This window comes from Burkholderia sp. WP9, from assembly GCF_900104795.1.
Classification (GTDB): Bacteria; Pseudomonadota; Gammaproteobacteria; order Burkholderiales; family Burkholderiaceae; genus Paraburkholderia.
Genome location: NZ_FNTG01000001.1, coordinates 3,906,708 through 4,761,244, shown reverse-complemented (window position 1 = coordinate 4,761,244; position 854,537 = coordinate 3,906,708). Strand labels below are relative to the sequence as shown.

Genomic DNA, 854,537 nt, shown 5'->3' with positions numbered 1-854,537 from the left:
GTAGTACAGCTTCGCACGGCGCACGTCACCACGACGCTTGACGACGATGCTTGCCAGCAGCGGCGAGTACGTCTGGAACGTACGCTCGACGCCTTCGCCCGACGAAATCTTGCGGACGATGAACGACGAATTCAGACCACGGTTACGCTTGGCGATCACGACGCCTTCGTAAGCCTGAACACGCTTACGCGTACCTTCAACCACGTTCACGCTGACGATCACCGTATCGCCGGGAGCGAATTCGGGGATGGTCTTCTCGCCGAGGGCGCGCGCGATTTCTTCCTGCTCGAGTTTTGCAATCAGATTCATCACTGACTCCTAAGTCCATCTTGTCGGCGTTCGTACCTGCCTTGCACTAAGTTTCCTTATTGCGCTCGGCTACGGCCCCGATAGAGGATGGGTTCACATCAGGCGCCGTGCACGCATGCGCGGCGCCGCCTGGTGTCCGCTTGAAAGACCCAAGGCTTTACGCCTTCGACTCTTCCTTCGCGAGACTCGCAAGCCATGCCTCATCGGCACGGCTCAACATCTTGTTCTTTCTGGCCTTCACGATCAGATCCGGCCGTTTGTTCAACGTGTTGCGCAAGGCTTCACGCCGACGCCATGCTTCGATCTCCGCATGATGGCCGCCGAGCAGCACATCGGGCACACGCACGCCGTCGTATTCCTCAGGGCGCGTGTAATGCGGGCAGTCCAGCAGCACGTCGACAAAACTATCCTGCACCGCAGACTGCGAGTCGTTGAGCACGCCGGGCAACTGACGCACCACGGCATCCATCAACGCCATGGCCGGCAATTCTCCGCCAGACAGCACGAAGTCGCCAAGGCTGACTTCTTCGTCGACGACACGGTCGAGCAAACGCTGGTCGATCGCTTCATAGCGCCCGCACAACAGGATCAAGCCGGGTTCGGCCGCAAACTGCATGACACGGTCGTGATTCAGCGTGGCGCCTTGCGGCGACATCATCACGACGCGCGACGCGCCGATACCCTGCTCCGCCTGCGCCGCTTTCGCCGCGCCGATCGCATCTTCCAGCGGCCTGGCCAGCATAACCATGCCGGGTCCGCCGCCGTACGGGCGATCGTCGATTGTGCGGTAGTTGTCGGTCGTGAAATCGCGTGGATTCCACGTACGCAAACCGTAGCGCTCCTGTTTCGCCGCGCGACTGGTGATACCCCAGTCGGTCAGCGCACGAAACATGTCAGGAAAGAGCGTGACGACATCGAACTGCATCGCTCTCTCCATTCAGCGAATGATTTAATAATCGGCTTCCCAGTCGACAGTGATCTGCTTCGCCGCCTGGTCCACCGTTTTGACAAAAACGCCGACGAACGGGATCAAACGCTCGCCGGTGACCGGCTTGCCGCTTTTGTCGGTAGCCGGATATTCGATACGCATCACCGAGTGCGCACCGTTGTCGATCATGTCTGCAACCTTGCCGAGATTGACCCCGGCAACATTCACCACATCCAGGCCGAGCAGGTCGACCCAGTAGAATTCGTCGACTTCGAGAGCCGGAAACTCGCTGCGGCTGATATAGACGCGGGAGCCGCGCAGTGCCAGCGCCACGTCGCGATCAGTGACGCCGCCCAGATGGGCCACCACACTGTCGCTATGCGTTTTCGCTTGCAACGACGGCGCCGATTTGCGCTCCTGACCTTTGAGCAGCCACCAGCGCTTCGCGCTCAGCAAAGCGTCGCCGCCATGTCCGGCATCCGCATGCGCGGCTACCTTGACCCAGCCTTTGAGGCCGTAAGCGTCGACGATTGCACCGACCTCGACCGCATCGGCCGGCCAGCTTTCCACCGTTTCCATGCGCATTTCTGCTGCACCAGAACCGGCGTTTGCAACATTGGCTTTCGCCTTGCCCTCGGCATTTTCGACCGGCTTACGGACGAATGCACCGAACGGCGCCTGATCAGACGTCTTCGCGCGCGGGGCTACTGCCTTGGCGCTACCTGAACTGCCGGAATCACGCTCAGACATAAAAGAACCTCGCTACCAGCTTCGACGCCTGCTTCAGCAAAACAACTCGCGCATCGGACTGCTCATTGGGCCGCTCACGCAAACCGCGAGAGCCGCCGGACGAACCGACGACGATACGCAGGCTAGCTACCATTAAGCAGCCGGCTGCGCCTTTGCAGCTTCCTTCACGAGACGCTCGACGGTCGGCGACAGTTGTGCGCCAACGCCTTGCCAGTACGTCAGGCGGTCTTGAGCGATACGCAGCGACTCACCCTTCGTAGCGACCGGGTTGTAGAAGCCAACGCGCTCGATGAAGCGGCCGTCACGACGGTTACGCGAATCGGTTGCGACGATGTTGTAGAACGGGCGCTTCTTGGAGCCGCCACGAGCCAAGCGGATGATGACCATACTAGAATCCTTGAAAACCGGGGTTCGGAACGACTGAAACACGCGATTATAGCGGGAAACCGACGCCATAACAAACACTTACCGGGATAAACTGAGCAACGGGGTTGCGTCGGCCTGACAGGCGGGGACCTCGCACCACGCCGAAACGCCCGAATTACCTGACGGAGCGCCCTTGAAACTCCTGCCACCCATTGTGTTTTTGCGCGATTTTCCTGGCACCGTTGCGCGACTTGCCGGCTCGGCGCGCATTCTGCGAAGCAGGACCCTGAACACGGGCGCAGCCGTCTTGCTCGCCGCGACTGCCCTGCCGGCGCTCGCCGCACTGCCGGTGGAGCGGATCAAACTACCGCCGGGCTTTCGCATCGATGTCTTGTCGGACGCCGTGCCGAGCGCGCGAGCCATGGCGCTCTCGCCGAAGGGCATTCTTTATATAGGCAGTCTGGACGGCCACGTCTACGCGCTCGAATTGCAAAATGGGCAGGTGACAGCCCGCCACGTGATTGCTTCCGGGCTGGAAACGCCGGCGGGCGTGGCATGGCGCGATGGCGCGCTCTATGTTTCGGCGGTATCGAAAATTGTTCGCTTCGATGCGATCGACACGCACCTGAACGATCCCCCCAAGCCTGCCGTCGTGATCGACACCTTGCCTACGGAGACGCACCATGGCTGGAAATTCATCGCTTTCGGCCCGGACGGCAAGCTATATGTGCCGCAAGGCGCGCCCTGCAACGTCTGCCTGAAAGACCGCGACCGTTTCGGCCTGATCGGCCGCATGAACCCGGACGGCAGCCACTATGAAGTCGTCGCACGCGGCATCCGCAATTCGGTCGGTTTCGCGTGGCATCCGGTGACGCATGAACTGTGGTTCACCGACAACGGCCGCGACCTGCTAGGCGACGACGTCCCGGACGACAAGCTCAACCGCGCGCCGCGCGCCGGGATGGATTTCGGTTTTCCCTACTGCCACGGCGGCAACACGCCCGATCCCGAGTTCGGCAAGGACCATCCGTGCAGCGGGTTCACGCCGCCGACGGTCAAACTCGGTGCGCACGTCGCCGCGCTCGGCATGCGCTTTTACAGCGGCTCGATGTTTCCGCCCGCTTACCGGAATACGATTTTCGTCGCCGAGCACGGCTCGTGGAATCGCAGCAAGAAGGTTGGCTATCGCGTCGTGCATGTCGTCACGGACCCGGATGGCAGCAACGCCCGCCAGGAAGTCTTTGCGGAAGGCTGGCTGCAACCCGGCGAGGCCGTATGGGGCCGTCCCGCCGACGTGTTGCCCCTACCCGACGGTTCCCTCCTGATCAGCGACGACTATGCCGGAGCGGTTTACCGCGTCACTTACTCCGCGCCGTAACAAGCAGTCAGCGACATTCAGCCGCAGCGCGCCCGAAGCGCCGCCGCCCTTCCGAACCAGCTAGCCGCCCCGCGGATGCAACCCTACTAACTCCGGCATTTATCGCAAAACCGCCGCGCCGCCCGCCACGTGACCGGCGCCGTGTGGCGGGCGTAGAATGCGCGTCGGTCCGCGCGAGCCGCGCGCCGTTCCTTTCGACCGCCTGTCACTCTGACCTCGCCTACATGTCCACCCTAGCTTCGACTTCCCCGCGTTTCAGATCCAAGACGATTACCGCCGCACTGGCGTTCTTCTTCGGTTGCCTCGGCGCTCATCGCTTCTATCTGTATGGCACGCGCGACATCTACGGCTGGGCGCACGTGATCGGTACGCTGATCGGCATTCCAGGCGCCATGCTGGTGGTGGCCAGCGAACGGGCTTCCATGCTCGGCTGGGTGCTGGCGTTTCCCGGTGCGGTTTCGCTGCTCGCCGCGTTTCTCGCTGCGATCGTCTACGGGCTGCGTCCGGACGAAAAGTGGGACGCGCAATTCAACGCCCAGAGCCAACGCAAGAGCCGCTCTGGCTGGACAGTCATCTTCGTCGTCATTTTTTCACTGTTGATCGGCGCCTTCCTGTTGATGACAGGGCTCGCCATCTCGTTCCAGACCTACTTTGAAGGTCAGGTGCAGGCGGCCAAAGCACTCTCGCAGTGATCCGCCTCATGCAGCGTTAAAAAAGATCCAGTTGAGGATCGTCGCGCGCCGATTCATGGGCACGCGGCGCTTCCGCCCGGCGAAAGTGCGACATATCCAGAATGCCGCGATCACGCTGGTTCAAGCCGAGGCGGCGCACCGCTTTCTGGAATCGCTGCTTGAGCAGGTCCGCCCACAAGCCTTCTCCCTTCATTCGCGTGGAGAAGCACGAGTCGTAGTCTTTCCCACCCCGCATGTCCCGCACGCGGCCCATGACCCGCTCGGCGCGATCGGGAAAATGCGCCGCGAGCCAGTCCTTGAATAGCGGCGCGACTTCCCACGGCAGACGCAGCACGATGTAGCTCGCGTTGCTTGCGCCGGCCTCCGCACAGGCCTCCAGCACACGCTCCATGTCCGGTTCGGTGACGAACGGAATCACCGGTGCGATGCTGACGCCGACCGGAATGCCCGCCTCACTCAGCGTGCGAATGGTGCGCAGCCGTCGTGACGGCGTGGCCGCTCGCGGTTCGAGCGTGCGAGCGATCTCGGCGTCGAGCGTGGTGATGGTGATGGCCGCCATGAATTGCCCGCGCGCCGCCATAGGCGCTAGCAGATCGAGATCGCGTTCGATCAGCGACGACTTGGTGATCGCCGCGAACGGATGATGCCGCTCGCTGAGCACTTCGATCACCCGGCGCGTGAGCCGCAAGTCGCGTTCGGCGGGCTGCCAGGCGTCCGTATTGACGCCCAGCGCAATCGGTTCCGGCACATAGGACTTCTTCGACAACTCCCGCTCGAGCAACTCCGGTGCGTTGACCTTAGCGTAGATCCGGCTTTCGAAGTCGAGCCCGGGAGACAGTCCCAAATAGCTGTGCGTGGGCCGCGCAAAGCAATAAATACAGCCGTGCTCACAGCCCCGATACGGGTTCAGCGACACGCCGAACGGAATGTCCGGCGATGCGTTGCGCGTAAGAATGGTCTTGGCCCGCTCTTCGAAGACTTGCGTGCGTAAGACCTTCGGCTCGTCGTCGCCTTCCGCCGCTGACAGCCAGCCGTCGTCCACTGCTTCGCGCTGGTCGACTTCGTAGCGGCCTTGCAGGTTCGTCACCGCGCCGCGGCCCTTGCGAGGCGCGGGCGGCGCGATCGGAAATTCGTTGACGGGTTCGGAGTCGGAGTCGGTCACGGCTAGAAAACGCAAAGCACAAACGGCGTAAAATACCTGTACAAATATACAGTATTTACGCCGTTTGTCGAGCCCCGTCTTGCGCTTGCCGTGCTGTCTAATCCCCGACTGCGATCGTCAGCGTTTCCTTGATCTCTTCCATCACCACGTAGCTTTTCGACTGCACCGCGCCGGGCAATTGCAGCAGGATGTCGCCGAGCAGCTTCCGGTAATCGGCCATTTCGCCGATGCGCGCCTTGATCAGATAGTCGAAGTCGCCCGACACGAGGTGGCACTCCAGCACTTCGGGAATCTTCTGCACCTCGCGGCGGAACTGGTCGAACATGTTGCCGCTCTTGTGATCCAACGTGATCTCGACGAACACCAGCAGCGCCGCGCCCAACTCCGCCGGGTTCACGCGCGCGTGGTAGCCGGTTATCACGCCGTCGCGCTCCATCCGCTTGACGCGCTCGATGCACGGCGTCACCGACAACCCAACCTGCTCAGCCAGGTCTTTCATGGCCATGCGGCCGTCCTGCTGCAAGAGCCGCAGGATCTTGTGATCGAGTTTGTCGAGAGCCCGGACCGGTTGGCGCTGTGTACGCATGATGTTTTTGCTGAAAATCTTGAAAATACAATAACAAAACCTGCCTGACTGTTAATAGTATAGCGGTTAACACTGGGCGATCCGCGTTACACCTCGTTAATCGAACGAATTCCAACGACTCGACGAGCGCACCGCCCTCAGACCTCATCTGAATATCCTGGAGCATCTATGCGAGTCGTCGTTTTGGGCAGTGGCGTCGTCGGGGTGACGAGTGCGTATTACCTGGCGCGCGCCGGTCATGAAGTGACCGTTATCGATCGCGAGGCCGGCCCGGCGCTCGAAACCAGTTTCGCCAATGCCGGTCAGATCTCGCCGGGCTACGCGTCGCCTTGGGCCGCGCCCGGCGTGCCGCTGAAGGCCGTCAAATGGATGTTCCAGAAACACGCGCCGCTCGCGATCCGCCTCGACGGCACGCAATTCCAGTTGCAATGGATGTGGCAGATGCTGCAAAACTGCACGTCGTCGCGCTATGCGGTGAACAAGGGCCGCATGGTCCGCCTCGCCGAATACAGCCGCGATTGCCTGCAAGCGCTGCGCGCCGAAACCGGCATCCAGTACGAAGGCCGCACCGGCGGCACGCTGCAGGTGTTCCGCACGCAGCAGCAGTTCGACGGCGCCGCGAAAGACATCGCCGTACTGCGGGAAGCTAACGTGCCGTACGAACTGCTCTCGTCCGCTGAACTCGCGCAAGCGGAACCGGCGCTCGCGGCGGTGTCCCACAAGCTGACCGGCGGTCTGCGCCTGCCGGGCGATGAAACCGGCGACTGCCAGATGTTCACCACGCGCCTCGCCGCGCTGGCCGAGCAACTGGGCGTCAAATTCCGCTACAACACGCCGATCGACGCGCTCGCCATGGCCGGCGACCGCATCGCCGGCGTGAAGTGCGGCGAAGAACTCGTGCGTGCCGATTCGTTCGTCGTCGCATTGGGTTCGTATTCGACTCAGTTCCTGTCGGGTCTCGTCAAGATCCCGGTCTATCCGCTCAAGGGGTATTCGATTACCGCGCCGATCGTCAATGAAGCGTCGGCACCCGTGTCGACCGTGCTCGACGAAACCTACAAGATTGCGATCACGCGTTTCGACGACCGGATTCGCGTCGGCGGCATGGCCGAGATCGTCGGCTTCGATAAATCGCTGCGCCAGGCGCGTCGCGAAACACTGGAACTGTGCGTGAACGACCTGTTCCCGGGCGGCGGCGATACGTCGAAAGCTACCTTCTGGACCGGTCTGCGCCCGATGACGCCGGACGGCACGCCGATCGTCGGCCGCACGCCGGTGGCGAATCTGTTCCTGAACACGGGCCACGGCACGCTGGGCTGGACGATGTCGTGCGGCTCAGGCCAACTGCTCGCCGACGTGATGTCGGGCAAGCAACCGGCCATCAAGGCAGACGACCTGTCGGTGCATCGCTATCTCGGCGAGATTGGCGGCGCGCATCGCCCGGCTTATGCCTGAGGTTTAACGACGCTTCGCGAGCGGTTGAGCGGGTGTGTAACTCACAAACCAGCGCGACGAAAACAAACGGCGCCTTTCGAGGCGCCGTTTGTTTTTTCAAGCGAGGTTTAAAAGCAGAAGCAGCGTCAGAACTGATCTTCCGACAGCGCCAGCACACTCTCCCCACCCTTCGCGCTGACAATCGACGCCTCGAGCGCCGACGCAAGCGTCAGCACGTGCTCAGCGTAGAACTGCGCGGTCGCGATCTTCGCACCGTAAAACGAAGGATCTGCGTCACGCTTCCCGGCTGCCACGAGCAACGCACGCGCCATCTGCCAGCCGCCGAGCACGATGCCAGCGAGCTTCAGATACGGCACGCTGCCCGCGAACACCGCGTTCGGATCGCTCTTCGTATTGGTGACAACAAAGTCCACCACCGTGCTCAACGAGCGATGCCCCTGCGCAAGATATTTCTTCATCGACTCGAACGCCGGACCCTGCTGCGCACCGAGCGCTTCGACCGTTTCGGCCACGCCGGCGAGCAGCGACTTCGCCACCTTGCCGCCGTCGCGCACGGTCTTGCGGCCGATTAGATCGTTCGCCTGGATCGCGGTCGTGCCTTCATAGATCGGCAGAATCCGCGCGTCGCGGTAATACTGCGCGGCGCCGGTTTCCTCGATGAAGCCCATGCCGCCGTGCACCTGTACGCCGAGGCTCGTCACATCGATCGACAGCTCCGTGCTCCAGCCCTTCACGATCGGCACGAGGTATTCGTAGATCGCCTGATGTTCCGCGCGCGTGGCTTCGTCGGCATGGCGATGCGCGATGTCGCAGTGCGCCGCGGCCACATACGCCAGCGCGCGCGAGGCTTCAGTCAGACCCCGCATCGTGGCGAGCATACGGCGTACGTCGGGATGCTGAATGATTGCGACCGGTTGCTTCGCCGAGCCATCCACGGGACGGCTTTGCACACGGTCTTTCGCGTACGCCACCGCCTTCTGGTAAGCGCGATCCGACACACCCACGCCCTGCATGCCGACCGCAAAGCGCGCCGCGTTCATCATGATGAACATGTATTCGAGGCCGCGATTCTCTTCACCGATCAGATGGCCGATCGCGCCGCCGTGGTCGCCGAACTGCAGCACCGCGGTCGGGCTCGCCTTGATGCCGAGCTTGTGTTCGATCGACACGCAATGCACGTCGTTGCGCTCGCCGAGCGAGCCGTCTTCGTTGACGAGAAACTTGGGCACGATGAAAAGCGAAATGCCCTTCACGCCTTCCGGTGCGTCAGGTGTGCGCGCCAGCACGAGATGCGCGATATTCTTCGCCATGTCGTGCTCGCCCCACGTGATGAAAATCTTCGTGCCGAACAGTTTGAACGAACCGTCGCCCTGCGGCTCGGCGCGCGTGCGCACCAGCGCGAGATCGGAGCCGGCCTGCGGCTCGGTCAGGTTCATCGTGCCGGTCCATTCGCCGGAAATGAGCTTCGGCACGTAGGTCTGTTTCTGCGCTTCGCTACCCGCCGTGAGCAGCGCCTCGATGGCGCCGTCCGTGAGCAGCGGGCACAACGCGAACGACAGGTTCGACGCGTTCAGCATCTCGATACAGGCGGTGGCGATGAGCTTCGGCAGGCCCTGGCCTTCGTAGTCGACGGGATGTTGCACGCCCTGCCAGCCGCCAACGCCAAACTGGCGAAACGCTTCCTTGAAGCCAGGCGTCGCGGTGACCACGCCATCTTTCCAGCTGCTCGGATTGCGATCGCCTTCGACATTCAGCGGCGCCAGCACTTCGCCGCACAGTTTCGCCGACTCTTCGAGCACGGCCTGCGCGGTGTCGAGATTCGCGTCTTCGAAGCCCGGCAGCGTCGCGATGTCTTCGAGACCGGCCAGTTCTTTCATCACGAACAGCATGTCCTTGATGGGTGCCGTATAGCTCATTTTCGTCTCCTCCCGCCGTTGATATAAAAAAAGGACGCCGGACTTGATCGGTCCCGCGCCCTTCGCGTGTTGCCAGACGCCTTTTACAAGGCGCTTCGGCGCTTAGCCCAGCTCGCTAACGAGTTCCGGCACGACCGTGAACAGATCGCCCACCAAACCGTAATCGGCGACGCTGAAAATCGGCGCTTCCGGGTCTTTGTTGATCGCGACGATCACTTTGCTGTCTTTCATGCCGGCCAGGTGCTGGATCGCTCCCGAGATGCCGACCGCGACATACAGTTGCGGCGCGACGATCTTGCCGGTTTGTCCCACCTGGTAGTCGTTCGGCACAAAGCCCGCATCCACTGCTGCACGCGATGCACCCAGCGCTGCGTTCAGCTTGTCTGCCAGCGGTTCGAGAACCTTCGTGTAGTTCTCGCCGTTGCCCAAACCGCGGCCGCCCGAAACGATGATCTTCGCCGACGTCAGTTCCGGACGGTCCAGCTTCGTGACTTCACGGCTCACGAACTGCGAAATGCCGCTGTCTGCCGCCGCTTCGATCTTCTCGACCGTTGCGCTGCCGCCTTCCGCTGCCACAGCGTCGAAACCGGTCGAGCGAACTGTGATGACCTTGATCGGATCAGCCGATTGCACCGTTGCGATTGCGTTGCCTGCGTAGATCGGGCGCTCGAACGTGTCAGCGCTGTCCACTGCGGTAATGTCGCTGATCTGCGCGACATCGAGCTTTGCGGCGATACGCGGCGCGATGTTCTTGCCGTACGCCGTTGCCGGAGCGAGGATGTGCGTGTAGTCCTTCGCGATGTTCAGCACCGTTGCTTCGACGTTTTCTGCCAGACCTGCTTCGAGTTGCGGCGCGTCGGCGAGCAGGACCTTCGAAACACCTGCAATCTTCGCTGCCGCATCCGCTGCGGCCTGCGCGTTGTGGCCCGCGACCAGCACGTGAATATCACCACCAATCTTCTGCGCCGCTGCGATCGTGTTCAGCGTCGCGGCCTTGATCGACGCGTTGTCGTGTTCTGCAATTACCAGATTCGTCATTTGCTCTGTCTCCCTCACAGCACCTTGGCTTCGGTCTTCAGCTTCTCGACCAGCGTCTTCACATCCGGCACCTTCACACCGGCGGAGCGCTTCGGCGGCTCGACAACCTTCAGCGTCTTCAGGCGCGGCGTGACGTCGACACCCAGGTCTTCCGGCTTGATGGTTTCCAGCGGCTTCTTCTTCGCCTTCATGATGTTCGGCAGCGTCACATAGCGCGGCTCGTTCAGGCGCAGATCGGTCGTGATGACTGCCGGCAGCGTCAGCGACAGCGTTTCAGCGCCACCGTCCACTTCACGCGACACCGTAGCCTTTCCGTCAGCGACGACAACCTTCGAGGCGAACGTCGCCTGCGGCAACCCGGCCAAAGCAGCCAGCATCTGGCCGGTCTGGTTCGAATCGTCGTCGATCGCCTGCTTGCCGAGAATGACAAGCTGCGGCTGTTCCTTGTCGACCAGCGCCTTCAACAGCTTGGCCACGGCCAGCGGCTGCAGCTCTTCCGAAGATTCGATCAGGATCGCGCGATCCGCGCCGATCGCCAACGCCGTGCGCAGCGTTTCCTGCGACTGCGTCACACCCGCCGACACGGCGATCACTTCAGTCGCCACGCCCGCTTCACGCAGGCGCACCGCTTCTTCAACCGCGATTTCGTCGAACGGATTCATCGACATCTTCACGTTCGCGATGTCGACGCCCGTGCCGTCCGATTTGACTCGAACTTTCACGTTGTAATCGACCACTCTCTTGACTGGCACCAGGATTTTCATGCACACGCTCCAAAGTTACGAATACGTCAACCCAACGAACATTATAACGACTGCCCTCGCGGCAGCCCTGTCGCGGGCGCTCTAGCAGGAGGATATCGCTCCTCAGCGGCGTGACGGCAATATCGAACGATCGTTCTATTTTAATCTCGAAAAAACCCGGGCGACAACCCCGGGTTCCGACTTACGACTCTAATTTTGCATTGCCGTCTTATCTTGCTTGCTCTGCAGGCCGCCGGCTCACCAGGCGGTGATCACGGCCCCGCCGAATTTGCTTTCAACAAACTGCTTCACTTCCGGCGAATGATACGCCGCGACCAGCTTGGCGACCCACGGCTTATTCTTGTCCGCCTCGCGAATCGCGATGATGTTCACGTAAGGCCCCTTCGGATCTTCAATCGCGATGGCGTCCTGCTTGGGCTTCAGACCCGCTTCCATCGCGAAGTTCGTGTTGATCGCGGCCGCGTCCACGTCGTTCAGCGAGCGCGGAATTTGCGCGGCGTCGAGTTCGACGATCTTCAGCTTCTTCGGGTTCTCGACGATATCGAGCGGCGTCGCCTTCAGGCCCGCGTCGGCGCGCAGCTTCAGCAAGCCCTGCTTTTGCAGCAACAGCAGCGCGCGGCCGCCGTTGGTCGGATCGTTCGGCACAGCGATCTTCGCGCCCGGCTGCAGTTCGGCCAGCGTCTTCACTTTCTTCGAATAGATGCCCATCGGGTACGTCACCGTATCGGCGATGCGGATCAGCTTGTAGCCGCGATCCTTCACCTGCGCCTCGAGATACGGGTCGTGCTGGTAGCTGTTCGCGTCCAGATCGCCGCCTGCGAGCGCGGCGTTCGGCTGCACGTAATCCGAGAATTCGACGATCTTGATGTTCAGACCGTTCTTCGCCGCGACCGTCTTCACGACTTCCATGATCTGCGCGTGCGGGCCGCCGGTGACGCCGACCTTGATCGAATCTTCAGCGCGAGCCGCGCCGGCAGCGAACAGGGACGTGGCGCCGAGCACGGCAGCCAGTTTGAGAATGAAACGACGTTGCATGATGGACCTTTCCAAACCTATTCGAAATTGTTGTTTTACTTATGGCTCAAACGACGCACGAGCCAATCCCCGAACGACTGCACCAACTGCACGAAGACGATCAGAATCACCACGACCGTCAACATCACTTCCGGCAGGAAACGCTGATACCCGTAGCGAATGCCGAGATCGCCGAGACCGCCGCCGCCGATCGCGCCGGCCATCGCCGAATAGCCGACCAGCGAGACGAAAGTGATCGTCAAGCCGGCGACCACGCCCGGCAGCGATTCCGGCAACAACACTTTGAAGACGATCTGGCTGGTGGTCGCGCCCATCGCCTGCGCGGCTTCGATCAGCCCGCGATCCACTTCGCGCAACGCAGTCTCCACCAGACGCGCGATGAACGGCGCGGCGGCGATCGTCAGCGGCACGACGGCGGCCGCCGTGCCGATCGACGAACCCACCACGAGGCGCGTGAACGGAATCACGGCGACGAGCAGGATGATGAACGGCGTCGAGCGAACCGCATTCACGATCACGCCCATCACGCGATTTACCGCGATGTTCTGCAGCACGCCCTGGCGATCCGTCAGATACAGCAGCACGCCGAGCGGCAAGCCCACCAAAGCGCCGACCAGTCCGGAAATGCCCACCATGACGAGCGTTTCCCAGAACGACTGGACGAACATGTCCAACATTTCACTCAACATACGACAGCTCCTCCACCACCACACCCTGTTCACGCAGATATGTCAGCGCCTGCGCCACTTTCGCCGGCTCACCGCCCGCGAGCACCGCGAGCGAGCCGAACGCCTGCCCCTGGATCTCGTCGATCTGGCCGTGCAGGATGTTGAAGTCGAGTTCGTAACGGCGAATGGTTTCCGACAGGATCGGCTGATCGACGCCGGAGCCGGTGAACGCGAGTCGCAACAAGTGACCGCTGCCTGTCTTGAGACGCTCGGCGACACGCGCCTTCATGGCGGGCGGCAATTCCTGCGCGATCACGTCGCCGATCAATGCGCGCGTGACTTCGTGATGCGGTTGCAGGAACACGTCGATGACCTTGCCTTCTTCAACCACGCGGCCCGCATCCAGCACGGCGACGCGGTCGCAAACCTGCTTGATCACGTCCATCTGGTGCGTGATCAGCACGATCGTCAGGTTCAGTTCGCGATTGATGCGCTTGAGCAGGTCGAGAATCGCGCGCGTGGTTTCGGGATCGAGCGCGGAAGTCGCTTCGTCGGAGAGCAGCACTTTCGGCTTGCTCGCCAGCGCCCGCGCGATGCCGACGCGCTGCTTCTGACCACCACTGATCTGCGCCGGATAACGATCCTTCTGCGCCGACAGGCCGACCAGGTCGAGTAGCGGCAACACGTTCGCTTCGATTTCATCGCGCTTCATGCCGGCGAGTTCGAGCGGCAGCGCGACGTTTTCGTACACGGTGCGCGACGACAGCAAATTGAAGTGCTGGAAGATCATGCCGATCTCGCGGCGCGCCTCGCGCAATTGCGCGGCGGGCAGCGTCGTCAGGTCGCGGCCGTTGACGACGATATTGCCCTCGCTCGGGCGTGTCAGCAGGTTGAGCGTGCGCACGAGCGTACTCTTGCCCGCGCCGCTGCGGCCGATGATGCCGAAAACCTCACCCGCCGGAATCGACAGATTGACGTTGTGCAGCGCCTCGACCCAGCCCCGGGGCCCGGCGAACCGCTGGGAGATATTGCGTATTTCGATCATGGAAAAACGAAACGGCGGAGGTTGTCGGCGAGCGTGATGCGCTCCCGACAAGCGGCCGCCGTTGCTTTTATTGGGATTTGAGCCCGCAATTCTACCGCAGCGCTGACATTCCCTTTAATAATCAATTACGATCTTTTCATAACCTGTTGGAATTAGAGGCCCGCCCGGTGCGAGGTGCTCGCGTGCGCACGGCCGCTGCGACTATGATCGGGCGAAACAAAATCAGGATAAGCGGTAGCCATGGAAACATCTCCAAGCAACACGGTGCGGCCCATCGCGGGCAAACGGAACAGCGGCGAGCCGCTACGCTCGTCGGTCACGACCGGGGACGGCGTGGAACTACCGCTGTACCGCTGGCCGGCCGCCGCGCCGACGCGCGCCACCGTGGCGCTGATCCACGGGCTGGCCGAGCACGCCGGGCGTTACGCGGCGCTGGCCGCGCGGCTGAATGCGGCCGGCGTCGAACTGGTGGCGATCGATCTGCGTGGCCACGGCCACGCGCCCGGTAAGCGGGCCTACGTGAAGCGCTTCGACGACTATCTGCTGGACGCGCAAGCTTTGCTCGACGCCGCCGCGCAAAGCTGCGCCCCGCTCTTCCTGATGGGCCACAGCATGGGTGGCGCCGTGGCCGCGCTCTACGCGATCGAGCGCCTCGAAGCGAGCGGCCGGCGCCTGAACGGCCTGATCCTGTCGAGCCCGGCGCTGGCGCCTGGCCGCGACGTGCCGCGCTGGATGCTCAAGCTAAGCCAGGTGATCAGCCGTCTTTATCCGAGCTTCCCGGCGATGAAGATCGACGCCGCGTTGTTATCGCGCCTTCAACCCGTGGTGAACGCCAATCGCAACGATCCGCTCGTGCATCACGGCGCGATTCCCGCACGCACCGGCGCGGAGCTGTTACTGGCGATGGCGCGCATCGAACGCGGACGCGCGGGCTTGCGTGTCCCGCTGCTGGTCTATCACGGCACCGCCGACAAGCTCACCGAACCCGAAGGCAGCCGCGAATTCGGTGAGCACGCGGGCTCGCCGGACAAGACGCTCACTCTGCACGAAGGCAGCTATCACGAGACGATGAACGACATCGACCGCGACCGGGTGATCGGGGCGTTGATCGAGTGGATCGAAAAACGGCTGGTGGCGAGAGCCTGATCGACGCGGCTAGTCCGCGTCACGCTTCCAGTCGGGCGGGCGTTTGTCGATAAACGCCTGCACGCCTTCCAGCGCCGACTCATCCATCATATTGCAGGCCATCGTCTGGCCGGCAAGCTGGTAAGCCGCTTCGATTCCCATTTCCAACTGGCGATAGAAGAGGCCTTTGCCGGCGCTCACGGCTTCGACGGGTTTCGCGCAGATGCTGGTGGCAAGCCGTGCGATTTCCGCGTCCAGCGCATCCGCGGGGACGACGCGGTTCACGAGCCCTTCCCGCCTCGCGCCCACGGCGTCGATGAAATCGCCGGTGAGCAGCAATTCAAGCGCGGCCTTGCGCGACAGGTTGCGCGACAGCGGCACGGCAGGCGTCGCGCAGAAGAGCCCGAGGTTTACGCCCGAAACCGCAAAGCGGGCCGTGTCGGCCGCGACCGCCAGATCGCACATCGCGACGAGCTGGCAACCGGCCGCAGTCGCAATGCCTTGCACCCGCGCGATCACCGGTTGCGGCAAGCGCTGGATCGTCATCATGAGCTTCGTGCAGCGGGCGAACAGCGCCTGGTAGTACGCCAGCGAAGGCGCGGCGCGCATTTCCTTCAGATCGTGTCCCGCGCAGAACGCCCGGCCCGCGCCGGCGATCACGACCACGCGCGCGTCCGAGCGGCCGATCTCGCTCAATGCCGTCTGCAGGTCGTCGAGCAAGGCTTCGGAGAGCGCGTTAAAGGCATCGGGCCGGTTCATCGTCACACGCACCACGCCCGGCACGCCGTACGCGCCATGTTCGATCTCGACCAGTGACGCGTCGCGCGCATCGGCGTTCATGGCTCGCTCCTCATAGAGTGGATGGCGCTGCGCGCCGCGCGACGGCTCAGATCCCGGCCAGCGAGCGCACGTGGGCGACCACGCTGCGACCCAGCGCGGACAGGTTGTAGCCGCCTTCGAGACAGCTCACGATGCGCCCGCGCGAATAGCGCTTCGCGATTTCGCGCATCTGATCGGTGATCCACGCGTAATCGTCTTCGACAAGGCCCATGTTGCCGAGGTCGTCCTCGCGATGCGCGTCGAAGCCGGCCGAGATGAACACCATCTCCGGTTTGAACTCGTGCAGGCGCGGCAGCCACAGCATGTCCACCGCCTCGCGCACCGCCATGCCTTTCGAACGCGCCGGCATCGGCACGTTGCACATGTTGGGCGCATGGTTGTCGGCACCGGTGAACGGGTAGAAGGGATGCTGGAAGAAGCTGCACATGAGCACGCGCGAGTCGCCCGAAAAGGCCGCCTCGGTGCCGTTGCCGTGATGCACGTCGAAGTCGATGATCGCGACGCGCGAGAGGCCGTGCACTTCGAGCGCATGACGCGCGGCGATCGCGATATTGTTGAAGAAGCAAAAGCCCATGGCGCGCGCCGGTTCGGCGTGGTGGCCAGGCGGCCGGATGCTGCAGAAGGCATTGTCGTAGCGGCCTTCGATCACCGCGTCGGTCGCGGCAACCGCTGCGCCCGCCGCGCGCAGCGCGGCTTTCAACGTGTGCGGGTTCATCGTCGTATCGGGATCGATTTCGGCGGTGCCTTCAGCGGGCGAGCGGCTGCGGATGTAATCGACGTGGGCTTGCGTATGCACGCGCAGCAGCGCGGCTTCGTCGGCGAGCGGCGCCAACTCGCGCTCGATCAGCGAATCGATGCGGCTTCCGATCAATTGGTCTTCAATTGCCTGCAGGCGCGCGGGGCATTCGGGATGCCATTGCCCCATATCGTGCAGCAGACAGTCGTGGTGGGAATAAAAGCCAGTTGCCATGATTCTTTTCTGCGGCGACGCGTTTCGAACGCGTGCGGCATGTCTCCATCCAGGGGCGCACGCCCTCGGCGCGCCAACAGTCATCAAGTTACCACACGATGCGGCTGTGACGCGTCAGGCACAGTTTTGCGGGGAGGCGTCGGGTATACTGCCCCGATCGATTTTTCCCGTCTTCCCTCGTCTCCCGCGCACCGCGCCTTAGCTCACTATGACCGTCAAGCTTGCTCTGTCTGCACGAAACCGGCTACGCATCACGTCCATGGCCGCCGCACTGTCCGTCGCATCGTGCATGATCATGGCAACCAGTCCCGCGATCGCGCAAAGTGCCGGCAAGAAACCATCGGTGCTGCTCGCGCAAGGCCAGCCGCAACCCGCTGTGCCGCAAGGGCAAACGTTTGAAGAAGAGATCATCCCGCAGCGCTACGCGAACAACCCCAATGTCGATGCGTTCATCAACGACATGGTGGCGCGTTACGACTTCGACGAGTCCGCGCTGCACGCGCTCTTTGCCGGCGTGAGTTATTCGGCGACGGCAGTCAAGCTCGTGACGCCGTCGCCTTCGCCCGCGGTCAAGAACTGGCGCGTGTACCAGGCGCGCTTTCTCGACCAGGTCCGCATCAATGCCGGCGTGCGCTTCTGGCGCGCGAATCAGGCTACGCTGCAACGCGCCTATGAAGAGTTCGGCGTGCCGCCGGAAGTGATCGTCGGCATCATCGGCGTGGAGACGATCTATGGGCGCTTCATGGGCAATTTCCGCGTGCTCGACGCGCTGACCACGCTCAGCTTCGACTATCCGGGCACCGCTAATCGCGCGGACCGCCAGGCGACCTTCCGCAAGAATCTCGAAGACTACCTGGTATGGACACGCGACTCGCAGATCGATCCGACCACGGTGCTGGGTTCCTACACCGGCGCGATCGGCATTCCGCAGTTCCTGCCGAGCAGCATCGTGCAATACGCGGTGAGCTACGACGGCAACAAGCAGATCGACTTGCGCACGAGCCAGGCGGATGCGATCGGCAGCGTGGCGAATTACCTGCGCCAGAACGGTTGGGAAAACGGCCGGCCAGTAGTGTGGAAGATCGGCTCGGACGCCGGCAGCCTGGGCGTCGCGCAAGCGGCCGCCGACGGCCAGCCGGAGCCGCACTGGCCGCTCGACCAATTGCTGCGCGCCGGCTTGCTGCTGAACGAACCGGGCGTGGACATCGCGTCGGAAGCCGGCACGCCGGTCACGGTGGTGGATCTGCCCTCGCCCGGACGCGGCACCGAGTTCATGCTGGGCTTGAAGAATTTCTACGTGCTGACGCGCTATAACCGCAGCTTCTTCTACGCGCTCGCGGTGTATCAGTTGGGCCAGCGGGTCAAGGCGCAGATGGAAGCAAGCGACGCGACCAACGCCGTCAACAACGCCGCGCCGCCGGTTGCGGCCTCGCAATAGCTGGCGGTGCGGGCGCCGGGTGCGTCCCGCAATGCCACAAGACGAAAAAAAGCGCCGGTCTTCTGAACCGGCGCTTTTTCATTGCGCGAGCGGCTTCAGGCTACGCGCTTACGCAGGAAACACACCCGTCGACAGATAGCGGTCACCGCGGTCGCAAACAATGAACACGATCGTCGCGTTCTCGACCTGCCGTGCGACGCGCAGCGCCACTTCGCACGCGCCGCCCGACGAGATGCCGGCAAAGATGCCTTCCACCGACGCCATACGGCGCGCCATGGCTTCAGCCGCGGCCTGGCTCACATTCTCCACGCGGTCCACCCGGCTACGATCGAAAATCTTCGGCAAATAGGCTTCCGGCCATTTGCGAATACCCGGAATGCGCGAACCCTCTTCGGGTTGCGCACCGATGATCTCGATAGCCTGGTTCTGCTCTTTCAGATAGGTGGACACGCCCATGATCGTGCCGGTCGTACCCATGGACGACACGAAATGCGTAATGCGCCCTTCGGTGTCGCGCCAGATTTCCGGGCCGGTGCCTTCGACGTGCGCGGCCGGATTGTCCGGATTGGCGAACTGGTCGAGGATGATGCCCTTGCCTTCGCGCTGCATCTGCTCGGCCAGATCGCGTGCGTACTCCATGCCGCCCGTGACCGGCGTGAGAACGATCTGCGCGCCATACGCGGCCATGCTCTGACGGCGCTCCACCGACAGATCTTCCGGCATGATCAGGACCATTTTGTAGCCACGGATCGCGGCCGCCATGGCAAGCGCAATACCGGTGTTGCCGCTGGTCGATTCGATCAGCGTGTCACCTGGCTTGATGCGCCCGCGTGCTTCCGCTTTCGCGATCATCGACAACGCCGGGCGGTCCTTCACCGAGCCCGCGGGGTTGTTGCCCTCGAGCTTCGCAAGGATCACGTTATTGCGGCTGCGGATCTCGTCGTCGGGGAGCCGGACGAGTTGTACGAGCGGCGTATTGCCGATCGTGTCTTCAATCGTTTTGTAAGCCATATTGGTTCTGGTGCTGTCGCCGCGCAAAGTCTCAATCCATCGATTCTAAACCACCGTGCACGCGGCTGCCGTGCGGCCCTTCTGAGCGCATGGATGCAGGCGCCCGTCGGCGAGCCGACGCAGCACAAAAAGCCCGCGGCTGAGAACCGCGGGAGCCAGTCATCTGCATGACAGCTGAAGGAGCGTTCTTGACGACTCCGACCATGAAGGGAAAATCAGGGCGACGCAGCCGCCGCACGGCCCAGCAGGCCCGCGCGCCAGCTGCGCGTGAGGCTATTTCTTCACCGCCACCGTGGCGTTGTTCTTCGGCGTGTTGGCCGCAGCGGCCGCGCCTTTGGTCTGTGCAGACGCCGCAGCCTGCGGGTTAGCAGCCGCGCCAGCCGGACCGATAGCGAGACCCTCCGCCTGCAGGCGCTCGACGGTATGCCCGCCCATGCCTTTGACGCGCTTGCCGAGATCGGCCGGGTCCTTGAACGGACCATGCGCTGCACGCTCGTCGAGAATGGCTTTCGCTTTGGCAGGACCGATGCCCTTGATGCCGCGCAGCGCATCCTCATTAGCCGTGTTGACGTCGACCGCCGCATAAGCGTGGCCAAAAGCGGCGAGCATGGCCGCGGTAACCAGAATTTTTCGAAACATATGGAATCTCCCTCGTACAACCGGTTGGCGACCATCACCAACCGGGAGATTCCAGTTTAAAGAGGGATCCGAATTATTTACACCTGGCCGAACAGCCAACGTACATAACGGTCGACACCTTCCTGCACACTCAGGAACGGCGCGTCGTAGCCGGCCGCGCGCAGCTTCGATTGATCCGCTTGCGTGAAGCACTGGTACTTGCCGCGCAAGGCGTCGGGGAACGGAATGTATTCGATCAGCCCGCGCTGCACCTGATCCGCGAGCGACAGCGCCGGTTCGTTGTTGAGCGAGCGCAGCGTGTTGACCACCGTGCTGGCAATGTCGTTGAACGGTTGCGCACGGCCGCTGCCGAGATTGAAGATGCCCGATTTGTCCGGATTGTCGAAGAAGAACAGGTTGACCTTCACCACGTCTTCAACCGAAACGAAGTCGCGCGTCTGTTCGCCCGCGGCATAGCCGTTGTATTCGCCGAACAGCTTGACCTTGCCCTCGGCGCGGAACTGGTTGAAGTTGTGGAACGCCACCGACGCCATGCGCGCCTTATGCGTTTCGCGCGGCCCGTAGACGTTGAAATAACGGAAGCCGGCAATCTGGCTTTTCGCGGTGGGCAGCACGCGGCGGATCACCTGATCGAACAGGAACTTCGAGTAGCCGTACACGTTCAGCGGCTGCTCGACTTCGCGCTCTTCGACGAAACGGCTCGAGCCGCCATACGTTGCCGCCGACGACGCATACAGGAACTGGATGTTCTGCGCGAGGCAGACGTCCAGCACTTCGCGGCTGTAGCGGAAGTTGTTGTCCATCATGTAGCGGCCGTCGGTTTCCATCGTGTCCGAGCAGGCGCCTTCGTGGAAAATCGCGCGCACCTTGCCGAAGTCGCCGCGCTTGAAGCGTTCGACGAACTCAGTCTTGTCGAGGTAGTCGTCGATCTCGCAGTCGACGAGGTTTTTGAATTTGTCCGCGCGCGTCAGATTGTCGACCGCGATGATGCGTTGTTCACCGCGCTCGTTGAGCGCCTTCACGAGATTGCTGCCGATAAAACCGGCCGCGCCGGTGACGATGAGGGTCATGATTGATGATCCTGCGATAGTGAGCTTGGCATGGGATCGGAGTCAGCGCCGTGCGCTCGCTCCGATCGACAGGTTCAGTCGACGCCGCGCGGGTTCCTGTTACACGCCGTTGATAAAAGCACGGCGAGGGACCCGGCGGGCCGCATCAATGAAAAAGTTCGTCGTAGTCGACGGTGGCAGTGCCGAGTTTGCCGACCACGATGCCGGCCGCGCGATTCGCGAGCCCGACCGCCTCGACCAGCGTGAGGCCCGCACCGAGCATCGCGGCAAGCGTGGCGATCACGGTGTCGCCCGCGCCCGAGACATCATACACTTCGCGTGCGACCGCCGATGCGTGCAGGACGCCGTCGTCCGAGAAGAGCGTCATGCCCTCTTCCGAGCGCGTCAGCAGCAACGCCTTGAACTGAAGATCGGTGCGCAGTTTCGTCACGCGCGCGAGCAGATCTTCTTCCGATTTCCACTGGCCAATCACCTCGCGCAATTCGGCGCGGTTCGGCGTGATCAGCGTCGCGCCACGATAGCGTTCCCAGTCGTCGCCCTTCGGATCGACCAGCACCGGCTTGCCCGCCGCATGCGCCTTCGCGATCATCTGCGTGACGTGGGTCAGGCCGCCCTTCGCGTAGTCGGACATCAGGATCACGTCGTGCGACGGCAGCAGTTCGTCGAATCGTGCGAGACCGGCGAGCAGCACTTCGTGCGCCGGCGAGTTTTCGAAGTCGACGCGCAGCAGCTGTTGCTGGCGCGACAGCACACGCAGCTTGATCGTGGTGAGAAGCGCCGGGTCACGCTCGAGATAGGGCTTCACGCCGCTTTCGTTCAGCAACTGCACGATGCGCTCGCCAGGTTCGTCATGGCCGACCACGCATAGCAAGCCTGCTTGAGCGCCGAGCGCAACCGCGTTGCGCGCGACGTTCGCCGCGCCGCCCAAGCGGTCTTCCTGACGCTGCACGTGCACGACCGGCACCGGCGCTTCCGGCGAAATGCGATTCACGTCGCCGAACCAGTAGCGATCGAGCATGACGTCGCCCACCACCAGCACGCGCGCCGCGGCGAGCTGTTCGCGCGGCACGACGGTGAGCTGCGGCGCGGGCGTGGACGGGATGGCGCCGGGCACGGTCTCAGGCATTGGCCGGAAGTTCAGAGGGTTGGGCATAAGGGCGTCCAATCGAGTGATAGTCGATGCCGAGTTCGGTCATCGCGTCCGGTTCGTACAGGTTGCGTCCGTCGAAAATCAGCGGCGACTTCAGCACCGATTTCAGATGCACGAAATCCGGGCTCTTGAATTCTTTCCATTCGGTCACGATCACGAGCGCGTCGGCGTCCGTCAACGTTTCGTCCTGCGTGCCAGCGAAGGTGAGACGCGCGAACTGGTCCGGCACGTCATGCAGATCCATCGCGAACACGCGGCGCGCTTCGGTCACCGCAACCGGATCGTACGCACGCACGTGGGCGCCGCGCGCGAGCAGTTCCGCGATCAGGCGACGGCTCGGCGCCTCGCGCATGTCGTCGGTATTCGGCTTGAACGCAAGACCCCACACGGCGAATATGCGACCGCTCAGATCATCGCCGAGCTTGGCCGTGATCTTATGCACCAGCACGTCTTTCTGCTTGTCGTTCACTTCCTCGACCGCTTCGAGGATGCGCAGATTGTGGCCGCTCTCGCTAGCCGTGCGGATCAGCGCCTGGACGTCTTTCGGGAAACACGAGCCGCCGTAGCCGCAACCGGCATACAGGAAGTGATAGCCGATGCGCGGATCGGAGCCGATGCCGCGGCGCACCGCTTCGATATCCGCGCCGACGCGGTCCGCCAGATTCGACATTTCGTTCATGAACGAGATGCGCGTGGCGAGCATCGCATTGGCGGCGTATTTGGTGAATTCGGCCGAGCGCACGTCCATGTAGAGCGTGCGTTCGTGATTGCGGTTGAACGGCGCGTACAGACGCTTCATCAGTTCGCGCGCGCGCAGGCCGGCTTCGTCTTCATCCAGGCCGATCACGATGCGGTCGGGGCGCATGAAGTCGTCGACCGCCGCGCCTTCCTTCAGGAATTCGGGATTGGACACCACCGAGAAGCGATGTTGCGCGCTGCCCGCGAGTCCGCGTTTGGCCAGTTCTTCTTCGACCACCGCGCGCACACGCTGCGCGGTGCCGACCGGTACCGTCGATTTGTCGACGATCACCTTGAAGCCGTTCATCGTGCGGCCAATGTTGCGGGCCGCTTCGAGCACGTATTGCAGATCGGCCGAACCGTCTTCGTCCGGGGGCGTGCCGACGGCGATGAACTGCACGTCGCCGTGCGCGACGCTGGCTTCGACATCCGTGGAAAACGTGATGCGGCGCGCCGCGCGCGTGCGGGCGATCATCTCCTGCAAGCCGGGCTCGTGAATCGGCACGCCGCCGTTGTTGAGGATTTCGATCTTGCGCGGATCGACGTCCAGACAGAAAACGTCGTGGCCGATCTCGGCGAGGCACGCGCCGGTGACGAGACCCACATAGCCCGTGCCGATAATGGTGATTTTCATACGCTTTCCGGTAGAAGGTTCCGGTGATGATTCCCGGCGATAAAGCCGGTCATGAACAGGTTGCGAGATCCGCCCGCGCGGGGACGCTTGCCACGCGCGGATTCGCGGCGCGAGCGCGTGGCTGGACCCGGCGTGACCACCCGCGTGTCAGTTCGACGCGGTGATCGGCTCGACCCGGCGCGGCGCATAGGTTTCCCAACCGCTGCAACCCGGGCACTGCCAGTAAAAAAGCCGCGCCCTGAAACCGCAATTCTGGCACGTATACCGTGGCAGATTTTTGGTGCGCTGGCGAATCAGCGTGCGCATCAGTTCGAGTTCGCTGCGGCGCGGTTCTTCCGCGACGGCTTCCTGCGCCTCGAGCAGCCGCGTCATGCCCGCCAGATTTGGCGACTTCTGCATTTGCGAGCGCGCCAGCGCATGCGCGGCCTCGGGTCCGCGCAGCGATGCGACGTGCTGGTAAGCCACGTCGAGCAGATCGTTGGTCGGATAGCGGTCCACCCACGTGGTGAGCAGATCGGCGCCATCTTGCGGACGGCCGAGCGCCTCGTAGGCCTTCATCAGCTTTTCCGCGACCAGCGGCAGATAAGCCGGATTCTGCTCCTCCACCCGCCGCCATTGGGCGATCGCCGCTTCCGGCGCGCCGCCGGCCGCGTCGACGTCGCCGAACAGGATCGTGGCGCGCACATTGGTCGGGTTCGCCTTCAACGCGAAACCGAGCTGACGGCGGGCCTCGTCGGGCTTCTTCTGTTGCAGCGCTTCCTGCGCGAGTTCGCAGTGGAACTGCGCGATTTCCTTGTCGAGCGACTCCGCACCCATCGTTTCCAGATGACGGGCCGTGTCGATCGACTTGACCCAGTCCTTCTCGATTTCGTAGATGGTGAGAAGCGCGCGCTGCGCGCCGAGCGCATAGTCGCCGGTTTCGAGCGAGCGGAAGGTTTCTTCGGCGCGATCGAGCAAGCCCGCTTTCAGGAAATCCTGCCCCAACTCATAGAGCGCATGATCGCGCTCGCTGACCGGCAGGTCGGCACGGCTCAACAGATTCTGATGCACGCGAATCGCGCGATCCGTTTCACCGCGGCGACGGAACAGGTTGCCCAGCGCGAAGTGCAGTTCGACCGTTTCCGGATCGAGCTTGACCACTTCGATGAACGCGTCGATCGCCTGGTCCGGCTGCTCGTTGAGCAGGAAATTCAGGCCGCGAAAATACGAGCGCGGCAGGTTGGCGCTTTCAGACAGCAGCGTCTTGAGGTCGTAGCGCGCAGCCATCCAGCCAAACGCGAAAGCGACGGGTATGACAAGCAGCCACCAGAAGTCTAGATCCATGCGATAAATGCAAATGTGCGGGAAAGCGAAGACGGAAAGCCGCGCTCATGCGCGCGGCGAAGGGAATTCAGATCAGCGGCGGCATGGGCGGCTGTTCGACCACGACCGGGGTTTCGCGCGCCACGCGCAACTCGCGTTTGAGCCGGCCGTTTTCCATGCGCAAGCGCACCATGGCCGGCATCGACGACACCAGCCCAGCCAGCAGCCCTACCACGAAGAACGCGAGGCCGATCAGGATCAACGGCGCCGACCATGCGTAGCCGGCGAGGAAATTCAGCGTAGCAGGTTGTGTGTTGGAGAGCGCCAGCACCAGCAGCAGCACGAACACCAGCACACGGATCAGCCAGACGATAAATTTCATGTATAGGTCTCTTGACGGCAGTTGCGGGGTGACGCCGGCTTGATGACGCGTCGCGCCACGGTGTTGCCCGCGCCGAAGTGACCCGTATTGTAATTGAAGCCCTCGCGGCTGGGCAGGAACTGGCGGATTACGGGCTTACGGGGCTTTATCGTGCTACATCTTGCCGCAAACGGCTACGCGCGCTGGAGAGTCGGAGATTGGGTGATTGGGTAGTCACGCGCTTAGACGGCTCGGCGGGAGGCGCTACCAGCCAATCGCACGTCGATCCAAGTGAATCCGCACGTGCAAAACGTACAGACAAAAAAAAAGCACCCGAAGGCGCTTTTTCTGGTCTTTTGCCGACTGGCTTTGGCCGCTGACGCTACCCATGCCACGCTGCAAATAACACAGCGAAGCATTTACAGGTCGTCATCCGGCTCTTCGGCCTTCAGCGGCTCGCCCGCGCGACGATCTACCCGCTCGCGCAATTCCTTGCCCGGCTTGAAGTGCGGTACGTACTTCTCAGGTACCAACACCTTCTCGCCCGACTTCGGATTACGCCCGACGCGGGAGGGACGGCGGTTAAGGCCGAAGCTGCCGAAGCCACGAATTTCGATGCGATGACCGTTGGCAAGCGCCTCCGACATCGCATCAAGCATCGTCTTCACCGCGAAATCCGCATCTTTAAGAACAAGTTGCGGAAATCGCGTAGCCAGCTGGGCGACCAATTCCGATTTGGTCATACTGCAGCAGACCTCTCAGGCTTACTGGTTCTGGCCGTCGAGCTTGGCCTTCAGCAGCGCGCCGAGGTTCGTCGTGCCGGTAGCAGCCGAGCTCGAGTCCGACGAAGCCAGGCCGCGGATCGCTTCCTGTTGCTCAGCCGAATCCTTGGCCTTGATCGACAGGTTGATGCCACGCGACTTGCGATCGATGTTGATGATCATCGCGTTGACCTTGTCGCCGTCCTTCAGCACGTTGCGAGCATCTTCCACGCGATCTTGTGCGATTTCCGAAGCGCGCAGGTAGCCTTCGACTTCAGCCGACAGCTGAACCACGGCACCCTTCGCGTCCACCGACTTGACCACGCCGTCGACGATCGAACCCTTGTCGTTCATGGCAACGAAGTTGCTGAACGGGTCGCCTTCGAGCTGCTTGATGCCCAGCGAAATGCGTTCCTTCTCGACGTCGATGCCGAGAACGATCGCTTCCACTTCGTCGCCCTTCTTGTACTTGCGAACTGCTTCTTCGCCCGTTTCCGACCACGACAGGTCCGACAGGTGAACCAGACCGTCGATGCCGCCCGGCAGACCGATGAAGACGCCGAAGTCGGTGATCGACTTGATCGCGCCTTGCAGCTTGTCGCCCTTCTTGAAGTTGCGGCTGAAGTCGTCCCACGGGTTCGGCTTGCATTGCTTCATGCCGAGGCTGATACGGCGGCGGTCTTCGTCGATTTCGAGAACCATGACTTCGACTTCGTCGCCCAGTTGCACAACCTTCGACGGTGCAACGTTCTTGTTCGTCCAGTCCATTTCCGACACGTGAACCAGGCCTTCGATGCCCGATTCGACTTCGACGAATGCGCCGTAGTCGGTGATATTGGTGACCTTACCGAACAGGCGCGTGCCCGACGGGTAACGGCGCGAAATGCCTTCCCACGGATCGTCGCCCAGTTGCTTGATGCCCAGCGAAACTCGGTTCTTCTCTTGGTCGAACTTGAGGATCTTCGCGGTGACTTCCTGGCCAACCGACAGCACTTCGCTCGGGTGACGAACACGACGCCATGCGATGTCGGTGATGTGCAGCAGGCCGTCGATACCGCCGAGGTCCACGAACGCGCCGTAATCGGTGATGTTCTTCACCACGCCTTCCACGATCGCGCCTTCCTTCAGCGTTTCGAGCAGCTTTGCGCGCTCTTCGCCTTGGGTCGCTTCGATCACGGCACGACGCGACAGCACGACGTTGTTACGCTTGCGGTCGAGCTTGATGACGCGGAATTCCAGCGTCTTGCCTTCGTACGGGGTCGTGTCCTTGACCGGACGCGTGTCAACCAGCGAACCCGGCAGGAACGCGCGGATGCCGTTGACCATGACGGTCATGCCGCCCTTGACCTTGCCCGTGATCGTGCCGGTCACGAGTTCGTTGTTGTCGAGAGCCTTTTCCAGCGACAGCCACGAAGCCAGGCGCTTCGCCTTGTCGCGCGACAGGATCGTGTCGCCATAGCCGTTTTCCAGCGCGTCGATCGCGACGGAAACGAAGTCGCCCGCCTGCACTTCTACCTCGCCCGCGTCGTTCAGGAACTCTTCGAGCGGGATGTAGGCTTCGGACTTGAGACCAGCGTTGACGACCACGAAGTTGTGGTCAACACGCACGACTTCGGCGGAGATCACTTCGCCGGCGCGCATGTCTTGCTTGGTCAGCGACTCTTCGAACAGAGCCGCAAAAGATTCGGTATTCGGGGTAGAGGTTTGCAGGTCGGACATAAAAATCAAAATTTGCATGGTTCTCGCGGTGCCCGGCTGGCCGGATGGTCAGCAATAACGGCTAGTGTGCGAATGCCACGCGGGGTTAAAGGGTTAATACAAGCTTCGCGACGATCGCGAAACACCTACTGACAACGGACTTCTACTGCGCCCACACCTGAAGCACAACTCGCACTTTCATCAGGCATGCGGGACCAAAGCTTCATACCATTGCACCACCTGCTCGACCGCCTGGTCGACCGACAATGCGGAGGTATCAAGCAGCTTTGCATCCGCTGCAGGCTTGAGTGGCGCGGCTACGCGCTGACTGTCGCGCTCGTCGCGCTCACGCAAATCCCGGAGCAAGTCATGTATATTAGCAGAAAATCCTTTTTGGATCAATTGCTTATGCCGGCGCGCCGCGCGGGCCTCCACGCTGGCGGTCATGAACACCTTCAGCACGGCGTCCTGGAAGATCACGGTGCCCATGTCGCGGCCGTCGGCAACCAGCCCCGGTTCCTTACGAAAAGCCCGCTGGCGCGCCACCAGCGCGGTACGCACCGGCGCGTGCACAGCGATCGCCGAGGCGCGGCTGCCGACTTCCTCGGCGCGAATCTCGGCCGATACATCGACACCGTCGAGCTGCGCCAGCCCTTCGCGAAAAGTGATATGCAGATCGTCGATCAGCTTCGTCAGCGCGTCGGCATCGTGCGCCGCAATGTTGTAGCGCAGGCTGGCGAGCGCGGCGAGACGGTACAGCGCGCCGCTGTCCAGCAAGTGGAAGCCGAGGCTTGCGGCAACCAGCGCGGCCACGGTGCCTTTGCCGGAGGCACTCGGGCCGTCGATCGTAATGACGGGCGTCTGGTGAAAGGGACGGGTCGGTTTCATCGAAAAAGTCGCACGTCGGTCGATTCGGGGTCGAATCAGGGTTGAGCAAGCGCAATGAAGCGCTCGAAATAATCGGGAAAGGTCTTGCCGACGCACTTCGGGTCGTTGATCCGCACCGGCACGCCGCCGAGACTCACCAGCGAAAAGCACATGGCCATGCGGTGATCGTCGTAGGTGTCGATGGCGGCGTTCGGGATCAGCTTTTCAGGCGGTTCGATGACGATGAAGTCCTCGCCCTCCTGCACTTTGGCGCCGACCTTGCGCAGTTCGGTCGCCATCGCGGCGAGCCGGTCGGTTTCCTTCACGCGCCAGCTGGCGATATTGCGCAGCGTGGTCGCGCCGTCGGCGAACAGGGCCGCGACGGCAATCGTCATGGCAGCGTCGGGAATCAGATTGCAGTCCATGTCGATCGGCTCGAGCTTGCCGTTGTCGTGACCGACGCCGCGCACTTCGATCCAGTCGTCGCCCATCTGCAGGTTCGCGCCCATCCTGATCAGCGCATCGGCAAAGCCGACGTCGCCCTGAATGCTCGCGCGGCCAACGCCCTCCACTCTCAACGGCCCGCCGCCGAGGGCGCCGGCCGCGAGAAAGTACGAAGCGGACGACGCATCGCCCTCCACCATGATCGTGCCCGGCGACTGATACCGCTGCCCCGCCGGCACGATGAACTGATGCCAGCCATTGCGCTCGACCTTGATGCCGAAGCGCTCCATCAGCTTGATGGTGATCTCGATGTACGGCTTCGAGATCAGTTCGCCGTCCACCTGCACGGTGCTCACGCCGCTTTCGGTGCGCAGCAGCGGCAGCGTCATGAGAAGCGACGTCAGGAACTGGCTCGACACGTCGCCACGCACGGTGATCGGCGCGTCGGCGTTGATCTGCCCGGGGCGAATCCGCAGCGGCGGATAGCCTTCGTTCTCTTCGTAATCGATCTTCGCGCCGAGCTGGCGCAGGCCGTCGACCAGATCGCCGATCGGCCGTTCGTGCATGCGCGGCACGCCGTGAATTCGATAGTCGCCACCATTGACCGCCAGCGCCGCCGTCAGCGGACGCACTGCCGTGCCGGCGTTGCCGAGAAACAGGTCGGCCGTGCGCGCCGTGAATGCGCCGCGCGTGCCCGCCACGACGCAGGTGTCGCCGTCGCGCCTCAGACGCACGCCGAGTTTTTCGAGCGCGTCGAGCATCACGCGGGTGTCGTCGGAGTCGAGCAGGTTCGTGATCGTCGTTTCGCCTTCGGCGAGCGCCGCGAGCAGCAGCACCCGGTTCGAGATGCTCTTCGAACCTGGCAGACGAATCGTGCCGGACGCGCGGGAGAACGGTCCGAGATCGAGGAATTCCATGATTGAGTCCAGTTTCCGGTTATTTCGACGCGTCGCTATTGGCGACGCCGGCAGCGCGCTGTTCCTGCCATTCGGTACGCGCCACGCGCGAGCGCGCGAACACGCTTTCGAGGGCGGCGCCGTCAGCGGCTTCGATCGCCGCGCGCAGGCGCGCGAGCACGGCCGTATAGGCGTCGAGTTCGTCGAGCAGCGCAACGCGATTGGCCACGCACACGTCACGCCACATTTCCGGGCTCGACGCGGCAATCCGCGTGAAGTCGCGGAAACCGCCCGCCGCGAACGAGAATTTCAGCGCGGCATCGGGCGAATTGAGAATCTGCTCGACCAGCGCGAACGAGAGCACGTGCGGCAAATGGCTGACCGACGCGAACACGCGGTCGTGCTGCTCAGGTGTCATATTGCGCACCAGCGCGCCGGTGGCCCGCCACATGGCCGCGACGCGCTCCACGTCTGCCGACGCGTTCTCAGGCAGCGGGCACAACACGACATTGCGGCCCACATACAAGTCAGGCAACGCGGCATCCACGCCGCTTGCCTCGCGGCCGGCAATCGGATGCCCCGGCACGAACTGGCCGATACGCGCGCCGAGCGCAGCACGGGCAGCAGCGACCACGTCCGACTTGGTGCTGCCGGCGTCGGTGATGATCGTGGCCGCATCGAGAAACGGGGCGATGCGCTCGAGCAGCGGATGCGTTTGCGCGACCGGCGCGGCCAGCAGCACGAAGTCGGCGCCGGACAACGCTTCTCGCAGTGAAGTGTCGTCATTTAGCGCCGCCGAGCCGTCGATCACGCCCAGTTCCAGCGCACGCTCGGTCGACGCAGACGAACGTCCGACGCCAATCACCTTGCGCGCGCCCTCGGTCTCGCCCCGCTCGCGCAACGCGCGCGCGAGCGATCCGCCGATCAGGCCGACACCGAAAATTACCAGCTTGTTAAAAGAAAACGCGGCCACGTCGGTCACAGATTGAGCGCGCCTGTCGTGCCGACGAGGCGCGCGGGTCAAGGGTTACCGCTTACGCGGTGGCGAGCGTTTTTTCGAGCGCCGCGATGAATGCTTCGTTTTCTTCCGGCAGGCCGATCGTGATGCGCAGCCATTGCGGCAAACCGTAGTTGCCGACCGGACGCACGATCACGCCCTGCTTCAGCAACGCCAGGTTGACGCGATTGCCGGCTGCGTCGTCGTTGCCGACACGCACCAGCACGAAGTTGCCATCCGACGGCACATATTCCAGACCGAGCTTGTCGAACGCTTCGGTCAGACGGCGATAGCCTTGCGCGTTCAACGCGGCGCTCTTTTCCAGAAACGCCTTGTCATTCAGTGCAGCGATCGCCGCGGCTTGCGCCAGCGTGTTCACATTGAACGGCTGACGCAGACGATTCAGCAGGTCGGTCAACTCGGGCTGTGCGATCGCGAAACCCACGCGCAAACCCGCCAGGCCGAACGCCTTCGAAAACGTGCGCGACACCAGCAGATTCGGATAGCGGCGCACCCACGCGATCGAGTCGTAGCGCTTCTCTTCCGGCAGATACTCCGTGTACGCCTCGTCGAGCACCACGACCACGTTGCGCGGCACCTTGTCGAGAAACGCCTCGAGCTTCGCGCCTTCGATGAACGTGCCGGTCGGGTTGTTCGGGTTGGCGACGAAGATCAGGCGCGTGTCGTCGGTGATCGCGGCGAGCATCGCGTCGAGATCGTGACCGTATTTGACGGCCGGCACGACGATCGCACGAGCACCCAAGCCTTGTGTCGCCAACGCGTAAACCGCGAACGAGTACTGTGCATAGACGATCGACTGGCCCTTTTCCACAAAGGCATGCGCCGCGATTTCGAGGATGTCGTTACTGCCGTTGCCAAGCGTGATCCAGTCGGCCGGCACGCCATAGCGCTCGCTCAGCGCAGTTTTCAGCTCGAACGCATTGGCATCCGGGTAGCGGCCCAGTTCGCTGGCGGCCTGCGCCATGGCACGCTGCGCCGACTCCGGCATGCCGAGCGGATTCTCGTTCGACGCGAGTTTCACGATGGTCGCTTCGTCCAGACCGAACTCGCGGGCCACTTCCGAAATCGGTTTGCCTGCGATGTAAGGCGCAATAGCGCGAACGTAGGAAGGACCGAAAGACGCTGTCATGAGACTCTCCGAACGACTATGAGTAATTGAATGTGCGGCTGGCGCGCCCGGATGCTGCGGACCGCCGCTTGAGTAGCTTCAGTGGGCGCGCGGATACGAGCCCAGAATTTTCAGGAATGCAGCCTTCTCGCCGAGTTCGGCGAGCGCGGCGGCAACCGCCGGATCGTCGCGATGACCTTCGACGTCGATATAGAAGTAGTACTCCCACGTGCCGACGCGCGCCGGTCGCGATTCGAAGCGCGTCATCGATACGCTGTGACGCGCCAGCGGCTCCAGCAGCTTGAACACGGCGCCGGGCTCGTTCTGCACGGAAACGATCAGCGAAGTCTGGTCGTGTCCGCTCGGGCCAGCGGGCTGCTTGCCGATCATCACGAAGCGCGTGCGGTTGTGCGGATCGTCCTGGATCAGCGCATACGCTACCTGCAGGCCGTAGTGAGTCGCAGCGCGATCGCCGGCGATCGCCGCCACGGTCGGATCTTCAGCGGCCATGCGTGCCGCTTCCGCGTTGCTCGACACCGCCTTGCGCTCCAGATGCGGCGCGTTGGTCGACAGCCAACGCTGGCATTGGGCGAGCGCCTGCGCGTGCGCGCAAACACGCGTCACGCCGGTGAGGTCGCCGTTTAGCGTCAACAAATTATGATGAATCGGCAAAGCCAGTTCGCCGCCGATCGTGAGTTGCGTTTGCAGCAGCAGATCGAGCGTGCGCGACACCGCGCCTTCGGTCGAATTCTCGACCGGCACGACGCCGAATTCCGCGGCGCCCGCTTCGACCGAGCGAAACACTTCGTCGATCGACGGACACGGCAAGCCTTCGATCGACTGACCGAAGTACTCGTGCATCGCCTGCTCGCTGTAGGTGCCGACCGGGCCGAGGTAAGCGGCCTTGATGGTCTTCTCGAGCGCGCGGCTCGCGGCCATGATCTCGCGCCAGATCGCACTGATATGCTCGCTCGCGAGTGGCCCTTCGCTCATGTCCTGCAGACGCGCGATCACCTGCTGTTCGCGCTCCGGCCTGAACACCGGCGCGTTGAAATGCTTCTTGACTTCGCCCACCTCGAGCGCCACCGCGGCGCGTTGATTGAGGAGCGCGATCAACTGCGCGTCGAGGGCGTCGATGCGTTCGCGAAGAGGCTTGAGTCGGGTATTGAGTTCGTCGTCCATGCGTGAAAACGGCCCTGCCGGTAGCTGCTGCACAAATGCGTGCTGGAAAGGATGCGCGCGCCCTGATGACTCAGGCGCTGCGCTGTTCGAATTCCTTCATGTATTCGACAAGCGCTTTGACGCCCTCGAGCGGGACGGCGTTATAAATCGACGCCCGCATGCCGCCGACGGACTTGTGGCCCTTTAGCTGCACCATTCCCCGCGCTTTCGCGCCGGCCAGGAAATCTTCGTTGCGGGACTCGTCGGCGAGGAAGAACGGGACGTTCATCCGCGAGCGCGAGCCGTGTTCGACCTTGTTCAGATAGAAGCTGCTCGAGTCGATCGCGTCGTACAGCAGCTTCGACTTTTCGAGATTACGTGCTTCCATCGCGGCAAGGCCGCCCTGCTTCTTCAACCACTTGAACACCAGCCCGGCGATGTAGATCGCGTAAGTGGGCGGTGTGTTGTACATCGAATTGTTCTCGGCGACGGTCTTCCATTCGAACGCCGACGGGCAGATCGGCAGCGCACGATCCAGCATGTCTTCGCGCACGACCACCACCGTCACGCCGGCCATACCGATGTTCTTCTGCGCGCCGCCAAACAGCACGCCGTATTTGGCGATGTCCATGGGACGCGACAGGATATGCGACGAGGCGTCCGCCACCAGCGGAATATCGCCGAGATCGGGAATCTCGAACGTCTCGACGCCGTGGATCGTCTCGTTCGTGCATAGATGCACGTAAGCCGGGTCGTCCGACAGTTGCCATTCGGAGCGCGCGGGCGCGCGGGTAAAACCCTCGGCCGTCTGGCCGCTCGCCGCCAGATGCACGGTGCCGTACTTCTGCGCTTCCTTGAACGACTTCTGCGACCAGGAACCCGTCACGACGAAATCCGCGCGCGGCTTCGCGCCCATCAGATTCATCGGCACGATTGCGTTCTCGCCGAGACCGCCGCCTTGCAGGAACAGAATGCGATGGCTCGCCGGCACCTCGAGCAGGTCGCGCAGATCGACGAGCGCTTCCTCGTGGATCGACATGAACTCTTTCCCGCGATGGCTCATTTCCATCACGCTCATGCCGCTGCCTTGCCAATCGAGCATTTCGTCGGCGGCTTGACGCAGCACTTCTTCGGGCATGGCCGCAGGGCCGGCGGAGAAATTAAAGACGCGCATCGTGAGATCCTGGAAGCAGGCGCGAAAAACGAAGATCGCGCAAAAATCGGCGACGTTGGCAGCCGGGCCGACAATGACCGTCAACTGACAACGCGATTTTGCCGGCGCAATTTTCTGACGCGGGTTTCAGGCCGCGGGTAGCGGACCGCGGGCTTCAAACCATTTCGCGCCAAAAAAGAAAATGGCCGTCTGCGCGTGTGCGCAAACGGCCATTATCGCATTGTCACCGCCAAGCCGCCAAACCCCGTGCGCCATCCAGTCTATGAGGCGGCTCTATCGGGAGGCGGCTGGCGCGATATCAGCGCAGCCTTTCGACCTTGAGCTTACTTGGCCGGCTTGACCGACGCGACTTCCTTGTCGGCCTGGTCACGCGTTGCCTTGATCGATTGCGGCATGTACTTTTGCATCAAGCCGTTCACGACGTCGCGGCCAACCTGGTCTTGCACCTGGATGAACTTGCGGCCGGTCGGGCTCTTGTAGAACGTCGTCAGATCCTTGATTTCCGACGTGCTGTAGTACTTCGCGTACGCGTCGTACTGAGCTTGCATGGCGTCCTGACGGAACGAGTCCGTTGCGAACACCTGGCCTGCGCCGTCAACCAGCTTCGGCACTGCGTTCTTTTGCAGCGTCGGGACGGAAGCCTGCTTCTGCTTGTCCGTCATCGTCTTGTTTTCGCTCAGTGCGTCCGACAGGATTGCCGGAACCAGCTGCTTGGCTTGCATCTGGGCGCTGTTGCCGATCGCGCCGACGAGCTTTTGCGCGTCGATGGCGTCCAACAGGTCCTTGATTGCAGCCTGCTTGGCCGGATCAACCGGTGCCGCGGCAGCAGCCGGAGCCGCCGGAGCCGGGCTCTGAAGCGCTTGAGCCATAGCGAAGGTCGGCACGAGGGCAGCCAGCAACATCAGTTGTTTGAATCGTTTTTGCATCATTACTCCCTAATAGAAATGAACTTGAACAGCAAGCTGCGCGGGACACGTATCAGCCCGACACGCCATTATTCCCGGCGCAGCTTTCAACCAATCACTGAGACTGTAAGACGCAGACACGAATCAGGCAGCACCGCCCGGTTCGCCGCCGTTGTCACCCGCGCTGTTACCTTCGGCGGGACCTTCGACGTCGCCTTCCGCATCACCCTCTGCTTCCGCCTCAGCAACCTGTTGCAGACCTGAAAGCTTGGTCCCTTCGTCAAGGCTGATGAGTGTAACACCTTGGGTTGCACGTCCCATTTCCCGAATTTCCGACACTCGCGTACGGATTAGCACCCCGGTATTGGTGATCAGCATGATCTGCGCTTCCTGATCCACCAGCGTGGCGGCGACGACCTTGCCGTTGCGCTCCGAGGTCTGGATCGCGATCATGCCCTTCGTACCGCGGCCATGACGGGTGTATTCGATGATCGGTGTACGCTTGCCGAAACCGTTTTCCGTAGCGGTAAGCACCGACTGCTGCTCGTCGCCCGCCACCAGCAACGCGATCACGCTCTGACCGTCTTCGAGCTGCATGCCGCGCACGCCGCGCGCTTCGCGGCCCATCGGACGCACGTCGTTCTCGTCGAAGCGAACCGCCTTGCCTGAATCCGAGAACAGCATGACATCGTGCTGACCGTCCGTAATGGCGGCGCCGATCAGGTAATCGCCGTCATCCAGACCGACCGCAATAATACCTTTGCGCAACACACGCCCAAAGGCTTCCAGCGGCGTCTTTTTTACCGTTCCTAACGCGGTGCCCATGAAGACGAATTTGTCAGCCGAGAATTCCTTGACCGGCAAGACAACCGTAATCTTTTCGCCTTCCTGAAGCGGGAAGATATTGATAATCGGACGGCCGCGCGAGTTCCGCGAACCTTGCGGCACTTCGTAGACCTTCACGCTGTAGACGCGACCGCGATTCGAGAAGCACAGAATGTGATCGTGCGTGTTCGCGATGAACAGCGTGTCGATCCAGTCGTCTTCTTTCATCGCCGTGGCCTGTTTGCCGCGACCACCGCGTTTCTGCGCGCTGTATTCGGACAACGGCTGCGATTTCACGTAGCCGGCGTGCGACATGGTCACGACCATTTCTTGCGGCGTGATCAGATCTTCCGTGTTCAGCTCGGTTGCGTTCAGCTCGATCTTCGAGCGGCGCGCGTCGCCAAATTCGGCTTTGATCGACGTGAGTTCGTCGACGATGATCGCCGTAATGCGTTCCGGACGAGCCAGAATGTCCAGCAGGTCGGCGATTTGCGCCATGACTTCGCGGTACTCGCCGATGATCTTGTCCTGCTCCAGGCCGGTCAGGCGCTGCAGACGCATCTGCAGAATTTCCTGAGCCTGGGTGTCGGACAGACGGTAGAGGCCGTCGGATTGCATGCCGAACGACGGATTCAAACCGTCAGGACGGTAGGCTTCGCGACCACCCGCCGTCGCATTTTCCGTCTCGGCGCGGGACAACATTTCGCGCACCAGCGAGGAATCCCATGGACGCGCCATCAATTCCTGCTTGGCGATCGGCGGAGTCGGCGCGGCTTTGATGATCGCGATGAACTCGTCGATGTTGGCGAGTGCAACCGCCAGACCTTCGAGCACGTGCCCGCGTTCACGCGCCTTGCGCAGTTCGTATACAGTGCGCCGCGTCAGCACTTCCCGGCGATGCGACAGGAAGCACGATAGCATTTCCTTCAGGTTCAGCAGCTTCGGCTGGCCGTCGACCAGCGCGACCATGTTCATGCCGAAGGTGTCCTGAAGCTGGGTCGCCTTGTACAGATTGTTCAGAACGACTTCCGGCACTTCGCCGCGCTTGAGTTCGATCACGACGCGCATGCCGCTCTTGTCGGACTCGTCGCGAATGTCGGAAATGCCCTCGAGCTTTTTCTCGTTGACCAGTTCGGCGATGCGCTCCAGAAGTGAGCGCTTGTTCACCTGGTACGGCAATTCGTCGACGATGATCGACATGCGCTGACCGCGGTCGATTTCCTCGAAGTGCGTGAGCGCGCGCATCACCACGCGGCCGCGGCCGGTGCGATAGCCGTCGCGCACGCCGGCCACGCCGTAGATAATGCCGGCGGTCGGGAAGTCGGGCGCCGGAATGATCTCGATCAGCTCGTCGATCGTGGATTCCGGGTTCTTGAGCAGATGCTGGCACGCGTCGACAACCTCATTGAGGTTGTGCGGCGGGATGTTGGTCGCCATGCCGACCGCGATGCCGGACGAACCATTGATCAGCAGATTGGGAATACGCGCCGGCAGGATGGCCGGTTCGTTTTCGCTGCCGTCGTAGTTCGGCGTGAAGTCGACCGTTTCCTTGTCGATGTCGGCCAGCAGTTCGTGGCCGATCTTCGCCATGCGGATTTCGGTGTACCGCATGGCCGCGGCATTGTCGCCGTCGACCGAACCGAAGTTGCCCTGGCCGTCGACCAGCATGTAGCGCAGGGAGAAGTCCTGAGCCATCCGGACGATGGTGTCGTATACAGCCGTGTCGCCGTGCGGGTGATATTTACCGATAACGTCGCCGACGATACGCGCGGACTTCTTGTAAGCCCGGTTCCAGTCGTTGTTCAGTTCGTGCATCGCGTACAGCACGCGCCGGTGCACCGGCTTCAGGCCATCGCGAACATCGGGAAGCGCACGCCCTACGATCACGCTCATCGCGTAATCGAGATACGAACGGCGCATTTCCTCCTCTAGGGAGATTGGCAGAGTCTCTTTGGCGAATTGATCCATTATCCGTATCTTTTACGTGCCAAGACGACGGCTTAACTGCAATTCGCCGCGTCTTCGCGTAAGCATTGCAGACGCAACGCATCACGCGATTCTAACATGCCGCGAATCCGCTCCCGACGAAGGTACGTATACCTATTAGGCAGTGAATGCGAAGCCCACCTCAACGCTCCATTTTTGAGAGAGAGCAGGCTCGATTCGTGCGTGGGGCAATTCGCCGCTGAGCCATGACTGGCGGCCCCTCCGGGCGATTGCTTCTGTTGCGCATGCACCACAATTGGAGGGTGATTTGATGGGGGGCAGATTTTTTTATCGTTGGAAGGGAACGATATGGCAAAATGCCAACGCACAAAGAGTTAGACACTGCTCGAAGTCTACACAGCACGTTTTTTGTTCTACACCGATGTTATACTTCGAGCAATGTATGACTTGTCTTCGTCAACAGGCTCGCAGTAAACCTGCGGTAATCTCAATTTCGAGAGGAGAAATATGAATAAACTTTCAAAGCTCGCGTTCATTGCAGCTACCGCAGTTATGGCTGCATCCGCCATGGCGCAATCGGTGCCGGCGTCGCGACAAGCCACGAACGACAACTGGGTGAATGGTACCGGCGAATACGTGTGGATGAACGGCACGAACGAGCTTTGCTGGCGCGATGCATTCTGGACGCCGGCAACGGCCAACGCAAAGTGCGATGGCGCCCTGGTTGCCCAGGCTCCGACCCCGCCGGCTCCGGTCGCACCTGCACCGGCTATCACGAGCCAAAAGATTACGTATCAAGCTGACGCTCTGTTCGACTTCGACAAGGCAATCCTGAAGCCGGCCGGCAAGGAAAAGCTGGACGATCTGGCATCGAAGATCGGCGCGCTGAACCTGGAAGTCGTCGTCGCAACGGGTTACACGGACCGCATCGGTTCGGACAAGTACAACGACCGTCTGTCGCTGCGCCGCGCTCAAGCTGTGAAGGCATACCTGGTCAGCAAGGGCATCGAATCCAACCGTATCTATACGGAAGGCAAGGGCAAGCGCAACCCGGTCACGACCGGTTGCAACCAGAAGAACCACAAGCAACTCATCGCCTGCCTCGCACCGGATCGTCGCGTGGAAGTCGAAGTTGTCGGTACTTCGAAGCAATAAGCTGCGCGTTACCGCAGTATCAAAGCCCCGCTTCGGCGGGGCTTTTTTTATGTCCGGCCGCCTGCTCGCCCCCGTCTGCGCGCACCCGGCCGAACCTCGACGGGGCGGCATTTTGCCGCCTCGTCCCTCGACCTATATACTCCGGGTTTATCCTCGAGCGCCCGCTCACCGCTTTCTTCGAGGCAGCTTCCGCCATGACCAACGCCGATCCCCACGAACTGCAGAAATTTAGCGACCTTGCACATCGTTGGTGGGACCCGAATGCCGAATTCAAGCCACTGCACGAGCTCAATCCGATTCGCCTGAGCTGGATCGACGCGCACGCGCATCTTGCCGGCAAAACCGTGCTCGATATCGGCTGTGGCGGCGGCATTTTGTCCGAGTCGATGGCCGGTCTGGGCGCGCACGTCAAGGGGATCGACCTGTCGACCCAGGCGTTGGGCGTGGCCGATCTTCACAGCCTTGAAAGCGGTGTAACCGTCGATTACGAAGAAATCGCCGCTGAGGCGCTCGCCGCCCGCGAACCGGGCAAGTACGACGTCGTAACCTGCATGGAAATGCTGGAGCACGTGCCTCAGCCCGCCGCCATCGTCGAAGCGTGCAAGACGCTGGTGAAACCGGGCGGCTGGGTGTTCTTTTCCACGCTGAACCGCAACGTGAAGTCATACCTGTTCGCCGTGATCGGCGCCGAGTACATCGCGCGCATGCTGCCCAAGGGCACGCACGACTACGCGCGCTTCATTCGCCCTTCGGAGTTGGCGAGCTTCGTGCGCGCTGCCAACCTGCGCACGGCGGATATCAAAGGCATCGTCTATAACCCGCTCAGCAAGCATTTCACGCTGTCCGCCGACACGAGTGTGAACTACATGCTCGCCTGCCGGCGCGACGTCTGATCCGCCCCGACCTGCCGGACTTACGAATCAATGAGCGATCCCACACCCCTGCCCCAACGCGAAGACAACGAAGACGCACTCGGTCTTTGCATGGCTGTGCTGTTCGACCTCGACGGCACGCTAGCCGACACGGCGCCCGACCTCGCGGCCGCCGTCAACAAGATGCGCCACGATCGCGGGCTCGAGATGGTGCCGCTCGAAGATCTGCGCCCACTGGCGTCTGCGGGCGCGCGCGGGCTGATCGGTGGGGCGTTCGGGATCGGCCCCGAACATCACGAGTTCGCGTCGCTGCGCGAGGAATTCCTCGCCAACTACGAAGCGGACCTGTGTATCGAGACCACGCTGTTTCCGGGCATTCCGGAAATTCTCGACGAACTCGACGCCCGTGGCGTGCTCTGGGGCATCGTCACCAACAAGGTTGCGAGGCTCACCGAACCGCTGATCGCGCAACTGGGACTGGAAGAGCGCGCCGGCTGCATCGTCAGCGGCGACACGACTCCCCACTCGAAACCGCACCCGGCGCCTTTGCTGCACGCCGCACGGGAACTGGACGTGGTGCCGGAACGCGTCGTCTACGTTGGCGACGATCTGCGCGACGTGCAGGCGGGTTTCGCCGCCGGCATGAGGACCATCGCGGCAGCGTACGGCTACTGCGGCAACGACATTCCGCCGACGCAATGGCACGCGCAACACGTTGTCCAATCGCCGGCTGAATTGCAGAGACTGTTGCGCGACCTCGGCTGAAGCATGGCCGCCCGGCCCGGCCAAGCCCGGGCGCCATTGCGCGGGCCGCGTCAATGAGTCAGGACGTGGCCGTCAATCTATTGTAAAATCTACGCTGGCTCATCTATTTTGAGCAACGAACCGCGGGGGCGACCTGGTTTCGACAGGGGTTGCGAAGCGGCTAGGGCATGTCGAGGACCCGTCACCTCGTTAATCAATGGGAAAAACGTAACTGCAAACGACGATACGTTCGCACTGGCAGCCTAAGGGCCGCCGTCCTCTGCCTAGTTTACTGACGGGCTAGAGTCGCAAGACCGGTAGCAATACCGACAGAGGTCATATACGTCAGTTAAGCCTTGGTGGTGTCACGACATCCGGGTCGAAAATCTAGTGAATCGCCGTAGTGCAGCGTGTTCGTCCGCGTCGCTACGGTTAAATCAAATGACAGAACTAAACATGTAGAACTGGTCGTAGAGTGCTTCTGGACGCGGGTTCGATTCCCGCCGCCTCCACCAAATACCCTTCCACGATGTTCCGAGGAAGTACAGAAACCCGCGATAGCTCAAGGCTTCGCGGGTTTTTTCTTTCCAGTACGTTCCAGCCTATTCCGTAGACAACCGGTGGTATCGGGTGGTATTTTCGGTGGCATTCGCTATACCACCGACACCCGATACCACCATGCCGCTCACCGATACCCAGATCAGGAACGCCCGCTATAACCCGGACGGCACCGGCAACCGCTTGTCGGACGGCGGGCGTATGTACCTCCAGATCGTCCAGTCAGGAGCGAAGTACTGGCGCATGAACTACCGGTTCAACGGGAAAGACAAGACGCTGGCGCTCGGCGTCTACCCGGACGTGCCGCTGGCAGCAGCTCGCAAGAAGCGCGATGATGCCCGCGAGAAGCTGGCGGCGGGCATCGATCCGGGCGAATCGAAGAAGGCGGAGAAACGCACCCAGCGCCTCAACGCTGAAAATTCGTTCGAGGCCATCGCCCGTGAGTGGCACGCCAAGTACGCGCCTACATGGTCGGAAGGCCACGGCGAGCGCATCTTGCGCCGCTTGGAGGTAGACGCCTTCCCGTGGATCGGTGGCAAGCCTATGGCCGACCTCGCTCCGCCCGATGTGCTCGATGTGCTGCGCCGGGTCGAGAAGCGCGGCGCACTCGAAACTGCTCACCGGCTCCATGCCAACATCGGGCAGGCATGCCGCTATGCCGTGGCGACCGGGCGCGCCCAGCGCGACATTACCGCCGACCTCCGGGGCGCATTGCCGCCCGTGCAAGTCGAACACATGGCAGCCATCACCGATCCAAAACAGGTTGCAGAACTGCTACGTGCGATGGATGGGTACACGGGCACCTTTCCAGTAGCGTGCGCGCTCAAACTCGCCCCCCTACTATTCCAGCGACCCGGCGAACTGCGCGCCGCTGAATGGACCGAATTCGACCTAGACGGCGGCACATGGGAGATTCCAAGTGGTCGGATGAAGCGCACTAAGCAAGGCAAAGCGGCGGGCGGTGCGCACATCGTTCCGCTGTCGTCTCAGGCCATCAGCATCCTGCGCGAGCTACACGCACTTACTGGCACCGGACGGCTCGTGTTCCCCAGCGTCCGCACGAAAGACCGCCCCATGTCGGACAACACGGTCAACGGTGCGCTGCGGCGGCTCGGGTACGATGGGGATACCATGACAGGCCACGGCTTCCGGGCGATGGCTCGGACGATCCTTGATGAGGTTCTGGACGTACCTGCCTCAATTGTCGAAGCCCAGCTCGCGCACGCCGTGAAAGACCCGCTCGGGCGCGCCTACAACCGAACCGCTCATCTTCCCCAGCGCAGGGAAATGATGCAGAAGTGGGCGGACTATCTCGATCAGCTCAAGGTGGGGGCGCAGGTCATTCCGATCAGCGCCAATGTTGCGAAGGGCGGCTAACGTTCGCACAATTCAGGCGGTAACAGCTCCTGTGATCACAACGACAAAACGACAATGCGCCTCTATTACCTCACCCAGCTTGAGTATGCTGAACGCATTCTGGCAGAGAAGCGGTTAAAACTTTCGACCGTTCCTGAAGCCAACGATCCCTTCGAACTGATGGGCGCTTGGGTAGGCGAGAGGCGCGCACGGCACCTCTACCGGGTTCTGCACGGCCATCTGTCGCAGTCTGTTGGGATGCTGTGCACCAGCAAAACTTGGGACAGCCCTGTCATGTGGGCGCATTACGGGGCGAAGCACAAGGGCGTATGCCTCGGCTTCGATGTTACCGACGCTGAAGCATACCAAGTCAAATACGAACCTCGTCGCTTGAACGGTCTGCTGGAGCATATCGGCAGAGGCGAGCTACTGAACGAGCCGCAGATGCGCGCCATTTTAACGACGAAGTTTAAGGATTGGGCATACGAACGCGAGTGGCGCTTTTTTGCTGGGCTGAACGATCGGCAGCCGGAAAGCGGCCTGTATTTTCTGAATTTTGCCCCGCACTTTACGCTACGCGAGGTAATACTAGGCCATCGATGTACTGCGAACGTGGAGCAGCTCGCCAAGCTTATCGGCCACACTAGCAAAAGCATCGATCTCTTTCACGCTCGGCCAGCATTCCAGTCGTTTCGGATTGTACGCAGAAGGGATGCGCCGTCGCTGTCTCTCATGCCGTAGAACATCTCGGCAAACCATTTAAACGCAAGAGATGGGGAAGGCAATATGAACGACGAAATGAAAACAATCATAAAGGCATTCGAGCTTTTCAGCGCGCGCCGTCCTCGACCGTCACAAGTCACGATGCAGCAAGCCGCAGAGATGCTGGGACTGAGCCGCTGGACGGTTAGCAAGATGGTCACGCACGGGACGTTCAAGCTCAACAAGTGCGGCCTTATCCCCATCGAGCAAGTCGACGCTGCCCTTCAACCCGCCTAAAACTGCGCGGCGCATTGCCCTCTGGTGCGTGCGAGCCGTCGCATTTTCAAGGAACGGCCCGCCTATCACTGAAGATGGCTGACACAAGGGCACGCACACATGAAAACGGGCCGCGCGGATTGCTCCGGCGGCCCGCCCTGTCTGCGCCCTCGGCGGGCCAGCGGAACAGAATCCGGCGGTTCCGAGTCGCAGACTGCACAGGTTTTTCCGTATGTGGGGCACTCATGTGCTTATCCCCATCCAGCAACGTCCCGAAGGATTCCCGGCTGGCACGGGCGCGCGCCACCTTGCGGCAGCGGCTTAATCGATAAGCTCGTCGGCCTCGAATGGCCGGTTCAACGCATTGCGCGGCGGTCTCATAGCTAGAAGCTGGAGCGCTCGCGGTCGGTTCGCGTCGTCGAGCAGGAGATTCGCGGCCTTGATCCGGTTCTCCAGCGGAGCGCCGGTGTCGTTCATCGTCGCCAGCAGCGCGGCGCGGCGGGCCGGATCGCCTGTCAGCTTGGCACCGGCGGCATCAATCGCCATCGCGAGGGTTGCGGCCTCCACGCGGCGCGCCTGCGCGATCAGCGGGTCATTCATCATTTCTACGAGCCTTCTGCGCCCGCCGGTCGCAGCGGCCTCGTCGGCGTCGTCGGCCAGCAGAATGCTCCCGGCCTCCATGCGGTGCGCCAGCTCGGCGCTCGTATCGTTTGTCACCGCCAGTAGAAACGCTTTCGGGTCGCCCGATTGGGTTTCCTGCGTCGCCTTCTTCTTTCGAGTTGCCATGTTACCTTCCGTTGTTCACTACCATGCGTGGCGGCGGTGGTGCTGCGCCGAACTTCGATGCGGCGGTCTTCGCTGCCTCATTCTTCGCGTCTTTCTTGCCCGCGCCCAACACACGCTTTGTGTCGTCACCCATCAGCGCCAGCGCGGCCTTCAATTGCTTGTCCGTAGGGTCAATCCGACCCAGCGAGATTTCGCGCACTAGCTCGCGCGCTTCCATATCGGGCAGCGGCTCGGGCAGCATTGGCTCTTTACGTGGCCGCCCGGCCCCGCGCCGTGCGCCGCCTGAGCGGCCTTTCGCTCCGGCCATGCACCATCCTCCTGTCATTTGATTTTGATTCCGGGCCAATCATGCCCGAAACGCGCGCCAGCGCAGGGATTGCGCCAGCCCGCGCCGCTTCGCCATTTGAAAAAACGCTCAAAACGGCTTTTTTTTCTGCGCGTGCGGGATCGGTCGGTCTCGGGCGCGAAGGCCAAAAAACTTTTGACTCCCCCCTGCCCATTTTTTGGGCAACCCGCTGGGGCGCACGGAGACGCGCCACAGCGCGACGCCGCGCAACACTCGCGGACTGGCTTTACTAGCGCGCCACCGGGCCAGCACATCGCCGACACGGCAGCACGGCGGCGGCATGCGTTAGCTCGTAACGCCTTCGATCACCGTGATTGCTTGCGGGTAGTTCGCCACCACGTCGAAACGCGCGTGAGCGATGAACGCAAGTTGACCGTTCGAACCCGGTAACTCCGGCAGCAGGCGAACATTGAAGTTTTCGCGCATCACGAATTGGACCGTGTTGAAGTTGCCGATAAACGCCAGCGACTCGTTAGCGCCATCGCCAAGGTTGGTCGGAACGCCAGTGGACGGACGGCGCACCACGCCATCCAGCAGAGCCGGAGCGTTGAGCGGTTGACCAAGCGTATCGACCAGACCAGCAAGGCCGGTCAGCGTGCGCGGAGCCATGATGATCGACGTAGGCGCGGGTGCGTCCGCGTCCAGTTGCGCTTGATACGCGGCCAGCATGTCGGCATACGCGAACGCGGAGCCGGTTTGCTTGATCTTCTGTACGTTCGTCATGCCGTACAGGCCCAACGGCTCGGGAGCCGTACCGGAGCCAACCAACGCGGCGCGGTCGAATGCCTTGGCGAACGCTTGCGCGAGCGCTTGGCGCACGGCGCGGTCCATATCCACGGCATCGGCCAGCAATTCACGGCTGATCGGCACCACGATTGCGAGCGAACGCGGCGTAGCCGTCACGGGGCGGAAAGTCGGACCGCCGGTTGCCAGCGGGTCATTCTCGTTGCGCCATGCCGGTTTCGGCAGTTGATCCACAGCCGGAATGGTCACGCTCTTTGCAGCGCCAAGCGGCAGGATGCTCGCGCCAGCGGCCAGCACCGCCGATGCGCTTACCATCGCATCCAGAATCGTGGGCATTACCGCGTCCGGCACCGCGTAGCCGCCGTCCGTGCCCACGCCTTCCGACAGAGCCGCGCGCACGCCCTCGCTCACGCCCGACATACCAGCAGCGCCGCGAATGAAGTCCGCAATACCGAAATTGGCGCGCGGGCCGAACGCGCCGCCAGCCGATGCTTGAGCGCGTTGGCGATAGAACGCGCCGATTTGCGAGCCACGGAGGCCGGTCGAAGCGTGGACGGGCTGCGCTTCGTCAGTGTCCGCGCCCATTGCCTTGGTATTGCCCACGCCGCCAGCCATCTGAACCGCCATCTTGTCCATACCGGCCATGATGGCTTCCACGTCAGCGGCGATGCCGTCGACGCGTTCATTGTTCTTCGCCTTGAACTCGGTGAAAGACGTATTCACGCCCTGAATCATCGACTTGATTTCGCCCAAGCCAGCTTCCGCGCGCACAGCGAACATGCCGCGCTGGATTTTGCCGGTCTTGGCGAATGCTGCCTGTGCGGCTGCTGCGTTACGAACTGCCGATGCTGCGATGGAATTGCGAGCCATATGCCATTACCCCTAGTACGTTTAAACGATGCGGCGACAGCACCATGCGATCACCACTTGAGAACACCCAGCCAGCTTCTGCGCCAGATGGGAAGCATTGCGCTTCGATGAAACTCAATTAGTTGAACTAACTGGAATTAACCGGAACGCTTCGTTGTTTCTCAACCTCTGGCGGCATTCTACGGGATGGCTAACAGAGGGTCGCGACGTTCTACCCGCCGCGCTGGCCGCCTTTACTCGCGGGTATGCGTATTTCCCCGCGTTTTTTGGCACTTTTCTTCCAGCGCTTTCTCAAGTGTTAGCCGTGCGCCGCACAGCCATTGCGCGCCGCCGCTTTTCATCGGTCAAACCGCCAGCAGCGCCTATTCGCCAGCCGCTGCCCGACTGAGTCGATAGCGGAGCTTGTCATATCCCTTCGCCCGACCAGCAACTAGCCAGCCGCAAGCCACCAGTTCCCCCCAGCGCCTCGCGCACCAGCTCGCTATCACGCAGACCAGCCCATTTGCGCTCCACCACGTCCATTGCAGAGAATCCTTCCTCCAGCTCGCCAGCCGTGATGCGCGTGAAAAGCGCCTGAGCGGCCCCCGGTGCCACGGCGGCAGGCGCGCGGCCTGTCTGCCTTGCGCGCGCCTCGAAGGCAGATATAGCGGCATCCATAGCCTTATCCGTTACCGGACCATCGCCACCTTCGACCATATGCAGCAGCATGGCGAACCGCGCCGCCGACTTCGCCAGCCTGCGGCCTTATCGGAAAACTCCACCCATGTCACGCCAGCCGGGCGCGTGAACTCATGCACCAGCCCCGTGTGATCGCCGACCACACGGCGGATCGTCTGATTGATCGCCGCGGCGTCGCGTGATGCGCCCGATTGCGCGCTCTCTGCTTGATTAATCGCTTGCATTACTCCGCCTCTGCAATCAGTTCCATCAGATTCGCGCTCACCTTCGCCGCGGGTTCGTGATTGCCACCCTCTACAGCGGCCACAGCTCGCGCCACAGCCTCCACGCTTACCGGCTCACCATCACGGCTCCCTGCGTGATCCAGCACCGCCAGCGATGCGCCAGCCATGCCGCCGATTCGGCAACGCCTGCCCGGCCTGCGTAGCGCACCAGCGCGCGCATTGCAGCCGCTGAAAAATGCACGCCGCCGCCAGTGATGGTCGATGGGGTAACTGCCTCTTGTCGTTCGATTTCTTGCATTACTCGCCCTGTGTAGTCTGGTTGATTCGATAGATGGTCACGATGTGTCCGTCGCGCACCTGGTCGACGCCCACAATCGAGCCGCGGTCGATCAGAACGTCGATAGCGGCTTTCCCCCTCTGCAAACTGCGCCCAGCCACACCGCCGTACCGCCTCGCCGCGCGCAGCGGCGTCGCCCCCTCTGTTCGAAGCCTGCTTTCGTGTATGCCTTAAATCCTTATGATTGCCTTTCTAAGGGATCGACCCTATAAAAGACTTGTGGCGGTCCTGCCTAAATCCTTCCTATGCCGCTACCTAGTCGACTCGTCGAAGCCCGCCAGCAGGCTAGATTGGGATGGCTGCGCCTTTATCGGCCTGCCCGGTCGACGCTTCGGAACCTGCGCCGCTTTCAGGATCGCCCGCATGGCGTCGAATTCAGCCTGACGCGCTTCCGGCGTACCTTCCTGCCGCTCTTCGAAGCACGCAGCCGCTTCACGCTCCAGCCGCGCCGCCCGTTTTCGGATCTCTGCCAGCACCAGCGCCATGAATTCCGGCAGCGTCGGTGCCCACTTCGGATTCACGTCGACGCACTTGCGCAGGGCGTCGCGCACGACATTCTTTGTCACGTCAGGGCGCATCAGCCACCGCCCCCACACCGCCATCGCCTCCAACACTCCCAGATCCTCGCCAGCTTGGTTCGTCACACCGACTTCGAAGCGGCGATGCGCTGCCGCGCCATACATCGCACGCAGCTCGCCAAAAACGAATTGCCCGACTGACTGCGGAGTGAATTTGTTCTCAGCCATGGGCACTCCATCGCGCCGATTGCGCTGCCCGGTTCATTGAGTGATACGCGATCTGGGCCTTGGTGTAATCGTCAAGCGGATCGTCGCCAAAAGGCAAATCTTCATCTTCTGCGCGCACTGGCGACGGCGGATCAACCGCTATCGGCTCGTCGACGGCGCGGCCAGCCATAGCAGCGTGAAAGGCGGCGGCGGGATCTGCGAGCGGCGATGCCGTCGACTTCGTGACGCGCGCCAGCTCGGCTTTGCGCTGCGGCGGCACCTGTGTCGACGCCTGCGGCTGCTCGCCTCCTTCATGCAAGCCACATTTTTCTGCGGTCTGGTCGACCGCGGGCGCATGGTCTTTCCCGACGCTTTCGACTGTCGGCGCGCCCCTCACCTCACTTTTGAGGATACCCTTGCGGGTAGTCTCTCCGGCTGCGGTACGTTCAGATCCATCCAACGGGAATTTCGGCCCCAGCCAGATCTGACGTTCCTCTACCTGCCCGGCAGCGTTTCGGATCGTCTCAACCACGATATATCCACGCGCCGCCAGATCGCTAATGATGGCGCTCGCGCGCTTGGTGCTAACGCCGTGCCGATCACCAAATGCCTTGTTTAGCCGAAAGCAGCCGCGCTCCTTCGTTTGAAGGGCGAGAACGTCTGCCAGAAACGCAACTTCGATGTGACTTGCACGCCGTGCCTCAATCTCACCCATAAGCGCCGGGGTGAGCCATGTCCCCTTGGTTTCTTTCTTGTCCGTCATACCGCTGCCGCCCCTTGCTCACTGCTGGCGGCATGCGCGGCGTCGTATTCGCGCCTGAAGTCGCCAAAGCCCTCCGCCAGCCCCTCCGCCAGCTCATGTGCCGTGCGCGCGAGGTCGCGGGCTAATTTGGGCTGCGCAGCCAGCTCGGCAATAGCGGCATTCAGGGCCGCCAGCTTTCCGAAACTCTCAGCCGCATGGTCGAGCATTGCCGCAACATCGTCGGCGCTCAGTGCGATCTCATTGCGTTTAAACATGGCGCGCACCCTCCATCGGAACGACTACGGCCAGCGCGGCGAGCGCTTGAAGCGCATCGGCGCAAATGTCCAGCGCGTCGAAGACCGTAGGGGCGAGCGCAGCGGCGCGCAAGGCGCGGTTTGCCAGCTCAGTAGGGGAAAGGGTTTGCTCAGTGCGAGCGGATACAGGGCGCATATAGCGGCCTCCTACGTTGATAGTGGAAGCCCGCTTTCCGACGCCAATCGGGGTGAGCGGGCGCATGACGGGGTTGGCGTACCGGAACGTAGGCACCGGCGAGCCCGAAGGCTCCCCCGCCAAGGCCCGCCCATAGAAGACGTGCAAAGGCGCGACGGACGAAAAAATAGCCGCATTGCTGGCGGCTTGTCCGCCTACGTTGATCGAGACGCCAATCTCGTCAGCCGTTGTTTCGGCTGAGTGGAAAGTATACGGGCGCTGGCGGCTAGTCATCAACACATTTTTTGCACGCGCCGCCATTGCCGGGCCGATCACTGCACTGCCGCCTTCGTACCCATGTACTGGCACGTCTCGCGCGCCGCCAGCCATGCATCAACGTCTTCTTTGCGCCAGCCCACCGATTTAGGCCCCAAGCGAACGGGGGCCGGGAATGTGCCCCGGTTCATTGACGCGTAAATGAAGCTGCACGAAAGGCCGATGATTTGCTGTACTTCGCGGCGGCGCAGAATCTTGGTGGTCATACTTCCCTTTCTCCAGTAAAGGCCAGCGCGTGCAACCAATTCGCACAACTCGCTGGAACAGTTGGAAGTATGAGCGATGGCGAAGTGCACCGCGCGACGTTTGCGCCTAACAAATAGGCAGGCTATCAGGGAAGGAAAGCCGCCAGCCTCTCCGATGTCGATGTCGACGTGTGCCAGCGCTTTTCCTGATCGCTGATTTCTAGAAATTTTGGGGAAGGAAGATAGGCGGCGAAGCCGACGAAGCAGCGTAGCTGCGCCTATCTGTTACCTCATCTATGTTTTTTTATTTATGTAATCTCTATGCCTCGTTTCTGGGGGGAGGGTTTCCCCACTTTTGAGGTGAGGGGTATCCTCAAATGTAGGGTGAGGGTATTTAATGACCCTGCGGATTAGCCGTCTCCGGTGATGGTTATCCACAGGCGGTGAGTCAGCCCGATTTCACCTGTCGGCCGGCAGCTAGGGCTTCAGCACAGCCGGAACACTCTGGAACGCGCCGTAACACGTTGGCAAAAAAATGGGGTAGCACACCATTTTTGGTGGTATTTTCGGTGGTATCCAACACTAGTTAAACTGCAGAATCCTTACCAGACATGGCATAGCGGGTGAAATTCGGTTGCCGCCGCCGCAACCAGAACACGTTTCAGGCAGTACATTCAAGTCTCACCGAAAACCCGTAAGCGGCCTGCTGCTTGCGGGTTTTTTGTTGCCCGCCGCGTCCGTCCTGCTCGACTGGTTCGCCACCCCTTGCCGCTCCCGCTCCCCATGCGAAGAAACGTTTGGAATAAACGCATCCGCTCGATCGTTTATTCCTCACGCGCGCGCACGCCGCGTTTCGCGCGAAACCAACACCAAGATCAGGAGCCGACATCATGCGCAAAACCCTTTTCTGCCTCGCCCTCCTCGCACTGCAACAAAGCGCTTTCGCCGAAGTGCCAAAAGTCGTCGACGGGCGTTTCGTCACGGCGGACGGCATGACGCTCTACACCTTCGACAAAGACACCACGCCCGGCGTGAGCACCTGCACTGGCGGCTGCCTGAACAATTGGCCGGCAGCCACGGCCAGCGCGTCGGACAAACCGTCCGGCGAGTGGACGCTAATTGCCGCCGCCGACGGCAAACACCAATGGGCGTACAAAGGGCACCCGCTCTATCGCTTCGCGGCGGACAAGCAGGCGGGAGATATGAAGGGAGACGGCTTCAAGGACATGTGGCACACGGCCAAACCCTGAGCATCCGCCACAGGGTGAAGGCAAAGGCAACGGCAACGGCAACCGCAACGCCGGGCTAAACCTGAACCTGGAGACCCAGCGAAAGACGCCGGCAGAACGCCGGCGTTGCACAACCAACGGACTCGCGTATCCGCTTATTCGTCTTTGGGACACTGCAGATTGCAGCCATTCGGATCACCCATATCGCCGCGCTTGCGCATCGCCGATTTTTTACTGCTCTGATATTTGTCCGAGGGAGCCGACGCGGCAAACGGCATTTGCGGATGCTCGGCAAGACGAAACTGGTCTTGCAGGATACCGCCTGGAACACCCGGCGAATTCTGCGCAACAGCAACCGAAGCGGTGGCGAGCAGCACACCAGCCGTTGCCACGGCAGCACATGCGTGAAAAATAACGTTCATAGAGATCGGCGCGACATAACGCGCGGTTAAGGCGGAAGCGGAAGCTTAAAGAGTATCCCAAACGGACGCCATACGCAGCGCCGAACACAGCCCGATGTTTACGGCGGCTTACGCCACGGCTTCGCCGAGACCCTCTTCCAGTTCCACCACCCTGCCGCAGTCTTGCGGGTCATAGCCTTCGAGCTGATCGACGCTATGACGAAACGCGCTGCCGCGCAGCAGACCGATCACGGTCGCAAGCGGCGCACGCTCGAGGCGCGCGCGGTCGCAGGCAAAGTAATAGTCTTCGTCGACGACCGGGATGAAGTCGAGGCCGAAGTGATGCGCTGCGGGCTCCACACCAAAGCCCACATCCGCCATGCCGCTCGCAACGAACGCCGCAATCGCCGAATGCGTGAGTTCGGCCGACGCATAACCATTCACCCGATCCGGATCCACCCCGACGTTGCGTAGTGCGAGATCCAGCAACATGCGCGTGCCGGAGCCGGGCTGCCGGTTGACGAAGCGAATGTCGTCGCGCGCCAGATCGCCCAGGCCCGTGATTCCGCGCGGATTGCCCTTGCTCAGAAAGAGCCCCTGTTTGCGTCGCGTGAGATGCACGAGCACGTGACGCTGCGGATCGAGCCAGCGCCGGTACGCATCGGCGCATGCCGCGCGAAACTCACCGCGCGGCACATGAAAGCCAGCCAGATCGCATTCGCCGCGCGCAAGCGCGCTCACCGCATCCGCGCTGTCGCGATACTTGATGTCGACCGGAAGATCGTTCGCGACCAGCGCCGTGACGAGTGCGGCCACGGCATAACCATGCGACGCGAAGATGCGCACGTCGTCGGCGGGCGGCGCGAGCCAGCGGTTCAGATCGCTCGCCACTTCGCTGGCAAGCGCCTGCATGTTGCCATCGAGCCTTTCGCCGCACAGACGCTGCGCACGCAATACGGCTTGCCCGAGTTCGGATAGCACCGAGCCGCGGCCTCGCTCCTTGGCGATCAGCGGACCGCCCAAACGCTCCTCGATGCTGCGCAGCAAACCCCACGCATGACGGTAGGACAAACCCTTAAGCGTCGCCGCCTGCGCGATGCTGCCGGACTCATCCACCAGCGCGAGCAACGGCACGACGTCCGACAGGCTTGCCTCGCGGCCATCCGGGCCCTTCACCACCAACTGCGCCTGGCACTCGATTCTGATCATATATGCTCAACTCTTTCCTATTGCGCCAGCCGAATCAGCCGCCTATTGTTCGGCTATCCCATATCGAATATACGAAGCATAAGTGCACGCATTATGAATGACAAGTGCATATATGCCTTTGGAGGAGCCACCACTTGGACGATTCCATCGCCATCGCGCCGGATCAGCTCGTGCTGCGTCACGCGCAGCCGGGCAGATCGCTGCTAGCCGTCTTGCACGCGATTCAGGACGAACTCGGTTACGTACCGCCCGCTACGGTCGCGCCGCTCGCGCTCGCCATGAACCTGTCGCGCGCGGAAGTGCACGGCGTCATCACCTACTACCACCATTTCCGCACGCAGCCGGCCGCACAGGTCACGGTGCAACTGTGCCGCGCGGAAGCCTGCCGCAGCATGGGCACCGAAGCGCTGGCCCGGCATATCGAATCGCACACCGGCTGCCGCTTCGACGCCGAACATGAGCACGGCGCGACGGTGGAGCTGGAATCGGTGTATTGCCTCGGGCAATGCGCACTGTCGCCGGCACTCATGCTCAACGGCACCTTGCACGCCAAGGTCACGCCGCAAAAGTTCGACGCGATATTCGCGGCCGCCAACAAGTGCGTGGAGGTGACGGCATGACGCGCATCTACGTTCCCCGTGATTCGTCGGCACTGGCGCTCGGCGCCGACGCGCTCGCTCAGGCGATCGAAGCCGAAGCCGCGCGCCGCGGCGTCGAAGTCGAAATGGTTCGCAACGGTTCGCGCGGCCTGCTGTGGCTCGAACCGCTCGTCGAAGTTCAAACACCGGAAGGCCGCATCGGCTACGCGAACGTCGAAGCAGGCGACGTCGCCGCGCTGTTCGATGCAGGCTTGCTCGATGGCGGAGCGCACGCAAAGCAAGTCGGCGTGGTCGACGAGATTCCGTATCTGAAGAAGCAGCAGCGCCTGACGTTCGCGCGCATCGGCATCACCGACCCGCTTTCCATCGACGACTACGTCGCCCACGGCGGCCTCGAAGGCTTGCGCCAGGCGCTGCAGACCGACGGCGACGCCGCCTGCGAAGCATTGATCGAATCCGGCCTGCGCGGCCGCGGCGGTGCAGCCTTCCCGGCCGGCATCAAATGGCGCACGGTGCGCGGCGCGAAAGCGGCGCAGAAGTACATCGTCTGCAATGCGGACGAAGGCGATTCCGGCACCTTCTCCGATCGCCTCGTGATGGAAAGCGATCCGTACGTGCTGATCGAAGGGATGATCATCGCCGGTGTCGTGACGGGCGCGACGGTGGGCCATATTTACGTGCGCAGCGAGTATCCGCATTCGATCGCGACGCTCGAAGCCGCTATCGCCAAAGCACGCGCCGCCGGCTGGCTCGGCGATAGCGTGCTCGGCTCGACGGCGCATCGCTTCGAGCTGTTCGTCGCGAAAGGCGCCGGCGCATACGTATGCGGCGAGGAAACGGCGCTGCTCGAATCGCTCGAAGGCAAGCGCGGCATCGTGCGCGCCAAGCCGCCAGTGCCGGCGCTCGTCGGCCTTTTCGGCCAACCGACCGTGATCAACAACGTGATCACGCTCGCCACGGTGCCGATCATCTTCGCGCGCGGCGCGGCGTTCTACAAAGACTTCGGCATGGGCCGTTCGCGCGGCACGCTGCCGTTCCAGCTCGCGGGCAACGTCAAGCAAGGCGGCCTCGTCGAACTCGCGTTCGGCGTGACGCTGCGCGAATTGCTCTATGACTTCGGCGGCGGCACGGCGAGCGGCCGGCCCGCTCGCGCGGTGCAGGTGGGCGGCCCGCTCGGCACGTATCTGCCGGAAAGCCAGTGGGACATTCCCATGGACTACGAAGCGTATGCGGCAGTCGGCGCGGTCGTGGGCCACGGCGGCCTCGTCGTGCATGACGACACGTCGAATCTGGCCGAACTCGCGCAGTACGCCATGCACTTCTGCGCCCTCGAATCATGCGGCAAATGCACACCGTGCCGGATCGGCTCGACGCGCGGCGTCGAAGTCATAGGCCGGATTCGCAACGGCGATACGTCCACCCGGCAAGTGCAGTTGCTGCGCGATCTGTGCGACACGATGGTGTCCGGTTCGCTCTGCGCGATGGGCGGCATGACGCCGTTCCCGGTGCTGTCCGCGCTCGATCATTTCCCCGAAGACTTCGGTCTCGCCAACGTGTCTGAACACGCGCCGAAAGCGGCCTGACCCAGGAGCCAAACCATGTCCGACGTGCTCAACTCTCCCACTGGCGGCTGCGGCTCAGGCAACTGCGCGTGTAAATCGCAAGCCCTGCAGCAGCGTGCGCCCCGTTCGTTCTTCGACGACACCGATTTCGGCACGCCCGAGCGGCACGCCGACATCGACGTCACGCTGGAAATCGACGGCCAGTCCGTCACCGTTCCCGCCGGCACCTCTGTGATGCGCGCCGCCGTCGAAGCGGGAGTCAACGTGCCGAAGCTCTGCGCGACGGATTCGCTGGAGCCGTTCGGCTCGTGCCGTTTGTGTCTCGTGGAAATCGAAGGCAAGCGCGGTTATCCCGCTTCATGCACGACGCCGGTCGAAGCCGGCATGAAGGTCCGCACGCAAACCGATCGTTTGCAGTCGCTGCGCCGCAACGTGATGGAGTTGTACATCTCCGATCACCCGCTCGACTGCCTCACCTGCCCCGCCAACGGCGACTGCGAACTGCAGGACATGGCGGGCGTCACGGGCCTGCGCGAAGTGCGCTACGGCTTCGACGGCGCGAATCACTTGAAGGACAAGAAAGACGAGTCGAACCCCTACTTCACCTACGACCCGTCGAAATGCATCGTCTGTAATCGCTGCGTGCGCGCGTGCGAAGAAACGCAAGGCACTTTCGCGCTGACCATCGCCGGACGCGGTTTCGAGTCGCGCGTGGCCGCCAGCGAAGACGTGCCGTTCATGGAATCGGAATGCGTGTCGTGCGGCGCGTGCGTGGCCGCGTGCCCGACCGCGACCTTGCAGGAAAAGACCGTGATCATGCTGGGCCAGGCCGAACACTCGGTCGTCACCACGTGCGCGTATTGCGGCGTCGGCTGCTCATTCAAGGCCGAGATGAAGGGCAACCAGGTCGTGCGGATGGTGCCGCACAAGAACGGCCAGGCCAACGAAGGCCACGCTTGCGTGAAGGGCCGTTTCGCGTGGGGCTACGCTACGCACAAGGACCGCATCACCAAGCCGATGATCCGCGCGAAGATCACCGATCCGTGGCGCGAAGTGAGTTGGGAAGAAGCGCTTACGTATGCGGCGTCGGAATTCCGCCGCATTCAGGCGAAGCACGGCCGCGATTCGATCGGCGGCATTACGTCGTCGCGTTGCACGAACGAAGAAACGTATCTGGTGCAAAAGCTCGTGCGCGCCGCGTTCGGCAACAACAACGTCGACACCTGCGCGCGGGTGTGTCATTCGCCGACTGGCTACGGGCTGAAAGCCACGCTCGGTGAATCGGCGGGCACGCAGACTTTTGCCTCCGTCGATAAAGCCGACGTGATCATGGTGATCGGCGCGAATCCGACCGACGGCCATCCGGTGTTCGGCTCGCGTCTGAAGCGCCGTGTGCGCGAAGGCGCGAAGCTGATCGTGGTGGACCCGCGCCGCATCGATATCGTTGACACGGCGCACGTGAAGGCGTCGCATCATCTGCAATTGCGGCCCGGCACCAACGTGGCCATCGTGAATGCGCTGGCGCATGTGATCGTCACCGAAGGCCTGCTCAACGATGCATTCGTTGCCGAGCGTTGTGAGACGCGCGCGTTCGAGCAATGGCGCGATTTCGTCGCGCTGCCGGAAAACGCGCCGGAAGCGACCGAAGCGGTGACCGGCGTACCGGCCCAATCCGTGCGCGAAGCCGCCCGCATCTATGCGACCGGCGGCAACGCCGCGATCTATTACGGCTTGGGTGTCACCGAACACGCGCAAGGCTCGACGATGGTGATGGGCATCGCCAACCTCGCCATGGCAACGGGCAACATCGGCCGCGAAGGTGTGGGCGTGAACCCGCTGCGCGGCCAGAACAACGTGCAGGGTTCCTGCGACATGGGTTCGTTCCCGCACGAACTGCCGGGCTATCGCCATATCAGCGACACGGTCACGCGCACGCTGTTCGAAGAGGCCTGGAACGTCACGCTGCAACCGGAACCCGGCCTGCGCATTCCGAACATGTTCGACGCTGCCGTGCACGGCAGCTTCAAGGGTCTGTATTGCCAGGGTGAAGACATCGTCCAGTCGGACCCGAATACGCATCACGTATCCGCAGCGCTGACGGCGATGGAATGCATCGTCGTGCAGGACATCTTCCTGAACGAGACCGCCAAGTATGCGCACGTGCTGCTGCCCGGTTCGTCGTTCCTCGAAAAGGATGGCACGTTCACCAACGCGGAGAGGCGCATCTCGCGCGTGCGCAAGGTCATGCCGCCGGTGCCGGGTTACGCCGACTGGGAAGTCACGGTCATGCTCGCACGCGCGCTCGGCTATGAAATGGACTACACGCATCCGTCGCAGATCATGGACGAGATCGCGCGTCTCACGCCGACTTTCCACGGCGTGTCGTACAAAAAGCTCGACGAACTCGGCAGCATTCAGTGGCCGTGCAACGAGAATGCGCCGGACGGTACGCCGACCATGCACATCGACACCTTCGTGCGCGGCAAGGGCAAGTTCGTGATTACGAAGTTCATCGCGACGCCCGAGAAAGTCACGCGCAAATTCCCGCTGCTGCTCACTACGGGCCGCATCCTGTCGCAGTACAACGTGGGCGCGCAGACGCGCCGCACCGAGAACTCGCGCTGGCACGACGAGGACCGACTGGAACTGCATCCGCACGATGCGGAAGAGCGCGGCATCAAAACCGGCGACTGGGTGGGCATCGAATCGCGCGCGGGGCAAACCGTGCTGCGCGCGAAGATAACCGAGCGCATGCAGCCGGGCGTCGTGTATACGACGTTCCACTTCCCCGAATCGGGCGCGAACGTGATCACCACCGATAGCTCGGACTGGGCGACCAACTGTCCGGAATACAAGGTGACCGCGGTGCAGGTGATGCCGGTCGAACAGCCGTCGCAATGGCAGAAAGACTACTCGCGCTTCAACACCGAACAGCTCGACCTGCTGAAGCAGCGTGAGCTGGCCAACGCGACATCGGGCAAGTGAGGACGGCCATGGACAATCAGAACCTGATCGACATGGCCAACCGGATCGGCGACTTTTTCGATTCGATGCCGGACCGCGAGGAAGCGCTCGCCGGCATCGCCGACCATATTCGCCGCTTCTGGGAGCCGCGCATGCGCCGCGCTCTACTCGCGGAGCTCGATGAACCGGATGCGAGCGGTATCCCGATGTCGGGTATCGTCAGGGAAGCGCTCGTCAAACATCGCGCGCAACTGACGCCCGCCGCGCCCGCGACGGTGTGAGCCGCGCCGCACCCGCGACGGTGTAAGCCGCGCCGCGCTCGCGGCGCTCAATGTCCGTGCGACTCGCGCGACTCAGGCGGCCCGGCTCACAGGGCCGCCTGCTCCGGTATTTCCCCGCTCACCGCGAACCAGGCTTCGCAATGCCGCAGCAAACCGTGCAGATCGGAACCGGTGCGCCCGCGCGCGCTGATGTAGCCGTCCGGCCGCACCAGATAGAACGACGGCCGCGTTCGGCCATACGATTCGGACAGCGACGGGCCGCCGTCGCCAGTGGTATCCGTGATGCGCCAGATGCGCACTCCGCCCGGCAGCAATCTCTCGACTTCCGCCGCCACGCGCTCCAGTTCCGGGTCGGGCGGCGGCGCATGTTTCGCCGCGGGATCGAGCGGTTTTTCGTCGACGGGCAACGGCGGCACCAGCAGGAACAGCGAGAAGAACGCCGGATCGTGCAGATCGAAAATGCAGCCCACGCCGGGCGCACGCCCCAGTGGTCCATCCACCACATGCACCAGCGCGTCCGGTGCGCGCTCGCCGGCGCGTGGTCCGCCGTCGAGTACACGTTCGAGCGTCAGCGGACTGCGCCGGTACTGGATCGACAACTCGCTGATGGTGAGGCGCGCGGCGTCGCGCAGCGGACCTAGCGCGGCAAGGACCGGCATCACCCGTTCGCGCAGCAGCTTCAATGGTCCGTGATCGGCCTCTGCCATCTGCGTGATGAAACCGGTTTGCCGCAGCACGTCACGTTCGATCGGGTGACGTTCGAGGTGATAGGTATCGAGCAGGCGGTCCGGCGCCGCGCCTTTCAAAACGCGCGCGAGTTTCCAGCCGAGGTTGAACGCTTCCTGAATGCCAGTGTTCATGCCCTGCGCGCCGGCCGGGCTATGCACGTGCGCGGCGTCGCCCGCGAGGAAGATGCGGCCGACGCGCAGCCGATCCACCATGCGGCTATTCACATGGAAATACGAAGACCACGCCAGATCCGACACGTCGACCCGCTCGCGCACGCGCCGGGCGATCAACGCCTTGCATGCTGCGAGCGACGGCGACGGCACGCTGTTCAGCGGCGGCTCGCCCAACACCGCGGGCGTCTCGGTCGGGGCGACGGCGGCTGGCTCGATCGCATGATCCGCGATCAGACGATGCCGGCCGTGGCCCATCGGAAACAGCGCGACCAGGCCTTCGCCTGACGCGAAGATATGAAACTCGTCTTCGGGCCAATCGGTTTCGGCGTGCAGGTCGGCGAGCAGGAAAGTCTGCTCCAGGGTCTTGCCCTCGAAACTCAAACCCAGCCGGTGACGGATCACGCTATGCGCGCCGTCGGCGGCGATCATGTACGACGGGCGCATCGTCTCCGTGTGACCGTCCGCGCGGCGCAATGTCGCCTGAAGGCTGGCGGCGCCCTGCGCGAACATCGTCAGTTCGACGCCGCGCTCGACCGTCACGCCGAATGTGGCGAGATGCTCAGTCAGCAGACGCTCGGTCACGGACTGATCGAGAAACAGCAGATACGGATAACGTGTATGCAGCGGATCGAAATCGAGCTGCGCGAGACGCATGCCGTTCGAAAACAGATTGGCGATGCGCGCGCGATGGCCGAGCTCGAGAAACGGCTCGACCAGCCGATGCTGCTCGAGCAATTCGAGCGTGCGCGCCTGAATGCCGATGGCCCGCGAATACGGGTTCGGTTGCATGGCCTTGTCGATCACACGCACGGGGATGTGGGCACGCGCCAGACTCATCGCTGCGGCGAGTCCAGTCGGACCCGCCCCGACGATCAGCACCGGCGACGCATCGTTTGCGGCAGCGTCCATGCGGAACTCCGGAGACAACAATGCGTTCTAGTGTACGCCGCCAGGAAGTCCGCTAGGGGCGCGACGATCGCCTGCTCAACGACGGTTGCAGTGCATCAAGCGCGCAGCGAGCATGGGCTCGGCGTGGCTGCTTCTTGCTTTCAGCGCTCTGCCCGTGCCGTGACCTCGCAACGCGTTCCTGTCAGCCTCAATGCGCGTGCGGCGCATGATCCATCGCGCAGCGATGCTGCGTCGTACCAAGATCCACTTGCAGCGTCGCATGGTGCATCGAAAAACGTTCGCGTAGCGTGAGAACGATGCCGTCGAGCGATTCGTCGCCCGGATGGCCCGCCGGCATCACCAAGTGCGCGCTGAGCGCGTTGCCGGTCGTGGACAGCGCCCACACGTGCAGATCGTGAACGTCGACGACGCCCGGCTGCCCCGCCAGATAGTCGCGGATGCCTTGCAGATCGACGCCGGGCGGCACGGCGTCGAGCGCGAGGCGCACCGAATCGCGCAGCAGGCTCCAGGTGCCGGCCACCACGACCGCCACCACGAGCAGGCTCATCACCGGGTCGAGCCACGTCCAGTTGGTATAGAGAATCACGAGGCCGCTCACGGCGACCGCCGCCGAGATACCGGCATCCGCCGCCATGTGCAGGAACGCGCCGCGGATGTTCAGGTCATCCTGCTGCCCGCGCATGAAAAGCCACGCGGATATTCCGTTGATGACCACGCCGCCCATCGCCACGACGAACACGGCGAGCCCCGCCACCGGCGCCGGATTGATCAGACGCCCGATGGCTTCCGCGACGATCACGCCGCACGCGAACAGCAGCAGCCCGGCGTTGACGAGCGAGGCCAGGATCGACGAGCTGCCGTAACCGAACGTGTAGCGCGCCGACGGCCTGCGCGTAGCGAGCCAGGCGGCGCCCCACGCGAGCAGCAGGCCGAGGACATCGGAGAGGTTGTGGCCGGCGTCGGCGAGCAGCGCGGTGGAATGGGCGAGCACGCCATAGACCGTCTGGGCCACCACGATCGCGATGTTGAGCACGACCGCCAGGGCGAACGCGCGGCCGTGACCGGCAACCGGAGCGTGAGCGTGGTGGTGGCCGGCGTGGCCGTGACTGTGGGAATGGCTGGCGGGACCGTGGTTGCCGTGGTTGCCGTGGTTGCCGTGGTTGCCGTGGTTGCCGTGGTTGCCGTGGTTGCCGTGGTTGCCGTGGTTGCCGTGGTTGCCGTGGCTATCGTGGTTGCCGTGGTCAAGCGGCGTGGACGCGTGCGCGTCCTCTTGATCCGCCGCAGTTCCGTTCGGGGTTTCGGGTTTCTTCATGACTGATCCAGAGAATCATTGCCGGCCGGTTCGGCCACGTGTGTGAGCATCCCGGCCAGCATCGCGCTGATATGGCGATCGGCGGCGAGGTAGAAGACCTGCTTACCCTGCCGCTGCGCACGCACGATTCGCGCCGCACGCAGCAACCGCAAATGATGGCTCACCAGCGACGACGACAAACCCAGCGCCTCGGCGATCGCCCCGACGGCGCGCCGCTCGTCGAGACACGCCAGCACGATGCGCAACCGCGTGGGGTCGCCGAGCAGGCGAAACAGGTCGGCCAGCGGCACGATGGTATCGGCCGGGCGATCGTCGATGGCGGTAAGCGAAGTGGATGCAGCGAGGGAAGAAGCCATGATGGAAGGCGGCTCGGAAGCACATATGAACACGTGTTCACACATTATAGATACCGGGACAACCGGTCAAATCGGAGCGCGCTCTGGCGAGTGTGGGAAAATGCGGCCTCTGCCTCACCCGAATGCCATCCCCCGTCATGCAACCTGTATTTGACCGCGCTTTCGCGGCGCATCGTGACGGCCGCCTCGAAGACGCCGAACGCGGCTACCGCGCGACGCTCGACGGCAACCCCGCGCACGTCGATGCGTTGCACCTGCTGGGCGTTCTACGCCACCAGCAGGGTCAGCACGCCGAAGCCGCCGAACTCGTCCGGCGCGCCGTGAACCTGCGCCCGGAAGACGCCGCGCTGCAGTTGAACCTCGGCAACGCGCTGAAGGCGCTCGGCCAGATCGACGACGCGATCGAACAGTTCCGCAACGCGCTGACGCTCGCGCCGTCGTTCCCCATGGCGCACTACAACCTGGGCAACGCCTACGCCGCGGCGGGCCGTCACGAAGACGCCGCCGACGCGTTCGAAAAATCGTTGCGCCTGCAACCGAACGACGCCTCGTCGCACAACAACCTCGGCAACGCGCTGCACGCGCTCGGGCGTCACACGGAAGCTATCGCCGCGTTCAGGCGCACGCTGGAGCTGCGTCCTGGCCACGCCGGCGCGCTCAACAACATGGGCATGTCGCTGAACGCGCTCGGACGCGCGGCAGAGGCGATCCCGTGTTTCCAGACGGCGCTGACGGCCGAGCCGCGCTTCGTCGCCGCGCACTTCAACCTCGCCAATACGTTCGACGCCACCGGCCGCCATGCGGAAGCGGTCGAATCGTTCCGCGCGGCGCTGACCTTGCAGCCGAACCTGCCGCCGGCCATTTTCGGCATGGGTAATGCGCTCGCGGCATTGGGACGCCATGCGCAGGCGCTGCCCTATCTCGAGCGCGCGGTCGGTCTCGATCCGCAATTCGCGCTAGCGTGGCTGAGTCTCGGCACCGCGCACCAGGCGCTGGGCGCGCATGGTCCCGCCGTGCGCGCTTTCGATCAGGCGCTGCGCCTGCGCCCCGACCTCGCCTCCGCGCACATGAACCGCGCGCTCGCATGGCTCGCGATGCGCGATTTCGCGCGCGGACTGCCGGAATACGAGTGGCGTCTGCAAACCATGGCGCAGCCGGAGATCCAGACGCTGCCGCGCTGGCACGGCGAGCCGATCGCGCAGCATACGTTGCTGGTCCATGCCGAGCAGGGGTTCGGCGACACGCTGCAATTCGTGCGCTTCGTCCCGCTCGCCACGCAGCGCGCGGCGCGCGTCATACTCGAAGTGCAACCGCAACTGCTGCCGTTGCTGGCGCCTGCCGCGCAAGCCTGGCGCGTGACGCTGATCGCTCAGGGCACGCCACGACCCGCCGCTGATCTGCAATGTCCGCTGCTGAGCCTGCCGCTCGCACTCGGCACCACCTACGACACTATTCCCGCACGCACGCCTTACCTCAGCGTGCCGCCCGCCTACAGCCGCAAATGGCGCGGCTCGCTCGGCGGTCAGGCAAAACGCAAGATCGGCATCGTATGGTCGGGCCGCATCCAGCAGAATGAAACACGTTCGATGCCGCTCGCCGCGCTCGATCCGCTGTTCGCGCTCGAAGGCATCGACTGGATCGTGCTGCAACCGGAGTTGAGCGCCGACGAGCGCATGGCACTCGACGCGCATCCGCGCGCGGCGTCGATTCATCGCTTCGACAAGCGCATCGGCGACTTCGCGGACACCGCTGCGATCATCGAACGGCTCGACGCGGTGGTGTCGATCGATACCTCTATCGCGCATCTGGCCGGTGCGCTGCGCAAGCCGCTCTGGTTGATGCTGCCGTTCGCGGCAGACTGGCGCTGGTTCGCCGGCGAGGCGCGCAGCCCCTGGTATCCCGGCGCGACACTGGTGCGTCAGCCGCAACCTGGTGCGTGGAGCGAAGTTGTCGAAACCGTGGCGAACGAATTGCGCAAGCAGTAACGGGACGCCGCGCGGTGAACGCGACGTTGCTGCCGGGCCAAAAACAAAACCCCGCGTTCGTGAGAACGCGGGGTTTTTGTTTGACCAACGAACGGTGACCGCCGAAGCTCAGGCCGTCCGATACTGATCGCGCGATTCCGGCGTGCGGTACAGCACCAGCGTCGCAATCAACCCGCAAATCGCCGCCAGACCCAGGAACAGTCCCGGCGCAGCCTTGTTGCCGGTGGTGTGAATCAGCAGCGTCGAGATAGCCGGCGTGAAGCCGCCGATCGTCGTGGCGAGGCTGTAGGCGAGCGAGAAACCGGCCGTCCGCACTTCGACCGGCATGACTTCGGTCAGCGCCACGACCATCGCGCCGTTGTAGCTGCCGTACAGGAACGACAGCCACAATTCGACCGCCAGCAAACGCGCGAACGAAGGATCCGCCACCAGCCATTGCAGCGCCGGATACGCGGTAATGATGGTCAGAATCGTGAAGGCCAGCAGCACCGGACGGCGGCCGATACGGTCCGACAGCGCACCCGCGAGCGGCAGCCAGATCAGATTCGACAGACCGATACAGACCGTGACGATCAGCGTGTCGATCGAGGACAGTTTCAGCACTTCCTTGCCGAAAGTCGGCGTGTACGCCGTGATCATGTAGAACGACACGGTGGTCATGATCACCATGCCCATGCCGCCCAGCACGATGCCCCAGTTCGCGGCCATCGTCTTCATGATCTCGCCCATCTTCGGGTGATGCTTGCGCGCCTTGAATTCCTCGGTTTCCTGCAGCGAACGGCGGATCAGGAACAGGAACGGCACGATCAGGCAGCCGATCAGGAACGGCACGCGCCATCCCCAGGCGCTCATCTGGTCGGCCGGCAGCATCTTGTTCAGGAACACGCCAATCAGCGCGGCGAACACCACGGCAACCTGCTGGCTGCCCGACTGCCACGCGCAATAGAAGCCCTTGTTGCCCTTGGTGGCGATCTCCGACAGATACACGGACACGCCGCCAAGTTCGACCCCGGCGGAAAAGCCTTGCAACAGTCGGCCTAACAGAACGAGCACCGGCGCCAGCACGCCGATCGTCGCGTAACCTGGAATCGACGCCACCGTGAGCGTGCCGAGCGCCATCAGGCCGAGCGTGAGGATCAGGCCTTTGCGCCGGCCGTGATGGTCGATGTAGGCGCCGAGGACGATCGCACCGAGCGGCCGCATCAGGAAGCCCGCGCCGAACACCGACAGCGACAGCATCAACGAGGCGAATTCGTTGCCGCTCGGGAAATAGGTCTTGGCGATCGCCGAAGCGTAATAGCCATAGACCATGAAATCGTACATCTCAAGAAAGTTACCGCTGACCACGCGGAATACTGTCTTGACTTTGGATTCTTCCGATGAGGAAGTAGCGTGTGACGCAGTAGACATGACATTCTCTGATGAGCCTGCTGCCACGAAAGAGACAGTGGCGGCCAGGCAGTTGAAACGATCCACTGCGCTCGGCAAGCGGATGCCGCGCACGGATAGAAAGAACGCGCCGGGGGCGCTGAATTTTCATGCGGAACGCATTCCCATGGTATCCGGGTAAACGTTGTGAATCATGCAGCGCTCGCTCCACGTAATGTTACCGTTGATAAAGCTGTCGCGTAATGCATACAGTTTCATTACACATGGTGTCACCTGTGGTCGCGGTAACATTTTTGCAGTCAGGCATTTCCGTTGAGCACTACCGATGCGAACCACCCCCGCTCTTTCACTGCGCCCCGCGACGCTCGCGGATGCCGCGCTCATTGCTTCGATCCACAGCAGCAGTTGGCAGGCCACTTATCGCGGCCTGCTGCCCGAAGCCTTTCTCGACGGCGAAGTCACGCAGGAGCGCGCCGCGTACTGGGAGGCTCGTCTCAGCGCGCCCGGCGGCGAACGGCGCATCGTGCTGATCGCCGAACTCGCGGGCGAGGCGGCCGGGTTTGTGTGCGTTGAACGTCAACCGGAGTCCAGTTGGGGCGTGCTGCTCGATAACCTGCACGCGCGGCCGGCCTACCAGGGTATCGGAGTCGGCAAGCTGCTGATGCGAGCCGCCGAAGACTGGGCTCGCGCGCAAGGCGAGGCGCAACTCTATCTGTACGTGCTCCAGGGAAATACGCCGGCGATCGGTTTCTACGAGCGGCAAGGCTGGCAATTTGCCGGCGCCGAACCGGATCATATGGGCGGCGTGGACATTACCGCGTTGCGCTACGTATACAGACTCGACCGCAGACTCGACCGGTAGAGGCGCTGCGGCGCACTTGTTCGTTATCCCAGGTTTTCCCGATCATGGACGTACCGGCACCTCATTTCGGAACCGTCCGATCGCCAGGTCGGCTGCTTCCTGGCATCATCCTCCGCACTCCGATGGCTTCATAGCGACACGTCCCTGTGCCCCGTTTGCTCGTCGCGAGCACGGCGCCGGCGCCTCGCGTCGACGCACGCCGTGCCGTGTAGGGATGGCGTTCACGCGCATCGCACCGAGGCCCGAGTCCCCGCAGACCACGGGATCGCCGATCGGCGCTCCCCTTACGAGGCGCAGGAAAGATCGATGTCCACCATTCCGTTCACCCCGATCGAAGGCTATCTGGCGCTACCGCGCGTTCGCCCGCTGGTTCATGTGCCAGCGCCGTTCGGCCGGGACTGGGCGCTGCTTCCGCCGGGCTACAGTCTGCGGGCTGAACTCAAGGCGCTCTACGCGGCCATGCTGCGCACGTTCTGCCTGAGCGATCAGGCCATTCGTTCGCTTTGCCGATGGTCGCCGCTGGGTGAACAACGCGTGATCGCACCTGCGCATGAGCCTGGGTCTGCCGCGATAGCGGCACAGGCACCGAGCTTTGACGCATCGCCCGAGACAGCCATGCACGCGGCCGATGCAACGCCCGTCATTGAGTCCATTGTCCGGCCCGCGTATGGAACGAGGGCGCGTGGGTATGGCAACCATTGGGGCGCTTTAGCGGGCGGCGCCTGCGTGATCGGCGGCGCTGCGGTGCTGGCGTGGGTCGGGTTCGATCATCTGGCGCATCGTCAAATGGCCCCTCCTGTCGCCGACAGGGCATCGGGTCATCGGGACTCGCAGTCAGCAGACCTTCAGACGCCCGCCACGGTTACTGGTCGCGCGGTCGATACCGGTGCGTTGCGCGCGCCTGCCGCGCCTGCCGCACTTGCGGCGTCTGCGCCAGAGCGCTCACGCGTACAGCCAACATTCGCGTCCAGCCTTTCGGCGGCAACGGTGTCTACAACGGCTTCGGCCCAGGTTCAGACTCGGGCACTGCCTTCCGCTCAGGCGCGTATCTCCGCGGATAAAGCGGGATCACCTCGTCACAACCGCCTTCGCGAGAAGGTCGTCACACTGCAGGAACAAAACCGCCAGCACAGCGCACGGTTTGTCACCGCCAACCCAGCGCGACACGCGGCAGCAGTTGCCGCTAACCTGCCGCGCATCGCAGTCCCAAGGCTGGCGGCAAGTTTGCCGCCAAAGCCATCCGCTGCGGGCGCTTATTCACCTCCAGCACCGACTCGACTCGGCGTCGACGAATACGCGGGCGTGATCATGTCCGCAGCGACGCATCCGCGCGAGATGGCGCCGCCGCACGCCGGCTCAGCGACCAATGCGTCCGGCACCGGTGAAACGGAGTGGATAACCCGCCTGTCGCAGCGGCGTGTGACCGAGGTTCCCGACCAATTCGCGAAATAGGCACGACACGAATCGCAGCAGCTTGAAACAAAAAAGCCCGGCCATTTCGCGAATGGCCGGGCTGACTTACGTTCATGCGTCTACTTCTGAATCGGCAATCCCATCTCGGTTTGGCGCTGCAATTGCATCACTTCGCCTTGCACCTGGCGCAACTGCGCCTGCGCCCTTTCCTTCTCCGCGTGCAGCGCGGCCGCTTCGCCTTGCGTCTGACGCTGATAGTCGTTGACCTTGGCTTGCTGCGTGCGAGCCACGTCGAGATCGGCTTGCAGACGCTTGGCGCGATCTTCCGATAACGCAATGATGTCTTCGATATACGCCTTCTGCGCCTGCAACTGCGTGCGACGAATCTCGACATCGGCGAGTTGCGTGGTCTGCTGGGCGAAGCCCGCATAGACCGCTTCCGCGCGCGCGGCGTCTTCGGACTTGAGCACGCGCCAGAAATGTTTGTCCTGGAACAACGCGACGTAGTACGTCATTTCCTGCGGATAGAAAAACAGACTGGCGCCGTAACTGCCGTTATACGTGGTGCGCAGTTCGCTTAGCTTTGCGTCGTGAATCATCTGCATGAGCTCGGCGACATTGCCTTGCGCATCGCTAGCCGCAGCCGGTGAGGCTGACGCCGTGTTGCGCAGCGCGTCGGCCGCGGGCTGCGGCGTCAGGGTGTTAATGGCGGGCCTCGTGCCGGCCATCGGCGCGGCCTCGCCGCCTTGCGCTGCCAGTACGAGACCGCCCTGCTGCAACAGCGCACACGAAGTCGCGAGCAGCATGGCGCGCCGTACAATTAAGGGGTACTTCATACGTGCATGCTCCATGCGAATCCAAATCAGCCGCAGATTATCGCGCGGATTGGCCCGTAAACGAAGCATTCAAATGTCGCGCGGACCGACTTTAAATCGAGATAAATGGCTGCCGAAGAATTTAGCCAAATCGCTTCAGCAATCTCGAAACAAACAAATTCGGATAAGCCGAAAAAGGAAGGTTCAGCCTCGCTTGGACAAGCCTGAACTTATGCCTGGTTGGTGCAAATCCAGCAGCGAACGGACTCGAAACAGGAGGATAGAGTGCCGGCCATGAGAAACACGCACTCCTGATTATCTGTCTCGGCAACGAGACACCCGCAATTCAAAACATGCCGTTGATCTCGACGGACCACGCGACGCCCAACGCACAACGCGAGGCGACACGCCAGTCGTCGATCAATGACGCACCATGAGAACGGCACCACGAAATTCGCAAGGCGCACCATCGCAAAAAAACGGTAGTGCGCCTCGAACGAATCAGCCTCTGCAACTTAACCTTTGAACCGCGCGCCCAAGGCGCGGACTCGATATGGAGCGAGCCGCCTTAAAAACGCGTTTCGCGCGCCACTCGCAGGAAGGTATCGAGCAACGGCGTGCAGTCGAGCAACTCCGCGCCGCCCGCACGATGAAACTCCGGATGCCATTGCACGCCCATCACGAACGGCGCACGCCGGTAGCGCACGGCCTCGATGATGCCGTCCGACGCCGACACGGCTTCGATATTGAGATCGCGGCCGAGTGTCTTCACCGCCTGATGGTGAATCGAGTTGACGATCGCATCGCGTTGGCCAGGAAACATATTCGCGAGCGTCGAGCCGTCGGGGAAGTGAATTCCGTGCCGATGCTGATCGTAGTCCTCGTTGACGTGGGCGCCGGCGGTCGGCACATCGGTGGCGATGTCCTGATACAAGGTGCCGCCAAACGCCACGTTGATCAGTTGACAGCCCCGGCACACGCCGAGCACCGGCTTGCCCGACTCGATGAACTCGTGCAGCAGTTCGAGTTCGTACATGTCGCGCACGCGGTCGCCAGGCCACTCGTGGCTGATTGCCTGTTCCGCGTAAGACTGCGGCGAGACGTCGGCGCCGCCTTGCAACAGCAGGCCGTCGAGATGCTTCGCGTAATCACGCAAACGGATATTGCTCGGATGCAGCATGCCTTGATGACCGACCGTCGGAATCATGAACACCAGCACGTCGCGCGACATGACCCAATGCGCAATCGATTCCTCGAGATACTGCAAGGTTTTTCCGCGCAATCCCTTCGCACCCGGCTCCGGATGGAAGATGCGCGCCGACACGCCGATGCGCAGCGTGCGCTGCGTGATCCGTTGGCCCGCGCGATCGAACAATTGCCGCGCGCGCGCCGCGACGATGCGCCCGAACACGGTCCACGCCGAATCGTTGTGCTTCAGATAGCGCGGCGGCGACGGCGGCAATGCATTGGGCGGCGGTGGATTGGACGCGGTGAAGTCAGGCGCCGCGCCGAAACCGGGCGGCGGCGAGCCGGCCTTCTGCTCGGCGGGGCGCGGGACCTCTTCGATAACGGTGGCGTCTTCCACCGAGGTAATCAGCTCGCCGTCGACAGCTTCGCTGCTCGCGAAGGTCGGCGCGGGTTTCGGAGCAGGTTTCGCGGCGAATGTTCCGGCGCGCCGGGCTTCCTTTTCATGAACCTCGGCTTCCTGCTGCGCGGTGGATGCGGCGGCCGAACTGCGTGCTTCGGCTGCGTCGCGTTGCCGCGCCGCGTGCGGATCAGTAGGCGTGACGGCCGACGCGCTGTCGGGATCGTCGGTCGACGATCGCACGGCTGCCTGCTCCGCCGCCGGCGTGGTAGCAGACGCGGTGCCGGCATGGGTCGGCGACGTCACTGCGTCCTTGATCGGAGACTGGATGGCATCTTCGTGCGAGAGAGGCAGCGAGGCCGCCGGTTCTTCCGGCGTCAAGCCAGTTGTCGGCGTGCCGGACGGCGCTGGCGACGCCGAAGGCCGCGTCAGATCGCCGGGCTTGCCGGCGTTTTCAGGTTTGTTTTCGCTCATGACAGTCAGACAGGCGCCTTCCACGCGAACGAATGAATATGCCCTGATTATCCGCTAGCGAAGCAAGCCCCGCAAACCCGCACACAATTGCTCACATTGTTGCGACGCGCCGCAACGATTCCCGTTAAAGGGCCGCGGCGAAAGTCTGTCTGACTTTTAAGGATCCGGCTGTTCGTTGAAAGTCTCGCGCAAGGCGATTTGCATCGCCGCGTGGATCTTCACGCACCAGCGCCACAGCAGCGCGAGCAGCAACGCGGCGCAGATGAGCACCGCGGCAAGCAGGCCTGTCGGCGGCAAAATGCCGCCTGAAAGCGCCGCGACCAGCAGAAACACGCCGACCATCGAGACCACCGGCACCAGATCGGAGATCGCGTAACGGATCGCGCTCGTGAAGCGCCCCGCTGTAGCCGGTTGCACGCTGACCTCGGCGAGTAGCAAGGCCAGCGACTTGGTCTTGCGATACACGGCGACCAGGAACGGCATCGACACGACCAGTGCGGCGCTCCATAGCACGACGCGCTGCATCGGTTCGGAACTGAGCCAGTGCGCGAGCAGCGAACTGGTATAAGGCGCGCTATACGACACGCCCAGAAAAATCGCGGCGACGAGCGCCAGATTGACGGCGATCTGCAGAATGATCCGCCGCGTCATGCTGAACAGCGTCGGCTCGCCGCTCGTCGTGCTCAGGCTGCCGAGCCATTGCCCGTACATGCCGAACACGTTCGCGAGCGTGCGCGGCATGGCGTGACCGAGGCGCTGGGTCAGCGGGTCGGCCGCGCGGATCAGGTATGGCGTAAACAGCGTGGTCAACGCGGACACCGCCACCGCGATCGGATACAGAAACGCGCTCGTCACCTTCAGCGTCAAACCGAGCGACGCGATGATGAACGAGAACTCGCCGATCTGCGAGACGGTCATGCCGACCCGCATCGCCGTGCGCCCGTCCTTGCCTGCGAGAAAGGTGCCGAGCCCGCACGACACGATCTTGCCGACGATCACCGCCAGCGTGATCACCGCGATCGGCCATGCGTAGTCGACCAGCACGGCCGGGTTCAGCATCAAACCGATCGTCACGAAGAAGATCGCCGAAAAGGCGTCGCGCAGCGGCGCGATCAGATGCTCGATCCGATGCAGATGGCGCGATTCGGCCATGATCGCGCCGATCAGGAACGCGCCGAGCGCGATGCTGTAGTCGAGCTTCACGACCAGCAGACAGAAGCCGAAGCAGAAGCCGAGCACGGAGACGAGCAGCATCTCGTCGCTCTTCGCGCGCGCCACGTAGTTCAGGGCGCGCGGCACCACCAGAATGCCGACCACCAGCGACACCGTCATGAACAGCAGCAGCTTGCCGAGCGTAACCACGGCGACGCCCGCGCTTAACTGCCCGGTCTGCGCAATGCCCGAGAGCAGGACCAGCATCGCGATGGCGAGAATGTCTTCGACGATCAGAATGCCGAACACCAGTTGCGCGAAGCTCTCGCGCTTCAGGCCCAGTTCGGAGAGCGCCTTGACGATGATCGTGGTCGACGAGATGGCGAGGATCGCGCCGAGGAACAGCGAATCCATCGAACTCCAGCCGAACGCGCTGCCGATTTCGTAACCGAGCCACAACATCAGCACGATCTCGGAGAGCGCCGCGACGATTGCAGTGGCGCCGACCTTGAAGAGCTTGCGCAGACTGAACTCGAGGCCGAGCGAAAACATCAGGAACACCACGCCGAGTTCGCCGAGCGTCTGGATGGTCTGCTCGTCGTGGATCAGCTGGAACGGCGGCGTGTACGGCCCAATGATCACGCCGGCGGCAATGTAGCCCAGCACCACCGGCTGTTTCAGGCGATGGAACAGCACGGTGACGACGCCGGCGAGCGCCATCACGACCGCCAGGTCCTGAATGAAGCCGATGCCATGATGCATGAGCGCGTTCCTTACAAAAAGTAAAGTTGCAAAGGCGCAGTGTAACAAAGGAACGCGAGGCGCCGAATCGCCCGAACGGCCAAACGGCGCTGGATTGCCGACGGGACGCCCGCAGCAGCGGCATCGTGTCGGCACCTCGCCGACGCGCGCTGCGGAATGTTTTTGACACGCTGGACTCCTGTGAAATATCACAATAATATTTGACGCATATTTTCAGTGGAGTCGAGTCATGCAGCAGGTGTCTTTCAACGTGGCAGAACGTGCTGGCGACAGCCGCGCGGAGTCCGCCGAGGTCAATCGTCTAACCATCGCCGGCTGGGCCGGGCGCGATCAGGCCGCGATCGAGCATCACATTGCCGAACTGGCCGAACTCGGCGTGAAGCGGCCCTCCACCACACCGTGCTTCTATCGCCTCGGCGCCGAACTGCTGACGCAGGCCGAGCAGATCGACGTGGTCGGCATGAAGTCGAGCGGCGAAGCCGAATGCGTGCTGGTGCATGCGAAGACGGGCGTGCTCGTCACCGTCGGTTCGGACCACACCGACCGCGAAGTCGAGGCCTACGGCGTCACCGTCTCCAAACAGGTTTGCCCGAAACCGGTCGCGCGCGACGCCTGGCGTTTCGACGATGTATCCGCCCACTGGGATCAACTGGAATTGCGTGCTTATGCCGTGACCAACGGCGAGCGGCGCGTCTATCAGAAAGGCAGCGTGTCATCGCTGCTGCCGGCCGCCGATCTGCTCACGCGCGCGCCACTCGCGCCCGGCGCGGCGATGTTCTGCGGCACGCTGGCGGTACAGGGCGGCATCGTCGGCATGGCCGACGGCGACGCGCTCGAACTCGAATTGCACGATCCCGTTCTGAACCGCACGCTGCGCCACGCCTATCGCGTGCGCGCGCTCCCTATCGTCGAATGAGGCACCCATGAGCTCCCCTTCGCTATCCGCCGCCGACGCGTCTTCCGACGCGTGGCTCGAAGCCGCCGCCCTGCGCAAGATCACGTGGCGCATCATGCCGTTCCTGTTTCTCGTCTACGTGCTGTCGTATCTGGACCGCGTCAACATCGGTTACGCGAAGCTGCAGTTCACCGGCGACCTCGGCCTGTCGAACGCGGCGTACGGACTCGGCGCGGGGATCTTTTTCTTCGGCTACTTCGTGTTCGAGGTGCCGAGCAATCTGCTGCTGAAGAAGTTCGGCGCGCGCGCCACGATCGCCCGCATCACGATGCTGTGGGGTCTGCTGTCGTGTCTGATGATGTTCGTGCACTCGGAAACGATGTTCTACGTGCTGCGCTTTTTCCTCGGCGTCGCCGAAGCTGGTCTGGTGCCGGGCGTGGTGCTCTACCTGACTTTCTGGTTTCCGTCCGACCGGCGCGCCCGCATGGTCGCCGTGTTCATGGCGGCGATTCCGGTGGCAGGCATTATCGGCGCGCCGTTGTCGGGTTTTCTGATGTCGGCGCTGCATGAAGCGCACGGTTTGCGCGGCTGGCAGTGGATGTTCCTGATCGAAGGCATTCCGTCGATTCTCGCCGGCTTCTGGGCGCTCGCCGTGCTGCGCAACACGCCCGCCGAAGCAGCGTGGCTCAGCGACGACGAAAAGCGCGTGATTCTCGGCCGTCTGGCGCGGGAAAACAGCGCGGCCGCGGCGGCCGGCGCGCAACACAGCCTGGCGGTCGCGTTGCGCTCGGGCCGTTTCTGGCTGCTCACGCTGATCTATTTCTGCCTCGTCACCGGCAATGCGGGCTTCTCGTTCTGGCTGCCGCAGATCGTCAAGGATCTCGGCGTGACGAACCTCGTCACCAACGGTTTTGTGACCGCGATTCCGTATCTGGCGGCGGGCATCGGCATGATCCTGATCGGGCGCTCCTCGGACATCACGGGCGAGCGGCGCTGGCACTACGCGGTGTGCTGCTTCATCGGCGCGGCGGGGCTGCTCGGCAGCGCCTCGGTGACCAACTCGATTCCGCTTGCCGTGACGGGTTTGTCGATCGCGTATATCGGCATCCTCGCGGGCTTCGGCATTTTCTGGTCGATGTCGACGACGTTCCTGCAAGGCACGGCCGCCGTCGCCGGCATTGCCGTGATCAACTCGATCGCGAACCTCGCCGGCTATGTGAGCCCGTATGTGCTCGGCATCGTCAAGGACGCGACGCACAGCGTGACGTTCGGGCTCGTGCTGATCGCGGGGGCGCTGATCGTCGGCGGGCTGGTCACGTTGATGATGCCGCGCGTCAAGGTGCAGCATGCGGCGGCGGTTTCGCCGAGCCGCGCCTGACAGGCGGTGATGAACGCGATCTGGCGCGGTGGCCGCAGAGAATACGGGGGTCGCGCGAAACAGCACGGGCGGCGTGCAAAACGCACGCAAGCGCAGAACGCAGGCGCGGGACTGCGATTCATGTGCGCCGCGTCTGGAAAGCGCAGGCTGATCGCCCACCAGCCGCGCTGCGCATCCGGCGCGCGTCGCGCGCGCAAAACCTTGCTCTACAATGCGGACGACATCGCCCGCTTCCTCTTCACATGACGCTTTTGCAGACCGCCCGCCCTTCCAGACCCACCCGAGCGACCGCCGCCGCGAGTCTCGCCGAGCAGGCGTATGCGTTCGTCAAGCGCGAGATCATTACCATGCGCCTGCGGCCGAGCGAGGTGCTCAACGAGGCGGAACTGATGGCGCTAACCGGCATCGGCAGGACACCGGTTCATCAGGCGCTGCACCGGCTGGTGCACGAAGGCATGCTGACCATCATGCCGCGCAAGGGCATCATGGTCCGCCCGGTTTCGCTCGACGACGTGCTGGCGATCATCGACGTGCGCCTCGTCAACGAAAGCTACTGCGTCGAGCTGGCCGCGCGCCACGCGCAACAGCACGATTACGACACGATGCAGGCGCTGCTGGACCGCTCGGCCGTGTGCGTGGCCGCGCACGATATCGAAGGCATGATGGATATCGACCGCGAGTTTCATCTGGCGATCTCGGCCGCCTCGCGCAATCCCGTGCTGGCCGACATCCTGCGCGGGTTGCACGAGCGCTCGCTGCGCTTCTGGTTCATTTCGCTGTCCGAGCCGCATCATCTGGAAGACGTGCACGAGGAACATCTCGAACTGTTTCGCCTGCTGCGTGAACGCGATGCCGAAGGCGCGCGTCAATCGGTGCAAAAACATATCGAAGCGTTCCGCGCGACCCTCTTCAATCGCATTTAAGCCACCGCGTGTGAGCCCACCCACCGGCTTCGCGCGCTTCAACCGGATTTCCATCGACATCATGGCTACTGAATTCACGCCCTTTCCGCCGCTTGCCCAGCTTGCCGCCGACCTCGGCGCCGGACGCACCACCAGTCGCGCGCTCGTCGAGACGGCGCTCGAGCGGATCGCCGATCCGGCCGGCCAGGGCGCAGCCGTCTTCATGCATGTCGACGCGGACAGCGCCCGCGCCGCCGCCGACGCGCACGACCGGCTGCGCGCCGCCGGCACGGTGCTGTCGCCGCTCGCCGGGATTCCGGTGTCGGTCAAGGACCTGTTCGATATCGAAGGCCAGCCGACTCGCGCCGGTTCCGTGGTGCTCGCCGACGCCCCCGCCGCCAGGGCGGACGCCGTCGCGGTCGCGCGCCTGAAGCGGGCCGGCGCCGTGCTCGTTGGCCGCACCAACATGAGCGAGTTCGCGTTTTCCGGACTGGGCCTGAACCCGCACTACGGCAATCCGCTGTCCCCGTACCAGCGCGGCGTGAAGGGCGATGAGCGGATTTCGGGCGGTTCGTCGTCGGGCGCGGCGGCTTCCGTCGCGGACGGCATGGCGGCGATCGCGCTCGGCACCGATACCGGCGGCTCGATCCGCATTCCGGCGGCGCTGTGCGGCCTGACCGGCTTCAAACCGACCGCCGACCGCATCCCCAAACAAGGCGGCGTGCCGCTTTCATCGACGCTCGATTCGTTCGGGCCGATCGGCGTGTCGGTGGCGTGCTGCGCGCTGGTGGACCGCATGCTGGCCGGGCTCGAGCCGCGCATTCCGGCCGCCCGCCCGCTCGAAGGCGTGCGACTTGGCGTACTGACGAATTTCGTGACCGACGGCGTGGAGCCGGCGGTCGCCGCGGCGGTCGACACGGCGCTCAAACATCTGGAAGCGGCCGGCGCGATTGTCAGCGAGGTGCGTTTCGCACCGCTCGACCGTTTGCCCGAGATCAACCGCTTCGGGTTCTCGCCGATCGAGGCGTATGCGTGGCATCGTCCGCTGCTGGAAAAGCATCGTGACCAATACGACCCGCGCGTGCTGGTGCGCATTCTGAAAGGTCAGCCGGCCAGCGCCGCCGACTATCTGGATCTGCTCGCCGAACGCGAGGCGATGCTCGCCGAAGCCGCGCGCACGTTGTGGCAGCGTTTCGATGCGGTGGTGGCGCCGACGGTGCCGGTGGTGCCGCCGCGCGTCGCCGATCTGGTCGAGGACGATGACGCGTTTGGTCGCACCAACGCGCTGATTCTGCGCAATCCGAGCGTGTTCAATTTCCTCGACACCTGCGCGCTGTCGCTGCCGTGCCACCTGCGCGGCGACGCACCCGTGGGCCTGATGCTGGCCGGCGCGCCGCACGCCGACGACGCGCTGCTGGCGATCGGCCGCGGCGCCGAAGCGGTGCTGAACGCGATTCGCTGATTGGGAAATACGTCGTAAAAGCAGGATAAGCGGCAGGGCGGGGGTTCGCGCTAGAATCGCGGGCACCCGCCCTTTCTGTTTCCAGAGACAGCCACACGATCCATGAATAACGACACTGCGATGCTGCGCCGCGAGCGCTCCCTGCTGGTTCTGCTTGCCCTGATCTGCGTCGCCCTGGTGGGCGGCGCGCTGTATCTGCAGTACTTCCTGCACGAAGACCCGTGCCCGTTGTGCATCATCCAGCGGTATTTCTTCCTGCTGATCGCGATCTTTGCGTTCCTCGGCGCGCGCTTCAATAGCTGGCGCGGCGTGCGTCTGCTGGAAGTGCTGGCGGCCTTGTCGGCGCTCGGCGGCATCGTGACGGCCGCGCGCCATGTGTATGTCCAGGCCAATCCCGGCTTTAGCTGCGGCTTCGACGCGCTGCAGCCGCTGGTCGACAGCCTGCCGCCCGCGCATTGGCTACCGGGCGTGTTCAAGGTCGCCGGCCTGTGCGAAACGGCTTATCCGCCGATTCTGGGCCTGACGCTGCCGCAATGGTCACTGGTCGCCTTTGTGATCGCGTTCATTCCGTTGGCGCTGACTTTGGTCCGCAACCGCCGCCGGATCGCCTGATCGGGCTGGTGCCATCGCGGCCTTTGCCGCCTTTGCCGCACTGCACGGATTAGCGCCGGATTTCGTGCCGCCACCCACGGCAGCGCGAAATCCGGCGTTTTTTCGTCCACGATCCCCGCATCCGGCGGCTGGGCGGCGTCCGTTTTACCTCGCCGTCCCCCGCCCCGCGTGACTTTCCGCCCGCGCCCCACCCTACGCAACTTCCGGCCTTAACGCGAATCGTACTTATCTCATGACCGCTTCCGAATAAGCTTCATGCGACATCGGAAATATTTTTGGGACAAGGTAATGCTATCGTCGAACCTGGATGGCGATCTACGTGCGCGAGGCCGGCTTCGGCGCGACCCCATGCGTAACGCGCGCCCGGTCCGCACTGTCTTTCGGATTCGCCATGACAACGCAAACCATCCGCTTTTATCACCAGGGGTCCGTCCGTGAGGTTGCGGACGTCCCTGCGTCGCGCACCGTGCTTCAGCATCTGCGCGAGGATCTGCATTGCACCGGCACCAAGGAAGGCTGTGCGGAAGGCGACTGCGGCGCCTGCACGGTCGTCGTCGGTGAACTGGACGCGCACGGCGGCCTCGCGCTGAAAGCGGTCAACGCCTGCATCCAGTTCCTGCCCACGCTCGACGGCCGCGCGCTGTTCACGGTCGAAGACCTGCGCGCCGCCGACGGCGCGCTGCATCCCGTGCAGCAAGCCATGGTCGACTGCCACGGTTCGCAATGCGGCTTCTGCACGCCCGGCTTCGTCATGTCGATGTGGGCGCTGTACGAAAACCAGCCGGCCGCCGCCGGCCTGCCCACCCGCGATGAAATCAACGCCGCGCTTTCCGGCAATCTGTGTCGCTGCACTGGCTACCGGCCGATTGTCGACGCCTCGCAGAAGATGTTCGACTACCCGCAATATCCGCGCGTGACGCTCGACCGCCAGGCCGTCGCGGACAAGCTGCGCGCACTGCAACGGCGCGACACCTTCGAATACCATGCACCCGACACGCGCGGCGTCGAGTTCGGCTCACCCGCCTTTTATGCGCCGATCTCGTTGGATGCCTTCGCCAAACTGCGCGCCGACCATCCGCATGCACGACTGCTTGCCGGCAGCACGGACGTCGGCCTGTGGGTCACCAAGCAATTCCGCGATCTCGGCGACATTCTGTATATCGGCAACGTCGCCGAATTGAAGACGATCGAGCGCGACGCGCAGACGCTGACCATCGGCGCCGCCGTCACACTCGAAGACGCGTACGCGGCACTCGCCGTCGACTACCCCGAACTCGCCGAACTGTGGACGCGCTTCGCGTCGCTGCCGATCCGCAATGCCGGCACGCTCGGCGGCAACGTCGCGAACGGCTCGCCGATCGGCGATTCGATGCCGGCGCTGCTCGCGCTCGGCGCGGAAGTCGTGCTGCGCCACGGTCCGCAATCCCGCACGCTCCCGCTCGATGCGTTCTACCTTGGCTATCAGAAAACCGCGCTCGCCGCCGGCGAGTTCGTCGCGGCGCTGCGCGTGCCGCGGCCGGTGGGCAATCTGCGCTTTCGCACCTATAAGGTGTCGAAGCGCTACGATCAGGACATCTCGGCCGTGTGCGCGGCGTTCGCGCTGCACGTCGGCGCAAACGGGAGCATTGAGGAAGCTCGCATCGCGTTCGGCGGCATGGCCGCCACGCCGCAGCGGGCCGCGCAAACCGAAGCGGCCTTGAATGGCGCAACATGGGACGAAAGCACCGCGCGGCAAGCCATGAATGCGCTCGTCGCCGATTACCAGCCGCTCACCGACATGCGCGCTTCGAGCGCCTACCGGCTGAAAGTGGCGCGCAATCTGTTGTGGCGCTTCCACCTCGAAACGCGCGATGACGCGCCCCTCGCCCTCTTCGACGTGAATGCGTTCGCGTTCGAAGCCGGCGCGCCGGACGCCGCCGTTGCGAAGGAGCCGTCGTGATGAACCGGACCGATGCTTTCGTCGACCCCGCCGCAGGGCACGCTGCCGCCGCTCATGAAAGCGACGCATCGATCGGCGTGTCGCTGCCGCATGAATCGGCTGCGCTGCATGTGAGCGGCGAAGCCACCTACACGGACGACGTGCCCGAACTTCAAGGCACGCTGCACGCGGCGCTCGGCCTGTCGCGACACGCGCACGCGCGAATCGTGTCGATGGATCTGGACGCCGTCAGACAAGCGCCGGGCGTGATTGCCGTGCTGACCGCCGAAGACATTCCCGGCGAGAACAATTGCGGCCCGGTGCTGCACGACGACCCGATTCTCGCGGTCGATGAAGTGCTGTATCTCGGCCAGCCGGTCTTCGCCGTGATCGCCGAAAGTCACGAACTCGCACGCCGCGCCGCCGCACTCGCAAAGAGCGACGACGTGATCCGCTACGAGCCGCTCGAAGCCATCCTCACGCCCGCCGAGGCAAAGGCCGCCAAGCAGTTCGTGCTCCCGCCCCTGCATCTGAAGCGCGGCGAACCGGATGCAAAGATCGCCGCCGCACCGAACCGGATCAGCGGCACGTTCGAAGTCGGTGGCCAGGAACAGTTCTATCTGGAAGGTCAGATCGCGTACGCGGTGCCGAAGGAAATGGACGGCATGCTCGTCTACAGCTCGACCCAGCATCCGAGCGAAATGCAGCAGGTGGTCGCGCATATGCTCGACTGGCCGGCGCATAACGTGGTGTGCGAATGCCGGCGCATGGGCGGCGGCTTCGGCGGCAAGGAATCGCAATCGGCGCTGTTCGCCTGCGTTGCCTCGCTCGCGGCGAAACGGCTGCGCCGTCCGGTCAAACTGCGCGCCGACCGCGACGACGATTTCATGATCACCGGCAAGCGCCACGACGCGGTCTATACCTACGAAGCGGGCTTCGACGAGAGCGGCCGCATTCTCGGCGCGCGCGTGGAAATCGCGTTGCGCGCGGGCTATTCCGCCGACCTGTCGGGTGCGGTCGCCACGCGCGCAGTGTGCCACTTCGACAACGCGTACTATCTGTCCGATGTCGACATCGTCGCGCTGTGCTGCAAGACCAACACGCAATCGAACACCGCGTTCCGCGGCTTTGGCGGCCCGCAAGGCGCACTCGTGATGGAAGTGATGCTCGACAGCATCGCGCGCCAGTTGCACTGCGATCCGCTCGACGTGCGCCTCGCCAACTACTACGGCATCGGCGAGCGCGATACGACGCCGTATGGGCAGCGCGTCGAAGACAACATCATCGCGCCGCTGACCGACGAACTCCTCGGCACCAGCGACTATCGCGCGCGCCGCAAAGCGATCGCGGCATTCAACGCAGGCAGTCCGGTGCTCAAGCGCGGCCTCGCGTTTTCGCCGGTGAAGTTCGGCATTTCGTTCAACGTGCCGTTTCTGAATCAGGCCGGCGCGCTGGTGCATGTGTACAAAGACGGCTCGGTACTCGTCAATCACGGCGGCACGGAGATGGGCCAAGGGCTTAACACCAAAGTCGCGCAAGTGGTGGCCAATGAGCTCGGCTTGCCGCTCTCCCGCGTGCGGGTCACCGCAACCGATACTTCCAAGATCGCGAACACCTCCGCGACCGCGGCCTCCACCGGCAGCGACCTGAACGGCAAAGCCGCCGAAGCCGCGGCGAAAACGATCCGCGCAAGGCTCGCCGAACTCGCGTCCAAACAGCTCGGCGGCTGCGCCGGCGACGTGCAATTCGCCAATGGCCAGGTGTCGGTGAACGGCGGCGCGATGCCGTTCGAACAACTGGTCGGCGCGGCATATCTGGCGCGCGTGCAGTTGTGGTCGGACGGTTTCTACACCACGCCGAAAGTGCATTGGGATGCAAAAACGCTGACCGGTCACCCGTTCTACTACTTCGCCTACGGCGCGGCGGTGTCGGAAGTCGTGATCGACACGTTGACTGGCGAATGGAAACTGGTGCGCGCGGACGTGCTGCACGACGCCGGCCAGTCGATCAATCCCGCGATCGATATCGGCCAGGTGGAAGGCGGCTTCATTCAGGGCATGGGCTGGCTCACCACCGAAGAACTCTGGTGGAACCGCGACGGCCGCCTGATGACGCACGCGCCGTCCACATACAAGATTCCCGCGGTGAGCGACACGCCCGCTGCATTCCACGTTCAGCTCTATCAGAACCGCAACGCCGAGCCGACCGTGTTCCGTTCGAAGGCGGTTGGCGAGCCGCCGTTGCTGTTGCCGTTCTCCGTGTTCCTCGCGATTCGCGACGCGATCGCGGCCGCGGTGCCGGACGCGCGCGACGCGCCGCCGTTGCGCGCGCCGGCCACGCCCGAAGCGATTCTCGACGCACTGGATGCATTGCAGCCGCCGCTCGCGCCTCAATCGGCAACGGAACCCGCGACGACCGACACGACCGACACGACCGCGTGAAACGATAACCCCAAGGTCTGACGCGACACGAACGCGTCGGCCCACAGTCAACCGGCCGCACGGACACCCCGCGCGGCCCTGTATGGAGAACGCCGGATGCAAGCCTGGCTACCTGACCTGCAACAACTGCTCGCGCACGGCGACGCCGCCGTGCTGGTGACGGTCGCGCGCGTCGAAGGTTCGGCGCCCCGCGAAGCCGGCACCAAGATGATCGTCACGCGCGATTCGGCGAAACACACGATCGGCGGCGGGCATCTCGAATGGAAAGCCATCGAGACCGCGCGCCAGGTGCTGCGCGACGGCATGCGTTCGCCGCACATGCGCCGGCTGGAACGCTTCGCGCTCGGCCCAAGCCTCGGCCAATGCTGCGGGGGCGCGGTGATCGTCGCTTTCGAGCGGCTCGATGTCGGCGACCTCGGCTGGATCACGTCGCTCGCGAAACGTGTGGCCGCGGGCCTTTCGACGGTGCGTAGCGTATCATTCGGCCCCGCACCGGATGCGGTGATGCTGTCCGACCCCGAGCCGGGCGTCGACGCCGCTGACTGCCTGCTGTGGGACGGCGCCGGTTTCGACGACAGCGGCGCGCTGCTCACCGAAACCATCGCGCCAGGCGACTTCGCGGTCGTGCTGTTCGGCGCCGGGCATGTGGGAGCCGCGCTGGTCCGCGTGCTGGCCACGCTGCCTTGCGCGGTCCGCTGGGTGGACGAGCGCGACGCGCAATTTCCGCCCGCTGAATCGCTGCACGCGCCGAACGTGAAGATCGACCCGAACGACGCGCCCGACGAAGCGATCGACCAGGCCGCGCCGAACACGTACTTCATCGTGATGACGCACAACCATGCGCTCGATCTCGAGTTGGCCGAACGCATTTTGCGGCGTGGCGACTTCGCGTTCTTCGGCATGATCGGCTCGCACAGCAAGCGCAAGCAGTTCGAACACCGGCTGGCCGCGCGCGGTCTCGATCCGTCGCTGATCGCGCGGATGAAGTGCCCGCTCGGCGTGGACGGCATCGTCGACAAGTCGCCGGAGATCATCGCGATCTCGGCGGCGGCGCAGGTGTTGCAAGCCGTCGAGGCGAACGCGGGCACGCATCACGCCGCGCAGACGGTGTGATGCCCGGCGGCGCGAAACACGGCCGCATCGCCATCGAGCTAGTGCATCCGGCGCGAAACCATTCCAACGAACTCCTGACCGACCATGACTACAACGACCGTTACTTCCACGCCGCTGGCCGAGAAAACCGCGCTGGCACCGAAGGCCGAGCTGCATATCCACATTGAAGGCTCGCTCGAACCCGAACTGATTTTCGCGCTCGCCGAGCGCAACGGCGTGAAGCTCGCCTACGACTCGATCGACGCCCTGCGCGCCGCGTATGCGTTCACCGATCTGCAATCGTTCCTCGACATCTACTATGCGGGTGCGAGCGTGCTGCTGCACGAGCAGGACTTCTACGACATGACGACGGCGTACGTCGAACGCTGTCTCGCGGATAACGTGATTCACAGCGAAATCTTCTTCGATCCGCAGACGCACACCGAGCGCGGCGTGCCGATCGCAACCGTCGTGGCCGGTATCGAACGCGCGCTAGCCGACGCGGAAAAGCGCGGCATGACGAGCAAGCTGATTCTATGTTTCCTGCGCCATCTGTCCGAGGAAGACGCGCTCGCCACTTTCGAAGAAGCGCGGCCTTTGTTCGAACAGTACAAGCATCGCCTGATCGGCGTGGGTCTCGATTCGTCGGAACGCGGCCATCCGCCTTCGAAGTTCGAACGCGTGTTCGCCAAGGCGCGCGCGCTCGGCCTGAAACTCGTCGCGCATGCCGGCGAAGAAGGCCCGCCTTCGTATATCTACGAAGCGCTCGATCTGCTGAAAGTGGACCGCGTCGATCACGGCGTGCGCAGCATCGAGGATCCGGCGCTCGTCGCGCGCCTCGCCGATTCACGCGTCGCGTTGACGGTGTGTCCGCTGTCGAACCTGAAGCTGTGCGTGTTCGACGACCTGACCAGGCACACGCTGAAGGATCTGCTCGATCGCGGCGTGGCCGTGACGGTGAATTCCGACGATCCGGCTTACTTCGGCGGCTACGTGAACGCCAACTATCTCGCCACCATCGACGCGTTGAAGCTCAACGATGCCGAGGTCTACACGATCATCCGCAACAGCTTCGAAGCGTCGTTCGTCACGCCCGAGCAACGCAGCGAACTGATCGCGAAGCTCGACGCGCACTGGCACCCAAGCGGCCCGCACTGACGGGCCGATGTATCGCAGCCGGCGGCGGCAAGGGTTCATGTGAGCACTCTCGATCGAACCGTCGTCCGCGCTGTTCAGCTTTTCACATTCGGAGACGGTTTTTCCATGACTCAATCGGCTAAAGCAGGCCAATCGGCATTCCGCGCGCAACTGCTGACCTTCAACGGCGATCCCGCGCAATCGCCCAACGCGGCGGTCTTCAACGAGGACGGCCTGCTGATCGTCGAAGACGGCCATGTCGTCGCCGCGGGCGCCTATGCTGCGCTCGCGCCGCAACTCGCGCCCGGCACCCCGGTCGTGGAGATGCGCGACAAGCTGATCGTGCCGGGCTTTATCGACACGCACATTCACTATCCGCAGACGGACATGATCGCCTCACCCGCGCCGGGTTTGCTGCCGTGGCTGGAGACGTACACGTTCCCGACCGAGCGCCGCTTTACCGACCCGACCTATGCGCGCGACACGGCGAGCTTTTTCGTCGAAGAACTGCTGGCGTGCGGCACGACCACCGCGCTCGTGTATTGCACGGTCCATAAGGAATCGGCCGACGCGCTCTTCACCGAGAGCGAAGCACGCAATCTGCGCATGGTGGCGGGCAAGGTGCTGATGGACCGCAACTGCCCCGAGTTCCTGCGCGACACCGCGCAGTCGGGCTATGACGACAGCGCCGAGCTGATCGGCCGCTGGCACAATCGCGGCCGCCAGATGTACGCGCTCACGCCGCGTTTCGCGCCGACTTCCACCGAAGCGCAACTGGAAGCATGCGGCGTGCTGGCGGGCAAGCATCCGGACGTCTTCATCCAGAGCCATGTCGCGGAAAATCACGACGAGGTGAAATGGGTCGCCGATCTGTTCCCGGGCCACCGCAGCTATCTGGACATCTACGATCACTACGGGCTGCTGCGCCGCCGTGCCGTGTACGGCCATTGCATCCACCTCGACGAAGAAGACCGCAAGCGGATGGCGCAAACCGGCACGGTCGCCTCGCACTGCCCGACTTCAAATCTGTTCCTCGGCAGCGGCCTGTTCGACTTCGACAAGGCCGATAAAGCCGGCATGCCGATCGCGCTGGCGACGGACGTAGGCGGCGGCACCTCGTTTTCGATGTTGCAGACCATGAACGAAGCGCACAAGGTCGCGCGTCTGACCGGCCATCATCTGACGGCCACGCGCATGTTCTATCTGGCCACCGCAGGCGCGGCCGAAGCGCTCGACCTCGCGGACAAGGTCGGCACGCTAAAGCCGAAGTCGGAAGCGGACTTCGTCGTGCTCGATCCGCGCGCGACGCCGTTGCTCGCGCGCCGCACCGCGCGCACCGAATCGCTGGAGGAACTGCTGTTCGCGTTCGCGCTGCTCGGCGACGATCGCGCGATCTACGAAACGTATGCGGCCGGCAAGCGCGTGCATCGCCGCGACGATGTTCGGCAACATGCATCCGGCGCGGCGAAAATCGCGGCTTGAGCTACGTGATTCACGCGGTTGAATAAACAAACGGCGCTTCGATAACGAAGCGCCGTTTTCATTCATGCCCGCCGTGAACCCGCGCCGGATCGCGCAGGCCAATCAACGCTGCATGCACACCTCATGCAGCGCATTCAGCCGCCGCACCGGATCGGCGACATACGGATTCGATTCGTCCCACGCGTAACCCGCCAGTACCGCGCTGATCATGCGGCGAATCGACGGCGTCTGCTCCGGATAGAAAATGATGTCCTGCAGCGAGCCCGTGTACCAGCGCTCGACGAAAGCGCGGAACGTATCGATGCCCTTGCGCAACGGCACGTCATAAGCAGCCGACCAGTCGATCTGTTCGCCGTCCAGTTGCCGGTTCAAGGTCTGCACAGCAAGATGCGCCGAGCGCAGCGCGATCGTCACACCGGACGAAAACACCGGATCGAGAAACTCGCCCGCGTTGCCGAGCAACGCGTAGCCCGGCCCGTGCAAACGCTCCACGTTCGCCGCATAGCCGCCGATGTGACGCACCGGCATCAAAAACGGCGCGTTGCCGATCAGGCGGTTTAGCGTCGGCTCCTGCTGGATGAGTTCACGCAGTTTCGCGTCGCGTTCGGCATCCGGCAGGTCGAGAAAACTCGCCTCGGCAACACAACCCACCGACGAACGTCCGCCCGCCAAAGGAATCATCCAGAACCACACGTCGCGACGCTCCGGATGCGTCGCCACGCAGATCTTGTTGCGGTCGGTCACGCCGGCCGGAATGCCGTCCTGCACATGCGTGAAAATCGCGGCGCGCGTCGGCATGCGCGTCGGCGCTTCGAGGTTCAGCAAACGCGGCAACACGCGGCCGAAGCCGCTCGCGTCGAACACGAAACGCGCTTCGACCTGATACGCGTGATCCGCTTCATCGACCACATCGACCAACGGCGTGGCGCCGGTATGAACCGCGCGCACCGTATGCCCAAAGCGCACGTCGGCGCCCTGCTCTGCCGCGCAGCGAATCAGAATGTCATCGAACACCGCGCGTTCGACCTGATAGGTGGTGCCCCAGCCCGGCGAGTGCTTGTCGCGGAAGTCGAACGCCGACGACTGATCGCGATACACGAAATGCGCGCCGTTCTTGTACTGGAAGCCGGCTTCGACCACGGCCTGCAGCATGCCGGCCTCTTCGAGGTAAGCCATGCTTTGCGGCAGCAGGCTCTCGCCAATGGAGAAGCGCGGAAAGTGCTGGCGCTCCAGCACCAGCACGGAGCGCCCGGCCTTGCGCAGCAACGCCGCCGCGACCGCGCCTGCCGGTCCGGCACCGATGATCACGACATCGACCGTCGTACGCTTTGACGAATGTGTACTCAAATTTGCCTCAATCGTTTGGCTTGCCCGGAGCAGCGATTCGCTGCATCCTTACATCTCGTTGCAATTACACTCTGACAACAAAAACACTATTTCGCCGGGGAGCCCAGCGTGTCGCCATCTGAATCATCCCGTGTCCCTTACGTGCCGGAAACGGCTTTCGGGATCTGGTTCCTGCGTACCTACACCTGGGAACACCATGTACTGCGGGTCGCGATCAACGACCTCAAACGTCTCATCGACACGCCCTCGCCCGAGGCGCCGGTAATCGTCGACGCCGGTTGCGGCCAGGGTCTGTCCTTCCGTCTGCTCGCCGACGCGTTCGCGCCGCGCCGCATCGTGGGCATCGACTTCCACGAGCCTTCGCTGACGCTCGCCGCGCTCGCGGCCCGCGCCTGCCGCGACAAACTGGCCAATATCGAACTGCTGCATGGCGACTGCGCGAAGCTGCCGTTGCCCGACGCGAGCGCCGATATCGTGTTCTGCCATCAGACTTTCCATCATCTCGTCGAGCAGGAGCGCGCGCTCGCCGAGTTCCGCCGTGTGCTCAAACCCGGCGGCATTCTGCTGTTCGCCGAATCCACGGATGCGTACATCAAATCGTGGGTGATCCGGCTACTGTTCCGTCATCCCATGCAGGTGCAAAAAAGCGCTGACGGTTACCTCGACATGATCCGCAGCGGCGGCTTCAACTTTAGCGAGCGTAACGTCTCGCTGCCCTATCTCTGGTGGAGCCGCGCGAAAGACTTCGGTCTACTCGAACGGCTCGGCCTGTATCGTCCGCAACCCGGCAAGCGTCGTGAAACGCTGGTCAATGTCGCGGCGATCAAAGCCGGCTAAGCCTTACAACGCACCCGGCAGTCATGCAGCAAGGCACGAGCCCGGTGCTTTAAAACAGCGCGGAGCGGCAGCAACTGCGCCGCCTTCCCGCTTTTTCTCGCTACCTCTCGCACGAGTTCGTGCTGATGCGCACGGATCCGCGCTTACTTGCGCAACGTCACCACCTCACCCGTCAACGCCACGCCGGCGATCACCGCGCCCGCGCCGCAGGTGTACTCGGTCGCGCTCTCACGCAATTCGTTCTTGTAATTGCTCTTGATGTTGATCACCGCGTTGCCGCCTTCCTTGCGCGCGCGTTCCTGCAATTCGATCACCGCCGAGAGGAAAACGTGCTGGCACGCTTGCAAGTCGCTCTTGCCGAACGCATTGGTCTTCTTGTTGGTGGCGAACTCGCCCATCGTCTTCGAGACGGCCGGATGGTGCTGACCCGCGAAATACAGCGCGATGTCGTCGCTCACTTTGCCGGGTTCGCTTTGCAAGGCCTGATCGAGCGGATAGTAGTTGACCGTGTCGCGAGCAAAAGCCGGCGCGGTGCTCAGCGTGGTAAACGATGCGAACAATGCGGCAAACAGCACATGGCGTTTCATTCAGACTCCTTGGTCGTTGTTGTTGCTCTGGTGAGTTCTATTGCGTTCTATCCGGATTCGACTCAGTTCGCTTCCAGCACGACGAGTTGCCCCTTCACCGCAATCGCAGCCGCGCTGGGACTGACCCCGCAGGTGAAGTCGGTCGACGAATTGCTCTCGCTGCTATGGAAGCGTGTCGACACGTCGATCACGGCATTGGCGTGGCGTTCGTTTGCCGCCGCGCGCAGCTTCCGCACGGCTTCGGCTAGCGCTTCATGGCAGGCGTCGTCGGGACCGGCGACCTTGCGCGCGATCCGCACCGAGTACGACACGTCGCCCAATTGCGTCCTGACCGCCGGGTGAGGCTGCTGGCCGAAATACACCGGCACGTTGCCGCGCGATTCGCCGCCGGCCGCCGCGAGCGGCAGCGACTTCACTTGCGTGGCGCATCCCGCCTGCGTCAACATCACCACTGCCAGCGCACCCAATACAGCTGTTCTTTTCATTTTTCTTGCCCTCGTTTTTTTAAAGTCGCGGCCGTCTCAGCCGCCCTGCCATGCTTCGAACATCAGGCTCGCGCAACTGCCGCCGAACCCGAATGAAACCGACATCGCCGTGCCGATGCGCGCTTCGCGCGTCGCACGCACGAGCGGCATGTCGGCGACTGCCGCCTCCGGCGTGTCGATTCCCGCCGAGCCCGCGATAAAGCCATCGCGCATCATCAGCAGCGTGTAGATCGCCTCGTGGGCGCCGCTCGCGCCGAGCGGATGCCCGGTCATGCCCTTCGTCGACGAAAACGCCGGCACGCCACGCTCGAACGCCGCGCCGAACACCTCGTTCAACGCGCGCAGTTCCTCGAGGTCGCCAAGCGGAGTAGACGGTGCGTGCATGTTGACGTAGTCGGGCCGCTTGCCCGCTTCGTTCAGCGCGCCGCGCATGGCGCGGGCGATCCCCGCCGCGCGCGGCGCGACCATGCCGGCGCTATCCGTGCAGTCGCCGAATCCGGTGAGTTCCGCGTAGATGCGCGCGCCGCGTGCTAGTGCGTGATCGAGCGCTTCGAGCACCAGCACGCCGCCGCCCGAGGCGATCACGAAACCGTCGCGCTCCGTGTCATAAGGACGTGACGCGCGCTGGGGCGTGTCGTTGAAGCGGCGCGACAGCGCGCCCATTGCGTCGAACATCAACGTCGTGTTGTCGTGCAGCGACTCGCTGCCGCCGGCCAGCACGATCTGCTGGCGGCCGGTCTGAATCAGTTGCATCGCCTGGCCGATCGCGAGCGCCGACGTTGTGCACGCCGACGACGGCGAATAGCTGACCCCTTCGAGCCCGAACACCTGCGCGACATTGGCCGACGCGGTGCTGCTCATAACATGCGGCACCGTGTACGGCGGCACCTTGTCGACGCCGCGAGCTTGCGCGATCGCCACGGCCGCGTCGTAACTGGACATCGTGCCGACGCCCGAACCAATCACCGCGCCGGCGCGCGGCGAGCGCAATGCCGCGGCATCGAGCCCGGCGTCGCTGATCGCTTTGCGCGCGGCATGGCAGGCGAACCGCGCGGTGTCGCCCATGAAGCGTTCGAGCTTGCGCTCGAACAGGGGCTCGCGCGCAACCGACGCCACGCCCGCCACCTGCGAGGCAAAACCACGTTCACGCCAGGCGTCGATCCGCTCGATACGCGAGCGACCCGCGCGCAGCGCAGCGGACACCTCGTCGAGCGTATTGCCGAGACACGACACGATCCCCATGCCGGTCACGACCACGCGTTGCAGCGCCACGCTCATCGAGCGCGCCTGAAAATCAGCGACGTGTTGATACCGCCGAACGCGAAATTGTTGCTCATCACATGCTCGGCATCGATCTCCCGACCCGTGCCGACGATGTAATCCAGCGGTGCGCAAGCCGGATCGACGTTCGTCAGATTCAAGGTCGGCGCATACCAGTTGCGCTTCATCATCTCGATGGTCCACCACGCTTCGAGCGCGCCGCACGCGCCGAGCGTGTGGCCGACATAGCTCTTGAGCGAACTGATCGGCATGCGCGCGCCGAAGGTTTGCGCGGTCGCATGGCTTTCGGCGATATCGCCGCGATCCGTCGAGGTGCCATGCGCATTCACGTACGCGATCGCTCCCGGCGGCAGTTGGGCGTCCTTGAGCGCGAGTTGCATCGCGAGCGCCATGGTTTCGGCGGTGGGCTGCGTCATATGCGCGCCGTCCGAGTTGCAGCCGAAGCCGACAATCTCCGCGTGAATGCGCGCCCCACGCGCCACCGCATGCTCGTATTCTTCGAGCACCAGTGTGGCCGCGCCTTCGCCGACCACGAGGCCGTCGCGCGCGGCGTCGAACGGACGCGGCGTGAGATGCGGCTCGTCGTTGCGCGTGCTGGTGGCGTATAGCGTGTCGAACACGGCGACCGCCGGGCCCGACAGTTCCTCCGCGCCGCCCGCCAGCATCAGCGTCTGCTTGCCGGTCTGGATCGCTTCATACGCGTAGCCGATGGCCTGGCTGCCCGACGCGCACGCGCACGAGGTCGGAATGATTCGCCCCTTCAGATCCCAGAACAGGCTGACATTGACCGCGGTGGTGTGCGGCATCATCTGCACGTAGCTGTTCGACGTGACGTCGCCCATCGAGCCGGTTTCGAGCATCGTGCCGAACGCGCGGATCGGCTGCACCGAGCCCGACGACGAACCATAGGCGACACCCATGCGGCCGTCACTGATGAGCGCATTGTCGGCGAGGCCGGCGTCGGCGAGCGCCAGTTCGCTCGCGCGCACCGAGTACATCGAGACCGGGCCCATCGAGCGGGTCTTCTTGCGCGGATAGTGCGCGGGCGTCGTAAAGTCCGGCAGCGGGCACGCGAGGCGCGTATGCAGCGACTCGAAGTAATCCCACTCGGGCATGCGCCGCACGGCGTTCACGCCGCTCCTCAAACGCGTTTCGATGACGTCCCAGCTATCGCCCAACGCCGTGACGCCGCCCATGCCGGTAATGACGACGCGCTTCATCAGATCATCCCGCCGTTGACGCCGATCACCTGACGCGTGACATACGAGGCCGCATCCGACATCAGGAAGCTGACCACGGACGCCACCTCGGCAGGCTGGCCGACGCGGTTCATCGGCACCGTCTTCAACGCCTGTTCGAGGGGCATGTCGTCGAGCATGCCGGTTTCGATCAGACCCGGCGCGACGCAATTGACGGTGATGCTGCGCGACGCCAGTTCGACGGCGAGCGCCTTGGTCGCGCCGATCAAGCCGGCTTTCGCCGCGCTGTAGTTGACCTGGCCGCGATTGCCCATCACGCCGGACACCGAAGCGATCGTGACGATGCGGCCGCCCTTGCGGGCCCGCACCATCGGCATGGTCAACGGATGGACGACGTTGTAGAACGAATCGAGACCGGTTTCGATCACGATGTCCCAGTCTTCCTCGGTGAGCGCGGGGAACGCGGCGTCGCGGGTCACGCCCGCGCTGCACACGATGCCGTAGTAAGGGCCATGTGCCGCGACGTCCGCTTCGAGCACTTCGCGGCATACGGCGCGCTCGCGCACATCGAATTGCAGCACGCGCGCCGTGCCGCCCTGCGCGGCGATGCCCGTCGCAACCGCGTCGGCTTCGGTGCGTCCCGTGCGGCAATGCACGGAGACCGCGAAGCCGTCGGCGGCCAACTTGTACGCAATCGCGCGGCCAATGCCGCGGCTTGCGCCGGTAACGAGAACACGCCGGCTCATGAACTGAAACTCCCTTCAATGAATGACTGAAAATCGGGCGGTTGAAAAACCTTGATGACCGCTTCGGCGCAATCCATGTCGCCGTGGCGGATCGTGCATTCGTATGCGCCGTGGCCTTCTTCGCTGCGCAGCAGTTCCGTGACGTGGATCGACAGGTGCGCGCCGGCCGCGAACGACGGTTGCAATGCCTTATAGCTGCGCGAGCCGAGCAGCACACCGGGACGCGCTCGGCCGCCGCCGCGCATGGCCAGCAATGCGACGTGCGCGGCGATCGCCTGCGCCATCAGTTCGATGCCGATCCACGCGGGCATCGCGCCGTCGGCATCGGCATACCACGCGTCGGCGCGGACCGTGGCGCGCGCGCTCAGCGTTTCTGCGCTGAACGTGTCCACGGCGTCGATCAGCAACATGGTGCCGCGATGCGGGATGATCGCTTCGATCGGCTGCTGGAGCAGTTCGTCAACGGTGGGCGGCGGATTCATCGCGTGACTCATCGGGCAACTCATCGGGCAAGAACGAGGCTGACGTTGCTGCCGCCGAAAGCAAATGAATTGCTCATCACGTATTGCGCGCCGCTTCGCGGCAGGAAACGTTCGCTCTCGACCAGATCCAGCAGCGGTAATAACGGATCGGCTTCGCCATCCCACAGATGCCGCGGCAACGCCACGGTGTCACGCGCCAGCGTCAGCCACGCGAAGCCGAGTTCGGTGGCGCCCGCGGCGCCGAGCTGGTGGCCGGTCAACGGCTTGGTGCCGCTCGTCGCTACGCCGCCTGGAAAAACACGCGACATCAGGTTGGCTTCCATCTCGTCGTTCTTGCGCGTGGCAGTGGCATGCAGATTCACATAGCCGATCGCCGACGCCTCGACGCCCGCCTCGGCAAGCGCCGCGCGTAGCGCGATCTCGCCGCCCACGCCCTGCGGGTCGGGCGAGGAAATGTGATGCGCGTCGCTCGATTCGCCCACGCCCGCGAGCCGCACTGCCGCTTCGTCGCGGCTCATGAGGAACACCGCCGCGCCTTCGCCGACATTGATCCCGCAACGATTGCGGCTCATCGGATTGGTGCGCGTGGCGCTGGTCGATTCAAGCGAGGCGAAACCCTGCACCGTCAACTCGCACAGCGAATCGACTCCGCCCACCACGACGGCGTCGCACAGGTGCAATTGCAACAGCCGGCGCGCCGACGCAAACGCCTTCGCGCTCGACGTGCACGCGGTCGAAATGGTGAACGCCGGACCTCGCAGGCCGAGCGCGGCGGCGGCGAATGGCGCGGCCGTGCCGATCTCCATTTGCCGGTAGTTGAAGTTGGCCGGCAGATCGCCTGCCTGCGCCTGATAGACGAACGCGGCCTCGGCCGCTTCGATGCCCGACGTGCTGGTGCCGAGCACCACGCCGACGCGGTGCGCGCCGTAGCCCTCGCGGGCCGCGTCGATGGCCGGTGCGATCTGCGCCAGCGCGGCGAGCAGCAGGCGGTTATTGCGGCAGTCGTAGCGGGCGAGTTCGGCGCGCGGCGCCATCTCCAGCGGCGTGAACACGCTGCCGACGAACGCCTCGCCGATTCCCGTATGCGCATTCGCCATACCCGGCGAATGACCGGCGGCGAGCGCCGGCACGATGCTGTCGAGGTCGCCGCCGAGCGCGTTGATCATGCCGAGCGCGTGCAAATAAACTGATGGCGCCTTCATGCGGCCCTCCTTGATTCCGATGGCATGCCTATCGGCGCGAGCAGCACCGAGACCGCGATGCCGAGCGCGAGCGTCGCGCCGAAACTCTTCAGCGCGGGCATCGCGCTCATGCCGAGCATGCCGAACGACAACAGCGTGGTGGCCGCGGACAACAACACCCCCGTCCACACCGCGCCGAGATCGGCGTCCGCGCGCTGGCAGCCTTCGCGCAGGAACACCGCATAGTTTGCACCCACGCCGAGCACGAGCATCAGCGCGAGCCAGTTGAACAGATTGAGCGGTACGCGCGCATAGCCGAATACGGCGAGCGTGACGCCCACGGCAAGCAGCACCGGCAAAGTCACGGCGATGCCGCCGCGCACGCGGTAGCGCAGCATCAACAGAACGAGCACGAGAGCTAGCGCGCCGCCGAGCCACCAACCGCTATCCACGCGATACGCGCCGAACAGTTTCGACACGCTGGCGGCCTTGTCGACGAACACGACGCCGGGCAAGCTCTGCGCCGTCGCGATCAGCGCGGGTTCGTTCTGCGGCGTCACGCCTTGCGGAATGACGACCGCGGCATAGGCTTTCGTCGACGAGTCGACTTCGCCGAGCCAAAGGTGTTTATACGGTTGTGACCACGGTGCCGCGAGCCACGTATCGACCGTCAGCGGAGCTTGCGGTTTCGCATACGCAGCGAGCCACGCGTCGGCGACTTCGTCCTTGAAGCCTGCTTGCAGGAGTGTGGCGCGCAATGCGGCGCGCTCGTCGAACACGTGTTGCGCGAGCAACGCGCGGTCTTCATTCTGCCGTTTCGCGGACGGCACGAATTGCGCGACCGACTGATAGCGGCCGACCTTGTTCGCCGTGCCGTTCAGCGCATCCAGTTTCGTGCCCAACGCTTCGGCGCGCTGGAGCACGAGCTCCGGCGTCTCGCCGCGCACCACGAAAAACTGCGCGCTGTTATCCACGCCGACCGCCGCGCGCACCTTGTCTTCCTGCGCGACGAGCGCCGGGTCACGCTGGATCAGCAGATGGATATCGTCGTCGCTGGTTAGACGCAGCCAGCCGGGAATCGCCAGCAACAGCAGCAGCGCCGCCACGAACCACGCCCGCTTGCCGCCGATCGTGCGATGCCACACCGTCAGCACACGCGCCGCGCCCGCGAACACGCGCTTGGGGCTGCGTTTGGGCGCGCGCGTGAGCAGCGCGGGCAGCAACCACAGCACGGACGCGAAGGCCGTCGTGATGCCCGCCATCGCGAAACAGGCAATCTGCTTGAGCGCGGGAAACGGCACCCAGGCGAGGATCGCGTAGCCGAGCAGGCTTGTCGCGAGCGCCACGCTCAACGCGGGACGCACGGCGCGCGCGCCGCGCCGCGCGTCCCAATCGCGTTGCGCGCCGAGATACACCACGAAGTACTGGATCGAATAATCGACGGCCTCGCCGATCAGGCTCGCGCCGAACACGAGCGTCAACAGATGCAGCTTGCCGAACACCAGCATCGTCACCGCCAGCGCGCAGACAATGCCGAGCGCGGTCGAGACGAAGCCGAGCAGCAGCAGACGTGGCGAGCGGAACACCCACATCATCAGGAGTGCGACGCCGCACAGCGAAGCAATGCCGATCAGATGCACTTCATGTTCCGATGCACTGCGCGCCGCTTCCGCGTAAAACACGGCGCCGGTCCGCGCTACCGAGACGTCGGGGAACGACGGCTTCAACGCGCTTTCGCCTTGGGCCACCGCTGCGAGCACGGCATGCTGCGTCTTCGTCTCGTAGGCGGAACCGGGCAGCGTCGCGACGATCAGCACGCTGGTGGCGGCGCCCTGATGCGCGACCAGCATGTTGTCTTCGAGTTCGAGATTCGAGGTGGCGAGCGGCAGGCCACCGAGCCAGTGTTCGAGCCAGCCGAACGGATCGTCGGCGAGCGGTGTGGTCAGTCCGCCGCGCAGCGGGCTATAGATGCGCTGGGCGAGCGTGTCGCGCAATGTGGCGCCCGCCGCGCCACCGGCCAATGCCGCGCGGTCCGTCGGCGCCAGCAAGCCGAATCGATACGGCATATACAGCGCCGCGATCTGCGACAGATCGAACGGCGGCAACTCCGCCGTCACCGAACCGAACGCGCCGCTCTTTTGCAACGCCGCGCCCAGTTGTTTCGCCGCGGCTTTCGCGTGCGCGTCGTTGTTGCTGGTGACGAGAAAAACGGTGCGGTCGCCGAGCGCGCTCGCGAGCGTATCGACCGCCTTTTCCGCGACGGGATCGGCCTCGGTCGCGGGCAATAGCGCAAGCAGATTGGTTTGCAGCGGCGACGGTCCGGCGAACCGCCAACCGCAATACAGCGCCGCGACGAGCGCGAGCAGCAGCCACGCGGCGCGCATGCCCCACGCCTGTTTCGTGGACCGCTGTTGCAGCATGTCCATTACGGCGCCCCGAGCAAGCCGCGTTCAGCCGCGGTGAGGTCGCTCACGGCCGCGCTCTTCGTGAAGTCGAGCTGGGTGATGTCGCCGTTCGCCAGCGTGATGCGCAAGCTCTGCAGATAGTCGCCGCCGCTCATCGCCAGACCTTTGATCGACTGGGCGATCTGCGGCTGGTTCGGCGTCAGTTGCATGCGCCACTGCGCGGCGCTGCCTTGAGCCTCTACGTCGAATTGCGAGTAGAGCGCCGACAGATCGCCGCCGAGCATGGCGCGCATCATCTTCGAGACTTGCGCGACGCCGCGCGTGCCCTGTGCGCTGTGAGTCGTGACGCGCTGGCCGTTGGCAGCGACTTCGGCGACGCCGGCATCGGTGATGACATAGGTGGCTTTGTAGGGCTTGTCGATCTGCCAGATCACGCCGCGCTCGCGGAAAAATAGCAGCGAGCCGGTGCTCACGAGCGGCTGCTTCATCGCGGCGAGCGTTTGCGTCTGCGTGAATTGCGCGCGCACGCCCTTGGCTTGCGCGAGGTGCGCGGCGATCTGCGAAACGAGTGCGGGGTTGCCCGCGGCAGGCGCGGCCTGGGTCGTCGATGCCGCCAAGGCGGGCTGCGTCCATGCGGTCACAGCGAACATGCTGAGGACGCCCGTCACGCTCAATGCGCTCAATGCTCCGACGAGCACGGCGCGCAATTTCATCGTCCCCATACGCGCTCCAGTTTCTCGAATACGACCGGCGGCGAGACGAACTGCAACTCCTGCGTGGCGGCGTCGACCGCGACCTGGATCGTGTAGCCCTTGGTCAACCGCGTGCCGGACACGCAATCGACGATTTCATAGCCTATTTTCAGGCGGTTTTCGTGTTCGAGCAGTTGCGTGCGCACTTCGATCTGCTGCCCGTAGGTGGCCGGCCGCACGTACTTCAGATGCGCTTCCACGATCGGCCACAGGTAGCCCGAAGCCTGCATCTCGCGATAGTCGTAATCGAACGCGCGCAGAAGCGCCGCGCGGCCGATTTCGAAGTACTTCAGATAATGCCCGTGCCAGCACACGTTCATCGCGTCGACGTCATGGAACGGCACTTCCACCGTCGCGCTCGCACTCAGCACTTTGCGGGAAACGCTCATGCGTTCGATCCTCCGCGATAGTCCTGCAGCAGATCGCACGCGGCAATGCGCGCGGTCAGCGCGCGCAGCTCGTGTTCCAGTGCGCGGTCTTCGTCGACGAATGGCGACTGCGCGCTCACGCTGTCCATAAACGTTCGCAGCGGCGAGGGAACCGGCGTTCCGCTGTCGATCTTCAAGCGCAACCGGGCGGCTTGCACCGTTGCGAGCGTATGCGCGGCGGCGACCTGCTCGGTCAACTCCAGCACGCGCAAACAATCGCGCGCGGCAATCGTGCCCATGCTGACCTTGTCCTGGTTGTGCGCCTCGGTGGAGCGCGAGAACACGCTCGCGGGCATGGTGTTTTTCAACGCTTCAGCGGTCCATGCGGATGACGAAATCTGCACCGCCTTGAACCCGTGATTGATCGGGGCGCGCGCGGACGTGGCGCCCGACAGATTGCGCGGCAAGCCGTTATTGAAATTGACGTCGACGAGGAGCGCGAGTTGCCGGTCCATCAGATCGGCGAGATTGGCGAGCGCAACCTTCAGCGAATCCATCGCGAAGGCGATATGGCCGCCGTAGAAGTTGCCGCCGTGCAGCACGCGTTCATTGTCCGGGTCGATCAGCGGGTTGTCGTTCGCGCTGTTCAGTTCGTTCTCGACATCGCGGCGCACCCACGAGAGCGCGTCGCGCGCCACGCCGATCACATGCGGCGCGCAGCGAATCGAATAGCGGTCCTGCAGACGGTGACCCGGCGTGTCGTCGCGCCCGGACAGGTCGTCCCGAATCCATGCCGCCGCTTCGGCCTGGCCGGCGTGCGGCTTCACTTCGAAGAGCATCGCGTCGAAATGCGCGGCACGGCCGTCGAGTGCGACCGTGCACAGCGCCGTCAGCCGCGCGGTCAGCCGCGTGAGATGATCGGCGCGCGCAAACGCGAGACAGGCGAGACCGGTCATCACGGCGGTGCCGTTCATCAGCGCGAGCCCTTCTTTCGGCGCGAGCGTGAGCGGCGTTTGACCAAGCTCGGCCCACACCTCGCGCACATTGCGCAACTGCCCTTCGAACATCACGTCGCGTTCGCCCGCGAGCGCGGCGGCCACATACGAGAGCGGCGTGAGATCGCCGCTCGCGCCGACCGAGCCTTCCGACGGAATGCGCGGCAACACACGATGATTGACCAGATCGGCCAGACGTTCGAGCAACACCGGACGCACGCCGGAAAAACCATAAGCAAGCGAGTTGAGCCGCGCGGCGATCACCGCGAGCGTTTGCGCGTCGTCGAGATACTGGCCCATCCCGCAGCCGTGATAACGCGTGAGTTGCAGCGGCAACGCTTCGACCAGCTCCATCGGCACGTCGACCACGCAGGCGTCGCCGTAACCAGTGTTGACGCCGTATACGGTCGCGCCCGCGGCCAGATGCCGGCGCAGAAAATCCGCGCCGCGCTGGATACGCGCGCGCCACGCCGGATCGGCGCTCAACGCAACCGGCGTGCGATGCTGCGCGATCGCGACGACCTCTTCGATCGTCAGCTTGCGACCGCCTATGACGACCGCCGCCTTGTTCACGTTGGCGCCCGCATTCGGCACATCGATCAGATCATGTTCGGCCATTTGCGCCTCGCTTGGGGCTGGCCCAGAAATCGAAGAAGTTGAACCATTGATAAGGTGCCTTGCGGCAATAATGTTCGAGCCGCACGGCATAGCGCTGCGCCCACGCGGCGAGATGCTGCGCGCGTTCGCGGCGCGGCAACTCGATGCGCTCGGCGAACGGTTCGAAATACAGGCGGTAACCGTCGTGCTCTTTCAGACAGAAGAACAGATAGACCGGGCAACCCAACGCATGCGCGAGCACATAGGGCCCTTGCGCGAACGGCGCGGTCGAGCCGAGAAATTGCGCCTCCGTCGTGCGGCCCGCTTCGTGCGCGGGCACGCGGTCGCCGACGATCACCAGCAATTCGCCGGCGTCGACGCGCTCCTGCATCATCATCGCGGTCTCGGGCCCGAAGTCGCTGACTTCGAGCAGATGTTTCGCGAACTCGCTATTGGCCGAGGCCAGCACGCTATTGAAACGGCGCGCGTGCTCCGTATAGACGACCGCCGTGACCTTCGCATATGCGCCCTGCGCGGCGAGCGCGCGGGTCATCTCCAGATTGCCGAGATGCGCGCCGATCACGAGCGCGCCCTTGCCGCTCTTCACCAATGCTTCGAACGCCGAAGGATCTTCGAACTTGACGTCTGCATTGTTGACGCGGCCCGACCACGCGGCGAGCTTGTCGAAGCCCGATTGCGCGAACGCCAGCATATGGCGGTACGCGGACAACCAGCCGGGACGCGGCGTGTCGCCCTGCGGCGCGGTCTTGCCGAGATGCCTGAAGTAGTTGCTGGAGGCCTCGCGCGCGGCGCGGCCCGTCAGCAGAAAATACGCGACGATCGGGTGCAGCCAGAGCGCGGTGAAACGTCGGCCGAAGAGCTTGCAGCTGAGCGCGAGCAACGACATGCCCAGATGGCTGCCGCGTTCGGCGATACGCCACCAGTCCTGGTCATTTTCTTTGCACTGCCCATCCGCAAGTGCCGCGCGACGCGGCATCAGCTTGTGCGCGAGCAGCACCGGCAGACGCCACAGCATGCCGCACACGAGCCGCGTATGGCTGCGGCTGATGCGCACGTTGTCCCACAGCACGTCGAAATGCGAGACGCCGTCGCTCGCGTAGGTGACGCGCGTCGGAATCGAACGGAACGCGGCGCGTCGCCAGTACAGACGCACGAGGATCTCGATGTCGAAGTCCATGCGCGTGGGCAGTCGCACGCTGTCGATCAGATTGCAGGCCAGCGTCAGCGGATAGAGCCGAAAGCCGCACATCGAATCGCGGATGGCCAGCGAAAGCGTTTCGATCCACACCCACACATGCGTGAGATAACGGCCGTAGAGACGCGCTTTCGGCACGCTCTCGTCATAGATTGGCCGGCCGAGAATCACCGCGCCCGGTTCGGCGCGCGCCGCTTCAATGAAACGGGGCACGTCCGTGGCGTCGTGCTGGCCGTCGGCGTCGATCTGCAGCGCGTGCGTGTAGCCGACCTCGCGCGCGGCGCGCAGCCCCGCCATCACCGCCGCGCCCTTGCCGCCGTTGACCGGCAGCCGCAGCAGCGTGAACCGCCCTGCGTATTGCTGCGCGAGCGCGGCGAGCACTTGCTGGGTGGCCTCGTCGCTGCCGTCGTCGACGACGAAAAACGGCAGGCCGTGAACCGCGAGATGAGCGACGGTCGCGCCGATCGCGTCCTTATGGTTGTAGATCGGAATGACGATGCATGGGGAGAAGGTCATCACGCCGGCGCCCCGTAGACGATTACACCGGACGCGCATTCGCGACCGTTCGCGCGGTATGCAAACTGCAGGCGCCGGCGGGCCGCGTCGTGAGCGAGCGTGAGCGCGAGCACCGCGCCTGGAGAAACCGGCGCCATGAACTTCAGACGGTCGATCGATGCCACCGCGCGCACGGCCGGCAAGTGGTCGGCGGCGAGGCGCACGGCCCAGTCGACCTGAACGACGCCAGGCAGAATCGGCAGGCCGGGAAAGTGGCCGGCGAAATGCGCGAGCGTGGGCGGCACGCGCAACTCGTAATGCAGTGTGTCGCCGCTGCGCGCTTCGGCCAGCACTTCCACGCCTTCGCTACGCGGCTCGAAGGCGGCCGCCACGGCGGCCACCGGCAGTTTGCCGCGCGCGTCGAACGGCAGCGTGACCCGAAAACGCCAGTGGCGCGGCAGCACCACCACGTCGAAGTATTCGGCGAGATGCCGGCGCAGGATCTTGGCGAGCGCCACGCGGCCTTCGTCGCGCAGCGCCGCACCGCCCGCTTCCGTCAGCGCCACGACGGCGCCGACGCGCTCGCGCGAGGCGCCGGCGAGCGGCACGATCGCCGCTTGCGCCACATACGGATGCAGCGCGAGGCGCGCTTCCAGTTCCGGCAACGACACGCGCTTGCCGTCGAGCTTGAGCACGCGGTCGAGCCGGCCTTGCAGACGGAAACGGCCATCGGCGTCGAAGGCGATCCTGTCGTCGGTACGATGCCAGCCGGCGTGATCGAGATGCGGTGAGCGGACGTTCAGCGCACCGTCTTCGTCGCGGCGCACTGCGATGCCGGATAGCGGTTGCCAGGCATCTGTCTGATCCTGGCGCCGCCACGCTATGCCACCGGTTTCCGTGCTGCCGTAGACTTCGCGCGGCGCGGCGCCATAAGCCGCGGCATATTCCTGCGCGGCTTCAAACGCCAGCGGGCCGCCCGATGAAAAGATCGCGCGCGGCGCCGGCGTCAAGTCCGCGAAGCCAGGCAAGGCGGGCCAGCGAGACAATTGCGCCGGTGTCGAGACGATCACCGCCGCGCCGCATTGCTCGATCTGCGTTTGCAGATGCAACGGCTCGATGCTGATCGCACGGTCGAACGCGCGGCCGGCGGCAAGCGGCCACAACACGCGAAACAGCAAACCGTAAATGTGGTGATGCGGCACGCTCGCGAGCATCGTCGCGTCACCGATTAACGTGCCCCACTGCTGTTCCAGTGTGTGCACTTCGGCGTTGAATTGCGCGAGCGTCTTGCGGATCGGCTTGGGGCGGCCGCTGCTGCCGGAGGTGTAGAGCGTGAGCGGGGCTTGCGGGTCGATTGTGTGAGCGGCGCGAGACGTGTGCGCCGAGGCTGCCTGGGCGTTTGCAGTGCCGGTGGCGGTGGTGGCTGCGGTGGGGTCGAAGGCTGTTCGGGCGTTTCCGGTGCCGGTGGCGGCTCCGGCTTGCGTTGAGGCTGCCTGGGCGCTTCCAATACCAATGGTGGCTCCGGCGTGCTCTGAGGCGGCCTCGTCGCTTCCAATGCCGGTGTCAGTGGCGACTCCGGCGTGCTCCGCCGCGGCTGCATTGACGCGGGCCAACGTATCGAGGTCGGTGTCGACTTCAGCTTCGGCGTTGACACCGAGGTTGGCTCCGGCCGAAAGCTCGAACAGCGGCAAATCCGCATCCGTCAGCACCACGTCGTACGCATCGGCGAGATCGGCGAGATAGCCTGGCGTCGAGTTGGCCGGAATCACCGGCTCCTTGCCGCACGCGAGCAGCGCGAAAAGCGCGCAGGCGAAATCGAACGGATCGTCGATACAGAGTGCGTAGCGTTGCGCGCCCTGCGTTTGCACGAGCGCGATCAACACGGCGACGCGCGCGCGAAACGCCGCGCGGTCGAGCACCTTGGCGCCATCGCGGCATACGGGCTCCTGCAACGCGGCGCTCTCATGAACCGCCGACAACAGATCATGCAACGCGATCATGCCGCCTCCGAACGCGTGGCACGCGGCAGCACGACCAGGTAACGCCAGATCACCTCGGCCACCAGCAGCACGCCGATCAACCCATACGCAATCGCGCCGTTATACAGCGACCAGTTGGCACGGCTCCAATACAACGCGGTATAAGCGGAAAACACGCCGTTCAGCACGAAGAACGCACACCACACCTGCGTCACGCGCCGCGTATGGCGCACCGCCCCCGGCGGCAGATCCGGATTGCCGAGGCGCGCGAATTTTTCGATCATGGACGGCCCGCGCACGAGCGTCGCGCCAAACGCGATCAACAGGCCCAGATTGACGAGCGACGGATACAGACGCAACAGCAATTCGCTATTGGTCAGCACGATCGCCGCCGACGCACAGCTCAGCAGACCGACCACGCTCCAGTCGATCGTGGAGAGCCGCCGCAGCGAAGTCGCGACCGGGCCGCTACCGGCCCAGCGCTGCAGCCAGAGAATCGCAAACAGCATGCAGCCGACGTAGCGCGGCGTGTCCCAGCGCCACGCGCACAGGATCAGCGCGGGGTACGCGAGCTTCAACAGCACCTGCACGACGGTTTTGCCGAAGTGGCGCCCGGCGCCGGGCGAGGCTTCGTCGGCCCGCCGCGCCGCCGCTTGCGTTCGCGAGCGCGCGACGGACATCAGCCTTGTGCCGCGAGCAGGGACTCGACCGCGCCGATCACGTCGCCGACGGTGCGCACCGACTTGAACTCTTCCGGCTTGATGCGGCGTCCGGTCATTTCCTGCAGTTTGATCGCGAGGTCGACAGCGTCGATGCTGTCGAGATCGAGGTCCTCGAACAGATGCGCTTCGGGCGTGACACGCTCGGGCTCGATCGCGAAGTTCTCTTTGAAGATAGCGCGGATGCGCTCCAGAATCTCTGCCTCGGACACGATTTACTCCCCCTTTCTGGTTGTTTCGTTCACAGCGTGCGTCGCTTCGCGTTGGCTCGCCACCAGCGCGGCCAGCGTGCTGATCGAGCGGAAGTGTTCGCGCGTGCGTTCGTCGTTCGCTGCGATGGTCAGTTGGTATTGTTTGCGCAGCACGATGCCGATTTCGAGCGCGTCGATCGAATCGAGACCGATGCCGTCGGTATCGAACAACGGTGCGTCGTCGTCGATATCGGCCGGGCTCAGGTCTTCCAGATCGAGCGCTTCGATCAGAAGCTGTTTAATTTCCAGTTTTAAAGAATCCATAATCGAACAGGTGCTGAGTAATGTGTGCTTCGACGGCGCTCGTCACGCTGCGCGCCGCGAGAGCCGGTGGAGTGTCATGGGCCGCGAGCTGATCGACGCCGAGCGGCTCGAGCACGTTCACGCGCATTCTGAACGCGCGTGCCGGCACGTCGTACCAGCGCATCTGCTTGGTGAATGCGGGCGGGTCGCAATCCATCAGCACCGGGACGATGGGAGCGCCGACTTTCAGCGCCATGTGCGCGAAACCGCGCGAAAAAGCGTGCAGCCGGTTCGGCCCGGGGCTACGCGTGCCTTCCGGAAAAATGATCATCGTATAGCCTGCGGCCAGCTGCTTCGCGCCGGCCTCGACGAGCTCCGCGGGGTCGGCATTGCTGACGTACTCCGCCGAACGCACGATGCCCCAGAAACACGGGTTGCTCCAGTGCGCGTTTTTCACCACGCAGCAGGCATGCGGCGTGAGCGACAGGAGCACCATCACGTCGAGATAAGTCGGGTGGTTGGCGACCACGATCGCCGGCCTTTCCGCGCGCAACGCCTGCACGCCCGACACTTCGAGTTCCATCACGCCGATGCGCTGCAACACCGCGACCAGCGCGCGGAAAAACCAGTGAATCACGCTCGTCACCGCGAACTGACGCGATGCACGGTGCGGCCACACCCACGCAAGCGGAAACACCACCACCGAGAACAGCACGCCGCATACGCCGAACACCACGAAGGCCATGCCGGTCGCGCAGAATCGCCAGCAATAATCAAGCCGCGCGATCATGCCAACTCCAATGCCACGTGGCGCCGGCGCCTTGCCACGCGGCGGGTAGGCCGGTTTCCAGACAATGCTGCACGGCCTGGCTCTGGGTCGCGAAAACGGTCGGCGAGCTGGCCTCGCTTGCCACAGGTTCGCTCGCCGGCGCGGATTCCCGGTCGGCCACTCGGCCCTCGGCCGCGGTGGTTTGACTCACCGGCGGGGATTCCCGCAGATCAGCGCGGGAAACGACACACGCCAATTCGCCCGTCACCGTTTCGCTATCGAGCAGGATCGCGATCGCGCCGCCCGGCACTTCGTCTTCGATCGTGCCGTAAGCCGGGTCGGCCGGTTCGTCCGCATAGACCAGCAGCATTGGCGAATCCGGCTGGGTGGCGTACTGTGCGTGCGCTTCCAGCAGCGCGTAACCGAGCGTTTCCGCGCCGGCCGAAATCGCACTCGCCGCCGACCGGTCACCACGCGCAATGCCGAACACGCCGGTCATGGCATTGAGCACCGACAGGCTGAACGCGGTAGGCGACACCGGCTCGCCCGCGCTGATGGCACGCAGGATATCCGTGGTGCGACGCAGTTCGCCGTGGCGCGACGCGAAAACGACCCGCGCAGCGTTCTGGGCGACACAGTCGTGCGCCACCTTCAGCGCCACTCTGGACAGAGTGCTCAGACGGCGCCGCACGATCGGCTCGATGAAGCCGATATCGGGTGCGGCAGATGCGGCAGCAGGCCAGCTAGACCAGCGAGCGACCGGAACGGTCCAGTGCAGATCGGGCATATCGGTGTTCGCGCGTAGAAGCGAGGAGAGGCTGAAGCGCCTGACGGAATACGGCACCGTCACAGCGTGTACGCGCCGCGCGGACCGGCAATCTCCAGCCGGGGTCGATCCAATCGTCTGATCTTATATAGGGTTCAGCGATTTAACGGCACATGGCCCCGTTTATTTAGGCACCCTCGCCGATTTGTCTGGAGGATGGCCTCAGGCGCCCTAAGATCGCCGAATCATACTGAATATTCTGGGATAAATCAGCCACAAAAGACGTATCCATCTGTATCCGTATCTATCGAGCGACGCCCCGCCAAAAACCCGTTGCGCGCGCCTGCGGCGCGATTTCCGGCTGCGCGGCCAGGTGCAAAAGCCGCTCGCGACACGGATTGCGGTCGACACGAGCGCAGAAGCATTTCGCGGAATTACATCATTACTTTCAACTAACTTTCTTAAACAATGTTTCAGATTGGAAGGTTTCCATGTCGGCAACTGCCGACCTTATAACCGGTCGACGACGCCGGGCCTATCTCAAGCCCGCCATTTGGGAGATGCAATGGCGTCCGCGGCTGACGGAGTCGATTATCGGCTGGCGCCATGCCTGTTATACTCCGTCCCTCATTGGGGAGTAGCCGCCTCGCGGCACGTGCGCACCGCTGTCATCGGGTGCGTCGCACGTGTGGTTCGCGGGGGCGCCTGTCAACAGACTTGGCCTGCACGGCCATGGCAGCCGCAGCCTCTGGCCTGGCGAGACCGATGATCCACACACCGCCGCAACAGGGCCCGGCGTGTCGTGGGTCGTCGCTCGTTCATCTCTCGGCCCGGGGAATCAACATAACGTGGATCACGCTTTTCTCATTTCGACCGGAGCAGTCGCGCTCGCCGAGATCGGCGACAAGACGCAATTGCTCTCGCTCGTCCTCGCGGCACGCTATCGCAAGCCGCTGCCGATCATTCTCGGCGTGCTCGTCGCCACGCTCGTCAATCATGCCTGCGCGGGCGCACTCGGCGCCTGGCTCGGCTCTCTGCTCACGCCGACCATCATGCGCTGGGCACTGGCCGTATCGTTTATCGGCATGGGGCTGTGGATTCTCGTTCCGGACAAGCTCGACGACGACGAGGCCAATACCAGCCGCACGCACTTCGGCGTGTTCGGCGCGACCGTGGTGACGTTCTTTCTCGCGGAAATGGGCGACAAGACGCAGATCGCCACGGTGGCCCTCGCCGCGCGTTTTCACGACTTCTTCGGCGTGGTGGCGGGCACCACGCTCGGCATGATGATCGCCAACGTGCCCGCGATCCTGCTCGGCGACCGTTTCGCGCATCGGCTGCCGACCAAACTCGTGCACGGCATCGCGGCGGTGATGTTCGTGATTCTCGGGACGATGGCGCTGTTCGGCGTGGGCGTTTAGGTCGGCGCTTAGGTCGGCGTTCAGTCGGCGCCTGGTCGGTGTTCGTGGTGCGGCCGGCTGGCAGTTCCTGGCGCTTGGCGGGCGCTTCGCGCTTCGCAATTGGCTTGGCTTGGCTTGGCTTGGCTTGGCTTGGCATCAGCCAAACAAACGGCCCGGCAGGATGACCTGCCGGGCCGTTTGTCTTGTTCACTGCCGGCCTTCGCGCCGCCGCGCGCCGCCACTCGGCATGAACTACTGAATGACTTTCGCGCCAGACGCCGGAGCCGGCGCGGCCGCGGGCGCGGCGCCGGTAGCGGCGATTTCGTTCGATGCGCCGCCGTTCTTGTCGAGCGGAATCTTCACCGTGTGGACGGCGCCGTTACCGAGCGGAAAATCGGCCAGCGCGCTACGCGCCAGATACGGCATGGCCCGCACGAGCGACGACTCGCCTCCCGAATTGCGCGCCGTCACGTTGTACACCTCTTTGCCGGTTGCCCGCTCGGTGATCCGTATGCCCAGCAGATGCGTGAAGATCGGATAGCTCTGGTTCACATACGTAGTGGGAAACGGTCCCCACGGCCCCCAAGGATCGAATGGCCGCCCCCAATACGGCGCGGGCCAGGGGTTGTAATACACCGGCTCCGCGACCGTCACCATATCCGAACGGATACCGTACGACAGGCCGACCAGATAACGCGCCTGGCCGCTATCGACCTGGCGGAAAGCATGCGTGGCGAGTTCATTCGCGACAAAGCGCTCGTAGGTGCTCAGTTCGAGATTGTTCTGCTGGTCCGCGGCCCGTGTGAATGCATAGGTGCGGGTGGCGTCGTTGCCGCTCCAGTCGGAGAAGGCCGTGACCTGAGTGGTCACGTAGGTCGTGCAGCCGGAAAGCAGCACCGTCAGCGCGGCTAGCAGCAGCGTGGCGCGGCGGGTCCATCGATCGAATTTCATGGTCTACCTCGTGAAGCTTCTCAATGTCTCTGTATTGTCCGTCATGACCGGCCCCGTAGGCGCGCAGGCTTTTTCATCACGCGGGCGCCCGATAATACGCTGACCGGTAAATTCGGTAAAAAGTTCGCTCCGCACAATTTGCCGAGGCTTTGTACAATGGCTCGACATGCCCGGCTCGCGCGCCAGAAGCGCGCCTGCCGACTCGAGTTCCAACACTACAGAACGCCATGGCCGATACCGCAACGCCCAATGTGATTCGCCGCGCCGACTACGCGCCGCCCGCCTTCCTGATCGACACCGTCGCACTGGAGTTCGATCTGGTTCCCGAACGCACGGTTGTCCGGAACACGATGCGCGTGCGTCGCAATCCGGAGGCGTCGCGCGCCGCGCATCTGGAACTGATGGGCGAACAGCTGGAGTTCGTCAGCGCCGCGATCGACGGCCAGCCGTTCACCAATGCGCACGCGCACGAACACGGCCTGCTGCTCGACAATGTGCCGGACCAATTCGAACTCACGCTCACCAGCATTTGCAATCCGGCTGAGAACACCACGCTGTCGGGCCTCTACGTGTCGGGCGGCAACTTCTTCACGCAGTGCGAGGCCGAGGGCTTCCGCCGCATCACTTACTTCCTCGACCGCCCGGACGTCATGGCGACCTTCACGGTCACGCTGCGCGCCAGCAAGGCCGATTATCCGGTGTTGCTGTCGAACGGCAACCTGCTCGAAGAAGGCGATTTGCCGGACGGCCGCCACTTCGCGCGCTGGGAAGATCCGTTCAGAAAGCCGAGTTACCTGTTCGCGCTGGTCGCCGGCAAGCTCGTCGCGCTGGAAGAACGCGTGAAGAGCGGCTCGGGCAAGGAAAAGCTGCTGCAGGTGTGGGTCGAGCCGCACGACCTGGACAAGACCCGTCACGCCATGGATTCGCTGATCCATTCGATCCGCTGGGACGAGGAACGCTTCGGGCTCGAACTCGATCTGGACCGCTTCATGATCGTCGCGGTGAGCGACTTCAACATGGGCGCGATGGAGAACAAGGGGCTCAACATCTTCAACACGAAGTACGTGCTGGCGAATCCCGAAACGGCAACCGACACCGACTTCGCGAACATCGAGGCCGTGGTCGGCCACGAGTATTTCCACAACTGGACCGGCAACCGCGTGACGTGCCGTGACTGGTTCCAGTTGAGCCTGAAAGAAGGCCTCACGGTATTCCGCGACCAGGAGTTCTCGGCCGACATGGCGGGCGGCGCAACGGACGAAGCCGCGCGCGCCACCAAGCGCATCGAGGACGTGCGCGTGCTGCGTCAGATGCAGTTCGCCGAAGACGCGGGCCCGATGGCGCACCCGGTGCGCCCGGAAAGCTACGTCGAGATCAACAACTTCTACACGATGACCGTCTACGAGAAAGGCTCGGAAGTCGTGCGGATGTATCAGACCCTGTTCGGCCGCGACGGCTTCCGCAAGGGCATGGATCTGTACTTCAAGCGCCATGATGGCCAGGCCGTGACCTGCGACGATTTCCGTCACGCGCTCGCCGACGCGAACGGCCGCGATCTCGCGCAATTCGAGCGCTGGTATAGCCAGGCCGGCACACCGCGCGTGTCCGTGCGCACGCAGTACGACGCCGCGCAGAAACGTTACAGCGTGACGCTCACGCAAGGCTACGGCGAAGGTGCGCCGGCCGCGCGCGAAACGCAAAAGGGTCCGCTGCTGATTCCGTTCGCGATCGGTTTGATCGGCAAGGACGGCCGCGACCTGCCGCTGCAACTGGAAGGCGAAGCGCAGGCCGGCCACGCGACCACGCGCGTGCTCGAATTCACGCAGACCGAACAGACCTTCACGTTCGTCAACGTGGCGCAAGAGCCGCTGCCCTCGCTGCTGCGCAATTTCTCTGCACCGGTGATCGTCGAATACGACTATTCGGCGGAACAGCTGGCGTTCCTGCTGGCGCACGACAGCGATCCGTTCAACCGTTGGGAAGCCGGCCAGCGGCTCGCCACGCGCGAACTGCTCACACTCGCCGGACGCGCCGCCACGGGCGTGCCGCTGCAACTCGACGATTCCGTGGTCGCCGCGTTCGCACGCGTGCTGACCGACGAAACGCTCTCGCCGTCGTTCCGCGAACTGGCATTGATGCTGCCTTCGGAAGCGTATCTGGCCGAACAGATGGCCGAATCGAATCCGGCCGCTGTGCATGCCGCGCGGCAATTCGTGCGCAAGCGTCTCGCCAATGCGCTCAAGAGCGACTGGCTCAAGGTGTACGAGCAGCATCGCACGCCGGGCGCATACGAGGCCACGCCGGAAGCGTCCGGTCATCGCGCGTTGAAGAACCTCGCGCTCTCGTATCTCGCTGAACTCGACGATCCGGCCGAAGCCGTGCGTCTCGCGTCCGCGCAGTACGACTCGGCGAACAACATGACCGACCGTGCGGCGGCATTGTCCGCGTTGCTCAATGCGTCGGCGGCCAATGGCGGCAGCGCCGAGGCGCAGCAGGCGCTGGACGACTTCTATCGGCGCTTCGAAAAGGAACCGCTCGTGATCGACAAGTGGTTCGCGTTGCAGGCCACGCAGCGCGGCAGCGCGCAACGTCCGGTGATCGACATCGTGCGCAAGCTGATGGCCCACCCGGCCTTCAACCTGAAGAACCCGAATCGCGCGCGCTCGCTGATTTTCAGCTTCTGCGCGGCGAACCCGGCGCAGTTCCATGCCGAAGACGGTTCGGGCTATGCGTTCTGGGCCGATCAGGTGATCGCGCTCGACGCCATCAATCCGCAAGTGGCCGCCCGCCTCGCCCGCTCGCTGGAATTGTGGCGCCGCTTCACGCCGACGCTGCGCGACGGCATGCGTGCGGCACTGGAGAAAGTGGCCGCGCAGGTGAAATCGCGCGACGTGCGCGAGATCGTGGAGAAAGCGTTGGCATGATGCGCGCCTGAGCGCTGTTGTCGCTTCGAAAAGCCGGCACGTGTTGCCGGCTTTTTTTTCACCTTGCGCTCGCCGGCAAGGAGGCGCGTGGCTGCAACGTTGGCCATCCGGACGACTGGCCGGCTCGCGCCGGCGGGGTGAAAGTAAACGTATTCACTTAACGGTTTACGTTTAACGCATCGCGTTATATCATCCCATGATCACGACATTCGGCGACAAAGCTACGGCGAGAATTTTTCAGGGCAAGTTCGTGTACTCACTGCCGCTTCACATGCAAACGCTCGCCTACCGCAAGCTGCTCATGATCGACGCCGCAGAGTCCGTCCGCGACCTGCACGCGCCGCCGGGCAACCGGCTGGAAGCGCTGCAAGGCCAGCGCAGCGGGCAATGGAGTATCCGGATCAATGCGCAATGGCGCATCTGTTTTCATTTCGTCGACGGGGAGGCGCTCAATGTCGAGATTGTCGACTATCACTGACTATTGGGAGACCGGCATGGTCATCAAACGCTCCGATCTGGATAACATCGATTTCTCGGATATCGACACTGGCAAGAGCATCCCGGAAATCCATCCGGGCAAGATTCTGTACAGCGAGTTCCTCGAACCGCTCGGCATGTCCGTCAATGCGCTCGCGCTGGCGCTGCGCGTACCGGCGCCGCGCATCAACGACGTGGTGCGCGGCAGGCGCGCCGTCTCGGCAGACACGGCGCTGCGGCTCGAACGCTACTTCGGCGCCAGCGCGCAGTTCTGGCTCAACCTGCAAATCGCTTACGACCTGCGCGTCGCCACCGCCGCCGCCGGCGAACAGATCGAACGTGAAATCGAACCCATGCCGAAGGCGGACCGCCCGAAAATGCCCAAGGTGTCGAGCGAACACGCCCGGGCCGCGGCGCTTGCGGCGAGCGTAAGCGGCAAACTTACGGCCGGCAAAGCGCGCCGCAAAACCTGATTTTCGCCACGCGTCGGTATGCCCGGCGGCATTGCCGCACACGGTTCGCGCGCAAAAGCACGGAGCGGACACAACGAACGGTTAAAATCGGAATATTCCTCAAGCCTTCCCGGAGTACAGCAATGGCTTTGCAACGTCGTACCACTCTCACGAAGTACCTGATCGAGCAGCAGCGCGAGACCAACAACCTGCCGGCCGATCTGCGCCTTTTGATCGAAGTCGTCGCGCGTGCGTGCAAGGCGATCAGCTATCACGTCAGCAAGGGCGCGCTGGGCGATGCGCTTGGCACGGCGGGCAGCGAGAACGTTCAAGGCGAAGTGCAGAAGAAGCTCGACATCCTGTCGAACGAAATCCTGCTCGAAGCGAATGAATGGGGCGGCAACCTCGCGGGCATGGCGTCCGAGGAAATGGAACAGTTCTTCCCGATCCCGGCGAACTATCCGAAGGGCGAATACCTTCTCGTGTTCGATCCGCTCGACGGCTCGTCGAACATCGACGTCAATGTTTCGATCGGCACCATCTTCTCCGTGTTGCGCTGCCCGGACGGCCAGCAGCCTACGGAACAGTCGTTCCTGCAACCGGGCACGCAGCAGGTCGCCGCGGGTTATGCGGTGTATGGTCCGCAAACCGTGCTGGTGCTGACCACGGGCAACGGCGTGAACTGCTTCACGCTCGACCGTGAGCTCGGGTCGTGGGTGCTCACGCAAAGCGACATGCGCATTCCGGTCGAAACGCGTGAATATGCGATCAACGCTTCGAACGAGCGTCACTGGTATCCGCCGGTCGAGCAATACATCGGCGAGTTGAAGGCCGGCAAGGACGGCTCGCGCCAAAGCGACTTCAACATGCGCTGGATCGCGTCGATGGTGGCGGACGTGCACCGCATCCTGAACCGCGGCGGCATCTTCATGTATCCGGCCGACAAGCGCACGCCGGACAAGCCAGGCAAACTCCGCCTGATGTACGAGGCGAATCCGATGGCGTTCATCGTCGAGCAGGCAGGCGGCGCTGCGACCAATGGCGAGAAACGTATTCTGGACATCCAGCCGAAGAGCCTGCATGAGCGCGTGGCCGTATTCCTCGGCTCGAAGAACGAAGTGGACCGGGTCACCCGCTACCATCTCGAAGCAAAAAAGTAAGTTCAGGGGCTTGCCAAACTCCTAAAGAAGTCCATATAATCTCGTTTCTCCTGATGCCGGAATAGCTCAGACGGTAGAGCAGCGCATTCGTAATGCGAAGGTCGGGGGTTCGATTCCTCTTTCCGGCACCAACAAGATTCAAGCAAAAAGCCCAGTCCTCGTGACTGGGCTTTTTGTTTTCCAAGCCTGCTTTCCCGCCTCTGCGCGCACTACAGCGAAAGCACACCGCACCGCCGTCTCATCCTCAAAACCCCGGCCGGTCGAACTGCGCCGTCACGAAAAGATTACGCGCCACGATCGAGTCTTCCACACGCGCCGGCTCCGCCCGCTGAGGGCCGTAAGCCGCGACCGCTTCCTGCGGCGCCGAAGAAAACCACAAAATCCGGCCGGCGCACTCGATTCCGACCTGACGACCTTTCCAGTACACAGCGTTTTCCATGGCGAAACTCTCCGAAGGGCGAAGACTGCCATCTTCCGCGCTGGCGGCGGCGCGTCCGTTATCCACCGCACCCTGCATCTCAGATAGCTGTAATGGGATGGTCACCCCCGCCTCTCAGCGAGTAGGCTGGAGATAATTTCCACCGGAGGCAACTTCCATGCAAAACGTCACGTTGGTTGGGATTGATCTGGGCAAGCACTCCTTTCACTTGCATGGGCAGGACAAAGCCGGCAAAGCCGTGTTTCGCAGGAAGTTCTCACGTAAGCAGTTGGTGGAGTTCTTCGCCACTTTCCACGCCTGCACCGTGGTGATGGAGGCATGCGCTGGCGCTCACTGGATGGCACGCAAGCTCAGTCAATTTGGACACACCGTCAAGCTGATCTCACCGCAATTCGTACGCCCGTTCGTCAAGAGCAACAAGAATGACTTCGTTGATGCGGAGGCCATCTGCGAGGCCGCTGCGCGACCTTCAATGCGGTTCGTGAGTCCGAAAACTGAATCGCAGCAAACGCTTGCAGCATTGCACCGCGTTCGCCAAGCCTTGGTACGTGACCGAGTACGCACTACCAATCAGATGCACGGATTCCTGCTCGAATTCGGGATAAGCTTGCCCGTTGGCCACGCCGTTGTGAAGCGCCTCTCCGTCGTACTGGCTGAACATCCGTTACCGCCGCGCCTCGTGGCGATTCTCGAACGCCTGCACGCGCACTTCAAATATCTTACCCAGCAGATCGGCGATATCGAGAAAGAGCTCGATCGGCAACTAGCCGAAGATCCGGTTGGGCAACGCCTGCTGACGATTCCAGGAGTTGGCCCGATCACCGCTAGTCTGCTTGCGTCAGAACTCGGCGACGGAAAGCAGTACCGATGCGGCCGAGACTTCGCCGCCGCAGTAGGCCTGGTGCCCAAGCAATACAGTACAGGCGGTAGAGCGAACCTGCTCGGGATCTCCAAGCGAGGTGACAAGAATATCCGCCACCTGCTGGTTCAGTGTGCCCGAGCGTTTATGCTTCGGCTCGACAGGCAGTCCGGACGCGTGGGCGATTGGGTCCGGGCAATGCTTACGCGGCGACATTCCAGCGTAGTTGCGTGCGCGCTGGCGAGCAAGCTTGCACGCATTGCATGGGCGATTGCAAACGCGAACACCGTTTTCGAGCGGCTGGCGTCCGTTCCGGCCTCGTGACGGACTATTGCAGATAGTTTGATGAAGTATCAACCCACCTGGTTTTGCGACTGCTGACAATTGATGACGTGAACGGCTAAACGGCCCGGCGGAAACCCTGAAAGGTTAACGAGCTTCCTAAAGCTGCAGCTGTTATTAGGACCGCCAGGCGCGATTCTCATCGTGGCGCGAGGAGAATTCCTCACATTGACGCCGGATAGATTTGTGCAAGCCACCCACCCATTAACATCAGTGTTGCAAAAATGGGGGTGACCATAGATTATCCATGATAGGCGGTGGATCCTGCTTAACGTAACGCGTGCGCCGCCCTTACCGTTCACTGGCATCATCACCAATTCGTCGGGCATGTTCCGTGCAATCTCTCAAGCGTTCGCCCGCCCCAGCATGCCTCGCTCATCCGCTATTCATCGAAATGGACGCCATTCGCAACAAGCCTCGCCCGGCACCGCCCGCTTCCGGCTCAACCACATTCACTGGTTTCGTGCGCGTGCGCGGCGCTCGGGAACACAACCTGAAAAACGTCGACGTGCAAATTCCGCGTGACGCGCTGGTCGTGTTCACCGGCGTGTCCGGTTCGGGCAAATCGTCGCTAGCGTTCGGCACGCTTTACGCCGAGGCGCAGCGGCGCTATTTCGAATCGGTCGCGCCGTATGCGCGGCGCCTGATCGAGCAGGTCGGCGTGCCTGAAGTCGACGCCATCGAGGGCCTGCCGCCCGCAGTTGCGTTGCAGCAGCAGCGCGGCACGCCGAGCGCACGCTCGTCGGTGGGCAGCGTGACCACGCTGTCGAGCCTCGTGCGCATGCTGTATTCGCGCACTGGCGACTATCCGCCGAAGCAACCCATGCTGTTCGCCGAAGACTTCTCGCCGAACACGGTGCAGGGCGCCTGTCCGACTTGCCATGGACTTGGCCGCGTGTACGAAGTCACCGAAAAGTCGATGGTGCCCGACGACTCGCTGACCATTCGCGAGCGCGCGATTGCCGCGTGGCCGCCCGCATGGCATGGACAAAATCTGCGCGACATTCTGGTGACACTCGGCTACGACGTCGATACACCGTGGCGCGACTTGCCGAAGAAGGACCGCGACTGGATCCTCTTCACCGACGAACAGCCCACCGTGCCCGTCTACGCCGGCCTTACTCCCAAGGAAACCCGCGCCGCGCTCAAACGCAAAGACGAGCCGAGCTATCAGGGCACTTTCACCGGCGCGCGCCGCTACGTGCTGCACACGTTCGCGAACACCCAAAGCGCCCTGATGAAAAAGCGCGTGTCGCAGTTCATGGTCGGCAGCGTGTGCCCGACCTGCCATGGCAAGCGGCTCAAGAAAGAAGCGCTGTCGGTGAAGTTCGCCGGACTCGATATCGGCGAATTCTCACTATTGCCGCTCGCGCGGCTCGCCGCGATGCTCGAACCGATCGCGCGCGGCGAATGGCCGGAACCGGACGCCGCGAACGCTGGCAACAGCGCGAGCAAAACCACCGGTAAAGGCAGCGTGCTCAGCAAGAGCGCCATGCGCGATGCCGTCGATAAGCGGGTCGCGGCAGGCGGTTCCGCGCACAAAGCCTCGCCCGACGTACGACGCACGCCGAACCTGTCGGAGGAGAAGCGCGTCGCTGCCCAGCGCATCGCGGCCGAACTGCTCGAACGCCTGACGACGCTGGTCGATCTGGGCCTCGGTTACCTCGCGCTGGAGCGCAGCACGCCCACGCTGTCTTCCGGCGAATTGCAGCGCTTGCGACTCGCCACGCAGTTGTCGTCGCAATTGTTCGGCGTCGTGTACGTGCTCGACGAGCCATCGGCAGGTCTGCATCCCGCCGATGGCGAAGCGCTCTTCAGCGCGCTGCAGGGATTGAAGGCGGCGGGCAATTCGCTGTTCGTCGTAGAACACGATTTGCAGATGATGCGGCGCGCCGACTGGCTGGTCGACGTCGGCCCGGCGGCCGGCGAAGCCGGCGGCCATGTGGTGTACAGCGGCCCGCCCGCCGGACTCGCGCAGGTCGAAGCGTCGCAAACGCGTCGTCATCTGTTCGCGCCGCCTGCGCCGGTGGAACGCAGCCCGCGCGAACCCGGCGGCTGGCTGCGGCTCGCCGGCATCACGCGCAACAATCTGCATGGACTGGACGCCGCGTTTCCGCTCGGCTGCCTGACGGCCGTTACGGGCGTGTCGGGCTCGGGCAAATCGAGTCTCGTCAGCCAGGCACTGCCCGAGCTGGTCGCAAGCCGCCTTGGACGCGTCTTCGACAATCCGGACGACGACGAGCAAGACCCGCTGCTCGCCGCGACCAACGTGCCAACCGGCGGCCATATCGCCGAAGGCATGGATGCGGTACGGCGGCTCGTGCGCGTCGACCAGAAACCGATCGGCCGCACGCCGCGCTCCAACCTCGCCACCTACACTGGCCTGTTCGACCACGTGCGCAAGCTGTTCGCCGACACGCCGCTCGCCCGCAAGCGCCGCTACAGCGCGGGGCGCTTTTCGTTCAACGTCGCGCAAGGCCGTTGCCCGACTTGCGAAGGCGAAGGCTTTGTCAGCGTCGAACTGCTTTTTCTGCCGAGCGTCTATGCGCCTTGCTCGACGTGTCACGGCACGCGCTACAACACGCAGACGCTCGAAATCACATGGCGCGATAAAAACATCGCCGAGGTGCTCGGCCTGACCGTCGACGCCGCCTGCGACTTCTTCGCCGACGAAGGCAGCGTGATGCGCGCGTTAAACGTGCTGCGCGACATCGGCCTCGGCTATCTGCGGCTTGGCCAGCCGGCCACCGAATTGTCCGGCGGCGAAGCGCAGCGCATCAAACTCGCCACCGAACTGCAACGCGCGCAACGCGGCGACACGCTGTACATCCTCGATGAACCGACCACCGGCCTGCATCCCGCCGACGTCGACCGGCTCATGGTCCAGTTGCAGGGACTCGTGGATGCGGGCAATACGGTGGTGGTCGTCGAGCACGACATGCGGGTCGCCGCGCAGAGCGACTGGGTCATCGACGTCGGCCCGGGCGCCGGCGACGCCGGCGGCAAGATCGTGGCGAGCGGCACACCGGCCCAGGTCGTGCAGGTCAAAGAAAGCCGCACAGCCGACTATCTGCGGCAGCAACTCGTAGCGTGATTGCAAAGGAAGCGTGCGCGCTAGCCAGCGCCGCGCTTTTCGTTCAGCCAAGTTCAAGTCGACTTCACCGGCAAACCAGCCGCCTACCCGGTGCCGGTGAAAACTCCCACGCCTAACGCACATGAAAAGCGAACGACAAAAGCCCACCATTCGCACTGCGCCGTTGGGCCGATTTATTCACGCACAAATCAAGAGAAGTGTTTTTCTCGTCAACGAAACCCGCAAACCGATCGTTTACGAAACAATGAGGGCTGAATGTGCCCGGACTGAAGCGCTCGGCAATTAACGAACGTTCGGCCCATTAAGAAGAAAATCCTGCCGATGCGGCAGCGCACAAAATCCGCGACTACTGGCTGATATAACTCAGTAGAAAGTGAGTGCCGCACAAAAACCGCGGCTGTGCGCTCAATCGCCCGTGGGACAAGGCTGGGAAGGACGTCGAAGAATTAGCGGACTGGTCTGACCGGCAACGAACTAATCGGTGCATCAACAATGAACCGATAAATTCTATTCAAACATTCCGTTCCATTGTTGGCCTGTGCCGTTAAAGCAACAAACAAGATGTGACCCGCATCAGGTTCTAGTGCAAAACGGGGACCGAGGCAGATAATCGGTTTGTAAAGGAGAAAGATCATGGATGCCAAACCACCGAAAGTTCCGACCCCGGATAAAGTCTTTTGCCCGGATCCGGAACCCGCTGGCGTCGAGTTTCTGGGTGCAGAACTGCCTGAGCACGTTCGCGCCTTTTTCGACGAACAACGCAAGTCGTGCGATTCGAAGTAACTGTGCAGTTGCGCGATGCAGCATCGGAATCCGCGCGCTCGGCGCGCGGAGAATGCTTGCACGCGTCCAGTTTCTCGTGTTTTGCCCGATATCGTGACGCGGGGTAAATCCGCCTGATTGGCACGAGCCTGGTCGAGCGGCTCGCGCATGCTTTTTGCTCGCCTTCTGGATGCCAGGCGGAAGTATTGTCGGCATTGCCGGCGCCGTTTGCTTTCGGCGCCGTTAGCTTTGCACGAAAACGAAGAGACGCCGCACGAGCGGCGCATCGTCTATTCTTCTGGTTTTCCTCCGCGGCCGTTCGGCCACTGCCATCCTCCATGAATCGTTCGTACCGCTTCGGCGCGTCATGCGCGCTCGCGTTCTTCGCTACCCTCGCATCCACGCCAGTTCCCGCTCTCGCGGATGGCGACGACACTGCGCTCACCAATCTGATTGCGCTCGCTTCGCAGCGTCTCGCGCTCGCGGAACCGGTGGCGCGCTGGAAGTGGGCGAATCACCAGGACATCACCGACACGCCGCGCGAGAAAGCGCTCCTCGCCGATGTCGAAAAACGCGCCGTCGCGGCAAACGTCGACCCTACATTCGCCCGCGCCTTCTTTCAGGATCAGATCGACGCCAGCAAGGAGGTGCAAAACGCCCTGTTCGCGTCGTGGCGCAGCACGCAAGCGCCGCAAGGCCCCGCGCCCGATCTGGCGAGCAGCACGAGACCGCAGTTGGACCGGCTGACACAATCGCTCGTGGCCGGCCTTGCACGCGTGCAACCGCTGCGTGCTGCTCCGGATTGTCCGTCGCGCGTTGCGCAATCGCTAGCCAACTGGAAGTCGCTGACGCGCTACGATTCGCTTCGTTCGAGCGCCTTGACTCGCGCCCTTGGTCACGTGTGTGAAACGGGCGGAGTGGGCGCGACGGGCTAATGGGTGGCGGCGTGGAGCGCGCAGCCTGAAGCTTGACAGTCTGGCGCAGCGGCCGCGTGTACTTGTCCGTCCTGAACGGCGGGAGATCTATAGGCTGGAAACCAAGCGAGGTACAACGAAGCCGCCAAATTCCCAACCGGCTGACTCCGTCAAGCTACATTCGCCACGGGCGTCACGCTCGATACGCCCAGCGGCATCACACGCAAGCCGCGGGCAAGATGGCTTTGCAAAATGCGGTACGTTGACAGTTCAAATGCTCCCTCAGCGTTCGACGCATGCAATTCGGCGGCCTCCGCGAGCGACGCCGCATGGCCCACATAGCGCCAACGGTCGACGACATGAAACGCGCGCGCCTGCGACGCTTCCTCCCGCTCCTCGAAGACGATCGGCCCCTCGAACGGCCAGGGCGCATCCGCCGGATCGCTCTTTGCGACACGCGGCACCCTGTTATGGCCGGGGCGCAACTTCGCGATCCATTGCGCCTCGGCCAGCATGGCGCCCAATTCGCCGCCGGTTGCCCGCCACTCGACCCGCCGCACCTGTTGCGCAAGCCGGATATCTTTGGACGAGCGCCGCTCGCCGGTCAGGTGTGAACGCAGTCGCTGACGCACGCGCACACTTCGTCCGACATACAGCGGCATGTCCTGGTCTCCGTAGAATGCATACACGCCACAACCTGCAGGCGCGGTGTCGAGCAGATCTTCCGTGATGTCGCCGGCAAGCCGATACCGCCGCGTGCTGCGCTCGATCTGGGCGCGCAGTACGTCGAGCGGCACGAGGCCGTGCAGACGCTGCCAGAATTGCCAGATCAGATCGGCGTCGGCGAGTGCGCGGTGACGATCAGACGGCACGAGCGTGTGGCGTTCGACCAGAGCGTCGAGACCGTGGCGTTTCTCGGCCGGGAACAATGCGCGCGACAAACGCACGGTGCACAGCACATCGGGATCGAACGCCAACCCCACCCGGCGAAACTCGCCGCGCAGAAAACCACGGTCGAAACTGGCGTTATGCGCGACGAACAGTTTGCCGTTCAGACGCTCAAAAAGAGCGGGGGCGATAGCCTCGAAAGTCGGCGCTCCCCGCACCATCGCATTCGTGATGCCGGTGAGCTGCTGGATAAACGAGGGAATCGGTTGTTGAGGGTCGACCAGACTGCTCCAGCGCGACACGCCGGCAGGTCCGACTTCGACCACGCCGACCTCGGTGATGCGATGCTCGGCAGTCGAGCCGCCAGTAGTTTCAAGGTCGACGAATACGATCGGACCATTCAGGGCCGGTTCCGGCAAAAACTGTTCAGACATGGAAAAGGATACTTTGGACGCGTGGCTTTGCGGCAAGTATGCACCAGTTGGCCCCGGTGGACCCGGACGGCATCGTATTACGTTTGCCCCGCGAGGCGCGAACACACTGTTTTCGCGCGGGCGAGCGGCGGCACTAAAACGATCACTCGTTATGTTTCTTCGCGGCGAACTTCCAGGAACTGCGCCGAAGGTATTGGGTGATTCTCTGTGCCATTCAAATCATTCCGCACCAGATAGTCAAATCAGTCTTCCGCGGAAAGACAACAAACGACATAAAAAACCCTCGCGTTTTGCGAGGGCCTGCGCGCACTGCGCTGTTAGGCGAAACATGGACCAGCAGAGCCGGTTATTACAGCGGCTGGATGTTCGCTGCCTGCTTGCCCTTCGGGCCCGCCTTGACGTCGAACGAGACGCGCTGGTTTTCTTTCAGCGATTTGAAACCGTCAGCGCGAATCTCCGAAAAGTGCGCGAAGAGATCTTCGCCGCCCGAATCCGACGTGATGAAGCCAAAGCCCTTAGCATCGTTGAACCATTTGACGATACCCGTTTCCATTTTCCAGTTTCCCTCGATGATTTTTTAAAATCGGGCATTGCACTCATGCCGAATATCACCTGCCCATGCGACAGGATCTGTCGGGCGATAATCGGAATTGCCGTTATACGGGGAACGACGAAATTCCGTCAAGCGAAATTTTCATATACGTTTATCGCGCTACCCGATAAAGCTGCCTCATTTTAATAAAATCCCTCATTACATTATTCAGTAAAAACCGAATAACTACACGTCATTATTACTTGTCCGGTTGCGAAGCATGCTCTAAAACGGGAAAAACTTTCGTGGTATGCGGGTGGTGTAACAATCCATGTTATCAGTAAGTGTTTGTCCGACTTGCTGCATGGCATTCACGACGGGATGATTGAGAGCAGTAGTCAGTAGTAACGCGCTTTAGGAGATTGCCATGCTGTTCAACGAAATTCGTCGTCTCGTGACCTGGCTGACCCACTCGCACGCGAACACACCTTCCGGCGCATCCGCGCCGCTCGCCGAAACTCCGTCCGCATTCGAATTCGATCCCATGTGGCACGGCGATCATTGGCAGAACCTCCTGTCGTCGCCCATGGACGCGCGCCGGTATGTCATGGAGGACTGGAGCGTCTCCACCACGGACAACTGGAACGAACAGGACGGTACGGCGCCGGCACACTGATCGCATTCGCCAATTAGCGAGTGCGGCGGGCGGACGAAAAAAAAGCGAGACTGGGAAGTCGCGCCGACAAAGGTTTGGAGATCTTTCTCGTCAACGAAAAAGTCTGCTTCGGAAAGCAGAACTTTCAGTATAGCGTTTCAGCCCATTTCGATTATTCACACAAATAACAATCATCTATTTCGATAACAACAATAATCTTATTTTTACGAATTATTGCGTTGTTTTTTTGCATCGATTACTGTCGCAAATCAGCAACGCAAGTTCATCCCCACGCAATTTCCATCCCTTCGAAAACGTCGGAAGCCTTTGTTTATAAGGCTTAAACTGCATTCGCATATCGTTTCCGAACGCGTAATACTTTATTGCGCAAATCGGAACGTCCAATTCGCGAAGTGTCTCTCTACACTCTGCCTAACCGGAAACCGGCGCGATTTGGTTCACCGCGCTTCTCACTCGGATTACGCCTCTCGCAGCGCCCGCGTGAAGGTCTCCTTAAGCCTGGGTTCATGCCCACTCTCGCTCTCGGAGTTACAAAATGAAAAAGACACTCATGGTCGCGGCCCTCACGGGGGTTTTCGCAACGGCTGCTCACGCCCAAAGCAGCGTCACGCTGTATGGCTTGATCGACGCCGGCATCACCTATACGAACAACCAGCACGGTCACAGCAACTGGCAGGAAACGAGCGGCTCGGTGAACGGCAGCCGCTGGGGCCTGCGCGGTTCCGAAGATCTTGGCGGTGGTCTGAAGGCCATTTTCACGTTGGAAAACGGCTTCGGCATTAATGACGGCACGCTCAAGCAAGGTGGCCGTGAATTCGGTCGTCAAGCGTTCGTGGGCCTGACGAGCGATCAGTTCGGCTCCGTCACCCTGGGCCGTCAATATGACAGCATGGTCGACTACGTCGGCCCGCTGGCACTGACCGGTACGCAATACGGCGGCACGCAGTTCGCACACCCGTTCGACAATGACAACCTGAACAACTCGTTCCGCGTCAACAACTCGGTCAAGTACCAAAGCGTGAACTACGGCGGCTTCAAGTTCGGCGCGTTGTACGGCTTCTCGAACCAGGCCGATGGCTTCGCGAACAACCGCGCTTACAGCGCGGGCGCGTCGTACAACTGGGGCGGCCTGAACCTTGCCGCTGCTTACCTGCAACTGAACAGTAACGGCGCGACCAGCGCGGCTGCGGCGTTCAACTCGGGTGGCGCGGTGTCGAGCGACAACACGTTCTTCGCGGGTCGTCAGCAAACGTGGGGCGCGGGTGCGAACTACTCGTTCGGCCCGGCAACGGTCGGCCTGTTGTACTCGCAAACCAACCTGTCGAGCCTCGCCGGTATCGGCGCTAGCGCATCCGGTCAAACGGGCGGTATCGGCTTCGCTAACAACAGCGCTCACTTCCAGAACTTCGAAGCGAACGCTCGTTACGCGCTGACGCCGGCGGTCAGCATTGCCGGTTCGTACACGTACACCCGCGCAAGCCTGGCTGGCACGCGCCCGCACTGGAACCAGTTCAACCTGCAAACCGCGTACGCGCTGTCCAAGCGTACCGACGTGTATCTGCAAGGCGAGTACCAGCAAGTCAACGAAAACGCTATCGTCGATGCCGACATCAACGGTCTGGCCGCTTCGAGCAACAACAAGCAAATTGCTGTGACCGCAGGTTTGCGTCACCGCTTCTAAAGCTGCGTAGCGTAGCCGCAGTGTCGAAGGCGCCGGTCGCGGCGCCTTTTTTTATGCCGCGTCGCCCGCGGTTCCTGGTGAGAACACGATAGACCGCGCATTGGAGCCCGGCCTAACCGCCGGCATCTGGCGGAGGATATTTGACGTCCAGTATGTCGATCGGCTGCGGGCCGGCAGGGGTATACAACGTCACCGCATCGCCGATCTTTGCCTTGAGCAGCGCTCGCGCAATCGGCGAAATCCAGCTCACGTGGCCGATATCGAGATCGACTTCGTCGACACCGACAATCGTCACCGTGTGCACCTCGCCATCTTCGGTCGCGTACTCGACAGCCGCGCCGAAGAACACCTGGTCGACGTTCTCCTGCTTACTGCTGTCGACGATTTCAGCAAGATCGAGGCGCTTGGTGAGAAAACGGATGCGTCGGTCGATCTCGCGCAAGCGGCGTTTGCCGTAGATGTAATCGCCATTTTCGGAGCGATCGCCGTTTGAGGCGGCCCACGAGACCAGCTTAACCACTTCCGGCCGCGCGACGTCGATCAGATGCAGCAGTTCGTCGCGCATGCGCCGGTAGCCGGCGGGCGTGATGTAGTTTTTCGTACCAGCGGGAACGTCCGGCTGGGCGACGTCGAGATCGTCGTCATTCTCTTCGCTCGACTCTTTGACAAAGGCCTTGTTCATGATGGTCCGGTAACTGCAGCAAGCGACTGCCTATCAAGGGTACACGATCACGACTATGAGACAAATCGCAGTTACATGCTTCCCTTTTTCAAAACCTTTGCTATAATCTCGTTTCTGCGTGCGGCTGTAGCTCAGTTGGATAGAGTACTTGGCTACGAACCAAGGGGTCGTGGGTTCGAATCCTGCCAGCCGCACCACTTATTCGAGGGCCTTCCTCCTGGAAGGCCCTTACGTTTTACCCAGTTTCAGTGCAGTAAATAAGCGTCACCCGTTTAGCGTGCGGCTGTAGCTCAGTTGGATAGAGTACTTGGCTACGAACCAAGGGGTCGTGGGTTCGAATCCTGCCAGCCGCACCACCTATAGAGGGCCTTCCGATCGGAAGGCCCTTTGTTTTTGCCGCTCAGCTCTTTGTCCCTCAGCCTTTTTTCCCCGCAGCACCGCCCTCGCAGCTTCCCGCCGCGGCGCAGCATGCGCCATTAGCGTGGCGGCGACTGAATATCCCCGATCTGCCCGTCCGGGCTGGGGGCATCCCCAAACGAATGTCCCGCCACGTGATCGCCGGCGATTTCCCGCTCGCCGATCGGCTGCGCCCGGCCGCCGGTCAGCGCCTGCGCCTCGTGCAGCACATCGCCGACGGTATCGCCGAAACGGCTTTCGACGAACGCCCGCAAGAGCGCGACCCGCAACGAGTCGCCCCGCCCTTCCACCGTGCGGTGCCCGCCTTCGAATTCCGCGATGCAGTGAGCCGCGCCGCGGTGGGTTCTCTCGCGCACCTCGAGCCGCTGCGCGCGCTCCAGTACCGCCGCCGCCGCCTCCCACGACGTGGACGGCGTGAAACGGCCGTCCCACGGACGCCCGCGGTCATTGCCGCGAATCGACACGGTTTCGCCGCTATCGGTAAAGTGGATTTCGCGCACGAAGTCGTGCAGGCTGCGGGCGACCCAATAATCGAGCGCCAGTCCGGTGAGGTCAGCTACATTCACAAGCGTTCTCCCTGAGTTTCGGGTGAGACTCGCGCGTAGCCGGTGCGTTCAGATTCGAACGAAGAGATTGGACGCGCCCCGAGGTCGACTCAGGGCAACTGCCGCCGATCAGTAATCCGCCCGCTCGCGGTCGATCCGCATCCCGCCGTCGTGACGGTGATGCCCTTCTTCGCTTGGTCGCTCCCGTGCAATGCGCATGACGTCCGGGTTTGTCCGCACCCGGCGCATGACATTGGCCAGATGAACGCGATCGCTGACCTGGATCACGAAGCGCAATACGGTGGATTCCTGCGACAGATCCTCGTCCATTGCAATGTGGACGATGTTGGCGTCCGCCGACGTGATATCCGCCGCCACGCGGGCAAATACACCCTTGGTGTTCTTGACCAGCACTTTCACGGCGACGTCGAACAGACGGCCCGGTTGCGGCGCCCATGCAACGTCGATCCAGCGGCCCGGATCGCGCCGGTGGATACGCTGCGCGACACGGCAATCCGTAGTGTGGATCGCCATGCCGAGGCCAATGCCGATATAGCCCATGATGTCGTCGCCCGGAATCGGACGGCAGCACGCGGACAGCTGCACCGACATCCCCTCGGTCCCGGTGATGACGACCGGCGGCGCATGCGGGGCATTGCTGTCGGAGCGCGAGCCGTCGTCGTCGGCGTCGCGGCCGCTCATCAGCACTTCGATGCGCTTGGCCATGACCGCTGCGACGCGCCGGCCGAGACCGATGTCCGCGAAAATTTCCTGACGGTTCTTGTTGCCGGTCCACTGCACGAGCTTTTCCCACGCTTCCGGCGTGACATCCGAAAGCGCCAGCCCATAGCCCTTCAGCGACTGATCGACCAGACGCTCGCCGAGCTGAACGGATTCGTTCAGCCGCATAGTCTTCAGGTAATGGCGGATCGCCGAGCGCGCCTTGCCGGTGCGCACAAAACCGAGCCATGCCGGATTCGGCTTCGAATAAGGGGCGGTGATAACTTCGACGATATCGCCGCTCTTCAACTCGGTGCGCAGCGGCAGCAGTTCATTGTTGATCTTCACCGCGACGCATTGGTTGCCCAAGTCGCTGTGGATCGAATACGCGAAGTCGAGCGCCGTGGCGCCGCGCGGCAGCGCCATGATCTTCGACTTCGGCGTGAATACGTAGACCGCGTCCGGGAACAGATCGATCTTGACGTGCTCGAGAAATTCGCTCGAATCGCCCGCTTCGCTTTGAATGTCGAGCAGCGACTTGAGCCATTGATGCGCGCGCTTCTGCACATCGTTCAGATCCGCCCCGCCGTTCTTGTACAGCCAGTGCGCGGCCACGCCCGCTTCGGCGATTTCGTGCATCTTGCGCGTGCGCACCTGAAACTCGATCGGCGCACCGAACGGGCCGACCAGCGTGGTGTGCAGCGACTGATAGCCGTTCACCTTCGGGATCGCGATGTAATCCTTGAACTTGCCGGGCACGGGCTTGTACAGCGCATGCAACGCGCCGATGCAGGTGTAGCACTCCAGCGCGCTATCCACGACGACACGGAAGCCGTACACGTCGAGCACCTGCGAAAACGACAACTGCTTGTCGCGCATCTTCTTGTAGATACTGAAGATGGTTTTCTCGCGACCGGTGACTTCGGCGTCGAGCTTCGCATCGGCAATGGCGCGCTGCACCGACTCGAGAATCTTGCCGACCACTTCACGCCGGTTGCCGCGCGCCGCCTTGACGGCTTTTTCGAGCGTGGCGTACCGATGCGGATTGAAGTTCGCGAAGCTCAGGTCCTGCAGCTCGCGATAGGTATTGTTCAGGCCGAGCCGGTGAGCGATCGGCGCGTAGATATCCAGCGTTTCGCGCGCCACGCGGCGGCGCTTCTCCGGCGGCACCGCGCCCAGCGTGCGCATGTTGTGCAGCCGGTCGGCGAGCTTCACCAGGATCACGCGGACGTCGCGCGCCATGGCGAGCAGCATCTTGCGGAAGTTTTCCGCCTGCGCCTCTTCGCGATTGCGAAACTCCATCTTGTCCAGCTTGGACAACCCATCGACCAGTTCCGCGACCTTCGCGCCGAAACGCTCGGCGAGTTCGGCCTTGGTCACGCCCTGGTCTTCCATCACGTCATGCAGCAGCGCCGCCATGATCGACTGCGCGTCGAGATTCCAGCCGGCGCAGATTTCCGCGACGGCGACCGGATGCGTGATGTACGGCTCGCCGCTCTGGCGGTACTGGCCGAGGTGGGCTTCGTCGCTGAAATGGAAGGCCGCCTTGACGTCCTTGATCTCTTCCGGCTGCAGATAGCCGGACAAGGCGGAGGTCAGCTTGGCAATGGAGACGACGTCATGCCGGCGCGGTTGCTCCGGCGTGGCGGTCGGGCCGAACAGATGGCGAAACGACTGTTCGAGGACCGCGTCGATGTACTTGCGTGCAGACGAGGGTGAGTCGACGTCGTGTTCCGCTTCGGTGGCGGTGGGCGGGGTAGCACTCATGTTCGCCTCCGTAGCGGTTAGGGTTGGACGCCGGTCTGCACGTGGATCAATTACAGGTGTGGCAATGCGCAATCGAAAACGGAACAGTGCGCCTTAAACAGGCACCTTCTTCAGCATTTCGACGCCGACCTGACCCGCCGCGATTTCGCGCAGCGCGACGACCGTGGGCTTGTCGCGGCTTTCGATCTTCGGCGTGTGGCCTTGCGCGAGCTGACGCGCGCGATAGGTTGCGGCAAGCGCGAGTTCGAAACGGTTCGGGATCTGTTTGAGGCAGTCTTCGACGGTAATGCGGGCCATGTTGGGTTCCTTCTCAGTATGTTGCTTATTCTACCTTATGTGCTGGCGTCACCGCCGCGCTCACGCGTGGGGCAGGTGAATGCCGAGCTGCACGAAAAGCTGCGTGTGGCGCGCGTATTGCGAGGCGAAGCGCGAACGCGTCGCCGCCACGAGACATTGCAGTTCGCTGAGCGCGCGATCGAACTTCTCGTTGATCACCACGTACTCCGCTTCCGCCGCGTGCGCCATCTCACTGCCGGCCGCGAGCAGCCGCCGCGTGATCACGTTCGGCTCGTCCTGGCCGCGCTTTTTCAGACGCTCTTCGAGCGCTTCGAGCGAGGGCGGCAAGATGAAGATTTCGACCGCGTTGTGAAACTGCTTTTTCACCTGCTGCGCGCCTTGCCAGTCGATTTCGAGCAGCACGTCATGGCCGCTTTTCATCTGGTCCTCGATCCACACGCGCGAGGTGCCGTAGTAATTGCCATGCACTTCCGCGCTTTCCAGAAACTCACCGGCGTCGTGCCGCCTCATGAAATCGTCGACGGTCGTGAAGTGATAGTGCTCGCCGTCCTGCTCCTTCGGACGCGGCGGGCGCGTCGTGTACGAGATCGACAGACGGATTGCGTCGTCGCCGGCGAGCAGCGCGTTCACGAGCGTCGACTTGCCGGCGCCCGAGGGCGCGACGACCATGAACAGGTTGCCGGGGTAAGCACCGGCGTACGGATTGCGCGGCGTTTCGCGGGTGTGGTGGTCGGTCATTTGTGTGGTGCTCCAGCCTTATTCCAGATTCTGTACTTGCTCGCGCATCTGCTCGATGAGCAGCTTCAGGGTCATCGACGAATCCGCCAGTTCCTTCGCGGCCGCCTTCGAACCGAGCGTGTTCGCTTCGCGGTTGAGTTCCTGCATCATGAAGTCGAGGCGCTTGCCGACCTTGCCGCCCTTCTGGATCACGTGACGCGTTTCGTTCAGGTGAGCCGTGAGGCGCGACAGTTCTTCCGCGATGTCGATACGGATGCCGTACATCGTCACTTCCTGGCGAATCCGTTCGTTGATTTCTTCGCGCGAGACGCTCGTCGCCGCCGTATCCGGCGCGGCGATGCCCAGCGCTTCCTGCAAGCGTTCGACAATCTTCTGCTGATGCTTGGCGATCAGTTCCGGCACGAGCGGCGTGATCTTCGTGACGATCGCTTCCATTTCGGTGACGTTGGCGAGCAGCATGGTCGCCAGTTGCGCGCCTTCGCGGGCGCGCACGTCGATCAGGTCGGTGATGGCCTGCTTGCCGCAGGCGAGCACGGCGTCGCGCAGCACTTCGGGCGCCACGCCGGTTTCGGCCAGAATGCCAGGCCAGCGCAAAATTTCGCCGGTGCGCAGGCGCCCTGCTTCCGGAAACGTGGAGAGCACCGTGCGTTCGAGCAGCGCGAGTTGCGCAAGCGCGTCGCGATTGATCGATCCCGCGTTGGCGGACTGTTCGCTGCGTTGCAGATTGATACGGATATCGACCTTGCCGCGCGACAGCTTGTTCATCAACATTTCGCGCAGCGTGGGTTCGCACACGCGCACGTCTTCCGGCATACGGAAGTTCAGGTCGAGAAAGCGCGAGTTCACGGTGCGCAGTTCGACCGATACGCTCACGCCGCCTGTGCCCGAGGCCGGGACGAGTTCGCGCGTGGCGCTCGCATAGCCAGTCATGCTGTAGATCATCGTATTTCTCGCGATTGTGGCCATGCGTTCGACGATGGCCGGAGAGTCGAATCGCCCGGCGTGTACGAGACGCGGGGCGGGGAAACGCCATTATCCCATTTTTGGCGATGAGCCCCTTGGAGAGCCAAGGCACATGCGGGCAGCCGCCTCGCCCGATCGGCTGTAAAATCGCGCTTTCCCTCCTGCTTTTCTTCCTGACCTATTCCAACATGACCAACGACACCCAACGCCCCAGCGGCCGCCAGGCCAATCAGCTGCGCGACGTGCGCATCACGCGCCACTATACGAAGCACGCGGAGGGTTCCGTGCTGGTCGAATTCGGCGATACGAAAGTGATCTGCACGGCGAGCATCGCCGAGAGCGTGCCGTCGTTTCTGCGCGACCGCGGCCAGGGCTGGCTCACTGCCGAATACGGCATGCTGCCGCGCGCCACGCACACCCGCAGCGACCGCGAAGCCGCCCGCGGCAAGCAGACTGGCCGCACCCAGGAAATCCAGCGCCTGATCGGCCGCGCGCTGCGCTCGGTGTTCGATCTCGAGAAGCTCGGCGCGCGCACGCTGCATATCGATTGCGACGTAATCCAGGCCGACGGCGGGACGCGCACGGCCAGCATCACCGGCGCGTTCGTGGCGGCGCATGACGCGGTGGCCAAACTGCTGGCCTCGGGCCGCATCGAAAGCTCGCCGATCACCGACTACGTCGCGGCGATTTCGGTGGGCGTGTACGACGGACTGCCGGTGCTCGACCTCGACTACGATGAAGACTCGCAGTGTGACACCGACATGAACGTGGTGATGACGGGCGCGGGCGGCTTCGTCGAGATTCAGGGCACCGCCGAAGGCGTGCCCTTCTCGCGCGACGAAATGAACGCGCTGCTGGATCTGGCAAGCGACGGCATCAATACGCTGATCGCGAAGCAAAAAGCGGCGCTGGAGCAAAAGGGTGAATGAGGTGAGTCAAAACAATGGCGCAGCCGCATCCGCTTCGCCGTTGAAGAAAGTCGTGCTGGCGTCGAACAACGCGGGCAAGCTGCGCGAGTTTGCGGCGTTGCTCGGCGCGGCCGGCATCGACCTGATTGCGCAAGGCGAGCTGAACGTGCCGGAGGCTGAGGAGCCGCATCCCACGTTCGTCGAAAACGCGCTGGCCAAGGCGCGCCACGCTGCGAAGCTGACCGGCCTGCCCGCGCTCGCCGACGACTCGGGCCTCTGCGTGCGCGCGCTGCGCGGTGCGCCGGGCGTCTATTCGGCGCGCTACGCACAACTCGCCGGCGGCGAAAAGAGCGACGCGGCGAATAATGCCCATCTCATGTCGGCGTTGCGAGGCGAAACCGACAGGCGCGCGTATTACTTCTGTGTGCTGGCTTTGGTGCGTCACGCGGACGATCCCGAGCCGCTGATCGCCGAAGGCCGCTGGCATGGCGAAATGCTGGACGCGCCGCGCGGCGCACATGGTTTCGGCTACGACCCGTACTTCTTTCTGCCCGCGCTGAATGCGAGCGCCGCCGAACTCGAACCGGCGGTGAAGAACGCCAGCAGCCATCGCGCGATTGCGTTGCGGCAACTGCTCGCGCGCCTGACGGAGGAAGCGTGATTCCGATCAAACCCGTGCCTGCCGATATCGGCAACGGCGTCATCAAGGCCTTCACGTCGCCGGGCAGCATCCGGTTGACGTCGCTGCCGCCGCTGGCGCTGTATGTGCATTTTCCGTGGTGCGTGCGCAAGTGTCCGTATTGCGACTTCAACTCGCACGAATGGAAAGGCGATACCTTCCCTGAAAACGAGTATCTCGACGCCTTGCGCGCCGATCTCGAGATGGCGTTGCCGCTCGTCTGGGGACGGCAGGTGCATACGGTGTTCATCGGCGGAGGCACGCCCAGTCTGCTTTCGGCGGCCGGGCTCGATCGGCTGCTATCGGACGTGCGCGCGCTGCTGCCGCTCGACGCCGACGCGGAAATCACGCTCGAAGCCAACCCCGGCACGTTCGAAGCCGACAAATTCGCGCAGTTTCGCGCGAGCGGCGTGAACCGGCTCTCGGTGGGCATTCAGAGTTTCAACGAAGCGCATCTGAAGGCGCTCGGCCGCATTCACGATTCAGCGCAGGCGCGCCATGCCGTCGAAGTGGCCTCGACCACCTTCGACAACTTCAATCTCGACCTGATGTTCGCGTTGCCGGGGCAGACGCTCGCCGAATGCCAGGCCGATGTCGAGACGGCGCTGTCGTTCGCGCCGCCGCATTTGTCGCTCTATCACCTGACGCTCGAACCGAACACGCTGTTCGCAAAGTTCCCGCCCGCGCTGCCCGACGACGATGCATCCGCCGACATGCAGGACTGGATTCATGAGCGCACAACGGCCGCGGGTTACGCGCGTTATGAGGTGTCGGCGTATGCGCAGCCGCACAGGCAGAGCAAGCACAATCTGAATTACTGGCGTTTCGGCGATTATCTCGGCATCGGTGCGGGCGCGCATACCAAGCTGTCGTTTCCGAATCGCGTGCTGCGCCAGGCGCGCTACAAGCATCCCACCACGTTCATCGAGCAGGCGAAGGCCGGTACGGCGGTGCAGGAAGAGCATGAAGTCGGCACGCGCGACCTGCCGTTCGAGTTCATGCTGAACGCGCTGCGACTGGTGGAAGGGTTTCCGGTGCATCGGTTCATCGAGCGCACGGGCATGTCGATGACGTCGATCGAACCGGCTTTGCAGGAAGCCGAACGGCGCAAGCTGATCACGCGCGACCACGAAAAAATTGCGCCGACGCCGCTCGGCCAGGCTTTCCTGAACGATTTGCAGGAGCTGTTTCTGAAAGATCCGCAGTGATTGCGGATCGACGGCATGCCGCAACGAGGTTTTTTCAGGTTACAATTTAGGGCTTGGAGGTGTGGCCGAGTGGTTTAAGGCACCGGTCTTGAAAACCGGCGAAGGAGCAATCTTTCCGTGAGTTCGAATCTCACCGCCTCCGCCAGAACATCAATGAAACGGGCCTTTGGGCCCGTTTTCATTTGTACCGCATCTGCGCGGTCCTGGCTGATCAGCCTTCGTTGCACGAGCGCTGCATGCGCGACAAGCGCCGCCAGAAGGTCTAGACTTCACAAAATCCGATTTGCCATCCAGCCCGCCTTGAGCGGGCTTTCGCACATTCAGCTATCGAAATTGAGGTGCGAAATGGCAGGTACAGCGCGGCGCCGGGCAGACCGGGCGCGAATCATGAAAAATCGGCGCTTCTACTGGTGGGGACGTCGCCTGACTTCCGAGGAACTCGGTAAGGTCGTCGATACACCTACCCCATGCAGTTGCTGGATGTGCGGCAATCCGCGGCGGCGTCTGAAAAAAGACAAGCTCTCCGTATGGGAGAAACGATGGTTTCAGGAGGTTGAGGACGTGTCTTAGCAAACAGAAAATCCGATCCTTGGGATAACCACTGCGAACACGGAAGCCGCAGGGAAAGCCAGATGGCGGTTTGAACCGGGCCTTTCCTATAACGCCACAACGACGCCACAACGCAACTGAAGTTGAACAGTGATGTGACGTGAACTAGCCTTAACGTCTACCCGGAAGCAAGACTGCCGCATCGAGCCTGCGCAAGAGGTCTGAGCCCTCGCAGCGAATGTTCGACCCACGTGGTCCCAGCCCGCGCTCCGGGACGCTGACAAAGGAAATCCATTCGAGTCAGGATGTCCGCAGTGCCGCGCTCCCCTGGATTCCTTCGCGCCGGCACTTCAGCAGGCGAGGTCGTCGCCTTGATGGCGAGATAACGGAGGCAGCATGTCACTGGACAACATCAAGACCATCATCGTCGTGATGATGGAGAATAGGTCGTTCGACCATGTTCTCGGCTACCTGAGCCTCAAGGGAAAGGACGTCAACGGACTCTCGGCCGATCCCGCCTGGCAGCAGAATTTCACGAACTTCTACGACGGCAAGACCTACCCCATCCATGCTCTTTCACCGTCGACCCAACTCATCCCCGACCCTCCGCATGACCGCACGCCGATTTCGACACAAATAAACACCCCCTGCGCGAACGGAGGCTGCCCGGAACTGGGCGGATTCGTCGCGAGCTACGCGACACGAAATCCTCCGCCAGCCGACCTTTCGATGGTAATGGGCTACTACGCCGCCGACGCGCTACCTGTTTTCGATTTCTTCGCCAGGAATTTCATGGTGTGCGATAGCTGGTTTGCGCCGCTTCCCACGGGAACCCAGGCAAATCGCCTGATGGCAATGTCGGGAGAGAGCGCGATTAGCGACAACGTTTCGGGTTTTCTTCCTGAGCAGTCCCTGGTTTATGACTGGCTGACCGCACACGCTGCGAGTTGGTGCGTCTACCAGTCGGGAGGATTTTTCCCGTTCTTCAGCCTGATGCCCAAGTGGCTACCTGAAATCGTGACTTCTCTCGCCTTGCCGCTAAACGGCAACGGAGGCAGGTTCAGGCGATACTCGCGCTTCAAGGCAGACTGGACGAACGGTGCGAACATGCCTCAGGTCATTTTCATCGAGCCGGAATACACCGACGGCCCGCATCTCGCACCGAATGACGATCACTCACCTACCGGCGTCGCCCCAGGGCAAGCGTTCCTTGCGGGCATTTATCAAACCATCTCCGCGTCCAAACGCTGGGATGAGACGCTGATGATTGTCACGTATGACGAGCATGGGGGATTTTTCGATCACGTCAGTCCCCTTGCGATTCCCACCGACGTCGCCGGCTATCAGTTCCAAACCACCGGGCTGCGGGTGCCGGCGTTCCTGATCTCGCCCTATGTGACACCAGGCGGCGTCTATTCCGGCAACCTGGACCATACGTCGATACTTCAGCTTCTCGCGGACAAGTTCAATGCGGGTGGCACGTACTCCGCTCCAGTCAGCGCGCGCACACAGCTTTCGAAACTCAGCTCCGCGCTTTCTGAAGTAAAAACGCCGGGCCCTGCTCCCAAACTGAATCTGCCGACACCAAAGAGCTCGCCTGTCGCGCCGCCCGTCACGCGGCCAGCCGACCTCTCGGCATGTGCCCAAGCCTTTCGCAGCGTCGCGCTGAAGGTTCAACAGGACCATCCGGAGCTGCTGTCTTCGCCGAACTGGGGAGACCTTGCGGGCGTTGTTGCAACCTATAAAGGCGGGTCGTGAAAGAAGCTGGCGCCGTCTATTGCTTGACCACACGGAGAAACCTAGTCCCGTGGATGGCGATGACAGTTTGCCGCAATGCGCGCAACCAATGGCGCCACGCGAGGATTGAATACCGGGATTGAACTGCCACGACATTCAGCGCGTGCAACGATGGCATCGATGGTGACTCGTGCGACCGCGCGTTGCGCCCGTCTCGCGAAGTGCTTCAAGCGACGGTCGCTGACCGGATACCGCGCCCACACCAGCGCAGCGAACCAACCGATAACCGTCCATCCGAGCAGGATGTTCACCATGGTCACCGCGAAGGCATATTCCCGATCTCTGGCGTCCGCAATCATGGATGGAACCAGATAAAGCATCAGCGCACCCAACAAAGCGGCACCTTCAATAAACTTCAGCATTTCGACACCTCGCTACAGCCTTGGCCAGCAAACCACGCTCAAGTTAGTGACGTGAGTACACGCTACCAACCGCCACGTCAGGTTGACGACTGCCCGACGCGAATGTTTGCGCCACCACACCACCATACGAATCACTGACAGAACCGAGCGCATCGTTGCGTTCCACTGCAATGGTTTGCGCGCTCTGGCCTCGTTGTGAAGCAGGAGCCCCGACTGAAGGACGATAGGAAGGCGCCGGCCCGTAGCCGCTGGCGAACGCGGGCGCAGCGATCGCGCCGGTAACTGCGATGAGCAACGCCGCAAGAAGTTTGCTTTTCATGGTGAATCCCCAATCCGGTTTCAAGAGCGCCGCACGCCGGTTAAGACGCGCGCCGCTGACAAGATTGAGTTTAGTTGGGACCTATCTTTTTTCTATGCCGATAGCGTGAAATCACAATTGCTACCAGCCGAACAATGTGGCGCGGGCCTTGGCATGTGGAGCGTGCGGGTATGACCAGGCGGTTAGCCGATTTGCGCAAACGTTTTGTCGATTTCGTCTGCTTGCGGGACCCGTTGCAGGCCCCGCTTTCACGCGCACGGTCGAAAGATTCAGCGACCACGCGGCTTGATATCGCTCATTGCCGATGTTTTGCCGTCACCTAAACCAGCGCGGTCGCCTCGACCTCGATCTTGAAACCGTAATGCAGTTGAGGAACCGGCACGACGGCACGTGCGGGTCGAGCCTCGCCCGCCCACCGCGCGTAGATCTGATTGAAGCTCATCCAGTGCTCGACATCGACGATGTAGACGCGCACCTGCACCAGTTGCGCGATGCTACTGCCCGCGCTTTCGAGCGCAGCTCGCACATTGGCCAACACCTGTTCGGCCTGAACCTCGAACGAAGCCTCGGAGAGCTTGTCGCCTTGCGCGGTGATCGGCAGTTGTCCCGAGACGAACACGAAACCATTCGCGATTGCGACGTGGCTGTAATGACCGCCCGGCTTGGAGAGCGTAGCGGGATTTTCTGTACGCGGAAGATGCGAGTCGTGTTGACTACCAGACATCAAGACCACTCCAGATGTGACGGCGCATGACGCTGCACGCGGCACATTCGCGCGAGAGCATGCCATTACGCCTATGCGATGAAGCGACGACGCGAGAAATCATGCGACGTGCAAGCGCTGGCCGTTTCCGGCACAACACCTCACACGATTGGCACACCTCGATGCGAGAGCCGCTCGACCGCCCACGTCACGCGTTGGGCATCACACGCCGAGCATCTCGAGTTTCTCCCGCGCATCCGCGCAACGGCGATTCAGGTCGCGATGCATCAGTTGGCTGTCGAGCAGCGCCGATACATCAGACAAGCCGTAATCAAAGCGCAAGACGTATTCGATGTCCGTGTAATCGTGATAGGCGCCGCTGTCCGCCAGCTTCTGCGCTTCAGCGAAAGCAGCGTGTTGCCGTTCGCCGTTCATCAAATCTCTGATCGCCATGATTGCCGCTCCGAGGAACAGTGGCTCCATCATAGCAATGCAAATTGAAACGCACGGTCGCGCGCACGCAACACCTGGTGTTTTCCGTAGACGCCGCGCGGTTCGCGCCTCATTGCCCTTTAAACGGCCGCGACAGGCGCCTTGGTTCCATGCCACCTGACAACCAGGATCCGGCCGAGATAACAGAGCAGCCCTGCCACTCCCACCGTGACGCCCATGCCTTTGGGCGAGCCGTCCTGCCAGAGTCCAACCGCGAGACTCGACAAGGCGCCGAGGGCCAACTGGACGGCGCCGAACACGGCGGCCGCGGCGCCTGCATTCACCGGATAGCTGTGCATCAGATCGGTCGTGCAGTTGGCCGACAGAATACCAACCACGCCGACCACGAAGAACAGGCCGAACACGATCGACCACAGACCGCCCCACCCGGTCAGCGATACCAGACAGACAAACAGCGAGGCAATGCAGCTCACGGTTGCGGCGAACGATATGATCGGCAGCGAACCAAGCCGGCCGACGAGTCGCGTATTCATGAAGTTGCCGAACATGATGCCGACGATATTCAGCGCGAACAAAAACCCGTAGTGCTGCGCGGACACATGGAAATACTCGATGTAGACGAACGGTGTCGCCGTGATGTACGCGAACATCGACGCGAACGCCATGCCGCCGCACAGCATGAGCCCCCACGCAACCGGATCGCGCAACAACTTGCCATACGCGCCGAACGATTTCAGCAGCGCCGACTGGGCGCGCTTCTCGCGCGGCCACGTTTCCGGCACCTTGAGAAACGCGGTGACCGCACACACCGTGCCGAACAGCGTCAGCGCGACGAAGACGACACGCCAGCCGCCGAGCAGCAACAACTGCCCGCCGATCAACGGCGCAAGCAACGGCCCGATCGACGTGACGATGGCGAGCATCGAGAGTACGCGGGCGGCATCGGTCGGACCGTGGGCGTCGCGTGCAATGGCTCGGGCCAGCACCGAAGCCGCGCCCGCGCCCAGCGCCTGCACGAAACGGAACGTGACCAGGGAACCGATCGAGAACGACATTGCACAGGCCACGCTGGCCAGCGCATACATGACGATGCCGCCGAGCAGCACCGGCCGGCGGCCATACGTATCCGACAACGGACCGTAGAGCAGCATGCCGATCGAAAAGCCGAACATGAAGCTGGTGAGCGTGGTCTGCGCGGCGCCGGTGCTGATAGCGAATGCCTGCGCGATAGTAGGCAGGCTCGGCAAATACATATCGATCGAAATCGGCCCGCACGCGGCGAGCGCGCCGAGCAACAGAATCAGCCGGCCATCGGGCCGGCTTCTGGTGACGTGAGACATGGGATTCCAGATGAAGCGCCGCGCCGCCATCGGCAGCGCAACAGGTGAAACGGGGACAGCAGCAGCTTGACGGTCTCGATTGTACTCGACGGTTAACCGCCTGCGGCTTCGGGGACGATGGCGACGGTGGGCGCGGGTCGCGTACGGCCACGTCGAGGAAGCCGGTCGGTTACGTCGTTAGGCGGCCACGGGGACTTCTCACGGCGCAGCCCGCCGCACATCGGCCACGCACGGCAGGCGCACCGCCGATCGGCTATGCTGCCGCCTGAACGGCTGCGGCCAAATTCCAAGTGTTCGCGGCGCTCTTCCCCACTATTCCGCTCATTCCGCGATGACCGCATTCCTGCTGATCTGGAGCCCCAAAAAATGGCCCTGGCCCGAGTTGCCCGACGTGGCCAAACGCGTCTCTACCGGCGTCGCGGTGGCTGACGTGTGGGGCTGCGGATTTGCGCGCAGCATCCTGCCAGGCGACCGAGTCTTCCTGCATCGGGTCGCGCAGGAACCAAAGGGCATTTTCGGCTCCGGTTATGTGACGCGTGCACCGTACGAGGTTCCGGATGCGGCGACGAAACGGGGCTACCGTTTATGCATCGACTTCGTATACGACTGGCTGGTCGATGCACACGAAGGCGTGGTGATCTCACGCGAGACGTTGCGCACGCATCCTTTCTCGGTACAGACATGGGACGCACAGAGTTCGGGCACCGTGATCAAGCCGATCGCCGAAGGCGCATTGGAAAAGCGCTGGGCGGAGCTGACCGGCAAACGCAAACCGCCGAAGTTCGATACGCCGGCGGGCCCAACCCATTCGAGTAAGGTCACGGCTCACGCGGCAGCGAAAAAGCGCGCAGCCACCAAAGGCCCGCGTAAAAGCTGAGAGAGCCGCACGCGCCACGAGCGCGTGCGGGAAACCTGTTCACGCTGACTCCGGTACAATTTCTCCACTTATCCCAGCGCCGCGCGACTCGCCGACAGGCGATCTGCGCCGCTGCGCAACCCCAATTCCAGTCATCGCCATGTTAAAAAACGAAACCCTCTTCGAACGCGCGCAACGCACCATTCCCGGCGGCGTGAACTCGCCGGTCCGCGCTTTCCGCTCCGTCGGCGGCACGCCGCGCTTTATCGAGCGCGCGCAGGGCCCCTACTTCTGGGACGCGGACGGCAAGCGTTATATCGACTACATCGGCTCATGGGGCCCGATGATCCTAGGCCATGTCCATCCGGAGGTTCTCGAAGCCGTGCAGCGTGTGCTGGGCAACGGCTTTTCGTTCGGTGCGCCGACCGAATCGGAAGTGGAAATCGCCGAGGAAATCTGCAAGCTGGTGCCCTCCATCGAACAGGTGCGCATGGTGTCGAGCGGCACCGAAGCGACCATGAGCGCGCTGCGCCTCGCTCGCGGCTTCACGAACCGCAGCCGTATCGTCAAGTTCGAGGGCTGCTATCACGGCCATGCGGACAGCCTGCTGGTGAAGGCCGGTTCGGGCCTGCTGACCTTCGGCAATCCGACTTCGGCGGGTGTGCCGGCGGATATCGCCAAGCACACTACCGTGCTCGAGTACAACAACGTCGCCGAACTCGAAGAAGCGTTCAAGGCGTTCGGCAACGAGATCGCCTCGGTGATCGTCGAACCGGTGGCCGGCAATATGAATCTGGTGCGCGCCACGCCCGAGTTCCTGCAAGCGTTGCGACGCCTGTGCACCGAGTACGGTTCGGTGCTGATTTTCGACGAAGTGATGTGCGGCTTCCGCGTCGCCCTGGGCGGCGCGCAAGAGGTCTATGGCATCACGCCCGATCTGACCTGTCTTGGCAAGGTGATCGGCGGCGGCATGCCGGCGGCGGCTTTCGGCGGCCGGCGCGACATCATGGCCCACCTCGCGCCGCTCGGCGGCGTCTACCAGGCGGGCACGCTGTCGGGCAACCCGATCGCGGTGGCGGCCGGCCTGAAAACATTGCAACTGATCCAGGCACCGGGCTTCTACGACTCGCTCGCCGCGCGCACCACGCGCCTCGTGCAAGGTCTCGCGGGTGCCGCGCGTGAAGCCAAGGTGCCGTTCGCAGCCGATTCGCTCGGCGGCATGTTCGGCCTCTACTTCACGGATTCGATTCCGACGAGCTTCGCCGAAGTCACGAAAAGCGACGTGCCGCGTTTCAACGCGTTCTTCCACAAGATGCTGGACGCCGGCGTGTACTTCGCGCCGTCGGCCTATGAAGCGGGCTTCGTTTCGATCGTTCACGACGACGCGATCGTCGACACCACGATCGAAGCCGCTCGCGGCGCGTTCGCCTCGCTTGTGGCCTGAGCGCGGCGAGACGACGCATCGTTAAAACTGCAGCTCATGACAGCCTAGTCACCGTACCCGACCGGACACCGATGTTTTCGCAAACCGATTTCGTCCATATGGAACGCGCGCTCGCGTTGGCCAAGCGCGGCATGTACACCACCGACCCGAATCCCCGGGTCGGCTGCGTGCTCGTCAAGAACGGCGAGGTGATCGGCGAAGGCTTCACCCAACCGGCCGGTCAGGATCATGCCGAGATTCGCGCATTGAAAGATGCACGCTCGCGCGGTCACGATCTGCGCGGCGCCACGGCTTACGTGACCCTTGAGCCATGCAGTCACTTCGGACGCACACCGCCGTGCGTCAACGCACTGATCGAAGCTCAGGTCGCGCGCGTGGTCGCGGCGATGGAAGATCCCAATCCGCTCGTATCCGGACGTGGCCTCGCCATCTTGCGCGACGCCGGCATCGAAGTGCGCTGCGGACTGCTCGCCACCGAAGCATACGAATTGAATATCGGCTTCGTCTCGCGCATGACCCGCGGCCGCCCTTGGGTTCGCATGAAAGTCGCGGCCTCGCTGGACGGCCGCACCGGCTTGCCTTCAGGCGTCAGTCAATGGATTACCGGCGAAGCGGCACGCGCCGACGGCCACGCCTGGCGCGCTCGCGCGTCGGCGATCCTGACCGGCATCGGCACAGTGAGAGAAGACGATCCGCGCATGACGGTGCGCGCCGTCGACACGCCGCGCCAGCCACAACGCGTATTGATCGACAGCCAGCTCGATGTGCCGCCACAGGCGCAGATTCTGGCCGGTGCGCCGACGCTGATCTTTTGCGGCAATCTCGATCAACGCCATGCCGAGCGCGCCACCGCGTTGCGTGAGCGCGGCGCCGAAATCGTGCAACTGGCGAACCCGGCCGGCAAGGTCGATCTGCCCGCAGTGCTGAAAGTACTCGGCGAGCGCAACGTGAACGAGTTGCACGTCGAGGCAGGCTACAAGCTGAACGGCTCGCTGCTGCGCGAAGGCTGTGTCGACGAACTGCTGGTATATCTCGCGCCGAGCCTGCTCGGCATGGATTCGATGAGCATGTTCAGTCTGGGCGCGCCCGAAACACTCGAGGCCCGCGTCAAACTGAACTTCCACGCGGTCGACCGGATCGGCGACGATTTGCGGATTCTCGCGCGCTTCATGGCCGAGCCCGCGCCGGAGTCGGCACCTGAACCCGACCCCGAGCCCGGCAGCGATCCCGCGCCCCAACCCGTTTCGAAATGATCAAGGATTAGCACGATGTTCACAGGAATCGTCGCGGCCGTGGGCCGCATTGAATCAGTCAAGCCGCTCGGCACGGACGGCGACGCGGGCGTGCGCCTGAACGTCGAAGCCGGCGGCCTCGATCTCGGCGACGTGCAGCTCGGCGACAGCATTACGATCCAGGGCGCCTGCATGACCGTGGTCGCCAAGACCGGCCATTCGTTCGAAGTCGACGTGTCGCGCGAAAGCCTGAACTGCACGGCGGGCCTCGGCGAAACCGGCGAAGTCAATCTCGAGAAGGCGCTGCGCGCGCACGACCGGCTCGGCGGCCATATCGTTTCCGGACACGTGGACGGCCTCGGCACGGTCACGCATTTCGCGCCGGTCGGCGAATCGCACGAACTGCGCGTGCTGGCGCCGCGCGAGATCGGCCGCTATCTGGCATACAAAGGTTCTATCACTGTCAACGGCGTGAGTCTGACCGTCAACTCGGTTAAAGATCGCGACGACGGCTGCGAATTCTCGATCAACCTGATTCCGCACACGGTGGAAGTGACCGCGCTTAAGCGTCTGCGTGAAGGCACACAGGTGAATCTGGAGATCGATCTGATCGCGCGCTACGTGGAGCGCATGCTGAACGCGCCCAAATAACGGCCGCAAGCCCGGCCACGCATGGGCTGGCGGCGGCGCCCTGCCGCTTTCAGCCGGTTCATGCGTCTATCGTTTTCAACGAGCATAGCAACGTCGGACGGCTCATCGCCAGTCGGCCAAACGGCCTATGCCGTTCGGCGGAGGCGACTTGGGCTCGCGCGTGGCGTAAAATACGCGCTTTCTTCGAAACTCTCGCCAACATGACGCTCGCCTCCACTCCAGAGATCATCGCCGAACTGAAAGCCGGCCGGATGGTGATCCTCGTCGACGAAGAAGACCGCGAAAACGAGGGCGACCTCGTGATCGCCGCCGAATTCGTCACGCCGGAAGCGATCAACTTCATGGCCCGCTACGGCCGTGGCCTGATTTGTCTGACGCTCACGCAGGAACGCTGCAAGCTGCTGAACCTGCCGCTCATGACCTACCGCAACGGCACCCAGTACGGCACCGCGTTCACCGTGAGTATCGAAGCGGCTGAAGGCGTCACGACCGGCATCTCGGCGGCCGACCGCGCCCGCACGATCGCCACCGCGGTCGCGCCGGACACCAAGGCCGAGCACATCGTGCAGCCCGGCCACGTGTTCCCGATCATGGCCCAGCCCGGCGGCGTGCTCGTGCGCGCCGGCCACACCGAGGCGGGCTGCGACTTCACCGCGCTGGCAGGCCTCACGCCGGCCGCTGTGATCTGCGAGGTCATCAACGACGACGGCACGATGGCGCGCCTGCCGGACCTGCTGGAATTCGCCAAAGAGCACGGCCTGAAAATCGGCACGATCGCGGACCTGATCCACTATCGCAGCCGCACCGAGTCGATCGTCGAACGGATTTGCGAGCGCACCATGCAGACGGCGCACGGCGCGTTTCGCGCGGTCATGTATCTCGACCAGCCGAGCGGCCAGCCGCATATCGCACTGGTGCGCGGCACGCCCTGCGCGGATCAGGACACGCTGGTGCGCGTGCATGAGCCGCTGTCGGTGCTGGATCTGCTCGAAGTGGGCGAATCCACGCACTCATGGACGCTGGACGCGGCCATGAAAGAGATCGCCAGACGCGACTGCGGTGTGATCGTACTGCTGAACTGCGGCGACTCGAAGGACCATCTGATCGACGTTTTCAAGGCGTTCGACTCGAAGGAAAGAGCGGAAGCACTCAAACGCCGGCCGGTCGACTTCAAGACGTACGGCATCGGCGCGCAGATTCTGCGCGAGCTCGGTGTCGGCAAGATGCAGGTGCTGTCAAACCCGCGCAAGCTGGGCAGCATGTCGGGCTACGGTCTCGAAGTCACGGGCTTCGTACCGATGCCGGGCAGCACCGCGCAGGCTCCGCAACAAGGCTGATCCGACCATTCACGCGCTTTGCGCCCACTCAAAACACTACGGAATTCTCATGGAAATCGGACAATACCAACCGAATCTCGACGGCGACGGACTGCGTATCGGCATCGTCCAGGCGCGCTTTAACGAACCCGTTTGCAACGGCCTCGCGGACTCCTGCATCGAAGAACTCGAACGCCTCGGCGTGACGGGCGAAGACGTGCTGCTGGTCACCGTGCCGGGCGCGCTGGAAATCCCGCTGGCGTTGCAAAAGCTCGCCGAAAGCGCGCAATTCGACGCACTGATCGCGCTCGGCGCGGTGATTCGCGGCGAAACGTACCACTTCGAACTGGTGTCGAACGAAAGCGGCGCGGGCATCACGCGCATCGGCCTCGACTTTGGCATTCCGGTTGCGAACGCGGTGCTGACCACCGAGAACGACGAACAGGCGGTTGCACGCATGACCGAAAAGGGTCGCGACGCAGCGCGCGTGGCCGTCGAAATGGCGAATCTCGCCGTCGCGCTCGAACAACTCGGCGGCGATGACGAGGAAGAAGAAGACGAAGAGGAAGAGGCATGAAGAGCGCACGCCGACGCTCCCGCGAACTGGCCACGCAGGGGCTTTATCAGTGGCTGCTGTCGGGCTCGCCCGGCGGTGAAATCGACGCGCAACTGCGCGGCGCACAAGGCTTCGACAAGGCCGACCACGAGCATCTGGACGCCATCCTGCACGGCGTGATCCGCGATTCGGAAGCACTGTCCGCGGCCATCGCCCCGTGTCTCGACCGTCCGATCGAGCAGCTCTCGCCTGTGGAGCGCGCCGTGCTGCTGGTGGCCGCGTTCGAGCTGAAAAATCACCTCGATATCCCCTATCGCGTGGTGATCAACGAAGCGGTTGAACTCGCCAAGACTTTCGGTGGCGCGGACGGCTATAAGTACGTGAACGGCGTGCTGGACAAGCTGTCGGCGCAACTGCGCGTGGATGAAACGCAGGCGGCTCGCAAGCGTTGAGCGCAAGGCGCATGGCTTGCTGTTTGAGTCTTGCCGTGCGCCCTGCTGAACGCAGCGAAACAAAACCGCTTGCAAGGACGACGTATCGCGCGTGAATACACGCGCAATACGTAGTCCCGTTTTTTGCTCCTGAACTGGATTTGATCGTATGAACTCCGTGACCGAACCCTTGGTACGGCTTGCCGCACGCGTGGACGCCATCCAGCCTTTCTATGTGATGGAGCTGGCCAAGGAGGCCGCGCTTCTCGAGCGCGACGGACGCGACATCATTCACATGGGAATCGGCGAACCCGATTTCACGGCGCCCGAGCCGGTCATCGAGGCCGCAGCGAGCGCGCTGCGCCGCGGCGTCACGCAATACACCAACGCGCTTGGCCTGCACGCGCTGCGCGAAGCGATCTCGGCGCATTACGCCGACTTCTATGGCGTCAGCGTGGATCCGGCCCGCATCGTCGTCACTGCCGGCGCCTCGGCAGCGTTGCTATTGGCTTGCGCGGCGCTGGTCGATCGCGACGACGAAGTGCTGATGCCCGACCCGTGCTACCCCTGCAACCGTCATTTCGTGATCGCCGCCGAAGGCAAGCCGGTGATGGTGCCGAGTGGTCCCGCAGAGCGTTTCCAGCTAACCGCCGCCGACGTCGAGCGGCTCTGGAACGAGCACACCCGTGGAGTATTGCTCGCGTCGCCGTCGAATCCGACCGGCACGTCGATCGAACCGGCTGAACTGGAACGCATCGTCAAGGCCGTGCGGGCGCGTGGTGGCTTCACTATCGTCGATGAGATCTACCAGGGCCTGAGTTACGACGCCAAGCCCGTCTCGGCGCTCTCATTCGGCGACGACGTGGTGACCGTCAACAGCTTCTCGAAGTACTTCAACATGACGGGCTGGCGCCTGGGCTGGCTGGTGGTGCCGCCCGGCATGGTGAGCGCATTCGAAAAGCTCGCGCAAAATCTGTTCATCTGCGCCTCTGCGCTCGCCCAGCACGCGGCGCTCGCCTGCTTCGAGCCGGAAACGATCGCGATTTACGAAGCGCGGCGCCTGGAGTTCAAGCGTCGCCGCGACTTCATCGCGCCGGCGCTGCAATCGCTCGGCTTCTCGGTACCTGTCATGCCCGACGGCGCGTTCTACGTGTACGCCGATTGCCGCACGGTCGCGCATCCGGCAGCCGGCGACAGCGCGGCTCTCACGAAGGCCATGTTGCACGATGCCGGCGTGGTGCTGGTGCCGGGCATGGATTTCGGTACGCATGCGCCGAAGGACTACATCCGGCTTTCGTACGCCACCGCGTATCCGAAACTGGAAGAAGCGGTCGAGCGATTGGCGAAGCTTTTCGGAAAAGGCTGAGCGAAGCAACGCGCTTCTCAATCAGCAGACGAAAAAAAGGACACCAACCGGGTGTCCTTTTTTGTTGCGGCTACTGCGTCGAGCCGCCAGCGCTGCCAGAGTTACGCTGCCAAGCTTCGGGCCACCTTCAGGCGCCCAACTCCGAAGCCGACGCCACGTGCTTCGTGACGTTGGAGCTCGCATCATCCTGCTCGGAGGAAACCGGCGTCTTCACCGAAGTCGCCGCGCTCAACGGATGGCTACCCTCGAGCGTCACCTGCACGCGCTTGCCGTTGCTGGCAGCCGCGCCGCTGCTGGTCGACGCGGTCAGAACCGGCGCCTGCGGTGCGTTGATCGGCACCTTGCGGCCACGCGCCACGTCGCGCAGACGGCCACGCTCGGCCATCACCTTGGCGCCGTAGCCGCCGTCGTCCTGCGAGGTCGAGCCGACATACAGGCGCAAGCCGCCCGGCAGCGAGCCGCCGCGTGCGATGCAATCCTTCAGCACCAGTGCGCCGACCTTGATGTTCGCGACCGGCTCGAGGGCCGCGCTCTGGCCGCCGAAGTACTGGAATTTGTCCGAGTGCACCTTCGACATGACCTGCATCAGGCCTTGCGCGCCGACACCGCTCTCGGCGTACGGGTTGAAACCCGATTCGATCGCCATCACGGACAGCAGCAGCAGTGGATCGAGACCAACTTCGCGGCCGGTGTCGAACGCGGCTTTCACGAGCTCGCTGACGGGCTCCTGAGCGACGCGATAGCGCCGTGCCAGATACGATGCGACCAGATCCTGCTCGCGGGTCGAGACCAGCACACGATCGTCACGCGCGTCGGCGGACACGCGTTGCGACGGAATAAGCCGCGCCAGCGCGGTGACGCTTTGCATGGTGCGCGGGTCGAGGCCGTTCAGCGCCGCAACGCCCATACCGGTCGAGCCGGAGGCGTCGAACGCGCCGTCAAAACCGGTGTTGCTCGCAATAACGGCCGTGTTGCCGTTGCTAGCGTTGTTCGTGCCGCTGGCGGCATCGGAACCGTTCGAGCTGGCCGACAGCGAGTCGTCAGAGGGTGCGCCTGCGGGCGGTCCGAAAGCCGGCAGCGGGTTACCCTGCAGCAAACGGGCGGGGCCGGCTTGCACAGCGGCGGAGATGACCGGCATCAACTTGGCGGCGAGTGTGCCGCGCAGGGCCGGCATCAGCCACAGTGCGACTGTCAGCACGACGGCGATACCGCCCACGATGCTGAACAGGTGATGACTCATTCGCGTCCCGCGACGCAGCACACCACGCACAACTTGCGCAATACGCTCATCGGGACGCCACGATAACCAGGCGTTCATTCAGATCTCCCATGTTGCATGATCCGCGAACCCCGCCAGATGAAAAGGCGGTACAGCACATTCGCAGAGTCAAGACATCGCGTGCTCTGTCTGGTTAGGGCAGCAGCGACGTCGGGAAAACGGCAAATACCGTTTGTGGGGAGCCATCCTGAAACGGGTCCGCGGCATGTCAAAAAAGCATGCGGGCGGTGGCTCCCACGCGAAAAACCAGCGTCAGTTGGCGCTGGCGAGGACTTCAATAAGGCCGTCAGATACCGTGCAGGGGTTCGGTAAACGGTGACGCGTTGCGTCTGATGGGACCGGGGGCAGTGGTAAAAAGGTTCACGCCCTGCAACCAATGTGGACGGATTCTATGCAGGGTTTTATAGATCGTCAACACTATAGATAGGCAAAAGTATAACTAATTGTAATAAAGAACGGCGTTCAGCCGGTCCAGAACCATGCGGCATGCGCCTTTTGAGGCATCGCCAGTCCTCCGTCTCGCCTAGCCCGTTTAGCCGAGCTACGTGCGCCAGCCAACACAGGTAAAATCGACAATCGTTCTGGCGCCGCAAAGCCTGCCGCGCCCCTCCTTTTCGCCGCTTGCGCGGCAATGAACCGCACCAGATGAAATACAAAGACCTGCGCGATTTCGTCGGCCGTCTCGAGACGATCGGGGAACTGCGCCGCATCTCACAAAACGTCTCACCTGTGCTGGAGATGACCGAGTTGTGCGACCGTGTGCTGCGCGCCGGCGGTCCGGCTTTGCTCTTTGAGAGCAAGGCGCAGCATGGGTTCCCGGTACTTGGCAACCTGTTCGGCACACCCCGGCGGGTCGCGCTCGGCATGGGTGTCGACGCGCAAGCGGGCGAAGGTGACGGCGCCGCACTCGAGTCGTTGCGCGACGTGGGCCGGCTGCTCTCCGCGCTGAAGGAACCGGAGCCGCCGAAAGGCCTCAAGGACGCCGGCAAACTGTTCTCGCTTGCGAAGGCGGTGTGGGACATGGCGCCTAAGACCGTGAGCGCGCCGCCCTGCCAGGAAATCGTCTGGGAAGGTAACGATGTCGACCTCGCCAGGCTGCCAATTCAGACCTGCTGGCCGGGCGACGCCGGCCCCCTGATTACATGGGGCCTGACCGTCACAAAAGGTCCGAATAAGCCCCGACAAAATTTAGGCATATATCGCCAGCAACTGATCGGGCGCAACAAACTGATCATGCGATGGCTCGCGCATCGCGGCGGCGCGCTCGATTTCCGCGAGTTCGCACTACAGAATCCGGGCAAGCCTTATCCTGTGGCGGTCGTTCTGGGCGCCGATCCGGCAACCATCCTCGGGGCGGTCACGCCGGTGCCCGATACGCTTTCCGAATACCAGTTCGCCGGCCTGCTCCGTGGCGGCCGCACGGAACTCGCGAAGTGCATCACGCCGGGCGTCGACGGATTGCAGGTGCCCGCGCGCGCCGAAATCGTGCTGGAAGGCTTCATCTATCCGCAGGAAGGCACGCCCTCGCCCGCTCCGGCAGGCGCGCCGCCGCGTCCGGTCAAGGGCGCGTCGGCGGCCTACGAACATGCGCTCGAAGGCCCGTACGGCGACCACACCGGCTACTACAACGAGCAGGAGTGGTTCCCCGTCTTTACGGTCGAGCGCATCACCATGCGGCGCGATGCGATCTATCACTCCACCTACACCGGCAAACCGCCTGACGAGCCCGCTGTACTCGGCGTCGCGCTCAACGAAGTGTTCGTGCCGCTGTTGCAGAAGCAGTTCACCGAGATCACGGACTTCTATCTGCCGCCTGAAGGCTGCAGCTACCGCATGGCCATCGTGCAGATGAAGAAGAGCTATCCCGGTCACGCCAAACGCGTGATGTTCGGCGTATGGAGCTTCCTGCGGCAGTTCATGTATACGAAGTTCATTGTCGTGGTGGACGAGGACGTGAACATCCGCGACTGGAAGGAGGTGATCTGGGCGATCACCACGCGCATCGATCCGGCGCGCGACACCGTGCTGGTGGATCGCACACCGATCGACTATCTGGATTTCGCCTCGCCCGTCGCCGGGCTCGGATCGAAGATGGGTCTCGACGCGACCAACAAATGGCCGGGCGAAACCGATCGCGAATGGGGCCGCCCAATCGTGATGGACGAGGCCGTCAAACACCGCATCGATACCTTGTGGAACGAGTTGGGCCTCTAAGACAAGCCGTACAAAAAGACTGAAATAACAAAGCTAACGGAGCAGTTGCGCGGATGCATGCCTTTTCAATGATGTCGGATGGATTCTTTCTGTCGTTGTCGTTGTGCCTGGATATCGGTCTCGTGAACGTCGCCATGATTTCGCTGACGCTTTCGCATGGCTTCAAACCGGGCTTCTGGCTCGGCCTCGGCTCGTGCATCGGCGATCTGATTTATGCGGCGCTCGCGCTCGCGGGCATGGCGGCCCTGCTGCAGTTCGAATCGGTGCGCTGGGTGGTGTGGATCGGCGGCGCCGCGATTCTGCTCTTCCTGACCTGGAAGATGGCGCGTGAAGCCATGTACCCGGCCACGGCGCCGGCCGTGGCCGGCGAGGCGGACGCCAACGCGCCGCACCTGTCTGCATGGCGCGGCTTTTTGCGGGGCGTCTTGCTGGCGGTGTCGTCGCCTTCGGCGATTCTCTGGTTCGCTGCAGTGGGTGGCGCGCTGATCGCGAAAGCGGGCGCCACGAGCGTGACCACTGCGCCGGTGTTTCTGGGCGGATTCTTTCTCGGCGGTCTGTGCTGGACGATCTTTATCTGCGGGCTCGGCAGCCACGGACGCAAGCGCGCCGGCACCGGTTTGCTGCGCGCCTGTCACGTGCTGTCCGCGTTGCTGTTTGCTTACTTCTCGTACAGCGTGATCGTCAACGGGTATCGCGATCTGATCGTGCAAACCGCGCACGCGGCAAGCTGATGCAAAAACGGCTCGCATTGTGCGAGCCGTGTTCGATCAGATATCACGCACCACGTTCGGCAAGCGCAACGACACCCGCCGACGCGCGGTATCAGGCCAGATACTGCGCGAGCTTTTCCAGGTCCACGTTGCCGCCGCTCACCACCACGCCGACACGCTTGCCCTTCACCGGCACGATGCCATTGAGTACCGCGGCCGCGGCGAGGCAGCCCGTCGGTTCGACCACGATCTTCATGCGCTGCGCGAAAAAACGCATGGTCTCGATCAATTGCGCGTCGCTAACCGTTTCAATACGCGCGACCAGCTTCCGGATGATCGCGAACGTATAGTCGCCGAGATGCGTGGAAGCGGCGCCGTCGGCAATTGTGCGCGGCGTGTCGATATGCACGATCTCACCACGCGCGAGCGACTGCTGGCCGTCATTGCCCGCTTCCGGTTCAATGCCGATCACCGTGCAAGCCGGGCTCAATGCCGACGCGGACAACGCGCTGCCGCCGATCAGTCCGCCGCCGCCGAGGCACACGAACAGCATGTCGAGCGGGCCCGTTTCATCGATCAGTTCTTTCACGGCCGTGCCCTGCCCGGCGATCACATGCGGATGGTCGTACGGCGGAATCAGCGTCATGCCGCGTTCCTCGGCGAGCCGCCGGCCGATTTCTTCGCGGTTTTCCGTATAGCGGTCGTAGGTGATCACCTCTCCGCCGTAGCCTTTGGTCGCCGCGACTTTGGCCGCGGGCGCGTCGTGCGGCATGATGATCGTCGCGCGAATGCCGGCGAGGCGCGCGGACAATGCAATCGCCTGAGCATGGTTGCCCGACGAATACGTCAGCACGCCGGCTTTGCGTTGCTCCGCGTCGAAATGCGAGATCGCGTTATAAGCGCCGCGAAACTTGAAGGCACCCATGCGCTGAAAATTCTCGCACTTGAAAAACACCGACGCACCCGTTCGTTCGTTGAACGTGCTCGAGGTCAGAACGGGGGTGCGGTGGGCGACGCCTTCGAGACGCGCTGCGGCGTCGAGTACGTCGTCGAAAGTGGGAGCGGGAAGCGCTTGCATCGGCGAAACTCTCCAGGAGCGGTGGCGAAACAGCCATTCTCCCAGCTTCGACCGAGGTTTGGAACGTTGGCAGCGAAGCGAAAATACAAACGGCGTAACCCGGTCTTCAAGCCGGCGTCACGCCGTCGATACAGCCACCGCCCTGCTTTCCGCAATTAGCGGCGATAGTAACCGTGGCCGTAGTAACCGCGATAATAGCCGTGGTGATAATAAGGACGGCCGTAGCCATATCCACCCACCACCACTGCGGGCGGCGGCGCGTAATAAACCGGCGGCGGCGCATAAACCGGCTGCGGTGCGTAATACACGGGCGGCGGCGCAGCATAAACCGGATAGGCGGGCGCAATTGGAACCCCAATGCCGATCCCGACAGAAACGTGCGCCTCAGCGGCACCGGCAAGTCCCAAGCCGAGTGCTGCGGCAACGACAAACGGAACGATCTTTTTCACTTTATTCTCCTGGCGCGGCCTACCGAGGTCGCCGACTTCGCATGCCCTGCATGCCATGAAATCAATGTATCGAAAAAGATCAGGCCTATCTGTTCGCATTTGTTGCAAATTGCAATCGGCCAGAAGGGTTCGTAATTTCCGCTGAGGCAATGCGCCGCGCACGAGCTTCGCAAAGCGCTGAAAACTCAGGGATTCACCGGCTCGAGCGCAGGGCAATCTGGCGCGATCCTGGCTTGCCGCCAAGCGGCATTCGCGTTCCAGTAATCTTTGATTACAAATTAGATTCAATCCTGACGGCATCGATTGATGCCTCAAAATGAAAAATGCCCGGCCAACGGACCGGGCATTCGTTACTGGCGAAGGGCGCTATGTCAGCCGACCTTCACGTAGGCAAATTCGCGGGACACGCTCGGCGGGACGTAGGCACCGCTGATCCGCACGCGCGGCGTCAGGCGCTTTTTCTGGTCCCACCAGCGGCGGCGCTGTGCGTGCGTCAGGAACCGCAAGTGCTTTCGGTAAGAAAAAATATTCATCGTGAACCTCCCGAATCTGACTGCGAGACGAAATACCCAGAACAGCAACTGCCAAACCGGCTAACCAGACTAATGCAGCAATTGTGAGCAGCTTTCTAGCCTGCGGGGTGCATTGCGACGGATGACCGGCCAAACGCGCCATATCGCGCTCGCACCGATCGGAGCAAAGTCGCCGCCAAAGCGAGCCGCAGGCGTAATGGATGCGCGATACTTCAGCTTTCCCGGTTAAATATTCCGTCTGGAGCAGGCAACCATGACCCAGTCCTCTTTGCCGCGCCTCGGTTTCATCGGCGCGGGCCGACTCGCGCGTTGTCTTGCGCTGAGCTTTTCACGGGCCGGTTACCCGGTCGCAGCGGTAGCCAGCCGCTCGGCGGCCTCGGCCGGCAGGCTTGCCAGTCAAATCGAGCATTGCACGGCATTCGAGAACCCTCAACAGGTGGTCGACGCCGCCGACATCATCTTTTTAGCCGTTCCCGACGACAGCATCGGTACGTCAGCGCACACACTCCGGTTCAGTCCGGACGGCGCGGCTGGCCCGCACGGCAAGGCGCTCGTTCATTGCAGCGGCGCTTCGTCCATCGAATTGCTTGCCCCGGCGCGGGACCAGGGCGCCGCAATCGGCGGCTTTCATCCACTGTACCTGTTTAGCGGCGACCTCGCCGATCTCGAGCGCATCGCAGGCTGTTCGGTGACGATCGAGGCCGATAGCGCGCTCAAGGACGAGCTGACGGCGCTGGCCGTCGCGCTGCGCTGCCATCCGCTGTCGATTCCGGCGGGCGGCCGCATGCTCTATCACGCGGCGGCCCACTACGCCGCCAGCTTCGCGCTGTGCAGCCTCGCGGAATGCGTCGCGCTGTGGCGCACGCTGGGCTTTGCCGAAGGCGACGCGCTGCGCGCTTTGCTGCCGATGCTCTCCGGCACCATCGAAACCGCGCGCGACAAGGGTCTGCCCAATGCGCTCGCCGGCCCCGTGTCGCGGGGAGACACGGGCGTCGTGCAGAAGCAGTTGGCGTTGCTGGAAGGCCTCGGGGGCGACCACGCGGCACTCTACGGATTGCTCACGCGGCGCGCGGTGGGGCTGGCGGAACGCCGCGTCACGCCGCCCATCACGATCGAGGCGATCTCCGAGGCCGTGGAAGAATCGCTCAACCGGTCGCTGAATCAGGCCGCAGCAGGTGCAAGCGTCAAGTAAGCCGTGATAATGTGACGTCCGGCGCCGCGCGCAATCCGCCAGCGCCGCGCATCGGGACCAACAGACGAGAACGCACAATGATCAAGGTCAGCATCCTCTATCCGTACCGGGAAAACGGCCATTTCGACGTGGACTATTACTGCGTCACACATATGCCGCTAGCGGCCAGGCTGTTCGGACCGTCCCTGAAGGGCTGGTCGGTCGATGTCGGCATCAACGCCGGGCCGCCCGGAACGCCGCCGCCGTACGTCGCCGCGGGTCATTTCCTGTTCGACAGCGCGGACGACTTCTACACAGTCTTCAAGCCGGCTTCCGAACAACTATTGGCCGATATTCCCAACTACACCGACGGCGGCAACGGCGCGATTCTGATCAGCGAGATCAGAATTTCCGTGTGATGCCCCGCGGAAGCGGAACGAATGGCGGCCTTTAATACTGACAGGCGTCGTCGAACGTGAAGCCGCAGCCGCGCATGGCTGCTCGAGACAACGTATCACGCGCTCCATAGCGGCAAGAGCGCGGGCAATCCAAATGAAACCGCCGGCGCGCCGCTCGGAAAGCGCCGGTATCCTGCGGCCGATCGGCGGCCGTTATACGAAGGAAAAGGACACGAGATGTTTGGCGATATCGCCCGTTTTCTGCTCAATACCGTCTTCACGCTGTTCGGCGCGGCGCTGTTGCTGCGCGCATGGCTGCAGGTCGTGCGCATGCCGCCCTACAACCCTGTTACGAACGCCGTGCTGCAAGCCACAAACTGGATTGTGCTGCCGTTGCGGCATATTCTGCCGAGCACGCGCAAGATCGACTGGGCGAGCCTTGTCGCGGCGCTGCTCGCAGCCATCGTATATGTGGTGCTGATGGTGGTCCTGACCGGCGCCGATCCGCTCACGCTTTTGCCGACACTGCTGATCGTGGCGGTGCTGACGCTGATCAAGTGGGCGCTGAATCTGATCATCTGGATGACGATCCTGATGGCGCTGCTGTCGTGGCTCAATCCGCGCTCGCCCGCCATGCCGATTCTGTACCAGTTGACGGCGCCGTTTCTGAATCCGTTGCGCCGCGTGGTGCCGCAGCTCGGCGGCATCGACCTCTCGCCGATCCTGCTGTTCGTGATCGTGCAGGTACTGCTGATGGTGGTCACGCGCGCGGCCGTTCAACTGACTTACTTCGTGATCTGATCCGCCCGTCGCAAGCCGCAATCAGCCGCCGCCAGCCTGGAAAGGTGGCGGCGGCTTTGCGTTCTGCGTCGCTTAGGCGCCCTATCAAGCAGACTCTCTGGAGCAAGGCTGCCGGCAGGTTGGCAAAGATTCATCACGCGGTCAGCGCCGAACACGGTACTCACCTCACAAGTGTTTCCTTGGCGAACACACTCTTCGGCAGCGCATCGATCTCCGGTTTGCCAAACCGCGCGAATCCCGCGTAGAATGGCGTGCTCTGCGGGCGTCGTATAATGGTAATACCCTAGCTTCCCAAGCTAGAGCCGTGGGTTCGATTCCCATCGCCCGCTCCAGATACCTTCCATTCGCCCTGTGAACAATCGGGCAACTCCGCAAAAGTATCTGCCTTTATCGCTCCTCCGGCCCGGCCCGCCTAACAAGGCTTCTTCATCATCCCACTCAACATTTGATTCGCTTGCCATAGCGGGTGAGCAGACGCGGAATCGAAATGGCGGCGGCGATCGAAATGGCATTCGCCCGGATAATCGTCCTGCGAAAATACCTTACACAATTATTAAATTGATTGGACCGGGCTCTTCATTATTAAAACGTACTGTTTTAGCCGCTTTCCCTAACCCGCCGCCACGCGCTTCGTCTGGACGCACCCTTTTCGGGTGTGCTACCTTACGCGCACTTGCAACGCCCGCTCCACTTTCCTGCTGATGCGTTCAGTGGAAATCCAGCACGAGCCGCCTCCATGAAGGCGGCTTTTTTGTCGTGGCGGCGGCCCCGCGCTGCGCTTCCTAGGCGCTGCGTGTGCCGGTCGCGCGTGCGACTCGCGCCTAGCCACGCGAGCGCGTACAAGTGCCGCGCGGCACGCCAGGCAAGCCGCATAGCCCTCACCCTTGTAGCAGTATCGAAGATGATCCACGATCCAAACGACGCCGGCCCGCCGGACGAACTCCCGACGCCCTCCACCGAAGCCGAAGACGCACTCGCCGGCGAAGCCGCGCCGCAAGAAGAAGCCTTGCATCGGCGCCGCATCCGCAGCTTTGTCACGCGCGCCGGCCGCGTCTCGACCGGCCAGCGCCGCGCGATGGACGAACTCGGCCCGCGCTTCGTGGTGCCCTTCGCGCCGCAGCAGCCGGACTGGAACGCCGTGTTCGGCCGTGAGGCGCCGCGCGTGCTCGAAATCGGCTTCGGCATGGGCGCGACCACGGCGGAAATCGCCTCGCACCGTCCCGACGATGATTTCCTCGGCGTCGAAGTGCACGAGCCGGGCGTGGGCGCGCTGCTGAAGCTGATGGGCGAGCAGAACGTGTCGAACATCCGCATCATTCAGCATGACGCGGTCGAAGTGCTCGAGCAGATGATCGCGCCCGACAGCCTCGATGGCGTGCACATCTTCTTCCCCGACCCGTGGCACAAGGCGCGCCATCACAAGCGCCGGCTGATCCAGCCGAAATTTGTCGCGCTGCTCGTATCGCGCCTGAAGCCGGGCGCCTATCTGCATTGCGCGACCGACTGGCAGAACTACGCGGAACAGATGCTCGAAGTGCTGGGTGCCGAGCCGGCGCTGGAGAACACCGCCGACGGCTATGCGCCGCGTCCCGAATACCGCCCGGTGACGAAATTCGAGCGGCGTGGGCTGCGGCTCGGCCACGGCGTGTGGGATCTGGTCTACCGCAAACGCGGCGCCGAGTAAGACTGACGATTCGCCTCACCCGGCGACAAGGAAGGGTCCGCAAAGGCAAAGGTCCGCGAACGCGGACCTTTTTTCATGGCGTAAGCAAAACGGGGCGGCTTACTCCGTCCAACTCAACGCGCCGCTATAGCCGACCAGCAGAATCAGCAATCCGAAGGCGATCCGATACCACGCGAACGCGGTGAAATCGTGCGCCGCGATATAGCGCAACAGCCAGCGCACGCAGGCAAAAGCACTGACGAACGCGGCCAGGAAGCCGAGCGTGAAGGTGCCGAGTGCGTCGACGGAAAGCAGATGCCAGTCTTTGTGCAACTCGTAAGCGGTCGCGCCGAAAATGATCGGAATCGCAAGGAAGAACGAAAACTCGGTGGCGACGCGCCGGTCAAGACCGAACAGCATCCCGCCGATGATCGTCGAGCCCGAGCGCGACATGCCTGGAATCAGCGCAAAACACTGCGCGAGGCCGACTTTCAGCGCGTCCACCGCGCTAAGGTCGTCCACGCTTTGCACGCGCGCCGCCGTCTCGCCACGGGTGCGCTGACGCGCTTCCGCCCACAGAATCACCACGCCACCCGCCACCAGCGCGAACGCGACCGGCACGGGCGAGAACAACGCGGCCTTGATGGTCTTTTCGAATAGCAAGCCAAGCACGATCGCCGGAATCGTGGCGATGATCACGTTCAGCGTGAAACGGCGCGCATCGGGCCGGCTCGGCAGGCCCGACACCACACTGCCGATGCGGCGGCGAAACTCCCAGCACACGGCGAGAATCGCGCCGAGCTGGATCACGACATCGAAGGTTTTCGCGTGCTCATCGGTGAAGTTCAGCAGACTGCCCGCGACGATCAAATGCCCGGTGCTCGACACGGGCAAAAATTCCGTCAACCCTTCGACGACGCCCAGAATCAGCGCCTTACAAGCCAATAGCCAGTCCATCCCTGCCCCTTTATCGCTGTATATAGTCGGAACGAACAGGGCCGACACGGAATGGCGCGGCCCTGCCGGCCGCGCACCGCGTCATTTTTCGACGATTTGTACGCGTATGCCGTTTGTAAGGATGGTAATTGTACCGGGTTCGTAATTCACACCGGCAAATTGCAGCTGTTCAGGCTTGAAGGTGTAGATCGGATAGTTGGCCAGCAACTGCGTGGCGAGCAGCCCCGCCGCGGCATTGATCTGCTGCGTATAGGCCTGCGCCTGCCCGCTCACGCTGACGTTGTCGACGTTCGGCGACCTGAGCACGACCGATTTGCTGGCGGCGTCGTAGGCCAGTTCGCTCGACAGCATGAACACGCCATCCACCGGCTGCGGCATGAAGGGACTGGCGAAGCGTGCGTCGAGCTTCACCGAGACGCGGTTTGCATCCGGCAGAAAACCGACCACGGGGTTGGCCAGCGCGACTTCGAACACCTGCGAGACGGTGCGTTGATACGGGAATTTGCGCTGCACCGCGTCCTGCACCTGCTGCTGCGAGAACGTGTAGTGCGAAGGGATGAACGGAAAAGTCGGCGTTGCGCAGGCCGCAAGCGAAACGGTGATGCCGAGCGCGCTGGAGCCTGTCAGCGCGGCAAGCAGGAAGCGGCGCCGGGCCGGCGCAGCGGGTCGAGTCATGCGAAATCTCCTGTGGAAACCCTTTCGGACATGCGATTGCGTGGTTCGTTTTCGGCGTGCGGCGCTTCGCTCATGCGTGCGCTCGCGCGCGTTTATCAGCGGGCCGACGGTTGAACGTACGGTTGAGTCTGAGCTTCGAGTTGCGTGAGCCACGCGAGTGCGTCGCCGCGACTCGTGCCGCACATTTCCGTCTGCGGTTGCAAACCGGAACAGCACGCCGGCCGCTCCGGCCGGCCGAAGATCGCGCAGCGCAGGTCGTCGCCGAGTTGTACGCAGCGCACGCCGGCCGGCTTACCGTTCGGCATGCCCGGAATGGGACTCGAAATCGACGGCGCAATACAGCACGCGCCGCAATCGGGGCGGCACGCATGATCGGCCACATGGAACGCGGACTCGCCTTTCACCGCGTTTTTCGAGATTTCACACACTTCATTCACCGCGTTCTTCCTGAACCCGACAACGGGCAATGCATTATCAGACCCGCATTGTGCCACTGCATTCCATGCGACCTTTTTACGCAATCGCGCGCGTGCGCGCTCACGTACACTCGGGGGCATCCTAAAGGCCATGTTCAAGAAGCGTCCGCGCTGTTCGATCCGGTCTCGCGAATCACAGCGGTTTCGCCTCTTCCTCGATGGCCGTCTGCCCTCGAGCCCCTCATGTCCACCGACAACACGCTGTTCCGCCCCGACCTGCTCGCCAAATACAGCGCGAACGGCCCACGGTATACGTCCTATCCGACCGCCCTGCAGTTCCGCGACGATTTCGATCCGGCCGACTATTTGCGCGCCGCTGCGGACCCGGGCGCATCGTCGACGGATCTCTCGCTGTATTTCCACATTCCGTTCTGCGACACCGTGTGTTTCTACTGCGGCTGCAATAAGGTCGCCACAAAAAACCGCGCCCACGCCCGTCCGTACCTCGATCAGTTGAAGCGCGAGATAGCCTTGCAGGCGGCCTGTTTCGACACGCGGCGTCCGGTATCGCAACTACATTGGGGCGGCGGCACGCCGACGTTTCTGTCGCACGATGAGACGGCCGAACTGATGGCCGCCACGCGTGAGCATTTCACACTGCTGCCCGACGCCGAAGCCGAGTATTCGATCGAAGTCGATCCGCGCGAAGCGTCGCCCGAGACGATCGCGCATTTGCGCAAGCTCGGCTTCAACCGGCTGAGCCTCGGCGTGCAGGATTTCGATCCGGTCGTGCAGCAGGCCATCAACCGTATTCAACCGCTCGAGATGACCGCGTCGGTCATGCAGGCCGCGCGCGACACCGGCTTTCACTCGATCGGCGTCGATCTGATTTATGGGTTGCCGCATCAAACGGTCGAGAGCTTCAGCCGCACGCTCGACACGATGATCGAACTCGCGCCCGATCGCCTCTCGGTATTCGCCTATGCCCACATGCCGCAACTCTTCAAGATGCAACGGCAGATGGACCCCGCCACACTGCCCTCGCCTGATGCCCGGCTCGCGATCCTGCAGCGCGTGGTCGAACGTCTGACGGGCGCGGGCTATGTGTACATCGGTATGGATCACTTCGCGCTGCCCACCGACGAACTCGCGCGCGCCCAGGCGCAGCGAACCTTGCATCGCAACTTCCAGGGCTACAGCACGCGAGCCGACTGCGATCTGATCGGCTTCGGCGCATCGTCGATCGGCAAGGTCGGCGACGTCTACGCGCAAAACGCCAAAGACCTGCCTGGCTATGCGGCGGCGGTCGATTCAGGCAAGCTCGCCATCGCGCGCGGTGTGCGCCTGACCGCCGACGACCGTCTGCGCCGCGACGTGATCACCCAACTGATGTGCAACCTGGAGTTGCGCTTCGATGAATTCGAAGCGGCATATGGGATCCGCTTCGCCAACGCGTTCGAGCCGGAGCTGGAGCGTTTGCGCGGCTTCGAAGAGGACGGCCTGGTGTCGCTCGGCGCGCGTAAGCTCGAAGTGCGGATGGCCGGCCGCATGCTCGTACGCAACATCGCGATGGTGTTCGACCGTTACCTCGGCCAACAGGCACTCGAACGGTTTTCGCGTACGGTGTGAACGCTTTGACGCGGATGAAAGCAACTGGCTTGCCCGTCGTCCAATTTTCGGCCATAATCTGCCTCTTCGCCGCGCGCCAGATTCTGACGCGTGCGCTGCAAGACCTGCCCAGGTGGTGAAATTGGTAGACGCAGGGGACTCAAAATCCCCCGCCGCAAGGCGTGCCGGTTCGATTCCGGCCCTGGGCACCAAAGAATTCGAAACCGCAGCGAAAGACCGCAGTTTCAGCATCGCCTCGAACCCCGCCAGCACATGCTGCCCGCGGGGTTTGTCGTTTCTGGCCGGCATGAAAACCTTGGCTCGCCTCGACAAAGACCTCGAAGAATTTCAGTGGCGTGAGCGCGACCAACGCCTCTCACGCCATTCGCCCACTTTATCGCCCCACGATTCCCGCGCCGCCGTGTACCGCGGCGCGCCGGCGCTTGAACACATACCCGGCCCACATCACCATGAGCCACGCCGGCACCAGCCACACGGAGACGGAAAGACCCGGCGTCATCGCGAGAATTACGAGGATCAACGCCATGAACGCGAGGCAGATCCAGTTGCTGACCGGGAACCAGAACGACTTGAACACGAGCGTCTCGCCGGCCGCGACCATCGCCTTACGCGATTTGAGATGCGTCAGGCTGATCAGCGCCCAGTTGAGCACCAGCGCCGCCACCACCAGCGCCATCAGCAAACCGAGCGCTTCGGCGGGAATCAGATAGTTGACGATCACGCACGTGAACGTGGCGAGCGCCGACAAACCGATCGCCATATACGGCACGCCGCGCCGGTCGACCTTCATCAGCGCGCGCGGCGCATTGCCCTGCTCCGCGAGACCATAGAGCATGCGGCTATTCGCATAGACGCCGCTGTTGTACACCGACAGCGCCGCAGTCAACACCACCACGTTGAGGACGTTCGCGGTCAGCGTCGAACCGATCTGCGAGAAGATCATCACGAACGGACTGCCACCGGCCGCCACCTCGTTCCACGGGTACAACGACAGCAGCACCGTCAGCGAACAGATGTAGAAAATCAGAATCCGGTAGATCACCTGATTCACGGCCTTCGGAATGCTCTTCTGCGGCTCGTCGGCTTCCGCCGCCGTAATGCCGATCAACTCCAACCCGCCGAATGAGAACATGATGACCGCGAGCATCATGAAGAGGCCATGAAACCCATGCGGGAAAAAGCCACCGTGGCTCCAGAGGTTGGCGATCGACGCTTGCGGGCCGCCGTGTCCGCTGATCAGCAGATAGCCGCCGAACACGATCATGCCGATCACCGCCACGACCTTGATGATCGCGAACCAGAACTCGGTTTCCCCGTAGGCTTTGACGTTGGTGAGATTGATCGCGTTGATGCCGGCGAAGCAGACCAGCGCCGACACCCAGGTCGGCACGCCCGGCCACCAGTAGTGAACGTAAGTGCCGACGGCGGTCAGCTCGGCCATGCTCACGAGCACATACAGCACCCAGTAATTCCAGCCGGACAGAAAGCCCGGAAAATCGCCCCAATACTTGTAGGCAAAGTGGCTGAACGAACCGGCCACGGGTTCCTGCGCCACCATTTCGCCCAACTGCCGCATGATCATGAAAGCGATGATGCCGCCGATCGCGTAGCCGAGAATCATCGACGGGCCGGCAGCCTGCAACACGCTGGCGGAGCCGAGAAACAAGCCGGTGCCGATCGCGCCGCCCAGCGCGATCAGCTGGATGTGGCGATTCTTGAGCCCCCGCTTCAGGCCGTCTTGCTGCTGTGCACTATTCAAATTGCGCCCCAGTGTATGGATATCGATCACCCGATCGGACTTATGGTCCGGCCCGGCAGAACCTGAAATTTTAACGTGGCCGATATTACCTAAATACTGGGAGCAACCCGCGCTTGGTTCTGCGCCGCACGCAACGTCGAGGATAGTGATTGTCACTGGCGCAGGGCTTCTGTATGTTGCCCTAGTCGAGCTTTCAGCCTCCGGAGATTCAACATGTCGCCCAAACGCCTGCTTTGCGCCGCTGCTGTGTGTCTCTGCTTTCCGTGGGCTGTTGCTCTCGCCCAAACCAACGCACCGGTCGCGGCACCCACTGCCGCGCCCACGGTGGAACCCGCTGCCGAGCCGCCGAGCCAGCCGGGCATGGAGACGGCCGCACCCGAAGCGCCGGCGCCTGCAACCATGGCGCCTGCCGCCCCGCCCGCCAAGGCCGCCGCCGCACCGCCTTCCGCCGCGCCCATGACCGGCCCGGTGCGCAACGTCGTACTGGTGCACGGCGCGTTCGTCGACGGATCGAGCTGGAATGGCGTGGTCGCCAAGCTGCAGCAGAAGGGCTATCACGTGAGTTCGGTGCAGAACCCGCTCACCTCCCTCGCCGACGATGTCGCCGCGACCCGCCGCGTCCTCGCGCGTCAGGAAGGTCCGACCATGCTGGTCGGGCACTCGTGGGGCGGCGTCGTGATCACCGAAGCGGGCGCGAACGCGCCGAACGTCGCCGGCCTCGTCTATATCGCGGCAATCGCGCCGGACCTGCACGAGTCGACCGTCGATCTGATGAAGCGCGCCGCGCCGATGCCCGCGGGCGCGAGCATCATCAAGGATCCGAGCGGCTTTCTCTGGCTCGACCGCACCAAATACCACGCCGACTTCGCGGCGGACGTTCCCGAGAACCTGACACGCGTGCTCGCCACCGCGCAGGTGCCGATCGCGGCGACGGCCTTCAGTGAAACGGTCAGTCAGGTCGCATGGAAGGAAAAGCCGTCGTGGTATGTGATCACGACGCGCGACCGGGCGGTCTCGCCGGAGGTCGAGAGATTCATGGCTGAGCGGATGGGCGCGAAAGTCGTGCCGATGGCGTCGAGCCACCTGGCTCCGGTGTCGCACGCAGGCGCGATTGCCGACGTGATCGATCGCGCGGCGCGTGAACTGAGCCGGCAGCAATAGGTCTGTTCAGGCGTATGCGCGAGTGTTGTCGCCCAGACGCCGGCTCGATGCGCTCCGGGGATTCGGTTCGGATTCCGTATATTCCCGCGCTCAGCGCAACATGAACGACATCGCCGACAGGCAATTCAGCATGCGCACCACGTGTTCCGCCGACGCCGCGCTAAAGCGCAATGTGACCGCGTCGACGCGCGTGAGCGTCGGCCATTGGCAGAACAGATCCGCGAGCCCGCTGGTTTGCACGCGCAACTCGCATTCCATCGGCTTGACTTCGGCGCGTGTGGATTCCCGCGCATGCCCGTCGGCCAGATGCTGCTGAACCACCTCACGCGCGGCACTTTCTATGGCCGTGCGAGCGCTTGCCGGCGATTGCGTGACGCCGCTTGCCTGCCCCGTCGCGTGCTTGGTGACGACAAAACGCGCGCCCGGAAAACGCAGCGCGGTTTCTTGCGCGAACACATCGTCACCGGATAACAGCGCGACGCGTGCGCCATATTCTTCCGCCAGCGCGCCATATAGGGCCGCCTCGCCCACCTCGACGCCGTTCAGCGAAACGCGCGCGAACGCAAAACTGTTGATCGTGTGCGCGAGGATGCCGTGCGTTTGCGACATGGCGTGATAGCCGATCATGAAGACCAGCGCCGCGCCGTATTCGAGCCCGGCCATCATGCCGAGCGTGCGCGGCTTGCCGAGCACCACCTGAGCGCGTGCATCGAGCAGGTCCGGAAGCAGATTGCGAAAGCCCCCGTGAGAGTCGTTGACCCACACCTGTGTCGCGCCGCCGGCGAACGCGCCTTCGATTGCGGCGTTGGCTTCGAGCGTCATCCAGCGGCGCGCGGCTTCGTATTCGCCGTTGCCCGCGCGCGTTTGCTCAGGATGAAACACGCCGGCAATGCCTTCAATGTCGGCGGAAATGAGGACTTTCATCAGGGAGTGCGCTTGAGTAGTTGAGCAAGATCGGGAACGCTGTCACGCAGCGACAGCCGCCGATGGCCATCGCGCCCGGTCACGGACGCGGCACGCCACAAGGCGTCGAGAATCGCCTGCTCGACGCTGTCCGCGCAAGCGCGAAAGAGCGGATCCAGACGCTCGTCCGCAAGCAACCGTGGCGGCGTCATGAAGTCGGCCCCGTGAGGCACGGTATGCGCCGTTGAAAACGCCAGCGCGATATCGCCGCTGCCGTGGCCGTACACCGAGCCGGTGCGCGCGAGACCCGCTGCCGCGCGCAACGAGAGGCGCTTGAGCTGGCGTGCGTCGAGCGGCGCGTCGGTGGCGACGATCATGATGATCGAGCCTTGCTCGGGTTTCGTCGCCGGCGTGGCTGACAATGCCGTGGCTTCGGCTTTGGCCGCGCGTTCCGCGAGCACGCGGCCGAGCGGCGTGCCGTCGATGGTCAGCATCGGCAGGCGGCCGAAGTTCGCCAGCACGAGTGCGCCGACGGTATAGCTGCGGCCTGCCGCGCTCGCCACGCGCGACGCGTTGCCGATACCGCCTTTCAGGTCGAAGCACGACATGCCCCGGCCCGCGCCGACCGAGCCGCTCGCGACATTCGCGCTGGCGGCCGCATAAGCGTCGTCGAAATGCTGTGCAGTGACGGCCAGCGCCTGAATGTCGTTCAGGTAGCCGTCATTGCATTCGAACACCACCGGATTGACTGTCGACCACTCGCGTCCGATCCGCGGATTCGCGCGCACGGCCGCGCGAATCTGCGCCTGCGCGACGGCCGCGACGCCGAATGTATTGGTCAACGCAATCGGCGTTTCCAGCGTGCCGAGTTCCTCCACTTGCACGAGCCCGATGCTTTTCCCGAACCCGTTGATCATCGACGACGCCGCGGGCACCTTGTCGAGAAACGGATCGCCACGATGCGGGCGGATCACGGTCACGCCGGTTTGCACGGCGCCTTCATCGAGCGTGCAGTGTCCGACTGTCACGCCCGGCACATCGGCAATGGTGCCGAGCGGACCTGCTGGCAACGTGCCGATATGCGGCGCGTTTTCAAACTCGGGCGAATTCATGGCCGGTCGAGCTTCGGATCGAGCGCGTCGCGCAGACCGTCGCCGAGCAGGTTGAACGCCAGCACGGTCAGGAAAATCGCCAGACTCGGAAACAGCGCGATATGCGGCGCCGTCACCATGTCGGCGCGCGCTTCATTGAGCATCGCGCCCCACTCGGGTGTCGGCGGTTGTGCGCCGAGGCCGAGAAACGACAGGCTGGCCGCCGTGATGATCGAGGTGCCGATACGCATCGTGAAGTACACCACCACCGAAGAAATCGTCCCCGGCAAAATGTGCCGCACGATGATCGTCCAATCCGACGCGCCGATGCTGCGCGCCGCTTCGATATACGTGAGTTGCTTGAGCATCAGCGTATTGCCGCGCACGAGCCGCGCGAACGCCGGAATGCTGAAGATCGCGACCGCGCAGATCACGTTGATCATGCCGTTGCCGAGAATCGCCACCACGCCGATGGCGAGCAGAATGCCGGGAAACGCGAACAGCACGTCGGCGACGCGCATCGTGATGCGATCCCACCAGCCTTCATAGTAGCCGGCCAGCAGGCCGAAGAACGTGCCGATCACCGCACCGATCGCAACGGACAGAAAACCCGCTTCGAGCGAAATGCGCGAACCCGCCAGAATGCGGCTGAAAATATCGCGGCCCAACGAGTCCACGCCGAACCAGTGCGCCGCGGACGGCCCCGCGTTCAACGCGTCGTAATCGAAGAAATTCTCCGGATCGTACGGCACGATATGCGGCGCAATGATTGCGACCGCGATCAACAGCAGCACGAAGATGCCGGCGGCAAGCGCTACATGCTGCTTACGGAATTTGCGCCAGAACTCGCTCCACGGCGTGCGGATCGCGCGTTCGGCTTTGACGGTGCTGGCCGCATTCGGCTCGGTGGCGGTCGTGCTCATGCGGGCCTCACTTGAAACGGATAGTCGGGTTGATCACGGCGTACAGCACGTCCACGACCAGATTGATAATGATGAATTCCAGCGAGAACAACAGCACTTCGGCCTGAATCACCGGATAGTCACGCATCGACACGGCATCCACCAGCAGGCGTCCGAGGCCCGGCCAGTTGAACACCACTTCGACCACGATCGAGCCGCCCAGCAGAAAGCCGAATTGCAGGCCCATCATCGTAATGACGGGGATCATCGCGTTACGCAGGCAATGTTTGACGATCACGAGGCGTTCAGGCACGCCCTTGGCGCGCGCGGTGCGCACGAAATCTTCATTCATCACTTCGACGAACGACGCGCGGGTGAAGCGCGCCATCACCGCCGCAACCGCCGCGCCGAGCGTGAGCGACGGCAGCACGTAGCTCTGCCACGAACCGTCGCCGACAATCGGCAGCCAGCCGAGCTTCACCGAAAAAATTTCCATCAGCAGCATGCCTAGCGCGAAGGCGGGAAACGAAATACCCGACACCGCGAGCGTCATGCCGAGCCGGTCCGGCCAACGGTTACGCCACACCGCGGAGACGATGCCGATGCCCATGCCCAGCACGACCGCCCACACCATGCTGGCAAGCGTGAGCAGCAGCGTCGGCATGAAGCGCTCGCCGATTTCCTGGCTGACCGGGCGCTTGCTGCGCGTCGAGATGCCGAAATCGCCGTGCGCGATCTTCACGAAGAAGTTGGCAAACTGCTGCGGCATCGGCTTGTTCAGGCCGAGGTCGGCACGCACCAGCGCGACCGTCGCCTCGTCCGCATCGGGACCGGCGGCGAGCCGCGCCGGATCGCCCGGCAACAGATGCACGAACAGGAACACCAGCACGGCGACGATGAAGAGCGTCGGCAGCAGGCCAAAGAGACGTTTGACGAGAAAGTTCAGCATGAAACCCAATCCGGCAATGATGCGGGCAACGAAAGATTCTGTGCGGCGGTCGAGCGACCGTGCGTGGCGGCGTGCCAGTGAAACACGGCACGCCCGCGCGCACGGTCAGCTCATCACTTGATCGCGATTTCGTCGAAGTTGAACGAACCGTCCGGCGCCACGTAAGCACCCGACAGACGCTTGCTGCGCGCATACACCACCTTCTCCTTGACGAGGAAGATCCACGGCGCGTCGGTCCAGATGCGTTTTTGCGCGTCGGTGTAGAGCTCGGCTTTCTTCGCGCGGTCGGTGGTTTCGAGCGCCTGCTTCAGATCGCTGTCGACGGTGTCGTTCTTGTAGTAAGCGGTGTTGACCATCTTCGGCGGGAACGAGACGGACGCGAGCAGCGGCGTGATGGCCCAGTCGGCTTCACCCGTCGACGACGACCAGCCCGCGTAGTACATGCGCACCGGCGCGGTCGCCGCGTCCTGCGCGCTTTCCACCTTGGCGACGCGCTGACCTGCTTCGAGCGCTTCGACCTGCGCCTTGATGCCGACCTGCGCGAGTTGCTGCTGCACGAACTGGATCACCTTCTGCGCGGTCGAGTAGTTATACGCGGACCACAGCGTGGTTTCGAAACCGTTCGGATAGCCCGCTTCCTTCAACAGCTCACGCGCCTTGGCCGGATCGTACGGCCACGGGCCCTGCTTCACCGCATAGTCGACGCCTTGCGGCACCACGCCGTCGGCCGGCGTCGCGTAACCGGCGAACACGACCTTGGTGAGCGCGTCCTTGTTGACCGCATAGTTCAGTGCTTCACGCACCTTCGGATTGTCGAACGGCTTCTGGTTCACATTCAGGCTGATATAGCGCTGAATGATCGACGGCGACGCGATCAGATCGACCTTCGGGCTCGTTTGCAATTGCGCGGCCTGTTCGAACGGCACCTGGAATGCGAAATCCGCTTCGCCGGTACGCATCAGCGCTGCGCGCGTGTTGTTGTCGACCACCGGCTTCCAGTCGATCGCGTCGACCTTCGGATAGCCCTTCTTCCAGTAGCCGGCGAACTTCTTCACCGTCAGGTCGCCCGCCGGGTCCCACTTCACCAGTTCGAACGGACCCGTGCCGACCGGATGGAACGCGATGTCCTTGCCGTACTTCTTCAGCGCGTCCGGCGAAATCATCACCGCCGACGGATGCGCGAGCACGTTCACGAACGCCGAGAACGGCGCCTTCAGCGTGATCTTCACCGTGTACGGATCGACCACTTCGGTCTTCTCGATGCGGTTGAACATGTTGTAGCGCTTGAGCTTGTTCGCCGGATCGGTCACGCGGTCGAAGTTCGCTTTCACGGCGGCGGCGTTGAAGTCGGTGCCGTCCTGGAACTTCACGCCGTGGCGCAGTTTGAACGTGTAGACCTTCGCATCCGGGCTCGCTTCGTAGCTATCGGCCAGCACGTTGACCAGCTTCATGTCCTTGTCGAAGCCGAAGAGTCCCTGATAGAACGACTTCGCGACAGCTTGCGAGAGCGTGTCGTTGGCATCGTACGGATCGAGCGTCGTGAAGGTCGAGGCGACGGCCATCACGGCCGTGGTGTCGGCGTGCGCCGCATTGCCCGCGAGCATCGCGAACACCACCGCGCCGCCGCTGATCAGCGCGCGCAAACGAAACGGAGAAGACGGGACCAGCAGGTTCATGAGGTTGGCTCCAGGCTGCGAAATGAAAACAGGTTGTGATGCTGCGAGAAGAAGTGTGTGGCTTGGGTTTTTTGTACCGCTCTTTGGTAAGGCTCTTTGGTAAGTCTCTTTAGTACCGCTCTTTAATACGCACCACCCACGCGATGCTGGGCGACGAAATGATCCGGCCCGACCGCGACGAGCGGCGCCACGACCGGTTCATCGCTCAGCGCGCGGATCGGGCTCGGAATCTCGTCGGCGGCGAGCATGCGTTTGGCGTGACGGCGCGCCGGATCGGCGACCGGCACCGCGCCCATCAGCTTGCGCGTGTAGGGATGCTGCGGCGCTTCGAACACCGCGCGGCGCGGACCGATCTCGACGATCTGGCCGAGATACATGACCGCGACGCGATGACTCACGCGCTCGACCACGGCCATGTCATGCGAAATGAACAGATACGCGACGCCCAGTTCACGCTGCAGATCGAGCATCAGGTTGACGATCTGCGCCTGCACCGAAACGTCGAGTGCGGAGACGGATTCATCGGCGATCACGACTTTCGGGTTCAATGCCAGCGCGCGTGCAATCGCAATGCGTTGCCGTTGACCGCCGGAAAATTCGTGCGGATAACGCCGCGCGGCTTCGGGCGGCAGGCCGACTTTTTCGAGCAGCCAGGCCACGCGCGCCTGCGCTTCGGCGCCCTGCGCGACGCCGTGCACGAGCAGCGGCTCCATGATCGAAAAGCCCACTGTCAAACGCGGATTCAGCGAGGCGAACGGGTCCTGAAAAATAAACTGGATGTCGCGACGCAGCGCCTGTAACGCGGGGCCCGACAGCGAACTGATTTCCTTGCCGTTGAATTCGATCGACCCGCTTTGGCTTTCCACGAGGCGCAGCAGCGAGCGGCCCGTGGTGGATTTGCCGCAACCCGATTCGCCGACCAGTGCCAGCGTTTCGCCGGGCCGCAAATCGAAGCTGACTTTTTCCACCGCGTGGACGCGGCCGGTTACGCGGCCGAACAGCCCGCTCTTGACTGGAAAGCGCGTAACCAGATCGCGCACGCGCAGAATCGGCGGCGTGGTTTCCCGCACCAACGGTTGGGTTTCTTCGGCGACGGCGGCAGCGGGACGCACGGCTTGATCGGCGCCGCTCAAACTGGCCTGCTCGACAGTCAGGATCGGAAATTTGGCCGGCTGATCCGTGCCTTGCATTGCGCCAAGTCGCGGCACGGCAGCGAGCAACGCCTTCGTATAAGGATGCGACGGGGCGGCGAACAGCGCGTCGGACGCGCCCTCTTCCACCTTCTCGCCGCGATACATCACCAGCACGCGGTCCGCCACTTCGGCGACCACGCCCATGTCGTGCGTGATGAAGATCACGCCCATGTTCATCTCGTCCTGCAAGCCGCGAATCAGTTGCAGAATCTGCGCCTGAATCGTCACATCGAGTGCGGTGGTCGGCTCGTCGGCGATCAGCAACGCGGGCTTGCACGACAGCGCCATCGCGATCATCACGCGCTGGCGCATGCCGCCCGACAGTTGATGCGGGAAACGCGCGGCCACGCGCCGCGCTTCAGGAATACGCACGAGTTCGAGCAGGCGCAGCGTTTCGGCGTGCGCGGCGGAACGGCTCTTGCCCTGATGCAAGGCGATCGCCTCGCTGATCTGATCGCCCACCGTGAAGACCGGATTGAGCGAGGTCATCGGCTCCTGAAAGATCATCGCGATGTCGGCGCCGCGAATCGAGCGCATCGTGCCCGACGACGCTTTCGCGAGGTCGAGCACGCTGCCGTCGCGGCGCCGGAAAGCGATGCTGCCGCCGGCAAGGCGCCCACCGCCGTGCTCGATCAGCCGCATCAACGCGAGTGAAGTAACCGATTTGCCCGACCCCGATTCGCCGACGATCGCGAGCGTCTCGCCGCGCTCGACCGTCAGCGACAGATTGCGCACCGCGTTGAACGTGGTCTCGCCGCTGCGAAAGGCGACTGACAGATCGTCGACCGCGAGCACGCGCTGCGGCGGCAAGGTGTCGATAAGCGGACGGGCGGTGTGCGATGGAGTCGGCACGGTGGTTCCTTTGAATTCGAACGCGGCTGACGAAATGTCAGGCGAAGGGTCAGGCGCCAAGCGGACGCACGACTAGCGGTAAATCGCCGTCACCGGCGTTTCACCGAGCCGCGCAAAACCGCGATACATGCCTTCGGTATTGAACGGCAGCGTGACGTTGCCGCGCGCATCCACGGCGATCAGTCCGCCGCGGCCGTCGATTCTCGGCAGGCGGTTCATCACCACGTCGTCGGCCGCTTCCTGCAGCGACACATTGCGGTAGGCCATTTGCGCGGCGACGTCGTACGCCGCGACCATGCGCATGAACATTTCGCCCGAGCCGGTGGTCGAGACGGCGCAGGTCGCGTCGTCCGCATAGCAGCCCGCGCCGATCAGCGGCGTATCGCCGACCCGGCCGACCTGCTTGTTGGTCACGCCGCCCGTCGATGTCGCCGCCGCCACGTGGCCGTGCTGATCGAGCGCGACCGCGCCGACGGTGCCGAACTTGCGGTTCGGGTCGATCGGTTCATGCGGTGTCGGGTCGTCGTCATTCGCCGACGGTGCGGCGGCCAGCGTCGCGCCGTCGTGATCCAGCATGGCGCGCTGCTGATCGCGCGCGAGCAGCCATTGACGATGGCGCGCTTCGGTATGGAAATACTCGGGCTCGACGAATTCGAGCCCTTGCGCGGCGGCAAACGCTTCCGCGCCTTCGCCTGTAAACAGCACATGCTCGCTGCCTTCGAGCACGCGCCGCGCCGCCAGAATCGGATTGCGCACGCGCTTCACGCAGCAGATCGCGCCGGCTTCGAGGGTACGGCCGTCCATGATCGCGGCGTCGAGTTCGTGCGTGCCCGCCGCCGTATAAACGGCGCCGCGGCCCGCGTTGAAGAGCGGACAGTCTTCGAGCAGGCGCACGGCTTCGCTGACGGCGTCGAGCGCGCTGCCGCCGTCGGCGAGCACGCGCTGGCCGGCGCTCAGCACCGCATGCAAAGCGGCGTGGTATTCGGCTTCGGCGTTAGCCGACATCGACGCGCGCAGGATCGTCCCTGCCCCGCCATGAATGGCAATGACTGCGTTGGAGTTCATCGTTTGGTTTTGCTTGTGCGAGTAGTACGGGCGGTTCGAGTGGTTCGAGTGGTTCGCGTCGCGTTGCGCGCGGGCCGTGCGTTCGTGCCGGCGGATTCGGCTTGCGGGTCGACAAGCCACGGCAGCAGGAATTCGCTGACTTCGGCGGCGGCTTTCACCGAGCGTTTGGCCCGATACGCCACCGCGTCGCACAGTGCTTCGATGACGGCGAGCACGGCCGAATCGGCGTTCGCCGCGAGCCGCCGATCCGCGCGGATGTAGAGCGAGAGGTCGGCGAATTGCGCGAGCGGCGAGCGCGGACTGTCGGTCAGCGCGAGCACGCGAGCGCCACGGCCTGCCGCGCGATGCGCGAGCTCGATCGTGTCTTCGACATAGCGCGGAAACGCGATGCCGATCACCAGATCGCCCTCGTTGCAGGCAAACAGACGCCGCGCGGCATGCGAAGGTCCGCCCATCAGCGCGAGCGACTGCACGTTGTCGTGATACGGCATCAACCCGTGTTCCATCAGGCCCGCGAGGAACGCGCTCGCGCCGTAGCCGAGCACGAATACGCGGCGCGCGGCGATGATCGCTTCGACGGCGGCTTCGGCCGCGACGCTGTCGATTGCCGTGCGGGTGGCGTGCAGGTTATTGGCGGCCTGTTCGAGCGACGCGTCGACCACGTCGTCACCGGCTGCGAGCGACTCCTGCGCACTGCGCAAACGCTCGACGGGTGCGAGCGTCGCCTCGAAGCCACGAACCAGCGCCTCGCGAAACTGCGGATAGCCGTCGAAACCGAGCGCGCGGGCGAAGCGATTCGCCGTCGCCACCGACGCGCCGACCACGCTGGCCAGTTCGTCGATCCGCATGGTCGCCGCGCGAAACAGATTGGCCAGCACGTATTCGCCCATGCGCCGATGAATCGGCGTCAAGGTCGGCATGGCGGCGGCGATACGCGCGGCGATGGCCTGCTCGGCGGAGTTGGTGGCCACGGACGGTTGATGAATCATGCGAGCGGTGCGGTGTCCCCGGCAGGACTTCGCGCCGGGCGTAATGAAAATGAATGAAAGTATATTTACATAGAAATCCCATCAGAAAAAATTCATTTTCATTTTCGAGGGTTTTCACGGATGAACCGCGTCCGAAAGACGTATCCCATCCACGCAGGCGCGCGGCCGCCTGAAAATCGGTTTTCAGCAAACCGCGGCGCTTTGCTCTGGAATGCGCGCGAGCCGCGCCGCCGGCGACATGAAGATGATCAATGCCTGCGCGAGGAAGGCTGCCGCCGCCGCGACCAGACACGCGTCCATGCCCCAGCGCGAACTGATCGCCGCGCCGAGCAACGCGCCGAGCGGCCGCGCGCCGTACGTCGCGGTACTGTTGAGCGCGGACACGCGGCCCATCATCCGTTCGGGCGTGATCGCCTGGCGCAGGGTGGTCGAGCCGACCACCCACAGAATCGGTCCCGCGCCGAGCAGGAAAAAGCTCGACATGGCCAGCCAGAACGACGGCACAACGAGCGTCGCCACCATCACGAGCGAGGCGAGCAATCCGCACGACGGCCCGATGATCAGCACACGGCCGAACGCAAGGCATCGCGCGATGGCCGGTGCGGCCAGCGCGCCGCACACCATGCCGACACCGTAGGCGCCGAGCGTCACGCCAACCGCGGAAGCGGTCAGACCCAGCCGATGCACCGCGTAGGGCACGTACACCGCTTGCAGTACGAAGAAGCCGAGGTTGAAGAACACCGCCGTCGCGAGCATGGGACGCAGCAGCGCATCGCGCAGCACGAAACGCGTACCGTCGCGCAGTTCCAGCATGAAATGTCGCTGCGGCGCCACCACGCGCGGCGGTTCACGCAAGCCCGCCAGCAACGCGACGGCCAGTGCGGACAGCGCGGCCGCGCAGCCATACGCCCAACCCGCGCCGATCCAGCCGACCAGCAGCCCACCGAGCGCCGGCCCGGCCGAATACGCCACGCTGCGCGCGAGTTCGAGCCGGCCGTTCGCGCCGGCGTACGCTTCGCGCGGCACGAGCGCGGGCACCAGTGAAGGCGCGGCGACGTTGTAGGCCACCGTGCCGGTCGCGGCGATGAAACCGAGCGCGGCGAGAAGCGGCAGGCTCAGCGCGTGAGTCATGACGAGCAGCAGCACGCACAGCATGGCGAACACGCGCACGCTTTCGGCGAGCGTCATCAGCGTGCGGCGCGAGCGGCGGTCGGCCCAGACGCCGAGCGGTATCGACAGCAACAGGAACGGCAACGTCTGCGCGGTTTGCAACAGGCCCGTGTCGCGCGCGTCGGCGCCGAGTGCGAAGACCGCCACGAGTGGCGCGGCCGCGAGGCTGATCTGCTCGGCGGATTGCGCGACGAGGTTCGACCACGCGAGCCGCCTGAATGCGGCCGGCAAACGCTGCGCGGATGAGGTGGAAGAGGTAGCGAGCATCGATGAACTCCGGCGACGTGAATGAAGTGAAGCAAAGGCGTTCATCGTGGTCCGACTCGCGCAGCGGGGCGCTCCGCTTCTTGCGGTGTTATTCTTCGCTCGCCATGAATCTCGAAAGCATTCTCTTCACTCAAGGGTTCGGCTCGCGCCGTCAATGCCGCGCGCTGATCGCCGACGCGCGCGTGAGCATCGGCGGCGCAGTCTGCACCGATGCCGACGCCGATTTCCCGATCGGCGACAGCACGTTCTCCTTCAGCGTGGACGGTGTGGTTTGGCCGTATCGCGAGCACGCCTATCTGCTTCTGAACAAGCCGGCGGGATACGAATGTTCGCGCGATCCGCAGCATCATCTGAGCGTGTTCAGCCTGCTGCCGCCGCAGTTCGCCGAGCGCGGCGTGCAATGCGTGGGACGGCTGGATCAGGACACGACCGGCCTGCTGCTGCTCTCCGACGACGGCAAGTTCGTGCACCTGTTCACCTCGCCCAAACGCAAGGTGCCCAAGGTGTATGTCGCCACCACGCGCCATCCAGTCGACGACGCGCAATTGAGCGCGCTGCGCGACGGCGTGCTGCTGCACGGCGAGGCCAAACCGATTGCCGCTGTGGACGCCCAGGCGCGCGGCGCTCACACGCTCGCGCTCACCGTGATGGAAGGCAAGTATCACCAGGTCAAGCGGATGATCGCGGCAGCGGGCAACCGGTGCGAGGCGCTGCATCGCGAGCGGATCGGCGGCCTCGCGTTGCCCGAAGCGCTTGCACCGGGCGCATGGCAATGGCTCGACGAAACCGACCTCGGATCTTTACGGAGCGGGTAAACCGGTAGTGGCCCTTTAAGGCCTTGATGCAACAGGAAAACGCGTGCGCGTCTGTGCACTCAGCGTGCATGCCGCGGGCCCAGGCGCTGCGCCGCAGCATGATCTTGCTTACATGTCGCCCTATACTCGTTTAAACAAAGACTACAAAGAGTTCAGGGAGGGCACCATGGTCATCCACGACAGCTTTCAGATTTCGTCCGTGATGGTTGCTTTTCTGTGCTTCGGGCTGGTCCTGATCGGCGGATTGCTGGTCATGATGCGGCTGCGGCACAACTATCAGCCGAACCTGATCGGCGCACTGATCGGCGCGATGCTCTGTTTCGTGCTGCTGGAAGCATTGCCTGCGCTGACGTAGGCATCGCGAAGCCGCGCGGCGCCGAGGCAGCGGGCACGGCGCGGGCGGAATTGTCCGGGCGATGCCTGGGAGGATGGCTTTTTGCCGTGCTTTTCTTCCTTCTCTTGCGTGCAGGCTGTCACGCCTTCACGCCTTCACGCCTTCACGCCTTCACGCCTTCACGCCTTTAGGCCTTTACGCCTTTACGCCTTTACGCAAAAAATCTTCGACGCTCGGATAGCGTAAGCGCACCCTCAATTCCTGTTTGAGACGCCGGTTCAGGAGCCGCCTCGACTCACGCATGAAAGACAGCAAGGTCGGCTCGATCTGCCGCTCCGCTTCGGCCCGCGTAATGCGCGGCGCACGCGGCAGTCCGAACGCATCGGCCACTTCGTCGAAGTACTCGCCCATTTTTAGCGATGAGTCGTCGGACGCGTGGACCACCCGCCCCGGCCGTCCGTGCGTGGCGAGTCGCACGAGGATCGCGGCCAGATCGTCGGCGTGAATGTGATTGGTGTAGACGTCGTCGGCATCGATCAGGGCCGGCGTGCCTCTTTCGAGCCGCGCGAGCGGCAGACGATTGCCCGCATAAATACCCGGAATTCGCGCGATGCTCGCCGTAACAGCGCCGCGCGCCGTCGCGCGCCGCAATTGCCGCTCGGCCGAGACACGGCGCTTGGCGCGCGCGTTGGCCGGCTGCGTCACACGCGTCTCGTCGATCCACGCGCCGCCGCAGTCGCCATAGACGCCCGTCGTGCTCGCGTACACCAGGCGCACGGGTGCGTGCGAACCAGCGGTCCGGCGCACCCCGTCGGGTACAATATCGGCTGTTTCAGATCCCGCCCACGAGGCACGAACGCGGCGCAACCGCCCAACTGGCGCCACCATGCCACGCGCGGCCCGTAGCGCTGAAGCGCGGCGCGCGCCTAGCGTAGCGAGCAAGGCGCGGGTACGGCGGTCGTCGTCGCCGGATTTCTGCGGCGGCGCGAGATGCAGCACCGTCGGCGCGAGGCCCGCGAGCCGTTTCAGGCTGCGGCGCACATCGAGATCGCCGACCAGCGGCGTGACGCCCGCCGTGCGAAGTTCGGCGCTGCGCCCGGCATGACTGGTCAGTGCAAAGACGTGCGCGCGCGGTTGTAGTAAGGGCACGCAGCGCATGCCCACATCGCCGCAACCTACGATCAACACACGTGGCCGGCGGAAGTTTCGTGTCGCTTTCATGGTGGACGCATTGTAGCCGTCAAGCGCGACAGGTATCGCGCGGTGGATACGGCGAGTCCGATAACGATTACCGACTTTTCGATTTCGAACACTCTATGGCATTTAACGTCACGCTCCGGCAAACCGGCCGGCAGTTTCAGGTGGAACAGGACGAACCGGTGCTGAGCGCCGCCTTGCGCCAGGGCATCGGCCTGCCCTACGGTTGCAAGAACGGCGCCTGCGGCTCATGCAAGGGCACTGTGGTCAGCGGCGAAATCGAGCAGCGCGCGCATTCGTCGTCGGCTTTGTCGAACGACGAAAAGACGCGCGGCATGGCGCTTTTCTGCTGCGCGACCGCCTGCACCGATCTCGAAGTGGACATTCGCGAAGTGGCCGGCGTCGGCGACGTGCAGGTCAAGAAGCTGCCGTGCCGCGTGAACGCAATCGAGCGCAAGGCCGACGACGTCATCGTGCTGAAGCTGCAATTGCCCGCCAATGAGCGTCTGCAATATCTCGCCGGTCAATACCTGGAATTCATTCTGAAAGACGGCAAGCGTCGCAGCTATTCCATGGCGAATGCACCGCACGCGGAAGGCCCGATCGAATTGCACATCCGTCACATGCCCGGCGGCGCTTTCACCGATCACGTATTCAACACCATGAAAGAGCGCGACATTCTGCGCTTCGAAGCGCCGCTCGGCACGTTCTTCCTGCGCGAAGATTCGGACAAGCCGATCGTGCTGCTCGCGTCGGGTACGGGCTTCGCGCCGCTGAAGGCGATCATCGAACACGCGGTGTTCAAGAACCTGAACCGGCCGATGACACTTTACTGGGGCGCACGCCGCAAGAAAGATCTGTATCTGCTCGAACTCGCCGAACAATGGGCGCGCGAGATTCCGAACTTCAAGTTCGTGCCGGTACTGTCGGAGCCGGACGCGAGCGACGCATGGACGGGCCGCGTCGGCTTCGTGCATCGCGCGGTGATCGAAGACTTGCCGGACCTGTCGGCGTATCAGGTGTATGCGTGCGGCGCGCCGGTGATGGTCGAGTCGGCGCAGCGCGATTTCACGCAGCATCATGGACTGCCGGAAGACGAGTTCTACGCGGATTCGTTCACGAGCGCGGCGGATCTGGCCAATCCGGTTTGATGGGAGGTGCGTCGGCGCGTGAGCGTCGGTGCTCGCCGTGTGCGTTTCTGGAAGCGCGGCTATGCAGACAGCCGCGCTTCGCGCATTGATGTTTCGCGGCGACGCATGTCTCGATTCCGAGCTAAATCATGCCCGCCTGACAAGCAGATCAACCCGCCGCCGTCACATCTTAGTCAGCCGCACATCCTATAATCGGCAAGCAACATCGCTTCTTTCGGCGGAAGAAATATCCGCCCGACGCAAATTCATGGTTTACACCAGCGCTTTCCTTGTCGTATTCTTTCGCGCATGAACCGCATCCAGTCCGAACTTCGACGTCGCCGCTCGCCGCTTCCCTAGGGACGCCGCTGGCTTCGTCACGGATTCGCGCCACACAAAGGCGCAAGCTGTTCGAATCATGAAAGCCACGGCATGCCGTGGCTTTTCTGTTTTTCCGGCTCTTATTTCGTAGTTGGCCAACTTCATCCACCCTTCACCCCCGCTGTCTGGAGCCTGCCGTCATGAATTTCAATGAGTATCCGATCGAGTCGCTGATGTACATCACGAACCGGCCCGAAATCGTTTTCACGCACGGCAAAGGCTCGTGGCTCTACGACAACAACGGCAAGCGATATCTGGACTTCATCCAGGGCTGGGCGGTGAACAGTCTCGGTCACTGCAACGACGGCATGATCGAAGCGCTGAACAAACAGGCGCAATTGCTCATCAACCCGTCGCCGGCCTTCTACAACGAGCCGATGGCAAAACTTGCCGGCCTGCTCACCCAGCACAGCTGCTTCGACAAGGTGTTCTTCGCGAACAGCGGCGCCGAAGCCAACGAAGGCGCAATCAAGCTCGCGCGCAAGTGGGGCAAGAAGTTCAAGGACGGCGCGTTCGAGATCATCACGTTCGACCACAGCTTCCACGGCCGCACGCTCGCCACCATGTCGGCCAGCGGCAAGCCGGGCTGGGACACGATCTACGCACCGCAAGTGCCGGGCTTTCCGAAGGCGGACCTGAACGACATCGCGTCGGTCGAGAAGCTCATCAACGCGAAAACCGTTGCCGTCATGCTCGAACCGATCCAGGGCGAAGGCGGCGTGATTCCCGCGACGCGCGAGTTCATGCAGCAACTGCGCGAGCTGACGAAAAAGCACAACCTGCTGCTGATCGTCGACGAAGTGCAAAGCGGCTGCGGCCGCGCGGGCACGCTGTTCGCGTACGAGTTGTCGGGCATCGAGCCGGACATCATGACGCTCGGCAAGGGCATCGGCGGCGGCGTGCCGCTCGCGGCGCTGCTCTCGAAGGCGGAGGTCGCCATTTTCGAAGCGGGCGACCAGGGCGGCACCTACAACGGCAATCCGTTGATGACGGCAGTCGGCTACTCGGTGATCTCGCAGCTCACCGCGCCGGGCTTCCTCGAAGGCGTGCGGGCGCGCGGCGAGTATCTGCGTTCGAAACTGCTGGAGTTGTCGGAAGAACGCGGCTTCAAGGGCGAACGTGGTGAAGGCCTGCTGCGCGCGCTGCTGCTCGGCAAGGATATCGGCAACCAGATCGTCGAAAAGGCGCGCGACATGCAGCCTGACGGCCTGCTGCTGAACGCGGCGCGTCCGAACCTGCTGCGCTTCATGCCGGCGCTGAATGTGACCACCGAAGAAATCGACCAGATGATGGCGATGCTGCGTTCGATTCTCGACACGCTGTAATCGACCAGGACAGCGTATATGACGTCGAGCGCAACATTATCGATCCGGTGCTTCGACGCGAGCGACACTGATGCCGTGGTCACGCTGTGGCAACAAGCCTTCCCTGAGTATCGGGACGCCACGAAGCCGCAGCGCAATCCGCATCTGTCGATCGCCAACAAGCTGGCGACGCAGCCGGAGCTGTTCTTTGTCGCGGCGCTCGGCGAACGCATCGTCGGCACGGTGATGGGCGGCTACGACGGCCATCGCGGCTGGCTGTATTCGCTCGCGGTGGATGAGTCGCTGCGCCGTCATGGAATCGGCACGCGTCTCGTCGCGCATGTCGAAAACGCGCTCACGCAGCGTGGCTGTCCGAAGCTGAATCTGCAGGTTCTATCCGCGAAGGCCGACGTGCGCGCGTTTTACGAGGCGCTCGGTTATCGCGCCGACGCGGTGATCAGTCTCGGCAAACGCCTGGGTGAATTGGCGGATCCCGTTGCCGCCAGCGCCTAGATTAGCGTTACGCCCAATGAAAAAGGTCGCATGCGAAAACGCATGCGACCTTTTTTCATATGCACAGCAAACTAACCGGGCTTATTCACCCAGATAAGCCGCCCGCACCTTCGGATCATCCAGCATCTGCTTCGCGTCACCCGACATCGTGACCAGACCCGAGTCCATCACGTAGCCGCGATTCGCCGCCTGCAACGCCAGACGCGCGTTCTGCTCGACCAGCAGCACGGTCATGCCTTCAGCCGAAATCGCCCGCACCACTTCGAAGATCTTCTCGACCATGATCGGCGACAGTCCCATCGACGGTTCGTCCAGCAGCAACAGCTTGGGACGCGAGATGATCGCGCGCGCCATGGCCAGCATCTGCTGTTCGCCGCCCGACAGCGTGCCCGCGTATTGCGTCGCGCGTTCTTTCAGACGCGGGAAGAAGCCGAACATGCGATCCACGTCTGCCTTGATGCCCTCCGTGTCGGTACGCAGATAAGCGCCCATCTGCATGTTCTCGACGATCGACATGCGCGCGAAGATGCCGCGCCCTTCCGGCACCATCGCGAGACCGCGCTTGAGCAACAGGTGCGGCGGAATGCCCTTGATCGACTCGCCCATGTACTCGATGTCGCCGATCGTGTACGGCTTCAGCCCCGTGATCGCCTTCATCGTCGTGGTCTTGCCCGCGCCGTTCGCGCCGATCAGCGTGACCAGTTCGCCCTGCGCGACTTCGAGATCGATACCCTTGACTGCCTGAATGCCGCCGTAATTGACCTGCAGGCCCTTGATTTTCAACATTGCCGTTGCCATTAGTGGACCCCCGCACCCAGATAAGCTTCGATCACCTTCGGATCCTTCTGCACGTCCTGCGGCAGACCCTGAGCAATCACCTTGCCGTAGTCGAGCACCGTCATCTGGTTGCACAGACCCATCACGAGTTTCACGTCGTGTTCGATCAGCAGGATCGTCTTGCCGTCGGCGCGGATCTTGTCGAGCAGCTTGGTCAGCTCGACCTTTTCCGTCGCGTTCATGCCGGCAGCCGGTTCGTCCAGCGCGAGCAGCTTCGGATCCGTTGCCAATGCGCGGGCGATTTCCAGACGGCGCTGGTGACCGTACGACAGATTGCGCGACGTGTAGTCCGCGTACTGCGCAATGCCGACGTACTCCAGCAGTTCGATCGCGCGTTCCTTGATTTCACGCTCTTCCTTGCGCTCCGCGGGCGTCTGGAACACCGCGCCCAGCAGACCGTGCTTCGTGCGCACGTGGCGCCCGACCATCACGTTTTCCAGCGCGGTCATGCCGCCAAAGAGACGGATGTTCTGGAACGTACGCGCAATGCCCGCCTTCGCCACCTGATACACAGCGGTCGGCGTGTACGGCGTGCCGTCGAGCTTGAACTCGCCCGAATCCGGCGTGTACAGGCCCGTGATCACGTTGAAGAAGGTGGTCTTGCCGGCGCCGTTCGGGCCGATCAGACCGTAAATCTGGCCCGACTTGATCTCGAGACCGACATCGGACAGCGCCTGCAAACCGCCGAAGCGTTTGTTCACGCCTTTGACGGACAGTCGAATGTTATCGCTCATATTTATTCTCCCAGTCCGTTAGGCCCGCACCGGCTTCTTGCCGTTACGCTTCGACAGTTTCGCGATCTTGTCTTCATGCTTGGGCGACGGCCACAAGCCTTCGGAGCGGTACAGCATGATCAGCACCATGGCGAGTGCGTAGACCAGCTGACGGATCACTTCCGTATCGACGATTTCGTGGCCGAAGATCATGTTCTGCAGCGGACCCATCGTCGAGCGCAGGAATTCCGGCAGCACCGCGAGCAGCACCGCGCCGAGAATCACGCCCGGAATGTGGCCCATACCGCCCAGCACCACGCACGCCAGCACCACGATCGATTCCGGCAGCGTGAACGATTCCGGCGACACGAAGCCCTGGAACGAACCGAACATCGCGCCCGACAGGCCGCCGAACGACGCGCCCATCGCGAAAGCCAGCAGCTTCACGTTACGGGTGTTGATGCCCATTGCCTTGGCGGCGATTTCGTCTTCGCGGATCGCGGCCCATGCACGGCCGATACGCGAGTGCTGCAAACGCGTACACACCCAGATCACCAGCAGCGCGGCGAGCACGAACAGGTAGTAGTACGAGTAGACCGACGGGAACTGGAAGCCGAACAGCGAGTGCGTCTGCGCGAGGCTGAAGTCGCCCACGTGCACCGGGTCGATCGCCGTGATCCCCTTCGGACCGTTGGTGATGTTCACCGGACGGTCGAGGTTGTTCAGGAAGATCCGCACGATTTCCCCGAAGCCCAACGTCACGATGGCGAGGTAGTCGCCCCGCAGACGCAGCGTCGGTGCGCCGAGAATCACGCCGAAGAACGCGGCAACCGCCATCGCACAAGGCACGATGATGAGGAACGGCACATGCAGGCCATTCGGCGCGAGATGCGCGATCCACTCGAACTGCGACGCCAGGTGCGGTGAGCTCAGCAACGCGGACGTATAGGCGCCGACCGCGTAGAACGCGATGTAGCCCAGGTCAAGCAGGCCGGCGAAGCCGACCACCACATTGAGGCCGAGCGCGAGCATCACGTACAGCATCGCGAAGTCGAGCACGCGGACCCAGTAGTTGCCGCCTGCCGTGCCGATGATCATCGGCGCCGCGATCACGAAGATCGCGGTGATGATGCCCACCGTCAGCGTCTTGGTGAGGTTCTTCTCAGGGATGAGCGTCGTGGACGGCTCGATCGGTTGAATTGAGGTCATGTTTGCTTTCTCCCAGGATCAGGCGCGATCCGCAACGCGTTCGCCGAGCAGGCCCGACGGACGGAACACCAGCACGATGATCAGCACGATAAAGGCGAACACGTCCTGATAGTTACTACCGAACACACCGCCGGTGAGGTTGCCGATATAGCCGGCGCCAAGCTGTTCGATCAGGCCCAGAATCACGCCGCCGACCATCGCGCCGCCGAGATTGCCGATACCGCCGAGCACCGCCGCGGTAAAGGCCTTCAGGCCGGGGATGAAGCCCATATAGAAGTGTGCGTTGCCGTATTCCGACGCGATCATCACGCCGGCCAGAGCGGCAAGCGCCGAGCCGATCATGAAGGTGGCCGAGATCACGAAGTTCGGGTTCACGCCCATCAGCGACGCGTTACCCGGGTTCTCGGCGATCGCCCGCATCGCACGGCCGAGCTTGGTCTTGTGAACCAGCAGCAGCAGGCCGCCCATCACGAGGAACGCCACCACGATGATCACGATTTCGGTCATCGAGATCACGGCGCCAGGCGTCGTGTCCGTGGCCTTGATCACGTTCAGCGGGTCGGTGGGCAACAGCTGCGGGAACGGCAGCGGATTGCGCGACCAGATCATCATGGCCAGCGTCTGCAGCAGGATCGACACGCCGATCGCCGTGATCAGCGGGGCGAGACGCGGTGCTTTACGCAACGGCCGGTAGGCCACGCGCTCGATCGTGTAACCGACCGCCGCGCACACAATGGCCGCGATGATCAGTGCGATGACGAGCGTCGGCACATTGCCGAGGCCGGGGAAGTGGTTCTGCAGCACGCCTATGGCTGAGAGCGCAACCATCGCGCCCACCATCAACACATCGCCGTGAGCGAAGTTGATGATGCCCAGAATGCCGTAAACCATCGTATAGCCCAGTGCGATGATGGCGTAAACGCTGCCAAGCACCAGCCCGTTGAGAACCTGCTGGATGAAGATATCCATTTAATGCTCCTTAGCCCGTGCGACTGGATTCGCGTTCTTCATCAGCCGGTGGGCGGTGATGCGGTACGCCAATCTCAACGGCACTGCGGGTACTGATGTAAAAGACCGGTAAGGGTTATCCGCTGCCGGTTCGCCTTGGCGACTGGATGACAGTCGCGGGCTCGCCTTGGGCGGATGCAAAAACGGCACCGTTGGGTGGTTTCGGTGCCGTCAGGCTGAACGTCCCGTCATCACATCTTCACGACGTCGAGGACCGTTTTTTTACCGTCCTTGAAGTCGTAAAGCGTAATGGCGCCCTCTTTCAAATCACCCTTGTCGTCGAACGCGATGTGACCGATTAACCCGTTGTAATCAGTCGACGGCATCGCAGCCAGCACCTTGGGCGCCTCGATCGAATTAGCGCGCTTCATTGCATCGACAATCACGTACACAGCGTCATACGTGAACGGTGCGTAAATCTGCACCGGTGTGTGGAAGCGGTCCTCGTACTTCTTTTCGAAGTCCGCTCCCTTGTCCATCTTCGAAAGCGCGAGGCCCGCTTCCGAACAGACCAGGTTTTGCACGGCGGTTCCCGCCAGCTCACCCACCTTGTCGGTACACACACCGTCGCCGCCAAGGATTTTTGCCCTGATACCGAGCGCTGCCGCCTGCTTCGTGAACGGCCCGCCCGTCGCGTCCATGCCGCCGAACATGATCACGTCCGGCTGAACACTCTTGATCTTTGTGAGGATGGCCCGGAAATCCGTGGCCCGGTCGTTCGTCGCTTCCCGCGCGACGATCTTCGCTCCGCTCGCCTGTACGGTCTTCGCGAATTCGTCCGCGAGCCCCTTACCGTAGGCGGTTGCATCGTCCACTACCGCGATGCGTTTGGCGCCCAACGCCTTCGTGGCGTAATCGGCGAGCGCCGGACCTTGCTGCGCGTCGGTGGCGACGACCCGGTAGGTCGTCTTGAAACCCTGCTGCGTGTACGCCGGATTCGTCGACGACGGCGAGATCTGCACGATGCTGGCATCGCTATAGATCTTCGAAGCCGGAATCGACACGCCCGAATTCAGGTGACCGACCACCGCCACCACATGATCGTCGACCAGCTTTTGCGCGACCGCCGTGCCCGTTTTAGGGTCCGCGGCGTCGTCTTGCGCATCCAGCACCAACTGGATCTTGTGGCCGTCAATGGTCAAACCCTGCGTATTGATTTCCTCGACCGCCAGACGCGCGCCGTTTTCGTTGTCCTTACCGAGATGCGCAATCCCGCCCGTCAAAGGGGCCGCATGACCGATCTTCACGATAGTCGCTTCAATAGCGGGTGCCGATACCGCCTTCGCCGCCGATGCACCCGCTCCCGCCTCGCCATCCTGTTTCTTGCCGCACGCAGTCAACAACACGACCGCGGCCGCGATGGACACGGCGTAAGCAAACTTGACTCGCATTAAGTAGGTCTCCTGCGCCTTGCAAAATCTATTGTTCGGGGACCCTAAGGCCTTGAGAACGCGCGCATTGTAACTCCAATTTTGCGACGGGCAATATTGTTGAACCGGTGGGGTTTTCCTGCATTGCAACCTTATTTTGAGAACGAAACCCACCAAAAGGCGCAACCCGGTTGCGACTGTTTTTCGTGCATCAGTTGCACCATCGTCGCACCCAATGGCATCAAGTGTTGCGGCGAATTTCCTGCACGCCCGATTTCACCGAGCCTCGCGTTAGGTATTACGTTTCTACCGATATCGAGATACACGCACTATCTTAGTGCGTCAAAAAAACATGTAGTCCGTTTGGCCCCTATAAAACGGGGCCGCATCACAGTTAAAGGTATAAAAATTCGGATCACATTTCAAAGAAATTTGTGTGAGAGGACACCAAAACAGGCTGAAACCGATGATCTGACACCTTTATTCTTACATGCTGCCTGAGGTTCGGACATAAAAAAAGCGCGCCCTTGGGCGCGCTTTTCTTTCAGCAGTCAGCGGATTGTCAGGCTGGCAGACCCAAACCACGCGGCAGCGGAAATGCGATGTTCTCCTCGATGCCTTCCAGCGCGCGCACGTTGCGCACGCCGAGCTCACGCAGACGGGCGATCACCGCCTGCGCCAGCACCTCCGGCGCCGAGGCGCCAGCCGTGACACCAATGCGGCGCTTGCCTTCGACCCACACCGGATCGATCTGATCTGGCGAGTCCACCATATAAGCAGGCACACCGAGCTTTTCGGCCAACTCGCGCAGCCGGTTGGAATTCGAGCTATTCGGGCTGCCCACCACGATCACGACGTCGCACTGCGGCGCCATGAACTTCACCGCATCCTGGCGGTTTTGCGTGGCGTAGCAGATATCCTGCTTTTTCGGTTCGCGGATGGACGGGTATTTGGCCTTCAAGGCGTTGATGATCTGCGCGGCGTCGTCAACCGACAGGGTGGTTTGCGTAACGAAGGCGATCCGCTCGGGATCGGCCAACTGCAACGCCTGCACGTCTTCGATGTCTTCCACCAGATGCATGCCCTCGCCCGCCTGGCCCATCGTGCCTTCCACTTCAGGATGACCCTTGTGGCCGATCATGACGATGTCGAAACCGTCCTGGCGCATCTTCGCGACTTCGATATGCACCTTGGTCACGAGCGGACACGTAGCGTCGTACACACGCAGCCCGCGAGTCTCGGCCTCGGAACGCACAGCCTTCGACACGCCATGCGCGCTGAAAATGACCGTATTGCCGGCCGGCACCTCTTCCAGCCGCTCAATGAAGATCGCACCCTTCTTGCGCAGATCCTCGACTACATAGGCGTTATGGACGATTTCATGACGCACGTAGATCGGCGAGCCATGCAGCTTGATAGCCCGCTCGACGATCTCGATCGCCCGGTCGACGCCGGCGCAGAACCCGCGCGGCTGCGCCAGCAGGATCTCGGTTTCAGCAAGAGTCGTGTCCGTGATGCTCATGTTTACAGAATCCCGATGATTTTCACTTCGAACGCCAGCGTCTGGCCGGCAAGCGGGTGGTTGAAATCGAACAGGGCCGACGTTTCGCCGACTTCTTTCAGGACGCCCGCGTAACGACCGCCACCCGGCGCGTTGAATTCGACCAGATCACCCGGCGAAAAATCCTCGCCGATCATGCTGTTTTCTCGCAGCGTGGCGAGCGAAACGCGCTGGATCAATTCCGGATTGCGGGGACCGAACGCCTGGTCCGGCGCTAGCTGAAAGGTCGAATGGTGGCCCACCTTCAAACCCAGCAGAATATCTTCCAGCGGCGGCGCCAGCTGGCCGGCGCCGAGCAGCAGCGTGGCCGGCTTGTCGCTGAAGGTACTGATGACTTCGGCGCCATCGGCAAGGGAAAGCCGGTAGTGAAGCGTCACGTGTGAACCGGGTTTCACTTCGGAAATGTCGATGATGCTCATGCAATGCTCGCTCAGTCGAAGCGCGCTGCACGCGTGCGCCGCTGGCGCAGTCGACGCGTGTGGCAAACCGTCGGGGTGCCTTGCGCAAAGCGCCTATTGTAAGCCACATAGCGGGCGGCGGCTTGCGCGCGTCGCGCGCATTGCCGCGCGGCCGCAGCGCAGGGCCATGCCCCAAACCCCAAGCGGAGGACACTATATATATGGCAGATCACGCCACCCTGATTGACGATGCACCCGTTGTCACGACCGCACACAACCCCGAACTGCCCGACCCGGAGGCTTGCGGCGCGCCTGCGGCGAGGCCGCTAGTGCGAGGTAAATGGCTTAAAAACGACATGCCGCGCGAGCGGCTGATCGAACAGGGGCCCGGCGTGCTGTCGGATACCGAGATGATCGTGCTGATACTGGGCTCGGGACTGCCGGGCCACGACGTTTTCAATGTCGCGCGTGCGTTGCTGAACCGCTTCGGCTCGCTGCGCGCGATGCTCGATGCGACCTACACGGACTTCGACGGCCTGCGCGGCATTGGCCCGGCGAAAAAAGCACAGCTGCTCGCCATCATGGAAATGGCGCGACGCTCGCTAGTCGGTAAAATGCGCACGCGCTCGCTGATGAATTCGCCCGAAGCCGTGGAAAGCTACCTGCGCCTGCTGATCGGTGGCCGTGCGCAGGAGGTTTTCGTGTCGCTTTTTCTCGACGCCCGGCATCGGCTGATTCGCTGCGAAGAAAGCGCCCAGGGCACGCTCACGCGCATGGCGGTGTATCCGCGAGAAATCGTGAGGCGCGCACTGTGCCTGAATGCGGCCAGCCTGATCGTCGCGCATAATCACCCCTCTGGCGCCGTCCAGCCAAGCGCAAGCGACTGCCGGTTGACGCACACACTGCGCGACGCCCTCACGCTGATCGATGTGCAACTGGTCGATCATCTGGTGATCGGCGCCGACAGCGTCTACTCCTTCGCCCGTGCTGGCTGGCCGTGACACGGCACGAACCGGGTCGCGCAGAGGTCGCGCCATATGCGGCATCGCAAATAAGGTTTGATTTTGCGGCTTTTTTTCTGCTAGAATTCCGGTTTGCCTATTTCCAACCCCCTGTTCCGAAGCCACCAAGGCGTTCCGGAAAGGAAACGTGTCTAAAGTTGTATCAACAACTCGGCGCGGCTCTTTTCGGGAAACTTTCACGGCGTTCGAACTCAGAATTAGCGTATTAGGAGTGCTCTCATGGCACGCGTATGCCAAGTAACTGGGAAAGCGCCGATGAGCGGCAACAACGTTTCCCACGCGAACAACAAAACCAAGCGCCGGTTCCTGCCGAACCTGCAAAACCGCCGTATTTGGGTGGAAAGCGAAAACCGTTGGGTGCGTCTGCGCGTTTCGAACGCCGGCCTGCGCCTGATCGACAAGAACGGTATCGACGCTGTGCTCGCAGATCTGCGCGCACGCGGTGAAGCCTAAGGAGTAAATCATGGCGAAAGGCGCACGCGACAAGATCAAGTTGGAATCGACCGCAGGCACGGGTCACTTCTACACGACGACGAAGAACAAACGCAACATGCCGGAAAAGATGCTGATCAAGAAGTTTGATCCGGTCGTCCGTAAGCACGTTGAGTACAAGGAAACCAAGATCAAGTAAGTCTTGGCTCCTGCCTGACGAAGGCAAAAGACATGCAGAAAAGCCTCGCACTCGTGCGAGGCTTTTTTGTTTTTGGCTGCCGTCTTTGTTCTGGTCTTTGCGTTGCCGCATCTCCATTTGCGTCGCCGTCTCTCCATATTCTCCCACGCGAACAGTCTTATGCCGTTCGGCCAGCTTTCCCTCGTCCGTCGCGGCGCGTATCCTTTCTCGTTTTAGCGGCGAGCGAATCGCACGCCGTCAACGCAAAACGAAAGACGGAGATGTAGGCAATGGAATTCGATGTGGCGATTGTCGGTAGCGGTCTGGCGGGGTTGAGCGTGGCGCTCAATCTTGCGCAGAACCGGCGCGTTGCAGTGGTCGCCAAGCGATCGATGACCGAAGGCGCGAGCGACTGGGCGCAGGGCGGCATCGCGGCGGTTCTGGACTCGGCGGACAGCATTGAGAATCACGTCAGCGATACGCTGATCGCCGGTGGCGGCCTGTGCGACGAGGCGGCAACGCGCTTTATCGTCGAACATGGGCGTGCCGCGATCGAATGGCTGATCGCGCAAGGCGTGCCGTTCACCAAAGACGACGCCGCCGAGCTCGGCTTCCACCTCACGCGCGAAGGCGGCCATAGCCATCGCCGGATCATTCATGCAGCAGACGCCACGGGCCATGCGGTAGTGGCCACGCTCAGCGAGCGGGTGCGCCGTCATCCGAACATCACACTTCTCGAAGATCACTACGCAATCGACCTCATCACGTCCGACCGCCTCGGTTTGCCAGGACGGCGCTGTCACGGCCTTTACGCGCTCGATCTGCAAAGCGGCCGCACCGTCACGATCGAGGCGCCGCATACCGTGCTCGCCACTGGCGGCGCCGGCAAGGTGTATCTCTACACCACGAATCCCGACACCGCGACCGGCGACGGCATTGCGATGGCGTGGCGGGCCGGTTGCCGCGTGTCGAATATGGAGTTCATCCAGTTCCATCCGACCTGCCTGTTTCATCCATATGCGAAGTCGTTTCTGATTTCGGAAGCAGTACGCGGCGAAGGCGGCATTCTCAAACTGCCGGACGGCACGCGCTTCATGCCGAACCACGACGAACGCGCCGAACTCGCGCCGCGCGATATCGTCGCGCGGGCGATCGACTTCGAAATCAAGAAGCGTGGCATTGATTGCGTGTATCTGGACATCAGCCATCAACCGCCGGAATTCCTGCGTGAACACTTCCCGACAATTCTGGCGCGCTGCCTGGAATTCGGCATCGACATCACCAAGGAAGCGATTCCGGTCGTGCCGGCCGCGCACTACACGTGCGGCGGCGTCGTAACCGATCTGGCAGGACGCACTGACCTGGCCGGGCTCTATGCCGTCGGCGAAACGTCGTGCACGGGCCTGCATGGCGCGAACCGGCTTGCCAGTAATTCGCTGCTGGAGTGCCTCGTGACCGGACGCTCCGCAGCACAGGCTATCGAAGAAGAAGGTTTTAGCGCCGCCGTCCATGCGCCGCTGCCGGATTGGGACGAGAGCCGCGTGTCCGATCCGGACGAAGAAGTCGTGGTTGCGCACAACTGGGACGAACTGCGCCGGCTGATGTGGAATTACGTCGGCATCGTACGGACCGACAAGCGCCTCGCACGAGCCAAGCACCGGCTCGCCCTGCTGCGTGACGAGATCCACGAGTATTACGCGAACTTCAAGGTGAGCCGCGACCTGCTCGAATTGCGCAATCTGGTCGATGTAGCGTCGTTGATCGTCGAGGGCGCGCGTTCGCGGCGTGAGAGCCGCGGCTTGCACTTCAGCCGTGACTGGCCGGCGACATTGCCCAAAGCGCTGCCGACGGTGCTCTCGCCGGAGCATGTCCGCAACCGCAACGTGTGACTGGGGTGAGCTGAAACGAAAAGGCCATCGCCGGGGTGATGCGGCGATGGCCTTTTTGCGATTCTCTACAACCGGCTGCGTTCGAACGTCAGACGATCCGCATCGAGTAATCCGTTGCGCGCACGTCTTTGGTCAGCGCGCCGATCGACACACGATCAACACCGGTTTCCGCAATCGTGCGCACCGTATCGAAGTTCACACCGCCCGACACCTCCAGCACCGCTCGCCCTGCCGTAATGCGCACTGCTTCGCGCATCGCATCGAACGAAAAATTGTCCAGCAGAATGGATTGCGCGAGATGCGACAGCGCAGTTTCCAGTTGCGCGAGCGTCTCGACTTCGATCTGGATCGACACACCGGCATTCAGAGCCAGCGCCGCGTCCATGGCCGCGCCCACGCCGCCAGCCGCGGCAATGTGGTTTTCCTTGATGAGAATGCCGTCGTACAGCGCGAGACGTTGATTCGCCCCGCCGCCCACGCGAACCGCGTATTTCTGCGCGAGCCGCAAGCCCGGCAACGTCTTGCGCGTATCGAGTACGCGCGTTCGCGTGTGAGCGATGGCGTCGACATAACGGCGTGTCGCGCTTGCCACGCCCGAGAGCAATTGCAGGAAGTTCAGCGCGTTGCGTTCCGCCGTCAACAATGCGCGCACGGGTCCGCGCATTTCACAGACCGTTGTATCGGCCTTCATGGCGTCGCCTTCACGATAGCGCCACTGGACTTCGATACGCGGATCGACCTGGCGCATCACCGCGTTGAACCACGGCACGCCGCATAGCACCGCATCCTCACGCACGATGATGCGCGCGTCGCGCACTTCTTCCGCGGGAACGAGCCGGCCCGTCTGGTCGCCCGCGCCGACGTCTTCGGCCAGTGCATCGGCGACGTTGCGCGCCAATGCGGCGTCGAATGCCGCACCATACTGCGCCTGAATTTCAGCGAACAGCGGCGACACCGCGTCGACTTGATTGCGCTCAACCGCCCCCATTACGCTGCTCCCACATTCGAATACAGTTGGGTGTCGCGTGCAAGATCGCCGCTCGCCTGCACGCGCTTCTTGTGACGCGCCGCGAAGTCCAGCATCCGGTCGATCGGCAAACGCGCCCGCTCGCCGATCGCACGATCGACGAAAATCTCGTTGTGCCCGCGCTCGAGCACGTCGGCCAGATTCGCGAGGCCATTCATTGCCATCCACGGGCAGTGCGCGCAACTCTTGCAGGTCGCGCTATTGCCGGCGGTCGGCGCGGCAATCAAGGTCTTGCCGGGCGCGGCGAGCTGCATTTTGTGCAAGATGCCGAGATCGGTCGCCACGATGAAATGCGTCGCGTCGAGCTTCTGCGCGGCGTCGATCAACTGCGTGGTCGAGCCGACCACATCCGCCTGCGCAACAACATTGGCTGGCGACTCCGGGTGGACCAACACTTTCGCGCCCGGATATTCGGCGCGCAGCAAATCGAGTTCGATGCCCTTGAATTCGTCGTGCACCAGACACGAACCTTGCCACAGCAGCATGTCCGCGCCAGTCTTGTTCTGGATATAACTGCCCAGGTGGCGGTCCGGCGCCCAGATAATCTTTTCGCCACGCGCGTGCAGATCGGCAACGATCTCCAGCCCAATCGACGACGTCACCATCCAGTCGGCGCGCGCCTTCACAGCAGCGCTCGTGTTCGCATAGACGACCACGGTGCGATCCGGGTGCGCGTCGCAAAAAGCCGAGAATTCATCGACCGGGCAGCCCAGATCGAGCGAGCAGGTCGCATCCAGGTCCGGCATCAGAATGCGCTTGTCCGGACTCAGAATTTTCGCCGTCTCGCCCATGAATCGCACACCCGCGACGACGAGCGTTTGCGCCTCATGATCACGCCCGAAGCGCGCCATCTCCAGCGAATCGGCCACGCAGCCGCCGGTCTCGTCGGCAAGCTCCTGTAATTCCGCGTCGACATAATAGTGCGCGACAAGCACCGCTTTCTCGCGCTCGAGCAATGCGCGGATGCGTGCCTTCAGCGCCACCTTCTGTTCCGCCGACGGCATGTCGGGCACCTTCGCCCACGCCTGCCCGATTCCGCAGGTTGTGCCCTGCGCCTGCGGCCGGTCGTATTCGACGGTCCTGATCGCCTGCTGATCCATGATCTCCTCTGCCTTCGCTCTGCCGCCGCGGACTATCAATCGCGTGTCGTCGCAGTTTCCGCGGCCCAAAAAGCAAAACCCCGCCAACGCGGGGTTTTGTGACGTACTGAGATTTTAATGGATTTCGCTATCAGGCATAACGGCGCAATCTCATCGCGAACTCTTGCAGCGCTTTAATGCCGCTTTGCTCAGCGCGATGACACCAGTCCTGCAACTGGATCAGCAACTGATCGCGCGATGCATTGGAGCGTTCCCACATGGCGGCCAACTCATTGCGCATGTCGATATACGTCTTGAGTTTCTGGCTGCTCGCGAAAATTTGCGGCAGTTGGCGCTTCTGCGGTTCGTCGAGACCGGCTTCTTCCTTGTGGAACCAGCTACGCGCACCGCGCATGAGCTGATATTTTTCGCGCGCACCGACTTCCTTCAAATGCGCCAACTCCTGACGATAGGCGCGCTTGAGCGCCTTGCCGTAACGCGCCATGACTTCGTAGCGGTTGGCCAGCACGGCTTGCAGCGTGTCCTGATCGAGCACCAGCTTACCCGTGGTCAGGCGCGGCGTAGGCGCAACCTTCTTCACCTTGGCCAGACGGAAAGCCGACAGGATACGGATGTACATCCAGCCGATATCGAACTCATACCATTTGTTCGACAGCTTGGCCGACGTCGCATACGTGTGATGATTGTTATGCAACTCTTCACCGCCAATGATGATGCCCCACGGGAAAATGTTGGTGCTGGCATCCGACGAATTGAAGTTGCGGTAACCCCAGAAGTGCGCCAGGCCATTGACCACGCCGGCAGCCCAGAACGGGATCCACACCATTTGCACGGCCCAGATCGTCAGACCGACGACGCCGAACAGCGCGACGTTCAGCACCATCATCAGGCTTACGCCGAGGATCGGGTACTTGGTGTAGACGTTACGCTCCATCCAGTCGTTCGGCGTGCCGTGACTGAACTTGCGCATCGTTTCTTCGTTTTTCGCTTCGGTGCGATACAGTTCCGCGCCTTCGAGCAGCACCTTCCAGATGCCGCGCGTTTGCGGGCTGTGCGGATCTTCTTCCGTCTCGCATTTGGCGTGATGCTTACGGTGAATCGCAGCCCATTGGCCGGTCAACATGCCCGTGGTCATCCACAGCCAGAAACGGAAAAAATGACTGACGACCGGATGCAGCTCCAGCGCTCGGTGCGCCTGGCAGCGATGCAGATAGACCGTCACGCCGATGATCGTGATGTGCGTCGCGATCGCCGTGTACAGCACGAGTTGCCACCACGAGAAGTGCAACAGACCGTGGGCAAGAAAATCGAGCAAAGAATTCAACAAGGCAATTTACCTGTGGAACGAGAGGTACGAGATACACGCAAATTGCGCGTGTCAAGAAAGTGAAAGCATACAGCGGGATTGGACGTTATTCTACTGGAACCGTTCCAAGTGTTTGTAACAAATAGGGATTTTTTGTGCAGCGTCAACAGAAGCCGCGCCCCCAAGGTCTCTCCGGGACCCGGCGGCGCGCTCGAAGTGCCCGTCAGTAGGTGCTGCCCGCCTGATCGACCGATGGGGCGGTCATTGTTACCGGATGCGGCATGCCGTCGCGCACGTTGCCGACGATTCGCACTTCGCGCTGAGCGAACGGAATCGAGATGTCGTGCTCGGAGAACAGACGCCAGATATTGCGATTGATGGCCGAGCGCACGCCCGAGGTCCCGGTGGCAGCGTCCTCGATCCAGAAACCCAGTTCGAGGTTGATGCCGTCCGCGCCGAAACTCGCCAGATACGGGGTCGGCGCCGGCTCCTGCAGCACCCGCGGCACGTCGGCGGCGGCCTGCGCGAGCAGCGCCATCGCCTGCTCGACATTGCACGTGTACGCGACCTGCACGGCCACCTTCGCGTAGCCGCGCGTCAGATATGACGACTGGTTCTGCACCACGTCGGTAATCAGTTTCTCGTTCGGGATCAAGGTTTCGATGCCGTCGAGCCCACGCACCACGGTGTAGCGTGTGCGGATCTGCGTGACCATGCCCTGCAGGCCGCTCACGTTGATCGTGTCGCCAATGCGCAGGGACCGGTCGATCAGGATGATGAATCCCGACACGTAGTTGCTGGCGATCTTCTGCAGACCGAAGCCCAGCCCAACACCCAGCGCGCCGCCGAACACGCCCAGCACGGTAATATCGATGCCGACCAGCGACAGACTGATCAGCACAGCCGCCAGCACGAACGCCGCCCGGCCCACCCGCGCCACCACCACTTTCAGATTGGCGTCGAGCGTTTTCGAGCGCATCAGGCGGTCTTCGAACGCGGATCCGAGCCACATCGCCACGATCATCGTCACGCATACCCACAGCAGGCCCGTGATGAGCGAGAGCAGCGTCATGTGCGCGTTGGCGACGCGGAACTGAACGCTCCCCATCCACGCGATCACGTCGTCCTGAATGCCCATGACCGTGAGCACCATGCCGACCCACACGATCAGCGAGACGATCTTCTCGACGAGGAAGAGCCAAGGGTGAGTCTCGCCGTCATGGCTGAAAACCCGCCGCGCGAAGAAAAACACAATGTAAATCAAGCCGATGCCGAACAGCGGCACCAGGGCCAGATCGAGCAGCGCAGTGTGCATGAACTGCCCGGTGATCGAGCGCGCGAGCCAGACGAGGCTCGCGCCAATCAACGGAAAAAAGGCGCGGTTCAGGCTTTCCGCGCCGAAGCGCAAGGTCTGGTAACGCGTCTGGCGACGCAGATCCAGCGCGCGGCGTAGCAGGCGGGCGAGCAGCCACGCGATTGCCAGCGTCCCGAGCAGGACGCCGACTTGCCACAGCATGACCGGCTGACCGAAGTCGCGCGCGAGGTCGCTGAACATATGAGGAAAAAGACGGTTTTGCATGATGTCGCTGAACTCGCCGACGCCCTGCCGGGTTCAGGAAACGAACCCGCGAGCGCCGGCAAAAGCCTCTTGCTTAGCTCTGGCGTTCCAGCACGGCGGCGAAGAAACCGTCCGTTGCGTGGCGGTGCGGCCACATGGAAAGGTAATCGCCCATTTCCAGATCGATGCGCTGCTCGGCCAGCACGTCGCGCGCGGGCACCAGAGCGAAATCCGGATGATCGGCGAGGAACTGCTGCACCACCGCTTCGTTTTCGGCTTCCAGAATCGAGCAGGTCGCGTAGACCAGGCGGCCGCCCTTCTTCACCAGCCGGGCGGCGCTCGCCAGGATCGACGCCTGCTTCGGCGCCAGCTCGGCCACCGATTCCGGCGACTGGCGCCACTTCAGGTCGGGGTTGCGGCGCAGCGTGCCGAGGCCGCTGCACGGCGCGTCGACCAGCACGCGGTCGATCTTGCCCGCAAGACGCTTGATCTTGGCGTCGTGTTCACTGTCGATCAGCACGGGGTTCACATTCGACAAGCCGCTGCGCGCGAGGCGCGGCTTGAGCTTGGCGAGACGCCGCTCGGAAATATCGAACGCATAGAGCCGCCCGGTGGAGCGCATCGCCGCGCCCAGCGCGAGCGTCTTGCCGCCCGCGCCCGCGCAGAAGTCGACGATCATCTCGCCGCGTTTGGGCGCGACCAGCGAGCACAGCAGCTGGCTGCCTTCGTCCTGCACTTCGACCCAGCCATGCTGGAACGCGTCGAGCTTGGTGAGCGGCGGCTTGCCGACCACGCGCACGCCGAATGGTGCGAACGGCGTCGGGCCGGCCTCGATGCCCGCCTTCGACAGCGCGTTGAGCACGTCGTCGCGGCTCGCCTTGATCGGGTTCGAGCGCAAATCCAGCGGCGCCGGATAGTTCAGCGCCGCGGCCAGTTGCGCCAGCTCATCGGGTTCGAAACGCTTGCTGAGCGCCTGATAGATCCAGTCGGGCAGATTCAGGCGAATCCGCAGCGGCAGGCTTTCAGGGTCGATCTTCGCGACGTGTTCGAGCCATTTCGACTCGGACTCCGACACGAAAGGCTTGAGCGCCGTGCGCCCCGCCGTCTGCATCAGGCCGAGCAAAGCCATGCGGCGCGCCGGGCTGCCGGCGCCGCTCTCCGCCAGATGGGCGAATTCCATCCGGCGGCGCAGCACCGCGAAAACCGCCTCGGCGATCACGCCGCGTTCGCCGTGCCCGAGCTTCGGGTGAGCGCGGAAGAAGCGGCTCGTGGTGGCGTCGGCCGGGCCGGTGAATTTCAGGACTTCAGCCAACAAAGTCTCAGTTTGTCCAATCAGAAAACCATGCAATCTCATGCGCCCTCTCCGGCGGTGTGACCGGCAAAGAGCCATTGCGGCTCCGGCGGCGTAAGCGTGACACGCAGGCCGTTCAGAGCAAGGCGCCCTTCGACGAACCAGCGCACCGCGCGTGGATAAATGATGTGTTCGGTTGCCAGCACGCGCTCGGCGAGCGTGGCGGGCGTGTCGCCGGTTTCGACGGGAACCGCCGACTGCACGACGATCGGCCCGTGATCCAGTTGCGACGTGACAAAATGCACGGACGCGCCGTGCAGCCGCACGCCCGCGTCGAGCGCCTGCTGATGGGTTTTCAGACCCGGAAAGCTCGGCAGCAGCGACGGATGCACATTCAGCATGCGCCCGGCGTAGCGGTCGACGAAACCGGCTGTCAGCACGCGCATGAAACCGGCGAGCACCACCAGATCGGGCGCGAAGCTGTCGATTTGCTGGGCCAGCTCGGCGTCGAAGCTGTCGCGATCGGGAAACTGGCGGTGGTCGACCACCGCCGTGGCAATGCCGTGCGACGCCGCGAACGCAAGGCCCGCGGCATCAGGACGGTTGGCAATCACGGCGGCGACTTGTGCGGGCCAAGCCTCGTCCGAGCAGGCTCGAACGATGGCTTCCATGTTGCTTCCCCGTCCGGAAATCAGGATGACGAGTTTTTTCATCCGCGGATTTTATCATTCGGGGACACCGAAACCGTGACGCGCCGCCGTCCACTGCGCTGAACGTTTATAATCGTTTGTTTTGCGGCACCCCGGCCGCGTCACCTCAAACCCGCTATCGTGAGAGTCTTCCGCGGTCTTCCCAATGCTGAAAGCCGTGCGCCCTGCGCACTGACCATCGGCAACTTCGACGGTGTCCACCGCGGCCATCAGGCTTTGCTCGCCCATGTGCGGGCGGCTGCCGATGCGCGCGGCCTGCCCGTCTGCGTGATGACCTTCGAACCGCACCCGCGCGAATTCTTCAACCCGGCGGGCGCGCCGCCGCGTATCGCCATGCTGCGCGACAAGCTCGAGGCACTGCGCACCAACGGCGTCGACCGGGTGGTGGTCGAGCACTTCAATCACACGTTCGCGAGCCAGTCGCCGGACGCGTTCGTCGAGCGGATCATCGTCAACGGGCTGCATGCGCGCTGGGTGATGATCGGCGACGACTTCCGCTACGGCGCAAAACGCGCTGGCGACTTCGCATCGCTCAAGGCCGCGGGGCAGCAACACGGTTTTGAAGTCGAACAGATGGCCACGGTGGCCGATCCGTCGGGCGCGCGCATTTCCAGCTCGGGCGTACGCGCGTCGCTGGTGGCGGGCGACCTCGACTCGGCGCGCGCCGCGCTGGGCCGTGACTATGTGATCAGCGGCCACGTCGTGCACGGCATGAAGCTCGGCCGCGATCTCGGCTTCCCCACGCTGAACCTGGCGATCGCCCACAAGCGCCCGGCGCTCATGGGCATTTTCGTGGTGCGCGTGCATGGCGTGGCGGACGAACCGCTGCCGGGCGTCGCGAGTCTCGGCCTGCGTCCCACGGTCGACGATTCCGGCCGCGTGCTGCTCGAAGTCCATCTGCTCGACTGGCATGGCGACGCTTATGGCAAACTCGTGCGCGTCGAATTTCTGAAGAAGCTGCGCGACGAGGAAAAGTACGTCGACCTCGAAACGCTGACCGCTGCCATCAAGCGCGACGTCGTCAACGCCCGCGCGTGGTTCGCGGCCGTCGGCGCGGGCACGCCGGGCAGCCGTTCTACCGGCTTCGCCACCTCGGCCACTGACCGAATTAGATAGCCGCCGCGGTACCCGCGGGCGCACCGAGTGCCCAGGGTACCCTCGCCGCGCGCATCGAAGGGCGTCCGTGAATCACGCGACATGCCTGCCGGGCGCGCCCAACGCCCTCGCGCATCGTGCGCATTCCGCGCCTTGGCGCGCATAGAAAGAATTCACCGCGACCTCATCATGAGCAACAAGAAAGCCGATTCGAAACCGCAGTCACGCTACCCGGTCAACCTGCTCGACACGCCGTTCCCGATGCGCGGCGACCTCCCCAAGCGCGAGCCGCAATGGGTCAAGGAATGGCAGGAGCGCAAGGTCTACGAGAAGATCCGTGCCGCCAGCAAGGGCCGCAAGAAGTTCATCCTGCACGACGGCCCGCCGTATGCAAACGGCGACATCCACCTCGGCCACGCGGTGAACAAGATCCTCAAGGACATGATCGTCAAGGCGCGTAATCTGGCGGGCTTCGACGCGGTCTACGTGCCGGGCTGGGACTGCCACGGCATGCCGATCGAAATCCAGATCGAAAAGCAGTTCGGCAAGTCGCTGCCGGCCGCTGAAGTCATGCAGAAGGCGCGTGCCTACGCGACCGAGCAGATCGAGAAGCAGAAGGTCGGCTTCCGGCGCCTCGGCGTGCTCGGCGACTGGGACAATCCGTACAAGACCATGAACTTCACGAACGAAGCCGGCGAAATCCGCGCGCTCGCGAAGATCTTGGAAAAAGGCTACGTGTTCCGCGGCCTGAAGCCGGTGAACTGGTGTTTCGACTGCGGCTCGGCGCTCGCCGAAGCGGAAGTCGAGTACAAGGACAAGACCGATCCGACCATCGACGTGCTATTCAGCTTCGCCGAGCCGGAAAAGACCGCGCAAGCGTTCGGCCTGAACGCGCTGCCGCGCAACGAAGGCGGCATCGTGATCTGGACCACCACGCCGTGGACCATCCCCGCGAACCAGGCGCTGAACCTGCATCCGGAAATCGTCTACGCGCTGGTCGACACGCCGCGCGGCCTGCTGATCCTCGCCGAAGAGCGCGTTGAAGCCTGCCTGAAACTGTATGGTCTGGAAGGCACGATCGTCGCCACCACGCCGGGCGCGAAGCTAGTCAATCTGCGCTTCAATCACCCGCTCGCCTCCGCGCACCCGGGTTACAAGCGCACCGCACCGGTCTATCTCGGCGACTACGTGACGACCGAAACCGGCACGGGTGTCGTCCACTCGTCGCCGGCATACGGTGTGGAAGACTTCGTGTCGTGCAAGGCGCACGGCATGGCGGACTCGGACATCATCAATCCGGTAATGGGCGACGGCCGCTATATCGAATCGCTCGCGCTGTTCGGCGGCCTGTCGATCTGGGCGGCCAATCCGCAGATCGTCGAAGCGCTGCAAGGCGCGGGCTCGCTGATGCGCACCGAGAAGTACACGCACAGCTACATGCACTGCTGGCGTCACAAGACGCCGATCATCTACCGCGCCACGTCGCAATGGTTCGCGGGTATGGATGTGAAGCCGAACGATACCGACAAGACGCTGCGCGAAACCGCGCTCGAAGGCATCGAGAACACCGCGTTCTATCCGGCGTGGGGCAAGCAGCGCCTGTTCAGCATGATCGCGAATCGCCCGGACTGGACGCTGTCGCGCCAACGCCAATGGGGCGTGCCGATGGCGTTCTTCGTGCACAAGGAAACCGGCGAACTGCATCCGCGTACGCTGGAATTGCTCGAAGAAGTCGCGCAACGCGTCGAGAAGGCCGGCATCGAAGCGTGGCAATCGCTCGACTCGCGCGAGCTGCTCGGCGACGACGCCAACATGTACGAGAAGAACCGCGACACGCTGGACGTATGGTTCGATTCGGGCACCACGCACTGGCACGTGCTGCGCGGCTCGCATAAAGACGAACTGCAATTCCCGGCCGACCTGTATCTGGAAGGCTCGGACCAGCATCGCGGCTGGTTCCACTCGTCGCTGTTGACCGCCTCGATGCTCGACGGCCGTCCGCCGTACAACGCGCTGCTCACGCACGGCTTCACCGTGGACGGCGAAGGCCGCAAGATGAGCAAGTCGCTCGGCAACGGTATCGATCCGCATGAAGTGGCGAACCGCCTCGGCGCGGAAATCATCCGCCTGTGGATCGCCTCGACCGACTATTCGGGCGAACTGGCGATCTCGGAAGAAATCCTGAAGCGCGTGACCGAAGGCTATCGCCGCATCCGCAACACGCTGCGCTTCCTGCTCGCGAACCTGTCGGACTTCGACTTCGAGAAGAACGCGCGTCCGGTCGAAGACTGGCTGGAGATCGATCGCTATGCGGTGGCGCTGTCGGCGAATCTGCAAAACGACATCCTCTCGCACTATGAGAAGTACGAGTTCCACCCGGTGGTCGCCAAGCTGCAGACGTTCTGCTCGGAAGACCTCGGCGGCTTCTATCTGGACGTGCTGAAAGACCGTCTGTACACGACCGCCGCGGACTCCGTGGCGCGCCGTTCGGCACAGACCGCGCTGTATCACATCGCGCACGGCCTGCTGCGTCTGATGGCACCGTTCCTGTCGTTCACCGCGGAAGAAGCGTGGAAGATCTTCGAGCCGAACAGCGAGACGATCTTCACCGAAACGTATCACGCGTTCCCGGCCGTGCCGGACGCCGGCGCGCTGCTCGACAAGTGGACGCTCCTGCGCGCCGCCCGTAGCGACGTGACCAAGGCGCTGGAAGAAGCGCGCGTGGCGAACCTGATCGGTTCGTCGTTGCAGGCGGAAGTGGAAATTCGCGCGAGCGGCGCGCGTTACGACGCGCTCACGAGCCTCGGCGACGACCTGAAGTTCGTGCTGATCACCTCGGCGGCGAACGTCGCGATGGTCGGCAGCGAAGCGGAAGAAGGCGTCGAGGTCATCGCCTCGAAGTATCTGAAGTGCGAACGCTGCTGGCATTACCGCGCGGACGTCGGCGCGAACGCCGAACACCCCACGCTGTGCGGCCGCTGCTTCAGCAATCTGTTCGGCAACGGTGAAACCAGGAGCGCGGCATAATGGCGAGAACCATGTCGAAAACCGCGTCGAAAACATCTGCTGCAAACGGCTCGCTGGCGCCCTGGCTCGGGGTCGCGCTGATCGTCATCCTGTTCGATCAGTTGACGAAAATCGCGGTCCAGAAGGTGTTCGCCTACGGTGTCGCGCATGAGGTCACGTCGTTTTTCAACCTGATCCTCGTGTACAACCGCGGCGCGGCATTCAGCTTCCTCGCCATGGCGGGCGGCTGGCAACGCTGGGCGTTCACCGCGCTCGGCGTGGTGGCCGCGCTGGTGATCTGCTACCTGCTCAAGCGTCACGGCGGCCAGAAGATGTTCTGCACGGCGCTTGCGCTGATTCTCGGCGGTGCGCTCGGCAACGTGATCGATCGGCTCGCGTACGGCCACGTGATCGACTTCCTCGATTTCCACGTACGCACGTGGCACTGGCCGGCGTTCAATCTCGCCGACAGCGCGATCACGGTCGGCGCGGTGCTGCTCGTGCTCGACGAACTGCGGCGCGTACGCGGCAGCGCGCGCTAGGACAGCAGGCGCTAGCGCTCAGGCTCGCGCACCAGTACGGCTTGAAAGGCGCGGCGGCGGGGATGCAACGCCCCGCCCCGCTGACCGCCACCACGCTTTGTCGGAGGCTTTTGTTGGCAACCGCAGAACTCGCAGGAAAACACCTCGTCCTCGGCATGACGGGCGGTATTGCCTGCTACAAGATCGCCGAACTCACGCGTCTGTTGACCAAGGCCGGCGCGACCGTGCAGGTCGTCATGACCGAAGCGGCCACGCAGTTCATCACGCCCGTCACCATGCAGGCGCTGTCCGGCCGCCCGGTCTACACGAGCCAGTGGGACGCGCGCGTGCCGAACAACATGGCGCACATCGATCTCTCGCGTGAAGCCGATGCGATCGTGATCGCGCCCGCCTCTACCGACTTCCTCGCCAAACTCGCGCACGGCATGGCCGACGACCTGCTGGCGACGCTGTGCGTGGCCCGCGATTGTCCGCTGCTGGTCGTGCCGGCCATGAACCGGCAGATGTGGCAGAACCCGGCGACGCAGCGCAACGTCGCGCAATTGCGCGCGGACGGGGTCGAAGTGCTCGGCCCCGATTCCGGCCCGCAAGCGTGCGGCGAAACCGGCGACGGGCGCATGCTCGAAGCGGCCGCCACTTACGAAGCCATCGCCTCGTTCTTCGCACCGAAAATCCTGGCTGGCCGGCGCGTGCTGCTGACCGCCGGCCCGACGTTCGAACCGCTTGATCCGGTACGCGGCATCACCAACCGCTCCAGCGGCAAGATGGGCTTTGCGCTGGCGCGTGCCGCGCAGCAGGCCGGCGCCGACGTGCATCTGGTGGCCGGCCCGGTCGCACTGGAAACGCCTTGGGGCGTGTTCCGTCAGGACGTACAAACCGCCCAGCAGATGCACGACGCGGTCATGCACTCGGTCGCGGATGCCGATATCTTCATCGGCGTGGCCGCGGTGGCCGACTGGCGCGTCGATCACGCCAGCGAGCACAAGATCAAGAAAACGGCGGATCGTGCGCTGCCGAGCTTCGCTTTCGTCGAAAATCCGGACATTCTGGCCTCGGTGGCCAAACTGCCTCATCCGCCGTTCGCGGTCGGCTTTGCCGCGGAAAGCGGCGACCTCGAAGTCCACGGCGAAGAAAAGCGCGTGCGCAAGAACGTGCCGCTGCTGATCGGCAATCTCGGCCCGCTGACTTTCGGCCTCGACGACAACGAGGTGATCCTGTTCGAAGCAAGTGGCGTGACCAAACTGCCGCGCGCCGACAAGCAGACGCTCGCGCGCGCCCTGATCGCGGAAATCGCGAAGCGTCTGCCCGACACAAGTCTGATTCGCTGAGCCATTCCAGCGGCACGTCAGTGCGGTCGCCGGGAGTCGCGGTAGCGAATTGAATCATCTGGAGCGGTACTGACATGACGCGACTATCCGTACTCGATCAAACGCCGGTGATCGCCGGGCACTCGGTGGCGGACGCGATTGCCGCCACGGTCGAACTCGCGCAACTCGCCGACGACCTCGGCTACACACGTTACTGGTGCGCCGAACATCACGGCCTGCGTGGCGTGTCGAACCCCTGCCCCGAAGTCATGCTGGCGCGCCTCGGCAGTGTAACGACGCGCATCCGGCTGGGCTCCGGCGGCGTGATGCTGCCGTACTACAGCCCGTTCAAGGTCGCCGAGCAATTCATGATGCTCGAGGCGTTGTTCCCCAATCGTATCGATCTGGGCGTGGGGCGCGCGCCGGGCGGCGACATGCGCACCGCGCAAGCGGTCGCTGCCGGCGACTACAATCGCGGCGATATTTTTCCGCAGCAAGTGGCCGATCTGATCGGCCTGATGAACGGCACGTTGCCCGACGATCACATTGCCAACGGCGTACTGCTGCAGCCGCAAATCGATACGCGCCCGCAAGTATGGATGCTCGGGTCGAGCGAATTCGGCGGACTGCTGGCGGCGCAACTCGGCATTCCGTTTGCGTTTGCGCACTTCATCAACGCGCACTTCGGGCATCAGGTCGCGCATGCCTATCGCGAGCGCTTCAAGGCCGGCCAGGGCATACAGCAACCGTATCTGGCGGCCGCCGTGTTCGTGATCTGCGCGGACACCGAGCAGGAAGCCTCGGACCTGGAAAAAGCCGTTGATCTGCGCCGCGTGCAAATGGCCTACGGTCTGAACGAGCCGATTCCGTCGATCGAACAGGGCATCACGCAGGAGTATGGCGAGCGCGAGCAGCTGGTCATCTCGCGCGAAAAACCGCGCAGTATCATCGGCACGCCGGGAACCGTCACCGAACGGCTCCATGCGCTCCAGGAACAGTTCGAAGCCGACGAGCTGATCGTGCTCACCGTTGCGGGCAGCTATCGCGCCCGACTGCGTTCCTATGAACTTCTTGCCGAAGCGTTCCAGCTCGAACGCGCGGCCTCCACTCCGTAACCTTCGAACCTGCATGAAACTCGACCTGAAAATCCTCGACGCGCGCATGCGCGACCAGCTCCCGGCTTACGCCACCACCGGTAGCGCGGGCCTCGACCTGCGCGCGTGCCTCGACGAACCGTTGACGCTCAAACCCGGTGAAACCGCGCTAGTGCCGACGGGTCTGGCCATTCACGTCGGCGATCCCGGCTATGCCGCATTGATTCTGCCGCGCTCGGGATTGGGTCATAAGCACGGAATCGTGCTAGGCAATCTCGTCGGGTTGATCGATTCGGATTACCAAGGTCAACTGATGATCTCGACATGGAACCGTGGCGAGAGCACGTTCGTGCTGAATCCGATGGAGCGCCTCGCGCAACTGGTGATCGTGCCCGTCGTGCAAGCGGAGTTCAATATCGTCGACGACTTCGAAACCAGCGAGCGTGGCGCTGGCGGTTTCGGCAGCACGGGCAAGCATTAAGCTAGATTTCCCTAAAGCCGTGCTGGCTTAGCCCGGTCCAGCACGACTCTCTCTCCCCCGCCTCAAGCCTTCCTCGCGCCTTTCTGCGGCGCGAATCAAATTCGGAGTTATCCGATTTGGACCTTCACGCCCCCCACCTATAAATCAACCACCAGCAGCAACGATCTATCCGGCCACATTCACCCTAAAAACCGCAGTTGGGGCTAACGGAACCGTCGGAGAAGCGCTATGGATGCGGCTCTCTGCAAAATTGGCATACTCACCAGATGGGTGAGACAGAAAACGGGCAGATAGCCGCGCTGGAGCGGGCTGTTGAGCCGATGGTGGTCGATACGCTGGGCGGTCGGATGCACGTGTGCTGGGACGGATCATCGCAGGCCACGCCCAATGGCCAGATGGTGTTCTTCACGGAATTCCTGCGCGCTGCAGGCGTGTTTGACGAATGGGTACGAGCCTGCCCGCTCGAATACCGCAGCGGCAATGCGCCGGGCAAGCGGGATGTACTGGGCACCTTGTTGCTGGCGATCCTGGCAGGCCACCGGCGGTATGCGCACGTCACGTCGTTACGCGGGGATGGAGTCGCAGCGCAGGCGCTGGGCATGGACCGGATCGTCAGTGAAGATGCGCTGCGCAGGGCGCTGTCGCGCATCGATGAGACTGCGAGCGCGGCGTGGCTGTGCCCGGCGCTCATGGGCAGCGTGCGCGACGCGCTGGAGCAACCGTGGATCATGGACATCGACGCGAGCATCAAGCCGCTGTACGGACGACAGGAAGGCGCGGAGATCGGCTACAACCCGCACAAGCCGGGGCGCCCGAGCCATGTCCTGCACACGTACTGGGTTGGCAACCTTCGGCTGGTGCTTGATGTGCAGGTCAGTCCGGGCAAGCAGCACACATCGGCGCATGCGAAGGCCGGGCTGGCACGACTGCTCGACGAACTGGGTAGCCGGCGTCCGGCGATAGTGCGCGGCGATTGCGGCTATGGCAACGAAGGCATTCTGGTGGAACTCGAGCAACGACAGCAACCGTACCTGCTGAGGTTGCGCCAGACGAAGAACGTTCAGCGGCTGATCGCGCGACAGTTCGGTCGCAGTGACTGGAGCCGGCCCGATACACAGGGTTGCCAGGTGGTCGAAGATCATCTGCAGCTCACGGGGTGGTCGGCGAAGCGGCGCGTCGTGATCGTGCGCCGGCGCATTCGCGGCGCACTGGCCCGCGAGAGCCACGATACCAGCGGGCAACTCAGGCTGACGCTGGCCGAAGATGCCGTGCTCGATGCCGATCCGATGTGGGAATACACGGTGCTAGTGACCGACATCGGCTATCCGCTGGAGGCGATCGCCCAGCTGTATCGGGATCGCTGCGACTGCGAAAACGGCTTCGACGAACTGAAGAACCAGTGGGGACTGGGCGGCTTCACCACGCAGGACATCGCCCGCTGCCAGACGACGGCACGGGCCGGCGCGCTGGTGTACAACTGGTGGAGCTGGTACTGTCGGGCCGCCCATCCAGGCGCACGGCTCGAAGCGGTGACAAGCCGGCCGCTGCTGCTGGCGGCGGTCGGCACGATGGCCAGCCACGCCGGACAGACGCAGCTATACCTCACGCCGTTGCATGCGAAGGTCGACACGATCAAATCGCTGGTCGCCAACGTTCGTGCGGCTCTGGGCCACGTCGCGCGCTTTGCGGAGCAGTTCCCGAAGCTCGACCGCTGGCGCGTGTTGCTGCGCTACATCTGCGCACGCATCACCGCATCTGCGCCGCTGCAACGCACACCGATCGCTGCGATCGCAACCGGGTAACTGCGGTTTTTAGGTTCACTGATTCATTGTCGGCCACCTCACGCTTGCGCTTCCCAGTTCCATCAAAACCAGATAAAGGAGGTTCGCGTCACGAGTAGTGCTTTCAATTTATGGATTTACTTAGCTATCCCTATCATAGTCAGCGTGGTGCGGATAGTTACTCTTCCGGACAGCTCTTTCTTCGCCCACCCCGGCGATCAATCAGTGCTCGCCGGATAAGCCTGAATGGAGCCAGTATGAAGATCGAATATGATGCAATCGTCGGCCCGGGTGCCAATGAATGGTATGGCACGATCATCGTCTCCAACCTGCGCTATGAAGATGGCAGCGCAGTCAGCGTCAACCAGTACCTTGCATTCAACTTCCATTCGCCGGCCAACGTGGACGCCACGGCCATCCAGCCTCAGTTCATCAATTGGGTGGTCGGCGCGACTACCGTGGAAGCGTCGCAAGTCGGCGACAGCGACTTCAACGTGACTGTGAAGATGGCGTTCACGACGTCATATACGATGCAGCCGCCCGATCAGATCACTATTGGTATCAACGGCAATCTTGTTGCCGATCCGCACACCTGGCTCGATTCATTCGTGTTCGCGGCCGATCAGGCGCCGACCATCTTCGGCACGGTGTCCGCCGCGTGCGCAACGGCGCCGGACCAGGCTCTCGCGAGCGTGACGCCCGTTCTCACGCTCGCCCAAGGCAGCATGGTCTCCACCTTGCCGCTAAGCTATGGCGAGAGCGTCACTGCGAGTCTGCAACAAGGCGTCTATTCGGTGAGCTGTGACAGTGTCTGTACTGACGATGAGACTGTCGTCGCGCCGCTTGTCATCCATCCTACCTCGGTTGAAGTCGCAGCCGGCAATACCTCGACGATTGAAGCGACCTTCGGGCCGGTCGAACGCTATTGCGCGCTCGATATTTCGATCGGTTCGCTCACCGGTCTGTCGAGCGAAACGCTCAGCGTCACGCTGATCGACAGTAAGACCGGCAACACGCTCGCCGCATTCGATGCAAAGACCAACAGCGTGACGTCGCTGCGCAAGTTGCCGCCCTCGGGCACCGCGCGTGTTTCGCTACAGAACGTCGCGCTGAACGATGTCAACTACTCGTTCAAGGTGCCGGATATCACGCTGACGAACGCACTGCAGAAGGTGAGCATCAACGATTCCATGGTGACGAGCAAGCCCGTCAACACGTCGGGATACGTCAAGGTAGCGATCAAGATCACGGCCGAACAGCCGCTCGATCGTGAGATCGACTTACGCCTGATCGGCAGCCATATGAATTACCTGCAGACGGTCACCGTCAAGTCGCAGCAGACCGCTTTCTCGGCGCTCGTGCAGTCGGGCCACTACACGGTGGAGACCAGCGACTTCCTGTCGGCGGGCATCGTGTATGCCGTCAACGCGCCAGCGCAATTAGCCGTGAGCGGTGGCGGCAAAGTTGAACTCGACGTGAGCGTCGATGCATCCGCGAACCTCCGCGTGCGTGGTTTCCCAGCGTACCTGTGCTTCGGCGGTTGCGCCGATTTGCAGCCGAGCAATCTGGCGGACTTTGCCGCGGCGCGTGCGACATCGCTTTTCGATTACGCCGGCACAGACGGCGCCGGCGACTCGAACGTCTACCTGGCCGACGACGTCCAAACGCGCACGACGATCACCCTCGCCCGCAACGTCGAAGCGCAACTGGACAGCATTCAGCCCGTGCTGCCGGTGATGGTGTCGTACACCTGTAACCTGTCGCTCGGCAATACGCCGGGAATCCTCGCGAACGCCGACGCTCACGCGCACAGCTTCGCGAACTACATCCTGGCGCTGAACATTGCGACCGAGTCGATCGACGACGAGCACCCGGTTCCGGCAGGCTTCATCGTGAACCCAGACTTTCTCGGTGCGTGCGAGCAGGCCAACTTCGGCCCGACCTACTCGATGCCGGTGCGCGGGCCGCTGCAAACCGCGCTCGACCATTGGTCGCTCTCACTGGAGATTCCCGGCAATATCACCGAAGACATCGCCGGCTACGTCCTCGCCGTGAACTGGCTGACGCGCACGGTGGCGCCAAGCGTAACTTTCGGCTGGCAGATCAATCTCTGGGGCGTCGGCTACTCGGAGTGGATCTATGAGGATACCGATATAACGTCGCAAATGGCACAGCAAACGGCCGACTATGTCGCCAGCCTCGGCGTGTACGACGGGCCGTACGCTCCCGACTTCCTCGCGATCGACCGCTACGAAGCCGACGATTTCACACAACGCGCGTACGTGAACGGCTATTGCTATGGCCCACGCGAATGGCAACGCTATTTCGACTTCTGCAAGACGGTTAGCCGCGCACTCAAAGTGCCGGTCATGCCGTGGCAGATCCCCGCGAGCCGCATTCCGAACACGACCGACCCGGTCGCGGCAGATTTCGACTCCCAACATTGGGGAACCGGCGGCAGTTGCCTGCTCGGCGATCCGGCAATCGGCTCCGACTACCGGAACGTACATCCAACCATTCTGGCGTTGACATTCCCATCGGTGTTCCAGCAATCCATGGGCGCTACCGCAGAGGATATGTTCCTGCGCTCCGAACCGTTCGACATTTCGAATCCAATGTATGGCGACTTTCCGTTGCGCGGCATTTTCACCGTCCTGCTGGGCGGTGGCGCAACAACCGGCATCGTCTCGGCAATCGGCAACCCCGAGGCGTGGGCACGAGACAAACTGAACGCCTACATGAACAGTCCAGTTAGTTTCGATCAATAGCATCGGCCAAAAAAAACGGCGTGGACTTGAGGTCCACGCCGTTTTTTAGTACTACCGCGTATGCGTCTATTCGACTTCCACCGCTTCCGGGTTCGGATTGCGCGGCGCCGGATGTTCGTCGAAGGTCAACTGCACCTTGTCTTCCGCATCCACGTCGACCGTCACGCGACCGCCGTTCATCAGCTTGCCGAACAGCAGTTCGTCGGCCAACGCACGACGGATCGTGTCCTGAATCAGACGCTGCATTGGCCGCGCGCCCATGAGCGGGTCGAAACCGTGCTTGGCGAGATGCTTGCGCAGCGCATCGGTGAAGAGCGCGTCGACCTTCTTCTCGTGCAACTGATCTTCCAGCTGCATCAGGAACTTGTCGACCACGCGCATGATGATTTCCTCATCGAGCGAGCGGAAGCTGATCACCGCATCCAGACGGTTACGGAACTCAGGCGTGAACATGCGCTTGATGTCGACCATTTCGTCGCCGGTTTCCCGACGATTCGTGAAGCCGATCACCGACTTGCCCATCGCCTCGGCTCCCGCATTCGTCGTCATGATGATGATGACGTTGCGGAAATCCGCCTTGCGGCCGTTGTTGTCCGTCAGCGTGCCGTGGTCCATGACCTGCAGCAGCACGTTGTAGATGTCCGGATGCGCCTTCTCGATTTCGTCGAGCAGCAGCACGCAATGCGGCTTCTTCGTGACAGCCTCGGTCAGCAGACCACCCTGGTCAAAACCGACATAGCCCGGCGGCGCACCGATCAACCGGCTGACCGCATGACGTTCCATATATTCGGACATGTCGAAGCGGATCAGCTCAATGCCCAGCGTGAACGCCAGCTGCTTCGCCACTTCCGTCTTGCCAACGCCGGTGGGGCCGGAGAACAGGAACGCACCGATCGGCTTGTCCAGCTTGCCGAGACCCGCACGCGCCATCTTGATCGCAGCCGACAACGCGTCGATGGCCGGGTCTTGCCCGAACACCACGCTCTTCAGATCGCGATCCAGCGTTTGCAGCTTGCTGCGATCGTCTTGCGACACGCTTTGCGGCGGGACACGGGCGATCTTCGAGATGATTTCCTCGATCTCGTTCTTGCCGATGGTCTTCTTCTGCTTCGACTTCGGCAGGATGCGTTGCGCCGCGCCCGCTTCGTCGATCACGTCGATCGCCTTGTCCGGCAGATGACGATCCGTGATGAAGCGTGCCGACAACTCAGCCGCCGCCGACAGCGCGCCCGACGAATACTTCACGCCGTGATGCTCTTCGAAACGCGACTTCAGGCCACGCAGGATCGCCACCGTCTGTTCGACGGTCGGTTCGGTCACGTCGACCTTCTGGAAACGGCGCGACAAAGCCGCGTCTTTTTCGAAGATGCCGCGATATTCCGTGAACGTGGTTGCACCGATGCACTTCAGCGTGCCCGACGACAACGCCGGCTTCAGCAGGTTCGACGCGTCCAGCGTGCCGCCCGACGCAGCGCCCGCGCCGATCAGCGTATGAATTTCGTCGATGAACAGGATGGCGTGCGGACGTTCCTTCAATTCCTTGAGGACCGTCTTCAGGCGCTGTTCGAAGTCGCCGCGATACTTGGTGCCGGCGAGCAGCGCGCCCATGTCGAGCGAATACACCTGCGCATCCGCCAGAATGTCCGGCACTTCGCCGCGCGTAATTCGCCACGCGAGGCCCTCGGCGATCGCGGTCTTGCCGACGCCCGCCTCACCCACCAGCAGCGGATTGTTCTTGCGGCGACGGCACAGCACCTGGACCACACGCTCGACTTCCGACTCGCGCCCGATCAGCGGATCGATGCGGCCGTCTTTCGCCATCTGGTTCAGATTCTGGGTGAACTGCGCGAGCGGAGTTTCCTTCTGCGCGGCGGCTTCGTCGGACTCGGCATTCGCGTCGCTCGCTTTCGCGGCGTCCGTGCTGCTCGTCTTGGCGATGCCGTGCGAGATGAAATTGACCACGTCCAGACGCGTCACGCCCTGCTGTTGCAGGTAGTACACCGCGTGCGAATCCTTCTCGCCGAAGATCGCGACCAGCACGTTGGCGCCGGTCACTTCCTTCTTGCCATTCGAGGTGGACTGAACATGCATGATCGCGCGCTGGATCACACGCTGGAAACCCAGCGTGGGCTGCGTGTCGACGTCGTCCGTGCCAGGCACGGTCGGCGTGTTGTCATGAATGAAGTTGCGCAGGTTCTGGCGCAGATCCTCGATATTGGCCGCGCATGCACGCAACACCTCCGCCGCTGTCGGATTGTCCAACAGTGCCAGCAAAAGATGTTCGACCGTTATGAACTCGTGCCGCGCCTGGCGTGCTTCCATGAACGCCATGTGCAGGCTGACTTCCAGTTCCTGGGCAATCATGCTTCCTCCATCACACACTGCAGCGGATGCCCGGCCTGCCGTGCGTGGGTAACGACTTGCTCGACTTTGGTCGACGCGATGTCCCGCGTATAGACCCCACAAACTCCCCTGCCTTCGCGATGCACCTTCAACATAACCTGCGTTGCGGTTTCACGATCTTTATTGAAGTATTCCTGCACGATCATCACGACAAATTCCATTGGCGTGAAGTCGTCATTCAGCAGCACCACCTTGTACATGGATGGCGGCTTGAGCTTTTTCTCCTGCCGCTCCAGTACGGTGCCGTCCTGCTTGTCCGGGATAATCGCCATACACCCATTCTAAACAACTAGGACAGGCCCGCAATCCTGTCAAAACCCGGCCGACTGGCCGTGAGCCCGTTCGCGACCGCCTGATGGGTGATTCCCCCCTCGAGCGTGCGTTAAATCGACGAGCCGATTGCGGAGCCGGCCCCTATCCTGTGATGCTTGCGGCCGTGCTGCGCCGCAGTCGGATCGAGTATCGCACAACCTGCCGTAGCTGGCTGAGAGCTCGCCCGGCCTCGTTGGCACCGGGGCAACCCGCTGAACAGCATGTGAGTCGATTATGCGACTTTTCAAGACAGCCCGCTTGCGCAACCGCACATAACGAAAGCGGGAAAAACCCTGGAAAGTGCCTGTTTGCAACGCGGCAACGGCATCTCAAAATTTTCTTGACACCCGAATAAAGAGCCTCAACAATCAAGCTGGCACTTTTTTCACCAAGCCATAATTTCGAAAAAATGCCGATGGTGAGCTTGTGAGGAGGGAGCGGCTGCATCGCGCGGTCGTCGAGCTTTTCGAGGGCTCGTGGTAGTGACATGAGTTACAGGGGAAGTTGGAATGGCAACTGGTACGGTCAAATGGTTCAATGACGCAAAAGGTTTCGGATTCATCACGCCTGACGAAGGCGGCGAGGATCTGTTTGCACACTTCTCGGCCATCCAGATGAATGGGTTCAAGACCCTCAAGGAAGGCCAAAAGGTAACCTTCGAGGTCGTGCAAGGCCCGAAAGGCAAACAGGCATCGAACATCCAGGCACCTGCCTGAATCTGGTCGATTCCCGTCCTTTGAAACCCGGCTTCGTGCCGGGTTTCTTTTTTTGAGCGTCGCATTCTGACTGGGCTGGTTGTCCTCGGGTTGAGCTCGGCGCACGCACGTCCCATATATCGGGTAATCGTTCGGTCTGCTGTCGACTGAGGCGCCTCGCGCCGGACCAATGCGGCATCGCAAACGCTCACGCGCGCAACCCTGCGCGAGCCAAAAACAAACAACCCCGGCCGCCTTGCGGCGCCGGGGTTGGAAGTTAGAACCGGGTCAGGCTAACGCGAACCGCTTACAGATTCTCGATCAGCACCTGACCAAAGCCGGAACACGACACCTGCGTGGCGCCTTCCATCAAGCGCGCGAAGTCGTATGTGACGCGTTTTTGCAGAATCGATTTTTCCATCGACTTGATGATCAGATCCGCCGCCTCAGTCCAGCCGAGATGGCGCAGCATCATTTCCGCCGAGAGGATTTCCGAGCCTGGGTTCACGTAGTCCTTGCCGGCGTATTTCGGCGCGGTGCCGTGCGTGGCTTCGAACATCGCGACCGAATCGGACATGTTCGCCCCAGGCGCGATACCGATACCGCCGACCTGCGCGGCCAACGCATCCGACACATAGTCGCCATTCAGGTTCAGCGTGGCGATCACGTCGTATTCAGCCGGACGCAGCAGGATCTGCTGCAGGAACGCGTCGGCGATCACGTCCTTCAGAACGATGTCGCCACCGGTCTTCGGATTCTTGATCTTCATCCACGGGCCGCCGTCGATCAGTTCCGCTGCAAACTCTTTTTGCGCCAGCGCATAACCGTAGTCGCGGAACGCGCCTTCGGTGAACTTCATGATGTTGCCCTTGTGCACCAAGGTGACCGAGCGGCGATCGTTGTCGATCGCGTACTGGATCGCCTTGCGCACCAGACGCTCCGTACCTTCACGCGACACCGGCTTGATGCCGATCCCCGACGTTTCCGGGAAGCGGATCTTCTTCACGCCCATTTCTTCGCGCAGGAACTTGATGACCTTCTTCGCCTGTTCGGATTCAGCCGGCCACTCGATGCCCGCGTAGATGTCTTCCGAGTTCTCGCGGAAGATCACCATGTTGGTCTTCTCCGGCTCACGCACCGGCGAAGGCACGCCCTTGAAATACTGCACCGGCCGCAAGCACACGTACAGGTCCAGTTCCTGGCGCAGCGCGACGTTCAGCGAGCGGATGCCACCGCCCACCGGCGTGGTGAGCGGGCCCTTGATCGAAACGACGTATTCCTTGAGCACCTGCAGTGTCTCTTCGGGAAGCCACACGTCCGGACCGTACACCTTGGTCGACTTCTCGCCGGCGTAGATTTCCATCCAGTGGATCTTTCGCTTGCCCGCGTATGCTTTTTCCACCGCGGCGTCCACGACCTTTAGCATGACCGGCGTGATGTCGAGGCCGGTACCGTCGCCTTCAATGTACGGAATGATCGGCTGGTCCGACACGTTGAGCGAGAAATCGGGATTGACGGTGATCTTGTCACCACCGGTCGGAACCTTGATGTGCTGATACGACATGATCGGACTCCAGTGAAGGCTGTGCTGAAAGCTGATGGGAGACTGCGAAAACGGGGCGCTCCTCGCTACGCGCAATGCCGCACGCCGGCAAGCGGCCTGGCCGCTATTCTAGCCCACGCAACCGCCACGCCGAGCCCGCAACGGCTCGGGGTTTTCCAACATGCACGAACGCGGGCCGGTGAGCTGCGAGTCTTATGTCTTATATAAGACAAGGAACGTGTCACGGGGCATTATGCTTTATTATCCCGCCATTTACTATCGGTCCGGCACCGCTCGAGGCGCAGCGGCCTCGCCCGCCGCCCCGGCGTCTCGTACCTCTTATTTCACCACTATGCGCCTTCTCGCCCTGAACAAACCGTTCGGCACGATTTGTCAGTTTTCGCCGCACGAAACGCGCGCGTCGCTGGCCGACTGGGTCAAGGTGCCCAACGTCTATCCGGCGGGCCGGCTCGACTCCGATAGCGAAGGTCTGCTGCTTCTCACCGACGACGGCGCTTTGCAAGCGCGCATCGCGGAACCGCGTCACAAACTCGTCAAACGTTATTGGGCGCAAGTGGAAGGCGCGGTCGATGCAGCCACGCTCAAGAAGCTCGCACGCGGCGTCGATCTCGGCGATTACGTCACGCGGCCCTGTCGTGCCGAATACGTGGAGCCGACTGACAAGCTCTGGACGCGCACGCCGCCGATTCGTTATCGCGCCGCGATACCGACCACATGGATCGAACTGTCGATCACCGAAGGCAAGAATCGCCAGGTGCGTCGCATGACTGCCGCCGTGGGGTTCCCGACCTTGCGCCTCGTGCGCGTGGGCATTGGCGCGCTCGACGTGTTCTCCCTGGGACTGCAACCGGGCGAAAGCGTCGAATTGCCGCTGAAGGCGCCGTGGGAAGGCATGGCGTGATCATGCGCACGCGCATGGCCGGGTGCTGCTCGACAATGCGCCACACTCTCGTTTCACGCTGCGCTTCACCTTCGGCTTGAAACCGCTAACTCGTTGTATCCGCAAACAAAATAACGCGTGAAACCACCGCAAAAAAGCGTGAAACAATCGCGAATGCGGCAACGCTGCCGCACGTGATTTGAATCAATCCATCGGCATATAAGTTTTCCACAAAATTTGCGTCAACCGGTGCGCGAGCTCAGGCGTTATTCGACGCAGATGCCGCCCGAAGCTATCCGGCATTCAGCCTTAAGGGCCTTTGTGCAAGCCGCTCTTGCGGTAAGTGCTGGGAGTCTGAGCGCTAACGCAGACGTGTCGAAAATTTGTTCGATACGGCTGTCAACCGAAAGGTGGATGGCACGTTTACCGACATGACTCCATATATAACCGGGTCATTTGGTTAATTAACTAAAGCTGAGGATTCACAAAATGAACAAACTGATCGCCGCTCTGGTCGCTGGTCTCTTCGCAACGGCAGCATTCGCACAAGCTTCGGCACCGGCAGCAGCTTCGGCAGCTCCGGCAGCAGCAGCTTCGTCGGCAAAGAAGACCACGAAGCACGCTCACAAGAAGTCGCACAAGAAGGCAGCAGCAGCTGCTGCAGCTTCGGGCGCTTCGGAGTAAGTTTGTTGTAAAAACGCAGTCAAGAACTAGCTTCATTGCCGTTCTTACGGCGTTGAAAGGCAGATCACCGCAAGGCGATCTGCCTTTTTGTTTTTGACGCGCTCGCGTAACATTCGCGGGTTAATTTCCAGCAAGGAGTCATGCCGTGCGATTTCCCATGCGCTCGTTGATTGCGCGTTTCGCTGTTGCCGTTGCACTGCCGCTCGCCGCGTTGTCCGCCTCGCTCACATTGGTTGCGACCACTGCCGCGCCTGCTCACGCGCAGCAAATGCCGGCCGGCGCGAAACAGCCGAGCGAATTTCCCCGCGCGAAGCTGACCGCGGGCATGTTCGTGATCGACGCCGCTGTCGCCGCGAACGACGCGGACCGCGAGCAAGGCCTCATGTATCGCACGAGCCTCGCGCCGAACGAAGGCATGCTGTTCGTCTTCAACGAAAACGCCGTGCACTGCTTCTGGATGAAGAACACGTTGATCCCGCTGTCGATTGCGTTCATGCGCGCCGACGGCACGGTCACCGATATCGACGAGATGCAGGCCGAGACCACCAACAATCACTGCCCGAAGAACAATGGCGTGTATGCGTTGGAGATGAGCAAGGGCTGGTTCACGTCGAAGGGCATCAAACCGGGGATGAAAATCCAGGGCCTGCCCGCCGCGCAATAAGACGCGCCGGCAGCGCGCGATTATTCGCGAGCGTTCCCGCTGCCGTTTCGTCATACCGCTTTCCGGAAGCCGGTGCCTTGTCATGAGGCGCCGGCTTTTTTGTTGCCGCGCCGCGGCATCGGGGCGTTGCGATGCTGCGTCGCGGTGCCATACCGCGCCGGCTGCCCGTATCGCGTCGCACCGCCATATCGCGTCGTCTGCGCCATATCGCGTCGTCTGCGCCATATCGCGTCGTCTCGCCGTATCGCGTCGCTTGGCCATATCGCCCCGCATGGCGGCGTCTCGCGTCGCACCGCCGCGCCTGGCTCAGGCAGCCCGAAGCCTTGCCAGCGGGCGTTCGCGCCCGACCGGCGAGATTCCTGCAAAAGACGGGCCGACGCGCTATCCTAGTAATCTTAGTAAAGCAGCATCCAAGGCTCCCCGGACAGCACAGACTGCTGCCCGGCAAGCGTTTCAGGCGCGCCATTCCAAGGAGGTTCACGTGCCCCGCAAGACTCCCATCGAGCGCTACCGGAATATCGGCATCAGCGCTCACATCGATGCCGGCAAAACCACCACCACTGAACGCATCCTGTTCTACACCGGCGTGACCCACAAGATCGGCGAGGTTCACGACGGTGCGGCAACGATGGACTGGATGGAACAGGAGCAGGAGCGCGGCATCACCATCACGTCGGCGGCCACCACCGCTTTCTGGAAGGGCATGGCCGGCAACTATCCGGAACACCGGATCAACATCATCGACACCCCGGGACACGTCGACTTCACGATCGAAGTGGAGCGCTCCATGCGCGTGCTCGACGGCGCGTGCATGGTGTACGACTCGGTCGGCGGCGTGCAACCGCAGTCGGAAACCGTGTGGCGTCAGGCGAACAAGTACAAGGTGCCGCGCATCGCGTTCGTCAACAAGATGGACCGCGTGGGTGCGGACTTCTTCCGCGTGCAGCGGCAGATCGGCGACCGCCTGAAGGGCGTCGCGGTGCCCATCCAGATTCCGATCGGCGCGGAAGAACACTTCCAGGGCGTGGTCGATCTGGTCAAGATGAAGGCGATCTTCTGGGACGAAGAAAACCAGGGCATCAAGTTCGAGTACCGCGATATTCCGCCGGAACTCGCGGCGACCGCAAAAGAATGGCACGACAAGATGGTCGAGGCCGCGGCCGAAGCGAATGAGGAACTGCTCGATAAATACCTCGGCGGCGAAACGCTGACCGAAGAGGAAATCAAGCAGGCGATCCGCGCGCGCACCATCGCGAACGAAATCGTGCCGATGCTGTGCGGCAGCGCGTTCAAGAACAAGGGCGTGCAGGCCATGCTCGACGCGGTGATCGACTATCTGCCCTCACCGGTGGACGTGCCCGCGATCACCGGGCACGACGAACACGACAACGAGATCGAGCGTCATCCGAACGACACCGATCCGTTCTCGGCGCTCGCCTTCAAGATCATGACCGACCCGTTCGTCGGCCAGCTGATTTTCTTCCGCGTCTATTCGGGCGTGGTGAATTCGGGCGACACGGTCTACAACGCGATCAAGGAAAAGAAGGAACGCCTTGGCCGGATCCTGCAGATGCACGCCAACGAGCGCAAGGAAATCAAGGAAGTCTACGCGGGCGACATCGCCGCGGCCGTCGGCCTGAAGGAAGCGACCACGGGCGACACGCTGTGCGATCCGAACAACGTGATCATCCTCGAAAAGATGATCTTCCCGGAGCCGGTGATCTCGCAGGCCGTCGAGCCGAAGACCAAGGTCGACCAGGAAAAGATGGGCATCGCGCTGAACCGTCTTGCTCAGGAAGACCCGTCGTTCCGCGTGCAAACGGACGAAGAATCCGGCCAGACGATCATCTCGGGCATGGGTGAGTTGCACCTGGAAATTCTGGTCGACCGGATGAAGCGCGAATTCGGCGTGGAGGCCACCGTCGGCAAGCCGCAGGTCGCGTATCGCGAGACGGTGCGCAACAAGGCCGAAGATGTCGAAGGCAAGTTCGTCAAACAGTCGGGCGGCCGCGGTCAATACGGCCACGCGGTGATTACGTTGGAGCCGGCGGCGCAAGGCAAGGGCTACGAATTCGTCGACGCCATCAAGGGCGGCGTGATTCCGCGCGAATTCATTCCGGCCGTGGACAAGGGCATTCAGGAAACGCTGAAGGCCGGCGTGCTGGCGGGCTATCCGGTGGTCGACGTGAAGGTGACGCTGACCTTCGGTTCGTACCACGACGTGGACTCGAACGAAAACGCGTTCCGCATGGCCGGCTCGATGGCCTTCAAGGAAGCGATGCGCAAGGCCAAGCCCGTGCTGCTCGAACCGATGATGGCCGTCGAAGTGGAAACGCCGGAAGACTTCATGGGCAACGTAATGGGCGATCTGTCGAGCCGTCGCGGCATGGTGCAAGGCATGGAAGACATCGCCGGCGGCGGCGGCAAGCTGGTGCGCGCCGAAGTGCCGCTCGCGGAGATGTTCGGTTACTCCACGTCGCTGCGCTCCGCGACGCAAGGCCGCGCGACTTACACGATGGAGTTCAAGCACTATGCGGAAACGCCGAACAACGTCGCTGAAGCCGTGATCAACGCGAAGCACAAGTAAGCTCTCTACCAAGCTCTCTACCGCGAAGGCGTCGCACGCCAACGGCTGGAAGCCCGTCCCCTGTGGACGGGCTTTTTTTCGTCCACTGCACCGCACGCAGGGCTTCTTCACACACACGTTTTTGAACGTGCAAAAATGCCGGATGGCGCCGTGCCGAACGCCGGGACATACGCTCACGAGGAGACACATCATGAGTCAGGATCACGAACATCCGCATTACAAAGACGTGCCGCCGGCCACACCCGATTGGCGCGAGCACGGCGTGAAGGTCATCAGGGGCGATCAGCTCGATACCAACACGGCGCAAACGCCGGGCATGAATCGCGCGGCGGCCATCAATGCCGCGCGCGTCGGCGCGCAGAAGATCTGGGCCGGCACCGTGACGATCCATCCGAATGCGAAGACCGGCGCGCATCATCATGGCGCGCTCGAAAGCGTGATCTACGTGGTGCGCGGCCAGGCGCGCATGCGTTGGGGCGAGCATCTGGAGTTCACTGCCGAAGCCGGCCCCGGCGACTTCATCTTCGTGCCGCCGTATGTGCCGCATCAGGAGATCAACGCGAGTACCGACGACCCGCTCGAATGCGTGCTGGTGCGCAGCGATAACGAAGCGGTGGTGGTCAACCTGAACATCGACGCGGTGGAACAGCCCGAGACCGTGTTCTGGGTCGATCCGATTCACAAGCATCCGCACGATCATTAACTCCTGCCCACGCGACTCATGACGCCGACCGCTTCGCTGCGCTCTCGCCTTTTCACCCTATACGCCGTGCTGATCGCCGCCAATCTCGGCGCATGGGCGTGGGCGCTGATCGCGTTTCGCCATTACCCGCTATTGCTCGGCACGGCGCTGCTTGCTTATGGCTTCGGCCTGCGCCATGCGGTCGACGCCGATCACATCGCGGCAATCGACGCCGTTACGCGCAAGCTCATGCAGGCCGGCAAGCGGCCGCTCGGCGTCGGGCTGTCGTTTTCGCTGGGGCATTCGACGATCGTGATCGTGGCGACGATCGGCATAGCGTGGACCGCGCATTCGCTGCACGGCCGTTTCGAGTCATTCAAGGCAGTAGGCGGCACGATCGGCACGCTCGTCTCCGCGAGCTTCCTGCTGGTGCTGGCCGCCGTCAATCTCGTGATTTTGCGTGATGTCTGGCGCCGCTATCGGCTCGTCCAACAGAGCGGCGAATTGCCTGCTCAAACGGCGGATTCGATTGCGCCGGCGGGTCTGCTGTCGCGCGCGTTGCGCCCGCTCTTCAGGCTCGTGACGAAAAGCTGGCACATGTACCCTGTTGGCGTGCTGTTCGGCCTCGGCTTTGATACCGCAACCGAAATCGGCTTGCTGGCGATCGCCGCATCGGAAGCGGGTAAAGGTCTGCCGCTTTATTCGATTCTGGTGTTTCCCGCCCTCTTCACCGCAGGCATGACGCTGGTGGATTCGACCGATAACGTGCTGATGGTCCACGCCTACGGCTGGGCCATGGACGACCCGAAACGCAAGCTCTACTACAACGCGAGCATCACGTTCGTGTCGGCGGTGGTGGCGATAGTGATCGGCGGCGTCGAAGCGTTGGGTCTGCTGTCGGACAAGCTCGGTCTGAACGGCGGCTTGTGGGATGCGATCGCCAGCGTGAACGAACGCTTCGGCATGCTGGGTTACGGCATCGTCGCCGTGTTCATGGCGTGCTGGATCGGCTCGGTGCTGTTCCATCGCTGGCGGCGTCCGGGCGCGCTCGCGCGGTAAATCCAACAGCTTTTACGTACCGCGATCGGTAACGTTTCCATCGTGGCATCGGCCATCGCGTTGCTGCGGCGGCGAGTACATCATCCGCTCGCCGCATGGGAACCGGGCATGCCTCGCGCCACAGGAGCGTCGAGCGTTGTGATGACGATACACAGCGGCCCTTTTATCCGCGAATCGTGAACCTCGCGGCGCCGCAAGCGCGCCGAATCCATGAGCAATCGCTTACACTGAGACCGCTTCGCATTGCCGCTTTCGTCATTGCAATAGCTTCACCATGTCGCGCATCGGCGCGGCCCTTCAGAACCGGCAACAGAACGGACTGGACACTCCATCGATGAAGACTCCCGCGAACCGACTTCCCGCACTCGACGCAGCCCGCCTCACCGCCGACGCCTACGGCAACCACGCCATCGACGAATTCCTCGCCGGCCGCGTTACGCGGCGCGATCTGCTGCGCTATGCCAGCGTGATCGGTTTGTCGCTGGCCGGCGGCGGCGTGCTGAATGCGCCGCAAGCGCGTGCGCAAGGCACCGCGGCCGCGTCGAATCAGACCATTCGTGTCGCGCACCTGACGCCTGCCGGCGCGGTCGATCCGCTCACCGTGACGGACGCCGCCAGTCTTGCGCTGCTGAACCAGACCGGCGAATTCCTGATCGACGACGACGGCGAAAAGCTCGTGCTGAAACCGGCACTCGCGCTGTCGTGGAAGCCGAACGACAAGGGCGACGTGTGGACCTTCAAGCTGCGTCCGAACGTCAAGTTCCACGACGGCCAAACGTTCACCGCCAAAGACGTGGTCGCCACGTTCGACCGTCTCGCCGATCCGGCGAGCGGCTCGGCGGCGCTTTCCGTACTCAAGGGCGTGCTGTCCAAAGGCGGCGCCAAAGTGGTCGACGACCACACGGTCGCGTTTCATCTGGATGCGCCGAACGGCAACTTCCCGTATTACGTTTCTTCGGACAATTACAACGCCGTGATTCTGCCTGCGAACTACGCGGGTGGGTATGAAAAGAGCTTCATCGGCACGGGTCCGTTCAAGCTTGAAAAGTATCAGGCGAAGGTCGGCGCGTCGTTCGTGCGCAATCCCGATTACTGGGGCGACAAAGCGTTACCGCAACGCGTACAGTTCTCCTTCTACGCCGACGAACAGGCTCAACTGCTCGCACTGCAAGGCCATCAGGCCGACGTGATGGGCACCTTCACCGTGCAGGGTGGCGCCGGCATTCTGAACAATCCGGATTACAAGGCCGTGGGCGTGAAGTCGAGCGCGCACCGGCAGATTCACATGCGCAACGACAATCCGCTGTTCAAGGACAAGCGTGTGCGCCAGGCGCTGGCGTTGTCGCTCGATCGCGACGTGCTGGTGCGAGGCCTCTTCAAAGGTCGCGCGCAACTTGGCAACGACAGTCCGTTCGCGCCGGTGTTTCCTTCGTCGGATGCAGGTGTTGCGCAACGCAAGATCGACGTCGCGAAGGCGAAGCAATTGCTTGCGCAAGCGGGTGTGCCGAACGGCTTCGACGTGACGCTGACCACCGAAAAATACATGGAGATTCCCGATCTCGCGGTGGTCGTGCAGAACGCGGCGAAAGCCATTGGTGTACGTATCAATCTGAAGGTCGAAAGCCAGTCGCTGTATTACGGCGCGGGCACGCCGGGTAAATCGGATTGGCTCGACTCGCCGCTCGGCATTACCGACTACGGTCATCGCGGCGTGCCGAACGTTTTCCTGAATGCGCCGCTCACCAGCACCGGCACGTGGAACGCGGCGCACTTCAAGAATCCGCAATACGATCAACTGGTCGCGCAATTCGTCGCCGCCGTCGATCTCGGCTCGCAGAAGAAAATCTCCGGGCAGATCCAGACACTGCTGCTCGATGAAACGCCCATCATCATTCCATTCTTCTACGATCAACTGATCGCCATGCGCAAGGGCGTGAACGGCGTGCGCTTCACCGCGCTCGCGCAACTCTATTTCGACCGCGCGGTGTTGAGCGCGTAATGGTGAAGCGCCCGCGCGCATTCGGCAGGAGAGCACGATGTCGACCACGGTGACCCCTTCCGCACCGCCTGCGTCGAGCGGCAACGCGGGCCGCGTCGTGCGGTTTCTGGCGACGCGTGTCGGCTTGTCGTTGATCACGCTATGGCTGCTGTCGGTGATCGTCTTCGCGGGTGGACAACTGCTGCCCGGCGACATCGGCCGCGCGGTGCTCGGCCCGCTCGCCGATGCGCGCGCGGTCGCCGCGCTCAATCATCAACTCGGCGCGGACCGTCCGCTAACGACGCAATACATCGAGTGGATTTCGCATTTCGTGCGCGGCGATATGGGCCTCTCGTATGCGTATCGCGAGCCGGTCGGACCGTTTATCGCCGACGCGCTCGCGCATTCCGCCAAGCTCGGTTTGCTCGCGTTCATCGTGGTCGTGCCGCTCGGCATTGCGGGCGGCGTGTGGTCGGCTATGCACGCGGGACGCTGGCTCGATCGCACGATCAGCATCGCGGGACTGTCGGCGACGGTGGTGCCGGAATTCGTGTCGTCGATCGTATTGATCCTGGTGTTCGGGGTGTGGCTGCGCTGGTTGCCGATCGAAGCGTCGTATCCGCCCGAAGCGAGCGCACTCGAACAGTTGCGTCATCTGGTGCTGCCGGTGTTGCCGCTCGTACTGGTGTTCTTCGGCTACATAGCGAGAATGGCGCGCGCCGGCACCGTCGAGGCACTCGATGCCGACTACACACGCACGGCGATTCTCAAAGGCCTGCCGCGTCATATCGTGATCTGGCGGCATGTGTTGCGCAACGCGTTGCTGCCCACCATCACGGTCGCCGCCACGCAACTCGGTTATATGATCGGCGGCCTCGTGGTGGTCGAGACGCTGTTCCACTATCAGGGCATCGGCTCGCTGATCTACAACGCCGCCAAGGCCAAGGACTTTCCGATGCTCGAAGCAGGCGTACTGACAATCGGCGTGGTCTATACCGCTGCCAATCTCGTCGCGGATGCGCTGCATGTCCTGCTCAATCCGCGGCTGCGGGTGAGGAGCGCCGAATGAGCGCCATCGTTCCGCCGGCCGCGCCGCCGACTCCGGGGCCGAGTCCAACTCCAGGCCCGGCTACCGAGCCGCGCTTCGACCAGTTGCGTGTGCTGCTGCGCTCGCCCACGTTCGTGGTGGGCGTGGTGATCGTCGCGTGGTGGATCGTTTGCGCCATCGCCGGGCAATGGATCGTGCGCATCGACCCTTACGCGTCCGATCCGCTCAACTCGCTGACGCCGCCTGACAGCACGCACTGGTTCGGCACCGATCAACTCGGCCGCGACGTGTTCTCGCGCGTGATCGTCGGTGCGCGCGACATCCTCACCATTGCGCCGCTCGCCACGCTGCTCGGCACGGTGGCGGGCACGGCGCTGGGATTGATCGTCGGCTACTTTGAAGGCTGGGTCGACAACGTGGTCGGACGCGCGATCGACGCCGTGCTCGCGCTGCCGCTCGTGATCGTCGCGCTGCTCGCGCTGGCCGCGGTCGGCGCGTCGAACTTCACGGTCATCCTCGTGATCGGCGTCACCTTCACGCCGATCACCGCGCGCACCGTGCGCGCCGCCGTGTTCGCCGAACGGCATCTCGACTACGTCGCGGCGGCGCAACTGCGCGGCGAGCGCGCCCCCTACATCATGTTCGCCGAGATTCTGCCGAACGTGCTGCCACCCATCATCGTCGAAGCGACGGTGCGGCTCGGTTACGCGATCTTCGCGGTCGCCACGCTGTCGTTTCTCGGCTTCGGCATTCAGCCGCCGTCGGCCGACTGGGGTCTCGCGCTGTCCGAGTCGTACACGCTAATGGCGGGCGGCGCGTGGTGGACCGTGGTGTTCGCGGCCGGCGCGATTGCGAGCCTGGTGGTCGGCATGAATCTGATCGCCGACAGCGTGCAAGGCGTGCTCGAATGAACGGCCCGCCGCCCTCCTCGTTCCCCGCCTTCGACGTTTCGAAGAGCGATCGCACGGATGCGCTGACCGTCATCGGACTGACGGTCACGTACCGCATGCGCGGACGCGATCGCGAGGTGCTGCAGGACATTTCGTTTCGCGTGCGGCGCGGCGAAGCGTATGGTCTCGTCGGCGAGTCGGGTTGCGGCAAGTCGACCGTCGCGATGGCGACGCTGCGCTATCTGCCGCGCAACGGCAAAGTGAAGGCCGGCAAGATCATCATTGCCGGCGAGGACGTGCAGAAGCTCGACGCCGACGCGCTACGCAACATGCGCGCCAAAGCGATTTCGATGGTCTATCAGGACCCGGGGCGCGCGCTGAATCCGTCGCTGACAGTCGCGCGGCAAGTCTCCGAGGCATTCGAAGCCGCCGGCGTCGCGCGCGACGAAGCTTTGCGGCGCACGCTTGACATGCTGCGGCGGGTGCGCATCGCCGCGCCCGAGCGCGTGATGGACAGCTATCCTCATCAATTGTCGGGGGGCATGCAACAGCGCGTGGTGATCGCCATGGCGCTCGCCTCGAACCCCGCGCTGCTGATTCTCGATGAACCGACTACCGGGCTCGACGCTACTGTCGAAGCCGAAGTGCTCGACCTCGTTGCGCAGTTGCGCGCGGAACTCGGCACGGCCGTGCTCTTCATCAGCCACAACCTCGCGGTGATCGGGCGCATGTGCGAACGCGTCGGCGTGCTTTACGCGGGCAAGCTGGTCGAAGAAGGCGCGACGCAAGATGTCTTCACGCGGCCGCGCCATCCCTATACGGTCGGACTGTTGCGTTGTCTGCCCACGGCCGGACGCAGCAAAGATAGCGAGCGGCTCGACACGATTGCCGGCAGCCTGCCGTTGCCGGGTTCGGTGACGCAGGGCTGCATTTACGCGGACCGCTGCCGCCTCGCCGACGACCGCTGCCGCCGCGAGGCGCCGCCGCCGCATCGCGTTGGCGCCGCGCACGGCGATCAGATGTCGCGCTGCCATTACCACGAACGCGCGATCGAATTGCCGCGTGCGAGCGCGCAAACGCTGCCCGAGCACGACGGTGCGCCGATCGACGGCAAGCGTCCGGCTATCGTGCTGCGCGCGCAAAACCTCTCGAAGACGTTCCATGTGTCCGGCACTCCGCTGCGCGCCGTCGACAATGTTTCGATCGATCTCGCCAGCGGCGAAACGCTCGGCCTCGTCGGCGAATCAGGTAGCGGCAAGACAACGCTTGCCAAGCTGATGCTCGGCCTGCTCACACCGGATCCGGGCAGCGTGCTCGAACTCGACGGTGCACCGCTCGCCGCGCGCGTTACACGGCGCAACGACGCTCAGGTCAAGTCGCTGCAGATCGTTTTCCAGAACCCGGACTCGGCGCTCAATCGCGCGCATTCGGTGAAACGGCTGATCGGCCGCGCGCTGTCGCGCCTCACTACGCTGCGCGGGCCGGCAATCGATGAACGGCTCGCCTCGCTGGCGGCGGCCGTGCGATTGCCGCAGCGCTATCTCGGCTCGCGCACGCGGCAACTGTCCGGCGGACTCAAGCAGCGCGTGGCGATAGCTCGCGCGTTTGCAGGCGAGCCGCGCGTGGTGGTTTGCGACGAACCGACTTCCGCACTCGACGTCTCCGTGCAGGCCGCGATTCTGAACCTGCTGGCCGATCTGCAACGCGAACGCGGCGTGAGTTACGTTTTCATCTCGCACGATCTGCATGTGGTGCGCTATCTGTCGGATCGCATCGCCGTGCTGTATCTGGGCAGGCTGCTGGAGATCGGACCGGCGGCAGAGGTGTTTGGCGGACCGCATCATCCTTATACCGAAGCGCTGCTGTCTTCGGTACCGACGCTCGATGGCCACGGCGGCACAACCCGCATCCGGCTCTTTGGCGAGCTGCCGAGCGCGGCATCGCCGCCGTCGGGCTGCGTGTTCCACACACGCTGCCCGCGTAAGCTCGGCGCGATCTGCGAACAGCAGGATCCGCCTTTCCTCGACGCCGCTGTGGGCAACACCACAGGGCCGTCCGCGCATCGAATCCGTTGCCACATTCCTGTCGATGAATTGCGTGCACTGCAAGCCGTTTCTCGCGATGATGCGGATCACGCCGCCAGGAAGATCCCGGGCAACGGCTCGGAAAACGCGTCCGAGAATGCCGGGCGCAACGAATAGCGCCACGTGATGCGGCCTCGCGGCCGCACGTTTCATCGCCGAAACGTTTTCGCCTGTTTTTCCCTCGTGCGCATCGCACATCCCTATCCGGCACTCGTGACCTCAAGGCTTTGCGGTCAATGGCATGGATATCGCTAAGTACTGACCAGACAGCGAAACCAGAGAGACTGGAGACATAGGCAGAAGCGGCGCGGTATTGGGCGACGAGCGACGGGCGGCAAAGCGGAAGAGCGGCGTAGGCAAAAATAGCAATGGGTGATTGACCGGCGTCGGCAAGACGCACTCGGGGGCGACGAGGCCAGCGTGCAGACCGACCCGCCGTCGCAGACTCAGGGTGACAGATGGCGGCAACGAGGCGCCATCGCTCCCTCGGGAGAGACGTGATGAAGACCACAAGATTCAATCAGTACTACTGCGGGGTTATACGCGATACTGCGATCGTAGCGGGCGTGGTTGCTCTGGCGACTCAGGTCGCGTATCCGGCCTCGACGGATGTGATCCCCCAGTGGATCGTGCTCGCCGAAGCGCCGCTGCCGGCCAGCGCTGTGCATAGCGTGGCGCAACTCGCGCAGGACGACAGCGCGGCGCCAGCCGGACTGACGACGGGCGCCGCAGCCGGCGAGTCGACCGCCGCCGACGACGCCGCCCTGGTATTTCGGCCGCACGACTGCAACAGCGCCAACATCAGTGGATGCGCTCCTCGTGGCGGTGGCAGTGCCAGCAACGGTGCGGCGAGCTCGGGCAACAGTGGCGCTGGTGCGAACGGCAGCGCGGGTGGTGCGGCCGGGTCGGCGGGTTCAGGCAGCGGCAACTCAGGCGCGAGCGGGAGTGGCAAGGGGAACGGCAGCGGAAGTGGCAATGGGAGCAGTGGTGGCGGTAGCAGCAGCGGCGGCGGTAGCAGTGGCGGTGGAAGCAGCGGCGGCGGTAGCAGTGGCGGTGGAAGCAGCGGCGGTGGAAGCAGTGGCGGTGGAAGCAGCGGCGGTGGAAGCAGTGGCGGTGGAAGCAGCGGCGGCGGAAGCAGTGGCGGTGGAAGCAGCGGCGGTGGAAGCAGCGGCGGTGGAAGCAGTGGCGGTGGAAGCAGCGGCGGCGGCGGGAGCGGCGGCTGCGGTTGCGGAGGCTCCAGCGGCGGCGCCGGCGCAGGTGGTGGTAAAGGGGGTGGCTTTGGCGGTGGTTTCGGCGGTGGTAAGGGTGGTGGTTTTGGCGGCGGCTTCGGTGGCGGTTTCGGCGGCGGCTTTGGCGGAGGCTTCGGCGGCGGTCACGGGGGCAAGGGCGGCGGCGGGAACGGTGGTGGCAACGGCGGAGGGAACGGGCACTAGCAGTCGCCCGCTCCACGAGTAGGGGGCCCCCGCGCCCTGCTCCCGCTAACGGCATTCTCCGGCATACCGTTCGCTGTTCGCCGGCATCGGCGGTGATGTCTCGATCCCCCGGTCGAGCGTCACCGCCCGAGGCCGGTCTTTCCGGACGTTCCACCTAAGCGGGCCGGTACGCCGCCGTGACGCCCATCCAGCACATGCTCAGCGAACGCGCCCGCGGCGCGGCCATAACTCGAACAATCGGCCGCGCATCAGCGCGGGACCGGAACCAAACCGGGGCGATCGCCTCATATCAGATTCAACGTTCGATATGAGGGCACCACAACATGCAACGAAATACCCTACCCTCCGCGGCACACGCGGCCTCCGGCCTGTTGATGGCCGCCGCGCTCGGCCTCGCATCGCTCGCTCATGCGCAGATGCCGGCGCAAAAAACTCCCGCACAGACGGCACAGACGGCGCAAACAGCGCAAGGGGCACAAGCCGCACAGCCACTGTCGCCGACGCTGTCACAAGCCGCACCGCCAGTCGATCCCACTTTCTCCGCCTATTCGCTCGTGCAGACCTGCAAGCAGAAAAACGACAACGTCGCGCAAGGCCAATGTGTCGGCGCAATTCGCGGCATCATCCACGGCTATCAGTACGGCGTGCTGTTCCTCGGTCAGCGCGCCGCCCTGCCGGCCAATGAAACGCAGCGCGTCTCGCTGTGTCTGCGCAATACGCAGGTGTCGTCGATCGTCGACGAATTCGTCGCGGACGCCGCCCAGGTCAACGAAGATTCGCTCAAGCACACCCCCGCCGAAGTCGCGGTGCTGGGCTCCGTGCACATGCACCACAGCTGCAATTGATCGCTCGCACGCAGCGTGGCCGTTGCATGTCAATCCGAATCGATGACACGCCTGCAGCGGCCTGTTGCGCACCAGACGATCGCCGCGCTTACAGCATTTCTAGCGGACGCTTGCCGCGTGGCGGCTTGAAGTAAGCGTCGATAGCGGCAAGCTCATCGGCGCCGAGTTGCAGCTGCGACGCGCGGTGGTTGTCGCGCACATGCTCGACCCGCCCCGCCTTCGGAATCGCGAACACGCCGGGCTTGAGCAACACCCATGCGAGTGCCACCTGGAACACGGAGACGCCGCGCGCGTCGGCAATATCGTCAAGCGGTGAACGTTTCGGCAAGCGGGCGTGATCGATCGGGCTGTACGCCATGGCCGGCATCTTGCGCGCGGCGAGCCACGGCAGCAGATCGAATTCCGGCCCGCGCCGCGCCACGTTGTAGAGAATCTGATTGGTCGCGCAAGCATCGCCGCCCGGCGTGTCGGCGAGTTCTTCCATGTCCTCGGTGTCGAAATTGCTGACGCCCCAATGGCGAATCTTGCCCGCCCGCCGCAACGCCTCGAAGCCCTCGACCGTTTCCGCGAGCGGCACCGAGCCGCGCCAGTGCAGCAGATACAGATCGAGCTGCTCCGTCTGCAAACGCTTGAGGCTCTGCTCGCAGGCCGCGATCACGCCGCGCCGGCTGGCGTTATGCGGATACACCTTGCTGACCAGAAACACCTTGTCGCGCAACCCGTTCAGCGCGGCGCCCAGCAGCGATTCGGTCGCGCCATCACCATACATTTCCGCCGTGTCGATCAACGTCATGCCGAGTTCGACGCCGCAGCGCAGCGCGTCGATTTCAGCGGCCCGCCGCGCCGGTATTTCCCCCATCTCCCAGGTGCCCTGCCCCAGTTTCGGAATGCGTGCGCCGTCGGGCAGGCTCACGCTTGCGATATCGCTCGTCATGCTGACTCCTCGAAGTGGCTCAATGGTCGGCAATGCCGCGGCGCAGGTGAATGCGCGGCGCATGCCACGAACAACATAGCGACGAGTTTAGCGGTTCGATGGGCATTGGATCGGGCACCAGGCAAAAGCCCGCTATAACGCAGCGCGCCGATGTCATAGAATTGCCCCTTGCCCTTCTTGCGTGAGCTCCATGACCTCTGCCTCGGAAGACCGCTGGCGCGACCTGCGCCCGGACCCGGAAAACGACACGCCGCTATACCTGCAACTTGCTCGCAAGCTCGGCGCCGCCATCCACGAGAACCGCTGGAACGCCGGCGAGGCGCTGCCCTCGGAACGCGTGCTCTCGGAGGCGCTGGGCGTATCGCGGATCACTTCACGCAAGGCCATTGCCTTGCTGGTCGAGCAGGGTCTGATTCGGCGCACGCAGGGCGCAGGCAGTTTCATCACGCCGCGCTACGAAGATCCGCTGTCGCGTCTGTCGAGCTTCAGCGAAATGCTGCGGCGGCGGGGTTTTACACCGAGTTCGAAGTGGCTGTCGCGCGAAATCCTGCCGGCGAACCGCGACGAAGTGATTCAGCTCGGCTTGTCGCCGGCCGCGGCGGTCACGCGTTTGCGGCGCTTGCGACTGGCCGACGGCATCGTGATGGCGGTGGAGAATTCCACGTTCCCCGCCGCGGTGATTCCCGATCCTCAAGCAATCGGCGATTCGCTTTACACGTACCTCGAGAATCGCGGTCTGTCGATTGTCCGCGCGCTCCAGCATTTTCGCGCGGTGAACGCGAGCGAGGAAATCGCGCAGCAGATGAGCATCGCCCCGAACGAGGCGCTGCTGCTGATCACGCGCGTGGGCTACACCGCCGACCAACGGGCTATCGAGTTGACCGACACTTACTGCCGCAACGATTACTACGACTTCGTGGCGGAATTGAGGAAGTAGGTTTTCAAGTCTTCGTGCCGTGGGCGGGTTGTTTGCCGGGCAGTTTCCGCGCAGTTTCCGTTCACGCCCTCGCAAGCACTTTAGCTCTCACACCCACGCTGCCTCATGTGCGCCCACTCGGGTCGGCGGCAGCGCAAAATACGCAGGCGTCTCATCCAGCACTTCGGCCGGCTGCACGCCCAGCACACTTCCAAACTCCGACTCCACGGTTGCGAGACAATCGCGCACATCTTCGAGCGCGACGTCGGGCGCTTTCCAACCCTCGGGCATCTGCCCGAACGACTGCAACCACCGGCCTGTTTGTGCGAGCGAGACGCGCACATGCCAGCTTCCCCCTTCAGTAGCCCGCCGCGCCAACCCGGCCATCGCACCGAAGGCAGCCAGATAGCCGGTCGCATGATCCAGCGCCTGACACGGCAGATGCTTAGGCTCGTTCCACCCTGCCGCCTGCCGCTCGGTAAAGGCAATTCCGCTCGCCGACTGGACCAGACTGTCGAACCCGCGCCGCTGTGCCCAAGGCCCCTCGTGACCGTAGGCCGACACCGAAACGTAGACGATCCCTGGCCGCACACGCGCCATCTCCTCGGCACCGAAACCGCGCGCGGCCAGCGCCCCCGGGCGATAGGCCTGGAGAAATACATCGGCGTCGCCGGCGAGAGCCCGCAACGCCTCGCACCCCGCCGGCTCGCGCAGATCGACGAGCGCCGAACGCTTGCCGCGTCCGTTGTCGATCACCAGCGGCGCGATATTCGGCAGATGCGGCCCGTTGATCATCAACACGTCCGCGCCATGCTGCGCGAGCGCGCGGCCGGCGACAGGCCCGGCAATGATGCGCGACAGATCCAGCACGCGCACGCCCGCCAGCGGCCGGTCCGCGCCGCGCTGACGCGGCGGCTCGACCGGCGCGTCGCCGATGCGCTCGATCTCGAAGAGCGGCAAGCTCGCAATCGCTTTCGCCTGATCGAGCGCGGCCCACTCTTGCGGCGTGCGAATCAATGCGGCGCATAGGCCCGCGTCGGCGAGCGTCTGGTCGAGCGTCGCACCGTCCCAACCGCGAATCGCCGAGGCCACCGCCTCCCGATCGTTCGCGCAGCCGAGCACCGTCAGTACACCCTGCAAGTGATGCGGGAAGTTCGTATGCAGCTGAATCCAGCGGCCGTCGCGTGTCTCGTAGAAACCCATGACCGGATCGCGCAGGGCAGGCGGCGGCCCGTCGTTGATTCGCAAATAACGTTCGCTGCGAAACGATGCCAACGCACGTCGCATCTCCACCGTCACGTGTTGCCGCCGGCCCGTGCGCAGACGGTGATATTCCGCGGCCGCCAGTCCGGTCGCGGCGATGCTCGCCGAGGCCAGGCTGCCGACCCGGTAGACCGATGGCAAACCAGGATCGGCGCCGGTCAGCGTAACCGACCTCAGCGCAGTCGGGTCGCATCCGGCAAGCGTCCAGATATGTTTGAGAGCAAGTTCGGGCGTCATGGCGTTTCATCACGGAGCGGGAGGAAGTGAGCCGAGTCTAGAAGTCCGCGACGTTGCAATCAATCTTGATTATGATAATCAATATATATTGATTTCTTCGGTTTCCGTCCTTTCCCATGCCGACCTCGAATTCCCTCACCGCCGCTGAAGCCGCCGCCGCGCTCGGCATCAGCTTGCCGACGCTCTACGCCTATGTGAGCCGAGGCATGCTGAGTTCGTCGCCGGATGCGCAAGGCAAGCATCGTCTCTACGACGCCGGCGAAGTGCGCCGCCTCGCGCGTCGCAAGGAAGACGGCAAGCGCGCGGGCAAGGTCGCGCAGAAGGTGCTGGATTGGGGCGTGCCGGTGCTCGAATCGTCGATCACGCTGGTCGCCGAGGGCCGTCTGCTGTATCGCGGGCACGACGCCATGGAACTGGCGCGAAGCGCGTCGCTGGAGGACGTCGCCGCGCTGCTGTGGGAATGCAGCGTGAAGCGGATCGCCGATGCGCCGGCCGTGCCGTTCGCGACCGCGCAGTGGGCCGCGTGGCTCAAGCTGTGGAGCGACAGCACGCCGCTCGATCGCGCGCTCGTGCTGTTGCCGGCCGCGGCGGCGCAAATGCCGCGGGTGTGGGCGCTCGGGCGTGACGCGCAACTCGATACGGCTTGCGCCGTCACGCGTCTGCTGGCTGCCGCGATGATCTCGGCGGCGCCGTCGAACGAGCCGCTGCACCGGCAACTCGCTTCAACGTGGCAGGTGCGCAACCGCCAGCAGGCCAACTTGCTGCGCGCGGCGCTGGTGGCGTGCGCGGATCACGAGTTGAACGCATCGACCTTCACGGTGCGCTGTATCACGTCGACAGGAGCGCATCTGTTCGGCGCGGTGGCGGGCGGCCTCGCCGCTTTGTCGGGTCCGCGTCATGGTGGCGAAACGGTGCGCATCGCCGCGCTACTCGAAGAAGCGTCGCGCGCGCCCGATCTCGACCGTTATCTGGCGAACCGGCTCGCGCGTCATGAAAACGGCGTGCATGGGCCAATCCTGTCGGGCTTTGGTCATCCGCTTTATCCGGAGGGCGACCCTCGTGCGCGGCTGCTGCTCGCCATGCTCGCCGACTGCGCGCCGGCTCGTTCGCCGTTAGCGGATGTGCTCGGATTGGCTCGCGCGGTACGCGACACGACCGGCGCGGAGCCGACTCTGGACTTCGCGCTCGCCGCCATCGAGCGGGTGCTGGCGTTGCCGGCCGGCAGCGCCTTCACGCTGTTCGCGGTAGGCCGGACCGTCGGCTGGATTGCCCACGCCATGGAACAGGCGCGCGACGGCCGGTTGATCCGGCCGCGGGCGCGCTACATCGGGGAATACGAGGCGGCCGGGCCGAATTGAGGCGCAGCGCCCTTGGTGCAGATGCTCAACGAACCGTCAGGCCGCGCCCAGCCAGCGCGGCAGCCAGCTCAGCACCGAGAACCCCGAAGCCGGCCTGTTGGCGGGACGCTCGGAACCGCTTGCCAGCGCAAACCGCGCGCCGGTCTGCCCCGCGCTGATCCACGCCACAACCCGGCGCGGCAACTCGATCGACTCGCCGGCGGCGAGCCAGTGATCCTCGCTGTCACCCTCGACGGTCAGCCAGATCTCGCCCGAGATCACCTTGAAGATCGACGGACGCGCGACACGCCAGGCCGACGCGGGCTCGCCATGTTCCAATTCGAAAATCCGGACTTCACGCATCGCATTTCTCCTTCAAAGAGCTTTTCTGTTGTACCGATTATTGACGTGCGATGATCGGATACCCATGCACAGTTCCGAACACTTTGGTCGGAACTGTTCAGTCAAAAAACCGGACAGTTGGCGTGAACCGCGTGTCGTTCGCGAGTGGAAAGCCCGTGCGCGCCCGCCCTGCTGTCCGGCGAAGGAAGAGATCCGCATGAAACTCGAAATCCAGCTTGATCGGGACAACGGCGTGCCGCTGACCGAGCAGATCGTCACGGGCGTCACGGCGTGGATCCGCTCGCGTACCGCCCACCCAGGTTCGAAGCTGCCGTCGATTCGCCAGTTCGCCACCGACTACGGCGTGAGCCGCTTTCCGGTGATCGAAGCTTACGACCGGCTGGTGTCGCTCGGCTATATCGACTCGCGCCACGGCTCGGGCTTTTACGTCTCCGACCGTCAGCCGGCGAGCACGCATTGCCAGGGCACGACGGATCCGCGCCGTGCCGAAGACGAATCGGATCATCTCCTGCAGCAGTTCAACCACCCCGGCGAAACGCTCAAGCTGGGTAGCGGCTTCATCCCCGAAGCGTGGCGCGACATGGATGGGATCGCGCAGGCGATCCGCCACGTCTCGCGCACCGACCCGGCGAGCATGGTCGATTACGCCACCCCGCTCGGCAACCTGACTTTGCGCGAGCACCTGCAAAGCCGCATCGGCCAGTTGGGAATTCAGGCGGACGCGTCGCAGATCCTGATCACCAATGGCGCAAGCCAGGCATTCGATCTGCTGATGCGCTACATGCTCAAGCCAGGCGACACGATCTTTGTCGAAGACCCCGGCTACTACAACCTCTACGGACTGCTGAAGCTGCATGGCGTGAAGCTGATCGGCATTCCACGCACGCGTAACGGTCCCGACCTGGACGTGATGCAGGAGCAATTGAAGTCGCACCGGCCGAAGCTGCTGTTCATCAACACCGTGTTCCACAATCCGACCGGCACGACAGTCGCGCCGCAGGTGGCTTTCCGGCTATTGCAGCTCGCGCGCGAGCACGGGTTCTCGATTATCGAAGACGATATCTACGCCGATTTTCAGACCGACCTCACCGACCGCCTGGCCACGCTCGATCAGCTCGAACACGTGATCTATCTGGGCGGCCTGTCGAAGACGCTGTCGTCGTCGCTGAGGATCGGTTGTGTGGTGGCGAGCCACGCGATCATCAAGGATCTGGTCGATATCAAGATGCTGACGAGCATCGGCGGCTCGCGTTTTGCCGAAGCGGTCGCCGTGTCGATGCTGGAACGCGGCGCCTATCGCAAGTATCTGGAACGCCTGCGACGGCGCATGCGCGACGCGCTCGGCTCGACGATTCAGACGCTCGAAGACGTCGGCTGGGACATTTTCGACAAACCTGTGGGCGGCAAATTCGTGTGGGCTCGCGTGCCGCACGTGGCCAATGCGGAAAGATTGGTGGAGTGCGGTGCGCCGCTGGGCGTGACCGTGGTACCGGGCAACTACTTCCGGCCGAATATGGAGGTCAGTCCGTGGACCAGAATTCATATCGCGTTTGGTAACGACCCACGTGCGCAAGCGTTCTTTCGTGCTGCGGTGGCGTTGCCGGCTTCGGGGTGAGGTCTCGGCGTGAAGTTTTGGGGTGAAGCCCCGCAATGAGGCCTCGGAGTGAGGGCTCGGAGTGAGACGCTGAACCGAGGCGCCAGGGTGACCAATCGCCGCGTTTCCGACTCGCTGCGACTTCCCCGCCCTGCGCCGCGCGGCGCTTTTCCCTAGAATAGCGAGTCCCAGCCCGTCCTGCGCGCCCAGCCGCCCTCCATGTCCACGCCGACTCCGCCCGCCCTCGCGCCCACTACGCCCAGCGCGCCTTCGCCCCGCTCGCTCACCGTGATGCTGTGGGTCGTCGCCACCGGCTTCTTCATGCAGACGCTCGACTCGACCATCGTCAACACCGCGCTCCCGGCGATGGCGACGAGCCTCGGCGAGTTGCCGCTGCGCATGCAATCGGTGGTGATCGCCTATTCGCTGACCATGGCCGTGATGATCCCGGTATCCGGCTGGCTCGCCGACAAATTCGGCACGCGCCGCGTGTTTTTCAGCGCGATCCTCGTGTTCGCGGTCGCTTCGTTGTTGTGCGCGAACGCGCACACGCTGAATCAACTCGTGGCCTTCCGCATCATGCAAGGCGTGGGCGGTGCGATGCTATTGCCGGTCGGTCGCCTCGCGGTGTTGCGCACCTTTCCGGCTGAGCGCTATTTGCCGGCGCTTTCATTCGTGGCGATTCCGGGCCTCATCGGACCGCTAATCGGCCCCACGCTCGGCGGCTGGCTCGTGAAGATCGCATCCTGGCACTGGATCTTTCTGATCAACGTGCCGGTGGGTATCGTCGGTTGCATCGCTACGTTCATCTTCATGCCGGACAGCCGCAACGAGCACGTCGGCAAGTTCGATATGAAAGGCTACTTGCTGCTGATCGTGGCCATGGTGGCGATTTCGTTCGCACTCGACGGCCGTACCGAATTAGGCATTCAGCATGCCACGGTGCTGGTGCTGCTGATTCTGAGCCTCGCCTGCTTTGTCGCCTACGGCTTGCACGCCGTGCGCGAGCCTTCGCCGATTTTCTCGCTCGACCTCTTCAAGATCCACACGTTCAGCGTCGGCCTGCTCGGCAATCTGTTCGCGCGAATCGGCAGCGGCGCGATGCCCTATCTGATCCCTCTGCTATTGCAGGTGAGTCTCGGCTATAGCGCCTTCGAAGCCGGCATGATGATGCTGCCGGTGGCGGCCGCGGGCATGGCATCCAAACGTCTCGTGACCACGTTGATCATCAAGTACAGCTACCGCCGCGTGCTGATTGTCAACACGGTGCTGGTCGGCTTGACGATGGCAAGCTTCGCGCTCACCTCCGCCAACCAGCCGCTATGGCTGCGGCTCGTGCAACTCGCGTTCTTCGGCGGCGTCAACTCGATCCAGTTCACCGCAATGAACACGTTGACGCTCAAGGACCTGGGCACCGGCGGCGCGAGCAGCGGCAACAGCCTCTTTTCACTGGTCCAGATGCTGTCGATGAGTCTGGGCGTGACCGTGGCCGGCGCCCTGCTCGCCACGTTTACAGGCCTGTTGCCGCGTGTGACGGCCGCCAATTCGCTGCCCGCGTTTCACGCGACGTTCCTGTGTGTCGGCATCATCACGGCAGGCTCGTCGTGGATCTTTGCGCAACTGTCGCCGGACATCCGCACGCCCGCGAAAAAGACCGATCCTTCCGAACGAACCTGATACGTGTCGCCCCAGCCGCGCGCTCCGCCGCCGACCCGCAACGGGGCGCGGGCCGCACCAGCGAAGTGCGAATCGTCGCGTTCGCGCCCGCGCTGGCGCACAATCGTCTTATCTGAGTGTGACAGTCGGGCATGCGTGCTGTGTTTCCAGACGCGCATAGTTCTTGCTCGCCTATCCTGTAAACTGACGCTTTGCGCGTGCGGACTCATGTCGAGCATGCAGGCGCGCCGCCACCCCACACGACTGACATGATGAGCATGATCGAACTCGATCCTCCCGGTTTCCAGCCGCCGCGCCCAATGGCCGGCGATGAGGGTTCCCGGCGCACCGTTCTGTACGGCGGCTACACTGTTTTCAGCGTGTTCCAGCCGGTTTTCTCCGTGTCGCACCGGCGCGCGATCGGTTATCACGCGTCGCTGCGCGCCCGGGACGAACACGGGTTGCAAGTGCCGTCGCACGAGGTGTTCACACAGGCCGCGCGGCGCGGCGATCTGCTCGAACTCGGGCGGCTCGCAGAATCCCTGCATCTAGGCAACTTCAACGCGTTCGACAGCCACGACGAATGGCTCTTTCTGAGCCTGCACCCGGCCGCGCTGATGGACACCAGTTACGGCGACGCGCTGCTTGCCGGCCTCAAGGCGCTCGGCCTGCCGCCGCAGCGCGTGGTGCTGGAAGTTTCAGAACAAGCGGGCGGCGAAACCACGCGCTTTGCCGAAATCATTGATGCGCTGCGTAAATCCGGCTTTCTGATCGCGCTCGACGGTTTTGGCGCGAAGCATTCGAACATTGACCGCGTGTGGAATCTGCGGCCGGACATCGTCACGCTCGACCGCTGCATTCTCGCGCAAGCCAGCGAACACTCGCACATTGAGCGCGTGCTGCCAGGCCTCGTCTCGCTGCTGCACGAATCCGGGCAACTGGTGCTGATGGGCGGCCTGAGCACCGAACGCGACGCGTTGATCGCGCTCGAATGCAACGTGGACTTCGTGCAAGGCGCATTCTTCGCTGGTCCGAGCGTCGAGCCGGTCAAACCGCAAGCGGCGGCCGGCTTGATGGACTCGCTCTCCGCAGCGCTACGTGAACGGGTTGGCGCGCGTGAGCGCGCACAATCCGCGCGGCTCGCACCGTACGTTACCGCGCTCGAAACCGCAGCCGCGCAACTGGTGGCCGGCGAGTCCGTTGCGCAAGCCACCGCCTCACTCCTCACGCTCGGCGAGACGGCACGCTGCTTCGTGCTGGACGGATCGGGCCGGCAGATCGGCGACAACGTGCTGCCGCCGGGGCGCGCCTCGCAACGCGCCAAGCGCTTCCGCCCGCTGCTGCATTCGGAAGGCGCGAGTTGGGAGCGCCGGCCGTACTTTATCCAGGCGATGCGCATGCCCGGTCAGGTGCATCTCACGCCTCCCTACCTGTCGATCAACGAAGCTCACCTGTGCGTGACTGCCTCGATCGCCGCGCACACGCCGACTGGTACACAGGTGCTATGCGTGGACATCAACTGGGAAGTCGCGGCCCACCGAAATTGAGGCCACAGCGGTCTGCTGGATCCGCGCAAGCAGTTGCCTGACCGCTGCGCGGCCTAGCATGCGGTTAATGGCGCGCAAGCGCGCCGCGCTCGTCACCACGCGCATGGCGATGATTCTTGTGGAGCCGTCCGCAAGGCTATTCGTGGACACGTCGAGGACCCCCACGACCTCGCCCTCGAAGAACAGAGCGACACACAATGTGCCCGAGACCGACACCGTCTCGGCGTTGCTCGCACGCTCGACGAGCGACGTTACCGTGTCCATCCACCCTGCCACTGCCGGTTCCGAGGTGCCGACCGGCGCGTCGCTGAAGACCTCCGGCGCGTCGCCAAAGAGCCGCAACAGGCCGGCTCGATCCTGCGCCTCCAGCGCCGCGCGCAAGCGCTCCACGATCTGTGCATGCGCGGCCGGATCAGGCCGCTCAACCGGGGCACCCGCCCGTTGCAAACGCGCCTTGGCCCGATGGACGATCTGCCGGCAGGCGGCCGGCGTGCGCTCGAGAATGGCCGCGATCTCCGCATAGTCGCAGTCGAAGGCTTCGTGCAGCACGAACGCCGCTCGTTCGTCAGGCTTGAGCCGCTCGAGGAGCAGCATCACGCCATACGACATCTCCGCTGCACGCAAAGCCAATTCCTCTGCCGAGGGCGCGACCTCGTCGAGCCACGGTTCCGGCAACCAGCCCGCGGTTTGCGACGCGCGTTCGCGCTGCACGTGCCGCAGCCGGTCGATCGCCGCGCGCGTGGTGATCGTGGTGAGCCAGGCAACAGGTGTCTGCACGTCTTGCGTGTCCGCGAGGTGCCATTTCAATCCCACGTCTTGCACCACGTCTTCTGCTTCGGCGCGGCTGCCGAGCATTCGGTAGGCCAGCGCAAACAGGCGGGCACGCGCGGCCTCGAAACTGGATGCCTTCTCGATTGCTTGTTCCGTCATATATAGACCTCCAGTTCGTGCGTGGTGTAAAGCGCGCGGCGCGCTGCCTGCGAACTTGTCCGGGCGCGCGCCAACAACGTCATTCTTTTCATCTTGACGGCTGGGCATCGAACGATGTGACAGCTTCGCGTAAAAAAATTTCTGTCACGTCGCCCATTGCCGCGCCGTCATAGGGACAACAACCCGCGCAATGAATGCGCTGGCGTTCCTACACCCGCCGTCACCCACGCGGCATAAACGAGGTCGACATGCATTCCAGCTATCCAGCCATCACCGGCCTTGGCCTCGTGCCAACCGTGATCGAACAATCCGGCCGCGGCGAGCGCGCTTATGACATTTATTCGCGTCTGCTGCGCGAGCGCATCGTGTTTCTGGTCGGGCCCGTGAACGAGCAGTCGGCCAGCGTAATCGTCGCGCAACTGCTGTTTCTGGAATCCGAGAATCCCGACAAGGATATTTCTTTTTACATCAATTCGCCGGGCGGTTCCGTGTACGACGGCCTCGCGATCTACGACACCATGCAGTTCATCAAACCGGAGGTATCCACTTTATGCACGGGCTTCGCCGCGAGCATGGGAACCTTCCTTCTCACCGCCGGCCAGCGTGGGAAGCGGTATGCGTTGCCGAACGCGCGCATCATGATTCACCAGCCGTCCGGCGGAAGCCAAGGCACGGCCGCAGACGTCGAAATTCAGGCGAAGGAGGTGCTTTATTTGCGAGGGCGCCTGAATACCATAATGGCTGAGCGCACCGGGCGCAGCATCGAGGAAATCGCGCGCGACACCGACCGCGACAACTTTATGTCGGCACATGCGGCCCGGACTTATGGTCTCGTCGACGAGGTGCTGGAAACGCGCGCGGCGCTTTCTACCGCGTCGCTTTTACACGAACGCTAGTGCGGTGGTCCCGTGGTCCGGTGGTCGAGCCATCGCGCCGTGTCGGGCCGCTGCGCCGAACCGTATCGGCACTGCGCGTGCCGCAGCGTAAACCGCGCTGAAAAAGCTCCTGGAAAACGTCGCAAGGAGCGTGGGCCGGTGCGGGTTCGCACCGCCCGCATCGGTGCGAGTGGAACACAAAAGCTGATCACCTCCGCTGGAATCGCTATCATGGTCGCGATTCGTCGAATTTGACGATCGCTTCAATGGAGATATACATGGCGTCATCCAACGAAACCGTCAGCATGGCGCTATTCTGCGACTTCGAAAACGTCGCGCTTGGCGTGCGCGATGCGAAATACGACAAGTTCGATATCAAGCTGGTGCTCGAACGGCTGCTGCTCAAGGGCAGCATCGTCGTGAAGAAGGCGTACTGCGACTGGGACCGCTACAAAAGTTTTAAAGGCGCGATGCACGAGGCCAATTTCGAATTGATCGAAATTCCGCACGTGCGCCAATCGGGCAAGAATTCCGCTGACATCCGGCTCGTCGTGGACGCGCTCGACCTTTGCTACACAAAGTCTCACGTCAACACGTTCGTCATCATCAGCGGCGACTCCGACTTCTCGCCGCTGGTGTCGAAGCTGCGTGAAAACGCCAAGCAGGTGATCGGCGTCGGTGTGCAGCAATCCACGTCGGATCTGCTGGTCGCGAACTGCGACGAGTTCTTTTTTTACGATGACCTCGTGCGAGAGAGTCAGCGCACGGTCGCCAAACGCGAGTCGTCGCGTCCGCCACACGCCACCCAGCCGGCGGCCAAACGCGCGCCTGACGAAGAAAAAACTCGCAACAAGGAAGACCTCGAAAAACGCCGTACCAAGGCGGTCGAAATTGCTGTGCAAACGTTCGACGCGCTTGCGTCGGAGCGCGGAGACAGCGGCAAGATCTGGGCGTCGGTGCTGAAGAACGCGATCAAACGCCGCAAGCCGGATTTCAACGAAACGTACTACGGTTTTCGCGCCTTCGGCAATCTGCTGGAAGAGGCGCATGCTCGCGGGCTGCTCGAATTCGGCCGCGACGAGAAGTCGGGCGCATATGTGTATCGCAGTACGGCCGCGAACCTCGCGGGCGAAAATGCGAGCGAAACCACCGAAGCTTCCGAGTCGGCGGAACAGTTGTATGAAGCGCAGGTGGCCGAAGTCGTGAGCGCCGAGTCGGGCGGCAAACACGAGTCACGCCGTCGTGGGCGAGGCAATCGCAAGGCGGGCCGCGGCCAGCAGGAAGCCGTGCATGAAGAGCGTATTGCTGTCGAACACCTCGCCGGCGCACAGGCTCAAACGGAAGACCTGCCCGCGCATACGCCGAAGAACAGCGAGTTCATTTTTGAACTACCGGAAGCGCCGATAGCGTCGGCGGAAACTTCGACGGCTGAAGAGACAGGCGGCGTTGACAGCGGAGCCAACGAGCCGCATGCAGGCGACAAGCAACCCACGCGCCGTAAAGAGCGCGCCCCCCGCAAGACGGCCGCGAAAAAACCAAAGAAGGCTGCGCCGAGAAGCATTGAAGATATTCCGGAGATTGCAGCCCCTGCCGAAACGGTGGCCCCTGCCGCCACAGCGGAAGAAGCGTCAGCGCCAGCAAGAAAGACCGCACGCAAAACCGCGGCGCGTAGTCGTCGTCCGCGCAAGTCTGCTGCGACGAGCGACACGCAATGAGCGTTGCAAACCGGCGCGCTGCGCGCCGGTTTGAAGTGGGTCCAACGGGAAAATGAAGGACTTCGCCCTGAACGGGCGGGACGTACCCCGCACACGGCGTGATGCGTCGCAACGTGAGTGAACCCCGCATCAAGCAGTAGGCCGTGTTTGAACTGCATCACTAATCGTTGGGTGGGAGTTCAACTTTTGGGGTGCAGTTCAGTTTGCCGAAACCGAACAGGGCTCTTTCTCACGCGCCCCGAACCGTCACAAACGGCTAACCGCCGACGCTACGTCTCGCCGCCCATGCGAGCAAGCTCGACCGCAACCACGCCGCGCCGCCCCATGTAAGCCCCTCTTCCGCTCACAGCAACCCGAACACCGCCACGCCATTGGTCGCGCCCACGTACACCTTGCCGCGCGCGATCATCGGCGTGATGAATTTGTTGCCCGCGCCCCATTGGTCGCGCGTGCTGGCCTGATTGCTGTTGTACAACTCGACGGCAAGATTACCCGCGTTGTAAGCGTGTAATGCGCCCGTCGTGCCGTTTTCCGCCGCCCAGACGATGCCGTTGCTCGCACCGTTCGCCGACACGGCCGGCGTCGCACCCGGATAAGCAAAGGTAGTCGGACTCTTCGACGCGGCGGTCGTCGCGAGGAACGCCCCCGCGACCGGCAACGCCTTCAGGTTATCGTTCAGACCGCCGTAATAGACCACACCGTTGTAGTAAGCCGGCGATCCCCAGATGCCGCCCGCCAGAGTGCCGATCAACTCCTGCCAGATGTTGTTGGCGCTCGGGCTGAATTTGCCCATCGCATCACGATCGACGACGTAAATGTGGTTGTCCTTGCCGGCCGCCACCGCGAGATGTTTGACCACCCCGCCCGCTGTCGTCTGGTCCGGCAACACCATCGCGCCGCCCGAGCCGAAATCGTTGTCCGTGCCCGCTTCCTCGACCACGTTGGACATCGCGAAGTAATCGGTCACCTGCAGGTTGCCCAAGGAGAGCTTCATCATCGAATTGCCGAGGTCGCCATCGACAGGAAAGCCCTGTGCATTGAGCGTGGTGCCGAACGTACCGTTGCCGTCCACGACGTAGAGCGACGTGCCGTCCGACGCCATGCCGGAGCCGGCCATCCAGATCGAGCCCTGACTGCCGTTCGGCGTGATGTTGAGCGCACTGGTCTGTTTCAGCGTGTCGGCGCTATACGCCATCAGCCAGCCGGTGTATGCGCCCGACATGCAGTGCGCGGTCCAGCCCATGTAGATGTTGCCGCCAACCAGCGTGAGCGCCGCGCGTTCCGTGTGCAACGAAGGGTTGAAGGTAATCACGCCGTTAATGCTGCCCGCGCCGTTACCCGGGTAAGTTGCCGAAATCTCCGTCGGGCCGCCCAGCACTTCAGCGCCGGTCGTCAGATCGAGCGCGTGCAGCCGGTGATGGATGCCCCCGCCACTGTCTTTCGTCATAGCCACGGCATACAGCACGCCATTCGTGCCGCGACTGCGGTCGATGACCGGCGTCGACGTAATGCCAATCTCCGGGGTGATGTCCTGGCAACCGCGGTCGTCGCTGGACGTTTCGCCGCTGCCGGTCAACGAGACCTTCCACAGTTGCACGAACGATGTGGCGTCATAGGCGTAGACGCTGTTGTGTTCGGTGACCACGTACACCACGTCGCGCGATGCACCGCCGATCGGCAGGTTCGTGACGAAAAGCGGCTGAGCGTCGACCTTGCCGTCTGCTGCAAGAAACGCGACTTTGCCGAAGTTTGTCGAATTGACGTTCGCCGGCGTGAGCGTAGTCTCGGCGAGCATCTGACCGGTACGGCCGAGATCGTTGTGATGCATGAGGACGTCGGTGGCGTAGGCCGCCGCTGCCGCCGCAGTAGCGCCCGTACTGCTCGTTCCAGTGCCTGTGCCCGTTCCGGCGCTGGTGGTCGAGCCAGTGCCGGTGCTACTCATTCCGGAACCGGTGCCGCTGGTCCCGGTGCCACTGGTGCCCGTACTGCCCGAACCCGAGCCGCTTGCCGATCCGCTACCACTTCCACCCGCTGCCCCCGAAGCCGTAGCGGGCGCGCCGCCGCCACCACCGCCACCGCACGAAACGAAACAAGTGGCAACGGCGATCAGCGCCGCCACTGTCCCTCGGCGGGACCATACGCCCAGCACGGACGTCTCAACGCCAGCTTGCGAGATTCGCATATTCGCCTCGTCTCCTGAACGATGCGACGGTCAGCTCCGCACAACGAACGGTGTGCGTGGAGAATCACGTCGCGTGCCGTAAGAGAGGAGTTCGCCACGTGCGTCTTCCGATCGTTGAATGCGTTGGTTGCCCTTACGGTGGATTAACCGTACGCTGTTTGCAAAGGTGTTTGCCGCCATCGTTTCGCCTCTCGCCGCCATACATGGCAATACCTGAGGGGAACGCGGCCTGGCTGCAGCAGGCGCTGGACGGAACTCGATCAGTAGTACGGATAAGGGGCATACATTACCGGCGGCGGCCCGTAGTAGCGGGGCGGCGGAGCAACATATACCGGCTGCGGCGCATAGACCGGCATCTGCGGCTGCGCGATCGTGTTGCCCTTCGACGTCATGCACTGCGCGTACGCTGCGTCGTACCGCGCCTGCATGCTGTTGGCCGAATACTGTGCGCCGTTTGCGCCGGCCGCGCCGCCGAGCAGCAAGCCGCTGCCTGCGCCAATGGCCGCGCCCGCGCCCGCATTGCCCGCCGCCGCGCCGATGAGCGCGCCGACCGCGGCACCGCCCAGCGTGCCCACCGCAGCGCTATTGACGCTGTTCGTGGTCGAACTCTGCGCCGCGCCGGCCGCGTCAGACGAATGGTAGGCGTAGTCGCGGCAACTATAGTCGTCCTGCTGGAACTGATTGAGCGGCTCGCCGCTGCGCGGCAGCGCGACAATGGAAGGACCGCTCGGCGGCACTACCGCACAGCCGCCAAGGAGCGCCAGAGCGACCGCGCCCGCAGGCAGCGCGACGCGTATCGATTTAAGACTTGAGATCATGGGGGCGCACGTTTCGTCATGAGAGAAACATACGGTAGGCCAATTTGCGTGCGCCTTGTTTACGAGATAGTTACCGTATTTTTACCGCGTATATCGAGATGCGCCGCCGACAGGCTGAAAACGCTTTGAGCGCCTGATTGCCGTTACCAACTGTGACAAAGATGATCTGGCTCGCCACATGCGTCAAAAGGCCCCGTCAGAGGAACTGAGCTGACGGGGCGATTCGACCTATCGGGCGATGTCGAAGCGGTCGAGATCCATCACTTTGGCCCAGGCTGCAACGAAGTCGCGGATGAATTTTTCCTGTGCGTCTTCGCTTGCATAGACTTCGCACAGCGCTCGCAGTTGGGCATGCGAACCAAAGACCAGGTCGACGCGCGTGCCCGTCCATTTGAGCTCGCCGGTCTTGCGATCACGCCCCTCGAACACATCACGGGCGGAGGACAGCGGCTTCCACTCCGTACCCATATCGAGCAGGTTACGGAAGAAGTCATTGGACAGCGTCTCTGGCCTGTGGGTGAATACGCCGTGCGAATCCTGCCCCGCGTGAACATTCAACGCGCGCAAGCCGCCGATCAGCACCGTCATCTCCGGCGCGGTCAACGTCAGCAATTGCGCCTTGTCGATCAGCAACGCTTCCGCCGGGGCGCGGTACTTGGCCTTCAGGTAGTTGCGAAAGCCATCGGCAAGCGGTTCGAGCGCCGCGACGGATTGCACGTCGGTCTGCTCCTGCGAGGCGTCCATGCGGCCCGGCGTGAAAGGCACGCTCACCTGATGACCGGCGCTCTTCGCAGCCTGCTCGACGGCGGCGCCACCGGCCAGCACGATCAGGTCGGCCAGCGAAATCTTCTTGCCGCCAGTTTGCGCGGCGTTGAACTCGCTCTGGATGCCTTCGAGAACTTTCAGCACCTTCGCCAGTTGCTCAGGCTGATTCACCGCCCAGTCTTTCTGCGGCGCGAGGCGAATGCGTGCACCGTTGGCGCCGCCACGCTTGTCCGAGCCGCGGAACGTGGAGGCCGACGCCCATGCCGTCGACGCCAGTTGCGAGACCGACAGTCCCGACGCGAGAATCTTCTGCTTGAGCGAGGCGATGTCCTGCTCGTTCACCAGCGGATGGTCGACCTCCGGAATCGGGTCCTGCCAGATCAGTTTTTCGGCCGGCACTTCCGGTCCGAGATAGCGGGCGTGCGGCCCCATGTCGCGGTGAGTCAGCTTGAACCAGGCACGAGCGAACGCATCGGCGAGCTGGTCCGGGTTCTCCAGGAAACGCCGCGAAATCTTCTCGTAGGCGGGATCGAAGCGCAGCGAGAGGTCCGTGGTGAGCATCGTCGGGCGCAGCTTCTTCGAGGGATCGTGAGCATGCGGGATCGTTTCGCCGGCATCCTTGGCGACCCACTGATGCGCGCCGGCGGGGCTTTTGGTCAACTCCCATTCGTACTTGAAGAGGTTTTCGAAGAATCCGTTGCCCCACCTGGTCGGCGTGGTGGTCCAGGTCACTTCCAGACCGCTGGTGATCGTGTCGCCGCCCTTGCCCGTGCCGAAGCTGTTCTTCCACCCAAGCCCCTGGTTCTCGAGATCGGCGGCCTCGGGTTCAGGGCCGACGTTGTCGGCCGGACCTGCGCCATGCGTCTTGCCGAACGTGTGACCGCCGGCGATCAGCGCGACGGTCTCTTCGTCGTTCATGGCCATGCGCGCGAAGGTTTCGCGAATGTCGTGTGCCGCGGCGAGCGGATCCGGATTGCCGTCGGGACCTTCCGGGTTCACATAGATGAGGCCCATCTGCACCGCACCCAGCGGATTTTCCAGGTTTCGCCCGCTGGTGTCGCGGCTCACCTCTTCGCCGTGCTTTTCTTCGTCAGCGACGATCACGCCACCGTCGTCGTTGTCGCCGGCTGCGCCTTTGCCATAGCGGACGTCGCCACCGAGCCAGGTCTTTTCATTGCCCCAGTAGACGTCCTGGTCCGGCTCCCACGTGTCCTCGCGACCACCCGCGAAACCGAACGTCTTGAAGCCCATGGTTTCGAGCGCGACGTTGCCGGTGAGAATCAACAGGTCGGCCCAGGAAATCTTCTGCCCGTACTTTTGCTTGATCGGCCAAAGCAGGCGGCGAGCCTTATCCAGGCTGACGTTGTCAGGCCAGCTGTTGAGCGGCGCGAACCGTTGCTGGCCGCGCCCTGCGCCGCCGCGGCCGTCGCCGATTCGATAGGTGCCCGCGCTGTGCCACGCCATGCGGATGAACAGCGGGCCGTAGTGGCCGAAGTCCGCGGGCCACCAATCCTGCGAGTTGGTCATCAATGCCGCAAGGTCCTTCTTCACTGCCGCCAGGTCGAGGCTCTTGAACGCCTCGGCATAGTTGAAGCTGCTGTCCAACGGGTTCGACTTGCCGGAGTGCTGGCTGAGCAGATCCAGCCGCAACTGCTTCGGCCACCAGTCACGGTTCGTGGTGCCGCCGCCGGCGGCATGATTGAACGGGCACTTTGCTTCGCTTGACATGCGTTACCTCCTTGGGAGACGTAAACCGGGATGTTCTACTGTGGCGTCAGACCGCCAGGCGCGACGACGATCCGGCGCTGGCGGGTCTGCCTGAAACCTCGTGGTGCGCGCTTTCTGACCTACCGCGGCTGATCACCCGCGGCACGTGGCCGTGCTGCGACGCGGGCTATCGTGGCGTGCAATTGGACGAGAATGGCTCACCGTTTCAGATCTGTTGGGAACTAAAATATACGTGAGAGTTTCTCGCAATAGAAAGCGTTTCCTGCAATGGTATTGATAGGTCGTGACTATAACGTGGCCACCGGAAAGGCGTTTGCTCGGTGCCAGGATGGAAAACGCCCCGGCCGCAATGAGCACACTGCGCGGCAGCACCGATAAGACAACGCCTCCGGAAACGGCACTCCCGCATCATGTATCGGTCGGGCCGACGACATGACCGCTCGCCCAATCAAAGAGAATCGTTCCTTCCGGGCAACGCGAAGTGTGTCTGGATGCTCGGCAATCGCTCGCGCCCCTCGCGAGCCATCGCGCATGGCAAACCGCGTGGATTGCATTGAAGCCTGGAGAATCAGCCTGAGTATTGATTAGGCATCCGATACGTTATCGAAGCACAAACACACGCAAGGCCCGTGTTCCTGCTAGCCCGCCGAACGACCAAACAGGGAAAAATGCTTTGACGCTTTGTGCGGGGCGTCGTCGCCGATCACACCGAATTCGATCGGAAAACGCATGTAGAAAACGTGCACGTTTTCGGCGCGCACAATATCGAGAAGCTGCTGCGCTTCCGCTTCCGTCACGGCAAGAATGATCTGAACCGGCTGATCGTCGAGTTTGAGCATATGCGCCGCGTGACGCGAACCGGCGTGGCCGATCCCTTCGGCACAATTGATGACGGTCGCGCCGCCGATCCCGAGTTGGCGCACCTCATGCAACAGCCATTCGCATACGGTCTGATGGCCGTGCTTCCGGTTGTGTTCCGTATAGAACGTCAGTTGATAGCCGTTCATCGTGCCTCTCCGCTGCCGGACGCGGGGTCGCGCCCAGCTTGATTCATTCTAGTCTATCGCCCACACGACACACGAGCGTGCCCGGCACTGTCGCGCCTGCGGGGGCGACCGGGGTCTCTGCCGAACATCGGCATAAACGCGGACGCTACTCGCCACCCTCCTGTGCGTCTGCGCCAAGCACTTCGTATTCGATGGGACAACGCGTGTAGAAGAGATGAACACCGCCATGCCGCAGGCTATCGAGTAGTGCGTCGATGCGATCATCCGCCGCCGCCACCGTGACGACCACCGGTTGGTCGACCAATTCGAAAAACCGCGCCGCGTGGTACTTGCCGTGCGCGTCGATGCTTTCGCTCACTTCGATCACTGTCGCACCCTCGATGCCGGCAGCCTTCGTCCTGTCGAGAATCCAGTCGACGATGGTCATGTGGCTCTTGCGGTGGCTCTGGTTGGCTGCAAACAGCGTCAGTTGACTGCCTTTCATGAGGAACTCCGATTGGGCTCCATGATGCATGCATGAATTGTCGTTTCGCGCAGAAGGCCGCGACAGGCTACGACTTCCTGATCGAGGAGACTCGCAGACTTCAACCTTCGATTCTCTCGACACTCATACTACCCCCGAGCAACCGCCTCGCTCGAATGCCTTGTGAAATGAATCGTGTGAACCAATTGTGTAAAACGAATCGCGGGCACAAAAAAGCCCTCTCGCGGAGGGCTTTCATATTGGCGACAGTTTGCAAAGCTTATTGCGGCAGACCGCATCAACCTTTGCTCAACCGCAAACTCACGCGAAGTTCTTCGACGCGAATTCCCAATTGACGATGTTCCAGTACGCTTCGACGAACTTCGGACGCGCATTGCGGTAGTCGATGTAGTAAGCGTGTTCCCACACGTCGATCGTCAGCAGTGCTTTCGCGTCGGTGGTCAGCGGCGTGGCGGCGTTGCTCGTCGACACCAGGTCGAGCGAACCGTCAGCCTTCTTCACGAGCCATGCCCAACCCGAGCCGAACGTGCCGACTGCGGTCTTGGCGAACTCTTCCTTGAACTTCTCGAACGAACCCCACTTGGCGTTGATCGCGTCAGCGAGCGCGCCGGTCGGAGCACCGCCACCTTGCGGCGACAGGCTGTTCCAGAAGAACGTGTGGTTCCACACTTGAGCCGCGTTGTTGAACACGCCGCCCGATGCCTTCTTGACGATTTCCTCGAGCGACAGGTTCTCGAACTCCGTGCCCTTGATCAGATTGTTCAGGTTGGTCACATAGGTCTGGTGATGCTTGCCGTAGTGAAACTCGAGCGTCTCTTCCGACATGTTCGGAGCGAGTGCGTTTTTCGCGAACGGCAGCGGCGGGAGCGTATGTTCCATGGTGCTTTCCTTCTGTCTGTATCTGTTGTGGGGGAGTCTGCGGATAACGCTTTAGAGCACTCGATTGTAGGCGAGTTGGAAAAACCCCGCAAACCAACGGACTTTATGTCCGGCATCGGCGAACATGCCGCACACATAGCGTGATTAATGCCTTCGCACACGGTGTGCCCGATCGTTGCCATCGTCAAAAAGGACGTCCGCTCACACCGTCGGCGAAGTGTCAGAAACCGTCCGTCAGGCGCGGCTGCACATCCGCGAGCGCAATGTCCGCGCTGCCTTCCGCGAGATGCACCGTCAAACGCCGCCCCGGCTTCAACGACGACGGCGCGCGCACCGCGCGCCCGCTCTGGGCGTCGAGGACGGCAGCATAACCACGCTCGAGCGTACGCTGCGGACTGAGCACTTCGAGACGCGCGGCAAGCGTGTCGATGCGCGCGGTCTGACGTTCATGCTGGCGTAACAAAGCCGCGTCCAGACGCTGCGAGAGATTGCCGAGCTTGGCCTGATGCCCCGCGAGATCCGGACGCCAGCGCTGCCAGCGCATCTGTAGCAGCGAAAACCGCGCTCGTGCGTCACGCACCGGGCGCGTGCCCGCCGATGCGAGCCTCACGCTCAACTGCTGCACATGCGTGCGCTGCCGCGCAAGACGTTCGGCCGGCGACACCAGCCGGCGCGCGAGCCAGTCGAGTTGCTGGGCGCGCCGCTCCATCATGCGGCCGAAGCCGCGGGCGAGCGTCGCGTGGCGATGGTCGAGCTCACGCAGCAGCAGCACGCGCTGCGGACTCACCAGTTCGGCGGCGCCGGTCGGTGTCGGTGCGCGCACGTCGGCGGCAAAATCGGCAATCGTGAAATCGGTTTCGTGACCGACTCCGCTCACCACCGGAATGGCGCTTTCCGCAATCGCGCGCGCGAGGACTTCTTCGTTGAACGCCCACAGGTCTTCGATCGAGCCGCCGCCACGGCAGACGATCAGCACATCGACTTCGCGCCTTGCGTTGGCGGCATCGACCATGGCGGCGAGCTTGGCGCTCACGCCCACACCCTGCACCGGCGCCGGATAGACGATCACCGGAATGTGCGGCGCGCGGCGCGACAGCGTGGTCAGGACATCGCGCAAAGCCGCGGCCTGCAACGACGTGACAATGCCGATCGCGCGCGGATGAGGCGGCAACGCGCGTTTTCGCTCGGCGGCAAAGAGACCCTCGGCTTCGAGCTGCGCTTTCAGCCGGAGGAACGCTTCGTAAAGACGCCCCTGCCCCGTGCGCCGCACCGCTTCCACATTCAATTGCAGTTCGCCGCGCGGCTCGTACATCGTCACCAGCGCGCGCACTTCGATGCGATCGCCTTCGCGTGGCGTGAATTCGGCGTATTGCGCCCGCCCGCGGAACATCACGCAACGCATCTGCGCCTGCGCGTCCTTGATCGAGAAATACCAATGGCCGCTTGCGGCGCGGGTGAAGTTGGACACTTCGCCGGCGACCCAGACGAGCGGAAACGAGCGTTCGAGCATCGTGCCGATCGCGCGATTAAGCGCCGAGACGGGAACGACGACTTCACCGCCGGGCGCGGCCGACGAGGAAAAAGGGCTTTCGGGATTCATGCGAGGAATAGGGGTGGCTGGCCGGACAGACGATAGACCGAGCGGCCATCGCCGTCCAGCGTGGCGCTCGAATTGTTAAAAGTGTCCACATGGCGGGACCTGCCAGACGAATCCCGCCAGACTGCCCGCGCAAGCGCATGAATTCAAAGCATGTCGTTGATTTATATGGCGTTTACATCTCACCAAAGAGAATGATTACCGATCACGAGCGCGCGGACCGGCACTCTCCGCTCATCGGATGGCAGGTTCTCCACAAAGTTATCCACAGGCGGTGCCCGACATCGTCAGGGTCGTTTCGACGCGCGCCGCCCCGCAGGCGACTTGCCGGGCGGGACGCACGCGCGCTAGAGTGGCGGGTTCGACGGCATGCCGAACGTCCTCGCGGCGTCCGGCATTGCGGCGCCCTCGCCCTGTGCCGCCCCTGTTTCGCCTTTGGCCTCATTCTCGACAGTCCGGAGAACCGCGTTGATGCTTGCCCCGCGTTTTGCGCCTAGCTCCTTCATGCCGCCGTCCCGGCGCTTTCCGACGGACGGCGCGCCGTTCGTCCGTGCGACCCGCCCATGAGCGAAATTCACAACCGTCTCGAAGCACGCCTCGCGCGCGAATGGCAGCAGCGTGGCCCGCTTGCATGGGCGCTGACGCCGTTCGCCTGCGTGTTCGGCGCGATCGCCGCCGCGCGCCGCGCCGCCTTTTCGTTCGGCTGGTTGAAATCGGTTCGCGTCGGTGTGCCCGTGGTGGTGGTCGGCAATGTGACCGTCGGGGGCACCGGCAAGACGCCCACGGTGATCGCGCTCGTCGAAGCGTTACGCGCCGCGGGCTTCAAGCCCGGTGTGGTGTCGCGCGGTTACGGCGCGCGCGTGACGAGCCCGACACGGGTCACGCCCGCATCGGCGGCGAGCGTGGGCGGCGACGAGCCGCTGCTGATCGCCCGCCGTACCGGCGCGCCGGTCTGGGTCTGTCCGGATCGCGTGGCGGCCGCGCAGGCGCTGTGCGCCGCGCACCGCGAAGTCGACGTGATCGTGAGCGATGACGGCTTGCAGCATTACCGGCTCGAACGCGACGCCGAACTGGTCGTGTTCGATCACCGGCTCGGCGGCAATGGTTTTCTGCTGCCGGCCGGCCCGCTGCGCGAGCCCTTGTCGCGCCGCCGCGATGCGACGCTCGTCAATGATCCTTACGCGCGCACGCTGCCCGCGTGGCCGAACACCTTCGCGTTGAAACTCACGCCCGGCGACGCGTGGCATCTGGACAATCCCGCGTTGCGCCGACCGCTCGCGCAATTCAGCGGCGATCGCGTGCTGGCCGCGGCCGGCATCGGCGCGCCGGAGCGGTTTTTCGCCACGCTGCGCGCCGCCGGCCTGACGCCGGCCACCCGCGCGTTGCCGGATCATTACGCGTTCGAACGCAATCCTTTTACCGACGTGGACGCCGACGCCATCCTGATAACAGAAAAGGATGCGGTAAAATTAGGGTCCTGGCACGACGCGCGCATCTGGGTAGTCCCGGTCGAAGCCGCGCTCGATCATCGCCTCATCGCATTAGTTGTGGAGAAAGTCCGTGGACGCTCGCCTGCTTGAAATTCTCGTCTGCCCGATCTGCAAGGGCCCGCTCAGCTACGACCGCGCCGCGCAGGAACTGATCTGCAACGCGGACAAGCTCGCCTATCCGATCCGCGACGGGATTCCCGTCATGCTCGTCGACGAAGCGCGGCAAACCGTGGAAGGCACGCCGGTCGATCTGAATCCGGGTTCCGTGGCCTGAAGCCGGGCCGACTCGCACCGGGCGGCCGCCATGCCGGCGCCCCTTGTGTTTCGATCCGCATCCGCCGTCTTTCCGGTCCGCGCCCTTGCAGTTTGCGCGGCCACCTTCCCGCGGTTTCATCGCCGCCCGCCGTTCCGCCCGTCTCTGCGCCTGTCCTGCCGATGACCCACGCCAACACCACCACGCCTCCGTTCATCGCCGTCGTCCCGGCCCGGCTCGCCTCGACGCGTCTGCCCAACAAGCCGCTCGCCGATATCGGCGGCAAGCCGATGGTGGTGCGGGTCGCGGAACGCGCGCGCGAATCGGGCGCGCAGCAGGTGCTGGTCGCCTCGGACGCGCAAGCGGTGCTCGACGCCGCCCGCGATCACGGCTTCGAAGCCGTGTTGACGCGCGCGGACCATCCGTCCGGCACGGACCGCCTCGCGGAAGTCGCGGCGCAATTCGGCTGGAGCGACGACACGATCGTGGTCAACGTACAGGGCGACGAGCCGCTGATCGATCCAGCACTCGTGTGCGGCGTGGCGTCGCACCTTGCGGCGAGCAGTGGTTGCGCGATCGCCACTGCTGCCCACCCGATCACCGACCCCGCCGAAATTTTCAACCCGAACGTCGTCAAGGTCGTGCTCGACGCGCGCGGTATCGCGCTGTACTTCTCGCGCGCGCCGATTCCCTGGGCACGCGACGCGTATCAGCCGCACTGGCCCAATGTCGCGTCGATGCCCACTCCGCCCGCGCCCGCGGTGGTTCATCGGCATATCGGCCTGTACGCGTATCGCGCGCAATTCCTGCGCACCTACCCGAGCCTCGCGATCTCGCCGATCGAACAGGTCGAAGCGCTCGAACAACTGCGCGCGATGTGGCATGGCGAGCGGATCGCGGTGCTCGTCACCCACGACGTGCCGCTGCCCGGCGTCGACACGCCCGCCGATCTCGCGCGCGTGCAGGCTTTATTCGGGTCTTGAGCGCAAAAACCCATGGCATAATCGGACGGTTGTGCGCGCCTCCCGAGACAAACGAGGTTCAGGGTTTGCCCGGTCGCGCCGTTGCGGTCCTGCAGCGCCGTTTCTTTAACGTGCAGCGCGAGACTCGTACCGGCGCCGACGCGGAGCCCTTCGAGACATCGTGGGACGGCTGCAGCGCCACCAAAGAATTCACATAGATCTGGAGATAGCACATGCGTTTGATCCTATTGGGTGCGCCCGGCGCGGGTAAGGGCACTCAGGCGACCTTCATCAAGGAAAAGTTCGGCATTCCGCAAATTTCCACCGGCGACATGCTGCGTGCGGCCGTCAAGGCAGGCACGCCGCTCGGCCTCGAAGCGAAGCGCTTCATGGATGCCGGCGAACTGGTCACGGACGAGTTGATCATCAACCTGGTGAAGGAACGTCTGCAGCAGGCCGACTGCGCGAACGGCTACCTGTTCGACGGTTTTCCGCGCACCATCCCGCAAGCCGAGGCGATGAAGCAGGCCGGCGTCGCGATCGACTACGTGCTGGAGATCGACGTGCCGTTCGACGAGATCATCTTGCGTATGAGCGGTCGCCGTTCGCACGCCGCGTCGGGCCGTACGTATCACGTCAAGTTCAATCCGCCGAAAGTGGAAGGCGTGGACGACGTAACAGGCGAACCGCTGATCCAGCGCGACGACGACAAGGAAGAAACGGTCAAGAAGCGTCTGGAAGTGTACGAGGCGCAAACCAAGCCGTTGATCGAGTACTACAACACCTGGGCGAAGAACGGCGATTCGTCGACCTCGTTGAAGGCGCCGCAGTATCGCCGCATTTCGGGGCTCGGCAGCGTCGAGGAAATTCGTGAACGCGCATTCGAGGCATTGAAATAAGCGCATTTTCGTTTGCGTTTGTTTCAATAGGACCCGCCCTTGCCGGCGGGTTTTTTATTGCATTGCGCGGATGCAGTGCCCGTTCTCTGCGCGCCGCACCTCGCATTACTTAGCCATCCATAATGGTTTGCTTTCAGCCCGTCGCGCTTTCCGCGTTGCAGCATAGTCGTTACAATCGATCATCGAGAAAATATTCGATCTAGACACTACTGAACCGTAGCAAAGGAGAAGACATGGAGATTCGTGACAATGTGTTCCTGATCACCGGCGGTGCGTCAGGCTTGGGCGCAGCCACGGCGCGCCTGCTCGTCCAAAATGGCGGCAAGGTGGTGCTCGCCGACCTGAATGTGGAGGCCGGCGAGGCGCTCGCCAGGGAACTCGGCGGTGTCTTCGTCAAATGCGACGTCAGCCGCGAAGACGACGCCACGCAAGCCGTCGATGCCGCCACCAAACTCGGCACGCTGCGCGGCCTCGTCAATTGCGCGGGTGTCGCGCCTGCCATCAAAACGGTCGGCAAGGACGGCCCCCATCCGCTCGATTCGTTCGCGCGCACCATCTCGATCAACCTGATCGGCACGTTCAACATGATCCGGCTTGCCGCCGCAGCCATGTCGAAGAACGAGCCGAATGCGAATGGCGAGCGTGGCGTGATCATCAATACGGCGTCGGTGGCCGCCTACGATGGCCAGATCGGCCAGGCGGCTTATGCCGCGTCCAAGAGCGGCGTGGTCGGCATGACGCTGCCCATTGCCCGTGACCTGTCGCGCAACGCAATCCGCGTGATGACCATTGCGCCGGGCATTTTCGAAACGCCCATGCTGCTCGGCATGCCGCAGGAAGTGCAGGACGCCCTCGGCGCGATGGTGCCGTTCCCACCGCGTCTCGGCAAACCGGCGGAGTACGCGATGCTGGCCAAGCAGATCTTCGACAACCCGATGCTCAATGGTGAAGTGATCCGCCTGGACGGCGCGATCCGCATGCAGCCGAAGTGAGCGTCCATGCGGCGTGCCGTCTGAAAGGGGCGCGTCAATGAAAAACGCCTGCATACGAATGTATGCAGGCGTTTTGTTTTGAGCCGTACCAGCGGGCGCTACCCCCACTGCGCACTGCCTAGTCGCGATCGTTGTGCTGGGTGCGCTGACGCAGTTCGTGCAATTGCGACTCGACCACGGTCGCGTCTTCGGCATCCGGCCGGTCGCCGAGATAACGCTCCAGGTCTTCGAGCGCGGGGCGCAGGTAATCGAGCCGTGCATACGCGAAGCCGCGGTCGCGCACTTCTTCGATACTCTCCGGCAGCAGGATCACGAGACGCTGCTGCACCGCCAGCAAACGCTGCCAGCGTTCCGTCTGAAGATACGTGGACTTCAGGTTGCGCAGCATGCGGGCGATGATCTCGCGGCGCGTGGCCGGTTGCAGCAGCATGCGCAGCGCCCTGCTCACCGATTCGCCCGCCGACGCGACATAAGGCTCCAGCATCTCCACCATCTCCGACTCGGACAGCGAATGTCCGCTGGTCGGATCGAGCATCACGTCGCCGTCGGGCGTGGTCACGCGCAACAGGAAGTGGCCGGGAAAAGACACGCCGCGCGCCGGAACGCCGATCTGCTCAGCCATCTCCAGATACAGCACGGCCAGCGAAATCGGAATGCCGCGGCGCCGCTTGAGCACCGCGTTCAGATGGCTGTTGTCCGGGTCGTAATAGTCGTTGAGATTGCTGGCGAAACCCAGCTCGCGAAAGAAGAACCGGTTCAGAATGCCGACTTTCTGCTTGATGTCGGCGTCGTCCGGCATGCGCCGCTGCAGACGCACCACCAGCTCGTCGATCTCGGCGAGCGTGGCTTGCAGATCGAGGTCGGGATAAGCATCCTGCGCGAGCGAGAGCGCCGCCTCGGTCAACGGAAGACTGTCGTCTTCGGCAACCAGCGTGCTGAAATAGTCGAGAACTCGCGTCATCGTGATCACTTCGCTCGCCTTTTGAAATACGCGTACTTGAAGCCCATCAGCCAAAGCATACCGAAATATAGCGCGGCGAACAGAACGAGGCACGCTGCGAGCAACGCCATGCGGTCGACCGGCCGGCTATGCAAGCCGATCCAGTCAAAGCTGATCGCCAGCCAGTGCATCGCGCCAGCCAGCACCAGGCAGGCGCCGAGCAACTGCACGAAGAATTTCAGCCAGCCGCTCGACGGCGTATAGATGCCGCGTTTGCGCAGGCCGAGAAACAGCAGCAGCGCATTACCGCAAGCGCCGAGCCCGACGCTCAGCGTCAAACCTGCATGAGCGAAAATCGGCACGAACAGATAGTTGCTCAACTGCGTGAGAATCAACACGCCGACACCGATCTTCACCGGCGTCTTGATGTCCTGCTTGGCGTAGAAACCCGGCGCGAGGATCTTGATGAGAATGAGGCCGATCAGCCCGACGCCGTACGCGGACAGCGCGCGGGAGGTCATCACCACCGAGTTGCCGTCGAACTTGCCGTAGTGGAACAGCGTGGCGGTCAGCGGCTCTGCGAAGAAAAACAGCGCGACGGCGCTCGGCGCGGCGAGCAGAAAGGTGACGCGCAAGCCCCAATCGAGCAGCGACGAATACTCATGCGGATCGGCGTCGACGTGCGCCTTCGAGAGGCTCGGCAGCAGGATCGTGCCGAGCGCGACACCCAGCAGCGCGGTCGGGAACTCCATCAGCCGGTCGGCGTAGTTGATCCAGGACACCGCCCCCGGGCCGATGCGCGACGCGATATTCGTGTTGATGATCAGGCTGATCTGCGCGACCGAGACGGCGAACATCGCGGGCACCATCTTGGACAGCACGCGCTTCACGCCGCGATGCGCGAGCGCCTTCACCGGATTCAGGCCGATGCGCGGAATCATGTCGATCTTCTTCAGACCCGGCAGTTGCACGACGAACTGCAGCACGCCGCCCGCGATCACCGCCCACGCGAGCGCATAGACCGGCGTTTGCAGGCGCGGCGCGACGAACACGGCGGCGACGATGAACGCGACGTTCAGCAGAACCGGCGCGAATGCGGGCAGCGAGAAGTTCTTGTACGTATTCAGCACGCCCGACGCCAGCGACGTCAGCGAAATGAAAATGATGTACGGGAACATGATGCGCGTCATGGTGACCGCGAGCGCGTACGCCTGGCCCTCGTGCGCGAGGCCCGAGGCGACGATGAACACCACGCCCGACGCGCCGACCACGCCGATCAGCGAGAGGACGGCGAGCGCCCAGGCGAGCACCGTCGACGTGGCGTCGACCAGTGCCTTGGTGGCGTCATGGCCTTGCTGATTCTTGAACTCGGCGAGGATCGGCACGAAGGCCTGCGAGAACGCGCCTTCAGCGGAGATGCGGCGCAGCAGGTTCGGAATGCGGAAGGCGACGTAGAACGCGTCAGTGTATTGACTGGCACCGAACGCGCGTGCGATCAGCGTTTCGCGGGCCAGTCCGGTCACGCGCGACAGCAGCGTGAAGCCGCTGACCGTCAGCAGGGCTCGGAATAGATTCATGGGGCGCTTATTATACGGGTGCCGCAAGTGCGGACGACGAGCCGGAACGCGATTCGGACCGATTTGCCGCGCAGACGTTCGATCCGACAGGCGGATTGGCGCGTTTTTTGTGGCCCGCCCGCGCGGCGGCGTCCTGTCGGACATCCCCGCAGCCCACTTCCAGGCGGACTCCGGCCAGACTTCGGGCGGCGGCCCCGGCATCGCCGCCAGCCGGGTGCCAGGCTTTACGCCACGGGGCGGCAGGACTTCGTAGCGCTTTCCCGTTGCCACGTGCCTGATTTTGTTGCTATAATCGCCGGTTTCGAAGCTCGCTCAACTTTCGGTCTACTTCCAGACGAGGTCGCGGCCGGCGACACGCCACCTGCGAACATCCTCGAATAGCCCGAAAACACAGGCCAGCCTTCACGTAGTCCGATCGATTTTTTTCGACACTTTTGCGCTCTTGGGCAATCGCTTCCAAGAGTTCGATCTAAAAGCAGCACCTCACCACTTGAAGGTCAGGTACTGGAAACAGGAACAGGATAAGGAACCGTCATGGCTAACTCCGCACAAGCACGCAAGCGCGCCCGCCAGGCCGCCAAGGCAAACTCGCACAACTCGGCACTGCGCTCGAAGTTCCGCACGGCTATCAAGGCTGTCCGCAAGGCGATCGACGCCGGCGACAAGGCTAAGGCCGCTGAGATCTTCCAGGCATCGTCGAAGACCATCGACATCATTGCCGACAAGAACATCGTTCACAAGAACAAGGCTGCTCGCCATAAGAGCCGCCTCGCTGCAGCCATCAAGGGTCTGCAAGCGTCCGCAGCGCAGTAATTCCGGTCAGCCCGCTTCGGTGGGCTACCTCCTGTTTCCGCTGCACAGAAAGGCCCGCCTCGGCGGGCTTTTTTGCTTGGCACCGGCGCAGGCCGATCGTGCGCCCCACTCGCCGATGCTTCGGTTGCAAAAAAACCCGCTGCTGGCGGGTTTTTGTTTTTGCCGACTCGACTGGCTTGCGCCTTAGCGCGTGTTCTTGGTCTGCTGCGTACCATGCTCCGGCGGCAACTCGCAAGCCTCGGTCACGATAAGGTCGTTGTCTTTCGCGAAGTTGAGGACGAAGTCGAAAGCCATCGGCTCGATGTCACGCAAGCGCGAATCGAGAATCACGCACTTGAGGTCGCCGAGCATGGTCGGCCGGACGTAAAGCGAGTACTGCATATAAGCGTTCGGCCCCTTCCTTGCACCGGGGCCGAAGCACGCCATGACGCCTGCGAGGCGCTCCGACCAGTCGCTCGGCCGAAACTTTTTTCCCGTCGACGTGATGCCCTGAATGAAATATTCGGTTGGAGCTGCTTCGGCCATGTAGGAATACCTGTGTGACTGCCCAGCGGGATGACGGCAAAGCGAACGGCGAAGCGGCTGTGAATTGCCTGGACTCGCCGACCATGCCGCGATGGCGAACCACACCACCGGAACCGCGAAGGGCCGGCTGAGCCGCCTTTGCGCTTGTCATGACGGCACACCGCGAGCAGGCCTTTCCGAGCCGCGCGAGCCGTGTCCCGCAAGCGAAATACCGGCCTGCTGGGCTTTGGGATAACCCGTAGATTATAGCGCAGCGGACCTTTTTCCGCAGCGCACACAAGACAAGTCTGAGATATCGGCGACGCTTTCAGCCGGCTTGCCTGGCCTTTTGGCCGACTCGTCAAATCGGGCGAAATCCTTTATGCTGCATTGAGTTACCACAAACGACGGCGGCGCCGTCCGGCAATCCTGCCGGGTGAGACCGCCGTATTTGTTTCATGACCGCCAAGAAAATTCGCCACTACCTGCAGTTCAAGGATTTCTCGCTGGAAGACTACGAGTACGTGCTGGAACGCGCGCGCATTCTGAAACGCAAATTCAAGAACTACGAGACCTACCATCCACTGCACGATCGCACGCTGGCGATGATCTTCGAAAAAAATTCGACACGCACGCGCCTGTCGTTCGAAGCCGGCATCTTCCAGTTGGGCGGTCACGCCGTTTTCATGAGCACGCGTGACACACAACTCGGCCGCGGCGAACCGATCGAAGACGCAGCGCAAGTGATCTCGCGCATGGTCGACATCATCATGATCCGCACGTTCGGCCAGGACATTCTCACCCGCTTCGCCGAGAATTCGCGCGTGCCGGTAATCAACGGGCTGACCAACGAATATCACCCGTGCCAGGTGCTGGCGGACATCTTCACGTACTTCGAGCATCGCGGTCCGATTCGCGGCAAGACGGTTGCGTGGGTCGGCGACGCCAACAACATGCTGTACACGTGGATCGAAGCCGCGCAGATTCTCGGCTTCAAGCTGCGCCTGTCCACGCCGCCAGGCTACAAGCTCGACCGCGCCATGGTCGCCGCCGAGAGCGCGCCGTTCTACGAAGAATTCGACGATCCGAACGAGGCCTGCACGGGCGCCGACCTCGTGACCACCGACGTCTGGACCAGCATGGGCTTCGAGGCCGAGAACGAAGCGCGCAAGAAAGCCTTCGCCGACTGGTGCGTCGACGCCGACATGATGGCGCGTGCCAATGCAGATGCGCTCTTTATGCACTGCCTGCCTGCCCATCGCGGCGAGGAAGTCAGCGCCGAAGTGATCGACGGCCCGCAAAGCGTCGTGTGGGACGAGGCGGAAAATCGTTTGCACGTGCAAAAGGCCTTGATGGAATATCTGCTGCTCGGCAAGCTGAATCACTGAGCGAGCCGCTGCCCGGCACTTAATGCAGCACCTAATGCAGCATCTGCGTGTAGCGCGACGGGGCCTTGAATACGAGGCAAGGTGTCCACGTTTAGCGCCACGCATCGAGCCGGCGTCCACTGCGTCAAGCGGACCCGGCTACATCACCGCACTGCCCCAAAAACGCGGGCAACCGGCGGTTTAGTGTCAAAATAGTGGTTTTCCGCGCTCCGGGACCGCCGGCGCGCCTTGTTTTCCCGCTTTCTCCAGCTACGAGTTCACCATGAGCGATATCAAGAAAGTCGTGCTCGCCTATTCGGGCGGCCTCGACACCTCCGTCATCCTGAAGTGGTTGCAGGACAATTACGACGCCGAAGTCGTCACGTTCACGGCCGACATCGGCCAGGGCGAAGAGCTGGAACCGGCGCGCAAGAAGGCCCTGCAACTCGGCATCAAGCCGGAAAACATCTTTATCGAAGACCTGCGCGAAGAGTTCGTGCGTGACTTCGTGTTCCCGATGTTCCGCGCCAACACGATCTATGAAGGCGAGTATCTGCTGGGCACGTCGATCGCGCGTCCGCTGATCGCCAAGCGTCAGATCGAAATCGCGCGCGCCACCGGCGCGCAAGCGGTCTCGCACGGCGCAACCGGCAAGGGCAACGACCAGGTTCGCTTCGAACTCGGTTACTACGCGCTGGAACCGGGTATCAAGGTCATCGCGCCGTGGCGCGAATGGGATCTGCTGTCGCGTGAAAAGCTGCTCGCGTACGCCGAAAAGGCCGGCATTCCGATCGAAATGAAGCACAAGCAAGGCGGCGCGCCGTATTCGATGGACGCGAACCTGCTGCACATTTCGTTCGAAGGCCGTCACCTGGAAGATCCGAAAGCGGAAGCGGAAGCCGATATGTGGCGTTGGACCGTGTCGCCGGAAGAGGCGCCGGACCAGGCTGAATACCTCGACATCGAGTACGAGCACGGCGATCCGGTTGCGATCAACGGCAAGCGTCTGTCGGCCGCGGAAATGCTCACCGAGCTGAACCGCCTGGGCGGCAAGCACGGCATTGGCCGTCTGGATCTGGTGGAAAACCGTTACGTCGGCATGAAGTCGCGCGGCTGCTATGAAACGCCGGGCGGCACGATCATGCTGAAGGCGCACCGCGGCATCGAGTCGATCACGCTCGACCGTGAAGTGGCTCACCTGAAAGACGACCTGATGCCCCGCTACGCGGCGCTGATCTATAACGGCTACTGGTGGAGCCCGGAGCGCCGTGCGCTCCAGGTGCTGATCGACCATACGCAAGAGAAGGTCAACGGCTGGGTGCGCGTGAAGCTGTACAAGGGCAGCGTGTCGGTCGTCGCGCGCGATTCGAAGGAAACGCTGTTCGACAAGACCATCGCCACTTTCGACGACGACGGCGGCGCTTACAACCAGGCCGACGCTGGCGGGTTCATCAAGCTGAACGCACTGCGTATGCGGATTGCGGAAAACGCTCGCCGTCAGCGCGATTGATGAAGCACGGCTTGGCAGCAGGCTAACTTCGCGCTAGCGAAGTTCAGCGCCGAAAGGCGCGGCCGAAGCCAAACGCAAAAAAGGCGCCGGGAGGAAACTCCCGGCGCCTTTTTTATCACCAACACATCCGCATCAACACATCCGCACCAAGCAACCCGACTCAACCCATCACAAACAAACCGGCTCCGCCTCCAGCTCCACCCCAAACCTCTCCAGCACATCGCGCTGAATCGCTTTCGCCAACGCCAACACCTCCGCGCCGCTCGCGCCGCCGCGATTCACCAGCACCAGCGCCTGCCGTTCGTGCACGGCCGCCGCGCCCATCGCGCGACCTTTCCAGCCGCATCGATCGATCAGCCAGCCGGCGGCGAGCTTCACCCGGCCATCCGGCTGCACATAGGACACGACCTCCGGCTCCCGGAGCTTCAGCGCCTCGAACTGCGCCGCCTCGACCACAGGATTCTTGAAGAAGCTGCCGGCATTGCCGAGTTCCAGCGGATCGGGCAGCTTGGCGCGCCGCACCGCCACCACCGCATCGAAGATGGCCTGCGCGGTCGGCGGCGTATCGGCGTGGCCGTTCGCGGCCAGTTCGCGAGCAAGATCCGCATACCCGGCGCGCGGCTGCCAGACCTTCGGCAAACGGAACGTCACCGACGTAATCACGAAACGCTCGCGCCCTTCCCGCTTGAAAAAACTGTCGCGATAGCTGAAGCGGCAAGCCTGCGCGTCCAGCTCGACCACGGCGCCCGTGGCCAGCTCCACCGCGCGCAGCGACGCGAAACGCTCGCACATCTCCAACCCGTACGCGCCGATGTTCTGGATCGGCGCCGCGCCCACCGTGCCCGGAATCAGCGCGAGGTTCTCGAGGCCAGCCATGCCTTGCGACAAAGTCCAGGCCACAAACTCATGCCACGGCTCGCCGCCGGCCGCTTCGACGTACCATGCATGATCGTCTTCACGTACCACGCGGCGGCCCCGCAGCGCGACCAGTAGCACCAGCCCGCCAAAGTCGCCGGTCAGCACGACATTGCTGCCGCCGCCGAGCACGAGGCGCGGCAGGCCGGCTGCGCGCGGATCACGCACCGCGGCCATCAATTGCTCTTCTCGCTCGATGCGGCACGCAAACTGCGCGCGAACATCGAAGCCGAAGGTGTTGTGCGGCTTCAGCGGATAGCCGGCAATGAATGCGGCGGATTCGGAGTGGGACATCGGAATGGGAACAGTGAAACGACGAATGAAACGACGAAATAAGCAGCCTACGAAAACGGCTTCGGACCTGGGCTGCGCGGCAATGCGCGGCGGCCTTGGGCAAAAGGGAGCGGCGTCGGTAAAATAACGTCCGGTCCGTGATTATAGCGAGTGCCTCATGAGCAGCCGGCCGGCTGCGTCGCGCACCGCAGCACTATTGGGAGAAAGCAATGCCATCGTTTGACGTCGTCTGCGAAGCGAACATGATCGAAGTCAAGAACGCGATCGAGCAGTCCAACAAGGAAATTTCAACGCGCTTCGACTTCAAAGGGTCGGACGCGCGCGTCGAACACAAGGAAAACGAAATCACGGCCTACGCGGACGATGATTTCAAACTCGGCCAGGTGAAAGACGTGCTGCTGTCGAAAATGGCCAAGCGCAACGTGGACGTACGCTTCCTCGACTACGGCAAGATCGAGAAGATCGGCGGCGACAAGGTCAAGCAGGTCATCAAGATCAAGAAAGGCGTGTCGGGCGATCTGTCGAAGAAAATCGTGCGCCTCGTGAAGGACAGCAAGATCAAGGTCCAGGCGAGCATTCAGGGCGACGCGGTGCGCATCACCGGCGGCAAGCGCGACGATCTGCAAAGCGTGATCGCCATGCTGCGCAAGGACGTGACGGACACGCCGCTCGACTTCAATAACTTCCGCGACTGATGCTTCGGCGCGCGAACGCCGCGCGCCAATGCATCAACCCGTCAGACGTCGCTCCCCGCCGCCGGCTTCGCCGCCGCATCCGCCTTCTTCTTGTCGCCAATGCGGCTCTCCTGCCCGCGCATCAGCTTGGCGATGTTGCCGCGATGGCGCCACACCAGCAGCGAACTCATCACGACGATCGCCAGCGCGATGATATGCGGCCCGAACAGGAAGCCGTCGAAGATCGGCGCGAATACCGCCGCGGCCAGTGCCGCCAGCGACGAATAGCGCGTGAAGAACGCCACGATCAGCCAGGTCAGCAGGGTCGCCACGCCGAGGATCGGATTGATCGCGAGCAGCACGCCCGCCGCGGTCGCCACGCCCTTGCCGCCCTTGAAGCGAAAGAAAACCGGATACAGGTGACCGAGAAACACGGCGACCGACGCAATCGCCACCGAAGTCTCGTCGAGCCCATAGCGCGCGCCGAAATGCACGACGAACCACACCGGCAGCCAGCCCTTGAACGCGTCGCCGATCAGCGTGAGAATCGCGGCCTTCTTGCTGCCGCTGCGCAGCACGTTGGTGGCGCCCGGGTTGCCCGAGCCATAGGAGCGGGGGTCGTCGAGGCCCATCGCGGCGCTCACGATCACGGCAAACGACACCGAACCGATCAGGTAGGCAACGGCAGCAACGATCAGGTTTTGCATCTGGGACTCTTAAAAGGATCGGCGGTCTGAAACTCGATACCCCAACCGCAACAGGGCGCGCAACTCGGAACAAAGCGGCGCACATTCTACCGAACGCGCGCGCCCGGAAAACATTCAGGCAAACGTCAATCGACGCTCGCGCACTGAACCGCCTTTGCCGCCAGCAACGCCGTCAACACCTTCGGCTCGATGCTGACCAGGAAACCGCGCCGCCCGCCGTTCAACCAGATCTTGTCCATCTCGAGAATGCTCGACTCGACATACACCGGCATCTGCTTCTTCGTGCCGAACGGCGAGGTGCCGCCGATCAGGTAGCCGGAATGCCGGTTCGCCACTTCAGGCTTGCACGGCTCGACGCGCTTCGCGCCAATCTGCCGCGCGAGGTTCTTGGTGCTGACGGTGCGGTCGCCGTGCATCAGCACGATCAGCGGCTTGGCGTGCTCGTCTTCCATGACCAGCGTCTTCACGACGTGATGTTCGTCCACGCCGAGCTGACGTGCCGATTCTCCGGTGCCGCCATGCTCGACATAATCATAAGGATGTTCGCCGAAAGTGACGCCGTGGCGGCGCAGAAACTGCGTGGCCGGCGTTTCGGAGACGTGTCGGGATTTGCTCATCGGCGCATTGTAATGGCGACTTTCCGCAACGGCTATTTGCTGAATGGTCAATTGTGCAGGACCGGCGATTATGGCACGATCGTTCGAAAATATTCCGGCGCACCGCACGCCGGGCAACGAGCCGTTCCAAGGAGACAGCGTTGAACCCAGATTCGTCTACCCGTTCCACGATCGACATTCCCGCGCTGCTGGCCGCCCTGCCCGCGCGTATCGCCGACATTCCGGCGCTCGCCGCCGCGCGCGATCCGCAACATATCGCCTTGATCGAGGATGCGCGCCGTTTGAGCAGCGCGCAACTGCTGCAAGCCGTCGACGCCGCTACCGCGCTGCTGCGCGAATGGGGCGTGCGTGGCGGCGATCGCGTGATGATCGTCGCGGAGAACAGCATCGCGCAGATCGTCCTGCTGTTCGCAGCCGCGAGGCTCGACGCGTGGGCGCTGGTGTCGAACGCGCGCCTGTCGGCGGGCGAACTCGATTCGATCCGCGCTCATGCGCAGCCTCGCGTGGTCGCCTACGCCACCGAAAGCTCGACCGATGCCCAGCAGCACGCGCAGCGGCATCAAGCCAGCGCGGCGCCGGCCATCACGCCGGATATCGGCGCGTGGTCCTACACCGTGGACAACGCGGCGATAGCCGAACCGGTCGAAGCCGAAAACCACCGCCAATGCGCCGCGCTGATTTACACCACCGGCACGACTGGCGCACCGAAGGGCGTGATGCTCTCGCATCGCAATCTGCTCTTCATTGCCGCGATCTCGAGCCGCCTGCGCAAAGTCGGCCCGGACGATGTCGTTTATGCCGTGCTGCCGATTTCGCATGTCTATGGTTTCGCGTCGGTGTGCCTGGGCAGCCTGCACGCAGGCGCGACTTTGCGGCTCGTGCCGCGCTTCGCGCCGGAAGCCGTGCGCCGCGCCCTCGCCGAAGAACGCGTATCGATCTTCCAGGGTGTGCCCGCCATGCACGCCAAATTGCTCGAGCATCTGCACACGCACGGCCACTCGTGGTCCGCGCCGCAATTGCGCTTCGCGTATTCCGGCGGCTCGCCGCTCGACGCCGCGCTGAAAGCGCAGGTGGAGAGCGTCTACGGTCTGCCGCTGCACAACGGTTACGGCATGACCGAGAGCAGCCCGACCGTGTCGCACACCATGCTCGACGCGCCGCGCAACGACTGCTCGGTCGGCGAGGTCATTCCGGGCGTCGAGGTGCGTTTCGTGGGACTTGACGGTGTCGATGCCGCGAAAGGCGAGATCGGCGAGCTATGGGTGCGCGGTCCGAACGTGATGCTCGGCTACTACCGCGGCCCCGAGCAGACACGTGCGGTCGTGACCGAAGACGGCTGGCTCAAAACCGGCGATCTCGCGCGCCAGGACGCGGACGGCGCCTTGCATATCGTCGGGCGCAGCAAGGAGCTGATCATCCGCTCGGGCTTCAATGTGTATCCGGCCGAGGTCGAGCATGTGTTGAACGCGCATCCGCAGGTCGTGCAGTCGGCGGTGGTCGGGCGCGCGGTGGAAGGCAACGAGGAAGTGGTGGCGTTCGTCGAGTTGATGGCCGGCGCGGACGTCACGCCCGCCGAATTGATCGACTGGTGCGGCGAGCGTCTCGCGCCGTACAAGCGGCCAGCCGAAGTCAAGGTACTCGCCGCGTTGCCGGCTGCATCGACCGGCAAGATTCTGAAGCATCGGCTGCGCGGGTTTCTCTGAACCAGAGCCAAGCGCATCGAAGCGCAATCGCGAGCGCAAATCACCCTCGCGGATGATGCTGCGCATGCAGTGACTTCAACCGTTCGCGGGCCACGTGCGTGTAGATCTGCGTGGTCGAAATATCCGTGTGGCCGAGCAGCAGTTGCACGACACGCAAATCGGCGCCGTGATTGAGCAGATGCGTGGCGAACGCGTGCCGCAACGTATGCGGCGACAAAGGTGCATTCACACCGGCCGCCAACGCGTGGCGTTTGATGATGTTCCAGAACTGCTGGCGCGTCATGCCCTCCGCGCGGTTCGTCACGAACAGTGCATCCGTTGCGCGTGCGCCGAGCAACACGGGCCGCGCCTCGCGCAGATAGCGTTCGATCCAGCCGTGCGCTTCTTCGCCGAATGGAATCAGGCGCTCCTTCGAGCCCTTGCCCATCACACGGACTACGCCCTCGTTCAGTCCCACTTCCACGGTTTTCAGCGTGACCAGTTCGGTCACGCGCAAACCGCTCGCATACATCAGTTCAAGCATCGTGCGATCACGCAGGCCCAAAGGCGTATCGATGTCGGGCGCGCCGAGCAGTGCTTCGACTTGCGCTTCGGTGAGCGTCGACGGAAAACGCGGCGGCTGTTTCGCCGAGCGGATGCGCACCGTCGGATCGACCTTCGCGCGATGCTCGCGCACGGCCCAACCGTAGTAGCGGCGAAACACCGAAAGCCGCCGGTTTGCCGAAGTCGATTTGTCCTTCTGGCGTGCAGCGCTATACGCGTTCAGATCGGCTTCGCTCGCGGTGTCGAGTGAAGCGTCGCGGCTCTGCGCGAGCCATTCGCAAAAGAGACGCAGATCGCGGCGGTATGCGTCGAGCGTGTTGCGCGACAGGCCATGTTCGAGCCACAGTGCGTCGCAGAACGCATCGATCGATGCCGAGCTTGCAACAAAGAGAGGGGACGCGGCGGGCGCGTCGTCGATCAAGGTATCGCTCATGCGTAGGGAATGCCTTCATGCGCCAGCAGCCAGCGCTTGACGTTGCGGAAGAAACCATCTTCGGCGTGATTCGCAAAACCGCCGATGCCGCTCGAACTTACCACCCGATGGCAGGGAATCACGATCGGAAAGTAATTGGCGCCGCACGCCTGACCGACCGCGCGCGGCGCGCTGCCGAGTTGCCTCGCCAATTGCCCATAGGTCAGCACGACGCCCGGCGCAATGTCACTGATGGCCTGCCAGACGCGCTTCTGAAATGCGGTGCCGACCGGGGCAAGCGGCAACTCGAATTTCGCCGAAGCACGTTCGAAATACCGTTCGATCTGTTCGGCCGCCCGCCTCGCCAACGGCGTGTCGGGCGCGACGCTTTGCATGGAATCCGGCAGATAGACGATCTCGCGCACGGCCTCGCCTTCGAGACGGATGCCGACCTTGCCGAACGGCGCATCGATCACTGCGTTGAACATGATTGCCTGCTCCTTGCTGGCGCGGCGCTCCGGTTTGCAAGGTTGGCGCACTTGCATGTCGTGCAGCACGCTGCACACGCCGAACCCAATAGTGTGCCGCTACTTTACGCCGCTTCCAACGCCCATTCCACATGCTCGCGCACAACGGCCGAAGCGTCGCCGGCCCGCGATTTCAGCGCCTGCACGATCGCCTCGCGCGCCGGCTCGCTCAACGTATCGCGCGACGCACGCAGCGCGTTGCCCATGCCCACCGCGAGATTGCGCAGCCAGCTCTCATAGCCGATCCGGCGAATCGCACTGCCCTGCATGCGCGTATCGAACTCGTCCGCGCTCCACGAGAAAAGCTCGACAAGTGACGCGCGATCTAGTCCATGCCGCACGTCGAAATCGGCGACCGGCGCGGCCTGTGCGAACTTGTTCCATGGGCACACGAGCTGACAATCGTCGCAACCGTACACGCGATTGCCGATCAGCGGCCGCATTTCCAGCGGAATGCTGCCCTTCAATTCGATCGTCAGATAGGAGATGCACAAACGCGCATCGACCTTGTAAGGCGCGACGATCGCGCCGGTCGGACAGGCGCCGAGGCAACGTGTGCAACTGCCGCAGTGCGAGCCCGGCGTTTCGGGCGCGACCTCGGGCGAGGTTTCGGCATCCGTCGGCAACGGCACATCGACATAGATTTCGCCGAGAAAAAACAGCGACCCGGCGTCGCGCTGCAACAGCAGCGTGTGCTTGCCGCGCCAGCCGATGCCGGCCTTCTGGGCAAGTTCTACCTCCAGCACCGGCGCCGAATCGGTAAATACGCGGTAGCCAAATGCGCCGATCTCCGCCTCGATTTTTTCGGCGAGATGTTGCAGACGGTTACGCATGACCTTGTGATAGTCGCGGCCGCGCGCATAGATCGACACCACCGCCGCCGACGGGTCCGCGAGCCGCGCATGCTCGGCTGCGCGCCAGTCCCGGCTGTCCCGCATCAGCGGGCCGTCATGCAAAGCGCTTTCGGGCGCCTTTCCGCTCAGTGTCTGAGCGGGCAAATAAGCGATGCGCGCGGTAATCACACGTCGCGTGCCGGCCACAAGCTCGGCGGGCCGCGCGCGTTTCATGCCGTGTTTCGCCATATAATCCATCTCGCCGTGGCACCCCGCTTCCAGCCAGGCTGCAAGCGGCGCTTCGGCCGCGGAGAGATCGGTGTCGCTAATGCCGATTGCTCCGAAACCCAGTTCACGGCCCCACGTTTTGATGTTCAGCGCGAGCGCATTCAGCGCCGTTTCATCGAAATGACGCTCGGCACGCGCATCGTCGTCAGACGCAGGCGGGCAGGAAACAGGGGACTCCGGACTTCGGTTCATCACGCCATTTTACGAGAATGCCTGACAATCCCGATCTCGCGATCCAACCGCCCGCCAATGTCCTGCTCGAACGCACCTTCGCGCTCGCGGACGAAGCCGCCACACTCGCGTTCGGCGAGCGCTTCGCGAAGGCGATCGAAAGCGTGCGTGAAGCGTCGCAACACGCGCCGGGCGTTCAAGACAACACGGCATTCCACGGGCTGCAAGTGCAACTCGTCGGCGATCTTGGCGCCGGCAAAACCACCCTCGTGCGCGCCACCTTGCGCGGCCTCGGCCACACCGGCCGCGTGCGCAGTCCCACCTACACACTCGTCGAACCCTACGTGCTCGAACGCCCCAGCGGGGAACTCGCGCTCTATCACTTCGATCTGTACAGATTCACCGATCCGGCCGAATGGGCCGACGCGGGCTTTCGCGAGTACTTCGACAGCGGCGCCGTCTGTCTCGTCGAATGGCCGCAACGCGCGGGGCGTCTCTTAGGCGTGCCGGATCTCGTCTTCTCGCTCGACCTCGACAATGAGAACCAAGGCGACGGCCGTGTACTCGTCGCACGGGCATACAGCGAACCAGGAAAGGCATGTCTCGAAAGATGTTGATCAAACCGTTCCGCTCGATCGAATCGGCGGCTACCGCAACGCATAACTGGCGGCGCCGGCAGATTCTGCGCGCGGGTGCGTCCACGCTCGTGCTCGGCCTCGTCGCGCCGCGTCTCGCGTGGGCCAGCTCGGTGCTCGGCGTGCGGGTCTGGCCCGCGCGCGACTACACGCGCGTCACGATCGAATCCGATCAACCTTTGCAGAACGCCCAGCAGTTGCTGCAGGGACCGGACCGGCTGGTGGTCGATCTGAGCGGCCTCGATCTGGATCAGGCGCTCAAGGACCTCGTGTCGAAGATCACGCCGAACGATCCGCAAATTCAATCGGTGCGTGTGGGGCAATATCAGCCGCATGTGGTGCGCATGGTGTTCGACCTGAAGGGCTCGGTGAAGCCGCAGGTGTTCACGCTGCCACCGGTCGGCGCATACAAATACCGGCTCGTGTTCGACCTGTATCCCGCGGTCGCGCCCGATCCGTTGATGGATCTGCTCGCGCAGACAGAACGCAAGCAGCAGACGCTGAACGACCAGAACGCCGCGCCACCGCCCGCCACCTTGAGTGGCCCGGGCACCACGCCGCCCGCCGCCGACAACAGCGAGGCATTCTTCGAGCGTTACGCGCAGAACGGCGGCAGCGGGTCCACGCCGAGCGTGCCGCGTCCGCCGGTGCATGTCACGCCAACGCCTGCACCGCCGATCGTCGGCAAGCCCGCCACGCCGCCGGCGCCGTCCACGGCCATCGCGCGCAATAAAGGCAACAGCGCCAGCACGCTGGGCGCGGACGACGCCGGCAGCGACGATACCTACGCATTCACCACGCCCAAATCCGGCAAGAGCAACACGGTGCGTTTGCTGACCGTCGCGATCGATCCGGGTCACGGCGGCGAAGACCCGGGCGCGATCGGCGGCTCGGGCACCTACGAGAAACACGTCGCGCTCGACATCGCCAAGAAGCTGCGCGCGAAGATCGACGCGCAACCGAACATGCGCTCCATGATGACGCGCGACGCCGACTTCTTCGTGCCGCTGAACGTACGTGTGCAGAAAGCGCGCCGCGTCGGCGCGGACCTGTTCGTATCGATCCACGCCGACGCGTTCACCACGCCCGACGCCAAGGGCTCGTCGGTGTTCGCGCTGTCCGAGCATGGCGCGTCGAGCGCCGCGGCGCGCTGGATGGCGAACAAGGAGAACTCGTCGGATGAGATCGGCGGGATCAATATCAAGTCCGCCGACGCCACCGTCAACCGCGCGCTGTTCGATATGTCCACTACCGCGCAGATTCGCGACTCGATGCGCTACGGCAACTTCGTGCTGAAGGAAATCGGCGGCATCAACAAGCTGCACAAGGGCTCGGTCGAACAGGCGGGGTTCGCGGTGCTGAAGGCGCCGGACATTCCGTCGATCCTCGTGGAAACCGCCTTCATCAGTAACCCGGACGAAGAGCGCCGCCTGAACGACGACGCGTATCGCGACAAGATGGCCGATGCGATCATGACCGGCATCAAGCGCTATTTCGCGGCGAATCCGCCGCTCGCGAAGAACCGCATGACGTGATGCTTTCGCTTGCAACGATGCAATGAAATACGGCCGCTCGATGCGGCCGTAGTTTCGTTGGTGGTGTGGTTGTCGGCGCTGTGCGCGCTCTGGTTTGCGTTGTGGTTCGGGTTTTATCGTCCGCGTTTTTTCGTCCGCGTTTTCGTCCTCAATCGGACGCGCCGGTTGCCCGGCGCGCCGGTGAAAACCGCTGCACGACCCAGCCGCCGAACACGTTCACGGCCAACCCTGCCATCACCAGCAAAGCGCCGGCGATCTGCGCCGCGGACAGTTGCTCGTCGAGAAACAGCGACGCCGACGCGAGCCCGACGATCGGCACCAGCAGCGAAAACGGCGCGACCTGGCTTGCCGGATAGCGCGACAGCAGGCGGCTCCACAATCCGTAGCCGATCAGCGTGGCGATGAACGCGAGATACACGACGGCGAAGATCGACATCGCGCTGATGCCTGAAAGCGCCGCGACGATCCGCTGCGGCCCCTCGAACGCATACGACAGCGCGAAAAACGGCAGCGGCGGAATCAGGCTGCCCCACACCACGAGTCCGACGAGATCGACCTTGCCGACCTTCTTCGTGACGATGTTGCCGAGCGCCCACGAGCACGCGGCGCACAATGTGAGGACAAATCCGGCCAGCGTCATGGCGTGGCCGCCTTGCAGTCCGATCACGGCAAGCCCGCCCGCCGCGATCACCAAACCCACGACATTCGGCAAGGGGAACCGCTCATGCAGGAAGATGGCCGCGAATATCAGCGTAAAAAACGCCTGCGCCTGCAACACCAGCGAAGCGAGTCCGGCCGGCATGCCGACATACATGGCCGAGAACAGAAAAGCGAACTGCCCGAATGAAATCGTCGCGCCGTACGCGAGCAGCCAGCGCCACGGCAGGTTGGGCCGTTTGATGAAAAACACCGCCGGCACCGCGGCGAGCGTGAAGCGCAGCGCGCCGAGCAGCATGGGCGGCACGCCATGCAGGCCGACCTTGATCACGACGAAGTTGACGCCCCACGCCACGACGACAACCAGCGCGAGCAGCAAATCCTTGGGCGACATCCCGGTCTCCAATTGATTGTTCGATCCGGCAGTTTAGCGGAGCCGGCAACGGCAAGCGACGGGCCGCGCTACGGATTCCCGGAGCGTCGACATGGCGCTCAGCCCTCATCATTGCGTCCTCCGCAGTAGAATCGTCCATTCAGCAAAAATTTCCTCCCACCTTCCCAGCCGAGTCTGCCCATGTCTTCCTCGATCAAAGCAGTCCTCAAGCCGCACCTGCGCGACGTCGGCAGTCTGACCGTGCGGCGCGTGCTGCCGGCCATGGCGGCGCGTCTGATCGGTCCGTTCATCTTCTTCGACCATATGGGCCCGGCCACCCTCGAACCCGGTGTCGGCCTCGACGTGCGCCCGCATCCGCATATCGGCCTCGCCACGGTGACCTATCTGTTCGAAGGCGCGATCATGCATCGCGACAGCCTCGGCTCGGCGCAGAAGATCGTCCCCGGCGACGTCAACTGGATGACGGCCGGGCGCGGTATCGTCCACTCCGAGCGCACGCCGGAAGGGGACCGCGCGAGCGGCCTGACCATGCACGGCATTCAGACGTGGGTCGCGCTGCCGCTCGAAGACGAAGAGATCGAGCCATCGTTCGCCCATCACGCGGCGGACACGCTGCCGGTGGTCGAGCGCAACGGCGTGACGCTGCGGGTGATCGCGGGCACGGCATTCGGCGCGACCTCGCCGGTCGCGACGTTTTCGGGCACGCTGTATGTCGCCGGCGAATTCGCGCCGGGCGGCGCCTTCGCGCTCGAACCGGAGCACGAGGAACGCGGCGTCTATCTCGTGGACGGCGATCTGGAAATCGACGGCACGCCGCTCGAAGTCGGCCAGATGGCCGTGCTCGCGCTCGACGAAACGGTCACGCTGGCGAGCACCCACGGCGCGCGCGTCATGCTGCTCGGCGGCGAGAAGCTGGAGGGCGAGCGCTTTATCGAGTGGAATTTCGTCGCCAGTTCGCGCGAGAAAATCGAAGCCGCGAAGCTCGCATGGACCAATCAGGAAATGGGCAAGGTGCCGGGCGAAACCGAATGGATTCCGCTGCCCCAGCGTAAATGATCGCCAAGGCGCGCAAGTAAGCGCAACTGAGCGAGAATCGGCGCAAGCGCGCTCGGCCCGCATTGAATCCGCGGCGTTCGGCCCCAAATAATCAATAGACCGTTTTATCGACGAGGACGCAATGGACACCACTCTGGCCACTTTCGAACAGGACGTCATCACGGCGTCGACACTGGCCCCCGTGCTGGTCGATTTCTGGGCGCCCTGGTGCGGCCCGTGCAAGACCCTCGGCCCGATGCTCGAAAAGCTCGAAGCCGAAGCCGCCGGCAAATGGAAGCTGGTAAAAGTCAACGTAGACGAAAACCAGGAACTGGCCGCGCACTTCCAGGTGCGCAGCATTCCGCACGTCATGGCCTTTGCTGACGGACAGCCGGTCGATCAGTTTGTCGGCGTGCTGCCTGAAGGCCAGTTGCGCGAGTTTATCGAGCGGCTTGTGCCGCAAGGCGCTGACGCCGCGCGTCTGGAGGCGCAAACCGCGCTGGCCGAAGGCCGCCGCGACGATGCCTACGACGCGCTGCAAGCCGCCCTCGCCTACGACCCGGGTTTCGACGAAGCACGCATGGACCGCATTGAAATGCTGCTCGAAGACAACCGTATCGACGAGGTCCGCAACGAAATCGAACTGCTGTCACCGAAAACCACGCAAGGTATCGACGCGCGTTTCAACGCGATCAAGACGCGCCTCGACGCCGTGGACGCCGCCGCGGCCTTGCCGCCGACCGATGCGCTGGAAGCCAAGGTCGCCGCCGACCCAACCGATCTCGAAGCGCGCTTCGATCTGGCCAGCGCGTTCATCGCCCGCCTCAAATACGCGGAAGCGCTCGAACAACTGCTGGCGATCGTGCAATGCGACCGCACGTTCCGTGACGATATCGGCCGTAAGACAATGCTGTCGGTGTTCGATCTGGCCGCGCATCAGCCGGAGCTGGTGGCGCAATGGCGGCGCAAGCTGAGCGCCGCGCTGTACTGATCCGCCTGATCAGTGTTCGGGCGTGGCCGCTGTGCCGCGCCTGAATGCCCACAGGTCTCAATTCCCGAAGACGCCGCGGCATTTGCCGCGACGTGAATCACCTCAAGCCGTCGCCTGCTTCGCCAACGCCCGCAGCACATGCGCGGCCGCGGCAAAACCGAAGCTCGCCGTCACACACACGCTCGAACCAAATCCCGCGCAGTTCAAACCGACCGGTCCCGTGTGTCCCGGCGACGTGCTCACGTGCTCGGCTTCCGTGTCGATATCGCAGACGGCGGCTTCCGGATAGATCAACGGTTCGTCGGAATACACCGCGCTCACCTTGAACCTGGCCTTCGGCCCGCGCGGAAAACCGTGCTGCTTGCGCAACTGTCCGCGCACTTTCGACAGCAACGGGTCCTGGATCGTCAGCGCGAGATCGTCGATGCGAATGCGCGTCGGATCGAGTTGACCGCCCGCGCCGCCAATCGTGATCAACGGCTGTTTCCTCTCCACGCACCATGCGATCAACGCGGTCTTGGTGCGCACGCTGTCGATCGCATCGATCACGTAGTCGAAGCCGCCGCCGAGGGTGGCGTCGAAATTGTCCGGCTCGACGAAGTCTTCGATCAGGCGCACATCGCAAAACGGATTGATCGCCGCGATGCGTTCCGCCATCGCTTCGACCTTCGGTTTCCCGTAGTTGCCGTCGAGCGCGTGGATCTGCCGGTTAGTGTTGCTCTCGGCGACGTTGTCGAGGTCGATCAGTGTCAGCGTGCCGACCGCGCTGCGCGCGAGCGCCTCGGCCACCCACGACCCCACGCCGCCAATGCCGATCACGGCCACGTGCGCGCCCTCGAAGGCGGCGAGCGCCGGTGCGCCGTACAGGCGGGCAATGCCGCCGAAGCGCCGCGCGCGGTCGGCGGTTTCACTCCCGTCGAGGCTGGTAGTAAGATCGGATGGCGCGGTGGTGCTGGACATGATGGCAGGGCTCGTTGGTCAGGCAAAAACACAAGGTGGCGACGCGAATGCATACGCAGCCCCGTATTTTGCCTGAACGCACCAAGTTGCATCGCCGGGTAGAGAACAACTCAAAGGCTCGCGGCGCGTCGGCATGCTCCGCTCACCACGCTAGACCTTGACTTGGCTGCGCGCAAAAAATTAGCGCCTTGGCTATACTGATTGAACTGTAGCGTTCGCATAAGAACATGACCTCACTCGCCGAACTTCGAAAAAACTATTCGCTGGGTTCTCTGGACGTCGGCGATGTCGACCGCAACCCGTTTCGTCAATTCGATACGTGGTTTAAACAGGCCGTGGACGCTCAACTGCCCGAACCGAACACCATGACGGTGGCCACGGTCGACTCGCGCGGCCGGCCCTCGGCGCGCATCGTGTTGATCAAAGGCGTCGACGAGCGTGGCTTTGTGTTCTTCACCAATTACGAAAGCCGTAAAGGCCGCGAACTGGCGGCCAATCCTTACGCAAGCCTGCTGTTCTACTGGATCGAGCTGGAGCGCCAGGTACGCGTCGAGGGGCGCATCGTCAAAACCAGCGCGGAAGAAAGCGACGGGTATTTCGCGTCGCGTCCGCTCGGTTCGCGTATCGGCGCGTGGGCATCGAATCAAAGTCAGCCAATTGAAAGCCGTTCGCAGCTCGAAACGCGCGAACGCGAATTCAGCCTGCAATACGGCGACCAACCGCCGCGTCCGCCACATTGGGGCGGCTATCGTTTGGTGCCCGAAGCAATCGAGTTCTGGCAGGGCCGGCCGTCACGTCTTCACGACCGTTTGCTCTACACTCGTTCGAACGAACATAGCGACTGGCAAATCTCCCGCCTGTCGCCCTGAATTGGAATACAACGCCGGCAAGTGCGCTGCCAACGCAGCAGCGCGCGCCGGCCGGATGGCATCTCGCGGCATGGGAGCTGCGCCGCATCGAGCTGCAATCCACACAAGCTTTGCTTTAATTCAACGGACACGGAGAGATCACATGTTCTGGGAGAAGAAGCTGGCGCAGTGGGTGGAAGATGTAAAAACCAAAGCTAATGTTCCGGCGCGCCTCGTGCTCTGGGACGGTCAGCAACACGACTTCGGGCAGTTCGCTGCGCCTCAGGTCACGCTACATGTCAAAAGCGCCACGGCGCTGCCCTATCTGCTCGAACCGAGCCTCGACAATCTCGGTGAGGCGTACGTGAAAGGCAAGATCGACATCGAGGGCAAGCTGTCGGACATCATCAATGTCAGCTACGAATTGGCGCGCAATACCGTCACGACCGCGGGCAAGCTGGCGCGCGTGCGGCGCTACTTCAATCATTCGAAGGCGTCGGACAAGAAGGCGATCGAGTATCACTACGACGTCTCGAACGAGTTCTACAGGTTGTGGCTCGACGAGAACATGGTGTACTCGTGCGCGTACTTCGAGAACGGCGACGAAGATCTCGCCACCGCGCAGATCAAGAAGATCGACCACATCCTCACCAAGATCCAGTTGCAACCGGGGCAGCGCCTGCTCGATATCGGCTGCGGCTGGGGCGCGCTCGTTTTGCGCGCGGCGCAGAAGTTCGGCGCGAAGTGTGTGGGCGTGACGCTCTCGCAGAACCAGTTCGACCTCGCCACCGCGCGCGTGAAAGCCGCGGGCCTGGAAAGCCAGATCGAGATTCGTCTGCAGGATTACCGCGACGTGCAGGGGCAGTTCGATCGCATTACGAGCGTCGGCATGTTCGAGCACGTGGGCCGCAAGAATCTGCCGGGCTACTTCGAGAAAATCCGCGATCTGCTGGTCGACGACGGCGTCGCCATGAATCACGGCATTACCTCGAGCGATTCGGACAGCGGCGAGACCGCGCTCGGCGGCGGCGAATTCATCGACCGCTATGTGTTCCCCGACGGCGAGCTGCCGCATATCAGCCTCGCACTCGAAGCGATGCAGCGCGGCGGGCTCGAAGCGGTTGACGTCGAAAGCCTGCGCCGTCACTATGCGCACACGCTGAACATCTGGGCGGAAAATTTCGAAACGCATGCGGAAGAAGCTCGCAAGCTGGTCGACGACGAGAAATTCCGTATCTGGCGCGTGTATCTGGCGGGTTGCGCCTACGCGTTCGAAAACGACGACGTCTCGATCTACCAGGTGGTGTGCCGCAAAGCCGGCCGCAGCGCGAAAACCCTGCCGTGGTCGCGCCGCTATATGTACGACAAACCGCTGTAATCCGGTTGCGCCACGGCGCCGTGCATGGGCGGGCGACGCGGCGCAACCTTTGAACAGCAGGTCGAACACCGATGGACCAGAGCGGGACAAGCGAAGTTGAACAGCCGGTTGAAGGCGAATCGGGCGCCGCAGGCGAAGCCGTGCAGTTCGATCTGTTCGGCATGCCGGAGGAGCCGCCGCCGCAGAAGGCCGATGCCCGAGTCAAGCAGGCGCGCGGCAGCGCTGAGGCCGCCGCCGTGTCGCAGCCAGACGAAGGCGACGCCCCGCCTGAAGCCGACACCGCGAACGTCCCTACCGACACCCCGAAAAAGCGCCGCACCCGCGAAATCCTCGCCGCCCCACCCTCGCCCGAGTTGCTCGCGCTCGCGGCCCAGCTACCTGCGCAGATCCACCTCGGCACGTCCACGTGGTCGTTTCCGGGCTGGAACGGCATCGTCTACGGCGACGAATACAGCAACAGCAAGCTCTCCCGCGAGGGTCTCACGGCCTACGGCGCGCATCCGCTGCTGAAAACGGTCAGCATCGACCGGTCGTTTTATCAGGCGCTCACGGTCACCGAATACTTGCGCTACGCGCAGCAGGTGCCCGAGCACTTCCGCTTCATCGTCAAAGCGCCGATGACGATCACCGACGCCACGGTGCGCGCCGAACGCGGCGAGCCGGTCTCGATGAACCCGTGTTTTCTGAACGCGCAAATGGCGATCGACGACTTCGTCACGCCTTGTCTCGAAGGCCTCGGCGCCAAGGCCGGCGCACTGGTGTTTCAGCTTTCGCCACTGCCGGACCAGATACTGGCGCAGCCGGCGGCGTTCATCGAACGGCTGGCCGAATTCCTGACAGCCTTGCCGAAGCTGCCGGAAGGCACCTGCTACGCAATCGAGATCCGTGACGCGAGCCTGCTCACGCCGCGTTTCATCCGTACGCTCAAGACCGCGGGCGTGCGCTATTGCGTGGGCATTCACGCGCGTATGCCCGATCCACTGCGCCAGGCTGCAGCGCTCGCACTGCTGGACGGCGAACCGGCCGGACCGCTGATCGTGCGCTGGAGTCTGCACGGTGGCTTCAAATACGAACAGGCGAAGGCCAAGTACGAGCCGTTCAACCAGTTGGTCGACCCGGATCCCGCAACCCGCGCGTCACTCGCCGAACTGGCCGCGCGCTATGCGCTGGCCGGCCAGCCGGTGGTAATCGCGATCAACAACAAGGCCGAAGGCTCGGCGCCGCTGAGCTGTCTGGAGTTGGCGCGGGCCATTATCGAGGCGTATGCGCGGCTGGCTCATGAACACGAGCATGAACCTTCGCACGACAATGCGTCCACGCCGCCCAACGAAAACGACTGCCCGCCACACTCGGAAACTTAACAAGCAGCGTGTGACCGGCGGCTCAGCTCGTTAGCCCACCCTGACCCGGTGAGCAAACTTCTGACGAAACTTCGCCACTTTCGGCGCCACCACGAACGAGCAATACCCTTGATTCGGGTGGTGCGCGAAATAGTTCTGGTGATAGGCCTCGGCAGGCCAGTAGTTGCCGTCGAGCGGCAGCACCTGGGTGACGATCTGCCCGTCGTAAATCTGCTGTTCGCCAATCTCGCGGATCGCCTGCAGCGCGGTTTCCCGTTGCGCTTCGGAGTGCGCAAAGATCACCGAGCGGTATTGCGTGCCGACGTCGTTCCCCTGCCGGTTCAACTGCGTCGGATCATGGATCGCGAAGAAGATGTCGATAATCTCGCGGTAACTGATTTTGGCCGGATCGAAGTCGACCTTCACGACTTCGGCGTGGCCCGTCTCGCCGTCGCATACCTGCTCATACGTCGGTTGCAGGGTCTGGCCGCCCGCATAGCCCGACTCCACCGCGTTCACGCCGTCGACGCCCAGGTACACCGCTTCGAGGCACCAGAAACAACCGCCGCCAAGAGTGGCGACTTCGCCTGTCTGACTCATGCTGCCCGCTCCTTGAACTCACAATCGCACAATCGGCCGATGCCGGTCCACGCTTCGCCGCAACACTCGTTCCACCCACGAGCTTTCCAGCTTAGCGGTTTTTTCATACAACGGATGGGGTCGCGGCCAATCCGCCGCGATTGCAGTTAAAATTGGGACAAATCGACGATTTTCACTATGACTTTCGAATCATTTGTTTTCGGCCGCGCGCGCGACAGCTTCATCCCGGGCTTTAGCCGGTTTGCGCCAGAGGCCTGCGCCCAATGAAGCGCGCCAGCCCGCCCAACTTCGACCAGAACGCCTTTAAACAGGCGCTCAGCCAATTCGCCACCGGTGTCACCGTCATTACAACGCGCGCGGCGTCCGGCCAATTGATCGGCATCACGGCCAGTTCGTTCAACTCGGTTTCGCTCAATCCGCCGCTCGTGTTGTGGAGTCTCGCCACGCGCTCGGCGTCGATGCCCGTATTCCGCGCCAATAGTCACTACGTGGTCAACGTGCTGGCCGCGTCGCAGCTCGATCTGTGCAAACGCTTTGCGACCGTGAAGGGCGACCGCTTCGAAGGCGTGTCGCATGCGGAAGGCGACACCGGCATGCCGGTGCTGGACGGCGCGCTCGCCTGGTTCGAATGCCATAACCGCAGCCGCTACGAGGAAGGCGACCACGTGATTTTCGTCGGCGAAGTGGAGCGCTGCGGCGTGCATGAGAATGCCGCCGAGATCTCGCCGCTCGTCTTTCAGAACGGCCAGTTTCACGGACTCAAGCCGCTTTGACCGCGCGGCCGTCCTTGCACTCAGCGATCGTTATGCGTGGCGCCATGCCCGCTGCTTTTCTTCACTAACGAGACGGGCACGCCCGAATCTTCCTTGAGTGTCTGCAGCACGATATTCGAACGAATATCCATTACGCCCGGCGCCTTGTAGAGCCGCTGCAGCACGAAATCCGAATAATGCTTGAGGTTGTGCGCGAGAACTCGCAGCAGATAGTGCGTCTCGCCGGTCACCACGAACGCGCCGACCACTTCCGGCCAGTCGCGCACCGCTTCCGCAAAGCGCTCGTGCCAATTCTCCTGGTCGTTGCGCATGGACACCTGCACGAACGCTTCCAGTTCAAAACCCAGCACTTCGCGGTTCAGACACGCGCGGTAATGTTCGATGACGCCCTGCTCTTCGAGCAGCCGCAGGCGTCGCAGGCACGCTGACGGCGAGAGCGAGATGCGCTCCGCGAGGTCGAGATTGCTGATCCGTCCTTCTTGCTGAAGCACCGTCAAGATACGGCAATCGGTGGCGTCGAGCGAGATCGCGTTCATATTCGGTCTCCCTTTCCCATTTATATCAAATTATGTTCCAAGACACGGCGTAGAAGGAGATTTTTTCGCAATCACATTTCGCGGCAAGCCACCTATCATTCCCTGATAGACACAAACCGCCGATGCGACTATGCCAACACTCTGGGACATCACCCCCGCCGTCGATACCGCCACGCCCGTGTGGCCGGGCGATACGCCGGTGGGTATCGAGCGCGTGTGGCGCATGGAGGCGGGCTCGCCCGTCAACGTCGCGCGGCTAACGCTGTCGCCGCACACAGGCGCGCACACCGACGCCCCGCTGCACTACGACGCCGAAGGCGCCGCGATCGGCGAAGTCCCGCTCGATGCGTACCTCGGCCGATGCCGCGTGATTCATTGCATCGGCGCCGCGCCTGTTGTGACGCCACAACACCTGACCGGCTCGCTCGACGACCTGCCGCCGCGAGTCTTACTGCGCACTTACAGAAACGCGCCGACTACGGTCTGGGACAGCGCGTTCTGCGCGGTCGCGCCGGACACGATCGACCTGCTGGCTTCGCGCGGCGTGAAGCTGATCGGCATCGACACGCCGTCGCTCGACCCGCAGGAGTCGAAGACGATGGACGCGCACCACCGGATCCGCGCGCATCGCATGGCGATTCTCGAAGGCATCGTGCTCGACGACGTCGCCCCCGGCGACTACGAACTGATCGCGCTGCCGCTCAAGCTGACCACGCTCGACGCAAGCCCGGTGCGCGCAATATTGCGCGCGCTGCCCGAGTCTCACTGACTACCTCTGATCTGACTGACGGAATCACCATGAACCACCGTGAAGAAGCATTGGCGCTCGATAGTGCCGACCCGCTGGCGGCGTTGCGCGATCAATTCGCGCTGTCGTCGACGACCATCTATCTCGACGGCAACTCCCTCGGCGTGCCGCCGGCCGCCGCCGCGCAACGCGCGCAGACCGTGATCGCCGCCGAATGGGGCGAAGGCCTGATTCGCAGCTGGAACACCGCGGGCTGGTTCGCGCTGCCGCGCCGCCTCGGCAACAAGCTCGCGCCGCTGATCGGCGCGGCCGAAGACGAAGTAGTCGTCACCGATACGATTTCGATCAACCTGTTCAAGCTGCTGTCCGCCGCGGTGCGGGTGGCGAATGCGCGAGATCCGAAGCGTCGCGTGATCGTTTCCGAGCGCTCGAATTTCCCGACCGACCTGTACATTGCGCAGGGGCTGATCGAACAGCTCGACCGAGGCTACGAATTGCGTCTGGTCGACGATCCTTCCGAATTGCCTGCCGCGATCGGCGACGACACGGCGATCGCGATGATCACGCACGTGAACTACCGCACCGGCTACATGCACGACATGGCCGCGCTCACCCAACTGATCCACGACAAAGGCGCGCTCGCGCTGTGGGACCTCGCGCATTCGGCAGGTGCGGTGCCGGTCGATCTGAACGACGTCGGCGCGGATTACGCGGTCGGCTGCACGTACAAGTATCTGAACGGTGGCCCCGGTTCGCCCGCGTTCGTCTGGGTGCCCAAGCGCCATCAAAACGAATTTTCGCAACCGCTGTCCGGCTGGTGGGGACATCGCGCGCCGTTCAAGATGGATCCGGCGTATCAGCCCGACGAGGGCATCGGCCGCTTTTTGTGCGGCACGCAGCCGATGGTGTCGATGTCGCTCGTCGAATGCGGACTCGACGTGTTCCTGCAGACCGACATGCAGGCAATTCGCCAGAAGTCGCTGGCATTGACCGATCTGTTCATCGAACTCGTTGAAACGCGTTGCGGCGAGTTTCCGCTGAAGCTCGTGACCCCACGCGAGCATGCGCAGCGCGGCTCGCATGCGAGCTTCGAACACCCGAATGGTTATGAGGTGATGCAGGCGTTGATTGCACGCGGGGTGATCGGCGATTATCGCGAACCGCATGTGCTGCGGTTTGGTTTTACGCCGCTGTATACGCGCTTTGTCGACGTGTGGGACGCCGTGGAAACCTTGCGCGATGTCCTGACGCAAGAGACCTGGCGTGCGCCTGAATTTGCCGCACGCGGCGCTGTGACCTGAGGAGCGCGCGATGACCGATCACATGCAAACACCGGGGTTGCCGGAAGAGAAACCGGCACAGGGATGTCCGTTCGGGCATGGGAGTGTGGCTTCACATTCGGCCGCCCCGGCCGTTTCCGCCGCTAAGTCGGGCGATGGCTGGCACGACGCGCAGCTCGATTTTTCGGAGTCGATGAGTTACGGCGATTATCTGTCGCTCGGGACGGTGCTCGATGCGCAGCATCCGCTGTCGCCGGATCATAACGAGATGCTGTTCATCATTCAGCATCAGACGAGCGAGTTGTGGATGAAGCTCGCGTTGTATGAGTTGCGGGCGGCGCTGCAGGCCGTGCGTCGCGATGAGTTGCCGCCGGCGTTCAAGATGCTCGCGCGTGTGTCGCGGATCATGGAGCAGCTCGTGCAGGCATGGAGTGTTCTCGCGACGATGACGCCGTCCGAGTACACGGCGATGCGGCCTTATTTGGGGAGTTCTTCCGGGTTTCAGTCGTATCAGTATCGGCAGATCGAGTTTTTACTCGGCAATAAGAATGAGCTGATGCTGAAGCCGCATGCGCATCGGGCTGATGTGCTGGCTGAGGTGACAGCTTCGCTGGAGGCGCCTTCTTTTTATGATGAAGTGGTGCGGTTGCTGGCGCGGCGTGGGTTTGCGATTTCGCCTTCCCGGCTTGAGAGGGACTGGACACAGCCTACTGTGCACGATGCTTCTGTTGAAGCAGCCTGGCTGGAGGTTTATCGGAATCCTTCGCAGTATTGGGAACTGTATGAGATGGCTGAGGAACTTGTCGATCTCGAGGATGCGTTTCGGCAGTGGCGGTTCAGGCATGTCACTACCGTTGAGCGGATTATTGGGTTTAAGCAGGGCACCGGTGGGACTAGTGGGGCTACTTATCTGCGCAAGATGCTCGATGTGGTTTTGTTTCCTGAGCTTTGGCATGTTAGGACTATGCTGTAGTTAGGGCATTTGCCTCGGCGGCTGGCTTTTTTTGGGGTGTGCTCTTTGGGGGTTGGCCTTTTCTTGATTTGTTTGTGGTCTATTGGCGTTGCCCCTGTGCGGGGCGGCACCTACTTTCTTTGCCGCGGCAAAGAAAGTAGGCAAAGAAAGCCGCTTTGAACCGCCAGCCCTTAAGCGGGTCCCCCGCGCAGCCACGGTAGTGGTCCATCTGGAATCCGTGTTCTCGCACACTCGGCGTGAGTGACAAGGCCGTCATTCTTCCCACCTCGCACTGCGCGCTCGCCGGAAGGGTCTGTTCAAAACCAAGGGTTCTATCGGTGTGCGGTGGGGGCCCTCGGCTTCGCCTCGGCGATGCCACGGAATGGCCTCGGCTTAACGGAGTCCCATGCACTCGAACCGTTCGGTTCAAGCCTTAAAATCTCAAGGGTCGTGACGCAGATAGCCGCGCTTGAATGATCGCGCGAGAGGATGATCGTCACACGCCCCAAACAGCCGGCTCGCTATTTCATAATCAACGCGTTTCTGCCCTGACACTTCTCGCGCGCTGTAGTCTTTTATTCGCGCACTCCTCCAGGAAATTTCAGAAATCGACGTGGTGCGCGCTTTTTAGCTTGTTCAGGTGATCACGTGCGAAGCGATGTGATTAAACTCATTCTTGTCGTGTGCTTCACGACAGCAGGTATAGCAGCCTGTTATGCGTAGTATCCCGTGCGTTTGTGCAAGCAAATGTGCGGCTGCCTTTGCACGCCTTTCTTCGATGGGCGGGCCGTGGTGGGGGAGCCTCGCGGCTCGCCGGTTTCTGGTACTACGCACCGGTCTGCTAAACCCATCAATGTGCCCGCTCACCACCGCGCAAGCGACTGTCGGGCGATCCAGTCAAGTTTCAGGGAGATCGCGCCATGAGTAAATCAGCCAAGCATTCACGAACCACATCGCGCCCACCTGTTGACGCACTTCAATACGAGAAACTCGCGCTGTCCGCATTCGGACTGATTGAAAGGCAACTGACTCAACTGGACAAGTTAGTCACGCTTTTGTCTTCAATAGTTAGGAGTCCGGCTGTGACGGGAGAGGAGAGGCAGCAACAGCGAAAGTTGCTGGAGTTGCTGCTCGACACTGGCGAGGATTACCAGCGCGAGGTTGAGATTGACCGTGAACTGTACCAGGTGATCGCGCTGGACGCGAAGGGAATCCCTCGAAGCCGCATCACGGCACGCCATGCGGCAAACCTGTTGATGAAGGCGACGCGAAGGGCGCCAGAGGGCCGCGAACGTACTGGCGCAACGAAGCAGATGGAGAACGGGCGAGTGCGATTCAAGACGCTCGCGTGTCGAACAGCAGCGGCACATTGAGAGCAGCCACTGCCCGCAGACCAGAAGCCTTTACGGGCCTTTCGCCGAGGCGAAGCCGACGGCCCCACCTCCCCCAGCCAATCCCACTGGTCTTAAGCCGACCGTTCCGGCGAGCGCGCAGCGCGAGGCGGGAAGAATGACGGCCTTGTCACACGCGTCGAATGTGCGAGAACACAGATTCCAGATGCACCACTACCGTGGCTGCGCGGGGGACCCTCTTATGGGCTGGCGGTTCAAAGCGGCTTTCTTTGCCTACTTTCTTTGCCGCGGCAAAGAAAGTAGGTGCCGCCCCGCACAGGGGCAACGCTAATAGACCACTAAGAATTCAAGGAAAGGCCAAAACCCCAAACCAGCAGTCATCACACATCCCCAGCCGCATGCCCCCCACCTCAAACAACCATCGACCGCCCCACCCCTCCTTCGGAACCATCACGACTAGCCCCATTCAACTGCTGATAACGCCGAAACTTCGAAGGCGCCATCCCCTTCACCGCCAGAAACTGCCGGTTGAAATTCGACAGGTTATTAAACCCTGCCTTGAAGCAAATATCAGTAACGCTCAACTCATCTTCGGTGAGCAACTGACAAGCCAGATTGATCCGCATCCGATTCACATACTGCACAAACGGCAACCCAGTATGCCGCCGAAAATACCGCGAAAACGCGCTGACACTTTGCCCCGCGAGCTGCGCGAGATCCGACTCCCGCAACTCATTAGCGAGATTCCCCCCGATATAAGTGAGCACATGATTGATACGAGTCGAAGCAAACCCACCAGGATCGGCCTGATAAGCAGGACTCGCCAACATCTCACGATCTTCAGCGTTCACCAGAATGTCGAGCATCGACATGAACAGCACGAGCCGACGCAACCCACGCGCCGCCAGCAACTCTAGAAACAGCGGCTGGATCGCCGCGCTCGTCTGCGCACCGAACGACACGCCACGCCGTGAATCCGCGAGCAGTGCCTCGACCTGACGCCACTCCGGAAAACTCTCAACGCAGCTCGACACGAACTCCTGCCCGAACTGCACGACCAGATTGCGCTGCGCAATGCTTTCCCCTTGCGGCACTTCACTCACCCAGTTGTGCGGCAAGTTCGGTCCGATCAGCACCAGATTGCCAGGCGTGAAGCTGCTGATGTGATCGCCGACGAACATCTTGCCAGTCGTCGCCACGATCAGATGAATCTCGTATTCGGGATGAAAGTGCCAACGCACGGTGCGATACGGATAACCGTGCGACCACACTTTGAACGATTCGTCGCGGCGCACGGCCACGAGTTCGAGATCGGGTTGCACTGTCTGCCTCCATGAAGCGGCCTGCCAAAGGCGCCGCCGGTCTTTGTCTTATATAGCGAACCGTAACCCGCTAACGCGCTCTTCACCACTAAAAATGAAACCGCGGATCGATACTTTTTTGCATTCGGGTTAGTCCTGGCGCTTCGCCTGTCAAATTTGATGCAACGCAATACACGCGTCAACGCGCCTCCACCACACAACGGCGTACCGCGAGCCGCGTCGAAAAGCCCCGCCGCGCCGCGCTGCGCCACAAAAAAGCCTGTGGCGCCGCCTTGACTTTCGTTTCACCCGGTACGATCATTCGCTCACACGCAGAGCAAATGCTCCATACCGAGACAACGCCGGGCCTTCCAGGTTTCTTCGCTACCCGGGGGCGCGGACGCGAAGCGCCTGGTTGGAGGCACTCACGTAAAAACGCACGCTTCGAGTCGTGCGAGCAAGGACATTCAGGAGACGCACATGAACAGCGGGCAAGGCAGCGGCGCTGCCGCACACGTGATCCTGCACATCGGCGCGGGATCGTTTCATCGCGCGCATCAGGCGTGGTATCTGCATCGGTTGAACGAGGCCAAGGTGCCCGGCGAGCCGCACTGGTCGCTGACGGTCGGCAACATCCGCAGCGACATGAATGCGGTGCTCGAAGCGCTCGCCGCGCAAAACGGCGTCTACACACTCGAGACCGTCACGCCCCAAGGTGAGCGCGCGTACGAAACCATTCGCTCGATCGAGCGCGTCGTGCCGTGGACCGAAAGCCTCGACGCGCTGATCGAAGCGGGCGCCGACCCGGCCTGCAAGATCATCGCGTTCACCGTCACCGAAGGCGGCTATTACCTCGACGAAGATGACGAGCTCGACACCGCCAACGCCGATCTCGCCGCCGACCTCAAGGGCGGCCACACCACCATTTACGGCGCGCTCGCAGCGATTCTCGACGCGCGCATGAAGCGCGGCGCGGGCCCCGTCACGCTGCAGACCTGCGACAACCTGCGCAGCAACGGCGAGCGCTTCCATGCGGGCATGAGCGAGTTTCTCGAACGACGCGGCGCGGAGGAACTCGCGCAATGGTTCGACGACAACACGGCCTGTCCGAGTTCGATGGTCGATCGCATTACGCCGCGTCCCACGCCGGATGTGCGCGAACGCGTCAAGGCCGCCACCGGCGTCGACGACGCCTGCCCGGTAATGGGCGAAGCGTTCATTCAGTGGGTGATCGAAGACCGGTTTATCGCGGGCCGCCCGGCATGGGAAAAGGTCGGCGCGGAACTGGTCGACTCGGTGATGCCGTACGAAGAAGCGAAGATCCGCATTCTCAATGCGCCGCACAGCTGCATCGCATGGGCGGGTACGCTGGTCGGGCTGAACTACATTCACGAAGGCACGCTCGACGCGGACATCAATCGATTCGCCTTCGACTACGTCACGGAGGACGTGATTCCGTGTCTCACACCGAGTCCGCTCGATCTCGAACGCTATCGCGACGTGGTGCTGGAGCGCTTCAGCAATCCGTATATCCAGGACACGAACCAGCGCGTGGCGGCGGACGGCTTTTCGAAGCTGCCAGGCTTTATCGCGCCGACGTTGACGGAGTGCTTCGAGCGCGGCGCCACACCGGCGGCGACGGCAATGCTGCCCGCGCTGTTCTTCCGCTTTCTCGAACGCTGGAACGCCGGCAAGCTGCCGTACACGTATCAGGATGGTGTGATGGACGAGCGCGTGGCGCGCGGCTTTTTCGCGGCGCCCGATCCGTTGAAAGCGTTCGCCGCCGACCGGCTGCTATGGGGCAGCATGGCGCAGACGCCGGAACTGGAGTCGGCGCTGGAGGGCGCACTGGCGCGTGTCGATGTATGGCTGGCCAAACGCGGCGCGATTTGAGCGCCGACCGCGCCAGCCTCATCCATTGAGCTCAACAAGCGCCGCGCGTCGCGCGGCATCGAAACACGCGCTGCCAGGCTTAATGCGCATGGCACCGCGCGCCATGTGCGGCTAAAGTAGCGCATCTCTAACGACGAAGGTTCCGCGCCCATGTATCTCGGCATCGACCTCGGCACGTCCGAAGTGAAAGTTCTGCTGCTCGCCTCCAACGGACGCGTGATCGGCACCGCAGGCTCACCGTTTACCGTTTCGCGCCCTCATCAGCGCTGGGCCGAGCAGAATCCCGAAGACTGGTGGGCAGGCACGCGCAGCGCGCTCGCCGCCCTGCGCGCCAAACATCCCGACGAGTTCGCGCAGATTCGCGGCATCGGCCTGTCCGGTCAGATGCACGGCGCCGTGCTGCTGGACGCGCAGGACCGCGTGTTGCGGCCCGCGATCCTATGGAACGACATGCGCAGCGACAAGGAATGCGCGGAATTGACCGAACGCGCGCCGGAGTTGCACAGCGTGGCCGGCAATCTCGCCATGCCCGGTTTCACCGCGCCGAAGCTGCTGTGGGTCGCGCGCCATGAGCCCGACATTTTTGCGCGGACCGCCTGCGTGCTGCTACCGAAGGATTACTTGCGCCTGCAATTGACCGGCGGCAAGGTGTCCGATCCATCGGACGCGGCCGGCACGCTGTGGCTCGACGTCGCCAAACGCGACTGGTCCGATTCGCTGCTCGCGGCCTGCAACATGTCACGCGCGCAGATGCCGAGCCTGTGCGAAGGCAGCGAGCCGTCCGGCACGCTGCTGCCCGAGGTAGCGCGCGAATTCGGCCTGAGCGACGGCGTGATCGTCGCGGCCGGCGGTGGCGACAACGCCACAAGCGCGATCGGCATCGGCGCGACGCAACCCGGCGACGGCTTCGTTTCGCTCGGCACGTCGGGCGTGTTGTGCGTGGTCGGCGACAGCTTCCGGCCGAATCCGGCTTCGGCGGTGCATGCGTTCTGTCACGCGATTCCGGATCGCTGGCATCAGATGAGCGTGGTGCTGTCCGCCGCGAGTTGCCTGCGCTGGGTCTGCAAGCTCACCTCCACCGACGAGCCGACCCTGCTCGGCGAAATCGAGGCGCTCCCGGCCGACGCGTTGAACACCGCGCCGCTCTTTTTGCCCTATCTGTCCGGCGAACGCACGCCGCACAACGACCCGTATGCGCAAGGCGTGTTCTTCGGCATGAATCACGCAACTGATCGCGCGCTGCTCGGCTACGCGGTACTCGAAGGCGTCACGCTCGCGCTCACCGACGGCCTCGACGCGCTGCGCGCGGCCGGCACCGAAGCGAAGGCGCTATCCCTGCTCGGCGGCGGCGCCCGCAGCGACTACTGGGCGCAATTGCTGGCCGACTCGCTCGATACGGCGACGCGCAAGCACGGCGGCGGCGAAACCGGCGCGGCGCTCGGCGCGGCACGTCTCGGCTGGCTGGCGGCCGGCGGCGATCCGGCCACGGTGCTGACCAAGCCGCCGATCGAAAAGGAGTTCACACCGAACCCGCGCCGCCACGCCGAATTGCGCGCGCGACTCGAAGCGTTTCGCGCACTCTATCGCCATGTGCGGCCGCTGTTCGACCCCGCGCGGCAGCCGCTTGCCTGACCGGCAATCCGCAGCCGGTTTGCGCGCCAGGTGTAGTTAAAGCGCGCAGACCGGCTGCTATCATCGGCGCACTTCAAGCGAACCGTCACCGTGCCCAAGTCCACAGAAAAATTAGATCTTGCTACCCGCGCCGCGTGGCTCTACTACGTCGCCGGCAATACCCAGAACGAGATCGCCGAAAAACTCCAGGTGTCGCGTCCGGTCGCGCAGCGGCTGGTCGCCTTCGCGGTGGAAAAGAATCTGATTCGCGTGCGCGTCGATCATCAACTGGCCGATTGCCTCGCGCTCGCCGATCAACTGTCGAAGCGCTACGGTCTGAGCATGTGCGAAGTGGTGCCGGTCGACAGCGATACGTCGGAGGAAGTCGACCGCAAGCTGGCGGTGGCCGGCGCGCAGGTGATGGAGCGCTATCTCGGCGAAGAAAAGCCGATGGTGGTCGCGGTGAGCAGCGGCCGGACGCTGAAGGCCGCGGTCGATCAGATCGCGCAACTGGACCGTCCGCAACACCGGCTGGTATCCATGGTCGGGGCGATCGCCCAGGACGGCTCCTCGAACCGCTACGACGTCGCGCTGCACATTTCGGAGAAGACCGGCGGCAAGCATTTTCTGCTGCCCGCGCCGCTGCTCGCCGATAGCGAAGCGGAGCGCGCGCAGTGGTGCAATCACCGGCTGTACCGGATCGTCGAATCGCTGTCGGCGCAGGCCGACGTGGCGTTCGTCGGCATCGGCAATATCGGGCCGAATTGTCCGTTGCACGAAGACGGCTTCATTACGTCGGCGGAAGTGAAGGAATTGATGCAGAACGGCGCGGTGGCCGAAATGCTCGGACTGCCGATCGATTCGGCCGGTGCGCACGTCGAATCGCCGATCGGCCGGCGCGTGACGAGCATCGCACTGGATTCGCCGCCACGGCGTCCCACCATCGGCTTCGCCGGCGGCGAGCGCAAGCGCGAGGCGCTGATTGCGGTGCTCAAAGGCGGCTGGCTCTCCGGACTGGTCACTGACGAGTCGTGCGCGCGAGCCGCGCTCGAAGCCTGAGCGGAAGTTCGCACACCGTCGGACGCTGCGCCGAAAGCGGTCCGCGTTCGTCTTACATGACCGGCAAGCCTTCGGTGATGATGATGCGATAGTCGGCGCCTTGCAGGCGCGTATCGCTGACGGCCTGATACTCCGGGCTGTGATACCAGGCGAGCGCTTCATCGTAGCTGGTGAATTCGAGGATCAGAATGTCTTCGATCGCCGGACCTTCCACCACTTCCCTGCGCCCATGGCTCGCCAGCATCATCACCGGATGCTGCTCGAAAGTTGCAGGCGCAACCTGTTTGTACTCTTCCAGTTTGGCGGGATCGAGCGTTTTCTCGCGCGTAATGACGACGTAGGCGGGCATGGGCGTTCCAGAGCGTGATTGAAAAGGAAAGCGGCGCGCCCGCCGCTTTCCCAATCGTCACGCGGCTAGCACTTCAACGATCTTACGCTGGAATGCTTTGCCTGCGCTGTCGGACAAATGGCAATGCTCCGGCGTCGCGCCGGGATTTTGCCGCTCGCCGGTTCGCCGCGAAACAACAACATCATCGGACATGACCGACTGCGCATGCCGAAGGGATCAGGCCCGCTCCGGGGACGTGCCGCCGGGCAACCACTCGTGTTCGAAATGGTAGTTCGGCGAGCCGGTACCGCCTAGCGCCCGACCAATGCCGGCGACCGCCTTGGAAACGGCATAACCGGCGAGATCGGGTAACACGTGACAAATCCGCCCGCAGGGGCCGGCCAGGTTGAACAGCTGGCCGACCAAGGAAATGAGCGGCGTATTCAGAAAGTCGTTGCTCCTGGACACGCAGTCGATCATCGCTGAGCCGATCAAACTGTTCACGCTCTTCATGTTCGAGTCCGCAGATTGGTCAGGCTTGCCGCATCTGGAAGGATAGGAAGACGTCGACATCCCGTCCCGGCTGGTGACCATCGAGGTTGCGCTCATGACATCTGAGTCGCGCACCCGTTCGCGAGTGGCGCTGGAGCCAGCGCAGTCACGTTCCGTATTGCCGAAGGTGGCGTTAAACCCGGACATCCGCCGCTCCCGCCCGTGTCCGCCGCATGCGGACGGGACAGATGGCACGTCCGAAGCATTCGAATTGCTGAATCGCGCACTGGAAAAATACGTGTCGATTTTCGTCGACGTGAGTCGTTGCATGCTGATTTCCTCTGTTGATTTTGCGTGCCAGATAACCCGTCTGGCCGGGTATTGGTCAGCGGCTCGCGACGAGTCACCGTTCAATGCTGGAGCCGGTTGAAAGCGGGTCCGCTGCCGATCGCGCGGACGCGCTCGCCGCCTGCGTTAAGGGAGCAGACAGTCAAGCAGCGTGGAAGAAAAGATGCGGTGCGGATCGTGGCGGTTAAGCGTATTGCGCGCCGTGTTCCAACTGGCCCCTGACGGCTGTCCCTCGGAATACAGATTCGGAATCGTGCTGCCAATCATCACGCTGTCCTGCCACGCGGCGGCATTTGTATAGGCCCAGCCTTTCGACCATTCGGGGCGCACGGTCGCATATGAGCCTGCGTAGTTCGACATCATCCATTGCTCGATTTCGCGATAGAAACCGTTCGCCGCCGGCGTGCCGGGCATCGTCAAAATGTCGAAGTAGACGGCGATGTTCCACTCCGGATGGTCTGGGCGCGGCTTGAGTGCGGCAAGCGACGGCGTGGCGGCACCCGACCCGGCATCGGCCGGTTGGTCGAGCCCCGTCACGCGGATTTCGACCGGGCCATTCATTGGGTACTCGCCGCGTTGCCTGTAGGCCTCGACCCGGTTCTGATAGAACTGCACGAACTCGTGGATGACGCGTTGCACGTCAGCACGCCGGGCAAGCACGGCGTAGCCGTTTGCGGTCACGCGCAGCGTCGAAGGACGGACGTATTGCAGAACGTTGCGCGACCAGCCCCAGATGTCGCCACTGAACGTGACGCCCAGCCCCGCCACGACGATACCCATCTGCAGCTGCCCAAAAGCCGGCGTCAGGTGGCGTTCGCCCCCGATCACGATGCGTTTGATCAGCTCCGCCAGCGGCTGCGGGATGGAATCGGAAAATGAATAGTTATAGGGCTTCGTCACCTCCCGCGAGAAGAGCGGCTTGCGGGATTGCACCGTCCACACCTTGAGCCACGGGCAACTCGTGAACGGAAACCAGATCGCCTCCATCCGGCCTGTGCGCTCGAGGAACGATTCGATCGTACGCCCCCCGGACTTCGCCGGGGCGAACAGTTCGGATGCCGGAATATCCACGAAACTCTGGCAGCGCAGCCGCTGGTTGACGCCCGCTTCGAGCGTCGCCTCGACGATCAACGCGCGGCCGAGATGAACAAGCAACGCACCGATGTCCGCATCGGTTCGCTTGAACGTGCGCAGCGCATACTGCTGTTTCTGGGCATCGAACACGACCGCCGTCAGCGACAGGATCAGATTGCTAAGCGAGCCGTAGGTATGCCCCTTCAAAGCGGTTTCGCCGGAAGCGGGTATGGCTGTTCCGTGCGCACCGATCGCAAGAGCGCCGCCTAGCGTAATGTCACCTGGAGCTGGCGAGGCCGTCACGCCCAGACCGAATTTTTCCAGCGTGGCGAGTAACGCTTCCATCGAAATGCCGGTTTGCGCCGTGACGCGTGCGGGCTGAGATGACGTGTCCACGGTTACTGCGTTGAGCGACCTCGTCATGTCGAGCAGGACGACTTGTGACGCCCCGCTGGTCCGGTCGATCGTCAGCGGGGACCAGTTGTGCATATAGCCGCGCGGCCTGATGCGATATCCGTTCGCGCGCGCCCAATTGACAATCGTGACGACAGCAGCGGGCGTGTCGGGCGATGCTGTCCAGACGTCCGCTATCGCGATTTCACCGCTCCAATTCTGGAATGCCTGCTTATACAGCGGAATACCGGCGGGAAAATTGGCCGGAACAGGCGCGGCGCCTTGCGCGTGCGCGGCGATCTGATAAACCGGCGTCCATCCGGTCACGACTCCAGCCACCGAGAGCCGGGCGATATCAGCAATGAATTTACGTCGTGGCGGTGGTGTAAGAACATCTTGAAGAGAGTGGGTCACGTTCGCTCGAATGCCTGTTGATGGGAAGAAGATTTCAGTCCCCATGCTATTTTCTTTAGGCGTTCGCGAGGCGATGACTATTCATGACATGACCGTCACGATCACGATAAACGCGGTTGACCGGATGCGGCGAGCTGTTGCGTTGAGCAGATGGGATAGGCGGGACGTTAGCGCTTGCGCGTCACTCGATTGATCAGGATGGATCTGTCGACCAACGCAGCCACGCATTATTGATGAAAAAAATGCCGCGCTCGAAGGGCGCGGCACAGAGTCGTTGCAGCGTTCGGAAGTCAGGGCCGCAAGAAGGCGGCCCTTGGAAAACTTACGCGGCCAGCACTTCGACGATCTTGCGCTGGAATGCTTTCCCCGCGCTGTCGAACAAATGGCAATGCTCCGGCGTCGCGCCGAGTTTTTGGGTCTCGCCCTTGGTATGCCGCTCGAGCGGCGGAATCCGCGCGATCAGCCCGTCCGGCGCAACGCTCGACTCTGCATACAGATACGCCGCGTCGCCGAGCGATTCGACCGCCATGGTGCGGGCCGAAACGCCGTCCTCGGCCATGCCGACATGCAGATGCTCGGGGCGAATGCCGACCGTCACCTTGTCGCCCTGTTTGACCGCGGCCGGTTCCACCGCGACGCGCTGGGTTTCGCCGGTTTCATAGCGCACCGTGACACCGTCATGCGTGACCGACTGCACGACACCTTCCATGAAATTCATCTTCGGCGAACCGATGAATCCCGCCACGAAACGGTTGGCGGGCGCGTGATACAGCATGGTCGGGCTGCCGACCTGCTCCAGATTGCCCGCCGACAGCACGACGATTTTGTCCGCCAGCGTCATGGCTTCGACCTGATCGTGCGTCACGTAGATCATCGTGGTCTTCAGTTCGTCATGCAGACGCGCGAATTCGAGGCGCATCTTCACGCGCAACGCGGCGTCGAGATTCGACAGCGGTTCGTCGAACAGGAACACTTTCGGCTTGCGCGTGATCGCGCGGCCGATCGCCACGCGCTGACGCTGTCCGCCGGACAACTGCTTCGGCTTGCGGTCGAGCAGATGGTCGATGTGCAGGATCTTCGCCGCGTTGCGCACGGCCGCGTCGATTTCCGGCTTCTTGGTGCCGGCGAGTTTCAGGCCGAACGCCATGTTGTCGTAGAGCGTCATGTGCGGATATAGCGCGTACGACTGGAACACCATCGCGATCCCGCGCTTGGCGGGCGCCACGTCGTTCACGCGCATGCCGTCGATGGTCAGATCGCCGCCGCTGATATCTTCGAGGCCGGCGATCATCCGCATCAGCGTTGATTTACCGCAACCGCTCGGGCCCACGAACACGACGAACTCGCCGTCGGCGATATCGAGGTTGATGTCGCGCATCACTTCGTTGTCGTCGTACGCCTTCCGGATGTTGCGCAGAGTTACGCTTGCCATGATGTGTCTCCGTGTAATGCTATGTGTTGCTTGTCCGTTGCTTCGGTTGCCTGAATTTCCCCAGGCTGCCGCGTTGATTCGTATCCCGGTGCCGCCCTTTCCCGTGCCACGTATGCCGTTTACGGCGCGGCGGCCGTCACGCTCAGCGTCCATTGCGCGACCAGTTCCGGCAGTTGCTGCATGTCGTCGAATACGTGACGCGCGCCCGCCGCATGGAGCTTGTCGATCTGCGCATCGCTCGCATGACCGCCGCCGATGAAACCGAGCACCGCCATACCCGCCGCGCTCGCCGCCGTCACGCCCGTGACGCTGTCCTCCACCACGAGGCACCACGAGGGCGCGAGGCCGAGCCCCCTCGCCGCCGCCAGATAAACATCGGGCGCGGGCTTCGGATTCGGCACCGTATCGGCGCAAAACAGGCGATCGCCGAAAAACCTCACGAGGCCCGTGCGCGCCAGCACCGATTCCACATACGGGCGGAAGCTGTTGCTCGCGCAACCTTTGGTGAGCGGCACCTGAGCCAATGCGGCTTCAATACCGTCGACCGTCGGTGCCTGCATCGCCGCCGCTTCCACCGCGCGGCGGATCGCATCGATATCCTCGAGCGTGAGGCTTCTGCCGAGTTGCGCGGCGGTGCCTTGCAGCACTTTCTCGATGCGTAGTCCGAGCAACGGCAGCACCACCGGTTCGACATCGGTGCCGGGCCACAGCGTTTCGAGTTCGCGCACCAGCATGCGCGCCGCCACGGCTTCGCTGTCGATCAGCACGCCATCGCAATCGCAGATCAGCGCGAAATTGCCGACCGCCGTGCTTCCACTCGTGCCTGACGTCATTTGACCGCCCCGAACGTGAGGCCGCGCACCAGTTGCTTCTGCGACAGCCAGCCGACAATCAGAATCGGCGCGACCGCCAGCAGCGAAGCGGCGGACAGCTTGGCCCAGAACAAGCCCTCAGGACTCGAATACGAGGCGATGAACACAGTCAGCGGCGCGGCGTTCGAACTCGACAGGTTGATGCTCCAGAACGCTTCGTTCCACGACAGGATCACGAGGAGCAGCGCAGTGGAAGCCAGTCCCGGCAGCGACATGGGCATCAGCAGATACACGATTTCCTGCCACGTCGCGGCGCCGTCGATCCGCCCGGCTTCGAGAATGTCGCGCGGAATTTCGGCGAAGTACGTGAACGACATCCACACCGCGATCGGCAGGTTGATGAGCGTGTAGACGATCACGAGACCGGATACCGTATCGAGCATGCCGCTGTTTTTCCACAGCAGATAAATCGGCACCAGCACGCCGACCGACGGCATCATCTTGGTCGAGAGCATCCACAGCAGCACTTTCTGTGTGCGGCGGGTCGGGAAAAACGCCATCGCATACGCAGCCGGCACGGCGAGTATCAGGCACAGAATCGTCACGCCCGCCGAGATCAGCACCGAATTCAACGCGAACGAAAAATAATTGCTGCGCGCGAACACCTCGCGGAAGCTATCGAGCGTCGGGATGAAAAACAGCGATGACGAATAGGCTTGCTGCTCCGTCTTGAACGCAGTGATCGTCATCCAGAAGATCGGAAAGAACAGCAGCAACGCGACGAGCCAAGCGATCACGCCGGGGATGCCGCGGCGAATCGCGGCGAACGGCGACTTGGCCGGCACGGTCATGGGTGTCGTGCTCGACACCGGGGTAGAGGCAACCTGGCTCATTTTTCGTACTCCCCTTTCAGGTTCTTCGCGAGCATCCGCACAAGGAAGAACGACACGATATTGGCCAGCACGACAGCGAGAATGCCGCCCGCCGACGCGAGACCGACGTCGAACTGTTGCAGGCCCAGCGAATAGATCAGGTACGACAGGTTGGTGGTCGCGGTGCCCGGACCGCCGCCCGTGGTCGTATAGATTTCGGCGAAGATCGACAGCAGGAAAATGGTTTCCATCATCACCACCACCGCAATCGCCCTTTTCAGGTGTGGCAGCGTGATATAGAAGAACATCGAGAACGGACCCGCTCCGTCGATCCGCGCCGCTTCCTTCTGCTCCTGATCGAGCGACTGGATCGCCGTGAACAGAATCAGGAACGCAAACGGCAGCCACTGCCACGCCACGATCATGATCACCGCTGTCAGCGGATATTCGGCGAACCAGTCGATCGGCTGCATGCCCATGGCGCGCATGCCCTGCGCGATCAGGCCATACACCGGATGCAGGATCATGTTCTTCCAGATCAGCGCGCTCACGGTCGGCATCACGAAGAACGGCGCGATGGCGAGCAGCCGCGCGATCCCTTGCCCGTAGAACTTGCGGTCGAACAGAATCGCCATCAGCACGCCGCCGACCACCGTGATCACGAGGACCGAGATGATCAGTTCGAGCGTGTGTCCGATCGAAGGTCCGAACGACGGATCGCTGGCAAGATACTTATAGTTGTCGAAACCCGCGAAGCCTTTGAGATCCGGGTTCAACAGGTTGTAGCGCGAGAACGAAAACCAGATCGTCATCGCGAGTGGAATCGCCATCCACAGCACCAGCACGGCAACCGAAGGCGAGACTAGCCAGCGGGCGGAGTTGGCTTTGCGAGTTTCGCGTTCTTTTTCTGTCTGGGGATGGGCATGCATGAGAGGTAGGCGCAAAGGACGCATGATTGACCACCTGTTCGGTAATGCGCGGGCCGCCGCCTGAAGCCGCATGAAAACCGCAGCGACACCCTGCGATGTCGCGGCGCCCGCGCGGCGGAAACGGCCCGCTGTGCTGCGTGGGCCGGCTGACGGGCGTCAGCCGGCGCGTGCCACGTAACGCTCGTGGCTTACTTCTGGTAGCCGGCCTGCTTCACGGCGCGATCCGCCGTGGCGTTGCCCGCTGCCAGCGCCTGGTCGACCGTCATCTGACCGGCAATCGCGCCGGAGATGCTCTGACCGACCACGGTGCCAAACGACTGGAACTCAGGAATCCCGACGAACTGCACACCGGTGTACGGCACCGGCTTGAGCGTCGGATGCTCCGGATCCGCCGTTTCGATCGCCTTCAGCACGAAGTCGCCGAACGGTGCTGCCTGCTTGTACTCGGGGCGAGCGTAGGTGGATTGACGCGTTCCCGGCGGCACCGAGGCCCAGCCTTCGTCCTTCGCAACCAGTTCGATGTACTCCTTCGACGTGGCCCACGTGATGAACTTCTTCGCCGCGTCAGCCTGCTTCGACGACTTCGGAATCGCCAGCGCCCAGGCCCACAGCCAGTGCGAGCCCTTTGGCGTGACCGCGATCGGCGCCGCGGCGAACCCGACCTTGTCGGCGATCTGCGACTGCTGCTTGTTATAGAGCATGCCGGCAGCGACCGTCGCGTCGATCCACATTGCACACTTGCCGGACGACATCAGCGTGAGGTTCTCGTTGAAGCCGTTCGAGCTCGCTCCCGGAGGGCCGTCTTTCTTCAGCAGATCGACATAGAACGTGATCGCCTTCTTCCATTCCGGCGAGGTGAGCTGCGCGTTCCACTTCTCGTCGAACCAGCGGCCGCCGAACGTGTTCACCACCGTCGTGCCGTAGGCCATGTTCTCGCCCCAGCCCGCCTTGCCGCGCAGGCAGATGCCGTACATGCCGTTGGCCTTGTCGGTGAGCTTGTCGGCGAATTGCGCGATCTGGTCGTAGGTGGGCTGATCGGGCATCTTCAGGCCCTTGGCCGCGAACAGGTCCTTGCGGTAATACGTCATCGAGCTTTCGACGTAGAACGGCAGCGCATACAACTGGCCGCCGCTCGAGAGGCCGTCGCGGGCCGTCTTCACGACGTCGTTCAGATCGTAATCGGCGGGCAGATTGGTGAGCGGCGTGAGCCAGCCGCGCTTGCCCCATTGCGGCGTTTCGTACGCGCCGATCGTCATCACGTCGAACTGGCCGCTGCCGGTCGTGATGTCGGTGGTGGCGCGCTGACGCAGCACGTTTTCTTCGAGAATCACCCAGTTCAGCTTGATGTCCGGATTCGCCTTTTCGAATGCGGGCGAGAGCTTCTTCAGCTCGATCATGTCCGGATTGTTCAGCGTGGCGATCGTCACCGTGGCCGCCGACGCGCTCAATGCAAAGCATGCGACAGCGCCGGCACTGACCGCCTTTAGCGTGGATTTGAGAGCTGGCTTCATGTGTTGTCTCCTTTCTCGTACGTTATGTAGTGCAGCGTTTGTTCTACGAAAATGACGATGAACGGCGCGGACTCAGCTCATCCAGTTGCCGCCGTCCACGTTCAGGGTTTGCGCGGTGATGTAGTCGGCATCCGCCGACGCGAGAAACAGGGCGGCGCCGGTCAGATCGTCCGGCACGCCCATGCGGCCGAGCGGCACCGCTTCGCCGACAAGGCGTTTCTTCTCGCCGAGCGGCCGGTTTTCATAGCGTGCGAAAAGTGCGTCGACTTCGTTCCACATCGGCGTATCGACGACGCCCGGCGCGATACCGTTCACATTGATCTTGTGCGGCGCGAGCGCCAATGCCGCCGACTGCGTGTAGCTGAGCACGGCCGCCTTGGTCGCGCAGTAGTGCGAGACGAGCGCCTCGCCACGCCGGCCGGCTTGTGACGACATATTGATGATCTTGCCGCCACGGCCCTGCTCGACCATCTTCTGCGCGACGGCTTGCATCAGGAAGAACATGCCCTTCACGTTGACCGCGAAGAGTCGATCGAACACGTCCCAGGATTCGTCGAGGATCGGGCGCATATCGAAGAGCGCCGCGTTGTTGAACAGAATGTCGACCTGGCCGAAGCGCTCCAGCGTGCTCGCCACGATGCGCTGGATATCCTCGCGGCGCGTGACGTCAGCGCTCACGCACAGCACGCGTTCGCCGTAAGCGGCACGCAGCGCGTCGCCGAAACTGTCTGCCGGCTTTACGTCGACCAGCACGCAGCGCGCGCCTTCGTCCAGATATCGGCGGGCCACAGCTTCACCGATTCCGCTTGCCGCGCCCGTCAGAATGGCCACCTTGTCTTGCAATCGTGCCGCCACTGCTTGTCTCCGGTTCGTTTCGCTTCTTGAGGCGCGGTGAGCGAACGCTCGTTGCGCGAACAATTGCTCTGTTTGTGATCGAATGATCGGATACGCACCGGGTCATGTCAAGGCGCCCGAGCAGATTTCGATGGTGCAGCGCGGCAGGACATTAGGCGGCCTTCCCTGTTCGAACCACACTATTACGAGAAATCGAAGACAGCCAATCTCCGTTCCACTCAACCCGCTGACAAAAATTCGAGATACGTTATATCATTGCGACCTCGCTTCGCCTCGAAGCCTTCGCCGCTTGATCGCCTTTTCGTCAGGAGCACCTCGCTGATGGCCACATCGATTGCAGAACGCCATGCCGTGCGGCTCGCGCATGCCGAAGCGCATGCCACGTTGCACGGTCTCGCGCTGACGCCGCTGCGTCGTCACGTGTATGAGGCGATCGTCGCCAACGAGCGGCCGATCGGCGCTTACGAGCTGCTTGACGCGCTCGAACCGCAGCGCGGCCGTATGCCGCCCACGACCGTGTACCGCGCGCTGGACTTTCTGCTCGCGCATGGCTTCGTCCATCGGATCGAATCGAAGAATGCATTCGTGGCCTGCTGCGAAGTCGGCGTGCCGCATCGCAGCCAGTTCCTGATGTGCGACGGCTGCGGTGCGACCGTCGAGATTCCCGGCGACGATCTCGCCGAACAGTTGTCGCATAGCGCGCCGGCACATGGCTTCGAAGTGCATCGCCAGGTCGTCGAACTCAGCGGGCTGTGCGCACTGTGTGCCCGCGCGGTGCGGCCAGCGGGTGGTTCGGCATGAGACGGTGCGTCAAGCCGGCATAAACCAGGCACACCCTTCCCAACGTTTGTGGTTCTTTCAACTCTCACGCAGCAGGACAGAACAATGAAGAAATTCGGCTCGATGTTGAACGGGGCGCAGCGAGCGCTGAAGCTGTCGAAGTACCTCGCCGCGAGTGCCGCGGCGTTCGCGTTCGGCCACGCCGCAATGGCCGCGGATGCAAAAATTCCGGTGGTCGCCGCGGAAAATTTTTACGGCGACGTGGTGCAGCAACTGGGCGGAGATCGCGTCGACGTGACGAGCATTCTCAGCAATCCGGACCAGGATCCGCATCTGTTCGAAGCCAGCCCCAAGACGGCGCGCGCGTTGCAGCATGCAAGCCTTGTGGTCTACAACGGCGCCGACTACGATCCGTGGATGGCAAAATTGCTGGCGGCGTCGAAGGGCACGAAGCGCGTCACGATCGTCGCCGCCGATCTCACCGGCAAGAAGAGCGGCGATAATCCGCATCTCTGGTACGACCCGGCCACCATGCCGAAAGTGGCGCGCGCGGTGAGCGAAGCGCTCGTCGCGGCTGACCCGGCGCACAAGTCGGCGTACGATGCGAACCTCGCGAAGTTTCTCGATTCGCTGAAACCGGTCGACACCAAGGTCGCCGAGCTGCACGGCCGCTACGCGGGCGTGCCGGTCACGGCGACCGAGCCGGTGTTCGGCTATATGTCCGACGCGGTGGGCCTGACCATGCGCAATCTGCGCTTCCAGCTCGCCACCATGAACGACACTGAAGCCAGCGCGGCGGATATCGCTGCGTTCGAAGGCGATCTGCGCGAAAAGCGCGTCCGTGTTCTGATCTATAACAGCCAGGCAACCGAGGCCCTGACCAAACGCATGTTGAAGCTCGCGCAGCAATCGAAGGTGCCGACCATGAGCGTCACCGAGACCGAACCGGCCGGCAAGACCTACCAGACGTGGATGCTCACGCAGCTCGACGCGCTGGGCACGGCGTTGGCCACGGGCGATGCCAATGCGGCTGCGTCGGGCGCGAAAGGAAAAACCCAATGACTCAGACTGGCCGCAGCGCGCCAGCGCCTGCCCCCACCACCACACCCGTGCTCGAACTCGAGCACGTGACGCTCGAACTCGGCGACCGCACGATTCTGCGCGACACCGGCTTCGTGGTGAATCAGGGCGAATTCATCGGCGTGCTCGGGCCGAACGGCGCGGGCAAGACCACGCTGATGCGCGCCGTGCTCGGTCTCGTGCCCGCCGCCCACGGCGTGATCCGCGTGCTGGGTCAACCCGTCGAGCGCGGCCACGCGTCGATCGGCTATATGCCGCAGACGCGCAGTGCGCTCGCCGGACGCCGCGTGCGCGGCCGCGATTTCGTCGCGATGGCCGCCGACGGTCATCGCTGGGGCTTGCCGCATGCGGACGCCGCCACCCGCGCCGACGTCGAGCGTGTGCTGGATCTGGTCGGCGGGCGCAAGCTCGCCGAGCGGCCGCTGTCCGAGCTGTCGGGCGGCGAGCGTCAACGGCTGCTGCTCGCGCAATGCCTGCTCGGCAATCCGAAACTGCTGTTGCTCGACGAACCGCTGATCAGCCTCGACCCGCATCATCAGAAGAGCGTGGTCGAACTGGTGCGGCGCGTGCAGCAGGAACTCGGCATCGCCGTGCTGTTTTCGGCGCATGAACTGAATCCGCTGCTGAACTCGATCGATCGCGTGCTGTATCTCGGCAGCGGCGTGGCCGCGCTCGGCACCGTCGACGAAGTGATCACCCGGCCGGTGCTGTCGCGTCTCTATGGCTCGCCGATCGACGTGATGCGCGTGAATGGCCGCATCTTCGTGATGTCGGGCGATGTGGAAGTCGAGAAACACGATCACGAGCACGAACACGACGAAGACGGCGGCCACAGCCACTCGCACGCGCATTCACATTCGCATGGCCGCTCGCACGGCCACTCACACCAGCACGACTCAAGCGACGGACACACGCACGATGTTTGAATACGATTTCATGGTGAACGCATTCGCGGCGTCGGGGATCGTCGCGGTGCTGGCCGGCGTGGTCGGATATTTTCTCGTGCTGCGCGGACAGACCTTCGCGGGCCACGCGCTCTCGCACGTCGGCTTCACCGGCGCGACCGGCGCTGTGCTGATCGGCATCTCGCCAATCTGGGGGATGATCGGCTTCACGCTCGCGGCGGGCGTCGGCATGGGCGCGCTCGGCGAGCGCCTCGCCGGACGCGATGTGGCGATCGGCGTGATCCTTTCGCTGTCGCTCGGCTTCGGCTTGCTGTTTCTGCACTTCTTCACCGCGTATGCGACCCAGGTCACCGCGCTGCTGTTCGGCAACGTGCTCGGCGTGAATGCGTCGACGCTCGTGGTGCTGGCGGCCCTGGGCGTGGTGAGTCTGATGGCGCTCGCGGCGATCATGCGGCCGCTGCTGTTCGCTTCGTTGCAGCCGGAACTGGCCGAGGCCAAGGGCGTGTCGTTGCGCCTCGTGTCCGTGCTGTTTCTCGCGATTGCCGCGCTCGCCGTGGCGGCATGTACGCAGATCGTCGGCGTGTTGTTGGTGTTCACGCTGATGGTCGGCCCGGCCGCCGCCGCGCAAAACATGACGACGCGCTTATCGGCCGGCCTCGTGCTCGCCGCTGTGTTTGCGCTGTTGCAGGCGTGGCTCGGCCTGACGCTCGCGTTCTACACCGATTGGCCCACGAGCTTCTGGATCACCGTGTTGTCGGCGCTGGTGTATGGCGGGAGTTTGTTGCGACGGCGTTGAGCGAGGACGAGGACGATGGCGGTGACGCACCGGCACACCGCCGTCATCGTCCTGCGAGAGACTTCAGCCGAGCAGCACCTTCGCGTGATGCGCGAGATGATCCTCGATGAACGTCGAGATGAAGTAGTAGCCGTGGTCATACCCCGCGTGACGGCGCAATGTCAGCGGCTGACCGGCTGCCTGGCAAGCGGCTTCGAACACGTCCGGATTCAGCTGCTCCGCGAGGAACTGATCCGCGAGGCCCTGATCGACCAGAATCCCCGCCGAAAACTTGCGTGACGCCTGCGCCACCAGCTCGCTCGCGTCGTACTGTTTCCACGCTTCGCGGTCGTCGCCCAGATAACCGCTGAACGCTTTCTCGCCCCACGGGCAGCGCGTCGGCGCGGCGATCGGCGCGAACGCCGACACCGATCGATAGATCTCCGGATTGCGCAACGCGAGCATCAACGCGCCGTGACCACCCATCGAATGCCCGAAGATGCCGAGACGCGCGCCGTCCACCGGCAGATTCGCGAGCACCGTTTCGCGCAGCTCGTCGCGCACGTACGAGTACATGCGATAGTGCTGCGCCCACGGCTGCTGCGTGGCGTCGACGTAAAAGCCCGCGCCCACGCCGAAGTCCCACGCCGCGCTTTCGCCCGGCACGCCCGCGCCGCGCGGACTGGTGTCCGGCGCGATGAGCGCAATGCCGTGCTGCGCCGCGAAGCGCTGCGCGCCGGCTTTGACCGCAAAGGTCTCTTCCGTGCACGTGAGTCCCGCGAGGTAGAACAGCGCGGGCACGTTCGCGTTGGCTTGCAAAGCCTGCGGCGGCAGATAGATGGAGAAGCGCATCGGCAGGCCGATGGTCTGCGAGTCGTGTTTATAGATGCGCTGCTCACCGCCATGACAGGCGTGCGACGACAGAAGTTCAAGCATGCCGATGCTCCTCGTTACGCCGCGTTAGTACAGCACGACCGAGCGGATCGACTCGCCCTTCTTCATCAGATCGAAGCCCTCGTTGATGCGTTCGAGCGGCAGACGGTGCGTGATCAGATCGTCGATATTGATCTTGCCTTCCATGTACCAGTCGACGATCTTCGGCACGTCCGTGCGGCCACGTGCGCCGCCGAACGCCGAGCCCTTCCACTCGCGGCCCGTCACCAGCTGGAACGGACGCGTGCTGATCTCCTCGCCCGCCGCCGCGACGCCGATGATGAACGACTGGCCCCAGCCCTTGTGCGTGCACTCCAACGCCTGGCGCATCACCTTGGTGTTGCCGATGCATTCGAACGAATAGTCCGCGCCGCCATCGGTGAGTTGCACGATGTGATCGACCACGTTCTCGACTTCGTTCGGGTTGATGAAGTGCGTCATGCCGAACTTCTTCGCGAGTTCGACGCGGCCCGGATTGATGTCGACGCCAATGATCTTGTCCGCACCGACCATCTTTGCGCCCTGGATCACGTTCAACCCGATGCCGCCGAGGCCGAACACCACCACGTTCGCACCCGCTTCGACCTTCGCCGAATACACGACCGCGCCCACACCCGTCGTCACGCCGCAGCCGATGTAGCAGATCTTGTCGAACGGTGCGTCTTCACGCACCTTCGCGACCGCGATTTCCGGCACGACGATGTAGTTCGAAAACGTGGACGTGCCCATGTAGTGAAACAAAGGCTTGCCGTCGAGAGAAAAACGCGAGGTGGCATCCGGCATCAAGCCCTTGCCTTGCGTCGAACGGATGGCCTGACAGAGGTTGGTCTTGCGCGACAGACAGAACTTGCATTGCCGGCACTCCGGCGTGTAAAGCGGAATGACGTGATCGCCCTTTTTCAAGGTGCCGACGCCCGGACCCGTATCGACGATCACGCCCGCGCCTTCGTGGCCGAGAATCGCCGGGAAGATGCCTTCCGGATCCGCGCCGGAGAGCGTGTAGTAATCGGTATGGCAGATGCCCGTGGCCTTCACTTCGATCAGGACTTCACCGGCGCGCGGACCTTCCAGATCGACTTCCTCGATCGTCAACGGCGCGCCGGCTTTCCATGCGATTGCTGCTTTGGTCTTCATCGTGAATGCTCCTGTGAGTCTGTCAATGCAAGGCGCGTTGCGCGCCGACATCATTGCGGCGCGCACGTGCTGCGATTCGGTACCGCGGTTGATGCGTGTGTCAGGCTCAGGGCGCACAGTGGCGCCGCCACCCGGCGCAGTGCGCCGAGCGACACCTTAGCGTGCGAAACACGTCATGGTATTGCAAAGTGCGTCACGGCATTGTCTGAACTCGACATGGTTTCGCTCAGCGCTGAGGTTTGTCGGCGAACCATGTCTCGACACGTCCGTAGAGATCGAGAAAGCGGGCGTAGCGTTCTGCAAGCGCTGCATCGCCTTGCGGACCGGCGACACGAGTCGCGCCGGGCGCGAGCGCGGCGAGATCGCTCGCGTGCCAGTGCCCGCTTGCGAGACCGCCGAGCATGGCCGCGCCGCGCGGCGCCGCGTTCGGACAATCGACCGCGTGCAGCTCGACATTCAACGCATCGGCCAGCAACTGGCGCCAGCGCGCGTCGATGGAACCGCCGCCCGCCAGCTTCAATGCGCTCACCGTCGCGCCGCTCGCGCGGATCGCGTCGAGCCCGGCGCGCAGCGAGAACGCGACGCCTTCGAACGCGGCACGCATCATCGTGCCGCGCGTGTGATCGAGCGCGAGGCCGAGCCAGCCCCCGCGCGCCATCGGATTGAGCCAAGGCGTGCGTTCGCCCGTGAGGTAAGGCAGGAACGTGAGGCCGGATGCGGCCGTTGGGCTCGCAACCGCTGCGTCGCCGAACGCATCACGATACGCATCGGCCCACTCATAGGAGAGCCAACCGCGTACACGTTCGAGCGCGATGCCGACGTTCTGCATCGCCGCCATTCGATACCAGTGATCGCTCGCTGCCCGATAGCGGTGCAAGCCCCTGACCGCAGCGGGCGCGTGCTCGGCCAGCACGACAATTTGTCCGCCGGTGCCGGTGGTGAGCAAGGCGTCGCCGTCGCGAGCGAGTCCGCTGCCGAGAGCGGCGCAAGGCGTATCGGCAGCCCCGGTTGCGAGCACGATGCCGGCGCGCAGACCCAGCGCCTGCGCCGCCTGCTCCGATAGCACGCCCCCAGCGGCATAAGACGGCGCGAGCGGCGCGAACCACTCATGCGGAATTCCGAGCCGGGCGAGCAGCGCCGCGTCCCACGCGCCGGCGGGATCGGCGAGCGCGGTGGCGCAGGCATCGGAGGGATCGGTCGCGATCGCGCCGCCTAGCGCGACGCGCAGCCAGTCTTTCGGTTGCAGCGCCCAACGAGTGCGGCTCGCGGATTGCGGTTCGTGCAACACGATCCAGCGCAGCAGCGGGCCGGCCATGCCGGGCGCAACCGGATTCGGCTGCGGCTCGGGCCACTCGCCGAGCAAGGCCAGCGCGCGCGTGTCGGGCCACAGCATGGCGGGCCGCACGGCTTCGCCCGCTGCGTCGATCAGCACGACGCCGTGCATCTGCCCGGAAAAGCCGATGGCCCGCACATCGCGGCGCAATCCGTCAGGCAAACGCGCGGCGGCTTCGCATAGCGCGCGCCACCACGTTTGCACCGACGTCTCGGCCCAACCCGCATGCGGCGTTTCGATTGCATAAGCGACGCTCGCCACCGCCTGCTCGCGACCGTTTTCGTCGACGATCGCTACTTTGAGAGAGCCGGTGCCGAGGTCGATGCCGAGAAAACTCATGGATGATTGTGCGTGAAATTGTGGACCGAGATGGGCACGCGAAAGCGTGCTCAAAAAGCGTATTTTCTCTGCCCGGCGCACCGCTTCGGAAACGCGCCCGAATGCACGCAAACAATCCCGAATCGCGGGTTAACCCGTCCACGCTGCGAGCCGCGTCAAAACAGGACTATGCGCTCAGTGAGATACACCTCATTGATTCTCACACATATCGCGTCAAGCCGGGTTCGTGCTGCGCGCGGCCTCGCATCGCTGCTGCAAGGGGCTGACCGCCGATGGGCGACGTTCACACCTTTATATTGGCTTTCAAAAGGCGCGCTCGCATATCGTCACCGGGAATGCCGGAATAGGCCCCAGTGGTCTTGTTGCACCTTTTCGTCCCCGATACCTTGGAGCCATCCCAAAAACCAGATGGTGGAGACAGACGATATGCAATCGAACACGGTTCACCCGTGCGACGAGAGACTGCCCGCAGGCCAGTTGCTCACCCTCGGCATTCAGCACGTTCTGGTGATGTACGCCGGCGCGGTCGCGGTCCCGCTGATCATCGGCGCGGCGCTCAAGTTGCCGAAAGATCAGATCGCGTTCCTGATTAGCGCCGACCTGTTTTCCTGCGGCATCGCCACGCTGATTCAGACACTCGGTCTGTGGATTTTCGGCATCCGTCTGCCGGTCATCATGGGTTGCACGTTCGCGGCCGTCGGTCCGATGGTCGCGATCGGCACCAATCCTTCGCTCGGCATTCTCGACATCTTCGGCTCGACCATCGCGGCCGGTGTGGTCGGCATCCTGCTCGCGCCCGCGGTCGGCAAATTGCTGCGCTTCTTCCCGCCGGTCGTGATCGGCGTGGTGATCTCGGTGATCGGTCTGTCGCTGATGGAAGTCGGCATCAACTGGGCGGCCGGCGGCGTAGGCAATCCCGATTACGGCAATCCGGTCTATCTCGGTCTCTCGTTGATCGTGCTGATGCTGATTCTGTTGATCAACAAGTTCGCCAAGGGTTTCCTCGCCAATATCTCGGTGCTGCTCGGCATCGTCGCGGGCTTCGTGATCGCGCTGGTGCTCGGCCGCGTGAACATGGAAGGCGTCACGCATGCGCCGTGGGTCGGCTTCGTCATGCCGTTCCACTTCGGCCTGCCGCACTTCGACCCGCTGTCGATCGCGACGATGGTCACCGTCATGTTCGTCACCTTCATCGAATCGACCGGTATGTTTCTCGCGGTCGGCGACATGGTGGATCGTCCGGTCGATCAGAAGACGCTGGTGCGCGGTCTGCGTGTCGACGGTCTGGGCACGTTGATCGGTGGCATCTTCAACTCGTTCCCGCATACCTCGTTCTCGCAGAACGTCGGCCTGATTGGCGTGACTGGCGTGAAGAGCCGTTTTGTGTGCGCCATGGGCGGCGTGATCCTGGTGCTGCTGGGTCTGTTCCCGAAGATGGCGCAAGTGGTCGCGTCGGTGCCGCCGTTCGTGCTCGGCGGCGCGGGCATCGTCATGTTCGGCATGGTCGCGGCGAACGGCATCAAGGTGCTCTCGAAGGTCGACTTCGTGAAGAACCATCACAACCTGTTCATCGTCGCGGTCAGTATCGGGCTGGGTCTCGTGCCGGTGGTGTCGCCGCACTTCTTCTCGAAGCTGCCGCCGGCGCTCTCGCCGCTGCTGCATAGCGGGATTCTGCTGGCTTCGGTGTCGGCGGTCGTGCTGAACCTGATCTTCAACGGCGTGAAGAGCGAGAAGAAGGCACGCTGCGAAATTCGCAGCGCCGGTCACGATTTCGACGGACGCGGCGGCAATGAACCGCGTAGCGACGAGATGCTGCGCGCCGCGGACCTGCACTGAGCGGCACACAATCAGGCGCCGCGCGAGCCACTTCGCGCGAGCGCCGCGGATAAAAAAGCCACGGCATGCCGTGGCTTTTTTATGACCGGCTGCGCACGACGGTTTCGCTGAAACAGAGTACCGCCGTGCGCGCCTCAAACTACAAGACTTAACCCGCCGTAGCCGCCGAAGCCGCCACCGGCGCACTCGCTGCGCCGTAGTCAACCGGTGCGTCGGCCGGACGCGGCTGATCGCCGTTATGCTCGACCCAGCCGCCACCAAGCGCCTGATACAACGTCACGAGGTTCTGCAGACGTTCCATCCGGGCAGTGACCAGCAACTGCTGCGACGAATACAGATCCGTCTGCGCGGTCAGCACCGACAGATAACTGTCGACGCCGTTCGTATAGCGCAGATTCGACAGATCCAGCCGGCGTTGTTCCGCAAAGGTATTGCGCTCCAGCGCCTGGATCTGCTGATCGTAGGTGCCGCGCGCCGCCAATGCGTCTGCGACTTCGCGGAAGGCCGTCTGGATCGCCTTCTCATACGTGGCAATCTGGACTTTCTTCTGGATGTTGGCGAGATCGAGGTTGGCGAGATTCTGTCCGCCCTCGAAAATCGGCAGCGTGATCGACGGCGCGAAGCTCCACGCCGCCGAACCCGGCTTGAACAGACCGCCGAGCGACGGGCTCAGCGTGCCGAAGCTGCCCGTCAGCGACACCTTCGGGAAGAACGCGGCACGCGCTGCGCCAATGTTCGCGTTGGCGGCCAGCAGATTTTCTTCGGCCTCCATGATGTCGGGACGACGCGTCAACAGATCGGACGGCAGACCTGCCGGAATGTCCGTGAGCAGATTCTGGTTGTCCAACGTCATGCCCGGCGGCAGATCCTCCGGCAACGGCTCGCCGAGCAACAGCACGAGCGCGTTATCCGCCTGAGCCCGCAGACGCTGCTGCTGCTGCAGGTTGGCCAAAGCCTGCTCGACCACCGTTTGCGACTGACGCAGATCCAGTTCCGAACCCGTACCGTTGTCGAATTGCAGCTTGGCGATCCGATACGATTCCTGCGAAGTCTTCAGCGTGTTCTGCGTAACCTTCAACAGATCGTCGAGTTCGAGCACCGTCATGTACTGGTTCGCGACCTGCGAGACCAGCGAGATTTCCGCCGCCTTGCGGGCTTGGGCCGTGGCCAGGTACTGCGCCAACGCCTGATCCTTCAGGCTTTGAATCCGCCCGAAGAAGTCGATTTCCCACGACGCATTCAGACCCACCGAGTACGAGTTGGAAATCGTCTGGCCGAAGACCGACAGGTCCTTCGGTGTACGCGATTTGCTTTGCGAAGCCGCAGCGTCGAGCGTCGGCAGCAATTCGGCGCGAACGATCCGGAACTGCGCCGCCGACGCCTGCATGTTCAGCACCGACACGCGCAGATCGCGGTTGTTCTTCAGCGCGATCTCGATCAACCGCTGCATGCGCGGATCGACGAAGAAATCGCGCCAGCCGATATCCGCCGCGGCCTGGCCGTTGGCGGTGCGCGCGGCGCCGGTCGCGCCGGGCTGTTGCTGGCCCGGCTGGGTCGCGCCCGGCTGCGTGTCGTACACGCCGCCGGTCGGGAAGGTGCTCGTCGTGGGCACGGCGGGGCGCTCGTACTTCGGCGCCATCGTGCACCCAGCGGCGAACAGCGCGACCGCCACTACAATCAGAGAGTGTTTTTGCATCTCAATGTCCGTCCTTGCCCGAGCCTTCACCAGTTGAACCGCCACCTTGCGGATCATGCGGATGGTGCTGGTTGTAGTGTGCGAGCGCCTCATCCGGGTCTTCCTTCTCACCGCCGAATTTCGCGCGGATCACCACGAAGAACATCGGGATCATGAAAATCGCGAGGAAGGTCGCCGTCAACATCCCGCCGATCACGCCGGTACCGATCGCGTGCTGGCTGGCCGAGCCCGCGCCGTTACTGATGGCGAGCGGCATCACGCCGAGAATGAACGCGAGCGAGGTCATCAGAATCGGACGCAACCGCAGACGCGCTGCTTCCAGCGCCGCCTCGATCGGCCCCATGCCTTCACCCTGCTGCAACTCGCGGGCGAATTCCACGATCAGAATCGCGTTCTTCGCCGACAGACCCACCGTGGTCAACAGACCCACCTGGAAGAACACGTCGTTCTCGAGCCCGCGCAGCGTCGCGGCCAGCAGTGCGCCGATCACGCCGAGCGGCACCACCATGATCACCGAGAACGGAATCGACCAGCTTTCATACAGCGCCGCGAGACACAGGAACACGACGAGAATCGAGATGCCGTACAGAATCGGCGCCTGCGAACCGGACTGGCGTTCCTGCAACGACAGACCCGTCCATTCGTAGCCGACACCCGCCGGCAGCTTCGCCACCAGCGCTTCCATCGCCGTCATGGCCTGACCGGTCGACTTGCCTGGTGCCGCCGCGCCCTGGATTTCCACTGCGGAAATACCGTTGTAACGCTCCAGCTTCGGCGAACCGTAAGTCCACGTGCCGCTGGCGAACGACGAGAACGGCACCATGCCACCCGCGGTATTGCGTACGTACCACGCGTTCAGGTCTTCCGGTTTCATACGGAACGGCGCATCGCCTTGCAGATACACCTTCTTGATCCGGCCATCGGTATCGAGGAAGTTGTTCACGTACTGCGACGCCCACGCGATCGAGAACGTCTGGTCGATCGCGGACAGCGACACGCCGAGGGCCGAAGCTTTCTCGTGGTCGATGTTCACCTTGAACTGCGGCGTGTCATTCAGGCCGTTCGGACGCACCTGAGCCAGCGTCGGATCTTTCGCCGCCATGCCCAGCAACATATTGCGTGCTTCCATCAGCTTTTCGTGACCGACGCCCGCGCGATCCTGCAATTCGAAGTCGAAGCCCGCGGCGGTGCCGAGTTCAGGAATCGACGGCGGATTCACCGGATACACCAGCGCGTTCTTGTAGCTGCCGAAGTGCATGAAGAGACGGCCCACCAGCGCCTGCACCTTCTGGTCCGAGTGCTGACGCACGGCGTAGTCCTTCATCCGCACGAACACGAGACCCGCGTTCTGGCCGCGACCGGCGAAGCTGAAACCGTTCACGGTGAAGGTCGATTCGACGATGCCCTTCTCGGTATTGAGCAGGTAGTCGGACACGTCCTTCAGCGCGCGCGCCGTGGTTTCCTGCGTCGAACCCGACGGCGTTTGCACCAGCACGAACATCGTGCCCTGGTCTTCGTCAGGCAGGAACGACTTCGGCAACTTCACGAACAGCAGGCCAACCGCGAAGATCACCACCATATAGATGATCAGCCAACGGCCCGAGCGCTTGATCACGTGGTGCACGCCCGAGTGATACTTGTCGCGGCTCCGGTTGAAGGTGCGGTTGAACCAGCCGAAGAAGCCGGTGGTCTTTTCTTGGTGACCCTTTTCGATCGGCTTGAGGATCGTCGCGCACAATGCCGGCGTCAGAATCAACGCGACGAGCACGGACAGCACCATCGCCGCCACGATCGTCAGCGAGAACTGCCGGTAAATGGCGCCGACCGAACCGCCCGAGAACGCCACCGGCACGAACACCGCCGACAGCACGAGCGCCACGCCGACCAGCGCGCCGGTAATCTGATCCATTGCCTTGCGGGTGGCGTCACGAGGCGATAAGCCCTCCTCCTGCATCACCCGCTCGACGTTTTCCACCACCACGATCGCATCGTCCACCAGCAAGCCGATTGCCAGCACGAGCCCGAACATGGACAGCGTGTTGATCGAGAAGCCCACCAGACCCATGATCGCGAACGTGCCCAACAGCACCACCGGCACGGCGATCGTCGGGATCAGCGTGGCGCGCAGGTTCTGCAGGAACAGGTACATGACCAGGAACACCAGCACGATACCTTCGAGCAGCGTCTTGACCACTTCCTCGATCGACAGGCGCACGAACGGCGTGGTGTCGTACGGATACTGCACGACCAGACCGTGCGGGAAGTACTTCGACAGTTCGGCGACCTTCGCGCGCACCGCCTTGGCGGTGGCCAGCGCGTTCGCGCCGGTTGCGAGCTGAATACCGAAGCCTGCCGTCGGCTGACCGTTGTACTTGGTGTCGAAGTTGTAGTTTTCGCCACCCAGCTCGATGCGCGCGACGTCCTTGATACGAACTTGCGAACCGTCCGTGTTCACCTTCAGCAGCACGTTGCCGAACTGTTCAGGTGTATTCAGCAGCGTGGCTTCCGTGATGGTCGCCTGCAGCACCTGGCCCGGCACCGACGGCGTGCCGCCGAGCGAACCGCCCGCGACCTGCACGTTCTGCGCCGTCAACGCGGTTTCCACGTCCACCGGCGTGAGGCCGAAGTTGGTCAGCTTGTTCGCGTCGAGCCAGATCCGCATCGCGTACTGCGAGCCGAACAGCGTCACCGTGCCCACGCCGTCGATACGGCTGACCGGATCCTGAATGTTCGACGCGACGTAGTTCGCCAGGTCGTACTTGTTCATGCTGCCGTCTTCGGACACGAACGCCATGACCAGCAAGAAGCTGCTGCTCGACTTCGTGACCTTGGTGCCCAACTGCTGCACGGCTTGCGGCAAGAGTGGCGTGGCGAGTTGCAGCTTGTTCTGCACCTGCACCTGCGCAATGTCAGGATTGGTGCCGGCCGCGAACGTCAGCGTAATGGTTGCCGTACCCGAATCGTCCGAGGTGGACGACAGGTACAGCAAGTGGTCGAGACCACTCATCTGCTGCTCGATCACCTGCGTGACGGTGTTTTCCACCGTTTTCGCCGAGGCGCCCGGGTACGTCGCGCTGATCTGCACAGCCGGCGGCGCGATGGTCGGGTATTGCGCGATCGGCAACGTGAAGACCGACGCGATACCCGCGAGCATCAGAATGATGGCGATCACCCATGCAAAAATCGGGCGATCAATGAAGAACTTTGCCATGAGGCGGGCTCCCTGTTATTACGCGCCCGATGCGGCGGAGGCAGGTTGTGCCGTCTGCGCAGCACCGCTGGCGGCCGGCGCGCCCTGAGCGGAGGCGTCGGAAGCGGGTGTGGCGGGAAGTTGCGCGGCGACGGTCTTGACCTGCATGCCGGGCTTCGCCTTGTCGGTGCCCTGCACGATCACGCGGTCACCCGGATTCAGGCCGCTTTCGACCACCCAGTTCGAACCGTAAGTGCCCGACGTAGTCAACTGCCGCAACACGACCTTGTTGTCGTTACCGACGACCAGCGCGGTCGGCTGCCCCTTCTGATCGTGCGTCACGCCGACTTGCGGCACGACGAGCGCGTGGTCGTTGACACCTTCTTCGATGCGCGCGCGCACGAACATGCCCGGCAGCAGCACCTTGTCAGCGTTCTTGAAGATCGCGCGCACGGTGACTGAACCGGTGCCCTGGTCGACGGTCACGTCGGTGAACTGCAGCTTGCCCTTTTCCGAATAGGTGCGGCCGTCTTCGAGAATCAGCGACACCTTGGCGGCGTCCGGACCGCTCGTCTTCAGACGGCCTTCCTGCATCTCGCGGCGCAGCTTCAGGCCGTCGAGGCTCGATTGGGTCAGATCCACGTACACCGGGTCGAGTGTCTGCACGGTGGCCAGCAGCGTGGCGGCGCTCGCTTGCACGTAAGCGCCCGGCGTGACTTGCGAGATGCCGACCTGGCCGCTCACCGGCGACACGACGTCCGTGTAGCCCAGATTGATCTGCGCCGTGTCGACCGCCGCCTTGCCCGCGGCCACGTCTGCCGCGGCCTGGCCTTCCGAGGCCACCGCGTTGTCGTAGTCCTGCTTGCTGACCGCGTTGGCGGCAACCAGCACCTTGTAGCGATTGGCCTGCGCGGTGGTGGACACGAGGTTGGCCTGCGCCTTCGCGAGCGTTGCCTTGGCGTTGTTCAGCGTGGCGATGTACGGCGCCGGATCGATCTTGTACAGACGCTGACCCGCTTTGACCTGGCTGCCTTCCGTGAACTCGCGGCGCAGCACGATGCCGTCGACCCGTGCGCGCACTTGCGCGACGAGGAAGGCGCTCGTGCGGCCAGGCAACTCGGTGACGACGGGCACGGCCGTCGGCTGGACAGTGACAACGCCGACTTCGGGCGTTTGTGGCGGCGGCGCAGATTGTTTTGGCCCGCACGCTGCCAGCAATACGGCAGCCGTCGCGGCACTGATTAAGCGGAATGGAACCCGTTCGACGCGCATGGAGCGACCTCTGTCTAAGACTGAGAGAATGAAAAAGTGCGTGCATCCCTACGCCGGGGACGGTTGCGCACACATGCGTCTCGCGACGCTGACCGGATGCCCCATGCACGCAAACCGAACCTGCTGGGCATCCTCAACGAAATGCGCCATACCGGGGAAATGCCGCACGGCGCCGCCCATTCCGGCACGGCGCAAAGAGCGTTTTGAAAGGCAACAGTGACGGATATTAACGTGTCGTCACGGCTTGGGCTATCCGATCGTGGGATGCTATTATATATACATTCACGAATGCATGTAAAAGTGCGTTTACATCTCTTGCGGGCGGGGGGCTCGCAAGATCGCTTCACAATTCGCTCAGGCGTAGTCAGATTGTCATCGGGCGCACTTAAAAGTGCCCGGGAAAACCCCACAATCAGGGCAGGTCATTCCAATATGGTCCGAAGAACCAAAGAAGAGGCGCTGGAGACGCGCAATAGCATTCTCGACGCCGCCGAGCGCGTTTTTTTCGAGAAGGGTGTTTCGCGTACGTCGCTCGCCGACATCGCGCAGGCTGCCGGCGTTACGCGCGGCGCGATTTACTGGCACTTCGCCCACAAGAGCGATCTGTTTACGGAGATGTTCGACCGCGTGCTGCTGCCGCTGGATGAACTCAAAGCCGCCTCGCTCGACCCCAACGAGCCCGATCCGCTCGGGCGCCTGATGGAAATCTGCAAGGTCTGCCTGCGCGACACGGCTAACGATCCGCGTCGCCGACGCGTGTTCGACATCCTGTTTCTGAAATGCGAGCTGGTCGAGGAAATGGGCCCGGTAATGGTCCGCTATCAGACCAATATGCGCGAAGGGCTCACGAAAATCGAAGGCGGTCTGCGCAACGCCATCTCCAAGGGGCAAATGCCCGCGGATCTGGATACGAAGCTGGCGGCGGCGATGGTGCACGCGTTTGTCAGCGGTTCGCTGCGCGACATGCTGTTCCTGCCCGACGCCACGGATTTCGGCGCCCACGCCGTACAGATGGTTGAAGGCATGTTCGACGCGCTGAAGCTGAGCCCGGCGTTGCGCAACGGGCATGCGCGGCGAACAGCCGGCGCTTAGTTACGCCGCGGCCCGCCTGGCCCGGGCCTGCTGATTCGACGCATAGATATTGCCGCGCGGGAGCGCTGCCCCGCCTTCCACTGCCCCGATCCACTCGTCCGTGCTCGCCACCGCCGCGAAGCGCGACTGCAGCACCACGCTGAATACCCGGTGAATCTCCTGCGCGCTGGCGAAACCCGCGCTGTTTTCATACGGCACCGAGCCCGTCGCGTCGTGCAGAAACTCGACGGCGAGCCCGGCGTGAACCGCGTGGTTGATGGTCGACGCGTCGCAGTTGTGCGTCATATAGCCCGTGACCGTCAGCGTGTCGATTTGACGCGTGGCGAGCCAGTCGGCGAGATCGGTGCCGGTAAAGGCGCTCGGCAGGGACTTCTCCACGTAATGATCGCGAGCCCGCTCGCCCACCACTGGATGCAGTTCCGCCCCGCTGCTGCCACGCGCGAATAACGGCGAGCTGGCCGGCGCCAGATTCTGCACGACAACGACCGGCACGCCCGCGGCGCGCGCCGCATCCATTGCACGGCCAATGTTGGCGAGCGAGCTTTGCACGTCCGGGTATTCGATCGGCAGATCGCCGCTCACGTATTCGTTCTGCACATCGATGACGATCAGCGCGCGGCGCGGTGTGGCGGTCATGGCAAGACTCCTCGGTCGGGTAAAGGGATGGTTGGCGCCGCGCAGACTGATCCGGTCGGGGTTGGCCTGAGAACGAGCCGCGGCGATAACTGCATTGTTCCCCCGCCGCCCACGTCGCGACAGCGACCCGAATGACAAGATTCGCTAGAATCGGGTCATCGTCGGATTTCACGAGGTGACTGATGGCCACGCCCGTTTCTTCTGCCGCGACGCACGGCGCAGCGCCCCGGCACGTCGTCGCGGTGGTCGCCTTCGACCGCATCAGTCCGTTCCACCTCTCGGTGCCGTGCGTAGTGTTCGGCGAGGACCGCAGCGGCGGCGGCGTGCCGGAGTTCGACTTCCGCGTCTGCGCCGCCGAAACGGGCGCGCTGACCACCACGGCCGGCTTTTCGATCGGCGTCACGCATGGACTCGAAGCGCTGGCCGATGCCGGCACGATCATCGTGCCGAGCTGGCGCGACCCAGCCGAAACGCCACCGGCCGCGCTGCTCGATGCGCTGCGCGCCGCCCATGCGCGCGGCGCACAACTGGTCGGGCTGTGTCTCGGCGCATTCGTGCTGGCGGCCGCCGGCATCCTCGACGAGCGGCCGGCCTCGACGCACTGGGCATGGGCCGACGACTTCGCGCGCCGCTATCCGCGCGTGCGCCTCGACCCCAACGTGCTCTATGTCGACGACGGCAACGTGCTGACCTCGGCCGGCACCGCCGCCGGTCTCGACTGCTGTCTGCACGTGATGCGCAAGATGTGCGGCGCGCAAGTGGCCAATCATGTGGCGCGGCGGCTGGTGGTGCCGCCGCATCGGCAAGGCGGCCAGGCGCAATACGTTCAGCAGCCCATGCCGCCGAATGTGCGCGGCGACCGGCTGTCGGGCCTGCTCGACTGGGTCAGCGGCAATCTGGCATTGCCGCACACGCTCGACTCGCTGGCCGGGCGCGCGCTGATGAGCCGCCGCACTTTCACGCGACGCTTCCGGCTCGCCACCGGCACGACCGTGGGCGCATGGCTGCTGGCGCAGCGGCTCGCACGCGCGCAGCAACTGCTGGAAGGGACCGATGAGTCGGTGGAAGCGATCGCGGGAATCGCGGGCTTCGGCTCGACCGCGTCGCTAAGGCAACATTTCGCGGAGACGTTTCGTACGTCGCCGTCCGCATGGCGAAGAGAATTTCGCGGCGTCTAACCGCGCGAACGCGGCGCTAGTTGCGCCGACGACGTTTCGTAGCAGCCCACCGAAATTTCGTAGTCGCGCCGGCGCGACAGTAGCGATACGCGCCCCGCGCACCGGAACGACGCCAAAGCGACCCAGCGACGAATATCAATGTTCGCTGATCCAGCGCGCCACATACAACAGCAGCGCCACCAGAAAGATCATCGCCGCCCAGGCCCAGTTCGGCACTGCGTGCGGACTGGGCTCGTGATGCGAGACCCCGTGCGAGTGTCCATGCGACGCACTTGCCGCGCGGCCGGGCAACGCATTGCCGTGGTCCGGGCGCACGCGCCGCGCCATGCCGCCGAGTGTGATCGGCCGCAGAAACACATGCTGACGGCGCACCGCCGAGCCCCGTGCACGGTTGGGCCCTTGCCCATGCTTGGCGCGCACGACAGCGTCGAACTCGGAGAAGAAGTCGTCGGCCAGTTGATGCAGGGCGTTTTCGAGTTGACGTGTCGGCAGTTCGGCGAGCGGGCCGGACGAGGTTGCCCAGATCGTGTAGTCGATCCGCGTGCCGCGCGCCTTGTCGGCGCCATGCCCGCCTTCGTCGGCGCGCAAGCGCACTTCGATCTGACCGCGCAACGCGCCGATGCCTTCGGCGCGCGCCTTGAAGTTGATGGTGCGGCGCTGCGCGTCCGCCGGGCCGGAATCCTGCCCGGCCACGTGGGCGCGTGCTTCATAACGCGCGCGCAGCGGGCCGAGCGGCACCGTCATGATCAGCTCGTATTCGCCATGCGCAAGGCGCGTGAACGACTCGCAGTTGTCGAGGCTGGCGCGTAATAGCGCGAGGTCTTGCAACGCCTCCCAAACCTCAGACGGCGCAAGCGGAATCCGTAACGCGTCGTTCAGTTCCATGGCAGCCTCCCCGATGAACGCGCGACAGCGGGATCAGGACGTCTGATCGATGCGGTCGACGCGCGATGCGTAAAACGCGAGATACCCTTTGATCGTGGCCGCCGGCTCGAGCGGTGTTTCGTAGCTCCACACGGCGTTTTCGATCAGGCCGTCTTCCGTGCGCAGATGGAAGTACGACGCCTCACCCTTGAACGGGCAGTGCGACGTATGCGCCGAGCGTTCGAGCCGCGCCATGTTCACATCCGAACGCGGAAAATAGAACACGTCCGGCAAACCGGTTTCCGCCAGTGTCAGTCCCGCCTGCGTATCGGCCATGGTCACACCGCCGTGTATCACCCGCACCCGGTGATGGTTGCCGGTGATCACGATGGTGTGCCCGCCCGCACTCGTGCCGGGGCTTCCGTGAGGTGTCAAGGCATCGCTCATGTCTCGGCTCCGTGATGGTGTGCGGTCGTGCAAACAGTAAAGCCACGGGGCGTACCCGTGGCTTCATTATCGGCCAAAGTCCGGCCGATTGCGCGACGTTCCTGCGCGGGGTACGAAGCTAGCCGCAACTCCGCGCAAAACGGCCTCACGCTTATTGCGTGTTCCAGTAGAACGCGGCCTTGGCGGTACCCTTGGCCGGGATCGTCACCGCCTTGGACTGGTCGCGATCCTTGTATTGCGCATGCACCGTGTAGCGGCCCGGGCGCAGTTTGACCAGCATATACGGCCCGCGTGACGTAGTCGTCAGCACTTCGCCGTTGTGCGCATCGACCACGCGCACGTGGACGTCGGCGAGAAAGTCGGAACCGGGGCCGGTGAAGCGCAGCGACAGTGGCCACTGGCTTTGCGCCTGCTGTAATGCCTTCGATTCGTCGAGGCCGACGCCGCCCGACACGAACGAGACATCGCCTTGCTGCTGGATTTGCGGCAGGCCGCCACCGTTGGCGTTACCCGCGCTGGTTTGATCGGTGGTCGTGCCGCCGGTCGTGTCGCTTGCCTGCTGTGCACACGCGCCACCCGCCAGACCGAGCGTGAGCGCTGCGCATACCGCAGCGGCTACGAGCCTTCGCTGATTGCGTTGGGTTTTCATCGGTTCGCTCCTTGTTGAGGTCTTATCCCTGCTTCTCCGGCACCCCGCGATGGGCCCGGACCAAGGTAGACGCAACCTGCGTGCCAAGCCGCCGGCGCGTCCTCTGGAAAACCGCTGCGCGCCACGCCGGGTAGCGCGCAACGCCCTGCTTCAATAGTTGGCACCAAATGAAAATTGCCGGTCCGCTGGCAGTAAATGCAACGGGACCGGCAAGCATTACTTCAATTCGCGGACGAATCGGCTAGCCGTCGGTCAAACCGCCGCCCGGCCGCCGACCGGTACAGCCGCCGCGCTCACCCGATCAGCCGAGATCGACCGGGACGAAGATCTGCGCGTTGTCGCGCTGGATCAGCAACGCGATGCTGTTGCCGGCACCGGCGATCATCTGCTTCAACTGATCGACGCTCGAAATGGGCCGGCCGTTGACCGCCAGAATCACGTCGCCCGGCTGGATGCCGGCGCTTTCCGCCGCGCCGCCTGACTGCTGCACGAGCAGACCGTGCGACACCGACGCACCGCTCTTTTCTTCCGGCGTCAGCGGCCGCACTGCCACGCCGAGGCGGCCTTGCAACTGGGTCGGCTGATCGGCCTTGTCTGACGCCACCTTCGCATCCGACAACGAGCCAATGGTCACCTTCAGGTCCTTGGTGGCCTTGTCGCGCCATACCTGCACGGTCGCCGAACTGCCCGGCGCGAGACCCGCGACCTGCGCCGGCAGATCGGACGAGTCGCCGACCGGCTCGCCGTTCACCGACAGGATCACGTCGCCCGGCTGCAAACCGCCCTTGGCGGCCGGGCCGCCCGGATCGACCGAGCTAACCAGCGCACCTTGCGGCTTCTGCATGCCGAACGAATCGGCCAGTGTCTGGTTCATGCCCTGCACCGCCACGCCGAGGCGGCCGCGACTCACGTGACCGGTCTTGACGATGTCGTCCTTGACCTTGATCGCTTCATTGATCGGGATAGCGAACGAAAGGCCCTGGAAGCCGCCCGTCTGCGAGTAGATCATCGAATTGATGCCGATCACTTCGCCTTGCAGATTGAACAACGGGCCGCCCGAGTTGCCGGGGTTCACCGGCACGTCGGTCTGAATGAACGGCGTGTAGTTTTCGTTAGGCAGCGAACGCGACTTGGCGCTGATAATGCCCGAGGTCACCGTGTTGTCGAAACCGTAAGGCGAACCGATCGCGACGACCCACTGGCCGACCTTGCTTTGACGGGGGTCGCCGATCTTCACGGTCGGCAGATTGCTCGCGTCGATCTTCAGCACGGCGACGTCGGACTGCTTGTCGGCGCCGACCACCTTCGCGCGGAATTCGCGCTTGTCGGTCAGCTTCACCGTGACGACGTTCGCGCCGTCCACCACGTGCGCATTGGTCAGGATGTAGCCGTCATTGCTGACGATGAACCCCGAGCCCAGGCTCGCGCTCGGCTGATCGGGCGCATCGCCGCCGTCGCCGCCCTGCATACCCGGCATGCCGCCGAAGAAGTGCTTGTAGAACTGGTAGAACGGATCGCTCGGATCGATCGGCAACTGGTTGCCGCCGCCGTTGCCATTACCGGAATTGCCGCGCAGCGCCGTCTGCTTGACGACATGTTTCGCGCTGATGTTGACGACCGCCGGGCCGTAGGTTTCGACGAGGCCGGAGAAGTCGGGAATGCCGGTTTTGGCGGCGGCTTCGGCGGGCATCATCGCGGCTTGCGCCGGCGTGATCACCTGCGGCGCGGGCACGTCGCGATGCCCCGCCACATAGCCGGCGGAGAGCGCCACGGCGACAGCCACTGCAACAGCGCTGCGGGACAAGGTTTTCGCGTTCATCGTGTACTCCTGACTGGGAGAAAGAGACTTTGGATGTCTCGAAGCGTACGTGGCGTCACTTAAAAGAGTCTTAAGCAGCGACAGATCGCTTCCATCCTGTTTTCGAGGCGCTATTGCAGCGTTGCACAAGCCTCGATCAAAGCCTCTTACGAACTGAAAGCCCGTCCTTCAAAAGCGCACGCTGACCTGCAAGCCGCCCGCCGGCGATTCGTCGAGCAACACGGCGGCATGATGCTGCACGGCGATGCGGCGCACGATCGCGAGACCCAGACCGCTACCCGCCACGTCGGTCCGCGTGCGGTTCGCACTGGCGCCCGCGCGATAGAAACGGTCGAACACGCGATCGCGTTCCGCCGGATCGATCCCCGGGCCGCTGTCGGCGATCCGCACGACCGGGTGTCCCTCTTCCACACGCAGAACGACATCCACATGTCCGCCGCGCGGCGTGTATTTGGTTGCGTTATCCACGAGATTGTTGAACATCACGCGCAGCGCGTCGGCGTCGCCGATCACGGTGGCGGACTCCGTCGCCTCGATGCCGAGATCGACGCCGCGATTCTGCGCGAGCGGCGCGTAAGCCAGCACACATTCTTCGAGCAGCGCGCGCAGATCGATCGCGTCGGTGGCGGCGAGTCCGTCCGGCTCGGAACGCGCGAGCGCCAGCAGTTGTTCGGCAAGACGCGTGGCGCGCGTCACGCCCGCTTGCAGATCGGCGAGCGCTTCGCTGCGGCCCGCTTCGTCTTTCGCGCGCGCCACGAGTTGCGCCTGAATCTGCACGGCGGCCAGCGGCGTGCGCAATTCATGCGCCGCGTCGGCGACGAATGCCTTCTGAATATCGAGCGCGGTGGCGAGCCGTTCGAGCAGCCCGTTCAGCGCGCGCACGAGCGGCTGCACTTCGAGCGGCAGACGCTGGTCCGGCAAAGGATCGAGTGCCTCGGGATGACGCGCGTCGAGTGCGCTCGTCACGCGGCGCAGCGGCCTGAGTCCGCGTCCGACGATCACCCACACCGCGAGCCCCAGCAACGGCAGCAGCACGATCAACGGCCACAGCGTGCGCAGCGCGACATTCGCGGCAAGCCGGTTACGCACGGACACCGGCTGCGCCAGTTGCACCACGTTATCGCCGACGATCGCGCCATACACGCGCCACTCGCCGCGATCCGTGTGCTCGGTCGAAAAGCCGAGCTCGGCGCGCGGCGCGAGCGGCGCACGCGGACGTGAGTAGTACATCAGCACGCCGTTGCGATTCCAGATTTGCAGCACGATGCCTTCGTCGCCGGTGTCGCGCGAACCCAGCACCTGCGAGAACGGTTCCGACGGCAGCGCCGCGGCGATCTGCTCCAACTGGTAATCGAAGAGTTCATTGGCTTCGGCAAGCGCTTGCCGGTAGATCAGCCAACCGGCGATGCCGACACCGAGCAGCACCAGCGCCAGCAGCCAGACCAGCAATTGACGGCGGATCGAACGCATCGGCTCAGGCGTCCTTAGCGATCATGTAGCCCAGACCGCGTACGTTGCGGATCAGGTCCGCACCGAGTTTCTTGCGCAGCGCGTGAATGTAGACCTCGACGGTATTGCTGCCGATCTCCTCACCCCAGCCGTACATTTTTTCTTCGAGCTGGCTCTTCGAGAGCACGGCGCCGGGACGCGCGAGCAGCGCCTCGAGCAGCGCGAATTCACGCGCCGACAACGCCACCGGCGAGCCGTCGAGCGTGACCTGATGCGAGGCGGGATCGAGCGTCAGATTGCCGAGGCGGATGGTCGAATCGCTGCGCCCGGATTGACGGCGAATCAGCGCGCGCATGCGGGCGCCGAGTTCGTCGAGATCGAAAGGCTTGACGAGGTAGTCGTCGGCGCCGGCGTCGAGGCCCTTGACGCGATCCGCCACGGCGTCGCGCGCGGTGACGATCAGCACCGGCAACGCATGGCCGCGTGCGCGCAGCATGCGCAGCACGTCGAGACCGTCGCGCTTGGGCAGCCCCAGGTCGAGCAGTACGAGATCGTAAGGCTGGCTGGCCGCCGCGCTGAGCGCTGCTTCCCCGTCTTCCACCCAGTCGACCGCGAAGCCTTCGCCGCGCAGCGCCTTGCGCACGCCTTCGGCGATCATCCGGTCGTCTTCGACTAGCAAGATGCGCATGGTTATCCGTTCCGAATCGTTCAATGATGCCGCATTCTAGCGCCCGCCTCGAGCATGTGCGGCGCGTGGCGCATTTTCCACCGCAGCCTCGCGGCATGTCACTACAATGGGCGCTTTGCGTCGCGCGGCCGGCGATTCGTCCGTGTATCACGCGACGCCCTGCCGCAACCCGGATTACCGCGTGCCCCACGCCCTGACATTTTGCTTTTTCGCCCGTCCATGACGCACGCTTTTCTGTCTTCTCTCGCACGCCGCGTGCGCCTTGCCGCGCAGCGTCCGGGTTTCCCGTCTGCTTCTACTGCTTCCACTGTTCCCACTGCTTGCGCATCTCGGCTGCCTCGCTGCTTCGCGCCGCGCGCGAGCGCCTGGCTGCTCGCCTGCGTCGCGCTCGGCTGCAGCGCCTCGCTGCCGCTCGCCGCGCAGGCTCGCGTCAAGGCCGCGCATCCGAGCGTCAACGTCACCACGGTATTGCCGCCGCAAGTGATGGCCGGCTTGCAGCGCGCACACGTGCCGCTGTCGTCGATCAGCGTGGTGGTGGAGAAAGTCGGCGACCGCACGCCGATCGTCGCGCTGAACGCCGGCAAGCCGATGATGCCCGCCTCGACCATGAAGCTCGTCACCACCTACTCGGGGTTGTCGATCCTCGGCCCCGACTACCGCTGGCGCACGAGCGCCTATACGGACGGCACGGTCGACGCCAACGGCGTGCTGCACGGCAACCTCTACATTCAGGGCACGGGCGACCCGAAGCTCGTGCCGGAAGAACTGATCGATCTCGTCCAGAAGATTCACAAGGCGGGCATCAACGGCATAGACGGCGCGCTGGTGCTCGACAAGCGCTACTTCGATCCGTCCACGCGCGACCTGCCGCCGTTCGACGACGACGCCACCGCGCCGTACAACGTCGGCCCCGATCCGCTGCTCTACGCGTTCAAATCGCTGTCCTTCACACTGACGCCGTCGCCCGACGGCAGCGTCGCGATCGACGTGCTGCCCGCGCTCGCGCAGTTACAGATCGACAACCAGATGCACGCTGTCAACGGTCCATGCCGCGGCGACGCGGCCTCCGTGTCGCCCACCGTCACGCCGCAGCCGAACGGCACCGTCGTCGCCTCGTTCGACGGCGACTATTCGGTGCGCTGCGGCCCGCGCACGATCAACGTCGCGGTGCTCGATCACTCGGCATTTTTCGCGGGCGGTTTTCTCGCGCTGTGGCAACAGACCGGCGGCACGTTCAGCGGCGCGACGCGCGAAGGCGCCGTACCCGTGGGCGCCAAACTCGTGGCGACACACCAGGGGCCGATGCTGTCCGACATCGTTCGCGACATCAACAAATTCAGCAACAACACGATGGCGCGCAATCTGTTCCTGACGATCGGCGCGGCCGAGGAAAAGGGTCCCGCCACGCCCGCCAAGTCGGCGCGTGCAATCGAAGCGTTTCTGCGCCGCGACAGCATCAACATGGAATATCTGACGCTCGACAACGGCTCGGGCCTCTCGCGCGACGAGCACATCACCGCACTCGCGCTCGCCGATCTGCTGCAACGGGCCAACGCGAGTCCGGTCGCGCAGGTGTTCGTGGAGTCGCTGCCGATCGCGGGCGTGGACGGCACCATGCGCAATCGGCTGACCAACCAGGGCGCGGGCGGCAACGCGCATATCAAGACCGGCACGTTGCGCGACGTTCGGGCAATCGCGGGCTATGTGGCCTCGGCTGACGGCAATAGTTACGTGGTCGTCAGCCTGATCAACGATCCGCATTCAGAAGCCGCTCGCGCTGCGCATGATGCGCTGCTCGAATGGGTGTACCAGGGCCCGTCTCAAGGTTTCACCAAAGTTTCCGATCCCGTCGTCGAACCGCGCAGCAGCAAGCCCAGGAAAAACCCGCACCAGCGCGGCGCTCACTGAGTGTTCCTTCTAGCGAAGCCGCGCGCGGCAACGTCCTCTAGCGTGTACGCTGTCGGGCAGTGTTTGAGGCGCGCGTAAAACGCTGGACGTGGCGCCGGGACCGCACACCGCTGACGGTCCACTCGAACAATAACGACAACACCGCTCGCGCACCGCGCGGCGGCCAGGGACCACGGAGGAAGACACCATGCAATTCGATGCCGAATTGCTGCTGCTCGCCATGGCGCCAGTCTTTCTCGCATGCATCGGCTGGGAGGCGTGGCACCTGTTGCGCACGCGTCCGGGCGCGCAACTCTATAGCTGGCGCGACACGCTCTGCAACACGGCGCTCGCGCTGATGCACCAGGGCGCCGACAAGCTCGCGTGGCTCGCCGTCATTCCCGTCTACGCGTTCTTCTACGATCACTACCGCATCTACACGTGGCAGGCGAGTTGGGTCTCGTTCGTTGTGCTGTTCGTCGCTCAGGATCTGCTCTACTACGTGTTCCATCGCTGCAGCCATCGCGTGCGCTGGCTATGGGCCGCGCATGTCGTGCATCACTCGTCGGAGCGCATGAATTTTTCGACCGCGTTCCGCCAGAGCCTGATGTATCCGATCGCGGGCATGTGGCTGTTCTGGACACCGCTTGCCGTGCTCGGCTTTCCGCCGAAGCAGATCGTCGCGATCGTGCTGATCAACTTGGGCTTTCAGTTTTTCGTGCATACGCAGGCCATCGGCAAACTCGGCTGGCTCGAATACGTGTTCAACACGCCGTCGATCCATCGCGTGCACCACGCGCGCAACGACCGCTATATCGACCGCAACTATGCCGGCGTGCTGGTGATCTGGGATCGCCTGTTCGGCAGCTATGTCGAGGAAGACGAGCGCGATGCGCCGGTCTACGGCATCGTCGAGCCCCTTCACACGTATAACCCGCTGAAGGCGACGTTTCACGAATGGGCGTCGATGGGCGCCGACTTCGCGAGCGTGCGCGGCTGGCGCAACAAGCTGCGCGCACTGTTTGCGCCGCCCTCGTGGGCGACGGATTATCACGCGCGGCGCGCCGCCGGTTCATCGGCGTCGCACGCGGATTCAAGCGGAAATTCGAGCGAAGCGATTCGCGTGAATCAAGACCATACGGCCGCGTTTCAAACCCCGCGCAGGCCGTAGAAGATTCTGTAAGCTGTCGTCACGCCGCCTAAGCGGCGGGCGCTGCCTGCAACACATGGCATAAGGGCCAAACATACGAGGAGATGTAGTCAACATGAAGCAAACAGCATCGCGGAAACAACATTGGCTGCGCGTGACGCAGATCGCCATTGCCAGCACGGCGTTCGCCCTGCTCGCGGCTTGCGGCGGGGGTAGCGACAACAACAATGCGAGCAGCACGCCTGCGGGCGGCGTCAAGTTGCAGGTCGTGTCGTTCGGCGACAGCCTCTCGGACGTCGGCACGTACGCACCGGTGATTCAGGGGAGCTTCGGCGGCGGCCGCTTCACGACGAACCCGGGTGAAGTGTGGACCCAGAAGGTCGCGGAATACTACGGCGACACGTTGAAGCCGGCGTACCTCGGCGGCTTTGGCCAGCCGCTGGTCGCAGCGGGCGGCTACGGTTACGCGCAGGGCGGCTCGGACGTCGTGAACGCGCAAGGTCAAGGCTGGGCGCCCAACAACATGGCCGCGACGACCGTGCCGGTCGTGACGCAGGTGGCTAACTACCTGGGTGCGCATACGAGCTTCAATGCGAACCAGCTCGTGCTGATCAACGGCGGCGCGAACGACATCTTCCAGTTCGCGGGGACCACCACCAATCTGACAGCACTCGGCGCCGCGCTCCAGACGCAATACCCGCAACTCGTGCAGGCCGGCAAACTGCCGAACTCGCAGGCGGGCCAGGTCGCGTTTATCGTCGGCTACCTGCAGCAGTTGCCCAACCCGCAGATCGCGCAGGCCGCCACCCAGCTCGCGGCGCAAGTGCAGACCATCGTCAACTCGGGCGCAACCCACGTGGTGGTGTCGACGGTGCCGGACATCGGCAATACGCCGCTCGGCGTGTCGGCCAACGCGTCCACGCCTGGCACGGCTGCGCTGCTGTCCGGGATTACCGCGGCGTATAACTACCTGCTGGTGCAGAACCTGACGGCCCGCGGCCTGGTGGGTACGGGCAAGGTCATCGTGGCCGACGCCTTCACGTGGCTGGATCAGCAGTTGCCGAACTACCAGGCGCTGGGCTTCACGGTGTCCAACACCGGCACGGCGTGTAACCTGGCGTCGATGCAGAGCAACGCAACCGCTTACGCCACGGCGAATCCGAGCGCAACGAACGGACTGACCCCGGCCCAGTACGGCGCACAGTTTGGCTCGTCGCTGTTCTGCTCGCCGCAAACTTACACGGTGGCTGGCGCTGACCAGACTTACATGTTCGCGGACACGGTTCACCCGAGCACGCACCTGCACGCGTTGTTCGCGCAGTACGTGCAGCAGCAGATCGCGGCAACGGGGTTGGGCAAGTAATCAGGTAACGCGGCAGGTAACGCGGCGGATCCGGCGATCCGCCGTCGCCTTTGCGGGGAAGCCAGGCCCGGCTGAGTTCAACCGGGCGCTGTCGACGCTATCCCTGCGCTTCGAACGCAGCGGCCGCCCGCCCCAACCGGTCATTTACCGCGATCCACTCGATCGTATCCGGCAGCTTCTCGATAAGAATACGCGAGACGTTCGCGCGGTCGAGCGCCCTCAGCAAGCCATATAGTTCACGCGCGTAGACATGCGGATCTTCCGGTGCGGCGATGAAATGCACGCCCTCGGCATCGGCCCAATGTCCCGCACGGGAAGCGCGCGCAACCAATGCCACGCGCTCATCCGCTTGCCGCGCGGCAAGCAAAGTCTCCAGCGCGTTAAACGGCAATAGCGCCAACGGCGTGCTCGGCGCGTAATGCGCCTTCAACGTGCCGGAAGCGCGCGGCGCAGTCGCGTCCGAGCCGTCTGGCAAGCGCGGCGCCTCGCCGAGCACTTCGGCGATATCTTGCGGCGTCACGCGCCCCGGCCTCAACAACGCCGGAAAGCCGCGCGACAAATCCAGAATGGTCGATTCGATACCGACGTCCGACGCGCCGCCGTCCAGCACATGAATCGTGTTGCCGAACTCGTCCCGCACATGTTGCGCCGTGGTTGGGCTCACATGTCCAAAACGGTTCGCCGACGGCGCCGCGACACCGCCATGTCCGCCGCGCAATGCGCTGAACGCCTCGAGCAAGGCTTGCGCGACCGGATGCGACGGACAGCGCAGCCCCACCGAATCCTGGCCGCCGCTGACTGCCGCCGGAATGCGCGCGGCGCGCTTCAGGATCAACGTGAGCGGCCCGGGCCAGAACGCGTCGATGAGCCGCTGTGCCTCCGCGGGCAAGTGCTCGACCCAGTAGTTCGGATCGCCGTGCGGCGCGAGATGCACGATGACCGGATGATTCGCCGGCCTGCCCTTCGCCGCATAAATCCGCGCGACCGCGTCGGGATTCTCCGCGTCGCCGCCGAGGCCGTACACCGTCTCTGTCGGAAAAGCGACCAGCTCCCCCGCGTCGAGCAGAGCCGCCGCGTGTTCGATCTGCGTGGCGCTCACAGGCAATGCGCCTTCGGCAGGTTTCTGTTGATCCGGCATGGCGCTCGTGTCAGCCCGTGATGATGTGCAGGAGACGCGCGCAATCGCGCGCAGCCGTGCGAGCTTCTTCGAGCGTAGCGGCCGTGAAGTTCACGTGGCCCATCTTCCGGCCACAACGCGCCTCCTCCTTGCCGTACAGATGCAAACGCGCGGCCGGCATCGCGGCGACTTCCTGCCACGGCGGCGTGACGGCCGGGCGCTTCGGGCCGTCCGGAAACCACACGTCGCCGAGAATGTTCAGCATTACGGCGGGCGAGTGCTGGCGCGTGTCGCCAAGCGGCATACCGGTCATGGCGCGCACCTGCTGCTCGAACTGGCTGGTCGCGCAGGCGTCGACGGTGTAATGGCCGGAGTTGTGCGGACGCGGCGCCATTTCATTGGCGACCAGCGAACCGTCTTCGAGGATGAAAAACTCGACGCACAGCACGCCCACGTAGCCGAGCTTGTCGGCGATTTGCAGCGCGGCCTGTTGCGCTTGCTGGACCAGTGTCGGGCTCGCGTCCGGCGCCGGGACGATGGTGTGCGACAGCACGCCGTCGCGATGCGTGTTCTGCGCAAGTGGATAGACCACCGAGGCGCCGCTCGCCGCCCGCGCGATCAGCGCGGACACTTCGAACTTCAACGGCAAGCGCTTTTCCAGCACGCAGGGCACGCCGGCGAGCGAAGCATGCGCTTCGCGCACTTCCTCGGCGTTGCGCACGCGAATCTGCCCTTTGCCGTCGTAGCCGAGGCGCGCGGTCTTGAGAATACCCGGCAGCACGGCTTCGAGTCTGGCGTCGTCGAGTGCGGCCAGCGCGTCCGACGATTCGATCACCACGTGCGGCGCGACCGTCACGCCCGATGAGGCGATGAAGCGCTTCTCGGCAATGCGGTCCTGGGCCACGGCGACGCAGCGGCCGGCCGGACTCACGAAGGTGGTCCGCGCGAGGAAATCGAGGCTCGCGGCCGGCACGTTCTCGAACTCGGTGGACACTGCGGCGCACAGTCGCGCGAGTTCGGTCAGCGATGCTTCGTCGGTGTATGCCGCGCGCAGATGGCGATCGGCGACGGCGCCCGCCGGACTGTTTTCGTCCGGATCGAGCACGGCGACGCGATAGCCCATGGCCTGAGCGGCAAAACAGAACATGCGGCCGAGCTGGCCGCCACCGACCATGCCAAGCCATGCGCCGGGCAGAATCGGTGAAACCGGTGTGTTGTCTGGGTTCATCTTAGTGGTCGGTCGCGGCCGGGTGCTGTTTGCAATGCGTGCTTGCAATGCGATGGCAGGCACCCGGCCGGGGGTCTGACAGGGAACGTCTTCAAGCAATCAGTCTGTGCGCTTACAGCGCCGGCAGCACCATGGCGTGGGCCGCTTCATTCTGGCGCACGCGGAATGCAGCCAGCTTTTCCGCATACTCGTTGCTCGTGCCGCTCAGGAGCGACACGGCGAACAGCGCCGCGTTCGCCGCGCCGGCTTCACCAATCGCAAACGTGGCGACCGGCACGCCCTTAGGCATCTGTACGATCGAATGCAGCGAATCGACGCCCTTCAGGTACTTGCTCGCCACCGGCACGCCGAGCACCGGCACCGTGGTCTTGGCGGCCAGCATGCCCGGCAGGTGCGCCGCACCGCCGGCGCCGGCGATGATCGCGCGAATGCCGCGCTCACGCGCGCTTTCAGCATAGGCGAACATTTCGTCGGGCATGCGGTGCGCGGACACGACCTTGGCTTCGTAGGGCACGCCGAATTCCTGCAGAATGGCCACGGCGTTTTTCATGACTTCCCAGTCGGAACTGGAGCCCATCAGCACGCCGACGACCGGCGCGCCATGCGTGTGGGCGGTTTGAGCTTCACTCATCTTACGGCTTCCTTGTTTCTTGAGAGCGCCCCCGACCGGTCGCTTCGCGCCGGATTCCGGGAGGGCGATCCCTCAATCCCTCAAGGCGTCTTCCTTCGGGGCGAGGGACTTTCTTTGGCGAGGGACTTCCCGCGCAGCGGCACCCCTGGGGCGGCCTTTTCTCAGGCTGCGCAAATCCAGGCGGTGCGCGTAATCAGGCGAGCTTATGTCCGGTCAGGCGCTCGAGCGCTTCCTGATACTTCTCGCCCGTCTTCGTGACCACCTCGTCCGGCAGCTTGGGTGCCGGCGGCTCTTTCTTCCACGGCTGGGTTTCGAGCCAGTCGCGCACGAACTGCTTGTCGAACGACGGCGGGTTGGTGCCGACCTGGTACTGGTCCGCCGGCCAGAAACGCGACGAATCCGCGGTCAGCGCCTCGTCCATCAGGTATAGCTTGCCGTGGTTGTCCAGACCGAACTCGAACTTCGTATCCGCGATGATGATGCCGCGCGTGGCCGCGTAATCAGCGGCTTCCTTGTACAGCTTGATCGAGATGTCGCGGATCGTGGCCGACAGTTCGGTGCCGATGCGGCGCTCCATCTCGTCGTATGTGATGTTTTCGTCGTGGTGGCCCATTTCGGCCTTGGCCGCCGGCGTGAAAATCGGCTCGGGCAGCTTCTGCGCGTTCTGCAGACCCGGCGGCAGTTCGACGCCGCACACCGAACCGGTTGCCTGGTAGTCTTTCCAGCCGCTGCCGGCCAGATAGCCGCGCACCACGGCTTCGACGAGGATCGGCTCGAGGCGCTTCACCACCACCGCGCGGCCCTTGACCTGCTCGACTTCGTCTGCCGCCACCACGGATTCGGGCGCGACGCCCGTGAGGTGGTTCGGCACCACGTGCTTGAGTTTTTCGAACCAGAAGTTCGCCATTTCGTTGAGCACGCGGCCCTTATTCGGAATCGGCTCGCCCATGATGACGTCGAACGCCGACAGACGGTCGGTCGTGACGATCAGCAACTGGTCGTTGCCCACCGCATAGTTGTCGCGGACTTTACCGCGGCCGAGCAACGGCAGCGAGCGGAGCGTGGATTCGTAGAGGGTAGACATCGTCGTGGTTCGCTAAAAGTGAGGCAAAAAGTGTGACCGGAACAAAAGGGAAACGCCGTTCCCCGGATGATGCGGGAACGGCGATCTAACGACAACCTGGCCAAACGGCCAGGCGCAGACATAGTGATAGCTTAGCGGACGACTTGCGCGAGCTCGCCCGATTTGTACTTCTCCGCGATTTTATCAAGCGTGACCGGCTTGATCTTGCCGGCCTGGCCTTCGCAGCCGAATTGCGTGTAGCGCTCGATACAGATCTTCATCGCCGCTTCGCGCGCCGGCTTCAGGTAGTCGCGCGGATCGAACTTGCCCGGGTTGGTCGCCATGTAGCGGCGGATCGCGCCGGTGATCGCCAGACGCAGGTCGGTGTCGATATTGACCTTGCGCACGCCGTTCTTGATGCCTTCCTGGATTTCCTCGACCGGCACGCCGTAGGTTTCCTTCATGTCGCCGCCGAATTCGCGGATTTCAGCCAGCAATTCCTGCGGCACCGACGACGAACCGTGCATGACCAGGTGCGTGTTCGGAATGCGCTGGTGGATCTCCTTGATGCGCTGGATCGACAGAATGTCGCCCGTGGGCTTCTTGCTGAACTTGTACGCGCCGTGCGACGTACCGATCGCGATGGCCAGCGCGTCGCACTGGGTCAGCTTGACGAAGTCGGCTGCCTGCTCCGGATCGGTCAACAGTTGCTCGCGCGTCATCGTGCCTTCCGCGCCGTGGCCGTCTTCCTTGTCGCCCTTCATGGTTTCCAGCGAACCGAGCACGCCCAGTTCCGCTTCCACCGTGATACCGATCGAATGCGCCGCTTCCACGACCTTGCGCGACACCTCGACGTTGTACTCGTACGATGCGACCGTCTTGCCGTCGGCTTCGAGCGAACCGTCCATCATCACGCTGGTGAAGCCGCTGCGGATTGCGGCCATGCAGACCGCCGGCGACTGGCCGTGGTCCTGGTGCATCACGACCGGAATATGCGGATACGACTCGACCGCGGCTTCGATCAGGTGGCGCAGGAACGCCTCGCCCGCGTACTTACGCGCGCCGGCCGATGCCTGCATGATGACCGGTGCGTTGACCTTGTCGGCCGCTGCCATGATCGCCTGCACCTGCTCCAGGTTGTTCACGTTGAATGCCGGCAGGCCGTAGCCATTTTCAGCGGCATGGTCCAGCAGTTGACGCATTGATACGAGAGGCATGCTTAACTCCTTAGATTGAAACGAATTCTTGTGCCGTCGGCATCTTTTGGGCGATTTTATCGCGAAGCAAGCCGCATACCCGTTCACACCTTCCCTAAAGCGCGGAGCGGTCCTACCCGCTGCAACGCGCGATTGGAGCCGGTGCGCCGCCTCTCGCGGGGCATGGCAGCATGCTTCGTCCAATCAACTGCGTGCCGATCGAGCCATGTGGGTCGATCCGATCAATACGGCTCGCCCACCCGTACGATCTTCAGCGTATTCGTACCGCCGGCCTGCCCCATCGGCTCGCCGACAGTCAGCACCACCATATCGCCGCGCGACGCGTAACCCTTGCTCACCACGGTTTCCAACGCCTGCTGCAACGCCGTGTCGCGGTCGGTGTTGGTGTCCAGATGCAGCGACGTCACGTTGCGATACAGCGCCATGGCCCGTTCGCTGCCGACGCGCGGCGTGAGCGCGAAGATCGGCACGTGGGTCGAGTGACGCGACATCCACAGCGCGGTCGAACCGGATTCCGTCAACGCCACGATCGCCTTCGCGCCCAGATGGAACGCCGTGAAGAGCGCGCCCATGGCGATCGACTGGTCGATCCGCGTGAACGTGCGGTCGAGGAAATCCTTGTCCAGCTCCGACTGCTCCGACTTCTCGGCTTCGATACAGATCGCCGCCATGGTCTCGATGGTCTGCACCGGATACTTGCCCGCCGCCGATTCCGCCGACAGCATCACCGCGTCCGTGCCGTCCAGCACGGCATTCGCGACGTCCGACACTTCGGCGCGGGTCGGCACCGGCGCGTGGATCATCGACTCCATCATCTGCGTGGCGGTGATCACGAACTTGTTCGATTCGCGTGCCATACGAATCATGCGCTTTTGCAGCGCCGGAACTGCGGCATTCCCCACTTCCACGGCCAGATCGCCGCGCGCCACCATGATGCCGTCTGATGCGTCGAGAATCCCTTGCAGCGCCGGAATGGCTTCCGCACGCTCGATTTTGGCGATCATCTTCGGCTTGATGCCGAACGGCGCGCCGGCGATGTTCGCCAGCTGGCGGGCCATTTCCATGTCGGTGGCGTTCTTCGGGAACGATACCGCGACATAATCGACGCTGAGCGACATGGCGGTGCGAATGTCTTCCATGTCCTTGGCGGTCAGCGCGGGAGCGGACAGGCCGCCGCCCTGGCGGTTGATGCCTTTGTTGTTCGACAGCTCACCGCCGATCTTGACGACCGTGTGGATCTCGTTGCCGATCACACGCGAGACGTCCAGCACGATCAGGCCGTCGTTGAGCAACAGCACGTCGCCCGGTTTCAGGTCGCGCGGCAGGTCCTTGTAGTCGAGACCGGCGCGTTGCTCGTTGCCGAGTTCGCAGTCCGCGTCGAGCACGAACGGCTCGCCGGCGACCAGCATGATCTTGCCGTTTTCAAATTTGCCGACCCGGATCTTCGGGCCTTGCAGGTCCGCCATGATGGCGACTTCGCGGCCGGCCTGGCGGGCCGCCTCGCGCACGAATTCGGCGCGCTGGCGGTGGTCGTCGGCGGTGCCGTGCGAGAAATTGAGCCGCACCACGTCCAACCCTGCCTGAATCATTTGCAGCAGGATTTCCGGCGTATTGGAAGCCGGTCCGATGGTAGCGACAATCTTGGTGGCGCGATGCATGAGTCTCCTCGTCTGGGTGAGATCGCTGGAAAGAGCGCTGCGAGTCGGATGCGGAGGCTGCGCACCGAAGGATGCTGCCGGGGGCTGCGCGCCGGTTGAAACCAGCGTCGCTTTATGGGGTGAAGCGGTATTCGAGACCAGCACGGGGCGCGCTGGTGGGGGGACGAGTTCTTCGTCGGGGAGTTCTGCGGACGGCGAGGCGGTCTCTCCAGCATCTGCGCTGGACAATTCCGCTGCCTCACTGACAGTGGTCAACTCCGCGAACGCGAGGGACGCCCCGGATACTTCCTGCTGCTGGCTAGCTGAACCGACCGCGGCATCAACCGCGGACTCGAGCGCTGCCGGCGTGGCCGCGGAGCGCGCCGCGCGCTCCCCTGCCGATTCTGCCGCGAGATTGCGCGGCTTGCCGCCGCGCGCTTTTGCAGACTTTGCCGTTGGGGAGCGCGTCGCCACGTTAAGCCCGCGATTCCAGAACTTCGACCGCCGGCAGCTTCTTGCCTTCGAGGAACTCGAGGAAAGCGCCGCCGCCTGTCGAGATATAGCTGACCTTGTCGTGGATGCCGTACTTGGCGATCGCAGCGAGCGTATCGCCGCCGCCGGCAATCGAAAACGCCGCCGATTTGGCGATGGCGTCCGCCAGCGTCTTCGTGCCGTTGCCGAACTGGTCGAATTCGAACACGCCGACCGGACCGTTCCACACGATCGTGCCGGCCTTTTCCAGTTGCGCGGCGAGCACCTTGGCCGTTTCCGGCCCGATGTCGAGGATCAGGTCGTCGTCCTGAACGTCGGCGACTGCCTTGACTTCGGCCTTGGCGGTCGGCGAAAACTCCTTGGCCGTGACCACGTCGGTCGGGATCGGCACGGAAGCGCCGCGGGCTTTCGCGGCGTCGATGATGGCTTTGGCTTCGTTCACCAGATCGGCTTCGGCGAGCGACTTGCCGATTTTCAGGCCCGCGGCCAGCATGAACGTGTTGGCGATGCCGCCGCCCACGATCAGCTGATCGACCTTGTCGGCGAGCGACTTCAGAATGGTCAGCTTGGTCGACACTTTCGAGCCGGCGACGATCGCCACCAGCGGACGCTTCGGCGCGCCGAGCGCCTTGCCGAGCGCTTCGAGTTCGGCGGCGAGCAGCGGGCCGGCACATGCGACGGGCGCGTACTTGGCGATGCCATGGGTGGTGGCTTCGGCGCGGTGCGCCGTGCCGAATGCGTCGTTCACGTAGATATCGCAGAGCTTCGCCATTTTTTGCGCGAGCTCGTCGGAATCTTTCTTTTCGCCCTTGTTGACGCGGCAGTTTTCCAGCAGCACGACCGAGCCCGGCGCGACGTTCACGCCGTTTTCCACCCAGTTCGCCACCAGCGGCACGTCACGGCCGAGCAGTTCGGCCAGACGCCTGGCGACCGGCGCGAGCGAATCTTCCGGCTTGAAATCGCCTTCGGTCGGGCGGCCCAGGTGCGACGTGACCATCACGGCGGCGCCTGCGTCGAGCGCCGCCTTGATCGCCGGCACCGAGGCGCGGATACGGGTGTCTTCGGTGATGCTGCCTTGATCGTCCTGCGGCACGTTCAGATCGGCGCGGATGAACACGCGTTTGCCGGATAGCTTGCCTTCGGCGATCAGATCGGAGAGACGCAATACCTTGTTCATGGGCGTGTGTGTGCGAGTTGATGGAAAGGCGGTGGCGGACGGCGCGCGGCACTCGAACGCGGCGAACTCCAGCGCTCAGGCACGGTAGCGGCTCCACTGAGTCGGGTGCCGGCGGCTGGGCCGCGGCTTCGCGCGCCATGCAGCGGCGCGGTTATCCCGGAAACGACCATTTTAACTGATCCACACTGCCTTCTGACCCGCACCTCGGCGAATGTCCCGTATTTGAAGGATGCGACGCGCATGCCGCGACGCAACATTTCCTGCCTCGCCAGCTACATGAAGAGGCGCAATAAGGTGAAGACGACCATTCCGACGACAATCGTGCCGAGCATGGTGCGCCGCCACAAAAACCACGCGAGACCCGCCAGCGTGGCGTAGAACTCATGGTTCGACAGCGCGAAAGACAGGCCGTCGGGCGTGGCCAGCACATCCGGCAACACCACGGCGGCCAAGGCCGCGGCCGGCGCATAGCGCAGCATGCGCTGAACGCGCGCCGGCAAAACGGTGCGCTCGCCGCCGATTAGAAACATCGCGCGTGTCACGGCGGTGACGAAGGTCATGCCGAAAATGGCCAGCCAGATCTGCGTGGACGTCATTGGGAACCTCCGGCGCTGTTGCGAATGCGGCGCAGGTCCGCGCGCTCGACCATCAGGTCGGCGGCGCTGCCCGCGACGATCGCCGCGATCACCGCGAGCGGCAGCGCGAGCCGGTACGGCAGGTCGAACGCGAGCAGCGACACCACGCCGGCAATCGTGACCGCGACCAGCGTGGAGCGCGTCGCGATCGCCGACACCATGATGGGCAGCAACGCCAGCGTGCCCGCGAGCGCGAGGCCCCAGTTGTCCGGAATCAGGCTTGCCAGCAGAATCCCGGCGATCGACGACACCTGCCACGACAGCCAGCTGCACAGCGCCATGCCCCAGTAGTACGCCTCCTTGCCGGGCACATAGCCGGTCGGAAAGCTTTTCTTCTGGAACAGCAGGTAGATCACGTCGCCGTTGAAATAGCCGAGCACGATGCGCCGCCACATCGACAGATAGGAAAAATGCGGCGCCAGACCGACGCTGAAGATCACGAAACGCGTATTCACCATCGCGGCGGTGAGCAGCACGGTCCAGACCGGCAGCTTGGCGGCGAGCAGCGGCAGCACCGCCAGTTGCGACGAGCCGGCATAGCACAGCAGCGACATGGTGAGCGCCTGCGGCAGCGTCAGCACCGACTTGCTCATGGCAATGCCGGTGACGAGGCCCCAGGAGAAAATCGCCATCAGCGTGGGCGAATAGTCGCGCGCGCCCTGGCGGAAGGCACGGCGATCTGTTTCTGACAGGCGAGCGAGCATCAAGCGAAACGCGGGCGCCAAAGGCGTCGCAATGAAGGGAAGTCGGCGCCAGGTCGTCAAGCACCCGCTGGCGCATCCGGATTTGATTTATGCGTGCGCTGGATTATAGCGTCCGGAATGCGCCCAAATGCCCGTTCCGTGTGCAAAAGACGCTAAAATGCTGGTCTTGGCGATACCTGCCATAGCTACGCCTAACAACGCACCTGCTGGAGAATCGTATGTCAATGGCCGACCGTGACGGCAAGATCTGGATGGATGGCAAGCTCATCGACTGGCGCGATGCCAAGATCCACGTGCTCACCCATACGCTGCATTACGGCATGGGCGTCTTCGAGGGCGTACGCGCCTACAAAACGGTAGACGGCAGCACCGCGATTTTCCGGCTGCAGGAACACACCAAGCGTCTGCTGAACTCGGCCAAGATCTTCCAGATGGACGTGCCGTTCGACCACGCAACGCTCGCCGCCGCGCAATGCGAAGTGGTTCGCGAAAACAAGCTCGAGTCCTGCTATCTGCGCCCGATCATCTGGGTCGGTTCGGAAAAGCTCGGCGTCTCGGCCAAGGGCAACACCATCCACGTGGCGATCGCGGCCTGGCCGTGGGGCGCGTACCTCGGTGAAGAAGGCATCACCAAGGGCATCCGCGTGAAGACCTCGTCGTTCACGCGCCATCACGTGAACGTGTCGATGGTCCGCGCCAAGGCGTCGGGCTGGTACGTGAACTCGATCCTCGCCAACCAGGAAGCCATCGCCGACGGTTACGACGAAGCGCTGCTGCTCGACGTGGACGGCTACGTGTCGGAAGGCTCCGGCGAGAACTTCTTCCTCGTGAACAACGGCAAGCTGTACACGCCCGACCTGGCGTCGTGCCTCGACGGCATCACGCGCGACACGGTCATTACGCTGGCGCGCGACGCGGGCATTCAGGTGATCGAAAAGCGCATCACGCGCGACGAAGTCTATACCTGCGACGAAGCGTTCTTCACCGGCACCGCCGCCGAAGTCACGCCGATCCGCGAACTCGACAACCGCACGATCGGCTCGGGCGCACGCGGGCCGATCACCGAAAAGCTGCAATCGGGCTTCTTCGACATCGTGAACGGCAAGAGCGACAAGTACGCGCACTGGCTCACCAAGATTTAACGCGCGCGGCGCCGGTGCGAGCCGGCGCCGCGCACGCCCCCTGCATACAACGAGAATCCCTCATGAGCGAAATCAAGGAAATGCCGCTGGTCGAACTGTCGGCAAAAGACCTGCCGGCTTACTGCCCGAACCCGGCCATGCCGCGCTGGAGCGCCCATCCGCGCGTCTTTATCGACGTCACGCACGGCGAAGCCAAGTGCCCGTACTGCAGCACGCGTTACAAGCTGCGCGACGGCGAAGTGGTCAGGGGTCATTGAACACGGCGCACTGAGCATTGATTGCTCGTGGCGCCGCTTGCCGGGCCGGGCGCCCGCTTTATCGCGGGCGAGGTGGCAGGCGGTGTGGCGCGATTGCGCTGCAGGGTTCGCGTCGTAACCGGCTGCACGTGTCACGGTCTGGTTCGTGATTCGACGGGCCAGTGCCGGTCATGCAACCGGCGGTGACCACGCCGGCGCGAACGCGCGGCCCGGGCCGAAAGCAGGCGCGCCACAGCAGGGCCGCCTCCGCGGTGCTTCCGGCCATGCCGGAAGCACGCCACGCGGTTCGCGGCCTTTCCCTTTTTACCTATCCGAATGCCACGCGCACAATTCGCGCGGGGCTTCGTTTTGACACCGGACACTCATTCTGATGCGTCGCGCGTTGGTTATCGCACCGAACTGGATCGGTGACGCATTGATGGCGCAGCCGCTGTTTGCGCGCCTCGTTAAATTGCATCCGCGCATCGTCATCGACGCGGTCGCGCCCTCGTGGGTCGCGCCTGTCCTCGAACGCATGCCGGAAATCCGCGACGTCTACGCCACCGATCTCGCGCACGGCAAGCTGCAAATGCTGCGCCGCTGGCAGTTGGCGAGCGACCTGCGCGACGTGGGCTACGACGCCGCCTACGTGCTGCCGAACTCGCTCAAGTCGGCGCTAATTCCGTGGATGGCGGGGATCAGGCTGCGCATCGGCTACACCGGCGAAAGCCGCTATGGCCTGTTGAACGTGCGCCACGCGAATCCGCGCAAGGACGAGCGCCCGCCCATGGTGGGCCAGTACGCCGCCCTCGCCTACGCGCCCGGCGCCAAGTTGCCTGACGACCTGCCGATGCCCCGCCTCGACGCGGACCTGAACGAAGCGTCGCGCGTCTCGGCGCGCTTCAATCTGGATACGCGCGTGCCGCTGCTGGTGTTCTGTCCGGGCGCCGAATACGGCCCCGCCAAGCGCTGGCCGCCCGAGCACTTCGCGGCGCTTGCGCAGATGGTGGGTCAGTCGTTCCCCTACACGCAGATCGTCGCGCTCGGTTCGCCGAAAGATGCGCCGCTCGCGCAGGCTATCGCCGAGAAAGCGCCTAACGTGCGCAACCTGTGCGGCCAGACCGCTCTGGGCGAAGCATGCGCGCTGATTTCGCGCGCCAATGCGGTCGTCACCAACGACTCCGGGCTGATGCACGTGGCCGCCGCGCTGCGCCGGCCGCTGGTGGCCGTGTACGGTTCGACCGATCCGCGCCACACGCCGCCCTTGTCCGAGCTTGCGAAGGTACAATGGCTTCATCTCGAATGCAGCCCCTGTTTTGAGCGCGAGTGTCCGCTCGGTCATCTGAACTGCCTGAAGCAGTTGAGCGCCGAGCAGGTATTTGGCGATTTGCGCGGCATGTTGCTGGCGCAACGCTAAACGCCGCTGATACTTGCACGCAACACCGCACGCCCCTGAGCGCGTCGCGTCATGTTCGCGCCTTGCGGCGCGGGCATTCTGGCGCTCGGGTGCGATTGTCCGGTTCCGGGCTGTCCCGCTGACCGCTGCCTTGCAACCGCGCGCCGCGCACAAGAGACTGACGAGCCATGCCACGTTTTGCCCATATCTTCGAAGCCGCCGCCGATACGCTGAACGCCTATTACCAGGCCGTCGCCGAGGTGAATATCGACAGCTTGATGGGTCTGTGGATCGATGAAGAGTTCGTCAGCTGCATCTGCGCCGACGGTTCCCACCTGCACGGCCTCGACAGCATTCGCGCCGGCTTGCAGGTCCAGCTCGAAGCCGCGCCCGTTTCCATCGAACCGCTCGACATCCGCGTCTACGACAGCCTCGGCACCGTGGTCTACGCGATTGCCGAAGCGCACCGCCCGGCCGATCCGAAGGCCACGCCCGCCATGGTGTTCACCACTTACGTGATGGTCCACGAGCGCGGCGAATGGCGCATCGCGCATATTCACGCGAGTCCTATGCCCAATGAGGCCGCCAGCCAGTTCGCCACGAAAATGCGGCATGGCCAGGGGTCGCTGCACTGACGCGCACCGCGCGTTTTACTTTTCGCGTTTTGAAGCAGGTATGAGCACGCCCCGCAGGCAGTCCCCGGCACCGACGGAAGTCCCCTCGCGCAATTCGGGAACGGCGCACGACAAATCCGCTTCTTCCGGCACCGCGCGCGCCGCGGCCGCAGTCGAGGCTGCCGTTGACGCCGCGGTCGAGGCCACCGTCGAGCTGCTCTACCGTGCGCCGCTCTGGCTGCCGAACCGGCACGCGCAGACTATCGTCCCGTCATTGTTCGCACGCCGCCCCGCGGTCTCGTTTCGACGCGAGCGCTGGGACACGCCCGACGGCGACTTCATCGATCTCGACTGGGTGGAGCACGACGCGCAGGCCCGATCAGCGCTCGCGCCCGGTGCTGCGCGTCGGGTTCCCGCCGACACCGCCCCGCTCTTCGTGCTGTTTCACGGTCTGGAAGGCAGTTCGGGTTCGCACTACGCCGCCTCGTTGATGGCGGCCGCGCGCGAGTGCGGCTGGCACGGCGTCGTGCCGCACTTTCGCAGTTGCAGCGGACCGCTGAACCGGATGCCGCGCTTCTACCATCTCGCCGACAGCAACGAAGTCGACTGGATTCTGCGGCGTTTGCGCGCCGCGCATCGCGGGCCGGTCGTTGCGGCCGGCGTGTCGCTTGGCGGCAATGTGCTGCTGCGCTGGCTCGGTGAGCGGCGCGAAGACGCGGCGTCGGTGATCTCGGCCGCGGCGGCGATTTCGACGCCCATCGACGTGCATGCCGGCGGCCGCGCGTTGTCACAGGGCTTCGGTCTCGTCTACACGCGCAGCTTCCTGAAAACGCTCAAGCAGAAGGCCGAGCAGAAGCTGATCCAGTTTCCGGGCCTGTTCGACCGTGACGCGATGCTGGCGAGCCGCACCATGTACGAGTTCGACAACGTGGTGACCGCGCCGCTGCACGGCTTTCGCAATACCGATGAGTACTGGAGCACGGCGACCACGCGCCCGTTGCTGCCGCATATTCAGGTGCCGACGCTGGTGCTGAACGCGCGCAACGACCCGTTCCTGCCGGCTGAAGCATTGCCGTCGCGGCATGAAGTGTCGGCGGCGGTGGAACTCGACCAACCCAGGCACGGCGGCCACGCCGGCTTTATGACCGGGCCGTTCCCGGGCCGCATCGACTGGCTGTCGCGGCGCGTGTTCGGCTATCTGGAGCGGCACCTCGATCATGGATGACATCGTCAAGCAGGCCTTGGCCAAGTGGCCAAACGTACCGAGTTGCACCGGGTGGCTGATGCTGGATAGGCGCGGCAACTGGCGCATGCGCGACGAGGCCGCCCAGGCAAGCGGAACGCCCGGCACGCCGATTCGCCACGAAGCGTTGCTCGGGTTCATCAACCGGAATTACGACGCCGACGAGCAAGGGCAGTGGTTCTTCCAGAATGGCCCGCAGCGCGTGTATGTCGAACTGGGCTATACGCCGTGGGTGGTGAGGTTGTCGGCCGATGCCGGCGGCGCGCTCGCATTGCAGGATCAGGCCGGCGGCGCTTTCGAGCCCGCAGCCGTGTTCGTGGATGAAGAAGGCGGGATTCTGTTCACCGACGGCTCAGCGCCACCGAAAGTCGCGGTCTTGCACGATCATGATCTAGAGGTGTTCTCCGATCATGCAACGTTGGCGGACGACTCGATGAGCGGCGAGTTTCGCTGGAACAATCAGGTCGTGTTGCCGTTGCAGGCTGTAAGGCGGGGCGATGTTGCCGGGCACTTCGGGTTCGTGCCGAGTCCGGCCGCCTCAGCCGCTTAAGCACCCTACCGGCTCGCGCCGCAGCTGATTCCTGCGAGCGAGGCCGGATCAACGCGGCGAAGCTCAAGCGAGACCTAACTCTTTTCGTCCAGCCGCTCCTCCTTATAGCGGCTTTCCATCTCATGCAGTCGCGCGTCGACGGTTGCGAGGTCGTAGTAGCCAATCGCCTTCAGATCGCGCGCGTCCTTCAGTTGGCGGATCGCCGAAGGCCACGCGCCTTCGAGCGCGAACTTCTCAGCCATCGCGCGATGCCGCGTCAACGCATCGCCCGTGCCGGCACTGGCCTGCGCGAGATACAGCCACCAGGCAGGCTGATCGGGCTGGGCCCGCGTCTCTCTCTGCGCGAGCGCCTGGGCATCGGCAAAGCGGTGCAACGTCAGCAAGGTGCGGATATGCATGTCGATCGCGGCGTTCGACTGCGGCCAGCGTTTCTGCGCGAACTCGGCCAGACGAGCGGCCTCGTCGTCGCGCCCGGCACGCCGCGCGATGTCGGCGGCCAACACGTCGAGGCTCGGCGAACTCCGCGCAACTCCGCCCTCGGCCCGCTCGCCTGCCGCGAACGTGGCGCGACATGATGCCAAGGACGCCAGCGCGTCGTCGTAACGCTCGAGCAGCATCTGCCCATACGCAATGCCATACCAGTTCGCCGCCACGTTGACCGCCGTGCGGTCCTCGATCTCGGAGCGCAAGCGCGAAATCTCATCCCCGTACTCGCTGCGCGACTGGTCTTGCAGCAAACGCGAGCGAGCGCGCACAAAACCGTACTCGGCCGATTGATGCGGTTGCCGGTAAGGCGCGCGGCGCGCACGGTCTTCCATGTCGGCGATCCGTTCGCCGGTCAGCGGATGAGTCCGCGCATAGGCCGGCACGCCGGTGTCGCTCATTGCGGCGCGATCGAGGCGGCCGAAGAAGGTCGTCATCGCGTAGGGATCGTAGCCGGCGCCGGCGAGCAGCAGAAAACCCACGCGATCCGCCTCGTGTTCGGCGGAACGCGAGAAACGCAACTGGTTGTCGACCGCATACGCCTGGCCGCCGATCGCGATCGCGCTGCCCAGATCGCCACTATGCGCGAGCACGCCGGCGAGCACGCCGAACAAGAGGCCGGCGAGCGCCGCGTAGGTGCTGCGTTCGCCGGCCGTGATCATGCGCGAAATATGGCGCTGCAAGACGTGTCCCATTTCGTGGCCCAACACCGACGCGAGTTCGGATTCGGTCTGCGTCGCCACAATGAGGCCGGTGTTCACGCCGATAAAGCCGCCCGGCAGCGAGAAGGCGTTGATCTGCGTGTCGCGCACCGCGAACAGATCGAAGTCCGGACGATACCCGCCGATGTAGAGCGCGCTCGCCGCCGCGGCAAGTTTCGCGGCGACTGAGTTCAGGTAGTCGCGCACCAGCCAGTCGTCGAGATAGTCGGGGTCGCGGCGCAGTTCACGCATCACGCGCTCGCCGAGCTTGCGTTCAGCCTGCGGCGTGAGCGAGCCTGAACCACCGTTGCCGAGATCGGGCAATTGCTGCGTGACGATCGGCGCCCGCCAACTGGTGTTCGCACCGGAATTGCCGGACAAGCGGCTCTGCGCCCCGCCGTACACGCCGAACACGCCTTGCGCGATATCGGACGGAATGAGCGGATCGCCGTAGACATCGGCCGGGCCGCTGACCAGCGGCGGCTCGGCGGATAGCGTGCTGGGCGCCAAGCCCGACACACCCCGCGATTGCGCAAACGCGCCCGGCGCCGTCGCCAGCGCGACAGACAGCAACGCAGCAAGGAACCGTTTCGGACGCATCACGAGGTCGATATGACGAGGTCGAAAAACGAAGCCGCCGCTCGGACTAAGTTAGCGGGCATAGAACGATTGTAATCAGTCGCCACGCGAGTTCGGGTGATTCACGTCATGGTGACTCGCGTGGGCCTGGCGCTCGCAACCGCTCGCTGCGCGGCATAATCCACATGAGTGTCGCCGATGACGCCCTTGCGCATCGGCCCGCACAAACGCGCTGCTGCCGCCGCCGGGCTGCGCCGCTGCTATGATAGGCGCCCTCTGAAGGAGCCCAACCATGCCTGAACTCACTCATTTCGACGCCGCCGGCCACGCGCATATGGTGGACGTCGGCGGCAAGCACGAGACCAAGCGCATTGCGGTTGCGCGCGGCTCGATTCGCATGCTGCCGGAGACGTTCGCCCTGATTCGCGACGGCAACGCCAAGAAAGGCGACGTGATCGGTATCGCGCGAATCGCCGCGATTCAAGGTTCGAAGCGCACCGCCGATCTGATCCCGCTCTGTCATCCGCTCGCGCTGACGCGCGTGAAGGTGGATTTCGAACTCGATGAAACGCTGCCGGGCGTGCATTGCACGGTTCAGGTCGAAACGCTTGGGCGAACCGGCGTAGAGATGGAAGCGCTGACCGCCGTGCAGGTCGGGCTGCTGACGGTGTACGACATGTGCAAGGCGGTGGATCGGGGGATGACGATTACTGACGTGAAAGTGCTGGAGAAGCACGGCGGGAAGTCGGGGGATTGGGTGGCGGGGAGTTAACGGGTATTGTCGGCGCGTGGTCGATTCGGGAGTGAGGCGAAGCAACAGCGTATTCTGAAGATGCACCGGATTGTACGTGTGCAATCGGACCCAATCTTCATTGAGCGACCATTGCAGCGTCGAACGCTACCTGATCGCGCCTCCGGTCCGAATCGGCTACACCGGCGAAGGCGCGCCCCTGAAAATAGAGCACTCAATATTTAGGAATATCCATAAACCGCTGAAAGCTTTTCTCGTAGCAAGCGGCGATTGCTTCTAGAGTTGCAGACGCAATACGGAGATTCTTTCTCGCAGGACGGGTTGATGGCGACCACATTTCGTCATGTTTTATATACACAGCCGCAAGTCCCAGTTTGTCGTCATCGCAATTGGCGCGAAGCCGGCCAAAACATCGGTCAATCAGATTAGCGGGTAACAGATCGACTGAAGTCTCCCATGGGTCTTCTACGGTGCCAGCATCGGCATCGATCACTCTCGCAACTAGAATTTTGCGCCAGTTATCTTCGGGGCTGGCGTCGGATGTTATAAGGTGAACGACTGCGGAATAAGGGAATCCGTGAGACAGCAACGCCTTGGCTTGAGAAAAACCATATTCATTTGGGGACTTTCCTTGCTTAGCAAATTTGGCACGAACAGCCTTCAGTTCAATTGCCAAGGTTTCGGACACAACCAGTTCATCATTCTCGTAAGGGACGACTAGTAAATCTATGTCGCCCGGAAAGGACATCGCTGGGAGAACACTGTTTGAGCGAACAAACCTACTGACCATCACACCGCCGTCTCGCCCTATCGAATCATAGAAGTTCGGCACTATCCCTCTGTAGCAAGCCCCAAAGAGACGGCGATTGCAGACAAGGCGAGCACCCAAAGCGATTTCGTCGTCTTTTTCGACCAATCGTTTAGGCAACACAATCGCCACTTCCCCGTCGCGAATTCGACGCGGTCGATTCTTTAAGGAAATTCGTAGGCTGTCCATTTGGTTTTGCGAAGTGCGGCCGATAACAAGTATCCGAGAAAATATCCGTCTCCGTAGACCTCTCAGAGAAAGGAAGCCGCGAACCGGCCCGAGCGACGACGTTCGCAGTGATCAGAAGTCACTTTGACGGATCGACGGTTCCTTGCTTCCCAGTGTAGGGATTCACACTCCCTTTCGACGACCAATTGTCGTACTTTGTCCCGTTCGGGTTGGTTTGGTGATGTCCGGCAACGTAAGTGCCATTGCTACGTATGTATCCGCGAACGTAGTGTTCTCCGCCGCTACTTGAATGGTAACTACTGTGCCCGCCACCCAAGCCGCTGCCTCGTGCAAACGCAGTGGTGGAGATCAGGTATAAACAACAAACGGCCATGGATTTTATTTTCATGGTGGGTGCCCGAAGCTGGTTCGAATTGCAGTCAGGTTTCGTTCTGACTGTTATTGACGCCATGCAATTTCATAACCTCTTCTTCATCCACCCTGCTAAAACCAGCAGTGAAAATGCCACATGCGATGCAAATCATTTTTTACCCAATCATTGAATGCAAGGCGCATATCGTTGAAAGAGCAATCTGCTACCACTGATTTGTCAGTTAAAATCAGCTGATCAATCGAGCGGGTTTCGAACATGACGGTTTCTTGCCCTAGCTTCAAAGACGCGTTTCAGAAGAACATGGCAACACTGAACCTGCCCGCTCCCGACAGTCTGTTCTCGACGTACACCACAGCAATGACTAACTTGTCGGCGATGCTGAATGCACTGGCCAAACTTGGTCCTGGTGCAACGGCTGCGGAAATGATTGGTGCAACGACAGGACTGGAAATTGTCGCCGCAATAGCCGGGATCACGGCAGCGGCTTATACAGGTGCGGTGATTGGCAGCCTGATCGTTGCCGCAAACTCATCATCGGTCTGCGCAACAAGCGCCCAAGTCTCACCGACCGTAAGTCGATGGGCGGGTAGCAACGGCATGCGCATTTCCCCAGTTATGCTGACATTCTTGCAACGCCACCCAGAAGTCATGATCGCCGGTTCTCCGGCGCGGATGAGCTACGCTTTCCGCAATCGCGTGACAACACCGCAGCAAAAGGCGGCGACAGTATGAACTGGATTCTCGACCGCATAGCATTGCTGCTGGCTGCTGTCGCCTGTGCACTCGGTGCATGGACGTTCTACCGGTACACCGGAGAATGGTCGGGTGCGATCATCATGACGGTGGTGATTATCGGGCTGTTTGTCGAGAACCATCGTCTTCGCAAGCTACTGACGGAACATGGCATTGAATCTCGCCCGCGTCGGCGTCGGAACACGTAACAAGGCCGTCACGCGAGGCGACGACTGAGGATTCAGACATGTGCGAGCCGGTGGATCGCGGGATGACGATCACTGACGTGCGCGCGCTGGAGAAGCATGGCGGGAAGTCGGGGGATTGGGTGGCGGGATGATGACGTGCGCGTCATCGCCCCGCTCGACCTCTAATGCTGTGAAGCATTGAAGCTTTGAAACGAACGCAGTGGCTCAATCCTCGTCGCTATCGTCGTCTTCATTCACGTCGCCCGGGGGCATACCGTAGCGCTTGACCAGTTCCGCCTTGAAACCAGTCAGCGTTTTCTGCTCGTCGCAGAGCTGGTAGAGATAGCCCAGTTGCGACGGCCAGTCCTTCAGTTCCATCGCAAAGATCTTCAGGCGTTCGACGGTGTCGAACGCTGCCGCCTGATCGCCGCTTAACGCCTGCAGCACCGCATAGCGGCGCAACACCGTTTCGCCCGGTAGCAGCGCGATCGCCTGCCTATGCATGGCGAGCTTGTGTTGCAAATCCATCGAATTCATCGGCAAAAGCGTCGCCATGCCATAGCCGCCCCATGCCTGGAACAGGAACGACGGGTCGGCTCGATACTGGTCGGCGGGACGCGAGCCGTAGTACAGCACCTCGGCGCGCGCGTAATCGCGATACACCGGATACAGCGCCGCCAGTCCGCCAAACACCACCACGGCAAACGCGCCGAACGACACGCGTGCCGGCACGAGGCGCAGCGACCGGGTTTCCAGCAGGCCAAACACGAACATGGCCGGCAACAGGAAGAACATGTATTGCTGCGGATATTCGACCAGCGCGTGCATGACCAGCACACCGATCAGCGCAATGCCAAACACGCGCGCTGAGCTTTGCGGAGCGCGCACCACCCGCACGAGCCATGTGATCAGACCGGACAGCACGATTGCCAGACCGATCAGGCCGGTTTTCGCGAGCAGGTCGATGAAGATGTCGTGTGAATTGTTGGCGATCTCGACAGCGCCCAGCGATTTCACGAACTCATACTGGTAGCTCGGAAATTCACCCCAGCCGACACCCAGCAACGGATGCGTCTTGAACATCGTCCAGCCGTACTTCCACAACGCGAGACGCGGCGCGATCTGGCCGGCGTCCTTGAAGCGTTCTGCCGCGGACTGCCCAAGCTCCAGGTGATAGCGAACGTTGGCCCAGCGAATCAGCGCATTGACCACGAAAAACAGCACGGCCAGCGCGATCGGAATGATCCACTCGCGATTGCTGCGGCGCAGTTGCAGCTGATTGCGGGTCTGCGCGAACGCCATCCAGAAACCCGCCACCACGATCACGCCCATCTGCAGCCACGGACCCCGCGAGACTGTCAGGGCAAGGCCAACCGCGAAAATCGTCGACACGAGAAACCAGATGCTGACGGCAATTCGCCGCGTCTGCACGAGGAACAACGCGCCCGCCATCGCAAATGCGATATAGGTGGCGAGGTGATTGGCCTGAGCCATATTGCCGAACGGCCGGCGCTCGACCGTCACGTTATAGGCAACGACGAGCGGCGAGACGCGCGTTTCGAGGTGAAACAGCTGGATGACCTGGCAGAACACCGCAAACAGCCCGCCGACGATCAACGCGCCGGCTGCCCAGCGCAGCGCGGTCTCGTTGAGCTTGACCCGCGTGAACCCATAACCGGCATGCGTCGCCATGAAGGCCGCCAGCAGATAGCCGCCGCCGAGCCAGTTCATCGACGGCTGCGAGACCGGCAACAGCACCGATTGCGCCACTAGCAACAGCCCGAACAGCAACGGCACCAGCGCGACTACCGGCGACGCGAACGTCACGCGCGGCCTCGCGCTCGCGATCAGCAGCACGACACCCGCGCCGGTCAGCAGATACAACGCGAGTGCGGTGAATTCAGCGTAAAAGGTCGGAATCGGATACGTATGGTTGACAACTGCATAAGGCAGCACCAACGCGAGAGCCAACAGAATGAAAGACAGGTAGCGCGCGAAAGGGGTGGGCATCGAGTAACCGGTGGGCGTCAGCAACCGGCGCACTATACAAAAAAATTCTCCTGCTGTGCGCCGGCCGGGCTGAAATATCCCGGAAATCAGCCTTTTACGCGCGAGCGAATACGATTTGGCTCGCGCTGCCCATCATCTCGCCGTCACTCAAGAACGGCACTCCGGCGGGGCGAGATTCGACGCCAGGCTCGGCGCATCGGTGGGTGCCGGTCCGCCACCCGGCGCCGGCAGTGAGGATACCGTTTTACCGCCCGCGAAACATTCCCACGTGAGCGCTCCCGCCTGCACCGCGCCCTTGCTCAGCGCCACACGCGCAGTCGGCGCGTCCGCATTGTCAGGAACCGACGGCACGAGCGTGAGCGTGTTCGAACCCGCGGGCGCAACTCGCGTCGTGAAGGCGACGGTAATCTGGCCGGTGTCGTCGTCGACTCGGATCGACTCGACATTGCGAGTGGCAGGCGGCGAGGCGTAACCGCCACTGAACGCATTGCCGCTCGCAGCGTTTTCAGCCACGGCCAGCCGCGCGGACGCCGCCAGCGAAAGCCCTTCGCCGACGCGGCTGCGCGCCAGATAGTCCTGATACGCGGGAATCGCATAGGCGGCGATCACGCCGACGATTGCCAGCACGATCATCAGTTCGATCAGCGTGAAGCCGGAACCGAGGCGTCGGCAGGCACGCGCCAGCCGCGCAGGCCAGCCCGCCCGGCCGAATCGCGCGCGCGAGGACAGCAAGGACTGGGAGTAAGGGGAATACGGCAAAGTAACGATCATCGGCAGGCTCCTGAAACGAAAAACGCCTGCTCCGCGGATTGGGAACAGGCGTTTCAATCGTAGCCAGCAGCGCTCTCGTCACACAGTCAGCCGAACGGCTAACGTTGCGGCGTGGTTCGGTTCAGCTTCGCAGCGGCGCATGAGACGCGCTCGCATCGGCGCCGAAGGCTCACGCCGCTGCGCGATTGGCATTGCGACGCTTGAGCAGATAACCGAGGATCACCACGAACAACGCACCCGCGATGCTCATGCCGTATTCGGCCCACGGCGTATCGAGGATCGGCCAACGGTCGCCAGCCGGGTCGTTGACGATCAGGCCGCCCGCAATCCAACCCAGCAACGCGGCGCCGAGTGTGATGACGATCGGGAAGCGATCGAGCAGTTTGAGAACCAGCTGACTGCCCCACACGATCAACGGAATGCTCACCACGAGGCCGAAAATCACCAGCGCGAGACGGTGTTCGGGATCAGCGGACTCGGCCGCGCCCGCAATCGCGATCACGTTGTCGAGGCTCATCACCGCGTCCGCGACAATGATGGTCTTGATCGCCGACATCAGCTTGTCAGCCGGTTTGACGTTCTCATGCGCGTCGTGCGCCGGCGCCATCAGGCGCACACCGATCCACAGCAGCAACAGGCCGCCGGCGAACTTCAGCAACGGCACATCGAGCAGCACGACTGCGAACGCGATCAACGCCACACGCAGCACGATAGCGCCCGCCGTCCCCCACAACACGCCCTTCGTGCGCTGCGACGGCGGCAAATTACGGCAGGCCAGCGCGATCACGACGGCATTATCGCCACCCAGCAGGATGTCGATGACGATGATCTGAATGACAGCGCCCCAATGGAGCGTGGCGAAGAACTCGAGCATGGTTGAAAGAATAAGAAAAAGTCCGGCGCGCGGCCAATAAAAAAGCGGAGGAGTCTACACTCCCCCGCTTTTTGAACCGCACGCTCACGAAAGGGTTTCGTAAGCGTATCAAAAAACACGCCGTGACTGCGCGTGAATTTCGACTTACAGCATTGCCTTCAGAAGACGCGCCATTTCCGACGGGTTCTTCGTGACCTTGATGCCGCACGCGTCCATGATTTCCAGCTTCGCTTCGGCCGTATCCGCACCGCCCGAGATCAGCGCGCCAGCGTGGCCCATGCGCTTGCCCGGAGGCGCCGTGACACCAGCGATGAAGCCGACCACCGGCTTCTTCATGTTGTCCTTGATCCACTCAGCAGCATTGGCTTCGTCCGGACCACCGATCTCGCCGATCATGATGACGGCGTCCGTTTCCGGATCGTCGTTGAACATCTTCATCACGTCGATGTGCTTCAGACCGTTGATCGGGTCGCCGCCGATACCGACTGCCGACGATTGGCCGAGGCCGATCGCCGTCAATTGGCCGACTGCTTCGTACGTCAGCGTGCCCGAACGCGACACGACGCCGATGCGGCCCTTGCGGTGGATGTGACCCGGCATGATGCCGATCTTCAGTTCGTCAGGCGTGATCGTGCCCGGGCAGTTCGGACCGAGCAGCAGCGTCTTGCGGTTTTCAGCGCGCATACGAGCCTTCAGCTCGATCATGTCACGCACAGGAATGCCTTCCGTGATACAGATCGCCAGATCCAGATCAGCTTCGACCGCTTCCCAGATCGCGGCAGCAGCGCCTGCCGGCGGAACGTAAATCACCGACACGGTTGCGCCCGTTTCAGCCTTGGCTTCAGCGACGCTAGCGTAGATAGGAATGCCTTCGAAGTCTTCGCCTGCGCGCTTCGGGTTCACGCCTGCAACGTACGCTTCGCGGCCGTTTGCATATTCACGGCAAGCACGCGTGTGGAACTGGCCGGTCTTGCCGGTGATGCCCTGCGTGATGACCTTGGTGTCTTTGTTAATCAGAATCGACATGTATTGACCTCTGTTCGTTTGGCGTCGCGCCATTGCGCCGCGCGGCAAGGCATTCTTCGCCCGCGCCGCTCATGCGCCATTCACGCGCCGCCATTCGTAATCCTGGTAAACGCGCTCGGGACGAGGCTTACGCCTTGCCCGCAGCGGCCGCGACGACCTTCTGAGCCGCTTCTTCCATGCTGTCTGCCGCAATGATCGGCAGGCCGGATTCAGCGAGCATCTTCTTGCCGAGGTCTTCGTTCGTGCCCTTCATGCGGACCACGAGCGGCACCTTCAGCGAGACGGCCTTCGACGCCGCGATCACGCCTTCCGCGATCACGTCGCAGCGCATGATGCCGCCGAAAATGTTGACCAGAATCGCGGTCAGGTTCGGGTTCTTCAGCATGATCTTGAACGCTTCCGTGACCTTCTCGGTCGTGGCGCCACCGCCCACGTCCAGGAAGTTCGCCGGTTCGCCGCCGAACAGCTTGATGGTGTCCATCGTTGCCATTGCGAGGCCGGCGCCGTTCACGAGGCAGCCAATGTTGCCGTCGAGCGAGATGTACGCGAGGTCGAACTTCGACGCTTCGACTTCAGCCGGATCTTCTTCGTCCAGATCGCGATACGCGACGATTTCCGGGTGACGGAACAGTGCGTTCGAATCGAAGTTGAACTTGGCGTCCAACGCGATGACCTTGCCGTCGCCGGTCAGGATCAGCGGGTTGATTTCCGCGAGCGATGCGTCGGTTTCCCAGAATGCCTTGTACAGGCCCTGCAGGATCGCGCGCGCTTGCGGCAGCGAAGCGGCGGGCACGCCGATTTTCGTGGCCAGTTCGTCGGCTTCAGCGTCTTTCAGACCGGTTGCCGGGTCGACAGCGATCTTGTGGATCAGCTCAGGCGTCTTTTCCGCGACTTCTTCGACGTCCATGCCGCCTTCGCTCGATGCCATCACGACGATCTTCTGCGACACGCGATCGATCACGAGGCCGACATACAGTTCCTTCTTGATGTCAGCGCCTTCTTCGATCAGCAGGCGATTCACCTTCTGGCCTTCCGGGCCGGTCTGGTGCGTGACGAGCTGCATGCCGAGGATCTGTTCCGAGTACTCGCGAACCTGATCCAGCGACTTGGCGACCTTCACGCCGCCGCCCTTGCCACGGCCACCCGCGTGGATCTGAGCCTTCACGACCCATACCGGGCCGCCGAGCTCTTCCGCGGCCTTGACCGCATCATCCACCGAGAAGACCGGCTTGCCGCGCGGTACCGCGACGCCGAATTTCCGCAGGATTTCCTTACCCTGGTACTCGTGAATCTTCATGCGTGATTCCCTTCAGTCTGAGAGTTGGATTGAACTTCGTTTCCGCTGCCGTCGTTCATGCCGGACGCGTTGCCGCCTTCGCCTGCCTGGCGGACTGCCCCGTCGCCTGACGATGCCGCGCGATCCGCTGTATACGGAGCGCGGCCATACCAGCGCGGATAAAACTGCTGCACCGCCTCGCCGTCGAAACGCAGCGCGTGGCAGCGTCCCAGCTGGAATGGCGGTTTGTCGTTGGAATGCTCGCCTGTGCTGTTAGACGATTCGCCCCCTGAACCCGCATTCGCGCCCGGCGTGCTGTCACCGGTGTTCCACACGTCGCCGGCGAATGCCTGAATCGCGGCGGTCGGCAGGATCGCGCACAACTCGGTGAGATGCGTGCAACCCACCGTGCCGCCGAGCAAACGGGCAGATTCACGACGGAAGTTTTGGCGGAGATTGAGCCCGATGAGGGCACGGTAGGCGGGATTGCTGGCTTGGCACAACCCTGGATAGGGCACCCAGTCGGACGACGCCTCGGCGTCGACGACATTGAGCTTGCGATCGATGGTGATGCGAAGCCAGAGTTCATGGATCGGCTGACCATTGGGCCGGACGCCCGACGCAAGCACCACATCACGCGGTTTTTCGTCGGTCAAGCACGCTTCCACATCCCACAGGCCATCGGCTCGCTCGTAGGCTTCCGCTCTGATTGCGCGACGATGGCGCAACTGACGGGACACTGGCGGGGAGAGCGGCATGCGGGAAGGAAAGGCCGGATTGGAAAACCCATGAATTTTAGCATACTGGGTATTTGAGACAGGTCGGAATGCGCGGTGGCGCGCCACAGGCGGCTGAGCGCGGAAGACACCGTCCCAACGGGCTTAGACGCGGGACACAGACCGATGCGGTTTAGTCGCCGGCCCACTCCTCGTCAATCCCCTTGAGGATTTTGCCGATGGTGGCACCCGAAAATCCGCGCGATGCCAGAAAGCGGGCCTGCTTGGCTCGCTCGGCGGGCGTTTCGGGAAGCCGGCCGAATTTCTTGCGCCAGACGGCTTGGGCACGCGCGAGCTCGGTTTCGCGCAATTGCGCACTCGCCTCTTCGACGAGGGTCTGGTCGACCGCATGCTGCTTCAGTTCGCCGACGATACGGCTCGCACCCAGCCGCGACGAGCGGCGATGGATCAAGCTTTCCGCGAAGCGCGAATCGGACAGCCAGTTTTCGGCTTCGAGCGAATCGAGCAAGGTTTCGAGCGAATCAGTTTCCTCGACGAACGGCTTCAGCTTGCGCGCGAGTTCGGTGCGGCTGTATTCGCGGCGGGACAAATAGCCGAGCGCGCGCCCTTTCAGCGACCGTGCCGGACGTTGGGATTTTTTGGCTTCGTCTTGCCCGGGTTTCGCCTCACCTGGAACGCGACGCGAGCGGGTGTAGGTGGCCTCGGAAGGATCCGAGCCGGATGGCGGGGAGGATTCAAACTGAGCGCGCTGTGGGCTACGGCCCGCAGCGCGATCGTGTGCGTCGAACGATTCGAATGGATCGAACGACTCGTTGTCTTCATCACGCGGGCCGTCCGCGTGGCGTCCGGTATCGGACAACGGCCGGCCCTTGCGTATCACGTGATGGTTACTCTTCTTCGTCTGCGACTTCTGCGCCTGCGCCGGTCACCGCTTCAGCCATGGCATTCACGCCCAGCGACTCACGGATACGGTTTTCGATCTCGCGAGCGATATCCGGATTTTCGCGCAGGAATTCACGCGCGTTGTCCTTGCCCTGACCAATACGTTCGCCGCTGTAGCTGTACCACGCGCCGGCCTTGTCGACGATCTTGGCCTGCACGCCCAGGTCGATGATTTCGCCCTGACGCGAGATGCCTTCGCCGTACAGAATGTCGAAAATTGCTTCCCTGAACGGTGGCGACACCTTGTTCTTGACAACCTTCACGCGCGTTTCGTTGCCGATCACTTCGTCGTTCTTCTTGATCGAACCGATACGGCGAATGTCCAGACGCACCGACGCGTAGAACTTCAGCGCGTTACCGCCCGTGGTGGTTTCCGGATTGCCGAACATCACGCCGATCTTCATGCGGATCTGGTTGATGAAGATGACGAGGCAGTTCGTGCGCTTGATCGTGCCGGTGAGCTTGCGCAGCGCCTGCGACATGAGACGCGCTTGCAGACCCGGCAGCGAGTCGCCCATTTCACCTTCGATTTCAGCCTTCGGCACGAGTGCCGCGACCGAGTCGATCACGATCATGTCGATCGAGCCCGAACGCACCAGTGCGTCCGCAATTTCGAGCGCCTGTTCACCTGTGTCCGGCTGCGACACCAGCAGGTCGTTCACGTTCACGCCGAGTTTGCCCGCGTACTGGATGTCCAGCGCGTGTTCCGCGTCGATAAACGCCGCCGTGCCGCCGATCTTTTGCATTTCGGCAATGACTTGCAGCGTCAGCGTGGTTTTACCGGACGATTCCGGGCCATAAATTTCGACCACACGGCCACGCGGCAAACCGCCGACGCCCAACGCGATGTCGAGGCCGAGCGATCCGGTTGAAACCACCTGGATGTCTTCGACTACCTCACCTGCGCCGAGCCGCATGACCGACCCTTTGCCGAACTGCTTTTCGATCTGCGCGAGTGCGGCAGCGAGTGCCTTGCTCTTTTCAGCAGTCAGTCCAGCCGAGCCTTTCTTGCTTTCTTCCATGAATCGTCCTTTGCTATGATGAACGGCGTCTGAGGCAGATGTGCGGGTCACTTTTGAAGGACAGCACACGAAACTCAGACACTGTATAAAAAAACAGTAGTTTTGGCAAGCGCGATTCTCATGCGAACACGCATTTTTACCGTCGCGCCACCCCACTACCCACAATAATTTTCGGAGACCGCTGTGCGCCGGGGGACATCCCGCGGTGCCGGCAAGGCCAGGCTGGCGCACCATGCGAATTCTGATTGCCGAAGACGACAGCATACTCGCGGACGGTCTGGTTCGATCACTCCGCCAATCGGCCTATGCCGTCGACCACGTGAAGACCGGCGTCGAGGCCGACACCGCGCTGTCCATGCAAACTTTCGACCTGCTGATTCTCGATCTGGGCCTGCCGCGCATGTCCGGGCTGGAGGTGTTGCGCCGGCTGCGTGCGCGCAATTCCAATATGCCGGTGCTGATTCTGACCGCCGCGGACAGCGTCGACGAACGCGTCAAGGGTCTCGACCTCGGCGCCGACGACTACATGGCCAAGCCCTTCGCGCTGAACGAACTCGAGGCACGCGTGCGCGCCTTGACGCGGCGTGGCGCGGGCGGCGGCCCGACGGTCGTGCGGCACGGATCGCTGTCGTTCGATCAGGTCGGCCGGATCGCCTACATCAACGATCAGGTGATCGACCTGTCCGCGCGCGAGCTGGGCTTGCTCGAAGTGCTGCTGCAACGGATCGGCCGGCTGGTCTCGAAGGAACAACTCGTCGATCACCTGTGCGAATGGGGCGAGGAAGTCAGCAACAACGCCATCGAGGTCTACGTACACCGCCTGCGCAAGAAAATCGAGCCGAGCGGCGTGCGTATCATCACCGTACGCGGGCTGGGCTACTGCCTCGAGAAAGCGGCTGCGCCGGCTAACGCGAGCACCAACGCCATGAGCACGTCCCCGCCCGCCGAGCCTGAACCGCCCGCCTCGCCGTCGTCCGGCTCGATGCCGGCGAGCCACCACTACAAATAGAAGACGCCCATGTCCGCACGCGCAGACCGCGCTACGGCGCACGCGGCGGACCTCGACGAGGCGCGCGACGAGCGCTACGCCAACCCGTTCGCCCCGCCCGACGAAACCGAAGCCGCCGCCGAAGCACGCCCGCGCTCGCTGTTCGGCGAGATTCTAGACTGGATGCTGGCGCCGCTTCTGCTGCTTTGGCCGATGAGCCTCGCCGTCACGTATCTGGTCGCCAAGTCGATCGCGAACGGCCCGTTCGACCGCGCGCTCGAAACCGACGCTTACGTGCTCGCCCGCCAGATCCATCCGGTCAACGGCGTGGCCGAGCTATCGCTGCCCGATTCCACTCGCGATTTTCTGCGCACCGACAATGTGGACAGCGTGTTCTACCAGGTGCTCGGCACGCGCGGCGAACTCGTGGGCGGCGAGCGCGATATGCCGTTGCCACACGAGGAAGACCGGCCGCAGCCGGGTCTCGTCGAATTCCGTGACGACGTGCTGCGCGGCAATGACATTCGCGTCGCCTATACCACGGTCGAGTTTCCGCAGACGCCGGGGGCGCAGCCCGTACTAGTGCAGGTCGCCGAGACGCTCGACAAACGCAGCCAGCTCGCCAACGACATCATCAAAGGCGTGATCCTGCCGCAGTTCGTGATTCTGCCGCTCGCGATCCTGCTCGTCTGGTTCGGCCTCTCGCGCGGCCTCGCGCCGCTGCACGCGCTGCAAGCCCATATCCGCGCGCGCCGCCCGGACGACCTTTCGCCGCTCGAAGCGCGCCGCGCGCCGCCCGAAATCGAGCCGCTCGTCACCTCCTTCAACGATCTGCTGACGCGCCTCGAGCAGAACATGGAGCTGCAAAAGCGCTTTATCGCCGACGCCGCGCATCAGATGAAAACGCCGCTTGCCGGCCTGCGCACCCAGGCCGAACTGGCACTGCGCCAGGACGCCTCCGCCGAAGTGCACCGCTCGCTCGAACAGATCGCCACCAGTTCGGAGCACGCCGCACGGCTCGTCACGCAGTTGCTGGCGCTGGCGCGCGCGGAGAATCGCATGTCGGGCCAGATTTTTACGCCGGTCGAAGTGACGGAAGTGGCGCGCAGCGCAGTGCGCGACTGGGTTCAGGCCGCGCTCGCAAAGGAGATGGATCTCGGCTACGAGGGGCCAGACGAGCCCGTCGAAGTCGACGGCAATCCGGTCATGCTGCGCGAAATGCTGTCGAATCTGATCGACAACGCCATCCGCTATACGCCGCCGGGCGGGCGCATCACCGTCAGGGTGCGGCATGATGCGCCGGCCCGCCTCGTCCATCTGGAAGTCGAGGATACGGGGCTCGGCATTCCGGTCGCCGAGCGTTCGCGGGTGATCGAGCGCTTCTACCGGATTCTCGGCCGAGAAGGCGACGGTAGCGGCCTCGGGCTTGCGATCGTGCGCGAGATAGCGACCATGCATGGCGGCGAGCTGACGATCGACGACAACGTGTATCAAACCTCGCCGCGGCTTGCCGGGACGCTCGTACGTGTCAGCTTGCACATCCACGAGCGGGACGGGACTTACCCTAACGCCTCTTGAAAGCGCACACGCGCTATCCCAATATTAAGAAACGTTGACTGTGCATTGCGCGATTTTGAATATTAATTGACGCGCGTTGAATGAAATCGCACTGCACGCCGCAAGCTGCGATTTCACCTCGCCACGTCAGTACGCCGTAAGTTTCCACTCCAATAATCGGTTTCACGGGAACGCCGTTACCGGCGGACCGCGTGCATATCAATATTGGAGACGACATATGGCTACCGTTGGCGGGCAAATCTCGCACGTGCCGATGACGAGCGAAGAGAAACGGGTGATCTTCGCATCGTCGCTGGGCACGGTTTTCGAGTGGTACGACTTCTATCTGGCCGGCTCGCTCGCGGCCTTCATCAGCAAGAGCTTCTTCTCCGGCGTCAATCCGACAGCCGCCTTCATCTTCACGCTGCTCAGCTTCGCGGCCGGCTTCGCGGTCCGGCCGTTCGGCGCGATCGTGTTCGGGCGGCTCGGCGATCTGGTTGGGCGCAAGTACACGTTCCTCGTGACGATCGTGATCATGGGCCTGTCGACGTTCCTCGTCGGCTTTCTGCCGGGCTACGCATCGATCGGTATCGCCGCGCCGGTGATCTTCGTCGCCATGCGGATGCTGCAAGGTCTGGCGCTCGGCGGCGAGTACGGCGGTGCCGCCACCTACGTGGCCGAACACGCGCCGGCGGGTCGCCGCGGCTTCTACACGGCCTGGATCCAGACAACCGCTACCCTCGGCCTGTTCCTGTCGCTGCTGGTGATTCTCGGCGTGCGCACGGCAATGGGCGAAGAAGCGTTCGGCGACTGGGGCTGGCGCATTCCGTTTGTCGCGTCGATCCTCCTGCTGGGCGTGTCGGTGTGGATTCGTCTGCAACTGCATGAATCGCCGGTATTCGAGCGCATCAAGGCAGAAGGCAAGACCTCCAAGGCGCCGCTGACCGAAGCTTTCGGCCAGTGGAAAAACCTGAAGATCGTGATTCTCGCGCTGATCGGCCTGACCGCCGGCCAGGCGGTGGTCTGGTACACGGGCCAGTTCTACACGCTGTTCTTCCTGACGCAGACGCTGAAGGTGGACGGCAGCAGCGCCAACATCATGATCGCGATCGCGCTTCTGATCGGCACGCCGTTCTTCCTGTTCTTCGGCTCGCTGTCGGATCGTATCGGCCGCAAGCCGATCATCATGGCCGGCCTGCTGATCGCCGCATGCACGTACTTCCCGCTGTTCAAGGCGCTGACGCACTACACCAACCCGGCACTGGAAACTGCAACCGCGAAGGCGCCGATCGTCGTGATCGCGAATCCGGACGAGTGCTCGTTCCAGTTCAACCCGGTCGGCACCTCGAAGTTCACGAGTTCCTGCGACATCGCCAAGAGCGCGCTCTCGAAGGCCGGCCTGAACTACGAGAACGTCGCCGCGCCGGCTGGCACGCTGGCGGAGATCAAGGTCGGCGATACGGTGATCAACACGTATGACGGCAAGGCCGCCGACGCCAAGGATCAAGGCAAGGCGTTCGACAAGACGCTCGCGACGACGCTGAAGACCGCGGGTTATCCGCCGAAGGCCGATCCCTCGCAGATCAACTGGCCGATGAGCGTGGTGATCCTGACGATCATGATGATCTACGTGACGATGGTCTACGGCCCGATCGCGGCGATGCTGGTGGAAATGTTCCCCACGCGCATTCGCTATACGTCGATGTCGCTGCCGTATCACATCGGCAATGGCTGGTTCGGCGGCTTCCTGCCGGCGACCGCGTTCGCGATCGTGGCGGCGAAGGGCAATATCTTTTCGGGGCTGTGGTATCCGATCGTGATTGCGCTCATTACCTTCGTGATCGGCATGCTGTTCGTCAAGGAAACCAAGGACTCGGACATCTACGCGAAGGACTGAAACGCCTGATAGCCGCGGCAACTTGAAAAAGTTGTGCGCCGGGGGTTGACAGCCTCCGGCGGCGTCCGCATAATCTCGCTTCTTTCGGCGAATTAGCTCAGTTGGTTAGAGCGACGGAATCATAATCCGCAGGTCCGGGGTTCGAGTCCCTGATTCGCCACCAGTTGCAAGAAAAAGCCGCTGATCCGCAAGGTTCAGCGGCTTTTTTGTTTTGGCTTTCCAAACTGCAACTACAGCAACTTCAAGGAGGTTTCTTGATGACGTTTCGCACCGCCACACTTGCCGTGGCCACCGCTTCCATCGTGCTTCTCGGCGGCGCTGCCGCGTCGGCCGTTCAGGCCCAGACCCCGTCCGACAGCCAATGGCGCACGAGCGCGACCACGCTATCCACGCTGCTGCAGAACGGCTACAAAATCGTCGCTGTCGTGAACGGCGCTCAAGGCAGCGCCGGCCTGGCCGACACGATTTTCGTCCAGCGCGATCAGAGCGCCTTCAAATGCTTCGACCCGCAGCAGCCTGACGCGAAAACGAAAACGTCTGTCGCGCCGCCTGCCTGCTTCGAACTGGTTCCGCCGTCTGGAGCGACGGGGACTCCCGAGTCGAAGTAGCCGTCGCGCGGGGCAACCGCATGCCTCGCACGGCCGTCGTGCGGGAAAACGCAATGACCTGACTCATGTGGCGCCCCTGATCGCGGGGCGATCGCGACGCGGGCGCCACCGCCCGACCAGGGCAGCGCTCCGTTGCGCCATGTCGTGCATCCGCGCGACGATCGGGTCGAACTGCTCGGTGCCGCGCGTCGCGGATCCCTCGATCGAGCCGCGATATCAATGCATCACCGGTCCACCAACCGGCTCAGATTGCCCCGCACCCGCTGCAACAGGGCGATCAACTGCTTCGCTTCTTCGTCGGTGAAACCGCTCAGCGCTTCGAGCGCGACTTCGTCGCCGACCTTGCGCGCCCGGCCGAGGGTGCGCTCGGCCTTCGGCGTCATGCGCACCTGGCGTTCGCGGCGGTCCTGCGGGTTGGCGATCCGCTCGATCCAGCCACCCTCTTCCATGCGGTCGAGCAGACGGCCCGCCGATATCGGTGCGACCTCGAGCAGGTCAGCAAGCCGAGCCTGATTGGTGTCGCCGTAATGCGCGAGATAGGCGAGTACGCGACATTGCGCGCGCGTCAGGTCGACTGAGGACTTTGCAAGGTCGTCGAAACGCTTGCCGGTCAGACGGCCGACGTCGGAAATCAGAAAGCCGAAGCGCTCATCGAGTTGGGTTTTCATGGGCGGATTATACGAAAGGCCGCCGTTTTTCAGCGCTGAAGCCCGCGCAATTCAGGCTCCGCATAATTCCCGATGGCGCGCACTTGCGCAACCGATATACTAAGCATGCTTACTATATCGACGATCCTCGCTCATTCATGTCTTCCGACACTCCGGCGGCAAACACCGCCGCGCCGCTCAACCGATCGATGATCACCATTTCGATCATGCTGGCGACGCTGATCCAGACGCTCGACAGCACGATCGCCAACGTGGCGCTGCCGCACATGCAGGGCACGCTGTCCGCGTCGCAGGATGAGATCACGTGGGTGCTGACTTCGTACATCGTCGCGGCCGCGATTGCCACGCCGCTCACGGGCTGGCTCTCGGACCGGTTGAGCGTCAAGCGGTTGCTGATCGTCGCGATCGGCGGCTTCACGGTGTCGTCGGCACTGTGCGGATTGTCGGAGACGCTCACGCAGATCGTGGCGTCGCGCTTGTTGCAAGGCGTTTTCGGCGCGTCGCTGGTGCCGTTGTCGCAGTCCATCCTGCTCGATATCAACCCGCGCGAAAAGCAGGGCCAAGCCATGGCTGTGTGGGGCATGGGCGTGATGGTCGGACCGATTCTCGGGCCGACGCTCGGCGGCTGGCTCACCGACAGCTACAACTGGCGCTGGGTGTTTTTCATCAACGTGCCGATCGGCGCGTTCGCATTGTTCGGCGTGGCGACCTTCCTGCCTTCGCGCGAGCCGAAGCACGACGTGAAGTTCGATGCGTTCGGCTTCGCCACGCTCGGTCTGGCCATCGGCGCATTGCAAGCCATGCTCGATCGGGGCGAGCAACTCGATTGGTTCGGGTCGAACGAAATCGTCATCGAAGCGCTGCTCGCCGCGATCAGCTTCGCGTTCTTTCTCGTGCATACGGCAACGGTCGGCAAGAAGTCGTTCTTCAAATACGAGCTGCTGAGGGATCCGAACTTCGCCACCGGCACGTTCTTTATCTTCGTGATCGGCGCGGTGATGTATGCAACGCGCGCCTTGCTGCCGCCCATGTTGCAAAACCTGATGAACTATCCGGTCGCGACCACCGGGCTCGTCACGGCGCCGAGCGGCGCGGGCACGATGGTCGCCATGCTGTTCGCCGGGCGGCTGCTGAAGCGGATCGACGCGCGGATCTTGCTGCTCGCCGGCTTCCTGATCTCGGCGTTCGCGCTGTGGCAGATGATGCATTACACGATCGTGCTGTCGGCGTCGGATATCGTCTGGCCTGGCGTAATTCAAGGTTTCGGCCTCGGCCTCGTGTTCGTGCCGCTGAGCGCGCTGACCTTCTCGACGCTCACGCCCGAACTGCGCGCGGACGGCACCGCAACGTACAGCCTGATGCGCAATATTGGCAGCAGCATCGGCATTTCGATCGTGCAGACGCTGATGACCCGCAACACGCAGGTCTCGCACGCGGACCTTGCGGCCAATATCTCGGCGTTCAATCCAGCGGTCCAGCCCATGCTCAATAGCGGCTCGAACTACGACATGGCCGCGCTGAACGTCTCGATCACCCAGCAAGCGTCGATGATCGCGTATCTGAACGACTTCAAGCTGATGTTCATGGCGACGCTGCTGGTCATTCCGCTCCTGCTGCTGATTCGCCCGTCGCACAGGGCGCCGGATGCGTCGGTGGCGCACGCCGCGATGGATTGAGGCGCGGCGGCTGGCATGTCGCCCCGAGTCCGGCGGGCTCCGAACCGGCAACCGAGAAACGTTCTGGCGCGGCCGCTGAACCATCACCGCCGCGTGACCCTACGTGCAGCGCCGCGGGCCGCCTAGGCCTCGATCCGCGCGCGTGTCACACCTAACAGTCCCGCCATCGCCGTACGCGCTGCGGCGGCATCGCGATCACGAATCGCTTCGAATACCGCCGTATGCTCGGCCAGCGATGCATTGAACACGTCCGCGCGTTTTGCATTCAGACGCAGTTGCGCTTCGAGCGTGCGCTCGATCAGCGTACCGAGCGGAATCAGCAACTCATTGCTGCACGCAATCAGCACGCTCAAATGAAACTGCAGATCGGCGCGCACCCATTCGTCGACATTGCGCGCGGACACCATAGCCGCATGAGCCGCCGCGAGTGCGTGGAAGGTGACGTCCGTGTGCGAGTCCGCCGCGAGACCCGCGGCATACGGCTCGATCATCTCGCGCATTTCCTGCAACTTGAGTGCGAACGCCATCGGCTCGGCGACCCGCGAGTACCAGTCGAGCACGTCGGCATCGAGCAGGTTCCACGCATGTTTCGGACGCACGCGCGTGCCCACGCGCGGACGTGATTCGATCAAGCCCTTCGAAGTGAGCGTACGCAACGCCTCGCGCAACACCGTGCGACTCACGCCGAAGGTCTCCATCAACTCCGCTTCGCGCGGCAGGATCGAATCGGGCGCGTAATCGCCGCGCAGAATCGCGGTGGCCAGCAGATGGGCCACACGCCCATGCAGATCATGCTGAATAGCTTTCTCCCAGCGGCCTTGCGGCGCTATCGATATTGAAACTAAGCCCGGAAAAGAGCGCGATTATCGGGTATCTCCACCTTGAAATCACCGGCTTCGGCTACGTCGTGTCGAGGCGGGGTCTCTCCACTATCTGGCGAATAGTACTATTAATAGTACTTAGATGCGCTTTTGTTGTAGCATGTGAATCCTCAAATATTCCGCATGGGACGAGGGAGCGCTAAACCGCTCACCAGACCGATGCCTCGCATGGGGCCGGAGTAAACGCTAAAGCGCTAACTCCGGCCGTGCTTTGCATGGGGCCGGAGTAAGCGCTAAAGCGCTAACTCCGGCCGACACACAGGAGACGTACACCATGAAAATCACCAAGCTCGAAACCTTCATCGTTCCACCGCGCTGGTGCTTCCTGAAAATCGAAACCGACGAAGGCATCGTCGGCTGGGGCGAGCCGGTGGTGGAAGGCCGCGCGCATACAGTGGCGGCGGCCGTGGAAGAACTGTCCGACTATCTGATCGGCAAGGACCCACTGCTGATCGAAGACCACTGGCAGGTGATGTACCGCGCAGGCTTCTACCGTGGCGGCCCGATCACGATGAGCGCGATCGCCGGCGTCGACCAGGCGCTGTGGGACATCAAGGGCAAGCATCACGGCGTGCCGATTCACGCGCTGCTCGGCGGCCAGGTGCGCGACAGGATCAAGGTGTATTCGTGGATCGGCGGCGACCGTCCGAGCGACGTGGCCAATAACGCGCGCGCCGTGGTCGAACGCGGCTTCAAGGCCGTGAAGATGAACGGCTCCGAAGAGTTGCAGATCATCGACACCTTCGACAAGGTGCAAGGCGTTATCAACAACGTGGCGGCGGTGCGCGAGGCGGTCGGACCGAACATCGGCATCGGCGTGGACTTCCACGGCCGCGTGCACAAGCCCATGGCGAAGGTGCTGGCGAAAGAACTCGACCCGTACAAGCTGCTCTTCATCGAAGAGCCGGTGCTGTCGGAAAACGCCGAGGCGCTGCGCGACATCGTCAACCAGACCAACACGCCGATCGCGCTGGGCGAGCGCCTGTATTCGCGCTGGGACTTCAAGCACATTCTGTCGGGCGGTTACGTCGACATCATTCAGCCGGACGCGTCGCACGCGGGCGGCATTACCGAGTGCCGCAAGATCGCATCGATGGCCGAAGCCTACGACGTCGCGCTCGCGCTGCATTGCCCGCTCGGCCCGATCGCGCTGGCAACCTGCCTGCAGATCGATGCGGTGAGCTACAACGCGTTCATCCAGGAGCAGAGCCTCGGCATTCACTACAACCAGGGCAACGACCTGCTGGACTACATCAAGAATCCGGAAGTCTTCAAATACGAAGACGGCTTCGTGTCGATTCCGCAAGGTCCGGGCCTCGGTATCGAGGTCAACGAAGAGAAAGTGCGGGAGATGGCGAAGGTCGGCCATCGCTGGCGCAATCCGGTGTGGCGCCACGAGGACGGCAGCGTCGCCGAATGGTAATCGTGACGGCACGCCGCCCTTTTTTGGGCGGCGTTTTTTATTTCGCGGACGCGCTTTGGCATTCGCACTTTGTTATTCGCGCTTCGGCCTTTGTGCTTTTGTATTTGCGTTCCGACCTTTGCGCCTCCATAAGGCACGGCTGACGCGTTACGTCGACGTGACGCGCGCAGCGTCGCAGTAACGTAACATCCCGGACCGAACGGACTGAAACAGGCGTTTTGCGACCCTTTCCCACCTTGGCGCTATCCTCGCAAAGCCTTACCCAGAAAGGCTTTCACGCGATCTGTTCGGCATCGGACATACGCATGGCCCACTCCTTGCTCAAATGCATTCAAACGACAAATGCATCGGGGTACATCATGGGCGAATTCCTTCCGGACTATCTGCTGCGCGAACAGGCCGCCGTCGGCGCGCTGGTGATGTTCGGCGTGCTGCGCATCATCGGCGCGGCGCTGGCATACGAACGCGGCTGGCGCATCTCGGTCGTCGAGAAATGCTTTATCGGCGCCGCGGCGGTCTACTGTCTGCCGCAACTATTCGATCTCATGACGCATACATACGGTATGCGCGCCGCGGGAGCCGAACTCGAAGGCAAAGCCGCGGGCTGTGCCATCGCACTCTTTTGCGCGCCGATCCTCGGACATCGGCTCGGCCTCGAATAATCGGAGGCTGATCATGCGGCTGGCCAAGCGGCTCAGGAGGCGGGCGAGACCCGCATATCGAGCGGGCGACGTGCTGAAGCTCAAATCGGGCGGCCGTCCGATGACCGTGACCTGGAGCGGGCCCGTACTGTTCGCGTCGGGCAACTGGCTGATCTGCCAGTGGTTCAACGCGGCTGGCGACTTGCAGCAGGAGATGTTTCCGGAGGAGACCCTGGAACGGGCGAGCCACGCGCTTGCCGCCTGAAGAGCAGTAGCGGATTGCCGGCCACCGCCGGGCGACCGTGTGTATTGCGCCGCACGCTTTTAACGTGCGGCGCTTTTTTTGACGTTCAGGGCGCCTGCGGGCCGTCGCAGACTTGAGTCACCGCGGACACGCACGGCGCTCAGATGGCGGCAGCCGCGTCGCTCGTTTTGCGGCCGGTTTTGCGGCCCATCTTGCGGCCAATTTTTGCGACCCGTTTTGCGGCTCTTTTACGACTCGTCTTGCGGCTCATCCCGCGCCGAGGGGTCAACCGAGCGCGGCAAACGCCGGCACGCTATGCGACAACGCGGCCGCCGCGACGAACGCGCCGATCATTGCCAACGCTTCCAGATACAGGACGTTGACGAAGGTATGGGCGTCCATTGTCGAGGCCGTCCGGCGCAGACGCGGCAGCGCCGAAAAGCGGTTGAGTCCGCCGAGCACCAGCGCGAGCGCGATAAGCGCGAGCTTGAGCATCAGCACATGACCCCACGTGCTGAGTTCGATCGCCTCGAACGAGCCGCCCGAACCGCGCACCGCGTTGAAGATGCCGGAGAGCAGCACCAGCGCGACCGCCACCACCGATACATTCGACACCTGCGTCGCCGTGCGGATCAACATGCCGCGCGCGGTCGAGGTGCCGAGCGCCGGCAGAACCGCGAGCCCCGCCGCCATGGCCAGCCCGCCCCACACGGTGGTGACGAGCACGTGCAGCGTTTGCATGGCGACAGCGGCCGAGGCCGGCCCGGCATCGGCCGCATGCCCGAGCGACGCCTTGCCCGCGGCCACCGCGATCACGGCCAGCCACAGCAGCGCGTTGCGCAGCATACCGGTATGACTGGTCATGGCCGTGCCGAGCAGCACCAGCGCGCCGGCAAACGCAAGGCTCCAGCCATAGCCGACGTGGGTTTGCGTGAGCACGGTCGGCACCACGCCGAGCGCGGCCGGCAAGCCGACGCCGCTCATCGACGCCGCCTGATACAGGAGCCAGCCGAGATCCGCAAGCACCAGCACGACCGTGGCGGTCAGCATCGAGCGTTGCGCGCGCAACCAGGCGAGGCGCGCGGGCGAGACCTTCTGCTGGGCGTCCTTCGCGAGCCACGCGCCGAGCAACGCCGAACCGACGGCAAACGCGAACGCAATGTTCATGAGCGCGGCCATGGCGACCTGCCCGATCCAGAGTGCGTCGATGCTCATTTGACGATGAACGTAAAGTTGCCCTGGGTACGGTGGCCGTCTGTCGCTACCGCCGTCCAATGCACCGCATAGCGGCCGGCGCTCAACTGCGGCAGCGGCAGACGCATGACCTTGGCGTCGCCCCCGTCGACTTGCGACGAAACCTGCGCGGCCGTGTTACCGCTCGCGTCGGCAAGGGCGATCTTGCTGAAAGCCGGCTCGAGCGGCTCGGTGAAACGGATCGTCACTTCCGTGGGCGCAACGACTTCGGCGTTTGCCGCCGGTACGCTCGATGCCAGGTGCGCATGGGCGAATGCGGTGGACGCCGCAACCAGCGCCGCGACGCCGAGCATCGACGCTCGTAGCGCCGGACGGGAAAAATGGAGTAGCTTCATGTATGGCCGATAGCGGATGATCAGGAGAACGGTGGGCGTCAACCCGGGCGCATCCAGGCCGGATAGGGCCGGCGCGCCCGGAAGTGTACGCTTCGATGGTTCGCGCGGGCGTCGGTTCAACCTGCTTTGTTGATAGATCGCCCGCGTTAGCCGCTTGTGCCTTTGATTGCTCAGGCAAAATTGAGATGATCGACAGGTAGTCCGAAGCAGCCCTGCGCGTCAAACTGTCGCATGGTGGTGACAGCCGGAACCTCCTCTAATGTCTCAAATAGTCACCATCACCCTTCGATGATAGAATGCTGCGTCGCCGCAGCGCCGGCTGCCCTTCACACCGAGCCGCTCGAAGTTCGGTCAGGTCCCCGATTTTGATGGAGTTACGCGTGTCTTCAAGACGCATTTTCCGCCCGCTGCTCGCCCTTCTGCTGATCGGCTCCGCGGGTGTCTATAGCGCTGCGAAAGCGCAGACTCAACCGAAGGCCCCCGACACGATGGAAGCGCGCGTGCAAGGTTGCACGGCCTGCCACGGCACTCACGGCCAAGGTACCGACAACGACTACTTCCCACGCCTCGCGGGCAAGCCGGCCGACTATCTGTACAACCAGTTGCAGAACTTCCGCGAAGGGCGCCGCAAGTACCCGCCCATGAACTACCTCGTCACGTATCTCTCGGACGACTACCTTCATCAGATCGCCACGTACTTCTCGCAGCAGCGTCCGCCGTATCCGCCGCCGGCCAAGCCGACGGTGTCGTCGAGCACGCTCGCGCGCGGCCAGCAGATCGTGCTGAACGGCGACGCCTCGAAGCAGATTCCGGCTTGCGCGGCCTGCCACGGCAAGACGTTGACCGGTATGCAACCCGCTATTCCGGGTCTGGTTGGCCTGCACTCCGACTACATCAGCGCGCAGCTGGGCGCATGGCGCTCGGGCTCGCGTCACGCCATTGCGCCTGATTGCATGCACACCATCGCCACGCGCCTGACTGACGAAGACGTGAACGCCGTTGCCGCATGGCTTTCCACGCAACAGGCTCCACAAAACCCCGTGCCGGCTCCGGCCCGCTCGATGAAGACTCCGCTTGCCTGCGGCAGCGAACCGCAATAAGGCACCGGGAGAGACACTCAAATGAAACGCAAGTCTTTGTTCGCCCTCTCGGCAGTCGTCGTCGTTGCGGCTGCCGCACTCGTTCCCGTCCTGTGGTCGGGCGGCGACAACCTGCATAACGGCACGGCCATGGCGGCAACGCCCGCCGACCAGGCCGCGCTGATCAAGAAGGGCGAGTACCTCGCCCGCGCCGGCGACTGTATCGCCTGCCACACGGTGCGCGGCGGCAAGCAATTCGCCGGCGGCCTGCCCATGGCTACGCCGTTCGGCACGATGTTCACGCCGAACATCACGCCTGACGACCAGTACGGTATCGGCAAGTGGACGCAGGACGACTTCTACCGCGCCATGCACACCGGCCGTTCGAAAGACGGCAGCCTGCTGTATCCGGGCTTCCCGTTCACGAGCTACACGAAGGTCACGCGCGCCGACTCGGACGCGATCTACGCGTACCTGCGTTCGGTCACGCCGGTCAACGTGGCGAGCCGTCCGCACGAACTGAAATTCCCGTTCAACCAGCGCAACATGCTGATCGGCTGGCGTACGCTGTTCTTCCGTGAAGGCGAGTACAAGCCGGATCCGACCAAGTCGGTCGAATGGAACCGTGGCGCCTACCTGATCGAAGGCCTCGGCCATTGCGGCATGTGCCATACGTCGATCAACGCCATGGGCGGCCCGGTCAATTCGGCGGCATTCGCCGGCGGCCTGATCCCGCTGCAGAACTGGTATGCGCCGTCGCTCACGTCGAACAAGGAAGCCGGCCTCGGTGACTGGGAAACCAAAGACATCGCCGATCTGCTGAAGACCGGCGTGTCGAACCGCGGTGCGGTGTTCGGCCCGATGGCTGAAGTAGTTCACAACAGCCTGCAGTACATGTCGGACGAGGACATCAACGCGATGGCCACGTACCTGAAGACGATTCCGCAAAAGAGCGAAGCACCGGAACCGCTGCAGCTCGAAACGTCCGAGAAGTTCGGCGGCGAACTGTTGAAGCAAGGCCAGAAGATCTACGCTGACAACTGCGCGAAGTGCCACGCGGAAAATGGCCTCGGCATGCCGCCGGCCTTCCCGCCGCTCGCGAACAACCAGTCGATCCAGATGCCTTCGGCGGTCAACCCGATCCGCATGGTGCTGAACGGCGGTTACCCGCCGAGCACGGACGCCAACCCGCATCCGTACGGCATGCCGCCGTTCGCGCAAGCGTTGTCGAATCAGGAAGTGGCAGCCGTTGTGACGTACATCCGTATGTCGTGGGGCAACCACGGTACGGCCGTGTCGCCGCAGCAAGTGTCCGATCTGCGCTCGGCGCCGCTCGACTAAGCAGCGTTCGTCGCACCCGGGGCGCGGCCAGCGAAATTCGCGGCCGCGCCCTTCGTTTTTTCAGGACCGGTATCATGTGGACGTTCTGGTCCTTATGAACCGCGCAGGAGGAAAGAGTCGTGCATGTCGGTGAGCGTTTCAACAGCATTACCCACCTCGTCGGCGCCGTGCTGTCGGTGGCGGGTCTTGCAACGCTCGTCACGATGGGCGCACTCGACGGCGACGCATACAAGGTGGTCAGCTTCAGCGTCTACGGCGCGATGCTGTTCGTGCTGTATGCTATCTCCACGCTTTATCACAGCGTGCGCAGTCCGCGCGTGAAAGCGGTTCTTCAGAAGTGCGACCATTCGGCGATCTACCTGCTGATCGCCGGCAGTTACACTCCGTTCACGCTAGTCACATTGCGCGGACCGTGGGGCTGGTCGCTATTCGGCGTAAGCTGGGGGCTTGCCGCCCTTGGCATCGTGCAGGAACTGACGCTCGGGCGACGCACCCGCAGCGTTTCGATGGTGCTGTATGTGTTGATGGGATGGCTCGCGCTCGTTGCCGTCCGCCCGCTGGTGCATGCCTTACCGGCAGCGGGTACCGCCTGGCTCGTGGCCGGCGGGATCATCTACAGCGCCGGCATCTACTTCTTCATCAACGACGAGCGCATCCGGCACGGACATGGTATCTGGCACCTGTTCGTACTGGCGGGCAGTCTGTGTCAATTCGTCAGTGTTGCGCGCTACGTCGCGTGACATCCCACGGCGGCGAAATGCAACTTAAGGCCAGTCAACGTGTCTGCATAGCGCGTTGAAGCATTCGGCACGCGCTTCCCGCGTGCCGCCGATTTCTCTGCGACCGGGAACTGGGCTTCGGGCCTCGAACATGCCATGTGGGTGTGTTCATGCCGCGTTGATGCCTGCCTGGGCCCATGTGTGCCGTTCGCGAAACTGCATTGCAAAGAGCTTTTATGTCTTTTGATTCTCTCGGCTTGTCCGAACCGTTGGTCCGCGCTGTCCACGAACTTGGCTACACCACGCCGACTCCGATCCAGACGCAAGCGATTCCCGCCGTGCTCAATGGCGGCGACCTGCTGGCCGGTGCGCAAACCGGCACCGGCAAGACCGCCGGCTTCACGTTGCCTATCTTGCAACGTCTGAACTCCATGCCCGCCGTTGCGACCGGCTCGGGCAAGCGCGCGGTGCGCGCGCTAATACTCACGCCCACGCGTGAGCTGGCCGCACAGGTCGAAGAAAGCGTGCGCGCCTACGGCAAGTATCTGAAGCTGAAGTCGACCGTGATGTTCGGCGGTGTCGGCATCAATCCGCAGATCGGCGCGTTGAGGAGCGGCGTGGACATCGTCGTCGCGACGCCGGGCCGTTTGCTCGACCACATGCAGCAGAAGACCATCGACCTGTCGCATCTCGAGATTCTCGTGCTCGACGAAGCCGACCGCATGCTCGATATGGGCTTCATCCATGACATCAAGCGCGTGCTCGCCAAGCTGCCGCCGAAGCGTCAGAACCTGCTGTTCTCGGCCACCTTCTCCGACGAGATCAAGACGCTCGCCGACAATCTGCTCGACTCGCCGGCGTTGATCGAAGTCGCGCGCCGCAATACGACGGCGGAAACGGTCGCGCAGAAGATTCACCCGGTGGATCGCGACAAGAAGCGCGAACTGCTCACGCATCTGATCAAACAGCACAACTGGTTCCAGGTGCTGGTGTTCACGCGCACCAAGCACGGCGCCAACCGCCTTGCTGAACAGTTGACGAAGGACGGCATCAACTCGCTGGCGATTCACGGCAACAAGAGCCAGTCGGCCCGTACCCGCGCGCTCGCCGAGTTCAAGGACGGTACGCTGCAGGTGCTGGTGGCGACCGACATCGCCGCGCGCGGCATCGATATCGATCAATTGCCGCACGTGGTCAACTACGATCTGCCGAATGTGCCGGAAGACTACGTGCACCGCATCGGCCGTACGGGCCGCGCAGGCGCGACGGGCGAAGCGGTTTCGCTGGTGTGCGTCGACGAACTGCAATTGCTGAAGGACATCGAGAAGCTGATCAAGCGTCCGGTGCCGCAGGAAGTGATCGCCGGCTTCGAGCCGGACCCGACCGCGAAGCCGGAGCCGATCCTGCGCCGCGGCCAGGGTGGTGGCGGCGGTGGTGGTCGCTCGCCGCGTCAGGGTCAAGGCGCACCGAAGCGCGACGACGCACGGCGCGATGGCGGCGGTTCTGCGAAACCGGCACAACGCTCGGGTCAACGCCCGGCGAACGGTCAGCAGCAACCGAAGCCTCAGGGTGCGAAGCCGACCGGCAACGGCGGCCAGGCGCGTCGTGACGGTCAGCGCCACGACGATCGGCCCCGTGCCGTCGCGCATGAAGGCAGTGCCGCTCAGCATGCGCCGCGTAAGCCGCAGGGTGCGAAGCCGCAAGGCGGCAATCCGGGCGCGTTGCTGGGTGGCGCGAAGCCGCGCAACGACGCGCCGCGCGGTGGCCAGCCCACGCGCAGCGGCCAGCGCGGGCGTTGAGGTTTTGCGTTGAGGTTTGCGCTAAGCCCCTGCGCCAAGCCCCTGCGCCAAGCCTCCAAGCGGCGGCCACATCGGCCGCCGCTTTCTCGCAAACAACGACTAGCGGCCAGCAGCAGCCGCTGCTTGCTTCAGGTGTTCGATCTGCCACTCCCATCGGTCGAGCACCGCCTTTCCCTCCCCTTCCAGGGCGAACGTAATGCCGCTAGTCAGGCGCGCATAACGAACGCTTTGCGCCTCAGCCGTGTCAATCGAACCGTGCAGATAGACGAGCCCGCTGGCATCGCCGGCAACACTCGCTAGCGGCGTCATCAGCAGCTGCACCTGATAAAACGCTTCGTCGCAAACAAAGGTCAGTGCCGCCCGGCCGCTTTGCGTAATGGCGCGCGTCGCCCTCGCTTGCGGCCACAACGCGATGCATAGCGTGCGCGAATCAGGCGCATACAACTCGCCGACGCCAAGCAGCGACGTGCGCACATGGCCATTCGTATCGACGCTCAGCAGCGACGCGGTAAAACCCGTCTTACTCGCAAGCGACGAACCGTCGAACAACGCGCGCACGGCGTCGGGCCATTCATCGAACACGTTGTGTTCAAGCGGGCGTTCGGAGGCGGGGGAATCGCTCATCATGTCGATCCGGTTGGAAGTGGCCAATCACGCATCATGCCTTGAAAAACAAATGGCCCGCACGAGCGGGCCATTTTCAAAGCGAGCCGTCGACGCAGGCCGACGGCAGGCCGATCCGCGCGGTCAGCGGAAAAAAACGTGCTGCGTGATCTTGGCGAGTGGGTAATGCACGCCCGGCTGAATCCTCGCCGGCAGATCGAGCGGCTTGAGCAGCATCTTCACGCACATATCCGCCGACAGGTTACGCCGCACCAGCGCATTGATACGCGCCGCGCGTTCGCGGTTATAGGCCGAGTCATGCACGCGTTCCGGATAACGAACCGCGAAGACATGCCGCAAAGCGATCTCCGAGTCTTCGTTCTTGATCTCCATTACGCGGCGCATCAGCGCGCCCAGCACTGCGAGACGGCCGTTGCCTTCGATCCTGTTGTACTTCTTGAAGTACTTGAAAAAGTGCTTGTAGTGACGGACTTCGTCGGTGCGGATGTTGTCGGTGATCTGCTTGAGCACCGGCTCGTCCGAGCACTCGCCGATCGCGCGATACAGCGTAGCCGTGCCGGTCTCCACCACGCAGCGCGCGACCATTTCGAGCGCGCGGGTCTTCTCGAAGTCCTCCACCGAACAGGTCAGCGAGTACTCTTCCATGAAATTGCGAAATGCCGTGTCCCAGTCGAACTCCGGCCACACGTAAGCGATATACGTCTTGAGCGCGCGGCCATGCTGCAACTCTTCCGGCTCCCACTCCTGGTTGAGCCAGGCCGAGACTTCAGGATCGCCGTTAAAGAACGTACTCAGATTGCTGGTGTAAAGATCGGAGCCGCTTTCAATAAACGAAGACGCGCACAGCAGCAGCAGCAAATCTTCGTTAGCGACGGCCTTTTGCCGATCAATGCGGGTGAGGTCGATATCCTCGATCCGCCAAGGCATGACATGGTTCAGCTCTGTGTGCATCGTGTCTTGCTCCGAAAACTGTATCGACTCGTGGAGCATGCTCGAAACAGCCCGCTCTCGCCCGAGCGGTCCGCCGTGTCAGATACAGCGCCTTGATTAGAGTTAACCCCTTGTATCTTGCATCTTAGCCGGTGTTTCGCAACTCTGCAGATAACCCAGCACAGACCATGCCGAGACGCGGCAGTTCCAATTTCGGGTAGTCAAAACATTCGGTCGGATAAAAGCGCGGCGCGCGAGGCAGAAAAAAAGCCAGCTCGAAGAGCTGGCTTAAGTCTGCGACGATCATCGTCGATGAGGACTGGCAGGACCGGGCGATGTGCCGATTCGAAGCAACCGGCCCTGGCCGCTCAGGCAGGCTGTACACCTTGAGGCACACGGACGCGGCGCACGCGCCAGGCCACGACGATGAGCGAGAGGCCAGACAGCACCGCGGCAATCAGCACGTAGTAGCTGGGCGCAAGTTTGTCGCCGGTCAGGTGAATGAACGTTTCGACGATCGTCGGTGCGAAGCCGCCGAAGATCGTCACGCCGATGCTGTAAGCGATTGAAAGACCGGTCGAGCGCACCTGCGTTGGAAAGATCTCGGACATCAAGGCGGGCATCGGCCCGGAATAGGCGGCCTTGAAAATGCCCGCCGTGCCCTGCAACAGCAGCAGCCAGCCGATGGTCGGATGAGTCTGCAACAGCGCGAACATCGGATAGATCAGCGCCCCCATCAGGATCGACGTGGTTAGCATGATGCGAATCCGGCCAATGCGATCGGACAACGCACCCATCACCGGCGAAAGCAGAAACTGCAGGCCGCCATTGAGCACCACCACGCCGAACGATGCCGCCGCCGGCATATGCAATTGCTTGACGGCGTACATCGGCATGTAGAGTTGCAGCACGTACACGCCCACCGTGGATTGCGCGACGATGCCAACGGCAAGCAGCAGGTTGACCCACTGGCTGGCGAACGACGCGTCCTTCTCTTCGCTCGCCGCCGCGCGAGTGCCGCTCGCCTCACGCGCGGCGCGCAGCGCCAGGAACTCGGGCGTCTCGTCGAGGTGCGAACGGATGTAATAGCCCACCGGGCCGACCAGCAAACCGAACACGAACGGAATGCGCCAGCCCCAGTTATTCAGTTGCTCGGACGGCAGCCACGCGGTCAGCAGCGAGCCGAACGCGGCCGCGGTGATCGCGGCGAGCCCCTGGCTCGCGAACTGCCAGCTCGCGTAATAGCCGCGGCGCGACGCGCTATGTTCGACCATGAAGGCCGTCGCACTGCCGAACTCGCCGCCCACCGCGAAGCCTTGCACGAGCCGCGCGAGCAGAATCAGGATCGGCGCTGCAATGCCGATCGACGCGTACGGCGGCATCACGGCCATCGTGAAGGTGCCGACCATCATCAGCGCGATGGCGAGCGTCAGCGCGGCCTTGCGTCCCTTGCGGTCGCCGTAGATGCCCAGCACCACCGCGCCCAGTGGCCGCATGAGGAACGAGATGCCGAAGGTGGCGATGGCGAGCAGCGTGGAGAGCCACTCGTCCTGCATCGGGAAAAACTGTTTGGCGATGATGGTCGCGAAGTAACCGTAGACCAGAAAGTCGAACCACTCGAGTGCATTGCCGACCGACGACGAAAACACGATCCGCCGCACCATCGCTTTGGAAAGCGGTGCCGATCGAGAATGAGCGGAAGTTGTCGCCGTGGGCGACGCGGGGGTCTGCATGAAGTCTCCTGCCTGTCTGAGGTCTGATGCCCGATGCCGGGTGTACCGGAAGCGCCGTTGGCGTCCGGCAATTCTGATTGTTGCGATGCCGTGAAATGGCAGTCGGTCACGCGCGCCGCCGACTCCGTGCACGATGCCGCGCGTGCGTGGCTGCGCGCGTAGCGAAGCGGCCGACTCGATGGGCGGCCGCCGCGCGCGTGGATGCTTTCAGAACCCGGCGGCCAGCCCGTCACGGCGGCTGTCGCTCGCCGCCACATAGCCGTGCTCCGGATCGTTGCGATCGAGCTTCCAGATGTACTGGCCGGAGCCGAAGTCCATGTACGGATCGTCCACCGATTTGATGACGTGGCCGCGCTTCTGCAAGGCCTCGGCGGTCTTCGGATCGAGCGTCGACTCGATGTCGATCGTGAAGTCGCGATTGACCTTCCAGCGCGGCGCGTCGCACGCGGCCTGCGGCTGCTGACCGTAGTCGAGCATCCGCACGATGGATTGCAGATGACCTTGCGGCTGCATGTCGCCGCCCATCACGCCGAAGCTCATCACCGCTTCCTGCTGGCCGTTCACCTGCTGCGTGAGGAACGACGGAATGATCGTGTGGAACGGACGCTTGCCGCCTTCCACCACGTTCGGCGACTTTGGGTCCATCGAAAAACCGCAACCGCGGTTCTGCATGGCGATGCCGCTGTCCGGCACCACGATGCCCGAGCCGAAGCCCATGTAATTCGACTGGATGAAGCTGACCATCATGCCGCGCTCGTCCGCCACCGACATGTAGATCGTGCCGCCGGCCTTCGGCATGCCAAAGTCGAACTGCGTGGCGCGCTTGTGATCGATCAGCTTGGCGCGCGAGGTCAGGTACGCGTCATCAAGCATCTGCTCGGGCGTGACTTCCATCGAACGCGGATCGGCCACGTAGCGATAGACATCGGCGAACGCGAGCTTCATGGCTTCGATCTGCAAGTGCTGCGACTCGACGTTGTCGACCGCCAGTTCCTTCACATCGAATTTTTCGAGGATGCCCAGCGCGATCAGCGCCGCAATGCCCTGCCCGTTCGGCGGAATCTCGTGCACCGTGTAACCGCGATAGTCCTTGCCGATCGGCTCGACCCAATCCGCTTTGTAGTTGCGCAGATCGTCGGTGGTCAGCGCGCCGCCGCCTTCGCGCGCAAACGCGGCGATCTGCTCGGCGATCTCGCCCTCGTAGTACGCGCGCGGGCCTTGCTCGGCAAGCTTGCGCAGTGTCTTTGCGTGGCCGGGAAAGCGTACCAGCTCACTCACTTCAGGCGCGCGGCCGCGCGGCATGAAGGTTTGCGCGAAGCCCGGCAGGTCCTTCAGTTCCGGCACGGCCGCGGCCCATTTATAGGCGACGATGCTTGCCACCGCATGACCGCGCTCGGCGATCTCGATGGCCGGCTCCATCAGGTCGGCGAACGGCAGCGTGCCGAATTTCTGATGCAGTGCTTCCCAGCCGGCGATCACGCCAGGCACCGTCACCGCGTCCCAGCCACGCGTGGGCTGCTTCGCGAGACCGTTTTCTTCGCCGTACTTGCGCTTGAAGTAGTCGACGTTCCATGCCGCCGGCGACACGCCCGACGCGTTCAGGCCATGCAGCTTCTTGCCGTCCCACACCAGCGCGAAGGCGTCGCCGCCCAAACCGCACGATACCGGTTCGACCACCGTGATAGCGGCCGCTGCCGCAATGGCCGCATCGACGGCATTGCCGCCCTTCCAGAGCATGCGCAGCCCGGCTTGCGCCGCGAGCGGATGCGAAGTCGAAACGATGTTGCGCGCGAATACAGGAAGACGCGGCGTCGGATAAGGGTTTTGCCAGTTGAAGCCAGTCATGTCGAACACTCTTGAAAGCGCGGCCCGGCTTGCGGAACGCGGAACCATCGGAAACGGGCGAATCAGGAAAACGCCGGCGAAGCACGAATCAAACGAAGAACCCGGGATTGCATCGTGATCCGACCCAAAAAACAAATTCATTTATGAACTGAATAAATGCGTAAACAACCTGAATGCGTCTCGCCGGCCGCCGCACCGTCGTCTCACGTCTTATGCATGTCGCACGAGTTGGCAGACAAGGCGCGCGATGGTCTTACAATACGCTCACCCCGTTCACGCATTACCCGCTTACTGGCCAAGCCTGACGCGCCGGCAGCGGGTCACGCAGACAAAAATCCCACGAACCGAGACACATGACCCGAGACCCCCGCCTGACTCTCAACGCCCGGCAACAGGAACTGCTGGAGTGGGTGCAACGCGACGGCTTCGTGACCGTGGACGACCTCGCAGCCCACTTCGACGTGACGCCGCAGACGATCCGCCGCGACGTCAACTGGCTCGCCGACATGAATCTGCTGCGCCGCTATCACGGCGGCGCCAGCCTGCCGACCAGTTCCGAGAACGTCTCCTACACCGCGCGTCAGCGCATGTTCCATGAAGAGAAGCGGCGCATCGCAGCGCTAGTGGCCACTCACATTCCCGACCAGGCCTCGCTCTTCATCAACCTCGGCACCACCACCGAAGAAGTAGCGCGCGCGCTCAACCGCCACCGCGGCCTGCGCGTGATCACCAACAACCTGAACGTCGCCAGCATGATGAGCGGCTATCCGGATTGCGAGGTGCTGGTGACGGGCGGCATCGTGCGGCCGTGGGACAAAGGGATCGTCGGCGAACTGGCGATCGATTTCATCCGGCAGTTCAAGGTGGACTTCGCGATCATCGGCACGTCGAGCATCGAACCCGACGGCACGCTGCGCGATTTCGATACGCGCGAAGTGCGCGTGGCCGAGGCGATCATCCAGCATGCGCGCACCGTTTTCCTCGCCGCCGACAACTCGAAATTCGGCCGGCCCGCGCTGGTCCGTCAAGGCCATCTCGATCAGATCGACGCGTTGTTCACAGACATGGCGCCGCCTGCCGAGATGACCGAGACGCTCACCGCCGCCAACTGCCAGGTGTATGTCGCCGAATAATTCCAGGCGTTCTCCGCCATGTTGCAGCGCACGGGAAACTTCGAGTGAAATCAAGAGTCTGGCTGCGACCCCCAACCGCCGCTGACACGCCCAATTGTCAAAGGGAAAATTTACTGGGGCCGATTTGGTGTTTAACGTGCGGTTGACTACACTCCAGTTCCCCGGCGTGCATTGCGCGTTCCGCGTAGCGCCGGTTGCGTGAAACTGTCGTGTTAGCCGTACCTCCCGCCTGATTCTTTGCGGACTTCACTGGTTTGAGCCAGTTGCCGGCAAGGCCGTCCGCGTTTGCTTGACATGGAGAGAACGATGCTGAGTCCGCATGAATTCGCCACGTTGTTGCTCGTCAAGGACGCTCCCAATCAAGTCGACATGGAGCGAGAAGAACTCGACGCACTGCTGGAACGCCAGCTCGTGCAACTCGAACGGCTCGCGTCGGGCAACGAACAATGGCGCGTGACTGAAACGGGCGATAGCGCATTGCGGGCCATCAAGCGACTTTCCTAGTTTTCCGGGTCTTACCGCGATTTAACGGGTTTTACCGCGTCTCACCGCCGGACTGTCAGTCGATGTCCGGCGCGGTGACGCGGGCAAGCAGCGCGTGCATGCGGTGCGATGAGATGGCCCGGACACCATTCGTGCGAAAAGCAGGACGCCGTCCCGTGTCCGCTTTATTGTGCCCAAGTCATTTACGCAGTAAATTGACGCGACGGACCTTCTGCCTTCGCGCATGCCCAAAACGCTTTCCCCCGACGACATCCAGCAATTTCGCGAGGCCATGCGGCGCGTGGCCGAGGACGCGTTCGCCACGCGCGGCGCGGAGGGCGTGACGATGCGCGAACTGGCCAAGGAGTTGGGGTGCAGCGCCATGACGCCCTATCGCTACTTCCGCGACAAGGACGAGATTCTCGCGATGGTCCGCGCGGCCGCCTTCAATCGCTTCGCAACGCGCCTCGAAGCGGCAGCAAAAGCCGCCCCGGAAACGGATCATTCTTTGGTGAGCGAAGCCTACGTCGCTTTCGCACTCGACGAACCGCATGCCTACCGTTTGATGTTTGATTTGACTCAACGGGACAGCGTCTATCCGGAACTCGCCGCCGCTTCGCAGCGCGCGTGGCGCATGCTCGGCGCGCACTTCGAGCGGCTCGTGGCCGCGGGCATTCTGGAAGGCGATCCCCAGTTGATCGGCTACGCATACTGGGCGAGTCTGCATGGCTTCACCATGCTGGCGCTAGCCAATCAGTTGCCGCTGCCTCAGGCGCAGCAACCGGCCGTCCACGATACGCCGACGCGCGAAGCCGTATTCGCCCAGATTCGCCGCATGTTATGGCGCGGCGCGCAGCCGCAGCGCGGCTAGCGCAAACCACACTTGCATCCGTTCAGCCACCTGCAGCAAACGTTGTGGAACACAGCCCCCGCTTGAATCTCAGCCGTTGCGCAAGGTCGGATCGACAGCCGCGCGCCAGCTCAACGCGCGGGCCCGCTGGTCGATGAAGAACGTCACCCACTGATTGCGTACTTGCGGATCAGCGCTCGTGCCCTGGCTCGTGTAACGCTGCGCAATCGACGTCTGGAACGCGCAGAAATCGTCCTTCGACAACTTGCCATGCCGGTTCGCCACATAGGCATCGAACATGGCCGCGTAGACGCCTTGCGCGTCGTTGCCGTAGTCGACCGTCTGGGCACTGCACATCTGTTGCAACGACACGAATGACGGTGCGCCCATCGTTCCCGTCAGGCTCGGCGAGCTGATGCATCCCGCGAGAAGCGCTGCGGCGCCGATCATCAAAAGTCCACGCATGAATTCACCTCGAAATGGCTGCTGCCGAGAGTATCGTCCGTGGCCGCGCGTTGCGCCACTACCCGCACACCGGTTAGAGGGTCAGCCAAACGATCCGAACTTTACTTTTTCGAATATGTTCATTAAAGTTCGAAAACGAACACTATCGATTCGATAGATTTTCTAAACGGCTTTTCATATCTCAGATACACAGCGCAGGGGACACAGCAGGTGACGCAAGGCTCAAGATACGATTTGCTCGTCGTGGGCGGTGGGATCAACGGCGCCGGCATCGCTCGCGATGCGGCGGGCCGCGGCCTGTCGGTGCTGCTGTGCGAACAGGACGACCTGGCGGCGCACACGTCGTCGGCCAGTACCAAGCTGATTCACGGCGGCCTGCGCTATCTGGAATACCGCGAGTTCGGGCTGGTGCGCAAAGCCCTGCAGGAGCGTGAAACGCTGCTGCGCGCCGCGCCGCACATCATGTGGCCGCTGCGCTTCGTGATGCCGCACATGCCCGATCTGCGCCCGGCCTGGCTGATCCGCGCCGGTCTTTTCCTGTACGACCATCTCGCCAAACGCGAACTGCTGCCGGGTTCGCGCGGCATTGTGATGCGCAACCATCCGGCGGGCGTGCCGCTGGTCGATTCGATCAAGCGCGGTTTTGTGTACTCGGACGGCTGGGTCAACGACGCGCGTCTGGTCGTATTGAACGCACTGGACGCCAAAGAGCGCGGCGCGAAAATCCTCACGCGCACGAAACTGCTGAGCGCCGTGCGCGCCGGCGGCGAATGGCGCGCCCAGCTCAAGCGCGACGACGGCACGATTCTGGACGTGCGCGCCGCATCCATTGCGAACGCCGCGGGCCCGTGGGTCGGCGAACTGCTGCAAGGTGCGCTCGGCCGCGCGGCGTCGCACAGCGTGCGGCTCGTGAAAGGCAGTCACATCGTCACGCGGCGGCTGTTCGAGCACGATCACGCGTATATCTTCCAGAATCCGGACAAGCGCATCATCTTCGCGATTCCCTACGAACACGATTACACGCTGATCGGCACGACGGATCTCGAGTATCGCGACGACCCGTCGAAAGTGGCGATCAACGCGGAAGAAACGCAGTACCTGTGCGACTCGATCAACCGCTATTTCAAGCAGAAGATCTCGCCCGCCGACGTGCGCTGGACCTATTCAGGCGTGCGTCCGCTGCTCGAGGAGGAAGGCGCGGACAACCCGTCGGCGGTCACGCGCGACTACTCGCTCGAACTCGACGCGCCTGCCGGTGAAGCGCCGTTGCTCTCGGTGTTCGGCGGCAAGATCACGACCTTCCGCAAACTGGCGGAAGAAGCCGTCGACAAACTCGCGCAAGCGCTGCAAAACGGCGCGTCGTCATGGACGGCCGGTGCGCCGTTGCCCGGCGGCGATATGCCGAACGCCAACTTCGAGCGCTTTCTCAGCGAATTCAAGCAGCAGCATGCGTGGCTGCCGGCCGATCTGGCGCACCGCCTTGCCCGCGCCTACGGCACACGTGCCAAGCATGTCATCGGCAACGCGCGCTCCGTGGCCGATCTCGGCCGCGCTTTCGCGCCCGGCCTGTACGAAGCGGAACTGACTTATCTGCGCGACACCGAATGGGCGCGCAGCGCGCAGGACGTGCTCTGGCGCCGTTCGAAACTCGGCTTGCATGTCGAACCGGGCACGCTCGATTCGATCACACGCGATATCGATACGTGGTTCGCCCGCGAATCCGCGCGACAGAGCGCATAGTCAGATATCGCTACGCAGCGCACCGCTGCATCCGAAGGAACCGGATCGCTTCACCTCTCGGCTGGACCAGGCTGGGCCGCATCGTCACACGTGTTGCAGCCCGCTTAAAACAACAAGCCGTTCCCGTCGCCGGCTACCCGTCCGGCGATTCATAAAACGCATGGAGAAGAGACAATGCAGGATCAGTACATCCTCGCGCTTGACCAAGGCACCACTAGCTCGCGCGCGATGCTGTTCGACCGGCTCGGCAATATCGTGTCGACCGCTCAAAAGGAATTCCAGCAAATCTACCCGCGTCCGGGCTGGGTCGAGCACGATCCGCAGGAAATCTGGTCGACTCAGGCGGGCGTCGCCGCTGAAGCCGTGACGCGCGCCGGCATGAACGGCACCTCGATCGCAGCGATCGGCATCACCAATCAGCGCGAGACCACCATCGTGTGGGATCGCGAAACCGGCCATCCGATCTATAACGCGATCGTTTGGCAGGACCGCCGCACTGCCGACTTCTGCGACCAGTTGAAGGAGCAGGGTCTCGAAGAAAAAGTCCGCGCGAAAACCGGCTTGCCGATCGACTCGTATTTCTCGGCGACCAAGATCCGCTGGATTCTCGACAACGTAGAAGGCGCGCGCGAAAAGGCCAAACAGGGGCGCCTTGCATTCGGCACCGTCGATAGCTGGCTCGTGTGGAATTTCACCAAGGGCGGCCTGCACGTCACCGACGTCACCAACGCGTCGCGCACCATGCTGTTCAACATCCACTCGCTGAAATGGGACGACGAGCTGCTCGAAGCGCTCGACATTCCGCGCAGCATGCTGCCGGAAGTGCGGGCTTCGTCGGAAGTGTATGGGCCGACCAAGACCACCGTGTTCGCTTCCAAGATTCCGCTCGCGGGCATCGCCGGCGACCAGCACGCTGCCCTCTTCGGCCAGATGTGCACCGAGTCGGGCATGGTGAAGAACACCTACGGCACCGGCTGCTTCCTCGTGATGAATACCGGCGACAAGCCGATCGAATCGAAGAACAATCTCGTCACCACGATCGCCTGGCAGATCGGCGATCAGATCAATTACGCGCTGGAAGGCAGCATTTTCATTGGCGGCGCCGTGGTGCAATGGCTGCGCGATGGCCTTGGCATCATCAAGAACGCCGCTGAAATCGAAACGCTGGCGCGCAGCGTGCCGCATTGCGACGGTGTGTATCTGGTGCCCGCCTTCGCCGGTCTCGGCGCGCCGCACTGGAACGCACGCGCTCGCGGCACGCTGTTCGGCGTGACGCGCGGCACGTCGTCGGCGCATATCGCACGCGCCGCGCTCGACTCGATCGCCTATCAATCGCTCGACGTGTTGAAGGCGATGGAAGCCGACTCCGGCATTCGCATCGGCGAATTGCGAGTGGACGGCGGCGCCTGCGCGAACAATCTGCTGATGCAATTCCAGGCGGACATTCTCGGCGTCGACGCCGTGCGCCCCAAGGTGTCGGAAACGACCGCGTTGGGCGCGGCTTATCTGGCCGGTCTCGCGGTCGGCTACTGGAAGGATGTCGACGAACTGCAAAGCCAATGGAAGCTCGACCGCCGCTTCACCCCCGCGCTGCCGCATGCCGACGTGAAGGAATGCCTCGACGGCTGGAAGCGCGCGATCCGCGCCGCAAAGGCTTGGGCCGACACGCCTTGAGCGTGGTTTTCTAACACTCGCCTCTCGACATAAAGAAGCTGCTTATCCAGCGGCTTCCCTGACAACTATATTTCGGATACCCAACGATGCATCCTTACATTGCAGAATTCATCGGCACGGCGCTCGTGGTGCTGCTCGGCGACGGCGCCGTCGCCAACGTGCTGCTCGCGCGGACCAAAGGCAAAGGCGCGGACCTGATCGTGATCGTGATGGGCTGGGCGATGGCCGTGTTCATCGCCGTCTATGTCACCGCTTCGTTCAGCGGCGCGCACCTGAATCCTGTCGTGACCGTCAGCCTCGCGCTGGCCGGCAAGTTCGCGTGGGCCAAAGTGCCGGGCTATGTGGCCGCGCAGATGCTCGGCGGCATGGCCGGCGCGCTGCTCGTGTGGGTCGCCTATCGCCAGCACTTCGTGAAAGAAGGCGATGCCGACGTGAAGCTCGGCGTGTTCTGCACCGCGCCGGCGATTCGCAGCGTGCCGCATAACCTGCTCACCGAAATGATCGCCACGTTCGTGCTGATTCTCGGCGTGCTGTATCTGGCTTCGCCGCAAGTCGGCCTCGGCGCGCTCGATGCGCTGCCGGTCGGCCTGCTGGTCCTCGGCATCGGCATCTCGCTCGGCGGCCCGACCGGCTACGCAATGAGCCCCGCGCGCGACCTGTCGCCGCGTCTGATGCATGCGCTGCTGCCGATTCCGGGCAAGCGCGACAGCGATTGGCACTATGCGTGGATTCCGGTGTGCGGTCCGTTGCTGGGCGGCGCGGCGGCTGCGTGCCTGTATCTGTATCTGCACGCGCATTGATCTGACGGCGTAGTCAAGAGCCGCCTCGAACGCCCACCCAGGACGTTCCGAAGCCGTGACGGAGAACGGCGGCGCCGCGCAGGCGGCGCCAAAGCACGTATCATGACGCTTTCACTCTCCGCGCATAAGCTTGCAATTGCCTTGCCCATGCGCTTCGCTTTCCGTTTTCAGCCATGATCGACCACCTCATTTGCGACTGCGACGGCGTGCTCGTCGACAGCGAAATCATCGCTGACCGCGTCATGTTCGAAACGCTGACCGCCACGTTTCCCGGCCTCGATTTCGAACCCATCGTCAAAACGGCTTTTGGCCAACAAACGTCGCGTTTTCTCGAAGGCATCGAGAAGTCGTTCGACATCACGCTCCCCGCGAATTTTTTCGACACCATCGAACACAACGTCGAGATTGCGCTTGCAGCCTCGCTCAGCCCGATCAACGGCGTGCGCGATGCCTTGCAACGTGTCACGTTGCCGGCCGCCGTCGTCTCGAACAGCCGCATGGCGCGCGTGAACGCGTCGGTACGGCGCGCGGGTTTGCAGCAGATTTTCGGCGAGCGTATTTTCAGCGCGGAACAGGTGGCCCGGCCGAAGCCTTATCCCGATGTCTATCTGTTCGCCGCTCAGACGCTGGGTGTGGAGCCGTCACGCTGTGTGGTGGTGGAGGACAGCGTGGCGGGTTTGAATGCCGCGCGCGCGGCGGGTATGAAAACGATCGCCTTCGTCGGCGCGAGCCATATTCCCGATGGCTACGCGGACGCGCTTCGCAAGATGGGTATGACTCGCATCATGCAGCATATGGACGAATTGCCCGCGCTGGTCGAAGCCGGCGTACGCGGCGAGTTCGGCGACGTGCAGTCGTAGTTTGTTCGCGTCAATCGGATAAGCCGGCTGTCGAGCCGGCGTACGCGGCGACGTACGAACGTAGGCGTTTGCGGCAACTGGAAAGCCGGCTGGAAGAGCCGGCTTTTTTGCGTCCGAACTGGAGCGAGTGCGCGCCTCACCTCACGCGCGCGCACCCTTCCCGCACTAAGCCTCGTCAGCCACGCATTCGCGCGCTTGCGCCAACGCCTGACGAAACTCCACCAGTTCGGCAATGGTCAGCATCGGCAGATTGTGTTGCGCGGCGAAGCGCTCCACGTCTGCGCCGCGCGTCATCGTGCCGTCCGGGTTCATCAGTTCGCACAGCACACCGGCCGGCTTCAGACCCGCGAGAATCGCCAGGTCCACCGTGCCTTCGGTATGGCCGCGACGGGCGAGCACGCCGCCGGGTTGCGCACGCAACGGGAACACATGGCCCGGGCGCACGATATCGGCGGGCTTGGCCGTATCGGCGATCGCGGCGCGAATCGTCGTCACGCGATCGAGTGCGGATACGCCGGTGGTCACGCCGTCGCGCGCTTCGATCGAGACGGTGAACGCGGTGCCGTGACGGCTTTCGTTGTTGACAGCCATCGGCGGCAATTCGAGCGCGCGGATCTTCTCGTCCGGCAGGCACAGGCACACAATGCCGCTGCACTCGCGAATCAACAACGCCATGGTTTCGACGGACAGACGCTCGGCGGAGACGATCAGATCGGCTTCGTTCTCGCGGTCGTGGTCGTCTTGCAGCACGACGGCGCGGCCATCGCGCATGGCTTGCAAGGCGGCGGCGATACGTGGCGGAACGGGCTCGGTGTCGAGCAAGGGGAGATCGAGGAATGCGCTATCCGCAATCGTCGACGGAGCAGGAAAAGTAGCAAAAGACATAGTTGAAACGCTCATCGCAAAAGTTGGGCGAAAAACGTTTCAGGGCATTGCAAACAGACAAAGACGCGCCGCTGAACGCCGCTTCAGGCGGCGTTCGCGCACCGCCCGGACCTGCAAGCGGCGCCACGGAAACGAACATGACTATCTGCACATCTTCTTCCATCCGGACTCTAACCGTCGGCTCTGGCTTCTCACCAGATCTGCTGACCCCGTGTCGACCAGCGTGATCGCTTTGGCGATTACGCTGGTCCCATGCAACGCAGCTGCACAGGTCCAAACACACTGACGACGCGGGCGCTCGCGGGCTCACCGGCTCACGCTTTCGCGCTGCCGGCATACCGCCGGTGGGGAATTTCACCCCGCCCTGAAGACGCACTGATTGCCGGATCGACCGGCTGGCAAAGCATACAGCAGCCGCGCCGCCCATGCAGCGCAACCCTACTGATCAGACGGAAATCCCCAATTTCTGGCTCACCCGTCTGCGAAACGTGATCAAACCGGCGCGGCCTCGCGCGCGGTCTCGCCGTGCGCGGGCACGTCCCAGCGCGGCGGCGTCTCCGCCTTCAGCGTCACGCGAAACGCGCGCGCTTCCGTGTCGCCGGGATTGCGCAGGCTGTGCGGCTGGTCGGCGTCGAACACGATCGCGTCGCCGGTGGCCAGCAACTGGCGCTGATCGTGCACGCTGACTTCCAGCGTGCCTTCGCTCACCACCAGATTCACCGTCGTGCCTGGCGCGCGGCGCGTGCCGGCCTCGGTGTGCAACGGCGCGATACGCAGTTCGTGAAATTCGGCGGCGGTCGGCTCGGCGTCGGGATAAAGCGGCCGGGCCGAATAGCGCCCATTCGAACTGACGACGCGCGACGAGCGCTCCGCCGGTAAATGCTCGAAGCCGTTAGTCGCATGACGGCGCAAGAAAGCCGCCACCGACACCTTCAACGCAGCCGCCACCTTGCACAGCACCTTGATGGACGGCACGCTGCGCGCCGACTCGATTTGCGCGAGCATCGCACGCGACACGCCGGACGCGCGGGCCAAAGCGTCGAGCGACAGTTGCCGTTCGGCGCGCAAGCGGGCGAGATTCACGCCGACCAGATGTTCCAGTGCATCGAAGGGTTCTGCGGCACGCGGCGACGCATCGGTGTCAGCCGTGGGATCGCGAACCAGCGCAAGCGGGGAATGCATGATTGCCTCCAGAAGCGCCGCCGGACGGCGGGCAAGCGGTTAGTGCAAGCACGATAGCATCGCGTCCCGCCGCGCCCAACGAAGTTATCTTCACACTGTTATCAGCATTGCGGAGGACGTTTTCCGCAATGCTTGTGCGAATTTTTCATAAGGGCGCGCACACGCGCCGACTCGCCAGCTGACACACCCACACCTTCACGCGCGCTGTACCGCGCTCGAGGCCGGCGCGTCCATGCGCGCCGCGAACCACGTGAGCAGCAGCGCCGCCACGCTGACCGCCGCCGCGACCCACGGCAGGGTATCGAGCGAATGGCCGTGGTTGATCACGAGCCCGCCGAGCCACGCGCCGCCCGCATTGCCGACGTTGAACGCGCCGATGTTCAGCGTCGAAGCCAGATTCGGCGCCGCAGCGGCCTTCTCGACCACGCGCATCTGCAAAGGCGGCACCGTCGCGAAGGCGGCGATGCCCCACACGAAAATTGTGATCGCCGCGGCCACTTGCGAATGACTGGTGCGCGCGAAAATCGCCATGACCACCGCCAGCGCGACCAGAATGCCCATCAGTGAGGGCATCAGCGCGCGATCCGCCAGCTTGCCGCCCACCGTGTTGCCGATTGTCAGGCCCACGCCGAACAGCACCAGGATGAGCGTGACGCCGCGTGGCGAGAAACCGCTCACCTGTTCGAGAATCGGCGCGATATAGGTGAACACGACAAATACACCGCCGAAGCCGAGCACTGTCATCGCGAGCGCGGTCCAGACTTGCGGGTCCTTCAGTACGCGCACTTCATGACCGAGACCGACCGGGCCGGCGTCGTGACGATTCGGCAGCAGCGCCGTGATGCCCGCGAGCGACAGCACGCCGAATGCGCTGACGATCCAGAACGCCGCGCGCCAGCCGAACTCCTGCCCGATGAACGTGCCGAACGGCACGCCGAGCACGTTCGCGAGCGTCAGGCCGGTGAACATCAGTGCGATCGCGCTCGCACGCTTTTCCGCCGGCACGAGCGACGCCGCCACCACGGCGCCGATGCCGAAGAACGAACCGTGCGCGAACGAGGTGACCACGCGCGCGACCATCAGCACGGAATAGCTCGACGCGATCGCGCACAGCGTATTGCCGACGATGAACACGCCCATGAGCAACTGCAACGCCAGCTTGCGCGGCATCTTGCTGGTCACCACCGCGAGCAGCGGCGCGCCGACGGCGACGCCGAGCGCGTAGCCGCTCACCAGCAAGCCCGCCGATGGAATCGACACGGCCAGATCGTGCGCGACCTCGGGCAGCAAGCCCATGATGACGAATTCGGTCGTGCCGATCGCGAATGCGCTGATCGCCAGCGCCAGTAATGGAATGGGCATTTCTACTCCAGCATTCAAGGTTGAGCGTGATGCAGCGCCGTCACGAATTCGACGACGACGCCCGGCGCAAGCGCCACGAAGAGTTGCGCCTGAGCTTCCTGCGGGCCCATCTGCGGCACATGCGCCGTTTGATAGTCCACGCCGTGCGCACGCAGGCGGCCGAGCAGCGCCTGCCATTCGGCGGCGCTCTCCATGCGGAACGCGATGTGATCGATACGCGGCGCCATCCTGCCGGCCGAGGCAGGCACCGTCGCGTCGATCAGATGAATCAGCGGGCTGCCGTTTGCATAGAGCCAGTAGCCGTCGACCGAAAACGGCGGACGCGCGCCCTCGGTCAACCCGGCGACATCGACGAAGAGATGTCGGGCGGAATCGAGGTCGGCGGTGACGATCGTCGCGTGATCGAGGTGCATGGTTCGGGCGGCATCAGGGATTTCGATGCTGGGATTGTCGAGGACACGCGTCGATTTGATAATTGGCGTAGCATTTGAAGCATTTTCAAATCTGATTTGAAAGAACTGCCATGGACAACCTCGGTGACATTCGCCTGTTCGTTGAAGCGGCGCAGCAAGGCAGCCTGTCGGCGGCGGGCCGCAAGATGGGCCTGACGCCGGCCGCCGCTAGCGCGCGCCTCGCCAAGCTCGAAGCCGGCCTCAAAGCGCGCCTGTTCGAACGCACCACCCGTCAACTCCGACTCACCGACGAAGGCCGCCTGTACCTGAATTGCTGCCGTCAGGCGCTGCAATCGCTCGACGACGCCGAAGCCGCGCTGCAAGCCGGCCAGGGCGTCGTGCGCGGCAAGGTACGGGTGTCGGCCACCTCGGACTTCGGCCGCAATCTGCTGATGCACTGGCTCGACGAGTTCAACGCGCTCTATCCGGAAGTGACCTTCGCGCTGACGCTCTCGGACTCGCTGTCGAACCTGGTGCAGGAGGATATCGATCTGGCGATCCGCTTCGGCGTGCCGCAGGACAGCTCGCTGGTCGCCCGCAAGCTGGCGCCGAACCGCCGCGTGCTGTGCGCGTCGCCGGACTACATCGCGCGCAAGGGCGAACCGAAGGATCCGCACGATCTGGCGAATTTCGACTGCATCGTGCTCGGTACCGCATCCGGGCCGGTGAACGAATGGCGGTTCACGCGCGGCGACGAGGTGCAGCACTACACCGTGCCGTTCGAAACCGCCCGCGAGACCAACGACGGCGCGGTGGCCCGCGAATGGGCGCTGCGCGGTTATGGCATCGTGATCAAGTCGATGTGGGACGTGGAAGCCGACCTGCGCGCCGACGGCCTGAAAATCCTGCTGCCGGAATGGCGTTATCCGGATGCGCCACTGCACGCGCTCTACCATCGCAACCGCTTCATGGCGCCGCGTGTGCGCGTGCTGCTCGATTTCCTGAGTGAACGCTTCGCGCGGGTGTCGGATGAACTGGAAGGGTTGCTGGGCTTGCCGCCTGAGCCGGCGGGCCGCAAGGCGGCCGCGGAAACCGCATCGCGCGAAGGGCTATAATATTGACCTACGCTGCAAACGTGCCCCGAAACCCGCCCGCCAGTGGCCGAAAGCGCCGCCACACGGCCCGCGCGCACGTTTCGCCCCTCTTCACCTTTTAAACGACGCCCCCAGGTTAACCACTGCGACCGGCGAAATTCGATGACCAAGAAAGTTTATGTAAAGACCTTTGGCTGCCAGATGAACGAGTACGACTCCGACAAAATGGTCGACGTACTCGGCGCGGCTGAAGGACTCGTCAAGACCGATACGCCGGAAGACGCGGACGTCATTCTGTTCAACACGTGCTCGGTGCGCGAAAAGGCCCAGGAAAAAGTTTTCTCCGACCTCGGCCGCGTGCGCGAGCTGAAAGAAGCGAATCCGAATCTGATTATCGGCGTGGGCGGCTGCGTGGCGAGCCAGGAAGGCGCGTCGATCGTTGCGCGCGCACCGTATGTCGATCTGGTGTTCGGCCCGCAAACGCTGCACCGTCTGCCGCAAATGATCGACAAGCGCCGCGAAAGCGGCCGCGCGCAAGTGGACATCACGTTCCCGGAAATCGAAAAGTTCGATCACCTGCCGCCAGCTCGTGTGGACGGCCCGAGCGCATTCGTGTCGATCATGGAAGGCTGCAGCAAGTACTGCAGCTATTGCGTCGTGCCGTACACGCGCGGCGAAGAAGTGTCCCGTCCGCTGGACGACGTGCTGACCGAAATCGCCGGCCTTGCCGATCAGGGCGTGCGCGAAGTCACGCTGCTCGGCCAGAACGTGAACGCCTACCGCGCCGGTCTCACGCTCGGTTCGTCGGAAATCGCCGACTTCGCCACGCTGATCGAATACGTCGCGGATATTCCGGGCATCGAACGGATTCGCTACACCACGTCGCATCCGAAAGAATTCACGCAGCGCCTGATCGACACCTACGCGAAGGTGCCGAAGCTCGTCAGCCACCTGCATCTGCCCGTGCAGCACGGCTCGGACCGCATCCTGATGGCCATGAAGCGCGGCTACACGGTACTCGAATATAAATCGGTGATCCGCAAGCTGCGCGCGATCCGCCCCGACCTGTCGCTCTCCACGGACATGATCGTCGGCTTCCCCGGTGAGACGGAAGAAGACTTCGACAAGATGATGGCGCTCGTGCACGAGATGAAGTACGACACCAGCTTCTCGTTCATCTACAGCCCGCGCCCCGGCACGCCGGCCGCGAATCTGCACGACGACACGCCGCGTGAGGTGAAGCTCAAGCGTCTGCAGCATTTGCAGGCCACCATCGAGGAAAACGTGCAGCGCATTAGCGATTCGATGGTCGGCAAGATCGAGCGCATTCTGGTCGAGCGCCCGGCGCGCAAGGACCCGAACGAACTCGCGGGCCGCACCGAAAACAACCGGGTGGTGAATTTCCCGGCGCCGGTCGCGTCGCACGCACGGCTGATCGGCCAGATGGTGGACGTGAAAATCGTCAAAGCGTACCCACATTCGCTCCGTGGCGAGCTCGTGCTGGTGCATGACGACGCACCGGCCACGACCCACTGAGCGACGCCAACCCGCGACGCAAATCCGCGAAGCAACCCGCGTATCGAAACCGACAGGATCGAACCACCGCCTTGAAGACCACTCAGCAGCATCTGGAATTCACCGCACCGCGTGAAGACAACGCGCGGCTCGCCAACCTCTGCGGCCCGCTCGACGAAAATCTGCGCCAGATCGAGCAGGCGCTCGACGTGACGCTGCAACGCCGTGGCCACCGCATTACGATTCGTGGACGCGGCGCGAAATTCGCGCTCACCGCGCTCGAAAAGTTCTACGACAACTCACAGAAGCCGCTGTCGGTCGACGACATCCAGCTCGCGCTCGTTGAAGTGCGTCAACCGGCACGGCATCGCGCGAACGGCAACGGACACGGCACGGAAGCGATCGACCCGCGTTTCCCGGGCAATCCGGATCATCCGTTCGACCAGCCCGCCGACGCCGTGGACGACGACGTCGAAGAACTCGGCCCGAAGCTGTACACGCGGCGCGCGGATCTGCGCGGCCGCACGCCGGCGCAGCGCGAGTATCTGAAGCAGATCATCTCGCACGACGTGACCTTCGGCATCGGCCCGGCCGGCACCGGCAAGACCTATCTGGCGGTGGCCTGCGCGGTGGACGCGCTGGAGCGCGATCAGGTCAAACGCATCGTGCTGACGCGTCCGGCTGTGGAAGCGGGCGAGCGTCTCGGCTTCCTGCCGGGCGATCTGGCGCAAAAGGTCGATCCGTATCTGCGTCCTTTGTACGACGCGCTGTACGACCTGCTCGGCTTCGACAAAACCGCCAAGATGTTCGAGCGGCAGATGATCGAAATCGCGCCGCTCGCGTACATGCGCGGCCGCACGCTGAACCACGCGTTCATCATTCTCGACGAGGCGCAGAACACCACGCCCGAACAGATGAAAATGTTCCTCACGCGGATCGGCTTCGGTTCGAAAGCGGTCGTAACCGGCGACACGACCCAGGTCGACTTGCCGCGCGGCCACAAGAGCGGTCTGATCGAAGCACAGCAGGTGCTCGCCGACGTACGCGGCATCGCGCTCACACGCTTTACGAGTGCGGACGTGGTGCGGCATCCGCTGGTCGCGCGAATTGTGGAGGCGTACGATGCGCATTCGCAGAAAACCGCCAGTCCGGCGGATTCGCGCTAATCGCCCGCAACCGCAACGAACGCAAAAAACGCAACACGACGAAACCGCATGAGCCGCGCCCCGAAACTGACGTTGAACCTGCAATTCCCCGCTGCCAAGGCCTGGCCGGAACACAAGGCGCTGCTGCCGCGCGCCACCGTGGCCGGCTGGATCAAGGCGGCGCTCTTTGCGGACGGTGAACTGACCGTGCGTTTCGTCGACGCCGAAGAAGGCCGCACGCTGAACCGCACCTATCGCGGCAAGGATTATTCGACCAACGTGCTGACCTTCGCCTACGCCGAGTCGGAAGACGATCCGGTGACGGGCGACCTGATCCTGTGCTGCCCGGTGGTCGAGAAGGAAGCCGCCGAGCAGGGCAAGCCGCTCGTCGCGCACTACGCGCATCTGCTCGTGCACGGCACGCTTCACGCCCAGGGCTACGACCACGAAGTCGAGGAAGAAGCCGAGGAAATGGAAGCGATCGAAACGGAAATCCTCGGCAAGCTCGGGTTTCCCGATCCGTACCAGTAGGCGCAGCTCAACAACGCGCCGCCAACGCCCAACCCGCACAAAAGCCCATCGTGAGCACCTCGTCCCCTGAAGCCGACACCCGAACGCCCTGCCCGGACTATCCACCGGTGCTCGGCGAATCGCGGCTGCTGACAGACGAGGAACTGCGCGCATCGCTCGATTGCACGCTGCGCGACTGGGACCGCAAGAGCGATCTATGGCTGTTCGGCTATGGGTCGCTGATCTGGAATCCCGGCCTGCCCACCGTCGAAGCAACCCGATCGCGAGTTCACGGCTACCATCGCGGACTCTATCTCTGGTCGCGCGTGAATCGCGGCACGCCCGAACAGCCCGGCCTCGTGCTCGCGCTCGATCGCGGCGGCTCGTGCACCGGCATCGCGTTCCGGCTCGCGGCCGAAGGCTCGGCGCCGCATCTCGAGGCGCTCTGGCGCCGCGAAATGGCAATGGGCTCGTATCGGCCGGCGTGGCTGCCATGCGTGCTCGCCGACGGCCGGCGCGTCGACGCGCTGGCGTTCGTGATGCGCCGTGACGTGCCGAGCTACACGGGCAAGCTGCACGACGACATCGTCAAAACCGTGTTCGGTTGCGCCAGCGGTCGCTACGGTACTACGCTCGATTACGTCAGCCGCACCGTGCATGCGCTGCGCGAAAGCGGCATGCCGGACCGCGCGCTCGAAGCGCTGCTCGAACGGTGCCGCGAGGAAAGCCGCGAGGCGGACCTGAAGGCGGGCCAAAAAGTGGGCGCGAAGGCGGACGTCAAAGCTAACGTCAAAGCGGACCTCAAGACCGACCAGGAATAATCGTCACGAACGGCGCTTTTTTTCCTGGAAACGCTTTTCCGCGCGTAATCAGTTAGGATTGACCCACGCCCGCCCTTCACGGCGAAGCCGCTTCACCCCAGCTTCACTCATCGCCCAGCCCGGCGGGACACGGTCCTGCCATGTGCCTGGTGTATCCTTAATGCTCTGCAACAGCGCGCCCAGTCTTGCCGGGCGCACTACCATGAACGACACGTATCCCAGTCGACGCCAAACCGACAAACCGCAGGAAAAGCGCTCACTCCTCGAGCGTCTGACCGACTTCATCTCGCCTGAGCCCGACTCGCGCGCCGAACTCCTGGAAATTCTGCAGGACGCGCACGAACGCAACCTGATCGACGCCGACTCGCTGTCGATGATCGAAGGCGTATTCCAGGTCTCCGAACTCAGCGCGCGCGACATCATGGTGCCGCGTGCGCAAATGGACGCGATCAACATCGCGGACAATCCCGCCGAATTTATCCCGTACGTGCTGGAAAAAGCGCACTCGCGCTATCCGGTCTACGAAGGCAATCGCGACAACATCATCGGCGTGCTGCTCGCCAAAGACCTGCTGCGCTACTACGCCGAAGAAGAGTTCGACGTGCGCGGCATGCTGCGCCCGGCCGTGTTCATCCCCGAGTCGAAGCGTCTGAATGTGCTGCTGCACGACTTCCGCGTGAATCGCAATCACCTCGCGGTGGTGGTCGACGAATACGGTGGCGTGGCCGGCCTGATCACGATCGAAGACGTGCTGGAACAGATCGTCGGCGATATTGAAGACGAATACGATTTCGACGAGGAAAGCGGCAACATCATCGCCTCGCCGGACGGACGTTTCCGCGTGCGCGCGCTGACCGAAATCGAACAGTTCAACGAAGCCTTCGGCACCCATTACTCAGACGACGAAGTCGACACGATCGGCGGACTCGTCACGCATCATTTCGGACGGGTGCCGCATCGGGGCGAAAAAGTCCGCCTCGACGATCTGATCTTCGAGATTCTGCGCGGCGACGCCCGCCAGATTCACATGCTGCTGGTGCGCCGCGATCCGCTCGCCGGCCAGCGCGAGCGCGAAGCGCAGCACGTGCAGACCTGATCCGGTTGCGGCCGGTTTTCTCGCCGCTTCTTCAGGTCGCTTTTCGGCTCGCTGCTTAGTCCGCTTTTTGGCTCGCTGCTTAGTCCGCTTTTTTGCTCGCTGCTTAGCTCGCTTTTCGACCCGCTTTTCGACCCGCTTCTCAACCCCTCACGCCGACCGCGCAACAATGGCCGACCCGATAACTTCCCGTTCGCGCCGCGGCGTGAACGCTTCTGCCGCCGAGCAAGTTCGCGGCCGCACGCTGCCTCGCTGGCACTACCTCGTCGCGCTGGCCGCCGGCGCGGCCAACACGCTTTCGTTCGCGCCGACGCCGCACGGCGGCTGGCTCGAACTCGCGATCTTCGCGTTCTTCTTCGCCTGGCTCACGCGTACCACAGGCTGGAAAAGTGCCGCTCTGACGGGCGGCGCGTTCGGCTTCGGCAATTTCGTGACCGGCGTATGGTGGCTCTACGTCAGCATGCATTTTTACGGCGGCATGGCGGCGCCGCTCGCCGGCGCGGCCGTGGTGCTGTTCTCGCTCTATCTGGCGATTTATCCGGCGCTGGCGGCAGGTGTCTGGTCGTTCTGCGCCGGTCACGCGCGCAATGGCGCAGCCGCGGACGACACGCCTTTCTCACCCACCTGGCACGGCGCGCTGGCGTTCGCGAGCGCATGGGCGATCGGCGAATGGTTGCGCGGTACGGTGTTCACGGGCTTTCCGTGGCTTGCCAGCGGTTACGCTCAGGTGGACGGCCCGTTCGCCGGCTTCGCACCGGTGGCGGGCGTATACGGCGTCGGCTGGATGCTGGCGCTGGTGGCTGCGCTGATCGTGCAGGCGCTGCTGCCGCTACTGCGCTCGCGCAAGCCGCGCGGCAACGCCAACGGCGACGCCGGCCGCAACGGCGCGAACCCGGGTGTGTCGCGCGTCGCCGCGCCTGGCGCGATCGCGCTGGCGCTGATCGCGGCCGGACTGCTGCTGCCGCTCGTGCAATGGACCGTGCCGGCCAACGCCCCGCTGACCGTGCGCCTGCTGCAAGGCAACGTCAAACAGGAAATGAAGTTCGAGGAATCCGGCATGCGCGCCGCGATCGACCAGTATCAGCAGATGATCACCTCGAAGCCGGCCGATCTGATCGTCACGCCGGAAACCGCTATTCCGGTACTCGCGCAACAATTGCCGGCGCCCTTCGCGTCGGCGGTGCGCAACTTCTCGGACACGACGGGCAGCGCAATCCTGTTCGGCGCGATCGGCGGCACGATCACGCCGGAGGGCCAGGTGATCGACTATACGAATAGCCTGTTCGGCGTCACGCCCGGCACGCGCGACGTCTATCGCTACGACAAACACCACCTCGTGCCGTTCGGCGAATTCGTGCCGTGGGGCTTCCGCTGGTTCGTCAACCTGATGAGCATCCCGCTCGGCGATTTCTTCCGTGGCGCGCCGGTGCAGAAGCCGTTCATGGTCCACAACCAGCCGGTCGCGGTGGACATCTGCTACGAGGATATTTTCGGCGAAGAGATTGCGCGGACCATTCGCGAAAGCGACACGCCCGCCGGGGTGTTGGTGAATTCGACCAATCTGGCCTGGTTTGGCGACACGATCGCGCTCGACCAGCATCTGCAGATCGCGCGCATGCGTTCGCTGGAAACCGGCCGCCCGATGCTGCGCGCGACCAACACCGGCATGACCGCCGCGATCGATGCCAACGGCAAGGTGCTCGGGCGCCTGACGCCCTACACGGTCGGCTCGCTCGACCTCACGGTGCAAGGCACTTCCGGCAGCACGCCGTATGTCACGAGCGGCAACAACACCGTGCTGGCGGTTTCACTGTTTCTGCTGGCGTTCGGCTTTGCGTTCGGGCCGGGTATCAGGCGTCGCCAGAACGGCAAGCAGTAAGACGCCGGCCTAGTTGACGGGCACCGTATCGATGAACGACTGGCGCAGCGAGAGCTTCTGGAAGTGTTTGTCCAGATTCGGGTACGGCTCGCGCCAGTTCAATTCGGGCATGCGGAAATCCAGATAGCCCAATGCGCAGCCCACCGCGATGTCGGCGAGCGTGTAGTGATTGCCTGCGCACCAGGTCTTGCTGCCTAATCCCTGCGCCATTGCGATCAGGGCTTCGTCGATCTTGCGCTGCTGGCGGGCGACCCACGCTTCCACGCGCTGCTCCGGCGCGCGCTGCGTGCCTTCGAGGCGAATCAGCACTGCTGCGTCGAGCGCGCCGTCGGCGAGCGCTTCCCAGCAACGCACCTCGACGCGCTCACGTCCCGACTGGGGAATCAGCTTGCCGACCGGCGACAGCGTATCCACGTATTCGCAGATCACCCGCGAGTCGAACACCGCTTCGCCATCTTCCATGACGAGGCACGGCACCTTGCCGAGCGGATTGAAGGTGTGAATCCGGGTGTCCGGCGCCCAGACATTCTCGGGCACCAGTTCGTAGTCGATTTTCTTGTCGGCCAGCACGATGCGCGCTTTGCGCACGAAGGGGCTGCCGAGCGAACCGATGAGTTTCATCATTACCATCTGCCTTTTCCTGAATCCGGCGAAAGTATAAGTGCTCGGCGGCTTTAGCGAGCGTTCACGCGCGTCGTGGCGACGCTTCGCGAGCCGCATGCAGCCTCGCTGTGGGCGGGTTGCAACGGCGCCGCGGACACCTTCGCCCCCGCTCGCGTCAGTATCCCGCGCAAAATAACTCCGTGCATGGGCGCTACAATCGCACGATGAACCAGCCGACCGAACCCACCATCGCCATCGACGTCTACCGCACGCGCCGTGAGCGCGTACTCGCCGCGCTTCGGGCGGCGGGCGGCGGCGTCGCCATCGTCCCCACCGCACCGGAAGCGCTGCGCAACCGTGACGCCGATTATCCTTATCGGCACGACAGCTATTTCTACTACCTGACCGGCTTCACGGAACCCGAGGCGTTGCTGGTGCTCGACGCCAGCGCCGCGCCCGGCGCGCCGGCTTCGGTGCTGTTTTGCCGCGAGAAGAATGTCGAGCGCGAGACGTGGGAAGGTTTTCGCTTCGGCCCGGACGGCGCGCGCGCGGCATTCGGTTTCGACGCGGCGTTCGCCGTCGGCGAAATCGACACGCAGCTGCCGCGTCTGCTCGCCGACAAACCGGCGCTGCACTATGCGCTCGGCACCTCGCCGCAACTGGACGAACGGGTGCGCGGCTGGCTCGACGCGGTGCGCGCTCAGGCGCGCGGCGGTGTCGCCGCACCGGCCGCCGCCCACGATCTCGTTCCGTTGCTCGATGACATGCGGCTCATCAAGGACGACCACGAACTCGCCATCATGCGCCGCGCCGGGCAGATCTCGGCCCACGCGCATCGTCGTGCAATGGCCGCGTGCCGTCCCGGCGTGCGTGAATATGAACTCGAAGCCGAACTGCTCTACACGTTCCGCAAATTCGGCGCGCAGGCACCGGCTTATACGTCGATCGTCGCCGCGGGCGCGAACGCCTGCGTGCTGCACTACCCCGCGGGCAGCGCCATTGCACAGGACGGCGACCTGATCCTGATCGACGCGGCCTGCGAACTCGACGGCTACGCCTCCGACATCACGCGCACCTTCCCCGCGAGCGGCCGCTTCACGCCGGCGCAGCGCGAGCTGTACGACATCGTGCTGGCCGCGCAGCAGGCCGCCATCGACGCCACCCGCGCCGGCGCCACCTTCGACGACCCGCACCAGGCCGCCGTGCGCGTGCTGTCGCAGGGCTTGCTCGACACCGGCATCATCGAGCGCGCAAAGTTCGCCTCGGTAGAAGACGTGATCGCGGAGCGCGCCTACGCGCCTTTCTACATGCACCGCACCGGCCATTGGCTCGGCATGGACGTGCACGATGTCGGCGACTATCGCGAACGCGGCGCGCCGCGCGACGAAGCGGGCGCGTTGCCGTGGCGCACGCTGCAGGCATCGATGACGCTGACCATCGAGCCCGGTCTGTATATCCGGCCGACCGAAGGCGTGCCCGAGCGCTACTGGAACATCGGCATCCGCATCGAGGACGACGCCGTCGTCACGCCCACCGGCTGCGAGTTGATCACACGCGAAGTACCGGTCGCCGCCGACGAGATCGAAGTGCTGATGCAGGAAGCCCGCGCGGCTCGCGAAACAAGCAAGTAATAGGGAAGTAATCCGCAATGAACGATGTTTCCCAGTCGACGGTGATCCTGAAGCCCGCCGCGGCCGGCCAGCCTTTCGATTTCGACGTGACGATCGTCGGCGCCGGTCCGGTCGGGCTGGCGCTGGCCGGCTGGCTGGCGCGCCGCAGCGCGACACGGGAGCTGAAGATCGCACTCGTCGACGCGCGCGAGCCGGAAGATTCGATCGCCGATCCGCGCGCCATCGCCGTGTCGCACGGCAGCCGGATGATCCTGGAGCCGCTGCGCTGGCCCGCCGACGCGACCGCGATCCAGCGTATCCACGTCTCGCAGCGCGGCCACTTCGGCCGCACGCTGATCGACCACAGCGAGCACGGTTTGCCGGCGCTCGGCTACGTGCTGCGCTACGGCTCGATCGTCCACGGTCTCGCCGAGGCGGTGCACGCCACCTCCGTGCACTGGTTCCGCTCCACCTCGGCCGGAGCGCCGACGCAGGAACGCGACGGCGTCACGCTGCCGATCGAAACCGCGGGCGTCACGCGGCAGTTGCGCACGCGCATTCTGGTGAATGCCGAAGGCGGCCTGTTCGGCGACCAGAAGTCAGGAAAAGGCCCAGTCAAACGGAACGACCAGGGAGTCGGCGTGAATGTGGGCGAGCACGCCGGCCACCATGAGAACGGCGAAACTCGTGACAACCGAGCCGCCGGCATCGAGGCGACAAGCGCCAGTCAGCAGACCGGTCGGAACGGCGCGGCCGCACGGCGCGCTGGCCGAGCCGCCGTCGAACCGGGCTCGCGGGACTACGGCCAGACCGCACTTGTCGGCACGGTGACCGTGTCGGCGCCGCAACCGCACGTCGCGTGGGAGCGCTTCACGTCGCAAGGCCCGATCGCGTTGCTGCCCATGGGCGGCGTGCGCGGCGCCGATTACGCGCTGGTCTGGTGCTGCGCGCCCGAGGAAGCCGCGCGCCGCGCGCAGCTCTCCGACGAAGCCTTCCTCCAGGAACTCGGCGCCGCGTTCGGCGACCGCATGGGCCGTTTCACGCATATCAAGGGACGCGCGTCGTTCCCCTTGGGACTGAACGCCGTGGAAACGCTCGTCAACGGGCATATCGTCGCGATCGGCAACGCGGCGCAGACGCTGCATCCGGTAGCCGGTCAGGGCCTGAATCTGGGACTGCGCGACGCACACTCGCTCGCCGACGCCCTCTCGGCGGAAGGTCCGACGCCGCTCGCGCTGGCCACCTTCGCGCAACGCCGCGCGCTCGACCGCCGCATGACGATCGGCGCCACCGACACGCTCGCGCGTCTCTTCACCATCGACTTCGCGCCGCTCGCGATCGTGCGCGGCCTCGCCCTGACCGCGCTCGAATTCCTGCCACCGGTGAAAACCGCGCTGGCACGGCAAATGATGTTCGGACAACGCCGCTAGGCGCGCTGCTCGCCCGCGCCGCCTTTTTGCTACACACGGAAGGTGCCGCGCGGGCGGCGCCGGTTCTATGAAACGGCGCACTTTCATAGAAGATTTAATGGGTTACGACAGACACATGTCGGGTGTCGGCTATCCGTTAACGCTAAAATAGCGGTTTTCCCTCGCATTTCGCGAGTGCTCCGATTGACAGAAACTGAGCAATCGGCCGCGCGCGCGTTCACGTCATGCCCACTCTCGGCTCCCACAATCTGCGTAATAACCTGTTCGTCGCGCCCATGGCCGGCGTGACCGACCGTCCGTTCCGCCAGTTGTGCAAGCGGCTGGGCGCGGGCTATGCGGTGTCGGAAATGGTCGCCTCGAACGCGCAGTTGTGGAAAAGCGAGAAGACCATGCGGCGCGCCAATCACGCGGGCGAGGTCGAGCCCATCGCCGTGCAGATCGCCGGCGCCGATCCGGCCATGATGGCCGAAGCGGCCCGCTACAACGTGGCGAACGGCGCGCAGATCATCGACATCAACATGGGCTGCCCGGCCAAGAAGGTGTGCAACGTGGCGGCGGGTTCGGCCCTGTTGCAGAACGAGCCGCTGGTGCAGCGCATTGTCGAGGCGGTGGTCGGGGCGGTGGGCGTCGGCCCCGACGCGGTACCCGTCACGCTCAAGATCCGCACCGGCTGGGACCGCGAGAACAAAAACGCGCTGAACGTCGCGCGTCTGGCCGAATCGGCCGGTATTTCGATGCTGACCGTGCACGGCCGCACGCGCGCCGACCTGTATCACGGCGACGCCGAATACGAGACCATTGCCGCGGTGAAAGCGGCGGTGCGCATTCCGGTGGTCGCCAACGGCGACATCACGTCACCGCACAAAGCCCGCGAGGTGCTGGCCGCGACCGGCGCCGACGCCATCATGATCGGCCGCGCCGCGCAGGGGCGCCCGTGGCTGTTCCGCGAGATCGAGTATTTCCTGCAAACGGGTGAAATGCTGCCGCCGCCGCGCATCGACGAAATCCAGCAGGTGATGAACGAGCATCTCGAGGATCACTACGCCTTCTACGGCGAATTTACGGGCGTGCGCACTGCGCGCAAGCACATCGGCTGGTACACTCGCGGCCTTTCTGGCGCCAACGTGTTCCGGCATCGCATGAATACGCTGGACACCACGCGCGAACAACTCCTCGCCGTCAACGAGTTCTTCGACGCACAAAAGGCGATCTCCGACCGCCTCGTGTATGTCGACGAAACGCTCAACCCGGGCGAGGACCCAACCGACCGACTAGCAGCATGAGCAAGAACAATATCGAACAATCTGTCCGCGACAGCCTGGGGATATATTTCCAGGACCTCGACGGCTCCAATCCGCACGACGTCTACGATATGGTGATTTCGTGCGTGGAAAAACCCCTGCTCGAAGTGGTGCTCGAGCAGGCCGGCGGCAATCAGTCGCTGGCCGCCGAGTATCTCGGCATCAACCGCAATACGCTGCGCAAGAAGCTGCAACAGCACGGTTTGTTGTAGCGCGTTGTAGTTTCTTGCGCCCTGCCACGTTTCCCTTCGGCTTTTCGTCTTCATCATGATCAAGCAAGCGCTCATCTCCGTTTCCGACAAGTCCGGCATCGTCGACTTCGCCAAATCGCTGTCGGACCTCGGCGTCAAGATCCTGTCGACCGGCGGCACCGCGAAACTGCTCGCGGACGCAGGTCTCTCCGTCACCGAAGTCGCCGATTACACGGGCTTCCCGGAAATGCTGGACGGGCGCGTGAAAACGCTGCATCCGAAGGTGCACGGCGGCATTCTGGCGCGCCGCGACCTGCCGGAACACATGGCAGCGCTTGAAAAGCACGACATTCCGACCATCGACCTGCTGGTCGTGAATCTGTACCCGTTCGTGCAGACTGTGTCGAAAGAAGAATGCTCGCTGGAAGACGCGATCGAGAACATCGACATTGGCGGCCCGACCATGCTGCGCTCGGCCGCGAAGAACCATCGCGACGTGACGGTGGTGGTCGATCCGGCCGACTACGCGGTCGTGCTCGACGAGATGCGCGCGAACAGCAACGCCGTGTCGTACAAGACGAACTTCCGCCTCGCCACCAAGGTGTTCGCGCACACCGCGCAGTACGACGGCGCGATCACGAACTATCTGACGAGCCTGACCGACGAGTTGCAGCATTCGTCGCGCAACGCTTACCCGGCCACGTTCAACCTGGCGTTCAACAAGGTGCAGGACCTGCGCTACGGCGAAAACCCGCATCAGAGCGCGGCGTTTTACCGCGACCTGGCGGTGCCGGCGGGCGCCCTGGCGAACTACAACCAGTTGCAGGGCAAGGAACTGTCGTACAACAACATCGCGGATTCCGACGCAGCGTGGGAATGCGTGAAGACCTTCGACGTGCCGGCGTGCGTGATTGTCAAGCACGCGAATCCGTGCGGCGTGGCAGTCGGCGCGGACGCCAACGAAGCGTACGCGAAGGCATTCCAGACCGATCCGACCTCGGCGTTCGGCGGCATCATCGCCTTTAACCGCGAAGTGGATGAGGCAGCGGCGCAAGCGGTGGCCAAGCAGTTCGTCGAAGTGCTGATCGCCCCGTCGTTCAGCGCCGAAGCGCGCCAGGTGTTCGCGGCGAAGCAGAACGTGCGTCTGCTCGAAATCGCGCTGGGCGAAGGCCATAACGCATTCGATCTGAAGCGCGTGGGCGGCGGCCTGCTGGTGCAGTCGCTCGACTCGAAGAACGTGCAGCCGCGCGAATTGCGCGTGGTCACGAAGCGTCACCCCACGCCGAAGGAAATGGACGATCTGTTGTTCGCATGGCGCGTGGCGAAGTACGTGAAGTCGAACGCGATCGTGTTCTGCGGCAACGGCATGACGCTCGGCGTCGGCGCGGGCCAGATGAGCCGCGTGGACTCGGCGCGCATTGCGAGCATCAAGGCGCAGAATGCCGGTTTGACGCTGGCGGGTTCGGCCGTGGCGTCGGACGCGTTCTTCCCGTTCCGCGACGGCCTCGACGTGGTGGTGGCGGCAGGCGCGACCTGCGTGATCCAGCCGGGCGGCTCGATGCGCGACGACGAAGTGGTCAGCGCGGCGGACGAACATAACATCGCGATGGTGCTGACGGGCGTGCGTCACTTCCGGCATTGATTTCAGATTCGCGGGCGGCGCAGGTTTCTTGATGAGACTGCGCCGTGTGGCGAGAACTGAGCTTGGAAAGACGGCCTGGCGGATTCTCCGCCGGGCCGTTTTCTTTGGCGCGGCGTTTGTGGCGGGTATGCGCCGCGTTCGTTGCGTCTTCATGCCGTTTCGATGCCGTGCTTTTGCCGTGCTTGTGCCGTGTTAGCACCGCGCTCGTAAAGCATAATCGCCGCCCCTTCACGCCCCGCTCAGTCGTCCACTTCCTTTCTCGCATAACCTCCGTTCACCTCCGCGTGCTGGCTGATATAAGTGCCGAGCCCCTGCCCACGCCGCGCGAGACGCTTGAGCGCCGCAACGTGCCATTCGCCGACACTCGCTTCCGTGTACCAATACACAACCCCCGGCCTGAAGCGGACCGCGACAAAATCGTCGCCGATTTCATAAGCCTCGACGCCCGAGTCGCCGCTGAGATTCCGATAGCGCTCCATTCGCGAATACCTCCCTCCACGCCGCCTTACACCACACACAGCAGTTTTTATTCCGCTGACATCGCCGCGCGCCGTCCGCCGCGCGGCGCGCGTGTTGTAGTATCGCAAGCACCTGGTTTTTACCGCTCCTGCGGCACCTCATGAGAATTCTCGGCATCGACCCCGGCCTGCGCGTGACCGGCTTCGGCGTGATCGACCAGAGCGGCCACACGCTCAGCTATGTCGCAAGCGGCGTCATCAAAACCGCCGACGCCGACCTGCCCTCGCGTCTGGGCACCATCTTCGAAGGCATTTCGACGCTCATCCGCCAGCATTCGCCGGATCAGTCGGCAATCGAAAAAGTGTTCGTCAACGTCAACCCGCAGTCCACCTTGCTGCTTGGCCAGGCGCGCGGCGCGGCCATCTGCGGACTGGTCGCGGGCGGCGTGCCGGTTGCCGAATACACGGCCCTGCAATTGAAGCAGGCCGTGGTGGGCTATGGCCGCGCCACCAAGGAGCAGATGCAGCAGATGGTGGTGCGCCTGCTCAATCTCTCCGGCGTACCCGGCACCGACGCCGCCGACGCGCTCGGCATGGCGATCTGCCACGCGCACGGCGGCACGACACTGAGCACGTTGGGCGGCATCGCACCTTCGCTGGCCAAGAAAGGTTTGCGCGTGAGACGCGGACGCCTGGTCGGATAGCGGCCGATGCGGCATCGCGCATATCAACCGCGATTGCGCATGACTCGCAGGCCACTCGCCGCTCACTCGCTGCGCTACACTCGCCCTTTCTCTCAAGATTGAATTCGCCATGATCGGTCGCATTGCCGGCGTTCTGCTGGAAAAAAACCCGCCGCATCTGCTCGTCGATTGCAACGGCGTCGGTTACGAAGTCGATGTGCCGATGAGCACGTTCTACAACCTGCCCTCAGCCGGCGAACGCATCGTATTGCTCACGCAGATGATCGTGCGCGAAGACGCGCACCTGCTGTACGGATTCGGCACCGCGGAGGAACGCTCGACCTTCCGCGAACTGCTGAAGATCTCCGGCATCGGCGCGCGCATGGCGTTGGCGGTGCTGTCGGGCATGAGCGTTCACGAGCTCGCACAAACCGTCACGATGCAGGACGCGGCGCGTCTAACGCGCGTGCCGGGCATCGGCAAGAAAACGGCGGAGCGGCTGCTCCTCGAACTGAAGGGCAAGATCGGCGCCGACCTTGGGGCGATGGCGGGCGCAGCGTCGGCATCCGACCACGCCTCCGATATCCTGAACGCACTGCTCGCATTGGGTTACTCCGAAAAAGAAGCATTGGCGGCCGTCAAAAACGTGCCGGCCGGCACCGGTGTTTCCGAAGGCATCAAGCTGGCGTTGAAGGCGCTGTCCAAGGGCTGACGTTCGACCGTCGTATTCGGCAGCGAGGCAACGAATGAAGCTTCGCACATGCCGGCGAGCCGCGCACCCTGGCCATTCGGCCGAGTTTCGCGGCGAGCGGCTCGCGGTACAATGTCCGCATGATCGAAACCGACAAACTCGCCGCCGAGCGCATCATCGCGGCCACGCCCGTCTCGCCGAACGAAGAAGCGTTCGAGCGCGCGTTGCGCCCGCGCCAGCTCGAAGAATATGTCGGGCAGGAAAAAGTCCGCGGCCAGCTGGAAATCTTTATCGAGGCCGCCAAACGCCGCTCCGAATCGCTCGACCACGTCTTGCTGTTCGGGCCGCCGGGCCTCGGCAAGACCACACTCGCGCACATCATCGCGCGGGAAATGGGTGTCAATCTGCGGCAAACGTCGGGGCCGGTGCTTGAGCGCGCCGGCGACCTCGCCGCGCTACTCACCAATCTCGAAGCCAACGACGTTTTGTTCATCGACGAAATCCACCGGCTCTCGCCGGTCGTCGAGGAAATTCTGTATCCGGCGTTGGAGGATTATCAGATCGACATCATGATCGGCGAAGGGCCGGCCGCGCGCAGCGTGAAGCTGGACTTGCAGCCGTTCACGCTGGTCGGCGCGACCACGCGCGCGGGCATGCTGACCAACCCGCTGCGCGACCGCTTCGGTATCGTGGCGCGGCTCGAGTTTTATAACGCCGAGGAGCTGGCGCGCATCGTCACGCGTTCTGCGTCGTTGCTGAATGCGCAGATCCATCCGGACGGCGCGTTCGAGATCGCCAAGCGCGCACGCGGCACGCCGCGGATCGCGAACCGCCTGCTGCGGCGCGTGCGTGACTTCGCCGAGGTGAGGGCAGACGGCAACATCACCGCGCAGGTGGCCGACGCCGCGCTCAAGATGCTCGACGTGGACGCGGTCGGCTTCGACCTGATGGACCGCAAGCTGCTCGAGGCGATCCTGCACAAATTCGACGGCGGCCCGGTCGGCGTCGACAATCTGGCGGCGGCGATCGGCGAAGAGCGCGACACGATTGAAGACGTGCTCGAGCCGTATCTGATCCAGCAAGGCTTCCTGCAGCGCACGCCGCGCGGCCGCGTCGCCACGCTGCTCACCTACCGGCATTTCGGCCTTGCCGCGCCCGACTCGTCGAGCGCCCTGCCCAGCCTGTGGGATTCGGCCGCGACCTGAGCCGACACGCGTAGCGCGAGACCGAATCAGGATGTCCGACCAAACCAGCCAGCCCAACTCGCGTAGCGGTTTCTCGCAGTTTCTCACCCGCAGGCTCCGCTCGAAGCTGGCAGCCGGTGTCACGCATCTGACCAGCGGCAGCGGCCCCACGCTCGACTATTCGTCGCCTCCGGGCGACCCCGGCCTGTTCGGCCCGCATTCGGTTTGCTGGAAAGTCCACGCCGATTTCACGTCGATGATGACGGGCGGCATCAGCGCGCTCCTGCTCCAGGCGTTGCATCCGCTCGCGCTCGCCGGCGTGTGGGACCATTCGACGTTTCGCACCGACATTCTCGGCCGACTGCGGCGCACCGCGACTTTCATCGCGGGCACGACGTATGGCAATCGGCACGACGCGCTCGTGCTGGTGGAGCGTGTGAAGCGCATCCATCTCGGCGTCAGCGGCGTTGCGCCCGACGGACGGCCGTATCGCGCGAGTGAGCCTGCGCTGCTCACATGGGTGCATGTCGCCGAAGTGTCGAGCTTCATGACCGCGCATTTGCGCTATGTGAATCCGCTGCTGCCCATTGCCGCGCAGGATCAGTACTTCGCCGAAACCGCACGGATTGCCGAAATGCTCGGCGCGTCCAACATTCCTCGCTCGCGAGCGGAGATCGACGCTTACTTGCTGGCAATGCAGCCGGAGCTTGCGGCGAGCGAGCGCACACGTGAGGTCGTGAGGATTTTGATGAACACGCCCGCCCCGAGTGCGTCGATGCGGCCCGCCGGCGTGTTGATGCTCAACGCCGGCGTCGACCTTCTGCCCGATTGGGCGCAGGCGATGTTGGGACTACAGCGCTACGCGGCACTGCGCCGTGCGGTGGCGAGGCCCGGCGTGCGGCTGGTCGCGCCGGTGATCCGCTGGGCGCTGGTGAACGGCGTGTCAAAGCGGGCGCGCCGCCGGGTGGCCGCGGGTGGGCGCGAGCCGGAATAACGCAGCCGGACGCGGCTCGCACGAGCGCAAACAACTCACGTCGGCATGTTGAGTCTCGCCGATGGAATATGTGCGCAAACCGCGAGCCGATGGTCAGCTCAGCGAACGGCGCGGCACGCTTGCAAGCTGACTCACGCGGATGGGATATGCGTGCAAACCGCCGCGCCGATGGCCAGCTCAACGAACCGCGCACGGCACGCTTGCAAGCTGACTCACGCGGATGGGATATGCGTGCAAACCGCCGCGTCGATGGCCAGCTCAGCGAACCGCGCACGGCACGCATGCAAGCTGACTTGCCAACGGTCGGCAACGCCAATGCGCACCGGGTTCGCGAACGGTCCAAGTCGGCCGCCGCGCAAACTCACACCACCCAACCGGGCACGCGCCGATCAACGCCCCGGCTCTGCCGGCTTCCTGAAGCTGTCGTCCTCGCTCGGCGAATCGAGATGCGAGACATCCGCCCATGCCACGATCGTCGCGTGGCCGTCGCCGAAATCCACCGTGTTCACGCTCGTGTTCAGCAACGGGTAGTCACGCGGCGCATCGAGCGATAGACCGCAGGCAAAGCGCCGCACGCAATCAAGCACGCCACCATGCGCGACGCAGGCAATCCGCCCGCCAGGATGCGCGGCCACCAGCGGTTCGATCGCGTGCAGCACGCGATGGTAAAGCGCGCGTTGCGACTCACCATCCGGCGGTGAGAAGCCGGGATCGCGAGTTTGCCAGTGCGCGTATTCGTCGGGGAAACGCAGCGCGATCTCGTCGCTGTCATGGCCCTGGAAAGCGCCATACGAACGCTCGCGCAGGCCTTCGCGCAACTGCAGCGGCAAGCCCAGTGTGTCGGCGACCGGCTGCGCGGTTTGCTGCGCGCGTTGCAGGTCGCTCGAATAGATCGCGTCGAGCCGCGCGCCCTGCTTCGCCTCATGAGCGAAGCGGCGCGCGAGTCGTTGCGCCTGTGCGAGGCCCGTGGTCGCAAGCGGAATGTCGATGTGGCCTTGAATGCGCTTGATGCGGTTCCAGTCGGTCTCGCCGTGCCGGATGAACAGAATCTGCGTCGTCATGGGATGAAAGTGGGCGCCATTGGCCGGTTATGCCGAGCCGCTATTGTCGCAAAAAGCGGCTGGAGGGCGGAAAGGTCGCTGCGCGCCGCAGCACGCATGCGGGAACGACGGCAGAAGATCAGGCGTTGGTCTGCAGCCAGAACGTGACCGGCCCGTCGTTGACGAGCGACACCTGCATATCGGCGCCGAATTCGCCGGTTTCGACGATCGGATGTTTCGCGCGCGCTGCCGCGACGAAATAATCGAAGAGGCGCTTGCCTTCATCCGGCGGCGCGGCCGGCGTAAAGCTCGGACGCAGGCCGCTGTTGGTATCCGCGGCCAGCGTGAACTGCGACACGAGCAGCAGGCCGCCCGCGCGCCCGGCGCCGTCGAGATTTTGCACGGAGAGATTCATTTTGCCGGCCGCGTCGCTGAAGACGCGGTAGCCGATCACCTTGGCGAGCAGCCGGTCGGCCGCCGCCTCGGTATCGCCGCGTTCGGCGCATACCAGCGCCAGAAGGCCGGCCTCGATCGCGCCGGTCACCCGGTCGGCCACGCGCACTTCCGCGCGCCGCACGCGTTGAATCAGCGCGATCATCGGTTCGACGCCAGAGGCGATACTCGACTCATCATGCCGTCAGCGTGACGCGTGCAAAACGGCGTTTGCCGACTTGCACGACGTACTCGCCGGCTTCGACTTTCAGGCCCTTGTCCGACACGGTCGTGCCATCGATCTTCACGCCGCCCTGCTCGATGTTGCGCAGCGCTTCACTCGTCGACGGCACGAGGCTGGCCTGCTTGAGCAGTTGGCCGATCGCGAGCGGTGCGCCCGCGAGCGTCACGGCCGGGATATCGTCCGGCACGCCACCCTTCGCACGATGGTTGAAGTCTTCGAGCGCGCGTTCGGCGTCGGCTTGCGAGTGGAAGCGCGCAACGATTTCCTGGCCGAGCAACACCTTGAAGTCGCGCGGATTACGGCCTGCTTCGATTTCCTTCTTGAAGCCGGCGATTTCTTCCATTGGCCGGAACGACAGCAGTTCGAAGTAACGCCACATCAGCACGTCGGAAATGCTCATCAGCTTGCCGAACATGTCGGTCGGCTTTTCGCTGATGCCGATGTAGTTGTTCTTCGACTTCGACATTTTCTCGACGCCGTCCAGCCCTTCGAGCAGCGGCATCGTCAGAATGCACTGCTGTTCCTGGCCGTATTGCTTCTGCAATTCACGGCCGACCAGCAGGTTGAACTTCTGGTCCGTGCCGCCGAGTTCGAGGTCCGCATTCAGCGCGACCGAGTCGTAGCCTTGCATGAGCGGGTACAGGAACTCGTGGATCGAGATCGGCACGCCGCCCTGAAAACGCTTGGTGAAATCTTCGCGTTCGAGAATCCGCGCCACGGTGTAGCGCGACGCGAGCTTGATCATGCCGTCGGCGCCGAGCGGCATCGACCATTCGCTGTTGTAGCGAATCTCGGTCTTGTCACGGTCGAGCACGAGCGCGGCCTGCTCGAAATACGTCTTCGCGTTCGATTCGATCTGCTCGCGCGTGAGCGGCGGGCGCGTGGCGTTACGGCCCGACGGATCGCCGATCAGCGACGTGAAATCGCCGATCAGAAAGATCACCGTGTGGCCGAGATCCTGCAACTGGCGCATCTTGTTCAACACGACCGTGTGGCCGATGTGGATGTCCGGCGCGGTCGGATCGAGACCGAGCTTGATACGCAGCGGCTTGCCCGTCGCCGCGCTCCTCGCGAGTTTTTGCGCGAATTCGTCTTCGATCAGCAGTTCATCGACCCCGCGCTTGGTGACGGCGAGGGCGTGACGGACTTCGTCGGTGATCGGGAAGGCGGGGCTGGGCTTGGTGGACTCGGTGCTCATGCTGGAAACTTGAAGTCGCGAAAAAAGGAGATTGTCCCATAGATGCGCGCCGCCGCGCCCATCGACGCAGCCGCAGGCGGGCCGCGGACACGCGATTTCCGCGTCCGGCGCCGTGCCGCCGGCATTGCTGCGCTTTATATTCGGCCGCGCTTCACCCGATAATCTGCTACAACGGATCGCAACGAACCATCGAGAGGAGCAGCAACGTGGCGCAAGACCCCGCAGACGGCGTCTACTTTGGATTGATGTCCGGCACGAGCATGGACGGCGTGGACGGCGTGGCCGTCAGGTTCGCGCAAGGCAAGCCGCCCGTCGTGCTGGCCGAAGCATTTGTCGGCTTTGCCGCGGGCCTGCGCGAGGCATTGTTCGCGCTCCAGCAACCCGGAGACAACGAGATCGAGCGCGAGGCGCTGGCCGCCAATGCACTCGCCACGCGTTACGCGGTGTGCTGCCACGAACTGCTGCACGGCAGCCGCGTACCCGCCGCGGAGGTGCGCGCGATCGGCGTGCACGGGCAGACGGTGCGGCATCGGCCGGAAAAGGGTTACACGCGGCAAATCAACAACCCGGCGCTGCTCGCGGAAATGATGCATATCGACGTGATCGCCGATTTCCGCACCCGCGACGTGGCGGCCGGCGGCCAGGGCGCGCCGCTCGTGCCGGCGTTTCACGCCACCGTGTTCGGCGCGAAGAACGAAACACGGGTGGTCTGCAATCTCGGCGGGATCAGCAATATCACGATTCTGAACGCGACCGGCAGCGTGCGCGGCTTCGATTGCGGGCCGGCTAACGCACTCCTCGACGAATGGGCGCAGCGCCATCTGGGCAAACCGTTCGACGAAAATGGCCACTTTGCGGCGGGCGGGCAGGCGGATCGCACGCTGCTGAACGCCCTGCTCGACGAGCCCTTTTTCAGCCAGCAGCCGCCGAAAAGCACCGGCCGCGACCTGTTCAATGCGCAATGGCTCGACGCGAAGCTGCAGCCGTTTGCCACCCTCGCCCCAGCGGACGTTCAAGCGACGCTGGTTGCGCTTACCGCGGTGACGGTCGCGCGCGAAATCGAGCGGCATGCGTCGGACGCGCGAGCGGTCTATGTGTGCGGCGGCGGCGCGCGCAATCCGGAGATCATGCGGTCCTTGCAGCAGGCGCTGGAGGACAGCGGCGTGAGCGGCGTTCCCGTCATGACGACCGATGCGCTCGGCGTGCCGCCGAGCCAGGTGGAGCCACTGGCGTTCGCGTGGCTCGCGATGCGCTGCGTGGCGCGTCGTCCGGGCAATTTGCCGGCGGTGACGGGCGCGTCCGCCGAGCGCGTACTCGGGGCAATCTACCCGCGTTGAGCGCGGCGCAGATTTTAGCGCAGGCGATAAAAAACGGGGCCGAAGCCCCGTTTTTCACAATCTGATGCTCAACAACCGGCCGTCAAACCGAGAACGATGAACCGCAACCACAGGTGGTCGTGGCGTTCGGGTTCTTGATGACGAACTGCGCGCCGTTGATGTCGTCCTTGTAGTCGATCTCAGCGCCCACCAGATACTGGTAGCTCATCGAATCGATCAGCAGCTGGACGCCGCTCTTGTTCATGACGGTGTCGTCTTCGTTGACGGCTTCGTCGAACGTAAAACCGTACTGAAAGCCCGAGCAGCCGCCGCCCTGCACGAAAACGCGCAGTTTGAGGTCCGCATTGCCTTCTTCTTCGATCAGTTGCTTGACCTTGTCAGCCGCTGCGTCGGTAAAAACGAAGGGGGCGGGCATCTCGGTCACGGGTGTTTCGGTGACTGCGTTCATTCGAACTCTCCAAAAAGCTTCTAACCGCTATTGTAGGGCTGATCTCGATATCGTGCCGAAGCCCACAAAGTCAATGGGTTCTTACAGAAATCAACGACAGGCGCGTTTGCCGCCACCAGCCCGTCAGAGCGGGATAAATCGCCACTCCGGCGACGAGTTCGTTGCCGCAATTGCCGCACCAGCAGCGAGCCGCGAACCCATGAAAAAAGCCGCCTTCGCGAAAGCGTTGGCGGCTTTTGCAGCGCACCGGCCCGAAAGCCGGTTTGCACCCGAAACGATTAACGCTTCGAGAATTGCTTCCGGCGACGTGCCTTGTGGAAGCCGACCTTCTTACGTTCGACTTCACGAGCGTCACGCGTGACGAAACCAGCTTTCGACAGTTCCGGCTTCAGCGTTGCGTCGTAGTCCATCAGCGCGCGGGTGATGCCGTGGCGAACCGCACCGGCCTGACCCGTTTCACCGCCACCCGTCACGTTGACCTTGATATCGAACGTAACGCCGTGGTTCGTGAGTTCCAGCGGCTGACGCACGATCATCAGCGACGTTTCGCGCGAGAAATAATCGGCGATAGGCTTGCCGTTCACAACGATATCGCCCTTGCCTGCCTTGATGAAGACGCGTGCGACGGCGCTCTTGCGGCGGCCCGTGCCGTAATTCCAGTTACCGATCATGTGGGCTCCCCTTAGATCTCGAGCGCTTTCGGCTGTTGTGCCGAATGCGGATGCGTTGCTTCAGCGTAGACCTTCAGCTTCTTGATCATCGCGTAGCCGAGCGGGCCCTTCGGCAGCATGCCCTTGACCGCTTTCTCGAGCGCACGGCCCGGGAAGCGTTCTTGCATCTTGCCGAACGTCGTTTCATAGATACCGCCCGGGTAGCCCGAGTGGCGGTAGTACTTCTTGTCAGTAGCCTTGTTGCCCGTGACCTTCAGCTTGCCGGCGTTGATAACGATGATGAAATCACCGGTGTCGACGTGCGGAGTGAATTCAGGCTTGTGCTTGCCGCGAAGACGGTGTGCCACTTCGCTGGCGACACGCCCGAGAACCTTATCCGTCGCGTCAATCACGTACCATTCACGCGTAACCTCATGGGCTTTTGCGGAAAACGTCTTCATGATCGATCCAAAAAAATTGCTGCGCCCAATGTGTTTTTTCCTGCTTGTAGTGTGCGCATCGAGGCGCGTGCAGGCTCTCCCTGGTTCTTCCTCCGCGGGCGCGGATGCGGAAAAGCCCTGAATTATAAAGGAATTTGCTACGGCAAGTCAAAACGTACGGGACTTTGCGTGAGATTCCCGGCAATCCGGCAGCCGGGGAGCGCGTTTCGGAGCCCTTCCGTGCCTGATTCGGCTTGCCCGGAAGGGACAAGACGCGGACGTCATGCGGCCTCTCGGACGAAACGCGCGGGCGAAAAAAAACCCGAACTAGCGGTTCGGGTTTAATCCACCAAAGGAGGAGGTGGAGGAGACAGATCGAATTATATGAGCGCACCTTGTGCGACGCAAGAACATTTGCATTGCGAAATGCCATTTCATAATGCGGCAATCATCATTCTCAGCTTCAAAGCAACGAATTCTCTTTTAAATCAGTCACTAAAGGTCGGCCGACCTGATATTCAGGTAGACATCGTCTAGAGTAAAACCCCTAAACTCGTCAGGGCATTCCCGAATCGGCTGAACATGCCGCAGCGCAACACGCAAGCCGTCATCACGCATAACTTTGCGACAAAAGTCGCCTCGGGCGGACGCTCAGACACCGGGCTACAATGCCGTCTCGATATAGCGAAGCGCGGTGGAGCACAGCATGGAATGCAAAGTGAGTTGGATGGGGCAAGACGGGATGGCGTTCGCAGCCGAGACGGGCAGCGGCCATCTGGTGGCGATGGACGGCGCGCCCGAAGGCGGCGGCCGAAACCTCGCGCCGCGTCCGATGGAAATGGTTTTGCTCGGCACGGGCGGCTGCACCGCCTACGACGTCGTGATGATCCTGAAGAAAAGCCGTCAGGAAATCAGCGATTGCTCGGTGACGCTGAAAGCCGAACGCGCCAGCGAAGATCCGAAAGTGTTCACCAAGATTCACTTTCACTTCACCGTGACGGGCAAGAATCTGAACCCGGCCACCGTGGAACGCGCAATCAACCTGTCGCACGACAAGTACTGCTCGGCGTCGATCATGATCGCGAAGACCGCTGAGCTGACGCACTCGTTCGACATCGTGGCGAGCTGAGCGCCGAGCTGCGGCTGCGGCGCGGGTTCAAACGCGCGCCGCCCGAAAACGGCCTGATAAAAGAAAAATGCCGGCGTCCAGAAGGACGCCGGCATTTTTTGTTCGGTGGCAAAGCAGGCCGATAAGCCGGATTCTGTGCACGCGCCACGTCCGAAGACGCAACACGCGTGGCAGCCATTCCTCTAGGCGCGCCATTGCTGACGCGCTCAAGCTTCCTACCCGCAGACGTGACGGGGGCCCCGTCCTGCATCTCGAAGATGCTAGCCTGCCTACTTGGAATTGCTCCGGGTGGAGGTTACCGTGCCGGTCTGCCTTGCAGCAGCCGCGGTGCGCTCTTACCGCACCGTTTCACCCTTACCTGATCCCGGCTTGCGCCGGGCCATCGGCGGTTTGCTTTCTGTTGCCCTGTTCCGCGTGTCGCCACGGATGGCCGTTAGCCATCACCCTGCCCTGTGGAGTCCGGACTTTCCTCGCCCTCGTTGGCCGAAACCTCGGAGGCCGCGACTGCCTGGCCTGCTTTGCTGCGGCGGATTTTAACACCTGCGGGAGCCCCGAGCCGAGCCGACGGCTGAAATAGCCGAATGGCCAAGATGAGATGCGACCGAACCCAACGCGCTCAACGCGCGCGCCGCCCGCAGCGAAATACGGCAGTGTCGTCGTAGAACGAGGGAGATTCGTTCTCCGGCCACCAGCCCGGAATGCCCAGCACTGGAAGCGGCGCGAACATGCGACTCGTGAGTGCGTCGGTACTGAGCAGCGCCTCGGCGACGGACTCGTCGAGCCACACGTCCCGTTTCGTCGCGTCCCATTCGAAATATGCAGCCGGCACATCGACGATCCACGCGTGGCCCGTGCAGGCCTTGAACGGCGCGATCAGCTTTTCCAGCAATGCATGGCCGAAGCAGCGCACTTCGCAACTCATGCCCCACGCATCACGCCGCGCCACCAGCAGCGTGTGCCAGTCGAAACCGCGCAAGGCCGCGCTCAAAGCGGGATCCGCGCATGCGAACAGCAGCGCGTTCTCGTCGAACAGCGTCAGCGTATCGCGCACGCCGCCGCGGGTCGGGCCGACGCCCAACGCATCGATGGCCGCCGACTGACGCACGTTCAGCGCCGCCTTGATGCGCGGAAAAGCAAACCACATCGACGCATTGAAGAAGTCGTGCAGATTGTGGCGGGTCGGCACGCAGCCGGTGGACGCGATATGCGCCTCGTACGCCGCGCCTGGCGGCAGATCGTCCTGTGCGATGAACGCAAGGCGCTGGCCACGCCCCGTGGTTTGCCGCGTTTCACCGGCATCGGCGTTCATCTCGGCGAGCAGGGCCTCGTAGCCCGTCAGCGCGGCCTGCTGCCAGCGCCTGCCGCGTGCGGCGAACGGCGCGAACCACGGCCTTGCCCAGTCGATTGCGGCGAAGCCCGCCGGCTTCGCCTCATGCGCCTGCATCTACCGCAACCTCAAACGAGACGCCAGCCGATCGACTCGCCGCCGCGCAGCGGCACGACCGGCGTATCGCCAACCGGCAACTCGGCCGGCAGCGTCCATTCTTCACGACGCAGCGTGACCTTCTCCTCGCTGCGCGGCAGACCGTAGAAGTCCGCGCCAAAAAAGCTTGCAAAGCCTTCGAGCTTGTCGAGCGCGTCGGCTTTGTCGAACGCTTCCGTGTACAGCTCCAAAGCGTGCAGCGCCGTATAGCAACCCGCGCAGCCGCAAGCGTGCTCTTTCAACCCCTTCGGATGCGGCGCGCTGTCCGTGCCGAGGAAGAAGCGCGGATTGCCCGACGTCGCCGCCTCGACCAGCGCCACGCGATGCGTCTCGCGCTTTAACACCGGCAAGCAGTAGTAATGCGGACGAATGCCGCCCTGGAAGATCGCGTTGCGGTTGTACAGCAGGTGATGCGCGGTGATCGTCGCGCCCAGCAGCCCCGGCGCCACGCCGGCTTCGCGGATGTAGTCGACCGCGTCTTTCGTGGTGATGTGCTCGAACACCACCTTCAGCGCCGGAAACGCGCGGCGCAACGGCGTCATGACCCGGTCGATGAACACCTTCTCGCGGTCGAACAGGTCGATCGACGCATCGGTCACTTCACCGTGCACCAGCAGCGGCATGCCCACTTCCTGCATTACTTCGAGCGTTTTGGCGCACTTCATGATGTCGGTGACGCCCGCGTCCGAGTTGGTCGTCGCGCCCGCCGGATACAGCTTCACGCCATGCACGAAGCCGCTTTCGCGCGCACGGCGGATTTCGTCGGGCGGCGTGTTGTCGGTCAGGTACAACGTCATTAGCGGTTCGAACTTCGCGCCTTCGGGAATCGCGGCGACGATCCGCTCGCGATAAGCCTGCGCCATCGCGGTGGTCGTGACCGGCGGCTTCAGGTTCGGCATGATGATCGCACGGCCGAACTGGCGCGCGGTGTCCGGCAGCACGGCGGCCAGCATCGCGCCGTCGCGGACGTGCAGGTGCCAGTCGTCCGGGCGGGCGAGCGTGATGGAGTCGAGGGAAGCGTTGGAAGCAGTCATGGCGGCAGGGGACGAGATTCGACGACAAAAGCCAATCTATGCGGTCAAACCGCAACGTTGCGGCATAAACACACGTCAATTTTGCTATTTGGCGTTTCTGGCTCGGTGATATGCTTGGAAAATCATCATTGTAACGGCTCGACCCGTTCACAGGCTTACCCGCAACATGTGCCAACTACTCGGAATGAACTGCGCCGCGCCAACGGACGTCACGTTCTCGTTCACCGGCTTTGCGGCGCGCGGCGGCGTCACCGATCACCATGCCGACGGCTGGGGCATCGCCTTCTTTGAAGACAAAGCCTGCCGCCTGTTCATCGACCATCAATCGTCGGCGACCTCGCCGATCGCCGAGATGGTCAAGCGCTACCCGATCAAATCGAAGAACACCATTGCGCATATCCGCAAGGCGACGCAGGGGCATATCCTGCTGGAAAACTGCCACCCGTTCATGCGTGAATTGTGGGGACGCCACTGGATCTTTGCGCACAACGGCGACCTCAAGGATTATTCGCCGGTGTTATCAGGCGTGTATCAGCCGGTCGGCACGACCGACAGCGAGCTCGCTTTCTGCGCGCTGCTCGAAGGTTTGCGTAAGGCTTTTCCCGGCGCGCAGCAGCCGCCGCTCGACGAACTGTTTGCCGCGCTCGAAACCCTCACGCGCGAAATCACGCAGTTCGGCGTGTTCAATTTCCTGATGTCGAACGGCCAGGCGCTGTTCGCGCATTGCTCCACGCATCTGCACTACATCGTGCGGCGCTGGCCGTTTTCCACCGCGCATCTCGTCGACGCGGACGTGTCGATCGATTTCGCCAAGTACACCACGCCCGAAGACCGCGTCGCGGTCATCGCCACCAAGCCGCTGACCGACAACGAAGTCTGGAGCGCATTCGAACCGGGCGATCTGATGATGTTCCAGCACGGCGAGGTGATTGACCGCGTCAACGTGCCGGTGTCGGCTTCGGTACTGGAAAAGCTGCGCAATCCCGCGTTGGATGCGTCGGCTTCGGCCAGTACGATCGCAGCTTCGATCGAGCCCATGCCCGAGCGGGACGCCGAGGTGGACCTCGAAGCAGCGGACGACGCGGCAGCGTTCGAATCCTGAGCGCTTGAGCACATCACCTGACCATTTAAAGCCCGCTACATTCGCTCAAGCCGGATCGCCATACACAGAAAAGCCGCTCTTTCAGAGCGGCTTCTTTTTGCCTGTGCCGCAGCACCGCGCCGCCTGAACGGCGCGGCTTCAAAACACACTTAGTGCAGGATCTTGGCCAAAAAGTCCTTCGCGCGATCCGACTTCGGATTGGCGAAGAAGTCTTCCTTGCGGTCGTCTTCCACGATCAAGCCCTTGTCCATGAAGATCACGCGGTGCGCGACCTTCTTCGCGAAGCCCATTTCGTGCGTGACGCACATCATGGTCATGCCTTCCTGCGCGAGTTCGACCATCACGTCGAGCACTTCGTTGATCATTTCCGGATCGAGCGCCGAGGTCGGCTCGTCGAACAGCATGGCGATCGGGTCCATCGACAACGCGCGGGCAATCGCCACGCGCTGTTGCTGACCGCCCGACAACTGCCCCGGGAATTTGTCCGCATGCGCGCGCAAGCCCACGCGATCGAGCAGTTTCAGCCCTTTCGCCGTTGCTTCGTCTTTCGAACGGCCCAGCACCTTCACCTGAGCAAGCGTGAGGTTCTGCACGATCGACAGATGCGGAAACAGTTCGAAGTGCTGGAACACCATGCCGACTTTGGAACGCAGCTTCGACAGATTGGTTTTCTTGTCGGTCAGCGACTGACCGTTGATGATGATCTCGCCCTTCTGGAACGGCTCGAGGCCGTTGACGGTTTTGATCAGCGTGGACTTGCCCGAACCCGACGGCCCGCACACCACCACCACTTCACCCTTTTTGACTTCCGTCGTGCAGTCGGTCAGCACCTGGAACTGACCGTACCACTTCGAAACATTCTTGATAGAGATCATCTTGCGACCTTTTTCTGAAGACCTTTGACGAGGCTCGACGCGATCACGCAGATCGCGAAATAACACGCGCCCGCGAACAGTACCATCTCGACATTCGTACCGTCACGGTCGCCAATATTCGTGGCGGTGCGGAAGAAGTCGGCGAGGCTGATCACGTAGACGAGAGACGTATCCTGAAACAGCACGATACCCTGCGTGAGCAGCAGCGGAACCATGGCGCGGAATGCCTGCGGCAGCACGATCAGGCGCATGGCCTGCGCGTAGTTCATGCCGAGCGCGAACGCCGCGTTGACCTGCCCGCGCGGCACGGCCTGAATGCCGGCGCGGATGATCTCCGAATAGTACGCCGCCTCGAACAGCGAGAACGCGACCATGGCCGACGCGAGGCGAATGTCGATATCCGCCGACAACCCGAGCACGTTCTGCAGCACTTGCGGCACGATCAGGAAGAACCACAGCAGCACCATCACCAGCGGGATCGAACGGAAGATCGTTACGTAGCCCTTCGCGAACCACTCGAAGGCCTTGAACGACGACAGCCGCAACATGGCGAGGACCGTGCCCCAGACAATGCCGAACACGATCGCGATCAACGTGATCTTGAAGGTGACGACGGCGCCGGTCCACAGCGTAGGCAATGCGCCCGGAATACCGCTCCAGTCGAAATGATGCATTACTTGCCTCCGATATAGCCGGGCAACCGGGTCTTGGCTTCGACCCAGCGCATGAGTTGCATCACGACCAGATTGATCAGCATGTACGCCAGCGTGACCGCGATAAACGACTCATACGTTTGCGACGTGTAGTCGACCAGTTGGCGCGCCTGAGCGGACAGATCGAGCAGACCGATCGTCGACGCCACCGCCGAATTCTTGAAGATATTCAGAAACTCGGACGTGAGCGGCGGCACGATGATCCGGTACGCGACCGGCAGCAGCACATAACGATAGGTCTGCCACTGCGTGAAACCCATGGCCAGACCCGCGGCGCGCTGGCCGCGCGGCAGTGCGTTGATACCCGAGCGCACCTGCTCGCACACGCGCGCGGCGGTAAAGAGCCCGAGACAGATGATCGACGACGAAAAGAACTGCGCACTCGGCGGCAGTTGCTTGAACCAGTTGCCCACGGAAACAGGCAGCAACTCCGGTATCACCAGATACCAGATGAAGAACTGCACGATCAGCGGAATGTTTCGGAAAATCGCGACATAGACCGTGCCGATACCCGACGCCCACTTGTTCGGCACGGTGCGCAGCACGCCGAACAACGACCCGACGATCAGCGCGATCACCCATGCCGACAGCGACACGGTGATCGTCACCCAGAAGCCCGACAACAACCAGCCCAGATAGGTGGTCGGCTCGCCGGTGGAGACCGGACTCAGCAAAATGCCCCAGTTCCAGTGATATGACATGACCAAGACTCCAGCAAAAAGAAACGGAAGAAGCGCGTGGCCCCTTCCGTTTCGTTCAGCGTTTCAAAAAAACAGCTAAGGTTTAATCGATTGCCTTGTCATTCGGGCTCTTGTAGAGCGCCTTGATGTCATCGCTTTCCGGGAAGTTCAGATTCAGGCCCTTCGGCGGAATCGGCGATTCGAACCACTTCTTGTAGATCGCGTCGGCCTCGCCCGAGGTTTCGACCTTGGCGATTGCCTCGTCGACCACCTTCTTGAATTCCGGATCGTTCTTGCGAATCATGCAGCCGTACGCTTCATGCGATTGCGGCGCGCCGACGATCACGAAATCGCCCGGATTGTTCGACTTGGCGCGTTCGCCCGCGAGCAGTGCGTCGTCCATCATGAAGGCAGCGGCGCGGCCCGTGGAGAGCGTCAGGAACGACTCGCCGTGGTCCTTCGCGCTGATGATGTTCATGCCCATGCTCTTGTCCTGATTCATCTTGCGAAGCAGGCGCTCGGAGGTGGTCCCGGCAGTCGTAACGACCGTCTTGCCCTTCAGGTCGGCCCAGTCCTTGATGCCGGAGTCTTTCTTGGTCATGAGGCGCGTGCCGATCACGAAGATCGTGTTCGAGAAGGCAACCTGCTGCTGACGTTCAGCATTGTTGGTGGTCGAGCCGCATTCCATGTCGACGGTGCCGTTCTGCACCAGCGGAATACGGTTTTGCGACGTGACCGGCGTGAGCTTGACCTTCAGGCCAGGCATGTTCAGCTTCTGCTTCACCGCTTCCACCACTTTCAGGGCGAATTCCTGCGAGTAGCCGATAACGTTCTGCTTGTCGTCGTAATACGAAAACGGGATGGACGATTCGCGATGGCCCAGCGAAATGACGCCCGTGTCCTTGATCTTTTTCAGCGTACCAGCGTCTTGCGCATGCGCGCCAACCGTAAACAGTCCGAGAGTCGCGAGCAGCAGCGCAGCTTTTTTAACCTTCATTTTTGATCTCCTTGGCAAGAACCGGCGCCAGTTTAGCAAAGTAATTATTCTGAAAGTATCGCTATAAACCATGTTGTTGCGTGGCCGCCGCTACTGCTTCGCGGCCCGTCGGGACGGTCGGTCAACCTTTCCGCATATAGAAAGGCGGGCGGCATCGATACGATGCTGCCCGCCGGGTCCAACACGCCGTCTTGTGGACCGCGTTGAAGCAAGGATTGCCGGCGGATCCGCGCGATAACGGAGCCGCCGTTCGAACCGCAAAAATCAGGGATACAGGCCGCGCAGTTCGCGCGCTTCCAGGATCCGCTTACATGCGACGATAAACGCCGCCGTCCGCACGGACACCTTTTGCTCGCTCGACACCTGCCACACGGCGGCGAATGCTTCACGCATCACACGCTCCAGACGCTGGTTGATCTCGTCTTCCGTCCAGAAGAAGCTCGAGAAGTCCTGCACCCATTCGAAGTAAGACACGGTCACGCCGCCGGCGTTGGCCACCACGTCCGGAATCACGAGAATGCCGCGATCGTGCAGGATGTCGTCCGCGGCCGTGGTGGTCGGGCCGTTGGCGCCTTCCACGACGATCTTCGTCTTGATCTTCGCCGCGTTCTTTTCGGTGATCTGATTTTCCAGCGCGGCCGGAATCAGAATGTCCGATTCGACGGTCCAGAATTCTTCATTGCTTACGGCGTCCGCTTCCGGGAAGCCGCCCACGCCACCGTGTCTGGCCACATGTTCGAGCAGTGCGACGGCGTCGATACCCGTCGACTTGTACAGCGAACCGGTGTGATCCTGCACCGCGACCAGCTTCGAACCCGCTTCCTGGAACAAACGCGCCGCGATGCCGCCCACGTTGCCGAAGCCCTGCACCGCGATGCGCGCGCCTTCGATTTCCACACCGATACGGCGTGCGGCTTCGGAGGCCACCACGAACACGCCGCGGCCCGTTGCCTCGCGGCGGCCGAGCGAACCGCCCAGCGTGATCGGCTTGCCCGTCACGACGCCCGTGGCCGTTTGGCCCTGGTTCATCGAGTATGTGTCCATCATCCACGCCATGATCTGCTCGTTCGTGTTCACGTCCGGCGCGGGAATGTCGGTATTCGGTCCGATGATGATGCCGATTTCGCTGGTGTAGCGGCGCGTCACGCGCTCGAGCTCACCACGCGACAACGTGCGCGGGTCGACACGGATGCCGCCCTTCGCGCCGCCGTACGGCACGTTGACCGCAGCATTCTTCACCGACATCCACGCCGACAAGGCCATCACTTCCGACAACGTCACGTCCTGGTGGTAACGCACACCGCCCTTGCCCGGACCGCGCGACACGTTGTGCTGCACGCGATAGCCTTCGAAGTGAGCGACCGTGCCGTTATCGAGTTCGATAGGCACGTCGACGACCAGAATGCGCTTCGGGCGCTTCAGGGTTTCGAGCCAGCGGGACAGGGAGCCGAGGTACGGCGCGACGCGATCGACCTGGCGCAGGTAGTTGCCCCACGGGCCGAGGTCGTCTTTATTCAGGTAGGAAGGAACCGACTGCAACGTTGCTGCGGATTGTGCGACTTGTGCTGCCTGTTGCTGGGATGACATGAACGCTCCGGCGTTGATCGAATGACAGCATTGTCGAAAAACGCCGATTTGAAATCCAATGCCGTTTCCTTATCCGATTATGTTTTTTTTGCATAACCATCGAGAAGCCGCAAATTCGCGTCGTAGGGAGGCAGGATTTCAGGCCGCGCCTTGCGCCAGTTCCTCCGACACCACGTCCCACAACTGACGCACGAGTATCTGTCGCGCATCGTCGCTCTTCGCCGCGAGCTTGTCGCGATAGAGACGAATCTCCATGGTCAGCGTGAGCTGGCCCTCGGGCGTGCCGCGCGTCGCGCGGTCGAGGCGGATCAGCTTGCCGTCGGCGACCGCGTCTTCCACCGCGCTGTGCGGCAGGAAGGCGATGCCGTGGCCGGCGAGCGCCATCGCCTTGAGTCCTTCGGCCATGTCGGTTTCATACAGCCGGTCGAGATACAGACGCTCCGGCGCGTTGGCCAGGATCACTTCGGTCATGCGGCCCAGATAGGCGTTCGGCGTATAGGACAGGTAAGGCGTGGGCGCCTCGGCGGTGCCCGGCAGCGTATGACGCGGCCGGCCGGCACGGCCGGGCGCCGAGAACGGACTGATCGGCTCGATGCCGAGCGTCAGCATGTCGTAGCGGCCCGGATCGAGCGCGACTGGGTGGCTCGGATGGTGATAGCCCATCATCAGATCGCAGCCGCCTTCCACCAGCGAGAGCGCCGCGTCGTGCACGTTCAGCGCCCGCAGCCGCGTGTGGATCGGGCCCATCTGCGCTTCGATACGCTGCAGCCAGCGCGGAAAGTAAGTCAACGACAGCGTATGCGGCACCGCGAATTCGATGGTTGCCTGCGGCGTCGCCGTATGGCCGCGCAGCAGCGCGCGCGCTTCATGGAACTGCGACAGCATCGCGAGCGCCTGCTCGTTGAACACCTGACCGGCCGCGGTCAGCCGCGTCGGGTAAACCGAACGGTCGATCAGTTCCGTGCCGAGCCACGCTTCCAGGGCCTGAATCCGCCGCGAGAATGCCGGCTGCGTCACGTGACGCAGTTCGGCCGAACGACTGAAACTACGCGTTTCCGCGAGCGAAACGAAGTCTTCGAGCCATTTCAGTTCCATGCGGGGCCTGCCACCAGCGGAGGAGAGAAGTCAGCATTCTAGATGGTGTCGCGAAGCGGACCAGCCTGACTGCGGAAATCGGGGCTGTCGGCGTCCGGTGGTAAAATTCGCGTTTTCCCGCAGTTTGTTCCGCGTTTTCACCCTTGCGCTTAGCCCTCACCCGGCCCCCATCATGTCCGACACCCGCCCCGACACTCTGTTCGCGCTGAACGCGCTCTCCCCGCTCGACGGCCGCTACGCCTCGAAAACCGAAGCCCTGCGCGACTGGCTCTCGGAAGCCGCGTTCATGCGCAATCGCGTGACGGTCGAAATCCATTGGCTGATCGCGCTCTCGCACGCCGGCTTCGCCGAAGTGCCGCGTTTCTCCGCAGCCTCCGAACAATTCCTGCTGCAACTGGCCGAACGCTTCACCGCGCACGACGCCGCGCGCATCAAGGAAATCGAACGCGTGACGAACCACGACGTGAAGGCGGTCGAGTACTGGCTGAAGGAATCGGTCAAGGGTCAGGAAGAACTGGAACGCGCGAGCGAGTTCATCCACTTCGCGTGTACCTCGGAAGACATCAACAACACCTCGCACGGCCTGATGCTGGCGGGCGCCCGTGAACACGTGATCCTGCCGGCGCTGCGCTCGGTACATCAACGTCTCGTCGCACTGGCCCACGCGCACGCCGATCAGGCCATGCTGTCGCGCACGCATGGCCAGCCGGCCAGCCCGACTACGCTCGGCAAGGAAATCGCCAACGTCGCGGCGCGTCTGGAACGCGCGATCGACCGCATCGCGAAGGTCGAACTGCTCGGCAAGATGAACGGCGCGGTCGGCAACTTCAACGCGCACCTGTCCGCGTATCCGGAGTTCGACTGGGAAGCGTTCTCGCGTGAAGTGGTCGAGCAGCGCCTGAAGCTCACGTTCAACCCGTACACGATCCAGATCGAACCGCACGACTACATGGCAGAACTGTTCGACGCCGTGTCGCGCGCCAACACGATCCTGCTGGATCTGGACCGCGACGTGTGGGGCTACATCTCGGTCGGCTACTTCAAGCAACGCACCAAGGCCGGTGAAATCGGTTCGTCCACGATGCCGCACAAGGTCAATCCGATCGACTTCGAAAACTCGGAAGGCAACCTGGGCCTGGCGAACGCCACGCTGCGCCATCTCGCCGACAAGCTGCCGGTGTCGCGCTGGCAGCGCGACCTGACCGATTCGACGGTGCTGCGCAATATCGGCGTCGCGTTCGGTTACTCGCTGCTTGCGTACGACTCGCTGATCCGCGGCCTCGACAAGCTCGAAGTGAATGCGCAGCGTCTGCACGAAGACCTCGACAACTGCTGGGAAGTGCTGGCTGAGCCGGTTCAAACGGTGATGCGCCGCTACGGCATCGAGAATCCGTACGAACAACTGAAGGAACTGACGCGCGGCAAGGGCATCACGCGTGAAGCGCTGCAAACGTTCGTCAGCGGCCTGGCGATTCCGCAGGACGCGAAAGATCGCTTGCTCGCCATGACGCCGGCTTCGTACATTGGTAAAGCTGCAGAACTGGCCAAGCGCATCGCCTGATTTGCGTTGGCCGCTCCTGACCTCGTTGCACGAGGCATAAAAAAACCGCTCCGAGGAGCGGTTTTTTTTCATCTGCAGCGACCGGGCAAATTCACTTACGCGCTTCGACCTGGATCAACACGCTTTCGACGATCTCTTCCGGCGACAGTTCGATGCTCACCGTGATCGCCTCATCGGCGCCCGGCTCTTCGAGCGTATCGAGCTGGCTTTGCAGCAGCGACGGATCGAAGAAATGGCCGGTGCGCGTGGTCAGCCGCTGCTCCAGCACCTCACGCGAACCCTTGAGGTAGACGAAGCACACGTCCCTGTCGCCATCGCGCAGAACGTCGCGATACGAGCGTTTCAGCGACGAACACGTGAACACCGCCGTCTCGCCCGCCGTCTGCTTCTCCTCGATCGCGGCGCGAATCGTTTTCAGCCACGGCCAGCGGTCTTCGTCCGTCAGCGGAATGCCGTGGTGCATTTTCTCTTTGTTGGCGGCGCTGTGAAACGCGTCGCCGTCGGTGAACGCGCAGTGCAGGCGCTCTGCCAGCATTTCGCCAATTCTCGTCTTGCCGGCGCCGGACACGCCCATTGCGATCAGAATCATCAAAAACTCCTTACAAGACCGCCGCGAGTGCGAAGGTCAAACCCAACCCCATCAGCGAGATGATGGTTTCGAGGAGCGACCATGTCTTGAAGGTCTGCCCCACCGTCATCCCGAAGTACTCCTTGATCAGCCAGAAACCGCCGTCGTTCACGTGCGAAAAGATCAGCGAACCCGAACCCGTGGCCAGCACCAGCAGTTCCGGCTTCACCTGCACCGCGCCCGCTGCCGCGATCGGTGCGACGATGCCGCAAGCGGTGGTCATCGCGACCGTCGCCGAACCCGTTGCCAGACGAATCAGCGCCGCGACGAGCCAGCCGAACAGCAGCGGCGACAGATGCGCCGACGTCGCCGCATTGACGATTTCCTTCGAAATGCCGCTATCCATCAGCACGCGGCCGAACCCGCCGCCCGCGCCGACGATCAGCGTAATGCCCGCGATCGGCGCGAGACACTCGCCGCAGAATTTCTGGATCTGCTCGCGATTGAAGCCGCGGCTTGCGCCGAAGGTCCAGAAGCTGACGAGCACGGCGATCAGCAGCGCCACATCCGAATTGCCAGCGAAGCGCAGCAGATCGTTCGGCAAGGTTTTCGGCGTGAACACGAGGTCGGCCCAGCTGCCGACCAGCATCAGGATAACCGGCAGCAGGATCGTGAACAGCGTGATGCCGAAGCTCGGCAGTTCACGCTTGGGCGCCGCCTGTTGCGCACCGTTGTTCGCGCCATTCGCGTCGCCAGCGCCGAGAAACTGCGAAGCGAGCGCGTTGTCTTTCGGCAGCTTGATATAGCGGCTGATCAGCAACGCAAACAGCGGACCCGCGACGATCGCGGTCGGCACGCCGACGATCAGGCCATACGCAATGGTCCGGCCGATATCCGCGTGATACGCCTGCACCGCGAGCATCGCGGCCGGGTGCGGCGGAAGCAGGCCGTGCACGACGGACAGACCCGCGACCATTGGCAAGCCGACTAGCAGCAACGATTTGTTGGTGCGCTTCGCGACGTTGAAAGCGATTGGAATCAGCAGCACGAAACCGACTTCGAAGAACACCGGCAAGCCGACGATGATCGCCACGATCATCATCGCCCAATGGATGTTCTTTTCCCCGAAGAAGTCGATCAACGTAGTGGCAATGCGCTCGGCGCCGCCCGATTCGGCCATCATCTTGCCGAGCATCGTACCCAGACCGACCACGATGGCGATGTGCCCGAGCGTATTGCCGTTACCCGTTTCGAACGACTTGACGATGGTGCCGATCGGCATGCCGGACGCGAGCCCGAGCAGCAGCGACACGATGATCAGAACGAGGAAAGGGTAAACCTTGTAGCGCGTGATCAGCAGGATCAGCAATGCGATGGCGATCACCGCGAAGACTAGCAGCGTGCTGCCGTGGACAGCTTCCATGAAGCTCCTCCTTTTGCGTTATTGATTTGAGTGCCCCCAACCTGGCGCTTCGCGCCAGCCCCCGAGGGGGCCACAAAAAACTTGGGGCTGCCCGGCGTTTTCTTGTGAATGCGGACAACAGTCAGCACCCTGTCTCACGGCGACCTGTGCGGCGCCTCGAAACCGGGCTGACCGCGCGGACGCTGAATTTTACTGTGTGTTGCCGACCCACGCGCGCCGCTCGCGTATGCATATTGAAAAAAGAGCCTCGCCGCGACAGCTCAGATGGCTGTATCGACGAGGCTCCTTTTGCGTAGGGCCTTGAAGACCGCTTGACGTGCGCGCCGCTTCAACTTAATGGGCGGGCGCGGCCAACTGGCTCGCGGCGCGCGCGAGACGCGTGATCTCTTCCCAGTTGTGCGAAGCAAGCGCGGCTTTCGGCGTGAGCCACGAACCGCCGACGCACACCACGTTCGGCAGCGACAGGAAAGTCGAAGCCGATTCGGCCGTGATACCGCCGGTCGGGCAGAATTTCAGATTCGGGAACGGGCCGTGGAAAGCTTGCAGCATCGGCACGCCGCCGGCCTGCTGGGCAGGGAAAAACTTCACGATCTCGTAGCCGAGTTCGAGCGCCGTGATGATGTCGGTCGGCGTCATCACGCCTGGCAGCAGCGGCAAGCCTGCGTCCTGTGCGGCCTTGTGCATGTCTTTCGTCAGACCCGGCGAAACGCCGAATTGCGCGCCCGCCTTTTTAGCCTGAGCGCAGTGCTCGGGCTTCGTAATCGTGCCGACACCGACCACGATGTCTTCAGCCAACTGGCTTGCGCGCTCGATCGCTTCCAGACCGGCGGCGGTGCGCAAGGTAATTTCCAGCACCTTCACGCCGCCCGCATGCAGCGCGCGCGACACCTGCTCACCCTGTTCGACCGAGTCGAACGCGAGCACCGGAATCACCGGGCCGAGGCGCACGATATCGCTTACTGTTTTCGACGTCATAGTCAGACTCCTTGTTCTGCAGCGCTTAGCTGGCTTGAGTGGTGCTTGTATGTTTTCCGGTGTGAGCTTTGGCCGCTTCGCCGTGATGCGCCGAATGCTCGCCCACCATCGCGCCGAATACCGACGCGCCCTGCTCCGCCGGCGCCGCCGCCGCGCGAAACACGCCGAACAATTCCCGGCCGAAACCCACTTCGTTTGCCGCCTGATGCAGCGGCACGGCGTTCGGCCGCGCGGCCCATTCGGCCGCTTCGATTTCGATGTCGAGCACGCCGGCTTCGGCGTCGATCACCAGCATGTCGCCCGTGCGCACCTTGCCGATCGGCCCTTGCAGCAAGGCTTCAGGCGACAGATGAATCACCGCCGGCACCTTGCCCGACGCGCCGGACATACGGCCGTCCGTGACCAGTGCGACGTGGAAACCCTGATCCTGCAACACACCGAGCAGCGGCGTCAAACGATGGAGCTCGGGCATGCCGTTTGCACGCGCGCCCTGGAAGCGCACCACGGCGATGAAGTCGCGCTTCAGTTCGCCTTTGTCGAACGCTTCCTGCACGGCTTCCTGCGAGTCGAACACGATCGCCGGCGCCTTCACCTTGCGATGCGCCGCCGCGACCGCCGAAATCTTGATCACACCGCGGCCGAGCTTGCCCTGCATCAGACGCAAGCCGCCATCCGGCTGGAACGGTTCCTTGATGCCGCGCAGCACGGCCGTGTCTTCGCTCGCTTGCGCGCCCGGCACCCATTGCAGCTTGCCGTCGATCAGCTTCGGCTCTTCCGTGTAATGCTTGAGTCCCTTGCCCGCGACCGTATTGACGTCCTCGTGCAGCAAGCCGCCTTCCAGCAGATTGCGCACCAGGAAAGCGACGCCGCCGGCCGCGTGGAAGTGGTTCACGTCAGCCTTGCCGTTCGGATAAATTTTCGCGAGCAGCGGCACGGCTTGCGACAGCGCGTCGAAGTCGTCCCAATCGATCACGATGCCCGCCGCGCGAGCAATCGCCACCAGGTGCAGCGTGTGATTGGTCGAGCCGCCGGTCGCCAGCAAGGCAACGATGCCGTTGACGATCGCTTTTTCGTCGATCACGTGGCCGATCGGCGTGTAGTTGCCGCGCTCCACCGTCAGATCGAGCACGCGGCGCGCGGCCTGCGCGGTCAGCGCGTCGCGCAGTGGCGTATGCGGATGCACGAAAGCCGAACTCGGCAGATGCAAACCCATCACTTCCATCAGCATCTGATTGCTGTTGGCCGTGCCGTAGAACGTGCAGGTACCGTGGCTGTGATACGCGGCGGCTTCCGCTTCGAGCAGCGCGTCGCGGCCGCATTGGCCGGTGGCGAAGAGCTGGCGTGTCTTGGCTTTGTCGTCGTTGGACAGGCCGCTGCCCATCGGGCCGGCCGGCACGAAGATGGTCGGCAGATGGCCGAACTGCAGCGCGCCGATCAGCAGGCCCGGCACGATCTTGTCGCAAATGCCGAGGCACAGTGCCGCGTCGAACATGTTGTGCGTTAGCGCGACCGCCGTGCTCATCGCGATCACTTCTCGCGAGAACAGCGACAGTTCCATGCCCGCATTGCCTTGCGTAATGCCGTCGCACATGGCCGGCACGCCGCCCGCGAATTGCGCGACGCCGCCGTTTTCACGCGCGGCCTGCTTGATGATGTCCGGGTAGTTTTTGTACGGCGCGTGGGCCGACAACATTTCGTTGTACGAGGACACGATGCCGATGTTCGGCTCGCGAATCTGTTTGATGACGAGCTTGTCGTTGCCTTCGAGCCCGGCGAAACCGTGGGCCAGATTGGCGCAGGAGAGCGCGCCGCGCGCCGGGAACCGGCCTTGCGCCTGGTCGATGCGGGCCAGATACGCCTCGCGGGTGGGCTTGCTGCGCTCGACCACGCGTTGCGTGACCTTCAACAATTGCGAATGCGGGGAAACCATCGGAGCTCCTTCGTCGCTGGCGTGGGGCGGGCGCGCACTGTGCCAGGTAGGTATCGCGGGGTGTCGGATCAACTGACTGACGCCATCTTAGTAGAAAAACTACACGATCGCAACGACGAACGCTGCTGCGCTGCGGCATACGGAGACAGCCGGAAACGCCCGGCCAGCCTTGCTCTCGCATGCAACGGCCGAAACCTAGGGATTACACCTACCGCCTCAAATGTAGTTTTTGTACCTCTTCAGCAATCAGATATAGTCCACGCATTCTTCAGCATAGTGCGAGTTTTCCAATGATGCTGTCCCAGGTGGAAGAGATGCGCGACCAGTTGCGGCCGTCCGAGCGCAAATTGGCCGACTACGTGATCGAAGCGCCGCGCGAAGTGCTCGATCTTTCCATGACGGAAGTGGCCGCCCGCGCAGGCGTTAGCCAGCCGACCATCGCGCGGTTTTGTCATGCGCTCGGCTTTTCGGGGTTTCGCGAATTCAAGATCCGGCTTGCGCAAGGGATTGCGTCGGGTGTGCCCACCGTCTATCGGGACGTGCAGCCGGACGAAGGCGCTCCCGGCCTCATCGCGAAGGTATTCGACCGGACCATCGGCACGCTGATCGAAGTGCGCAACAGCCTGTCGCCGGATAGCGTCGAAGCGGCCGTCGAGTTGCTCGCGAACGCGGCGCGCATCGAGTTCTACGGCGCGGGCGGCTCGGGCATCGCCGCGCAGGATATTCAGCACAAGTTCTTCCGCCTCGGCATGCCGAGCGTCGCCTACTCCGACCCGCATACCTATTCGATGTCGGCGGCACTGCTCGGCCCCGGCGATGTGGTGGTGGCGGTATCGAATACCGGCCGCACCCGCGACATCATCGAAGCCGCGCGTTCAGCGCTCGCTCGTGGCGCGAAAGTGATCGCGATCACGCACGGCAGCTCACCGCTCGCGCGGGTCGCGTCGATCTGTCTGTTCTCGAACGTGGTCGAGGAAAACGATGTGTTTTCGCCGATGACATCGCGTATGTCGCATCTGGCGATCGGCGACATTCTGGCGGTCGGTGTCGCGCTCAAGCGTGGACCCGAGTTAGTGGAGCGCGTGGGACAGGCGAAAGGCGTGATCGGCCGGTTGCGGGTCGACGACGAGAGTTGAGGCGTTGCAGATGAAAAAGGCCTGCGCGACGGCAGGCCTTCGTGGTCGAGCGATGTGTGCTGCGCGTTACTCGGCGAATACGCGGACGTCGACGCGGCGGTTCTGCATGCGGCCTTCGGGCGTCGCATTCGACGCGACCGGATCAGCGCTGCCCAGACCTCGTGCGACGAACTGCTCGGCATGGAGGCCGCCATCACGCAGGTATTGGGCGACGGCGTCGGCGCGAGCCTCGGACAGGCTCAGGTTATGGGCTTGCGAGCCTGTCGCGTCGGTGTAGCCCACCACCGTCACGCGATGCAGGTTCACGCCCCGGTTCACGCTCATGAAGTGGTCGAGATTCCTCTTTGCAATTGAGCCAAGCACCGCGCTATCCGTCGCGAAGTTCGCGTTGCCTTGCAGCAGCAGGCGAACCTGCGGCGCCACCTGTTTTGCTTGCGGCTGCGCAGCGGGCTGTTGCAGCACCGGCTGCTGCGGGAGCTGCTCTGCAACAACCGGTTTGCCGCACATGAAGGTCAATTCGCGCGCATCCTTCTTCAGCGCGCCGTCGCTTACGCGATCAACGGCTTCGAGCCATGTCACCGGTTGATTCTTGCAGGTCTGCCCCGCCACACGCACGCAACTCTTCGAGCTTTCGAAGAGTCCCTCGCAATTGACCCGATAGATCGGCGCCTGCTGATTCGGCACGCTCACCGCGTGAAGCGTATAGGTTGGGCCCGACTGCGTGCTGCACGCAGCGAGAAACATCACACACGCGCCGAGCAATAGCGCGCGCGAAGACTTGGAAAGCGTTAAGTTCATTTTCAGGGATTCAGTCAATTGAGGCGGCGCCCTTGCCGTGTGTTCCTCGGACAAGGGCGCGCATGCAGTCAAGTCAAAGCAGATCTGGCTGACGGACGAGGCTCACGCCCCATCCGTCATGGCACTTACCACTGGTAGGAAGCACCCACGCCCACCGTCGTGCCTTGCGAGCTCGTACCCGCGCCGGCCTTCATCTTCAGGTTCTGGGTGATGCGGGCCGAGACGCCGAGCGCCACAGCCTGCGAACCCTTATACGAGCCGCCGCCGACACCGACCGCGATCGTCTTGCCTTGATCGACGTCCGGGATCATCGTCAGTGCCGTAGCGGCCGCGATACCTGCGTACGCATTTTTCGCGACCTGGTTCAAGCCGTTCTGCACCGCGTTGATCTGCTGGTCCGTGTAGTCCTTCGCCGAGGTACCGGCCGGCAGGTTGCCGACCGACGCGCCGATCGCTTCGTTCAACTGGCCGACGTTGACTGCGTCGGTGGTTGCCGTGCCGGCCGCGACGTTGGTGATCTGGCGTTCGTTGCCCGCCGAACCCACCGACACCGTGTTCTCGCGATCCGCCACCGAGTTCGCACCCAGCGCCACCGAATTCGCCGCGCTCGCCTTCGCGTTCGCGCCCATTGCCGTGGCGTGCGTGCCGCTGGCAACGGCCGATTCCGTGTCACGGTTGCCGTCTGCCGCGAACATCGGGTTGCCTGCCGAGCTGATGATATTCGTGACGTTGGAGATGGCCGCGTTCATCTGGCTGACGTTGACCGCATCGTCAGCGGCCGTGCCTGCCGCCACGTTGCGGATCGTCGTGCCGCCCGCCACGCCGTTACCCATTGTGACGCTGCTGTAGTTCGCCGACCCGTCAGCGTTGTGGTCGTACGTCACGGCAGCGTTGGTCGTGCCATCCGTATTGATCACGCCCGACGCCTTCAACTGCGCGACGTTCACCGCGTCCGTATCCGCCGTACCGGCCGCCACGTTGGTGATCTGGCGCTCCGCTCCGGCCGCCCCCACCGACACCGTGTTGGCACGGTTAGCGACGGAGTTCGAACCCAACGCGACCGAGTTCGCTGCCTGCGACTGCGCGTTACCGCCGATCGCCACCGACTCCGCACCGCTTGCCTGCGAATCGGCCAGGGCCGAGTTCACGTGGACGTACATGACGCCACCGCCGGTGGTGATGCTGTTCAGCGTGTTGTTGATCGTGCTGATATTGGTGGTGTTCTGCGTCACACGGTTGTCGAGGTTGGTGATCGCGTCGCCCGCGTTGTGGACGGTCGCGCCGTTCACCACGTAAGTCGGGGCCGAGATCGAGCCATCCGTGTTCACCGTCGAGCCACCGCCGATCGCATCCGCCACGCTCTGCGACACGCCGTAGAGCTGCGCGCCGTTCACCGCATCCACGCTTGTCGCGGTCACTGCGCCGGCGGCCACACCCGTCAGCTGACGCGCGCCTGCTGTCCCGGCAAAGTCGACCAGCGCGCCGTCGGTGCCCTTCGCGACCGTGATGGTGCGCGACGTCGCGTCCTGCTGCACCAAGCCGACCGAACCGTTGTTCATGTTGTTCGTCAGGTTGGTGATGTCCGTGGTGTTCTGCGTCACCTGCTGGTTGGTGGCGAACAGTTCGCTGCCGTTCACCGCATCCGTGCTCGTCGCGCTCAGGCGGCCAGCCGCCACGTTCGTGATCGTGCGCTCGCTGCCCGCTGCACCCACGCTCACCGTGCTCGACGGAGCCATGCCTGCAAACGTGTAGGTGATGCCGCCTATCGTCGTGCCGGACGTGGCGACCGCCGTTGTGGTCGTCGACCCTGCGCCTAGTGCTACTGCGCCAGCGTTGGACGCTTTCGCGCCGTTACCCAGTGCGACTGCGTCCGTGGCGGCCGCCAACGCCGCCGGGCCGGCTGCCAGGCTGTTGGTGCCCGTTGCCGATGAATCCGCCAGCGACGAGTTCGCGTGGAAGTACTTGATGCCGTTGCCACCGTTGGTGATGTTGTTCACGGTGTTGCTGATGTTGGTGACGTTGCCCGCGATGTTCGTGACGTTGTTGCTCAGGTTGGTCACGTTGTTGTTGATCGTGTTGACCTTCGCGTCTTCCGACTGCAACTGGCTGACGTTGACCGCGTCCGTTGCGGCCGAACCGGCTGCGACGTTCGTGATGCGGCGTTCCTTGCCTGCAGCGCCTACCGAGACTTCACCATTGGCTGCCGATGCCGTGCCCGTCAGTGTTGCCGTGCCCGGGTTGTAACCCGCTGCCGACAGGTTTGCCGTCGTCGTCGAGTTCGAACCCAGTGCAACCGAGTTCGCTGCCGTCGCCTGAGCGTTGCCACCAATGGCGACTGCATCCGTACCCGTTGCCGACGAATCCGCCAGCGTCGAGTTCGCATGGAAGTACTTGATGCCGCCAAGACCATTGGTGATGTTGTTCACCGTATTGTTGATGTTCGTGACGTCGTTACTCAGATTGTTGACCGTGTTGCCGACGTTCGACACATTCTGGTTCGTCGCATACAACTGCGAGCCGTTCACCGCATCCACGCTCGTTGCGTTCACATCACCTGCCGACAAACCCGTCAGCTTGCGCGGCCCCGCCGTACCCGCCAAGTCCACCACCGTGCCGTCGCTGTCCTTCGCCACCGTGATGTTGCGTGAACTTGCATCCTGCTGCACGAGACCGACTTCACCGTTGTTGATGTTGTTGGTCAGGTTCGTGATGTCAGTCGTGTTCTGCGTCACGCGACCGTCGATGTTCTCGACCACGTCGCCCACGTTGTTGAACGTCTTGCCGCCATTCAATACATACGTCGGGTTGGTGATCGCACCCGTCGTCGTGTTGTAGGTAGAACCGCCGCCCAGTGCAGCCGCCGTGCCTGAACCCGCGGCATTGACCTTTGCGTCTTCCGATTGAAGCTGGCTCACGTTTACTGCGTCCGTTGCGGCTGAACCGGTTGCCACGTTGGTGATGCGACGTTCTTTGCCTGCGGCGCCCACCGACACTTCACCATTGGCTGCGGATGCCGTGCCCGACAGTGTTGCCGTGCCTGGGTTGTAGCCTGCGGCCGACAGGTTTGCCGTGGTCGTTGAGTTCGAACCGAGTGCGACAGAGTTAGCCGCCGATGCCGATGCATTGCCACCAATGGCGACTGCGTCCGTACCCGTTGCCGATGAGTCGGCCAACGATGAGTTCGCGTGAAAGTACTTGATGCCGCTGCCAGCATTGGTGATGTTGTTCACCGTACTGCTGATGTTGGTTACGTTGCTTGCGATGTTCGTGACGTTGTTGCTGAGGTTGGTCACGTTGTTGTTGATTGTGTTGACCTTCGCGTCTTCCGACATCAACTGGCTCACGTTCACCGCGTCCGTTGCGGCCGCGCCCGCTGCCACGTTGGTGATACGACGTTCCTTGCCTGCGACGCCCAACGACACCTCGCCATTAGCTGCCGATGCCGTGCCGGAAAGTGTTGCCGGGCCTGGGTTGTACCCCGCTGCCGACAGGTTTGCCGTCGTCGTCGAGTTCGAACCCAGCGCGACCGAGTTCGCTGCCGTCGCCGATGAATTGCCACCAATGGCGACTGCGTCCGCACCCGTTGCCGATGAGTCAGCCAGCGTCGAGTTGGTGTGGAAATACTTGATGCCGCTGCCACCGCTGGTGATGTTGTTCACCGTGTTGCTAAGATTGGTGACGTTGCCCGCGATGTTCGTGACGTTATTGCTGAGGATGGTCACATTATTGTTGATCGTGGTGACTTTTGCATCCTCCGACATCAACTGGCTGACGTTCACCGCGTCCGTTGCTGCAGATCCGGCTGCCACGTTCGTGACGCGGCGTTCCTTGCCTGCGGCGCCCACCGACACTTCGCCATTGGCTGCCGATGCCGTGCCCGACAGAGCCGTGGTGCCCGGGTTGTAACCTGCCGCCGACAGGTTAGCCGTGGTCGTCGAGTTCGAACCCAGTGCTACAGAGTTAGTCGCTGTCGCCGAGGCGTTACCACCGATCGCCACCGCATCCGTGCCCGACGCCGACGAATCCGCCAGCGATGAGTTCGCGTGAAAGTATTTGATTCCAGTGCCACCATTGGTGATGTTGTTCACCGTGTTGCTGATGTTGGTGACGCTGGTACTCAGGTTGTTCACGTTGTTGTTGATCGTGTTGACTTTCGCGTCTTCCGACATCAACTGGCTGACGTTCACCGCATCGGTCGCGGCCGAGCCTGCTGCCACGTTCGTCATGCGACGTTCTTCGCCTGCTGCGCCGACAGAAACCTCACCATTGACCGCCGATGCCGTGCCCGACAGCGCCGCCGTGCCCGGGTTATAACCCGCTGCCGACAGGTTCGCCGTTGTCGTCGAGTTTGAACCCAGCGCGACCGAGTTGGCTGCCGATGCCGATGCATTGCCCCCGATCGCCACCGCATCCGTACCCGACGCCGACGAATCCGCGAGCGTCGAGGTCACGTGGAAGTACTTGATGCCGCCACCGCCATTGGTGATGTTGTTCACCGTGTTGCTAATGTTGGTGACATTGCCTGCGATGTTCGTGACGTTGTTGCTCAGGTTGGTCACGTTGCTATTAATCGTGTTGACCTTCGCGTCTTCTGACATCAACTGGCTGACGTTCACCGCGTCCGTTGCGGACGAACCCGCTGCCACGTTGGTGATGCGACGTTCCTTGCCTGCGGCGCCGACCGAGACTTCACCATTGGCTGCGGATGCCGTGCCCGACAGTGTTGCCGTGCCTGGGTTGTAGCCTGCGGCCGAGAGATTTGCCGTGGTCGTTGAGTTCGAGCCCAACGCTATTGAGTTCGCCGCTGTCGCCTGAGCGTTGCCACCGATCGCCACCGCGTCCGTGCCCGTTGCCGACGAGTCAGCCAGCGTCGAGTTCGCGTGGAAGTACTTGATGCCGTTGCCACCGTTGGTAATGTTGTTCACCACGTTGCTCATGTTGGTGACGTTGCCTGCGATGTTCGTGACGTTGTTGCTGAGGTTGGTCACGTTGCTATTGATCGCGTTGACCTTTGCATCCTCCGACATCAACTGGCTGACGTTCACCGCATCCGTTGCAGCCGAACCGGCTGCAATGTTCGTCACGCGACGCTCCTTGCCTGCTGCACCGACCGACACTTCGCCATTGACCGCCGATGCTGTGCCCGAAAGCGCTCCCGTGCCCGGGTTGTAACCTGCTGCCGACAGGTTTGCCGTCGTCGTCGAGTTCGAGCCCAGTGCGACCGAGTTCGCTGCCGTTGCCGATGCATTGCCCCCGATCGCGACCGCATCCGTACCTGACGCCGAAGAATCCGCCAGCGTCGAGTTCGCATGGAAGTATTTGACCCCGCCACCACCGTTGGTAATGTTGTTCACCACGTTGCTCATGTTGGTGACGTTGCCTGCGATGTTCGTGACGTTGTTGCTGAGGTTGGTCACGTTGTTGTTGATCGTGTTGACCTTTGCGTCTTCTGACATCAATTGGCTGACGTTCACCGCGTCCGTTGCGGCCGAGCCGGCTGCCACGTTCGTGACGCGGCGTTCCTTGCTTGCGGCGCCGACAGAGACTTCGCCATTGGCTGCCGAAGCCGTGCCCGACAGCGTTGCCGTCCCCGGGTTGTAACCCGCTGCCGACAGGTTTGCCGTCGTCGTCGAGTTCGAACCCAGTGCTATCGAGTTCGCCGCCGTTGCCGACGCATTGCCCCCGATCGCCACCGAGTCCGTACCCGTTGCCGACGAGTCCGCTAGCGTCGAGTTCGCGTGGAAGTATTTGACGCCGCCACCACCGTTGGTGATGTTATTCACCGTGCTGCTGATGTTCGTGACACTGGTGCTCAGGTTGTTCACGTTGCTGTTGATCGTGTTGACCTTCGCGTCTTCTGACATCAACTGGCTGACGTTCACCGCGTCGGTTGCCGCCGAACCGGCAGCCACGTTGGTGACGCGACGTTCCTTGCCCGATGCTCCCGCCGACACTTCACCATTAGCGGTCGATGCCGTGCCCGACAACGTGCCGCTGCCCGGGTTGTAACCCGCAGTCGCCAGGTTTGCCGTCGTCGTCGAGTTCGCGCCCAGCGCGACCGAGTTCGCCGCAGTCGCACTCGCACCATCGCCAATCGCGATCGCATCTACGGAGCTGGCGCCAACCCTCGAGTTCTTGCCAATCGCAATGCCGCTCGTCGCCGTGGTCGCGACCGTCGCACTTGTGCCGATCGACACGCCATCCGTAGCGTCCGAGATCGCCGCACCGCCGACGCTCACCGCACCAACGCCATTCGCGGTCGAATCAGTCAGTGTCGAGTTCGTGTGGAAATACTTGATGCCAGTGCCACCGTTGGTGATGTTGTTCACCGTGTTGCTGATGTTCGTGACATTGCCCGCGATGTTCGTGACGTTGTTGCTGAGGTTGGTCACGTTGCTGTTGACCGCGTTGACCTTTGCATCCTCCGACATCAGCTGACTTACGTTCACCGCATCCGTCGCAGCCGAGCCGGCTGCAACGTTCGTGATACGACGTTCCTTGCCCGATGCCCCCACCGAGACTTCACCATTGGCTGCCGATGCCGTGCCCGACAGCGCCCCCGAGCCCGGGTTGTAACCCGCAGCCGACAGGTTCGCCGTCGTCGTCGAGTTCGAGCCCAGTGCGACCGAGTTCGCTGCCGAGGCAGTTGCCGCACCACCGATCGCCACCGCGTCCGTACCCGTTGCCGACGAGTCAGCCAACGTCGAGTTCGCATGGAAGTACTTGATCCCACCACCGCCATTGGTGATGTTGTTCACCGTGTTGCTGATGTTGGTGACATTGCCCGCGATATTCGTGACGTTGCCGCTCAGGTTATTCACGTTGTTATTAACCGTGTTCACCTTCGCGTCTTCGGACATCAGCTGGCTCACGTTCACCGCGTCCGTCGCGGCCGAACCCGCTGCCACGTTCGTGATGCGGCGCTCCGCGCTTGCGGAGCCCACCGACACTTCGCCGTTAGCGGTCGATGCCGTACCCGAGAGCGTGCCCGTACCCGGGTTGTAACCGGCGGCCGACAGGTTCGCCGTAGTCGTCGAGTTCGCGCCCAGTGCCACCGAATTTACCGCCGTCGCTTTCGCGCCGCCGCCGACCGCGACGGTATTGGCTCCAATCGCCTGGGAATTGGTCCCCAGCGTGGTGGCGAAGGATGTGCCGCCGGCACCGCTGGCCGTCGACGAGGCGCCCAGCGCGATGTCGCCAAGAGCCATGGCCGATGCTGCGTTGCCTGCTGCAAACGTGTAGTTCGCCGCAGCCGTCGACGAGCCCAGTGCGATCGCGCTCGTCCCGATCGATTTTGCCGCGTTCCCCAGCGCTACAGCACTGCCCCCCGACGACGTTGCCGCGTTCCCCAGCGCTACAGAACTGCTCCCCGATGATGTTGCCCGCGCGCCGATCGCGACGCCTTGTGACGCAGCGCTACCGACAGTGGCCTGCGTGCCAATGGCAATCCCGTCCGAAGCCGCGGCGACTGTCTGATAGCCCATCGTATTCGTGTACGCACCCGAGGCGGTCGAAGCCTGACCCATTGCCGTTGCACTCAGACCCGACGCCACCGCTGCGGGTCCAACCGCGACCGAGTTGGCACCTGTCGCCGACGAATCCGCCAGCGTCGAGTTCACGTGGAAGTACTTGATGCCACCACCGTTGGTGATGTTGTTCACCGTATTGCTGATGTTGGTGACGTTGCCAGCGATGTTCGTGACGTTGCCACTCAGGTTGTTCACGTTGTTATTAACCGTGTTCACCTTCGCGTCTTCCGACTGCAACTGGCTCACGTTCACCGCATCCGTCGCGGCCGCGCCGGCTGCTACGTTCGTGATTCGACGCTCCTTGCCTGTCGAGCCCACCGACACTTCGCCGTTAGCCGCCGAAGCCGTACCCGAGAGCACGCCCGTACCCGGGTTATAACCGGCCGCCGACAGGTTTGCCGTGGTCGTCGAATTCGAGCCCAGCGCTATCGAGTTCGCCACAGTCGCACTTGCACCATCGCCAATCGCGATCGAATCCACCGAGCTGGCGCCAACCCTCGAGTTCTTGCCAATCGCAATGCCGCTCGTCGCCGTGGTCGCGACCGTCGCGCTTGTGCCGATCGACACGCCATCCGCCGCGTCCGAGATCGCCGCTCCGCCCACGCTCACCGCACCAACGCCGTTCGCGGTCGAATCCGCCAGCGTCGAATTCGTGTGGAAATACTTGATGCCACCACCATTGGTGATGTTGGTCACCGTGTTGTTAATGTTGGAAATGTTGCCCGTCGCCGTATTGATGTTGTTGACGGTGTTGCTCAGGTTGTTCACGTTGCTATTGACCGTGTTCACCTTTGCGTCTTCCGACATCAACTGGCTCACGTTCACTGCATCCGTCGCCGCCGAACCGGCTGCCACGTTCGTAATGCGACGCTCCTTGCCTGCCGAACCCACCGACACTTCACCGTTAACCGCCGATGCAATGCCCGAGAGCGTGCCCGTACCCGGGTTGTAACCCGCTGCCGACAGATTCGCCGTGGTCGTCGAGCTCTGCCCGAGCGCCACCGAATTGGCCGCCGTTGCCTTTGCGTTGTAGCCGAACGCCGACGAATTCGCGCCCGTCGCAGACGAATATCCACCAATCGCCGTAGAACCCGCAGCATTGGCCGAAGAAGCGTAGCCCATCGCCGTCGCTGCGCCGACACCTGCCCCGCTCGCTAACGATGATGCACCGAATGCCATATCACCGGTGCCGCTTGCCGCCGCCGTACTGCCCATCGCAACTGCGTTGCTGCCTGACGCCGTGGCGCGTTGACCGATAGCAACACCTTGTGCGGCGCTGGAAGTCACGTTCGCCTGCGTGCCAATGGCAATCCCGTCCGAAGCCGCGGCGACCGTCTGATAGCCCATCGTATTCGTGTACGCGCCCGAGGCGGTCGACGCCTGACCCATTGCCGTTGCACTCAGACCCGACGCCAGCGCTGCGGGTCCAACCGCGACCGAGTTGGCACCCGTTGCCGTCGAATCCGCCAGCGTCGAGTTTGCGTGGAAGTACTTGATGCCGCCACCGTTGGCGATGTTGGTGACGGTGGTGCTCAGGTTGTTCACGTTGTTATTAACCGTGTCCACCTTCGCGTCTTCCGACATCAACTGGCTCACGTTCACCGCATCCGTCGCAGCCGAACCCGCTGCTACATTCGTGATGCGACGCTCCTTGCCCGCCGAGCCCACTGACACCTCACCGTTGGTCGCCGAAGCCGTACCCGACAGGGTCAACGTACCCGGGTTGTAACCCGATGCCGACAGGTTTGCCGTGGTCGTCGAGCTCGCGCCCAATGCCACCGAATTTGCCGCCGTCGCTTTCGCGGCGCCGCCGACTGCGACGGCATTGGCTCCAATCGCCTGGGCATTGGTCCCCAGTGCGGTGGCGTACGAAGTGCCGCCGGCACCGCTGGCCGTCGACGAGGCGCCCAGCGCGATGTCGCCAAGGGCCACGGCCGATGCCGCGTTGCCTGCCGCAAACGTATAGTTCGCCGCAGCCGTCGACGACGAGCCCAGCGCGATCGCGCTCGTCCCGATCGATTTTGCGGTGTTCCCCAGCGCTACAGCACTGCTCCCCGATGACGTCGCCCGCGCACCGATTGCAATGCCTTGTGACGCAGCGCTACCGACATTGGCCTGCGTGCCAATGGCAATCCCGTCCGAAGCCGCTGCGACCGTCTGATAGCCCATCGTATTCGTGTAGGCACCCGAGGCCGTCGACGCCTGACCCATTGCCATTGCGCTCTGACCCGACGCCACCGCTGCGGGTCCAACCGCGACCGAGTTGGCGCCGGTCGTCGTCGAACTTGCGCCCAGTGCCACCGAGTTCCCCGCCGTCGCACTCGCGGCGCCGCCCAACGCCACAGAATTGGCCCCGCTTGCGGTGGCGGTATAACCCATCGCGCTCGCTTGCGCTGCCACGGCCGTCGCGCCGTAACCCAAAGCGACAGCATTGGTGCCGGTCGCATTGGTATTGCCACCGAGCGCTGTATTGTGCCCCCAGTTTCCAGAGGTGCCGTCCGCCGTCGCACCGGCGCCGATCGCTGTGTTGTACGCGCCATCCCCACCGTAGGAGCTGTAAGCGCCTGCAGCCGAAGCATTCTCCCCGATGGCGATCGACTTGGCACCGCCGCCGGTAACGGCATTGCCACCAATGGCTACGCTCTGAGCCGCGCCCGCTGACGAGTCCGCCGCCGTCGAGTTCACATGGAAATACTTGATGCCACCACCGTTGGTGATGTTGGTGACGGTGGTGCTCAGGTTGGTCACGTTGCTATTAACCGTGTTCACCTTGGCGTCTTCCGACATCAACTGGCTCACGTTCACAGCATCTGTCGCGGCCGAGCCGGCGGCCACGTTCGTGATGCGACGCTCCTTGCCTGCGGAACCCACCGACACTTCACCGTTGGCCGCCGAAGCAATACCCGAGAGCGTACCTGTACCCGGGTTGTAACCGGCTGCCGACAGGTTTGCCGTCGTCGTCGAACCCGAACCCAGCGCCACTGAATTGGCCGCTGACGCGGTCGAGTTGAAGCCCAGTGCAACTGCGCTCGTCCCCGTTGAAGTCGAGATCTTGCCCATTGCCAGCGAATAGTCGCCAGTCGCGGTCGAGCCGTTGCCCAGTGCTACCGCCGACTCTCCCTTCGAATAGGTGGCGTTGCCCAATGCGACACCGCCAGACCCCACCACCGTCGAGGTATAACCAAATGCTGTTCCGTTGGCCCCAGATACGTTAGCGCTGTTGCCCATCGCAACCGAGTAAGCAACCGATGCGGTTGCGTTATTACCCACTGCAATCGCGCTTCCTCCCGATGCATTCGCAACGGCACCAATCGCAACAGCGTTCCCCCCACTGGCTGAAGAATCTGCCAACGTCGAATTTACGTGGAAATACTTGGTGCCCGTATTGGTGATATTCGTGATGCTGTTACTCAGGTTGTTCACGTTGTTATTAACCGTGTTCACCTTCGCATCTTCCGACATCAACTGGCTCACGTTCACTGCATCTGTCGCGGCCGAGCCGGCGGCCACGTTCGTGATGCGACGCTCCGCGCCTGCCGAACCGACTGACACTTCACCGTTAGCGGTCGATGCCGTACCCGAGAGCGTGCCCGTGCCCGGGTTGTAACCCGCGGCCGACAGGTTCGCCGTCGTCGTCGCTGCGTTGCCCAACGCCACCGAGTTGACCGCTGAGGCCACAGCGTTCGTGCCGATCGCCGTCCCATTCGCACCGCTAACCATGGCACCACCACCAATTGCCGTGCCCAGCGCAGCCGAAACCTTCGCGTTCGTGCCAACCGCAACGCCCCAACTCGACAGCGAAGTATCAGCACCATTGCCCAGAGAAACGGATTTGTCAGCCGCCTTCGAATCTCCGCCGATGGCAATCGAATTGTTCGCGCCGGTTACATTCTGCGCGTTGTTACCGATCGCAATACTGGCCGCCCCCGCTGCCGTCGCACTGTCACCCATCGCAACCGACGAACCGCCAAGCGACGACGCCTTGTCACCGATCGCCACGGAGTTCGTTCCCGTTGCCGACGAGTCCGCCGCCGTCGAGTTCGCGTGGAAGTACTTGATGCCCGAACCGCTGGTGATGTTATTCACCGTGTTGTTGATGTTCGTGACGCTCGTGCTCAGGTTGTTCACGTTGTTATTCACCGTGTTCACCTTTGCGTCTTCCGACATCAACTGGCTCACGTTCACCGCGTCCGTGGCCGCCGAACCGGCCGCCACGTTCGTGATGCGACGCTCCTTGCCTGCTGAGCCCACCGACACTTCACCGTTGGCCGCCGAAGCAATACCCGAGAGCGTTGCCGAGCCCGGGTTGTAACCCGCTGCCGATAGGTTCGCTGTCGTCGTCGAGCCCTGCCCGAGCGCCACCGAATTGGCCGCCGTTGCCTTTGCGTTATAGCCGAACGCCGACGAATTCGCGCCCGTCGCAGACGAATATCCACCAATCGCGGTAGAACCCACAGCATTGGCCGAAGAAGCGTAGCCCATCGCCGTCGCTGCGCTGACACCTGCTCCGCTCGCTATCGATGATGCGCCGAATGCCATATCACCCGTGCCGCTTGCCGCCGCCGAGTTGCCCATCGCAATTGAGCTGCTGCCTGACGCAGTTGCCCGCGCACCGATCGCGACGCCTTGTGCGGCGCTTGAAGTCACGTTCGCCTGCGTGCCAATGGCAATCCCGTCCGAAGCCGCGGCGACCGTCTGATAACCCATCGTATTCGTGTAGGCACCCGAGGCCGTCGACGCCTGACCCATTGCTGTTGCGCTCTGACCGGACGCCACCGCTGCGGGTCCAACCGCGACCGAGTTGGCACCGGTTGTCGTCGAACTTGCGCCCAGTGCCACCGAGTTCCCCGCCGTCGCACTCGCGGCGCCGCCCAACGCCACAGAATTGGCCCCGCTTGCGGTGGCGGTATAACCCATCGCGCTCGCTTGCGCTGCCACGGCCGTCGCGCCGTAACCCAAAGCGACAGCATTGGTGCCGGTCGCATTGGTATTGCCACCGAGTGCTGTATTGTGCCCCCAGTTTCCAGAAGTGCCGTCCGCCGTCGCACCGGCGCCGATCGCTGTGTTGTACGCGCCATCCCCACCGTAGGAGCTGTAAGCGCCTGCAGCCGAAGCGTTCTCCCCGATGGCGATCGACTTGGCACCGCCGCCGGTAACGGCATTGCCACCAATGGCTACGCTCTGAGCCGCGCCCGCGGACGAGTCCGCCGCCGTCGAGTTCACATGGAAATACTTGATACCACCACCGTTGGTGATGTTGGTGACGGTGGTGCTCAGGTTGGTCACGTTGCTATTAACCGTGTTCACCTTGGCGTCTTCCGACATCAACTGGCTCACGTTCACTGCATCTGTCGCGGCCGAGCCGGCGGCCACGTTCGTGATGCGACGCTCCTTGCCTGTGGAACCCACCGACACTTCACCGTTGGCCGCCGAAGCAATACCCGAGAGCGTACCTGTACCCGGGTTGTAACCGGCTGCCGACAGGTTTGCCGTGGTGGTCGAGTTCGCGCCCAGTGCCACCGAATTTGCCGCCGTCGCTTTCGCGCCGCCGCCGACTGCGACCGTACTGGCTCCAATCGCCTGGGCATTGGTCCCCAGTGCGGTGGCGTAGGAAGTGCCGCCGGCACCGCTGGCCGTTGACGAGGCGCCCAACGCGATGTCGCCAAGGCTCACAGCCGATGCCGCGTTGCCTGCCGCGAATGTGTAATCAGCCGCGGCCTTCGCCGACGAGCCAACGGCAATTGCACTTGTCCCCGCGCCCATGGCGGAGCTACCTACGGTAACCGAATTGTTTCCGCTGGCCGTCGATGCCTGGCCAATCGCGGTCGATCCGCTACCTGAGCCGATAGCCGCCTGGCCTATAGCAATGGCCGAAGTGTTTTGCGCTTGCGCGTTATTGCCGACCGCCACGGAATTTCCGCCAGTCGCCTTCGATTGTGTGCCGATTGCCGAAGAATTTGCGCCCGACGCAGTGCTGAGCGTGCCAAGCGCCGCTGCATAGCTTCCCGAACCTTGCGAACTTGCACCCAACGCGATCGAGCGGTCGCCGCTCGCGGTCGCGTTCACGCCCAAAGCACTCGATGCTCCGCCACTTGCTCTCGACAACGTACCGACGGCCGTCGAGTACATGCCAGATGCCGTTGAAGATGCGCCGACCGCCGTTGAAGAACCTGAAGCATCGATTCCTCCCGGATTGGCGGCGTAAGCAAGGTTGCCGATCGCCGTTGTGTAGTTGTCGCTTGCCTGGGCACCCGTTCCCATGGCAATCGTACCGCTGCCACTGGAAGTTGCGGCGGAGCCGATCGCAATCGCATTTCCACCCGTTGCCGACGAGTCGGTTCCAGTCGAGTTCGTATGGAAGTACTTGATGCCACCACCGTTGTTGATGTTGGTGATGGTGTTGCTCAGGTTGTTCACGTTGTTACTAACCGTGTTCACCTTCGCGTCTTCCGACTGCAACTGGCTTACGTTCACTGCATCCGTCGCGTTCAGACCTGCTGCCACATTCGTGATGCGGCGCTCCTTGCCCGCCGCGCCAACCGACACTTCACCGCCGAGCGCCGTGGCCGCCGAGATCGCCGTGCCGCCGACCGGCGTGAAGCCTGCCGTCGTCAGTGTCGTCGAATTCGCCACCGAGTTCGAGCCCAGTGCCACCGAGTTCGCAGTCGTCGCCTGTGAGCTATCGCCGAGCGCTGAAGACCATGCGCCAATCGCTTTTGCAGCCGAACCGAACGCGACAGAATCTCCGCCCGCAGCTGTAGCAACAGCTCCGACTGCGACATCAAAATAGCCGGCTTTCGCAGAAGAGCCGACAGCCGTTGCCCATGTATTCGTGCCGCTCGCACCGGAGCCGATTATCGTGCTGTCATTGCCGGCTGCCGCAGCCCCGCCCCCAATGACGACGGCATGCAGTCCCGTTGACGTTGCCCCTGTACCAATCGCAATCGACAGTTGATTTGTCGCCGTAGCGTTGTTGCCGATTGCGATACTTGCGTTATAGCTATCGGCGCTCGACGATACTGCACCGGTGCCATACGCAAGGTCTTGGCTCTGGCTTACCGTACCGCCGTCGAGCGCGCCCGCGTGCGCATCCATCGATGCCACGCTGCCGGCTCCAGCCGCCATGAGTGCCACCATAAGTGTTCTGGAAGAAGGACTCTTCTTCCCACGGCTCTTTGCTACTTCAGGTGCCGCGACGTAGGTACCGGTGGTCTCATTCCAGACTGTTTTGTATGATTTATTCACAATTTCGCCTATTTAATTTGCGGTGACATACTCAGCATTGCGTTGTCGCCTCTGAGGGTTGCTCGGACATCGACCAACAGCGGAAACGGTCTAAATTTCATCCGACCACCTCAATAAACCTTGAAGCAAGGTCGCAAATATAGGCACCGCCGAATAGGCGTTGAATAGGACACCTCCTAAACAACAGCGAATTTTTAAGACTTTCCGAATCTTCTCTAGGCGCTCTTAGCAGCGGATCACCTTCAGCAGCGGGAATTCCCACCACACAAGACTTTCGCGCTCGCGATCTTGCATATTTATCAATAGCCGCAGACTAGCTAGATGGACTTCATCGTGAACGAAGAAATTAGGATTTCTCCTACAATCAAACCTCAACAAAAATACTAGAATTTTTACAATCGCTTGGTCCGTCGCGCACTTCGCGCCTTTATTTTCTAAAGACCGCGAAAGCAATTTGCTTAATCAGCGGATATCTTCGAAAAAGCGCATTTATCGCTCCAACGCCAATTAATATTGATAATGTTATCTATTATGAAATCCCGCTCCTATCTCGCGCTAACTCTCCTAACACTATGCTTTACCGCACCCCGCGCATTCGCTGCCGATAACGACGAAGCGACATTGAAGGCAATGGAGCAAACCTGGATCCAAGCAATCCTAACCACCAACCGCGCCACGATGGACAAGCTTCTTGACGATTCATTTGTGGAAACTTCTCCTAACGGCCAGCGCCGCAGCAAATCCGATGTGCTGCTCGCGCCGCCACCGCCGCGGGGGTCATCGCAAGTCTTGATGGATGTGGACGTGCATGTGAACGGCGACATGGCCATCGTCATCGGCACCAATCATTTCAAGCCGGGCCCTACCGTTCAGCCGGTGGACTATTCGTTTACCGATGTCTTCGTGCGCAGAGTCGACGGCTGGCGTGTCGTGTCATCGCAAATGACTCGTCGATGAGTCAAACGCGGCGGCCTGAGCGCCGCCGCAAAGCCGATGCGCTTGTAGGTGGCGATCCAAGGTGATCTGGCAAACCAACCTAAGAGACCTAGAGTCGCCCATTCAGCGGATATAGATCATGAAACACCTACCTTCCTGACTGTCCTCAGCCTATCATTCGCGGCGACCGCGCGACGCTCGACCAACTGCTCGACGATTCGTTCGTCGAGACGATGGCTAACGGTGCGCGTCGTACGAAGGCCGACGTCCTGCTCGCGCCGATGTTTCTGCCTAGGTCCGCGCAAAACGCTCGGCGAACTGAAGGTGCGAGTCTTTGGAAATGTCGCGATGGTTTCCGGAGTCAACCACTACACACCGAGCGCCGGCATGAAAACAACCGCTAATGCTTTTCACCAATCTGTATGTGCGACGCGGAGATGCATGGCGTGTGGCGTCGTCAACTACGACGCGCTGAGATAGCGCATAGGCGTTCAATAGCGCTGAGCCAAGGACCTAACAGGCGCGACCGGTCGCGCCTCTTTTCATTTATAGAGCTAATCGACAGTCAATCTCAGTACGCCGTCACATCGGTTTTACTCTCCGCCGATCTGCGCGTCGCTGGCACGCCCCGTCCAACGATCGGCTTGTCTTTTTTCGGTTTCTGCCCCGCCTCCGCCAGCAACTTCGCCGCTGCACCCGCCGTAATCCGCCGATGCGCGACGCCCTTCGCATCGAGCGCAATCACCTGATACAGCTCGCGGTCGCCTTCCACTTCCCGCTCGTATTCCTCGCACGTTTCAACCAGCAGTTCGAGCAGCACTTGCCGGCTGCGTCGTTCGTGGTGGGTCAATGCAGGATTCCTATATATCGAGGTCGCAAGCGTGGCCAAACGGTTAAGTTGAGTCAACTGCCGTTCGCACGAACCAAATGCGGACAACGCGAGCTTTTCGTACTGCAAGGCATCGACTGGCGGCGTGAGGCGGGTTGATTTTTGATGGACTTGCTCATGGTGCGATCTCCTGAAACTTAACTGGATCGCCCGACACTCGCTTGCAAGGAGGGTGAGCGGGCACGTAGCGGGTTAGCAGACCGGGCCAAAAACATACCGGCGAGCCTTTCGGCTCCCCACCACGGCCCGCCCATGGAAATGAGACGTGCAGAGGCAGACGCACGCCCCGCCTCGGCGGGTGTGCGGTTTTCGGCACAGGCTGCTAAACCTGACCACCGGTTGGTGCCAGTGGTTCGGAAATTATAATTCAGCCCACACGCGCATTGGCCGTCCCAATATAGCCTCACGACCGCGCTAGCCATTCGGCCTAAGACAACGCGTCGCACATCAGCACCGACCATAAAAAAAGGCAGTTTGCCGAATCCAGCAAACCGCCCTTCATCCAACCCAAGCCCGCAGCCTGACGAACGAACCCACCGAAAGCTCGCCCCGTCCTAAAACGGCTTGATCACCACCAACGCCACCGCCGCGAGCATCCCCAGCACCGGCAGTTCGTTGAACATCCGATACCACTTATCCGACCGACGATTCTCACCGCGCTCGAACGTCCGCAGCAACACACCGCAGTACGCGTGATACCCGATCAGCAGCACCACCACACCGACCTTCGCGTGAATCCACCCCTGCCCGCTGCCGATACCAATCACGAGCCAAAGCCACAGTCCACATGCCAGCGCCGGCACCGCGATAAACGTCATGAAGCGAAACAGCTTGCGCGCCATCGTCAACAGACGCGCCGTGGCCGCGGGTTCCGTTTCCATCGCCAGATTGACGAAGATGCGCGGCAGATAGAACAGGCCGGCGAACCACGAAGCAACCAGGACGATATGAAACGTTTTGACCCAAAGCATCGACGATCCTTGTGCAGCGTATTGGCGTAAAGAGAAGCGCGCGCATCAGCGCGCTTCTACGAAAGACGAACCCGCGAAGGCGCCCTTATTGACGGCCTTCGCCGTGCCCGAGCACGACGTATTTCATCGACGTCAGCCCTTCGAGTCCCACCGGACCGCGCGCATGCAGCTTGTCGTTCGAGATGCCGATCTCCGCGCCCAGGCCGAATTCGAAGCCATCGGCAAAACGCGTCGACGCATTGACCATCACGCTCGCCGAGTCCACTTCGCGCAGGAAGCGCATCGCGCGATCATGGTCTTCGGTAACGATCGCGTCGGTGTGCTGCGAGCTGTACTCGTTGATGTGCTCGATTGCCGCATCGAGATCGTCCACCACCTTGATCGCCAGCACCGGCGCGAGATATTCGGTGCGCCAGTCTTCTTCGGTCGCATCGACAAGCGGGCCCACGCCCGCATCCGCCAGCACGGCGCGCGCCGCGGCGTCCACCCGCAGTTCGACTTCCTTGTCGCGATACAGCTTGCCCAAAGGCGGCAGCACTTGAGCCGCGATACCGCGTGCGACCAGCAGCGTTTCCATCGTATTGCAGGTGCCGTAGCGGTGCGTCTTGGCGTTGTCGCAAACGGTCAGCGCCTTGGTCAGATCCGCGCGATCGTCCACGTACACGTGGCAGATGCCGTCGAGGTGCTTGATCATCGGCACGCGCGCTTCGTTCATCAGGCGCTCGATCAGGCTCTTGCCGCCGCGCGGCACGATTACGTCGACGTACTCCGTCATGGTGATCAGCTTGCCGACCGCCGCGCGGTCCGAGGTGGCCACCACTTGCACGGCGTCCTGCGGCAGACCTGCGGCTTCGAGACCCTCGCCGATCAGCTTCGCCAGCGCCGTATTGCATTCGAGCGCTTCGGAACCGCCGCGCAGAATCGTGGCGTTGCCCGACTTGAGGCAGAGCGCCGCGGCGTCGATCGTCACGTTCGGACGCGATTCGTAGATGATGCCGATCACGCCGAGCGGCACGCGCATCTGACCGACCTGAATGCCGCTCGGCCGGTACTTCAGATTGCTGATCTCGCCGATCGGATCGGCCAGCGCGGCGACTTGCCGCAGACCTTCCACCATCGTCTTCAGCGCTTTGTCCGACAGCGTCAAACGGTCGATGAACGCGGCGTCATGGCCTTTCTCGCGAGCCTTGGCCACGTCGCGCGCATTCGCTTCTTTGAGCGAGGCGGCGTCGCGCTCGATCGCCTCGGCGACGGCTGCGAGCGCGGCGTTCTTCGCCGCCGTCGACGCCCGCGCCATAGCCCTCGATGCTTGGCGGGCGCGACGGCCGAGGTCGGTCATGTACTGGTCGATATCCATGGAGATTCTCGTGGTGCCGCGCACATCGAGGTGCGGCGGACGGACAGAATGAGCGAAAGATTAAGCGATTGTAAGTCGGGCGAAGGCGCTTTGCTTGCCGCCGGGCGGGTTGTTCTTCACCCCGGCGCACGAGGAACGCAGCAGGCTTGCCGGTTCACTCGCGCTTCAGGAAGACATCACGATGCGATTCAATGGCGATTCAAGGGTGCCTCATGAGCGACTCAAAAGCGCCCTCACAGCTTGCCGGCTGGCCTGGCGTTGCCGTTCAGGCCGGCCTTCGTGCCGGTGCAGCAGTTCCAGGCCGAGGTCGTGGCGGTGGCACGGGCGACGTTTTCGGCGCCGCCACCGTCATGGCCAATTCGAACAGGCCATCCCACGGATCAGGCGGCGGATCGTTGCGATGATTGCCCGGCGTGCCGCCCGACAAACCTTTGACCTGCCGATCCAGCCGCGCCGCCAGCGCAAGCGCCTTTTCCAGCGTGCCCTCGCTGACCCGCGACAGGGCCGGACCGATCAACCGTTCGCGCGGACCCCATACGCGGTTCTCGCGCACCAGCATCGCGAGCGGCTTGCCGGCCGCTACGCCGCGTTTGATGCGCAGCAGCGTGCGGAGTTCTTCCACGACCGCCCACAGCACCAGCACCGCGGCCTCGCCTTCGCCGCGCAAACCGTCGAGCATACGCGACAGGCGGCCGACGTCGCCGGCCAGCATCGCTTCGTTCAACTTGAAAACGTCATAACGGGCGACGTTGAGCACGGCGTCCTGAACCTGCTCGAAGCTCAGCGACCCGGCCGGATACAGCAGCCCGAGCTTCTGGATTTCCTGATGCGCGGCAAGCAGATTGCCCTCCACACGCTCGGCGATAAAGGCCAATGCGCGCCGCCCTTCTTCTCCGGCGGCTACACGTTGCCCTTGGGCAGCGAGCCGCTGGCCAACCCAATTCGGCAACTGCGCACGCTCGACCGGATCGATTTTCAGCGCGACGCCCGCGTCGGACAACGCCGTGAACCATGCGGACTTCTGCGTGGCCGCATCGAGCCGCGGCAGCGTGATCATGGTGAGCACGTCGTCGTTCACGGCGGCGGCCAGCGCTTTCAGCGCGTCCGCGCCTTCCTTGCCTGGCTTGCCAGACGGAATGCGCAACTCGACCAGTTGACGGTCGCCGAACAGCGACATCGACTGGCTCGCGCCCAGCAGCGAACTCCAGTCGAACCCGCGCTCCACGGTGAACACCGAGCGATCGGTGAAGCCGGCCGCGCGCGCGGTGGCGCGAATCCGGTCGCACGCTTCCTGCGCGAGCAGGTGCTCGTCGCCGTACACGACGTACAGTCCGGCGAGTCCCTTGGCGAGATGCGCTTCGAGCGCGTCAAGTCGCAGTTGCATGGCTACCGATCGGCGAGGTTGAACAGGTGCGGCACATTAAGCGAAACAAACAACGCGGCACGACGCTCACAGCGGCGGCGGCGGCAACGGCGCGCGCGGCGCAATCGACGGCACTTCCTGGCCCGGCGCCGGGTGCATCGTGCGAACGACAGACAGACGTCGCGTGAGCTGGTCGATCGCGTCGTTTTCCATATCGGCGAAGAGAATTTCGCTTTCGGCGGCTTTCGCTTGCGAATATTGATCGCTATAGGTCATCGCGCGGTTCAGCGCGATCACGCTCGGCGGAATCAGCAGCGTGCCGTCCTTGGCCGTTAGCGAATAGGTCATCGAAAGATTCAGTGCGTACTCTTCGACCGCGCCCAGCGAGTTCAGCGTCAGCGTGCTGGTGCCACGGCCTTCGGTGATCTGCAAGGTGGCGTCGGCATTCGCGACCGACGTGACCACGACCGTGTCGCTGCCGCCTTGCACGATACGCGTCAAGCGCGCGGCCGCCGATGGAGAACCGCCGGCGATAAAGAGGCGTTTGAATGCGTAGTCCTGCTGGCCGCGCAGCTGGAAGCCGCAGGCGGACAACATCAGCACGCTGCAAGCCAGCGTCAAAAACGATCTGCGAGTCACATTGGCTCCTGGTTCGCAGTAGATTCCGCAGCGCGGACAAGCGCCGCCGCGCGCGGCGGCGTCCTGCCTGCTGTCATGTCTTCGTTGATCCTCACACGACCACGTTCACGAGACGACCCGGCACCACGATGATCTTCTTGGGCGCCTTGCCTTCGCTGAACTTGGCGACCATCTCGTGAGCGGCCGCAAGCTGTTCGATCGCTTCACGCGAGGCGTCTTTGGCCACCGTGATCGCGCCGCGCACCTTGCCGTTCACCTGCAGCACGAGTTCGATCTCGGACTGCTCCAGCGCCTTCTCGTCGACCTTCGGCCACGGCGCGTCGAGCAGCGAGCCGAGTTCGTCGGCGTAACCGAGTTCCTGCCACAACTGGAACGTGAGGTGCGGCACGACCGGATACAACACGCGCAGCATCACGCTGCAGGTTTCGCGCAGCACGGCCGGACGGGCGCCCTTCGCGCTGTCGAGCGCGTTGAGCATCTTCATCGCGGCCGACACCACCGTGTTGTATTGCAGACGCTGATAGTCGAAGTCGGCCTGCTTCAGCACGCTGTAAATCTCGCGGCGCAAGGTTTTCTCGACGTCGCTCAGTTGCGCGGCGTCGAACGTGCCGCCCTGGCGCAACGCGGCTTCGTTCGTTTGACTGAAACTCCACACGCGGCGCAGGAAGCGGCTCGCGCCTTCCACGCCCGAGCCGGACCATTCGAGCGACTGCTCGGGCGGTGCGGCGAACATGACGAACAGACGCGCGGTGTCCGCGCCGTGCTGATCGATCAGCAATTGCGGATCGACGCCGTTGTTCTTCGACTTCGACATTTTCTCGACGCCGCCGAGCACCACCGGCTGGCCGTCCGCGTTGAGGATCGCGCCGACCGGGCGGCCCTTGTCGTCGAACGAGACGGTCACGTCGGCCGGGTTGTACCAGGTCTTCTTGCCCGCTTCGTTTTCACGATAGTAGGTTTCGTTGAGCACCATGCCCTGCGTCAACAGGTTCTTGGCCGGCTCGCCGAACTTGATCAGCCCGAGGTCGCGCATCACCTTCGCCCAGAAGCGCGAGTACAACAGGTGAAGAATCGCATGCTCGATGCCGCCGATGTACTGGTCCATTGGCGCCCAGTAGTCGGTGCGCTCGTCGACCATGGTCTTCGCACCCGGCGACGCATAGCGGTAGAAGTACCACGACGAATCGACGAAGGTGTCCATCGTGTCGGTTTCGCGTTTGGCCGCGCCGCCGCAGGTCGGGCAGGTGCAGTTCACGAACGCTTCAGACTTGGCGAGCGGATTGCCCGTGCCGTCCGGCACGAGGTCTTCCGGCAGCACCACCGGCAGATCTTTTTCCGGCACCGGCACGTCGCCGCACGTGGGGCAGTGGATGATCGGAATCGGCGTGCCCCAGTAGCGCTGGCGCGACACGCCCCAGTCACGCAGACGCCACGTGATCTGCTTGTCGCCGAGGCCGAGTTCCTTCAGGTCGGCGGCGATGCGGTCGACTGCCTGCTCATAGTTAAGGCCGTCGTATTTGCCGCTGTTGATCAGCGTGCCGGTCTTCTCGCCGTACCATTCCTGCCAGGCATCGGTCGAGTATTCCTTGCCTTCAACCGCGATCACCTGCTTGATCGGCAGACCGTATTTCTTCACGAACGCAAAGTCGCGCTCGTCGTGCGCCGGCACGCCCATCACCGCGCCTTCGCCGTAGCTCATCAGCACGTAGTTGCCGATCCACACTTCGACCTGCTCCTGCGTCAGCGGATGCGTGACGGTGAAGCCGGTGGCCATGCCCTTCTTTTCCATGGTCGCGACGTCGGCTTCAGCCACGCCGCCGCGCTTGCATTCCTCGATGAAGGCCTGCAGTTCTGGCTTGTCTTGCGCAAGGCGCGTGGCGAGCGGATGCTCGGCGGCGACCGCGCAGAAGGTGACGCCCATGATCGTGTCGGCGCGCGTGGTGAACACGCGCAGCAGCTTCTGTTCACCGTCGATCTCGTACGGGAAGCCGAAGTTCACGCCGAAGCTCTTGCCGATCCAGTTCTGCTGCATGATCTTGACGCGCTCGGGCCAGCCGAGGCCGTCGAGGTCGTTCAGCAGCTCGTCCGCGTACTGCGTGATGCGCATGTAGTACATCGGGATTTCGCGCTTTTCGACGAGCGCGCCCGAACGCCAGCCGCGGCCGTCGATCACCTGCTCGTTGGCGAGCACGGTCTGATCGACCGGATCCCAGTTGACGGTGCCGGTTTTCTTGTACGCGATGCCCTTTTCCAGCATCTTCAGGAACAGCCACTGGTTCCACTTGTAGTAGTCGGGGCTGCAGGTCGCGACTTCGCGCGACCAGTCGATCGCGAGGCCCATGGACTGCATCTGCTTCTTCATGTAAGCGATGTTGTCGTAGGTCCACTGCGCGGGCGGCACGTTGTTGGCCATCGCGGCGTTTTCCGCCGGCATGCCGAACGCGTCCCAACCCATTGGCATCAGCACGTTGTAGCCGTTCATCCGCAGATAGCGGTACATCACGTCGTTGATCGTGTAATTGCGCACGTGACCCATGTGCAGCTTGCCCGACGGGTACGGCAGCATCGAGACGCAATAGAACTTGGGCTTGTCGGTGACTTCCGTCGTCTTGTACGCGTCGATGGCGCGCCATTGCCCTTGCGCGGCGGATTCGACGTCGGAGGGAACGTATTTTTCGTGCATGGTGTGATGGGATCGCTGGGTTCGGTGCTTTCGCACCGGGCCTGGTGCTCTGCTGGATGAAATGGCGTTGATTCCCCTTCTGCGGGGGAAAGGGCTGATTATACCGTCCGCGGACGGGTACGCCGCGCCTACGGCTTGGCAGCCGGCGGCGGCGGGTCGGTCACGAAACCGATCCGCTCGAGGCCGGCCTGCTGCGCCGCGCCCATGACCTGCGCGATCACCTCGTAGCGCGTGGAGCGCTCGGCGCTCAGATGGATCTCTGGCTGGTCGCTCTGCTTGCCCGCTTGCGCGAAGCGCGCGCGCATCTGCTCGAGCGTGATGACGGTGCCGTTCCAATAGAGTTTGCCGGCGGCGTCGATGGAAAGGGAAATGGTTTGCGACGTCTCGCGCGCGGGCGCGGCCGCGACTTTCGGCAAATCGAGCCGGATCGCGTGCGTGAACAAAGGCGCGGTAATGATAAAAATCACCAGCAGCACCAGCATCACGTCGATCAGCGGCGTCATGTTGATCTCGGCCATGGGCGCGGCCGTCTGCTTTTTCTCGAGTCCGCCGAATGCCATGTCGCCTCCTTCTGCCTGAGCGGCGCGCTTAGTGGGTCGAGGCCTGGTGGGCGCGCGCGTGCGCTGGAACCTGTTCCGCCGGCGCGCACACGTAGGCGTGCAGGTCGTGCGCAAAGCCGTCGAGCTCTTCCGACAACTGCCGCACCAGCCGGCCGAGCACGTTGTACGCGAGCACCGCCGGAATCGCGACCACGAGGCCGAAAGCGGTCATGATGAGCGCCTCGCCGACCGGCCCGGCGACATTTTCGATCTGCGCCTGACCGCTCGCCGCAATGCTGCCGAGCGCGTGATAGATGCCCCACACGGTGCCGAGCAAGCCGACGAAAGGCGCCGTGCTGCCCACCGAGGCCAGCAGCACCTGGCCGAATTCGAGCCGCCGCTGTGAAGCATTCAGCGCCTGGCGCAACGCCCGCAGCACCCGCTCGCCACGCTCGACGCGGGCGAGCAGCGCGCCCGGAATATCCACTTCGGCCGCATGAAGCGCCGCTTCCGCAAGCGGTGTGAAGACCCGTTCGCGGTCCGCGCGCCTGAGCGCCACGACTCCTTCGGACAACGTGGGCGCCTGCCAGAACTGCGCGATCGCGCGCGTGGCCTGACGTTTCGCGCGCGTGAGGATCCAACTTTTGACGATCAGAAAGCACCAGCTCGCAATCGACATGGCCAGCAGCACGTAAGCGACGCCATGCGTGATCGCGTCGCTGGTTTGCAGGTAATGGATGATGCCGCTGCTGCCTGCCATCTGACCTCGCCGTGGAGTAGTGATTTCAGGAGGGTGCCGGGAGACGCCGTGCCCCCGGCCTTCGCTCAGAATACGTCGGACACAGCGTTGAATTCAGCGTTCAACGCAGGCCGAGTACGTCCTGCATGTCGAAAAAGCCGGTGGAGTGGCCTTCGAGGAAACGGACAGCACGAAGCGCGCCTTGCGCATACGACAGACGGCTCGCCGATTTGTGCGTGATTTCGATGCGCTCGCCGATGCCCGCAAACAGCACCGTATGGTCGCCGACAATGTCGCCGCCGCGAATCGCCGAAAAACCGATCGTGGACGGGTCGCGTTCGCCGGTGACGCCTTCGCGGCTGTAGACCGCGCAGTCGTCGAGATTGCGGCCGAGCGCGTTGGCGATCACTTCGCCCATGGTCAACGCCGTGCCGGACGGCGCGTCGACCTTGTGACGGTGATGCGCCTCGATGATCTCGATGTCGTAGCCCGTCGCGAAGTGCTTCGCGGCATATTCGAGCAGCTTCAGCGTGACGTTCACGCCGACGCTCATGTTCGACGCAAACATGATGGCGATCTTGTCCGCCGCGGCGCGCAGTTGCGCCTTCTGTTCGTTGTCGAAGCCGGTGGTGCCGATCACCATTTTCACGTTGTGACGCTGCGCCGCTTCGAGATGCATCAGCGTGCCTTCGGGGCGCGTGAAGTCGATCAGGTAGTCGGATTCGGCGAATACGCGCTCGACATCGTCGGTTAGCATGACGCCCGTCTGTTTGCCGAGAAACGCGCCGGCGTCCTGGCCGAGTTGCGGGGAGCCCGCGCGATCGAGTGCGCCGGACAGCGTGGCGTCGGTATCGTTGAGGACTGTTTCGATGAGCATGCGGCCCATACGGCCCGATGCGCCAGCAATGGCAATTTTCATGGCTACGAGGGTTCGAAAAGGCAAAACCCGGCAAAGGCGGGCGAAAGCGGCGGCGGGCAGCACCCGTGCGCCGCGCATGACTGAAAAAGCAGAGAACCGCACGGACGCCGCGCACTGCGGCTGCCCGTGCGCGGCGTTCGTCTCAAGCGTGAGTCTTAAGGATGAGTCTTAAGACAGGGACAGCGCAATTAGCCGCCCGTTCCCGTAGACGAGGACGAGGTCAGCGGCGCGTTGTGCGTCGGGCCGCCGTTGCTGCTCTGCGGGCCCGTCGGTCCGACCGGATTGCTGTTGTCCGTACCCGGATTCTGCGGCGGCGGCGGACGATGGAACTGGAACTGCGGCTGCCCATTGCCCGTGGGGCTTTGCTGCGGGATGCCGCCGCCGTTCGCCGTCGGCGCGCTCGGCACACTCGGACGCGCGGGCGACAGCTGCACCGCATTGGTCGCACGATTGGCGGCTTGCGCGGCTTCCGCGTTGGCGTCCGTTGACGGCGTCGCCGCGCCGGCAGCGCCAGCGACGGACGGCGAACGCACGGTGTCCAGCGTGACCGGCGCCGCCGCGGCTGCATCGCTCGCGCCACTCGCGCCGCTCGCCACGGCAGTGGCGGCCTTCTTCTTGCCCAGCTTGTCGCCGTCGATTTCGGCCAGCAATTCGAGGTTGGACGGCAGATCGTCACCACCCGACCAGCTGGCGACGCGGTCGCCCGCGAACATGACCACGAAGTCGCGCTGCTGGACGACACTCGTCGAGCCACGCTTGAAATAGAACACGTAGTCCCAGCGGTCCGCGTGGAACATGTCGGTCAGGAGCGGCGTGCCGAGCAATTGCTTGACCTGCGCGCGGGTCAAGCCGACCTGCATCTGTGCAGCCGCTTCTTTCGAGACGAAATTGCCTTGCACCACCGTGATACGGTACGGCGTGATGCTTTGGGCAATACGCTGTGTCAGGCTGTCGTAAGTGGAACATCCGGCAAGAACCGCGACAGTCGCAACAGCGATCAAGGTACCCCGCATGCGGCTCCCCCGGTAGATCAATTGAGATTTTGAAATCATTTCACTCACCGTGCGGGCCCGCTGACGAGCCGCGCGAGTTTCATTCCATCGAAGATGACCAGAACGCCAAAAACACATTACTATGAGAGCCCAGCATTGTACTCTAGGGATCCCTTGTCATGACCAATCCAACCGATCTCAAGAATATCGGGCTCAAGGCGACCCTTCCGCGCCTCAAAATCCTTGAGATTTTCCAGCACAGCCCGGTGCGTCACCTGACGGCTGAAGATGTGTACCGCAACCTGCTGCACGAAGAACTCGATATCGGGCTTGCAACCGTGTATCGCGTGCTGACGCAATTCGAGCAGGCCGGCCTGCTCTCGCGCAGCAATTTCGAGTCGGGTAAAGCGGTGTTCGAACTGAATGAGGGGTCGCACCACGACCACCTCGTGTGTCTCGATTGCGGGCTCGTCGAAGAATTTTTCGATTCCGAAATCGAGAGCCGTCAGCAGTCCATCGCGAAGGAACGCGGCTTCAAGCTGCAGGAACACGCGTTGGCCTTGTACGGCGCCTGCACCAAGGAGAACTGCCCGCATCGCAAGCATTGACGCGAGGCCGGCCGCGCTGGGGCGCGCGCTCCGGCGGGCAAAAAAAGACCCGGCCGATTCGCATCGGCCGGGTCTTTTTGCATCTGCGGCACGGTCTGTGCGCAGGCTGTTGGCGCCCCTACTCCACCAGCTCGGCGCTCGGTTCGAACGTCAGCCGCCACGGCTCTACCAATGACAATTCGTCGCAATTAGGCTGCTCGCCGCCACGATCGACCACCACGAAATCGCTCACCCGATCGAGCGCGAGCAACGGGTGATGCCACACGCCTTTCGCATAGTTCACGCCCTGCCACGCATCGGTCCAGAAGGCGCGCATTTGCGACGGATCGAATTCGCCGGCCGGCGCGACCACCACCAGATAGCGGCCGGCCGTTAAGGGAATGAAAGCCTGGCTGCCGAGCGGATGCCGCTCCATCATCGTGATCTCGACGGGCAGCGCGCGCGGCTGCGCGCGAAACAGGTTGATCAGCGGCCGCCCGCCGTGCTCCGTCACGTCGACACAGGCAAGGTCGTGATAACGCTCGGTCGTGCCGCCATTGATGGCGAAATGCCGTGCGCCGTCCAGTTCGATAACGTCGCCGAATGGCGCGAAAGCCGCGCGCGTGAGCCGTTCCATCTGCAATGTCTTCATCGACGCCGCTCCTCCGTTATGCGATTTCGCCCCACAGGCGCAGGCGCGACACGCCGCCGTCCGGAAAGATATTGAAACGCACGTGCGTGACCGGGCCCAGCGACGCGAGGTTGTCCGCGAAGGTGTGGACGTGGTCCATCTGCAGTTTCTGTTCGCCGAGCAGCACCGGCCAGAACATCGCCTGCGTAACGAGCGAATCGTCCGTGCCGCCCGTCACCGACGCGGCTTGCAGCGAGCAGCGGTCCGGGAAATTGCCCTTGAAGTGCGCCGTATCCACTTCGATCTTGCGGATCACGCCCGGCCGCGCCAACGCGACGATCGCCCAGTCGTTGCCCGGCTCGCGACGGCGCCGCGTTTCCCAGCCGTCGCCCATGTTGACGCCACGGCCAGGCATCAGCATTTGCGAGGCCGGCCCGAAGTGCTGGTTGTTAGCGGCAACCAGATACGCGCCGTTTTCGATGGCGGCCAGATCCAACAGCGTGCCGCGCTCGACGCGCTCCCAATCTCGCTTCGGCTGGCCGTACACGCGTAGGCGGGCAAGGCCGCCGTCCGGATACAGATTCACACGCAAATGGGTGAAGGCGCGCGCGTCGCTGACGTCGACGTAGTGGTGCTGGTTGCCCTGCAACGTGGTCGCCGGCACGAGCGTTTGCCAGTCGGCGTTGTCGGGCGGAACGTCACCCTCCACGTAGCAGGCGTCGATCGATGCGGCCGGCGGAAAATTGCCGGTGAAGTGGCTCGTATCCAGATCCACGCCGTAAACGACGCCTGGCCGCGCGAGACGAATCACACAGTAATCGTGACCGGTGGTGCGCTTGCGGCGGGTTTCCCAACCGTCCATCCACTTGCCGTGGTCGTCGTACTTACCGGGAATGAACACCGCCGGTTGCGGTTCGAGCATGCGTTCTTTCGGCGCGAAGAATTCGTCGCTGGCGAAGAGCGCCTTCGCGCCCAGACGCGGGTCGGCGAGGTTCATATAGCGACGGGTGAAAGCAGGAGCGTTGGGGTCGAGGATCGGATTAGCCATTGTCTCTAGTCTCGGTCAGGCGCGAAAAAGTGAAGGAGAGCCGGCATGTGCAGCCTCTGCCGGCGCAGAACGCGCGCTGCTGCGTGGGCGCGCGCGGATTCGGAAGCAGATTTCAGGCGGTTTAGACGGCAGGAGCGTGTTCGCCAGTGGCGGGCGCGGCGTCGTCGCCGGCCGGCACGTAGCGCAATGCCGCGTCGCGATTCAGCACGCGATGAGCGCGCGCCCGGTCGATATCGTTCTCCCACACGGCGACCACCACTGTCGCCACGCAGTTGCCGATCAGGTTGGTCAACGCGCGCGCAATGCCGACGAACCAGTCGACCGGCAGGATCAGCACGAGGCCGAGCACGGGAATCGCCGGAATCGCGGACAGCGTGGCGGCCAGAATCACAATGGCCGAGCCGGGAATGCCGTGCGCGCCCTTCGAGGTCACCAGCGAAACCAGCACCACCACGATCAGGTCGTGCATCGACAGCGGCGTGTTGGTTGCCTGCGCGATGAAAATCACGGCGAGCGTGAGGTAGATGGAAAAGCCGTCCAGATTGAACGAGTAGCCGGTCGGAATGACGAGGCCGACGGTCGAATCCTTGACGCCCATCCATTCGAGCTTGCGCATGATCTGCGGCAGCACGGCGTCGGACGAAGCGGTGCCGAGCACGATCGACAACTCTTCGCGCAGGTAGCGAATCAGCTTGAAGATGCTGAAGCCGGCGAGCCGCATGACGACGCCCAACACCACGACTACGAACACGAAGCAGCTCGCGTAAAACACGAGCACCAGCAAGCCGAGTTGCTTGAGCGATTCGACGCCGTACGTGCCGGTGGTGAAGGCGATCGCCCCGAGCACGCCGAGCGGCGCGAGCTTGATGATGAAACCCATCACGCGGAAAAACACTTGCGACAGTTCGTCGATCAGGCTGCTCACGCGCTGAGCCTTATTGCCGAGCAGCGACAGCGCCGAGCCGAACAGCACCGAAAACACCAGAATTTGCAGGATGTCGCCGGTGGCGAAAGCGTTGATCGCGGTGTCGGGGATGATTTTCAGCAGGAAGCCGGCCGTGTCCTTCAGGCTTTTCGCGTGCTCGGTGTACGTGGAGAGCGACGCGGGATCCAGCGAGCGCAGATCGATATTCATGCCGACGCCAGGACGCGTAACGTACGCCAGGACTGCGCCGATCACGAGCGCGATCGTCGTCATCACCTCGAAGTAGACCACGGCCTTCAGGCCGACGCGGCCCACTTTGCGCAAGTCGCCGGCATGCGCCATGCCGCTGACCACGACGCAAAAGACGATCGGGCCGATCACCATCTTGATCAGCTTGAGAAAACCATCGCCGAGCGGACGCAGCGATTGGGCGAAATGCGGGAATACGGCGCCGATCACGATACCGGCCACCAGCGCTATGACGACCCGGCCAAACAGCGAATTGAAAAATTTCAACACGGCTTCCTCCTGGTTACGATTCACATCTGTTCAGACTGGTCCGACCAGTGCTGTTATGTCGAATAGTAGGAAGCCGATATACTGGCGTCAAGGTTTCATAAAACAGTGTTTACCCGCTGTTTTTGCAGCGTTTTCAGTCCGGATCGGCGTCGGCAAACGGTAAGCTGCACGAGCGTTCGGACCGCGTATTACAATGCTGGTCAGACCGCGATTCCAAAGTGAGACAACAATGAAAAACGTCCCGCATACCGTTACCGATGCCGCCATCGCGACCATCCGCGAACGGATCGAAGCGGGCGTCTATCCCGTAGGCAGCTTGCTGCCGGCTCAGCGTCAACTCTCCGAAGAACTTGCCATCAGCCGCGCTTCGTTGCGCGAAGCGCTCTCCACGCTCGAAGCGCTCGGTTTGCTGGTAATCAGGCCTGGCAAGGGTGTGTACGTGGAAAGCGCGCAGGCGTCGGCCGCGCAACCGTGGCGCTTCGCGGAGCAATCGTCACTGCCTGATACGTATCAGATGCGCTTCGCGCTGGAAGGCTTTATCGCGCGTATGGCGGCGCTCGCGGTCAGTGATTCCGACCTCGCGTGGTTCGAAGAGAACATCACGGCCATGCAAACAGCGCTCGCCTGCGACGAACTCGATGAAGCCGCCCGGCTCGACTACGACTTCCACATGCGGATCGTCAGCATTGCCGGCAATGCGGCGATCGAGTCGATCCTGAGCAGCAGCGCGGAGATCATGAAGGAAAGCCAGCGCATGCCGTATTACCGGCGTGAACTGGTGCTATCCACGTACAACGAGCATCGCGTGATTCTGGATGCGCTGAAGGCGCGCGATTCCGCCGCCGCCGGCAAGGCCATCGAAACGCATATCTCGAACGCCGCGCAGCGCGCCGGCGTCTATTTCCCGACTCCGCAACCGCAGTAGGCGAAAAAAAACCGCTCCGAAGAGCGGTTTTTTTCTGCCTCCGCCGACTCAAACCGGCTTTGGCAGGCATAGCTAGCGCACGAAGCGCCGTGATTTACTTCGCGTTGGCCAGCGCCACAGCCGTGTCCAGCATGCGGTTCGAGAAGCCCCACTCGTTGTCGTACCAGCTCGACACCTTCACCAGACGGCCCGACACCTTGGTCAGCGTCGCGTCGAACGTCGACGAAGCCGGGTTGTGGTTGAAGTCGATCGACACCAGCGGTGCATCGTTGTAGCCGAGGATGCCCTTCAGCGAGCCTTCCGACGCTTCCTTCATGATCGCGTTGACTTCTTCGACCGTCGTGTCGCGCGCGGCGATGAACGACAGGTCGACGACCGACACGTTGATCGTCGGAACACGAATCGCGTAACCGTCGAGCTTGCCGTTCAGTTCCGGCAACACCAGGCCGACCGCCGAAGCCGCGCCCGTCTTGGTCGGGATCTGGCTGTGCGTGGCCGAGCGCGCGCGGCGCAGGTCTTCGTGGTACACGTCCGTCAGAACCTGGTCGTTCGTGTATGCGTGGATCGTGGTCATCAGACCGTTCACCAGACCGATCTTGTCGTTCAGCGGCTTGACGAGCGGTGCGAGGCAGTTCGTCGTGCACGATGCGTTCGAGATCACCGTATCCGATGCCTTCAGCACATGGTGGTTCACGCCGTAGACGATCGTGGCGTCGACGTCTTTACCGCCCGGCGCCGAGATGATCACCTTCTTCGCGCCACCCTTGATGTGCGCGCTCGCCTTTTCCTTGGTCGTGAAAAAGCCCGTGCATTCGAGCACGACGTCGACGTTCAGCTCGCCCCACGGCAGTTCAGCCGGGTTGCGGTTGGCCAGCACGCGGATCTTGTCGCCGTTGACAACCAGGTAGTCGCCGTCCACCGACACTTCGCCCGGGAACTTGCCGTGCGCAGTGTCGTATTGCGTCAGGTGAGCGTTGGTCTTGGCATCGCCGAGATCGTTGATGGCGACGATTTCGATATCGTGCTTCTTGCCGTTTTCATAGAAGGCGCGCAGCGTGTTGCGGCCGATCCGGCCGTAGCCGTTGATTGCGACGCGAATCGTCATGGTCTATCTCCTGATGGCTAAAAAAATTCGTCCAGGTTCGTCTGACTGACAGCGTTGCCGCGCGTTCGCACGCCGACGGCAACGCTTGTCCAGCATCAGCCGAGTGCGGCTTTTGCCGTCTCCACCACGTGTTCGACGGTGAAGCCGAAATGCTTGAACAGCACGCCAGCCGGGGCCGATTCGCCGAACGTGTCGATACCGACCACGCCGCCTTCCAGACCCACGTACTTGCGCCAGAAATCCGAAACGCCCGCTTCGATCGCGACGCGGCGCACGCCTTGCGGCAGCACGCGCTCGCGGTATTCGGCGTCCTGCTTGTCGAACACAGTGGTCGACGGCATGGACACGACGCGCGCCGCGATGCCTTCGCGCGCCAGCGGCTCGACCGCGTTCAGCGCCAGTTCGACTTCCGAACCGGTGGCGATCAGGATGATCTTGCGCGCGACGATTTCGTCGTTCCAGTCGCGCAGCACGTAACCGCCCTTCTCGATGTTGGCGATCTGCGCGTCCGTGCGTTCCGAGAACGGCAGGTTCTGACGGCTGAAGATCAGGGCCGACGGGCCGTGATGTTCGACCGCGTGGGTCCAGGCCACCGCCGTCTCCACGGTATCAGCCGGACGCCACACTTGCAGGTGCGGAATCAGACGCAGGCTCGCAACATGTTCGATCGACTGGTGGGTCGGGCCGTCTTCGCCCAGACCGATCGAGTCGTGCGTGAACACGAAGATCGACGGCGCTTTCATCAGCGCGGCGACGCGCAGCGCGTTGCGGCTGTAGTCCGAGAACGTCAGGAACGTGCCGCCGAAGGCCTTGAAGCCGCCATGCAGCGCAACGCCGTTGATCGCGGCGCTCATGCCGAATTCGCGCACGCCGTAATTGACGTAGTTGCCGGCAGCCTTGCCTTCGGCGTTCACGCGCACCGGCTTGGCGGCCTTCCAGTTGGTCAGGTTCGAACCGGTCAGGTCGGCGGAGCCGCCGAGCAGTTCCGGCAGCACGGCCGACAACGCTTCGATAGCCTGTTGCGATGCCTTGCGCGTCGCGACGGTTTCCGCGCGCTCGTTCGCGCCGGCAATGATCGCCTTGGCCTTTTCCTTCCAGTCGGCCGGCAACTGCTTCGCATCGCGGCGCTTGAATTCAGCGGCTTCCTGCGGATATTTGGCTGCGTACGCGGCGAACGCCTTGTCCCACTCGGCTTCGTTGCGTGCGCCGGCTTCCTTTGCGTCCCATGCGGAGTAGACCTCTTGCGGGATCACGAACGGTTCCCACTTCCAGCCGATCTTCTCGCGCGTGGCCGCGACTTCCTTGTCGCCGAGCGCCGAGCCGTGCGAATCGTGGCTGCCCGCCTTGTTCGGCGAGCCTTCGCCGATCACCGTCTTGCAGCAGATCAGCGTGGGCTTGTCGGATTGCTTGGCCTGCTTGATGGCTGCGTCGACTGCCTCGACGTCGTGGCCGACCACGTTCGGGATCACGTTCCAGCCATACGCCTCGAAGCGCTTCGGCGTGTCGTCGTGGAACCAGTGCACCACTTCGCCGTCGATCGAGATGCCGTTGTCGTCGTAGAACGCGATCAGCTTGTTCAGCTTCAGCACGCCCGCCAGCGAGCACGCTTCGTGCGAGATGCCTTCCATCAGGCAGCCGTCGCCGACGAACACGTACGTGTGGTGGTCGACGATGGTTGCGTCAGGCTTGTTGAACTCGGTCGCGAGCAGCGACTCGGCAAGCGCCATGCCGACCGCATTCGCCAGCCCCTGGCCGAGCGGGCCCGTGGTCGTTTCGACGCCCGGCGTGATGCCGTATTCCGGGTGGCCCGGCGTCTTCGAATGCATCTGGCGGAAGTTCTTCAGCTCTTCGATCGGCAGATCGTAGCCGGTGAGGTGCAGCAGCGAATACAGCAGCATCGAGCCGTGGCCGTTGGACAGCACGAAACGGTCGCGATCGGCCCATTGCGGGTTCTTCGGGTTGTGGCGCAGATGGCGCGACCACAAAGCCACGCCGATTTCGGCCATGCCCATCGGCATGCCGGGGTGGCCGGAGTTCGCTTTTTGAACGGCGTCCATGGACAACGCGCGGATTGCGTTGGCCATCAAGGAAGTGGGTGCGGGAGACGGGGTCGTCATGTCGAGTCCGGAGACAGAGTCAGAAAGCGGTATGCGCTTGAGGCCCGGATGCTCGAATGCCAGCTCACTCGGGCGCACGGTGCGGCGCCAGGAGACGCGAAACGGGCAGAGCAAACGGACAAGGCTGAAAGCGTGACATTCTAACAGAACGTTGCCCGCCCCCCGCCCCGAAAGCCGACGGGTCGTGCGGCTCGGTGCGCGCGCCGAGGCCGCGCCGTGCTTCGCCCTTTACAATTGCACAACCTCAACCCACCGCGCTCCGCACGGAGCCCGCCAGCCGTGAGCGCTCCGCTGCTGTTCCGACCGAGTCCCGACGCCGTCTACGGATTTCCGCATGCGAAGCGGGTGGCGCACGCCGATTCACCTTTCCAGCGGATCGAAGTCTGGGACACGCCGCAACTTGGCCGGCTCTTCACGCTCGACGGCCGTCCGATGGCGTCCGCCGGCGACGAGTTCATCTATCACGAATGCATGGTGCACCCGGCCGCGCTGGCGCATCCATCGCCGCAAGCGGCGCTCGTGCTGGGCGGCGGCGACGGCGGCGCCGCGCGGCAATTGCTGAGGCATGCGGGTATCGAACGGATCGTGGTGGCGGAGTTGGACGCCGAAGTGGTCCGCCTGACGCGCGAGCATCTGCCGGAAGTGCACGGTGGCGCCTTCGACAACCCTCGCGTCCAACTGGTGATCGGCGACGCCGCGCATTACGTCGAAGCCGCGGCGCCGGCGCAATTCGATCTGGTCGTGTTCGACCTGACGCCGCCCGACTCACCCGCCGCCGGCCTCTACACGCAAGCCTTCTATCAGCAGCTCAAGCGGAGCATGAGCCCGACGGCCGCCGTCTCCGTACACCTCGGCTCGCCGTATTTTCACGGTGAGCGCATTGCGCGACTGCTCGGCGACCTGCGCGCGGCGTTCGCCATTGTCCGCACCATGAGCACGTTCATCCCTCTGTACGGCTCGCTCTGGATGATGGCCACCGCCAGCGACACGCTCGACCCGGCCGCCCTCACCGCCGATACGCTCGCGGCCCGCCTCGCCGCGCGCCAGATCGACGACCTGATGCACTACGACACGGCCACGCACGCCGGACTGTTCTCGGCATCCCGCTCAGTGCGCGATAAACTAAGTCAATTCTTAAAGCCAGCAAGCTAACGCGTGGGCAAAATGCTCGGTTCCGTCGGACTGCGCTATCGGCATCTCGATGCGCGACCATCCGCCTGGACTTGCTGCCTATGCCCCGCCAACCCTTTGGATCCGGAGAACTCCATGACCGCCTCCCGCCCCGCCGGTGTGCCCTGGTTGACCCCCTATCTGACGGTGCGCGATGCACGTGCCGCGTCCGCGTTCTTCACGGCGGCGTTCGGCTTCGAAGTGCGCGACAGTGTCCAGGACGACGGTGTCGTCATGCATGTCGAGATGACCTACCAGGGCCAGTTGATCGTGATGTTCGCACCGGAAGGCGCGTTCGGCTCGGCTGCGAAAACACCGAAAAGCGCGGGCGCGATCGCACCGCAATCGTTCTATGTCTATGTCGACGATGTCGACGCGATTTACGCGCGGGCGCTGGCCGCCGGCGCAAAATCGCTGAGCGAGCCACAGGATCAGTTCTGGGGCGACCGCTTCGCCCAGGTCGAAGATCTGGACGGCTACCGCTGGGCGCTCGCTCGCCACCTTTCGTGAACCAATGAGTATTTTTCTGATGCCACGCTTCTTCGTCGGAACGCCCCTTCAACCCGACGACATCATGCAGCTTCCCGATGACGTCGTTCGGCATGTGCTCGTGCTGCGTTTGCAGCCCGGCGATTCGATCGTGCTGTTCAATGGCGAAGGCGGCGAATATAGCGCCGAACTCGTCGAGGTCGAGCGCCGCTCGGCCAAGGTAAGAATCCGCGAATTCCGCAATATCGAAGTCGAGGCGCCGTATCGCCTCACGCTCGCGCAGGGCATCGCCGGCGGCGACAAGATGGACTGGCTGATCGAAAAGGCCGTCGAACTCGGCGCGGCAGCCTTCGTGCCGCTGACCACCACCCGCAGCGTCGTGCGTCTGTCGGGCGAGCGCGCGCAGCGGCGCCATGCGCATTGGCAAGGGATCGTGCGGGCGTCGTGCGAGCAGTGCGGGCGCAATCGCCTGCCGGAAGTCATGCCGGTGCGCGAGATCGCCACCTGGCTGGGCGCCATGCCGCGCACGCCTGAAGAAGGCGACTTGCGCATTCTGTTGTCGCCGCGCGCCAGCATCAGCTTTTCCGCGTTGCCCGCCGAGCCGCCGAAAGGACGCGTGACGGTGCTGGTCGGCCCGGAAGGCGGCTTTTCCGCCGCAGAGGAAGCGGCCGCGACCGATCACGGTTTCACCGCCGTCGGCCTCGGCCCGCGCGTGATGCGCACCGAAACTGCCGGCATCGCAGTGCTCTCGGCGTTGGCGGCCGGCTGGGGCGGCTGGTAAGCCGCCTGCGTGCCGGGTTTGCCGCCTGGACCGGCGGCGGCGCAGGGTACGTCGACATCTACCGCAGCAAAAACAAAGGCCCGCCATTGGCGGGCCTCTCTACTTAGCCCAAGCGGGCAACGCTCGGGCAAAAATACAAACGAAAATCTCAGGCGAACGAGTAAAACACGCGGAATGCCACCTTGCGCTCGGCCCAGAATTCGGAGGCTTCGCGGAACACGTCCAGCAGCGTTTCGCGCCCTTCCTTGTCGAACTTCTGCGCCACCGGCAACTGCTCGAGCACGATCACGAAGCCAGGTTGCGCACCCGCCTTATGAACCAGATCGGTCAAACAGTCGTAAAGCGCGTCGTAATTCTTGCCGAAGTGTTTCGGAAACAGGAACGACGTCGCGATAGTCTCCAGCACTTCCTGTTTGGACTGCGCATTGGCGCAATACGCATACAGAAAATGCTGGCCGAGCTGGTTGGCCTCGTCGGCCAGATCCTGCACGCGGAACGCGCGGATCGACTGTACGATGTTCGGTCGTACGGTCTTGAAAAGACTCATGGGCTCCTCGTTCGATGAAACCACAGTGCCTGCTTCGCTCTGGTTCTCGCGGCCCTGATCGGCGGCTCGCATCTGCATGACGCGCTGGAACAGATTGCCGTCGCCGGCCGCGAAAAGATCCGTCGCGACTCCGGAGTCGTGCGCGTAGACGTTGTCGCTCATGCCGTTCATCCCGATGTCATTCAACAATACGATTAAAACTGGTGTAGTGGTCGTCCGAGTAGTAACAATTGTCGGTTCGCTTCAGCGGACCTCCGCAGACGATGCGACGCGCCCCGCGATTACGTGAGCGAGGCGTGGAAACGGTGTATTCGTGGTAATAGCCGCGCCGATGGGCCGGCAGCAACCGTTCGCGATTGCCGAATACGATGCCGTCCTTCTCATACGGGTAAGGCCCGCCTGCGGCAATCAAGTTCAATGTATTGACCGCTTCGCGTGGCAACTGCGCCAGCGCGATCGTGCCCTGAAACTGCGCGTTCGAGTCGGCGGGCGCCGTGGAGTCGCGTGCATACGCGCCAGGCACGGGGCCAGATAGAGCGCACAGCGTAACAGCACCGATCAGCACGCCTTTCATGCGTTGCCACTTGCGTGCCATGTATCAAGGTTCCCCGCTGTTAGATCACGAGTTTGACGACCATGAAAGACGTAAGGGTATCGCTAATGGCCCCCGGAATCAACGCTCGCCAGCCGACCCCAAACTTGCAATCAGGCGGGAATGGCCCACCGGAGGGACTTTGACGACTTTTGACAGAATAAATAGCTTAGTCAAGCTAAAATTTATTCTAACGGTGCAAATGGAGTGAAGGCGGGCGTGTGAGGGGGTGGTCGGCAGGCCGCTGCGTCTGCGTCTGCAAGCATCTGAATGCGCCGTTGCAATGGCTTATAGCCGTTGAGCGCTCTTTGAAGGCGGAATTTTGTCTGACTTGCCGTTTTTAGGGTGAGGTATCCCCTGTTCACCCTGAGGCGTGCCCGTTGCGGGCACGCCTTTTTTTTTCACAGCGCGGACGTTCCCGCGCCATGCTTTGTCTGGATCGCGAATTAACGCGCCGCGATCACATCCGCCACCAGCAGCGCCGTCATGTTGACGATCCGGCGCACCGTCGCCGAAGCCGTCAGCACGTGCACCGGCTTGGCCGCGCCCAGCAGCATCGGACCAATCGCGATGTTGTTGCCCGCGGCGGTCTTCAGCAGGTTGTACGAGATGTTGGCCGCGTCGATGTTCGGCAGCACCAGCAGGTTCGCGTCGCCTTCGAGCGTTGAGTCGGGCATCACTTCGCGGCGCAGATTTGCGTCGAGTGCGATGTCGCCGTGCATTTCGCCGTCCACCTGCAGGTCCGGCGCGCGTTCGCGCAGGATGGCCAGCGTGTCGCGCATCTTCTGCGCGGTCGGCGCGTTGCTGGTGCCGAAGTTCGAATGCGACAGCAGCGCGATCTTCGGCTCGATACCGAAACGGCGCACTTCTTCCGCCGCCATGATCGTGATTTCGGCGAGTTGCTCCGGCGTCGGATCGACGTTCACGTGCGTATCCACGAGGAAGATCTGACGATTCGGCAGGACCAGCGCGTTCATCGCCGCGTAGACCTTCGCGCCTTCCTTCTTGCCGATCACCTGATCGATGAAGTGCAGGTGCCGGTGCGTGGTCGACACCGTGCCGCAGATCATGCCGTCGGCTTCGCCCTTTTCCACCAGCATCGCGCCGATCAGTGTGGTGCGGCGGCGCATTTCGAGCTTGGCCATCTGCGCGCTGATGCCCTTGCGCGACATCATCTTGTGATATTCCTGCCAGAAGTCGCGGTAACGCTCGTCGTGGTCGGTGTTCACGACCGTGTAGTCCTGACCCGCGACCAGACGCAGACCGTAGCGCGCAATACGCTGCTCGATCACAGCCGGGCGGCCGATCAGAATCGGCTTGGCCAGCTTTTCGTCGACGATTATCTGCATGGCGCGCAGCACGCGCTCTTCTTCGCCTTCCGCGAACACAATGCGCTTCTTCTCCGGCTCGACGCCGCGCGCCAGCTGGAAAATCGGCTTCATGGTCGTGCCGCTGTGATACACGAACTGCTGCAGATGCTGTTCGTAAGCGTCCATGTCCTCGATCGGACGCTCGGCGACACCCGAATCCATCGCGGCCTTCGCCACGGCCGGCGCGACCTTGACGATCAGACGCGGATCGAACGGCTTCGGAATCAGATACTCAGGGCCGAACGACAGGTCCTGAATGCCATACGCCGTCGCGACGATATCGCTCTGCTCCTGGCGCGCCAGTTCGGCGATCGCATTGACCGCCGCGATTTCCATTTCCCGCGTCACCGTAGTCGCGCCCGCATCCAGCGCGCCGCGGAACAGGAACGGGAACACCAGCACGTTGTTCACCTGGTTCGGGTAGTCCGTGCGGCCCGTGCACAGCACGGCGTCCGGACGCACTTCCAGTGCGAGTTCCGGCAGGATTTCCGGCGTGGGGTTGGCCAGCGCCAGAATCAGCGGCTTGTCCGCCATCTGCTTGACCATGTCCTGCTTGAGCACGCCGCCGGCCGAGAGGCCGAGGAAAACGTCCGCGCCGCCGATCGCTTCGGCAAGCGTGCGGGCGTCGGTTTCACGCGCGAAGCGCTCCTTGTCCGGGTCCATCAGCTCGACGCGGCCCTTGTAGACCACGCCGGCCAAATCGGTCACGGTGATGTTTTCGAGCGGCAGGCCGATATCGACCAGCAGGTCCAGACAGGCCAGCGCCGCCGCGCCCGCGCCCGAGGACACCAGCTTGACTTCCTTGATGTCCTTGCCGACCACCTTCAGACCGTTGGTGATGGCCGCCGCGACGACGATCGCCGTGCCGTGCTGGTCGTCGTGGAAAACCGGAATCTTCATGCGCTTGCGGCATTCGCGTTCGACGATGAAGCAGTCCGGCGCCTTGATGTCTTCGAGGTTGATGCCGCCGAAGGTCGGCTCCAGCGCCGCGATCACGTCGACCAGCTTGTGCGGGTCGGACTCGTTCAGCTCGATATCGAACACGTCGATGCCGGCGAATTTCTTGAACAGGACGGCCTTGCCTTCCATGACCGGCTTCGAGGCGAGCGGCCCGATGTTGCCCAGACCGAGCACCGCGGTGCCGTTCGTGACCACGCCGACCAGGTTGCTGCGCGCGGTGAAGCGCGCGGCGTTCAGCGGGTTCTCGACGATTTCCTCACACGCGAATGCCACGCCCGGCGAGTACGCCAGCGCAAGGTCGCGTTGGTTGATCATCTGCTTGGTCGGGGCGATCGCGATCTTCCCGGGGGTGGGGAACTCGTGGTAATCGAGGGCGGCTTCGCGGAGTTTGCTATTGACGGGAGTCGACATAAGGCGGGCTTCGAAGGGCAGATTAGAATAGACGTTCGACGGCATTGTAGCCCCAATTGCCACCCCAATTCCTTCAATACGGGTACAACTGCCGCGACTTAAACAGAGCGAAAGGCTGGCGTAACCTGCTTGCGCCCAAACGTCGCCCGTCTCGGAGTTGGCAGCGGATCGCGTCTCGATCCCTTGCCCACTTCGTACAATGCGCGCCGTTAGCCGAACTTCGCGGCATTTATCCGTTCATCCATCGCCACCATGCTCTCCGAGTTTTCGCTGATCGATCGCTTCTTCGCCCGCCGCGCTGCGGCGCGGCCCTCCGACGCCGCGGGCGGCACGCTCGGCATCGGTGACGACTGTGCGCTGCTCGCGCCGCCCGCAGGCGAAATGCTGGCGATTTCGACGGACATGCTGGTCGAAGGCCGCCACTTCTTTCCTGACGTCGATCCCGAGGCGCTGGGTCACAAAGCGCTGGCGGTCAATCTGTCGGACCTCGCCGCCATGGGCGCCAAACCGCTGGCGTTCACGCTGGCGTTCGCCCTGCCGAAAGCGGATGAAGCGTGGCTCGCCGCGTTCAGCGAAGGGCTGTTCGCGCTGGCCGAACGCTACGGCTGCGAATTGGTCGGCGGCGATACGACGGGGGGCCCGCTGAATCTGTGCATTACCGTGTTCGGCAGCGTGCCGCCGCGCGCGGCGCTGCGCCGCGACGCCGCGCAGCCGGGTGACGATATCTGGATTTCCGGCACGCTCGGCGACGCGCGCGCCGGCCTCGGCGTGCAACGCGGTGAGTGGTCCGCGGATGCCAGCGACGCTGCGACGTTTCGTCGCGCCCTCGAACGCCCGGAGCCACGTGTCGCCCTCGGGCTGGCACTGCGAGGCATCGCCCACGCGGCGCTCGACCTCTCGGACGGCCTCGCCGGCGACCTGCTGCACATCCTCGAACGATCGAACCTTCGAGCCGCCGTCGACGTCGACGCCGTGCCGCGCTCGGACGCGCTGCGCCGGCTCTCGCCCGAGATCCAGCGCCGCTGCACGCTCGCCGGCGGCGACGACTACGAGCTGTGTTTCACCGCGCCGGCCTCGGCGCGCGCCTCGGTCGAAGCGGCAGGTCGCGACGTGGGTGTGCCGGTCACCCGCATCGGTACAATAAGCGCTCTCCAGGCGGCGACCGAGCGCCCGGCGATCAGCTGGCACGACACCGCTGGCGCGCCGCTCACACTGACGTTGCAAGGCTTCGACCACTTTCATGCAGACTGATCCCCCGCTCGGCGCTGCCGACAAACTCATCGGCGGCGAACCGCCCCGCGCGCCGCGCGCGCCCGATCCGCGTCCGCCGGGCCGTCAGCCGCGCCGTGCCACCGCGCGCTTCATGCTGTCGCATCCGCTGCACATCCTGTCGCTGGGGTTTGGCAGCGGCTTGTCGCCAGTCGCGCCGGGCACGATCGGCACGCTCTTCGCGTGGGCCTCGTTCGCCGTCCTGAGCCGCTACCTGACGGTGGTCGAATGGGGCGCGCTGATCGTGGCCGGCTTCTTCGGCGGGATTGCGATTTGCGGGTTTACCGCGAAGAAGCTCGGCATCGACGATCCGTCGCCCGTGGTGTGGGACGAAATCATCGCCTTCTGGCTGGTGCTGCTGATGGTCACGCCGGTCACGCTGACCGGCCAGCTGTGGGCGTTCATCGTGTTCCGCTTCTTCGACATGGTGAAACCGCCGCCCATCGGTTATTTCGATCGACGTCTGAAAGGTGGCTTTGGCATCATGTTCGATGACCTGGTCGCCGCGTTTTTCACGCTGCTCGTGATTGCGCTCTGGCGCATGTCCGTATAACCGTTGCCCGGCGGCCCGCGCGCCGCCGGGCAGCCACCGCCGGTCCCTGCTCTCCGGATTGACGCCATGCCTACCGATTCCGTCGTTCATCAGCTCGCCATTCGCGTGAGCAACCGTCTGCGCGACGAGCGCCTGATGCTCGTCACCGCCGAGTCCTGCACGGGCGGCATGGTGGCGACCGCGATCACCGACATTTCCGGCAGCAGCGGCTGGTTCGAGCGCGGCTTCGTCACGTATTCGAATCAGGCGAAGAGCGAAATGATCGGCGTGCCCGCCGAGTTGATCGAGAAGCACGGCGCGGTCAGCGAGCAGGTGGCGCGCGCCATGGCCGAAGGCGCGCTGCGCAATAGCCGCGCGCAGGTTTCGCTGTCGATTACCGGCGTCGCCGGTCCGGGTGGCGGCACCGAGACCAAGCCGGTCGGCATGGTCTCGTTCGGCTGGAGCAACCGGCTGCATACGTCGGTGGAAACGAAGATTTTCAAGGGCGACCGCGAAAAGATTCGCGTGCAGGCCGCCGCACATGCCTTGCGCGGGGTACTCGCCTTGCTCGACGAGCGCGAGCATTAACCCTTCTTCAACGCGGAAAGCCCATGCCTGATTCGCGCGCAGTCAAAGACGAACTGGTCCGCCGCCTCGATCTCAAGCCGCATCCCGAAGGCGGATTTTTTAGCGAAACGTATCGGTCGGCGGAGCGCGTGATGCGCGACAAAGACGGCGGCGGTTCCGCGGAAACCCGCTCGGCGTCGACAGCGATCTACTACCTGCTCAGTGACGGCGCGCATTCGGCGTGGCATCGGATCAAATCCGACGAGGTCTGGCATTTCTATGCGGGCGAGCCGTTGCACGTTCACGTGCTCGACGAGACCGGCGCGCTGGTGACGCACAGACTCGGCAACGCGCTGACGCATGCCGACGCTGTGTTTCAGGCCGTGGTGCCCGCAGGTTTGTGGTTCGCGGCGGAGTGCGCGGATCCGGCGACCTTCGCGCTGGTGGGCTGCACCGTCGCGCCGGGTTTTGAATTCAGCGAATTCGAGCTGGCGGATGTCGATGCGCTGAAAGCGCGACATCCGCAGCATGCGGCGTTGATCGGGCGGTTGGGGCCCATTTGAACCCCACCCGCTCATGAAGCTGTCTTCGAAAAAACAGCCTGCGATTACCGGAACGCGTTGATCCGGTCGCGCGTTTCCATCGCGGCCTTCGCTGCGGCTTCGGCGAAATCGTCACCCTTGCCCGCGTAGATAATCGCCCGCGACGAGTTGATCAGCATGCCCGTGCCATTCGCGGTACGGCCGGCGTTGACCGTGGCTTGCACGTCGCCGCCTTGCGCGCCGATGCCCGGAATCAGCAGCGGCATATCGCCGACAATCCCCCGCACCACTTCGATTTCCTTCGGGAACGTCGCGCCGACCACCAGACCCAGTTGGCCGCTTGCATTCCATTTGTCAGCCGCCAGTTGCGCGACGACCTGATACAGCGGACGGCCGCCCGTTTCCAGGAATTGCAGATCGGAGCCACCCGCGTTCGACGTGCGGCACAGCACGATGACGCCTTTGCCTTCGTGCTCCAGATACGGCTGGATCGAATCGAAACCCATGTACGGATTCACCGTGACCGCGTCGGCCTGATAGCGCTCGAACGCCTCGCGCGCATATTGCTCGGCGGTGCTGCCGATGTCGCCGCGCTTCGCATCCAGAATCACCGGCAGCCCCGGATGGTTCGCGTGAATGTGGGCGATCAACTGCTCGAGCTGGTCTTCCGCGCGATGTGCCGCGAAGTAGGCAATCTGCGGTTTGAACGACGACGCATACGGCGCCGTTGCGTCGACGATCGTGCGGCAGAAGTCGAAAATCGCTTCGGGCCGGCCCGCGAGCGCGCCCGGGAATTTAGTGGGCTCGGGATCGAGGCCGACGCACAGCAGCGAGTTGGTGCGCTGCCAGGCGTCGTTGAGTGTCTGGATGAAATTGGACATGGTGGGTCTCGCGGCGAGCAGGAAAACGGAAGAGGCGCGTATTTTACCCGTCCTGCGGGGCGGTCCGCGCTGCGAGCGTGCGCAGCGTTGGTCCGGAGCGAGATGCGGACAGGCGAGGCTAGCGTCCGCAACGCGCCCTAGGTGCGCACGGCATCGGCCCGGCGCTCGCGAAGCGTGCGAGCCGATTGCCCGCAGCGCATCAGGGCATGCACACGTCCGCCCTGTCGCGCCACCCTCGCCCGCTACTGCTTGCGCTTCGAGCCGCGCGCTCCCGGCATCGAGCGCAAACCGGTGCGCTCGACGGTGAAGCGGAACGTGCGCGTGAGACGCTCGCCGCGTCCCAGCAAGGTCATGCCGTTTTCACTCGCGCCGCCGGCCAGATTCATCGCGTTGATCGGATGATCGACGGGTTCGAAGCAGAAGAAGTCTTCGCCCGGCGGCGTGTACAGCACGTAGTAGTCGGTATCGGCGGCAATGTTCAGCGACAGGCGGCGCTTGGGCCACACCACCGCCGCCTGGCCGCTCCAGCCGGTGAAAGCGTGATTGACGATGGTTTCCGGCAGCGGATACGCCACGCCGAATTGCCAGGCGGGCGGCGCCGGCACGTGCCGCACGGGCAGCCAGTCGTCGCCGGAGAGCCACAGGCCGCCGGCCGCCGCCGACAACTCGGTGTCCGCGTCACGCACGAAGAAGGGATGTACGCCCAGCCCAAAAGGCAGCGCTTCACGCCCGGCGTTTTCGATTTCGAGCGTCACGACGAGCGTCGGGCCGTCCAGCGTATAGGTTTGCGTCGCACTGTATGCGTAGGGCTTGCCATCGCGGCGATCGAGCGTGAGCCGCACGTTTTCACGGTCCGACTCGGCGACCTGCCAGGCCGATTGCCAACCGTCGCCGTGAATCGGCAGGGGTTCGTCGGCGCGATTGCGCGGCACCTCGACGCGACGGCCCGCCACGTTGAAATGCCCGCCGCCGATCCGGTTCGAATACGGCAGCAGCGGATAGCAGGCGAGTTCGTTCGGTTGCGTATCGACCCCGACATGGCGGCAGCGCCGGAAGATCGGCGTGAGCGCGCCGTCGTTGCGCCAGTCGAAACGGGTGACGCCGCCACCGAGCGTCGGCGCGACATCGAGACGCAAATGCGCATTGGCGAGCGTAATGCACGCGACATCGCCGCCGCTGGTTTCGCCGACGGCCACCGCCGACGTGCTGGGACCCGGAAGCACCGGATTGGCCGCCGCGGCGAGTCGCGAGCGTCGGCTCTGAGAGGTCTGTGGGGAGGAGGAAACGAGATTCGCAACAGTCATATCTGGCTCCATCGAGAGGCTTGGGACGTTGCCGTCATTGCTGACGGATGCTGTAGGGCGATTTTCTTGACCGGGTCGCCTCTGGGTCCGAACTGCATGCTGCCGATTTGCTGCCACTGGTATTGCAACATCAACTTGCGACACACTTTCAGATTCAATGCCTCATTGCGCTTCGTTGCTGCGTTGCTTCGTTGCTGCCTCGAGACCGAGGCAGCGTCATTCTGCGCTAAGCAGGCGCGCCTTGGAACACCGGTTCCGGCAAACCACGCCGTCCGGGCGTCGCGATGAACACGCCGCCCGCCCGCGTATCGTCGGCGAGCGCGGCCGCATCGAGGTCGCAACGCGCGCTCGTAATGTACAGCGTGCCGAGTTGCGCCCCGCCCAGCGCGACGCAACTGGGCTGCGCGGTCGGCACGTCGACGCGCTCCGTTTCCACGCCGTCCGGGCCATAACGCACCACCCGCCGGCCGCCCCACTGCGCGTTCCACAGCCCGCCGTCGCGATCGACAGTCGAGCCGTCGGGTTCGCCGGTGGCGTCGGTCAGGCGCGTGAAGAGGCGATCGTTGGCGACGCTGCCATCCGCGCGATAGTCGCAGACGCGGATTTCGCGCGTGGGCGAATCGCAGTAGTACATCGTCGCGCCGTCGGGACTGAACGCGATGCTGTTCGAGATCGCCGGCGCGGGCAGCGGCAAACGCTCCAGCGACAAATCGTGATTGAGACGGTAGAACCCGCCGACGGGCTGCACCGGCGCGCTCTCATCTTTGGTCCCGAAGACGAAGCGGCCCTGACGGTCGCAGCGGCCGTCGTTCACGCGCGTGTTCAAACCGGGTTCGACGTCGACGATGCGCCGTGTCTCGCCGGTAGCGAGATCGAAGAACGCGAGATGCGTGGCGAGACCAAGCAACAGGTGATGCGGATCGGCGCACAGCGCAAACGTGGCAAGCCGCTCGGGCATGCGCCAGAACGTGCTGCGGCCGTCGCTCGGGTCATAGCGCCACAGGCGCGCGCCTTCGATATCCGTCCAGTAGAAGCGGCCGGTTTGCGCGCACCATGTCGCGCCTTCGCCGAGCGTGCACTTCGTGTCGAGCAGCAGCGCCGCGCGCTGTGCAGCCGCGCCTGACGAAGCGTTCGCACTCACGCCCAGCCTCCGTCGACGATGATGTCCTGCGCGGTGATCATCTTGCTGTCGTCGGCGGCGAGGAAGAGCGCCATGCGGGCGAGGTCGGCCGGTTCCAGCTCGGCGTCGATACACTGCCCTTCCTTGATCGAGCGACGGCCCGCGTCGTCGAGCCACAGGCGCTTCTGCTTCTCGGTCATCACCCAGCCCGGCACCAGCGTATTGACGCGGATATTGAAGTGACCGAGGTCGCGCGCGAGACCGCGCGTCAAACCCTGCACCGCCGACTTCGACATGACATACACCGGATAGCCGCCGTTCTTCAACATCCAGCTGATCGAACCGAGGTTGATGATCGAGCCGCCGTTGGCCGCCTTCATGTCTTCCATCACCGCTTGCGCCGCGAAGAACTGGTGACGGATATTCACCGCAATGCCAGCGTCGAACGACTCGCGCGTGACTTCGCCGATCGTGTGGCGTTTGTCATTCGCGGCGTTGTTCACCAGCACCTGAATGGGCCCAAGCGTGGCCTTCACGTCGGCGATCGCTTTTTGCAGCGCGTCGATATCGGTGAGATCGCACGGCAAAAACAGCGGCTTGTGCTTCGAATCGCCGAGTTCGTCGGCGAGCGCTTCACCGGCGCTCGCATCGATATCGAAGAACGCGACGCGTGCGCCTTGCGCCGCAAAATGCTCGACGAACGATGCGCCGATGCCGGTCGCGCCGCCCGTGATCAATACCGTGCGATCCACAAGACTCGGATAGCGTGCGAAGGTGCTGTCCGCGAGACGGGCGTTTGCATTGGCCGGAGACGACATCGTTCGATTCCTTTTAGAGCAAGTGAGTGGGTCGCGCGTTTAATCCCGCGAGCCGCGGTTCTTCAACTGGTCGAGCAGCACGGCGGCGAGCAGGATCGCGCCGCGCACGAGGTACTGATAGAACGCGTCGATGTTCATCAGGTTCATCACGTTCTCGACCGTACCCATGATCAGCACGCCGATCACGACGCCGGAAATCGTCGCGCGGCCGCCGAGCAGCGAGACGCCGCCCAAGACGCACGCCGAGATCACGTTCAGCTCGAAACCTTCCGCGGCATTCGGCTGACCCGACGTGATACGCGAGGCCAGAATCACACCGGCCAGCGCGGTCACCGCGCCCTGAATCAGGAAGATGTAGACGCGCGTGCGTTCCACGTTGATACCGGCCAGACGCGACGCTTCCGGATTGCCGCCGATGGCGAGCGTATTGCGGCCGTACACGGTCTGGTTGAGCATCACGCCGAACACGATGAAGCACAGCAGCGTGACCCAGATCGGCAGCGACACGCCAAAGAAGCTCAAGCCGCCCAGCGCGATGAACGTGTCCGACGACACGCCGACCGCCTGACCGTGCGAGACGATAAAGCCGAGACCGCGGACGATTTCCATCGTGGCGAGCGTGGTGATCAGCGCGTTGATGCGCAGATACGCGATCACCGCGCCGTTGACGAAGCCGATCACGGCGCCCGCCGCCACCGCGGCGATGATCGCAATGAAGGTGTTGCCGGTGGCGTTGAGCACCATCGCGCACAGCACGCCGGCGAACGCGACCGTCGAACCGACCGAGAGGTCGAAGTCGCGCGAGGCCAGACAGAACATCATCGTGCACGCGACCATGCCGATCTGCGAAATCGACAGCGCGAGGCCGAGCATGTTCTCGATCGAGAAGAAGTGATCGACGGTCAGCGACATCGTGACGAACATCACGACGAAGATCACGATCAGGCTGTACTCGGTGATCTGCTGCCACCATTTCGCCTTGTCGTTGGACTGCGGAATCAGCGCATCAGCGGCGCTCTTGGCGGCCTGTTGCGCGAGGTTTTCTCTGGCTTGCATGTTGAAGACTCCTCCCGTTCCCCACGGGTTGCCGGACTTTCGTCCGAATGATGTTCAGGCCGCCTGTTGGGCAGCGGTTTCGGGCAGCGCGGTCGAGCTTTGCGGCAGCGCGAGGCTCAACACCGATTGTTCCGTTGCATCCTTGCGCGCCAGTTCGCCGGAAATCCGGCCCTGGCGCATCACGACGATCCGGTCGGACACGCCGAGCACTTCCGGCAACTCCGACGAAATCATCACGATCGCGCAGCCGCGTTCGGCAAGCTGATAGATCACGTTGTAAATTTCGTGCTTCGCGCCGACGTCGATACCGCGCGTCGGCTCGTCGAGAATCACCACTTTCAGATCCGGCTCGGCCAACCAGCGCGACAGAATCGCCTTCTGTTGATTACCGCCCGAGAGGAAACGAATCTTCTGGCGGCGGCTCGGCGTCTTGATCTTCAGGAGCTTGATGAAACGGTCCGCGGTTTCCGCTTCCTTCTTGCGATCGAGGAATATCCCCGCGCGCAGATAGTGACGGCGGCAACTGATGTTGATGTTCTCCGACACGGTCGCCATCGCGACGATGCCCTCTTCCTTGCGGTCTTCCGGACACAGCACGATGCCGTGCCGGATCGCTTCGCCCGCGCTGCGCACCTTGATCGGCTTGCCGTCGAGCACCAGCTCGCCGCCCTTCTTGTGATCTGCGCCGTACACCAGATGCATCAGTTCGCTGCGGCCCGCGCCCACCAGACCGAAAAAGCCGACGATCTCGCCGCGCCGCACTTCGAAGCTGGCCGGTTGCGCAAGCGCGTGGCCTTCGATTGCTTTCGCCGCGAAGCGCACTTCGCCGAGCGGCCGCGCCGAATAGTTATAGATGTCCGAAATTTCCCGCCCCACCATCTCGCTGACGATGGTGTCGCGCGACACGCCTTCGAGCGTCGGGTGCGACGCGATCTTGCGGCCGTCGCGGAAGATCGTGCAGGCGTCGCATAGCTCGTAGATCTCGTCCATTCGGTGCGAGATGTAGATCATCGCGCGATTGTCGGCGCGCAGGTCGCGCACGAGCTTGAACAGCACCTCGGTCTCGCGATGCGACAGCGAGCTGGTCGGCTCGTCCAAGGCGATCACGCGCGCGTTGCGCAGCAGCGCCTTGCAGATTTCCACCATCTGGCGTTGCGCGATCGAGAGCTTGCGCAGCTTCGCGTTCGGATCGAGCGCCACGCCCATCGCTTCGAGGCGTTCGCGCACGAAGCGTTTGGCTTCGCGCTTGTTGACCCAGCCGAGCGAGTTCGGCAGTTGCCCGAGCAGCAGGTTTTCCGCGACCGTCAGATCGGGCACGTATTGCAGTTCCTGGTGAATCACCGCGATCCCTGCCGCGATCGACGACGCCGCGCTCGAGAAGCGCACCTCGTTGCCGTCGATCATCACGCGGCCCGAGTCGGGCTGATATTCACCGCCGAGAATTTTCAGCAGGGTCGATTTCCCTGCGCCGTTTTCGCCCATCAGGCCGTGCACCTGGCCGACGTTGACGTCGAAGGACACACCGTCGAGCGCGCGCACGCCTGGAAAGACCTTGCCGATATTGTCAAAACGTAGCGTCGCTGACACTTCGCCTCCTAATGCTTCGTGTGAACCGTCTGTCTTTACTACTCATCTTTTTTGCTGTTGCCGGCGCGCCGATCTTTGTAAGAAGGCGCGCCGGCAGTTCACTTCATTTCATCACCTACTGAGTCAACCAGCTCAATTCGCCGCGAGGCCCATCTTCTGGCGCACGTCGGCAACGTTGTCACGCGTGGCCAGCATGCCGCTGGTCAGCGTCAGTGCCGGCGGTGCCTTGCCTTGCGTGATCCAGTCGTACATCAGCGTCGAGGTTTCTTCGCCATGGCGCTTCGGGCTGATGATGACCGTGCCGTAGAAACCCGTCGGCGACGGCTTCTTGAACTCGTTGAGTGCCGACTCCGAGCCGCCGATGCCGATACCGATCATGTTGTCCGCCTTGAAGCCGCGGCCTTCCGCTGCGCGCACCGCGCCGAGCACACCTTCGTCGTTCAGTGCGTAGGCCACCCAGTGCTTGAAGTTCGGATTCTTCGTCAACGCGATGTTGGCGGCGTTGAACGCGTTTTCCGTGTCGGTCTTCGCTTGCGGCGCGGCGATGATGTTCGCCTTCGGGAAGCCAGCGGCAATCAGGGCGTCAGTCGCGCCGCTCGTGCGGTCATGCGCGGTCGGCAGCTGTTCGTAGGTCACGTCGATCGCGCCCACGTCCTTCATGTCCCAGCCGCGCTTCTTGATTTCCGCAGCCAGGCCGTCGCCGACCTGCTTGCCGATGTTGTATGCCGAGATGCCCATATGCGGCACCGACGCGATCGGCTTGCCCGCGCCGTCGACCAGACGGTCGTCCACCGTCATCATCTTCAGGCCGTCGGCCTTCGCTTTCGCGACGATGCCCGGTCCGAGCTTGACGTCAGGCGTGCAGATCACGAAGCCTTGCGCCTTCTGCGCCGACAGGTTGTCGATTGCGCTCATCACCTTCTCGCCCGACGGCGCGCCGATCTTCACCAGCGTGAAGCCCTTCTCCTTGGCGGCGATTTCGGCGAACTTCCACTCGTCCTGGAACCACGGCTCTTCCGGCTGCTTCACGAGGAAGCCGATCTTCACCGGATCAGCGGCTTGCGCGACCGGTGCATTGAAGAGCACACCCGTCGCCGCTGCTGCCAGCGTGAGAAAAATTCTACGTTTCATGATGCGTGTCTCCTGACTAATTGGTAACGAGAAGGTATCGGCCGCGTCTTCTTGTACCGGTTGTGACACACGCGGCCAGCGCGTCGTCCGGTGTACTTCTTGCGCCCCTGCGCAATCCGGGTCTTGCAAAAATCAGTCGTGATACAGCGCGGAGCGCCCACCATCCACGGTGATGCAGGTGGCGTTGATGGACGGCGCTTCGTCCGAGGCGAGAAACACCGCCGTCATCGCCACCTCTTCCGGGCGGCCGATGCGCTTCATCGGTTGCAGATCCAGCGTCGCCTGCTGCGCGGCGGCCGGATCGGCCTGTTCGTTCCACCAGTCGTGCGTCAATTGCGTTTCGATGTAACCCGGCGCGATCGCGTTGACCCGCACGTTGCGCGGCGCGTATTCGATGCCGAGCGCGCGGGTCAGGCCAATCACACCGTGCTTGGCCACCGGATACGGAAAGCAGCCCGGAATGATCTTGAACGAATGCGTCGAAGCGATATTCACGATGCTCCCCGCGCCGCGTTCGACCATGCCCGGCAGCACCGCGCGGCAACCGTTCCACACGCCGTCGAGATCGACGGCGAAGCAACGGCGCCAGTCGTCGTCCGTCATGGTCAAGGGATCGCAGAACACGTTGATGCCGGCGTTGTTCACCAGCACGTCGACCGAGCCGAATGCGCGTTCGGCTTCGCTCACCGCGTGCTGAACCGAAGCCGCCTGCGTCACGTCCGTAGGCACCGCGAGCACGCGCGCGCCGGTTTGCGACTTGATATGCTCCGCCGTCTGCTGCGCGGTTTCGATGTCCAGTTCGGCCAGCACGACTGCCGCGCCCTCGCGCGCGAACGCATGCGCGATCGCCGCGCCGATGCCGCGACCGGCTCCGGTGACGAGAGCAACTTTGCCGGCGAGCCGCTTCATTTCTTCGCACCCGCGCGGGCAATGCGCAAACCGTTGATGAACGCCTTCGCGTGCGATGCGGTCACGGCCGCGCTCTGACCCGGCTTGTACAACGCCGAGCCGAGGCCGAAGCCGTTCGCGCCCGCGCTGAGAAACGGCCCCATGTTGTCGGGCGTGATACCGCCGACCGGCACCAGCGGCACTTCCGCCGCGATCACCGCGCGCCATGCCTTCACGACCTGGCAGCCGAGTTGTTCGGCGGGGAACATCTTCAGCACGTCCGCGCCGTTCTTTAGCGCGATGAACGCTTCCGTCGGCGTCGCGACGCCCGGCGCGCAGGCCATGCCTCGCGCTTTCGCGGCGCTGACCACTTCCGGATCGCTGTGCGGCATCACGATCAGTTCGCCGCCCGCCGACTTCACGTCGTTGACGAAACTCGGATGCAGCACCGTGCCCGCGCCGACGATCGCATCCGCCGGCAACACCTTGCGGATCGCAGCGATGCTGTCGAACGGCTGCGGCGAATTAAGCGGCACTTCGACGATCCGGAAGCCGGCTTCGTAAAGCGCCTGGCCGTGCTCGGCGGCATCGGCGGGCGTCACGCCGCGCATGATCGCGATCAGCGGACAGGCCTCGAACGCCGCGATCAAACCCGCGTGCGGCATGTACGGAGCGGGCAGATTGATGTGAGGTTGCATGTCGGTTCCTTGTTTCGTAAGCGGCGGCGTTGCCGGTTAGCCGGCGCGTGCCGCGTGAGCCGCCGGATTGACCAGCCCTGCCTGTGAGGCGACGCGCCACAGGCCGCCCTCGGTGGCGTGCTTGACCAATTCCGCCTGAGTGCAGCCGAACTGCGCCAGCGCGAGACGGTAGCGCTCGCACAGCGCTTCGTTGCCGATCAGGCGCAGGCTCTGCCCGGCGAGCGTGCTTTGCTGTTGCGTGAGCACCGCGTCGAGGCCGGCCAGTTCGTGCCCGATCAGCAATCCCGACAGATAGTCGGGCTGTTGTTCGCGCGAAAGTTGTCCGGTGAGGCCGAGCGTGCGCGAGCTGAATATGGTCGCGAGCACACCCGCCTGACCCTTTTCCCGCGCGATGTTCACGCCGTGCAGGAATGCGCCGGTGTCCGGCAGATCCGGCGTGAGCATCGTGCGGCCGAGGATCGTGTGCTCGCGCAATGCCGCGAACACTTCGCCGGTCATGAAGGTGTGAAAACGTTCGATCCGGCCCGCCTGCACCACCGCCCATTTCGCATGAGTGCCGGGCAAACCGATCAGGGCGCGCTTGCTGTCGGCGGGATGGGTGGCGTTCGTGGCGTTCGTCACGTTCGCTTCTTCGCCGAGCGCGCCAAAAATCTGCGTTTCTTCGCCGCGCATGACGTTGGGCAGTTCGCCGCGCTGCAGGACGCCCGGCACGATATGCAGCGTCACACCGCAGGCTGCCTCGACGCGGACGATGCCGGCCACCAGCGCATCGGCGCTCGCCGGCGTATCCACATAAGGCGCTTCCAGCCAGCCTTGCGCGCTGCCGACCATCCCTGCCGCGATCACCGGCACGCCGGGCGCGTCTGCGAGCCAGGCGCCGCAGACGTCCTCGAAAGCCGCGTCGAAGCCGCCCTGCTCCGCGCTGCGCGGCAGATTCATGATGCCCGCCGTCGATGCGCGCGTGGCCAGCACATTGCCGGACGCGTCATACAGATACGCGCGCAGCGAGGTCGTGCCCCAATCGAGCGCGATCAGCGCGGCATGCGCGTGCGTGGTGTCGACTGCGCCTGCTGCGGCGTGGCTGGCTGCCGGGGTGGGAGAACCCGCTTGCTTCATCGCTTGATCCTGCGGGTTGCCGGTTGCGGGGCGCGCCAGCCGAGTTCTTCCGAGATCGCGCGCGCTTCGCGCTGCACGACCGGAATCAGTTCGTCCATGCGTTCGAGCGACATATACGGAATCGTGCTCGCCACCGAGAGCGCCGCCACCACCGCGCCCGACGCATCGCGCACCGGGGCCGCGACGCAGCGGATCGACGCCTCGTTTTCTTCGAGGTCGAAGGTGTAGCCGCCGGCGGCGTAGTTGGTCATGCGCTGCATGAAGGTTTGCGCGTCGGGACGGTTATCCGGCTTGAAGCTGACGCCGGCGAGCGCGCGACGCGATGCATCGAAAAGCGACTGCCAGACGTCCGGCGTGAGATCGAGCATCATGGCTTTACCGATTCCCGTCGACGCCAGCGGCATGCGGTGCCCGACGCGCGAGCGCATTTCGAGTCCACGCGTGCCGGGGATCTTGTCGATGTACAGCACGTCGTCGCCATCGCGCACGCCGAGGTGGATCGTGTCGAGCGTCTGTTCCGCGAGCGATTCGAGATGCTGACGCGCGACCGCGGTGAGCGGCATCTGTTCGAGCGCGATCGTGCCGAGTTCGATCAGCTTCGGGCCGAGCAGGTAGCCGCCTTGCACCTGGCGGAGATAGCGGGCCTGCACGAGGCTGCTCACCAGCCGATGCGTCGTGCTGCGGGTCGTGCCGAGCGCGGCGCCGAAGGTGCGCAGGTCGCGCACGCCGGCCGCGGCTGCCTCCAGGATCGCCAGGCCGCGCAGGAGCGTTTGCGTGCCCGCTTGCTGTGGTGTGATGTCGAGCAGCGTGCTGGGTAAGGCGATTCCGTCGACCGGCGCCGGTTGGGCAGCGGCGCTGGCGCGGGGCGCTTTCGTGGCCGGCGCGGGGCGCGGCGCGGCGCGGGTCGCTTGATCGGCGGATGACGCCAGATCGGCTTCGGACGCGGACGCGGCGTGAGTGGGCATCGCTTTGTTCATGGCGATTCGCTTTTCGGTGGTTTTTTGCGCTTACAGCGCGGGGCCGGAGAGGGGGCCTTGGGTGCTCGCTGTGCGCGCCGTTCTGGCGATGCTTTGGGCGATGCTTTGGGCGTCGTGATGCTGCCTTTTTGCCTTGGGCATGGTTGGCTTTGTCTCCGGTTTTTTTGCTGTCGCTTTGGCGCTGCGTGGGCTTTTTTTGCCGTTGCTTTGTTGCGCTTTGCGTGTTGGTTCGGATTGTAGGGCGGTTTTTGGGAAACCTCCAATATGTGAGTGGTTGATCCATATAATGGGAAGATTGGCGCGTTGGGTTTTTTGTGGCCGCTTTGGGTTTTTTAGCCTTTCCTTGCTTTGTTAGTGGTCTATTGGCGTTGCCCCTGTGCGGGGCGGCACCTACTTTCTTTGCCGCGGCAAAGAAAGTAGGCAAAGAAAGCCGCTTTGAACCGCCAGCCCATAAGCGGGTCCCCCGCACAGTCACGGTAGTGGTGCATCTGGAATCGGTGTTCTCGCACATTCGGCGCAAGTGACAAGGCCGTCATACCTCCCGACTCGCGCTGCGCACTCGCCGGAACGGTCTGCCTTGAAGTGGATTTATCTGTGCGCCGGGGGGCCGTCGGCTTCGCCTCGGCGTGACGCCACAAATATGGCTATTGAACGGTCTTTCGACCTTGAAACTAACCACGAAGTCGGTCGCCCCGCCCGAGTGGCACGGCTAGTCTTGAGGAATCAGCACGGCATTTCGCTCGGAAATTACTTAGAAACTGGCCAGCACAACGGATGAGTTGGCGGGAAATTTCTGAATTGATTGCGGGGCACAGGTTTTAGCCTGTGCAGGTGATCACTCGCGAGACTGCACGCTGTAAACTCTTTTGGTCGTACATTCCACGACAACAGGTTTAACAGCCTAAAAGCGTAGTACCCCGTACGTTTGTCAAGCAAGCGTACGGCTGCCTTTGCACGTCTTTCTCCAATGGGCGGGCCTTGGCGGGGGAGCCTCGCGGCTCGCCGGTTCTGGTACTGCGCGCCGGTCTGTTAACCCCGTCAATGTGCCCGCTCACCCAACTTGCAAATGCGTGTCGGGCGATCCAGTCAGCAACAGGAGATCGCGCCATGAGTAAATCCATCAAGAATTCTCGAGTCACGTCGCGCCCACCCGTTGACGCACTTCAATACGAAAAGCTCGCCCTATCCGCTTTCGGTTTAGTTGAAAGGCAACTAGACCAACTGGACAAACTGATCAAGCTTGCGGCCTCAATAGTTAGGAGTCCGGCAGTGACGCGAGATGAGAGACATAGTCAGCGGAAGTTGCTGGAACTGTTAATCGACACTGGGGAGGATTACCAGCGCGAAGTCGAAATCGACCGTGAGTTGTATCAGGTCATCGCGCTCGACGCGAAGGGCGTTGCTCAAAGCCGCATCACAGCGCGACACGCAGCGGACCTTCTCTCGAAGGCTACGCAGACTGCATCAGAAAAGCGCGAACGCATTGGCGCCACGAGAAAGCTGGAGAACGTGCGGCCCCGCTTCCGAACGATCGCGCGAGCAACTACCACGGCACATTGACGGCGCAATGCCCCACTGCGACAGGCACCTGAAAAGCTAGAAGCACCGCGTCGCCAAATGCTGAAGCATCGCGGCGCTACGTGACGAAGCCGCCACCCACGCGCCCTAATCGTCTAAAGGACACTGCGACACTAACCGAAGCGCGAATCATGCGTCCACCATGAGCGCTCTGGTGAACACCAGTGCGGAGCCGCATAAAAAAATGAGGCGCACTACTACGGCATTTCGCCGAGGCGAAGCCGACGGCCCCCAGCAGCGCGCAAACGCAACCAATGTTTTTGAGCAGACCGTTCCGGCGAACGCGTAGCGTGAGGCGGGAGGCATGACGGCCTTGTCACGAAGGCTGAGTGTGCGAGAACGCCGATTCCAGATGCACCACTACCGTGACTGTGCGGGGGCCCCGCTTATGGGCTGGCGGTGTAAAGCGGCTTTCTTTGCCTACTTTCTTTGCCGCGGCAAAGAAAGTAGGTGCCGCCCCGCACAGGGGCAACGCCAATAGACCACAAACAAATCAAGGAAAGGCCAAAAACCCAAAGAACAAAACCACAACCACGCCACAAAGGCAAAAAAAAACTAATCGGGCAACTCCGCCGCCCCCATCCTGCGAGCAATAACCCGCGACCGCTGCGCAAGATAAGGCGACCCGCGATGCTCATCAAAATACTTAGGCTGCGGCAACATAACAGCCAACCGGGCCGACTGCGCAGCAGTCAACTTACTCGCTGAAGTCTTATAGTAATAACGAGCCGCGGCCTCAGCCCCATAAACCCCATTCCCCCACTCAACGGAGTTAAGATAAATCTCAAAGATCCGTTCCTTATCCATCAAGGCCTCAAGCATCCACGTAATGATGAGTTCCTGCCCCTTGCGGATATAACTCTTCTCCCGCGACAAAAACAGATTGCGCGCCAACTGCTGAGTAATGGTCGACCCACCGCGCACAATCTTGCCCTTGGCCTTATTCCGCTCCCAGGCCTGCAAGATAGCGTCCGTCTCATACCCATTGTTATTGACGAAATTCGCATCCTCGGAAGCGATGATCGCGCGCTTCAGATTGCGCGAAATCTGGTCATACGGCACCCACGTATGCTGCACGGAAAGATCCGGCCGATCCTGCGACAAGCGCCACGCGTCCGAACGCATAAACGCAGTGCTGCGTGGATTGACGTAATTCCAAACGGCGATCTGCGCGAAATAAAACGCCTGCGTCGCAATCCAAGCGATCGCCACCACCGCGCCCAGATAGACGATCCATCGCACCGGACCTGGCCGGCTCACGCGCCGCGTTGCTGTCATCGTGCTCCAGGTCCTCGTGTCGGTAAATTCGGCAAGGTAAGACGCAGCATTTGCGTGACGCGGTTAAGCGTGCGACGGCGCAGCCAACTGCGCACGCAATTCGGCCAGCACCGGCGCGCCGTCGGGCCGCACGCCGCGCCAAACGTAAAACGACTCGGCCGCCTGCTCGACCAGCATGCCGAGTCCATCGGCGCCGCGTGCACCCAGCTTCCGCGCGTGCTCCATGAATACCGTCGGATGCGCGCCGTACATCATGTCGTAGGCGAGCGTGCCGCTGCCGAACGCGCGGTCGTCGCACTCGGGCAACGACGCGTCCAGACTACCCGCCGTCGCATTGACGATCACGTCATACGCGCTCGCTTCGATCACCCGCGCGCTACCACCGCTCAGACGACACGAGGCGTCACTCGCGGCCTGCGCGAACTGGCCGACCAATGCTTCGGCCTTCTCCGCCGTACGATTGACGATGGTGAGCGTATGCGGCGCGCGCTCCAGCATCGGCAGAACCACGCCACGTGCGGCGCCGCCCGCGCCCAGCAACAGAATGCGCGCGCCCTTCAGCGACACGCCGAGATTCACCTCGATATCGCGCACGAGACCAAAGCCATCGGTGTTGTCGCCGAAAATACCGTTCGCGTCGACGCGCAACGTATTCACCGCGCCCGCAGCCGCCGCGCGCGGCGACAACGTGTCGGCCAACGCATGCGCTTCGAGCTTGAACGGCACGGTGACGTTCAGCCCGCGCCCGCCTGCCTCGATGAAGGCCCGCACATGCGGCACGAACGCATCCACCGGCGCGAGCAGACGGCCGTACTCGACCGGCTCGCCGGTCTGTTCGGCAAAACGTCCATGAATGAACGGCGATTTGCTATGGCCGACCGGATTGCCGATGACCGCATAACGGTCGAGTGAATCGTTGGCGCTCATCGTCCGGGCTCCGCAATCTGCTGTTGAGTGGCGGGATCGTTCGCGCCATCGCCATTGGCGGCGTCGCTCGGCGTGGCCGCCTCGTTGCCCTCGAGTTCGGCTTCGGCCTGAGCCTCGGCTTCGCCTTCGGCGCTCTCGTCGGCAGCGTCGATGATTTCCTCTTCGCTCTCGTCCGCTTCTTCAGCCTCGCTGCCGCTCGTCACGGTCGGCGCGTCGAGCACGTGCAGGAGACGCACGGACGCTTCGACAGTCAACTCGTCGATCGACATCACTTCCATCTGCAAGCGCGTGCCGCGCGCATGCACGCCGAGACCCGGCACGTGCAGCAGCAACGGAATCTCTTCGAGACGCACCAGATCGCCCTTCACGACCGATGCCACCACCTGCTTCCTGTTTTCCTGCTTCAGCCAGCGCAGACACCAGAAGTACTCCATGCGGCGCTGATGATCGGCATACGCGGTGTAGGTATCGTCGAAACCTTGCACGACGGCGAACAGGTCGGCGTCTTTCGGCTTGAACGGTGCGGCCAATTTGGCGGTCACGCCGTGCTGCACACAGGCGATCAACTGCCACTGGTTCACCAGGTCGACATAACGGCGCAGCGGCGACGTGCTCCACGCGTACTGCGTGACGCCGAGGCCTTCATGCGGCGCGGCGTTGGTTTGCATGCGCGTGCGCTTCGGGCCGGTCGGCGCGCCGAACGCGCGCTGCGTGCGATAGATGCCCGGCACGCCATGATCGTGCAGGAACGCACCCCACGACGAGTTGGCGAGAATCGCCAGTTCGGCGACGATCGTATCGAGCGGCGAACCGCGCCGGCGCGGCGTGATCGTGATGTGCTCGCCTTCCACGTAGAAGTTGAAATCCGTATTGCGCTGCACTTCGCGACGCAAACCGTAACCGGCGCGCGCGGTCTGACGCTTCTCGAACAGCGCCTGCGCGAACGGCCACAGCACGGCGATGTCTTCCTTGTGCGGATAGTCGCCGGTGCCGGCGGCGAGCGCCTCTTCAGTCACCAGCTCGTCGAGCGTGTTGTGGCGCAGATTGTTCTTCACGAACACGCGCTCGGCGCGCGTTTCGCTCGCGACGATCTCCTGCGTCTCGCGATTGACGATCACATACAGAGAAAGCGCGGGGCGCAAGCCGCCTTCGGCCAGCGTGAACGCTTCGACGACGCTGTCGGGCAACATGGTGATCTTGTCGCCCGGCATGTACACGGTCGACAGGCGCGTGCGCGCGATCGCATCGACCTCGTCGCCGCGCTGAATACCGAGCGCCGGCGCGGCAATGTGCACGCCGATCCGCACACGGCCATCGGCCAGATGCTCGACGGAAAAGGCGTCGTCGATTTCGGTCGTGGTGATGTCGTCGATCGAGAACGCCTGCACGTTCGCTTCGGGCAGATCTTCGGGCAACGCGCCGACGGTAACCGGCGGGAAGCCGGTGCCGTGCGGGAAAAACTCCGAGAGGAATTTCGCCTCGTGCAATGCGCGCGCCGACGGAATGGCGCCGCATTCGAGCATCAGGCGCGCTTGCGAAATGCCGCGCGCCGCCGCCGCGCCTTCGAGCGCCTTGTATTCGATCGTGTTCTTGTCGGGCTTGGTCAGCAGCGCCAGCGCCTTGCTGCCGGTGAAGGCTTCCGGCAGACGGCCGGCCTTCAGCTCTTCCTCATAGCCGGCCTGCACCAGCGCCTGCTGACGCTTGCGCTCGAGTCCGGCAAGCGCCATCTTCAGTTGTTCTTGCGGCGCGCGCTGATACATGCCGCGGCCTTTGCGGCGGAAGTACACCGGCGAGCCGTGCATGCGCAACACCAGCGCGGCGCGCTCGATCGAGCCGAAGCGCTCGCCGAAATACTCGGCGCCGAGCGCGGCGAACGGGAATTCGTCGTCAGGCGCGCATTCCCACAGGAAATCCAGGTCGATCTCCTGCGCGGCGGCGTCGGCCTGTTGCATCAACTCGGCCGCAGTCGGCTTTTCGAATTCGATCAGCACGTCTTTCGCGCGCACCTTGGCGCGGCGTCCGCCCGGCAGCTCGACCTGAAACGCATCGCCCTGGCGCGACAGCACGCTGCCCGCCTTGAAACTGCCCGATTCCTCGAAGAAAACGTTCACTCAATACTCTCGTTCTGACTTGCATCTGCCGGCGCGCCCGATCTTGCTCTGCGATCGGTCACTGCATGCGCGGCACGGCAACGTGTTCGTGGTAGTGGATCCGCGACGCGTTACACGCGCGCCGGCGGCATGAATCTGATGAGCAGCCAATGCCTCGCTGCTGGAAAGCCCGGCCTGGCCGACTCTACGCGGCTTCGCGCGGGGCGGGCGGTTCGACGTCTTCCGCGTCGCAAAAGGCCAGCACCTCGTCGACGTATTGCGCGAACTCGCTGATCGCGTGGTCGCTCCCTTCGATCAGCGTAGTGCGTGCGCCGGGATAGTGCGCGAGCATTTCGCGGTAGTCGAGCACTTCGTCGCCGGTCGCGGCCATCAAATAATAGCGATCGGGCCGCGTGATCGACGCGACGCCAAGCGCGCGCAATTCATCCAGATGATGCGGCTCGACGACGATGCTGCCGCCGCCGTGCCACAACGGCTGCTCGCCGAGATAGGCGCTCAGGTCGCGCTGCGGCACGACTGCCGGATTGAGCAGCACCGCCGGCCAGCCATGCTTCTCCGCCAGATAAGTGGCGAAATAGCCACCGAGCGAACTGCCAATCAGCGTGACGTTTTTCGGCTTGGCTTCGGCCACCAGCGACTCGGCGAGCGCCACCGTCTCGAACGGCGAGACCGGCAGCATCGGACAGCACCATTCGTCGCTGCGGCCGAGTTCGACGAGCCGCGCCGCCAGCACGCGCGCCTTGAACGAATTGGGTGACGAGCGGAAACCGTGCAGATAGAGGATCACGAAGTGCCTCGCGCGGAAAGAGCGTCGAGCAGCTTCTGGTGCACGCCGCCGAAGCCGCCGTTGCTCATCACCAGAATCTGATCGCCGGGGCGCGCGGCGTGGACTACCGCTTTGACCAGCGCGTCGAGATTGTCGAAAGCCTGCGCTTTGCCGCCGAGCGGCGCGAGCGCCTCGCCGAGATTCCAGCCGAGCGCGTCGCGGCCGGTCGGCGCGCCGTAGCCGAACACGAGATCGGCGTCGGCGAGGCTGGCCGGCAATTGCGCTTTCATCACGCCGAGCTTCATGGTGTTGGAGCGCGGCTCCAGCACGGCGAGAATGCGCGTGTTCTCGCGCCCCACGCGGGCGCGCAGCCCCGCGACGGTCGTGTCGATGGCAGTGGGATGGTGCGCGAAATCGTCATAGACCGTCACGCCGTCCACGCTGCCGCGCACTTCCATGCGCCGCTTGACGTTGCGAAAGGTCGCCAGCGACCGGGCGGCCTGCGCCGGCGGCACGCCAACGTGGCGCGCGGCGGCGATCGCGGCCAGCGCGTTCATGCGGTTGTGCTCGCCTTGCACCTGCCACTCGACCACGCCGACGCGCTCACTGTTGTGATAGACGGCGAAACGCTCGTCGACCGGCACGCCGTCTTCCGCGGGCAAGGTTTCCCAGCCGCCCTGCACACCAAAACGCTCCACTTCGCTCCAGCAACCGCGCGTCAGCACGCGCTCCAGCGCGTCTTCACGGCCGTTCGTCACGATGCGGCCAATGCCCGGCACGGTGCGGATCAGATGATGGAACTGCGTTTCGATCGCGGCCAGATCCGGGAAAATGTCCGCGTGATCGAATTCGAGGTTGTTCAGCACGGCGGTTTTGGGCCGGTAGTGGACGAACTTCGAGCGCTTGTCGAAAAAGGCCGTGTCGTACTCGTCGGCTTCGATCACGAAGAAGCTCGAATCGGTCAGCCGGGCCGACACGCCGAAATTCAGCGGCACGCCGCCAATCAGAAAGCCCGGATTGAGGCCGGCGTCTTCGAGCAGCCAGGTCAGCATGGAGCTGGTGGTCGTCTTGCCGTGCGTGCCGGCCACCGCCAGCACCCATTTGCCGTTCAGCACATGCTCGCCGAGCCATTGCGGGCCGGAGGTGTACGGCAGACCGCGGTCGAGAATGGCTTCCATCAGCGGGTTGCCGCGTGAGACGACGTTGCCGATCACGAACAGGTCGGCGTTCAGACCGTTCAACTGGTCCGCGTCATAACCTTCGATCAGACGAATACCCTGTGCCTCGAGCTGGGTGCTCATGGGCGGATAGACGCCGGCGTCGCAACCCGTCACGGTGTGGCCCGCGCCGCGCGCGAGGACCGCGAGACCGCCCATGAACGTGCCGCAGATACCGAGGATGTGGATGTGCATAAGCCTGTCGTGCCGCGCGGGCGTTTTTCCTGGAACGACCCCCTAAACCTGCCGCTTCGCGCCAGGCCCCCAGAGGGGCAAGAAAACTTGGGGCGGGCCGGCGTTTTCCTGAGAGGGATGGGAGCGCAGAAGAGCGGCCGAATCGACCGTCTGCAAAGGACGCTATTGTAACCGACGCCTCCGGATCGCCCTATGAACGCTTGCCCGTACTTCCCGTGCCCGGCCGCGCGGTGCGACCCGCCAGGAAAGGCTGTCATCAATCTCTAGTATGATCGGGGGATGGTTCGCAAATCACATTTCGATCCGCAGCGCGTGCGCGAGGAAATCGCCATCGCGGCTGCGCGCATGATCGCCGAAGACGGTCTGGACTACGCCACGGCGAAGCGCAAAGCGGCCCGGCAAGTGGTCGGCGAGAGCCGTGTTGCCGGCGAGTGGCTGCCGGATAACGACCAGATTGAAGAAGAAATCCGGGAATATCAGTCGCTGTTCCAGGGCGACAGCCAGCCTGCTCTATTGCGGCGCCTGCGCCGTATCGCGGTCGACTGGATGGAGCGGCTCGCGCCGTTCAACCCCTATCTGACCGGCGCGGTGCTCGGCGGCACAGCCGGCGAACACTCGGACATTCACCTGCAGGTTTTCTGCGACAACCCGAAAGAAGTCGCGATCTACTTCCTGAACGCGAACATCCAGTACGACGTTTCGGAAACGCGGCATTTCGCCGGCCGCGGCTATGTCGAGACGCTCAGCTTCCTGTGGCGCCCCACCAATGAAGGGCGTGAGGCGGAACCGGTCGGCGTGCACGTCGCGCTCTACGAAACGGACGACCTGCGCGGCGCGGTACGGGCCGACGCGCGCGGCCGTACCGCGCGCGCGAATCTGCAAGCCGTACAGACGCTGCTCGACGGCAGCGACGTCGCCCCATCAACTAACTAGACTGACAAGATGAACACGAGACGGATTCTGGCGGGCGCGCTTGTCGCGATCGTCGCCGCGGGCGGCGGTGTGCTGGCGAGCCACTGGCTGAACGGCGGCAACACCGAAGTCGCGCCCAATGCACAGCCGGCTTCCGGCGAAAGCGCTGTCGCCCAACTGTGGAGCGCTCCGGTGACCACCGTGGACGGCAAGCCGCAAACCTTAAGTTCGCTTAAAGGACACCCAATCGTCGTCAACTTCTGGGCCTCGTGGTGCGGGCCTTGCGTCGAAGAAATGCCGGCGTTGTCCCAGCTTCAACGCGACTACGCAGGAAAAGGCATTCAGTTCGTCGGACTTGGCGTCGATTCGGACAAAAACGTTCAGGCGTTCCTGCAGAAAGTGAAAGTGGCCTACCCGGTGTATGTCACGGGCTTCGGCGGGGCCGACCTCGCGCGGGCATTCGGTAATACGGCGGGCGGCCTGCCCTTTACCGTCGTAATCGACGCAAAAGGTGAGATTCGCTCGACAAAATTAGGACAAATCGATCCGCAAGCGCTGAAAAAGACCCTCGACGCGCTTTAAATTTCACATTCTTTTGACACTCAAATACCCGCCGAACGCGCAAAAATACGCGCAAATCGCTCGGATTTGAGAGAAGATGGGCGCCCGGCGCGGCGGCAAAATGCCGCCGTAATCTAACCGTACGTTCGGGAAACTAGACAAGTTTCTCTAATCAGCGCTAAAGTGCGCCCAATTCCACGGAAAAAGAAGCGACCATGACGCGACTGCTGGTACTGCACGGACCCAACCTCAACCTTCTCGGCACCCGGGAACCCGAGGTCTACGGTCGCGTGACCTTGCCGCAGATCGATCAGGCGCTGGCGGACCGCGCAGCGGACGCAGGCGTCGAACTCGCGTCGTTCCAGAGCAACCATGAAGGCGCTCTGGTGGACCGCATCCAATCCGCCCGGACTGAACAGACCGATTTCATATTGATCAATCCCGCCGCGTACACGCACACGAGCGTGGCGATTCGGGACGCACTGGCGGGGGTCGGCATCCCGTTCGTCGAGATTCATCTGTCGAACGTGCATCGTCGCGAACCGTTCCGGCATCACTCGTATTTTTCCGACCAGGCGGAGGGCGTCATTTGCGGCCTCGGCTGGAAGGGTTATCTGTACGCGCTCGAATTCGCGCTCGACCGGCTCGCCGCCGGCTCGTCGCGCGGCTGATTCCAAACACGTCTAATTTGCGCCGGCTGCGTATGCGCCGGCACTTTTCGCATTGAAAGGGGCTTCCTGATGGATCTACGTAAACTGAAAACTCTGATCGACCTCGTCTCGGAGTCCGGTATTTCCGAACTCGAAGTGACCGAGGGCGAAGGCAAGGTTCGCATCGTCAAGAATGCGCCGCCGGTTTACGTGCAACCGTCCGCCTCGTATGCGCCGCAATACGCGCAACCAGCGCCGGCCATCGGCGGCGAAGCGCCGGCCGCTGCCGCAGCTGCGCCGGCCACGCCGGCCGCCGCCGCGCCGCAAGGCCACGTGGTGACCTCGCCGATGGTCGGCACGTTCTACCGCGCGCCGTCGCCGGGCGCGGACCCGTTCGTCCAGGTGGGCGACACGGTCAAGGAAGGCCAGACGATCTGCATCATCGAAGCGATGAAGCTGCTCAACGAAATCGAGTCGGACAAGTCCGGCGTGGTGAAGGAAATCCTCGTCGAAAACGGCCAGGCGGTCGAGTACGGCCAACCGCTGTTCGTGGTCGGCTGACGCGGCACGCTTAGCGCTTCTTTTTTGCGCATGCCGCCCGCGCGCCCGCAGTCCCCAAGGCGCGCGACCGATCCTCTGAGGCAGCCGGCGTTGTGATCAACCCGGCGCCCATTGATGAGTCGAAAACCCGCTATGTTTGAAAAAATCCTCATTGCCAATCGTGGCGAGATCGCGCTTCGTATCCAGCGCGCCTGCCGCGAGCTTGGCGTCAAGACAGTCGTCGTCTATTCGGAAGCCGACAAGGAAGCCAAGTACGTGAAGCTCGCCGACGAGGCGGTCTGTATCGGCCCGGCGCCTTCCAACCTGAGCTATCTGAATATGCCCGCGCTGATCAGCGCGGCGGAAGTCACCGACGCCGAAGCGATCCACCCCGGCTACGGCTTCCTCTCGGAAAACGCCGACTTCGCCGAGCGCGTCGAGCAGTCCGGCTTCACCTTCATCGGCCCGCGCCCGGAAACGATCCGGATGATGGGCGACAAGGTCACGGCCAAGCAGACCATGATCAAGACCGGCGTGCCGTGCGTGCCGGGTTCGGAAGGCGCGTTGCCGGAAGATCCGAAAGAGATCGTGAAGATCGCCCGCCAGGTCGGCTACCCGGTCATCATCAAGGCCGCCGGCGGCGGCGGCGGCCGCGGCATGCGCGTGGTTCACACGGAAGCGGCGCTGGTCAACGCGGTCAACATGACGCGCGAAGAAGCCGGCCGTGCGTTCGGCAACCCGCAGGTCTACATGGAGAAATTCCTGGAGAACCCGCGGCACATCGAAATCCAGGTGCTGGCCGATTCGTTCAAGAATGCTGTCTGGCTGGGCGAGCGCGATTGCTCGATGCAGCGCCGTCACCAGAAAGTGATCGAAGAAGCGCCGGCGCCGGGTATCGCGCGCCGTCTGATCGATCGCATCGGCGATCGTTGCGCGGACGCCTGCAAGAAGATGGGCTATCTTGGCGCGGGTACCTTCGAGTTCCTGTACGAAAACGGCGAGTTCTACTTCATTGAAATGAACACGCGCGTGCAGGTCGAGCATCCCGTGACCGAGCTGATCACGGGCGTCGACATCGTGCAGGAACAGATCCGCATTGCGGCCGGCGAAAAGCTCGCCTTCCGTCAGCGCGACATCGTGTTCAAGGGTCACGCGATCGAATGCCGGATCAACGCGGAAGATCCGTTCAAGTTCACTCCGTCGCCGGGACGTTTGACGTCGTGGCACATGCCGGGCGGCCCCGGCATCCGCGTTGACTCGCACGCCTACAATGGCTACTTCGTACCGCCGAACTATGATTCGATGATCGGCAAGCTGATCGCTTACGGCGCCACGCGCGAACAGGCGATCAAACGCATGCGCATCGCGCTGTCGGAAATGGTGGTGGAAGGCATTCAAACCAACATCCCGTTGCACCGCGAGCTGATGCTGGACGCGAAGTTCGTCGAAGGCGGCACCAGCATTCACTACCTCGAAAACCGGTTGGCCGCGAAGCAGCAGGCCGCGCCGGAAGAAGCGTAAGTCATGAGCTACCGGGAACTGATCGCCGAGTTGGCACGCGAGCACGCGGAGGAATTCTCCGACGCGCTGCTCGAGTTGGGCGCGCTGTCCGTATCGGTCGAAGATGCGGACGCCGACACGCCCGACGAGCAGCCGCTGTTCGGCGAGCCCGGTCTCACGCCGGATCGCACGGCGTGGCAGCGTTCGCGCGTGATCGCACTGCTCGCGCCGGAACACGAGCCGGCAGTGCTGCTGACCGCAGCGGCCAATGAAATCGGCCTGGAGACTGCGCCGTCATTCACCGTGCGTGAAGTCGAGGATCAGGATTGGGTGCGGCTCACGCAGTCGCAGTTCGATCCGATCAAGATCGGCGAACGTATCTGGGTCGTGCCGTCGTGGCACGACGCACCGGACCCTGAAGCACTCGTGCTGGAGCTCGATCCTGGCCTCGCGTTCGGCACCGGCAGCCATCCCACCACGCGGCTTTGCATGGAATGGCTGGAGCAATCGGTGAAGCCCGGGCAGTCATTGCTCGACTACGGCTGCGGCTCCGGCATCCTTGCGATTCTGGCGAAGAAGTGTGGCGCCGATCCGGTGTACGGCATCGACATCGACCCGCAAGCGGTCGAGTCGGCGCGTCACAACAGCGAGCGTAACCGCGCGGAAGTCACGTACGGTTTGCCCGACGAATGTCCCACTGGCGAGTTCGATATCGTGGTGGCCAACATTCTCTCCAACCCACTCAAGCTGATGGCGTCGATGCTCTCGTCGAAGGTCAAGCCGGGCGGCCGGATCGCGCTGTCCGGCATTCTGGCTCGGCAAGCGGACGAAGTCGCGCAGGTCTACGCACGATGGATCGATATCAGCGTATGGCGCGAACACGAAGGTTGGGTATGTCTGTCGGGAACGCGCCGCGAAAGCCATTAGAATAAGGCGTATTGTCCAACCAACGGCCTTCCGGCTTATCGGCTCAATATGCTCCTGGCGACGCGTTGCCCCTTCTGTGAAACCGTCTTCCGCCTGCAAACGGAACAGCTCGCGCTACGCCGCGGGCTAGTCCGCTGCGGGCATTGCCACGAAGTATTCGACGCGTCGAGCAGCCTGTTCGACATCACAGAAGGCGGTGATTTCTCCTCCGCCAAACCGGTCGCCGCTGCCGCGGCGATCGAAGCACTGTCGGGCGTGCGTCCGAAAGGCCCAGACTTCAGCGCCGAAGCCTGGGATCCGTGGGCGCCGGCACCCGACGCCGCCATCGACAATCGTCTGCGGCACAATGCCGGCAATGTGCCGCTCTCGCCGGTCTCCACCGACGCAGGCGTCGCGGTCACGCCGCGCCACGCCGCGGAGCCCGAACTGCCGGCCGGCGCATTCACCGCGCCCATTCCACCCGACCACGAACCGATTCTGGCGGACGCGCCGCTCGACCCGTTCGCGTATGACGTCGATCCGCCCGTCGAAGAAGCGCCGCGCGTCTGGCATAAGACCGAGCGCGCGTCTGACGCGCCGCTCGAAGAGCCGGTCCTGGATGAATCGGCCACTTTGCATGGCATCCCTGACAATGAGCCGCGCTTCGGCGCGGCCGGCGTAGGTGCAGCCGGTGTAGGTGCGGCCGGCGCAGGCGCAGCGAGCTTCGGTGGTGCCGGCGCGGCCGCTACCGCCGGCCCGGTTCCGGCAAGCGGCGAGCCCTTCTCCGTCCAGCCGGTCAACGACGGCGCCGAGCCCTTCCCCGTCGTGCGTGAAACGCGCCCGGCCGAGCCGCGGCGCACGGGCTGGATCATCGTCGGTTCGGTGGTGGCGGGACTGTTGATCATTGCGCTGCTCGCGCAGCTCGCCTGGTGGCAGCGCGAAACGGTGATGGTGTACTTGCCGCGCTCCCAGACGCTCTATGCGAAGGCCTGCGCGACGCTCGGCTGCCTCGTCACGCCACCGCACGACATCGACGGCTTGCAGGTCGAACCTTCCGATCTGCGGCAGATCGACGGCCCGCACAAGCTCGAACTGAAGATGCCGCTGCGCAACCGCTTCAACATTGCGCTCGCCTATCCGGCCATCGAGCTCACCCTTTTGGACGACCAGAACAATGTCGCGGTACGCCGCGTGCTGTGGCCGCAAGACTATGTACCGCCCGGCACGGCGATCGCGGCCGGCCTGCCCGCCCACACGACTCAGACCATGATCGTGCATCTCGACACGGGCAATGCGGTCGCTTCCAATTTCCGCGTACAGATTTTTTATCCGTAACGCATTCTTGCGTGCCCGGCACCGACCGGGTACGTCCACCGTCATTACTGACGAATTTTCGGAGCACAACAACATGAGTCAAGTCACGCTGGGTGGCAACCCGATTGAAGTAGCCGGCACGTTCCCGTCGGTCGGCCAGGCCGCTCCTGCTTTCTCGCTGGTCGGCAAGGATCTGAAGCCGGTGTCGCTGGCCGATTTCGCCGGCAAGCGCAAAGTGCTGAACATCGTCCCGAGCCTCGACACGCCGACCTGCGCCACGTCGACCCGCAAGTTCAACGAAGCCGCCGCCAAGCTGACCAACACGTCGGTGATCGTCGTGTCGGGCGATCTGCCGTTCGCCGCATCGCGCTTCTGCACGACCGAAGGCATCGAGAACGTCGTCACGGCATCCACGTTCCGTGGCCATGAGTTCGCGCAAGCCTACGGCGTCGATGTGACGAGCGGCCCGCTGACCGGCCTGACGGCTCGCGCCGTGGTGGTGATCGACGAGAACGACAAGGTCGTTCACGCTGAACTGGTCGGCGAAATCAAGAACGAACCGAACTACGACGCAGCACTCGCCGCGCTGAAGTAAACCCTTCGCGTACGAACTCCGGCGCCGCGCTTCATGCGCGGCGCTGTCGCATCGACGCTCCCTTTTCCTTTATCGTTTTTACAGGACGCTCGCCTTGGCTACGCTCATTTGCGGCTCGCTCGCCTACGACAACATCATGACTTTCGAAGGCCGCTTCCGGGAGCACATCCTGCCGGAGCAGGTCCACATCCTGAATGTGAGCTTTCTCGTGCCGACCATGCGCCGCGAGTTCGGCGGCTGTGCGGGCAACATCGCCTACTCGCTGCATCTGCTCGGCGGCGACGCGCGCATCATGGGCACGCTGGGCTCGGTCGACGCGCAACTCTATATGGACCGGTTCAAGCAACTCGGCCTGTCGACGGAAAGCGTGCTCGTGGTGCCGGACACCTATTCCGCCCAGGCGATGATCACCACGGATCTGGAAAACAATCAGATCACCGCGTTCCACCCCGGCGCGATGATGCAGTCGCATCTGAACCGGGCCGATCAGGCCAGCGGCATCACGCTCGGCATCGTCGCACCCGACGGCTACGACGGCATGATCCAGCATTCGGAGCATCTGGCGGCCGCGGGCGTGCCGTTCATCTTCGATCCGGGCCAAGGTTTGCCGCTCTTCGACGGCGAGTCGCTGCGGCGCATGATTGAACTCGCTACGTATGTAGCGGTCAATGACTACGAAGCCAAACTGGTCAGCAACAAAACGGGCTGGTCGATGGAAGAAATCGCCGGCAAGGTCGAGGCGCTGATCGTCACACTCGGCGAGCAAGGCGCGCAGATCCATCACGCGGGCGGCGTCGAAGACATTCCGGCGGTCAAGGCACGGCAAGTGCTCGATCCCACTGGCTGCGGCGACGCTTTCCGCGGCGGCCTGCTGTACGGCATCGAGAACAAGCTTGGCTGGGCCAGCACCGGCCGGCTCGCGAGCCTGATGGGTGCGCTGAAGATCGAACACCAGGGCCCGCAAAACTACGCGCCCAGCCGGGCGGAGATCAACGAGCGGTTCAAGCAGGCGTTCGGATACGACCTGCCGTAATACCGAGAGCTATTGGAGTTTAGGGAATGAGAACAACGAGTCGCCTGATAGTGGCCGCCTTGATCGCCGGTTCGCTTGCCATGTCGGGCTGTGCGTATAACAGCAGTTCCGCGGACGTGTACACGGCGTCGCAGGCACAGCGGGAAGAAACGGTCCGCATGGGTACGGTCGACAGCGTGCGCGCGGTGAAGATCAGTTCGAACAACGGTCAGCCGAGCGGTATCGGCGCGATCGGCGGCGGCGCACTGGGTGCGGTGGCCGGCAGCAGGATCGGCGGTGGCACCGGCGCGATCGTCACGGGCATCATCGGCGGTCTCGCGGGCGCGATAGCCGGCAACTCGATCGAGAACGGCGTGGCTGTGCACGATGGCCTCGAGATCACCGTGCGGCTCGACAACGGCGACATCCGTGCCATTACGCAAAGCGCCACGGGCGAGATCTTCCGCGCCGGCGAGCGCGTGCGGCTGCTCTCCAGCGGTGGCGTCACGCGCGTCACCCACTAGGTTTCCCCTCTCGCGCGGCGAGGCTTTACGCCGCCGCGGCGACCTCACACGCATGCCCTCCCCTGTGCATGCGTTTTTTTTCGCCTGCGGATTTTGAAGCGCTTCTCGTAGCCGGCGCCTTCACCGGGGCAAAAAAAATCCCGTCGCCAGAAACCCGGCAACGGGACCCTGACCGAGTAGCGCTTGGTCATGCTGCTGAAGCGCTACTCGATCATCGACACACGATACGACGTGCCGAAGTACTTCTACGGCTTACGGACGGCTGCCCGTCGGGAACGGCCATGCCGCTGCCGGGTTCAGCGCGGTCTTCACCGTCGCCGCCGGTGCGCTCGAGACAGAAGTCGCAGCGGGTGCAGGAGCCGCCTTCTTGGCGACAGCCTTCTTCGCAGGGGCAGCCTTCTTGGCAGGAGCAGCGGCCTTCTTCGCGGCAGCCTTCTTGGCAGGCGCAGCCTTTTTAGCGGCAGCCTTTTTCGCGGGCGCAGCCTTTTTAGCAGCAGCCTTTTTCGCAGGCGCAGCCTTCTTGGCAGCAGCCTTTTTAGCCGGTGCAGCCTTCTTCGCTGCAGCCTTCTTGGCCGGCGCTGCCTTCTTTGCTGCAACCTTCTTCACTGCGGCTTTCTTAGCCGGCGCTGCCTTCTTGGCCGGCGCCTTCTTCGCTGCAACCTTCTTAGCCGCAACCTTCTTCACAGCGACTTTCTTGGCGGCGACCTTCTTGGCCGGCGCAGCTTTCTTCGCTGCAACCTTCTTAGCCGGTGCTGCCTTCTTCGCTGCAACCTTCTTCACTGCGACTTTCTTTGCCGGTGCGGCCTTCTTAGCCGGAGCAGCCTTCTTTGCTGCGGGCTTCTTAGCAGCCGCTTTCTTGATAGTTGCCATCATTTTCTCCTTCAGGTTTTCAGATGAGAGTCAGTTCAAACTACACCCTTCGTCAAAACCCGCTTCCCGCGGACGCTTCTCAGGGCGCGCGCTACGAAGCGGGCTATTCATCGGCGTACGCAGGTGCTGCGCGCTTACGCTAATGAATGCGGTAAGGCGCGCCGTGCCACAAGGCACCGCGCGCCAGATCTGATCGGCGTTGATACTCAACGCCGGCAATTGCTTGATCGAGCCGCCGGCGATCGCGCCAGCGGCTTTTTCCGGGGGGAAGTTTGCCCATCCCACTGAAGGGTTCGCAAAGTGCCTGTCATAGTTGTGGGCCGCGAAGGCACGCGGCGCACCGGGCATGCTTTGCATCAGGCGGTTCTGCTCCTAGCCAAAATTGCCGCGGCCCAAGCCAACGGCATCCCCATCAAAGAATGCATCTGCAGCACGAACCCGGATCACTCCCAGGTCAGCGCGCCGCCAGTCTGATATTCGATCACTCGCGTCTCGAAGAAGTTGCGTTCCTTCTTCAGGTCGATCATCTCGCTCATCCACGGGAACGGGTTTTCCTCGTTCGGGTACAGCGGATCGAGACCGATCTGCTGGCAACGGCGGTTGCAGATGAAGCGCAGGTAGCTCTTGAACATCGACGCATTGAGGCCGAGCACCCCGCGCGGCATCGTGTCTTCTGCGTAACGATATTCGAGTTCGACTGCCTGCTGGAAGATCTCGCGGATTTCCGCGCGGAATTCAGCCGTCCAGAGTTGCGGGTTTTCGAGTTTGATCTGGTTGATCAGGTCGATGCCAAAGTTGCAGTGCATCGACTCGTCGCGCAGGATGTACTGGTACTGTTCCGCCGCGCCGGTCATCTTGTTCTGGCGACCCAGCGCCAGGATCTGGGTAAAGCCGACGTAGAAGAACAGGCCTTCCATCACACAGGCGAACACGATCAGCGAGCGCAGCAGCGTCTGGTCTGCCTCGAGCGTGCCGGTCTTGAAGGCCGGATCGGTCAGCACGTGGATGTACGGAATCAGGAATTCGTCTTTCGCGCGGATCGAGGAGACCTCGTGATACGCGTTGAAGATTTCGCCTTCGTCGAGGCCCAGCGATTCGACGATGTACTGGTAGGCGTGCGTGTGGATCGCCTCTTCGAACGCCTGGCGCAGCAGGAACTGGCGGCATTCGGGCGCCGTGATGTGGCGGTAGGTGCCCAGCACGATATTGTTGGCGGCGAGGGAATCGGCCGTCACGAAGAAGCCCAGGTTGCGCTTGACGATGCGGCGCTCGTCTTCGGTCAGACCGTTCGGGTCTTTCCAGAGGGCGATGTCGCGCGACATGTTCACTTCTTGCGGCATCCAGTGGTTGGCACAACCAGCCAGATACTTTTCCCAAGCCCACTTGTATTTGAACGGCACCAACTGATTGACGTCGGTCTGGCCGTTGATGATGCGCTTGTCGGCGACGTTGACTCGCGCTTCCGAAACGGCAGCCGTTCCGGTAGCAGCATGAGCGACGGGAGCGACAGCAATGTCGTTCGCGAATACGTCTTGAGCCGAGGGAGCATGAGGAGCGGAACGCGTTCCGACTTGCGAACCGACAGCCGATCCCGCAGCGTTGCGCAACACATTCTGTTGCGTAGCGCTCGAGGGAGTTACGGCAGTGATCTCGTCATCCCAGTTGAGCATAAATGTCACCATCAATTTAGAACGGTTTGTACCATCTTTTCACGAGCGATAAAAGAGTTCGCTGATGAAAAATCCTGTTTTCGATTCGCGTTGCTACGTTCATACAACACTTTGTTCAACAGAGTGTGTGCGTCACCTCATGTGAAGCGTGTTGAACGAGTGTCGTCGAGGTGCTTCGCGAGCTCGAAGAGCAACGTGTCGATGCGACGTTTCGCTGCTCTATCTATCTGTATTGCGGAGCGTGCTTGTAGCGTCTTGCGATTGCTGACTGCTCACTTGCGTGGCTCGTCGCGTTACTCGTCGCGGTGGCCCGCGCTTGCTTCCCGCTTGCCCTGCGTGTGCTTCGCATGTGCCTCGCATCTGCTGCTTCGTCAGTGCTGGCGAGGTGAAGTTCAATGCCATGTCGAGCGATGCATCGGGCCGGCTGCGTTGATCGACCCATCGATCGAAGCGTTTGCTGCGCGCACTGTGTCGCGCGCTTCGTCTGGTGCTGCCGACTGCTGACTGCCGATTGACCGCGTCACGATGGCCGGGTCACGATGACCGCGTCACGGCTTCAGTGACCTGCGCTGCTTCGCTGCGTTGCGATGAGCGGCGCGCTTCCTGTTTCACTCGCTGCGCCGCTCATCTACTTCACTTCCACTTCACTTCTACTTCTCTTCCATCTGCTTCGCTGCTCGCTGCATGCGGGTCATTACCTACTACCCGTCAGCAAGCAGCGGTCCTGCTGCTTGCCCGCTACTTACTGACAAGCTTCGCACTCGTCGAAGCCAGGGTCGCCCGGACGCATCATGCACACCGGACCATCCGCTTCCGGCGCTGCTTCAACCGCGACTGCTGGCGTGGCCGCTGCAGCCTGAAAGCCACCTGCGGCACCGCCAGCCGCGCCATTGTTCGCACCGAAACCACCTGCCGCGCCGCCCGCTGCACCGCCCGAACCTTCGCCGCCACCCGAGCTCACCGCGTTCAGCGCGCCGTGCGCCACCGTCGATTTCTCGACGTGCGTCGCCGCCATCGTGCGGAGGTAGTACGTAGTCTTCAGACCGCGCACCCAGGCGAGCTTGTAGATCTCGTCGAGCTTCTTACCCGACGCGCCGCCCATGTAAATGTTCAGCGACTGCGCCTGGTCGATCCACTTCTGACGACGCGACGCTGCTTCGACCAGCCACTTCGGATCGACTTCGAACGCGGTGGCGTAGATCGCGCGCAGGTCGGCCGGAATACGGTCGATGCGCGAGAGCGTGCCGTCGAAGTACTTCAGGTCGGCGACCATCACTTCGTCCCACAGACCGCGCGCCTTCAGGTCGCGCACCAGGTAGTCGTTGACCACCGTGAATTCGCCCGACAGATTCGACTTCACATACAGGTTCTGGAAGGTCGGTTCGATGCAGGCCGACACGCCGATGATGTTCGAGATCGTCGCCGTCGGCGCGATCGCGACGCAGTTCGAGTTGCGCATGCCGTACTGGGCAATGCGCGAACGCAGTTCGGTCCAGTCCATCGACTCGCTCGAATCGACTTCGACATAACCGCCGCGCGCTTGCTCCAGCAGCTTCACCGAGTCTTGCGGGAGGATGCCGCGATCCCACAGCGAGCCACGGTAGCTCGAGTAACGGCCACGTTCCTGCGCCAGTTCCGTCGACGCGTAGTAAGCGTAGTAGCAAACCGCTTCCATCGACGTGTCCGCGAACTTGACCGCTTCTTCCGACGCGTACGGCGTGCGCAGCAGATGCAGGCAGTCCTGGAAGCCCATGATGCCCATGCCGACCGGACGGTGCTTCAGGTTCGAGTTACGTGCCTTGGCGACCGCGTAGTAGTTGATGTCGATCACGTTGTCGAGCATGCGCATCGCCACGCTGACGGTGCGCTTGAGCTTGTCGTGGTCGAGCACGAGCGTGCCGTCGGCCTGTTCCTTCAGGTGGGCGACGAGGTTCACGGAGCCCAGGTTGCAGACGGCGATTTCGGCGTCGCTGGTGTTGAGCGTGATTTCCGTGCACAGGTTCGACGAGTGGACGACGCCGACGTGCTGTTGCGGCGAGCGCACATTGCACGGATCCTTGAACGTGATCCACGGGTGGCCGGTTTCGAACAGCATGCCCAGCATCTTGCGCCACAGTTGCGCCGCCGGGATCTTCTTGAACAGCTTGATCTCGCCGCGCGCGACCTTGTCTTCGTAAGCCGTGTATGCCGTTTCGAACTCGGCGCCGAACTTGTCGTGCAGGTCCGGGCAGGTGGACGGCGAGAACAGCGTCCAGTCGCCGCCTTCCATCACGCGCTTCATGAACAGGTCGGGAATCCAGTTCGCCGTGTTCATGTCGTGCGTGCGACGACGGTCGTCGCCGGTGTTCTTGCGCAGCTCGAGGAATTCCTCGATGTCCAGGTGCCACGTTTCCAGGTACGCGCACACCGCGCCCTTGCGCTTGCCGCCCTGGTTCACGGCGACTGCCGTGTCGTTGACAACCTTCAGGAACGGCACGACGCCTTGCGACTTGCCATTGGTGCCCTTGATGTGCGAGCCCAAAGCACGCACGCGCGTCCAGTCGTTGCCCAGACCGCCGGCGAACTTCGACAGCAGCGCGTTTTCCTTCAGTGCTTCGTAGATGCCGTCGAGGTCGTCGTCGACCGTAGTCAGGTAGCACGACGACAGTTGCGAGCGGCGGGTGCCCGAGTTGAACAGCGTGGGCGTGGACGACATGAAGTCGAAGCTCGACAGCACGTTGTAAAACTCGATCGCGCGCGCTTCACGGTCGATCTCGTTGAGCGACAGACCCATCGCGACACGCATAAAGAATGCCTGCGGCATTTCGATGCGCACACCGTCGTGATGCAGGAAGTAGCGGTCGTACAGCGTTTGCAGACCGAGGTAGCCGAATTGCAGGTCGCGGTTGTTGTCGAGTGCTGCGCCGAGGCGCTTCAGGTCGAACTGCAGCAGCTTGTCGTCGAGCAGCTCGGCTTGCACGCCGCGCTTGATGAACTGCGGGAAATATTCGGCGTAACGCTCGCCCATTTCCGTTTGCGTGACTTCCTCTTCGAGGATCTCGCGGCGAATGGTGTGCAGCAGGATGCGGGCGGTGACCTGGCTGTAAGCCGGGTCCTTTTCGATCATGGTGCGGGCAGCCAGGATGGCCGAGTCGTAGACCTGGCTCATCGGCACGCCGTCGTACAGATTCTTGACCGTTTCCGCGATGATCGGATCGGCGCTCACGGCGTCGCCCAGATTCGAGCAAGCCAGTTCGATGACGCCGCGCAGCGCAGCCAGATCGAGCGGACGCGTCACGCCGTTGTCCGTGACGTTCAGGCCCGGCGCGCTGGCGGCCACCTGCTCGTCATGGCCGCGAGCCTGCGTGCGCTTCTCGCGATACAGCACGTACGCACGTGCGACGTTGTGTTCGCCGCCGCGCATCAGCGCGAGTTCGACCTGATCCTGAATGTCTTCGATATGGAACGTGCCGCCGTTCGGGCGGCTGCGCACGAGTGCGCGCACCACGTTCTGCGTGAGTTGTTCGACCAGCTCGCGCACACGCGCCGACGCGGCGCCTTGACCACCGTTGACGGCCAGAAATGCCTTCGTCACGGCGATGGCGATTTTCGACGGTTCGAACGACACGACGCTGCCGTTACGACGGATCACCTTGTAGTCGGCGAAGGTCGCTTGCGGCGCGAGCGCTTGTGCGCCTTGTGCCTGGCCGAAGGCCTGGCCAGTCGGTGAGCCCTCATACCGGGTCGTCACGTTGTCGGTGGTTTGCATGTGCAAAGCTCCTGGTCCTGGAAATGTTGCGGGAAGATCCGCGGATTAAAACGAACGCTGCGCCGCCGCGTGCGCAAGCGATGGGGTGCAGGAAAAAGGCCGGCTAAGCCGGGTGGCGGGATGCGACAGCGATGAAGCCTGATTCGAATTGATAACGGTCTTCGTCGTGTGTGTCGCGATCACTGGCTGAGCCCTTTTCCTGAATGTTTTCTGGATGCCGCCGGTGGTCAATCCGGCCGCGCCACAGGAATTTTTTTCGCTGCCTGGAATGCTTGCGGCGCCATGCTCGGGAGCGGGGCGCCGCGGACTTATACACTCGGTTATGCACTCAGTTATTCACACGGTTATGCACAGCCGAACACAAGATGTAGTGCAGAACCGAATTTCTGGCACCAAGTATAGTGGAGATTCGAGACAGGTCAAATCGTTTTATTTGCTTTCGAAGTCTTGACTTTTGGATAGCGCAACGCGAACAAGGCGCGCAGCCGACTCCCCGGAGAACAAGGCGGCGCCTTGCTCTCCTCGCATCACGCGAAGTCGCGAAAGGGTCGTTACGGCGTTTTGGAAAACTTGAGATAGGGGAAATACTGAGCACTGAGCGAGGTGTCGCGCTGCAGACGCAGCCACTCGAAATGCGGCCCAGGATCGGTCTTGCGACCGGGAGCGATATCCGAGTGACCGGCGAGCGCCTCGACCGGATAGCGCGCCTTCAGCGCGTTCACAAGCGCGCCGAGCGTGCGGTATTGCGCCGCTTCGAAAGGCGTGGTGTCACTGCCTTCCAACTCGATACCGATCGAGAAATCATTGCAACGCTCGCGGCCGAAAAAATTCGACGGACCGGCGTGCCACGCGCGCTCGTTGCATGACACGAATTGCTCGAGGGCGCCGTCTCGATGAATCACGAAATGCGCCGACACCCGCACGCCGCGCAGGTGCGAGTCGTAGTACGGGTGAGCGTCGCAATCGAGCGTGTTGAGGAACAGTTCGGCAATCGCGGTGCCACCGAACTCGTTGGGCGGCAGGCTGATGTTGTGGACGACGATCAGCGTCGGCACGGCCCCTTCGGGCCGCGCTTCGAAATTCGGCGATGGCAGTTTGCGTGCGGCAGCGACCCAACCGTCGGCATCGACGGTGAACTCGACGCTCATCGAGCGTCGCGGCCCGTAGGTCGTGCGCCGTGACGCTGCGCGTGCGCGGCGCTGCAGAACGGCTGCCCCGCCACCACCACGGAATCGCTTTTCGGCGCGTGCACGCCGCATTCGACGCAACGGATCATCGGCTCGGCGAGTTGCGCCGGCGCGGGAGCGGACGCGCGCGCGCCGCCGTTCGAACCATTCGGGCCTTTCGCACCCGCGGCGCCACTGGCGCCGGTACCGCTGCGTTGAGACGCCTGCGCGTCATGACGACGTAGCGCCTTCACCAGCCACTGGCCGACGATGAACAACAGGATCAACAGAAATATTTGTCGCATGGGACACGCTCACACTACAGCACGGTGCAACAGCACCTCGAAAACAAAACGGCTGCCGACGTACGCCAGCAACAGCGCGACGAACGACGCCAGCACCCAGCGCAATGCCGCACGGCCGCGCCAGCCGGAAACCTTGCGCGCGGTCAGCAGCGCGCCGAACATCACCCACGAAAGAATCGCGAACACGGTCTTGTGATCGAGTTGCAACGCACGGTCGACCAGTTGCTCGCTGAACAGAATGCCTGACACGAGCGTGAGCGTCAGCAGGACAAAACCCGCGCCGATCAGCCGGAACAGCAGTTTCTCCAGCGTGAGGAGCGGCGGCAGCGTATCGAGCCAGCTCGACAGCCAGCCGTTGCCCGCCGCGGCCGTATGCCGCTGGGCAATGCCACCGCGCATGGCATGCAGACGCCGCTCGACCAGCAGCATCAGAACTGCGTGCAGCGCCGCGATCGCGAACAGGCCATACGCAATATTGGCGATCAGAAAATGCAGCTTGAACATTGGCGCGGCGGAATACGGCAGCACGCGCACGCCGTTGAACGCCAGCGGCAACAAGGAAGCGATGCAGGCGAGCGGCAAGACCAGCAGGCGCAGACCGTCGAGCGGAAAGAAAAAACTCTCGATCCAGTAGATGCCGGCGCCGAGCCAGAACATGGCCGACAGCGCAAACGCGAAACCGAACACCATCGCGTTCTGAGGAAAGATGGTGGTATGCAGCAGTACGCCGTGAGCGAGCAGCGCCACGAACAGCAGCGCGCGGCCCGAGCCGCTCATGCCCGAAGCGGCCGGCGGTGCCGGCAGAGGCGCCGCGGCGGCCGGCACCGCCGGCACGCTTTCGAGCATGGGGCGCACGGCGGCGTGCCGGTGCGAGCGCCAGCCGGCCACGGCTAAACCGCCGTAGAGGAGCGCAGTGAGGGCATACAGTACAATATCCATATTCGAAGTTTACACTAGGCCCCTACTCCGCGACGTCTTCCGCTTCGCGCGCTGCCCGGGCCGCACTGTTCATCGCTCCCCATGCTCGACAATCTGACTCAACGGATGGCGCGCGTCGTCAAGACGCTGCGCGGCGAAGCCCGGCTCACCGAGGCGAACACCCAGGAAATGCTGCGCGAGGTGCGTCTCGCGCTGCTCGAGGCCGACGTGGCGCTGCCCGTCGTGCGCGAGTTCATCGCCAAGGTGAAGGAAAAGGCGCTCGGCGAGGAAGTCATCAGCAGCCTGTCGCCCGGCCAGGCGCTGGTTGGCGTGGTGCAGCGCGAGCTGACCGCGATCATCGGCGGCGACTACGAAGGCAAGGCGGTCGAACTCAACCTCGCCGTCACGCCGCCGGCCGTCATCCTGATGGCGGGCCTGCAAGGCGCCGGTAAGACGACCACCGTCGGCAAGCTCGCCAAGCTGCTGCGCGAGAAGTACAAGAAAAAAGTACTGACCGTGTCGTGCGACGTTTACCGCCCTGCCGCTATCGCGCAGCTGAAGACGGTGACCGAGCAGGTCGGCGCGGACTTCTTCCCGTCCGAGCCGGATCAGAAGCCGGTCGACATCGCGCGCGCCGCTGTGGATTGGGCCAAGCGCCACTATCACGACGTGCTGCTGGTCGACACGGCCGGCCGTCTCGGTATCGACGAAGCGATGATGAAGGAAATCACCGCGCTGCACACCGAGCTGAAGCCGGCGGAAACGCTGTTCGTAGTCGACGCGATGCTCGGCCAGGACGCGGTGAACACCGCCAAGGCGTTTAGCGACGCGCTGCCGCTCACCGGCGTGGTCCTCACCAAGCTCGACGGCGACTCGCGCGGTGGCGCGGCGCTCTCGGTGCGTCACGTCACGGGCAAGCCGATCAAGTTCGTCGGCGTCGCGGAAAAGCTCGACGGCCTCGAAGTCTTCTACCCGGACCGCATGGCGAACCGGATTCTCGGCATGGGCGACATTCTCGCCCTCGTCGAAGAAGCACAACGCGGCGTGGACGTGCAGGCCGCGCAGAAGCTCGCCGACAAGGTCAAGAAAGGCGGCGACTTCGATCTGAACGATTTCCGCGCGCAACTCACGCAAATGAAGGGCATGGGCGGCCTGTCGTCGCTGATGGACAAATTGCCCGCGCAATTCCAGCAGGCGGCCGCCGGCGCCGACATGGGCCAGGCCGAAAAGCAGATGCGTCGCATGGAAGGCATCATCAATTCCATGACGCCGCTGGAGCGCGCGAAGCCCGATCTGATCAAGGCCACGCGCAAACGCCGCATTGCCGCGGGCGCGGGCGTGCAGGTGCAGGAAGTCAACCGCATGCTGAATCAGTACGACCAGATGCGCACCATGATGAAAAAGCTCAAGGGCGGCAATCTGCAAAAGATGATGCGCGGGATGAAGGGCATGTTGCCCGGCATGCGCTAAGCTTTAGCAAGACGGCGGCGCGCGGCTGACTTCAGCTTGTGCGGGTTTGCTCTGTACCGCGCGCCGCCGATCTCACTCACACTATGTATACAGTTACCGCCCGTCAGACGTCATGAACCGCGAAGAAGCCCTCCACATTTTTAGCCACTCCGAAGAAATCGTTTCGGCCGAAGACGTCAACGCGTCGATCAGCGGCATGGCGGCCGCCATCCGCGACGAGATGAGCGAGGACTTTCCGCTCGTGCTGTCGGTCATGGGCGGCGCGGCGGTGTTCACCGGCATGCTGTTGCCGCACCTCGATTTCCCGCTCGAGTTCGACTACATCCATCTGACCCGTTACCGCAACACCACCAAAGGCGGCAACGAGATGCAATGGCGCGTGGCGCCGGCGGAGTCGGTGAAGGATCGCGTCGTGCTGGTACTCGACGATATTCTCGACGAAGGCGAGACGATGGCCGCGATCCGCGACCGTATCCTCGCCATGGGCGCGAAGCGCTTCCTGAGCGCGGTGCTGTGCGAGAAGATCATTCCGAAGGCCAAGCCGCTGCGCCCGGATTATTGCGGGTTCGAAGTGCCGGACCGTTATGTGTTCGGCTGCGGCATGGATGCGAAGGGTTACTGGCGTAACCTGCCCACGATTCGCGCGCTGACCGAAGGCGCGTAAGTTGCCTGATTTTCTCGCCGCCGCGTGGTGTATCGCGGGGTGACGAGGAGACGAAAAAAGCGGCCCTCACGGGCCGCTTTTTTCATGGGAGATCGCGGCGCACTGCGCTGTCCGCGTTGTGTTGTGTTGCGTTGCGTTGCGCTAAGAGTTGCGAGGCGCGGATTCCTTCGCGCGACAGCGAGCGCCTTTCAAAGTTGATGCACGAACGACCGGATACCTCCGAGCATCATCTCAACTGAAATCGCCACCAGCACGAGGCCCATCAAGCGTTCGAAGGCCATCATGGCACGCTCGCCGAGCCACGCCTGAATGCGCTCCGCCAGCATTAGCACGATCGCGCAGACGACCATCGTGACGGTTAGCGCGCCAATCCACTCGAACATCTTGCCGGGCGCCTGGGATGTCAGCAGCATCACGGTGGCAAGCGCCGATGGTCCCGCGAGCGCCGGAATGGCGAGCGGCACGATCAGCGGTTCTCCGCCACGCGTGTCGCCGCCGAATGGACCATCCGGATGCGGAAACACCATTCTGAGCGCAATGAGGAACAGCACGATCCCGCCACCGATACGCAGCGACTGGTCGGTCAGGCTCATCATGCGCAGAAAGCCGTCGCCGACCACCATGAAGATCAGCAGGATCGCAAAGGCGATCGCCACCTCGCGGAGAATGACGATCGTGCGCCGCTTCGGCGACACCCCGCGCAGACAACTGATAAAGAGCGGAATGTTGCCGAGCGGATCCGTGATCAGAATCAGCAGGACGGTCGCGGACAGGAAGGTGTACTCCACCGTCCGCTCCGCTTAGCGCGCCAACGCTGCGCGAACCTTCGCGATCACCGCTTGCGCGGCCTCTTCGACCGGCAGCAGCGTCGCCTCGGTGTCGCGGCGGCCCTGGTATTCGAGCTTGCCGTCCTTGAGGCCACGGTCGCCGATCACGAGACGATGCGGCACGCCGATCAGCTCCCAGTCGGCGAACATCACGCCGGGGCGCTCCCCACGGTCGTCGAGAATCACGTCGATGCCCGCTTCGACCAACGTTGCGTACAGCCTGTCGGCCGCTTCGCGCACGGCTTCGCTGCGGTCATACCCCATCGGGCACAGCACGACTTCGAACGGCGCGATCGATTCCGGCCAGATGATGCCCTTGTCGTCGAAATTCTGTTCGATCGCCGCGCCCAGAATACGCGTGACGCCGATGCCGTAGCAGCCCATTTCCATCGGCCGCGGCTTGCCGGTTTCGTCGAGGCACGTTGCGTTCATCGCTTCGGAATACTTGGTGCCGAGCTGGAACACGTGGCCCACTTCAATTCCGCGGCAGATGTCGATCACGCCCTTGCCGTCCGGCGACGGGTCGCCCTTTTTCACGTTGCGAATGTCTGCGACGACCGGTTCCGGCAGATCGCGGCCCCAGTTCACACCGGTGGTGTGGTAGTCCACCTCGTTCGAGCCGACCACGAAGTCGCTCATGTTCGCGACCGTGCGATCCGCCACGACCTTGACCGGCTTCTTCGTGTTGATCGGACCGAGGTAACCCGGCGGCGTGCCAAAGGTTTCGATGATCTCAGCCTCGGTCGCCATGCGGAAGTCGGCCAGACCCGGCAGCTTGCTCGCCTTGATCTCGTTCAGATCGTGGTCGCCGCGCAGCATCAACAACCAGATGGTCGGCTCGGCGCCTTCGTTTTCCGTGGCGAGGATGATCGACTTGATCGTGCGTTCGAGCGGAATATTCAGCAGCTCGGCCACCGCCTCGCACTTCGCCTTGCCCGGCGTGGCGGTCTTCTTCATCTCCTCGGCCGGCGCCGCGCGTTCCGCGTAGAGCGGCAGCGCTTCAGCCGCCTCGACGTTCGCGGCGAATTCGGAGGTCGGGCAATAGGCGATCGCGTCTTCACCCGTCTCGGCGATCACGTGAAATTCGTGCGAACCGCTGCCGCCGATCGAACCGTTGTCCGCCGCCACCGCGCGGAAGTCGAGGCCGAGGCGCGTGAAGATGCGCACGTACGCGTCGTACATCTTGCGATACGACTCGCGCAGACCTTCGATGTCCTTGTCGAACGAGTACGCGTCTTTCATGATGAACTCACGGCCGCGCATCACGCCGAAACGCGGACGGATCTCGTCGCGGAACTTTGTCTGGACCTGATAGAAGTTCACCGGCAACTGGCGATAGCTCTTGATCTGATTGCGCGCGATGTCCGTGACCACTTCCTCGTGGGTCGGCCCCAGCACGAAGTCGCCTTGCCTGCGATCCTTGAAGCGCAGCAGCTCGGGACCGTATTTTTCCCAGCGGCCCGATTCCTGCCACAGCTCGGCCGGCTGCACCGACGGCATCAACAACTCGATCGCGCCTGCCCGATTCATTTCTTCGCGCACAATGGCTTCCACCTTGCGGATCGAGCGCAGGCCGACCGGCAGGTAGTTATAGATACCGCCGGCGACACGCCGGATCATGCCGGCGCGCACCATGAGCTTGTGGCTGACGATCTCTGCGTCGGCGGGAGCTTCTTTCAGGGTACCGATAAAGAAACGGGAAGCTTTCATTCAGATTTTCCAAAAGCGGCGGCTCCGGAGGGACCGCCCGAAAGGTGAAAACGGTGGGGGAATCGGCACAGACCCGGCTCAGAGCCGGCACGGTTCGCCTGACATCGGCACACGCGCTACCCGAGCGCGATGCCGAAGCCACCGCGCAAAGCCTTTGCACAAGGGATAAGGCACGGAAAGACTGTCAGGCTACCGCAAACGCGGGCCTTTTGCGGCGAATCGTTCCATTCTGGTGCGAATCGGTGCGTCGGGTCCGTTATCTGTTTATAATCAAAGCAATTTTAAAGGATTCGAAGGTGGTTGTATGCTGGATCGTGAAGGCTTTCGCCCGAACGTCGGCATCATCCTCTTGAACGCGCACAACGAGGTGTTTTGGGGCAAACGGCTCCGTGAACATTCCTGGCAGTTTCCGCAAGGGGGCATCAAGTACGGAGAGACCCCCGTGCAAGCGATGTATCGGGAGTTACACGAAGAAACCGGGCTGCTTCCTGAGCACGTCAAGGTGATCGGTCGCACGCGCGACTGGTTGCGTTACGAGGTGCCTGACAAGTTCATCAAGCGCGAAGTACGCGGTCATTACCGCGGCCAGAAACAAATCTGGTTTTTGCTCCGGATGGTTGGACGCGACTGCGACATCTGCTTGCGCGCCACCGACCACCCTGAGTTCGATGCATGGCGCTGGAACGAGTACTGGGTGCCGCTCGACTGTGTGATCGAGTTCAAGCGGGATGTATATCAGTTGGCGCTGACGGAGCTATCCCGTTTCATGCGCCGGGCTGCGCCGCGTGCGGAAAAACCTGGCGGGCACCATGGGCCGCGTTATCCCCGGATAGCGTCGTCAATGGAAAGTCCGCCGGATTCCACGGTAATGACGGTGACTTCTGTGACCACCGTCAGTATCGAAACATCGGTTCACGTAGCGATCGCGTCCGATTGCGGTCCGGGTTCCGGGGCAACGGCGGAAGTAGGCGCTGCGCCGGAACACGAAGACGAATCGGCAGGCGAAACGGCCGGCTCGTTGTTCCGCCCGGGCATGCGCAATTAACAACTCTGTGCGGCTGTCCACGCCGCCTCTCCCTGGCGCGGCTCGTCGAGCCGCGCCAGTGCTTCGAGGAAATCATATTGAAAGCACTTGCTCTCGTCGTGGCGTGCGTCGCCACCGGCGCCCTGCTGGCTGGCTGTTCGAGCGCCGGCAAACCTACCAATAAAGACGACAGCGCGTTCACGTATTTGCTGGACCGCCAAGGCAACTGGGTAGAGAACAAGGTGGACACGCTCCCCCCGCTGCCGCAAGACTCGAATCTGCTGCCTTTCGAAGTCTCCGGCAATACGCCGTTGCAGTTCGCGGTCGACCGGAATTCGCTCAGCGTCGGAACGGACGGAGTGGTTCGCTTTACCGTCGTCGTGGCAAGCCCGAGCGGCGCTCGTAACGTAATCTACGAAGGGATTCGCTGCGACACGTATGAGTGGCGCCAGTATGCGGGCCTGAATTCGGATCACGACGGCTGGGACACGACGGTCGCGAACGATTTCACGCGCATCGAGAACGGCGCGCTGAACGCCTATCAGGCGGCGCTGTATCAGGATTATCTGTGCGCGAACAAGATGCCGATGGGGAATGCGAAGTCGATTCTGGAGAACATCCGGTACAAGCGTACGGCGAGTTCGTTGATTCACTGAGGCGCTTTGCTGAGCGCGCTTTGAATTTGAGCGCGCTTAAGTCGTAGACAAGAAAAAGCCGCTCCAGCTTCCGCTGGAACGGCTTTTTTGTTTGCCGTGCTTGTGTGCGCGCCCTGCGCCGGTTACTAACTTAGACCAGCACCAGGTTGTCGCGATGAATCAGCTCCGGTTCCAGCATATAGCCGAGCACCGACTCGATTTCGCCACTCGGACGACGTTGAATCAGCTTGGTTTCAGCACTGCTGTAGTTCGTCAGGCCGCGCGCGACTTCACGCCCCGCGGCGCTCAGACAAGCAATCACCTCACCGCGCGCAAACGCGCCCTGAACGCCGACGATGCCAATGGGCAGCAGGCTCTTGCCGCCTTCGGTCAGTTTTTCGACCGCGCCGTCGTCGATCACGACATGGCCGCGCACTTGCAGGTGATCCGCCATCCATTGCTTGCGCGCCGCCATCCGTGCGGTGCGCGCGATCAACTGCGTGCCGATCGCCTCGCCTGAGGCCAACCGTGACAACACGTCCGCTTCGCGCCCGCTTGCGATGACGGTATTTGCGCCACTGTGGGCCGCGCGCTTGGCGGCGAGAATCTTGGTCAGCATGCCGCCGCGCCCCAGACTCGAGCCCGCGCCGCCCGCCATTGCTTCGAGTTCCGGCGCGCCGGCATCGGCCTGCTGGACGAGCGTGGCGGCCGGATCCTTGCGCGGGTCGGCGGTGAACAGCCCTTGCTGATCGGTGAGGATGACGAGCGCATCGCCCTCGATCAGGTTCGCGACGAGCGCGCCTAACGTGTCGTTGTCACCGAATTTGATTTCGTCGGTGACGACCGTGTCGTTCTCGTTGATGATCGGCACCACACCCAATCGCAGAAGCGTGAGCAGCGTGGAGCGTGCGTTCAGATAGCGTTCGCGGTCGGCCAGGTCGGCGTGAGTCAGCAGAATCTGCGCGGTCTGGATGGAATGCTCGGCAAAGCGGCTTTCGTAGACCTGCGCGAGGCCCATCTGCCCGACGGCCGCGGCCGCTTGCAGTTCGTCGATCTCGCGTGGCCTTTTGGTCCAGCCGAGCCGTTGCATTCCTTCGGCGATGGCACCCGAACTGACGAGCACCACTTCCTTGCCTTGCGCGCGCAGGGCGGCAATCTGTGCGGCCCAGCGGCCGATAGCAGCATGATCGAGGCCGCGCCCGTCATTCGTGACGAGGCTCGAACCGACTTTCACTACCAATCGCCGTGAATCTGCGATGACGGAACGCATTGTGCGCGGTCTCCAAGATGACGCGTGACGCAGACCGGCAGCCCGTTCGGGCGCCGGCGCTCGAGCTTCTTATTCCTGCGGGTCGATGCTGGCGTTGTCCGCCGCGGGCGGGGCTTCCGGCTTGTCGCGAAAACGTACGTCGGCGGCGAGATCCTCGGCTTCAGCCGCGCGCTGCGCGTCCGAATGCGCGGCGATGTGGTCGAACACCGCATAGCAAAGGCTTTCACAACCCTGCCCGGTCAACGCCGAGATTTCGAACACCGGACCGTCCCAACCGAAGCCTTCGAGGAATGCCGACACACGCGCTTCGCGCTCGTCTTCCGGCACCATATCCAGCTTGTTCAATACCAGCCAGCGCGGCTTTTCATACAGCAACTCGTCGTACTTGCGCAGTTCGTTGACGATCGCCTTGGCTTCCGCGACCGGATCGACCGATTCGTCGAACGGTGCGAGGTCGACGATGTGCAGCAACAAGCCCGTGCGCTGCAAGTGACGCAGGAACTGATGGCCAAGGCCCGCGCCTTCCGCCGCGCCTTCGATCAAGCCAGGAATGTCCGCAATAACGAAGCTGCGGCTCGGCCCGACACGCACCACGCCGAGATTCGGCGCGAGCGTCGTGAACGGATAATCGGCGATCTTCGGCCTTGCGTTCGACACCGACGAGATAAAAGTCGACTTGCCGGCGTTCGGCATGCCGAGCAGGCCGACGTCCGCCAGAACCTTCAGCTCTAGGCGCACCATGCGGCGTTCGCCCGGCTTGCCGTCTGTCTTCTGACGCGGCGCGCGGTTCGTGCTGGACTTGAAATGCAGGTTGCCGAGACCGCCCGCGCCGCCCTGAGCGATCTGCACGCTCTGGTTGTGCTCGGTCAAATCGGCGATCAGCTCGCCGGTCTCCATGTCTGTGATGGTGGTGCCGACCGGCATGCGCAGCGTAATGTCGTCGCCGCCCTTGCCGTAGCAGTCCGCGCCGCGGCCGTTTTCGCCGTTGCGCGCCAGGTGTTTCTTCGCGTAGCGATAGTCGATCAGCGTGTTGATGTTGCGGTCCGCGACCGCGATCACGCTGCCGCCCCGCCCGCCGTCGCCGCCATCCGGGCCGCCGAACGGAACGAATTTCTCGCGGCGCATCGACGCGCTGCCATCCCCTCCGTCGCCGGCGATGACTTCAATCCTCGCTTCGTCAATGAACTTCATGCGTAACTCCGTCCCGTGGTGTGCTGCCAGATAGTGCTGCTAAATTTGGTTGCTACTGGATGATGCTATTTTGCCGCGCCCGCCGGGCGCTGATCAATCGGCCGAACAGCATAGGCGCGCGGCATGAGCGCATGCATGACGCCCATCTCGTCCGGCAAAAGCCGCCGGAATAAAAAAAGCCCCGCTAACTTCGCGGGGCCTTTTTCCGGTCCTGAAGCCCGTGCCTGAGTAAACTCAGACTGCTGCCGGGACGACGTTGACCATGTGCTTCTTCGCTGCGCCCTTCGTCGAGAAATTGACGTGGCCGTCCGTCAGCGCGAACAAGGTGTGATCCTTGCCGATACCGACGTTTTCGCCCGGGTGCATACGCGTGCCACGTTGACGAACGATGATGCCGCCAGCGTTGATAGCCTGACCGCCGTAGACCTTCACGCCAAGGCGTTTCGATTCGGAGTCGCGGCCGTTGCGGGATGATCCGCCTGCCTTTTTGTGTGCCATTTGATTTGCTCCTTAACCGGTGCGCTTACGCGTTGATCGCGTCGATGCGCAGTTCGGTATAGTTCTGGCGGTGGCCGCCATGCTTCTGGTAGTGCTTCCGGCGACGCATCTTGAAGATGGTCACTTTTGCGTGACGACCTTGCGACACGACGGTAGCCTTGACGGAAGCCCCACTGACCAGCGGCGTACCGAACTTAATCGATTCGCCTTCGCCCACTGCGAGGACCTGGTCGAGCGTGATTTCAGCGTCAATGTCTGCCGGTATCTGTTCTACTTTAAGTTTTTCGCCGACGGCAACTTTATACTGCTTGCCACCGGTTTTTATGACCGCGTACATTGAGAACCTCACTCTGTGTTCATTTTTCCCACGCACCGCGCGCGGAAACCCGTGATTATACATAGAGTTAGCTGCTCGGTCAAAACTCATTGAGCGCCGCCGCGCCGAGCGCCCGGCGCCTTGCCGCACGCCCCGGCGCGCGGCTCTGCCACAGCCCCGGAACGCGCCGCGCCGCAGCCTGCGACCCGGAACTGTCGCGATTCGCCTTATAATTCGCGGCACTACCCAAATCAGCCATCATGTCGTCGACCGCCACCCCCTCCTCCAACGCCGCCAGCCTGCTTGCTCCGATCGCCGAAGACATGCAGCAGGTGAATCGCGTCATTCGGCACCGTCTTGCGTCCGACGTGATGCTGATCAACCAGATTTCCGAGTACATCATCAGTGCCGGCGGCAAGCGGCTGCGGCCCGCGCTGCTGTTGCTGGTGGCCGGCGCGCTGGGTGAAACCACAGGGCACCGGCACGAACTGGCGGCGGTCGTCGAATTCATCCATACGGCTACGCTGCTGCACGATGACGTGGTCGACGAATCCGACCTGCGGCGTGGTCGCCAGACCGCCAACGCGCTGTTCGGCAACGCGGCGAGCGTACTGGTGGGCGATTTCCTGTATTCGCGTTCGTTCCAGATGATGGTCGGCGTGGGCAAGATGCGCGTCATGGAAATTCTGTCCGAGGCGACCAACATCATCTCCGAAGGCGAAGTGCTGCAACTCCTCAACATGCACGACGCCGACGTGGATGAAGCCCGCTACATGCAGGTGATCCGCTACAAGACCGCCAAGCTGTTCGAGGCCGCCGCTCAACTCGGCGCCGTGCTGGCCGGCTCGGACGCGAAAACCGAAGCGGCCGCGGCGGAATTCGGCCGGCGCATCGGCACCGCGTTCCAGATCATGGACGACTGGCTCGACTACACGGGCACGGCGGAATCAATGGGCAAGAACGCCGGCGACGACCTTCGCGAAGGCAAACCCACGCTTCCGTTGATCTATCTGATCGAACGCGGCACACCGGAACAATCGGCGCTCGCGCGGGAAGCAATCGAACAAGGCGGCACGGACCGGTTCGACACCATTTTCGAGGCAATCACGCGTTCCGGCGCGCTGGATCACACGCTCGAATGCGCGAAGCAGGAAGCTCAGGCAGCCGCAGCAGCAATTTCTTCGTTTCCTGATTCCATTTTCAAAGATAGCCTGCTAGAATTATGTTCTTACTCGACGGCAAGACAGTCTTGAACGAGACTGAAACGCTGAGTTAGTCTGAATCGAGTTCGCAGTACAAATCGGGGTGTAGCTTAGCCTGGTAGAGCGCTACGTTCGGGACGTAGAGGCCGGAGGTTCGAATCCTCTCACCCCGACCAGAATTATCCTTGTGAATCAAGGACATCAAGCCCAGCACTCGCTGGGCTTTTTTGTTTCCGGTCCGAATCTGCGCCAAACCTGCGCCAGCGACCCGACCGCGTGCCCCTATCGCGCGCCGCCTCGCCCGCATTCGATACCCGCCGGTCTGTGCAGCGCCGATAACTAAAATTTTAGCGGTGCAGTCACCGGCGGCGGCCGTCACTACACGTAGCTCCACTTATTCAGGAGCTGCCATGGCTGCCGTCTCGAACCGCTCGAAGTATCTCGTCACTGTCCCCAACAAGGACGCGCTCGCGCGCGCCTTTCCTTACTCGGCCCGTGCCGCCGTCGAAGCCTATGTCGCGACGCTGCGCGCGGACGGCGAGCGCCCGCGCGTGTCCCGTGCCGACGACTGCTTCGAGGTCCGTATCCGCAACAGGGGTTTTCCGGACCTGCACACCACCGTTGCCTCCGCCGATGAAGCCGACACGCTTATCGCCTTCATCGCAGGACAGCGCGCCATTGGCCTGTATGTCGACTACGCAAAGGCGCTCAAGCTCAACTTCGCCGACCTGCTCATCCGCTATCTGAAGGAAGAAGCGCCCCGCCATGCGAGCTTCGAGATAGTCGCCTACAAAATCAACGCGCTGCTCGAGGATGCGGGCCTGCCACGCCTCGACCCGGGCGACATCGTGCGCCAGCATCCGGCTCCGCACCCCAGGGTGAAGGCCCGCCCCCCGCGACGCCCCACCGGCAAGACGATGCGCACGCCGACCGTCAACCTGGCGTGGCTGCACCGCCCGTTCGCCCAGCTGATGCCCACGGATATCAATGACTACATCGACGAGCGCTGCCAGTGGGTCGAACCCGCCACCGTCGACCGCGAGGTCGATATTTTTTCGGCCGTCTGCACGCTGGCCATCAAGACCTGGCGCATCGAGGTGGCGCGCTCGCCGATGGACGGTGTCAAGCGGCCCCGCTATTACAATGAGCGGGACCGGCGGCTGAAGCCCGGCGAGGAGGACCGGCTGCTCGACGCCGCACGCGACGAAGACCGCCGGCGCTCGATTGCCCGGCGTCTGGAGGAACTGATGACCGACGCGCGCACCGACGCCGAGCTCGCCCATACGGTGCGTGAACAGAAGGCCATCATCGCGGCGGCGCGCGCCCGCTTTCTGCCCGAAGCCGAAGCGACGTACACCCACGTGCCACTGGTTGAGACGCTCGTCCAGTTTCAGCTCATGACCGCGGCACGCCGCGGCGAAACGCTGTCGGCACGCTGGTCCGACGTGGACCTGGACGGGCGGACCGTCTTCCTCCCCGAGACGAAAAACGGCCGGCCGCGCAAGCTGCCAGTGCGCGCCGAACTGGCCGCCCTGCTCGACAGCCTGCCCCGTACGGACGGGCGTGTGTTCCCGCTGGGCGCCGACCACCTGCGGAAAATCTGGGCGCGGCTGTGCGCGGCGGCCGGCATCGACGACCTGCATCTGCACGACCTGCGCCATGAAGCGATTTCGCGCGTCGCCGACACCGGCACCATGTCGCTGGTGGATTTGCAGGCGTTTTCGGGGCACCTGGACACACGCATGCTGCTGCGCTACGCGCACCTGTGCGCGAAACACCTCGCGCTTCGGCTGGACGCGGCGTTTGGCGCAGCGCCGCCGGTGCACCGCGGCCTGCGGCGCCTGCCGAGAGGTGGCGACCTGACGCTTACGGACCTGGTCCGCGAAAGCGCGGTCACAGCCGACGATGCGGACGTCGACGGGCTGCCGGACAACGTGCTGCGCTTTCCCGGCCCCCGCACGGCGCATGCGTGAAAGGCAGGCAACCCTGCGATACACTCATCTCGCCTTCCTGAATTTACGCCTGCTACTGGTGGACACTGCTGCCCACCACTTGCGCCGGTCCACCACCCACGGCGATGCATAACCTTCGCATCCTTTTTACAGTTGACATCGCCGCCCCGCCCGCACGACCCGGCAGCGAGTCTGTCCGTATCAGGCACGCGCCCCTTTTGCTATGCAAAGGCGATTGAGCCTACTATACTTGGTGTATAGATTTTTTCGTTACACCATAGGTTGTGGTCAAGCGGAGACCCCATGGCAAAGAACACAGGCAAGGACTTCCGGAAGGGTTCCGTGGATGCGCGCTCGCAGGTGCACAATCCAAAAACTGACCAGTGGGTCAAGCGTGACGATGAAACGGGACGCTTCTTGGGCCAGAAAGCCGACGGCAAGCCGTACAAGGGTGTCGCAAAAGAAAAAGACGGTCGCAAAGGCTAGGAATCAGACACGTGCCTATTTCGCATCCGCCTTTCGAGCTGGCCCGACTCCATCGCGAACCGATTACCCGGGTCACGACCGGTTCCCATCCGGTCGTGCGCGGTCGCATCCAGATACCCGTGCGCACATGCAGCCTCGACGCCTATGTGAAGCTCCTGCCCGAGCGTGCGTTCATTGTCGAATCCGTGTGCGCGTGGCTGGCGCAGTATCTCGGCCTGCCGACACCTGACGCGTTCTGGGTTACTGTGCACCGCCAGCGGATGCATGGTTTCTGGCCCTTCGGCAACGATGAGGACCGCCTGTGCTTCGGTACCGCCGCGCTCCCCTTCGCCCAGGCTGTCCGGCTCGAGAGCCAGAGCCCCTCGGTATTGGCCACCATGTACGGGCTCGACCCGACGCTTCTGGCCAGGATTGCACTATTTGATGAACTGATAGGCAACGACGACAGGCACGACGGGAACCTGCTGCTCACGGCCCGCCGGGAAATCAGGCTGATTGACCACGAGCGCGCCATTGGCGGGACAGGACTTGGACTTTTCTCCACCGTTCCACCGCCAGGACCCAACCGCCTGCTCCAGATGGTTCACAAGTTTTCGCCCGCCGAAAGGGCGGCGCTGAAGGCGCCCCTGAGGGAATTCTGCGCGGCTTGCCACGCTGCGGTATTCCGACTACCGTACGCTCAGCTTGTCAGTGACGAAGCCCTGCGCGAACCGGTTCGAGCCTACCTCGAACGGCGGGCTGAACAGCTCCTGGACACCCTTGGGCAAACGCTCGGCATCCCTGACCTGCCTGGCCTGCAGCCCCGCCCCCTTCAACCACCTGCCCTGTGAACCGGCTTATGCAGCCCGACTTCTTTCTGCTCGAGCCCCCCGCGCACACCGCTTCCGCACGTCTGGTCCGGCTGAACATTGACGCTACCGGCGAATCGCTCGCCATTGCCGTCGTCGGCCAGTTCGAGTCCGGTAAGCCGTTCGCGCGCACTGTCACGACCAGAATCCTGAAATGCCTGCCTCAGGAGCTGGGCTATGCCTGCCATTCGTTTGGCACCCTGCTGGTCGCTGATTACCTGGCGGCCAGGGCACCAGCCAGCGCGGCCCGGGAGTGGTTGCCGCCGTTATCCGGTGTCGAGTTGGGTGCGCCGTTCTCCGTGGAGGGTGACGATGAGGAAGGCGTCATCGTTGCGGCCCTTGAGCGATGCGCGCTGTTTCACGCGCCCGCCGACCATGGGGTGCCACTTCCCGTCGAGGATTCGATGCCGCGACCGGCTGACGAAAGCCGGTTCGTCCACGCGGTCAGAACTGAAGTAGTCCATCGCAAACCATTGCTCGAGCAGGGATTTAACCGGCCGTTCAGTCTGACCGGCGCGAGCAGCGGCTTCTCGATTGACTATATTGGCCATTCCTACGCCACCTGCTACGCCGCCATCAATCCTAAAGGACGCAGTCCGGTCCGGCTACGTACGGCCTCAGCCGCGCTGTGGCGTCTGGCGCGGGCAAGGGACGCATTCGGATTCGCTACCCCCGACTCGGTCGAACTCACCGCATGGGTGCCCGCGCCGGGCCTGCCTATCTATAAGGAAAGTGAGTACGCGGCACTGGATAACGCAGTTGCTGAGCTGCGCGAACAGGCGCTGCGGGAAGAACTCAAGGTCTTTACGACGTACGACATCCAGACCGCCTGCAGTCGTCTGCTAAGCGAGGAAGTTACCGCACTGAACTGAGTGCGGCGACTGCCGCAGACCAGGGTACTTAAGTACGCTAAAGACGGCGGCGGCAGTCCCATATTTAAAACGCTCTACCTACCGGTTCTAAAAAAAAGAGTCTTCTTGCAGTTAAAGGAGCCTCTTTTCTAAAAAGAATAGGAAGGCGGCCTCCTTCGGGTGGAGAGTCACCCGGAAACGGCAGCCGCAGGACGGATACCCGTCTGCCGCGCGGTCCGGAGCAGCAGCCCTATGTTGCGTCAAGCCGCCCCAGCCGCGATTCGCCCCCCACGCGGTGGCTCCGCATGCGGACCTCGTTGTACCGGTGCAAGGGGAGTGACATCCTGCATCAGGTAACGACGAGGCCGGACAGCGCTGAACCGTGTTGCTGCCTGAATGGCCCGCCTGACGAGGCGAGCGACCGGCAGCGGGCTGATTTCCGCCGGTCCCCTTCTTTGCCACATGGCGCATATTTCGAACCGTGTTTCTCGCGAAGGAGGCGCCGAGCATGGCACGCCGGACCGGCGTATAAGGCGCATGAAAGCCGCCCCCCAGCAGTTCACGTCCGTCCATTCACGCGGACTCGAAGCCAACTTTCCCTCGCGGCGCTTCGCCGGCTCAAATATCGCGCAGTTGCCGACGCAAAAATTGGCACGTACGCGCCGCATTCTAAAATTTTAGGCGAGCCGCACAGAAGCGCAGGTTGCTTTACTGACTTGTACTCCCGGTATCGATGAACGGTCCGGGTCACGTCAATGGACCAGCAACCATACGGAACCCCAATGCGCATCTCCCGCAGGAAATATTTCAAGGCCCTCGACGCCGCCATCGCATTTCATCTGGCCACCCTGAAAGGCCGAGCGAACGAAGCACTCATGTGGCAGGTTGCTGACTGGGAGCGGTACTTCCGTCGGCAATGCTGGCCGCGCCCGTACGGTCGCGCGGAAGACACTCTGGTCAACGGCGCACGTTGGGAAATCCAGCTTGCTGTGTCCCAGTTCCCCTTTGACGCATTCGCTGGGGCACCTGCTCCTGCGAATCTCCATGACAACTCCGAGCACGGTACCGCCGGCAACCATGCGCGTGACCTTGCGGGCATCGCCGGCTGTTGGGCCCCACTCGGTCTCTTGCGGGACACACAGTTGCTGCGGGGCAGACTCAACCGGCTCGAGCGCAAGCTCATCGGAACCCGCAGCGATGTTTGCATGTATCGCACTTCGCCAGCGAAAGACTCACCCACATTGTCTCTGGCGGGCGCATAGCTGCTCGGAACTGAATTTTTGCCGTTGTAAATCCCGCGTTGTGCTCACCGCGCGCGTGCAGGGCAGCCCCATAAAGAAGCATTGTGGCGAAAAAATTCGGAATATGGCGAAGTCGGTGACGGTGGAGCGCAAAGAAAGGGCGCGGCGTCGCGTTTGATTAGTTTCGGTTAGCGGGGGCCATTAGTTTCGGTTAGCAGCGACGCTTCGCTGCGTCCAAGTCCTTGTCAGCAAAGGATTAACCGGAACTAATGGTCACGTGCCATGGCCGTCTCTCTCAACCGCTCGATTAATGCCCCGAGGAAGTAGCAGAAGCCACTCCACCGCCCCCGCCGGATAATCTTCCGGCCACTCTCTTGCCAGCAGTTTCACCGCCTCTTGCATCTGCATTGGCGTCCCGGTCTCACCGCAGTTTGTCCCCATGCTCCCCGCACTCATTGCCGCCAAAACGGCCTGCGCGCAAGTCAGCCGGTCAAGCGCCCGCCGCAGCCGCTCGAGCATCTCGTTTCGCAGGCCGAGTTCTCGCGTGACGACCTCGACGTCGGTCGCAGTGTCTGATAGCAGAACCGTTAGCAAGACGTCAGAAGATGATGCAGGGATAGGGGCGGGCGCGTAACCCGCGTCGGTGTAGAGAGATTGCTCATCCATTTACCCTGTAGTCGCAGGGTTTATACGCTTCAGCGAAGTGATGCCTTACATTTGCCTGCAAATCGACAACAACTCAACGGCCTTGCGCTCAATGTAAGCGAGCGCAAACTTGTTTTCTATTGCCTGCAGGTCGGTGTTCATGGAATCCATCGCCAACAAAGCGACATCATCCGAATGCCGACGTCCCCATTCGGGGCTGACCTGTCCGCTGCAACCGGAGTGATGCATCCGTGCCGGTCACCTTTGACTGCAAAGCGCCAATGACCTTAGATGTATCTCAGGCGGACGCTTTCCGTCGAAGATGGTCAATTCGCGTGAGGTGAGCTATGAGCAAGAGTGGAGGCAGCAAAGGAGGTCAGACAGGCGGCGGCCAAGCCGCGGGGAGCGGTTCGAAGGCCGGAGGTCCCGGCGGAGGTCGTGCTCCCAACGGGTTTGCCGGCGGGAACTGGCCGAGTACTACTGGCGCCAAGTCTGGAGGAAATAGGGGGAATGCGGCGCCCTCTGGCAACAAGCGGTAGCGACGGCCAAGGGTCGTCGGAAAGTCGTCTGGTGTGGACCGTCGGGGCAAGTTCTGGCCGAGTGCTGTCGTTTGATTCAAGAGCAGACAACAGTGGAGAGGTCGAGGGAAGCGCGGGCTTATAATCTTAACAATAATCGCGAGAGAGGCCCGGTGCGACTGTGGATATCCCGGACCCACCGCGCTCCTAAACCCATCCAGCAGTTGCGCCCTTTGAAACAAACAATTAAGCCCTTGCTACGGTGGGCCGGAAGTAAGCGAAAGCTGTTGCCCGTACTGCGGCAAGCTGCCCCTCCGCAGTTCTCGCGTTACGTGGAGCCTTTCTGTGGCTCAGCGTGCTTTTATCTTGAGCTTGTGCCTAACCTTGGGTTGCTCGGTGACATCAACTCTGAGTTGATTCACTTTTACAAGAGAGTTCGACTGCACCCGCACATGGTCGGCAAGCTGTTCCACTCCATGCCGACGACGGAACGCTTTTACTATGATTTGCGTGCAGTCGAGCCGACCAGCATGGGCGCGAACGAGCGTGCCGCAAGATTCTTGTATTTGAACCGATTTTGCTTTAATGGGGTTTATCGCACCAACCGTGCGGGAGCGTTCAACGTCCCGAGGGGAGTGCGTGTAGGAGCTCTGCCGTCGCTGGACGAAATAACAACGTTTGGACGGACACTGCGGGGAGCGGAAGTACGTGTAGGAGATTTCGAGTCTACTCTTGCTGAGTGCGGCGCAAAAGATTTCGTCTATCTCGACCCGCCTTACGCAGGACGTGGCGTTCGGAACCGCGGCGAGTACGGTGCCAATTCGTTTGCCGAGGTCGACGTAGTTCGACTTCGGAATTCGCTAGAAATCGCCTCGAGCCGCGGCGCTAAAATCCTCATTTCGTACGGCGACGTGGCAGTCGTAAGAGAGGCATTTAGTGACTGGCGTGTCTCTGAGTTGACGGTGGGGCGCAATGTATCGGGCTTTCTCCATGGGCGTCGTGATGTCCAGGAATTGTTGATTACAAACTACTAGAAGCGATGTTGTCATCGCCGGCGAGGGAAACCAGATGTGCGCCATGCTGCGAGTTGCCGTGTTAAGCGATTTGCATTACATCCAAGTAAACAAGGACGTCTGTCTGCCTCAGGCGGCGGCGGCGGGCGGGCTCGACTCAATGGAGGAGCTCATCAAGCGGTTCCGACCGGAGGACCCATCGGCCGACATATTGGTCTGTCCAGGCGACATTACGGATAGAGCGAATCCAGTCGCCTTCGCGGCTGGCTGGAAGCAGTTGACTCGGCTCGGGACAGCCCTTGGTGTCAAGCGTTCCGTTGCGGCCACCGGAAATCACGAAGTTCAGTCGCGTTTGAAAGGCGACCCCGTTGCTCCGGGCAACGCCGAACACGCTATCGACCCCGTGGAGTGCCTTGTCAACACACTTGGATATCCAACGGACTTTCCGCTGCCACATCAAAAATGGGTTTACTGGGGACGGGGCTACGAGATTGTGTGTGACGACACGTCTGTGGTCGTCATTGTCAACAGCTGCCACTACCATGTGACATTGCAGGACAACGAATTCGAGCGCGGCCGAATCAGCGACGCCGCGCTCGAAGACCTGCAGCGGGACTTGCAGAAACTGGCGGCGGACCGCCCATATCGGCTGTTGGTCGTGCATCATCCCCCATTGCCACATGAAGAGACCGGACTGGACTTGGGTCGTACGCCCATGCACAACGGTCCGGCGTTGATGAAGGCACTGCGCGCGACCGGTCTAGATTGGCTTGTCATTCATGGACACAAGCACCACCATCGGCTCGTTCGAGCGGACGGTGAGGTCTTTCAACCTTTCGTCTTCGGAGCGGCCAGTTTTGGCGCAATGCTGCGCGCAGACATGGCGAGAAGAACGCGCAATCAGTTCTACATAATCACGCTCGAGACGACCAAAGACGCCCTTGACGCCGACTGCTTGTCAGGCAGCATTCAAGCGCTGCATTGGTCAAATAGTGGCTGGGAAGAAACTACCGACATATCTTGGGGCCTTCCGAACGGCTGCGGCTTTACTTCCCAAACCGTGGACCTCTCGGGGCTCGCTGTCGCCATGCGAAATCTCTTGCAAAAATCCGGCACTCAGTTTCTTGAGTGGCACGAGGTGGTCACACAGCTTCCGCAGTTGCGCTTTCTGATGCCGGAGCAGGTCATAGCGCTCAAGGGCATGATGCGTCGGGCGAACATCAATTTCCTCGACGCCAACAATCTATTCCCTTCCCAGCTTTCAATGTCTGCGTCATGAGCGAAGCCACCAAACTCCTAAACGATGCCTTCAATGCACGGTATCTGACTCCCGCGCAGGTTGCTGAAGACTTTATCGCACCGCCAGGGTTCTTGCGACTACTTGGGCTGGACCATTGCATAATGGTTGGTCCGCGAGGAAGCGGCAAGACTACCCTTTTGAAGATGCTTCAACTGGAAGCACTTCAAAAGTGGCTACCAATGCATCGTGAGAACCGTCAAGAGTATGCGGGCTTCATTGGTATCTTTGTCCCCGCGGACGTTCGCTGGTCGATGCAACTCGACTTTCATACTCGGGGCATTGCAGCAGAGGCCGGCCGCATCGCGCTCCAAACATCGGCTTTCTGTCATGCGGTGTGCTTGGCTTTATTGGAGACATTAGAAAATTGTATAACCGTCGCACGGACTGGGTCCGATTTTCAGATTTATTCTGCGTTCGCGTTTGACCGAAAAGCAGAATCTGAATTGGTCAACTTGCTCGCGAAACTATGGCGAACAAGAGTGGAAGTTCCTTCGCTCTTGGGGCTACGTCAGGCGTTGCGACTCAGTCAAACAGAGTTGCCAATATTGGCCGCAAGACTCGTTAGTGGAGAGTCGTTAGCGTCTGTCGTGGCTGCACAGCCTTTTATTGGAATGGCTTGGCTAGATGCACTAATCTCGGCGCTGGATACAATCAATGAAAAGATAGGATGCAAGACCCAGCGATGGGCGCTTCTATTAGACGAGCTTGAGATTGTTCCGGAGACGTTGCTGCGAAACATCTTGATGCCGCTTAGGTCGTCATCTCCGAACCTCATTTTCAAGCTCGCACTGAGTCCGAGCGGAGCAGGGGCGATGGTGCTTTCGAATGTCGAACAGCACGGCCCTACTCATGGCAACGATTTCAAGACAATCACGCTTGGCTATGCCGAGAAGTCCCAAACGCGGAGATTCTCTGCGCAGCTTATGGCGTCCGCTTTGATGCGCAAGGGTATCCGAGCATCAGCTGACGACTTGGTCTCAGTGATGGGGCCTTCTATGTTCCAACCTGCGCTAGAAGTTGGGGATGAGGGCATACAGAGCCGAGCAGTACTTGCTCGGCAGAAAGTATTTCAAGAGCTCGCCCTCAAAGACGAGTCGTTTGCCGACGCTTTGGGTAAAAAGGACATCGACCCCGCGAATCTGAGTTTTAAAGAAAATGACAAGCGGGCTTGGTTTGTTCGAAAAATATACCCGCTTGTGGTCTTTCGAAATCACTACAGGCGAAATGCAGATGATGACGGGAAGGTCATAGCACGAGGGGCGGTCGGACTTCAGCTGTACTCGGGCTACCCAATTTTGCTTGACTTAACCGAGGGAAATCCTCGTTGGGTGTTGAATCTTGCTGATGAACTGGCTGCAGAGGCGGAGAAGCGAGAAAAAGACATAAAAGCGGCGGGTGTTCAATCTGCCGCTATCGAGACTTTCTATGAACGCTTCGCGTCGTTGCTGCGTGTATATCCAATTGAACAACCACTATCTCGCCGCCCGACAACTCTGTTTGACTTCGTAGAACGACTTGGGACTTATCTATCTTCAAAGCTCTTGGAAGATACATTCTCTGCCGACCCTTCGCTCTCGTTTACGATTGACCAAGCGGCCTATGAGAGTCACGGAAGGTTTATCGAGACATGCATCCAACTAGGAGTGTTCATTCTTATGACTGCGGGGGCCACGGACGATGGTCCTCCAGATTTGGGCGCAGGAGGTTTAGTTGGCAAGCGAGTTCGCCTCTGTCATCGACTGGCACCAAAATTTCGACTCCCCGTGCATTCAACGCGGCCCATTGCCATTAGTTCTGCACTCTCGGAAAATGTAACTACTTCACGTTCGGCACCGAGACCGCCAGCGAAGAGCGTTGATGTCCAGCGGCCTTCAGACGATAGTCAGTCATCTCTTTTCTAGCCATGACAATTCAGATATTCCGAAATATTCGAGTTCCGGAGGACCTACCTGCAGCGGCGGACTTGGTGGTGACATCTTTATCCGTTGAGAGCAGATGCACCAGCATTTTTGCGAAAACCTCTCCTAGTACGCCCACTCGCCTTGCAATCATGGAGTACGAGTCTCTCGTGCCGTCCTTCGTTGAAAGCGAGAGCTGTCTGCAGAGCCTTGGCTTCGCGACGGTCAATGAAACTGTGCTGGAGGCCACCCTCGACGCAAGCATTGCTTCGTTGGAAAAAGCGCACTTGGACGTAATCGTTGACATCTCCTGTATGTCGAGAGAAGTCATGGCGCGCCTTTTCGCGTGGCTCTTAAAACTTACGCCAAGTATCGAACTAAACTTGTACGTCTGCTATTCGTTGGCGGAATTTTCTGCACCGCCTACCGATTTTCCGCCCAATGAATATATTGCCCCCGTCGCAAGCAAGTTCGCTGGCTGGCCCTCTGCGTCGCAGCCGACAAGCCTTGTCGTGGGACTGGGTTACGAGCCGCACAAGGCTGAAGGCGCAGCTGAGTTCTTGGACGCGAGCGAGCAATGGCTGTTCGTTCCAAATTCGCCTATCCGCCAATTCCGGGATGCAGTCGAACGGAACAATGATGGACTCGTCGAACGGGCGAGAAGGTCAAATCGCTTGGTCGAGTATCAGTTGGACGACCCCGCCGGGACGTACGGACAACTGGAGCTTCTGGTTTCAGATTTATCACGCCGGTCGAACCCTGTACTACTTCCGTTCGGGCCGAAGATGTTCTTCACTTTGAGCCTGCTCCAAAGTTACGAACATCCACAGGCCGGAGTGTGGGCCGTCTCAGGCGAGCGGACCGCGCCCGCCGCCGACCGACGTGCATCTGAGTACGTCATCGGTTTCCACGCCAGGTTTCAATGAGAGGCTTGGCCATGCGCCTTTTTAGCGCGGGAGACCATAACGTCCATAATTTTCGCTGTGACGCGGGCCTATTGCCGAGCTCAGAGGTCCTGAGAGGATTGCACCTGTACTTTCGCCTAAAGTTGCAGTACTGCGGGCGGGTCTTTCAATTCACGCCGCATCTTGTTTTTCGTTCTAAATGCATGCTTCTGCGCGACATACTTGTCATGTATTGCCACGCGCGGTATTTGAATGCGAACGCGTTGCTTTTTTCACGAATAGCTCCTTACCTTTGCGAGGATTTTCTATGGCCGTCAAAAAAGACAGCAATAATCTCTTTATTGAGCGTCGCGACGACAACAAGTATGTTGTTCGGAAGGCAAATTCAGAGAGGGCGAGCGCGGTTACAAACACGCAGGGCGAGGCTATCGAGCGCGCAAAGCAACTTAACCCAGATGCGGCGGTTCACGTGGAGCGCGTCCGTACGACGACTGGCGGGAAACCGGATAAGTGGCGTAAGGTGTAGTGGTGACTAGCTGGGCCACCGCTCCTCGGCGTCTCCGTCCGCAACGTTCCGTTGGCGTTGCAGTGCCGGCGCAGTGATATGCCGGGCGTGACGGTTTCATCTGGCACGGCGTAGTAAGGAGCGCGTCAACACGAGTTCTTACTTCGCCAACCAATAAGCAATATGGCAACGACGAAAACCGCATCTGTCGGGAACGATTTCGCGTTTTATGTCCCGAAATCAAATCTTTTCACAAAGGTTTTCCCCGCGAAAAAGCAGCCAAACCCTTCAGGTTTCATCAAGAGCAACTTCAAACAGACGTCCACCGTTCCATTCGGAACCGGCGGAGCCTTGGTTAAGACGAAATTCATCACCATAGCGTCTCTGTTGGCGGCCGCGCTTGAGTGTGGCTATGGACGTCGAGCACACTGGACGTCGCAGCTTATGCTGAGTCGAACACAATGCGCCGAGTTAGCACAGTACCTTGCCTCTCGTCTGGAGTTGGTGTTCGCATGTGTCGAGCAGAATGGTCGCTCGTGGCAACCTCGGTCTTTTTACGAAAAGGTCGAAGCTTCAGAGAAAGTCACGCTCTCATTCATCCTGGGCGGTCTGGGTGCCTACCTTGCCGCCCATGAGTGGGTGAAGGCTGGCGGGACATCGGTTAAATCGTTTCTCCATGTCGGCATATACGCCAAAAGCAGTGCTGGCTTAGGCCCGCTTGTGACTTTCGCGCCCGCCACAGGAAAGTCGCCCGACTTTCTCGTCGAAACTCAGTCCGGACAGTGGCACGTTTTTGAGGCTAAAGGGGGCCGGCATGGAAGTCGATGGTCACGGCTTTGTGAAGGGCTCACTCAATTAGATAAGCTGCCGCCGATTGGATTAGCAACAAGCGGCGCACCAGCTCCGGCGACGACAAAGGTATGCGTCCACACCGGAATAGACGCTGGAAATGGCTTGTCCGTTATGGCAGTGGACCCGCCTGGTAAGAGTTCAAGTCAAGACGCGGCCGAACCGTTTCTACTCATCGAGGGGGCATATCGCCTCTTTCTGATTGTTGAAGCAATCCAGCTCTTTAATGCCCTATCCGGCAGTGGGACCGTCGAAGACCCCAACATCGCAGGTTGGACGTTCGCAAAGACCTCTCTATCCGAAGACATCGTCATAGGGATACCCACTCGATTCCTGAAAGCGGAGAAGTCGGTGCGTCGAGACCTCGGAGTGTTCTTAGCCGTCCGCGAATTCTTGGAGCGAATGTCTCCGCGCTCAGACTGGCGCACATTTGGCAGCCGGTTAAGGCGCTCTGTGCGAGAGCGGTTGCGGAGGGTCAATCAAAGCTACGACTTGCTTGATTCCGACGGAGCTTGGCTCGGGGAGGTGCTCGAGCAATTTCCTGTCGAGTACGTACCGGGACAATATCTAATCCAGTGCGCGAACGTTTTGGCGCTGGCAGCAACTGCTGACGGACTCGCTTTGAACGATGAAGAGAGGAAGCTTATTCAAGCTTCTGCGGCAGGCCGCGTACGCCTTCTGACATCTGGCGGGTTGCTGCTCTCACACTCTGACCTTGGTCTGCCCGACGATGCAATCCTGGAAGAGCCGACTACTAGCCGTGGCTAATTCACTTGCTCACTCCGCCGGACAGCCATTTGTTCAAATCGGACTGCCACAACGAGCGATGACAACCAATATTTCGAACCCTGCTTCACGCGGTAATGGCGGCGGTACCTACGAGGCTCGGGTTCAGCAGCTCACATAGTCGCCATGGTGCTCGGTCTTCCGCTTCCATGACTGCCGGACTACCGAGTGGCAGGTACCAAGGAGCGAGTCGGCGTCCGGTTTCCCAATCCAACGAACTGCCTGCCGAACGCCTCTCGCTTCACCAAATCAGACGTCGTCCACTAAGCGCAGACTTGTGTTCATGGGAGCAACGGCAGTTTGGGCGTTCGGAAGTGATTTTAGGTATCTGCGCGGCGTCGGCTTAGTCACGGAAGGGCGAGGAAAGCGGTAATCTGAACCGGCTCCGTTCCAAGGTCACTTTCTTTCGGTCGTAATATACTTCCCGAAAATGACGGCGATGACTGAATGAGTCAATCCGCATAATCAAAAGACGCGAGAGATTGAGACCATGGGCCGGAAGGCGAAAAAATCGGGTTCCGGCGCGGGCACGCTGGTTGTGGCCATTGTCATGGCCATCATATTTGCCCCGAAGGGCGGGTGGACCGTGTTCCTCGTCTTCGTGCTCGGCTGTGTGCTTGTGGCTATCTTCGGCAGGAAGAAGGAACAAGGACCTGCTACTACCAGCAACTATCCGCCTTCTGCCGCACCACACGGCCCTAGCTCAAGCTCCTCGATGCCGCCCACCAATATCGGCCGTCGCGCTCAATCCGACGACGAATTCCTGACAGTCACCCTGTCAGCAGATTCACCCTCTTCGTCCTATCGATTTGCGCGGCCCGCGCTTGAAACCGCAGCCGGCGTTCGATGGGTCGGCCCCGGCGAAAAGGTGGAGATTAGCGGCGTAGCGATTACAGGTGGTATGTTCTATCTGGGTGTACCCAAGCGCGTCGAGGCTACCAGCTTGGACGCGTGCGTCCTGAATCCGAAGGCAAATGTCGCCAAGACAGCCAGCGACCTCTCTGCCGGGTCGGAAGACTACTGGCTAAGCTATCAGTCCTTTTCGGCCGAGCAACGTGGCGCATATCTTCATTGGCTGGCTTCCGACCGCTCTGACCCGAGATTGCATCGAAGCTTTGCCCTTTTTTACTTGTACGGTATTGAGAGGCGTGTCCTTTTCGACGGAATTCAGGGAAAGGTGCAAAAAGCCGAATTTGAAACCATCGCAAGTGAACTGAAGCGTCTGAAATCGGTTTATTCGAACGTTTTGCGGACCGTGCACATCGATGGCCTGCTCGAGTTCATTTGTGTCTATCTGACCCACCCTCAGCGCCAGTACGACCAGGTGCCGGGGACAATTAGCAGCGCGTTCGAGGTACCACTGAGCATACGCGTTGCGTTTGGTCAGGCTGCGGTCGATAAGAAGCCGGTGCCTTCAGATTGGGCACTTGCCTGGGCGCTTGGCGACGGTGGCGTATATAAGCGAACCCCCGTGACTCGCTGCGAGGATGAATTTCGTCAACTGTTCCAACGGAAATACCGGGAGCAATTCCGCGATGGCATGAAGCTGACGGCGAACAAGACAAAGCTGAAGGTGTCCGCGCAAGCCGCCTTCCCTGCACTGCAGGGCATCGAGTACCCCGATTACATTACGTCGCTGCCTGACATTGCGGCCGTGACGGGGCCAAGGAACAAGCTTCAGCAACTGGTCAACGAGTGCTCCGACTCGCTCGATGCGTACAGCAGATTTCTTGGCCGGAATCCAGATGCGAAGGGCTCGCTGGAAAGCGCACTCACGTTGCCGGTCGAATTGTGGCCAGAGAGCGCTCGTCTGGAGCTCGAGTCACTTGCTTCAGCTGTTGGCAGCAAGACAGTGGTGACGACTTTTGGCGGTTTGTTCGAACAATTCAAGGCGTCTGGCAACATCACGCGCGACAAGCTGACCGATTTCGCCCGCGTGTTAGGAGAGGCCGGTGTTGCTATTGAGCCGGATGTGCGAATTTCGGGCCGGACGCCGAAGAGTGCCGACTATGTTGGGCTGTATGCAACGCCTCCAAGTGACTCAACAAATTTCGTTGACGAGAGTTACCTGACGTTCGGGCTAATGGTGGACATGGCGGCATCGATTGCGATGGCTGACGGCAACGCGTCCGAGCAGGAAGTTGCATTGATTCATCGCCGGATTGAGTCGTGGCCGCAATTGACGTCCCGGCAACAGGACAGGCTTAAAGCTCGCGCCGCGGTGCAGATTGCTCAGCCGCCTACCCCCGCGAGCCTGAAGAAGCGGCTTGAACCGCTTTCTGCAGAGGCGAAGGTTGCAGTCGCGACTCTGCTCGTGCAGACAGCAAATGCAGATGGCTTCGTGTCAACGGCCGAAGTAAAAATGCTGGAAAAACTCTATCAAATGCTTGGTCTCGACCCTCAGCGGCTCTACGGAGACCTGCATGGCAACACTGTTGTCGGTTCTTCTAGTACGCTGCGGCCTTCGACCGGTCCTGAGAAGGCGCCGAGCGGGTCGGCGCAACCGGCTTTTACGCTAGATACCACGAGAATCGAAGCGCTCCAGAAGGAAACAGCGAAAGTCTCCGCCTTATTGGCTGATGTGTTTGCAGAAGAGGTCCCGGTTGCGGAACCGGTCCAGGAAACCGCGGAGCGGCAGACGGGCTCTGCAAGCTTGCTAGGACTAGACGAGGCGCACTCGACGTTCTTGCGCCTTTTGCTGTCACGTCCGTCATGGACTCGCTCGGAGCTCTCTGACGCGGCATCGGACCTGGAACTGATGCTCGACGGCGCAATTGAACAGGTAAACGAAGCCTCGCTGGACCACTGGGACGAACCGCTGACTGACGGCGATGACCCAGTCGAAATCAATCAGGAATTTGCACAAAGGCTAGCCTCATGACAACAATTCGTCCGAAGGACCGCGATGCGGTTCTTCAGTCCCTTCGCGCCGGCGTCGTTCCCCGCATCGGGCAACACCTAATCCAGGTTGGCCGCGCAAAAGAGCTCGAAGCTTTGATTCAGGACATCGGTCGTGTCGCGGACGGCGGCTCGAGCTTCAGGGTGGTGGTCGGCGAATATGGCGCTGGGAAGACCTTCTTTCTGAATCTCGTCAGGGCCATCGCACTCGAGAAGAAGCTGGTCACGGTCCATGCGGACCTGAACCCTGATAGAAGATTGCATGCCTCCGGTGGTCAGGCACGTTCACTGTACGCCGAACTGGCGAAGAACATGTCGACTCGCACGAAGCCTGACGGCGGTGCGCTCGCGGGTATTGTAGAGAAGTTCATTGGGCAGGCCAAAACCGAGGCTAAGGCCTCGGGGCGAACGAGCGAGGAGGTGATTCGCCTGCAGCTCAATCACTTGACCGAGATGGTCAACGGATACGACTTCGCCGACGTTATCGCAGCATACTGCCGCGGATTCGACGAAGGAAACGAGCAACTCAAGGGCGATGCGATTCGCTGGTTGCGCGGCGAGTTCTCCACCAAGACCGATGCCCGGGCGGCACTCGGGGTTCGCACCATCATCGACGACGCATCGGTGTACGACCAACTCAAGCTCATGGCTCGGTTTGTCAAACTCGCCGGGTACGGCGGGATGATGGTGTGCCTCGATGAACTGGTGAACCTGTACAAACTCGCGAACGTCCAGGCGCGGAACTCGAACTACGAACAAATTTTGCGGATTCTCAACGATTCGCTCCAGGGGTCTGCAGAAGGATTGGGGTTCGTTCTTGGGGGTACCCCCGAGTTTCTGCTCGATACAAAGCGAGGGCTCTATAGCTACACCGCCCTTCAGTCGCGGCTTGCCGAAAACACGTTCGCCACGAATGGTTTTGTCGACTACACCGGTCCGGTGATACGGCTGGCCAGCCTTACGCCTGAGGACTTTTATGTCCTCCTGGATAAGATTCGCATCGTCCACGCGTTCGGCGACGCGACCAAGGCGATTTTGCCGCAGGAAGCGATTCCAGCCTTCATGGCGCATTGCGCCATGCGGCTCGGTGACACCTATTTCAGAACACCGCGCACGACGATAACGGCGTTCATTAACCTGTTAGCGGTTCTGGAACAAAATCCGTCGGCTGACTGGCGGCAGTTGATTGGGACGCTCGAAGTCGAGAAGGATACAGGAGGCGTGGCTGACGTTGCGACCGAGGGTGACGATGAATTCGCCAGCTTCCGCCTCGGCTGACTCCCGAAGCTTCGACCTGCTCCACGAAAAGATTCGACATTGGGTCTGGAGGGAGGGGTGGACCGAGCTACGCGACGCGCAGGAGCGCGCCGTTCCCGCGCTCATCAATGCAGACCGCGACGTCATCATCGCCGCAGCGACAGCGGCCGGGAAAACGGAAGCTGCGTTCCTTCCCATTCTGTCGAATTTGCTGCACGACGAGTCGTGTACCGGGTCGGTGCTCTATATCAGCCCGTTGAAGGCCCTTATCAACGACCAATGGTCGCGATTGAATGACCTTTGCGAAGAACTTGAGATTCCCGTGATTGGTTGGCACGGAGACGTGTCAGCGAGCCGCAAGCAGCGATTCTTTAGGAATCCAAAAGGTGTTCTGCTGATAACGCCCGAGTCTCTCGAAGCGATGTTTGTCAATCGTGGTTCGTCCTTGCAGGCAACATTCGGCGCGCTGCGCTACATCGTTGTCGATGAATTGCATGCGTTCATTGGGTCTGAGCGCGGAAAGCAGCTCCAGTCACTGATGCACCGGGTCGAGCGCACATGCGGACGGCGGGTTCCTCGCGTTGGACTTTCCGCCACGCTCGGCGACATGCAGCTTGCAGCGCAATTCCTTCGGCCTGGCCACGACACCGCGGTCGAGGTCATCGAATCGAAGAGCGGCGGTCAGGAACTGAAGGTCCTGATAAAAGGATTTGTCCTCCGACCGCCCAGAATCGAACTGGAACCCGATTTAGAAAATTCGGTGCTGGAGGATGCGGTCCCCGGAAGTACCGTCGACGTCGCGAACCAGCTGTACAAGTCGCTGCGTGGCTCAAACAATCTCATATTCCCCAACAGCCGGCGGCTCGTCGAAACCTATGCCGACCTTTTGCGCCGCGCTTGCGAAAGAGACGGATATCCGAACGAGTTCTGGCCTCACCATGGAAGCCTGTCGAAGGAGCTCCGCGAGGACACGGAGCAAGCACTCAAGGACGGTACCAGGCCGGCGAGCGCCATCTGCACTACAACGCTGGAACTCGGTATCGACATCGGTACAGTAAAGAGCATCGCGCAGATTGGCGCACCGCCATCGGTAGCGAGCCTCCGTCAGCGTCTCGGGCGCTCAGGCCGGCGCAAGGGCGAACCGGCAATCTTGCGCGGGTACTGCGTCGAATCGGAGCTGAAGGCGGATTCCGATTTTTCCGACCGGATACGGGAAAGTCTGGTCCAGTCAGTCGCGATGGTAAGTCTGTTGATGCGAGGATGGTTCGAGCCGCCGAGGGTTGGCGGAATGCATGCGTCGACTCTAATCCAGCAAATTCTGTCCAGCATCGCAGAGCGTGGCGGGTGTACGGCCGCAGAGCTTTGGGCCAGCCTGATAGCCAGTGGTACGTTCGAGGCAATAGATAAGTCCTCATTCACGGAGGTCTTGCAGAATCTGGGCAAGCTGGACCTTCTTGTCCAATCGTCAAACGGGCTGCTGCTTCACGGCGGGGTCGGTGAAAAACTGGTCAACCACTACGAGTTCTATTCGGCTTTCGCAAGCGATGAAGAATTTCGGGTGATTGCTGGTGGACGCCAGCTTGGAAGCGTCCCAGTGGCCCACCCGCTGACCAAGGGTCAGGGCTTGATATTTGGCGGACGGCGCTGGCGTGTCGAAGAAGTCGACCAAGAAGGAAAGACGATTTACGTAACACCCGACAAAGGTGGCGCTCCGCCGCAATTTGATGGCAACGGCGCGATGGTTCATGACGAGGTGCGGCGCGAAATGCGGCGTCTTCTGGCGGGCGCGGAACCCGTATTGTTTCTGGACGCCGCGGGCCAAGGAATGCTGCGAGAGGCGCGTCGATACTATGCCGAAGCGTCACTGGAACGGACCGTCATCTTCCGAGAGGGCTCGGGTACCTTTATTGCCACGTGGCAAGGCGATTATCTCAACGACGCTCTGGTCCTGCTGCTACGTGCCAACAAACTCGACGCGTTTAACAATGGCGCAGTCATCGGCGTGTCGAACGGCAGCCCAGAGCGCGTGACCGAAGCTCTACTTCAGATTGGTCAGTTAGACCAGCCGACCGCCATCAAGACCGTAGCCGAGATAGAAAATCTTGACCGTGAAAAATGGGACTGGGCGCTACCGATGTCCGTGAAGCGCGCCGCGTTCGCATCGACGCATCTCGATATTGACGGCGCCTTGGCATTCGCTCGAAGTACTGCGCGGTCTGCGACAAACGAATCGACGACCAAATAAGCCGAAAGCCGCTGGCTCCGAGAAGCGGTGGTTTCGTGAAGTTGCGGCGAACATTACAACGACACTGAGAGGAGCAGTAATGGCTACTGCCAAACAAGATTTTGAACACTTCGTCCGCCGGCTCTACGAGCCGGATAGCGCAATGCCTGCCGACGTGCGCCGTCTGGCGACGCTCTGTTTGCAGAACTTCGACGAGCTTGCGGCGACCACAAGACAACGCAGTCAGCGCTCAATTACTCTTGCGCGGCTAATACGCGACTCAATGCCGGAAATCGCGGACGTCGCGCCAGCACCGGCGGCTCAAGCCGTCGCTGGCGTGTGGGCATGGAAGCGGCTGCGCAACTTCACTCTTGGCCCGTTCCGTGGATTCAGAAACCCTGAAACCTTCGACCTGACCAAACAGGTGGTCCTCTTCTATGGCCCGAATGGAAGCGGTAAGACTAGCTTGTGCGAAGGATTGGAATACGCGCTGCTAGGCGAGGTCGAGGAAGCAGGCGCCAAGCGAATCGTCGCGCGCACGTACCTCGCGAATTTGCACGCCGGGCGCTTCGTTGACCCCGTCCTGACAGCAACGGACCACCGGGGCAGTGAAATCAATGTCGCCGCGAACCCTGACGCGTATCGCTTCTGCTTCGTCGAGAAGAACCGAATCGACTCCTTCTCTCGGATTGCTGCGCGGCCGCCAGCACAACGAGCAGAATTGATAGCCACGCTGTTTGGCATGGACCAGTTCAGCGACTTTGTCGGCAACTTCAACGAAAACATCGATGGCCAGCTCGTCCTGACTGATAACAAGCAAAAAGCGTTGGCCGCGCAGCGTGCCACGTTGGCCACTGACCAACAAATCGTCAAAGGCGAAGCGGAGTCACTTCTCGGGCTTGATGCCGAGGAAGCCAAGTTGGGGCTCGAACATGCCGCAGGCACGACCTATAAAATGCTTAAGCAGCTTATTGGCTCCGAGGCAGTACATGGCCGACTCCATGCCCTCAATGCCATTCTGGAACGCATGCCGCCAAGCATCATCGGTGTGACGCGTCTGGGACTCGTTGCAGCATTTGACAAGGCGAACGAGTGTCAGAGCACAGTTGACGAACATACTGCCGCCCTGCGTGCCCGCAGCGAGCAAGTATCGTTCAAAGGCCTGTATGACGCGGTCGTTGCCCTGAAAGAGTCGGTGGGAGACCGGTGCCCCGCGTGCGATACACCACTTGCCGGGCCGGTGCAGGTGACGACCAACCCGTACGAGAAAGCATCGGCAGGGCTTAAGCAGCTTGAGGAGCTTGGCGCTCTTCAGGATAAGCAACGTGCCGCACAGCGCGAAGTGGACCAAGCATCCCGGGAACTTCGAGAGATGCTCAGTCGAGTATCCGGGTATCTCGCATCTCTGACTGAGAAGCCAGCAGCGCTCACGCAGTTTCTTGCTACGTTGCCGCCAGCCCCTGACGGCGCATGGTGGGCAGGCGTCTGTCCCAAAGAGCCTGCGCAACCAGCCAACCCTGACGTGCAGCAGGAACTGTTTGCAATTGTCGAGCGTATGGAGGCACAAGATGCCGCTTCGCAGCAAGCGCAACAGAACCGGCAACCCGACGTCGACGAGCGCAAGCGTCTCGAGGATTTTCGCCTCAGAGTTCAAGCCCAAGACCAAAAACGGCAGACACTGAAGGATAATGTCGCTGCTGCCAACAAGCGCATTGAGGATTTTGACGTTGCAAACGCCCAATTGATAGAAGATGCTGAACAGGAGCGGCTCGCTATCGCCCGCGACACGCCGCTGAAGGGTACGTATGACCGGTTCCTCAAGGAGCTGCGGTCGTACCGGGACCACCTCCCTGGTCAATTGATGGCGGGCCTCAACGAGACAGCGCTCAATCTATACAACGAGTTCAATCGCAACGACCTTGACGCCGACAAGCTCGCGGCACTGTATTTGCCCTTGACGGACGATGGAAAAATAGAAATCACCTTCCGCGGCGACCAAGACAGACGGGTTGATGCATTGCATGTTCTGAGTGAAGGTCATATCCGCTGTCTTGGCCTCGCGATTCTTTTGGCAAAGGCGAAGAGCATCGACTCACCGACGATTGTTTTCGACGACGCAATCAATGCGATTGACCACGACCACCGCGGTGGTATCCGGGAAGCCATATTTGAGAGCGATACGTTCGCGGACACGCAAATCGTCGTCACCTGCCACAGCAACGAATTCATCAAGGACATCCAGCAACATCTGCCCCGAGGGCGCGACTCTCAGGTTTATCTCTTCCGCCACCATACTGGGGACCATCATCCGAGGGTGAGCGGCAATGTCCCGACTGCAAACTACGTTGCGAAAGCGCGAGCTGCTCGGGATTTATTGAACGACCGGGAAGCTTTGTCTGCATCACGGCAGGCACTCGAGATGCTAACCGAGAAGGTCTGGAGGTGGCTGGGAACACATGACCTAGGTACGCTCAGTGTTCCACTTGCCGGTGTCGGTGCAGAGCCCGCTCTTAGAAACCTGTGCGAGGCGCTACGCAAGAAGCTCCGTGATGCGGGTTCATTCAATCACGCCAATAAGGGAATTATTGTTGGAGCATTGGAACGCGTCTTGGGCATTCCAGGGACCAGCCTGATTTGGACTTACTTGAACAAAGGCACGCACGAAGAAGCAGACCGGGATGATTTCGACGGCGAACAAGTAGAAGCGGTCGTTCGCACGCTCGAGGAACTCCGCGATTTGAACCTCCGAAACGGGAAATAGCACCCATCCTTCGGACAGTGGCACACCGACTGTCACTTCCTGCGGTAGTTGCACGCCACGACTATCCCTCGACTGGTCGACGACCGGCAATCGTCAGTTCCGAGGATGGTCGAAGGTCGCGGCTCGAGTCTGGAGATGACTCACGCAAGAATGATACGAATCGCGCCGCTAACATCAGTACGACGCCAAGCAAGAGCCTTCGTTCCGACGGAAACATTAACTTGAATTACTGTAAATGGGCAAGAGATGATTAACAAAGCTCGACAGACTTTCGGAGATGACCGGGCGAAGAAAAATCCTTGGGAAGAAGACAGACTTGGCGTAGCCCCAATCGCCAAGCGACTTGCCCACGTCATCCAGACCCTCGATGCACCGTACGGATACGTCATCGGAATTAACGGCGTATGGGGCCATGGGAAGTCGACGCTGCTTAACTTTACCTGTGCATTTCTCGACAAGCACAACGAAGAAGCACGGAGCGACGACGAGAAAGTCAGCGTGATTGAGTTCCGGCCGTGGATGGTCTCCGGACATCAAGACCTTGTCTCTGCTTTCTTCAAAATACTGACGGAGTCCGTGGGACCACGCGAGAACTGGCTCAAGAGGTTTTTGCGCAAGCGTTTGAAGCAAGTCGGTGGTTCAAGCGACGCGGTGATGGACGCCATGGCTAAAGTTGCGGTCGCGGCCGATATTGGCGTAACCAAAGGTGCGGCGACAGCGGTAGTCAATATCGTCAAACGCCCTCTCAAAGCCAAAATAGATGAATTTTTGCAAGATGAGTCGCTGCAGTCGGCACACGAAGGCCTCGTTGAGCAGCTTCAAAAGGCGGGGCGGAAGTTCCTTGTCACCATAGATGACATTGACCGTCTCAGTGAAGACGAGGTCAAGTCAATCATGCAGTTGGTTAAGACCGTCGGCCAGCTACCCAATGTCGTATACCTCCTTTCATACGACCGCACCAAGATTTCCGAAGCGTTTGACGAGCAGGAGGACAACAGCAGCCCTCGCTACTCTGAAAAAATTATCCAGCACGAAATCGAACTGCCGAAGCCCTCGAAGCGTTCGCTTTTGCTGATTCTGGACGGTGAGATTTCGTTCATGATGGGTACGGCGCAACCGGATGAAAGTCGATGGTTCACACTCACCAGCAGGGGCATTCGTCGCTGGATTGATAAGCCTCGCGACGTACTGCGACTCGCCAACGCGGTGAAGTTTGCTTGGCCCGCTCTGGAAGGCGAAATTGACCCCGTGGATTTATTGATAATGGAGGGGCTTCGACTCTTCGATACTGACGCCTTCAACTGGATTCGTGACAACCGTGACTTTTTGTTCCGGGACGGGAACTACCGATTTCAGGATACATCCGCCAGGAAGCCGGTTGTCGAACGCTTCACAAATTCGATAGGGTCAAGAGAAGACAAAGACCAAATTCTTGATGTCATGTCGGTGCTATTCCCTAGTCTCGCTGAACTGATAGCGAACAAAGGGTTCTATCACTCTGAAGCGTATCATTCGATTGCATCGCGCCGTGGCATTGCATCCGAGGCAGGATACGACGCTTACTTCGCACTGACTCCATCGTCGGATGCGATTCCAAAGCGGGTTGTCGATGAAGTCGTATCGGGCGTCGCATCTGATGCTCAATTGATTTCCATCATCAATTCTTACGTCGGGAAGCGTAGTACTTCCGGCGCCCCAATGATTTCCGAGTTCCTTGGAGAGTTGCGACACAGATACGACGCCGTGCAACCGCCGGCCGTCAGTCAACCACTTGTTAGCGCATTGTTCGCAAAGGCCGACGCTATACTGGCCGAGCCTATTTCGAACGACCTGTTTTCCCTTTCACCGTCTTCGGGGCTTCTCTTTCTCGTCGACAAGATACTTCGACTCGCGGGAACAACGGAGGCTCCGGAACTACTCAAATCGGTGTTCGGGGACACAACCTCGCTCGCGTTTAGCGCTGATGTTTTTGTGGATATCGGACGCGATTTGTTTATCTTCCCGGGGGACGAAAGTGCGAAGCGGGAGCCGCCCCTCGTGGATAAGGATTCGTTTGAAGAACTCGGAGCCATTCTTTTGCAGAGAATTATCCAGGCCGCAAGCGATGGCAGTCTCGAATCCGCGCCGCATTTCTGGAATCTGATTCGTACCTGGACGCACTACGACAAGAGTGACAAGCCTAAACTTTGGATGAGTCAGCGGATGATGGACAACCCCTTGTTCATGTTGAAGACGGCTCAAGGTCTTCTCGGATACTCCGCTTCGCCCAAAGGTAAGTCATACCACTTCACCGAGCGACCCGACACAACACTCTATGACTTTGATGTTATTCACGATGCTGCCCAAAGACATCTTCAAACCGCCAAGCTCAATGACGATGCGCGTCGGCAACTGGAAGCGTTGCGTGAAGGTGCTGACAGGATGCGGTGCGAAAAATTTAATTCAGATATGCCATCGACGGGATGACTCTCGTCACGCAACTCGTTAATAGCAGTCGCTTATTTAAGGGCGAAATCGAGAACGTTCGCAGGGAAGGTTAAATGGATTCGCAATATCTGGCACGTGTTCGCAACGGGACCACAAGGCGCTTCGAACGAGTAAGAGGCGTAGAACCAAATTTCTTGCACACGAGAGTTATAGCTCTTTGGCAGTATTTGAAAGACCATCCGGTCTGCTCGGGAATCCTGGCCAAACTCGATGCCGAAGCGGCCTCAATTCTGAACCTTCTGCACGGGAGGAAGACTGGTCTTGCGCTATACAACATCTTACTCAATTCCGACACCGATAGAAGGCAAGTCGAGCGAACGTTCCGTATCATTCAGCATTGCGTTTTCCTGAAGCTGCCGGGAGCCGATAATCATCACGAGATGCACCCGGAACTCGAGCTCGGACGCGAATTTTTATCGAAAGAGAACGCGGGAAGGAGCGACCTCGCAGCAGAGGCGTTCTATATTCACGTCCTGAGACCATTTCACGACTTTCTGGATGAGTCGCTGGATTCGGTCGCAAGCGTCCTGTCTTTGCTGGTCAAGTACAAAAGAAAGACCGAGTGGTTTGACCGTAAGACAATTCACGAAATCATAACTAAGGCCACTGGAGTTCAACCCGCCAAAGATGGCGAAGCCTCGGACGCCAAAAAGGTCAAAGCTTTCGAGCGAGACATCGCGGCGCACCTGTACGCCTACCTTTTCGACCAAGGTCTTGACTTTCACATTGAACCCAGTTCGGCCTCCGGGGAGGCAGACCTCGTCGCAAAGGACCTCGTACTGGACGCGAAGGTATTCGACAACAGCTCGCGAAAAACAGGCTATATCGCCGACGGATTTCACCAGGTCTACAGGTACCTGTCCGACTTCAATCAGATAACGGGATATCTGGTTGTGTTCAACGACACCCGCCAGCCTCTGGAGTTCAAACTGGACGAGTCGCTGATGGGCGAACTGCCTTTTCCTCATATCAAATTCGACGGAAAGACGATATTTGTTGTTGTGATTGATATGCACAACAACAAACCTAGCGCGTCAAAGGCGGGCCGCATGGAACCTATTGTTATCAAGCGCGACTTTGCGGTTAGAGCGATTGAAAATCCGCCACAGCCTTCGGACTCAGTGCCGGCGTAGTGTGTGAATCAGCCCAGCTCCAAGTCAAAGAGTCGTCGATAGTCAGCGGCGAATGGTTCGCTCGCGCGTTCCGGATACGCATTCACAACCAGCTTGTCGCGCAGGGCTGACATTTTCACAGCGGTCATTGACCCAGGCAAGGCCCAGCGCAATCGCTGTCTTTAGTTCGACATAAAACGTCACGGCCTCTGGGCTCATCAATTGCTCGTCGCCGTAGCGCGCGTGCACGAAGTAGCCTTCCGCGGCGGGCTCTGGGAATATCACAGACTTGAGCGCACGGTTGTTGGTCATCGGACACCTGTCGGCGAGCAGGCGCAGTGTAATTTCCGGCATTCAACTGAAGGCTCTACAATGAGCGTAATGACGTCTTCGTGTACGACTCCTCGCCACGCGAAATTCGCCAGCGCACAAGTTCACCAACCTGAGCGTGACCGCGTGTCCGGTCGTGCGGGGCAAGCCGAGGCTGCGCGAAGGCGCTATTTTCTGGTTAAGCAAGGCATTGCCTCGAGCTCCTCGGATTCCCAGCATGTCGTCTGCCATGCACAGGTTCTGCAGCACATGAACTGCTCGAAGGGGGGCGCTGGGCATTACGCGGGGCACCACGCTGTCGTTGGTGCGGTCGGTGGTTGCATGGTCGGCAGGCACCTTGCGAAGCAGCACGCTCAACAGCAAGCCGCGGAACGTCAGGCAGCACAGGCGCAATAAAACGTCGTCGGCTTGGTGTACCCGATGGAACCAGAGAATTGCTGGTCCACCGGGCATCTGACAACTACGTTTAGGTCGTTAACTCGGCGCCGGACTCGACTGTGGCCACCGGAGCGGGCACGGCCACGCTCTTGCGCGGCGCTTTTTTCGCCGGCGCCTTCTTAACCGGAACCTTCGCGCTCACGGCCTTCTTCGCTGTCGGGGCCTTCTTCGCGACAGCCTTCGTGACCGCCGGTTTCGCATCGGCCGCTGCACCGGCGCCATCAATCAAAAACTTGGACCGGTCTTTGGCACCAGCCAGCCACGCCGGAGTCGGACCACGTCCGCTCCAGGTCGCGCCGGACTTCAGGTCTTGGTAAAGCGCCGGCTGCTGACCTTTCGGCTGCCCCTTGCCCGCAGTGGCACGGACCGACTTCGAAGCGGCCTTTTTTACCGTAGCCTTTGACTTGCTCACAGTACTCGCGGTCGTCACAGCAGTCGCTTCAGCGGCACCTGCAATCAAAAACTTAGTCCTATCCTTTGCACCTGCAATCCATGTCGGCGCGCGCCCACGACCGCTCCACGTCGCGCCCGACTTAGGGTCCCTGTACATCTCCGGCTGCGGACCGCGAACATAAGCTCCCGCCGACTTCACTTCCTTGGCAGGCGGCGGCTTCACTGCGGCCGCACCCGCATCGACCAGGTATTTGTCGCGGTTCTTAGCAGCCGCAATCCACCGTGGCGCGCGCCCGTGCCCGGACCACGTTGCACCGCTTTTCGGGTCGCGATACTTGACCGCGGCAACGCTGCCTTTGCTCATGGTCTTAACAACCGCCTTCGCGGCGCGCCGCTTGCCGCCAGTGTGCGCGTCAACGTCAGCAGTCGTAAGACCGTGCTTCGCCATCAACTCGCGAATCTTCTCGATGACGCCCGACGATTGCTTTGCAATCAGCGCATCCGCTTGGGCCTGCAATTTTTTAATCTTCGCCTGCATTGCTTCTAAAGTCGTTGCCATCGAGTAACTTCCTTATAAATGTGGCCGCAATATGCCACGACGGCCGTTCAAACGCCACATCGCGAACGCAGAATCAGCGGTATCCGGCATACCGTACTCTTGAAGAGAAATGGCGTACTTGAACTGCATGCGCAAGTCCTTTTCATAGCATGTGGCGGGACGATGACGAGCAGCTATCACTCGAATTGGGCAGTTACATACGGCACAACTGGACCTATTTTCAAGTAGCCATCCGCCGAAGGAACTGGCTTGCAACCAGCGTCGTCAGAGTAGGGCGGCGCCTCCCTCTCTCGCGGTCTCAAGACAGCGAAGAATATGAACGACGGCGCCTTCAGAAGCCAATACGCCGTGAAACACCATCGAATACCAATTGTTTGGAGTTTTGTGCTCTCTGTCAGCTCCACGGAGGCGTACAGTCAGAGCGGTTCGGACGTCTTCTGCCGTTACCCCTCCATCAGGTAGCGTTAGAAGAACAGATTCCGGGTCTCTGCACAAGGTGGCCCATTTCTCAGACGCCCATATCAACAAGCTGCTTCTGTTCAGTACCGCGTCCACATGAAACTGTATCGCGTCAATATCTTCCTTAGGCAATCCATGCTCGATGATTCGGACAGCGGCTAACGGACGATTCAGATTTCCTGACAACTGCACGTTCACAAGACGCGTTCTCATGAAATCGTCGAAATACGGATGAAGAACCCGGCTACCCTCTTCGCTTCCTTTGTATCTGGTTCCACGCAGCGAATTGCAATCGCAAGCGGGAACGAGATTTGGGGCAAAGACGGCGAACTCAGGGAAGCGCTCTTTCGGCAACACGTGGTCGAGCGTGCCGGCCTTCAAACTGCCGCACATCGAACACACATCGGGCGACCCTGCCTCGCGCAATTGAGCGATAAATTCCAACCCTCGCGGCTCAGTGGCGTAGTGGGTGCGCATGGCATCGGCAAGGGGGGGCGGCATCTCCAACGGCGCGCCGACAGTCCACGGGTTGCCGCGATGAGCAATGTAGTCCAGATATCGTCGCCGAACGGCTGTCAAATGCTCTGACAGCATTGGGAAACTAGACAGCGCGCGGTTGGTTGCCATCGCCTGTATCGTGAGGTCGTCATCATGCGGATGCGGCTCCAGTCTCCTCATTGTGCAGCTCCCCGACGCTTTTCGATTTCCCGGGTAAGGAGCATAAAGGCCTCGGTTGATAGCTCGCTTTCCACGCTTGCCAGCCACTGTTCCGCCGCAGCAGTGTCGCCCTGAATTTTCGGTTCGAGTTCTTCAATAAGTCGATTTACGATGTCGTCACCAAAAACAAAATGGGATATAGCGCCGACGTCCGCACCGAACGTCCTGAGTCTCGGCTTCAAAATCTCAACCGGGCCGGAGGCCTCGGGCTGACGAATGATATGTACCTGACTCTGCGGGACCTCTCGTACCAGGTACGCCGAATGCGTTGCTGCTATTGCGATGGACCCCGTCAACCTTAGAATTCTGTCGAGCATCGCTACCAAACCAGTTATCAGATTCGGATGCAAATGAGTTTCAGGCTCATCCATCAGCACCAGCGAACCGTTTTCGATAAACGTACATAGCTGTACAGCGAGTCGGATAAAGGAGAGTTGTCCGCTGCTTAGGCTAACCGCGCCACCATCGACGCGCCGCATCAGTTGCCCTGTCAGCGAGACCTTCTGTCGAGCTTCCGCGCTCGCTTGTTCACCAAAGAGCCACAGTCTCTCGATATCCACCAATCGGTCGCGAACCAGTGCATCATCACGGGCAGCGAGGACGAGGTCAGAAAATTCGACGATTTGTCGAATGCTTTCCTCAAAGATGTCCCAACGCCAACGTCCACCTATCTTGCGTCTATCCCGTGAGAGATTGACCAGAATGCTCGGCAGCGATTGCTCTCCGGATGATGCGTTCGAGCTGATGCGTTTGTAGCGAAAGTTCGAAACAATTGACGGTTCAGCAGGGAAGGTGTGTTCTGCCTCCCCGGGTGTACAGAGCGCCAGAATCCTGCTGAGACGGGGCATCTTTCCAAGCCCGTCATGAAAATTGCGTGCACCGGAAATTGCCGATGAAACCAATTCATTTAACGCTCGACTCTTCCCCACGCCGTTTTTACCAATCATTACTGCAACTCGCTTCGGTGGCAGAGAGCTGGGAGAGAACGTGAAGTCGAACGAGTGTGCCGAAGAAAAGCCTGCGAGCTTAAAGTCAAGCCCAAGCGTCGAAGGCGCTGCATTGATATCTTCGTGCTCGACACCATGGAGAACTGACCCGGCGTTGTGGAATGCGAAATTCTGCTCCGAATTTCGGATAAACGACATTCCGAATTGTGGACTACCGAGCGCGGCGTCGAGCCAGCTCGCGGAAGGCTCAAAGACGCGGGTTGCTACCAGGCCCCCGGCGTCAGACTACTTGTCGTGTTATCTGATTCCTATAGACATGGTCCGGGGGCGGTAAAATCAGGGTGAATGAAAGCCTACTCAGCAGAAAGAAAAGAAGCGCTGGTGCGGCGCATGATGCCGCCGGAAAACGCGCTGGTGTCGGCGCTGGCCAGGGAAACGGGAATTACCGAACAGACGTTGTACACGTGGCGCCGACAGGCGAAAGGACAAGGGTTGGTCGTGCCTGGCGATGGGAAGAATCCCGAAGGATGGTCTTCGGAGGACAAGTTTGCAGTAGTGCTGGAGAGCGCGCCGCTCAATGCAGCGGAGCTGGCCGAGTATTGCCGCCGGAAGGGTCTTTATCCAGAACAGATAGCCGCCTGGCGGGCCGCTTGCCGTTCGGCCAATGCGAATGCCACGGAGCAGGCACGCGAGCAGCGCCAGCAGTCGAAGGACGACAAAAAGCGCATCCAGCAGCTCGAGAAGGAATTGCAGCGCAAGGAGAAGGCGCTGGCGGAAGCGGCTGCGCTGCTGATTCTGAGAAAAAAAGCCCAGGCGATCTGGGGAGACAAAGAGGACGATTGATCAACGTCCCGGATCGCCTGTTATGTGTATCGTTGATACGCGAGGCGGCGCAGTCAGGCTGCCGGCTGGAGCAGGCCTGCAACGAGCTGGGCCTGAGCCTGCGCACGTTCCAGCGCTGGGTGGGTAACGGCGACGCGGTGCTCGCCGATGGCCGCACGATGACCGGGCGGCCGCCGCCGCGAAACAAACTGAGTGAGGCCGAACGGCAGCAGATTCTGGAGGTCGCAAACTGTGCGGAGTTTGCCAGCCTGCCACCCAGCCAGATCGTGCCGAGTCTGGCGGATCGCGGCGTGTATGTCGCGTCGGAATCGAGCTTTTACCGCGTGCTGCGCAGCGCTTCGCAGCAGCACCACCGGGGTCGTGCGCGCAAGCCCTCGGCCCGGGTGGTTACCAGTCATTGTGCGACGGCGCCGAACCAGGTCTGGTCGTGGGACATCACGTGGATGCCGGCGGCGGTCAAGGGCCAGTACTACTACTGGTACATGATGCTGGACGTGTTCAGCCGCAAGATTGTTGCTCACGAAGTGCATGAAGCCGAATCGGCGGAACTGGCCGCGTTGCTGATGCGGCGTGCCAGTCTGGCCGAGGGCCTGGCAGGACGTCCTCTGGTGCTGCACTCGGATAACGGCAGCCCGATGAAGGGTGCGACGATGCTCGCCACCCTGGAAAACCTGGGGGTCGTGGCCTCGTTTAGCCGGCCGCGTGTGAGTAACGACAACCCGTACGCGGAGTCGCTGTTCCGGACCTGCAAGTACCGGCCCGACTACCCACGCAAGCCGTTCGGCAACGTGGATGAGGCACGGGCCTGGACGCAGCAGTTTGTGCGCTGGTACAACCATGAGCACAAACACAGCGGCCTGAAATTCGTCACGCCGGTGCAGCGCCATAACGGCGTGGCGACTGCAGTGCTTGCGCAACGTGAGGCCGTTTATGCACAGGCCAGGCAGCGCAATCCACGGCGTTGGTCCCGATCGACGCGCAACTGGAAATTGAAGGATGAAGTCTGGCTCAATCCGGAGCGCATGCAGCCGGAAGAACTAAAGCAGTCCGCATGAAGTGACGCGACAAGTACGTTGACAACCGCCGCAGGTCATGCAGTGAACGCAAAATCCACTGGGCCTCTTCCGGACCAAATTTTGAAACGAGTTCCCGATACTGCTCCATCTCAGTCTGAAGCGAGAAAAAGTCCGGTAGCGCGTGTGCCGCGACGGCCTCGCTTGGGATATTCACTACGGCATTGATTACATCTCGAACTTTGTGCGAAGGGTCGAGAAACGCCAGATGAAATTTCCGTTCTGTCGATTCTCCAACAACCAAGAAATCACAGAAAGTCTGATAACCAAAGTCATTCCAATTGTCCGGCGACGGGACTACAAGGATACTGCCTGTTGGCAGGGACATTCCCGCGCGGCTATCCAAACTAAAAAATACATCCCTGAACACGCTCACTCCTCGTTCGAAACAGGCCAGAAAGTCGAGGCTAATACTACTGCCCCGCACAGACGGATTCAACACTGCTTGCTAGTCCCGTCTAGTCATGAACCGCTTGAGTCGCTCGCAGACGTCATCGCAAACCTTCCGAATCAGCGGATGTTCAGATTCAACGCGGGTGCTCTTGAAGAGTTCGTCGCCGCGAGGTGGACACCGACGGCTCACTCCAATATCTACTTCTAGCAGGTCCCAAGGGTGCGCTATGAGGACAATTTCCACTGACTGCCTTAGTCCGGCAACTCGGCAAAGAAGTCACTGCATTTTCGGGGAAGCACCGCCCGCAGCAGTCAGTTCTCGCGCCACACTGGCATCACGACGACGAACGAGTGAGCATTCGTCCATTTGCGCGTTACCAGCCTAACAAGCTACGCAGCCGTTCAATAAGCCAATCCGTCTCAATACGCTCCGTCCAGTGTTTGCCTTCAATCGCCCGCCTCATACGCCTGAGGGTGACGTCGCGCGAATGCATGGGAAATTTGGCCGCATCCTTCAAGGTCTTTGGCACCAACTGCTGAGCCAAGTCCTCGCACATATCCCACCGGGCGTACCTCTCCTCCGCTGTTAGACCGACAACAAACCTGCCTTCAATCCGCCTTACAGCAAGCTTTGGCTGCGTTCCTGACAGCAACGCGGGCGTTGGGTCCCACGGAAAATCCGCAGGCACGGGAGAGCTCAGCCGTTCGTCGCGATGACGCCTCGCAGCATCGCGCATCAACTCGCTGACGCTAACATATTCACCGAGTTGGTCCCAGTGCAGACCCGCACCGGACTCAGATATGCGGACATTGATACGTTGCTCCGGGGTCGCCACCCACAATTTTGGGAACAATCGCAGCGGAAGTCGCAACGTGCCCCCGTGTTTTAGGAGGACGGTCAGATTTTTATCATCGACGATTACTTCGACTGCTATCGGTCGAATGCGGCTTATCATGAGACTTCAGCGGCCAGCGCTTTGCGCGACGAGGTGAGCGATAACTCGCTTCGCGACGTCAACAAACGTCTTGTGCTTGCCGGTCGCTATTGTTTGCGAGTTGAGCGCAGTGCCTGGCGCAGCTACGATTCGGATTCGAACAAGCTCGCCGGCGACAAGGATTTGAACGCAAGCTTCCGATATTGGCGTGGAATCCCCAGCCGCTTGCTGCTCGACGAAAAGCGTAAATATACGAGCCTCCTGATATGGGCCCAGCGGCCACTCGTATCCATGCATTTGAAGCGCTTCGGATGCTCGTGCCCACAGTGATTTCCTGGGGTCAATTTCCGTTGCCGCTGTGTACAGCGGTTCAACATCGCTCGGCTCGATTTGATGTTCACCCGCAAACATCTTCACGACGGTGCGCGACCATTCTGCGGCCCAACGAGCAGCTATCCGTCGAAGCCTTTCGAAATCACTGTTGTTGCTGAGCATTTGTAGTGGACTGCGGTCACCGAGGCTTCCACGCCGCGACGTAAGAAAATCAAGCCGGGAGTCTGGCGGCGCCGGAACGATGATTCTGCAAACTGCCTGCAATCTATCGCGGTCAAGCGCTGGGTCTGCAAGCACAGCGGGGTAGTACTCCACGCCGTCGACCTCAATCGTAAAAACGCTGTCGTCTGCCAGGAGCATGGCGAGCCGTCGCGCGGTCAGGCCGCCACGCCTGCGAAATTCCGCCTCTGGAATTAGCTCACCACTCGCAATCATCTCGCGCCGAGTCGTTAGTGCTTGCTGCCAAAGGTCCTCGCGGAGGATTTCTTCGGCGATATTTTCACCGGCTTCAAGGTGAGCTTCGAGAACGATGTGCTCGATACGCGCGATGACCTCATCCGGCAAGTGTGCGACCTTGATGCGGTCCGTCGCCGCTAGCCGGAAGTTGTTCGCGGCAATTTTGCGTACAAGCATTGACGCCACAAATTGCGCGATATCGAACTCCGCGCCTATCCGCTGCATTGCGAGGTCCCATCCGCGGTTAGCCATATGGTGCTCCAAACTTTGAGTGGCAAATCGGTCTCCGTACTTTTATGCTCCCGAACGCTTGCGCTCGTTCACGCGTTCGCGCTCGTAAGAAACGCTTCTGCTTCCAACCTGTATCTTTCGACTAATGCGACGCTTCCCGGTGTCTACTACCGCAAGCATGGGCACTTGCGTTGTTCGGCCTGCGTTGTAGTCACGGGCGAGCTCACCGGGCTCGACATCGATTTTCAGCTTTCGGAAGACTTCCGCAGCGATTTCTTCAAAAGTCGCGGTAGGGCCGAGCTGCCCGTTGTACCGATTCAAGCGCGTTTTCACGTAACTTCCCCAACTTACGCGGACAAGCTTGCGCGTCTGGACGAATTTGCGTAGAACGCGCCCTAACTGCGCTGGACTTCCCAGACCTGCAAGTTCAGAGCGGAGAATGACAACTCCTTCACATCCAGCAATGAAAGCCGTGACCCGGTCCTCAACTTTCATCCTGAGACCTTTTGCTCGAGAGGCCACGACGTTTTCTTCTGGAAGTAAGTCTGTTAGCTTGGTCATTGCTTATTTCTTCGCCAAAGCAATTGCGACCTTGCAATCGTGAAATTCCTCGGCTAAATCGCAAGCATCTTCCGTCAGAGAGGGCCCAGGTAGAAGCGGCTCTTGATATACCGCCCAATTGAACATCTCTAAAACATGACGTTGCTCGTCCTCAGGCAACGCGATGGCTCGCAATGCGTTGTCAACAATGTCGGCTTCCGGATGCTCCAGACCGTCCAGTTGACGACCTTGGAGGGCGGCGACTTCACAGCAGCAAAAATAAATCGATTCCCACGCGCATCGCAGGCGGGTCGATGACGACAGCTCCATCTGTCGAGCATCGCGCAAATAGTTTCGGCTAATTGCTAACCGTGGGTAGTTCGGCAGTTCCATAGAATCTCTCCCTAGCCTGCATTGCGGGCGCGCCTTCAAAGAAAGCGGGAAGGCCCCGCTGATTGCACTGCGTCTGGCGTATCAGCCACAGAGGCAGTTCGCAGCCAGCCACTCTCGTAACTGTTTGCCCGCTCCCGGCGCGCCCAGTGCGGTGTCCGGGTTTGTGTGCAAGAAATGCTGCTCAAAGTCCGATGGCACTCCCCAGGCTTCGTCGTCGAGCGCCAACCATCGCGTCAGTCCGTGTTTGGCTGCGTGACGAATAACGGACATTGTTTTCGCAGTACCGTCCTTGATTTCACCTAATCGAGGTGGCGTTCCGAGCGTCGTACCCACCACTCTGCGGCGCAACTCGTCTGGTAGCAATGCGATGGTCTTCTCGGCACCGAGCGTCTGCAACCAGGATGTGGTCACAATGATTTGCACTTGTGGCCACGGCGCGAGGACGTCCACAAGACAGGGTGCGTACTCGAACGGCGGCCGACCTGAATCCAAAGTTATGACGGCGTTGGCGTCCAACAAGCCGTGACCGGCATTTAGCACGCCCCCGTAGTTCAAGTAGAGCGTTGGTGCGGCAGCGAGCAACTGTTGCGACTGTTCGACAGGCTTTATCATCTTCTCCTCCGCTTGCGCGCACGGTGCAATTCCATCGGTATGCCGGGCACAGGTAGAGTCGGCGGCATGTCGGCGACCGCGAGCACATAAACCAACGCGCTACGTTGCCTTGCCGTGCGCGCCGAGGCGTCGAGCGGGTTAAGCATCGCCTGGTGAAACGCTTGGCAGAGAAGCCGAAATACGCATCGCTTCGACATGCTGCTCTCGCCCCGCCTCGTGAGCGGGCTCTGACGGCGAGTTAGCTGCCGCTTAAGCAGACGCGCCAATTCCCTAGCGACTCCGCTTAGCGCGTACTGAATAGCTTGCGTTGTCTCGCGGCCAGCGCATTAACTCGCAGCGACTTGCACTTCGCCGGCTTCACTAAGCTCACCCCGCATCCATCGGTCGGGCTCCGACTAGGTACAGTCCGTCTCACGATGCAAGACTCATGCGGTCGACATCATTGCGACCACTCTCCGATTTGCCACCGCTTGTCGGACTCTCCGATTTGCTACCGCTTGTCGGAACGCTGTCGCCAAGGATGATTTTCTTGTAGCGCTGTTCCAGCAAAGTCCACTCGACCTCCAGATGTGCCTCGTGGAGTTTGATGGCCTTCATGACGGCACTCGCGTCCTCATCAGACACATCCTTAATAGATACCAGCGCACTTTCGGCAACAGCCTCAGCTTCCACAACATGGAGGCCTGACGTTGCGACCAATCTTTTCTCGATGGCCAGCAATGCCTGAATGCGCTCGTCCCGTGAAAGTGATGCGAGGTGGAAAAAGACCTTGCGTACGAGCCACCTCATAAGGTCGACACGCCATTCGGTCTCACCAGGCAACTCCTGCGGCGAAACGGTGATGGTTTGCCCGTCTATGAGAGTAGTGACCGGAATTCCTAGGTGCGAAAGCGCCGCGCGGGTCGACGCCGGAATGTGCTTGAGACGAATTGGTTCCACGGGACCTCCAATGCATGGCATATGCCAGACGGCGTTTCAGATTTCGGGCCCGCAACGAGCCGAGTACCGAGTTGCGAAAGGCTGATTGCGGCGCCGGGTGCGGCACTCAGGAGGAAGCGCGCAGTCAGACTAGCAATATGGAGAGTCTACAATATGTAGAGTTGAGCGTGTGTAGATTTATAGTCGTGTTTTAGACAACCTACGGGCATGTCTAAAATTGCACCAGAACCGAATCGCGCTCGCCAGCTTGTGGCGGCAAATTTAAGGCGACTGCGTCGTCAGGCAGGCTATTCGCAGGAAGCGCTGGCAACAGCGGCAGGTTTCCATCGCACCTATGTAAGCCAAATTGAGCGGTGCAAGCTCAACGTCACAATCGACGCGATGTGGAGGCTCTCTGAGTTGCTCGGGGCGCAGGTGAGCGAGTTTTTGGCTGAAGTTACGGAATCGTAGGCCAGCGAATGCGACTGAATGGCCCCGCGAATGCAATTAATAGGCGGTCGGCACCAAGTGCCCGGCGTAGGCCTTCTAAAATTTGAGCGATGCGCTCAAGCCTCTATCCAACCATGAGTTAACGACGTCCCGTCGCCAGCGGAGTAGTTGGTCGTCGTAGACGGTGGCGCGCGATGGTAGTAGCCAGGGCCGATGTTTTGCTCGCACAGTGATTGTGCGCAGGGAGACGCCGAGCAAGTCGGCGAGCTCAATGGCGTCAAGATACGCGTGGCTGGCGGGACGTTCGATTGATGTCATGCGCTGTATAGCGCAGTTCTCCAAACGCCACGACTCGCCCGCGCCCCTTCCGAAAAGTTCCTTCCCTTGAGACACCCCACGGACCGTTGGCGAGCACCGTTCATCGCGACACCGCAGAGGCAGCCGAGCGAATTCTCACCATTGAATCGCCGGATTGGACTTTCAACGAGTCGGCGCCGTTTGAACGTCTGCGCCGCCGCAGAAATATAAATGCGGTCAATAAACAGGTGACTATTAACCGCTTCTCGAGGGACAGCACCAGTGTAACGGACGGCAGACCACTAGGCTTTTAACCCAGTGGCGGAGGCCATATGAAAAAGCATTGCGATTTCAGTGACTTACAGAATGTCCGTTACCACGTCAAACTATGCCATAACGAGGGCGAGGGAGACATATGGCAGCTTTTTGAGAGTCAACCTGAGCCGGAAATGCAGCAGAACTACCGTGAAGTAATCGCTCGCAGAAAACATGAACTGCTAGCCAGCATAAATTCGCCTGACCCGGCAGAGACTCAAGTCTTCCGAAACAATCTTTCAACGCTTCACTCGTTCCTCGCCTTCTTTGGCAAAACAGAAGACTCGCCTGTTGGACGGGAGATGCTTCACGGCTTCGATGAGAGACTTCAGGCGTACCTGGACTCATTAAGCGTGGCGCCCCGCACGAAAAGCGACCGGCGCAGTCATCTTCGTGCCTGGCAGCGCAGTATCTTAGACGCCCAGTTGCCGGCCTCACGCGAATCGACAGATGCGAAATCGACCAGCATCTTTCATCAAGCGCTTCGCGAAGCGATATCCGCCTCGGGCTACGCGCCCAAGACGCTCGCCAGGCGCGCCGGCGCATCGGTTTCAGCCATCCAACGGTGGATGAAAGGAGCGCTCCCGAACTGTCGGGCCTTCCCGTCGGTCAATCGCATCGAGGCTGAACTGGGGATGCCACGTGATGCACTGCTCGCCTTGGTGTCGAAGGCATCCCGCGATGCACAGACTCAAACACAGCGGACTCGCACATTCCCAATTGGTTTTCGGGAACGCCTGCAGGCAAATACCAAGAGCCCCTACATCTTGCATGCGAGGCAGATGACCCCAGAATTCCTCTCCGAGTGGGACGACTTCTACGAGTACAAGACCCAGCGAAGCCCGCAACTCGTACGCTCGAGCCGAGGGTCATGGCGAGTGCTTCCACTTGAGAAAATTGTGGACAGACTTCCGCCTTACGCACGTCGAGGCAAGACGGGATGCGTCACTGCCAACATCACGATGAACATGGTCCGCAGTTTTGCTGGCTTCCTCTGCCTGCCGAAAGACGCTGGTGGCCGGGGCGTTCCGGTAACCGACGCCCAGACGCTCGCCTGGCTGGTTGTTCCGAAAGCCATCGACGGCTTCCTCGATTTCCGAAGCGACCGCTCGGCCGGCCTGATACACAAAGGCCATGCGAACTTTTGCAAGTTCGGCGCCAGCATGACTCATCCTTTGACGGGGTACCTGACCCAACAGCCAGCGTTCGCGATGAAGCTACCCGACGGGACGCTCAGTGGGAGTTGGAGCGATGCATGTGCCCAAGCTTATCGGCTTTACCAACAGTGGATACGGGACGCTACGGATACATCGCGGAAGCCAGATGAGCCCATCCAGGGCCTGCTCAACCTGGCAGAGCCGCTCGCGCCTGTCATGCGTGCCGTCGAGCAACTGGACCGGCTCGCGGCCCAGGCCGCCCCTGGAAGCCTGGAGGAGGCACGGCATAAGCGGGACGCGCTCCTTCTGTCGATGCTGATTGCAAATCCGCTCAGGGCGCGCAACTTTATCTTGATGACATGGAACGACAACGGCACCGGGTCGCTCTATCACCGCGAGAATGGACAATGGCGCTTGAGATTCGGTGCTGGTGATTTCAAAAATGACCGACATGCCAAAAAGACCGACTACGATGCGCCACTTCCCAGTGCGCTAAGTGACCGAATCGAGGAATATCTGTATGACTACCGGCCGCGCCTCATCAGAGATAATCCTACGTGTGCTTCGGTTTTCCCGGGCCAAACAGGGAAAATCTTTTATGGATTGAGCAAACACGTCTTTCAAATCACGCAGCGTCACATACCGGAAACTCCCGGCTTTGGCACGCATGCAATGCGCCACGTGGTGGCAACTGACTGGCTCAGAACGCACCCCAACGACTTTCTCACAGCGGCCCAACTGCTCCACGACAGGCTTGAAACCGTCTTGAAGGAATATGCGCATCTCAGGCAGGACGAGGCTTTCAATCGCTTCGAAGAACATCTGGACGCAGTGGGTCGGGCGATGAAGAGATGAACGGACCATTCCCACATTCGGCAGGTTTCTTTCTGGGTCACCGAGAAAAAACCGTCTGCCCCCGTACCTTAACTTCCGCGCTGGGGAGAGCACCTCGTCTCCCCTATCCTCTTGACAAGCTCCGCGACAGGTCGATAACAAGTCCGACGATGTGACCGGCATATTCGACGGGCATGAGGGCACTCATCACTTCTGCCATCTGTTTGGCCGTTTTTGGCTTTTCTTTGTTCGGCCCCATCTTCGTCTTGTGACCAAACCAAAGAATGATGAACACGCCTACTCCTTCAGCATCTGGATTGCGCATATAGCGAGGCTCGAGCTGGTCGCGCCAGGCATACCAGAGCTCGGGATGATTGTCCTTCTTTATCTCGACCGGGACAATGCGACGACTACTCTGGACGATTATGCTCGTCTGCATGTCCGCGCGCTTCTCGGCGGCCGCGAGACTTTCCTTCTCGATTTGCACCGCCTTCAGCGCCATCGGGTCGCGCACTAAGGTAAGCAACACGTCCCGGCAAGCATTTTCGCTTTTAGGGATAAAGACACCGTTTGTGTCCTTGTCATAAAACAAGTCCAGCTGATTCGTCTCTTCAAAATGAATTTTGCCTGCGATATGAGCGAGCTGGTCTCGCAATAGCTCGGCCATATCTCTGGAATTCGCGGGGGCATCGTTGGCGAGAACATTCGCCACCTCCACCGGCGTCGGAGGTACGTAGTGGTGGTTTTTGAGGTTCCGGTCGTGCTGGAAGAGCAAAGCGCCAAGCCACATTCGCCATGAGTCCATGTGGGGGTCTTGACGCAGGTCGTGCAGCGCCAGCCCTGCAGCGGGCAACGTCGATGCGCCAAGAAGGTGAGCAAATCGTTGTAGCACGGCGCTCTGATGGTCGTATGGTGCGTTGTAGTCTTCGTCGTCCGCCGATTTAGATATAGACGAAGTCGTTGTCGACGCGAGCACCCGAATCATGCGAGCAATGATAGCGGGATGCGCCGCCAGCGCGTCTTGGAGGCTTTGTCCTTTCTGCTCGATTGCTTTTGCCAAAAGGTATGGTCCGTCCGCTCGACTCACCGCAGTAATTTCGATGTCGCCAATTTGACTTTCAGGGTCCGCGGCGAACAGTCCCATTTGCACTGCCAACCGGAATTCGGCGCCGAGTTCCGACTTCGTAAGAAGAGCCGCCAACGCAGCTGATGTGGCGGCTCGTGGCAGATGTTGCTCCGCTGCCGGAAGCAGTGTGGCGTTGAAGAAATGGAGCAAACGTTCGTCCGGGTCCCCCGGCATGCTATTAAGAACACGCGGCAGAAGCTTCGTGACCAAAATTTTTGGAGCTTCTTCGTCCCTCAGGAAGCGAAGGGTATCGATGTTGGGAGCCCGACCATCGTTTAGCGGCCCCTCCCAGCAACTGAACATCAGGTCCGAAACCCGGCCTGGATTATGTTCGGCCAGTGCCCGTAGCCAGTCTGGAAGTGGCGCCCCAGCATCCATCATGTAGAAGCCGACCAAAGCATCGACGACGCTCGGCTTCCACGATTTCACATCAGCACCGTCGGAATGGCAGAGTCTCGCCGCAAGCAATGCGGGGTAAGAGGAGTTGTACGAGTGTCCCGCCTTTCGGCCCACGGAAATAATGCTGCTCAAGGATGGCAAGTCGTTGGCGACGACGAGCCGCTTCAACGCCCCAATTGCCTGCTCAGCGACGCCAATGTCCACAACGAGCAGGTCGGCCACGCGTTGCAGCGGCGTTTCACCTTGGATGTTTGAGAACATTTCGTTATACGCTAACGCAATTTCCCGTACCAGCCAGCTATCGCTGTTCCCGGTCAAAAGACCGCGCAGGCGTTCCCCAAAATTGCTTTGCCTCTCCGTGCGCTCCTCTAGGCGACGGCCCTCGACTTGCTGTTTGCGTTCAGATTCCCGTCGTTGCCAGGAGTCGAGCTGCCAAGCCGTGTTCCGCTGCATCCACTGTTCGGCATGTGGCCATCGCTTTCGATTCGCAGCCACCCACACCTCAAGATGCTCCAACGTGATTTCGAACTTCTCATGCAAATTCACAGCAGCAAATGAGGCCCGGTCAACGCAGTTCTCAACAAACACGTCATTGGCAGAAGCGCTGGCCTGCACAAGAAGCCAGCTGTACCAGTCCGCGGGGCGTTTTGCATCGTATAGACAGCTCTCGAGACTGTCGAAGCGGACGGGCTTCGCGTCTCCTGGCATTTGTGCGAGTCTCTCCAAGACGAGCCGCCGTTGCATCTCGGGACGATTGCTTAACCAGTCACTAAGGAACTTGATAGCTGATGACTCGAGCCCAGCGGAGCCGTACTTGTCGAGTCCTATCGACAACCACTTCCACAGTTGCGATGCCGGAATCGTCTCGCCCTCGGCCTCCACTGCGCGCACCAGCACCCTTGCCGCAACTTCCCGAGTCATGTCGTATGCGCGAGAACCGGTGTCGATGTCGTCGCATACGGCCGGTGCGGAAAGAAGCTCGTGGAGTGCCTCAATCGCTGGTATCAAATCCTCGTCCGGAAGGCGACGATTGAACTCGACCGCCCAGAACATCCTGAACTGACCGATTAGATTTTGCTGCTTCGCTGGCCTGCAACACGCAAGAGCTTCTCTCACCAACAAATGCGCGGGGTAAAGGCAGTCCAGCAACTCCCCGAGGACCTCGTCGTTCGAGTCCCTCACCGCTCCCGTCGAAACATCGTGCAGTAAGCGGCGAGCGGCGTCCTGTTCGAATGCCCCGTCGCGGAGCCACGCCGCGACTGCGCCAAGCCGCACCCTTTGCGCCCGAGTTGAATCTCGAGCTATTTCCTCGAAAGTGCCGGCAAGGCCCGGAAACGTCTCGCCATAACGAATAGCGTCGAGAATGCATACGACCAAGGCTTCGTGACCTGGCTCCCGAGATTCGTCTTTAAGGAAATGAGCAAATGTCGGCTCCATGTCTGCGGTGCCAAGCGCGCCGAAAGGATGTGCCTCCCAATTTTCGTTGCGAAACCACGGATTTTCGGTCGCAACCCGCTGCAACGCCATAAGCAGCTTCGTCTTTTGACCGACGGAAAATGGTTTAACGTCGCCGTAAAGTACCAAACCTAAAGGGTCGCGCGAGGCCAGAAACTCTCTGTCCTTGACACAGAAGAGCGTCAGCCAAGCATAAACACCTCTAAGCACGTCGACCGTTTGGGTTCCAGCGACACTCATTACAGCCAGAATTCGCTGCAAAGGCAGGCCGTGACGTGTTACCAGCTCTCCGATTGCATGTCCGGCAAGATATTCGCCGACCGTCCGGTGCACGGGCACTCGCAAATCTCCGTCAACGGAGAACAGCTTAGTATCCAGTGCAGCTATGGCCGTCGCTTTATCGATGTTCATACCCGACGGCAAATCGTCAATATGAAACACACCGTCTACAGGGGTATCGGGGGCCCCAATCTGCATTGCCGAGCTGTTCGACAGCAGCATCACTGCGGACAGTTTTCCAGCCGCTGCCAATAGGTTCTCGGCGCTCATCGAATTTCGAACGGGGCGCGTCATCAGGTGCACGCGATTGTGCTCCCGCACAAGCAGGTTGCACGCGGCCGCGTAGGTGGCGCTTCGGCTCTCCGGCCAATCGGCCTTTTGAACTACATCTACCAGAAGCTTCAATAGAAGCGGATTAGAAAGGAGAGGGGCCAGCTTTCGAGACCGTGCCTCCTCAAGGAACTCAACCGCGCCAACAGCTGTGGAAGGCAGTAATTTCCCGAGAAGCTCAAGAATCTCTGCATCATTCAGCGGATTCAGCCAAAGCGCTTCCACCGTGTTAGATGGCGACACGGCTTGTAGGTCTACATCTCCATTCCGAACCCAGTCGGCCTCTCGGCACGACAGCCGAAAGCGTGGATATCCGGCCCTTTGCAAGGAAAGGCGAATCTCATCAAGTGCTGTGAACGGTGAAACCGAGTCGGTGCGGCGCTCATCCAGCGAATCGATGAACAAGGTTTTCCCTTTTGCGGCCGCGGGCAACTCCAGTACCGCAAAGTCGCGCGCGGTGATGTAAAACGCCGCGTCGCCCATCCGTTTCGCCTCCGCCTTGAAGGCTGTCGTCTTCCCGGACCCGGGCTCGCCTAGCAAGACATAGGCGTCTAAATGCTGCCAGTCAGAAAGAAACCGTGAGTGACTTCCGGACTCCGAGCTCTTGAGTGTCGCGGTGCGTTCGATGAAAAATTCGGCTGTCATATTGTTCGTATGCGACGGCAATGTAGCCAAACTGCCATCGGTGCACGCATGCCCTAATGGAGTTTGCAGTCCACTTGCTCAGAAAACCTTCGATAAATTCCGCTCCTTCTTTGGCTCCCTTGTCCGACCGCGCGAGGAAGACCGGTACGGAGTTTAGAGCAACGCTGCGTAAAAACGTGATGCGCTGGCGGTGTCGATTGCGCTTGCAAACCCTCTTCGAGCCCGAAATCTTGTCACCATGACCTGGCGTCCGAACAACTCGGACTCACTGTACCGTCGCGACGACGGGCAGTGGCGAATCCGGTTTGGCCCCCAAGACTTCGAAAAACGACCGCAAAGCAATCAAGGGACCGTACGACGCGCCGCTGCCACGCGCTCTTGGACACCGAATCGAAGAATGCCTGGATAAGTTCCGGCCCCGCCTACTCCGCGCCAATCCCAACGCAGACTGGCTTTTCCCAAATGACAATTCCGGCAAGTGGACAAGCCTGAATAAGCAGTTCTTCAGGCTGACGCGACGGCGCATTCCGCAGACCCCGGGATTCGGTCCTCACGCTATCCGACATCTCGTTGCGACCGACTATCTACGGTAGCACCCCGAGAAGACGGCCAGACCGGAGTTCCGGGGAGTTCGTCGCGAGTCCCTGAGTCGCCCCCACTTCAACAAATAAGCCGCTGCTCCGCAAGCGTCCGAGACGCGCGCCACGCGTCACACGGCCTTAAGATTCCGAGGGCTCCAGCAGGTCCGTAACACCTTGAAGCGCGCGTGTCCATTCACGCTCGATGAGCGAGAGCAACTCAGCTTCCATGGTCCGCCGAGCTTCGTCGTCAAACCATACCCGGTTATGTTCGGCAACACGCGTCTTATACCCGTAACCCTTACCCCATTCTGAGATGCATGCCTGCCAGAAGGACGAGTCAGCCCGGAGTGCGTCCTTGAATTCGGTCTGGCCCATCAATTGAGCTTTGCGCAGCAGTTCCTCGTACGACGCGGAAAGCACACGTTCAGCCTGGGCGAGAAGTGAAACTGCCTCCGCGTACCGAGGAGTTGCAGCCAGAATCTTGCAATGCTCGGCAAAGCCTTCAACCGCTTTCCCTAGTGCAAGCACAGCCAGCCGACGCGCGCCAAATCCAATTAGGTGCGAATAGCTCAATTGCGGCCACTCCCCCTCTCGACGCACGGATGCTCGTACCGTCGCCGCATAAGCATTCTGAATCTGAGCGAGCAGATTCTCCTGCACGTGACCGCTTACGGACGGAACCTTGGAGTGAATTTGGGTCCAAGCGCGCAGGCTCTCGCCGGCATCCCTGAGGACTGCCCGAACCCGTTCTTCACCGTGATTTTTGAGCAGGCTACGGCCTCCCGTGACAGCCTGCTGGATTCTGTCGCGGAATACATCGCGGGCGTACGTGAGCCGCTCAATGAAGAATTCCTGAACTCGCGTGGACAGGTCTTCATTCGCATTGTAGAAACCAATTGCGAGCCGCTGCATGCCGAGAGGTTCAAGGGCCATGGCAGCCTGCTCGGCCTTCAATTCATATCCTTCCTCCGTGTTTTCAACCGGGATACCGGTCGCGTCATCCTTCATCGCGAGCGCGTCACCCGGCCGCGGCAAAATCAGCAGTGCGGCGTTGGCCTCCAACCCGCGGATGCCAATTTCCTTTGCGCGCTCAAGAAGTAGGCGTGCCTCTGCTCCCGGCGCATTGGGAAATCCGGAGCAAAGTACCGCGAGCGTGTGCGGGTCATCAAGATGACCTTCGATGTCTTGGCGCGCGACGTTTCGGTCAATTCCCTTCGTGTCAATGATGCGGACGGTTAGGTCCGACGCTTTCAATAGCTGTTCCGGAACAACGACCTCAATGCGTTTCGGTAGCGTGAATTCGGGATGCCGACCATTGTTGATATCGGAAAAGGTCTCGCGCAGCCAGGCTTTTGGTGACTTGCCGCAGGCGCTGTCATACCAGACATCGCGTCGGTCACGGCGATGCAACTCCATGCGCGTAAGAACTTCGACGACGAACTCCCTTTGCGTAGGGAATTCTTCGGCGAGGGATTTTGCCGGGTCAACCGTGGTCCGCTTGCCGTCCGGACCCTTCGGCCGCTGCACGGCCAGTCCAGCCAAATTGCGCAATGCGCGGGCGACCTCCTTTGAGATGCCCTGGGATTCAGATGCGCTCTGACCATCCTCGTCGTCTCCTCCACTTCCCTTGAGGACATGGTCTGCAAGGTCAGCGACGTCTTGGCGAATCTCGTCGTCACTCCGCGGTTCAACGATGACCCCAAACTCGGGGCCTGTGCGCAGATGAACCTCACAGACGGTAACACCCCCGCCGCCAACCTCAAGTACGGGAATCATCGCCCCGTCTTCGCGAGGCGTCTCAAGACCAGTCATCTTGCAAATCGCCGTCGACTTGCCTATGCCGATACTGCCGATTAGCGCAATTTGATGGTCGCGCTTGAGCAAAAGCGCCGCCGCCCGCTTCAACTCTTCGATGTATTCAGTCAGTCGGCGCTCGAAAGCGTGCGGCGTGTCCGGTTTGTCCCGCAGTTCGGCCAACTCGACAGCGACTTGTTCTGCCAACCAAAGGCACTCCTGGTCAGGATGGTCAAGCGATGGGCGCGGCAACACCTTCCACGCACGCGCGAGCGCCCGAGAGAGCTCTTCGGCCTCGGGGGTCGCAAGCTGTTCAAGGATGTCCTGAATTTCCTGCACGCTGACCGCCCGCTCGCCGCTCTCAATCCGCGAGAGGACAGCAGGGCTGAGCGACACCCGCTTCGCGAGGTCGCCTTGTTTGACACCGCTACGCTCACGCACCTGCATCAGATAACGCCCAAGCTCAATGGCGTTAAAGGTCCCTTGGTCGTCCATAACTCATCCCCGTCTGTGTGATGAGAGGAAGTCTACAAGATTTCCAATAAACGTCAATATAAAACGAAATCTTGCTGCAACTTTTCTAAAGACGAAGTCATTGGGGCGAAATCGGGGCAGTCTTTGAATTTCCAATGCCCAAATGGCAACGGTCGCCGCCCGCGCCTTCTCCGCCAGTTCAACTTTTATACAGGCGCTACACAGAGCCTGCCGCGCTTTCACCTTTGAGTCCTAGGGAAAGACGTGGCCAAACACCCGTACCTACATCACTAAGGACACCCCGACGGCAGCCGCTCAGTTCGCCACCACGCAAGCGCCAGCCAGTTGGAGATGCCCTAGCGAGGGCTGCACCTTGACCTGCACATGCATTCTCGGCGTCATGCCGACGACGAGGCGATGGCTGGCAATGCCGACAACCCTAGGCGCCTCTTTGCCCGGTCTCGCTTATTGGTTCAGCCGCGCAAGGTCTGTCGCACTTCTGGATGACATCCGGTTCACTGCGGGCTGCAGGCTTGACTTACTACGTCTCACCGTATTCAGTTTCTCAGGGGCAGTTCTCTTGACAGGCATAGGTGTCTCTCCAATTACTTCAACTTCGTGTGCGACGCCGGCCGCTGCGTCGGCAGGCGCCAATGGCTGGCCGCGCTGGTGAAAGTACCTTTGTTCAATGAATGCATAAAACTCCCCAGAATGCCAGCGACGGCGGCTTCCGATGGTCCCAGGCGCTGGCAGCAAGCCGTCAGCGACCCAATTTTCCACTGTCCGCAAGGAAACCTTCAGGATGGTGGCAATGTCTTCCTTCGTCAGCATTTCAAATTTACCGTCGTTCATGTTCGTTGCGCGCAGTGGACCTGTCCGGTGTAGCCACCGTGACCGCCGACACGCATGAACCTAAAATTTTCGAACTCACCTCGGCGCGAGCGAGGCATCGCCCGAGTGCTACACAGAAAAAATCTGCGCCAAATCTGCGCCATCGAACTCTGCGTTTACCTGCGCGAAGCTACGCGCAAAAACACGTAACTTGTTGATTTAATTGACATGAACTATATTGAATCCAGCTACGAAAAGTGACGGCTCCGGATTCGGGACGTAGAGGCCGGAGGTTCGAATCCTCTCACCCCGACCAGATTCGCCTTGTTAGTTCAAGGCTCAAAAAACCGCCCAGCTTGCTCGGCGGTTTTTTGTTTTGGGTCGCGCATATTGCTTCGCTTCACAACCGCGCTTGCCCAGCAGCGCCACTGCCGCCGCCAGTCCTGTCTTCAGCCGCCACCTCCGGCGGCTCGCGCAAGCCCCTCTGCTATATTCTCTCCATCCTTTCCCCTATCCTTCACGACGCGTGGAACAACTTCCCTTATGGGCGCAGATCGGCGCCGTCTTTCTGCTGCTCATCTGCTCGAGTTTCTTTTCGAGTTCCGAAACGGCCATGATGGCGATCAATCGCCATCGCCTGAAACATCTTGCCAACCAGAATGCGCTCGGCGCAAAGACCACTCAGGGTCTGCTCGCTCACACCGATCAACTGCTAAGCGTCGTGCTGATCGGCAACAACCTCTTCAATACGATCATTCCGGTGCTCACCACCTCGATCGCGCTGCACACGTTCGGACGTAACAACCTGGTGCTGTCGATCGCGACCGGGATCGTCGCGTTTCTGATTATCGTGTTCGCGGAGATCACGCCGAAGATCATCGGCGCGACGTTCCCGGAAAAGGTCGCCCTGCCGGCCAGCCTGCTGATCGCGCCGATGATGCGCGTCGCCAAACCGCTCGTCTGGTTCGTCAATCTGTTCGCGAACGGCATCTTGCGCGTGTTGCACATCAATACGAAAGGCGGCCACGATCAGCGGCTGTCCACCGAAGAACTGCGCACCATCGTCCTCGAGTCCGGCAGCTTCATGCCGACCAAGCACCGCAGCATTCTGCTCAACCTGTTCGATCTCGAAAACATTTCCGTCGACGACGTGATGATCCCGCGCCGCCGTATCGAGGCACTCGACTTCGACGCGCCGTTCGAACAGATCCTGCACCAGCTGGAGACCTGCTATCACAACAAGCTGATCGTCTATCAAGGCGATATCGACCGGGTGCTCGGCGTGCTGCACGTACGCAAGACGCTGGCGGCGCTGCACAACCAGGAACTCGAGCGCGAGACGCTGCGCGAATTGCTGGCCGAACCTTACTTCGTGCCGAGCGGCACACCGGTGTTCCAGCAGCTGCAATACTTCCAGGAGAGCCGTCATCGCACGGCGCTGGTCGTCAACGAATACGGCGAGTTGCAGGGCCTCGTTACGCCGGAAGACATCATCGAGGAACTGATCGGTGAATTCACCACGTCGATTCCGCGTAGCGCCAATTCGCGCGGTGGCTGGAACGAGAACGGCGAATGCATCGTGGCAGGCAGCATGCCGCTTCGCGAGTTGAACCGCTGGCTGCATCTCACGCTGCCCACCGACGGGCCGAAAACGCTCAATGGCCTGATCCTCGAAATTCTCGAAGACATTCCCGACGGCGACGTGTGCGTGCAGATCGGCGAAGTCAAACTTGAAGTCATGCGCAGCGACGATCAGGCGATTCGCACCGTCAAGCTGTTCAGGCCGCCGGTGCGCGCAAAAACCGGCAAGGTGTTGCGCGGCTGAGCGACATTGCGCGACGGTCTGAGCGACACAGCCAGATACGACACACAGCAGCATCGCACACAGGCGCAACATGCGCCATTAGCCGAATGGCCGAATGGCGGCGCCCGCCGCCGTACCGGAAGATGAAGCCGTCCGTGTTCTACAGGCGGCTCATCACCGGTCCCTCATGCAAGCTTCGATTCAACCCGCGACGCCGTCGCCGCGTCCCATCGCAAGCGCTCACGAGAACGCTGCCCAGGCAAAGCCGAAGGCATTCGCACGCGACGCTGGCGCAGCAACTATCGCCAGTTCCGACGACGCCCCCGCCGTGCGTCTGCTGACCGACACGTTGCAGGAAGCCACCCGCCGCAACGCGTCGGACCTTCACATCGAACCGGCGGAACACGGCTGGCGCGTGCGCTTGCGTATCGACGGCGTGCTGCACGAGATCCCGCGGCCGCCCGCGCATCTGCGCGATGCCTTCATTACTCGCGTGAAGGTGCTCGCTCGCATGGATATCGCCGAGCGGCGCGTACCGCAGGATGGGCGGCTGCGCATTTCCACCTCGCCCGGCCGCGTCGAGGACTATCGCGTCAATTCGCTGCCTACGCTGTTCGGCGAAAAGCTCGTACTGCGAAGACTCGATGCGCTGCCCGCGAATCTTTCTCTCGACTCGCTCGGACTCGATGCGCGCCAACGCGCAACTGTCGACGCCGCGATTCGCGCGCCGCACGGCCTCGTGCTCGTCACGGGGCCGACAGGGAGTGGCAAGACGCTGTCGCTCTATTGCTTCCTGAATCTGCTCAACGGCGAGGCGCGCAATCTGTGTTCCGTGGAAGATCCCGCCGAAATCCAGTTGGCCGGTATCAATCAGGTCAGCGTGCGCGAAAAAGCCGGCCTGACCTTCGCGGTGGCGTTGCGCGCCTTTCTCCGCCAGGACCCGGACGTCATCATGGTTGGTGAAATCCGCGACGAAGAGACCGCCGACGTCGCGGTGAAAGCCGCGCAAACCGGCCACCTCGTCCTGTCGACGCTGCATACGAACGACGCGCCCGCTGCAGTCGCGCGCCTGATCGATATCGGCGTGGAGCCATACAACCTCGCGGCCGCGTTGCGGATGGTGACCGCACAACGGCTGGTGCGGCGCCTCTGCGCTGCGTGCCGCGTGCCTGCGCCGCAGTCGGCGGCGGCGCTTCGGGCAGCGGGCTTCGGTGAGCATCAACTCGACGGCTGGCAGCCGTTCGCCGCCTGCGGATGCGCGGCGTGCCACGGCATCGGCTATCGGGGCCGCGTCGGCGTTCATCAGGTTATGCCCGTTTCCGATGCGATGCGCGAGTTGATCGTGGCCAGCGCCGGCACGCACGAACTCGCGCGGCTCGCGCAGACCGAACAGGTGGCCACCCTGCGTGACGCGGCGTTAGCGCGTGTGCGCGACGGCACTACCAGTCTCGCCGAAGCACTCGCCGCCACCGAGGTCGCATGAACCTGGCCACGACCCATCGACCGTTGCCCGCCGACACGCGTTTCAAATGGCGCGGCGTCGACGCCAACGGCGTGCGAAAAAGCGGCTCGCTCATTGCGCCGGACGCGGCCACCGCACGCATGCTCCTCAAACGCGACCATCTCTTTGTCATCGAGTTGACGGCGCATGGCGCCGCACCTCGCCCGACCGCACGCGCAGCGGACATCACGCTATTCACCCGGCAACTCGCCAGCCTGCTGCGCGCCGGCCTGCCACTCGCGCCCGCGCTGGACCTGCTCGCACAAGCGCAGACTTCTCGCCATCAGGGCATGCCGCGAATCGTCGGCGCTTTAGCGCGCGACATTACCGGCGGGCTGCGTTTTTCGGCGGCGTTGCAGCGGCATCCCGCGCAGTTCAACGCGCTGTACTGCCAGCTGGTCGAAGTCGGCGAGGCAGCAGGCGCGCTCGCAGCCGTCCTCGCTCGCATCGCCGAGGACCGCGAACGCGCCGCAGCGCAGCGTGCGAAAGTGCGCGCGGCACTGACCTATCCGGTCGCGATACTCGTGCTTGCCATGGCGATTACCGCCGCATTGCTCGTGTGGGTCGTGCCGACCTTCAAGCAGATTTTCGACGGCTTCGGCGCCAGACTGCCCGCGCCGACGCAATTCGTGCTGGCGTTGTCGTCCGGCGTGGCGCGTTGGAGCATACCGGCACTCGCCATGACTTTCGCCGCCGGTTCGGCAGCGACATTTCTGCTGCGACGTTCCGAAGCGGCGCGCATCCGGTTCGCGCGCGTATCGCTGACAATACCGGTTGCCGGCCCGCTGCTGCGCACTCTGTGCGCGGCTCGCTGGAGCCGCGCGCTAGGCACGTTGCTATCGGCCGGCACACCGCTGGCCGACGCATTCGACTCACTGACTCACGCCACCGGCAACGCCTTCTTCGACCGCGCCACCGTGGAAATCGCCGCGCGGCTGCGGCGCGGCGAACGGCTCGCGGCCGCCATGCGCGGGGCGCGCTGCTTCCCGCCCGAGGTCGTGCAGCCCATCGCGGTTGCCGAGGAGTCCGGAGCACTCGACACCATGTTGATCGACGTAGCGTCGCTCGCCGATCGCCAGGTAGACGAGAAGATCGGCACGCTGTCGAGCCTGTGCGAGCCGCTCGTCATCATCGTGCTCGGCGCGCTGGTCGGCGGCCTCGTGATCGCGATGTATCTTCCCATTATTCAACTCGGCAACGTGGTGTAGGATCGCAGCCGAATCCATCCCTTATCCATGCGGGCGACAACTCTTCTCGTGCCAGACACCTCTTCCAGCCTGCTGCCGGGCTTACTGCCCGGCCGTATCGATCATTTCGCAACCGGTCTCGGTTTCGCGTTCGGCAGCTTGCCCACGGGCCTGCAGATCACGTTTGCCATCGTGTTCGGCCTCGTGATCGGCAGCTTCCTGAACGTGGTCGTGCATAGGCTGCCCATCATGCTTGAACGCGCATGGCGAGCGGAAATCAGCGAGGCCGCCGGTGAACCGATGGAACAGGACGGCCTGCCGGCGCGCTACAACCTGTGGGTGCCGCGCAGCGCGTGCCCTCACTGCGGCCACGTATTGAGCGCGTGGGAAAATCTGCCGGTGCTGAGTTACGTGCTGCTGCGCGGGCGCTGTTCCACCTGCAAGGCGCGTGTGAGCCTGCGCTATCCGTTGCTCGAAATCGCTAGCGCGGGGTTCGCGGCCGGCTCGCTTGCACTGTTCGGCCCAACCCTCACGGCGCTCGCAGCCTTCGGACTGTGCGCGGCGCTGCTCGCCATGAGCGCGATCGACATCGACACCCACCTGCTGCCCGACTCGTTGACGCTGCCGTTGCTGTGGGCCGGCATCATCGTCAACTTCAACGGCATGTTTGCGAATCTCCACGACGCGGTGCTCGGTGCGATCTTCGGCTACCTGGTGCTGTGGGTTGTCCATTGGCTGTTTCGCCTGGTGCGCGGCGTCGAAGGCATGGGTTACGGCGATTTCAAACTGCTCGCGGCGCTCGGCGCGTGGCTCGGCTGGGCGGCGCTGCCGCAGATCGTGCTGATCGCGGCGGTGGCCGGCGCCGTAGTCGGACTGCTGGCAACATGGCGTGGCCGCATGCGCTTCGAAGAGCCGTTGCCTTTCGGGCCATTCCTCGCGGCAGGCGGCGCACTGACGCTGTTTCTCGGTACACCGCTTTATCTGGCTCTGGGAGGCTGAAGCATGTTCGTTGTGGGACTCACCGGTGGCATAGGCAGCGGCAAATCGACTGTCGCCGACCTGTTTGCCGCGCACGGCGTGCCGCTGGTCGACACCGACCTGATCGCGCATCGCATCACCGCGCCGCATGGCGTGGCGATGCCGCAGATTGCCGCGGAGTTCGGCGAGGCGTTCGTCGCCGCTGACGGCTCGCTCGACCGCGCCCGCATGCGCACGCTCGTATTCAGCGACGACAGCGCGCGCAAACGCCTCGAGGCCATCACGCATCCACTGATTCGTGCGGAGACCGAACGTGAGCAGCGCGAGGCCCAAGGGCCATATGTGATCGTGGTGGTGCCGCTGCTGGTCGAGTCCGGCAGTTGGAAAAGCCGCGTGAATCGCGTGCTGACGGTCGATTGCAGCGTGGAAACGCAGATTTCGCGCGTGATGAGCCGCAACAATTTCAGCCGCGAACAGGTGCTGGCAATCATCGCCCGCCAGGCCACGCGCGAAGCACGCCTCACCGCAGCCGACGACGTGATCGACAACGACAACGCGCCGCTCCACGCGCTCAAGGCGCAAGTCGACGCACAGCATCGCGTGTATCTGTCGCTTGCCGGAGCATGAGGCCGGCGCGTCACCTCGGGAAATCCCGGTTGAACTTCACAGCGACGCGCATGCCAAAAGCGCGTTGAAAACCGCCCGAAACACGTGAAAAAAATTGCGAAAGCGCGCTGAAAAAGTGCGTGATTGCTAGGGTAGTCTCACGGCATTAGAATGTTCTGCATTCCCGTCACCGACCACGCCCGAGGCGAGCCCGCTTGATCCTTTACGAGTATCCCTTCAACGAGCGAATCCGGACGCTGCTGCGCCTCGAAGATCTGTTCGAGCGCTTCACGTTCTTTCTGACTCAGGAAGACGCCAGGGAACATCACGTCGCACTGACCACGCTGTTCGAAATCTCAGAGGTTGCGGGTCGCGCGGATCTGAAGTCGGATCTGATGAAAGAACTCGAGCGCCAACGGCAAACACTGGCGCCGTTTCGCGGCAATCCGGGAATCGAGCAAAACGCGCTCGAGGCCGTGCTCGGCGAGATCGAGCAAACGCTCGCGGGGCTTTCGCAGATGCAAGGCAAAACCGGCCAGCACCTTGCGGACAACGAATGGCTCGCCAGCATCCGCAGCCGCGCGATCATTCCGGGCGGCACCTGCAAGTTCGATTTGCCGTCCTACTATGCCTGGCAACAGATTCATCCCGATCAGCGCCGCCAGGACATCGCCAAGTGGGTGACGCCGCTGCTGCCGCTGCGCGACGCGGCCACCATCGTTCTGCGGTTGGCGCGTGAATCCGGCCAGGCGTCCAAGGTCATGGCCATGCAGGGCAGCTATCAGCAAATGCTGTCCGGCCGTTCGTATCAATTGATGCAGGTGCGGGTGGCGCCGGAATTGCGCGTGATCCCCGAGGCCAGCGCCAACAAGTACATGCTGTGGGTGCGCTTTACCGTGCAGGACGGCGATCTGCGTCCGCGCGCGGTAGATGTCGACGTACCGTTCCAGCTCACGCTTTGCAGCCTGTAACCAGCGCTCACAAGCCTGTCATGTTTGCCGGGTAAATCCGGACCGAAGGAAGGGCACGCCTTTAAAGCGGCGAGAAATGCCCCTATATTCGTTACTTATTCCGTTTGCGATTGACTGCCTGACCGTATGCCTACTGTCGTCAAATGCCCCACTTGCGGAAAGGACGTCCGCTGGACACCTGAAAACCGCTTCCGCCCCTTCTGCTCTGACCGCTGCAAGCAGATCGATCTCGGCGCCTGGGCCGCTGAGAAGTACAAGATTGGCGGATCCGAGCAGGAAGCGTCGTCGGACGAGACGCCTGGCGGGGATTACAGCGCGCATTGAGGGTGGCGCGCTGTCCACGTCGCGTTGTTCGGGTCGCGCGGACCGATGCCGCGTTGACCGGGTCGTGCGGTCCGGTCACGCTGACCGACTCCGTTAGCGCAACGCCTACGACGGCGCGCGCAGCCTGACTGAGCCTGCCAAGGGTAGCGCGCCTCAGCCAGGCGCACAGCGTTTTCCCCTGCTCTTTCCCTGTCAGTTCTTTTCCGCCGCCAGCCATTCCAGCACGGGAATGGTCGCCGGCAAGAGAGGCTCGACATCCGCAGGCAGCGTCTGCCAGACAAAAGCCTGACCTTCGCGGCCGTGCGGTTCGCCGGACCACTGCGTCACCTTGCAGAAAAAGAGCCGCACATAAGCGTGCGGATAGTCGTGTTCGAGCGTGTGCCACAGATGGCTCGCCTTAACGGCGATACCCAGTTCCTCGTGCAACTCACGGGCGAGCGCTGCCTCGACCGACTCGCCCGCTTCCAGCTTGCCGCCCGGAAACTCCCAGTACCCCTCGTACGGCTTGCCGGCCGGGCGCTGCGCCAGCAGATAGCGCCCATCGGGTTGAACCAGCACGCCGACGGCGACTTCCGTCACCTTGCGGCCCGCGGCGTTCTTCTGCGTGTCGTCGCTCATGCCGGGGCTCACGCTGAGGTCTTGCGGCCGGACCAGTCGCGCGCGAACTGCCACGCGACACGTCCCGAACGCGAGCCGCGCTCCAGTGCCCATACCAGCGCATCGCCGCGCGCCGCTTCGATTTCGGCGTCGTCGCAGCCAAAATGCCGCAGCCAGTGGGCGATGATCGACAGGTAGTCGTCCTGCTTGAACGGATAGAAGCTGACCCACAGCCCGAAACGCTCGGACAGCGAGATCTTCTCTTCCACCAGTTCGCCCGGGTGAATCTCGCCGTCGGACGTGTGCTTGTATGTCTCGTTGTCGCTCATATACTCGGGCAACAGATGACGGCGATTCGACGTCGCGTAAATCAGCACGTTGTCCGACTGCGCGGCGATCGAGCCGTCGAGCGCGACCTTCAGCGCCTTGTAGCCCGATTCGCCGTCTTCGAACGAGAGGTCGTCGCAGAACACCACGAAGCGTTCCGGCCGCTGCGCGATCAGGTCGACAATATCGCCGAGGTCGTGCAGATCGTCCTTGTCCACCTCGATCAGACGCAGGCCGTCTTTTGCATAGGCGTTCAGACACGCCTTGATTAGCGACGATTTGCCGGTGCCGCGCGCGCCCGTCAGCAGCACGTTGTTGGCCGGTTGCTTATGCACGAATTGCCGGGTGTTCTGCTCGATCAGGCCTTTCTGGCGATCGATATTCTGCAGGTCGTCGAGCGTGATCGCCGAGATAGCCGGCACCGGTTGCAGGTAACCGCGCCCCTGGCGCTTGCGCCAGCGGAAGGCGACTGCGGCCGACCAGTCGATATCCGGTGCGGCGGGCGGAAGCATGGCCTCCAGGCGGACGAGCACGGCTTCGGCCCGCGTCAGAAACTGTTCGAGTTTGTCCATGGCTGTGTGGAGAGCGGCCCGCAGGCTGCCTTAAAACCCCAATGAGAAACCTGGTTACGAACGATAGTCGGCGTTGATGCTCACGTAGTCGTGCGACAGGTCGCAAGTCCAGATCGTGGCTTGCGCATCGCCGCGCCCGAGTACGACACGAATGCCGATCTCGCTCTTTTTCATGACGCGCTGGCCGTCTTCTTCACGGTAGGCCGGATTGCGGCCGCCGGCAGTGGCAACCAGCACGTCGTCCAGATACAGATCGATCTTGCCGACGTCGAGATCGTCCACGCCGGCATAGCCGATGGCCGCGAGAATGCGGCCGAGATTCGGGTCCGATGCATAGAAGGCCGTCTTCACGAGCGGCGAGTGGCCGATCGCATACGCGATCTGACGGCATTCGCTGACGCTCGAGCCGCCTTCGACCTGCACGGTCATGAATTTGGTCGCACCTTCGCCGTCGCGCACGATCAGTTGCGCGAGAGTCTGGGCGACTTCGGTCACCGCGTCGCGCAGCGCTGCATAAGCGAGCGAATCGGTGGACGTGATCGCCGGCAGGCTCGATTTGCCCGACGCGATCAGGATGAACGAATCGTTGGTCGACGTATCGCCATCGATCGTGATGCAGTTGAACGAGCGATCCGCCACGTGCTTGACCAGCGCGTCGAGCACCGGCTGGGCGACGGCGGCGTCGAACGCGAGAAAGCCGAGCATGGTCGCCATGTTCGGCTTGATCATGCCGGCGCCCTTGCTGATGCCGGTCAGCGTGACCGTGTGGCCCTCGATCGTGACCTGGCGCGACGTGGCCTTGGGCAGCGTGTCGGTGGTCATGATCGCCTGCGCGGCGTCGTACCAGTTCGCTTCCTTGCGGTTGGCCAGCGCAGCCGGCAGACCCGCCTTCAGACGATCGACCGGCAGCGGTTCCAGAATCACGCCCGTCGAAAACGGCAGCACCTGTTCCGGTGTGATGTCCGCGAGACGCGCAAGCTCAGCGCAGGTTTCGCGCGCCGCCACGAGGCCCGGTTCGCCCGTGCCCGCGTTCGCGTTGCCGGTGTTGATCACCAGCGCGCGAATCGGCTTGCCGCCTGCGCGCACGCGTTCCAGATTCTCACGGCATACCGTGACGGGCGCCGCGCAAAAGCGGTTCTGCGTGAACACGCCGCCGACCGTGGCGCCTTCGCCCACGGAAATGACGAGCACGTCCTTGCGGTTCGGCTTGCGGATATTCGCCTCTGCCCAGCCAAGCGAAACGCCGGCGACGGGGTGGAGTTGAGCGGGATCGATCGAGGGGAAATTGACAGCCATGGTCGCGACCTGTCGAAGAAAATGCCGGCAGGCGCCGGCATCGAGGGAAACGGAAACTGATGGTCCGGGCATGTTGCCGAACCACCGCGAAATCAAGACAAAGTACCGCGTAAAACGACGCGGCGCGCCTCTGAGCGCGCCGCCTTCGGCATTACACGATCTTGCCGTGGCACTGCTTGTACTTCTTGCCGCTGCCGCACGGGCACGGGTCGTTACGGCCGACCTTCGGCACGTTGTCCGCGCTCACGTTCGCTGCCACCGGTTGCGACGAGCCGTGGCTCATCGCGTCGCCGATCATGGCGGCCGTGGCCGCCTCAGCGGCAACAGGCGCCGCCGCTGCGGCTTCGGCAAATTCAGCGTGGCGGAACTCGACGTTTTCGAGGTGGCTGCCCTGCTCTTCCAGCTGTTCAGCGGCCTGTTCCAACTGTTCCGGCGACTGGATCTGCACGTTCATCACCACGCGGGTGACTTCGAGCTTCACGGCGTCGAGCATCGCGGCGAACAGTTCGAACGCCTCGCGCTTGTATTCCTGCTTCGGGTTCTTCTGCGCATAGCCGCGCAGATGGATGCCCTGGCGCAAGTGATCGAGCGCGGCCAGATGTTCGCGCCAGCTGCGGTCGAGCGTTTGCAACATGATCGAGCGTTCGAACGCGCTGAACGACTCGCGGCCGACCAGTTCGACCTTCGCTTCATAGGCTTCGTCGGCGGCGGCTTCAACCGCTTCTAGAATCTCGTCTGCGCTGATCGAGTTCGACTCGTTGATCATTTCCTGGATCGCGAGGTCGAGCTGCCATTCGTTGCGCAGCACCTCTTCCAGCTCGGGCACGTCCCACTGTTCTTCAATGCTGCCTGCCGGCACGAACTGGTGGACGATATCGGCGATCACACTCTGCCGCATCGCACCGATGGTCTCGGTGATGTCGTTCGCTTCGAGCAATTCATTGCGCTGCTGGTAGATCACCTTGCGCTGATCGTTCGACACGTCGTCGTATTCGAGCAATTGCTTGCGAACGTCGAAGTTGCGTGCTTCCACCTTGCGCTGCGCCGATTCGATGGAGCGCGAGACGATGCCAGCCTCGATCGCTTCGCCCTCCGGCATCTTCAGGCGGTCCATGATCGCGCGCACGCGGTCGCCCGCGAAAATGCGCAGCAGCGGATCTTCCAGCGACAGATAGAAGCGCGACGAACCCGGGTCGCCCTGACGGCCCGCACGGCCGCGCAACTGGTTGTCGATCCGGCGCGATTCGTGACGTTCGGTGCCGATAATGTGCAGACCGCCCGCGGCCTTCACCTGATCGTGCAGCGCTTGCCATTCGTCGTGCAGCTTCTGGATGCGGCGCTGCTTGTCGTCTTCAGCCAGCGTTTCGTCCAGTTCAAGGAACGACGCCTGCTTTTCCGCATTGCCGCCCAGCACGATGTCCGTACCGCGGCCGGCCATGTTGGTGGCGATCGTGATGCGCTTCGGACGGCCGGCTTCGGCGACGATCTCGGCTTCACGCGCGTGCTGCTTGGCGTTCAGCACTTCGTGCGGCAACCCGGCCTGCTTCAGCAGATGCGACAGCAGCTCGGAGTTTTCGATCGACGTGGTGCCGACCAGCACCGGCTGACCGCGCTCATAGCAATCGCGGATGTCGCGGATCACCGCGTCGTAGCGTTCCTTGGCGGTCTTGTAGATCTGATCCTGCTTGTCGATCCGCTTGGGCGGACGGTTGGTCGGGATCACGACCGTTTCGAGACCGTAGATCTCGTTGAATTCGTACGCTTCCGTGTCCGCCGTACCGGTCATGCCGGACAGCTTCGCGTACATACGGAAGTAGTTCTGGAACGTGATCGACGCGAGCGTCTGGTTCTCGCTCTGGATCTTGACGTGCTCCTTCGCCTCGACCGCCTGGTGCAAGCCGTCCGACCAGCGGCGGCCCGACATCAGGCGGCCGGTGAATTCGTCGACGATCACTACTTCGCCGTTCTGCACCACGTAATGCTGGTCTTTGAAGAACAGCGTGTGCGCGCGCAGCGCGGCGTACACGTGGTGCATCAGCGTGATGTTCTGCGGCGCGTACAGGCTTTCGCCTTCACCGATCAGGCCCCACTCGGCGAGCAGGCGCTCGGCCTTTTCGTGGCCCGATTCCGTCAGGAACACCTGGCGGCCTTTTTCGTCCAGCGTGTAGTCGCCCGGCTTTTCGACGCCGGTGCCGTCCGCTTTCTCTTCGCCGATCTGGCGCTCGAGCAGCGGCGGCAGCGCATTCATGCGCACGTAGAGTTCAGTGTGATCTTCGGCCTGGCCGGAGATGATGAGCGGCGTACGAGCCTCGTCGATCAGGATCGAGTCGACCTCGTCGACCACCGCGAAATTCAGGGCTCGCTGCACGCGCGCGTCGGTCTCGTAGACCATGTTGTCGCGCAGGTAGTCGAAGCCGAATTCGTTGTTGGTGCCGTACGTGATGTCTGCCGCATAGGCTTGCTGCTTGGACTCGTGGTCCATCTGCGACAGATTGATACCGACCGACAGCCCGAGGAAGTTGTACAGACGCGCCATCCATTCGGCGTCGCGCTGGGCGAGGTAGTCGTTGACAGTAACCACGTGCACGCCGCGGCCCGACAGCGCATTCAGGTACACCGGCAGCGTGGCGACGAGCGTTTTGCCCTCACCGGTGCGCATTTCGCCGATCTTGCCGTAGTGCAGGACCATGCCGCCGATCAGCTGCACGTCGAAGTGGCGCATTTTCAGCACCCGCTTGCTCGCCTCGCGGCACACCGCGAAAGCTTCCGGCAGGAGCTTGTCGAGCGACTCGCCGCTCGCGACGCGCTGGCGGAATTCACCCGTTTTGGCGCGCAGTTGATCGTCCGTCAATTGCTCGATCTGCGGTTCGAGCGCATTGATCGCCGCGACGGTCTTTTGATATTGCTTGACTAGCCGCTGGTTGCGGCTGCCAAAAATCTTCTGTAGAAAACCGGTGGTCATCGGATCGGTGTCTGCGTCGCGGCTTCGGCTGGGTCGCACCGTGCGGGTCGTGCACGTGCGCTCCGGGGTCGGAAGGGCCTCGGCGGCTTAGTCCAAGAGTGAATTGTCGGGTAGCCCGACCTTCTTACGAAGATCGGGCCCCCCGAGAACCGTACGTGCGAGTTTCCCCGCATACGGCTCAAATCTACAAACAAAGTTCTGTCTACGACAGAACCGGCTTAGTTACTACAAGTTTACCAACGTGTACCTGCTGGTGACAGTGCGGGTGAAGCAAGACCCGGTTGGACAACTTGTCTGACCCGCCATGCATCCGATATTCCAGATGATGGTCGTGCCAGCCTGTTTCGTCCGTCAAGGCACAGCCGCAGTGCGCACACAGCCCGCTCTGCGACATGTACAACTTTGCCCACTGTTTCCGGTAGCGCATCGAATCCCACAGACGCGTCTGCCGCAGTTGCTCGCCATATTGCTCCCACTTCGGATCAAAGGGATTGAATTCTCCTTGGATCTTCTTGTGTCTCCTGATCGCCGTACCGCTGAGTTGGTACAACTCCATCAGGCCCCAACTGCCATCATCTCGAACCGTCCGGACCGCAAACACCCACTGTCGAGCGTCGATTGAGTGGAAGTACTTCTGTCGCACCCAACTGCTGCTCTTTCGCGGATGTCGCCGCTTGGACCACCACCAGAGCCTCCGGAACACCAGATGCTCCATGTGGGTGTACGCCTTTTTGGCCGTAACCGGATGGTGATACTGCGCCCATCCGCGCAACATTGGATTTAGCAGTCGGATCATCTCCTCCTGCTTCACCGTCTTGTTGCTGCGAATCGTTTCCGCCACCTTGCTATAGAACGCTTTCGCGTTCTTCTTGCTCGGTTTGATGAGCATCTTTCCCGAGTATTTTCGGAAATTCCACCCAAGGAAATCGAAGCCGTCGTCAATGTGAGTGATCCGCGTCTTCTCCTCCGATAACTGCAGCCCCCGAACCGCAAGGAATGCCTCTACCCAAGGTCGGACCTCGCACTCCAGCAACTCACGCGAGTCGCCGGTGATTACAAAGTCGTCCGCGTACCGCACCACATTCACTTTGAGCCTTCGAGCTTTCATGATCCCTAGTTTTGCACCGAGGTGCACTTCCAGTTCTCGCTCCAGCCCATTCAGCGTTACGTTTGCCAACGTCGGGGAGATGATGCCTCCCTGCGGCGTACCGGCCTCAGTCGCCTGTAGCTGCCCCTTATAAATCAGGCCAGCCTTCAACCATTTCCGGAGGATTACTCTGTCCATCAGGACATTGTTTTCCAACCAGTCATGACTGATGTGGTCAAAGCATCCCTTGATATCCGCTTCGAGGACCCATTTGGCAGAAGCCTCTTGGGACATACAAACGCGGATTTGGGCCATCGCATCAGCTGTCGAACGATTTAGCCTGAACCCGTAGGAATTCAGGTCACTCGTCGATTCCGATACTGGCTCCAAAGCCAGCAGATGCAGAGCTTGCATCGCCCTATCCCGCATGGTCGGAATGCCCAGAGGGCGTTCCTTCCCATTGGCCTTGGGGATAAAGACTCTCCGTAATGGCAGAGGCTTGTATCCGCGCCGCTTCAACCCGCCGATGGCTTCCCACCGGCTGTCAGGCGAATCCCATAGCTCGCGATCGACTCCAGCCGTTCGCGCACCCTGGTTTTGCGTAACACGTCGTACCGCATACAGCTTCGCAGACAACGTGCGAGTTAGCATCCGTTGCAGGGCTTTCACCCTACGCCAGTCACCTTCCCGCGTCGCCTTCGCAATTCGAATCTGCATCCCTCTCACGTTCCGCTCAACCCGTCGCCAATCTACGGCGTACCAGTTGTCCGGCGCGCGGGAAAGCGCAGATCCGGTCTTTCGACCAGATACTTTCATGCTGCTCTCCTACCTGGAAAAGTCCCCAGACAGAAGGCGCATCTCCCCCAGCGGGGTAGATACACCCCGCTGGGGAACAACAAAACTCAATGCAGGCGCATGCACCTGCATCTGACCAAGTTACAGAGGGTAGTCAGCCGTCTTGCGACGGTAGACCAGACGGAAGTCTGCCCGCTTTCGCGTGAGGTGATGTCCCAACCCCTATCCGGTCCATTACAGCCCGGCCTTCGCTTTTTCCGTCCTCCCATACCTGCACAATCATCAGCGTCCCTTGCGGTTCGCCTGCCAGCCTTACTGCGCTGGCAACCATACAGGCTTACCACGTTCCCGGCATGTCACACGACTGACTTAGGTTCTGCCTATTCCCCGGCGGTATCACGAACGACGTAACCCGAGATTCGAGCGGGCTATCCAACCGCATACCTTTTGGTTAGTGCCTATCAGCAGCTTTGGCACCCAATGCTAACGAGGTTTATCAGCAGTTCACTTCCGTTAACCCTATCAGCCAGCCTAGCGCCTTACCCCCTTGCTGCTAGGAGTATCCAGACCGCTCCTCGCGGAACCAATCTGCCCGAAACCTCCGGGGGCTACATTGTCAGAAGAGCTTCATACGCCACCGTTGCCAGTGACGCATGTCTTCCTAGGCTACTGCTGGTCGTACAGCAGGTTCACTACCCTCGTCGCCCAGCAAACGAGGTCGAACAATGACACACCGAGCTTTTCGCTCGTATCGTTTAGCGAAACCCTTGCCTGAAGGCGAGGGAATTGCAAACATCACCCCGCCCTGTCGGCGGAGGTGAAGCCGCTGACTGGGCGGGACCTGACGGTAATCAGGCCCATGCAACAAGGTTCCCGGCTGATTGCTCCGGTTTCCAATTTCACTACAAGGATGCTTCCCAGAGGTTGCATCTGCTTCCTAAAGTGCGGCCCACAAGGGGGCCGCCTACGGAGGGCATGGTGAGTTGCCTCAATAACCCTCTAGTCGATGCTCCGTAACGTGGAGCAGTCGGACACGAGCGTGCGTGTCGCACCGAATCGGGCATTTTAGCACGCGCCCCCGCCCACGCCTGTGTCAGCGAAGCGACGGCGGCCGGGCCTCCGAAGCCCGCCGCAGCGGCCCCGGACAGTCCGCATTGAGGCCGGCCCGCGTGCATCCCGCGCGGTACAATCGCGGCGTGGACGCGCATAGGGTGCGAACACGCCGCTACCTACCGAACATGAGCCGCTTTCCTTCCTTTTCAAGGCCGCCGCCCCAGCAGTTCAAGGCGCGCCGCCCGCAGCCGGTCGCCGAGGTGCTCAACCGCACGGACGCGTTCGCGGCCCTGCGCGCGGGCGTCGAACAGATTGCGGCGCTGGAGAAGGATCTGCGCGCGCTGCTGCCCGACTATCTGGCCACGAGCGTCGAGCCCAGCTTTATCAAGGAAGGCGTGCTGGCGCTGTTCGCCGGCCATAACGCGCTGGCGGCACGTCTCAGGCATCTGGAACCGCGGCTGCTGTCGGATCTGCAGCAGCGCGGCTGGCCGGTCAATACGCTGCGCATTCGCGTGCGGCCGCAGCCGGTCAAGGAGCCGCCGCCGGTCAAACAGGCGCGCATGACGCCGGCCGGCGCGGACGCGCTCCATGCGCTGAGCGAATCGCTCGCGCCGTCGCCATTGCAGGAAGCCTTGGCGAAAATGGCGGCCCGGCATCGGAGAAATCGCTGAGCGAAAAAAAACGGCCCGTCAGGGCCGCTTACTTTTCATGCATTTGCTTCGGAAATATCACCCGAAGGTGTTAGGCAAACGCCGTCTGCGTTTCGTAGGCAAATCCGCGCGGCGCTTTCTGCGTATCGTCGAAGGTGACGATTTCGTACGAATCTTCATGCGCCAGCAGTTCGCGCAGCAGCGCGTTGTTCAGGCCGTGGCCCGACTTGTACGCGTTGTACGACGCCAGCAACGGATGCCCCACCACATACAGGTCGCCGATCGCGTCGAGCATCTTGTGCTTCACGAACTCGTCGTCGTAGCGCAGGCCGTCGTTGTTCAGAATGCGGTACTCGTCGAGCACGATCGCGTTGTCCATGCTGCCGCCGCGTGCGAGACCCAGTTCGCGCATCATTTCCACTTCATGCGCAAAACCGAAGGTGCGGGCACGCGCGATTTCGCGCACGTACGACGTATTGGCAAAATCCACTTCCAGCGCCTGACCGGTCTTATCCACCGCCGGGTGACGGAAATCGATCGTGAATTTGAGCTTGAAACCGAAATACGGGTCGAGACGCGCGAATTTATCGCCGTCACGAATTTCGACCGGTTTGGTGACCTTGATGAATTTCTTCGCCGCGTTCTGCTCTTCAATCCCTGCCGATTGAATCAGAAACACGAACGAACCGGCACTGCCGTCCATGATAGGAATTTCTTCGGCGGTGACGTCGACATACAGGTTGTCGATGCCAAGACCGGCGCAGGCGGACATCAGATGCTCGATGGTCGAGACGCGCGCGCCGTCTTTCTGCAAAACGGAAGCCAGACGCGTATCGCCAATCGCCATCGCCGACGCGGGAATGTCCACCGGCGTGGGCAGATCCACGCGCGAAAACACGATGCCCGTGTCCGGCGCGGCCGGACGGAGCGTCAGTTCGACCTTACGGCCCGAGTGCAGGCCGATGCCGACTGTCTTGACGATTTGTTTGATTGTGCGCTGCTTCAACATGGTGATCTTCTATTCGATTGAAAATCCCAATCGGGACTTTTTATTCCATAGCGCGAAGTATACTCCAATACCCTAAGGAGCGTCTTTGCGCGGAACGTATCAATCTGTTTCGCTACGTTACCCTCGGGCGCCCGTCAGGGAAGCGTGACGGGCCGATGTCCCGGAACGGAGGCGTTCCCGGTCATCGGCCCGCGTAACGGCCTGTCACAAAAGCGTCTTATCGACCGTTGCCCAGTCACAACGCGCGTACCGCGCATGCACCAAGGCGAAGGCCACGACGCCGCGTGCTTAGCTCAACGTAGCGAGAATACTCCCTGCATCGCTGACTTCGAATTTGCCGGCAGCCTCGACGTTCAACGTCTTGACCACGCCGTCGTCGACAACCATCGCGTAGCGCTGGGAACGGATTCCCATGCCGCGCGCCGACAAATCCTGCTCGAGACCGAGCGCTCGTGTGAAAGCCGCACTGCCGTCCGCCATCATGCGCACCTTGCCCGAGGCGTGCTGATCGCGTCCCCACGCGCCCATTACGAACGCGTCGTTGACGGACACGCACCAGATCTCGTCGATGCCAAGCGCGCGCAACTGCTCGGCATGCTCGACATAACCCGGTACATGTTTGGCTGAACAGGTCGGCGTGAATGCGCCCGGCAATCCGAAGATCACCACGCGCTTGCTCGCCGTCTGCTCGCGCACGTCGAAGCTGTTAGGCCCGATCGTGCAGCCCGCCCGCTCGTCTTCGATCAACTCGAAGAGCGTTGCGTCGGGCAGCTTGTCACCTGCTTGAATCATGCTCAGTCCTTTGCATCGATGCGAAGCACACTCGCACGTCGTCGTGTCGCAGTGAAAAATCCGGCGTGGGCACCCACCACTGCATGCTCCGCCGTCCGGCGACAGTCGCCCACTCCGCTTCGCGAAACCGAAGAGGGCAGTTGTCCTTGCCGCGAATCTTCAAAGATACGCGACTTGTTTGCCGTTCACCCGCCACGCTCGTGCATTCGTCCGCCAACGCTGCACTGCTCGACAAACGCAGCGCGGCAACGAAAGCCTGCTCGTGCGCTCAGTCCGCCTGCTTGCGCAGGAATGCCGGAATGTCGTACGTGTCGACGCCCTTTTCCTGCAGCGCCTGCACATGCGAAGCGGCCGTATCGCGCGAGGTGCGCCACACTGCCGGCGTATCCAGCGCGCCGTAGTCGGCGGTGCTCGCGTGCGACGTTTGCGGTGCGTAAGCAGCGTGCGCGTTGATCGGCTGGTTGTCGGTGCCGGTGCGCAGCAGCGTCATCGGTGCCGATTGCTGCTTCTTCGCCGCACGGCCCAGACCCGTTGCCACGACCGTCACGCGCAGCGCGTCGCCCATTGCATCGTCGTACACCGCGCCGAAGATCACGGTTGCGTCTTCTGCGGCATAGCTCTTGATGGTGTTCATCACTTCGCGCGTTTCCGACAGACGCAGCGAACGGCTCGACGTGATGTTCACCAGCACGCCACGCGCGCCCGACAGATCCACACCTTCCAGGAGCGGGCTGGCGACAGCCTGCTCAGCAGCGAGGCGTGCGCGATCGACGCCGGCAACCGTCGCCGTGCCCATCATCGCCTTGCCCTGCTCGCCCATCACCGTCTTCACGTCTTCGAAGTCGACGTTCACCAGACCGTCGACGTTGATGATTTCCGCGATGCCGGCAACTGCGTTGTTCAGAACGTCGTCTGCGCACTGGAAGCACTTGTCCATCTCGGCGTCATCGCCCATCACCTCGAACAGCTTGTCGTTCAGGACGACGATCAGCGAGTCGACGTGATCCTCCAGTTGCTGCGAACCGGCTTCCGCGACGCGCATGCGCTTGCCGCCTTCGAATTCGAACGGCTTGCTGACCACGCCAACGGTCAAGATACCCATTTCCTTGGCGATCTGCGCAACCACGGGTGCTGCGCCCGTGCCCGTGCCGCCGCCCATACCGGCCGTGATGAAGACCATGTGCGCGCCGCGCAGTGCGTCGGCAATACGCTCACGCGCTTCTTCCGCTGCGGCGCGGCCCATTTCCGGCTTCGCGCCGGCGCCCAGACCCGTGTTGCCGAGCTGGATCACCGCGGAGGCGCGCGAACGCGACAGCGCCTGCGCGTCCGTGTTCATCACGATGAAGTCGACGCCTTGCACGCCTTTGTTGATCATGTGCTGAACGGCATTGCCGCCAGCGCCACCTACTCCGATCACCTTGATGATGGTGCCGTTCGTTTCGGTTTCCAGCATTTGGAAATCCATGATGCCTCCGTCAAGATAAAAATTTACAGCCACTTCGGCCGTTATTCGGCAGGAGATCGGGCAACCTCCTGTCGCGCGCCGGCCGCCGGCACCAGCGCGTATTCCTAAAACCCGTTTGAAACCTGTTCGACAACCCGTTCTGTGCAGCGGTACTACGAATGCTTTAGAAGTTGCCGAGGAACCAGTCCTTCATGCGCGTGAACACCTGGCCCATCGAGCCCGACTGCACCGCCACCTTGCGGCCGCGCATGCGTTGCGAGCGTCCTTCGACGAGCAGTCCCATCGCCGTCGAGTAGCGCGGATTGCGCACCACATCGGCGAGACCGCCCGCGTATTCCGGCACGCCGATACGCACCGGCTTCAGGAAAATGTCCTCGCCGAGTTCGACCATGCCGAGCATCATCGACGCGCCGCCGGTCAGCACCACGCCGGAGCTCAGCAGTTCCTCGTAACCCGACTCGCGCACCACCTGCTGCACGAGCGAAAACAGTTCTTCGACGCGCGGCTCGACCACCGCCGCCAGCGCCTGGCGCGACAGCGTGCGCGGGCCGCGCTCGCCGAGCCCCGGCACTTCGATCATTTCGTCCGGATCGGCCAAAGCCTGCTTGGCGATGCCGTAATCCACCTTGATGTCTTCGGCGTCCGGCGTCGGCGTGCGCAGCGCCATGGCAATGTCGCTCGTGATCTGGTCGCCGGCGATCGGAATCACCGCCGTGTGCCGGATCGCGCCTTCGCTGAAAATCGCAATGTCCGTCGTGCCGCCGCCGATATCGACCAGCACCACGCCGAGTTCTTTTTCGTCTTCCGTCAGCACCGCGAGCGACGACGCCAGCGGCTGCAAGATCAGATCGTTCACTTCGAGCCCGCAACGGCGCACGCACTTCACGATGTTCTGCGCCGCGCTCACCGCGCCGGTGACGATATGCACCTTCACTTCGAGGCGAATGCCGCTCATGCCGATCGGCTCGCGCACATCTTCCTGGCCGTCGATGATGAATTCCTGCGTCAGGATATGCAGCACCTGCTGATCGGTCGGGATGTTGATCGCCTTCGCCGTTTCGATCACGCGCGCCACATCCGTCTGCGTGACTTCCTTCTCCTTGATCGCCACCATGCCGCTGGAGTTGAAGCTGCGGATATGGCTGCCGGCAATTCCGGTAAATACGTTCGTGATCTTGCAGTCGGCCATCAGCTCGGCTTCTTCGAGCGCGCGCTGAATGGACTGCACGGTGGCTTCGATATTCACCACCACGCCTTTCTTGAGCCCCTTCGATTCGCTCTGGCCGAGGCCGATCACCTCGTAGTGACCTTCGCCCTTCAACTCGGCGACGATAGCCACGACCTTCGACGTCCCGATGTCGAGGGCGACCAGCAGATCTTTATAGTCTTTACTCATAGCGTGCTCATTGCGTGTGATGTCCGTTTACTTCTTGCCCTTGTCGGGTTCGCTGATGAAGCGCATGCCAGCGGCACGAATCGCGAAACCGTTCGGATAGCGCAAGTCCGCATACTCGATATCCTTTCCCCAACGTTGCGTCACCGCGTTCCACGCCGCGGTCAGGCGGCGGCTCCGATCGAGCAGCGTGTCCTGATTGCGTTCGCGCCCAAGTTCCACCTGCGTGCCGTTCGAGAGCTTCACCGTCCACGCGTAGCGCGGCGACAGCGTCACTTCTTCGGGCGTCGCGCCCAACGGCGCGAACCATTTCTGAAAATCGTGATAGCGCGTGACTACTTCTTTTGCCGTGCCGTCCGGACCGTCGAAGGCGGGCAGATCCTCTTCGAGCTCGCCCTGATTCGCCGTGAACAACTCGCCGTCCACGCTCACCAGCTGATCGCTGCCCCACGTCCCCAGCGGTTTGTACTCCTCGAGCGTGACAGCCAGCGCATTCGGCCAGACACGCCGCACGCTCGCATGACGCACCCACGGCATCTGCTCGAACGCCTGACGCGCCACGTCGAGGTCCACCGTAAAAAAGTTGCCCTTCAACCGACCCACGACACCCGCGCGCACCGTCGGCGAATTGATGTGCTCGGTATCGCCGTCAATCTGGATTTCACGCAGCGCGAAATTCGGGCGCTGGATCAGCCAGTAACCGCCTGCCGCCAGCAGCACGAGCACCAGCAACACATGCAATGCGTTGGCGGCGAAATTGAGCTGGCGAACGTTGTTCCACATGGAGTTGCTTTCGGGTCGCCCCGGTTAGTCCTTAAGCGTCAGCGCCAACACGCCGACAACCAGTTCCTGATAGCCGATGCCCACCGCGCGCGCCGCTTTCGGCGGCAGCGAGTGATCGGTCATGCCGGGCGCCGTGTTCACTTCGAGGAAGTACGGCTTGCCGTCGGCGTCGAGCATGAAATCCGCCCGGCCCCAGTCGGTGCAGCCGAGTACGTCGAAGGCGCGGCGCGCCAGCACTTTCAGATGCGCTTCCTCGTCCGCCGCCAGACCGCACGGGATCAGATACTGCGTGTCGTTCGCGATGTACTTCGCGTGATAGTCGTAAAACTCGCCGGCCGGCACGATGCGGATCACCGGCAGATCGAGATTCCCGGCAATGCACGCGGTGTATTCGCCGCCGCCCTCGATGCTCTTTTCGACCACCACGATCTTGTCGAACTTGACCGCTTCGAGCAGCGCGGCCGGCAGCGCGTCGGCGCTCTTCACCTTGATCACAGCGACGCTCGAACCTTCGCTCGCCGGCTTCACAAAGAGCGGCAAGCCGAGCTTGGCGACGATCTCTTTCGCGCGCGCTTCGTAGTCGTCGCCACGCAGCACTGCCTCGAACGGCGGCGTCGGAATGCCGAGCTGCTGCCACACGAGCTTGGTGCGGAACTTGTCCAGACCGAGCGCCGAGCCGAGCACGCCGCTGCCCGTGTACTTGATGCCGTAAAAGTCGAGCGCGCCCTGAATCTGGCCGTTCTCGCCGTAGCCGCCATGCAGCGCGTTGAACGCGCGCACGAAACCCTCTTCCTTCAATGCGGCGAGCGGACGCTCGGCCGGATCGAACGGATGCGCGTCGATACCGGCGTCGCGCAGACCTTGCAACACGAGACGCCCGGAATTGAGCGACACCTCGCGCTCCGCGGAATTGCCGCCGAGCAAAACTGCCACTTTGCCGAATTGTTTAGGGTCGATACTGCTCATCTCACACCTTCGTTTCCTGAGCGAGGCGACCCGGCACACCGCCGATCGAACCCGCGCCCATCGTGATCACCACATCGCCGTCGCGCACAATCGCTGAGAGCGCGTCCGGCACTTCGTCCACCGTATCGACAAACACCGGTTCGACCTTGCCCGCCACACGCAGCGCACGCGCGAGAGCACGGCCGTCCGCGGCGACGATCGGCGACTCGCCGGCCGAATAGACTTCGGTCAGCACGAGCGCGTCGACAGTCGACAGCACTTTCACAAAATCCTCGAAGCAGTCACGCGTTCGCGTGAAGCGGTGCGGCTGGAACGCCAGCACCAGACGCCGGCCCGGAAATGCGCCGCGCGCCGCCGCCACCGTGGCCGCCATTTCGACCGGGTGATGACCATAGTCGTCCACCAGCGTGTAGGCGCCCGACGCTTTGCCTTCGGTGAAAACCGGCACTTCGCCATAGCGCTGGAAGCGTCGGCCCACGCCGTTAAAATCCGCCAGCGCTCGCTGGATATCGGCATCTTTCACTTCAAGTTCAGTCGCAATTGCAATTGCGGCCAAAGCGTTCTGCACGTTGTGCTCGCCCGGCAGGTTCAACACGATGTCGAGCGGCGCGGCATCTTCACGCATCGCGGTGAAATGCATCTTGCCGCCGAGCGCTTCCACATTGACCGCGCGCACCTGCGCATCCGGCGCGAAGCCGTAGCGGATGATCGGCTTCGACACGAACGGCAGGATCTCCTTCACGTTTGGATCGTCGACGCACAGCACCGCGATGCCGTAGAACGGCAGACGGTGCGTGAACTCGATGAACGCCTGCTTGAGCCGCGCGAAGTCGTGGCCGTAGGTGTCCATGTGATCGGCGTCGATGTTCGTGATGACTTCGATTACCGGGAACAGATTCAGGAACGACGCATCCGACTCGTCGGCTTCCGCGACGATGAAGTCGCCCGTGCCCAGGCGCGCATTCGCGCCCGCGCTGATCAGCCGGCCGCCGATCACGAAGGTCGGGTCGAGTCCACCCGCCGCGAGCACGCTCGCCACCAGCGAGGTGGTCGTGGTCTTACCGTGCGTGCCGGCAATCGCAATGCCCTGCTTCAGGCGCATCAGTTCCGCGAGCATCACCGCGCGCGGCACGATCGGAATGCGCCGATGACGCGCGGCCAGCACTTCCGGGTTGTCGCTGCGCACTGCCGTGGACACGACCACTGCATTCGCGCCTTCGATGTTCTCCGCCGCGTGACCGATCGCGATCCGCGCGCCGAGTGCGGCGAGGCGATCGGTGATCGCGTTGCTCGACAGATCCGAGCCGCTCACCTGATAGCCGAGATTGACCAGCACCTCCGCGATGCCGCTCATGCCGACACCACCGATGCCGACAAAGTGAATATGTTTGACGATGTGTTTCATTGCTTTCCTTCTGGGCTCGCGCCCGAAATCGAACCCGCCACGGTCGCGCAAATCTGCGCGACCTGCTCCGTGGCGTCGGGTTTCGCGAGCGAGCGCGAACGCTCCGCCATTTCCGCGAGGGTCTCTCGCGTCTGGCTGCGCAACCAGTCAGCGAGGGTTTCCGCCGACAGATCGCGTTGCTGCACGACCAGCGCCGCGCCGTTATCGGCGAGGAACGCTGCATTAGTGGTTTGGTGATCGTCTACCGCATACGGGAACGGCACGAAGAACGCCGCCACGCCTACTGCCGAAATCTCTGAAACGGTCATCGCGCCGGAGCGGCAAATCACCAGGTCCGCGTTTGCGTAAGCGCTCGTCATGTCGTCGATGAACGGCACGAGTTCGACGTCTGCGCCCGCTTGGAGACCTGCTGCCGCGTAGTTCTCGCGCAGCGCCTCGATGTGCTTCGCGCCCGCCTGATGCACGATGCGCGGACGCTCGTTCGGCGCCAGCAATGCCACCGCGCGCGGCACGACTTCATTCAATGCCGCCGCACCCAAACTGCCGCCCACCACCAGCACATTCAACGGACCGCTGCGCTGCGCGTAGCGTGCTTTGGGTGCAATTGCGCGCGCAAGTTCCGCACGAATCGGGTTTCCTGTCCATTCGCCGTGCGGCAGTGCATTCGGGAACGCAACCAGCACGCGTTTGGCGACTTTCGCAAGCACCTTGTTCGCGAGACCGGCAATCGAATTCTGTTCATGCAGCACGAGCGGACGGCCGCTCAATGCGGTCATCAGGCCGGCCGGAAACGTGATGTAGCCGCCCATGCCGAGCACGACGTCCGGCTTCACGCGGCGCAGCACGCTCAAGCTTTGCGTACATGCGCGCAGCAGATTCAGCGGCAGCATCAGCTTGGTCTTCAGGCCCTTGCCGCGCAGGCCGCCAAAGCGCACGTATTCCATCGGGATACCGTGCTTCGGCACCAGCGTTGCTTCCATGCCCGCGGGATTGCCGAGCCATACGACCTTCCAGCCCCACGCCTGCATCAGATGAGCGACCGCGAGCCCCGGGAACACGTGTCCCCCGGTGCCACCGGCCATCACCATCAGCGTGCGTTGCGGCAGAGCGGTCATACCTTCCCTCCGCGCATCAGCACCCGGTTCTCGTAATCGACACGCATCAGCACGGCGACAGCCACACAGTTCAGCAAAATGCCGGAGCCGCCATAACTGACGAGCGGCAACGTGAGACCTTTGGTCGGCAGCAAGCCGAGGTTCACGCCCATGTTGATGAAGGTCTGCGCGCCGAACCAGATGCCGATGCCCTTCGCCACCAGACCCGCGAACGTGCGGTCGAGCGCGAGCGCCTGACGGCCGATCTCGAACGAACGGCGCACGATCCAGTAGAACATCAGGATCACGACCAGCACGCCGACAAAACCCAGTTCCTCGCCGATCACCGCGAGGATGAAGTCGGTATGCGCTTCCGGCAGATAGTTGAGCTTCTCGACGCTGCCGCCCAGTCCCACGCCGAACCACTCGCCGCGCCCGAATGCGATCAGCGAGTGCGTCAATTGATAAGCCTTGCCCTGCGCGTAACGGTCGTCCCACGGATCGAGGTACGCGAAAATCCGCTCGCGACGCCACGGCGACGCCCACACCAGCAGGCTGAATGTACCGACCGCGGTCGCCACCAGACCACCGAACAGCTTGCCGTTCACGCCGCCGAGAAACAGCAGGCCCATCGCGGTCGCCGCGATCACCATGAACGCGCCCATGTCCGGCTCGAGCAGCAGCAACGCACCGACGAGGCCCACGGCGACTGCCATCGGCAAAAAGCCTTTGGCAAAGCTGTGCATGTATTCCTGCTTGCGCACGGTGTAATTCGCCGCGTAGATCGCCACCGCGAGCTTCATGATTTCCGACGGCTGCATGTTCGTGATGCCGAGCGGAATCCAGCGGCGCGCGCCGTTCACGCCCTTGCCGACGTGCGGGATCAGCACGATCACCAGCGCGACCAGCGAAATCAGAAACAGCTTGGGCGCGTACTTGTCCCACGTCGCGATCGGAATGCGGAACGACACGATGCCGACCACCGCGCCCATCACCACGAAGATGATCTGGCGCACGAGGAACGCGTAGTCGCGATACGACGCATACTTCGGCGAATCGGGCATGGCGATCGACGCCGAATACACCATCACCACACCGAGACCGAGCAGCGCGACGACCACCCACAGCAGCGAGTGATCGTAGTCGAGCATGCGCGAGCGCAGCGGACGCACGCCGTTGACGGCGCTCGCAAGACCACTGCCGCCCGAGCGGCCGCCGGCGCGAGCCGAAGCGCCCGAAGCACCCGCGTCGCCGGTGGCGGCCTGACGTGAACCGAAACGTTCCGACCAGCTCATATCATCGTCCCCCGTTCGGCCGCGATGTCTTCCACCGTGCTGCGGAACACCGCGGCGCGATGCGCGTAACCCCTGAACATGTCGAAGCTCGCGCAAGCCGGCGAGAGCAGCACGGCGTCGCCCGGTTCCGCGAGCGCGGTTGCGGCGCGGGTCGCTTCTTCGAGCGTGGCGTGGTCCGTTATGGCAATGCCGGTGTCTGCCAGCGCGGCGCGGATTTGCGGCGCGTCGCGGCCGATCAGCATCACCGCGCGGCACCAGCGCATGACCGGCGCGGCGAGCGGTTCGAAATCCTGCCCCTTGCCGTCACCGCCGGCGATCAGCACGATGCGCTGCGCGAGACCGTCGAGCGCGGCGACCGTCGCGCCGACGTTGGTGCCCTTGCTGTCGTCCACATAGTCGATACCGTCGATCGACGCGATCAATTCCACGCGATGCGGTTCGCCGTGATATTCGCGCAGACCGTGCAGCAGCGGCGCGCCCGGCAGGCCGACCGCGCGCGCGAGCGCGTAAGCGGCGAGCGCATTGGCGGCGTTGTGCAAGCCGCGAATGCGCAAGGCGTCGGCCGGCATCAGGCGCTTGAGCGCGATGTTCGGCGGCGTCACGACTTCGTTCTTGCGGCGGCGCTTCGGCACCGGTTCGTCGCTCGCGTCGCGGTCATGCGCTTCGACGAGCCAGATCATGCCGTTGTCGCGCAGCAAGCCGTAGTCGCCGTCGTTCTTCGGCTCGGTGACGCCGAATGTGACCACCTCGGCTTCGCTGTCTTCCGAAGGCGCGAGCTTCATGACGCGTGAGTCGTCGCGATTCAACACGCGCACGGTTTGTGTACCAAAGATGCGGCCCTTCGCGGCAGCGTATGCATCGAGACCGCCGTGCCAGTCGAGGTGATCCTGGGTGATATTCAGCACGACCGCCGCGTCGGGCGTAAACGTGTGCGCGGTTTCGAGCTGGAAGCTCGACAGCTCCAGCACCCACACATCCGGCAACGCGGTGTTGTCGATCGCTTCCGTTAGCTTGTCGAGCAGCGCCGGGCTGATATTGCCCGCCACCGCGACCTTCTTGCCCGCGCGTTCGCACAGCAGGCCGGTGAGGCTCGTGGTCGTGGTCTTGCCGTTGGTGCCGGTGATGGCGATCACTTTCGGCGCATAGCCGCTTTCGCCGAGCGACTTCAGTGCCTGGGAGAAGAATTCGAGTTCGCCCCACACGGGGATGCCCTGCTCGCGCGCCGCCGAGATTAGCGGCAACAGATCGGCGGCGAGCGGCGACAAACCCGGGCTGATGGCGACCAGTTCGATACCTTCGAGCAGTGCCGGCGAAAACGGGCCGCCGACGAATGCGGCGTCGATGCCGTGCGCTTCCAGCGCGTGCAGGTTCGGCGGCACCTCGCGCGTATCGGCCACACGCAGCCGACAGCCGTGCCGCGCGCACCAGCGCGCCATAGCGAGACCGGATTCACCCAGTCCCAGCACGAGCACCATCGGCTTTTGCCGATCCCGAAACTTCTCGCCGAACATCGCCTGCTTCCTTAATGACCTGCTGCTTAACGCAGTTTGAGCGTGGACAAACCAAAGAGACACAACATCAGGGTGATGATCCAGAAGCGCACGACCACCTGCGTTTCTTTCCAACCCGACAATTCGAAATGGTGATGCAGCGGCGCCATCTTGAAGAGACGCCGCCCTTCACCGAAACGGCGCTTGGTGAATTTGAACCACGTGACCTGCAACATCACGGAGAGCGTCTCCGCAACGAAAATGCCGCCCATGATGAAGAGCACGATTTCCTGACGCACGATCACCGCGACCGTGCCGAGCGCGCCGCCGAGCGCGAGCGCGCCGACGTCGCCCATGAACATCTGCGCCGGGTGCGTGTTGAACCAGAGGAACGCGAGTCCCGCGCCGCCCATCGCCGAACAGAAGATCAACAACTCGCCCGCACCGGCGATATGCGGAAACAGCAGGTATTTCGAATAGACCGAGCTGCCCATCACATACGCGAACACACCGAGCGACGCACCGACCAGCACGACGGGCATGATCACGAGCCCGTCGAGACCGTCGGTGAGGTTGACCGCGTTGCTCGCACCAACGATCACCAGATACGTCAGCACGATGAAGCCCCACACGCCGAGCGGATAGCTGATCGATTTGACGAACGGCAGCATCAGGTCGGCGTGGGGAGGCAGGCCCATCGAGAGGCCGCTCCTCACCCATGCCATGAACAGGTCGAACACGCGCACATTGCTCGCTTCGGACACACTGAATGCGAGATACACGGCAGCGAACAGACCGATCATCGACTGCCAGAAATACTTTTCGCGCGACGACATGCCGCGCGGATCCTTGTAGACCACCTTGCGGTAATCGTCGACCCAGCCGATCACACCGAAACCGAACGTGACCAGCATCACGATCCAGATGAAGCGGTTGGTCAGGTCGGCCCACAGCAACGTGGCCACGGCGATGCCGAGCAGAATCAGCACACCGCCCATGGTCGGCGTGCCGGATTTCACGAGGTGAGTTTGCGGACCGTCTTTACGAACGGCCTGACCGACCTTCATGGCGGTCAGCTTGCGAATCACCGCCGGGCCGCAGACGAGCCCGATCAGCAGCGCGGTGATGGTCGCCATCACCGCACGGAAAGTCAGATAACTGAACACGCGCAAGAAGCTTGCGTCATTCTGCAGCCATTGCGCCAGCGCCAGTAGCATGCTTCGGTCCTTCTATTTCAATGTGCCGCGGGCGTACTGCCCGCTGCGTTGGGTTGTGGACTCGTTACGGCGTCCACCACGCGCTCCATCTGCATGAAGCGCGAGCCTTTCACGAGAAGCGTTGCGGCAGGACCGAAACCGGCCTGCTGCAATTGCGCGACCAGCGTGCCGACATCGGCGACGTGATGCGCGCTCGCGCCATACGCGGTGCAGGCGTCGCGCGAGGCGTCGCCCATGGCGTATAGCGCGTCGATACCGCGTTCCTTGGCGTAAGCGCCGATTTCGCGGTGAAACGCCGGACCGTTGTCGCCGACTTCGCCCATGTCGCCCATCACCAGCACGCGCGGCGCGGCGCGGGAGGCGAGCACGTCGATCGCGGCGCGCATCGAATCGGGATTGGCGTTGTAGGTGTCGTCGATCACGGTCGCGCCGGCGAGCGTGCCGAGGACGGCTTGCTTCACCTGCAGGCGGCCCTTCACGGCGCCGAACGATTCGAGACCGCGCTTGATCGCGTCGAGCGAAACGCCCGCAGCCAACGCGGCCGACGTTGCGGCCAGCGCGTTGTGCGCGTTGTGGTTGCCGAGCACTTGCAGCGTGACTTCGATTTGGCCTTCCGGCGTGTTGATGCTCAACACGTTGCCGTCGAACGTGCCTTTCACTGCGGCTTCAGTCGTGCGCTCGGCGGAATTCAGCGCGAAGTCCATGATGCGGTTGCCGGTTGCGGCCACGCGCCAGATGCTCGCGTAGGCGTCGTCCGCCGGGAACACCGCGACGCCTTCCGGCGACAACGCGTGAATCACGCTCGCGTGTTCGAGCGCGACGGCTTCCACCGTCGCCATGAATTCCTGATGCTCGCGCTGCGCGTTGTTCACCACCGCGACCGTCGGCTCGGCGATTTTCGCGAGCTCCGAGGTTTCGCCCGGATGGTTCATGCCGAGTTCGACCACCGCCAGCTGATGCGCGGCGTGCAGACGGAACAGCGTGAGCGGCAAGCCGATGTCGTTGTTGAAGTTGCCCGCGGTGGCAAGTCGCGCTTCGGCACCGACCGCGGCGGCGAAGATCGACGCGATCATTTCCTTGACCGTGGTTTTGCCGTTGCTGCCCGTCACCGCGACGAGCGGCATGCTGAACTGGCGGCGCCAACCGCGCGCGAGCGCGCCGAGACCCACGCGCGTGTCGGTGACTTTGAGCGCCGGCACATTCCAGTCTTGCGGCGTACGCGTGACAAGAACTGCCGTCACGTTGCGCGCGGCGACGTCCGGCAGGAAGTCGTGCGCGTCGAAACGATCGCCCTTGATCGCGACGAACAGGTCGCCGGGGCCGGCGCTGCGGCTGTCGGTACAAACGCGTTCGAACGCAACCGTCTCGTCGCCGAGCACGGTCGCGCCCGGGATCAGCGCGGCGGCTTCACGCAGCGAAAACATGCTCATTCGCCACCTCCGCGTGCGTGCGTCGCGCGCGCGGCCAGCGCGAGGCGAGCGTGATCCTGATCGGAGAAAGCGCGTTTCTTACCCATGATTTCCTGTGTTGCTTCGTGCCCTTTGCCGGCCAGCACGATGACGTCTTCGCGCGCGGCGCTGCGGATCGCTTGCAGGATCGCGCTTGCGCGGTCCTCGATACGGCGCGCCTTCGACGCGTCCTTCATACCCGCCGCGATCTGCTCGATGATCGATTGCGGATCTTCGCTGCGCGGGTTGTCGCTGGTCACGACCACGCCGTCGGCGATCTTCTCGGCGATCGCGCCCATCAGCGGACGCTTGGTCGCGTCGCGGTCGCCGCCGCAGCCGAACATGCAGATCAGTTCGCCGCCGCGTGCGGTTGCCATCGGGCGCAGCGCTTCGAGGGTTTTTTCCAGCGCATCCGGCGTGTGCGCGTAATCGATCACGACGAGCGGCTCGTCGTTCTGCAAGCGGCCACCCAAACGCTGCATGCGGCCGTTCACCGATTCGAGCTTCGCCAGTTCGGCCAGTGCGGCTTCGAAAGGCACGTCGGCGGCAAGCAACGCGCCCAGCACGCCGAGCAGATTGCTCACGTTGAACGCGCCGAGCGTCTGCACTTCGACTTCGGCATTGCCCCAGTCAGAAGTGTTCAGATGGAACGCGGTGCCCGTTGCGGTTGCGCGCACATTCGATGCGAGCAGCAATGCGTCGGCTTGCGGTGCGTCTTTTTGCAGGTCGCCCAACCCGTAGGCGATCGTGCGCGCGTGGCCTTGCGTGCTGGCGAGCAAACGGCGGCCGGCCGCGTCGTCGCGATTGATCACGGCCGCGCGCAGTTCCGGCCAGGCGAAGAGGCGGGCCTTCGCGGCTTCGTAGGCTTCGAACGTGCCGTGGTAGTCGAGATGGTCTTGCGTGAGATTCGTGAACACGGCGATGTCGAACGCCGTGCCGTTCACGCGCCCCTGGTGTAGCGCGTGCGATGACACCTCCATGGCGACCGCCTGCGCGCCCGCGTCGCGCAACTGCGCGAGGCTGCGTTGCAGTTGCGGTGCGTCGGGCGTCGTAAAGCCGGTGTGCACCAGTTGGCCGGGCAGACCCGTGCCGAGCGTGCCGATGATCGCGCAACGCGTGCCGAGCGCGGTCAACGCCGCCGAGATCCACTGGCTGCACGACGTCTTGCCGTTCGTGCCGGTGACGCCGACCGTCAGCATGCTGTCGCTCGGATCGTCGTACCAGCCGCTTGCGATCGAACCCGCGAGTTCGTTCAACGCCGGCACGGCGAGCGTGTTCGACGGATCGATCGCACCGCTGAAACCCTCGGGCTGAACCAGCACGGCGGCGGCGCCACGTTCGAGCGCACCCGAGATGAACGGGCGGTTGTCCGCGCCGTCCACTGCGTAGGCGAAAAACGCGTCGCCGGCCGCAAGCGAGCGCGTGTCGGCGTGCAGATGTGCGCCTGGCTGCACGTGAGCGTGCAGCCAGTTGAGGGCGTCGGCGATTTGCCGCTGCTCGGGATGCTTCTCGCGCAGCGCGCTCATCGCACGACTCCCGGGTGGCTTTTCGCGTTCGCGGAAATCGTCATCTTCTTGGCGCCGGCGCTGGTGGAAAGTTTCTTGGCCGTGGCTGGCGTGGCGGGCGCGCCCGGCGCGGCCGGGGCCAAGTCGTCGGACACCACCATCTGCTTGACCGGCATGTCCGGCGGCACATTCAACGAACGCAACGTATCGCCGACGATCGCCGAGAACACCGGACCCGACACCTGACCACCGAAGTGGCTTCCCGCCGTCGGCTCGTCGACCGAAACGGCCACGACGATGCGCGGATTCGGCATCGGCGCCATGCCGACGAACGACGCGCGATACTTGGAGTGGTCGTAACCGTGCGCGCCGTGCTTGTACGCCGTACCGCTCTTGCCGCCGACGCGATAGCCCGGCACCGCCGCATCCGGCGACGTGCCGCCCGGCGCCGTGACGGTTTCGAGCATGGCGCGCACTTCGCGAGCCGTGGTCGGCGCGAAGATTTGCGGGCCGGTGGCCGGCTGATCGCCAGGCGTGCGGAAGATCGATACCGGCATGATTTCGCCGTCATGCGCAATCGCGGTGTAAGCGCGGCCCAACTGGAACAGCGACACCGACAGACCGTAGCCATACGACATGGTCGCCTGTTCGATACGGCGCCAGCCCTTCCACGGACGCAGACGGCCCGCCGCCGCGCCCGGGAAGCCGACCTTCGGCGCCTGGCCGAGACCGATGCTGGTGTACATGTTCCACATCTCTTCGGGCTTGAGCTGCATGGCGATCTTCGTCGCGCCGATGTTGCTCGACTTCTGGATCACGCCGCCCACCGTCAGCACGCCGAACGCGCTGTCGTCGGTAATCGGCGCACCGTCGAGCACGAAGCGGCCGCCGCCTGTATCAACCAGTGTAGTCGGCGTGACGCGGTGCAGATCGAGCGCGAGCGAGACCGTGAACGGCTTCATGATCGAGCCGGGCTCGAACGTGTCGGTCAGGATGCGATTGCGCAACTGGTCGCCGGTCAGGTGGGAACGGTCGTTCGGGTTGTACGTGGGGTAATTCACGAGCGCCAGCACTTCACCGGTACGCACGTCGATCACCATCGCCGCGCCGGCCTTCGCCTTGAATTTTTCGACGGCCGCCTTCAGGTTCGTATAAGCGATGTACTGAATCTTGCTGTCGATCGAAAGATCCACGTCCTGGCCGTTGTGCGGCACGACCTGCTCGTCCACGTCCTCGATGATGTGGCCCATGCGGTCCTTGATCACGCGGCGGCTGCCCGACATGCCGGCGAGCAGCTTCTGGTCGCCGAGTTCGACGCCTTCCTGGCCTTCGTCTTCCACGTTGGTGAAGCCGATCAGGTGGGCCGTGATCTCGCCTTCCGGATAGAAGCGCTTGTACTCGTCGCGCGCGTAAATGCCTGGGATGTCGAGCCCCGTGACTTTTTCCGCGATGTCCACCGGCACCTGGCGCTTCACATAGACGAAGGTTTTGTCCTCCGACAGCTTGGCGCGCAGCTCCTTGTTCGTCATGCCGAGCAATTTGCCGAGCGAAGTCAGCTTGTCGGCGCCGAGGTCGTCCGGCACCGATTCGGGGATAGCCCAGATCGCGCGCACCGGCAAACTCGTGGCCAGCACGAGCCCGTTGCGATCGAGAATCTTGCCGCGCGTGGCCGGCAATTCGAGGCGGCGCTGATAGCGGATTTCACCCTGCTTCTGATAGAACGCGTTGCCCGGGCCCTGAATCCAGAACGCGCGCGCGGTGAGCGCGACGAACGCCATGAACAGCATGAACACGACGAGCTTGGAGCGCCACATCGGCAGGCGCACCGACAGGATCGGATTGGCCGAGAAAGCCACGCTCTTGCGAGCCGACGATTTTTTCATCGCACGCCTCCGCGACGGGTCGCCACCGGCGCCGAGGCTGGGCCGGAAGTCGGGATCGGCGCATCTTCAGCCTTTGCCGCGCCCGGATCGAGCGTGAGGTACTGGGTACGGCCGGTCGTAACCGATTGCATCTTCAGGGAATCAGTGGCGATCTGCTCGATGCGCGACGTTTTCGACAACGCGCTCTGCTGATATTGAAGTTGCGAATAGTCCTGCTGCAGCTGGCGCTCCTGCGATTGAGCGCGCTGCAACTGGATAAAGATCTGACGCTGCTGATTGGTCGCGTTGACGACAGACAAGGCGCAGCCCATCACGATCATCAGCAGGAAGATATTGAGGCGGTTCATGGCGCGATCCGCTCCGCCACGCGCATCACGGCAGAACGGGCGCGCGGGTTCGCGGCGACTTCAGCGTCGCTCGCGAACACGCGGCCGATGATCTTGAGCGGAGGGCTCGGCAGATCGACTGCGCGAATCGGCAGACGGCGATCCACCGCAGGCGTACTGGCGTGCGCCTGCATGAATCGCTTGACGATCCGATCCTCGAGCGAATGAAAGCTGATGACCACCAGCCGCCCCCCTTGCTCCAACAGCGACAACGCTGCTTCTAAAACGACTTGCAGCTCCGCAAGCTCTTGATTGATGTGAATCCGTATAGCTTGAAAGGTGCGGGTTGCCGGATCCTTGCCCTTCTCACGGGTTTTGACGACGTTAGCCACGATTTGGGCAAGCTCGCCCGTGCTGACGAGAGGCCCAAGACGGTCGGACTCTGCCCGGCGAGCAACAAGCGCCTTTGCAATCTGAAAAGCAAACCGTTCTTCCCCATAATCTCGTATCACCTCCGTCAATTCCTGCACCGTGGCCCGCGCCAGCCAGTCAGCAGCCGATTCGCCGCGCGTCGGGTCCATCCGCATATCGAGCGGGCCGTCGGCGCGGAAGCTGAAGCCCCGCTCCGGATCGTCGACTTGCGGCGACGACACGCCCAGATCCAGCAAAACGCCCGACACCCGTCCTACGCCGCGCTCCGCAATCGCGGTGCGCAGTGAAGCAAAACTCTCGTGCACGATGCCAAAGCGCGGATCCGTGATCTGCTGAGCCGTGGCGATGGCGAGCGGGTCTTTGTCGAAAGCGATCAGACGCCCCGACTCACCCAGCTTCTCCAACACCAGCCGGCTATGACCACCGCGCCCGAACGTGCCGTCCACATACACGCCGTCCGCGCGTGTGACCAGCGCTTGAACCGCTTCTTCCAGCAGCACCGTGCGATGCTGCAATTCATTTCCCATCGCAGGCGCCATATAAGTAAACCGCGATCAGAACGTGAAATCTTTCAGGGCGTCGGGCATGCCCTCTGCCATTGCCGCCTGTTCCTTCGCGGCATAAGTTTGTGCATCCCATAACTCGAAGTGACGACCCATGCCGAGCAAGGTCACTTCTTTTTCCAAACCGCCGGCCGTGCGCAATTCCGGCGACACGAGCACGCGCCCTGCGCCGTCCATATCGACGTCCATTGCATTGCCGAGAAAAATGCGCTTCCACCAGGTCGCGTTCATGGGCAGCTTGTCGACCTTGTCGCGAAAGATTTCCCACTCCGGGCGCGGAAAGAGCAACAGGCAGCCGTCCGGGTGCTTGGTGATCGTCACCCGGCCCTCTGCCTGTGTTTGCAGCGCATCCCGATACCGAGAGGGAATAGACATCCGCCCTTTCGCATCGAGCGTCAGCGCCGACGCCCCTTGGAACACTTCGCTCTCCCCTGTGGCGCGTTTGCGCCCGCTGCCCGATTCGTGAAAATCTACCCGAAACCGCCTGTGAGATCACACAAAAATACACTTTCTCACACTGTCTCCCACTTTAGAGGAACGCTAAACAGGGGTCAAGGGAGATACACGGTTTTCCGACGAATTTTGTTTGTTAGAACAAGGACTTAGCGCGACTCCTTCACGTCGGACATAAAAACGGAAAACCGTTATAAATGAATGAGCTAGTGCAACTTGTGAAGGTGATACGTGAAAAGTGCGAGGGAAAGGCGCGGAATGAAAGAGATCGTCAAGCGGGATCGGGCAGTGTGGGATGGCGTTGCCGAGTACTTCAGATGGACGGCGCGCGATGCGCCGGTCCACTTTCGGGAGGTACGTAAATAGAGGACGCGAACTTATATGTAATAGGCAGTGCGAGTCATGACTTTCGACACGGCGCGCATGAGCGCGCGCGCGGGGAATGGCAACTCGACCCCGCCGGCGTCCATGGCGGCCTTGCCATGCTCCACCTCGTCCACGCGCATCTGCTCGACGATCGCGCGTGACTCCCGGTCGGCTGCCGGCAGTTGTTCCAGATGGCTATCGAGATGCTGCTCCACCTGACGCTCGGTTTCGGCCATGAAGCCGAGGCTGACACGGTCGCCCATGCGCCCTGCCGCGAGGCCGATTGCCAGCGCGCCGGCATACCACAGCGGGTTCAGCAGACTGGGACGCGAATCGAGGGCTTCGAGCCGCCTGGAAGTCCAAGCGAGATGATCCTCCTCCTCGATCGCAGCGCGATTGAACACGACACGCAACGAAGGAGACTTGGTCGCAAGTTTCTGTGCCTGATAGAGCGCCTGGGCGCATACCTCGCCGACGTGGTTCACGCGCATCAACCCAGCCGAGTGTGCACGCTCGGCCGGCGAGAGTTCGGGCGCCGCATCCGTCACCGCGGATTCGTGCGGAACCGGCAGCGGGCGACTCATTCGCGACACACCGGTCATTGAGCGTAAACCCCGATCAAACTCGCTAATCAACTCATCCAGAAACATTCCGCGCTCCCTCGTTCAACAGCCGCCTCATCGATCCAACTGGTCCGCGCCATAAGGCTTTACGGCGCAAAACAGGCTTCGCGAAAAGCTTCAAACCGGGTGAATCCGGCAGCCAATTTCTGATTTTAGACCATGTTGCGTAAACGAAACAGGAGGCTTCCTGTCCCGCTCCTTTTTCTTTGTCCCATGTAGGCCTTTTGTTACATTACGTGCAACTTCTCGCGAAGTTGGACAAGCAAGGCCTCAACGCTAGATAAATATTCTGCCTTGTACAAAAGATTCGTAATCCTTGGAGATCATTCGATGAAAAAGTCGCTTCTCGCTCTCGCAGCACTGGGCGCATTCGCAGGCGTCGCACATGCTCAGAGCAGCGTGACCCTGTACGGTATCATTGACGAAGGCTTCAACATCAACACCAACTCGGGTGGCAAGCACCTGTACAACCTGTCCAGCGGCGTTATGCAAGGCTCGCGTTTCGGCCTGCGTGGCACGGAAGATCTGGGCGGCGGTCTGAAGGCAATCTTCGTGTTGGAAAACGGCTTTGACGTGAACAACGGCAAGCTGGGTCAAGGCGGCCTGATGTTCGGTCGTCAAGCTTACGTCGGCCTGTCGAGCCAATTCGGTACGGTCACGCTGGGTCGTCAGTACGACTCCGTCGTCGACTACGTTGGTCCGCTGGAAGCCGGCGACCAGTGGGGCGGCTACATCGCTGCTCACCCGGGCGACATCGACAACTTCAACAACGCATACCGCACGAACAACACGGTCAAGTACACGAGCGTTGACTACGGTGGCCTGAAGTTCGGCGGCACGTACAGCTTCGGCGGCGTTGCTGGCAACGTCACGTCGAACCAGATCTGGTCGTTGGGCGCTGGCTACAACAACGGTCCCCTCGTTCTCGGCGTTGGTTATTTGAACGCACGCAGCCCGGCAGCTTCGGGTGGCCTGTTCAACAACGGCGGTACGGCTGCAGCACCGGCCGCTGCTGTGAGCTCGCCGGTCTACGCTGGCTTCGCATCGGCTAACACGTACCAGGTCATCGGTGCAGGCGGCGCATACACGTTCGGCGCAGCAACGGTCGGCGTGACGTACTCGAACATCCGCTTCGGCAACCTGGGCGCTTCGTTCGCATCGCCGTTCAAGGGCCAGTCGGCTACGTTCAACAACGCGGAACTGAACTTCAAGTATCAGTTGACCCCGGCATTGTTGGTCGGCGCAGCGTATGACTACACCCGCGGCGCGGAAATCAACGGCAACTCGCGTGCTCAGTACCACCAAGGCGCGATCGGCGTGGACTACTTCCTGTCCAAGCGCACGGACGTGTACGTGATCGGTGTGTACCAACACGCTCTGGGCGACACGGTCAACGCAGCAGGCGCTACGGTCGACGCAACGGCAGGCATCAACGGCCTGTCGGGTTCGTCGAACCAGAACCAACTCGCAGCTCGCGTCGGTATCCGCCACAAGTTCTAATAAGTCGTAATAAAGCAGTTTGCCTCAAAGGCGCCTTCGGGCGCCTTTTTTTATGGCTTGCGGCGCATCGCCGATTGGCCGACTTTAAATGGTGACGGCGGTGGCATAAACGGAAAAAAGCCCGGCAAACTTTCCTCTGCCGGGCTTTTGCTCTTTTTTGCTAATGCACCACTTCGTGCCTGCTTCGTACGTGATTAGCGCTCGATTCTGCTGGCTTATGCTCGCCCGTCGCGCAACTCGCGGCGCAGAATCTTGCCGACATTGCTCTTCGGCAATTCAGTACGGAATTCGACGATCTTAGGCCGCTTGTAGCCAGTCAACTGCTGCTTGCAGTACGCGAAGATGTCGGCGTCGGTGAGCGCCTGGTCCTTCTTCACGACAAACAGCTTCACCGCTTCGCCGGAATGCTGATCCGGTACACCGACCGCGGCGACTTCGAACACACCCGGCAGTTTGGCCACGACGTCTTCGATTTCGTTCGGATAGACGTTGAAACCCGACACGAGAATCATGTCCTTCTTACGGTCGACGATCTTGACGAAGCCACGTTCGTTCATCAGGCCGACATCGCCCGATTTGAAGAAGCCATCCGACGTCATCACTTTCGCCGTTTCGTCGGGCCGGTTCCAGTAACCCGCCATGACCTGCGGACCGCGGATGCAGATTTCGCCCGGCTGGCCGAGCGGCACTTCGTTGCCTTCGTCGTCACGAATCGAGATTTCCGTCGACGGCAGCGGCAAGCCAATTGTCCCGCTGTATTCCGTGACGGTCACCGGATTGCAGGTCACGCACGGCGACGTTTCCGACAACCCGTATCCTTCGATGATCGGCGTGTGCGTATGCTCGTACCAGCGCTTGGCAACGGCCTCCTGCACCGCCATTCCGCCACCGTTCGCGGCGATCAGCTTCGAAAAATCGAGCTTATGGAAATCCGGGCTATTCAACATCGCGTTATACAGCGTGTTGACGGCGGGAATTGTCGTGATCGCATACCCTTCGAGCGCCTTGATCATGCCCGGAATGTCGCGCGGATTCGGAATCAGCACGCCGAGGCCGCCGGTACGGATGGTCAGCAACCCGCAAACCGTCAGCGCAAATACGTGATACAGCGGCAATGCAACGACGGTGATGAACTGATCGATGTCCGTGCGATTCGCGCGAACCGGATCGAGCCAGATCTCCGACTGCAGCACATTGGCGATCAGATTCCGATGCAGTAGCGTCGCACCCTTGGCCACGCCTGTCGTGCCACCCGTATATTGGAGAAACGCGACATCGTTCGGGCCTTGCTGCACCGGATTGAATTTCTGGCGTCCGCCCTCCGCGATCGCAGTATTGAATTTGACGTGACCTGGCAGACTCCATGCCGGCACCATCTTCTTCACCTTGCGCACGACGAAGTTCACAAGCGTGCCCTTGATCCCCATCAGATCGCCCATCGCGGCCACGACGACATGCTTGACCGCGGTGTTGCGTACGATCGCCTGCAGCGTGACTGCAAAGTTCTCGAGCAGAATGATCGCTTCCGCGCCGCTGTCCTTGAGCTGATGCTCCAATTCGCGTGGGGTATAAAGCGGGTTCACGTTCACGACCACGTAGCCCGCGCGCAGGATAGCGGCAATCGCCACCGGATATTGCAGCACGTTCGGCATCATGATCGCGATGCGCGTACCGCGGGCAAGGCCCTTCGACTGGAACCAGGCTGCCAGCTTGCGCGAAAGCGCGTCGAGTTCGCCATAGCTGATCGTCTTGTCCATGCAGACGAACGCCGGTTTCGCGCGGTGTTCGCGGAAGGCTTCTTCCAGCAGTTCTCCGAGCGACGAATAGCGGGTCGGGTCAATCTCTGCGGGAACGCCGGGTGGATAAGATTTCAGCCAGATTTTGTCCATGCAGCGTCTCCTCCTTTTATTTTCGAATGGTCGTGCTAAAAACGCATCGTAGCATGGGCACCTGGGTGTTAATCGCGAAAAGCGGCCGGGTTAGACTGCAACCTCGAACCTCCAAAACGCGAGCATCGCGGGATGATTGAGCGTGATTCAGACGCGCTCGACTTCGACCAGGCAGTCGTAGAAAGTTGCCGATCCGCCCAGATCGGTGAGCGCCTGGCTGGTGACCTGATTGGCATTGCGGCCGTCCGGCGCAAGCTTCTTCCACCAGATCGACAGGCCGACCACGAGCCCCTCGCGTGCCTTATCGGTAACGCGGACGCGCGCCTGCATCGAGCCGCGATCGTTAAAAATACGCACTTGATCGCCATTGACGATCTCTCGCGATTGCGCGTCGGCCGGATGCATGTCGAGATGCGGTTCGCCTTCGGTGGAACGCAGGCTTTCGACGTTCACGAACGTGCTGTTCAGGAAGTTGCGGGCCGGTGGCGAGATCATGGCCAGCGGATATCGGGCGGCAAGTTCAGGTGCGCCGTCGGCGGACTCGTGCGGCGGCAGATAGTCGGGCAGCGGGTCGAGTCCCTGTTGTGCGAGGCGTTCGCTGTAGAACTCGCATTTGCCGGACGGTGTTCGGAAGCCACCCTCGGCGAACGGCGCATCGGGCAGGTTCAGCCTGGCCCAGCCAGTTTTCTTCAGGCTCTCCCAGTCGACGCCTTCGAGCGTTCTGTCTTGCCAGCTGAACGCCGCCTGTGCAACGGTCTCGTCGCTCTCGAATAGCGCCGGCTCCTCGAGCCCCATATGACGCGCGATGCCGCGGAAAATCTCTGTGTTCGGAACCGCTTGGCCGACCGGGGCGATCGCCGGCAGGTTGACCATTACGTGTGTATGGCCGTAGGACTTGTGGACGTCGAGGTGCTCGAGTTGGGTCGTCGCGGGGAGCAGCAGATCGGCGTAGTCGGCAGTGTCGGTCTGGAAATGTTCGAGGACGATTGTGAACAGATCTTCGCGCGCGAAACCTGCGGCGACCCGCTCGGAATCCGGCGCGACCGCCACGGGGTTCGAATTGTAGACGACGATAGATTCGATTTTCGGGCCGAATGCCGCGTCGCCCTTGTGCAGCAACGCGTCGCCGATTGCGTTCATATTGATGACGCGGCTCGTCCTGGTCGGCCAACCCGGCATCAGATCCGGCCGCTGCAACGCATGTGAGTCAACCGGCGCCCACCCACCCGACGACAGCAACGCACCACCCGCTCGCTCGCGCCACGCACCCGTGAGCGACGGCAGGCACGCGATCGCGCGCACGGCGTTACCGCCGCCACGTACCCGTTGCAGGCCGTAGTTCATGCGAATCGCAGCTTTTTTCGTGCTGCCGTACAGTCGCGCAAGATCGACGATCACGCTCGCATCAATACCGCAGATGTCGGCAACACGCGACGGCGAGTAGCTGAGCGCACGGGGCTTAAGTTGGTCGAAGCCTAACGTATAGGCCGCGATGTATTCGTGATCGAGCAGATTTTCCGTGATCAACACATTGATCATGCCGAGCGCCAATGCGCCGTCGGTGCCGGGTTTCAGGGCGATGTGCTGATGGCATTTTTCAGCCGTCAGGGAGCGGTACGGATCGATCGCGATCAGCCGTGCACCGCGACGCTTGGCCTGCTGGGCGCGTGTCCAGAAATGTAGGTTCGACGCGATGGGATTCGAACCCCAGATCAGGATGACTTCGCTCTCGTCAAAAAACTCGGTGAGCATGCCAAGGCTCGCGCCATAGGTGTACTTCAGCCCGGCCGCGCCGGCGGCCGCGCAAATCGTGCGATCCAGTTGCGATGCGCCGAGCTTGTGGAAGAACCGCTGCGCAATGCTGTCCCCTTGAACCAGCCCCATCGTGCCGGCGTAGCTGTACGGGAGGATCGCTTCGGGCGCGCGGCCCGCAATCTCCGAGAGGCGGCGAGCAGCGAGCTGGAACGCCTCGTCCCAGCTGATCGGCTCAAAGTGGCCTTCGCCCTTCCGGCCGACGCGCTTCATGGGTGCCGTCAATCTCTGCGGATGATGCACGCGCTCCGCATAGCGGCTGACCTTCGTGCATAGCGCACCTTGCGTAGGAGGGTGCTCGGGATCCGCGAAGACCTTGATCGCGCGACCGGCCTCGACCGTCACGCGCATCGCACAGGTGTCGGGGCAGTCGTGCGGGCAGACGACGCGAGCGTGTTCAGTCGGAGCATTCATCGGCGGTCCGTTCGAGGGAGCAGTAGAGCAATGCGGGATTCTATTATGTCAATTGCCTGTCGACTTGCACCGTGCCGCCAAAAAGGCCTTCGGCGTAGAATCGATTATTACCGTGCCCGGACCAATGTGGCCCCGAGCGATTCCACGCAAGCCAAAGCACACACGCATCATCACTCCATCATGAAACTTATCCCAGAAATCCAGGCCGCTCACGGCGAAATCCAGACTCTCCGACGAACGATCCACGCCCATCCGGAACTGCGTTACGAGGAGACCGCAACGGCAGATCTGGTCGCGCGAACGCTCGAATCGTGGGGTATCGAAACGCATAGAGGATTGGGCAAAACCGGCGTGGTCGGTGTACTGAAACGCGGCAACGGCTCACGCTCCATTGGTTTGCGCGCCGATATGGATGCGCTGCCGATTCAGGAACTGAACAGCTTCGACCATCGGTCGAAAAACGATGGAAAAATGCACGCCTGCGGTCATGATGGGCATACCGCGATGCTGCTCGGTGCTGCGCGGCACCTGGTCAAACATGGCGAATTTGATGGCACGATCGTGTTCATCTTTCAGCCCGCCGAGGAGGGCGGCGCAGGCGCGCAGGCCATGATCGACGACGGCCTGTTCGTAAAGTTTCCGGTCGACGCGGTGTTCGGGATCCATAACTGGCCGGGCATGAGGGCGGGTCAGTTCGGTGTAACCGAGGGCCCGATCATGGCTTCGAGTAACGAATTTCGTATTGAAATCACAGGCGTAGGCTCGCACGCGGCTATGCCGCACAACGGTCGCGATCCTGTTTTCACAGCGGTACAGATCGCGAATGGACTGCAGAGCATCATCACGCGGAATAAGAAGCCGCTCGACACCGGAGTGCTGTCAATCACACAGATTCACGCAGGCGACGCCGTCAATGTCGTCCCGAACAATGCGTGGATCGCAGGCACGGTGAGGACTTTTACAACAGAAACTCTCGATCTTATCGAGGCGCGCATGCGCAAGATCGCAGAGAGCACGGCCGAAGCCTACGACTGCTCCGTCGACATTCAATTCCACCGAAACTATCCGCCCACGGTCAACAGTCGCGAAGAGGCTCGCTTTGCGGCGACGGTCATGAAGGAAATTGTCGGCGCGGAAAACGTCGACGATGCGGTCGAACCGACGATGGGCGCGGAAGATTTTTCCTTCATGTTGCTCGCCAAGCCGGGCTGCTACGCATTTTTGGGCAATGGCGACGGTGGCCACCGGGATTCGGGCCACGGCGCGGGTCCGTGCATGCTGCATAACGCGAGCTATGACTTCAACGACGAGTTATTGCCGATCGGTTCGACATACTGGGTGCGACTTGCCCAGCGGTTCTTGGCGCAAGAGAAATAGAAATCTCTCGGGGTTTAAGGTGGCGATTAATTCGCCGCCTGTTATGTCGTTGCATTGGGGATACGAATGCGACACTTGAACCCGCTTAGACGCTTCGGCGTCTAAGCGCGAGGTTGTAGGGGTAACTCTGGGCGGCGGCCGTAAACGCAGAAACCCCACCTTTTCGGGGTGGGGTTTCTGATGCTGCTGGGGAGCCTGACGATTACCTACTTTCACACGGGAATCCGCACTATCATCGGCGTGGAGTCGTTTCACGGTCCTGTTCGGGATGGGAAGGGGTGGGACCGACTCGCTATGGTCATCAGGCATGACTTGTTGCTGCGCTGTCTTTGGGGACAGCCCAACCAATCTGGAAGAAGTAGTTTCTGGTGATGCTCACCAGGCAAGCTTGGGGTTGTGTTGTTTCTGGCACAACACTGATCTCAACCGTGTGTGGCGTCCCTGCCCCCTTCGGGGGTGGGATGCTCGTAAGTGCTGAAGCACTAACGATCATCGCAAGACACACCTGTTATAGGATCAAGCCTTACGGGCAATTAGTATCAGTTAGCTTAACGCATTACTGCGCTTCCACACCTGACCTATCAACGTCCTGGTCTTGAACGACCCTTCAAGGGGCTCGAAGCCCCGGGGATATCTCATCTTAAGGCGAGTTTCCCGCTTAGATGCTTTCAGCGGTTATCTCTTCCGAACATAGCTACCCGGCGATGCCACTGGCGTGACAACCGGTACACCAGAGGTTCGTCCACTCCGGTCCTCTCGTACTAGGAGCAGCCCCCTTCAAATATCCAGCGCCCACGGCAGATAGGGACCAAACTGTCTCACGACGTTTTAAACCCAGCTCACGTACCTCTTTAAATGGCGAACAGCCATACCCTTGGGACCGGCTACAGCCCCAGGATGAGATGAGCCGACATCGAGGTGCCAAACACCGCCGTCGATATGAACTCTTGGGCGGTATCAGCCTGTTATCCCCAGAGTACCTTTTATCCGTTGAGCGATGGCCCTTCCATACAGAACCACCGGATCACTATGACCTGCTTTCGCACCTGCTCGACTTGTCGGTCTCGCAGTTAAGCACGCTTATGCCATTGCACTATCAGCACGATTTCCGACCGTACCTAGCGTACCTTCGTACTCCTCCGTTACACTTTGGGAGGAGACCGCCCCAGTCAAACTGCCTACCATGCACTGTCCCCAGTCCGGATAACGGACCAAGGTTAGAACCTCAAACAAACCAGGGTGGTATTTCAAGGTCGGCTCCACGCAGACTGGCGTCCACGCTTCAAAGCCTCCCACCTATCCTACACAGACCGGTTCAAAGTCCAATGCAAAGCTACAGTAAAGGTTCATGGGGTCTTTCCGTCTAGCCGCGGGGAGATTGCATCATCACAAACACTTCAACTTCGCTGAGTCTCGGGAGGAGACAGTGTGGCCATCGTTACGCCATTCGTGCAGGTCGGAACTTACCCGACAAGGAATTTCGCTACCTTAGGACCGTTATAGTTACGGCCGCCGTTTACCGGGACTTCAATCAAGAGCTTGCACCCCATCATTTAATCTTCCGGCACCGGGCAGGCGTCACACCCTATACGTCCACTTTCGTGTTTGCAGAGTGCTGTGTTTTTATTAAACAGTCGCAGCCACCAGTTTATTGCAACCCCTTCACCCTTCTGGCGCAGGCCAGTCAAGCTACAGGGGCGTACCTTATCCCGAAGTTACGGTACCAATTTGCCGAGTTCCTTCTCCCGAGTTCTCTCAAGCGCCTTAGAATACTCATCTCGCCCACCTGTGTCGGTTTGCGGTACGGTCTTGTTAAACTGAAGCTTAGAGGCTTTTCTTGGAACCACTTCCAGTTGCTTCTTCACCGAAGTGAATGGCCTCACACCCTTGAATTACGCGCCCGGATTTGCCTAAGCGCCTTCTCCAATGCAAGGACCGGGACTTCCAACACCCGGACAACCTTCCGCGATCCGTCCCCCCATCGCATTTAACAATGGTGCAGGAATATTAACCTGCTTCCCATCAGCTACGCATTTCTGCCTCGCCTTAGGGGCCGACTCACCCTACGCCGATGAACGTTGCGTAGGAAACCTTGGGCTTACGGCGAGGGGGCCTTTCACCCCCTTTATCGCTACTCATGTCAGCATTCGCACTTCCGATACCTCCAGCGCACTTTTCAATGCACCTTCGCAGGCTTACGGAACGCTCTCCTACCATGCATATAAATATGCATCCGCAGCTTCGGTATATTGCTTAGCCCCGTTACATCTTCCGCGCAGGACGACTCGATCAGTGAGCTATTACGCTTTCTTTAAAGGATGGCTGCTTCTAAGCCAACCTCCTGACTGTTTTAGCCTTCCCACTTCGTTTCCCACTTAGCAATATTTGGGGACCTTAGCTGGCGGTCTGGGTTGTTTCCCTCTTGACACCGGACGTTAGCACCCGATGTCTGTCTCCCGTGATTGCACTCTTCGGTATTCGGAGTTTGCTATGGCGTAGTAATCCGCAATGGACCCCACAACCATGACAGTGCTCTACCCCCGAAGGTGATACACGAGGCACTACCTAAATAGTTTTCGGAGAGAACCAGCTATTTCCAGGTTTGTTTAGCCTTTCACCCCTATCCACAGCTCATCCCCTAACTTTTCAACGTTAGTGGGTTCGGACCTCCAGTACGTGTTACCGCACCTTCATCCTGGCCATGGATAGATCACCTGGTTTCGGGTCTACACCCAGCGACTGAACGCCCTGTTCGGACTCGCTTTCGCTACGCCTGCCCTAATCGGTTAAGCTTGCCACTGAATGTAAGTCGCTGACCCATTATACAAAAGGTACGCCGTCACCCCTTGCGAGGCTCCGACTGTTTGTATGCATGCGGTTTCAGGATCTATTTCACTCCCCTCCCGGGGTTCTTTTCGCCTTTCCCTCACGGTACTGGTTCACTATCGGTCGATCACGAGTATTTAGCCTTGGAGGATGGTCCCCCCATCTTCAGACAGGATTTCACGTGTCCCGCCCTACTTGTCGTACACCCAGTTCTTCCTCGCTGTTTTCGTCTACAGGGCTATCACCTGCTATGGCGGCACTTTCCAGAGCCTTCGACTAACAATGAAGATAAAGAGTACAGGCTGGTCCCATTTCGCTCGCCACTACTCTGGGAATCTCGGTTGATTTCTTTTCCTGCGGTTACTTAGATGTTTCAGTTCACCGCGTTCGCTTCACGTAGCCTATGTATTCAGCTACGGATGACCCATACGGGCCGGGTTTCCCCATTCGGATATCGGTGGATCAAAGCTCGTTTGCCAGCTCCCCACCGCTTTTCGCAGGCTACCGCGTCCTTCATCGCCTGTGATCGCCAAGGCATCCACCACATGCACTTGTTCGCTTGACCCTATAACGGGTGTGTCTCATGTGTGATCCACTGGGAATCACACGCTCGCCACAATCGCTACAGGTTGAGTATTCGTGTTGCGCCGTATTCCAAGGCAATCTTTCGATCACCTTTTCATACATTGATACAATCACAACCCTGATTCACCTACTCAATCACCCATCTCTAAGTGATCTTTCGTGAATCTCTTTACTACTTCTTCCTGATTGTTAAAGAACGACAGCCGATATCGCAGTTGCTATAACCGCGTATCACTCTGACTGGCTCAATCGCCAATGCACAACGCTCTGCTTTCTCACAGAACGCTACGCATTGAGGATTGGTGGAGGATGACGGGATCGAACCGACGACCCCCTGCTTGCAAAGCAGGTGCTCTCCCAGCTGAGCTAATCCCCCAGTCATGCACAGATAATCTCTACCTGTTGATACCCAGAGGTTATCGATCAGCACACCAGACAAGACTTTGGTGGGTCTGGATGGATTCGAACCATCGACCCCCGCCTTATCAAGACGGTGCTCTAACCGACTGAGCTACAGACCCCTGAGTCTGTCTAAATTTCACAGCCGATAAGCGTGAGCGCTCAACGCATTGACGCGTTAGCTCGAGAAAGGAGGTGATCCAGCCGCACCTTCCGATACGGCTACCTTGTTACGACTTCACCCCAGTCATGAATCCTACCGTGGTGACCGTCCTCCTTGCGGTTAGACTAGCCACTTCTGGTAAAACCCACTCCCATGGTGTGACGGGCGGTGTGTACAAGACCCGGGAACGTATTCACCGCGGCATGCTGATCCGCGATTACTAGCGATTCCAGCTTCACGCACTCGAGTTGCAGAGTGCGATCCGGACTACGATCGGTTTTCTGGGATTGGCTCCCCCTCGCGGGTTGGCGACCCTCTGTTCCGACCATTGTATGACGTGTGAAGCCCTACCCATAAGGGCCATGAGGACTTGACGTCATCCCCACCTTCCTCCGGTTTGTCACCGGCAGTCTCCCTAGAGTGCTCTTGCGTAGCAACTAGGGACAAGGGTTGCGCTCGTTGCGGGACTTAACCCAACATCTCACGACACGAGCTGACGACAGCCATGCAGCACCTGTGTTATGGCTCCCTTTCGGGCACCCCGACCTCTCAGCCAGGTTCCATACATGTCAAGGGTAGGTAAGGTTTTTCGCGTTGCATCGAATTAATCCACATCATCCACCGCTTGTGCGGGTCCCCGTCAATTCCTTTGAGTTTTAATCTTGCGACCGTACTCCCCAGGCGGTCAACTTCACGCGTTAGCTACGTTACTAAGGAAATGAATCCCCAACAACTAGTTGACATCGTTTAGGGCGTGGACTACCAGGGTATCTAATCCTGTTTGCTCCCCACGCTTTCGTGCATGAGCGTCAGTATTGGCCCAGGGGGCTGCCTTCGCCATCGGTATTCCTCCACATCTCTACGCATTTCACTGCTACACGTGGAATTCTACCCCCCTCTGCCATACTCTAGCCCGCCAGTCACAAATGCAGTTCCCAGGTTAAGCCCGGGGATTTCACATCTGTCTTAGCGGACCGCCTGCGCACGCTTTACGCCCAGTAATTCCGATTAACGCTTGCACCCTACGTATTACCGCGGCTGCTGGCACGTAGTTAGCCGGTGCTTATTCTTCCGGTACCGTCATCCCCCACGGGTATTAACCACGAGGTTTTCTTTCCGGACAAAAGTGCTTTACAACCCGAAGGCCTTCTTCACACACGCGGCATTGCTGGATCAGGCTTTCGCCCATTGTCCAAAATTCCCCACTGCTGCCTCCCGTAGGAGTCTGGGCCGTGTCTCAGTCCCAGTGTGGCTGGTCGTCCTCTCAGACCAGCTACAGATCGTCGCCTTGGTAGGCCTTTACCCCACCAACTAGCTAATCTGCCATCGGCCGCCCCTCTAGCGCGAGGTCCCGAAGGATCCCCCGCTTTCATCCACAGATCGTATGCGGTATTAATCCGGCTTTCGCCGGGCTATCCCCCACTACAGGACACGTTCCGATGTATTACTCACCCGTTCGCCACTCGCCACCAGGGTTGCCCCCGTGCTGCCGTTCGACTTGCATGTGTAAGGCATGCCGCCAGCGTTCAATCTGAGCCAGGATCAAACTCTTCAGTTCAAACCTGTTACTGTTTTTCGGTTCCGTTAGGAACCGGTCGCTCACTCAACGTACTGACGAATGATCCAACCATCTTGCGACAGTCAAACCTTCCTTTCATTACTGTGTGAGACTTGATACTTTTGCTTGCCGGCAGATCCCGAAAGATCCACCTCGCATCGCGCATCAAGCGCCCACACTTATCGGCTGTTAATTTTTAAAGATCGAGTCCGCATTCACCACCGAACCAGCACCGTATCGCCAACCTCGCAACACCCGGCACCGCTTCGTTCTGCGTCGCTGCATCAGCAGCAGAGAAACGAGATTATGAAGAACTTTCACTACGTCGTCAACAGGTTTTTCTAACTTTCCCAACCCGCCCACTCCGCTGAAAGCCTTGCCACTGCTGGCTCTCCCGCCTCCCGCGCTCCGTTGTCCGAAGCACGAAAGAGCGAGATTCTAGCGAGCCGCCCAGCGCCTTGCAAGCGTTATTTTGACAAGCATATTAACGATGCTTGAAAACCGGTTTGCGCTTCTCCACGAACGCAGCCATGCCTTCCTTCTGATCTTCAGTAGCAAAGAGCGAATGGAACAGGCGGCGCTCGAAATGCACGCCTTCCGCAAGCGTTGTTTCGTAGGCGCGGTTGACAGATTCCTTCACCATCATCACGGCTGGCAACGGGAATTCAGCGATCGTGGCAGCCGCTGCTATCGCCTCGTCGACCAGGGCAGCAGCCGGAATAACACGCGATACCAAACCAGCGCGCTCGGCTTCGGCGGCATCCATGAAACGCGCGGTCAGGCAGAGATCCATTGCCTTCGCCTTGGAGACGGCCCGCGGCAGACGTTGTGTACCCCCGGCACCCGGCATGATGCCCAGTTTGATTTCCGGCTGACCGAACTTTGCCGTGTCGGCGGCAAAAATGATGTCGCACATCATCGCCAATTCGCAGCCACCGCCGAGCGCGAAGCCGGCCACCGCCGCAATGATCGGCTTGCGGATGGAGCGAACCGTTTCCCAGTTGCGAGTGATGTAGTCACCCTTGTAGACATCCATGTAGGTATAGGTGGACATCATGCCGATGTCGGCACCGGCTGCGAACGCCTTTTCGCTGCCCGTCACCACGATCGCACCGATCGCGTCGTCGGCATCGAACTCGCGCAGCGCGGCGCCCAATTCGTCCATCAACGCATCGTTAAGCGCGTTCAACGCCTTCGGGCGATTCAATGTGACCAACCCGACCCGACCCCGCGTCTCAACCAGAATGTTCTCGTAAGCCATGCCGCCTCCTTAAGGTAGAAAAATCGCGCGCGAAAACACTTCGCGCGGCCATCTTAATAATGCTAACATTCCCCAACCAACCGGTCGGTCAATTATTCGACAGGCTTTCCCCAACGTATAAGCCAAGCCCCTCTGCCATGACACATCCGCTATTCACCAAGCACGAAGACACGCTGCAAAAGGCACTCACCGCGATTGAAACGCGCGGCTACTGGAGCCCGTTCGTCGAAATGCCCAGTCCGAAAGTGTACGGGGAAACAGCTAACGCAGACGGCGAAGCCGCATTCAAAGCGCATCTCAACGCGACGTTCCAGCTGGACCAACCGTCGACGGGCGAAACTGTCGGGGCCGAAGTCTCGCCGTTTGGATTCCCGCTCGGTGTGCGCTACCCGAAGGCCGACCCCGCCACCCTGATCGCGGCGGCTGCCGCTGCCCAGCGCGACTGGCGCGCCGCCGGCCCGCAAGCATGGATCGGCGTGTGCCTCGAAATTCTTGCGCGCGTGAATCGCGCCAGCTTCGAGATTGGCTACAGCGTGATGCACACGACCGGTCAGGCATTCATGATGGCCTTCCAGGCCGGTGGTCCACACGCCCAGGATCGTGCGCTCGAAGCCGTCGCGTACGCATGGGACCAATTGCGCCGCATTCCCGGCGACGCCCACTGGGAAAAGCCGCAAGGCAAGAATCCGCCGCTCGCCATGCACAAGCGCTACACCGTCGTGCCGCGTGGCACCGGCCTCGTACTCGGCTGCTGCACATTCCCGACGTGGAACGGCTATCCCGGACTCTTCGCGGATCTGGCCACGGGCAACACGGTCATCGTCAAGCCGCACCCGGGCGCAATTCTGCCGCTCGCTATCACGGTACGAATTGCGCGTGACGTTCTGCGCGAAGCGGGCTTCGATCCGAATGTCGTCACCTTGCTGGCCACCGAACCGAACGACGGGGCGCTTGTCCAGGAGCTGGCCGTGCGCCCGGAAATCAAGCTGATCGACTTCACGGGCAGTACGCAAAACGGCACGTGGCTCGAGCGCAATGCGCACCAGGCGCAGGTCTACACCGAAAAAGCCGGCGTGAACCAGATCGTGATCGACTCTGTTGACGACATCAAAGCCGTTGCCCGCAACATCGCCTTCTCGCTCGCCCTGTACTCGGGCCAGATGTGCACCGCGCCGCAAAACATCTACGTGCCGCGCGGCGGCATCCGCACCGCGGAAGGCACGCTCGGCTTTGACGAAGTCGCGCAAGCCATTGCCGGCGCAGTGCAAAAGCTCGTCTCCGACCCGGCCCGCGCGGTCGAGCTACTCGGCGCGATTCAGAACGAGGGCGTAGCCCAACGCGTGGGTGAAGCCGCAAAACTTGGCCGCGTTCTCGTCGAGAGCCAGACGCTCGAGCATCCCGCTTTTGCCGGCGCCCGCGTGCGCACGCCGCTCGTGGTCCAACTGGATGCCGCGACCGACCACGCGCAATTCACCAAGGAATGGTTCGGCCCGATCTCTTTCGTGATCGCGACAGACTCCACTGCGCAGTCCCTCGACCTCGCCGGTGCAATCGCCGCCGAGCATGGCGCATTGACGCTCTCTGTCTACAGCACGGACGAAGCGGCGCTCGAACAGGCGCACGAAGCATCGATCCGCGGTGGCGTGGCCCTGTCGATCAATCTGACAGGCGGCGTGTTCGTCAATCAGTCGGCGGCCTTTTCGGACTTTCACGGCACGGGCGCGAACCCGGCGGCCAATGCCGCGCTGGCTGACGCAGCCTTCGTTGCGAATCGCTTCCGCGTAGTTCAGAGCCGCGTTCATGTTGAACCGAAAGCGGCGCCGGCGGTAGCTGGCTGAATGGCATAAGACAAAGCACGGCTTCGTCCTATACCGTTTGGCCGAATGGACCGGGCCGTGCGCCCCAACTAACATGAGACATCGGATCGGCATCTCTCGCCGATCTGCCCTGGCAGGAATCCACATGAACGACGCCTTCATCTGCGATGCGATTCGCACCCCAATCGGCCGCTACGGCGGCGCCCTGAAAGATGTCCGTGCCGACGACCTCGGCGCGGTGCCGATCAAGGCGCTGATCGAACGCAATCCCGGCGTCGACTGGCGCGCTCTCGACGACGTGATCTACGGCTGCGCCAACCAGGCCGGCGAAGACAATCGCAACGTCGCGCGGATGTCGGCATTGCTGGCCGGCTTGCCCACCGAGGCGCCGGGCGCCACCATCAATCGCCTGTGCGGCTCGGGTATGGACGCGGTCGGCACTGCAGCGCGCGCCATCAAGGCGGGCGAAGCATGCCTGATGATCGCCGGCGGCGTCGAAAGCATGACACGTGCGCCGTTCGTGATGGGCAAGGCTGCTAGCGCGTTCTCACGTCAGGCTGACATTTACGACACGACGATCGGCTGGCGCTTCATCAATCCGCTGATGAAACGTCAATACGGCGTCGATTCGATGCCTGAGACCGCGGAAAACGTTGCTGTCGAATTCAGCGTGAGCCGTGCGGATCAGGACGCGTTTGCGTTAGCGAGTCAGCAAAAGGCGGCTCGCGCGCAGCAGGATGGAACGCTGGCCCAGGAAATCGTCGGCGTCGAGATCGCGCAGAAAAAAGGCGACCCTGTGCGCGTGCTGCTGGACGAACATCCGCGCGAAACTTCGCTCGAAAGTCTCGGCAAGCTCAAGGGTGTGGTTCGTCCGGACGGCAGCGTGACGGCCGGCAATGCGTCGGGCGTGAACGACGGCGCCTGCGCGTTGTTACTCGCGAACCAGCAGGCAGCCGATCAATACGGCCTGCGCCGCCGCGCCCGTGTGGTGGGCATGGCGACGGCGGGGGTCGAGCCGCGCATCATGGGTATCGGTCCGGCGCCGGCCACGCAAAAGCTACTGAAGCAACTCGGCATGACGCTCGAACAACTCGACGTGATCGAATTGAACGAAGCGTTCGCGTCGCAAGGCCTGGCGGTTCTGCGCACACTCGGTCTGCGCGACGACGACCCGCGCGTCAATCCGAACGGCGGCGCTATCGCACTCGGCCACCCGCTGGGCGCATCGGGCGCACGTCTGATCACGACCGCGCTGTACCAACTGGAACGGATCAACGGCCGCTTTGCGCTTTGCACGATGTGCATCGGCGTAGGCCAGGGCATCGCCCTGGTCATCGAGCGGCTCTAACGCCAACGCTACAGCGCCCATCGGCCAAGAGACTTTGAGGAGACACCCAATGTCATATGAAGCGATTCGTCTCGACATCGACGCATCATGCCATGTCGCCACCATCACGCTGAATCGGCCGGACAAACTCAACAGCTTTACTCGCGCGATGCATCAGGAACTGAGCGCCGCGCTCGACCACGTCGAAGCGTCCGGTGCCCGCGCGCTTGTGCTAACCGGCGCGGGCCGCGGCTTCTGCGCCGGCCAGGATCTGGCCGATCTCGACTTCACACCCGGCGCCATGACCGATCTGGGTGAACTGATCGAACAACATTTCAATCCGCTGATTCGCCGCCTGCAAGCATTGCCGTTGCCGGTGATCGCCGCGGTAAACGGCACGGCGGCCGGCGCAGGCGCCAATCTCGCGCTAGCGTGCGACCTCGTGCTCGCGGCGCGTTCCGCCAGCTTCATTCAGGCGTTCGTGAAGATCGGCCTCGTGCCGGACTCGGGCGGCACGTGGTTTCTGCCGCAGCGGGTCGGCATGGCTCGCGCCATGGGACTTGCCATTACCGGCGACAAACTCAGCGCGGAAAAAGCCGAAAGCTGGGGTTTGATCTGGCAAGCAGTCGACGACGCGGAGCTTGCCAACACCGCGACGAAACTCGCGTCCCAACTCGCGCAGCAACCCACGCGCGCCATTGCCGCAATCAAGCAGGCCATGCGCGCTGGCGTGACGCAAACACTCGACCAGCAACTCGATCTGGAACGCAATCTGCAACGCGAACTGGGTGCTTCCCACGACTACGCGGAAGGTGTGCAAGCCTTCGTGGAAAAACGCGCGCCGCGCTTCAAGGGACGTTGACATGTCGAATCGAGCCAACCATCCCAGCCAGATGACGCCGGACGAACTCGCCCGCGCTACCGCGGCCGCGATGTACGAGAACGATGCGTGCAGCCGCGCCCTCGGCCTCGAAATCGTCGAAGTGCGCCCTGGATACGCGCGCCTGCGTATGGCCGTGCGCGACGACTTTCTCAACGGCCATCAGATTTGCCACGGCGGCCTCATTTTTACGCTCGCGGATTCCACGTTCGCGTTCGCCTGCAACACGTACAACATCAACACGGTCGCAGCGGGCTGCTCGATCGAGTTCTTGCGGCCCGTGCAAGGCGGCGACGTGCTGACGGCGGAAGCCGTCGAACAGACGTTGAGCGGCCGAACCGGAATTTACGACATTCGCGTAACCAATCGCGCCGAGGAAACCGTCGCGATGTTTCGCGGCAAATCGGCACAGATTAAGGGGAACCTGATTCCTGCAGGCAACTGATATCGGCAAACTCGCGGCAAACTTTCGCCGAACTCGCCGCAACTCCGCAGTGACTTGCGACAAGCCCGCAACAGATTCGTGGCCGAGTGGCGCTCTCTGGCGCCACGCCGTTAAACAGCAGCCCGCCCCGGTTTTCGCGCACAAGCGCACGTACACCAGACCCAAGCATTGAGGCAGCAAGGAGACATTCAATGACCACCGCCCTTCCGCTCGATCCGATCGAGACCGCCAGCCGCGACGAACTTGCCGCGCTTCAACTTGAACGGCTCAAATGGTCGCTGAACCATGCCTATGAAAACTCACCCGTTTATCGACGCAAGTTCGATGAAGCCGGTGTTCACCCGAGCGAAGTGAAAAGTCTCGCCGACCTGGCGCGTTTTCCCTTCACCACCAAAAAGGATCTGCGCGACAGCTATCCGTTCGGAATGTTCGCCGTGCCGCAGGATCAGATTTCGCGGATTCACGCATCGTCCGGGACCACGGGCAAGCCGACCGTGGTGGGTTACACCGCGCGCGACATCGACACGTGGGCGAATCTCGTCGCGCGTTCGGTCCGCGCCGCCGGCGCGAGGCGCGGTGACAAAGTGCACGTGAGCTACGGCTACGGACTGTTCACGGGCGGTCTCGGCGCGCACTACGGTGCCGAGCGCGCCGGGCTCACCGTGATACCGTTCGGCGGCGGCCAGACTGAAAAGCAGGTCCAATTGATCCAGGACTTCCGGCCCGACATCATCATGGTGACGCCGAGCTACATGCTCTCGATTGCGGACGAACTCGAGCGTCAAGGCGTGGACCCGGCCAATTGTTCGCTGCGCCTCGGCATTTTCGGCGCTGAGCCGTGGACCAACGACATGCGTCAGGCGATCGAAACGCGCATGGGCATCGACGCTGTCGACATCTATGGCCTGTCCGAAGTCATGGGACCCGGCGTCGCGTCCGAGTGCGTGGAAACGAAAGACGGCCCGACCATCTGGGAAGACCATTTCTATCCCGAGATCATCGATCCCGAAACCGGCGAGGTGCTGCCGGACGGTGAACTGGGCGAACTGGTGTTTACGTCGCTGACCAAAGAAGCGCTGCCGATTATTCGGTACCGGACCCGCGACCTGACGCGCCTCCTGCCAGGCAGCGCCCGCACCATGCGCCGGATGGAGAAAATCACCGGCCGCTCGGACGACATGATGATCGTGCGCGGCGTGAATGTGTTCCCGACGCAGATCGAAGAACTGCTGCTCAAGCAGCATGCGCTCGCACCGCACTATCAGATCGTGCTGACCAAGGAAGGCCCGCTCGACGTGTTGACGTTGAACGTCGAACCTTGCCCGGAATCGGCACCGGACACGGCCGCGCTGAACACGGCCAAGCAGGCGTTGGCCTATGACATCAAGGCGCTGATCGGCGTGAGCGCGGTGGTGAACGTGCTCGGTGTGAACGGGATTGAGCGTTCAGTGGGCAAAGCCCGGCGTGTGGTGGACAAGCGCCAGTCGGGGCTTTAACAAACGGGAACCACCGAACGGGAAATAGCAGACGGGAAGTAGCGCGCGACGCGGCGTATCCACGCCGAGCCATGCGCTACTCACGCCTCAGGTCAGGAGTTCGGCAGCAACAACCACATCCGGCCGCCCTGCTTCATCTTGCCCGCGAGGTCGCCGGCGTCGTCGCCGAGGCCCCAGAAGTAATCGGCGCGCACGCCGCCCTTGATCGCGGAACCCGTGTCCTGCGCGAAGACGAGGCGATTCATCGGCAAGTTTGTCAACGGACGCGTGGTCTGCAAAAACACCGGCGTACCGAGTGGAATCGCCGTCGGATCGACCGCGATCGACCGCTCAGGCGTCAGCGGTACGCCCAGTGCGCCAATCGGACCGTCCGCGCCGCCGCTCGGCACGTTTTCGCCGGACGGCATCTCACGGAAAAACACAAAACGCGGATTCGTATCGAGCAGCGCATCGACGCGGGCGGGATTCGCTCGCGCCCACGCCTTGATGCCCTGCATGGTTGCCTGTGCGGGCGTGAGTTCGCCGCGATCCAGTAGCCAGCGTCCAATCGACTTGTACGGCTGATTATTGGTGCCGCCAAAGCCTAGACGCATGACGCTGCCGTCTTCCATCACGATGCGCCCGGAGCCCTGCACCTGCAGGAAGAACGCTTCGATCGGATCGTCGACCCACACGATTTCATTGCCGTTGAGCACCCCCGCGCGTTCGAGTTGCGCTCGCGCCGGCAGCGGTGCGCCCGCGCGATAGCCGGATGGCCAGCGATACAGCGCAGTCTGATACACGCCGTGTCGCGTGCGCGAACCACGCAGCAAGGGCTCGTAGTAACCGGTGACCAGACCGTCGACTGTGCCGTCGGTATTCGCTAACTGAAAGGGCGTGAAATAGGCTTCAAAAAAAGCGCGCGCACTGGTGACATCGAGGTCGTCGAGTTGCGAGGCCGCGGCACATGCGCGCGCCCAGTTCGGCTGACGCGCCAGCCTCGCGCAATTTTGCCGCAATGCAGCGGTTGCGCCGATCAACGAGTCGTCCTGCCAACCCGGAACCTGCTGCCAGGCAACGGCCGTCAGCCGCGTCGCGGCAATCTGACCGGGTATGATCGCGGCACCCGTGGGTGGCGAAACGGAAGGCCGGACCGCGCCGCTGCCACCGCAGGACGCCAGCAATACCGCAACCGAAAGCGCGCCGAGCCACCCTGCGGCCGTGCGGGCAAAACGCATACAATGTTCGTTCTTGATGGAAACCGCCATGTCTGATCTGTTCGACGAATACCCGATGCTTATCTTCGCGCTGGAATCGCTCTTTGCGCTCTTCCTGCTCGTCTTTATCGTTGTATGGACGTCGTCCGGCAAGAAGAAAGCAACTCGCGCCAACGCGAGTGAACAGCAAAAGCAACAAAAACAGCAAAACCCGCAGTAAAGCCGCAAGTTAAGCTTTCTAAAGACCGCGGGCCGCGCCTCCGGTTCAATGCAATGTGCGCGGCATGCGCAGGATGAACTCCGGCACCGGCGCATCGAAACGCTCGCCGTCCTCGGCCACGCAGAAGTACTCTCCGCGCATGGTGCCGACCGGCGTGGCGATCACCGCCCAACTCGTGTACTCGAAATGCTCGCCCGGTTTGAGCAACGGCTGATGGCCGACCACGCCGAGGCCCTTCACTTCCTGCACATTCTTGTCGCTGTCCGTTATCACCCAATGACGCGCGATCAGCTGCGCGGGCACCTGGCCCGTGTTACGGATAGTCAGCGTGTACGCGAATGCGTACTGGCGGCGCTCCGGGTCCGACTCTTCGGGCAGATATTGCACCTGCGACGAGACGCTGAATTCGTACTGGCTCATCCTGATTCCGGTCTGCTGAAACGGGGTGTGAAAAATCGCGGGAAAGCCCGAACGCCAATGGTTTGCGGGCGCATTGGCGAAGCGGCGCTAATGGTGTTGGCATTCTGCTTGATGCGCGACACGCCCGCAACCGGACAAATCCCTTTGGCCAAGGGCTACTAAGGCGTTTTGTCACAGTAACGGCTCGAATCGAGGCCGGACATGGAGCCGGACTCAAAGCGTCGGCGAACCGGAGCGCCCGCGCACAAAACGGTAAAATGGCGCTTTCCCGCTTGCATCCTCCCCCAGCCATGACGCAATTCCGCATCGCCCCCAGCATTCTGTCCGCCGATTTCGCCCGCCTCGGCGAAGAAGTCCGCAATGTCGTCGCCGCTGGCGCCGACTGGATTCACTTCGACGTGATGGACAACCATTACGTGCCGAACCTGACCATCGGCCCGCTCGTCTGCGAAGCGATCCGCCCGCATGTCGACGTGCCGATCGACGTGCATCTGATGGTGCGTCCGGTCGACCGGATCGTGCCGGACTTCGCCAAGGCCGGCGCGAACCTGATCAGCTTTCACCCGGAAGGCTCGGACCACATCGACCGCACGCTGTCGCTGATCCGTGACCACGGTTGCAAGGCCGGGCTGGTGTTCAATCCGGCCACCTCGCTGAATTATCTCGATCACGTAATGGACAAGGTCGATCTCGTGCTGATCATGTCGGTGAATCCGGGCTTCGGCGGCCAATCCTTCATTCCGGAAGCGCTCAACAAGCTGCGCGAGGCACGCCAGCGCATCAACGCCTACACGGAGCGCACCGGCCGCGAGATTCATCTGGAAGTGGACGGCGGCGTGAAGGTCGACAACATCGCGGAAATCGCGGCGGCCGGCGCGGATACCTTCGTGGCTGGTTCGGCGATTTTCGGCCAGCCGGACCACAAGGTCGTGATCGAAAAAATGCGCGCGGCACTCGCCAACATCCAGCACTGAGAATCAACGCATAACCGGCCCGCACATGACCACTCCGTTCCCTGCCCCAGCTTTCACGGGCCCGCGCCTGCAAGCCGCGATCATCGACCTCGACGGCACGATGATCGATACCGCCGACGACTTCACCGCCGGCCTGAACGGCATGCTCGCGCAGCTCGACGCCGAGGAGACTTCGCGCGAGGAAGTGGTCGGTTATGTCGGCAAGGGTTCGGAGCATCTGATCCGCAGCGTGCTGGCGCCGCGCTTCGAAACGGAGCATGCGCAAGAGCGCTTCGACGAGGCGCTCGCGATCTATCAGGAGGAGTACGCGAAGATCAACGGCACGCACACCCGTCTCTATCCCAACGTCGAAGCCGGCCTGAAGGCCATGCGCGACGCCGGACTCAAACTCGCCTGCGTGACCAACAAGCCGCATCGGTTCGCGGTGGAGTTGCTGCAGCAGTACGGGCTCGCGCAATATTTCAGCGTCGTGATCGGCGGCGACAGTCTGGCAAAAAAGAAGCCGGATCCGCTGCCCATGCTCACCGCCGCAGCGCAACTGGGCATCGAGCCGCAAGCCACGGTGGCCATCGGTGATTCGGAGAACGATGCGCTGGCAGGCCGCGCAGCGGGCATGGCCACGCTAACGGTGCCCTACGGTTACAACCACGGCCAAGCTATACAAACAATAAAATCCGATGGTATAGTTGATTCGCTGCTCGACGCCGCCAAGGCGATCGCAGCGCACCAATCCACGACTTGAAAAGTCCTTCATCCTCATGTTTCTGAATAAAAAACGGAGTCTGATTAGCATCGACCGGGGAGCCTGGCCCTGGCGTCGCTGGTCGCGCTAACCTCGCCTGAGGTACGCTGAAGCTCGTCTTCGGCAACCGTTTTTTACTTCGCTGCGCTCACGCGTTTTTTCCATCACTTTGTTTCGCTGCATCGGTTGATTCGGCCTGCGTGTACCCGCAAAGTACATCTGTGCGCTGAAATCCCTTGCACGCGTCGATGGGAAACTCGCGCCGGTCGGTATCATCGTGTCGAAACGTCGAACGAACGCCTGACCGGGCGCGCTACGCCCCGCTTTGTCCGACGCACGCCGCCGGACCACCGTACAGGATCGGAACATGACCGAACTCGAATTCCAGTCCCTCGCCAACGAGGGTTTCAACCGCATCCCGCTGATCGCCGAAGCGCTCGCCGACCTCGAAACGCCGCTCTCGCTGTACCTGAAGCTCGCGCAGAGCGAGCGCAACGGCGCCAACTCGTTCCTGCTGGAATCGGTGGTGGGCGGCGAACGTTTCGGCCGCTACTCGTTCATCGGCCTGCCGGCGCGCACGCTGCTGCGCACCCGTAACGGCGTGTCGGAAGTGGTGCGCGACGGCAAGGTCGTCGAAACGCACGAGGGCGATCCGCTCGAATTCATCCAGCAATTCCAGGGCCGTTTCAAAGTGGCGCAGCGCCCAGGTTTGCCGCGTTTCGCGGGCGGTCTGGCTGGCTATTTTGGCTACGACGCGGTGCGCTACATCGAGAAAAAGCTCGCGCACACGGCGCCGAAAGACGATCTGAATCTGCCCGACATTCAATTGCTGCTGACCGAAGAAGTCGCAGTGATCGACAACCTCGCGGGCAAGCTCTATCTGGTGATCTACGCCGACCCGACGCAACCCGAGGCGTACACCAAAGCCAAACAGCGTCTGCGGGAATTGCGCCAGCGCTTGCGCACCACCGTGCAGCCGCCGGTCACTTCGGCCAGCGTGCGTACCGAGACCTATCGCGAGTTCGCGAAAGACGATTATCTGGCGGCCGTGCGCAAGGCGAAGGAATACATCGCGGCCGGCGAACTGATGCAGGTGCAGGTCGGCCAGCGCCTGATCAAGCCGTACCGCGACAATCCGCTCTCGCTGTATCGCGCGCTGCGCTCGCTGAATCCGTCGCCGTATATGTATTACTACAACTTCGGCGACTTCCACGTGGTGGGTGCATCGCCGGAAATCCTGGTGCGCCAGGAAAAGCGCGGCGAGGATCGAATCGTGACGATCCGGCCGCTCGCCGGCACGCGTCCGCGCGGCAACACGCCGGAACGTGACGCGGAACTCGCGACCGAACTGCTGAACGACCCGAAGGAAATCGCCGAACACGTCATGCTGATCGACCTCGCGCGTAACGACGTGGGCCGCATCGCGCAGATCGGCTCGGTTGTCGTCACCGACAAGATGGTGATCGAAAAGTACTCGCACGTGCAGCACATCGTGAGTTCGGTCGAAGGCAAGCTGAAACCCGGCACCACCAATTTCGACGTGCTGCGCGCCACCTTCCCGGCCGGCACGCTGTCGGGCGCGCCGAAGGTCCGCGCAATGGAACTGATCGACGAACTGGAACCCGTGAAGCGCGGCCTGTATGGCGGTGCGGTCGGTTATCTGTCGTTCACCGGCGAAATGGATCTGGCCATCACGATCCGCACCGGCGTGATCGCGAACGGCAATCTGTACGTGCAGGCGGCAGCGGGTGTAGTCGCGGATTCGGTGCCGGAATCCGAATGGCAAGAGACCGAGAACAAGGCACGCGCCGTGTTGCGCGCCGCCGAACAGGTTCAAGACGGCCTCGATAGCGACTTCTGACCGGAGACACACCATGCTGCTCATGATCGACAACTACGACTCGTTCACCCACAACCTGGTGCAATACTTCGGCGAACTCGGCGAAGACGTGCACACCTATCGGAACGACGAAATCACGCTGGACGAAATCGCGAAGCTCAACCCCGAGCGCATCTGCCTTTCGCCTGGCCCAAGCAATCCGCAACACGCCGGCATCACGCTCGACGTGCTGCGCGAATTCAGCGGCAAGACGCCGATTCTCGGCGTCTGTCTCGGCCATCAGGCGATCGGCGAGGCTTTCGGCGGGCGCGTGGTGCGCGCGCAAACCATCATGCACGGCAAGGTCAGCACGATCGAAACCGACTGCAAAGGCGTGTTCGCCGACCTGCCGAAACACTTCGTCGTGACCCGCTATCACTCGCTCGCGATCGAACGCGAATCGCTGCCCGATTGCCTCGAAGTGTCGGCATGGACTGAAGACGGCGAGATCATGGGCGTGCGTCACAAGGAACTGGCCGTGGAAGGCGTGCAGTTCCACCCGGAATCGATTCTGTCCGAACACGGCCATGCGCTGCTCGAAAATTTCGTGAAGCAGTCGAAGCTCGCCGGCGCGCAAACGGCCAATCGCAACGCTTGATGAAGAGAGACGACATCATGACGATTACGCCCCAGGAAGCGCTGCAACGGACCATCGAGCACCGCGAAATTTTCCACGACGAAATGCTGCATTTAATGCGGCTCATCATGCGCGGCGAACTCTCACCCGTGATGGCGGCGGCGATCATCACCGGCTTGCGCGTCAAAAAAGAGACCATCGGCGAAATCACCGCCGCCGCCACGGTGATGCGTGAATTCGCCCGGCACGTCGACGTGCCGGACAACTCGAACTTCGTCGATATCGTCGGCACCGGCGGCGACGGCTCGCAGACCTTCAACATCTCCACGGCAACCATGTTCGTGTCGGCCGCGGCGGGCGCCAAGGTCGCGAAACACGGCGGCCGCGGCGTGTCGAGCAAGTCAGGCAGCGCGGACGTGCTCGAAGCGCTCGGCGTGAATATCGATCTGCAGCCGGAACAGGTGGCGGCTTCGATTGCGGAAACCGGCATGGGCTTTATGTTCGCGCCGAACCACCATCCGGCCATGAAGAACATCGCGCCGGTGCGCCGCGAACTCGGCGTGCGGACCATCTTCAACATTCTCGGGCCGCTGACCAACCCGGCCGGCGCGCCCAACCAGCTGATGGGCGTGTTCCACGGCGACCTCGTCGGCATTCAGGTGCGCGTGATGCAGCGCCTCGGCGCGAAGCACGTACTCGTGGTGTACGGTATGGACGGCATGGACGAAGTCTCGCTCGGCGCGGCGACGCAAGTCGGCGAGTTGCGCGACGGCCAGGTCCACGAGTACGAAATCCACCCGGAAGACTTCGGCATGCAGATGGTGTCGAACCGCACCCTGAAAGTGGCCGACGCCACCGAATCCAAAGCGATGCTGCTCGACGCGCTCGACAATAAACCGGGCGTGGCCCGCGAAATCGTCACGCTGAACGCGGGCACGGCGCTCTATTCGGCGAACGTGGCCTCGTCGATTGCAGACGGCATCCAGTTGGCGCGCGAAGCGATCGCGAGCGGCAAGGCGCGGGCGAAAGTCGACGAGCTGGTCCGCTTCACCCAGCAATTCAAGCAGTAATCACGTAGCGAGACACTTATGAGCGACATCCTCGACCGTATCATCGCGGTCAAACGCGAAGAAGTCCGTGCGGCAGAACAAAGCGCGCCGCTCGAAGAGCTGCGCCTCGAAGCGTCGACGCGCGACATTCGCGACTTCGTCGGCGCATTGCGCGCGAAACACGCGGCGGGTCTAGCCGCTGTGATCGCCGAAGTCAAGAAAGCGAGCCCGTCCAAAGGCGTGTTGCGCGAGCACTTCGTGCCGGCCGAGATCGCGCGTTCGTACGAAAAACACGGCGCGGCCTGCCTGTCCGTGCTCACCGACGTGCAGTTCTTCAAGGGCAGCGTCGCGTATCTGCAGGAAGCGCGCGCGGCCTGCAGTCTGCCGGTGCTGCGCAAAGACTTTATCGTCGATCCGTATCAGATCGTCGAAGCCCGCGCGATGGGCGCCGACGCGATCCTGCTGATCGCCGCCGCGCTCGAAACGTCGCAGATGCAGGACCTCGAAGCGCTCGCGCATTCGCTGGGTCTGGCGGTGCTGGTGGAAGTGCACGACGAGAACGAACTGATGGAATCGCTCACGCTGAAAACACCGCTCATCGGTATCAACAATCGCAACCTGCGCACCTTCGAGACGTCGATCGAGACGACGATCGGCATGCTCGAAGCGATTCCGGACGACCGCATCGTCGTGACGGAGTCGGGCATTCTGTCGCGCGTCGATGTGGAGCGCCTGCGCGCAATGGACGTGCATACTTTCCTGGTCGGCGAGGCGTTCATGCGCGCGGACGAGCCGGGTGTGGAACTTGCACGAATGTTTTTCTGAGCGCTGTGTCGACACACGACGCAGGGCACGCGGCATAGGTAGCGGAGCAGTCATGGGTATGGAACGCGAAATCAAGCTGGCGCTGCCGCCTGCGCAGGTGCAAGCGGCGACGCAGTGGTTCGTTGCGCGCACCGGGGCGCAGGGTGGCCCGATCAAGCTGGTGAATATTTACTTCGACACGCCTGAGTTGACGCTGGCAAGCTCGAAGAGCGCCCTGCGTTTGCGCCAGACGCCCGACGGCTGGCTGCAAACCTTCAAGACGGTCGGCAAGTCTGAAAACGGCATGCACACCCGGCACGAATGGGAAATACCGGTGGCCGGTGAAAAGCTGGAGATCGACGCGCTGCTGCGTGAGTGCGACGAACCGTCCGCCGCGAGCGCTTTGCGTCAAGCCGCGCCCGAACTTATCGAACTCTTCCGCACGAATTTCACCCGTACGCTGTGGCACGTCCAGGCGGACGGTTCCGAAGTCGAAGCGGCGATCGATCAGGGCGATGTGTTCGCCGAAGTTGACGGCGAGGCACGCCGCGCACCGATCTCGGAAGTCGAACTTGAGCTGAAGTCCGGTGACGAAGCCGCGCTCCACACGCTTGCCGCGGAGTTGGGCAAGCAGATAGCCGGTCTCGCACCGGACGACATCAGCAAGGCCCAGCGTGGTTATCAATTGCGGGCAGGTTGAGCCGCGTTAAGGCCGCTATCCCTGCCGGCCGACACAGAGCCCGACTTTCGCGAAGGACTTCCTCCCGGCGGCTGCCGGCTCGACAGCGCAACGTCAAGTGTCAGGCGGACGCTCGCCTATCCTGCAATCTCGTCGAACAGGAGCGCCTATCCAGCGCCCACACTGACCAGATACGACACGCCGCCGCCGACACCTTGAGCAACGCGCCGATTGCTGCGACACTTCCCCGCCATGACCTCTGCTTCCCGCACCCGTTCCAATCCGACGCAGGCTTCGCTGTTCGGCGAAGCCGCACCCGAGCCGGCCACTGACATGACGACCACTGCGCCGCAGCAATCCGGTGCCAGCGCGCCGCCGCCAACGCTCGAAGCGCAATTCGAAGCGCTGCCGCCGGCATGGCGCGCGCATCTCAAGCCGTTTATCGAAAGCGATGCGTATGCGCCGCTCTGCCGTTTCGTCGATGGTGAGCGCGCCGCTGGCAAAACCGTCTACCCCGCCGACGTTTTCCGCGCACTGCGCCTGACCAGCCCAGACGACGTGAAAGTGGTGATCCTCGGCCAGGATCCATATCACGGCGAGGACCGCGGCACGCCACAAGCGCACGGACTGGCGTTTTCGGTGGCGCCGAACGTGCGCACGCCGCCGTCGCTGCGCAACATCTTCAAGGAAATCGCCGCGAGCCTCGGCCACGATACGCCGCGTCACGGCTGTCTCGACACCTGGGCGAAGCAAGGCGTGCTGCTGCTGAACACGGTGCTGACCGTGGAGCGCGATTCAGCCGCCAGCCACGCAAAACGCGGCTGGGAAAAATGCACCGACACGCTGATCCATGAACTGGCGATGCGCCACGACGGCCTCGTGTTCATGCTGTGGGGCGCGCATGCGCAAGCCAAGCGCGCGCTGCTCGGCGGCAAGTCGCATTACGTGCTGGAGGCGCCGCATCCGTCGCCGCTGTCGGCGCATCGAGGTTTTCTGGGCTGCGGGCATTTTGCCAAGGCCAACGAATATCTCGCGCAGCACGGCCGCGAGCCGATCGACTGGCGCTTGCCCGACGAAGCGCAAATGCTCGCCTGAATGCGCCACCAACGGACAGGGACGAAGCAACCGCGACACATCGGCGCCACAAAACAAAAACGCCACGGGTTCAGAACCCGTGGCGTTTTTTCATTCCAGAACACTATTCGCCGCAGCTTGAAGCGGCGCGGCCAGCCTTACGCAGCGGCGATCGCTTCGCGGGCGGAAGCCAGCGCGGCGCCGGCGGCGTCCGGACCCATGTTCAGGCCTTCGGCGTAGATGAAGTTTACGTCGGTCATGCCGAGGAAGCCGAGGAAGCTCTTCAGGTACGGCGTCTGGCTATCGTTCGGCGTGCCGAGATACTTGCCGCCGCGTGCCGACACGACGTACACCTTCTTGCCCTTCACGAGACCTTCCGGACCATTCGCCGTGTACTGGAACGTGATACCGGCACGTGCGATGAAGTCGAAGTACGTCTTCAGTTGCGACGAGATGCCGAAGTTGTACATCGGCGCGCCGATCACGACGATGTCGGCGGCTTGCAGTTCGGCGATCAGCGCTTCGCTGCGCGCAGCGATCGCGGCTTGCTCGGCCGTGCGTTGGTCAGCCGGCGTGAAGAACGCGCCGAGGACGGCGTCGTCCAGATGCGGCAGCGGTTCGGCTTGCAGATTGCGGACGACGACTTGCGCGCCCGGATTCGATTGTTGCAGCTTTGCGGTCAGCTCGTTGACGAGCAGCGTCGAGTTCGCGCCTTGCGAGCGGGCTGCCGAGTTGATTTGCAGGATCGTGGTCATGGTTGACTCCAGTAGGGGCGCGCTGTGTTGCGCGAGTGGAGCCATTGTGTTTTTTTACCGACCCGGGAAAAAGCCATCCGGCAGCGACGGATTGTTGCACTGGTAGGACAATCCGCCGCGCCCGGCCGGCCATTGTGGACGGCCCGGATGACGATCAGCTTTCCAGCCAGCGCTCGCGCGCCTTGCGCGCGGCGGCCCGCTTGTCGCTGACGGCGAGCTTGTAGCGCGCGACCTCAGGCCCGTCCAGCTTGACTTGCGCGACGCGCAGTTCGTCGCGGCGGAACGCGTGAACCTCGACTTTCGCGCCCGGCTGATAGCGCGCGAGCAATCCGTCAAGATTCGAGCCGGTCACGCGCAGGCCGTCCAGCGCGATCAGCACGTCGCCAGCCGAGAGCCCGGCTTTTTGCGCGGCGCTGCCGTCATGAACCGCCGCGAGCGTGCAATCCGCGCCGCCGCGCACGCGTGCGCCGAGCGACGGCTTGCCGTTCTTTTCGAGTTCCGGCGCGATTGCTACGCCGAACGGCGCGAGCAGCGTCTCGAGCGGCAGATCGTGCGTGCCGTGCACGGCTTCGGCGAACAACTCACCGAGTTTCGCGCCGGTCGCTTCCGCGAAAAGCGCCTCGATCTCGCTTTCGTCGACGCCAACCGGTTTGCCGCGATAGAAGTCACGGCCGAAGCGCTGCCAGAGCAAGCGCATCACGTCGTCGAGCGATTTGCGGTTGTTGGTCTGCGCGCGAATCGTCAGATCGAACGCCAGCGCGACGAGCGAACCCTTGGTGTAGTAGCTGACGATCGCGTTCGGCGCGTTCTCGTCCTGCCGGTAGTATTTGACCCACGCGTCGAACGAGCTTTCGGCGACGCTCTGCTTCAGGCGCCCACTGCCGCGCTGCACGCCACCGACCACCTTGCCGAGCAGGCCGAAGTAGTCGTCCTGCGTGATCAGGCCGCTGCGCACGAGGATCAGATCGTCGTAGTAAGAGGTGAAGCCCTCGAACAGCCACAGCAGCGACGTGTAGTTTTCGACGCTCAGGTCGTACGGCGCGAACACGGCCGGCTTGATGCGCTTCACATTCCAGGTGTGGAAGTATTCGTGACTGCACAGACCGAGATAGGTCCGGTAGCCTTCGGTGAGCGCCTCGCGCCCTTCCACCGGCAAATCGCCGCGATTGCAGATCAGCGCGGTCGAAGCGCGGTGTTCGAGGCCGCCGTACCCATCCGTAACGGCTTGGGTCATGAATACGTAGCGATCCACCGGCGCTTTCTTCGACCTGGGCTCGAACAATGCGATCTGCGCTTCGCAGATACGCTTCAGGTCGGCGGACAGACGCGCCATGTCCAGCCCGACCACGCGCCCGGCGATCACGACGTCGTGCGGCACGCCGTGCGCCTTGAACGTCGCGAGCGCGAATTCGCCCAGCGTGACGGGATGATCGATCAGCTCGTCGTAGTTCTGCGCGCGATACTCGCCAAAACCATAACGCTTCGTGCCACGCGCTTCCGGCAGCGCGGTGGCGACACGCCAGTTGCGATACGCCGCGCCTTCCGGCTTCTGGATATCGACCACGCACTGCGCTTCCTCGTGACCGAGCGGCGAGAGAAACACGCTCGTGCCGTTGAAAAAGCCGGTCGTATCGTCGAGATGCGCGGCGCGCACCGACAGATCCCACGCGTAGACCTCATAGCGCAGCGTCAGCGCGCCTTTGACCGGCGCGGCCTGCCAGGTGTGCTTGTCGGTCTTTTCGACGCGCACCTTGCGGCCCGCGTCGTTGAAAGCACGCAGCGTCACGATGTTGCGGGCGAACTCGCGCACCATGTAGCTGCCCGGAATCCACACCGGCAGCATGAAACGCTGACCGGCCGGATCGGGATCGGCGACGGTCACGGTGACTTCGAACAGGTGAGCGGCGGGTTGCTTGGGAACGATGGTGTAGCGGATCGGCTTCATCGGCGGCGATTAGAAGAGGTGAGGCGGGGATAGTCGGGCTTGATGCGAAAGGAGGCGCACGTCGCGCCTCCTTTGTTCGATGTGTTCCGTATGCTCAGCGCACTGCGGACATTTCCTTGTCCAGCCGGTCGGCCGGCACGGCGCCGGGCAGGCGGCGGCCGTCGGCGAGGAACACCGTGGGCGTGCCGTCGACGTTCATGGCGTGGCCGAGCGCGAGGTTCTTGTCGATCGCGGCGGTGTCGCAGGTGCCGGCGGCGGTGGGCGCCTGATGGTCCTGCATCCACGATTCCCATGCCTTCGCACGGTCCGTCGAACACCAGATCGACTTCGACTTCGCGGTCGAATCGGGCGACAGCACCGGGTACAGGAAGGTATAGATCGTCACGTTGTCGATCGACTTCAGCGAGGTTTCGAGCTGCTTGCAATACGGGCAGTTCGGGTCGGAGAACACGGCGATCTTGCGCGCGCCGTTGCCCTTCACGACCTTCACGGCGTTGGCGAACGGCAGGCTCGCGAAATCGATACGGTTGGTTTCCGCGAGGCGCGCTTCGGTCAGATTTTTACGGGTCTTCGCGTCGACCATGTCGCCGAGCATCAGATAGTCGCCGTTCGCGTCGCTATAGACGATCTGCGAGCCGAGGTTCACTTCGTACAGGCCGGCGATCGGCGATTTCGTCACGCTCTTGATCGTCACGTCCGCGAGGCGCGTTTGCAGCGTGGCTTTGAGCTTGTCGGTAGTCTGGTCGGCCTGTGCGGAGCAGCCGATCGTGACGGCTGCGATTGCAAGCGCGGCGGCCGCCACGCGGAAAGTCTTTTTCATGCTGAATTCCTGGGTTCAATCGCGCTATTGCGCGTTTCGTGACGTTCCCGGTCTGACCGGAACGGCGTCCATCCGTTCATGATACCTGCCTGGCCGGCAGCGGCATGCCGGAGCGGGCGCGTCAGCCCAACGCGGCCGACACCAGCCAGCGTTTGATGAACGGCTGCGCACCGACGAAAGCCATGCCGGTATTGCGCAGCGCCTTGGCGAACGGACCGGGAACGGAAAAGAGTTTTTGCAGACCGTCGGTGGCGATCATCAACGCGCGAATGTCTTCGCGGCGTGCGCGTTCGTAGCGACGCAGCAGCACCATGTCGCCGAGATCGCGGAACGACTCCTTGCCGGCGACGGTGTCGGCAAGCGCCGCGACGTCGCGCAGGCCGAGGTTCATGCCCTGCCCGGCCAGCGGATGGATCAGATGCGCGGCGTCGCCGACCAGCGCGACGCGTGGCGCCACCAACCGGTCGACCGTTTGCAGCGCCAGCGGGAAACCTTGCGCGGGCGTCACGCAGTCGAGCGCGCCGAACTGACCGCCCGTCACGCGTTCCACTTCAGCGGCGAGCTGCGCCGGATCGAGCGCGACCAGTTGCTCTGCGTGCTCGGTGCGCGCCGACCACACCAGCGAGACGTGGCCGTCCGGCATGGGCAGGAGCGCGATGATCTCGCCGTCCTTGAACCATTGATACGCGGTTTCGCTGTGCGGCTTCTCGGCCTTGAAATTGGCGACCACGCCGGTTTGCTTATAGTCGCGCCGGACCATCTTCGAGCCGATCTGCGCGCGCACCCACGAATGCGCGCCGTCTGCGCCGACCACCAGATCGGCTTCGAGCACATTGCCGTTGGCGAGGCCGACGCTGGCGCTGTCAGCGGTGAAGTCCAGCGCCTGGGCGCGCGTGTCGATCCAGGTAAGATTCGGCTGGAAGCGCAGCGCGGCGTCCAATGCGCGCTCGATCACCGACGACTCGACGATCCACGCGAGTTGCGGCACCGAAGCCTGAAACGCGGAGAAATGCAGTTCGGCGTGCGCGTCACCGTAGACGCGCATGTCGTAGACCGGCCCGAGCCGCGTCAGATCGAGCGCCTGCCAGACCCGCAAACGCTCCAGCAGAGCCTGCGAGCTCGACGACAGCGCGTAGACCCGCGAGTCGAAGCTGGCGCCGTGGGGCAGCGCCGCGCAGGGCTGCGCGAGCAGCGCCACGCGCAGTCCGCCTTGCGTCAGCGCCAGCGCCGCGGTCTTGCCGACGAGCCCGCCGCCGATCACGGCGGCATCAAAGGTCTGGTGGTGTGCATTCATCCGCGCATTATAGCCGCGGGGGTTGCGAGGGACGGATCGACGCGCGCGGCGTTTGCGCCCGAACAAGCGCGCCGATACTCGCAGACGACCGTCCGCCGCCAGCGCCGCGTCCGCTTCGCGCAGCCGCGTGAATTCGCGCTCGGAAGACAGGAACGCCACGCGTCCGCCCGGACGGCAAGCGCCGCCCTCCGTCCGCCGCAGCAGTGAGCCGATCCGAACGGGTTACAATTACGCTTTCCGTGAAAACTCGCACCCGGTCGTCGAGCAACGCCCCGATCCGGTGTCTTGTCCCGCTCCGCTGCATTTGTCCGCCACGCCACACGCGAAGGCTTCTCGAATCCTGCATATAGCGTCGAGCGCATCACGCAACTTACTGAATCAATGAAGGATTTCCATGAGCCTCAAATGCGGCATCGTCGGCCTGCCTAACGTCGGCAAGTCCACCCTGTTCAATGCGCTGACCAAGGCGGGCATCGCCGCCGAAAATTACCCGTTCTGCACGATCGAGCCGAACGTCGGCATTGTCGAAGTGCCGGACGCGCGTCTGAAGGCGCTCGCTGAAATCGTCAAGCCGGAGCGCATCCTGCCGGCCGTGGTGGAATTCGTCGACATCGCCGGTCTGGTGGCCGGCGCGAGCAAGGGCGAAGGTCTGGGCAACCAGTTTCTCGCCAACATCCGCGAAACGGATGCGATCACGCACGTGGTGCGCTGCTTCGAAGACGAGAACGTGATTCACGTCGCGAACAAGATCGATCCGCTGTCGGATATCGAGGTGATCAACACCGAACTGGCGCTGGCCGACCTCGCGACCGTCGAAAAGGCGCTGGCGCGCTATTCGAAGGCGGCCAAGTCGGGTAACGACAAGGAAGCTATCAAGAACGCCGCCGTGCTGGAAAAAGTGCGCGCGCAGCTCGACCAGGCCAAACCGGTCCGTGCGCTCGACCTGTCTGACGAAGAAAAAGCCACGCTCAAGCCGTTCTGCCTGATCACCGCGAAGCCGACCATGTACGTGGCCAACGTGAAGGAAGACGGTTTCGAGAACAACCCGCATCTGGACGCGGTCACGAAGTTCGCGGCTGCGGAAAACGCGCCGGTCGTCGCCGTGTGCGCCGCGATCGAAGCGGAAATCGCCGACCTCGACGAAGCCGACATGGAAGTGTTCCTCGCCGACATGGGCATGGAAGAGCCGGGCCTGAACCGCGTGATCCGCGCCGGCTTCAAGCTGCTGGGCCTGCAGACCTACTTCACGGCGGGTGTGAAGGAAGTGCGCGCGTGGACGATCCATATCGGCGATACGGCGCCGCAGGCGGCCGGCGCGATTCACACGGACTTCGAGCGCGGCTTCATTCGCGCGCAGACCATCGCGTTCAACGACTACATCACCTACAAGGGTGAACAAGGCGCGAAGGAAGCCGGCAAGATGCGCGCGGAAGGCAAGGAATACGTCGTGCACGACGGCGACGTGATGAACTTCCTGTTCAACGTGTAAGTTTGAGTTTGAACCTCGGCTTCAGCGCGAGGCGGCCACGGGTGGAAACCTGAACGCCGCCATCCGCGCAGCCGGTGACATTGAAAGAGCCCGCTTCGAGCGGGCTCTTTGCTTTACTGCCCGCCACTTGTGCCGGCGCGCCCACACTGCAGCGGCAACGCGATACCGTTCCTGACGGCCGTCATGTTCGACGGCGAATCCGCTAGCACCGCGTCGATGCCGAGGCACGCCGTCGTGCGGTAATCATCCGCATCGTTCACGGCGATCGCAACGATTCGCACGTCCGGCTTCTGCCTGAAGCACGCGACCGTGGCAGGCGTCCATAACATAGCCTGCACGTCCGAGCGCCCTTCGCCCAGCGTGAACTTCTCGACCACCGTCAATGCGCGGTGCAACTCGAACGCGCTCATCGCGTGTTCGGCCGGCGCGTCCACACAACCCTGATTCAGCAGGACTCGCACGAGCCGCCCACGCGTGGCATCGCGCGATTCGAATAGCCGCGCTTGCGGATACGCGGCAAAGCTCCGTTGATAGTCCGCTTCAGTCGAATAGATCGACACGCGCCGCCATGCGTTTTCTTCATCGAGTACGCGCGCGACGGCCAGCGTCTGCGGTTCGGCGGGCAGCGCCTTCATATCGAGGATCACCGGCATGCCAGCCGGCATGATGCGCAGTGCTTCGCGCAGCGTCGGAATGCCCAAAGCATGATCGCGATACGGATAGGCATCCGCGCGGCGGAACGTCCACCCCGCATTCACGCGTGCGAGTTGAGCCGCCGTATACGCGGACACTGGCCCTTTCGCGTCGGTCAACGCCGACAGATCGCCCGGCCGATAAAGAACCGGCACGCCATCCTTGCTCAACTGCACGGTGAGCCACATCGCGTCGGCGTGATTCGTGATCGACAGGCGAATCGCTTCGAGCGTGTTCTCCGGCGCATCGCCCGTGCCACCGCGATGCGCGATGATCGCCGGCAACGCGCTCACCTGCGTGACGGCATTGTTCGGCGTCACGGGAGGCGTGAGCGAACAACCCGCCAGTAAAAGGCCTGCAATAAAGCTGCCTCCCGTCAATCGTACTGAACTCAGCATCTGGAATCCTGATTAATACCCACCGTGGCGTAACGTATACGAAGCGGGCACACGCGCAACGGACGTCTATCATGCCCGCACGCGAACGGCCGCGTCCAGCGAACGAGCTCAGTCCCTGCTCCTACGCAAACTCGCGCATTCATCGCCCACTCAATGGGCATATCAACACCGGCTGTTTCCGTTTTGTGACACCGATGTTAAATTGCGGCATTCGGCGACCGCCAAAAATGGTGCGCGCCGTCCGGCCGCCGACGCCGGACTGTCATCGAACACAACTAGAATCGCGCGATTCGCATCCGCGCCCGTTCCGACACTGGAGACAAATCGATGAGTTTGAAGCCGCTAATCCGTTCGCTATCCGTTGCCGCCGTATTGAGCGCCGGCCTCACTCAGGCGGCCTGCGCCGCAACTGAAATCCAGTTCTGGCACGGCATGGAAGCCGCGCTGGGCGAACGGCTGAACGACATTGCCAACGCGTTCAACGCGTCGCAAAGCGACTACAAGATCGTGCCGGTGTTCAAAGGCACTTACGACCAGACCCTCGCCGCCGGCATTGCCGCCTATCGCAGCGGCAATGCGCCGGCCATCCTCCAGGTCTACGAAGTCGGCACCGCCACGATGATGCAGGCGAAGAAGGCCGTGATCCCCGTCTCCGAAGTGTTCAAGCAGGCCGGCGTGCCGCTGGATGAAAAGGCCTTCGTGCCGACCATCGCCAGCTATTACAGCGACGCGAAAACGGGCGAGCTGATCTCGATGCCGTTCAACAGTTCGACGCCGGTGCTGTACTACAACAAGGACGCCTTCAAGAAAGCCGGCCTCGATCCGAACCAGCCGCCGAAAACCTGGGCGGAACTGCAGGCCGACGCGCAAAAGCTGAAGGCGTCGGGTATGGCGTGCGGTTATTCGTCGGGCTGGCAGAGCTGGATTCAACTCGAAAACTACAGCGCCTGGCATGGCGCGCCGTTCGCGACGAAGAACAATGGCTTCGACGGCCCGGACGCGCAACTGGAATTCAACAAGCCGCTGCAGGTCGCGCATATCCAGTTCCTGCAAAACATGCAGAAGGACGGCACTTTCACCTACGTCGGCCGCAAGGACGAACCGGTGTCGAAGTTCTATAGCGGCGACTGCGGGATCATCACCAACTCGTCGGGGTCGCTCGCCACGATCAAGAAGTACGCGAAGTTCAGCTTCGGAACCGGCATGATGCCCTACGACGCCAGCGTGAAGGGCGCGCCGCAGAACGCGATCATCGGTGGCGCGAGCCTGTGGGTGCTGTCGGGCAAGGATCCGGCCGTCTACAAGGGCGTGGCGAAATTCCTCTCGTATCTGTCGTCGGCGCCGGTTGCGGCCAAGTGGCATCAGGACACCGGCTATCTACCGGTCACCACCGCCGCTTATCAACTGACGCAGCAACAAGGCTTTTACGAGAAAAATCCGGGCAGCGACACCGCCATCAAGCAGATGCTCAACAAGCCGCCGCTGCCGTACACGAAGGGATTGCGTCTGGGGAACATGCCGCAGATCCGCACGATCATCGACGAAGAACTCGAACAGGTTTGGGCTCAGAAGAAGACGCCGCAACAGGCGCTCGACGCGTCCGTGTCGCGTGGCGATGAACTGCTGCGCCGCTTCGAGAACGCCGGCAACTGAGCCGGCAACTGAGCCGGCAACTGAGCGGAAAACTGAGCGAACGAGGTTCCGGCGCGCCCGCGCCGGAACCCGTGGTTGCCGCAGAACCTTGGATATCATCGATGGAAAAGCGCTCCAGCTTCGGCACCAGCCTGCTGCCATACCTGCTCGTCGCGCCGCAACTCGCGATCACGCTGCTGTTTTTCCTGTGGCCGGCCGGTGAGGCGCTGTGGCAATCCACGCAAAGTCAGGACGCGTTCGGCACGTCGAGCGAGTTCGTCGGGCTTGCCAACTTCAAGCAGCTCTTTGCCGATCCGCTCTACCTGTCGTCGTTCTACACGACGCTGATCTTCTGCGCGCTCGTCACGGTGTCCGGCCTCGTGATCTCGCTGTTGCTCGCAGTCTGCGCCGATCGCGTCACGCGCGGCGCCAAGACCTATCAAACGCTCCTGATCTGGCCGTATGCCGTCGCGCCCGCGATTGCCGCCGTGTTGTGGTCGTTTCTGTTCAACCCGAGCATCGGCCTCGTCACCTACGCGCTGGCCAAGTACGGCATTGTCTGGAATCACGCGCTGAACGCAGGTCAGGCGATGTTCCTCGTGGTGCTCGCGTCCGTCTGGAAACAGGTCAGCTATAACTTTCTGTTCTTCTATGCCGGCTTGCAGGCGATCCCGCGCTCGCTCATCGAAGCGGCGGCGATCGACGGCGCCGGTCCGGTGCGGCGCTTTTTCGGCATCGCACTGCCGCTGCTGTCGCCGACCAGCTTCTTCCTGCTGGTGATCAACATCACCTACGCGTTCTTCGACACCTTCCCGGTGATCGACGCAGCAACCGGCGGCGGCCCCGCGCAATCCACTCGCACGCTGATCTACAAGATCTTCGCCGAAGGTTTTCAGGGGCTCGACATTGGCAGTTCCGGCGCGCAGTCGGTGATCCTGATGGGGATCGTCGTCGCGTTGACGGTCGTGCAATTCCGCTTTATCGAACGCAGGGTTCAATACTCATGATCGAGAACCGCCGCGGTTTCGACCTCTTCTGCCACGCGGTGCTGATTCTCGGCGTCGTGCTGGTGGTGTTTCCGGTCTACGTCGCGTTCTGCGCGGCGACCATGAGCGAGCAACAGGTGTTCAGCGTGCCGCTTTCGCTGGTGCCGAGCACGCATCTGTTCGAGAACATCGCGACGGTCTGGTCGCAAGGCAGCGGCAACGCGGCGGCGCCGTTCGGCCGCATGCTGTTCAACAGCCTCGTGATGGCGCTGGTGATTTCGATCGGCAAGATTGCGGTCTCCATGATCTCCGCTTACGCGATCGTGTTCTTCCGTTTCCCGTTTCGCAATCTCGCGTTCTGGCTGATCTTCATCACGCTGATGCTGCCGGTCGAAGTGCGGATCTTTCCGACCGTGCAGGTCGTGTCGTCGATGCATCTGAGCAATACGTACAGCGGTTTGACATTGCCGCTGATCGCCTCGGCCACCGCGACATTCCTGTTCCGCCAGTTCTTCATGACGCTGCCGGACGAATTGATGGAAGCGGCGCGCATCGACGGCGCGGGCGCCATGCGGTTTTTCTGGGACGTGGTCCTGCCGCTGTCGAAAACGAACATGGCGGCCCTCTTCGTCATCACCTTCATTTACGGCTGGAATCAGTACCTGTGGCCGATTCTGATCACGAGCCAGCAATCGCTGACCACGGCCGTGGTCGGCATAAAAAGCATGATCGCCTCCGGCGACACCGCGACCGAATGGCATCTCGTGATGACCGCGACGCTGCTCGCGATGCTGCCACCGCTCGCCGTCGTGCTGACGATGCAGCGCTGGTTCGTGCGCGGACTCGTGGACGCGGAGAAGTAAGCGGCGCCCGTTTGAGCGAGCTTATTCCGGCATTGAAATAACAACACCGCACGAAGCGCGGCAAGCAACGAAAGGCTAAAACGGCATGGCTGCACTGACTCTGCAAGGCGTGAAAAAAACCTACGACGGCAAACAGTTCGTGTTGCACGGCATCGACGTGGACGTCGCCGACGGCGAGTTCGTCGTGATGGTCGGCCCGTCCGGCTGCGGCAAATCGACCTTGCTGCGGATGGTGGCGGGACTGGAGCGCATCTCCGAGGGCAGTATTTCGATCGCCGGCAAAGTGGTCAACCAGCTCGAACCGAAAGATCGCAACATCGCGATGGTGTTCCAGAACTACGCGCTCTATCCGCATATGAGCGTGGCCGAGAACATGGGTTACGCGCTGAAGATCGCGGGCGTGGACCGGGCGCAGATCAGGCAGCGCGTGGACGCCGCCGCGCAGATTCTCGAACTCGAAGCGCTACTGCAACGCAAGCCCCGCGAATTGTCCGGCGGACAACGGCAACGTGTCGCGATGGGCCGCGCTATCGTGCGCGAGCCGGCGGTGTTTCTGTTCGACGAACCGCTGTCGAATCTCGACGCGCGCCTGCGCGTGCAGATGCGGCTCGAAATCCAGCGTCTGCATGCGCGGCTCGCCACCACGAGCCTGTATGTGACGCACGATCAGATCGAAGCGATGACGCTCGCCCAGCGCGTGATCGTGATGAACAAAGGCCACGCCGAGCAGATCGGCGCGCCGACCGAAGTCTATGAGCGGCCCGCCACGGTGTTCGTCGCGAGCTTTATCGGCTCGCCCGGGATGAATCTGCTGGAAGGCCGCGTGTCGGACGACGGCTCCGTTTTCGAAGTGGCGGGCAACGGTCCAAAGCTGCCTTTGACGGGCGTGGCGTCGATCGGCCGCGAAGTCGCCAAAGGGCGCGAGTGGACACTCGGCATTCGTCCGGAACACATGAGCCCGGGTCAGGCGGACGCGCCTCACGCGACGCTCACCGTCGATTCCTGCGAACTGCTCGGCGCGGACAATCTCGCGCACGGCCGCTGGGGCAAGCATGACGTCACGGTGCGCTTGCCGCATGCGCATCGGCCCGCGGCGGGCGAAGCGCTGCACGTGGCGCTGCCCGCGCAACATCTGCATTTCTTCGACCCGGCCAGCGGCAAGCGCGCGAACTGAGGCCTGATAAATCGCCCGGGCAGTCAGAATAACAAGCACTCGAAAGACCATGATGGGCATGACCCGTAAGACCTTGCGATCCTGCGCGGTAGTCGCAGCGCTGCTGTTTAGCGTCTCGTCGGCGTTCGCGTATGTTGCGCCGGGCACGACGCCGGACGAAGCGAACCTCAGCAATCACAACACCTACACCAATCGCGACGGCAACACCGTGCACGCGCCGGCCCGCTTGTTATCCGGCAAGGCGCCGGAAGGCGCCACGGCACGTTGCCGCGACGGCACCTACAGCTTTAGCCGCCACCGCAGCGGCACGTGTTCGCGCCACGGCGGCGTGGCGGATTGGCTCTGAGCATCCGGGCGGGACCTGGCCGAACGGACACCCACTGCCGTGCCCTGCCCCTGCCGAAGTACAATGCCATTTGAAGAACCCGCCCGCGCGCGGGGTGTCGCGAAGTTCGACGCCACGCTCCAAGCCGCGCCGGCCGGCGCCGGGCGCTCTGCCCGGCCATAACACCGATTACCCATCCACCCACGACTGCCCGCCCCCTCGCGGCCGGCGTCGTCAACGTCTATTGCAAGCAAATGGCCCAATACGTTTTCACCATGAACCGGGTCGGCAAGATCGTGCCGCCCAAGCGTCAAATCCTCAAGGACATCTCGCTGTCGTTCTTTCCCGGCGCGAAGATCGGCCTGCTCGGCCTGAACGGCTCGGGCAAGTCGACGCTGATCCGCATCATGGCCGGTGTGGACAAGGACATCGAAGGCGAAGCCACGCCGATGCCGAACCTGAACATCGGCTATCTGCCGCAGGAACCGCAACTCGATCCGAACAAGACGGTGCGTGAAGCGGTCGAGGAAGGTCTCGGCGATGTCTTCGGCGCGCAAAAGAAACTGGACGAAATCTACGCGGCCTACGCCGAACCTGACGCCGACTTCGACGCGCTCGCCGCCGAACAGGCGAAGTACGAAGCGATCCTCGCCACCACCGACGGCAGCGCTGAGCAGCAAATCGAAATCGCTGCCGACGCGCTGCGCCTGCCGGCCTGGGACGCAAAGATCGAGCATCTTTCGGGTGGCGAAAAGCGCCGCGTCGCGCTGTGCAAGCTCCTGCTCGAAAAGCCGGACATGCTGTTGCTGGATGAGCCGACCAACCACCTGGACGCGGAATCGGTCGACTGGCTGGAACAGTTCCTCACGCGCTTCCCGGGCACCGTGGTCGCCGTGACTCACGATCGCTACTTCCTCGATAACGCCGCCGAGTGGATTCTCGAACTCGACCGCGGCCACGGCATTCCCTGGAAGGGCAACTACAGCAGCTGGCTCGATCAGAAGGAAGAGCGGCTGAAGCAGGAAGAATCGTCGGAATCGGCGCGTCAGAAGGCCATCAAGAAGGAACTGGAGTGGGTGCGCCAGAACCCGAAGGGCCGTCAGGCGAAGTCGAAGGCGCGTATCGCCCGCTTCGAGGAACTGAACAGCCAGGACTATCAGAAGCGCAATGAAACGCAGGAAATCTTCATTCCGGTCGGCGATCGTCTCGGCAATGAAGTGATCGAGTTCAAGAACGTCAGCAAGTCGTATGGCGACCGTCTGCTGCTCGACAACGTCAGCTTCAAGATTCCGGCTGGCGCGATCGTCGGCATCATCGGGCCGAACGGCGCGGGTAAGTCCACGCTGTTCCGCATGCTGACCGGCCGCGAACAGCCGGATTCGGGCGAGATCGTGCAAGGCCCGACCGTCAAGCTCGCATACGTGGATCAAAGCCGCGACGCGCTGGACGGCTCGAAAACCGTGTTTGAGGAAATCTCCGGCGGTGCGGACGTGCTGACGGTCGGCAAGTATGAAACGCCGTCGCGTGCGTATATCGGGCGCTTCAACTTCAAGGGCGGCGATCAGCAGAAGATCGTCGGCAATCTGTCGGGTGGCGAGCGCGGCCGGCTGCACCTGGCCAAGACGCTGATCGCGGGCGGCAACGTGCTGCTGCTCGACGAACCGTCGAACGATCTCGACGTCGAAACGCTGCGCGCGCTGGAAGACGCGTTGCTCGAGTTCGCAGGCTCCGTGCTGGTGATCTCGCACGATCGCTGGTTCCTCGACCGGATCGCCACGCACATTCTCGCGTTCGAAGGCGATTCGCAAGTCACGTTCTTCGACGGCAATTACCAGGAATACGAAGCCGACAAGCGCGCGCGTCTGGGTGAAGAAGGTGCGCGTCCGAAGCGTCTGCGTTACAAGCCGATCGCGCGATAAGCTCGAACCGGGCCGCCTGCTCGTCGGCTGGGCTGACGCGCAGGCCGCCTCGACGGCCGCGCTCTTGCGTGCGCGCGTGCCCACGTGTGCTCGCGCGGGCGAATTTTGCGGCGCCGCGTAGCAGGTGCCGCGAACACCTGGCGTCGCCGAGATGAGCAGCAGGGCACACAGCTTGCGTACCGTGGCGTGATACGTGTCATCGCGGCGGGGCGCGTGCGGTCCGCCGCGATGATCCAATTCAGGCGCGCGCCCGCCCGACGAGCGCAACGGCCGATCACTGCCACACCGCCCGGAACGCGGTGACGAGGAGGTAAGCATGACGATGTCGAGAGGCAAGCGCTGGGTCGTCGCCGTAGGCGGCGTGCTGCTGGTGCTAATCGTCGTCGTGGTCGGCGCCTTGCAGTTCGCGCAACGCGAGGTCAAGGAGCGCGTGATCGCGGCGCTCGGGCCACTGGGCAGCGCCGAAACCATCGACGTCGGCCTGACGTCCGTCCGTCTCACCAACGTTCTTCTCAAAGCACCGCCTGGCTGGCCGGCCGGCGATCCGCTCAGAGCGGACGAAATCACCCTCACACCCGACATTCGCGATCTGATCGCGCGGCGCATGCATGTCCGCAGCGTGGTGGTGCGCGGCTTCGATATCGCCGTGCTGCGCACCAAGGACGGTGCGATTCGCCTGATGCCGAATCTGCGGCAAACGGTGAACCAAGCCGAAATCGACGCCAGCGGCGCGACGGTGCCCATTCCTCGCGAAAAGCAGGTCGATCACATCCGTTTCGAACAGGGCAACTTCCACTTCTACGACATGACGGTCGGTCCACCGGCGTTCAAGGTGACGGTCAGCAATGCCAACGCAACCGTCGACAATCTGCGCCTGCCCGCCCTCACCGAGCCGACCAGCGTCAATGTCACGGGTTCGATTAAAGGTCCCACACACACGGGCAGCGTGTCGTTCGGCGGCTGGATCAAGATCGCCAGCAAGGATTCACAGACCACCAGCAAACTGCGAGGCGTCGACGTCGTGATGCTCGATCCGTACCTGATCAAGAAGGCCGGCGCCAAGGCGCAAGTGGCTAGCGGCACGGTCGACCTGACCGTCGAATCGACGGTGCGCAACTATCAGCTGCACGCGCCCGGAACGTTGACGGTCCACAATCTGCAACTCGCCGACAGCGGCAATCCGCTCGACACCTTCATGTCGATTCCGACCAAAGCCGCCGTCGCCGCGCTCAAGGCGCACAACGGCGATATCACGCTACATTTCGTTCTGGATGGGAATTTGCGCGACCCGAAATTCTCGGTGCAGGAAGGCCTGATGCAGCGCATCGCCACCGGCTTTGCGAAGGCGCTAGGCGTGAGCGTCGAGGATGTGGCGAAAGGCGCGGGACAAACCGTGAAAGGTCTGGGTAACGCGTTGAAGAGTCTGCTTGGCCAGTAAGTCAGTCAGCCGGGGCGCAACGCGGACACAGGCAGGGGTGAAGCGGCGCTTCTGGAAAACTGACGCGCCGCCTTGCCGCTAGAACAGCGCCCGCCTCAAACCGGCAGCCCCAGCTCGCGTAGTTTCGCTTCGGTTTGCCCGGCGCTGGTGTGATGCACGCCGTGCCAACCGAGCGCCGTTGCGGCTTCGGCGTTCTTCTGATTGTCGTCGATAAAGACGAGTTCGGCCGGTTCGATGCCCGGCAATTGCGCCTCGATCCGCTCACGCATGGCCGCGAAGATGGCCGGATCGGGCTTCACCAACTGCACCCGCCCCGACACCACGATGTCGCGAAACCGACGCAACACCGGGTAATGCTCCCACGCATACGGAAAGGTCTCCGCCGACCAGTTGGTCAACCCGAAGAGCGGAACTCCGGCCGCTTCGAGCTTTTCCATGATCGCCACGCCCTCGTCCAGCACGCCGGCCACCATCTCGTGCCAGCGTTCGTAGAACGCGCGAATCAGCGTCTCGTGATCGGGAAATTTCGCGACGAGTTCCTCGGTGGCCTCGACGATCGGCTGGCCGCCGTCCTGACGGATTACCCAGTCCATCGAACAGACGTGCGTCAGAAACCAGCGGCGTTCGGTTTCGTCAGGGATCAGTTCCCGATACAGGTACTCGGGGCTCCAGTCGATCAGCACGCCGCCGAAATCGAACACCACTGCCTTGATGGCCATGCACGCTCCGTGAGCAGGTTTCCTGGGCGATCAGATGGGCTGCGTGCGCAACTCCAGCCACGCTTTGGCCTCGCCCGACACATGCGGCGACAGGCGCGTGCGGACCGTCTCGTGATACGCGTTCAGCCACGCGCGTTCGTCCTCGCGCAGCAGCGACAGGTCGAGACAACGTGTGTCGATCGGGCACAGCGTCAAGGTCTCGAACTTGAGGAAGTCACCGAACTCGGTCTGGCCGGCAGGCACGTTCAGCACGAGGTTCTCGATGCGCACGCCCCACTTGCCCGGACGATAGATGCCGGGCTCGACCGAGGTGATCATGCCTTCTTCCATCGCGGTCCACGGTTCGGCCGGCGCATAGTGCGAAATGACCTGCGGGCCTTCGTGCACGTTCAGGAAGTAGCCCACGCCGTGACCGGTGCCGTGGCCGTAATCGGCGCCCGCTTCCCAGATCGGCGCGCGGGCGATCGCATCGAGCATCGGCGAACGGATGCCGCGCGGGAACTGCGCGCGCGAAAGCGCCATGGTGCCCTTGAGCACGATCGTGAAATCGCGCCGCTGCGCTTCGCTGATGGTGCCGATCGGCACCACGCGCGTGATGTCGGTCGTGCCGCTCAGATACTGCGCGCCGGAATCGATCAGCAGCAGGCCGTTGCCCTCGATCACCGAATGCGATTCCTCGGTGGCGCGGTAGTGCGGCATCGCGCCGTTCGCGTTGAAGCCGGCGATCGTCGCGAAGCTCAGCGACACGAAGCCCGGACGGCGCGCCCGGGCCGCCGTCAACTGTTCGTCGATGGTGAGTTCGGTGATCGTTTCGCGGCCCAGCGCGCCTTCGAACCAGGCGAAAAATTCCGCCAGCGCCGCGCCGTCCTGCTCCATCGTCTCGCGCACATGCTCGGCTTCCGCCTCGGTCTTGCGCGACTTGAAGAAGGTAGACGGATTGACGGCCTCCACCACCGTGACCGTGGACGGCACCGATTGCAGCGAGCCGAACGTGATGCGGCGCGGGTCGATCAGCAGCGTGCTGCCGGCGGGCAGCGCGGCCAGCGCGTCCGCAGCCTTGGCATAGGGCTCGACGCTGATGTTGTCTTTCGCCAGCGCATCGGCCAGCGCCTGCGGCACCTTGCCGTCCGCGACGAAGAGCGATGCGTGGTCCGCGCCGATCAGCGCGTGCGCCACGAACACCGGGTTGTAGCTGACGTCGGCGCCACGCAGATTCAGCAGCCACGCGAGGTCGTCGAGGGTGGAGATGAAATGCCACTGCGCGCCTTTGTCCGCCATTGCGCGGCGAATCTGCGCGAGTTTTTCCGAGCGGGCGACGCTCGCGTGCGGCGCGGCATGCTCGAACACGGCGGCGGCCGGGAGCGACGGACGCTGCGGCCAGATCGCGTCGAACAGATCGACGTCGGTGCGCAGTTTCACACCGCGCGCGCTCAGCGCCTGGTTCAAGGCACGCGCCGCCGCCACGCCGAGCACGGCGCCGTCCACGCCCACGGTGCCGCCTGCCGGCACGTTCTGCGCGAGCCATTCGAAATGCGGCGCGGTCTGCTGGCCGCCGGTCATCTTCATCAACTGAACGCCGGTACCGGCCAGTTGGGTATTGGCCTGCTCCCAATAGCGGCTGTCCGTCCAGACGCCGGCGAAGTCGGCGGTGACGATCAGCGTGCCGGCCGAACCGGTGAAGCCGGACAGCCACTGCCGGCCTTGCCAGCGCCCAGGCAGATATTCGGATAAATGCGGATCGGCGGACGGCACCAGGTAGGCAGCAACGCCTTCGCGCGCCATTGCGTTGCGCAAAGTCGCGAGCCGTTCGGGAATGGAGGAAGTTTCGGGAAGTCGGGCATTCATCGGAGTCACCTGCAAATATTCATCGACGGGAAAGCAAGCCGACCGTCACGGCAACGGCGATCAACGCAATGGCGGTACATACCGGCCATTCGAGCGTATCACCGTCATGAAAGAGACCAATCACATTGCCGGCCATGTGCGCGACAGCCGCCCCCAGCACGCCCGCCAGCAGCGCCACCCACCACCGGGCTCGGCTCGCGCGCCGCAGCGGATGCAACCACCAGCCCGCGAGGCCAATCACCGCCCCCAATACCACGAGCCCAGGCCACCCCATTAGCAGCAGGCCTCGCGCAGTTTCGGATTCGTCTCATGGGCGCAAGGGGCCAATACAGCTAGCATTTTTGTCTCATTAACTATAGAAGTTCAGCACGGCGCTTTCCGCATAGCGGTTGAGTTTAGGGGTCGGGGTGATGTTAGGCAAGCTGTAAGCCTTACGGAAAAGCCTGGTCCCCGGTCATTGCCACGCTGAAAGCGCGTCATGCGAATCGCCCTTATCGAGCCGGACCTGCGGCACGCTGAACTGGTTGGCCGGCTGGTTTTCGCCGGCGGCCATCTGTGTCAGCACTTCACCGCGAGCGTCCCGTTTCTGACTCGCGCCAACGAAGAATTCTTCGACCTTCTCATCACCGAAAGCTGGGCCGGCGACCATTCCGCCGAAGACGTCATCCCGCGCGCCCGCGTCATCCTGCCGGGCTTGCCGGTGATCGTGCTGATGTCGGCCCCGCGCGAAAGCCAGATTGTTGCCGCGCTGCACGCGGGCGCCGACGACTGCCTGTCCAAACCGGTCCGCGGCCCGGAGATGCTGGCGCGAGTGGACGCACTCCTGCGGCGCGCGGGCTTGCGGCGGCCGCCCAACCGGCGGCGCGACATCATCGGCGAATATGCGTTCGACGCGGCGCAGTTCGCCGTCACATTCCGTAACCAGACGGTCACGCTCACGCCAAAGGAATTCCGCCTTGCGCTGCTGCTCTTCAGCAATCTGTCCCGGCCAGTGTCGCGGGCGCATATTCTTGAAAACGTCTGGGCACGCCGCCGCGACGTAAGGTCGCGCACCGTCGACACCCACGCGTCGCGGGTGCGCAGCAAACTGCAACTTCACCCCGAACACGGTTATTGCCTGACGCCGCTGTACGGCTTCGGCTACCAACTCGACGCGATCCCGCCGGAAGCCGTCATGGAGGCCGAATGACACCCTCACAATGTAAGAATCGTGGAAACGCTATAATATTCAGCTAAACCATAGCTCCCCCAAATGCAGCTTCTAACGATCGGAATCAATCACCACACTGCGCCTGTCGCCTTGCGCGAACGCGTGGCGTTTCCGCTCGAACAGATCAAACCTGCGTTGGACACCTTCAAGAGCATCTGGCTCGGCCCGTCGGCCAGTACCGCGCCGGAAGCGGCAATTCTGTCCACCTGCAATCGCACCGAGCTCTACTGCGCGACCAACGACCAGGCCGCGCGCGAAGCCGCGATCCAGTGGCTATCCAAATACCACAACCTGCCCATCGACCAACTCGCGCCGCACGTCTACGCGCTGCCGCAGTCGGAAGCCGTGCGCCACGCGTTCCGCGTCGCGTCCGGGCTGGATTCAATGGTGTTGGGTGAAACGCAAATCGTCGGACAAATGAAGGATGCGGTGCGCACCGCGTCCGAAGCCGGCGCGCTCGGCACCTATCTGAACCAGTTGTTTCAGCGCACCTTCGCCGTGGCCAAGGAAGTGCGCAGCACCACCGAAATCGGCGCGCAGTCGGTTTCCATGGCCGCCGCCGCCGTGCGCCTCGCCCAGCGAATTTTCGACAAGGTCTCGAACCAGCGCGTGCTGTTCATCGGCGCGGGCGAAATGATCGAGCTGTGCGCCACGCACTTCGCCGCGCAGCAGCCGCGCGAACTCGTGGTCGCGAACCGGACGGCCGAGCGCGGTACGCGTCTCGCCGAACGCTTCAACGGCCGCGCCATTCCGCTAGCGGAACTGCCCTCGCGCATGCATGAGTTCGACATCATCGTGTCGTGCACCGCGTCCACCTTGCCGATCATCGGTTTGGGCGCGGTCGAGCGGGCGGTGAAAGCGCGCCGCCATCGGCCAATTTTTATGGTCGATCTGGCCGTTCCGCGCGATATCGAACCCGAAGTCGGCCAGCTGGAAGACGTATTTCTGTACACCGTCGACGACCTCGGCGCGATCGTGCGCGAAGGCAATGCCTCCCGGCAAGCCGCGGTCGCACAGGCCGAAGCCATCATCGAAACGCGCGTGCAGAATTTCATGCAATGGCTGGACGCACGCAGCATCGTGCCGGTGATCCGTCATATGCACACGCAGGCCGACGTGCTGCGTCGCGCTGAAGTGGAACGCGCGCAGAAAATGCTCGCTCGCGGCGACGATCCGGCTGCCGTACTCGAAGCGCTGTCGCAAGCGCTCACCAATAAATTGATCCACGGGCCCACGCACGCGCTCAATCGCGCGAGCAGCGAAAACCGTGACACGCTCATCGAACTCATGAGCGGTTTCTACAAACACTCCGGTTCCACGGAGCGTTAGCGGCGCAGCCAGCACCGCGCTGTCCGGGCCATCCGCAGTGGCCCGCGACGTGCTTCCGACCCAAGGGCATCCGCCCATTCCCCTAGTCGTCGTCCTTACCGGAGCCCGCTCCGATACCCGTCCGATGAAAACGAGCATGCAACGCAAGCTCGACCAGCTCACTACCCGTCTGGCCGAACTGAACGATCTGTTGAGCCGAGAGGACATCACCTCGAATCTCGACCAATACCGCAAGCTCACGCGGGAACACGCCGAGCTTGGGCCGGTGGTCGAGCACTACGCGCTGTGGCGCCAGGCCATGAACGACGCGGCCACCGCGCAGGAATTGCTGGCGGATGCGTCCATGCGCGACTTCGCGGAAGAAGAAATTCGCGCGGCCCGCGAGCGCATGGACAAGCTCGGCGCCGAGTTGCAGAAAATGCTGCTGCCGAAAGACCCGAACGACGATCGCAACATCTTTCTCGAAATCCGCGCCGGCACGGGCGGCGATGAATCCGCGCTGTTCGCGGGCGACCTGCTGCGCATGTACCTGCGCTTTGCCGAGCGCAACCGCTGGCAAGTGGAGATGATGTCGGCGAGCGAATCCGATCTGGGCGGCTACAAGGAAGTGATCGTGCGGATCGCCGGCGAGGCCGCCTATTCGAAGCTGAAGTTCGAGTCCGGCGGCCATCGCGTGCAACGCGTGCCGGCGACCGAAACCCAGGGCCGCATTCACACCTCCGCATGCACGGTCGCGGTGATGCCGGAAGCGGACGAAATCGGCGAGGTCGAGATCAATCCGGCCGACCTGCGCATCGACACGTTTCGCGCGTCCGGCGCGGGCGGGCAGCACATCAACAAGACCGATTCCGCGGTGCGCGTCACGCACTTGCCGACCGGCATCGTCGTGGAGTGTCAGGACGATCGTTCGCAGCACAAGAACAAGGACCGCGCGCTGAAGGTGCTGGCCGCGCGTATCAAGGACAAGCAGTCGCACGAACAGCAGGCGAAGGAAGCCGCCACGCGCAAGAGCCTGATCGGCTCGGGCGACCGCTCGGAGCGGATCCGCACGTACAACTTCCCGCAAGGACGTCTGACGGATCACCGCATCAATCTGACGCTCTACCGCCTCGACGCGATCATGGACGGCGATCTCGACGAGCTGATCGCGGCGCTCGTCAGCGAGCATCAGGCCGAATTGCTGGCCTCGCTGGGCGACGCGGACTGACGCGCGCATGACTTCGGCCACGCCTGCTACGCCCGCCGCACCGGCCACGCCCGCCGCGCTGTTGCGCGCCTCGCCGCTGCCGTCGCTCGAAGCGCGGATTCTGCTCACGCACGTGCTCGGCTGGCGGCCCACACAGCTGATTACGCGCAGCGACGAAGTGCTGGGCGCCGAGTTTGTCGAACGTTATCTGGCGTTGCAAGCGCGGCGCGCAGCCGGCGAGCCGGTGGCGCAACTCGTCGGCGCACGGGAATTTTTCGGGCTGGATTTCGAAGTGACGCCGCACGTGCTGATTCCGCGCCCCGAAACCGAATTGCTGGTCGAGGCCGCGCTGGCGTCGCTCGAAAACAGCCCGCGGCCTCGCGTGCTCGATCTTGGCACCGGCACCGGCGCGATTGCCGTCGCGATCGCCTCGATGCGGCCGGACGCGCAGGTCTGGGCGCTCGACCGTTCCGCCGAGGCGCTGGCGGTGGCCACGCGCAACGCCGCGCGCCTACTCGACGCGAAGCGTCCCGGCGGCGCTGTCGTGTTGACGCAAAGCGACTGGTACGACTCGCTCGACGCCACCTTGCGCTTTGACGTGATCGTCAGCAATCCGCCGTATATCGCAAGCGGCGATCCGCATCTGGATGAAGGCGATCTGCGCTTCGAACCGCGCGGCGCGCTCACCGACGAAGCCGACGGGCTCAGCGCAATCCGCGCGATCGTCGCCGGCGCGCCCCCACGGCTCGCGGCCAACGGCGTATTGTGGATGGAGCATGGCTACGATCAGGCCGAAGCCGTGCGCGCGTTGCTGACCGCGCAGGGCTTTGCGCAAGTCCGCTCGGAACACGATCTTGCCGGCATCGAGCGGATCAGCGGCGGGCGTTTGGCCGGTTGACCCGCATCGCCAATATCCACAAGCGCGGAACGGGCATCGCGGCGCTCGGCCGGCTGTATCGAAATCCGCTATCATTTCAGCCTATTCCCTACACATAACGGAACCGCAAGGTCAGTCATGGATACGCAACAACGCATCAAGCAAATCGTCGACGACAACGCTGTCGTTCTCTTCATGAAGGGCACCGCTCAGTTCCCGATGTGCGGCTTTTCGGGTCGCGCCATCCAGATCCTGAAGGCGTGCGGCGTCGGCGAGATCAAGACCGTCAACGTCCTCGAGGACGACGAAGTCCGCCAGGGCATCAAGCAGTTCTCGAACTGGCCGACCATTCCGCAGCTCTATGTGAAGGGCGAATTCATCGGCGGTTCGGACATCATGATGGAAATGTACGAATCGGGCGAACTGCAACAACTGTTCGCCGCGGCCTGAGCGGTCCCGGTCAACCCGCTTTTATCCCTAAGGCGCCGCGAGCCATGGAAACACGCGCTGCGGCGCCACGCCGGCTGATCGTCGCGATCACTGGCGCGACCGGTGCCATCTACGGCATCCGTCTGCTCGAGACGCTGCGCCGGCTGGGCGGCGTCGAAAGCCACCTGCTGATTTCGAGCGCGGGCTGGCTCAACATCCAGCACGAACTCCAGTTGAGCAAAGAAGAGGTGCATCCGCTCGCGGATGTCGTCCATTCGGTGCGCGACGTCGGCGCGAGCATCGCGTCGGGTTCCTTTGCCACCGACGGCATGGTCGTCGCCCCTTGCTCGATGAAGACGCTCGCCAGCGTTGCCCACGGTTTCTCGGACAACCTGATCACGCGCGCCGCCGATGTCACGCTCAAAGAGCGCCGCCGCCTCGTGTTGCTCGTGCGCGAGACGCCGTTCAATCTGGCGCACTTGCGCAATATGACGGCCGTCACTGAAATGGGCGGCGTGATTTTCCCGCCCTTGCCGGCCTTCTACAACCAACCCGCTTCCATCGACGAAATGGTCGATCACACCGTGGCGCGCGTGCTGGATCTGTTCGCGCTCGGGCCGGCCTTGTCGCCCGCGTGGGCTGGGCTGCGCGGCGCTCAGGAATAACGCGCCAGCGAAATAAGTCTGCGCACACGCGCTGATTAACAACGCCTGCGACACAATCAATTCCGTTTTTACCCGTTTATCAAACGGCAGTTCACCCCTATATTGGTAGCAACCCAATCTCTGCGCCGCACATTAGCGGCGGCGCTGCTGCCATGAACCGCTTGCCTTCGCTTTTCCTGTCGCACGGCGCGCCCACGCTGCCGATCGACCCGTCGTTGCCGTCCGCCGAATTCGGCGTACTCGGCGCACAACTGCCGCGTCCGGAATCGGTGCTGATGCTGTCGGCCCATTGGGGCACGGCGCAGCCAGTGGTGAGCACGTCGACGGCGCCGGAAACCATTCACGATTTCTATGGCTTTCCGCGTCAGTTGTACGAGATCCAGTATCCGGCGCCGGGCGCGCCCGATGTCACGCGCCGTGCCGCGGTGCTGCTCAACGACAACGGCATCCTCGCGGACGCCCAGCCGCACGGACTCGACCACGGCGCATGGGTGCCGATGCTGCTCATGTTCCCGCACGCCGACGTGCCCGTCGCCCAATTGTCGATCCAGCCGCACATGGACCCGGCGCACCACTTCCGCGTCGGCCGTGCGCTGCGTTCGCTGAGAGACGACGGCGTGATGGTGATCGGCTCCGGCCAGATCACGCACAATCTGCGCGCCGCCGATTTCTCCGCGCGCCCCGAAGACGCCGATCCGCGCGTCGCCGAATTCACCGGCTGGTTCGAGGAAAAGCTCGCCGCGCACGATATCGACGCGCTGCTCGACTACCGCCGCCAGGCGCCGCATGCGGTGCTGATGCACCCGACCGACGAACATCTGCTGCCGGTCTTCGCCGCATTGGGCGCAGCGGACGACGATTATTCGCTGGCCATCCAGTCGCTCGGAACGTATCAGCGTTCGCTGGCCATGACGAATTACGTGTTCGGCACCGTCTGATCCATTGGCCGCCTTGCGTTAAGCACGACCTGAACGCCGCAAACAAAAACCCCCGCCTGAATTGCTCGAGGCGGGGGTTTTTTACAGCGGATCCGACTTCGATCCAGCGAGCAGACTCAGAGCGGCACCTCAGTGCGCACCCATGCCTTCGAGCACTTCGTCGTGCTCCTCGCGCTCGTCCAGATATTCCGAGCGATAGCCGCTATTCACGCCCCAGTAGTAAAACACCAGCGAAAACGCGATGACTACGAGCATGTCCCAGCCGTAAGGGATCAGGTCATGACCGCCGAACTGCTTGCTGCCGATCAGCGACAGAATCGCCATCACCGGCAGATAGGCGACTAGCCACCATGCCGCCTTCAGATCACGCCCCCAGCCGGCAAAGCCCGACTTCGCCTGAAAGTAAAAGTACACCGGCAGAGCGACGACCATCAGCAAAATGATCTCGCCGGTCAGCGGCCACTTCGCCCAGTACAGGATCAGCGACGCGCAGACGAACGCGAACGGCGCAATGATCTTCATGCCCGGAATATGCAGAGGACGCTCGAGGTCGGTCGCCGCGCGGCGCAGGGACATCAGGCTGATCGGGCCGGTCAGGTACGAGATCACCGTGGCGACCGAAATCACCGCCGCCAGCGAACTCCAACCGCGGAAGAAGAACAGGAAAATGAACGACACCAGCAGGTTGAACCACATTGCCTGACGCGGCACGCCGTAGAACGGGTGTACGTTGCCGAACATCTTCGGCATCGTGTTGTTGCGCTCCATGGCGTAGATCATGCGGCTGGTGGTCGCCATGTAGGTCGTGCCGGTGCCGCTCGGGCTGACGAATGCATCGACGTAGAGCAGGATTGCCAGCCAGTTCAGATTCAGCGCGATCGCGAGCTCGGCGAACGGCGACGCGAAGTTGAAGTGACTCCAGCCCTTCACCACGTCGCTCGGGTTCACCGCGCCGATATACGCGATCTGCAGCAGCACATAGATCACCAGTGCGAGCAGGATCGAGCCGATCACCGCGAACGGCACGCTCCTGGCGGGATTGCGCGCTTCACCGGCAAGGTTGATCGGGCTCTGGAAACCGTTGAAGGCGAACACGATGCCGCTCGTCGCCACGGCGGTCAGCACCGCCGACCAGCCGTACGGCGCGAAGGTGCTCACTTCGCCGAAGTTTTCCTTGTGGAAGCCCGTCAGCATCAGACCGAGAATCGTCGCGCCGGGAATCAGAAACTTGAAGATCGTGATGGCCGAATTGGCGCGCGCGAACAGTTTGACGCCCCAGTAATTCAGGAGGAAGTAAATGATCACGAGCGCCGCGGACAGCAATAACCCGTTGGTGGTTAATGACCCATCCACGAATAGCGCATGCGCCCATGGATAGGGCCACGTACTCATATATTGAATGGATGCTTCAGCTTCGATGGGAATAACCGAAACGATAGCGATCCAGTTGGCCCATGCGCTGATGAAACCGACCAGTGCGCCATGCGAATAGCGCGCATAACGCACCATGCCGCCGGATTCAGGGAACATCGCGCCGAGTTCAGCGTAGGTCAATGCGATCGCGAGAATCACGACCGCGCCGATCACCCATGCACAAATGGCTGCGGGCCCGGCAATTTTTGCAGCCTTCCACGCGCCGAACAGCCAGCCCGATCCGATGATCGAACCCAAGCCGGTCAGCATCAGCGCGAACGGCCCGATGTTCCGTTGTATAGAACTTTTCACGTCTTCTCCTGTGACGGCCGGCGTTGGCGCTTCCGCACCTGCCCCGGCCCCATGCAAGTTTGCAGCAGATCCATGCCCGCACCGCTGACATCGCTTATGGCGCTGGAGACGGGTGACACGCATGCCTGCGCGACGGTTCATTCCAAACAGGTGCAACCGGCGCGCGGCGCGTAGTTTAACGGTTGCACCCAACGTGTGCACCGAAATTAGGGGTTCTCCCTAACAAAAAAATCGGATGAATGGCAAGCTTTGTAAGCAACTTTTGCGCCCGTTGTGCGAAAGTATGTAAAGTTATGTGGAGACTGTTGACCTTCTCTCAAAATCGCCGTATAACGTTCGGGCAGGATTTCAAGCGGCGAGTGAATTGGTCTTTCGTAGTTCGCCCATCAACGGTACTCCGGTTGGTCCCATTACCCCCTTCCTTGATTTTCATGCACCCTCTGGGCTTCGGCCTTATTTACCATCTTTAGGAACAAGTAATATGGAAACCGGTACCGTCAAGTGGTTCAATGACGCAAAGGGCTTTGGCTTCATCACGCCGGACGGCGGTGGCGAAGATCTGTTCGCGCATTTCTCGGAAATCCGCACGGAAGGCTTCAAGACGCTGCAAGAAAACCAAAAGGTTACGTTTGAAGTGAAGACGGGCCCGAAGGGCAAGCAAGCTGCTAACATCAAGCCGGTGTAAGCAACACGCTTCCTTCTGGACGCAAAAAAACCCCGCCTCGGCGGGGTTTTTTTATATCTGCTGCAACTACAAACCGCGATTATCTTCGCTGAATGCGATTGATAATTTCTGGTTATCCAAACAGACGCCGTGCGTGAATACCGAGTCCGGTCGCGACACTTGCGAGACGATCGCCGAATACCGCTTTGGCGTCCGGAAACGCTGCCGCCAATGCACCCGATAAAAATCCCAATCCGGTCGAGCCGCCAGTGAAATAAATCGCACTGAGCTCGCGCGTCGTGACGCCGGCTGCCTGCACCGTGTCGCGCGCCGCTTGCACGATGCGGCGCGTTTCCTCCTGCCCGGCCTTGATGAGCTGTGTTTCATCGAACGCGAGTCGCAGGTCGTCTTCCACTTCGTCGAGATCGATCACGGTCTCCCCGCCCGCCGCCACGCCGATCTTCGCCTCTTCCGCATGCGCCGCTAGCGCATGGCCCAAACGGCGGTCCACGACGCGCATCAGGCGGTCGTGATGCTTGACCTCGGTGAACAGATGCCGCATCAGCGCGAGTTCGCTGACGCGCTTCGGCGCATAGACAGTGTTGATCAGGTGCCAGGTCGCGAGGTCGAAGTAGACTCGGTTCGGGACCTCGCGGCCTTCCGGGTCCAGCGTCAGATAACCCAGTTCGCGCAGGATCGTCGCCAGTTCCACGCGACGGTCGAAATCCGTGCCCGCGACGTGTACGCCGTGGTGGGCCAGCACGTCGTCCTTGCGCTCGACGCGCTTCATCCGCTCCGGCCCGACCCGCACCAGCGAAAAGTCCGAAGTACCGCCGCCGATGTCGGCCACCAGTACGAGCCCTTCTTCCGTCAGATGCGATTCGTAGTCGAACGCCGCGGCGATCGGCTCATACTGGAAGTGAATCTCCTGCAAACCGACCGAGCGTGCGGCGGCTTCGAGTTGCCGCTGCGCCATCTGATCGGCGCGCGGATCGTCGTCGACGAAAAATACCGGGCGGCCCAGCACGGCGCGGCTAATCGGCCCGCCGGCGCTTTTTTCGGCCGAACGCTTGAGGTGATCGACGAAAATCGCGATCACGTCGGTGTACTTGATCGCGGAACCGTCGCCCAGATCGGTGGAGTTCTCAGCGAGCGGCGAGCCGAGAATGCTCTTCATCGAGCGCATCAGGCGGCCGTCGAAGCCGTCGATGTACGCAGCGAGCGCCGCTCGCCCGAATTCGCGGGTGTTCTCGTCGGTATTGAAAAAGACCGAGGTGGGCAGCGTCGTGTAGGCGCCCTCGACCGGCGCGAGCCTGAGCGCGCCGCCGTCAGGAACGGCCACGGCCGAGTTGGAAGTACCGAAGTCAATCGCGCAATAGTTCATGGCAGGAATCGCCGCTCACGGCTGGCGCGGACAGAAGGGGAGCGGCTTTGTATCACGAAAGGCCAGCCAGCATCAACTGGCGTTTCCGGCACGGTCGCGATAACTGAGAGGCCCGGCTCGACGGAACGAATATTGCTCATTTGGACAGGATACGCCGCCAATTTTCGGAATTCAGGAGACTTCAAGCAATGAGCGCGCCGCCCACCGCCGCTGTTCACGAAAAAAGCGCCACGGTCGTGGATACCGACCTGCCCTCGCGGCTCGACCGCTTGCCATGGGGCCGCTTTCACTCGCTGATCGTGGTGGCGCTCGGTGTCACATGGCTGCTCGACGGGCTGGAAGTGACGCTGGCGGGCGCAGTGGCGAGTGCGTTGAAGTCTAGTCCATCGTTGCACTTTACCAACGCCGACGTCGGTCTGGCCGGCAGCGCCTACATCGCCGGGGCGGTGCTGGGCGCGTTGGGGTTCGGCTGGCTGACCGACCGGCTCGGCCGTCGCAAACTGTTTTTCATCACGCTCGCGCTGTATCTGGCGGCGACTGCGGCGACCGCGTTGTCGTGGAATCTGGCCAGCTTTCTGCTGTTTCGTTTCCTGACCGGCGCGGGCATTGGCGGCGAATACACGGCGATCAATTCGACGATCCAGGAATTCACGCCGGCTCGGGTGCGAGGCTGGACCGATCTGGGCATTAACGGCACGTTCTGGATCGGCGCGGGGCTCGGCGCGGCCGGCTCGCTGGTGCTGCTCGATCCGCATCTGCTACCGGCCGACTGGGGCTGGCGGGCCTGCTTCTTCATCGGCGCAGTGCTCGCGCTAGGTATTTTGCCGATGCGCATCTGGGTGCCGGAGAGTCCGCGCTGGTTGCTCACGCATGGCGACGAGCGCGACGCACGCGCGATTGTCGAAGGGATCGAAGCGCGTTTTCGCCACGAAGGCCACACGCTTTGCGACGACAGCCTCATGCGTCTGCGCTTGCGCGCTCGCGGGCATACGCCGCTGCGTGAGGTGTTCCACACGCTCTTCAACGTGCATCGACGGCGCGCACTGGTCGGCCTGTCGCTGATGATCGCACAGGCGTTCTTCTACAACGCAATCTTCTTCACTTACGCGCTCGTGCTCACCGATTTCTACCACGTGCCGGGCGATCACATTGGCTGGTATCTGCTGCCTTTCGCGCTGGGCAATTTCCTCGGACCGCTGCTGCTCGGCCGGCTGTTCGACGTGATCGGCCGGCGCAAAATGATCTTTGCGACTTACACGATGTCCGCGATCCTGCTGACGCTGAGCGGCTACCTGTTCGAGCAGCAGTTGCTCACCGTCGTCACGCAGACGATCGCATGGATGGTGATTTTCTTCTTCGCGTCGGCGGCCGCGAGTTCGGCATATCTGACCGTCAGCGAATCGTTTCCGCTGGAAATTCGCGCGCTGGCCATCGCGGTTTTCTATGCGTTCGGCACGGCGCTCGGCGGCATCGCCGGGCCTGCGTTCTTCGGCCGGCTCATCGACACGCACCAGCGCAGCGCGGTGTTTTCCGGCTATCTGGTCGGCTCGGGGCTGATGCTCGCGGCGGCGGTGATTGCAGCGATCTGGGGCGTGGATGCGGAACGCAAGTCGCTAGAGAGCGTGGCCACGCCGCTCTCCAGCGTCGCGGACGGCGCGGAATAAAAAACGCGCGGCGACGACCGCGCGTTTTTTGCTTCGAATGAAACCTTCAAACCGCTCAGAACGCCTTTTTCCAGCCACCGCCGTAGGCAATTTCCGCCAGCGGCAAACGCTGACGCACCGACTTCTCGCGCTCGCGCAACACCGGATCCAGCTTGTCCACGTCGCCGTAATGACCGAGTGAGATGATGGCGATCACGTCGACGTCGGTCGGCAACTTGAATGCCGAGCGGAATGCGTTCGGGTCGAAGCCGCTCATCTGGTGCGCGGCAAGTCCGAGTGCATGCGCCTGCAACACCAGCGCCATCGCCGCGGCGCCCGTATCGTACGGCGCGCAGCGATTCACTTCGCCCTTGTTGGTGAGCGTGTGCGTAGTCACCGCGATCAGCACCGGCGCCGGCGCATTCCAGCCCTGGTTGAACGGCACCAGCGTGGCAAAGGCCTGCTTGAAAGAGACTTCATCGACGCTGCGGTCGAATACGAGGAAACGCCACGGCTGCCCGTTGTACGAAGATGGCGCCCAGCGTGCCGCTTCGAGCACGGATTGCAGATGCTCGCGGCTCACCGGCTCGCTCGAATAGGCGCGCGGGCTCCAGCGGCCTGCAATCAGCTCGTGAATGGCAACTGCGGTAGGGGCGGGTTTGTTGGTCATGCGCTTCTCTCGGTCGAAATTCATGATCGACGGGCAATTGCCCGGGGTCACATAGCATAACCGGGCTTCGGCGCGCGTGCTCCATCAGGCCAGCAGTTTGTTTACGCGCAGTGAAGCACTAGCAAAACGGCCCCGTGCGGGGCCGTCGTTCCAACAACTGTGCCGCGCTCCGTTCGAGTCGATCGGCTTCAGACCGCCTGCGGCTCCGGCACTTTGGCGGGCCGGTTGATCCGCAACACGATCACCGCCGCCACGAGACACAAACCGCCCGAAATCATCGACGCCACCGTGTAGGTGCCGAGGCTCGCGCGCAGCATGCCCGCGCCGAGCGCTGCGAACGCCGCGCCGAGCTGGTGGCCGGCGACGACCCAGCCGAACACCACCGGCGCCGACTCCTTGCCGTAGACGTCGGTAGCCAAACGCACGGTCGGCGGCACGGTAGCGATCCAGTCGAGGCCGTAGAACACGGCGAACAGCGGCAAACCGAAGAAGTCGATGCCGAACGCGTGCGGCAGATACATCAGCGACAAACCCCGCAAACCGTAGTACCAGAACAGCAGCACGCGGCTATTGAAGCGGTCCGACAACCAGCCAGAGAGTGTCGTGCCGAACAGATCGAAAATGCCCATCGCGGCAAGCAGCGACGCGCCCTGCACTTCCGTCATGCCGTAATCGCCGCACATCGCGATCAGATGGGTGCCGACGTAGCCATTGGTGCTTGCCCCGCAGATAAAGAAGCTGAAAAACAGCAGCCAGAAGTCGCGGGTTTTACTCGCCATCGCGAGCGTGCCGAAGGCGATCGCCAGCGGATTCTGTTTCGTGACGGTGCTGTTGATCGGCGTATCGTGCGGCTCGCCGTACGGGCGCAACTTCATATCGGCCGGACGTTCGGGCAAGAGAAACGCCACCAGCGGAATCACGATCGCGGCAGCGATGGCGACGACCCACACCACTTGCCGCCAGCCTTGATGCTCCGCGATGGCCGCGAGCATAGGCAGGAACACCAGTTGTCCGGTCGCTGAACTGGCCGTGAGAATGCCCATGACGAGGCCACGCCGCGTCGTGAACCAGCGCGTCACTACCGTCGCCGACAACGACAGCGCCGCGACGCCCGTCGAGCCGCCGACCATCACGCCCCAGATCAGCACCATTTGCCACGGGTGCGTCATCAGCGACGAGAGCGCCACGCCCGCCGCCATCGTGCCGAGCGCGGCCAGCAGCGTGGGACGCACCCCGAAACGCTGCATCGCCGCGGCCGCGAATGGCCCCATGAGACCGTACAGCGCGATATTCACCGAAATTGCCAACGAGATCGTTGCGCGGCTCCAGCCAAATTGATGCTCGAGCGGCACCATCATCACGCTCGGCGTGGCACGCGTGCCCGCTGCCGCCAGCAGCACCAGAAACACCACTGCGACGGTCAACCAGCCGTAGTGGAAACGTCCGCCAATCAGTTTCGCTGCCCAATTCATCGGTTCTCCAATCGACGCCGACCTCGCAGGCCACGCCGCTCATATTCTTACGACTTCAGTAAAGGACTTGTGACAGATCAGTCACAATGAGTGTTGCGATATTAGTTACTGGTCGGTAACATGTCAAGGCGTCAAGTTCATTCAGGTGGCCACCCATGTCCGACAACGAAATTCACAAGCCTGCCAGTACACGGCGTGCACGCGGCGCGCAGACAGCCGGGCCCCAGGCGCAGCAGCATCTGCTTCGTGCCGCGGACGAGTTGTTCTATCGCGAGGGCGTGCGAGCCGTCGGCGTCGACGCGGTTGTCGAACGCGCCGGCGTGAACAAGATGAGCTTGTACCGCCAGTTTTCGTCGAAGGACGAACTGATCATGGCTTATCTGGAGCGCAAGGACGAGCAGTTCTTCGGTTATGTGGAGAGGAGCTTCGCGAAGCATCCGGGCGAGCCGGCCAAACAGCTTCAGCAATATTTCGACGATCTCGCGGGGCGCGCGTCGATCGACGGCTATCGCGGCTGTCCCTTCGTGAACGTGTCGGTCGAGTTTCCGGACGCGGCGCATCCGGCGCGACAGTTCGTGTTCCGCAACAAGGCGCGGTTGATGGCGCGCCTCACGGAACTAACCACGGCGGCGGGCGCCGACGATCCCGAAGCGCTGGCCAATGCGCTCGGTTTAATGATCGAAGGCGTGTATGCGGCGAGCCAGACCTACGGCCCGGGATGCGGCCCCATTCTGGCCGCGCCGAAAGTCGCCGCGCAGTTGATCGCCGCCGCATGCGGCACGACGGCGGCGCCCTCGGGCGCTTGAGATTCCTGCTTGGCGGTGCTGTTTGCGCGAGGCGGTTGCGTGAGCCTCGAATCGGTATCGAGGCGCGCCGTTAGAATGGCGTTTATTTCCCCCGCCGCCACCTGCCATGTCTTTGTCCGCCGAATCCGATGATGCTGTTGTTGCCGCCACTCGTCACTGGCTGACCGAGGCGGTGATCGGCCTCAACCTGTGTCCGTTTGCCAAGGCCGTGCATGTGAAGGGCCAGATTCGCTACGTAGTCAGCCATGCCGCGGACATGGAAGGCGTGCTGACCGATCTCGAAACCGAGCTTCAGACGTTGATGGAGGCCGATCCGGACGCGGTGGATACGACACTGTTGATCGTGCCCCACGCACTCGGCGACTTTCTCGACTACAACGACTGCCTGTTTTTCGCCGACCGCATGCTCAAGCAGCTTCGGCTCGAAGGCATCGTTCAGATCGCCAGCTTTCATCCTCAATATCAGTTCGAAGACAGCCAGCCTGACGATATCGAAAACTACACGAACCGGGCGCCCTACCCGATTTTGCACTTGCTGCGCGAGGACAGCATCGAGCGCGCGGTTCAGGCGTTTCCCGATGCGGAAGAGATTTACGAGCGAAATCAGGAAACGCTTCGGCGAATCGGCCTTGCCGGCTGGAATGCGTTGATGAAGCCGTAATTCATCCAGCGGCTCGGCGCGAAGAAAAGCCGCCTCGTCAAGCCGATACAAAGAACCGCTCTTTCAGTTCCTCGATACCGAGCGTCTCCATCACCTCATTGAGGCGCTCGGCCGGCCGCCGCCTCGGCAAGTCCTTGTACTGGGCGATGATGAGTTCGTTTTTCATCGAATGCTCCCATCCCACCAGCTCGGTCACGCTGACCTGATAGCCGTGCGCTTCGAGCTGCAAACATCGCAGCACATTTGTGATCTGGCTTCCAAACTCCCGCGTATGCAATGGATGCCGCCAGATTTCCGTCAAGGCGCTCCCCAGCGATTTGCCCTTGTTCTGCCGCAGCACACCCGCCACCTCGGCCTGACAGCACGGCACGACCACGATGTATTTCGCTTTCTTCTCCAGAGCGAAGCGCAGCGCGTCGTCGGTCGCCGTATTGCAGGCGTGCAGCGCCGTCACGATATCGATCTGGCCCGGCAAGCGATCCGACGTGATCGAGTCCGCCACCGAAAGATTCAGGAACGACATGCCCGTAAAGCCCAGCCGGTTCGCCAGCTCCTCCGACTTCGCGACCAGCTCCTCGCGCGTTTCGATGCCGTATATGTGCGACGCCCCACCAGCCTGAGCCTGAAACTCCTTGAAGAAAAGGTCGTACAGGATAAAACCTAGGTAGGACTTGCCCGCGCCGTGATCGACGAGGGACACGGCGCCCTGTTTGTCCTTGAGGTCCTTGAGCAGCGGCTCGATGAACTGGAACAGGTGATAGACCTGTTTCAGCTTGCGACGGCTGTCCTGGTTCATCTTGCCGTCGCGCGTGAGGATATGGAGCTCCTTCAGCAATTCGACGGATTGGTTGGGACGGATTTCGTGGGTTTTGCTGGACATCGGGGGAAACCGTCATCAATTGCAGCGCGAACGTGCGACAGGCGACGGAAAAAGGGAAAAGTTGCTGCCAGTTTACCCAAAGTGCGGCCCGCTTACCGAAAGAGCCGCGCGGATCATGCAAGAAATGGTGTCAATCTGGAACACTTCCTGCTCTAAAAGCTCTACTCAGGGGGGCCAGATAGGCGCAAAAAGCAGCGTGCGTACCGGCTGAGCCCGTCGGCGTCGGCCGTCTCGCCTATAACAAGTGGCTGCGGCCGTGACTTTGATCACGCGAACCGAATGCATGTGGGGAGGACGGTCCCGGAACACGGGCCGAACGTTACGTAACCAGCAGCGCGCCGAGACTTCCACCGGACGCGCGCTCGGAAAATAGAAGAGGCAGCAATGGATACGGTACCCAACGGAAACGTCGAACAGAAGTTTCAGGAAATGCTGGCGAAGCTCATCGCCACCCCGGCCTGGTCGGAGAAGCAGCAACTCGAGCTGGAAATGGCCCGTGACATCTCCACGGAAATGCTCCGTCTCGCCGAAATCATGCGCGACGGCAGCGTGGACATGGAAACCTGCCTGACCATGCTCAAGTACGCCAAAGTGCTCGACTTCGTCATGACAACGCTCGCTTCGCGGCGCGATATCAAGCCGCAAACGCTGCGGGTCATCTTCAAGCTTGCGGGCTTGAAGGTAGACGAGGCCTACCCCGGCTAGAACAGTCCCAATACGTCGCTACCCGCACGGGCGGCCAGACGCCGCTCGTGCAGGTCGCACGGCCTATCTCATTCCCGAAAGACAGCAACTCACGCGCGCGGAGCCTCAACCGGTGGCGTGCCGTCGTGAAAGAGGGTCTTGAGTTGCGACCGCAACTCCGGCGAATCCGTGTGTTTGTGCACAGAGACCGCATGCTGGACTGCGGCGTCGAGCAATTCGCTCTCGGTGTCGGCAGATAGGGCAACCGTGCAGTTCATTTCGCTCGGGAATTCGCGACAATCAATGTATTTGCGGGACATGGCAGTCTCCTTGGTCAGACGTTCAGATATCCACGCAGGCAGCAGACGCGCGAAGCACAGAGCCTTCCGTGACGCGGCGTCACAGACAGCGGAGGCGCGTCGAATGGCAAGAAGACGGGGAGCTGGGTTTGACGCGGGAAAGACGCGCACGGCGTCCGATGGAAGGTGTCTGAAAATTATAGGTCGCGCCAGCCGACAACGAAGCCGCAGACGCAATCCAGCCGAACGCGGGACCGCCTGAACCGAGCCTTTTTCAGCCCACGTGCCCGCCCTCGCGTTTGCCCTGCGCCGGCCGCGGTGTAAAAATAGCGCCCTTCGCACCGCCCGCTCATCTGGTCCGGCCGGCGCGCCGCCTCTTCCGCTCATCCGCAGGTCCGCATGTCATCCTCATTCGATTCCGCCCGCGTCGCCGTGATTGGCGGCGGCCCCGCCGGCTTGATGGCCGCCGAGGCGCTCGCCCGGCCAGGCGTGCGGGTCGACGTCTACGACGCCATGCCGTCGGTCGGCCGCAAATTCCTGATGGCGGGCAAGGGCGGCATGAATATCACCCATTCGGAACCGCTCGAGCCGTTCCTCGGGCGCTACGGGGCCCGCCGCGAGCAACTCGCATCGCTCGTGAACGCCTTCGATCCCGACGCCTTGCGTGTGTGGTTGCACGGGCTGGGCGTGGAAACCTTCGTCGGCAGTTCGGGCCGCGTTTTTCCGGCCGACATGAAAGCCGCACCCATGCTGCGTGCGTGGCTGCATCGATTGCGCGAAGCGGGCGTGGGCTTTCACATGCGCCACAAGTGGACCGGCTGGGACACCGAAGCGGGCGCGGACGCTGCCACGCATACACTTCGATTTGCCACGCCCAACGGTGAGCAAACTGTAACCGTCGACGCCGTAGTGTTCGCGCTTGGCGGCGCAAGCTGGCCGCGTCTGGGTTCGGACGCCGCCTGGGTACCGTTGATGGCCTCGCGCGAGGTACCGGTGACGCCCTTGCTGCCGGCGAATTGCGGCTTCGACGCCGACTGGAGCCCCTACCTGCGCGAGCGTTTTGCAGGCCAACCGGTGAAGCCGGTAGCCATCGCACTGACGAGCGTAGACAATAAAGTCCACAATCGACAAGGTGAAATACTTCTGACCGAAACCGGCCTCGAAGGGAGCCTGATTTATGCCTTGTCGGCGGTGATCCGCGACCGAATTCTCGCCGACGGTTCCGCGACAATCACGCTGGACCTGGCGCCGGGCTTGCCTTTGGAGCGAGTCGTCGCCGAAGTCACGCGACCGCGCGGCTCACGCTCGATGTCGAGTCACCTGCACGGCCGGATCGGGATCGGCGGAGTCAAACTGGCTCTGTTGCATGAGATTTTGTCGAAAGAGGCCTTCGCCGACGCGAACGGCCTTGCGCACGCCATCAAGGCGCTGCCGGTGCGCCTCACCCGTGCAAGGCCGATCGCGGAGGCAATCAGCACCGCCGGCGGCATTCCCTTCGAGGCGCTCGACGAGCACCTGATGATTGAACGCCTGCCGGGCGCATTCTGCGCAGGCGAAATGCTCGACTGGGAAGCGCCCACGGGCGGCTATCTCCTCACTGCCTGCTTTGCCAGCGGCCTCGCGGCAGGGCGTGGCGCGGCGGCATACCTCGGCAAACTCAAGGCGAGCGGCGCATCGACGTGACGCGCCGCCTTGCTGCGTGGCAGCGCATTGCGCCGCTTATCGCGGCTTGAGACGCCACAGCGAAGTGACTTCAGCGATGCGCGCGGTGTGCAGCGCGTCGGTTTCATCGGTCGACTTGGGGTGCCGCGGACGAATGTCCTCGCGCCCGATCACCGTCAATCCGGCCTTGTCGATGGCGGCGAGCAGCCAGTCGCGCGTGCGCAAGCCGAGATGCTCCGCGAAGTCCGACATGATCAGCCAGCCTTCCCCGCCCGGCGACACATGCTCCGCGAGCCCATTCAGGAAACCGAGCAGCATACGGCTTTCCGGATCGTAGATCGCATATTCGATCGGAGAAGCGGGCCTTGCCGGCAGCCACGGCGGGTTGCACACCACGAGTGGGGCACGGCCTTCCGGAAACAGATCCGCTTGCACGACCTCGACCTGCTGGTCGTAGCCGAGACGCGTCAGGTTCTCACGCGCGCAAGCGAGCGCTCGGGGATCCTGATCGGTGGCGATGATTTTCTTCACGCCGCGTTTGGCGAGCAGCGCGGACAATACGCCCGTGCCCGTGCCGATATCGAACGCCTTGTTCAGCGAAGGCAGCGGCGTGCGCGCGACGAGATCCACATACTCGCCGCGCACCGGTGAAAACACCCCGTAGTGCGGATGGATCCGCTCGCCCAGTGCGGCAATCTCGACGCCCTTCTTGCGCCATTCGTGCGCACCGATCATGCCGAGCAACTCGCGCAGCGATACGACGGACGCCTCGCCGGTGGCCGGTCCATACGTTTCGATGCAGGCCTGCTGGACATCGGGCGCGCGACGCAGCGGAATGCCGTATGCGGCGTCGAGCGGAATCAGGATCATGCCGAGCGTGCGCGCGCGTTGCGACTGTGCCTGCCTGTGCAGGTTGAACGCGTCGAGCGGCGTTTCGCCCTGCTTGCGAGGCTTGCGCTCGAGCCGGCGCGTGACCGCTTGCAGCAGTTGGCGAGCGTTCTGGAAGTCGCCGTTCCACAGCAGCGCCGTTCCTTCGCAAGCGAGACGGTAAGCGGAATCGGCGGTGGTGCGGTCGTCCGCGACAATGACGCGCTTGGGCGGCGGCACCGCCGCTTCGGAGCGCCAACGCGCGGCGCGGGGGCCGTCGGCTTCGGGCCAGGTGATGGTTGCTGGGCTGGTCATGGTAAAGGTGGGATCGGTGTTGCGGGAGCGACGCGCTGAGAAACCGCGTCATCGGGGGCGTTGCCCGCCGGAGTTACTTGATAGCGTGGCCGACTGACGCCCGAATAGTACCTCGGTGGTTCGGGTTCGCGGTGCGGTATTCGCCGGCAAACCCCTGGAGAAACGCGCCGATGTGGACTAAAAAGTCCACCATCGACAAGGTGAAAGAGATATGGCATTTTTGGACCGATATTGAGCCTCACCGTTGCGTCACGGAACCGCCTCTCTCTGCGCACTTTATCGACGAGGATCGGCTCAGTCCTACGCGACTCCGCGATTTATTCGATTGAATAGGCAAAATCTTTATACAAGTAGGCAACTCGTCTATCCCGAGACGCAATTCTTTGTAGGGGTTTACAGCCGGTTAATGGACAGAAAGGAATGTGACCGGTATAGTTTTCCCAATTAGTGGAACGCAACTATTCCAAGAAGAACCTGAGAGACCCACAGCGGCGCCGGGCAATACCCTCCACGGCGCCAGCTCATCAGAATAAAGCTACGATTGCGGGCGCTAATTCGCGTCCGCAACTCGTCTCTCATTAATCTGCTTATTCAAGACAACACGCATTTCAAACGCGGTGATTCTTTAATCACGCAGCGTGTGCACGCATAAATGAAAAACGGGGTTTCTGAATGAACAGAAACCCCGTTTAGTACAACTGGTGCGGCTGCAGGAATAAAACAAATCCTTAAATCCATTGCCAGTCAAGGCCGAGCGAGCGCACAACAAATCTCCATGCCCCCAAAAGTGCCCCCAAATCCCACTGAAACTTTGGTTCGAAGCCACTTCTTCTTACGCCAGACCATTGGACCAAACGCCAATGAATAGGATTTTACCTGATGTCGGACTACTATGGACTGCATTGGACATGACTGGACAGAACACCAAAACATTGGGCTGGCGTTCGGCTCCCCAGGACCGCGTCAAGACGTCGGGGCAATTCGCTAACAAGGACGAGCTCGCAACCGTACTGAGGCCTTGCAGTAGGCAAATGATCGGGAACGGCCCAATGCTGCGGCCCGTCGCGGCTCCCCTACATGCAGTATTGCCCTAATGCTCGACCGTTACGTGGTGCCGTTCATTAAAGGGTTTTTTTGTGCGCTAGCGCTTAGAAATGAGCGGCGCTGATCGACCAGTTGCTGCCTGTAGCCATGTCATGCGCTGAGTGTAAAGCGCCCGTGACTAACGCCCGGGCAGCACTTCGACCGGCCAACGATAGGAGCTATACAGATATTGACCGCCACCCTCCCGGTCAGTCAGCTTGGCGCGGATCTTGAACCTTGTTCCCACCGGATAATCCCGCGACAACTTCTTCGAACACTCAACATGGATTGTCTGCGGATATTTTTGATCTGCGGCAGGCCGGATATGAATTGCACCATGGAGGCCGGTTGTTTCGACCGGCACGAAACTCTCAACGATGACGTATTCGTAGTGGGTATCGAGCGCCATGATGCCTCTCAGGTTTTTATTATCCGTGTGCGAATTTGGATATCACCCCCGTGAGGGTCGCGCTACCCATAATCTGGTCATCGCCCAACAGGACGTATGACCAGGGCTTTGTACCGCACTCCACCGCGTGCCGTGTCGCCGCTTGGCACCATTTGGTCGCAGCTTTCGCCTTGGCCTGGACGACAGGGTCCGACAGCTCATCCTTGCTCTTCACCTCGCAGATCACCATGCGGGTGTCCGTCTCGATCACGAAATCGGGCTCGTAGTTGTCGCCCGAGCGATATTCGATCTGGAACTGGGCACGGCCTGGCTTCAACCACTTTTCGACCGTCGGGTCGGCATCGATCAGAACAGCAAACCGGCGCTCCGGATCGGAGTCGAATTTCTGCAGCGAATAGCAGCAATTTTTGAAGCCGCCGAAGACCTGGCGCTTGGTTTCGGACATTGGCGTAACGATCTGCCGGAAGTCCCTAACCTTCTGTCCCGGAACGATGTTGAACGGTTGCGGTTGCAGCAGCGTGAAACCTCTTGTGACGCGAACCTCGTAGTCGTCCTCGCCGAGCGGAGTTTCGTGGTAATTCTGCATCATCTGCGCAAACACGAACTCGGCCAGTTGCCGACCATTGCGCAGCAGGACGTTCTCGACGTCCGCCGGATCTTCAAGATACGAGCTGACGCGGGTGACGACCTGACCTGAGAGCTTGTAGAGAAGGGCAGCGTGAGCGTCGTAATCGATCTCGTTTCGCTCGATGAGAAACCGCACCAGATAGTCTTCCAGCCGGTCTTCCCGCGGATCGTCGACAGTCTTCGCCAGGTATGTCCGCGCTTCGGTCCGCAGGGTCTGGATGACAAGTCCGTCGTCGATCGGACGGACATTGATCGTCGTGAGATCCTTGAGATCGAAGTCGGCGAACTGAAACGTCGCCTGGCGTTTGGGCAAGACGAGAATCTGGGGAATCGACAACGTGCGCTCGGCGACCGTCTGCGTGACTGCCGAAACGATCTCTTCGACCCGGGGGGCCGGGACGATGCCCTCCAATGTGCTCTGGACAGGGCGAACAATCTCCTGGACCGCCACGACGATCAGGCGCTGAACATCGGTCGAACGCAGTTCATCGGCGCTGCCAAGCTTACGCTCGAAGCGCCGGATGACTTCGAGCGTCACTTCAGCGGTTCGTATTTCCTCCGGGGTCTCGAGCGTCAGCACGGGCTTGGTGGCAGGAGCCTCGAGCCCCGGCAGCGATGGTCCCGTGCCGGTGATCATGATCTCTGCGATCGAGGGAGCCGTGACGAGCGTTGCACCGCCCGACGACACATCGCAGCCATCGCCGATCTCAATCTGCTTCATGACGATCGAGCCCGGCTCGCGCGCCTTCTGGATGATCTCGTCGAAGCGGTCATGCGCAATGACGGTCAGGCGGTCGACGGCGGCAAAATCCTCTTCGTCGTACCGTGTGACCCGCTCGCCATAAGGCAGACGCAGGCCGCGGCCAAGTGTCTGCTCCGTGAGGATGTCCGACGCCGATGCCCGGAGCGGCACGATCGTATAGAGGTTAGTCACGTCCCAGCCCTCTTTGAGCTTGTTGACGTGAATGACAACCTCGGTCCGACCGTCCTGCTCGAGTGCCACCAGCCGCTGCGTCGCCTCTTCGCTTTCCTCTCCGCGCAGCGCGGAGTGCACCTCGGCGACCTTGTCCTTGAAGCGCCCCCGAAAGAAATCCTCGGACTCTACGTAAGCGCGGATGCGACGTGCGTGATCCGTATCCTGTGCGACGACGAGGATGAACGGGTGCACCTTGGGTCGCCCGGTGACACGGTGGTAACGGTCGAGTTCGACGGCGACGTGGTCGTGGTTGTGGACTGCGTCCTCGAGCTTGATCTGCTCGAGGCGATCTTCGGAAACCGATTCCGGATCGAAGTCCTTGCGCGTCGCGACCGCCGGTTCCTTCACGAAACCGTCTGCCATCGCCTCTCCGAGGCCATAGCTATAAATGACGTTCTGGAAGGGCGTCGATTTTGCACCGACTGTTCTAGGGGTTGCGGTCAGTTCGAGCCCGAGAATCGGCTTGAGGCCATCGATCGCCTTCGCTCCGGCGCTCGCGCGGTAACGGTGGGCCTCATCCATCACGACAACGAGGTCGTCGAGCCCGGAAAGATAGTCGTAGTAGCTCTCGCCGATGGTTTCCTGCAGCCTCTTCATCCGCGGCGTACCGCGAGGTCCCTCTTCCTTGTTGATCTTGTCGATGTTGAAGATGTTGATGTGAACGTCGCTTCCGAACAGATCGGAGGCACGCCCATCGGCATGCCGGACACCGCGACCGCTTTCATAGTTGTCGCCAGTGATGATGAGCGGCGGATTGGTCGCGAACTCGGCGATCCCCTTGAAGACGTATTTCGGATGTCCAGGCGTGAAATCGTTGATCAGCTTGTTGTAGATCGTCGTGTTCGGCGCCAGCACGAAGAAATGGCGACTTTGCCCCGTGAGGTAAAGATAGGAGACAAAGGCCCCCATCAGGCGGGTCTTGCCGACGCCGGTCGCAAGGGCGAAACAGAGCGAAGGGAAGTCGCGCTCGAAATCCTGGAAAGACGGCCATCTCTCACGGATGCCCGCAAGAGCCTGGCCGTCGGCTATGTCCTTTCCGAGTGAAATGCGTTCGAGCACCTCGGCCAGGATTTCGAGGGAATCCGCTTGCGGCTTGCGGAGGGACAGTCGTTGGGTGATGCTATGGAGCTCGCGATTCATTCTTGTAATTATTCCTTTTCCGCAAACAGGTCTGCCTGGGGTTTCACGGCCCGTCGCTTCGGCGAAGGTGCAGATTGTGCCTCGATCGGCTCTGCCTTTGCTTCCGGCAGATTCTGGACGGTCAGGCTGTAATCATCCCTGTCCCATTCACACTTGCGCAGAACCGCGAGCGGGATTTTCTTGATGGTCAAATTCAAGAATGCATCGGGCTTTGCATTGAATGCCTTGCAGCAGACCAGCAGGCTACGGTCGTCGCCGACTTCTTCGGAGATGGCGCGCAATTGGTCGCGCGTCAGGCTCTGTGTGGTCACATAGATGAAGTCCCGCTCGGACGAATAGCCATGCATCCAGTAGAACTGCTCGCTCGGCGCATAGGTAAAGCCCATGAGCTTGCAGACTGCCTCTGCGAGCATGGCCGGGTTGTAGTCGGACTGGATGACCCAGTTGCCCCATTTGTCTTTTTCGAGCAGCGAAGGAGCGAGTCTAAAATACCTGAAACCGCCGCCCCCTTTCCAGTCGACGGATTCCGTTATGCCACCATCGTCATCGCCATCGATTACTTTCGTTAGCCTGGGAATGATATGGGTCTGACAATGCTCTCCTAATTCAACCATAATCCAGCGGCGACCCATTTTGTGCGCGACAGCGCCCGTCGTACCGGACCCCGCGAATGAGTCAAGGACAATATCGCCAGGGTTTGTTGCAATTTCGATGACTCGCTTGATAAGCTTTTCTGGCTTCGGTGTCGAAAACGGGTTCCCCGGAAATAATTTTTCCACTTCAAGTTTCGACTCTTGATTATGACCTGCTTCTTCGTATCCCCAGATACTCCGAGGTACTACGGGTTTGGTTTGAGTTAGGAACTTCTTGATGCGCGGCATCGTGCCCTGTCCGTCTTTACCCCAATAAACGAGACCTGCAGCAACGTTTTTTAAATGGCTTTCTTCGTTAAAAGCCCAGACTCTAGTACGGCTTGGCCATATGTCTTTACCCGTGTGGGGCTGCTTAATTGCGTAATACAAGTTGGGTCTTTCTTCGGCCGATTTTGCGCAGGTGTAAGCGGACGAGTTCCATACGCCACGCGGATCGTTATCCGGGTTCCTGTAATTTGCCAGCTGTGCGTCGTTCTTGGCGAGGCGATTGGGTCGCCAAATTTCTTTGTTCTTCGCGTAGACCAAAATATGGTCGAAATCGCCGCTAAAATATTTCGCATCGTTCGCGGGCGAAATTCTTTTGTGCCAGGCGAGATTGGAAACGAAGTTGGCCCTACCAAAAACCTCATCGCACAATACTTTCAGGTAATGTGCTTCGTTATCGTCGATTGTGATCCACAGCGAACCATCCTCAGACAGTAGCCGAAAAATGGCTTCAAGCCGGTCGCGCATGAGTGACAACCAAAGAGAATGCTCGATGCCATCATCGTAGTGTGCAAATGCACTGCCCGTGTTGTAAGGCGGATCGATGAATACACATTTTAATTTACCCGCAAACTCTGATTCGAGAGCCTTTAGGGCTAGTAGATTGTCACCGAAAATCAACCGATTATCGAATAAATCGCTCTCGGCGACCCGACCATTGGCGTGATATGACTTAGTCGGATCTTCAAGAAGAATGCGCGGCTCGAGATGCTGCCGATTATCCTTGCCAATCCATGTTAGTTCGAGGCGCTGCTTTTTCATGCGACCTCCCACCGCACCGTGAACAACGGCGTCAATTCAGGGGAGAGCTTCAGGTTTTCCTGAATTCTATCGAGCATCGATTCCACTTCGGCGCGGATCTCTGCCTTTCGATCAAAAAATGCTGCTTTCATCTTGTCCCGTTTTGCTTCCTGCGCGCTGATACGGCGCTTTTCTGCGAGTTTTTCGCTCATTGCCAGGTTTGAGCCCCGAAGGGCCTTCTTGGCGGCTTTGATTTCGATATCGATGGCCTTGACCTCTGCTTCAAAGGCCCTTTCCAGGTCATCAGCATAGGCGTCCAGTTTTTCGCTTTCCTCTTCAAGCCATGCGTCGTTTTCCGCTTCGGCCAGTGCGAGAAGATCAGCCCGGCGAGCGTTTTCGATGGTGTCCAGATCGGTCATCGGCGCGGCGGTCGCCGGGCCGGCGTCATGCGCGGGAACCGACAGGAGGCGCTCCATCGTTTCCGGATGTGGTGCATCCCCCTCATCCGCCGTGGTCGACAGAACGAGATAATCGCGCACGAGGGCGGCGGTGTTGACGCGCAGCTTAGCCACACGTAGCCAGCCTTTCGATCCTCGTAATGGTTCCACGTCCGCGAGCCGGCCTGGGTAGGCCGACAGATCAAATCGGAGGTGGTTCGTGCCGTCGAACTGGCGGCCCTTGGCGTCAGCAATCACCTTTTGGGCCAGCGTTCCCTCCGTCAGGCGGAAGAACTGCCAGCACCGTTCGTCGGCGAGCGGCCATTCGGTCGTGTACGTGTGGCCTTGATAATCAAAGCGGCGCTCATCATCCGCATGGAATTCCGCCTCCGGCAACTCAGCCCGGGCGATGCGAAGAAGGTCTCGATCGAAGTCGGAGAGATGCTTGCGTATCTCTTCATCCCGGGATTTCAGTTGCCGGATGACCTTTTCGTCAACGTTCTCCAGCAGGCGCTTGCGCGCGTCAAGGACTTGCTCGCTGATCTGCGCCTGTAAGTCGGTTTGCAACTGGTCGAATGCGGTGTTGATCTCGTCTTCATTGCGGGCGGCCTGAACGATCTCAAGAATGCGTTTCTCGATATCGACGCCACGCTCGATCGCGCCCAAGACTTCGTCGCTGGCTCCGAACACCCCGTCGAACAGCCTGAATTTTTGGTCGAGCAGTTCGAAGACGCGCTGTTCGGCCTTGTTCTTCAGGTTGAGGAAGTTGACCACGGTCACGTCGATCTTCTGGCCATAACGGTGGCAGCGACCGATGCGCTGCTCGACACGCTGCGGGTTCCAGGGCAGATCGAAGTTGAAGAGCAGAGAGCAAAATTGCAGGTTGATGCCTTCCGCTCCAGATTCCGTCGCGATCAGGATAGATTTGTGGTCACGAAATGCCTCAACAATCGCGGCCTTCATGTCGGCGCTCTTCGCCCCCGAAATAGCGTCCGAGTCTTTATGACGGGCCAACCAGTCGCGGTAAAGCGCCCCGCTGGAGGCATCGTTGTTCTGGCCGTTGAGAAGAACGATCTCCTCGCCATAGCCGTTGGCCGTGAGCAGATCAGCTAGATAGCGCTGCGTCCGGACAGATTCGGTGAAAATCACCGCTTTCCGCTGGCCGCCCTTCGACTCGATCGTATCGAATGCTCCGGGAAGGGCACTGACAAGCTTGCCGCCCTTCGCGTTCTCCCCGATGGCCAGGGCCAGGGCACGGTATCCCTCGAGTTCGGCGATCTCGGCCGCGAGCTTGACAGGGTCGATATCGTCTTCCTCAACTCCGTCGTCCTCGAATTCTTCCGCCGTTTCGTCGATCGTGTCGTAATCGACAAAGTTCTCAATCGTTGGCCGCTGCTTGTCACGAAGCCGCTCGATGATCTTGGCCAGGGTCTCGGAAACCGCAAACGTCGAAGATCCGAGGATCTTGCGTACGACTAGGGTGACAAGCGCGTTCGGCCTGTCGCCGAAACCGACGGTACCAGGCCGTTGCAGATAAGCCGATACGCCAGCATACAGCTCTGCTTCATCGTCAGACGGCTCGAAAGACAAGGTCAGCGGACTGCGTGCCGTGTATTTGATGAGACCGGCCTGCTGCACCTGCCGACGCAGCGTCCGTTTGCAGACGGCCTCGAGGCGCTTCCGCAGGAACAGGAATGAATTCCTCGTAGACGAAGCGCCGACATACGCGGCACGGAAGCTTTTTTCATCGCCAAAGAAATGCTCATCGATCACGGAGACGAGGCCGTAGAGCTCCATCAGGGAGTTCTGCAGCGGCGTGGCTGTAAGTAGGATCTTGAAACAATCGGCGGTCGCGTCACGCAGTCGCTTGGCACGCAAGCCAGTTCCCTGCTTGTAGACGTTCCGAAGCCGATGCGCTTCGTCATAGACGACGAGGTCCCACGATTCCCGCTGGACATCTTCCGCTTTCGTGGCGGCAAACTCATAGGAGGTGACGAGGATGCTGTCGGCAACATTGAAAGGGCGGGGGTTCCCGTTCCTTTTAGCCAAGTTGTAGCTCCTGCTCTCGATGATCGTCGAAGGCAGCGAGAATTTCTCGATCAGCTCCTGACTCCATTGCTTCCGCAACGATGCCGGGACAATTAGAAGTATTTTGCGTTTGCGCTCGGCCCATCTTTGCGCAATAACAAGACTCGCCTCGATGGTTTTCCCGAGACCGACTTCGTCGGCCAGGACGACCCCTTTGGACAATGGAGATGCGAGCGCGAACAGGGCAGCATCGACCTGATGCGGATTCATGTCGACGCGTGCAGTTGAGAGGGATTGCGCGAGCGCGTCGTCCCCTATACCTTCGAGCGTAATACGGTGCGCAAAAAAGCTGCTTTGATGCTTCGTGAATTTGTGGGATGTAGTCATTGTCCGCCAAAGCCTTCCTGAAACACCAGCATTCTCCCTTTTTCCTATGCTGCAAAATTGCAGCCAACCCTTATAACGGCTCGATCTCGCTAACGATGGGACACACTGGGGGAGACCTAGCCTCTCTGGCGCCTGATTTGCTTCGGCTCCGGGAACTTTAGACGTTGCTTCATGCCGACTGGCATATTCTAAGGGAAATGCTGGCGAATCCCTTTCGCCGCTCCCGGTCCTGTCGCATTTGCTCTCCGGACCTATCAAAGCCGCTCAGGCCATCCGGTACGCGAGATGTCGCGCCTCACTAGCCTCTCGCGCAACACGATTCAGAAATACCTGCTGACGTGCAGGACGAGCTGAAGTACCAGCGCAAGGCGACGCCGAGGCAGCTGCCCCCGTTTCACGAGATGCGACGCAGGCACTGGCCGTCGATGCCCGGCGCCCGAAGCAGGAGCGGCGTACGGGGCAGATGTTCTTCCAGCAGATCCAGGCGGCTTGGTTATGACAGTTACTATTCCCGGGTGGCCGACTTCATCCGCGCGTGGCGGCAGCGTGCAGGCGAGACGGCGCCGAACACAGTGTCACGCCGTTGCACGTCGACATGGGCGAGGCATTCCAGTTCGACGGGAGCGAGGAAGGGCTGGTAATCGGCGGCTGCCAAGCCGCTTCGATTCTAGATTTTTGAAATCACATATCACGGCCTTGAGCACTGCAACAGCGTGGCGCTCGGCCCGTGCAATCCCGCACCGGCAAACTTGCCCCTGGAGTCCGGTGATGTTTCAAGTCTCTCCCTTCTCTTTTCTGATCTCATTCGCGATCTGCTTCGCGCTCGGCGCAATTTCAACGCTCTGCGTCGGCTGCTACGTCAACCACGTCCGGCAGTAAGCGGCACGCCGCCATGTCTGATCATTACCCACCCTGTCCACCATTCGACGAGGACGACGACGATACGTGGCAGCATGGGCCGACGCGTCCACATAGCCACGGGTTTGAGCAGGAGCCGTCCCGCCCGTCCGAACACGCCATCCCACCCTACTGCCCCAATACGGGCAACGCAATCTACGCCTGCCCCGCGTGCAACTCGGTCCGGACTGCGCCACGCCACCTTGCACGCCGTATCGGAGGCGCGCTCGGCGCAGCGGCGGGCGGCACCAGCGCGATAGCTGCTGCGCTGTCCGGCGCGGAACTCGGTGCCGCTGCAGGCACCCTCGGCGGGCCGGTCGGCGTGCTGTGCGGCGCGATTGCCGGGGCCATCCTCGCTGGCCTGGCCGGTGCCGCTGCAGGCTGCGCAGCCGGTGCAGCGCTCGGTGAGCGCATTGACCATACCGTGCTCGCGAACTGGCGTTGCCGCGACTGCGGGCACGCCTTCTCCGTGCAGGCCGACTGAGCGCCCGTCACTTTCTCATCCCTACCCTTTTATCGTTTGCCCGGCCCTGCGCCGGGCTCTATGCCGCTTATAGGAGTTTTATGCACCTCATCCACTCAATGGCGTATACAGGCCAGCAACCATGGCACGGCCTCGGCAATCAGCTTTCCCCGAAACAGCCAATCGAAGTGTGGGCACGCGAAGCCGGAATGAACTGGACCATCGAATCGGCCGACGTGCGATTCGTGTCCGGCAGTGCTGGCGCCAATCTCGGCTCTATCCACTGCTTTCCCGAACAGAAGGTGCTGTACCGGAGCGATAGCAAGCTGCCCCTGAGTGTCGTGTCGGCGCGATATCAGGTCGTCCAGCCCCGCGAGATTCTGGAATTTTATCGCGACCTGACCGAGGTCGGCGGCTTCGAGCTGGAGACCGCCGGCGTCCTGAAAGATGGCAAGAAGCTCTGGGCACTCGCTCGCACGGGCCACTCCGTCTCGCTCAAGGGTCGCGACGAGGTAAACGGCTACCTGCTGCTGGCAACCGCCTGCGATGGCACGCTCGCGACCACCGCGCAATTCACGTCGGTACGCGTGGTCTGCAATAACACCTTGCAAATTGCACTCGGCGAAAGCGCCGGTGCCGTCAAGGTGCCCCACCGCAGCCAGTTCGATGCGCAAGCCGTCAAACGCCAGCTCGGCATCGCGATTTCCTCGTGGGACGGGTTCATCGCTCGCATGAAGGCGCTGGCTGACTGCAAGGTGAACGATGCTGCCGTCGAAACGTTCCTACGCCGCGTGCTCACCTATCCGACAAGCGGGGCCGACACCGAGATCGCAACCAACGACCGTGCCGTCAAAGCGGTTCAAGCCCTGTACGCCGGTCGCGGCAAGGGGGCTACGTTGCCCTCGGCGGCCAGCACCGCGTGGGGAGTCGTCAATTCGATCACCGAATTCGTCGATCACCATCGTCGCGCACGCAGCGACGATCACCGGCGCGATGCCGCGTGGTTCGGTGCGGGCGCCGCGCTCAAGCAAAAAGCGTGGGACGAAGCAATGAAGCTCGTTGCCTGAATCCATGTTCGTGACGACATAGACGCCCGGCCGGGATCTCCCGCCGGGCGTCGTCTTTTGTGGAGGTTGCCATGTCACTACCTGAACCGGCCGGACGCGGCCAGAATCGCCCTGCCCTGCGCCTCGTGGAGACGAAGGATCTATCTCGCGAGGACTGGCTGGAGGTACGGAAATCCGGGATCGGCGGCTCGGATGCGGCCGCTGCCGTGGGCCTGAATCCGTACATGAGCCCGCTCGAACTGTGGCTGAGCAAAACCGGGCGCGATACGACTTTGCCTCGCCCTGATCCGAACGATACGGCAGAGCCCGTGTACTGGGGCACCCTGCTGGAGCCGATCGTTGCGGCGTCGTACACGAAGCAGACCGGCAACAAGGTTCGGCGGGTCAATGCCGTGCTCCAGCACCCGACGATCCCGTTCATGCTCGCAAACGTCGATCGCGAGGTCGTGGGCAATCGCGATGTCCATCTGCTCGAATGCAAGACGGCGGGCGAATTTGGTGCGCGCCTTTGGCGCGGTGGCGTACCGGAATACGTTCAGCTTCAGGTGCAGCATCAACTGGCCGTGACAGGAAAGCAGGCTGCCGATGTGGCGGTGTTGCTTTGCGGGCAGCGATTGGAGGTGCATCACGTCGAGCGCGACGACGGGCTCATTGCCCGTCTGATCGAACTCGAGGCCGCGTTCTGGCGTTTCGTGGAAACCGATACGCCGCCCCCGGCGGATGGATCAGATTCGGCGGATTGTGCGCTGCGCTGTTTGTATCCGGGGGCGGGCGGCACGGTCGATTTCACCGGCGACCGAGCCCTGTCAGCAGCATTTGCCGATCTGGTGGCGGTACGAGCGGAGCTCGATGCTCGCCAGCAGGTCGAGGCCGAGCTGAAGCAGTCGATTCAACAGGCAATGGGTGAGGCTGACCGGGCGATGTTCGAGACCGGCGAGGTTTCGTTCAAGCGCAGCAAGGACAGCGCTGGCGTCGATCTGAAACGACTGCTTGCCGATCGCCCCCATCTTGCCTCGCAGTACGCCATCACGAAACCGGGTTCTCGCCGGTTTCTCGTCTCGACCTGACTGCCGTGTTTCCGGTCGCCCGTGCGGTTCCCGTTGCAGTTCCCTTCCTTCGATTTACTCCCTCTGTTTACATCTACAGGAGAAGCGTCATGCTGAAAGGCCTGAGCATTACCCCGCCCGTCGTCGGACGGATTTCGATCGGCCGCGTGGTCGAGAAGAACGGGAAGCGTCTGCCCGAAAAAGACGATCAATTCACCATCACCACGCAGGTGCAGAACCGCGACGGCTGGCTGCTCCATCCACTCAACGAGGAACTGCGCAAGCTGACCCCTGGCAAGCTGCGCTCGATTCCGGTCCGCTTCCTGTTCAATGATCCGGATTTGAATCTCCGCGCCGAGTATTCGTGCTTCGACCGCAACAATGGACGCCCCGTCTGTGTCGGCAACGGCGCGACTTGCCGCCGTGTGGGTAACGCCGGTATCGAAGAACTGCCGTGCCCGTCGCCCGATGGCTGCACCTTTGGTCAGGGTGGTGCCTGCAAGCCCTACGGGCGGTTGAATGTCTTGATCGGCGACGAAGACGAGATGGGCTCGTTCATCTTCCGCACGACTTCGTATAACTCGATCCGGACGCTCGCCGCTAGGCTGCACTATTTCAGTGCAGTATCTGGCAACCTCCTCTCCTGCCTGCCGCTCGAACTGAAGCTGCGCGGTAAAAGCACCACGCAGAGCTACCGATCAGCTATCTACTACGTCGATATCGGCGTGCGGTCCGGCGGTTCGCTCGAAGAAGCCATCGTGCAGGCGCGTGAGCTGGATGCGCGTCGTCGGGCAGCCGGCTTCGACCAGATGGCGCTCGATGCCGCGGCGCGTGCCGGGTTCGCCAACGGTGCGTTCGAAGACAGTGACGAAGATGCCGCGGCGGTCGTGGACGAGTTCTTCCCGGCTGAGTCGGGTGACGGTGGAAGTCACGGCAGCGGTCACGGCGAAACCAACCCCGAAGTCACGCCCAGTCTGAAAGACCGTCTGGCTCAGTGTGCCGCGTTACTCGGTGGGGAAGCGGCATGACGAAGCTCCGCCCCGTCCTGCTTCTGGCGATTGCGGCAACGGGAACGTCGATATGCATGTCGGTGCTAGCCGGCTGGCAACGCGGCGGGTGGTTGTCGGAACGGCTGGTGTGGATCGCAACAGGTGTCGTGCTGGTCGCTGGCGCGCACCTGTTGCCAGCCCAATGCCGTTCGGTTCCGTCCGCGATCCGGCCTGTCAGCGGACTGCTGTGGCTGGCCTGCATGGCCGCTACTGCCTACGGACATGGCGTGTTCATCCTGTTCGCGCAGCAACACGCGGGGGCTGTCCGGCAAGCGTCGCTCCCGGTTGTTTCCGTCCCGGTGCACCGCGCTCTGCCGGTCGTCATGAGGGAGCGGGCAGAAGTTGTGGCGTCTCTGGCGACGGCCAAGGCCCGCCGATGTGTCGGCAACTGCGCAACGCTGCAAATCCGTCGCACATCTCTGACAGCCAGGCTCGATGCGCTCGAAGCCGAAGCGGCTCAGGTGCGGCGGTATCAGGCCATCGAGGACAGTAACGTCGCGCACCGTGACTCGGCACGTGACGATCCCGTCACGAGCCGGCTCGTTGCCGTCATCGGCTCGACGCAAGCCAAGCTCGATCTGCTCGCCGGGCTAATGTTCGCTACCGTGCTGGAATGCGTGGCGTGCCTGTTGTGGTGGCTTGCCTTGATGCCGACGGAGCGCAAGCCCCGAATCGCGGATCGTCGAAAAGCAGCTCCGCCCGTCACTGCAACACCGCTCGTCACGACACCTGCGCCGACCTACGCTCCAGAAACGGAAAGCGAAGTCACGAAGCTGAAGCGTGACATCGAGGCAGGGATCGTGAAACCCACTGTCGTCAGCATCCGTCAGCACCTCGGCTGCTCCCAGGCGAAAGCCGCCGCACTGCGCAAGCAGGTCATCCAACTGTCGTAACCGGGCGCGTTCTGCGCTCGACACTTCCTTCAAATCACGAGTGACGCATCCGGTTCGCCGGAGGCCGACGCTCGTCTATACGTCGGAGAACAAGATGCACTCAAGTACCCGCCTGAAACCGTTGTTCCATCCAGGAAAGTTGCTGGTCACACCGGACGCACTGGAAACGCTGCGAACCAACAAGATACCGGTCATCAGCGTCATGCTCCGTCATATCGCTGGCGACTGGGGCTGCGTGTCGGATGACGACGCGCGTCAAAACGATCTATCGATTGCTGCCGGCTTGCGTCTGCTGTCGATCTACCCCCTGCCGGATGGCGCACGGATCATCGTCGTAACCGAGTGGGATCGCTCACAAACCACCATCGAACTGCTCGGACAGGTCATGTTCGGACGTGAGCAACACCAGGCTGGCACGCCGAAGCGCGCACGGCAGCCGGCATGGTCCGTCATCGACTACGTACAGGAGGGCCGCCGCACATGAGTATCGGCACGGGAAGCAGGCGGCGCTTTCCGATAGGCCGGCCCGTCATCACACCTGCGGCTCAGACTGCGCTCGATGCGGCAGGTATCCCGGGTGTCCTGCTGCTAGCCCGGCACGCGAACTGCGACTGGGGTGAACTGTCGGTCGAGGATCTCGCGGCGAACGAACTGGCCTTGGTGACCGGCCGGCGGCTGCTCTCGAGCTACGACCTGCCTGGCGGCGAAAAAATCTGGGTGATCACCGAAGCCGACGGCTCGGCAACGACGACTCTGCTTCCCGACGACTATTGACGGGGATTGCTGCCTCGCTGGGCAGCGTCTGGTCCAGCCCCTTCGCTCCGCGATCAAGGCCAGGCGCACCGATCGGTGCGTCTGGTCAGATCCGGGCGACATATTTTTTTTCGGATCGATGCTCGCTTCGAGCGTCGCTAACCGATCCCGAGCGGCCGCTCGACGACATCACATCAAACTGTCTCTTACCGGAAACATAACGGCCATTCACTGATTGCATTCGCTAGCTGCAAGTGGGTGCCATGTGCGCGTTTTCACAATCTACCGCTCGACGGCGACCAGAACGGCAGTTTGAAATATGCGCGCCAACGCATTCCGCTGTGTGAATCTGCGGAGATCGCGGCAGATGATTTCCGATAGAGCTTGGGACGAGTTCGCACTATCGGTAGTTTATGCCGGCTTCGTGCGGTACCGTACATACGTCTCAAAACCTGCGCTTTGCTTTCGTTGCTATGTCATCTAGCCTTCAACACATCTGTTTTTCAACGCTGTAATCGGGCACAAACTACAAGCGGTTTGCAAAGACGTCTCCGGAAGGGAGTGGAGTCCATATGAACCGAAACTACCTCGTGTTTGCAGTTTCGTTGCTCTTCGCAGCCTGCGGAGGTGGAATAGATAATTCAAACACTGGATCAACAACGTCGCCGCCGCCGGGGAATTCAACGCCCACTTCGACAGATACTGCGCAAGCGACGATCCCAGCAAGTGGAGGCTCGGTCACGCTCCCACGCGTAGCGACGATAACTTTTCCCAACGGAAGCTTCAACAACAACCAATCAGTGACGCTCGCGAAAACATCGGAACAGAGCACCGCCGACACGTTCACAGATTCCGCCAGTGTATTCGGCGTGTCGCAGCGCATCCCCTATGAGATCAGGCTGAACACAGGCGCCTCGGTTCCGGCCGATGGTGTTGAGGTCACGATAACTGTGCCCTCTGACTTTTTGTCGAAGGTGCAATCAAACGAAGTAGTGGAGGTCTTCGTCCAAGTGCCCCAAGCAGGCGCGGACAACGAGAATTTAGACGTCTTCACTTTGGTGCCGTCTACTTTCGACGCTACGAAAGGTACCGTAACAGTGACTCTTCCGCCCGCCGTTTTTTCGAATCAGCGCCGCCAAGACGGAAACTATGAACTGGTCGTGACGTTGGCTTCGGTGCCGGCTACATCTCGCGAACCGTTGAATACCACGAACGCTCAGCAAAGTGTCAAGGCGCAAGGTACGGCCCAGCCGGATTGCCCTATCGCGATCGGGCCTCCCCTCATCCGGCCGCTAGAAATCACCAGCAATTTCGCTCCTGTAAGGCCGCAGCCAGTGACAGGGCAGCCGCGACCGCACGAGGGCACAGATTTCCGCGCCGCAGACGGCGATTCAGTGATAGCTGTGGCAGACGGGCTTGTGTCAAGCGTCCGGAAAAGCCCGTCTTACGGAAACGTGATCGAAATCAAGATCGCGTCGTCCGGTGACCCAACCAATTACGGTGCGATCGTCCGATACGCGCATCTCAAGGATGACAGCACACTCGTTCAAGTGGGCACTTTGGTAAAAAAGGGGGACCTCATTGCCGCGGCAGATACGACTGGAAAGGATCTGACGGGCCCCCATCTCCATTTCGAATACGTGCCCAATGGCAAAAACTTCGGAACACATCAGCAGATTGACCCCACGACGTGTATAGGAAAGGTCTCGGGGAGTATTCAAGTCGGCGATAACGGCAGTGCTGCAGACGACGCGTTTCTAGTGGTGTTGGACTCGCTGACTCTGGGAACGACCACAATCGGTGCAAGCAACAACTTTGCGGTAAGCAGCCTGAACCCGGGCAACCATTCGCTTACGGTTACTGCAGTTACTGCGCCGGATAATGATGGAACGCTCGGAATCACGCTAAGCGATGGACTGACGTTTCAGAACGGGCTATCTCAGGTATCCGCCGATCTGACCCAAGGTCAGACTGTGACCTACACGATAGTTGTGCCTCAGCCGGGACCTTCGAATCCAAACATCGCTCAGAAACGTCCCTTCTTGAGACGTCAAGACGTTAAGTGAGCCTCGGGCTCCGAGGGGCTGGAAGACAATGCGCCGCCGGTGGAGGGCCGTTTCCTGCGCGGAGCCGACGTTCGAACGTCCAAATCCAAAACACAGGCCAATGGCCGTACATGGCCGGACTCGGCCGGCCGCAGTCCCATCAGACTGCGACTGGCTCAACCCGACCCGAAGCGTCCATTCGCTCCGTTCGCGCGCAAAGGGCAGCTATTGAAGCTGAAGCGACGCGTGAATGTCGATGCGTTCGTCCGGATCGGGCCCAGGGAGCTCGAAGCATCGTGTGTCGATGGAGGCGGGTGCCAGAACACGGGGGGAGCAATCGGTTCATCAAATTATCGTAAGCGCCCCCAGTTTACCGCTATCATTTTTACACACTGTAATTTGACAAGGTCAATTGATGGGCGCGTCATTACCTCCTGTTGAATCTCGCGTCGCGGTGCTTGTGGATTGCGACAATACCCGGCCAGAGATTTTGGATTACGCCTTGAGGGTGGTTGCCCAGTTCGGACGAGTGGTCCTTCGTCGTGGCTATGGCAATCACAGCACGCTCACCAAGACTTGGCAGGAGGCGCTGGTTCGGCAGGCATTCACTCCCTGTCTGCAATTCCAGTACGCGTCTGGCAAAAACACCGCTGACATCGCCCTCGCGCTCGACGCCCTCGAAGCCATGTTCGACGATCGTGCAGACAAGTTTTGCCTGGTGACCAGCGATTCCGACTGCGTATTTCGGGGAAGCTGGACACGCGTTTCGCGTGAAGGCGGACAGGTGTTTCGCGCGAAGCTGGACAGTCGGAGCGCAGCGACGCAGGGGTTTTCTGTTTTTACTCTGCCTGCAGGTTTTCGGTCAAACTAATTTTTAGTTTTCGCATCGATTCGCCCTTCATGTTGATCCGATACGTGTTGTGAACAAGCCGGTCGAGAATGGCGTCGGCAAGTGTCGGATCACCAAGCGCGCCATGCCAGTTTTCGACAGGAATTTGACTCGTCGCGATGGTTGAACGGCGACCGTGGCGGTCATCAAGTATTTCGAGCAGGTCGCGCCGGGCGCTGTCAGGCATTGGTGCCATCGCGAAGTCATCCATCAACAGTACGTCCGTTTTGGCCCACTGCGCGAGCGCTCGCGCGTATCGGCCGCTGCCGTGCGCAATAGCGAGTTCCTCTGTGAGTCGCGGCATCTTGAGATAGGCCACCGTGTAGCCTAAGCGGCATGCCTGATTGGCAAGCGCGCATCCGAGCCAGGTCTTACCGAGGCCGGTCGCGCCGATAATCAGCGTGTTGTGCTTCTCCCGAATCCATTCGCCGGTCAGCAAGCGGCCCATGAGTGCGCGATCGAGCCCGCGCGGGGTGCGGTAGTCGATGTCTTCGGCCACGGCATCGGAGAACTTCAGCTTGGCACGCCGAAGGCGCGATGAGGTTTGCCTAGATTCGCGCTCGCTTGCTTCGCGCTCCACAAGCAAGCCCAAGCGCTCTTCGAAACCCAGCGCTTCGATATCGGGGTTATTCTGCTGTTGCGCCAAGGCGGCTGCCATGCCGTTCAGCCTCAGCGCGTGAAGCTTGTCGATCGTTGGATGGTTGAGCATGCGTCCTCTTCAATGGTAGTAGTCGGGGCCGCGCACATTGGGATGTGTGAGCGGTAAGCTGGCCTGATCCGTTTCTGTCTGAGGCGACTGGTCCAGACCGTTCTTCAGCGTCGAGCTAATGAAACGGTAGCTTGGCGCCTTCAGATCGATGGCGCGGCAGCACGCGGCTTCCAGCCGCGCATTGCCATGGTCTTTGCCGAGGCGAAGCACGCCAAGGCAGGCGCGATAGGCTTGTTGAGGATGCTGTCGGCCGCCGAGCAAGTGCTGGATCACGGCGGCGGTATGCGGGCCGATACGCATGGCCCAGTCGTACAGGCGCTGTGCTCCCCATCCGCTGACCTCTTGATGGTGAGGCGGCATGTGCGCATTAACCGTAGTGTGGTGACCACGTCGAGTGCTTCGCGCGTGGGCGGCGATACGCGTGCCTCGGTGGAAGATCTCGACTGTCCCGTTCGTATATCGAACGTCGACCTGTTGACGCGCGAAGCGATGCGGTACAGAGTAATAGTGAACGTCAATGTCGACGTGGTAGTCGAGTCCCACGCGCGCCACCTTCCAGTCAGCATATTGATAGCGCAGCAATGGAAGCGCCTTCAGCGATGAGCGTTCGAATTCATCGAAGGTGCTGCGGCGCGATCCCGGCAGCTTCTTGAAGGATTTGTTGTTCAAGTCGACCAGGAGTGACGCGATCGCAGAGTTTGCCTCGGCCAGGCTAAAGAAACGGTGCTTGCGAAGTCGGGCGAGAATGTAGCGTTGGACAAGGAGCACGCCTTGCTCGACCTTGGCTTTATCACGGGGCTTTTTACTTCGGGCCGGGATGACAGCCAGAGAATAATGCGAGGCCATTTCTCCGTATGTTCGATTGATAATGGGATCGTAAAAGCTCGGCTTGTGCACACCCGATTTAAGGTTGTCGGGCGTGACGATCTCAGGACAACCGCCCATAAATTCGAATGTTCGAATGTGAGAGCCAATCCAGTCAGAACTCTGCTGATGGAGTCCAGGTCGCTTCCGCATACGTATAGTTCGAGGCTCCCAGCACGGCCACGAACAACTCAGCCTCCCGGATTTCGCCCGTATCCGCATTGATGATCGCAACCTTGTCGCCTGAGTAGTCGACGAACAACTTCTCGCCCGGAGCGTGTGTTTGCCGCAAGGTTAGCGGAAGCGCATTCGCCCATTCGCTGTATCGTGTGCAAAACCAGGTGTACGCGTAACCGTCGGGGTGCTCGGCCTTGTACTCGTTCCAGAGCAGGTCGAGCGTCACGCCTTTGCGGGCAAGCTCCCGCCTCACGGTCGGCCAGTGCGGTGCGGGACGTTCTCCTTCCACACGCGGCGGCGGCGGAAACAGGCGTGCCTCGAGTTCATCATCGCTGAGCGTTAGCGGCAGCGGGTAGCTTAAGCCTGCCCGTTCCAGACGGCGGACATATTGCCCAACGGTGGTGGGCGACGTGCCCAACGCCCGGCCGACTTCCCGATGATTAAAGCCGCATTCGAAATGTAGGCGCAGCGCTTCTCGAATTTTACGCATGGTCAACTTTGGAAATGCCATGTAGACGCCCCGACGAAATCGTCAAGGGTGCCACGGTTGACCTGCGTCGCTACTTTACGACCTTACTGTCCAGCCTGGCGCGAAATCGCTGTCCAGCTTGCCGTGAAATCCGTGTCCAGCTTCGTGTGAAAAGCCTGTCCAGCTTGCCGCGAAATCCTTGTCCAGCTTGGTGTGAAATACGCAATTCCGACTTTGCCTACCTCTGCCGCAAGCTCCGGGAACGCGGAGCGGTTGTCTCTGTCGTCGGTGAATCGAAAACACCTGAGGCATTGCGGAATTCGAGCGATCAGTTTTTTGAATGGGCGCCACCCACAGTATCGGCAGACGGTGAATCAACCGAGTCTTCAAGAGAACTGAAGGCAGATCCTCCGAAGGCACACGCCATAAAGCCACGGCCGAAGTTCGTCGTGGAAGCCGTCGCGCTGCTATCGAATAGCGTGCCCGACGGACAAGTCCATGTGAGTTCGTTGGGCCAGTACCTTAAGCGAACCGACCCAGGCTTTTCTCCAGGTGCCTACGACTACTCCGGCTTACTGGACATGTTGAAAGCCTATAACCTTCTCGCTCTCAAAAGGGAACACGGTGGCCACTACACCGTGAGCCTGATGCGCCCGGGGGCGCGGGAAAACGGTCCTGAGGGAGAGGCCCCATCGGTCCATGTGGTAGCTTGACAACACGCCGAGCATCCGGCGCCGATTCCTGCCGATTGACAGACTTCGGAGTGGAGCGGTCATTCGGACGCCACTCGGGGACAGGTCATCGGCCATCATTCGAGTATCGGCCATGCTCAAGCGGCTACACGTCACTTTCGGATTTTCCGATTGATAACAGCGACCGCCCGTCGCCGATTACCGCGTTGGCTTTGCGTGGACTCAAATGTGCGCTAGCGCACCATTCTCTGTTCAAATATTGCCAGCCTTCACTATGCTTCAGGCACGCTCGATGGACTTAGACTTAGACGGTCTTGATCGGCGTTTTGCAGGCGGGAGGGGCGGGTTTCAGCGCGCCGTGAGAGAATAAAAAACCGGCGCCGCATGTCAGAAAAAGGATATCAATGGATCAGTTCGGCACGAAACTGACGGCACCAGTCCTTTCCGTCGACTCAGCACTAGGGTTTTCGGCCTACGGCTTTGGCTGGGGATACTGTGCCTTTGCGCTGCCTTCCAGCGCGGTTTGCGAACAGCTCGGCGCCGCTAACGAGCCCCCCAAACAACTGATACTTGGCTTCGAACTTGGCAAGCGCAAGATCCTGCATGCCGTCGAGCAAAAAGCATTTCCGCGCACCGGCGAACGGATAACGCTATCGGCCGCCGATCTCTGACATTGGCTGACTCGCCGCCTATGCCAAAAGCACTGGCGCATCGATAGGCAGCGATATCAGCATTCGACCGCACGGCCCGAACGCATCCGGGCGCGCGTGACCCGGATGGCCCGTCTCGAAAGCGTCGCCTTATGGTTCCGTGACTTATTCGGCCACCGACTTACCCGACGCGTCCTTCACCTTCGTCTTCCACTGCGCGCGGATTTCCGACACCACCGATTCCGGCAGCGAGATGTAATCAAGTTCGTTCGCTGCCTGGGTGCCGTTCCTGAACGCCCAGTCAAAGAACTTCAGCGTCTCCTTACCCTGCTCCGGCTTGTCCTGCGTCGTGTGCACCAGCACGAACGTCGCGGCGACGATCGGCCATGCGGTCTTGCCCGGCTCGTTCGTCAGGATCTGGTAGAACGACTTCGACCAGTCTGCGCCAGCAGCGGCGGCCTTGAACGTGTCCGTTTTCGGCTCGACCACCGTACCTGTCGAATTTTTCATGTCGACATAGGTCATGTGGTTTTGCTTCGCGTACGCCCATTCGACATAGCCGATCGCGCCTGGCAGACGCTGCACGAAGGCTGCTACGCCGTCGTTGCCCTTGCCGCCCGTGCCCGTCGGCCAGTTGACCGTGGAACCCTCACCAACCTTCGTTTTCCAGTCCGCATTGACCTTGGACAGATAGTTCGTCCAGACGAAGCTGGTGCCCGAACCGTCCGCGCGGCGCACTACCGCGATGTCGGTATCCGGCAGCTTGACCTTCGGGTTGAGCGCGACGATTGCCGCGTCGTTCCACTTCCTGATCTTGCCCAGGTAGATGTCGCCGAGAACTTCGCCCGACAGTGTCACTTCACCGGCCTTCACGCCGGGCACGTTGATGACGGGGACCACGCCACCGACGACCGTCGGGAACTGGAACAGACCTTCCTTTGCGAGATCTTCGTCCTTCAGCGGAGCGTCCGTGCCCGCGAAATCAACCGTCTTCGCGATAATCTGCTTCACGCCGCCCGACGAACCAATACCCTGATAATTGACCTTGCCGCCGCCGGACTTCTGATAGGCATCCGCCCACTTCGTGTAGATCGGCGCTGCGAAGGTGCTGCCTGCGCCGGTGATATCGGCGGCATGCGCGGTGGCGGCGCAAATTGCGCACAGAGCAGCGGCGAGTCGCTTGAGCTTCATATCCAGGTTCCTTACGTGTTTTGAATGCCCTACGGAGGTCTGCACCTTAAGTGCAGGATGTGACTTTTTTGTGACCGCTCCATCCAGGAATCAGTAAAAAGGCAGCGAAAATCATCGATCGCACCCGGAGACACGCGGGGCATACCTCGCCATGGCGCATGTCCTCCGGCCGCCCCGTTCGTTCAACTCCACCGGGCGCGCATCCAGTCCATCTCCGACGCGATGAGCCGCCCCAGGGAACGGCTGGCGTTGCGCCAATCCCACTCGTGTTGCAGGCAGATCCCGATCGTTTTGTGTCTACGGATCCCGCCAGGCGGCGCTGCGCCTCGATTGTTTCGAGTTTGTGACAAATTGTTTCATTTATCGCAATAGCTTTATACCGGACGGAAAGGGCTGGTTTGACGGCGCGGTTTCCTATACTCACGCGGTTTCTAACCTTTGTAGAACAAAAGCCAGAGTTAAATTATGAAAAAAATCACCATTGCCCTCGCCGTATCGGCGCTCGCCGCATCGGCTGCCCATGCACAAAGTTCGGTCACGCTGTACGGTCTCGTCGACGCTGGCATCACGTATACGAATAACGTTGCGACGGGTAACGGTCATGGGAGCGGCCGGGTAGCCCTGGCGAGCGGCAACATCAGTGGCAGCCGGTTCGGCCTGCGCGGTTCGGAAGATCTCGGTGGTGGTCTGAAGGCGATCTTCGTGCTCGAAAATGGTTTTAACGTCAATAACGGCACGCTCGGTCAGGGTGGCCGGATGTTCGGCCGTCAGGCGTACGTTGGCCTGAGCAGCAACGACTTTGGCACCGTCACGCTGGGCCGCCAGTATGACTCCATGGTCGATTTCGTCGCACCGCTGTCGGCCACGGCAGGCACGTTTGGTGATTCGGGTTTTGCGCACCCGTATGACAACGACAACCTGCAACATAGCGTTCGCTTCAATAACTCGGTCAAGTTCGCCAGCGTCGACTATGCCGGCTTCAAGGCTGGGGGTATGTACGCGTTCAGCAACACGCAGACCGGCTTCGCAGTCGATCGCGCCTACAGCGCGGGCGCCAGCTACAAGTTCGGCGGGTTGAACGTGGCAGCCGCCTACCTGCAGATCAACGGTTCGGGCGCTTCGAATCCGAATACCACGGGTGCCGCTGATCCGACCGAGTTCAAGGGTGGCCTGACGTCGGATGTGCAGCGTACGGCCGGTGCGGGCCTGAGCTATGGCTTTGGTCCTGCGACGGTCGGCTTTGTCTACACGCACAGCCAATACCAGAATACGAACGCGTTCGGCCTGAAAAATGGTGGTGCCCATTTCGACAACTACGAACTCAACGGCAAGTACGCACTCACGCCGGCGCTGATGCTCGGTGTTTCGTATGCATACACGGACGCACACCTGAGTGGTACAACGTCGTATGGCGCCGATCCGAAGTGGAATCAGGTCAACGCGATTGCGCGTTATTCGCTGTCCAAGCGTACGGAGCTGTATGGTGAAGCCATGTATCAGCACGCAACCGGCAACAAGAACGTCGCAGTCATGTACAACGCCGGCGGCGCTTCGTCGACGGCCAATCAGGTGATGGGTTCGGTCGGTATCTTGACCCGCTTCTAAGGAAGCCTGACGCAGAAGTGGTTTAGCCCTGTGTCAGGGCACAAGAGCAGTGCGCGCCGGCAAAGCAGTCGCCGGGGCAAATTCTTCCGGACGCGACCGATGCTGTCTGATTCAAAGGTTGGATCCGGATGTGTCGGGACTCTTGTCGCGGATCCCGACGAAACGGCGGTCACGGCGCAGTGAATGCGGAAACGAGAGTCCGCGATCACTTGCGCCGACGCGACTTTCTCTGCGTAGTATTTTGGCCCGTCCTGCCGGACGGGCTTTTTTTCATCCGCCGACCAGCAGAATCGTCTGGAAACAATGCGTCGCCCCCTTTTCTAGCTATCTGCTGCAAGCAGGCGTTAGAAACATTGTGTCGGAATCGCAGGGCGGCCTCAAAAGCGAAGTGCAACACCTGTCTCGTATAAGGTGTTGCAATGCCCGACAAAACTTCGTATCAGCAGCTTCAACCTGAAGAACGCCTCGCCATCGCAAGCCTGCGACTGCAGGATGTGAGCATTCGGGCCATGGCCCGAATGCTCGGGCGCTCGCCGTCCACCGTGAGCGGTGAACTAACGCGAAACAGTTCTCCTGCTGGCTACGCATCAGTGCCGGCTGAAGCGCTCAGCGCCGCCCGCCGTAGCGGGGGCCGCCGCCCCGCGAAGCTTTGCCTACAAAGCGTTTGCTGGCGGGTCGTGCTCACCCTGCTCGAATGGAAATGGTCTCCCCGGCAGATATCGGGCACACTGAAGCGCATGGTGCGATGTGATGTCGCGTAAGGGATTGTTTCGTCTGGCGTTGTTGGCCAGAGAGGAAACCGGCTGTTCCGTCAGCCGTAACCTACCGGTGCATGCGGGATTGGTAACGATCCGGTGTGAAGCCACTGGGACAACGTAACCCGCTCATTGAGCGACGGCGATCTCGCGAGAGAATGTTGTTGTCTGCTAGCGCCGCGGCGGATGGGGTGCAAGGTTGAGCAGTATGGTTAGCGAATGCGAACTGCTGATAAACGTCGTGATCAGTAACAAGCCAAAGGCGCTGTCAGGCTTGAGCCAAAAGGCGTACAGTCGGCTGTCCCTCTCATACGTCGGGACACACGGACTAACGACTGTCGGCGAAAAGGCCGAACCTAACCTGCTCTTGTCCTTTATGCGGAACACAGTAAGCCCGATTGTCCGCCAGCGTCGCAGTTCATCGCGGTATCTGGCAGGCAACCCGCAAGGGAAGCTGTTGGTCGAGCGGGTAAGAGAACGCGGAGAAAGCGAACGGCGGCCTGTAATGGGTCGCATAGGGGTTCGAGCTTTGCCCCGACCTGAAAGGGTGCAGACTTCCTCGTGGTGCAGTTGTCGCAGACCAGCGTTTTAGATTCAACGAGGGGCAGCTTGTGAGTGACCGGTGGGGCTACGGTTCAGCGCCTCTCACCGCAGCAATGAGGCGAATCAACGACGTGACGTTTGCGAAGGTCGTATGAAGGCTGGTATGACCGGCGTCAGTATGACGTTTAATGCTGTGCTCGAGCTGTATGCGGGGAAACTCGCACGTACAGTTCCTCGGGGGCCGCGTTTCCGAGAGGAGACGTGGCTACCCAATTATCCGACCGACCCGACCCAGCACGTATCGCACGAAACCATCTACACGGCTATCTACGCTCAGCCGCGTGGCGAATTGCGCCGCCAGTTGATTGCCTGCCTGCGCCACGGCCACAACACCCACATGTCCCGCACGCGCGGCACCGACCGGCGCGGGCAGATTCCCGAGATGGTGAGTATTCACGTGCGGCCGCCCGAAATCGAGGACCGCCTGCTGCCTGGTCATTGGGAAGGCGACTTTATCAAGGGCGCCGGAAATCAATCGTCTGTCGGCGTCCTGGTCGAACGGACCAGCCGTCTAGTGCTGCTCGCCAAGATGGAGGACGCCACCGCCGCTTCAGCGCTGGCGGGCTTCTCTGCCAAACTCAACTCGATTGCAGCACCGCTGCGACAAACCTTTACCTACGACCAGGGAAAAGAAATGTCGCGGCATCAAGAACTCACTGCAGCCACTGGCGTGCGCGTGTACTTCTGCGACCCACATAGCCCCTGGCAGCGCGGGACCTGCGAAAACACCAACGGATTGCTCCGTCGATATTTGCCTAAGGGCACCGACCTCTCGGTCTACACTCAGGACGAGCTCGATGCCATCGCCGACAGCCTGAACAGCCGGCCCCGCGCAACCCACGCGTTCCATTCGCCATTCGAGGTCTTCGCTGCGGCACTTGCCTCAGCGAGCCAATCTCAAAGCGCTAAACATTAACCCCCCGTTGCACTTCGGTTTGAAACCGCCCAGCTATAAAGAGCTAGCGTGGCCTCTGCCATGCGCATTACGTCGCCGGAATGCGGCTTTTCTTCGCGTCATCGAAGGAAGTTGCGGCCGCCCGATGGACCGCGATATCGTAGCGTACCAACACATCTACATTTAGTTAAAAAGGTCGTCCGACTGGACGTTGTTGCGGCCTGCCTTTTTGGCCCGATAGAGCAGGCTGTCTGCAGCTGCAATGATGGCCTCCTCGCTCACATCCCCGCCGCCATCAGCGAAGCTCAGAGCCAACACTCCGAAGCTGGCTGTTGCGACGATTCTCTGTTCGCGATATTCCACCGAAGCCTCTGCGAAGGAGTGTCGCAATCGTTCCGCAAGGATCGCGGCACCTGCACGGTCCGTTTGCGGTAGTAGCAGTAGAAACTCCTCTCCGCCGTAGCGAACGACGCTATCAACGTGCTGACGGGTCGACTTTCGAAGCAATGTCGCAAAGTTGCGTATTATCGCATCGCCGCAGAGATGGCCATAGGTGTCATTGATCGCCTTGAAATGATCGATGTCGCACAGAATGACTGCAAATGCGAGCCCGTGACGTCGAGAGCGTGCCAATTCAGCAGAAAGAAGAACCTCGTTCAGATACCGGCGGTTATAGCATCCGGTCAGATAGTCCTGAACAGTTAGGTGCGTCAGCAACGACTGAACCCTGTATTCTTCACGCCACACGCGGTGGTATCGACGAGCCGCGACAAGTCCAAAACTGTTGGTCAGCAGCAGCAACATGGACATAGTCAGTATATCTGATCGCTTGAGCGTTCCCAGAATTATGACAACGGCAATAAAAGCTGCGGTCGCAAAGACAGCGATGCCTTGTGAAAGGATCAGGCGGTTCGGAATGAAGATATAGACGACGATTAGCATGATGCACATGGACATCGAGTGCCACGGGATTTCGTCAGGACGGTGTCGCACAATGATCATGAACACCCCCATGCCGACAACCTCGGCCGCGGTCGCGGCGGCACGGCACATTACTATCGATTCAGGGCGAACGCGGACTAGGTAAAGCCCCGCTGTCGCTGTCATTGCGACGAGCACCCGGTAGAGAAATAACAACAGCGTATCGCGTGTGTAGCCAAGTACACCGACATCCGTCACTGCGAACGTGACATAAAACAAAGAACAAAAAATCAGCGTCGTGCACAAAGACTCCTGAGTCCGCATCAGGTGATGGCACTGGAATTTACGTTCAGTCTCTGAACTTCTGAATTCCACCCGAACGGGGTGGATCTCGAAGTCGGCCTGCGATTCAGTAAGGGTAGTACTCACGATAGCCGCCCCGGATGTGGTTTAAGACGCTTAATTTTTTTCACGGATGTTATATCAGAAATTAGTTGGGACTTCGTTGCCAAGCCAACCAACCACACGAGCCACCGCAAACTCGGGACGGCTCAGTATTTTTTCACAAGGCGTGTGCAAAACCACACAGATGTTGCAGTGATCTTGATAATCTTTTGCCGTGGCAGGGACGATGGTATTGCGTCACTTCGGCATGAAGAGCGATTCGATACCTGCCGAAAAGCGCTTGACGATCGGAGGTCTTCACTATGCTGAGATGGATCACAAACTGGGCTATACGCCACGCACCTACGCCCGAAAAGCAGGCTGAAAAAGCGCTGAACGATCTGCGCATGGAGCTTTTCCAGGCTGAGCAACACGTTCTGGATGCGCAGTTGCGTGCAGATTACTACCGCTCCCGGATCGCTTTTTGCGAAAGGGTTTCGAAAAAGGGCATTGAGCAGGTGTCCGACGAGCGCAGGGGCCACGAAGAAATTGTCCAGGAACTGCGTCCCGGACTCAAACTTACAGCGGCGCAATAGGAGAAACCAGCAGCAAAGGAAGGCCGCTAACCCTTCGGATGGGGGTACATTAACGCCACGCGACTTCTGGAGTTCCCAGGAGCGAGCCAGGTTTGAGGTGAGGAATCTAAGAGCAGATCTGGAACGCAATTTTTGCGATGAGGGCATCGCTACATCCAGTTTAAGCCCCTGCACGCCTCGCCATACGTTGCTGCGCCTGATGTTTCCACGGGAGGACCGTAGCGACCATCCACCGACACGCTGGACAGCCCGCGCAGCAAGAACTGCCGAAATTGCACCAAGTGCCTGAAGATTCCGATTACCGGTTCGACTGTGTGATTGCGCATCCCGTAAAACGTTCGGGCCACCTTCGTCTTGGGTCAGGCAATTGATGGAATAGCACTAACTGGATGGCTGGACCACACGTATCCACACGGCCAAGCTCGAAAGCCAGTGCTCGGATAACGAGTGCTACTACAACATGTCCAGCGAGCGTAACAACGAGCTTGAACGGAACATGGCGAAGTACAACATCAGCTCCGATGTAATCCCCCGCAACGGTGAACGACTGCTTCGGAGGCATTTTTTGGACGACGGTTTCTGGCGCGACTACCGACGAATGGATACCACTAATGGCGGCGGGCGGGACGCTGGCGGACTGACCGGCTCCGACCAGTGCCGCGAAAGGCGCCCGGTGTCCGCAGTCAAGTTCGCGAGCGCGACGTCGTTGTCGCGCGCACGCAGACTTGCCTTCCAGAAGTGGGGCTCCAAATACTGTTCGACTGTAGACGAAACCATAGCGGCCTCCGCGGAAGCGGCGGTTTTTTGCGCGCATAGCTTCAGAGCGCGCCACCACCGTCCCCAACAACCGAAATGGGCAGCGCTCTCGCGTTGCAATCCGCTCATCGCTGAGCGGCCATCCGCCTCGCAGCCTGTCAGGCATAGAGCGATCTACTGTCTGCACTTTACTTTGGGCCCTGTTACACCAATTCGAGATACGCGCGCAAGTGCTCGCTCATGTAGCGCTCAAACCGCTGCGCGCCGGAAAAGCCTAGGTGACTGGTTGACAGTCGCATCCCCTCGAACAGCCCTAGCTCCCCCGCCTCAGCCCGCAGGCGCGGATGCAACACGCTAAAATACTCTCCACGGCTGTGTTTGAAGCTCATGAGGTTGCGGTCGAACAGCCGGTCCACGTTTGCGGCGAGAAGCAGGCCGTTCATCGGATCAAGGCGCTCTTCGTTAGACGACTTGCGCCAAGGCTTGATGTGGGATGCGACGAGCATTTCTGGGATGGCCGCCCCGGTGAGCGCGCAAACTTCTCCGCGCCCCCACTTCGCGATGACGTCGGCGCGAAAACGCCCTTGGCCGATGCGTGCTTTGGCTAATTGATCGCGCTCGGTGACGTCGGGCACGTCCCGTTCGAGCTCTCTTAAATCCTCAATAAGACGCCGCGCGTTCGCTTCGATCAAGTCCTGCGGCGATTCGCGCGCCGCATTTGCTTCGGTCATCCACGCCTGGTTGCGCTCCTTCTTCGCGGGCTCGGCGACTGCCGCGCCTTCTCCGGGCACCGTGGAGCCGAACAGGGCAGCCCACTGTCGCCGTTGCGCCTCCATTTCGGGGCTGACCCAGAGCCGTGCCACCTCCGGCAGCTCTTGGGTCGTGGCCAGAATCCTCTTAAACTCCTCCGGCGTCCATTGCCGCTCACGCGCTGCTTTTACCATAGCGGCGAGCGGGAACGCCCAAGAAGCCTTGCCGTCGTATTCCCACGCGGAATAAGGCGTTTGCGATGTTAGTCCCAGCGGTGGGAGCCCGAGCTTAAAGCAAGCGAAGTCAACTCGCGATTGCACCGTGCCCGCCGCCATGCCCGCGTTCTTCTGATACCCCATTGCCTCGAACCGCTCAGCGTTCGTGAAAGGCTCGATGACGCCATTGTTCACCGCGGCGCGGTCCGCGAGCCACTCCAGGAATATCTCGGTCTTCCGTTGCCGCTGGCCGCCCAGTCGCACCAGAGAATCATTCCATCGGTTCTTTTGAAGCCTTTCCTCCACCACTTAACCCCCCCGTTGTGTCCTAAGCGGACAGAGCCTACCTGATTTCTGAAGCACGTCTTGCCGTTATTTGGGCGAGGGCGAGGTGCCATCATCACCGGCGGCGACAGCGATTTCATGCCCGATGGTTCGCTTCCGCCGGTCGATGGACATCGCAACCGTGTCTTCAAGGTCAACGGCCGACCACAGCGCAATGTCATTTTCGGTCGTTCAGTGCTGCGAAGCGCCCAAGACTTACCTATCATAATCGCGAAAGATCGTGGGAATGGGAGCCCGTTCACATTTGGTAGGCCGTACGGGATTCGAACCTGTGAACAACGGATCAAGAATCCGGATGCCGTGAAAACGATCAATCGAGTTGCCCCAAGTCAGCGCTCAATCGACTGACCGCTCCGGCCGAAGGGCCGACTACAGAGCCACGCTTCCGAGTGGCCGCTTTCTGAGCGAAGTCGATTGTCACCGTGAGTTTGGGAGCGATCGACCGTCGATGGCCGATGCCGGTCCCGACATCCGGCTCACGAGGGGGCCCACAATCTCCGGTCGGCTGGCGGCACTTTGGCGGCGGCTATTGGAGTGCTCCGGACGTACAAAGGGGTCCTTGAAGACAGCGGGGCCGCTGTCTTGTACGTACGGGAGGGCGCCTCAATGTCGCCTATGCGCGTGACAGCGGATACGGTGCTGACGACTCTGATATCGACCTTGAGATTCCCAATAACGGACCGTTATTCCAATAGACGCGTACTGAACGCGTACTCTGCGGATTTCCAACAAAAGACGCGAGACCAAAATAAATCGCCATCTCAGCTGGAAGCAGACTAAGGCCCTCGTCCACCAATACAGTGCAGTCGCCGGAAAAAAGGACGGCCCTGAGAAAGCATGGGGGGCCGATGGAAAATTAATGACCGATCTCACATGGAGGAACGGCAAGGCGACCGGCTTTGCGTCCACGGATGGCAATGGCAACATCTCAGTCTCTAAAGGGCTGGGCTATACGATTACCCAATTCCAGGATGGGCTGAAGGATGGCCCTCAAAAGACCTACGGCACTTCTCATGACGGTGAGTATCTAGCGAAAATAGAAAATTTCAAGAATGGCGAACTGGACGGGTTTACCCAAGAGTTCAACGAACAAGGCGGAGTCGTTTTCGAGGTTCTCTATAACCAAGGCCGCCTTGCGCTTGAGGATGAGGCTACCGCACGCACTATCAATACATGTGTAGCCGGCTGGGAAGCCAACTACCGAAAAGACTTCTCGACCTCTTATTATCGAACTGGAGAAATGGACGAGCGCGTCAGTTACAAACGGCCGGATTGGGAATCGGCGTGTAAGGAGGGCAGACTTCCTCCTCATGGCTGGCAGTGATTAAAGGCATCGGTTAATACATAACTTTCGCCTAATTTTTGCGCCGGCTCCCAGAGCCTCCTCGAAATAGGGCTCCAGATTGCCGGCCACCGAAAACCGATATTCGTCGCTCGCATGGCGCCCGTCTGGAGTCCGAGTGCAAGCCTTGGTAACCAAGGTCGCACCCAGTGGACAAGGCCTTATGTAAGGTCTTGATTACAAAGCGAGGGAGAAAAAGCGGATATCCATGTTCAGCATGCAGGACGCTGGTTGTCAGCACCCACGACGCTCCTCGTGCGCGGACGCCCCCCAGCTCCCCTGCGTTGCCGGCGGATAATCACGGTTTGAAAGAGGCGGCATTTCGGATAAGGCATGACATGGACAATCTGGCTCATCTTGCAAAAGTATCCCAGTGCATTAACTAACTTGCCTCGTTTATCAGCGTCCAAACGGTCAATCTGCCCGAGCGCCCATTTGTCGCCGTACTCCGCCTTCTTTCGATTGCAGTTTTCAAAGTAGCTCCGCCCTTCAGTAACCACATCGCGCCAGTAGCAACCTATCTCCTGCGCATAATACTCATGCTTCTGAACGTATGCACCATCAAAGAACAACATAACGTGCATGTGATAACCGGCCATCCGCGTGTATTCAATACGCCAGACGTAGCCAACCAGATGCCTGAATAAGGAAGGCTTGCCTTTCATATTCCCAAAAAAGCGATCTCGATCCTTCTGCACCTCATCCAGCGTAATACGACCCTCGATAGCTCGCGGTATCGAAATATCTGCTCCTGACAGGTAATCAGCCAGATCACGCTCTTTCCGCCTCACAGCCTCATCAAGCGCCTGCTCTAACTCATCGTCAGTAAAAGTCGCCTTGTGATAATCGAAGTCCAGACGGATAACCATCAAGCGAGCATAACGCTCGAACAATTTATCCTCAAACTCAACCACCCTCTCCCAACTTAGTTCGAACTTCCTATTCCAATCAATAATTCTCTTCTTCAATTTCGTTGCGACCGCTTCACGCCGCATCGTGACAACGAAATCATTGAACAGATCAGAACTAAGTCCACTGGGGTCAAACTCATCGAGCAACATCGCGCTCTCTTTGATCAAGTGCTTGCGATACTGCCCGAAGAAGAATTCAATCAAAGGTGAAAACGCGTATCCACTCGAATATAGTTGACTGTAACCGTGGAGGCGTTCTATATGCATCCCTAAGCGGGAGACTCTTTTCTTCGAACGAACATCATTTACTCGCTTGGGTTCGTTGTGAAACAGCGAGTCCTTGTAGAGCACCATATTCATGAACTTCATCAGATCCAGCACTCCATCCATGAAATATGGCAAGATGTAATCCTTGCCTTTCGTCTTGATCACGTACAAATTGATGTCAGAGTTCGTTTCCATAGCCTTCGATCATTGATATCCACTCAATTAGCCATAGGCATTGAGTGGTAATGTATTGTCCAATCAGCCATCAATCTACGTGGCAGTTAGCAGGCCAGACCTGTCAATCATCCAGAGATCAACACCCCTATTGAGTAAGGGCGGATACAGACATATTTGACACTGCAAATAGTTACTGAGGCATAGCTATCTATTGATAGAAATACCACTCGATAGATGAAGAATCTCTTAACCAATAGAGATATATAAATATCCATCCTACTAATAACCAGAACCATCGCACATCAAAATCCTCAACACAAACGAGCACATGGGAATAGAAATCCCAATAAGCTACGAGCAATGCGATAACCTCGGCGATATGCTTAGTTACTACGACAGATTGACAGCGGCATACAAACACCGCGGACGCACATGCAGTGCGCCCGTGGTGTTTTCTTCAACGGTATGAAAGCAGCAGAGAAGAACGGTTCAGCTCAACCTGAGGCCCATTGCGCCCAGGAAACACAGCAACCCGCCCCTGCCGACAAAGAGCGCCCAAAGCCCGAGGAAACCGCGATCCGGTAAGTGCCAGGTTAATTGACCACGTACGCAGCTCGGACTGAGGGACCACCCAGCGGCCAGTCGCCTGGCACAGTTGAACGAACACGTTTCCGAGTACATCGGCATCAAGCTCGGCCTGCGTTGGCTTTGGTTCTTCGCAAAATATCTCCCGGTACGAATCGACGTACCAGTTGCCGAAGCTTTCCGCACGCTCGAGCGTATCGAGGGATATCTCGCCTTCGGGTCCGTACTCAAAAACGTGGAATACACCGGCAAGCCGCAGAACACGTTCTGCATGGCGCACGACATATTCAGAAATGTCGGCCCACGGAGAATTAGGTTCCGCGCATCGCCTGCGAGCATCATTGGACATTTCAATTAGGCATGGATTTGCGTTGGCTCTGAGCTTTAACGCCGGACGCGCCCGATTCCCCTCCTTGATGCGCACAACAAGTGCATCCAGAAATTCATCGGCCCTCTTTTCATATGCCAGCGCCACGTCGTCCGACAACCGAACGTCATGAGGCGATCCCTCTGCAAGCCCCATTGACCGCATGACAAGAAAGCGGTTAATCATGCCGACCCCGCCCTTGCGTCCGCCAAGTCGCTGCTTTGTCTCTTCGAATATGTTGGGCTGTTCCATCAAAAGCATGCAAAGGCGGGGATCAGTCAGGGTGATACGACCGGTGCCAACTCGCATATGCCGATGGGAAGTTCCATCCAGTAGATGGACCAATGTAGCCGAATCCTTCAGCAGCCTTTTGACAATTCCCCCTTCGTCAGTCAGAAGTCCTGCAACCGGCCAGTCCTTAAGACTTTGCACCAGTGCTTCACGCGTCGGGTCTTCGTGCAGCAGACAATCGTGCTTGCCCCCCGGGTCGGCTGCGGTAAGTTGCTCAAGGTATCTTTCGATCGGGGCCTTAAGCCAGTCGTAAGGCATCGTCTTGCCGCTCCCCGATGGAGATACGATGAGCCCGTTAGCGCCGATAGAGATTACCCGTCCGTTGGGCCACGTCACATCCGCAAGGCCCTGCGTAAGCAATGACGCCACTACGATCAACGTTGTCCCCACGATTTCAGGGGCGACACCGCCGCTGGCACTGAGATCGTGAGCTATCGAGTGGAGTTGCCCAGGAAAGCTGTGAACGGGGTATGACGAACGATGCGGCGCGCGCGGGCTCGTCAATGTGCCGCCATTTCGTCGATAAGCAGACGGCAGGGCTACGTGCGTCGACCACGGTTTGATGATATCCATCTCGTCCCCCGATTTATGCCGCTGCGCGCAAACTGGCGCGCAAGGCAATCCACGCGTCGAGTTGGTGTTCGACCACCCCGGTAGTACGGGCTGACAGCGAGACCTTCTTCGGAAACGTCGGGTCGCTCTTCATCAGCGCGTACAGGGTCGAACGCGAGAGTCCGGTACGGTCGATCACATCTTTGATGCGCAGCACGCGAGCGCCGCGCGGAATGCTGATACCGTCGCGAACGGCCTCGTCGGGCGCTGGGCTCGCCAGCCCCGCACCGTGGCGCCCCATCTTCGCCTGCGGCGAAATGGCATCCATCTGGGCTTTGTCGTACATGGCTACTCCTCTCTGAACACTGCGAATTTGCAGTTCCCGTAGTGTTGAGGATCACGCCGAAATCCACGATGCCTAGCGCCTGTAAAAAAATGCCCTGCGTCAATCCGGCGGTCGATGGTGGTCGGCAATCATGCAAGTCCGGTTTTATGCAATTGATGTGGGGCGATGGTGAGGGGGACAGCGAGTCGCCGAAATAGTGCATGCGCTCGGCCAGAGTCCGCTGAACGGGGATACAGACGCACCCAGCGTTAGGGCAGCCCAGGCCAATCCGAGCGCATGATCTGCCCGAACAACACGGGTGGTAAAAAGCGGTGGAGGTCAGGCGCTCACGGAACGCCCGACGAGGAGCCTGCGGGGCCGTGCGGCCCGGCAGGCGAGACGTAGCGTGGCTGCGCTCAATGGTGATTCGGCGTTGCGCCGACGCTTGCCGACGGTCGCGATTGTGTAGATACGCCCGATCGGGCCTGGGGCACAGCTCAAACGGAGCAACAATCAGTCCTTTGTATCCCGTATTGTGAAACCGCCAGCTTGCTGGACTTCCGGGTCATTGCTCAACCAGTCGGAAAGCAGCGCGTAGACATCAACATCTCCATGTTTCTTTCTCATCTCCTCCGCGACCTTTAGGGCCACGGTACGAATGGCGGCTTCCAGGCTTATCCAACCACCTTCGGGACGATCATTTTTTAGATACTTAATACAAGCGTCCCGGGCCACCCGTTTCTTGTTCTCTTCCTTGGTGACGCCCCCCCTTTTTCCGCTCCGCCTCTTATCCTCCGCAGGTTTTGCCGCTAGGTAATACCCATTCGCCCACCCTTCATGAAAGCGAGCACGCGACAAATGCCACCATGCTTTTTCCCTCAAGCCAGCCTCAAGCGCAGCATTTGCCGTCAATAATTCACCGCACAAGCGCACCATACTTCGGCGATACACGCGATCGTTATCCTTGAGAAGTTCGGGATCAAGAGGGTAGGAATCGATCAACTCCACAAAAGCTTCCCGCCCGCCCTCGTCAAGGAAGTCTTCCTCCGTCAAATACGGCGTGGCGAGAGGAGGAAGCGGGACAAACGGGGTCAGCCGATCCAGATACGCCCGAAGGCTGGTATCAGAATCAAAATCTCCGCGTAGTAACCGATATCCGCTGTCGATCTGCGTAGCGGCATCAGACCACTGTTCAACATCTGAAGCATCCGGCAAGTCGTACTGCCAGCCCATATCGTCCATCGCCCCCGGTATCACTCGTCTTTTGTCAAAACGGTCGGCCGCCTGTAAGTCCTAGCGGTCGGCACAGTACCAATCAACTGCACACCACCTTGCTCAAGCGCCGTCTCAGGCCGCTTCGCCGCCAAGCTGCACGACTCCAACTCCAGCCTTTAGCTTGTCAAGATAGTCTGCCCACTTCTGCATCATCGCCCGCCGCTCCTTGATGAACTTCGTCCGGTTGTATGCCTTGCCGAGCGTGTCGGGCACGGCATGGGCAAGCTGATGCTCAATAACTTCAGGCTTTTGCTCCAATTCCTCGTGCAAGATCGTTCGCGCCATCGCCCGGAAGCCGTGGCCGGTGATTTCGGTGCGAGTGTCGTAGCCCAAGCGTCGGAGCGCAGCATTGATTGCGGCATCGCTCATCGGGCGCTGCGACGAACGAGCCCCCGGAAAAAGGTAACGCCCGTTGCCGGTAAGGGCGTGGAGTTCTCGCAGAACTCTGACTGCCTGCGTGGCGAGCGGAACCAGATGTTCGGTCATGGTCTTCGTGACGAGATACCGCCACTCACCCTTATCCAAATCGAACTGGCTCCACTCAGCCTTGCGTAGTTCACCAGGCCGCGTGAACAGCATGGGTGCGAGCTTGAGCGCGCACAACACCGGAAACGTGCCGGAGAAGCCATCGAACGCCCGTAGCATTGCGCCCACCTTTTCCGGCTCTGTAATCGAAGCGAAGTGAGTCGTTTGTGCCGGCGGAATGGCATTGATCAGATCGCGAGCCGGATCAAGCTTACAATAACCTTCCTTGATTCCAAAGCGAAACGCTCGACTTATCTCACCACGCACCTTGTGAGCGGTGAACCGAGCACCACGGCTGTCGATCCGCTTCAGGACCGCCAAGACTTCGGGGGCATCAATGTCGGCCACCGGCCGCTTGCCGAGCCAAGGGAAAACATCCTTCTCGAATCGAGCCTTCGTCTTGACCATTGACCCGGCCGTCACATACGGCGTGAGTTCAGCCAACCAGCCAAGCGCGACAGCCTCGAAAGAATTAGTCGCCGCGAGCAGAGCCGCCCGCTTGTCGGCTTTCTTCGCCTCACCAGGATCGACGCCAGCAGCAAGCTTCTTTCGGGCGTCCTCGCGCTTTTCCCGAGCAGCGGCCAACGGCACGTCCGGATAGACGCCCAAAGCCAGGCGCTTTTCCTTACCCAAGAAACGGTATTTGAGCCGCCAGTATTTCCCGCCAGACGGCGAGATTTCGAGGTACATACCGCCGCCATCAGCAAGCCTGTACGGCTTCTCACGGGGAGCGGCTTTGCGAATCGCGATGTCAGTCAACGGCATAAGGCACCTACCTTACAGCGCTAGGGGGCACTTTTCCCGGGGGCATTTGCCAGATTGCTGAGATTCCCCCGGTGGTGCCCCCACACGCCCCCGGATTCAGACGGGCACCGTTGGACAACATCGGAATAAAAAAACCCGTGAAGCCTTATGCTATCACGGGTTTCAGGATTTCCAAGGACACCCTCGGATCGGTATATGGTGCCGGCTGCAGGACTCGAACCCGCCACCTCATGATTACAAGTCAAGCGCTCTACCTGATGAGCTAAGCCGGCATGAGGCCGTGATTCTACTTCATTTTACGATCTTGAGGCGAGCCCTTCCGCCACCTTTCGATCCATCGTCGTCAGGCTGCGGGGCGTCCGTCGCGCTTTCCGCTTTGGCGGCGGCGGCATCCGCGGCCGGCGCCGTTTCGACCGCACGCGGCGCGGGCGCCTCGGTCTCGTCCGCCACTTCGGCGTCGGTGCCCGAATCCTGCGCTTCACCGCCTGTCGACTCGACCGGGAATGCCATGCCCTGCCCGTTTTCGCGCGCGTAGATCGCGAGAATATTGGCGATCGGCACTTCGATCTTGTGCGACTTGCCGGAGAAACGCGCGCTGAACTCGATCCACTCGTTGCCCATCTGCAGCTGGCTGGTCGCCTCGAAGCTGATGTTCAACACGATTTCGTTGTCGCGCACGAACTGACGCGGCACGCGCGTCTGGTTGTCGACCCGGACCGCAATGTGCGGGGTATAGCCGTTATCCGTGCACCACTCGTAGAGCGCGCGCAGCAGGTAAGGCTTGGTGGAAATCTCTTGCATCAACAGTCCTCTTACCGGGCGCGGGCCCGCGCTCACCCAGCCGCGCAGCGCCCTCACCCCAAAGCCAAACTCAACGACGCATCACCTTTTCCGAAGGCGTCAGCGCTTCGATGTAAGCCGGGCGGCTGAAAATGCGCTCGGCGTACTTCATCAGCGGGGCGGCGTTCTTCGACAGTTCGATGCCGTAGTGGTCCAGACGCCACAGCAGCGGAGCAATCGCGACGTCGAGCATCGAGAACTCTTCGCCAAGCATGTACTTGTTCTTCAGGAAGATCGGCGCGAGCTGCGTCAGACGATCGCGGATCGCGAGACGGGCCTTCTCGTGATTCTTCTCGGCGGCCTTGCCCTTTTCGTTTTCGAGCGTGCCGACGTGCACGAACAGCTCTTTTTCGAAGTTGAGCAGGAACAGGCGGGCGCGGGCACGCTGAACCGGATCGGCCGGCATCAGCTGCGGGTGCGGGAAGCGCTCGTCGATATACTCGTTGATGATGTTCGATTCGTACAGAATCAGGTCCCGTTCGACGAGAATCGGCACCTGACCGTACGGATTCATCACGGCGATGTCTTCCGGCTTGTTAAACAGGTCGACGTCGCGGATCTCGAAGTCCATGCCCTTTTCGAACAACACCAGCCGGCAGCGCTGGGAGAACGGGCAAGTTGTGCCGGAATACAGAACCATCATGTTTACGTTTCCTCAAAAAGCTGAAAGGCCAGCGCGCGGAAAAACCGTTCAGCAGGTTTTTCCTGGCGCCGGCCCCACGCCGGGTGACGGCGTGATTATTTGATATGTTTCCAGTACGCGGCGTTCAGTCGCCAGGCGAAAAAGCTCAGGATACCGAGGAACATCAGCACCCACACGCCAAGCTGTTTGCGGGTTTTCTGGGTCGGTTCGGACATCCATGACAGGTACGACACGAGGTCGGCCACAGCAGAATCATAATCTACCGGCGACATCGTCCCCGGAGTGACCTGCTGGAAGCCGACAAATTTGTGTACCGTCTCGCCAGTTTTTTCGTCGGTTTCGTCACCGAACTTCGCGGTACGTTGCCCCTGAAGCTGCCACAGCACGTGAGGCATGCTCACGTTTTCATACACCAGATTGTTCCAGCCCGTCGGCCGCGTATTGTCGCGGTAAAAGCTGCGCAAATACGTGTAGAGCCAGTCTTTGCCGCGCGCTCGCGCTTCCACCGACAAATCCGGCGGACTCGCGCCGAACCACGCTTTCGCGTCTTCGGGCCGCATCGCCACGGTCATGGTGTTGCCGATTTTATCCGTGGTGAACAGCAGGTTCGCCTGAATTTCGTTCGGCATGATGCCGATGTCGGTCAGCCGGTTGTAGCGCATCAGATTCGCGCTGTGGCAATTCAGGCAGTAGTTTACAAACAATTGCGCGCCGTGCTGCAAAGAAGCGAAATTCTCCGCGTTATCCGGCGCGCGGTCGAGCGGGAAATTCTCGTCCGCGTGAGCCGGGGCGGCCAGCACCGCGAGCAGTGTCGCGCCGATCAGCGCGCACTTCGTAAGCAGTTTTTTCATTTCGTGTTCTCCTGGCTCGCGATTAGTGAGGCTTGAACCGCACCCGCTCGGGCGGCTGCTTGAACGTGCCAAGCCGCGTCCAGAACGGCATACCGAGGAAAAACGCGAAGTAGATCAGCGCGCAGATCTGGGCGATCAACGTGGCGACCGGCGACGGCGGTTTCGTGCCGAGGAAGGCCAGGGTCAGAAACGCGAGCACGAAGATGCCGTAGAACACCTTATGAAAGAACGGCCGGTAACGGATCGACTTGACCGGCGAGCGGTCGAGCCAGGGCAGGAAGAACAGCGATACCACCGCGCTGCCCATCACCACCACGCCCCAGAACTTCGATTCGGTGAACGCCATGGCCAGAATCACCAGCACCGCGAGCACCGGCAGACCGAGCTTCCACTTGCCGCGCGCGCGCACCAGCGCGAGCAGGCCGAGCAGCGCGATCACGACCATCAGCACGATCTTGAACGGATCGGTGGTGGCGCGCAGCATCGCGTAGAAGGCCGTGAAGTACCACACCGGCGCGATTTCCGGCGGCGTCTGCAACGGGTTGGCCGGCACGAAGTTGTTCGCTTCGAGGAAGTAGCCGCCCATCTCCGGCGCGAAGAAAATGATCGCGGCGAAGATCAGCAGGAACACCGTCACGCCCATGAAATCGTGCACCGAGTAGTACGGGTGGAACGGGATGCCGTCGAGCGGAATGCCGTCCGGATCCTTCTTCGCCTTGATCTCGATGCCGTCCGGATTGTTCGAGCCGACTTCATGCAGCGCGACCAGGTGGGCGACCACCAGACCGATCAGCACGAGCGGAATCGCAATCACGTGAAACGCGAAGAAGCGGTTCAGCGTGACGTCCGAGACCACGTAGTCGCCACGAATCCACAGCGACAGATCCGGCCCGATGAACGGAATCGCCGAGAACAGGTTCACGATCACCTGCGCGCCCCAGAACGACATCTGGCCCCACGGCAGCAGATAGCCGAAAAACGCCTCGGCCATCAGGCACAGGAAAATCGCGCAGCCGAAGATCCACACCAGCTCGCGCGGCTTGCGGTACGAGCCGTACATCAGCCCGCGGAACATATGCAGATACACGACGACGAAAAACATCGACGCGCCCGTGGAGTGCATATAGCGGATGAGCCAGCCCCACGGCACCTCGCGCATGATGTACTCGACCGACGAGAACGCGAGCGTCGCGTCGGGCTTGTAGTTCATGGTGAGGAAGATGCCGGTGACGACCTGATTGACCAGCACCAGGAGCGCGAGCGAACCGAAGAAATACCAGAAGTTGAAATTCTTCGGCGCGTAGTACTCGGAAACGTGCTTCTTCCAGGTGGAGGTCAGCGGAAAGCGCCGGTCGATCCAGCCGACCAGCCCGGTCGTCTCTACTTCGTGTTCGATCGCCATTACGCTTCTCCTTTCTCGTCCTTGCCGATCACGAGGCCGGTAGCCGACGTGAACATGTAAGGCGGGATGTCGAGGTTCTGCGGCGCAGGTTTGTTCTTGAAGACGCGGCCGGCCATGTCATAGGTCGAGCCGTGGCACGGGCACAGAAAGCCGCCCGGCCAGTCGTCCGGAAGATTCGGCTGCGCGCCCTCCTGGAAGCGCGGCGTCGGCGTACAACCCAGATGGGTGCACACGGCAACGGCGACGAAAAGGTTCTTGTGGTCGGCGCGTGAACGGAACTCGTTGTTGCAGTACTCCGGCAACGGCATCGAAAAAGGATTCTTGGTGTGGGGATCCGCTACTTCGTTATCGGCTTTCTGGACATCGGCGAGCATCCTGTCGGTGCGGTTGATGATCCACACCGGCTTACCGCGCCAGGCAACGGTCTTCATGTCGCCGGGTTTGAGATCGCTAATATCGACTTCGACCGGGGCACCTGCTGCCTTGGCCTTTTCAGATGGTGCAAACGAACTAACAAAGGGTACGACAGTGGCAACGCCTCCAATGCCACCTGCTACGGTCGTCGCTATCAGCCAGGTACGGCGGCTGCCGTCGACGCGTTCATCTTCCTTGTCTCGCATCACACGCCCCACTTCTGAGTTGGATTTTTCCTTCACGTCGCTTCTACCGCCGCTAGTTTGCGCGAATGGAGTCGCCATTTACAAGGGCCGATTGCCAAAAACCGTGCGAAGCCCTTGATAAATCAGGGTTACTCCGTACGGATCGCAAACTTTTTCGCACCTCCTTTTAAGTGCCCTCTGCGTTATTCGTGCCTTTTGCTTAGCTAATGCGTTTTACGTAAATCCGGTGATTCAAACGGGATTAGGGATATCGATAAAGAGGTGTTCGATATCGAACTGCTCGGACAGATGCTTGCCCACCGCCTGCACGCCGAAGCGCTCCGTTGCATGGTGGCCGGCCGCGAGAAATGCGACGCCGCTTTCCGCCGAGGTGTGCATGACCGACTCCGACACTTCGCCGGTCAGGTAGACGTCGGCACCCGCGTTGATGGCCGCGTCGAACATGCCTTGCGCGGCGCCCGTGCACCAGGCCACGCGGCGTAGTTCGCGATCCGCGTCGCCGAACACGAGCGGCGTGCGGCCGAGAGTCTGCTCGACTTGCGCGGTGAAGTGAGCGAGCGTGATCGGCATCGGAAACGTGGCGAGCCAGCCGAGGTCGTTCTCGCCGAAGCGCGCGTCGCTGATCCAGCCCATCTTCGCGCCGATCTGCGCGTTGTTGCCGAACTCGGGATGGTCGTCGAGCGGCAGGTGATAAGCGAACAGATTCAGTTCGTTGGCGATCAGCAGTTTCAGACGCGCATATTTGCGGCCGGTGATCTGCGGCGCCTCGTTGCGCCAGAAGTAGCCATGATGGACCAGCACGGCATCCGCGCCCCAGTCGAGCGCGGCCTCCAGGAAGGCCGCCGAAGCGGTCACGCCGGTCGCGAGCTTATTGATCTTGCGACGCCCTTCGACCTGCAGTCCATTGGGGCAATAGTCCTTGAAGCGCGCGGTTTCAAGGAGATTGTTCAAGTACAATTCAAGTTCGATCCGATCCATATAAACCTCTAGTCTTCAGATGCTTAGACGCTTTTGGCTGTTCTTTGCCCAAGCGGTGACCGTGCTGTTGGCGCTCATGTTCATCATTGCGACGCTCAAACCGCAGTGGCTGCAGCGCCAGGGGCAATTCGGCAAGCAACTCGCCGAACCGATCGTCGCCCTACGGGAAGTGGCGCCAGGCATCGGCAGCGGCCCAGCCCAGGCGTCCTATGCGGACGCCGCGCAAAAGGCCATGCCCGCGGTCGTCAATGTGTTCTCCAGCAAGGATGGCTCACTGCCACCCGACCCGCGTGCGAAAGACCCGCTGTTCCGCTACTTCTTCGGCGACAAGAATAAGCGCAAGCAGCAGGAACAGCCCGCGTCGAATCTGGGTTCCGGCGTGATAGTGAGTTCGGAAGGTTACATTCTAACGAACCAGCACGTCGTGGACGGCGCCGACCAGATCGAAATTGCGCTAGCCGACGGCCGCACCACGAATGCGAAAGTGATCGGCGTCGATCCGGAAACAGATCTGGCCGTGCTCAAGGTCAACATGACCAACCTGCCCACCATCACGCTCGGCCGCATGGACCAGACGCGCGTGGGCGACGTAGTGCTCGCCATCGGCAATCCGTTCGGCGTCGGCCAGACGGTGACCATGGGTATTGTCAGCGCGCTCGGGCGCAATCACCTTGGTATCAACACGTTCGAAAACTTCATTCAGACCGACGCGGCCATCAACCCGGGTAACTCGGGTGGCGCACTGGTCGACGTGAAAGGCAACCTTCTCGGCATCAACACCGCCATCTATTCGCGCTCTGGCGGCTCGCTCGGCATTGGCTTCGCGATTCCTGTGTCGACGGCGCGCAGCGTGCTGGAGAGCATCATCACCACGGGTTCGGTCACGCGCGGCTGGATCGGCGTCGAACCGCAGGACGTCACGCCGGAAATCGCCGAATCGTTCGGGCTGGAGCAGAAGTCTGGGGCGATCGTGGCGGGTGTGCTGAAGAACGGCCCTGCGGACCGTGCTGGCATCAAGCCGGGCGATATTCTTGTGAGCGTGAACGGGCAGGAGATCACTGACACCACTCGCCTGCTGAATGTGATCGCGCAGATCAAACCGGGCACGGCAGCGAAGGTGCACCTCGTGCGCAAGAGCCGTGAGATGGATCTCGATGTCACCATCGGCAAGCGGCCGCCTCCACCGAAACAACCGGTTGAGGACAACGGCGGCGGTGGTGATCAGCAGGATGATGATGGGGGTTGAGGTACGCGGGGGCCAGGTCGTGTTGAGCTACGCTTGCCACCGCCCCGCTTTCATTGCCTCTTCGAGCATCCCGAGCGTGAGCGATCTACCGCCGAGGGTTTCACGCGCACTGGCGCTGAACGGCAACTTGGCCACGGTGGCGAAGAAAGGGCCAATGTTCAGCTTCGCAGCCGGGTAATGGTAGTGCAGATCGAAACCGCCCACATCCACGCCGAAGCGTGCGGCCCATCTCTTCATCAATTCCGCGATACGCGCTGGATCCATATCCAGATCGTGATACAGGTCCGTGCCCCTCGCCAGTTGGAGCCGACCGACAATCGGTTTTCCGGCATCTTCCGCAACAAACGCTTTCAGACTGCTCCAAGTCTCTGTCTTCACAGGTGAACCTCTGCTTTTACAGGGCCGTTGTATCCAATGGCCGATCGATAAATGATTGTGCACGCACGAAAGCTTCGGATGAACTAACCGCGACCAACGAGCGCGCAATAAAAAGGGCGGTCTGCAATAGACCGCCCTTTTCGTTTTATTCACGCCTAAGCATTAATCCGACGCGCCCGCGTCCTCAATCACCGCCGGCTGCTTACCCACAATCAACCGCGCCGCAATAATCCCCGCTTCGTACAGCACGATCAGCGGGATCGCCAGAATCAGTTGCGAGAACACGTCCGGCGGCGTGACCACGGCCGAAATCACGAACGCGCCGACGATCACATACGGACGGATCTCCTTGAGCTTCTTGAGCGTGACCACGTTCATGCGAACCAGCAGTACCACGACAATCGGCACTTCGAACGTCACGCCGAACGCGATGAACATGGTCAGCACGAAACTCAGGTAATTGTCGATGTCCGTGGTCATCTCCGCGCCGAGCGGCGCGTTGTAGTGCGCCATGACGCGGAAAATGGTCGGAAACACCACGAAATACGCGAACGCCATGCCGCACAGGAATAGCGTGTAGCTGCTGCCGACCAGCGGCCCGACCAGTTTCTTCTCATGCTGATAAAGACCCGGCGCGACGAACGCCCAGATCTGGTACAGCACGATCGGCAGCGCGATCACGAAGGCCACCAGCATGGTCACCTTCATCGGCACGAAGAACGAGCCGGTTACGTCGGTGACGATCATCTTGCCGTCCTTCGGCAAGTTCTGCATCAGAGGCCGCGCCAGCAACCGGAAAATATCCGGCGCCCAATACACGAGTCCCACGAACACCACGATGACGGCAAGGCCGGCGCGAATGATACGGTCGCGCAATTCTACGAGGTGGGAAATGAAGGTCTCTTCAGTGCCTTCGTCCTGGGTTTGCTGGGGGTCGCTCACACCGGCCCTCGGTTAGAGATTGTCGTTCTGATCATCAGAAGAAGCGCGTCGGACGACGCATGGTGGCCGGCGTATGCCGCGCCACGCGCGCCGCACCCGACTGCACGCGCGTGCGGCGCGTGGTCGCGCGCTTGTACCAGGTGGGCATGGCCGTCTGCTTGACGCGCCAGTTCTTGCGTTTGGGCGCCGCAGCCGGCGTGCTGCTCGGCCACGACGTATTGCCTGCGTTGCCAACGTCTTCGAGCGCGCCGCCCGCAATGCTCGGCGACACCGACGTGCCGCTGTTCCACGCGTCGTTCAGCTCGCCCTCATGCTTGCGCAGATTGTCCTGAACAGAGGTTTCGACGTTGGTCGCGGCGGCCTCGAACTCGCTTTTCATACGACGCAGTTCGTCGAGTTCGATTTCGCGCGTGACTTCGGCCTTCACGTCGTTGATATACCGCTGCGCGCGGCCGAACAACGCGCCGGCCGTACGGGCGACGCGTGGCAGGCGCTCAGGCCCGAGTACGACCAGCGCGACGACGCCGATCAGCGCCATCTTGGTTAGACCGAGGTCCAGCATGAAGTGGAATGTCCGTCAGTAACGCGGTTAAGCCGCGGCTTAGCGGTAATCGCCGGAACGCGGCGCCTTTTCCTTCGCATCCACATCCACGGCGCCGTTACGCGGCAGTTCGCGCTGTTGCGCTTCGCCTGCCGGCGTTTCGGCTTCCTTCATGCCTTCCTTGAAGCCCTTCACCGCGCCACCCAGATCGGTGCCGATATTGCGCAGCTTCTTCGTGCCGAAGACGAGCGCCACGATCAACAACACGATCAGCCAATGCCAAATGCTCAACGAACCCATGACTACTCTCCTTAACCCCGAACCCGCACCATGATGCGGTGAAACTCGTGCGCCTTGCGGCGTGAATCGAAGCGCGTGCGCTTCATCTATACGTTACCGCGAGTTCTTCCGAATCAACCCGCGACACGGAATGTCATTGTGGCCAGACGATCGCGTCGGCGTCGTTACAATGCGGCAAAAACAACGCTCGCGCTATTGTCCACGAACAAAACTCGCCGCGCCGCCGCGTTGCCTGTCAGCGTTGCCCTTGTCAGCCCATGCGCTGCCAAGGGCGAGGTCCCGCGAGAATATGTGCGTGAATGTGATACACCTCTTGCCCGCCGCCAGGACCGGTATTGATTACCGTGCGAAAGCCCGTTTCGCCACCGGTGTACGCCACGCCCAACTGATCAGCCAGACGCGCGGTCAAGACAAGCATTCTACCAAGCAGCGGTGCATCGCTTTCGGTGCAATTCGACAGCGTGGCGATGTGCTTGCGCGGGATCACCAGCACATGCGTTTCGGCGGCCGGACGAATGTCGCGAAAGGCGACGAACTCTTCGTCTTCGTGGACTTTGGTCGACGGGATCTCGCCGGCGGCGATCTTGCAGAAAAGGCAGTTCGGGTCGTGGCTCATCGTATTCCTGACGCAGTATGGCTGGAGCGCGAAGCGTGCGCGGCGCAGTTCATGTCCGGCCCGGCAACAGTCGGACGAAACTCAGAACCAGCCACGCGGATTCGCGAGCGGCTTGTTATCGTACAGATACAGCCAGCCTTTGATAATACGGTACAACATCCAGATGCTCACGGCCCACAGTACCGGAATGCCGATCACGACGAACAGCAGCACGCCGCCAATCGCATAACCCAGCAGCGCCATCCAGAAAGAGCGGATCTGCCATTCGAAATGGGCTTCGTAGGGCGTGCCCACCACGTCGGGCCGTTTCACGTAGTTGATGATGATCGCGATCAGGATCGTCAGGCCGCCTGTCAGCCAGTGGACCGCGTACAGCGCATACAGCACGTGGGTGAGCGTGCGCAGGCTGCGCTCGCGTTCCGGTTCGAGGGCATTGCGGTAAGCCGGCGGCGGATAGCTTTCGTGCGACTGTTCCATGCTTGCGTCCTCCCGAGGATGCGCGTCAGATGTGTTCAGTGCAATATGGGCGCCGATGCTCGCCACTTCAAGACGGCCGCGGCTCAGCCGTCGCTCAGCGCCGCTCAGTCGCCGTTCTGCTCGCGGTCGCGGCTCTTGCGCAGCGCCTTTTCCTCGATGCCCGACATGCCTTCACGGCGCTCGAGTTCGGCGAGCACGTCCGCCGGGCTCAGATCGAAGTGCGACAGCATCACGAGACAGTGAAACCACAGGTCAGCGACTTCGCCCACCAGCGCCTTCGGCGCGCCGCCGTGGCGCGCATCTTTGGCGGCCAGCACGACTTCCGTGGCTTCTTCGCCGATCTTCTTCAGCACCGCGTCGTCGCCCTTGTGGAACAGGCGCGACACGTACGAGACGTCCGGATCGCCGCCTTTGCGGCTGTCGATGATCGCCGCGAGGCGCAGCAGCGTGTCGGTCGTGGAAGCGGGGTTAGCCGACGTGGTTTGCGTGGATTGCGTCATTTGTAGATGTGTTCGGGGTCTTTCAGCACCGGATCGACGGCGACCCAGTCGCCATCTTCCACCGAGCCTTCGAATTTCTGGAAAAAGCACGAGTGGCGGCCGGTGTGGCAGGCAATGCCCGACACCTGCTCCACTTTCAGCAGCACGACGTCTTCGTCGCAATCGAGCCGCAGTTCATGCACATGCTGCACGTGGCCGGACTCTTCGCCCTTGAACCACAGCCGCTGACGCGATCGCGAGAAATACACCGCACGGCCCGTTTCGACGGTTTTCGCCAACGCTTCGCGGTTCATCCACGCGAACATCAGCACGTCGTTTGTCGACGCTTCCTGCGCGATCACGGGCACGAGGCCGTTCGCGTCCCACCTGACCTTGTCGAGCCAATTGATTGCCGAGGGATTCACCACGTCACAACCTCACCGAAATGCCTTGATCGGCCATGAAGCGCTTGGCCTCGCCCACGGTGTGTTCGCCGTAGTGGAAAATGCTCGCGGCGAGTACCGCGTCCGCGTGGCCCTCTTTGATACCGTCGGCCAGATGCTGCAGATTGCCCACGCCGCCCGAGGCGATCACCGGAATCGGCACCGCGTCGGACACCGCGCGCGTGAGCGCGAGGTCGAAGCCGCTCTTGGTGCCGTCGCGATCCATGCTGGTCAGCAGGATTTCGCCGGCGCCGAGCTCGGCCGTCTTGCGCGCCCATTCGACCGCATCCAGACCGGTGGCCTTGCGCCCGCCATGCGTGAAGACTTCCCAGCGCGGCGTTTCGCCTTGCACGGAGACGCGCTTCGCGTCGATCGCCACGACGATGCATTGCGAACCGTATTTGTCCGTTGCGTCTTTCACGAGCTGCGGATTCGCCACCGCCGACGAATTCATGCTGATCTTGTCCGCGCCCGCGTTCAGCAGGCGCCGTACGTCTTCGACGGCGCGCACGCCGCCGCCGACCGTCAGCGGAATGAACACCTGAGAGGCGACCGCTTCGATGATCGGCAGGATCAGATCGCGCTGATCCGAGGTCGCGGTGATGTCGAGGAAGGTGAGTTCGTCGGCGCCCTGATCATCGTAACGGCGGGCGATTTCGACGGGGTCGCCCGCATCGCGCAGTTCGACGAAGTTGACGCCCTTGACCACGCGGCCAGCCGTGACGTCGAGACAGGGGATGATGCGTTTAGCTAGAGCCATGATCTTGCAATTCTGCCAATACCGCTGATGAGGCCGCTCGCCTGGACGAGCGGCACAGTGCCGGCGCGGCGAGCCACGCCGCCGGTGAGTTCCACGCAACCGGCTCGAGACGGTATGCCGGTGTCAGGCCGCGCTGCTCGGACGCCGGTGATTTGCTCACCGCGATGCCGAGCGGACGAACGCACGAGGCGCGAGCGGCGAGCCTGCCGGCCCCGCCTCCCCGCCTTAAGCGTCGTCCGATTCGCGCAGCCGGTCTGCGAGGGTTTGCGCCGCCGCGAAGTCGAGATCGCCCGAGTAGATGGCCCGGCCGCAGATCACGCCTTCGATGCCTTCGTCTTCGACTTCGCACAGCGATTCGATGTCCGCGAGGTTCGACAGACCGCCGCTCGCGATCACCGGAATCTTCACCGCGCGCGCGAGACGCACCGTTGCTTCGATGTTGATGCCCTGCAGCATGCCGTCACGGCCGATGTCGGTGTAGATGATCGACTCGCAGCCGTAGTCCTCGAACTTGCGCGCGAGATCGGCCACTTCGTGACCGGTCAGCTTGCTCCAGCCGTCGGTTGCGACCTTGCCGTCTTTCGCATCCAGCCCGACGATGATATGGCCGCCGAACGCCGTGCAGGCGTCCTGCAGAAAGCCGGGATTCTTCACGGCCGCCGTGCCGATGATCACGTACGACAAACCGTCGTCCAGATAGCGCTCGATCGTATTCAGGTCGCGAATGCCGCCGCCCAGCTGAACGGGAATCTCTCCGCCCACCTCTTCGATGATCGCGCGAATCGCGTCTTCGTTCTTCGGCTTGCCGGCGAACGCGCCATTCAGGTCGACGAGGTGCAGACGCCGGGCACCGCGATCGACCCAATGTCGGGCCATCGCCGCCGGTTCCTCGGAAAATATCGTCGCCTGGTCCATATCGCCCTGTTTGAGGCGTACACACTGACCGTCTTTCAGGTCGATGGCGGGAATCAGCAGCATAGCAATCGGGTGTTGTCTGGGAATGGGTTGAGGGTCGGCGCGAGCGGCTGAAGGTCCAGCCCGCCGGGACGCCGTTTCGCTAGTTTAGTACAACTCTTTCGACGCCCTTGCGTGGCGTCGTGGGCAAGCGAAATCGTGGTGTCGCAATTGTGGCGCGCGGCGCCCGTTCCGCTTGTGGCGGAGCGACGCACGGCAACGGGATGAAGAAAGGCGCTCACGGGTTCCAGTGCACGAAGTTGCGATACACGCGCAGCCCCGCTTCGGCGCTCTTTTCCGGATGGAATTGGGTCGCGAAGATGTTATCCCGCGCCACCGCCGAGGTAAAGGGCACGCCGTAGACCGTTTCGCCCGCGGTATGGGCGGCATTGTCCGGCACCACGTAGTAGCTGTGCACGAAGTAGAAAAACGCGTTGTCGGCGACACCGTCCCACAGCGGATGCGGCTGCGTCTGACGCACGCGGTTCCAGCCCATTTGCGGGACCTTGAAGCGCGAGCCGTCGTCCTGCAGTTGGCCTTCCAGGTCGAAGCGCAGCACCTTGCCGGGCAGCAGGCCGAGGCCGGGCGTGTCGCCCTCCGCGCTCCAGTCAAACAGCATCTGCTCGCCGATGCACACGCCCATTAGCGGCTTGCTGCGCGACGCTTCGATCACCGCGTCCTGCAGGCCGGAGTCGCCGAGACTGCGCATGCAGTCGGGCATCGCCCCCTGGCCTGGCAGCACCACGCGGTCGGCGGCACGAATCGCTTCCGGCCGGTCGACAATCGCCACATCCGCTTCCGGCGCGGCTTTGCGCAGCGCCTGGGCAACCGAACGCAGGTTGCCCATTCCGTAATCCACAATCGCTATCGAAGTTTTCATTTCAAGTTAGGCAGCAATGCCTTCAATCCATCGACGATGAATTCCACCGCCAGCGCCGATAACATCAAACCCATGAGCCGCGTACCGATGTTGATACCCGTGCGACCGACCCAGCGGGCAATCGGTTCGGCGAGGCGCAGCGAAAAAAAACAGATCGCCGCCAACACCGCGCCGATCGCGACGAGGCTGATCCGGTCGTACCAGTGCGCCGAACCGGCCGCATAAATGATCGTGGTGCTGATCGCGCCCGGACCGGTCAACAGCGGAATCGCCAGCGGCACGACCGCGATGTTGTCCTTCTGCTCAGCTTCGTGGCGCTCTTCCGGCGTGGAACGGCTGTTGCCGATCTGCGCGTTCAGCATGTTGATCGCCATCAGCAGCATGATGATCCCGCCGCCCACTTCGAGCGAGCCGACCGAAATGCCGAAGAAGCTGATGATCTGCTGCCCGAGCAGCGTGGTCACCGCAATCACGCAGAACACCGAAATCGCCGCGATCCGGATGGTCCTGCGCCGCTCGGAGTCGCTCTGATGCGCCGTGAGGCTCATGAAAAACGGAATGGCGCCGACCGGGTTGATCAGCGCCAGCAGCGAAATAAACGACTTCAGAATGTCCATCGCACACCGGGCGCGAGCGCAATCGGCGCCGCTCCCGGTCCAGGTAAATGAGCCAGCTAATGAGCGCTTAAAGGCTGCCCTTGGTCGACGGAATCTGCCCCGCCGCGCGTTCGTCCAGTTCGGTAGCCATGCGCAACGCACGCCCGAACGCCTTGAACACCGTTTCCATCTGGTGATGAGCGTTCAGGCCGCGCAGGTTGTCGATATGCAGCGTCACGCCGGCGTGATTCACGAAGCCGCGGAAAAATTCGATGGATAGATCGACGTCGAACGTTCCGATACGCGCGCGCGTGAACGGCACATGGAATTCGAGCCCCGGACGGCCGGAAAAGTCGATCACGACACGCGACAGCGCTTCGTCGAGCGGCACGTAAGAATGGCCGTAACGGCGGATGCCCTTCTTGTCGCCGATCGCTTTCGCAACGGCCTGGCCGAGCGTGATGCCGGTGTCTTCGACCGTGTGATGGTCGTCGATATGCAAATCGCCATGCGCTTCGATCTCGAGGTCGAACAATCCATGCCGCGCGATCTGGTCGAGCATGTGGTCCAGAAACGGCACACCGGTGGCCAGCTTCTGCTGACCGGTGCCGTCCAGATTGATCTTCACACGGATCTGCGTTTCGCTGGTGTTGCGAACGACTTCCGCAAGGCGCATGGTAATTCCTCGAATCTAGCTAGAAAGCGATAGGTAGGTGGGATGGGAAAACGTCGGGCCGCGCGTGCTTTCCGCAGTCGGGACAAGCGTTTGCGCGGCCATTCGGCACGCTTTCAATGCAATACGAGCTTCAGTCCGGCGAGCAACTGCGCGTTTTCTTCCGGCGAACCGACGGTCAAACGCACGCAATTGGCCAGCAATGGATGCATTTTACTCACGTTTTTGATCAAAACCCGCGCCGCCAGTAGCGTTTCGAACAGGACCGATGCATCCGGCACGCGCACCAGCAGGAAGTTGCCGGCGCTTGGGAACACTTCGGCGCCCGGCAACTCGGCCACCGCGTGCGCGAGTTTCGTCCGTTCGTCACGCAATTGCGCGGCTTGGGAATCGAGCACGTCGATGTGATCGAGCAGGAAATCGGCGGCGGCTTGCGTGAGCACGTTGGTGTTGTACGGAGGCCGCACCTTGTCGAATTCGGTCAGCCAGGCCGGCTTGCCGACCAGATACCCGAGACGGATGCCGGCCAGACCGAGCTTGGACACCGTGCGCATGACTACGACATTGTCGAACGCGTCGGCGCGCGGCAGCCAGCTTTGCTGCGCGAACGGCTGGTAGGCCTCGTCGATCACCACGAGGCTCTTATTGGCCGCAGCGATGATCCGCTCCATGTCGGCGTCGTCGAACAACGTGCCGGTCGGGTTGTTCGGATACGCGAGATAGACGATCGCCGGCTGGTGCTCGGCGATCGCGGCCAGCATCGCTTCGGTATCGAGCGTCAAATCCGCCTTCAGCGGCACGCCGACGAACTCGAGATTCGCCAGTTTCGCCGACATCTGATACATCACGAAGCCCGGCACCGGCGCGAGCACCTTGGCGCCCGGCTGCGCGCACGCGACCGACACCATGCTGATGATTTCGTCCGAGCCGTTGCCGAGCAGCACGTCGCAGCCGGCGGGCACTTTCATCACACGCTTGATCTTCTCGATCAGCGCATCCGGACGCGGCGCCGGATAGCGGTTCAGCGCGACCCCGGCCAGATGCTCGCCCAGATGCGCGGCCAGCACCGGCGGCAGCGGGAACGGGTTTTCCATCGCGTCGAGCTTGATATAGCCCGTCGCGTCCGGAACCGGATAGCTCGTCATCGCGAGCACGTCGCGGCGGATGATGTCTTGAGGTGTCGTCATAGGTCGGTGGAGCGGGCCGCGAGGAAACGCCGGCCCGGCGTCGGCGGCATGCTGGCCGCCCCAGGTTGGTCTCTGTTGTCGTTATTGAACGTGGAACCGCGCGCAATCCGTCGCTGGCGTTCGCGGGCATCGGCTCGATGCCCGCGGTTCGAACGCCGGATTCGACGCCCTCAGCCGTTTTGCCGCATCCGGTATTCGGCGCTGCGGGCATGCGCCTGCAGGCCTTCGCCGTAAGCGAGTTCGGCGGCAATCTCGCCGAGCGTCTGCGCGCCTTCCGCGCTGACCTCGATCACGCTCGAACGCTTGAAGAAATCATAGACGCCCAAAGGAGACGAGAACCGTGCGGTACGAGACGTAGGCAAAACGTGATTGGGCCCCGCGCAGTAGTCGCCGAGGCTTTCGCTGGTGTAGCGGCCGAGGAAGATCGCGCCGGCATGGCGGATCAGTTGGCCCCACTGCTGCGGCTCCAGCGCCGAAATTTCGAGGTGTTCCGGGGCGATGTCGTTGGCGATCGCGCAGGCTTGCTCCATGTCGCGCACCTTGATCAGCGCGCCGCGGCCTTCCAGCGATGCCTGGATCACATCGCGGCGCGGCATGGTGGGAAGCAGTTCGTCGATCGCATCTTTCACGCGGCCGATAAACGCGTCGTCCGGGCACAGCAGGATGGACTGCGCGAGTTCGTCGTGCTCGGCCTGCGAGAACAGGTCCATCGCCACCCAGCGCGGGTCGGTGGTGCCGTCGCACAACACGAGGATTTCCGACGGCCCGGCGATCATGTCGATACCGACTGTGCCGAATACCCGGCGCTTGGCCGACGCGACATAAGCGTTGCCGGGACCGCAGATCTTGTCGACCGCGGGCACCGTTTCCGTACCGTACGCGAGCGCGCCGACCGCCTGCGCGCCACCGATCGTGAACACGCGATCCACGCCGCCCAGCAGCGCGGCAGCGAGCACCAGCGGATTCTTCACGCCGTCCGGCGTCGGCACGACCATGACGATTTCGCGCACGCCGGCCACCCGCGCCGGAATCGCGTTCATCAGCACCGACGACGGATACGCCGCCTTGCCGCCCGGCACGTAGATGCCCGCGCGATCGAGCGGCGTGACCTTCTGGCCGAGCACGGTGCCGTCGGCTTCCGTGTATTGCCAGCTATGGCTGCCGCATTCGATCTTCTGCTTCTCGTGATAGCCGCGCACCCGCGCCGCCGCCGCTTCGAGCGCCGCGCGGCGCTTCGGCTCCAGACCTTCCAGCGCCGCTTCCAGCTCCGCCATCGGCAGTTCGAGCGCGCTCACGCTCCTGGCTTCGACACGGTCGAAGCGGCTCGTGTATTCGAGCACCGCGGCGTCGCCGCGCGCCTTCACGTCGTTCAGAATCTGCGCGACCGAGCGCTCGATTGCTTCGTCTTCGCTCGCCTCGAACGCGAGCACCGCGTGCAGCGACTTCTGGAAGTCGGGAGCAGTGGAATCGAGTTTGCGAATCTTGATAGACATACGGGTATCCGTTTCGGTAAGGCGCGCTCTAGAACGTGGTCACACCAGCACGATCAGTATCAGGCCGTCGTCGAGCCGGCTTTCGACGCGCGTTCGAACGCGTCGAGGATCGGCCGCAACGCGGCGCGCTTGAGCTTGAGCGCCGCCTGGTTCACAACGAGGCGCGACGAAATCTGCATGATCTCCTCCACCTCGACAAGATTGTTGGCGCGCAAGGTGTTGCCCGAGCTCACCAGGTCGACGATCGCGTCGGCCAGGCCGACCAGCGGCGCCAGTTCCATCGAGCCATACAGCTTGATCAGATCGACGTGCACGCCCTTGGCGGCGAAATGCTCGCGCGCGGTTTCAACGTACTTGGTCGCCACGCGCAAGCGCGCGCCCTGGCGCACCGCGTTCGCATAATCGAAACCGGCCGCGACCGCGACCGACATGCGGCAGCGCGCAATATCCAGGTCGACCGGCTGATACAGGCCGCTGCCGCCATGTTCGAGCAGCACGTCTTTGCCCGCCACGCCGAAGTCGGCCGCGCCGTATTCGACATAGGTCGGCACGTCGGTGGCGCGCACGATGATCACGCGCACATTGGCGTCCGTGGTCGGCAGGATCAGCTTGCGCGAGGTTTCCGGATCTTCGGCCACTTCGATGCCGGCTGCGGCGAGCAGAGGCAACGTCTCCTCGAAGATACGCCCTTTCGACAACGCCAGCGTGAGCGGCGCGCTCACCGCCGGCGACGACGAAGTTTGCGGCATCGCGCTCATGCCTGGCTCCCCGAGATACGGCGCACCTTCGCGCCGATAGCGGTGAGCTTGGTTTCCATCCGGTCGTAACCGCGGTCGAGGTGATAGATCCGGTCAATCAGCGTTTCACCGTCGGCACGCAAGGCGGCGATCACGAGACTCGCGGACGCGCGCAGATCGGTCGCCATGACCTTCGCGCCGGAGAGCTGCTCGACGCCGCTCACGAGCGCGGTGTTGCCGTCGATCGTGATGTTCGCGCCGAGCCGGTTCAATTCCTGCACGTGCATGAAGCGATTCTCGAAGATCGTCTCGACGACTTGCGAGGTGCCGTTCGCGATCGTATTCAGCGCCATGAACTGCGCCTGCATGTCGGTCGGGAACGCCGGGTATTCGGAGGTGCGGAACGTAACCGCGTTGGGACGCTTGTCCATGCGCACGCGCATCCAGTCGTCGCCTTCTTCGACCGTGACGCCGGCTTCGCGCAGCTTTTCGGTCACCGCTTCGAGAATCAGCGGACGCACTTTACGCAGCGTGACGTCGCCACCGGCTGCCGCCACCGCGCACAGGAACGTACCGGCTTCGATGCGATCGGGAATCACCGTGTGCTTCGCGCCATGCAGCTTGTCGACGCCCTGAATCACGAGGCGATCGGTGCCAATGCCTTCGATCTTTGCGCCCATCGCGACCAGCAGATGCGCGAGATCGCCGACTTCCGGCTCACGCGCCGCGTTCTCGATGACGGTTTCGCCTTCAGCCAGCACGGCTGCCATCAGCAGATTTTCGGTGCCCGTCACGGTAATCATGTCGGTGACGATGCGCGTGCCTTTCAGACGCTTCGCGCGGGCTTCGATAAAGCCGTGCTCGATCGTGATCTCGGCACCCATGGCCTGCAGGCCCTTGATGTGCTGATCCACCGGACGCGCGCCGATCGCGCAGCCACCCGGCAACGAGACACGCGCGTGACCGAAGCGCGCGACCAGCGGGCCGAGCACGAGGATCGACGCACGCATGGTCTTGACCATTTCGTACGGCGCGACGAGGTTATCCACCTTCGACGCGTTCAGCGACACGCGGCCTTCGCCACTCTCGATCTGCACGCCCATCTGGCCGAGCAGCTTGAGCATTGTGCGCACGTCCTGCAAGTCGGGCACGTTGTCCAGATGCACCGGCTCCGCGCTCAGCAGACCCGCGCACAGAATCGGCAACGCCGCATTCTTCGCACCCGAGACGACGACTTCACCCGACAGCGGGTAGCCACCTTCAATGACGAGTTTATCCATGCCTGTCAGTTCCTGATTGACCCGGACTTCGGCCGGGGCTGCTTTGACTGTGTTCGGCGCGCCGCTACCGGCGTCGCGCCCTTCTTGAGTAATTCGCACTAAATTTCCAGATTACGCGTTCTGCCATTCGGCGGGCGTCAGCGTCTTCATGCTGAGCGCGTGGATTTCTTCGCGCATGCGGTCGCCGAGCGCCGCGTACACGAGTTGATGGCGTTGAATCAGACGCTTGCCTTCGAAGCTCGGCGAAACGATGGTCGCAAAGAAATGCTGGCCGTCGCCTTCGACTTCGAGATGCTGGCAGGCGAGCCCAGCCGCGATGTATTGCTTGACCTGTTCGGGAGTCGGCAACATGAGAGAAGCTCCTGATCAGTGGCGCAGTTTGTAGCCGGAAGCGAGCATGCGCATCGCCACCACGGCCAGCACCACAAAGAAACCGGCGACGATCGCGAGGCTCACGAGCGGATTGATATCCGACATCCCGAAGAACCCGTAGCGAAAGCCGTCGATCATGTAGAAAAAGGGATTGAGCCGCGACACTTCACGCCACACCGGTGGCAGCGTGTGAGTGGAGTAGAACACGCCCGAGAGGAACGTGAGCGGCATGATCAGAAAGTTTTGAAACGCGGCGAGCTGGTCGAATTTGTCGGCCCAGATACCCGCGATCAAACCCAGCGTGCCGAGAATCGCCGCGCCGAAAATGGCAAACAGAATGATGAATAGCGGCGCGGTGAAGCTGACGGGCACGAACCAGATCGTCACGATGAACACGCCGAAACCCACGGCGAGACCGCGCACCACGGCCGCGAGCACATAGGCGCCGAACATCTCGTAGTGCGACAGCGGCGGCAGCAACACGAACACCAGGTTGCCCGTGATCTTCGACTGGATCAGCGAGGACGAGCTATTGGCAAATGCATTCTGCAGCACGCTCATCATCACGAGACCCGGAATCAGGAAGCTCGTGTATTCGACGCCCGGATAGACCTGCACGTGACCGCGCAAGGCGTGGCCGAAAATCGTCAGATAGAGCAGCGCGGTAATGACCGGCGCCAGCACCGTCTGGAACGCCACCTTCCAGAACCGCAGGAGCTCTTTGTAAAACAGCGTACGGAAACCGCTCATGCAAGCCCCTCGATCACTTCCGGACCGTTCATTACCTGAACGAACACATCTTCGAGGTCGGCTTTGCGGACCTCGATTTCTTCGAATGTGCAGCCCGCCGTGCGGCACTGCGCGAGAATTTTTTCGACGTCGTCGTAGCTTGCAAGACGCAGCAGATGCTGGCGACCGTTGCCGTTGCCCGTGCCGCTCTCCACTTCGAGCGGACGCAGATCGGCCGGCAATACGCCTTGCGCGAAACGCAGGAACAGTTGCATGCCGGCAAAGCGTTGCAGCAGCGTGCTGGTGCGCTCGAGCGCCACGACCTCGCCGCGCCGCAGCATGGCGATGCGATCGCACAGCGATTCGGCTTCTTCCAGATAGTGCGTGGTCAGCACGATAGTGTGGCCTTCGCGGTTCAGGCGCGAAATGAATTTCCACAGCGTTTGCCGCAATTCGACGTCGACGCCCGCGGTCGGCTCGTCGAGCACGATCACCGGCGGCCGGTGCACGAGCGCCTGCGCGACCAGCACGCGGCGCTTCATACCGCCCGACAGTGCGCGCATATTGGCGTCGGCTTTGTCGGTGAGGTCGAGATTGGCCATGATCTCGTCGATCCACGCGTCGTTGTTGCGCAGACCGTAGTAGCCGGACTGGATGCGCAAGGTTTCGCGCACCGTGAAGAACGGATCGAACACGAGCTCCTGCGGCACCACGCCGAGTGCGCGGCGCGCAGCGCGGAAATCGCTGACCACGTCGTGGCCACGCACGGCGATGCTGCCTTCATCGGCGCGCGCGAGCCCGGCGAGGATGCTGATGAGCGTTGTCTTGCCCGCGCCGTTCGGACCGAGCAGCCCGAAGAACTCGCCTTCTTCAACTGTAAGGCTGACGCCCTTGAGCGCCTGCAAGTCCTTGTAGCGCTTCTTGACGTTACGAATTTCTATGGCTGACATTGACTGTGGGCCGCGTGCGTCGCGGCGCCTAAAGGAGCCCGGAGGGGGCGCACAAATGCTGGAAGAAACGGAATTGGGGCCGGTTATGAGCCCCAAAAAACGTTTGATTATAGGGCAAAAATCGGTGGCCCTATCTCAGGCGGGAGGTTTGGAAGTGACGCGCTCAGAGCGTCAATGTCGCGCCGATAAGAGAGTATCGACGCCGTAGGCTTGCGCGAGGCTGGCGAGACCAGCCGGCAGATTGACGATCTCGAACGCGCCGCCGCGCGCCTGGGCGGCACGCTGCCACGCGAGGAGGACGGCCAGCGCGGACGAATCGAACTGCGCGAGCGGTGCGCAGTCCACGCCGTTCGCGCCCGCCGCGATACGTTGCAAACCCGCCGAGAGCGCGGCGTTCGCGCTCTCGTGGGTCAGCGTCGCGCCGCTCTCGAAGCGGTTGGCGACGGGACTCAGCACTTCGCTCACGACTGCTTGCCCGCGGCGAGTTGCTGGTTACGCTGCGTGAGGAACTGGATCAGCCCGTCCACGCCCTTCTGCTGAATCTGCTCGTTGAACTGCTGCTGATACGCCTGGATCAGCCATGCGCCGAGCACGTTGATGTCATACACGCGCCAGCCTTGTGGCGTCTTGTACAGACGGTAGTCGAGTTCGATCGGCGAGCCGTTGTTCATCACGACCGAGCGCACCACCGTGTCGGTGTCGTCCGGGTTCATGCGGAACGGCTTGTACTGGATCTGCTGATCGCGCACTTGGGCCAGCGCGCCTGAGTACGTACGGATCAGCAGCATCTTGAACTGCTCGACCACTGCGTTTTGCTGCTCCGGCGATGCGGTGCGCCAGTTGCGGCCCATGGCCAGCTGCGTGGTGCGGCGGAAATCCGTGTACGGCAGGATCTTTTCGTTGACCAGCGCGGTGATGTGCGAGATGTCACCTTGCTGGATCGACTTGTCGGCACGCACTGCATCGATCACCTGCTGGGTGACCGTTTTGATCATGCCGTCGGGGGAATTGGAGTCGACGGTTTGTGCCGAGACGCCGGCGGTGGCAAATGAGAACAGCGCGGCAAACAACGGAATCAAGAACAATTTTTTCATATGGAGCCCTGCCTTAAAAATAGTGCAACCGTTTGAGCCGACATTAACACGCGAGTTCAGCCGCAATCCATGCGCAAACTGCGAGAGTCGTATCGATCTGTTACGGCTGCACGATCAACGCAATTTGAAGGACGGAAAGTTGAAACGCGAGGGCGGAACCAGCTGGCCAGCCGGGATCTGCGTCGTTTCAGGGCCGCCGTTGAGGTCGAGCGGCGGCGATTCGACGCTGCCCGACGCGGCTTCCGGCGCCGCCGCCGTGCCCGATGCCGCTTGCGGCGGCGTTGCCGCGGTCGCCCCGGAAGCCGGCGCCGCCTTCGCGGCAGCAGCACCCGGCGTGCCCGCCGCGCCGGCCGTACCGGTCGCGGCGCCAGCCGGCGCACCAGCCGCGCTGCCGTCGACGTCGCCGTAGTTCGGCAGCGGCGCTTCGTCGCCGTAATTCGGCAGTCCTTGCGCCTGTTTGCTGTCGGACAGCAGGTACTGACGGCGCTGCAAATACGCGTTGCGCACGAACGAATATTTGTCGAGCGCGGCGCCTTCCAGCACATCGCTCGCGCTCAGCAGATTGGCACGCGTATTGACCACGTTCAGGCCATACAGCGCCCAGCTCAGACCATCCGGATGAATGTAGCTGAGCGGGTTCACATAGTAATTGCCGATCGATCCGACCGCGTCGCGCACGGTGCTCGGCCCGAACAGCGGCAGCACGAGGTACGGGCCCGCCGGCACGCCGTAGTGACCGAGCGTCAAGCCGAGGTCGTTGTCGTGCTTGGGCAGCTTGGCAAGCGTCGCCACGTCGAACAGACCGCCCACACCGAAGACCGTGTTGATCACGATCCGCATGATGTCTTCGACACCGTCGGTGATCTTCAATTGCAGCAGGTTGTTCGCCGCAATGTAGACGTCGCCGATGTTCGAGAAGAAGTTCGTCACACTGTCGCGCACCGGCTGCGGGGTCGCCCACACGTAGCCCTTCGCGACCGGCTTGAGCGCGTACTGGTCGATCTTGTCGTTGACGGTGAACATGGTGCGGTTCAAGCCTTCGAGCGGGTCGCCCTTGGTCGGCGTCTGCACGGTCGTACAACCGGCGAGCAGCGTTGCAGCTAGCGCTAGCCTCGCGACCGGGAAAGCGCGCGCGGCCCTGATGCGTGTGATCTGCATTCTTGTTCTCCTTATTGAGCGCCCGCGGCGGACGCGGGCAGGCTCGGCGCCACGGGCGCGGGTGTGCTCACGGCGGCGCCAGGCTTGGATGCACCCGAATCCGCAGCCTTGCTGTACAGGAACTGTCCGATGAGGTTTTCCAGCACGATCGCCGATTGCGTCATGGAGATGGTGTCGCCCGCCTTGAGCATCTCGCTGTCGCCGCCGGGTTCGAGCCCGATGTATTGTTCACCGAGCAGACCCGAGGTCAGGATCTTCGCCGACGTGTCTTTCGGAAACTGGTACTGCTTGTCCAGATCGATTGTGACGACGGCCTGGTACGCGTTGCTGTCGAAGCCGATCGAACCGACGCGGCCAACCGTCACGCCCGCGCTCTTCACGGGCGCGCGCGCCTTCAATCCGCCGATGTTGTCGAACTTGAGCTTCACCGGATAGGTCGCCTGGAACGACAACGAGCTCATATTGCCGGCCTTCAGCGCCAGAAACAGCAACGCCACGAAACCCAACACCACGAACAGGCCGACCCAGAAGTCGAGAGCAGTCTTTTTCATCGTTATCCCAAAGTGAATCCGCCACGCCGTTGGCACTTCCGCCGCGCGCGTCGAATCACGCGCCGCCAGCTAAAAAAGTGCGGCGCAGCCTTAGCTGAACATCAATGCGGTCAGCAGAAAATCGAGGCCGAGCACCGCAAGCGACGCGTACACGACGGTCTTGGTCGTGGCGCGCGACACGCCTTCCGGCGTCGGCTTGGCTTCATAGCCTTGAAACAGCGCAACGAACGTCACCGCGAGGCCGAACACCACGCTTTTGACAACGCCGGCGCCGACGTCGCGCCAGACATCGACGCCACCTTGCATCTGCGACCAGAACGCGCCGGCATCGACGCCGATCAGCAGAACGCCCACTACATAGCCACCGAGCACGCCGACCGCGCTGAAGATCGCGGCGAGGATCGGCATTGAAATGATGCCCGCCCACAGTCGCGGCGCGATCACGACCTTGACCGGGTCCACGGCCATCATTTCCATCGCGGTCAGCTGCTCGCCTGCTTTCATCAAGCCGATTTCAGCCGTGAGCGACGTGCCGGCGCGCCCCGCGAACAGCAGCGCCGTGACCACCGGGCCGAGTTCACGCACGAGCGACAGCGCGACCAGCAACCCGAGCGCCTCCTCGGAGCCGTACCGGTTCAGCGTGTAATAGCCCTGAAGACCGAGCACGAAGCCGACGAACAGGCCCGACACGGCAATGATCACCAGCGAATAATTACCCACGAAGTAGATCTGCTTCGTGACAAGACGTGGACGGCGCAACAACGGGAAGAATTCGAGCAGCAGCCGGAAAAAGAAACGCGTGGCATAGCCGGCCGTGCCCAGCCCGTCGAGCACCGAGCGGCCGATCATACTGATCATGGCTGACCTCCGCCGATACCGAAGTCCGCCGCGAGCGGCGTCTTGCTGGGATAGTGAAACTTGAAGGGACCGTCCGGCGCGCCGTCGATGAACTGGCGCACGGTGGGATCGGTCGACTCCCGCAGTTCAGCGGGCGTACCTTCTGCGTGAACCCCGCCATTGGCGAGAAAGTAGACGTAATCGGCGATCGCGAACGATTCCGGCACGTCGTGCGTGACGAGGATCGACGTGGCGCCGAGCGCCTGATTCAGCGCGCGGATCAGGTTCGCGGTGATGCCGAGCGAGATCGGATCGAGACCGGCGAACGGCTCGTCGTACATCATCAGTTCGGGATCGAGCGCGATGGCGCGCGCCAGTGCCACACGCCGCGCCATGCCGCCCGAGATCTCCGACGGCAGCAGGTCGCGCGCACCCCGCAAGCCGACCGCGTTGAGCTTCATCAGCACCAGATCGCGGATCAGTTCTTCGGGAAGGTCGGTGTGCTCACGCAGCGCGAAGGCGACGTTGTCGAACACGGACATGTCGGTGAACAGGGCGCCGAACTGGAACAGCATGCCCATCTTGCGCCGCAGCGCGTAGAGGCCGTCGCGCGTTTGCCGGCCGACGTCCTGGCCGTGGAACAGGATCTCGCCGCGCTGCGCGCGCACGAGGCCGCCGATCAGGCGCAGCACCGTGGTCTTGCCGCAGCCCGAACCGCCCATGACCGCGACCACCTGGCCGCGCTTGAAGCGCAGATTCAGGTTCGACAGGACGAGCCGGTCGCCGTAACCGAAGTCGACGTCGCGCAACTCGAGTAAGGTCTCGGGGGAGGAAGACACGAAACTGACAGTCCTTTTACACGGAAGGCGAATTATAGGGCCACCGTGCAAAAGTTGCCGTGACGCTGCCCCGACCCTTAACCAATTCTCACGATTATTGCGTAAACGCTTGTTGCAGTGCAGAAACGGCCGCCGCCGGATCGGCCGCTTCCGTTACCGCGCGCACCACGGCCGCGCAGCCGACGCCTGTCGCCAGCACGTCGGGCAGCACCTGCAGGTCGATGCCGCCGATCGCCACCAGCGGCACGACGCCGTCGAGCAGTCGCACGTAGCGGGCCAAACGCCGCAGGCCCTGCGGCTCGGTCGGCATGACCTTGGTGGTGGTCGGAAACACCGCGCCCAGTGCTATGTAGCTCGGCCGGAAATGCAGCGCTTTCAGAATTTCGTAGAAACCGTGGGTCGACAGGCCGAGACGCACGCCTCCCGCCGCGAGCGCGGCGAGGTCAGCCGTATGCACGTCTTCCTGACCGAGGTGGACGCCGTACGCGCCGGCTTCGAGCGCGGCCTGCCAGTGGTCGTTGATGAAGACCTGAGCGTCGTACTGGCGGCCAACGGCCACGCAGCGAGCAATTTCGCGCTTCAGTTCGTCGGCGGGTTCGGCGGATTTGCGGCGCAGTTGCACTGTCTTCACGCCAAAGCCCGCCACCAGTTCGACCCATTCAGCGGTCGGCAGCACCGGATACAGGCCGAGCCGCTCGGGACAGCGTGCGAACGCCTGCGGCGGCGCCTCGGGCAAGCCGGCAAGACGCGGAAAGTGGTTGATATCGGCGGGAAAAGCGTCGTCGGCACGAGTTTCGTCGCCGTCGCGCCAGGCCAGCGCCAGGACCAGCGCGTCATGCGGATCGAAACCGCAGTCGAGGAAAGCCGCCAGCGCGGGAATCCAGTCTTCCGCCAGATGGCCTTCCAGGCGGTATTTTTCACCGCCCAGATGCAGCGTGGCCTTTTCCTCGGCGGCTTCGATCACGCCAGCGCCGTGCACCAGCCAGCGCGCCATCTGTTCGCCGTGCTGCTGCGCGTCGGCAATCAAAATCAGGTCGCCGCCGTTCAGTTCCTCCGGCGCGGTCAGACAGATGCGCCACTGCGCATGCGTCGGCGGCCAGTCGCCCAGCCGGGCGCGGATGCGCTCGGCGGCTTCGGTGAGTTCGTCGGCGGGCGGCCAGAAGAGGTCGCGATCCTTCAATGTCAAAGTCTGCGTCATGCGGCGCTCCCGTCTTGATGCCAGAACGGCATGCCGACCACCGGCGTGCTCGCGTGCGCGCTTTCGCGCGCGGCCATCGGCCCCGCCAGAAAAGCCTGGCGGCCCGCTTCGACGCCGAGCGCGAAGGCGCGCGCCATGGCGTCGGGGTGCGTGGCCTGTGAGACGGCGGTGTTCAGCAGCACGCCGTCGAAGCCCCATTCCATGACCTGCGCCGCATGCGAAGGCACGCCGAGTCCGGCGTCGACGATCAGCGGCACGTCCGGCAGCCGCTCGCGCAACACGCGCAGGCCGTACGGATTGATCACGCCCTTGCCGGTGCCGATCGGCGCGCCCCACGGCATCAGCGCTTCACAGCCAGCGTCCAGCAGACGGCGGCCGATCACGAGATCTTCCGTGCAGTACGGCAGCACCTTGAAGCCGTCCTTGACCAGTTGCGCGGCCGCTTCGATCAGGCCGACCGGGTCGGGCTGCAATGTGTAGTCGTCGCCGATCAGTTCGAGCTTGATCCACTCGGTTTCGAAAATTTCGCGCGCCATATGCGCGGTCGTCACCGCCTCGCCGACGGTCAGGCAACCGGCCGTATTCGGCAGCAGCGGTACGCCGTGGCGCTTGAGAAGGTCGAAGAAGCCCGCTTCCGCGCCGCCTTCGTTCATTTGCCGGCGCAGCGCGACGGTCACCATGCCGGGGCGCGCCGCGTCGATGGAATCGGACAGCGATTGCAGCGACGGATAGCGCGAGGTGCCGAGCAGCACACGGCTCGCGAAGGTCTGGCCGTAGAGCGTGAGCGCGTCGGCAGTCTGGGGGGAGGTCATTTGCATAATCCTTGGTTTCCTGCAATCGGGCATCCCGGCGAGGCGCTCAGCCGCCGGCCACGGGTTGCACGACATCGAGCTTGTCGCCCGCCTGCAGCGCGCGCGCCGCATGCTGGGTGCGCGCCACGAAATCGCCGTTCAGCGCGACCGCGAACGGCGGACGTGCGCCGTACACGGCGAGCGCGTCGGCGACAGTCGCGCCTTCGGGTAGCGACAACGGCTTCTGATTGATATGAATGTCCATGGTGTTCGAATACGGTTCAATCGATGGCGAAAGCGGCATGGTATGCGGCGCTCGTTTGGGTGTGGACCACTTGCGCAACGCTCATGCCGGCTCCCGCGCGGCGTCCAGTTGAAAGAGCTCGCTCCAGCGCGCATCGCGCTGCCAGTCGGCGAAAGCATCGGCGTCGCCGATGCGGCCGTCGAGCAGCGCCGCGGCGAAGCGCACGGCTTCGTCGGCGACTTCGGGCACGATCATGTAGCCGTGCCGGTACAGGCCGTTCACGCGCAGCGTCTGCGCGCCATCCCACAGCAAGGCCGGACGGTGATCCGGCAAAGTTGGGCGGCACTGCGAATTCAGTTCGAGGATGCGTGCCTCGCCGAAGCCGGGATGCACGGAAAACGCCGCGCTCAGCAGTTCGAGGGCCGAGCGCACGCTGACCGGCGACATGTCCTCGCCTTCCACTTCGGTGGCGCCGATCACGTAGAGATCGTCCTGCTTCGGCGCGATATAGAGCGGATAGCGCGGATGCAGCAGCCGCACCGGCCGCGTCAGCTTGATACCGGGCGCATGCACGCGCGCGACTTCGCCGCGAATGCCGCGCAGCGTGGGCAGCACGGGCTTCGCGCCGAGACCGCGGCAGTCGATCGTGATGCGGGCGGGCGGAAGCGCGCGATCGTCGACCGCGGTATTCCAGTGCGTTTCGACGCCACGTTGCGCGAGGCCCGCGGCCAGCGCGCTCAGCACCTGACGGTTATCCAGCTGGCCTTCATGTGGCAGCAGCCAGCCCTGATTGAAACGGCCCGCCAACGCGGGCTCGGCGGCGCCGAGTTGCGCGCCCGACAGCGTGACGAAACCGCCGTCCAGCAATTCAGCCGGCGCATTGGAGCGCACGCGGCGCTCGAACAGCGGTGCTTCGGTGCGGTCGGCGTGATGCCAGACGACCAGCGTGCCATTGCGCTGAAAGAACACCGGCTCGGGCAACTCGGCAAGCACTTGCGGCCATGTATCGAGCGAACTCGCGCCAAGGCGCGTGATGAGCAGCTCGGCACTCGCGGCTTCCGCGAGCGGCGCAAGCATGGCCGCGGCGACCCACGCCGCGGCTTGCGAACCGGCGGCATCGCCTCGCTCATACAGCGCCACGCGATGCCCCTCACCGGCGAGACGCCACGCGACCAGCCGCCCGCACAGGCCACCGCCGAGAACGGCGAAATCGGGTTGCGCAGAACGCGTCATCGTGCGCACTCCCATTCAGGATGGCAAGCAAAGGCAAAGCGGCACGGCGCACCAGCGGCGTGACGAAGAGCAAAACACATATCTGAAGAATAGGCGGTCATCGAGTCCTTTCCGTACGGCCAACAAAACGCACGTACCCAGGACGAAACCGGCGGGTGAGGCCGGCCGGGCAATGCGCGTTCCAATGACTAACGCCGCCCGGCGGGGAATGGAAGACTGGCTGCTTCCGGAAACTTCCCGCGCCGGTATTACCCGGATCGGGTGCAAAGGGTCTCTCTCAGCCTCGCCGCCGCAGCATGAAAACCATGCCGCCTGTGGCGCGAAGCACCCCTGTTTCGTCGAAGTCCATTAGACCATAAAAGACGCGCCCCCCGCAAACCAGCGCCCCGCCGCGCCGCACGCGGTTTGATCCGGCACCATCTTTCGCTTAATCAATACGGCCTGGGGCGGTGCTCTGGCACAATGCCAGCACAGATGCCGCACGAACGCGGCGCGGCCGGCGCACCAGACGGCCACGCCGCGTTCGCGCGGTATCGGGGCGAGGCCTCGCGGCGCAACTTAATTTTCGCTTAAGGGCTTCGCGCCAGAATCGGACGCTCACCCGCGCGTGCGTTCGTCGAGCACGACGCCCGGGCCTGTACCGCAAACCCGCCGCAGGGCAGCCCGCAGACGGACCTGCCCCGCTGGGTCAGCCCCACATGGGTCAGCCCCAATGGGCCAGCCCCGAATGGGCCAGCACTACTTCAGGATGCTCATGACACCGAATACCACTGCCAGCCCCGCGCTGCCGCCCGACGAAAAAGTCTCCGCCTGGAGCCTGATCAAACCCTACTGGGTTTCCGAAGAACGAAAAACGGCATGGGGCCTGCTCATCGCGATCATCGTGATGAATCTGCTCGTGGTGTGGATCAACGTGCGCCTGAATCGCTGGAGCGCCGACTTCTACAACGCGCTGCAAACCAAGAACGTGCATGACTTCCCGCACCTGCTGATGGTGTTCTCGGGGCTTGCGTTCGGCTTCATCATCCTCGCGGTGTACGGCCGTTACCTGCGCCAGATGCTCGGCTTTCGCTGGCGCCAGTGGCTGACCACGCGCTACCTGAACGAGTGGTTGAATGACAGCGCGTTCTACCGGATCGAGCGCGACCGCCTCGCCGACAACCCCGACCAGCGGATCAGCGACGACCTGCAATCGTTCGCCACCAGCACCCTTTCACTCACGCTCGACCTGCTCTCCACGGTCGTCACGCTGGTGTCGTTCATCACGATCCTGTGGTCGCTTGCCGGCGCGCTGACCATTTCGCTCGGCGGCATGCCGATCGAAATCCCCGGCTATATGGTGTGGGCCGCGGCACTCTACGCCGTGGTCGGTTCGCTGATCATCCAGAAGGTCGGCCATCCGCTCGTGCCGATCAACTACCAGGCGCAAAAAGTCGAGGCGGATTTCCGTTTCGGCCTGATCCGTCTGCGTGAAAACGCCGAGCAGATCGCCTTCTACAACGGTATGGAAACCGAGAAGAAGAACGCACACTCGCTGTTCGGCCGCATCCGCGACAACTGGTGGCAGGTGATGAAGTACACCAAGCGCCTCACGTTCGTGCTGAGCTTCTACGGCCAGATCGCGATCATCTTTCCGCTGGTGGTCGCCGCGCCCCGCTATTTCGCCGGCGCCTTCACGTTCGGTGTGCTGATGCAGATTTCCAGCGCATTCGGCACCGTCAGCGACTCGTTCTCGTGGTTCATCAACAGTTACGGCACCTTGGTCGAATGGCGCGCCACCGTGAACCGGTTGCGTGAATTCAAGCGCGTCGTGCACGCACCGCGGCTGAAGGAATCGGTCTCGCCGGCTACCGCGCACGGCGGCATCAATCTGCATTTCGTCGACGAAGACCAGCTCTCCACCGAGGGCCTCAAACTCGCCCTGCCTAACGGCAACCCGCTGTCGCGCATTCGCGATGTGGCGATCCGGCCGGGCTCGCGCTGGCTGGTGCGCGGCCCGTCGGGTTCAGGCAAGAGCACGCTGATGCGCGCCCTCGCCGGCCTGTGGCCGTTCGGCGACGGCTCGATCGACGCCCCGGTCAACGCGCGCATCATGTTCATCCCGCAGGTCAGCTACATGCCGATCGGCACCCTCAAGGCGGCGCTCGCCTACCCCTCCTCCGTGGACACCTACACCGACGACGAATGCCGCGAAGCGCTCGTCGTCTGCCATCTGTCGGAATACGCGGACCGTCTGCAGGAATCGGGACACTGGACCCGCATTCTCTCGCCGGGCGAGCAACAGCGCCTCGCCGCCGCGCGCGTGTTGCTGCACAAGCCGGACTATCTGTTCCTCGACGAAGCGACCAGCGCGCTCGACGCGGACAACGAGGCGCGCCTGTATCGCCTGTTCACGGAACGGCTGCCGAAGGCGGCGATTGTCAGTGTCGCGCATCGCGAGTCGCTCGCTGCGTTCCACGACGAGACGCTCGAGGTCGAGCGCTCGGACGAAGCGATCGCCGCATGAGCGTCATAAGCGCCATCGCCGACCTGAACGACGCGGGCTGCGCCGGATTCGAGCGTGTCGTGCTGATCACCGGCGCCGGCTCCGGCATTGGCGCCGCACTGGCCCGGCGCATCGCCGCGCCGCGCTCGGCCCTGATGCTGCACGCACGCGGCGCCGATCACGAAGCGCGCCAACGACTCGCGCAAGTCGCCGCCGATTGCAGCGCAAACGGCGCACGCTGCGCGACGGTGTTCGGCGATCTAGCCGAACGCGGCGCCGCGGAACACGTGATCCATCAAACGCTGGCGAACTTCGGCGCGCTCGATCAACTGGTCGCCAACGCCGGACACGCGCAGCGCCAAACGCTGAATGCGCTCGATGCCGACGCGTTGAGCGCAGCCTTCGCGGCCATGCCGGCCGCGTTCGCGGCGCTCGTCAAACGTGCGACACCCGCGCTGGAAACGTCGAAGCGCGGCCGCGTGGTCGCGCTCAGCTCGTTCGTCGCGCATCGCTACCGCGCGGACGCGCCGTTTGCCGCAACGGCCGCCGCGAAAGCGGCGCTCGAATCGCTGGCGAAAACCGCAGCCGCGGAACTGGCGCCGCATGGCGTGACAGTCAATTGCGTGGCGCCCGGCTATACCCGTAAAGATCGCGGACCGAGTGCCGATAATGCATCGGTGTGGACTCGCGCCGCCGAAGCGACGCCGCTCGGCCATGTCGCCGAGCCCACGGATATCTCCGCGCTGATCGCATTCCTGCTTTCCGACGAAGCGCGCCACATCACCGGCCAGGTGATCCACGTCGACGGCGGCCTGACGCTCGGCTGAGCGACGCACTGCACGCCACGCCGCGCAAGGCAACGCAACGCGGCGCAACATTCCGAAACACGCGAGAAGAGTTCGAAAGCATTTGCGAAGCGGGCAAGCTGTTCCGCGCTTTGAAAATGCCCTCCGGCGGCGACGATAGTCGTGCGGGCCGTACCACGTCCTGCCCCACGTCATTCACCGCTACTGGATTCCCGACATGTCATTCGATCGCCGCTCCCATCCTTTGACCCAGCGTCTCGCGCTTGCTCTTGGCGCGCTGCTCGTCACGAGCGCCGCTTATGCGGCACAAGCGAACCAGGCTAACCCGGCTAACGAGCCCGCCGACGTTTGCCCCGCGCTCAAGCACATCGTCGACGCCGCTGATTTCCGGCAGTTGCAGACCCAAGCCGCCGCACAATTGCCCGGCACGGAAAGCGCCGACGACTGCCGCGCCAACTCGCATGCCTACGACTGCCACTGGCGCGCGCACTGGCAAGCGGACGGTGTCGTCTCCGATCCGCTGGAAGAATTCGGCGCCGACATCGCTGCCTGCTTCCCGAACGTCGTGCACGACATCAATACGCCGACGCGCCAGCATTTCATCGTGACCACCCCCGCGCGGCGCGTCAGCGTCACGGCAAGCGTGCAAGGGCAAAACGAATTGCGCCTGCGCGTCACGCGCTGAACGTGAGCCAGATCGCCGTTGTCCGCTGTGATTTACGGAATTCACCGACCGTCACCTGGCGCCGCCTCATGACCTTCATGCCGAGCATGCCCGCCCACGCATTCACGCGAGCCCCGCGGGCTGCGTGGCGCATGTTGAAGCGTCCCTGCGCGTGGCTCGCCGTCTCCGCCACGCTGGCGGTCGGCCTGAACGGCTGCGCGTGGACGCTGATCCAGGCCGCCGACGCCACCGGTTCGGTGATTCAGGCGGGCTACGCGATCGCGGCGAACTATTCATCGCCGACCTTCGTCAACGGCCGGCCGGCTGACTTGCGCAACGTCTGCATCGAAGTGAATCAGAACGTGTCGGTCGGCGATTTCGTGCCGGCGCTGCAACTCGCGCTCGACCGGCGCGGCATTCGTTCGGAGGTCTACAATCCGGGGACGTCGCCCGCCGGTTGCGAGGCGCGGCTCGTCTACAACGCCGCGATCGATTACGGCCGCCGTTCGTTCAGCGACGAAACGATCCAGTATCTGTCGATCATCGACCTGACGCTGATTCAGAACGGCCGTATTCTCGTCACCGCCCGCTATCAGACCGGGGGCCTGAACACCGACCGCTTCTCTTCGGCATCGACCAAGCTCAATGGCCTGATCGAGCGAATGGTCGTCGATCGAACCGACTTCTCTCGCCAGCCGCCACAGACCATTCAGACTTCCCAGGCGAACTAGGCGCACAGATCGCTTGCTTTCTCTTACAGGGGAAAGGATTCGAAAGCGTGACGCGCTTTGCTGCGCACGCGCGGTTCTCTAAGATGACCTGAATGAACCCATCCATTCTGGTCGTCGACGACGATCCCGTGATACGTGAACTCGTCAGCGGATATCTGCAAGGGCGCGGCTTCAAAGTCGACACGCTCGAACATGGCCTCGGCCTGCAGCGCAAATTGCAGAACGAGCGGCCCGACCTGATCGTCCTCGACATCATGATGCCGCAGCTCGACGGCATCAGCGCGTTGCGCGCGTTGCGCGTGGCCGGCGACGACATTCCCGTGATTCTGCTGACCGCGCGTGCCGATCCGATCGATCGCGTGATCGGCCTCGAACTCGGCGCGGACGACTATCTCGGCAAGCCCTTCGAACCGAGCGAACTGGTTGCGCGGATTCGCACCGTGCTGCGCCGTCGCAGCGTGATTGCGCCGAGCGCGCCGGAGCAGCGCGCGCCGTATCGCTTCGGCCGTTTCGAAGTGAATTTCCCGGCGCGCGAATTGCGCCACGAAGGCGAGCGCATTGCGCTGCGTTCGAGCGAATTCGCCATGCTCAAGATATTCGTCACCCACGCGATGACCGTGCTCACGCGCGCGCAGTTGCTGGAAAAACTGCACGGCAACAGCGAGATACATCGCAATCGCAGCCTTGATGTGTCGATCTGGCGTCTGCGCCGGCTGATCGAAGTCGATCCGTCCGAACCACGCTATGTGCAAACCGTGTGGGGACGCGGCTACGTGTTCGTGCCGGACGGTGAAATCGGCGCAGCCGAACGCGGCGCGCCGCTGGCCTAGCATGTGACGCGAGGTGCGATGGCTATCGCACCTCCTGGTTGGCAGATTCTCAATGAGTCGACGGCTCAGAACGTGATCAGAACGTCAGCACGCTCATGAACATTCTTTGCAGCCAGCCCATGGTCGTGGCGTCGGACACCATCCCCACACCGGCCTGTTCGATACGCGCGTTCGCGACCTTGCTCGACGCCACGTAGTTGCCCGCTTCGATATCCTTAGGATTGACGATGCCCGACAGGCGCAACCTGTCGCGGTTCCCGCTCATCGCAATGACCTTCTCGCCCGACACCACGAGGTTGCCGGTCGACATCGTGCCGATCACCGTGACGGCGAGCGTGCCGCTCATGCCGCTGGCATCGGTGAGACTGCCCTGCCCTTTGTATTCGGTGCTCGCCGAGCCGATGTTGAACAGTCGCGCAAGGCGCGCGGCAGCATTGGTGGAATGGTCGGCGGCGTCGGCGGTAATGCTGCTCGAGCGGCTCGCCGCGGCGGTCGCGCTGTTATTGCCGCTATACGATTCCGAAAGACGGATCGTCAATACATCGCCGATATGTTGGGCACGCGGCGTCTCGTACAGGAGCAGCGGACTGCCGGCCTGATAGATCGCGCCTTGCGTGTTGACGTTCAGTGGCGCCGAGGCGAGCGGTGGCGCCATCGGCGTATCGACGATCGAGCTTTGCTGCGTGCTCCCGCAAGCCGCAACGCAGATCGCCGCGCCTAGCGCGACAGTGAGACGTAGCGCAGTCATGCCCGCAGTCATACCTACTCCTTGGCCGGGTCGGCCGGGTTCGAAACGGGCCTTGCGGCCCCACTCAATGCCGCTCATCAACCAGCCTCCGCGCCGCTCGCCTGCCACTGCCGCACGACAGACTTCACCCACGCATCCGAGCCCTTCAGCAAATAGGTGAGCGTGCCGTTGCGTGTGCCCGGCAGAAAGCACAACGTGATCGAACTCACGGCGTTTTCCCAGACATACGTGGGCATCGCGCCCGACGACGCCGACACGGTCCGCGTCGCGAGACGCGGCGGCCCGTATCGGTCCGCGAGCGCTTCGCGCAAGTCGTCGGCGGTGATCTCGTCGATCACGAAAGAAATCTCGTACAGACGCAGCGCGCTTTGTCCGTCCACACGCGCGAAACGCAGCACATGCTCCAGCGCGGGCGCGCCGTCGACCACCGCTTGCGACACCTCCCAGCCGTTGTCCCCGCGATGCGCCCAGCGGCACGCCACCGTCAGGCTGTCGTGCGACTTGAGCCGCATGCCGAGCGCGCCTGCCTGCACGTCCGTCTCGCAAACCGGCACGCTGCCGAGCGGCGTGGCCCGCACGGTCGAGCCGGCGCGGAATTCGTCGAGCGTGATGCCGAGCGCCACGCCTCGAAACGCGAACGGCGCGTCTGGCGAGCGCCGCCGCGCGTCGGCGGGAGGCTCTTTCGTTGCGGCACTCGCCGCACTCGCCTCCCGCACGAGCGGCTGCGCTTGCGCAGTCAACGAGAACACGCCGCCCAGTAACGCTAGCGCGCAGGCAATCCGTTTGAGTGTCATGATTCAGTCGATGGCGGATGAACACATGTCGAACGGCGAGGCCGCGGCATGGCCAACCACCGGGATGATTTTCAGCGTGGCCGAAGTCAGCCGGCACGGCAGCGCGGCGACGGCGCAGCCACCCAGGGGCAGCAGCGCCGCGCCGAGCGTCAACCACGCGGCGACACGCATGAAGCGATGAAGGATTCTCGGGGTCGACACACGGGCCTCAGGACGTCAGGCTGTCGTATTGACATGGTGGCCGACTAGCCCGGCGGGCAGCGACGGCTGCGCCTGGCCGGCGGACTCCCGCGGCTGCACAGCGGAGCCCGAGTTGTTGGCGGCTGCGGGCCTGCCTGCTGGCGGCGTCGCCGCCAGGGACGAAAAGCGGGTGGATGAGAGATTGCTGGGAACGGTCATGATGAGCCTCGCGTAGCGCTAGGTTTCGATTTCACGCCGCCTGCCGTGGGCCCAAGGCGTTAGGCTGTTTTCAGCATGCGGCGCAACGTACTGCACGACGAATCATCCCGCCGGGCGGGCAGCGCCGATGCATGAAGGAAAGCGCGCTTTCCGGCGGTTCTTACGAGCCGTTGCGCGCTGTTGCGGTCGCTTTCAAATAGGCACAGATTCTTTCTTCGGAGGAATGTTGGCTATGCGAAGGGAGTGGCAGCATGGCTGCGCGCATTGCCGAACATGGCCGCGCTGAAATATGCCGAGAGCCTTGTGTGGCGGGCCTGACAAGGGCATCACCCGCCGCGGCGCGGCGTGACGTAAGCATTGGTAAGAAAAGAGTCGGACGCGCGTTGCACGCGCCAGTCTAAAATTTCGCCATGAATCCACAGGTCCTCATCGTCGACGACGATCCGGTCGTACGCGATCTGCTTTGCAAGTTTCTGCAATCGAACGGCTTCGACGCGTCCGTGCTGCACGACGGCACCCATCTCCAGCGCCGGCTCGAGCGTGAACGGCCGTCGGTCGTCGTGCTCGACATCATGATGCCGAACACCGACGGCCTGCGCGCGCTCACCGCGCTGCGCGCCGCCGGCGACGACATTCCGGTGATCTTCGTGACAGCGCGCGGCACGGTGGCCGACCGCATTGTCGGGCTCTCGCTCGGCGCGGACGACTACCTGACCAAGCCGTTCGATCCACGCGAATTGCTCGCGCGCATCCACACCGTGTTGCGCCGGCGTGGGCCGTCCACCACGAGCGCGCCGGAAGCCCGCAAGCCGTATCGGTTCGGCCCGTTCGAACTCGATTTCGCAACCCGTTCGCTGTGCCGGGACGATTCGAAGCTGCCGCTGCGCGACAGTGAGTTCGCGCTCCTGAAGATCTTCGTCAACAATCCGTACAAGGTGCTCTCGCGCGTGCTGATTCACGATCTCGTGCATCGCGACAACCTCGCTTTCCGCGACCGCAGCCTCGACGTGCCGATCTGGCGCCTGCGCCGCGTGATCGAAGACGATCCGTCCAATCCCTGCTACGTGCAAACGGTGCGCGGCAAAGGCTATGTGTTCGTGCCCGACGCCGACGGCACGCCGTTCGCCGACGAGGCTGCCGCAAGCGCATGAAAAACCCGCTGAACACGCTGTTCGGCAGGATGGCGTTACTCTCGGCAGCGGTCTTGTTCGCGATTCAGGCCGGCTGGTTCGTGCTGGTGGTGATGCAGCCGCCGCGTCATGAAATCGACGGCTTCGCGCGCGGCATTCTGCTCGTGTTGCAAGCCGTCAACGGCGAACCCATGAAAGGCGCCGCGCTCGCGCCCGCCATGCGCGTGCACCTCGTGCCCACCTGGAACATGCCGGCTAGCGTGCATCTGCAAGAGCCGACGCATCATCCGCTGGTCGAACTGAGCCGGCATCTGCGCGAGAATCTGCCGCCCGGCACCCGTATCGCCGTCGACGACCTGCACCCGCCGCAGTTGTGGGTGCTGTTTCCCGGCAAATCGAACTGGGTCGTCGTGCCGGTCGACGTACCGCCGCGCCCGCGCTTTCTGATCGAATCGATCTCGATGCTGCTCGCCGCATTGATCCTTTCGGTGTTCGTCGCGTGGCAGATGCAGCGGCCGCTGTCGCGCGTCGCCGACGCCGCGCGTGCGTTCGGCTCGGGCGGCCGCCCGGAACCCGTGACGGTGCAAGGCCCACGCGAATTGCGCGACCTGATCGGTTCGTTCAACGACATGATGCGGCGCCTGAACGAAGCCGGCGACGACCAGGCCGTGATGCTGGCCGGCGTCGCGCACGATCTGAAAGCGCCGCTCACGCGCCTGAAGTTGCGCGCGAGCGTATTGGTGGCGGAAAACGAACGCGCCGGTTTGATCCGCGATGTCGACTCGCTGACCAACATCGTCCAGCAGTTTCTCGAATTCGCAGGCCAGTCCGCCGAAGCCGGGCCGCCGGTCGAAGTCGACGACTTTCTGCAGGAACAGTTCTCCGCCAGCGACAGCACCGAAACGCCGCTGTTCACGCTCGATCTGCGCGCCGGTTCGTCGTTTACGCTGCCGCGCACATTGCTCGACCGGCTGGTCACGAATCTGGTCGATAACGCGCTCGAACATGGCACTCCGCCCGTCGATATTGGCACCGCGCGCCACGATGGCCATTGGGTGATCAGCGTGCGCGACCACGGCCCCGGCATTCCCGACGACCGCATCGCGGCCGCCATGAAGCCGTTCGTGCGACTCGACGCCGCGCGTGGCGGCGAAGGCCATTGCGGCCTCGGCCTCGCGATCGTCGCGCGGCTCGCGCACGATCGCGGCGGACGCTGTCATGTGCGCAATCACGCGCAGGGCGGTCTGGAAGTGCGGATCGAATTGCCCGTGGTGCAGGCGCTGGCGTGAGCACGGCCGGACGCGCTTACGCGCCCTTACTGGAGGCTCTTTCACAGGCGCGGCGGCTTTATAGTCGCCCCCGGCAACCTCGATGCCGCCCTTCTCTATCCGCCCTGCCGTTTGGGGCGGTTTTTTTTGCCTTCGGTGAACGCAAGGCTCTTGTGGTTCAGATCACGAGGCGGCTCTGCAAGGTATCGATCGTCCTCTGCGAGAGGCCGAGGCCTCGTGTCAGATAGCTCGACATCGTCCCGTAGCTCGCCTGCACCTGGTCGAACCCGGCCTGCAGATAATTTTCCTGAACACTCAACAACGGCGCCCGGGCCGAAGCGACAGCGTCGCCGGCCTGCGCGCGCAGCGCGTCGGTTTGCGCCTTGATCCACGGCGCCAGATAGACGTTGCTCAACAGATAGTCCCGCATGATCACGTCGAGCGGCACGTTCGCGATGCTGAGCAGGAGCGCGGCGACCCAACCCGCGCGATCCTTGCCCGCGCTGGAGTGAAGCAGTTGCGCGCCGGCACCGTCGGCCAGACTCGTTAGGAGCCCACCGTAAGCGGCGCGCTGGGCGGTGCCGGTGACGTAGCCGCGCGCCTGCGCTTCCATGAACGCGACCGCGGCCGCCGCCGTGTCGAGCGCCGGCGCGACGAAGTCGGCGGTGCCCAGCACGTTGAGCGTCTGGGCTGTCGCACCGCCCGGCAGAATATCGGCGGTTCGCGCGATTTCCGCCGGCGTGCGCAGATCGTAGACCGATGCAATGCCGAGCCGGTCGATCGTGGCCTGGTCGGCGGCGTCCAGCGTCAATACGTTCGCGCGATAGAACACGCCGCGGCGCATCTGCCTGCCGTCGACGGTCGGATACGGTGCCGCTCCGGCGACGTCGCGGAAATTGCTAACCGACGCGAGGCGCGGCGTTGCCGGCGAATCATCGCTGAGGTTGCCGCCGCCGCACGCGGACAGCAGCGAGCCGCCCACGCCGGAGATCAGCAGGACGCCGGCTGAGCGCTTCAGAAAGCACCGGCGCGATGCCATGGTCTCGTGGGCCGATATCTGCGGCGGCCGCACAAACGTGCTCGCGGAGAGACGGGACGGCGAGCAGGTTTTTGCGGTGGCGGGCATTAGGCGTGGCTGGCGCGGAGATGAGAGGCGGAGAAGGCGAGTCGCAGCATCGGCGCTGCGGACGCAGTGTAACCACGCTCGATATATTTTGGGTTACACGGTAGTAGTTGGTAAGGAACGCGGGCCATTTTTGAGCACGACTGGCCCCACTATCCTCCGCCCCGTAGAATACAAACACCCCACCTTCGTGCCCACGGCCGGCCGACAAGTCCTGGAGACCACAACAAAAATGCCTTCTCTCCAATGGTTCACCGAACTGACCCAGCGCGAGCGCCGCACCCTGTACGCCGGATTCGGCGGTTACGCAGTCGATGCCTTCGACTTCATGATTTACTCCTTCCTCATTCCGACGCTGATCGCGACATGGGGCATGACCAAGAGCGAAGCCGGCATGATCGCCACCAGTTCGCTGATCTCGTCGGCGGTGGGCGGCTGGCTCGCCGGCATTCTCGCCGACCGCTATGGCCGCATCCGCGTGCTGCAGTGGACCATCGCCACCTTCGCGCTGTTCACCTTTCTGTCCGGCTTCACCCATTCGTTCTGGCAACTGCTCACCACGCGCACGTTGCAGGGCATCGGCTTCGGCGGTGAATGGTCGGTCGTGACGATCATGATGGCCGAAACCATTCGCTCGCCTCAGCATCGCGCGAAAGCCGTGGGCACCGTGCAAAGCAGCTGGTCGTTCGGCTGGGCGGCTGCGGCAATCATTTACTGGGCGTTCTTCGCGCTGCTGCCGGAACAGTACGCCTGGCGCGCCTGTTTCTGGATCGGCCTGCTGCCCGCGGCGTGGATCATCTACATTCGCCGCAACGTGAGCGATCCGGATATCTTTCTCGAAACGCGCCGGGCCCGCGAAAGTGGTTTCGACACCTCGCACTTCCTGCAAATCTTCTCGGCCGCTCACCTCAGAACCACCCTGCTCGGCAGCGCGCTGTGCACCGGCATGCTCGGCGGCTATTACGCAATTACCACCTGGCTGCCAACGTATCTGAAGACCGTGCGCCATCTGTCGGTGTTCAACACGAGTGGCTATCTGATCGTGCTGATCGTCGGCTCGTTCACGGGGTATATCGTCGGCGCGATTCTGTGCGACAAGATCGGCCGGCGCGCGTCGTTCGTGCTGTTCGCCATCGGCTCGTTCGTGCTCGGCATGGTCTACACCATGCTGCCCATTACCGACGGCATGATGCTCGCGCTCGGCTTTCCGCTCGGCATCGTGGTGCAAGGGATTTTCGCGGGCGTGGGCGCGTATCTGTCGGAGCTCTATCCGAATGCGATACGCGGCTCGGGACAAGGCTTCTGCTACAACCTCGGGCGCGGACTCGGCTCATTCTTTCCGATTCTGGTCGGTACACTGTCCCAAACCATGACACTGGTGAAGGCAATGGGCATCGTGGCGGGCTCGGGCTATCTGCTCGTGATCGTCGCCGCGTTGTGTCTGCCCGAAACCAAGGGCAAGGTACTCGGCGCGACCCGCCCTGCCGCCTGAATCCGCAGTACACACACATGAAAACGATTGTTCTCGGCGGCGGCGTGATCGGCGTCGCCACCGCTTTTTACCTGCGCCAGCAGGGCTGCGAAGTCACCGTGATCGAGCGCGAGCCGGACGTCGCGCTCTCCACCAGTTTCGGCAATGCGGGCGTGATCGCGCCGGGCTATGTGACGCCTTGGGCCGCGCCCGGCATGCCGGCGAAGATTCTCAAATACCTGTTCAAGCCGGCCTCGCCGCTGATCTTTCGCCCGACCTTCGACCCGGCCCAGTGGCGCTGGATTGCGCGCTGGCTGCGTGAATGCGATCTCGAACGGTTTCGCGTCAACAAGCAGCGCATGCAGCGTATTGCCTACTACAGCCGCGAGTCTCTACACGAATTCCGCAGCCGCCATCCGTTCGACTATGGCCGCAGCCAGGGCTATCTGCAGTTGTTCCGCAGCGAGTACGACGTCGAACTCGCGCAGCCGGCGCTCGCCGTGCTGCGTGACGCCGGCATTGCGCACCGGGAAGTCAGCGCGGCGCAGTGTGTCGAGATCGAGCCGGGCTTGCGCTGGGCGCGTCAGGCGCCGCTCGCGGGCCTGTATCTGCCCGACGACGAAGCCGGCGATTGCGCCCGCTTCACCCGTGAACTGCGCGCAATCTGCGAGCGCAACGACGTGCGCTTTCGTTTTGACACGCGCGTCACGTCGCTCGATGTGCAAGGCGGTGCGGTGCGCGCGGTGCGTCTCGAGAGCGAGCGCGGCGCCGAGATGTTGCACGCGGATGCCGTAGTGGTGGCGCTGGGCGTCGACAGTGCCACGCTGCTCGCGCGGCTCGGCGTGAAGGTGCCGCTTTATCCCGTGAAAGGCTATTCGGCGACGCTGCCCGTCACCGATGACGAGAAAGCCCCGCGCGCCGCGCTGATGGACGAATCGCTGAAAACGGCGATTACTCGCTTCGGCGACAACCTGCGGGTGGCCGGCACCGCCGAACTCGGCAATCGTGAAACCACCTTGCGCGAACAGGCCCTGCAAACGCTGATGAAAGTGCTCAGCGACTGGTTCCCGCACGCGGCCAATCCCACGTCCGCACATTTCTGGGTGGGCCGCCGTCCAATGACACCCGATGGCGCGCCGCTACTCGGCCCGTCCGGCATCGAGAAACTGTGGTTGAACCTCGGGCACGGCTCGACGGGCTGGGCGATGTCGATGGGTTCGGGGCGCGTGGTCGCGGATCTGATCACGCACCGCAAGCCGGAGATCGATCTGGACGGACTGACGTTGGCGCGCTATCGCAATTCAGGCACGTAGCGTCGTTGCGCGCCGAAATAGAAAAGCCGGGTCACCCTCTCAGGTGCCCGGCTTTGTTTTTTCACCGCTCGATGCGCCGCTGACGCGGCACAGTGTCGTCTCCACCTCTTCCTGCAAGCAGTGGCCGGTTTTGGCGCCAAGGCGCAAAAACCGGCCGGAGACGTTCAGCGCGGCAGTTCCGAATGACCCATCAGGAACGCGTCGACGGAACGCGCGCACTGGCGGCCTTCGCGAATCGCCCACACCACCAGCGACTGGCCGCGGCGCATGTCGCCCGCGGTGAACACCTTGTCCACCGACGTGTAATACGCCTTGTCGCCTTCGGTCGACGAACGCACGTTGCCACGCGCATCCTTGTCGACGCCGAACGCTTCCAGCACCGGCGACACCGGCTGCGTAAAGCCCATGGCGAGCAGCACCAGATCGGCCTTCATTTCGAATTCCGAGTTCGGCACTTCCTGCATCTTGCCGTCCTTCCACTCGACGCGCGCCGCGATCAGCTTCTCGACCTTGCCGTTCTTGCCTTCGAGACGCTTGGTCGCGACCGCCCAATCACGCGAGCAGCCTTCGTCGTGCGACGACGACGTGCGCAGCTTGATCGGCCAGTAAGGCCACACGAGCGGCTTGTTCTCTTCTTCCGGCGGCTGCGGCAGCAGTTCGAATTGCGTGACGCTCTTCGCGCCATGACGATTCGACGTGCCCACGCAGTCCGAACCCGTATCGCCGCCGCCGATCACGACCACATGCTTGCCTTTCGCGAGCAACTGGTTCGCGACCTTGTCGCCGGCATTGACCTTGTTCTGTTGCGGCAGGAATTCCATCGCGTAGTGGATGCCTTCCAGCTCACGGCCCGGCACCGGCAGATCGCGCGGCGTTTCCGAGCCGCCTGCGATCACCACTGCGTCGAACTCTTCCTTCAACTGATCCGGCGTGATGGTTTCCTTCGCCGTGTTGCCGATATAGGCCGGCAGCGAATCCGCTTTACCGATGAACACGTTGGCGCGGAACGTCACGCCTTCGGCTTCCATCTGGCGCATGCGGCGATCGATCAGCCACTTCTCCAGCTTGAAATCGGGGATGCCATAACGCAGCAACCCGCCGATGCGGTCGTTCTTTTCGAACACGGTGACATCGTGCCCCGCGCGCGCGAGTTGCTGCGCGACGGCCAACCCAGCGGGGCCGGATCCGACCACGGCGACCTTCTTGCCGGTCTTGTGCTTCGGCGGCAACGGCGCGACCCAGCCTTCGGTCCATGCCTTGTCGATGATCGCGTGCTCGATCGACTTGATGCCGACCGGGTCGTTGTTAATGCCGAGCGTGCACGCCGCTTCGCACGGTGCCGGGCAGATGCGGCCCGTGAACTCGGGGAAGTTGTTGGTGGAGTGCAGCACTTCAATCGCGTTCTTCCAATCCTGATGGAACACCAGGTCGTTGAAGTCCGGAATGATGTTGTTCACCGGGCAGCCGTTGTTGCAAAACGGAATGCCGCAGTCCATGCAACGTGCGCCTTGAATCTTGGCTTCGTCGTCGGTCAGTGCGGCGACGAATTCCTTGTAGTGCTTCACACGCGTGAGCGGAGCTTCGTACGCCTCGTGGCGGCGTTCGAACTCGAGAAAACCGGTTGCCTTGCCCATGTGGTTCTCTTCTCTATCTAATCAGGTGGGGTGATCTACACCCGCCGCGCGGCACCGTGGATCGGTCGCACGCGGCGGGTACGGCTAAAGGTGACGTCTTGCTGATGAACAGCGTTGCGAATCAGGCGGCCAGCACTTCCTTGTTCGCCTTCTTCGCGGCCATTTCGCCCAGCGCGCGCTTGTATTCGGTCGGGAACACCTTCACGAATTGACGGCGCGACGCGTCCCAGTTTTCGAGCAGCGCTTTCGCACGCGGCGAGCCCGTGAACTGGAAGTGACGCTCGATGAGTCCCTTGAGCAGCGCTTCGTCGGTCGTGCCGGTGTGCCACAGGCCCTTGTCGACCGTGCGTTCCTGTTCGGCCGTTTGCAAGACCGGATCGAGCGCGACCATCGACTTGTTGCATTTGCCCGCGAACGAGTTGTCCGGGTCGTACACGTAGGCGATGCCGCCCGACATGCCGGCCGCGAAGTTACGGCCTGTTTCGCCGAGCACGACCACCGTGCCGCCCGTCATGTATTCGCAGCCGTGGTCGCCCGTGCCTTCGACAACCGCCGTCGCACCCGAGTTACGCACGCAGAAACGCTCGCCTGCCACGCCGCGGAAGAACGACTCGCCTTCGATCGCGCCGTACATCACTGTGTTGCCGCAGATGATGTTCTCTTCCGACTTGCCGCGGAAATCGTTGGTCGGACGGATGATGATGCGGCCGCCCGACAGGCCCTTGCCGACATAGTCGTTGCCGTCGCCGACCAGATCCAGCGTGATGCCCTTCGCGAGGAACGCGCCGAAGCTCTGACCCGCGGTGCCCTTCAACTGGATGTGAATCGTGTCGTCGGGCAGGCCGTCGTGGCCGTACTTCTTCGCAATCGTGCCGGACAGCATCGCGCCGACCGTACGGTTCACGTTACGCACCGGCTGGATGAACGAGACGTGCTCGCCCTTCTCGATCGCCGCCTTCGCCTTTTCGATCAGCGTGTGGTCGAGTGCCTTGTCCAGACCATGGTCCTGCACGTCGACATGCTTGCGCGCCACTTCCGCCGAGACTTGCGGCTGATAGAACACGCGCGAAAAGTCGAGACCCTTCGCCTTCCAGTGTTCGATGCCCTTTTTCGTATCGAGCAGTTCGGCGTGGCCGACCAGGTCTTCGAACTTGCGGATGCCCAGTTGCGCCATGATTTCGCGCGCTTCTTCTGCAACGAAGAAGAAGAAGTTCACAACGTGTTCCGGCTGGCCCTGGAACTTCGCACGCAGCACCGGATCTTGCGTCGCGACGCCGACCGGGCAGGTGTTCAGATGGCACTTGCGCATCATGATGCAGCCTTCGACGACGAGCGGCGCCGTCGCGAAACCGAACTCGTCCGCGCCGAGCAGCGCGCCGATCACGACGTCGCGGCCGGTCTTCATCTGACCGTCGGCCTGCACGCGGATACGGCCGCGCAACTGGTTCAGCACCAGCGTTTGCTGCGTTTCGGCCAGGCCCAGTTCCCACGGCGTGCCGGCGTGCTTCACCGACGACAGCGGCGACGCGCCCGTGCCGCCATCATGACCGGCGATCACGACGTGATCGGCCTTGGCCTTGGCCACACCTGCGGCAACCGTGCCGACGCCCGATTCGGACACCAGCTTCACCGAGACGCTGGCCGCCGAGTTGGCGTTCTTCAGATCGTGGATCAGCTGCGCCAGATCTTCGATCGAGTAGATGTCGTGGTGCGGCGGCGGCGAAATCAGGCCGACGCCCGGCACCGAGTAACGCAGCTTGCCGATGTATTCCGACACCTTGTGGCCCGGCAGCTGACCGCCTTCACCCGGCTTCGCGCCCTGCGCCATCTTGATCTGGATCTGATCAGCGGACGCGAGGTATTCCGCCGTCACGCCGAAACGGCCCGACGCCACCTGCTTGATCTTCGAGCGCAGCGAATCGCCCGCCTTCAGCGGAATGTCCACGATCACTTCGTCGCCGATCACGGACTTCATCGTGTCGCCGTTCTTGATCGGAATGCCGCGCAACTCGTTGCGGTAACGGTTCACGTCCTCGCCGCCTTCACCCGTGTTCGACTTGCCGCCGATACGGTTCATGGCGATTGCCAGCGTGGCGTGAGCCTCCGTGCTGATCGAGCCCAGCGACATTGCACCGGTGGCGAAACGCTTGACGATTTCCTTCGCCGGTTCGACTTCGTCGAGCGGGATGGCCTTGGTCGGATCGAACTTGAATTCGAACAGGCCGCGGAACGTCATGTGGCGCTTGGTCTGATCGTTGATCAGATGCGCGTATTCCTTGTACGTCTGATACGAGTTGCTGCGCGCCGAGTGTTGGAGCTTGGCGATCGCATCCGGCGTCCACATGTGTTCTTCGCCGCGCACGCGGTATGCGTATTCGCCGCCTGCGTCGAGCATGTTGGCGAGAATCGGGTTGTCGCCGAACGCTTCGCGGTGCAGACGGATCGCTTCTTCCGCCACGTCGAACAGGCCGATGCCGCCCACCTTCGACGAAGTGCCCTTGAAGTATTTCACCACCAGGTCTTCAGCCAGACCGACCGCTTCGAAAATCTGCGCGCCGGTGTACGACATGTAGGTCGAAATGCCCATCTTCGACATGACCTTCATCAGGCCCTTGCCCACAGCCTTGGTGAAGTTGTAGACCGCCTTTTCCGGCGACAGGTCGCCCTTCAGGCCGGCGGCGAGCTGGCCGAGCGTTTCCATTGCGAGGTACGGGTGCACGGCTTCCGCGCCGTAACCCGCGAGCAGCGCGAAGTGGTGCGTTTCACGCGCCGAGCCCGTTTCGACGACCAGACCCGTGCTCGTGCGCAGGCCTTGCTGCACGAGGTGCGTGTGGATCGCGGCGGTGGCCAGCAGCGCCGGAATCGCGACGTTGTCGCGGTCGGTCTTGCGGTCCGACACGATCAGCATGTTGTAGCCGGACTTGACCGCGTCCACGGCTTCCGCGCACAGCGAGGCGAGGCGTGCTTCGATGCCTTCCTTGCCCCACGCCACCGGATAGCAGATGTTCAGTTCGTACGAGCTGAACTTGCCGCCCGTGTACTGATCGATCTCGCGGATCTTCGCGATGTCCTTGAAGTCGAGCACCGGCTGCGACACTTCGAGACGCATCGGCGGGTTGATGTTGTTCGTGTCGAGCAGGTTCGGCTTCGGACCGACGAACGACACCAGCGACATCACCATGTTTTCGCGGATCGGGTCGATCGGCGGGTTCGTCACTTGCGCGAACAGCTGCTTGAAGTAGTGGTAGAGCGTCTTGTTCTTGTTGGACATGACCGCCAGCGGCGAGTCGTTGCCCATCGAACCGACTGCTTCTTCGCCGGCTTGCGCCATTGGCGCCATCAGGAACTTGAGGTCTTCCTGCGTGTAGCCGAACGCCTGCTGGCGATCCAGCAACGCGGCGGGCTCGCGGCGTTCCGTCGCGACGTCTTCGGCCTTTGCCTCGATCTCGTCGAGCTTGATGCGCACGGCGTCGATCCAGCTCTTGTACGGCTTGGCGTTCGCGAGATTGTCCTTGAGCTCCTTGTCGTCGATGATGCGGCCGTGCTCCATGTCGATCAGGAACATCTTGCCCGGCTGCAGACGCCACTTCTTGACGATCTTCGACTCGGGAATGGGCAGCGTGCCGGCTTCCGACGCCATGATGACGAGGTCGTCGTCCGTAATGATGTAGCGCGCCGGACGCAGACCGTTACGGTCGAGCGTCGCGCCGATCTGGCGGCCGTCGGTGAAGGCGATTGCAGCGGGGCCGTCCCACGGCTCCATCATCGCGGCGTGGTATTCGTAGAACGCGCGGCGGTTGTCGTCCATCAGCGTGTGTTGTTCCCAGGCTTCCGGGATCATCATCATCATTGCGTGGACGAGCGGGTAGCCGGCCATCACCAGCAGTTCGAGACAGTTGTCGAACGAGGCGGTGTCCGATTGGCCCGGATAGATCAGCGGCCAGAGCTTCGGGAGGTCGTCGCCGAGCACGTGCGATGCGATCGCGCCGGTACGGGCGTTGAGCCAGTTCACGTTGCCCTTGACCGTGTTGATTTCGCCGTTGTGGGCGATCATGCGGTACGGGTGAGCCAGTTCCCACGCCGGGAATGTGTTGGTCGAGAAGCGTTGGTGGACCAGCGCCAGCGCCGAGACCGTGCGCTCGTCCTGCAGGTCGCGGTAGTACACGCCGACCTGGCCGGCCAGCAGCAGGCCCTTATAGACGACCGTGCGCGCCGAGCACGACGGCACGAAATATTCCTTGCCGTGCTTGAGCTTGAGCGCCTGGATGCGGTGGCTGGCGGTCTTGCGGATGATGTACAGCTTCCGCTCGAGCGCGTCCGTCACCATGATGTCCTTGCCACGGCCGATGAAGATCTGGCGGATCAGCGGCTCGCTCGCCTTGACGGTAGGCGAAATCGGCATGGTGTGGTCGACCGGCACATCGCGCCAGCCCAGCACGACCTGGCCTTCCGCCTTCACCGTGCGTTCCAGTTCCTGCTCACAGGCGAGACGCGACGCGTGTTCCTTCGGCAGGAACACCATGCCGACACCGTATTCGCCGTGCGGCGGCAGCACCACGCCCTGCTTGGCCATTTCCTCGCGATAGAAGCCGTCCGGGATCTGGATCAGGATGCCCGCGCCGTCGCCCATCAGCGGATCGGCGCCGACGGCGCCCCGGTGGTCTAGGTTCTCGAGAATCTTCAGGCCCTGCTCGATGATCTCGTGGCTTTTCTTGCCCTTGATGTGAGCGACAAAGCCGACGCCGCAGGCGTCATGCTCGTTTTGCGGGTCGTACAGACCTTGCGCGGCGGGAACCGGGTGGATCGGTTGCTGGTGGTCGTTCATGGGGACACCGTCTGTAAGGGGCCGGACAGGCCGTTAAACCGTTTTTCTATTGCCGCAGTGCGATTCACAACCGCGACGGCGCGCTCAACGCTCGATGCTACGCGTGTCAAAAAGCGCCGGAATTCGGAATATACGCGACGAATCAATGGAATAGCAAATAAAACGTGATGATTGAACCCCAATTATCAAGTTGGTGCATTGCGGCTATTTTTTATTGGTGCCACATCCAAAACGTGCAAAAGAAAACGGCATGCGGAGATGCCGTTTCGATGCAGCCCTTTGATGCGAAACGTTTTATTGCTGTTGCGGCGTCTCGCGCACCTTTCGCGGCCGCCCGCGTGGCAGCGGCGATACACGCCGGTTGGCGGCCCGCGCCGCCCACTCGCGGTAGGTGTCGCTGCCCAGAACCCAGCCTTTCAGGGTGGCCTGCTGAAGCTGGCTGGCTTCCCGTTCATCGAGCGGCTGCTCGCACAGTTCCCGGTACGCGCGCTGCCGTTCGAATGGGGTATTGCCGAGCGACCAGTACAGCGGATGATCCGTAATCAGGCTGTCGAGTGTCAGGCCGATGTGATGGCGGTAACTCGACCAGCGGTAATCTTCCGGCGCGCTCACGAGCCCGGCGCGCACCGGGCACATCTCGACGACACGGCTCGCCAGCAGAAAGTAGCGCTCGCCTTCGATCACCGTCGCTCTGTAGCGCCCTTCCCACAACGTGCCCCGGCGCGCATAGCGCCTGTTAAAGTGCGCCACGTATCGGCGCCCGACCGCCTGCATCGCCTTCGGCAGACTCGACTCCTCGGTCGGCGTGACGAGCAGTTGCACCGCGCCTGGCATCAACGCATACGCGTGGATGGACAGATGGTGGTCGCGTGAAGCCGCTTTCAAACAATCGATGAAAAGCTCGTAGTCCTGGTCGTCGACGAATGCGGGCTGCTGATCGAGCCCGCGGAGGATGACGTGCTGCGGCTGGTCAGGGACATAGAGACGTGCAAGCCGTGCCATGCTGGAGTATCCAATAGTCGCGTTGGTACATACCCGAAGGTCCGAAGAACCGCATCCGCGCAAGGTTAGACGCGGCGCGGCAGAGCCAGAAACCGCGCGGAGCTTAGGGAGAAAGCTCTAACCGCCGCGTATGGTTTGTTTCAAACGTTCTCGTCATAATGAGCGGGCCTTTTTTGGAGGAGCACTTATGAAATTAAAACAGGCCGTAACGGGGATCGCGGCGCTAGCCTGCATGACAACGGCAGCTCACGCGCAATCGGCCGGAAGCTTTTTCGTCACGACGGGCTGGTTCCATCTTGCGCCTCAATCGAGCAGCGAGCCGCTCAAAGTAACAAGCATTGGTGGTAGCCCGACCAACATCACTGAAGCCAATACCGGTGCAACACTCAGTTCAGCCGACACCCTTGGTTTCACTGCCGGCTACTTCGTCACCGACCACATCGCAGCAGAGTTCGTGATCGGCATACCGCCTTCGTTCGACCTGGAAGGTTCGGGCAGCCTCGCACAATTCGGCAAGCTGGGTCAGGCAAAACAGTGGAGCCCGACTCTGCTGTTCAAGTACTACTTCAATGCCCCGACCGCCAGGTTCCGGCCGTATCTCGGCGTTGGCGTGAGCCGCATCTGGTTCACCGACGAAAAGATCACCAACAGCGCATTCGAGGCAAACGTTCTGCATGGTCCGACCAGCGTCACTACGGATAGTTCGTGGGAGCCGGTGTTTAATGCCGGCTTCACCTACGCCTTCAACCAGCACTGGTTCGCGGGCGTATCGATTTCCTACCTGCCGCTCAGCACGACCGCGAAGCTCAACACTGCTGCGAACACGCCCGTCGGCACGCTGAATGTGCAATCGCAAACCAAGATCAAACTGAACCCGATCGTTTCCTACGTCAATATCGGTTACCGTTTCTAACGCTTCGGAAAAATTAGGGGCCGTTGAGTTAGGGTAGTCGAATTTTCGTGGCTTGGACAACGCCGTCATGCATCCCATGGCGGCGTTTTACTTTTTGGCGCGCGCCGAACGCGTCTCCTTTGCCACCTTTGCAGGCAAAGCCGTGGCGAGGCGCAAGCGTTTGTAAATTTGACCCGCAATCGCGCCAGCCAGTGCAATATGTGCTGACGAATATGCGCCCGCGCCACGGCGGATGGGGCCTCCGGGTTTGGCACCAAAGTTGCGTTCACCGGGTGTTTCCCGCGTTCAGACGTGAGAGTGCGTCTTCGTGACAACGCGCGGGACCCTTTCACCTCATCGACGGAGCGACCATGACTGCACTTCCGAATACACGAGACGCCCTCGGCGAATCCTGGACCAGCACCAGCCGCCGTGCGCGGCGTATCGCTCGCCATAGCCGCCATGCGGCCGAAGATATCGCAGGCGAACTGCGCACGCTAATGTCGGAACTCGAATCGACGCTGGCGGACGGCACCCAGGCCGATGCAGTGGCGCTGCGCAGCAAACTTCGCAAGCAACTCGAGGTAGCGCGCGCCCGCTTGAACGACACGCGCGAAGCCGTGCGCGAACGCGCCGAAGTCGCCATCTCGGATGCCGACGACTACGTGCATGAAAATCCGTGGCAGACGATTGCGATCGTCGGCGGCGTGGCGTTGATTGCCGGCGCGCTGTTCGCTTCGCGGTTGCGCTAAAGCGCGAGCAGACGACGAGCGGGGTCGCCTCGAACGGGCGATTCCTGCTGAGGCGGGCTGTCGCCGGAGGGCGATGCTGGCTCGGGTGCGTAGGTCGGTAGCTTAGGGGCGTGCGGTCAGCAAGTCGCATGCGTGCGGGTAGCAGTTCGCGTAGGTGCGATCAGCGGCCCGAGTGCGTGCGGTCAGCGGCTTGCGTGCGTACCGCTCCTCAACTCGGGTACGCGCGGTCAGCGGCTCGCGTCCCTCGGTCATCAGCTTGCCTGCGCGGTCATCAGCTCGTGTACGTCATCAGCTCGTGTACGTGCGCTCAGCCGCTCCATCGGCACGGAGAGCGTCTCCGTGTGTGCGGTCGACGTGAAGGCAACGTGCGGCGCGCGTAAAAACATGCGGCGGACGCGAACATCAAAGAAGACAGCCCAGCCGCACGCAAACCTCAAACGACGCCTGATCAGTTATCGTCAATCACGAACAGGCGCTGGTACTCCTTGACCGCATAGCGATCCGTCATACCCGCGATGTAATGGGCGATCAGCCGCGGTTGCTGCGATGCGTCCGTTGACTGATAGCTCGGCGGTAACAGCCGCGGATCGTCGGTGAATGCGTCGAACAGACCCGCGACGACGCGGCGCGCCTTGTTGGCCATGCGCATCACGCGATAATGGCGGTACAGATTTTTGAACAGAAAACGCTTGAGCGCGGCCGCCTGCGCGGCAATCGCTTTGCTATGCGCGACGAGCGCGGGCGATGAACGCACGGCATCCAGCGACGCCGGCGCATGCCGTTCGAGATTCAGCTTGGTCGTATCGATCAGATCGACGATCAGCGTATTGATGATGCGGCGAACCGTCTCGTGAATGAGCCGCCGACCCTCGATCTGAGGAAAGTCGTTGCGCGCCGCCTCGTAGTGCACCTGCCATAACTCCACTTCAGCGAGCTGCTCCACGGTGAGCAGGCCCGAACGCAGGCCGTCGTCGACATCGTGGTTGTTGTACGCGATCTCGTCGGCAACGTTCGCGATCTGCGCCTCGACGGACGGCTGCCGCCCCTCGAGAAAGCGCTCGCCCAATGCACCCAGCCGCCGCGCATTCTCGCGCGAGCAATGCTTGAGAATACCCTCACGCGTTTCGAAGCACAGGTTCAGGCCGTTGAACGCGCCGTAGTGCTCCTCAAGATCGTCGACCACCGCCAGGCTCTGCAAATTGTGCTCAAAGCCGCCATGTTCGCGCATGCATTCGTTGAGCGCGTCCTGACCCGCGTGGCCAAACGGTGTGTGGCCAAGATCATGGGCGAGCGAAATGGCTTCGACGAGGTCCTCGTTCACACGCAGATTGCGTGCAACCGAACGCGCGATCTGCGCCACTTCCAGGCTATGAGTCAGACGCGTGCGAAACAGGTCGCCCTCGTGATTGACGAAGACCTGCGTTTTGTACTCGAGCCGGCGAAATGCCGTCGAATGGACGATACGATCGCGGTCCCGCTGGAATTCGGTGCGCGCGCTGGGCGCGGCTTCCGGATAGCGACGGCCGCGCGATTGCGCGGAATGCGCCGCGTACGGCGCAAGATGGGCTTCGAGTGCTTCCTGCGTCGGCGCGCCGGTTGTCGCCGCGCGTGCCGCCGGGTCATGCTTTACAACGTCGCTGCGCCTGTCAGTCACCGGGTTCTCCGAAACATGGGCGGCGCCTCGTGACGCTGGTGCGTGATGCGTTGCTGGATGCCTCGCGCGATTCAGACGGCGGCGGCCAACGTGGCATGCACCTCGGCATCGGGCGCCTGGGTGATCAGCGTCTCACCGAAACGCTTCAACAGAATGAATTTGATCGCGCCGGCTTCCGCCTTCTTGTCGACCCGCATGAGTTCGACATAGCGCGCGTCGCCGAGCGCCGGCGCCCGGATCGGCAAATGCGCGGCGACGATCACGTCGACCAGACGCTTGCGCGCCGCTTCGTCGAGATAGCCCATCCGCACGGACAGATCTGCCGCCATCACCATTCCGCAGCCGACCGCCTCGCCATGCAGCCACTCGCCGTAACCAAGACCGGCCTCGATCGCATGGCCGAAGGTATGGCCGAAATTGAGGATGGCGCGCAGTCCGCCTTCGCGTTCGTCCTGCGCGACCACCGACGCCTTGATCTCGCACGAGCGCTTGACCGCCTCGGCGAGCGCCGCGGGTTCGCAGCGATTCAATGCTTCGATATTGGCTTCGATCCAGCTGAAGAAACCCGCGTCGGCGATGGCGCCGGTCTTGATCACTTCAGCGACGCCCGCCGCCAGTTCACGCGCCGGTAGCGTACGCAACGCGCCGATGTCGGCGATCACGGCCTGCGGCTGATAGAACGCGCCGATCATGTTCTTGCCGAGCGGGTGATTGATGCCGGTTTTGCCGCCCACCGATGAGTCCACCTGCGAAAGCAACGTGGTCGGCACCTGGATGAAGGGCACGCCGCGCATGTAGCAGGCCGCCGCAAAACCCGTCATGTCGCCGATCACGCCGCCGCCCAACGCGATCAGCGTGGTCTTGCGATCGGCCCGGGCGCCAAGCAGCGCGTCGAAAATCAGGTTCAGGGTTTCGAGGTTCTTGTATGCCTCGCCGTCCGGCAAAACTACCGTGGAGACCTGCTTGCCAAGCGGCGCCAGCGCGGCGCGCAGCGTGTCGCCATAAAGCGGGTCGACGGTGGCATTGGTGACGATGGTGACCGAACTGCCGGCGATATGCGGCGCGAACAACGCGGTCTGGCCGATCAGATCGGCACCGATATGGATGGGGTAGGCGCGCTCGCCCAGTTCGACATTGACGGTAATCATACGGTCCATTATGACGCAGGAAGTTTGGCGACGCCGGCCATCTCGAGCTGCATCAGAACCATGTTGACGAGTCCGTTGACCGAAGGCCGGCCGGTTTCGATCACGAAATGCGCGCATTCCCGATATAACGGGTCGCGCACTTCGTAGAGTGCTTCGAGACGCGCTTTGGGGTCTTCGGTCTGCAAAAGCGGGCGATTTTTGTCGCGCCGGGTGCGCAGCCACAGGTCGTGCGGATTGGCGCGCAGATAGATCACCAGACCGCGATTTCGCAGCGCCTCGCGGTTTTCCGGCCGCAGCACGGCGCCGCCGCCGGTCGCGAGCACGATATTGTCGCGCGCGGTGAGGTCGGAAATCACGCTCGCTTCGCGCTCGCGGAAGCCCGCTTCGCCCTCCATCTCGAAGATCACCGGGATGCGCGCGCCCGTGCGTGCCTCGATTTCATGGTCGGAATCGAAGAAGGGGCGATCGAGACGGCGCGCAATGGCCCGGCCCACGGTGGTTTTTCCTGCCCCCATGAGCCCTACGAAAAATACATTGGCGTGTGCGTCCCGCGCTTGCAACGGTGTCCTCTGGCTAATCCGGTATGGTTCGTGCCGCAGCTTACTGGCAAAGCGGCTGCCTTGTCGAGCCTGCGCGCCGCCTGGGAACGCCGCCCGCCCTGTCGCTTCGCGCCAGCCGCCACAACGGGGAATCCCCAAAGCGAACGTCCGGCGGAGCAAAAAACCCAGGGCGGCCCAGCATTTTCCCGGTAACGGCGGGAGCGTGCCCTAATTTGTCTGAACGACGCGCGGCGTGATGAAAACAGCCAGTTCGCTGCGGTGGTCGCGGTGAGCCCGATGGCGGAAAAGCGCACCTAAAACCGGTATCTTGCCCAGAACCGGCACCCGAGTCACATCGTCCCGGTCATCGGTCGCGTAAATACCGCCGATCGACACCGTACCACCATCCTCCACTTCGACGCGCGTTTGCACGTGTTTGGTGTTGATCGCGGGCCCGGCGTCGGTCTGTTCGCCAACGCTGTCTTTGGCGACGTCGAGGTCCAGCACCACCCGGCCGTCCGGCATGATTTGCGGCTCGACCTCCAGTTTGAGGGTAGCGCGGCGAAACTGCACGCCCGACACGCCCTGTCCCACTTTCGCCTGATACGGCAATTCGGTGCCCTGCTCGACGACTGCCTTCATCCGGTCCGCCGTGACCACGCGCGGGCTCGAGACGATTTCGCCGCGCCCCTGCGCTTCGAGCGCGCTCAGCTCGATGTTCAGCAACCGCGTCGCGCCGGCGGCGAATAACGTCAGACCAGCGGTCGCCGCGTCGAAGCCTGTAATCGGCCGGGCCGACAGATCGTAGACGGCGTCGGTGAAACCTCTCGCGGTGCCGTCGGTATTGCTGGCCGCCATCGAGAGTTTCACGCCGAGGTTGCGCGAAAAACCATGTTCGCCCTCGACAATGCGCGCTTCGATCAACACCTGGCGCGTCGGCCGGTCAATCGAGGCGAGCAGTGCCGCAATCTGCGCGAGGCGCGCTTCGAGATCGGTCACGAACAGCAGATTGGTGCGCGGATCAGCGGTCGCGGCACCGCGTTTGGACAGGACCCGCTGGGCGCCGGAACCGGTCAGCAGCCGCCTGACGTCCTCGGCGTGCGCATAGTGCAGCTCGAACGTGCGGCTCGCGAGCGGCTCGAGATCGGCGGCCCGGGCGTGCGCTTCGAAGCGCTGCCGCTCGCGCGCGGCCAGATCGGCAATCGGCGCGACCCAGATCACGTTGCCATGGCGCTCCATCGCGAGGCCGTTGACGTCGAGCAAGGTATCGAACGCGGTGCGCCACGGCACCTTGTCGAGCCGCAGCGAGACAGCGCCGCGCACCCTTTCGCTCGCGACGATGTTCAATCCTGTGAACCGGGCAAACGCATTGAGCACGGCGCCGAGTTCTGCACGCTGAAAATTCATCGAGATCGGTTTGTCGTCGGGGGCGAGGCCTGCGTCGGCGGCACTGCGCAGCTCGCCGCTCAGACGCGCGAGCGGCGGCAGCGGCACCGGAGGCCCTTCGAGCGCGGCGGAGCCGGTGGCATTGTCGCGAGCCGCGGCATTGGATTGCCGTCGCTGCGGAACCGGGCCGTTGGTGGCGGTGGTGGCGTCGCTGGCGATGGTGTCGCTGGCGGAGGCGGAGGCATTGCTGGCGTCGGTGGCGTCGGCGTTGGTGGCGTCGGCAGCGCGCGCGTCGGAGGACGGCGCATCCGCGTGAGCATCGCCGGCCGCCGCGCTCGCACGCGATGCGTCAGCATCGCCTGCGGCGTCCTGTCGGAACGGATTGGGCACCGCGGCGGAAGCGTCGCCTGGCAGCGGCGGTACGTCGTACGAGACATCGAGCGGCGTCACCACCGCATCGAGCGGCATCTCGGGAGGCAACGGCGGCAGCGGTTGAGTCGACGCCCGTGCAACGCCGACAGCCAGCGCCGCGCTGACCCATAGACCGACGCACACTTGCCGGCCTGCCGACGCACACGTATCGACGCCCGAAGACGCAAAGGGAAACGGCTTCGCCAGTCTCATCACGAAGTCTCCGTCAGTGCCAGCGTGCGAGTCGCGCCGCCCTTCACGAGGGTAATGCCGAACGCGTCCAGCCTCGCGACACGTTCGGCGCCGATCTGCTCTCCGGACTCGACGACCGTGACGCCGTCCGGTGTATCGAGCAATGCCAGCCCTCGCGCGCGATCGCGCAGCAATCCGACCAGACGCAGTTGCGAAACGTCGGGCAGTTCGGCCGCCGCCTGCATCTGTGGTTGCGAAAACGGATCGAAGAAGACGACGTTTTCTTCGTCATCCGAATCGAGACTGTCTTCGGCGAACGCATCCGCGGAGGCTGCCGATGGCGCGGGCCGCAGCGCATTGAACACGCGCAGCGTGGCGCTGACCGACAGTGCGGCGGCCTCGCGCTTGACGGTCACATCGACAGGCACGATCAGCACCGGCAGGTCCGACAGCCCGCGCATAAACGCCATGAGATGGACGAAGTCAGTGCGCGCAGTCAGTTGCAGCGGCCGCATGCGCTCAGCACCCGCTCCGCTCGCGGCGCCAGGCTCCACCGAGAGCAACGCGACGCTATTCTGCGCAGCCAGTTCGGAGACGATGCTTACGTCGTCGGCGGAACTCCACGGCCCCGATGACCGCGCGATCGAAGTGCCGAGCGAAGAGACAAGCGAAGAGACAAGCGAAGCGCCAATCGGACCCGCGGCGGCTTCGCGGCGCAGCGCTGGCAATTGCGCAAGCGCGCGCCTTGCGTTCGCGAGACGCAGGCTGCCCGCTTCCAACGCCGCCCGGCTCGCTTCGACACCGCCGAGGTCCGCGACAATCCAGCCGTGTGTACCAAGGCCGAACACCAGCACGGCAATCAGCAAAGCGACCGCCCAGCGGCGGCGCCCGCTCCATGCATCGAGCGGCAAACGCGCGCGCGCCATCCAATGAGAAAGTGAAAAGCGCGCGCGCGCCACGCCGCCAAATTCGACAAAGGCCGTACTCATTTCGCACCTCCTGATTGTTCAGACTTCACAGAACGCTGTGCGGCAGACCCGCCCGTGCGGGTCGTTTTTTGCGCCGTCTCGCTCCACCGCAGACGCGCGCCGAATTCGACCGGTCCGGTCATGCTTGTCTGCGCAGCTGCCCCACCGCGCGAAGCCGAGCTATGCAGGTCGCTCACCTCCACCCCTTTCACGCCGTGAATCGCACTCAGGCGTTTGAGCCACTCGGCCGAAGCGATTTGGCCGCGCGAGCTCGCCAGCAACTCGGTCTCATCTTCACGGTGGCGCAACTGCTGCAACAGCACGCCGTCACCCGGCTCGAAACTCAGCGCATCGAACAGATCGCGTAAATGCGTGAGCGGGTCGGACAAACTCTTTGCGCGTGCCACGTGCTGGCGTTGTTCGTCACGCGTGCGGAGCAATGCCGCGTGCTCAGCGAGCGGCGCTGATAATTGCGCGAGCGATCGCTCGATCGACTCGCGCCGTGCATCGAGGCGCGCTCGCTCGACCGCCTGCCAGCCGGCCAATGCGAAGACAGCGGCACAACCGGCGAAAGCGGCGGCAATCCATTCGAGCAGACACCGCCGGCGCGCGAGCCGCGCGTTGCGTTGCCGGTAAGGCAGTAAGTTGAAACCGCCGAGCCACCCTCGTGCGAAACGCGCGCCACGTAACGGTGTCCCCGAGTTCGAGACCGCCGCGTGCAACACGCCGCCCGTCATTCGAGCACCCCGCGCAACGCAAGCCCGAATGCGACCGCACCGGACGGCTCGTGCAACAGCGGGTCGCTCAACGGCCGCTCGTGGCCGCCCAGCACCGCGCATTCGAACGGCAGCACCGAGCAGCCCAGCACGTCCGCGATATCCGCGGTCGAGAAACCCACGCCGTCGAGCAGATCGACCTCACCGCTCAACAACGCGCAGTCGAGTTCGGGACCGTGCGCCAGGTCGCGTAACGCATCGGCGAGATCGGCGTGTTCCGGTGCCGGGTAGCGCATTTCGCCGGCGATGCCGTCGTCGACGATCCGCCAGCCATACACGCCGTCCGTGCCGATCCACAACGCGACATAGGGTTCGTGCGGATCGAGTTCATAACTCGCCGCATAGCGCATGGCACGCAACGCGGCATGCGGCTCACCGTCGATGGCGGTGAGCGAGATGCCGGCGATCGCCGCGCATTCGATTCGCGCTTCGAGATGTTGCCGCGCGGTGGCGGCGATAGTCACGCAGCGCACTGGCGAAGGCGTTTCGTCGACATACCAGTCGACAGCAAGGGCATGCCGTTCGAGGCCCGCAATGCGCTCGACTTCACTGATCACCGCCGGCTCGAGTTCAGCCAGCTGACGCCCGCCGTCTTCCGCGCAACCGCTCTGCGCGGCAAGTCGCGCGAGCGGCACCGTGGCGGTCACGGTAGCCGACGCGGGCAGCGCCATCGCGCATCGCAAGGCGCGCGTCGCACACGCGTGCGGCAGTCCGGCAAACGCGTCGCGCAAGGCACGCGCCACCGCATGCCGGTCGGCGATTTCGGCGCCGGCCATGGCACCGGCGGGAAGCGGCACGGTGCTCACGTATTCGATATGCAGTGCTGCAGGCGGGCGCGCCCGATGACTGAGCACGACAAGGCGCACGGCCTGCGAACCCACATCGATCCCCGCGGCATAACGATGCGCACCGGGTTGCACTGCCTGAAGCCAGGATCTTTTTAATGCCATGAAGCCCTCCCTCTGACTCACGCGACGAACCATTCGAACGCGAGTGATGAGGAGGAATTGTGCGTAGACGCGGCGCCGCGCGACACTCAGCCAAATGGCTAACGTTGAGGAATGCGCGTCCCGCAGGCGATCAAAGGGACTACAGTGAGGTCATTCCCGCGCGGCGCGCAGACTTGTGAAGACGTGTCAGTAAGCATGCCGAAAGCTGAAAAGCCTGGCGGCTATAATCGCGGGACTGTTTTTTGGTGCCCATATGCAATCCACGTCTCCTACGTCCCCGCCGCCCGCGCCGCAGAAGCGCAAACGCCCGCTGTGGCTGAAGCTCATCATCGGCTTCGTGGGTCTGATCGTCGCAGGCATTCTGTGCGTGCTGCTGGTGCTCGGCTATGCGCTCGTCGTCGCCACGCCCAATCTGCCGTCGCTCGATGCGTTGACCGACTACCGTCCCAAGGTGCCGTTGCGTATCTACACAGCCGACCACGTGCTGATCGGCGAGTTCGGCGAGGAACGGCGCGACATCGTCCATATTCAGGACGTGCCCGATAGTCTGAAGAAGGCAATCCTCGCCATTGAAGACGCGCGCTTCTACGATCACGGCGGCGTCGACCTCACCGGCATTGCGCGCGCGGGCATCGTCGCGCTGACCAATGGCCACGCCACCCAGGGCGCGAGCACGATCACCATGCAGGTGGCGCGCAACTTCTTCCTCTCCAGCGAGAAGACCTACACGCGCAAGATCTACGAGATGCTGCTCGCGTACAAGATCGAGTCGAAGCTGTCCAAAGATCAGATTCTCGAGGTGTACATGAATCAGATCTATCTCGGTCAGCGCGCCTACGGTTTCGCAAGCGCGGCGCGCGTCTATTTCGGCAAAGACCTGAAGGATCTGACGCTGGCCGAATCCGCCATGCTGGCCGGGCTGCCGAAGGCGCCGTCCGCGTATAACCCGGTGGTCAACCCGAAGCGCGCCAAGGTGCGGCAGGAGTACATCCTGCAGCGCATGTACGAGCTGCACTACATCACGCAGGAACAGTACGACGAAGCGAGCAGGCAGCCGCTCGTGGTCAAGGGCGCGGGCAAGGAATTCAGCGTGCACGCGGAATACGTCGCAGAAATGGTGCGTCAGATGATGTACGCGCAGTATCGCGAAGAAGCCTATACGCGCGGACTGAACGTGGTGACCACGATCGATTCGGCCGACCAGGACGTCGCTTATCGGGCGCTGCGCAAAGGTCTGATGGACTACGAACGGCGCCACGGTTATCGCGGCCCGGAAGCCTTCATCGAGCTGCCTTCCGACGCCGACGACCGTGAGCAGGCCATCGACGACGCGCTGCTCGAGCACCCGGACAACGGCGAGATCATTGCCGCCGTGGTCACCGCCGCGAGTCCGAAGCAGGTGCAGGTCACGTTTATCGACGGCAATGTCGCGACGATCCAGGGTGACGGCCTGCGCTATGTGCAATTCGCTCTCGGGCCGCGCGCGCAGCCGAATCAACGTGTGCGGCCGGGCGCGATCATCCGGCTCATCAAGAACGACGACGGCAACTGGTCGATCACGCAATTGCCGCAGGTGGAAGGCGCATTCGTTTCGGTGGTCCCGCAAGACGGCGCGATCCGCGCGCTGGTCGGCGGTTTCGACTTCAACAAGAACAAGTTCAATCACGTAACTCAGGCGTGGCGTCAGCCGGGTTCGAGCTTCAAGCCGTTCATCTATTCGGCGTCGCTCGAAAAGGGGCTCGGGCCGGCAACCGTGATCAACGACGCGCCGCTCTTCTTTAGCGCGGCTGAAACCGGCGGCCAGGCGTGGGAGCCGAAGAACTACGGCGGCGGCTTCGACGGTCCGATGACCATGCGCACCGCGTTGCAGCGGTCGAGAAACCTGGTGTCGATCCGCATTCTGAACCAGATCGGTACGAAGTACGCGCAGCAGTACATCACGCGCTTCGGCTTCGACGCGGATCGTCATCCGGCTTATCTGCCAATGGCGCTGGGCGCAGGTCTCGTCACGCCGCTGCAGATGGCGGGCGCGTACTCGGTGTTCGCCAACGGCGGCTATCGGATCAACCCGTATCTGATCGCCGAAGTCACCGATCAGCGCGGCATCGTGGTCGCGCACGCGCAACCGTTGGTGGCTGCGCAAAGCGCGCCGCACGCCATCGAACCGCGTAATGCGTATGTGATGAACAGCCTGCTGCAAAGCGTCGCGCAACGCGGCACGGGTGCCAAGACCAATGCACTCAAGCGCGCCGACCTCGCCGGCAAGACGGGTACGACCAACGATTCGCGCGACGCGTGGTTCGCGGGTTATCAGCACACGCTCACGGCCATCGCGTGGATCGGCTACGACAACCCGCGCAGCCTCGGCGACAAGGAGACTGGCGGCGGCCTGTCGTTGCCCGTGTGGGTCGAATACATGGGGCGGGCGCTCAAAGGCGTGCCGGAGTACAAGATGCCGATGCCCGACGGCCTGACCGAACTCGGCGCGGAGTTGTATTTCGACGACTTCACGCCGGGACACGGTTTCGTCGCCACGGTCGGCATCAGTCAAGCGGCGCTGGATGCCGAAGCGAGCGGCGCGTCGGCGGCAGCGCCCGAGCAGGTCGGGGAGCAGGAGAAGCAGGACATCATGAATCTGTTCCGCGGACACTGACGCATCCGCTCGAAGTCGCTCAAAAAGCAAAACGGCCGCGCGAATCATGCGCGGCCGTTTTTCTTGTGCGGTCTGGGCGATCGATTCGGCCGCTTGAGCGGCGCACTTCGTCCCGCGGTTTCTACGCTTCGAAGTGAACCGGTTCGCCGGCTTGCTGCGTCGCGTACTCCGACAGTGCGGCGAAAAACTCCGTGCCGCTACGCGTGTCGCGCCACTCGCCGTCGATGAATCGGAAGTGGAAACCGCCCGCCTTCGCGGCGATCCAGATCTCGCTCATGGGCGGCTGAAGGTTCACGATAATCTTCGAGCGGTTCTCGAATTCGAGGGTCAGGACGTTGCCGCTGCGCTCGAGTTCGATGTCGGCATCGGTGTCGTCGAGCGCACGTTCGATGGCGGCTAGCGCGGCTTCCGCGCGGGTCAGGTATTCACTATCGGACATGCTAAACTCCATCGATTATTTATTCAGGGACAGTCATGCGAGTCGTATCTCGGATGCGCGCGGCGGCGCCCGGCCGCGCGATTGTAGCGGTTTTAGCCATTCTCGCAGGTTGTGCACTCGCTGGCTGCGGACAACGCGGTTCGCTCTATTTGCCCACCGTGCCGCCGCTACCGGCCAAGCCGATCGATCGCACGCAAACGCCGCCGGAGGTCGCACATTCAGCCCCGGCAACATCCACCGACATGAGCACCGTTCCGGATACCTCCGGCACACCGCTTTCGTTGGCGCCGGAAAACGAACTCGCCGCGCCGCCCACCTCCGCCGCATCCGCTCCGTCGGCGCCGCTGCCTGCTTCTGCCGTCACCCCCGCTCAATAAGACTTTCGCATGACTCGATCCGCATTTGACTACGTCGACGGCGTGCTGCACGCCGAAGGCGTGTCCGCCGTCTCTCTCGCCGAGCAGTTCAGCACGCCGCTCTACGTGTATTCGCGCGCCGCACTCACCGCTGCGTGGAACGCCTACGCAGGTGCTTGCGCCGGCCGCCGCGCGAGCGTGCACGTCGCCGTCAAGGCCAATAGCAACCTCGCGGTGCTGAACGTGTTCGCGCGCCTCGGCGCCGGCTTCGACATCGTTTCGGGCGGCGAACTGGCACGCGTGCTCGCCGCCGGCGGCAAAGCGGAAAACACGGTGTTTTCCGGCGTCGGCAAGAACGCGGACGAAATGCGCGACGCACTCGCAGCCGGCGTGAAATGCTTCAACGTCGAATCGATCCCTGAGCTGGACCGCCTGAATGCGGTCGCCGCCGAAATGGGCAAGAAGGCGCCCGTCTCGCTGCGGGTGAATCCGGACGTCGACGCTAAGACGCATCCCTATATTTCCACCGGACTGAAGTCGAACAAGTTCGGCGTCGCCTTCGAAGACGCGCGCGCCACGTACCAGGCAGCCGCGGCGATGGCGAATCTCGAGGTGGTCGGTATCGACTGCCATATCGGCTCGCAGATCACGGAGGTCGCGCCGTATCTGGACGCGGTCGACAAGGTTCTGGAACTGGTCGAGCAGATCGAGCAGGACGGCGTGAAGATTCGCCATATCGACGTGGGCGGCGGTCTCGGCATCACGTACGACGACGAAACGCCGCCGGAAATCGGCGAATTCGTGCGCACCGTGCTGGATCGCATCGAAGCGCGCGGCCACGGCCATCGCGAAGTGTATTTCGAACCAGGTCGGTCGCTGGTCGGCAACGCCGGCGTGCTGCTTACGCGCGTCGAGTTTCTAAAGCCGGGCGCGGAAAAGAATTTCGCGATCGTCGACGCGGCCATGACCGATCTGGCGCGTCCTGCCATGTACGAGGCGTATCACGCAATCGACCCGGTCGTGAAGCGCGATGTGCCGGCTCACGTGTATGACGTGGTCGGTCCGGTTTGCGAGAGCGGCGACTGGCTCGGCCGCGAACGCCTGCTGGCGGTCGAACCGGGCGATCTGCTGGCGATCCGCTCGGCCGGCGCATACGGCTTTGTGATGAGCTCGAACTACAACACCCGTCCGCGCGCGGCCGAGGTGATGGTTGATGGTACACAGGTGCATGTGGTTCGCGCGCGCGAAGAGGTGCAACAGCTGTTTGCGGGCGAAACGATTTTGCCGGCGTAAACGTCATACTTCGCGTCAATCGGTGCGCAACGTAAAAGAGGCGATGCCGCTGCGGCATCGCCTCTTTTTTTGTTTGCTTGATCGACGGCCGGGGTTCGCGGCGGGTCAACGCGCCTTTGACATCCTGTCACGCAACCAGACAAGCAAACGCCAGCCGAGCAACGCCACCATGATCGCACCGTAAATCTTCGGCAAGATCAGATCGTGTTTGCCCGCCTTCATCCACCAGAAGTGCAGGATCGCGAGCGCACCGATCGCATAGATGAACCGATGCAGCATCTGCCAACGGCGCCCGAGTTTGCGCACCATCGCGCGCGGCGACGTCACGGCCAACACGATCAGCAACACGAATGCCGCGAACCCCACCGTGATGAACGGCCGCTTGCCGATGTCCTTGATAATCTCGGCGACATCGAACCACTTGTCGAACCACAGGTAAGTGGTGAAATGCAGCGTCGCGTAAAAGAACGCGTAGAGCCCAAGCATCCGGCGAAAGCGCACGAATGCGGCGACGCCGGTGAGCCGCCGCAACGGCGTCACGGCCAGCGTGATGCAGAGAAAGACGAGCGTCCACAGACCCGTCGAACGCGTGATGAACTCGATCGGATTCGCACCGAGCCGGTCAGTCAAGCCGAACACCACGATACGCGCAAGCGGATACCACGCCGCGATGAATACGACGACTTTGGCCGGCACGATCCAGCGCGCCCCGGTTGCCGCCCGCTTCGCGTTCGACGCGGACGCGGACGCCTGCGCACGTGGCACTGTGCGTTCGGTCTGGGTAACAGGTTGCGTATCGGAAGCCATGCTCGCGTCGCTCAGAAATTTTTCTTCAGGTCCATGCCCTGATAAAGCGATGCGACCTGATCGCCGTAACCGTTGAACATCAACGTCTTACGCTTGGGTGTGAAGAAACCGTCCTCGCCGATACGCCGCTCGGTCGCCTGACTCCAGCGCGGGTGATCGACATTCGGATTCACGTTCGAATAAAAGCCGTATTCGTTCGACGCATACGTGTTCCAACTGGTCGGCGGCTGCTTGTCGAGGAAACGGATTTTCACCAGTGATTTCGCGCTCTTGAAGCCATATTTCCACGGCACCACGACGCGCACCGGCGCGCCGTTCTGATTGGGCAGGACCTGACCGTAGAGGCCCATGGTGAGCAACGTCAGCGGATTCATTGCTTCGTCCATGCGCAGACCTTCGGAGTACGGCCAATCGAGCACGGGCGTCGACAGCCCGGGCATTTGCGACGGATCGGCCAACGTGATGAACTGCACGTATTTGGCGTTGCCAGTCGGCTGCACACGCTTGATCAACTCCGAGAGCGGCACGCCGATCCACGGAATCACCATCGACCAGCCTTCCACGCAGCGCAACCTGTACACGCGCTCTTCGAGCGGCGCGAGCTTGAGCAATTCGTCTATGTCGTAGACCTTCGGATTCTTGATCTCGCCCTCGACGCTCACCTTCCACGGATGCGGCCGCAGCGTCCCGGCGTTGTGCGCGGGATCGGCCTTGTCGGTGCCGAATTCGTAGTAGTTGTTATACGTAGTGATGTCTTTGTACGGCGTGATCTTGTCGAGCGCGACGAATCGGGTGTTGGTTTTCGCCGCCAGCTTTTGCGCCTTCGGATCCGGCGACGTGTAAGCCGCCAACGCCTCGCCGTTCACGCCGATCAAACTGCCGAGCGCCGCCGCGCCGGCCGCCTGCAACACGCGCCGACGGTTCTGAAAGACACGCTGCGGCGTGATTTCGCTGCGCGCAATGTCGTCGCCGTTGAGTTGAATTCTGTCGCTACGCTTGATCCACATCGTGGTGCTCCTTGCCGGCCCATCGGTCTATGCATCTTACGGGGCCATAGTGATGATCGCTCGTCCGGGCGTCCGTCCCGTCATCCATAGGTACTGTCAGGGCGAACACTCTGGATGCAGCGAATATTCCGCCAGCCATAAAAAAACCGCCGGTGCGCAGCACACGGCGGTTTTCAGTCGGGTCAGAGCGGCAAATCTTACAGCTTGCCGTAGCTATGCAAGCCCGACAGGAACATGTTGACGCCCAGGAAGGCGAAGGTCGTCACCAGCAGGCCGGTCAACGCCCACCATGCCGCGACCGTGCCGCGCAGCCCCTTCATGAGGCGCATATGCAGCCACGCTGCATAGTTCAGCCAGACGATCAGCGCCCACGTTTCCTTCGGGTCCCAGCTCCAGTAGCCGCCCCAGGCTTCAGCGGCCCACAGCGCGCCGAGAATCGTCGCGATTGTGAAGAATGCAAAACCGACGGCGATCGACTTGTACATCACGTCATCGAGCACTTCGAGCGCCGGCAGGCGGTCAGCCAGCACGCCGCGCTCTTTGGCCAGATACGCGACGCCCACCATGGCCGACAGCGCGAAGCTGCCATAACCGATGAAGTTGGCCGGCACGTGAATCTTCATCCACCAGCTTTGCAGCGCAGGAACCAGCGGCTGAATCTGCTGCGCGTCGCGCGCCACCGAGTACCACATCAGGAAGCCGACCGCGGCGCTGATCACCAGCAGCACGAACGCGCCAAGCGCCCGCGTGTTGTAGTGCTGCTCGTAGTACAGGTAGAAAAGCGCCGTGATCAGGCTGAACAGCACGAACACTTCGTACAGGTTCGAGATAGGAATATGACCCACATCCGCGCCGATCAGGTACGACTCGTACCAGCGCACCATCAGGCCGACAAAGCCCATCAGCACGGCCGCCCACGTCATCTTCGAGCCGATCGCCGCGCCGGTCGGCGAACGTGACAGCAGGCCGATCCAGTAGAACACGGTGGCGAACACGAAGAGCGCGCTCATCCACAGAATCGCGGACTGGCTCGACAGGAAGTACTTGAGGAAGAACGCGTTGTCCGCGCGGCTCAGATCACCGTGATAGATCTGGATGGCCAGCAGCGACAGCGCCGCGATCCCCACCATCAGCGGGCGCACCGGTTTCCAGCGCCAGCCGAGCACCACGAACACCGGCACGGCGCAGCAGAGCACCAGCTTGTCGTAGTAATTCATGAACGGGTGGTAGCGCGATAGCGCAAACCCGGCGCCCGCGACCATCGCGAGGGCAAACAGCCAGTCGACGATACCGAGCCGTTTCAGAAACGGCCGCTCGTCGTACTGGGCAAGGTTGGGCGCTTCACTCGCGGGCGCCTTCTTGGGCCGCGAGGGTGAAGAGGAGGAGGAGGAAACCTGAGTCAAGTCCATGATCTTACCGGGTCGAATCTTGTGAGCTTGCGGACGGCGCGCCGGCGTTGCCGGATTTGTCGGAAGCGCTGGCGGCGTCGGATGCTTCAGTGAGTTTGGCGCCCAGTGCGGCGCCTACGGCGTCGCGCGTCTGAACGAACTCTTTCTCGAAATCGAGCGTCTTGCGCGCGCTCGACATCGCCATCACGACGTTCGTGCCGTGATCCGTGTCTTTGAGCCAGAACCACAGGCGCCGTTCGCGGACATAGAACATCGAAAAGATGCCCAACACGAGGAGCAGGCTGCCAAGATACACGACTTTTTTGCCCGGCGCGCGCGTCAACTGAAATACCGAAGCTTGCACCTGCTTGAAGGAGTCCAGCTGCAAGTAGACCGGCGATCCATACAAAAAGCTGTCGGATATCGCGTTGATCGAGCTCTGGATGAAGCGGCTGGCGTCTGCATTGGCCACCGCTTCGGGCTCGCCGAGTTGCTGGCGGGACAGTTGGTACAGATCCCACGTGGAGCCTTCCAGCATGCGCAGCAGCAACCCGGCCGCCTTTTCCTGCTCGCCCTTCGGCACCGAATGGTCGATAAAGCCGGCAATCGCCTGGAAGCCGCCGACCGGCTGGCCGTTCGGCATCTTGATACTGTTATCCGCGCCAGCAAAAAGGGTCAGCACGCGCAACGCGCTTTCTTCAAGATGCTGCTGCAATTCGGTGTTCGAACCGGGCACCGAGCGCAGCGCGAAACGGTGAGCGGCCGAGGCGCGCATGGCCGGATCCTCCAGCGTGGCGCGCAGATTCATCCAGTCCTTGACCGTGCCGCCGCTGTCGGCGGGAATGCGCAGGTAGCGGAACGGATCGTCCGGATTCACGCGCATGCCGGCGAGAAACATCTTTTCGCCCGAGACGTCTACCGGCAGCATGTAGTTGTTGTATTCGCGCGCCTGGCCGTCCTTGTCGCGCACCTTGTATTGCACCGACGGGCCGACATTGTGCAGATCGAGCGGCTTCGAGGTCTTGGCGCCGGAGCCGAGACGCTCGTCGAACGCTTCTTTCAACGTGCGGTGCGCCGCGACGCCGCGCGCATCGGTCTGGCCGCTGCCGTTCTGGATGTTTTCGACGTTGATCGCGCGGAAATCGGTGAATTCCACCGTCTGGCCGTCCGCAAGCGGCGTGGCCGTGCTCAACGGCGCATTGCCGCCGATCGTGCCGCCGAACGGCGCGCTCTTCGCGCTGGCGCCGCTCATCGGGTAGGCCGTCATCTGCATTTGCGAGCCGCCGTCCTGGAAGCTCGACTGATAGATCGACACGCCGTCGTAGGTGAACGGCTGGTTCACTTCGACGCGGGCCGGCACGCGCGCGCCGGTCTTGTGATCCACCACCACGATGTCGCTCGCGAACAGCTTCGGCATGCCCGTCGAGTAATAGTCGACGATGAATTTGTTCAGCTCGATCGAAAACGGCAGGTCCTGGATCAGCGAGCCGTCCGGCTGGTTCAGAATCGCCGTGGAAACGTGCTGCCCTTCCGGAACCCATGCGTAGCCGCGGAACGTGGGATTCGATTGCGACAAACGGTGTTCCGGCGGAATCTCGTTGATCACCGTGTTGGCGCGGATCGGCGACTTGTCGAATAGCCACATTTGCAGCTTGATCGGCAGATTGCTGTCGAGCAAACCGCCCAGACAGATCACCACGATCGCAAGGTGAGCCGAGATGTAGCCGAACTTGGTCAGCGCGCCACGTTTGGCGGCGATCAGGGTCGCGCCTTCGGACTCACGCGTGACGAACTTGTAGCCGAGCCTGCCCGAGAGTTTGGCGAGCGCGGCCGAGGTCTCTGCACGCGTGCCCTGCACCGCGAACTCGCCCTTGTGATGGAACGCGCGCAAGCTGCCTTCGCGGACTTTGTCCTTCCAGCTCTTCGCGTCGGCGACCATTTTCGGCGCGTTGCGGATCACGCACAGCGACACCGACACCATCAGGAAGCCGAGAATCAGCATGAACCACCACGAGCTGTACACCGTGTACAGGCTCAGCGAGCGGAAGATGTCCGCCCAGAACGGGCCGAACTGATTGACGTAATTGGGATACGGATCGTCCTGCGTGAGGACGGTGCCGATAATGCTGGCGATCGACAGAATCACGAGCAACGAAATGGCAAAACGCATCGAACTCAAGACTTCGATGACGCTGCGCGTAATGCGATTGCCCGACTTCGACTGCAAACCCGACGTGGTGACGCTCATTCATACTCCGACTGAACAGCAAAAAAGGGTGAAGGGCTGTCGTAGGCACGACGCCCCCACCCTTTTCTTGTTTGGTACCGGCCTCGCCGGGCCGGTTGCACTTGCGTACGGGCTTCCTATTCCTAGTGCAAGCCCGCGATGTAATCGGCTACAGCCTTGATCTCGCTGTCCGACAGACGCGTTGCAATGGCATGCATCGCCTCGTTGTTGTTCCGTGCGCCAGGACCTTGCGTGAACGCCAGCAACTGCGCCACCGTGTATTCCGACCACTGTCCCGACAGCCGCGGATACTGCGACGGAATTCCCTGACCGGTCGGCCCGTGGCAGCTTGCGCATGCCGGTACGCCCTTGTCGGCAATCCCGCCGCGATAAATCTTCTGTCCTAGCGGAACAGTGTCTTTGTTGTGCGCGTAACCAGGCTTCGGGGTCTGCGCCGCGAAATAAGCCGCGACATTGACCATGTCCTGATCGGAGAGCGCCGCCGCCATGCCCGCCATGATCGCATTGTTGCGCGCCGGCTGCTTGGCGCCCGGCTGCGTTTTGAAATCCTTGAGCTGCTTGACGAGATACTCAGGGTGTTGGCCCGCCAGCTTCGGATACGCGCCGCCGGCACTGTTGCCGTCCGCGCCGTGACACGACGCGCAAACCTGCACCGCGATTGCCTGCCCCCGATTGACGTCCGGCTTTGCCGGATCTGCTGCTCGTGCCTGAATTGCCAAACCTGAAAGACCTGCCGCTACATGAAGCACCATCAGAGTCTTGCTCAGTCGATTCATTCGCACACCCTGTCTCGTCTTGTGGGATTTTTAGAGAGCCCCCAAACCTGCCGCATCGCGCCAGGCCCGGCGTTTTTCTTGAAGGTTTTGCAAAATACGACGGCGACCGAGTGACCGCCAGGAGCCGCCAAGGCACGTGGGCTGGCCCCCTCAGGTTTTCAGTAAACCATCGTATTGTACAATAACTCGCTAATCGCTAAGACGCCAGTCGGGCTTGACCCGTCCCCACTCCGGGTTCCCCGGCGTCTCGAATCCTGGCCTGATCATGTCCTTCCTGCTCCACCAATCCCGCTTTTTCACGACCGTCAATCACTTGCGTGATCTGCCGGCCACTTCGCAACCCGAGATCGCCTTCGCGGGGCGCTCGAACGCAGGCAAGTCGACGGCCATCAATATTCTGTGTAATCAGAAGCGGCTGGCCTTCGCCAGTAAGACGCCGGGCCGCACGCAGCACATCAATTACTTTTCGGTGGGCAAGGCGGACGAGCCGACCGCGCATCTGGTCGATCTGCCGGGCTACGGCTACGCGGAAGTGCCGGGCGCGGCCAAAGCGCATTGGGAAGCGCTGCTGTCCACCTATCTGCAGTCGCGCTCGCAATTGCGCGGCATGATCCTGATGATGGACTCGCGCCGCCCGTTGACGGATCTGGATCGCCGCATGATCGAATGGTTCGCGCCGACCGGCAAGCCGATCCACACGCTGCTCACCAAGTGCGACAAATTGACCCGCCAGGAAAGCGTGAATGCGCTGCGCGCAACGCAGAAGGGTCTGGCTGAATATCGCGCCGCCGGCTATCGCGGGGAATTGACTGCCCAGTTGTTCTCGGCGCTCAAACGCGTCGGTATCGACGAAGCGCACGAGTTGATCGAAAGCTGGCTGATCCCCGACGCGAAGGGCGAAGCAGACGCGCCTCAGTAAGCGAGGAGAGCGCCGCCGGATAGGAGAAAACGCTATTGCGGCCGCCCATAAAAAAACCCGCCGCTTTAACGGCGGGTCAAACAGCCTAATCGAAAAAACGACAGGCACCCGCTCAGGGAGGAGAAGCGGGGAGGTCAGCGCAAGGCGCCTTGCTCGATCGGTATGATATACCATTGTCTCGAAAAGTTTCCGGCAGCGGAGACAGGCGTTACTTGGCCACTCCACACATCCACGTTTCTTCGATTCGTCTATGAGCTTCTATCCCCACCACCGTCCGCGCCGCATGCGCCGCGACGACTTCTCGCGTCGTCTGATGCGGGAAAATATCCTCACCACCAACGATCTGATCTACCCGGTCTTTATCGTCGAAGGCACGAACGTGCGGCAAGCCGTTCCGTCGATGCCGGGCGTCGAGCGCGTCTCGGTGGATCTGCTGATGGGCGTGGCCGAGCAATGCGTCGAATTGGGCGTGCCGGTGCTGTCGCTGTTTCCCGCCATCGAACCTGCACTGAAAACGCCTGACGGCCGCGAAGCAACCAACCCGGCCGGTCTGATTCCGCGCGCGGTTCGCGAACTCAAAAAGAACTTCCCCGAACTGGGCGTCCTGACCGATGTCGCACTCGATCCGTACACGAGCCACGGCCAAGACGGCGTGCTCGACGAAGCCGGCTACGTCATCAACGACGAGACAGTCGAGATTCTGGTCGAGCAGGCACGTGCACAGGCTGAAGCGGGCGTCGATATCGTCGCGCCGTCGGACATGATGGACGGCCGCATCGGCGCCATCCGCGAGATGCTCGAGAGCGAAGATCACGTCCATACTCGCATCATGGCTTATGCCGCCAAGTTCGCGTCGGCGTTTTACGGCCCGTTCCGCGATGCCGTAGGGTCCGCCACGAACCTCGGCAAAAGCAACAAGATGACCTACCAGATGGACCCGGCCAATTCGAATGAAGCGCTGCGCGAAGTGCAAGCGGACATCAACGAAGGCGCGGACATGGTGATGGTCAAGCCAGGCATGCCGTATCTGGATATCGTGCGCCGCGTGAAGGACGAGTTCCAGTTCCCGACGTACGTGTACCAGGTGAGCGGCGAGTACGCCATGCTGAAAGCGGCCGCGCAGAACGGCTGGCTCGATCATGACAAGGCGATGATGGAATCGCTACTGGCGTTCAAGCGGGCCGGCGCGGATGGTGTGCTGACCTATTTCGCATTGGATGCCGCGCGGATTTTGCGTTCGCAGAAGTAACCCGACACGCCGCCTTTCGCGGCGGCTCAGACGTTGGGATAAACGGAGGCCGGCCGGTGAGTCGAGCCTCCGTTTTTTGTTTGACGCTTGAGTCGGCGCGCACCGTCAGTCTCTGCGAAGTCATGGTTAGTTCGCGTCTCGCGGTGCATGGGTACTCGCTAATCGAATTCGACGGCGATCGTCTTGCCCTCGACATTCAGCTCGACACGCTGCGTTGCGCGCTCAATTCCCCGTTTCAGGGAAGTCTCCAGCCGGCCGCGAATCAGAACCGAAATCCGATTGAGCGATACGCCGGCTCTCGACGAGCCGGCGATCGTGGTGATCCGCTTCGGCTTTTCGCCGCGGCTGCAAGACGCGCCCTACGGTCACCGCGTGCCGCTGACTACCGCAGACACGCCAGGCGCCGTAGCGGGCCCCTCATAAGCCGTCATGCCCCGGGCTCACGCGCCCGGTCCAGACTGCGCAAGAACTTATCCGCTGACTCATATCCGACGACGCGCAGCACTTCCTTGCCACTCCGATCGAAGAAGATGATCCCCGGCGGCCCGAACAGGCTGAAACGCTTGAGCAACGTCTGATCGTCGGCGTTATTGGCGGTGACGTCGGCGCGCAGCAGATTCATCTGCTTCAATTTCGCCTGGACACGAGCGTCGCTGAAGGTGAATTTCTCCATTTCTTTACAGCTGACGCACCAGTCGGCGTAAAAATCGAGCATAGCGGGCTGTGCAGCCGTTTTGACAGCCTCGTCGAGTTCATTCGATGACCGAACCTGGGCGAACGTCAGATCGCTCTGCGGCGCGCTGCCCGGCTTATTCGAAGCGCCCGCGACGCCCGCCTCGCCGCCGCGCGCCGCCAGGACGGCAAGCGGGCGCAGAGGATCCGATGAACCCGCCGCCAGCCCGACCAGCAGGACCGCTGCCCAGACGGCCAGCGCGACGCCGATACCGCGGCCGAGCCGGCGCCACACGGAAGCCTGCGCGGCCGGTGCCGCGAACAAACCGAGGGAGACAGCGGCGACCAGCAACCAGAGCGCGCTCAAGAGCATGGTCGCCGCCGCGCCCAGCACCGGCCAGACGATCCACAGCGCCGCCGCGAGCAACACCACGCCGAAGAACACCTTGACGCCGTCCATCCATGCGCCGGCGCGCGGCAACAGCGTGCCCGCGCCAAGACCGAGAATCAGCAGCGGCACGCCCAAGCCAAGTCCCATCGAAAATAGTGCCGCGCCGCCGAGCAGCGCGTCGCCCGTATGCGCAATGAACGCCAGCACTGCGAAGAGCGGAGCGGTCATGCAGGCGCCGACCACCAGTGCGGACAGCCCGCCCATCACGGCAACCGCTGCAAACTTGCCTCCGGAGCGTCCCGCCGATGCGCGCGAGACGCCGTCCTGCCAACGCTGCGGAAGCGCGATGTCGAAGCCGGCGATCAGGGTCAGCGCGAAAATCGTCAGCAGCACGGCAAAAGCACCCAGCACCCACGGATTCTGCAACCACGCGCCGAGGCTTTGCCCGATCAGCGCTGCGCCTATGCCAAGCGCCGTGTACACGAGCGCCATACCGATCACGTAGGCCGCCGACAGCGAAAATCCGCGAGCACGTGTCACTCGCGCACCTTCTCCGATAATGATCGCCGAAAGAATCGGAATCATCGGATACGAACAAGGGAGCAGACTCAGCACTGCGCCGGCGATGAAATAAAGTCCGACGATCGCGAAGAAGCCGCCGCCTTGCAGCAGCGACTGCGCGTAGTCCGCGCTGGTGGCACGCTCAAACCATGAGGTGCTTGCGGCGGCCGATTGTTGCGCACCATTGGCGCTCGGGCCTTGCGCGCTGCCAGCCGGTTGCAGAGCCGCGCCGCTGACGTGGTACACGCGCTCCATAGGCGGGTAGCAGATGCCGGCATCGGCACAACCCTGCGACGTCACCGCCAGATCAAATGGTCCGGCCGCTTGCTTAACGGGAATCCGGATCGTCAATTCGTTCCGATACGTCTCGACGTCCTTGTTAAAGGTCTGATCGAACTTGACGTGCCCGGCGGGCAATTGCGGCTCACCGATCGTGGTCGTTCCGTTGCGGGTCGCGAAGGCGAAGCGCTCGCGGTACATGTAGTAGCCATCCGCGATCCTGTAGGTCACGTCGACTTCGCCGGGCCTCTCCTTCGCGCTGAATTTGAAGGCGACCGCCGGATCAAGGAAGTCATCCGCAGCACGAGCCAGCGTGCCGAACTGCGCAAAAATCACGCAACCAACTAGGAAAAATAGCGTACGCAGCGCATTGCGCGCGCGTCGGTCGAGACCGTTAAACATGGAGGGTACGTTGAGTTTCAGCAGAGATCCACTGGCCGTACGCGGCCGATGCCGTCGCTTGCCACGAGAGGATCTCCGGCGTGTCGTAGGGATGGTGAGCCTGAATGAACTGCTCGAGTTCAAGCGCACGCGCCGCGCTAGTCTTGAACAGCAACTGGATCTCGTGCGCCGTTTCGATCGCGCCCTGCCAGTGATAGCTGGACTGCACGGCACCTAGCTGCGTGACGCAGGCGCATAGCCGTGTGGCCAAGGCATCCGCAGCAAGCTTCTGAGCCACGGCCGCGTCAGGCACCGTCGTCAGAATCAAGGTCACATTCACGCTCACAGATGGCTCCGGCCAGGCACGATTCAGGTGCCGATATCGTATCACCTAGCCTTGCCCTACCGCAGACGGCGCCGCGGCGGCGATGCGGCAGATGGCCGCGCGCACCGCATTCTGGCGCGCGCGTTATGGCGCTGGAAACAAAAAAGCCAGGCTTGGCGCCTGGCTTTCTTTTGATGCTAAAAAGCTTACTCAGCTTCTTGCACTTCGACTTCTTCAACTTCCGGACGGTCGAGCAGTTCGACCAGTGCCATCGGAGCGTTGTCGCCAACGCGGAAGCCGAACTTCAGCACGCGCAGGTAGCCGCCCGGACGGGTAGCGTAACGCGGGCCCAGAACTTCGAACAGCTTCGTGACCGAGTCACGATCGCGCAGGCGGTTGAATGCCAGACGACGATTTGCCAGCGACGGCTTCTTGCCGAGCGTGATCAGCGGCTCGACGACTTTACGGAGTTCTTTCGCCTTCGGCAGCGTGGTCTTGATGACTTCGTGCTCGATCAGCGAGTTGGACATATTACGGAGCATTGCCAGACGGTGGCTGCTCGTGCGGTTCAGTTTCCGCAAACCATGACGGTGACGCATGTTAATTCCTTCGATTCAAAGTTTTGGTCCAGCTCTTCTATCGCTCTCGAACTTCCCGCGGTTTCCCAACGGTAGCGAGTGCACGGGCCGGTAGTGAAAAAAGACAAGACGCGGATTTTAAAGGAAAATCCGCGTCTTTGCCAGTGCAGCGACGGGGTTCTGCCCCGGGATTACTTGTCCAGACCAGCCGGCGGCCAGTTCTCGAGTTTCATGCCGAGCGTCAAACCACGCGACGCCAGTACTTCCTTGATTTCGTTCAGCGACTTGCGGCCCAGATTCGGCGTCTTGAGCAGCTCGTTTTCCGTGCGCTGGATCAGGTCGCCGATGTAGTAAATGTTCTCGGCCTTGAGGCAGTTCGCGGAACGAACCGTCAGTTCGAGATCATCAACCGGGCGCAGCAGGATCGGATCGATCTGCGGCGCGCGCGACGGCGCTTCAGCCGTTGCTTCGGTGCCTTCCAGAGCAGCGAAGACCGACAGTTGATCGACCAGAATGCGCGCCGATTGACGGATCGCTTCTTCCGGCGAAATCACACCGTTGGTTTCGATGTTCATCACGAGCTTGTCGAGGTCGGTACGCTGTTCGACGCGGGCGCTTTCCACGGCATAGCTCACGCGGCGAACCGGCGAGAACGACGCATCCAGCACGATACGGCCGATGATCTTGGCCGACTCTTCGCCATAACGACGCACATTGCCCGGCACATAGCCGCGGCCCTTTTCGACCTTGATCTGCACGTCGAGCTTGCCGCCCTTCGACAGATGCGCAATCACGTGATCCGGGTTGATCACTTCGCAATCGTGCGCGAGTTCGATGTCGCCAGCGGTGACAACGCCTTCGCCTTCCTTGCGCAGCGTAACCGTCACTTCGTCACGATTATGCAGCTTGAAGACCACGCCCTTCAGGTTCAACAACAGGTTGACCACATCCTCTTGCACACCGTCGAGCGTCGAATACTCATGCACGACGCCTGCGATCGTCACTTCGGTCGGCGCATAGCCCACCATCGACGACAGCAGCACGCGCCGGAGCGCGTTACCCAAGGTGTGGCCGTAACCGCGTTCAAACGGTTCCATGACCACTTTCGCGTGGCTCTCACCAAGCGATTCAACAGCGATGATCTTGGGCTTCAACAAACTGGTTTGCATAGGTTTTCCTTTTCAATACCCTCGGCTCGTTACACCGATAAGGCTGACCGGTAACAACCTGAAAATAAACAGCCGAGACGCCCCCTTGCTTAGCGCAATCGAGGTGCCCCGGCCGTTAATCCGATTACCGCGAATACAATTCGACGATCAGGCTTTCGTTGATATCGCCAGCGATGTCGCTGCGTTCCGGCTTCTGCTTGAACGTGCCTTCGAACTTCTTCGAATCAACAGCGACCCAGCTCGGCAGACCGCCTTGCTCAGCCAGCGACAGCGCTTCAAGAATACGCGCCTGCTTCTTCTTCTGTTCGCGGACAGCAACTACGTCGCCAGCCTTCACTTGCATCGACGGGATGTTCGACACAACGCCGTTCACCGTGATCGCCTTGTGGCTCACCAGCTGACGCGCTTCAGCGCGCGTCGAGCCGAAGCCCATGCGATACACGACGTTATCCAGACGCGATTCGAGCAGTTGCAGCAGGTTTTCACCCGTGTTGCCCTTCAGGCGGTCAGCTTCAGCGAAGTAACGGCGAAATTGGCGCTCGAGGACGCCGTAGATGCGCTTTACTTTTTGCTTTTCGCGCAACTGCGTGCCGTAGTCGGACGTACGTGCACCCGAGGTGCGGCCGTGCTGGCCGGGCTTGCTGTCAAGCTTACACTTGTCAGCGAGCGAACGACGGGCGCTCTTCAGGAAAAGGTCAGTGCCTTCACGGCGGGACAGCTTGGCCTTAGGGCCGATATAACGTGCCACGTTGATTCCTTCTATGATTAATCACGCGAATGCATGCATTCGCGCTAGTCCGAACCCTTTGGGTCGAACGGTGGGCTTAGTCAATTCAATAGCGCAAGCAGCCTGCCGCCGCGCAGGGCGGCAACAGGCGCTGGCAAAACAAGCGTCTTAGATACGACGACGCTTCGGCGGACGGCAGCCGTTGTGCGGGACGGGAGTCACGTCGGAGATCGCGGTGATCTTGATGCCAAGACCATGCAACGCGCGCACCGCCGACTCACGGCCAGGACCGGGGCCCTTGATCCGCACTTCGAGGTTCTTCACGCCGTATTCCATCGCCACGCGGCCAGCCGATTCGGCTGCCACCTGGGCTGCAAACGGGGTCGACTTACGCGAACCCTTGAAGCCCTGACCACCCGACGTTGCCCAAGCAAGTGCATTGCCTTGACGATCAGTGATCGTGATGATGGTGTTATTGAACGACGCGTGAACGTGAACCACGCCCTCGGCGACGTTCTTCTTGACCTTCTTGCGAACGCGTTGCGCCGCGGAGTTGTTCGAAGCCTTAGCCATTACGTTTTCCTGTAACTGTCAGTTCCGCTTACTTCTTCAGCGATTGCGCTGCACGACGCGGACCCTTGCGCGTACGGGCATTCGTACGCGTACGTTGGCCGCGCAGGGGCAAGCCCTTACGATGCCGAACGCCACGGTAGCAGCCGAGATCCATCAGGCGCTTGATGTTCATCGTCGTTTCACGGCGCAGATCGCCTTCAACGATGAACTTGCCGACTTCTTCACGCAGCTTTTCGAGGTCTGCGTCGTTCAGGTCTTTGACCTTCTTCGAAAATGCCACACCAGCAGCGACGCAAATGTCGCGCGAGCGCGTGCGGCCGATACCGTAGATAGCCGTGAGGCCGATTTCGGTATGCTGGTGATTCGGGATGTTAACCCCTGCGATACGAGCCATTGTTTTTCCTCAAACAAAAAGCGCAAGCAAAAGCGCGGCGTTCAGCCTTGACGCTGTTTGTGGCGCGGATCAGAGCTGCAAATCACGCGCACAACGCCTTTGCGCTTGATGATCTTGCAATTGCGGCAAATGCGCTTAACCGATGCCATCACTTTCATGATATTACCCTTTTTTCAAATCACTTCGCCCGGAACACGATCCGCGCACGCGACAGATCGTAAGGCGTCAATTCAACCGTCACCTTGTCGCCCGGCAAGATCCGGATGTAGTGCATCCGCATCTTCCCAGATATGTGTCCCAATACGACATGGCCGTTTTCCAGCTTCACCCTGAAGGTAGCATTAGGCAGGTTTTCGATGACTTCACCCTGCATCTGGATCACATCGTCTTTGGCCATAAGTCCTTTCAACGCATCGGGACGCCGCCGCCTTTGAAATTAGCTTTCTTCAGCAGCGATTCATACTGTTGCGACATAACGTACGACTGCACCTGCGCCATGAAATCCATTGTGACGACGACAATGATCAGCAGCGACGTTCCACCAAAATAAAACGGCACGTTCCAGCGCAGCACCAGAAACTCGGGCAGCAGACAAACGAACACGATGTAGATCGCACCGGCCAGCGTCAGACGCGTGAGGATGCGGTCAATGTATCGGGCCGTTTGATCGCCCGGGCGGATGCCTGGGACGAAAGCGCCACTCTTTTTCAGGTTGTCGGCCGTCTCTCTGCTGTTGAACACCAGTGCGGTGTAGAAGAAACAGAAGAAAACGATCGCCAACGCGTACAGCAACACGTACACGGGTTGACCGGGCTTAAGGGCTTCGGCCACGTTGTGCAACGTGTCTGCGAACCAGCTGGTACGCGACCCCGAACTAAACCAGTTCAGGATGGTTGCCGGGAAGAGAATGATCGACGATGCAAAGATCGGCGGAATCACGCCCGACATGTTCAATTTCAGCGGCAAATGCGAAGACTGACCGCCGTAAATCTTGTTACCGACTTGCCGCTTTGCGTAGTTCACAAGAATCTTGCGCTGGCCGCGTTCGATGAACACCACCAGATACGTCACAGCAGCAATCAGCGCGACGACAATAATCGCGGATATCGGACTCATCGAACCGGTTTGCACCAGCGAAACAAGACCACCGATTGCATTCGGGAAGCCCGCTGCAATCCCGCCGAAAATAATGATCGAGATACCGTTGCCAAGCCCGCGCTCCGTGATCTGCTCACCCAGCCACATCAGGAACATCGTGCCGGTCACCAGCGTCACGACCGTCGTCAACCGAAAAACCATTCCCGGATCAATCACCAGGCCAGGCTGATTTTCCAACGCCACGGCAATGCCGAACGCCTGGAACGTCGCCAGCAGGACCGTGAAGATACGCGTGTACTGCGTAATCTTCCGTTGACCCGCTTGCCCTTCCTTTTTCAGCGCTTCGAGCTGCGGCGAGACAATCGCCAGCAACTGCATGATGATCGACGCCGAAATATACGGCATGATCCCCAGCGCAAAAATCGTGAACCGCGAAAGTGCGCCACCCGAAAACATGTTGAACATGCCAAGGATGCCGCCCGACTGGCTTTGGAAAAGCTTTGCCAGCTGGTCCGGGTCAATACCCGGCACCGGAATATGCGCGCCGATACGGTAGACGATCAGCGCCAGCAGCAGGAACACTGCCCGCCGACGCAGATCGCCGAACTTCGCCGCGCCGCGACCGGGTTTTGCGAGACTCGGGCTGTTAGCCAAGTACCTTCTCCGATGCAAATGCTAGTGACGGCAATTAGCTTGCGCGTTACTCGGCAAAAGAGCCGCCGGCTGCTTCGATAGCAGCGCGCGCACCCTTCGTCGCACCCAGACCCTTCACAACGACCTTGCGCTTGAGCTCGCCCGTCGCGATGATCTTGGCGCTCTTGATCAACTCGCCGACCAAGCCGGCCTGCTTCAGAGCCAGCAGATCGATTTCATCGACCGGCAGCTTTTCCAGATCCGAGAGACGCACCTCACCAACGAATTCCTTCGTCAGCGAAGTAAAGCCACGCTTCGGCAGGCGACGTTGCAGCGGCATTTGACCGCCTTCGAAGCCAACCTTGTGAAAGCCGCCTGAGCGCGACTTCTGACCCTTGTGACCGCGGCCAGCCGTCTTGCCCAGACCGGAGCCGATACCACGGCCGACGCGACGCTTAGCGTGCTTCGAGCCTTCAGCCGGCTTCAGGTTATTCAATTCCATTATCAACTCCTTGAGTCCTGGTCAGCCGCTTAGCTGATGACCTTAACGAGGTACGAAACCTTGTTGATCATGCCGCGCACAGCCGGCGTGTCCTGCAACTCGCTAACCGAGTTGAGTCGGCGCAGGCCCAAGCCACGCACCGTTGCACGGTGCGTCTCACGGGTGCCGATCAGGCTCTTGACGAGCTGGACCTTGACAGTTTTATCAGACATGGTGTCCACCTTAGCCCAGAATATCTTCGACGGACTTGCCGCGCTTCGCCGCGATGTCGCCCGGCGTGGACTGCTTGCGCAGACCGTCGAGCGTTGCACGAACGAGGTTGTACGGGTTCGTCGAACCGTGGCTCTTAGCAACCACGTTTTGCACGCCCATTACGTCGAACACTGCGCGCATCGGGCCACCAGCGATCACGCCCGTACCGTCCTTCGCCGGAGCGAGGAGAACTGCGGATGCGCCGTGCTTACCATGCACTTCGTGTTGCAACGTACCGTTCTTCAGCGGCACCTTGAACATGTTACGGCGAGCTTGTTCCATTGCCTTTTGAACAGCAACCGGAACTTCCTTCGCTTTACCCTTGCCCATGCCGATGCGGCCATCGCCGTCGCCAACCACGGTCAGTGCGGCGAAACCGAGAATCCGGCCGCCCTTCACAACCTTGGTCACGCGGTTGACCGAAATCATCTTTTCGCGCAGGCCGTCGTCGCGTTCGTCAGCCTGAACTTTCGCTTGCATCTTTGCCATGACGAATTCTTCCCTTAGAACTTGAGTCCGGCTTCGCGCGCCGCATCAGCCAGCGCTTTCACGCGGCCGTGGTAACGGAAACCCGAACGGTCGAAGGCGACGGATTCGATGCCGGCAGCCTTAGCCTTTTCTGCGATGCGCTTACCGATCAGCGTGGCAGCAGCGACGTTGCCGCCCTTGCCCGTTTGATCAGCCAATTGCGCACGCACTTCGGCCTCGAGCGTCGACGCGCTGGCGAGCACCTTGGTGCCGCACGGCGAGAACACTTGCGCATAGATGTGCGTGTTCGTGCGATGCACGGCGAGACGCGCGACCTGCAGCTCAGCGATCTTGATACGCGTCTGACGAGCGCGGCGCAGGCGAGATTGAGTCTTATCCATGATTGCGCACCCTTACTTCTTCTTCGTTTCTTTGAGGATCACAACCTCATTGGCGTAACGCACACCCTTGCCCTTATAGGGCTCCGGCGGGCGATAGCCGCGCACTTCTGCAGCGACCTGGCCAACTTGTTGTTTGTTGATCCCCTTGATCACGATTTCGGTTTGCGTCGGGGTCTCAGCCTTGACGCCTTCCGGCATCTGGTGCACCACAGGGTGCGAGAAACCCAGCGACAGGTTCAGCTTGTCGCCTTGCGCCTGTGCGCGGTAGCCAACGCCAACCAGCGTCAGCTTGCGCTCGAAACCCTTCGTCACGCCGTTCACCATGTTCGCAACCAGTGCGCGCATCGTGCCCGACATCGCATTCGCTTCGCGGCTTTCGTCAACCGGCTCGAAATTCAGCGTGCCGTTGTCGTTCACCACTTTCACGAGGCGGTTTGCCGCCTGCGTAATCGTACCCAGCGGGCCCTTGACGGTGATGCGATCGTCGCTCAGGGCCACTTCTGCGCCTTGCAGCGCGACCGGGCTTTTACCTACTCGAGACATGTTTCTCTCCTTTCGGCCTTAAGCGACGTAGCAGATGACTTCGCCGCCAACGCCCGTTGCACGCGCCTTGCGGTCCGTCATCACGCCCTTCGGCGTCGACACAATTGCCACGCCGAGGCCATTCATGACCACGGGGATGTCGTTACGGCCGCGGTACACACGCAGACCAGGCTTCGAAACGCGTTCAATGCGTTCGATGACCGGACGGCCAGCGTAGTACTTCAACACGATGTTCAATTCAGACTTCGCACCTTCGGACTTCACTGCGAAATCATCGATATAGCCTTCGTCCTTCAGGACCTGCGCAATCGCAACCTTGACTTTCGACGAGGGCATAGTCACCGAGACTTTCTCAACCATCTGCGCATTGCGGATGCGAGTCAGCATATCGGCGATAGGATCACTCATGCTCATTTACGTTTCTCCTATTACCAGCTCGCCTTGGTCAGGCCAGGGATCTCGCCGCGAAACGCGATTTCGCGAATCTTGTTACGCGCCAGCCCGAATTTACGGAACGTGCCACGCGGGCGACCGGTAATTGCGCAACGATTGCGCTTACGGGTCGGATTAGAGTTGCGCGGCAGTTGTTGCAGTTCCAGACGTGCTGCGTAATGCTCTTCGTCCGACTTGCTCATATCGCCGATGATCGCTTTCAGCTCTGCACGCTTGGGAGCGTACTTAGCGGCCAGGCGAGCACGCTTCTTTTCACGTTCGATCAGTGCCAGTTTAGCCACGGTAACCTCAGTTTCTGAACGGGAACTTGAAGCTGGCGAGCAGAGCCTTTGCTTCGTCGTCGGTCTTCGCAGTCGTCGTGATGCTGATGTTCAGCCCACGCAGTGCGTCGATCTTGTCGTAGTCGATTTCGGGGAAAATGATCTGCTCTTTCACACCGATGTTGTAGTTGCCGCGACCATCGAATGCACGACCCGACACGCCACGGAAGTCACGCACACGGGGGAGCGCGACCGTCACGAAACGGTCCAGAAATTCGTACATTGCTTGACCACGCAACGTGACCATTGCACCGATCGGATAGCCTTGACGGATCTTGAAGCCAGCGATTGCCTTGCGTGCCTTCGTGATCACCGGCTTCTGGCCTGCGATCTTCGTCAGGTCGCCAACGGCGTTTTCGATGATCTTCTTGTCAGCAACGGCTTCGCCAAGACCCATGTTCAGGGTGATCTTGGTGATGCGCGGCACTTCCATCACGGACTTGTAACCGAACTTCTCGATGAGGCCGGGTACAACCTTTTCTTTGTAAAACTCTTGCAAACGAGCCATTTTTTTACTCCGCAGCGTCAGGCGCTCAGCTCGGCACCGGTCGTTTTAAGGAAACGGACTTTCTTGTCTCCCTCGACCTTGATGCCTACACGCGACGCCTTGCCATTCGCGTCGACCAATGCGACGTTCGAAATTTGCAGCGGCATCGTCTTGGCTTCCACACCGCCCGTCGTACCCTTCATCGGGTTCGGCTTGACGTGCTTCTTGACGAGGTTGATACCCTCGACAATCACTTTGCCTTCGCCAACGGACAGCACGACGCCGCGCTTGCCTTTATCTTTGCCGGTGATGACGATAACTTCGTCACCTTTGCGAATCTTGTTCATCGCGACTCCTTACAGCACTTCAGGTGCCAACGAAACGATCTTCATGAATCGTTCGCTGCGCAACTCGCGCGTGACAGGCCCGAAAATACGGGTGCCAATAGGTTCGAGCTTGGCATTCAACAACACAGCGGCGTTGCCATCGAACTTGATCAGCGAGCCGTCCTGACGGCGCACGCCCTTGGCGGTGCGAACCACCACGGCGTTATAAATTTCGCCTTTCTTCACGCGCCCGCGCGGCGTTGCTTCTTTGACGGTCACCTTGATGATGTCGCCAATGCTGGCATAACGACGCTTCGAGCCGCCGAGCACCTTGATGCACATGACTTCACGTGCACCCGTGTTGTCGGCCACTTCAAGCCGAGTTTCGGTCTGGATCATGGTTTATCTTTCCCAACTTAATCCGGCCACACCACCATGGCGTACCCGGTCAGTCTTGGTCCCGTCAGCCAATCGGCTGCTTGGGTATGAACAGCAGCGACGGCAAACGAAACCCGCCATCGCAATCCGGTGAATCCTTCGGAACAGACTGGCGCCCGATCCGCTTCCCCCACCAACTTCGCCCGCGACGGGGCTCCCATAAAAGAGGGAAGACCGAGATTATAACAAATAATCTCGGTCTTGCAAGCGAAACTTACTGCGATTTCAATTACTTCTACAACATTGCGGCGTCAGATGACGCGAGCAGCCTCGACCAGGCGAGCCACAACCCAAGCTTTCGTCTTCGAAATCGGACGCGTTTCCTGGATTTCAACGAGGTCGCCCTCGTTGTACGTGTTCGCATCGTCGTGCGCGTGGTACTTCTTCGAACGCACAACGTACTTGCCGTAGATCGGGTGCTTCACGCGGTGCTCAACCAGCACGGTGACCGTCTTGTCCATCTTGTTGCTGACGACCTTGCCGACCAGCGTCCGCTTGAGCGAGGTTTTTACGCTATCGTTCATTTCTGGTTCGCCTTCTCAGTCAGGACGGTCCGCACACGTGCGATGTCGCGACGAACCTTCTTCAGCTGGCTCGTGTTCGTGAGCTGCTGGGTCGCGAGTTGCATGCGCAGGCCGAATTGCGCCTTCAACAGGTCCGACAGCTCCTTGTTGAGCGCGGCCTGATCTTTCTGGTGAAGTTCGGAAGCCTTCATCATTTGCTCCTTAGGCGCCGAGCTGACGCACGATAAACGTCGTCTTGAGCGGCAGCTTAGCTGCAGCCAGACGGAACGCTTCGCGTGCCAGCTCTTCGGTTACGCCGTCCATTTCGTACAGCATCTTGCCCGGTTGAATCTCTGCGACGTAGTACTCAGGGTTACCTTTACCGTTACCCATCCGTACTTCAGCCGGCTTGTGCGAGATCGGCTTGTCCGGGAAGATGCGGATCCAGATGCGGCCACCACGCTTGATGTGACGCGTCATTGCACGACGTGCCGCTTCAATCTGGCGCGCGGTCAAGCGACCACGACCGATAGCCTTCAGGCCGAACTCACCGAACGACACCGCGTTGCCGCGGGTAGCGATACCGGTGTTACGACCCTTCTGCTCTTTGCGATACTTTCTGCGTTTCGGTTGCAGCATCGTTATTCTCCAGTCTTCCCGCCGTCGCCGGCACCGCCAGCACGACGGGGAGCGCCACGGCGTGCACCTGCCGGGCCACCACCTTCACCATCGCGACGCGGACGGCGATCGCCACCCGGACGTGCGTTGCGGCGCGGACGCTTTTCTTCGGCGACTTCTTCAACCACCGGTGCGTCGTTGCGGCCGAGCGTGTCGCCCTTGTAGACCCACACCTTCACGCCGATGATGCCGTACGTCGTCTTTGCTTCCGACGTTGCGTAGTCGATATCAGCACGCAGCGTATGAAGCGGCACGCGACCTTCGCGATACCATTCCGTACGAGCGATTTCGATACCGTTCAGGCGGCCAGCGCTCATGATCTTGATGCCTTGAGCACCCAGACGCATCGCGTTTTGCATCGCACGCTTCATCGCGCGGCGGAACATAATCCGGCGCTCGAGCTGTTGCGTGATCGAATCCGCGATCAGTTGCGCATCGGTTTCCGGCTTGCGGATTTCTTCGATGTTGACGTGAACCGGAACGCCCATGCGCTTTTGCAGCTCGGACTTCAGCAGTTCAATGTCTTCACCCTTCTTACCGATCACGACACCCGGGCGCGAGCTGAAAATCGTGATACGGGCGTTCTTTGCAGGACGCTCGATCACAACGCGGCCGACGGACGCGTTCTTCAGCTTTTTCTTCAGGTATTCACGAACACCGATGTCTTCCTGCAACATCGCCGCGAAATTGTTGTTGTTCGCGTACCAACGCGACGCCCAATTGCGGCTGACGGCCAAACGGAAGCCAGTCGGATGAATTTTCTGTCCCATCGTATGACCCCTTAATTCCCGACCGTCACAGTGATGTGACAGGATTGCTTCTCGATGCGGTTACCGCGGCCTTTAGCGCGCGCGGTAAAACGCTTGAGCGACGCAGCCTTGTCGATGTAGATGCTCGTGATCTTGAGCTCATCGATATCGGCGCCTTCGTTATGCTCCGCATTCGCGATCGCCGACAGCACGACCTTTTTCACGATTCCCGCAGCCTTCTTCGGCGAAAACGTCAGAACGTTCAGCGCCTTGTCGACCGGCAAACCGCGGATCTGGTCAGCCACAAGGCGCGTTTTCTGCGCCGAGATGCGGGCACCGCGATGAATTGCTTTCACTTCCATCATGAGCCCCTTATTTCTTAGCCTTCTTGTCGGCTGCGTGACCCTTGAACGTACGGGTCAGTGCGAACTCGCCAAGCTTGTGGCCGACCATGTTTTCCGAGATGTACACCGGAACGTGTTGACGGCCGTTATGAACGGCGATCGTCAGACCGATGAAATCCGGGAGGATCGTCGAGCGACGCGACCAGGTTTTGATCGGCTTCTTATCCCGCGAAGCTGCTGCCGCCTCAACTTTCTTCAGCAAATGGGCGTCGCAGAACGGACCTTTTTTTACAGAACGTGCCATTGCCTACTCCTTAACGCTTGTGACGGCGCTGGACGATCATGCTCGTCGTGCGCTTGTTGCTGCGGGTGCGATAACCCTTAGCAGGTGTGCCCCACGGGCTCACCGGATCGCGACCTGCAGCCGTCTTGCCTTCACCACCACCGTGCGGGTGATCGACCGGGTTCATTGCAACGCCACGCACCGTCGGGCGGATACCGCGCCAGCGGTTCGCGCCAGCCTTACCGATTTGACGGAGGCTATGCTCTTCGTTGCCAACTTCACCAATCGTCGCGCGGCACTCAACGTGGACGCGGCGGATTTCACCCGAGCGCAGGCGGACCTGTGCGTAGATGCCTTCACGAGCCAGCAGCATCGCCGACGTACCAGCCGAACGCGCCATTTGCGCGCCCTTGCCAGGCAGCATTTCGATGCAGTGAATCGTCGTACCGACCGGAATGTTGCGGATCGGCAGCGTGTTGCCTGCACGAATCGGCGCTTCCGAACCTGACATCAGTTGCTGACCGACGGTGATACCCTTCGGAGCGATGATGTAGCGGCGTTCGCCGTCTGCGTACAGAACCAGCGCAATGTTCGCGCTACGGTTCGGATCGTACTCAAGGCGTTCGACCTTCGCTGCGATACCGTCCTTGTTGCGACGGAAATCGACGACACGATAGTGATGCTTGTGACCACCACCCTTATGACGGGTCGTGATGTGGCCGTTGTTGTTACGGCCGGCGGTCGTGGATTGCGAGTCGAGCAGCGGTGCGAACGGCTTGCCTTTATGCAGATCCTTGTTGACCACCTTGACCATCGCACGGCGGCCCGGCGAAGTCGGCTTAACTTTAACGATTGCCATGATTACTTGGCCTCCGCTTCAAAGTTGATTTCCTGGCCGGGCTTCAGGCAGACATACGCCTTCTTCACGTCCTTGCGCTTGCCCATGAAGCGGCCAAAGCGCTTGGCTTTGCCCTTCGAGACCAGCACGTTGACGGAATTGACTTCCACCTTGAACAGCAGCTCGACTGCAGCTTTCACTTCCTGCTTCGTGGCATCGGGCGCGACTTCGAACACGACTTGCTCGTTCTTGTCGGCCACCAGCGTCGCCTTTTCGGAGATCACCGGCGCGAGCAGGACCTGCATCAAACGATGATCGTTCTTGCGAATCTCGCTCATGACAGCAACTCCTCGATCTGGGCGACCGCAGCCTTCGTGATCAGGATCTTCTTGAAGTAGATCAGCGACAGCGGGTCGGCGTAACGCGGCTCGACAACTGCCACATGGGCGAGGTTGCGCGACGCGAGGTACAGGTTTTCGTCAACCGTGTCGGTAATCACCAGCACGGAGTCGAGACCCATCGCCTTGAATTTTTCGGCCAGCAGCTTCGTCTTCGGCGCTTCGAGCGTCAGCTCGTCGACTACCGAGATACGGCCTTCGCGGGCCAGCTGCGAGAAGATCGAGCAGAGACCTGCGCGATGCATCTTCTTGTTGACCTTGTGCGAAAAGTTTTCTTCCGGCGAATTCGGGAAGATCCGGCCACCGCCGCGCCACAACGGGCTCGACGACATACCGGCACGGGCGCGACCCGTACCCTTCTGGCGCCACGGCTTCTTGGTCGTGTGCTTGACTTGCTCACGGTCCTTCTGCGCGCGGTTACCGCTACGGGCATTCGCTTGATACGCCACCACCACCTGGTGAATCAGGGCTTCGTTGTAATCGCGGCCGAACACGACGTCCGACGCGCTAACGCCTGCACCTTCCTGACCATTGGCATTCAGGAGCTTAAGTTCCATTATTTCGCTCCTTTCACGGCACGCGTCTTCACGGCCGGCGTAACGAATACCTTGCCACCCTTCGCACCCGGAACGGCGCCCTTGACCAGCAACAGCTTGCGGTCAGCGTCGATACGAGCGATTTCGAGGTTTTGCACGGTTACCGTATCGTCACCCATGTGACCGGTCATGCGCTTACCCGGGAAAACACGACCCGGATCCTGCGCCATACCGATCGAACCCGGCACGTTGTGCGAGCGCGAGTTACCGTGCGATGCACGGCCGGATGCGAAGTTGTAACGCTTGATGGTACCGGCGTAGCCCTTACCGATCGACACGCCTTGCACGTCGACCTTCTGGCCTACTTCGAACAGGTCGGGACCGACCACGGTGCCGTTCGACAACTCGGCAGCCTTGGCAGCATCGATCTGGAATTCTTTGAGGATTTCACCGGCTTGAACACCGGCTTTGGCGAGATGACCGGCCAACGGCTTCGTCACGCGCGATGCACGGCGCGTACCGAATGCAACCTGCACGGCCGTGTAGCCGTCGGTTTCAACAGTCTTGATCTGCGTCACGCGGTTGTCGGACACGTCCAGCACGGTAACGGGAATCGAATCCCCTTCTGCCGTGAAGATACGGGTCATGCCAACCTTGCGACCTACGAGTCCAAGGCTCATCGTTTTCTCCATTCCCGACTGCGATTGGTCGGGGCTAATTTACAAAATGCCGGTGCCGTTTCGGGCATGAATTCATGCTGCAGCACACCGACTTTTTTGCGCAAATGCGCGAAAAGCCCACTATTATAGCGAGGCCTCTCGTTTTCCGCAAGCAATCAATGACTTAGCGTTGCCAGGTACGCCAGGCAACGCTTTGAAGCCTTATTGCAGCTTGATTTCCACGTCCACGCCAGCCGGCAGGTCCAGCTTCATCAATGCGTCAACGGTCTTATCCGTCGGATCGACGATGTCCATCAGACGTTGGTGCGTACGGATTTCGAGCTGGTCGCGCGACGTCTTGTTGACGTGCGGCGAACGCAGGATGTCGAAGCGTTGAATACGGGTCGGCAGGGGAACCGGACCACGAACGATTGCGCCAGTCCGCTTTGCCGTGTCGACGATTTCAGCAGCCGATTGATCGATCAGGCGATAGTCGAAAGCCTTCAGGCGAATACGGATTTTCTGGTTCTGCATGACAATTCCTTGGAAAGAGCGAGGCGATATTGCACCGCCAGACAGTAAAAGAACGTAGAGCCGGATGCCCGCTGAGGGCGGGCGCCCGGCTCCGGGCACCACTTACAGCAAATACGTCAATCCGCGATTTTACTCGAGAATCTTGGCGACCACACCTGCGCCAACCGTACGGCCGCCTTCGCGGATTGCGAAGCGCAGACCTTCTTCCATCGCGATCGGGTTGATCAGCTTCACCGTGATCGATACGTTGTCGCCCGGCATCACCATTTCCTTGTCCTTCGGCAACTCGATCGAGCCCGTCACGTCCGTCGTACGGAAGTAGAACTGCGGACGGTAGTTGTTGAAGAACGGCGTGTGACGACCGCCTTCATCCTTGCTCAGCACGTACACTTCAGCCGTGAAGTGCGTGTGCGGGTTGATCGAACCCGGCTTGGCCAGAACCTGGCCACGCTCCACGTCTTCACGCTTCGTGCCGCGCAGCAGGATACCGACGTTGTCGCCTGCCTGACCCTGGTCGAGCAGCTTGCGGAACATTTCCACGCCCGTGCAGGTCGTCTTCACCGTCGGCTTGATACCGACGATTTCGATTTCCTCGCCAACCTTCACAACGCCGCGCTCAACGCGACCCGTCACCACCGTGCCGCGACCCGAGATCGAGAACACGTCTTCCACCGGCATCAGGAATGCGCCGTCAACTGCGCGCTCCGGCGTCGGGATGTACGTGTCCAGCGCGTCGGCCAGATTCATGATCGCCACTTCGCCCAGCTCGCCCTTGTCGCCTTCCAGCGCCAGCTTGGCAGAACCCTTGATGATCGGCGTTTCGTCGCCCGGGAAGTCGTACTTCGACAGAAGTTCGCGAACTTCCATCTCGACCAGCTCCAGCAGCTCAGCGTCGTCCACCATGTCGCACTTGTTCAGGAACACGATGATGTACGGAACGCCAACCTGACGCGCCAGCAGGATGTGCTCACGCGTTTGCGGCATCGGGCCGTCAGCGGCCGAGCACACCAGGATCGCGCCGTCCATCTGCGCTGCGCCCGTGATCATGTTCTTCACATAGTCAGCGTGGCCCGGGCAGTCGACGTGTGCGTAGTGGCGGTTGGCCGTTTCGTACTCGACGTGTGCCGTGTTGATCGTGATACCACGTGCCTTTTCTTCCGGCGCCGCGTCGATCTGGTCGTATGCCTTCGCTTCGCCGCCAAACTTCTGCGTCAGAACCGTCGTGATCGCTGCCGTCAGCGTGGTCTTGCCGTGGTCAACGTGACCGATCGTGCCGACGTTCACGTGCGGCTTGGTCCGTTCGAATTTACCTTTAGCCATGTTTCTCTTCTTTCAAAAAGTTAATCGTTGAATGACTTGCCGCGCGATTACTTCGACTTCGCGTTGATGATCGCTTCGGACACGTTACGCGGTGCTTCGGAGTAGTGCTTGAACTCCATCGTGTACGTTGCACGACCTTGGGTCAGCGAACGCAGCGACGTCGAGTAGCCGAACATTTCCGACAGCGGGACTTCGGCGCGAACGATCTTGCCGCCGCCAACCATGTCGTCCATACCCTGCACGATGCCGCGACGACCCGACAGGTCGCCCATCACGTTGCCCATGTAATCTTCAGGCGTTTCGACTTCCACAGCCATCATCGGTTCGAGGATGACCGGTTGAGCCTTACGCATTGCTTCCTTGAACGCCATCGAGCCGGCCATGCGGAACGCATTTTCGTTCGAGTCAACGTCGTGGTACGAACCGAACGTCAGGTGAACCTTGACGTCGACGACCGGGAAGCCTGCCAGCACGCCTGCCTTCAGCGTTTCCTGGATACCCTTGTCCACCGCCGGGATGTATTCGCGCGGAATCACACCGCCCTTGATCTCGTCGAGGAACTCGTAGCCCTTGCCTTGCTCATTCGGCTCGAGCGTGATGACCGCGTGACCGTACTGGCCGCGACCACCCGACTGCTTGACGAACTTGCCGTCAACGTCTTCCGCCTTACCGCGAATCGTTTCGCGGTAAGCAACTTGCGGCTTGCCGACAGTCGCTTCCACGCCGAATTCGCGCTTCATACGGTCAACCAGAATTTCCAGGTGGAGCTCGCCCATGCCCGAAATAATGGTTTGGCCCGATTCTTCGTCCGTTTGAACGCGGAACGACGGATCTTCTTGTGCCAGACGGTTCAGCGCCAGACCCATCTTTTCCTGGTCAGGCTTCGTCTTCGGTTCAACAGCCTGCGAAATCACCGGCTCCGGGAAAATCATGCGTTCGAGCACGATCGGGCTTTGCGGATCGCACAGCGTGTCGCCGGTCGTCGCGTCTTTCAGGCCGACTGCTGCTGCGATGTCGCCCGCGCGGACTTCCTTGATTTCTTCGCGCTGGTTCGCGTGCATCTGCAGAATACGACCCAGACGTTCCTTCTTGTCTTTGGTCGCGTTCAGCACGGTGTCGCCGGAATTCACGACGCCCGAGTACACGCGGAAGAAGATCAGCTGGCCGACGAACGGGTCGGTCATGATCTTGAACGCCAGTGCCGAGAACTTTTCGTCGTCGGCAGCGCGGCGCTCGCCCTTTTCACCGTTTTCCAGCTCGCCGGTAACCGGCGGGATGTCGATCGGCGAAGGCAGGAAGTCGAGCACGGCGTCCAGCATGCGTTGCACGCCCTTGTTCTTGAACGCGGTGCCGCAAAGCATCGGCTGGATTTCGCAAGCGATCGTACGGTCGCGCAGACCCTTGATGATTTCCGCTTCAGAGAGCTCGCCCTCTTCCAGGTACTTGTTCATCAATTCTTCGCTCGACTCGGCAGCCGCTTCGACCATCTTCTCGCGCCATTCCGTGCACGAGTCAGCCAGTTCCGCCGGAATTTCTTCGTACGAGAACTTCGTGCCTTGGGACGCTTCGTCCCAAATGATCGCTTTCATCTTCAGCAGATCGACGACGCCCGTGAAGTTTTCTTCTGCACCGATAGGCACCACGACCGGAACCGGGTTCGCCTTCAGACGCAGCTTGAGCTGGTCGTAAACCTTGAAGAAGTTCGCGCCGGTGCGGTCCATCTTGTTGATGAACGCGAGACGGGGAACCTTGTACTTATTAGCCTGACGCCACACGGTTTCCGACTGGGGCTGAACGCCACCCACAGCACAGTAAACCATGCACGCGCCGTCGAGCACGCGCATCGAGCGCTCAACTTCAATTGTGAAGTCAACGTGGCCCGGGGTGTCGATGATGTTGATGCGGTGCTCAGCGCGGTCGCCGGCCATGCCTTTCCAAAACGCCGTGGTAGCAGCGGACGTGATCGTGATGCCGCGTTCCTGCTCCTGCTCCATCCAGTCCATGGTGGCAGCGCCGTCGTGAACTTCACCAATCTTATGGTTCACGCCGGTGTAGAACAGGATGCGCTCGGTCGTCGTCGTTTTGCCGGCGTCGATGTGAGCGCTAATACCGATGTTACGGTAGCGCTCGATAGGTGTCTTGCGAGCCACTTTGATCCTCTATTGGGATGACGCGATGCGAGAAAATACCCATCGCGCTGTAACACAAACGGGCGAGGCGCTTTGTAAGCGCACCCGCCCGGAATTTCTTTCCGTTTTTTCTGCTAAACCCGGGTTCGGGAAGCTTAGAAACGGAAGTGCGAGAACGCCTTGTTGGCTTCTGCCATCCGGTGAACTTCGTCGCGCTTCTTCATTGCGCCGCCACGGCCTTCGGCCGCTTCGGAGAGTTCACCTGCCAGACGCAGGGCCATCGACTTCTCGCTGCGCTTCTTCGCGGCTTCACGCAGCCAACGCATCGCCAATGCCATACGACGCGACGGGCGCACTTCGACCGGAACCTGATAGTTCGCACCACCAACGCGGCGGCTCTTCACTTCGACCACCGGCTTGACGTTGTTGAGCGCTACCGTGAACACTTCCAGCGGGTCCTTGCCACCCTTGGTCTGGATCTGTTCGAAAGCGCCGTACACGATACGCTCGGCAACCGACTTCTTGCCAGAGAGCATCAGCACGTTCATGAACTTAGCTACATCAACGTTACCGAACTTCGGATCCGGCAACACTTCCCGCTTGGGGACTTCGCGACGACGCGGCATGTTTCTTCCTTTAACTTTTCAGTTGGAGCTATTTTTAGCCCCGCGGCCACCAACTAACCCGATTCATCTCTAACGACTTACCAGCCTGGTCGGGTGACCACTTACTCGACAGCACCGGCGATTCCGGCACCACCGCTATTACCGCCTATGCAGGCGACCTGAAACTACTGACCGGCTAATTACTTGCCAGCTTATTTACCAGCTTTTGCACGCTTCGCACCGTACTTCGAGCGAGCCTGCTTACGATCCTTGACGCCCTGGGTATCCAGCGAGCCGCGAACCATGTGGTAACGCACACCCGGCAAGTCCTTCACACGGCCGCCGCGAATCAGCACGACCGAGTGTTCCTGCAGGTTGTGGCCTTCACCACCGATGTACGAAATGACTTCGAAGCCGTTCGTCAGACGAACCTTGGCAACCTTACGCAGTGCCGAGTTAGGCTTCTTCGGCGTCGTGGTGTACACACGGGTGCACACGCCGCGACGCTGGGGGCAGTCCTGCAAAGCCGGGCTCTTGCTCTTCGTCGTTTCCGACGCGCGGCCTTTGCGAACCAGTTGATTGATGGTTGGCATTGTTTATTCCTGAAATTGAACAAAATCGACGCATCTGTTTCCGGGCAAAGCAGAAACGATTGCGCATCGAACTTCCGGACCCGTCCGCCAGCGCATGATTTGACTTCGCGCGCAGGCATTCCAAGAACCGGAACCTAGCATAATATTCCGAAATTACTAAGGGAGTCAACAGGTTGCGATGTTTCGCACCCCTGCGGAGCTGCCCAGGCGCTCGCTGAACGCTCAGTCGGCGGCAACGACTTCTAGCAACTCGTCGCCGAAACGGTCGAGTTTGCGCGCACCCATACCCGGAATGCCGCGCAAATCTTCGATGGAATCGGGGCCGTTACGAGCAATTTCTGCCAACGTTGCGTCGTGGAAAATGACATATGCCGGCACGCCGTCGCTCTTCGCCGTTTCGGTGCGCCACGCACGCAGCCGTTCCCAGCGCGCACGTTCGCGCGGGCCCATGCCGATTGTCGGGTCGGCGCGCTCACTGGTGCGCCCGGACGATTGACGGGTACGCGTCGGCTTGACGTAACGGCGCATCGTGACGTTCTGCTCGCCCTTGAGCACCGGTTTGCTTGCCTCGGTTAGAACCAGCGAGCCGAATCCCTCGTGGTCGACGGTCAGATAGCCGAACGCGACAAGCTGGCGAAACACGGCACGCCACTCCGGTTCGCCGAGCGCCGAACCGATACCGAACGTGGTCAGCTTCTCGTGGCCTCGCTGAAGGATTTTTTCGCTGCTGTTGCCGCGCAGAATATCGATCAGATGGCCGGCGCCGAAATGAAAACCGCTCGCCCGCTGAGCACGGAACACGCACGAGAGCGCCATCTGCGCCTCCCGCGTCGCATCCCATGTAGCCGGTGGCTCAAGACAGTTGTCACAGTTGCCGCACGGCTTGCTCGATTCGCCGAAATACGCGAGAAGTCGCACTCGCCGGCAAGTCGCCGCTTCACACAGACCGAGCAGCGCGTCCAGCTTGCCTGTTTGCACGCGCTTGTGTGCGTCGTCGGCGTCGGATTCGTCGATCATTTTGCGCTGCTGGACGACGTCGCCGAGACCGTAGGCCATCCATGCGTTCGCCGGCATGCCGTCGCGTCCCGCGCGGCCCGTTTCCTGGTAATAGCCTTCGACGCTTTTCGGCAAGTCCAGGTGAGCCACGAAGCGCACATCCGGCTTATCGATGCCCATGCCGAACGCGATCGTCGCGCACATCACGATTCCTTCTTCACGCTGAAACATCTCCTGATGCTTCTGGCGGATTTCAAACTCCATACCGGCGTGATACGGCAGCGCGCGCATCCCTTTTTCTTTCAACCACTCCGCAGTCTCTTCGACCTTGCGACGCGAGAGGCAATAGACGACGCCAGCGTCAGTCGTGCCGTCCGGCTTCGAATGCTCCGCGCGGATGAAGTCCAGCAACTGGGTACGCGCGTTGTCCTTTTCGACAATGCGATAGCGGATGTTCGGGCGGTCGAAGCTCGACACGAAAATACGTGCGTCATCCAAGGCGAGGCGGTGGATGATCTCGTCCCGCGTGATGGCATCCGCGGTAGCTGTGAGCGCGATGCGCGGCACGTTCGGAAACCGCTCGTGCAGCACCGACAACTGGATGTATTCCGGCCGGAAATCGTGCCCCCATTGCGACACGCAATGCGCTTCGTCGATGGCGAACAACCCGATGCGCGTACGCTCCAGTAGCTCCTGGAAACGGGGCGTCATCAAACGCTCCGGCGCCACGTAAAGCAGGTCGATCTCACCGTCGCGCAACGCGCGCTCAGTCGCCATCGCCTCTGCGCTCGACAGCGTCGAATTCAGATACGCCGCCCGCACACCCACTTCCGTAAGCGCGGCCACCTGATCCTGCATCAGCGCGATCAGCGGAGAAACGACGATGCCGGTTCCGAACCCGCCTTCACGGCGCACCAGCGACGGAATCTGATAGCAGAGCGACTTGCCGCCGCCCGTCGGCATCAGCACGAGGCAATCGCCGCCGCCGGCGACGTGCTCGACAATTTCGCCCTGCTGTCCTCTGAACGCGGGGTAACCGAAGACTTCGTTGAGGATTTCGAGCGGACGGGACATGAATTTGAGAGAAGCAGCGTGATGCCGGTGACACGAATTTTACCAACGCATTCGTGCTGCGCCCGCGCTTTACTGCAACGTTAGCCATTCGGGCTAACAAAGCATGGGCAAGCGCACAAAAAGAAAGCGCATAAAAAAAGCCGCTCAGTCGAAACTGAGCGGCTTCGCTGGCTAGAGTTCCAAGCGGCTTGCACCGCCTGGACCTACTGACCTGAGCTTACTCGCCTGAGTGCTGCTGTTCGGCGGCCGGGGTTTCCGGCGTACCGAATTCGAACGACTCTTCCGCTGCGATCTGATCGAAACGCTCGCGGTCGGACAGTTCCTTGCTCTTACGTGCCTTGTGGAACGCGAGACCCGTACCAGCCGGAATCAGACGGCCGACGATCACGTTTTCCTTCAGACCACGCAGGTCGTCGCGCTTGCCCATGATCGCCGCTTCGGTCAGCACGCGGGTCGTTTCCTGGAACGATGCCGCCGAGATGAACGAATCGGTCGACAACGAGGCCTTCGTGATACCGAGCAAGACGTTTTCGTACGTTGCCGGACGCTTGTCTTCCGCGATCATACGGTCGTTCTCGTCGAGCATATCCGACCGCTCGACCTGTTCGCCCGGGATGAAACGCGTATCGCCGTTGTCCGTAATCTGCACGCGGCGCAGCATCTGACGAACAATCACTTCAATGTGCTTGTCGTTGATCTTCACGCCTTGCAGACGGTACACGTCCTGCACTTCGTCCACGATGTAACGCGACAGCGCTTCGATACCTTGCAGACGCAAGATGTCGTGCGGATCGGCAGGACCGTCGACAATCATTTCGCCCTTGTTGACGACCTGACCATCGTGCACGAGAACCTGCTTTTCCTTCGCGATCAGGAACTCGTGCTGATTGCCTTCGAGGTCCGTGATAACGAGACGCTGCTTGCCCTTCGTGTCCTTACCGAACGACGTCGTACCCGTGACTTCCGCCAGGATACCCGCGTCCTTAGGCGAACGTGCTTCGAACAGTTCAGCCACACGCGGCAGACCACCGGTAATGTCACGCGTCTTCTGCGATTCAACCGGGATACGTGCCAGCACTTCACCGACCTGCACTTGCTGACCATCCTTCACGGTGATCAGAGCGCCGACCTGGAAGCCGATCTGCACCGAGTGCTCGGTGTTCGGGATCTTGACTTCTTCGCCGTTCGCGTCGAGCAGCTTGACCTGCGGACGCACCGTCTTCGAAGCTTGCGAACCACGACGCTTCACGTCGATCACGACCAGCGTGGACAGACCCGTCACATCGTCGATCTGCTTGGCAACCGTCACGCCTTCTTCGACGTTTTCGAACTTCACCGTACCGCCCCACTCGGTGATGATCGGACGCGTCATCGGATCCCACGTTGCCAGTTGCGTGCCGGCCTTGATCTGCGCGCCGTCCAGTTGCAACAGCGTCGCGCCGTACGGCACCTTGTGACGTTCGCGCTCGCGACCGTGGTCGTCGGTGATCATGGCTTCGCCCGAACGCGAGATGACGATCTGCTCGCCCTTCGCGTTGGTGACGTAACGCATCGTTGCCGTGAAACGCACCGTACCGTTCGACTTCGCTTCAACCGACGAAGCCACTGCCGCACGCGATGCCGCACCACCGATGTGGAACGTACGCATCGTAAGCTGCGTGCCCGGTTCGCCGATCGACTGCGCAGCGATCACGCCAACTGCTTCGCCGACGTTGACCGACGAGCCGCGGCCCAGGTCGCGGCCGTAGCAGGCTGCGCACAGACCGTAACGCGTTTCGCAAGTCAGCGGCGTACGCACGCGCACTTCGTCGATGCCGAGGCGTTCGATTTCTTCGACCGCGTCTTCGTCGAGCAGCGTGCCCGTTTCGTACAGCGTTTCCTGCGATTCCGGATTGACGACGTCAGCCACCGTCACGCGACCGAGAATACGGTCACGCAGCGCTTCGACGACTTCACCGCCTTCGACCAACGCCTTCATGGCGACGCCGTTGGACGTACCGCAATCGTCCTCGACCACCACCAGATCCTGCGTCACGTCGACCAGACGACGCGTCAGGTAACCCGAGTTTGCCGTCTTCAGTGCCGTATCAGCCAGACCCTTACGTGCGCCGTGGGTCGAGATGAAGTACTGCAACACGTTCAGGCCTTCACGGAAGTTCGCCGTAATCGGCGTCTCGATGATCGAGCCGTCCGGCTTCGCCATCAGGCCACGCATACCGGCCAGCTGACGAATCTGAACCGCGGAACCACGAGCACCCGAGTCCGCCATCATGTAAATCGAGTTGAACGATTCCTGACGCGTTTCGTTGCCGTCGCGATCCGTGACCGGTTCCGTCGACAGCTGTTCCATCATCGCCTTGCCGACCGCTTCCGACGTTGCCGACCAGATGTCGACCACGTTGTTGTAGCGCTCTTGCGACGTGACGAGACCCGACATGTACTGACGGTCGTATTCCTTCACCTTCTTCGCGGCGTCGCCGACGATGGTTTCCTTCTGCGGCGGCACGAGCATGTCGTCGACGCAGATCGAGATACCAGCGCGCGTTGCCAGACGGAAACCCGACTGCATCAACTGGTCGGCGAAAATCACCGTTTCACGCAGACCGCATTTGCGGAACGCGGTGTTGATGAGGCGCGAGATTTCCTTCTTCTTCAGCGGCTTGTTGAGCACCGAGAACGGCAGGCCCGGCGGAAGAATTTCCGACAGGATTGCACGGCCGACGGTGGTCGGGTAAAGCGTGATCTTCGGCACGAACGCCGGCGCACCTTCCGACTTGTCTTCGTTGTGGACCATTTCGGTGATCCGCACGTTGACGCGCGAGGCGAGCTCGACTTCCTTGTTCTCGTAGGCACGCAGCGCTTCCGAAACGCCGGTGAACGTCAGGCCTTCGCCCTTAGCATTCACGGCTTCACGGGTCGCGTAGTACAAACCGAGCACGATATCCTGCGACGGCACGATCGACGGATCGCCGTTGGCCGGGAACAGGACGTTGTTCGACGCCAGCATCAGCGTGCGCGCTTCCATCTGCGCTTCCAGCGACAGCGGCACGTGAACAGCCATCTGGTCACCGTCGAAGTCGGCGTTGAACGCCGCGCAAACGAGCGGGTGCAGCTGGATTGCCTTACCTTCGATCAGCACCGGCTCGAAAGCCTGAATGCCAAGACGGTGCAGCGTCGGCGCACGGTTCAGCATGACCGGATGTTCGCGAATGACTTCTTCGAGAATGTCCCACACCACCGGCGTCTGGTTCTCGACTTCCTTCTTCGCAGCCTTGATGGTGGTAGCGACACCCATCACTTCGAGCTTGTTGAAGATGAACGGCTTGAACAGTTCGAGCGCCATCAGCTTCGGCAGACCGCACTGATGCAGCTTGAGCGTCGGGCCGACCACGATCACCGAACGGCCTGAGTAGTCAACGCGCTTACCGAGCAAGTTCTGACGGAAACGACCGCCCTTACCCTTGATCATGTCAGCGAGCGACTTCAACGGACGCTTGTTCGCGCCGGTCATGGCCTTACCGCGACGACCGTTGTCGAGCAGCGAATCGACGGCTTCCTGCAGCATCCGCTTTTCGTTGCGGACGATGATTTCAGGCGCCTTCAGTTCGAGCAGACGCTTCAACCGGTTGTTACGGTTGATCACGCGGCGATACAGGTCGTTCAGGTCCGACGTCGCGAAGCGGCCGCCGTCCAGCGGCACCAGCGGACGCAGTTCCGGCGGCAGCACCGGCAGCACTTCGAGCACCATCCAGTCAGGCTTGATGCCCGAACGCTGGAAAGCCTCGAGCACCTTCAGGCGCTTTGCGTACTTCTTGATCTTCGCTTCCGAACCCGTGTTCTTGAGTTCAGTGCGGAGCATCTCGACCTGTTCGTCGATGTTGATCGCGCGCAGCAGTTCGCGCACGCCTTCCGCGCCCATCTCGGCACGGAATTCGTCACCGTATTCTTCGACCTTGTTGTAGTAATCCTCTTCCGTCATGATCTGCCGCGCTTTCAGCGGCGTCATGCCCGGATCGATCACCACATATGCTTCGAAATACAGCACGCGTTCGATGTCGCGCAGCGTCATGTCGAGCACCATGCCCAGACGCGACGGCAGCGACTTCAAAAACCAGATGTGCGCAACCGGCGAGGCCAGTTCGATGTGGCCCATGCGTTCGCGACGCACTTTCGCCAGCGTCACTTCAACGCCGCACTTCTCGCAGATCACGCCACGATGCTTCAGGCGCTTGTACTTGCCGCAAAGGCATTCGTAGTCTTTGATCGGCCCGAAGATCTTCGCGCAGAACAAACCATCGCGTTCCGGCTTGAACGTCCGGTAGTTGATGGTTTCCGGCTTCTTCACTTCACCGAACGACCACGAACGGATCTTGTCCGGCGAAGCCAGACCGATCTTGATCGCGTCAAAAACTTCAGGCTGTTGGACTTGCTTGAATAGATCGAGCAGAGCTTTCATTGCTTTCTCTCCGTAGTCCGATTAGTTGCGGTCGAGGTCGATATCGATACCGAGCGAGCGGATTTCCTTCACCAACACGTTGAAGGATTCCGGCATGCCGGCGTCGATCACGTGATCACCCTTGACCAGGTTTTCATAAACCTTGGTCCGGCCTGTCACGTCGTCCGACTTCACCGTCAGCATTTCCTGCAGCACGTACGATGCGCCGTACGCTTCGAGCGCCCACACTTCCATTTCACCGAAACGCTGGCCACCGAATTGCGCCTTACCGCCCAACGGCTGCTGCGTCACGAGCGAGTACGGGCCCGTGGAACGCGCGTGCATCTTGTCGTCGACCAAGTGGTGCAGCTTCAGGTAGTGCATGTAGCCGACCGTCACCGTACGTTCGAACATTTCGCCCGTACGGCCGTCGTACAGACGCACCTGGTTCTTCGACGGCGTCATGCCGAGGTTCTTCGCGATGTCGTCCGGGAATGCCAGATCCAGCGCGCGCGACATTTCTTCTTCCGTCGCACCGTCGAACACCGGCGTTGCGAACGGCACGCCTTCGCGCAGGTTCTTCGCCAGTTCGACGATCTCGTCGTCCGTGAAGCTGTCCAGCTCTTCGGCGCGGCCCGACTCGTTGTAGATCTTGGTCAGGAATTCGCGCAGTTCTTCGATCTTCGCCTGACGCTGCAGCATTTCGCCGATACGCCAGCCGAGACCCTTCGCGGCCCAACCCAGATGCACTTCGAGAACCTGACCCACGTTCATCCGCGACGGCACGCCGAGCGGGTTCAGAACGACGTCAGCCGGACGGCCGTCGGCCATGTACGGCATGTCTTCGATCGGAACGATCTTCGACACCACACCCTTGTTACCGTGACGGCCGGCCATCTTGTCGCCAGGCTGCAGGCGGCGCTTGACTGCCAGATACACCTTGACCATCTTCAACACGCCCGGCGGCAGTTCGTCGCCTTGCGTGAGCTTCTTGCGCTTTTCTTCGAACGCCAGATCGAACTGGTGACGCTTCTGTTCGATCGAGTCCTTGATCGCTTCGAGCTGTGCCGCTGCTTCTTCGTCCGCGAGGCGGATGTCGAACCAATGGTAGTGATCCAGATCTTCCAGGTAAGCCTGTTCGATCTTCGTGCCCTTCGCGAGCTTCTTCGGACCGCCGTTCGCGACCTTGCCGGTCAGCATACGTGCGAGACGCTGGAACGCGTCGCCTTCCACGATACGCAGCTGGTCGTTCAGGTCGAGGCGATAGCGCTTCAGTTCATCGTCGATGATCTGTTGCGCGCGCTTGTCGCGCTGAATGCCTTCACGCGTGAACACTTGAACGTCGATCACGGTGCCGCTCATGCCCGACGGCACGCGCAGCGACGTGTCCTTCACGTCCGAAGCCTTTTCACCGAAGATCGCGCGCAGCAGCTTTTCTTCCGGCGTCAGCTGGGTTTCGCCCTTCGGCGTGACCTTGCCGACCAGCACGTCGCCTGCTTCGACTTCTGCGCCGATGTAGACGATGCCCGACTCATCGAGACGGCCGAGTTGCACTTCAGCCAGGTTCGAGATGTCGCGCGTGATTTCTTCCGGTCCGAGCTTCGTATCACGAGCAACGACGTTCAGTTCTTCGATGTGGATCGACGTGTAACGGTCGTCGGCAACCACCTTCTCCGAGATCAAAATCGAGTCTTCGAAGTTGTAACCGTTCCACGGCATGAACGCGACCAGCATGTTCTGGCCGAGAGCCAGTTCGCCGAGGTCGGTCGATGCACCGTCAGCCAGCACGTCGCCACGCGACACGATGTCGCCGACCTTCACGATCGGGCGCTGGTTGATGTTCGTGTTCTGGTTCGAACGCGTGTACTTGATCAGGTTGTAGATGTCCACGCCGACGTCGCCAGCAACGGCTTCGTCGTCGTTCACGCGGATCACCATACGGCCTGCGTCGACATAATCGACCACACCGCCGCGGAATGCCTGAACCGTCGTACCCGAGTCGACTGCCACCGTGCGCTCGATACCCGTACCGACCACGGCCTTTTCAGGACGCAGACACGGCACAGCCTGACGCTGCATGTTCGAACCCATCAATGCGCGGTTCGCGTCATCGTGCTCGAGGAACGGAATCAGCGATGCTGCCACCGACACGATCTGCGACGGCGCCACGTCCATGTACTGGATGCGGTCCGGCGTGACCATCAGCGTTTCGCCTGCTTCACGCGACGACACCAGTTCGTCGGTCAGCGAGCCGTCTTCCGCCACGGCCGCGTTCGCCTGAGCGATCACATAACGGCCTTCTTCGATCGCCGACAGGTAATCGATTTGATCCGTCACCTTGCTGTCCACGACCTTGCGATACGGCGTTTCGAGGAAGCCGTATTCGTTCAGGTGCGCGTACAGAGCGAGCGAGTTGATCAGGCCGATGTTCGGACCTTCCGGCGTTTCAATCGGGCACACGCGACCGTAGTGAGTCGGGTGCACGTCACGGACTTCAAAGCCAGCGCGCTCACGCGTCAAACCGCCCGGGCCAAGTGCCGAAACACGGCGCTTGTGGGTGATTTCCGACAGCGGGTTCGTTTGGTCCATGAACTGCGACAGCTGCGACGAACCGAAGAACTCGCGAATCGCCGACGAAATCGGCTTCGAGTTGATCAGGTCGTGCGGCATCAGGTTTTCGCTTTCGGCCTGGCCGAGGCGTTCCTTCACAGCACGCTCGACACGCACGAGACCCGCGCGGAACTGGTTTTCCGCCAGTTCGCCGACGCAACGCACACGACGATTGCCCAAGTGGTCGATGTCGTCCACTTCGCCCTTGCCGTTACGCAGCTCGACCAGGATCTTGATCGTGGCGAGGATGTCGTCGTCTTGCAGCGTCATCGGTCCGACGATTTCGTCGCGGCCGACACGGCGATTGAACTTCATACGACCCACCTTCGAGAGGTCGTATGCGTCTTCGCTATAGAACAGACGGTTGAACAGCGCCTCGACCGCTTCTTCGGTCGGCGGTTCGCCCGGACGCATCATGCGGTAGATCGCGATGCGCGCGGCCATCTTGTCCGCGGTTTCGTCGATACGCAGCGTCGACGAGATGTACGGACCTTGATCCAGATCGTTCGTGTAGAGCGTCTGGATGTCTTTGATCTTCGACTCGCGCAGCTTCTCGAGCACGGTTTCCGTGATTTCGTCGTTCGCGTTAGCGATGACTTCACCCGTGTCGCCGTCGACGACGTTCTTCGCCAGCACGCGGCCGAGCAAATAGTCTTCCGGAACCGAGATGAACTTGGTCTTGGCGTTGTCGAGGTCGCGAATGTGCTTCGCGTTGATCCGCTTGTCCTTCTGGACGATCACGTTGCCATCACGGTCCGTGATGTCGAAACGCGCGACTTCACCACGCAGACGCTCCGGCACGAATTCCATCTGCGCGCCTTCCGGCATCAGCGTGAAATTGTCGAACACGAAGAAGTTTGCGAGGATCTGTTCCGGCGTGAGGCCGATTGCCTTCAGCAGGATCGTGACCGGCATCTTGCGGCGACGGTCGACGCGGAAGTACAGCACGTCCTTCGGGTCGAACTCGAAATCGAGCCACGAACCGCGGTAAGGAATGATACGTGCCGAAAACAGGAGCTTGCCCGAGCTGTGCGTCTTACCCTTGTCGTGTTCGAAGAACACGCCCGGCGAACGGTGCAACTGCGAAACGATCACACGTTCCGTGCCGTTGATGACGAACGAACCCGTCGGCGTCATGAGCGGAATTTCGCCCATGTACACTTCCTGTTCTTTCACTTCCTTCACGACCGGTTTGCTCGGCGATTCCTTGTCGAGCAGCACGAGACGCACTTTCGCGCGCAGGGCCGAACAGTACGTCAAACCGCGCTGCTGACATTCCTTGATGTTGAATGCCGGCGGCGACAGCATGTAGCTGACGAACTCTAGACGAGCGAACCCGTTATGCGAAACAATTGGGAAAACGGAGGTAAACGCAGCTTGCAGGCCTTCCGGCTTGCGTTGCGTCGACGACGTGTCTGCTTGCAGAAACGTGCTGAATGATTCAAGCTGGGTAGCCAGCAGGAAAGGTACTTGGTGAACGATGGGGCGCTTCGCAAAACTCTTGCGAATGCGCTTCTTCTCGGTGAAGGAATATTGCATACGATCTCCGAATCACGGCGGGCATTGTTGTCGAGGCAGGATACCTTGATGAGACAACCCGAGTGTTCACCGACTGAGACCCGATGGCCGTCCGATGGCTTGAACGAGCCTAGAAGCTTGGTGGTTGGCCGCTACCAACCGCTGGCTGACGGCAGCGGATGCCTATGTTGCCCGCTACCCGACCAAACTTGCCTTCTGCAGTCGCTTCAGAAGACAAAGAGAATCGCCGGTCAATGTTGCCGAATGGCGGTTTTCTTTGGCTTCTGGGGCTTCAGTTTTTGCCGAAATTAGCTGGCAAAAACGTGGTCCCCACAAAGCACAAAAAGGCCGGCGGTGGAAAACCGCCAGCCTTCGCACAGCGCGCTGAAACTTACTTGATTTCAGCCTTCGCGCCGGCTTCTTCCAGCTTCTTCTTGGCTTCTTCAGCAGCAGCCTTCGGTACCGATTCCTTAACAGGCTTCGGTGCACCGTCGACCAGGTCCTTCGCTTCCTTCAGGCCGAGACCCGTCAGTTCACGAACAGCCTTAATGACCGAAACCTTGTTCGCGCCGACTTCCGTCAGGTTGACCGTGAATTCGGTTTGCTCTTCAGCAGCAGCAGCAGCGCCGCCGCCTGCCGGGCCTGCCACTGCAACAGCAGCTGCCGACACGCCAAACTTTTCTTCGAACGCCTTAACCAGCTCGTTCAGTTCCAGAACCGACATCGAGCCTACGGCTTCGAGGATGTCTTCTTTTGCGATTGCCATTTGAAATACTCCTAAATTGAATTCGGATACAGCCAGCGATCAATCACGCTCGACTGAAGTGCATTACGCAGCGGTTTCTTCGCCTTGTTTCTTTTCTGCCAGCGCGGCCAGAGCGCGCGCAAAGCCGGAAACAGGTGCTTGCATAACGTACAACAGCTTGGAGAGCAGTTCTTCGCGGCTCGGGATGTTCGCCAGCGCTTGCACGCCAGCCTTGTCCATCACCTTGCCTTCGTAGGAACCAGCCTTGATGACCAACTTGTCATTGCTCTTGCTGAAGTCATTGACGACCTTAGCAGCAGCAATTGCATCTTCCGAGATGCCGTAGATCAGGGGGCCAGTCATCTGCTCTGCCAGCGGAGCAAACGGGGTACCTTCAACAGCGCGACGCGCCAGCGTGTTTTTCAACACGCGAAGGTAAACCTGTTGCTCACGCGCTTTCGCGCGCAGCTTGGTCAGATCGCCAACCGCGATTCCACGATACTCAGCCAGAACCACGGTCTGGGCTTTCGCGACTTGCGCGGCAACCTCAGCGACGACGGCCTGCTTGCTTTCTTTGTTAAGTGGCACGGTTAACCTCCAGATTCGATACACGCAGCGTGCGCCTTGTGTACCGCGTTCAATAACGGCGTCCGACCAGTCAGGAGTATCTCAACCGCCCAATATTCGCATTGCTGCGGACATCGACCGGCTTCATCACTACAAAACCTTTTCGGGTTCGCCATCTGCGTTGGCTTTACATTAAGGACCCGCCTATCTGCTGCGTGCCCGCCAACGGTCTTTGACAACCGGTCGCTCAATGCAGACTGCCACTTTGCGACCGCCCAAAGCCCATAAAACCGCCTCGACTCTCGCCGAGGCGATGAATTCTATTACTGCGCTGCGATCGATGCCTGATCGACGCGAACGCCGACGCCCATCGTGCTCGACAGTGCAACCTTGCGCAGATAAACACCCTTGCTCGTTGCCGGCTTCGCTTTTTGGAGCGCGTCGACGAGAGCGTTCAGGTTGCTACGCAGAGCCGTCGGCTCGAAGGAAGCACGGCCGATCGTGGCATGGATGATACCGGCCTTGTCGACACGGAATTGCACCTGACCAGCCTTGGCGTTCTTCACCGCAGTCGCGACGTCCGGCGTAACCGTACCGACCTTCGGGTTCGGCATCAGGCCGCGCGGGCCGAGGATCTGACCGAGCGTACCGACAACGCGCATCGTGTCCGGCGAAGCGATCACGATGTCGAAGTCCAGCTTGCCGGCCTTGACTTGTTCGGCGAGGTCTTCCATACCGACGACTTCAGCGCCAGCCGCACGAGCCTGTTCAGCCTTTTCGCCTTGTGCGAAAACGGCGACACGGACCGACTTACCGGTACCAGCCGGCAGAACGACCGAACCACGAACCACTTGGTCCGACTTCTTCGCGTCGATGCCGAGTTGCACTGCGACGTCGATCGACTCGTCGAACTTCGCGCTTGCGCATTCCTTCACGAGTGACAGAGCTTCGTCAATCGCGTAGAGCTTTTGACGATCAACCTTGGCTGCAAATGCTTGCAGACGCTTTGAAAGCTTAGCCATTTACACGCCCTCCACGGTGATGCCCATCGAGCGGGCGCTACCAGCGATCGTACGAACCGCTGCGTCCAGATCAGCTGCCGTCAGATCGGGCATCTTGGTCTTGGCGATGTCTTCAGCTTGAGCGCGGGTGATCTTGCCGACCTTGTCGGTATGCGGCTTGCTCGAACCCTTGTCGATCTTCGCCGCCTTCTTGATCAGAACCGTTGCCGGCGGCGTCTTCAGAACGAACGTGAAGCTCTTGTCCGCGAACGCGGTGATCACGACCGGAATCGGAAGACCCGGTTCCAGTGCCTGGGTCTGCGCGTTGAACGCCTTGCAGAACTCCATGATGTTCAGGCCGCGTTGACCCAGTGCCGGACCGACCGGCGGCGACGGATTGGCTTTACCTGCAGGAATCTGCAGCTTGATAAAGCCGATGATTTTCTTTGCCATGTTGAAAACCTCTTTGGAACACCACATGGGCACATGCGGTTGTTCAGTGAGTAGTAGCGCGTGTTCCCCGGAAAATCGGATACTGACGCTCCTCAACGGCCATTACGCGGACCGTAAGCGCGAAATACGGAGCGCACCGACTGGTGCGCTCCGTAGAATTCTGGACTACAGCTTTTCGACTTGGCCGAATTCCAGCTCGACCGGCGTAGCGCGGCCGAAGATTGTAACGGAAACACGGACGCGCGACTTTTCGTAATTCACTTCTTCGACGCTACCGTTGAAGTCCGTGAACGGACCGTCCTTCACTCGCACCATTTCGCCGACTTCGAACAGGGTCTTCGGACGTGGCTTCTCCACGCCCTCCTGCATCTGCGACATGATCTTCTCGACTTCGCGCGGAGAGATCGGACTCGGGCGATTACGCGCACCACCTACGAAACCCGTCACCTTCGCCGTATTTTTCACGAGGTGCCACGTCTCGTCGGTCATTTCCATCTCGACTAACACGTAGCCCGGAAAGAAACGACGCTCGGTCACCGATTTGTGACCACCTTTTACCTCGACCACTTCTTCAGTCGGAACGAGGATTTGACCAAACTGGTCTTGCATGCCGGCACGTTCGATACGCTCCTGAAGCGCACGCTGCACGCTCTTCTCCATACCGGAGTAGGCGTGCACGACGTACCAACGCTTGCCGCTCGGGGATGCCGGAGTATCACTCATATCATTTCCAACCCAGAATCACCGAGAAAATCGCCCATTCAATGGATTTGTCGCTAACCCAGAGAAAGATCGCCATGACGAACACGAAGCCGAACACTACGAGCGTTGTCTGGGTAGCCTCTTTGCGGGTAGGCCAAACAACCTTACGGACTTCCTTGTACGAGTCTTTGGCGAAAGCGATGAAACCCTTGCCAGGCGCGGAGAGAAGACCGACTGCAACACCCGCGATCGCACCTACAGCCAAGGCGGCTCCGCGGACGTACCATTCCTGGCCACCAAGCCAGAAGAACCCCACGAACCCGGCCAAGACTAACAATACGCCCGCGACGAGCATCAGCTTATCGCCGGATGTATTTACAGTTTCGACGGAAGGATTCACCATAACACCTTAACGAAGCGCCACATAAGGCGCGAGAGTTGGCAGGGGCAGAGGGAATCGAACCCCCAACCTTCGGTTTTGGAGACCGACGCTCTGCCAGTTGAGCTATACCCCTAAACCATTTTGGGGTTGACGACACCGCCAACCCCGAAACTACCGATCAACGAGAACTGTCTGGCGTTACTCGAGAATCTTGGCAACCACACCTGCGCCGACCGTACGGCCGCCTTCGCGGATTGCGAAGCGCAGACCTTCTTCCATCGCGATCGGGTTGATCAGCTTCACCGTGATCGATACGTTGTCGCCCGGCATCACCATTTCCTTGTCCTTCGGCAACTCGATCGAGCCCGTCACGTCCGTCGTACGGAAGTAGAACTGCGGACGGTAGTTGTTGAAGAACGGCGTGTGACGACCGCCTTCATCCTTGCTCAGCACGTACACTTCAGCCGTGAAGTGCGTGTGCGGGTTGATCGAACCCGGCTTGGCCAGAACCTGGCCACGCTCCACGTCTTCACGCTTCGTGCCGCGCAGCAGGATACCGACGTTGTCGCCTGCCTGACCCTGGTCGAGCAGCTTGCGGAACATTTCCACGCCCGTGCAGGTCGTCTTCACCGTCGGCTTGATACCGACGATTTCGATTTCCTCGCCAACCTTCACAACGCCGCGCTCAACGCGACCCGTCACCACCGTGCCGCGACCCGAGATCGAGAACACGTCTTCCACCGGCATCAGGAATGCGCCGTCAACTGCGCGCTCCGGCGTCGGGATGTACGTGTCCAGCGCGTCGGCCAGATTCATGATCGCCACTTCGCCCAGCTCGCCCTTGTCGCCTTCCAGCGCCAGCTTGGCAGAACCCTTGATGATCGGCGTTTCGTCGCCCGGGAAGTCGTACTTCGACAGAAGTTCGCGAACTTCCATCTCGACCAGCTCCAGCAGCTCAGCGTCGTCCACCATGTCGCACTTGTTCAGGAACACGATGATGTACGGAACGCCAACCTGACGCGCCAGCAGGATGTGCTCACGCGTTTGCGGCATCGGGCCGTCAGCGGCCGAGCACACCAGGATCGCGCCGTCCATCTGCGCTGCGCCCGTGATCATGTTCTTCACATAGTCAGCGTGGCCCGGGCAGTCGACGTGTGCGTAGTGGCGGTTGGCCGTTTCGTACTCGACGTGTGCCGTGTTGATCGTGATACCACGTGCCTTTTCTTCCGGCGCCGCGTCGATCTGGTCGTATGCCTTCGCTTCGCCGCCAAACTTCTGCGTCAGAACCGTCGTGATCGCTGCCGTCAGCGTGGTCTTGCCGTGGTCAACGTGACCGATCGTGCCGACGTTCACGTGCGGCTTGGTCCGCTCAAACTTACCCTTGGCCATTTTCGACTCCTAAGAGGATTTTTCCGTACGTTGCGCCGGGCGCAAACAATCACCGAGTACTTCTGGTGCCCATGGGCAGGATCGAACTGCCGACCTCTCCCTTACCAAGGGAGTGCTCTACCACTGAGCCACATGGGCGCTACTTCTGTGTTGCTGGAGCGGGTGAAGGGAATCGAACCCTCGTCGTAAGCTTGGAAGGCTTCTGCTCTACCATTGAGCTACACCCGCAAGGATCCATGGATTCCCAAACAACTGCTGCAACTTGCATTCTGGTGGAGGAGGTTGGATTCGAACCAACGTAGGCGTAAGCCAACAGATTTACAGTCTGCCCCCTTTAGCCACTCGGGCACCCCTCCGCAGAGAACTGATGATTATGGGGGAACAACCGCTTGTTGTCAAGACTTGCTTGACCGTTCCAAACCCAAGGCTCTCACTTATATAGTGTTTTCAGCGCGGCCGTAAACGCAGAAACCCCACCTTTTCGGGGTGGGGTTTCTGATGCTGCTGGGGAGCCTGACGATTACCTACTTTCACACGGGAATCCGCACTATCATCGGCGTGGAGTCGTTTCACGGTCCTGTTCGGGATGGGAAGGGGTGGGACCGACTCGCTATGGTCATCAGGCATGACTTGTTGCTGCGCTGTCTCTGGGGACAGCCCAACCAATCTGGAAGAAGTAGTTTCTGGTGATGCTCACCAGGCAAGCTTGGGGTTGTGTTGTTTCTGGCACAACACTGATCTCAACCGTGTGTGGCGTCCCTGCCCCCTTCGGGGGTGGGATGCTCGTAAGTGCTGAAGCACTAACGATCATCGCAAGACACACCTGTTATAGGATCAAGCCTTACGGGCAATTAGTATCAGTTAGCTTAACGCATTACTGCGCTTCCACACCTGACCTATCAACGTCCTGGTCTTGAACGACCCTTCAAGGGGCTCGAAGCCCCGGGGATATCTCATCTTAAGGCGAGTTTCCCGCTTAGATGCTTTCAGCGGTTATCTCTTCCGAACATAGCTACCCGGCGATGCCACTGGCGTGACAACCGGTACACCAGAGGTTCGTCCACTCCGGTCCTCTCGTACTAGGAGCAGCCCCCTTCAAATATCCAGCGCCCACGGCAGATAGGGACCAAACTGTCTCACGACGTTTTAAACCCAGCTCACGTACCTCTTTAAATGGCGAACAGCCATACCCTTGGGACCGGCTACAGCCCCAGGATGAGATGAGCCGACATCGAGGTGCCAAACACCGCCGTCGATATGAACTCTTGGGCGGTATCAGCCTGTTATCCCCAGAGTACCTTTTATCCGTTGAGCGATGGCCCTTCCATACAGAACCACCGGATCACTATGACCTGCTTTCGCACCTGCTCGACTTGTCGGTCTCGCAGTTAAGCACGCTTATGCCATTGCACTATCAGCACGATTTCCGACCGTACCTAGCGTACCTTCGTACTCCTCCGTTACACTTTGGGAGGAGACCGCCCCAGTCAAACTGCCTACCATGCACTGTCCCCAGTCCGGATAACGGACCAAGGTTAGAACCTCAAACAAACCAGGGTGGTATTTCAAGGTCGGCTCCACGCAGACTGGCGTCCACGCTTCAAAGCCTCCCACCTATCCTACACAGACCGGTTCAAAGTCCAATGCAAAGCTACAGTAAAGGTTCATGGGGTCTTTCCGTCTAGCCGCGGGGAGATTGCATCATCACAAACACTTCAACTTCGCTGAGTCTCGGGAGGAGACAGTGTGGCCATCGTTACGCCATTCGTGCAGGTCGGAACTTACCCGACAAGGAATTTCGCTACCTTAGGACCGTTATAGTTACGGCCGCCGTTTACCGGGACTTCAATCAAGAGCTTGCACCCCATCATTTAATCTTCCGGCACCGGGCAGGCGTCACACCCTATACGTCCACTTTCGTGTTTGCAGAGTGCTGTGTTTTTATTAAACAGTCGCAGCCACCAGTTTATTGCAACCCCTTCACCCTTCTGGCGCAGGCCAGTCAAGCTACAGGGGCGTACCTTATCCCGAAGTTACGGTACCAATTTGCCGAGTTCCTTCTCCCGAGTTCTCTCAAGCGCCTTAGAATACTCATCTCGCCCACCTGTGTCGGTTTGCGGTACGGTCTTGTTAAACTGAAGCTTAGAGGCTTTTCTTGGAACCACTTCCAGTTGCTTCTTCACCGAAGTGAATGGCCTCACACCCTTGAATTACGCGCCCGGATTTGCCTAAGCGCCTTCTCCAATGCAAGGACCGGGACTTCCAACACCCGGACAACCTTCCGCGATCCGTCCCCCCATCGCATTTAACAATGGTGCAGGAATATTAACCTGCTTCCCATCAGCTACGCATTTCTGCCTCGCCTTAGGGGCCGACTCACCCTACGCCGATGAACGTTGCGTAGGAAACCTTGGGCTTACGGCGAGGGGGCCTTTCACCCCCTTTATCGCTACTCATGTCAGCATTCGCACTTCCGATACCTCCAGCGCACTTTTCAATGCACCTTCGCAGGCTTACGGAACGCTCTCCTACCATGCACATAAATGTGCATCCGCAGCTTCGGTATATTGCTTAGCCCCGTTACATCTTCCGCGCAGGACGACTCGATCAGTGAGCTATTACGCTTTCTTTAAAGGATGGCTGCTTCTAAGCCAACCTCCTGACTGTTTTAGCCTTCCCACTTCGTTTCCCACTTAGCAATATTTGGGGACCTTAGCTGGCGGTCTGGGTTGTTTCCCTCTTGACACCGGACGTTAGCACCCGATGTCTGTCTCCCGTGATTGCACTCTTCGGTATTCGGAGTTTGCTATGGCGTAGTAATCCGCAATGGACCCCACAACCATGACAGTGCTCTACCCCCGAAGGTGATACACGAGGCACTACCTAAATAGTTTTCGGAGAGAACCAGCTATTTCCAGGTTTGTTTAGCCTTTCACCCCTATCCACAGCTCATCCCCTAACTTTTCAACGTTAGTGGGTTCGGACCTCCAGTACGTGTTACCGCACCTTCATCCTGGCCATGGATAGATCACCTGGTTTCGGGTCTACACCCAGCGACTGAACGCCCTGTTCGGACTCGCTTTCGCTACGCCTGCCCTAATCGGTTAAGCTTGCCACTGAATGTAAGTCGCTGACCCATTATACAAAAGGTACGCCGTCACCCCTTGCGAGGCTCCGACTGTTTGTATGCATGCGGTTTCAGGATCTATTTCACTCCCCTCCCGGGGTTCTTTTCGCCTTTCCCTCACGGTACTGGTTCACTATCGGTCGATCACGAGTATTTAGCCTTGGAGGATGGTCCCCCCATCTTCAGACAGGATTTCACGTGTCCCGCCCTACTTGTCGTACACCCAGTTCTTCCTCGCTGTTTTCGTCTACAGGGCTATCACCTGCTATGGCGGCACTTTCCAGAGCCTTCGACTAACAATGAAGATAAAGAGTACAGGCTGGTCCCATTTCGCTCGCCACTACTCTGGGAATCTCGGTTGATTTCTTTTCCTGCGGTTACTTAGATGTTTCAGTTCACCGCGTTCGCTTCACGTAGCCTATGTATTCAGCTACGGATGACCCATACGGGCCGGGTTTCCCCATTCGGATATCGGTGGATCAAAGCTCGTTTGCCAGCTCCCCACCGCTTTTCGCAGGCTACCGCGTCCTTCATCGCCTGTGATCGCCAAGGCATCCACCACATGCACTTGTTCGCTTGACCCTATAACGGGTGTGTCTCATGTGTGATCCACTGGGAATCACACGCTCGCCACAATCGCTACAGGTTGAGTATTCGTGTTGCGCCGTATTCCAAGGCAATCTTTCGATCACCTTTTCATACATTGATACAATCACAACCCTGATTCACCTACTCAATCACCCATCTCTAAGTGATCTTTCGTGAATCTCTTTACTACTTCTTCCTGATTGTTAAAGAACGACAGCCGATATCGCAGTTGCTATAACCGCGTATCACTCTGACTGGCTCAATCGCCAATGCACAACGCTCTGCTTTCTCACAGAACGCTACGCATTGAGGATTGGTGGAGGATGACGGGATCGAACCGACGACCCCCTGCTTGCAAAGCAGGTGCTCTCCCAGCTGAGCTAATCCCCCAGTCATACAGATACCCCAGAGGTTATCGATCAGCACACCAGACAAGACTTTGGTGGGTCTGGATGGATTCGAACCATCGACCCCCGCCTTATCAAGACGGTGCTCTAACCGACTGAGCTACAGACCCCTGAGTCTGTCTAAATTTCACAGCCGATAAGCGTGAGCGCTCAACACATTGACACGTTAGCTCGAGAAAGGAGGTGATCCAGCCGCACCTTCCGATACGGCTACCTTGTTACGACTTCACCCCAGTCATGAATCCTACCGTGGTGACCGTCCTCCTTGCGGTTAGACTAGCCACTTCTGGTAAAACCCACTCCCATGGTGTGACGGGCGGTGTGTACAAGACCCGGGAACGTATTCACCGCGGCATGCTGATCCGCGATTACTAGCGATTCCAGCTTCACGCACTCGAGTTGCAGAGTGCGATCCGGACTACGATCGGTTTTCTGGGATTGGCTCCCCCTCGCGGGTTGGCGACCCTCTGTTCCGACCATTGTATGACGTGTGAAGCCCTACCCATAAGGGCCATGAGGACTTGACGTCATCCCCACCTTCCTCCGGTTTGTCACCGGCAGTCTCCCTAGAGTGCTCTTGCGTAGCAACTAGGGACAAGGGTTGCGCTCGTTGCGGGACTTAACCCAACATCTCACGACACGAGCTGACGACAGCCATGCAGCACCTGTGTTATGGCTCCCTTTCGGGCACCCTGACCTCTCAGCCAGGTTCCATACATGTCAAGGGTAGGTAAGGTTTTTCGCGTTGCATCGAATTAATCCACATCATCCACCGCTTGTGCGGGTCCCCGTCAATTCCTTTGAGTTTTAATCTTGCGACCGTACTCCCCAGGCGGTCAACTTCACGCGTTAGCTACGTTACTAAGGAAATGAATCCCCAACAACTAGTTGACATCGTTTAGGGCGTGGACTACCAGGGTATCTAATCCTGTTTGCTCCCCACGCTTTCGTGCATGAGCGTCAGTATTGGCCCAGGGGGCTGCCTTCGCCATCGGTATTCCTCCACATCTCTACGCATTTCACTGCTACACGTGGAATTCTACCCCCCTCTGCCATACTCTAGCCCGCCAGTCACAAATGCAGTTCCCAGGTTAAGCCCGGGGATTTCACATCTGTCTTAGCGGACCGCCTGCGCACGCTTTACGCCCAGTAATTCCGATTAACGCTTGCACCCTACGTATTACCGCGGCTGCTGGCACGTAGTTAGCCGGTGCTTATTCTTCCGGTACCGTCATCCCCCACGGGTATTAACCACGAGGTTTTCTTTCCGGACAAAAGTGCTTTACAACCCGAAGGCCTTCTTCACACACGCGGCATTGCTGGATCAGGCTTTCGCCCATTGTCCAAAATTCCCCACTGCTGCCTCCCGTAGGAGTCTGGGCCGTGTCTCAGTCCCAGTGTGGCTGGTCGTCCTCTCAGACCAGCTACAGATCGTCGCCTTGGTAGGCCTTTACCCCACCAACTAGCTAATCTGCCATCGGCCGCCCCTGTAGCGCGAGGTCCCGAAGGATCCCCCGCTTTCATCCACAGATCGTATGCGGTATTAATCCGGCTTTCGCCGGGCTATCCCCCACTACAGGACACGTTCCGATGTATTACTCACCCGTTCGCCACTCGCCACCAGGGTTGCCCCCGTGCTGCCGTTCGACTTGCATGTGTAAGGCATGCCGCCAGCGTTCAATCTGAGCCAGGATCAAACTCTTCAGTTCAAACCTGTTACTGTTTTTCGGTTCCGTTAAGAACCGGTCGCTCACTCAACGTACTGACGAATGATCCAACCATCTTGCGACAGTCAAACCTTCCTTTCATTACTGTGTGAGACTTGATACTTTTGCTTGCCGGCAGATCCCGAAAGATCCACCTCGCATCGCGCATCAAGCGCCCACACTTATCGGCTGTTAATTTTTAAAGATCGAGTCCGCATCCACTACCGAACCAGCACCGTACTTCCAGCTACCCGGCACCGCTTCGTTCTGCGTCGCTGCATCAGCAGCAGAGAAACGAGATTATGAAGGCTCTTTTTCGTTTCGTCAACAACATTTTTTCGCTTTCGCTTAAAACCTTGTTGGCGCTACGGCCGCTGGTTTCTGCCGCGGCCCTCGTTCGCAAACGAGGAGGCGAATCTTAGGCGAACATCGGCCATATGACAAGGGTTTGACCGAATTCTTTTTTGGCGTCTCAGTTGCGAGTCGATTTCACTACCGCGTCCAAGGGAATGGCGTCGGCCATTGCTGCATAGCCGGCGTCACTCGGATGGATGTGGTCCCCACTATCAAAGCCACGCTGCAGGCGATCCGGCTGCGCCGGATCGCGCAGCGCAACGTCGAAGTCCACCACGCCGTCGAAGGCGTGACTGCTCCGAATCCATTGGTTGACGGCAAGCCGGATGCTTTCTCGCTGCGGCGGCAAGGATGCCGGCGTCAACGTCGCGCCGAAGACCTTCACGCCGGCGTGCCGAGCCGAGGCGATCAAGCGCTGATATCCGGCGATCAGGTCCGCAGCCGTCACCGAGGTATGCGGGAAGTCGCAGTCGAGACCGCCATGCGGCGGCATCGCCGCGAAATTGATGTCATTGATGCCGATCAGCAGAATCGCCGTCTTGACGCCCGGGCGCCCAAGCACGTCATGCTCGAAGCGCTTCGCCAGAGCGTCGCCATAGCACGGAGAGTCGCTCAGCAGGCGGTTGCCGCTGATGCCCAGATTGACGATCGCGGTCGAACGGTCGCCGGTAGCCTCAAAACGGCGAGCCAGCGCGTCGGGCCAACGTCGATTCTGGTTCAGGCTGGAGCGCATGCCGTCCGTAATCGAGTCGCCGATGGCGGCAACAGCGGCAGATGCAGGCGCCGCGTCGACCGCCAACCCCGTCACCCACACATATTGCGTAAATCGACCGCGAAACGCTTGCGCAGACGCGTCCGCCGCATGATTGCCCGGCGCGGAAACGTAATTCACCTGGTTCGATACGCGATGCCACGCCACGATCCGCTGCTCCGGCCCCAAGAAGGCGCTGACCGCGTAGGGCGAACCTTCAGCGATATCGATCGCGACCGGGTCGCTCTCCAGCTCGCCGCCGGGCGGAATCGAGACCGTGCTCTTGCCACCGAACGTCACGCGCGTGTCGCCGGTCCCAGCCGTCGCCGCGCCGCCCGCCGAGCGTGCGATGCGCAGATCTTCGATGACGAGCGGAGTCTTGCCGTACCGGTTGCTAAGGTGGATACGCGCCGACCTTCCAGAGAGGGTCGGATAGACGATCTGACGAACCGTGCGCCCGGCGACTTCCGGTGCGCGATAGAGCGGCGGCAAGTCCGCGCGCTGTGGAATGGGTTGCAGCGCGGTCGCCCATGCGGTGACCCAATGTGCCGGGGCGTCGGCGGCGAAAACAGTCGGGGAACCGGCAAATTGGACAAACAGTGCCGCGCCGCATGCGGCAGCCAAGGTGCGAAAGCTCATTCGGGAGGTCGGTTCGAGGCAAAACGTGCATTGTGCCCGATCGCCGCGGCCGTCGCGGGTGGGCGCGACGGCGTTTCGCTCCCGCTTGACTCAGGCCGCTTGCGCACCGCTCATCTTCAGCGCGAGCGCTTCAGCGACTTCGATCCCGTCGATCGCCGCCGAGTAGATCCCACCGGCGTAGCCCGCTCCTTCACCAGCCGGATACAGACCTTCGACGTTCATGCTCTGATAGTCGTCCCGGCGCCGCACACGAATCGGCGACGACGTTCTCGTCTCGACACCGGTCAGCACCGCGTCGTGCATCGCAAAGCCGGCGATCTTCTTGTCCATCTGCGGCAACGCTTCGCGAATGGCCTCGATCACGTAATCCGGAAGCGCGGTGCTCAGGTCGGTCGGGTGCACGCCTGGCTTGTACGAAGGCACCACCGAACCCAGCGAGGTGGACGGCCGGCCGGCAATGAAGTCGCCGACGAGCTGGCCCGGCGCCATATAGTTGCCGCCGCCGAGCTCAAACGCCCGCTCTTCCCATTTGCGCTGGAAAGCGATGCCGGCGAGCGGCCCGCCCGGATAGTCGTCCGGCGTGATGCCGACCACGATCCCCGCGTTGGCATTGCGCTCCGCCCGCGAGTACTGGCTCATGCCGTTGGTCACGACGCGGCCCGGCTCGGACGTCGCCGCCACCACGGTGCCACCGGGACACATGCAGAAACTGTAGACGGCTCGGCCATTGCTGCAGTGATGCACCACCTTATAGTCGGCGGCGCCGAGCTGCTTGTGGCCGGCAAACTTGCCGAAACGGCTGCGATCGATCAAACCCTGCGGGTGTTCGATGCGAAAACCGAGTGAAAACGGCTTCGCCTCGATATAGACGCCGCGATCGCTCAGCATCTGGAAGGTGTCGCGCGCGCTATGGCCGACCGCCAGCACCACATGATCGCAGCGCAGCGTTTCACCGGTCGACAGCTTCAGCCCGCGCACTTTGCCCTGATCGATCTCGATATCATCGACGCGGGTTTCGAAACGCACCTCGCCGCCCAGCTCGTGAATGGTCGCGCGCATTTTTTCGACCATGCTCACCAGCCGGAACGTGCCGATATGCGGCCGGCTCAGATACAGAATGTCTTCCGGCGCGCCGGCCCGCACGAATTCGTCGAGCACCTTGCGGCCGTAGTGCTTCGGATCCTTGATCTGGCTGTACAGCTTGCCGTCCGAGAAGGTGCCCGCGCCGCCTTCGCCAAACTGCACATTCGACTCGGGGTTGAGCACGGACTTGCGCCACAGGCCGAACGTGTCTTTGGTGCGCTCGCGCACGGCCTTGCCGCGCTCGAGGATGATCGGGCGGAAGCCCATTTGCGCGAGGATCAACCCCGCGAACAGCCCGCACGGCCCCATGCCGATCACCACCGGGCGCGGCGCGGTCATCTGCGCGGGCGCTTTAGCGACAAACTTGTAGGTCATATCGGGCGTCACGCCGCAGTGAGGCACGTCGGCTAACCGCTTGAGCGCGGCCGCTTCATCCGTGACCTCGACGTCAACGATATACGTGAGCTTGATGTCGGCGCGCTTGCGGGCGTCGTGCGCGCGGCGAAACACGGTGTATCGGATGAGCCCGTCCGCGGCCACGCCGAGTTCCGTGAGGCGCGCACGCACGGCGGCTTCGAGGGCGCTCTCGGGATGATCGAGCGGGAGTTTGATTTCGCTTAGACGTAACATGAGTACCGGGGGATGCAGGAAGGCCGCAAATTGCGGCCAATTCGCAATTTTATAGGTTTAGCGTCGGCACGGGGCATCGGCGCCGACGAAACGCCTGAAGGCGAAACCGCCTCACCCCTATTGACCCGATCGACCCATCTCAAAAAATTTATTAACCGACCGGTCGGTTGGCTTATACTGTGCGCACACAGACAACTTTCCGCAGAGAGCGTCCCCATGTACACGCAATCCCTGGATATTCCCGGCAATGTCGCTCCGCTCGATGCGGGCGCGAACTCGCCTGAGCAGGCGCAATTCGACGCGATCATGGCCGCCGACGGCAAGATCGAAGCTCAGGACTGGATGCCGGAGGCCTATCGCAAAACGCTGGTACGGCAAATCTCGCAGCACGCGCATTCGGAAATCGTCGGCATGCTGCCGGAAGGCAACTGGATCACGCGCGCGCCGAGCCTGAAGCGCAAGGCGATTCTGCTCGCCAAGGTGCAGGACGAGGCCGGCCACGGCCTCTATCTATATAGCGCGGCGGAAACCTTGGGCGTGTCGCGCGACCAGTTGATCGCCGCGCTGCACTCGGGCAAAGCCAAATATTCGAGCATCTTCAATTACCCGACGCCCACATGGGCGGACGTCGGCGTGATCGGCTGGCTGGTGGACGGCGCCGCGATCATGAACCAGATTCCGCTGTGCCGTTGCACGTATGGCCCGTATGCGCGCGCCATGATCCGCATCTGCAAGGAAGAGTCGTTTCACCAGCGCCAGGGTTTCGACGCGCTCATGTCGATGATGTCCGGCACCGAAGCCCAGCGTGAGCTGGTCCAGCAGGCCGTGAATCGTTGGTGGTGGCCGGTGCTGATGATGTTCGGCCCGAGCGACAAGGATTCGGTTCACAGCAGCCAGTCGTCGAAATGGGGCATCAAGCGCATTTCGAACGACGATCTGCGTCAGAAATTCGTCGACGCCACAGTCGACCAGGCCAAGGTGCTCGGCGTCGCGTTGCCCGACCCGGACCTGAAGTGGAACGAAGCGCGCGGGCATTACGACTACGGCGACATCGACTGGGAAGAATTCTGGCGTGTGGTGAATGGCGACGGCCCGTGCAATCGCGAGCGTCTCGCTACCCGCGTCAAAGCCCACGACGACGGCGCCTGGGTCCGTGAAGCCGCCCTCGCCCACGCCGACAAGCAGCGCCAGCGCGCACAACAGCACGCCGCCTGAACCGCGCGGCACGCCAGAGAACGAATCAGGAGATCTGCAATGAACAAGGAATGGCCGATTTGGGAAGTCTTCGTGCGTAGCAAGCAGGGACTCGACCACAAGCACTGCGGCAGCCTGCACGCCGCCGACGCGCCGATGGCGCTGCGCATGGCGCGCGACGTCTACACGCGCCGCCAGGAAGGCGTGAGCATCTGGGTGGTGCCGTCCTCGGCGATCACGGCGTCCGCGCCGGAAGACAAGGCGGAGCTGTTCGAACCGGCTGGCGACAAGATTTACCGCCATCCGACGTTCTACACGCTCCCCGACGAAGTCAACCACATGTAAGCGCGGCCATGGACATCACGCCTCAACATCTCCAATACGTGCTGCGCCTCGCGGATAACGCGCTGATCCTCGGTCAGCGCAATACCGAATGGAGCGGCCACGGCCCGATCCTCGAAGAGGACATCGCGCTGTCGAACATGAGCCTCGACCTGATCGGCCAGGCGCGCCTGCTCTACACGCACGCCGCCTCGCTTGAGCAGCAGCTCACCGGCAAGAGCCGCACGGAAGACGACTACGCTTACTTTCGTGCCGAGCGCGAGTTCGCCAACTACACGCTCGCCGAGCTGCCGCACGTCGGGCCACTGTCGGCTACCGCGAAGGCCGAGAAGGATTACGCGGTCACTATCGTGCGCAATTTCCTCTACTCGACGCTGATGGCTCATCTCTGGACGGCGCTCACGGCGTCCTCCGACGAGCAACTGGCGGCGATCGCGTCGAAGTCGATCAAGGAAACCAGCTATCACGTGCATCACGCACGCGAATGGCTGATCCGTTTCGGCGACGGCACCGAGGAGTCGCATCGCCGCGCGCAAGCCGCGCTGGACTATCTGTTGCCTTACACCCGCGAATTCTTCAGTACGGATGCGGTGGAGGAGACAGTCGCTGCAGCCGGTATCGGCCCGCTGACCTCGGACCTCGAAGCAGCGTGGCTCGACGACGTGCGCGCCACACTCGACGAAGCCACCTTGAAGCTGCCCGAACCCGTGAAGCACATCACCACCGGCAAGCACGGCGAGCATTCCGAGCACATGGGTTTCGTGCTCGCCGAAATGCAGAGCCTTGCGCGTCAGCACCCTGGCGCCACCTGGTAAACCGACCATGACGACTTCGACCGCCTTTGGCCCGACCGATACGACCGGCATGACTGATGCCGCGCTCGAACGCGCGTGGGCCGTGCTCGAAACGGTGCCCGATCCGGAGATTCCGGTGGTGTCGATTCGCGAGCTCGGCATCCTGCGCGACGTGCGGCGCGCCGCCGACGGCACGCTCGAAGTCGTGATCACGCCGACCTATTCCGGTTGCCCGGCAATGTCGCAGATTGCCGAGGACGTCGCGCATGCGCTCGACGTGGCGGAACTCAAGCCGTATCGGATCGCCACCGTGCTCGCGCCGGCGTGGACCACCGACTGGATGACCGCCGACGCGCGCGAAAAACTGCGCGCCTATGGCATCGCGCCGCCCACGGGCAATTGCGGTTCGGCCGCGCCCGCGCAGGAAAAAGTGATGCGCTTCGTGCCACGGGCGCTGCCCGCGCCGTCGTGCCCACGGTGCGGCTCGGCGCATACCGAGCGTCTCGCGCAATTCGGCTCGACCGCCTGCAAAGCCTTGTACCGCTGCCTCGACTGCCGCGAACCCTTCGACTACTTCAAACCATACTGATATGGCCACCCCGCAATTTCATCCGCTGCGTATCCGCGAAGTGCGGCCCGAAACCGCCGACTCGGTCTCGGTCGCCTTCGAAGTCCCCGCTGAACTGCGTGAACAGTATCGCTTTACGCAAGGCCAGTTCGTTACGTTGAAGACGCACATCGACGGTGAGGAAACACGCCGTTCGTATTCGATCTGCGTCGGCGTCACCGATTACGACCGCGACGGCGAACTGCGTATCGGCATCAAGCGCGTGCGTGGCGGGCGGTTCTCGAACTTCGCCTTCGACACGCTGCAGCCCGGCCACACGATCGACGTGATGACGCCGGACGGCCGTTTCTTCACCCACCTGAACGCCGATCAGGGCCAACAGTATCTGGCCTTCTCGGGCGGCTCGGGCATCACGCCGGTGCTGGCCATCATCAAGACGACGCTCGAAGTCGAACCGCGCAGCACCTTCACGCTCGTGTACGGCAACCGCAGCGTCGATCAGATCATGTTCGCGGAAGAACTCGAAGATCTGAAGAACCGCTTCATGAACCGCTTCGTGCTCTATCACGTGCTGTCCGATGACCTGCAGGACGTCGAACTCTTCAACGGCGTGCTGGACCAGGAAAAGTGCGCGGCCTTCATTGAGAATCTCCTGCCGGCCGACGCGATCGACGAAGCCTTCATCTGCGGCCCCGCGCCGATGATGGACGCCGCCGAGGCCGCGCTGAAAGCCGCCGGCGTGCCGTCGGACAAGGTGCACGTGGAGCGCTTCGGTTCGCCGCTGCCGCAAGCGGGCGTGCCGGCGGTCGAAATCACCGAAGACACGCCGGCCGCCGACCTCGAAATCGTGCTCGACGGGAAACGCCGCAAGCTGCGCCTGCCGTATCAGGGCGTGAGCGTGCTCGACGTCGGCCTACGCGCCGGCCTCGCGCTGCCTTATGCTTGCAAGGGCGGCGTCTGCTGCACCTGCCGCGCGAAGGTGCTGGAAGGCGAAGTGAAAATGGAAAAGAACTACACGCTCGAAGAACACGAAATCCGTGATGGTTTCGTGCTCACGTGCCAATGTCATCCGGTCAGCGACCGCGTGGTGGTGAGCTACGACGAACGTTGAGCCGCGCTTTGAGCAGTTCCGCGATCCGCTTACACTAGGGGCCGCTCGCGACCGGACTCCCGTTCCGGCCGATGAGCGGCCCCTAATGTCGTTAACTGCCCTACGCCACTGCCGATGAGCACGATCCACCTCACCAACGGCGACGTCGCCGCCGAGTCACTGCGCACCGCCTTGCGGGATGCGGGCCGCGATGAACGCGTGCACGCGCTCCGAGACGATCTCGCGGTCGGCCCGCTGCGTGGTGTCGACGACGGACCCGACGTGCGCGCGGACTTCTGGGAGCGCGTGAGCGCGGACACCCGGCGCGATTTCCTTCGGGAATTCCGCGAGCAGGCCGCGGCGCTGGAGAATGTCGCGCGCGATGACGCGAATGTGGTGGTCTGGCACGGCGACAGCGCGTCGGATCAATTGATGCTGCGGCGCGTCTGTTATCACTTGCGCAACAGCCCGCAGCGTTTGAACGAGGTGCGTCTGTCGATTCGCGACCTCACCGATCCGGGCGCGTGGGCGCACAGCCGCAAAGACCGCGCGACCTCTGTCGGCATGTTCGCGCCAGCGGTGCTGCAAGAACGACTGCCCGATGCCGCGCCGATTTCCGTGCTGCGCATCAGCCGGCTCGCGCTCGAATGGCAGGAAGTCAAACACGCGAACGGCGAAACGCGGCGCTGGCGCGACAACACGTTCACGAGCGGCAGCTTCGCGGAACTGGATGCGTTCATCCTCGAGCACGTCACGGAAAACTGGCAGCCCGCCGCGCGCGTCGCCGCCGAATTGATGAGCGCCGAATTCGGATTTCTGGTCAGCGACAGCATTGCGCTGTGGCGCATCCGCGAATTGGCCGCGACCCGGCGCATCAAGCTGCGCGGCGACGCAAACGCATGGCGCACGCTGGAATTGTGCGCGGCGTTCGCCCCCTGTCCACACTAATAGAACCAACGATTATGGCCCGCACCCGCGCCCCCGACCACGAAACCCAACGCGAACAGATTCTCGAACTCGCCGCGGCCAAATTCGCGCAAACCAGCTACCCCAGCACCTCGATGGCCGACCTAGCGGCCGCGAGCGGCACCTCGAAAGCACGGCTCTACCATTACTACGCGAGCAAGGAAGCCATTCTGTTCGATCTGCTGGACCGTTACACCAAGCGGCTCATGCTGATCATCGCCGAGGTGGAAGGCGCAAGCCAACGGCGTGGGTTGTCAGAGCGGGAAACCTTCGCCGAGCTGATTCGGGCGTTTCTGTCGGAATACGAGACATCCCATAGCCGGCACGTCGCGTTGCTGAACGATGTGAAGTATCTGGTCGACACGCAGCGCGAAGTGATATTGAACCGCCAGCGCGACGTAGTTGCGGCGTTCGCGCGGCAGTTGGCGCGTGCCTACCCGGAGCGCGCCACGCGCGAAAACCAGACCGCGCTCACCATGATGGTGTTCGGCATGATCAATTGGACGTTCACGTGGCTAAAGCCGGACGGCCGCCTCGGTTACCGCGAATTCGCCGAGCAGGTGGTCGGCATGGTGGACCACGGATTGAGCTCGAATCCTGCCTGATTGCGCACCGCAACAATATTCATACGAAACAATGGGCTCAAGTCGCCGTCGGGTAGTATCTGACCCCGACCGTTCATCCAATTTATTTACCTATAAAAATCAATTACATATAAATAGGGCGCAAACTTTTTAGGCACTCCATTCAAATTTAGATACGGGTTTTCCCTAGTGATCGGCATGCATTTCGGCTAAAATCGCTTTTGCAGTGCACCACGCCGTTCGATTAAAAGGAGAACCCGACCATGAACTTGATTACACCCCGCGCCGCTGAGCCGATCGTCGCGCACGATCGTTTGACGCAGCCCGCCGGTCGTGCACCAGCTCTGGTCCGCGAACTCACCGCCGTCGACCGCGAGCGCCTGCTGACCCACTTCCTCGCGCTCGACGAAGACGACCGTCTGCTGCGCTTCGGCCAGATCGTGCCGGACCACGTCATCGAGAACTATGTCCGCGCGATCGACTTCACGCGCGACACCGTTTTCGGCGTCTTCAACAACCAGTTGCAATTGACCGGCGTCGGCCACCTCGCCTATCTGCCGGCTGAAGGCGACAAGCGTACGGCCGAGTTTGGCGTGTCCGTGCTGGAAAGCGTTCGTGGCCAGGGTATCGGCTCGAAGCTCTTTGAGCGCGCCGCCATTCGCAGCCGCAATACACACGTCACCACGCTTTACATGCACTGCCTGTCGCGCAATTCGACCATGATGCACATCGCGAAGAAGGCCGGCATGAAGATCGAATACTCGTACGGCGAGGCAGATGCCTATCTGACGCTGCCGCCGGCGGACCAATCGAGCATCATCGCCGAAATGCTGCAAGAGCAGGCTGCGGTATTCGACTACGCGCTGAAGCGCCAGGCGCGTCACGCGTCCAAGCTGTTCGAAACGCTCATGCCTGCGGCGGTTGCAGCCGCAGCCTGATAGCCTCACGCGTCGGAATAACAAAGGGCGGCCTTCTGGCCGCCCTTTTTGTTTGCCGTGACCCGCGCACGCGCCGCCGCGTCGTGTCCTGTCGTACTCACAAAATCGGCAGTGCGGTCGTCTCCTTGATCGTTTCGAGCGAGAAGCTCGTTTTCACGTCGATCACCGACGGATGGTGCAGCAACTGGTCCTGCACGAAGCGTGAAAAGTGCGCCATATCCTCCACCTGGACACGCAGCAGATAGTCCATGTCGCCGGTCATCGCATGGCAGGCGACGACTTCGGGCCACGCCTGAACGGCCGCGCGAAACAGATCGGCGTGCGTGGCGTCGCCGCGCGGACTGAGCGCCGGACCACCGCGCTTTTCCAACCGCACATTGACGTACGCGAGCAAGTCGAGCCCGAGCCGCTGCGCATCGAGCAACGCGACATAGCCGCGGATCACACCGTTCTCTTCCAGCCGCCGGATACGCCGCAGACACGGACTCGGCGACAGATTCACGCGCTCGGCGATCTCCTGATTTGACAGCCGGCCGTTCTCCTGAAGGATTGCCAGAATCCGCCTATCGATGGCGTCTATCTCCATGCCGGCCATTTTCTGCCGTCCCTTCACGTTATTGAGCTAGAAACTAGCGCAAGCGTATCGAGACACGATTAAGTTCGCAAGTTTTCGCCGCAGGCAGGCCTTTACACTTGCGCCATTCGGTCGCGCTTAACCGCGCATCCCCGCTCGCGCCGCGCGCCGGTGCATATCAGGAGACAGACAATGCAGGTTGCAACTTGGGAAAATCCGCTCGGCACCGACGGTTTCGAGTTCATTGAATACACCGCACCGGATCCGAAGGCGCTGGGCAAACTGTTCGAACAGATGGGCTTCACCGCCATCGCGCGGCATCGCCATAAAGACGTGACGCTGTATCGCCAGGGGGAAATCAACTTCATCGTCAACGGGGAGCCGGATTCGTTCGCGCAACGCTTCGCGCGTCTGCACGGCCCGTCGATCTGCGCAATCGCTTTCCGGGTTCAGGACGCCGCCAAGGCGTACCAGCAGGCGCTGGAAAAAGGCGCTTGGGGCTTCGACAATAAAACCGGCCCGATGGAGCTGAATATCCCGGCGATCAAAGGTATCGGCGACTCGCTGATCTATTTCGTCGACCGCTGGCGCGGCAAGAACGGCGCCGAACCGAACAGCGTGGGCAACATCGACATTTACGATGTCGACTTCGAGCCCATTCCCGGTGCGAACCCGAACCCGGTCGGCCATGGCCTGACCTACATCGACCACCTGACGCACAACGTGCATCGCGGCCGCATGCAGGAGTGGGCGGAGTTCTACGAGCGCCTGTTCAATTTCCGCGAAGTGCGCTATTTCGACATTGAAGGCAAAGTGACGGGCGTGAAGTCGAAGGCGATGACCTCGCCGTGCGGCAAGATCCGCATTCCGATCAATGAGGAAGGCTCGGACACCGCCGGGCAGATTCAGGAATATCTCGACGCGTATCACGGCGAAGGCATTCAGCACATTGCCTTGGGCAGCAACGACATCTACCGTACGGTGGACGGCTTGCGCGCCGCGAACATCTCGCTGCTCGATACCATCGACACGTACTATGAACTGGTCGATCGCCGCGTGCCGAATCACGGCGAGCCACTCGACGAACTGCGCAAACGCAAAATTTTGATCGACGGCGCGCCCGACGATTTGCTGTTGCAGATCTTCACGGAAAACCAGATCGGCCCGATTTTCTTCGAGATCATTCAGCGCAAGGGCAATCAGGGCTTTGGCGAGGGCAACTTCAAGGCGCTATTCGAGTCGATCGAACTGGATCAGATTCGCCGTGGCGTAGTGCAAGACAAGGCCTGACGCCACTGGCTGCGCAGGAATGGATTGATAGCAAATGAAAAGGGCGAGGATCTCACGATCCTCGCCCTTTTCATTGATGCCGTTGCCTCAAGCGGACCCTGCGTGGCTTGATGGAACAACGGCCGGTTATTTAACCGACACACCGCATGAGCGGCGTATCACGAATTCTGGTCTTGCCCGTCGGCCTTGGTGGATCGCGTGACGCTACCCATGGCGATGCGTGCGGGCGCGACCTGCGCCGTGCGCGTGACTGCGTTCGACAGCGCTCCTGCGCTGCCCGAGTTCGAGCGCACCGGTGCGCTCATGGCGAAAAATGCGGCCGAAACCATCAGGAAGGTCTGAATGTTTCTCGTGTTCATGCGTACTCCTTTTCTAACTGCCCTGCTGTCGTGAAGCTCCGCAGAATGCGGAGCGTTGCGCTGACATTGCTCGCAGGTGGGGTGTTAGACAGCAATTTCAACTACGGTTCCGCAAATTTGTAGTTTTTACAGCTTGTTACAGGCATTTGCGCAAGCACTAACGGCATCGCTCGCAAAACGTCGCAAGACCCAGTCAAGATCGCCGGGACGCGGCATTTGCGAAGGACCTGCGGCGGGTTTTCACCAGTGCTACCATCACTTAAAACACGTCAATATGGCGGCCCCGGCCCTCCGCATTCACAAGATGCCGGGGCTCAAAAAAAGTTTTGGTGATCCCAAACTGGTTGGAGGAGTACACATAATGAATGCCCCGCTAGACGCAGGTCAGCGAGCCTCGCTCGAAGCCGCGTTGTCTTCCGTCACGCTCGACGACAAATACACCCTCGAACGCGGCCGCGCATACATGAGCGGCATCCAGGCGCTGGTGCGTCTGCCGATGCTGCAGCAGGAACGCGACCGGGCCGCCGGGCTCAATACTGCCGGCTTCATCTCCGGTTACCGCGGATCGCCGCTGGGCGGGCTCGACCAATCCCTGTGGAAGGCGAAACAGCATCTCGCCGCGCATCAGGTCGTATTCCAGCCAGGCGTCAATGAAGACCTCGCGGCGACCTCCGTCTGGGGTTCGCAGCAGGTCAATCTGTACCCAAGCGCCAAATACGATGGCGTGTTCTCGATGTGGTACGGCAAAGGCCCGGGTGTCGACCGTTCCGGCGACGTCTTCAAACATGGCAACTCGGCCGGCTCGGCGCAACACGGCGGCGTTCTGGTCCTCGCCGGCGACGATCATGCGGCCAAATCCTCCACGCTGGCACACCAGTCCGAACACATTTTCAAAGCGTGCGGCCTGCCGGTTCTGTTCCCCTCGAACGTGCAGGAATATCTCGACTTCGGCCTGCACGGCTGGGCAATGAGCCGCTATTCCGGCTTGTGGGTCGCGATGAAGTGCGTGACCGATGTGGTCGAATCGTCGGCATCGGTGGATATCGATCCGCACCGCACCAAGATCGTCCTGCCGGAAGACTTTGCGATGCCTGAGGGCGGCCTGAATATCCGCTGGCCGGATCCGCCGCTGGTGCAGGAAGCGCGTCTGCTCGACTACAAGTGGTACGCGGCGCTCGCCTATGTGCGCGCCAACAAGCTCGACCGCGTCGAAATCGATTCGCCGCATGCGCGCTTTGGCATCATGACCGGCGGCAAAGCCTATCTCGACGTGCGTCAGGCGCTGACCGACCTCGGTCTCGACGACGAAACGTGTTCGCGCATCGGCATCCGCCTATATAAGGTCGGCTGCGTCTGGCCGCTCGAAGCGCAAGGCGCGCAGGCGTTCGCGCGCGGCCTCGATGAAATTCTGGTGGTCGAAGAAAAGCGCCAGATTCTCGAATACGCGATCAAGGAAGAGCTATACAACTGGCCCGACGCACAGCGCCCGCGCGTGTTCGGCAAGTTCGACGAAAAGGACGGCGCGGGCGGCGAATGGTCGGTGCCGATGGGCAACTGGCTGCTGCCGGCGCACTACGAACTCTCGCCGGCGATCATCGCGAAGGCCATCGCCACCCGGCTCGACAAATTCGACCTGCCGTCCGACGTGCGCGCTCGCATCGCCACGCGCATCGCCGTGATCGAAGCGAAGGAAAAGGCGCTGGCACGCCCGCGCGTCGAAGCCGAACGCAAGCCGTGGTTCTGCTCGGGTTGCCCTCACAATACGTCGACCAACGTGCCGGAAGGCTCGCGCGCGATGGCCGGCATCGGCTGCCACTACATGACGGTCTGGATGGACCGCAACACCAGCACCTTCAGCCAGATGGGCGGCGAAGGCGTCGCGTGGATCGGCCAGGCGCCGTTCAGCAACGACAAGCACGTATTCGCCAATCTCGGCGACGGCACCTACTTCCACTCCGGACTGTTGGCCATTCGCGCGGCGATCGCGTCGAAGGTGAACATTACCTACAAGATTCTCTACAACGACGCGGTCGCCATGACGGGCGGCCAGCCGGTCGACGGCGTGCTGACCGTGCCGCAGATCACCCACCAGCTCGCCGCAGAAGGCGCGACGAAAATCGTGATCGTCACCGATGAGCCGGAGAAGTACTCTGCGAACGTCGGCCTTGCGCCGGGTATCGACGTGCATCATCGCGACAAACTCGACGAGGTGCAGCGCCAACTGCGTGAAGTGGCCGGCACGACGATCCTGATCTACGACCAGACCTGCGCGACAGAGAAGCGCCGCCGCAGGAAACGCGGCACTTATCCGGATCCGGCGCGCCGCGTCGTGATCAACGAGGCCGTGTGTGAAGGCTGCGGCGATTGCTCGGTGAAGTCCAACTGCCTGTCGGTCGAGCCGCTCGATACTGAGTACGGTACGAAGCGCCAGATCAATCAGTCGACCTGCAACAAGGACTTTTCGTGCGTGAACGGCTTCTGCCCGAGCTTCGTCTCGGTTGAAGGCGGTCAGTTGCGCAAGCCCAAGGCTGCCTCCGGTATTGTCGGCGACGCGATGCCGCCGGTGCCGGAACCGGAACTGCCCTCCATGGAACGTCCTTACGGCGTGCTGGTGACGGGTGTCGGCGGCACGGGTGTCGTGACGATCGGCGCGCTGCTCGGCATGGCCGCGCACCTGGAGAACAAGGGCGTCACGGTGCTCGACGTCACCGGCCTCGCGCAGAAAGGCGGCGCCGTGATGAGCCACGTGCAGATCGCGAAGAACCCGGCCGACATTCACGCGACGCGTATCGCCATGGGTGAAGCCAGTCTCGTGATCGGTTGCGATGCGATCGTCACCGCCAGCGACGAGTGCGTGTCGCGCATGCAGGCCGGCCGCACACGCGTCGTGTTGAATACCGCGCATACGCCGACCGCCGCGCTCATCAAGAACCCGAACTGGCGCTTCCCGGGCAGCAGCACGGAAGCCGATGTGCGGGCCGGCGCGGGTGACGACGGTGTCGATACGGTCGACGCGAATCACTTCGCCGTCGCTCTGCTCGGCGACGCGATCTACACGAATCCGTTCGTGCTCGGCTACGCGTGGCAACGCGGCTGGGTGCCGCTCACCTATCAGTCGCTGATGCGCGCCATCGAGCTGAACAACGTCCAGATCGAAAAAAACCGGGCAGCGTTCGAATGGGGCCGCCGTGCAGCGCACGATCTGGCCGGGGTACGCAAGCTCGCGCAATCGCAAGGGCGCGGCGCCGCAGCGGAAGCGATGAGCAGCAAGATCATCTCGCTGCATACGCCGAAGGCGCTCGACACGCTGATCGACAAACGCGCCGAGTACCTGACGGCGTGGCAGAACAGCGCGTATGCCGACCGTTATCGCGGGTTGGTGTCGCAAGTGCGCGCGGCGGAGTCGGCGCTCGATTCGAGCGACGGCCAGTTGCCGCTCACCGAGGCGGTCGCGAAGAATCTGCACAAGCTGATGGCCTACAAGGACGAGTACGAGGTCGCCCGTCTGTACAGCGATCCGGCGTTCATCGAAAAGCTGAAGGCGAATTTCGAAGGCGACTGGAAGCTCCACATTCACCTCGCGCCGCCGACGTTCTCGAAAAAGGATGCCAAGGGCCATCTGGTGAAGAAGAAGTACGGTCCCTGGGTCTTCAGCGCGATGCATGTGCTGGCCCGGTTCAAGTTCCTGCGCGGCACGGCGTTCGATGTGTTCGGCAAGACAGAAGAGCGACGCACGGAGCGGGCGTTGATCGCCGAGTACGAGGCGCTGGTGCGGGAACTGATCGGCGGCCTGACTGTGCAGAAGCGCGAGCTGGCTGTGGAACTGGCGAATCTGCCGGACGGCATCCGCGGTTATGGTCACGTGAAGGAGAACAATCTGAAGGGCGTGCGCGTCAAATGGAACGAGTTGCTGGCGCGGTGGCGCTCGCCGACGACCGGAACAACGCAACACGCGGCGTGATCGTGTTCACCTGAGCCGACTCGTCGGGCTCAAATGAGAAAGGCGGCTGTCCTCGCGGACAGTCGCCTTTTTTTGTTTCCAGCTTCGACACGTCATGCATGTGCGCGAGACCGGGCGGTACTGCTACTTCCTGCTACACAACGAACATTTACAAGACGAAGCGCGGCACACGACGACAGCGAGGACTGACCCGCCGACTGTTCCGCGGTTGTCGTGATGTGCTGTGCTTCAGAAGTCACTTTACAAACGAGTCGCTGGCAATCGAATAGGAGCATTCCCAAACGCGCGAAAACACAGTAAGAATGTTTGGGACGACAGCGCGGCTGTGCATACGCATGCATGTGCACGCGCACGAAAAAAACGCCACGGAATCAACTTCCGTGGCGTTTTCGCAGGTTCGTCGCGAGCGCCTCGACGAGGCGCCGTTTCGATCCTCAAAGCATGCGCATTACTTCGCGTTCACCGGCTTACGCGCGTTGGCCGACGCCACCGCCGTCATGTTGATGATCCGGCGCACGGTCGCCGCCGGCGTCAGAATGTGCACCGGCTTCTCCGCGCCCAGCAGGAACGGACCGACCGTCACGCCTTCACCGCCGATCATCTTCAACAGGTTGTACGTGATGTTCGCCGCTTCCACGTTCGGCATGATCAGCAGGTTGGCTTCGCCGCTCAGCGTCGTGCCCGGGAATGCGGCCTTGCGCACCGCTTCCGACAACGCGGCGTCGCCGTGCATCTCACCGTCGATCTCGAGCGTGGGCGCACGTTCAACAATCAGCTTGCGAGCCGCCGCCATGCGTTGCGACGACGAAGACGGCGCGCTGCCGAAGTTCGAGTTCGACAGCAAGGCGACCTTGGGCGTGATGCCGAACTTCTCGATCTCACCCGCTGCCAGCAGCGTCATGTCGGCGAGTTGCTCGGCGGTCGGTGTCTCGTTCACGTACGTATCGCAGATGAACAGATTCCGGCCCGGCAGCATCAGCAGGTTCATCGCCGCGAAGTTCTGAACGTTTTCCGCCTTGCCCAGCACTTGCTCGATGAACTTCAGGTGCGTGTGGTACTGGCCGATCATGCCGCAGATCATGCCGTCCGCTTCGCCGAGGCGCACGAGGATCGCGCCGATCAGCGTGTTGAACTTGCGCATCGCGGCCTTCGCCACGTCCGGTGTCACGCCTTCGCGCGCGCCGAGTTCGTGATAAGCCTGCCACGATTGCTGATAGCGCGGATCGTCTTCCGGATCGACGACTTCGAAGTCTTCGCCGCACTTCAACTTCGAGCCCATCTTCTTCAGACGCATCTCGATCACCGACGGACGGCCGACCAGAATCGGCTTGGCGATCTTTTCCAGTAGCACGAATTGCGCGGCACGCAGCACACGCTCGTCTTCACCTTCGGCGAACACGATGCGCGCCGGTTCCGACTTCGCCGCGGCGAACACCGGGCGCATTACCATGCCCGTGCGGTACACCGTCGTGCCGAGTTCTTCGCGATACGCGTCCATGTCCTTGATCGGACGGGTCGCAACGCCCGAATCCATTGCCGCCTGGGCGACAGCCGGCGCGATCTTGATGATCAGGCGCGGGTCGAACGGCTTCGGAATCAGATATTCGGGACCGAATTCCAGCGAGTGGCCTTCGTACGCCTTTGCGACTTCATCGCCCTGATCGGTTTCTTCGGCCAGTTCAGCGATCGCGCGCACGCAGGCGAGCTTCATTTCTTCCGTGATCGTGGTGGCGCCGACATCCAGCGCGCCGCGGAAGATGAACGGGAAGCACAGCACGTTGTTGACC

762 protein-coding genes, 17 tRNA genes, 6 rRNA genes, 2 other RNA genes, 7 pseudogenes and 3 riboswitches (1 of these 797 only partly in view) are annotated in these 854,537 nt (G+C 62.2%); of the genes and pseudogenes, 331 read left to right on the top strand and 463 right to left on the bottom strand.

Going from position 1 to position 854,537, the window contains the following annotated elements; translation table 11 throughout:
- The 4 genes from rplS to rpsP all read right to left on the bottom strand — a co-directional run.
- Positions 1-309 (bottom strand): 50S ribosomal protein L19 (rplS, locus tag BLW71_RS21325; protein ID WP_091800157.1); only part of this gene is annotated, 309 nt, incomplete at its 3' end.
- 157 nt (positions 310-466) lie between these two features.
- Positions 467-1,234 (bottom strand): tRNA (guanosine(37)-N1)-methyltransferase TrmD, encoded by a 768-nt coding sequence (gene trmD, locus BLW71_RS21320; RefSeq protein ID WP_091800155.1) that lies wholly within the window; start codon positions 1,232-1,234, stop codon positions 467-469.
- Between the two features lie 24 nt (positions 1,235-1,258).
- On the bottom strand, positions 1,259-1,987 hold the full coding sequence (gene rimM / locus BLW71_RS21315) for a ribosome maturation factor RimM (RefSeq protein ID WP_091800152.1): 729 nt from the start codon (positions 1,985-1,987) through the stop codon (positions 1,259-1,261).
- 132 nt (positions 1,988-2,119) lie between these two features.
- Positions 2,120-2,374: a 30S ribosomal protein S16 gene (rpsP, locus tag BLW71_RS21310; protein WP_007180912.1), complete on the bottom strand. Its 255-nt coding sequence runs from the start codon at positions 2,372-2,374 to the stop codon at positions 2,120-2,122.
- Positions 2,375-2,546: 172 nt separating this feature from the next.
- On the opposite strand from rpsP, the gene BLW71_RS21305 reads away from it, so the two are divergent.
- Both BLW71_RS21305 and BLW71_RS21300 read left to right on the top strand, forming a co-directional pair.
- Positions 2,547-3,731 (top strand): PQQ-dependent sugar dehydrogenase, encoded by a 1,185-nt coding sequence (locus tag BLW71_RS21305; RefSeq protein ID WP_091800149.1) that lies wholly within the window; start codon positions 2,547-2,549, stop codon positions 3,729-3,731.
- Between the two features lie 224 nt (positions 3,732-3,955).
- Positions 3,956-4,423: an NINE protein gene (locus BLW71_RS21300; protein ID WP_091800146.1), complete on the top strand. Its 468-nt coding sequence runs from the start codon at positions 3,956-3,958 to the stop codon at positions 4,421-4,423.
- 16 nt (positions 4,424-4,439) lie between these two features.
- Here BLW71_RS21300 and BLW71_RS21295 read toward each other — a convergent pair whose 3' ends face one another.
- Positions 4,440-5,585 carry a PA0069 family radical SAM protein gene (locus tag BLW71_RS21295; RefSeq protein ID WP_091800143.1) on the bottom strand — a complete coding sequence of 382 codons (1,146 nt, stop codon included), beginning with the start codon at positions 5,583-5,585 and terminating at the stop codon, positions 4,440-4,442.
- A gap of 97 nt (positions 5,586-5,682) precedes the next feature.
- Positions 5,683-6,171 carry an Lrp/AsnC ligand binding domain-containing protein gene (locus BLW71_RS21290; protein ID WP_007180908.1) on the bottom strand — a complete coding sequence of 163 codons (489 nt, stop codon included), beginning with the start codon at positions 6,169-6,171 and terminating at the stop codon, positions 5,683-5,685.
- A 168-nt stretch (positions 6,172-6,339) separates the two neighbouring features.
- Here BLW71_RS21290 and BLW71_RS21285 point away from each other — a divergent pair, with 168 nt between their 5' ends.
- Complete coding sequence (locus tag BLW71_RS21285) at positions 6,340-7,626, top strand: D-amino acid dehydrogenase (RefSeq protein ID WP_091800140.1); 1,287 nt, start codon at positions 6,340-6,342, stop codon at positions 7,624-7,626.
- A gap of 125 nt (positions 7,627-7,751) precedes the next feature.
- Here BLW71_RS21285 and BLW71_RS21280 read toward each other — a convergent pair whose 3' ends face one another.
- The 6 genes from BLW71_RS21280 to BLW71_RS21255 form a co-directional block, all read right to left on the bottom strand.
- Positions 7,752-9,542: an acyl-CoA dehydrogenase gene (locus BLW71_RS21280; RefSeq protein WP_091800137.1), complete on the bottom strand. Its 1,791-nt coding sequence runs from the start codon at positions 9,540-9,542 to the stop codon at positions 7,752-7,754.
- A gap of 102 nt (positions 9,543-9,644) precedes the next feature.
- On the bottom strand, positions 9,645-10,580 hold the full coding sequence (locus BLW71_RS21275; RefSeq protein ID WP_091800134.1) for an electron transfer flavoprotein subunit alpha/FixB family protein: 936 nt from the start codon (positions 10,578-10,580) through the stop codon (positions 9,645-9,647).
- Between the two features lie 14 nt (positions 10,581-10,594).
- Positions 10,595-11,344, bottom strand: coding sequence for an electron transfer flavoprotein subunit beta/FixA family protein (locus tag BLW71_RS21270; RefSeq protein ID WP_091800131.1), 750 nt, complete (start codon positions 11,342-11,344; stop codon positions 10,595-10,597).
- Between the two features lie 237 nt (positions 11,345-11,581).
- Positions 11,582-12,379, bottom strand: coding sequence for a MetQ/NlpA family ABC transporter substrate-binding protein (locus tag BLW71_RS21265; RefSeq protein ID WP_091800127.1), 798 nt, complete (start codon positions 12,377-12,379; stop codon positions 11,582-11,584).
- A 35-nt stretch (positions 12,380-12,414) separates the two neighbouring features.
- A complete protein-coding gene (locus BLW71_RS21260; protein WP_091800124.1) occupies positions 12,415-13,068 on the bottom strand; it encodes a methionine ABC transporter permease in 654 nt (217 codons plus the stop codon).
- The gene (locus BLW71_RS21255; protein WP_091800121.1) at positions 13,058-14,092 is read right to left on the bottom strand and encodes a methionine ABC transporter ATP-binding protein; all 1,035 of its coding nucleotides are present in this window, start codon (positions 14,090-14,092) and stop codon (positions 13,058-13,060) included. The genes BLW71_RS21260 and BLW71_RS21255 overlap by 11 nt, the downstream gene beginning before the upstream one ends.
- 240 nt (positions 14,093-14,332) lie before the next feature.
- On the opposite strand from BLW71_RS21255, the gene BLW71_RS21250 reads away from it, so the two are divergent.
- Positions 14,333-15,238: an alpha/beta hydrolase gene (locus BLW71_RS21250; RefSeq protein ID WP_091800118.1), complete on the top strand. Its 906-nt coding sequence runs from the start codon at positions 14,333-14,335 to the stop codon at positions 15,236-15,238.
- A 9-nt stretch (positions 15,239-15,247) separates the two neighbouring features.
- Here BLW71_RS21250 and BLW71_RS21245 read toward each other — a convergent pair whose 3' ends face one another.
- Together BLW71_RS21245 and BLW71_RS21240 are read right to left on the bottom strand one after the other, a co-directional pair.
- Positions 15,248-16,057 (bottom strand): enoyl-CoA hydratase, encoded by an 810-nt coding sequence (locus BLW71_RS21245; RefSeq protein WP_091800115.1) that lies wholly within the window; start codon positions 16,055-16,057, stop codon positions 15,248-15,250.
- 46 nt (positions 16,058-16,103) lie between these two features.
- The gene (locus BLW71_RS21240) at positions 16,104-17,027 is read right to left on the bottom strand and encodes a histone deacetylase family protein (RefSeq protein ID WP_091800112.1); all 924 of its coding nucleotides are present in this window, start codon (positions 17,025-17,027) and stop codon (positions 16,104-16,106) included.
- A 289-nt stretch (positions 17,028-17,316) separates the two neighbouring features.
- On the opposite strand from BLW71_RS21240, the gene mltB reads away from it, so the two are divergent.
- Positions 17,317-18,465 (top strand): lytic murein transglycosylase B, encoded by a 1,149-nt coding sequence (gene mltB / locus BLW71_RS21235; RefSeq protein ID WP_091801093.1) that lies wholly within the window; start codon positions 17,317-17,319, stop codon positions 18,463-18,465.
- A gap of 108 nt (positions 18,466-18,573) precedes the next feature.
- Here the strand turns inward: mltB and cysM are convergent, their stop codons facing one another.
- From cysM to gyrA, 17 genes are all read right to left on the bottom strand, one after another.
- A complete protein-coding gene (gene cysM, locus BLW71_RS21230; protein ID WP_091800109.1) occupies positions 18,574-19,476 on the bottom strand; it encodes a cysteine synthase CysM in 903 nt (300 codons plus the stop codon).
- 273 nt (positions 19,477-19,749) lie between these two features.
- Positions 19,750-20,115, bottom strand: coding sequence for a ComEA family DNA-binding protein (locus tag BLW71_RS21225; protein ID WP_091800106.1), 366 nt, complete (start codon positions 20,113-20,115; stop codon positions 19,750-19,752).
- A gap of 77 nt (positions 20,116-20,192) precedes the next feature.
- On the bottom strand, positions 20,193-21,185 hold the full coding sequence (gene rfaD / locus BLW71_RS21220) for an ADP-glyceromanno-heptose 6-epimerase (RefSeq protein WP_091800103.1): 993 nt from the start codon (positions 21,183-21,185) through the stop codon (positions 20,193-20,195).
- A gap of 145 nt (positions 21,186-21,330) precedes the next feature.
- The gene (gene rfaE1, locus BLW71_RS21215) at positions 21,331-22,338 is read right to left on the bottom strand and encodes a D-glycero-beta-D-manno-heptose-7-phosphate kinase (RefSeq protein ID WP_091801090.1); all 1,008 of its coding nucleotides are present in this window, start codon (positions 22,336-22,338) and stop codon (positions 21,331-21,333) included.
- A complete protein-coding gene (locus BLW71_RS21210; RefSeq protein ID WP_091800100.1) occupies positions 22,304-23,707 on the bottom strand; it encodes a UDP-glucose dehydrogenase family protein in 1,404 nt (467 codons plus the stop codon). The genes rfaE1 and BLW71_RS21210 overlap by 35 nt, the downstream gene beginning before the upstream one ends.
- Before the next feature lie 147 nt (positions 23,708-23,854).
- Positions 23,855-25,030 carry a lipopolysaccharide assembly protein LapB gene (gene lapB / locus BLW71_RS21205; RefSeq protein WP_091800097.1) on the bottom strand — a complete coding sequence of 392 codons (1,176 nt, stop codon included), beginning with the start codon at positions 25,028-25,030 and terminating at the stop codon, positions 23,855-23,857.
- Positions 25,031-25,097: 67 nt separating this feature from the next.
- Positions 25,098-25,391, bottom strand: coding sequence for a LapA family protein (locus tag BLW71_RS21200; RefSeq protein ID WP_091800094.1), 294 nt, complete (start codon positions 25,389-25,391; stop codon positions 25,098-25,100).
- Between the two features lie 398 nt (positions 25,392-25,789).
- Entirely contained in the window at positions 25,790-26,113 is a 324-nt protein-coding gene (locus BLW71_RS21195) for an integration host factor subunit beta (RefSeq protein WP_007180889.1), read from the bottom strand.
- A 21-nt stretch (positions 26,114-26,134) separates the two neighbouring features.
- Positions 26,135-27,868: a 30S ribosomal protein S1 gene (gene rpsA / locus BLW71_RS21190; protein WP_091800091.1), complete on the bottom strand. Its 1,734-nt coding sequence runs from the start codon at positions 27,866-27,868 to the stop codon at positions 26,135-26,137.
- 162 nt (positions 27,869-28,030) lie between these two features.
- Entirely contained in the window at positions 28,031-28,717 is a 687-nt protein-coding gene (gene cmk, locus BLW71_RS21185; protein WP_091800087.1) for a (d)CMP kinase, read from the bottom strand.
- 35 nt (positions 28,718-28,752) lie between these two features.
- Positions 28,753-30,057 carry a 3-phosphoshikimate 1-carboxyvinyltransferase gene (gene aroA, locus BLW71_RS21180; protein WP_091800083.1) on the bottom strand — a complete coding sequence of 435 codons (1,305 nt, stop codon included), beginning with the start codon at positions 30,055-30,057 and terminating at the stop codon, positions 28,753-28,755.
- Between the two features lie 19 nt (positions 30,058-30,076).
- A complete protein-coding gene (locus tag BLW71_RS21175) occupies positions 30,077-31,018 on the bottom strand; it encodes a prephenate dehydrogenase (protein ID WP_091800080.1) in 942 nt (313 codons plus the stop codon).
- Positions 31,019-31,070: 52 nt separating this feature from the next.
- Positions 31,071-32,183 carry a histidinol-phosphate transaminase gene (gene hisC, locus BLW71_RS21170; protein WP_091800077.1) on the bottom strand — a complete coding sequence of 371 codons (1,113 nt, stop codon included), beginning with the start codon at positions 32,181-32,183 and terminating at the stop codon, positions 31,071-31,073.
- A 78-nt stretch (positions 32,184-32,261) separates the two neighbouring features.
- A complete protein-coding gene (gene pheA, locus BLW71_RS21165; RefSeq protein WP_091800074.1) occupies positions 32,262-33,344 on the bottom strand; it encodes a prephenate dehydratase in 1,083 nt (360 codons plus the stop codon).
- A 70-nt stretch (positions 33,345-33,414) separates the two neighbouring features.
- Positions 33,415-34,497, bottom strand: a complete 1,083-nt coding sequence (serC, locus tag BLW71_RS21160; RefSeq protein WP_091801087.1) for a 3-phosphoserine/phosphohydroxythreonine transaminase — start codon at positions 34,495-34,497, stop codon at positions 33,415-33,417.
- 323 nt (positions 34,498-34,820) lie between these two features.
- The gene (locus tag BLW71_RS21155) at positions 34,821-35,423 is read right to left on the bottom strand and encodes a DUF2059 domain-containing protein (RefSeq protein WP_007180881.1); all 603 of its coding nucleotides are present in this window, start codon (positions 35,421-35,423) and stop codon (positions 34,821-34,823) included.
- Positions 35,424-35,546: 123 nt separating this feature from the next.
- On the bottom strand, positions 35,547-38,195 hold the full coding sequence (gene gyrA, locus BLW71_RS21150) for a DNA gyrase subunit A (protein ID WP_091800071.1): 2,649 nt from the start codon (positions 38,193-38,195) through the stop codon (positions 35,547-35,549).
- Positions 38,196-38,681: 486 nt separating this feature from the next.
- On the opposite strand from gyrA, the gene ompA reads away from it, so the two are divergent.
- The 7 genes from ompA (at position 38,682) to BLW71_RS21115 (ending at position 43,858) form a co-directional block, all read left to right on the top strand.
- On the top strand, positions 38,682-39,329 hold the full coding sequence (gene ompA, locus BLW71_RS21145) for an outer membrane protein OmpA (protein ID WP_028200089.1): 648 nt from the start codon (positions 38,682-38,684) through the stop codon (positions 39,327-39,329).
- Between the two features lie 194 nt (positions 39,330-39,523).
- Complete coding sequence (gene ubiG / locus BLW71_RS21140; protein WP_091800068.1) at positions 39,524-40,222, top strand: bifunctional 2-polyprenyl-6-hydroxyphenol methylase/3-demethylubiquinol 3-O-methyltransferase UbiG; 699 nt, start codon at positions 39,524-39,526, stop codon at positions 40,220-40,222.
- A 30-nt stretch (positions 40,223-40,252) separates the two neighbouring features.
- Positions 40,253-40,966, top strand: a complete 714-nt coding sequence (gene gph, locus BLW71_RS21135; protein ID WP_091800066.1) for a phosphoglycolate phosphatase — start codon at positions 40,253-40,255, stop codon at positions 40,964-40,966.
- 124 nt (positions 40,967-41,090) lie between these two features.
- Positions 41,091-41,460: a transfer-messenger RNA gene (gene ssrA / locus BLW71_RS21130) on the top strand.
- Positions 41,461-41,623: 163 nt separating this feature from the next.
- Positions 41,624-42,880 (top strand): tyrosine-type recombinase/integrase, encoded by a 1,257-nt coding sequence (locus BLW71_RS21125; protein WP_091800063.1) that lies wholly within the window; start codon positions 41,624-41,626, stop codon positions 42,878-42,880.
- 54 nt (positions 42,881-42,934) lie between these two features.
- Positions 42,935-43,600 (top strand): DUF2971 domain-containing protein, encoded by a 666-nt coding sequence (locus tag BLW71_RS21120; RefSeq protein WP_091800059.1) that lies wholly within the window; start codon positions 42,935-42,937, stop codon positions 43,598-43,600.
- Positions 43,601-43,645: 45 nt separating this feature from the next.
- The gene (locus tag BLW71_RS21115) at positions 43,646-43,858 is read left to right on the top strand and encodes a MerR family transcriptional regulator (RefSeq protein ID WP_091800056.1); all 213 of its coding nucleotides are present in this window, start codon (positions 43,646-43,648) and stop codon (positions 43,856-43,858) included.
- Between the two features lie 300 nt (positions 43,859-44,158).
- Here the strand turns inward: BLW71_RS21115 and BLW71_RS21110 are convergent, their stop codons facing one another.
- The 10 genes from BLW71_RS21110 to BLW71_RS21055 all read right to left on the bottom strand — a co-directional run bounded on the left by BLW71_RS21110 (position 44,159) and on the right by BLW71_RS21055 (position 50,260).
- Entirely contained in the window at positions 44,159-44,623 is a 465-nt protein-coding gene (locus BLW71_RS21110; RefSeq protein ID WP_091800053.1) for a hypothetical protein, read from the bottom strand.
- A gap of 1 nt (position 44,624) precedes the next feature.
- On the bottom strand, positions 44,625-44,864 hold the full coding sequence (locus BLW71_RS41060; RefSeq protein ID WP_143048382.1) for a terminase small subunit: 240 nt from the start codon (positions 44,862-44,864) through the stop codon (positions 44,625-44,627).
- Positions 44,865-45,254: 390 nt separating this feature from the next.
- Positions 45,255-46,583: a phage major capsid protein gene (locus BLW71_RS21100; protein ID WP_091800050.1), complete on the bottom strand. Its 1,329-nt coding sequence runs from the start codon at positions 46,581-46,583 to the stop codon at positions 45,255-45,257.
- 405 nt (positions 46,584-46,988) lie between these two features.
- Positions 46,989-47,291, bottom strand: a complete 303-nt coding sequence (locus BLW71_RS21095; RefSeq protein WP_143048381.1) for a hypothetical protein — start codon at positions 47,289-47,291, stop codon at positions 46,989-46,991.
- Positions 47,292-47,591: 300 nt separating this feature from the next.
- Positions 47,592-47,783, bottom strand: coding sequence for a hypothetical protein (locus BLW71_RS21085; RefSeq protein WP_091800041.1), 192 nt, complete (start codon positions 47,781-47,783; stop codon positions 47,592-47,594).
- A 290-nt stretch (positions 47,784-48,073) separates the two neighbouring features.
- Entirely contained in the window at positions 48,074-48,568 is a 495-nt protein-coding gene (locus BLW71_RS21080) for a hypothetical protein (RefSeq protein ID WP_091800039.1), read from the bottom strand.
- Complete coding sequence (locus BLW71_RS21075; protein ID WP_091800036.1) at positions 48,561-49,310, bottom strand: hypothetical protein; 750 nt, start codon at positions 49,308-49,310, stop codon at positions 48,561-48,563. Before BLW71_RS21075 ends, BLW71_RS21080 begins: the two co-directional genes overlap by 8 nt.
- On the bottom strand, positions 49,307-49,564 hold the full coding sequence (locus tag BLW71_RS21070; protein WP_091800033.1) for a hypothetical protein: 258 nt from the start codon (positions 49,562-49,564) through the stop codon (positions 49,307-49,309). Before BLW71_RS21070 ends, BLW71_RS21075 begins: the two co-directional genes overlap by 4 nt.
- On the bottom strand, positions 49,557-50,054 hold the full coding sequence (locus BLW71_RS42325; RefSeq protein WP_286162029.1) for a hypothetical protein: 498 nt from the start codon (positions 50,052-50,054) through the stop codon (positions 49,557-49,559). Before BLW71_RS42325 ends, BLW71_RS21070 begins: the two co-directional genes overlap by 8 nt.
- Positions 50,051-50,260 carry a helix-turn-helix transcriptional regulator gene (locus BLW71_RS21055; RefSeq protein ID WP_091800030.1) on the bottom strand — a complete coding sequence of 70 codons (210 nt, stop codon included), beginning with the start codon at positions 50,258-50,260 and terminating at the stop codon, positions 50,051-50,053. The genes BLW71_RS42325 and BLW71_RS21055 overlap by 4 nt, the downstream gene beginning before the upstream one ends.
- Before the next feature lie 869 nt (positions 50,261-51,129).
- On the opposite strand from BLW71_RS21055, the gene BLW71_RS21050 reads away from it, so the two are divergent.
- Complete coding sequence (locus BLW71_RS21050; protein ID WP_091800027.1) at positions 51,130-51,489, top strand: COG4315 family predicted lipoprotein; 360 nt, start codon at positions 51,130-51,132, stop codon at positions 51,487-51,489.
- A 134-nt stretch (positions 51,490-51,623) separates the two neighbouring features.
- On the opposite strand, the gene BLW71_RS21045 is transcribed toward BLW71_RS21050, so the two are convergent.
- Positions 51,624-51,890 carry a hypothetical protein gene (locus BLW71_RS21045; protein ID WP_091800024.1) on the bottom strand — a complete coding sequence of 89 codons (267 nt, stop codon included), beginning with the start codon at positions 51,888-51,890 and terminating at the stop codon, positions 51,624-51,626.
- Between the two features lie 108 nt (positions 51,891-51,998).
- Positions 51,999-53,078: a substrate-binding domain-containing protein gene (locus BLW71_RS21040; RefSeq protein WP_091800021.1), complete on the bottom strand. Its 1,080-nt coding sequence runs from the start codon at positions 53,076-53,078 to the stop codon at positions 51,999-52,001.
- A 134-nt stretch (positions 53,079-53,212) separates the two neighbouring features.
- On the opposite strand from BLW71_RS21040, the gene BLW71_RS21035 reads away from it, so the two are divergent.
- Genes BLW71_RS21035 through BLW71_RS21020 form a run of 4 tightly spaced genes read left to right on the top strand, consistent with a single transcriptional unit; the run spans position 53,213 to position 58,484 of the window.
- The gene (locus tag BLW71_RS21035) at positions 53,213-53,698 is read left to right on the top strand and encodes an NAD(P)H-dependent oxidoreductase subunit E (RefSeq protein WP_091800019.1); all 486 of its coding nucleotides are present in this window, start codon (positions 53,213-53,215) and stop codon (positions 53,696-53,698) included.
- A complete protein-coding gene (locus BLW71_RS21030) occupies positions 53,695-55,260 on the top strand; it encodes a formate dehydrogenase beta subunit (RefSeq protein WP_091800016.1) in 1,566 nt (521 codons plus the stop codon). The genes BLW71_RS21035 and BLW71_RS21030 overlap by 4 nt, the downstream gene beginning before the upstream one ends.
- Before the next feature lie 15 nt (positions 55,261-55,275).
- Complete coding sequence (gene fdhF / locus BLW71_RS21025; RefSeq protein WP_091800013.1) at positions 55,276-58,224, top strand: formate dehydrogenase subunit alpha; 2,949 nt, start codon at positions 55,276-55,278, stop codon at positions 58,222-58,224.
- Between the two features lie 8 nt (positions 58,225-58,232).
- A complete protein-coding gene (locus BLW71_RS21020) occupies positions 58,233-58,484 on the top strand; it encodes a formate dehydrogenase subunit delta (RefSeq protein WP_091800010.1) in 252 nt (83 codons plus the stop codon).
- An 86-nt stretch (positions 58,485-58,570) separates the two neighbouring features.
- Here the strand turns inward: BLW71_RS21020 and BLW71_RS21015 are convergent, their stop codons facing one another.
- From BLW71_RS21015 to BLW71_RS21005, 3 genes are all read right to left on the bottom strand, one after another.
- Positions 58,571-60,295 (bottom strand): FAD-dependent monooxygenase, encoded by a 1,725-nt coding sequence (locus BLW71_RS21015; RefSeq protein WP_091800007.1) that lies wholly within the window; start codon positions 60,293-60,295, stop codon positions 58,571-58,573.
- 187 nt (positions 60,296-60,482) lie between these two features.
- Positions 60,483-61,607 carry a cation diffusion facilitator family transporter gene (locus tag BLW71_RS21010; RefSeq protein WP_091800004.1) on the bottom strand — a complete coding sequence of 375 codons (1,125 nt, stop codon included), beginning with the start codon at positions 61,605-61,607 and terminating at the stop codon, positions 60,483-60,485.
- A complete protein-coding gene (locus BLW71_RS21005) occupies positions 61,604-61,963 on the bottom strand; it encodes an ArsR/SmtB family transcription factor (protein ID WP_091800001.1) in 360 nt (119 codons plus the stop codon). The genes BLW71_RS21010 and BLW71_RS21005 overlap by 4 nt, the downstream gene beginning before the upstream one ends.
- 137 nt (positions 61,964-62,100) lie before the next feature.
- On the opposite strand from BLW71_RS21005, the gene BLW71_RS21000 reads away from it, so the two are divergent.
- Positions 62,101-63,948 (top strand): tetratricopeptide repeat protein, encoded by a 1,848-nt coding sequence (locus BLW71_RS21000; protein ID WP_091799998.1) that lies wholly within the window; start codon positions 62,101-62,103, stop codon positions 63,946-63,948.
- A gap of 108 nt (positions 63,949-64,056) precedes the next feature.
- On the opposite strand, the gene BLW71_RS20995 is transcribed toward BLW71_RS21000, so the two are convergent.
- The gene (locus BLW71_RS20995) at positions 64,057-65,358 is read right to left on the bottom strand and encodes an MFS transporter (protein ID WP_091799995.1); all 1,302 of its coding nucleotides are present in this window, start codon (positions 65,356-65,358) and stop codon (positions 64,057-64,059) included.
- Between the two features lie 304 nt (positions 65,359-65,662).
- Here BLW71_RS20995 and BLW71_RS20990 point away from each other — a divergent pair, with 304 nt between their 5' ends.
- Positions 65,663-66,199 (top strand): GNAT family N-acetyltransferase, encoded by a 537-nt coding sequence (locus BLW71_RS20990; protein ID WP_091799992.1) that lies wholly within the window; start codon positions 65,663-65,665, stop codon positions 66,197-66,199.
- A gap of 306 nt (positions 66,200-66,505) precedes the next feature.
- The gene (locus BLW71_RS20985; protein WP_091799989.1) at positions 66,506-67,651 is read left to right on the top strand and encodes a hypothetical protein; all 1,146 of its coding nucleotides are present in this window, start codon (positions 66,506-66,508) and stop codon (positions 67,649-67,651) included.
- A gap of 80 nt (positions 67,652-67,731) precedes the next feature.
- On the opposite strand, the gene BLW71_RS20980 is transcribed toward BLW71_RS20985, so the two are convergent.
- The 3 genes from BLW71_RS20980 to BLW71_RS20970 all read right to left on the bottom strand — a co-directional run bounded on the left by BLW71_RS20980 (position 67,732) and on the right by BLW71_RS20970 (position 72,400).
- On the bottom strand, positions 67,732-68,448 hold the full coding sequence (locus BLW71_RS20980) for a DUF2968 domain-containing protein (RefSeq protein ID WP_091799985.1): 717 nt from the start codon (positions 68,446-68,448) through the stop codon (positions 67,732-67,734).
- 547 nt (positions 68,449-68,995) lie between these two features.
- Positions 68,996-70,486: a gamma-glutamyl-gamma-aminobutyrate hydrolase family protein gene (locus BLW71_RS20975; RefSeq protein ID WP_091799982.1), complete on the bottom strand. Its 1,491-nt coding sequence runs from the start codon at positions 70,484-70,486 to the stop codon at positions 68,996-68,998.
- A 156-nt stretch (positions 70,487-70,642) separates the two neighbouring features.
- A complete protein-coding gene (locus tag BLW71_RS20970; protein WP_091799978.1) occupies positions 70,643-72,400 on the bottom strand; it encodes a cation:proton antiporter in 1,758 nt (585 codons plus the stop codon).
- Between the two features lie 229 nt (positions 72,401-72,629).
- Here BLW71_RS20970 and BLW71_RS20965 point away from each other — a divergent pair, with 229 nt between their 5' ends.
- The 11 genes from BLW71_RS20965 (at position 72,630) to guaD (ending at position 85,719) form a co-directional block, all read left to right on the top strand.
- Positions 72,630-73,316, top strand: a complete 687-nt coding sequence (locus tag BLW71_RS20965) for a DUF2848 domain-containing protein (RefSeq protein ID WP_091799975.1) — start codon at positions 72,630-72,632, stop codon at positions 73,314-73,316.
- Between the two features lie 7 nt (positions 73,317-73,323).
- Positions 73,324-74,673: an MFS transporter gene (locus BLW71_RS20960; protein WP_091799971.1), complete on the top strand. Its 1,350-nt coding sequence runs from the start codon at positions 73,324-73,326 to the stop codon at positions 74,671-74,673.
- Between the two features lie 9 nt (positions 74,674-74,682).
- Positions 74,683-74,919 (top strand): hypothetical protein, encoded by a 237-nt coding sequence (locus tag BLW71_RS20955; RefSeq protein WP_091799968.1) that lies wholly within the window; start codon positions 74,683-74,685, stop codon positions 74,917-74,919.
- Entirely contained in the window at positions 74,916-75,596 is a 681-nt protein-coding gene (locus BLW71_RS20950) for a GntR family transcriptional regulator (RefSeq protein WP_091799965.1), read from the top strand. Before BLW71_RS20955 ends, BLW71_RS20950 begins: the two co-directional genes overlap by 4 nt.
- A 61-nt stretch (positions 75,597-75,657) precedes the next feature.
- Positions 75,658-77,037, top strand: a complete 1,380-nt coding sequence (locus BLW71_RS20945) for an amidase (protein WP_091801081.1) — start codon at positions 75,658-75,660, stop codon at positions 77,035-77,037.
- 102 nt (positions 77,038-77,139) lie between these two features.
- The gene (locus tag BLW71_RS20940) at positions 77,140-77,649 is read left to right on the top strand and encodes a disulfide bond formation protein B (protein ID WP_091799961.1); all 510 of its coding nucleotides are present in this window, start codon (positions 77,140-77,142) and stop codon (positions 77,647-77,649) included.
- 391 nt (positions 77,650-78,040) lie between these two features.
- Entirely contained in the window at positions 78,041-79,588 is a 1,548-nt protein-coding gene (xdhA, locus tag BLW71_RS20935; RefSeq protein ID WP_091801078.1) for a xanthine dehydrogenase small subunit, read from the top strand.
- Entirely contained in the window at positions 79,588-82,008 is a 2,421-nt protein-coding gene (xdhB, locus tag BLW71_RS20930) for a xanthine dehydrogenase molybdopterin binding subunit (RefSeq protein ID WP_091799958.1), read from the top strand. The genes xdhA and xdhB overlap by 1 nt, the downstream gene beginning before the upstream one ends.
- A 96-nt stretch (positions 82,009-82,104) precedes the next feature.
- The gene (gene xdhC, locus BLW71_RS20925) at positions 82,105-83,121 is read left to right on the top strand and encodes a xanthine dehydrogenase accessory protein XdhC (protein ID WP_091799954.1); all 1,017 of its coding nucleotides are present in this window, start codon (positions 82,105-82,107) and stop codon (positions 83,119-83,121) included.
- An 84-nt stretch (positions 83,122-83,205) separates the two neighbouring features.
- Positions 83,206-84,258, top strand: coding sequence for an adenosine deaminase (locus BLW71_RS20920; RefSeq protein ID WP_091799951.1), 1,053 nt, complete (start codon positions 83,206-83,208; stop codon positions 84,256-84,258).
- Between the two features lie 105 nt (positions 84,259-84,363).
- A complete protein-coding gene (gene guaD, locus BLW71_RS20915; protein WP_091799948.1) occupies positions 84,364-85,719 on the top strand; it encodes a guanine deaminase in 1,356 nt (451 codons plus the stop codon).
- 102 nt (positions 85,720-85,821) lie between these two features.
- Here the strand turns inward: guaD and BLW71_RS20910 are convergent, their stop codons facing one another.
- Positions 85,822-87,066: an NAD(P)/FAD-dependent oxidoreductase gene (locus BLW71_RS20910; RefSeq protein WP_091799945.1), complete on the bottom strand. Its 1,245-nt coding sequence runs from the start codon at positions 87,064-87,066 to the stop codon at positions 85,822-85,824.
- Positions 87,067-87,174: 108 nt separating this feature from the next.
- Between BLW71_RS20910 and BLW71_RS20905 the strand changes: the two genes are divergently transcribed.
- On the top strand, positions 87,175-87,903 hold the full coding sequence (locus BLW71_RS20905; protein ID WP_091799942.1) for a class I SAM-dependent methyltransferase: 729 nt from the start codon (positions 87,175-87,177) through the stop codon (positions 87,901-87,903).
- A gap of 143 nt (positions 87,904-88,046) precedes the next feature.
- Here the strand turns inward: BLW71_RS20905 and BLW71_RS20900 are convergent, their stop codons facing one another.
- From BLW71_RS20900 to BLW71_RS20815, 18 genes are all read right to left on the bottom strand, one after another.
- Positions 88,047-88,490, bottom strand: a complete 444-nt coding sequence (locus BLW71_RS20900) for an excinuclease ABC subunit A (RefSeq protein WP_091799940.1) — start codon at positions 88,488-88,490, stop codon at positions 88,047-88,049.
- A gap of 62 nt (positions 88,491-88,552) precedes the next feature.
- On the bottom strand, positions 88,553-88,975 hold the full coding sequence (locus BLW71_RS20895; protein WP_091799937.1) for a signal peptidase: 423 nt from the start codon (positions 88,973-88,975) through the stop codon (positions 88,553-88,555).
- 36 nt (positions 88,976-89,011) lie between these two features.
- The gene (locus BLW71_RS20890; RefSeq protein ID WP_091799934.1) at positions 89,012-90,253 is read right to left on the bottom strand and encodes a beta-ketoacyl synthase N-terminal-like domain-containing protein; all 1,242 of its coding nucleotides are present in this window, start codon (positions 90,251-90,253) and stop codon (positions 89,012-89,014) included.
- Positions 90,250-91,476, bottom strand: coding sequence for a beta-ketoacyl-ACP synthase (locus tag BLW71_RS20885; protein WP_091799930.1), 1,227 nt, complete (start codon positions 91,474-91,476; stop codon positions 90,250-90,252). The genes BLW71_RS20890 and BLW71_RS20885 overlap by 4 nt, the downstream gene beginning before the upstream one ends.
- A complete protein-coding gene (locus BLW71_RS20880) occupies positions 91,476-92,201 on the bottom strand; it encodes a 3-ketoacyl-ACP reductase FabG2 (RefSeq protein WP_091799927.1) in 726 nt (241 codons plus the stop codon). The genes BLW71_RS20885 and BLW71_RS20880 overlap by 1 nt, the downstream gene beginning before the upstream one ends.
- On the bottom strand, positions 92,198-92,683 hold the full coding sequence (locus BLW71_RS20875) for a hotdog family protein (RefSeq protein WP_091801075.1): 486 nt from the start codon (positions 92,681-92,683) through the stop codon (positions 92,198-92,200). The genes BLW71_RS20880 and BLW71_RS20875 overlap by 4 nt, the downstream gene beginning before the upstream one ends.
- Positions 92,684-92,703: 20 nt before the next feature.
- Entirely contained in the window at positions 92,704-93,885 is a 1,182-nt protein-coding gene (locus tag BLW71_RS20870; protein ID WP_091799925.1) for a beta-ketoacyl-[acyl-carrier-protein] synthase family protein, read from the bottom strand.
- Positions 93,882-96,290, bottom strand: a complete 2,409-nt coding sequence (locus BLW71_RS20865; RefSeq protein ID WP_091799922.1) for an MMPL family transporter — start codon at positions 96,288-96,290, stop codon at positions 93,882-93,884. Before BLW71_RS20865 ends, BLW71_RS20870 begins: the two co-directional genes overlap by 4 nt.
- On the bottom strand, positions 96,290-96,991 hold the full coding sequence (locus BLW71_RS20860; RefSeq protein ID WP_091799919.1) for a LolA family protein: 702 nt from the start codon (positions 96,989-96,991) through the stop codon (positions 96,290-96,292). Before BLW71_RS20860 ends, BLW71_RS20865 begins: the two co-directional genes overlap by 1 nt.
- On the bottom strand, positions 96,979-97,410 hold the full coding sequence (locus tag BLW71_RS20855) for an acyl-CoA thioesterase (protein ID WP_091799917.1): 432 nt from the start codon (positions 97,408-97,410) through the stop codon (positions 96,979-96,981). Before BLW71_RS20855 ends, BLW71_RS20860 begins: the two co-directional genes overlap by 13 nt.
- Positions 97,407-99,002, bottom strand: coding sequence for an HAL/PAL/TAL family ammonia-lyase (locus tag BLW71_RS20850; RefSeq protein WP_091799914.1), 1,596 nt, complete (start codon positions 99,000-99,002; stop codon positions 97,407-97,409). Before BLW71_RS20850 ends, BLW71_RS20855 begins: the two co-directional genes overlap by 4 nt.
- Positions 98,989-100,713 carry a glycosyltransferase family 2 protein gene (locus BLW71_RS20845; protein ID WP_091799911.1) on the bottom strand — a complete coding sequence of 575 codons (1,725 nt, stop codon included), beginning with the start codon at positions 100,711-100,713 and terminating at the stop codon, positions 98,989-98,991. The genes BLW71_RS20850 and BLW71_RS20845 overlap by 14 nt, the downstream gene beginning before the upstream one ends.
- On the bottom strand, positions 100,713-102,692 hold the full coding sequence (locus tag BLW71_RS20840; RefSeq protein WP_091799908.1) for an ApeI family dehydratase: 1,980 nt from the start codon (positions 102,690-102,692) through the stop codon (positions 100,713-100,715). The genes BLW71_RS20845 and BLW71_RS20840 overlap by 1 nt, the downstream gene beginning before the upstream one ends.
- Positions 102,689-103,351, bottom strand: a complete 663-nt coding sequence (locus BLW71_RS20835) for a COG4648 family protein (protein ID WP_091799905.1) — start codon at positions 103,349-103,351, stop codon at positions 102,689-102,691. The genes BLW71_RS20840 and BLW71_RS20835 overlap by 4 nt, the downstream gene beginning before the upstream one ends.
- Positions 103,351-103,602 (bottom strand): acyl carrier protein, encoded by a 252-nt coding sequence (locus BLW71_RS20830; protein ID WP_007180827.1) that lies wholly within the window; start codon positions 103,600-103,602, stop codon positions 103,351-103,353. The genes BLW71_RS20835 and BLW71_RS20830 overlap by 1 nt, the downstream gene beginning before the upstream one ends.
- Positions 103,603-103,605: 3 nt before the next feature.
- Complete coding sequence (locus tag BLW71_RS20825; protein ID WP_091799903.1) at positions 103,606-103,905, bottom strand: phosphopantetheine-binding protein; 300 nt, start codon at positions 103,903-103,905, stop codon at positions 103,606-103,608.
- Positions 103,880-104,674: a lysophospholipid acyltransferase family protein gene (locus BLW71_RS20820; protein ID WP_091799900.1), complete on the bottom strand. Its 795-nt coding sequence runs from the start codon at positions 104,672-104,674 to the stop codon at positions 103,880-103,882. The genes BLW71_RS20825 and BLW71_RS20820 overlap by 26 nt, the downstream gene beginning before the upstream one ends.
- On the bottom strand, positions 104,658-105,440 hold the full coding sequence (locus BLW71_RS20815) for a beta-ketoacyl synthase chain length factor (RefSeq protein ID WP_091801072.1): 783 nt from the start codon (positions 105,438-105,440) through the stop codon (positions 104,658-104,660). The genes BLW71_RS20820 and BLW71_RS20815 overlap by 17 nt, the downstream gene beginning before the upstream one ends.
- 599 nt (positions 105,441-106,039) lie before the next feature.
- Positions 106,040-106,256, top strand: a riboswitch (yybP-ykoY riboswitch).
- A gap of 11 nt (positions 106,257-106,267) precedes the next feature.
- Here BLW71_RS20815 and BLW71_RS20810 point away from each other — a divergent pair.
- Entirely contained in the window at positions 106,268-106,840 is a 573-nt protein-coding gene (locus BLW71_RS20810; RefSeq protein ID WP_091799897.1) for a TMEM165/GDT1 family protein, read from the top strand.
- Positions 106,841-107,071: 231 nt separating this feature from the next.
- On the opposite strand, the gene BLW71_RS20805 is transcribed toward BLW71_RS20810, so the two are convergent.
- Positions 107,072-107,770 (bottom strand): DUF4136 domain-containing protein, encoded by a 699-nt coding sequence (locus tag BLW71_RS20805; protein ID WP_091799894.1) that lies wholly within the window; start codon positions 107,768-107,770, stop codon positions 107,072-107,074.
- A 227-nt stretch (positions 107,771-107,997) separates the two neighbouring features.
- On the opposite strand from BLW71_RS20805, the gene pepN reads away from it, so the two are divergent.
- The 5 genes from pepN to BLW71_RS20780 all read left to right on the top strand — a co-directional run bounded on the left by pepN (position 107,998) and on the right by BLW71_RS20780 (position 112,914).
- Entirely contained in the window at positions 107,998-110,694 is a 2,697-nt protein-coding gene (pepN, locus tag BLW71_RS20800) for an aminopeptidase N (RefSeq protein ID WP_091799890.1), read from the top strand.
- A 196-nt stretch (positions 110,695-110,890) separates the two neighbouring features.
- Positions 110,891-111,172: a type II toxin-antitoxin system RelE/ParE family toxin gene (locus BLW71_RS20795; protein WP_091799887.1), complete on the top strand. Its 282-nt coding sequence runs from the start codon at positions 110,891-110,893 to the stop codon at positions 111,170-111,172.
- Positions 111,173-111,188: 16 nt separating this feature from the next.
- The gene (locus BLW71_RS20790) at positions 111,189-111,644 is read left to right on the top strand and encodes a HigA family addiction module antitoxin (RefSeq protein WP_091799884.1); all 456 of its coding nucleotides are present in this window, start codon (positions 111,189-111,191) and stop codon (positions 111,642-111,644) included.
- Between the two features lie 122 nt (positions 111,645-111,766).
- Complete coding sequence (locus BLW71_RS20785) at positions 111,767-112,783, top strand: class 1 fructose-bisphosphatase (protein WP_091799881.1); 1,017 nt, start codon at positions 111,767-111,769, stop codon at positions 112,781-112,783.
- A 55-nt stretch (positions 112,784-112,838) separates the two neighbouring features.
- A tRNA-Thr gene (locus BLW71_RS20780) sits at positions 112,839-112,914 on the top strand.
- 113 nt (positions 112,915-113,027) lie between these two features.
- Here BLW71_RS20780 and BLW71_RS20775 read toward each other — a convergent pair.
- Entirely contained in the window at positions 113,028-113,222 is a 195-nt protein-coding gene (locus tag BLW71_RS20775) for a hypothetical protein (RefSeq protein WP_091801068.1), read from the bottom strand.
- 157 nt (positions 113,223-113,379) lie between these two features.
- On the opposite strand from BLW71_RS20775, the gene BLW71_RS20770 reads away from it, so the two are divergent.
- The 4 genes from BLW71_RS20770 to BLW71_RS20760 all read left to right on the top strand — a co-directional run bounded on the left by BLW71_RS20770 (position 113,380) and on the right by BLW71_RS20760 (position 119,214).
- Positions 113,380-114,405 (top strand): IS110 family RNA-guided transposase, encoded by a 1,026-nt coding sequence (locus tag BLW71_RS20770; protein ID WP_091799878.1) that lies wholly within the window; start codon positions 113,380-113,382, stop codon positions 114,403-114,405.
- Positions 114,406-114,817: 412 nt separating this feature from the next.
- Positions 114,818-117,517: an excinuclease ABC subunit UvrA gene (locus BLW71_RS20765; RefSeq protein ID WP_091799875.1), complete on the top strand. Its 2,700-nt coding sequence runs from the start codon at positions 114,818-114,820 to the stop codon at positions 117,515-117,517.
- Positions 117,518-118,150: 633 nt separating this feature from the next.
- On the top strand, positions 118,151-118,300 hold the full coding sequence (locus tag BLW71_RS41730) for a hypothetical protein (RefSeq protein ID WP_007180815.1): 150 nt from the start codon (positions 118,151-118,153) through the stop codon (positions 118,298-118,300).
- A gap of 317 nt (positions 118,301-118,617) precedes the next feature.
- Positions 118,618-119,214: a chorismate mutase gene (locus BLW71_RS20760; protein WP_091799872.1), complete on the top strand. Its 597-nt coding sequence runs from the start codon at positions 118,618-118,620 to the stop codon at positions 119,212-119,214.
- A gap of 149 nt (positions 119,215-119,363) precedes the next feature.
- Here the strand turns inward: BLW71_RS20760 and BLW71_RS20755 are convergent, their stop codons facing one another.
- Both BLW71_RS20755 and BLW71_RS20750 read right to left on the bottom strand, forming a co-directional pair.
- Complete coding sequence (locus BLW71_RS20755) at positions 119,364-120,515, bottom strand: exonuclease domain-containing protein (protein ID WP_091799869.1); 1,152 nt, start codon at positions 120,513-120,515, stop codon at positions 119,364-119,366.
- A 349-nt stretch (positions 120,516-120,864) separates the two neighbouring features.
- On the bottom strand, positions 120,865-121,068 hold the full coding sequence (locus tag BLW71_RS20750; RefSeq protein ID WP_007180812.1) for a cold-shock protein: 204 nt from the start codon (positions 121,066-121,068) through the stop codon (positions 120,865-120,867).
- A 406-nt stretch (positions 121,069-121,474) separates the two neighbouring features.
- Between BLW71_RS20750 and BLW71_RS20745 the strand changes: the two genes are divergently transcribed.
- Entirely contained in the window at positions 121,475-121,723 is a 249-nt protein-coding gene (locus BLW71_RS20745; protein ID WP_091799866.1) for a hypothetical protein, read from the top strand.
- Positions 121,724-122,258: 535 nt separating this feature from the next.
- The gene (locus tag BLW71_RS20740; protein WP_091799863.1) at positions 122,259-123,404 is read left to right on the top strand and encodes a porin; all 1,146 of its coding nucleotides are present in this window, start codon (positions 122,259-122,261) and stop codon (positions 123,402-123,404) included.
- A 112-nt stretch (positions 123,405-123,516) separates the two neighbouring features.
- Here BLW71_RS20740 and greB read toward each other — a convergent pair whose 3' ends face one another.
- Positions 123,517-124,086, bottom strand: coding sequence for a transcription elongation factor GreB (greB, locus tag BLW71_RS20735; RefSeq protein ID WP_091799860.1), 570 nt, complete (start codon positions 124,084-124,086; stop codon positions 123,517-123,519).
- A gap of 120 nt (positions 124,087-124,206) precedes the next feature.
- Here greB and BLW71_RS20730 point away from each other — a divergent pair.
- Together BLW71_RS20730 and BLW71_RS20725 are read left to right on the top strand one after the other, a co-directional pair.
- Positions 124,207-124,283 (top strand) — tRNA-Arg (locus BLW71_RS20730).
- Positions 124,284-124,365: 82 nt separating this feature from the next.
- Positions 124,366-124,442, top strand: a tRNA-Arg gene (locus tag BLW71_RS20725).
- Between the two features lie 120 nt (positions 124,443-124,562).
- On the opposite strand, the gene BLW71_RS20720 is transcribed toward BLW71_RS20725, so the two are convergent.
- The 5 genes from BLW71_RS20720 to BLW71_RS20700 form a co-directional block, all read right to left on the bottom strand.
- Complete coding sequence (locus BLW71_RS20720; protein WP_091799857.1) at positions 124,563-125,069, bottom strand: phage protein NinX family protein; 507 nt, start codon at positions 125,067-125,069, stop codon at positions 124,563-124,565.
- Between the two features lie 108 nt (positions 125,070-125,177).
- Positions 125,178-127,535: a RelA/SpoT family protein gene (locus BLW71_RS20715; protein ID WP_091799855.1), complete on the bottom strand. Its 2,358-nt coding sequence runs from the start codon at positions 127,533-127,535 to the stop codon at positions 125,178-125,180.
- A gap of 93 nt (positions 127,536-127,628) precedes the next feature.
- A complete protein-coding gene (rpoZ, locus tag BLW71_RS20710; protein WP_006025620.1) occupies positions 127,629-127,832 on the bottom strand; it encodes a DNA-directed RNA polymerase subunit omega in 204 nt (67 codons plus the stop codon).
- Positions 127,833-127,892: 60 nt separating this feature from the next.
- Entirely contained in the window at positions 127,893-128,570 is a 678-nt protein-coding gene (gmk, locus tag BLW71_RS20705) for a guanylate kinase (RefSeq protein WP_091799852.1), read from the bottom strand.
- A gap of 18 nt (positions 128,571-128,588) precedes the next feature.
- Positions 128,589-129,512: a YicC/YloC family endoribonuclease gene (locus tag BLW71_RS20700; protein WP_091799848.1), complete on the bottom strand. Its 924-nt coding sequence runs from the start codon at positions 129,510-129,512 to the stop codon at positions 128,589-128,591.
- Between the two features lie 209 nt (positions 129,513-129,721).
- Between BLW71_RS20700 and rph the strand changes: the two genes are divergently transcribed.
- The 5 genes from rph (at position 129,722) to BLW71_RS20675 (ending at position 134,635) form a co-directional block, all read left to right on the top strand.
- Positions 129,722-130,462 carry a ribonuclease PH gene (gene rph / locus BLW71_RS20695; RefSeq protein WP_091799845.1) on the top strand — a complete coding sequence of 247 codons (741 nt, stop codon included), beginning with the start codon at positions 129,722-129,724 and terminating at the stop codon, positions 130,460-130,462.
- Positions 130,455-131,102, top strand: a complete 648-nt coding sequence (gene rdgB / locus BLW71_RS20690) for an RdgB/HAM1 family non-canonical purine NTP pyrophosphatase (RefSeq protein WP_091799842.1) — start codon at positions 130,455-130,457, stop codon at positions 131,100-131,102. Before rph ends, rdgB begins: the two co-directional genes overlap by 8 nt.
- On the top strand, positions 131,099-132,328 hold the full coding sequence (gene hemW, locus BLW71_RS20685) for a radical SAM family heme chaperone HemW (RefSeq protein WP_091799839.1): 1,230 nt from the start codon (positions 131,099-131,101) through the stop codon (positions 132,326-132,328). Before rdgB ends, hemW begins: the two co-directional genes overlap by 4 nt.
- Before the next feature lie 55 nt (positions 132,329-132,383).
- A tRNA-Ser gene (locus BLW71_RS20680) sits at positions 132,384-132,473 on the top strand.
- Positions 132,474-133,273: 800 nt separating this feature from the next.
- Positions 133,274-134,635 carry an alkaline phosphatase family protein gene (locus BLW71_RS20675; RefSeq protein ID WP_177205073.1) on the top strand — a complete coding sequence of 454 codons (1,362 nt, stop codon included), beginning with the start codon at positions 133,274-133,276 and terminating at the stop codon, positions 134,633-134,635.
- Positions 134,636-134,676: 41 nt separating this feature from the next.
- Here the strand turns inward: BLW71_RS20675 and BLW71_RS20670 are convergent, their stop codons facing one another.
- The 5 genes from BLW71_RS20670 to BLW71_RS20650 form a co-directional block, all read right to left on the bottom strand.
- The gene (locus BLW71_RS20670; protein WP_091799836.1) at positions 134,677-135,036 is read right to left on the bottom strand and encodes a superinfection immunity protein; all 360 of its coding nucleotides are present in this window, start codon (positions 135,034-135,036) and stop codon (positions 134,677-134,679) included.
- Positions 135,037-135,079: 43 nt separating this feature from the next.
- On the bottom strand, positions 135,080-135,355 hold the full coding sequence (locus BLW71_RS20665; RefSeq protein ID WP_091799833.1) for a hypothetical protein: 276 nt from the start codon (positions 135,353-135,355) through the stop codon (positions 135,080-135,082).
- 319 nt (positions 135,356-135,674) lie between these two features.
- A complete protein-coding gene (locus tag BLW71_RS20660; RefSeq protein ID WP_091799830.1) occupies positions 135,675-136,079 on the bottom strand; it encodes a RidA family protein in 405 nt (134 codons plus the stop codon).
- 201 nt (positions 136,080-136,280) lie between these two features.
- On the bottom strand, positions 136,281-136,511 hold the full coding sequence (locus BLW71_RS20655; protein ID WP_038457419.1) for a hypothetical protein: 231 nt from the start codon (positions 136,509-136,511) through the stop codon (positions 136,281-136,283).
- Between the two features lie 119 nt (positions 136,512-136,630).
- The gene (locus BLW71_RS20650) at positions 136,631-137,851 is read right to left on the bottom strand and encodes a Bcr/CflA family multidrug efflux MFS transporter (RefSeq protein WP_091801065.1); all 1,221 of its coding nucleotides are present in this window, start codon (positions 137,849-137,851) and stop codon (positions 136,631-136,633) included.
- Positions 137,852-138,182: 331 nt separating this feature from the next.
- On the opposite strand from BLW71_RS20650, the gene BLW71_RS20645 reads away from it, so the two are divergent.
- The 8 genes from BLW71_RS20645 to BLW71_RS20610 all read left to right on the top strand — a co-directional run bounded on the left by BLW71_RS20645 (position 138,183) and on the right by BLW71_RS20610 (position 145,703).
- Positions 138,183-138,728: a hypothetical protein gene (locus tag BLW71_RS20645; RefSeq protein ID WP_091799827.1), complete on the top strand. Its 546-nt coding sequence runs from the start codon at positions 138,183-138,185 to the stop codon at positions 138,726-138,728.
- Positions 138,729-138,867: 139 nt separating this feature from the next.
- Complete coding sequence (hemL, locus tag BLW71_RS20640) at positions 138,868-140,151, top strand: glutamate-1-semialdehyde 2,1-aminomutase (RefSeq protein WP_091799824.1); 1,284 nt, start codon at positions 138,868-138,870, stop codon at positions 140,149-140,151.
- 71 nt (positions 140,152-140,222) lie between these two features.
- The gene (ribD, locus tag BLW71_RS20635) at positions 140,223-141,404 is read left to right on the top strand and encodes a bifunctional diaminohydroxyphosphoribosylaminopyrimidine deaminase/5-amino-6-(5-phosphoribosylamino)uracil reductase RibD (protein WP_091799821.1); all 1,182 of its coding nucleotides are present in this window, start codon (positions 140,223-140,225) and stop codon (positions 141,402-141,404) included.
- Positions 141,405-141,419: 15 nt separating this feature from the next.
- Complete coding sequence (locus BLW71_RS20630; RefSeq protein WP_091799818.1) at positions 141,420-142,034, top strand: riboflavin synthase; 615 nt, start codon at positions 141,420-141,422, stop codon at positions 142,032-142,034.
- A 200-nt stretch (positions 142,035-142,234) separates the two neighbouring features.
- On the top strand, positions 142,235-143,371 hold the full coding sequence (gene ribBA / locus BLW71_RS20625; RefSeq protein WP_091799815.1) for a bifunctional 3,4-dihydroxy-2-butanone-4-phosphate synthase/GTP cyclohydrolase II: 1,137 nt from the start codon (positions 142,235-142,237) through the stop codon (positions 143,369-143,371).
- Between the two features lie 49 nt (positions 143,372-143,420).
- Positions 143,421-143,927, top strand: a complete 507-nt coding sequence (gene ribH, locus BLW71_RS20620) for a 6,7-dimethyl-8-ribityllumazine synthase (RefSeq protein ID WP_091799812.1) — start codon at positions 143,421-143,423, stop codon at positions 143,925-143,927.
- Positions 143,924-144,358, top strand: coding sequence for a transcription antitermination factor NusB (nusB, locus tag BLW71_RS20615; protein WP_091799810.1), 435 nt, complete (start codon positions 143,924-143,926; stop codon positions 144,356-144,358). Before ribH ends, nusB begins: the two co-directional genes overlap by 4 nt.
- A gap of 148 nt (positions 144,359-144,506) precedes the next feature.
- Entirely contained in the window at positions 144,507-145,703 is a 1,197-nt protein-coding gene (locus BLW71_RS20610; RefSeq protein ID WP_091799808.1) for a pyridoxal phosphate-dependent aminotransferase, read from the top strand.
- A 127-nt stretch (positions 145,704-145,830) separates the two neighbouring features.
- On the opposite strand, the gene BLW71_RS20605 is transcribed toward BLW71_RS20610, so the two are convergent.
- Entirely contained in the window at positions 145,831-147,021 is a 1,191-nt protein-coding gene (locus BLW71_RS20605; protein ID WP_091799806.1) for a lytic transglycosylase domain-containing protein, read from the bottom strand.
- A 606-nt stretch (positions 147,022-147,627) separates the two neighbouring features.
- Between BLW71_RS20605 and BLW71_RS20600 the strand changes: the two genes are divergently transcribed.
- Both BLW71_RS20600 and BLW71_RS20595 read left to right on the top strand, forming a co-directional pair.
- A complete protein-coding gene (locus BLW71_RS20600) occupies positions 147,628-149,196 on the top strand; it encodes a UbiD family decarboxylase (RefSeq protein ID WP_091799804.1) in 1,569 nt (522 codons plus the stop codon).
- Positions 149,197-149,249: 53 nt separating this feature from the next.
- The gene (locus BLW71_RS20595) at positions 149,250-149,927 is read left to right on the top strand and encodes a LysE family translocator (protein WP_091799802.1); all 678 of its coding nucleotides are present in this window, start codon (positions 149,250-149,252) and stop codon (positions 149,925-149,927) included.
- A gap of 91 nt (positions 149,928-150,018) precedes the next feature.
- Here BLW71_RS20595 and BLW71_RS20590 read toward each other — a convergent pair whose 3' ends face one another.
- From BLW71_RS20590 to BLW71_RS41725, 3 genes are all read right to left on the bottom strand, one after another.
- Positions 150,019-150,984 carry a threo-3-hydroxy-L-aspartate ammonia-lyase gene (locus BLW71_RS20590; protein ID WP_091799800.1) on the bottom strand — a complete coding sequence of 322 codons (966 nt, stop codon included), beginning with the start codon at positions 150,982-150,984 and terminating at the stop codon, positions 150,019-150,021.
- A gap of 155 nt (positions 150,985-151,139) precedes the next feature.
- On the bottom strand, positions 151,140-151,433 hold the full coding sequence (locus tag BLW71_RS20585; protein WP_091799798.1) for a hypothetical protein: 294 nt from the start codon (positions 151,431-151,433) through the stop codon (positions 151,140-151,142).
- A gap of 371 nt (positions 151,434-151,804) precedes the next feature.
- On the bottom strand, positions 151,805-151,966 hold the full coding sequence (locus tag BLW71_RS41725) for a hypothetical protein (RefSeq protein WP_007180743.1): 162 nt from the start codon (positions 151,964-151,966) through the stop codon (positions 151,805-151,807).
- A gap of 253 nt (positions 151,967-152,219) precedes the next feature.
- Here BLW71_RS41725 and BLW71_RS20580 point away from each other — a divergent pair, with 253 nt between their 5' ends.
- The 5 genes from BLW71_RS20580 (at position 152,220) to trmB (ending at position 156,020) form a co-directional block, all read left to right on the top strand.
- Positions 152,220-153,158 (top strand): Rossmann-like and DUF2520 domain-containing protein, encoded by a 939-nt coding sequence (locus tag BLW71_RS20580; protein WP_091799796.1) that lies wholly within the window; start codon positions 152,220-152,222, stop codon positions 153,156-153,158.
- 77 nt (positions 153,159-153,235) lie between these two features.
- Positions 153,236-153,556, top strand: coding sequence for an EthD family reductase (locus tag BLW71_RS20575; protein ID WP_091799793.1), 321 nt, complete (start codon positions 153,236-153,238; stop codon positions 153,554-153,556).
- Positions 153,557-153,772: 216 nt separating this feature from the next.
- Complete coding sequence (locus tag BLW71_RS20570; protein WP_091799790.1) at positions 153,773-154,336, top strand: YggT family protein; 564 nt, start codon at positions 153,773-153,775, stop codon at positions 154,334-154,336.
- A gap of 258 nt (positions 154,337-154,594) precedes the next feature.
- Positions 154,595-154,668: transfer RNA gene (locus BLW71_RS20565), tRNA-Gly, on the top strand.
- A gap of 569 nt (positions 154,669-155,237) precedes the next feature.
- A complete protein-coding gene (gene trmB / locus BLW71_RS20560; RefSeq protein WP_091799787.1) occupies positions 155,238-156,020 on the top strand; it encodes a tRNA (guanosine(46)-N7)-methyltransferase TrmB in 783 nt (260 codons plus the stop codon).
- A 99-nt stretch (positions 156,021-156,119) separates the two neighbouring features.
- Here trmB and BLW71_RS20555 read toward each other — a convergent pair whose 3' ends face one another.
- From BLW71_RS20555 to BLW71_RS20545, 3 genes are all read right to left on the bottom strand, one after another.
- On the bottom strand, positions 156,120-156,956 hold the full coding sequence (locus BLW71_RS20555; RefSeq protein ID WP_091799784.1) for an undecaprenyl-diphosphate phosphatase: 837 nt from the start codon (positions 156,954-156,956) through the stop codon (positions 156,120-156,122).
- A gap of 81 nt (positions 156,957-157,037) precedes the next feature.
- On the bottom strand, positions 157,038-157,631 hold the full coding sequence (locus tag BLW71_RS20550) for a DUF1439 domain-containing protein (RefSeq protein ID WP_091799781.1): 594 nt from the start codon (positions 157,629-157,631) through the stop codon (positions 157,038-157,040).
- A 95-nt stretch (positions 157,632-157,726) separates the two neighbouring features.
- Positions 157,727-158,068 carry a YkgJ family cysteine cluster protein gene (locus tag BLW71_RS20545; RefSeq protein ID WP_502686822.1) on the bottom strand — a complete coding sequence of 114 codons (342 nt, stop codon included), beginning with the start codon at positions 158,066-158,068 and terminating at the stop codon, positions 157,727-157,729.
- A 222-nt stretch (positions 158,069-158,290) separates the two neighbouring features.
- Between BLW71_RS20545 and hemN the strand changes: the two genes are divergently transcribed.
- Together hemN and BLW71_RS20535 are read left to right on the top strand one after the other, a co-directional pair.
- Positions 158,291-159,676 carry an oxygen-independent coproporphyrinogen III oxidase gene (gene hemN / locus BLW71_RS20540; protein ID WP_091799778.1) on the top strand — a complete coding sequence of 462 codons (1,386 nt, stop codon included), beginning with the start codon at positions 158,291-158,293 and terminating at the stop codon, positions 159,674-159,676.
- Positions 159,677-159,782: 106 nt separating this feature from the next.
- Positions 159,783-159,867: transfer RNA gene (locus BLW71_RS20535), tRNA-Leu, on the top strand.
- Between the two features lie 182 nt (positions 159,868-160,049).
- On the opposite strand, the gene BLW71_RS20530 is transcribed toward BLW71_RS20535, so the two are convergent.
- Entirely contained in the window at positions 160,050-161,435 is a 1,386-nt protein-coding gene (locus BLW71_RS20530) for an amino acid permease (protein ID WP_091801060.1), read from the bottom strand.
- Positions 161,436-161,648: 213 nt separating this feature from the next.
- Between BLW71_RS20530 and BLW71_RS20525 the strand changes: the two genes are divergently transcribed.
- The gene (locus BLW71_RS20525) at positions 161,649-162,596 is read left to right on the top strand and encodes an alpha/beta fold hydrolase (protein ID WP_091799774.1); all 948 of its coding nucleotides are present in this window, start codon (positions 161,649-161,651) and stop codon (positions 162,594-162,596) included.
- 90 nt (positions 162,597-162,686) lie between these two features.
- On the opposite strand, the gene BLW71_RS20520 is transcribed toward BLW71_RS20525, so the two are convergent.
- The 9 genes from BLW71_RS20520 to BLW71_RS20480 all read right to left on the bottom strand — a co-directional run bounded on the left by BLW71_RS20520 (position 162,687) and on the right by BLW71_RS20480 (position 173,653).
- Positions 162,687-163,520, bottom strand: coding sequence for a M55 family metallopeptidase (locus tag BLW71_RS20520; protein WP_091799771.1), 834 nt, complete (start codon positions 163,518-163,520; stop codon positions 162,687-162,689).
- Complete coding sequence (locus BLW71_RS20515) at positions 163,520-164,611, bottom strand: DmpA family aminopeptidase (RefSeq protein ID WP_091799769.1); 1,092 nt, start codon at positions 164,609-164,611, stop codon at positions 163,520-163,522. The genes BLW71_RS20520 and BLW71_RS20515 overlap by 1 nt, the downstream gene beginning before the upstream one ends.
- On the bottom strand, positions 164,608-165,513 hold the full coding sequence (gsiD, locus tag BLW71_RS20510) for a glutathione ABC transporter permease GsiD (protein WP_091799766.1): 906 nt from the start codon (positions 165,511-165,513) through the stop codon (positions 164,608-164,610). Before gsiD ends, BLW71_RS20515 begins: the two co-directional genes overlap by 4 nt.
- Before the next feature lie 7 nt (positions 165,514-165,520).
- Positions 165,521-166,441, bottom strand: a complete 921-nt coding sequence (gsiC, locus tag BLW71_RS20505; RefSeq protein WP_091799763.1) for a glutathione ABC transporter permease GsiC — start codon at positions 166,439-166,441, stop codon at positions 165,521-165,523.
- Positions 166,442-166,554: 113 nt separating this feature from the next.
- Positions 166,555-168,117 (bottom strand): glutathione ABC transporter substrate-binding protein GsiB, encoded by a 1,563-nt coding sequence (gene gsiB / locus BLW71_RS20500; protein WP_091799760.1) that lies wholly within the window; start codon positions 168,115-168,117, stop codon positions 166,555-166,557.
- Between the two features lie 122 nt (positions 168,118-168,239).
- The gene (locus BLW71_RS20495) at positions 168,240-170,162 is read right to left on the bottom strand and encodes a dipeptide ABC transporter ATP-binding protein (RefSeq protein ID WP_091801057.1); all 1,923 of its coding nucleotides are present in this window, start codon (positions 170,160-170,162) and stop codon (positions 168,240-168,242) included.
- 72 nt (positions 170,163-170,234) lie between these two features.
- Entirely contained in the window at positions 170,235-171,227 is a 993-nt protein-coding gene (locus BLW71_RS20490) for an isoaspartyl peptidase/L-asparaginase family protein (RefSeq protein WP_091799757.1), read from the bottom strand.
- Complete coding sequence (locus tag BLW71_RS20485; RefSeq protein ID WP_091799754.1) at positions 171,224-172,216, bottom strand: MurR/RpiR family transcriptional regulator; 993 nt, start codon at positions 172,214-172,216, stop codon at positions 171,224-171,226. The genes BLW71_RS20490 and BLW71_RS20485 overlap by 4 nt, the downstream gene beginning before the upstream one ends.
- Positions 172,217-172,399: 183 nt before the next feature.
- Positions 172,400-173,653 carry an MFS transporter gene (locus BLW71_RS20480; RefSeq protein ID WP_091799750.1) on the bottom strand — a complete coding sequence of 418 codons (1,254 nt, stop codon included), beginning with the start codon at positions 173,651-173,653 and terminating at the stop codon, positions 172,400-172,402.
- Between the two features lie 104 nt (positions 173,654-173,757).
- Between BLW71_RS20480 and BLW71_RS20475 the strand changes: the two genes are divergently transcribed.
- The gene (locus BLW71_RS20475; protein ID WP_091801055.1) at positions 173,758-174,468 is read left to right on the top strand and encodes a pseudouridine synthase; all 711 of its coding nucleotides are present in this window, start codon (positions 173,758-173,760) and stop codon (positions 174,466-174,468) included.
- 166 nt (positions 174,469-174,634) lie between these two features.
- Positions 174,635-174,823: a hypothetical protein gene (locus BLW71_RS20470; protein ID WP_091799746.1), complete on the top strand. Its 189-nt coding sequence runs from the start codon at positions 174,635-174,637 to the stop codon at positions 174,821-174,823.
- A gap of 174 nt (positions 174,824-174,997) precedes the next feature.
- On the opposite strand, the gene BLW71_RS20465 is transcribed toward BLW71_RS20470, so the two are convergent.
- On the bottom strand, positions 174,998-176,023 hold the full coding sequence (locus tag BLW71_RS20465; protein ID WP_091799744.1) for an NAD-dependent epimerase/dehydratase family protein: 1,026 nt from the start codon (positions 176,021-176,023) through the stop codon (positions 174,998-175,000).
- A gap of 95 nt (positions 176,024-176,118) precedes the next feature.
- Between BLW71_RS20465 and BLW71_RS20460 the strand changes: the two genes are divergently transcribed.
- The 3 genes from BLW71_RS20460 to BLW71_RS20450 all read left to right on the top strand — a co-directional run bounded on the left by BLW71_RS20460 (position 176,119) and on the right by BLW71_RS20450 (position 179,327).
- Positions 176,119-177,150 (top strand): CDP-6-deoxy-delta-3,4-glucoseen reductase, encoded by a 1,032-nt coding sequence (locus BLW71_RS20460; RefSeq protein ID WP_091799741.1) that lies wholly within the window; start codon positions 176,119-176,121, stop codon positions 177,148-177,150.
- Between the two features lie 500 nt (positions 177,151-177,650).
- A complete protein-coding gene (locus BLW71_RS20455; RefSeq protein ID WP_091799738.1) occupies positions 177,651-178,835 on the top strand; it encodes an acetylornithine transaminase in 1,185 nt (394 codons plus the stop codon).
- An 18-nt stretch (positions 178,836-178,853) separates the two neighbouring features.
- The gene (locus tag BLW71_RS20450) at positions 178,854-179,327 is read left to right on the top strand and encodes a GNAT family acetyltransferase (protein ID WP_091799735.1); all 474 of its coding nucleotides are present in this window, start codon (positions 178,854-178,856) and stop codon (positions 179,325-179,327) included.
- An 81-nt stretch (positions 179,328-179,408) separates the two neighbouring features.
- Here the strand turns inward: BLW71_RS20450 and BLW71_RS20445 are convergent, their stop codons facing one another.
- The 7 genes from BLW71_RS20445 to BLW71_RS20415 form a co-directional block, all read right to left on the bottom strand.
- Positions 179,409-180,125: an ABC transporter ATP-binding protein gene (locus BLW71_RS20445; protein WP_091799731.1), complete on the bottom strand. Its 717-nt coding sequence runs from the start codon at positions 180,123-180,125 to the stop codon at positions 179,409-179,411.
- A complete protein-coding gene (locus BLW71_RS20440; protein WP_091799729.1) occupies positions 180,125-180,898 on the bottom strand; it encodes an ABC transporter ATP-binding protein in 774 nt (257 codons plus the stop codon). The genes BLW71_RS20445 and BLW71_RS20440 overlap by 1 nt, the downstream gene beginning before the upstream one ends.
- A gap of 18 nt (positions 180,899-180,916) precedes the next feature.
- The gene (locus tag BLW71_RS20435; RefSeq protein ID WP_091799727.1) at positions 180,917-182,086 is read right to left on the bottom strand and encodes a branched-chain amino acid ABC transporter permease; all 1,170 of its coding nucleotides are present in this window, start codon (positions 182,084-182,086) and stop codon (positions 180,917-180,919) included.
- Positions 182,087-182,104: 18 nt separating this feature from the next.
- Entirely contained in the window at positions 182,105-183,055 is a 951-nt protein-coding gene (locus BLW71_RS20430; protein ID WP_091799725.1) for a branched-chain amino acid ABC transporter permease, read from the bottom strand.
- A 230-nt stretch (positions 183,056-183,285) separates the two neighbouring features.
- Positions 183,286-184,485 (bottom strand): branched-chain amino acid ABC transporter substrate-binding protein, encoded by a 1,200-nt coding sequence (locus tag BLW71_RS20425; protein WP_091799723.1) that lies wholly within the window; start codon positions 184,483-184,485, stop codon positions 183,286-183,288.
- 541 nt (positions 184,486-185,026) lie between these two features.
- Entirely contained in the window at positions 185,027-185,986 is a 960-nt protein-coding gene (ispH, locus tag BLW71_RS20420) for a 4-hydroxy-3-methylbut-2-enyl diphosphate reductase (RefSeq protein WP_091799721.1), read from the bottom strand.
- 2 nt (positions 185,987-185,988) lie between these two features.
- A complete protein-coding gene (locus BLW71_RS20415) occupies positions 185,989-186,444 on the bottom strand; it encodes an FKBP-type peptidyl-prolyl cis-trans isomerase (RefSeq protein WP_091799719.1) in 456 nt (151 codons plus the stop codon).
- A 200-nt stretch (positions 186,445-186,644) separates the two neighbouring features.
- Here BLW71_RS20415 and radC point away from each other — a divergent pair, with 200 nt between their 5' ends.
- The 4 genes from radC to nadB all read left to right on the top strand — a co-directional run bounded on the left by radC (position 186,645) and on the right by nadB (position 189,944).
- Entirely contained in the window at positions 186,645-187,424 is a 780-nt protein-coding gene (gene radC / locus BLW71_RS20410; RefSeq protein ID WP_091799717.1) for a RadC family protein, read from the top strand.
- A gap of 240 nt (positions 187,425-187,664) precedes the next feature.
- Positions 187,665-187,898: a 50S ribosomal protein L28 gene (rpmB, locus tag BLW71_RS20405; protein WP_007180631.1), complete on the top strand. Its 234-nt coding sequence runs from the start codon at positions 187,665-187,667 to the stop codon at positions 187,896-187,898.
- A 10-nt stretch (positions 187,899-187,908) separates the two neighbouring features.
- A complete protein-coding gene (gene rpmG, locus BLW71_RS20400) occupies positions 187,909-188,076 on the top strand; it encodes a 50S ribosomal protein L33 (protein WP_007180630.1) in 168 nt (55 codons plus the stop codon).
- Positions 188,077-188,345: 269 nt separating this feature from the next.
- The gene (nadB, locus tag BLW71_RS20395; protein WP_091799715.1) at positions 188,346-189,944 is read left to right on the top strand and encodes an L-aspartate oxidase; all 1,599 of its coding nucleotides are present in this window, start codon (positions 188,346-188,348) and stop codon (positions 189,942-189,944) included.
- Positions 189,945-190,032: 88 nt separating this feature from the next.
- On the opposite strand, the gene nadC is transcribed toward nadB, so the two are convergent.
- The 6 genes from nadC to purN all read right to left on the bottom strand — a co-directional run bounded on the left by nadC (position 190,033) and on the right by purN (position 196,939).
- Positions 190,033-190,932 carry a carboxylating nicotinate-nucleotide diphosphorylase gene (gene nadC / locus BLW71_RS20390; RefSeq protein ID WP_091799711.1) on the bottom strand — a complete coding sequence of 300 codons (900 nt, stop codon included), beginning with the start codon at positions 190,930-190,932 and terminating at the stop codon, positions 190,033-190,035.
- Complete coding sequence (gene nadA, locus BLW71_RS20385) at positions 190,932-192,071, bottom strand: quinolinate synthase NadA (RefSeq protein ID WP_091799708.1); 1,140 nt, start codon at positions 192,069-192,071, stop codon at positions 190,932-190,934. The genes nadC and nadA overlap by 1 nt, the downstream gene beginning before the upstream one ends.
- Before the next feature lie 130 nt (positions 192,072-192,201).
- Positions 192,202-193,398: a DesA family fatty acid desaturase gene (locus tag BLW71_RS20380; RefSeq protein ID WP_091799705.1), complete on the bottom strand. Its 1,197-nt coding sequence runs from the start codon at positions 193,396-193,398 to the stop codon at positions 192,202-192,204.
- A gap of 202 nt (positions 193,399-193,600) precedes the next feature.
- Entirely contained in the window at positions 193,601-194,956 is a 1,356-nt protein-coding gene (locus BLW71_RS20375) for a mechanosensitive ion channel family protein (RefSeq protein ID WP_091799702.1), read from the bottom strand.
- A gap of 73 nt (positions 194,957-195,029) precedes the next feature.
- Positions 195,030-196,289 (bottom strand): RsmB/NOP family class I SAM-dependent RNA methyltransferase, encoded by a 1,260-nt coding sequence (locus BLW71_RS20370; protein ID WP_091799699.1) that lies wholly within the window; start codon positions 196,287-196,289, stop codon positions 195,030-195,032.
- Positions 196,286-196,939 carry a phosphoribosylglycinamide formyltransferase gene (purN, locus tag BLW71_RS20365; RefSeq protein WP_091799696.1) on the bottom strand — a complete coding sequence of 218 codons (654 nt, stop codon included), beginning with the start codon at positions 196,937-196,939 and terminating at the stop codon, positions 196,286-196,288. Before purN ends, BLW71_RS20370 begins: the two co-directional genes overlap by 4 nt.
- A 117-nt stretch (positions 196,940-197,056) precedes the next feature.
- Between purN and BLW71_RS20360 the strand changes: the two genes are divergently transcribed.
- The 8 genes from BLW71_RS20360 to BLW71_RS20325 all read left to right on the top strand — a co-directional run bounded on the left by BLW71_RS20360 (position 197,057) and on the right by BLW71_RS20325 (position 209,010).
- Positions 197,057-198,052 carry a bifunctional riboflavin kinase/FAD synthetase gene (locus BLW71_RS20360; RefSeq protein ID WP_091799693.1) on the top strand — a complete coding sequence of 332 codons (996 nt, stop codon included), beginning with the start codon at positions 197,057-197,059 and terminating at the stop codon, positions 198,050-198,052.
- A 168-nt stretch (positions 198,053-198,220) separates the two neighbouring features.
- The gene (gene ileS, locus BLW71_RS20355; protein ID WP_091799691.1) at positions 198,221-201,058 is read left to right on the top strand and encodes an isoleucine--tRNA ligase; all 2,838 of its coding nucleotides are present in this window, start codon (positions 198,221-198,223) and stop codon (positions 201,056-201,058) included.
- Between the two features lie 11 nt (positions 201,059-201,069).
- Positions 201,070-201,579 (top strand): signal peptidase II, encoded by a 510-nt coding sequence (gene lspA, locus BLW71_RS20350; RefSeq protein ID WP_091801052.1) that lies wholly within the window; start codon positions 201,070-201,072, stop codon positions 201,577-201,579.
- A gap of 113 nt (positions 201,580-201,692) precedes the next feature.
- Complete coding sequence (gene coaBC / locus BLW71_RS20345; RefSeq protein WP_091799689.1) at positions 201,693-202,907, top strand: bifunctional phosphopantothenoylcysteine decarboxylase/phosphopantothenate--cysteine ligase CoaBC; 1,215 nt, start codon at positions 201,693-201,695, stop codon at positions 202,905-202,907.
- A 74-nt stretch (positions 202,908-202,981) separates the two neighbouring features.
- Complete coding sequence (locus tag BLW71_RS20340) at positions 202,982-204,001, top strand: LLM class flavin-dependent oxidoreductase (RefSeq protein WP_091799686.1); 1,020 nt, start codon at positions 202,982-202,984, stop codon at positions 203,999-204,001.
- A 13-nt stretch (positions 204,002-204,014) separates the two neighbouring features.
- A complete protein-coding gene (dut, locus tag BLW71_RS20335; RefSeq protein ID WP_091799679.1) occupies positions 204,015-204,461 on the top strand; it encodes a dUTP diphosphatase in 447 nt (148 codons plus the stop codon).
- A 266-nt stretch (positions 204,462-204,727) separates the two neighbouring features.
- Positions 204,728-206,263 carry a transposase gene (locus BLW71_RS20330; protein WP_091799676.1) on the top strand — a complete coding sequence of 512 codons (1,536 nt, stop codon included), beginning with the start codon at positions 204,728-204,730 and terminating at the stop codon, positions 206,261-206,263.
- 236 nt (positions 206,264-206,499) lie between these two features.
- Positions 206,500-209,010, top strand: coding sequence for a hypothetical protein (locus BLW71_RS20325; RefSeq protein ID WP_091799673.1), 2,511 nt, complete (start codon positions 206,500-206,502; stop codon positions 209,008-209,010).
- 66 nt (positions 209,011-209,076) lie between these two features.
- Here the strand turns inward: BLW71_RS20325 and clpA are convergent, their stop codons facing one another.
- Positions 209,077-211,374, bottom strand: coding sequence for an ATP-dependent Clp protease ATP-binding subunit ClpA (gene clpA / locus BLW71_RS20320; RefSeq protein ID WP_011489636.1), 2,298 nt, complete (start codon positions 211,372-211,374; stop codon positions 209,077-209,079).
- Entirely contained in the window at positions 211,371-211,685 is a 315-nt protein-coding gene (gene clpS, locus BLW71_RS20315; RefSeq protein ID WP_006050100.1) for an ATP-dependent Clp protease adapter ClpS, read from the bottom strand. The genes clpA and clpS overlap by 4 nt, the downstream gene beginning before the upstream one ends.
- A gap of 549 nt (positions 211,686-212,234) precedes the next feature.
- On the opposite strand from clpS, the gene BLW71_RS20310 reads away from it, so the two are divergent.
- On the top strand, positions 212,235-212,441 hold the full coding sequence (locus tag BLW71_RS20310; protein ID WP_007180614.1) for a cold-shock protein: 207 nt from the start codon (positions 212,235-212,237) through the stop codon (positions 212,439-212,441).
- Between the two features lie 286 nt (positions 212,442-212,727).
- Here the strand turns inward: BLW71_RS20310 and icd are convergent, their stop codons facing one another.
- Complete coding sequence (gene icd / locus BLW71_RS20305; RefSeq protein ID WP_091799670.1) at positions 212,728-213,984, bottom strand: NADP-dependent isocitrate dehydrogenase; 1,257 nt, start codon at positions 213,982-213,984, stop codon at positions 212,728-212,730.
- 331 nt (positions 213,985-214,315) lie between these two features.
- Here icd and BLW71_RS20300 point away from each other — a divergent pair, with 331 nt between their 5' ends.
- From BLW71_RS20300 to BLW71_RS20255, 10 genes are all read left to right on the top strand, one after another.
- Entirely contained in the window at positions 214,316-214,885 is a 570-nt protein-coding gene (locus BLW71_RS20300) for a pseudouridine synthase (protein WP_091799667.1), read from the top strand.
- Positions 214,886-215,353: 468 nt separating this feature from the next.
- Entirely contained in the window at positions 215,354-215,548 is a 195-nt protein-coding gene (locus tag BLW71_RS20295; RefSeq protein WP_011489640.1) for a hypothetical protein, read from the top strand.
- 145 nt (positions 215,549-215,693) lie between these two features.
- Positions 215,694-216,212: a DUF192 domain-containing protein gene (locus BLW71_RS20290; RefSeq protein WP_091799663.1), complete on the top strand. Its 519-nt coding sequence runs from the start codon at positions 215,694-215,696 to the stop codon at positions 216,210-216,212.
- Positions 216,213-216,693: 481 nt separating this feature from the next.
- Positions 216,694-218,799: an elongation factor G gene (fusA, locus tag BLW71_RS20285; protein ID WP_091799660.1), complete on the top strand. Its 2,106-nt coding sequence runs from the start codon at positions 216,694-216,696 to the stop codon at positions 218,797-218,799.
- Positions 218,800-218,989: 190 nt separating this feature from the next.
- Positions 218,990-219,502 (top strand): cupin domain-containing protein, encoded by a 513-nt coding sequence (locus BLW71_RS20280; RefSeq protein WP_091799656.1) that lies wholly within the window; start codon positions 218,990-218,992, stop codon positions 219,500-219,502.
- Positions 219,503-219,520: 18 nt separating this feature from the next.
- Entirely contained in the window at positions 219,521-220,540 is a 1,020-nt protein-coding gene (locus tag BLW71_RS20275; RefSeq protein ID WP_091799653.1) for a HoxN/HupN/NixA family nickel/cobalt transporter, read from the top strand.
- Positions 220,541-220,874: 334 nt separating this feature from the next.
- The gene (locus BLW71_RS20270; RefSeq protein ID WP_091801049.1) at positions 220,875-222,539 is read left to right on the top strand and encodes an ABC transporter substrate-binding protein; all 1,665 of its coding nucleotides are present in this window, start codon (positions 220,875-220,877) and stop codon (positions 222,537-222,539) included.
- Positions 222,540-222,576: 37 nt separating this feature from the next.
- Complete coding sequence (locus BLW71_RS20265) at positions 222,577-223,587, top strand: ABC transporter permease (protein ID WP_091799650.1); 1,011 nt, start codon at positions 222,577-222,579, stop codon at positions 223,585-223,587.
- A complete protein-coding gene (locus tag BLW71_RS20260) occupies positions 223,584-224,477 on the top strand; it encodes an ABC transporter permease (RefSeq protein ID WP_091799647.1) in 894 nt (297 codons plus the stop codon). Before BLW71_RS20265 ends, BLW71_RS20260 begins: the two co-directional genes overlap by 4 nt.
- On the top strand, positions 224,474-226,657 hold the full coding sequence (locus BLW71_RS20255; RefSeq protein WP_091799644.1) for an ABC transporter ATP-binding protein: 2,184 nt from the start codon (positions 224,474-224,476) through the stop codon (positions 226,655-226,657). Before BLW71_RS20260 ends, BLW71_RS20255 begins: the two co-directional genes overlap by 4 nt.
- A 466-nt stretch (positions 226,658-227,123) precedes the next feature.
- Here the strand turns inward: BLW71_RS20255 and BLW71_RS41720 are convergent, their stop codons facing one another.
- Positions 227,124-227,492, bottom strand: coding sequence for a hypothetical protein (locus BLW71_RS41720; RefSeq protein WP_177205072.1), 369 nt, complete (start codon positions 227,490-227,492; stop codon positions 227,124-227,126).
- 23 nt (positions 227,493-227,515) lie between these two features.
- On the opposite strand from BLW71_RS41720, the gene BLW71_RS41715 reads away from it, so the two are divergent.
- A complete protein-coding gene (locus tag BLW71_RS41715; RefSeq protein ID WP_177205071.1) occupies positions 227,516-227,995 on the top strand; it encodes a hypothetical protein in 480 nt (159 codons plus the stop codon).
- A 301-nt stretch (positions 227,996-228,296) separates the two neighbouring features.
- The gene (locus tag BLW71_RS20235; protein WP_091799639.1) at positions 228,297-228,818 is read left to right on the top strand and encodes a Rap1a/Tai family immunity protein; all 522 of its coding nucleotides are present in this window, start codon (positions 228,297-228,299) and stop codon (positions 228,816-228,818) included.
- 88 nt (positions 228,819-228,906) lie between these two features.
- Here the strand turns inward: BLW71_RS20235 and BLW71_RS20230 are convergent, their stop codons facing one another.
- Complete coding sequence (locus BLW71_RS20230) at positions 228,907-229,752, bottom strand: aldo/keto reductase (protein ID WP_091799636.1); 846 nt, start codon at positions 229,750-229,752, stop codon at positions 228,907-228,909.
- Between the two features lie 190 nt (positions 229,753-229,942).
- Here BLW71_RS20230 and BLW71_RS20225 point away from each other — a divergent pair, with 190 nt between their 5' ends.
- Positions 229,943-230,689, top strand: a complete 747-nt coding sequence (locus tag BLW71_RS20225) for a GntR family transcriptional regulator (protein WP_091799633.1) — start codon at positions 229,943-229,945, stop codon at positions 230,687-230,689.
- 87 nt (positions 230,690-230,776) lie between these two features.
- Here the strand turns inward: BLW71_RS20225 and BLW71_RS20220 are convergent, their stop codons facing one another.
- A complete protein-coding gene (locus tag BLW71_RS20220; RefSeq protein ID WP_091799630.1) occupies positions 230,777-232,168 on the bottom strand; it encodes a CoA transferase in 1,392 nt (463 codons plus the stop codon).
- Positions 232,169-232,284: 116 nt separating this feature from the next.
- Here BLW71_RS20220 and BLW71_RS20215 point away from each other — a divergent pair, with 116 nt between their 5' ends.
- A complete protein-coding gene (locus tag BLW71_RS20215) occupies positions 232,285-233,526 on the top strand; it encodes a citrate/2-methylcitrate synthase (RefSeq protein ID WP_091799627.1) in 1,242 nt (413 codons plus the stop codon).
- 36 nt (positions 233,527-233,562) lie between these two features.
- On the opposite strand, the gene BLW71_RS20210 is transcribed toward BLW71_RS20215, so the two are convergent.
- Positions 233,563-233,868, bottom strand: coding sequence for a DUF2917 domain-containing protein (locus tag BLW71_RS20210; RefSeq protein WP_091799624.1), 306 nt, complete (start codon positions 233,866-233,868; stop codon positions 233,563-233,565).
- A 196-nt stretch (positions 233,869-234,064) separates the two neighbouring features.
- On the opposite strand from BLW71_RS20210, the gene BLW71_RS20205 reads away from it, so the two are divergent.
- The 3 genes from BLW71_RS20205 (at position 234,065) to BLW71_RS20195 (ending at position 238,665) form a co-directional block, all read left to right on the top strand.
- Complete coding sequence (locus BLW71_RS20205) at positions 234,065-235,483, top strand: aminotransferase-like domain-containing protein (protein WP_091799621.1); 1,419 nt, start codon at positions 234,065-234,067, stop codon at positions 235,481-235,483.
- Positions 235,484-235,681: 198 nt separating this feature from the next.
- A complete protein-coding gene (gene mdtD / locus BLW71_RS20200) occupies positions 235,682-237,139 on the top strand; it encodes a multidrug transporter subunit MdtD (protein ID WP_091799618.1) in 1,458 nt (485 codons plus the stop codon).
- 251 nt (positions 237,140-237,390) lie between these two features.
- A complete protein-coding gene (locus BLW71_RS20195; protein ID WP_091801047.1) occupies positions 237,391-238,665 on the top strand; it encodes an EAL domain-containing protein in 1,275 nt (424 codons plus the stop codon).
- Here the strand turns inward: BLW71_RS20195 and BLW71_RS20190 are convergent.
- Entirely contained in the window at positions 238,621-239,595 is a 975-nt protein-coding gene (locus BLW71_RS20190; RefSeq protein WP_091799615.1) for a sigma-70 family RNA polymerase sigma factor, read from the bottom strand. The two genes, BLW71_RS20195 and BLW71_RS20190, sit on opposite strands and share 45 nt — an antisense overlap.
- Positions 239,596-239,843: 248 nt before the next feature.
- Between BLW71_RS20190 and clpP the strand changes: the two genes are divergently transcribed.
- Positions 239,844-240,491 (top strand): ATP-dependent Clp endopeptidase proteolytic subunit ClpP, encoded by a 648-nt coding sequence (gene clpP / locus BLW71_RS20185; RefSeq protein WP_091799612.1) that lies wholly within the window; start codon positions 239,844-239,846, stop codon positions 240,489-240,491.
- A gap of 257 nt (positions 240,492-240,748) precedes the next feature.
- Positions 240,749-242,185, top strand: coding sequence for an NYN domain-containing protein (locus tag BLW71_RS20180; protein ID WP_091799609.1), 1,437 nt, complete (start codon positions 240,749-240,751; stop codon positions 242,183-242,185).
- Positions 242,186-242,528: 343 nt separating this feature from the next.
- On the opposite strand, the gene BLW71_RS20175 is transcribed toward BLW71_RS20180, so the two are convergent.
- From BLW71_RS20175 to xseA, 7 genes are all read right to left on the bottom strand, one after another.
- Positions 242,529-244,367 carry a pyrrolo-quinoline quinone gene (locus tag BLW71_RS20175; protein WP_091799604.1) on the bottom strand — a complete coding sequence of 613 codons (1,839 nt, stop codon included), beginning with the start codon at positions 244,365-244,367 and terminating at the stop codon, positions 242,529-242,531.
- Between the two features lie 260 nt (positions 244,368-244,627).
- Positions 244,628-245,185 (bottom strand): glycine zipper family protein, encoded by a 558-nt coding sequence (locus BLW71_RS20170; RefSeq protein WP_091799601.1) that lies wholly within the window; start codon positions 245,183-245,185, stop codon positions 244,628-244,630.
- 228 nt (positions 245,186-245,413) lie between these two features.
- Complete coding sequence (gene katG, locus BLW71_RS20165; protein ID WP_091799598.1) at positions 245,414-247,678, bottom strand: catalase/peroxidase HPI; 2,265 nt, start codon at positions 247,676-247,678, stop codon at positions 245,414-245,416.
- A gap of 638 nt (positions 247,679-248,316) precedes the next feature.
- Complete coding sequence (locus BLW71_RS20160) at positions 248,317-248,685, bottom strand: DUF190 domain-containing protein (protein WP_091799594.1); 369 nt, start codon at positions 248,683-248,685, stop codon at positions 248,317-248,319.
- Between the two features lie 145 nt (positions 248,686-248,830).
- Positions 248,831-249,169 carry a DUF190 domain-containing protein gene (locus BLW71_RS20155; protein WP_091799591.1) on the bottom strand — a complete coding sequence of 113 codons (339 nt, stop codon included), beginning with the start codon at positions 249,167-249,169 and terminating at the stop codon, positions 248,831-248,833.
- A gap of 300 nt (positions 249,170-249,469) precedes the next feature.
- Positions 249,470-250,048 carry a superoxide dismutase [Fe] gene (gene sodB / locus BLW71_RS20150; protein ID WP_091799589.1) on the bottom strand — a complete coding sequence of 193 codons (579 nt, stop codon included), beginning with the start codon at positions 250,046-250,048 and terminating at the stop codon, positions 249,470-249,472.
- Positions 250,049-250,268: 220 nt separating this feature from the next.
- Positions 250,269-251,648 (bottom strand): exodeoxyribonuclease VII large subunit, encoded by a 1,380-nt coding sequence (xseA, locus tag BLW71_RS20145; RefSeq protein WP_091799586.1) that lies wholly within the window; start codon positions 251,646-251,648, stop codon positions 250,269-250,271.
- A gap of 560 nt (positions 251,649-252,208) precedes the next feature.
- Here xseA and lpxK point away from each other — a divergent pair.
- From lpxK to BLW71_RS20120, 5 genes are all read left to right on the top strand, one after another.
- A complete protein-coding gene (lpxK, locus tag BLW71_RS20140; RefSeq protein WP_091799583.1) occupies positions 252,209-253,225 on the top strand; it encodes a tetraacyldisaccharide 4'-kinase in 1,017 nt (338 codons plus the stop codon).
- Complete coding sequence (locus tag BLW71_RS20135) at positions 253,206-253,409, top strand: Trm112 family protein (RefSeq protein ID WP_007180583.1); 204 nt, start codon at positions 253,206-253,208, stop codon at positions 253,407-253,409. Before lpxK ends, BLW71_RS20135 begins: the two co-directional genes overlap by 20 nt.
- A gap of 161 nt (positions 253,410-253,570) precedes the next feature.
- Positions 253,571-254,371: a 3-deoxy-manno-octulosonate cytidylyltransferase gene (gene kdsB, locus BLW71_RS20130; protein WP_091799580.1), complete on the top strand. Its 801-nt coding sequence runs from the start codon at positions 253,571-253,573 to the stop codon at positions 254,369-254,371.
- A gap of 212 nt (positions 254,372-254,583) precedes the next feature.
- Complete coding sequence (gene adk / locus BLW71_RS20125; protein ID WP_091799577.1) at positions 254,584-255,249, top strand: adenylate kinase; 666 nt, start codon at positions 254,584-254,586, stop codon at positions 255,247-255,249.
- 233 nt (positions 255,250-255,482) lie between these two features.
- On the top strand, positions 255,483-256,241 hold the full coding sequence (locus BLW71_RS20120) for a 3-hydroxyacyl-CoA dehydrogenase (RefSeq protein WP_091799574.1): 759 nt from the start codon (positions 255,483-255,485) through the stop codon (positions 256,239-256,241).
- Positions 256,242-256,359: 118 nt separating this feature from the next.
- Here BLW71_RS20120 and BLW71_RS20115 read toward each other — a convergent pair whose 3' ends face one another.
- Both BLW71_RS20115 and murJ read right to left on the bottom strand, forming a co-directional pair.
- Positions 256,360-257,202: a SirB1 family protein gene (locus BLW71_RS20115; protein WP_091801044.1), complete on the bottom strand. Its 843-nt coding sequence runs from the start codon at positions 257,200-257,202 to the stop codon at positions 256,360-256,362.
- 5 nt (positions 257,203-257,207) lie between these two features.
- Positions 257,208-258,758 (bottom strand): murein biosynthesis integral membrane protein MurJ, encoded by a 1,551-nt coding sequence (gene murJ, locus BLW71_RS20110; RefSeq protein WP_091799571.1) that lies wholly within the window; start codon positions 258,756-258,758, stop codon positions 257,208-257,210.
- 534 nt (positions 258,759-259,292) lie between these two features.
- Between murJ and rpsT the strand changes: the two genes are divergently transcribed.
- Positions 259,293-259,571 carry a 30S ribosomal protein S20 gene (gene rpsT, locus BLW71_RS20105; RefSeq protein ID WP_012434165.1) on the top strand — a complete coding sequence of 93 codons (279 nt, stop codon included), beginning with the start codon at positions 259,293-259,295 and terminating at the stop codon, positions 259,569-259,571.
- Positions 259,572-259,754: 183 nt separating this feature from the next.
- On the opposite strand, the gene BLW71_RS20100 is transcribed toward rpsT, so the two are convergent.
- The gene (locus tag BLW71_RS20100; protein WP_091799568.1) at positions 259,755-260,096 is read right to left on the bottom strand and encodes a DUF3579 domain-containing protein; all 342 of its coding nucleotides are present in this window, start codon (positions 260,094-260,096) and stop codon (positions 259,755-259,757) included.
- A gap of 437 nt (positions 260,097-260,533) precedes the next feature.
- Here BLW71_RS20100 and argF point away from each other — a divergent pair, with 437 nt between their 5' ends.
- Both argF and BLW71_RS20090 read left to right on the top strand, forming a co-directional pair.
- Positions 260,534-261,463 carry an ornithine carbamoyltransferase gene (gene argF, locus BLW71_RS20095; RefSeq protein WP_091799565.1) on the top strand — a complete coding sequence of 310 codons (930 nt, stop codon included), beginning with the start codon at positions 260,534-260,536 and terminating at the stop codon, positions 261,461-261,463.
- A gap of 262 nt (positions 261,464-261,725) precedes the next feature.
- Positions 261,726-262,952, top strand: coding sequence for an argininosuccinate synthase (locus tag BLW71_RS20090; protein WP_091799562.1), 1,227 nt, complete (start codon positions 261,726-261,728; stop codon positions 262,950-262,952).
- Between the two features lie 168 nt (positions 262,953-263,120).
- Here BLW71_RS20090 and murB read toward each other — a convergent pair whose 3' ends face one another.
- Positions 263,121-264,161, bottom strand: a complete 1,041-nt coding sequence (gene murB, locus BLW71_RS20085) for a UDP-N-acetylmuramate dehydrogenase (RefSeq protein ID WP_091799560.1) — start codon at positions 264,159-264,161, stop codon at positions 263,121-263,123.
- 209 nt (positions 264,162-264,370) lie between these two features.
- Between murB and BLW71_RS20080 the strand changes: the two genes are divergently transcribed.
- Complete coding sequence (locus BLW71_RS20080) at positions 264,371-264,856, top strand: YajQ family cyclic di-GMP-binding protein (protein WP_007180572.1); 486 nt, start codon at positions 264,371-264,373, stop codon at positions 264,854-264,856.
- Positions 264,857-264,897: 41 nt separating this feature from the next.
- On the opposite strand, the gene plsY is transcribed toward BLW71_RS20080, so the two are convergent.
- Both plsY and ybaK read right to left on the bottom strand, forming a co-directional pair.
- Positions 264,898-265,542 (bottom strand): glycerol-3-phosphate 1-O-acyltransferase PlsY, encoded by a 645-nt coding sequence (plsY, locus tag BLW71_RS20075; RefSeq protein ID WP_091799557.1) that lies wholly within the window; start codon positions 265,540-265,542, stop codon positions 264,898-264,900.
- A gap of 125 nt (positions 265,543-265,667) precedes the next feature.
- On the bottom strand, positions 265,668-266,159 hold the full coding sequence (gene ybaK / locus BLW71_RS20070) for a Cys-tRNA(Pro) deacylase (RefSeq protein ID WP_091799554.1): 492 nt from the start codon (positions 266,157-266,159) through the stop codon (positions 265,668-265,670).
- Between the two features lie 140 nt (positions 266,160-266,299).
- Here ybaK and BLW71_RS20065 point away from each other — a divergent pair, with 140 nt between their 5' ends.
- Entirely contained in the window at positions 266,300-267,862 is a 1,563-nt protein-coding gene (locus BLW71_RS20065; protein WP_091799550.1) for a class I adenylate-forming enzyme family protein, read from the top strand.
- A 40-nt stretch (positions 267,863-267,902) separates the two neighbouring features.
- Here BLW71_RS20065 and xerD read toward each other — a convergent pair whose 3' ends face one another.
- The 3 genes from xerD to queG all read right to left on the bottom strand — a co-directional run bounded on the left by xerD (position 267,903) and on the right by queG (position 270,657).
- Positions 267,903-268,838 carry a site-specific tyrosine recombinase XerD gene (gene xerD, locus BLW71_RS20060; RefSeq protein WP_091799546.1) on the bottom strand — a complete coding sequence of 312 codons (936 nt, stop codon included), beginning with the start codon at positions 268,836-268,838 and terminating at the stop codon, positions 267,903-267,905.
- Positions 268,835-269,305 carry a methylated-DNA--[protein]-cysteine S-methyltransferase gene (locus BLW71_RS20055; RefSeq protein WP_091799543.1) on the bottom strand — a complete coding sequence of 157 codons (471 nt, stop codon included), beginning with the start codon at positions 269,303-269,305 and terminating at the stop codon, positions 268,835-268,837. Before BLW71_RS20055 ends, xerD begins: the two co-directional genes overlap by 4 nt.
- A 104-nt stretch (positions 269,306-269,409) precedes the next feature.
- Positions 269,410-270,657, bottom strand: a complete 1,248-nt coding sequence (gene queG, locus BLW71_RS20050) for a tRNA epoxyqueuosine(34) reductase QueG (RefSeq protein ID WP_091799540.1) — start codon at positions 270,655-270,657, stop codon at positions 269,410-269,412.
- A 17-nt stretch (positions 270,658-270,674) separates the two neighbouring features.
- On the opposite strand from queG, the gene tsaE reads away from it, so the two are divergent.
- Both tsaE and BLW71_RS20040 read left to right on the top strand, forming a co-directional pair.
- Complete coding sequence (tsaE, locus tag BLW71_RS20045) at positions 270,675-271,253, top strand: tRNA (adenosine(37)-N6)-threonylcarbamoyltransferase complex ATPase subunit type 1 TsaE (protein WP_091799537.1); 579 nt, start codon at positions 270,675-270,677, stop codon at positions 271,251-271,253.
- Positions 271,235-272,806: an N-acetylmuramoyl-L-alanine amidase gene (locus BLW71_RS20040; RefSeq protein ID WP_091799534.1), complete on the top strand. Its 1,572-nt coding sequence runs from the start codon at positions 271,235-271,237 to the stop codon at positions 272,804-272,806. Before tsaE ends, BLW71_RS20040 begins: the two co-directional genes overlap by 19 nt.
- A 148-nt stretch (positions 272,807-272,954) precedes the next feature.
- Here the strand turns inward: BLW71_RS20040 and BLW71_RS20035 are convergent, their stop codons facing one another.
- The gene (locus BLW71_RS20035; protein WP_091799530.1) at positions 272,955-273,857 is read right to left on the bottom strand and encodes an EamA family transporter; all 903 of its coding nucleotides are present in this window, start codon (positions 273,855-273,857) and stop codon (positions 272,955-272,957) included.
- Positions 273,858-274,037: 180 nt separating this feature from the next.
- Between BLW71_RS20035 and BLW71_RS20030 the strand changes: the two genes are divergently transcribed.
- Positions 274,038-274,913, top strand: a complete 876-nt coding sequence (locus BLW71_RS20030; RefSeq protein WP_091799527.1) for a pirin family protein — start codon at positions 274,038-274,040, stop codon at positions 274,911-274,913.
- A 121-nt stretch (positions 274,914-275,034) separates the two neighbouring features.
- Positions 275,035-275,883 (top strand): thioredoxin, encoded by an 849-nt coding sequence (gene trxA / locus BLW71_RS20025; RefSeq protein WP_091799524.1) that lies wholly within the window; start codon positions 275,035-275,037, stop codon positions 275,881-275,883.
- Between the two features lie 102 nt (positions 275,884-275,985).
- On the opposite strand, the gene tcdA is transcribed toward trxA, so the two are convergent.
- Positions 275,986-276,843: a tRNA cyclic N6-threonylcarbamoyladenosine(37) synthase TcdA gene (tcdA, locus tag BLW71_RS20020; RefSeq protein WP_091799522.1), complete on the bottom strand. Its 858-nt coding sequence runs from the start codon at positions 276,841-276,843 to the stop codon at positions 275,986-275,988.
- A 227-nt stretch (positions 276,844-277,070) separates the two neighbouring features.
- Between tcdA and pdxH the strand changes: the two genes are divergently transcribed.
- The 3 genes from pdxH (at position 277,071) to BLW71_RS20005 (ending at position 280,430) form a co-directional block, all read left to right on the top strand.
- On the top strand, positions 277,071-277,712 hold the full coding sequence (gene pdxH / locus BLW71_RS20015) for a pyridoxamine 5'-phosphate oxidase (protein WP_091799519.1): 642 nt from the start codon (positions 277,071-277,073) through the stop codon (positions 277,710-277,712).
- Positions 277,713-277,854: 142 nt separating this feature from the next.
- The gene (locus BLW71_RS20010; RefSeq protein WP_091799516.1) at positions 277,855-279,069 is read left to right on the top strand and encodes a class I SAM-dependent methyltransferase; all 1,215 of its coding nucleotides are present in this window, start codon (positions 277,855-277,857) and stop codon (positions 279,067-279,069) included.
- A gap of 71 nt (positions 279,070-279,140) precedes the next feature.
- Complete coding sequence (locus BLW71_RS20005) at positions 279,141-280,430, top strand: DUF72 domain-containing protein (protein WP_091799513.1); 1,290 nt, start codon at positions 279,141-279,143, stop codon at positions 280,428-280,430.
- A gap of 30 nt (positions 280,431-280,460) precedes the next feature.
- Here BLW71_RS20005 and msrA read toward each other — a convergent pair whose 3' ends face one another.
- Entirely contained in the window at positions 280,461-281,009 is a 549-nt protein-coding gene (msrA, locus tag BLW71_RS20000; protein ID WP_091799510.1) for a peptide-methionine (S)-S-oxide reductase MsrA, read from the bottom strand.
- Positions 281,010-281,272: 263 nt separating this feature from the next.
- Between msrA and BLW71_RS19995 the strand changes: the two genes are divergently transcribed.
- Entirely contained in the window at positions 281,273-281,782 is a 510-nt protein-coding gene (locus BLW71_RS19995; protein WP_091799506.1) for a flavin reductase family protein, read from the top strand.
- A gap of 20 nt (positions 281,783-281,802) precedes the next feature.
- Here BLW71_RS19995 and BLW71_RS19990 read toward each other — a convergent pair whose 3' ends face one another.
- The gene (locus BLW71_RS19990; RefSeq protein ID WP_091799504.1) at positions 281,803-282,318 is read right to left on the bottom strand and encodes an Lrp/AsnC family transcriptional regulator; all 516 of its coding nucleotides are present in this window, start codon (positions 282,316-282,318) and stop codon (positions 281,803-281,805) included.
- A gap of 130 nt (positions 282,319-282,448) precedes the next feature.
- On the opposite strand from BLW71_RS19990, the gene kynB reads away from it, so the two are divergent.
- The 4 genes from kynB (at position 282,449) to BLW71_RS19970 (ending at position 286,671) form a co-directional block, all read left to right on the top strand.
- The gene (gene kynB, locus BLW71_RS19985) at positions 282,449-283,087 is read left to right on the top strand and encodes an arylformamidase (protein WP_091799502.1); all 639 of its coding nucleotides are present in this window, start codon (positions 282,449-282,451) and stop codon (positions 283,085-283,087) included.
- 29 nt (positions 283,088-283,116) lie between these two features.
- Positions 283,117-284,367 (top strand): kynureninase, encoded by a 1,251-nt coding sequence (kynU, locus tag BLW71_RS19980; protein ID WP_091799500.1) that lies wholly within the window; start codon positions 283,117-283,119, stop codon positions 284,365-284,367.
- Between the two features lie 10 nt (positions 284,368-284,377).
- Positions 284,378-285,319 carry a tryptophan 2,3-dioxygenase gene (gene kynA / locus BLW71_RS19975; RefSeq protein ID WP_091799498.1) on the top strand — a complete coding sequence of 314 codons (942 nt, stop codon included), beginning with the start codon at positions 284,378-284,380 and terminating at the stop codon, positions 285,317-285,319.
- Between the two features lie 899 nt (positions 285,320-286,218).
- Positions 286,219-286,671, top strand: coding sequence for a hypothetical protein (locus BLW71_RS19970; protein WP_091799496.1), 453 nt, complete (start codon positions 286,219-286,221; stop codon positions 286,669-286,671).
- Between the two features lie 389 nt (positions 286,672-287,060).
- Here BLW71_RS19970 and BLW71_RS19965 read toward each other — a convergent pair whose 3' ends face one another.
- Complete coding sequence (locus BLW71_RS19965) at positions 287,061-287,972, bottom strand: AraC family transcriptional regulator (RefSeq protein ID WP_286162028.1); 912 nt, start codon at positions 287,970-287,972, stop codon at positions 287,061-287,063.
- A gap of 459 nt (positions 287,973-288,431) precedes the next feature.
- Here BLW71_RS19965 and dalD point away from each other — a divergent pair, with 459 nt between their 5' ends.
- The 3 genes from dalD (at position 288,432) to BLW71_RS19950 (ending at position 292,514) form a co-directional block, all read left to right on the top strand.
- On the top strand, positions 288,432-289,844 hold the full coding sequence (gene dalD, locus BLW71_RS19960; protein WP_091799494.1) for a D-arabinitol 4-dehydrogenase: 1,413 nt from the start codon (positions 288,432-288,434) through the stop codon (positions 289,842-289,844).
- A 150-nt stretch (positions 289,845-289,994) separates the two neighbouring features.
- Complete coding sequence (gene xylB, locus BLW71_RS19955; protein ID WP_091799492.1) at positions 289,995-291,476, top strand: xylulokinase; 1,482 nt, start codon at positions 289,995-289,997, stop codon at positions 291,474-291,476.
- Positions 291,477-291,566: 90 nt separating this feature from the next.
- Positions 291,567-292,514, top strand: coding sequence for a sugar-binding transcriptional regulator (locus BLW71_RS19950; RefSeq protein WP_091799490.1), 948 nt, complete (start codon positions 291,567-291,569; stop codon positions 292,512-292,514).
- A 52-nt stretch (positions 292,515-292,566) separates the two neighbouring features.
- Here BLW71_RS19950 and BLW71_RS19945 read toward each other — a convergent pair whose 3' ends face one another.
- From BLW71_RS19945 to BLW71_RS19905, 9 genes are all read right to left on the bottom strand, one after another.
- On the bottom strand, positions 292,567-292,863 hold the full coding sequence (locus BLW71_RS19945; RefSeq protein ID WP_011489704.1) for a DUF1330 domain-containing protein: 297 nt from the start codon (positions 292,861-292,863) through the stop codon (positions 292,567-292,569).
- A 216-nt stretch (positions 292,864-293,079) separates the two neighbouring features.
- Complete coding sequence (locus tag BLW71_RS19940) at positions 293,080-293,664, bottom strand: hypothetical protein (protein ID WP_091799488.1); 585 nt, start codon at positions 293,662-293,664, stop codon at positions 293,080-293,082.
- 144 nt (positions 293,665-293,808) lie between these two features.
- Positions 293,809-295,608 (bottom strand): cholesterol oxidase substrate-binding domain-containing protein, encoded by a 1,800-nt coding sequence (locus tag BLW71_RS19935; RefSeq protein WP_091799485.1) that lies wholly within the window; start codon positions 295,606-295,608, stop codon positions 293,809-293,811.
- A gap of 277 nt (positions 295,609-295,885) precedes the next feature.
- Entirely contained in the window at positions 295,886-296,995 is a 1,110-nt protein-coding gene (locus BLW71_RS19930) for an ABC transporter ATP-binding protein (RefSeq protein ID WP_091799482.1), read from the bottom strand.
- 119 nt (positions 296,996-297,114) lie between these two features.
- The gene (locus BLW71_RS19925; RefSeq protein ID WP_091799479.1) at positions 297,115-297,828 is read right to left on the bottom strand and encodes an HAD family hydrolase; all 714 of its coding nucleotides are present in this window, start codon (positions 297,826-297,828) and stop codon (positions 297,115-297,117) included.
- A complete protein-coding gene (locus BLW71_RS19920; RefSeq protein ID WP_286162061.1) occupies positions 297,825-298,658 on the bottom strand; it encodes a carbohydrate ABC transporter permease in 834 nt (277 codons plus the stop codon). The genes BLW71_RS19925 and BLW71_RS19920 overlap by 4 nt, the downstream gene beginning before the upstream one ends.
- A gap of 38 nt (positions 298,659-298,696) precedes the next feature.
- Positions 298,697-299,632 carry a carbohydrate ABC transporter permease gene (locus tag BLW71_RS19915; RefSeq protein WP_091799472.1) on the bottom strand — a complete coding sequence of 312 codons (936 nt, stop codon included), beginning with the start codon at positions 299,630-299,632 and terminating at the stop codon, positions 298,697-298,699.
- Between the two features lie 164 nt (positions 299,633-299,796).
- On the bottom strand, positions 299,797-301,119 hold the full coding sequence (locus BLW71_RS19910) for an ABC transporter substrate-binding protein (protein ID WP_091799469.1): 1,323 nt from the start codon (positions 301,117-301,119) through the stop codon (positions 299,797-299,799).
- A gap of 72 nt (positions 301,120-301,191) precedes the next feature.
- Positions 301,192-301,974 (bottom strand): L-iditol 2-dehydrogenase, encoded by a 783-nt coding sequence (locus BLW71_RS19905; protein ID WP_091799466.1) that lies wholly within the window; start codon positions 301,972-301,974, stop codon positions 301,192-301,194.
- 321 nt (positions 301,975-302,295) lie between these two features.
- Between BLW71_RS19905 and BLW71_RS19900 the strand changes: the two genes are divergently transcribed.
- From BLW71_RS19900 to BLW71_RS19885, 4 genes are all read left to right on the top strand, one after another.
- Positions 302,296-302,775: a Fur family transcriptional regulator gene (locus tag BLW71_RS19900; RefSeq protein ID WP_091799463.1), complete on the top strand. Its 480-nt coding sequence runs from the start codon at positions 302,296-302,298 to the stop codon at positions 302,773-302,775.
- An 84-nt stretch (positions 302,776-302,859) separates the two neighbouring features.
- The gene (locus BLW71_RS19895) at positions 302,860-303,816 is read left to right on the top strand and encodes a metal ABC transporter solute-binding protein (RefSeq protein ID WP_091799460.1); all 957 of its coding nucleotides are present in this window, start codon (positions 302,860-302,862) and stop codon (positions 303,814-303,816) included.
- Positions 303,813-304,760 carry an ABC transporter ATP-binding protein gene (locus BLW71_RS19890; protein WP_091799457.1) on the top strand — a complete coding sequence of 316 codons (948 nt, stop codon included), beginning with the start codon at positions 303,813-303,815 and terminating at the stop codon, positions 304,758-304,760. The genes BLW71_RS19895 and BLW71_RS19890 overlap by 4 nt, the downstream gene beginning before the upstream one ends.
- Complete coding sequence (locus BLW71_RS19885) at positions 304,753-305,535, top strand: metal ABC transporter permease (RefSeq protein WP_091799454.1); 783 nt, start codon at positions 304,753-304,755, stop codon at positions 305,533-305,535. The genes BLW71_RS19890 and BLW71_RS19885 overlap by 8 nt, the downstream gene beginning before the upstream one ends.
- A 63-nt stretch (positions 305,536-305,598) precedes the next feature.
- On the opposite strand, the gene fghA is transcribed toward BLW71_RS19885, so the two are convergent.
- The 3 genes from fghA to BLW71_RS19870 form a co-directional block, all read right to left on the bottom strand.
- Positions 305,599-306,450, bottom strand: a complete 852-nt coding sequence (fghA, locus tag BLW71_RS19880) for an S-formylglutathione hydrolase (RefSeq protein ID WP_091799451.1) — start codon at positions 306,448-306,450, stop codon at positions 305,599-305,601.
- A gap of 24 nt (positions 306,451-306,474) precedes the next feature.
- On the bottom strand, positions 306,475-307,581 hold the full coding sequence (locus BLW71_RS19875) for an S-(hydroxymethyl)glutathione dehydrogenase/class III alcohol dehydrogenase (protein WP_020069206.1): 1,107 nt from the start codon (positions 307,579-307,581) through the stop codon (positions 306,475-306,477).
- 226 nt (positions 307,582-307,807) lie between these two features.
- A complete protein-coding gene (locus tag BLW71_RS19870; RefSeq protein ID WP_091799448.1) occupies positions 307,808-309,253 on the bottom strand; it encodes a xylulokinase in 1,446 nt (481 codons plus the stop codon).
- Positions 309,254-309,679: 426 nt separating this feature from the next.
- Here BLW71_RS19870 and BLW71_RS19865 point away from each other — a divergent pair, with 426 nt between their 5' ends.
- A complete protein-coding gene (locus BLW71_RS19865; protein WP_091801041.1) occupies positions 309,680-311,089 on the top strand; it encodes a nucleobase:cation symporter-2 family protein in 1,410 nt (469 codons plus the stop codon).
- 148 nt (positions 311,090-311,237) lie between these two features.
- On the opposite strand, the gene BLW71_RS19860 is transcribed toward BLW71_RS19865, so the two are convergent.
- From BLW71_RS19860 to BLW71_RS19850, 3 genes are read right to left on the bottom strand one after another with little or no spacing between them, the layout of a single operon-like run.
- On the bottom strand, positions 311,238-312,785 hold the full coding sequence (locus BLW71_RS19860; RefSeq protein WP_091799445.1) for an efflux transporter outer membrane subunit: 1,548 nt from the start codon (positions 312,783-312,785) through the stop codon (positions 311,238-311,240).
- Between the two features lies 1 nt (position 312,786).
- Positions 312,787-315,996, bottom strand: coding sequence for an efflux RND transporter permease subunit (locus BLW71_RS19855; protein ID WP_091799442.1), 3,210 nt, complete (start codon positions 315,994-315,996; stop codon positions 312,787-312,789).
- 18 nt (positions 315,997-316,014) lie between these two features.
- Positions 316,015-317,247: an efflux RND transporter periplasmic adaptor subunit gene (locus BLW71_RS19850; protein WP_091799439.1), complete on the bottom strand. Its 1,233-nt coding sequence runs from the start codon at positions 317,245-317,247 to the stop codon at positions 316,015-316,017.
- A gap of 432 nt (positions 317,248-317,679) precedes the next feature.
- On the opposite strand from BLW71_RS19850, the gene BLW71_RS19845 reads away from it, so the two are divergent.
- Positions 317,680-318,339: a TetR family transcriptional regulator gene (locus BLW71_RS19845; protein ID WP_091799436.1), complete on the top strand. Its 660-nt coding sequence runs from the start codon at positions 317,680-317,682 to the stop codon at positions 318,337-318,339.
- Here the strand turns inward: BLW71_RS19845 and BLW71_RS19840 are convergent, their stop codons facing one another.
- Positions 318,340-318,975: a cysteine hydrolase family protein gene (locus tag BLW71_RS19840; protein WP_091799433.1), complete on the bottom strand. Its 636-nt coding sequence runs from the start codon at positions 318,973-318,975 to the stop codon at positions 318,340-318,342.
- 182 nt (positions 318,976-319,157) lie between these two features.
- Between BLW71_RS19840 and BLW71_RS19835 the strand changes: the two genes are divergently transcribed.
- Positions 319,158-320,153 (top strand): helix-turn-helix domain-containing protein, encoded by a 996-nt coding sequence (locus tag BLW71_RS19835; protein ID WP_091799430.1) that lies wholly within the window; start codon positions 319,158-319,160, stop codon positions 320,151-320,153.
- A gap of 135 nt (positions 320,154-320,288) precedes the next feature.
- Here BLW71_RS19835 and BLW71_RS19830 read toward each other — a convergent pair whose 3' ends face one another.
- The 6 genes from BLW71_RS19830 to BLW71_RS19805 form a co-directional block, all read right to left on the bottom strand.
- On the bottom strand, positions 320,289-321,038 hold the full coding sequence (locus BLW71_RS19830; protein WP_091799427.1) for an SRPBCC family protein: 750 nt from the start codon (positions 321,036-321,038) through the stop codon (positions 320,289-320,291).
- A gap of 33 nt (positions 321,039-321,071) precedes the next feature.
- On the bottom strand, positions 321,072-321,464 hold the full coding sequence (locus tag BLW71_RS19825) for a DUF427 domain-containing protein (RefSeq protein WP_091799424.1): 393 nt from the start codon (positions 321,462-321,464) through the stop codon (positions 321,072-321,074).
- Between the two features lie 151 nt (positions 321,465-321,615).
- The gene (locus BLW71_RS19820; RefSeq protein WP_091799421.1) at positions 321,616-322,113 is read right to left on the bottom strand and encodes a peptidase associated/transthyretin-like domain-containing protein; all 498 of its coding nucleotides are present in this window, start codon (positions 322,111-322,113) and stop codon (positions 321,616-321,618) included.
- A 301-nt stretch (positions 322,114-322,414) separates the two neighbouring features.
- The gene (locus BLW71_RS19815) at positions 322,415-323,932 is read right to left on the bottom strand and encodes a DegQ family serine endoprotease (protein ID WP_091799417.1); all 1,518 of its coding nucleotides are present in this window, start codon (positions 323,930-323,932) and stop codon (positions 322,415-322,417) included.
- A 168-nt stretch (positions 323,933-324,100) separates the two neighbouring features.
- Positions 324,101-325,402, bottom strand: a complete 1,302-nt coding sequence (locus BLW71_RS19810) for an ATP-binding protein (RefSeq protein ID WP_091799414.1) — start codon at positions 325,400-325,402, stop codon at positions 324,101-324,103.
- A gap of 4 nt (positions 325,403-325,406) precedes the next feature.
- A complete protein-coding gene (locus BLW71_RS19805; protein ID WP_091799410.1) occupies positions 325,407-326,069 on the bottom strand; it encodes a response regulator in 663 nt (220 codons plus the stop codon).
- A gap of 219 nt (positions 326,070-326,288) precedes the next feature.
- On the opposite strand from BLW71_RS19805, the gene dacB reads away from it, so the two are divergent.
- The 3 genes from dacB (at position 326,289) to BLW71_RS19790 (ending at position 330,469) form a co-directional block, all read left to right on the top strand.
- A complete protein-coding gene (gene dacB / locus BLW71_RS19800; RefSeq protein ID WP_091799407.1) occupies positions 326,289-327,977 on the top strand; it encodes a D-alanyl-D-alanine carboxypeptidase/D-alanyl-D-alanine endopeptidase in 1,689 nt (562 codons plus the stop codon).
- Positions 327,978-328,164: 187 nt separating this feature from the next.
- A complete protein-coding gene (locus BLW71_RS19795; protein ID WP_091799404.1) occupies positions 328,165-329,127 on the top strand; it encodes a sterol desaturase family protein in 963 nt (320 codons plus the stop codon).
- A 94-nt stretch (positions 329,128-329,221) separates the two neighbouring features.
- Positions 329,222-330,469, top strand: coding sequence for an SGNH/GDSL hydrolase family protein (locus tag BLW71_RS19790; protein WP_091799399.1), 1,248 nt, complete (start codon positions 329,222-329,224; stop codon positions 330,467-330,469).
- 97 nt (positions 330,470-330,566) lie between these two features.
- Here BLW71_RS19790 and BLW71_RS19785 read toward each other — a convergent pair whose 3' ends face one another.
- The 9 genes from BLW71_RS19785 to BLW71_RS19745 form a co-directional block, all read right to left on the bottom strand.
- Entirely contained in the window at positions 330,567-331,607 is a 1,041-nt protein-coding gene (locus BLW71_RS19785) for an L-threonylcarbamoyladenylate synthase (RefSeq protein WP_091799396.1), read from the bottom strand.
- Between the two features lie 10 nt (positions 331,608-331,617).
- A complete protein-coding gene (locus BLW71_RS19780) occupies positions 331,618-332,814 on the bottom strand; it encodes a 5-(carboxyamino)imidazole ribonucleotide synthase (RefSeq protein WP_091799393.1) in 1,197 nt (398 codons plus the stop codon).
- Positions 332,815-332,926: 112 nt separating this feature from the next.
- On the bottom strand, positions 332,927-333,445 hold the full coding sequence (purE, locus tag BLW71_RS19775) for a 5-(carboxyamino)imidazole ribonucleotide mutase (RefSeq protein ID WP_007180510.1): 519 nt from the start codon (positions 333,443-333,445) through the stop codon (positions 332,927-332,929).
- Between the two features lie 193 nt (positions 333,446-333,638).
- On the bottom strand, positions 333,639-334,529 hold the full coding sequence (locus BLW71_RS19770) for a phosphoribosylaminoimidazolesuccinocarboxamide synthase (RefSeq protein ID WP_091799390.1): 891 nt from the start codon (positions 334,527-334,529) through the stop codon (positions 333,639-333,641).
- Between the two features lie 131 nt (positions 334,530-334,660).
- Entirely contained in the window at positions 334,661-335,725 is a 1,065-nt protein-coding gene (fba, locus tag BLW71_RS19765; protein ID WP_091799387.1) for a class II fructose-bisphosphate aldolase, read from the bottom strand.
- A 221-nt stretch (positions 335,726-335,946) separates the two neighbouring features.
- On the bottom strand, positions 335,947-337,383 hold the full coding sequence (gene pyk, locus BLW71_RS19760; protein WP_091799384.1) for a pyruvate kinase: 1,437 nt from the start codon (positions 337,381-337,383) through the stop codon (positions 335,947-335,949).
- 454 nt (positions 337,384-337,837) lie between these two features.
- Positions 337,838-339,031, bottom strand: coding sequence for a phosphoglycerate kinase (locus tag BLW71_RS19755; RefSeq protein WP_091799381.1), 1,194 nt, complete (start codon positions 339,029-339,031; stop codon positions 337,838-337,840).
- Between the two features lie 272 nt (positions 339,032-339,303).
- The gene (locus BLW71_RS19750) at positions 339,304-339,627 is read right to left on the bottom strand and encodes an AzlD domain-containing protein (protein ID WP_091799378.1); all 324 of its coding nucleotides are present in this window, start codon (positions 339,625-339,627) and stop codon (positions 339,304-339,306) included.
- Entirely contained in the window at positions 339,624-340,370 is a 747-nt protein-coding gene (locus BLW71_RS19745) for an AzlC family ABC transporter permease (RefSeq protein WP_091801038.1), read from the bottom strand. The genes BLW71_RS19750 and BLW71_RS19745 overlap by 4 nt, the downstream gene beginning before the upstream one ends.
- A 218-nt stretch (positions 340,371-340,588) precedes the next feature.
- Here BLW71_RS19745 and BLW71_RS19740 point away from each other — a divergent pair, with 218 nt between their 5' ends.
- The 6 genes from BLW71_RS19740 (at position 340,589) to BLW71_RS19715 (ending at position 345,551) form a co-directional block, all read left to right on the top strand.
- Complete coding sequence (locus tag BLW71_RS19740) at positions 340,589-341,512, top strand: branched-chain amino acid transaminase (protein ID WP_091799376.1); 924 nt, start codon at positions 340,589-340,591, stop codon at positions 341,510-341,512.
- A 62-nt stretch (positions 341,513-341,574) separates the two neighbouring features.
- Positions 341,575-341,769: a zinc-finger domain-containing protein gene (locus BLW71_RS19735; protein ID WP_042321180.1), complete on the top strand. Its 195-nt coding sequence runs from the start codon at positions 341,575-341,577 to the stop codon at positions 341,767-341,769.
- 370 nt (positions 341,770-342,139) lie between these two features.
- On the top strand, positions 342,140-343,165 hold the full coding sequence (waaF, locus tag BLW71_RS19730) for a lipopolysaccharide heptosyltransferase II (RefSeq protein WP_091799373.1): 1,026 nt from the start codon (positions 342,140-342,142) through the stop codon (positions 343,163-343,165).
- A 167-nt stretch (positions 343,166-343,332) separates the two neighbouring features.
- Positions 343,333-343,779 (top strand): nuclear transport factor 2 family protein, encoded by a 447-nt coding sequence (locus BLW71_RS19725; RefSeq protein WP_091799370.1) that lies wholly within the window; start codon positions 343,333-343,335, stop codon positions 343,777-343,779.
- A gap of 40 nt (positions 343,780-343,819) precedes the next feature.
- Positions 343,820-344,983, top strand: a complete 1,164-nt coding sequence (locus tag BLW71_RS19720) for a YheT family hydrolase (protein WP_091801035.1) — start codon at positions 343,820-343,822, stop codon at positions 344,981-344,983.
- Positions 344,976-345,551: a DUF2946 family protein gene (locus BLW71_RS19715; protein ID WP_091799367.1), complete on the top strand. Its 576-nt coding sequence runs from the start codon at positions 344,976-344,978 to the stop codon at positions 345,549-345,551. The genes BLW71_RS19720 and BLW71_RS19715 overlap by 8 nt, the downstream gene beginning before the upstream one ends.
- Before the next feature lie 74 nt (positions 345,552-345,625).
- On the opposite strand, the gene BLW71_RS19710 is transcribed toward BLW71_RS19715, so the two are convergent.
- Positions 345,626-347,335 (bottom strand): M48 family metalloprotease, encoded by a 1,710-nt coding sequence (locus tag BLW71_RS19710; protein ID WP_091799364.1) that lies wholly within the window; start codon positions 347,333-347,335, stop codon positions 345,626-345,628.
- A 271-nt stretch (positions 347,336-347,606) separates the two neighbouring features.
- On the opposite strand from BLW71_RS19710, the gene moaC (BLW71_RS19705) reads away from it, so the two are divergent.
- The gene (gene moaC / locus BLW71_RS19705) at positions 347,607-348,086 is read left to right on the top strand and encodes a cyclic pyranopterin monophosphate synthase MoaC (protein ID WP_091799361.1); all 480 of its coding nucleotides are present in this window, start codon (positions 347,607-347,609) and stop codon (positions 348,084-348,086) included.
- 193 nt (positions 348,087-348,279) lie between these two features.
- Here moaC (BLW71_RS19705) and BLW71_RS41030 read toward each other — a convergent pair whose 3' ends face one another.
- Positions 348,280-349,062: a hypothetical protein gene (locus BLW71_RS41030; protein ID WP_143048379.1), complete on the bottom strand. Its 783-nt coding sequence runs from the start codon at positions 349,060-349,062 to the stop codon at positions 348,280-348,282.
- 371 nt (positions 349,063-349,433) lie between these two features.
- Between BLW71_RS41030 and BLW71_RS41710 the strand changes: the two genes are divergently transcribed.
- The 4 genes and pseudogenes from BLW71_RS41710 to moaC (BLW71_RS42320) all read left to right on the top strand — a co-directional run.
- The gene (locus BLW71_RS41710; RefSeq protein WP_177205070.1) at positions 349,434-349,604 is read left to right on the top strand and encodes a hypothetical protein; all 171 of its coding nucleotides are present in this window, start codon (positions 349,434-349,436) and stop codon (positions 349,602-349,604) included.
- Between the two features lie 131 nt (positions 349,605-349,735).
- Positions 349,736-350,167, top strand: a complete 432-nt coding sequence (locus tag BLW71_RS19695) for a hypothetical protein (RefSeq protein WP_143048378.1) — start codon at positions 349,736-349,738, stop codon at positions 350,165-350,167.
- Positions 350,164-350,376, top strand: a complete 213-nt coding sequence (locus BLW71_RS19690; RefSeq protein WP_091799351.1) for a hypothetical protein — start codon at positions 350,164-350,166, stop codon at positions 350,374-350,376. Before BLW71_RS19695 ends, BLW71_RS19690 begins: the two co-directional genes overlap by 4 nt.
- A 35-nt stretch (positions 350,377-350,411) precedes the next feature.
- A pseudogene (gene moaC, locus BLW71_RS42320) lies at positions 350,412-350,507 on the top strand (cyclic pyranopterin monophosphate synthase MoaC); the annotation flags it as partial.
- A 73-nt stretch (positions 350,508-350,580) separates the two neighbouring features.
- On the opposite strand, the gene BLW71_RS19685 reads toward moaC (BLW71_RS42320), so the two are convergent.
- The 8 genes from BLW71_RS19685 to recA form a co-directional block, all read right to left on the bottom strand.
- Positions 350,581-352,365, bottom strand: a complete 1,785-nt coding sequence (locus tag BLW71_RS19685) for a PglL family O-oligosaccharyltransferase (RefSeq protein ID WP_091801032.1) — start codon at positions 352,363-352,365, stop codon at positions 350,581-350,583.
- A gap of 147 nt (positions 352,366-352,512) precedes the next feature.
- Complete coding sequence (locus BLW71_RS19680; protein WP_091799348.1) at positions 352,513-353,136, bottom strand: pilin; 624 nt, start codon at positions 353,134-353,136, stop codon at positions 352,513-352,515.
- 169 nt (positions 353,137-353,305) lie between these two features.
- Positions 353,306-354,010: a TerC family protein gene (locus tag BLW71_RS19675; protein ID WP_091799345.1), complete on the bottom strand. Its 705-nt coding sequence runs from the start codon at positions 354,008-354,010 to the stop codon at positions 353,306-353,308.
- A gap of 144 nt (positions 354,011-354,154) precedes the next feature.
- Positions 354,155-355,036, bottom strand: a complete 882-nt coding sequence (sucD, locus tag BLW71_RS19670) for a succinate--CoA ligase subunit alpha (protein ID WP_091799342.1) — start codon at positions 355,034-355,036, stop codon at positions 354,155-354,157.
- Between the two features lie 127 nt (positions 355,037-355,163).
- Entirely contained in the window at positions 355,164-356,333 is a 1,170-nt protein-coding gene (gene sucC, locus BLW71_RS19665) for an ADP-forming succinate--CoA ligase subunit beta (protein WP_012434252.1), read from the bottom strand.
- The gene (locus BLW71_RS19660; RefSeq protein ID WP_091799338.1) at positions 356,330-357,070 is read right to left on the bottom strand and encodes a DUF2889 domain-containing protein; all 741 of its coding nucleotides are present in this window, start codon (positions 357,068-357,070) and stop codon (positions 356,330-356,332) included. Before BLW71_RS19660 ends, sucC begins: the two co-directional genes overlap by 4 nt.
- A gap of 151 nt (positions 357,071-357,221) precedes the next feature.
- Complete coding sequence (gene recX / locus BLW71_RS19655; protein WP_091799335.1) at positions 357,222-357,929, bottom strand: recombination regulator RecX; 708 nt, start codon at positions 357,927-357,929, stop codon at positions 357,222-357,224.
- Positions 357,930-357,936: 7 nt separating this feature from the next.
- The gene (gene recA, locus BLW71_RS19650) at positions 357,937-359,013 is read right to left on the bottom strand and encodes a recombinase RecA (protein ID WP_042321135.1); all 1,077 of its coding nucleotides are present in this window, start codon (positions 359,011-359,013) and stop codon (positions 357,937-357,939) included.
- 232 nt (positions 359,014-359,245) lie between these two features.
- On the opposite strand from recA, the gene BLW71_RS19645 reads away from it, so the two are divergent.
- The 5 genes from BLW71_RS19645 (at position 359,246) to BLW71_RS19625 (ending at position 364,063) form a co-directional block, all read left to right on the top strand.
- Positions 359,246-360,022: a response regulator transcription factor gene (locus BLW71_RS19645; protein WP_091799332.1), complete on the top strand. Its 777-nt coding sequence runs from the start codon at positions 359,246-359,248 to the stop codon at positions 360,020-360,022.
- Between the two features lie 9 nt (positions 360,023-360,031).
- Positions 360,032-361,579, top strand: a complete 1,548-nt coding sequence (locus tag BLW71_RS19640) for a sensor histidine kinase (protein WP_091799329.1) — start codon at positions 360,032-360,034, stop codon at positions 361,577-361,579.
- Between the two features lie 217 nt (positions 361,580-361,796).
- Entirely contained in the window at positions 361,797-363,455 is a 1,659-nt protein-coding gene (locus BLW71_RS19635) for an MFS transporter (RefSeq protein ID WP_091799325.1), read from the top strand.
- 86 nt (positions 363,456-363,541) lie between these two features.
- Positions 363,542-363,618: transfer RNA gene (locus BLW71_RS19630), tRNA-Met, on the top strand.
- Positions 363,619-363,712: 94 nt separating this feature from the next.
- Positions 363,713-364,063, top strand: a complete 351-nt coding sequence (locus tag BLW71_RS19625; protein ID WP_091799322.1) for a hypothetical protein — start codon at positions 363,713-363,715, stop codon at positions 364,061-364,063.
- A gap of 224 nt (positions 364,064-364,287) precedes the next feature.
- Here the strand turns inward: BLW71_RS19625 and BLW71_RS19620 are convergent, their stop codons facing one another.
- Positions 364,288-364,731 carry a MarR family winged helix-turn-helix transcriptional regulator gene (locus BLW71_RS19620; RefSeq protein ID WP_091799318.1) on the bottom strand — a complete coding sequence of 148 codons (444 nt, stop codon included), beginning with the start codon at positions 364,729-364,731 and terminating at the stop codon, positions 364,288-364,290.
- A 137-nt stretch (positions 364,732-364,868) separates the two neighbouring features.
- Between BLW71_RS19620 and BLW71_RS19615 the strand changes: the two genes are divergently transcribed.
- The gene (locus BLW71_RS19615; protein ID WP_091801029.1) at positions 364,869-366,407 is read left to right on the top strand and encodes a DHA2 family efflux MFS transporter permease subunit; all 1,539 of its coding nucleotides are present in this window, start codon (positions 364,869-364,871) and stop codon (positions 366,405-366,407) included.
- A gap of 122 nt (positions 366,408-366,529) precedes the next feature.
- Here the strand turns inward: BLW71_RS19615 and BLW71_RS19610 are convergent, their stop codons facing one another.
- On the bottom strand, positions 366,530-367,207 hold the full coding sequence (locus BLW71_RS19610; protein WP_353615891.1) for a FadR/GntR family transcriptional regulator: 678 nt from the start codon (positions 367,205-367,207) through the stop codon (positions 366,530-366,532).
- A 355-nt stretch (positions 367,208-367,562) separates the two neighbouring features.
- Between BLW71_RS19610 and dgoD the strand changes: the two genes are divergently transcribed.
- The 3 genes from dgoD (at position 367,563) to BLW71_RS19595 (ending at position 369,617) form a co-directional block, all read left to right on the top strand.
- Positions 367,563-368,711, top strand: a complete 1,149-nt coding sequence (gene dgoD / locus BLW71_RS19605) for a galactonate dehydratase (protein WP_091799312.1) — start codon at positions 367,563-367,565, stop codon at positions 368,709-368,711.
- Positions 368,712-369,070: 359 nt separating this feature from the next.
- Positions 369,071-369,373, top strand: coding sequence for a hypothetical protein (locus BLW71_RS19600; protein ID WP_091799309.1), 303 nt, complete (start codon positions 369,071-369,073; stop codon positions 369,371-369,373).
- Positions 369,374-369,443: 70 nt separating this feature from the next.
- Positions 369,444-369,617 (top strand): YodC family protein, encoded by a 174-nt coding sequence (locus BLW71_RS19595; RefSeq protein ID WP_286162025.1) that lies wholly within the window; start codon positions 369,444-369,446, stop codon positions 369,615-369,617.
- A gap of 264 nt (positions 369,618-369,881) precedes the next feature.
- On the opposite strand, the gene BLW71_RS19590 is transcribed toward BLW71_RS19595, so the two are convergent.
- Complete coding sequence (locus BLW71_RS19590; RefSeq protein WP_091799303.1) at positions 369,882-370,811, bottom strand: CopD family protein; 930 nt, start codon at positions 370,809-370,811, stop codon at positions 369,882-369,884.
- Positions 370,808-371,185: a copper homeostasis periplasmic binding protein CopC gene (copC, locus tag BLW71_RS19585; RefSeq protein ID WP_091801026.1), complete on the bottom strand. Its 378-nt coding sequence runs from the start codon at positions 371,183-371,185 to the stop codon at positions 370,808-370,810. The genes BLW71_RS19590 and copC overlap by 4 nt, the downstream gene beginning before the upstream one ends.
- Positions 371,186-371,553: 368 nt before the next feature.
- On the opposite strand from copC, the gene BLW71_RS19580 reads away from it, so the two are divergent.
- From BLW71_RS19580 to BLW71_RS19565, 4 genes are all read left to right on the top strand, one after another.
- A complete protein-coding gene (locus BLW71_RS19580; protein ID WP_012434267.1) occupies positions 371,554-372,285 on the top strand; it encodes a c-type cytochrome in 732 nt (243 codons plus the stop codon).
- 21 nt (positions 372,286-372,306) lie between these two features.
- Positions 372,307-373,605 carry a c-type cytochrome gene (locus BLW71_RS19575; protein ID WP_091799299.1) on the top strand — a complete coding sequence of 433 codons (1,299 nt, stop codon included), beginning with the start codon at positions 372,307-372,309 and terminating at the stop codon, positions 373,603-373,605.
- A 119-nt stretch (positions 373,606-373,724) separates the two neighbouring features.
- Positions 373,725-374,345, top strand: coding sequence for a PAQR family membrane homeostasis protein TrhA (gene trhA / locus BLW71_RS19570; protein ID WP_091799296.1), 621 nt, complete (start codon positions 373,725-373,727; stop codon positions 374,343-374,345).
- Between the two features lie 215 nt (positions 374,346-374,560).
- On the top strand, positions 374,561-376,123 hold the full coding sequence (locus tag BLW71_RS19565; protein WP_091799293.1) for a DEAD/DEAH box helicase: 1,563 nt from the start codon (positions 374,561-374,563) through the stop codon (positions 376,121-376,123).
- Between the two features lie 99 nt (positions 376,124-376,222).
- Here the strand turns inward: BLW71_RS19565 and BLW71_RS19560 are convergent, their stop codons facing one another.
- The 4 genes from BLW71_RS19560 to ggt form a co-directional block, all read right to left on the bottom strand.
- Positions 376,223-376,747, bottom strand: coding sequence for a hypothetical protein (locus tag BLW71_RS19560; protein ID WP_091801023.1), 525 nt, complete (start codon positions 376,745-376,747; stop codon positions 376,223-376,225).
- A 123-nt stretch (positions 376,748-376,870) separates the two neighbouring features.
- Positions 376,871-377,698, bottom strand: coding sequence for a ferritin-like domain-containing protein (locus BLW71_RS19555; RefSeq protein WP_091801020.1), 828 nt, complete (start codon positions 377,696-377,698; stop codon positions 376,871-376,873).
- Between the two features lie 347 nt (positions 377,699-378,045).
- The gene (locus BLW71_RS19550) at positions 378,046-379,410 is read right to left on the bottom strand and encodes an MFS transporter (protein ID WP_091799290.1); all 1,365 of its coding nucleotides are present in this window, start codon (positions 379,408-379,410) and stop codon (positions 378,046-378,048) included.
- 207 nt (positions 379,411-379,617) lie between these two features.
- The gene (gene ggt / locus BLW71_RS19545) at positions 379,618-381,255 is read right to left on the bottom strand and encodes a gamma-glutamyltransferase (protein ID WP_091801016.1); all 1,638 of its coding nucleotides are present in this window, start codon (positions 381,253-381,255) and stop codon (positions 379,618-379,620) included.
- Positions 381,256-381,608: 353 nt separating this feature from the next.
- Between ggt and BLW71_RS19540 the strand changes: the two genes are divergently transcribed.
- The 3 genes from BLW71_RS19540 to BLW71_RS19530 all read left to right on the top strand — a co-directional run bounded on the left by BLW71_RS19540 (position 381,609) and on the right by BLW71_RS19530 (position 383,742).
- Positions 381,609-382,388 (top strand): DeoR/GlpR family DNA-binding transcription regulator, encoded by a 780-nt coding sequence (locus BLW71_RS19540; RefSeq protein ID WP_091799287.1) that lies wholly within the window; start codon positions 381,609-381,611, stop codon positions 382,386-382,388.
- A gap of 306 nt (positions 382,389-382,694) precedes the next feature.
- Positions 382,695-382,892 (top strand): hypothetical protein, encoded by a 198-nt coding sequence (locus BLW71_RS19535; RefSeq protein ID WP_177205069.1) that lies wholly within the window; start codon positions 382,695-382,697, stop codon positions 382,890-382,892.
- Positions 382,893-383,115: 223 nt separating this feature from the next.
- The gene (locus BLW71_RS19530) at positions 383,116-383,742 is read left to right on the top strand and encodes a TetR/AcrR family transcriptional regulator (protein ID WP_091799281.1); all 627 of its coding nucleotides are present in this window, start codon (positions 383,116-383,118) and stop codon (positions 383,740-383,742) included.
- A 69-nt stretch (positions 383,743-383,811) separates the two neighbouring features.
- Here the strand turns inward: BLW71_RS19530 and BLW71_RS19525 are convergent, their stop codons facing one another.
- Positions 383,812-384,186 (bottom strand): hypothetical protein, encoded by a 375-nt coding sequence (locus BLW71_RS19525; protein ID WP_091799278.1) that lies wholly within the window; start codon positions 384,184-384,186, stop codon positions 383,812-383,814.
- A 210-nt stretch (positions 384,187-384,396) separates the two neighbouring features.
- Between BLW71_RS19525 and glpD the strand changes: the two genes are divergently transcribed.
- From glpD to BLW71_RS19505, 4 genes are all read left to right on the top strand, one after another.
- Entirely contained in the window at positions 384,397-385,926 is a 1,530-nt protein-coding gene (gene glpD / locus BLW71_RS19520) for a glycerol-3-phosphate dehydrogenase (protein ID WP_091799275.1), read from the top strand.
- Positions 385,927-386,100: 174 nt separating this feature from the next.
- Entirely contained in the window at positions 386,101-387,600 is a 1,500-nt protein-coding gene (glpK, locus tag BLW71_RS19515; protein ID WP_091799272.1) for a glycerol kinase GlpK, read from the top strand.
- 86 nt (positions 387,601-387,686) lie between these two features.
- Entirely contained in the window at positions 387,687-388,400 is a 714-nt protein-coding gene (locus tag BLW71_RS19510) for an MIP/aquaporin family protein (RefSeq protein WP_091799269.1), read from the top strand.
- A gap of 173 nt (positions 388,401-388,573) precedes the next feature.
- On the top strand, positions 388,574-389,260 hold the full coding sequence (locus BLW71_RS19505; RefSeq protein WP_091799266.1) for an HAD family hydrolase: 687 nt from the start codon (positions 388,574-388,576) through the stop codon (positions 389,258-389,260).
- Positions 389,261-389,425: 165 nt separating this feature from the next.
- Here the strand turns inward: BLW71_RS19505 and ribB are convergent, their stop codons facing one another.
- The 5 genes from ribB to BLW71_RS19485 all read right to left on the bottom strand — a co-directional run bounded on the left by ribB (position 389,426) and on the right by BLW71_RS19485 (position 393,102).
- Complete coding sequence (gene ribB, locus BLW71_RS19500; protein ID WP_091799263.1) at positions 389,426-390,145, bottom strand: 3,4-dihydroxy-2-butanone-4-phosphate synthase; 720 nt, start codon at positions 390,143-390,145, stop codon at positions 389,426-389,428.
- Complete coding sequence (locus BLW71_RS41705) at positions 390,102-390,308, bottom strand: hypothetical protein (RefSeq protein WP_177205068.1); 207 nt, start codon at positions 390,306-390,308, stop codon at positions 390,102-390,104. The genes ribB and BLW71_RS41705 overlap by 44 nt, the downstream gene beginning before the upstream one ends.
- Positions 390,293-390,521, bottom strand: a riboswitch (FMN riboswitch). Its footprint overlaps the gene before it by 16 nt.
- Positions 390,522-390,637: 116 nt before the next feature.
- On the bottom strand, positions 390,638-391,327 hold the full coding sequence (locus tag BLW71_RS19495; RefSeq protein ID WP_091799260.1) for a helix-turn-helix domain-containing protein: 690 nt from the start codon (positions 391,325-391,327) through the stop codon (positions 390,638-390,640).
- Between the two features lie 195 nt (positions 391,328-391,522).
- Entirely contained in the window at positions 391,523-392,689 is a 1,167-nt protein-coding gene (locus BLW71_RS19490; RefSeq protein WP_091799257.1) for an MFS transporter, read from the bottom strand.
- Positions 392,690-392,703: 14 nt separating this feature from the next.
- Positions 392,704-393,102, bottom strand: a complete 399-nt coding sequence (locus BLW71_RS19485) for a VOC family protein (RefSeq protein ID WP_091799254.1) — start codon at positions 393,100-393,102, stop codon at positions 392,704-392,706.
- A 110-nt stretch (positions 393,103-393,212) separates the two neighbouring features.
- On the opposite strand from BLW71_RS19485, the gene BLW71_RS19480 reads away from it, so the two are divergent.
- The 7 genes from BLW71_RS19480 (at position 393,213) to lnt (ending at position 401,138) form a co-directional block, all read left to right on the top strand.
- Entirely contained in the window at positions 393,213-394,196 is a 984-nt protein-coding gene (locus tag BLW71_RS19480) for a LysR family transcriptional regulator (RefSeq protein ID WP_091799252.1), read from the top strand.
- 141 nt (positions 394,197-394,337) lie between these two features.
- Complete coding sequence (gene miaB / locus BLW71_RS19475; protein WP_091799250.1) at positions 394,338-395,711, top strand: tRNA (N6-isopentenyl adenosine(37)-C2)-methylthiotransferase MiaB; 1,374 nt, start codon at positions 394,338-394,340, stop codon at positions 395,709-395,711.
- Between the two features lie 71 nt (positions 395,712-395,782).
- Entirely contained in the window at positions 395,783-396,856 is a 1,074-nt protein-coding gene (locus BLW71_RS19470) for a PhoH family protein (protein ID WP_091799247.1), read from the top strand.
- Between the two features lie 48 nt (positions 396,857-396,904).
- Positions 396,905-397,366, top strand: coding sequence for an rRNA maturation RNase YbeY (gene ybeY / locus BLW71_RS19465; protein ID WP_091799244.1), 462 nt, complete (start codon positions 396,905-396,907; stop codon positions 397,364-397,366).
- Between the two features lie 50 nt (positions 397,367-397,416).
- Positions 397,417-398,166 carry a gamma-glutamylcyclotransferase gene (locus BLW71_RS19460; RefSeq protein ID WP_091799241.1) on the top strand — a complete coding sequence of 250 codons (750 nt, stop codon included), beginning with the start codon at positions 397,417-397,419 and terminating at the stop codon, positions 398,164-398,166.
- A 202-nt stretch (positions 398,167-398,368) separates the two neighbouring features.
- The gene (locus tag BLW71_RS19455; protein ID WP_091799238.1) at positions 398,369-399,262 is read left to right on the top strand and encodes a CorC family transporter; all 894 of its coding nucleotides are present in this window, start codon (positions 398,369-398,371) and stop codon (positions 399,260-399,262) included.
- A gap of 166 nt (positions 399,263-399,428) precedes the next feature.
- Complete coding sequence (gene lnt, locus BLW71_RS19450) at positions 399,429-401,138, top strand: apolipoprotein N-acyltransferase (RefSeq protein ID WP_091799235.1); 1,710 nt, start codon at positions 399,429-399,431, stop codon at positions 401,136-401,138.
- 9 nt (positions 401,139-401,147) lie between these two features.
- Here the strand turns inward: lnt and BLW71_RS19445 are convergent, their stop codons facing one another.
- Positions 401,148-401,762 (bottom strand): glutathione S-transferase family protein, encoded by a 615-nt coding sequence (locus BLW71_RS19445; protein WP_177205067.1) that lies wholly within the window; start codon positions 401,760-401,762, stop codon positions 401,148-401,150.
- Between the two features lie 203 nt (positions 401,763-401,965).
- Here BLW71_RS19445 and BLW71_RS19440 point away from each other — a divergent pair, with 203 nt between their 5' ends.
- The 5 genes from BLW71_RS19440 to purH all read left to right on the top strand — a co-directional run bounded on the left by BLW71_RS19440 (position 401,966) and on the right by purH (position 407,915).
- On the top strand, positions 401,966-403,372 hold the full coding sequence (locus BLW71_RS19440) for an aminopeptidase P N-terminal domain-containing protein (protein WP_091799229.1): 1,407 nt from the start codon (positions 401,966-401,968) through the stop codon (positions 403,370-403,372).
- Positions 403,373-403,389: 17 nt separating this feature from the next.
- On the top strand, positions 403,390-404,781 hold the full coding sequence (locus BLW71_RS19435; protein ID WP_091799226.1) for a UbiH/UbiF/VisC/COQ6 family ubiquinone biosynthesis hydroxylase: 1,392 nt from the start codon (positions 403,390-403,392) through the stop codon (positions 404,779-404,781).
- Between the two features lie 224 nt (positions 404,782-405,005).
- On the top strand, positions 405,006-406,064 hold the full coding sequence (gene dusB / locus BLW71_RS19430) for a tRNA dihydrouridine synthase DusB (protein WP_091799223.1): 1,059 nt from the start codon (positions 405,006-405,008) through the stop codon (positions 406,062-406,064).
- Positions 406,061-406,294, top strand: a complete 234-nt coding sequence (locus tag BLW71_RS19425; RefSeq protein WP_006049915.1) for a Fis family transcriptional regulator — start codon at positions 406,061-406,063, stop codon at positions 406,292-406,294. Before dusB ends, BLW71_RS19425 begins: the two co-directional genes overlap by 4 nt.
- 55 nt (positions 406,295-406,349) lie before the next feature.
- Positions 406,350-407,915, top strand: a complete 1,566-nt coding sequence (gene purH, locus BLW71_RS19420; RefSeq protein ID WP_091799220.1) for a bifunctional phosphoribosylaminoimidazolecarboxamide formyltransferase/IMP cyclohydrolase — start codon at positions 406,350-406,352, stop codon at positions 407,913-407,915.
- A gap of 239 nt (positions 407,916-408,154) precedes the next feature.
- Here the strand turns inward: purH and BLW71_RS19415 are convergent, their stop codons facing one another.
- Positions 408,155-408,394 (bottom strand): hypothetical protein, encoded by a 240-nt coding sequence (locus tag BLW71_RS19415; protein WP_091799217.1) that lies wholly within the window; start codon positions 408,392-408,394, stop codon positions 408,155-408,157.
- A 140-nt stretch (positions 408,395-408,534) separates the two neighbouring features.
- On the opposite strand from BLW71_RS19415, the gene ruvC reads away from it, so the two are divergent.
- The 4 genes from ruvC to BLW71_RS19395 all read left to right on the top strand — a co-directional run bounded on the left by ruvC (position 408,535) and on the right by BLW71_RS19395 (position 411,925).
- Positions 408,535-409,077 (top strand): crossover junction endodeoxyribonuclease RuvC, encoded by a 543-nt coding sequence (gene ruvC, locus BLW71_RS19410; RefSeq protein WP_007180437.1) that lies wholly within the window; start codon positions 408,535-408,537, stop codon positions 409,075-409,077.
- 109 nt (positions 409,078-409,186) lie between these two features.
- Entirely contained in the window at positions 409,187-409,768 is a 582-nt protein-coding gene (gene ruvA / locus BLW71_RS19405; protein ID WP_091799214.1) for a Holliday junction branch migration protein RuvA, read from the top strand.
- A gap of 119 nt (positions 409,769-409,887) precedes the next feature.
- The gene (gene ruvB, locus BLW71_RS19400) at positions 409,888-410,952 is read left to right on the top strand and encodes a Holliday junction branch migration DNA helicase RuvB (protein WP_091799211.1); all 1,065 of its coding nucleotides are present in this window, start codon (positions 409,888-409,890) and stop codon (positions 410,950-410,952) included.
- A 31-nt stretch (positions 410,953-410,983) separates the two neighbouring features.
- Entirely contained in the window at positions 410,984-411,925 is a 942-nt protein-coding gene (locus BLW71_RS19395) for an oxygenase MpaB family protein (protein ID WP_091799208.1), read from the top strand.
- 389 nt (positions 411,926-412,314) lie between these two features.
- Here BLW71_RS19395 and BLW71_RS19390 read toward each other — a convergent pair whose 3' ends face one another.
- From BLW71_RS19390 to tyrS, 3 genes are all read right to left on the bottom strand, one after another.
- Positions 412,315-412,986, bottom strand: a complete 672-nt coding sequence (locus BLW71_RS19390) for a histidine phosphatase family protein (protein WP_091799205.1) — start codon at positions 412,984-412,986, stop codon at positions 412,315-412,317.
- Positions 412,987-413,104: 118 nt separating this feature from the next.
- Positions 413,105-413,563 (bottom strand): D-aminoacyl-tRNA deacylase, encoded by a 459-nt coding sequence (gene dtd / locus BLW71_RS19385; protein ID WP_091799202.1) that lies wholly within the window; start codon positions 413,561-413,563, stop codon positions 413,105-413,107.
- Positions 413,564-413,594: 31 nt separating this feature from the next.
- Positions 413,595-414,839, bottom strand: a complete 1,245-nt coding sequence (gene tyrS / locus BLW71_RS19380) for a tyrosine--tRNA ligase (protein ID WP_091799199.1) — start codon at positions 414,837-414,839, stop codon at positions 413,595-413,597.
- A 206-nt stretch (positions 414,840-415,045) separates the two neighbouring features.
- On the opposite strand from tyrS, the gene BLW71_RS19375 reads away from it, so the two are divergent.
- Positions 415,046-416,176 carry an anhydro-N-acetylmuramic acid kinase gene (locus BLW71_RS19375; protein ID WP_091799196.1) on the top strand — a complete coding sequence of 377 codons (1,131 nt, stop codon included), beginning with the start codon at positions 415,046-415,048 and terminating at the stop codon, positions 416,174-416,176.
- 82 nt (positions 416,177-416,258) lie between these two features.
- Here BLW71_RS19375 and erpA read toward each other — a convergent pair whose 3' ends face one another.
- The 3 genes from erpA to rplM all read right to left on the bottom strand — a co-directional run bounded on the left by erpA (position 416,259) and on the right by rplM (position 417,735).
- A complete protein-coding gene (gene erpA, locus BLW71_RS19370) occupies positions 416,259-416,624 on the bottom strand; it encodes an iron-sulfur cluster insertion protein ErpA (protein WP_013340463.1) in 366 nt (121 codons plus the stop codon).
- A gap of 278 nt (positions 416,625-416,902) precedes the next feature.
- A complete protein-coding gene (gene rpsI / locus BLW71_RS19365) occupies positions 416,903-417,295 on the bottom strand; it encodes a 30S ribosomal protein S9 (protein ID WP_011489810.1) in 393 nt (130 codons plus the stop codon).
- Between the two features lie 11 nt (positions 417,296-417,306).
- Positions 417,307-417,735 (bottom strand): 50S ribosomal protein L13, encoded by a 429-nt coding sequence (gene rplM, locus BLW71_RS19360; protein WP_020069304.1) that lies wholly within the window; start codon positions 417,733-417,735, stop codon positions 417,307-417,309.
- 685 nt (positions 417,736-418,420) lie between these two features.
- Here rplM and BLW71_RS19355 point away from each other — a divergent pair.
- Entirely contained in the window at positions 418,421-418,843 is a 423-nt protein-coding gene (locus BLW71_RS19355) for an OsmC family protein (RefSeq protein ID WP_091799194.1), read from the top strand.
- Positions 418,844-418,949: 106 nt separating this feature from the next.
- On the opposite strand, the gene rnpB is transcribed toward BLW71_RS19355, so the two are convergent.
- From rnpB to pyrC, 3 genes are all read right to left on the bottom strand, one after another.
- An RNA gene (gene rnpB, locus BLW71_RS19350) (RNase P RNA component class A) lies at positions 418,950-419,363 on the bottom strand.
- Between the two features lie 96 nt (positions 419,364-419,459).
- Positions 419,460-420,287 carry a DUF3025 domain-containing protein gene (locus BLW71_RS19345; RefSeq protein ID WP_091799191.1) on the bottom strand — a complete coding sequence of 276 codons (828 nt, stop codon included), beginning with the start codon at positions 420,285-420,287 and terminating at the stop codon, positions 419,460-419,462.
- A gap of 11 nt (positions 420,288-420,298) precedes the next feature.
- The gene (pyrC, locus tag BLW71_RS19340) at positions 420,299-421,360 is read right to left on the bottom strand and encodes a dihydroorotase (RefSeq protein ID WP_091799188.1); all 1,062 of its coding nucleotides are present in this window, start codon (positions 421,358-421,360) and stop codon (positions 420,299-420,301) included.
- Positions 421,361-421,526: 166 nt separating this feature from the next.
- Here pyrC and BLW71_RS19335 point away from each other — a divergent pair, with 166 nt between their 5' ends.
- Complete coding sequence (locus tag BLW71_RS19335) at positions 421,527-422,462, top strand: class II glutamine amidotransferase (RefSeq protein ID WP_091799185.1); 936 nt, start codon at positions 421,527-421,529, stop codon at positions 422,460-422,462.
- 149 nt (positions 422,463-422,611) lie between these two features.
- Here the strand turns inward: BLW71_RS19335 and BLW71_RS19330 are convergent, their stop codons facing one another.
- The 6 genes from BLW71_RS19330 to BLW71_RS19305 form a co-directional block, all read right to left on the bottom strand.
- A complete protein-coding gene (locus BLW71_RS19330) occupies positions 422,612-423,337 on the bottom strand; it encodes an amino acid ABC transporter ATP-binding protein (protein WP_007180417.1) in 726 nt (241 codons plus the stop codon).
- Positions 423,334-424,011, bottom strand: coding sequence for a glutamate/aspartate ABC transporter permease GltK (gene gltK, locus BLW71_RS19325; RefSeq protein ID WP_091799182.1), 678 nt, complete (start codon positions 424,009-424,011; stop codon positions 423,334-423,336). The genes BLW71_RS19330 and gltK overlap by 4 nt, the downstream gene beginning before the upstream one ends.
- A complete protein-coding gene (locus BLW71_RS19320; protein ID WP_091799179.1) occupies positions 424,011-424,751 on the bottom strand; it encodes an amino acid ABC transporter permease in 741 nt (246 codons plus the stop codon). The genes gltK and BLW71_RS19320 overlap by 1 nt, the downstream gene beginning before the upstream one ends.
- Positions 424,752-424,833: 82 nt before the next feature.
- Positions 424,834-425,727 (bottom strand): glutamate/aspartate ABC transporter substrate-binding protein, encoded by an 894-nt coding sequence (locus BLW71_RS19315; protein ID WP_091799176.1) that lies wholly within the window; start codon positions 425,725-425,727, stop codon positions 424,834-424,836.
- 264 nt (positions 425,728-425,991) lie between these two features.
- Positions 425,992-427,314, bottom strand: a complete 1,323-nt coding sequence (locus tag BLW71_RS19310; RefSeq protein ID WP_091799172.1) for a Glu/Leu/Phe/Val family dehydrogenase — start codon at positions 427,312-427,314, stop codon at positions 425,992-425,994.
- Positions 427,315-427,452: 138 nt separating this feature from the next.
- Positions 427,453-428,409, bottom strand: a complete 957-nt coding sequence (locus tag BLW71_RS19305; RefSeq protein WP_091799169.1) for a LysR family transcriptional regulator — start codon at positions 428,407-428,409, stop codon at positions 427,453-427,455.
- 172 nt (positions 428,410-428,581) lie between these two features.
- On the opposite strand from BLW71_RS19305, the gene purB reads away from it, so the two are divergent.
- The gene (purB, locus tag BLW71_RS19300) at positions 428,582-429,970 is read left to right on the top strand and encodes an adenylosuccinate lyase (protein ID WP_091799166.1); all 1,389 of its coding nucleotides are present in this window, start codon (positions 428,582-428,584) and stop codon (positions 429,968-429,970) included.
- A 91-nt stretch (positions 429,971-430,061) separates the two neighbouring features.
- On the opposite strand, the gene BLW71_RS19295 is transcribed toward purB, so the two are convergent.
- The 4 genes from BLW71_RS19295 to edd all read right to left on the bottom strand — a co-directional run bounded on the left by BLW71_RS19295 (position 430,062) and on the right by edd (position 434,866).
- Positions 430,062-430,559 carry a gluconokinase gene (locus tag BLW71_RS19295; RefSeq protein ID WP_091799164.1) on the bottom strand — a complete coding sequence of 166 codons (498 nt, stop codon included), beginning with the start codon at positions 430,557-430,559 and terminating at the stop codon, positions 430,062-430,064.
- Positions 430,560-430,569: 10 nt separating this feature from the next.
- Entirely contained in the window at positions 430,570-431,961 is a 1,392-nt protein-coding gene (locus tag BLW71_RS19290) for a GntP family permease (RefSeq protein ID WP_091799161.1), read from the bottom strand.
- Positions 431,962-432,294: 333 nt separating this feature from the next.
- The gene (eda, locus tag BLW71_RS19285; RefSeq protein WP_091799159.1) at positions 432,295-432,936 is read right to left on the bottom strand and encodes a bifunctional 4-hydroxy-2-oxoglutarate aldolase/2-dehydro-3-deoxy-phosphogluconate aldolase; all 642 of its coding nucleotides are present in this window, start codon (positions 432,934-432,936) and stop codon (positions 432,295-432,297) included.
- A gap of 25 nt (positions 432,937-432,961) precedes the next feature.
- A complete protein-coding gene (gene edd, locus BLW71_RS19280; protein ID WP_091799156.1) occupies positions 432,962-434,866 on the bottom strand; it encodes a phosphogluconate dehydratase in 1,905 nt (634 codons plus the stop codon).
- 290 nt (positions 434,867-435,156) lie between these two features.
- Here edd and BLW71_RS19275 point away from each other — a divergent pair, with 290 nt between their 5' ends.
- Positions 435,157-436,002 (top strand): MurR/RpiR family transcriptional regulator, encoded by an 846-nt coding sequence (locus BLW71_RS19275; protein WP_091799153.1) that lies wholly within the window; start codon positions 435,157-435,159, stop codon positions 436,000-436,002.
- 66 nt (positions 436,003-436,068) lie between these two features.
- Here the strand turns inward: BLW71_RS19275 and BLW71_RS19270 are convergent, their stop codons facing one another.
- The 3 genes and pseudogenes from BLW71_RS19270 to BLW71_RS42950 form a co-directional block, all read right to left on the bottom strand.
- On the bottom strand, positions 436,069-436,800 hold the full coding sequence (locus tag BLW71_RS19270; protein WP_091799151.1) for an OmpA family protein: 732 nt from the start codon (positions 436,798-436,800) through the stop codon (positions 436,069-436,071).
- Positions 436,801-436,925: 125 nt separating this feature from the next.
- Positions 436,926-451,424, bottom strand: a complete 14,499-nt coding sequence (locus tag BLW71_RS19265) for an adhesin (protein WP_502686830.1) — start codon at positions 451,422-451,424, stop codon at positions 436,926-436,928.
- Between the two features lie 15 nt (positions 451,425-451,439).
- A pseudogene (locus BLW71_RS42950) lies at positions 451,440-451,574 on the bottom strand (ESPR domain-containing protein); the annotation flags it as partial.
- A 531-nt stretch (positions 451,575-452,105) separates the two neighbouring features.
- Between BLW71_RS42950 and BLW71_RS19260 the strand changes: the two are divergent.
- The gene (locus BLW71_RS19260; RefSeq protein WP_091799145.1) at positions 452,106-452,531 is read left to right on the top strand and encodes a nuclear transport factor 2 family protein; all 426 of its coding nucleotides are present in this window, start codon (positions 452,106-452,108) and stop codon (positions 452,529-452,531) included.
- 550 nt (positions 452,532-453,081) lie between these two features.
- Here the strand turns inward: BLW71_RS19260 and BLW71_RS19255 are convergent.
- From BLW71_RS19255 to BLW71_RS19210, 10 genes and pseudogenes are all read right to left on the bottom strand, one after another.
- A pseudogene (locus BLW71_RS19255) lies at positions 453,082-453,518 on the bottom strand (hypothetical protein).
- Positions 453,519-453,953: 435 nt separating this feature from the next.
- A complete protein-coding gene (locus BLW71_RS19250) occupies positions 453,954-454,370 on the bottom strand; it encodes a CopD family protein (RefSeq protein ID WP_007180398.1) in 417 nt (138 codons plus the stop codon).
- A gap of 85 nt (positions 454,371-454,455) precedes the next feature.
- On the bottom strand, positions 454,456-455,727 hold the full coding sequence (locus BLW71_RS19245; protein WP_091799142.1) for a glutamate-5-semialdehyde dehydrogenase: 1,272 nt from the start codon (positions 455,725-455,727) through the stop codon (positions 454,456-454,458).
- A 265-nt stretch (positions 455,728-455,992) separates the two neighbouring features.
- Entirely contained in the window at positions 455,993-457,111 is a 1,119-nt protein-coding gene (gene holA / locus BLW71_RS19240) for a DNA polymerase III subunit delta (protein ID WP_091799139.1), read from the bottom strand.
- A 66-nt stretch (positions 457,112-457,177) separates the two neighbouring features.
- A complete protein-coding gene (locus BLW71_RS19235; RefSeq protein WP_091799135.1) occupies positions 457,178-457,729 on the bottom strand; it encodes an LPS-assembly lipoprotein LptE in 552 nt (183 codons plus the stop codon).
- A 91-nt stretch (positions 457,730-457,820) separates the two neighbouring features.
- Complete coding sequence (gene leuS, locus BLW71_RS19230; RefSeq protein ID WP_091799132.1) at positions 457,821-460,412, bottom strand: leucine--tRNA ligase; 2,592 nt, start codon at positions 460,410-460,412, stop codon at positions 457,821-457,823.
- Between the two features lie 128 nt (positions 460,413-460,540).
- Positions 460,541-460,972, bottom strand: a complete 432-nt coding sequence (locus tag BLW71_RS19225) for an ExbD/TolR family protein (protein ID WP_091799129.1) — start codon at positions 460,970-460,972, stop codon at positions 460,541-460,543.
- Positions 460,973-461,000: 28 nt separating this feature from the next.
- Positions 461,001-461,711, bottom strand: a complete 711-nt coding sequence (locus tag BLW71_RS19220) for a MotA/TolQ/ExbB proton channel family protein (RefSeq protein WP_091799125.1) — start codon at positions 461,709-461,711, stop codon at positions 461,001-461,003.
- A 100-nt stretch (positions 461,712-461,811) separates the two neighbouring features.
- A complete protein-coding gene (dapB, locus tag BLW71_RS19215; RefSeq protein WP_091799121.1) occupies positions 461,812-462,609 on the bottom strand; it encodes a 4-hydroxy-tetrahydrodipicolinate reductase in 798 nt (265 codons plus the stop codon).
- A 188-nt stretch (positions 462,610-462,797) separates the two neighbouring features.
- On the bottom strand, positions 462,798-463,622 hold the full coding sequence (locus BLW71_RS19210; RefSeq protein ID WP_091799118.1) for an outer membrane protein assembly factor BamE: 825 nt from the start codon (positions 463,620-463,622) through the stop codon (positions 462,798-462,800).
- A gap of 158 nt (positions 463,623-463,780) precedes the next feature.
- On the opposite strand from BLW71_RS19210, the gene fur reads away from it, so the two are divergent.
- The gene (gene fur / locus BLW71_RS19205; RefSeq protein WP_012434340.1) at positions 463,781-464,209 is read left to right on the top strand and encodes a ferric iron uptake transcriptional regulator; all 429 of its coding nucleotides are present in this window, start codon (positions 463,781-463,783) and stop codon (positions 464,207-464,209) included.
- Between the two features lie 118 nt (positions 464,210-464,327).
- Here fur and BLW71_RS19200 read toward each other — a convergent pair whose 3' ends face one another.
- The 3 genes from BLW71_RS19200 to BLW71_RS19190 all read right to left on the bottom strand — a co-directional run bounded on the left by BLW71_RS19200 (position 464,328) and on the right by BLW71_RS19190 (position 467,311).
- The gene (locus BLW71_RS19200; protein ID WP_091799115.1) at positions 464,328-464,840 is read right to left on the bottom strand and encodes an ureidoglycolate lyase; all 513 of its coding nucleotides are present in this window, start codon (positions 464,838-464,840) and stop codon (positions 464,328-464,330) included.
- Between the two features lie 16 nt (positions 464,841-464,856).
- A complete protein-coding gene (gene alc, locus BLW71_RS19195) occupies positions 464,857-465,867 on the bottom strand; it encodes an allantoicase (protein WP_091799112.1) in 1,011 nt (336 codons plus the stop codon).
- 121 nt (positions 465,868-465,988) lie between these two features.
- A complete protein-coding gene (locus tag BLW71_RS19190) occupies positions 465,989-467,311 on the bottom strand; it encodes a C4-dicarboxylate transporter DctA (protein ID WP_091799108.1) in 1,323 nt (440 codons plus the stop codon).
- 229 nt (positions 467,312-467,540) lie between these two features.
- On the opposite strand from BLW71_RS19190, the gene BLW71_RS19185 reads away from it, so the two are divergent.
- On the top strand, positions 467,541-468,236 hold the full coding sequence (locus BLW71_RS19185; RefSeq protein WP_091799105.1) for a FadR/GntR family transcriptional regulator: 696 nt from the start codon (positions 467,541-467,543) through the stop codon (positions 468,234-468,236).
- A gap of 94 nt (positions 468,237-468,330) precedes the next feature.
- On the opposite strand, the gene gap is transcribed toward BLW71_RS19185, so the two are convergent.
- Positions 468,331-469,341, bottom strand: a complete 1,011-nt coding sequence (gap, locus tag BLW71_RS19180) for a type I glyceraldehyde-3-phosphate dehydrogenase (protein ID WP_091799102.1) — start codon at positions 469,339-469,341, stop codon at positions 468,331-468,333.
- 95 nt (positions 469,342-469,436) lie between these two features.
- Positions 469,437-471,458: a transketolase gene (tkt, locus tag BLW71_RS19175; protein ID WP_091799099.1), complete on the bottom strand. Its 2,022-nt coding sequence runs from the start codon at positions 471,456-471,458 to the stop codon at positions 469,437-469,439.
- Positions 471,459-471,737: 279 nt separating this feature from the next.
- On the opposite strand from tkt, the gene speE reads away from it, so the two are divergent.
- From speE to BLW71_RS19160, 3 genes are all read left to right on the top strand, one after another.
- Positions 471,738-472,610, top strand: coding sequence for a polyamine aminopropyltransferase (gene speE / locus BLW71_RS19170; protein ID WP_091799096.1), 873 nt, complete (start codon positions 471,738-471,740; stop codon positions 472,608-472,610).
- A gap of 114 nt (positions 472,611-472,724) precedes the next feature.
- On the top strand, positions 472,725-473,138 hold the full coding sequence (locus tag BLW71_RS19165; protein ID WP_011489849.1) for a VOC family protein: 414 nt from the start codon (positions 472,725-472,727) through the stop codon (positions 473,136-473,138).
- A gap of 19 nt (positions 473,139-473,157) precedes the next feature.
- Positions 473,158-473,898: a 16S rRNA (uracil(1498)-N(3))-methyltransferase gene (locus BLW71_RS19160; RefSeq protein WP_091799093.1), complete on the top strand. Its 741-nt coding sequence runs from the start codon at positions 473,158-473,160 to the stop codon at positions 473,896-473,898.
- A 148-nt stretch (positions 473,899-474,046) separates the two neighbouring features.
- Here the strand turns inward: BLW71_RS19160 and BLW71_RS19155 are convergent, their stop codons facing one another.
- The 3 genes from BLW71_RS19155 to BLW71_RS19145 all read right to left on the bottom strand — a co-directional run bounded on the left by BLW71_RS19155 (position 474,047) and on the right by BLW71_RS19145 (position 477,823).
- A complete protein-coding gene (locus BLW71_RS19155) occupies positions 474,047-474,607 on the bottom strand; it encodes a barstar family protein (protein WP_091801013.1) in 561 nt (186 codons plus the stop codon).
- A 16-nt stretch (positions 474,608-474,623) separates the two neighbouring features.
- On the bottom strand, positions 474,624-475,040 hold the full coding sequence (locus BLW71_RS19150) for a ribonuclease (protein ID WP_091799089.1): 417 nt from the start codon (positions 475,038-475,040) through the stop codon (positions 474,624-474,626).
- A gap of 443 nt (positions 475,041-475,483) precedes the next feature.
- On the bottom strand, positions 475,484-477,823 hold the full coding sequence (locus BLW71_RS19145) for an NADP-dependent malic enzyme (RefSeq protein ID WP_091799086.1): 2,340 nt from the start codon (positions 477,821-477,823) through the stop codon (positions 475,484-475,486).
- Positions 477,824-478,030: 207 nt separating this feature from the next.
- On the opposite strand from BLW71_RS19145, the gene thiL reads away from it, so the two are divergent.
- The 4 genes from thiL (at position 478,031) to BLW71_RS19125 (ending at position 480,709) form a co-directional block, all read left to right on the top strand.
- A complete protein-coding gene (gene thiL / locus BLW71_RS19140; RefSeq protein WP_091799084.1) occupies positions 478,031-479,029 on the top strand; it encodes a thiamine-phosphate kinase in 999 nt (332 codons plus the stop codon).
- Entirely contained in the window at positions 479,019-479,600 is a 582-nt protein-coding gene (locus BLW71_RS19135) for a phosphatidylglycerophosphatase A family protein (protein ID WP_177205066.1), read from the top strand. Before thiL ends, BLW71_RS19135 begins: the two co-directional genes overlap by 11 nt.
- A gap of 66 nt (positions 479,601-479,666) precedes the next feature.
- Complete coding sequence (locus BLW71_RS19130) at positions 479,667-480,167, top strand: CinA family protein (RefSeq protein WP_091799080.1); 501 nt, start codon at positions 479,667-479,669, stop codon at positions 480,165-480,167.
- 23 nt (positions 480,168-480,190) lie between these two features.
- The gene (locus BLW71_RS19125) at positions 480,191-480,709 is read left to right on the top strand and encodes a cupin domain-containing protein (protein ID WP_091799077.1); all 519 of its coding nucleotides are present in this window, start codon (positions 480,191-480,193) and stop codon (positions 480,707-480,709) included.
- Between the two features lie 44 nt (positions 480,710-480,753).
- Here the strand turns inward: BLW71_RS19125 and pyrF are convergent, their stop codons facing one another.
- The 11 genes from pyrF to BLW71_RS19070 all read right to left on the bottom strand — a co-directional run bounded on the left by pyrF (position 480,754) and on the right by BLW71_RS19070 (position 492,264).
- Positions 480,754-481,569 (bottom strand): orotidine-5'-phosphate decarboxylase, encoded by an 816-nt coding sequence (gene pyrF, locus BLW71_RS19120; protein WP_091799074.1) that lies wholly within the window; start codon positions 481,567-481,569, stop codon positions 480,754-480,756.
- A gap of 242 nt (positions 481,570-481,811) precedes the next feature.
- On the bottom strand, positions 481,812-482,873 hold the full coding sequence (locus BLW71_RS19115) for an aldose 1-epimerase (protein WP_091799071.1): 1,062 nt from the start codon (positions 482,871-482,873) through the stop codon (positions 481,812-481,814).
- 226 nt (positions 482,874-483,099) lie between these two features.
- Complete coding sequence (locus BLW71_RS19110; protein WP_091799068.1) at positions 483,100-484,014, bottom strand: SMP-30/gluconolactonase/LRE family protein; 915 nt, start codon at positions 484,012-484,014, stop codon at positions 483,100-483,102.
- Positions 484,011-484,811 carry an SDR family NAD(P)-dependent oxidoreductase gene (locus tag BLW71_RS19105; RefSeq protein ID WP_091799064.1) on the bottom strand — a complete coding sequence of 267 codons (801 nt, stop codon included), beginning with the start codon at positions 484,809-484,811 and terminating at the stop codon, positions 484,011-484,013. The genes BLW71_RS19110 and BLW71_RS19105 overlap by 4 nt, the downstream gene beginning before the upstream one ends.
- 39 nt (positions 484,812-484,850) lie before the next feature.
- The gene (gene araH / locus BLW71_RS19100) at positions 484,851-485,867 is read right to left on the bottom strand and encodes an L-arabinose ABC transporter permease AraH (RefSeq protein ID WP_091799061.1); all 1,017 of its coding nucleotides are present in this window, start codon (positions 485,865-485,867) and stop codon (positions 484,851-484,853) included.
- A 54-nt stretch (positions 485,868-485,921) separates the two neighbouring features.
- Positions 485,922-487,454: an L-arabinose ABC transporter ATP-binding protein AraG gene (gene araG / locus BLW71_RS19095; RefSeq protein ID WP_091799058.1), complete on the bottom strand. Its 1,533-nt coding sequence runs from the start codon at positions 487,452-487,454 to the stop codon at positions 485,922-485,924.
- Between the two features lie 132 nt (positions 487,455-487,586).
- On the bottom strand, positions 487,587-488,585 hold the full coding sequence (locus tag BLW71_RS19090) for an arabinose ABC transporter substrate-binding protein (protein ID WP_091799055.1): 999 nt from the start codon (positions 488,583-488,585) through the stop codon (positions 487,587-487,589).
- A gap of 132 nt (positions 488,586-488,717) precedes the next feature.
- The gene (locus BLW71_RS19085) at positions 488,718-489,494 is read right to left on the bottom strand and encodes an SDR family oxidoreductase (protein ID WP_091799052.1); all 777 of its coding nucleotides are present in this window, start codon (positions 489,492-489,494) and stop codon (positions 488,718-488,720) included.
- Positions 489,491-490,171: a 2-dehydro-3-deoxy-6-phosphogalactonate aldolase gene (locus BLW71_RS19080; RefSeq protein WP_091799049.1), complete on the bottom strand. Its 681-nt coding sequence runs from the start codon at positions 490,169-490,171 to the stop codon at positions 489,491-489,493. The genes BLW71_RS19085 and BLW71_RS19080 overlap by 4 nt, the downstream gene beginning before the upstream one ends.
- A gap of 36 nt (positions 490,172-490,207) precedes the next feature.
- Positions 490,208-491,287 (bottom strand): 2-dehydro-3-deoxygalactonokinase, encoded by a 1,080-nt coding sequence (locus BLW71_RS19075; protein WP_091799046.1) that lies wholly within the window; start codon positions 491,285-491,287, stop codon positions 490,208-490,210.
- Entirely contained in the window at positions 491,284-492,264 is a 981-nt protein-coding gene (locus tag BLW71_RS19070) for an IclR family transcriptional regulator (protein WP_091799043.1), read from the bottom strand. The genes BLW71_RS19075 and BLW71_RS19070 overlap by 4 nt, the downstream gene beginning before the upstream one ends.
- Positions 492,265-493,371: 1,107 nt before the next feature.
- Here BLW71_RS19070 and BLW71_RS19065 point away from each other — a divergent pair.
- Entirely contained in the window at positions 493,372-493,824 is a 453-nt protein-coding gene (locus BLW71_RS19065) for a hypothetical protein (RefSeq protein WP_091799041.1), read from the top strand.
- A 573-nt stretch (positions 493,825-494,397) separates the two neighbouring features.
- On the opposite strand, the gene mtgA is transcribed toward BLW71_RS19065, so the two are convergent.
- The 5 genes from mtgA to mpl all read right to left on the bottom strand — a co-directional run bounded on the left by mtgA (position 494,398) and on the right by mpl (position 500,336).
- Positions 494,398-495,120, bottom strand: a complete 723-nt coding sequence (gene mtgA, locus BLW71_RS19060; protein ID WP_091799039.1) for a monofunctional biosynthetic peptidoglycan transglycosylase — start codon at positions 495,118-495,120, stop codon at positions 494,398-494,400.
- 63 nt (positions 495,121-495,183) lie between these two features.
- Positions 495,184-496,047: a shikimate dehydrogenase gene (aroE, locus tag BLW71_RS19055; RefSeq protein ID WP_091799036.1), complete on the bottom strand. Its 864-nt coding sequence runs from the start codon at positions 496,045-496,047 to the stop codon at positions 495,184-495,186.
- Positions 496,044-498,158 (bottom strand): ribonuclease catalytic domain-containing protein, encoded by a 2,115-nt coding sequence (locus BLW71_RS19050; RefSeq protein ID WP_091799033.1) that lies wholly within the window; start codon positions 498,156-498,158, stop codon positions 496,044-496,046. The genes aroE and BLW71_RS19050 overlap by 4 nt, the downstream gene beginning before the upstream one ends.
- Before the next feature lie 184 nt (positions 498,159-498,342).
- Positions 498,343-498,945 carry a YqiA/YcfP family alpha/beta fold hydrolase gene (locus BLW71_RS19045; RefSeq protein WP_091799030.1) on the bottom strand — a complete coding sequence of 201 codons (603 nt, stop codon included), beginning with the start codon at positions 498,943-498,945 and terminating at the stop codon, positions 498,343-498,345.
- Positions 498,942-500,336, bottom strand: a complete 1,395-nt coding sequence (gene mpl, locus BLW71_RS19040; protein WP_091799027.1) for a UDP-N-acetylmuramate:L-alanyl-gamma-D-glutamyl-meso-diaminopimelate ligase — start codon at positions 500,334-500,336, stop codon at positions 498,942-498,944. Before mpl ends, BLW71_RS19045 begins: the two co-directional genes overlap by 4 nt.
- A 279-nt stretch (positions 500,337-500,615) precedes the next feature.
- Between mpl and BLW71_RS19035 the strand changes: the two genes are divergently transcribed.
- The 10 genes from BLW71_RS19035 to BLW71_RS18990 all read left to right on the top strand — a co-directional run bounded on the left by BLW71_RS19035 (position 500,616) and on the right by BLW71_RS18990 (position 508,850).
- Positions 500,616-501,269 carry a UDP-N-acetylmuramate--alanine ligase gene (locus tag BLW71_RS19035; protein WP_091799024.1) on the top strand — a complete coding sequence of 218 codons (654 nt, stop codon included), beginning with the start codon at positions 500,616-500,618 and terminating at the stop codon, positions 501,267-501,269.
- A gap of 9 nt (positions 501,270-501,278) precedes the next feature.
- On the top strand, positions 501,279-501,830 hold the full coding sequence (locus tag BLW71_RS19030; protein ID WP_091799020.1) for a TlpA family protein disulfide reductase: 552 nt from the start codon (positions 501,279-501,281) through the stop codon (positions 501,828-501,830).
- Between the two features lie 194 nt (positions 501,831-502,024).
- Positions 502,025-502,480 (top strand): type II 3-dehydroquinate dehydratase, encoded by a 456-nt coding sequence (aroQ, locus tag BLW71_RS19025; RefSeq protein WP_091799017.1) that lies wholly within the window; start codon positions 502,025-502,027, stop codon positions 502,478-502,480.
- A gap of 69 nt (positions 502,481-502,549) precedes the next feature.
- Entirely contained in the window at positions 502,550-503,020 is a 471-nt protein-coding gene (gene accB, locus BLW71_RS19020; RefSeq protein ID WP_012434379.1) for an acetyl-CoA carboxylase biotin carboxyl carrier protein, read from the top strand.
- Between the two features lie 132 nt (positions 503,021-503,152).
- Positions 503,153-504,520 carry an acetyl-CoA carboxylase biotin carboxylase subunit gene (gene accC, locus BLW71_RS19015; RefSeq protein WP_091799014.1) on the top strand — a complete coding sequence of 456 codons (1,368 nt, stop codon included), beginning with the start codon at positions 503,153-503,155 and terminating at the stop codon, positions 504,518-504,520.
- Between the two features lie 3 nt (positions 504,521-504,523).
- A complete protein-coding gene (gene prmA / locus BLW71_RS19010; RefSeq protein ID WP_091799011.1) occupies positions 504,524-505,426 on the top strand; it encodes a 50S ribosomal protein L11 methyltransferase in 903 nt (300 codons plus the stop codon).
- Between the two features lie 48 nt (positions 505,427-505,474).
- A complete protein-coding gene (locus BLW71_RS19005; RefSeq protein WP_091799008.1) occupies positions 505,475-506,740 on the top strand; it encodes a zinc-ribbon and DUF3426 domain-containing protein in 1,266 nt (421 codons plus the stop codon).
- Between the two features lie 73 nt (positions 506,741-506,813).
- Complete coding sequence (gene tpx, locus BLW71_RS19000) at positions 506,814-507,314, top strand: thiol peroxidase (protein ID WP_091799005.1); 501 nt, start codon at positions 506,814-506,816, stop codon at positions 507,312-507,314.
- Positions 507,315-507,408: 94 nt separating this feature from the next.
- Positions 507,409-508,347: a carbohydrate kinase family protein gene (locus tag BLW71_RS18995; protein WP_091799002.1), complete on the top strand. Its 939-nt coding sequence runs from the start codon at positions 507,409-507,411 to the stop codon at positions 508,345-508,347.
- Positions 508,348-508,373: 26 nt separating this feature from the next.
- On the top strand, positions 508,374-508,850 hold the full coding sequence (locus BLW71_RS18990; protein ID WP_091798999.1) for an outer membrane lipoprotein: 477 nt from the start codon (positions 508,374-508,376) through the stop codon (positions 508,848-508,850).
- 252 nt (positions 508,851-509,102) lie between these two features.
- Here the strand turns inward: BLW71_RS18990 and BLW71_RS18985 are convergent, their stop codons facing one another.
- From BLW71_RS18985 to BLW71_RS18955, 7 genes are all read right to left on the bottom strand, one after another.
- Complete coding sequence (locus tag BLW71_RS18985) at positions 509,103-509,720, bottom strand: histone H1-like repetitive region-containing protein (protein ID WP_091798996.1); 618 nt, start codon at positions 509,718-509,720, stop codon at positions 509,103-509,105.
- 30 nt (positions 509,721-509,750) lie between these two features.
- Positions 509,751-510,077 (bottom strand): hypothetical protein, encoded by a 327-nt coding sequence (locus BLW71_RS18980; protein ID WP_091798993.1) that lies wholly within the window; start codon positions 510,075-510,077, stop codon positions 509,751-509,753.
- Positions 510,078-510,163: 86 nt separating this feature from the next.
- A complete protein-coding gene (locus BLW71_RS18975) occupies positions 510,164-511,390 on the bottom strand; it encodes a ribonucleotide-diphosphate reductase subunit beta (RefSeq protein ID WP_091798990.1) in 1,227 nt (408 codons plus the stop codon).
- 742 nt (positions 511,391-512,132) lie between these two features.
- Complete coding sequence (locus BLW71_RS18970) at positions 512,133-515,138, bottom strand: ribonucleoside-diphosphate reductase subunit alpha (RefSeq protein ID WP_091798987.1); 3,006 nt, start codon at positions 515,136-515,138, stop codon at positions 512,133-512,135.
- A 551-nt stretch (positions 515,139-515,689) separates the two neighbouring features.
- A complete protein-coding gene (gene ampD, locus BLW71_RS18965; protein ID WP_091798984.1) occupies positions 515,690-516,286 on the bottom strand; it encodes a 1,6-anhydro-N-acetylmuramyl-L-alanine amidase AmpD in 597 nt (198 codons plus the stop codon).
- Complete coding sequence (locus tag BLW71_RS18960) at positions 516,283-516,609, bottom strand: PP0621 family protein (protein ID WP_091798981.1); 327 nt, start codon at positions 516,607-516,609, stop codon at positions 516,283-516,285. Before BLW71_RS18960 ends, ampD begins: the two co-directional genes overlap by 4 nt.
- A 9-nt stretch (positions 516,610-516,618) precedes the next feature.
- Entirely contained in the window at positions 516,619-517,548 is a 930-nt protein-coding gene (locus tag BLW71_RS18955; protein ID WP_091798978.1) for a cytochrome C assembly family protein, read from the bottom strand.
- A gap of 81 nt (positions 517,549-517,629) precedes the next feature.
- Between BLW71_RS18955 and ffh the strand changes: the two genes are divergently transcribed.
- Together ffh and BLW71_RS18945 are read left to right on the top strand one after the other, a co-directional pair.
- Positions 517,630-518,997 carry a signal recognition particle protein gene (ffh, locus tag BLW71_RS18950; protein WP_091798975.1) on the top strand — a complete coding sequence of 456 codons (1,368 nt, stop codon included), beginning with the start codon at positions 517,630-517,632 and terminating at the stop codon, positions 518,995-518,997.
- Between the two features lie 112 nt (positions 518,998-519,109).
- A complete protein-coding gene (locus tag BLW71_RS18945; RefSeq protein WP_091798973.1) occupies positions 519,110-519,661 on the top strand; it encodes a hypoxanthine-guanine phosphoribosyltransferase in 552 nt (183 codons plus the stop codon).
- 188 nt (positions 519,662-519,849) lie between these two features.
- On the opposite strand, the gene BLW71_RS18940 is transcribed toward BLW71_RS18945, so the two are convergent.
- Positions 519,850-520,449: a MarC family protein gene (locus tag BLW71_RS18940; protein WP_091798969.1), complete on the bottom strand. Its 600-nt coding sequence runs from the start codon at positions 520,447-520,449 to the stop codon at positions 519,850-519,852.
- Between the two features lie 12 nt (positions 520,450-520,461).
- Positions 520,462-522,198, bottom strand: coding sequence for a proline--tRNA ligase (locus BLW71_RS18935; protein ID WP_091798966.1), 1,737 nt, complete (start codon positions 522,196-522,198; stop codon positions 520,462-520,464).
- 304 nt (positions 522,199-522,502) lie between these two features.
- On the opposite strand from BLW71_RS18935, the gene BLW71_RS18925 reads away from it, so the two are divergent.
- Positions 522,503-523,243, top strand: a complete 741-nt coding sequence (locus BLW71_RS18925; RefSeq protein ID WP_091798959.1) for an RNA pyrophosphohydrolase — start codon at positions 522,503-522,505, stop codon at positions 523,241-523,243.
- A gap of 77 nt (positions 523,244-523,320) precedes the next feature.
- Positions 523,321-523,878, top strand: coding sequence for a CNP1-like family protein (locus BLW71_RS18920; RefSeq protein WP_091798956.1), 558 nt, complete (start codon positions 523,321-523,323; stop codon positions 523,876-523,878).
- Between the two features lie 130 nt (positions 523,879-524,008).
- Here BLW71_RS18920 and proB read toward each other — a convergent pair whose 3' ends face one another.
- From proB to rplU, 4 genes are all read right to left on the bottom strand, one after another.
- Entirely contained in the window at positions 524,009-525,127 is a 1,119-nt protein-coding gene (gene proB / locus BLW71_RS18915) for a glutamate 5-kinase (protein WP_091798953.1), read from the bottom strand.
- Between the two features lie 69 nt (positions 525,128-525,196).
- Positions 525,197-526,318 carry an Obg family GTPase CgtA gene (gene cgtA, locus BLW71_RS18910; RefSeq protein ID WP_091798950.1) on the bottom strand — a complete coding sequence of 374 codons (1,122 nt, stop codon included), beginning with the start codon at positions 526,316-526,318 and terminating at the stop codon, positions 525,197-525,199.
- 234 nt (positions 526,319-526,552) lie between these two features.
- Positions 526,553-526,816 carry a 50S ribosomal protein L27 gene (gene rpmA, locus BLW71_RS18905; protein ID WP_007180330.1) on the bottom strand — a complete coding sequence of 88 codons (264 nt, stop codon included), beginning with the start codon at positions 526,814-526,816 and terminating at the stop codon, positions 526,553-526,555.
- 25 nt (positions 526,817-526,841) lie between these two features.
- Positions 526,842-527,153 carry a 50S ribosomal protein L21 gene (gene rplU, locus BLW71_RS18900; RefSeq protein ID WP_007180329.1) on the bottom strand — a complete coding sequence of 104 codons (312 nt, stop codon included), beginning with the start codon at positions 527,151-527,153 and terminating at the stop codon, positions 526,842-526,844.
- 239 nt (positions 527,154-527,392) lie between these two features.
- Here rplU and BLW71_RS18895 point away from each other — a divergent pair, with 239 nt between their 5' ends.
- The 19 genes from BLW71_RS18895 (at position 527,393) to BLW71_RS18800 (ending at position 554,891) form a co-directional block, all read left to right on the top strand.
- Positions 527,393-528,385, top strand: coding sequence for a polyprenyl synthetase family protein (locus BLW71_RS18895; protein ID WP_011489900.1), 993 nt, complete (start codon positions 527,393-527,395; stop codon positions 528,383-528,385).
- 48 nt (positions 528,386-528,433) lie between these two features.
- Positions 528,434-528,510, top strand: a tRNA-Pro gene (locus tag BLW71_RS18890).
- Positions 528,511-528,744: 234 nt separating this feature from the next.
- Positions 528,745-530,307 (top strand): site-specific integrase, encoded by a 1,563-nt coding sequence (locus BLW71_RS18885; protein ID WP_091798947.1) that lies wholly within the window; start codon positions 528,745-528,747, stop codon positions 530,305-530,307.
- Positions 530,308-530,589: 282 nt separating this feature from the next.
- Positions 530,590-530,772, top strand: a complete 183-nt coding sequence (locus BLW71_RS18880) for a hypothetical protein (RefSeq protein ID WP_091798944.1) — start codon at positions 530,590-530,592, stop codon at positions 530,770-530,772.
- An 11-nt stretch (positions 530,773-530,783) separates the two neighbouring features.
- A complete protein-coding gene (locus tag BLW71_RS18875) occupies positions 530,784-531,602 on the top strand; it encodes a HipA family kinase (RefSeq protein ID WP_091798941.1) in 819 nt (272 codons plus the stop codon).
- An 8-nt stretch (positions 531,603-531,610) separates the two neighbouring features.
- Positions 531,611-532,492 (top strand): hypothetical protein, encoded by an 882-nt coding sequence (locus tag BLW71_RS18870; RefSeq protein WP_091798938.1) that lies wholly within the window; start codon positions 531,611-531,613, stop codon positions 532,490-532,492.
- A gap of 761 nt (positions 532,493-533,253) precedes the next feature.
- On the top strand, positions 533,254-533,733 hold the full coding sequence (locus BLW71_RS18865) for a hypothetical protein (RefSeq protein ID WP_091798935.1): 480 nt from the start codon (positions 533,254-533,256) through the stop codon (positions 533,731-533,733).
- A 1,255-nt stretch (positions 533,734-534,988) separates the two neighbouring features.
- Positions 534,989-535,909 (top strand): DNA adenine methylase, encoded by a 921-nt coding sequence (locus tag BLW71_RS18855; RefSeq protein ID WP_353615890.1) that lies wholly within the window; start codon positions 534,989-534,991, stop codon positions 535,907-535,909.
- A 43-nt stretch (positions 535,910-535,952) separates the two neighbouring features.
- Positions 535,953-537,167 carry a metallophosphoesterase family protein gene (locus tag BLW71_RS18850; protein ID WP_177205064.1) on the top strand — a complete coding sequence of 405 codons (1,215 nt, stop codon included), beginning with the start codon at positions 535,953-535,955 and terminating at the stop codon, positions 537,165-537,167.
- Complete coding sequence (locus BLW71_RS18845; protein WP_091798919.1) at positions 537,164-539,089, top strand: ORC-CDC6 family AAA ATPase; 1,926 nt, start codon at positions 537,164-537,166, stop codon at positions 539,087-539,089. The genes BLW71_RS18850 and BLW71_RS18845 overlap by 4 nt, the downstream gene beginning before the upstream one ends.
- 167 nt (positions 539,090-539,256) lie before the next feature.
- On the top strand, positions 539,257-540,012 hold the full coding sequence (locus BLW71_RS18840) for a hypothetical protein (RefSeq protein ID WP_143048376.1): 756 nt from the start codon (positions 539,257-539,259) through the stop codon (positions 540,010-540,012).
- A 286-nt stretch (positions 540,013-540,298) separates the two neighbouring features.
- Entirely contained in the window at positions 540,299-540,517 is a 219-nt protein-coding gene (locus BLW71_RS18835) for a DUF2188 domain-containing protein (RefSeq protein WP_091798914.1), read from the top strand.
- Between the two features lie 162 nt (positions 540,518-540,679).
- Positions 540,680-542,113 carry a hypothetical protein gene (locus tag BLW71_RS18830; protein ID WP_091798911.1) on the top strand — a complete coding sequence of 478 codons (1,434 nt, stop codon included), beginning with the start codon at positions 540,680-540,682 and terminating at the stop codon, positions 542,111-542,113.
- A gap of 508 nt (positions 542,114-542,621) precedes the next feature.
- A complete protein-coding gene (locus tag BLW71_RS18825) occupies positions 542,622-545,012 on the top strand; it encodes a tellurite resistance TerB family protein (RefSeq protein WP_286162024.1) in 2,391 nt (796 codons plus the stop codon).
- Positions 545,009-546,307: an ATP-binding protein gene (locus BLW71_RS18820; protein ID WP_091798908.1), complete on the top strand. Its 1,299-nt coding sequence runs from the start codon at positions 545,009-545,011 to the stop codon at positions 546,305-546,307. The genes BLW71_RS18825 and BLW71_RS18820 overlap by 4 nt, the downstream gene beginning before the upstream one ends.
- Complete coding sequence (locus BLW71_RS18815; RefSeq protein ID WP_091798905.1) at positions 546,279-548,531, top strand: DEAD/DEAH box helicase; 2,253 nt, start codon at positions 546,279-546,281, stop codon at positions 548,529-548,531. The genes BLW71_RS18820 and BLW71_RS18815 overlap by 29 nt, the downstream gene beginning before the upstream one ends.
- Positions 548,532-548,610: 79 nt before the next feature.
- Positions 548,611-551,271 carry an AAA family ATPase gene (locus BLW71_RS18810; protein ID WP_091798902.1) on the top strand — a complete coding sequence of 887 codons (2,661 nt, stop codon included), beginning with the start codon at positions 548,611-548,613 and terminating at the stop codon, positions 551,269-551,271.
- Between the two features lie 246 nt (positions 551,272-551,517).
- On the top strand, positions 551,518-553,737 hold the full coding sequence (locus tag BLW71_RS18805) for a KAP family P-loop NTPase fold protein (protein ID WP_091798899.1): 2,220 nt from the start codon (positions 551,518-551,520) through the stop codon (positions 553,735-553,737).
- A 74-nt stretch (positions 553,738-553,811) separates the two neighbouring features.
- Positions 553,812-554,891 carry a hypothetical protein gene (locus tag BLW71_RS18800; RefSeq protein WP_143048375.1) on the top strand — a complete coding sequence of 360 codons (1,080 nt, stop codon included), beginning with the start codon at positions 553,812-553,814 and terminating at the stop codon, positions 554,889-554,891.
- Between the two features lie 42 nt (positions 554,892-554,933).
- Here the strand turns inward: BLW71_RS18800 and BLW71_RS41015 are convergent, their stop codons facing one another.
- On the bottom strand, positions 554,934-555,224 hold the full coding sequence (locus BLW71_RS41015) for a hypothetical protein (RefSeq protein WP_143048374.1): 291 nt from the start codon (positions 555,222-555,224) through the stop codon (positions 554,934-554,936).
- A 150-nt stretch (positions 555,225-555,374) separates the two neighbouring features.
- On the opposite strand from BLW71_RS41015, the gene BLW71_RS42945 reads away from it, so the two are divergent.
- Entirely contained in the window at positions 555,375-555,596 is a 222-nt protein-coding gene (locus tag BLW71_RS42945; protein ID WP_502686829.1) for a hypothetical protein, read from the top strand.
- A gap of 70 nt (positions 555,597-555,666) precedes the next feature.
- Here the strand turns inward: BLW71_RS42945 and BLW71_RS18790 are convergent, their stop codons facing one another.
- The 3 genes from BLW71_RS18790 to BLW71_RS18780 all read right to left on the bottom strand — a co-directional run bounded on the left by BLW71_RS18790 (position 555,667) and on the right by BLW71_RS18780 (position 558,911).
- The gene (locus tag BLW71_RS18790; RefSeq protein ID WP_091798890.1) at positions 555,667-556,590 is read right to left on the bottom strand and encodes an H-NS family nucleoid-associated regulatory protein; all 924 of its coding nucleotides are present in this window, start codon (positions 556,588-556,590) and stop codon (positions 555,667-555,669) included.
- Positions 556,591-556,854: 264 nt separating this feature from the next.
- Positions 556,855-557,676 (bottom strand): hypothetical protein, encoded by an 822-nt coding sequence (locus BLW71_RS18785; RefSeq protein ID WP_143048373.1) that lies wholly within the window; start codon positions 557,674-557,676, stop codon positions 556,855-556,857.
- 47 nt (positions 557,677-557,723) lie between these two features.
- Entirely contained in the window at positions 557,724-558,911 is a 1,188-nt protein-coding gene (locus tag BLW71_RS18780; protein ID WP_091798884.1) for an AAA family ATPase, read from the bottom strand.
- A 147-nt stretch (positions 558,912-559,058) separates the two neighbouring features.
- Here BLW71_RS18780 and BLW71_RS18775 point away from each other — a divergent pair.
- Positions 559,059-560,611 (top strand): IS3 family transposase gene (locus tag BLW71_RS18775; RefSeq protein WP_286161968.1). Its coding sequence is split into 2 segments (ribosomal slippage): positions 559,059-559,521 and positions 559,521-560,611, totalling 1,554 coding nucleotides; the frame shifts between segments, so codons are not numbered across the junction.
- Here BLW71_RS18775 and BLW71_RS41010 read toward each other — a convergent pair.
- The 7 genes from BLW71_RS41010 to BLW71_RS18740 form a co-directional block, all read right to left on the bottom strand.
- Complete coding sequence (locus BLW71_RS41010; RefSeq protein ID WP_143048372.1) at positions 560,565-560,999, bottom strand: hypothetical protein; 435 nt, start codon at positions 560,997-560,999, stop codon at positions 560,565-560,567. The genes BLW71_RS18775 and BLW71_RS41010 overlap by 47 nt on opposite strands.
- A 397-nt stretch (positions 561,000-561,396) precedes the next feature.
- Entirely contained in the window at positions 561,397-561,978 is a 582-nt protein-coding gene (locus BLW71_RS42030; RefSeq protein WP_218157124.1) for a DUF2442 domain-containing protein, read from the bottom strand.
- A 6-nt stretch (positions 561,979-561,984) separates the two neighbouring features.
- Entirely contained in the window at positions 561,985-562,998 is a 1,014-nt protein-coding gene (locus BLW71_RS18760; protein WP_091798876.1) for a hypothetical protein, read from the bottom strand.
- Positions 562,999-563,040: 42 nt separating this feature from the next.
- Complete coding sequence (locus BLW71_RS18755; protein WP_286162023.1) at positions 563,041-563,538, bottom strand: DUF6088 family protein; 498 nt, start codon at positions 563,536-563,538, stop codon at positions 563,041-563,043.
- Positions 563,539-563,541: 3 nt separating this feature from the next.
- Positions 563,542-563,910, bottom strand: a complete 369-nt coding sequence (locus tag BLW71_RS18750; RefSeq protein WP_091798874.1) for a hypothetical protein — start codon at positions 563,908-563,910, stop codon at positions 563,542-563,544.
- 81 nt (positions 563,911-563,991) lie between these two features.
- Positions 563,992-564,522 (bottom strand): HAD domain-containing protein, encoded by a 531-nt coding sequence (locus tag BLW71_RS18745; protein ID WP_091798870.1) that lies wholly within the window; start codon positions 564,520-564,522, stop codon positions 563,992-563,994.
- Positions 564,523-564,933: 411 nt separating this feature from the next.
- Complete coding sequence (locus BLW71_RS18740; RefSeq protein WP_091798867.1) at positions 564,934-565,461, bottom strand: hypothetical protein; 528 nt, start codon at positions 565,459-565,461, stop codon at positions 564,934-564,936.
- A 207-nt stretch (positions 565,462-565,668) separates the two neighbouring features.
- Here BLW71_RS18740 and BLW71_RS18735 point away from each other — a divergent pair, with 207 nt between their 5' ends.
- Both BLW71_RS18735 and BLW71_RS18730 read left to right on the top strand, forming a co-directional pair.
- On the top strand, positions 565,669-565,911 hold the full coding sequence (locus BLW71_RS18735; protein ID WP_091798864.1) for a helix-turn-helix domain-containing protein: 243 nt from the start codon (positions 565,669-565,671) through the stop codon (positions 565,909-565,911).
- A gap of 608 nt (positions 565,912-566,519) precedes the next feature.
- Positions 566,520-568,514 (top strand): site-specific integrase, encoded by a 1,995-nt coding sequence (locus BLW71_RS18730; protein WP_091798861.1) that lies wholly within the window; start codon positions 566,520-566,522, stop codon positions 568,512-568,514.
- Positions 568,515-568,617: 103 nt separating this feature from the next.
- On the opposite strand, the gene BLW71_RS18725 is transcribed toward BLW71_RS18730, so the two are convergent.
- The 3 genes from BLW71_RS18725 to BLW71_RS18715 all read right to left on the bottom strand — a co-directional run bounded on the left by BLW71_RS18725 (position 568,618) and on the right by BLW71_RS18715 (position 576,428).
- Complete coding sequence (locus BLW71_RS18725) at positions 568,618-572,757, bottom strand: DUF8371 domain-containing protein (RefSeq protein ID WP_143048371.1); 4,140 nt, start codon at positions 572,755-572,757, stop codon at positions 568,618-568,620.
- 689 nt (positions 572,758-573,446) lie between these two features.
- The gene (locus BLW71_RS18720; protein WP_091798856.1) at positions 573,447-575,597 is read right to left on the bottom strand and encodes a helix-turn-helix domain-containing protein; all 2,151 of its coding nucleotides are present in this window, start codon (positions 575,595-575,597) and stop codon (positions 573,447-573,449) included.
- Positions 575,598-576,041: 444 nt separating this feature from the next.
- The gene (locus BLW71_RS18715; RefSeq protein ID WP_091798853.1) at positions 576,042-576,428 is read right to left on the bottom strand and encodes a helix-turn-helix transcriptional regulator; all 387 of its coding nucleotides are present in this window, start codon (positions 576,426-576,428) and stop codon (positions 576,042-576,044) included.
- A gap of 505 nt (positions 576,429-576,933) precedes the next feature.
- Here BLW71_RS18715 and BLW71_RS18710 point away from each other — a divergent pair.
- From BLW71_RS18710 to yacG, 7 genes are all read left to right on the top strand, one after another.
- Complete coding sequence (locus BLW71_RS18710; RefSeq protein WP_177205063.1) at positions 576,934-578,232, top strand: HlyC/CorC family transporter; 1,299 nt, start codon at positions 576,934-576,936, stop codon at positions 578,230-578,232.
- Between the two features lie 166 nt (positions 578,233-578,398).
- Complete coding sequence (locus BLW71_RS18705) at positions 578,399-579,694, top strand: GspE/PulE family protein (RefSeq protein ID WP_091798851.1); 1,296 nt, start codon at positions 578,399-578,401, stop codon at positions 579,692-579,694.
- Positions 579,691-580,920 (top strand): type II secretion system F family protein, encoded by a 1,230-nt coding sequence (locus BLW71_RS18700; RefSeq protein WP_091798849.1) that lies wholly within the window; start codon positions 579,691-579,693, stop codon positions 580,918-580,920. The genes BLW71_RS18705 and BLW71_RS18700 overlap by 4 nt, the downstream gene beginning before the upstream one ends.
- A gap of 27 nt (positions 580,921-580,947) precedes the next feature.
- Positions 580,948-581,898 carry a prepilin peptidase gene (locus BLW71_RS18695; protein WP_091798846.1) on the top strand — a complete coding sequence of 317 codons (951 nt, stop codon included), beginning with the start codon at positions 580,948-580,950 and terminating at the stop codon, positions 581,896-581,898.
- A gap of 3 nt (positions 581,899-581,901) precedes the next feature.
- Positions 581,902-582,504 (top strand): dephospho-CoA kinase, encoded by a 603-nt coding sequence (coaE, locus tag BLW71_RS18690; protein ID WP_091798844.1) that lies wholly within the window; start codon positions 581,902-581,904, stop codon positions 582,502-582,504.
- Between the two features lie 194 nt (positions 582,505-582,698).
- Positions 582,699-583,454: a cell division protein ZapD gene (gene zapD / locus BLW71_RS18685; protein ID WP_091798841.1), complete on the top strand. Its 756-nt coding sequence runs from the start codon at positions 582,699-582,701 to the stop codon at positions 583,452-583,454.
- A gap of 126 nt (positions 583,455-583,580) precedes the next feature.
- A complete protein-coding gene (yacG, locus tag BLW71_RS18680) occupies positions 583,581-583,778 on the top strand; it encodes a DNA gyrase inhibitor YacG (protein WP_091798839.1) in 198 nt (65 codons plus the stop codon).
- A 192-nt stretch (positions 583,779-583,970) separates the two neighbouring features.
- On the opposite strand, the gene BLW71_RS18675 is transcribed toward yacG, so the two are convergent.
- The 5 genes from BLW71_RS18675 to ltrA form a co-directional block, all read right to left on the bottom strand.
- Positions 583,971-584,396 carry an NUDIX domain-containing protein gene (locus BLW71_RS18675; protein WP_091798836.1) on the bottom strand — a complete coding sequence of 142 codons (426 nt, stop codon included), beginning with the start codon at positions 584,394-584,396 and terminating at the stop codon, positions 583,971-583,973.
- An 8-nt stretch (positions 584,397-584,404) separates the two neighbouring features.
- Positions 584,405-585,274, bottom strand: a complete 870-nt coding sequence (locus BLW71_RS18670) for an ATP-binding protein (RefSeq protein ID WP_091798833.1) — start codon at positions 585,272-585,274, stop codon at positions 584,405-584,407.
- A 54-nt stretch (positions 585,275-585,328) separates the two neighbouring features.
- Positions 585,329-586,570 (bottom strand): bifunctional glutamate N-acetyltransferase/amino-acid acetyltransferase ArgJ, encoded by a 1,242-nt coding sequence (argJ, locus tag BLW71_RS18665; RefSeq protein ID WP_091798830.1) that lies wholly within the window; start codon positions 586,568-586,570, stop codon positions 585,329-585,331.
- Between the two features lie 151 nt (positions 586,571-586,721).
- Positions 586,722-589,532: a preprotein translocase subunit SecA gene (gene secA, locus BLW71_RS18660; RefSeq protein ID WP_091798827.1), complete on the bottom strand. Its 2,811-nt coding sequence runs from the start codon at positions 589,530-589,532 to the stop codon at positions 586,722-586,724.
- Between the two features lie 202 nt (positions 589,533-589,734).
- Positions 589,735-591,435, bottom strand: a complete 1,701-nt coding sequence (ltrA, locus tag BLW71_RS18655) for a group II intron reverse transcriptase/maturase (protein WP_028196484.1) — start codon at positions 591,433-591,435, stop codon at positions 589,735-589,737.
- Between the two features lie 1,217 nt (positions 591,436-592,652).
- Here ltrA and BLW71_RS18650 point away from each other — a divergent pair.
- Positions 592,653-593,138 (top strand): DciA family protein, encoded by a 486-nt coding sequence (locus BLW71_RS18650; RefSeq protein WP_091798824.1) that lies wholly within the window; start codon positions 592,653-592,655, stop codon positions 593,136-593,138.
- 70 nt (positions 593,139-593,208) lie between these two features.
- Here the strand turns inward: BLW71_RS18650 and lpxC are convergent, their stop codons facing one another.
- From lpxC to coq7, 18 genes are all read right to left on the bottom strand, one after another.
- Positions 593,209-594,126 carry a UDP-3-O-acyl-N-acetylglucosamine deacetylase gene (lpxC, locus tag BLW71_RS18645; protein WP_091798821.1) on the bottom strand — a complete coding sequence of 306 codons (918 nt, stop codon included), beginning with the start codon at positions 594,124-594,126 and terminating at the stop codon, positions 593,209-593,211.
- A 288-nt stretch (positions 594,127-594,414) separates the two neighbouring features.
- Positions 594,415-594,918 (bottom strand): peroxiredoxin, encoded by a 504-nt coding sequence (locus tag BLW71_RS18640; RefSeq protein WP_091798818.1) that lies wholly within the window; start codon positions 594,916-594,918, stop codon positions 594,415-594,417.
- A gap of 268 nt (positions 594,919-595,186) precedes the next feature.
- A complete protein-coding gene (ftsZ, locus tag BLW71_RS18635; RefSeq protein WP_091798815.1) occupies positions 595,187-596,383 on the bottom strand; it encodes a cell division protein FtsZ in 1,197 nt (398 codons plus the stop codon).
- A 163-nt stretch (positions 596,384-596,546) separates the two neighbouring features.
- Positions 596,547-597,779 (bottom strand): cell division protein FtsA, encoded by a 1,233-nt coding sequence (gene ftsA / locus BLW71_RS18630; RefSeq protein WP_007180311.1) that lies wholly within the window; start codon positions 597,777-597,779, stop codon positions 596,547-596,549.
- A 27-nt stretch (positions 597,780-597,806) separates the two neighbouring features.
- Positions 597,807-598,559 (bottom strand): cell division protein FtsQ/DivIB, encoded by a 753-nt coding sequence (locus BLW71_RS18625; RefSeq protein WP_091798812.1) that lies wholly within the window; start codon positions 598,557-598,559, stop codon positions 597,807-597,809.
- Between the two features lie 24 nt (positions 598,560-598,583).
- Positions 598,584-599,525 (bottom strand): D-alanine--D-alanine ligase, encoded by a 942-nt coding sequence (locus BLW71_RS18620; RefSeq protein WP_091798809.1) that lies wholly within the window; start codon positions 599,523-599,525, stop codon positions 598,584-598,586.
- A gap of 1 nt (position 599,526) precedes the next feature.
- Positions 599,527-600,930 carry a UDP-N-acetylmuramate--L-alanine ligase gene (murC, locus tag BLW71_RS18615; RefSeq protein WP_091798806.1) on the bottom strand — a complete coding sequence of 468 codons (1,404 nt, stop codon included), beginning with the start codon at positions 600,928-600,930 and terminating at the stop codon, positions 599,527-599,529.
- Positions 600,927-602,045 (bottom strand): undecaprenyldiphospho-muramoylpentapeptide beta-N-acetylglucosaminyltransferase, encoded by a 1,119-nt coding sequence (gene murG / locus BLW71_RS18610; protein WP_091798803.1) that lies wholly within the window; start codon positions 602,043-602,045, stop codon positions 600,927-600,929. The genes murC and murG overlap by 4 nt, the downstream gene beginning before the upstream one ends.
- Complete coding sequence (ftsW, locus tag BLW71_RS18605) at positions 602,042-603,319, bottom strand: putative lipid II flippase FtsW (protein ID WP_091798800.1); 1,278 nt, start codon at positions 603,317-603,319, stop codon at positions 602,042-602,044. The genes murG and ftsW overlap by 4 nt, the downstream gene beginning before the upstream one ends.
- Positions 603,316-604,830 carry a UDP-N-acetylmuramoyl-L-alanine--D-glutamate ligase gene (gene murD / locus BLW71_RS18600; protein ID WP_091798798.1) on the bottom strand — a complete coding sequence of 505 codons (1,515 nt, stop codon included), beginning with the start codon at positions 604,828-604,830 and terminating at the stop codon, positions 603,316-603,318. Before murD ends, ftsW begins: the two co-directional genes overlap by 4 nt.
- A gap of 26 nt (positions 604,831-604,856) precedes the next feature.
- Positions 604,857-606,026, bottom strand: a complete 1,170-nt coding sequence (gene mraY / locus BLW71_RS18595; protein ID WP_091798795.1) for a phospho-N-acetylmuramoyl-pentapeptide-transferase — start codon at positions 606,024-606,026, stop codon at positions 604,857-604,859.
- Positions 606,027-606,043: 17 nt separating this feature from the next.
- Positions 606,044-607,456 (bottom strand): UDP-N-acetylmuramoyl-tripeptide--D-alanyl-D-alanine ligase, encoded by a 1,413-nt coding sequence (locus BLW71_RS18590; protein ID WP_091798792.1) that lies wholly within the window; start codon positions 607,454-607,456, stop codon positions 606,044-606,046.
- On the bottom strand, positions 607,453-609,000 hold the full coding sequence (locus BLW71_RS18585) for a UDP-N-acetylmuramoyl-L-alanyl-D-glutamate--2,6-diaminopimelate ligase (RefSeq protein ID WP_091798789.1): 1,548 nt from the start codon (positions 608,998-609,000) through the stop codon (positions 607,453-607,455). Before BLW71_RS18585 ends, BLW71_RS18590 begins: the two co-directional genes overlap by 4 nt.
- Positions 608,997-610,862 (bottom strand): peptidoglycan D,D-transpeptidase FtsI family protein, encoded by a 1,866-nt coding sequence (locus BLW71_RS18580; RefSeq protein WP_091798786.1) that lies wholly within the window; start codon positions 610,860-610,862, stop codon positions 608,997-608,999. The genes BLW71_RS18585 and BLW71_RS18580 overlap by 4 nt, the downstream gene beginning before the upstream one ends.
- Positions 610,859-611,209, bottom strand: coding sequence for a cell division protein FtsL (gene ftsL, locus BLW71_RS18575; protein ID WP_091798783.1), 351 nt, complete (start codon positions 611,207-611,209; stop codon positions 610,859-610,861). Before ftsL ends, BLW71_RS18580 begins: the two co-directional genes overlap by 4 nt.
- Complete coding sequence (gene rsmH, locus BLW71_RS18570) at positions 611,206-612,159, bottom strand: 16S rRNA (cytosine(1402)-N(4))-methyltransferase RsmH (protein ID WP_091798781.1); 954 nt, start codon at positions 612,157-612,159, stop codon at positions 611,206-611,208. The genes ftsL and rsmH overlap by 4 nt, the downstream gene beginning before the upstream one ends.
- 15 nt (positions 612,160-612,174) lie before the next feature.
- Positions 612,175-612,603 (bottom strand): division/cell wall cluster transcriptional repressor MraZ, encoded by a 429-nt coding sequence (gene mraZ, locus BLW71_RS18565; RefSeq protein ID WP_091798777.1) that lies wholly within the window; start codon positions 612,601-612,603, stop codon positions 612,175-612,177.
- A 410-nt stretch (positions 612,604-613,013) separates the two neighbouring features.
- Positions 613,014-613,652 (bottom strand): 2-polyprenyl-3-methyl-6-methoxy-1,4-benzoquinone monooxygenase, encoded by a 639-nt coding sequence (coq7, locus tag BLW71_RS18560; protein WP_091798774.1) that lies wholly within the window; start codon positions 613,650-613,652, stop codon positions 613,014-613,016.
- A gap of 303 nt (positions 613,653-613,955) precedes the next feature.
- Between coq7 and BLW71_RS18555 the strand changes: the two genes are divergently transcribed.
- Positions 613,956-615,125 carry a porin gene (locus tag BLW71_RS18555; protein ID WP_091798771.1) on the top strand — a complete coding sequence of 390 codons (1,170 nt, stop codon included), beginning with the start codon at positions 613,956-613,958 and terminating at the stop codon, positions 615,123-615,125.
- Positions 615,126-615,340: 215 nt separating this feature from the next.
- Here the strand turns inward: BLW71_RS18555 and BLW71_RS18550 are convergent, their stop codons facing one another.
- Both BLW71_RS18550 and BLW71_RS18545 read right to left on the bottom strand, forming a co-directional pair.
- Positions 615,341-617,014 (bottom strand): long-chain fatty acid--CoA ligase, encoded by a 1,674-nt coding sequence (locus BLW71_RS18550; RefSeq protein WP_091798768.1) that lies wholly within the window; start codon positions 617,012-617,014, stop codon positions 615,341-615,343.
- A gap of 147 nt (positions 617,015-617,161) precedes the next feature.
- Entirely contained in the window at positions 617,162-619,240 is a 2,079-nt protein-coding gene (locus BLW71_RS18545) for a molybdopterin-containing oxidoreductase family protein (RefSeq protein ID WP_091798765.1), read from the bottom strand.
- A gap of 180 nt (positions 619,241-619,420) precedes the next feature.
- On the opposite strand from BLW71_RS18545, the gene BLW71_RS18540 reads away from it, so the two are divergent.
- Positions 619,421-620,617, top strand: a complete 1,197-nt coding sequence (locus BLW71_RS18540) for a M20 aminoacylase family protein (protein ID WP_091798762.1) — start codon at positions 619,421-619,423, stop codon at positions 620,615-620,617.
- Between the two features lie 193 nt (positions 620,618-620,810).
- Here BLW71_RS18540 and rrf (BLW71_RS18535) read toward each other — a convergent pair.
- From rrf (BLW71_RS18535) to BLW71_RS18510, 6 genes are all read right to left on the bottom strand, one after another.
- Positions 620,811-620,923 (bottom strand): 5S ribosomal RNA (gene rrf, locus BLW71_RS18535).
- Between the two features lie 206 nt (positions 620,924-621,129).
- Positions 621,130-624,008, bottom strand: a 23S ribosomal RNA gene (locus tag BLW71_RS18530).
- A 320-nt stretch (positions 624,009-624,328) separates the two neighbouring features.
- Positions 624,329-624,404 (bottom strand) — tRNA-Ala (locus BLW71_RS18525).
- 68 nt (positions 624,405-624,472) lie between these two features.
- Positions 624,473-624,549 (bottom strand) — tRNA-Ile (locus BLW71_RS18520).
- Positions 624,550-624,615: 66 nt separating this feature from the next.
- Positions 624,616-626,148 (bottom strand): 16S ribosomal RNA (locus tag BLW71_RS18515).
- The 16S, 23S and 5S rRNA genes sit together here with 2 tRNA genes alongside, the layout of an rRNA operon.
- 484 nt (positions 626,149-626,632) lie before the next feature.
- On the bottom strand, positions 626,633-627,409 hold the full coding sequence (locus BLW71_RS18510; protein ID WP_091798759.1) for an enoyl-CoA hydratase: 777 nt from the start codon (positions 627,407-627,409) through the stop codon (positions 626,633-626,635).
- Between the two features lie 137 nt (positions 627,410-627,546).
- Between BLW71_RS18510 and paaN the strand changes: the two genes are divergently transcribed.
- From paaN to paaK, 5 genes are all read left to right on the top strand, one after another.
- The gene (gene paaN, locus BLW71_RS18505; protein WP_091798756.1) at positions 627,547-629,247 is read left to right on the top strand and encodes a phenylacetic acid degradation protein PaaN; all 1,701 of its coding nucleotides are present in this window, start codon (positions 627,547-627,549) and stop codon (positions 629,245-629,247) included.
- 124 nt (positions 629,248-629,371) lie between these two features.
- Positions 629,372-630,574, top strand: a complete 1,203-nt coding sequence (gene pcaF, locus BLW71_RS18500; RefSeq protein WP_091798753.1) for a 3-oxoadipyl-CoA thiolase — start codon at positions 629,372-629,374, stop codon at positions 630,572-630,574.
- Between the two features lie 49 nt (positions 630,575-630,623).
- Complete coding sequence (gene paaG / locus BLW71_RS18495) at positions 630,624-631,415, top strand: 2-(1,2-epoxy-1,2-dihydrophenyl)acetyl-CoA isomerase PaaG (protein ID WP_091798750.1); 792 nt, start codon at positions 630,624-630,626, stop codon at positions 631,413-631,415.
- A 1-nt stretch (position 631,416) separates the two neighbouring features.
- The gene (gene paaI / locus BLW71_RS18490; protein WP_091798747.1) at positions 631,417-631,878 is read left to right on the top strand and encodes a hydroxyphenylacetyl-CoA thioesterase PaaI; all 462 of its coding nucleotides are present in this window, start codon (positions 631,417-631,419) and stop codon (positions 631,876-631,878) included.
- 191 nt (positions 631,879-632,069) lie between these two features.
- Positions 632,070-633,374, top strand: coding sequence for a phenylacetate--CoA ligase PaaK (paaK, locus tag BLW71_RS18485; protein ID WP_091798744.1), 1,305 nt, complete (start codon positions 632,070-632,072; stop codon positions 633,372-633,374).
- 92 nt (positions 633,375-633,466) lie between these two features.
- Here paaK and mltA read toward each other — a convergent pair whose 3' ends face one another.
- Positions 633,467-634,699 carry a murein transglycosylase A gene (gene mltA / locus BLW71_RS18480; protein WP_177205098.1) on the bottom strand — a complete coding sequence of 411 codons (1,233 nt, stop codon included), beginning with the start codon at positions 634,697-634,699 and terminating at the stop codon, positions 633,467-633,469.
- Between mltA and BLW71_RS41695 the strand changes: the two genes are divergently transcribed.
- The gene (locus tag BLW71_RS41695) at positions 634,620-634,790 is read left to right on the top strand and encodes a hypothetical protein (protein ID WP_177205062.1); all 171 of its coding nucleotides are present in this window, start codon (positions 634,620-634,622) and stop codon (positions 634,788-634,790) included. The genes mltA and BLW71_RS41695 overlap by 80 nt on opposite strands.
- A gap of 45 nt (positions 634,791-634,835) precedes the next feature.
- On the opposite strand, the gene apaG is transcribed toward BLW71_RS41695, so the two are convergent.
- Positions 634,836-635,210 carry a Co2+/Mg2+ efflux facilitator ApaG/CorD gene (apaG, locus tag BLW71_RS18475; protein WP_091798739.1) on the bottom strand — a complete coding sequence of 125 codons (375 nt, stop codon included), beginning with the start codon at positions 635,208-635,210 and terminating at the stop codon, positions 634,836-634,838.
- Between the two features lie 290 nt (positions 635,211-635,500).
- On the opposite strand from apaG, the gene rpe reads away from it, so the two are divergent.
- From rpe to BLW71_RS18435, 8 genes are all read left to right on the top strand, one after another.
- The gene (gene rpe, locus BLW71_RS18470) at positions 635,501-636,184 is read left to right on the top strand and encodes a ribulose-phosphate 3-epimerase (RefSeq protein ID WP_007180282.1); all 684 of its coding nucleotides are present in this window, start codon (positions 635,501-635,503) and stop codon (positions 636,182-636,184) included.
- 25 nt (positions 636,185-636,209) lie between these two features.
- Positions 636,210-636,926 carry a phosphoglycolate phosphatase gene (locus BLW71_RS18465; RefSeq protein WP_091798735.1) on the top strand — a complete coding sequence of 239 codons (717 nt, stop codon included), beginning with the start codon at positions 636,210-636,212 and terminating at the stop codon, positions 636,924-636,926.
- 367 nt (positions 636,927-637,293) lie between these two features.
- Positions 637,294-638,787 (top strand): anthranilate synthase component I, encoded by a 1,494-nt coding sequence (gene trpE / locus BLW71_RS18460; protein ID WP_091798732.1) that lies wholly within the window; start codon positions 637,294-637,296, stop codon positions 638,785-638,787.
- Between the two features lie 13 nt (positions 638,788-638,800).
- The gene (locus BLW71_RS18455; protein ID WP_091798729.1) at positions 638,801-639,403 is read left to right on the top strand and encodes an aminodeoxychorismate/anthranilate synthase component II; all 603 of its coding nucleotides are present in this window, start codon (positions 638,801-638,803) and stop codon (positions 639,401-639,403) included.
- Positions 639,404-639,420: 17 nt separating this feature from the next.
- Positions 639,421-640,452, top strand: coding sequence for an anthranilate phosphoribosyltransferase (gene trpD, locus BLW71_RS18450; protein WP_091800997.1), 1,032 nt, complete (start codon positions 639,421-639,423; stop codon positions 640,450-640,452).
- Positions 640,453-640,470: 18 nt separating this feature from the next.
- The gene (trpC, locus tag BLW71_RS18445) at positions 640,471-641,256 is read left to right on the top strand and encodes an indole-3-glycerol phosphate synthase TrpC (RefSeq protein WP_091798726.1); all 786 of its coding nucleotides are present in this window, start codon (positions 640,471-640,473) and stop codon (positions 641,254-641,256) included.
- Between the two features lie 52 nt (positions 641,257-641,308).
- On the top strand, positions 641,309-641,935 hold the full coding sequence (locus BLW71_RS18440) for a CYTH domain-containing protein (RefSeq protein ID WP_091798722.1): 627 nt from the start codon (positions 641,309-641,311) through the stop codon (positions 641,933-641,935).
- Positions 641,936-642,166: 231 nt separating this feature from the next.
- The gene (locus BLW71_RS18435) at positions 642,167-643,009 is read left to right on the top strand and encodes a uracil-DNA glycosylase (RefSeq protein WP_091798718.1); all 843 of its coding nucleotides are present in this window, start codon (positions 642,167-642,169) and stop codon (positions 643,007-643,009) included.
- A 137-nt stretch (positions 643,010-643,146) separates the two neighbouring features.
- On the opposite strand, the gene BLW71_RS18430 is transcribed toward BLW71_RS18435, so the two are convergent.
- From BLW71_RS18430 to BLW71_RS18415, 4 genes are all read right to left on the bottom strand, one after another.
- Positions 643,147-643,743: an FMN-dependent NADH-azoreductase gene (locus BLW71_RS18430; RefSeq protein WP_091798715.1), complete on the bottom strand. Its 597-nt coding sequence runs from the start codon at positions 643,741-643,743 to the stop codon at positions 643,147-643,149.
- A gap of 154 nt (positions 643,744-643,897) precedes the next feature.
- A complete protein-coding gene (locus BLW71_RS18425; protein WP_091798712.1) occupies positions 643,898-645,688 on the bottom strand; it encodes a M61 family metallopeptidase in 1,791 nt (596 codons plus the stop codon).
- Positions 645,689-645,782: 94 nt separating this feature from the next.
- On the bottom strand, positions 645,783-646,508 hold the full coding sequence (locus BLW71_RS18420) for a DsbC family protein (RefSeq protein ID WP_091798709.1): 726 nt from the start codon (positions 646,506-646,508) through the stop codon (positions 645,783-645,785).
- A 121-nt stretch (positions 646,509-646,629) separates the two neighbouring features.
- A complete protein-coding gene (locus BLW71_RS18415) occupies positions 646,630-647,802 on the bottom strand; it encodes a UbiH/UbiF family hydroxylase (protein ID WP_091800995.1) in 1,173 nt (390 codons plus the stop codon).
- Positions 647,803-648,196: 394 nt separating this feature from the next.
- On the opposite strand from BLW71_RS18415, the gene ychF reads away from it, so the two are divergent.
- Complete coding sequence (gene ychF / locus BLW71_RS18410; RefSeq protein WP_091798706.1) at positions 648,197-649,291, top strand: redox-regulated ATPase YchF; 1,095 nt, start codon at positions 648,197-648,199, stop codon at positions 649,289-649,291.
- A gap of 113 nt (positions 649,292-649,404) precedes the next feature.
- Here the strand turns inward: ychF and BLW71_RS18405 are convergent, their stop codons facing one another.
- Entirely contained in the window at positions 649,405-650,382 is a 978-nt protein-coding gene (locus BLW71_RS18405; RefSeq protein WP_091798703.1) for a glycerophosphodiester phosphodiesterase family protein, read from the bottom strand.
- A gap of 327 nt (positions 650,383-650,709) precedes the next feature.
- Here BLW71_RS18405 and ugpB point away from each other — a divergent pair, with 327 nt between their 5' ends.
- The 7 genes from ugpB to BLW71_RS18370 all read left to right on the top strand — a co-directional run bounded on the left by ugpB (position 650,710) and on the right by BLW71_RS18370 (position 658,719).
- Positions 650,710-652,035 (top strand): sn-glycerol-3-phosphate ABC transporter substrate-binding protein UgpB, encoded by a 1,326-nt coding sequence (gene ugpB / locus BLW71_RS18400; protein ID WP_091798700.1) that lies wholly within the window; start codon positions 650,710-650,712, stop codon positions 652,033-652,035.
- Positions 652,036-652,136: 101 nt separating this feature from the next.
- Entirely contained in the window at positions 652,137-653,021 is an 885-nt protein-coding gene (gene ugpA, locus BLW71_RS18395) for a sn-glycerol-3-phosphate ABC transporter permease UgpA (RefSeq protein WP_091798697.1), read from the top strand.
- Entirely contained in the window at positions 653,018-653,863 is an 846-nt protein-coding gene (gene ugpE / locus BLW71_RS18390; RefSeq protein ID WP_091798694.1) for a sn-glycerol-3-phosphate ABC transporter permease UgpE, read from the top strand. The genes ugpA and ugpE overlap by 4 nt, the downstream gene beginning before the upstream one ends.
- Positions 653,864-653,948: 85 nt before the next feature.
- A complete protein-coding gene (locus tag BLW71_RS18385; RefSeq protein WP_091798691.1) occupies positions 653,949-655,037 on the top strand; it encodes a sn-glycerol-3-phosphate import ATP-binding protein UgpC in 1,089 nt (362 codons plus the stop codon).
- Positions 655,038-655,086: 49 nt separating this feature from the next.
- A complete protein-coding gene (locus BLW71_RS18380) occupies positions 655,087-655,383 on the top strand; it encodes a DUF3761 domain-containing protein (protein WP_091798688.1) in 297 nt (98 codons plus the stop codon).
- A 233-nt stretch (positions 655,384-655,616) separates the two neighbouring features.
- Entirely contained in the window at positions 655,617-657,281 is a 1,665-nt protein-coding gene (gene ettA, locus BLW71_RS18375) for an energy-dependent translational throttle protein EttA (protein ID WP_091798685.1), read from the top strand.
- A 316-nt stretch (positions 657,282-657,597) separates the two neighbouring features.
- A complete protein-coding gene (locus BLW71_RS18370) occupies positions 657,598-658,719 on the top strand; it encodes a DUF748 domain-containing protein (protein WP_091798682.1) in 1,122 nt (373 codons plus the stop codon).
- A 95-nt stretch (positions 658,720-658,814) separates the two neighbouring features.
- Here BLW71_RS18370 and BLW71_RS18365 read toward each other — a convergent pair whose 3' ends face one another.
- Genes BLW71_RS18365 through BLW71_RS18355 form a run of 3 tightly spaced genes read right to left on the bottom strand, consistent with a single transcriptional unit; the run spans position 658,815 to position 661,557 of the window.
- On the bottom strand, positions 658,815-659,438 hold the full coding sequence (locus BLW71_RS18365) for an HAD family hydrolase (RefSeq protein ID WP_091798678.1): 624 nt from the start codon (positions 659,436-659,438) through the stop codon (positions 658,815-658,817).
- A 30-nt stretch (positions 659,439-659,468) separates the two neighbouring features.
- Positions 659,469-661,283, bottom strand: a complete 1,815-nt coding sequence (locus BLW71_RS18360; protein WP_091798674.1) for an aminopeptidase P family protein — start codon at positions 661,281-661,283, stop codon at positions 659,469-659,471.
- A gap of 19 nt (positions 661,284-661,302) precedes the next feature.
- Positions 661,303-661,557 (bottom strand): hypothetical protein, encoded by a 255-nt coding sequence (locus BLW71_RS18355; RefSeq protein ID WP_091798670.1) that lies wholly within the window; start codon positions 661,555-661,557, stop codon positions 661,303-661,305.
- Positions 661,558-661,761: 204 nt separating this feature from the next.
- Here BLW71_RS18355 and BLW71_RS18350 point away from each other — a divergent pair, with 204 nt between their 5' ends.
- The 7 genes from BLW71_RS18350 (at position 661,762) to BLW71_RS18320 (ending at position 667,917) form a co-directional block, all read left to right on the top strand.
- On the top strand, positions 661,762-662,472 hold the full coding sequence (locus tag BLW71_RS18350; RefSeq protein ID WP_091798667.1) for a response regulator transcription factor: 711 nt from the start codon (positions 661,762-661,764) through the stop codon (positions 662,470-662,472).
- A gap of 63 nt (positions 662,473-662,535) precedes the next feature.
- On the top strand, positions 662,536-663,822 hold the full coding sequence (gene hemA / locus BLW71_RS18345; protein WP_091798664.1) for a glutamyl-tRNA reductase: 1,287 nt from the start codon (positions 662,536-662,538) through the stop codon (positions 663,820-663,822).
- Positions 663,823-663,946: 124 nt separating this feature from the next.
- Entirely contained in the window at positions 663,947-665,029 is a 1,083-nt protein-coding gene (prfA, locus tag BLW71_RS18340; protein ID WP_091798661.1) for a peptide chain release factor 1, read from the top strand.
- Between the two features lie 7 nt (positions 665,030-665,036).
- Positions 665,037-665,906, top strand: coding sequence for a peptide chain release factor N(5)-glutamine methyltransferase (prmC, locus tag BLW71_RS18335; RefSeq protein ID WP_091798658.1), 870 nt, complete (start codon positions 665,037-665,039; stop codon positions 665,904-665,906).
- A gap of 117 nt (positions 665,907-666,023) precedes the next feature.
- On the top strand, positions 666,024-666,335 hold the full coding sequence (grxD, locus tag BLW71_RS18330; protein ID WP_007180255.1) for a Grx4 family monothiol glutaredoxin: 312 nt from the start codon (positions 666,024-666,026) through the stop codon (positions 666,333-666,335).
- Between the two features lie 44 nt (positions 666,336-666,379).
- A complete protein-coding gene (locus BLW71_RS18325) occupies positions 666,380-666,979 on the top strand; it encodes a UbiX family flavin prenyltransferase (RefSeq protein WP_091798655.1) in 600 nt (199 codons plus the stop codon).
- 152 nt (positions 666,980-667,131) lie between these two features.
- Entirely contained in the window at positions 667,132-667,917 is a 786-nt protein-coding gene (locus BLW71_RS18320) for a DODA-type extradiol aromatic ring-opening family dioxygenase (RefSeq protein WP_091798652.1), read from the top strand.
- A 129-nt stretch (positions 667,918-668,046) separates the two neighbouring features.
- On the opposite strand, the gene BLW71_RS18315 is transcribed toward BLW71_RS18320, so the two are convergent.
- On the bottom strand, positions 668,047-669,642 hold the full coding sequence (locus BLW71_RS18315; protein WP_091798648.1) for an APC family permease: 1,596 nt from the start codon (positions 669,640-669,642) through the stop codon (positions 668,047-668,049).
- Positions 669,643-670,123: 481 nt separating this feature from the next.
- Between BLW71_RS18315 and BLW71_RS18310 the strand changes: the two genes are divergently transcribed.
- Entirely contained in the window at positions 670,124-670,327 is a 204-nt protein-coding gene (locus tag BLW71_RS18310) for a cold-shock protein (RefSeq protein ID WP_007180251.1), read from the top strand.
- A gap of 112 nt (positions 670,328-670,439) precedes the next feature.
- Here the strand turns inward: BLW71_RS18310 and BLW71_RS18305 are convergent, their stop codons facing one another.
- A complete protein-coding gene (locus BLW71_RS18305; RefSeq protein ID WP_091798645.1) occupies positions 670,440-671,690 on the bottom strand; it encodes an Hsp70 family protein in 1,251 nt (416 codons plus the stop codon).
- A gap of 188 nt (positions 671,691-671,878) precedes the next feature.
- On the opposite strand from BLW71_RS18305, the gene BLW71_RS18300 reads away from it, so the two are divergent.
- Positions 671,879-673,354, top strand: coding sequence for an MFS transporter (locus BLW71_RS18300; protein ID WP_091798643.1), 1,476 nt, complete (start codon positions 671,879-671,881; stop codon positions 673,352-673,354).
- A 55-nt stretch (positions 673,355-673,409) separates the two neighbouring features.
- On the opposite strand, the gene BLW71_RS18295 is transcribed toward BLW71_RS18300, so the two are convergent.
- Together BLW71_RS18295 and BLW71_RS18290 are read right to left on the bottom strand one after the other, a co-directional pair.
- Positions 673,410-674,003 carry a nitroreductase family protein gene (locus tag BLW71_RS18295; RefSeq protein WP_177205061.1) on the bottom strand — a complete coding sequence of 198 codons (594 nt, stop codon included), beginning with the start codon at positions 674,001-674,003 and terminating at the stop codon, positions 673,410-673,412.
- Positions 674,004-674,191: 188 nt separating this feature from the next.
- A complete protein-coding gene (locus BLW71_RS18290; RefSeq protein WP_091798640.1) occupies positions 674,192-675,475 on the bottom strand; it encodes an MFS transporter in 1,284 nt (427 codons plus the stop codon).
- A gap of 155 nt (positions 675,476-675,630) precedes the next feature.
- On the opposite strand from BLW71_RS18290, the gene BLW71_RS18285 reads away from it, so the two are divergent.
- Positions 675,631-676,281: a TetR/AcrR family transcriptional regulator gene (locus tag BLW71_RS18285; protein WP_091798637.1), complete on the top strand. Its 651-nt coding sequence runs from the start codon at positions 675,631-675,633 to the stop codon at positions 676,279-676,281.
- Between the two features lie 106 nt (positions 676,282-676,387).
- Complete coding sequence (locus BLW71_RS18280; protein WP_091798634.1) at positions 676,388-676,942, top strand: DUF1415 domain-containing protein; 555 nt, start codon at positions 676,388-676,390, stop codon at positions 676,940-676,942.
- A 37-nt stretch (positions 676,943-676,979) separates the two neighbouring features.
- Here the strand turns inward: BLW71_RS18280 and BLW71_RS18275 are convergent, their stop codons facing one another.
- The gene (locus tag BLW71_RS18275) at positions 676,980-677,822 is read right to left on the bottom strand and encodes a class I SAM-dependent methyltransferase (protein WP_091798631.1); all 843 of its coding nucleotides are present in this window, start codon (positions 677,820-677,822) and stop codon (positions 676,980-676,982) included.
- A gap of 384 nt (positions 677,823-678,206) precedes the next feature.
- Here BLW71_RS18275 and BLW71_RS18270 point away from each other — a divergent pair, with 384 nt between their 5' ends.
- Positions 678,207-678,527, top strand: coding sequence for a type II toxin-antitoxin system HicA family toxin (locus tag BLW71_RS18270; protein ID WP_091798629.1), 321 nt, complete (start codon positions 678,207-678,209; stop codon positions 678,525-678,527).
- A gap of 89 nt (positions 678,528-678,616) precedes the next feature.
- Here the strand turns inward: BLW71_RS18270 and BLW71_RS18265 are convergent, their stop codons facing one another.
- A complete protein-coding gene (locus tag BLW71_RS18265) occupies positions 678,617-678,826 on the bottom strand; it encodes a DUF1059 domain-containing protein (protein ID WP_091798627.1) in 210 nt (69 codons plus the stop codon).
- Positions 678,827-679,204: 378 nt separating this feature from the next.
- Here BLW71_RS18265 and BLW71_RS18260 point away from each other — a divergent pair, with 378 nt between their 5' ends.
- The gene (locus BLW71_RS18260) at positions 679,205-680,488 is read left to right on the top strand and encodes a TIGR03862 family flavoprotein (RefSeq protein ID WP_091798625.1); all 1,284 of its coding nucleotides are present in this window, start codon (positions 679,205-679,207) and stop codon (positions 680,486-680,488) included.
- A 36-nt stretch (positions 680,489-680,524) separates the two neighbouring features.
- On the opposite strand, the gene BLW71_RS18255 is transcribed toward BLW71_RS18260, so the two are convergent.
- The 5 genes from BLW71_RS18255 to BLW71_RS18235 all read right to left on the bottom strand — a co-directional run bounded on the left by BLW71_RS18255 (position 680,525) and on the right by BLW71_RS18235 (position 690,394).
- Positions 680,525-681,649: a methyltransferase gene (locus tag BLW71_RS18255; RefSeq protein WP_091798622.1), complete on the bottom strand. Its 1,125-nt coding sequence runs from the start codon at positions 681,647-681,649 to the stop codon at positions 680,525-680,527.
- Between the two features lie 1,222 nt (positions 681,650-682,871).
- Positions 682,872-683,141, bottom strand: a complete 270-nt coding sequence (locus BLW71_RS18250; protein WP_091798620.1) for a hypothetical protein — start codon at positions 683,139-683,141, stop codon at positions 682,872-682,874.
- 19 nt (positions 683,142-683,160) lie between these two features.
- The gene (locus BLW71_RS18245) at positions 683,161-685,884 is read right to left on the bottom strand and encodes a DEAD/DEAH box helicase family protein (protein WP_091798618.1); all 2,724 of its coding nucleotides are present in this window, start codon (positions 685,882-685,884) and stop codon (positions 683,161-683,163) included.
- Between the two features lie 8 nt (positions 685,885-685,892).
- Positions 685,893-687,563 (bottom strand): site-specific DNA-methyltransferase, encoded by a 1,671-nt coding sequence (locus BLW71_RS18240; RefSeq protein ID WP_091798616.1) that lies wholly within the window; start codon positions 687,561-687,563, stop codon positions 685,893-685,895.
- Positions 687,560-690,394 (bottom strand): SNF2-related protein, encoded by a 2,835-nt coding sequence (locus BLW71_RS18235; protein ID WP_091798613.1) that lies wholly within the window; start codon positions 690,392-690,394, stop codon positions 687,560-687,562. The genes BLW71_RS18240 and BLW71_RS18235 overlap by 4 nt, the downstream gene beginning before the upstream one ends.
- Positions 690,395-691,286: 892 nt before the next feature.
- Here BLW71_RS18235 and BLW71_RS18230 point away from each other — a divergent pair.
- From BLW71_RS18230 to BLW71_RS18190, 9 genes and pseudogenes are all read left to right on the top strand, one after another.
- Complete coding sequence (locus BLW71_RS18230; protein ID WP_218157123.1) at positions 691,287-691,775, top strand: hypothetical protein; 489 nt, start codon at positions 691,287-691,289, stop codon at positions 691,773-691,775.
- Positions 691,776-691,855: 80 nt separating this feature from the next.
- Positions 691,856-692,821, top strand: coding sequence for a DUF932 domain-containing protein (locus BLW71_RS18225; protein WP_091798610.1), 966 nt, complete (start codon positions 691,856-691,858; stop codon positions 692,819-692,821).
- Between the two features lie 71 nt (positions 692,822-692,892).
- Positions 692,893-693,888: a YqaJ viral recombinase family nuclease gene (locus BLW71_RS18220; protein WP_091798607.1), complete on the top strand. Its 996-nt coding sequence runs from the start codon at positions 692,893-692,895 to the stop codon at positions 693,886-693,888.
- An 89-nt stretch (positions 693,889-693,977) separates the two neighbouring features.
- Positions 693,978-694,895, top strand: a complete 918-nt coding sequence (locus BLW71_RS18215) for a recombination directionality factor (protein WP_091798603.1) — start codon at positions 693,978-693,980, stop codon at positions 694,893-694,895.
- The gene (locus BLW71_RS18210; RefSeq protein ID WP_091798600.1) at positions 694,892-695,809 is read left to right on the top strand and encodes a hypothetical protein; all 918 of its coding nucleotides are present in this window, start codon (positions 694,892-694,894) and stop codon (positions 695,807-695,809) included. Before BLW71_RS18215 ends, BLW71_RS18210 begins: the two co-directional genes overlap by 4 nt.
- A 94-nt stretch (positions 695,810-695,903) precedes the next feature.
- Positions 695,904-696,293 (top strand): hypothetical protein, encoded by a 390-nt coding sequence (locus BLW71_RS18205; RefSeq protein ID WP_091798597.1) that lies wholly within the window; start codon positions 695,904-695,906, stop codon positions 696,291-696,293.
- A complete protein-coding gene (locus BLW71_RS18200; RefSeq protein ID WP_091798593.1) occupies positions 696,290-696,583 on the top strand; it encodes a hypothetical protein in 294 nt (97 codons plus the stop codon). The genes BLW71_RS18205 and BLW71_RS18200 overlap by 4 nt, the downstream gene beginning before the upstream one ends.
- A 551-nt stretch (positions 696,584-697,134) precedes the next feature.
- On the top strand, positions 697,135-698,628 hold the full coding sequence (locus BLW71_RS18195) for a M23 family metallopeptidase (protein WP_091798590.1): 1,494 nt from the start codon (positions 697,135-697,137) through the stop codon (positions 698,626-698,628).
- A 394-nt stretch (positions 698,629-699,022) separates the two neighbouring features.
- A pseudogene (locus BLW71_RS18190) lies at positions 699,023-699,352 on the top strand (NYN domain-containing protein); the annotation flags it as partial.
- Between the two features lie 94 nt (positions 699,353-699,446).
- On the opposite strand, the gene istB reads toward BLW71_RS18190, so the two are convergent.
- Positions 699,447-700,205 carry an IS21-like element helper ATPase IstB gene (istB, locus tag BLW71_RS18185; RefSeq protein WP_091798587.1) on the bottom strand — a complete coding sequence of 253 codons (759 nt, stop codon included), beginning with the start codon at positions 700,203-700,205 and terminating at the stop codon, positions 699,447-699,449.
- 9 nt (positions 700,206-700,214) lie between these two features.
- Positions 700,215-701,757 (bottom strand): annotated as a pseudogene (gene istA / locus BLW71_RS18180) (IS21 family transposase).
- On the opposite strand from istA, the gene BLW71_RS18175 reads away from it, so the two are divergent.
- Together BLW71_RS18175 and BLW71_RS18170 are read left to right on the top strand one after the other, a co-directional pair.
- Positions 701,751-702,428 carry an OST-HTH/LOTUS domain-containing protein gene (locus tag BLW71_RS18175; protein ID WP_091798583.1) on the top strand — a complete coding sequence of 226 codons (678 nt, stop codon included), beginning with the start codon at positions 701,751-701,753 and terminating at the stop codon, positions 702,426-702,428. The pseudogene istA and the gene BLW71_RS18175 sit on opposite strands and share 7 nt — an antisense overlap.
- A 383-nt stretch (positions 702,429-702,811) precedes the next feature.
- Positions 702,812-703,078 carry a hypothetical protein gene (locus tag BLW71_RS18170; protein WP_091798579.1) on the top strand — a complete coding sequence of 89 codons (267 nt, stop codon included), beginning with the start codon at positions 702,812-702,814 and terminating at the stop codon, positions 703,076-703,078.
- A gap of 144 nt (positions 703,079-703,222) precedes the next feature.
- On the opposite strand, the gene pstS is transcribed toward BLW71_RS18170, so the two are convergent.
- Positions 703,223-704,248 (bottom strand): phosphate ABC transporter substrate-binding protein PstS, encoded by a 1,026-nt coding sequence (pstS, locus tag BLW71_RS18165; protein WP_091798576.1) that lies wholly within the window; start codon positions 704,246-704,248, stop codon positions 703,223-703,225.
- Between the two features lie 465 nt (positions 704,249-704,713).
- Between pstS and BLW71_RS18160 the strand changes: the two genes are divergently transcribed.
- From BLW71_RS18160 to BLW71_RS18150, 3 genes and pseudogenes are all read left to right on the top strand, one after another.
- Positions 704,714-705,853, top strand: a complete 1,140-nt coding sequence (locus BLW71_RS18160; protein WP_091798573.1) for a porin — start codon at positions 704,714-704,716, stop codon at positions 705,851-705,853.
- 419 nt (positions 705,854-706,272) lie between these two features.
- A pseudogene (locus tag BLW71_RS18155) lies at positions 706,273-706,605 on the top strand (transposase); the annotation flags it as partial.
- 817 nt (positions 706,606-707,422) lie between these two features.
- Positions 707,423-708,127, top strand: a pseudogene (locus tag BLW71_RS18150) (IS30 family transposase); the annotation flags it as partial.
- A 162-nt stretch (positions 708,128-708,289) separates the two neighbouring features.
- Here the strand turns inward: BLW71_RS18150 and BLW71_RS18145 are convergent.
- Complete coding sequence (locus BLW71_RS18145; RefSeq protein ID WP_286162019.1) at positions 708,290-709,456, bottom strand: GGDEF domain-containing protein; 1,167 nt, start codon at positions 709,454-709,456, stop codon at positions 708,290-708,292.
- A gap of 278 nt (positions 709,457-709,734) precedes the next feature.
- Between BLW71_RS18145 and BLW71_RS18140 the strand changes: the two genes are divergently transcribed.
- Positions 709,735-710,007, top strand: coding sequence for a hypothetical protein (locus BLW71_RS18140; protein WP_091798564.1), 273 nt, complete (start codon positions 709,735-709,737; stop codon positions 710,005-710,007).
- Positions 710,008-710,966: 959 nt separating this feature from the next.
- Here BLW71_RS18140 and BLW71_RS18135 read toward each other — a convergent pair.
- Positions 710,967-712,037, bottom strand: coding sequence for an HNH endonuclease (locus BLW71_RS18135; RefSeq protein WP_286162018.1), 1,071 nt, complete (start codon positions 712,035-712,037; stop codon positions 710,967-710,969).
- A gap of 895 nt (positions 712,038-712,932) precedes the next feature.
- Between BLW71_RS18135 and BLW71_RS18130 the strand changes: the two genes are divergently transcribed.
- Entirely contained in the window at positions 712,933-713,397 is a 465-nt protein-coding gene (locus tag BLW71_RS18130) for a toxin-antitoxin system YwqK family antitoxin (protein ID WP_091798561.1), read from the top strand.
- 230 nt (positions 713,398-713,627) lie between these two features.
- On the opposite strand, the gene BLW71_RS18125 is transcribed toward BLW71_RS18130, so the two are convergent.
- The 12 genes from BLW71_RS18125 to BLW71_RS18070 form a co-directional block, all read right to left on the bottom strand.
- Positions 713,628-714,788 carry a YagK/YfjJ domain-containing protein gene (locus BLW71_RS18125; RefSeq protein WP_091798558.1) on the bottom strand — a complete coding sequence of 387 codons (1,161 nt, stop codon included), beginning with the start codon at positions 714,786-714,788 and terminating at the stop codon, positions 713,628-713,630.
- A gap of 439 nt (positions 714,789-715,227) precedes the next feature.
- Positions 715,228-716,586, bottom strand: coding sequence for a DUF3987 domain-containing protein (locus BLW71_RS18120; RefSeq protein ID WP_091798555.1), 1,359 nt, complete (start codon positions 716,584-716,586; stop codon positions 715,228-715,230).
- Positions 716,587-716,599: 13 nt separating this feature from the next.
- On the bottom strand, positions 716,600-716,911 hold the full coding sequence (locus BLW71_RS18115) for a helix-turn-helix transcriptional regulator (RefSeq protein ID WP_286162017.1): 312 nt from the start codon (positions 716,909-716,911) through the stop codon (positions 716,600-716,602).
- Between the two features lie 492 nt (positions 716,912-717,403).
- Positions 717,404-718,132 (bottom strand): hypothetical protein, encoded by a 729-nt coding sequence (locus BLW71_RS18110; protein WP_091798552.1) that lies wholly within the window; start codon positions 718,130-718,132, stop codon positions 717,404-717,406.
- A 105-nt stretch (positions 718,133-718,237) separates the two neighbouring features.
- Positions 718,238-719,455, bottom strand: a complete 1,218-nt coding sequence (locus BLW71_RS18105; RefSeq protein WP_091798549.1) for a tyrosine-type recombinase/integrase — start codon at positions 719,453-719,455, stop codon at positions 718,238-718,240.
- Positions 719,456-719,651: 196 nt separating this feature from the next.
- Positions 719,652-719,727, bottom strand: a tRNA-Thr gene (locus tag BLW71_RS18100).
- Positions 719,728-719,746: 19 nt separating this feature from the next.
- Positions 719,747-720,256, bottom strand: coding sequence for a ClpXP protease specificity-enhancing factor (locus BLW71_RS18095; RefSeq protein WP_091798546.1), 510 nt, complete (start codon positions 720,254-720,256; stop codon positions 719,747-719,749).
- A 70-nt stretch (positions 720,257-720,326) separates the two neighbouring features.
- A complete protein-coding gene (locus tag BLW71_RS18090) occupies positions 720,327-720,938 on the bottom strand; it encodes a glutathione S-transferase N-terminal domain-containing protein (protein ID WP_006052302.1) in 612 nt (203 codons plus the stop codon).
- Positions 720,939-721,033: 95 nt separating this feature from the next.
- Positions 721,034-721,789 (bottom strand): cytochrome c1, encoded by a 756-nt coding sequence (locus BLW71_RS18085; protein ID WP_091798543.1) that lies wholly within the window; start codon positions 721,787-721,789, stop codon positions 721,034-721,036.
- Between the two features lie 22 nt (positions 721,790-721,811).
- Positions 721,812-723,191 (bottom strand): cytochrome b, encoded by a 1,380-nt coding sequence (locus BLW71_RS18080; RefSeq protein ID WP_091798540.1) that lies wholly within the window; start codon positions 723,189-723,191, stop codon positions 721,812-721,814.
- Positions 723,191-723,811, bottom strand: coding sequence for a ubiquinol-cytochrome c reductase iron-sulfur subunit (gene petA / locus BLW71_RS18075; RefSeq protein WP_091798537.1), 621 nt, complete (start codon positions 723,809-723,811; stop codon positions 723,191-723,193). Before petA ends, BLW71_RS18080 begins: the two co-directional genes overlap by 1 nt.
- Before the next feature lie 231 nt (positions 723,812-724,042).
- Positions 724,043-724,789: a Nif3-like dinuclear metal center hexameric protein gene (locus BLW71_RS18070; RefSeq protein WP_091798535.1), complete on the bottom strand. Its 747-nt coding sequence runs from the start codon at positions 724,787-724,789 to the stop codon at positions 724,043-724,045.
- 19 nt (positions 724,790-724,808) lie between these two features.
- Between BLW71_RS18070 and BLW71_RS18065 the strand changes: the two genes are divergently transcribed.
- Positions 724,809-726,035, top strand: coding sequence for a Do family serine endopeptidase (locus BLW71_RS18065; RefSeq protein ID WP_091798532.1), 1,227 nt, complete (start codon positions 724,809-724,811; stop codon positions 726,033-726,035).
- A 27-nt stretch (positions 726,036-726,062) separates the two neighbouring features.
- Here the strand turns inward: BLW71_RS18065 and BLW71_RS18060 are convergent, their stop codons facing one another.
- The 30 genes from BLW71_RS18060 to BLW71_RS17915 form a co-directional block, all read right to left on the bottom strand.
- The gene (locus BLW71_RS18060; protein ID WP_091798529.1) at positions 726,063-726,413 is read right to left on the bottom strand and encodes a DUF1493 family protein; all 351 of its coding nucleotides are present in this window, start codon (positions 726,411-726,413) and stop codon (positions 726,063-726,065) included.
- Positions 726,414-726,575: 162 nt separating this feature from the next.
- Positions 726,576-727,355: a twin-arginine translocase subunit TatC gene (gene tatC / locus BLW71_RS18055; RefSeq protein WP_091798526.1), complete on the bottom strand. Its 780-nt coding sequence runs from the start codon at positions 727,353-727,355 to the stop codon at positions 726,576-726,578.
- A 34-nt stretch (positions 727,356-727,389) separates the two neighbouring features.
- Positions 727,390-727,917 (bottom strand): Sec-independent protein translocase protein TatB, encoded by a 528-nt coding sequence (gene tatB, locus BLW71_RS18050; protein ID WP_091798523.1) that lies wholly within the window; start codon positions 727,915-727,917, stop codon positions 727,390-727,392.
- Between the two features lie 39 nt (positions 727,918-727,956).
- On the bottom strand, positions 727,957-728,196 hold the full coding sequence (gene tatA, locus BLW71_RS18045; protein WP_007180217.1) for a Sec-independent protein translocase subunit TatA: 240 nt from the start codon (positions 728,194-728,196) through the stop codon (positions 727,957-727,959).
- A 250-nt stretch (positions 728,197-728,446) separates the two neighbouring features.
- Positions 728,447-728,812: a histidine triad nucleotide-binding protein gene (locus tag BLW71_RS18040; protein ID WP_091798519.1), complete on the bottom strand. Its 366-nt coding sequence runs from the start codon at positions 728,810-728,812 to the stop codon at positions 728,447-728,449.
- A gap of 81 nt (positions 728,813-728,893) precedes the next feature.
- On the bottom strand, positions 728,894-729,289 hold the full coding sequence (locus tag BLW71_RS18035; protein ID WP_091798516.1) for a DUF4870 family protein: 396 nt from the start codon (positions 729,287-729,289) through the stop codon (positions 728,894-728,896).
- Positions 729,290-729,393: 104 nt separating this feature from the next.
- Positions 729,394-729,789: a phosphoribosyl-ATP diphosphatase gene (locus tag BLW71_RS18030; protein WP_091798513.1), complete on the bottom strand. Its 396-nt coding sequence runs from the start codon at positions 729,787-729,789 to the stop codon at positions 729,394-729,396.
- On the bottom strand, positions 729,786-730,196 hold the full coding sequence (gene hisI, locus BLW71_RS18025; RefSeq protein ID WP_177205060.1) for a phosphoribosyl-AMP cyclohydrolase: 411 nt from the start codon (positions 730,194-730,196) through the stop codon (positions 729,786-729,788). The genes BLW71_RS18030 and hisI overlap by 4 nt, the downstream gene beginning before the upstream one ends.
- Position 730,197: 1 nt before the next feature.
- Complete coding sequence (hisF, locus tag BLW71_RS18020) at positions 730,198-730,971, bottom strand: imidazole glycerol phosphate synthase subunit HisF (RefSeq protein WP_091798510.1); 774 nt, start codon at positions 730,969-730,971, stop codon at positions 730,198-730,200.
- Positions 730,972-731,196: 225 nt separating this feature from the next.
- Positions 731,197-731,949, bottom strand: coding sequence for a 1-(5-phosphoribosyl)-5-[(5-phosphoribosylamino)methylideneamino]imidazole-4-carboxamide isomerase (gene hisA / locus BLW71_RS18015; protein ID WP_042329166.1), 753 nt, complete (start codon positions 731,947-731,949; stop codon positions 731,197-731,199).
- Positions 731,950-732,163: 214 nt separating this feature from the next.
- A complete protein-coding gene (gene hisH, locus BLW71_RS18010; RefSeq protein WP_091798507.1) occupies positions 732,164-732,805 on the bottom strand; it encodes an imidazole glycerol phosphate synthase subunit HisH in 642 nt (213 codons plus the stop codon).
- On the bottom strand, positions 732,802-733,422 hold the full coding sequence (locus BLW71_RS18005) for a YchE family NAAT transporter (protein WP_091798504.1): 621 nt from the start codon (positions 733,420-733,422) through the stop codon (positions 732,802-732,804). Before BLW71_RS18005 ends, hisH begins: the two co-directional genes overlap by 4 nt.
- Positions 733,423-733,489: 67 nt before the next feature.
- The gene (gene hisB, locus BLW71_RS18000; protein ID WP_007180208.1) at positions 733,490-734,077 is read right to left on the bottom strand and encodes an imidazoleglycerol-phosphate dehydratase HisB; all 588 of its coding nucleotides are present in this window, start codon (positions 734,075-734,077) and stop codon (positions 733,490-733,492) included.
- A gap of 113 nt (positions 734,078-734,190) precedes the next feature.
- Positions 734,191-735,261 carry a histidinol-phosphate transaminase gene (gene hisC / locus BLW71_RS17995; protein ID WP_091798501.1) on the bottom strand — a complete coding sequence of 357 codons (1,071 nt, stop codon included), beginning with the start codon at positions 735,259-735,261 and terminating at the stop codon, positions 734,191-734,193.
- 170 nt (positions 735,262-735,431) lie between these two features.
- Positions 735,432-736,754 (bottom strand): histidinol dehydrogenase, encoded by a 1,323-nt coding sequence (hisD, locus tag BLW71_RS17990; RefSeq protein WP_091798498.1) that lies wholly within the window; start codon positions 736,752-736,754, stop codon positions 735,432-735,434.
- A 59-nt stretch (positions 736,755-736,813) separates the two neighbouring features.
- Entirely contained in the window at positions 736,814-737,512 is a 699-nt protein-coding gene (gene hisG / locus BLW71_RS17985) for an ATP phosphoribosyltransferase (protein WP_091798495.1), read from the bottom strand.
- Positions 737,509-738,771, bottom strand: coding sequence for a UDP-N-acetylglucosamine 1-carboxyvinyltransferase (gene murA / locus BLW71_RS17980; RefSeq protein WP_091798492.1), 1,263 nt, complete (start codon positions 738,769-738,771; stop codon positions 737,509-737,511). The genes hisG and murA overlap by 4 nt, the downstream gene beginning before the upstream one ends.
- Before the next feature lie 111 nt (positions 738,772-738,882).
- Positions 738,883-739,122: a BolA family protein gene (locus BLW71_RS17975; RefSeq protein ID WP_006052280.1), complete on the bottom strand. Its 240-nt coding sequence runs from the start codon at positions 739,120-739,122 to the stop codon at positions 738,883-738,885.
- A 15-nt stretch (positions 739,123-739,137) separates the two neighbouring features.
- Positions 739,138-739,893, bottom strand: coding sequence for an ABC transporter permease (locus BLW71_RS17970; protein WP_091798489.1), 756 nt, complete (start codon positions 739,891-739,893; stop codon positions 739,138-739,140).
- Entirely contained in the window at positions 739,890-740,822 is a 933-nt protein-coding gene (locus BLW71_RS17965) for an ABC transporter ATP-binding protein (RefSeq protein ID WP_091798486.1), read from the bottom strand. The genes BLW71_RS17970 and BLW71_RS17965 overlap by 4 nt, the downstream gene beginning before the upstream one ends.
- A 171-nt stretch (positions 740,823-740,993) precedes the next feature.
- On the bottom strand, positions 740,994-741,287 hold the full coding sequence (locus tag BLW71_RS17960) for an STAS domain-containing protein (protein WP_091798483.1): 294 nt from the start codon (positions 741,285-741,287) through the stop codon (positions 740,994-740,996).
- The gene (locus BLW71_RS17955; protein WP_091798480.1) at positions 741,284-741,916 is read right to left on the bottom strand and encodes an MlaC/ttg2D family ABC transporter substrate-binding protein; all 633 of its coding nucleotides are present in this window, start codon (positions 741,914-741,916) and stop codon (positions 741,284-741,286) included. The genes BLW71_RS17960 and BLW71_RS17955 overlap by 4 nt, the downstream gene beginning before the upstream one ends.
- A 114-nt stretch (positions 741,917-742,030) precedes the next feature.
- Complete coding sequence (locus BLW71_RS17950) at positions 742,031-743,074, bottom strand: MlaA family lipoprotein (protein WP_091798477.1); 1,044 nt, start codon at positions 743,072-743,074, stop codon at positions 742,031-742,033.
- 11 nt (positions 743,075-743,085) lie between these two features.
- Positions 743,086-743,625, bottom strand: coding sequence for an outer membrane lipid asymmetry maintenance protein MlaD (gene mlaD, locus BLW71_RS17945; RefSeq protein ID WP_091798473.1), 540 nt, complete (start codon positions 743,623-743,625; stop codon positions 743,086-743,088).
- 90 nt (positions 743,626-743,715) lie between these two features.
- Positions 743,716-744,483: a lipid asymmetry maintenance ABC transporter permease subunit MlaE gene (gene mlaE, locus BLW71_RS17940; RefSeq protein WP_091798470.1), complete on the bottom strand. Its 768-nt coding sequence runs from the start codon at positions 744,481-744,483 to the stop codon at positions 743,716-743,718.
- Positions 744,480-745,301 carry an ABC transporter ATP-binding protein gene (locus BLW71_RS17935; protein WP_091798466.1) on the bottom strand — a complete coding sequence of 274 codons (822 nt, stop codon included), beginning with the start codon at positions 745,299-745,301 and terminating at the stop codon, positions 744,480-744,482. The genes mlaE and BLW71_RS17935 overlap by 4 nt, the downstream gene beginning before the upstream one ends.
- A 94-nt stretch (positions 745,302-745,395) precedes the next feature.
- Positions 745,396-746,499 (bottom strand): thiamine phosphate synthase, encoded by a 1,104-nt coding sequence (gene thiE / locus BLW71_RS17930; protein ID WP_091798463.1) that lies wholly within the window; start codon positions 746,497-746,499, stop codon positions 745,396-745,398.
- The gene (locus tag BLW71_RS17925; RefSeq protein ID WP_091798460.1) at positions 746,496-747,311 is read right to left on the bottom strand and encodes a thiazole synthase; all 816 of its coding nucleotides are present in this window, start codon (positions 747,309-747,311) and stop codon (positions 746,496-746,498) included. Before BLW71_RS17925 ends, thiE begins: the two co-directional genes overlap by 4 nt.
- 46 nt (positions 747,312-747,357) lie before the next feature.
- A complete protein-coding gene (gene thiS, locus BLW71_RS17920; RefSeq protein ID WP_091800983.1) occupies positions 747,358-747,555 on the bottom strand; it encodes a sulfur carrier protein ThiS in 198 nt (65 codons plus the stop codon).
- Positions 747,556-747,636: 81 nt separating this feature from the next.
- The gene (locus BLW71_RS17915) at positions 747,637-748,767 is read right to left on the bottom strand and encodes an FAD-dependent oxidoreductase (RefSeq protein ID WP_091800980.1); all 1,131 of its coding nucleotides are present in this window, start codon (positions 748,765-748,767) and stop codon (positions 747,637-747,639) included.
- Positions 748,768-748,984: 217 nt separating this feature from the next.
- Positions 748,985-749,109, bottom strand: a riboswitch (TPP riboswitch).
- Positions 749,110-749,521: 412 nt separating this feature from the next.
- Here BLW71_RS17915 and BLW71_RS17910 point away from each other — a divergent pair.
- The 3 genes from BLW71_RS17910 (at position 749,522) to BLW71_RS17900 (ending at position 752,743) form a co-directional block, all read left to right on the top strand.
- Positions 749,522-751,273: an ABC transporter ATP-binding protein/permease gene (locus BLW71_RS17910; protein WP_091798456.1), complete on the top strand. Its 1,752-nt coding sequence runs from the start codon at positions 749,522-749,524 to the stop codon at positions 751,271-751,273.
- Positions 751,270-752,079 (top strand): SDR family NAD(P)-dependent oxidoreductase, encoded by an 810-nt coding sequence (locus tag BLW71_RS17905; RefSeq protein ID WP_091798453.1) that lies wholly within the window; start codon positions 751,270-751,272, stop codon positions 752,077-752,079. The genes BLW71_RS17910 and BLW71_RS17905 overlap by 4 nt, the downstream gene beginning before the upstream one ends.
- Positions 752,080-752,275: 196 nt before the next feature.
- Positions 752,276-752,743: a hypothetical protein gene (locus BLW71_RS17900; RefSeq protein ID WP_091798450.1), complete on the top strand. Its 468-nt coding sequence runs from the start codon at positions 752,276-752,278 to the stop codon at positions 752,741-752,743.
- On the opposite strand, the gene BLW71_RS41690 is transcribed toward BLW71_RS17900, so the two are convergent.
- Positions 752,733-752,876 (bottom strand): hypothetical protein, encoded by a 144-nt coding sequence (locus tag BLW71_RS41690; protein WP_177204930.1) that lies wholly within the window; start codon positions 752,874-752,876, stop codon positions 752,733-752,735. The genes BLW71_RS17900 and BLW71_RS41690 overlap by 11 nt on opposite strands.
- Here BLW71_RS41690 and BLW71_RS17895 point away from each other — a divergent pair.
- Both BLW71_RS17895 and BLW71_RS17890 read left to right on the top strand, forming a co-directional pair.
- Entirely contained in the window at positions 752,875-753,453 is a 579-nt protein-coding gene (locus tag BLW71_RS17895) for a hypothetical protein (protein WP_286162016.1), read from the top strand. The two genes, BLW71_RS41690 and BLW71_RS17895, sit on opposite strands and share 2 nt — an antisense overlap.
- 92 nt (positions 753,454-753,545) lie before the next feature.
- Positions 753,546-754,283, top strand: a complete 738-nt coding sequence (locus BLW71_RS17890) for a response regulator (protein ID WP_091798445.1) — start codon at positions 753,546-753,548, stop codon at positions 754,281-754,283.
- Positions 754,284-754,359: 76 nt separating this feature from the next.
- On the opposite strand, the gene BLW71_RS17885 is transcribed toward BLW71_RS17890, so the two are convergent.
- The 3 genes from BLW71_RS17885 to BLW71_RS40995 all read right to left on the bottom strand — a co-directional run bounded on the left by BLW71_RS17885 (position 754,360) and on the right by BLW71_RS40995 (position 755,996).
- Entirely contained in the window at positions 754,360-755,031 is a 672-nt protein-coding gene (locus BLW71_RS17885) for a flagellar basal body L-ring protein FlgH (RefSeq protein WP_091800977.1), read from the bottom strand.
- Between the two features lie 77 nt (positions 755,032-755,108).
- The gene (locus BLW71_RS17880) at positions 755,109-755,825 is read right to left on the bottom strand and encodes a hypothetical protein (protein WP_091798443.1); all 717 of its coding nucleotides are present in this window, start codon (positions 755,823-755,825) and stop codon (positions 755,109-755,111) included.
- Positions 755,826-755,828: 3 nt separating this feature from the next.
- Positions 755,829-755,996: a DUF6726 family protein gene (locus BLW71_RS40995; protein WP_216668815.1), complete on the bottom strand. Its 168-nt coding sequence runs from the start codon at positions 755,994-755,996 to the stop codon at positions 755,829-755,831.
- 638 nt (positions 755,997-756,634) lie between these two features.
- Between BLW71_RS40995 and BLW71_RS17870 the strand changes: the two genes are divergently transcribed.
- Together BLW71_RS17870 and BLW71_RS17865 are read left to right on the top strand one after the other, a co-directional pair.
- Positions 756,635-757,375 (top strand): response regulator, encoded by a 741-nt coding sequence (locus BLW71_RS17870; RefSeq protein ID WP_091798438.1) that lies wholly within the window; start codon positions 756,635-756,637, stop codon positions 757,373-757,375.
- On the top strand, positions 757,372-758,643 hold the full coding sequence (locus BLW71_RS17865; RefSeq protein WP_091798435.1) for an ATP-binding protein: 1,272 nt from the start codon (positions 757,372-757,374) through the stop codon (positions 758,641-758,643). The genes BLW71_RS17870 and BLW71_RS17865 overlap by 4 nt, the downstream gene beginning before the upstream one ends.
- 157 nt (positions 758,644-758,800) lie before the next feature.
- Here BLW71_RS17865 and BLW71_RS17860 read toward each other — a convergent pair whose 3' ends face one another.
- Complete coding sequence (locus BLW71_RS17860; RefSeq protein WP_091798432.1) at positions 758,801-759,748, bottom strand: tyrosine-protein phosphatase; 948 nt, start codon at positions 759,746-759,748, stop codon at positions 758,801-758,803.
- Between the two features lie 229 nt (positions 759,749-759,977).
- On the opposite strand from BLW71_RS17860, the gene BLW71_RS17855 reads away from it, so the two are divergent.
- Both BLW71_RS17855 and BLW71_RS17850 read left to right on the top strand, forming a co-directional pair.
- On the top strand, positions 759,978-761,237 hold the full coding sequence (locus BLW71_RS17855; protein WP_091798429.1) for an MFS transporter: 1,260 nt from the start codon (positions 759,978-759,980) through the stop codon (positions 761,235-761,237).
- A gap of 17 nt (positions 761,238-761,254) precedes the next feature.
- Positions 761,255-762,529, top strand: a complete 1,275-nt coding sequence (locus tag BLW71_RS17850; RefSeq protein ID WP_091798426.1) for a D-amino acid dehydrogenase — start codon at positions 761,255-761,257, stop codon at positions 762,527-762,529.
- 164 nt (positions 762,530-762,693) lie between these two features.
- Here the strand turns inward: BLW71_RS17850 and BLW71_RS17845 are convergent, their stop codons facing one another.
- From BLW71_RS17845 to BLW71_RS17835, 3 genes are all read right to left on the bottom strand, one after another.
- Positions 762,694-764,163, bottom strand: coding sequence for a glutamate synthase subunit beta (locus BLW71_RS17845; RefSeq protein WP_091798423.1), 1,470 nt, complete (start codon positions 764,161-764,163; stop codon positions 762,694-762,696).
- Between the two features lie 121 nt (positions 764,164-764,284).
- Positions 764,285-768,988 carry a glutamate synthase-related protein gene (locus BLW71_RS17840; RefSeq protein ID WP_091798420.1) on the bottom strand — a complete coding sequence of 1,568 codons (4,704 nt, stop codon included), beginning with the start codon at positions 768,986-768,988 and terminating at the stop codon, positions 764,285-764,287.
- Between the two features lie 294 nt (positions 768,989-769,282).
- On the bottom strand, positions 769,283-769,990 hold the full coding sequence (locus BLW71_RS17835) for a transposase (protein ID WP_007180173.1): 708 nt from the start codon (positions 769,988-769,990) through the stop codon (positions 769,283-769,285).
- A gap of 187 nt (positions 769,991-770,177) precedes the next feature.
- Between BLW71_RS17835 and BLW71_RS17830 the strand changes: the two genes are divergently transcribed.
- Positions 770,178-770,903 (top strand): OmpW/AlkL family protein, encoded by a 726-nt coding sequence (locus tag BLW71_RS17830; protein WP_091798416.1) that lies wholly within the window; start codon positions 770,178-770,180, stop codon positions 770,901-770,903.
- A 350-nt stretch (positions 770,904-771,253) separates the two neighbouring features.
- A complete protein-coding gene (locus BLW71_RS17825) occupies positions 771,254-771,634 on the top strand; it encodes an ElaB/YgaM/YqjD family protein (protein WP_007180171.1) in 381 nt (126 codons plus the stop codon).
- 448 nt (positions 771,635-772,082) lie between these two features.
- On the opposite strand, the gene BLW71_RS17820 is transcribed toward BLW71_RS17825, so the two are convergent.
- The 7 genes from BLW71_RS17820 to pilM form a co-directional block, all read right to left on the bottom strand.
- Positions 772,083-773,288 (bottom strand): deoxyguanosinetriphosphate triphosphohydrolase, encoded by a 1,206-nt coding sequence (locus BLW71_RS17820; RefSeq protein ID WP_091798413.1) that lies wholly within the window; start codon positions 773,286-773,288, stop codon positions 772,083-772,085.
- A 71-nt stretch (positions 773,289-773,359) separates the two neighbouring features.
- A complete protein-coding gene (aroB, locus tag BLW71_RS17815; RefSeq protein ID WP_177205059.1) occupies positions 773,360-774,445 on the bottom strand; it encodes a 3-dehydroquinate synthase in 1,086 nt (361 codons plus the stop codon).
- Positions 774,445-774,996 carry a shikimate kinase gene (locus BLW71_RS17810; RefSeq protein ID WP_091798410.1) on the bottom strand — a complete coding sequence of 184 codons (552 nt, stop codon included), beginning with the start codon at positions 774,994-774,996 and terminating at the stop codon, positions 774,445-774,447. The genes aroB and BLW71_RS17810 overlap by 1 nt, the downstream gene beginning before the upstream one ends.
- Before the next feature lie 207 nt (positions 774,997-775,203).
- Positions 775,204-776,985 carry a type IV pilus secretin PilQ gene (locus BLW71_RS17805; protein ID WP_177205058.1) on the bottom strand — a complete coding sequence of 594 codons (1,782 nt, stop codon included), beginning with the start codon at positions 776,983-776,985 and terminating at the stop codon, positions 775,204-775,206.
- Positions 776,985-777,953, bottom strand: a complete 969-nt coding sequence (locus BLW71_RS17800; RefSeq protein ID WP_091798405.1) for a hypothetical protein — start codon at positions 777,951-777,953, stop codon at positions 776,985-776,987. Before BLW71_RS17800 ends, BLW71_RS17805 begins: the two co-directional genes overlap by 1 nt.
- A complete protein-coding gene (locus tag BLW71_RS17795) occupies positions 777,950-778,669 on the bottom strand; it encodes a fimbrial assembly protein (RefSeq protein ID WP_091798402.1) in 720 nt (239 codons plus the stop codon). Before BLW71_RS17795 ends, BLW71_RS17800 begins: the two co-directional genes overlap by 4 nt.
- Positions 778,666-779,658, bottom strand: a complete 993-nt coding sequence (gene pilM, locus BLW71_RS17790) for a type IV pilus biogenesis protein PilM (protein WP_091798399.1) — start codon at positions 779,656-779,658, stop codon at positions 778,666-778,668. The genes BLW71_RS17795 and pilM overlap by 4 nt, the downstream gene beginning before the upstream one ends.
- 253 nt (positions 779,659-779,911) lie before the next feature.
- On the opposite strand from pilM, the gene BLW71_RS17785 reads away from it, so the two are divergent.
- Positions 779,912-782,311, top strand: a complete 2,400-nt coding sequence (locus BLW71_RS17785; protein ID WP_091798396.1) for a penicillin-binding protein 1A — start codon at positions 779,912-779,914, stop codon at positions 782,309-782,311.
- A 121-nt stretch (positions 782,312-782,432) separates the two neighbouring features.
- On the opposite strand, the gene cyaY is transcribed toward BLW71_RS17785, so the two are convergent.
- Positions 782,433-782,750, bottom strand: a complete 318-nt coding sequence (gene cyaY, locus BLW71_RS17780) for an iron donor protein CyaY (protein WP_091798393.1) — start codon at positions 782,748-782,750, stop codon at positions 782,433-782,435.
- Between the two features lie 35 nt (positions 782,751-782,785).
- On the opposite strand from cyaY, the gene lptM reads away from it, so the two are divergent.
- Together lptM and lysA are read left to right on the top strand one after the other, a co-directional pair.
- Positions 782,786-783,127 (top strand): LPS translocon maturation chaperone LptM, encoded by a 342-nt coding sequence (gene lptM, locus BLW71_RS42315; protein ID WP_091798390.1) that lies wholly within the window; start codon positions 782,786-782,788, stop codon positions 783,125-783,127.
- Between the two features lie 9 nt (positions 783,128-783,136).
- Complete coding sequence (lysA, locus tag BLW71_RS17770; protein WP_091798387.1) at positions 783,137-784,399, top strand: diaminopimelate decarboxylase; 1,263 nt, start codon at positions 783,137-783,139, stop codon at positions 784,397-784,399.
- Between the two features lie 105 nt (positions 784,400-784,504).
- Here the strand turns inward: lysA and msrQ are convergent, their stop codons facing one another.
- From msrQ to BLW71_RS17745, 5 genes are all read right to left on the bottom strand, one after another.
- The gene (gene msrQ / locus BLW71_RS17765; protein ID WP_091798383.1) at positions 784,505-785,206 is read right to left on the bottom strand and encodes a protein-methionine-sulfoxide reductase heme-binding subunit MsrQ; all 702 of its coding nucleotides are present in this window, start codon (positions 785,204-785,206) and stop codon (positions 784,505-784,507) included.
- 11 nt (positions 785,207-785,217) lie between these two features.
- Complete coding sequence (gene msrP, locus BLW71_RS17760; protein WP_091798380.1) at positions 785,218-786,213, bottom strand: protein-methionine-sulfoxide reductase catalytic subunit MsrP; 996 nt, start codon at positions 786,211-786,213, stop codon at positions 785,218-785,220.
- 197 nt (positions 786,214-786,410) lie between these two features.
- Entirely contained in the window at positions 786,411-787,622 is a 1,212-nt protein-coding gene (gene ccsB / locus BLW71_RS17755) for a c-type cytochrome biogenesis protein CcsB (RefSeq protein ID WP_091798377.1), read from the bottom strand.
- A gap of 4 nt (positions 787,623-787,626) precedes the next feature.
- The gene (locus BLW71_RS17750; protein WP_091798370.1) at positions 787,627-789,849 is read right to left on the bottom strand and encodes a cytochrome c biogenesis protein ResB; all 2,223 of its coding nucleotides are present in this window, start codon (positions 789,847-789,849) and stop codon (positions 787,627-787,629) included.
- 122 nt (positions 789,850-789,971) lie between these two features.
- Positions 789,972-790,625, bottom strand: a complete 654-nt coding sequence (locus BLW71_RS17745; RefSeq protein WP_091798367.1) for a c-type cytochrome — start codon at positions 790,623-790,625, stop codon at positions 789,972-789,974.
- A gap of 265 nt (positions 790,626-790,890) precedes the next feature.
- On the opposite strand from BLW71_RS17745, the gene yihA reads away from it, so the two are divergent.
- The 3 genes from yihA (at position 790,891) to BLW71_RS41680 (ending at position 793,216) form a co-directional block, all read left to right on the top strand.
- A complete protein-coding gene (gene yihA, locus BLW71_RS17740) occupies positions 790,891-791,544 on the top strand; it encodes a ribosome biogenesis GTP-binding protein YihA/YsxC (protein WP_091798364.1) in 654 nt (217 codons plus the stop codon).
- A gap of 250 nt (positions 791,545-791,794) precedes the next feature.
- A complete protein-coding gene (hemB, locus tag BLW71_RS17735; protein ID WP_091798361.1) occupies positions 791,795-792,793 on the top strand; it encodes a porphobilinogen synthase in 999 nt (332 codons plus the stop codon).
- 279 nt (positions 792,794-793,072) lie between these two features.
- On the top strand, positions 793,073-793,216 hold the full coding sequence (locus BLW71_RS41680; RefSeq protein WP_177205056.1) for a hypothetical protein: 144 nt from the start codon (positions 793,073-793,075) through the stop codon (positions 793,214-793,216).
- A 4-nt stretch (positions 793,217-793,220) separates the two neighbouring features.
- Here the strand turns inward: BLW71_RS41680 and dsbD are convergent, their stop codons facing one another.
- The 38 genes from dsbD to rpoB all read right to left on the bottom strand — a co-directional run bounded on the left by dsbD (position 793,221) and on the right by rpoB (position 825,587).
- Positions 793,221-795,098, bottom strand: coding sequence for a protein-disulfide reductase DsbD (gene dsbD, locus BLW71_RS17730; protein ID WP_091798359.1), 1,878 nt, complete (start codon positions 795,096-795,098; stop codon positions 793,221-793,223).
- Positions 795,091-795,423: a divalent-cation tolerance protein CutA gene (gene cutA / locus BLW71_RS17725; protein WP_091798356.1), complete on the bottom strand. Its 333-nt coding sequence runs from the start codon at positions 795,421-795,423 to the stop codon at positions 795,091-795,093. The genes dsbD and cutA overlap by 8 nt, the downstream gene beginning before the upstream one ends.
- A 185-nt stretch (positions 795,424-795,608) precedes the next feature.
- Positions 795,609-796,001, bottom strand: a complete 393-nt coding sequence (gene rplQ / locus BLW71_RS17720) for a 50S ribosomal protein L17 (RefSeq protein WP_006052227.1) — start codon at positions 795,999-796,001, stop codon at positions 795,609-795,611.
- A gap of 170 nt (positions 796,002-796,171) precedes the next feature.
- Positions 796,172-797,149, bottom strand: coding sequence for a DNA-directed RNA polymerase subunit alpha (locus BLW71_RS17715; protein WP_028199575.1), 978 nt, complete (start codon positions 797,147-797,149; stop codon positions 796,172-796,174).
- A 124-nt stretch (positions 797,150-797,273) separates the two neighbouring features.
- Positions 797,274-797,897 (bottom strand): 30S ribosomal protein S4, encoded by a 624-nt coding sequence (gene rpsD, locus BLW71_RS17710; protein ID WP_007180123.1) that lies wholly within the window; start codon positions 797,895-797,897, stop codon positions 797,274-797,276.
- A gap of 147 nt (positions 797,898-798,044) precedes the next feature.
- Positions 798,045-798,449, bottom strand: coding sequence for a 30S ribosomal protein S11 (gene rpsK / locus BLW71_RS17705; RefSeq protein ID WP_006052224.1), 405 nt, complete (start codon positions 798,447-798,449; stop codon positions 798,045-798,047).
- A 28-nt stretch (positions 798,450-798,477) separates the two neighbouring features.
- Positions 798,478-798,843 (bottom strand): 30S ribosomal protein S13, encoded by a 366-nt coding sequence (gene rpsM / locus BLW71_RS17700; protein ID WP_006052223.1) that lies wholly within the window; start codon positions 798,841-798,843, stop codon positions 798,478-798,480.
- A 41-nt stretch (positions 798,844-798,884) separates the two neighbouring features.
- Positions 798,885-799,001, bottom strand: a complete 117-nt coding sequence (gene rpmJ / locus BLW71_RS17695) for a 50S ribosomal protein L36 (RefSeq protein ID WP_004199844.1) — start codon at positions 798,999-799,001, stop codon at positions 798,885-798,887.
- Between the two features lie 20 nt (positions 799,002-799,021).
- Positions 799,022-799,240, bottom strand: a complete 219-nt coding sequence (gene infA / locus BLW71_RS17690) for a translation initiation factor IF-1 (protein ID WP_004521905.1) — start codon at positions 799,238-799,240, stop codon at positions 799,022-799,024.
- An 8-nt stretch (positions 799,241-799,248) separates the two neighbouring features.
- Positions 799,249-800,595 (bottom strand): preprotein translocase subunit SecY, encoded by a 1,347-nt coding sequence (secY, locus tag BLW71_RS17685; RefSeq protein ID WP_091798353.1) that lies wholly within the window; start codon positions 800,593-800,595, stop codon positions 799,249-799,251.
- 46 nt (positions 800,596-800,641) lie between these two features.
- Entirely contained in the window at positions 800,642-801,076 is a 435-nt protein-coding gene (gene rplO / locus BLW71_RS17680) for a 50S ribosomal protein L15 (RefSeq protein WP_007180125.1), read from the bottom strand.
- Positions 801,077-801,105: 29 nt separating this feature from the next.
- Positions 801,106-801,288, bottom strand: a complete 183-nt coding sequence (gene rpmD / locus BLW71_RS17675) for a 50S ribosomal protein L30 (RefSeq protein WP_007180126.1) — start codon at positions 801,286-801,288, stop codon at positions 801,106-801,108.
- 10 nt (positions 801,289-801,298) lie between these two features.
- Positions 801,299-801,817 carry a 30S ribosomal protein S5 gene (gene rpsE / locus BLW71_RS17670; RefSeq protein WP_007180127.1) on the bottom strand — a complete coding sequence of 173 codons (519 nt, stop codon included), beginning with the start codon at positions 801,815-801,817 and terminating at the stop codon, positions 801,299-801,301.
- Positions 801,818-801,831: 14 nt separating this feature from the next.
- A complete protein-coding gene (gene rplR / locus BLW71_RS17665) occupies positions 801,832-802,197 on the bottom strand; it encodes a 50S ribosomal protein L18 (RefSeq protein WP_006052218.1) in 366 nt (121 codons plus the stop codon).
- A gap of 12 nt (positions 802,198-802,209) precedes the next feature.
- Positions 802,210-802,740 (bottom strand): 50S ribosomal protein L6, encoded by a 531-nt coding sequence (gene rplF, locus BLW71_RS17660; protein WP_012434569.1) that lies wholly within the window; start codon positions 802,738-802,740, stop codon positions 802,210-802,212.
- An 18-nt stretch (positions 802,741-802,758) separates the two neighbouring features.
- Positions 802,759-803,154 carry a 30S ribosomal protein S8 gene (gene rpsH, locus BLW71_RS17655; protein WP_006052216.1) on the bottom strand — a complete coding sequence of 132 codons (396 nt, stop codon included), beginning with the start codon at positions 803,152-803,154 and terminating at the stop codon, positions 802,759-802,761.
- Positions 803,155-803,168: 14 nt separating this feature from the next.
- Positions 803,169-803,474 (bottom strand): 30S ribosomal protein S14, encoded by a 306-nt coding sequence (gene rpsN / locus BLW71_RS17650; RefSeq protein WP_006052215.1) that lies wholly within the window; start codon positions 803,472-803,474, stop codon positions 803,169-803,171.
- A 7-nt stretch (positions 803,475-803,481) separates the two neighbouring features.
- A complete protein-coding gene (gene rplE / locus BLW71_RS17645; protein WP_006052214.1) occupies positions 803,482-804,021 on the bottom strand; it encodes a 50S ribosomal protein L5 in 540 nt (179 codons plus the stop codon).
- 17 nt (positions 804,022-804,038) lie between these two features.
- Positions 804,039-804,347: a 50S ribosomal protein L24 gene (gene rplX, locus BLW71_RS17640; protein WP_006052213.1), complete on the bottom strand. Its 309-nt coding sequence runs from the start codon at positions 804,345-804,347 to the stop codon at positions 804,039-804,041.
- A gap of 9 nt (positions 804,348-804,356) precedes the next feature.
- Positions 804,357-804,725, bottom strand: a complete 369-nt coding sequence (gene rplN, locus BLW71_RS17635) for a 50S ribosomal protein L14 (RefSeq protein ID WP_006052212.1) — start codon at positions 804,723-804,725, stop codon at positions 804,357-804,359.
- 290 nt (positions 804,726-805,015) lie between these two features.
- Positions 805,016-805,288 (bottom strand): 30S ribosomal protein S17, encoded by a 273-nt coding sequence (gene rpsQ, locus BLW71_RS17630; protein WP_007180129.1) that lies wholly within the window; start codon positions 805,286-805,288, stop codon positions 805,016-805,018.
- Complete coding sequence (rpmC, locus tag BLW71_RS17625) at positions 805,285-805,479, bottom strand: 50S ribosomal protein L29 (protein ID WP_007180130.1); 195 nt, start codon at positions 805,477-805,479, stop codon at positions 805,285-805,287. The genes rpsQ and rpmC overlap by 4 nt, the downstream gene beginning before the upstream one ends.
- A gap of 10 nt (positions 805,480-805,489) precedes the next feature.
- A complete protein-coding gene (gene rplP, locus BLW71_RS17620; protein WP_007180131.1) occupies positions 805,490-805,906 on the bottom strand; it encodes a 50S ribosomal protein L16 in 417 nt (138 codons plus the stop codon).
- Between the two features lie 2 nt (positions 805,907-805,908).
- Positions 805,909-806,715 (bottom strand): 30S ribosomal protein S3, encoded by an 807-nt coding sequence (gene rpsC / locus BLW71_RS17615; protein ID WP_007180132.1) that lies wholly within the window; start codon positions 806,713-806,715, stop codon positions 805,909-805,911.
- An 11-nt stretch (positions 806,716-806,726) separates the two neighbouring features.
- The gene (gene rplV, locus BLW71_RS17610; RefSeq protein ID WP_007180133.1) at positions 806,727-807,059 is read right to left on the bottom strand and encodes a 50S ribosomal protein L22; all 333 of its coding nucleotides are present in this window, start codon (positions 807,057-807,059) and stop codon (positions 806,727-806,729) included.
- Between the two features lie 7 nt (positions 807,060-807,066).
- Positions 807,067-807,342, bottom strand: a complete 276-nt coding sequence (gene rpsS, locus BLW71_RS17605; protein ID WP_004199273.1) for a 30S ribosomal protein S19 — start codon at positions 807,340-807,342, stop codon at positions 807,067-807,069.
- 10 nt (positions 807,343-807,352) lie between these two features.
- Positions 807,353-808,180 (bottom strand): 50S ribosomal protein L2, encoded by an 828-nt coding sequence (rplB, locus tag BLW71_RS17600; protein WP_091798350.1) that lies wholly within the window; start codon positions 808,178-808,180, stop codon positions 807,353-807,355.
- 2 nt (positions 808,181-808,182) lie between these two features.
- Positions 808,183-808,497 carry a 50S ribosomal protein L23 gene (gene rplW, locus BLW71_RS17595; RefSeq protein ID WP_007180135.1) on the bottom strand — a complete coding sequence of 105 codons (315 nt, stop codon included), beginning with the start codon at positions 808,495-808,497 and terminating at the stop codon, positions 808,183-808,185.
- Complete coding sequence (rplD, locus tag BLW71_RS17590) at positions 808,494-809,114, bottom strand: 50S ribosomal protein L4 (RefSeq protein WP_007180136.1); 621 nt, start codon at positions 809,112-809,114, stop codon at positions 808,494-808,496. The genes rplW and rplD overlap by 4 nt, the downstream gene beginning before the upstream one ends.
- Positions 809,114-809,773: a 50S ribosomal protein L3 gene (gene rplC / locus BLW71_RS17585; RefSeq protein ID WP_007180137.1), complete on the bottom strand. Its 660-nt coding sequence runs from the start codon at positions 809,771-809,773 to the stop codon at positions 809,114-809,116. The genes rplD and rplC overlap by 1 nt, the downstream gene beginning before the upstream one ends.
- A gap of 201 nt (positions 809,774-809,974) precedes the next feature.
- Positions 809,975-810,286 carry a 30S ribosomal protein S10 gene (gene rpsJ, locus BLW71_RS17580; RefSeq protein WP_006998489.1) on the bottom strand — a complete coding sequence of 104 codons (312 nt, stop codon included), beginning with the start codon at positions 810,284-810,286 and terminating at the stop codon, positions 809,975-809,977.
- Between the two features lie 129 nt (positions 810,287-810,415).
- Positions 810,416-811,606, bottom strand: a complete 1,191-nt coding sequence (gene tuf, locus BLW71_RS17575) for an elongation factor Tu (RefSeq protein ID WP_007180138.1) — start codon at positions 811,604-811,606, stop codon at positions 810,416-810,418.
- Positions 811,607-811,653: 47 nt separating this feature from the next.
- Positions 811,654-813,756 (bottom strand): elongation factor G, encoded by a 2,103-nt coding sequence (gene fusA / locus BLW71_RS17570; protein ID WP_091798348.1) that lies wholly within the window; start codon positions 813,754-813,756, stop codon positions 811,654-811,656.
- Positions 813,757-813,890: 134 nt separating this feature from the next.
- On the bottom strand, positions 813,891-814,361 hold the full coding sequence (rpsG, locus tag BLW71_RS17565) for a 30S ribosomal protein S7 (RefSeq protein WP_006053291.1): 471 nt from the start codon (positions 814,359-814,361) through the stop codon (positions 813,891-813,893).
- A 191-nt stretch (positions 814,362-814,552) separates the two neighbouring features.
- Positions 814,553-814,933 carry a 30S ribosomal protein S12 gene (rpsL, locus tag BLW71_RS17560; RefSeq protein ID WP_006998493.1) on the bottom strand — a complete coding sequence of 127 codons (381 nt, stop codon included), beginning with the start codon at positions 814,931-814,933 and terminating at the stop codon, positions 814,553-814,555.
- 222 nt (positions 814,934-815,155) lie between these two features.
- On the bottom strand, positions 815,156-817,003 hold the full coding sequence (gene recQ / locus BLW71_RS17555; protein WP_091798345.1) for a DNA helicase RecQ: 1,848 nt from the start codon (positions 817,001-817,003) through the stop codon (positions 815,156-815,158).
- 217 nt (positions 817,004-817,220) lie between these two features.
- Positions 817,221-821,459, bottom strand: coding sequence for a DNA-directed RNA polymerase subunit beta' (gene rpoC / locus BLW71_RS17550; RefSeq protein WP_091798343.1), 4,239 nt, complete (start codon positions 821,457-821,459; stop codon positions 817,221-817,223).
- Between the two features lie 21 nt (positions 821,460-821,480).
- Entirely contained in the window at positions 821,481-825,587 is a 4,107-nt protein-coding gene (rpoB, locus tag BLW71_RS17545; RefSeq protein ID WP_091798340.1) for a DNA-directed RNA polymerase subunit beta, read from the bottom strand.
- 124 nt (positions 825,588-825,711) lie between these two features.
- Between rpoB and BLW71_RS40990 the strand changes: the two genes are divergently transcribed.
- Positions 825,712-825,954 (top strand): hypothetical protein, encoded by a 243-nt coding sequence (locus BLW71_RS40990; RefSeq protein WP_143048367.1) that lies wholly within the window; start codon positions 825,712-825,714, stop codon positions 825,952-825,954.
- Positions 825,955-825,957: 3 nt separating this feature from the next.
- Here BLW71_RS40990 and rplL read toward each other — a convergent pair whose 3' ends face one another.
- The 18 genes from rplL to BLW71_RS17455 all read right to left on the bottom strand — a co-directional run bounded on the left by rplL (position 825,958) and on the right by BLW71_RS17455 (position 840,090).
- The gene (gene rplL / locus BLW71_RS17540) at positions 825,958-826,332 is read right to left on the bottom strand and encodes a 50S ribosomal protein L7/L12 (RefSeq protein ID WP_091798332.1); all 375 of its coding nucleotides are present in this window, start codon (positions 826,330-826,332) and stop codon (positions 825,958-825,960) included.
- Positions 826,333-826,395: 63 nt separating this feature from the next.
- On the bottom strand, positions 826,396-826,899 hold the full coding sequence (gene rplJ / locus BLW71_RS17535) for a 50S ribosomal protein L10 (protein ID WP_008922978.1): 504 nt from the start codon (positions 826,897-826,899) through the stop codon (positions 826,396-826,398).
- Positions 826,900-827,201: 302 nt separating this feature from the next.
- Positions 827,202-827,900 carry a 50S ribosomal protein L1 gene (gene rplA, locus BLW71_RS17530; RefSeq protein ID WP_007180145.1) on the bottom strand — a complete coding sequence of 233 codons (699 nt, stop codon included), beginning with the start codon at positions 827,898-827,900 and terminating at the stop codon, positions 827,202-827,204.
- Positions 827,901-828,332, bottom strand: coding sequence for a 50S ribosomal protein L11 (gene rplK / locus BLW71_RS17525; protein WP_007180146.1), 432 nt, complete (start codon positions 828,330-828,332; stop codon positions 827,901-827,903). It lies immediately after the preceding gene.
- Positions 828,333-828,497: 165 nt separating this feature from the next.
- Entirely contained in the window at positions 828,498-829,055 is a 558-nt protein-coding gene (gene nusG / locus BLW71_RS17520) for a transcription termination/antitermination protein NusG (RefSeq protein ID WP_007180147.1), read from the bottom strand.
- 1 nt (position 829,056) lies between these two features.
- Positions 829,057-829,437, bottom strand: coding sequence for a preprotein translocase subunit SecE (secE, locus tag BLW71_RS17515; protein WP_091798329.1), 381 nt, complete (start codon positions 829,435-829,437; stop codon positions 829,057-829,059).
- A 36-nt stretch (positions 829,438-829,473) separates the two neighbouring features.
- Positions 829,474-829,549, bottom strand: a tRNA-Trp gene (locus BLW71_RS17510).
- 65 nt (positions 829,550-829,614) lie between these two features.
- Positions 829,615-830,805, bottom strand: coding sequence for an elongation factor Tu (gene tuf / locus BLW71_RS17505; protein ID WP_007180138.1), 1,191 nt, complete (start codon positions 830,803-830,805; stop codon positions 829,615-829,617).
- A gap of 63 nt (positions 830,806-830,868) precedes the next feature.
- Positions 830,869-830,943 (bottom strand) — tRNA-Thr (locus BLW71_RS17500).
- Between the two features lie 16 nt (positions 830,944-830,959).
- A tRNA-Gly gene (locus BLW71_RS17495) sits at positions 830,960-831,033 on the bottom strand.
- 42 nt (positions 831,034-831,075) lie between these two features.
- Positions 831,076-831,161, bottom strand: a tRNA-Tyr gene (locus tag BLW71_RS17490).
- Between the two features lie 155 nt (positions 831,162-831,316).
- A 5S ribosomal RNA gene (gene rrf, locus BLW71_RS17485) occupies positions 831,317-831,429 on the bottom strand.
- A 206-nt stretch (positions 831,430-831,635) separates the two neighbouring features.
- Positions 831,636-834,514, bottom strand: a 23S ribosomal RNA gene (locus BLW71_RS17480).
- 320 nt (positions 834,515-834,834) lie between these two features.
- Positions 834,835-834,910 (bottom strand) — tRNA-Ala (locus BLW71_RS17475).
- Between the two features lie 50 nt (positions 834,911-834,960).
- Positions 834,961-835,037 (bottom strand) — tRNA-Ile (locus BLW71_RS17470).
- Positions 835,038-835,103: 66 nt separating this feature from the next.
- Positions 835,104-836,636, bottom strand: a 16S ribosomal RNA gene (locus tag BLW71_RS17465).
- Between the two features lie 469 nt (positions 836,637-837,105).
- Positions 837,106-838,377: an SGNH/GDSL hydrolase family protein gene (locus BLW71_RS17460; RefSeq protein ID WP_091798326.1), complete on the bottom strand. Its 1,272-nt coding sequence runs from the start codon at positions 838,375-838,377 to the stop codon at positions 837,106-837,108.
- A 90-nt stretch (positions 838,378-838,467) separates the two neighbouring features.
- Positions 838,468-840,090 carry an NAD(P)/FAD-dependent oxidoreductase gene (locus BLW71_RS17455; RefSeq protein ID WP_091798321.1) on the bottom strand — a complete coding sequence of 541 codons (1,623 nt, stop codon included), beginning with the start codon at positions 840,088-840,090 and terminating at the stop codon, positions 838,468-838,470.
- Between the two features lie 216 nt (positions 840,091-840,306).
- Here BLW71_RS17455 and paaA point away from each other — a divergent pair, with 216 nt between their 5' ends.
- The 8 genes from paaA to BLW71_RS17415 all read left to right on the top strand — a co-directional run bounded on the left by paaA (position 840,307) and on the right by BLW71_RS17415 (position 846,566).
- Positions 840,307-841,305: a 1,2-phenylacetyl-CoA epoxidase subunit PaaA gene (paaA, locus tag BLW71_RS17450; RefSeq protein WP_091798318.1), complete on the top strand. Its 999-nt coding sequence runs from the start codon at positions 840,307-840,309 to the stop codon at positions 841,303-841,305.
- A 39-nt stretch (positions 841,306-841,344) separates the two neighbouring features.
- Positions 841,345-841,629 carry a 1,2-phenylacetyl-CoA epoxidase subunit PaaB gene (paaB, locus tag BLW71_RS17445; protein WP_007179854.1) on the top strand — a complete coding sequence of 95 codons (285 nt, stop codon included), beginning with the start codon at positions 841,345-841,347 and terminating at the stop codon, positions 841,627-841,629.
- Positions 841,630-841,637: 8 nt separating this feature from the next.
- On the top strand, positions 841,638-842,441 hold the full coding sequence (gene paaC, locus BLW71_RS17440; RefSeq protein WP_091798316.1) for a 1,2-phenylacetyl-CoA epoxidase subunit PaaC: 804 nt from the start codon (positions 841,638-841,640) through the stop codon (positions 842,439-842,441).
- Between the two features lie 7 nt (positions 842,442-842,448).
- On the top strand, positions 842,449-843,009 hold the full coding sequence (gene paaD / locus BLW71_RS17435) for a 1,2-phenylacetyl-CoA epoxidase subunit PaaD (RefSeq protein ID WP_091798313.1): 561 nt from the start codon (positions 842,449-842,451) through the stop codon (positions 843,007-843,009).
- A 1-nt stretch (position 843,010) separates the two neighbouring features.
- Positions 843,011-844,099, top strand: coding sequence for a 1,2-phenylacetyl-CoA epoxidase subunit PaaE (gene paaE, locus BLW71_RS17430; RefSeq protein WP_091798311.1), 1,089 nt, complete (start codon positions 843,011-843,013; stop codon positions 844,097-844,099).
- Positions 844,100-844,213: 114 nt separating this feature from the next.
- A complete protein-coding gene (locus BLW71_RS17425) occupies positions 844,214-845,026 on the top strand; it encodes a DUF1835 domain-containing protein (RefSeq protein WP_091798309.1) in 813 nt (270 codons plus the stop codon).
- Positions 845,027-845,040: 14 nt separating this feature from the next.
- A complete protein-coding gene (locus BLW71_RS17420) occupies positions 845,041-845,649 on the top strand; it encodes a TetR/AcrR family transcriptional regulator (protein WP_091798306.1) in 609 nt (202 codons plus the stop codon).
- Positions 845,650-845,891: 242 nt separating this feature from the next.
- Complete coding sequence (locus tag BLW71_RS17415) at positions 845,892-846,566, top strand: GNAT family N-acetyltransferase (protein ID WP_091798304.1); 675 nt, start codon at positions 845,892-845,894, stop codon at positions 846,564-846,566.
- 97 nt (positions 846,567-846,663) lie between these two features.
- On the opposite strand, the gene BLW71_RS17410 is transcribed toward BLW71_RS17415, so the two are convergent.
- Positions 846,664-847,161 carry an Lrp/AsnC family transcriptional regulator gene (locus tag BLW71_RS17410; RefSeq protein ID WP_091798302.1) on the bottom strand — a complete coding sequence of 166 codons (498 nt, stop codon included), beginning with the start codon at positions 847,159-847,161 and terminating at the stop codon, positions 846,664-846,666.
- A 171-nt stretch (positions 847,162-847,332) separates the two neighbouring features.
- Between BLW71_RS17410 and hppD the strand changes: the two genes are divergently transcribed.
- Positions 847,333-848,430 carry a 4-hydroxyphenylpyruvate dioxygenase gene (hppD, locus tag BLW71_RS17405; protein ID WP_091798299.1) on the top strand — a complete coding sequence of 366 codons (1,098 nt, stop codon included), beginning with the start codon at positions 847,333-847,335 and terminating at the stop codon, positions 848,428-848,430.
- Positions 848,431-848,588: 158 nt separating this feature from the next.
- On the opposite strand, the gene BLW71_RS17400 is transcribed toward hppD, so the two are convergent.
- Complete coding sequence (locus BLW71_RS17400) at positions 848,589-848,789, bottom strand: hypothetical protein (protein WP_091798297.1); 201 nt, start codon at positions 848,787-848,789, stop codon at positions 848,589-848,591.
- 361 nt (positions 848,790-849,150) lie between these two features.
- On the opposite strand from BLW71_RS17400, the gene BLW71_RS17395 reads away from it, so the two are divergent.
- Positions 849,151-852,750 carry an indolepyruvate ferredoxin oxidoreductase family protein gene (locus BLW71_RS17395; protein WP_091798295.1) on the top strand — a complete coding sequence of 1,200 codons (3,600 nt, stop codon included), beginning with the start codon at positions 849,151-849,153 and terminating at the stop codon, positions 852,748-852,750.
- A 448-nt stretch (positions 852,751-853,198) separates the two neighbouring features.
- Here the strand turns inward: BLW71_RS17395 and BLW71_RS17390 are convergent, their stop codons facing one another.
- On the bottom strand, positions 853,199-854,537 hold the 3' portion of the coding sequence (locus BLW71_RS17390) for an NADP-dependent malic enzyme (protein WP_091798293.1). 944 nt of this gene lie beyond the right edge of the window; 1,339 of the gene's 2,283 nt are visible here — the last part of the coding sequence; its start codon lies beyond the right edge, outside the window; its stop codon occupies positions 853,199-853,201.

What these genes read in the sequence shown, in the direction of transcription:
- trmD (WP_091800155.1), bottom strand. Translation starts at nt 1,234, where the DNA reads ATGCAGTTCGATGTCGTCACGCTCTTTCCTGACATGTTTCGTGCGCTG.
- rimM (WP_091800152.1), bottom strand. Translation starts at nt 1,987, where the DNA reads ATGTCTGAGCGTGATTCCGGCAGTTCAGGTAGCGCCAAGGCAGTAGCC.
- rpsP (WP_007180912.1), bottom strand. Translation starts at nt 2,374, where the DNA reads ATGGTCATCATCCGCTTGGCTCGTGGCGGCTCCAAGAAGCGCCCGTTC.
- BLW71_RS21300 (WP_091800146.1), top strand. Translation starts at nt 3,956, where the DNA reads ATGTCCACCCTAGCTTCGACTTCCCCGCGTTTCAGATCCAAGACGATT.
- BLW71_RS21290 (WP_007180908.1), bottom strand. Translation starts at nt 6,171, where the DNA reads ATGCGTACACAGCGCCAACCGGTCCGGGCTCTCGACAAACTCGATCAC.
- BLW71_RS21285 (WP_091800140.1), top strand. Translation starts at nt 6,340, where the DNA reads ATGCGAGTCGTCGTTTTGGGCAGTGGCGTCGTCGGGGTGACGAGTGCG.
- BLW71_RS21280 (WP_091800137.1), bottom strand. Translation starts at nt 9,542, where the DNA reads ATGAGCTATACGGCACCCATCAAGGACATGCTGTTCGTGATGAAAGAA.
- BLW71_RS21275 (WP_091800134.1), bottom strand. Translation starts at nt 10,580, where the DNA reads ATGACGAATCTGGTAATTGCAGAACACGACAACGCGTCGATCAAGGCC.
- BLW71_RS21270 (WP_091800131.1), bottom strand. Translation starts at nt 11,344, where the DNA reads ATGAAAATCCTGGTGCCAGTCAAGAGAGTGGTCGATTACAACGTGAAA.
- BLW71_RS21265 (WP_091800127.1), bottom strand. Translation starts at nt 12,379, where the DNA reads ATGCAACGTCGTTTCATTCTCAAACTGGCTGCCGTGCTCGGCGCCACG.
- BLW71_RS21260 (WP_091800124.1), bottom strand. Translation starts at nt 13,068, where the DNA reads ATGTTGAGTGAAATGTTGGACATGTTCGTCCAGTCGTTCTGGGAAACG.
- BLW71_RS21255 (WP_091800121.1), bottom strand. Translation starts at nt 14,092, where the DNA reads ATGATCGAAATACGCAATATCTCCCAGCGGTTCGCCGGGCCCCGGGGC.
- BLW71_RS21250 (WP_091800118.1), top strand. Translation starts at nt 14,333, where the DNA reads ATGGAAACATCTCCAAGCAACACGGTGCGGCCCATCGCGGGCAAACGG.
- BLW71_RS21245 (WP_091800115.1), bottom strand. Translation starts at nt 16,057, where the DNA reads ATGAACGCCGATGCGCGCGACGCGTCACTGGTCGAGATCGAACATGGC.
- BLW71_RS21240 (WP_091800112.1), bottom strand. Translation starts at nt 17,027, where the DNA reads ATGGCAACTGGCTTTTATTCCCACCACGACTGTCTGCTGCACGATATG.
- mltB (WP_091801093.1), top strand. Translation starts at nt 17,317, where the DNA reads ATGATCATGGCAACCAGTCCCGCGATCGCGCAAAGTGCCGGCAAGAAA.
- cysM (WP_091800109.1), bottom strand. Translation starts at nt 19,476, where the DNA reads ATGGCTTACAAAACGATTGAAGACACGATCGGCAATACGCCGCTCGTA.
- BLW71_RS21225 (WP_091800106.1), bottom strand. Translation starts at nt 20,115, where the DNA reads ATGTTTCGAAAAATTCTGGTTACCGCGGCCATGCTCGCCGCTTTTGGC.
- rfaD (WP_091800103.1), bottom strand. Translation starts at nt 21,185, where the DNA reads ATGACCCTCATCGTCACCGGCGCGGCCGGTTTTATCGGCAGCAATCTC.
- rfaE1 (WP_091801090.1), bottom strand. Translation starts at nt 22,338, where the DNA reads ATGCCCAACCCTCTGAACTTCCGGCCAATGCCTGAGACCGTGCCCGGC.
- BLW71_RS21210 (WP_091800100.1), bottom strand. Translation starts at nt 23,707, where the DNA reads ATGAAAATCACCATTATCGGCACGGGCTATGTGGGTCTCGTCACCGGC.
- lapB (WP_091800097.1), bottom strand. Translation starts at nt 25,030, where the DNA reads ATGGATCTAGACTTCTGGTGGCTGCTTGTCATACCCGTCGCTTTCGCG.
- BLW71_RS21200 (WP_091800094.1), bottom strand. Translation starts at nt 25,391, where the DNA reads ATGAAATTTATCGTCTGGCTGATCCGTGTGCTGGTGTTCGTGCTGCTG.
- BLW71_RS21195 (WP_007180889.1), bottom strand. Translation starts at nt 26,113, where the DNA reads ATGACCAAATCGGAATTGGTCGCCCAGCTGGCTACGCGATTTCCGCAA.
- rpsA (WP_091800091.1), bottom strand. Translation starts at nt 27,868, where the DNA reads ATGCAAATTTTGATTTTTATGTCCGACCTGCAAACCTCTACCCCGAAT.
- cmk (WP_091800087.1), bottom strand. Translation starts at nt 28,717, where the DNA reads ATGAAACCGACCCGTCCCTTTCACCAGACGCCCGTCATTACGATCGAC.
- aroA (WP_091800083.1), bottom strand. Translation starts at nt 30,057, where the DNA reads ATGGAATTCCTCGATCTCGGACCGTTCTCCCGCGCGTCCGGCACGATT.
- hisC (WP_091800077.1), bottom strand. Translation starts at nt 32,183, where the DNA reads ATGACAGCGTCTTTCGGTCCTTCCTACGTTCGCGCTATTGCGCCTTAC.
- pheA (WP_091800074.1), bottom strand. Translation starts at nt 33,344, where the DNA reads ATGGACGACGAACTCAATACCCGACTCAAGCCTCTTCGCGAACGCATC.
- serC (WP_091801087.1), bottom strand. Translation starts at nt 34,497, where the DNA reads ATGCGCGTCTTTAATTTCTCCGCCGGCCCTGCGGCCATGCCCGAAGAA.
- BLW71_RS21155 (WP_007180881.1), bottom strand. Translation starts at nt 35,423, where the DNA reads ATGCAAAAACGATTCAAACAACTGATGTTGCTGGCTGCCCTCGTGCCG.
- gyrA (WP_091800071.1), bottom strand. Translation starts at nt 38,195, where the DNA reads ATGGATCAATTCGCCAAAGAGACTCTGCCAATCTCCCTAGAGGAGGAA.
- ompA (WP_028200089.1), top strand. Translation starts at nt 38,682, where the DNA reads ATGAATAAACTTTCAAAGCTCGCGTTCATTGCAGCTACCGCAGTTATG.
- ubiG (WP_091800068.1), top strand. Translation starts at nt 39,524, where the DNA reads ATGACCAACGCCGATCCCCACGAACTGCAGAAATTTAGCGACCTTGCA.
- gph (WP_091800066.1), top strand. Translation starts at nt 40,253, where the DNA reads ATGAGCGATCCCACACCCCTGCCCCAACGCGAAGACAACGAAGACGCA.
- BLW71_RS21125 (WP_091800063.1), top strand. Translation starts at nt 41,624, where the DNA reads ATGCCGCTCACCGATACCCAGATCAGGAACGCCCGCTATAACCCGGAC.
- BLW71_RS21120 (WP_091800059.1), top strand. Translation starts at nt 42,935, where the DNA reads ATGCGCCTCTATTACCTCACCCAGCTTGAGTATGCTGAACGCATTCTG.
- BLW71_RS21115 (WP_091800056.1), top strand. Translation starts at nt 43,646, where the DNA reads ATGAACGACGAAATGAAAACAATCATAAAGGCATTCGAGCTTTTCAGC.
- BLW71_RS21110 (WP_091800053.1), bottom strand. Translation starts at nt 44,623, where the DNA reads ATGGCAACTCGAAAGAAGAAGGCGACGCAGGAAACCCAATCGGGCGAC.
- BLW71_RS41060 (WP_143048382.1), bottom strand. Translation starts at nt 44,864, where the DNA reads ATGCTGCCCGAGCCGCTGCCCGATATGGAAGCGCGCGAGCTAGTGCGC.
- BLW71_RS21100 (WP_091800050.1), bottom strand. Translation starts at nt 46,583, where the DNA reads ATGGCTCGCAATTCCATCGCAGCATCGGCAGTTCGTAACGCAGCAGCC.
- BLW71_RS21095 (WP_143048381.1), bottom strand. Translation starts at nt 47,291, where the DNA reads ATGCTGCTGCATATGGTCGAAGGTGGCGATGGTCCGGTAACGGATAAG.
- BLW71_RS21085 (WP_091800041.1), bottom strand. Translation starts at nt 47,783, where the DNA reads ATGCAAGAAATCGAACGACAAGAGGCAGTTACCCCATCGACCATCACT.
- BLW71_RS21080 (WP_091800039.1), bottom strand. Translation starts at nt 48,568, where the DNA reads ATGGCTGAGAACAAATTCACTCCGCAGTCAGTCGGGCAATTCGTTTTT.
- BLW71_RS21075 (WP_091800036.1), bottom strand. Translation starts at nt 49,310, where the DNA reads ATGACGGACAAGAAAGAAACCAAGGGGACATGGCTCACCCCGGCGCTT.
- BLW71_RS21070 (WP_091800033.1), bottom strand. Translation starts at nt 49,564, where the DNA reads ATGTTTAAACGCAATGAGATCGCACTGAGCGCCGACGATGTTGCGGCA.
- BLW71_RS21055 (WP_091800030.1), bottom strand. Translation starts at nt 50,260, where the DNA reads ATGACCACCAAGATTCTGCGCCGCCGCGAAGTACAGCAAATCATCGGC.
- BLW71_RS21050 (WP_091800027.1), top strand. Translation starts at nt 51,130, where the DNA reads ATGCGCAAAACCCTTTTCTGCCTCGCCCTCCTCGCACTGCAACAAAGC.
- BLW71_RS21045 (WP_091800024.1), bottom strand. Translation starts at nt 51,890, where the DNA reads ATGAACGTTATTTTTCACGCATGTGCTGCCGTGGCAACGGCTGGTGTG.
- BLW71_RS21040 (WP_091800021.1), bottom strand. Translation starts at nt 53,078, where the DNA reads ATGATCAGAATCGAGTGCCAGGCGCAGTTGGTGGTGAAGGGCCCGGAT.
- BLW71_RS21030 (WP_091800016.1), top strand. Translation starts at nt 53,695, where the DNA reads ATGACGCGCATCTACGTTCCCCGTGATTCGTCGGCACTGGCGCTCGGC.
- fdhF (WP_091800013.1), top strand. Translation starts at nt 55,276, where the DNA reads ATGTCCGACGTGCTCAACTCTCCCACTGGCGGCTGCGGCTCAGGCAAC.
- BLW71_RS21020 (WP_091800010.1), top strand. Translation starts at nt 58,233, where the DNA reads ATGGACAATCAGAACCTGATCGACATGGCCAACCGGATCGGCGACTTT.
- BLW71_RS21015 (WP_091800007.1), bottom strand. Translation starts at nt 60,295, where the DNA reads ATGGACGCTGCCGCAAACGATGCGTCGCCGGTGCTGATCGTCGGGGCG.
- BLW71_RS21010 (WP_091800004.1), bottom strand. Translation starts at nt 61,607, where the DNA reads ATGAAGAAACCCGAAACCCCGAACGGAACTGCGGCGGATCAAGAGGAC.
- BLW71_RS21005 (WP_091800001.1), bottom strand. Translation starts at nt 61,963, where the DNA reads ATGGCTTCTTCCCTCGCTGCATCCACTTCGCTTACCGCCATCGACGAT.
- BLW71_RS21000 (WP_091799998.1), top strand. Translation starts at nt 62,101, where the DNA reads ATGCAACCTGTATTTGACCGCGCTTTCGCGGCGCATCGTGACGGCCGC.
- BLW71_RS20995 (WP_091799995.1), bottom strand. Translation starts at nt 65,358, where the DNA reads ATGTCTACTGCGTCACACGCTACTTCCTCATCGGAAGAATCCAAAGTC.
- BLW71_RS20990 (WP_091799992.1), top strand. Translation starts at nt 65,663, where the DNA reads ATGCGAACCACCCCCGCTCTTTCACTGCGCCCCGCGACGCTCGCGGAT.
- BLW71_RS20985 (WP_091799989.1), top strand. Translation starts at nt 66,506, where the DNA reads ATGTCCACCATTCCGTTCACCCCGATCGAAGGCTATCTGGCGCTACCG.
- BLW71_RS20980 (WP_091799985.1), bottom strand. Translation starts at nt 68,448, where the DNA reads ATGAAGTACCCCTTAATTGTACGGCGCGCCATGCTGCTCGCGACTTCG.
- BLW71_RS20975 (WP_091799982.1), bottom strand. Translation starts at nt 70,486, where the DNA reads ATGAGCGAAAACAAACCTGAAAACGCCGGCAAGCCCGGCGATCTGACG.
- BLW71_RS20970 (WP_091799978.1), bottom strand. Translation starts at nt 72,400, where the DNA reads ATGCATCATGGCATCGGCTTCATTCAGGACCTGGCGGTCGTGATGGCG.
- BLW71_RS20965 (WP_091799975.1), top strand. Translation starts at nt 72,630, where the DNA reads ATGCAGCAGGTGTCTTTCAACGTGGCAGAACGTGCTGGCGACAGCCGC.
- BLW71_RS20960 (WP_091799971.1), top strand. Translation starts at nt 73,324, where the DNA reads ATGAGCTCCCCTTCGCTATCCGCCGCCGACGCGTCTTCCGACGCGTGG.
- BLW71_RS20955 (WP_091799968.1), top strand. Translation starts at nt 74,683, where the DNA reads ATGAACGCGATCTGGCGCGGTGGCCGCAGAGAATACGGGGGTCGCGCG.
- BLW71_RS20950 (WP_091799965.1), top strand. Translation starts at nt 74,916, where the DNA reads ATGACGCTTTTGCAGACCGCCCGCCCTTCCAGACCCACCCGAGCGACC.
- BLW71_RS20945 (WP_091801081.1), top strand. Translation starts at nt 75,658, where the DNA reads ATGGCTACTGAATTCACGCCCTTTCCGCCGCTTGCCCAGCTTGCCGCC.
- BLW71_RS20940 (WP_091799961.1), top strand. Translation starts at nt 77,140, where the DNA reads ATGAATAACGACACTGCGATGCTGCGCCGCGAGCGCTCCCTGCTGGTT.
- xdhA (WP_091801078.1), top strand. Translation starts at nt 78,041, where the DNA reads ATGACAACGCAAACCATCCGCTTTTATCACCAGGGGTCCGTCCGTGAG.
- xdhB (WP_091799958.1), top strand. Translation starts at nt 79,588, where the DNA reads ATGAACCGGACCGATGCTTTCGTCGACCCCGCCGCAGGGCACGCTGCC.
- xdhC (WP_091799954.1), top strand. Translation starts at nt 82,105, where the DNA reads ATGCAAGCCTGGCTACCTGACCTGCAACAACTGCTCGCGCACGGCGAC.
- BLW71_RS20920 (WP_091799951.1), top strand. Translation starts at nt 83,206, where the DNA reads ATGACTACAACGACCGTTACTTCCACGCCGCTGGCCGAGAAAACCGCG.
- guaD (WP_091799948.1), top strand. Translation starts at nt 84,364, where the DNA reads ATGACTCAATCGGCTAAAGCAGGCCAATCGGCATTCCGCGCGCAACTG.
- BLW71_RS20900 (WP_091799940.1), bottom strand. Translation starts at nt 88,490, where the DNA reads ATGAAACGCCATGTGCTGTTTGCCGCATTGTTCGCATCGTTTACCACG.
- BLW71_RS20895 (WP_091799937.1), bottom strand. Translation starts at nt 88,975, where the DNA reads ATGAAAAGAACAGCTGTATTGGGTGCGCTGGCAGTGGTGATGTTGACG.
- BLW71_RS20890 (WP_091799934.1), bottom strand. Translation starts at nt 90,253, where the DNA reads ATGAGCGTGGCGCTGCAACGCGTGGTCGTGACCGGCATGGGGATCGTG.
- BLW71_RS20885 (WP_091799930.1), bottom strand. Translation starts at nt 91,476, where the DNA reads ATGAAGCGCGTCGTCATTACCGGCATGGGCGGCGTCACGGCGTTGGGC.
- BLW71_RS20880 (WP_091799927.1), bottom strand. Translation starts at nt 92,201, where the DNA reads ATGAGCCGGCGTGTTCTCGTTACCGGCGCAAGCCGCGGCATTGGCCGC.
- BLW71_RS20875 (WP_091801075.1), bottom strand. Translation starts at nt 92,683, where the DNA reads ATGAATCCGCCGCCCACCGTTGACGAACTGCTCCAGCAGCCGATCGAA.
- BLW71_RS20870 (WP_091799925.1), bottom strand. Translation starts at nt 93,885, where the DNA reads ATGAAGGCGCCATCAGTTTATTTGCACGCGCTCGGCATGATCAACGCG.
- BLW71_RS20865 (WP_091799922.1), bottom strand. Translation starts at nt 96,290, where the DNA reads ATGGACATGCTGCAACAGCGGTCCACGAAACAGGCGTGGGGCATGCGC.
- BLW71_RS20860 (WP_091799919.1), bottom strand. Translation starts at nt 96,991, where the DNA reads ATGGGGACGATGAAATTGCGCGCCGTGCTCGTCGGAGCATTGAGCGCA.
- BLW71_RS20855 (WP_091799917.1), bottom strand. Translation starts at nt 97,410, where the DNA reads ATGAGCGTTTCCCGCAAAGTGCTGAGTGCGAGCGCGACGGTGGAAGTG.
- BLW71_RS20850 (WP_091799914.1), bottom strand. Translation starts at nt 99,002, where the DNA reads ATGGCCGAACATGATCTGATCGATGTGCCGAATGCGGGCGCCAACGTG.
- BLW71_RS20845 (WP_091799911.1), bottom strand. Translation starts at nt 100,713, where the DNA reads ATGACCTTCTCCCCATGCATCGTCATTCCGATCTACAACCATAAGGAC.
- BLW71_RS20840 (WP_091799908.1), bottom strand. Translation starts at nt 102,692, where the DNA reads ATGATCGCGTTGCATGATCTGTTGTCGGCGGTTCATGAGAGCGCCGCG.
- BLW71_RS20835 (WP_091799905.1), bottom strand. Translation starts at nt 103,351, where the DNA reads ATGTCCGTCGCGCGCTCGCGAACGCAAGCGGCGGCGCGGCGGGCCGAC.
- BLW71_RS20825 (WP_091799903.1), bottom strand. Translation starts at nt 103,905, where the DNA reads ATGGATTCTTTAAAACTGGAAATTAAACAGCTTCTGATCGAAGCGCTC.
- BLW71_RS20820 (WP_091799900.1), bottom strand. Translation starts at nt 104,674, where the DNA reads ATGATCGCGCGGCTTGATTATTGCTGGCGATTCTGCGCGACCGGCATG.
- BLW71_RS20815 (WP_091801072.1), bottom strand. Translation starts at nt 105,440, where the DNA reads ATGCCCGATCTGCACTGGACCGTTCCGGTCGCTCGCTGGTCTAGCTGG.
- BLW71_RS20805 (WP_091799894.1), bottom strand. Translation starts at nt 107,770, where the DNA reads ATGAAATTCGATCGATGGACCCGCCGCGCCACGCTGCTGCTAGCCGCG.
- pepN (WP_091799890.1), top strand. Translation starts at nt 107,998, where the DNA reads ATGGCCGATACCGCAACGCCCAATGTGATTCGCCGCGCCGACTACGCG.
- BLW71_RS20795 (WP_091799887.1), top strand. Translation starts at nt 110,891, where the DNA reads ATGATCACGACATTCGGCGACAAAGCTACGGCGAGAATTTTTCAGGGC.
- BLW71_RS20790 (WP_091799884.1), top strand. Translation starts at nt 111,189, where the DNA reads ATGGTCATCAAACGCTCCGATCTGGATAACATCGATTTCTCGGATATC.
- BLW71_RS20785 (WP_091799881.1), top strand. Translation starts at nt 111,767, where the DNA reads ATGGCTTTGCAACGTCGTACCACTCTCACGAAGTACCTGATCGAGCAG.
- BLW71_RS20775 (WP_091801068.1), bottom strand. Translation starts at nt 113,222, where the DNA reads ATGGAAAACGCTGTGTACTGGAAAGGTCGTCAGGTCGGAATCGAGTGC.
- BLW71_RS20770 (WP_091799878.1), top strand. Translation starts at nt 113,380, where the DNA reads ATGCAAAACGTCACGTTGGTTGGGATTGATCTGGGCAAGCACTCCTTT.
- BLW71_RS20765 (WP_091799875.1), top strand. Translation starts at nt 114,818, where the DNA reads ATGGACGCCATTCGCAACAAGCCTCGCCCGGCACCGCCCGCTTCCGGC.
- BLW71_RS41730 (WP_007180815.1), top strand. Translation starts at nt 118,151, where the DNA reads ATGGATGCCAAACCACCGAAAGTTCCGACCCCGGATAAAGTCTTTTGC.
- BLW71_RS20760 (WP_091799872.1), top strand. Translation starts at nt 118,618, where the DNA reads ATGAATCGTTCGTACCGCTTCGGCGCGTCATGCGCGCTCGCGTTCTTC.
- BLW71_RS20755 (WP_091799869.1), bottom strand. Translation starts at nt 120,515, where the DNA reads ATGTCTGAACAGTTTTTGCCGGAACCGGCCCTGAATGGTCCGATCGTA.
- BLW71_RS20750 (WP_007180812.1), bottom strand. Translation starts at nt 121,068, where the DNA reads ATGGAAACGGGTATCGTCAAATGGTTCAACGATGCTAAGGGCTTTGGC.
- BLW71_RS20745 (WP_091799866.1), top strand. Translation starts at nt 121,475, where the DNA reads ATGCTGTTCAACGAAATTCGTCGTCTCGTGACCTGGCTGACCCACTCG.
- BLW71_RS20740 (WP_091799863.1), top strand. Translation starts at nt 122,259, where the DNA reads ATGAAAAAGACACTCATGGTCGCGGCCCTCACGGGGGTTTTCGCAACG.
- greB (WP_091799860.1), bottom strand. Translation starts at nt 124,086, where the DNA reads ATGAACAAGGCCTTTGTCAAAGAGTCGAGCGAAGAGAATGACGACGAT.
- BLW71_RS20715 (WP_091799855.1), bottom strand. Translation starts at nt 127,535, where the DNA reads ATGAGTGCTACCCCGCCCACCGCCACCGAAGCGGAACACGACGTCGAC.
- rpoZ (WP_006025620.1), bottom strand. Translation starts at nt 127,832, where the DNA reads ATGGCCCGCATTACCGTCGAAGACTGCCTCAAACAGATCCCGAACCGT.
- gmk (WP_091799852.1), bottom strand. Translation starts at nt 128,570, where the DNA reads ATGACCGACCACCACACCCGCGAAACGCCGCGCAATCCGTACGCCGGT.
- BLW71_RS20700 (WP_091799848.1), bottom strand. Translation starts at nt 129,512, where the DNA reads ATGATCTACAGCATGACTGGCTATGCGAGCGCCACGCGCGAACTCGTC.
- rph (WP_091799845.1), top strand. Translation starts at nt 129,722, where the DNA reads ATGACCAACGACACCCAACGCCCCAGCGGCCGCCAGGCCAATCAGCTG.
- BLW71_RS20675 (WP_177205073.1), top strand. Translation starts at nt 133,274, where the DNA reads ATGTCACTGGACAACATCAAGACCATCATCGTCGTGATGATGGAGAAT.
- BLW71_RS20670 (WP_091799836.1), bottom strand. Translation starts at nt 135,036, where the DNA reads ATGCTGAAGTTTATTGAAGGTGCCGCTTTGTTGGGTGCGCTGATGCTT.
- BLW71_RS20665 (WP_091799833.1), bottom strand. Translation starts at nt 135,355, where the DNA reads ATGAAAAGCAAACTTCTTGCGGCGTTGCTCATCGCAGTTACCGGCGCG.
- BLW71_RS20660 (WP_091799830.1), bottom strand. Translation starts at nt 136,079, where the DNA reads ATGTCTGGTAGTCAACACGACTCGCATCTTCCGCGTACAGAAAATCCC.
- BLW71_RS20655 (WP_038457419.1), bottom strand. Translation starts at nt 136,511, where the DNA reads ATGGCGATCAGAGATTTGATGAACGGCGAACGGCAACACGCTGCTTTC.
- BLW71_RS20650 (WP_091801065.1), bottom strand. Translation starts at nt 137,851, where the DNA reads ATGTCTCACGTCACCAGAAGCCGGCCCGATGGCCGGCTGATTCTGTTG.
- BLW71_RS20645 (WP_091799827.1), top strand. Translation starts at nt 138,183, where the DNA reads ATGACCGCATTCCTGCTGATCTGGAGCCCCAAAAAATGGCCCTGGCCC.
- hemL (WP_091799824.1), top strand. Translation starts at nt 138,868, where the DNA reads ATGTTAAAAAACGAAACCCTCTTCGAACGCGCGCAACGCACCATTCCC.
- ribD (WP_091799821.1), top strand. Translation starts at nt 140,223, where the DNA reads ATGTTTTCGCAAACCGATTTCGTCCATATGGAACGCGCGCTCGCGTTG.
- BLW71_RS20630 (WP_091799818.1), top strand. Translation starts at nt 141,420, where the DNA reads ATGTTCACAGGAATCGTCGCGGCCGTGGGCCGCATTGAATCAGTCAAG.
- ribBA (WP_091799815.1), top strand. Translation starts at nt 142,235, where the DNA reads ATGACGCTCGCCTCCACTCCAGAGATCATCGCCGAACTGAAAGCCGGC.
- ribH (WP_091799812.1), top strand. Translation starts at nt 143,421, where the DNA reads ATGGAAATCGGACAATACCAACCGAATCTCGACGGCGACGGACTGCGT.
- nusB (WP_091799810.1), top strand. Translation starts at nt 143,924, where the DNA reads ATGAAGAGCGCACGCCGACGCTCCCGCGAACTGGCCACGCAGGGGCTT.
- BLW71_RS20610 (WP_091799808.1), top strand. Translation starts at nt 144,507, where the DNA reads ATGAACTCCGTGACCGAACCCTTGGTACGGCTTGCCGCACGCGTGGAC.
- BLW71_RS20605 (WP_091799806.1), bottom strand. Translation starts at nt 147,021, where the DNA reads ATGAACGCCTGGTTATCGTGGCGTCCCGATGAGCGTATTGCGCAAGTT.
- BLW71_RS20600 (WP_091799804.1), top strand. Translation starts at nt 147,628, where the DNA reads ATGAAATACAAAGACCTGCGCGATTTCGTCGGCCGTCTCGAGACGATC.
- BLW71_RS20595 (WP_091799802.1), top strand. Translation starts at nt 149,250, where the DNA reads ATGCATGCCTTTTCAATGATGTCGGATGGATTCTTTCTGTCGTTGTCG.
- BLW71_RS20590 (WP_091799800.1), bottom strand. Translation starts at nt 150,984, where the DNA reads ATGCAAGCGCTTCCCGCTCCCACTTTCGACGACGTACTCGACGCCGCA.
- BLW71_RS41725 (WP_007180743.1), bottom strand. Translation starts at nt 151,966, where the DNA reads ATGAATATTTTTTCTTACCGAAAGCACTTGCGGTTCCTGACGCACGCA.
- BLW71_RS20580 (WP_091799796.1), top strand. Translation starts at nt 152,220, where the DNA reads ATGACCCAGTCCTCTTTGCCGCGCCTCGGTTTCATCGGCGCGGGCCGA.
- BLW71_RS20575 (WP_091799793.1), top strand. Translation starts at nt 153,236, where the DNA reads ATGATCAAGGTCAGCATCCTCTATCCGTACCGGGAAAACGGCCATTTC.
- BLW71_RS20570 (WP_091799790.1), top strand. Translation starts at nt 153,773, where the DNA reads ATGTTTGGCGATATCGCCCGTTTTCTGCTCAATACCGTCTTCACGCTG.
- trmB (WP_091799787.1), top strand. Translation starts at nt 155,238, where the DNA reads ATGATCCACGATCCAAACGACGCCGGCCCGCCGGACGAACTCCCGACG.
- BLW71_RS20555 (WP_091799784.1), bottom strand. Translation starts at nt 156,956, where the DNA reads ATGGACTGGCTATTGGCTTGTAAGGCGCTGATTCTGGGCGTCGTCGAA.
- BLW71_RS20550 (WP_091799781.1), bottom strand. Translation starts at nt 157,631, where the DNA reads ATGACTCGACCCGCTGCGCCGGCCCGGCGCCGCTTCCTGCTTGCCGCG.
- hemN (WP_091799778.1), top strand. Translation starts at nt 158,291, where the DNA reads ATGTCCACCGACAACACGCTGTTCCGCCCCGACCTGCTCGCCAAATAC.
- BLW71_RS20525 (WP_091799774.1), top strand. Translation starts at nt 161,649, where the DNA reads ATGTCGCCCAAACGCCTGCTTTGCGCCGCTGCTGTGTGTCTCTGCTTT.
- BLW71_RS20520 (WP_091799771.1), bottom strand. Translation starts at nt 163,520, where the DNA reads ATGAAAGTCCTCATTTCCGCCGACATTGAAGGCATTGCCGGCGTGTTT.
- BLW71_RS20515 (WP_091799769.1), bottom strand. Translation starts at nt 164,611, where the DNA reads ATGAATTCGCCCGAGTTTGAAAACGCGCCGCATATCGGCACGTTGCCA.
- gsiD (WP_091799766.1), bottom strand. Translation starts at nt 165,513, where the DNA reads ATGAGCACGACCGCCACCGAGCCGAATGCGGCCAGCACCGTCAAAGCC.
- gsiC (WP_091799763.1), bottom strand. Translation starts at nt 166,441, where the DNA reads ATGCTGAACTTTCTCGTCAAACGTCTCTTTGGCCTGCTGCCGACGCTC.
- gsiB (WP_091799760.1), bottom strand. Translation starts at nt 168,117, where the DNA reads ATGAACCTGCTGGTCCCGTCTTCTCCGTTTCGTTTGCGCGCGCTGATC.
- BLW71_RS20490 (WP_091799757.1), bottom strand. Translation starts at nt 171,227, where the DNA reads ATGAACTCCAACGCAGTCATTGCCATTCATGGCGGGGCAGGGACGATC.
- BLW71_RS20485 (WP_091799754.1), bottom strand. Translation starts at nt 172,216, where the DNA reads ATGATTCATCAACCGTCCGTGGCCACCAACTCCGCCGAGCAGGCCATC.
- BLW71_RS20480 (WP_091799750.1), bottom strand. Translation starts at nt 173,653, where the DNA reads ATGCTCGCTACCTCTTCCACCTCATCCGCGCAGCGTTTGCCGGCCGCA.
- BLW71_RS20475 (WP_091801055.1), top strand. Translation starts at nt 173,758, where the DNA reads ATGAATCTCGAAAGCATTCTCTTCACTCAAGGGTTCGGCTCGCGCCGT.
- BLW71_RS20470 (WP_091799746.1), top strand. Translation starts at nt 174,635, where the DNA reads ATGGTCATCCACGACAGCTTTCAGATTTCGTCCGTGATGGTTGCTTTT.
- BLW71_RS20465 (WP_091799744.1), bottom strand. Translation starts at nt 176,023, where the DNA reads ATGAAAGCGACACGAAACTTCCGCCGGCCACGTGTGTTGATCGTAGGT.
- BLW71_RS20460 (WP_091799741.1), top strand. Translation starts at nt 176,119, where the DNA reads ATGGCATTTAACGTCACGCTCCGGCAAACCGGCCGGCAGTTTCAGGTG.
- BLW71_RS20455 (WP_091799738.1), top strand. Translation starts at nt 177,651, where the DNA reads ATGAATTTCAATGAGTATCCGATCGAGTCGCTGATGTACATCACGAAC.
- BLW71_RS20450 (WP_091799735.1), top strand. Translation starts at nt 178,854, where the DNA reads ATGACGTCGAGCGCAACATTATCGATCCGGTGCTTCGACGCGAGCGAC.
- BLW71_RS20445 (WP_091799731.1), bottom strand. Translation starts at nt 180,125, where the DNA reads ATGGCAACGGCAATGTTGAAAATCAAGGGCCTGCAGGTCAATTACGGC.
- BLW71_RS20440 (WP_091799729.1), bottom strand. Translation starts at nt 180,898, where the DNA reads ATGAGCGATAACATTCGACTGTCCGTCAAAGGCGTGAACAAACGCTTC.
- BLW71_RS20435 (WP_091799727.1), bottom strand. Translation starts at nt 182,086, where the DNA reads ATGACCTCAATTCAACCGATCGAGCCGTCCACGACGCTCATCCCTGAG.
- BLW71_RS20430 (WP_091799725.1), bottom strand. Translation starts at nt 183,055, where the DNA reads ATGGATATCTTCATCCAGCAGGTTCTCAACGGGCTGGTGCTTGGCAGC.
- BLW71_RS20425 (WP_091799723.1), bottom strand. Translation starts at nt 184,485, where the DNA reads ATGCGAGTCAAGTTTGCTTACGCCGTGTCCATCGCGGCCGCGGTCGTG.
- ispH (WP_091799721.1), bottom strand. Translation starts at nt 185,986, where the DNA reads ATGAGCATCACGGACACGACTCTTGCTGAAACCGAGATCCTGCTGGCG.
- BLW71_RS20415 (WP_091799719.1), bottom strand. Translation starts at nt 186,444, where the DNA reads ATGAGCATCATCGACATTTCCGAAGTGAAACCCGGTTCACACGTGACG.
- radC (WP_091799717.1), top strand. Translation starts at nt 186,645, where the DNA reads ATGGCAGATCACGCCACCCTGATTGACGATGCACCCGTTGTCACGACC.
- rpmB (WP_007180631.1), top strand. Translation starts at nt 187,665, where the DNA reads ATGGCACGCGTATGCCAAGTAACTGGGAAAGCGCCGATGAGCGGCAAC.
- rpmG (WP_007180630.1), top strand. Translation starts at nt 187,909, where the DNA reads ATGGCGAAAGGCGCACGCGACAAGATCAAGTTGGAATCGACCGCAGGC.
- nadB (WP_091799715.1), top strand. Translation starts at nt 188,346, where the DNA reads ATGGAATTCGATGTGGCGATTGTCGGTAGCGGTCTGGCGGGGTTGAGC.
- nadC (WP_091799711.1), bottom strand. Translation starts at nt 190,932, where the DNA reads ATGGGGGCGGTTGAGCGCAATCAAGTCGACGCGGTGTCGCCGCTGTTC.
- nadA (WP_091799708.1), bottom strand. Translation starts at nt 192,071, where the DNA reads ATGGATCAGCAGGCGATCAGGACCGTCGAATACGACCGGCCGCAGGCG.
- BLW71_RS20375 (WP_091799702.1), bottom strand. Translation starts at nt 194,956, where the DNA reads ATGCAAAACCGTCTTTTTCCTCATATGTTCAGCGACCTCGCGCGCGAC.
- BLW71_RS20370 (WP_091799699.1), bottom strand. Translation starts at nt 196,289, where the DNA reads ATGAGATTGCATGGTTTTCTGATTGGACAAACTGAGACTTTGTTGGCT.
- purN (WP_091799696.1), bottom strand. Translation starts at nt 196,939, where the DNA reads ATGAAAAAACTCGTCATCCTGATTTCCGGACGGGGAAGCAACATGGAA.
- ileS (WP_091799691.1), top strand. Translation starts at nt 198,221, where the DNA reads ATGAGCAACAAGAAAGCCGATTCGAAACCGCAGTCACGCTACCCGGTC.
- lspA (WP_091801052.1), top strand. Translation starts at nt 201,070, where the DNA reads ATGTCGAAAACCGCGTCGAAAACATCTGCTGCAAACGGCTCGCTGGCG.
- BLW71_RS20340 (WP_091799686.1), top strand. Translation starts at nt 202,982, where the DNA reads ATGACGCGACTATCCGTACTCGATCAAACGCCGGTGATCGCCGGGCAC.
- dut (WP_091799679.1), top strand. Translation starts at nt 204,015, where the DNA reads ATGAAACTCGACCTGAAAATCCTCGACGCGCGCATGCGCGACCAGCTC.
- BLW71_RS20330 (WP_091799676.1), top strand. Translation starts at nt 204,728, where the DNA reads ATGGGTGAGACAGAAAACGGGCAGATAGCCGCGCTGGAGCGGGCTGTT.
- BLW71_RS20325 (WP_091799673.1), top strand. Translation starts at nt 206,500, where the DNA reads ATGAAGATCGAATATGATGCAATCGTCGGCCCGGGTGCCAATGAATGG.
- clpA (WP_011489636.1), bottom strand. Translation starts at nt 211,374, where the DNA reads ATGATTGCCCAGGAACTGGAAGTCAGCCTGCACATGGCGTTCATGGAA.
- clpS (WP_006050100.1), bottom strand. Translation starts at nt 211,685, where the DNA reads ATGGCGATTATCCCGGACAAGCAGGACGGCACCGTACTGGAGCGGCAG.
- BLW71_RS20310 (WP_007180614.1), top strand. Translation starts at nt 212,235, where the DNA reads ATGGCAACTGGTACGGTCAAATGGTTCAATGACGCAAAAGGTTTCGGA.
- icd (WP_091799670.1), bottom strand. Translation starts at nt 213,984, where the DNA reads ATGTCGTATCAGCACATCAAGGTTCCGACCGGTGGTGACAAGATCACC.
- BLW71_RS20300 (WP_091799667.1), top strand. Translation starts at nt 214,316, where the DNA reads ATGCGCCTTCTCGCCCTGAACAAACCGTTCGGCACGATTTGTCAGTTT.
- BLW71_RS20295 (WP_011489640.1), top strand. Translation starts at nt 215,354, where the DNA reads ATGAACAAACTGATCGCCGCTCTGGTCGCTGGTCTCTTCGCAACGGCA.
- BLW71_RS20280 (WP_091799656.1), top strand. Translation starts at nt 218,990, where the DNA reads ATGAGTCAGGATCACGAACATCCGCATTACAAAGACGTGCCGCCGGCC.
- BLW71_RS20275 (WP_091799653.1), top strand. Translation starts at nt 219,521, where the DNA reads ATGACGCCGACCGCTTCGCTGCGCTCTCGCCTTTTCACCCTATACGCC.
- BLW71_RS20270 (WP_091801049.1), top strand. Translation starts at nt 220,875, where the DNA reads ATGAAGACTCCCGCGAACCGACTTCCCGCACTCGACGCAGCCCGCCTC.
- BLW71_RS20265 (WP_091799650.1), top strand. Translation starts at nt 222,577, where the DNA reads ATGTCGACCACGGTGACCCCTTCCGCACCGCCTGCGTCGAGCGGCAAC.
- BLW71_RS20260 (WP_091799647.1), top strand. Translation starts at nt 223,584, where the DNA reads ATGAGCGCCATCGTTCCGCCGGCCGCGCCGCCGACTCCGGGGCCGAGT.
- BLW71_RS20255 (WP_091799644.1), top strand. Translation starts at nt 224,474, where the DNA reads ATGAACGGCCCGCCGCCCTCCTCGTTCCCCGCCTTCGACGTTTCGAAG.
- BLW71_RS41715 (WP_177205071.1), top strand. Translation starts at nt 227,516, where the DNA reads ATGGGAGCAGTGGTGGCGGTAGCAGCAGCGGCGGCGGTAGCAGTGGCG.
- BLW71_RS20235 (WP_091799639.1), top strand. Translation starts at nt 228,297, where the DNA reads ATGCAACGAAATACCCTACCCTCCGCGGCACACGCGGCCTCCGGCCTG.
- BLW71_RS20230 (WP_091799636.1), bottom strand. Translation starts at nt 229,752, where the DNA reads ATGACGAGCGATATCGCAAGCGTGAGCCTGCCCGACGGCGCACGCATT.
- BLW71_RS20225 (WP_091799633.1), top strand. Translation starts at nt 229,943, where the DNA reads ATGACCTCTGCCTCGGAAGACCGCTGGCGCGACCTGCGCCCGGACCCG.
- BLW71_RS20220 (WP_091799630.1), bottom strand. Translation starts at nt 232,168, where the DNA reads ATGACGCCCGAACTTGCTCTCAAACATATCTGGACGCTTGCCGGATGC.
- BLW71_RS20215 (WP_091799627.1), top strand. Translation starts at nt 232,285, where the DNA reads ATGCCGACCTCGAATTCCCTCACCGCCGCTGAAGCCGCCGCCGCGCTC.
- BLW71_RS20210 (WP_091799624.1), bottom strand. Translation starts at nt 233,868, where the DNA reads ATGCGTGAAGTCCGGATTTTCGAATTGGAACATGGCGAGCCCGCGTCG.
- BLW71_RS20205 (WP_091799621.1), top strand. Translation starts at nt 234,065, where the DNA reads ATGAAACTCGAAATCCAGCTTGATCGGGACAACGGCGTGCCGCTGACC.
- mdtD (WP_091799618.1), top strand. Translation starts at nt 235,682, where the DNA reads ATGTCCACGCCGACTCCGCCCGCCCTCGCGCCCACTACGCCCAGCGCG.
- BLW71_RS20195 (WP_091801047.1), top strand. Translation starts at nt 237,391, where the DNA reads ATGAGCATGATCGAACTCGATCCTCCCGGTTTCCAGCCGCCGCGCCCA.
- BLW71_RS20190 (WP_091799615.1), bottom strand. Translation starts at nt 239,595, where the DNA reads ATGACGGAACAAGCAATCGAGAAGGCATCCAGTTTCGAGGCCGCGCGT.
- clpP (WP_091799612.1), top strand. Translation starts at nt 239,844, where the DNA reads ATGCATTCCAGCTATCCAGCCATCACCGGCCTTGGCCTCGTGCCAACC.
- BLW71_RS20180 (WP_091799609.1), top strand. Translation starts at nt 240,749, where the DNA reads ATGGCGTCATCCAACGAAACCGTCAGCATGGCGCTATTCTGCGACTTC.
- BLW71_RS20175 (WP_091799604.1), bottom strand. Translation starts at nt 244,367, where the DNA reads ATGCGAATCTCGCAAGCTGGCGTTGAGACGTCCGTGCTGGGCGTATGG.
- BLW71_RS20170 (WP_091799601.1), bottom strand. Translation starts at nt 245,185, where the DNA reads ATGATCTCAAGTCTTAAATCGATACGCGTCGCGCTGCCTGCGGGCGCG.
- katG (WP_091799598.1), bottom strand. Translation starts at nt 247,678, where the DNA reads ATGTCAAGCGAAGCAAAGTGCCCGTTCAATCATGCCGCCGGCGGCGGC.
- BLW71_RS20160 (WP_091799594.1), bottom strand. Translation starts at nt 248,685, where the DNA reads ATGAACGGCTATCAACTGACGTTCTATACGGAACACAACCGGAAGCAC.
- BLW71_RS20155 (WP_091799591.1), bottom strand. Translation starts at nt 249,169, where the DNA reads ATGAAAGGCAGTCAACTGACGCTGTTTGCAGCCAACCAGAGCCACCGC.
- sodB (WP_091799589.1), bottom strand. Translation starts at nt 250,048, where the DNA reads ATGGAACATACGCTCCCGCCGCTGCCGTTCGCGAAAAACGCACTCGCT.
- xseA (WP_091799586.1), bottom strand. Translation starts at nt 251,648, where the DNA reads ATGAATCCCGAAAGCCCTTTTTCCTCGTCGGCCGCGCCCGGCGGTGAA.
- lpxK (WP_091799583.1), top strand. Translation starts at nt 252,209, where the DNA reads ATGAGCGAAATTCACAACCGTCTCGAAGCACGCCTCGCGCGCGAATGG.
- kdsB (WP_091799580.1), top strand. Translation starts at nt 253,571, where the DNA reads ATGACCCACGCCAACACCACCACGCCTCCGTTCATCGCCGTCGTCCCG.
- adk (WP_091799577.1), top strand. Translation starts at nt 254,584, where the DNA reads ATGCGTTTGATCCTATTGGGTGCGCCCGGCGCGGGTAAGGGCACTCAG.
- BLW71_RS20120 (WP_091799574.1), top strand. Translation starts at nt 255,483, where the DNA reads ATGGAGATTCGTGACAATGTGTTCCTGATCACCGGCGGTGCGTCAGGC.
- BLW71_RS20115 (WP_091801044.1), bottom strand. Translation starts at nt 257,202, where the DNA reads ATGACGCGAGTTCTCGACTATTTCAGCACGCTGGTTGCCGAAGACGAC.
- murJ (WP_091799571.1), bottom strand. Translation starts at nt 258,758, where the DNA reads ATGAATCTATTCCGAGCCCTGCTGACGGTCAGCGGCTTCACGCTGCTG.
- rpsT (WP_012434165.1), top strand. Translation starts at nt 259,293, where the DNA reads ATGGCTAACTCCGCACAAGCACGCAAGCGCGCCCGCCAGGCCGCCAAG.
- BLW71_RS20100 (WP_091799568.1), bottom strand. Translation starts at nt 260,096, where the DNA reads ATGGCCGAAGCAGCTCCAACCGAATATTTCATTCAGGGCATCACGTCG.
- argF (WP_091799565.1), top strand. Translation starts at nt 260,534, where the DNA reads ATGACCGCCAAGAAAATTCGCCACTACCTGCAGTTCAAGGATTTCTCG.
- BLW71_RS20090 (WP_091799562.1), top strand. Translation starts at nt 261,726, where the DNA reads ATGAGCGATATCAAGAAAGTCGTGCTCGCCTATTCGGGCGGCCTCGAC.
- murB (WP_091799560.1), bottom strand. Translation starts at nt 264,161, where the DNA reads ATGTCCCACTCCGAATCCGCCGCATTCATTGCCGGCTATCCGCTGAAG.
- BLW71_RS20080 (WP_007180572.1), top strand. Translation starts at nt 264,371, where the DNA reads ATGCCATCGTTTGACGTCGTCTGCGAAGCGAACATGATCGAAGTCAAG.
- plsY (WP_091799557.1), bottom strand. Translation starts at nt 265,542, where the DNA reads ATGCAAAACCTGATCGTTGCTGCCGTTGCCTACCTGATCGGTTCGGTG.
- ybaK (WP_091799554.1), bottom strand. Translation starts at nt 266,159, where the DNA reads ATGAGCAAATCCCGACACGTCTCCGAAACGCCGGCCACGCAGTTTCTG.
- xerD (WP_091799546.1), bottom strand. Translation starts at nt 268,838, where the DNA reads ATGAGCGATACCTTGATCGACGACGCGCCCGCCGCGTCCCCTCTCTTT.
- BLW71_RS20055 (WP_091799543.1), bottom strand. Translation starts at nt 269,305, where the DNA reads ATGTTCAACGCAGTGATCGATGCGCCGTTCGGCAAGGTCGGCATCCGT.
- queG (WP_091799540.1), bottom strand. Translation starts at nt 270,657, where the DNA reads ATGAACCGAAGTCCGGAGTCCCCTGTTTCCTGCCCGCCTGCGTCTGAC.
- tsaE (WP_091799537.1), top strand. Translation starts at nt 270,675, where the DNA reads ATGCCTGACAATCCCGATCTCGCGATCCAACCGCCCGCCAATGTCCTG.
- BLW71_RS20040 (WP_091799534.1), top strand. Translation starts at nt 271,235, where the DNA reads ATGTCTCGAAAGATGTTGATCAAACCGTTCCGCTCGATCGAATCGGCG.
- BLW71_RS20035 (WP_091799530.1), bottom strand. Translation starts at nt 273,857, where the DNA reads ATGTCGCCCAAGGATTTGCTGCTCGCGCTGGTTGTCGTCGTGGCGTGG.
- BLW71_RS20030 (WP_091799527.1), top strand. Translation starts at nt 274,038, where the DNA reads ATGTCTTCCTCGATCAAAGCAGTCCTCAAGCCGCACCTGCGCGACGTC.
- trxA (WP_091799524.1), top strand. Translation starts at nt 275,035, where the DNA reads ATGGACACCACTCTGGCCACTTTCGAACAGGACGTCATCACGGCGTCG.
- tcdA (WP_091799522.1), bottom strand. Translation starts at nt 276,843, where the DNA reads ATGTCCAGCACCACCGCGCCATCCGATCTTACTACCAGCCTCGACGGG.
- pdxH (WP_091799519.1), top strand. Translation starts at nt 277,071, where the DNA reads ATGACCTCACTCGCCGAACTTCGAAAAAACTATTCGCTGGGTTCTCTG.
- BLW71_RS20010 (WP_091799516.1), top strand. Translation starts at nt 277,855, where the DNA reads ATGTTCTGGGAGAAGAAGCTGGCGCAGTGGGTGGAAGATGTAAAAACC.
- BLW71_RS20005 (WP_091799513.1), top strand. Translation starts at nt 279,141, where the DNA reads ATGGACCAGAGCGGGACAAGCGAAGTTGAACAGCCGGTTGAAGGCGAA.
- msrA (WP_091799510.1), bottom strand. Translation starts at nt 281,009, where the DNA reads ATGAGTCAGACAGGCGAAGTCGCCACTCTTGGCGGCGGTTGTTTCTGG.
- BLW71_RS19995 (WP_091799506.1), top strand. Translation starts at nt 281,273, where the DNA reads ATGAAGCGCGCCAGCCCGCCCAACTTCGACCAGAACGCCTTTAAACAG.
- BLW71_RS19990 (WP_091799504.1), bottom strand. Translation starts at nt 282,318, where the DNA reads ATGAACGCGATCTCGCTCGACGCCACCGATTGCCGTATCTTGACGGTG.
- kynB (WP_091799502.1), top strand. Translation starts at nt 282,449, where the DNA reads ATGCCAACACTCTGGGACATCACCCCCGCCGTCGATACCGCCACGCCC.
- kynU (WP_091799500.1), top strand. Translation starts at nt 283,117, where the DNA reads ATGAACCACCGTGAAGAAGCATTGGCGCTCGATAGTGCCGACCCGCTG.
- kynA (WP_091799498.1), top strand. Translation starts at nt 284,378, where the DNA reads ATGACCGATCACATGCAAACACCGGGGTTGCCGGAAGAGAAACCGGCA.
- BLW71_RS19970 (WP_091799496.1), top strand. Translation starts at nt 286,219, where the DNA reads ATGAGTAAATCAGCCAAGCATTCACGAACCACATCGCGCCCACCTGTT.
- dalD (WP_091799494.1), top strand. Translation starts at nt 288,432, where the DNA reads ATGAACAGCGGGCAAGGCAGCGGCGCTGCCGCACACGTGATCCTGCAC.
- xylB (WP_091799492.1), top strand. Translation starts at nt 289,995, where the DNA reads ATGTATCTCGGCATCGACCTCGGCACGTCCGAAGTGAAAGTTCTGCTG.
- BLW71_RS19945 (WP_011489704.1), bottom strand. Translation starts at nt 292,863, where the DNA reads ATGCCCGCCTACGTCGTCATTACGCGCGAGAAAACGCTCGATCCCGCC.
- BLW71_RS19940 (WP_091799488.1), bottom strand. Translation starts at nt 293,664, where the DNA reads ATGCAACGACTCACGTCGACGAAAATCGACACGTATTTTTCCAGTGCG.
- BLW71_RS19935 (WP_091799485.1), bottom strand. Translation starts at nt 295,608, where the DNA reads ATGGGGACTGAAATCTTCTTCCCATCAACAGGCATTCGAGCGAACGTG.
- BLW71_RS19930 (WP_091799482.1), bottom strand. Translation starts at nt 296,995, where the DNA reads ATGGCAAGCGTAACTCTGCGCAACATCCGGAAGGCGTACGACGACAAC.
- BLW71_RS19925 (WP_091799479.1), bottom strand. Translation starts at nt 297,828, where the DNA reads ATGACGTCAGGCACGAGTGGAAGCACGGCGGTCGGCAATTTCGCGCTG.
- BLW71_RS19920 (WP_286162061.1), bottom strand. Translation starts at nt 298,658, where the DNA reads ATGACCGTGCCGGCCAAGTCGCCGTTCGCCGCGATTCGCCGCGGCATC.
- BLW71_RS19915 (WP_091799472.1), bottom strand. Translation starts at nt 299,632, where the DNA reads ATGCGTCCTTTGCGCCTACCTCTCATGCATGCCCATCCCCAGACAGAA.
- BLW71_RS19910 (WP_091799469.1), bottom strand. Translation starts at nt 301,119, where the DNA reads ATGAAGCCAGCTCTCAAATCCACGCTAAAGGCGGTCAGTGCCGGCGCT.
- BLW71_RS19900 (WP_091799463.1), top strand. Translation starts at nt 302,296, where the DNA reads ATGGCCACATCGATTGCAGAACGCCATGCCGTGCGGCTCGCGCATGCC.
- BLW71_RS19895 (WP_091799460.1), top strand. Translation starts at nt 302,860, where the DNA reads ATGAAGAAATTCGGCTCGATGTTGAACGGGGCGCAGCGAGCGCTGAAG.
- BLW71_RS19890 (WP_091799457.1), top strand. Translation starts at nt 303,813, where the DNA reads ATGACTCAGACTGGCCGCAGCGCGCCAGCGCCTGCCCCCACCACCACA.
- BLW71_RS19885 (WP_091799454.1), top strand. Translation starts at nt 304,753, where the DNA reads ATGTTTGAATACGATTTCATGGTGAACGCATTCGCGGCGTCGGGGATC.
- fghA (WP_091799451.1), bottom strand. Translation starts at nt 306,450, where the DNA reads ATGCTTGAACTTCTGTCGTCGCACGCCTGTCATGGCGGTGAGCAGCGC.
- BLW71_RS19875 (WP_020069206.1), bottom strand. Translation starts at nt 307,581, where the DNA reads ATGAAGACCAAAGCAGCAATCGCATGGAAAGCCGGCGCGCCGTTGACG.
- BLW71_RS19870 (WP_091799448.1), bottom strand. Translation starts at nt 309,253, where the DNA reads ATGAGTTTTCTCGGCATCGACCTCGGCACCGGCTCTCTCAAAGTAGCG.
- BLW71_RS19865 (WP_091801041.1), top strand. Translation starts at nt 309,680, where the DNA reads ATGCAATCGAACACGGTTCACCCGTGCGACGAGAGACTGCCCGCAGGC.
- BLW71_RS19860 (WP_091799445.1), bottom strand. Translation starts at nt 312,785, where the DNA reads ATGCAAAAACACTCTCTGATTGTAGTGGCGGTCGCGCTGTTCGCCGCT.
- BLW71_RS19855 (WP_091799442.1), bottom strand. Translation starts at nt 315,996, where the DNA reads ATGGCAAAGTTCTTCATTGATCGCCCGATTTTTGCATGGGTGATCGCC.
- BLW71_RS19850 (WP_091799439.1), bottom strand. Translation starts at nt 317,247, where the DNA reads ATGCGCGTCGAACGGGTTCCATTCCGCTTAATCAGTGCCGCGACGGCT.
- BLW71_RS19845 (WP_091799436.1), top strand. Translation starts at nt 317,680, where the DNA reads ATGGTCCGAAGAACCAAAGAAGAGGCGCTGGAGACGCGCAATAGCATT.
- BLW71_RS19840 (WP_091799433.1), bottom strand. Translation starts at nt 318,975, where the DNA reads ATGACCGCCACACCGCGCCGCGCGCTGATCGTCATCGATGTGCAGAAC.
- BLW71_RS19835 (WP_091799430.1), top strand. Translation starts at nt 319,158, where the DNA reads ATGGCCACGCCCGTTTCTTCTGCCGCGACGCACGGCGCAGCGCCCCGG.
- BLW71_RS19830 (WP_091799427.1), bottom strand. Translation starts at nt 321,038, where the DNA reads ATGGAACTGAACGACGCGTTACGGATTCCGCTTGCGCCGTCTGAGGTT.
- BLW71_RS19825 (WP_091799424.1), bottom strand. Translation starts at nt 321,464, where the DNA reads ATGAGCGATGCCTTGACACCTCACGGAAGCCCCGGCACGAGTGCGGGC.
- BLW71_RS19820 (WP_091799421.1), bottom strand. Translation starts at nt 322,113, where the DNA reads ATGAAAACCCAACGCAATCAGCGAAGGCTCGTAGCCGCTGCGGTATGC.
- BLW71_RS19815 (WP_091799417.1), bottom strand. Translation starts at nt 323,932, where the DNA reads ATGAACGCGAAAACCTTGTCCCGCAGCGCTGTTGCAGTGGCTGTCGCC.
- BLW71_RS19810 (WP_091799414.1), bottom strand. Translation starts at nt 325,402, where the DNA reads ATGCGTTCGATCCGCCGTCAATTGCTGGTCTGGCTGCTGGCGCTGGTG.
- BLW71_RS19805 (WP_091799410.1), bottom strand. Translation starts at nt 326,069, where the DNA reads ATGCGCATCTTGCTAGTCGAAGACGACCGGATGATCGCCGAAGGCGTG.
- dacB (WP_091799407.1), top strand. Translation starts at nt 326,289, where the DNA reads ATGACGCACGCTTTTCTGTCTTCTCTCGCACGCCGCGTGCGCCTTGCC.
- BLW71_RS19795 (WP_091799404.1), top strand. Translation starts at nt 328,165, where the DNA reads ATGCAATTCGATGCCGAATTGCTGCTGCTCGCCATGGCGCCAGTCTTT.
- BLW71_RS19790 (WP_091799399.1), top strand. Translation starts at nt 329,222, where the DNA reads ATGAAGCAAACAGCATCGCGGAAACAACATTGGCTGCGCGTGACGCAG.
- BLW71_RS19785 (WP_091799396.1), bottom strand. Translation starts at nt 331,607, where the DNA reads ATGCCGGATCAACAGAAACCTGCCGAAGGCGCATTGCCTGTGAGCGCC.
- BLW71_RS19780 (WP_091799393.1), bottom strand. Translation starts at nt 332,814, where the DNA reads ATGAACCCAGACAACACACCGGTTTCACCGATTCTGCCCGGCGCATGG.
- purE (WP_007180510.1), bottom strand. Translation starts at nt 333,445, where the DNA reads ATGAGTGAAGCTCAAACCGCCCACACGCATGGCGCGCCGGTCGTCGGC.
- BLW71_RS19770 (WP_091799390.1), bottom strand. Translation starts at nt 334,529, where the DNA reads ATGTCTACCCTCTACGAATCCACGCTCCGCTCGCTGCCGTTGCTCGGC.
- fba (WP_091799387.1), bottom strand. Translation starts at nt 335,725, where the DNA reads ATGCCTCTCGTATCAATGCGTCAACTGCTGGACCATGCCGCTGAAAAT.
- pyk (WP_091799384.1), bottom strand. Translation starts at nt 337,383, where the DNA reads ATGCATCGCGCCACCAAGATTGTCGCTACCATCGGACCGGCTTCCAAT.
- BLW71_RS19755 (WP_091799381.1), bottom strand. Translation starts at nt 339,031, where the DNA reads ATGAACAAGGTATTGCGTCTCTCCGATCTGATCGCCGAAGGCAAGCTA.
- BLW71_RS19750 (WP_091799378.1), bottom strand. Translation starts at nt 339,627, where the DNA reads ATGACGTCCACGCAGATCTGGCTGGCCATTTTCGGCATGACCTTCGTC.
- BLW71_RS19745 (WP_091801038.1), bottom strand. Translation starts at nt 340,370, where the DNA reads ATGCTCGCTCGCCTGTCAGAAACAGATCGCCGTGCCTTCCGCCAGGGC.
- BLW71_RS19740 (WP_091799376.1), top strand. Translation starts at nt 340,589, where the DNA reads ATGTCAATGGCCGACCGTGACGGCAAGATCTGGATGGATGGCAAGCTC.
- BLW71_RS19735 (WP_042321180.1), top strand. Translation starts at nt 341,575, where the DNA reads ATGAGCGAAATCAAGGAAATGCCGCTGGTCGAACTGTCGGCAAAAGAC.
- waaF (WP_091799373.1), top strand. Translation starts at nt 342,140, where the DNA reads ATGCGTCGCGCGTTGGTTATCGCACCGAACTGGATCGGTGACGCATTG.
- BLW71_RS19725 (WP_091799370.1), top strand. Translation starts at nt 343,333, where the DNA reads ATGCCACGTTTTGCCCATATCTTCGAAGCCGCCGCCGATACGCTGAAC.
- BLW71_RS19720 (WP_091801035.1), top strand. Translation starts at nt 343,820, where the DNA reads ATGAGCACGCCCCGCAGGCAGTCCCCGGCACCGACGGAAGTCCCCTCG.
- BLW71_RS19715 (WP_091799367.1), top strand. Translation starts at nt 344,976, where the DNA reads ATGGATGACATCGTCAAGCAGGCCTTGGCCAAGTGGCCAAACGTACCG.
- BLW71_RS19710 (WP_091799364.1), bottom strand. Translation starts at nt 347,335, where the DNA reads ATGCGTCCGAAACGGTTCCTTGCTGCGTTGCTGTCTGTCGCGCTGGCG.
- moaC (WP_091799361.1), top strand. Translation starts at nt 347,607, where the DNA reads ATGCCTGAACTCACTCATTTCGACGCCGCCGGCCACGCGCATATGGTG.
- BLW71_RS41030 (WP_143048379.1), bottom strand. Translation starts at nt 349,062, where the DNA reads ATGGACAGCCTACGAATTTCCTTAAAGAATCGACCGCGTCGAATTCGC.
- BLW71_RS41710 (WP_177205070.1), top strand. Translation starts at nt 349,434, where the DNA reads ATGGATTTTATTTTCATGGTGGGTGCCCGAAGCTGGTTCGAATTGCAG.
- BLW71_RS19695 (WP_143048378.1), top strand. Translation starts at nt 349,736, where the DNA reads ATGGCAACACTGAACCTGCCCGCTCCCGACAGTCTGTTCTCGACGTAC.
- BLW71_RS19690 (WP_091799351.1), top strand. Translation starts at nt 350,164, where the DNA reads ATGAACTGGATTCTCGACCGCATAGCATTGCTGCTGGCTGCTGTCGCC.
- BLW71_RS19685 (WP_091801032.1), bottom strand. Translation starts at nt 352,365, where the DNA reads ATGCCCACCCCTTTCGCGCGCTACCTGTCTTTCATTCTGTTGGCTCTC.
- BLW71_RS19680 (WP_091799348.1), bottom strand. Translation starts at nt 353,136, where the DNA reads ATGATCGTTACTTTGCCGTATTCCCCTTACTCCCAGTCCTTGCTGTCC.
- BLW71_RS19675 (WP_091799345.1), bottom strand. Translation starts at nt 354,010, where the DNA reads ATGCTCGAGTTCTTCGCCACGCTCCATTGGGGCGCTGTCATTCAGATC.
- sucD (WP_091799342.1), bottom strand. Translation starts at nt 355,036, where the DNA reads ATGTCGATTCTGATTAACAAAGACACCAAGGTCATCACGCAGGGCATC.
- sucC (WP_012434252.1), bottom strand. Translation starts at nt 356,333, where the DNA reads ATGAAGATTCACGAGTACCAGGGTAAGGAAATCCTGCGGAAATTCGGC.
- BLW71_RS19660 (WP_091799338.1), bottom strand. Translation starts at nt 357,070, where the DNA reads ATGCCGCTCTCCCCGCCAGTGTCCCGTCAGTTGCGCCATCGTCGCGCA.
- recA (WP_042321135.1), bottom strand. Translation starts at nt 359,013, where the DNA reads ATGGAAGAAAGCAAGAAAGGCTCGGCTGGACTGACTGCTGAAAAGAGC.
- BLW71_RS19645 (WP_091799332.1), top strand. Translation starts at nt 359,246, where the DNA reads ATGCGAATTCTGATTGCCGAAGACGACAGCATACTCGCGGACGGTCTG.
- BLW71_RS19640 (WP_091799329.1), top strand. Translation starts at nt 360,032, where the DNA reads ATGTCCGCACGCGCAGACCGCGCTACGGCGCACGCGGCGGACCTCGAC.
- BLW71_RS19635 (WP_091799325.1), top strand. Translation starts at nt 361,797, where the DNA reads ATGGCTACCGTTGGCGGGCAAATCTCGCACGTGCCGATGACGAGCGAA.
- BLW71_RS19625 (WP_091799322.1), top strand. Translation starts at nt 363,713, where the DNA reads ATGACGTTTCGCACCGCCACACTTGCCGTGGCCACCGCTTCCATCGTG.
- BLW71_RS19620 (WP_091799318.1), bottom strand. Translation starts at nt 364,731, where the DNA reads ATGAAAACCCAACTCGATGAGCGCTTCGGCTTTCTGATTTCCGACGTC.
- BLW71_RS19615 (WP_091801029.1), top strand. Translation starts at nt 364,869, where the DNA reads ATGTCTTCCGACACTCCGGCGGCAAACACCGCCGCGCCGCTCAACCGA.
- dgoD (WP_091799312.1), top strand. Translation starts at nt 367,563, where the DNA reads ATGAAAATCACCAAGCTCGAAACCTTCATCGTTCCACCGCGCTGGTGC.
- BLW71_RS19600 (WP_091799309.1), top strand. Translation starts at nt 369,071, where the DNA reads ATGGGCGAATTCCTTCCGGACTATCTGCTGCGCGAACAGGCCGCCGTC.
- BLW71_RS19590 (WP_091799303.1), bottom strand. Translation starts at nt 370,811, where the DNA reads ATGAGCATCGACGCACTCTGGATCGGGCAGGTCGCCATGGCCGCGCTC.
- copC (WP_091801026.1), bottom strand. Translation starts at nt 371,185, where the DNA reads ATGAAGCTACTCCATTTTTCCCGTCCGGCGCTACGAGCGTCGATGCTC.
- BLW71_RS19580 (WP_012434267.1), top strand. Translation starts at nt 371,554, where the DNA reads ATGGAGTTACGCGTGTCTTCAAGACGCATTTTCCGCCCGCTGCTCGCC.
- BLW71_RS19575 (WP_091799299.1), top strand. Translation starts at nt 372,307, where the DNA reads ATGAAACGCAAGTCTTTGTTCGCCCTCTCGGCAGTCGTCGTCGTTGCG.
- BLW71_RS19565 (WP_091799293.1), top strand. Translation starts at nt 374,561, where the DNA reads ATGTCTTTTGATTCTCTCGGCTTGTCCGAACCGTTGGTCCGCGCTGTC.
- BLW71_RS19560 (WP_091801023.1), bottom strand. Translation starts at nt 376,747, where the DNA reads ATGAGCGATTCCCCCGCCTCCGAACGCCCGCTTGAACACAACGTGTTC.
- BLW71_RS19555 (WP_091801020.1), bottom strand. Translation starts at nt 377,698, where the DNA reads ATGCACACAGAGCTGAACCATGTCATGCCTTGGCGGATCGAGGATATC.
- BLW71_RS19550 (WP_091799290.1), bottom strand. Translation starts at nt 379,410, where the DNA reads ATGCAGACCCCCGCGTCGCCCACGGCGACAACTTCCGCTCATTCTCGA.
- ggt (WP_091801016.1), bottom strand. Translation starts at nt 381,255, where the DNA reads ATGACTGGCTTCAACTGGCAAAACCCTTATCCGACGCCGCGTCTTCCT.
- BLW71_RS19540 (WP_091799287.1), top strand. Translation starts at nt 381,609, where the DNA reads ATGACCCGAGACCCCCGCCTGACTCTCAACGCCCGGCAACAGGAACTG.
- BLW71_RS19535 (WP_177205069.1), top strand. Translation starts at nt 382,695, where the DNA reads ATGCTGAGTCCGCATGAATTCGCCACGTTGTTGCTCGTCAAGGACGCT.
- BLW71_RS19530 (WP_091799281.1), top strand. Translation starts at nt 383,116, where the DNA reads ATGCCCAAAACGCTTTCCCCCGACGACATCCAGCAATTTCGCGAGGCC.
- BLW71_RS19525 (WP_091799278.1), bottom strand. Translation starts at nt 384,186, where the DNA reads ATGCGTGGACTTTTGATGATCGGCGCCGCAGCGCTTCTCGCGGGATGC.
- glpK (WP_091799272.1), top strand. Translation starts at nt 386,101, where the DNA reads ATGCAGGATCAGTACATCCTCGCGCTTGACCAAGGCACCACTAGCTCG.
- BLW71_RS19510 (WP_091799269.1), top strand. Translation starts at nt 387,687, where the DNA reads ATGCATCCTTACATTGCAGAATTCATCGGCACGGCGCTCGTGGTGCTG.
- BLW71_RS19505 (WP_091799266.1), top strand. Translation starts at nt 388,574, where the DNA reads ATGATCGACCACCTCATTTGCGACTGCGACGGCGTGCTCGTCGACAGC.
- ribB (WP_091799263.1), bottom strand. Translation starts at nt 390,145, where the DNA reads ATGTCTTTTGCTACTTTTCCTGCTCCGTCGACGATTGCGGATAGCGCA.
- BLW71_RS41705 (WP_177205068.1), bottom strand. Translation starts at nt 390,308, where the DNA reads ATGGAAGAAGATGTGCAGATAGTCATGTTCGTTTCCGTGGCGCCGCTT.
- BLW71_RS19495 (WP_091799260.1), bottom strand. Translation starts at nt 391,327, where the DNA reads ATGCATTCCCCGCTTGCGCTGGTTCGCGATCCCACGGCTGACACCGAT.
- BLW71_RS19490 (WP_091799257.1), bottom strand. Translation starts at nt 392,689, where the DNA reads ATGCCCATTCCATTACTGGCGCTGGCGATCAGCGCATTCGCGATCGGC.
- BLW71_RS19485 (WP_091799254.1), bottom strand. Translation starts at nt 393,102, where the DNA reads ATGCACCTCGATCACGCGACGATCGTCACCGCCGACCTCGATTCCGCC.
- BLW71_RS19480 (WP_091799252.1), top strand. Translation starts at nt 393,213, where the DNA reads ATGGACAACCTCGGTGACATTCGCCTGTTCGTTGAAGCGGCGCAGCAA.
- miaB (WP_091799250.1), top strand. Translation starts at nt 394,338, where the DNA reads ATGACCAAGAAAGTTTATGTAAAGACCTTTGGCTGCCAGATGAACGAG.
- ybeY (WP_091799244.1), top strand. Translation starts at nt 396,905, where the DNA reads ATGAGCCGCGCCCCGAAACTGACGTTGAACCTGCAATTCCCCGCTGCC.
- BLW71_RS19455 (WP_091799238.1), top strand. Translation starts at nt 398,369, where the DNA reads ATGAACGACACGTATCCCAGTCGACGCCAAACCGACAAACCGCAGGAA.
- lnt (WP_091799235.1), top strand. Translation starts at nt 399,429, where the DNA reads ATGGCCGACCCGATAACTTCCCGTTCGCGCCGCGGCGTGAACGCTTCT.
- BLW71_RS19445 (WP_177205067.1), bottom strand. Translation starts at nt 401,762, where the DNA reads ATGATGAAACTCATCGGTTCGCTCGGCAGCCCCTTCGTGCGCAAAGCG.
- BLW71_RS19440 (WP_091799229.1), top strand. Translation starts at nt 401,966, where the DNA reads ATGAACCAGCCGACCGAACCCACCATCGCCATCGACGTCTACCGCACG.
- BLW71_RS19435 (WP_091799226.1), top strand. Translation starts at nt 403,390, where the DNA reads ATGAACGATGTTTCCCAGTCGACGGTGATCCTGAAGCCCGCCGCGGCC.
- dusB (WP_091799223.1), top strand. Translation starts at nt 405,006, where the DNA reads ATGCCCACTCTCGGCTCCCACAATCTGCGTAATAACCTGTTCGTCGCG.
- BLW71_RS19425 (WP_006049915.1), top strand. Translation starts at nt 406,061, where the DNA reads ATGAGCAAGAACAATATCGAACAATCTGTCCGCGACAGCCTGGGGATA.
- purH (WP_091799220.1), top strand. Translation starts at nt 406,350, where the DNA reads ATGATCAAGCAAGCGCTCATCTCCGTTTCCGACAAGTCCGGCATCGTC.
- BLW71_RS19415 (WP_091799217.1), bottom strand. Translation starts at nt 408,394, where the DNA reads ATGGAGCGCTATCGGAATCTCAGCGGCGACTCGGGCGTCGAGGCTTAT.
- ruvC (WP_007180437.1), top strand. Translation starts at nt 408,535, where the DNA reads ATGAGAATTCTCGGCATCGACCCCGGCCTGCGCGTGACCGGCTTCGGC.
- ruvA (WP_091799214.1), top strand. Translation starts at nt 409,187, where the DNA reads ATGATCGGTCGCATTGCCGGCGTTCTGCTGGAAAAAAACCCGCCGCAT.
- ruvB (WP_091799211.1), top strand. Translation starts at nt 409,888, where the DNA reads ATGATCGAAACCGACAAACTCGCCGCCGAGCGCATCATCGCGGCCACG.
- BLW71_RS19395 (WP_091799208.1), top strand. Translation starts at nt 410,984, where the DNA reads ATGTCCGACCAAACCAGCCAGCCCAACTCGCGTAGCGGTTTCTCGCAG.
- BLW71_RS19390 (WP_091799205.1), bottom strand. Translation starts at nt 412,986, where the DNA reads ATGACGACGCAGATTCTGTTCATCCGGCACGGCGAGACCGACTGGAAC.
- dtd (WP_091799202.1), bottom strand. Translation starts at nt 413,563, where the DNA reads ATGATCGCGCTGATTCAACGCGTGCGGCGCGCGGAAGTGCGCGTGGCC.
- tyrS (WP_091799199.1), bottom strand. Translation starts at nt 414,839, where the DNA reads ATGAGCACCGAGTCCACCAAGCCCAGCCCCGCCTTCCCGATCACCGAC.
- erpA (WP_013340463.1), bottom strand. Translation starts at nt 416,624, where the DNA reads ATGAACGCAGTCACCGAAACACCCGTGACCGAGATGCCCGCCCCCTTC.
- rpsI (WP_011489810.1), bottom strand. Translation starts at nt 417,295, where the DNA reads ATGATCGGTAACTGGAATTACGGCACGGGCCGCCGCAAGAGCGCCGTC.
- rplM (WP_020069304.1), bottom strand. Translation starts at nt 417,735, where the DNA reads ATGAAGACGTTTTCCGCAAAAGCCCATGAGGTTACGCGTGAATGGTAC.
- BLW71_RS19355 (WP_091799194.1), top strand. Translation starts at nt 418,421, where the DNA reads ATGGAATGCAAAGTGAGTTGGATGGGGCAAGACGGGATGGCGTTCGCA.
- BLW71_RS19345 (WP_091799191.1), bottom strand. Translation starts at nt 420,287, where the DNA reads ATGCAGGCGCATGAGGCGAAGCCGGCGGGCTTCGCCGCAATCGACTGG.
- pyrC (WP_091799188.1), bottom strand. Translation starts at nt 421,360, where the DNA reads ATGACTGCTTCCAACGCTTCCCTCGACTCCATCACGCTCGCCCGCCCG.
- BLW71_RS19335 (WP_091799185.1), top strand. Translation starts at nt 421,527, where the DNA reads ATGTGCCAACTACTCGGAATGAACTGCGCCGCGCCAACGGACGTCACG.
- BLW71_RS19330 (WP_007180417.1), bottom strand. Translation starts at nt 423,337, where the DNA reads ATGATCTCTATCAAGAATGTTTCGAAGTGGTACGGTCAGTTCCAGGTG.
- gltK (WP_091799182.1), bottom strand. Translation starts at nt 424,011, where the DNA reads ATGCATCATTTCGACTGGAGCGGTATTCCGGGCGCATTGCCTACGCTG.
- BLW71_RS19320 (WP_091799179.1), bottom strand. Translation starts at nt 424,751, where the DNA reads ATGTCATATCACTGGAACTGGGGCATTTTGCTGAGTCCGGTCTCCACC.
- BLW71_RS19315 (WP_091799176.1), bottom strand. Translation starts at nt 425,727, where the DNA reads ATGAAGGTTAAAAAAGCTGCGCTGCTGCTCGCGACTCTCGGACTGTTT.
- BLW71_RS19310 (WP_091799172.1), bottom strand. Translation starts at nt 427,314, where the DNA reads ATGTCATCCCAGCAACAGGCAGCACAAGTCGCACAATCCGCAGCAACG.
- BLW71_RS19305 (WP_091799169.1), bottom strand. Translation starts at nt 428,409, where the DNA reads ATGGAACTGAAATGGCTCGAAGACTTCGTTTCGCTCGCGGAAACGCGT.
- purB (WP_091799166.1), top strand. Translation starts at nt 428,582, where the DNA reads ATGTCCGACACCCGCCCCGACACTCTGTTCGCGCTGAACGCGCTCTCC.
- BLW71_RS19295 (WP_091799164.1), bottom strand. Translation starts at nt 430,559, where the DNA reads ATGATTCTGATCGCAATGGGCGTGTCCGGCGCCGGCAAGACGAGAATT.
- BLW71_RS19290 (WP_091799161.1), bottom strand. Translation starts at nt 431,961, where the DNA reads ATGGAAGCTGTCCACGGCAGCACGCTGCTAGTCTTCGCGGTGATCGCC.
- eda (WP_091799159.1), bottom strand. Translation starts at nt 432,936, where the DNA reads ATGACGTCGAAAACAGTAAGCGATATCGTGCGCCTCGGCCCGGTGATT.
- edd (WP_091799156.1), bottom strand. Translation starts at nt 434,866, where the DNA reads ATGGTTTCCCCGCATTCGCAATTGTTGAAGGTCACGCAACGCGTGGTC.
- BLW71_RS19275 (WP_091799153.1), top strand. Translation starts at nt 435,157, where the DNA reads ATGATGCTGTCCCAGGTGGAAGAGATGCGCGACCAGTTGCGGCCGTCC.
- BLW71_RS19270 (WP_091799151.1), bottom strand. Translation starts at nt 436,800, where the DNA reads ATGAACTTAACGCTTTCCAAGTCTTCGCGCGCGCTATTGCTCGGCGCG.
- BLW71_RS19265 (WP_502686830.1), bottom strand. Translation starts at nt 451,424, where the DNA reads ATGGATGCGCACGCGGGCGCGCTCGACGGCGGTACGGTAAGCCAGAGC.
- BLW71_RS19260 (WP_091799145.1), top strand. Translation starts at nt 452,106, where the DNA reads ATGAAATCCCGCTCCTATCTCGCGCTAACTCTCCTAACACTATGCTTT.
- BLW71_RS19250 (WP_007180398.1), bottom strand. Translation starts at nt 454,370, where the DNA reads ATGCTTTGGGTCAAAACGTTTCATATCGTCCTGGTTGCTTCGTGGTTC.
- BLW71_RS19245 (WP_091799142.1), bottom strand. Translation starts at nt 455,727, where the DNA reads ATGGATATCGACCAGTACATGACCGACCTCGGCCGTCGCGCCCGCCAA.
- holA (WP_091799139.1), bottom strand. Translation starts at nt 457,111, where the DNA reads ATGCAACTGCGACTTGACGCGCTCGAAGCGCATCTCGCCAAGGGACTC.
- leuS (WP_091799132.1), bottom strand. Translation starts at nt 460,412, where the DNA reads ATGCACGAAAAATACGTTCCCTCCGACGTCGAATCCGCCGCGCAAGGG.
- BLW71_RS19225 (WP_091799129.1), bottom strand. Translation starts at nt 460,972, where the DNA reads ATGGCATTCGGCGGACTCGAGAAAAAGCAGACGGCCGCGCCCATGGCC.
- BLW71_RS19220 (WP_091799125.1), bottom strand. Translation starts at nt 461,711, where the DNA reads ATGGCAGGCAGCAGCGGCATCATCCATTACCTGCAAACCAGCGACGCG.
- dapB (WP_091799121.1), bottom strand. Translation starts at nt 462,609, where the DNA reads ATGAAAATTGCCATTGCTGGCGCATCGGGCCGTATGGGCCGCATGCTC.
- BLW71_RS19210 (WP_091799118.1), bottom strand. Translation starts at nt 463,622, where the DNA reads ATGCGGGGTACCTTGATCGCTGTTGCGACTGTCGCGGTTCTTGCCGGA.
- fur (WP_012434340.1), top strand. Translation starts at nt 463,781, where the DNA reads ATGACCAATCCAACCGATCTCAAGAATATCGGGCTCAAGGCGACCCTT.
- BLW71_RS19200 (WP_091799115.1), bottom strand. Translation starts at nt 464,840, where the DNA reads ATGAAGACATTGCAGATGGAACGGCTCACGCGCGCGGCTTTCGCGCCA.
- alc (WP_091799112.1), bottom strand. Translation starts at nt 465,867, where the DNA reads ATGGCTAATCCGATCCTCGACCCCAACGCTCCTGCTTTCACCCGTCGC.
- BLW71_RS19185 (WP_091799105.1), top strand. Translation starts at nt 467,541, where the DNA reads ATGAAAAACGTCCCGCATACCGTTACCGATGCCGCCATCGCGACCATC.
- gap (WP_091799102.1), bottom strand. Translation starts at nt 469,341, where the DNA reads ATGACGATTCGCGTCGCAATCAACGGCTACGGCCGGATCGGCCGCAAC.
- tkt (WP_091799099.1), bottom strand. Translation starts at nt 471,458, where the DNA reads ATGACGACCCCGTCTCCCGCACCCACTTCCTTGATGGCCAACGCAATC.
- BLW71_RS19165 (WP_011489849.1), top strand. Translation starts at nt 472,725, where the DNA reads ATGACCGCCTCCCGCCCCGCCGGTGTGCCCTGGTTGACCCCCTATCTG.
- BLW71_RS19160 (WP_091799093.1), top strand. Translation starts at nt 473,158, where the DNA reads ATGCCACGCTTCTTCGTCGGAACGCCCCTTCAACCCGACGACATCATG.
- BLW71_RS19155 (WP_091801013.1), bottom strand. Translation starts at nt 474,607, where the DNA reads ATGAGCGACAACGTCTACGCGCACGACTCCGGAGTCGCGACGGATCTT.
- BLW71_RS19150 (WP_091799089.1), bottom strand. Translation starts at nt 475,040, where the DNA reads ATGGCACGCAAGTGGCAACGCATGAAAGGCGTGCTGATCGGTGCTGTT.
- BLW71_RS19145 (WP_091799086.1), bottom strand. Translation starts at nt 477,823, where the DNA reads ATGCCGTCGAACGTCTATTCTAATCTGCCCTTCGAAGCCCGCCTTATG.
- thiL (WP_091799084.1), top strand. Translation starts at nt 478,031, where the DNA reads ATGCTCTCCGAGTTTTCGCTGATCGATCGCTTCTTCGCCCGCCGCGCT.
- BLW71_RS19135 (WP_177205066.1), top strand. Translation starts at nt 479,019, where the DNA reads ATGCAGACTGATCCCCCGCTCGGCGCTGCCGACAAACTCATCGGCGGC.
- BLW71_RS19130 (WP_091799080.1), top strand. Translation starts at nt 479,667, where the DNA reads ATGCCTACCGATTCCGTCGTTCATCAGCTCGCCATTCGCGTGAGCAAC.
- BLW71_RS19125 (WP_091799077.1), top strand. Translation starts at nt 480,191, where the DNA reads ATGCCTGATTCGCGCGCAGTCAAAGACGAACTGGTCCGCCGCCTCGAT.
- pyrF (WP_091799074.1), bottom strand. Translation starts at nt 481,569, where the DNA reads ATGTCCAATTTCATCCAGACACTCAACGACGCCTGGCAGCGCACCAAC.
- BLW71_RS19115 (WP_091799071.1), bottom strand. Translation starts at nt 482,873, where the DNA reads ATGACTGTTGCGAATCTCGTTTCCTCCTCCCCACAGACCTCTCAGAGC.
- BLW71_RS19105 (WP_091799064.1), bottom strand. Translation starts at nt 484,811, where the DNA reads ATGTCGTCTCCGGCCAATGCAAACGCCCGTCTCGCGGACAGCACCTTC.
- araH (WP_091799061.1), bottom strand. Translation starts at nt 485,867, where the DNA reads ATGCAAGCCAGAGAAAACCTCGCGCAACAGGCCGCCAAGAGCGCCGCT.
- BLW71_RS19090 (WP_091799055.1), bottom strand. Translation starts at nt 488,585, where the DNA reads ATGAAACGTAGAATTTTTCTCACGCTGGCAGCAGCGGCGACGGGTGTG.
- BLW71_RS19085 (WP_091799052.1), bottom strand. Translation starts at nt 489,494, where the DNA reads ATGAAGCGGCTCGCCGGCAAAGTTGCTCTCGTCACCGGAGCCGGTCGC.
- BLW71_RS19080 (WP_091799049.1), bottom strand. Translation starts at nt 490,171, where the DNA reads ATGCAACCTCACATCAATCTGCCCGCTCCGTACATGCCGCACGCGGGT.
- BLW71_RS19075 (WP_091799046.1), bottom strand. Translation starts at nt 491,287, where the DNA reads ATGAAGCAAGCGGGTTCTCCCACCCCGGCAGCCAGCCACGCCGCAGCA.
- BLW71_RS19070 (WP_091799043.1), bottom strand. Translation starts at nt 492,264, where the DNA reads ATGAACAAAGCGATGCCCACTCACGCCGCGTCCGCGTCCGAAGCCGAT.
- BLW71_RS19065 (WP_091799041.1), top strand. Translation starts at nt 493,372, where the DNA reads ATGAGTAAATCCATCAAGAATTCTCGAGTCACGTCGCGCCCACCCGTT.
- mtgA (WP_091799039.1), bottom strand. Translation starts at nt 495,120, where the DNA reads ATGACAGCAACGCGGCGCGTGAGCCGGCCAGGTCCGGTGCGATGGATC.
- aroE (WP_091799036.1), bottom strand. Translation starts at nt 496,047, where the DNA reads ATGAGCGCCAACGATTCACTCGACCGTTATGCGGTCATCGGCAATCCG.
- mpl (WP_091799027.1), bottom strand. Translation starts at nt 500,336, where the DNA reads ATGCACATCCACATCCTCGGTATCTGCGGCACGTTCATGGGCGGTCTC.
- BLW71_RS19035 (WP_091799024.1), top strand. Translation starts at nt 500,616, where the DNA reads ATGGTTCGCAAATCACATTTCGATCCGCAGCGCGTGCGCGAGGAAATC.
- BLW71_RS19030 (WP_091799020.1), top strand. Translation starts at nt 501,279, where the DNA reads ATGAACACGAGACGGATTCTGGCGGGCGCGCTTGTCGCGATCGTCGCC.
- aroQ (WP_091799017.1), top strand. Translation starts at nt 502,025, where the DNA reads ATGACGCGACTGCTGGTACTGCACGGACCCAACCTCAACCTTCTCGGC.
- accB (WP_012434379.1), top strand. Translation starts at nt 502,550, where the DNA reads ATGGATCTACGTAAACTGAAAACTCTGATCGACCTCGTCTCGGAGTCC.
- accC (WP_091799014.1), top strand. Translation starts at nt 503,153, where the DNA reads ATGTTTGAAAAAATCCTCATTGCCAATCGTGGCGAGATCGCGCTTCGT.
- prmA (WP_091799011.1), top strand. Translation starts at nt 504,524, where the DNA reads ATGAGCTACCGGGAACTGATCGCCGAGTTGGCACGCGAGCACGCGGAG.
- BLW71_RS19005 (WP_091799008.1), top strand. Translation starts at nt 505,475, where the DNA reads ATGCTCCTGGCGACGCGTTGCCCCTTCTGTGAAACCGTCTTCCGCCTG.
- tpx (WP_091799005.1), top strand. Translation starts at nt 506,814, where the DNA reads ATGAGTCAAGTCACGCTGGGTGGCAACCCGATTGAAGTAGCCGGCACG.
- BLW71_RS18990 (WP_091798999.1), top strand. Translation starts at nt 508,374, where the DNA reads ATGAGAACAACGAGTCGCCTGATAGTGGCCGCCTTGATCGCCGGTTCG.
- BLW71_RS18985 (WP_091798996.1), bottom strand. Translation starts at nt 509,720, where the DNA reads ATGGCAACTATCAAGAAAGCGGCTGCTAAGAAGCCCGCAGCAAAGAAG.
- BLW71_RS18980 (WP_091798993.1), bottom strand. Translation starts at nt 510,077, where the DNA reads ATGCAAAGCATGCCCGGTGCGCCGCGTGCCTTCGCGGCCCACAACTAT.
- BLW71_RS18975 (WP_091798990.1), bottom strand. Translation starts at nt 511,390, where the DNA reads ATGCTCAACTGGGATGACGAGATCACTGCCGTAACTCCCTCGAGCGCT.
- BLW71_RS18970 (WP_091798987.1), bottom strand. Translation starts at nt 515,138, where the DNA reads ATGCAAACCACCGACAACGTGACGACCCGGTATGAGGGCTCACCGACT.
- ampD (WP_091798984.1), bottom strand. Translation starts at nt 516,286, where the DNA reads ATGAGCGTCGAGTTCACCGTCGATGCCGACGGTTGGGTCGCTGCCGCA.
- BLW71_RS18960 (WP_091798981.1), bottom strand. Translation starts at nt 516,609, where the DNA reads ATGCGACAAATATTTCTGTTGATCCTGTTGTTCATCGTCGGCCAGTGG.
- BLW71_RS18955 (WP_091798978.1), bottom strand. Translation starts at nt 517,548, where the DNA reads ATGGATATTGTACTGTATGCCCTCACTGCGCTCCTCTACGGCGGTTTA.
- ffh (WP_091798975.1), top strand. Translation starts at nt 517,630, where the DNA reads ATGCTCGACAATCTGACTCAACGGATGGCGCGCGTCGTCAAGACGCTG.
- BLW71_RS18945 (WP_091798973.1), top strand. Translation starts at nt 519,110, where the DNA reads ATGAACCGCGAAGAAGCCCTCCACATTTTTAGCCACTCCGAAGAAATC.
- BLW71_RS18935 (WP_091798966.1), bottom strand. Translation starts at nt 522,198, where the DNA reads ATGAAAGCTTCCCGTTTCTTTATCGGTACCCTGAAAGAAGCTCCCGCC.
- BLW71_RS18925 (WP_091798959.1), top strand. Translation starts at nt 522,503, where the DNA reads ATGCTGGATCGTGAAGGCTTTCGCCCGAACGTCGGCATCATCCTCTTG.
- proB (WP_091798953.1), bottom strand. Translation starts at nt 525,127, where the DNA reads ATGCGTTCCGTCATCGCAGATTCACGGCGATTGGTAGTGAAAGTCGGT.
- cgtA (WP_091798950.1), bottom strand. Translation starts at nt 526,318, where the DNA reads ATGAAGTTCATTGACGAAGCGAGGATTGAAGTCATCGCCGGCGACGGA.
- rpmA (WP_007180330.1), bottom strand. Translation starts at nt 526,816, where the DNA reads ATGGCACACAAAAAGGCAGGCGGATCATCCCGCAACGGCCGCGACTCC.
- rplU (WP_007180329.1), bottom strand. Translation starts at nt 527,153, where the DNA reads ATGTACGCGGTCATAAAAACCGGTGGCAAGCAGTATAAAGTTGCCGTC.
- BLW71_RS18895 (WP_011489900.1), top strand. Translation starts at nt 527,393, where the DNA reads ATGTCGTCGACCGCCACCCCCTCCTCCAACGCCGCCAGCCTGCTTGCT.
- BLW71_RS18885 (WP_091798947.1), top strand. Translation starts at nt 528,745, where the DNA reads ATGGCTGCCGTCTCGAACCGCTCGAAGTATCTCGTCACTGTCCCCAAC.
- BLW71_RS18880 (WP_091798944.1), top strand. Translation starts at nt 530,590, where the DNA reads ATGGCAAAGAACACAGGCAAGGACTTCCGGAAGGGTTCCGTGGATGCG.
- BLW71_RS18870 (WP_091798938.1), top strand. Translation starts at nt 531,611, where the DNA reads ATGCAGCCCGACTTCTTTCTGCTCGAGCCCCCCGCGCACACCGCTTCC.
- BLW71_RS18865 (WP_091798935.1), top strand. Translation starts at nt 533,254, where the DNA reads ATGCGCATCTCCCGCAGGAAATATTTCAAGGCCCTCGACGCCGCCATC.
- BLW71_RS18850 (WP_177205064.1), top strand. Translation starts at nt 535,953, where the DNA reads ATGCTGCGAGTTGCCGTGTTAAGCGATTTGCATTACATCCAAGTAAAC.
- BLW71_RS18845 (WP_091798919.1), top strand. Translation starts at nt 537,164, where the DNA reads ATGAGCGAAGCCACCAAACTCCTAAACGATGCCTTCAATGCACGGTAT.
- BLW71_RS18835 (WP_091798914.1), top strand. Translation starts at nt 540,299, where the DNA reads ATGGCCGTCAAAAAAGACAGCAATAATCTCTTTATTGAGCGTCGCGAC.
- BLW71_RS18830 (WP_091798911.1), top strand. Translation starts at nt 540,680, where the DNA reads ATGGCAACGACGAAAACCGCATCTGTCGGGAACGATTTCGCGTTTTAT.
- BLW71_RS18825 (WP_286162024.1), top strand. Translation starts at nt 542,622, where the DNA reads ATGGGCCGGAAGGCGAAAAAATCGGGTTCCGGCGCGGGCACGCTGGTT.
- BLW71_RS18820 (WP_091798908.1), top strand. Translation starts at nt 545,009, where the DNA reads ATGACAACAATTCGTCCGAAGGACCGCGATGCGGTTCTTCAGTCCCTT.
- BLW71_RS18815 (WP_091798905.1), top strand. Translation starts at nt 546,279, where the DNA reads ATGAATTCGCCAGCTTCCGCCTCGGCTGACTCCCGAAGCTTCGACCTG.
- BLW71_RS18810 (WP_091798902.1), top strand. Translation starts at nt 548,611, where the DNA reads ATGGCTACTGCCAAACAAGATTTTGAACACTTCGTCCGCCGGCTCTAC.
- BLW71_RS18805 (WP_091798899.1), top strand. Translation starts at nt 551,518, where the DNA reads ATGATTAACAAAGCTCGACAGACTTTCGGAGATGACCGGGCGAAGAAA.
- BLW71_RS18800 (WP_143048375.1), top strand. Translation starts at nt 553,812, where the DNA reads ATGGATTCGCAATATCTGGCACGTGTTCGCAACGGGACCACAAGGCGC.
- BLW71_RS41015 (WP_143048374.1), bottom strand. Translation starts at nt 555,224, where the DNA reads ATGCCGGAAATTACACTGCGCCTGCTCGCCGACAGGTGTCCGATGACC.
- BLW71_RS18790 (WP_091798890.1), bottom strand. Translation starts at nt 556,590, where the DNA reads ATGGCAACGACTTTAGAAGCAATGCAGGCGAAGATTAAAAAATTGCAG.
- BLW71_RS18785 (WP_143048373.1), bottom strand. Translation starts at nt 557,676, where the DNA reads ATGGCAACCAACCGCGCGCTGTCTAGTTTCCCAATGCTGTCAGAGCAT.
- BLW71_RS18780 (WP_091798884.1), bottom strand. Translation starts at nt 558,911, where the DNA reads ATGTCGTTTATCCGAAATTCGGAGCAGAATTTCGCATTCCACAACGCC.
- BLW71_RS42030 (WP_218157124.1), bottom strand. Translation starts at nt 561,978, where the DNA reads ATGATAAGCCGCATTCGACCGATAGCAGTCGAAGTAATCGTCGATGAT.
- BLW71_RS18760 (WP_091798876.1), bottom strand. Translation starts at nt 562,998, where the DNA reads ATGGCTAACCGCGGATGGGACCTCGCAATGCAGCGGATAGGCGCGGAG.
- BLW71_RS18755 (WP_286162023.1), bottom strand. Translation starts at nt 563,538, where the DNA reads ATGACCAAGCTAACAGACTTACTTCCAGAAGAAAACGTCGTGGCCTCT.
- BLW71_RS18750 (WP_091798874.1), bottom strand. Translation starts at nt 563,910, where the DNA reads ATGGAACTGCCGAACTACCCACGGTTAGCAATTAGCCGAAACTATTTG.
- BLW71_RS18745 (WP_091798870.1), bottom strand. Translation starts at nt 564,522, where the DNA reads ATGATAAAGCCTGTCGAACAGTCGCAACAGTTGCTCGCTGCCGCACCA.
- BLW71_RS18735 (WP_091798864.1), top strand. Translation starts at nt 565,669, where the DNA reads ATGTCTAAAATTGCACCAGAACCGAATCGCGCTCGCCAGCTTGTGGCG.
- BLW71_RS18730 (WP_091798861.1), top strand. Translation starts at nt 566,520, where the DNA reads ATGAAAAAGCATTGCGATTTCAGTGACTTACAGAATGTCCGTTACCAC.
- BLW71_RS18720 (WP_091798856.1), bottom strand. Translation starts at nt 575,597, where the DNA reads ATGGACGACCAAGGGACCTTTAACGCCATTGAGCTTGGGCGTTATCTG.
- BLW71_RS18715 (WP_091798853.1), bottom strand. Translation starts at nt 576,428, where the DNA reads ATGAACGACGGTAAATTTGAAATGCTGACGAAGGAAGACATTGCCACC.
- BLW71_RS18705 (WP_091798851.1), top strand. Translation starts at nt 578,399, where the DNA reads ATGCAAGCTTCGATTCAACCCGCGACGCCGTCGCCGCGTCCCATCGCA.
- BLW71_RS18700 (WP_091798849.1), top strand. Translation starts at nt 579,691, where the DNA reads ATGAACCTGGCCACGACCCATCGACCGTTGCCCGCCGACACGCGTTTC.
- BLW71_RS18695 (WP_091798846.1), top strand. Translation starts at nt 580,948, where the DNA reads ATGCGGGCGACAACTCTTCTCGTGCCAGACACCTCTTCCAGCCTGCTG.
- coaE (WP_091798844.1), top strand. Translation starts at nt 581,902, where the DNA reads ATGTTCGTTGTGGGACTCACCGGTGGCATAGGCAGCGGCAAATCGACT.
- yacG (WP_091798839.1), top strand. Translation starts at nt 583,581, where the DNA reads ATGCCTACTGTCGTCAAATGCCCCACTTGCGGAAAGGACGTCCGCTGG.
- BLW71_RS18675 (WP_091798836.1), bottom strand. Translation starts at nt 584,396, where the DNA reads ATGAGCGACGACACGCAGAAGAACGCCGCGGGCCGCAAGGTGACGGAA.
- BLW71_RS18670 (WP_091798833.1), bottom strand. Translation starts at nt 585,274, where the DNA reads ATGGACAAACTCGAACAGTTTCTGACGCGGGCCGAAGCCGTGCTCGTC.
- argJ (WP_091798830.1), bottom strand. Translation starts at nt 586,570, where the DNA reads ATGGCTGTCAATTTCCCCTCGATCGATCCCGCTCAACTCCACCCCGTC.
- secA (WP_091798827.1), bottom strand. Translation starts at nt 589,532, where the DNA reads ATGACCACCGGTTTTCTACAGAAGATTTTTGGCAGCCGCAACCAGCGG.
- ltrA (WP_028196484.1), bottom strand. Translation starts at nt 591,435, where the DNA reads ATGAAAGTATCTGGTCGAAAGACCGGATCTGCGCTTTCCCGCGCGCCG.
- BLW71_RS18650 (WP_091798824.1), top strand. Translation starts at nt 592,653, where the DNA reads ATGAGCCGCTTTCCTTCCTTTTCAAGGCCGCCGCCCCAGCAGTTCAAG.
- lpxC (WP_091798821.1), bottom strand. Translation starts at nt 594,126, where the DNA reads ATGTTGAAGCAGCGCACAATCAAACAAATCGTCAAGACAGTCGGCATC.
- BLW71_RS18640 (WP_091798818.1), bottom strand. Translation starts at nt 594,918, where the DNA reads ATGATTCAAGCAGGTGACAAGCTGCCCGACGCAACGCTCTTCGAGTTG.
- ftsZ (WP_091798815.1), bottom strand. Translation starts at nt 596,383, where the DNA reads ATGGATTTCCAAATGCTGGAAACCGAAACGAACGGCACCATCATCAAG.
- ftsA (WP_007180311.1), bottom strand. Translation starts at nt 597,779, where the DNA reads ATGAGTAAAGACTATAAAGATCTGCTGGTCGCCCTCGACATCGGGACG.
- BLW71_RS18625 (WP_091798812.1), bottom strand. Translation starts at nt 598,559, where the DNA reads ATGTGGAACAACGTTCGCCAGCTCAATTTCGCCGCCAACGCATTGCAT.
- BLW71_RS18620 (WP_091798809.1), bottom strand. Translation starts at nt 599,525, where the DNA reads ATGAGCAGTATCGACCCTAAACAATTCGGCAAAGTGGCAGTTTTGCTC.
- murC (WP_091798806.1), bottom strand. Translation starts at nt 600,930, where the DNA reads ATGAAACACATCGTCAAACATATTCACTTTGTCGGCATCGGTGGTGTC.
- murG (WP_091798803.1), bottom strand. Translation starts at nt 602,045, where the DNA reads ATGACCGCTCTGCCGCAACGCACGCTGATGGTGATGGCCGGTGGCACC.
- ftsW (WP_091798800.1), bottom strand. Translation starts at nt 603,319, where the DNA reads ATGAGCTGGTCGGAACGTTTCGGTTCACGTCAGGCCGCCACCGGCGAC.
- murD (WP_091798798.1), bottom strand. Translation starts at nt 604,830, where the DNA reads ATGTTCGGCGAGAAGTTTCGGGATCGGCAAAAGCCGATGGTGCTCGTG.
- mraY (WP_091798795.1), bottom strand. Translation starts at nt 606,026, where the DNA reads ATGCTACTGGCGCTGGCGCAATGGCTGCAGAATGACGCAAGCTTCTTG.
- BLW71_RS18590 (WP_091798792.1), bottom strand. Translation starts at nt 607,456, where the DNA reads ATGAGCATGTTTTCGCTGCGTGAAGCCGCCGCGCTGATCCCGGGCGCG.
- BLW71_RS18585 (WP_091798789.1), bottom strand. Translation starts at nt 609,000, where the DNA reads ATGAGCGCGCTGCGCGAGAAGCATCCCGAGCAGCGGCAAATCGCCGAC.
- BLW71_RS18580 (WP_091798786.1), bottom strand. Translation starts at nt 610,862, where the DNA reads ATGAAAAAATCGTCGGCTCGCAAGAGCGTGGCTTTCTCGGCCAATCCG.
- ftsL (WP_091798783.1), bottom strand. Translation starts at nt 611,209, where the DNA reads ATGAACCGCCTCAATATCTTCCTGCTGATGATCGTGATGGGCTGCGCC.
- rsmH (WP_091798781.1), bottom strand. Translation starts at nt 612,159, where the DNA reads ATGGCGCCTGCGATGGGAAATGAATTGCAGCATCGCACGGTGCTGCTG.
- coq7 (WP_091798774.1), bottom strand. Translation starts at nt 613,652, where the DNA reads ATGTTTCTGGATGAGTTGATTAGCGAGTTTGATCGGGGTTTACGCTCA.
- BLW71_RS18555 (WP_091798771.1), top strand. Translation starts at nt 613,956, where the DNA reads ATGAAAAAGTCGCTTCTCGCTCTCGCAGCACTGGGCGCATTCGCAGGC.
- BLW71_RS18550 (WP_091798768.1), bottom strand. Translation starts at nt 617,014, where the DNA reads ATGGACAAAATCTGGCTGAAATCTTATCCACCCGGCGTTCCCGCAGAG.
- BLW71_RS18545 (WP_091798765.1), bottom strand. Translation starts at nt 619,240, where the DNA reads ATGAATGCTCCGACTGAACACGCTCGCGTCGTCTGCCCGCACGACTGC.
- BLW71_RS18540 (WP_091798762.1), top strand. Translation starts at nt 619,421, where the DNA reads ATGAAACTTATCCCAGAAATCCAGGCCGCTCACGGCGAAATCCAGACT.
- BLW71_RS18510 (WP_091798759.1), bottom strand. Translation starts at nt 627,409, where the DNA reads ATGGCTTACGAGAACATTCTGGTTGAGACGCGGGGTCGGGTCGGGTTG.
- paaN (WP_091798756.1), top strand. Translation starts at nt 627,547, where the DNA reads ATGACACATCCGCTATTCACCAAGCACGAAGACACGCTGCAAAAGGCA.
- pcaF (WP_091798753.1), top strand. Translation starts at nt 629,372, where the DNA reads ATGAACGACGCCTTCATCTGCGATGCGATTCGCACCCCAATCGGCCGC.
- paaG (WP_091798750.1), top strand. Translation starts at nt 630,624, where the DNA reads ATGTCATATGAAGCGATTCGTCTCGACATCGACGCATCATGCCATGTC.
- paaI (WP_091798747.1), top strand. Translation starts at nt 631,417, where the DNA reads ATGTCGAATCGAGCCAACCATCCCAGCCAGATGACGCCGGACGAACTC.
- paaK (WP_091798744.1), top strand. Translation starts at nt 632,070, where the DNA reads ATGACCACCGCCCTTCCGCTCGATCCGATCGAGACCGCCAGCCGCGAC.
- BLW71_RS41695 (WP_177205062.1), top strand. Translation starts at nt 634,620, where the DNA reads ATGTCTGATCTGTTCGACGAATACCCGATGCTTATCTTCGCGCTGGAA.
- apaG (WP_091798739.1), bottom strand. Translation starts at nt 635,210, where the DNA reads ATGAGCCAGTACGAATTCAGCGTCTCGTCGCAGGTGCAATATCTGCCC.
- rpe (WP_007180282.1), top strand. Translation starts at nt 635,501, where the DNA reads ATGACGCAATTCCGCATCGCCCCCAGCATTCTGTCCGCCGATTTCGCC.
- BLW71_RS18465 (WP_091798735.1), top strand. Translation starts at nt 636,210, where the DNA reads ATGACCACTCCGTTCCCTGCCCCAGCTTTCACGGGCCCGCGCCTGCAA.
- trpE (WP_091798732.1), top strand. Translation starts at nt 637,294, where the DNA reads ATGACCGAACTCGAATTCCAGTCCCTCGCCAACGAGGGTTTCAACCGC.
- BLW71_RS18455 (WP_091798729.1), top strand. Translation starts at nt 638,801, where the DNA reads ATGCTGCTCATGATCGACAACTACGACTCGTTCACCCACAACCTGGTG.
- trpD (WP_091800997.1), top strand. Translation starts at nt 639,421, where the DNA reads ATGACGATTACGCCCCAGGAAGCGCTGCAACGGACCATCGAGCACCGC.
- trpC (WP_091798726.1), top strand. Translation starts at nt 640,471, where the DNA reads ATGAGCGACATCCTCGACCGTATCATCGCGGTCAAACGCGAAGAAGTC.
- BLW71_RS18440 (WP_091798722.1), top strand. Translation starts at nt 641,309, where the DNA reads ATGGGTATGGAACGCGAAATCAAGCTGGCGCTGCCGCCTGCGCAGGTG.
- BLW71_RS18435 (WP_091798718.1), top strand. Translation starts at nt 642,167, where the DNA reads ATGACCTCTGCTTCCCGCACCCGTTCCAATCCGACGCAGGCTTCGCTG.
- BLW71_RS18430 (WP_091798715.1), bottom strand. Translation starts at nt 643,743, where the DNA reads ATGACCACGATCCTGCAAATCAACTCGGCAGCCCGCTCGCAAGGCGCG.
- BLW71_RS18425 (WP_091798712.1), bottom strand. Translation starts at nt 645,688, where the DNA reads ATGAAGCCGATCCGCTACACCATCGTTCCCAAGCAACCCGCCGCTCAC.
- BLW71_RS18420 (WP_091798709.1), bottom strand. Translation starts at nt 646,508, where the DNA reads ATGAAAAAGACTTTCCGCGTGGCGGCCGCCGCGCTTGCAATCGCAGCC.
- BLW71_RS18415 (WP_091800995.1), bottom strand. Translation starts at nt 647,802, where the DNA reads ATGAATGCACACCACCAGACCTTTGATGCCGCCGTGATCGGCGGCGGG.
- ychF (WP_091798706.1), top strand. Translation starts at nt 648,197, where the DNA reads ATGAGCCTCAAATGCGGCATCGTCGGCCTGCCTAACGTCGGCAAGTCC.
- BLW71_RS18405 (WP_091798703.1), bottom strand. Translation starts at nt 650,382, where the DNA reads ATGCTGAGTTCAGTACGATTGACGGGAGGCAGCTTTATTGCAGGCCTT.
- ugpB (WP_091798700.1), top strand. Translation starts at nt 650,710, where the DNA reads ATGAGTTTGAAGCCGCTAATCCGTTCGCTATCCGTTGCCGCCGTATTG.
- ugpA (WP_091798697.1), top strand. Translation starts at nt 652,137, where the DNA reads ATGGAAAAGCGCTCCAGCTTCGGCACCAGCCTGCTGCCATACCTGCTC.
- ugpE (WP_091798694.1), top strand. Translation starts at nt 653,018, where the DNA reads ATGATCGAGAACCGCCGCGGTTTCGACCTCTTCTGCCACGCGGTGCTG.
- BLW71_RS18385 (WP_091798691.1), top strand. Translation starts at nt 653,949, where the DNA reads ATGGCTGCACTGACTCTGCAAGGCGTGAAAAAAACCTACGACGGCAAA.
- BLW71_RS18380 (WP_091798688.1), top strand. Translation starts at nt 655,087, where the DNA reads ATGATGGGCATGACCCGTAAGACCTTGCGATCCTGCGCGGTAGTCGCA.
- ettA (WP_091798685.1), top strand. Translation starts at nt 655,617, where the DNA reads ATGGCCCAATACGTTTTCACCATGAACCGGGTCGGCAAGATCGTGCCG.
- BLW71_RS18370 (WP_091798682.1), top strand. Translation starts at nt 657,598, where the DNA reads ATGACGATGTCGAGAGGCAAGCGCTGGGTCGTCGCCGTAGGCGGCGTG.
- BLW71_RS18365 (WP_091798678.1), bottom strand. Translation starts at nt 659,438, where the DNA reads ATGGCCATCAAGGCAGTGGTGTTCGATTTCGGCGGCGTGCTGATCGAC.
- BLW71_RS18360 (WP_091798674.1), bottom strand. Translation starts at nt 661,283, where the DNA reads ATGAATGCCCGACTTCCCGAAACTTCCTCCATTCCCGAACGGCTCGCG.
- BLW71_RS18355 (WP_091798670.1), bottom strand. Translation starts at nt 661,557, where the DNA reads ATGGGGTGGCCTGGGCTCGTGGTATTGGGGGCGGTGATTGGCCTCGCG.
- BLW71_RS18350 (WP_091798667.1), top strand. Translation starts at nt 661,762, where the DNA reads ATGCGAATCGCCCTTATCGAGCCGGACCTGCGGCACGCTGAACTGGTT.
- hemA (WP_091798664.1), top strand. Translation starts at nt 662,536, where the DNA reads ATGCAGCTTCTAACGATCGGAATCAATCACCACACTGCGCCTGTCGCC.
- prfA (WP_091798661.1), top strand. Translation starts at nt 663,947, where the DNA reads ATGAAAACGAGCATGCAACGCAAGCTCGACCAGCTCACTACCCGTCTG.
- prmC (WP_091798658.1), top strand. Translation starts at nt 665,037, where the DNA reads ATGACTTCGGCCACGCCTGCTACGCCCGCCGCACCGGCCACGCCCGCC.
- grxD (WP_007180255.1), top strand. Translation starts at nt 666,024, where the DNA reads ATGGATACGCAACAACGCATCAAGCAAATCGTCGACGACAACGCTGTC.
- BLW71_RS18325 (WP_091798655.1), top strand. Translation starts at nt 666,380, where the DNA reads ATGGAAACACGCGCTGCGGCGCCACGCCGGCTGATCGTCGCGATCACT.
- BLW71_RS18320 (WP_091798652.1), top strand. Translation starts at nt 667,132, where the DNA reads ATGAACCGCTTGCCTTCGCTTTTCCTGTCGCACGGCGCGCCCACGCTG.
- BLW71_RS18310 (WP_007180251.1), top strand. Translation starts at nt 670,124, where the DNA reads ATGGAAACCGGTACCGTCAAGTGGTTCAATGACGCAAAGGGCTTTGGC.
- BLW71_RS18305 (WP_091798645.1), bottom strand. Translation starts at nt 671,690, where the DNA reads ATGAACTATTGCGCGATTGACTTCGGTACTTCCAACTCGGCCGTGGCC.
- BLW71_RS18300 (WP_091798643.1), top strand. Translation starts at nt 671,879, where the DNA reads ATGAGCGCGCCGCCCACCGCCGCTGTTCACGAAAAAAGCGCCACGGTC.
- BLW71_RS18295 (WP_177205061.1), bottom strand. Translation starts at nt 674,003, where the DNA reads ATGACCAACAAACCCGCCCCTACCGCAGTTGCCATTCACGAGCTGATT.
- BLW71_RS18290 (WP_091798640.1), bottom strand. Translation starts at nt 675,475, where the DNA reads ATGAATTGGGCAGCGAAACTGATTGGCGGACGTTTCCACTACGGCTGG.
- BLW71_RS18285 (WP_091798637.1), top strand. Translation starts at nt 675,631, where the DNA reads ATGTCCGACAACGAAATTCACAAGCCTGCCAGTACACGGCGTGCACGC.
- BLW71_RS18280 (WP_091798634.1), top strand. Translation starts at nt 676,388, where the DNA reads ATGTCTTTGTCCGCCGAATCCGATGATGCTGTTGTTGCCGCCACTCGT.
- BLW71_RS18275 (WP_091798631.1), bottom strand. Translation starts at nt 677,822, where the DNA reads ATGTCCAGCAAAACCCACGAAATCCGTCCCAACCAATCCGTCGAATTG.
- BLW71_RS18270 (WP_091798629.1), top strand. Translation starts at nt 678,207, where the DNA reads ATGGATACGGTACCCAACGGAAACGTCGAACAGAAGTTTCAGGAAATG.
- BLW71_RS18265 (WP_091798627.1), bottom strand. Translation starts at nt 678,826, where the DNA reads ATGTCCCGCAAATACATTGATTGTCGCGAATTCCCGAGCGAAATGAAC.
- BLW71_RS18260 (WP_091798625.1), top strand. Translation starts at nt 679,205, where the DNA reads ATGTCATCCTCATTCGATTCCGCCCGCGTCGCCGTGATTGGCGGCGGC.
- BLW71_RS18255 (WP_091798622.1), bottom strand. Translation starts at nt 681,649, where the DNA reads ATGACCAGCCCAGCAACCATCACCTGGCCCGAAGCCGACGGCCCCCGC.
- BLW71_RS18250 (WP_091798620.1), bottom strand. Translation starts at nt 683,141, where the DNA reads ATGGCGCTCGATACCCACTACGAATACGTCATCGTTGAGAGTTTCGTG.
- BLW71_RS18245 (WP_091798618.1), bottom strand. Translation starts at nt 685,884, where the DNA reads ATGAATCGCGAGCTCCATAGCATCACCCAACGACTGTCCCTCCGCAAG.
- BLW71_RS18240 (WP_091798616.1), bottom strand. Translation starts at nt 687,563, where the DNA reads ATGAAAAAGCAGCGCCTCGAACTAACATGGATTGGCAAGGATAATCGG.
- BLW71_RS18235 (WP_091798613.1), bottom strand. Translation starts at nt 690,394, where the DNA reads ATGACTACATCCCACAAATTCACGAAGCATCAAAGCAGCTTTTTTGCG.
- BLW71_RS18230 (WP_218157123.1), top strand. Translation starts at nt 691,287, where the DNA reads ATGTCTGATCATTACCCACCCTGTCCACCATTCGACGAGGACGACGAC.
- BLW71_RS18225 (WP_091798610.1), top strand. Translation starts at nt 691,856, where the DNA reads ATGCACCTCATCCACTCAATGGCGTATACAGGCCAGCAACCATGGCAC.
- BLW71_RS18220 (WP_091798607.1), top strand. Translation starts at nt 692,893, where the DNA reads ATGTCACTACCTGAACCGGCCGGACGCGGCCAGAATCGCCCTGCCCTG.
- BLW71_RS18215 (WP_091798603.1), top strand. Translation starts at nt 693,978, where the DNA reads ATGCTGAAAGGCCTGAGCATTACCCCGCCCGTCGTCGGACGGATTTCG.
- BLW71_RS18210 (WP_091798600.1), top strand. Translation starts at nt 694,892, where the DNA reads ATGACGAAGCTCCGCCCCGTCCTGCTTCTGGCGATTGCGGCAACGGGA.
- BLW71_RS18205 (WP_091798597.1), top strand. Translation starts at nt 695,904, where the DNA reads ATGCACTCAAGTACCCGCCTGAAACCGTTGTTCCATCCAGGAAAGTTG.
- BLW71_RS18200 (WP_091798593.1), top strand. Translation starts at nt 696,290, where the DNA reads ATGAGTATCGGCACGGGAAGCAGGCGGCGCTTTCCGATAGGCCGGCCC.
- BLW71_RS18195 (WP_091798590.1), top strand. Translation starts at nt 697,135, where the DNA reads ATGAACCGAAACTACCTCGTGTTTGCAGTTTCGTTGCTCTTCGCAGCC.
- istB (WP_091798587.1), bottom strand. Translation starts at nt 700,205, where the DNA reads ATGCTCAACCATCCAACGATCGACAAGCTTCACGCGCTGAGGCTGAAC.
- BLW71_RS18175 (WP_091798583.1), top strand. Translation starts at nt 701,751, where the DNA reads ATGCCATGTAGACGCCCCGACGAAATCGTCAAGGGTGCCACGGTTGAC.
- BLW71_RS18170 (WP_091798579.1), top strand. Translation starts at nt 702,812, where the DNA reads ATGGATCAGTTCGGCACGAAACTGACGGCACCAGTCCTTTCCGTCGAC.
- pstS (WP_091798576.1), bottom strand. Translation starts at nt 704,248, where the DNA reads ATGAAGCTCAAGCGACTCGCCGCTGCTCTGTGCGCAATTTGCGCCGCC.
- BLW71_RS18160 (WP_091798573.1), top strand. Translation starts at nt 704,714, where the DNA reads ATGAAAAAAATCACCATTGCCCTCGCCGTATCGGCGCTCGCCGCATCG.
- BLW71_RS18140 (WP_091798564.1), top strand. Translation starts at nt 709,735, where the DNA reads ATGCTGAGATGGATCACAAACTGGGCTATACGCCACGCACCTACGCCC.
- BLW71_RS18130 (WP_091798561.1), top strand. Translation starts at nt 712,933, where the DNA reads ATGACCGATCTCACATGGAGGAACGGCAAGGCGACCGGCTTTGCGTCC.
- BLW71_RS18125 (WP_091798558.1), bottom strand. Translation starts at nt 714,788, where the DNA reads ATGGAAACGAACTCTGACATCAATTTGTACGTGATCAAGACGAAAGGC.
- BLW71_RS18120 (WP_091798555.1), bottom strand. Translation starts at nt 716,586, where the DNA reads ATGGATATCATCAAACCGTGGTCGACGCACGTAGCCCTGCCGTCTGCT.
- BLW71_RS18115 (WP_286162017.1), bottom strand. Translation starts at nt 716,911, where the DNA reads ATGTACGACAAAGCCCAGATGGATGCCATTTCGCCGCAGGCGAAGATG.
- BLW71_RS18110 (WP_091798552.1), bottom strand. Translation starts at nt 718,132, where the DNA reads ATGGACGATATGGGCTGGCAGTACGACTTGCCGGATGCTTCAGATGTT.
- BLW71_RS18105 (WP_091798549.1), bottom strand. Translation starts at nt 719,455, where the DNA reads ATGCCGTTGACTGACATCGCGATTCGCAAAGCCGCTCCCCGTGAGAAG.
- BLW71_RS18095 (WP_091798546.1), bottom strand. Translation starts at nt 720,256, where the DNA reads ATGCAAGAGATTTCCACCAAGCCTTACCTGCTGCGCGCGCTCTACGAG.
- BLW71_RS18090 (WP_006052302.1), bottom strand. Translation starts at nt 720,938, where the DNA reads ATGATGGTTCTGTATTCCGGCACAACTTGCCCGTTCTCCCAGCGCTGC.
- BLW71_RS18085 (WP_091798543.1), bottom strand. Translation starts at nt 721,789, where the DNA reads ATGAAAAAACTGCTTACGAAGTGCGCGCTGATCGGCGCGACACTGCTC.
- BLW71_RS18080 (WP_091798540.1), bottom strand. Translation starts at nt 723,191, where the DNA reads ATGGCGATCGAACACGAAGTAGAGACGACCGGGCTGGTCGGCTGGATC.
- petA (WP_091798537.1), bottom strand. Translation starts at nt 723,811, where the DNA reads ATGCGAGACAAGGAAGATGAACGCGTCGACGGCAGCCGCCGTACCTGG.
- BLW71_RS18070 (WP_091798535.1), bottom strand. Translation starts at nt 724,789, where the DNA reads ATGGATCGGATCGAACTTGAATTGTACTTGAACAATCTCCTTGAAACC.
- BLW71_RS18065 (WP_091798532.1), top strand. Translation starts at nt 724,809, where the DNA reads ATGCTTAGACGCTTTTGGCTGTTCTTTGCCCAAGCGGTGACCGTGCTG.
- tatB (WP_091798523.1), bottom strand. Translation starts at nt 727,917, where the DNA reads ATGCTGGACCTCGGTCTAACCAAGATGGCGCTGATCGGCGTCGTCGCG.
- tatA (WP_007180217.1), bottom strand. Translation starts at nt 728,196, where the DNA reads ATGGGTTCGTTGAGCATTTGGCATTGGCTGATCGTGTTGTTGATCGTG.
- BLW71_RS18040 (WP_091798519.1), bottom strand. Translation starts at nt 728,812, where the DNA reads ATGAGCCACGACCCGAACTGCCTTTTCTGCAAGATCGCCGCCGGCGAG.
- BLW71_RS18035 (WP_091798516.1), bottom strand. Translation starts at nt 729,289, where the DNA reads ATGGAACAGTCGCACGAAAGCTATCCGCCGCCGGCTTACCGCAATGCC.
- BLW71_RS18030 (WP_091798513.1), bottom strand. Translation starts at nt 729,789, where the DNA reads ATGACGCAATCCACGCAAACCACGTCGGCTAACCCCGCTTCCACGACC.
- hisF (WP_091798510.1), bottom strand. Translation starts at nt 730,971, where the DNA reads ATGGCTCTAGCTAAACGCATCATCCCCTGTCTCGACGTCACGGCTGGC.
- hisA (WP_042329166.1), bottom strand. Translation starts at nt 731,949, where the DNA reads ATGCTGCTGATTCCCGCCATCGACCTGAAAGACGGTCAGTGTGTACGC.
- hisH (WP_091798507.1), bottom strand. Translation starts at nt 732,805, where the DNA reads ATGAAAACTTCGATAGCGATTGTGGATTACGGAATGGGCAACCTGCGT.
- BLW71_RS18005 (WP_091798504.1), bottom strand. Translation starts at nt 733,422, where the DNA reads ATGGACATTCTGAAGTCGTTTATTTCGCTGCTGGCGCTGATCAACCCG.
- hisB (WP_007180208.1), bottom strand. Translation starts at nt 734,077, where the DNA reads ATGCGCCTTGCGGAAGTCGTTCGCAACACCAGCGAAACGCAGATCCGT.
- hisC (WP_091798501.1), bottom strand. Translation starts at nt 735,261, where the DNA reads ATGACGACACCTCAAGACATCATCCGCCGCGACGTGCTCGCGATGACG.
- hisD (WP_091798498.1), bottom strand. Translation starts at nt 736,754, where the DNA reads ATGTCTATCAAGATTCGCAAACTCGATTCCACTGCTCCCGACTTCCAG.
- hisG (WP_091798495.1), bottom strand. Translation starts at nt 737,512, where the DNA reads ATGAGCGCGATGCCGCAAACTTCGTCGTCGCCGGCGGTGAGCGCGCCG.
- murA (WP_091798492.1), bottom strand. Translation starts at nt 738,771, where the DNA reads ATGGATAAACTCGTCATTGAAGGTGGCTACCCGCTGTCGGGTGAAGTC.
- BLW71_RS17975 (WP_006052280.1), bottom strand. Translation starts at nt 739,122, where the DNA reads ATGTTGCCGACTCCCGAACAGGTCAAGCAATACATCGCGGCTGGGCTC.
- BLW71_RS17970 (WP_091798489.1), bottom strand. Translation starts at nt 739,893, where the DNA reads ATGAGCGGTTTCCGTACGCTGTTTTACAAAGAGCTCCTGCGGTTCTGG.
- BLW71_RS17965 (WP_091798486.1), bottom strand. Translation starts at nt 740,822, where the DNA reads ATGTCAGCCATAGAAATTCGTAACGTCAAGAAGCGCTACAAGGACTTG.
- BLW71_RS17955 (WP_091798480.1), bottom strand. Translation starts at nt 741,916, where the DNA reads ATGAAAAAATTGTTCTTGATTCCGTTGTTTGCCGCGCTGTTCTCATTT.
- BLW71_RS17950 (WP_091798477.1), bottom strand. Translation starts at nt 743,074, where the DNA reads ATGCAGATCACACGCATCAGGGCCGCGCGCGCTTTCCCGGTCGCGAGG.
- mlaD (WP_091798473.1), bottom strand. Translation starts at nt 743,625, where the DNA reads ATGAAAAAGACTGCTCTCGACTTCTGGGTCGGCCTGTTCGTGGTGTTG.
- mlaE (WP_091798470.1), bottom strand. Translation starts at nt 744,483, where the DNA reads ATGATCAGTATGATCGGCCGCTCGGTGCTCGACGGGCTGGGCACGGCC.
- thiE (WP_091798463.1), bottom strand. Translation starts at nt 746,499, where the DNA reads ATGACGCAGACTTTGACATTGAAGGATCGCGACCTCTTCTGGCCGCCC.
- BLW71_RS17925 (WP_091798460.1), bottom strand. Translation starts at nt 747,311, where the DNA reads ATGACCTCCCCCCAGACTGCCGACGCGCTCACGCTCTACGGCCAGACC.
- thiS (WP_091800983.1), bottom strand. Translation starts at nt 747,555, where the DNA reads ATGGACATTCATATCAATCAGAAGCCGTTGTCGCTACCCGAAGGCGCG.
- BLW71_RS17915 (WP_091800980.1), bottom strand. Translation starts at nt 748,767, where the DNA reads ATGACGCGTTCTGCGCAACCCGATTTCGCCGTTCTCGGCGGTGGCCTG.
- BLW71_RS17910 (WP_091798456.1), top strand. Translation starts at nt 749,522, where the DNA reads ATGACACCGAATACCACTGCCAGCCCCGCGCTGCCGCCCGACGAAAAA.
- BLW71_RS17905 (WP_091798453.1), top strand. Translation starts at nt 751,270, where the DNA reads ATGAGCGTCATAAGCGCCATCGCCGACCTGAACGACGCGGGCTGCGCC.
- BLW71_RS17900 (WP_091798450.1), top strand. Translation starts at nt 752,276, where the DNA reads ATGTCATTCGATCGCCGCTCCCATCCTTTGACCCAGCGTCTCGCGCTT.
- BLW71_RS17895 (WP_286162016.1), top strand. Translation starts at nt 752,875, where the DNA reads ATGTTGAAGCGTCCCTGCGCGTGGCTCGCCGTCTCCGCCACGCTGGCG.
- BLW71_RS41690 (WP_177204930.1), bottom strand. Translation starts at nt 752,876, where the DNA reads ATGCGCCACGCAGCCCGCGGGGCTCGCGTGAATGCGTGGGCGGGCATG.
- BLW71_RS17890 (WP_091798445.1), top strand. Translation starts at nt 753,546, where the DNA reads ATGAACCCATCCATTCTGGTCGTCGACGACGATCCCGTGATACGTGAA.
- BLW71_RS17885 (WP_091800977.1), bottom strand. Translation starts at nt 755,031, where the DNA reads ATGACTGCGCTACGTCTCACTGTCGCGCTAGGCGCGGCGATCTGCGTT.
- BLW71_RS17880 (WP_091798443.1), bottom strand. Translation starts at nt 755,825, where the DNA reads ATGACACTCAAACGGATTGCCTGCGCGCTAGCGTTACTGGGCGGCGTG.
- BLW71_RS40995 (WP_216668815.1), bottom strand. Translation starts at nt 755,996, where the DNA reads ATGCGTGTCGCCGCGTGGTTGACGCTCGGCGCGGCGCTGCTGCCCCTG.
- BLW71_RS17870 (WP_091798438.1), top strand. Translation starts at nt 756,635, where the DNA reads ATGAATCCACAGGTCCTCATCGTCGACGACGATCCGGTCGTACGCGAT.
- BLW71_RS17865 (WP_091798435.1), top strand. Translation starts at nt 757,372, where the DNA reads ATGAAAAACCCGCTGAACACGCTGTTCGGCAGGATGGCGTTACTCTCG.
- BLW71_RS17860 (WP_091798432.1), bottom strand. Translation starts at nt 759,748, where the DNA reads ATGCCCGCCACCGCAAAAACCTGCTCGCCGTCCCGTCTCTCCGCGAGC.
- BLW71_RS17855 (WP_091798429.1), top strand. Translation starts at nt 759,978, where the DNA reads ATGCCTTCTCTCCAATGGTTCACCGAACTGACCCAGCGCGAGCGCCGC.
- BLW71_RS17850 (WP_091798426.1), top strand. Translation starts at nt 761,255, where the DNA reads ATGAAAACGATTGTTCTCGGCGGCGGCGTGATCGGCGTCGCCACCGCT.
- BLW71_RS17845 (WP_091798423.1), bottom strand. Translation starts at nt 764,163, where the DNA reads ATGGGCAAGGCAACCGGTTTTCTCGAGTTCGAACGCCGCCACGAGGCG.
- BLW71_RS17840 (WP_091798420.1), bottom strand. Translation starts at nt 768,988, where the DNA reads ATGAACGACCACCAGCAACCGATCCACCCGGTTCCCGCCGCGCAAGGT.
- BLW71_RS17835 (WP_007180173.1), bottom strand. Translation starts at nt 769,990, where the DNA reads ATGGCACGGCTTGCACGTCTCTATGTCCCTGACCAGCCGCAGCACGTC.
- BLW71_RS17830 (WP_091798416.1), top strand. Translation starts at nt 770,178, where the DNA reads ATGAAATTAAAACAGGCCGTAACGGGGATCGCGGCGCTAGCCTGCATG.
- BLW71_RS17825 (WP_007180171.1), top strand. Translation starts at nt 771,254, where the DNA reads ATGACTGCACTTCCGAATACACGAGACGCCCTCGGCGAATCCTGGACC.
- aroB (WP_177205059.1), bottom strand. Translation starts at nt 774,445, where the DNA reads ATGGACCGTATGATTACCGTCAATGTCGAACTGGGCGAGCGCGCCTAC.
- BLW71_RS17805 (WP_177205058.1), bottom strand. Translation starts at nt 776,985, where the DNA reads ATGAGACTGGCGAAGCCGTTTCCCTTTGCGTCTTCGGGCGTCGATACG.
- BLW71_RS17800 (WP_091798405.1), bottom strand. Translation starts at nt 777,953, where the DNA reads ATGAGTACGGCCTTTGTCGAATTTGGCGGCGTGGCGCGCGCGCGCTTT.
- BLW71_RS17795 (WP_091798402.1), bottom strand. Translation starts at nt 778,669, where the DNA reads ATGACGGGCGGCGTGTTGCACGCGGCGGTCTCGAACTCGGGGACACCG.
- pilM (WP_091798399.1), bottom strand. Translation starts at nt 779,658, where the DNA reads ATGGCATTAAAAAGATCCTGGCTTCAGGCAGTGCAACCCGGTGCGCAT.
- BLW71_RS17785 (WP_091798396.1), top strand. Translation starts at nt 779,912, where the DNA reads ATGCAATCCACGTCTCCTACGTCCCCGCCGCCCGCGCCGCAGAAGCGC.
- cyaY (WP_091798393.1), bottom strand. Translation starts at nt 782,750, where the DNA reads ATGTCCGATAGTGAATACCTGACCCGCGCGGAAGCCGCGCTAGCCGCC.
- lptM (WP_091798390.1), top strand. Translation starts at nt 782,786, where the DNA reads ATGCGAGTCGTATCTCGGATGCGCGCGGCGGCGCCCGGCCGCGCGATT.
- lysA (WP_091798387.1), top strand. Translation starts at nt 783,137, where the DNA reads ATGACTCGATCCGCATTTGACTACGTCGACGGCGTGCTGCACGCCGAA.
- msrQ (WP_091798383.1), bottom strand. Translation starts at nt 785,206, where the DNA reads ATGGCTTCCGATACGCAACCTGTTACCCAGACCGAACGCACAGTGCCA.
- msrP (WP_091798380.1), bottom strand. Translation starts at nt 786,213, where the DNA reads ATGTGGATCAAGCGTAGCGACAGAATTCAACTCAACGGCGACGACATT.
- ccsB (WP_091798377.1), bottom strand. Translation starts at nt 787,622, where the DNA reads ATGGACTTGACTCAGGTTTCCTCCTCCTCCTCTTCACCCTCGCGGCCC.
- BLW71_RS17750 (WP_091798370.1), bottom strand. Translation starts at nt 789,849, where the DNA reads ATGAGCGTCACCACGTCGGGTTTGCAGTCGAAGTCGGGCAATCGCATT.
- BLW71_RS17745 (WP_091798367.1), bottom strand. Translation starts at nt 790,625, where the DNA reads ATGAATCGACTGAGCAAGACTCTGATGGTGCTTCATGTAGCGGCAGGT.
- yihA (WP_091798364.1), top strand. Translation starts at nt 790,891, where the DNA reads ATGTCCTTCCTGCTCCACCAATCCCGCTTTTTCACGACCGTCAATCAC.
- hemB (WP_091798361.1), top strand. Translation starts at nt 791,795, where the DNA reads ATGAGCTTCTATCCCCACCACCGTCCGCGCCGCATGCGCCGCGACGAC.
- dsbD (WP_091798359.1), bottom strand. Translation starts at nt 795,098, where the DNA reads ATGTTTAACGGTCTCGACCGACGCGCGCGCAATGCGCTGCGTACGCTA.
- rplQ (WP_006052227.1), bottom strand. Translation starts at nt 796,001, where the DNA reads ATGCGTCACCGTCATGGTTTGCGGAAACTGAACCGCACGAGCAGCCAC.
- BLW71_RS17715 (WP_028199575.1), bottom strand. Translation starts at nt 797,149, where the DNA reads ATGCAAACCAGTTTGTTGAAGCCCAAGATCATCGCTGTTGAATCGCTT.
- rpsK (WP_006052224.1), bottom strand. Translation starts at nt 798,449, where the DNA reads ATGGCTAAGGCTTCGAACAACTCCGCGGCGCAACGCGTTCGCAAGAAG.
- rpsM (WP_006052223.1), bottom strand. Translation starts at nt 798,843, where the DNA reads ATGGCTCGTATCGCAGGGGTTAACATCCCGAATCACCAGCATACCGAA.
- rpmJ (WP_004199844.1), bottom strand. Translation starts at nt 799,001, where the DNA reads ATGAAAGTGATGGCATCGGTTAAGCGCATTTGCCGCAATTGCAAGATC.
- infA (WP_004521905.1), bottom strand. Translation starts at nt 799,240, where the DNA reads ATGGCCAAAGACGATGTGATCCAGATGCAGGGTGAAGTCATCGAAAAC.
- rplO (WP_007180125.1), bottom strand. Translation starts at nt 801,076, where the DNA reads ATGGAATTGAATAACCTGAAGCCGGCTGAAGGCTCGAAGCACGCTAAG.
- rpmD (WP_007180126.1), bottom strand. Translation starts at nt 801,288, where the DNA reads ATGTCTGATAAAACTGTCAAGGTCCAGCTCGTCAAGAGCCTGATCGGC.
- rpsE (WP_007180127.1), bottom strand. Translation starts at nt 801,817, where the DNA reads ATGGCAAAGATGCAAGCGAAAGTTCAGGCTGACGAACGCGACGACGGC.
- rplR (WP_006052218.1), bottom strand. Translation starts at nt 802,197, where the DNA reads ATGGATAAGACTCAATCTCGCCTGCGCCGCGCTCGTCAGACGCGTATC.
- rplF (WP_012434569.1), bottom strand. Translation starts at nt 802,740, where the DNA reads ATGTCTCGAGTAGGTAAAAGCCCGGTCGCGCTGCAAGGCGCAGAAGTG.
- rpsH (WP_006052216.1), bottom strand. Translation starts at nt 803,154, where the DNA reads ATGAGCATGAGTGATCCTATCGCCGATATGCTGACTCGCATCCGCAAT.
- rplE (WP_006052214.1), bottom strand. Translation starts at nt 804,021, where the DNA reads ATGGCTCGTTTGCAAGAGTTTTACAAAGAAAAGGTTGTACCCGGCCTC.
- rplX (WP_006052213.1), bottom strand. Translation starts at nt 804,347, where the DNA reads ATGAACAAGATTCGCAAAGGTGACGAAGTTATCGTCATCACCGGCAAA.
- rplN (WP_006052212.1), bottom strand. Translation starts at nt 804,725, where the DNA reads ATGATCCAGACCGAAACTCGGCTTGAAGTGGCCGACAACACGGGTGCA.
- rpsQ (WP_007180129.1), bottom strand. Translation starts at nt 805,288, where the DNA reads ATGAACGATAGCGTAAAAACCTCGCTCAAGCGGACGCTGGTCGGCAAG.
- rpmC (WP_007180130.1), bottom strand. Translation starts at nt 805,479, where the DNA reads ATGAAGGCTTCCGAACTTCACCAGAAAGATCAGGCCGCGCTCAACAAG.
- rplP (WP_007180131.1), bottom strand. Translation starts at nt 805,906, where the DNA reads ATGCTGCAACCGAAACGCAGAAAGTATCGCAAAGAGCAGAAGGGTCGT.
- rpsC (WP_007180132.1), bottom strand. Translation starts at nt 806,715, where the DNA reads ATGGGACAGAAAATTCATCCGACTGGCTTCCGTTTGGCCGTCAGCCGC.
- rplV (WP_007180133.1), bottom strand. Translation starts at nt 807,059, where the DNA reads ATGATGGAAGTGAAAGCAATTCATCGCGGTGCCCGCATCTCGGCGCAG.
- rpsS (WP_004199273.1), bottom strand. Translation starts at nt 807,342, where the DNA reads ATGGCACGTTCTGTAAAAAAAGGTCCGTTCTGCGACGCCCATTTGCTG.
- rplB (WP_091798350.1), bottom strand. Translation starts at nt 808,180, where the DNA reads ATGGCAATCGTTAAAGTTAAGCCGACTTCGCCGGGCCGCCGTGCGATG.
- rplW (WP_007180135.1), bottom strand. Translation starts at nt 808,497, where the DNA reads ATGAGCGAGATTCGCAAGAACGATCATCGTTTGATGCAGGTCCTGCTC.
- rplD (WP_007180136.1), bottom strand. Translation starts at nt 809,114, where the DNA reads ATGGAACTTAAGCTCCTGAATGCCAATGGTCAGGAAGGTGCAGGCGTT.
- rplC (WP_007180137.1), bottom strand. Translation starts at nt 809,773, where the DNA reads ATGAGCCTTGGACTCGTAGGTCGCAAGGTTGGCATGACCCGTATCTTC.
- rpsJ (WP_006998489.1), bottom strand. Translation starts at nt 810,286, where the DNA reads ATGCAGAACCAGAAAATCCGTATTCGCCTGAAGGCTTTCGACTATCGC.
- tuf (WP_007180138.1), bottom strand. Translation starts at nt 811,606, where the DNA reads ATGGCTAAAGGTAAATTCGAACGGACCAAGCCGCACGTGAACGTCGGC.
- rpsG (WP_006053291.1), bottom strand. Translation starts at nt 814,361, where the DNA reads ATGCCGCGTCGTCGCGAAGTCCCCAAGCGGGAAGTGTTGCCGGATCCG.
- rpsL (WP_006998493.1), bottom strand. Translation starts at nt 814,933, where the DNA reads ATGCCAACCATCAATCAACTGGTTCGCAAAGGCCGCGCGTCGGAAACG.
- recQ (WP_091798345.1), bottom strand. Translation starts at nt 817,003, where the DNA reads ATGTCCCGTCCGCTCGAAATCCTCAACGAAGTCTTCGGTTACCCCGCG.
- rpoC (WP_091798343.1), bottom strand. Translation starts at nt 821,459, where the DNA reads ATGAAAGCTCTGCTCGATCTATTCAAGCAAGTCCAACAGCCTGAAGTT.
- rpoB (WP_091798340.1), bottom strand. Translation starts at nt 825,587, where the DNA reads ATGCAATATTCCTTCACCGAGAAGAAGCGCATTCGCAAGAGTTTTGCG.
- rplL (WP_091798332.1), bottom strand. Translation starts at nt 826,332, where the DNA reads ATGGCAATCGCAAAAGAAGACATCCTCGAAGCCGTAGGCTCGATGTCG.
- rplA (WP_007180145.1), bottom strand. Translation starts at nt 827,900, where the DNA reads ATGGCTAAGCTTTCAAAGCGTCTGCAAGCATTTGCAGCCAAGGTTGAT.
- rplK (WP_007180146.1), bottom strand. Translation starts at nt 828,332, where the DNA reads ATGGCAAAGAAAATCATCGGCTTTATCAAGCTGCAGATTCCTGCAGGT.
- nusG (WP_007180147.1), bottom strand. Translation starts at nt 829,055, where the DNA reads ATGAGTGATACTCCGGCATCCCCGAGCGGCAAGCGTTGGTACGTCGTG.
- secE (WP_091798329.1), bottom strand. Translation starts at nt 829,437, where the DNA reads ATGGTGAATCCTTCCGTCGAAACTGTAAATACATCCGGCGATAAGCTG.
- tuf (WP_007180138.1), bottom strand. Translation starts at nt 830,805, where the DNA reads ATGGCCAAGGGTAAGTTTGAGCGGACCAAGCCGCACGTGAACGTCGGC.
- BLW71_RS17460 (WP_091798326.1), bottom strand. Translation starts at nt 838,377, where the DNA reads ATGAGCTTTCGCACCTTGGCTGCCGCATGCGGCGCGGCACTGTTTGTC.
- BLW71_RS17455 (WP_091798321.1), bottom strand. Translation starts at nt 840,090, where the DNA reads ATGTTACGTCTAAGCGAAATCAAACTCCCGCTCGATCATCCCGAGAGC.
- paaA (WP_091798318.1), top strand. Translation starts at nt 840,307, where the DNA reads ATGTACACGCAATCCCTGGATATTCCCGGCAATGTCGCTCCGCTCGAT.
- paaB (WP_007179854.1), top strand. Translation starts at nt 841,345, where the DNA reads ATGAACAAGGAATGGCCGATTTGGGAAGTCTTCGTGCGTAGCAAGCAG.
- paaC (WP_091798316.1), top strand. Translation starts at nt 841,638, where the DNA reads ATGGACATCACGCCTCAACATCTCCAATACGTGCTGCGCCTCGCGGAT.
- paaD (WP_091798313.1), top strand. Translation starts at nt 842,449, where the DNA reads ATGACGACTTCGACCGCCTTTGGCCCGACCGATACGACCGGCATGACT.
- paaE (WP_091798311.1), top strand. Translation starts at nt 843,011, where the DNA reads ATGGCCACCCCGCAATTTCATCCGCTGCGTATCCGCGAAGTGCGGCCC.
- BLW71_RS17425 (WP_091798309.1), top strand. Translation starts at nt 844,214, where the DNA reads ATGAGCACGATCCACCTCACCAACGGCGACGTCGCCGCCGAGTCACTG.
- BLW71_RS17420 (WP_091798306.1), top strand. Translation starts at nt 845,041, where the DNA reads ATGGCCCGCACCCGCGCCCCCGACCACGAAACCCAACGCGAACAGATT.
- BLW71_RS17415 (WP_091798304.1), top strand. Translation starts at nt 845,892, where the DNA reads ATGAACTTGATTACACCCCGCGCCGCTGAGCCGATCGTCGCGCACGAT.
- BLW71_RS17410 (WP_091798302.1), bottom strand. Translation starts at nt 847,161, where the DNA reads ATGGCCGGCATGGAGATAGACGCCATCGATAGGCGGATTCTGGCAATC.
- hppD (WP_091798299.1), top strand. Translation starts at nt 847,333, where the DNA reads ATGCAGGTTGCAACTTGGGAAAATCCGCTCGGCACCGACGGTTTCGAG.
- BLW71_RS17400 (WP_091798297.1), bottom strand. Translation starts at nt 848,789, where the DNA reads ATGAACACGAGAAACATTCAGACCTTCCTGATGGTTTCGGCCGCATTT.
- BLW71_RS17395 (WP_091798295.1), top strand. Translation starts at nt 849,151, where the DNA reads ATGAATGCCCCGCTAGACGCAGGTCAGCGAGCCTCGCTCGAAGCCGCG.